Source organism: Methanosarcina vacuolata Z-761 (assembly GCF_000969905.1).
Taxonomy (GTDB): Archaea; Halobacteriota; Methanosarcinia; order Methanosarcinales; family Methanosarcinaceae; genus Methanosarcina; species Methanosarcina vacuolata.
The window spans coordinates 3748649-4505752 of the sequence record NZ_CP009520.1; the positions used below are offsets into that span (position 1 = coordinate 3748649).

A 757104-nucleotide genomic window follows, 5' to 3' on the forward strand; every position below is an offset into this window, starting at 1 on the left:
GCTACTATTCCAAATTGTTTCTTAATCATTCATTTAACTCCTAGTTACTTTTTCCTAGGAAGCAGAATCAGGCAAACTTGATATATACACAAAGCGAACATGACCATTGCCTCTTAGGACATGTTTTATGGAGTCAGGGTTATCTGGAAAGTACTGATAAACTCTATAAAATTCTATTTATTATTCCTTTATATATTTTAGGATCAAGTTATCAAACAATCTGATACGATATAATATTTAGGATTATTTTTTTCAGAATTATTACTTAATAGGTCGAATTATTTGAGGATTGGGCTAGAAAATTTATATACTTATACTGAACCCAAGCGCAGTTTTAAACTTAAAAAGTGAGAAATGGTGTTTTTAAGAAAAGTATAAACTGTCCTGGCATATTCAAAAAAATCGTCACAACTAATTATAGGACAGCATGTTTCGTTTTTCATCTCTTTATAGTCCCTTTGAGGACCACCTTCTATTACCCTGGTAGTTTACTTTATTCTGACTTTTGCCTTTCGTGTTTGTTCATTGTGTTGTAATCTTTTTCCATTTTATTTATTGTATTATAATTTTTTTCCATCTTTTTCATTGTATTGTAATTTTTTCCATCTTTTTTATTGTGTGGTAATATTTTTCCATATTTTGCATTGTGTTATAATCGTTTTCCATCCACTTCTATTTCAGAAAAATTTTGACATAAGGGAAGACTCTGACACGCAGTGTTCTGAAAAGTTACATTCTTTGCAGAATTTCTCTTCCTTTCTCTCAGGCATAACTCCGGCTTTAATTTTTTCCACTTCCCTGCAGATTTTAAGAACTTCCCGCCTATCCGTGCTTCGAACAGCTACCCTTCGGAGAAGGCCGAAACTTACATATTCCACAAAGGCAAAGGGAACCTCTTTTCCATTTTCAGCTTCAAGAAGCATGACAAAAGCTGCGGCATGTATCCGATCAGAAGCCCATACTCCCTGTTGAGGGCAGCTTCCTGGCTTTAAGATTGACGGAACCTGCGCACCTTCAAAGCAAACGAGTTTTGACGGAACACCTTTAAGGTTAAGTCTTTCTGAGGACAGAAATGGCTCGGTTTTAACAGGCGTAAGTGCCGCAAGCATAGGCTCTTTCCCAAATTCTTCAAGTGCTCCCCGCAGGTTGGCTGCAATTTCGGGAAGTTTAGCTCTTGCCCGCGCTTCTCCGTCCTCAAAAATCTCTTTTGTAACACATGCGAGTTCTCGCGGAAACAGGAGTGGGAGATCTGTACATACCTTTGCCAGAGAAATTTCAAGCTCCTCATAAAGGTTATCGGCGTTTAACGAACACTCTTTCACAATTTCGGGATAATTTAGGGAGAGTTCTTTCAGGATTATTCTTTCGAGCCTGGAGGCAGTAACTTCCGAAAACAATTCAAAGCCTCGATTGACAAAGTATACCCTCCTCGGGCAGTTGATATATAGAAGAAGGTCTGAGACGTTTATCTCCTGATTGGACGAATTGACTGGCATCATATACTAATTCGTTTACAAACATTATAAATTTTCTTAAGAACGTGTGCTGCACATTGATTTAGAAGTTCTGCGACAATTGCCGAATTCATATTCGTTAGATATATAAGGTAATGTTTCCTCTTAGAGTACGTAAGTCATGACATCCAATGAATCCTCAGAAAATCTGCGCAACCGTCTGGCGGAAAAAATGGCTGGAGATATCACTCTTTCGGAAAAGCCGGGAGAGTCACTCAAAAAATGGAGATCAAATTTTGAGATATCCCAGACCGATCTTGCAAATTACCTTAAGGTTTCCCCCTCCGTTATCAGTGATTATGAAAGTGGGAGACGAAAGTCTCCAGGAACGCTAATTATAAAAAAAATTGTTGAGTGCCTCCTTGAAATTGATATGGATCGGGGAAGCAAAAAAATTCACGCTTACGAATCTATACTTAATGCCGAAAGCGGTACGAAATCCATTTACTCAACATATGAGTATACGATCCCGATACAGCTTGCTAAACTGGTCAACCTTATTGAAGGAGATATTATCTACAAAGGAGTTGAAAGGCCTCTTTACGGTTTCTCTGTCATTGACAGCCAGAGAGCAATCCTGGAACTTTCTTCCCATGAGTTTCAGAAGCTCTATGGCTGGAGTACCGACAGGGCCATGATCTTTACGAAGGTCAGCACCGGAAAATCCCCAATGGTAGCCATCCGGGTTACCAACCTTAAGCCCGGTGCCGTGGTACTTCACGGTCTTCGAAAAGAAGAGGTCGAACCTGTTGTAATCAAAATGGCAGAAGTCGACCGCATCCCCCTGGTCGCAACTACGATGGATCTTGACCAGATTGTCCAGTTACTGAGAAAATACAGTCAATACTATGCCAGGGAATAAACCCTGAATTCTGATGCCCTGAAACACTCAAAAACAGGTGGAAATAATGACTATTGGAATCGTATCTTACGGTGCTTATGTTCCCCGATACCGTATCAAAGTAGAAGAAATCGCCCGGGTATGGGGTGATAATGCAGATGCTCTTAAAAGTGGCCTTATGGTATATGAAAAATCCGTGCCTGATATCGATGAAGACGCAGCAACTATAGCTGTGGAAGCGGCAAGATACGCGATGGCAAGAAGCGGGGCTGATCCAGAGAGGATTGGGGCAGTATATACGGGCTCGGAGAGTCATCCCTATGCTGTAAAGCCAACAAGCACAATTGTCGCCCAGGCTATAGGAGCAACCCCAAATATGACTGCAGCAGACTTCGAGTTTGCATGTAAGGCAGGGACAGCCGCAGTTCAGGCCTGTATGGGACTGGTAAGTTCAGGAATGATCGACCTGGGCATGGCTATAGGAGCCGATGTTTCCCAGGGTGCTCCCGGTGATGCTCTTGAGTATACTGCAGCTGCAGGGGGAGTTGCCTGCCTCATTGGAAGAAACGAATCAGAGATTGCCGCAATCATTGAAGACACTTATTCCTTTACAACTGACACCCCTGACTTCTGGAGAAGAGAAGGGATGCCCTACCCTGAGCACGGAGGCCGTTTTACAGGAGAGCCAGGCTACTTCAAGCATGTGACTAACGGCGCAAAAGGTCTTATGGAAAAACTCGGGACAAAGCCTACAGATTATGATTATGCGGTTTTCCACCAGCCAAATGGAAAATTCCCTACCAAAGCTGCAAAAACCCTGGGTTTCACCATGGCCCAGATTGCTCCAGGGCTTGTAGTTCCAAAAATTGGGAACACGTATTCAGGTTCCTGTCTTATGGGAATTGCTGCGACTCTTGACCAGGCAAAACCAGGGGACAGAATTTTTGCGACTGCCTTTGGGTCAGGTGCAGGGTCTGATGCTTTTAGTATAACGGTTACAGACAGGATTGAGGAAATCCGAAACAGGGCTCCGACGGTTTCCGAACTGATTAAAAATCCTGTATATATTGACTATGCAAGATACGCCAAACATAAGGGTAAAATCCGCCGGTCATGAAAACGGAGTGAAGAATATGAGAGACGTAGCAATTATCGGAGTAAAGAATACCAAGTTCGGAGAACTCTGGGAACGGTCCCTGAGGGATATAGTAGTAGAAGCCGGGGCCGGAGCACTCGCAGATGCAGGCGTTGGCGGAAAAGAAATCGACGCTCTCTACGTAGGAAACATGAGCGGAGGGCGATTTATTGATCAGGAACATATAGGTGCTCTTATAGCGGACTATTCGGGACTTTCCAAAAACCTGCATGTCCCAGCTACGCGAGTTGAAGCTGCCTGTGCATCAGGCGGGCTTGCCCTGCGGCAGGCCATCATGGCTGTAGCTTCCGGTTATAATGATATTGTGATTGCAGCAGGAGCCGAAAAAATGACTGATGTGGGGTCTGAGGAAGCGTCTTCAGCTCTTGCAGCAGCGGCTGATCGGGAGTGGGAAGGGATGGCAGGAGCAACTTTTCCCGGAATCTATGCAATGATTGCAAGATTGCATATGCACAGGTATGGGACTACCAGCGAACAGCTTGCCGAGGTTGCCGTAAAGAACCATAAAAACGGCTCTTTAAATCCCATTGCTCAGTATAAAAACAAAATCACTGTGGACGACGTGTTGAAATCTATAATGGTAGCTGATCCTTTGCATATTTTTGACTGTTCCCCTATAACGGATGGCGCTTCAGCTCTTGTGCTTGCCCCAGCGGATATTGCGCACAAGTACACGGATACTCCCATTTATATCAAGGCAACCGCTCAGGCAAGTGATACAATTGCGCTTCACGACCGGCGGGATATAACAACCCTCGACGCAACCGTGGTGGCTGCAAAGCGGGCCTATTCCATGGCAAAGCTGAGGCCTGAAGACATCGACCTTGTAGAAGTGCATGACTGCTTCACCATTGCTGAGATTTGTGCAATTGAAGACCTCGGGTTTGCAGAAAAAGGAAAAGGCGGAATTGTCACAGCAAACGGAGAAACTGCAATCGGAGGTAGGATTCCTGTCAATACCTCAGGCGGCCTCAAAGCCTGTGGACATCCTGTGGGAGCAACTGGCATAAAGCAGGCTGTAGAAATCGTAACCCAGCTGCGCGGAGAAGCAGGCAAGCGTCAGGTCGAAGGCGCAGAGTATGGCATGACCCATAACGTAGGAGGGTCAGGAGCAACAGCAGTAGTGCATATTTTCTCGAGGGAGAGGTGAGATCCGATGTCTTCCGTTCCAAGATTCTGGAGAAGTCTCGGCAGCAGGTATAACCTTGAAGGTACCCGCTGTAAAGAATGTGGGGAACATTTCTATCCCCCGCGTAATTTTTGCGTAAACTGCAGGCGTGTAGGCCATATTGAGCCTTACAGGTTCAAAGGCACTGGCGAAATAATATCATATACAGTAATCCATACAGCTGCAGAAGGTTTTGAAGACCTGGCTCCTTATACCCTTGCGATAATTCAGCTTGATGAAGGTCCCCGCCTGACATCGCAGGTAATTGGCGATCCTGAAAAAATTCACATTGGAATGAGGGTAAGATCCGTATTCCGCAAGCTTGGAGAGGACGGTGAAGGTGGCATGATCTACTACGGCACCAAGTTCGTCCCCGAAGATGCATGAAAGATCCGGATTTTCCGGATTTTATTTTTAGCGTTTGTTTCCGGATTTTATTTTTAGCGTTTGTTTCCGGATTTTATTTTTAGCGTTTGTTTCCGGATTCTATTTTTAACATTTATTTCCGGATTCCATTTTTAGCGTTTGTTTCCTGATTCTATTTTTAGCGTTTATGTTGAAAAACGTAAGCACTATATTTTCTCATATCATATTTACTTCTGCAGGGCGATTTGATGAAGATAAAGATTGCGATGGCATTGATGTCTGTTGTCTTTATGTTTGTAGTTGGAATTCTATCCAATGGATTTTACTTGCTGCCTGGTACCGATGAAGATGTCCTTTTAGAATTAATGAGCACTATCTCTCTTTTTGGTTCTGTACTTTTCGTATTAGAAGCAAGAAAAGTACTACCCAGATGGCATATGGCAGTCCCGTTTTGTGTTTCACTGTTTTTACTGGTTATCGTAAGTTTTTGGAAAGTTAGTGGTACAGAATTTCTTAGTGACTACAGGTACCTCGTAACACCCATCGTAATAACGCTTCTGGCGTTACTGTCCCCATTCTCATTACTGGTCTTCTTATCTTTGCATAGACATCCATACTCGATGAAAGCATATCTTGCAGTTTCATCCATAGCAAGTGTTATTTCTATATTTTCTCTTTTCTTTGCAGTCTGGGAACTTTCATCAAGGCATTCACACGAGGCATCTTTTAGTGATGGTCTCATAGCAATTTATTTACTTTATTGGTTAATTGTGATGCCGATTATAGGATTGAGTTTTTTGCATCGTGCAATAAAGTAAAGGAATACCAGGGTTATGCCAAGTTGATCGGGATGGACAATTTCATGAGTTCTATATTAGCTGGTTAAATTTTTATCACCACTAGACTTCTCACCACTAGACTTCTCACCACTAGACTTCTCACCACTAGACTTGATAGAACCGCCTCAAACAAATACTATATATCGTTTTAGTGCAAGTGTTTTAGCCAGCAAATATTTACCAATTTTAACCGGATTCAACTGGAGATTCCTGAAAACTATGATTGAAATCGAGGTCAAGGTCAGAGCAGACCATTCAAAAGTTCGCTCCATCCTTAAGAACATAGGAGCAACAAAAATTGGGATTGAAAACCAGTCTGACGTTTATTTTGCAGCTCCTCACAGGGATTTTGCAAAAACCGATGAGGCACTAAGGATTCGTTCCCTGGATGGTCAGGCTGTGCTGACCTACAAAGGCCCCAAACTCGATGGCATTTCCAAAACCCGAGAAGAATTCGAAACTCCTGTAGATGAAGCCACCACAATACAAATACTGCATGCCCTTGGCTTCTCGGAAGCCGGAGTAGTCCGAAAAAAAAGGGAAGTTTTCAGCGCAGGAGAAATTACTGTCTGCCTCGATGCCGTCGAAGGGCTCGGGGAATTTCTTGAAGTCGAAATTGTGGCTGAAAGCGAAAAAGAACTCGAAACTTCAAGGGCAAAATTATTTGAATTGCTTAAACAGTTTGGCGCAGGGGAAAAGGATTCTATTCGGACTTCTTATCTTGAGATGGTACTGGAGAAAAATAACGGTTAATACACCTGGTAGATGTATGTACCAATCTTTCAAAGTTTTTCATACTACTCTTTTTACAGGTCGTTTCTTGTAAAAGAGTTAATCTTAAGCTGAAGAAATTGATATAACGCTTGATATTATAATATTATCTTAATTTGGAAACCCCGGAAATATAGCCGGATAAAAATTTCAGGTGGGCATGGAGGCATGAAGGATATAGAAGATTTAATACAGAAAGCTGTGGAACTGCAAAGTAACGGACTTGTAACCGGTCAGATCGCCGAGGAACTCAATGTTTCAAGGGAAACGGTTACCTGGCTTTTAACCCGTTCAAAAAAAGAAGAAATAACTCCCGCTCCAAAAGATATTTCTGTAGACTGGAACAGTATAGGGAAAAGTGCTAAACGTCTTCATAACATCTCGCTTGCACTCTGCGACATTGTGCTTGAGACTCTGGAAAAAATAAATGCCGAAGTAGATGTAGTTGTTGGCGTTGCAGCCAATGGTATTCCTCTGGCAAGCATGATGGCATATGAACTGGGTGCAGATTTGGCTATTTATCACCGCAAAGGGCAGGAGACCGTTAGCACAGGACACAAAGGGACCATAAGCAGGAATTTTGGATCAGTTGCCGGTAAAAACTGCGTTATCGTGGATGATGTTATTACCACCGGTTCAACCAGTATGGAAGTGATTGAGCAGCTCAGGGAAATGGATGCAAAACCAAAACTTGTAGTTGTACTGGTCGACAAAAAAGGTGTAGATACAATCTATAATGTCCCGATTAAGTCTCTTGTAAGAGTTGTACGTTTGGACTGAATTGGTAAAAACTCATACAAGCTAAATAAGAGCGTGTTTTAAAATTAAGTCAGTGATTTTGGGACACGCTCTTTTTATGAAGGTTGCATAAACTCGCCTTCCGCAGTTTTTATCGATTCCTTCTTATATATACGACTGCCCCCAACATTACTGCAATCACACTGACAGAGCTCATGAAAGGAGTAGTGTTTGATTTCTGAGTCTGATTGGAATTTTTTTCCGGCTCGCCTTCTGTTCCCGTATTCTCTGTCATTCCGATATCATTTGTCTTATTTTCGGTTTGATTTTCTTCTTGCTCTACATATTCGGCATTTTCGATTTGTTTTATCTCATCTGTTTTGTTCTCGATTTGGTTTTCTTCCGACCACTTGCCCTGAGCTTTCAACTCCTCAATTACTATATTTCTGTCTGTAGCCGGATGTTTTCCCAAAAAGCCGAGAGACATATAAAAAATTCCTTTATCGGGCCTTTGGTCCTTTAACATAAGTAGTACAGATTCGTTTTTATTAAACTCTGCCTCGTCTTCAGTAGAGGCATTGGTCCCTATATTAGTCCTTACTATTATGGTCTTTGTTGGTAGAGGATTATAGAGCCATTCTTTAACTGTAATTGTGTTATTCGTGTAATAGTCAGCTACATCAATCTTACTTACTGTGCCAATAACAATACGGTCAGAGTTGTTTATCTGGTACGGAATTTCGGCAGCTTCTGGAGTAAATAAGGCTGCTGCGAGGTTTGGAGCTAAAAGAAGCAGTATAAATGTAAAGAGTGTCAGAAAAAAACTTAGGCGTTTCATCAAAATCCTCCTGTTCTTTATTTTCAGCTCCTACAAAACAACGAAGAGGCATTGTTAGTTCTTCTTTTTTAAGTATATGACTGCCGCAAGCATTACTGCCATCGCACTGATAAGACTCATAAAAGGAGTAGTATTTGGTTTCTGGGTCTGATTGAAACTTTCTTCCTGCTTGCCTATTGTTCCTGTATTCTCTGTAATTCCTGTTTCATTTGTCTTATTTTCATTTGTCTTATTTTCATTTGTCTTATTTTCATTTGTCTTATTTTCATTTGTCTTATTTTCATTTGTCTTATTTTCTGTTTGATTTTCTTCTTGCTTCTCTACTGTTCCAATATTCTCTATCACTTCGGTCTCGTTTGTTTTATTTCCTATTTGGTTTTCTTCCGGCCACTTTCCTTGAGCTTTCAGTTCCTCGATTACCGCATCTCTGTCTGTAGTCGGGCGTTTCCCTGGAAAACCAAAAGTCACTTTGAAAAGTTGTTTATCTATATCTACATCTTTTAGCATTATAAGTACGGATTCGTTCTTTGTAAACTCAGCTTCATCTTCAGTCCAATGACTGCTTCCTGTTTCAATTCTTACTTTTATAGTCTTTGCAGGCAGGGGATTATAGAGCCATTCATTAACTGCAATTGTGATAATAGTGTATCTGCCGTAATCAATTATCTTACTCACCGTGCCAATCACTATGCGGTCAGAGTTATTTATCTGGTACGGAATTTCGGCAGTTTCTGGAGCAAGTAAGGCTGCTGCGATATTTGGAGCTAAAAGAAGCAGCATAAGCGTAAAGAGTATTGAAAACAAATTTAGTCGTTTCATCAAAGTTCTCCTGTTCTTTATATTCAGCCTACGCAAAATAACAAGAAGCTGTTGTTAGTTTTTCCTTTTAACGTATATGATTGCACCAAGCATTACTGCAAACACGCAGACAGGACTCATGAAAAGAATAGCGTTTGGTTTCTGGGTCTGATTGGAACTTTCTTTCTGCTCGCTGGGTGTTCCTGCGTCCTCTGATGTTTTGGTATCATTTACGTTGTCAACATTTTGATCTTCCTGTTTATCCTCTGTTTTTGTATTTTCTACCGCTTCGGTTTCGCTTGTCTTATTTTCTGTTTTATTTTCCTCTTGCCATTTACCCTGAACTTTCAACTCCTCGATTACTGCGTCCCTGTCTGAAACAGGATATTTTAGTCCCAAAGGTACTCTAAAAAGTAGCTCATCGAGATTTCCGTCATTTAACATCAAAAGGGCAGATTCGTTCTGGGTAAACTCGACTTCATCTTCCACAGCTAGATTAGTCCCGATTTTACTTTGTATTTTTATGGTATCTGTGGGAATAGGATTATAGAGCCATTCTTTAACTTTAACGGTATAAATTGTGTAGCTGCTATATGTGTCAATCTTGCTGACTGTACCAATAATTATTCGGTCAGAGTTGTTTACTTGATAAGGGATTTTTGCAGCTTCTGCATCAATCAATGCTACTGCGATATTTGGAACCAGAAGAAGCAGTATAAGCGTAAAAACCATAGGGAACAAATTTAGGTGTTTCATTAAAATTCTCCTGTTCTTTATTTCAATTTTCTAAAGAGTAGTTCATCGAAATTTCGGGCTGGATTTTTCATGATTTATTGTAATAACTGTCTCTTTTCCAATTATTAAGGCAGATCCGTCTAACTCTCCCAAGAGTTAAAAATAAATAATGAAAGTAAGAGGATTTATTTAGCTAACTTGCTTTATATCTATTAAATTGGGCTAACTATATAAAAATGTTTTTTATATCGGTAAAAAATTTTGTTAAGGATTACATGCTTGATGCTTGAGCAAAAAAATAATGGATTATCCGTAACTCTTATGAAATGAAAATAAGAGTAAAAACAGAAAATAAGAGTAAAAAACAGAAAATAAAAGTAAAAAGCAGAAAATAAGAGTAAAAAGCAGAAAATAAAAATGAAAACCCTATAATCATAAAATAACAGGGTTGAATTCTACCTGCATATTGCTCTTTTCAAATTGTATTTTATCTTTTTTGCCTAATTCTACCTTTTCTGGGGTGCACTGCCAGATAAACTGGTAGGCGTCCTCTAATGTATAATTAGAAGACGGTTCTAAGCCAGTAGAAGTATTTTTGAATTCAAGAGGTTGTCTCAGCGTATCCTTGAACCCGGCTTTATCTCTTTGTCCGGCATCAGGGCTGCTACAATCTCTCCGCCATCGTCGGCTGCAAGCATCATGCCGTTTGATTCGACTCCGCAGAGTTTGGCAGGTTTCAGGTTGGCGAGTACAATTACAGTTTTTCCTACAAGCTCTTCTGGAACATAATAAGAAGCAAGGCCTGCAACAAGCTGCCTTGGCTTTTCTTCGCCAATGTCCACTTCAATCCTGATGAGCTTTTTTGATTTCTTCACAGGTTCAGCAAGCAAAACTTTTCCTACGCGGATATCGAGTTTTGCAAAGTCTTCGTACTCGATCGTGGGAAGTTTTTCTTTTTCCTCTGTCTCGGGTTTTGCAGTGTCAGCTTTCTCGGCTGTTTTTGCTTCTTCGGCAGTGCCCATCCCTTCGGATTTGGTGGGCTCTTTTCCATTGCCTTTTCCTGCGGCTTTCTTTGCATCTGCGGCTCTTACTCTCTGGTTTGCAATCTCTTCCATTTCCTCAATCCTGTCATCTTCAAGCTTTGTGAAAAGGATTTTGGGCTTTGCAAGTTTTGTGCCTGCTTTCAGAGGCACGAGAGCATCAGCATACAGTGCGGTGTGCAGGTCTCCTTCCTGCCCGAGTTCTTTCCAGGCTGTTTCCGTGCTTCCGGGAGTTACTGGCTCAAAAATAAGGCACAGAGCTTTTGCCAGGTGAAGGCAGTTGTAAAGCACCTGCCCACAGGCGACCTTATCCTGTTTTATCAGGCTCCAGGGCTCGTGGGACTGGAAGTAGGCATTTCCGAAAGACGCAAGGGACATTGCAGAATCAACGGCTTTTTTGAACTCATATTCAGCCATTGCGGCTTTTACTTCCTTCAGGGCCTTTTCTATCTCTTCCTTTACCTCAGACTCAAGCTCTCCTGCTGGAACTTCTCCATAGTTCTTAAAAGCAAATAGCATTGTCCTGTACAGGAAATTCCCGAGCACGGCAACAAGTTCGGCATTGATCTTTTCCTGAAGCACGCGCCAGGAAAAGTTCAGCTCCTTTGTGTGTGAGGTATAGCTTGCCAGATAATATCTCAGCAGGTCAGGATGGAAACCGTGGTCAAGGTAATCTTCTCCTACCCAGACCACATTACCCCGGCTCTTGGAAAACTTTTTATCTTCAATTTTGACCATGCCTGAAGCTACAACAGCTGTAGGGACCGAATAATCCGCGCCTTTAAGCATAGCCGGCCAGAAGATACAATGATGATAGGTAATGTCCCCTCCGATAAAATGGACAATTTCCCCGTCGTTTTTCCAGAATTTTTCCCAGGAATCCCCGGCTTTTGCAGCCCATTCTTCGGTAAAGGCGATATATCCTATAGGAGCATCTACCCAAACATAGACCACGAGGTCATCATGCCCAGGGAATTTTACTCCCCATTCCAGGTTCCTGGTTATGCACCAATCCGTAAGCCCCTGCTTTACCCAGCCAAGTGCATAATTTCTGGCATTGATGGTTCCGCCAAGGTCATTTGAGAGATAGTCCTTAAGGTAATCACTGAATTCGGAAAGCTTGAAAAAGAAGTGTTCCTGTTGCCTGTACTCGGCAGGCCCTCCGCAAATAGTGCAGACAGGGTTCAGAAGTTCTCCGGGCTCAAGGTGTTTTCCACATCCCTGATCGCACTCGTCTCCTCTTGCAATTTCGCCGCAGTGAGGGCAGGAACCTTCTACATAGCGGTCAGGAAGAAAACGATTGCACTTAGGGCAATAGGCAATTTCGATGGTTTTCGGATACACATAGCCTTTTTCAATCAGCTTGTTTACAATATCCAGGGTCCGATTGTGATTTTCAGGATCGTCAGTAGTCCCAAAAGCATCAAAGTAAACTCCAAGCTGCTTGAAAGTCTCGTCAAAATGTTTGTGATATACTTTTACAAGTTCTGTGGGAGTAATCCCTAATTCTTCGGCATTTACGACAATAGGGGTGCCGTGAGTATCCGAACCGCAGACAAAAGTAACGTCCCTCCCTTCTTTTCGCAGGGAACGGGCATAAATATCAGCGGGCACATAGGTCCGGAGATGCCCGATATGAGCCTTGCCATTAGCATAAGGCAGGCCACAGGTGACAAGTACGGGTTTACTGGATGATTCTGGCATTCTTATCTCCATATATTTTTTATGAATATATTCCTCTTCGACAATTGCAACTCTGAAATATATTTCGCTCACTCTTTTTGATCAAACTTTTTTTGAAAAAGTTTGTTGCAACTCTGAAATATATTTCGCTCACGCTTTTTGATCAAACTTTTTTGGAAAAAGTTTGTTGAAACTCTGAAATATATTTCGCTCACGCTTTTTGATCAAACTTTTTTGGAAAAAGTTTGTTGAAACTCTGAAATATATTTCGCTCACGCTTTTTGATCAAACTTTTTTGGAAAAAGTTTGTTGAAACTCTGAAATATATTTTGCTCACGCTTTTTGATCAAACTTTTTTCAAAAAGTTTGTTGAAACTCTGGAATCTGTTTCACTACTGTGTTTTACAAGGTAATCTATTTGAGGAATAGTTAATAATAATATATAAAGAAGGGTGGAATGTAGAGACAGATTAATAATAGCTCCGACAAATGAACTGCTGAGTAAATTATATTGCCTGCGAACTTTTGTAAGTTATCCTTCTTGCACCGCTGCTACAATAAATATTCTCTTGATTAATAATTCAAACAATGCTCAAGACCGCAAACTAAAGTGGTAAATCTAAAATATACGATCCTAGATATACGGTTCCATCATATATGAGCGATAAAAACATAAACCCTGAGAACACGAACTCAAAAGATCTGTCTGGAGACGACAACTTACAAAGCAGTCCTCACAATGGAAGAGATGACTCCGTCCCTGATAATGGAACATACGGTACGAGTAATAACTCCTTCGATAGCTCTGCCCCTTATGGTCCGGAAAAAATAGATGATCATGGGCCCCACGTTGAGATCTCTGAAAATAAAGAAATTAAAAACAAGAGTTTAAGCATGAATCCCAATCCGTATCCACAGAACAAAAAGCATAGATGGATGCCCTACCTGCTGGTCGTACTGGCTCTCATTACTATCATACTGGTGAGTCTTGCGGTGATCTCCTCCAATTTTGGTGTTGGTGGAAGCCTGGGAAATTCGGAGAAGGTAGCTGTTATCTATGTCCAGGGTACTATATTTTCTGGAAACATTGCTGAAGGGCTTGGTTATGCTACTTCAGAAGAGATTGCAGGAGATATTCGCAGGGCTGCCGCAGATAGTGGAGTCAAGGCAATTGTGCTTAGAATTGACAGTCCTGGAGGATCTCCAGCAGCAGCCCAAGAAATTGTCGAAGAAATTAAGAAAGCCCAGGCAAAAGGGATTCCTGTTGTTGTATCCATGGGGGACCTTGCAGCCAGTGCTGCATATTATATCTCTGCGCCAACTGATTATATTATTGCAAACCCCTCTACGAATACCGGATCTATTGGAGTGATCTGGGTCTTCCAGAATAATTCGCTCTCTAATAAAGAAACAGGTGTAGATTACTACGTTGCAAAATCTGGAGAGATGAAAGATATGGGAAGTACCTGGAGAGGACTCACTGATCAGGAAAAAGAGTATGCTGATTCTGTAGTTATGGATAGCTACGAAAATTTCGTAACTGAGGTTTCAGAAGGGCGCAACATGTCCAGAAGTGATGTAAAGGCTCTTGCTGATGGCCGCATATACACCGGAGCCAGGGCAAAGGAACTTGGGCTTGTGGATGGTTTCGGAAATCTTTATGATGCAATTGACAAGGCTGCGGAACTTGGAGGAATTTCCGGGGAACCCAAAGTTGAATATATGAATAAAGCAAGTCTTTCAAGGCTCCTTTTGGGTTCGGATTCCAGAGGATCTAATGAGACAGCAAAACAGTCTGTCAGTTACTTTGAAGAAAGTCCATATGGAAAACTTCTTGCCTGAAACCCTAACAGAAAGAGCATTTAATAAGTGATATAGTTAAGTGATATAGTTAAGTAATATAGTTTTAATTGGGAACAGTTAGGGTTTTCAGATTTTTTAATTTTATTTTTATCTTAATATTTCCCTGTTTTTCTCTTTTTTCGACTTTGCTGATTTTCATAACAGCTTTACACCCGAAAAATCACAAAATATATATTCTCTCACATGCAGGATATCTCGGGCTTAATATGCTGGATCTCAAACTTGTACGTAATAGTCCCGATATAGTTAGACACGCTCTCATTAATAGGAATATGAGCACCGAGCTTATAGATAACCTTCTTGAGTATGATGTAGCGTGGAGAAAATGTCTCGCCGAAGGTGATGAGCTAAAACATAAGCGCAATGTGGTCACCCGTGAGATAGCGAAGCTAAAGAAAGAAAATAAAGATACTTTATCCAAGATAGAGGAAATGCAAGGCATTAATAGCCGTATAAAAGAAATCGATGATACAATACGTGATTACAAGTTAAACATACATGAAATAATGCTCAGAATTCCCAATATCCCATCCACGACAACTCCAGTAGGTAAGGACGAGAATGATAATCCAGTTGTAAGGGTTGTTGGCGAGCCAAGAGAGTTCACGTTCACTCCAAAACCCCATTGGGATATAGGAGAAGCACTGGACATACTTGACTTTGAGAAAGGGGCCAAGATCGCAGGCCAGGGTTTTACAGTCTATAAAGGTATGGGCGCAAAACTCGAAAGAGCTCTCATAAACTTTATGCTGGACGTACATGAAAGGCAGGGTTATCTTGAAGTTTTTCCACCAGTACTTATCAATGAAAAAGCCATGACTGGTACAGGGCAACTCCCAAAATTCAAAGATGACATGTACTTATGTACTGATGGTTACTATCTTGCACCTACCGCAGAAGTCCCTGTAACAAATCTCTTTATGGACGACTACATTGAAAACCTGCCGGTCTTCCTTACAGCGTATACTGCCTGTTTCAGGCGTGAGGCAGGAAAACATGGTCAGGACACCAGAGGCATCATCCGCCAACACCAGTTCAATAAGGTTGAACTTGTTAAGTTCGTAAAACCGGAAACCTCATATGAAGAACTGGAAAAGCTCACCAGTGATGCGGAAGAAATCCTTAAACTTTTAAAACTGCCATATCGCGTTGTAAACCTGTGTACTGGAGACATCGGATTCTCAGCAGCGAAGACTTACGACATCGAGGTGTGGGTACCCACACAGGAAAAATACAGGGAAATATCTTCGTGCTCCAATTTCGAGAACTTCCAGGCCAGAAGGGCGAATATCCGCTTCAGGACTCCTGAAGGTCCGCAGTTTGTCCATACCCTTAATGGCTCAGGCCTTGCTGTAGGGAGGACTGTCGTTGCGATACTCGAGAACTATCAGCGTGAGGATGGAAGCGTGGAGATCCCTGAGGTTCTCAGGCCATACCTTGGCGGGGCAAAAGAGATTAGTAACGAAACCAATACTTAAACTAAACAAGTCTAAATTTAAACTTATAAGCCTATATTTAGACAGATGTATGGGATTACCAAAGTAGATCCCAAAACTACTGTCAACGCGAAAAAGCGTGGAAGAAAAATTTAAAGGCGCAATTTTTCAGTGCTTTGCGTACTGTTAGCGTCTGTTTTCTTTTCTAATTTTTATATGTAATATTGAATGAGTTTTCTCAAAATAATTTTGTTCCCAAGTTCATAAAGCTTCAGAACTATTTTTGTGATGAGAAATCGATTGATTATTCAGATTATGTGATTAAGAGGAGTATTTTGAGTTTTGGGATTAGATACTTGTTTTACAATATTAAGAGTCTTCCTCATATTCGCGATTTTCAATAACTAAATCTTACGATCCTTATCTCTTAACTCTTTTTAAACCATTTTTTGGATTTTAATGCCTCTGTTTTGTGTTTTTGCACTAAAATACTGTTATTTCACCTTAATCAGCTTCAATTCGATTCTTATATAGGCATATTCTCTCTAATTCGAGAATTTTTATGAAACTCTGGTTTTAATAAAAAGGCTTAAAAATTAACATGAAGTTTAAAGTATTAATATCCTTTATATAAAAAATAAACTAAAGAACCAGGGTAAGATAATGAAATTTAACGAAAAATTGAATTCAGTAGCCTTAGTGTCAGTAGCTCTGATCTTGTTTTTAATTTTCGTTTCGTCTACAACGTCGGCAGCTACTGAGCAGAGTGCTTCATATGCAGGGACGTATGCATATATTACGGACCGTTACAGCGACACTGTCTCTGTAATTGATACATCTACAAACGCTGTTACAGCCAAGGTACCTGTAGGAAATCATCCTAGTGGAGTTGCGGTCAGCCCAACGGGAACAAAGGTATATGTGGTGAACTCTGATAGCGGGAGTGTTTCTGTAATTGACACAACCACAAACACCGTTACAGCCACTGTTTCTGTAGAACGTGGTCCTTATGGGGTTGCAGTAAGTCCTAATGGAAAAAAGGCATATGTAGCGAGCATGGGCTTAGATACTGTCTATGTAATTGACACAGCAACAAACACTGTTACAGCCACTGTGAATGTAGGAACTTATCCTAATGGAGTTGCAGTCAATCCAGCAGGAACAAAAGTATATGTGACGAACAATATGGATGGTACTGTCTCTGTAATTGATACAGCTACAAACAAGGTTACAGCCACAGTAAATGTAGGAACCAGTCCTGAAGGAGTTGCAGTCAGCCCGAACGGAAAAAAAGTATATGTGACAAACAATGGAGAAAATACCGTCTCTGTAATTGATACAGCTACAAACAAGATTACAGCCACTGTGAATGTAGGTGATTATCCTAAAGGAGTTACAGTCACACAGGACGGAAAAAAGGTGTATGTGGCGAATTTCGGCAAAATTGGCGATCTAGGAGGTACTGTCTCTGTAATTGACACAACCACAAACAAGGTTGCAGCCACTGTGAATGTAGGTTTCTATCCCTGGGGAATTGCAGTCAATCCAGCAGGAACAAAAGTATATGTGGCAGACTATGGAGATGGTTCTGTCTATGTAATTGACACAGCAACAAATACTGTTATAGCCACCATTATGTCTGCAGGACACAAGATTATTGCCTTCGGACAGTTTATAGCTTCTGTCCCGATACCAGTAATTCCTGTCGCAAACTTTTCCGCAAAACCTACCTTTGGAATGGCACCAATGATAGTTAAGTTTACTGACAAAAGCACGGGCTTACCGGATAAATGGAAATGGAATTTTGGAGACGGGGATACTTCAACCGAGCAGGATCCAATCCATAAGTATTTCAAAGCAGGAACATATACGATAACATTGACAGTGACCAATGCAGCCGGCAGCAATAAAACAACAAAAACAAAGTATATAACTGTTCTACCTCGTCTTAATAACCCTAAAGTTCCTGTTGCTTCTTTTTCTGCATCTCCTACTACTGGAAAAGCACCTTTAAAGGTTGTCTTTACTGACAAGAGTAAAAACACACCTACTTCCTGGAAATGGAGTTTTGGAGACGGAGCAGTTTCAACCGAGCAGAATCCAGTCCATAAGTATTCAAAAGTAGGGAATTATACGATTGCCCTCATAGCGATAAATGCAGCAGGTAATAATACAACAACAAAAGAAAATTATATAACAGTAATAGAAAAACCTGTTGCAAACTTCACCAGTAATGTCACATCAGGAAAAGCCCCATTAACTGTGGCCTTTACTGACAAAAGTACAGGCTTACCTGAGAAATGGAAATGGAACTTTGGAGATGGGACAACTTCAAGAGAAAAGAATCCGACTCATAAGTATTTACAGGAAGGAAAATATAAGATTACACTTACAGTAAGCAATACCGCAGGCAGCAGTACTGTAACCAAGACAAATTTCATAAAAGTAACAACAAATACAAGACCGGGTATATACTCTGAAAATTAATAAACCTCGAATTTAGAACGAAAAAAATTCAAGTCTAAAGGGAGTGGGGGAGTTTTTATAAAGTACCCCCGATTACCACGTTTTGAGTATGGACGAATTTTATAACTAAACAAAAAGGCTGGTTAGAATAGATCTACGACAAATATTGAAAAATATTTGTAACTATTCAGCCTATATAAAACAACATCAATAGCCATCTTGTTTAATATTTAATGAGCACTTTTTTGGAAGGTTCGTTTTTTTAAATTGTTGGTTATTGATTGCGTTTTTCAGTCTTGCATGGGTTAGCAATTTCACGTATGTGACAACTCTGAATCAACATCAGTAGACTGATTTGGGGTACCTGAATAGTTACAAATATTTAAATATTTTACTGCATTTATCTCAGGAGCTTCCTACTCTTTTTACATCCTTCAATCCTTCTCTTCTGCTTATAAGATCCTCTCCCTTTTGTTACTCCTTAATTTTCTTGCATATTCCCGGCTTTTTTCCTGCAAATTTTGTCCAGAAGCAGAATGTTATTAAGTATCAGAGATCCACTCCATCCGAGAGGGATTGCCCAGGCAGGGGTGCCTGTAGACTTATCCACCTGCTCCGGGAGAAGTCCTGTACTGGTTGCTCCGGCAAGAGACCATTTGAGGTATTCAATCCCTTCCATGGTCAGCCTTTTTACTGTTTCTTCCGGCTTTTCTTCTTGTTCATAGAACTTCTCATGCGTGGAGGTAGAGCCTTCTTTTTCATCGGAAAGTTCAAGGGCAAAGGTAAACATTGCTTCCGAAAGCCAGAGCGTAGTTACTACCCACGGGTTTCCGTTTATGTAACTGTCATTTTCATACCTCTTGATGCCGTAACCGATATTTATGGGTACTGAGAGTTTTTTCTGGATGTTCTCTATCATGAACTGAATCATATCCTTTTCCAGGGGGTCTTTTGCAGAGAGCATTCCAAAAGGAACATAAGTGCCGAGAATACTTGCATCAATCGTTTTGTCCAGCTTCTCATTAATTACACCTTTTGCAAAGTAACCTTCCTGAAGCCAGAAACGGTCAATCGTAGCCCGTTTGACGAACTCCGCCCTCTTTTTCCAGCGCCTTGCCATGCCAGCTTCTCCATTTTCTTCAGCCAGGTGTGAAGCGCCCATGAGTCCGGCATAAATTGAAGCATTTGTATATGTAAAAATTCCGTAGTAAGTCTCCCAGAGATCCATACATCTCTCGTGAATTCCTGATTTGGTCCGCTTCATCAGATATTCGGCAGCCCTGAGCACCGAGACCCAGACCTCTTCTAGAAATTCAGCTTTCTTCAGGCCCTCGAGAATCCCGTAATAAACATCCATAGCATAGAGCGTAGACCCGGTTTCATCAATCTGAGTTGAGTAGTCAAAATTACCCCAGGAGGGAGCTATATTTCCATTTAGCCAGTAGCGTTGAAACCAGGAACCATCAGGGAGTTGAGTCTGGATGCACCACTTGAAAAACATGTCACAGTAGTCTGGATAGCCTGAATGCTTTAATGCAAGCACGATTTCTGCAGCATCTCTATTCCAGCAGAACCCATATCCTCCACATTTCTCGAAGTTTGAGTCAAATTCCGGAGCAGCTACAAAAGACCCATATTCGCGGTCGTTAAGGAGGTAAAGCATTAGAAGAGCCCGGTTATAGGCATTGAACAGATCCTGACGAAGGTTGTCGTGTTCTTCAAGCCCCGGAATTTTGATTACCTGCTTTCTGGAAAGCCACATAACCCAGTGTTCCCGCGTCTTTTCAAAAATATATTCAAGAGGCATTTTTGAGAGCTCTTGCATTCTCTTATATAAGAGGCGTCGGGAAGAAGCAGCACCTATAAGGATTACAAACTCATTTGCTCCGTCAGCATCCAGTTCAAGATCCCAGCCAGCCGCATTATTAATGTTTCCTATGTCTTCTTTGTTCCCCTGGAGTTTTCCGTCTTCCATATCATATTTGGCATTCGTCCACCATATAGTATCCATTGCCTTTCCAATTTGCCACTCATTAAACTCTGGCTGAGAATAGATCCCTATATGATAGTTTTGCCAGTATTGTACAAGCAAATGAATATCGGTATCGCAAAACCCGGAGTTTTTCTTGGAGGTTTCACCTACGTTAAAATTCGAGTAATAAAAGAATTTTCCTGAAAGCTTTTTCTGGGACTGGACCTTGAACCTGCGGATAAGGACAGGCACGTCAGGGTGCACAAGGTCAAGAATGGAAATTCGGATTCCCGAATCATGATAAAGTTTTGTTGACACAATATTTGTGTCCTCTATATAGTTCTGGATGCCGTGCCATTCGTTATCATTAGTCCAGAGAAGCTTTTCTCCTGTATGAATACAGGCAACAGATTCCTCGACATGTTGAGCATGGTCTCGGCGGGGATAAAAAAAACCTATTATTTCCCCCTTTTTTCCCATTGTTACAAGCAGCTCGTCATTTCCAAGAATAACGTTGGGTTGCTTTATCACCGTGTCTCCCCTCTCAGTTGGTATTCCTGACTTGTACCGCCAGACGGTGCCGGCGAGATTATGTGTTCACAGACTTCTTTTCCTGTAGCTTTACAGCTTACCTCCCTCACACTTATGTTTTTCCCGAAATACTCGGTCAGGTAACCTGCAAAATAACCACTCATAAAGGCACAAACTGGCTGTTCCGACCCTCCGTAAACATCAGCTATAAACGAGTCTTTCACAACGATTTTTCCTTCATAAGTTTTGGGATCACATTCGATTTCCAGGATTCCCCAGCCCACGCCTTTAAAGAGTTCTGCAAGCACGCTTGCAAAATTACTGTCATTAAGGTCCAGAATACTCTTGAAATACTTTGCTGCGTGAGTCCCCCCCTTAAGTCCTGAAAGAGTGAGAAGGCCTTCTGCATGCGGAGCACTCTGGTTAAGAGTTTTAATGATATCAACAATGGTAAGTGCCCTTGCCATAACTCCCCTGACTCCTATAACATTTAGAGGGAAGTCCACGGAATAAACCATTCCGTATTCTGAAAGCCCATATTCGACCTCACTTACAACTTCAAGTTCCTTTATTTTTCGGGCGAAATCCTCTGGATCAACATCTTTGTTAAGCTCGGTAAATACTGAATATTCTCCGGTTTTCTGTGTAATATTATCCAGATGACCAAACATAATGAACGCATTCTCTTTTTCGAGAAAGTCAGTTATTAAAGATAGAGATCCCGGCTCTTTCGAGTAGATTATCTTAAACCATACAATCTGCGAGTTTTCATTGAAACCTGCAAACATGAATAAGTCTCTTACCATGTGACCTGACTCCCATGAGTTAGTATGTGTTCTTTAGTTAAGCTATTGTGCGAAGTTTTCTGAATACCTGTGCTTTGAAATCCATAAGTACAGCCATGAAATTAACCGCTGCATCGAAAGGCGTGGAATGGACACTGAAATATGAATGTACATCCCCATCTCCGAGCCATTTGGTACACATATAGTAGTAATGGTCCGAAGTCAGCAGATGCTTCCATATACGCAGGATTTCAGGGTCCTCCGTCTTCCTCACAAAGGGTTCAAGCAGCTTTATTTCTTCAAAGCAGCGCCTTTGCATGTCGTTTCCAAGCCATGCGCTTGTATCGCGTTCCATATCAGCCCAAGAAATTGTGGAAAAGTCCCCAACATCGATCTCGGCTACAGGGGAATATTTTTCGACAAGCTCAAGAGGGGTGCTGAAATCCAGGTGAGTCTTGAGCACTTCCCCGGGAAGTTCTTTCAGGAAGGAAAATATCCCGGTTTCTTCCCACTGATGCTCTCCGAAGGTCTCATAGTCCATAAAGATATTAACGCAGTCTTCATTATTCCCTGAAGCCCATGAGGCCCATTTCTCTGCAGTCAGGGGATACCCTTCCCACCACCTTGCAGAAAACCTGTATCCTATATCGTCACTCAACTTGTAATTTCTAAAGATAATAGGAAGCCCTGAACCTTTTGCCCTGTAAAGTACGTTGGGTGACCTTCCCTCAAGCATATGGTCCGCTCCTTCGGTAAGGATCGCCCTGTACCCAAGACCCGAAACAAGCTTTGCTATAGTGTTATTGTAAAGCAGTTCGGTATTCCGGAATACCTTAGGTTTAACTCCCAGAAGGTCAAACATAAGTTCTCTATGTTCTTTTATCTCCTCAATAAACTCGGTTTTGTCTTCAAAAAGACTTGAAAGAGAATGATAAAAGGTTTCGTCCAGAAATTCCATTGATCCGGTTTCCGCCATCTGCCGGAAGCCTTCGAGGGCATCTTTTCCCCAGAGTTCACATTGTTCGAGCAGGGTCCCGGTAACCGAAAGAGAAAACCTGAATTCTCCTTTATGTTCGTCAAGAGCATCCAGGAGGAGTGTATTTGTAGGAATGTAACATTTCCGGGCTACTCTTTCAAAGATCTCCCTGTTGCTTCTCTCGTCAAAATAGCGGAAAAACCCTGATCGGTCATCAGGCCAGAACCTGCGCAGTCTGAAAGGCTGATGTACCTGGAAATACATGCAAACCGATGTCATGCTCCCTCCTCCAGCACAGCTCTCCTGAAATCGGACAGGATGGAAAAGTAATTGACAGCCCTTTCATATCCTTCCCTGATATTCCCAGAATTCATAGAAAAAAAGATTTCACTCTGCTGAAGGTAACCGAATATATGTTTAAGTTCTCGATAGTTCTTATTTTCTTTAAGCCCTGAGAGTTCCTCTTCGATTCTTACCAGTTCTCGCAGGTAAAGCTGTTGAGCATGGTTACCTAATGCGTTATTTATCCCATAACGGATTGTCTGTTCGGTTCCCAGGGTAGGAAGCTTTAAGGGTTCAAATCTACTGGCAGCTTCAGAAGGTGTGAGCATGTCAATTCCCCTGGACTTTAGGGCCTCTGGAAACGTCCTGATAAAATCGTCTATCATGCTTTTGTTTCTGTAGTGAAAACAGAGGCTTGTATAATTAAAATAAAGAGTCAGGATGTCACCTTCCATGCTGGCAATCCAGTCCGCAAACTTTTCCGGAATAAGAGGATAGCCTTGCCAGTTTTTTTCCGAAAAGCGCAGTTCAAGGTCTTCGCTCAGGTTTATGTGCCTCAACAAAGTCGGGAGATGGTTTTCAAATACATGTACAGGGTCATATCCATTCATGAGATTCCTGGACCCCTCGGCGATAAGGCAGTTATAACCCAGGTCAGTAAGAATCGTCTCTACTCTTTCGGTGTACAGAATCTCTGTGTTTACGAAGGTTTTAGGGGTGATATCCAGTAATTCCCGGATCATTTCTCTATAAATGAGCACTTCTTCCTTAAACCAGGAAAGATCAGGATATAGTGAACTCAGAGAGTGATAACTACAGCTCCCTGTGAATTCCACGCTCTCATTTTCCCCAAATTCGCGGAATGATTCGAGAAGTTCGGGATCCCATCGACACTGTCCAAGGAATGGCCCGGATAGATCAAAGGAATATTTTCCCCCTCTTTCTATGGACTCCATAATCAGATCATTAAGGCGTAAAAACTGTCGGCTTGTTTTTAAAAATTTTGAAAAAATACTATTCCGGTCAAAATACCGGTCCATTTCAGGCACCCCAAAAAATCCCTCTACAGGCCAGTACCACTTAGGACTGTAAGGCAGATGCACTCCCATACAGATGCATACAGCTTTCATAACACAGTACTCTAGTGCGGAAACCTACTAAAAACTATTGTTTTGGTAACTATGCATTTACAGTGGAGTCAAAAATACTGAAAGTGGAATGAACTAATAGCTTATCTAAACATCCAAATAATTATAATAACATCAACACAATTTAAAACTGTGACAAAGAAAGACACACTAACTATCGTATCGCTAGCAGTCATAGGCTCCATCGTAGCAGTATTATTAAGTTCAGATAAGCCCACCGCGGGTCTAACGGCACTCGCTGTACTCATAGCAAGTGCATCATTATACGAGTCAGCGAAAACATCCGAAAAAAACAATGAACAAATGGAGAAATCACTCAAACTAACAGAAATAACACTCGAAAAAGCAGAAATCGAACAGAAAACGCGAACTATAAAAGAACAACTGAATGTATTTTACTATCCATTATATGATTATATAACACGAGATCCAAGCATTAACGAATGCTGGCAACCCAGTACATTGAATAAAATCGGAATGTATAGGTACTTTGCAAACAAGGAAATAATCGAACAGTTCGAAGTGTTCAGAAATAGTGGGTATGGTTACGGTAGCGAACCATGTAACAAACTGACCGAAAGTATAAAAATTGAAATCAAATTACTTGAATCTAGATGCAGAGAGCTGAACAATGGATTAAACATACTGGATAATGAATACAACCAAATAAAAAACGACTCGTATAAAGGTAGGTAAATTTACTGTGAACAACATGATTAAGAGCTATCCAAAATTTATAGTACGTCTAAAAAGTTATAGTACGTCTAAAAAGTTATAGTACGTCTATCTACTCGAATACTCATTTTGTTTATGAACGTTTGCGATCTTGAAAGCCACACAAGGTCATAATACTTTTTGGATAAACCCCTAAATGGGAAGCAAAAATCTTTTGCTTCCAAAAACAAGGAATGGGCGAAAAAGCCGTAACCTTGTAAGTTATTTTACTTGAATGAAACTTATCTACAATATTTCTCAGCCCTCTTGAGCGAAGCGAAAAGGACACCGTCCTCCCGAGACGGAACTCGGGTGACGACTCAGGGATTTTATCTCATCATAAACCTTGTCAAGCTGTCGTATGCATAGGAGATTTCTTTTAGGGATAGGGAAATCTCGAAGTCTTTTCCTTTAACCTCAAGGGAATTGCCTTCTACTTTGCCGATAATCATATGAGGCACATCTTTGAGGATTTCGAGTACAGTTTCGGGTTCACCTGTAGCAAGTAGAGCTCTTGCCGGGGCTTCTGAGAATAAGAGTTCCTCAGCTTTTAATTCTGAAACTTCACTCAAGTCTACCTTTGCACCAGAATTCTTGCACATCCTCGCAAGTCCTGCTGCAATTCCTCCAAGGTAAAGGTCATGTGCCGAGCTGAGTTTTCCGCTTCTTGCCGCTTCGATTACTGCTTTTATAATCTCAGGAGCATTTTTCGGGACAGAAGGAACTTTTCCGGCATTCTGGGCCTCGAAACAGGCATAGTATTCGGAACCTCCCAGATCTGCAGTTGTCTCTCCTACCAGGATGATGGTGTCTCCTGATTTTGCAAAGAAGCTTGAAGGGAGAAGAGTCTCAAGGTTGACTTTCCCTATTATTCCTATTGAAGGAGTTGGGAGAATTGCGGTCTTAAATTCATCGCTTTCGTTATACAGGGATACATTTCCTCCCACGACCGGGATTGAGAGTTCCCTTGCCCCATCTCCAAGTCCAAGTACGGAGTTTTTGAGTTGCCAGTAGATTTCCGGGCGATCCGGGTTCCCAAAGTTCAGGCAGTTTACAATTGCAAGCCCTTCAGCCCCTTTTACTGCAAGGTTCATGACGTTTTCAATTACTATATTCTTTCCTCCGTTATAGGGGTCAAGAAGGGTAGCTCTTGGCTGGCAGCCGCAGGAAAGTACGAGTCCTTTTTCATCAGTTATCTTGAGCACGCCAGAATCTTCTCCGGGTTTGACAACTGTTCTTAACTGGACTTCATGGTCGTACTGCCTGTAGATCCATTCTTTTGAGGCAATATTGTAGGAAGAGATAACTTTCAGGAAGGCTGCCTTAAGGTCTTCCGGAGTTTCGGGGGCTTTACTTTCTTCAACCTGAGGAATAGGAGCTACTGAAGATTTCTCGCAGGTCGGAGCTCCGCCTGTCAGGAAATCAATTGGAATATCTACAACGACTTCCCCTTTGAATTCAACCGTATAGTTTGGTTTCTCTGTTAAGTATCCTACTACGGCCCCATTAAGGTCGTACTTTGCTACCAGAGCAAGTACGGCATCAACGTCTTCAGGAGCTACTTCAAAGACCATGCGTTCCTGAGATTCTGCAAGCAGGATTTCATAAGCATTCATATTGGGTTCGCGCTGGGTCACGGCATCTGCAATAATGTAGGCTCCAAGTCCTCCCTTTGCAGCCAGTTCTGCGCTTGCTCCTCCAAGACCAGCAGCTCCCAGGTCTTTGCAGGATTTTATATAACCTTTCTCCATGGCTTCCAGCGTCATTTCAATTACGAGCTTTTCAGTATATGGGTCTCCCACCTGGACGCTCGGACGGTCTTCCGCTTCGGCTGATTCGGAAAGGTCTCTGGAGGCAAAAGAAGCTCCTCCAAGTCCGTCTTTTCCTGTGCTGGAGCCTGCGAGCACAAGCTTGTTTCCGGCTTTCTGGGAGCGGGCAGTTATGACCTCATCTTCCCGGCAGAGCCCTACTGCAACAACATTTACAAGAGGGTTCCCACTGTATTTTCGGTCAAAGAAAGTCTCACCATTGACCACTGGCACTCCTATGCAGTTTCCATACCCTGCAATTCCCTTAATTATCTGTTCAAAGAGAAACATATTTTTTGGAGTGTCAAGAGGTCCGAAATAGAGGGGGTCCATAAGGGCTATTGGACGGGCTCCCATGGAGATTATATCTCTTACGATACCTCCTATACCGGTAGCAGCTCCGTTGTAGGGGTCGACATATGAAGGGTGGTTATGGCTTTCCATACCTATAGCAAGTACATAGCCATCATCAAATTTTATAATTGCAGCATCGTCCCCCGGGCCAATAATCACATTTTCGCCCGTACTGGTAAAAGTTTTCAGGAGAGGGGCACTTGAGCGGTAGGAACAGTGTTCGCTCCATAAATTTAAAAAGCAGCCCTGTTCTACCAGGGTGGGCTCTCGCCCCAGTTCTTTTTTAATGATCTTAAGGTCTTCTTCAGGTAACATTGCCTTGCCTCTGATACTTAGTCCTTTTTTGGATGCCGAAGCTCTGGTTTTTTCTTAATATAATTGTCTCTTCGCTATTCCGTATGGATAAGGTGATTTTCAACTCAAGACTGTATTGGTTTTCATGAGAATATTATGAGGATATCCACACAAAACAACGAAGAGCCATATAAATTGATTATTCCCTTAAATTCAAGAGTTTCAGTATTAGCGTTAACAGTTTATGCCGACATAAAGGGATAAGAATTAAATAAATATTTCTAACCCATACCTTTTCAAAAAACTGCTTTACCGCAAGCCTTTTCAAAAAAGGCTTGAGCGAAAACCCTGAGTGACGGCGTGATCAAACGATGCAACGGTTGTGGCGCAAGCCTTTTCAAAAAAGGCTTGAGCGAAAACTCTAGCAACAACGGGGTCGGCGTGATCAAACGGTGCAACGATTACGGAGCAACGGTTGCGCTCAATTGTGATGACAATCTGAGCTGGAATCAAGAAAATTGAATTATTGAATCGAATTTTTTCTAGCTTTTTGGATTCCCGTAATTATCAAATCTATAGTAAGCTTTCTATTTTCGCGTTTTTCGCAAAATATTACACTGGACGAAAAAGTGATAAGCAACTCTTAATCCGAGATTCAGGGTTAATTCTCCAAGTTGCGTATTATCAGCAGTCATCGGGCCTTTGATTCTCAAAATAGGCTTAAAAATTTTGTCAACTTGGAATGAAATTGGTTTTGGAATGAGCTACGGATAAAAAAGGATTTAAAATGAAGTGAATAAAAGAAATATGTTTAAAGTTATATTTGCTGGATCATTTTTTCCACTTTTACTCCAGATTCGGTAAGGGAGTACATTTCTTCTTTTTTAGTAATTAATTCCTTCTGTTCAAGTTCATCGAGAGTTTTTGCAATGGTGGGATGTGCAACTCTCAGGGTTTTTGATACTCTTGTCCCTTCCATTTCTCCTTTTGAGGAAAGTAAGGAGAGCACTTTTTGCCTTATACTGTTTCCGTTTACAAAACCTATTAAATCGTTCAATTCGTTCATCAGGTGCCCCCGATTTATTAATGTACCATATATTTTTATGCTGCTATATTTATATAATAGAAGTGCATATATATGCAATAGCAGGTTATAGGAAGAGATGGAATTCAAGATATATCTAACTTGTTGCTGGGTATGAAAGGCTCTTTCCGGTAAAATCAGGGATTTTAAGCTTGTTTAGTTTTCTCGGCTTTTTATCTTTTGTGGCTTTTCAGCTTTTCGGCTTAGATCCTTTCCTGAAGCGTTAATCTTTTGAATTTCTTTTAAATATCCAGCTTTTTCGCTTGCAGTCTATACAAATCTGTACTTACAAATCTGTACTTACAAATCTGTACTTACAAATCTGTACTTACAAATCTGTACTTACAAATCTGTACTCTTCACTAACAATAATGTTATTAAATTTACTAGAAGTAAACAGTATAAAACAAACATTACAAAAGAATATATTGATATATTAAAAAATTGAAAAATAATAAAGCTCTGGCTGGCTTTTTATATTGTCAAGAGTTTCGGGTTATTAGCTGAAATTCAATATAAAGTGCCTGTAAAATACCATTAGGCTTTAATACCATCATTGATAAGTACTTTATATCTATCTAGTTATTTTTAGATGTAAGTTACATATACAATGATTACAAATTCGGAGGATATACCAACAAATGAGCAGCGGAATGTGCCCAGTATGTGGGCTTCCAAAAGAACTTTGCATTTGCGAAGAAGTTGCAAAAGAGCAACAGAGAATTACTGTGAAAGTTAATAGAAGAAGATATGGCAAAGAAGTTACCGTTGTTGAAGGTTTCGATGCAAGTGAAATTGATCTTCATGAACTGTCCACTTATCTTAAATCAAAGTTTGCATGCGGCGGTACGGTAAAAGGAAATACTGTGGAACTTCAGGGTAATCACCTGGCCCGCATGAAAGAAGTCCTCATGGAAAAGGGTTTCTCTGCTGAACAAATCAAAAACTAAATCCTGACGATAAATCCTGACAAGTTTCAGGGATAAACCGGGTCTGAGAAATAGCAATAATATTTAGCAATAGCTTTTCAGGTCTGGGATTACTATGTTTTTGTCGGTATTTCAATAGCATGCGTTTTGAGTAAATTAAGAGATATATTTTCTACTCGAAAAGTAAAAGTATGCCGACATATAACTGGTTATGAAATTGATGGATGTAATTTTGGTTAAGAGAATCTTTCAAAATTCACCTGATTTATGCGGTGTTGGTCTCCCATGAAAACAACATGTGAAATTATGGTACAGAAAGTCTTGCCCGCAATAAGGGCAGAACTTTCCAGAACAATGATTTTTGAGCATGGGTGCACGCAGCAGGATGTAGCGGACGTCCTAGAGCTTTCAAGGGCTGCGGTATCCCAGTACGTGAGTGAAAAGCGTGGGGCTGAGGTTGATTTTTCCGAGGAGACTCAGAACGAAATTCGGAAATTTGCATCAGTGCTTCTAAATAAAGACTTATCCTCTCAGGAAAAGGTAGATGGCATGTGCAATGTTTGCAAGTTTGTTCAGAAATCCGGTTGGCTATACAGGAACGCTCCTGAAGCTAAAGCCTGTATCATCTGCGAGGATACGGATTTAAAGTGAATGGAACACTGTGTGTCAAATGTAAAGGAAAAGGACTTTGTGGGCGTCCCCGTTGTCCAATTCTTGAAAAATTCAAATCTTTTCAGTCTATCGCTCCTGTAGTCTCGGGAGATTCGGTTTTTGGAGCATCCCCTCCTGCTGTTTTTGTCGGAAGTTTTGGTTACCCAAGGGTTTCGGCAGGCCCGCTCATTCCCCCTCTGGCAAATGAGAGCGAAGCTTCAGTTTTTGAAGATACTTCAGCCTGGGCAAACATGCAGATTGAAGACATTATCTCCATACGTTCCCGTATGGTCAGGGCAAACACAAATTTCCATGTAAAAGACGCCCGCAGCAAAGAAAACCCCCTCCTTGTAAAGGCGCAGGAACTTGCCCTCTCCAGAAAGCCGGTGGATACCGAAGCCTGGTTTTTTAAAGCCCCTAAACAGGAACTCAAATTCGATGCCGTACTGACGCCTATGGGTCCTTCAGGGCTTGTCAAAAACTTTGAGCTTGCAGAAAATCCAAATGTTCCGAAAAAAGTGGATTACCTTGTCTACGACACTGACGCCCTGGCAAAAGATGCAGTGCTTGAGCTCTATAAAGGAGATATCCCGGCTGAACATATTACTCGCCTGTTCTCAATTGGCCTGCTCGGAAAAGAAAGAAAAATCGTGCCAACGCGCTGGTCAATTACAGCCGTGGATGATATGGCAGGAAAGGAACTTGCAGACCGCGTTAAGGATTTTCCCTGGACCTCAGAGATCCAGCTTTTTAGCGGGACCCATTTTGGGAACCATTTTGAAGTCCTTATCCTTCCACGGGCTTATTCCTTCGAACTTATAGAAATCTGGCTCCCAAAAGCCGTCTGGTCTGGAGAATCAAGCTGGATTGGAGAAGACAGTGAGAGTTACGATGGAAAAAAAGGTTATTCTCCTCTGGCTGGAGGCTATTATGCCTCACGGCTGCCTGTACTTGAATATCTGACAGAAATCAAAAGGCAGGCCTCGGTCTTCGTACTCCGGGAGATAACTCCGGATTACTGGGCCCCCCTTGGAGTTTGGGTCGTCAGGGAGGGTATGAGAAAAGCTCTCAGGAACCCTCCTAAAAAATTCGATTCTCTCGAAGCCGCAGTTTCAGATCTTGCAGGCAGGATAAGCACACCAAAAGCCGAATGGATGCAGCAGGCAAAGATACTTTCAGACTTCCGTTTTCAAACGACTCTGGACTTCTTTTTAAAAACATAACTTAAAAGCAGAGTCAGTGTAAACACAAAAAGAGTATAAAAGCAGAGTCAGTGTAAAAGCAGAGGCAGTATATAAAAATCAAATTGCGGGCGGCCACCCCACCCTAAAGGATGGGGTATGCTTCGGGCCGCCCGCCCGGTTACTTGGAGACAGATGATTAAGTATCCTTTAACAAGGTTTCCTTAACATAAGTGATTGAAATTTTGACCCTCGGTTTCCTATCAGATTTGATGTATCTATAAAAGGAAGCTATGGTTTAGATATTCAAAGAGAAATACGAAGAGGCGAGGGTTCACTTCATCCCCAATCTAAAGAATGGGGTATTCGTGACCCTCTGCGCTCCCGTTGTAATAAAATCAGTGTATACATAAAAATAGTGTAAAAACAAAAAGAGTATAAAAACAGAGTCAGTGTAAAAACAAAAAGAGTATAAAAGCAGAAACAGCGTTAAAACATAAATCGCGTAACAGCAGAACTAACAGAAATACGGATAGACCGCCGATTACAATATAAAAATAAAAATAAGCAGGTAGGAAAACATTGAAGCCTTTATATGGCTAACTCAAGTTTCCTGGCCTTTTTTCACATTTATTCAAAGATTTCGGGCACTATGCGCCGTGCAACTTCTTCGTAAGCTTTGGAAATGTCGCCTTTATCAAATCTGAAGACATCTTTATCCATTGACTGCCCGGTCTTCTTGTCCCAGAAACGGCAGGTATCACAGGAAATCTCATCTGCAAGGATGATTTCTCCATTCCTCCTTCCGAATTCTAGTTTGAAATCCGGAAGTAAGATACCTTTTTTGTCAAGATAAGGCACAAGCAATCCGTTAATTTTCAGAGCGAGTTCCCGGAGTGTGGCGAGTTCTTCCTTTGTTGCTAACCCAAGTGCAAGAGCAATATCGTCATTTAGCATGGGATCCCCATACTCATCGTTTTTGAAGTCAAAAACAAGTACAGGAGACTTAAAAACCGTGCCTTCTTTAATGGGATATCTTTTTGTAACCGAACCTGCGGCAATATTCCTGACAATGACCTCGATTTTTATAATCTCGACTTTCTTCACAAGCATATCGATGTCAGAAAGCATTTCGACAAAATGAGTTTTTATTCCCTCGGTTTCGAGCATCTCAAAGAGTTTTTTTGAGATTTGGGCGTTATAATACCCTTTCTTTTCCATTTCCCCTTTTTTTTCTCCGTTAAATGCAGTCAGACTGTTCCGGAATTCGGTAATAAGGGTGTCGGGATCATCTGTCTTATAGATAGTTTTTGCTTTCCCTGAATAGAGCTGTTCTCTTGTCATGCAATGGTCCTCTCTAGGGATAATTCTGGATTTCCTTAGATAGAGAGATCTTAGGAATGATAGTTTTAATATACTAGTTCTGATAATGCAGAAGTTTTGATAATTCCGTGATATTCCAGAAACAAGCTATTTAGATTAAATCATCTCTAAGACGCGAGTAAATCCACACGGAGACATGATTCGCTATTTCCAGAATTCACAATCACACTCTCTGAAAATGAAACATTTTCCGGAGGCGACAAAGGCTTTTTCCGAAAATACGCTTGAATTCCCAAAAGAGATAGAGTAGATGATAACGTCTTCTGCTAGATAAAGCTATCATCTCCAGCCGATCTTTTCTTTTACTGTCGGCAGCTTCGTAAATTTTATCATTGAAGAAAATCAATTACTAGGTTCAGAAACTTGAAGAATAATTTAAGAACTTACCGCATTTGAGTGCCCAACACTTGATAGTGGATTAGTCCAAGCACGCAACAGGTAAAAACATGTCAGGCCCTATATTAGATATCTTAGAACTACTGCTAACCGCAGAGATCTATAATCGCTATCCAGAACTGGATGTAAATGATCTCCCAAAAAACATTAGAAAAAATTACTGGAACAGCACAGAAAAAACAGTTCCCAAACCCATCACAGCCACGTTTATTCGTATTGAAAAACTGTACGGGCTTAAGGATATCGAGAAAATCGTCAGGAACGTTCCCTTCATAAATACTGACAAGTCTCACTTTGAACTTCGTCTGAGCGCTTTCGAACTTGCCGCAGAATGGTTTGAAAAGCAGGAAGGTTCTCAGGAACGGATCGAAAACAACCCTGTCCTGGCTTATTACTTTGAAAAAATAAGGAAGGACGAGGCCGCAAACTATGCACTTGCAAAGTCGAAAATGAGGCCCAAGGAAGTCGACAGAGAATGGATAGAGTCCCTGGTAGCGGAGATCCGGAAAGAGGACAAAGGCGAAGATATGCTGAAGCTCGTTGTCATTATCGCTCCTGAGGACGTAAGACAAAAAGTCAAAGACCTTGTGCTCACCGAAGAACAGAAGAACGAAGTTGAAAAGATCACTAAAGCCATCGAGCACAGAGAATACCTGCGGGAGATCGGCCTGCATGATATCGGAAAACTCCTGTTTGTCGGACCTCCCGGAACCGGAAAGACCTCAGTTGCCCGTGCACTTTCAGAACGGCTTTCAATCCCGTTTGTTGAGGTCAAACTCTCCATGATAACAGACCAGTATCTTGGTGAGACTGCAAAGAATATTGACAGAGTCTTTTTGCTTGCAAAGAAACTGAATCCCTGCATCCTTTTCATAGATGAGCTCGATTTCGTAGCAAAAGCAAGGACGTCTGACGAGAACGCTGCCATCAAGCGAGCAGTAAATACCCTCCTAAAGGCCATAGATGAAATCAGCCTTGTGGACCACGGAGTTCTTCTGATTGCCGCGACCAACCACCCTCGCATGCTTGATAGTGCAGCCTGGAGACGTTTTGATGAGATTGTTCATTTCCCCCTCCCTGACCTTGAGATGCGTAAAGATATACTAAATATAGTAACCCGACACATCGAAGGGGATTATGACACAGGAGAAATTGCAGAATTAACAGACGGCTATTCAGGTTCGGACCTGCGTGTAGTTATAAGGGAAGCCGTCCTGGGTGCTCTTCTCGAAGAGCGTAAAAAACTTACACAGCAGGACCTGCTGGACGCTGTAGACTCTTTCAATGAGAGAGCTGGCCTCAAGTCTGAAGAGTACGAAAGGAAGAAGTAAGATGAGGCTAACACTGCTTGGGACCGGCGATGCTGTCGGAACTCCTAAAATTGGATGTAAGTGCCCTGCCTGCGAAGACGCCCGAAAAGGTGGAAAGAGCCAGCGCCTTCGTTTTTCTATCCTTGTAGAGTCCGAGAAGGGCAAGATCCTCATTGACACCAGCCCTGATCTAAGGCAACAATTTATCAAACAAAACCTGTCCTGTATAGATGGAGTGATCTGGACACACGGACATTATGACCATTACTCCGGATTTGGAGAGTTCTACAGGGTTCAAAATAAGGTTGATGTTTATGGGGTTCAGGAAAATATTGAATACATAAATCAGTTCGTTTACTTCCTGAAACCCAGGTATCATTATGTGAAGCTCTATGAGCCCTTCGAACTAATCGGGCTGCGGTTCACTCTTTTTAAGGTCACCCACCCTCCTGTAGAGGTTCCTACAGGGGTTATAATCCGTGAAGGTGATAAAAAAGTAGTGATTACAGGAGATACAAACTCAGAAATTCCCGAAGCCAGCCTGGAGCTTATGAAAAATCCGGATCTTCTGATTGCCGATGCTATAGTGCCGCCAAATATTCATATTAAAAAACACATGAACTCCGAAGAGGCCATGGCACTTGCAGAGCAGCTCAATGCAAAAAAAATAGCTTTGATCCATCTCAGTCATTTATTTCGTCCTCATCATATCGAATCCTTATTTTTACCCCTTGGATACGACGGGCAGGTTTTTGAGTTTTAAAAATTTTTAAAACATTGTAATTATCACTTTATATTTTGTCTAAAATTCCTGTTTAAATTGATCCGGGATATTTCTTTAACACGATCTTTGTTTAACACGATCTTTCTTTTTATTATCCTTATGTTAGATCTATATATTCTGGATCCCAAAAACCATTAATGAACACTAAACGTATTCGGCCTATCCTATCCGGGAAACCAGGTAAAGGACCGGTTGCTTACTGGATGAGCCGTGACCAGAGGGTGGAGGACAACTGGGCTCTTCTTTTTGCCCGAAAAATAGCATTTGAAGCCGATGTGCCTGTTTTTGTGGTCTTTTGTCTGGTAGATAGATTTCTGGGAGCTACAAGAAGAAAATATGAGTTTATGCTCAGAGGGCTGCAGGAAGTTGAAGCTACCCTTGCAAGAAAAAAAATTCCATTCTTTTTCCTTCGAGGAGACCCTGAAGAAGAAATTCCAAATTTTATTGAAAAATATGAGATTGGAACTCTTGTTACGGATTTTAGTCCACTTAGAATTAAGAGGACATGGACAGAAAAAGTCGCATCAGGCATTAAGGTACCCTTCTTTGAGGCGGATGCTCATAACGTCGTTCCCTGCTGGGAAGCTTCTAAAAAGCAGGAATACGCTGCCCATACTTTCCGTCCTAAGCTCTTAAGGCTCCTTCCTGAATTCCTTACGGAGTATCCTGAGCTTGAAGCAAATACCGAATTTCCTGAAATTGCCGCAAGCTCCGGAAAATCGGAAACCTTTTCAGAAGTTCAAAAAAACGGAATTGGAACTCTTATTCCAGGGGAGTTTCTTGAAGAAAAAACCGGTTTTTTACCTGACATCGCGCTTTTCGAAGCTGGAGAAACAGCTGCAAGAAAAATTATGGATGAATTTCTCACTAATAAGCTTGACTCTTACTCCACCCTGCGAAATGACCCAACTAAAGATGCCTTATCCAATCTCTCCCCTTATCTGCACTTTGGACAGGTCTCGGCTCAAAGGGTAGCTCTCGAAGTAGAAAAAACAAAAGCTGACCTGGAGTCAAAAAGAGTATTTCTCGATGAGCTCCTTGTGCGTAAAGAGCTCGCCGATAATTTCTGCTATTATAATCCTTTTTATGATAGTTTTGATGGCTTTCCTGAATGGGCAAAGAAAACCCTTAACTCTCACCGGCATGATCAAAGAAGTCATATCTTTACACTGGAAGAACTGGAAACAGGGAGGACATACGATCCCCTCTGGAACGCCAGCCAGATAGAACTCCTCAGAAGAGGGAAAATGCACAGCTATATGCGGATGTACTGGGCAAAGAAGATTCTCGAATGGAGCGAATCGCCCGAAAAAGCCCTTGAGACTGCAATCTATCTGAATGATAAATACGAACTGGATGGACGAGACCCGAATGGATATGCTGGAATCGCCTGGAGTATTGGAGGGGCTCATGACCGCGCCTGGCAGGAAAGAGAAATTTTTGGAAAAATCAGATACATGAGTTACGAGGGTAGTAAAAGAAAATTCGATGTTAAATTATATATTGCAAAATATTCGGCTCTGTAGAAATTCTCAATTATATCTAAACAATTTATACAACTTTTTTGTTTACTTTGCAGTTAAGATTTTAACTTTTCTCGATAGGCCTACAAGCTTATTGAAGCTTAAATTTACTTTTTCCTCTATGATTGAAGTGCTTCGTCTGATTCCAGAAGTAGAGCTTAAAATGAATCTATTTCTTTAGATAAACTGGCCTTCAAACCTACCAATCGGCGGGTAAACATAATTCGCATTAAAGCATTAAGTTAATATTTATCCTGATGTTTTTATTTTAGTGAAAGAATTTATAAGGTGTACAAGCATGAATCAGAATTACTTTTCTCTGGATAATTATTATAAGTATTTCATAGGTCTTGACGGCATTATACTTACTTTCTTAATAATAAAAAGTTATCCAGCTGTTGTTAATTTAGCAACAAAAGATAGCTTTTTTATTCTGTTAGTAGGAGCATTTTGCATATTAATTGATAATTGGAATCGAAAATCGATAAAGTACAGATTATACGTTGAGCTTTACGAAAACGAGTATCAAGCTATTTCTGACTATAAAGCTGGTAAAGTATTCATAAACTTAATTTTTTATGTAATTTCTATATATTTAGTATCTGGCTTATTTGGCGCGCTCTGACACTTGCCAGTGGGACTTTCATGAAGGAATTGATTCATTAGCCCGGGCTTGAGGACAAGGCTTTGATGAGATTAAATTCCTTCTCTTCTATCTTTTTTCTTTAAGAAACTCTAATTTTTATATTAGTCACGTATAAATACAAGTACATCTGATTTTAATATAGGGGTTTTTATATTTCTCCCGGCTATAGAATATAGGAAAATAAAGCAAAAAGGGAGTGATATCTATGGCAGTAAGAAATCCAGTAGATTTGCTCGCACTTATACTTGTTATAGTGGGCGGATTAAACTGGGGGCTTGTAGGGCTCTTCGACTTTAACCTTGTAGATTATATCTTCGGGGTGGGAAGTACACTTTCGAGAATTGTGTACATAATTGTTGGGCTTGCAGCACTTTATACGATTTATTTCGCTACAAGAGCTGACACGTATCACGCTCGTGAGGCCCCGGTACATCATTAAGCAAAAAGATTGGGAAAGCTCCTTTCCAGCGTAATACTGTGAAAGAGATCTTAACCAGCTATGTTTTTTTCAAAAGGCTGGATATGAAATTAAGATAAGGGGTTATTTTTGCTCCTTTAAAATACTTTATTTTATAAATTTATCCTCATTTCTTTTGTCTTCATAACAGGAGAGTCCAGAGGGCCACGAATACCCCGACCTTTACAGGCTGTCCGACAATGTAGATGAGATGGATTCTAGTAAATGAGATGATCTCAAAACTCAAAATTACTTTTCTTAATCCTGTATTCTTAATCCTGTATTCTTAACCCTGTAAAAGATGTTAAATGCAATTTTTTTAGCTAAAAAAGTAATTATAGGCCGTTTATCTGTGTTTAAAGCATTTTCGTTGATTTTGGCAAAACCTCAAATTAAATAATTTTTTTACGATAAAAATATAAACCTATTTACGAAATAGATCTTATCGGTACTTCTTGTCAAGTAAATAAAAGTTGGGGGAACAGGAAGAACGACTGCGAAAGTATTTGGAAGATTTCAATAACTTCTCGGAACCGATATGACCTTTTATGGCTTTTCGGAGCTAAGAAAAAGCTCAGGCTTTGAGTTATTTTTACGCATAAAAAGTACACTTTAGAGAGTGTGTATTTAGAAAGTGTACGTCAAACAACCGATTTTAAAGGGAAGAGTGCAGTGTTAGGTTATCTTCACGTAATTTTCTGGTTTCTATTTATAGAAATACTGGGCCTGGTTTCCATGCCTCTTGCTGGAATAGCGGGAAATCGGCTTGCTGACAAAGGTTATTCTGCAGCAAAGACTCTGGGAATAGTGCTCATTACGTACCTGACCTGGCTTTTTTCCTATGTATGGGGTTTTAACAGACATACGATCCTTATTTCAGTATTTCTGCTTTGCCTTATATCGGGAATTATCTATCGAAAACAAAGGAATTTACCGGAAAAGAAGATCCTGTTGTCAAATGAGTTCGTATTCGCTGCAAGCTTCTTTTTGTTTCTGCTTATACGTATTTATCTCTCTGAGATCTACAGGCATGAAAAGTTTATGGATTTTGCTTTTTTGAACGCAGTGATGAGAACCTCTTCATTTCCCCCGGCAGACCCCTGGTTTGCAAGCGGTTCCCTTGATTTTTATTACTATTTCGGATACCTTTCGGTGGGAGTGCCGGGAAAACTACTTTCTGTCGAACCGTCCATGCTTTTCAACCTGGCTATTGCGCTCACCTTTGCTCTGTCCTTCAATCTCCTTTTCGGGTTTGGATATAATCTTACTCATGGAAAAATAAGGTATGGACTTCTTACTGCTTTATCCGTGATCCTGCTGGGAAACTTGCAGGGACTTAAAGAATTCATATCCATGTATCTTACCAGAGAAACTGCACCAATAGAATACTACTGGAACAGTTCGAGAGTTATCCCATATACAATAAATGAATTTCCTTATTTCAGTTTCATACACGGAGACCTTCATTCTCACATGCTTGCAATTCCGTTCCAGCTTCTGGCACTTGCTTTTCTCCTGAACATATATCTCAGGAAAGACAGCAACCGGGTCTTTGAAAGTATACTGGAACTTCTGATTTTTTCAGTATCACTTGGTTTTTTATTTCCTTCCAATTCCTGGGATTTCCCGATATATCTCAGCCTAACATTTGCAGTTGTTTTTGCTTTTTACTACGGGAATTATATCCACAGTAGAAGCTTATATATCCACAATAAAAGCCTATCTAGATCCGTTACCGGTTTTCTGGGAACAGTTGTTTCAGTTTTCACTCTCAGCCTTCTTTCATATTTGCCCTTTTATCTATCATTTAAACCGCAAGCAGCCGGTGGATTTGACTTTGTTCCGCCAGAACTTCGCACAACAATTGGAGAATTCCTGGTCCTTTTCAGTCTCTTCCTTTTTTTGACCTTTTCTTTCCTCATGACCCGCCTGGAATCCAGAAAAAAAATACAATATTTCATCTTGTGGACTGGAATATCGGCATTTCTTGCCAGAGAACTGGCTATTTCCCTGCTTGTAATCCTCCTCCCACTACTTGCCCTTTCGCTCTATTCTTTCCTGAAAGACCTTCCTGAGAGAAGCAATGCAGGATTCAGCTCGCTTCTGATAGCAATGGCGGCATTCATAGCGATTATCTGTGAAGTTCTCTTTCTCGATGACCCCATTTCCGGGAATTTTGCCCGCATGAATACGGTTTTCAAATTTTACATGCATTTATGGGTTTTTCTGGCTATTGCAGCTTCTTATTCCTTCTATCAACTTTATTCCCGCTACAGGTCCTTTCCCGAGAATGGTCTTCCTACGAACAGGGTTTATGGAAAAAAAGTCTGGATGTTCTCACTCGTGCTTCTGGTTCTCTCATGCAGTTTCTTTCCTGTAGTAGCTACCTTTACGAGAATAGAAGATATGAATGCGAAACCTGCCCTTGACGGCATGGAATACATGAAAGAGCTGGATAGCGGAGATTATGCTGCCATAAAATGGATTCAGGAAAACCTCAGAGGAATTCCGGTAATACTTGAAGCTTCCTCAGACAACAGCAGTTATCATTATATCTCGCGTGTATCGGCAAATACCGGACTTCCTACGGTTATTGGATGGACAAGCCATGAGAGGTTCTGGGGAAGAGACAACGAAGAAATCATGACAAGAATTGAAGACGTAAATGCCATTTACAGTACCGGCAGTATAAAAAAAGCTCTTGAGCTCATGAATAAATATAACGTAAACTATGTTTATATCGGTCAACTTGAACGGCAGACGTATGATATAAAGACGGATAAGTTCGAGGACAAAACTTATTTTGAACCGGTTTACCAGGGTTCAGTCCGGATTTATAAAGTAAAAAAGGGGTTTTGAGTTTTCGGTTTTTAGGGGGAACCTTAAACTCAGAGTTATATAAAAATCTATTTATACAAATCGTAGATTCGCTCCCAATAATGGAATGAAAATAGAGGGGTCTTATCCATTACCAGCGTATCGGTGGTTTTACCAGCTTATAACGAGGCAGCGAATATCGAGAAAGCGGTCTTAGTTACAGCAGAGACACTTTTTAAAACAACTGATCAGTTTGAGATTATCATAGCAGAAGATGGCAGCACGGACGGTACAGACCGGATGGCTTCCGGGCTTGCGGAGCAGTATGCTTATGTTGTCCACCTGCATTCGGATAAACGGCAGGGCCGGGGAAAAGCTCTTAACCGGGCTTTTAAGGCCGCTTCAGGAGAAGTCCTCTGCTATATTGATGTGGACCTTGCGACAGATATGAGGCATCTGGAAAAACTTATCAGGGCTGTGAGCACGGAAGGCTATGATTTTGCTACAGGCTCAAGAATGATGCCTGAAAGCGATGCAAAAAGACCTTTTAAGCGGGAGTTTGCAAGCAAGGGATATAATTTTCTTGTGAGGCTTTTTCTGCGTTCAAAACTCTATGACCACCAGTGTGGTTTTAAGGCTTTCAGGAGGGAAGCTCTCTTTGAACTTCTCGATGAGGTCGAGAATGACCACTGGTTCTGGGATACTGAAGTACTTGTCAGAGCCCAGCATAAAGGATATAGGGTAATAGAATTTCCGGTTTGCTGGAGACATGGAGGGTCAAGCAAGGTTAATCTGGCAAAAGATGTCAAAGGAATGGGGTCCGAGATATTCCGGCTCTGGAGGGAACTCTCATTCCCGCTCGAAGTTTCAGGAAAAGGAAAAGTCTTTTTAACAACTGCCCTTGCAATTCTGATCCTTGCATTTGTTGCAACCTTCCTGGGTGCATCCGATATTCTGGAAAATGTAAAGCAAGCGTCCTTCAGGACTCTGGTTCTAGCCTCTCTGGTGTACTGTGTTTCCTGGCCTTTAAGAGGAGTTCGCTTCCAGCAGATCCTTAAGAGACTTGGAAATCAATACGGGCTTGGATTTCTTACAGGCAGCATTTTTATCAGCCAATCTGCAAATGTAATTCTTCCGGCACGGATAGGAGACCTGAGCAGGATGTATATCCTGAAAAAAAGCAAGGACCTTGCCTTTACAACTAGCTTCTCCTCGATAACAGTAGAAAGAGTCTTTGATATAGTTGCAATAACTTCCATTGCAATACTTGCGTCTTCAGGTGCTGCATCCCATTTTGAACTTGCCCCCTGGATGGAATCCCTGATAAAGCTGTCCGGACTTGCAGTAGTGCTTTTTTTCTTAATTCTCTTTATTGTGTCTTTCCGAGAAGGCAACACAAGAAAAAGATTGGAAATGAAAAAATCCCAGAATGGGACCTCTGGAAAGATAAAGAGTTTTGCCTCTACTTTATTACATCAGATGAGCGTCGTTGCCGTACGTCCGAGCTCGTTTCTGGCAGTAACCGTCTCTTCTCTTCTTATATGGGGAATAGATATATTCACCTGTTTCCTTGTCCTTAAATCTTTTCCGACAGTCGCCGAAAGCGTCTCGTCCACATATATGATATCCCTGATTTTTCTGGCTGTAGCCCTGGGAAATATTGCAAAAATCTTTCCGATAACACCTGGAGCCATAGGAACATATGAAGTTGCCCTTACTGCAGTTTTCGGGCTTGGAGGAATCGAACCGGAAATAGGATTTACGGTTGCCGTACTTGATCATATTATAAAAAATTCAATTACTTTGATAGGAGGCGGTCTCGCTCTCTCTGAGCTCGGACTCAGGTGGAGAGAAGTGCTTTGTACTGATAAAGATGTTTTGAAAGGGTAACTACCACCTGGGTAAAGACCAGCTGGCTTCTTGATTCACATATGGCCATATGGCCATCTACACCTCCAAAGAGCTTTAGTTCGGACCTCACTGGCCCTATTGAGCTATTTTTCCATTTGTCCGTTAAGGCTTTACACGAAAACAATCTGGTACAGCATATTTATAAAAAAATAACAAGAGTAAACAGGATAATGTAAATCTGATCTGAATATTTAAACCAGAGAAACTAAGAAAAATCTGACACTTAAACTGGAGAATCTAAGAAATAAATGAAGCATTAAACACAAGAAATTAAAATAATAACCACATGCTTTATTTGAACTAATGGTTAAGTGGAAGAAATGTCTGAGAAAAAAATAATTGAAGTAAAGGATGCATATTGTCTTCCGGAGGACGTGCTTGATGCCGTGCATGCGGCAATGAATGAGGATGTGGGAGAAATCGGTAGCCTGTTTAAGATACTTTCAGATCCCACCCGCCTCAGGATTCTTAAAGCCCTTGAAGTCCAGAGTCTCTGTGTCTGTGTCCTTGTGGAATGTACGGACCAGCAGCATTCAGCTCTTTCCTATCATCTTAAACTGTTAAAAGAAGCGGGCCTGGTGAACTCGCGAAGAGAACGGAGTTTTCAGATTTATGAACTCACAGAGTTCGGAAACCTGCTCCTGAAGCATATTGAAAATCACTTTGAAAAAGCTTAAAAATAGAAATCAAGAGGAATTTAGTATCCTCTTTGAAATCTTTTCTATCTAGAAATCTTTTCTATCTAGAAATCTTTTCTATCTAGAAATCTTTTCTATCTAGAAATCTTTTCTATCTAGAAATCTTTTCTATCTAGAAATCTTTTCTATCTAGAAATCTTTTCTATCTAGAAATCTTTTCTATCTAGAAATCTTTTCTATCTAGAAATCTTTTCTATCTAGAAATCTTTTCTATCTAGAAATCTTTTCTTTACTCCAGTCTTACTTTCTCATGGCTGTTCGAGAGAAACTTCTGCCTGGGGAAAAATCAGATTTTATCGTTTGATGCTACGGTGGTGAGCTTTGAAAACTTTACCCCTTTGAGGGCCATTATAGCTTCGGCAAGCTCCTTTATCTCTTCACCTTCCCCGTCTAGAACAATCACTTCAAAGCAGTTGTCATGATCAAGGTGTATATGCACCGAAGATTTTATCAGGTGAGAATATTGGTGCTGAATATCTGCGAGAGCATTTGAGAGCCCCCTTTTTGTATGGTCGTAAATAACCGAAACGGTTCCAACACGGTAACCCTTAATATCACCCATCCATTCGTAATAAGAAATATAACTCCTTATGGCATCTCTTATGCCTTCAGAGCGAGAAGAATAACCTCTTTTTTCGATAATCTCATCAAATTTATCTAGAAGGGTATCAGGAAGGGAAACTCCTATCCTCATAAGTTCTGTTTCCATAATATCACCAAATAATCTTGGACTTGTTTACGAGTTAATACTTTAGTATATTATATGTAGCACTATATATGTTTTTTTCACATAGCCACTAATATAAAAGAGTTGATAACAAATATTCATTCTTTAATATTAATCTTTGGGAAAGCTCACATCTGCCACCAAAAAATATATAGGCTTTTTTATGTTAGAAAAGGAACAATCCAGCCTGGAATTAATTAGAGATTAACGGATTAATATAGGAAGAAATAATATCAAAATATGATAAAAGGTAGAAGAAAGTCTTAAAACAACTTATGTTTCAACAGGACTTTAATAAAATTGTATTGAAGATTGCTTTCAGGAATGAGTACATTTTCCAGGTAAACCATTTTTCCGCCATCAACAGTTTCACATTCTCTGTATCTTTTCATCATTTTCTGTGTCCTTGCTCTCTTCTCCTTGCTCTCTTCTCCTTGCTCTCTTCTCCTTGCTCTCTTCTTGTTCTCTTTATCGCCTGTCCACCAGCCTTTTAGGCCTGCCTTTTATCCTGTTAAGTTCGAGCCCCAGAGGGCCTGTGAAATTGAATACTATTTTGAAAGTGCCTTCGGCATAAGCCCTGGAAAGTGGAGGTTTATATCTGAGAAAAGTACGAAGAAAGTTCTCTTTTATAAGGTCCCGGTCGCACATCTCAGGATTTTCACATTCCATACTAACTCTGAGTACGGTTTCTCCCTCGTCTTCTGTGCCATAAAGAAAAGCCTCATATTCTCCGGTTAGATAGTCCATGTTTTCGCGCTGAAAAACGCCCCTTTCCACATCTACGCGGTTAAAAGGAGTGCCTTCCACCCACGCGGTTTCAGCCTCCCGCTGAGGAGTCAGAATTTTCATGTGCGTCCTTCCACAGGGACACTGTTTGCGCGTAAGCACCACAGTCGTGTCTTCTGTATCATAATTTAAAAGAAGGGTTCCTGCTTTTGCCCCAACCGGCAGCAGCGTGCTCAGGATAACTCTTCCGCACTCTCCGTCAGGTACATAATTCTCGAGATGGGGATCATAAATATCAACATGGACAAGATCTTCAGGCACATGCAGCCCTGACACCTCATCACACTCGCCGCACATCGTGCCTTCCGTGCTTCCATAGATATTATACACAGGACAACCCCAGATTTCGGAAAGGTAATTCCTCGACTCGTCAGCAAAGGCTTCTCCTCCCACAACCAGTTTATCTATGCCTGACTCCCGAGGGTCGATGCCCTCTGCCCGTAACCTTCTGGCAAGGCTCAGGAGCTTGAATACGCTGCCTACTATGCCTGTAGGCCTGTAAGCTTCAATAACACGCAGGGGAAATGTGCACTTGCCCTCAGGAATAATGCTCATACCAAGCTGCCTGGCCGCAAGGGTCATGGTGTTTGCTCCTACGTTCATCCCATAAGAAGCACAGACAACAACCCTGTCTCCAGGGCCGAAGCCCTGTGACCTGAAAATACGAGCGTATTTTTCCGAATACCGTTCCCAGTCTTCCCATGTAAGGAAAAAACTCTTTGGGTTTCCGCTGGTTCCGCTGGTCTCATGAACTGTGAAAACATCCTCCCAGCCCACACTCCTGAACATGAATTCGCTCGTTTCCGGAGGCTGGTTTTCGCGGATTGTATTTCCCGAGATTATTGGAAGGTCCAGAAGGTCTTCATGGGTTTTGATCTCAGCCGGGTCCACGCCATGCTTTTCAAACCATTTTCTGTAAAAAAGAGAATTTTCTGCCGCATATTTTACCGTGTACCGTACCCGCTCCTCTATGAGAGCATCCAGTTCTCCCCTGTCCAGAGTCTCGATTTCAGGGTTGAAATAAGGTTTTGAGTTGTCTATAGAAAGCACCCCCAACTGGAATTATAAGATATAGAAAGATAAGATATAGAAAGATAAGATATAGAAAGTCTATTATTTATTGGCTTCAAAGATGAAACGTTTTCTGATGGCTTTTAAATTAATAGCCTCTTTAAACTTTAAAAATAGTAAGGTTGGACAGATAAAATCCGGACCTCTCCCCTTCCACTTTTTTTATTTTTAAGCTACGTTTTATGGTTCCATATTATGGCTCTGGTTTATGTTTCCATTTTATAGCTATGTTTTATGGCTCTGCTTTATGGTTCCATTTTATAGCTATGCTTTATGGCTACGCTTTTTTCCACCGTATTTTTCTTAGACTTTTTAGATTTTTGTCAGATTCTGTTCATCTTCTTAAAGGTAAACACACTTTCCTTTTCATATCCTCAATTTCCCTGACAGCTACATTTACACCATAGACTGAAGACATCATCTTACTTGTTACAACGGTTTCAACCTTTCCTACGGCAACCAGTCTACCTCCAGACAGTGCTGCAGCCCTGTCACCTAACAGAAAAGCATGGTCTGGCATGTGTGTATTCATTACAATGGACATTCCAAGTGAAGCCAGTTTCTGGACAGTTTCCAGCACAAGGACCTGGTTTCCAAAATCAAGGTGAGAAGTTGGTTCGTCCAGCAAAAGCAAAGCAGGCTTCTGGACAAGAGCCCTGGCAATAAGCACCATTTGACTCTGTCCTCCACTGAGGTTAGCAACCGGCCTTTCTGCAAGATCAGAAATTCCCACCATTGCTAGCGATTCTTTTGCAAGTTTAATATCATCTGCACCAGGGGATGAGAACATGGAAAGATGAGGGGCACGGCCCATGACTACAAAATCCAGCACAGTAAATGGAAAAACCACTTCATTTTGCTGAGGTACATAACCTATATGCCTTGCAATTCCCCTTACCCCAAGAGAAGCTGTATTCTCTCCCTGAATAAAGACAGACCCGGCAGCGGGTTTGAGAATTCCTGCAATACATTTGATAAGTGTAGATTTTCCTGCTCCGTTTGGGCCCAGGATACACATGATCTCGCCTTTTTTTAACGAAAAAGATACATTTTCAAATACTGGCCTTTTTCCATAAGAGAAAGCAAGGGACTTTACTTCCAGCATCAGTTCCATCCCATACGCCCCTTCTTGATAAGATATGCAAACAGCGGAGCTCCTACAAGAGAAGTGAGGATTCCAAGGGGAATTTCTGTAGCTACAATAGTCCTTGAAAGGTCATCCACAACCAGCATAAACGATGCTCCAATAACCATGCTCATAGGCAGGAGGCGGCTATAATTGGGACCGACGATCATTCTTGATATATGGGGCACAACCAGCCCGACCCAGCCAATGACACCGCTGATACTGACTGCTGCTGAAGTTACAAGGGTCGCACAAACAATGATGACCAGGCGCATTTTTTCCACGTCCATCCCAAGAGCTTTAGCTTCCTCATCCCCCAGGGACAAAATATTGATGCGCCACCTGAAAAGAAGCAAGACGAGAGTCCCAATAAATATAGGCAATAATATGTAGAGCAGATCACCGTACCTGACAGTGGCAAGGCTTCCCATAAGCCAGAATACTATTGCAGGAAGTTGATCATAAGGATCTGCTACATACTTTGCCAGCGACGTAAGCGCCGTGAAAATAGAGCTCACAATAATTCCCGAAAGCACGAATACCAGAGTTCCAGTACCTTTGCTGACTTTACCCATACTTATGGCAATAAACATCGCAAGGAGTCCGAAAGCAAAAGCCATCAACTGTATAATCAGATAATTGTTCCAGAGCAATATTGCAAGGCATGCTCCAAAACCAGCTCCTGACCCCACTCCCAGGATATAAGGAGACACAAGTGGATTACGAAATATTCCCTGGAAAGAGGCTCCAGCTATGGAAAGAGCTGCACCTACCAGTAAAGCTGCAAGTATCCTCGGTAACCTTACATTGAACAGTACTGTGTGTTGAGTGGAAACCGAAGCAGGAGTGCCGAAAAAAAGAGATGAAAAAGCACTAATGCTTTCATCCGCAACTGCCGACAGTGGAGTCTGATATCTTCCGACAAAAAGGGAGATTACGAGTAATGCGATAGGTAACAGGTACACCAGAGTAGTGCGATTAAACTTGTAATCAGGCATGAGTATACCTCATAACATGCCTGAGCCAGATACCGGAGGAAGGTCTGTGAAATGACCTGTTAGGTTTTGCTTCCTCAAAAGGTATACCGTAAAACCGTAGATAAAACTCATCTGCTTCCTTTTTCAGGTCGATTGCTGAGCTTCCTGGGTTCAGTTTGTCTGCTATGTACATGAGTCCCAGTATCCAGCGAGGGTTTCCGAAATCCCAGGACGGTGGGATTTCATAGACCCGGTGCTCTTTTACCGCATCTGCATATATGCCGTATTGCTGGCACAGTCCATAAAACTCATCTATAGGTCGAGAAAGGAAACCTGAAATAAAAATTGTCTCAGGGTTCTGTTCATTTATAAAAGAAGGAGAAACATTTACCCCGGGTTTGCCTTCTTTTTGAATCTGTTTATTGATACTGACTCCCCCGGAAAATGTCACAAGGTTGTTTTCCATTCTCCCGGCGTTCAGAGCAAAAAGAGGAGAACCCATACAATAATACACCTTATGACCGCTATTTTCCGCTGCAAGAGATTTGACAAGTTCCAGGCGTTCACGGATAAAAGAAATAAGTTCTTCTCCTTTTTCCGACTCATTTGCCTTCTCAGCAACAAGCCTGACAAATTCAAGGTAGGAATATGGTTGTTGTATCATATGATGTATTTGACTCAGGTTTTCGGGATTGGAGACCTTTACCCAGATTTCGATTACCCTGTGGTCGTCCAGTATTCCCAGGCATGTAAGTACTGCATGGACCATACTGAAAGCCCGGCTTATCCTGTAACCACCCATGAAGCCCTCTTCGTTGAAGCTTTCAGTTGCAGTTGTCCCTTTAACCGGAGTATTTTTACCACAAGTGCAGGTGTAATTTATCCAGGGTTTTAGAGGTTTGGAACCCATGGGCCCGTAAAACTCCCTTTCTGCAAGAAGACTACCGCATTCAGGACAGTACGTGTTTAATGATTCCGTACCTGGAGAATTGAAAAGATAGGCATAGTCTACATGCTCCCGCAGAGAGGCACACAGGCTCTCGGCTTCTCCAATAGAGGGTTCAAGCTCAATCGGGGCATCCCCAAAAGGAATGAATCTCATTACCTGAACCGGAATGGTGGGGGAGATATTAGACAATGTTTTTGCAACATTTATTACGTCGTCCTCATTTCCCCTTGAGTATACGACCGAAGTTTCAACATGCACACCCAGGTCGAAAAGCCGGGAAATATTGCGGAAAACAGGTGCAGAGGATGGAACTCCACAGTTTATGTAACTCTGATCAGAATAGCCTTTAATTCCGATATTCATGAAATCTACAAGCTTTCCAAGCTCCTCAAGTGTCTCATCTGTGAAATAACAGTTAGTAGAACAGCCTGCAAGTAAACCTTTTTCTTTTGCCTGTAATGCAAGTTCCCTGAAAAGATAATAGTTTGCAGCAGGCTCATTGAGTGTAGAAACTACACCAAGGCATTCCTGCTGCAATGCCTTTTCCACCACCTGAGACGGGGTAAGCGCAGGAAGGTCAAGCGATTTCCCTGAAGCTAACAGGCGAGCTACGCAGCCTGAACACTGGAAGTTGCATCCGGTACTGAAAACCTGAAGGAATTTACCTGAGGGATAATAGTGAAGTAAGGGAATGGTTTCTATAGAAACAGGATATGCTCCAAGATATCCTATATCAGGGTCTTGGATGATAGTATCACCATCACATACGTAGTTCCCGCACCTTCCCCTGCTCCATTCATCGATTTCACACCTGAATTCACACACATTGCACTTCATTTTTAACCTTCCTTGCTTAATACCATCCAGAACCCAGAGTCATCCTGAACTACATGACAGGGAACCTCTGTCTGCCTTCCAGCTTCCTTTATAGCCTGAAGGTTTTCAGGACTGAGACGTTCTTTTGAACTTGTATGCCAGTCCGGATCTATTTCGACCATTTTTTCAGAGATCTGTGCTCTCAACTCTTTTGTGCCGAAGCCACCTCCTACCCATGCCTGACCACCCGGAGCAAGAACGCGAGAGATCTCATTAAAGGCAACAGGCAGGTCATTCCAGAAAAATACGGAACCACGGCTTACTATGAGGTCGGCACAATTATTCCTGAAAGGGAGCAGGTGTACATCAGACTGCACAGGAGAAACTTTACCTGAAATGCAATGGCGTAAAGCTTTGTTTCTTGAAAGCCTGCACATCTCAGTTGAAATATCGACTCCATATACCTGCATATCCGTTATTTCCGCAACAGCAATTCCGAGGGATGCTATACCGCATCCCAGGTCAAGGCATATACCTTTCTCTATCCCGCTTTGCTTGACAATATTAGCGGCTATTACAGGGTAGATGGGGGCAAAGATATTCTCTGCGATATAGGGAAAGCCCGGAGATTTGTCCTTCTCGCTCACGTCTTGGCCTCTGCTGAAGGGTTAAGTAGTGTATCAAGTTCTTTATCTGTTAGATCATAGTGGAAGAATTCCGAGTAGAACTCACGGGTCAGTTCGGAGAGGTCCATATCTGTGAAAAGATCAGGATACAGCATTTTTGAAGTCCAGGCAGTTCCGAGAATAAGGTGAGGACCCTGTGGCCTGTCAATCCAGCAGAAAGGATTCTGAGGAGCAAGGTACACTCTTTTATTTTTCACAGCATCTACACTTGACCAGAGAGAATCAGAGTAAACTGTCGAATAGAACTGTGGATTTGAAGTGATGATTACCTCAGGGTTCCAGTTCATAACCTGTTCGATTGAAACCTGCGTCATGCCATTCCCTGGCGTAAGCTGACAGTCTGCAACGTTAATGCCACCGCAGATATCAATGACCTGGGAGTGCTGAGAACCTGAAGGATCGGTCATTAGCCCTTTTGGACCTTCCGCATAATAGACACGTACTTTCTGGCCTTCAGGAAGGTCTTTTACAGTGTTATTTATCTCACTAAGGACTGAACTGCGGAAATCAATCAGTTTTTGCGCCTGGTCTTCACAGTTAAGAAGTTTACCCACATATTGTATGGTAGGATCGGATTTGTTGACGAAGATAATAGAATCATTAACAGCCACTACAGGAATGCTTCCAAAATTTTCCTGTCTGCGCTCTATAGCCTCATGGATTTCCCCATCAGTGGTGTATCCTTCAATTACAATGTCAGGATGCATGTTGATTATAGTTTCATAGTTCCCGGTCTGTGTTCCGAACCAGCCCCCTATTACAGGCAGGTTTGAATAGTTTTCAGCCATGAAAGGTTGAGTAAAATTATTTTTGAAGTTCCACCCTGCAAGTTTGTCCGGAGCAAGCATATACACGAGGATGGTAGACGGCGGAGAAGTGGCTACAACTGAAGAGATTTCCGTTGGCACGGTTAACTGCCTGCCCAACATGTCGGTGATCTGTATCGTGCTTGAGTTTTGAACATCCTGCTGATTCGCATTTTCTGCACATCCACAGAATGCAACAGCCAGAACCAGAATAGAGAGTAGTAGTATTGTACTTATTTTTCCACGCATAGAAATACCTGACCGACTTTTATAGTTTAATCGTTATGTTTGCATGAACATAATGTTATAAATATATATTCTTACATGTGGAAACTGGAAAAACGCTCTTGAACACGCTTTTTACAAAGTTTCTTCGATTTCACGGCCGACTGATAGTTTTCAGCATGTTTGCTATATCAGTTGATTGTTTTCATGGCAGATTAATAGGAAAACGGTAACCTATTTCCTATTACTATCTATATATAAGTTTGCGTTTAACGATTTATAGATTACTCAGCCCACTTTCCGCAGAAAAAGTGTAGCATATTTATAATCGTTTCTGTTATCGATTTTTAATTTAACACGACTTTATTGGATTTCTGTGCAGGAGTTAAAAATAGCGAGATGGCCATGTTTAAGACGGTTAACAGTTCGATGCTGTTGATTTTTCAGTTCAACTGCGTAAGTCCTATAGACATCACCAAAATCACAGTTATGTCTTTTTCACACAATGAATATCGTCATAAGACGCTGAATTAAAACAAAAAACAACTATAGATTGGCTTATTACTGGACTCATTATAAGACGGGAAAAGAAAATTGAGAATTACTTTGCTATTCTTCATTTCGCGTGTTCATGGATTGCATTTAGAGCAGCAAGACTTTTTGGATAGGTTCTAAGCGAATCAGCAGGATTCGCAAGTTATTTATAATAAATCGCATATGAGTAATTTGATGGTGAATAGAGTTAAACGCAGGGTATCGTGCCTTCCAAAAGCCACATATTATAAACCCAGGAAGGCTTCTCTCTGCGATCTCGAAATTATTAACTTATCCATAGGAGAGCTTGAAGCTATCCGCCTTTGCGATCTCATTCACGTTGATCAGAACGAGGCCGCAGATATGATGGGTATCTCCAGAAAAACCTTCTGGAATGATCTGCAAAAGGCCCGACAGAAAGTGACTGATGCCCTTGTAAATGGAAAAGCAATAGAGATCTCCGGAGGAGAGTATATAAATAAAGGGGAGTGTAAAGTCGAATTCCTCTGCAGCGGGTGTGAGTATAGATGGGAATTACAGTGCAATACTGAGCGCCCAGCTAGCTGTCCAAAATGCGGCTCCGAAATCGTTTATCAAGTAGGCGGCAACGGAAGAGGAAATAATTTCATTGAGAACGATTACTGCTGCTCCAAAAGCAAGGGGAAAACAGCAGCGTTAAACGTTAAAGCAGGAAGTGTGAAAAGTGACAAAAATTGCTATACCATCGATGAATGACAGTGGATTGGAATCTGACGTTTGTTATCATTATGGTTCATGTGAATATTTTACTATCGTGGATGTAAAAGAGAAAGATATTGAAAGTGTTAAAACAATAAGTAACCTGTCTCCTGAGATCGAGCATAATTGCGCTGCTCCGTCAAAAATTTTGGAATCAAATAATGTTAATGCTGTGCTCGTCGCGGGTATTGGCGGAAGGCCGTTAATGTCACTGGCGGAAAAGAACATCAAAGTATTTGCAGGAATAACGGGTAAGGTTTCCAATGCAGTTGAAGACTATAATAATGGATTGTTGCAAGAAATATCTATGAACGGCACCTGTAATTGTTCTCATCACTAAACTACTTAATTAACAATGCTTGAATTGGGGCTTGAATCAGAGCTATCTAAAGAGGTGAAACCGTAAGCCGACAAGAAACCAATTACTTAATTGACCTTATTCTGACAACTTTATTTTTTATTGTTGCAGGTACAGGTTTAGTTATGTATTTTTTAATACCTTCAGGAATTCCAAGAGGACAATATATAGTATATATGGGATTAACGAAAGCTACCTGGATTTGGATACACAGCAAAGCAGGGATCTTGATAGTTATTCTTATAGTTGTCCATCTTATCCTGCATGGTCAATGGATTCTATGTACCACAAAGAGATTTTTCAGAATAGGAAAGAAAAACGCTGTTTGTGAGACTAATACAGTGACTGATAAAGTCCGATAAGAAAATTTTTCAAAGAGAATTTAAAAGTCGGAGTTGAGAGAATGGATATTAAAGAAATAAACAGATACGGGCAAGAACTTGTAGACTGTCTGAAACTGAAAACGTCTCCTGTTGCAGTAAAGCTGATCCCAAAAGGAGGAGAAGTTCCCGAAGGAATGAAAGAAGTAGATGAGACTATGAGGCACTGCCAGCTGGTTGATAGGGTTAGAAGAACAGGTGAAGAGTTCTACACCCTTGGGGAAGACCAGATGTGCAAAGGCGGAGCCGGTGCAATGGGCCTTGGCGAAATGCCCCCAAAAGTCGCAAGTGGAGAATTTTATTTTAATAAACTCAAACAGTTCAGCACCCAGGGCGCTGCAAGGCGTACCCTTGAAAGAGTTCCAAAGCTTCCCCCAAACTCAACAGAAGCTATCCTGTATTCTCCTCTGGAAAAAGCAACGTTTATCCCTGATGTTGTTGTGGTTATCGGTTATCCTAAACAAATAATGTTACTTACACAGGCTGCAATGTATAAAGCAGGCGGCAGGGTCGAAGCAAGTTTTGCAGGAAAGCAGAGCCTGTGCTCAGACGGGGTTGTGAATGTATACAAAGAAGGCAAAATTGGAGTCACAGTCGGTTGCAGCGGCAGCAGGACATACACCAAAATCGCAGACGAAGAAATGATTATGGGAATTCCCATCGAACTTCTGGCTGATGTAGCCGCTGGCCTCAAAGAAATTTGTCCGAAGTAAGTTTCGAAAAGAGTATCTTCAGGTTTATAGAGTTCGCTGAAATCACAAACTCCACAACCTGAGTGAATAATCGGATACATTTTGTTTGTTTCATCATCTTGGAGCGGATCTAGATAGGTTTTCCACAAACCTATCTAACCTTCAAGTAAATAACTGTCACAAAATAATTTTTGTTCTGATTAGTAAAATAAATAAGATTCTGTATTTGAGAGATTCAGCAAATAAAATAAGATTCTGTTTTTAAGAGATTCAGCAAATAAAATAAGATTCTGTTTTTGAGAAAGTCAGTAAATAAAATAAGATTCTGTTTTTGAGAGATACAGTAAATAAAATAAGATTTTGTATTTGAGAGATTCAGTAAATAAAATAAGATTCTGTTTTTGAGAAAGTCAGTAAATAAAAATGTTATATGGCCATGAGGTATATTATAAAAGGAAAAGAGGTTAATTAATCACTATTAAGTAACTTTTCTGGTTACACATATCAATTTTTGCCTATTTTGGGAGAAAATTTGCTTCTATTTTGTGACTTGAACTAAAATGAAGTCTTTTTGGAGTTATTAACTCTCAAAAGGTACAAGATACACGCCATCTGCTCTTTTTTGCCCTTTTAACAGCTCACAATGCCTCAGAATAGCAAACTGGTTCTCGGTTTCCAGAAGGGATATTTGAAACTTTTTTGCAATTTCTTCCTTTTTTACCCCACCACTGGAGACGATAAATTCATAGATGGCTTTTTGTAATTCAGTCAGGCCCTCTGTACCTTCAAGCCCGGCCTCCTTTCTGAAGGCTTTCTTGGAATAAGCTGCCCAGGGATCACAGACCTGAATCTTATGGTGAGCTTCTATGAAACAATCTTCACAGAAAACCTTGCCTTCCTCTTCTATACAATCTTCTTTTTCCATTTCACGCCCACAAATGTGGCATTTGACAGGATTGGTTATCTCTTCAGTCAATTTTTCACCTCATTTTTTCAAACGTTCAATTCATCCAGAATTGTAAGAACCACCACAGATCCATATGCTACTGCAGGCCCGCCAGCCATTACTATGGCAGTACTGACAGCCTCCATAATCTCTTCACGGGTAGCTCCCAGGTTTACAGCCTCCGGAACATGCTTCCACAGGCAGGGTTCACAGCGAAGGGCAACTGCAATCCCTACCATCATCAGCTCTTTTGTCCTGGCGCTTAAAGCCCCGTCTTTGACGACTTCGGAATGAAGTCCCATTACAGCGTTCATCACTCCCGGGAGTTCCCCGGCCATTTCTTTCATCCTTTCATTCATCTCGGTTTTATCCATCAACCACTCACCTCAGTATGCTTCAGAGTACACACATACACTGCATAAGAAATTCAAGAGTCAAAAGGCACCATATACATTTCTTCTCCCATTTTTCTCCACTTCAAAAGCTCGCAGTGCCGCAATATTGCAAGCTGGTTCATTGTTTCCTGAAGGGTGAGTCCAAAAAGCTTCGAGATCTTTTCGGGGGTTGCTCCTCCTTCTTCCAGGATAAATTCATAGATCTCTTTTTGCAGTTCGGTCAGTCCGTCTGTCCCTTCAAATCCGTGCTGTTTTCGGAAGAGTTTTTTAGAACGCACTGCCACAGGGTCTGCAAACTTTATTTTCTGGTGCCCTTCCAGATAACAGTCCTCACACGTCGGCCTTCCGTTTTCTTTGACATATTCACTTCCCGGGATATTCTTTCCGCACCCCTGACACGTTACAAAGTAAGCTACAGATTCGTCAATTTCTCTGTTTCCGGCTTTATTCGTATTTATAAGGCCGTGAAACTCCAGATAACCTACTATTTCGTAAACTGTCGACCTTGATAACCCATATCCGGCTTTTGCTTTTTTTATAACGTCTCGAATATGGAATCCACGCTCGATTTGGACTTCTTTAATGCATTCAAGGACTCCAATTTCTTCTTCATCCAGCACAAGCATCATTACAATCTCCGGAGCCAGAACCCATTCAGATTCAGTCTTATAAAGTAACGTTATAAAGGGGGACTAAGATCCCGACCAGCTCCAAAAACTGGACCTTAAAACGAGCTTTTACACTGAACTTTTTTCTATATCCATCAAATCAGATTTTAGAACAGTGTTATTCCCATAAGTCAGTTTCTCTATCTATTTAATGTTAATAGTATATAATGATTACGATATATTTATATATAAAAATTAGATTTCCGAAAAGAAAGAATGGTCAAAGAAGGAAGTCCTGTTCACACCGGAAACTATATATGTGAAATTCATGATAATGTTATTTGTATATTGGTGTGTTTTACACTAAGATGTAAATATCATCTATATAAGTAAAACACATATTGAAAGATTCCCGCCGCATAACATTGACATTTCAATTATATCCACACTCCAGTTACACCGGCGAATATCATAAAACAGTGATCATAATGTCCAGAAACAAATACGGGCGACATATCCCTGCATTTATATTACTGTTCCTTGCAAAGGAACCCGCCTACGGATCTCTCTTGCTCAACAAAATGGAAGAAGAGCTGCCTTTCAATCTAATCGATGGGCCTTCCCTTTATAGGTCTCTTCAGGATCTGGAAAAAGAAGGGGCTGTTGAGTCCTACTGGGACACATCAGAACCCGGGCCTGCTAAAAAGTGGTATAGGATAAGCCCGAAAGGGATGGAAAAACTGGAGGAGTTCCGGCAGGACATAGAAATGAGAAAGAAAAACCTGGAATATTTCCTCAACGCATTCAGGAAACTGTGAACCCTGGTTACTCAAAAATAATAAGTTCATCCTGAAATTAAAAAACTCTCCTGGAATTCAAAAAATGGACATGAGATTCAAAAAAAGGATATGAAATTCAAAAAAAGGATATGAAATTCAAAAAAAGGATATGAAATTCAAAAAAATGGACATGAAATTCTTTGAATAACAGGCGCAAAGAAATGAAAGCACCTGAAAGTACTTTCATGCCAAATAAAATATCCCTTGAATTAAAAAATGGAAAAAATGTGGTGGTCCCCTGAGTGGTATAATTCTTTACGCCCTGGCTTTTATTTTTTTGGTCTTTTCCTTTTTCAAAGACCGGAAAAAAACGAAAATAGCTATCCTCAAAGCCTGTAAATCCTTCTCATCCCTTCTGCCGGAGGTTCTCTCAATTATGATGTTTGTGGGAATTTCTCTGGCAATCCTGAGCCCGGAAACGATCTCAAGACTGATTGGAGCGGAGTCCGGCCCATTCGGGATTGCAGTTGCCCTGATTGCAGGATCGGTTACCCTTATCCCCAGTTTTGTTACTTTCCCTCTGGGAGCTGCCCTTCTTAAAGATGGGGCAGGGTATGCCCAGATTGCTGCTTTTGTCTCCACTCTTATGGCTGTTGGAGTTATGACCCTTCCTGTGGAAATAAAATATTTCAACAGATACACGGCAGTCCTCAGGAACATCTCGGCACTTCTGGTGTCCATAATTTTTACGGTCGTAATCTGGAGGCTTATGTGATGATAAGCAATGAAAACAATGCCATGAACCCCGGAATCTCCACCATGTTGAAGAAGTACAGGTTTGCGATAGGTCTTGCTCTTGTAATTGCAGCCATATATTTTACAAACAGGTCAGTTGGAACAGAAGCCTTTGGCATATCCGTTTCGAATACAAAAGAAATGCTCAGCCTTCTCCCTCCGGTTTTCATCCTTGTGGGGCTGCTGGACGTCTGGGTCCCGAAGGAGACAATCATTCGAGACATGGGAGAAGATTCCGGCTGGAAAGGAATACTTATGGCTCTTTTCCTGGGATCCGCAGCTGCAGGCCCTCTCTATGTCGCTTTCCCTATTACGGCTCTCCTCCTGAGAAAGAGAGCAAGGCTGGCATACATATTGTTTTTCTTGGGAGTCTGGTCCACCACAAAGCTCCCCATCTTACTTTATGAAATCTCATATATGGGACTAAAGTTCACAGCAATCCATGCAGCCGTTGGGCTCCCTTTTTTCCTGTTGTTCTCAATAATAATCGAAAAGGTGATGCCGGAAGATTCCAGAGAATCCCTGTACAGGAAAGCCGAAATGGAGTTGCCCTGAAGAAAGTCATACCCTGCACTCGCACCCTCTTTCTTTCAGGATCTGAACCTGTTTGTCATAGGAATCTACAAACTCATCCTGCACAGCTTTTCCTGTAGCAAGAGCAGGATCAAGAGGGGTATGATGTTTATAACCCCTTTCAGTCATTTCCCTGACAAGCGCTTCGTGCCGCAGATAAAGAGCTTTTAGCTTTCCTTTCCATCGAAGGGTCTCGGGGTGGTGGGCATAAGCTTTCTTGTTATTGGTGATTATAGACCATAGAGCATGTAACTCACGGTGTTCCCCTAGAAGGTGCTGCCTGCACATTTTCTCAGGAGGTATGTCCCAGATTCTCATAAGATGAATTCCTGGCACATATAAGAAAGGGTTTTCGGAGATGGAGAAAAGTTTACTTAATCTAAAAATTAAAACCCATGTTCTGCGTCTGATTCTTTATTCTTATACATATTTACATACTATTTGAGAAAATATAGTCCATGAGACAGGGCATCCTCTGGTATTCTGGAATTTTTCTGCTGGTTATTATATTGGTTATTATATCCTTTTTATCCGCTCCTGCGTTTGCCCACGTGCCGGTCTTCGGGGGGGACGGGAAAAGTCCCGAAGCAGCAATCCATATTGAAGACCCTTCGAAATCAAGGGTGCTTTACGGAGAGCTTGCTTCAGGAGATCTTCGGTATTACAGTTTTAATGTGGAGAAAGGAGAGAGAATAGTACTCGGCCTCACTATTCCCGTTGAAGATGGACATAAGGGTTTTACCCCGAGCCTGATTCTTATCGGACCAGGACTTACGGACGAAGAAAAAATATCCGAGAAATTAGAAGTCCCCGAAAGATACGGTGCAAAAGTGCTTTCCTACAGCCTGCCTGAAAGCCCTGTATATGAGGGATTTACTCCAAGTGCCTTTTACTCACTTGTTAAGCTCGATATCAAAGCTCCGGAAAGTGGAACATATTACGTTGCAGTAGGTGCAATACAGAAAGCAGGTTCGAGAAAAGGAGAAGATGAAATACAGGAAAAAGGTTTGCAGGAAAGAGAAATCCCAGGAGAAGGAAATTATGGGCTAATTCTGGGATACAGAGAAACCTTTACCTTGAGAGAATGGGTATCTGTACCCCTGAGCCAGATAAAGATTTATCGTTGGGAGGGGCAGGGACTGTTTTTGATCTCTACTCCACTTGTGCTAACTCTTGCAGCCGGGCTTCTAGCAATTTTCTTAAAAAGAGAGTCTGTAGTCGGGTTTAATCCTGCACGCATTTCAGGAATACTTGCAGGCTTCTTCTTTCTTGGCACAGGAATGTCATATATATTTCAGATGTTGATCTCACTGAGTAAAAGTTCATTTTCCTCAGAAGTTTTTATTACTTTCATTCTGATTTTTGCCAGTATAGGACTTGGAGTTATTGCAATAGCCTTAAGCCTCAAAGATGAAAGCTACGGCACTGGGTTCGCAAGAAAACGGCTTTACTTCTCTGGTCTGGGAATAGCTGGGCTTCTGTTCTGGGCAGGGTTGTTCATTGGGCCTCTTCTGGCATTTGAAGCTGCAATATTACCCTGGAAGCGCAAATGATAAAGTTTAAACTCGAAAAATAATTTATTTAATGAGATCATCCCAAAACCGATTTTATCATATCCTCTTCAAAGTGTACGAATAAAAGCAGTAATATATTTTCAACCGAATAATGTTTTATCCCAAAATTATTTCGCTTTTTAAACATCTTTTATTACAGTTGTATATCGTATACAGATGACACATTATTTTACTTAAACTTTGAATTTGTTTCATTTTACGCAATCATTTCACAATACCAAAATGAAATTGGAATTTATTCAACATTTAACCTTTTGCGTCTCCTGCGATTGTATTATGAATTAGACTTCCAAATGGTTGTAAGTCTGCGAAATCATTTCAGGATACAACAAATTCGCATCCAATTTGATTTCATTAGTAACTAATATATACATTAAAAATGTATAAAGATCAAATTATTTTCATAATGTAACTAATTCAAACATAGTACTTCTAGAATAATTCTCTGAGAACAGTTATAGTCACTCCTGTAATTGTTGCAACAAAAATTTCATCGTATCTCATTTGAGCAGTTGCATTATTTAGCCTCGTGACTATATCTGAGAATAGTTGTTCGAGAATAGTTATCCGAGAATAGTTATCCGAGAATAGTTATCCGAGAATAGTTCAACATATGAAAAAAGGCTAGACCGAAACAGCCTCTGGTCTAGTCTGCCACCAAACAGATACGGTAAACCTGTATGCTAGCTTTCCGAATTCGATTATGGCTTTTTTAAATACACAAAAAGTAGCACGTTTTACTAATCTTAAGAGATCTCCAAAAGAAAAAGAGACATAACGAGACATAATATATGAATTCAAAAAAATCAAGATTATGGACTAACGATTTTGTAGTCATTTTCGTTGAAAATTTTATAGCTGCTTTAAGTTTTTACTTATTGATGATAGTCATATCTGGATATGCGATGGGTAAATTTAATTCATCACCAGGTGAAGCGGGCTTTTCTGCCAGCATATTCATAATTGGCGGACTTATCGCACGTCTGTTTGTCGGAAAATGGATCGGACAACTCGGTCATAAGAAGACCCTTTACGCGGGAGTTATTTTAAGCTTAATTATGACGCTATTATATTTTAGGATTAATAATATTTTTCTTCTGTTTACTGTCCGCTTTCTTCATGGCATGGGATTTGGCATTACTACTACAGCAACGGCTACAATAGTTGCAAATATTATTCCTATGGAGAGGAAGGGTGAAGGGATTGCCTATTTCGGATTAAGTCAGATACTCGCAACCGCTATCGGCCCCTTTTTAGGTATGTTCATTAGCCAGCACGGCAGTTTCGTCATGATTTTTGCTACATGTGCAGTTGCCTCAGCAATCAGTCTTGTGATTCTGCCATTTTTATCACCCTTACATAAAATGGAATTAACAAAAGAACAGCTTGAGAAAATGAAGGGATTCAAATTTAACAACTTCTTTGAACCCAGTGTAATTCCAATTTCAGTTGTTTGTATGTTTATTTTCAGCTGTTATTCGAGTGTTGTGTCCTTCCTTGAAGTGTATTCCAAGGAAATTCATCTCGTGTATGCAGCCAGCTTCTTTTTCATAGTATATGCCGCAGTAATTTTAGTTTCGAGGCCGATTATTGGTCGACTGTTTGACTCCAAAGGTGAAAATGCAATCATGTACCCGGCAATTCTGATATTTACGGCTGGAATGATATTGTTTAGCCAAACTCATCACAGTTATACAATTTTGTTAGCTGCAGCTTTGATAGGGCTTGGATTTGGAGCTATACAGTCCAGTACTCAGGCCATTTCTGTTAAAATAACTCCACAACACCGTATGGGATTGGCGAATTCAACCTATTTTGCGTTTTCAGACATCGGAATGGGAATTGGGCCTTTGATGGTTGGATTTATCATTCCTTTTACTGGTTACAGAGGAATATACATGCTCATGGCAGTTTTTGCGGTGGTGTGCCTGCTATTGTATTATTTATTACATGGGAAAAAAGCTATGCGCAGCAAAGGTGTTGGACATTTCTAAATAGTGCCTGAAAGAAAATATAAACCTAAAAATCTACGAAACCTAAAAATCTACGATTGTAATCTCAAATTAGTTTCATCCGTTATTAATTCTTAACTAACTTATTCCAAAGCAAACTTTCCGGTGTTATAAAATGGAGGATAAAATCATGGCAGATCCAAGAGAAATTCTCGGTTCGATCGCCATCATCTACCGGAGCCATCTAGCTTGTATGGCAAAAGAATTCGAAGCTTACAGGATCGGAAGCGGACAATTTGATTTTTTTAATGGTTTTATACATCAAGGATGGCATATCGCAGGAAATTCTTGCAAAAACGCTTAAAGTTAGCAAAGCAACAAGTACAAGATCGATCAAGAGCCTGGAAAAAGAAGGTTACGTGTACAGACAAAGAGATAAAAATGACCTTCGGGCTTACAGGGTTTATCTAACTGAAGAAGGAAAGGAAGTAAGAAAGGTGATTCTGGAAAAATTGGTTTTTTTTGCCGATATGCTCCTTTCGGATTTCACACTTGAAGAAAGAGAACTTCTCAGGCGGTTGATTCGTAAGGCTTCATTTAAATTTCATGAATCGGAATTCAAGCTCCTTATTTTTGACAGGCTGATCGATGAATAAGCGCGATAAGAAGTTAGTGGATTTGTTCTATTATCATCGACTATCTGTTATAGCAAGGATGATCTGATTTTCAAATAATCTCCGTACCTCTTGTTATCTTAAAATAGGTCTTTATGAATACTGATAGATATGAAAATGCAGATTGGCGGAAAAGCTGTGGACGCCTGCAGCGGCGAATTTTTTGATATCATAAACCCGGCAACAGGTGAACTTATTGACCGGGTCCCAAAAGGCACTGAAGATGATGCGGCAATAGCCGTTGAGTCGGCATCGTCAGCTTTTAATGGCTGGGCTTCCACGTCTCCACAGCAAAGAGCCAGGATTCTTTACACAGCTTCGGGAATTGTAAGACAGAGACAGGATGAACTTGCCTTCCTGCTTACTCGGGAACAGGGTAAACCTCTTGCCGAATCTAAAAACGAGATAGAAGGTTTTGCACATGTCCTTGAGTATTATTGCGGGCTTGCAAGCAGTTTTCACGGAGATTTTGTTCCAGTTCATCAAAATGGATACGCTTTTACTGTAAAGAAGCCTCTAGGAGTCTGTACAGCCATAATTCCCTGGAATATGCCTGCACTTATTATGGCATGGAAAATAGGCCCTGCTCTGATCTCAGGAAATACACTTGTCCTGAAACCTGCAAGCAATACCCCTCTTACTAACCTTACCCTGGCTTCTATCCTCAGCGAGGCAGGGCTTCCTCCAGGTGTGCTCAATATCGTTACAGGCCCTGGTGAGGTTGTGGGAGAAAGCCTGGTTAAGAGCCCGAAGGTTAAAAAAATCTCCTTTACCGGAGAAGCGAGAACAGGGAAACGTATAGCCGAACTTGCAGCCGGCGGGATGAAAAGAGTAACCCTTGAGCTAGGGGGAAGTGATCCCATGCTGGTCTGTGATGATGCTGACCTTGAAGCTGCAGTCGCAGGAGCCTTAAGGGGAAGATTTTACAATTGTGGGCAGGCCTGTACTGCTGTAAAGAGGCTTTTTGTTTTTGAATCCGTAGCAGAAAGATTCATAAAAAAGCTTGAAGCAGGCGTCCGAAATTTAAGGGTTGGAAACGGGCTGCATGAAAACGTTGATATGGGACCCCTTAACAACCGCAGGCAATGGGAATATATAAAAGAGCTTGTCGCAGACGTCGAAGAAAAGGATGAGGGCAGGATAATTACAGGAGGCAGAGTTCCAGAAGTTAGCACCTGCAGTAAGGGATATTTTTTCGAGCCTACGCTTATTGTAGATGTTCCCAGGGAATCCAGGCTTCTGAAAGAAGAAGTATTCGGCCCTGTCCTGCCTGTAGGCCAGGTAAAAGACCTTGATGAAGCAATTGAAGAATCCAATAACACCTGCTATGGGCTTGGCGCCTCTATATGGACAAAAAACCTAGATAAAGCTCGTGCAGGATGCGAACAGTTGAATGCAGGAATTGTCTGGCTTAATCAGCACCTTAAGGTTGCTCCTGAAGTTCCTTTTGGGGGTACCAAGGAGAGTGGGATTGGAAGAGAAAACGGGCCTGATGCTCTTTCTGAATATCTTGATCTGAAAACAATAATGCTAAAAATCTAAAACAGTAATGCTGAAATCTAAAGTAGTACTGCTAAAAACTTGATATACTCAGTAAAAAAGGCTTCAAGAAAGCCATGACATTCAAGACTGATAAAATAAAGATTTTTCGATGAGCCAGTTAACATGTAGCTCATCGGACCTTTTTCTGAAAAACCGTATCAATAAATTATAAAATTTATTGAATCATAAAATTTATTTTTTCTGATATTTGGGCAGAAGTTGCATAAATTCGGAAGCTTCCATAACCGGCACGCTGTCAATTACGCAAACATCCGACCATGGCAAGTTGAAAGCTCCATAAGCTTCGGCACTTTCGGCTTCGTAAAGGATGTAATAGCGATTTCCGGAAAGGTCAACCCACTGGTTAATGATATCGATTCCTTCTGGAATCTCCAGTTTCTTAAAATGCTCAAGGATCTTATCGCGGTTCGAAGGGTCCCAGGTACTAACGTCCATGAATAACATCTTTTACCACTCCTCTTATTTTATGCTGCCAATACCCCTTCCCGGAAGCCAGGGCAGCTTTTTACAGCATCCGGGATCTCTTTTGAGAGCAAAGCTCAAGGGAAAACAAGTATATTCTCCTATGCCATCTCCACAAATGCGGATTTGACCAGCAAGCCCCCAAATGCCGACTAACGGCAGAAGTCCAGATTTTTTAGAGTTTTACTGTCTTTTCCTAATTCATCATTGCTTAAATCCCCATAAATGATAAATCCGAAAGGACAGGTAATCATGCAGAACTTCTTTCTGCACGCAGATACAGACAATATATTATCATCCCTTAGCCTATATAATAGTTAGTCCTAAAAGACTATATTAAGTCAGGGGACTTCATCAGGTGCACAAAACTTTTAATGAAAATACAGGAAATGAAAAACATAGGAAATGAAAAACATAGGAAATGAAAAACATAGGAAATAAAAACATAGGAAATAAAAACACAGGGGGCAGGTTTCTCAGTCAAGCCAGCAAACCTCGCACTTTTCTTCTTTTTTCGTGAAGAATTTTGCAGCTTCAAACCCGGCTTTTACAGAGCCGTTCATGCTTCTTTCCGGATAATTGGTTGATGAGAACATTCCTGCCAGGTAAAGTCCGGATGGGCCTGGCGCAAACGGCAGAACCTTTTCAAGGTACCCCTGTTCATATACAGGTGCAGTATCCATTCTTCGGAAGAGTTTCGTCCAGTGGATATCGTTTCTTGAGAAATCAGGAAACATATTTTCCAGGCCATTCAGGTAAGAATCCAGAACTTCGTCTTCCGTCTTCAGCCAGAGAGCATCGTTTTCATCCTGGAAATAGGAGGTTACATAAACGAGGTGTTCTCCATAGTCCTCAAAAGGCATAAAATTGGTGTGCTCAATTACGGCTCCAAAAGGCACGTCAGCCTTTATGTTCAACCAGTAATTCCCATCTTTCATAAGCCCTTTCTCAAGTCCTATGAGGGCACACGCAGTTCCTTGATACCAAATATCCTGCAGGGTCGCGTGAAGTGTCCCAAGTTTGCCTTTCGTAAGGATATCCAGTACTCGGGGTTCAACAGTTGAAATCACCGCATCGCAGGGTATGAAATCCCCGTTTGCCATCACTCCCTGCACTGTATTGTCTTTGATTATGATTTCCTTTACTGCTTCATTCTGTAAGATCCGGCCTCCCTTTGCAGTGATTTCCTTTGCCAGAGCTTCTATAAGAGAATTAAAACCTCCTCTCAGGTACCCCAGTTTTTCTCCTTCTTTTCCCCTATCTGACCTTATTTTCACACGCCCTATAAGCCAGGCTGCAGAAACGTTTTCAGCATTTTCACCGAATTTGCTTTTCATGAGAGGAGCAAAAAAGTTTTCGTATACGGATTGTCCCGCAGTGTCAAGAATCCAGGTTTTTGCCTTTATTCTGTCGTAGGAAGTCGTATCATTTATTAGCTTTATTCTGAGCACCAGCAGCCCAAGTTTTACCAGATCAGTAAAAGAAAGAGGTTTAAACCTTGAAATTTCAGCAGGGGTATTCATGGGATAGTTTTTACCGTCTACAAAATAGGCGTTTTTTCCCTTAAGCCACAACATTTGACCTTCAAGCCCCAATTCTCTTATCATGTCAAGAAGTTCCGAATCACTCCTGAATATGTGGTGATAATATTTCTCTATAAAGTACTTCTTTCCAGCAAAATCCTGACAATAACTTGCAGCCATCCCCCCGATTTCCGCATCTTTTTCAAAAATAACAATCTCATTCGATTTGCAAAGCTTATACCCGGCTGACAGTCCTGCGAGCCCACTTCCTACTATTACGATTTTCATACCCAACTTTTCCCTTATCTGTTACTTTTAAACAGAATCTTAATGCCCCTTAAGAAATCAAACAGATTTCAAACAGATTTCAAACAGATTTCAAACAGATCCCAAACAGATTTCAAACAGATCCCAAACAGATTTCAAACAGATCCCAAACAGATTTCAAACAGATTTCAAACCCCGATCTTAATATAAAAAATGCTAAAGTTTTATATCTCTTTTTCCACAAAAGTTCTTATACAATAGTTCTTTGAAAACCCCTTAACCCATCGATGGATTTTACCACATACATACTTTGAAAACCCCTTACCCTGTCGATGGGCTTTACCACTATATATCCTTTGAAACTTATATTAGATAAACAGATATATTATAGTCGAGGACCAAAATTTCGTCACCAATCTGAAGTAAAAGGTTAACCACGAAAATCACGGAAACCACAGAAAAGGAAATATGGGTCCAATTCTTCCGTGTTTTCCACGTTTCCCATAGCTAGAAAGTAAGTGCAAATACTTACGTTAAGGACTATAGTTGAGAATCTCTCCAGATAATCTGGAGGCTTGAGGGGTAAAGGGGTGTATTACGACCAGGAAATAAACTCCGTTTTTGAAGAGTTTGGAGTCTCAGAAGCAGGTTTGAGTTCTGAGGAAGCCGAAAAAAGGCTTGAGGAGTATGGTGAAAATGAGCTTAAAGAAAAAGAAAAAGTTTCGGTCCTGAACCTCTTTGTCTCACAGTTCAAAAGTATCTTGATCATTATTTTGATAACGGCCTCTATTGTTTCGGCTCTTCTCGGGGAGTTCGTTGATGCAATAGTCATTATTTTTACGGTATTTCTTGCAGGTATTCTCAGCTTTGTGCAGGAATATCGAGCCGAAAAAGCAATTGAGCTTCTAAGGTCCCTTACCTCGCCGGAAGCGACTGTTATAAGGGACGGGGTTGAAAATAAAATTCCCTCAAAGAATCTCGTTCCTGGAGATCTTATCCTTATTCAGACCGGAGACCGCATTCCAGCCGATGCCAGGATAATCAAAGGGTTCAATCTTAAAACTGACGAGTCCTCCCTTACAGGAGAATCCGTGCCGGTTCAGAAAAGCATCGAAGCCCTTCCTTCCGAAACTCCTGAAGCTGACCGGACAAACATGGTCTACACAGGAACTGCAGTTGCTTACGGAAGAGGCAGTGCGATTGTTACTGCAACCGGAATGAATACGGCTTTTGGGGAACTTGCCGGGCTTCTGGGGACAATAGAGAGGTCCAGGACGCCTTTACAGGAAAGCCTTGACAAGTTCGGCAGATGGATTGGTACTGCGACTCTTGTAATTGTAGCTTTTGTTGCAATGCTTGGGGTTTTTTACGGATTTCCTCTCCTTGATATGTTTTTATGGGGTGTTGCTCTTGCAGTTGCTGCTATCCCTGAAGCTCTCCCTGCAGTTGTTACAGTAGGGCTTGGGCTCGGGGTGAGGCGTATGGTCAAAAGGCACGCCCTTGTAAGAAAACTGCCATCCATAGAAACGCTTGGAGCCACAAATGTTATCTGTTCGGATAAGACAGGCACGCTTACACAGAACAAAATGACAGTTGAAAAAATTTGTGTCAATAAGCAGGTTTTGAAAGTTACTGGAGCAGGATATTCTCCTGAAGGAGAGTTCTTTAAGGGAGATGAAAAAGTTTCTACAGATGATCCCCATCTTCAGATTCTCTTGCTGGGAGCTGTTCTCTGTAACGATGCTGGTCTTTTTAAGAAAAGTGATAAATGGGAGATCAAAGGAGACCCTACGGAGGCAGCTCTTGTGGTTGTTGCTGCAAAGTCAGGGTTTCATAAAGTTGAGCTTGATCAAAAATATCCTCGCCTTGGAGAAATACCCTTTTCCTCTGAAAGAAAAAGAATGACTACCTTCAATAAACTGGAAGCCGATTCTGGCAGCTTACCTGTAAAAGGACTTACTGCTTTCTCAAAGGGAGCTCCTGAAGTGATTCTTGGCTCATGTACGAAGATTTTTCTTGACGGTGAAATCAAATCCTTATCTTCCGAAATGAAGCAGTTGATTGAAGGAAAAATTAAGGAAATGGCTGATCAGGCCCTCAGGGTCATGGCTCTTTCATTTCGTCTTCTGGATGAGGAACTCGATATCGAAAAATCTTCTTCAAAAGATCCCCCTTCAGAGAGAATAGAAGAAGATATGGTCTTTTCAGGTTTAATGGGCATGAGAGATCCCCCAAGAGAGGAAGTAAAGGTTGCAATCCAGAAATGTGAAGATGCAGGCATTAAAACCGTAATGATAACAGGAGACCATAAGATTACGGCGTCTGCAATTGCAAAGGAACTGGGGATTTTAAAGGAAAACGATCTTACTCTTACAGGCTCGGAGCTTGATAATCTTGGGGATGCCGAGTTCGAAGACAAGGTCGAGAGGGTTTCGGTTTATGCCAGGGTATATCCTATCCATAAGTTGAGAGTAATAGACGCCCTCAAGAAAAAGGGCTATGTCGTAGCAATGACCGGGGACGGGGTAAACGATGCTCCTGCCCTTAAAGCTGCAGATATGGGAATAGCTATGGGGATTACTGGCACGGATGTCAGCAAAGAAGCCTCAAGCATGATCCTTACGGATGATAATTTTGCGTCGATTGTTGCAGCGGTTGAGGAAGGACGAAATATATTCAAAAATATTAGAAACTTCATCACTTACGGGCTCTCAGCCCATATCGGTGAGGTTCTCATAGTTCTCATTTCTATCCTGGGATGGCAAATCCTGCCTCTTATTGCTGTTCAGATCCTCTGGATTAACCTGATTACGGACGGGCTTCCTCCTATGGCTCTATCAGTTGAGCCTCCTGACAATGGTATTATGAAACAGAAGCCAAGAAACGTTGAGGAAGGGCTCATCACCCGTCGGGAAATCTCAGCCAGTCTGGGAATTGGAGGGTTGATTGCGCTTCAGGCTCTTCTCGTTTTAAACTGGGCTCTTGACAGAAATTTCTCTATTGAGAAACTCCAGACCCTGATCTTTACGCTGGTAGTTTTCTCAGAGATGTTTAACGCCTTTAACTGGCGGTCTGACCGATACTCGATCTTTTCCCTGGGGCTTTTTACAAACAAACCTCTGGTTTATGCAGTCCTGACAACAATAGTTCTGCAACTCGTGGTAATTTATGTTCCTTTTTTCCAGACTGCTTTTCGGACCGTTCCACTTTCTCTCTTTGAATGGGGAGTGGTGCTGTCTCTTGCCTCTACCACGCTGATCTCAATGGAACTCGTAAAATATTTCTCAGGGAAAAGTTCTCAGAAAAAAAATTAAGAGACTTTTTATTATTTTCTTGTTTTTTTAGCGATGTTTGCCAACTGTCATTGAAATAAATACCATATTTTGATGATCCCGGAAGATATCAAAAGTCTCTATTTTAAAACTGGGTTTCTAAAACCAGTACTTTGCACAGTTAGGGCTGCGTCTTTCTTTTTAAGGTGTTTACGTATACGTGTTAATGTAAGAGTCCTGCAACTGCCGGATATATTTTTCAATATGGGGTTTATATATAGGATTTATTTTGTAGATTATGCTTCTTCCTTCTTTTATCTCTATTATAAGGTCATTTTCTTTGAGATTCTTCATATACCAGCTAATTGTTGGCCTGGAAACTCCAAATTCTTGTGCAAGAGCTACATTAGTGTTACAATTTCCATTTATTATCTCTATAATTATTTTTTGGTTAGTTAAGTTTTGAAGAACAGAAATAACTTTTTTTTCATCCTCATTGTAAACAAGAAGGTTTTCAAAATACCTTGTCTTCACACCGTCTTTATAGGATTCAATCTTTTTATTAGCTTTAAGGGTTTTAATGTGATATTTTACTATTTCTCTATCTAAACCAACCTGTTCTACAATTTCACCAATATATGCTCCAGGTTTGGTTTTTATATATCTATAAACTCTAAAACGGCTGGAATTTTCAAGTACATTCCCAGGATTTACAATTCGATATCCAACTATTGAGAAAAAAAGTTTCTTAGGGTAGAAAAGGTCAACTGTGGCTAAAATATACATCATACCAAGCCATAACAGAAACTGCCAGTAGGATATTTCAGTGACCTCAAGCTCTGTTACTTCTTCTCCGTTAATTGGGACTCCTACCTGGTCGCTTGAAATGGGTTGTACTATATACTCATGAGCCTCAGATGTTGATATTAAAAGAACAAATGAAAAAAATAATAAACAGAAGATGAGCTTTTTTTGAAGCTCAATGATGCGCATAGACTTTAAATGTGTAATCCTCATTTCCATGGACAGATACACCTTTTACCTTGAACCTCCAGACTCCCGATTCCATACCATATCGAGAGGATATCTTGAGGCTTATTTTACCGTCTACTCCTTTTGGATCATCCTTATCATAGTAGGTCCTAAGAATGTGTCCTTCAGGGTCATAGGGACTAAGGGACAGTTTACTTTGTGTATTTCCCCAATTCAACATCAAGGTAAAAGCAGTTGTTCCTGAAGGTACAGTTGCTTTGTGAACTTTACTCTGTCCCTGCTTTATGTATGTCATTATGGCACCTCTTCTTCATCTTCTTCTTCCTCTACCAAAATAGGAGAAAGTGAGATTTCAGAACCAGGAGACATTTCGTTCAAGCGTTCGACAATGTATTCTTTTCCGGTAGAAGTCAAAATAACTTCCCCATGTGAGTCTACTAAGTTCGAAGTTGTCAAAGTATCACCAAAAAAAAGGTGAAAAGAACGGTATATAAATCTTTTGATTAAGTATTAAATAAATTAAATCACAAGATTTTTAAAAATTGTATTTTATATTTAGTCTACTATTTAATGTACAATTTTTAACCATAAAGTTGATTATACCTGATTGATACTATTCAGGCACCTTGAATCTGCATCGAAAGCCGTAATTAAAAATGTTTGGCATTTACAATACACTTCCGTCTTTTTTTTAAACTGATGCCAAATGATGCCATTTTTTAATTTTGCGATGAGTCCCTTATTAGAGAAAGATCCGTATAGCCAAAATCGATATCATTTGACGTATTTATGGTATCTATATAGTAACACATGGTTTTATTTATAATGTATACGAGTCATATTTTTTCATAAATGAAATTTTTCGATATATTTATTAAGTATACTAACATAACGCATCCTCTTTTTCTATATATTGGAAGGGATCACTATATATATTCAAATTATTTAACAGTTTTATTGTTAACCTCTGTAAAATCCCTGGTAATCCATGAAACATATCCCTGTCGCACTACAGATTTTTTGGTACATTGCCAAATTTTCTGGCAATATCCAGAATTTGCGAGTACCAAACATCCCCCACATAGGCATTTCCACATATTGGTTTCTTTTCTGAATTCTCGATATCCTCATTACACTGAACCCAACCAAAATCTCTCATGAGCCTAAAGCTCTCCTCCAGTTGTTTTGCACCGCACTCTATTGCATGGTCAACTGCGTAGACAAACTCTGCCCGGTGCGGATAGGAAACAGCAAATAAAAAGAAATGGATAAAGAAGAATGAATATTTTCGATGAAAGTGCCTCCAAAAATTGAAGAGTTTTTTGAAAGTGAAAAATTTTGCGCTGAAATTTTTTGATGGCTAAACATTAGCTACTTTTATGACTATCTCAAAATAAGTATAAAGATAAATTCAACTTTATTTGTGATTAGTTCAGGTTTTAAGTTCAGGTTTAAATAATTCATGAGAAAACAAGCATATTGTGGGGCAATCTACTACAATTGCAGCATGCATTTTGTGATCATAAAAAGAGTTCATCCCAAAACAAGTCTCATTTTCACATTAACAAGAGTCAGGATTAATTTCATATTCTAACTGGTTGATCATTTAGAGTTTGAAAATTTGGAGACCCATTCTAAATTTTGTTGGGATACACTCATACATTATAAAAGCCGTAATCAGGAGAGAGGTATAGGATCGAAAAAATGAGAACCAGAGATATTAATAATGCTTCAAATATCGAAAAAAAACTTTGCGGATACCTTTACGGCACCGCCTGCGCGGATGCCCTCGGACGTCCGGTAGAACATCTAACCCTTGAGCAAATCCAAAAGAAGTATGGGGAGGAAGGAATCCTTGAGCTCCCATCCAATTCTCCCTGGACCGATGATACCCAGTTAATGCTTGTACTTGCTAGGGCTCTGCTTCGAGGAGCAGAACTTGAACTTCCCGAGCTTATGGACAAGATTGCAGAGGAACTTGTACTCTGGCTGGATGAGCCTGATCTTGGTGCAGGAGCAACTACTAGAGGCGCAGCCCTGAACCTTAGGGACGGAATTCACTGGAGCAATTCCGGACTAAATTCAAAAACCTGCGGAAGCCTGATGCGAGCCGGAATCCTCGGTTTCATTTACAGAAATGATCCAAAGAAACTGGTTAAAGTTGCCCTGGCTTCAGGCCGGATTACTCACTCTCATCCAGTTGCAGAAGCTGCTTCTCTTGCAGGAGCATATGCAGTGAAACTGGCCCTTGATAGGATAGAACCCATGGAAATGTTTGAACCGCTTCTTGAGGTAACTCAGGGAATTTCTCCGGAATTCACTCAGGCACTGAAAAGTTCCTATATCACGGCTTATAGTGACATCGAAGACGAAGAAGGTTTGAAGAAACTCGGGCAGGGATGGTATGCAGACGAAACTTTTGCCCTGGCATACTTTTGCATATTACGTTATCCGAATGATTATAAAAAAGCAATTAAGACCGCAGTGAATATTACCGGAGACTCGGATTCGGTTGCTAGCGTAGCAGGAGGTATTTTTGGAGCCAGACTGGGAGTTGACGCAGTGCCTATTTCCTGGATTGAAGCGCTTAAGGAGAAAGAAATACTGGAGGAAATGGTCGGGCCTTTGCTTGAAAAATATTTTCAGCTTTCAGGAAGTAAATTGAGGTCTTGAAGTTAAATTGAGGTTTTGAAGTTAAATTGAGGTCTTGAAGTTAAATTGAGGTCTTGAAGTTAAATTGAGGTCTTGAAGTTAAATTGAGGTCTTGAAATGGATTTTTCCGAAAAAAATGGTTCTCCAAGAAGAAATGTTTACTCTGAAAAAAATGACTGTTTTGAAAAAGATTCTCCTGAAAAAGATCTTTTTTCCGGAAAAGGTGTCTACTGTTTGATATTCGAAAACCGAGCCTGCAAGATTGAGGTAGGTAAAAAGGGCGAGTTCTCTTTCAGCCCAGGGTTTCATATCTATGTGGGGTCTGCTCTGGGGCCAGGTGGCCTTAAAAGATTACAGAGGCACATCAAACTTTCCAGAAATCATGACCGAAATCCCAAATGGCATGTGGATTATCTTCATCTGAATCCTGCTTTCAGGCTAGTTTCAGCGGTTTATGCTTTTACTTCTGAGCGGCTTGAATGTGAAATTGCCAGCAGGATCGGAGGTGATTCGGTGTCTGGCTTTGGGTGTACAGACTGTAAGTGTAGTTCTCATCTTTTTTACCGAAGCAAAAATCCTCTATCAGAGATTACTGAAGCTTTTGAAGCCTCTGGACTTTCTGCTTTTGTGCTGGAACTTTAACCCTGGATCTTCTTTTTTCTGTACTGGTAGGAAAGTTTAAGGTAAAGCAGGATTTATTTATATTATCAAAAAAATAGAGTTGTTTTAATCAGGGGATGTCCAATGGAACAATTCTCTTTTATTGCCTGCATGCCTGATATACCAGGAGCACTGCACAGGGCAGCCGAAATTATCACGCGGTACGAGGGAAATATTAACAGGATTCAGTACGACCGCAGGATAGATACACATACTGTTTTCTTTGAAGTGACTGCTCTTCCTCAGGCTTATGAAAAAATTCGTGAAGAACTGGAAAAAATAGGCTATCTCCAGACTTCCCTTCACCTTGTAGCTTTTGTGAAGTTCCATGTCTATCTCCCGAACTGCCCTGGCGCTTTATTTGACCTCCTGAACTATATCACTTCATCGAAATCAAACATTACTTTTCTTGATTTTGATGATCGGGGACAGCATCCTGAAAGGCTTGTCGTAGGTCTTCACATTGAGGACCCTAATATGATAGATGCCCTCCTGAATCAGCTTAAGTCCAGATACAGGCTAGATATTTTAGAATATGATACAACCGGGGAAAAACTTGATGACACGGTATTTTATCTCAGGCTGGCACAGAAGCTCAGGTCGTTTATCGGGAGTGCTGAAGATGCTTTTTTGATGAGGTTCTTGCAGGACATTAATCATATTACTCAGGAACTCTCAAACCTTCAGAAAGATCCAATTGAGATTTTTGAGAACATCCTGAAAGTTGGGGAGTACCTTAACCGGACTTCAGGAGACAATTTTTATGCCGATGTACAGAGGGTCAGAATAAAGGACGATATCAAACTTTTCTGTTTTCAACCTCCCTGTGGGGGAAACATCTATCTTTTTGATACCCCTTCCGAAAGGGTTATGATTGACACAGGGTATGGAATTTATTACCCGGATCTCGTGAATATGCTCCAGCACTACGAGCTTGGAGATCTGAGCCGGCTTAAAAGGATTTACATTACTCATGCCGATGCCGACCATTGTGGGGCAGCCGGTTGTTTTCCCGTACCTTCCTACCTCAATCACGAAACTTTTCTGATCACAAGAGAAACCAGCAGAGCCTATGGGTCAAGTAACCAGGACTGTATTCTGGAAGAGGTTTATACAAAGATAATTAACCTTTTTTCCAGATATACTCCCCCTTCAAATACGGTTCTCTTTCCCGAAGTCTCCTTCTCAGACAAAACAACCGAAAAGCGAGGTGCATTTCCTGTTATCGCTCGGTTCCGGATCGGCGACATGGATTTCGAAGCTCTTGAAGGGATGGGCGGGCATATGCATGGAGAAGTCTTCTACCTCTGCCCCGAAGAAGGGCTGCTCTTTCCTGAAGATGCGGTGATTAATTTCAGAAGCCTGAGCCCTGATAGAACTGCATATAATGTTCTGGCTGATTATCTTATGACATCGGTGAATGTTGACAGCAAGCTTGCACGGGAAGAACGACATGCCCTTCTTTCCCTCATTTCCGAGATTGATGAACAGCTCGCCGGGAAAAACAAAAAATGCCTTATCTGCTGCGGCCACGGTTCAGTATCCGTACTGGACAATGGAAAACTTGTCGAATACACAGGTTCTGAGAGATATATGGCAGGGCAGAAATGCATCTCTAAAGAAAATTTGTGAAAATTTAAACAAAAAGGGGCAAAAAATCTCAAAATCAAATCTCAAAATCAAAAGAAACAAGATTCATAGGCTGCAGACCACAGATCACAGATCCACAGACCACAGATCACAGATCCACAGACCATAGATCACAGATCCACAGACCACAGATCCACATTTCCGTTGTTTTCTTTTCAGGGTCCATTCGGATTTTTCTAACTTTAGAAACTCAGTCGTTATAATCTATAAAGGGTAAATTCGATCTCTTCTACGCCCAAAATCAATGTATTTCCCGCGGCTGAAAATATTTCTCAAGAGTGATATTGCTTTGTCTAAAAGGCACTACAAAAATCCGGCCTGAAGAGTTTCGAAAAATATTGGGTAAAAGAGATGCGAGGGGTGCGATTCGAACGCACGAATTCCTACGAAAATGGGTCCTAAGCCCATCGCCTTTGACCTAGCTGGGCAACCCTCGCACTGATGTCTGATTTTAGTATTTCATTTAATATGTTTAAATTTATACAAAATAGGAAAAAGAGCAGTTCAGATTTTCTAATTCGAGAATTATTTAATGCGCCGACCGGGATTCGAACCCGGGTTTTGGGCTTGGAAGGCCCAAGTCATAGCCGCTAGACCATCAACGCAAACTGCAACACATCTAGAGGTATTTGTCATATATATTCTTTTCGCTACCAGAGTCCCGTCTTGAGAGATTAGGGGTGTCTGCGTCGAGAAACTCTAAAAAACATTTTTCTACGCGTGTATTTTTGTGATATAGTAACTGGATGAGTTAAGTACATATATTCGTTTGAGACTGTCCAGGGGGGTTAAAACTGGATATTATGTACAATCTATCATTAATGAGTAAGCTCATTTCAACACCAATTTTATCCCCAAATCCATAAAGTTTTCATAACTATTTTCATGATTCAAAGATCTATTGATTGTTTGGAATTCGGGGTTCTAAGAAATGATTTTGATTTTTGGGATCCGCTCGATGTGAAAATTTTCCACGTATGCTGGCGTTCCGCTATATCTCTTAATATTATATAGATAGTTTTATCTTATTGTCAACCTTGGATATTGAGACGAAAATATTTTTCGAACACATATATTTAAGAGTATATTGTAGAAAATATACTCTCAATAAGTATATTTTATTACACTGTTAAAACCAGATTTTTTCATTGATTTCTCTATATTTTTATTAATTTTTTAATAAAAATACCTTTTTTTCTGTACCAATCTCTCAAAATATTATTATTTAACATCCAAAGCGATATAACACTTTAAATGTAACAATAATTTCTCCCTGATGAGGGGGTAACAAATGTTATTTATTTGTGCTGTAATAAGCAAATATCTAATCTTCCTGGCCTATTGTCATCTTAATTTCTTATTTTCTTGCTCCCTTACTCTTACTCCCTTACTCTTACTCTTGCCCCCTTACTCTTACTCTTTCTCCCTCACTCTTGTTCTCTTACTCTTGTTCTCAACTCTTGCTCTCTTACTCTTGCTCTCTCATCCTCTGAGTCTCTTGTTTTTGTTTTCTATCGGTGTATCTCTATGATGTAGGATATATATCTCGTTTACTAACCTTAATATAAATTTCAAAAGAGACTTTCACTTTCTAACGATCTGGTTCCAGACTTGACATAAAAATTGTTCTATTCTGGGGTTTGTTTCCCTGGGGTTTTTTATTCCTGAATTCTTTACTCCTGAGTTATTCGCTTCTAAGTTTTTTATTCATGAGTTCCTTACATATGAGTTCTTTAATTCCAATTCCCCCACTTATAAGTCCCCTAATCCTGAGATACTCACGTTTAAGTCCTTTAATTTTAAGTTTCTCACTTTTGAGTTCTTCGTTCCTAAGTTATTTATCCCGAATTTTCGGTCAAGCAATTTCCTATAACTTGCATATTCTTTTGTATAACTGACAAAATATCCAGAGCTTAACAAAAAGTTAATGTAATGATCGTGTTATACGGAGTTTAAACGAACACAAAAGAGAATACTGCTCGCACTTTTTCTTACTGCTGGTCTGTTCTAGCGTGTGCGCTTTGGAGTGTTCTTTATAAGGCTGCACGATATTGAGTCTGCAGATAGGCGTTTTGTAATAGCTTAGGTTCTATCTAATCTCCCAGCTCATATCGAGCAAAAGGTAAAATTTCAAAAATAATTATAAAATTTCAGGAAATAATTATAAAATTTCAGGAAATAATGGGAAATTCCAGAAAATAATGGGAAATTCCAGAAAATTATTCAATATGGAAATCTTAAGATGGCCCCCAAAATGACAGTTTTTGAACTAAGGGACGAAAATAATGAGAACTTGAAGGTTCATCTAGAATATACAGGCAGCTCTCCTTCTAACCTTGCCGAAGGAAACAATAAGTATTTACGAGACTGTGTTTCTGAACTTAAGCTTGAGGCGAATAAGATCGTTACCAGATGCCCGTTCAAGTACACGGAGTAATATTGATGAATATTGAAGAGTGGGAAGAATACAGATATGTTGAATCAGGAATAAATAACTTCATTGATCAAATGAACGAGTCCAGCTTAAAAAAAATGGTAGAACATGTCTGTAATACCGGAGGAAAACGAATTAGACCAATAATCCTCCTTCTCTCCAGTGAGATCTGTTCAGGTTCATACCAGCAGAGCCTCAATGCAGCTCTTGCTATCGAAATAATGCACTCGGCTTCCCTCATCCATGATGACTTGCTGGATCAGGGGCTTGTTAGAAGAAACCTGCCTTCAGCCCCTGAAAAATTTGGCCCTTCCAGGGCTCTTCTTTGTGGCGATTATCTGATTGCAAAATGCTTTGAGTTTATTTCTCCATATGGGGAACAAGTGGTCCGAGACTTCGGGAAAGCCGGGATGGATATGGCTGAAGGAGAAGTCCTTGATCTGAAGCTCGATAAGGACAATTTTGGAGAAAACAACTATTTCGAATGCATTTACAAGAAAACGGCTTCTTTATTTGCCATCAGTGCTTCCATAGGGGCATACACTGGAGGGGCTGACGAAACTCTGGCCAGGCGTTTTAATGTCTTTGGAAATTGCCTGGGAACTGCATACCAGATTGTTGACGATATTCTTGAGTTTCTTGAAGTGGTCGAAGGCAAGGAATCGAAATTCACATCTGAAACTCTGCCGCATGTTTACATGAAGAATATGTCAAAAGAAGAAGCAATAGAAAAATCTATAGAAGCTGTAAAACTGCGTGTTAATGCCGCAAAAGAGACACTGTTGACATTTAATGAATGTCCGGCAAGGGACAAACTCTTTCAGATTACCGATTATATAACTGTTGATATGCTTGAGATTGTTTAATGCTCAGCTTTTCCTGAAAAATGAACTGTGACACTGCCAAATTTTCAGTATCTAAAATGGAAAATAATATTATTTAATTATCTAGTTTAATAAGTTCTCTAACTTCTAATAAGTCTTCCAACTTTTGCCAACAACTTTACCAGGTGTATCCATGCGAGTATATGATAGTCCGGTGCTTAAGGTAAATGCCAGTACAGAAAACGAAAAAATTGTGCTTGATACAGAAGGTCCTCTTTCCCAGCTTGCAAAGCCTTTCCTCAAACGCATAAACAACATTTTTGCAGAAGAAAAACCCATTTCAGTGGATGAAAATGAGATTATTTTTTCTACATGGATCCCACCTATTCCGGGGCCTGTTTTCAGCCGGGTGATAGGTGCTGAGATCGCAGCTATCCGGAAAAAAAGGGTTCCTGACCAGTTCTCAATAGGAATTACGGCTCGTTGTCCTAACCGCTGTATCCACTGTGGGGCAGCCGGTATCAAGCCAGAAAAGGAGCTTACCCTGGATGAAATTTCCAGAGCTGTAAACCAGAGCCTGGAGCTTGGGTCTTATCTTATTTCTTTCGACGGCGGGGAGACCATGCTTCGAGATGATCTTGTAGAGATGGTAGCCAGAGTAGATAAATCCAGGGCAATTACTACCTGTCTCACCTCAGGTTTCAAGCTTTCCGAAGAAAGGGCAAAGGATCTGAAAGCCGCAGGGTTATATGCATCAAGAATTAGTCTGGACAGCCCATATGAAGCCGAACACGACCGTATTCGGGGCCGAGAAGGTGCATACAAAGATTCAATCACCGGAATCAAAAATTCAATCAACGCCGGGATCCTGACTGATATGTTTGTGGTTGTTTCTCCTCACAATATCGATGACCTTGAAGAATTTTACAACCTTGCATTTAACCTTGGAATGCATGAACTTTCAATATATGAAATTATTGCAGTCGGGCGCTGGCTTGAGCACGAAGATGAGGTAATAGGGGAAAACGATGTCTCAAGGCTTGAGAAATTCCAGAAAAAAATGAACTCTAAACCTGAAGGCCCCAGGGTAACCGCGTTTCCTTATTTCCTGGGCCCGAGTCTTTTTGGGTGCTTTGCAGGAAGACGGTGGGTGCACATTGCTTCGGACGGGGAAGTAATGCCGTGTGCCTACACTCCTCTCTCCTTTGGAAATATCTGTGAAGAGCCCCTGGAAACTATCTGGAAGCGTATGGGTAAGCACAAAGCCTACAAAAAAGATGATGCCGCATATTGCATGATGCGCAACCCTGATTTCAGGAAAGAATATATTCATACAATACCCCAGGGCGCAAAGATCCCTTACCGAGTTAAATAACATTTTTTATGTTATTTTTTAACTTTATTTTTTCGATTGTTGACTTTAGTAATAAGTATTTTTAGAGCTTTTTTTATGAAATAACCCTTTTTCCTTTGAAAAATGGTTAATTTTCTAATTTAAATTTTGAATACTGATGCTTGCATACTGGATCTATCTGTCTTCTGAGCCCGGACAAAAGTCCATTTTTCAAAAGTTAACTTTTGATGGTTTGATTTTCTCGAAAATGGACTTGACTAGATAAAAATTTTCACAGTTTTGGTGGAATAAAGCAACTTATTATAAGTACTTAAAAACACCATTAAAAGCGTTTATTTTAAAAAAAAGAGGCTAAAATTCCTTGAATAAATTGATTCATTTATAATTTTTTAACTGACTTTAATAGAGTTTTGAATATATTCTCCATATTTTATTTGACTTATTCAGGTTACGCTTCACACTTTTTTTTCAGCACTTTATTTGATAATTTTTCGATACTTAATTATATTTCACTGTCAGTATTCAATTATTTTTTACTGTTATATTTAATCTTTTTCATTTTAACCTTATATTTTGCTATTTATATTATTAATTTTCTTAAAAATATCTTATAACTTGTATATGTAATGATTTTTCATTATAGTTCTTCGGCTCTTCTTTGATAAAACCGAAGCTGTTATATAGTTCTTTCGCGAAGGATTTGTTAACTACCTCCATTGGAGTAGGGATTTTTAATTATTAATTTATATATTAAATTTTGAGAGACGGAGATTCACATGGCTAAAAATGAAATCTTATCTGAAATCAAAAAAGCAGAGGAAAGCGCTAAAACAATGGTTGACGAGGCCATTGAAGCTAAAAACAGGCGTATCTCCGAAGCTCGGGCTGAAGCCAGGGAAATCCTGAAACAGTCCGAAATCGATGCACATAAAGCTGCACAAGACTCTTTTAAAGAGGGTGAAAAAAAGATCCTGGAGGAAAAAGATAAGATCATAAACGATGGTGAGAAAAACGCATTAGCCATGTCCCAAAAAGCTCAAGCTAACATCGACAAATCCGTCAATTACCTTGTACAGGAGTTTGAGAGGGCGGTCCTTAATGAGTAGACCTAAAGAGATGACAAGGGCCGTTATTGTCGGGCATAAAAGCATTCTAAAAGAAACCATCGATGCATTACATGATACAAATCTTTTTCACGTCGAAGACTTTGTCGAAGACGAGTCTGGTTTTAAGATCAGCAAGCCATTTAAAAACGCAGAAGAAGTCTCTAAAAAGCTTGTGAAGATCCGCTCTATCGCCAATTATTTGGGGATTGAAAGCAAAAAACCGGTAGTTCAGAAATCTGATGCTGTTCTGCGTGAACTTGACTCGAAGTTAAATGAACTGGACAGGACAATTTCAGCTAAAACGGAATCAATTTCCCAGCTTGAAAATGAATTAAAAGATATGGACTCCCAGAAAAGGGAAATCATGCCTTATCTGCCCATTGATCTTGACTTTGAATATTATCGTGGTTATGAAAACCTCAAGGTTTTCGCAGGCACTTTAAAAAATAATGTAGAAACAAGTCAGATTTCAAGTATCACCCAGGCTTACGAACTGTACTTTGATTCCCAATCAAAAACAGCGGTACTGTTTGTAGCTAAAAATGATGCCGATAAAGTTTACGAATTACTTCAGGGTCTTGGATTCAAAGAGCTTAGAGTTCCAGAAAGAGGTGGTGTCCCAAGCGAACTTTTGAGATCCATTGAACAGAGAGAAGCCGACGTCACTAGAAGGATTGAATCCTTAAAGGGCGAGATCGAGTCCTTGAAAACAAGGTATGCCGATTTTATCCTTGCAAGCGACGAAGTCCTGAGTATCGAGAGTCAGAAAGCAGAGCTGCCTCTTAGAATAGCTACATCTGAAAACGCATTCATAATCGATGGATGGACTCCCACCGAGAGTTATGACAAGGTTGTCAGTGTAGTTAACAGTGCCACTAAAGGCAAGGCATACATCACCAGCCTCGAAGTCCATCATGAGGAAGAAGATGATGCTCCTGTCGAGTACAATAATTCAAAAGTTGTGGCACCGTTGCAGCAGGTTATGGATCTGTATTCTAGACCTAGATATTTCGAAATTGATCCATCTTCAGCGATATTCATTACTTTCCCGCTGATCTATGGAATGATTCTTGGAGACATCGGATATGCACTGATACTGGGCACGATTGCACTGGCTATTAAAAAAGCAATGAAGTCAGATGCAGTTAGTGATCTCATGAATATTCTTATCTATTGTCAGATTTGGTCTATAGTCTTTGGACTTATTTATGGTGAGTTCCTTGGGTTCCCTCTGGCGAGTACGCATGAAGAACAAGGTTTAATTCCGTTCTGGCATACAATAACCCTGTTCAATTCAATCGGAGGAGAGGCATTTACTTTCCCAATTCACAGGGCTCACATGGTAATGAGTATGATTGCACTAAGCGTCTTCGTCGGACTGATTCACTTAAATCTCGGGTTCTTGTTCGGATTTTCAAACATTGCAAGACACCACGGGATGAAACACGCTATTCTTGAAAAAGGCAGTTGGATGATTATTGAGCTTGGTGTACTTCTTGCAGCTGTTGGTTATTTTGGCGGTTCAGCATTGATGTATGTCGGTGCTATTGTTCTTGTTCTTGGAATTGCGATGCTCGCTATGGGTGAGGGTATCGCCGGTGTGGTCGAATTGCCGTCTCTGATGGGTAACGCTCTTTCGTATGCCCGTATTATTGCAGTCGGTCTTTCTTCGATTTATATCGCAGGTACAGTAAATGATATCGCCTTTGAAATGATCTGGGCTGATCATTCTCAGATTGGTTTCGCGGCAATAGCTGCAATTATCGTATTTATACTCGGACACGCTCTTAACACCGTTCTGAGTATCATCGCTCCCGGACTGCATGCACTCAGGTTGCAGTATGTAGAATTCTTTGGAAAATTCTATCAAGGCGGGGGCAGAAAATTCAACCCATTCGGATATATAAGAAAATACACGGAGGAATAAAAACATGGTAGATGGAGCAACAGCAGGTCTTTTTCTGGACGCAGCAGGAATGAAAGCACTCGGTGCAGCAATCGCAATCGCAATTACTGGGTATGCATCTGCAATCGCTGAAAAAGATATCGGTACAGCAGCAATCGGCGCAATGGCAGAAAACGAAGGATTATTCGGTAAGGGCCTGATCCTTACTGTCATTCCAGAAACCATTGTTATCTTCGGTCTCGTCGTCGCACTGCTTATCAATTCTGCTTAAATTTAAGAGCTCTGCTCTTAAATTTCTTAGAGCATTGCTTTAGCTTACCTGGGCCTTTTTCCTTGCCAGGTAGGCCTGAAGCTGTTATAATGCTCTAAGTTTTCTTTAGGTATCGTTGCACTCTAAGCAGCTTAGAGTTTTTGCTCTAGGCTTTAGAGCACTTTTTTGCTCTAAATTTATTTGGAGGTGTAAGCATGGGACTAGAGATTGTTGTAAAAGACATCCAAGAGGGTGCAAGAGCTGAGGTTTCCCGTATAAAAGCCGAAGGCGATGCAAAGGCCTCCGAGATTCTAAATGAAGCTAAGGAAGTACAGAAAAAGACACTCGGAGACAGTCTTGCCAAGGCAGAAGAGGACCTCCAAAATCTGCACCAGCAGGTCATATCAAGTGCAAATCTGGAAGTGAAAAGAATTACGCTTAATAAGCGTAAGGATCTTCTAGATAAAGTTTATGTCCAGACAGTTGAAAAAATCAAGTCAATGCCGGCATCCAAAAAAGAAGAGCTGTTGAAAACTATTCTCAGCAAGTACGAAGCTAGCGGTGCTAGAGTTTACTCTTCTAAAGATTCAGAAGATATCGTCAAAAAGTTGACTTCTTTATCTTATGCTGGCAATATTGGTTCTATCGGCGGAGTTATTCTGGAAAACGAGGACGGGACGGTCAGGTTAGATTTCACATATGATTCAATCCTGAAAAACGTGTATGAGCGTTCACTGAAGCAGATATCTGATATATTATACGGGTGATGTTCGATGCGGCTTTTGGAGAGACTCTGGGGACAAAAACCCTCACGAAAATCCGATAAGAAGAAAAATGGCACTTCAAATTATCCCTACGCCGTAACCCGTGTCCGCGCTATGAAGAGCAAGCTGCTCCCAAAAGAATCGTATCCCCGGCTTCTCAATATGGGGATTGATGAAATTACCCGCTTTATCCAAGAGTCTGAATACAAAAACGACATTGATGAACTGGCAATGAAATATAGTGGTGGCGATCTGGCAGAACACGCATTGAACAGAAATCTTGCGCTCACCTATGATAAATTGGTACGAATCACCTCAGGAGAATTGAATTACCTGGTTGTCGCATATCTCAAAAAATATGACATCTGGAACATAAAAACACTTCTCCGTGGTAAAATTTACAACGCGCCTGTTGAAGAAATTGTCGAGTCTTTGATTGCTGCCGGTGAGTTTACTTACACTTCAATGTCAGAGCTTGCAGCCAAGGCCACATATAAAGAAATAATTGAATCCCTGAAATATTCCGAGTATTACCCCTTGCTGCAAAAGTTTGACGGAACTAACCTGGCATACATCGAAAACGAACTCGACAAGGTATACTATACAGGCTTGTTTGAAGCAATCGGAAAACCAAGATCCAAGGACCGCAAGCTCTTTGTTAAAATTGTCAGATTGGAAGTAGACGTTAAGAATCTAATTAACCTCTTCAGGCTGAAAAAAGCAGGAGTTGTGCAGCTTGATGAAATCATGCCTCTCATGATTGAAGGCGGTCTCGAGCTAAAACTTGAGAAACTGGCGACTCTCCCATATGACGAGTTTGTCAATGAGCTTCAAAGGACTCAATACTGGGATATAATTTCAAGTGTTACGGGTTCAGATATGAATTCTTTGACTACTCTTGAAAGCAGGCTCACAAGATATTATCTTGAATCTTCAACCATTCTTTCGCATGTATCCCCGATCTCAGTTGCACCTATTCTGGATTATATCATTCATAAACATAATGAGGTAGTTAATCTCCGGATTATCTTCAGGGGTAAGGAGACTGGCCTCAGTGATGAGTTAATCAAAGACCAGTTGGTGGTTATCTAATGGAATTAGCAGTGATCGGAAAGAGCGAGTTTGTTACAGGATTCAGACTGGCGGGTGTCAGGAAGGTTTATGAAGCCGCGGACACCACAGCTACCGAATCCATTGTAAAATCGGTGCTTGAAGATAAAAGTGTCGGGATTCTTATAATGCATAATGATGACATTAGTGATCTGCCGGAAATTCTAAGGAAAAACTTGAATGAGTCAGTCCAGCCTACAGTGGTAGCCCTGGGAGGCAGCGGATCAGGCTCGAGTTTAAGAGATAAGATAAAACAAGCGGTAGGTGTTGATCTGTGGAAGTAAAAGGTGTAATTTATCGTGTGTCTGGGCCTGTCGTCACCGTTACCGGCTTGCAGGCAAAAATGTATGACCTGGTCAAAGTCGGTAATGAAGGTCTAATGGGTGAAGTCATCCAGATATTAGGGCCCAAGACCATCATCCAGGTATACGAAGAGACCGCAGGCATCAAGCCAGGGGAACCCTGTTATACTACAGGATCGTCTCTGTCCGTGGAACTTGGTCCGGGTCTTCTTTCCAGTATTTATGATGGGGTTCAGAGACCACTGCATGTCCTGCTCGAAAGGACGGGCGGTTTCATTGGCAGAGGTGTCACTGCAGATGGACTTGACCACCAGAAACTCTGGGATTTCAAACCCATTGTCAAGAAAGGCGATGTCGTAAAAGGTGGAGAAATAATCGGTGTTGTACAGGAAACCGTGAATATCGAACATAAAATCATGGTGCCACCTGATATCTCAGGCACAATTGCCGATATAAAGAGCGGAAACTTTACGGTAATGGACACAATCTGTACCCTGACTGATGGGACCGAATTGCAGATGATGCAAAAGTGGCCTGTCAGAAGGCCCAGACCTGTTAGAGAGAAACGCACTCCAACCAGGCCTCTGGTTACAGGAATGAGAATCCTTGATGGGCTTTTCCCTGTTGCAAAAGGCGGAACGGCTGCAATTCCAGGACCTTTCGGGTCGGGAAAGACCGTTACTCAGCAGTCGCTTGCAAAGTGGAGTGACACCGAAATTGTGGTCTACATCGGTTGTGGTGAACGCGGAAACGAAATGGCAGATGTTCTGAGTGAATTCCCTGAACTCGAAGACCCGCAGACCGGGCGCCCACTGATGGAACGTACTGTTCTTATTGCTAACACTTCAAACATGCCTGTGGCCGCAAGAGAAGCATCTGTGTACACCGGGATCACCATTGCAGAATACTACCGTGACATGGGATTAGACGTATCCCTTATGGCAGACTCCACTTCCAGGTGGGCAGAAGCTATGAGAGAAATCTCCTCCCGTCTGGAAGAAATGCCTGGTGAAGAAGGTTATCCTGCATACCTGTCTGCAAGGCTTGCTGAATTCTACGAGCGTTCCGGGGTTGCGGAGAGTCTCTGCGGTGAGAACGGTTCCATTACTGTTATTGGAGCAGTATCTCCACCTGGTGGTGACTTCTCAGAACCTGTTACACAGAACACCCTGCGTATCGTAAAAGTGTTCTGGGCTCTCGATGCCAAACTGTCTCAGAGGCGTCACTTCCCGGCTATCAACTGGCTGAACAGTTACAGTCTGTACAAGGACAGTCTTAATGACTGGTTTGGAGAAAACGTGGCTCCTGATTTTGTGGCTTTGAGAGAAAGAGCAATGGAAATGCTCCAGACAGAATCCGAACTGCAGGAAATCGTGCAGCTTGTAGGTTCCGACGCTCTGCCAGAAGATCAGCAGCTTCTGCTTGAAATCACCCGTATGATCAGGGAAATTTTCCTGCAGCAGAATGCATTCCACCCAATAGATGCCTACAGCCCGTTCTCTGAACAGTACGAGATCCTGAAGGCTATCATGAAATGGGGAGACGCTGCGATGGATGCCTTGAAATCAGGTGTTTCAGTACCTGAAATTCTCAAGCTTGAATCCAAAAATGTGCTTGCTAAGGTCAAGTATGAGGAGAAGTTTACTGAGTCTATGAACGTTGTCCTGGCACAGATGGATAAAGAGTTTGCATCCCTGAGAGGTAGGTAAGCATGGTAAAAGAATACAAGACAATCACTCAGATTGCGGGGCCACTTATCTTTGTTGAAAAAACAGAGCCTGTAGGCTATAAAGAAATAGTTACTGTCAATCTGCCTGATGGAACCAGCCGCAGAGGTGAGGTGCTGGACTCGTCTTCAGACATAGTCGTTATCCAGATTTTTGAAGGTACTACTGGTCTGGACAAGGAGTGCGGTGTAGTTTTCACAGGGGAAACCCTGAAGCTCCCTGCATCCATTGACCTTCTCGGAAGGATCCTTTCAGGTTCAGGAGAACCACTTGACGGTGGGCCCAGGATTGTGCCTGACCAGCTTCTGGACATCAACGGAGCTGCAATGAACCCATATGCCAGGCTGCCTCCAAAGGATTTCATCCAGACAGGTATCTCCACAATAGACGGGACAAACACCCTTGTCCGTGGACAGAAACTGCCTATTTTCTCAGCTTCAGGTCTCCCACACAACGAAATTGCTCTGCAGATCGCAAGGCAGGCTGCTGTGCCAGGATCTGAGTCTGCTTTCGCAGTAGTTTTTGCAGCAATGGGTATTACCAATGAAGAAGCCCAGTACTTCATGAGCGACTTTGAAAAGACCGGAGCTCTTGAAAGGGCTGTTGTGTTTCTGAACCTGGCAGATGACCCTGCTGTCGAACGTATAGTCACTCCGCGTATGGCTCTGACTGCAGCTGAATATCTGGCATACGAACACGGCATGCACGTACTTGTCATTCTGACTGACATTACCAACTATGCAGAAGCTCTTCGTCAGATGGGTGCCGCCCGTAACGAAATTCCTGGTCGTCGTGGGTATCCTGGTTACATGTATACTGACCTTGCAACCCTCTATGAGCGCGCAGGTATTGTAAAGGGCGCAAAGGGATCAGTTACCCAGATTCCGATTCTTTCGATGCCTGGTGACGATATTACCCACCCGATTCCTGACCTGTCCGGGTATATTACCGAAGGGCAGATTGTGGTTTCAAGGGAACTGCACAGGAAAGGTATCTACCCGCCAATTAATGTGCTTCCATCTCTGTCAAGGCTGATGAACTCCGGTATTGGAGCAGGCAAGACAAGGGAAGACCACAAAGCAGTTTCTGACCAGATGTATGCAGGTTATGCAGAAGGTCGTGACCTGAGAGGTCTAGTGGCTATCGTCGGTAAAGAAGCTCTATCTGAGAGAGATGTCAAGTTCCTTGAGTTTGCTGACCTTTTCGAACAGAATTTCGTTACACAGGGCAGAAACGAAAACAGGACAATTGCAGACACCCTGGACATTGGATGGAAAATCCTTGCACACCTGCCTGAAAACCAGCTGGGTAGGATTGACAACAAATACATCCAGAAATACCATCCTGCACACAGAAAGGGTCAGTGATTACCATGGCTCAAGACGTAAAACCAACTCGGTCGGAGCTGATTGAGCTCAAGAAAAAAATCAAGCTCTCTGAAAGTGGGCACAAGCTCCTTAAGATGAAGAGAGATGGTCTTATTCTTGAGTTCTTTAAGATTCTTAACGAGGCAAGGAACGTCAGAACCGAACTAGACGCTGCCTATCTAAACGCTGCAGAAAAAATCAATCTTGCCTCTGCTGTAAATGGAATGGTTGCAGTCAAGTCAACAGCCTTTACAGCAAAGGAATCTCCCGAAATTCAGCTTTCAGGTCACAACATCATGGGTGTTGTGGTGCCACAAATCAGCTCTACTGGTGTCCGCAAATCTCTTGTTGAGAGAGGTTATGGTATCGTTGGGACAAATTCATATATTGATGAGTCTGCAGATGCCTATGAGATCCTGGTAGAAAAGATTATTACGGCAGCAGAGCTGGAAACAACGATGAAAAGACTTCTTGATGAAATTGAGAAGACTAAGAGACGTGTAAACGCTCTCGAATTCAAAGTTATTCCGGACCTCATTGCAACCATGAAGTACATTCGTTTTACCCTCGAAGAGATGGAAAGGGAAGGTACTTCCAGGTTGAAGAGAGTCAAGGCGAGAATGAAATAATCAAGCTTGATTTAAAATGGCTGCATGTGACGATCGACCTAATTTGGTTGAAAGAGCAGTATTCAAGTTGGGTGAACCCAAAAACCAGGCCCGCCTGTTGCAGGTGGCCTGGAGAATTTCCCTTTTGATGATGGTTTTGGGGTTCATCATTATGATAAGAACAATTTCTCCGCTTATATGACCTGAATTTCAGGATGATTCTGATCCTGAATTCAGTCATAGATTTTTGAATCTGTCCAAATTTATTTTGGATTAATATATCATTTTTATGCCTGTTTTAAAAATGTTATTGTTTACCTGGATTGAAACATGACTTTTCTGTTTTTACAATCTGTGTAGTTGAGGTTTGAATTTATTTCCCATGCTGTCGGACACTTTTATTATTTAGAAAGCTATTTTAACGACAAACAGTAATTTCTATTTTATATGCAAAACGAAGCAAGGCTTCTTCATATTACCGGTACTGTTCAGGGGGTAGGTTTTCGCCCTTTTATATATCAGCTTGCAAAAGCCCATAGGCTTTTTGGGTACGTGAAAAATCTCGGAAACTATGTGGAAATCCTCATAGAGGGAAATAAGGAAAGCCTTGATAATTTCATAAAAGAACTCCCGGAAAAAAAACCTCCTCTGGCTAAAGTTAAGGAATTAAAAACAAAAAATGTCCCTTTTTCCGGGTATTCAAAATTTATTATCGTGCCCAGTGAATCCGGGGTTTTTGAAAATTCCATAATTCCTCCTGATACGGCTATTTGCGAACAGTGCAGGTCTGAGATGTTTGATCCTTCTTCCAGGTATTTCCATTACCCATTTACAGTCTGCACAAACTGCGGGCCCAGATATACAACCGTCCGAACCCTTCCTTATGACCGGGAAAATACCACGATGGTAGATTTTCCTCTTTGCCCGGAATGTGAAACCGAATATACCGACCCTCTCAACCGAAGATATCATGCCCAGCCTGTCTGCTGCCCAAAATGCGGGCCCGAAATCTGGCTTTCGGACCCCGAAGGAAATGTCCTGGTAAAAGGTTATGAAGCAATTGCACATGCTTCGGATCTCCTTCAACAGGGCTCAATTCTTGCTGTAAAAGGATTTGGGGGTTTTCATATAGCCTGCAATGCGAGAAAGGAGGAGCCTGTAAACGAGCTTAGAAGACGGTTAAGGCGCCCGGAACAACCTTTTGCGGTCATGGCAAAAACTGCTGCAGTTACGGAAACCTTTGCAGAACTTGAAGGTGCAGGCAGGGAATATTTAACTTCTTACCGCCGGCCTATTACCGTGCTCCCCAAGTCAAAGGAATCAAACCTGGCAGAATCAGTTACTTCTGGCCTGCACAATATAGGGGTTATGCTTCCCTATACAGGCACTCAGAATCTGCTTTTTGATCTCGTGCCTGATGCAGTATACGTTATGACCTCGGCAAACCTTCCAGGAAGGCCCATGGTCGTTGAGAATAAAGAGGCGCTTGAGAAACTTAAAGGGATTGTCGATTATTATCTGCTGCACAACAGGGTTATCGCAAACCGGAATGATGATACGGTTATCAGGGTTGTAAATGAAAGGGCGGCCTTTATTCGCCGTTCCCGTGGTTTTGTGCCTGAGCCCGTAGAATTGCCTTTCGAAATCCAGGCTTCTGTAGGCGTGGGGGCTGAAATGAATTCTACGGTTACTGTAGCAAAAGGAAAACTTGCCTATGTTTCTCAGTATATAGGAAATACCAGTCATGTAGAAACCTTCAGGTACCACTCCGAAGTTGTCAGGCATCTGATCCAACTTACCGGAATCGAGCCCCTTTACTGGGGCTGTGACCTTCATCCTGCATTTAACACAACACGTTTCGCGCTAAAGATGGGAGGGGAGGACACTCTTCAGGTTCAGCATCATCACGCTCACATGTTAGCGCTTATGGCTGATAACTCTCTTCCCCTGGATTCCCGAATTCTCGGAATCGCGCTTGACGGCGTAGGATATGGCACTGACGGTACAGTATGGGGAGGGGAACTCTTTGAATCCTCTTACTTTGGATACGAACGTATTGGGCACTTACTCCCTCAACCAATGCCAGGTGGAGACCTTGCCTCGAGGATACCTTCAAGAATGGTTCTGGGGATTCTTTTTGAGAAGCTTGGGAGAGCAGAATTGGAAAAACTTCCCCTTTCTTTTCCGAAAGGAGCTATGGAGTTTTCAACTGTGATGAAACAGCTTGAAACCGGGATAAATATTGCTCAAAGCAGCAGCACAGGACGAGTACTGGATGCAGCAGCTGCCCTGCTCGGGATCTGCAAGATGAGAACCTATGACGGGGAGCCATCAATGAAACTCGAATCTGCCGCAACAAAGAGTACCCATTTCGTAGATCTTCCCATAATATTCAGGAAAGATCAATTCTCCGGAGTTCCTCTGCTTGACACCACCGAGCTTCTTCTGGGAGTATATGAACTTTCCGGAAAGTATTCCCCTGCTGATCTTGCTTTTGCGGTTGAGGAAAACCTTGCAAAGGGAATTTCGGAACTTGCCATATCTCTTGCCGCAAAAAGAGGGCTTGAGAAGATAGGCTTTAGTGGAGGAGTTGCCTATAACAATCATATCACTTCGTGCATTGCAAGAACTGTTACAGAAGCAGGTTTTGAATTCCTGGCTCACCGCCAGGTTCCCTGTGGAGACGGATGCATCTCATTCGGGCAAGCTCTTGCGGCAGGGTTGAGCATAAATCCTGAGAATAAATTTTAAAAACTTTTCTGTCCGTCGGGCAGGCTATTTCTTATAAAATATGATTATATCTCCTCTTAAACGATGGGATTTAGTAAGATTTCGGCATTCTCTTACGCATTTACTTTTTTTTCGAAAAATTTGAGTATTCATAATACAATTGTACGGAAATTTGATTAGAAAGACTAAAATACAAAATTAAATAAATGATACATACTTAGTAGAAAAGGGAGCATAAATGGGGCTAGGTAGTGTACGCATCAGAGTTGTAACAAACAGGGATGAGATTTCCAGCCTGGAAGCCGAGGAGAAGGCAGTACATCTTGCTTTTAGACCTTCGGACCGAGACCTTTTCAGTCTGGTTAAGGCATGTCCTGAGATTGAGTTACTTCAGCTTCCCGCGTCTTCCTACGAAGGACTCTCTAAATTTATCAAGATGTATCTTTCTTCTTCAGGTATTCATCTGGTAAAAGGGGATGTCAGCGGGCACTGGCATGATCTTAACAATTACTTTGTAATACCCGCTTATGTGCTTGAAAAAATAAATGAACTTAAAGTCCAGGGAAGATCTGAAGAAGAAATAATATGTGAGATTACACATATAAGAAAAATTAGCCCTGATATGATTCTTCACTTACTTCACAGCTCTTTTCTGACATCAGGCCCTGAGCGGCCGCGAATGAACAAAGTTTAAATAGAAGAATTCTGGCTTTTCTTCAGTGGGTTTACAGGCGTTTCCACCACTTTTTTGAGGCTTTTTGTTCTTCTATCTGCCTTAACCCCTCGGATGCTAGTTTTTGCTGCATTTTATATTTCCGGTTTTCCTCACTAACCCTCGAAAAAGCTTCTTCTTTACTTGCAAGGGTTCCTTTTAACTGTTTTATAAACTCTTCTTTTTCTCTGAGCTGAATTGCCAGTTTTTCTTCTCCTTCAAAGGCCGAGAGCTGTTTCTCAAGTTTTTTTACTTTTTCTTCTGCTGTTGTAAGCATAGTTTCCATAGTGCTTATTTTTCTTTCTTTCAAGGTAAGTTTCTCTTCAATTTTTTTCATCTCTTCAACCCTTGTAATAACCTCTTCAGCCAGGGTCTTAAGATCTTTATCTTTTATGGAAATGCTTTCCTCGAGTTTTTCAATCTCTCTTTCTTTCGCTGAAAGTTTCTCTGTAAGGATCTTTACGTTTTCTACTTTTTCCCGGAGTTCCTTAGTAAGACCTTCAATCTCATCTTCTTTTTCTGTAATTCTGGACTCAAGGTGTTTTTCGTCTTCACTTTTTTCCGTAAACTTTTCCTGAAGGGCTTGCAGTTCCGAATCCTTCTCAAGGAGAAGTTTTTCACGTGCTTCAATTTCTGTTCTCAGACTGCCGATTTCTTCTTCCCTGTCTATAACCTGTTCGTCAAGCTCTTTTATTTTCTGGCTTTTTTCCTTAAGTTCGGCTTCCAGGTCTCTCGTTTCTATCGGCTTGCTGTCAGGCTGAGTATAAACAGTATTTATTTCTGAGCTCTCTTTGTCCTCTTCTACAATAAAAGCTGGAGACATTTCATTTTCACTCTCAGAAGTATGCAGCTCTTTTTCCTCGGAAAGGAGCACGATCTGTCCCCGGGTGTTTTCACAAATTTCAGCCCAGGCAAGGATGGAAGCTACAGGGACAGTTCTCTTAAGTACGAGATCGCCTATCCTGCAGCCGTAAACTTTACTGGCAATGTAACCTTCCAGGGTATCAAGACCAAGATTTTGATCCCCCAACCTTGAGTTTGTTGCGTTTCCTTTCTTTACTTTCCCGCCATTTTCCTTTATACAATTGACAGCTTCGGTAAAGATTTCCCAGGGGAGAAATGGTTCTTTTTTCAGGTTGTCAACATAGACTCCATCCATTTCGGATCGGGCTTCAAAGAATTTTTTCCCGCTCATCAGCGGAATCTTTGCCGGATTTCCTTTCTTATCGAATTGACTCTTTATTTTTGAGATAACAGGATCTTCCATGCATGAGCCTCTTCAAATGATATCTGAAGTATATTGAACATGGCATTTTATAAAAGTTGTGTGATTTTGCCGGGAACCTGGATTAATTTAATTTCATAAACGTTTAAAATATATTAAAATTGCCCTGACCTGACGAAAATGAAATTATCTCCAACAAAATTCGGGATTTTTTATGGATTTTGTTCTTGAGGCAGCCACAAAATTTCTCAAATATTTCTTTAAGTTTTTCTAAAAACACTGTTACACATATTGATTTTTATTATTTAGATGGAGTTTTTGCAAAAACGCCTGATAAAACACAAATAAAAATATCTTTTAAATGAGTTCAGTAATTATAGAAAAATATTTAATGAAGAATTTTTTACTATCAAGTGAAAAAATAGATACATCTGGAGGTTAAACTTTGAAAATAAGGGTTGTGAGTTCAAGAGAAGAAATCTTTACACTGAATCCAAATGAGAGAATAGTACATCTGGCTTTTAGGCCTTCAAACAAGGATATATTTTCATTGGTTGAGAACTGTCCAAAGATTGAAGTTATACAGCTTCCTAAATCTTACAGGCGTACAGTCTCAAAATCCATAGAAATGTTCCTTGAAATGCAGCGTATCCAGCTTATCGAAGGCGATGTCTGGGGCCACAGGAAGGACATAAACGAGTATTATCGTATTCCTTCATCAATAATTGAGGAAATCAGAGAGCTGAAAACTGAAGGTAAATCTACTGAAGCCATCGAGGAAAAGGTCTCAAGAGAAAGCAAACTTAATCCTGAGATGGTTGCTTACATCCTTAGAAAAGATGTTACAGCCTGAGAGGCTGAAGCAGTAGCTTTAACTTCTCCTCATTTTTCTTTCTTTTTTATATTTTGTTTACTATTGTTTTACGATTTGTATTCTTTTTATAAGCTCATTATTTCTTCAAAATATGCTTTTTTTATAATTTGAGGCTCTTATAATTATGATCTTTTTTACTTTTTTACTTCCCAAACATATTTAATTTTATTATTCCATAACTTTTAATACTTATAAAATTTTATTTTCTTTTTATTTGTTATACTCTTCTATTTTATCTAACAGTGCTTTCGAATCTTTTGTAGACCTTAATGGTATAACTTATTTAATAGAAAAAGCGTAATTTTCTGCTGAATTAGCAAGTTCTCATTGGTGTTTTTGATTAATGCAAATAGTTCCAGTGCCGAGACAAACTAAATTTCTTTTGAATAAGCGAAAGGAAAAATTCTCATGAACATTTTCTCAATTATAGAGACTTTTTAATATCTTCTGAGATCCTCAATTTGATAGTGATTCTACTGGCAGTTGACAGCCATCATTCAAAAACCAGAAAATAATGAAAAGTCTCTAAAATATACAGAACTTTATGCCATAGCATATGAAAATGGATTGACATTACAAGATGCGGTCTTGATTGAAACTCATCTTATCCATAGGGAATGGAGAAGATACGAATAAATTTATGAGTCTGATTATTGGATCTTTCCGAATTTCAGATTCTTCTAAAATTGTTGGTTGCCTACTAAACAGCTAATATTTGGGATATTTTTTTTCTACAATCCGAGTTGAAATTTCATTTTTTGCTTGAAACCGATGGATTCCAGTTATACGGGGGTGGGATCAGGGACAAAGGATGCTATCAAGCTTTCCCTGAAAAACAAACATGATATTCTTTGAATAACATGCACAACCAATGAAAATGCTTGCGGATGGCAGCATTTTCATGCTAAATATAAATTGATCAATTTTCATCATCAATTTTCTGCAATATTGAAATATACTCATTTTCTATATTTTCCCATGAGTAATTTTGCAAAACGAACTCCATCCCATTTTTACCCATAGCATTCCTCATATCATCACTTGCCAGGAGAATGTCCAGGCACGCCTTAAATTCCTCATAGTTTTCATAGTACAGGCCGGCATTGCCTCTGATACATTGACCTTTTAACACGTCACACTTCCCATTTACAAGTACAGGAGTTTTACAGAGCCAGGATTCCAGCAGGACCATGGACAAACTTTCGTACTTTGAGGGCATTACTAACAGTTTTGCCGCTTTGATTCCTTCAAACTTGTCCTGCTCAGAGACAAAACCTAAGGAAAGGATATCAGGGTTTTGAGGGATCTCCATAGTTTGTTTTCCCAGCAATACGAGTTTAACAGAAGATTTCTTTTCCTTATTATATCGAAGAAAATACTCAAATAGTTCATGGCAACCTTTAGACTCGTCTACTCTGCCGACAAAGATAATGAAATTATCCAGGTTATATTTTCGGGCAAACAAAGCTGCAGTAGTTCTATCCGGAATATCTATACCTACACCCACAACATCAGAAGGTATATTAGAAACTCTGAATTTTGAAGTGACAAAATTCTTCTCTTCTTCGGTATTAAAAATAAACCGGCTGGGGGATTTGAAGAGCGAATCAAATATCGACAAATAGATCGGAGGTTCGTCATGTGCCGTAGGAACAAGCAGAGCTTTTTCTTTCACCTGTGGGAGGCCGAAAAAGGTAGTACAGTAAAGATAGGTAAAAAAGATAAAGCAAGTATAATCATCTTTAGCATTTTTTATATAATTTAAAAGATGGGTTGAGTACGGGCCCTGCATTTTCATCCATTTAATTTCATCTTCGTAGGTGTGAGTATCCCCAAAAATTTTCTCCGAGAATTTATTAAATGCCAGTAAATCTCTTTCATAATCAACACGAAATCTCCTGACCCGCACTCCATTTAAGGTTTCGATCCCTGCAGGGTATTCATTCTTCCAGGTTGTGTAATCTACTGCACAGGTAGTTAACACTTCTACCTTAAAGTATTTTGATAAATGTTCAGCAACGAGCCTGCAGTGGAATTCGGCACCTCCGTTAACTTCCAGGCCATATCGCTGGACGACTAAGGCGATTTTCATTCGATCACCTTTTGAATATACTCTTTTAGTAAATTTTCCATAGTCGGTCTTTCAAAATATTTTAGTCTTTCTCTTTGTTTCCGGATGATTTTATTTCTGAAAACTTCATCCTGTACTACAAGATTAATCATTTCTGCAATCTCATCACTTTTAAGTTTGTTAATCAGAATTCCCGAGTTTCCGAGAGTATCCGGGATTGCAGTACAATTATAAGCAAGAATAGGCGTGTCAAAGTACATGCTCTCAACAAGAGGAACACAAAAGGTTTCCCATTCGCTCACGCACAGGAACACATCAGCCAGTTTATAGTAAGAAATTAGATCATCCATTGAGACTTTGCCAGGAATATAAACGTCTTTTAACTTTAGCTTCCGAATGATCTCCTGCAATTGATCAAGATAACTTTCGCAACCTTCATAATTCCCTATCAAAAACAAACGCGATTTTGGATTTATAAGCTTATAATATGAGAAAATTTTGAGAATAAGATGCTGATTCTTTTGAGGAATAATTCTTCCAACAAAAAGAAGATTCACGTAATCATCATCAAATCTCGACAAGATACTTTTATTCGGACTCTTATTGTAAATATTGAGGTCCAGTAAAAGTGGAAAAATCTCAGTATTTTTAAATCCCAGGTTATTCAACTCTAGCTGGGTATATCGAGAATTTGCCAGTGCCAGGTTTGTTATCTCTGGGTATGAATTGAGCTCTTCTCTTCCCCATGCCAGTAAATACTGGATGTAATTATTTATTCCATAAAGATATTTTTCGGGCACAATCCCATGAAACCTTATTATTTTCTTGTCTGGCAACGTTCTTACATAATGAGATACATTGGAGCCTATTGAGAAATGAAATATTAACACGTTGTCTTTTGAAGAGACTTTGTTATATTCAAGATGTCTTTTAGCATCCATTTCGGGGTGGATATTTTCAGCGTATATATTTGAGTTATAACCCCATTTTTTAAGAGTTTTGTTAATCTCAATAACCTCATTGCCTATTGCATCACCAGGACTAAAGGTTGGCAATATTTGATGAATTTCCATATTCAAGCCTCTTCAAGAAACCGTACATATTTTTCAACAATCCGGTCCCAGTTAAAATCCTCATCTACATATTTCTTCCCATTTATAGACGTTTTTCTTCTTAAATGAGGGTTCTGTAAGTAATAATTAATGCATCCTTCAAATTCCTCATAATTCTCAAAATACAATCCATATCTACTTTAATACTTTTGAACTTTCGCTACACTGCCGTTACAGTACATCCTAATGAACCAGAAATGGGATAAGATATAACCACAATTCGAGGATCACTATTGAAAAACTTTCATTTACTGAAGGTTGACAAAGAAGACTTGTAGCAGCAAATGCATCATATTTATCCTGTTTCTGAACAAAACCCATCAAGTATTTCTTTTTTAAACTTTTACGGGATAATGATCTCTCTGCTTCTATCAAGACGAGCTTAAGCTCATTCTGATTCTCGTTCACGTTCATGGAGATGCCAATTGTCGTCTATGAGTGAGAAGCCGCTAAATCTTTAGTTTAGCAGTGTTCACTTTTTCCCGATTATTGCATAATCCTGGGCCCCATATAAGGCTTCGTTTATCATGTCTATGTTCTGGTTAGAGATCTCAATCATTGATTTATTCTGGTCCGTGTCCTCGAGACTCGGAAGCTTTTTCAATTTCATATCAGGAGGTATAGGGGATGAAAATTTCGTTTCGATATCACGGAAACCTGCGGTACTAACCAAAAATTTTAGAGTTTCCGGATGCACAGGTTTTACGTGGGAGAGGTCTACATAAAAGTTCGCGAAAGAGAACAAGGAGAGAGGGTTAACGGTCTCGAGAATTATGTAAAAACCGTATTTCATTTTTTTATTGCAAAGGTTCAACATATTAACAAGATACCTGGGATTGAGGTGTTCAACCACCTGACTTATGAAAATTCCATCGAGGCTTTTATCCTTGATTTCTTCAAGAGCTTTTATGGCATCTTTTAGTTCGACATTTAGACCCTTAGATTTACAGAAGTTTATCATATCCTCATCGACATCAATTCCTCTAGCATTGATGTTTTGCTGTTTTGCCAGTTCCAGAAACTCTCCCCGTCCACACCCAATATCAAGCACATTGGTGCAATTCTCAAAATAGCCTATAAAGTTTTTATGATGCTGCAAAATATTTTCTCTCGAACCGCGGAACCTTTCTTCAAACACATAATAGTTAAGCTGAGGGTCAGTGTTTACAGAGGCAGTAACCGGAGTATTAGTGTTTCCAGAGGCAGTAATCTGGGTGTTAGCCTTTCCGGATGAATTATTCTGAGCGTTAGCCTTTCCGAAGGAATTATTCTGGGCATTAGTTCTTCCAGAAGAATTAATCTGGGCATTAGTCTTTCCAGGGGCATTTGTCTGGGTGTTAGCCTTTCCAGAGGTATCTGTTTCCTGGTTTCCGAGTCCTTTCTGTATTTTGGACTCAAGTACTCTGTTAAGCCAGGCTTTGTTTTCAAGGTCCAGATTAACAGTAGAAACTATAGATTCGACTTCTTTCTTTATACTGCCGACAACTTCAGATTTTAACTTTTCAGTTTCACTACTTAATTGCTCAACCTTGGATTTTAGTAGTTTGTTTTCGTCCTCAAGTTGTTCAATTTCTAATTTTAACTTTTCTACTTTATTAGAGCAGGAGTCTGCTGTTTCCTTTGCATCACTGAGAACTCCGGCAAGGTTATAATTAAGTTGGCTTTGCTTCTGGAATACGGGATCGACATAACGTCTGATTTCTCCGTGCACTAATTTTCGACCTTTTGTCAAAAATGTGCCAAAAAATGGACGATGAGAACTGATAGAATAGTTGTCGTTACGAATATCATAATCCGAATTAATTACTTCGGATTCCTGGGGACATCTTACATTTGAGGAGGCCTCTGAAAATACATGTTCTACTTCTTCGATATTTTTTGGATCGTCTTTTTCTTTTCTTTCCCTTATGTTCTCACGAATTTTTTCCATAATCTCTTCAACATTTATTTCATCGTCTTTAATCTCGAACGTATTCACTTTTGATTCCTCTGACCTGCATTCATCCGGGTTTTGCTCAACTTTTGCACTAATGTTAAGTAAAGGCTTATTAGTAATTTCCTGAAGCCAGAAACAGCCTTCTTGCACGAGGTCAATTTGCAACTTATATTCCCCATGCTCTTGAGGAGCGACGATATCTACTTGAAGATCCCGCTGTTCATTAGGATTTAAAGCAGGCAGTATTTCAGTCCTGAGTCCGTCAAAAACTTCATATGTACCGTCAGTTTTCAGCCAGTGATACGAGATATTCACAGGACAAGGAGGTAGAGATACAAGCCGCTCTTTTCCGTTATTCTTAAGAGTTATATGCAACTTGAATTTTTTATTTGAAAAAGTATTAATTGAATCTTTTTCCGACAGAGCTTCTATATTTACTCCATTGCGGTCAAGTTTTCTGGGAGATAATAATTGAACAATCCTGTCCCTGTCTAGATCTTCAAAAGAGCTTACAGCAAGGATAGTTCTGGCATTATTGTACTCTTCCGAACTAAAAGAGTGAGTGAGCGAGCCTGCTAAATCTTGAGAATCGTTTACCCATGTAAGTATATGTGAAAAATATTTATTTAAATTAAGGAACAGGCTTTGAGGAGTTTGCTCATTGATATGTCTCAGATCTTCATAAAACGTCCTGGGATTTTCAGGAATATAAAGTCCGATTGACTTTGCGATTTTTCGCTTTTCCTCGTAAGTATATTGGTAGTACAACTTATTGGGATAAATGTACGTAATAAATAAACCGTCTTCTTTAAGGAGTTCTGCGATTTTTAGAATAACTAATTCAAGTTTATCTTTTGGAACGCGCTCAATCAGATCTGTTGCAATAATTCTATCATATTTTTTATTAAACTTATGATTTAAAAAATTGTCTTGAATAAATTCCAGATTCTTCATCGAGGTATTGGCTAAATATTTGGCTTTAGCTGTCTTAATCGCTGAAGAAGAATCGTCAATTCCGGTCACATGAGCTCCGGATTTTGATAAGGTATAGGAGATCTCCCCTCGACCACAACCCACCTCCAGTATATTCATGTCTTTATTCGGATTAGCAAGACAGGATATGGAAATTAAACGAGAATCTTCAAATTCTCTACCCTTATACCTTTTATAAGAGTCAATAATATCTTCTAAATTTGAATTTTCCTTGCTCAGGCCGTCTACAAACATATGCTTAGCCGAGCTTTTGGTTTTAATCAGCAGTTCACCTGCATAGGAAGGTATTGTTACAGCAAATTCGATAAAGTCTTTATATTTATTTAGAAAATACGTTGCACTCAATAAATGTTCATCAGATTTGAAATAACCGTCAACAAGAATCCATTTACTTTTTTCCAGTGCAAGTTTTAAATCATGGAATATACCGTCTCCGTCCTGATGATCATCAATATGAATAAGGTCATAGAAATCTCCAGGTAATGTAGTCATTGACTGACTATTGGCCAGCAAAAATTCTGCCTTGTAATTTTGTGTGATTCTTTTGGCCCAGTTACCTTCCCCTTTGTTTTCTCCAAAAGTTTCCGAATCGTTGTCTATCCCCAAATAAGTTGCATTTTCTGAAGCCTTAAGAAAAGTTATCGCACTATAACCGTACCGGACCCCGATTTCCAGTATAGACGTTGGACGGATCATTTTTGCAATTGCATATTTCATGCGATAATAATCAATCCACTCATTGAATAGATCTGATAATTTATCCCCAGGAAATGCATAATTCCTGAAATCGTAGTTAGTACGGTTATAAGTAGAGATTAACTCATCCAGCATACTCCGTTCTCCACAAAGCAATTTATTAACACAAGCGATTAACAGTTTATATGATTATTTTTCATAATAAGTACTGGTGTCATGGCAAGTTAATTATTGGGCATAATCCTTGGTACCTTCTCATCAGTTTACAACGATTCAAAGTTTACTAGATGATCAATAACTAAGTTTTCTTGACACTAGTGGACTAACAATTAGTGGACTAACAATTAGTTAGACTAAATAATTAGTGGACTAAATTAGTGGACTAACAATTAGTGGACTAACAATTAGTGGACTAACAATTAGTGGACTAAATTAGTGGACTAAATTAGTGGGTTAAATTAGTGGGTTAAATTAGTGGACTAAATTAGTGGACTAAATTAGTGGACTAACAATTAGTGGACTAAATTAGTGGACTAACAATTAGTGGACTAACAATTAGTGGGCTAAATTAGTGGGTTAAATTAGTGGACTAAGTTAGTGGACTAACAATTTGATTTAGTTTGGATATATTATAAGTGAATAATAGTAGACTAACAATTTGATTTAGTTTGGATATTTTATAAGTGAATAATAGTAGAATAATAACTTGATTTAGATTGAATATTTCATATAAGTAATAGTTGAATAATAATTTGATTCTTTTAATACATCACACTTTCCATTTTAGTTCAAGAAAGCATTCTTAAAAATTTCAATATAAAGAGACCTATAGGAATGCCTGTTAATAAGCCTTCCAAAGTAACAGATGATGCAATGTATGATACAGCTAAAATTAATAAATATAACAGGGGAAGAAAGATAAAGTCCAATATGGCAGTAAATAAAAAAATTGGAAGATACAGTACAGATTTAATCTCCTTTTAGACACAGTTATCTTTGAAAAACTGCATATATCAAATGCCATTTGGATGAAATAAATGAAAGAGTTGAAAAATCCAGAAAACAAACATGATATTCTTTGAATAATATATACAACCAATGAAAATGCTTGCGGATGGCTGCATTTTCATGTCAAATTCGTTTTAGAGTTTAGGTAAAATTTCGTATAAGTAGGGTTAAAACATAAGAATCCTGTTTATTAGTAGTAAACATTATTTATATATTTATTTATTGTCGTTTAAAGCTACTCCTCGTATCTCTAATAATTCAGATAATCTATTCAAAGCGTATTTTTTTTCGTTTATCGTAATCTGTAATTTGTTAATCTCGGCTTCTAATTGCGCGATCTCGATTTTTAACTGTAGTATCTGCTCTTTAATAAGATCATTACTTTGCATTATATCGCCCAATAACTATGCATTAACCCCTTAATTCAATAATATTGGTTATGTAAACGCTATTATAAATCGATCCTATGTATAAAATCAATACTATATATAGATCAATGTTATGTATAAATCAATGTGTTTTAACTTTTTGATATTCACTTTATCATACTGCACCGATGTTAACAAACTCTCATTATCCGTTTCTCTGCCTGGGGTTGCTGCAATTCAAAAGTCTTTTTAGTTAATATACTCACAGATAGAACTCTCTGAACAGAAACTGAAACACTTACCTATTAATTTCCAGATTTTCCTATACTGTTCTCTTTATTCCCTTATTCCTTTTAATACCACTTTTAGCAAATGCTAACCGCAGGCTAAGAAATATACCTCCCGACGGATAGATATATGTACTATTCGAAAACAAAATTCACTAAAATATGAATTGAAATGCCTTAATCAAGAGCAGGATACATTATTTTTTAAAATAATCAAAAAGAAAGCTTAATTAAGAAGACACATTGAAGCCGTTTAGCTAAAAATACATTGAAGCCGTTTAGCTAAAAAATACATTGAAGCCTTTTAGCTAAAAAGACATTGGAGCCGTTCAACTAAAAAGACATTGGAGCCGTACTGCAGAAGAAATCACTTGCTTTGAAGTTATTCCATTCAAAAGGCAGATCCAGTGCAACAGGATTGAAAAACCTGCTACATGCCTGACGTATGATGTGAAATGTACGTTCAGTATTGTCAAAGTAAAGGCAATACAAAGATTTAAATAAGATGGATTTACCGTTTTGAAATCCCTGTGACATACGGAGTAAAAAAATGGCATCAGTTGAAACGACTGAAAGGTTGGGATGTAGCCTTGGCTTTTTCTCAACTTTTGCAATCGGCACCGGCACTATGATTGGAGCCGGCATATTCGTACTTCCGGGAATTGCGTTAGCAGATGCAGGTTCTGGAGCAATAATCTCTTTTTTGCTTGGTGGGCTTATTTCAATAGCCACAGCCATCAGCATGTCAGAACTGGCAACCGGAATGCCTCTGGCAGGCGGCAGCTACTACTATATCAGCCGGACGATGGGAGCTGCGCTTGGTGCAGTAATCGGCCTTGGTTCCTGGCTGGCCTTAATCTTCAAAGGCACATTTGCACTCATCGGGCTTGCAGAATACGCTCAGATCTTCTATCCCTTGCCCATATATGTCGTAGCAGCTGCAACCGGCATGATCTTGTTAGTGATTAACTACCGTGGGGCAAAAAGTAGCGGTTCACTGCAGAACTTTATTGTGGTCTTTTTGCTGGTAATTCTGGCTATCTTCATAGCCCGAGTATCTTTTATGGTTAATCCAGCTAACTTTTCACCTGCAACATCTCATGGTATAACCTCGATAATCACGACAGCAGGAGTTATTTTTATATCCTATCTCGGGCTCGCAGAAGCTGCTGCAGTATCCGAGGAAGTAAAAAACCCATCAAAGAACCTGCCCCTGGCATTTATTGCTTCAGCCGTTGTAGTAACCATCTTCTACGTTGGCATAATGGCTGTAGTTGTAGGGTTCCCTAACCTTCAAGGAGCCGAGAAATCGATTACTCCCCTGGCCGATATTGCAGGTCTGATAGCAGGAGAATCCGGGAGAATAGCAATAGCCCTGGGTGCGCTGCTTGCTACACTTTCCACAGCCAACGGCGCTATATTATCGTCTTCCAGGTTTCCTTTTGCAATGAGCAGGGATGCACTTATGCCTGAATGGTTTGTCCTTATCCATCAAAAATTTGAAACTCCCCATAACGCTATACTTGTAACAGGAATATTAATGGTCTTGCTTTTATTCCTGTTCGACATAGAGGAGCTCGCAAGACTGGGGGGAGCTTTTAATATTTTGATATTTATCCTGTTAAATATGGCAGTGATAATCCTCAGAAAAAGAAACCTGCCAGGATACGAACCCACTTTTCGCGACCCGTTTTTCCCCTATACACAAATCTTCGGGATAGTTGGGAGCATAGTACTGCTTCCCCTGCTTGGTGGGTTACCTCTTCTTTTCACCGTAATGATGATTTTTGCTGGAATTGGCTGGTACTCATTCTATGGAAGGGGTAAAGCTATTCCAGAGTACAACTTATTCGACCTGCTGGAGAATACTGTCGAAAAGAAGGAAATAAAACCTGTTCCTCTGGTTAAAGTTCTCGTGCCGATCTCCAACCCGAAACATGAAAGTGCTCTTTTGAAACTGGCAGATTTTATGGGAAGCGAGATAATTTGTCTCCATGTTATCGAGGTTCCGGATCAAACAAACTTAAAATTAGCTCAGGAAGCCTACCATGAGAAAAAAATAGCAATGGACTGCCATTTCAAAGAAGAATTCGAGAGTTATCCTACAATTCTCGGGCATAAAAGAGAATACATTGCTGCGTTTGACCACAGCATATCAAACTCAATTCTGGAGCAGGCTGAAATTGAGCACGCAGATATGATTATTATGGGATGGCACGAGCCAAAGAGATTCGAGTACTCACATGGGGTTACAAACCAGGTTCTTCTGTCCTCAAAAAGACCAATCGCGTTATTAAAGGGGCATCTGCCTGACAGCATCAACAAAATCCTAGTAGGGTATAATGGTAAAGAAAACTCGGTCTATGGCCTCTATCTCGCAGAAAAACTGGCTGTAAACACAGGCGCTGGAATAGAAGTTATCAGTATCATTAGCCCGGATGAAGTTCAGGAAAACAGGCAGAAAATTACTGATGAACTCGAGAGCCTCGTTGAGAAAATAACTTCCATACCTGTTAATTATAAAATACTGGAGAAATATTCCATAGAAGATGCTCTACTGGAGGCCTCAAACAACAACGACCTGATAATCATTGGCGACTCAAGTGAAAGATTTAAGATTTCTTTACTTGGGAATCTATCACAGAGGATTGCCAGACATTCTAAGAAACCTATAGTGATAGTCAAGAAATCAAAACCGATCTCAAAAGAAAGTTTTAATTATCTGGTTAAAAAGCACGCCCATAGAATATATGCAAGTCTCAGGGAAAAAAGGTCGTAATAAACTCAGATAAATCAAACAAGCAGTTTTGAGTTAAATGAATTCCGTTCATATCGTCGCATAAGGTGAAATAAACCGACGAAATTGTTTTGATAACAAAATAGAAGTTTCAGTTGAAATAAGAGTCTTTTGAGACTTTTTATTATTTTCTGGTTTTTTGAAAGATGGCAGTCAACTGTCATCGGAATCAATGTTAAATTTTGAAGGTTCCAGAAGATATTAAAAAGTCTCTTGTTTTTCAATTCAGGTTTTTATTCATTCTTGAGAGTATATTCCTGGTCTTGTATTTGTTGTCACTTTTATGAAATTTGTCTTCGTTATAGTACTGCTGCCTGCAGCATTGCTTACAGTAAGTGTAATCTTATAGTTTCCTTCCTGTAAATACTGATGCTTTGGATTCCTTTCTCTTGAAGTTGCTCCATCTCCAAAACTCCATTTCCATTTAGTGGGGTTTCCTGAACTCTTGTCAGTAAAGGCAACTGTTAATGGTGCTTTTCCTGAGGTGGGAGATGCAGAGAGTGAAGCCGCAGGTTTTGAGAATACTATTATGTAATTTTTCTTTGTTACCGTGCTACTGCCGGCGGCATTTGCTGCTGTTAAAGCCACCGTATAATTACCTGCTTTGGAATACTTATGGATTGGATTCTGTTTGGTTGAAGTTGCTCCGTCTCCAAAAGTCCATTTCCATTTAGTAGGTTTTCCTTTGCTGGTGTCAGTAAAGGCGACATTTATTGGTGCTTTTCCTGAGGTAGGTTTCGCAGAAAAGCTTGCTACAGGAAGGGTACTTATCCAAGTATTTGTTACCTCGTTAGAAGTTATTTTACTTTCTTGGCTGTTTATAAAGCTTGCTACAATAGTATCAGTACCTGCAGTCTTTCCAGTGTATGAAAATGTTGCTGTACCGTTTGCATCTGTTGTTGCTGTACTGCTTTTCCCTTTATTTGGGCCGTCAGTTATCTCAAATGTCACGGTCGTCCCTATAACAGGATTTCCAGAGTTGTCCTGGACTGTTGCGGTAAGTTTGTGCGTAGCTCCCACGTAGGTAGTAGCACTCAATGGTGAGAGAACAATTCCTTCTCCAACTACTGCTCCGGTAGACTTAAAATCAAAATATCCAAAGAAAATATTATCATCCGTAGAGGGGTTTTGTGTATAAACAGAGATTTGTGTATCACCTTGAGAGACAAATGGGAGGAGGTTGTACAGTTCATCATCTGAGCGTGGGTCTGTAGGTGTTGCATTAGGATCGGAGGGGTTATTATTACTGTCACCTATACCCCCTACCGTCAGAAGTGCACCATTTCCATGGTCTCCGTCATCTTCCCCACCAGCAGAGGTTGTCAGACGCTTATTATTAACATCAATTAAGCTGTACTGATCCCCTCCATATTCCTGGTAACCATATGAAATTCCAAGACCCATGTCAATAGCCAGTTTTGGATCGGTTAAATCGATAGGTTGAGACGTTTTAATGTTGAATGTGTCACCTTCAGTAGCTTGAGCTCCAAAGAGTAATACTATCGTGTTGTCGGTTTTCTGGTTAGGGTCATCAAAAATCACTGCTAGAATTTCTCCATCATCGTCATATGTTTTCGTCTCTGTTATGTCTAGATTAACTAGCCCTGCCGGAGCCGAGTCAACAATTGGTTTTACGATAGATGTTACGTCTGCCCAATAGCTATACGAACTAATAGCACTGGGAGTCTTATCTGTCCAGCTAACATCCTGATTGTTGATTTTGACATCTCCATCGACAAGAGTATCACCACCAAAACCAGTAGAAGCAGCTATTAAATATGCTTCTTTTACTGTTGCACCTTGCGGTTTTTGTACTTGAATGGTCCCGGTATCAGAGAATGTACCGAGTCCATCTACAGATAAGCTAATTTTACCTGTTTCTGTTACAGTTGGAGTAATTGCCCCTGTTATTGTTACTTGTTTGTTGAGACCTTGGGCAGTCCCAGGATCTGCGCTTACTGTATCACTTATCAATAGTATTAGAAAGAGTACTCCGATAAATGTTAATATTTTTGTATTTATCTTTTTCATAAATTATCCCCTATTGAAATTTATGATTTTACAGAAAAATTGACACACTACCGTTAAATCCACATTCTGCAGTATTTTTTGAGAATCAATACTATTATGATAACATTTTTGGAACAGATCCAAGTAATTTGGACATTTTATAAAATTTGGTGAAAATTGAATGATATTGTTTTTGGTCTCGAATACGCCGCATATTTACTTTATCTCCCGCTAAAAGTCTAAAAAAATGCACGTTAAATTAAAAACAGATAGCACGGAGATCTATGAAATACGAGATTTTACTGCGGAAGGTGGATGTATGGGATTATTTAGTATTTACTACTAATCCGACAATCTTGTTTCCACAGTACCAGACCTTAACCTGGAAGATGTCAGGGTTAGCAAATGCCTGTTGTACAGAGGTTTCAATATTTACGGATGGACTGGGTAAATATCTCCAATCATTACCTGCATAGAGCCACAAAGCTCTGGTGTTGGAGGAAGGATAAGCCTTCAGTTCAAGCCAGTACTTGGTTGCTATGTTGCTGGTCACAGCTGCGGTATCGACTGGGGAGTCTGATACTGAGACTGGGACTGAGGTTGGGGCTGTTTTCATACTGCTGGTTATCGGAACTATTCCCTGATTATCAGCAGCACTCAAAACCGATGGAATCGCTGCCAGGATTAAACACGCCATTAAACCTGCTATTATAAGCCGATTTTTTAACATATATTCACCTCATTTCGTTCCCTACTATTGTATTTTTCATACTCACCATGTTTTGTAATTTTAAGCTCTTTCTTGAGAATCTTCAGATACTAAGAAAGAAATTTATAAAGATGACCCTCGAAAAAGAGGTCAACTATTTTGCAACATGTGGTAAACACCTATATCGCGTCCTTCTATATGATACTTTTGGCGAACTCTATATTTATGCAATTAAGTGTCAAAATCAAGTATTGTAGCTTCAGTTTATAACTCCATATTTAACAGTCATTTTAGACTTGTGACCATAGGATTATCCTTGCTGATGTGCCTTTATTAAGCCTGCATGAGTGCGTTCTACAATCAATTTTCTTACTATTTGTGCCAAACTTGAAAGTCGATAATGATTAAGATACGGCTTTGCTAAAACATATTTCCTATATTATATGTCAATTTATCAATTTTCAAGATCACTCTAATTTTAAATAACGGCAAGTTTTCATTAATGAAAAATAACAACGCCTAATTATTAGATGAAATTATATATTAAAATTCAAATAACTTATAAAATTGGATAATTTGTAACATTAAATTGAAATCTGGGTAGTAATTTTTCCGAAATTCAGGTACATGTTGACCTTAAAAATAGTACTTTACCTATAAGATCTAAGTGCTTAAAACATAAAATTAAGTACAGTAAAAACTACGGTTTAAATATACGTCTTAACCATTTAACAGATATACTTGCCCCAAAACCAATTCTACCCTCACTCTATAAGATTTTCAAGACAATATTTCAGAATCATAAACTACATTGCTTATTTATGGTAGGCTTGACTAATGCTGTCGTTTTTCGGTTAAATTCATAAGTTAGGTCTCACTTGCGAGATCAAGTTTAATTTTAAAACACGTTTTAGGCTCACTAAAACTGAGTTTTGAATCTGCAAAATTGGAAGTTTTTAAAAGGGAAAATGCTTTCTGCCTTTCGATTCCACCTCAATAGTTTGGATTTTTAGTTAGAAAGTCGAGCTATATATAGAAGGTCAATATAAGAGTAATATAACATTATAAGCAAAAGCTTATAAAAATAATTAAATTTGATAATTAATAGCTTTTGTTTTTTTAAGTGCACAGTCCAAATGGGCAATGCACATTTGATAGGGGGAGCACTATGTCAGTTAAAATCGAATGGCAAATTTTTAAAGCCGAAACCCAGAGCGATGGTACGTGGAGCTCGAACAGTCCTGCCCTTGCAGAGCTGCTCAACGCCATAGCAAGCCCGGACAAAATAAAGGAACCTGCTCTGGATATTGAAGATGCTATGGCTCATCTGGCTATCAAAGGATTGCCATATTTTAAAATAACTGAAATAAATTCAGGGAATAACAGAGAGAATAACAGCATCAATAAGTCCTCAATGGCCATATGCTAGCATGAACTTGCAGGTAAAAACCAGTAAAAACAAGTAAATTGTATCCGGTCAAAACACAATCTGAAAGAAATGTATTATTTTCATTGCATTTTATAAATCTTTAGTATGGGAAAAAATAGAACATTATAATCTTTATATTAAATATAATATTTTTATTTTATTTTATTTTATTTTATTTTATTTTAGTTAATTGTACAATATCTGTTGTACATATTCTGGTTTTTTCGTAATTCTATGTCTATGCTGTTTGAGTGAAAGACACATGAGAGACAAGTGAGCTACAGTCAGGTTTTATACAAAATCCTTTTAAAATAATTTCCTATATTTAAATGGGGGATAAACACCGTATAAAACTAATTCTGAACTACCGAAAACGAGTGGGGAAAAACTGCCGGAGCACGGACAGGATATTTCTAGGAAACGTTCAACAGCGCCTGGAAAGGATAAAAGACCTTCCGAAAGATGGGTAGGTAATAAAATAGAAGAGACTGACCACAAGGTTGCCTTGAACGCGGTGAGGAAATATATGAAAAGAATTCTAAAAGAAACTGGATAAAAAACATATTTTTGATTTTTGAGACTCTGCCGGTTTATTTTTTAAATTTCTTAAAGTTTTTGGGATTTATCAGCAAGACGACTAGTGCATCGATTCCAAAGTATGTCAGAAATGAATTTTTTGAAAACCACTGAAAGCACGGAAGACACGGAAATCAGTAGTAAAGGCGTGTTTCTTCCGTGCTTTCCGTGTTTTCCGTGGTTGTAATATCCAGATCGAATAACTATGCGACAGGCTATGTTTTCCGTGTTACAGAATTCCATGTGACTTGAAAATAATATTTGCGTTATAAACTGTATTTATTTTCTTATTATATATATTTGAGAATCGATATACTAGCTTGAAGATAGCTGTGATGCTCTCCGTGAAAAGGGTAGCAGGAGCTTTCCTACCCGCAAGATAACCAGTTTGGAGATAACTGTAGTGATACTTAATTGTTAAAGGCCTGAAAAGTGAGGCAACATTTTTGGGATAGAGAAAAATCAGAGCAACTTTACACTTTAAATATTTAGACAATGTAGTTATTATAGGGGGAGGGTGTAAAAATGAATATACTATCCTTTGTAATAAACACTAAATGCAAATACTGTACTTCATGTCCACATTTCCAGAAAGGAGGCAAATATTGCGAAGGATTGGACTACTGTAAATGCGGGATATTTTTGAAAAGGAAAAGAGAAAGATAAACTTTTTCGGTTTTCGCTGTTGAAGTACTTGTTATTAGTCCTTATGCTAGAGTCTCAAACATTTTAAGTTTAAAGAGCTTGAGCGCATAAGTTCGGACTTATAAGCTATTTACAAATTATAATTTAGAAGTTTATACTTCAAGGCTTTTTCAAAAAATTAAATAGCTTACAACCTGACTTCCGCTTTTTTAAGCGCATAAATTCAATTTTTCCATAATTTCTTTTTGCTTTCTTGTGAGTTCTGTAACTATTACCTCTCCATTTTGCAGTTCTACTTTTCTGATCTTCTCAAGCTCTAAAAGTAAACTCTCTACTGTATAATCCTCAATAATTTTTGTTTCCTTCATCATACTCAGTAGCTTCATTCTAATAATTAGTCCGATAAAGCAGACAAAAATGAATCCCTTTGTTGTTGAATCTTTGTTTGTGTTTAGTGGAAGCGACTGAATATCATTTTTCATTACTTTGAATCCTTTCTCAACAATATCTCTTTCTCTGTAGTAAGTGAGACATTCTACCCAATCACGTTCTCCATAATAAAAAAGGAAAAACTTCCCCATTCTGTTCATTCTCTGCGATACTGCATTTTTCTTGATATTGATTTTGGGTCGTGTCCCTAAATCATTGACTTAGTTTTATATAATCTTGAATCTATTATTATTTGGGGGCATCTTAATTACTTCTGAAATAGATTTTTCACAATTTTTTTGCTGGAACAAAGACTGCACTGATTATGGAATTAAAAATCAAGGGAATATAGTTCTTAAAGAAAGATATGGTAAAAATAACCATTTGCTTCTTAAATGTAAAACTTGTAAAAAATGTTTTAGTGAAACTAGAGGTACAATATTTTTCGAACTCAACACTTCTGATGAAGAAGTTCTAAGGACAATAGCTATGATTCCTGAAAAAGGAAGTATCCGTGGAGTTGCAAGAGCTACTGGACATAGTAAAGATACAATTTGCAGATGGCTTGAGATTGCAGGAAGGCATGCAGAAGAAGTTACAACTTATTTCCTCAAAAATCTTAATCTTACGAGAGTAGAGGTTGATGAGATCTGGTCATATATAAAAAAAGCAAAAAAATGTTACTGAAGAAGATTCTGAAGAGTATGGTGACGTATATTCACTTACAGCAATCAAAAGTGACACAAGATTGCTTCTTTCTCATCATGAAGGAAAACGTAGTACAGAGGATGCTATAGAGTTATTTAAAGAAGTTGAGAATATGCGTTCCCCATCTTCTCCTATCCCTGTATTTACCTCAGATGATTGGGATGCCTTTGAAGAAGCACTTATAAACGTTTATGGTAAAATCGAGTTGCCACAGTACAAAGGCATCGGAAGAAAACCGCTACCTAAAATAGTTCCACTTGACGATTTAAAATATGTCAAAGTATTGAAAAAAAAGGTAAAAAATTATATAGTTGAAACAGTTCAACGTATCATCTTTGGAGATCCTGAAGAGATATTCGAAATGCTTGGAGCTGATTCGGATGGTTATATTGGAACTTCTTATGTAGAAAGGATAAACCTTACGATAAGGACATCTCTTGCAAGATTTATAAGAAAAGGAATGAATTTCAGTAAAACCAAAAGGATGCATCAGAAAGCATTTGACTTATTCCAAGCATGGTATAACTTTGTAAAACCTCATAAGTCTCTAAGGTTAAAAATAGATTCTGGAAATAGAAAATGGTTTCAAAGGACTCCAGCTATGGCAGAAGGAATAACTGATCACATATGGAGTTTAAAGGAACTATTAACATTTAGAGTTCCTGTTCAATAATTTGAGGACACGACCTGATTTTGAAATGGTCATCTATCTTTTTCCACGAATAGAAACTTGCCATTTCCCTTGCTCTCTCTTTGAACACCTCTGCCGCATTTCTCCATCCTGGTATTGCTGTTTCTTCCAGTTTTTCCTTCACATCATAAAGACGGGAGTAAAATGTACTTTTTTCGTCCATTTCTCTCTTTGGATCATAGAAACAGTATCCATTGATCTTGAACTCCTTTTGCTCAAGAGTCACTGGCTTTACAAATATTGGTTTTTTGTGAAACTTATGAAGATATTCCGGACTTTCGATGTCTTTTTGTACTGAACTCATAAGCTCTTTGACACTTTTAAGTGCCATTGTAGCTGGCATAATAAAAGGAATCTTTTCCCTTACTAATTCCTCGATGTTTCCCTTGCTGAAAAATCCTCTATCCATTACCAGTGTATAGTTTTCCATTCCATGAGCTTCTATCTTTTTTATAGTATTTTTAAGAGTTGTAACGTCTACAATACTTCCAGGATAGATGTCATACATCACCGGAATTCCTTTTTCCTTATCCACAATCATGGAGAGATTTATTTGAGGGAGATCGCAATTGTCTCTATTGTATCCGTATTCAAGAAGATTAATTAGTTGTGAGTAGCTCGATAAACTGGTAAGATCGTACATTAATGTGCGTTTTGTCCCAAGATTTCTAAACATTTTACCCATAAACATGGATGGAATGTCGCTATTACCTACTTTTGCAAGTAGATTACTGATGTTTTGACTTTTCAAGGGCAACTCAGGACACTGGAGAGAAAGAACAGAATTCTCATACCAGGTTTTAAGGTTATACATAGCTGTAGGACGAATTACACGATTAAGTGCCATTGAAAGTATCATGTTTCTGTCTTTCTCATTGAACAGATCACCAAGATACTCTTCAATTTTGAGTTCTTCTACGATTTTTTGCAATGGAAGGAACTCACCATAGTTATAAGCATTTATAGGTTTGCTGGAAACGAAAGAAGTCTCATCTTGCACGATTTCATCGGAAGAGTTTAATGCGTCACGAACTCTAACAGGTTTACCGTTTATGTTTCTGCCAACATATTTGGATTTATGGCGAATTTGTTTCTTTTCCTTATCGTAATAAGGAATATCTTCGTACCAGTACTCAATTCCATTTATTTTCTTGATGCGGAGGATAGACTTCATGCGCTTATATAATAAGCGCATAATAGTATAGATAGTTTTTGAATTGTTGTTTGGAAATGAGTAAGTTAGTATGCATCTGCACACGAATTAAATGAGCAAAATAGGGATACAAAAAGTATGCGCTTAAAATTTGGGAATTAAGGTTATAAACCAGAAAACAATATCAATCGATTTTCATAATTTTCTACGTAACTATTCAGGTAGCCTTGTCAAGGCTACACAATTTTTCCTGTTTCCTAGGAAAAATTGGATATAAAATGAGTTCTTTTTCTCCTTGATGAAACGCGAAGAGATTCTTGCTCTATGTGCTTCAAGCCCTGAAGTTATTGCTTACATTATAAGTCTTGAGTCTCAAATAAAAGAACTCACTGAAAGATTGACAGCCTTAGAATCTCGCTTAAATCAAAACAGTAGAAACAGCAGTAAACCTCCTTCTACTGACTATTTTTCCAAAGGAAAACCTAATCCCAAGAGTCTGCGTAAAAAGAGTGGCAAGAAGCCTGGAGGTCAAGAAGGTCATTCAGGAACAACTCTTGAAATGGTTGATAATCCTGAGTAGATAATTGAACATTCTTTGAGTTGCTGCAAAGAGTGTGGACATATTCTTGAGGATATTGAAGCTGAAGCTTATGAGAAAAGACAGATTTTTGATATTCCACCTGTAAATCTTACTGTTACGGAACACCGAAGTCAGATAAAGACCTGTCCTTACTGTGGAAGATTAAATAAAGCTGATTTTCCAGAATCCGTAAAATATCCATTTCAATATGGCCCTAATATTTTGTCCTCTGCAATTTACTTTAAAAATCACCATTTTATTCCTTACGAAAGGATTTCTGAATTGTTTAATGATGTAATGGGGATAAAAATCTGTTCTGCTACTATTATTAAAGCAGAAAGAGATTGTTTCCAGAATCTTGAAGAATTTGAAAACATAATTCGAGAAAAAGTAATAGCTTCTCCTGTTATCCATTGTGATGAAACTGGAATGAAAGTTCAAGGAAAAAGACATTGGCTTCATGTAGCTTCTACTGACAAATACACATGTTATTTTTCTCATCCAAAAAGAGGCTCAGAAGCTATTGATGCTATGGGAATTCTTCCCGAGTTTAAAGGGGTAGCAGTTCATGATGGATGGAAACCTTACAACGGTTATAATTGTGATCATGCTCTTTGCAATGCTCATCTCCAAAGAGAACTTATTGGAATTGAGGAGAATTATAAACAGCAGTGGGTTAAAGATATGAATGAGCTGTTATCTGAAATGAAAAAGTATACTGATGAGTGTAAAGAGCAGGTTAAAGATCTTGATTTTGAACAAGTTAAGGCATTAGAAAAAAGGTTCAATGCTGTAATCGCAAAAGGAATTGAAGAAAATCCACCTTCTCTAAATCCTGAAAAACAAGGAAAACGTGGTAAGAATCCAAAAACCAAAGCAAGAAATCTGCTTGATAGGTTTATAGGACATAAAGAAAAGATTCTGAGATTCCTGACAGACTTGAAAGTTCCGTTTGAGAATAATCAAGCAGAAAGAGATGTCAGGATGATGAAGCTACAGCAGAAAATATCAGGAACTTTCAGAACTGAACGAGGAGCGGAAGCTTTCTGCAGAATTAGGGCATATATTTCGACAATAAGAAAGAATGGTTTACCTGTTTTAGAGGGTATTCTCGCGGCGCTCAAAGGAGCGCCGCTAAATATACCCTGAATAGTTACTTTTCTACAATAGTTTAAATGAATAAATCTATCCAAAAATGCTATCAAGTAAATTGTTTATTTTCGAAAAAATACTTTGGAAAATGGAATTTTACAAAATTCTTCATCTTCAAATAATTCCTCTCCAAAATCAGAATATCCCTGTAAAAAACCTCTTCGTTCACCCTCACCTTTTCAATCACCCTTGACGCCGTTTAAAAGCCCAATTCCCCGGCTGGCAAGCGCAATAACCGCCGATTTTCCCTACAAGCAAACCATGTTTGCGTGTCTGTAGACTCTCCGTATCCTCTTTTTTTCTTAGGAGGAGACTTTGACCTTTTTTACCCTGTTTTTTAACAAGCTTGATTTCCTCTTCTTCCCAGGGTTTGAAGACTGCAACCATTTAGAGTTTTAGAGTAGCCAATGAATCCAAATCACACTGTACTTTTGTTTTATTTTTGATACTAACATCTTTAAATTCTGTTCTTTTGTAATTTATTATTACTAAAATTATATAGGGAGCGCATTATTATGCCTTTGAGCAAATTGTCTAAGAATGAAGGGTTGGCAGTCACTGCTTATGATGGAGACGGTACTGTTCTTCTGGCATTTGATATTGACGAGGAGAAGACGAAAAACCTTGCTGGCTTTGCGGTGAAGGTTATTACTCCGAACAAAGGTCCTTACAGGTCGAACAAGTACTGGTTGAAGAACAGGCTTAGTTTTAAGAGAGAGCTTTCAAGTGAAACTGAACTTACTCCTGAAATGTGGGAAGATTCGAACAAAGCTCCTTTTCAGATATTCCACTGGGTTCATTTTCCAAGCGCAGGCCCTGGGAAGTACGTTTACACTGTTTATGCGTGTTATTTCAATAGCAATGGATCTGTTGATTTAGGTCCCAGCGTTCAAACTGAAGCAGACCTGAGTTATCGTGCTTTTCCCAATCTTGAGCTGGGTTTTACTAGGGGGTATATCTCATCCCAGGCTTATGCTGACAGGTTTGATAATAAGGCTATCAGGCCGAAGACCAAGTCCATTGATTTCGATACTGCTCCATACCAGGCACAATATACATGGCTGGGTGCTCACGCAAGGAAAATGGTTTTCGATTTTCTTGAAGAGTGCTTGAATGATGATTCGATTAGTGTAGACGTATTCGCTTACGACTTCGATGAACCTGACATTATTCGAAAACTTGCTGCTATGGGGCCTCGTGTTCGTGTATTTCAGGACGATGCCACGCTGCACACTAAATCCACGGCGGTTGAACCTGAGGTAGTTGACAAGTTGAAGCAGGCAGGAGCGGCTGTAAAAACCGGTCATTTCTCCCGTTTTGCGCATAACAAAGTAATGATTCAAAAGAAAAATGGCAAAGCTGTAAAAGTGCTAACAGGCTCAGCCAACTTCTCATTAAGAGGATTCTACGTCCAGGCTAACAGTGTTCTGATCTTTAATGACCCCACAACCGCTGAACTCTATGAGCAGGCATTCGAACAGGCTTTCAATGATCAAAAAAAGTTTAAATCCTCAGCCATCGCATCACAATGGTTTGAAGCAACAACGAATCACAACCCTTCGGTCTCAATCAGCTATGCTCCGCATAAAACAGCATTTTCCCTGGAAACAGTGTCTCAAACCATAGATTCGGCAAAAAGTTCGGTCTTCTTTGCGGTTATGGAGACTTCTGGAGGAGGACCTGTGATGCCAGCCCTTGAGAACCTGTCAAACAGAGAGACTATTCTCTCTCTTGGAACTATTGAAAAAAATAGCCAGCTAAGTTTGTTCAAGCAAGGAAAGAATAGTGGAGTGACAAGTTTTGAGTTCCTGGAAAAGGACATTCCAGAGCCGTTCAAGGAAGAATATAGCGGGGGGACGGGACAGGTTATCCACCACAAATTCGTTGTCTGCGACTTTAATGGCGATAATCCGGTAGTGTACTGCGGCTCTTCCAATCTCTCCCAGGGTGGCGAAAAAAGCAATGGTGATAATTTGATCGAAATCCGGGATGTAGATATAGCTTACTATTACGCCATTGAAGCTATCCGGCTATTCGACCACTACAGGTTCAGAAGCCTGCATGAAAACAGTACGTCAAACAAACCATTGCAACTCGATACAACAGATAACTGGGTAAAACCTTTCTACAACTCAAGTGATCTAAGGTGCCAAACAAGAAAATTATTCATCGGCACACAACAATCTCAAGGGCCGAAGTAACAGCAACTCATAAAAAGGGCTCTTCTTTTTTTGTGTGGATATCCTCATAATGTCCTCATAAAAACCAATGCGGCCTTGAATTGAAAATCATCTTATCCATCGGAAATGACGAAGAGCCTTATGAAAAAACAGCGCTCGGTTCTGTGGGTTTTGTAAAGCCAAGAGTTTTGAGGGCTTCCTGGGTCTTTGGGTGAAAAGTGTTAAAGATGTTATGAAATGACATGTTTTTTACAATCAATTTTTGGTTAAATTGTTCAATTGTTGTGTTAGTTGGCATCAGTGTAAATGTTTCTATGAAAGTGCAGAAATAAAGTGAATAAGACAAATAGAAAAGCAAGAAGAAGAGTGTAAGAAAACGCTTAATTTTATTCCGCTTAATTTTATTCCTTTTATATTTTTGTATCTATCGTAACCGATCTTTTTTCACAGTTATTCGGTTTTAACATCCGATATCCTTTACACATTTAATATTCGTCAGTTTCTTCGGGGTACGCAGTGAAAGGGAGCGCTTCAGCCCATCCAAACTCTCCAGGAATAAGGACATGGAACGTTTCCCTTCTTTCCCCTTTCTCTACTTCCAGCTTTTCAATATGGCTCAGATTTGTTTCAAAACCCTCTTTAGGTTCCTTGAAATCCTTGATATCTTCAAGGTCAAGTACTCCACTGGAGCAGTACAACATTTGAACGTTATCTAAAATCCATCTCTTACTCACTAATACCATAATCCCACCACTCTACTATTTAACTTTTGAACCGTTAAAACACCCCCTGGTTTTCTCAAATACCGAGAATGGCTCACTTCGGTAATGATAAATTGTTTATCTGGATCTCTATTTAACGTTTAAGGATCTAAAAATATAATAGAATTCAACTCTTGCATATACACACAGTTACCAGATTCTTCAATAAAACTCAGGCGTTTAATCCGGATTTGTTGCAAAAATTTTAGAAAATAAGGGCAATACAAAAATTTTTATATATGTCGTAATCAATGTCCGAATGAATGTCAGAGAAGTACTTTATGGATGACCTCGAATTAATAAAACCGACTACAACGCTTGAAGAGGCTGCCTTAGAATATAAAAAAGAACACTTTGATATCGGAGAATATGAATTACATGGTAGCGCTCTGCTTGACAAAATAGATCTTTACTCGGATTGGCTCAAAATTATCGAAGAAAACTCCAATGAAAAAACCGTACATAGTGATTGGGTAGTCGCAAGTACATTTTTTGTTGTTCGTAAGTCTGATCAAAAAATTATAGGTATGATTGATATTCGGCACAGCCTAAACGACTTTTTACGTAATTACGGACACATTGGTTACGGTGTACGTCCCTCCGAACGCAAAAAAGGTTATGCCACACAAATGCTGAAAATGGCACTTGATTACGCGAGACAAATTAGATTGTCAAAAGTGATGCTGGCATGTTATAAAGGCAATCAAGCTTCAAGTAAAATAATTCAAAAATGCAATGGTATCTTTGAAAAAGAGATTTTACATCCCAATGGAAAAATTGTACAGGTATACTGGGTAACTTTATGAGATTTGTGTAGTTGATGGAGATGGATACGTACCAGCCTAATTACGCAGTTTTTTGAGAAGCGACCAGATGAAAAACGAGGTTTGTTGTTTCATAGTAACTTTCTGTCCTGTATCATTTTCTCTCATTATTTTCTCTCATTATTTTCTCTTGAGTTTCCATCCTCCATAAAGGCAGGTTAAGCTTGCCAATAATCCAAAACCTGGAGTAGAGTTATTTTTGCTTTGTTTACCCCCAACATCAGATTCAGAATCACTATTATTGCTTGAATTGTCAGGTTCTGTCATGGATTCTTCTTCCGGTGTTATAAAAACAACCGGGACGTCGGTAATATTTTGTTTTCTTGCTTCTTCATCAATTATCTGGTAAACCTCTTTAACTACAGTGTTCTGTTCTTCGGAAGACAAATTTTCGTTAATTTCTATTTCCAGTCTTATCCTTGCCCCATAGGTTATTATCTGGCCCTTTTCCATATATGGCGTCATTTTTTTCTGTATTTGACAAGTAATCGTATACAGTTTTTCTTGCCATAAGTTTATCTCATTCGGGTCTTTTAACAAAGGAATGATTCCATAAGCTGCAATTGTTTTATTCAGAGGCATGGTCGGTTTGTGCTCCATAACCTCTTCAAGAGTATTAATATCTGATTTGGATAGATTCTCTGTACTTTTTCCAAACCAGTACCAGCCGTTAATACCTTCCAGGTAAATTTCCTCCCAATAGGTTCCGTAACCAAATTCTACCGGAACGTCCTGTATACCCATCTCTTTTGCAGAGTCGTCTATTAGAGTGTACATCTCATTCATCAAAGGCTCGTCAACATTGCCATACTTGAATAAAATTACAAAGTATCCCCTGTCATTAATTCCGCATGACATTACCTCTCCATGGGGATACATATATTTTGAAGCAACCGGATCTTCTATCCTGTTACTGAGTTCTTCAAGAGTAGAGTTCCAGTTTTCTTTTTGTTCTTCATTTTCCAGTACAGGAAGTTTGCCGTATCTGCTAATTACAGTATTTCCCAGTGAATAAAGTCCAAAAAAGTAATTATAGTACTCATAATTCACATTAGTTGCTTCGGAATTCAGGTAATCATTCAATGTTACTGGCACACTGATACAAATTCCTTTACTAGCCGCTTCTTGTTCTATAGATTTAGTAAGCTGATCGCTTGCCTGCCAGCTCTTTAAATTCTCCTCCACCCCATTCTGTAATCTCCTATCAAAAATTGACCAAATTCCGGGCTCCGTTTCAGTTGCATGTCTATCCGGTATCACTTCAAGAGTATATGCATCTACAAATATCCGATGCTCATCTCCTGAGGCTTTGTCTTTTATTACGGTCATTGCCCCAATACTGGGATAGCAATATACAACCACCTCGGTTGATTTTATTTCACCGTCTGGATATTCATTTCTGGCAGTTTCAATTGATTTATTCACTGCTTCAGTTATATTATACAGAACCGGAGTTTGTTCGATAACCTGAATTGACTGCCCAAGGGTCTTATTGGCCCCTACGTCGACTCTACCTATCAGGCTATTATTTTTATATACAGAAAATTGATGATACAGTTTCTGCCCGTTTGGATCATAGAGTTCTAATGGCTTGGGATCGATAGCTGCTCCTTTCCACTCTTCAAATTCAGCATCGTTTGCAATAAAATCTATTATTTGCGCATTTGCATGTTCAAAAGCTACCTCTTCAGTTACAGAATAATCATTCTCATTTTGAGCATTAACAGCCGGCACCAATGCGACAGCAGCCAGAAACACTGCCAAAAGCAGTACTCTTGTTCCAATTTTGTTCCTGATCATTTACTTCATTCCGAAGAGTCTATTTTCCTTAGGAGGCAGAATAACGCAAGTTTAAAACACTCAAAGTTAACTCAATAATGCCTCTTAGAGCGTATCTTATGAAGTCTTTGGTGGTCTAGAAGACTACATTTGAACTTCATAACTCCCTCTTTGCTGACTCTTTATAAGTTTTCCGTATAAAGTGTTACATTATGCAATTTTCGTGAGAATTTGGACGTGAAGCCGTTTTCTTATCTTTGATTGTTCAAAGATTCGCACAGAAAAAATATATATGACCCGATTGCCGCAAGTAAATTCATATGCTGTCAACAAAAAGGGAATAGCTCTTATTTTAAAGTCTGACTTTGTTAGCTGGTTGCAACCTAGTTGTAAATTTTGGCACTGAGTTAAATATTTATTTAAAAAATGCTTGCAGATCGCGGCATTTTCATGTTAAACGAACATGATATTCTTTGAATAACATGCACAACCTATGAAAATGCTTGCACATGGACAGCATTTTCATGTTGAATTAGCTCTTCGTTGTTTTGTGGATATCCTCACAATGTCCTCATAATGTCCTCATAATGTCCTCATAATGTCCTCATAATGTCTTCATAATGTCTTCATAATGTCTTCATAAAAACCAATGCGGCTTTGAATTGGAAATCGTCTTATCCATAGAAAATGACTAAAAACTAAAAAATTTAATATACTACTAAAATTTAATTTGAAAATGTCAAATTTCCAGATTTTAAATTTGAACCTGTACTTCTCTCCACGCCCGATATCTGCTCACAAACTGATAGGGCCCTTCCTCCAGAATCGTTCTGATAGGGTTCGCCCTCCAGAATCGTTCCCAGTTACTCGTAATTAGAAAAGAGTTTTATTCATCCGTTATTCTGCCCAACCGCTAATAGGAACATTTAACCCAGTAACATTTGACCCAGTAACATTTAACCCCTCAATGTTCAAGCCCTTGTATTCAACATGGAATTCCCTGGAGAAGAAAAGTGGCCATTGGAAAATATCGGATATCAGGAGAAAATAATTAAATGAAGTAATATGGAGATAAAAATGAAAACAGAGTGGAAATTATTTATAATCTTACTAATTGCATGTATCTTTGGAGTTATATTTGTACTTCCTTATACTCTCACTCTTCAAGGAGAATTACTTCAAAATTTACCCGTGCCTTTATACGTCTTCCTGGCTGCTCAGATTATCCAAAGTATGATCCTGTTTGCGGTTGCCATCATTATTGGCCTTCATCTTGCCAAAAAAGTCGGACTTGGCCTTCCAATCCTTGAAGGATGGATTGAAGGCAGAGAGGTTAAAAGTTATTTAAAATCCATACTTGGAATATCCATTGGGCTTGGAATATTAGCTGGTATCCTGATAATTGGACTTGATTACCTGTTTTCCTTTGCGGGTGTAACAATTAATGTAGCTCAGACAGGTCAGCTAAATCCTCCGGCATGGCAGGGCTTCCTTTCATCGTTTTATGGTGGAATAAACGAAGAGATCCTTTTAAGATTATTTTTGATGACTCTACTTGTTTGGATATTTTTTAAAATTAAAAAAACAGAGGATGGAAAGCCAACAAACGCAGATATGTGGTTAGCTATTATTCTGGCAGCCGTTATTTTTGGTATTGGCCATCTACCAACTTTGTTAGCAATAACAACACCCAGCCCGTTGTTAATTGTCCGTACCATTGTTATAAATTGTGTTGCTGGAATTATATTTGGATGGCTTTACTGGAAAAAAGGTTTAGAATCAGCTATGATATCGCATTTCTCTGCTGATATAGTATTGCATGTGATTTTACCATTGATCGTAGTGATTTGAAGAATTAGTTTACATAAACAGGACTTACGCGCGTATGATGCAAAATCAAGTGCATTCGGCGTCATAAAGCAAATTCGGCGTCATAAAGCAAATTCCACATCATTACACGGTAGACTTTGATAAAAATATTATCAAACTTCCAAATATTGGAAAAGTTGAAGCGGTTTTTCATAGAAAGTTTGAGCCTTCTTCAAAAACCTGGGCTCTTCGTTGTTTTGTGTGGATATTCTAATTCAAATTTGACCTTGAGAGACAGAGGATGGATATGTCCTGATTGCAAAACCAAACACGAGCAAAACCAAACGCGATAGAGATGTAAATGCTGCAATCAATATAAAAAAAATTCTTTCTTCAAGATCAAAACCTAATAGTTATCTGACACCTGCGGAACGTAGGGGATGGGCTTGTGGATTTGCGAGCAGTGGTTCGAGGAATGAAGCAAGAAGCCCCTTCCTCGCCATCAGGCAGGGAGGAATAGTTCACTACTCAATATTAAATAGATATCCGTGGTTATATAGTTTTTAATATTGAATTTGAATAATTTCTTTAGGGATAAAACTAATATTAATGATTAAAGGGGGAAATATAGCCAGAATCGGAGTCGTAAGACCTAAAGTAATGAACTTCCAGGATTGGAAAGGCAAATTCGACAAGAGGATGACGGTTTGAAAGAATAGCAATGGACTTTACATGAGCTGTATTATGATGAAGCCCATTAAGAGGCTCATGTCGTTCATACCGAGCTAGTTTCAAAATCCCGATTATTCATGTTTTATATAAAGCAGATTTTCCATTCGACTTGATGATCTTGATTTCTTTACTCCAAAAAATTGACATGGAAGGATTAAGAGGTAGTTTTGAAACAAGCTCACATTAAAAGATGATAAATTGGAAATGGCAAAACATCATGTAAGAATTTCAAGCTTTTGAAAAGCGGACCGAAATTAATCTCTCTGGCAAACGGCATTCAATTCTTCCAAGAATTGACAAGATTTAAGAGATTGCATACTAGAGAGTTGGTCTTGAATTTTTATTAATAGTTGGGGTAGGTAACGTTATGACTGACGAAAGAAAGATTCCTGAAACGGGCAGAGCAGACAAACAAGAAACCGGTAAAGGCATGTCGAACCGCGACTGGTGGCCAAACCAGTTGAAGATCGAGATCCTGCGCCAGCATTCTTCCAAGTCCAACCCTATGGGTGAGGACTTCAACTACGCGAAAGAGTTCAAGAGCCTCGATCTGGCGGCTGTGAAGAAAGATCTCGCGGCGCTGATGACTGATTCGCAGGACTGGTGGCCAGCGGACTTTGGTCACTATGGCCCTTTATTTATTCGCATGGCGTGGCACAGCGCCGGAACCTACCGCGCCTTTGACGGCCGTGGCGGTGGCGGTAGAGGCCAGCAGCGCTTTGCTCCGCTCAACAGTTGGCCGGACAACGTCAACCTGGACAAGGCGCGTCGCCTGCTCTGGCCAATTAAGCAGAAGTATGGCCGGAAGATTTCATGGGCCGACCTCATGATTCTTGCTGGTAACGTCGCCCTGGAAACAATGGGTTTCAAAACGTTCGGTTTCGGAGGCGGCCGCGAGGATGTATGGGAGCCGGATCAGGATGTCTATTGGGGCCCTGAGGATACGTGGCTTGGTGGTGATAAACGCTACTCCGGTGCCCGGGACCTCGAAAATCCGCTCGCTGCCGTGCAGATGGGGCTGATCTACGTCAATCCGGAAGGCCCGAACGGCAACCCGGATCCGATAGCGGCGGCCAAGGATATCCGCGATATTTTCGCTCGCATGTCCATGAACGACGAAGAGACCGTTGCGCTCATCGCTGGCGGTCATGCCTTCGGTAAAACCCACGGTGCCGGTCCTGCGTCCCATGTCGGGCCTGAGCCAGAAGCGGCCAGTATTGAGGAGCAGGGCCTCGGTTGGAAGAGCAGCTTCGGCACCGGCAAAGGCGGTGACACGATCACCGGCGGCCTGGAGGTCACCTGGACCAACACGCCAACGAAGTGGAGTAACAACTTCTTCAGGATTCTGTTTGGCTACGAGTGGGAATTGACGAAGAGCCCGGCCGGTGCATATCAGTGGCAACCTAAAGGTGGCGCAGGTGCAGGCACGATTCCGGACGCCCACGACCCGTCCAAGCGTCACCCGCCAAGCATGATGACCACTGACCTTTCCTTGAGGTTCGACCCCGTCTACGAAAAGATTTCAAGGCACTTCTACGAGAACCCGGATCAATTAACGGATGCATTCGCCCGCGCATGGTTCAAGCTAACGCACCGCGACATGGGTCCGCACGCCCGCTATCTCGGTCCGGAGGTTCCTGCCGAAGAGCTCATCTGGCAAGACCCCATCCCCGCAGTCAATCACAAGTTGATCGATGAGAAGGACATTTCCTCCCTCAAGGACAGGATCCTCACTTCTGGGCTGTCGATCGCGCAACTGGTTTCGACTGCCTGGGCATCGGCGTCCACCTTCCGTGGCTCCGACAAGCGTGGCGGTGTGAACGGTGCACGAATTCGCCTCTCTCCACAGAAGAATTGGGAAGTCAACCAGCCAGTAGAGCTGGCGAAAGTGCTGAACACTCTCGAAGGTATTCAGAAAGAGTTTAACAGTGCGGCCTCCGACGGCAAGAAGGTCTCGCTTGCTGACCTGATAGTTCTGGCTGGTTGTGCAGGCGTTGAGCAGGCTGCGAGAAATGCTGGCCACGATGTGACGGTCCCCTTCTCGCCAGAGCGCATGGATGCCTTGCAGGAGCAGACCGATGTTGTCTCCTTCGCCTTAATGGAACCGATTGCGGATGGTTTCCGCAACTACCTCAAAAGCCAATACACTGTATCAGCCGAGGCATTGCTGGTTGACAAGGCGCAATTGCTGACGTTGACCGCACCAGAGATGACGGTTCTCGTTGGCGGTATGCGCGTGCTAAACACCAACTTCGGACAGACTCAGCACGGCGTTTTTACCCTGAAGCCGGAGGCGCTAACAAACGACTTCTTCGTGAACTTGCTTGACATGGGCACGGAGTGGAAGGCGGTATCGGAAGCAAGGGATATGTTTGAAGGGCGCGATCGCAAGACTGGAAAAGTCAAGTGGACCGGCACGCGTGTCGATCTCATCTTCGGTTCGAACTCCCAGCTCCGGGCTCTGGCCGAGGTTTACGGAAGCGCGGACGCGCAGGAGAAGTTTATCCAGGACTTCGTGGCAGCCTGGGCCAAGGTAATGAACCTTGATTGCTTCGACCTAGCCTGATCACGTATAAATGTCTTCAAGGGCTTGAAGATCTTCAAAACAAATTACTTTGCTCAGGCTGGAAAACGATATCGGTAACCTGACAGGGCAGGTCAGGAACATGTGATGGTAAACTTGTGGACGACCTGAGCCACGTCACCATTCCAGCTGTTCAAAAACGTGAAAACGAAAAATTACGGCAGGTTGATAATTACGGCAGGCTGATGAGACTTTGCAGATCAGTAGAGCCAGAAGGAATTAGAGGATATCTCAAGATAAAGAAGACTATCTAAAGAAGACTATCCTCGAATTTTCTATTTTTTATCGCGGAATCGCTCATTTATTGCTTTCACTCTGGCTTTTGGATTGCCTGATTGTATGCGAGATTACTATTTCCGCAAGTTAAGAATCTCTATAAATCAACGAACTCACTCATTCCAGGCCCCATTTCTTCCTGAACTCGAGCTTCTGCTGGCTATTCATCCAGTGGCTGCCGTCACAGTAGGGCTTGTTTTCTGACTTCCCGCAGCGGCAGAGGGTTACTCTGTTCCGGGATTCGTACATGCTGCCATCAGCAGATTCGATGGGGACACCGCCTCTAACCCAAAGGGGGCCTTCACAACCTTTTTGTTTGTCGTGAACCAGTACAATAGATGGTTCAAATTCTTTTTCAAAGGGTTTGCCTGTCTTCTTGTCCCACAGGACCAGCCGTCCCGACGGGCAGATCATGGCTTCCTCTATGGCGGTTTGTCTGGCTTCCGGGTCGTCTGATTTTTGTATGAGATTCCTTATTCCGCCAGACCGCTGGCAGAAACGGGAATGATCGCAGAGCTCGTAGGCATCGGTGAGTTTTAGATCAGGACCTTCAAAAGCTTCCGCTTTTTCCAGGTAAGGCTTTCTGCTGGCTGTTTCGCTACCGTTAAAACCGATCTTGCGGTGGGTCCCATCACAGAAGGGCTTGTTTTCGGATGAGCCACAGCGGCATAAAATATAGGCTTCCCGCTGAGGGTATTCCTTTATATCAATTAATTCTCTTGTGTGGCCGGCGTCATCGGTGACAATTACCTGTTCTAAAAGCGGCACTCCACCTGTAACCCGATATGGCCCGTCTTTGATTATCTTAATCCTCATTTCTTTCTCATTGGCTGCCATAATTATAATTCCCCATTACCTCTTATAATGCAGTACTGGATGTTTAGTTTGACTATTCGTCTCTTTGATTATTTCTATTGTTTTCCGATTCATACTGTCTCCAATAAGAGGGCCTGTAATAGGATTGATCAAATCCTCAACCAGGCAATAAGATGGTTACTGCTGCGGACATATTCGATAGCTATCAGCTCAACTGAGGGTTTCAAGACTAAGAGAGAGGGATCAGAGACAAACGATGATTACGGATTTCTAAATCTCATTTCTCCACTGGAGATAAAATAAAGTTTATCAAGTCCAAGGGTGCTGGGTGAAATAAAAAATCTTTTAACTTTTTAAAACATATATAGAAATGTGAACAATGAAAGTGCAATCATTGGCTCTGGCACAGGAGAAGTAGTAGTAGGAAAAGCAGTAGTAGTTTCGAGTCATGTTGTAACATTATATGGGATACCGGTTGTTTACATTGTCATTGTAGCATTATTTGTATTATTTGGTTTATATTTATACTGTAGGATGACAAGAAAAGAAAGACACTGTATGAGTAAATCGAGTTACTTAAAATTGTTTTTTGCTTTGTTTATCCCGCTATTCTTATATAATTTGTACAATATTTATAATAGTTCATGGTTTTTCAATCCCTATACCAAATCATGGTGTAATAATTTCTGGTTTACTAATCCTATTTTTTTTATTATAAGTGCAAGTGTTGCATCTATATGGGAATCTATCTTTCCGTATTTATTCATAACTCTGAGTATATTAGTAATAAACTGCTATCGTAAACCAGATTAGAGAGAGTCTTGAAATTAAACTTTTATTGCAAAAACATTTGTTTAGTCTGTCATACACGGATATAACGCTAATAATTTCAACGGTGAAAAATAGGAGAGTTTTAGGTGTAAAGACCCCGCAGTGCCTTATTTACTCTGAAGAAGTTATCAAATCTCTGTTTAATTAACTATCTTAAACTTCCCTCCACGTCCGCATGCTCACGAAGGGAGTAGATATCGGACGGTCACTGGCAAAAAAGAAGAAAAAGCAGTAGAGAAGGGAAAAATGCAAAAATCCTTTAAAAAACAGCATCAAAAGACACAATCCTCGAATTGGTTTATTCCCTACACGAGGGAGAGTTAAGGTAATTAAAAAAGCGTTATTCGCGGTGTAGCCAGAGTGTTCGTGCTGATTCAAAAGAGCACTCTGAGAAAAAATACATGTTGGAGTTTTGATAAAAAGTTTAAAAGAGGATGACTTCACCATTTTTTACATCTAAATATTACTGTTAAAACAAGCATTGCAGCAACAGGTACAATAATTGAAGGGAAATCTGAGAAATTAGTGGTAGATTTACTGATATTTGGAGCAAACTTCTGAATGCATAATATACTATAATCGGCAACATAAACATTACCCGAAGAATCTAAAGCAACACCAAATGGTTCATTAAATTGTCCGTTGCCGGTGCCATACGAACCCCATTGGGTAATATAGTTACCACTGCTATCAAACTTCTGAATACGATTATTGCTTGAATCGGCAACATATACATTGTCCGAAGAATCTACAGCAACACCAGATGGATTTTTAAATTGTCCGTTGCCGCTTCCCGAAGAACCCCATTGAGTAAGGTATCCACCGTTGCTGTCAAACTTCTGAATTCGATTATTATATTGATCGGCAACATAAACATTGCCCGAAGAATCTACAGCAACACCTATTGAACCATTAAATTGTCCGTTGCCGGTGCCTAAAGAGCCCCATTGTGTAAGGTATCCGCCGTTGCTGTTAAATTTCTGAATGAGAGAATTGTGAGGATTGTCAGCATAAACATTGCCCAGAGAATCTACAGCGATACCGGATGTACAAGAATAGTGTCCATATATATGTTCATAGCCGCTGCCATTACAAACCCATTGTGTAAGATATCCGCCAGTGCTGTTAAATTTCTCAATGCGATTGTTGCTTGGATCGACTACATAAACATTGCCCGAAGAATCTACAGCAACACCAGATGGTTCTTCAAATTGTCCGTTGCCGGTGCCATACGAACCCCATTTTGTAAGGAAAGTTCCGTTGCTATCGAACTTCTCAATTCGATCTTTATGCAAAAAGGCAACATAAACATAGCCAGAAGAATCTACAGCAATACTTCTTGGATAACTAAAAACGTTGCCGGTGCCATACGAACCCCATTTAGTAACAAAATTATAAGTCTCAGCATGCGCAACCGAAGCGCTCATCAATCCAAGAAATAATAAAACCAAACAAAACAATATTTTCCCAGAAACATTAACTCGTTGATATTTCATTTTTGAAATCCTTCCTTGTTTTTTTTCATCTACGACCTTTAAAAGTCCAAGCTATGATTAGATATTAAAACTTTCCTTGCTTAATGTGCAATTATATTAAATATTCAAACGGTTGAATATATATAAAAATAATCTAATAGAAAAACAATTGTATAGAGACAGTAAGCTATTTCAATCCACATTTCGACCCCCTGCCAATAGGGGCAAATAATTCCTGTATATTGGCCATTTAATTAATAGGACCTCAACAAAATGGCATATTTGTACCATGAATTTGTACAAAAATGCCAGAATTCGAAATGTGAGTTGAAGGCTATACATATTGAATCTTAATTCTAATTAGAGACTGAATCTTTTTTACGAATTCAGATTTTCAATCAAGAAACCTAGATTCGGCAGGTCGACATAAGGAATTTGAACATTTTTATTGATATCGTTTTTTGAACATTTGATAAATATACATTAGATTTAAAGTTGGTTAACGTGTGGTTCAACTCCCACGACACATATAAATACTGAATCATTTTTCCATTAAAGTTTAGTATGAGAGATTATGTTTGGATCATATGTAAACCGCACAACTGCACATAATAAGGGACCCTCATTTCAAAACCGCAATCAGTAAAAATGATCAGAAATGAAATGTCGACCTGCCTAATCTAGGAAGAAATGCAAAAATCACTATATTTTGGAACAGAGTCGATTAAAAACCCATCAAATTTGAAGAGGATACAATTAATCTGAAACTTCCCTCCACGCCCGCATGCTCATGAAGGGAGCAGGTATCGGGCGGTCACTGGCAAGAAATAAGTAAAAATAGAATAGACGGTTGCCATAAAAAGAATGTTATAACTGACACACTGTTAGCATCATCTATGAGAGCCAGTCTTGACCAGAATAACCGAAAATATTACGACAGGCGGCCTGATAGTCACATGATAGCTACATGATAGCCACATGTAGCCACTGCTGTAGTAATAAATTTGCTGCAGACCGGGCGTATAGCTGTTCAATCATACAGTATTCCATAAAATTATTATGTTAAATCGAGGTCAGGAAATATTAAGAGCCTGTCTTAAAATTAAATTTAATTTTACAGGGACAGGACTTTCGCATTTAACTGAATGATAAATTCCAATGGAAATCTGTTATAGATTATATAAGCAAAACGAGGAGCAAAACGTTATGGAATGGCCTATAACTTCCGGTAACTACGTAATAGGAGACACAAATTCGAGTGTAGCTGTGGTAACTCTTGCCTCTGACTACAAGGAATGGGGACTTAAGAACTATGCAATCTGCGGGACATGTTTTACTGCAAACTTTGGGATTGAAAAGATAATAACCAATGTTCTTGCAAACCCAAACATAAACTACCTGGTCGTCTGCGGAGCAGAAAGCGCCCACTGGGCAGGTCAGTCCTTGGTCTCACTTTCCGAAAACGGAGTTTCCACAATGGCAGGTTCAAGAAAAATAATCGGCTCAAAATCCCCTCTGTCCTACTTAAATGAAATTCCCATGACTGCAATTTCCCGTTTTATCAAGGAACTAAAAATCATAGACCTGATCGGAAATAAAGACCCTGCCACCATCCAGAAGGCAATCGATTCCTGCACCGGCCAGAAAAGAAGCGAAGCTCTCATCGTCTCAATGCCCGAAATAGATGGAAATAGCTGGAAAAAATACGAGCATATAGTAAAAAATAATATGATGTCAAAAATAAAGAAAGGGCAAACAGAGGGTTGCTTTTAATTCTTCAATCTCTTTTTTAAATTTATCTTAAAACTTCTCTCAACGCCCGCATGCTGCAAAGCAGCAGATATCGGGCGGTCGCTGACAAAAAAAGAAATAAGTAGAGAAGCAAAAATCAGAGAAATGTTTTCATTTGCCAGCAAGGAACATTTTGATACACAAATTAACCAATTATGAATTTCCAAATGATGAGATAAAGTTAATTGATATTGATTTTTGTTATTTTTCTATCAAGTTATTGTTTTTCTCTACATCAATCTGATATTGTTTTTCTATCAATTTAATATGATCTTCGTTGTTTTTGTGGATACCCTCATAATATTCTCATAAAAACCAATGTGTTCTTGAATTGAAAATCATCTTATCCATAGGGAATGACGGAAAACCATTAATATTGTTCTGCAACACTATTTTTGCTTTTTTGGGTACTTTGTAGTCTATGGGGTAAGAGTTCTTTCCAGCTACGGTTGAGTTTAGGAAGTGTCCATCTAAGTTACTCATTATCTCAATCTGCCTTCTCTATACAATACCGGTATTAAAAATCTTTAAAAGGATTTTCAAATGGAAAATGACCATAACCCCTACTAAGATTTTGCTCAAAATGATCTTTTGCATTAACGAGTTGAGCAATTAGTCCATTATAATCAGTTTCAAATAATTCTTCAGCAATCTTGTTTCCAAATTCCTCATCATATTTTATTTGTTTAAATGTATCTGAACATCCATACCTTAGATAAACGATAGATTGAGGATACCAAAAATCAAAATATTTTCCTAAAGGGTTAGCCAAAGAATATACATAGTACAATAAATCAACGTCAAGTACTTTGGGTATTATATTAAATTCAAACGGAGTTTCGAAGGTGTCTATTAATTTAAGAAAATATCCCATTCTTGGAACTACAAGCCCTCTTTTTTGATTTATATTTGCTTCTCTTTCGTTTTTCTCTTCAATAAATTTAGCTTGGATATTCCAATCTAAAAGATTTTCAGTTCCATCTCTTTTGAGGTTTAATTTCTTAATTTTCAGCAAAGTGTTTAGACACTTGAATGATTTTCTTGCCAGTAAAAGTGCTCCAACTATTTCCAGCAAAGAAAAATGCAAATAATTTATCATTCCCTCTTTTTTATATCTGTTTTGCGTAACATTCAATGAATGTACTTCTTCAAAAATCGGAATAATATATTTCCAGTATGTATCTTTGTACATAACAATCTGATCAATTAAAAATAAGAAATTCATAAAATAATTTAAGATTTTTACATATCCCTCCCACAAATAATTAAAGTCATTTTCATCCACTTCTTCTAGAGTTGTTTTGATAAACTTGATGAGTTTATTCTTTTCTTCGTCAATAGTTTGTTTGATTCTGACATCTGAATCACTGGCAATCACATTTTTAAATCTTATTTGAGAAACTCTCCCAGAAGTTAGTTCTTTTTCATTTCTTACTAGTTCTACTCTGTCTAACACTTCTTATAAAAAGTCTGATGCACTTGTTATTTCAATAAAACGACCTTCTTGCTTCTCGTTAACTAACTCTTTTATTCCATCACTACATGTGTTATGAATACACCAGTACAGAGTATAACCTTTGAATTTTCTTTTATTGAAAGTGTCTATTACTGCTTTATCCTCTTTATTTCCTGCATACCCTACTACTATTACACCGTGTCTCTCAATAATATCTGAAAAATCTCTTTGGAGATCTTCGTCTAACTGCGACAAGTCTTTTTCAGTATTTCTGATTCTGCCTTGATCTATAGTTCCATGTATTTTATACACGCGACAATATTCTACATTATTCCAAGGTTTACTTGTTAAAACTTCATCCCCATTAGAGATTATAGTGTATTGCCCCTTTAAGCCCACTTCATCCAAAGCTTGTTCTAAGAGAGTATCAAAATTTGTAGTGATTATGAATCTGACAAGTCCTTCTTTTACCCATCTGGCAATCAATTTATGAGATTCACCGAAGGTTTTTCCATTAAACTGTTCTTTCAAAAAAGCTCTTTGTTCTTCAGGTGATGGAAATAAAGATCCAATTATTTCTGAATAAGTTTTATTCTTGTAATTATCCTCATAGTACTTTTCCATTTCCTTATTTGAGTATTCATTAATACCAACTGAGTGTTCTCCATTTTCAAATTCATTTTGAGCTCGTATTTTTCTTAAAGTCTCAATCAGTATATCCCAGCCAGTAGGTATTCCGGCATCTTTAGAGATTCCAGCTCCGCAAAAGAGAACATATCTCTTTTTTTCATCGGCTATATTGTAAGAAAGAGGAATAATATTGTTAATATTCAATAAGTACACCCGTTGAAAGTTCGCTACTATATAACAGTCGTTAAGTTTTAAAGCTAAGTATATTTATTTTTTCGTAACTATTCAGGGTATAGCTAGCGGCGCTCCTTTGAGCGCCGCGAGAATACCCTCTAAAACAGGTAAACCATTCTTTCTTATTGTGGAAATATATGCTCTAATTCTGCAGAAAGCTTCCGCTCCCCGTGTAGTTCTGAAAGTTCCTGATATTTTCTGCTGTAGTTTCATCATCCTGACATCTCTTTCTGCTTGATTATTCTCAAACGGAACTTTCAAGTCTTTCAGGAATCTCAGAATCTTTTCTTTATGTTCTATAAACCTATCAAGCAGATTCCTTGCTTTGGTTTTTGGATACATACCACGTTTTCCTTGTCTTTCAGGATTTAGAGAAGGTGGATTTTCTTCAATTCCTTTCGCGACTACAGTATCGAACCTTTTTTCTAATGCCTTAACTTGTTCAAAATCCAGATATTTGCCCTGCTCTTTGCACTCATCAGTATACTTTTTCATTTCAGATAACAGCTCATTCATATCTTTAGCCCATTGCTGTTTATAACTCTCCTCAATTCCAATAAGTTCTCTTTGGAGATGGGCATTGCAAAGAGCATGATCACAATTATAACCGTTGTAAGGTTTCCATCCATCATGAACTGCTACCCATTTAAACTCTGGAAGAATTCCCATAGCATCAATAGCTTCTGATCCTCTTTTCGGATGAGCAAAATAACAAGTGTATTTGTCAGTAGAAGCTACATGAAGCCAATGTCTTTTTCCGTGAACTTTCATTCCAGTTTCATCACAATGGATAACAGGAGAAGAGAGTAACTTTTCTCGAATTACGTTTTCAAATTCTTCAAGGTTCTGGAAACATTCTCTTTCTGCTTCAATAATGGTAGCAGAACTGATTTTTATCCCCATTACATCATGAAACAATTCAGAAATCCTTTTATAAGGAATGAAATGGTGATTTTTAAAGTAAATTGCTGAAGCTACGATATTAGGACCATATTGAACTGGGGAATTTACTGATTCTGGAAATTCAGCTTTATTTAACCTTCCACAGCAAGGACAGATCTTAATCTGACTTTGATGTTCTGTAACAATAAGATTTACAGGCGGAATATCAAAAACCTGTCTTACCTCATAAGCTTCAACTTCAACATCCTCAAGATTCTGGCCGCATTCTTCGCAACAGTTCAAAGAATGCTCTATTACCTAATCAGGATTATCTACCATTTCGAGAGTTGTTCCTGGATGACCTTCTTGACCTCCAGGTTTCTTGCCACTCTGTTTACGGAGACTTTTTGGATTAGGTTTTCCTTTGGAAATATAGTCACTAGAAGGAGGTTTACTGCTGTTTCGGCTGTTTTGATTTAAGCGAAATTCTAAAACTTGCAATCTTTCAGTGAGGTCTTTAATTTGAGATTCAAGACTTATAATATAAGCAATAACTTCAGGGTTTGAAGCACACAAAGCAAGAATCTCTTCACGTTTCATCAAGGAAGAAAATGGTTCATTTTATATCCAATTTTTCCTCGGAACGAGGAAAAATTGTGTAGCCTTAACAAGGCTACCTGAATAGTTACATTTTTTCTTATAATATATTCTATAAAGTCTACATTAAATAGATAGTACTTTTTTCGGAATCGAGTATCTACTCCGACTATGCATATTAAAATCTTAAAGTCATTGTGGATCGCGATATTTTTCAGAAGGTTCTAGTGTCGAGTCAACAGCAAAATGTCGTATAAAATCGATTGCAATTATTCGGAATTATTAAATCCTTGATGATTCACTCGGCACTAGTATCATGAAAATTTAATTGTGAAACATTAAAAGGTATAGGTACTCATAGCAAACCTATATTAGCAAGTTCCTTGAGTGAAGAAGTTCTGCGTTTATTTAGGTGATTCATAACTTAATTTTCACGACACTAGTCCAGACTGGCTCTCATAGATCCCACTATCAATGTGCAATCTATAACATGCTTTTTATGGCAACTGCCGATCCTACTTTTCTGCCAGCGACCGCCCGATATCTGCTGCTTTGCAGCATGCGGTCGTGGAGGAAGTTTTTAGATATTATTAAAAAGGATTACAAATATTTATTAAGAATTGGGAACTCTTTATTAGAGTAATACTTTTATAAATTTAAATGTGACCTACGATAATTATAAATTCTAAAAAAATCATAAAAAATAAAATTATTACTATACAATGAAAATAAATCATCATTTTATGATAAATTTAGCCATCTTTGAATACAGAAATTTTGTAATTTTTTCTGACATTTCGGGTTTTAAGAAAGACATCTCCTGCAAAATAATGAGAAATCAGAGGTTTTTAAAATGAGTAAATCCCTCGAAGTTTTGAAATATTTGCTATTGGCAATTGCAGGTCTGGCTGTGCTTTTCTTTGTGGGCTTCCTTGGATTTCTTACGTTAATGACTATTAATGACCAGGCTTCTTATTCTGGAGATACTGTTGATGTCGGACCAATTGATTACAATTCCATTGTCACAAAAGCAGAAAAAGCCGGATATGATCTCAGTGGACCTTATACCAGGCTGGATGAAGCAAATTTAATAGACCCGGGAAATGTTGAATCTCTTGAAGACAGGTTTAAAACAGACTACAGGGTATCAAGAATCGCTCTCTACTACAACTTAAATACATACCTCGAATTTACAAAAGATGAGAAAAATCAAACGCTTGTAACACTCTACAATTATTCTCATCATGATGACGCCGGTGATATTACACCACAGATGCCTTCCATGTTTCCGGACGACCCCTGGATGCTTAAGATGCTTGGAGTGAGTTTAGAGCTTAACGAAACTGAGTCTGGAGAATTTCTTAAAAAGCTAAAGAATGAGGCATCAACCCAGAAAGGGGTTCAGAAAGGAGTTGTGAGTCTGACTACAAAAGAAAATGTGGATTTTCCGGCAGTCTATGCTTATCTTAACCAGAGCAAAACAACAACTTTCATAGGGTCTGAAGACAAATTTTACAGAAACGATACAAAACTTGGGTGCGTAGAATTTGTTATCCCTGAAACTACCATCACTCGGAAACATCATTTCAATAAATACGAGATCTATGTGAGCAGTTCGGGACTTATACGTGTAGATATCGATATGCCCACAGGCAGCGCCGGAAAAGAAATCCCTGAAGAGGAGTACAGAACAGTGTTCAGGGAAATGTTCGAAAACGTCGGCCTACCTGTCGAGAAACTGGATGAAATCGAATTCAATTACACTCCAAGTATCTGGTGAGACTTTTCCCCTTTATTTATCCCCATTTATTGAGGTTACAGGCACGAAAGCTGCAAAGAGGAATTTTCTATCTCAGAAAAGATCTTGACAATTTTTGTGAAGAAGGGAAATAAATTTCAGTCAACAGGAAACAGTGATGAGCCTTCTACGTCATTCGGGTCTCCATGATATTCCCGATAAACTACATACTTGCCGTTTGTCTTTTTTATGCACCTGGCTCCAAGCCCATTCATCTTCCACATAGCTTTGCGCTTTTCTGCATCTGATTTACAAATGCCTGAATAGCTGAATTCGTCGAGCATGAAGGTTTTGCCACTAAATTTTCTGAAGGTCTTTTGCATTGTAATCAGTCCTGGAAATCCACCCCAAACCCGCAGACTACATAGAGCCGTTCAATAGATACAATGATACAATTATACATCGTCATAACTGGCTTCCAAAGCAAGAAGATACTGCATTGCAGCTTCTTCCTTACGGCCCAATTCTTCGAGGAGAACTCCATAATTCCAGTGTGTATCTGTATCTTCGGGATCAGCTTCTAGAGCAAGTTTATACTGTACCTCCGCTTCCTCCATGCGGTTCATATCGTGCAGGAGAAGCCCGTAATTACAATGTGCCTCTGTACTTTTAGGATCGTTTTCAAGAGATAGCTTATACTGTACCTCCGCTTCCTCCATGCGATTCATATTGTGCAGGAGAAGCCCGTAATTATAATGTGCATCTGCGCTATTAGGATCTTTTTCAAGAGATAGCTGATACTGCTTTTCAGCTTCATCAAATCGTCCCATTTCGTTTAAGATATTTCCGTAGTTATAGTAAGCCGCCGCATAATTTGGGTTTGCTTCAACTGCAAGCTTATACTGTTTTTCAGCTTTGGCCTGATTTCCCATCATCTCAAGCAAAACACCGTAATTATTGTGTGCAGCTGCAAAATTGGGATCGATTTTCAAAGCAAGCTTATACTGTTTTTCAGCTTCTTTCTCGCGCCCCATCCGCTGCAGGAAATTCCCATAGTCACAATATATGGTTGCAATTTTTATATCGGTTTTCAAAGCAAGTTTATACTGTACCTCCGCTTCCTCCATACGATTCATTTTGCTCAGAAGACGTCCGTAATTATAATGTATTAATGGCTCATCTTTATCGATTTCCAGTCCGAGTTTGTACTGTATTTCAGCTTCCTTCACGCGACCTAATTTGCTCAGAAGAAGTCCATAGTTTGCATGTGTAGCTACATCTTTTGGATCGATTTTCAGAGCAAGTTTATAATGCTTTTCAGCGTCTCCCATACGTCCCAAACTTTCGAGAAGAAGTCCGTAATTTATGTGTATGGATACGTTTTTAGGATCGATTTTCAGAACAAGTTTATAATGTTTTTCAGCTTCTTCCATGCGACTCATTTCGTACAGGAGAAGTCCGTAGTTTGAATGTACTGATACATCTTTTGGATCTATTTTCAGTCCAAGTTTATACTGTACCTCCGCTTCCTTCATGCGACCCATTTCATATAGGAAAACCCCGTAATTAAAGTGAGAATCAATATCATTGGGATCAGCTTCCAGAGCAAGCTTATACTGCTTTTCTGTCTCTTCGTTTCGATCTCTTTCTTTCATAAGCAGAGTCCGTCCATCAAAATATAATTCTTATACATCCTGTATGCAATGAATATCTTCCTGTTTGAATGGTTAAAATTAGTGATCATCTCTTGATTTTTAGAATTTGTCAGTTTATGGCAGCCCGATGCTTTTGGTTGCTATTTGACAAAATAATAGGAGAGAAGGTGCTGTATACTGCATAGTCTCAGACCGATGGACACTTATAAGCTCAACCGCAGGCTGGAAAGAATACTTGTCCTTCCAATAGACTACACAGTGACTGCGATTTGGTAGTTTAAATACCCGACAATCATCAGGCAAGCTACGAATATTTAAATAAAAAATCCATAATAATTATCGTAGAAGTAATTACCCGGAGCTCTTATTTAATGATTCAAGGTTAAATTGTAAGCGTCGCACAATGGGGGATGGTGCTAAGCGCTGAGACAATAACCAGAACCAGTTCAATGATTGCGGGAGCATTGAAAAGATTAAGAGATTCTAAAAATCCAGCTAAAAAGATAGCTGATACTAAAAAGATAGCTGATACTAAAAAGATGGTTACTGATTTTGCAAACTTAAAGGAGATGATTATCATGGCAGGAGACACAGATTTATTTTCACATTATCAGATGGGCGATCTCACGCTGCCAAACCGCATAGTGATGGCACCAATGACCCGAAACCGTGCAGGGGATGCCGACGTCCCGGTCTCACTGACGGCCACTTATTATGTACAGCGAGCCTCAGCCGGAATGATTATCACCGAGGGCTCACAGGTTAGCCCGCAGGGAGTAGGTTACGTGCATACGCCGGGCATATACTCTGCAGCACAGGTCGCCGGCTGGAAGAAGGTGACAGACGCTGTCCACCAGGCTGGCGGCAGGATTTTCATCCAGCTCTGGCACGTAGGACGGATTTCCCACCCCGACTTGCTGGGAGGCGCTATGCCGGTTGCACCATCCGTACTACCCGTCGAAGGCTTTACCCACACACCCGATGGAAAAAAGTCAATTCCCGTGCCCAGAGCCCTGAATACCGAAGAGGTGCCGGATATTGTCAAGCAGTTCCGGCAGGCGGCAGAGAACGCCAGAAACGCCGGGTTCGATGGCGTTGAAATCCATGGAGCCAATGGCTACCTGCTGGACCAATTCCTGCGGAGCGGGTCCAACAAGCGAAGCGATAAGTACGGCGGCAGTCTTGAAAACCGAGTCCGTCTACCGCTTGAAGTCACAAAAGCCGTCATTGAAGTGTGGGGAGGCAACCGTGTTGGCTACCGAATCTCCCCGCACAATACCGAGCATTCTATGTCAGATGCCAATCCCCAGGAGACCTTTTCCTATTTCACCAGAGAGCTGAACAAAACGGGCCTGGGATACCTTCATTTAATCGAGCCCATAGGAGGCCGAATGGGGTTCGTGCCACTCGAAGCACGGATTGGGCCTATCCTGCGCAGCATTTTCAAAAGGACGTTAATACTGAACGGCGGCTATGGTCTCCACAGCGGGAATGAGATCATTGCCAGCGGCGAGGCCGACCTTATCGCCTTTGGAGTGCCATTCCTGGCCAATCCTGACCTGCCAGAGCGTTTCAGGCAGAATGCACCGCTGAACGAGCCGGATGTGGCCACCTTCTATATGGGCGGCGCGAAAGGCTACACGGACTATCCGGCCCTGGTCCATAGATAATAATGGCTCAAAGAATTGGTCCATAGATGATATGGCTCAAAGAATAGTACTGTCAAATCTTCTGGGGATGAGTAAATTTATAGGTTCTACTAGGCATCGATTCCACACCAGTGCTTCGATTCCAAAATCGATTTCTTATTTCCTGGAAAAATCCGTGATCGTCGGATCTATTCAAAAAGCAAGTTTCATGACCTATTTCGGAATCGCAATATTAGTGTGTAAATGGGGAGTAGTGTGTAAATGGGGGGGATTGCTTGACTAATGGAGATGAAAAGACAATCAAACTGAAAGTTGCAGAAGCTAACCATCGTGACGTCGGAAAAGGTATAGTTCGTATCGATGAAGCCTTCAGGGAAAAGCTTGGTTTAAACCCCTTTGACGTAGTGGAGATCAGAGGGGGAAAGGTGACCTCAGCTCTTATAGGGAGACCTTATCCTGACGATGAGGGTCTTGACATTATCCGTATGGACGGGCTCATCCGCACGAATGCGAAGACCAGCATAGGAGAATACGTGGAAATCTGCAAAGCAGAATGGAAAGAAGCAAAACATGTGACCCTCTCTCCCGTAAAAAGGGGAATAAAGATTTATGCTCCCAGTGAGACTCTTAGTGCTGTTTTCATGAACCGTACGGTTTCAAAAGGGGATTTTATCTCCACCACCAGTTTAAGTAGCTCCCGAGATATGGATACTTATGGCAAAGGACTCATGCTGGATGAATTTTTCCAGGACTTTTTCAGGCAGGGCTTCGGCTCCTCTTTCGGGCTCGGGGAAATCAAGCTTCAGGTTGTTTCTACCTCTCCGTCGGGGATAGTAAAGATCACTGACATGACCGAAATTGAACTCCTGCCAGAAGCCAGGGAAATTACTCCTGAGCAGGCCATTCCAACTGTTATGTATGAAGATCTGGGTGGACTCCAGGATGCAATTTTAAAGGTCAGGGAAATGGTAGAAATCCCTCTGAAATACCCTGAACTTTTTGATCGGTTAGGGATTGAAGCCCCAAAAGGAGTGTTGCTCCATGGCCCTCCCGGTACTGGCAAGACTATGCTTGCAAGGGCTGTTGCAAGTGAGTCTGATGCTTATTTTATCTCTATCAACGGCCCGGAAATAATGTCCAAATATTACGGAGAGTCCGAAAAAGCTATCCGCGATATATTCGATGAGGCTGAAAAGAATGCACCAGCAATCATCTTTCTGGACGAGATCGATTCCATTGCCCCGAAAAGAGCTGAGGTAACAGGAGAAGTTGAGAGGAGAGTGGTCGCACAGCTCCTTTCCCTGATGGATGGGCTGAAAAGCCGCAAGAATGTAATCGTGATAGGTGCAACGAACCGCCCTGAAGCTCTGGATCTGGCACTGCGCCGTCCGGGCAGGTTTGACAGGGAAATTGAGCTCAGGGTCCCGAGTACCGAAGGCAGGCTCGAAATTTTCCATATTCATACGAGAGGAATGCCCCTTACAGAGGACGTAAACCTCATGGATCTTGCTCAAATTACCTATGGGTTTGTGGGGTCTGATATTGCAGCACTCTGCCGGGAAGCTGCCATGAGAGCTCTTAGGCGTGTCTTCCCGAGGATTGATCTAAAAGAACCTCATATCCCAAAAGAAATCCTGGATTCATTACAGGTCACAAGAGCAGACTTCGAAGAGGCCATGAAAGACGTGCAGCCCTCAGCCATCCGGGAAATACTTATTGAGATTCCCAATATCAGTTGGAATGATGTTGGCGGCCTGGAAGACGTAAAATGTCTCCTGAAAGAAGCTGTAGAATGGCCACTTAAAAACCCTGAGTCTTATCGGCATATAGGTGTGGAAGCTCCAAAAGGCGTACTCCTATATGGTCCTCCGGGCACTGGAAAGACCCTTCTGGCAAAAGCCATTGCCCATGAGTCAGATGCCAATTTTATCACTGCCAAAGGAAGCGACCTCCTTTCCAAGTGGTATGGAGAATCCGAAAAGAGGATTGCTGAGGTCTTCACCAGGGCGAGACAGGTTGCCCCTTCAATTGTTTTTCTGGACGAACTTGATTCACTTGCTCCCATCCGTGGGATCTCAGCAGGTGAGCCTCAGGTTACAGCCAGAATCCTTAATCAGCTTCTTTCTGAAATGGATGGTCTTGAAGAACTCATGGGAGTTGTAGTGATCGGTGCAACTAACCGCCCTGATATCATAGACCCAGCTTTGATTCGTCCAGGGCGTTTTGATGAGCTTATTCTCGTCCCGGTCCCTGATAAAGGAGCTAGAAGGGAAATTCTCAAGGTTCACACAAAGAAGATGGCCCTTGCAGAAGATGTGGATATCGAGGAACTCGTTGCACGTACCGATAATTACACAGGCGCAGATCTTGCAGCAATATGTAAAAAGGCAGGAAGATACGCCCTGCGTGAAGAACTTCATGCAGACAATGTTAAACAGAAACATTTCCTTAAAGCAGTTTCAGAGACACGACCTTCAGTTACCCCTGATACTATGAAATACTATGAAGCAATAAAAGGAGAAATCATAACCAGGAAATCAAAGGAAATAGAAAATCCCTTATATATATGATTAAGAGTGCAATTTGCATTCAACTATTTTTCCTGTTTGCGTTCTACTATTTTTCCTGTTATTTTTCTTCTACATTTTACTTTTTATGTCATTTTTTCTTCAATTCAGAACCTATCTGGAAAGTCGACATCTGTGTTTTGTAAAAGTTTCAATAAACGACATTCCATATCAAAAAAAAGAAATTTCCGTGTCCTTTTGACACGGAATATTAATATTCAAATTTATTTTCTGATTATTTTGGAGGCCAGTTCTTTTCCATAAATCCAGGGAGCCTTCCTGAGTCCATTGGTCCCACAAGAACCTTTGCACCGAGTTTGTCCTCAATGTCACCCTGTAGACGGGCAGCAAGACCCGGAGTAATTACCGTGTTGTGGGTAACATCTTTCTTGAGGTCAAAGCCTGACTTCTCAAAAGCTTCCTTCACTTTATCAGCAGTCAGCTGCCCACCGGCAACAGATGCTTCCACACCGATACCGTCTGTGTTAACTGCAAGCAGCCAGCAGTTGATGCCGTTTGAGGCAAGATCGCTCTCTACTGTGTAGTAGGTAAGAGCAAAGTTTGTTGTGAAGAGAACTGGGGAGTTCTCGTCTGGGGTTCCTACCTTGTACATCTTCGAGTCCACAGCGACAGGAGACCTCGGGTCGGTGTAAATTGTCTCGGCCAGGTGCACTTCGGGCATGGTGGCATATGGTTCCATGCTGTGGAGAAGCATAATGTCTCCGTACCTGATGGTAAAGACCGAGGAAAGAACTGTTTCCCAGTAGGAGGCACTGACAGGGTCCGAAATTCCAGACATCCAGGCAGTAAGCGGCATAGCCATGATTGGATATGCTATCTCGGTATCGCCCATAATGCCTGCTCTCCTAATCTTCAGGAAGTTGGTAAAGGTGTCTTTCAGGCCTTTGCCACTTGGGTAGGTTCCTGGGTCGAGAACAATGTCCTTGATACCTGCTTCTGCAAAGGTTTTTGCGAGGCTCTTAAGGGTATCAAGGTCATTGAAAGCTGAGACTACGACAGGCACCTTATATTCAAGGGCCAGTTCTCCTACTTCCTTCCAATTGTCTTTGTTTGCAGCATAAAGCAGAGGGTTCTTGTCCTTTGCAACCTCAAGTCCTGCCTTCAGGACTGCAGGGTTAAAGGAACAGAGAATCACTGGCAATTCTGTGTTTTCTATAACTTTCTTGACAGCTGCTGCAAACTTTGCAGGGTCATTGGATGCAGCTCTTATTGCTACACCGTCAAGGAGCAGGTTGCGTCCGACGTAGAACTTTTTGTAGTCAGTAATTTTCTTAACTCTTTCAACAAGGGCAGCTTCCTCCATTGTATCAGTAACATCGAAGAACATCTTTGTCTTGTTGAAGAAGGTCAGCTTGTGACGGTAAAGCACATCGTCGCCACCAATCTTGGCTACTCTGTCGCCTACACCTATTGCAACTTCACGAATTTCCGGGGCAAGGAGCTTGTCAAGCTCTGCGAGTTTCTTTGCAAACTTCTTCTCCTTTACAAGGGGTGGGCAGTCTGTTGTCTTCCCGGATCTGTCGATCAGCTTGGAGGCAAATGCCATACAGGTAGGCTCACCACATTCTCCACAGTTGGTCTGAGGAAGGTATTTGTAAGCTTCTAATGGGCTGTTTATTTTCATGTTTTACACCCCCGATCCGATCCAGTTAGCAAGGTCAATAGGCTCTGCCTCAATTGAACCAAATAAAGTCTGGGTAATGTGCTTCAGGACAGCAACCGAGGTTGGGTGCATCATCATGAAGAGGTCGTTTCCTGCAATAGCAAGAGAGAGACCTGTAACGATTTCCCAGATTGGTCCTCTGTATTCTCTGGGGCCCCAATCCGAGTCTTCCTTCAGTGGTGAGCTAACCATCCAGGACTCACGGGCACCCCATGCATTGGTGGTACCGGATGACATTGGGAAGGTCAGTTCTTCGTCACCCATAAGGGCTGCGAGGCGGATACGCTCCATGTTGGTGTAAGCGTAGTCGAGACCATAGCCGAGTGCTGCAGTGGTTGGGTCCATGATGATCCTGTCTCTTGGGACGTTGCACTGCTTCATGAGCTTCCTGTTAAGCTCCTTCTGGGAGTTCATATCCAGCTGAGTCCATGAAAGGACATCATGGTCGTACTTTAATGCAGCCTCTGCAATCTTTGCGTAGTCAAGGTTCAGGCTTGCAGATGCAATCAGGCAGCGCTCGCCTTCTGCAACTTCTGCAGCTCTTGCAAGTACTTCAGGGTCTTTCTGTGGGTTCCCGGAACCGCCAATTGCGATTGGGACATCAACAGCCTGAAGTACTTCTTCCACAGTCTTTGCTGCTTCCTTGGCAGGTGTGTCTTTAACCAGTGGGTCGGTTGAAATCAGGTGGATTGTGATCATGTCTGCGTTGAACTTTTCAACGTTCTTCTTTGCCCATTCTCCTGGGCTGTCCATGACCTCATCATAGTTCTCCTTGACAGCTTTTGCAAGACCGATTCTCATATCGAATACGTCAATGGTAACCTGGTTCCTGTTGGGCATTACGGCGTCAGGGAAGAATGGGAGGGCTTTTTCGCCACCAACCAACACTCTCTTTCCACGGCTTCCACCATCTGCAGAGGTGTTACCTATTGGGACTTCCTGAATAGGGGTTGCCCATTCTGCAAAGTTTTCAAAACTGAATTTGGCAGGAATGAGATCCTTAAACTTAGGAGCTGCCAGAGCAGGGGAAATAGCAGGGGCAGCAGGGGCACCAGCCGCAGGGGCACCAATGCCTACAGGGACGCCGAATATGCCAGCAAGTCTTGCGAAGTGCTGTGCAAGTACTGCATTCTCCTGTCCGAGGATAGCAGCAAGCATCGGGTCAAAGCCGCCTCCAAGTCCATCGAGTTCAATCTCAATGTCCCCTTCTATAGTTACACCTTCAAGGGAGAGTATATCTACATCCTTGAACATGTCTGTCATTTCTGATAACTTAGCTTTCTTTGCCATGTAAACCTCACCTTTTCCGTAAGTTTTCCGTTTTGATGAGTGACTGTATAAATAAAGAAATAATACAGATTTTACTTCCAGATTCTTCCCTGATATGGAAAGAAAAATTGAAGTTGAAGTAAACTCTGCCCCATATTTCACATGATTTTGAATATTGTTTTAAGCTATTAAAACGGGCAAAAGGATTTGTATCTTATTTCCGGCACGTTTTTCTGCAATATTACAAATTCAAAAGAAAACCGGGATTAGAATCCCAGTTTTTTCACAATACTTTCGATTTCTATTGCAGCAATTGAGTCGTCCGAAATTTCGAAGAGAGGTATGCCTTTTATATCCATTTCCTCGATTTTAGGGTCGAGTGGAATCATACCTATCATGTTAAGTTTCAGGTCCTCTGCCAGTTTGACAAGCTTGTCGCGGTTAGCATCTGTAACCTTGTTTGCAATAACGTGAATTCTACCAATGTTTGAGTCCAGTTCACCCACAAGTTCATGAATTCTCTCAGCAGTCCGAAAACCCCTTCGAGAAGCGTCTGTTACGACAATAAGGTCATCTATGTCCCGTATAATCTTCCTGCTGAAATGTTCAAGCCCGGCCTCTGCATCAATGATAACTACATCATAATTCATGATCAGTTTATCCATGATGCCACGGAGAAGGTTGTTTACATAACAGTAGCATCCTGAACCTTCGGGCCGGCCCATGACCAGGAGGTCATAGCCAGGCATTTCTTCGATGATCTCATAAACCTTGCTTTTAAGTACTGACTCTTTATTCATATCGGGGTTGTCAGGCCTTGGTTTTGTGATCTCAGCCTGTAAATACTCCTTTGCATCCCCGATGGTTTTTACGTTCTCACAGCCAAGAGTCTCAGGCAGGTTAGTGTCTGCATCTGCATCAACTGCCAGGAGAAACTGACCTTTTTTGGAAAGGGAGCGGATCAGAAGAGCCGCTACCGCTGTTTTACCAGTCCCACCTTTTCCCGTTATTGCAATTACTTTTGTCACAGAATACCCCATTGGATTGTTTTTCGTCTTAGGCGATTACTTAGTCACCCAACTACGTTTAGTCCTTCTTCTCGCTGATGACCATTCTTTCAATGGAGATCTTTGCCTTCTTGAAGGTGATCTTAATTCCACCAGCCTTACCAGCAGGCATCATTGGCATTGAAGCCATTGCAGGCATCTGGAATCCGGCTGCAGGCATCATCATTGGAGCGGCTGCAACAGCTACTTCCTCTTCTTCTTCCTCTTCCTCTTCTTCCTCTTCTGCAGCTGCCCAGCTAGCAACGACCGGGTGGTTCTTCTCCTGCAGGAAAGCCTTCAAGGAATCAATGTCAGTTGCATCGTTCTCAGTTGCGATCTTATCTTTGATGTCTTCTGGAATAGTTTCGGCAATCTTTTCCTTGAGCATGGATGGGAGCCAGACAACTCTGTTCCAGCCACCATCAGCCTGGATAAACTTGGGGGAATAGAAGTAGGCGACACCGATACCGAGGAAACCTACGATCTGCTTTCCACCGCCTGTCTGACCTGCCATAGAGGAGAAACCAAGGCCGTTAGGGGCCATTCCCTGGTATTCTCTGCTAACCCAGCCAATACCGTCAACCTCAGGGATGTAGAATCCGACTACTTCAAAGCAGCCACAGGAGGTGTGTGGGGAGTCGAAGAAGGAGTGGAGTTTAATCTTGCTAAATTCGCCACTTGAAAGCTTTACAGCAATGTCATTGACACCGGAGTATTCACCGGTGTTGGAATCGAGGAGTTCACCCTTCTCGATTGCAAACTGAGGTCCTTCTGGGTCTACTTTTGCTGCTGCACGGCCGTCGAACCAGTTGATTGCACCACAAAGAGAGACTCTGTCAGGGGAAACTACACAGACGTTGGTTGGAGCAAAAGCCTGACAGAGGGTACATCCATAGAAGACGTCAACATCTTCGTCATGGAGGTTCTTTGTCCTGGCATCTCTTGTCTTGAAGATCTCCTTTGCTTCTACCAGCTTGTTCTCAACTTCAGCCTTGTCGGTGTAGAAGGTCACCTGCATCTTCTCAATAAAGGGAAGCTCGGTCTTGAAGAGCATCATGACAGCTTTTCCGAAAGAATCAAGGGAGTCCATCTTTGCAGCTGTATCCTTGGAGATTCTCATCCATACATCATATCTCTGGTTCAGGTGCATAATGCCCTGGCAGTAGTTGATGAAATCGTGGATACGCCTCTCGATGACAGATTCAAGGTCAGCCTCTATGAGTTCTCCACCGATGTTGAAGACCATTGCCCAGGGGTAGGTTTTACCCTCTTCCATTTCCTTGAGATCAGGGCCGATAATCGTAACTTTGTCATCTTCGATCTCGTCCATGGGTTTTGCACGGACAAGTTCCAGACCCAGGGACTTTGGGCCGCCTAGTTCAACAAACATTCCTTCCTTTCTTACTCTTTCTCCTTCAAACATTGGAGAAATCTCAAATGGGAATTCTGCCATTATATTTCGCCTCCTAAATTAAACTTATAATGCGTTAATAAGTTCATCCAGTGCTGCGATGTGATCTGCTTTGCTAAGGTTTCCAAAGGACATCGTTGAGTTCTGGATATAGCCTCTTTCAATCGCAATTGTTTTCAAGTTACTGAAGTTCTTTGCTGCGGACAGTACCTGGTTGATGTAGTATTTCTTGAATCCTATGACTATGACCATGTCGTAGTTTCCGTTTCCATCAAGGCCAGGCCAGCTGGGATCAGTCAGGTAGAAGCCAAGCATATGTGCATTGATATACTTTGCATCTACATCTTTATCAGCAAGGACTGCCATGGAACTCCCGGTTGCAGCAATAGGGAGATTTGCAGCCTTTGAAATTTTTACTACACGATCAAGCATCTCTGGCTCAAGAGTCAGGGTTCCTACCATAAGGAGCGGTCTCTTTGCTTTTGAGATAAGCTTTGCAGCCATTTCAGGAGTTAAGGTTTTTGAGGTATTCACCCCGTAGCTGGTAAAGACCTTTGTGTTCTTGGTAGTGTCAACCATTTAATTCAGGCCTCCTTGCAAAGTCTTTTGAGGTTAGTGGGCTGTGCCGATACGTCGAACTTGATCTTTGGACCGGAGATGACTTTCCTCCTCTTCCAGTCAATTTCCCAACCATGTTCTGTTTCAAGCTTCTTGAGGAGTGCCTCACGGGTAGCCAGCGGGAGGTCAGCTTCGTTTCTGACGAACTTCCACCAGTCTTCTGGTTCTGCTCCAAGGTACTTCCTGTGGAGTTCCATCCAGTGAGTCAATTTTATGGATCTACCCATGCTATTATCGGATACACGGATGCATGCCTTTGCCATCATCGGGATTGCTTCCTGCCAGGTCTCTGCTGTGGTCAAGAGGAATTCTGGTGCTGGTGGGATCGCCATTTCCTGTCCATTCCTTGCATCGTAGACTTTCCACTTGTCCTCTTCATAGGTCTTGGCAATCAGTGCTCTCCTGTACTTAGAGGAGTGGGGACCGAGTACTGCAGGGATACCAAGTATGTTACAGCCGGTACCGATTGATGAAGCCTTCTGTGAGAATGCACCCCAGGCAAGCCCGCAGGCACCTACACGGTTAAGGATATAGTCTGCGATCTCGGCGAGGTTTCCTTCAAGTGTCCTCTGGGCAAAGATAGCTGCGACTTTTTCAGCTGCTCCTGTAATGTGAGCGTTAGAAACACAGGACCCAATGTTGGCAAGTCCTCCACACTCAAATCCTCCTGGGAACCTCTCATAGAGAGTCTTGCCATCCTCATCCTTGAACATACCAATATCCATTGCTCCACAGCCTGTCGTCACTACAATGAAGTTTCTCTTCAGGAACTCTTCTGCGATGTAGTAAACGTCCTTTGTGCCTTCTGGATAGTTCGGGCATCCGATAATTGCGATAATACCTGGTGTGGTACCCATAACCAGGTTAAGGCCTTCTGCACGGATTTCGGCGTCAGATACCTGACCTCTGCCAGCTCTCATCAAGCCTTTCTCTTCAGAAATCTGTTTCTGGGATGCCTTTTCGATTATGTTGAGAATTGGTATTTCCTTCTTACAGACCTGTTCGCAGCGGCGGCAGCCAATACACTGGTCGTGTAATTTTTCTAAATATGAGTAGTCTCCTTCTTTTGCAAATCCCATGGCTTCGGGGATATCCAGTTCTTCTGGGCAAGCAATCATGCAGGCTCCACAGTCTGCACATTTTGTAACCCAGTTTTTGAATTCTTCGTCTGTAGGAATTGCAGTGATACCGGAGGCATCGCGGATCGGACCCATTTCCATTGTGAGCCTGATGCAGAGTTCTCCGAGCTTGTCATAGTCAAGCATTACACAGCCTGGAATCTTTCCGGACTTGAGTTCCTCAATGGTCTCATCAACGTCGGCATCTGTCCTGTTCGGAAGCCCATACATGATCTTGGGATTTGATGCTATTACCGGAATCATGAGTTTCTGAGCTTCAGGTACAATATCGCCGCGGACGCACTGTTCATCTACAACAATGACATCTGGCATTCCGGAACGGATTACTTTTAGCTCTTTAGCCATTGAACCGATGACCTTTGCATATGGAGGTCTTCTATCGGCTTCCTTATACCTTGTAAGGTCTATTGCAGTGCAGCAGAGCCCAGCTATCTCCATCTTGTCAGTCAGGTTGTTGTCTTCCATGTAGTCCATCATGTAGGTGACGCCGGCGACATTATGTCCAATAACACAGAGGAAAGGTTTGGACTTGTCAATTGTTCCCATTCCGATTTCAACTAATGGAGCTTCTGGGTCAGCTCTCGGGAAATCATAGGCTGTAACCTGTACAATATCGGAAATTTCCATGCCTACGTGGTCAAGACTGCCGCTGAAGAGGGCTTTGGAGTCGTAATCAATCTCTGCGGATTCCTGGCCGGCGTGAACTGTTGCAAGCAACTGGGTCAGCTGGTCTTCAACGTATTCCATTGCCGGTTTAACTTCTCCAAGGGTTTTGGGGCTAAGTCCGGTACTGATTGTAATGTTTGGGGTAAGCACGTTGGACTGCCCCAGGTTGAGAGGCAGGTCTTCTCCAAAGGTTTCGATCAAATGGTCGAGTAGGTGGCGACCGTGAGCTGCATGACAGGCAGTACCTGTGATCACGCGGAGGAAGAATTCTCTTCCATTGTGGCCCATCATGTCAATACCACATGCACCTCTCTTGTTCCCTGAGAGATCACAGGGTCCATAGGTACAGTAGCAGCACTGGTCACACATTGGGGTGATAACAGGCTCGTAACGGTCAAGCAGTTTGAAGTTCCAGTCATCCCTATAAGACTCAAGTCCTGGGAGAAGTGTGGGACCTGCTTTAACGAGCTCCTTTCCTTTTTCTTCAGCAGCCTCCTTTGCTGCCCCTACAATATTATTGATAGTGATCTGAACGGATTCTAGATCTTCTATAGAAAAACTCCCGGTAGTTAATTTACTCATTTTAGCTTTACCTCCTAAATACGCTTAATGTCGCTTCATCAGACGATTGTATTTTATGATATGTGGCATACCGATAATGATTGTCCAATCTATATTGACGTCTGCTTGAAAGTTTCAGCTATTTAAATGACATTTTCAGTAGGTCGTTTTTAATTTTTTATAGAATTTACACACTTACAATACAAAATCAAGTACAGTAAATTAAGCAGTTAAAACTTGAATTTTTAAAAAGTTTGAAGTTCACTGCTTTTGTTTTAGACATCAAGTGGGTAAGTTCTATAATGGTAAACCTTGAGATCTCAAAATACAAGAGATCCTGGAGACTATCCGAAAAGTTCTATGAATGTTGTAAAATTTACAATTAGACAACTAGTGTTTATTATCCGGAATCCGTTCATTTATGATCTGCCGATTGTAGAAGTTACAGTAGGTCACAGCACTTTTCAGATAAACTCTTAAATTACACATAAGCGACGTGTTATAAATAACTTCCATTTTTGTTTGGTATAAATATAAAAATAAAAATTAAGCAGTTAAAACGTGAATTTATAGAGAGTTCAAAGTTCACAGTTTTTGTTTTAGATACCAAATGGAAGTCATGTCACTGAGCAATTGGTGTTTCCTATCCGGAATCCGGTCATTTATGACCTGCTGATTGTAGAAATTACAGCAGGTCACAGCATTTTTTAGATAAACACTTAAATTACTCATACGCGCGTAATATAAATAGCTTCCATTTTAGTTCGGCTAAAATATAAAATAGAAAAGTAAGCAGTTAAATCTTAGATTGTTACATAATTTGGATTTCACTGCCTTATTTAGACTTCAAGTGGGTGTACTATAAGTAAATGTTGTGATCCCAGAATAAAAGAGATCTAGAGACTATCCGAAAAGTTCTACGCATGTTGTATAATTACATCTGGACAATTAGTGTTTATTATCCGGAATCCGTTCATTTGTGATCGCTGATTATAAAAGTTCCAGTAGGTCACAACACTTTTCGGATAGTCCTTAAATTACACATAAGCGATGTGATATAAATAGTTTTCAGTTCTGTTTGGATTAAATATAAAAATAGAAGAATTTAGATATATAAATGTAATATGAACTCTTATGAATCATGGATCCGTGAGGAGTCATGAAAAACGGCAGTAGATGCTTATTTTATTTATAGAAGAAGAAAATAAAAAATTATCCGAATAAGAGGTAAAACGAAAGTATATTGATTAACAGAACTTTTACGTTAAATCAGGTGTAAAAGGCAGAAAATAGCTGCAGGACTAAAAGATGTATGATACAAAAATATTGAGTAAATGTTATAGTTATAATCTCATTTGGCTCAAACATGAGTTTATTGTTATTGATTTTGTATCTAATATGCAGAACTCTAAAATAAATTTATAAATTATTAATGTATCAATAGTTAAGTGATGCAGCGTTAGCTATATATATTATTACACATTTGCGTAATTTGAATTTCAATTGAATTAAGCAGCCTATCAAGAATCCCAAAAGATACTTATTACAAACTCAGCGAAAATTCCACAAGTGTTCTCGTAATTATTAACGTATCCCTGGAAGAGCTTGAAGCATTCGACAGAATGAGGTATCCCTGAAAACTTTCTAAAATGTTGTATCCTGAAATGATTTCGTAGACTCAAAACCATTTTGAAGTCTGATTCATAATACAATAGCAGGAGACGCAAAAGGTTAACTGTTGAATAAATTCCAATTTCATTTTGGTATTGTGAAATGATTACGTAAAATGAAACAAATTCAAAGTTGAAGTAAAATAACGTGTCATCTGTATACGATATGCAACTGTAATAAAATATGTTTAAAAAGCGAAATAATTTTGGGATAAAACAAATATGTGCATAATTTATTCTGTGACTATTTTTTAAGAAACAATTTTGAAAGTATGTTGCCATCGATGATAGTAGTTTATGTTTGATAGTAGCTTGTGTCTACTCTAATCCTTAATGACGATGTTAGGATCAAACTTTATAAACGCTTTAAGTAAAATATATTGATCGATAGATATTTATTACGTGTCACATTAAGTGTAATTTGATGGTCAATAAAGTTAAGCGCAGGGTATCTTGCTTTCCAAAGGCCACTTATTATAAGCCTAGAGAAATCCCTCTTTGCTGTTTAGAAATCATTAACCTATCCATAGAAGAGATTGAAGCTGTTCGTCTTTGTGACCTTCTCAAGATAGAGCAGAATGAGGCTGCTGACAGGATGGGAGTATCCCGAAAAACTTTTTGGAGTGACCTCCAAAGGGCACGGGAGAAGATTGCTGATGCTCTTGTTAACGGAAAAGCAATCGAGATCTCTGGAGGAGAGTATGTTAACACCGGTGAATGCAAGGTCCATTTTCTCTGCAAAGAATGTGATCATATGTGGGAAGCAAAGGACAACCAGTCTCGCCCCACAAGCTGTCCGAACTGTGGCTCCACTCTAATTTTCCGAATTGGCGGAGATGGACGAGGAAGGAGATTTATTGAGAATAATTACTGTTGCCCTAAAAAAAGGGAAAGCAGTAGGGATACTGATGAAGTAAGCAAAAAAAAGTGACAATAAAACTGGACTTCAAAATCAACATTGATCAATTAGTTATCCGTGAACTACCACTCAGCTAAAGACTGAGTGGCTTCTCATTGGTCATCGGTTAAGGAATTTTCTTGCCCGAAAGCTATCGATTTTGCATTAGGAGACGTCCTTAAATTTTGGCCTGTTTACTTGAAATCGATGCCCTGTTACAACTTATAACTTATTTAACTATTTTATAATCTTTGAGCTCGACAGCTTGTGGGATCGGTGAAATTTGTCACGATTCCTCCCTTAACCGAAGATGCAGTCATATGTTTATATTATGGGAAAAGAGGAAGACCAAAGAAACCAGAAATTGTTCTCCCTGATTATTTGAATTATGCACAGGTAGTCAAAATAAGAACAAATGGGGTACTTAAGAAAGTCGAGAAGATGAACCATCAACATTTTCCGTCTCCACTGTATTTTTGATGGGGAAATTAATGTTAACCATTTTTCCAAGAATAAAGCGTTTAAACAACTGTTATCTCCAACAATTTTTAAGATCTTTTTTTTAAGATCCCTTTTTTAAGATCCCTTTTTTAAGATCCCTTTTTTAAGATCCCTTTTTTAAGTCCCTTTTTTAAGATCTAAAACTACAAGCCTTCTCTGAATAACGAAACAAACAGGGAACTATATAAATGTGAAAATTTTATTATAAAGCATGAGTTCTGTTCTTAAAAAGCAATATGAAACAAGAAATGAACCATCAAATGAACCATCAAATGAACCATCAAATGAACCATCAAATAAACCATCAAATGAGTACTTAATTCCCTGGTACATAATTGGAGTAACTGCAATCATTTGTGCAGCGACTCTGGTTTTAATTGCTTTTCTTGGACCCATTGGTCAGGAAATAATACAGTATAGAACATCTCAATCTGGCATATGGCAGATCGCAGGTCAGGACCTTGCAAATCTGGTATTGATCGCGCCGATATCGCTAATTGGTGGTATTCTATGTCTGGCCAGAAGGGCCGGCTCAAAATACTTGTTAATACTTACACCGATAACGTTAATGTACACAGGGCTCTCTATGGGGATTGGTCAGGAATGGAGCAATTCGGCTTACAGCGGCAATGTTGAGGACTACTGGTGGCTTTTCGGAATCCTTGTAATAGGCGGGCTTATCCTGCTTTTAGGCAGCCTGTCTATGTTTACCGAAGCAGATGCTCCTGACTTCAAACCCAGAGGTCTGCAAATCTACGTGGGCCTGATGATCGTATTCTTCCTGCTCTTTGCAGTAATGTGGATATCCCAAATCCAGCAAGTTACAAGTACTGGCGACCTTCCAGACGGCTCATACAAAGCAGCTCCAACTGCATTCTGGGCTATAAGGTATCTTGACCTTGGAGTAAGTATTCCATTAGGCTTTCTAGCATTATCCCTGATGCTTTCAAAGCCAAAAAAAGCATATTCAATACTGCTCCTGTTCTTTGGGTTCTTCATTACTATTGGAACCTCTGTAGACATGATGGCCATAGTTCAGGTCCTGAATGGGGATACGGAGACTGCTAAAAATGGACTCGTTATATTCTCGATACTCACATTCTTCTCCTATGGAGGCCTCTTCTATCTTGTTAAAGATAAACTTCATCGAGGTGTAGTTAAAAGCTCAGATAACCAGAACTAACTATTGTAGAGATAACTTATCGAGTTTATATTTCGACCCACAACGTAAAACTCAAAGTTGAGCTGGCGCACCCTGCTGCAAGCAACGGGATATGTTCGCGCCACCACTCAAAATTCCTTTAAAAGAAATAATCACCCTAAACAGTTTAGTTTGAGCAGAAGTTAACAACCGAAAAATGGGATTGAGATATAATATAATCATCAACGGTTACCTGGGAAGTTTCAAGCCCCACAGCAAGGCTAGCGGGGTATTCGACTGAAATAACGCAATTCATAGTATAGCTTCTTGTCGCACTGCTGAAAGCGGGATAACTTATTTGCAGCATTATTTCATTCTGGACAAAATACTTTCTAAGTGATAAATTATTTTTTCTCTTTTGAAAGCCTCCAATCTATCTTTCTGTTTCTTGACAATAATTGATCGCAATCTTTCATCCTCTACCAATATATTTACCATCTCAGCAATTTCACAGTAATTCTTTTCATTAACCAGAATTCCTGTATTCTCAAGAGTGAAGGGGATAGCTGTAGATTTGTACGCTATAATTGGAACTTCAAAGTACATGCTTTCCAGTATAGGAACACAAAAACCTTCATGTTCACTCATACAGATAAAAACATCAGCTAATTTATAGTAAGAGATCAGGTCGTTAAATTCGATCGTACCTAATAAATGAACATCTTTCAGATTTAAGTCCTGGATCATCTTTTTCAAATAGTCTGAATAAATTTCACAGCCTTCATAGCTGCCGGCCAGGAAAAGCCTTGATTTTTGGTTAATACGTTTATAATAATAAAATATTTTTATTATATCTTCCTGTCTTTTATGCGGGGTTACTCTTCCCACAAATAAGAGATTCACAAAATCATCATTATATTTCGACAGCAATTTTTCGTTTGGATTTTTGTAATCATTAAAGTCCACTATTATAGGCAAAACATCGGTATTTTTAAATCCCATTTCTTGAAGTTCCAGTCTGTTGAACTCGGAAACTCCAACAGCAAGGTCTATGTGGTCAACAAGTAACCTGAGTTCCTTTTTTCCATTTTCCAGTAAGTTTACAAGAGTCTCGTTGACACCAATAAAATATTCAGGGGGGGTGATATTATGGTAAATCATTATTTTTTTGTCTGGAAGTTTTGCAACAAACTCCGAAACTTCGGAACCGATGGAAAAGTGAAAGATTAATATGTTTTCTTTTGAAGAAACCTTCTTATATTCGGTATATTTTTTTGCGTTAATTTCGGGATGTATATTTTGAGCGTAGATTTCGGATTTGTATCCCCATTCATTCAAAACGCTTTTAATTTCCCGGACTTCATTGCCTATGGCATCTCCTGGAGAAATTGTTGGTAAGATCTGGTGAATCTCCATCTTCAAAGGCTCCCTAAAAATTCAATATATTTTTCTACAATTTTATCCCAGCTAAAATTTTCAATAACATAAGACATTCCGTTCTCAGCCATAATTTTTCTGGCGGCAGGGTGTTCTATATAGAAATCGAGGCATCCTTCAAATTCATAGTAGTCATTAAAATAAAGTCCACCATTACATTTGATACAGTGGTCTTTAGTTACTGGGCAATCTCCATGTACCAGTACCGGAGATTTACATAACCATGACTCCATTATTACAATAGAAAAACTTTCATTCAATGAAGGTTGACACAAAAAAGTAGCTGCTGAATATGCATCATACTTATCCTGAAGTGGTACAAAGCCCAGATCGATAATATCATTTCTATTTTCAGAGGGTATTTCTATTGTTCCACTACCAATAAGAACGAGCTTTAATTCATTATTTCTATGCTTTTTATATCTGGCAAAAAAATCAATTAGAAGAGGGACATTTTTCCCGGCTTCCTTCCTGCCTGCATAAAGAATGAAGTCGTTTTTTATACCATATTTTTCCCTGAATCGATCTGGATTATACACAAAATCCATATCAATTCCCTCTCCTAAAACAGTCTGCCTGTTATTTAGATTATAAAGCTGATTTGCTAATATTTTTTCAGGAAACGCATGAAAAATAACGCCTTTGACATTTTCAAACATAGTCTTATAAATATTCAGGTAAGCATAGCTTTCGTCATGAAGGCATGGAATTAGAACTGATTTTTCAGGGTATATACAAGATCCATAGTAAGTCGTACCGAACATATATGGAATAAATAAAAAGTAATCATAATCTACACCATGTTCAGCAATATAAGAATAGAGACCGGGACTGTTAACCATTTCCCGCATAAACGTCTTCTCTTCTTCGGGAGAGATCTTAAGACCATGCATAAGTTTGTAGTTTATTTTATCAAAACGGACAGTATCTCTTTTCCTGACTGAAAACCTGCGTATATTGACCCCATTTAAATTATAAATACCCTCTTCATAAAAATCAGTGTTCCAATCACTCAAGAATTCTTTGATGCAAGTAGTAAGTATTTCAACCTCAATACCATGTTTTTGCAGGTTTTCAACTGTTCTTCTGCATTCACTTTCTGCTCCACCAGGAATGTTCCCGTACCAAGGAGTTACAAATGCTAGTTTCATATTAATTTATCCCCGGGTCTCTCAAAATATCAAATTATGATAATAATCCAACATTATTTAGTCCCTCATTTTTTTCCGATGACCGCATAGTCCTGCTCTCCGTATAAAGTATTGTTTAACATATTGATGTTTTGATTAAAAGTTTCAAACAGGACTTTCTCTCTGTCTTTCAGGTCACCAAATTCTGGCAACTTCTTCAATTTCATGCTGTCCGGAACGGGAGAAATAAATTTTGTTTCAATTTCACGGAAATTAACTGCACTTAATAAAAACTTGAGTGTCTCGGGATGTACTGGTTTTATATGAGTAAAATCAATGTAAAAGTTGGTAAAAGAAAAGAATGACAGGGGATTTACAGTCTCTACTATTAAATAAAAACCATATTTAAGTTTTTTGTTACAAAGGTGTAGCATTTTGATAAGGTAATTAGGAGCCAGATGTTCAACTACCTGACTGATGAAAATCCCATCCAGGCTTTTGTCTTCCATACTTTGAAGGGCTTCTATTGCATCTTTTAACTCTACATTAAAACCTTTTGATTTGCAGAAATTAACCATATCTTCATCGACGTCTATTCCCTTTGCACCGATATCTTTCTGCCTGGCCAGTTCCAGAAATTCCCCTCTTCCACAACCGATATCCAACACATTTTTACAATCCTTGAAGTAGTCTAAAAACACTTTTTGATGTTGTTGAATATGATCCCTTGAGCCTCTGAACTGTTCTTCAAATGCATAATAATTTATTTCAGACTCATTGTTTTCAGGTTTCTGTACCTTATGATTCTGCAAGTTTTTTTTAAAACGATTCTCAAGCACACTGTTAAGCCAGCTTTTGTTATTCAGGTCCAGATCAATTGCAGAAATGAAGCTATTAACTTCAGATTTGATATTTTGGGGGGAATCTACTTTTAAATGTTCAAGCTCGGTTTTTAAATATCCGGCGTCTGTTTTCAAAGATTTAACATCAATTTTTAAACTTTTTGAGTTATCATTTAGACGTTCAAGACCAGTGTTCAAATTTTCTACATTAGTTTTTAAGTATTGGGACTCAGTTTTTAAATCTTTTACAACATCTGCAACGCCAAAATTAAACTCTTTTTGTTTTTGGAAAACTGGATCAACATATCTCCGGACCTCTCCGTGAACCATTTTTCTTCCTTCAATCAGAAATTTTCCAGTTACTGGACGATGAGAACTTATTGTATAACTTTCATTGGAGATGTCACAATAATTTATAAATTCGAGACCTTCAGGAATATCTCTTTTTATAGGGGAAACTGCAGAAAACGTTTCACTCATTATTTCCGGTTCATTTTCTGTATAAATACTCTCTTTTTTTCTCTTGTCTATGTTCTCACGGATTTTTTCCATGATCTTCTCGACATCTACCTCTTCGTCTTTAATTTCCAGTGTATCCAATTTAGATTCCTCAATGAACTTGATTATTATATGGATCCATTTCCAGAGTATGTGTTTATTGGATATGGCATGAAGTCTGTTAACCCGAGGTTACGTTTATTTCTCTCAGTTTTTTATCCTTTAAGACAACATGTTCATTTTCGGTATCTGTTTCAACAGAAAAATTATTGATTTAATCAAAAGCATTACAGTTTTTCACCGAGCAATGCTTATGACTTATTACCGTACATTTCTTGAATTTTGATTTTTGGTTTCATGTTGAAAACGCCGGAATAGATAATTGCACTATCATTAGGAATTACTTTTAAAACCTCTATATCGTGAGCCATAAGCAAATATTCTTCAAAAGCATCTTTTCCATATCCTTTATTTGCCACACCAACAGAGAATGAATAGTCTCCTGCCGAAAGCGGAAAAAAGAATTCCCAGACTAGTTCTGCAATCTGTCCCTTTTTTAGAGTAAAAGTCTTAATGCCGCTACAATATGTATTTGTTTCAAATACTGATACACCCAGATTGTTTCTAACGTGAAGGCCAAAGTGAGGATCAGATAATTCTTTTAGGGCCTTGACTTGATATATAACTTTAATTACCTGTTCACTCTCAATGTATAATGTTTCCTCGTTTTTTGAGTTCAGAATTTTAAAGGAAATAAGTTCAACTTCCCCGGTTGAAGCATTCGGATTTTTTCGACCTGTGCAATCTTTCGTATCATTCATGTCATATACTATTACTTCTGCGTCCCCCATGTGTGCTTTTTGTAAAATCATTCCATGATAATAATCAATTATATCTTTTGGGTCGCCGGAACTAATTATATGACCGTGGTCTAATAAGATTGCTGAATCACATACAATTTTCACAGCATTCATGTCATGAGATACAAAAATAATAGATCCACCATTATTTTTAAATTCCAGAATCTTTCTCATGCATTTTTGCTGAAAATACGCGTCCCCTACAGAGAGCGCTTCATCTACCAAAAAGCACTTTGGTTCTGCATGCATTGCTATTGAGAATGCAAGCCTCATAAGCATACCCGACGAGTATGTTTTAATCGGGTCATAAATAAAATCCTCAAGCTCTGTGAAATCAATAATCTCGTCTTTTTTCCTTTCAATTTCGGTTTTATCCATTCCTAGAAATGTCCCATTCATGAATATATTTTCAAGACCTGTAAGTTCTTGATCAAAACCTGTTCCCAATTCAAGTAAACCGGTGATTTTTCCGTCTACTTCGATTAATCCTTCGTCAGGAAGCATGACACCGGAAAGTACCTTTAATATCGTAGATTTGCCAGCTCCGTTTTGCCCTACTATCCCGAGGGTTTGTCCGTCCTTCACTTCAAAAGAAATATTTTCTAATGCGGTGATCTCTCGATGGTACTTTTTCCTTAAGATTTTCTCTTTTAATCTGTCAGTGGGTGTATGATACAACTTGAACTTTTTTGAAACACCTGATACTTTGATCATATTGAGTCACAACTTGTGATTTTAATTATATGAAATCTCGAATATCTTTTTCTAGTTTTTTGAAGATAATTTCTGCAAAGAATAGAATTACAAAACTTAACAAAAGCAAATATAAAATAGGTTTTAAACTCGGGATTTCTTTATATATAAATATAGTTTGATACAGGTGGATGAATGAAAACGCCGGATTATAATTCATGAGTTTTTTTACAACATCTGGGAGTACATCATAAAGATATACTATTGGGGTAAACCAAAACCAGATTTTAAGTACAATTCCTACAACTTCTTTTAAGTCCCTTACGAAAACAACAAATACTCCAATAAAAAATCCAAGGGAATAAGCGAAGATCTGCTGGATAATATATATAAATGGGACTACTAGAATTACACGGCTTATTCCATACCCACTGATTAGAAGTAAAAACAGGAATATTCCCATTGTCACAACATAAGTAATACTCTCCGAAACTGCAATATAGAGAGGAAATGAGGACAGATCAACCTTAACTTTGGATATGATATATTTCTTGTCTAAAAAAACACTAGATGTCCTTGTGACAGTATTCGAAAAAGCATTCCATGCAATTACACCAGAAGTAAGATAAAACCCATAAGCGTAGACCGAAGACGAACCAGGCAACCGCGATCCCATAAGATTCGCAAATATGACGGTAAATATAAAAATATCCACAAGTGGATAAATAAAGTTCCACAAAGCTCCTAAAGTAGATCCGGAGTACTTTTCAGTAATATCCCTTTTTGCTAATTCAAGAATTAAACCTATATTCAAATTAATATCTCCTGATTATTACTTCGCCGGGGGGAAGAATATTATATTTTTTGAGAAACAATCTGATTATCGGAAGTTATCTATCACAAAAACAATTTTCGCAGGCAATATTTTTTTTTATGCTATTTTCAAAAATAGAGATATCAAACATAGCTGCTCTTTTAAAACATTCATTTCCATAGCTTGATGGGTTTTTCGAGATATTCTTTACTGCCCTGATTATATTTTGAACATCCGCTTCCACAAACACGCCGGTTTTCCCGTCGACTACCGTTTCCTTAAACCCACCTTCATTTACAGCTACTACAGGTTTTCCACTTGCCATAGCTTCCACAGGAGTCATCCCGAAATCCTCATCCATGGCAGTACAGATAAAACCTCTACAGCGGGAATAAAGGTCAAGCAATTCCGTCTCGGAAACTTCCCCAAGAACCTTCACGTTTTCAGGTAAGTTGTCAAGAATATTTTTTGCATAACTTTTTGCGTGATCTCCTTTGGAGTACCCCCCAACAATGACAAGCTTTTCTTCGGGCATTTTCTTGAATGCTTCAATTTGAATTTCCACCCGTTTTTCAGGATAGAGCCGGTTTACTGAAAGCCAGAAGTCTCCATATTCTTTACAGGTAAATTTTGAAGTTTCGACAGGGGGGTAGATAACTTCAGCGTCCCTGTGGAAATACTTTTTGATTCTTGTGGAGGTATTTTTAGAGTTAGTTACGATTTTACACACATGGGAAAGGTAATATTCCGAAACTGGCCTGTGAAGCCTGACCCAGATCCGGAAGAAGATCGAGATCCAGATCGGTTGCCTACTGATAAATGTCTCGTAAAGGTCATAGAAAGCTCGTGTAGGAGTATGGCAGTAATACAGGTTGGGCTTATGTTTCTTTGCCGCGAAATATGCCCAGTTGCCTGAAAAAATGAAAAAATCGTATTCCTTTGAAAAATCACAGGCTGCAAAATGATATGATGCGGAAATCTGCTTCAGAGGAGGTATTTTTGGAGTTTTTCCCAGGCTGATTATGTGTATGTTGGAATACCCCATCTTTTTTACGGACTCCATATTCAAGTCAGTAGTGATAACATCGGCATTGAGGTATTTTGCGAGCATAAGGACAAGTTTCTCTCCACCGCCAATGGCTCCGAAATAATCATGAAATATAGCTATTTTCATTGATTTCTCACTTTTTTCAGGGGTTTAAACAAATACAGATAAAAAGCTAATTTAATTATAAATGTAAACATCGAGTCCCCCAGTAGTAGGAAGAGTATCGTGTCATGTTTTTATAATTTAAAGTTTCCTATCTATCCTTGAAATATCAATATAAAAGTTATCTGTGGTTTCTGATTTCCGATTAATAGTACCCAATTTCCTGCAAGATTTCAACAATTCCAGGACTTACTACGCAGTTGAACTGAAAAATCAACAGCATCAGAAGGTTAACTGTTTAAAACGTGACCTTAACCCATAGTCTTTGACATAATTGATTTTGTTCCTCAAGTGCATAAGTCCTAAATTCATTGAACTCAACGATTATAAATATATTGAAAATTGTATATCAACAGTAAAGACATACGATACTTTCCAGATGAGATGGTTCATTAGATATATATAATACTTCCCAGATGGATTCTGTTCCAAAATCTAGTGATTTTTGCATTTTTGGATTGAAAATCTGAATTCGCAAGAAGAATCCAGTTATCATCAAAACCAATATTCGATATCTAAAGACTTCAATTCTTAAGTCGTATCACAAGGATTGTGACTAATTACAAGGTCCAATGATTTTGAACTTTACATTTATCACTAGATTTTGGTACTGAGTCAAAACAACCTTAAAGTTATTATATAAATTCAACTACTATCAAAGATTAAGATATTCAAGAGTTAAATGAATTCAAGAGTTAAATGAATTTAAGAGTTAAATGAATTTAAGAGTTAAATGAATTCAAGAGCGAAATGAATTCAGGGGCGAGATGAATTCAAGAGCGAAATGAATTCAAAAGTGCGATGAATTTAAGAGTTAAAAAACTAAAAGAGATGATTACTACGAACAAAGGCATGGGATGTCCGGTGGCAAAACGGCCCGCTCATAGGTTAAAATTCAGTATTATTTCTTTGATTGCAGTTGCATTGGTTGCTTTTCTCATGCGCATGATCTCATATTCCGCCGCTACTGCAAACGGAAGCATAAATCTTATGGGATATGATAGTTTCTACCATATGCGGCGCATTTTATATACAACTTTCAATTTTCCACATCCCCTTAATTTCGATACTTATATTAATTATCCTGCGGGATTTGAAGTCGGATGGCCGCCTTTTTTTGACTTTTTAGGTGCGCTGCTTGCAAAAGTCCTTGGAGTAGGCAACCCTAGTTTGTATACCACAGAATTTGCAGGAGCCTTGCTGCCAGTGCTTCTGGGAGTCCTGACAATAATTCCACTGTATATAGCAGCTGCTGCGATATTTGACCGAAAAACCGCACTTCTTGGAGCCTTAGTTTTTGCAGTGATTCCCGCCCATGTTTACGTATCACGGTTTGGAGCAGTTGACCATCACGTAGCAGAAACCCTCCTCTCAACCTCAGCTTATGCATGCTTCATACTTGCTTTAAAATGGGCAAGAGAGGGATCTCTTTCCCTGGCCTCTCTTAAAACTATCTCTTCCGAAAAGAAACTAATTAAATCGCTAGCTTTCGCAGGAGCATCCGGATTATTCTTTGCGCTTCTGATTTACACATGGATAGGTGCCCTTGTCTTTGTAAGCTTTATTTTACTTTACGCATTCATACAGACCATAATCGACCTTAAGGCTGAGAAAAACTCCGACTATCTTCTTATATCCTCTACAGTAGCCCTTCTTGCAACGCTTATCTTTACAATTCCACTATCAGCAGGGTCCTTGCGTCCAGGCCTGGAAATGAGTGCAATGTATCTTTCCTGGTTCCAGGTATTCTATGTGTTCAGCATGCTAGCCGGAACCTTGATCCTCTGGGGCTTTTCCCTATATATCTCGAAAAAAGGTCTTGACTGGAAATACTATCCAGCTGCCTTAATACTGATCTCTGTAGCAGGTCTTCTGTCCCTCAAAATTTTATCTGCCGAATCTTATTCTTTTGTGATTGAAGGAATGAGTTTCTTCCTCGGAAAAGGTGAATACATAAGCACGATTGCCGAAGCCCTGCCAATATTTTTAACTACAGATGGAACACTTACTTTTTCGCCAATATTGGGAAGTCTTGGGCTTTGTTTCATTACCGCTCTGGGAGGATTATTCCTGCTCGGCCTTGAGTGGATAGGAGAAAAATCAAAGTCTGAAGGAGTATTTTTCCTATTATGGTCGGTCTTTTTCGCATATTTAACACTCTCTCAGAGGCGTTTCTCATATCTGTTTGCAGTAAACGTTGCAATCCTTACATCATATTTCCTCTGGGTTTTACTGGACTCCTTTGACTTTGAGACTGAAGTAAAAAAACTGGCAAAATCTGTTCCGATTCACGGAAATAATGCAATGATTACATCTAAGGCAGAAATGGAAACAAAGTCAAAAAGGGCAGAAAAAGAAACAAAGTCAAAAAAAGCAGAAAAAGAAACAAAGTCAAAAATAAAATCAAAATCGAAAATTAATAATCTATCAGGTTCAAAACAGAATTCTCAGCCGGACTATTTCAAAATTTTCTCATCCCTGGTACTTATAGGGCTTGTGTTTATACCCTGCATATTGGCAGGATTTGCCTTTGCAAAAGATCAAGGCTTGATTGATCCTGTATGGAAGGACTCTCTCACCTGGCTTGGAGCTTCGAGCCCTGAAACTTCTTACTACCTTGATCCTGCCGGGACTCCCGAATATGGGGTTTTGAGCTGGTGGGACTACGGAAACTGGATTGTTTACCAGGCTCAAAGGCCTGCAGTTTCAAATAACTTCCAGACCGGCGTAGACGATTCTGCACATTTCTTCACAACGGACTCCGAGGAAGAAGCAAAGGCAATTATAGAAAAGCTTAAAGTAAAGTATGTAATGACCGACAATCTGATGGCAGGCGGCAAATTTGGGTCTATTGTTAAGCTTGCAGGCGAGAACATAAGCAAGTATGTAAATGTTCAAACCGTCAACGTAAATGGCGGGCTTCAAACGATTGCAACTGCTAAAAAGGAATTCACAGAGACCGAAGTATACAGACTTCATCAACTTGACGGATCAAATCTCGGAAACCTGAGGCTTGCCCATGAAAGTACTGCATCTGTGGATGATAATGACACAGTTAGTGATGTAAAGATATTCGAATTTGTCCCCGGAGCCAGGCTTTCAGGTACTGCAGACCCAGGGCAAAACATTACTGCGACCCTTGAGCTAAGCTCAAATACAGGCCGAAAATTCACATATCAGAATGAAGTAATGTCGGATAAAAATGGTTCATTTGAAATAACCGTACCTTACTCGACCGATAACAATGCAGGTGGAGTTAGTGCTCTATCGACCTATTCCCTGAATGCAGGAAGAAATACAACCGTTTCAGAAATCCAGGTAACGGAAGACGATGTCCTGAAAGGAAACAAGATAGAGGTGAAAATCCCGGACTCAAAATGAGGACCTTTTGAGCCGGATTTTTAAAATGAAAACAGAAATTAAAATCTTTTAGAATATGAAAAGAGAAAAAGAAATTTTTTCATTTTCTTTTTCCTCTTCTTTTTATTGTTTTTCAAATCGGCTTTACTCAATATTTTGGGAAGACAACTTTAGTAATGGGGCTGCACCGAAAATCTTGAAGTTTTCATTCTCCAGCACTTTCAACTCCTACGGCGCTCAGGAACCTTTTCACTACGGCTTCATTAACCAGCCTGAGTAACGTCTGCCGGTCTTTTGTAGCGCTGAAAACTCCAAGGGGAATCTGGGCTCCTGCTGCGTTTGCATGTCCACCTGCATCTTCGCCGAAAGCCTGTCGCATAACTTCGCCGAGGTTAATTCTGATATCATTGCTTCGTCCGGAGATGTAGATGCGGTCTTCAGTTACTCCAAAGACTACGGTTGTAGAGATCCCTTCAAGGCTCAAGAGGTAATCTGCAGCTTGTGGAAGCGTATCCCTGTCCCTTATGTTCCCTACATTCGAGAGAAGGTAACTTCCCAGCACCTGCCGGTTTCTTATGGCTTCCCCAAGCACCTCAAGGGTTTCAGTGGCCATCGATGGCTGCTCAAGCTGGTCCAGGATTCCGTGGTTTGAAAGGGGGTAAAGGTATGAAGCGGCTGATAGATCAGCAGGGTCGGTCTTCCTCTTGAAGTCCTGGGTATCAGTCCGGATTCCATAGAGCAGGGCTGTTGCCAGAGTCTTGGAAATATTGATATTAAGCTGCTGCAGGTACTTTGTCATTATAGTAGCCGTTGCTCCGAAGTTAGGCCGGATATCTATGTACTCAGCCTTTATCTCGGTTTCTCCTGGAGGGTGATGGTCAATTACAATACCCACAAACGAGTTTGGGGGAACCATATTGTTAACTCCTGGAATGGAGCAGTCTATAAGGGCGATTTCATCGTAGCCTTTGAGGCCGTTCTCTTCCATCTTACCGAGATCGATCCCTAGCAGGTTTACAAAGGCTTTATTTTCCTGATGCCCGATTCGGCCATGGTAGAGGATGTTTGCTTCAACCCCGATACTTTTTGCAATCTCTTTCAGGGCCAGCCCGCTTGAAATGGCATCAGGGTCGGGGTTATCGTGGATTACTATAGCAAGTTTTTTGTCCCTTATTCCCTTCAGCCACCGCGCAAGCCTGTTACCTCTGTGGACCGATTCGGCTCTCTCAAGAGAACGGGAAAGGGAACTTGCAACAAGCTTGGAAGACATAAAGACATAATCTGCCCCAAGGTCTTCCATTTTTTCCTTATTGATAATATCTGAAGCTCGGGAAAATAGCTGAACATCAGGGTTAACTGCTTTTTTGAAATTCTCAATCCCCTTTCTGTTAGCCTCATTATTGGAAGTCAGGAAAAGTATAACAACAACATTTTTAAGGTCAATCTTATCGACAAGCTCAGGGTCGGAAATATCGCCTACAATCGCTTCAAAACCCTCTTCCCTGAGAGTCTCGACCTTAGCTTCGTCTTTATCTACAATAATCACGAGCTTATTGCTTTCCCTGAGCTCTTTTGCAAGCGCAAAACCGACACTTCCACTGCCCAGAACAAGGTATCTGGGTTTGACTGTACTTTTAAGATTGCTATCCGCATCTTTTGATAAGTTAAGCAAAAATAGTCCTCCCTGTTTTATATAAGTCCAGACACATGTAAAGGAAAGCAAACATTTGATCAGAATCCTGCCTATTCACATTTTACTACAGTTAGTTATAGTCACGAGGCTAAATAATGCAACTGCCCAATAGGTACAATGAAGTTTTTTGTTGCAACAATTACAGGCGTGACTATAACTGTAAGGCTAACTGTAGTTTTTTGGACTGTTTTTCTTGCTGATTAGACACTCTTATGAAACTGCATTTTAGATATCGTACTCTTTAAGAAATAATATGCTTTTTATGGGAAATTCAAAAATTCCGGTATAAATTCCGGTATATTATGTTATATTGGAATGTAACATATATACTTAATAACATCAAATAGGTTTTCCTCGGTGTAGAAATATAAGAAATAAATTCCCTCAATTGCTCTGGAGATATATAAAAATTTCTACTCCAATCTATGAGCTAGAGTATCTACTACAATTTATGAGCCAGAGAATCTACTCCAATCTATGAGCCAGAGAATTTACTCCAATCTATGAGCCAGCGAGTCCATATGAGTCAGATAGTTCAGGCTTGCAGAAAGATTTGAAGGATTAAATGGGTAACAGAAGATCACATGAGATAATCCGGCAGGTAATAGTTATGAAGTGCATTAATTCTTTGAGGATGAAAGCGATAGACCGAAATTGCGAATGTCTTGGGCTTTTACCCGTCCAGTTAATGGAAAATGCGGGGGCTGTTATTGCACAGCACATACGGGAAAAGCTTGAGAGTGGCATGGTACTTCTTCTCGCAGGCCGGGGAAACAACGGGGGAGATGCATTTGTCGCAGCCAGACATCTTGCAGGCTCTTCAGGATACACTGTAAAGGTAATCCTGCTGGGAAAAGCCAGGGACATAGGAACGGAAGAAGCTTTCCATAACTTTTCCCTCTTGAAGTTCAGCCGTGTTGATGTTCTAGAAATAACGGATTCAAGCCAGCTTGAAGCTTCGGCTTCTAAATGGTTTCAGGAAGCCGATCTACTCGTAGACGCGGTATTCGGAACCGGAATAAGAGGAAAGCTCAGAGAACCTGAATCAAAGGCTATCGACTTTATAAACCGGGAAGGAAAAGCCGGAAAAACCGTAATTTCGGTTGACATACCCTCAGGACTTGACCCTGATGGTGGAGATTTTGAAAAAGCCGTGCATGCAGAGTTTACAGTCACTTTTCACCACATGAAGACCGGGCTTTTGAGCGAGAAGGCAAAAGAATACACTGGCATGATAAAGGTTGCAGACATCGGAATCTGTGCTGACGCCGAACAGTATGTTGGTCCCGGAGACCTTATGATGCTGCACAGGCGAGAGTCCGGGGAACACAAAGGTGATTCCGGAAAAATCCTTGTTATAGGAGGAGGCCCGTATTCAGGAGCTCCGGCCCTTGCGTCCCTTGCAGCCCTTAAATCTGGAGCAGACCTTGTAACTGTAGCAGTTCCAGAACCTGTAGCCGAAATAGTAGCATCATATTCTCCAAACCTGATCGTCCGAAAACTCTCTTCAAATGTCCTCTGCCCTGAAGATCTTTCAATCCTTATGGACCTTATAAATTCCCATGATGTAGTTGTGATGGGGATGGGGCTCGGAAGAGCGACAGAAACCCTGGAAGCCGTCCGAAAAATCCTGCCCTTTTGCAGGAAAGCAGTTCTTGATGCCGATGCCCTCTCAGCTCTCTCAGGCGCTATTTTTGAAAGCCTTGCAGGCAACTGCGAACTGATAGTAACTCCGCATGCAGGAGAATTTGCCCGCCTGAGAAATGTGGAAACTCCTGAGGACATGGAATCCCGTATTAAAGCCGTCAGGGAGTTTTCGGAGGAAAAAGGGGTTGTAACACTTCTCAAAGGAAAAATCGATATTATCTCGGACGGAAAGCAGACCCTGCTGAACAGGACAGGAAATCCGGGCATGACCGTGGGAGGCACAGGAGATGTCCTTGCAGGGCTTACAGGATCGTTTTTTTCCAGAAATCCCGCATTCCTCGCGGCAGCCTGTTCTGCACATATCAACGGGGCAGCCGGTGATCTGGCTTTTGAAAAAGCAGGAAACGGGCTGCTTGCAACGGATGTTCTGGAGAAAATTCCTGAAATAATTAAAGCGGCTGAGATAGGGTAAAAAAGAAGATTGAGTATCAGAGATTGAGTATCAGAGATAGAGTAAAGTAAGTATAAAATACTGTAAATTTGCTAAGGGGAGGCAATTAGTATGGTACATGAAGCTGAAAGAAAAATCGAGCTGAAAATAGAAAGAAACCGGATAAGAGTTACGATTTTTCATGGGGAAGACGAACAGGTTATAAAACTCAACCTTGAAGAAGCCAGAGAACTTAGAGAAGAGCTGGATAAAGTAATTGAAGACTATTCCCAAAGAAAGCAAATAAGAATCGACTGATCCGAGAAAATATGTGTTGAAGTGCCAAAAAAGCATAAAATGTCAGGAAAACATTAGAATGTCAGGAAAACATTAGAATGTTAAAAAGGCATTGAAATGCCAGAAATGCCAAAAAGAGATTTAATTTCAAAAATAAGTACTAAAATTTCATAAAAAGGGAATTGAAATCCAGGTTGGCTCAAAACAGAGAAATCAAGGTTATATATGTACGAAAAACGTGGTGATTTTGTGGAAAAGCAGTTTACTCATATTAAGTCCGGCAGAGCGCATATGGTAGATATCAGCGAAAAACGTGAGGTTCCTAGATTGGCGCGGGCTGCAGGAGAAATTATACTTTCCGAGGAGACTATAGAGAAGATCCAAACCGGAAACGTGGAAAAAGGCAACGTGCTTGCAACTGCACGGGTTGCTGCCTTGCTTGCGATTAAAAAGACCCCTGAAATAATCCCAATGTGCCATCAGATCCCTATAACTGCCATAGACGTGGATTTTGAGATCGGCAAAGGGATGATTTCAGCAGAGGTAAAAGTCCGGACTGTCGGGAAAACAGGAGTTGAGATGGAAGCCTTAACAGGGGTTTCGGCAGCACTGCTGACGATCTGGGATATGGTTAAATCAGTAGAAAAAGACGACAGTGGAAATTATCCAAATACTTCAATACAAAATATCAGGGTGCTCGAAAAGCTCAAAGGATAAGGCTCAGGGTAAGCCCATAAAAAATAAGCTTTTTAAAGGATGGGATATATCAAGACCGCAGACTGAGGTATATATCTTGAAGATCATAGGTGGACCAGCATCACAATTACTTGCCAGCCGCACTGCCCGGGCTTTAGGGATAGAGCCTGTACTTTCCGAGTTTAATCGATTTCCTGATGGGGAACTTTATCTCCGAATCGCAGAAGATATCGAAAACGAGCGTGTAACCCTTATTCAGAGTACGCCCACTGATTCTGATCTTGTTTCCTTGCTCCAGCTTATCGATGCCTGTGAAGGAGCAAAAGAACTCAATGTCGTGATCCCTTACATGGGATATGCCAGACAGGACAAGAAATTCAAGCCCGGAGAGCCGATAAGTGCCCGTGCAATTGCCCGCTGTATAAGGGCTGACCGTGTCTTTACGATAAACATCCACGAAAAAAGTGTGCTTGAACATTTCCCTGGCTCTGCGGAAAACCTTGACGCAGCTAAACTTGTCGGGGACTATATTGCAGGGCTTAACCTGGAAAATCCACTTCTGCTTGCTCCGGATTCGGGAGCCGAAGGGCTTGTAAAGCGTGTCTCGTTAGGTCTGGGCTTTGATTACGATCACCTGGAGAAAACAAGGCTCAGCGGGGACACAGTTGTAATCAAGACAAAGAATCTCGATGTAACAGGCAGGAACGTTGTCCTTGTAGACGATATGATTGCAACAGGCGGGACAATGGCGGGATCTATCAAAATGCTCAGATCTCAGGGGGCTGCAGATGTTTACATTGCCTGTGTACATCCAGTACTTGCAAGGAACGCAGCTTTAAGGCTCTTCAATGCGGGCGTAAAGGATATTCTCGGAACCGACACCCTTGAAAGAGCAGAGAGCAGGCTGAGCGTTGCTCCCCTTATTGCAGATGCCCTTAAAGGACTCTGATTAAAATAGTTTAATTTTATTACCGTTAACTATTTTTTATGTTCTGTTGTTTCTAGTACTATGACTCTTCCAGAAGTCTGTCCACTTGATGAAAGTCAGACATGTAAAGGGCGGGAGTGTCACCTCTTCTGCCTTGAATGGAGAACAAGAGAACCCACCTGCCTTATAGGCTACAGTGTAACAAGTAAAATTAAATCCGGAAAAGCTGACCGTAACAGGGATACCTATGCTGAAGATACTTTCCGAAAACTAGGGCGGCAGCCGCTTTCTAAGAGAAATAATGTCTCTAATAAAGGAGACTGGACCCCTTCAAGGCTCACAAAAAGACCTCAGGAAAAACCTGTTGAAAGAAATGAAAGGAATACTTCTAAGAGCCGGTACTTCCAGGACACAACTGTAAAGAATCCTGACCTGAAGCCTGAGGAAAAACCTGAGGAAAAACCTGAGGAAAAACCTGAAGAAAGGCAAAGATATGCTCCAAGTGATACTGAGAAAGTCTCTATAAGGCTGGAACCCGGATTGAAAACTGAGCTGGCTGAACAGAATTCGGTTATATATGCAAACAATCAGCCAAAAGTACATGAAAAGTCAAAGGCCCCGGAAAAAGTCATTTCAAGAGATAAGCATACTACAATCTTTGCACCTTCTGATGCCGATAAAAAAGATACCTCTTGCCCGCCAGGGAGAGAAGAAAAAGCAGAAAAGTCCCCTGAAAACAGGGAAAAACGCAAAAAGCTTGATAAAGCGATGGAGATAGACCTTCCTGATACTTACGAAGATGATTTCTGGAGTTAACCGTTTTCAGCCCGAAAATGGCTGTTTTTCGCTCAACCGTTGACCCACAACCGTTGACCCACAATCGTTGCGCCAGTTAATCACGCTGTTATAGCGTTTTAGATTTAGCAGTAATTTTTGCTCAAGCCTTTTTTGAAAAGGCTTGGCAGTTAACCACCCCCCAGCTCAAAGAAATAGCTCAGACATACAGGCAGAAGTCCGGAAAGGGGTTCTTACCCTTGAAGAAAAAAATTATTATCTTTACGCCGGCGTTCCTTAAGTGAATTTGCTTGATTCCTTTATGAAACCGATTGTTCATGATTTTAAGACATTGAGTTTAAAGATGTTGAATGATTATAATCCATGAATATAGAAGGAATTATGAGGAAATCAACTATACGTCTGAGAGAGAATTTTGATATCTTAAGATTCTCATTTTTTGTGCCGTTTAACTATGCTGCTTAACTTATGCTGCTTAACTTATGTTGCTTAACTTATGCTGCTTAACTTATGCTGCTTAACTTATGCTGCTTAACTTATGCTGCTTAACTTATGCTGCTAACTTTTATTTTGCATGCTCGGGAAGGAAACAAAAAAGGATATGATGATTCAGGATGGACCGCCAGACATACCAGACAATCTACAGCTCACTGCATGACTTTAAAGATGTTTTTCGACTTTCGGAGGAATATTCCAAACCCGTAGGTGTGCTTGCAACAATTCTCAATCAGAAAGTCGTGAAAAAGACTCGGTTCAAACACAGGAAAGTTTATTCAAGAGAAACTGAACTTTTTTTAAAATGGAAACAGGGACGCACTATTCTTGACCTTGCGGAATACACAGGCTTTCCTCCAACCCTTATGGCATCCCTTATTATGAAAAATTGTCAAATTTCCAAGAAAAGCATAAACTGGCTCTTCAAAAATGTGGATTTAATCGAAAACCGCCGTCTTCAAAAGGAAGTCAAAAAAGCTCTTGATGTCGATCACTTCTTTTCGCCTCATGCCCATGAGATGCAGTGTAAGAAAGGAGAGATGGGAGAAGCACTTATCCAGAAATGGCTCGATGATAGAGAAATTTCGTATTGCACCGAAGCAGACATTCGGGCCAGGGGAGAAGGCAAGACTCCTGATTTTGTCCTGGAAAATCCCGTATGTATAGACAATCTTATGGTCAACTGGATTGAAAGCAAAGCGCTTTTTGGAGACGAGTTCGAGCATGAACATTATTCAAAGAAACAATTTCGGGAATATGCAGAGATTTTCGGGGAAGGTATGGTTGTCTACTGGTACGGGTATCTCGAAGATCTCCCTGCTGAAGGCTATCTTGTAAAGAACTACAGCTTTTTTGAAGAATATCAAGAGGATATTGACGAGCTATTTAATTATCTGGTATATTGGTGAATCGCAAGCCTTTTCAAAAAACTGCTTGCCCGCAAGCCTTTTAAAAAAAGGCTTGAGCGAAAACCCAAGCAACATTTGTTGAGTTTAAGAAACTTGGCCCCAAACCCTATCGGCGTGATAAACCGGCGCAACGGTTTTGGTCCAGCCGGCGCAACGGTTGTATTAAAGCTTTGCAATAGACGACATATTGGTAATAGGGTCTTTTTCTACCTGGAAGACGTGGTCTGCCGAATCTATTAGGGATTCATCATGGGATACCACAATAATCTGGCCTACACCTATGCCGCGCATCATGTCTATGAGTTTCAAAAGCTGGTTTATATGCCCGCGGTCCAGGAAAACCGTAGGCTCATCAAGGATCATAGGGGGGAGCCCGTCTGCTCTATCTCCGCCAAAACCCATGGCAAGAAGCCTGTAGATCGCACAGCGCAGGACGAGGTTAAAGATTGCACGTTCTCCCCCGCTAAGGAGTTTTGGTTCAAGGGGGGTGCCGTCTTTTCTGTAAACCGTCAGGTTATATTCCGGGTCAAGTTCGATATGGGAATAGGCATTATTTGTATACATAAAGCTGAACATTTCATTCAAAAGGGTAGAAAGAGCTCCTATGTTTTTTGTCCGCATATCAGCCCGAACGCGCATATACATGCTCTCAAGCTCCTCGGCGTTGCTATATACGGCTTCGAGGTACTGCTGCCTGTTCTCAAGAGCTTTGAGTTCTTCTTTCAGCTCATTGCGACGTTTTAGACTATTCTCGACCATACCGACTTCTTTTAAGAGCGCATCTTTGGCAGCCGTTATTTGCCGGATTTTTTCAGTAAGGTTTGCCTGATACTCTTCAAGCTGGGCACGCTGTGACTGAAGATCTTCGAACCTGCTCCCCTGCAGCTTTCCTTCAAGCTGTTTTACCCGTTCGTTTCTTTCAAGGATTTCCCTGTCAAAGAAGCCGACTTTTTCGGCAAGGTTCCTGATTGAAGCCTCAAGCTCGGAGATTTTGTGCTTAACGTTATCCATCTGGATCAGGTTTGCCCCGAGTTTTTTTGTCTTCAAGAGACGCTTTGCACTCTCTTCATAGGTTTCTTTTACCGCGGCTTCTTTTTTCCGCAGGGTTTCAAGCTCAACTCCCAGGGTTTTGAGTTTTTCCTTTTCCTGAGTCTCCCGCTCGGCAAGCACTTTTAGTTTCTCATTGAGCTCTTCAAGCCTCTGCCCGTAATTTTCGATCAGTGCCAGGGAAGTCCTGATTTTCCCGTTCAGGCTTTCTCTTTCAGAGGTGTTTTCGGCAAGCTTTTTCTCAAAGGCTTTTGCCTCTCGAAGTACTCTTTCACTCTCACCATGGGCTTTTTGAGCTGCTGCCTCCCATCCCTGCAGGGCTTTAATGTCAGGAAGAAGCTTACCCATCTTGGTCTCAAGTTCTTCCTTTTGTTTATTAAGGCCTTCAAGTTTAAGGGAATCTTCCTCGGTTCGGGTTTTGTGGATCTCTATCCTTTCTTGCAGGTCTTTTGCCTTATTTTTGAGTCTTTCGGTTTCCATGTCGTAATCCGAAATCCGCTTCTCCAGCTTTTTTGCATCCTTAAGCCGATTGAGTTTTTTCTCGACTTCGGCCTGCTGGAGCTTTATATCGAGAAGTTCTGCTGCAAGCTTTTCTCTCTTCTGTTCGGATTCCCCGGTTGTGCATGCGATTTCAGAGCCTTTAAGATCCTGCCCGCATGTAGGGCATTTTCCTTCGGCAAGCAGCTGCCGGTTTTTACGGATAACTTTATCAAGCTCCCTGACGGTAGCTTCAAGCTCTTTTTCTCGCCCATGCAGTCTGTTTTTGTTTTCCAGCAGAAGTTCACTGAGGTACTCCAGGTCCTCTAGCTGTTCTCCGGTAAAGCCAAGACCCTTTAACCCTGCAGAAGCTTCGGATTTTTGCTCCTGGACTTCCAGAACTGCCTTTTCATTTTCCCTGAGCTCCTCTTCAAGAATTTCAATCTCTGTTTTACTTTTCCGAACTGCGACCCTGGCATTTTGAAGTTCCTTATCGAGTGTGAGAAGATTTATGTCTCCGGTTTCTTTTTCTTTGAAAGCAAGCGCAAGTTTTGTCGAGGCTTCGTTTTTTCGTTCGCGCAGAAGGCTTTCTTTTTCTTCGAGCTCATTTATAAATAAAGGAATCTCATAAGTGTCCGTGAAGCCTGTAGTCTCTTTTGCAGTTTCTTTTAGCTTTTTATTTTCATCCTCGATTCTCAGTATATTTTTCCTATTTCCTTCAATTTCCCGGTTTGTAGACCCGATATCCTCCCTGCAATGGATCAAAGTCTGTTCGGTCTCAGCCTTTTCGTTTTCAAGGTCGTGCAGAGCCTGAGTGTGAACCTCTTCTTCCCTGAGGAGAAGAGCAAGTTCTTTTGAGACTGCGTTTACCTTTTCTCTGGCAAGAAATTCCTCTTTTTCCTGCTGCAGGCTCAGAGCCTCAATCTCAAGATCTCCAAAACCACATTTTTCTCGAATAAGATTATTTTCTTCTTCCAGTCTGAGCAGAGCTTGCCTTTGTTCACGGGATTCTACGGCGAAGGTTTCTTTTTCCCGGATACAGCCAGCCTTGTCTTCCTGAGATTTAACCAGGGCCTGCTTCAGAGCCTGGATTTCCTGGAGACGTTCCCTGTGCTCTGTGATCATAAGGTCGAGTTTTTCTTTCTGGGCGGCTGCCGTCTCTTTATTTTCATTATATTTTTTTAAGATAGCATCGTTTTCCTTTATCTTCTGCCTGAGCCCATTCAAAACGGCATGCGGTTCTGTACTTTCAATTCCCTCAATTTCAGATTTTACGCTCGAAAGGCTGTTACCTGTGTCCCTTTGAAGCCTTTTTACAGCCGTTTTTGCGCTTCCTGCCCTTTCCCTGTATTCTTCGAGCTTTCCGAGCTGCAGAAGGCCGTCGATCATTCGCTGCCTATCTTTTGGTTTTGCATTAATGAGTACATCAATTTCGCCCTGCCTGATATAAGCACAGTTCCTGTACGCATCTTCGTCCATATTCAGAAGAGAACAGACCTCTTCGTAAGTCCGTGTAGCCTGATCAACAATACTCTCCCCGTCGGCATAGAGCACGCATTTCGAATTCGAAGCGTTCTCACTTTTAGAAGAATACCTGAAAGCCTGTTCTATAAGGTAGTCCTGCCCTAAATGCTCAAAACCCAGGTTTATTTTCGCATTTTCAGCCCCTTTGAAGATTACATCTGCAAGCACAAAGTCCTTTGAAAGAGTTTTGCTCCCAAAAAGCCCCATAAAACATGCTTCAAGCAGGCTGGACTTCCCGCTCCCGTTCACCCCGGAAATGACTGTAACTCCATCTTCAAATGTAAAATCCAGTTTTTTATAACTCCGGATGTTTTCAATATGCAGGTTTTTGAGTTTCACAGATAATCACCAAGGTTATACTGTCGAGGTACAGCAGTCTTTCTCCTTCCCTTTTTTGGTCCGATTGTTCCCGTTTTGTCATTTAACTCTGTAACCCTGGCAGGTTCCTCTTCAGGCAGCTTTTTAGCTTTGTCTGTATTTTCCTTTACAGGTTTGCCTTTAACCCCGGGCTCAGAACGCTTTCTACTCTTCTTCTCAGGTTTACTTTCAGGAAATTCACTTTCCGGGTTATTTTGAGGTTCATTTTCAAGATTACTTTCGGCTCGACGTTTAGATTTACCTTCAGATTTACCTTCAGATTTAATTTCAGGTTTAATTTCAGATTCACTTTCAAGTTCGGTTTCAGTTTTACTTTCAGATTTAACTTTAGGTTTACTTTCTGCTCGGCTTTTAGGTTTAATTTCAGGTTTACTTTCAGCTTGAATTTCAGGCTCGCTATCTTTGTCTATCCTTAACTCGGTTTCAGCCTCTTGAGTTTTTCCTGAAGTCCTGGAAGTTTCCTGTGGAATATCCGATTTAGGCGGCACTACAGGTTTACTGTCCGGCTCTGTTGATCTTGAATCAGGCGGCTTCAAAAGCTCCAAATCAGATGAACACTGAGAGTTTGATGCTGGTAATTCGGAACTATCGGGACTCACGGCTGAAATCTCAGTACTTTTTGATGTCTCAATGCCCTTTGATGTCTCAGTGCTCTTTGATGTCTCAATGCTCTTTGATGTCTCAGTACTCTTTTTAGTACCATTTTTTTCAGCATTCTTAATTCGGTCTGAAGTCCTCAGAATTCCTGAAAGTTCAGTAATTTCAAGCCTGTCGGAAACTATTCCCTCTGACCCGTTTTTACCAACAAACCCAGCCTCTCCTACAGTATCAGGGTTTATTTCTTCAAATTCCAGAAGTTTGGGAGTGATGGCAGAACTTGCAGCGCTGGGAATGTCAGCAGAACCATCGGGACTGGAAGAATTGGCGGGAATCTCTATCCTGAAATCAGGGTTTTTGAAGTCCGTAGCTTTAGCTTCAATAAGTTTCGATAGGCGGTCCTCGGTTTCTTCGTCTACCCTTGACTTTGAGATATCAGTGCTCCGGACAATTTCATCAATAATCAGCCCGCCGTCATTTAAGTTCATTTTCCGGATCTCGCTTGCAACGGCATGGTCAGGATCAGAAAATGTTACTGTTAAGACTTCCTCCGGGAAGGACTCTTTTGCCCTCCGGTCTATAAAGTTTGACACAAGAGCTCCTTTTTTAAGCAGGTATTCCTCAAGTTCGCTCTGTGACAGGACTGCCCCCGAATCCCCGAAAATTTCCAGAAATGTCACGGATTCAGGGATATCTTCCAGATATTCATCTACTTTAGAAAATATCTGTTCATAGGGCTTATCTTCCCCTTTCAAATCTACTCGAATGGAAAGGAATCTCCGGGTTGGAATCGTGCGTTTGCTAATTTCAAGTCCTTTTTCGGAAAGAGTGATAATATTATAGGAACGAGCTTCTTTTTCGGACAGACTGTTCCGTTCCGTACTGCCGGGGTAAGTAATCCAGGTCTCGCCGGTCTTATTTTTGAGTATTGAATGTTCATGGTAGTCGCCAAGAAGAACTGCATCAACCTTGAAAGGAAGGTTTTCAAGCACTTCATCACAGTCCCATTCAGCATATGGAAATGGATTCATAATCTGGTGCATCACAAGCAGTTTCCAGCCGTTTTCCGCAGGGGAGGAAGGGATAGAAGAGATGGAAGGAGTAGAAGGGCTGGATAAAGTAGAAGAGGCAGAAGAGGCAGAAGGAGTAGATGGGTTGGGAGGAGTTGAAGACGTGGACGAAATGGGAGAATTGGAAAGGTTTGAAGAAGTAGAAACAGTTGAAGAAGTAGAATCAGTGGAATCAGTGGAATCAGTGGAATCAGTGGAATCAGTGGAATCAGTGGAAGGGTTTGAATCAGTGGAAGAAGCAGAAGAGTTGGAACTGTCAGGAGAGCCCGGCGCCTCAAATCCTGAATAGTCAAATATAGGAATTTTTGATTTTGGGACACTGTCAATCCCGTAGATGGCTGCATTACCTACCATTAGAGGTTTTTTTCCGAGCCTTGCCGCAAGTCCCATTTCCTCAAAAAGGTCGAGCCACTGGGTATTCTGTTTGCTCTCATGGTTCCCTACAATTCCTAAAAAAGGTATGTCAGCCGCCTTCAGCCTGGACAGGAGATTTATTGTATCAAGGAGGTCTTCAAGGGTCGGGTTCCTTGAATCAAAAAGGTCTCCCGCATGCACTACGGCATCGACCTGCATCTCAACCGCATCATTTACAACAAGTTTGAAAGCTGCAAAAAAATCGTTTCTCCGGACCTCGCTATGATATTGCCTGTATCCCAGATGCGTGTCTGCAGTGTGGAGTATCCTAATTTCCCTGGCCATGGTTCTATCAGTCTCTAATTTTTATCCTATGAGGGTTTCTATATTAGTAATTAACTAATTTTTACAGAAGATAGACTTCCTCCAGATGGGAAATTAACATCTTTCATGCCGGAATGCTGACTAATTGACATAAATCTGACATAAGATTCAAAAATAAACTTTGGGAGGGCTTCTGGTGGTTCGCAGTGTGTATAATTGTCAATTCAAGGAACTACAATGATGCTTTTATTTCAGTCGAATACCCCGCTAGCTTGCTGCGGAGTGCGCCAGTGCAACTTTGATTTTACTGAAAAATTATGCACAATCCTACCACTTGTTTTTATGATCTGTCTTTTTGCAAACTTTTTTGAATTTAGAGACCTTATCGTCTGTTAAACTTTGAGCATGTTTATATATTCATAAGTATACCTATCGTGACAATATAAAAAGATCAGAGGACTTCAGCAGTGGGCTGAAAATACTTAGCGATAAGCTTTGGATAATTAGTTGAAACTGGTGGATAAAATGGCTCGTATATATGTGTCTTCTACTTTTAAAGATCTTGAGGAATGCCGTGAAAAAGTAAGATTAAGTTTGAGGCAAATGGGCCATGAAGATATAGCAATGGAATATTATGTTGCTGGGGACGAAAGACCAGTTGACAAATGCCTGGAAGATGTTGCCTCTTGCGATCTATACATAGGTATTTTTGCGTGGCGATACGGTTTTGTGCCTAAAGGATATGATAAATCCATTACAGAACTTGAGTATAGAAAAGCAGTCGAAACAGGAAAACATTGCTTAATATTTTTACTACATGAAAATGCTCCCTGGCCACGTAATCTTATTGATAAAGGTGAAGATCAAGAGAAAATTGAGGCTTTAAGGAACGAATTGTCTGCTGAAAAGACAGTTAGCTTTTTTAATACACCCGACGAACTTGCCAGCGTTGTAGGCTCAGCTGTTCACAATTGGGAAATTAATAATAGAAACCCAGTTAGAAATCCAGTTCGTGAGCCTTTCCATATAGCACCCATTCAAGTCCCATCATTAACAGAATCTTTTGTAGAACTCCCTGTAATGCAAGAGATTAAAAGCCATCTCCTCAATGGTAGCAATTCGCAAGGGATACTTGCTATTACCGCAATTCAGGGACTGGGAGGCATTGGAAAAACAACCCTTGCTAAGATTGTAGCTCATGATAAAGAGGTCCAAAGTTATTTTTCAAATGGAATACTCTGGGTTACTCTTGGTCAGGAACCTGATAAACTCTCTTTGCTAAATGGCTGGATAAAGGAACTTGGAGATTCTCAATCTAATCATACAACGGTAGAAACAGCATCGAATCATTTGATAACACTGCTTTACGAAAAACACATTCTTTTAGTCGTAGATGATGCCTGGAACTCCAGGGATGTAAAACCTTTTTTAGTAGGCGGGTCCAGCTGCCAGACTATAATAACAACAAGAAAAGCTTACATAGCTGATGATTTAGGTGCAAAATGTTATTCTTTGAATTTAATGACAGAAGAGCAATCTTTAGAGTTATTTGCCAAAGTTCTGCAAGATTCCTGGAAAGAAAATGAAAAAGAGCACGCCCTTAAAGTCGCCAAAGATGTGGGTTACCTTCCATTGGCTTTAAATCTGGCAGCTAAAAGAAGAAAAAGGGACTATCCCTGGGTCAAGATACACGAAGCACTTGAAGAAGAAATTGCTCTTCTTAGTGTTTTAAGTCCACGAGTATTAGGAAAAAGAGAAGAAGGGCTGGAAGCATCTTTAAATTTAAGTTTAAAAGCTCTCAGATCCTATGATGAAGAAGCCTTTTTAAATTTTATATGGCTTGGAGTTCTGCCTGACGACATTAAAGTGAATGAAAAAATGGCTTCCACTCTTTGGGGCATAGATAAAGAAGAAGCTGGATATGTGCTGGAATTTCTATGGGAAGAAGGTCTGCTTACACAAGATTCAATAATTCAGTTGGGAAATGAAAAACTAAAAACATATCGTATACATGACCTTTTTCATGATATTGCCTGTCATTATTTGACACGTTCCCCTAATACGGAAAATAGCACAGAACTTCCTGGTTTAGGATTAACACTTAATGAAGCCCATACTTCTTTATTAAACCGTTATCAATCAAAAATGCAGAAAGTGGGTTTATGGCATACATTAGAAGATGATGCTTACATCCACAGTCACCTGACCTGGCATATGGAGAAAGCAGGAAAGATTGAAGATATCCATAATTTATTAATTGAAGAAACCGAAAACGGAAAAAATGGGTGGTATGAAGCCCTTGAATCCCTCGAATTAAATGCAGTTTTTATTGAAGATCTTATGAAAGCTTGGAATTTATCCGAAAAAAATTCAGAGCACCAAATAGAACAAGGTAATAAAACTTCTTTCATTGGACTGGAACTTCGTTATGCTCTTATATACACTTCAATAAACAGTTTGTCATCTAATATTTCTACAGAACTACTGGTTGCACTTCTTGAAACTAAAAAATGGAATGAAACTAAAGTGTTTATATACGCACAAAAAGAACCTGATTCTTATGAAAGAGTAACTAAATTAATCTCAATTTATCGAATAATAAATGATGAATCTATGAAAGAAGAAGTGATGGACAAAGCCCTTGAAATCACCTCAAGGATTCAATATGATTATGCTAGATCAAATGCCCTTTCTGCTCTTGTCCCTCATTTGGATGGCCAAAGAAAAGAAGAAGTGATAGAAAAAGCCCTTGAAATCGCTTCAAAGATTCAAAATGACTATTACAGATTAAATGCCCTTTCTGTTCTTGTCCCTCATTTGGATGGTCAAAGAAAAGAAGAAGTGATGGACAAAGCCCTTGAAATCACCTCAAGGATTCAAGATGACTATCACAGATCAAATGCCCTTTCTGCTCTTATTCCTCATTTGGATGGTCAAAGAAAAGAAGAAGTGATGGACAAAGCCCTTGAAATCGCCTCAAGGATTCAATTTGATTATGCTAGATCAAATGCCCTTTCTGCTCTTATTCCTCATTTAGATAGCCAAAGAAAAGAAGAAGTGATAGAAAAAGCCCTTGAAATCGCTTCAAAGAGTCAAAATGACTATTACAGATCAAATGCCCTTTTGGCTCTTGTACCTCATTTGGATGGCCAAAGAGAAGAAGTGATAGAAAAAGCCCTTGAAATCGCCTCAAAGATTCAAGATGACTATCACAGATCAAATACCCTTTTTGCTCTTGTCCCTTATTTGGATGGCCAAAGAAAAGAAGAAGTGATAGAAAAAGCCCTTGAAATCACCTCAAGGATTCAAGATAATTATTACAGAGCACGTGCCCTTTCTACTCTTGTTCCTCATTTGGATGGCCAAAGAAAAGAAGAAGTGATAGAAAAAGCCCTTGAAATCGCTTCAAAGATTCAAAATGACTATTACAGATCAAATGTCCTTTCTGCTCTTGTCCCTCATTTGGATGGCCAAAGAAAAGAAGAAGTGATGGACAAAGCCCTTGAAATCACCTCAAGGATTCAAGATGACTATCACAGATCAAATGTCCTTTCTGCTCTTGTCCCTCATTTGGATGGCCAAAGAAAAGAAGAAGTGATGGAAAAAGCCCTTGAAATCACCTCAAGGATTCAAGATGACTATCACAGATCAAATGCCCTTTCTGCTCTTGTCCCTCATTTGGATGGTCAAAGAAAAGAAGAAGTGATGGACAAAGCCCTTGAAATCACTTCAAGGATTCAAGATGACTATCACAGATCAAATGCCCTTTCTGCTCTTGTCCCTCATTTGGATGGCCAAAGAAAAGAAGAAGTGATAGAAAAAGCCCTTGAAATCACCTCAAGGATTCAAGATGACTATTACAGATTAAATGCCCTTTCTGTTCTTGTCCCTCATTTGGATGGTCAAAGAAAAGAAGAAGTGATGGACAAAGCCCTTGAAATCACCTCAAGGATTCAAGATGACTATCACAGATCAAATGCCCTTTCTGCTCTTATTCCTCATTTGGATGTCCAAAGAAAAGAAGAAGTGATAGAAAAAGCCCTTGAAATCGCTTCAAAGATTCAAGATGATACTCTCAGAGCAGATGCCCTTTCTGTTCTTGTCCCTCATTTGGATGTCCAAAGAAAAGAAGAAGTGATAGAAAAAGCCCTTGAAATCGCTTCAAAGATTCAAGATGATATTCTCAGAGCAGATGCCCTTTCTGTTCTTGTCCCTCATTTGGATAGCCAAAGAAAAGAAGAAGCGATGGAAAAAGCCCTTGAAATAGCCTCAAAGATTCAACTTGATTATGTAGGAGTAGATGTACTTTGTTTTGCATTATCCTCCATGAGAAATTCGCCATCGAATAAACTTTATTTTTTGTGGCGAAAAGGAATTAGAATCCTCAGAGAATATCCTCGAAGTAACTTACTTTCTAATATCATCACATTAATTCCAGTTATGAATGATTTAGGTGAAGATGAAACCTTATTTGAAATTTCTCGGGCTATTATAGACGTGTCTAATTGGTTTCCGTAAAGTAAGTATTCTGATGGATACTCTGTAGTCTACGGGGTATGTGTTAAATTTTCAGTATTCAATGACGTCTGTATGGAGGTAAAAACCCATCAATTACACAGTACCTCACAGAGCCTTTTCTATGAATAGAGATATTTTATGTGAAGATAAGACATACTGGATAAAATAAAATCAAAATATGAAATAAGATATCTTTTACATTTAAAGACAGTGGGATCACGTATGAAAAGCACAGTATATCTTTACGTATTTGACACAATGGCTGACTGGGAAATCGGTTATTTAAGCGCTGAATTAAACTCGGGAAGATTCTATAGAAAAGAGTCGCAGCCTTTAAGAATAGTCACAGTTGGCATAGATAATACTCCTGTAATTACAATGGGTGGCATAAAAATAATACCTGATATCGGACATGAAGAATTTATCATTGAAGATGCTGCAGCCCTGATCCTCCCTGGCGGAAATACATGGACAGAACCGATTCACGACCCAATTCTAAAAAAGGCTGAAGAGTGTTTGCAGAAAGGTGTAGTTGTTGGGGCGATTTGCGGCGCTACAATGGGACTTGCTGAAAAAGGGATGCTGAATAATAGATGGCACACCAGCAATGATCTCGGATTTCTTAAAATGATGTGTCCAAACTATGCAGGAGAAATGTATTATAAACAAGAACCGGCTGTAACTGACGGAAATCTGATTACTGCTTCCGGAACAGCTTCACTGGAATTTACTGTTCATGTGTTGAAGAAACTGGACGTATTCTCGCTGGAAACGTTAGATTCATGGTACAATCTTTATCGTACTCAAGAACCGAAATATTTCTATGAACTAATTAGCTCTATTCAATGAACTGCAAGAAGTTCATTTAATTTTATAAAGATTGAACTTACACGGTTGAACCAAAAAATCAATATGTTTTAACCCTTCAATTGTTGAAAACATTCATTATGCTGGAATTAAGCTTTACGAAACAATTTTTTCCGAATTTTTCGCCTGGCGCTGCCTGACATCTGTTTAAGAATGATGGGTGTAGGCGTGTTTTTTCCCGCAGGGGCGACTTTTCCTTCCCTGATTGCTTCCAGTACGGCATCAAGGGTATTTTCCGAGGCATTGATCGTGGTGTATGCCTGGCCTACCATTTCGGGAATATGAGAATCGCTTCCTGCAACGCCCGGAATTCCAAGCCTCTTTGCCTCGGTTGCAGCTTTTCGGTTGGCTCTATTAAAAAGGCAGCGGGAATTGAAGACCTCAATGGCATCAACGTCAAGCCCTTCAAAACTTCCTATCCCGTGAGAACTGCGCTTGAAGGGATGAGGGATAATAACCGTGCCTCCGAGTTTCCTGGCTCTATCTATCGTTTCTTCCGGACTCAGATGAGGCTCGATATTCTGGCTGATTCCGAGAACAAGGATATGGCCCTTCGAAGAACTAACCTCAACCCCGGGAATGACCGTAAGCCCAAGGCCAAGTTCCAGGGCTCTTTTTTCACAGGCAAGCCCGCCTTCCACATTGTCGTGGTCACAGATAGCAATCCCGTCAAGCCCTTTTTTACGTGCAGTTTTAAGGATGTCATCATGGCTTGATTTGCTATCTTTTGAATACTCGGAATGTACATGCAGATCGAATTTCATGCTAACAGGAAAATGAGGAATGGATTTATATAAATTTTGAAACGGGAGTCCATCGACATCCGAGTTTATTACAGACCGCAGAAAATTTCGTTTACTTACGGCAGAAAATTTCGTTTACTTACAACAAGAAATTTCGTTTACTTACGACAAGAAATTTCGTTTACTTACGATCAAATCATGTTTTAAAAACGAGATAAAAATTATGGAGGAATTGCGAACGGGCCGAAACATAGCAAAAATCTGGTTTTAAGGGTGTAGTTTAGGATATTAGGAGGGTCTGACATTTTCAGTAAACACCCGTTCGCATGTAAACAAACAACTTCTGGATATAAATATCTTTCGTGAATATACGAACAATATTCAGGTCATACAAAAAACTCCCTGAGAAAAAGATATTGGAAAACGTTATATTAATATTCCAGTAGTTTTTATAAAATTCAAAAAGCTTTATACTCTTCGGAAAAACCCTGGAGTGATACATATTCTCGGGCACAAATCTTAGAGAGGTTTGATCCAAACTTTTTCAAAAAAAGTATGATCAAAAACCAGGTCTTTTAGAAATTTCAGACTCAAACTTTTTTTGAAAACGTTTGATCAAAGACGCAGGCTTTTTAGAACATCGAAGCAGAATCACTCACTTCTTTGAGCTTCCTGAGGTTCAAGGAGTGCATGTGCCCGGCTAATTATTTCTGTTCTTGCTTCATAATCCAGAAAGATTTGCTCTCCGAATTCAACATTGTGCACAATTCCTTCTTCATACAGCCATGAGAGGATTGACATCCCTTTTTCCGAATTAGGAAGGGAAAGAGAGCAAAAACACCAGGGAGGCAGATGTTTTATTATCTCGTCTTTTAGCGCAGCCATACCTGTGCCTTTTTTCGCAGAAACAAAGACCGGATTCGGGGCCATATAGCCTATATGATCCATAATGGCTTCAAGCTCGGATTCATTTACCAGATCGGCTTTATTAAGCACGGTAATAATAGGAACTCCCCGTATCCGGTCCCAGAGAGTATCGTGAGATGTCGAAAGTTTCTGAAGGATCGTTTCGGGTTTTTCGCTTGCATCCACTACCAGGAGTATAAGGTCCGAGAGAAAAATCTCGTCAAGGGTGGACTTGAAGGCATCGACCAGCCAGTGAGGAAGGTCTTCTATAAAACCCACGGTATCAGTCAAAAGAGCTTTTCGCCCCCCAAGGTCCAGAGCTCTGGTCATGGGCACAAGCGTTGTAAAAAGCATGTTCTTTGCCTCAACACTTTCATTTACAATTGCGTTGAAAAGCGTGCTTTTTCCGGCGTTTGTATATCCTGCAAGAGAAATCAAGGAAAAACCTTTCCTGTGCCTTAAGGTCCGCAGGGATTCGTCATCCTTTTCTGCAGATTCAAGCTCATTCTGAATTCTTGTTATCCTCTTCTTCAGGTCCTGTTCATAAGAGTCCTCGTAGTCTCCAAGCCCCATGAAGCCTGCCCTTTCCTCCTTTTTAAGGAGAGACACAACAGCTCTTGCCCTTGGCACCTCATATCTCAGTCTTGCCAGTTCGACCTGGAGTTTTGAACGGTGGGTAGTTGCTCTTTTTGCAAATATCTCAAGGATGAGCTGGAATTTATCGATAACCTGGCATCTGCAGATTTCCGAGATATTGAAGAGCTGGGTTGTAGAGAGCCTGTTATAGAAAATGACTTTCTCTGCACCCGCACTCCTAACAAGTTCGGCAAGTTCCTCTATTTTTCCCCGGCCAAGCTGGTATTTTGAATCAGGATTCCTGGTTTGCTTAAGCTCACCGACCGGCAGGTAACCTGCAGCCTTTGCAAGTTCTCGGAGTTCCTGTAAGAGGTATTCTTCACGTTCAGAGTCCGAATTGGGAATTGTTCTTTTAACGAGAATTACCCTGTTACCGTTGTCGGATCCGTTATTGGATTTCTGTTCAGTTGAAATTCTTACGCCTCGATTTCAAGTTCTTTTATCAGTAAATTGCGGGCGCTCAGGGATATATGGTGCACGAGTTCAATCGATTGTCTCTCGGCAATTGATTCCTGATATTTAAAAGCCCTGGAAAACATACTTTCGGTTACCCATTTGGGTTTATTATACATATCCCCCTTTTCTGCCACAATCGTACCCTCAAAGGAAAGCTGGTCAGCCGTGTCCTCGATTAGCTGTACGACGTCCAGCAGGCTGGGGGCTCTTTTTTGCCAGAGAGGAAGTATTTTGATCTGCTTGATTTTTTCAATATGGCTAGCCGAAACCGTAAGCGCTGCAGCCGCACATACCATATAATACCCTCCTTTAATCCTGTGCCTGCCAGAGATGTCTACTGCGATAATATCCCACATATGCTTCACCATCGGCTGAAAATCTGTTTTTTCATAAAATTCAGAACCGTTAAGATCAGGGAAACTCCTTCCGGTCAAGTCTGAACTAACACTCGAATAAACACTCGAATAAACACTCGAATATTTACATCTTTGTCCGGCTGATGTCAAGGTATTCGATTTCTTCTCCTTTCTCAACCGCAAAAAGCATTGTTTTCCTGACGCTGTTTGCGAGCCTGACAGCTCCGGACATAACCGGAAGCCTGAATTCAAAATCCGCAGGAATGGAATTTACAAGATATTCCGAGTGCGGAATTTTTTCTATTGACTCAACCTTTCGGTATACCCTGAAATTCGTCCCGAATTTAAAACCGGTTTTAACCACATGTCCCGAATCCCTGAGATTTTTATATGCGCTGTACTTTCTCAGGAAAGAGCTCTCAATCTCCGAGGCTTTCTCGACAAACTCGTCAAACGAAAACACTTTACCTTTCCTGTCCCGAACCGTTATTACGCCTCTTGAAAAGAGGTAAAGGGATTCTACAAGGGAAAGCTGAAGCCTTTCGGAGTCCAGCATTTTCCCGTAAAAACCCCTTTTATAGAGAGTTTCCGAAGCCTGAGCATCCCAGGCTATTACCCTGTCTTCCAGGAAAGTGGCATCGGCTTTGACAGCAGGATATAGCTCAGACATTTCTCCTTCAGGAGCTGCGGTTTTAACCTCATAGAAAGTAAGGTCACTTTCTTCATCCACCACAGCAAGGATAAACTGCTTATGCACGTTCTCTGCCGAGGTAACTGAGTCCTGAAGAAGTTTTACGGGAAGGAGCTGCCTTTCAGACTGGACATGAACAAAAATGTTTGCCGCACTTTTTCCTGGGTGGCTGCCTCTGGGATACACCCGGAAATCCGCAGCTGATGGCTGGACATAATATCCCCTTTCTTTAAGGTCCTTATAAACTATGTATTTCAGCTCAAAATTCGGCTGCCTCAAAGAAGCCTGTTCGAAAAAGGCTCTGAAATCTAGCAGTATGCCTTCGAGTTCGATTTCGAGCTTTCCTCTGGACAGGAGAAAAGCAGCTTCTACAAGAGAGAGTTCAAGCCCCTCGCCTTTAGGACGCCCGAAGTAACCATTTTTATAAAGTTCGGCTACCGCTTCCTTTCCGGCAAGGACCCGGTCTCCTTTAAGTTGTGTTTTCAATAGATTCACCTGAGAAGAAAATGAAATGAAAATAGTTGCCAATCTGACTTACTATGATCTGACTTTTTATAAGTTAGTTTGGTATAATCTAACCTATTATATTTTATTGCAATAAACTGATCTGCTATATTTTAGTTTATTGCGATTTGACATGTATAGTTTAATTTGTTATAATTCAGTTTTTATAATCTAATCTGTTATAAAGACTTGGTACCAAAATATAGTGATGAATGTAAAATTCAAAATCACTAGATTTTGGGACAGAGTCGTTTTAAGCCTGACTTCCGCTTTTTTTAAGCGCATAAATTCAATTTTTCCATAATTTCTTTTTGCTTTCTTGTGAGTTCTGTAACTATTACCTCTCCATTTTGCAGTTCTACTTTTCTGATCTTCTCAAGCTCTAAAAGTAAACTCTCTACTGTATAATCCTCAATAATTTTTGTTTCCTTCATCATACTCAGTAGCTTCATTCTAATAATTAGTCCGATAAAGCAGACAAAAATGAATCCCTTTGTTGTTGAATCTTTGTTTGTGTTTAGTGGAAGCGACTGAATATCATTTTTCATTACTTTGAATCCTTTCTCAACAATATCTCTTTCTCTGTAGTAAGTGAGACATTCTACCCAATCACGTTCTCCATAATAAAAAAGGAAAAACTTCCCCATTCTGTTTATTCTCTGCGATACTGCATTTTTCTTGATATTGATTTTGAAATGGTCATCTATCTTTTTCCACGAATAGAAACTTGCCATTTCCCTTGCTCTCTCTTTGAACACCTCTGCCGCATTTCTCCATCCTGGTATTGCTGTTTCTTCCAGTTTTTCCTTCATATCATAAAGACGGGAGTAAAATGTGCTTTTTTCTTCCATTTCTCTCTTTGGATCATAGAAACAGTATCCATTGATCTTGAATTCCTTTTCCTCAAGAGTCACTGGCTTTACAAATATTGGTTTTTTGTGAAACTTATGAAGATATTCCGGACTTTCGATGTCTTTTTGTACTGAACTCATAAGCTCTTTGACACTTTTAAGTGCCATTGTAGCTGGCATAATAAAAGGAATCTTTTCCCTTACTAATTCCTCAATGTTTCCCTTGCTGAAAAAGCCTCTATCCATTACCAGTGTATAGTTTTCCATTCCATGAGCTTCTATCTTTTTTAGAGTATTTTTAAGAGTTGTAACGTCTACAATACTTCCAGGATAGATGTCATACATCACCGGAATTCCTTTTTCCTTATCCACAATCATGGAGAGATTTATTTGAGGAAGATCGCAATTGTCTCTATTGTATCCGTATTCAAGAAGATTAATTAGTTGTGAGTAGCTCGATAAACTGGTAAGATCGTACATTAATGTGCGTTTTGTCCCAAGATTTCTAAACATTTTACCCATAAACATGGATGGAATGTCGCTATTACCTACTTTTGCAAGTAGATTACTGATGTTTTGACTTTTCAAGGGTAACTCAGGCCACTGGAGAGAAAGAACAGAATTCTCATACCAGGTTTTAAGGTTATACATAGCTGTAGGACGAATTACACGATTAAGTGCCATTGAAAGTATCATGTTTCTGTCTTTCTCATTGAACAGATCACCAAGATACTCTTCAATTTTGAGTTCTTCTACGATTTTTTGCAATGGAAGGAACTCACCATAGTTATAAGCATTTATAGGTTTGCTGGAAACGAAAGAAGTCTCATCTTGCACGATTTCATCGGAAGAGTTTAATGCGTCACGAACTCTAACAGGTTTACCGTTTATGTTTCTGCCAACATATTTGGATTTATGGCGAATTTGTTTCTTTTCCTTATCGTAATAAGGAATATCTTCGTACCAGTACTCAATTCCATTTATTTTCTTGATGCGGAGTGTGGACTTCATGTGCTTATTATATAAGCACATAAGAGTATATAAAAGTTTTGAATTGTTGTTTGGAAATGAATAAGTTCGCATGCATCTGCACACGAATTAATTGAGCAAAATAGGGATACAAGAATTATGCGCTTAAAATTTGGGAATTAAGGTTTAAGACTTGCTTTTAAAAATATCCAATCTCCTTTATCCTAGATTCGACAGATCGACATTTCATTTTCGATGAGTTTTACTGATGGCGATTTTGGAATGATGTTTCCTTATTGTGTGTAGTTATTAGGTTTACATATGATCTAAACATAATCTCTCATACTAAACTTTAATGGAAAAATGATTCAGTGTTTATATGTGTCGTGGGAGTTAAGCTACACGTTACCCAGTTTTAAATTTAATGTAAATTTATTAAATGTTCAAAAACGATATCATGAAAAATATTTAAATTCCTTATGTCGACCTGCCGAATCTAGGCTTTATGGTTACATATTAACTATTTAATATCATTTGGAAGTAACGGCTCCTCCATTTTTTAATTCTTTTAACTGTTCATTACTTAGATTATACACATTATCTATTTTCATTCCGTTACAAGTAATACCCATCTTAAATCTGCGTATTTCCCGATATTCATCAAACTCTGTGTCAACGTACCATATATGTATACTATCAACATTCCACATATCGTATTCATCATATTCTGCAAAAACTAGGTAGTTTTTTTCGCTAAAAATAACATATTTAATATGACTATCGAAATACGGATTATATCCTGCATCATTATTACAATAAGAAATACTATTAACTAAAAAAGATTTTACTTCTTTGGCATCATTCATAAAGATTAAATAATATCTCTGGTAATGCGATGAAGTGTTATGCCACGACTCAATATTATATTTATAATGGTATAATAATATTACATATTTATCCCAACTTCCCAAATAACATACATCTAATATGGAATAAATTTCGTCCTTTCCATCAGTACCCCCAATTACGTCTTCTCCATCTTCACCGTATCCTTCCAATATCCATGGAGATTCATGGACATAAGACGACCAATAGCGTAGATCATTCAACTCCATATTGCCAAGGGATAATCTTTTCAGCCAAACTTCATAATCTATCCATTTATGATCACTGTCTTTGTTCAAAAAATAATCTCGCAAATTAAAGTTGCATTGTCCATTACAGCAATTGTTAGCTAGTAATACATTGTTTTCATTATTATTTATTGATAAAATCGGCGAACCGATGGATACTTCATCTACTAACTTGAAGTTCTTATCTAGTATCGCAATATGATCATTAAATGATAGCAATATGTTATCTTTTTTAGAGAAACAACGTATCATGTTAATAGGATTATGCATATTAGTATCATGAACTATATTCCAGTTATTTTTAGAATCAAATGCTTTAATATTACCAGAGTGGTCAGTATACAATAACCACTCAGTATTTTTCATCCATACAATTATTTTGGGATTTTTCTCTACTTTGATAACATTACTTATTGTCCAACTATAAGTATCCCAAATTATTATTTTTTTATCTGCTCCACAGCTAATTAGCAGCCTATTATTAGGCCAACACAACGCTATGATACGGTCGGCATGTTCATATAATGATTGTAACCTGCTTCCTGTGCTCATATCACATATTATTATTTGACCGCCTAAACCACCGAGTGCAAAATATTTGCTATCTGGACTTAATACAAAACAATTGATTCCTAAATTATCGGTAAATATTGCCCCTTCCAGGTCTGTATAAGTAAAATCGGCATTTGTTAAATTACAATTAATTATTTCAGCATCTTTTAAGATGGAATTTTTAAATGATGTATGGATAAGATCACAATTTAATAGATAAGCCCCCGACAGCACTAGTGAAGAAAAATCTTTTTCAGAAAAATTTTCATTCATTAACCCTAAAATCGTGAGTGAATTTCCACCTAAAAAACCTATCTCGTCGAAGTTTTTATACTTTGTATTATGAATGATTGCATACAAAGCGTCTTTATCAGTAAGGAGATCTTTCATAAAATTTCCAATAGTTGGAGAAATTCTTCTTTTCCCAAAACTGCTACTATTTACTTTATTGCCTTTAATTTCATTTACAAATTTTTTTGCTATGAAAAATTCCATCAATGATTTATGAAAAAAGGTGTATTCGTCACTGGACGTCCTGTTTAAAAAGGAGCAAGTTCTAATTTTGCCATCCAAGTTATTTAAGTCGATATCATTATATGCATTTTTTGCATTTAGTTCTTTTATCAAATTAAATATTTGTTCAGAAGTCACTTTGCTGTTACCATCAATAAACATTCTTAACGCTAATTCTTCCATTATTTCATATACATCCGTGGAGCAGATGTCCCTCCATCCTTCCCTTATAATACACATTTTAACATATTCAACATAAAGTTTATCTATAGTAATCGTACTTTTTAATTCCTCTAACTTAGGTAAAGTTTGTGCTATTATACTTAAAAAAATAGGACGATGAGCTAAATCCCAAAGATTATATATGTGACTCATTCTTTCAAGCTGATTTTCGCTCTGGTTTCCAAAAAACTTTTTAAAATATTCATTAATGTCGGCGTCATTAAAAAGTTGTATATATACCATCTGTAAGTTAATGTTCTCTTTTAATCTTAACCCCGTATAGTTTTTACTTATGGGGTTAAGCACGTCTCTTTCTCTATTTTTCTCTTTAAAATAATGGGTTCTTGAAGTAATAATAAGTTTATTTTTTCCCAACGCTAACTTATCGATTTTATAAAAGTTTTTATATGCAGTTGATTCTCGCATATCTACCGACATTTCGTCAAAGCCATCAAGAATAAATAGTAGTCGCCCATCTTGATATAACATATTAAAGTAACTGTAATCTATAGTGGTTCCAAAAGGTGCATGAGATTTTAGCTGCTTGTTGAAGAAATCATTAATGCAACTTTCATCATCCATGTCCCTTAGATATAGTAAAATCGGTACATAGCTGTTTATAACACCTTGAAGATATTTTTCAGCAAGGTCTAGAGTTAATTTTTGACAATATAACGTTTTACCTGTACCATAATCACCTAATATGGCAAGAACTTGTGAACTTTTATCCTTTATCCATCTGCCAACATATTTATCAACATATTTTACTTCTTTATAACTTTCATCAAAGCATCTAATTTTTATATAATAATTTAACTCTCTAATAGAGTTAAGATCACTGATTATCTCATTTAAGTAGATTTTTAGTTCGTTATTTATTTTATAATTCTTTGATTTCAATTGCTCAAACTCGTCTGATTGGTCTACAAAATGACCCTCGAGACTAGGATCAATCTTTAAGAAATGACAAGATTGGGAAGATTTTTGTATTTGCTTATTATATTTTTGATTTAATAATTTAAATTCCTTATCGAATTCTTCTAATTTATCCTGTGAATCCTGCATTTTTTTAATAATTTTTAACAACATCTCAACAATAGTTTTAGAACGATATTTAGATTGAGCTTCATGTGCAGCTAAGTCACCTTCCTCGTTAATCATTATGTCCAAGGATCGCTCACAGCATTTAGTAAGTACATGAAAAAGTTGTGGGGCAGCAGCTGAGATTCCAACTTTATCATAAAAATATTGGCTACATAATAAACAGAAATCTTTTCTGACAATTTCTAAACTCTCTCTATTTTTGTCATCTATATCATAGAATGAGTAAATTCTTACAATTATTTTTTCAACGTTACCACTCTCAAATTTTAAAAAAGTATAAAAGTCTTCAGGGTTTAGAAAATTATATAAATCTTTGAATTCTTCTTCTACAACAACTTTAATTTTTTTATTAACTAGTAATCGTTCTTGAATCTCTTCTTTGCTAAATGCATAATCTTGAACTTTATCTCCAGTAAAAGCAATTAATGAGCATAATCCATTAGTCAGCAATCCTACAATTATAGAAATAATGTTAGGGTCCATCTGAGATCACTTGAGATAACTGTTCTGGATCAAATAATAAGATAGTAAATTCTCTGAAATTCAGGTACATGTTGACCTTAATGACGGTACTTTATCTCATAGGAATTACATACTCGAAGTATAAAAAGTACAGTGACCATTAAATGCGATTGTTTTTTGGTTCAAATGTACGAGTCATCACAATTGTAGGATCAAGTTTAATTTTAAGACCCTCTCTTAAACCTGCAATCTGGAGTGTTTCATGCGGGATAATCGTCTATAAGCGCATCTTCGTTTGAAGATCTGCATACTTTATAAAAGCATATACACATATTACGGAATAAGCCTTCACATATCACGGAAGAACCCTCGACTCTCTGAAATTTCTTGCAGCTTCTACAAGTGAGCTTGCAAGCTCCCTGTAAGCAACTCCGTGCAGGTGGGCATACGAGCCCAGGGTATTTCCAGAAATAAGCCCGTCCATGTCGTTCTTTATGCCTGTGCCTCTTGACAGAGTTATTGCAAATTCAGCATCTTCAGGAATTTCCCATATTTCAGAATGGTGGAATTCGTGTCCCTTGAAGCTGTTGCCTTTTTTCCCTAGAAGGCAGTCCTGATTAAGGGTTCCTATATTGTAGCTGACCACTCTTGTCTGTCCCATTATAGTATGCCCTGGCAGGGCCCCAACCATTGAGTATGTAGATTCCGGCATTGATGCATCGTGATAGGTGCCTTTTCCGGGGACGCCTGTGCTTATTTTTTCCGTGAGGTACATAAGCCCTCCGCACTCAGCATAAATAGGCATACCTGCAGCAGACGCCTTTTTAATATCCTGGCGCATGGACTCGTTAGCTTCAAGTTCGGCTGCAAAGAGTTCGGGATAACCTCCCCCTATATAGAGCCCGTCAACCTCGGGAAGTGAGTGGTCTTTAACAGGGCTAAAGTAAACGATTTCTGCGCCTGCAAGATTCAGGAGATCTATGTTATCGCGATAGTAGAAGTTAAAAGCCTCATCAAGGGCGACCCCTATCTTTGGCCTGGTTGCTCCGGGATCGGAGACAGAAGTAAAAACACTATTATCAGGGGTTTTCAGGGGTTTTGCGCTTTTTGCGATTTCCATAAAGCGGTCTACGTCAATTCCTTTATTGATAATTTCTTCAATGCCGTGAAGGCGGGCTTCAAAGCCTCCGTCCCCAAGCCGTCTTCGGCCTTCGAGAGCTGGCATAAGCCCTAAATGGCGCATGGAAATCTGCATTGCGGGGTCTCTTGGAACAATTCCTATAACCGGAACGCCTGTATAGTGTTCGATTGCCTCTTTTGCTTTTTCGGCATGGCGGCGGCTTCCTATGTTATTAAGGATAACTCCTGCAATTTCCACATCAGGGTCGAAGTTCCTGTATCCGTTGATAAGAGCAGCACTCGAACGGGTAATGCTCCGGGCATTGATTACGAAGATCACAGGACAGTTAAGGATCTTTGCGATCTGAGCAGTGCTTCCAAGGTCGCTTAAGCTGTCAAAACCTTCGTAAAGACCGCGAACCCCTTCAATAATTGCAATATCAGCTTTCTCACCGGCATCACAGGCATGGGTATAGACATCCAGAATCCCATTCTCATCCATAAGGTAGCCGTCAAGGTTTCGGCAGAACCTGCCAGTTATTTCAGTATGATAACTCGGGTCGATATAGTCCAGAGCGACCTTAAAAGGCTGGACTTTGTATCCCCTTGAAACGAGAGCAGCCATCAGGCCCATGGAGATTGTAGTCTTGCCTGAAGAAGAACGGTCTGCGGAAATGAGAATCCTGGGAATATTCCCTGCTGTGGATTGCTTGCCATTAAGCATTTTTGATACCCCTGATGTGTTTATTCACCCTGATGTGTTTACTCAACTTATTTCCACTCTAATTCATTTTGTCAATTCCCTCAACCGCTCGTCACTCAGGGAATCGACTGTAACTCTGTTTTCGTTTTCAAGGATTGCTTTCCCAAGCTCGCGATAGATCTGAGCAATATCGGATTCAGGTGCCTTTTCCATTACAGAGTAACCTTCCCTTTCACAGTCCTGGACTACCTGCCTCTTAGGGATAAAAGCCATAAGCTGGCTGCCGATCTCCTCAGAAAACTTTGAAACGATTTCCTTTTCCCTGCTCACGTTTCTTGAATTACAGATTACCCCGCTAAGCGGCATTCCTATCTTCGATAAGCCTTTGCAGATATTATTTGCTGCATAAAGGGGCATGTACTCTCCTGAGGTCAGTACATAAATCTCATTTACGAACCCTTTCCTGACAGGGGCAACAAACCCTCCGCAGACAATGTCTCCTGGTACATCGTAAATGATCAAATCCTGCTCTTTTAAGAGATTTCCTGAGACGCTTTTCAATTTCTGGATGGCAACAATGATTCCTCTACCTGCACACCCTATGCCTGGTTCCGGGCCGCCTGCTTCTACGCATTTGACGCCTGCATACCCTTCAAAGACCACATCTTCTTTCTTTATGTCCACACCCTCGCGCAGGAGGTCGAGAATCGTTGGAATTCTCCTGCCTCTTAGAAGGGTGATTGATGAGTCACTTTTAGGATCGCAGCCTATAATCATAACCTTCTTTCCTGCCTCGGCGCAGGCAGCGGCAATGTTTGAGGCCGTACTTGATTTTCCTATGCCGCCTTTTCCGTAGATCGCTATGATCTTCTGGTTTTTCAAAGGATCTTCCTCCTGATTTTATCCTGGATCTTCCTATTCAGGCTTCCTTTGCAACTTCCCTTAAGGTAGCCCCAAACTCTGACTCCACAATTTCACTGACTCCCAGCGTTTTCGGGTGGAGGTCAATTTCAACCAGCACATACTCATGCCCCATCTCTTTTAAGGGCAGGACCTGTCTAGGGCCGTTAGTAATTGAAATAAGCTCCATGTCCTTTATGTGTTCCATAGGGATTGCGTGCGGGACACCTGTAATGATCGCAAAATCAAAGTCACTATATTTTTCCTTTATTAATTCGCTGACCTTTTCGCCTGCAACCGGGTACTCGTCCATGCCGCCAATGATCTCATGCACCTCAATTCCATGTGCTGTGAAGTCTCTCATTATGTACTCGGCATGCTGCCTTACTCTGGGAAGCCCGAGCTCTGGATCGATATTTGCCATATTGATAAGGTTTTCTTTTTTCCCGAGAGTTGCTGCAACCTCATTGACTGCAAGGGTAATGTCTGCAAACATGTAGCCGGTTTCTTTTTTGGCATTCATGATGACAAGGCCCTTCTTTCCTTCCTTGAGGAGTTGAATTACACGCTGCGCGGCTTTGTATTTAACATCCCCGCGGGAGGGAGCAAGGTATTCCCTGCTCGCAGCCCCAAACCGTTTTTCCACTTCGGTCGCTTTTTCAAGGAGATATTTCTGACGCTCGAACTCTTTGTGATCAATAATCCCTACATCGAGTGCGGATTCCAGGGCAAAGAGTACTCCTTTTGTGTTATTGTGATAACCTGCATGCACCTCAACTTCGATTACAGGGACATCAGGATTTGCCTCTAGCACGGCGTCATGCATTTCTTCTCCTATAATCATGCTGGGGCAGGTTCCTACAATACCTATAAGTTTCGGATTGAAAAGTTCCACTGACTTGTTGATAAGCTGGACAAGTTTGTCATGCCCTCCGAAAACGAAATTGTTCTCGTCAAGGCCTGTGGTAACCACATGTATACCGTCTTCTTCGAGCAGCCTTGCGTGTTTAAAGGAACATCCGGGAGGCCCATGCAGGATAGCAACATCAACATTTAAGTCTCTCAGAGTGTAAAGAGCCGCAACTATGGAACTTGGGCGGGGATGAATGATTGAAATCTCTTTTTCAGCCATGGCGAATCCTCTTGCTTAGATAATAGGGATATTGATGAAAATGATAGAACGCATTTCCCTGAAAATTTCTGTATCCTCAGGATATGAACTACCACCTGTACCAAAATGGGATTGGGAAACACGATCAGTTGAAATTAATGCGAGTAATGGAAACGAATACAGATTGGAAGAGCCTGTATAAAACTCTATCATAAAAATTTCGGCAAACATCTGAAGTCTTATTCTGGCCTGTATCCAGAATCGGCTTTTAACGGAAGCTTTAACGAGCTTTAACGGAAGCATTTCACTGAAGAGAGTATTATATCATCGCCTCCTGCAAATTCCGAGGCTTTTGAAAGACCTTCCGGAAGACTCCTTGCATAAGAAATATTTTTCCCATTTACTGTCTTCATCCGTTCTCCTACCAGGATAATCTGCTTACACTTTGTACCGAACTTTTCTACAAAGCCCTGCACGAGTTCAGGAGGCAGCCCTTCACAGACCTGAGAGGCTTCTTCTCCCAACACAAGGATGATGCCTTTCTTTTTTTCGTCCTTTCTCTTAAGGAGGGCATAATCAAGGGCTTTTTCGGCTGAGAGAATATCCATGCCTGAATTGGAATTGTCTATTAGGGAAATACCATTCATTTCTTTTTCCTGCATCCTGCCTGAAAGCCCTCTGAATCCTTCAATTACCGAAATAATAGCTTCAGGTTCAATTCCAAGTTCGAGGGCTGCTGCCGACGCTGCGACAAAGGCAGTTCTGTAAGCTGAAATATTATATCCTGGACGCAGGGAAGCTGACAAAATTTCCTTTCCCCTGTGCATGAATCGAATGCCATAGCTTGAAAATGTAGGCGAAGCCTGTAGCTCGGTTGAGCCTGCTGGCATTGATGAACTTGATAGACCAGTTGACCTTGATGAATCTAATAGGCCGATTGATGAACTTGATAGCCCGGTTGGCCTTGATGAGCTTGATAGATCGTCTGGTCCTGGTAAGTCTGAAGGCATTACTAACTCTGGGGGTACTGATAGGGCTGAAGTCCCGGACCCGGTTTCTAGCACAAAATCGGCTGTTTGGTCTGAAATTCCGGAAAGCTGGCCACTGAAAGGGTCTTTGAAGGTTAATACTTTTACTTTGTCTGTTTTTGCAGCTTTAAGGGCTTTTTTGGCCCCGACATTGATTAGAAGGATACTCCCGGCTTTTGCGAGCTTTACAAGCTGGAGTTTTGCCTCGCTTGCAAGGGCTGTATTGTTTGCAATTCCGTAGTCCGGAGAAAGGGTTGTAAGAATCCCCAGGTCAGCAGTGCCTGTGCCTCCTATTGAGATTTCAAAGATAAAAAAATCCGGCCTGAGTCCGGCTTCAAAAACTTTCTCAACTGCAACCAGAATGCTTCCTGGAGTTATGCTCAGACCCCTGTAAATAAGAGAAGAAATACCTGCTTTCCAGTATTCGAGCCCCCGTGAAGTGTGCAGCACTACTTCAAAATGCCTGGAGAGCATATCGGCCAGGAGGGAGGAGGCACTTGTTTTTGCTTTTACGCCGGTAACCTCAACCGTTTTTATGCCTGAAAGCCTTGAATCGTTTTTAAGTATTTCTCCGACAATTTCGTGGTGCGAAAGGATGTCTTTTTTCTGCGCCCTGGCTTCTACAAGCATCGGATAGGCAGGATCAAGATGCACAGGCGCTACAATGATGTCGAATCCTGAGGCAGGAAGAGGATTTTTTGAGCAGTGTATCCCGTACTTCTCCTCAAGTTCAAGCAGCGTTTCAGGCTTGACTGTCCCGTATACGTCTATTCCGCTTACTTCATTTCCAGCGGCTGCAAGGCTTTTTACGATAGGAATGCCGCCGTGGGTCAGGTCGAGCACGGCGAACTTCTTTCGGTACAGGTCCATGATAAAACCGGACCCCAGGTGTGAATTTAAAGGGCTTCCTGAACCCTTTTGAACACAAGGTCTGCGATAAGCTCATCGGCCCCTAGAGGGTTTGCATAGCATAAAGGAATGGTTTTTCCGTCAATTTCCAGGATACCGCAGCCATTTTTGTCCAGGCTCAGTATCTCCGGGATGTCCTTTGTGATATGAACTCCAGATGCCAGGAAAACCGGTACTGCTGCAATTTTTGTCACGCCGGTACCTGAAAAGCCTTCAATTGCCTCTTCAAGGGTTGGCTCACTGTTTTCCATAAAGCCGGCTCTTACAACAACATCAGAGTGTTTACGTGCAATATAGTCTGCGATCTTAGTGACTACTTCTTTATTGTAAGGCAGCTTGCTCCCGTGGCCTATGGCCAGAATTCCGAGTTTTTCTGTCATATTAAAAACCTCAATATCTATCTGTTCAGGCTTAACACAATTGTTTGAATTTGTAATAATGAAGAGTTTAACATAGTTAGGATTTATATGATATAATCCTTTTGAAAAAGAAACAGCGGGAGAAAGTTTTGAGAGATCTGGACGTAACCTACTATTATTATACAATTATAATGTGGATGTATGTATTTATCGTATTGATTTAAGTTTTTTCAATTTTGATATGCATCATTTGCCTGGGGCTAAGGTTGTTATTTCAGTCGAATTCCTGTAGCTGCTTTGGATATATTCTCGCCAGCGCAACTTTGGTTTCTTACAATTAAATCTAATTTTATTATTTAGTATTAAATCGTAATAGCTTTATGTTATTGATATTTATATGTTTTAACATTTAAAATTTTGATTTTATTTGGGTAGATAATATGACGGACAACACTTACAGTCATACTGGAAGCTTTTGGAGCAGCATCCGTAACCTGGCAACTCGTTATCAGGAGTTTTTACTTGACCCCGGAACATTATTTACTGTGGCAAGCGGGGTTTTGCTTATAATAGCAATAGCTGTTTATCCGCAAAATATGCTTGGTAAGACAGGCGAAGGCAACTGGTTATATTTATTATCTGCATTGGTCGGATCATCATTCATATGGTGGTCTGCCTACCAGGGGATTAAAGAAAGGGATTTTACTGCTGATATCCCGGTTACTATCGCAACAATTGCTGCTATTGCTTTCGGGCAGTATTCAGCCGCTGCAGTCGTAGCCGTACTTTTGCTTCTGGGGGGTATGCTGGAGGAGCTTGTCTCTGCAAGAGCAGGAAAGGCACTAGAATCTCTGGCAAAACTATTGCCTGATAGAGTCACAGTCAGGCGTGATGGACACGATATTGTAGTGTCTCTTGAGGAAATTAAGGTAGGTGACACGATCCTGGTCAAGTCTGGAGAACGTATTGCTGTTGACGGAACTGTTCTTTCAGGCACTGCTTCAGTAAATCAGGCTGCTATTACCGGAGAGAGTCTGCCAGTTGATAAACAGGAAGGAGATAACGTTTTCGCAGGCACTCTTAATGAAGCAGGTGCAATGGAAATATTAGCCGCAAAAGTTGGAAATGAGACGACCCTCGGACAAATACATCGTTTGATCGATGAAGCGCAGACTCAGAAGCCAAAAGTAGAGCGACTTTTGAACCAGTACGCGAAGGTTTACACGCCTACTGCAATTATCTTAGGCGTTTTGCTCTGGTGGTGGAGTGGGGATATAACACGAGCAATAACTATGCTAATTGTATTTTGTCCATGCGTGATGGTACTCGCTACGCCTACAGCACTGGTGGCTTCAGTTGGTAATGCGGCGTTAAAAGGCAATCTCATTAAAAAAGGAGCTACGATAGAATCTATGGCCAGGATAGATACCGTTATTTTTGATAAGACAGGGACACTTACTCACGGTAAACCAAAACTTGCCAGCATCATAGCATTGAACAAAAATAAAGCTGAAGACTTATTGTTATTGGCTGCAATCGCAGAGAAGTTCAGTGAGCATCCGCTTGGAAAAGCTGTTGTCAAAGCTGCGGAAGAGAAGGGGTTATTAATCCCGGACCCAGAATCATTTGAATCCTTATCAGGAACAGGCATAAAGGTTAAAGCCAAAGGGAAAAACATCTTTGTAGGCCGTCTGAAACAAGCATCCGAATTTTATATATTAATCTCTCATGAAGCTGAAGAAAGCATTGAAAAACAATCTCAATTGGGACGTAATGTAGTCATGATAGGCATTGATAACGAGATCGCAGGATTGCTAACATTTGAGGATAGAATCAGGCCGGAGTCAAAAAAGTCTATAGAGAACCTTCATAGACTCGAAATAAAGACAATAATGATCACAGGTGACAGCAAAGTAGTTGCAGAACAGGCAGCTAAAACCCTTGGTATAAATGAAATATATGCCGAAGTAATGCCCCAGGAAAAAGTCGAAATTGTGAAACGTCTACAGCTTGAAGGTCATAAAATCATCTTCGTAGGCGACGGTGTTAATGATGGTCCGGCACTTGTCACGGCTGATGTAGGAATAGCTATGGGACTTACAGGAACAGATGTGGCAATAGAGACAGCAGAAGTTGGACTATTATCCGATGACCTTTTAAAAATTCCGTACCTTATAAGCGTATCCAAGAAGGCAATAAGCACTATTTGGCAAAATGTTGTATTCTCGCTTAGCGTTCTCTCAATGGCAGTTATATTGACTATACCGGGCATACTTACACCCGTAACAGGAGCATTACTACACGAACTCTCGTCAATTCCGGTAATAATGAACTCAGCAAGATTAATTACGTACAGTCCCAAAGACTGAGAATAAACAAAAATTCTCTCAGGGCTATTTCTTCCTTGCATTAGTAGATCATTGCATTAGTAGATGTTGATATTTATCTTTGAATACTTTTGCTTGGTTACTCTATTTCCTGAGTTTACCTGTATATTTGCTTGGTTACTCTATTTCCTGAGTTTACCTGTATATTTGCTTGGTTACTCTATTTCCTGAATTTACCTGTGTACAGGAAGTTTATAAGTGCGTCCGTTTACCCGGAAATTTATATAGGAAAGGCCTTTAAATGGCCTTTCCATCTCTTTCACCTGTTCTTATCCTGATTACCTTTTCTACGGGTAAGACAAAGATTTTACCATCTCCAATGTTGCCGGTTCTGGTTGAACTAACAATAACATCGGTAGCTTTATCCTCGTCTTCATCGTTTACTACCAGCTCGATCTTTATCTTCGGTAGGGCATCAACCCGATATTCCTGGCCTCTCCATTGCTGGATAATACCTTTTTGTTGGCCGCGGCCTTTTACGTCAACAATTGTGAGGCTATTGAAACCGGCATTTTCAAGCGAGGCTTTTACTTCTTCAAGTTTTGTGGGCCTGATGATCGCTTCTATTTTCTTCATATAGCCTTCCCCTTTTTAGTCTCGGTAGCTAACGCTATTTGGCCACGAATTTGACTCGGTTCAGGGCTTTTATTCATTCCAGTCTCAGGGATGTCCCCAACATAGCCAGGGCAGCCTACCTCGGGCACGTCAAGCCCTCCTATCTCAACTTCGGTACTCACACGCATCGGCGTGATCAGATTGATCAACTTGTAGATGACAAAAGCCAGTCCACCAACTACGATGAAGTTGGTAGCCACGCCTATAAGTTCTGCCACAAATTGCAGAGGCTGGCCATATAACAAACCGGTAACTGCGGTAGGCACTCCATTCAATCCAGCGCCATAGCTGCCGTCTGCGAACAGACCTAGAGCTAGACAGCCCCATGCGCCGTTGACCATGTGTACAGAGACAGCACCAACCGGATCATCTATTTTTAACTTTCTTTCAACGAAGAAGACTGATTCGACTACAAGAATGCCTGAAACAAGGCCAATGACCGCAGCACTTATCTGATTGACGAATGCACAGGGGGCAGTGATAGCGACAAGTCCTGCCAGCATACCGTTACATGCCATTCCAGGATCTGGCTTTTTCGTGCGCACGGCCCACATCCATGCCGTAGCTGCGACAGCACCGGTAGCTGAAGCCAGCATAGTGTTTGTGGCTACAACAGCTAGTCTCAGGTCTTCACCTGCCATGGTTGAGCCCGCATTGAATCCGAACCAGCCGAAAGCCAGGATGAAAGTGCCGATTATGGCCATAGGGATACTGTGACCGGGTATTGCATTAACCGAGCCATCTTTGTTATACTTACCTATGCGCGGTCCGATTAACCATGCGCCTACGAGGCCGATTACTCCTCCGGTCATGTGCACTACAGATGAGCCTGCAAAGTCCACGTGGCCATGACCCAGGCCAAAGTTAACTCCAAGCTGGGACAGCCAACCTCCGCCCCACACCCAGTTTCCGAAGAGTGGGTATATGAAGGCACCAATAGCAAATCCCATTATACAGAATGACAGGAACTTCCAGCGTTCTGCAAGCGCTCCGGTAGGAATAGTTGCGGTCGTATCCATGAAGACCATTTGGAATAAGAATAATACGAATACACCCACATCGTAAGTGCCTATCAGTCCAAATCCAGTCATTCCAAAGAGCCCGAATTGATGCCCTAAAAGAGTGATAGAGAACTCATGGCTAAGTCCTGTATAGCCTCCCAGAGTGGCAAGTGGGCCGATACCTCCGAACATGATGGCAAAGCCCGTGACAAAGAACCCTAGCATACCCAGTGGATACACAAGGAAGTTCATGGCCATTGTATGCGCTACATTCTTCACGCGGACAAATCCAGTCTCGACCATAGCGAACCCTGCTTGCATGAACATAACCAGGAAACCCGCGAGCAATGTCCACATCATATTTATGGCTACGCTGTTATGTCCTACAGCACTGGTAACGTCTGCTAAAGAAGGTGCACCTCCGGTGCTCGACGCTACATAGCTGGAATAATCCGTATCAGCTCCTGTAGGGTCTGCCTGCTGGTCCGCCAGCACTATAGCCGGAAAAGCAACGACCAAAATAAATAGTACTAAAAAACTAACAAATAACCCGTTTATTTTGTTTCGCATTCAATAAACTCCTTAATTTTTCTATTCGGGCTTTAATAATAGGCGGTCAGCGACATGCGAGGTCGTATTATCTTATTATATGATATACGAGATTGTATTCTCTTGTTCTCTGTATATCATCCGTCTAATAGCCCTATATCATATCACCAGCAATTTATTGCCTTGTGTTTCTATATTAATCTTTCGTATGTCTAGGAAATGTGATTCCTCTTTTATAATATATTAATATATCGAAACTATATAAATAAATATTAATAATTATATTAAAAATAAATGAATACTCATGACTGATTCCTATATGAAGATGCAGCAATAGCGGTGCATAAAAAGCCATATACTTTAAATTTTGAGAAAACAAAAGTAGAGTAATTTTTATAAGGATCTAAAAAAGCATCTTTACAAGAAAAAGATGGAAGAAGAAAAACCCGAAATAGATAAAAAGGTAAAAGGATTCCGGAGAATAATTTCAGTTTAAATTCACGCGTATTCATCCTTTCGGCGCGATTTCTTCCGGAAACCACTCCTGAATCTCTTTTGGCATATTGAATTTTACATCCCGGAGTTCGCCTTCTCCCATGTGCCTGTACATGACCCACATGACAGCCCGAATAACTTCAGACGGATTTACATTCTCATCGAACTCAAACTGTGCGTGCACTCTTCTTGCAAACTCCTCTTTTTTGAATTTCTCGGGCTTATCCCTGAGAGTCCAGCCGTCATAATATATTCCTTTAATTATAAGGGGCAACTGTGAAGCAAGATCAACTGCTTCTTCTACCGGAAGCCTGTCCCGGATAGCGTGCAATGTACCCCTCAATGCCTGATATGCACTATCCTTGCTCTGCCATTTCAACTGGGTCAGAATATCTCTGAGCCATACATTGGTTAAGTCTATACTGTTTTCAAGATTCCTTACTCCCGTAGTCATTTCAACTCCCCCTAAAGCTTAAAAACAAATATCGTTAGGCAATAATATCGTTAGCAAGAATATTATTAGGCAAGAATATCGTTAGCAAGAATATCGTTAGCAAGAATAAATTATGGGTTGTATTTATATAATAATATCTAAGAACAAAACTAGAAGAGGAAGTCCGGGTCATGGACGGATTTCGGGATCAGAAAACCGAAAAAAGCTCTATTTTTACAGACCAGCAAGGTATTTCAATGCTTTACCAAATCAAGAACTTCTATGTCATCAGCCAATTTTGGAATCACGTTGTGTTCAGCTCCGATGAACAAAATTCCAGTTTCTTCGTTCTCCAGAGTTTTGTTTATCCTTGAAGCTATGTATGCATCCCTTTGTTCAAGCAAAAAATCTTTTTTAGCAATATATCTCTTTTTTGCCTCTTCCTTTTCGGAAGTGGAAGAGACTTTTAACATATTAAGCAACAAATTACGTTCTTCAATTAGAAGCTCAGGATTTTCAGTGGCAATGATCCTGGCTCCCTTTGCCACCATTTTTTCAATAATCTGATAATTTTTACTTCCTAGCTCTGCTGTATTGTGAATAATTTTAATTCCCATTTCACCTTCACATGGCAAGCCGTCCTGATAAATTCTAGTATTCTCAAGATTTAGATTGAGCCCAAAAATTTCCTTTTCAAGTTCATCCCAGAATTTTTCGATAAGCCTCTGATTATTTTCCCATTTTTCCCTGCCGAGTTTAGAAATAGCTACCTGTGTTAGTTCTTTACTTAAAGAACCCATATCTGCAGAGGTATGGACAATTCTTACATATACAAGCTTTCTCATGTTCCCACGCTATATCAGTAACTGTTAGAAAAACATATTAGTCAAATTTTTAATAGAATTGGTTTTGAATTGATGATAATGAATTTGAACTTTAATACAGCCTATTCATCTATCCAAATTATAAAATACTCAAGAGCTTCTTTAAATTCTCTTAACCTTATATCGATTATCTGTTTCCCTATTTCTGTGGGAACATAATATTTTGTTCTCAGGTCACCTTTTACAGTATCGATTTCAAGCAAGTTCTGATCTTTCAATGCATACAATATAGAATATATTGCACTAGGGGATATGTAAACACGATGTTTAAAAAAAAGTTCCTTTGCAATATCTTGCCCAGACATCGAATTATTCCTGATCGTAGAAAGTACTGCAACGTTCAGATGCTTCTTTAATATGTCTTCAATGTAAACATTTTGGGAATCCGATTCTCGGGCTTGAGTTATATGTTTCTCATTTTCAGGATCCATTGCTTCACCTTAGTCGATGCCAAAATTGTCATATACGATACTGTAATTTAATTGTCAAATTATTCTCGGGTCTGATAATTTCATATTTTCCATTACACCGACTTTTCATCCCGAATTTGACAGAAACATATGTTTTTTGGTGTATAGATGGGGTTCAAGTTTCTGTTTTCCTGATATAATTCAAAGTTCGGCATTACTTTTTTTATTTTTTCTTTTTCCATTTTTTTGAACGATTCTGTGTCGATGCAATATTTTTAGTAAGTATATGCCCTACTCACCTGGTTTTTGGATGTTTAGAGCGACTTCAATATTTCATTTTTATATACAGTTCTGGGTAGCGCAGTGAAATTGCTGTAAATTTAAAGTACCGTTTTTTATACTGTATAATCTATAGATTCTTTAAAAGTGATGTTTTTTCCAGGGAATCCTTGAGATTTGTGATTTTACAGAAAAATTAATAAACTGCCTGATCACATGATCCCACACATTTTAAATATATTTTCCTAAACTTTTTTTCTTAGTCATCATTTTTTAATATCTTTTATTCATGCACTTAATATATTTACATGCTTATTCAGACTAATTGCTTGATTCGGTCTAAAGTTTTCTTATTCTATTATAATTCCAAATATTGGTCAATATTGCAATCTAGATTATCGGGAAGTCACAAGAAGGTTCCTGAAGTTGCATACTACTTCTTTAAATATATTTGACCTATCCTATATATAATCTTTTATCCCATGAATTTTTTAAATTTGTTAATATTTTTACAAACTTTGAAAATTTATCATTTAATTATGGCTATATAATTCTATTTTTATTAATTTTTAAATCGAAATGGTTTTCTAATCCATAGCATTTCGATTATTCATCCAATCTATTCGCTATAAATTTTGCTTATAAGTGCGTCGTGAACATCTTCTATATCTGGAGCGTGTATCCAGAGGACATTGTTATTGTTAATCTTGATACACAATTCTTTCCTTTCTTTTTCCTCGTGAACATTTGTGACTAGAACGACTTCCAGTATATCTTTCAGTGCGATTTCGTACAATATTTTATTAAAGGCCTTGTGCCAGCCAAAAATTCTGCGATTTGTCAAATACATGTAACCATAATTCCAGGCTTTCCCCTGATCCTTAGAATAGGAACCAAAAAAATTCATTTTCGTTTCTTCTTCCGCCATAAGAGTTGGCGAAGTCACTCTATGTTCAAGTGCCCAGGCTCTTGTACTCTGGTCAAACTGTTCAAATATGCCGTATTCAAGCATTGTTTCAATTCCAGCAGCTAATAGTCTGAGACTCAAGCCTATCAGGGGTACACCTGCAACTGTGATCAGAACATCGGCGTTTAAAACGAGTCCTTTGTTAAGTAACCTATCAAGAAGTTCCACTAAGGAGTCTTCTCCACGTTCCGGCATCATGTATGTTCAAAATCCTTTTTAAGATCAATAAAGCTATAAGGTGACCAGGGTCCTGTAAACCTGACTGCAAAACCTTCATGTTCGTTTATTTGTTCAAGAACTTGCCCCAGATTTTCAACATTTTCATTAGAAACGAGACAGGAAAGTGTAATCACAGATTTTTTACCTTTGAATTTCTCTGGAACATTGGATTTTTTTTCTTCAGGAACCGTCTCTTTTACATTCTCATGGATAGCTCTTCCAAATTCGGCTCCAAGTTTTGAAAGTTCCTTTGTTATTGCCTGATCTCGCCGAACATCAAACTGCTTCTGAAGGATGTAGCCTTTTCCTTTTGACATTCCTTGAATCTTTGTATTCAATTCTTGAAGTTCAGGGCTGTCTTTGAGGACCTTTTCAGCAAGAATTTTTGGATCATAAAAAATTTGGACTAAATACTCTGCAGTACCACTTAATTTCTCAAGTTCACTTTTAAAGGGTTCATAATTTTTCTGCAGCCAGGATTTTATGGTTTCGTCATTCCCGAGTGCGACACATCCAAACGAAAATGGAAGCAAAGTACCAAATTTTTCAGTCATCTTATCGATTGCATAGTTATGAGTGAATACCCATTCTTTTGCTTGCTGTTCATCCTTTGCTGGTTCGGGTTTCTTTTCTAAAAAATGCACAGCTGCAGCAATGTCTTTATAGACAATTGTATACACAGGATTGTCATCAATCCCAATCGTCCCCAGGTTCTGTTCAGTAGCTGTATTGAGAATCGAGTAAACATAAAGGCAGTTTTCCTGTTCTGTTTCGTTCATTTTAATCGGCTTCCTCAATCCACCCTATTGGATTTAATAATTTTACAATTACCTCGTCTACTACCTTATCAAGTCCGTCCCGCACAGAATAAACACAAATTCAAATGCATTATTAGCTTTTACCATCCTCAAGTCGTCATGCAGATCCAAATTGAGTTAATTCCAATAGGCTTCAGGTCCTTTTAGGAATGATTCAAATATAATATCAAAGATTTTTGTTGCCAAAAATAATTATTTAGGGAAATGGAACTATAGATTAATTTCCAAGCTGAAAATTTGAAGTTATATTTTTATCATTCCTTAGTGGCTGTATTGAGAATCAAGTATCGGTAAAGTATGTTCGTCGTCGCGTAGTTCACCATTTTTTACTTCTTCAGCCCACCACCTTGGGTTTAAGAATTTGTCGACTACATCATCTACAACTTGATCAAGTCCTTCCCGCACAGAAGCAACACAATTCTCAAGTGCGTTATCCTCTTTTATTCTCTCAAGTGCTTCATGCAAGTCTGAAAGAGCCGCTCCTAGCCTTTCAATCTCTTCGTCGCTCAAAGATTCATTTTCGATTCTCAATAATGCCTGTTTTTCGAGTAAGTCCTGAATAATCTCAACAAGAGCCACAACAAGGCCTAATAATCCCTTCTTTAAATTATCCTCATCAATTGTGATTGTCATTGTTTTCCCTTTTTATCTTAAGCTGAAGTACCCCGTTTTTGTAGCTTTTCTCTTCGATGGACCCCGATTTACATGGCAACGATATTTTCTTACTATAGACACCGGCAGAAATATCCAGCGTATCGCCTTGAATTTCTATGTTTATGTCCTTCTCTTCTACATCAGGAATTTGAGCTATTACATAAACAGAATCCTGTTTTTCAAATACATCAAAAATCGGTCCGGATGGTTCTGGAGCTTCGACGGTTACATTTTTTATATTTCTTGAAGCTCTACCTGGACTTTTAGAAGATTCATTTCTAGAGGGCATAGGTCTTATGGACAGTCCATAGCTCACTACTGGTTTGCTGCTCCAGCCGGTTTCAAGCCTGTGCTTTATTTCCATATCTGTTTCAGCAATTCTCTGCCTGAATTCCGGGGAACTATTCTCAAGGATCTTTACAATTTTCCCGAAGCCCGGAATTGATCCCACGATATCTTCTACAAAGCTGGGATGTTCATAATCTGTAGCTCTGTTTTCTTTTTCTTCAAGTTTCTGTTCAAGTTCTTTAATTCTATTCCCCAGGTCCTGGATTTTAGTTTCTAGATCTTCAGCTTTTGTATCACTTTTTGTTTCTTCCTCTTTGTTATCCTTTTCATCATCATTACCCATGGATAGATCTCTCCCAGTTACTCGAATTATAATTTTTTTAGGGAAGTGTGCTGTATAAAATACGGAACTGGCAGCAACGTTTAATACTGTTAATTTTGCTCCTCAAGTGTGGAGTTTCCTTCTTGCTCAATCTCAATGTAACTTGCAGGGATTATTGCACGTTTTTTCTTAGAAAGTGGGCTTGTCCATCCACAGATTGGGCACCCTTTTTCAATTAAAAGCTTTTCTTCCCTTCGATTTCCACATTCCGGGCAATAAGCATGGGCTTCGTGTACTTTCTCCCAGGCCGGGGTATCAATCTTTGTTCCTGAAGGGAACTCGAGCCCATATTTTGCTGCGGTTTCAAAGGATGCCAGAGTAGCTGTAATTTTAACTCCAAGAAGCTCAGTTCCTGCGATAGATACTGAAATATCAGCATTCAGTACAAGTCCTTTATCCAGAATCCTATCTATTACATCCGCAAGTCCGCCGGTTTCCCTGACAACACTTCCGTTGCTCATATTATTCCTCCGTTCATAGTATTTCCTCAATTGATTATCTCAGGGACTTTTTTATATCTCGGGAACTTACGCAATTGAACTGAGAAATCAATAGCATCAAACCTTTGACTGTTTTAATTTTAAATTAAAACTATAACCTTTATCATAATTGATTTTATACTTCAGAGCGTAAGTTCTATACCTGGCATTAGTTCTAACTACAGCTGGCCGTCATCAATCAAAAGTCTCGAAGATATTGAAAAATCTTCATTCCTTATAGATCGTAGTCGTTTCACCGAAGACAAATGAAATGCTTATTTTCTTCTTTTTAAGTGGCTTGTTACAGGGCTCTTGGTCAAAAGTTTTGGGTAAATTTTTAGAGTATGGAAGTCATTGGGTTTTGTATCAATCGTGATACTGTAACCATACTCAGCTTTCGAGCTAAAAGGCCCTTTAGTTGTGCCAGATCCGGATTTTTGACTGATATTTTGAGTCTCCATTTCCTCAAGTAATTTTAGAAAATTGAATAACTTGGAAGGTTTTTCTTCGGTTGTTAGCGATTTTGAATTCTCTTTTTCCTTTCCATGCAATGGTTTATCAGGACAAGATGTCGGTTCTGACATTGAGATTCGTCTCCAATACTCTTTCTGCAAATTTTAGTTGTCTCATAAGCTCGGCTTTACTTTCCTCATATTCTTCTCTTGAGAGCTCATCAAACTCATAGAGCATTTGGTTTTCCTTGATCTTGTTTTTAATTTTATCAACATTATAAAGTTCCTTATAAGCAAAGTCCTTTATTATTTCAATGTTTGAAATAAGGTCGAGTCCAGGGATTTCAATTCCTAGCATCCTCAGAAAAAGATCATCAAAGAAAAACATTACCTGAAGCCACCTTTTTTATTAGATAAAATATGTATATCTACAAAGTTATAGGGAGGCCAGGGCCCACTATATTGAAATTTATACTCAGGATATTTTAGTTTAAGCTTTTCAACCTCACCTGAGAAATCCTGAACTTTTTCCTTATCTATAAGATAAGAAGTATTCATCAAAAGACGAGAACTGAAAAGGTTAAGAGTTTTCGAATGGGAAGCTATTTCCTCAAGCCTTTCAGTTGATTCGGACTTACATTGTTCCATTTTTTGATTGTCAATCTTAGCGTCTTTTGGCAAAAAAATTTTTATCCCGAGTTCAACTTTATTATCCACAATTGTAATGGCTTTTTTAATAGCTTTTTTTCCAGCCCTCATGGATACTTCGATCAATTTCTTGTTTTTAAATATCATTCCATAAGCTACCGGAATAATACTGTAATGTTTCATTACTTCATTGACAACATTTTGATGAATACTTATTTCCTCTTCATCATCAATCTCGTATTTTTTGAAGGGTTCATTGCTTACAACAGGACAAAAATCATTGCAATCCAGCGTGTATACCTCATGTCCTTGAAAACCTATATTACCAAAGTTAATAGCTTCCTCGGGGGATTTGATTATGCAGTAGACATATTTACTATTTTCAGGAGCACTCTTCATCGAATCTTCCTTCCAGGCTTTCTAAAGCAATTTTCCAATATTTATTCGGAGCTTCGTTTAATATACTTACCGGAATTTATTTTACATAATTACAATAACACAATCATCGTGTGCTTATATCTTCTTCAGTTACCTTTGTAGTATATTCATTATTCAGGTTTAATGGGATTATTGAGACTCATTTGTACCTTGAGACTTATTTATATCTTCAGACTCATTTGTACTCGGACAAGATACAAAATGTACAAACTACGCTATTTATATTAAAGTATACGAAATATACAGGAAATTTTCTATAATTTACATTATATCCTGTGTATATGAATTATTAATTGATGATAAATGTATTGAATTTTGCTTATAGTTATTCTTCTTGCGTGAACATATCACTTCTTCGCCGCATTCCGATTTTACTATAGTCTATTATATCCATATTTGAGTTAAGTTTCATTTCATAAATGCTCAATATGTCCTGCGAGTCGGGAATTGATTTTCGTTCAAGGACCTCTACCAGGAGTTTAAGTATACCTTCTTCTCTGGACATACTTACAACCCCCTCAGCTTTTTTTCTAGTAATGCTTTCGATCAATGATGTTGCGTTATTAAGTTCTTCCATCAGTGAATTTATCTTAATCCCATCTTCTTTAACATTAGCGCTCATTTTTTCTCCTTTCTCTCCAGTTTTTTCCTGTTTGTTTCCATCTCAACTCTCCCAAACTTATTCTGAGCCTTTTATCCCTGAATTTTGAATATGCCTGTGCGTTTTTAAGTCTCTTGTCCCTTATTTTAAATACGCCTTTTTTATTTCATCAAATTCCCGTTTGCTTACTGCGGATGCGCCAGCGCATTCTTGTTTGTTCCCACAGGAATTTCAAAAACATTTATGCAAGTTCTGAAACTGCTTTATCTACGAGTTTCTCGTTCTTGATTACCTTTGCAGGATCTTGTTTTTTATTAATTTCAGGGGTTGTTTTACTTGCGGTTTTTTCTGTCTTGATCATCGGCGCTGGATCTTGCTTTTTATCAACCGCAGGAGCTGGTTTGCTTACGGTTTTTTCTGTCTTGATCACCGGTGCTGGATCTTGCTTCTTATTAACCGCAGGAGCTGTTTTACTTACAGTTTTTTCTGCCTTGATCACCGGTACCGGATCTTGCTTCTTATTAATCTCTGGGGCTGTTTTATCTACGGACTTATCGGTCTCATGCATTTCAGCGTTGGAACTCTCTTTTTCTGAATTAAGCTCTAAAATAACTTCATTTACAATCTTCTCTTTCTTAAGAAGCTCTGCATTGGAACTTGTTTTAGTTGCAATCACATCGACAAACAATTGATCAAAATAATCTTTTGTATTGCCGTTCAGTTTTTTCATAGCTTTTCCAACCATAATGCCGGACCTGATTCCAGGTTTCTGGACATCATCAGTTTGGTCCCTGATCTTCCGGATGATTGATACAATTTTTTCAGTGTCTTTCTCCGGAAGGCCTGTATGTTCTTTTACTATCTGGACCTCGGTTTCAAAGCTATAGTAGTCCATGTATATGCCCACCATTCGATCCAGTAAAGCATCCTGAGGAACGTGAACTCCTGCATATTCAATTGAATTACTTGTCAGAATTGCCCTGAAATCCGGATGCACTTTGATGTATTTTTCCCCACCAAACCTGGATGGTAATTCAAGGATTCCTTCTTCAAAAACCGAAAGTAAAACGTTGTTTGCAATTGGCTTTGCCCTGGAAAACTCATTATATATGAGGGTATATCCGTATCTACATGCAATAGCCAGAGGATTGTCAATCCACTCGGGCTTTATAATGTCTGAACTTTTAAAAACATTATGAATATAATTATCTCTGACAGATTCCTGCTTGATTTGAGCATATCCACCTATGAGATCCTTTGTTGTAAGTGACTCATCCCCATTAATCCATATAACAGGGCGTCCAATTTCTTTTGCAATATGTACAGCAAGACTTGTTTTTCCACAGCCTGTAGGGCCAATTAAATGAACGGGATATCCGACTTTTATCCACAATTTAATTCTTTCACTTAATTTCTGGATTTCAGTATTATTTATAAAATATTCCATTTCAGGAACAAGGTACTTCTTTTCTTCAGAGCAGTTTTTCAAATTTACACTATATGGAAGTGGTTCCTTTATGGGATTCAGGTCCTCAGTGTCTGATTCCTGTTTTGTTTCCTCTAAAGTTTTGTGAATAGGTTTACCTCTTACTATTCTCTGATGCGTTGCTTTATATTTCATTTTTCTTTCCTCTTTTTTGTAATTACAGTCTTCAATATTTGTTTTATATCGGGCTATTACCTTGTGCTTTGAGGCAAAAAACACAGTTTTAAAATTACTAAATTTAATATTGTGAAAGTGTGATCGAACAATCAGTAGTATAATGAATATAAAATTTCAAAAGACTGTTTCTCCATTGTTTCTTGCAGGCAATCTTCTCTCAAACGATGACCTATGAATTATACAGTTTTTTATTACCCATGCAAAGTCGCAAAGAGCCACAGATCTTTTGAAATTGTCTTCGGTTAAGACGTGAAATACCAGGGGATGATTTGTATCCTCTTTAAATTGGGTGTAAAACAGTAAATTATATCTGTGGAAACGCAAATAAGAAAATGTAAGTTCTGGAGTAATAACACAAGTAAAAGAGTGATAAAACTCTTTTAGAGTGTAATGAAAATATTCTTATATTTAGAATGCTTATCACCAAATCTAAAGAGTATACTTTTATTATGAGTATTCACTTTGGAGTCGATAAACTCTCCTTAAAGGGACTATTACAAAATAACTTCCTCAATGCTCTAATTTGTTGTCTGGTAATTAACTCCAAAAGCTTTGAAATAATACGCTTGAGGTAGAGTTATTGAATTTGTTATTTTGGTGTGGATCCCAACCGAATACAAGTGGATTTTCTATTCTTTTTAAACTCTCTGCATCCACAGATTATCCATAGAATTCTTTGGTATAGAGATCAATTTCGTTCTGTAATCCACTTATATCGGATTCCAGATTACAGACTTGATCTTTCATCCAGCTTGATTTTTGTTCAAAGAGTTTAATTTCTTCATCTACTCCTTTCTTGATCTCTGCGACTGCGGATTGGATCTGACTGGCTCCAGCATTGATCTGGGCAGCTTTTTCCTTACTTTCCGACTGAAGCTTTATTATTGCAGAATTAATCATCGATACTGCTTCTTTCTGTTCTAGCGCCTTAGCACTTATGTCTCTGTTTAGATCAGCAACGCTTTTGTGCATGTTTTAACTTCCTTTTCTTTTTCTATATTTTTTTGTGGTTTGTTTTTCTACATCTTGCAGAAAAGTTTTTATCATTCTAATTCAAATATAGCTAGCTTAGTTCCAGAATCTATTGATTCTTGTTTTTTATCACTGAATCTTGCAATAGAGTTATAATTCGTGGTATCCGGTCTTTAATAATGACTCTATTACTAAATTCAGTGACATTTTCTTTTTTTCAAGATGGCTTAGTCCTTAATTAACCTGATATTCAACACTTCCTGATATCAATTAACAGAAAGTGTTACACAGTTCGGAATCTGTTTTAAAAACATAACTATCTTTTATTTACATGCGTCACTAGATTCTGGAACTAAGTTCTAATAATCCACTAGTCAACTGTCTCAAAACTATGTTTGATTTTACAATTGGATTAAAGCATCTTACTACAAGGTTAATTTATAACTGAAATTGGAGTACATTTTTGTCTGAGTTTAAGGTCAACAATGCTCATTATCCAATTATCAAAGTGAGTCAAGTTTTGATACAATCTTTTTATTTCTTTAGAAATTATGCTGCAATTACTGGTTTTTCCTCTCTTGCAGCAATTTCGATTTTTGTAATCTCTTCTGCATAGTGCAGGAAAGTGTCAACAGATGCGACAACAACTCTTGCTTCAATAGCCAGTATTTCAATGCCAACAAGTGAGACTCTTGCCCATGTGTCAACAACTATACCTTTATCGAGAATTCTGTCAAGCACTTCTGCTAGACTGGAACAGTCTGGACTCTGTGAAACCATTTATATCACTTCCAATTTTTCTATTTTTTAGAAATTATGCTGCAATGACTGGTTTTTCTTCTCTTGCAGCAATTTCTATTTTTGTAATCTCTTCTGCATAGTGCAGGAAAGTGTCAACAGATGCGACAACAACTCTTGCTTCAATAGCCAGTATTTCAATGCCGACAAGTGAGACTCTTGCCCATGTGTCAACAACTATACCTTTATCGAGAATTCTGTCAAGCACTTCTGCTAGACTGGAACTGTCTGGACTCTGTGATACCATTTTTACCACTTTCGATTTTTTTTATTTTTTTAGAAATTATGCTGCAATTACTGGTTTTTCCTCTCTTGCAGCAATTTCGATTTTTGTAATCTCTTCTGCATAGTGCAGGAAAGTGTCAACAGATGCGACAACAACTCTTGCTTCAATAGCCAGTATTTCAATGCCAACAAGTGAGACTCTTGCCCATGTGTCAACAACTATACCTTTATCGAGAATTCTGTCAAGCACTTCTGCTAGACTGGAACTGTCTGGACTCTGTGATACCATTATTTACTCACCATCCATACTCTAATTTTTAGCATTTGTTAGTTAGAGAGAAGATTTCATCTCTGATGGAAGCGACATACTTTGGCATAAATTGTACTCAAAATTACCTTTTTATATACCAAAAAATCCAGTAAGATAAAATCTCATGTCTCTAAATCTATACAAATTTTGTTCGTTTTTAATTGAGTAAATCCATAACGGTATACCTTACTATAGTTGCTCTTCTTTATATACTTTAGTATGTAATATATTTTGTTTTAAAAAACAGATTAAATAAATGTGTAAATATTATATGAAAAAATACTCTAAATTTCATACTAGCTTTATTCAAAAAAATATTCTAAATTATTATACAAATTTTATTTCAAAAATAACATTTTTTTCAAATTGTATAAAATCGTTTTCTATGTTTTATGAAAGATTAAAACTTAGATGGTAATTCCCAACATGTAACTTATAACTCTACACTTATAAATAATTATTTATGTGACGTTCACAGCGTTTAACTTTCGCAAGTGGTCAGCTTGGATAAGACAACATCGATAATTGTCTTTGAGCTCATCCCAAAACCAATTTTATTTCCACATCAGAAAGAGTTTCCAAATTATTATTCAGGGTCTGGAGCTCAATTGATAATCCAGAATATGATATTCAGAGAAGCAATTTTGAGTTTTGGGACCAGCTCTTTATTAAGATTCAATTCTCAAACTTGCGCTGTTTAATTGCTCTCCTGAGGTGCAATTTTTTCAGAATCTCTGCGTAAAGCTTTAAGTGCATATTTTTCCAGATCTATTTCCGGTCTCGTACGAAAGCCAAATCTTCTTAGTATAGATACAGGAGGGCACCAGCCCTGCACAGCGTACATGAGCAGGAAGGTTGAAGCCATTGTAGGCAAAATAAGCCATATTTTGCTTCTTTTTAAGCCAAGTATTATTCCAATTAAAGAAACTGTAGATGCGCGAATTTCCATAATGCGTCCTATATCCCACTCCTTATCAAGTTCTTCAATCCTTTTGCCTATTTCATAGTCGGTTTTGCTTGCATAAAACCTGACCATTGCAGCTATCTCTGTATCTATTGCCTGGTTAATCTCAGGAGGTGTATTCGCCCGTACCCTATCTCCTCTTATGAGTTCGCTGTAATTGCTCACTTCCATAAAATTCCCCCTCTTAACAATCTTTTTTCAAATAATCAGACCTGAGTTGCTTTATCAGACCTGAGTATTCTTTCCTAAAAGGGGTAGAGGTACACGAATATAAAGTTAATCAGAAAAACTTAGTTTTAAGACTTGATTTTGTAAACGAAAAAGAAGTGAACACACTTTTTCCCCGTTTTTGTTTGTTTTCTAAGCTGTTGCAAGAAAAAATGAATTTTTACATATTAAGAAAGGGTTCTTTTTGGGAATCCTTACTTATCTCCTATTTCATAACTCGATTAGTCCATTGGGGTAATAAATTACCTCTGTTCCTTTAAAATATATGCCTCCAGGATGTCTGTATCCATTTGACCCACTCCAGTCAAAATTCAGCCAGTACTGAAGTTTCCCATCTTTAAGTTCTCTTCCTGAGTACCAGATATTTTCAGCATAGTAATATCTGCCCTGTAAATACCTGAGGATTTCAGACGCAGTTTCCTTGTCGTCTCCGATGTAAAGTTCAGGATAGGCGTGTCCGTAGCTCTCGTTTGTTGCAGTAACGACTCTTGTATTGAACCCCATATTTTTTAAAAGGGCAGACATGACTATGGAATAGTCGTCACAGTCTCCTTTATAACCTTCTTTTATAGTCTGAGAGGCATCAAAGAAAAACTCGCCGTTTTTTTCATAACGATACTCCCAATGCTTGTTCACGTAATCAAAAACATCACAGGCGTCTTTAATATTGTATCCTGAGGTCTTTCCAGTTATATTGAAAACTTCGGATGCGATTTTCTCATTTTCTGACCCAATACCTCTCTGGAGATTCACGGACAATAGTCTGTATTCCCTGGGATATACGACGTTTGTTTTTTCTTCATGATAAGTAGGAACCTCTGGTATTTCAGAAGACGTCGAATCGACCAGGTATACAGTGCTCTCATTCTTTTCGGTCTTATTCTGGTCTTCCAATCCTGTCTCATCATACAAAGGGTTATTCGTTCCGTTAGGTGTTAAATTCTGTAAATCCTTTGCCAGATCTTCGGAGTTTAGACCTGCAACAGGAATATTATCGGTAGCGTCAGGATATATACATCCGGAAGCAAATGCAAAAAGAAGAAGTAGACTTAAAAATTTAAAATAGTTCATCCTGATCACTCTGTCGACTTCCTGGATACATATAATTGAAATAAAATACAGTGCAAAGAAGGTATTAATTTATAATGCAGATTTTGTAGCTATAAACCTGCAAAGTATAAATTTGTAACCTTAATTCCCAAATTTTAAGCGCATACTTTTTGTATCCCTATTTTGCTCATTTAATTCGTGTGCAGATGCATACTAACTTACTCATTTCCAAACAACAATTCAAAAACTATCTATACTATTATGCGCTTATTATATAAGCGCATGAAGTCTATCCTCCGCATCAAGAAAATAAATGGAATTGAGTACTGGTACGAAGATATTCCTTATTACGATAAGGAAAAGAAACAAATTCGCCATAAATCCAAATATGTTGGCAGAAACATAAACGGTAAACCTGTTAGAGTTCGTGACGCATTAAACTCTTCCGATGAAATCGTGCAAGATGAGACTTCTTTCGTTTCCAGCAAACCTGTAAATGCTTATAACTATGGTGAGTTCCTTCCATTACAGAAAATAGTAGAAGAACTCAAAATTGAAGAGTATCTTGGTGATCTGTTCAATGAAAAAGACAGGAACATGATACTTTCAATGGCACTTAATCGTGTAATTCGTCCTACAGCTATGTATAACCTTAAAACCTGGTATGAGAATTCTGTTCTTTCTCTCCAGTGGCCTGAGTTACCCTTGAAAAGTCAAAACATCAGTAATCTACTTGCAAAAGTAGGTAATAGCGACATTCCATCCATGTTTATGGGTAAAATGTTTAGAAATCTTGGGACAAAACGCACATTAATGTACGATCTTACCAGTTTATCGAGCTACTCACAACTAATTAATCTTCTTGAATACGGATACAATAGAGACAATTGCGATCTTCCTCAAATAAATCTCTCCATGATTGTGGATAAGGAAAAAGGAATTCCGGTGATGTATGACATCTATCCTGGAAGTATTGTAGACGTTACAACTCTTAAAAATACTCTAAAAAAGATAGAAGCTCATGGAATGGAAAACTATACACTGGTAATGGATAGAGGCTTTTTCAGCAAGGGAAACATTGAGGAATTAGTAAAGGAAAAGATTCCTTTTATTATGCCAGCTACAATGGCACTTAAAAGTGTCAAAGAGCTTATGAGTTCAGTACAAAAAGACATCGAAAGTCCGGATATCTTCATAAGTTTCACAAAAAACCAATATTTGTAAAGCCAGTGACTCTTGAGGAAAAGGAATTCAAGATCAATGGATACTGTTTCTATGATCCAAAGAGAGAAATGGAAGAAAAAAGCACATTTTACTCCCGTCTTTATGATATGAAGGAAAAACTGGAAGAAACAGCAATACCAGGATGGAGAAATGCGGCAGAGGTGTTCAAAGAGAGAGCAAGGGAAATGGCAAGTTTCTATTCGTGGAAAAAGATAGATGACCATTTCAAAATCAATATCAAGAAAAATGCAGTATCGCAGAGAATAAACAGAATGGGGAAGTTTTTCCTTTTTTATTATGGAGAACGTGATTGGGTAGAATGTCTCACTTACTACAGAGAAAGAGATATTGTTGAGAAAGGATTCAAAGTAATGAAAAATGATATTCAGTCGCTTCCACTAAACACAAACAAAGATTCAACAACAAAGGGATTCATTTTTGTCTGCTTTATCGGACTAATTATTAGAATGAAGCTACTGAGTATGATGAAGGAAACAAAAATTATTGAGGATTATACAGTAGAGAGTTTACTTTTAGCCTACATTCGGCAGCAAGCACATCCCAACATTGAAATATCTTTAATTGTTATTTTTTGTAGGTTCAGTTAATAACCAGTATCATACGGACTATGTATATAGCAGGGTTTGTCTTTTATCTCAATTACTATAAATATATATTAATTATATCATGGTTAACATTTAGTAATTTTTGATTTAAATGGAAATTCAAAAGTTCTGAAAAAAACGATATCAATAGAAAAATTGAATGGATTTTTATGTCGACCTGCCGAAAGCAGGTTTTAGAGCTTGAGAAGATCAGAAAAGTAGAACTGCAAAATGGAGAGGTAATAGTTACAGAACTCACAAGAAAGCAAAAAGAAATTATGGAAAAATTGAATTTATGCGCTTAAAAAAGCGGAAGTCAGGTTATAAATACACTACATAGGTGCTTTTGCCTGCTGCATAAGAGTCCAATAAACCCGCGTTTAATTAAAAACTGAGATAGGAAAAATCATGAGATCTGAAAATTTACTGCAGAAAGTGGGATGATGAATTAAGGTTAGGAAAAAATTAATATTTTAATCATCGAGTTGAACTGCTCTATATGTTTGTTCAGCACCTCCATATTTTACTATCAAATGTTTGAATAAAGGTCTAGCCTTTTCATTTTTTTCGATATATTTTTTAATATTTAGGATATTTACTTTTTGTTCAGAAGATAGGTCATCGCGCAGTTTGCCAATATTATTGTAAGCAAAACGTAATAAATGATTACCAAGAATTGGATTGTTTTCAAATATTGCTTCAAATTCAGGCTGAGTTATCTGAAGGAAATTATCTATTAGTTCTATTTCAATTTCTCTCTTATCTCTATATTTACTTAACAGTTCAACTAATTGTAATTTTTCCACCAATGAATATATTTTAAATTCACTATTAGTTCTCAAGTTATGAATTATACTAATATTATTTGAATACAATTCCAAAAATTTCATTTGAATTTCTTCTTCTTCATCAACTAGAAGCAACATTGATTTGTCTATGATTTTTGGAGGCAACAAACTAAAGCATTTATCAAGTGAATTTACAAATATTGCTCTGTGTTTTGGATCTTCTGATGAAATTACAGCCTCCACACAAGAATAAAATAACGGAGATTCTCCAAACACTTCGACTCTTCTTATCATGTGTTCAAGGGCTATGGCCTTTTCGTCAATGTCTTCACTTTCTGCTGAGATAAGTAGTAACTTATCCAAATCTCTATTTACTGTTCCATAATTCTCAATTATACGTAACTGAACAAGATCCAGTTTATTATCTAAGTCATCCAATACATTTGTTAAATTTTCTTTTAATGTTGCCCACCAATGAAGCAATCTTGACTCCTTTTTTATGGCGTACCAAAAAGCTTCATGGTAAGAAGGGTGAACAAAGTCAAATTTATCTATTTCTGAATTTTTTTCTCTACTTTCCAAAAGTATCATATCAAACTTATCTTTGTCAACTGAAAATGAACTAGGAGGAATACTAAATATGTACTTTTTTTTATATAGAAACGCTAAAGTCTCTCTATAGGCGTCTTCAATATTTACTTTAGATACAGAATCATTTATAAAGAGTATGTTTGAGGTTGATTGGACCTCTACCCACAATAGGAAAATTTGTTCATGGTCAGATAAGCTAGCCATCCATTCTCCCAATGCCCTTATCATTTCTTTGGATTTCTCTACATGCTGAAGCACTTCTTCTAAAGAAGTAAGTCTTTCTGAAGTTCTTACAAAGAATTCTATGTTGTGGGGAGCTGGAAGCATTTCAGGTAACTTTTCATCTAGTACCCAAACTACTTTTTCGTCAGTTGACCAAAGAGGTTTGTAAAACTGAGTATACCTATGTAGTATATCTACAAGAACTTCTGATTTATACGAAGTATGGACTCTCAGATCTTTTTCAAGTTCTTCAATGTCTTGGCAATCTTGTTCAGCCAGAGCTTCTCTAAAAATATTCAATCTAGTGGTTACAATAATTCTCAAATGCTCATACTGCTTAGATAAAATCAAAAACTCACTTAGTCCTTTGGCAAAATCATTTGTTCTACGCTCCATCGTTTCGCCAAAGGGATCATCAAAATGAATGATCACAGGATTTCCCTGTTTAGAAGATATTAAGAATAAAAGAAGCTTTTTAAGGCTTCCTTCGTTTTCATGAAGCAGTGTTATTAGATTATCGTGTCTTATATGCAGTGTTTCATAATCTTTTTGATAATATTCCCAAAGCAGATGGATTGCAGTAAATGTCTTACCTAAATGAGGCTCTCCAATTATGAATATTACATGATCTTTTTCTAACTTTGAACATATATCATTATACTCTGTAGGTTTTACATAGAGAGATGTTAAATTTTTATAACGACTTTGAGGGTTTTCTAATTCCTTTGCAAAACCAATCTTTCTTAAAAATCCTTCTATCGATGGTTCCGAATCTGAAGCGTTGCTTCTTTTTTCTTCAAGTTCTACATATTTCAATAATTTATCAAAAAAAGTATCAAATTTTCCATCGTTTCCATCTATTGTTTTGCCTTTACCGCGAACTATTAGTATCTGGCAAATTCTGCTTTCGGCTTCTGGTTTTGAAGGTTTTACAAAATATATTTCTTTTCCTTCATCTTCAAAAAGCAAATCGATGTCTCGGTCTTGTCCACTATACCCTACAATAATTAGGTTTTGGTTAATTAATTGAGATAGATTTGGCTTTATTTCCTTTTCAAAATCAAAGATTTCCTCTTGTCTAAAAGCATAACTTTTTGGTGATTCTAGAGTACCATGTAACTTAACTATCTTCAGAGGATTACGGGATGAACTAAGTTGATCCACTATTTCTTCATGTCTGTCTCTCCCGTTTACAACTATGATAAAATCACCTGGTTGATATCCTGAATTGTTTAGGGCTTTTTCCATTAAATTATCCAAATTTGTTGAAAGGACTGTCTTAATAAAGCCTTTTTTTATCAGTTTAACTAGGCTATCATATCCTTCTGAAGGAATTTTGTCTTCCCATAGATGTTTTCTAAGTATTGAATATTGGTTATCGTGATCTAATAAGCTCCATATTTCAAAAAAACGGGTACGTTTCTCTTTGTTTATCTCATTTCTTAAGAGCTCTCCGAATCTTTCCTCTTTTTGGGTGGCGTCTTTAATCTCTTTTTCCCATATATCAAACTCTGACTTAGCATGTTGTTCCAAAACGTCATCAACAATTTGCACCATTCTTGAGCATCCAGAACTTATTGATGCTCCAGCACCGAGAAATAATATATACGGATCAGTACCGGAAATTTTTCTTGAAACCATGCTGCTAGCTAAAGCTCTTATAGAGTCTGACATATAGAGCACCATTATTTTGTTTACAAATTAATATCAAATGAGAAATACTACTTCTAAAACGTTACGATTTTTCACTGTTTCTTAATATAAACTTCAAAATAGCCACCTAATCGAAGAATTTGGTAAGTTATATTCGAAATATAATAAAAAAGTGATTTAAAAACAGGTTGCTTTTAAATTTAGAAGTCTCGATACACTCTCTTTCTCGAATCGACGCTGACTATAATTATGATAATCTCTTATAGTCAATCCGATAGAGAATCCTGAAATCCCCAACTCTTATTCTAAAAAGCTTTTCGCTGATGCCGTAGATTCTTTTAGCATCATGAGGAATAGGGTCTTCAGCAAGTTTTTCAATGGCTTTGATGATTCTCTGGCTGTTTTTGGAATCGAGTTTTTTGATGAAATTCTTTGCAGGCGTGTCCAGAAAAATTTCAAACATATTAGATTCCCAGTTCTTTCTTGAACTCCGAAAGGGAAATCAGTTTTTCTTTTTTCTGGTGCTCATAGCTTTTATCTACGAGCTTTCTTTCCTTATCAGTGAGTATACAGTCTACGTCCACCATATGTTCTCTTATGTCTGTCAGTTGTTTTTTGATAGAATCGAGTTCCTTTATTACTTTCTCCTCAAAATCAGCCTCAGCCATAATAAATGGTTAATATGAATCTCATTTATAAGTATGCTTTCTTGGTATACCTGTTTTTCTTTCAAGGTTTATCTTAATGGTAGAAAATCATACTTCCTAAACTAAACGAACATGAAATTCTTTGAATAACAGGCACAAAGAAATGAAAGTACTTTTATGAAAGTACTTTTTACCTCAACCTTTTTTGACTGTAGATCCCATCATTATCTTAGGCAGTAAGGTTGTACTTATTTTGGTTCTTCGAAGCCGTAGCTAAACTAACCAGTGAATTGCCATCGAAGGCTCAAATGTGACTTTGATCACGTATGCTAAATATGATTACATACACCAAACTTTGGATATTTCTTGAAATATAAATTTTATTTCTTTGGGTTTAATCGGAAGAGATATACACTATTCAAAAGTTACTCTCCAACATTATAAAACAGTGAGTAGATATTGGAGGCATTAATACGATAAAAAACAAAACATTTGTTATCTTTTTGGCTATTTGTTTAATTTTGGGTACCGTTCCTTTTGCTTTGGGTGCCACTGAAAAGGTAAGTGGTTCTACAACCTCGGTTTATATAAGTGCTTTATATGTTGGAGCTCGTGGTGAACAGCCGAATCAAGAGTATGTTAAAATTACAAATAAAGGAACAACATCAGTAAATCTGAAAGGTTGGAAAATTAAGGACAAGGGTGCAAAGCATACCTACACTTTTTCTTCATACAAATTAAAATCTAAAGCTTCGGTAACTCTCAGAAGCGGAAAGGGTAGAAACTCTGGAAGCACGTTGTATTGGAATAAGTACTCCTATATTTGGAATAATGACGGAGATACGGCGTATTTGTATAATGCTCAAGGAAAATTGGTTTCTTCGAAAACTGTAAAGAAATGAGGATTGCCTCATTTCTTCTTTTTTATTATATGAGCTAATCCCAGAACTTAAAAATACTTCACTGAAATTCCGGTAAAGATTGGAAGGCAAGAGCCTGAATTATACGTTTCTGATCGAGCAGGACGAAGACGGGATATATTGCAAAAAGTTCCTGACATACCGGGTTGCTATACTCAGGGAAAAACAGTTGAAAGGGCTATGGAGCATATAAGAGAAACGATACAGGTCTGTCCTTCGCTGAAAAACAGTTCAGACATAATATTGTAACAAGACCTGTTTTTTATCAGAACCTAATTTCCTATTCAGTGATTTTAGTTAAAATTTTCTGTAAACTGTGCTGAGATATCCAGCTCCGATTACAAAAATAATAAGCTGTGACCGTGTAATATTCAACAGTACTCGATATTCTCCTACTCTCAAAGAATAGATAGGTGAATCAGGAGATGTTTTTAATTTCTTGACATGTGAGTAAGGTTTTTCCTTAATCTCAGTAATCGCATCAAAAATTCTTTTTCTAGCTTCAGGTGGCAGTTTATTGATATCCTTAATAGCGCGTGAAGTATACTGAACAGTGTACATTAGTCTATACCTAACATTTTCTTTGCTTCATCTTCGCTATAGTATCTTCCTGCTTTTATGTCCTTCAGGCTTTCTTCAATTCCTTTAATTTCACTGTCTGTCAAGGGCTCACTATCATAAGCCATAGTTGCGATCCTTTCGATAACAGAATTATAAGATTCTTCTCGGTGGGTTTTCAAGCCATTAAGCATCTCTTTTACTCTAGGTTCAAGGCAAACTGTAGTTGTAGCAGCCATATACTATCCTATAGGATACTATAGATTATAAACGTTTTTAGCTCAATAGGTTGTGTATCAAAGTTATCTAAAATTAAATAGATTCTCTGTCCTTTTAGTGTTACAACAGTTATGATGGAATTATTATAGGCCTTAAAACAGTCACCAAAATTTCCACCACTTTTTTCTCCCCAGGCACTTCAATCTGCTTGACTTCGACGTTTTTGAAGCTGAAGAACTTGAACATAATATGAACGGCGCAATAAGAAGATTTAATGAAGTTGGGTAAAATCATAATAAAAAATATTTAATAGAAGATTATTCCTGATTTATAACTCTCGATATACCCCGCTTTCTCAAAAAGATTTTTCCAGAACTTATATCAGAAAAACATAACCATAACATAACTTATAATACCTCTCCTCTAAATCTTTATTGTTACAGATGAACTTTTAAGGGAGTGTATATGAAAAAATACATCTACATCGCATTGTTTATTTTGCTAGTTGCACTGTTTGTCGGGGTTTTAGCCGGGTCACAAAACGAAGAAAATGTTTCTCAGGCTCAATCAAACTCACTGAAAAATCCTCTTAAGTCCGTATCCCAGGATATTGCATGGGCAGCTAATGTCCAGAAGCATTTGAAGATACTTAATGCAGATCTGAACGGTGTATCCAGCGCTGCAAACACTTCTGATTATACCACACTCGCAGATTACGCCGAAAAAATAGTAAATGATACTCAGAACGCCATGGATGAAAATGATCAATATACCGTATCTTCCAAACTCCAGGATGCGCAGAAAGAATGGAGAGCGGCTCTTCAGGACTATAACTCTGCAGGCCAGTCATTGTTGCAGGGAGCAAATGAAGCGAAAAACGGTACTATAGGAGCTGAAAATTTCCAAAAGGCCAGAACATTTCGCGATTCCGGTACAGATCATCTTAAGAAAGCATCTGAGTTAGCAGGAATAACATAAACATATTTCTTTTTTGAAGAAAGAACCTGTGAAGAAATATATGAAACAATACAATTTTAAGTTAATTTAATAACACTTTTATAATCTATCACATGTATGGCTGTATGAAATCGGAATTTCTTAAAATCAACTTTTTGTTGCAAGTGAAGAAAAAAGGTTTTGTACATAGTGGTGTGATTAATGAAAATTAAAGAGATATTAAAACCGGTAATTTTTGTACTTTTTTCACTTCTGGCAGTTTCAGGGGTTGCTCTTGGTGCATGCCAGAATAATAGCCAGAATAATAGTTTGATAGGAGAACTTTCAACGGTTGATGTTTTTCATCCTCCGACAGACAGTAGTATGATGCCCCTATACAATGAGTGGCATTACTTCAATGTAATAGATGAAGAACAGAACCTTTCAATCATCTGTACATTTAAATTAAATGGGGTCTTTAATTCCTCTTCTGTTCTTCTTGGTTATGATACTGGCGACGAGAATTCCAATGCCTCTTTTGGATCATATCCAATAGGTATTGCAGAATACTCTTCTCAAACGCCAAATGTTACGATAGCTAATAGTACGGTCAGGCTGACTCCAGAGGGATATTCTGTGCACGTAGAATCCGATGACGGATCTACGGTCTTCGATGCATTATTTAAACCGGAGGTAGAGCCGTCCCCAGAGTTTAATGCTTCTGGTTTCTCTACAGTACCGGGAGAAGTTATCAACTGGATAGTAGCTTCATCAAAAATGAAGGTCAACGGAGAACTTTCTGTTAATGGGAAAAAATATATCCTGAAAAACGAAAGAGGTTACCATGATCACAACTGGGGATACTGGTCTTGGGGAGATGATCTTGGATGGGACTGGGGTCAGGTTACTCAGACCAAGAATGGTTTGAATGGAAATGATGTCGGAAAATATTCAATTAACTTTGGGAACATCACCGATGCTGGATATACTCAATCATTAAGATCGGTCTTGAACATATGGAAGAACAGGGAAATCGCTGCTACTTTTAATGATAAGGAGATCCAAATCATGCATTCGAACTTTATATATGTCAATGAGCCCGTTCCGATGCCATACTTAGGTGCTTATATGCCGGCAGGTTCGTTCCCTCTGCCTCTTAACACAGATATACTTGTCTCATCCGATTCTGGTGATCGTCTAAATATAGAGTTTACAACCACCTCGGAACATTCTACTCCACTTCCAGTATCTGTACCAACAATTGATGAAAATGGAAACGTGACACTTAAATATCGTGTAATCTGGGAGATGATTGGAACTTACCACGTCAATGGAGAAATTGACGGGAAACCGGTTTCATATGTTGCAGATGGATTTATGGAATACGTAACTGGAGATTCCGTTTCACCCGTATCTCAGTAATGAATGGAGAAATTCGGATAGGCAATATAATTTGGTTGATTTACAGCTATAGTTTTCCAACTATAGTTAAAAACGGATTTTTAAACTTTTTTATTTTTTATAGCCAGGTGATTCACATTCGCTCCTTTTTATTCTTCCAAATATTTCTCTGGGCAGCAGTCAATTTCCTCATAGCTAACGATCTTGTTCTTTACAAATTATTGTAAAAGCAGTGCAGTCAAAGTATCTGAGGTATTGTGGAGCCGAAATCTAACAAAAAGGCATTAATACAAACTTATTTTTAATTTCTAAGTCGCAATATATACGCTTTCTCAATTATTTCTCAAAACGATTTTTTCCATACCTTATTAAAAATGTTATTGGATGACAGGAATAACGAAATCTTGTGCAATTTTTATCCCGACAAAATTAAGTTACACCAGAAAATCACTGAAGTCGATCTCTTTACCCATTCTCAACTGATTTCGGAGAAGAGTAAGTTTGCGATCTATTTTTTCGAGGCTCTTCAGGTACTTTTTCTCATTCAGCGTGGTTTTTATAAGTTTTGAAATCCCGCCATTTTGAATGACCAGCCGCTGATCTGCCGATAGAGCCAGAAGAGGGTCATGAGTACTGATTAAAACAATCTTATTATTACTTACCAGAAGCTTCAGAGATCTGACCTTGTCAACGCCTGCATTCTCAATCTCATCGATCAAAACAACAGATGCCGGACTGAGAAGTGCGGTATCTGCAATCATCAGAGCGCGTGATTGACCTCCTGAAAGCTCTGTAACAGGAGTTTCCCTGCTGAAAGGTTCTCCTGCCAGGATGTTTGCAGTATCATATATTTTCTGAACAATACGAGAAACCTCATCAACCATACGGCTCTCCGCATGCATGGTCAGAAACTCCTCGACACTTAGGTCCATAACAAAGTTCATGTTCTGTGAAAGCTGCGCAATAAAACGCCCCTCGGTTGAAAAACGCTCCTCGTCACCTGGAGCCCGGCCATTAACCAGTATTTTCCGGCCGGTTGGAGTGTCCTCCTGAGCCAGAGATTCAATATCAGCCAGAAGACGTGACTTGCCTGATCCTGTCGGGCCGACTATTGCTGTAACCTCACCCTTTTTCAGATTTACCGAAAAGGCTTCATTTTCACCATTTTTATTACGTCCAGGGAGCACTGTCAGGGATTCAACTGTGGACCCGCTTCCCTGTTGAAGAGCCCTTGCCTGCTCAATAAATAGAAAGAAACCATCAGTAAAAGCAAGAGAGCTGCTTCCCATCTCGATAAAATAATCTTCGCCAAGTATCGAACCCAGCTCTTCCAGTTTCCTGCTCCCGAACTGTGCAGGATCAATTGCAAATGCAGAGAAATAGTCCTCTATCCAGGGCATCATCTTCCTGAGTTCATTTATCGTCATTTGGAGCAAATCTGTCCGCAAGCTCTTCCTTCTCCTCTGAAATTTATTCATTCCATCTGAAATTTATATTTCTTATCTGAAATTTATTCTTCCCATCTGAAAGTTATTCATCCCATCTGAAAGTTATTCATCTCCTCTAAAATTTACCAGCTTTGAAACGCCAATCTGCCTGTCATCCCCGATTTTTCTCTCTCCAAGACAGTATGAACATAGAGCTGCAGGCATAGTAAATCGAAGTGTAGCTCCCTGAAGGGTTTCAATTGTAGAGGTTTTTTCCACAAGTTTTGCAAGATAGAAACTACCCTGTCCTGTAACGCCATTAATCTGGACTATCATTCCCCTGGGATTAACCTGTCTAACCCTGTATGCAAAGACCTCACGCTCTGCCTGGGAGACGATATCCCCTTTAGTAATAACAACGATGTCTGCAAGTTTTAACATGGGACCGATTTTTTTAGGTGTGTTGACACCGCTCAGGTTATCAATAACACAGATTGCCAGAACATCCTTAATATGGGGAGAACAACGGTTGCAAAGACCGGCACTCTCAGTAATCAGAAAATCAAACTTCTTCTCTTTGGCCCACCTGAGGGCTTCTTCAATATTGCTCACAAAAAAGTGGTCAGGACAGAGCCCTCTGGAGAGGCCGGTCTTGACCGGAATATTGTGAGCGGAATAAAGTTCCTCATCCTGAGCCGAGAGACAGTCGAATTTTACCACACCGATTGTAAAACCCTTTTGTCTAAGCTCTTCGATGGTCTTGATAATGATACTGGTTTTTCCTGATGAGGGAGGACCTGCCACCGTAACAAGCCTCACACCATGCCTCCGGTCTCATAAAAATGTTCATTGAAAACCACTTCAACCTCTTTTTTAAGTGTTCCTATGTCAGTATTCATCAGGAAGTCCCAACCCAGCCAATAGAGTTTGATTCCTTTAAGATTATTCTCAACTTCGGGGTTTGTTGTCGGGAAAAAGGCTCGGGCAGAGATTTTACCAAACTCTTTTCCACAGAGGAAATCCGTGATCTCCTTAACCCGTTCTACTGCACTTTTTTTAACCAGCATCTGCACAGGGCTTACAATAGCTCCTTCTGAAGGTATATTGATCGTTATCCGGGATTTGTCCTGAATTTTCCTGGCAAAGAAGAGAGGCATGATATACATTGGGGGTACATCATCTTTTTTGCTGTCTATCATTTTGACCATCTCGGATGGATGGATTCCCGTATATACTGATGAAGCAAGTTTTTTAATTCCCTCCATGCCGTACAGCCGATAGAACGGGAGCAGTACTCCATTACAGAAAAAGCCGTCCTGTCCCCGCATAACAACCCTGTTCCGGTACTCATCTTTCAAGATATCTTCCCAGGATTCCGGTTTGGGGTTATCCTTCATGAGTTCATCTATTGTAACCAGAACAAGAAGGTTTGCAGAGATCATGGTAAACTGGCCGCGAGGATCCGCAAAACCGATGGATTCAAAATCACGGTTCATCGGGGATGAATTGAGAGTTACAAAATATTCCTTATTGAGAAAATTCTCCTGGAAGGGTTTATGGTAAAAGCTGTTAATATCAGAACTGACTATTATGTCCGGCAGTTCGTCAATCGATGTAACCAGATCGATATAGGCATAATATGAGAGCTCATGATTGACATTACCTTCTACAAGAGAATGGAGCACATTATTTATTTGCCTGCTGTATTCGGATGAAAAGTCATCAAATGCACGGTTAAAGGGCATCTTCATGCCGCATGGCAAAAGGGCAAGAAGGGTCAGCTCTTTTTGTCGTTCCGGAGAATCTGCAAGGGTAAAATCTCCTTTTGCTTCATTGGACACAACAGCCTGATTCAGGAGCTCAATAAAAGAGTCTTTGTTCACCGATACCATTGATAAAGCTGTTTTCAATTTTAGTAAAGGGCCAAGTTTTTCGAGAACTTCCTTATTTTCAAATTTCTCCATTCCATGCTGTTTAAATATTTTTAGCAAAAAAGGATATTCACTTAAGATCTGGTATATACTCATTGTTTCATCAATTGCTTTCATATCATTCCACCTGATATGTTTTTGAGTAATATCTTATCTCCCTTCATGACATTAAAATTAAAATTTTTAATGATGATGTTTCTCTTAAGGAAAAACTTATGTTATCAAATATTATCAATTCCACATTTATACCAGTCTTTATTTTTTGTTCTGTTTTGTGGAATATCAATTATTTCAATAAAGATACAAACATATAAATATTACTATCTCGGAAGTAATATTCCGATAAGATTTACAAATTGGCTCATCGCCTGTTCCATTTTACATTCCGATTTTTGACTCTGTTCCAAAATCCAGTGATTTTTGAATTTCTTGATTGAAAATCTGACTTAACAAGAAGAATCCGGCATTCAATAAAATCAATATTCGATATCTTAAGACTTCAACAATCCAATACTCCAATACATTTGTGTATATTTCGCCATCTTTTCAGGAGAAGCGGTTTAAGGAGAAGCGGTTTAGTTTCTTACACGAGAATAGATTCTTCTGCTAATGATCAGTGTCAGCATTGCTGTCTATAATAGTATTCTAAAAACGTATGCAAGAGATGGGATTTTATGTTAACCAATGACCAATGAAAATTAATCTAAATTTTGGTTGTTCCATAATAAATTAAAAAGTATCGCAACTAGACTCAGTACCAAAATCCAGTGATAAACGTGAAATTGAAAATCACTAGATTTTGTAATTGGTTATAATCCATTAAATACGTCCTCTCGATGGAAGTCTTTCGATATCAAATATTGAGTTTGATTGAAGAACGAATTCTTCCTGCAAGTTCATGATTTCAATCGAAAAATACAAAAATCACTAGATTTTGGACCAGAGTCCGCAACTACCCTAACATATGCATCGCTGAATTGTTCCTCTTGCATATTAATATCCGCTGTCAACCCTTAAGAAATAAACACTTTCGTTCGCATAACGCAAAGGATTCCATGAATAAATTCATTATTTGATTTCAAAACATATGAAAAACACTGATATTTAGACGCCAATCAACGGGGTCAAATTTGATCAGTATACCATCACCCGAATTATAAATCCCCAAGCTCCCAGCCAAGATGTTCTTTTATAACGGTATATGCCATTTCAGGCGGGATAATTCCAATATCAGTTACGATCATATCAATGTATTCGGCAGGCGTGAAGTCAAAAGCTGGATTTCTTACCTGCACATGAGAAAGCTCTTTCAGGACTATAGGATCGACTACCTCGTCTACAGACCTTTCTTCGATTTCTATGGGGTTTCCTACAATCGTGCTCGGGCTAAACTTGAAGGTCTCGGCAGCGACCATAAAACTTTTTCTGGCCTCATGGGCTGCAAGCGCAAGCTGTGATGTCCCAATCTTGTTTACCAGTGCGCCATTAGCTGCAATAGCATCAGCCCCGACAACAACCTTATCCACGTCTTTCATGTAGTAACGCACCGCAGAATCTACAATCAGGGTTGTGGGAATTCCAAAATTGTTAAGGTGGCGAATTGTCAATAAGCCCTGGCGCCTGGGACGGCTTTCAGTAGCAATTACCGAAATATCCTTTCCATCTTCAAAGGCTGTTGTGATGATCGAAAGAGCAGCATGGGAATTGCAGTGGGTCATTATAACATCCCCGTCCCGAATTCTTCTCGACCCAATTTTTCCGATTTTTTCAAGGGCTTTGTCAGCTATCTCAATAAAGAGGTTTGAATTTTTAATAATTTCCTGCCTTGCTTCCTCCACGTTTGCTGAAGAATACTTTGATGAGAGTTTCACGGCATTCGGGAGGGAAACAGCTGTCGGGCGGGTACTGATGAGAAGATTAGAGACTTCCTTTATTCTGGCACTGAATTCTTCCATTGAAGCTGCGTCCAGCTCTGTGGCATAATCTCTGATAGCTTCAGCAGCGGCTTTTGCAATCCTGCCTGCACCCCGGATCTCCATTGTCCGGATTTTTTCTGCGGTTTCCTGAACTTTTTGCATGGTATAAGGGATGGCAAGGGTCCAATTTATAACTATCTTCCGGCTGTTCCGGGAACTGACCTGAAAGTAATTCAGATTTCAGTGAATTTCAGTAAGTTTATCCGAGATCTTCCTGTAATAAGCAAAAAGGTCTTCTCCCCACCGTATAGCCTGAGGTTCAAAACACAGGACATCTTCTATATGGTCGTAAGTGCCGTCTGAAAAAGGTAGGGTGAGAGAAAGGAACCTATCGGTAACTGCATAGGCAAGTTCGATTTTTTTGCTGCAAACGTAGAAACTTGCATTTTCGAATTTAAGAAATTCACTTAATTCAGGACCATATTCTTCTTTTATTCTCTCATAAATCGGGCAAGTTACGAGAATAGAAATGTTCACTCCATTTTTTGCGAAAGTAAGAAATAGAGATGGATAAAGAGGGTGAAAAACCGAGGCAATACCGCTTATTTTTTTTGATTTCATAAGGTTTTCCACAAATTCTTTGTGAGGCTCAAAGAGGCGCGTCCTATCGGGGGGTTCGGAAAACGTGCAGTTAGCCAGCTCTCCTATTCTTTCCCGCAGAGGGTCGGGTATGGACTCAACTGCATGGTTTGCCCAATATTCATATTTGCTTCCGAAGACAGTTAAGACATCCATCATTGGCTTCATTTTGCCAACTACTGCTATCCCGAGAGGAGCTAAGCTGTAGATATCACCTGTCTTTGAAATCAAGGAGTTTTCCCTCAGTTTTTTTAATTGAGGGAGAATTGCCACCAGACCTACATTCAGGTTTTCTTTGATCTCGGAAATCGTTTTGGGCCCATCCTTCAAAAATAAAAGAAGATCTTTCCTTTTTTCGGAAAGGAAAATCAATTCTAGAAGCGGGCTGTTCATGATTTTATTATATATACAGATATTTAATAAATATCTTCCTCATTTTTTAACTGTCCTCTATTTTTCAACTGTACTTCTACTGAAAGCCTCAATTGTTAACAGGAACCTGATACTAAAATAAATGTTTATCCATCCTGATATTCCAAGTTTTTTGAGCAAATTGAAATTACAAAAGAGAGTTTCTGCTATCTTTATTAAAACTTTTATTTTCCAATATTATTCAATAGTAACGCATGTTTTGTAAAATCACTTTTTTAAGTAAATATAAAAAATCATTTAATGTAATATTAATTCACTAAATTCGGTTAAACCCGCTTTTGCTCATGTAATTTAGTAGAAAGCCACTATATAGTTTTCAACACATAATTTTTATTTATAATAGTGTTTAATATGTAGAAAAAAATTATATTGAATGTTAATTTCTAATATATATATATTATGAATTAGTTTCTATAACCAGACTTTGTATCTATTTTCACCTGAAAATTGAATTTTATAGACAGTATATATAATTTTTTAGTTAATTAATTCCATCTTGCCTTTTTTTTGGTTTTAAAGCAATTTCGTCACTTTTTGTAAAACTTTAACATATATAAAATATATTTAATGATTGAAAATTCCATTAAGTCTAACGATTGTGATTTCAAGGAGACTAAATAATTTAATGCAACGCAAATTTTAAAGTCGTATAGGTTATATACCTCTATAACATAAAGAGAAAGTCAACGATTAAGAGTTAAGGGGTTTTTCTCTTAATCGTAGGGGTTGAATCACATAATTGGGAGCCTATCAGAGGTGGCAAACAAGGCTCCCAATTTTAATAATTATTCATGGGGTTTTTATATAAAAAAGAATGTTATCAGACATTTTTCATAATATTCTCGAGATAAGGTTGATTACTCTAAATTTATACTATATAAAGTGAGCGGAGTCCTGTGTATAAATATAAATTAGTGATCTCAGACCAGATCTTTATTTTCCTTCAAGATTTTAATAAATAAAACTCTTAAACCAGAGTTCGGCTTTTCTGTTATTCCATGAGTAAAACTTCAGAAACAGTGCAGAGTGAATATTCTTATTTTTGAAATCTCGAAAGCAGGCCTTCTCTTATTACGAGAAATTTTTTTTGTAATATTAATTAAACAAAAAACATATAAATAATACCTAAATAATATGGAACTAGTTCATTAAAGTTAATCATTTCCAACATGACAATCTAACGTGGAAATCAGTAAAACTAAGAGCTAAAAACATCAGGAGTCAAAAACTTGGATTTCAATACTGCAGTACAGTTTCATGGACATGTCTGCCCCGGACTTTCCATTGGCTACAGAGTAGCAACACTTGCCGCCAACCACTTCAAAGATCGCAGCAAAGATGAAGAACTGGTCGCAATTGTAGAAAACCGGTCCTGCGCCGTGGATGCCATTCAGGCAATAAACGGGTGCACCTGTGGGAAAGGGAATCTAATTTTCAAGGATCATGGGAAACATGTTTACACATACTTCAAAAGAGGCGATAATAAAGCTCTGAGGATTTCCCTGAAACCCGATGCTCTCCCCACGGACGAAAAGCACACCGAACTCTTCGCAAAATTAAGGGCAGGCACTGCAAGCCCAGAAGAGGCAAAAGAGTTTCGGGCCTCTCATGACGCAAAAAGCCAGAGAATACTGGAAATGCCCGAAGAAGAGCTTTTCTGGATTAGGGAAGTTGAAGCCGAGCCACCGGAAAAAGCCATAATTTACCCCACCCTGGTCTGCAGTAAATGTGGAGAAGGTTTCATGGAGCCTATGGGCAGGGTTAAAAATGGAAAAATAGTTTGCATTCCATGTTTTGAGGCAAAAGATGAATGAAATTCCTGAGGCTTCCGAAAGAATTGAAATGGTCCCTGTAGGCTACGTTGAAAACGACTACCTTGAACCGGTATACAATGAAGAGGTATACAATAAAGTCTCAAAGATAGCCCTCAAGAAAGAGTTTACAGAGGGGCTTTACAGAATCGAAGACTTTGAAAAACTGTACATTCTGTTTTATTTCAGCAAATCGAAAGGATATAAGCTCATCCACCGCCGCCATTATGATGGGGAAATCTCCGGAGTCTTTGCCAGCCGGAGCCCTTATCGCCCTAACGGGATAGGGCTTACCATTGTAGAGCTTTTGAAAGTGGAGGGTAATGTGCTCCATGTAAAAGGGCTTGATGCAATTAATGGAACACATGTGCTTGATATTAAACCTTACATAAAAGAGACTGAACAAGTTGACAATGAAACAACGGACTGAAAAAGAACAGAATTAGTGCTGAAATCAAAATCAAAAATCAAAAAGTAAAAACCCCTCTTTAAGAAAAAGAAAAAGGGTTTAACCCTTATTGATAATATGTCTAATTTAATGGCTCATTGAAATAGTATTATCTATAAAGAATGACGAAGAACCAGTTTTATCTATTACTTCTTTGTCCTTCTTTTTTGGAATTTTTTTGTGGCTTGTCGTGTGAGATGGATGTGATGCACTTGCTAGCTTGATTCAGTAAAAGATTCTCTAACTATTTTTTGTATTCCTTTATGCCCATCAGAAACAATTAACTTGACACCTCTTAACCCTTTTACTTTAAGGTCTTCGAATAGATCTTGCCAAAATAGAGAGTCTTCACTGTCTGCTAATCTTGCTCCAAGAATCTCACGTAAACCGTCATCCCTGATTTCAAAGATGTTGGTTGAATGACGTTCTTGCTTATGAAAGTGTGTAGTATCTATAATATGATATTGGAAAATTGGTCCTATTGATTGTGATATGAGATATTCTACATGTTTGGGTGTGTTTTAGTCAACAGTTTTAGCCTATTCTTTTATCGGTTTTGGAACTTAAATTAATAAGAGTCATGTAAAATCGCAGTTAATAGGACCAGTTTATACATTATGAGTAGTTGCACGGTTGGTTGATATCGTTTTCGTTCTATCTTTGAAAAGTAAACTTAATATAAATGAGAAAAAACTAAAATAGTAAACTTTTTAAATATTATCAAATATACTTTATAATATGTCTTCTAAACTATTTATACCACCAAATAAAATCAAATTCTGTGATGAAAAATACCACGGATCTTTTTCTTACACTGATTATAATTACTTAAAACCCGGTTTGGCAACAAAAATAAAAAAAAGACATTTTGAAATCGCATTAAAATTAACTTCAGATTACTTCCATAAAGTTAATGTTATAGATCTAGGATGCGCAGATGGTCCATTTCTTCCATCATTGGCAAAGCATTTTAATACCGTTGTTGGGATAGAATACAATCAAAAAGCTATAAATTTTGCAAAAATAGCAGTAGATAAACAATGTTTACATAACGTTTCATTATTTTGTAATAAAAACCAAAAAATAAGCGATATAAAAAAGGAGCTAAGCACACAAATATTTTCAATTATTTTCTTAATGGAAGTTATGGAACATGTTGGAAGCAATTGGAAGACCATGTATCAAGATAAATTAGTATTCCTAAAAGAAGCGAGTACACTAATCGAATCTGACGGTTTTATTGTGATTTCTGTCCCAAAAATGATCGGGCTGAGTTTTCTAATACAAACCGTCGGACAGATGGTTTTTAACCTGGATAATAAGAAACATATCCTTAATATGCCTCTTAAAGATTTCCTTAAATGTGTTTTTTTAAACGATACTGATGACCTCGAATATCTTTGGGTACCTTTTTACACCCATATGGGTTTTAATCATAAAAAATTTGAGTACTATATCAAAAAAGATTTTGATATAATAAAATCTAAATCTGACCTATTTCAGCAAATATACATAATAAAAATCAAGTCATAAGTTAATTTATATAAGTATCGTTTAAGCTCTTTAATTAGTGTTATGTTTCTTTCTCAGTGTACCTCTCTTATACGGCAATGTAATTAAGTTCTGCAAATTATAAATCTCGATACAGGCAACTTTTCGTAGATGTTCTCTTAATTTTTATAATTTCCTTGCTATCGTCTTTTTGAAAACCTCCTTGGTTGCTCAAACGTAAGTTTTTAAAATTTTTACTAAATTTTTGGCTTTTCGCCTTTATTGAGAAACTTCCAGCAGCCATTTTCCTAATTTTCGATTAAGAAATAACTTCAAGTTTTCGAATATGTCTCCAAAAACGACAACAAAAAAGATATTCTCTTTTTGAAGACATATACGGAAGTTAGATAAATTCTCAAGCCACTAACGTTTTAAGATTTAGTATTTTTCAGAATGATTTGCATACTCCTCCTTAGGGATTTCATTCAATTTTTCCGTTTATTTCTTCCGGATGCCCAGGTAAATTCCACCGGCGGCTACCACTACAAAGAGAATTCCGATAATATCAGAGCCCGAAAACGAGAGACCACTATTATCAGGTTCTTCGGTAGAATCTTTCTGCATCTCGTACCCTTCAACATAATCAGTATCTGAGGATTTCTGAACTCCAGGGTCAGGTTCGGAAGTATCTGTACCATATCCTCCGTTCGAATCCTGAGACGTCTGGTTGCTGGATGAACTGGCTTTTACGGTAGCATTTCCAGTATTATGACTGTGATGACTACCGCCGCTACTGTTCTGGGTCTTTTCTGTTGTCTCCAGAGTTTCAGCTTTGGTTGCAGCTTCTATTTGCTCGGAGTAGCCCGGAACAGATACTTTTCCACTTACAAACTCATGAAGAAGAGGATTTCCACAGGTGTGGTGACAACACGAAGCACCGTTCTCGGCCACAGATTCCTCATAATCCTTTGCAAGGCTTTCGATAATATCCTCTGAAGGTGTCCAGTAATCATGCCTGACTGCTTCAAGCATTCTAGCTGTCATAGACTGATAAGCACTGGGGTTGTTCTGCTTAAACCATTCTTTCATAGAAGGATCATTTACATAGGTTTCATACACATCTTGCCAGACAGTATCATCCACAAGGTCAGGGTCACTTACCTCCCATCCAAATAGGTTGTCCACAAATTCGGACATCATGCTGCCGCCTGAGTATCCGGAGGTCTTCATTCCTTCGATCCATTTGTCGTTGAAATATCTGGCCCGCAAGTCCTTGCTGAGGTACTCCTGCATTCCTACCATCTGAGCTCCGTCCGAGTTACTTGTGTCCGAAATATACATCTTCGGAGTATTGCCGCTAAGATACCTCGTTGCCAGGTTCATGCCGCCGAAGTACTGGAAAAGGTCATCGTTATCAAGGGAGTCGTACAGGTTTGAAGAGGACGAATGTACTGACGCTTCAACGCTTTTCAGGTTGCCTTCAAGGAGCTCTCTGCACTGTATTCCCCAGTAATCTTCTCCATAAGCGTATCCCATTTTGTTCAGGTATACGTTTGCAATATCTTCTTCATTATCCCATGACCCGCTTGCACTGATAGCATCTGAGACCCCTATATCATAAGTACCGTCCATTACTGCAAAGCAGCGCATTGTAGAGAGCTTTGTTGCAGTCTCATTGTCATACCCTTCAGATATCAGGGAATCATAGAGCGTAAGGGAGCTCTGATTTACGTAGTTTGGATAGTTTACGCCAGGAAGAGAGCTTGCAAGCTTCACAGCACTGTCTATCAGTTTTATCTTATCCGGGAAAGCATCCCTCATACCTGCGGTAGTATAAACAATATCAATACGCGGCCTTCCAGGCTTTGAAGTATCATAATTTGGCAATAGCTCTTCTTCAGGGATAGCTTCAACTCCGGTTACATACCCGTACTCATCCCAGACAGGTTTTACCCCAAGCAGGTAAAGCACTTCGGCTTCCAGAGTTCCGTGGTCTGCAATAAACTCCACTCCGAACCTTGAGAATGAAACTTTTTTGGGATATTCTCCATGTTCGTTATAGTAGTCCTCAAGCAACTGAATTGCAAGAGTTTTTCCAACTTCCCAGGTTGCTTCTGAAGGATAGAGCTTTGAATTTATGCTGTAATAATTGCGTCCTGTAGGCACTGCATCCGGATTCATTATAGGGTCCAGCCCTGAGCCTGGTGGGATGAAGCCTCCGTTCAGGGCTGAAAGAATTCTGTCAATCTCCACATCGCAGTTAAGAAGCCTGTCTTTATAATCCAGCCCCTGTTCAAGATCAAGTGTAACTGTGCTGTTAGTTTTCCCATAAACTGCAGTCTGCGCCTTAGAAACACTCGTATTATTGGTTACGACTTCCCAGACAAGTCTGGTAACTTTTGTATCATTCAATGGAATTCCGAGAGGATATGAAGATTCAGGGTAGAAGGCAGCAGTGATATTATCCTCAAAACTTCCTCCAAGCATAGCCCTTACCATTCCTGTAAGTTCATCGCTTTCAGGATCTGTCATATTAGTCGCAGGAACATGGCTGAGAATATGCATACCGTATGGGATATTTTCATTTCCTACATCTTCCAGGTATTCATGAAGGACATTTTTAACGAAATCTTCAAACTCCGTTTCGTTGTAATCTTGAAGAACAGTTACGTTATCTATTCCCAGATCAACACTGAGGTTGAGTGCTATTATCTCATTTACTATGGCCTTCTGGTATCCTGCCCTTGTTTGAGAAGAAATCCCGGGGTCGTAATACCCCTCCACATCAGTTGAAAGGTTTAGCAAATCTCCATAAAGCCCGCTGCGTTCAAGGGTTGGAGTCAAATGGTCAATAATTAAGGCATTACCTCTGTATTCCGCAGTTATTCCTTCTCCCACGTTGGCAACGATATAGGGATAGATATTCGGAATATCCTGCAGCAGAAGAGAAGACCAGTCTGAAGTCCGGTTCATGCCGTAAGTAGAACCCGGGAGCCATTCGTGCGTACCGTGAGTGCCCATATGAATAAGAGCATCAGGCTGGAATTCATGGTTTAGCCAGAGATAGAAAGCTATGTACTGATGTGTGGGAGGTACAACATTGCTGTGGTAAAGAGTGTCATTATTTTGTCCTGTTCCTCTGGCAGGCTGAGGCATGAGCCAGACATTTCCGAAACGCACCGTTGGAATTACAATGTATTTTCCGGTTTCATTCTCATAGATCATAACACTCTTATTTTGAGGCAGATCTTCAGACCAGGGTTCACCCCATTCGGCTGTTACATTGGCTCTCAGATTTTCCGGAATTTCAGACTCAAACCACTCTTTATAGGTATCCATAGGTATGAGTTGAAGTCCCCACTCAGTCCTGTTTTCCACCATCCCATCCAGAACTCCGGGAGCCCAGGAACCAACATTGATGCCCTGGGCCTGAAGCATTTCCATGAGCTTACTACTGTTTTCCGGGATTCCGGAGACCCCATAACCGCTTTTATTCATTGCATTCAGGAGTTCAAACATGCTCTGGGTGGAATTGAGATAATTTGCTACGATGTTATCCTTTCCTGAAGGATAGTTGTAATAGATGACAGCTACTTTCTTGTCTTCGTTTTCCTCTAACTTCAGGTTTGCCCAGTTAATCGACCTGTTTGCCATCCAGTCAATCTGAGAAGGCAGTGGTTCATAGCTGTTTTCACCTGTTGCGGAATCATAATTATCAATTCCTATTACAATGTACTCGAAAATCCCGTCAATGCTCGGGAGCAGAGTCTTGTATACAACCTCTTCACTGGGGATACCTCTATTACTATCAGCTATGTCGGTAGAATTAGCAGGGTTTGTAACAACCAATCCCGTGAGGACAGGCACATCAAGGTCTTCAAGCTCCTGCACACCTTTATCAGGGTCATCATAATTCAAACGGAAGCTCTTAAGAGAAATTACGCACTGGACAAGAGGTTCTCCATTTTCGTCAAAGTAAAAATTATGAATATCATTGAAAGTATCAAAACCCGCAATCACGTTGCAGCCTTTTCCTTCCAGATCACGGATAAGAGCATCTATGACTTTAAGGTTGTCACCTGTATAGTCGGAAGCATGGAACCATATCCCTATAGTGGGTTTACTCTTGTCGTAAATATGTCGTGATTCATTTGAGTTAGTTGAATTTGAGTTAGTTGAATTTGAGTTAGTTGAATTTGAGTTAGTTGAATTTGAGTTAGTTGAATTTGAGTTAGTTGAATTTGAGTTAGTTGAGTCAGAGTACCATTCAAGGTAATCAGTAGTATTTTCAAACCAGTCTGGCTGAGATTCGTTAGTTGAAGAACGAGCATCCGGGTGGTAAATTGCTGCTTCAGGGAATTCTATGGGATCTTCATAAACCCAGTCTTTCGTAAGCTCGGGTTTATCTCCATAAGTTTTTGCGAGGTATATAAGGAAGTTCTCAGTATTTTCCTTCAGGACTCCTCTGGAACCCATATTGTAGAAGAATTTTTCTTCGGTAGAATTATACGGGGTAGTCCCGGAAAAAATCTGATCATAACTTGAGGTGTTGATGTATGCTGTATCTATTACGGAAGTAATATCTATGAGTGCAGTCCCGTTTTCGTGAGCGCTTTCAAGATCGTCCCCGATATCTTTGAACTGCGACCAGAGCATATAAGTAAATATTACATCCTGGTTTTCAAAAGTGACATTGCTAAAATCGGAATATCCTGAAATATATGTTACGTTCATACTTGCATTATACGGATTGGACTGTGCTGCTGCAGAAAGGGCGCTCCCATCGTAACAGATAAAAGTAATATTTACGTGATTTTCATCAGCCGATACGTTCTGTGCTAGTAATAAAAGAACTACCGCACATAAAACCAATAATCTACTTTGTGCCGTACGCATCTTATCCCCAGAACAATATATCATGAACCCTGAAGCACCCGGTTAGAAAAAGAATCAGGATGCTTGGCCCACAGAATAATTTTATTATGAATTATTATGAATCTTAGAAATAATACAGAAACAGCTATTAAACATCAAAAATGAACTCGGAAGCTCTTGATTCTAATATGCAGTCCAATCAAAAACTTCCTAAATCCAATGAGTGGCCACTCTGTATGATAGATTCAACATTCGGAGCATTAGGGAATAAGATACATAAAACACAGTTTTTGGCTCATAATTGTTAGCTATTTGGGTAAAAACGGGTTAGATGGAGGTTTTACGTAATATATTATGATTCCTCTCTATTTTGTAGGAGTTGAAGATGCTTCTTCAGTTAAGAAGTAACTACACAAAACAGATAATCCTCTACATTAAATGTGATTCCCATGAGAATCGTTTCGTATATTATATGTGCAGGTCAAATTTAGAATGTAACTGTAAATTACCCACTCAAAATCGCGAAGAGCCAATACTCTTTCGTCCATAAACCAACGAAATTCTTTTAAAATCATTATGATGTGATATATTGATAATTTTGCAATAAATGAAATTGCTTATTTATTTTCAAATCATTGTTTTTATTATAATATGCCATTATAATATAGTGTCATATATTATATTATTTTTATACAATGTGCATTTTCATTTTAAATTGTGTTGTTCTCCCTATTTTTTACAAACTGCGCCTTACGCATACGAAATATTTATATACATAGATGTAATTTTAGTTATAGACAAATCAGATTTACTTGATTTGTCTTATGAGGCGCCATTTTAAACCTCCGTAAATCTGTAGTTTTCCAGGAGCAATTTGCCATTTTACCTCCTTAAAGCTGCAGTCTTCCGGGAATAATTTGCTATTTTTAGTCTCTCTAAACTGCAGTCTTCCAGGAGTAATTTGCCATTTTATCTCCTTAAAACTGCAGTCTTCCGGGAGTAATTTGTCTCTAAATATCTATTCATTGGTTATCGGTTAAGGAACTTTCTTTCCTGAAAGCTATCGATTTTGCTTTTCATTTACGCCCGGTGGGTTCAAATTCCTCAACAAGTTCCTGTGCACTATAATGCATTGGGTGAAATAGATAGCTGGGGAAGTAAATTCAAACCCTTATTCTGCCAACCATAAGTATTTTGCTTTATATTTTATTACTGTAGTATTATTTTTACAGAAGGGGAATGTTTCTGTTCAAATAACAGATGAAAACAATCTGGCAGAAGACCATATCCTGTTTTTTATTCTAAAAAAGAAAGTTATTCTGAGGGTGTAAAAAGAATAAAATGAAGTGCTTATTATTCGGCGTCACTTTCCAAATACAAATTTAATTTTTTCCGAGATTTTAGGTAAATTACATTGACTCAGTTCATAACAAATAAAATTCACCTATTTTATTGAAATTATTACTGTGAAGTGGATACTTTAATTGTACGGGATGATGTAGATGTGCCTGATGATGTAGATGTACCTGACGAAGTGGATGTACCTGACGAAGAAGATGTACCATTCCCATTGTCAGGTACGTAAATTACCCTGCCGTCGGCGAGCCTGTAAGCTGTTCCAAGAGCCTCTCCCGTCCCCCCTCCTATGTTATCGGTCATGTTCATGACTTCAATGGGTTTGCCTTCTTCTTTGATGACAATCTTCATATCCTGAGACCCTGGATTTTTGACAATAGTGAAATCCTCATTGGAACTTAGAAGTTCAGGGAGGTGATATGACATAACAAGTGCAACCAACAGAGCTACGGAAAAGACCATTGCAACATCAAAAACATTTGCAACGCTGGTCATAGGACTTTGCTCATCTTCATCTTTTAAAAGTCCTGTCCGCCTGTATCTTCTGGATTTTCGCATGAGTTCTTCCTCATTATTAAGAGACAATTAGCTTCAGTTCTTTTCCTCAATCGTATCCAGGATATAATCGATATCCGACATATCTTCCCAGTACCATCGCCTTCTGACCTGTGTAAGTACGTAGCCTATCCCGGCCGCAAAAAGCCCCACAACCGTTGTCGCAAAGGCAATCATCAGGTTTTGCGCAAGGGTCTCAAGGTCTCCTTTCGAAAGCCCTATCAGAGCAGGGCCTAATGGAATAAGCGTTCCCATAAGGCCAAGCATGGGACCGATAGTTGAAGTTATCTTTGTATGTTCAAGGCGTTTTGCCATCTTGATTTCATATTCCTGCGAAAGTCTCTCAATTGCAGGAAAATGTCGCTCTTTCAGGTATTTTGCAGCATCTCGTGCAAAAGAAGTGACCATGTAATTTTGTTTGATGTTTTCAAGAGCTCTGGATGCTTCCGAAAAATCCGAATTCTGAAGCTCGCACTCAATTTTTTTGCAGTTAGTCTCTAGATTAGTCCAGTCCCTATGCCTTTTCGTATATTCGGAAAGAAATTCTCCTAATTGAATCAAGGAAACAAATACCAGAATAGTGAGAAGAAACATTACAGGAATTAGCAAAGCCGTTGAGAAGACGTTCATCATATTGGATAATAAATTCATAAGGCTCAAAGATCATGCCTCCTTATACGTTCCAGGAAAAAACCTGCAAGGACAATGACTCCAAAAGCCATAAGAGGAATAATTCCTGTTTCTCCTCCACCGGTTGAAACAAGGTTCATCTTTTTTGTTTGTATATACGCAGGGATAAGCAGAGCCCCTAACAGATAGTAAATCCCTATCAGCATCATTGCGCTGCCCATAGTTTCAGGGGTTTTTCCAAACCGGACCTTTCCAAGCCTGAAAAGAAAAGAAGAAGCCACCACTGCTATAAAAAAAGCAACCCCAACAAGAAGTCCTACTTTTATCCCGGAAAGGTTAAGACTTTCTGAAAGCAGTATGCAGGAGACTGCAAGAGCTGCCAGGCAGACCGGGCAGGGTATGGATATAGCGAGGAAAGTGTGTCTTGAAACATCTTTTCCTGAATTCCACTTTTTCTGGGTGTAAATCCCTATCACTATAAGGAGAAAGGAAACAAGTACATGGATTCCCATGCCCATTGAAGAAAACTTCTCAAAAGATTCCAGGCTTATATGGTCGGCAACGCCTCCGAATAAAAGGGCCAGAAGTAAATAACTGCCTCCAATTGCAAAAATTTCTTTTGTACTTATGTTTGAAAATCCGCATCCTATTCCAGATTTAATTCCAAAGACAAGGATACCTATCAAAATCCCAATCACAGTTAATGCCGTAGAGTCCATAATACCTTCTGAGCATCTATAGTAAAATTAAATAAAAACTGGTTTTTGGGTAATATTCGTTATCTTTTTGGATAACAAGGGCTCATTGAGTGTATATTTTATACTAAAAGTTTGTCTACACCCTTTTTTCTGCCGGAGAGATAGAAATAATTAAACAAGTTAAAATCAGAACATGTGTAGAAGTTAAGATAATAAGATAGTAAGAGAGTACAAGAATAAAATAGTTAAATAGTAAAGTTACTATGAATCCCTTATTAGACAGGTCCCTGTAACCAAAATCGAGATTATTTGACTTAGTTATGACACCTGAATCGTAACATAATTACATAATACTATAATAAAATAGTAAAATAGTTTCTTTTTTTAAAACGGTATCAATTAACGTTAGTCATACATTAGAATTAAAACTTAACAAATATTATGTGAAAATTTACTTTGCTTGCCAGGCAGTAATATAGAAAAAAGAAAAGAAAAATCCGTAATTAAAGTAAATTTGCTAAAATTAAATATAAAAAAGACAATGAAAAGATCTAATAGTTTACTTTACTTGTTCTAATAAAAGCAATAATTATAAGTATTTGAGATAAAATAGAGTTCATCATGGTAGTAAATGTTATGAGGAGTTCTGGAATGAACGGCGGTAGAGAAAACCTTTTCAAAGCTATTTCTAGCGATACACGCCTCTCAATTCTCGAACACCTGAGTGAAGGAGATATGCATATATCCGGTCTGGCAAGAGAAATAGGGATTTCTGTGCCTGTGGCTGCCAAACATGTAAAAATATTAGAAAAAGCTGATCTTATAGAACGAAAAAAGTTCGGAAATACTCATATGATAGGCATCAAACTGAACAACATTTATTCTTTCCTGGACCACTTTGCAGAAAACAGGAGACTGGAGGTTGAACAGGGAACGACTCTGCTTGATGCCCTAAAAAGCGTGGCTGCCGTGGAAGTTAAGAAAATGGGGAACAGAGTCAAGGTCATCTCTACGGATGGGGAAGAGGGATTTTATATATATGAGGTGGATGGCAAATTTTCGGATAAGACTGTAGACGAATATGAGTTTTACGACGATGCTGTAGTCGAGTGGAAAAAGTTAGTGCCCGTAACGAAAAAAAGATTACTGGTAAGTATCAGAAGGTAAACAGCCCACACCGCTTACCTCCTTAGACGCTCATATCTGTTCACTGAGCTTGCAAAATCTCTACTCATGAAATCTTTAAAGGGTTTGAAAAGTCCACTGAAATATGATACTTTTCTTATCTTTCTCCTGAAAAAACCCAAAAACTCTTGAAAAACGGGCGTTTCACCTCAACTTCGCCAGAACTCCAAGATGGTCTTCGTGATAGGGCATCAGGTCCTTTGCATTAAGAACCTCAAACCTGGGCTCAAAAGCTTGTTCAAGTTTCTTTACCTCTGCCTTAAATATCTCTTTTGGTTTTGCTGCGGTGTCTATACTCCGCGCTTTAATGGAAAGCAGGAGATATCCATCCTTTTTTAAAAAACATACTGCATTCCTTGCAGCAATTTCGGCCTGGTTGGGCTGTGCAACATCCTGAAAAATAAGGTCCACAGGCTCAACGAGATGGGAGTAACTGTCAGGCTTTCCCGCATCAGCCATAATCGGGTGGATATTTTTCCTCCTTGATGCAAGCCCTATAAGATCTCGCATGCTCCGTGGGGCAAATTCAACGGCGTAAACTGCACCTTCTGAAACAATATCCGAAACATGGCTGACCGTTGTACCTGAAGCCGCACCTAAGTAGAGAACCTTCGAATCTTCCTTTAGTGGAATATCGAATTTTTTCAGGACCATGGCTCCAAGCTTGCTCCTCCGAGGGTCCCAGGTCCGGTATTCAACTCCTTCAACCGTAATCAGTTTTTCTCCATAAACGGTTTTTCCAGGGTCAAGGTTCTTTGTAGCAAGCTGTCTTTTGTCTTTTATAACTTCAAAGATCCCATCCGATATCTTTTTGACTTCAGGCATTTACTTCCTCCTCCTTCTCTTTGGCTTTTCTCCGCTTTCCTGCTTTTTTTGAGGAGGCCTGGGGTTCAAAGTCCTGATCTGTAGGACTTTCGCTTCAAGTTTTTCCATAAGAGAGGGATCTTTTTCTCCTGAATAAAAATCAATGCGCACAGCAAGGGAAAGCTTTGATGCAACAGCTCTTGCTACCTTTCCCCTTACCCACCAGGGCGCAGTATTTATCAGAGGGTGACTGTAGATGATCCCGTGCTTTGGAGATGGAGCCCGAGCCCGAAGATGTTTGAAAAGCGCCTTGCTGGCTCCTATAACCTGAATGGTGCTGGAGGGAAACGCAGCAAGTTTTTCGAGGTTTCCTGCAAGACTTATTAACCTTGCTCCAAGCATTGGGCCTGCAATAAGCTTCAGGTTGGGTGCAACCAGTTCCATGCTGTTCTCAATGTAAGCCTCGATCTGTCTCCGCTGTTCATAGAGAATGCACACGTTTTCTGCAAAACCTCTAAGGAGTGCTTCATCCGCAGGTTCAAGTTTTGCACCCATTGAGTTTATGGCTTTCGAATAAAGCGGGTCTTCAGAGCCGACATTTTTACGGGAACCATATTTTACAATAAAAAGTGCAAGGTCTTCTCCACCTAACCCGCTTTCCGGAAAATAACCTCCGTACCATTCAGAAAGCCTTTCAGACAGGGCATTTGTGGTTTCATTTATATCGTTCAGGGCCTCTACAGCCTGAATAATTCGCTGGTCAGGAGTAAGAGCACCTGAGACCTGAAGTTTTGCCGCCTCCAGAGTAACTTCATGTAAAAGGGAATAATATTCGGCAGTGGATTCTGCAAACCCGGACCTGATAGCTGCAGCTTTGAGGTCAAAGCCTTCAGGAGGAAGATCTGCCCTGCTGTTCCTTAGATCTAGAGAATGAAGGGCAAGCTCCCGGATGTCTTTTGAAAGAAGTCTGGACCCAAGAATTTCTCCGTCTCTGTCGGTTTCAATAGTTCCAAACCAGGTATTGATTTTCAATCCGGACCCCCGGAAATGTCCGCACCCCTGTTCCTTCCCTTTGTGAGTAAAACTCTTCCACCAAGGGACTCGTCAAGCATGCGCTGGGTTTCTTGCTGGAGTCTTTTGCCTTCCTCCAAGCTTCCGACAATGCCGTAAACTACCGGCCCGAAAGAACTGATACCTGATCCACTTGCGCCGTTGTCACGCATGTAATTCATGATATCCAGAACAGGCTGTGACTGAAGTCCGACTTCCCTTTTCTTAAAACCTACAGTCTGGATGTGGTTAATTGCCTTGCCAAAACTTTCCAGGTCTTCCTCGACAAGTGCAGGAAGCATCTGCATGAGGATTACGTGGGAAATTTCCTGAACTTCGGCAAGGGGAACTGGACAATACTTCTTGAAAATATCCACTTCTTCCGCATCGTGAGCCCCTTTACCTTCAGGAATTGCAAGGACAATAGACCAGTCAGGAAAGTCTCTTCTGAAAAGGACAGGACCAGGCGGTACGTGGCTGGCTGAAGAAGGAGAAAATGCGCCTTTATCCTTGAACTTATGTCCCCCATCCAGAATAAAGCCACCATTTTCAAAAGCAGCAACCCCTATCCCGGATGTGCCTCCCCTGCCGACCGCAACTGCAAGTTCCCTAACGCTTTTTCCCAATCTATAAATTCTGTTTACGGCTACTGCTGCTGACAGTGCGGCCTGGGTCCCGGAACCGAGCCCCACATGATCAGGAAGACTATCTTTAATATGCAGCTTTATTCCTTCTCCTGTTGGAAGAAGGGCCTGTACAGCTTTTTGCATTTTACTTGCTAGAAGAGGATTGCCGATGATCTCTATATTCTCAGCTTCACTTGCAGAAATTTCCAGGCCGGGATATTCCAGGGTGATTCCCGCTCCCCCATCGACCCTGCCTATCTCTGCATTGAGGTCTATCAGGGTAAGATGAAGTCGGGATGGAGTCACTACTTTAATCATGTCTATATGTACCTCGTTACCTATTCATAAAGCTTAGGAATTAAACTTCCGTTAGCTCAGGAGCTAAACTTTCGTTTCCCCCAAAGTTTTTCCTTAATAATCGAATAAGTAAAAGATAAAGTTTTCCTGTTAAACATGAATTTAAGCATTGGAAAAATCAGGGAATATACCCTTACACGGATTTCAACATCCCCCCTGAAATCCATCATCGGATTCATGAACACAGGGTTAATGGAGAAATTGCAGTGCCTGCATCGGCTGTAGGCCAGTCCCGCAATAGAATGTAAAAGCCCACAGAGCATGCCCGTGTCTGCTGGATCGGAAAGGCCAAATGTCACATTAGATTCCAGACGTTTAATTTTTATCCCATTAAGCAAATCGGAAAATAGGCGAAATAGCGGTTTTCTGAGAGATCTGAATGCTTCCAGGCCCCAGTGAAGCATTTCTCTGGGGGTCATTTCTTCTGGAGCTTCTTCAATCTCGGGCTTCTTCTTCCCTCTTATCTTTGAAATTATACCCCATTTTTCTTTCTTCTCGTTCCTTTCTGTTAGTTTTTCTTTTCTTTCCCCTACTTCTGTTTGTTTTTCATTTTCCTCCCCTACTTCTGTTCGTTTTTCTTTTTTCTCACTATCTTCTATTCTTTTTTCTTCACCCTCACCCATTTCTATTCTCTTCTCTTCGACCTCTTTTTCTTCAACCTCCCTTTTTTTCTTCACTTCAGCCTTATCCTGTGGTTCTATAGTGACTCGTACTTTTTCCGTGTTATTCAGATCGATCTCACTTTGTTTCCCTTTTACTGTTTTGTCTTCATCCGATTTCTTCGGTTCTTCAGGAAAACTTTCGCTTTCTCCAGGTTCCTCTATGGAGAAGGTATGGGAAAAGAGCAGCCATTTTACAGTGAATACGCCTCTAAGTTCTTTCTTTTCTTCGAGACTCAGGACCTTAAGCTTGAAAGTGAGACCTATTGCTGTAAAAAGTACAAATAAAATCAACAGAAAAACCAGCAGAAGAACAGTGATTACCAGCATATTGATAGGTTATGGAGAAGAGGATAGTCCTGACTATCCTGAAAAACCATACTTATTCCATTCCCTGGAAGTCCCTGATATAGGTTTTAGTTCCAGAAATTCGATGGAAACTTTAGTGGGAACATCCCTCTTCTTCAATCTTGACTTCGGTTCTTTCTACAGTTTCCTTTTCCGGAGTTTCTGTTCCTTTAACTTCCTGTTCCTGCAATTTTTCGTCTTTTTTGTTCTTGCCTCTCATGCCTTTGAGCTTGTCCATAATCTCAGGCACAAGATCAGGAATTGAGCTAAGGATTGAACCTGCATCGCTTCGCTCAGAGAGCCGGAAGATTCTGGCTTCTTCTTCAGAAAGCATAATAAATGCCACAGGTTCTATCTTCGCACCTGCCCCTCCACCTCCGCCATATCCCGACTCAGTGTCTTTCTTGCCTTCTCCTCCACCGGCTCCAAAACCCATTACAATCCTTGATATTGGAATAATTGTTTTACCAGCAGCAGTAATCGGGTCTCCCACTACGGTTTTTGTAGTCGCAATTCTCTCAAGTTCACCTGCAATTTCTTTAATAGTGGCTTCTACACCCAATTTTTCATCCCCTTTTGTATATCGTTTCATATATTGCGATGATAAAGTTTTTCATTTTTTATTTTTAATCTAATTTTAGATACATTAAATTTGGGCTTAATCATATTTGAGTAATTCTGCACCTGAGAATTTAAATCCCGTTTTAATTTCAGGGACCAACTTATTTTTATCGTTTTCAAAGGCTATTGTTCTTTTACGTGGGCAACTTAAGTTTAATCCTCCCTTTTTTGAATGTAATGAATACTTGATCTTTATTTTTTGATTAATGAAAATAAGTCAATATAAAATAAGATATTCTATTAAGTTAAGTGACATGGATTATCCCAATAAATATAAATTACATAGGCAATATTTTTAAATTTTTGATTTATTCAATTTAACATAAATACAGTATATTTATATTCTATTATTTGAATTCCAGCTCAATTAATGGAATTTACATAAGGAGTCTTATAAAAGATGAACAAATTCTTTGAATAAGAAAATACTTTTTCATTCGCGCATTTATGTAGGTATTCAGTGTAAACTCCACTTATTTACAATGAAAGTTTCACCCTAAGCTTCTTTTAATGGACGGAGGAATTAAAATAAAAAAATTAAACACTTTGTTAGTAGCTATTTTCATATTAGCATTAATATCAAGTCTTGGAGCTGCGACTGAGATTATAGTGCAGCCAGGAGATTCTATTCAAACTGCTGTAAATAGTTCGTCTTCGGGCGATATAATTACTATAAATCCCGGAACCTATATTGAAAATATCATAGTAACTAAAAATGATCTTACAATCCGGTCAAAATCAGGAAATCCTGATAACACAATAATTAAAGCCAAAAGTTCAGGGGCTAATGTGTTCCTCCTGCAAGGAGACAACATAAAGATATCTGGACTTAAGGCTGTAGGAGCAACCCGATCCGGCTATTCAGGAATCTGTCTATCTTCATGCAGTAACTGCGTAATCGAGAATAACAAACTTTTGAGCAATTGTTATGGAATCTATCTCCTGCGTTCCAAAGGGGACAAGCTGTCAAAGAACACGGCTACAAATAATCTACAATATGGAATTGTACTTGGGACTGCTACAGACAATACCATTTCAGGAAATATAGCCCTTAATAATGGTCGTGGGATCCATATTGGCAACTCTGACGGTAACACACTCTCAGGCAACACCGTTCAAAACAACAATATTTATGGGTTTTATATCTGTGGCAAAAGTGACACAAACAAGATCTACAACAATTATTTCAATGACACCAATATGACTATTAAAAACGGAATCGGAAATTCCTATAACACTAAAAAAACCGCAGGTACTAATATTGTGGGCGGCCCTTACATAGGAGGTAACTTCTGGGGAAAACCCAATGGTACAGGATTTTCCAATACTGCAGTAGATAACGATAGAGACGGAATTTCCGATTCTGCATATAAAAACATAGCAGGCAGCATCTATTCTGACAATCTTCCTCTAGTTGTCTATAAGCCCAAGTCGACAAAGCCGGTTGCTGCATTTTCTGCATCTCCTACATCCGGAAAAGCACCATTAAACGTTAAATTTACTGACAAAAGCACAGGAACACCTGCTTCATGGTACTGGAACTTTGGAGATGGATCAAAATCATACCTCCAGAATCCGGTTCATAAGTATTCGAAGGCAGGGGCCTATAATGTTAGCTTAATAGTAAAGAATGCTGCAGGACGTAGCACGGTAACAAAAACAGGATATATAAAAGTGATATCAAAACCAGTTGCTGCATTCTCTGGATCTCCTACATCCGGAAAAGCACCATTAAACGTTAAATTTACTGACAAAAGCACAGGAATACCTGCTTCATGGTACTGGAACTTTGGAGATGGATCAAAGTCATACCTACAGAATCCGGTTCATAAGTATTCGAAGGCAGGGACCTATACTGTTAGCTTAATAGCAAAGAATGCTGCAGGACGTAGCACGGTAACAAAAACAGGATATATAAAAGTGACAGGAACTTCGCAAACTTCGACGGCTGCACTTTTTGCGTCTTCAACTCCTACTGCTGCACTTTCTGCATCTCCAACTTCAGGAAAAACTCCACTAACCGTTGACTTTACTGATAATAGTACGGGCTCACCAACTTCCTGGAAATGGGATTTTGGAGATGGGACAGATTCAACAGAACAGAGTCCGACACATACATATTCAGCTGCAGGAACTTACACGGTTAAACTTACAGCAACAAATGCAGCAGGAAGTAACACTGTAACAAAACCAGATTATATTATAGTAACAGCAACGTCACAAACGCTGACAGAAACTTCGCAAACACCTGTTGCAGACTTCTGGGCTTCTTCACTCTCAGGAAAAGCACCACTAAATGTAACATTTACGGATACAAGCACAGGATCTCCAACTTCATGGGAATGGGATTTTGGAGATGGGACAGATTCAACAGAACAGAGTCCAGCACATACATATTCAGCTGCAGGAACTTATACGGTTAAACTTACAGCAACAAATGCAGCAGGAAATAGTACAAAAACCAAATCAAATTACATTACAGTAACAGGAAATTCACAAACGTTAACAGCAACATCACAGACGTTGACCGAAACTTCACAAATGCCCGTTGCAGATTTCTGGGCATCTCAACTTTCAGGAAATGCACCACTAGATGCAACGTTTACGGATACAAGCACAGGATCTCCAACTTCGTGGGAATGGGATTTTGGAGATGGGACATATTCAACAGAACAGAGTCCAACACACACATATTCAGCTGCGGGAACTTACACGGTTAAACTTACAGCAACAAATGAAGCAGGAAATAGTACAAAAACCAAATCAAATTACATTACAGTAACAGGAGCTTCACAAACGCTGACCGAAACATCGCAAACACTAACCGAAACTTCGCAAACGCTGACCGAAACTTCACAAATGCCTGTTGCAGATTTCTGGGCATCTCCACTCTCAGGAACAGCACCACTAGATGCAACATTTACGGATACAAGCACAGGATCTCCAACTTCATGGGAATGGGATTTTGGAGATGGGACAGATTCAACAGAACAGAATCCAACACACACATATTCAGCTGCAGGAACTTACACGGTTAAACTTACAGCAACAAATGCAGCAGGAAGTGGTACAAAAACTAAATCAAATTATATAAAAGTAGCAAAGTGACCACAACTTTGAAAACGATTGTAAATCTCCTGGGGCTCTTCAGTCTCAGGTAAAGATGCAAAAGGCAGTAGCACAAAAGTCATGTATGGATGTCAAGTATCTAAAAATGAGCTTGAAATCTAAAAGTAGATAAAAATGCCTGAAGGTAAAGAGGAGTGGGGGCTTATTTATCGAATCTTGAGAGAGGATATACTCGTATGGAATATCCTAAGGCTTCGATTTCAAAATCGAAGCCTTTAGGACTTACGCAGTTGAACTGAAAAATCAACCGCAACAGACCGTTAACTGTTTAAAACGGGACTTTAATCCACAGTCTTTGACGTAATTGATTCTGTTTCTCAAATGCGGAAGTCCTATCCTTATTTCCTGGAAAATCCATGATCTTCATCTCTAATCTTCATCTCTATGCAAAAGTCAAATTTTATGAACCTATCTCGGCATCGCAGCACTAGTGCATCGATTCTCAAATACATATTTTTCACGATTTTCCAAAAAATTCATTTCTGACATACTTTGGAATAGATACACTATTTCTTAACTCATTTTAGCTAATATGATATTTCCACTGCCTTAGCTTGACGTTTTTGTGCTGAAATACCTGTGTTTCTACGCTGATTTGCTTCATTCAGACTCTTTCTTAGATCAAGCCGTTCTAATTAAAAAATTATTACGAAGTGATACTCGAAAGAGAAAATTTTAAAAATTGACAAAGAGTTCAGATTATTAACATAATTTATATGAAAAATAAATGAAAGATGGAGATACAGGATAAATGAAAGCTAACAAAAAACTGAACTCAGTAGCCTTAGCCTCAGCAATTCTAATTTTAGCATTAATTCTCTTTTCTTCTACGGTATCGGCAGCTGCCGAGAAATTAGAAGAAGAACAATTTACTTTTACAGAGGAACAAAGCAACGACACTCAGTCTGAATCTTCAACTCAATTTTTGGGATCAGCACAGAATATCAATAAGGTATATGGAATAAATTTTAGCCCCTATATGGATGGACAAAGTCCAGATTATGGGTCTCAGATAGATAAAAATCAAATCACGAATCGTATGAAAATAATAGCACCATATACTAAGTGGATACGAACTTATGGGACGGAAAACGGTCTGGAGTATTCTGGCCCAGTGGCTCATGAGATGGGGCTCAAGACTGCAATTGGTGCATGGCTTAGTGGAGATACTGAGGCCAATGAGAGACAGATAAGTAAACTTATCGATGAAGCTAAGGCCGGTAATGTTGATCTAGCCATAGTGGGCAGTGAAACGCTGCTAAGAAATGATCTTTCAGAAGATCAGCTTATTAAATATATCCAGCGTGTTAAACAGTCAGTGCCCGCCGGTATCAATGTTACAACAGCTGATACATATAGCGAACTTCTGAATCACCCTAAAGTAATGGATGAGTGCGATGTTATCATGTATAATAGTTACCCCTACTGGGAAGGTATCAGCATTGATAAAGCAATGGAAGTTCAGGATAGTCGCTATAAGAATTTAGTTAAGAATGCAAAGAATAAACCAGTAATAGTCTCAGAAACCGGATGGCCCAGCGCAGGAAACACGATTGGAGATGCTGTGCCATCACCTGAAAATTCTGCCAGGTACTTAAATGATTCTGTCTCATGGGCACATAAGAATAACATTCAGTATTTTTACTTTGAAGCATTTGACGAAACATGGAAAAGCGTTCATGAAGGCCCCCAGGGTGCTCATTGGGGAGTATGGGACAAAGATGGCAATATGAAGCCTGGAATGGAAAAGGTCTTTCCACCGGAGACAGCCCCTAAGGCAAACTTTTCTGCATCTCCTACATCCGGAAAAGCACCATTAAACGTTAAATTTACTGACAAAAGCACAGGAACACCTACTTACTGGTACTGGAACTTTGGAGATGGATCAAAGTCATACCTACAGAATCCGACTCATAAGTATTCGAAGGCAGGAGCCTATAATGTTAGCTTAATAGTAAAGAATGCTGCAGGACGTAGCACGGTAACAAAAACAGGATATATAAAAGCGATATCAAAACCAGTTGCTGCATTCTCTGGATCTCCTACCTCCGGAAAAGCGCCATTAAACGTTAAATTTACTGACAAAAGCACAGGAATACCTGCTGGATGGATATGGAACTTTGGAGATGGATCAAAGTCATACATACAGAATCCTACTCATAAGTATTCAAAGGCAGGGGTCTATACTGTTAGCTTAACAGTAAAGAATGCTGCAGGACGTAGCACGGTAACAAAAACAGGATACATAAAAATTACATAAGAATTACATAAAAATTACATAAAAAGTATATAAAAATTATATAAGAATTATATAAAAAGTGTATAAAAAGTATGTAATAGTTGTAACAAAACCAGTTGCTGAATTCTCTGCAACTCTAACCTCTGGAAAATCGCTATTAACGGTATAATTTAATGACAAAAATACAGAAATTCCTATTCATGGAAAATGAGAAATCATTCACCGGCCTTGACATGTGAAGGATTCGGAGAAGAGTAGTTCATGGAGAAACTTGAGTAGAAGGAATAGGGATTTTTTGAACTCGCGCCCAATTAGCCAGCGCTGCGGTTTACTACAGATAAGGGCATTACACTCATCATAGCCCGCTAACAAAAAAGGAGAAAATCGAGGTTGAAATCCCCTAGCAAATGATTATCTGCAGAAACTGCAACCCTTCCAGAGAGAAAAAAATAATGGCTCTTCGTTGTTTTGTGTGGATATTCTCGTAATGTACTCATTAAAAACAATACGGTCTTGAATTGAAAATCATCTTATCCATAGAAAATGACTAAGAGCCGAAATAATCCGGAAAAATGAGAATATTCAAGATGGGGAGCCATTATCATTGGAATTGAAATCATTTTTTCCCGAACTGCCTAAAACGGCGGCGTAGGTACTAAAATAGGTCCAAAATTCTTAAAGATCGAAACGTACCGAAAATGTTAAAAAGGATGTTACATAAACGTGTTTTTAATATCATATGAAGGCAAATAGGAGCAACTAAGACGTCACCAATTGAAATACAAACCTCAGTATGTGCATTGTTGTTTATGTCTATCTGTGTAGCAACTTTGTTCTTCAGCTGTAAGCTTTTTGCCTGGAGATACTCAAACTATAATAAAGTTAACAAATTTATGAAACTAATAAAGTATAATAAAGTATAAGGAAGAAATAAACACCGCTTTTAGTTTTTATAGTTAGTTATGTCCATCTTTAATTCTTTCAATTTTTTCATTTTCTTTATTACATTTATGCTTTTAATTTGACATTGTTTTCTCCCAAAATTATTTCGCTGTTTAAATCCCTTTGTTTTATCCCAAAATGACTTCGCAGATTCAAAACCATTCGAAAGTCCAGTGAATGATACAACAAAAGGCGACGAAATATGCTAAACTTCAGTGGTTTTCCGGGAAAACGACTGTATTTTTCTTGAACCGGTGCTACTCTCCATTTTCAGCATTATTTATAATCCTCAAGCTTTCTTGAGGATTGGAAATTGGGGAATTTTAATCCGGCTAAAATGGAGAATTATTCACCGGCTTTGACATTAGTATAATCTCTGTATTTAAAGCACGGAAGACACGGAAATCAGTAGTAAAGGCGTGTTTCTTCCGTGCTTTCCGTGTTTTCCGTGGTTGTAATACCCAGATCGAACCACTATGTGACCGACTGCGTTTTCCGTGTTACAAAATTCCATGTGACTTTAAAATAATATTTGCGCCATAAACTGTGTTTATTTTCTTGTTATGTATATATTTGAGAATCGATATACTAGGATAATTCTTTCGTTTTTCCCAATCACAAAAGAAGGCAGGCGAGCATCTAGTCTGTGTGGCACAGGTCCTGGTAGAGGGAAAATTCACTAAGGCAGGCCAGATAAGCTTGATAAACTACTACTTCTGTACGCAGAACAATCTTGTAGAAAACTAAATCAAGAACTAACAGAGATCAGGCAAGAAAATGAAGTGATTTTCCTAAAAACTACCATGTTCTTTCCCTGATCTTGATCGATAGTTCTTAGTAACATTTTTATTACAATATTAATAAAATTCTTTTAAAGAAGGTAGGTATACTATCGATTAGAGAAAATGACAAATATATACTATGCATATCCTCTTTAATTGCAAATTCACTGCTTTGCCATTATTTGTGTGTAAAATATTTGGAGGACTCAATAGACAATGCTTTCTCAAGAGCTAAGAGATTCAGAGTACTTTATCAAGGTATTAAGGCAACATCTGCCTGAATTAAAAGAAAAGTATAGTGTGAGTTATCTTGGGATCTTTGGATCTTATATTCGTGGAGAGCAGACCAAAGATAGCGACCTTGATGTACTAGTACAATTTGATAAGAAACCAGGACTTTTAAAATACATTGAACTAGAAAACTATCTCAGTGATCTCTTAGGGATAAAAGTTGATTTAGTAATGAAAAGTGCACTTAAACCTAACATAGGAAAGCGAATCCTAAATGAGGTAAAAACTCTATGAAAGCAGAGAAAAGAGATCCTATAGATTTTTTAGTGGACATACTTGAGTCAATTGAAAATATAGAAAATTTTATTGAAGGATTTGATTTTGAAGAGTTTTCTAAGGATAAAAAAACAATATATGCAGTGGTACGAGCTCTTGAGATCATTGGGGAAGCAACAAAAAATTTGCCAGATTCACTAAAAATTAAGTATCCTCAAGTTCCTTGGAGATATATGGCCGGATTTCGAGACAAAGTAGTACATGGTTATTTTGGTGTTGATCTTGAGGTTGTTTGGGATACGGCAATTGAAGACGCTCCTTCTTTGAAGCCTTTAATAACAAAAATTCTAGACGAAACGGAAAAGGATTAAGTTAATTTCTTAATGGGATACAATAGGACTCTTTTTTAGAATTTACGTTTGTAAAAGCTGTTTATATTTTATTCATCTTACTTCAGAAATAAAAATCGAGGATGTAGCTAAGGTAAATCGAGTCATTTTTCCTCATGCAGAGATCACTTTTGCTTCTTTTTTAATTCCTTCAATAAGGTATGGGCTTATCGACCCTTCGGTTAGTAAATCGACTTTTACTCCAAGAAACTCCGATAGCTCTCTCTCAATTCTTACCATAGTGAGCAGACCTTTAGTTTCGGAAAACTCTACAAGAACGTCGATATCACTTTCTGGTCTTTCTTCTCCTCTTGCATAAGAGCCAAAAATAGCTACCTTTGTTGCTCCTTCTTTCTTGAGGAACGAAGATATTTTTTCGAATAACTCTTTATTTTGGGAAGCACTCTCCATATCAGCATAATTTCGTTTGTTACAATTTAAACATTCCTGATGAAAGAGAGCCACTTGTTTTGTCTTAGAATATTTTGGCTCTTCGTTGTTTTGTGTGGATATTCTCATAATATTCTCATAAAAACCAATGCTGCCTTGAATTGAAAACCGTCTTATCCATAAGGAATGACGAAGATCCTATGTTTGTGTGTAAAACCTGTGCATTTTACCCATTTTTGACCCAGTTTTGACCTAAAAATGAGAGGCAAAAAATGGGTATTTTTGCAACGAAACCTAAAATTATAATTCTCGCACAAGACGAAAACCAATATCTTCATGCGCAAAATTTTTTGAGCAAGCGGTTCGAGTTGACGACGAGCAACTTTCAGCTGCGACATAGTATCCACCGCCCCGGAGAACATGTAAAGAGCTTTTATCATCTAACCAGGCACTGCCGTCAGAAGGAGCGCCTTTATAGTTACCGTGCCAAATATCCTGAACGAATTCTTCTACATTACCATACATATCATACAAGCCCCATGGATTCGGTTTTTTCTGACCGACTAGATGATTGTCGTCATGCGAATTTTCGCTATACCATGCATAGTCTCCAAGTTTGGATTCATCATCACCAAAGAAAAATTTTGTAGTTGTTCCTGCACGACAAGCATATTCCCATTCAGCCTCAGAAGGCAAACGATACTTGTGAGTTTTATCCATTTCATTGAGTTCTTTGATAAATATCTGAACAATATTCCATGAAACATGATTAACTGGAAGATTTTCGAATTTGAATAAATAAGAATGAAAAAGACTCCTGCCCATAACATCAGACCATTGCTTATTAGTAACAGGATATTTACCTAAGAAAAAAGGATTTTTGATCGTTACTTTATGAAGAGGAGTTCCTGTTTTATCTGTGCCCCTTATATCCTCAGAGGATCCCATCATGAATTCACCTTCAGGAATTAAAATGAATTCCATTTCACTTATTATGTTAGAAGGTGAAGGATTAGATATACTATTATCAATGTTCGTAAAGACAGGTGAAATCTGCAAAAGTTCACTAAAATCAAGGTCTTCAAGAGTGTATTCAACTATATTTTTTGAAATATTCTCTCCTTCTAAGCAACCATACCTCAATAAGTTAATTAGTCTATCATCCATTTCCCACTTTTCAAGATCTTTATCTATACTTGTCTGCATTAAAGCAAATTCCTGCAGCTGAGTCAAAATTTTTCTGTTTGAATTTAAAGCGTAAATAATTGAGTTCCATTTTATGCTTATTGCAATGAATTTTGCAAGTTTTTTGCAATTCCAGATATTTTTAGGAACGTTTTCTTCCATCTGGGAAAAAAGACCAGTTCTTTTTCCTATAGTTAGCTGGAAACGAAATTGATTAATAAACTGCTTTATCCTGCGAGGGTTATAATCCAAAGCCGGAGCAACCATTTCTAAAATAAGTTTTGAGGTCTTAAAATTTTCCACACAATCTCTACTGTACTGAATTTCCTGCTCATCTGGATCATCCTCTATTTTATTTGATTTAGTAACTTCAGTTTCTTGCTCTTCGGATTGATTTTGCACAGATAAACTATTTTCTTTGAGAGATTCATCAGGATGAAAGTCTTTTGATGCACTTGATTTGTTCATAGGTTTAAATGGACTTAAAGAAGTTTCAGTTTCATCTGTTGACATTAAAAATTTTAAAAAATCATCGCTTTTTGGTTTGGGCACTTTAAAAGGAAGTTGAATGAATTTTTCAATAAAATCATAGCCATACTCAAGCCCTTCGATCTTCAGGTAGTCAATTACTTTCTCATTTTTAGCAGCAATTCCTGCTGAGATAACTTTCCGATCGATACCTAACACAAAATAAATTTTGGAATCGTCTGAAATCATAAGGTTAATGGATTGCATGAGTTCTGCTGCTTTTGGAACTTCACAACGATCAAGGTCATCAATAAAAACATAGACTTTTGAATCTCCGACATAGGACTTAACTATTTCATTGAAATCGGAATAAAATTTCTCTCTAAAAGAAATGCGATCCTTATAATTCGTGTTTGATTCTATTTTTTTAAAACCAAAAGGATCTCTAAGCACACCTATGAACCATTGCTCAGTAGAAAAATATTTTATAAGACCGATGAGTGGAGCTGAAATCAGAATAAAACTTGAAAATTTCTTGAAAATTGTATCATCTATAAGAAACGGTAACGTTATTCCCATGTAATTTAAAATATAGGTCACAACTAAAAATAAGAATAAAAATATAAGTATAAACGAAAAAATAGTCCACAAAACATGAACCAGAACGAGGAAATTGTTTTTGAATTTAAGTTTATATCTAAGAAATAATAATTTAACTCTTGATTTTTGTCGGCGCATCCAAGAAAGTTGTGTCGACAATTCATCCATAAAATTAAGTGCAAAAGATGCCCATAGTTCCTCTTCTTTGTCGTACTTCCAGGCATTGAACCATACTGTAAAATATTCCATTTCTTCTTTTGCGTCATTTTTTTTGTTAGCTTCATTTTTTTTATTTACTAGTTCTTTTAATTGTTTCATGAAAGAAGATTTACCGCATCCCCACTGTCCTTCTATGGAAAGAGTAATAGGAGGTAATGTGTCTTTGTCGGTAAGAAATTCTACAATAGCCTCAACGTAAGGTTTGAATCCAAGTGAATCTTTTGCTGTTGCATTATCATTTTTCAGATTTGGCAAAGAATTTTTCCCTTCACTTATTTGATATAGGAATTTAACATTCAAAAACTATATTAATTTTTATTTTTAAGCAGTTTGTGTTCTTCTCAACCATAATATATCTTGAAAATATTTCGCATTTAAGGAATTAGGTATATTTCTGCTTAATTGGAAAAATGCATAGATTTAGGGTAGAAAGAAATCAGATTATCCTTTCTAAAGAGACACAGAGGAAAGTAAAACAAAAACTTGTAAAGAGAACAATTGATAAGTTACCGGTTACATTTCCATATATCTTCAAGGCATTCCTAAAGTGTAAGAAACCACCAGCACGTAATAATTGGTTTGAAAACCTTGAAAAATGGAGCTACAAAGCCAGTGTTACTCCAAATTTTGATAGTAAAAAAGACCACAAAATCAATTAAATTTTGAAAAAAATTTCGTCACACTTTCATTGAAATCATAATTTGGGGATGAGAACCAATCCCATCCCCATATTCAGCGTAGCTAACGCAATAGCTTCGCTGACAAAAAAAAGGAGTTTTAGGCGTAAGGGTTACGTAGCCCCTTGTTGACGCCGAAAGTCTTGCGCTCCTCAACTGTCTTCTGGTTCTTGTCGATCTTCTCCTTCGCGAGCTTCCTGAGTAGATCGAGACCGGGTTTGACTTCCTCAATGGGTTTCGTCTCGAACAGACCCGCAGCAACCGCTTTGGACCAGATCTCGTTTCCTACCTTGGTGCGGATGAAAACCGTAGACCAGCCGTCTGGGCTTCCGACCGAGCCGGTTGAAATATCGGCGAGGTTAGAAACATAGTCAAGACAAACGTGGCAGCCTGGCTGCTCGTACTTGTGGGTTGCCTTGAGTGGAACAGTGGCAACGTTCCCACGCTCGGTATAGACCCAGAACTTGCCCTTCGTGATCTCCATCTTCTTCACGGAGCCGAGGCTCTGAGCTGCGTGGTCCTCGACAATGCTCTGCAATGACTTGTACGGGAAGTTCTCCATGCAGAAAAGCCCCACTGTAAAGGCAACCTTGCCTGGGACATCCCGCATATTGATAGGATAAAGCTGAGCCTTCCTCACTGCCTGCATCTGGCAGCAAACGCCGGTGACCCCGACCTTATCGAGGCCAAAAGACCTGGTTGCTTCCTTGAGCCAGGAGATCTGGGGGCTGATGCTGTATCTAGTTCCTCGTGCCTTGAGGATGTCCTCGCGGGTCATCGCAACTTCCGGCTTTGGCTGCCAGGGTTTGTCACCCTCGCCTGCAACAATAGTTCCGTCGATGAACCCTTCTTCGAGGGCATAGACCATGAGAGAGGTGGCGATTCCGCCGTCCTGAGCTTTCTTGAGGATCTCTTTGTCCGTGCTCCGTGCCGAAACGCATGTCACGTATTTGCCGAGATATGGATCTTCAATCATCACTCTCACCATCCTTAAGCGCTTTAGCAATTATCTCGCTGATGTTCTCAAATTCAGGAATCACGTCCAAGTTGAAGAACGACCTCGGGCAGGCGCCATAGCAGGAACCGCACTTGATACAGAGGTCACGTTCGCCCTGAGGTTTCCCGAACTCAAGAGTAATCGCATGCACTGGACAGGATGCAGCGCAAGTGCCACAGCCCATGCAGAGGCCCTGGTTGATCACGTCGTACATAAGGTCGCAGAAACATCCGGAAGTGCCGCGCTTCGCAAGGTCCATAAGGGGCTTCAAGTACTTGCCTGCAAGAGCCTTCTGTTCCTCGTTTCCTTCAAGGAGCAGGTACGCCATGACAGCGACGTTCCTTATAAGCTCCGGGCTCGGGGGACATCCAGGGATGTAGACATCCACATCAATAAGGTCTCCTATTGGGAGGAAAGACTCGTGCTGTGGCTGGTTGTGCTGCCCGCCGCGGCTGAACCGGGTGATATTCCCGTAGCATGCGCAGGAACCGAGGGCTACCACGATCTTGGACTTCTCCCGAGTCTCCTTTATGTCCTCCACGGATTCATGGTCCTGGAGGCAGACCGATCCCTCAACGAGCGCCACGTCCATCTCTGGTATATGCCGAACGTCAGCAAGAGTGAGGCAGTATACGAGGTCGGCATAGTCGTCCAGGATCTTGATGAGTCCCAAGTTGTTGTCGGCCAGGGACACCAGGCAGCCGGTACAGCCGCTCATGTGTACATGACCGATCTTGATCTTATTTGTCACTGGTTTTTTCTCCTTTGTAGCTTCCGCCTTCTTCTCCATCGCAACCTGAGCAGGCTTTGCTTCGCCGCCCATGGCTTTCGTGACGGAGTTAAGCAGTCCCATAGTTCATTCCGATTTCCTTCAGTATCTCGGATACAGCGTCTGGAATGGATCTTTTTACCTCGTCTGTAATCCCGATGACCATTTCAGGGGCAGAAACGTATTTCTTCTGGCATGCAAGGACACGGACCCGAATATCATCCTTAATGTACTGGAGCGGCTCGGTCAGGTCCCATGAGTGGGCGTCCCGGTAGCTCCCCACAGGAAGCTCGTCAACAGAGAGCCACCTGAGCTCACCGGGTTCCCCTCCAAAGTCCGCAATGTCCACAATGATAAGAGTCTTTGTGGACTCAGGGTTGAGAAGAGTAAAAACAAAATGTGGACCCCCTAGCCCTGCGTCAACAACCGTGATATTCTCTGGAAGTTTGAGGTCCTTGAGTTTCTCCACAACTGCAGGTCCGAACCCATCGTCCGCAAAGAGCGGGTTCCCACAGCCTGCCACCACGATCTCGGAGTACAGCGTTTCCATTCACTTCACCACTGCATGAGCTTCTGGGCGACTATCTTTTCCTCCTCGTTCACCACAATCATGTGGGTTGCGCACGAAACGCACGGGTCATAGGCCCGGACGACCATCTCGGCAATCTGCCAGGGAGCTCCAGTCAGAGCACGGCTACAGGTAGGGAAGTTCCAGGTTGTGGGCACAAGCATATCGTACCATAACACTTTCCCGTCCTTCACCCGTGCGAGATGGATATTGGTTCCACGCGGAGCCTCGTTCGCGGCCCAGCCCATGGACCCGTCTCCCTGAGGAATATGATCGGCAAGGACCTTACCCGAGGTGTTCAGGTTGTCAAGACATTTGAGGATGGTGTAGCAGCAGTCTGGGTATTCCATCTGCCTGGCAATATGCTGGGCGAAGGTGCCTTTCTCATCGAAGTTCTTGAATGTGGAAAGCCTTGCCCTCGGACCGACTTCAACAGGCTGCCCGTCGTAGGTTGGGACACCTGTGCAGGCCTCCATCTGGGGGTTGGCTTTGGTGCCGACTTTCGTGGTGCCTCCGACCGGGTAGCTCGGGTCCTCAAGATCGATTGTTACCTCACCCATGTACCAGTCCCATGGCCGGGTTTCTTTCCAGCGAGTGAAATCCCATGTGGGATTCTCGTCCAGACTGGATGACCCGTACATGGAGGATGTGGCCATAACCCCCTGGTTGTGGTACCCGAGTGTCTTGGGAAGTGGGATCTGCTTGCCTGCGACTTCGACAAACTCCCGGTTCTGCATGTTCCTGATGACATCAAGCATGAATTCCATCTGCTCGTGAGCAAGGACAAGGCCTTCTTTTGCCAGGTCAGCCATTTTCTGCTTTGCCCTGGGACTCACATTATGGTACATCCCACCGATCCTCGGGTTGGATGGGTGGATCGCCTCGCCGCCTGCGATGGCTCCAATAGTCTGTCCGATCTCACGGATGCGGACGATCCTTGCCATAACACTCCTGTCAGGCTGTTCGTTGGCGAACAGGTTAAACTTCTTTTCCGTCCCCGGTATGTAAAAGTCCGGGAGGATCAGGATGTTGTGCAGGGCGATGCTATGGATACGGTTCGCGGCATGAAGAATGGTCCGCAGGAGTTTTGCGTCCGTGGGGATCTCGCAGCCAATCGAAGCCTCCATGGCCTCGGTACTTGCCAGGGTATGAGCAATGGGACAGATACCGCAGACCCGAGAAGCAATCTTCGGGACCTGTTCCATTGTCTTACCTATGGCTAGCTTCTCAATACCCCTTACCGGGGTGATAGAAAGCCAGTCTCCTCGCTCAACAATACCCTGATCATCTACCTTCAGGGTAAGCTTGGAGTGGCCTTCAAGTCTTGTGGTTGGAGAGATTTCTACAACTTTCGTCAATGGTATGCCTCTTTTTCGATTCGGTGTTATTTAGGCTGTACCGTGGTTAGGCACTCTCTGTGCGATTATTCTAAGATAGTTACTCGTACATGAAGTACGTTAACCTCTTAATTTCTCCAGCGCGTAGTACCTCAGTGTATTAAATATTTGATTTATAACGATAAATGGTTGAAAACGCGATATTACATAAATCCTTCTATCAATATAAAGAAGGATAATAAAATAATATGTATATTTTTTTCAGATTATAACTCGGATTTTATATTGAAGATAGTACTTTTTATGACAACGAAAATATTGAAATTAGGAGAATATTAAATTCATAAATGGTACAAAGATTGCTTATTAAAGAGTATACTTTGACCAATTATAAGGTCATTAAAGCGCTAGAAATAAAAAGCGGTATAAATTTTAGGATTTGTGTCTTTATATACGTGAGAAATCTCCACCACCTTTTAGCCTTGATCTTTGTACCATTTTTTCAATTTAAATGTTTATTTTCTTTCAGAGTATATATCTGTTCTTGTATCAATCGTCAGCTTTATGTAGTTTGTTTTAGTGCAGCCCCACTGCCGACATTATTTAAGATATTTGACCTGGTAGTATAAATTCCGGATTTGGAATGTTTGCGTTGGATTCCTGGTTGTAGAAGTATTTCCGTCTCCAAAAGTTCATTTCCATATTAGAGGTGCCTGGAGAAAAAAAGACTCAGTTCCAAAATCCAGTACTTAGATTCAGACGCGAACATGTTAATAATTATCAGACTGTTGCAGACATAGCCTTATATTTTGTATAAGCCGTCACCCCAAATTATCAATCACTCAAAAAGATTCAGGCTATCTTATCAAGCTCATCCGAGCTATAAATTAAGCAGCAAGCATTGTCGAAAGATCTAAAATCATACTTTTAAGCTATCAGGGGAAAAATGATACTGAAATGTCCAGAGAGTTGAAAGTAGATAATAAGAGAGACCTCAAGACATTAGCACCAAATCACGGGCTTTTATAATTACTTGCATGCATGAAGCCAAAAAATCCTGGTTATCTTCATGAAATCTGAACTTAGAGACTTCTTGCGAAATATATTAAGAGAATTGTATCAAAGAAGGAAAACCTGATTTATCTTCGAGAAATCAGGAAACAATTTCAAAGATTCTCAATGCGAGCAATATAAAAACACATAAGATCAGAATTCATTGGTCATTGGTTAAGGAATTTTCTTGCCTGCAGGCTATCGATTTTGCATTAAAAACCGGCCTTAAATTTTTGGCTCTTCGTTGTTTTGTGTGGATATACTCGTAACATAAAAACCAATGCGACCTCGAATTGAAAATCGCCTTATCCACAGGATGACGAAGAGCCAAATTTTGGACTATTTAAATGAAATATTTAAATGAAATTTATACCCTGTTTCTTCTCACAGTTTAGTAAAATATTTGACTGGTGTTGTGGAAATGGAGGCAATTTGTCACGATTCCTCGCTTAACCGAAGACGCATGAGTATCTCTCGATCTCATCAATAAACAAGGTTTAGCTCTCCTGTTTAGCTTCCAGAATAAGTTCATCAAGCATTTATCTATGAATTCACAAAATGCTTTTATAGCTTGAAAGTAATTACGCTGGATGTTCGTACTTGCGTCAATTGACAAAAGTTAACTCAATACAATTAGATCGTTTTTTAGTTTGAAATTATTCATACTACACATCACCAGATCGATTGTATATGAATACCTGAACACAGTAATTGATAAATATATCAACCTCCTTCCAGTTAAAACTAAAAATCACAATTACCGGCTTATCGGGCATGAAAGCCCAAACCATAAGAGTCCATAAATCCAGCTATAAAGATCGGATAGGACCTCTCGAAAGAGAATGAGTTACCTCGTTTCGGGAAAAAATAGATTTCTGGCAGCCAGGGGAGAAGAATCGGCACTATCTCTCAGGATCTGCAAAGACAACCTAATTTAGAAAAGGTGGCATGCATGACAACAGTGTTTGATGTCCCTGCAATGGAACTCATCGAGAAGGTTGCAGGCATACTTAAAGAAAATGAAAAAGTCGTTCCCCCTGAGTGGGCAAAGAACGTAAAGACCGGGGTTCACAAAGACCTCCCTCCGAACAACGATGACTGGTGGTATATCAGAACCGCAGCAATCCTGAGGAAAATCTATACTGACGGGCCTGTAGGAATTGAAAGGCTCAGATCAATATACGGTGGAAAGAAGGACAACGGATCACAGCCGTACCACAAAGCAAAAGGCAGTGGTTCGATTGCCAGAAAGGCAGTACAGCAGCTTGAAGCTGCAGGTTACCTGCAAAAAGTAAAGGACGGAAGAACGGTATCTGCAAAGGGACGTTCTATGCTTGATAATGCAGCCAATGAGCTCAGGCAGGAACTTATTGAGAAGATCCCTGGACTTGCAAAATACTGAGAAAAATTCCATCCGAAGGGGACCTGAAAAATTCATAGGATTCCCTTTCAAATATTATTAATCTTAACCCAGATATTATTAATCTTAATCCAGATTGCTCCGGAAAACCGGTTTTTTAGATGATTGCCATGTCTACAATGGATGACGAACTTGACGAAATCCGAAAGAGACGGCTTGCAGAAATTCAGAGACAGCAGGCGCAGAACCAGCAGCCGGACATCCAGGCGGCTTACCAGCAGGAACAGGCAAAAGCTGAGATGGAAGCTCAGAAGCAGGCCATTCTGAGGCAGATCCTGACCCCTGAAGCTAGAGAGCGCCTTACAACCTTAAAGATGTCAAGACCGGCTCTTGGGGAACAGCTCGAAATGCAGCTGATCTCGCTTGCTCAGAGTGGAAGGCTCCCGTCTCAAATCAGTGATGAACAGCTTAAAAAACTCCTTATGAAGATGCAGCCAAAAAAGCGTAAGACATCTATAACCAGAGTTTAAAAACAATGAGAATTTCGGTCCTGTTTAGCGGAGGCAAGGATAGTTCGCTCTCTGCCCTTTTGATGGAACCGTTTTTTGAAATAGAACTCGTAACCTGCAGCTTCGGCTTGCTCCCAAATGGTGAGCTGGCAGCAAAAACCGCAAAAAGGTTAGGGTTCCCACACAGGGTTCTTTCCCTGGAATGGGAAATCCTTGAAAAGGCTTACGAAGAAATAATAAAGAACGGTTTCCCGAAAAGTGCTATAAATTATATCCACGAAAAAGCCGTAGAAACTCTTGCTTCGGACCCGGAAGTTAAACTCATTGCTGATGGAACCAGAAGGGATGATAGAGTTCCTGTACTCTCAATATCACAGGTACGAAGTATCGAAGATCGATTGGGGGTTCAGTATATCTGCCCTTTAAAGGGGTATGGCAAAAAAACCGTGAGTATTCTTGTAGAGCGTTATCTGAGAATTGAAGAAGGGCCGAGTGAGAATACTCAGAAAGCTGATTACGAAACCGAGCTCAGGGAGTTAATCAGGCAAAGAGACGGTGAGGAGAAAATAAAGGAACTATTTCCTTCCCATATTCAGTCCCATGTGCTTTCCAGGAAAAACTGCCCTGAAGAGAGCATGCCTTAAAATCAGGAAGTCTTCCGGAAGGGGAAAAATTCTGGAATAAAGATTTATACAATAATCGAGTTATATTCAACCCTTATACTGCTGCAGATTAACCAGGACCCTCATAGAATTTACCGGATATGATTTTCATAGAATTTGCCGGATATGGTTTTAAAAACTGCCTCCTAACTGGCAGAAAAAAAACCTCGATTATGCAAGGGTTAAAATCACAATCAGATAATCATTGGATATAACCGGAAATTAACGAAATTAAGTTATTTATAGGTCAACAGGTGTGATCCACTTGAGTCATAACATGAAAGGACAGAAGATACGTCTTGCAAAGGCGCACAAACAGAACACACGCGTTCCAGTGTGGGTTATTGTGAAAACTAACAGGAAGGTCGTGAGCCATCCCAGACGCAGGCACTGGAGAAGAAGAAGCCTGGATGTAAAGTAAGCGAGGAAGGTGGAAAAAATGGCTGACGACATGGTAAAAGAACAAATATATACTATCCCTCTCAGGGCAGTAAGGAAAGTCCCTGCATGGAAAAGAGCAAACAGATCAGTTACTGAAGTAAGAGGTTTTCTTGTAAGGCACATGAAAGTTGATTCTGTTAAGGTCAAACTGGACAAATCAATTAATGAGCGCCTCTGGGAAAAAGGCTGTGAAAAGCCTCCTCTCTCCATCCGGGTCAGAGCTGTAAAATTCGCAGATGGCGAGGTACAGGCAGAACTCGCCCAGTAAAATATATCAGAAGACGCGAAGCTTCAAAGAATATGATTCGAACAGTGGATATTTACGACACCCCAATGATCGGTGTCTTTGCAACCTGCACAGAAGATGTCGTTCTTGTTCCTACAGGAACAAAGCCCGAAACCTGTGCCATACTTGAGGATTCCCTGGATGCAAGGGTCGTTGAGACTCTTGTAAACGGAAGTGTTGTTATCGGAGCCCTTTCCAGAGGAAACTCAAACGGTTTCCTTTTTTCATATGGAACCGATGCCAGGGAGATGAAAGAACTGACCGGAGTTGAGGCTGAGATCCTCCCGGGCAAGCTGAATGCAGTTGGAAACATCGTGCTTGCAAACGATTCCGCAGCCCTTGTCCACCCAGAACTGCCAGACAGGGCTATTGAGACAATTGCCAGTACCCTCAAAGTAGAAGTTTACAGGGGAACAATTGCCGGAATAAAGAATGTAGGGATGGCTGGGGTTGTCACCAACAAAGGGCTTCTGGTGCACCCGAAAGTGACATCTTCGGAAATAGAAACTCTGGAAAAGCTCTTCGAGCTTCCGGTAAATATAGGGACTACGAACTTTGGGACTCAGATGCTCGGTTCAGGCCTGCTTGCGAACTCAAAGAATTATCTGGCAGGTTCAGACACTACAGGCCCCGAACTTGGGAGAATCGAGGAAGCCCTCGGGTTCTTAGAGTGATATTAATCCACCTGTTTCGTAAAAAGTTACAGCGAGAGTGGTGACCAAGATGAAGAGTTTTATTGTTAAAGGCAAATTTAAAGCAGGAAATTCCTGGGAAAAATTCACAAAGCAAGTCGAAAGTCAGAATGAAAAGAACGCGGTTGATAAGGTCTATTCTGTCTTCGGAAGCAAGCATGGTATTAAAAGAAGCCAGATCCAGATCGAAAGCATTGCTGAGGAGTGAAGGATATGGTAGATGTCAGTGAAGAAGATTTCAGGAATCTGGCAGCCAGGCATCAGGAGTTCCAGAGGCAGGCCGAAGGTTTAAGGCAGCAGATGAACATGGTCCAGACTTCTATCACAAGCTGCGACCAGGCAGTCATAACCATCAACGAGCTTAAAACCGCTTCAGCTGAGGGCAGGACTGCCGAAACGATGGTACCGATTGGATTTGGCTCGTTTGTTCACGCCGAAATAAAAAATGCAGAGAAGGTTATTGTGGACCTTGGAGCCGGCTTTAGTGCGGAAGAAAACGCTGATGAGGCCATTGAGACCCTGAACCGCCGCAAAGAGCAGCTTACGAAAATTCTCGAACAGATGAGTGCTTCACTGACTAAATATATACAGGGTATGCAGGCCCTGGAGTCTGAAGCTGCAAAGCTTCAAGAATCCGGCCAGGCCTAAAAACCTGGCTTAGAAACAAAAGGATTTAACTCAAATCCTGCATTTGATAAAGAACTTTTTATTTTGACTTAACTACTATTTTTTATTAGTTTTCCTGGGATGGGATCCTGTGTTCAACAAATTCAAAGAGAAACTAGGAAATTTTAAAAAGGCACTCAGCAGAACTATTGACGATAAAGCAGTAGATATCGAACCTGTGGTTGAGCCTGTACCTGAGGCCGAAGAAGGCTTTGAAGAGGACATTGAGCCCATTCCAGAGGAAGAAGCTCTTGAAACGCTGATCGAAGAAGAAAGTTACGAAGCCGAACCTGTAACAGTTGCCACTACACCTGTCAGGATAGAAGACAGAAAAAAGGCTGAGTACAGGAAAAAACTGGAAAACCGAAAAAAGGCGATCGAGAGCAAAACTGAAGAAGAAAACTTACCTGAAAACGTACCTGAAGAAAAAAAGGGCTTTTTCAAAAAATTCTCAAATATAGGCTTTACAAAGAAAGCAAAAGCCCTGGTCCTTAATAGAGAAGTCTATCTGGATAGTAAAGACCTGGAAGAGCCCCTGTGGGAACTTGAAATGGGGCTTCTTGAAAGTGACCTTGCCCTCTCGGTTTCCGAGGCAATTGTGGAATCAGTGAAAAAGCAACTCACAGGCACAACAAAACGCATTGGCAGCAATACCGGAGAAATTGTAGAGGAAGCCCTGAAAAAAGCCATCATTGAGGTAGTGTCTGCGAATACTTTTGATTTTGATGAGTACGTAAGAGACAAGGAAAGGCCTGTCCATATTGTCTTTGTAGGAATTAACGGGACAGGAAAAACGACATCCATTGCAAAGATGACGCACAGGCTGCTCAAATCGGATTATTCGGTAGTCCTTGCTGCAGGAGATACTTTCAGGGCAGGTGCTATCGACCAGCTTGGAATCCATGCAGACCGGCTTGGAGTAAAGATGATAAAGCATCAACCTGGTGCCGATCCTGCTGCAGTTATTTACGATGCCGTGCAGTACGCAAGAGGCCATAAAATTGATTTTGTGCTTTCCGATACCGCAGGCCGAATGCATACCAACCTTAACCTGATGTCACAGATGGAAAAGATCTGCAGGGTAAGCACTCCTGACCTTATAATTTTTGTAGATGAAGCCGTCGCAGGAAACGATGCCGTTGAAAGGGCTGCACAATTTAACGATGCCGTGCCAATCGATGGGTCCATCCTGACAAAAATCGACGCGGATGCAAAAGGAGGAGCTGCAATATCCATTGCCTATATTACAGGCAAGCCCATTCTATTTTTCGGGATAGGGCAGGGCTATGAAGATTTACAAAAGTTCGACCCCGAATGGTTTATAGACCAGCTTTTTAACCAGTAAACCGAGCTTAAGCTTTAAGCTAACAGAAAAATCGTGTTCCCGAAGTATTTCGGGAGCATTCTTTTCACAAACTCTTCTGGAATTATGTGGAAGAACATTTTAATTTTGTTCAATGATTTTGAGCTTCCATAGTAAGTTTTGGATTTTGCCTGGAAGTTCAGGGCTCTTCAGGAATTATAATCCATGCTATTATATAAGCAACTATACCGCTTCCCGCGCCCACTATAGAAATGAGCAACCATAAAAGCCGTATAAGCGTAGGATCAACTTTAAAGTATTCACCTAGCCCACCACATACCCCTGCAAGAATCCTGTATTTCTTTGACCGATACAATTTATTCATTTAATCGCCCCCTAACTTCAAAATGCTTAACATGCTACTACACTATTCGAGTTATAAGTGCAATTATATTCGATTTGTAAGTACAGTTATATTCGATTTGTAAGTGCAGTTATATTTGATTTGTGAGCACAGTTTTAGACCAATCTTTTTAAAAAAAAGATTGTAATTAATAGATTACTTATATTCGATTTATAAGTAACTCCTTGGACTAAGAAAGTATATATGAAATTTCCATATGTTTACAAGTAAAAGTTAATTTTTCAGGTTTCGCTTTTTTACACACAATTCCTTTTCATATGGGCCTGCCAGAAATTCAGATCCTCAGATTCTCATATCATAGCCCAGGCACTGGTTATGTTTTCAGGTACCAGATCCTCTCCAGATACCTGCACATATACCCTGAATTTATTTCCTGCAGGAACCGTAAGACCTTTTGCAGTGTAATTGAAAACTTCTTCCGGCTCAATTGTAATTGAAGAACTTTCAATTTCATCCCAAAAAGAAAGCTTATCTTCAGCCTGGAGAGCAACGTAAACGGTTGCATTTTCAGCTCTCTCCGAACCCACGTTTCTTACTGTGACATTAATATCTACAACCCCTTCTTTTTTTGAGTATGCACATTGTGCTTTGAAATCAAGCTTAATCATGGGTCTTCTATAGACAGGGACAACATATACAGGCTGGTCTGCATATTCTTCCGGGACTTCACCTATCTGCCAATCACTCCCTGTTGTTTCCAGATAGTAGTAATTGCTTCCTTCGTACTCGAAGCTCCTGCCCCTGTACCCATTGTTACATTTCACCCCGAGAGCCATATGTTCAGGGAGCTCCAGAAGGACAGCATCATAACCCATCTCCTGAAGAATTGCCACGGAGAGAATTGAAGTGTCTTCACAATCCCCGCCGTTCTCATAAAGAGTTTCGTAAGGAAAACGGGGGTACTGCTCATAACCTGAGCTTTCAAGGTCAGAGGTATAGTTAAGGGATTGGACAAAAGAAATACAAAGCCCTGGAATTTGACTTTTTTCAAGCCCGTGAGCTTTCGAGAGAGAAAGTAAAGCCTCTGCAATGTCCTTAATTAACCAGTCATCATATGGATCTGAAGCAAACAGGTCATAGTCTCGGTTTCTAGTCCTGGATTTATATTTTTCATACAACTCATTGTCAAGAGGCAGAGTAAGCTGCCAGTTGCAGCCTTCATAGTCCCAGGAGTAAGTTCGGGAAAACGTTCCAGGAGTAGTTGACTCCTCTGTTATCGAGGCGCTGTAAGGCTCAGAATTTACAGTATCTTCTCCTATCAGACTCTCCCCAGAATCGCCTATATAACAATCTATGGAAGTTTCAGAGTTGAACCAGGTTAAGAGAAATCCGACCAGATAAAGGAATAAAAAGAAATAAAACAAAGCGTTTGAGCTTTTCATAAAATTATCCCCGCCCATAATTTCATAGTTTACGAGTTCATTTCCAGAGATCGTTCCTGAGGTGGGAGTTTACCGGATCCACTTCCATCAGGCCTTCTGGATAGGGTTCAAAAAAGGTCTGATTCGTAAGATACTGGTCTTCAAAGCGCACGGCCCACGACCTGATGATGCTAATTGCGGGGCAAAGAGAGACTTTTCCGTTCCTGTACTTCTGGATCCAGCTAAAAAATAGCGCCTTTTCCTGGTTTGAGAGCCGCTCTGAAAAATGTCCGAAGGCATGCATGAGTACATTAATACTTGAAGTATACCTGGGAGGCCTGGAGAGGGAGCTGTAAAGATGCTTCTCGTACTCAGAAACCAGTTCTTGAAAGGTTTCCTGTTCTTTATTTGCAACAATAGATCCCAGTTTCTTAAGTTCTTCCTGGCTATATACCATGAGCAGATACTTATTTTCGGTATGGAACGCGACAAGATCTTTCATACGGCCTTCGGATTTTACTTTTCGGAAAGCGGCAAGCATAAAAATCCTGGTCATGAAATGTTCTTTTATGCGAGCGTTCCTTAGCCTTCCTTCATCCTCAACAGGAAGATAGGAAAACTCTTTCAGGACTGCCCTCCCGAAATATCCTGAAGTTTTCCCAATTACTGCTGATTTAAGCGATGTAGTCGGGTAAACTTTTACGTCCTTAATGCCGCAAGAAGGAGACCTGTATTTAAGAATAAAACCATCAATCTCTCCTGCAGAACCGAGAAAATCAGTGCAAAATGCCTCCATAGCTTCAGTTACATCCCTGCCACTTGCGGACTGGACAAGCCGCTGTTCCCCATTATCAAGAATAATTCTTAACGAGTCTCTTGGGACACCGAGCCCTATCTCCACTTCAGGGCAGACAGGCAGGAAATCAACATACTCCATGAGGTTTGCCACTATCGAACTGTTTATAATATTCCCGTTGTATCGACAGTGGTCAAACCCAAGGCATCTACTAACTACAACCTTTGGCCGAAAAAACTCCCTCATTTAACTCCCCATATAACAAAGGATTTCCAGCATAAATTATTTTCCAAAAGAAAGTCTTAAAAGACTTATTTCCTAAAAATAAAACGTTAGAAAGTAAGGATCTTCCAAAAAAGACTTTAAAATACTTAATACATAAAAACTAAAAGTGTTGACTGAAAAATGAATTAAAAATAGGTTCACAGGACTTATTTTGGGAAAAAAATAAAAGCCAAAAGAAAATAAGGTTTTAAAAAAAGTATTTTTAACAAAGTAAATTTTTTGTCCGTATTTCGGAACAAATATATAAGAACAAAAATAACTATAGATAGTTAGGGGACGATTGAGGGAAAAAAGGGCTTTTAAGGGGTAAGACTCCAAACTCTTTTAAGGGGTAGCAAGACTTCTAACTCTTTTGAGGGAAAGCCTCTGTACTTGAACTCAGTTTCCGGTCCCGAAAGAAAAAGCATGAGCTTAAAATAGGTGAAAAATATGGTAGAAGCTGAGTATGAACAGATACACATGCCTCTGATCGGAGATGATGCACCGTCATTTAAAGCAGTGACAACTCAGGGACAAATAAATTTCCCTGATGATTACAAGGGTAAGTGGGTTATTCTTTTCAGTCATCCTGCAGATTTCACACCCGTATGTACTACCGAATTCATGACTTTTGCCAGTATGCAGGAGGAATTTAGAGAGATGAACACTGAGCTGATAGGGCTCTCTATAGATAGCGTGTTCTCTCATATTGCATGGCTTAAGAGGATCGAGGAAAAAATCGAGTATAAAGGAATGAAAAATGTAGAGGTAAAGTTTCCGGTAATAGCTGACCTGACAATGGAAGTCGCAAAGAAATATGGAATGATTCAGCCAAAAACTTCAACCACGCAGGCTGTGAGAGCCGTATTTATCATAGATCCTGAGGCAAAGATAAGAGCAATTCTTTACTACCCGCAATCAGCGGGAAGAAATATGCAGGAAATAAAAAGGCTTGTAACCTCCTTGCAGAAAAATGAAACTGAGAAAGTAGCAACGCCTGCAAACTGGCAGCCTGGAGAGGATGTTATTGTTCCAGCCCCCAGTTCGATGGAAGCCGTAAAAGAAAGAACTGGTAAGCTCGAAGAAAACATGTACTGTCTTGACTGGTTTTTGTGCTTTAAAAAAGATAGTAAGAAATAATTAAGAAAATAAAAATTTTCGTGCCTACTAAACCTGGGAAAATACTCAGATTGAGCAAATACTCAGATTGGGAAAATACCCAGATTGGGAAAATACTCAACTTAGGCAAAGCATGATCAATGACCATCTTTTGTATAATTCATGAGCAAATTCTTCTAAGTTTATTTTTTAAATTACTGGTTGTTGATCATGTTTTTTCGGATTTTACTGATTTTTATTTGCACTGCTCAATCACATTGGAATTAATATCAATAGACCTATTTTGTAGGGGTTGAACAGCTACCAAATAAAAAAATGAAATAATATGGAAAAGAGAAATTTACTTCTTTCCAAGTTCTCTTGAGCGTTCGGTTGCCCTTATAACTGCATTCATAAACGCAGCCCTGACTCCAGCCTCTTCAAGGGCATGGACACCCTGAATGGTAGTTCCGGCAGGAGAAGTAACCATATCCTTGAGTTCTCCGGGGTGCAGGCCTGTTTCAAGCATCATTTTTGCAGCCCCAAGTACGGTCTGGGCTGAGAGAGTGAGGGCACTTTTCCTGTCCATTCCTTCAAGGACAGCCCCATCGGCCATTGCCTCAATTATAGGAAAGATAAATGCAGGTCCACTGCCTGAAAGACCTGTAACTGCATCCATTATGGACTCAGACACCTGGACTGCAGTGCCAACTGCAGAAAAGATCTCAAGGGCAGTTTTCACGTCTTCGGGAGTGGCATTTTTACCTGGAGCAATGCCTGAAGCAGCTTCGGAAACTGTGGCCGCAATGTTTGGCATTACACGTATGACTCTTGTGCCAGCAGGAAGCGCATTTTCGTAAGTGGAAAGAGGCACACCGGCTGCAATTGAGATTATAAGTTTATCAGAAGTTATGTCAGCTTTAAGATTTTCGAGTACCGAACCCAGGGTCTGAGGCTTTACTGCCAGGATAAGAATATCAGATGCACTGGCGATAACAGAGTTGTCAGTAGATATATTAATGCCAAGCTTTGCCTTCAGATCGTTCAAGAAAGGCTCGTACACGTCGGCTGCGCCAAGATTTTCAGGCTTTACAATTTCCGCCTTTATAATTCCCTGCATAAGTGCAGAGCCCATTTTTCCTGCTCCGATAAATCCTATCTTTCGGTTCTGATCTACCATATAATTTCTCCTATTTTCAAAATAAGTGTAAATATTTAGGTAATTGCTTCAAAACGTATTTTAAATAAGTATTGAGTAATTTAAAGGGACTTTATAGCCCAAATAAATTTATAAGAAATCAGTAGATTGATAAAACTTCCAAACTACAAGAAATTAATTGGATTCTTCAGAAATCCCAAATTCAGAAATTCCAAAAAACCCAGTTTAATTCTTCGAGTATGCTGGAAATTCCATTCAGTTCTCTATTATGCCGATGTTTTCTTTTTTTATTACATTGCTGTAATTGCTATAGCCCAGAATACCTTCAATTTCGTCGGTGTGGGCTCCTTTGATTTTCATAAGTTCTTCAGAAGTGTAGTCTGTAATTCCTTTTGCAAAGACCCTGCCTTCACACTCTAATCTAACCACATCTCCCCTATCAAAATTTCCCTCAACTTTCACAACTCCTGCAGGAAGAAGGCTGTTTTTTCCGAGGACTGCGGCTTTTGCTCCTGCATCTACACGAATAGTGCCTGAAGCCCTTGCAAGAATGATCCAGCGGGCGCGGTTCTTCTGAATATGCCTTTCAGCCAGGAAGAGAGTGCCTATCTCTTCTCCAGACAAAACCCTTAGAAGAACATCCTTGATTTTGCTGTTTGCAATCAAGACATAGCAACCTGCCATGCTACAGATCTTTGCAGCTTTTATCTTGGTCCTCATTCCCCCTACACCTTTGAAGCTTGTAGGGTCACCCCCATAACTTTCGATTTCAGGTGTGATTTTTTCCACGAGAGAGAGAAGTCTGGCATCATCGTGTATCTTTGGGTTTTTGTCAAAAAGGCCATTGATATCCGAAAGAATAATCAGGAGATCAGCATCGATTTTGCTTGCAACCATTGCAGAAAGTTTGTCATTATCTCCAAAGATTGCTTCAATCTCGTTTGTACAGGTGCAATCGTTTTCATTTATTATGGGAACTACCCCATATTCCAGAAGGGTAGATATGCTATTTCTGAGGTTAAGATAAGATACCCGGTCAGAATAGAATTCATAAGTAAGAAGGATCTGAGCAACTTTTATCCCGTGTTTCGAAAAAGCTTCGCTCCAGTACTGCATAAGGATGCTCTGTCCTACCGCTGCCGCTGCCTGCCTGATAGGAATTTCACGAGGTTTTGGGGCAATGCCCAGCTCATAGAGTCCTACACCTATTGCCCCCGAACTTACCACAATTACCTCTTTTCCGAGCTTTCGAAGTTCGGAGACCTGAGCTGCAATACTTTCCATAAAGGTAGGATCAATACTGCAATTTTCTTTTGTACTGTCACAGTTCTGTTTTGTAAGTGAGGAAGTACCTATCTTGATAACGATTTTATTAACATCATCGAGAAATTGATTTCTATCTGTCAATCACAAGGCCTCGTAAAATGTTTTGGGAATACAACTGAAATAAGTAACAGCTGCAATCCGAATTTCCATCGCTTGCACTCAATTTGAGCTGGTATTCCAATTCAGATATATAAACATATCATAATTCTTCGGAATTCTTCCGCAGGGTTTCAATTTACATCTTCAAACTTAAGGTCAAGTTTTCTGTGCGTATAGGGTTTTGCATTTTCTCCTGCGTAGTCTGCAACAACCTGCCCTTTCCCTAGCAAGATGTATTTGTAGATCAGAAGACCTTCCATGCCTACAGGCCCACGGGAATGGATTTTGTTTGTGCTTATTCCAACCTCGGCTCCTTTTCCATAACGATAGCCGTCCGCAAAACGGGTTGAGGCATTTACCATAACACTTGAAGAATCAACAAGCCCTGTGAACTCTTTTCTTTTTGAAGCATTCTCAGTGATTATTCCATCGGTGTGATGGGAACCGAAAGTGTTTATATGGTCGATAGCTTCCTTTATGGTATCAACGAGTTTTATCGAAAGAATGAGATCATTGTACTCAAGACCCCAGTCCTCTTCCGTAGCTCGTGAGAGAGTAGAAAGCCCTCTTTTTTCAAGCAGAGTATAACTATCCTCGTCACAGCGTAATTCAACCCCTGCACCAAGGTACATATCTGCCATCTTCGGCAGAAAAGCATCTGCAATTTTACGGTTTATCAGAAGGGTTTCAATGGCGTTGCATACTGCAGGATACTGTACTTTGGCATCGAAGCAGACCTTCCAGGCTGTATCGAGATCCGCATACTCGTCCACATAGATATGGCAGATCCCGCTGGTATGTCCCAGTACAGGGATCTTCGTATTTTCCTGGATAAACTTGACAAATTCATTTGAACCTCTGGGGATGAGAAGGTCTACATAAGCATCAAGACTCAACAGGTCCATTATCTCTTCTCTGGTTTCCATAAGTTGGAAAGCCCCTGCTGGCATGCCGTCTGTGGATTCTATGGCTTTTACAAGAATCTGAAAAATAGTGCGATTAGACTCCCGGGCTTCACTCCCACCTTTGAAGATGGTCGCGTTCCCGCTCTTAAGGCAAAGGGACATAACCTGAGGCACCACGTCAGGTCGAGATTCAAAGATAACACCTATAAGGCCAATCGGACAGCTCACCTGGTAGAGAATGAGGTCTTTGTCCAGCTCAAGAGTAGAGAGAGTATCTCCTACAGGATCTTTGAGCTTAATTACATCTCTGATTCCTGCAATCATTCCATCGATTTTTGAGTCACTTACTTTAAGCCTGTCTACAAGAGCTTGAGTGAGCTTCCCTTTCTTTTTCAGTTCTGCTGCAGCTTCAAGATCTTTTGCATTTGCACCCAGAATAGCTGTCCTTTCCTTGTCCAGAGCCTGAGCCATGGCCTCAAGCGCCAGGTTTTTTACTTCCGTACTTACACTGGAAAGTTCAATCGATGCCTTTTTTGCCTGTATTACTTTGGATTTAATATCTTCAGCCATATAATCACCTTCTAATATAATGATTCATGTATGCCTTAATGAGGGAACTGGGCAGCCAAACCTGTTATTGTATCAGTTAATTTACAGAAGATTCGGCATTATTCAACAACGGATAGAAGTAAGATCTTACTATTGATTACAGGTAACGGTCTTATTAGTAAATTACAGGTAACGGTTTTATTACTAAATTACAGGTAACGGTCTTATTACTAAATTACAAATGATGGGACTTACTATTGAAAGTGCTGAACTTAGATTGAATATCAGAAATAAACTAAAGATCATTTTTTCTTTAAATATCGGGGGTATATCCATAATTCTAAAGATGTATAAATTCTTCCGCTGCATTCATAAAGTAAACACGACGAAAAGAAAGAGAATACAGTTATGTAATACCTTTTGATACCTTATTGTACGCGATTTCGGTATATGATATAGCGAAGTCCTAGATAAAAGATGTCATTTTAGCAAGTAACATTTTATTTTTAAGATATTATATATAACATTGTATTTTTAATAGATTATTTAGAATTTTTTTACTTTTAATATTTTATAATTAATATTTTGTTTTTAATATTTTATTTAGAATTTTTTACTTTTAATATATGATCATGAAGCTCTTACATTTAATATTCAATTTTAATATATTATACTGAATATATTATTTTTAATATTTAACTTATGATATATACTTTAGGCTTTTAAGTCTGGGAATTTATCTGATGGCTTATATCAGCAGCTCAAGTTTGTGAAAATATTCATATTTTAAATTCACCTGAAATAAGTCTCTATCTTATTAAAGTTTATTTTAAACCCCATAAAAATTGGCAATTAGCCTTGAGTAGCTTAATAGAATGAATAAAGTTACCATGGTTTTAATTATGTTAAAGTTGAAAATTAATAATAAGCTTATAGGAAATTAATTTTTTAATGTATGTTTATAAAAAAAATAGGAATTATATAAAAATACTAGAAAGGTAAAAAGTCAAAAAAGCTTTTTTACTTGGAAAATAAAACTTTTTCATTAATAGATATTATTTCAAAACGAATATATATACGATGAATATAACTATAGAATACACGACTCCATTACCTGGAAGCGTATACTACATCTGAAAAAAGAAATTGCAAGGTACCCTTATAATTTTTGAAGATCTCTTGGATAAGAGAAATGAAATTTTACAGCCTTGGGGACCAGACCATATATAAGTGCCGTAAAAGCGATAAAAAGACCAGAGGAGGTCTGAAATGTCCGAAAAAACCTGGCTGTTCAGCATTTCTCATACACAAAGATTATTATAGGGGTAAATCCATATCGAAATGGGGATAACTTCAGTATATTGGTGGTGTGTAAAAAATGAAATCATTCGCGTTAGTCCGGGCAGACGACTCGGATAAAGTAAAAATAGCCTTACATGATTTAGAACGATACGGACATATTCAATTTTCAGCTACTCCAAAATGCATAGAACCAAACTATGCTGATGAGCTTCTTGTTAGTGTAATGGGCGTATCCCTCAAGTCAAAATGTAACTCTGCAGCACTGGTGGAGTTGAATAATCATGCAGGAGCGGCAATTAGCAGACTAAAAAAAATTCATCCTCCCGCTCACATAATCATCATTAGTCCAAGGCACAAAATGTTTGAAGAACTGGCTGGCAAGTTTCCAAAATATCCGGAATTTGATCGAACATTCAACCATCAGAAGAATCCACAGAGTATGGAGATAATTCAGGAAAAAGCAGAACCTAATCCTATGCATAAAGAATGAACTAACTCTGTCAATTGTTAATGTTAACTTTAATATTTGTTTTCAATATTAATTATGATATTAATTTTAATATTAATTTTAATATTAATTTTTGAACTTGACCTTTAAATTTCATTTTTCAGATTTAGACTTATTGGAAATCTTGCTTTGAACAAAAGCCCGTTTTTACTCTCAGCCTGGAAACATAAGTGTACAGGCTTTCTACATCTTTAATCTCCTTTTGAGATATGAGTCGGAGTTTGTTTCGGATCTCAAGTTCGGGTTTCAAACCGAAACTCTGGAAGTATCCTGAAAGTTTTATAGCCAGAATGTCACCTCGTCTGTCCCAATCAGTTAGTATAACTACTTCACTACCAAGCCGAGCAATTTTCTCAGAAAAATTAAAAAGAGATTGACGAGTTGCGAGTTCAAAATTACCTTCTATTCCAAGCCTTTTCAGTGAGAGGACATCTCTTTTTCCTTCAACAATGATAATTGCTCCCCGTCCAGAATATTCGGAGAGTTCTGAGAGCAGTTCTTCAATTCTTTCAAGCCTTTTTCTGTAAATTTCAAGATCAACCACGTTTTCTGCAACCTTTTTATTAATTAAAACTTTAAGAGAACTGCAGTTTACTTATAAACAGTTTACTTATAGACAGTTTACTTATAGGCACTTTACTTATCAGGAAACAAGGAAATAACTCATAAAGTTCGGTTATTTTCAAATGTAGTTTTTAAATTTCTGGATTATTTTTTTAAATGCGCTCCAAAAACTGAAACTGCCTGTTGATATGAAACTCCTTTTAACAATAAAGACTTCTTACTGCTTGTTGCCCCACTGTTTATGAGAATATCCGAACTGTTAATTGCAAAGAGCTCAGCAAAGCATTCTACCAGCTGTTCGTTTGCCTTTCCTTTCTGGGCATTTTTTGTTAGTTTTACTTCAATTCGCTTGCGCCACTCGTTATAACCGCTTGGAACCGAAATCGACCTGGAGCCTGGAGTAACCTCTATATCAACAATTACACCTGAACCCAGATCTGTTATTGCCTCTTCGAAGGACATATCTTTTACCTTTCTGGAGGGATTCTATAAATCAATAACGGACTGACCCTTTAAAGTAAAGAAATAATAGGAAACAATGGGAGTATAAGATTAAAGAAAGAGCTTTTACAAGAAGGAGAAAATAGTGTTGTAGCCCTGGCGCACTAACTCCGAAAGCTCATCCTCTGGTTTTCCGCAGTCACTTTCAGTTACCCTCGTGCAGGGCAGTGTCACACTATTGATGTACCGCATTGGGGTTGTCTATGCATTCACAGTCAGGATTTTCCATTACCTCGTGCAAGGACCTATACAATGCGACAAAGTCATATTATATACATGGTGATATATAAAAATGTCGGCAAACCCTAGATTTACTACATTGTATATATATTAAAAAACTATTTGTATTAAAAACCGATTTCTCTTACAAGAAACGATTTCGATTATAGGGGCAGTATAAGAACCTGATAATTTGGAAAGATAACTTTAAAGAATGCAGAATTAACTGCGATATGAAAACAACAAACATAACAAAAAACTATAAAAGCATGAAATCAGGCGACGGGCGGCGTTCTTAGCAAAATTTCGTTCTCAAAAAAATGCATTCTCAGAAAGTTATATTTTAAAGATTTATATATCCTGAAAAAATTATAATGTAAAAAATCTGAAGAAAAACTTATATATTATGTATATGTTTGCTCTTCCAGAAATTAAGCACATATGCTTAATGAGTAGCTGAGGTGCTATATATGTACGGCACTGAACAGATAATTCCCGGGACAATTATTGCAGGCCCCGAACTGGAACCTATTGAGGGGTATATCTGCGTAAAGAGAGGAATAATTACGGAAGTTGGGGAAGAGCGTACACTCTCTAAGAACATAATTGCTCCCTGTTTTGTCAATGCACATACTCACCTTGGAGACTCGGTATTCAAAGACCCTCCTCTGGGAAAAGTTTCCGGCTTTCGGACTCAAAGAGACCTTGATGCTCTTGTAAAGCCTCCTGATGGGTTAAAGCATAGGATATTAAGAGACACACCATACAAAACCCTGATTGAGGGCATGAGAAAGTCCTTGCTGGACATGATAGAAACCGGGACCTGTGCTTTTGCGGATTTCAGAGAAGGGGGTGTTGTAGGGGTAGCAGCTCTGAACAAAGCTCTTGAAGGACTTAACCTTCATTCCATGATATTGGGCAGACCTACAGAGCCTGAACTGCCTCTTCAGGTTGTACTGGCAGAAGTAAGAAGAATTCTTCTACGCTCTACCGGACTTGGAATGAGTGGGGCAAATGACCTTGATCTCGAACTATTGGAGAATATTGCTACCTGCACACGGAAACATAGAAAATTCTTTGCGATCCATGCAGGAGAAAAAGATACGAGCGACATAGAAAAAGCATTGTCACTTGAGCCAGATCTCCTGATTCATTTGACAAATGCCACAAAAAAAGATCTTGAAGACGTGGCTGATGCAAAGATTCCTGTTGTTGTCTGTCCCAGATCTAATCTAATTACAGGAGCCGGAATTGCACCTGTTGCCGAGATGCTGGAAGCTGGGATAAAAGTAGCTGCAGGAACGGATAATGTAATGTTAAATTCTGTAAATATGTTTGCTGAAATGGAATTTATGTCTAAAATTTATTCCATTGATGACAGGCAAGTATTTAAAATTTGCACACTTAATAGTTCCTTTGTAATGGGATCTGATTCTACGGGTTCGATACAAAAGGGGAATAAAGCTAATCTCATGATCCTGAATGGAAATTCCAATAATCTTGCAGGGATAAAGAACCCCATAAGTGGAATCACAAGGCGGGCAAGACCCGATGACATACTATCAGTACTTCATTCGTAAAGCAAATGGAGAACAGACATGATGAGCGAATTTTACCGGAATATAGTGATTGCAACAGACGGATCCGAGAACAGCCTTAAGGCTATTTCTTACGGTATTGAGATTGCAAAACTCAGCGGGGCCACGGTTCACGCTCTCTACGTAATAGATATAACTTCTTTTTCTTCGATACCTATGGATGCGGGATGGGAAGCAATGTATGATACCCTGAGAGAAGAAGGGGAAAAAGCAATATCCATGGTACAGGAACGCGGAAAAGGCTCAGGAGTTGAGGTAAGAGAAGTGCTGTTGGAAGGTCACCCGAGTAATGAGATTATAAATTTTGCAGAAAACAATAATGCTGACCTGATAGTTGTGGGCACCCTCGGAAAAACCGGGCTCGACAGGTTTCTGATGGGAAGCGTTGCAGAGAAGGTAGTAAGAGGCTCAAAAGTCCCGGTCCTGGTCGTCCGGAGTGAAAAACAAGGTTAAGACTTTCTGCCAACTGGAAGCCTTGTGAGAAAATAGAGATAGGGGAAAGAAAACCAGGATTCAGAGTATACAAAGGTGTAGATTACATGCCAAAAAACATCTTCATTGAAGATATCATGGTAAGGGATGTAGCAAGCGCAACCCTTCCAGGTTCAAGGGATGAGGTTCTTAAAATTCTTAAGAACAAGCACATATCAGGAGTTCCGGTACTTAAAGACTCCAAAGTTGTGGGAGTTGTAACAAGGACAAACCTTTTACAAAACCCTGAAGAAGAACAACTGGCTCTTCTTATGACACGTGATCCGATAACCATATCCTCCGGATCGGATTTGCAGACTGCAGCACGCTTACTTTTGGAGCACCACATAAGAAGGCTTCCAGTGGTCGATGACGGGAAACTTGTAGGGCTTGTTACCGTGGCAGATATTATAGGCACAATTGCGGACATGAACATCGATATTCCGATAAAGGACTATGTGGAAAAGGAAGTCGTTGCGATTTACAGTGAAACACCTCTGCCTGTTGCTGCCAGAATTATGGAACTCGCAGGTGTTAAGGCTGTCCCGGTACTTGATTCAAACCTGGAGCTCATAGGAATAATCTCGGATCGTGATGTTATTGCTGCCAGCATAATTGAAGACAGTGTAGAGATGTCAGATATGTCTGCAGGCCAGGACGACGATGCGTGGACCTGGGAATCGATGCGAGACACCATGAGCATCTACTATAGCGTCTCAAGGATTAAGGTTCCCAACCTGAGCGGCAGTGATATAATGATAAGGGAGCCGATCACAGCTACGTATATTACATCCGTCAGCGACTGTGCACGGAAAATGAAACGGAACAGGATTGACCAGGTTCCGATTATCAATTCAAACCGGAAACTTCAGGGACTTTTGAGAGACCATGATCTCCTGAAGCCTTTGATAGAAATCGAATAAGTTAAGATTAAATCTCGCTTCTAAGAACCGTTAAACGTTTTTAACGTGAAGCGAAGAATAATAAAGCTATTTAAGAAAAATAAGGCTATTAATGCCTATTCAAAATTTATTCCAGTAAAGAGGCTTTCTCTCCAGAAACGCCTCCGAAAATTACTTTTTTCAGGAGCCAGAAAAATGGACAGACCTTTTGTTTTTATTAATTCTGCTATATCAGCCGACGGCAAACTTTCAACAAAGGAAAGGAAACAGGTCAGAATCTCCGGAAAACTTGATTTTGAAAGGGTTGACGAACTCCGAGCCCAGGCAGATGCAGTTATGGTAGGTATAGGAACTGTCCTTTCGGACGATCCAAGCTTAACCGTAAAGTCTCCAGAGAGAAGGGCAGCCAGGAAAGCCGCGGGAAAAAACGAGAATCCAGTAAGGATCATTGTGGACAGTTCAGCAAGGACTCCGCTTGATGCCGATATTTTCAAAAAAGGAGACGGACTCCGGATAATTGCCGTTTCAACTTCTGCACCTGACGAAAAGATAGAAAAACTGGAAGAAAAAGCTCTCGTCATTAAAACAGGGACCTTTAAAGTTGATCTTACCGAGCTTGCAGCAAAATTAAAGGAAATAGGAATAAACACCCTCATGGTTGAGGGAGGTGCAACCCTGAACTGGGGTATGCTCTCTGCGGGTCTTGTTGATGAAGTCTATACTTTCGTTGGAAACCTTATAATCGGAGGAAAAACAGCCCCGACTTTTACGGACGGGGAAGGATTTTCAGAGGCCGAACTCCTGATGCTTGAATTGTCTTCTGCTGAAACAATCGAAGAAGGGATACTTCTCAGGTGGAAAGTAAAAGGCAAGGCAAAATAAAATCAAATTGCCAATATATACCGCATTGGTGACTGGTACCAAGCTTAAGTACCGGGCTTAAGGTTACATTTTTCAAACTCGCCGTTATAATATACAAAGACTTCAAGTTCGCACTTGCCTTTAAGAAACTCCCGTATTCTGCGGTCATATACGCTTTGAACGTGCTTCAGTCCGTTTTTTTGGAAGTGAGCTTTCACAGCTTCAAAAAATCCGATCATCTGTCTCAGGTAAGCCTCTTCATAAGCCCTTGTCTCCCTCGCAATTGCTTCACATTCGGAATTCTCCAGTTCGGAATAATAGCTCCCATGCTCGTTTAAGCCGCTTATCTGGCGCCAGTCCACATTGCCAGAGCCGTCAGCTTCCCGATGAAGCATGTATGGATAGACCCTGCAGATTGAAGGACGCCTGTCATAAATTTTGCATCGCTTATTCTCAAGGAAGATGCAAGAGCCGTCAGGTTTTGTTTTCAAGGCATAGCCTGAGACATAAAACCTGCCCTTCTGGTCACAAAACTCAGGATATGGAGCAGGAGTAACTGAATCCGGATTTATCTGCCTTATAACGGCCAGGTCTGCATCGAGCAGGAAAACATGATCATTAAACTCTTTTGTGCAGCACCGTGCACAAAGTTCACATCTGAACCCCAGCCCTTTAATAATGCCTACAAATTCAGGGTCAGGAAATTTCTTTACGCCTGCAAGTTCTTCCCTTGCATCTGAAAGCCCTGTTTCAATGTTATTTTTTTTTACGTTAATCACCTTTTTAAGAAAAGAATAGTGCAATTCTACCTTGTTTTAATTCCATGTCCGTAACATTTAATTACTAGCATTTCTTTTTAACATAAACTCAAGGCTTGATGACATTTATAATTTCGCACTTTCAGGCTTCAAAAAATATTAGATATTTTTCAATAATCATTGAGAATTATCGATTTAACACTTAACGCTATAGAACCAGGGAACACCTGTTTAAATACCTGTTTATTGAGACTCTGCCGAGGAGAAGAAAGAATCCGCGGCAACCGGCAGTGTCCAGCAATAAGCGAATACCTGGATATTACGTGATAAATTACAAATAAATTCAGAGAAAATTAAGATTAAACTTAACGAGGAATGATAATGGGCAAAACCGGCAGCATTGATTGGGTAAAAGTAAAAGGCAGAAAAGGCAGAGTAATTAAGGTCCAGAAGTCACAGGCTCAAAAAGCACATCCAGGACCTGCACAGCGCTTCAGTTCTTCAGGTCATAAGAGGCGCTTCATCAGAAGATCTGCAAAGGCTCTTGTAAAGTAATCTTAAGGGCTTTTAAATTTACTTTTTTGAATTTACTTTTTAACTTAACTTTTTTAACTTAACTTTTTGGCTTTTGTTTTTAAGCCGTAAAATAGATTTTCTTCATGGAATAATAGTTTCTAGAATTCTAGAATAATACATTCCATAGAAAATTTTTCTACTCATCTTTCGGTATTAAACTCACAAACCTTGAGCCAGGTATGCAATGCTTACCCCTGCGAGGCAGAGTGCAACGTTAAGAAAGATATTCAGGAAAAAGGAGAAATTTTGCCCTTCTTCAAGCAATTTGAAAGTTTCATATGCGAAGGTAGAAAATGTGGTAAAGGAACCTAAAATTCCTATATTTACGAGATAGACCATAGATTGGGGTTCAGAAGAAAAAGTGAGAAAAGCGAGTACAATGGTCCCTAAGAGGTTCACTGTAAGCGTGCCTGCAGGGATATTCTTAATCCTGGGAACCTGGCTTGAAACCATATATCTAAGGCATGCCCCAATGAAACCACCTGCACCTATCAAAAAGAGTTTTTCCATGCCTGGAAGGGAGAACATCTCTTCATACCTCCCTACCTGAAAGGGCTTTTATTGTACTCCTACCCATGAACACGCCGACCAGGGCAAGAAACAGGTTAACACTGATATTTTCCAGAGCAGGGAAAAAGGGCATGGTAAAAGACTGGACTGCAAACGTCGAAAATGTTGTGAATGCTCCCATAAATCCAGTCCCGAAAGCAAGCTTTCCTTTTGGACCTATAAACCCAATATACTCAGTGTCGTACATTATCAGGCCGAGCATAAAGCTTCCGAGTACGTTTACCGAAAGGATACCTAAATGCGATTCCATGAGCTCACAGAGTGAAAAACGGCATATTGCTCCAAGGAACCCGCCAGCACCTATGAGAAAAATCTTATCCAGGTCTTTATGCATGGAAGACATTGTTTTTCACTCAGGAATCACTTAAAAGTTTAGATTTTAGATTTGAACGTTTTAGCTCCGAACGTTTTAGCTCTGGTTTTCTTCGTTTGATTAGCCCTTGAAGTATAAAACTTTATCTCAGAAGGAGGGAAAATTCCTTCCGGGCTTCAATGGAGAAAAACAGAGTAAAGAAGAGAAAAAAGGTGTTTTTGAGAGAACACAGAAATATCATTCGATTAAGAAGACATCAACCTCTTCTCCTTCATCATACCCTTCAATATTTTCTGGCACCAGCACATACCCATCAGCCTTTGCAACGGAACTCAGTACCCCGGCTCCAGCTCCGGTAAGAGGGCGCACTTTATCTCCTTCAAATACAACGCGGATAAAATTAACATATCCTATTTTCGAACTGACTTTTGCAGCCAGGCGTCTTTTAAGAATAAGCTCGGAAATCTCCGGAATTGCTGCCAGTTTCCGGATCCCAGGACGGACAAAGAGATAGAGGGCAACGAGTCCGGCAACCGGATAACCTGGCAGGCAAACGACAGGAACGTTATTTATAACCCCAATGGCTGCAGGTTTACCGGGGCTGACTCCTATGCCGTGAACGAGCAGTTCTCCAAGAGCTGCCACAACCTCAGGGCCATGATCTCTTTTTCCTACTGACGTTCCGCCAGAAAGAAGAATCATATCGGTATCCATGTTTGCTTCTATAGCCATTTTTATACTTTCCGGGCTATCAGGCACTATATCGAGATATCGGGGAATTCCACCCCATTTATTCACATAAAGAGACGACATCAGCCCATTAGTCTCAAGCACCATACCAGGAAGAAGGACATCCCTGCCTTTCTGACGGCTTACAAGCTCATCTCCTGTGGGAATAACTGCAACAACCGGCTTTTTGAAAACCTTTGCCCTGTCAAGTCCTAGCAACGCAAGCACAGCAGCATCACAAGGACGAAGAAGATGCCCTTCCTCAAAAACAACATCTCCTTTTTTTATGTCCTCTCCAACCTGTCCCACGTTCCGAGTCGGGTAGACCTGAGCTCTGATCTCAACAAGGTTTCCTACGGCGATGGTATCTTCAACCATTACGACAGCATCAGCTCCTTCAGGCACTGCAGCCCCAGTATGGACCCAGGTTAAACTTCCTTCCTCTACTCGGTCAGAAAGCTGCAGCATTACCGGATTTGTAGGGGAAGCTCCCATAGTGTCGGAAGCCCTTACCGCGTATCCATCCATAGCTGCACGCCGGTAGTGAGGGACATTCCTTTCCGAGATCACGTCCTCTGCCAGTACCCTGCCTGTGCAGGTTTCGAGTGAGATTTCTTCTGTTTTCTTTAGAGGAGAAATATGCTCAAGAAAAAGTCTCAAAGCTTCATCAACCGAGGTTCGTTCTTTGAATATCCTGCCCATGATCGTCCTTCCTGAAAAAATCAACCCCCCGAAACCGGAGGCAGGACGGCAAGCTCATCGGCATCCGAAAGAAGAGTATCAAGCCCATCGAGATGCCGGGCATTGTTTCCATTTATAAGGACATTAATTGAACCGCACATAACTGGAGCTTCGCTTTTTCCTTCGGGCTCCTCAAAAATAATGTTCTTCAGCTCGGGATATTTTTCAGTAAGGGATAGAAGGACATCAATAACCTTTTCTCCCGATAGCTGCAGTTCCGATGTACCTGCTTTTTCACGCAAATTTGCAAATAACTTGACTTTAACCTCAGCCATGAGAGAGACTATTTCATCCTATCCCTTAAATATATCTATGCTCATAAAGAAGCAGCTATGCTGGAGGATTGGGGGAATTATGCAGCGAGGCCGGGATTACAATACTAAAAACTCGCCAGAACTTTCTGAAAAAAAATATAAAATACTCGGATTTCTGATCATCTTTTTTGCTCTGTCAATAAGACTGTTTGATCTGGGAGAGCGAGTTTTCCATCACGATGAAAGCGTACATGCCAGTTTTACCCTTAGACTTCTTGAAACCGGACAATATAGATATAATCCGGCTTATCACGGCCCTTTTCTTTTTCATTCTACTGCTGTTGTCTTTCACTTTCTGGGAATAAACGACACAACAGCACGCTTGATCCCTGTCTTCTTCGGAGTAGCGGCAATTCTTCTGCTCTTTTTACTTAAGAAGGAACTTGGAGAAAGAGGTGTACTCTGGTCGGCTTTCCTGCTCTCTTTTTCTCCAAGCATGGTGTACTTTTCAAGGTTCTTCAGGAATGACCCAATCATTGTTTTCTGCACACTGGCAACTGTTATAGGGGGAATTCGATACCTTGAGAACCTTCACAGCCCAAAGAGATACCCTTATCTTATCCTTACAGCATCTTCTCTTGCAATTGCCGTATCTTCAAAAGAGAATGCCTATCTTATTATTCTCATGTTCGGAGCCTATGCAGGGATTTATTCTTTGTACAGGTTCTATTCCGACTGGAAAAAAGAAAAGTTGAGCCTTAAAAAAACTCTTATTCTCAAGATTTCAGCTATTTTTCCATTTATACCGGAAGTTCTGCTTTCAGGTACTCTGTTTATTTTTATAGTAATGTTATTCTACACAAGCCTTTTCAGAACCCCGGAAACCCTCTTTTCAATTGTGGAAAGGGCTTTTTCTCACTGGATGGAGATGCACAGAATTGAACGCATAGGAGGCCCTTTTTACTTTTATATTCCTATCCTTCTTGTATACGAAAGCCCGATTCTGATTTTTGGGACTGCGGGTATTGTTCATTTCCTTAAAAAGAAAGGAGAAAATGCCTCCTTTTTCATGTTTCTTTCCTACTGGGCAGTTGCGAGTTTGCTGCTCTATTCCTATCTTCAGGAAAAAGTCCCCTGGCTTGTTGTGCACATTGTCCTACCCTTCGGGATTCTGGCGGGAGCTTATCTGGGGGATTTTTTTTCCAGGGCGCCTGGCCAAAGACAGAAGAATTTACTCGGAACAGAAAACATGAATTTATCCGGAACAGAAAACATTACTTCCGGAACAGAAAACATGAATTTACTCGGAACAGAAAACATTACTTCCGGAACAGACAAAAACCCCACTTTCGAGACAAAACGTTCCAGAGCCCATATCTTTGTTGTGGGGATTCTGGTGCTTACACTAATAATATCCCTGGCCCAGTGCATTTCTGTAAATTTTTATAGAAGTATGGAACCTGATGAGCTAATGACGTATTCACAGGCATCTCCGGATATCCGGCAACTTATGGAGAAAATTGAAGAATTTAATATTGGGCCTGAAACTCTAAGTATATCAGTTGTAGATCCCGAAAACCTTTACTGGCCCCTTCCTTGGTACCTCAGGGACTATGAGAAAGCAACATATTATACAGAACCTCAGGCTAAGGCAAAATACGATGCAATAATCGTGCCTGCAAAATATCGGATGTATGAGGTAATTCCGGAAGAAAAATATGCCTCATATAATTTCTCCTTACGCCCTGGAAAGGAGTTCACTCTTTATTATAATAAAGAACTGGAAAATACAGAAGAAAAAAGAATATGAAATTATGAATCTTCTTCACAGAAAAGTCATTTCCTGCCAGCTTTTTAAGCGACTTTTCTGCTTTTTCAAGCTCTTTTTCAAACTTCCTTCTGAGAGTTATCTCTTTTTTTCTTTCATTTTATGAGAGAGTAACAAAACCCACTTTTGTTTAACTCCACCATATTCCACAAAGGTTTGATAAAATGAGTATCTTTCGTTGCTTTTCAACGTTTTCAGGTTTAGATTTGCAGTTAGCAGTTCCTTTGCCTCATTAATTGTTGCAGGAACACATCGCCATAAACGCTGACACTTATAGTGTCAGAGTGTAAGGAATGATAAAAATATAATTTCAAATTTTCAGTCTGGGAATTGATCTATAGTTCCATTTCCCTAAATAATCATTTTTGGCAACGGAAAACTTTGATATTATATTTGAATCATTCCTTATTTAATTCATGGAAGAACAGTGGTCAGGTCCAATGGACTACTGGCTATCATATCTATGTCAATGTATAGTACTAGGTCTGTCAAATCCTCTGAAACCGGCTGGGTCCTGGTGATATTGTTATCTAATGTAACTACAACTTGTCCCCCTGTTACCGGTGTAACTGGAAATTGATCTTCTATGGTTTCTCCAGGAACCGAGGTATATGATTCGCTAAATACAGAATTGTTTTTTGAGTTAAGAAGTTCTACAGTAACTTCATGGTTTGCGTTACCCCAATTATTTATGAAGAAAGAATTCGGACTAGCGCTTTCACTATTGTTTTCTTCTTCACTGTTGTTTTTGTTCTCACTGTTGTTTTCTTCTTTGTTAGTTGGAGAATTCTGCTGCATAAAAGGGTTTAGAATAATAATTCCTACTAACAAAAGGCATATGCCTGCAACTATTATTAAAGATTTTTTTCCTGACATTTGATTCCTTAATTAAGTTTATAAATATATATTTGTATTCAAACCTTTATATAGATTACGTACCTTGAAAATAAATTGTGTGATTTCGACCTTCAGTTCTTCATAGCTTTAATTCCATATATTTAATTTTTCAATTTTAATACAGGTTAATTATAATTAGATACTGGTTAATTTATATTATATTAGGACAAATTAATTATAATTAGGTACTGGTTAATTGATGTTATTTTAATACAGGTTAATTTATATATTTGGTTCTTCGTCATTCCCTGTGGATAAGACAATTTTCAATTCGAGACCGCATTTTTCTATTTTTTTACTCACTTTATTTATGCACTTGCAGAGAAACATTTATACTGGTGCCAACTAACACAATAATTGAACAATTTAACCAAAAATTGATTACAAAAACATGACATTTTATAACATCTTTAACACTTTTCATCCAAAGATTCAGGAAGCCATCAAAACTCTTGGCTTTACAAAACCCACAGAACCTCAGGAAAGGTCATTTCCTCACATAATGGATGGAAAGCATACTCTTTTGATAGCTCCTACGGGTTCAGGCAAGACCGAATCAGCTGTGCTGCCTGTTTTTGACAGTATCCTGAAAAAGAAACCTGAAGCCAGAAAGGGAATTTCAGCCCTTTACATAACTCCATTGAGAGCACTTAACAGGGATATGCTTTCTCGTATTGAAATCCTCGGGCAGTTGCTCGACATCAAAGTCCAGGTTCGGCATGGTGATACTCCGCAAAGTGAAAGGCAGCGCCAGTCGAAAAATCCCCCTGATGTACTGATCACTACTCCTGAGACCTTGCAGGCAATGTTTACCGGCTCCCGCCTGCGCCAGAACCTTGAAACCGTAACTCATGTCGTGATAGACGAAATCCATGAGCTTGCAGGTTCAAAACGTGGAACTCAACTGGCTGTTGGGCTTGAGAGACTTGTGGAAATTTCAGGAGAGTTCCAGAGAATCGGGCTTTCTGCAACAGTCGGGAACCCCTGGGAAATTGCAAAGTTCCTAGCAGGTAATGGAAGGGATTTTACTGTAATTGAGGTAGCCCTGTTGAAACTGCTTGAATTTGATGTGGTCAACCCTCAGGTTTCAGAAAAAGGAAAGATAAGGGAAAAAGAAGTCCTGGAAATTGCAAAAACAGTTGGCTGCGAGCCCGAATTTGCATCTCACCTGCTCTGCATCCGGAAAATTGTTGAAGATAGTCAGTCCACTCTTATTTTTGTAAATACGAGGCAGAGTGCCGAAGCTTTAGCTGCCGGTTTTCGGAAACTCGGGACATCCATAGGTGTACACCACGGCTCGCTTTCTTTTGAAGCCCGTGTGGAAGCTGAGGAGGCGTTCAAATCAGGAGCCCTTAAAGGCCTTATCTGCACCTCGTCAATGGAGCTTGGAATCGATATAGGAAACGTCGACCGGGTAGTTCAGTACGGGTCTCCGCGCCAGGTTTCAAGGCTTCTCCAGAGAGTCGGAAGAGCCGGGCATAAGCTGCATTCGATTTCCTGGGGTACTATAATTTCTATGGAAGTCGACGATACTGCAGAAAGTATGGTAATTACAAAAGCTGCACTGGAAGGCAGGGTGGAAGAAGTTTCTCCGCATATAAAATCCCTGGACGTCGTGGCAAATCAGATCGCTGGCATGGTTATGGATTTTGGGGAGATTGAAATTGAGAAAATTCTCAAGATTCTTCAACGGACTTACCCATTCCGGGATCTGCGGCTTGAGGAACTGCAAAGAGTTGTGGACCAGATAGGGGATTACAAACTGGTCTGGCGCGAAAAAGGTTCAAATATCGTCAAAAGACGCAGGAAAAGCCGGGAATACTATTACGAGAACCTTTCCATGATCCCGGACGAGAAAAAGTACGAGATCTATGATATTGTAAGCGGAAAATCAGTCGGCGTGCTGGACGAAGCCTTTGTCGTAAATTTTGCAGAACAAGGTACCGTTTTCATAACAAAAGGCTATATGTGGCGTGTCGTTGAGATGCCTGACCGCGAGCAGGGAAAGGATAGGATCAAAGTCGAACCTGTGGAAGGCACAGGTGAGGTTCCGAGCTGGACCGGTGAAGAAATCCCTGTGCCTTTTGACGTAGCCCAGGATGTAGGAAAGCTAAGGGCGGAAATTGCGGCTTTTATTCGGGCAGAACTTGATGATGAATCAATTGCCGAAAAACTCCAGGCAAAATATCCCGTAGCAAGGAATGCTGTGCTTGAACTGGTCCGCCTTGTGCGTGAACACGTAGAAGGAGGCTTTCCCCTCCCTGATGCGGATACGATTGTGATCGAAGACGAAGGAGATGCTGTAACCCTGAACGCCTGTTTTGGCCATAATACAAATGGTACCCTTGCCAGGGTTCTAACCTCGCTTCTTTCAGCCCGCTTCGGAAGCAGTGTAGCCCAGGAGGTGGACCCTTACAGGATAAAGCTAAACCTCCCAAGGCGGGTAGGCTCTTTCCAGATCCGGGACATGCTGCTTTCCCTCCGCCCTGAACACGTTGAGCCGATCATAGAAATGACCCTGAAAAACACAATGCTGATGAAATGGAAAATGGTCCACGTTGCCCGAAAATTCGGAGCCCTATCCAGAGACGTTGACTACGACCGGATAAGCATGAAAAAGCTGCTGGAAATATACCAGGGTTCCTCAATGTATGACGAAGTCATCCGGGAAATCTTCCACGACCTGCTTGACGTCCCGAGGACAAAAGAAGTCCTTAAAAGACTTGCAGCCGGCGAAATTTCAGTTGAAGTGTCCTTGCCAACTCCGATTGGTTCAGCCGGTTTTGCCATGAAAAAAGACCTGGTCGCACCGGAGAAAGCCGACCGATCAATAGTGCTTGCCCTTAAGGAACGCATTATGAACGACCGAATTATTTTATTTTGTACTAACTGCAAGAAATGGACTTCCCGCCGGCAGGTCAAGAACGTCCCTGAAGAAATCATCTGCCCGGTCTGCGAGTCCAGGATGATTGCAGCCCTCAAACCCTGGGAAGAAGAGGAAATTAACCTTGTCAAAAAACAGGCAAAAAAGGTCAAAGTCTCTCCCGAAGAAAAGAAACGGATACAGAGAGTTTACAGAAACGCAAGCATAGTACGCTCGCAGGGGAAAAAGGCGGTTATTGCGCTTGCGAGCAGGGGAGTTGGGCCTGATACGGCGTCAAAGGTTATTGAAAAGATGAGGGTGGACGAAGAAGCGTTTTACAGGGATATTCTGGTTGCAGAGAGAAATTATGTGAAGACCAAGAAGTTTTGGGAATGAAAAACAGGATATAATGTATACTGGTGCACTATTGAAAGTAAGAATATGAGTACTGAAATAAATGCATGATAAATAGCAGTAGATAATAGCACTTATATAACGATCCCTAAATATTATACAGCAAAGACATCTGGCCCAATCAATTTATAATGTATACCATTACTCGCCCTCCGTCTACAATACTCAGATGTCTTTATCCCCAATTCAATTTTTTTTGTTTATTTATGATTTGAATCAGTTGGCTACTATAAAAACAAGATGATTGCAGCCTCAAACCCTGGGAAGAAGGGGAAATCAACCTTGCCAAGAAACAGGCAAAAAAGGTCAAGGTTTCCCCTAAAGAAAAGAAACGGATACAGAAAGTTTACAGAAAGTTTACAGAAACGCAAGAATATTACGCTCGCAGGGGAAAAGGCGATTATTTCTCTTGCCAGCCGGGGAATTGTACCTTATACGGCGTCACAGATGATTGAAAATATGAGGGTGGATGAAGAGCATTTTACAGGGATATTTTGGAAACGATTTACATAGAATGAAAAAGGTATTTTTATATATTGAAGGAGAAGGATAAATTACTTATCCGGACATGGAAACCATTTTAAATGATCTATATAATATAAATAAAGCTATTGAGACTTTGGAGACATCTAAGAGGCATCTGTCTGAGCAGTTGGCTATCAGAAACAGTAATGGAAAATAATATGGAGATATTCAGGTCTTAGCCTGCTTGTCTATTATCTTACTTTTCTATTAGATATAACGGTTACAACACTTCTCTGATAGGTTCTAAGTTAAAACTGCGATTTATTTAAAGGGATCTGAAAAAAGAAATCTCTTTTTCAGCCTGGATTGCATAATTTCATCTTGGATTTAACGTAAAAGATAGAAAAAATATGGCTCTTCGCTATTCTCTATGGGTAAGATGATTTTCAATTCAAGAACGCATTGGTTTTTATGAGGACGTTATGCGGATACCCACACAAAACAACGAAGAGCCAAAAATATATGTCTTTTCTGGAGTTTCCATTATTGTTTGTATGTGTAGAATGACTGTTTTTAATTGTTTTCATTTATACTCTTAAATATCAGTCAATTTATATTAAAGAAAAGAAATAAATATATGGTCGTATCTAATATTAGAAAATAGGAATTATTTAATTAGAGAAAAGCCATCTCTGAGATGAAAAACAATGGATAAATTAGAAAAAATATTCGGGAAAACCGCACAGATGACAGTCCTTAAGAATCTTATTGAACGACAAAACGAACCAACTTATCTTTCAGGAATAGCTGAAGAAACTGGATTGTCACACGCAAGTGTATCAAGGGTTATCACACCTCTGGTTGGATCAGGAGTTGTTACAGAAAAACCCTTCGGAAAGCAAACTCGAATTTTCCAGTTAAACATGGAAAGCGAAGCTGCAAAGTTGATAGTTGATTTTTACAATAAACTTAACCAGATCGAAGTTGAAGCCTGAGCAACAATAAGTATGGGATTCATCAACTTCCCCATTATTTTATAAGCGTTTGCTTATCAGGTTACTATCGTTTTAATGAAAAACACATTAACTCCACTTTTTGCAGGTGCGACAAGAAGCTATCCTATGAATTGCTTCATAGCTACTTTCCATTTGAGGTAATCCTGGTGTGACATGCACAAATGGTAACTTTTGTGTGTGAAGCTCACATGACAGCAATGTTAATGGGCTGTTATCCAGAATCACAATATCTGATGTATTCATCATCGGGTTATATGGTGTAACCTATGACTGAGGGAAATAAATAAAGTACTTGATCGTTTTAAATCGCACTACATGTCGGAAGACGGAACCTACTATTCTAAAAAGGACACATTCCATACAAGAAGTGCCTCTGAGCCAGGTAAAGGGCTTGTTTTTGCGATGGCCTGTGCATGCGGAATCGCAGTGGCGAACATCTACTATAACCAGCCAATGCTTGGTGTTATCACTCGCTCTTTCCCAGGCGAATTGGCTCCCAGCCTGATTCCAACTGCTACCCAACTCGGTTACGCACTTGGGTTGCTGCTTCTGGTACCTCTGGGCGATCTGATAGAACGTCGCCGACTCATCGTGTTGCAGTTTCTCGTTTTGGCCTTATCACTGCTTTTTGCCGCTACATCATCTACTGGTTGGGCCCTGCTGGGCGCCTCACTTTGCATTGGCTTTACCGCCTCTGTCACGCAGCAGATAATACCGGCTGCCGCATCGCTTGCCTCTGATAACCGCCGAGGTGCAATTATCGGCAGCGTTATGAGCGGATTGCTGAGCGGCATGCTTTTGAGCCGGATTCTCGCCGGTTTTATTGCCACTCACTACGGCTGGAGAGCGATGTTCTGGCTTGGTATTCCTCTGGTTCTGGTTGGTGCGGCATCAATGGCACTGTTATTGCCGCTCAGTCGGCCCACAACTTCTATGCAATATGGTCCGCTGCTTCATTCACTCCTACAACTTTGGCGCGAAGAATCCAGTCTACGTCGAGCCACCTTGACACAGGGATTAATCTTCGCCGTGTTCAGCGCCTTCTGGACGATCCTTGCGCTGCATCTCGAACAGCCTCCTTTCCACCTCGGCGCTGATGTTGCAGGACTTTTTGGAATCATTGGGGTGGTTGGAGTGCTTGCTGCTCCCATAGCTGGACGTCTAGCTGACCGCCGGGGACCAGGCCAGGTTGTTTCTACAGGTGCGTTTGCAGCTCTGCTATCCTGGCTGATTCTCGCAGGCTGGAACTCTCTTGCAGGCTTAATCTTCGGGGTTATTCTTCTGGATTTCGGGATGCAAAGCGCCATGGTTGCCAATCAGCAGATAATTTACGGGCTTAAGCCGCAAGCACGCAACCGGGTGAATAGTTTGTTCATGGTAGGGATGTTTATTGGCGGCAGCATGGGGTCTGGAGGTGCAATGCTGGCCTGGAAGATAGCAGATTGGCAGGGAGTTGCCGGCTCTGCTATTGCTGTAGCACTTACAGCTTTCCTTATAGCTTTCCTGGCGCCGCTTTTGCTTCAACATAAACATTCATAAAAGAGTTTCAGAATTTCAAAATTGTATGGATTATTGATAGTTGCTTGATATTCAACAATGGAGTTAATTGAAAATATTTTCCCGCAGGAGCAGAAACAGGAAACAATAAAAACGCACATGAAATTTTCAGTACAAAAATAGTAATAATGTGATTTATAAGTTTAAAAGTATTATATTTATGTAATTTAATTAATATATAGTGTAAAAAAGATAGTCATGATAAAAATACAGATCAGTAAATAGCACTATTGAGTTATTTTAAAGCTAAAGATTACTTTCGTAAATCACTGAAATTTTATTATATATAAAAAGAGATAATTAGTAGTACGATAATTACAAATAATTTGTAAATAATTATTGAAAGTCAGATATTTTGTCACTTAAGAAAGGGAGATTTGAGGGGAAAATGAAATTGAAAAATGAGCAGTCTCAAGCAATAGACTCGAATCCTGTGCTCAGTGTGGCAAAGGACGGAGTTATTCTTTACTCCAATAAGGCGGGGGAGCCCTTATTGCGTGATTGGGGCGTGGTAGTCGGGGAAAAATTACCTCTAAACCTCGAAATTTTCGTTCAAAGGGCAATTTCTCGGAGAAGTATTGAAAAAATAGAAGTTGCTATGGGTAAAAAAGTCTATTTTATCGTTTTTCATCCCTCTCCTGAACAAGAATGTGTAAACATTTACGGATTTGATATAAGTGACCGTAAAAAGGTTGAGGGAAAACTTCAGGGAAGTAAAACTCAAGAAAAGGCGAACCTGGATCTTGCCAGGATTATTGATACTAAAGCGGTCCAGTCCCTTATGAGTGACTTTTATGCGCTTGCTCATGTTCCCATGTGCCTAACCGATTTGGAAGGAAACGTTCTGGTAAGTGCTGGATGGCAGGATATCTGCATGAAATTCCATAGAGTTAGTCCTGAAGCCTGCAAGCATTGTACAGAAAGGGACATACATCTAACTGCGGACGTTGCTCCGAAAGGATATAAGTTGTACAAATGTAAAAACAACATGTGGGACGTTGTAACTCCAGTTATGGTAGAAGGTCAGCACGTTGGCAATATCTTTTCAGGACAGTTCTTTTTTGATGACGAGCCCCTTAACTATAAGCTTTTTCGATCTCAAGCTCGGCAGTGCGGCTTTAATGAAGATGAATATATAAAGGCGCTTGAAACAGTTCCTCGGCTTAGTAAGAAAGCTGTGGATGCGAGCATGGCTTTCTTTATGACATTTGCTAATATGATATCGCAACTAAGTTACAGCAATATCAAGCTATCTCAGTCACTGGCTGAACGGGATACAGTTGTAAATGCACTGCAGGAGAGCGAGAAACGTGAGCGTGCTCGTTCAGAGGAACTGGCAGTATTATTGGATGCTGTGCCTGTTGCCGTGTACATAGCACATGACCCTCAGGCGCTTCAGATAACTGGTAATGGGCTTTCCTATGAATGGTTACGAATTCCTGCAGGCACAAACTTTTCTAAATCTGCTCCTGAGGGAGAGAAGCCAGAGATATTTAAATTATTCAAGGATGGGGTAGAGATCCCACCTTCAAAAATGCCATCACAGTTAGCAGCTACGGGCATAGAGATAAACAACTGCGAGTTAGACATCGTATCTGCTGACGGCCAGATGCGACATGTACTGGGCAATGCCAGACCCCTACGTGACGAGCAGGGAAAACTACGTGGGTCCATTTCTGCGTTTATAGACATCACAGCACGAAAAAGAGCAGAAGAAGCTATCAGGTTGTCAAACGTTTATAACAGGAGTCTGATTGAAGCAAGTCTGGACCCTCTGGTAACTATTGGGCGTGACGGTAAGATTACCGATGTAAACAATGCTACAGAACAGGTTACTGGATATTCCAGAAATGAGTTGATTGGAACTGATTTTTCAGATTATTTTACCGAACCTGAAAAAGCACGTGCAGGCTATCAGCAGGTATTCATGCAAGGTGAGGCTAGGGATTATACCCTGGAAATCCAACATAAGGACGGACATATAACTCCTGTTTTGTATAATGCTTCAGTTTATAAAGATGAGAATGGCAAGGTTATGGGTGTCTTTGCTGCTGCACGTGATATCACAGAGCGCAGGCGAGCAGAGGAAGCACTTCTGGAAAGCGAATCACGTTTGAGGCTGGCCCAGATCTCTGCAGGCGCAGGCATATGGGATTGGAATATGTCTGCCGGCAAGATTGAGTGGTCCGAAGACCTATTCCGCCTCTTTGGTTTAGATCCCAGGAAATCTGATGCTAGCTTTGACTTATGGAGAAGTGTGACCTATCCTGACGACAGGCTGGTTGCGGAAAGACGGATTGAAACAGCAATTAACAACCACACCTCCCTCGCAAACGAATACCGGATCGTGCTCCCATCGGGAGAAGTGCGGTGGATCAACGCCCTTGGCAATACGACCTATGACAGCAATGGAAAGCCTCAGCGCATGTCCGGTATTTGCATTGACATTACCGAGCGCAAACGGGTCGAAGAGGCGCTGCGGGAGAGTGAAGAACGCTTCCGTGCTCTGGTGACTGCCAGTTCAGAAATGGTATATAGCGTGAACCCTGATTGGAGCGAGATGCGATATTTCCATGGTCGAGGTTTTCTTGCCAATACGGAAAGCCCAAGCAACACATGGATTCATGAATATGTTCCTCCGGAAGATCAGCCGCATGTGATGGCAGTCATCAATGAAGCCATACGGACGAAGAGTACTTACGAAATGGAACACAGGGTCCGTCTAGCAGACGGAAACCTGGGATGGATTTTCTCGCGTGCGGTTCCGATACTGGATGCAAATGGCGAAATCGTTGAATGGTTTGGAGCAGCAAATGACATCACGGAGCGCAAAGAAGCAGAAGTTAAGTTAAAAAAAGCACATGAAAATTTAGAAAAAATGGTTGAAGAGCGTACCGCAGAACTTGAAAAAGCTTATAACTCGCTGAAAGAAAGTGAGAAAGGTCTTGCTGAAGCTCAAAAAATGTCTCATATTGGGAATTGGGAGTGGGATATGGCAACGGACGAAGCATACTGGTCTGAGGAAATGTATTGTATTTTTGGACGTGCTTCTCAAGAATCCGCACCACCTTATAACGCGTTTTTAAATTACATACATCCAGATGACAGTGACTATGTTGATGGTGCCCTTGCCATTAAGAAAGCTGTAAAAGGGCAAACTAACAGTATTGAATACAGGATTATCCTGGCTAATGGGGAAGAGCGTATAGTCCACATGCAATCTGAAGTTATTTTTGATGAAAAAAACAACCCTATTAGAGCTAAAGGAATTATTCAGGATATTACCGAACGTAAAGAAGCAGAAAAAGCCTTAGCAAATGTTGAAATTACCCGTAAAAAGGAGATTCACCATAGGATTAAGAATAATTTGCAGGTAATCTCTTCCCTTCTTGACCTTCAGGCTGATAAGTTTGATAACCCGAGAGTTATCGAGGCTTTCAAAGAAAGCCAGAACCGGGTTATATCTATGGCGCTCATCCACGAAGAACTTTATAAAGGAGAAGGAACCGATACATTAGATTTTTCGACGTACATAAGAGAGTTAGCTGAAAATCTTTTCCAGACTTACAGCCTTAAAAGCAAAAATATCCACCTTTCAATGGATCTGGAAGAAAATGTCTTCCTTAATATGGATACTGGTATTCCTTTAGGAATAGTTGTCAATGAACTCGTTTCCAACTCTCTCAAACATGCATTTCCCGGCAAAGACAGGGGAGAAATCCAAATTAAATTACATAGAGAAAAAAACAGTAAATATAAAAATGAAAAGGAAGCCGATAGGGCTACCAGTTTTATTCTAGTTGTTTCAGACAATGGTGTAGGCATTCCTGAAAATCTTGATATTAAAAATGTTGATAGCCTTGGCATACAACTGATAACTACTCTCGCAGATCAGTTAGATGGAGAGTTTGAATTAAAAAGGAACAATGGCACAGAGTTCACGATGAGATTTACAGTAATAGATAAAAGATAATCGGCTTAAATAGAAGATAAAAGATAATCGACTTAAGTAGGGCTTAAAATCACAAGAATGTAGATATAAATTTGGTAATATATATTATAATTTGGAAATATATGTTATAATTTGGCAACATATATTATAATTTGGTAATGATGAGAAAGATAAATACAATTGGATATGTGTATTGTTACATATCCATCACAGTTACTATACACATTTTTTGAGTAATTACCCTTGCAAGCCTGATAAATTGCATTACTCTTTTTTAAAGGTCTGTTCCCTGCCCGGACCTACTGAAATGTAATTAATCGGTACTTTCATCAGTTCTTCCAGTCTATTGACGTAATTTCTGGCATTTTCCGGAAGTTCCTCGAAGGCTTTTACTTCGGTGAGGTCAGTTTCCCAGCCAGGAAGGTCTTCGTAAATAGGCATACACTCAGCAAGATCTTCTGTAAGTTCAGGAGGATAGTCAAGGTTTTCTCCCTTGAAGGTGTAGCCGGTGCAGATCCTGATTGGGTTAAGGCCTGAGAGTACATCCAGTTTGGTCAGGGAAATCTCGGTATATCCATTAAGAGCAATGGCTTTCTTCAGCAGAGGCAAATCGAACCATCCACATCTTCTGCCTCTACCGGTAGTTGTCCCGAATTCTCCTCCGGCTTTCTGTAGTCTTTCTCCGAGTTCTCCTGTCAGTTCCGTTGGAAGCGGGCCTTCACCGACTCTTGTGATATAAGCTTTTACTATAGCAATTACGTTATTTACTCTTGTAGGGCCAACTCCGAGGTTGGCACAGGCAGAACCTGCAATTGTAGAAGAAGAAGTTACGAATTTCTGGGTCCCATGTATAACATCGAGATGTGTACCCTGAGCAGCCTCAGCCATTACATGTTTTCCTTCATCAAGAGCCTTGTTGATTTCTCTGGAAACATCTGTTACATAAGTGGCAAACTGCGTTCCCAGCTCGAGATATCTTTCAATTAGCACAGGGTCTCTAACGATTTTAGGATCTCCTCCAAGTGCTGCTATTTCCTTTTCTTTCTGGGGAGCAAGTTCCTCAAGTCTTGCAAAAAAACGCTTACGGTCCACAAGCTCAGCCATACGGAATTCGTCTCTTGCCACTTTATCGATATAAGCATAGCCTATTCCACGTTTTGTGGTTCCAATTTTCGTTTTCCTTGACGCTTCCCTTAGCCCATCCATTTCGATATGGTAAGGCATGATTATGCTTGTCTTTGCATCGACCCCAAGTTTTTCGGCATCTACTTTTATGCCGTGTTTCTCAAACATCTCGATTTCTTCGGCAAGAACCTCAGGATTCAGGACAACCCCAGGCCCAATCAGAACTCTGGAATCAAGCAGAATACCTGAAGGAATCAGGTGCAATTTGTAAACCTCATCTCCTACCTTGACTGTATGGCCTGCGTTGTTCCCTCCCTGGAAGCGGGCAACAATATCAAAATTCTTTGAAATAAGATCGACAATTTTGCCTTTTCCCTCGTCACCGAACTGCGAGCCTGTGATTATCGTAAACATAAAGCTCTGATTCGGGCTTAACTATTAATAACTTTTTGTTACCCGAGTTCCGTCACCCGAGTTCCGTCACCCGAGTTCCGTCTCGGGAGGACGGGGCCCTTTTCGCTACGCTACGCTTCGCTCAAGAGGGATGAACGATAATGAAGATACTGAGCTGAACCAATAGGATCGACTTATGGCAAGAGAGGCTGCATTATCAACGCGCTTCAGGAAGGTGATTTACCTGAGTTTCGTTTTGGATCAGGTGGTGCAAGCTTTTTAAATGAAGGGCTGACCGCAAACTTTTTTTGAAATGTTTTGATCGCAACTGTTATGGCGGAAAGCTTGACCAAAAGCTTCATCCGGTGTGATCAAATGGCGCAATGCAAACTTTTTCAAAAATAGTTGATTTCAACCTGGCAGGAACGACGATTATGGGATTTAAATAAAGGAGGATCTGAGGATCAGAAGGCTGAGAAGCATGAGTATTATTGCAAGGATTGCGGCGGTTTTTGCACTTTCTTTGTCGCTTCCGAAGATGATTGGGATCGGGCCGATCATGATTACTCCTCCGGTTTTGATTTCGGATTCGACTTTTCTTTCGGAGGGCTTTTCATGGAGAGGGCTATCAGAGTTTGAAGTGCTCTCAAAGCGTGAATCTATTCCGGATGTGTCTGTTCTGTTTGAGTAGCTTTGCGTCGATCTGGATTCCTGGTACATGCTTAAAGCTACGCCGATCATAATTAGCAGAAATCCGATGAGTATTGTGATAATTCCAATAGAAAAAAGCATGCTTCCATCAGTCAACGTTTCGTTTTCCATAGGAATAGATAGATTACTGAGATTATTAATCCAATTCCCAGCATATTTGTTGTTATTTCAGGAGAAGAGCCAAAAACTATCGGGATTGGGCCGATCATTATAAGTCCACCCATCTGGCTGTTTGCAGGATGCTGTATAATAGTAAGAACTGTACCTAGCAATAATATAATAATACCAACAAATATGACTGCTGTGCCTACTCTTAGAAAATCCTGAGATGTACGCATGTCGAATGATATAATGCTTTTATTATTAAATCTATCTTTCTAACTTTTTGCATCCGTAGTTTGTTATGCCTTAAAGGCTTACAAAAAGGGATACCATTTTCCTGAAAGTTTTTTCGCTCAAGTCGGGAAATGGTTATATTCTTTGTCCTTTTCAGTAAGGATTAAAACTAATTAAAAATTTAACGCCGGAGCTAAAAGAAATATATAAGTAAAATAGTTAAAGAGTTAAGTTTAAGAGCTTAATTGAAAAGGTAAGTTAAAAGCTCAGTTTTTTCTAAATTTTCTGTCTGGTTTTTTTTCCGGAATAATTTGCTGGAATCTGGAGAATGCAACGGCATGTATAATATAGAAAAAAGAAATATGATGACTGAACGGAATACAAATGTTGACAAATTTCAAGCGAGTGTCCGAAAGCAATTTAATCAAATAACTGAATAGATCCTTAATTGGGATATTATAAAGGTAGTCGGGATATAAAAATAGTCACAGGAGTTGCAGTAACTTATATATATCCATTTTATATTTATACATATATTTAATTTCAAACATTTTAACATTCACTGTGAAAAGTAAGAGTACCTTTTAAATGTCATTTTACCCTTTGATCTTTGTGAGTCATACTATAACGGGAGATATTAGGAAGAAAATTCATGATTTCCCCGTTTCTCAGGCTTTATTTCCTGCTTTATTCCTTGTAAAACCAGGACAAAATGTGATCATCCTGAGAGACAAACTATATAGGAGAATAATACCTCCGGAAAATAACGCTTAAAGCTTAAATGGGTAACTTGACCGGGTAACTGATCATGACTGGTTTACTGGTTACGGACCTGTATTATAGGTCCCGCAGGCCAGTTTGCCTCCAAATCAATTTATTATAAATCAATAATTTCTGAGTGAACTAATCTTTAGATCATAAACTAATCTTTAGATAAAAACTAATCTTTAGATAAAAACTAATCTTTAGATCATAGACAGTATAAACTCAATTTCATGCGATAAAAAAGGTGGTTTCAAGTGCCAGAAGACAGTGCAATAAGATCTTCTCTGGAAGATATCAAAACAAGGGTAGAGTTCCAGCTTGAGAGCGGGAAGATCAATGCTGAAGATGTGAAATCTCTCTTAACCGAAATCGAAATAATGAGAGTCCAGAACGAGAACATGAAGGCACGGCTCCTGGAAGCAAGTGTGGCAACAGGCAGGCACCTTCAGGAAATCAACAAATTGAAAGCTCATCTGGAACAGCTTACCGAGCCTCCTCTCTTTATTGCAACTATTCTTGAGGTAAATGGAGAAATCGCACTTATAAGGCAGCATGGGAATAATCAGGAGGTTCTTACGCAGATCCCTGAAGAATGTATTGGAAAGATTGAACCCGGCATGAGAGTTGCAGTAAATGGAGCATACTCAATTATTTCCGTAGTCAGCAGAGCTGCCGATGTGCGGGCTCAGGTAATGGAACTCATTAACTCTCCTGGGGTGGACTACAGCATGATTGGTGGGCTGGATGAAGTGCTTCAGGAAGTCCGGGAAAGCGTTGAACTGCCACTTACCGAGCCCCAACTTTTCGAGGACATCGGAATCGAACCCCCTTCAGGTGTCCTGCTCCACGGAGCCCCGGGCACAGGCAAGACCCTTATTGCAAAGGCTATAGCTTCTCATGCAAAAGCAACCTTCATCCGAATGTCGGGATCTGACCTGGTTCAGAAATTCGTAGGTGAAGGTTCAAGGCTTGTCAAAGACATTTTCCAGCTTGCGCGGGATAAGTCTCCAAGCATTCTCTTTATAGATGAAATAGATGCTGTAGGCAGCATGAGGACCTATGACGGAACCAGCGGTTCGGCTGAAGTCAACAGGACAATGCTTCAGCTCCTTGCAGAGATGGACGGTTTTGATCCGAAAGGCAATGTAAAGGTCGTTGCTGCAACCAACAGGATTGACCTGCTTGATCCTGCTCTCCTCAGGCCTGGCAGGTTTGATCGGTCTATAGAAGTCCCACTCCCTGACGAGAAAGGAAGGACTGAAATCCTTAAAATTCACACCCGCAAGATGAACCTTGCAGATGATGTGGACTTTGAGAAACTCGCAAAAGTCATGACAGGCATGAGCGGGGCAGAAATCAGCGTTATCGTCAAAGAAGCCGGAATTTTTGTGCTCCGCAGGCGCGGTAAACAGATCACCATGGCTGATTTCCTGAAAGCACACGAAAAGGTCGTAAATACCGAAGAACCCTCAATTCCCCAGGCTATGTTCGTATAAAGCTGTCCTGACAGCCAAAACTTGAGAAACTGGAACCGGATTACAACCGTATTACTATTAAGTTTAGGAAAGCTTTCAGGAATATTTTCTTAAGCTTGCCGGATGGAGAATATCCTTCCGGCAGTTTCTCTATTTTTTTAAAACTCAGACGAAAGATTTATATTTTATAAATTACTTGAAGATATGCTGCCTGAGAGGTAAAGCATAGCAAGATAACAAGTTGCTCCGATAGTGTAGCTCGGCCAATCATTCAGGACTCTCACTCCTGCGACTGGGGTTCAAATCCCCATCGGAGCACTTTTCTTTGTTACAATTTTTTTGATGTTGTATTTTAGGGTTTCTGCAGTTGAACTTTAAAATCAATAGCTATATCCTTAAAAGTCTAAGAACCTAAATTTATAAACACTCTATCTATTCTATTTGATCTTATACTTCAATATGTAAATTCCAAATATGTAATAGGAAGAAAGCGTTTAATTTTAGCAGAAAACAATGTTATGAGAGTAAATCATTAAGGATTACTTGAGATAGATGAAGTGAGGTTACTAATCATTAATTTTTATATATCTTCATGAAAATCGTTTTTTCAGAAATTGTGCTCTCGACTCTGACTCCATAAGTTTCAAACATGCTTTCAATTCCCATTTTGTTTATCTTTGAACTATTAAGTCCCAAACTATGAGTAATTAGCATCGTATAATGGTTGTCATCATCCGTATAATCTATCGTATCAAACCAGTTTGACATAACCCCCGTAATAACTACTCCATCAAGGAGTTCTTTTAGACTAATTTCCTTAAGAGGCTTCTGAAAGTAGTACTCCATTGTGTATTCTAGGGGTTTATACTTGTTCAAGTACTCATTAAACATCTCAATATTAACAGTTTCCAATAGTACTTTTATACTATCTTTCAGGCTAGAACATATCGTTTTCATCGATCTTTGAGTCAACCAAGTTCTTTCTTCCTCAGTTAACGCTGGACTATGTTTTGAGCCATTTTCTAGGCTTTCCAGCGCGAGTTCTAAGACTTTTTGCTGTGTTCCGAATTCTTCTGTGTGCTTTTTCAGCAATTCCCAGTGTTTCTGCGAGATAGTTGTAGAAATGCGATGCATTTTCAAAGTACTACACCCATTTTTAGACCTCTTCTTTAATTCAAAAGTTTTCCTATACGTATACAAACCGAATTATGCGCATACTAAACGTATGCCATCTGGATAACCTATTTTTAAATGAGTATCCTATTTTAGCCTAGCTAACCGCAAAAAATTCCTATGGAATTTATACAGTTGAACTGAAAAATCAATATCATTAACTTGCTACTACCTAAAATGTAAACTGAACTATAGTGTTTATTGTACTTGATTTTTATTCCTTTCTTGCAGTCTCTGCAATGATACTGAATCCCAAATTCAAGAAGCAGAGAGTGTTATTATAGTATGACTGCTACTAAAAAGAAGATAGTGTCTGAAAATTTTAAGATAATGGAGAAAAAATATGCCAGATAGTCAATATCCCCCAACAGTAAAAACTGGGAAAATAGGTGTAGACTTTAATACTCTTGGAAAAGTTGAGCATAGTGCAGAACTTCCAGAAGAGATTCAAGAACATACCAACGAACTTTTAGAACGTTATCGCCTTATGTCCGAAAATGTGATTTTGAATGAAAAAAATTTAACCAAGAAAATTGGTGTCATCAGAGGTGAGAATCTAGTCAAAGGTGATAATGTACCTACTGATAGATGGGACATCTTTGCAGCAATGTATACTATTGGATCAAATGACGGCAGTTGCGGCATCACATTTGAGACCCGAAAGAGTCCAGGCTCTATTGTCGAAAGAATGAGGATAGATACTGCTGGCAATGTAGGTATCGGAACGACAACTCCTGAAGCTGGGCTTCATATTGATAAAGCAAGTACGAATGATGTAGCTTTGAAGCTATCTTCTAATGGTCCTGGATGGGGTTCGGGGATTCAATTAAAAAATAAAGATATCAAATATGGAATCTATGCAGGTTTTGGACAATTTAAAATTTGCGATGCGAACAAGAATGTAGACCGATTAATCATAGATGCTGCTGGCAATGTAGGTATCGGAACGACAAGCCCATCAGCTAAACTAGAAGTAAGTGGGGATGTTAAAGTAACGGGAGACATCTTTCTTACGGGCGGTGCGGACTGTGCTGAGGATTTCGATATTGTAGGTGCAGAGTCAATAGAACCGGGTACCGTAATGGTCATCGATAATAATGGATCTTTACGAGCAAGTGAGCAAGCTTACGATAGGAGGGTGGCTGGGGTGATTTCAGGGGCTGGTGATTATCGTCCAGGCATTACGCTCGACAGGCAAAAAGCGAGATCTAATCGTTTACCCATTGCCCTAACTGGTAAGGTGTATTGCAAAGTAGACGCAGAGCACAGTCCAGTCGAGGTTGGTGATTTGCTGACTACATCATCTACTATAGGTCACGCTATGAAAGCCGATAGTCGTACTAAGGCATTTGGTGCTGTTATTGGGAAAGCTCTACATGAATTGGAGGATGGAAAGGGACTTATTCCGATTTTAGTTGCTCTGCAATAAAGGACTGGTCAAAATGACTGACTTGAGTTTGAGACAATATATACAAATGGAAACTGACCCAACTCAAGGGGTTCGGTCTTGTTGCGCTCCTAGTATGAATACGAGAACAATTAGTTTGAGAAATCTCATATCGGGATTAAAAATTATCCATATCTCTGATCTTCACTTTACTAGCTCTGCACACACATTAAATTCCAGGAACGATAAGCCTATTTATGTTGATTCTCAGAATAGTAAGGTAAGGAGTGATACCATTGCTTCATTTATCATTGAGAACAGGTCTCGCTTTGGAACGAACAAGGTTGTTATCACCGGAGATCTTACTGATAGCGGTGATGATGCCGATTATAAAATAGCTCAGACTTTTGTTCAGAGACTGAAAGATGCCGGATTTGAAGTCTATGCAGTTCCTGGCAACCACGATTATTGCAAGGAAGGAAATATTGTCGCGAATACAGCAGTAAATGAAGGATTAAAGGCTATCTTCTGCCCTTTGTGTCCCTCCCTCCCTTCACCCCTCCTACCCTTTGGTTGCTGTGTACATACTATTTTTGGTAGTCTGGCCCCTCGAGGGGCTAAGTGCCCAATAGATGTTTTCCTTGCAGATAACGCATCAAAAGAAGAACGCCGACAGAGATTCATCAATTATATCACTCATTATAACCAGTACCCACATGTTGTGGATTTCGACAGTGGGCGATTAATATTGTTAGACTCCATGCAGGGAGAACTCGATGAGATCACTACTGATATATTCGCTCAAGGGAAATTAGGAGATGCACAATTATCCGAGTTGAATCACTTTATTGATGAATATCAAGAGCAGCGAAAAGTAGGGAAAAAAATTATTGTATGCCTTCATCATTCTCCTTTTGCTACAGATTCAAAGATATGTTTGAAAGACTCCAGTAAATTTTTGAAAATTATTTGTGATAAAATTGATTGTCGTGATAAAATTGATTGTCTACTATTTGGCCACACAACTCCAGACAATGTATTTCAGCGACCATGGCTACAAGACAGCGAGTTCGAAGGTTACGAGAAAAATAATAAAACGCCATTAATTAATTGCGAGAATCTAGAATGTGTGTCTGAAGGATCACCCTACCCAATAACAGTTCTTGATCTCGGATCTTTGAGAAGGTTAGTTTATAGGACAGATGGATCTGAACCCAAACGCTCGTGGGGTAATCCGTCCTAAATAAATGGAAGGGGTCGCATAATTATGAGAAATGAGCGTACTTAACGCAAATGTAAACGAAGTTAACAGTTCGACTACGGAGCGTATGATGATACGCGGAGCGGAAATGGATTGGACTGTCCATCCATTTGACGAAACAAAGATGAGCCTAAAGAATCCCCTGGGTAGCAAAAAGATGCATAACAAGCTGTCTCAAAAATAGATCAATTTCTATAATTGGATAATTGCCATTGTTGACTTTAAAATTAGACCGGAAATTATTCTGAAATTCAGGCATATATTTGCCTTAAAGTAGGACAAATTATCCCGATTGTAGAATTAACTGTAGTTTTGAGACAGCTTGATAATTAAAATATCTCATAAAGATGCTTCTTCGAGGAAGGTGCTGATATGTCTTTTACTAGCTTAAGAGAGTATTTAGAATGGAATAGATTTGACCCCTCAGAAGGTATTCGTCAAGTTCCTATTTTTCAAACTCATTCGTCAGTGAGATCTCTATTTACGTGTAAATATAGAATTCGTAATGTGCTGTTGTCCAAACAACAGCTTAAACAAAGAGACCAATTAGTCTCAAAAAACCATTTTTTAAAATTAAATATGCAGGCTGATGGAAACGCTGTCTTGTATCGGACTGACAACAATAAAGCATTATGGGCATCAAATACATCAATGAAACCAGTTAATCGAATTGTCATGAAAGAGGACGGGAATCTGAAGGCTTGCGATCCTGCTGACAATGTTTACTGGGAATCTGGGACGCAAGGATGCCCTGACTCAAAATTAGTGCTTCAAGATGACGGTAATTTAGTTATCCTGGATAATTCGGGCCAGATAAGATGGATAACACATACTGAACAGGGATGGGATTTTAATGTTGTGGATTTGTTTAACTTCGATATTAAAGAGTTGTTTTACAATCTCAATGTATGGGAAAAGATACTTAATTTAATTTCTTTAGCAGGCTTTCTGTGGGACGATAAGCAGAATATATTCTACTCCAAAGTAGATCCATGGCAGGCAAACTTTGGGTACCTTAACCTTTACGATGAAGCATCACCATTGGCAGGAATGTTTATCCACTGCGAACCTATCCGCTTCAAAGCAGGAGGAAAGAGTTGGAAAATAGAGTTCTGGAAAGGGCGCTATGGAATTTTTATTGGAGCCGAGATTGGAGTGTATACAGGGGAATTCGAAATCGACACAGGCATAGAAGTAATCGACAGATCAATAAATAACCTGGATTCAGACAAAGACACGCGATGCGCGTGCGGTGAAGATGAAATGCTTCAGATGTCATTTGAATTATACGACAATAACGATTTACTTTTCAGTAGAAACAGCGACGATCCGGATACAGATATGATTGAGAAGCACTGGTGGTTAACAGGTTTTAAATTTCCGACGCCAGATACGGTTTCTGTCAGTTATAATGATCTCATCATGAACATAGAGATTGCATTTATGGATCAAGAGATGACGGATGGATTTATAAATGGCTTAGAAAGGTTAGGATACTCAAGGAACACAGATTTCTTTGTTTATGGCAATACAGTAAGAGTCACCTTTAAGAGACCTCGTTCAACGGCTCATCAGCCATTTTTACAACCCTAAACTTATGGTCGTCCATCATTATGCGGTTGATGTTTGCTTGATTACTTTTTCCAGTGCTGGAAATGCCTTATGTTTTGTGCATCAAGCATGCTATTAATCTTACTGAATTACAAAAATGGCTCTTCGTTGTTTTGTGTGGATATCCTCATAATATCACCATAAAAACCAATGCTGTCTTGAATTGAAAATCATCTTATCCCATAAAGAATGACAAAGAGGCCAAAAAATGTATGATGCGCAACTAAAAGTGTTTTGGAAATAACATCAACTACCAACTAATAATGCACGACCAAGAGATGCACGGGATTAAAAACCATGAGTACAGAAAATATGCGGGATATTCAAAATCTCAAAAAAAACTTCGCGGCTACCTTTTCGGCACCGTCTGTGCTGATGCTCTCGGTCGTCCTGTAGAACACCTGGCCCTTGAGCAAATAAAGGAGAAATACGGAGAAAACGGAATCCTTGAACTCCCACCCAATTCTCCCTGGACTGATGATACCCAGTTGATGCTTGTACTTGCCAGGGCTCTGCTTCGAGGAGCATAACTTGAACTTCCCAAACTTATGGATAAGATTGCAAAAGAGCTTGTCCTATGGCTGGACGAACCTGACCTGGGTGCAGGAGCAAACACAAAAGGCGCAGCCCTGAACCTGAGGGATGGTATTCACTGGAGCAAATCCAGACTAAATTCAAAAACATGCGGAAGCCTCATGCGGATTGGAATCCTTGGCTTTATCTTCCGGAACGATCCTGAAAAACTGATTAAAGCAGCTTCAATTTCCGGCAGAATTACTCACACCCATCCAACTGCAAATGCTGCCTCGGTTGCAGGAGCATACGCTGTAAAATTGGCTCTTGACGGGGTGGAACCCACGGAAATGTTTGAACCGCTTCTTGAGGGAACTCAGGGAATTTCTCAAGAATTTACTCAGGCACTGGAAAGTTCCTATAGAACGGCTTATAGCGATATTGGAAACGAAGACGGTTTGAAGAAACTCGGGCAAGGCTGGTATGCAGACGAAACTTTTGCCCTGGCATACTTTCTGCATATTGCGTTATCCGAACGATTACAAAAAAGTAATACAGACCGCAGTGAATATAACCGGAGATTCGGATTCGGTTGCAAGTGTGGCAGGAGGCATTCTTGGAGCCAGACTGGGGATTGAAGCAGTGCCTATTTCCTGGATTGAAGCGCTTAAGGAAAAAGAAATACTGGAGGAAATGGTGGGGCCTCTGCTTGAAAAATATTTTCAGCTTTCAGGAAGTAAATAATAGTCAGTTTTTATCCGATTGATGTTTTAAAATACCTGAATGTTAGCAGTTCCTTTAAAGTCCATCTTGAGTCCACAATTCCTGCCTCTCTTGCAGGTGTATTTTTACATTCAACCCCTCTTTCATCTTTGTACTTTAATCCTCCATGACCTCTACAGAAGTTAAAGTGGGTACAATATAACCTCATTTGATGCTCTAACCATTCTTTCGCTTTTGAAGACCCCATTGTTTTTCTTGAAAATTTGTTGTTATCCTGCCTAAAAGTCAGGTTTTGTGTTTCAAGTAAAGTTGTTGATATTTCGCTTTGTTCAATGTTTTTTCCAGAGAGAATCTTCTTCTCGACTTTCTTAAGTATCCCATTTATTCTTATTTTGACTATCTGTGCATCTGTGACAAAAAGAGGGGTTTTATCAGAAAGATGTTTTTTAACTGACTCAACTAACTTATCTGCAACGTACTGTTTTCTGGGTCCTATTGCAAACTCAAGTATTAGCCTACATTCCGATAACAGATGTCATCAATGTTAATATTTTTTATATGTAAACGTTCATTATATATTAACAAAGAGGAGGAACATGAACGTGAGTTTTTTGGAAAAAATGGACGTTTTCTGGTATCAATTAGGCAAAGGAATTAAATTATCAGTATATATATTTTTGATATTAGTTATAGTGTGGGAGTTGACTAAAATAATGCAAACCGTGCCATAGTTATAAACACTTGAGCTACAATCACACAGTTTCAAAAGAAATCCCCTATTGTTTAGCAAAGTTTCTATAGAGGGACAGTCAATAATTATTTAATAAATATTAAAAATTACCAGATTCGTTTGTTCGACTAGATTTAAGAGCTACTTTAATTGCGGTTATGAGAAATGTTAGAGAGTCAGTCAATTATAAATATAGCTAAGCAAAAATCAGTAAATTTGTGAGAAGGGGGAGTAATTTTACTTTAAAAAAAATCAGTTACGTATATTTATGGGGGAGTCAGGGCATAGTTATTCTTTATAAATATTTACAAATGTAAGTATGTTTTGTACAATTATAAAATATCAGCATGTAATTTAAGAGAGTTAACTGTGAATATATAAAAAATTATAGGAAAATATATATATAAGAAAAATATAAGAGAATTTGAGGGTGTATATTTTATAGCTTAATATATAGTGCTACATAAACAGCACACATTAGCAAAAGGGGGATGAATAATTCATACTCAGGTAAAGAAACTGGCCGCTCTGAAATGGTTACCAAAATAAGGGTACATACAGAGTTTTCAATCTCTAGCTTAGAGAAAATGCTGTATTAAGTTAACACTTTCAATATTTTGTCATAACTGAAGACAGATGAATAATCTTGTTATTCAGCGGACTTTAACCTGACAAACAACCTGGAAACACAGCAGGTTCTCTTGGTTATTTTTATGAACCTAAGATAAGGTAGGTAATCTTTCGCTGGCAGGACAGAATTCTCCGGCTGGGATTTATGAAAGTAAGAAGATCTGTACTTGTGAAAGTGAGGGAATGTCGTGAAAATTAATCCAAGAGTCATATATCTGTCAATAGTTTTTATATTTCTTATGATTATGATATCAAACGTAGCAGTAGCTGATGACCTAGAATCCGATAAGTTAACAAAAGTAGCGTCCAGTGTTACGTCCGACTCAAATCCGGTTTGGTCACCGGATGGGAAGGAAATTTTGTTCTCACGGGAATACGGACTTTATAAAGTGTTTTCAGATGGCACAGGAGAAAAGAAACTCACCTCTACAATGGGAAAGAATTTTACATCCGATTACGCTTGGTCTCCAGATGGATATAAAATTTCATATATTGAAAACAGATATGATGACGCTGCGGGACCCAGGAGTGATTTATGGATAATGAATTCAGACGGGACAAAAAAAATCCAATTGCTTGATACCATTTGGTACAGATATTATTACATATACACCTGGTTCCCTACAGGTTCAAAAATACTCTACTCTGAGATTTATGAAGAGATTGGGGGCTCCTATTGGGAAATGGATTCTGATGGATCTGATAAACATAACCTTGGGAACATGGGTATTGCTGACAGTATCGCCCTGTCTCCCGATGCGTCAAAAATAGCAATTTGTGCACATGGACCAGCTGACATAGACTACTATATTGACATTGGAAAAGTAGGTAAAGATTTGACCAGCTTCCGGCCGGGATTAATTAGTCATCAAACTCAGTCCAAACAGTCACAGATATGGTCCCCAGATGGTTCAAAAATAGTATACTATGCCGGGAAAAATGAGTCATATTATGAAGACGAAAACTCGGAAATATATACTATGAAAGCTGACGGCACCGGAAAAACTCAACTCACATCAGATTTGGCAAATGATAATTCCCCTATGTTTTCACCTGATGGAAGTAAAATTGTGTATGTGTCAGATAAAGCCGGAAGTAAAGATATATGGGTTATGAATGCTGATGGAAAAAACAAAGTGCAGTTAACGTCAAATTCAGCGTCGGATTCATTTCCGGTATGGAGCCCAGACGGCAAAAAAATTGCTTTTTGGTCTGATAGGGAAGGAAACAACGGTATATATATTCTGACTCTAAAAACCGAAAACCCACCTGTTGCTGCTTTCTTTGCATCCCAAACTTCAGGAAACCCTCCTCTGAAAGTCAGTTTTACGGATCAGAGTACAGGCACACCAATTTCATGGAAATGGAGTTTTGGAGATGGAAATGTTTCAACACTCCAAAACACTGTACACGTATATAATAAAGAAGGAAAATATACGGTCAGCTTAACAGTAAAGAATGAAGCTGGAACAAACACGAAAACAATAAAGAACTATATAACTGTAAAAACAGTTTATTTAAAACCGATTACTGCGTTTTCAGCCTCTCCAAATTCAGGAAAAGTCCCGTTGACTGTAAGATTTACTGACAAAAGTATAGGATCGCCTACTTCATGGAAATGGAGTTTTGGAGACGGAAAAACTTCAACAGCCCAGAATCCAGAACATCAGTATTTACAGGAAGGAAAATATAAAGTTACACTTACAGTAACCAACGCTGCAGGCAGCAGTACTATAACGAAGACAAATTACATAACAGTGACAACAAATACAAGACCTGGAATATTCTGAAAGCAAATAAACGCTTAAATTGAAAAAGTCAAGTAAAGGGTAGTGGAGAAATTATTAATGGCTCTTCGTCATTTCCTATGGATAAGATGACTTTCAATTCAAGATCGCATTGGTTTTTATAAACACATTGTGAAAATATCCACACATAAAAACAAGAGCCATTTTGAGTTTTTGTATTGAAAAGCATTTTTTCCAGGCTTTGATACGACTAAATATTCACATTCTTGTATCCTCTTCAAATTCAATGGAGAATTTTCCAACTCGAAAAGTGTGCAACAATTTTTATACATTTATAAAGTTGAATGCATCGCATGACGTTGTTTTTCAGACTTGGATAAATTCTTAAATTTTCAGTAAATACATAAAATTTACTTTTACTTATACAATTTGGGAGGATACTAATTCTTCTATTTTTAAGAATATTCCGATATTAAAATAAATACCAGACCTTTTAAACTCAGAAGTATTTTATAATTGGACACCGATCTCTATAAGGGTCTTATGTTCTGTAATAAAGTTTAACACCTGCATATCAACCACAAAAATATAGTTACTCAACAGGTATTTACTTTAATTCTCTGGGATGAAAAGTCTGAAAACCCAGGTAATTTTGTTACAGAAAGTTATACCCATTAATAATGAAAGAATAACTTTGAAAAGGAGTGTGAATAGGTGGAAAAAAAAAGCCAGAAGCCCTTAAGAAACACGGTTTCTGAACTGTTATGTGTAATCTGCACATTATTTTTATTAGTATCTCTGTTTTCATTTAACGCTTTAGCTGAAGACTCAAATGATAAGATCTCAGCGAGTTTATCTTCTAAACTTGCTGAAACTTCAGCGACGGAAAAAGTCCCAGTAATTATAATGCTACCAGATCAGCAGATCTCATTTACTGCTGCTGGAAAAGAGAAAATCGAGAGTAAACAGAAAGATCTCATAACGTTTCTCGAGACTGAGAAATCCAAAAACAATGTAAAAGATATAAAACCCATGTCAATTATTAATGCTGTAGCAGCCAGTGTAACCCCTGACGTTTTAGCGTCTCTTACCGAAAGATCCGATGTTTCAACTGTCGAGCTTGATGCAATTTACTCCATAGGACAATCCGAAACTTCCTCTGTAGAAACAGAGGCATCGACTGCCCAGGAGAGTACGGCATGGGGAGTTGACAAAATTGGAGCGCCTGCTGTCTGGCAGCAGGGTATAACTGGGAAAGGAATAACTGTTGCTGTCGTGGATACGGGAGTCGATGCGACACACCCCGATCTTGATGACCTTGACGACAACCCCAGTACAACCGATCCGAAAGTTATCGGTTGGGTCGACTATGTAAACTCAGAGTCGTCTCCTTATGACGATCACGGGCATGGCACTCACGTATCAGGAACTATTTCAGGAACCGGAGCTAATGGCATACAAACCGGAGTTGCACCAGGCACAAATTTGATTGTAGCAAAAGTATTCGATGCAAGCGGTTCTGGATATTTATCTGACTGTATTCTTGGCTTTGAGTGGGCGGTTACTAATAATGCCCGTATTATAAGTTTCAGTGGTGGATCATCAGTACATAGCACGGCATTTGCAGATACAATAAACAATGTTGTAGCAGCAGGTGTAATTCCTGTTGTAGCGGCTGGCAACAGCGGACCTGCATCTAGCACAATTAATTGCCCTGGTGATGAACTCAATTCATGCACTGTCGGTGCAACAGATTCCTCCGATGTAATAGCGTATTTCAGCAGTAGGGGTCCCGTTACTCTTGATGACCAGACATACATTAAACCTGATGTATCTGCACCCGGTGTAGATGTCACTTCAACACTTCCAGGCGGCGGATATGCGGACTGGTCTGGAACTTCCATGGCAACACCACACGTTTCCGGTACTGCAGCATTAATTCTGGAAGAGAACCCAACTATGAAGCCGGCTGCTGTAAAGGAGAAGTTAGAAGATACATCAGTAGACCTTGGATCATCAGGAAAGGATAACAATTATGGTTCAGGCCGGATCAATGCATATGATGCGGTATTTGGCGGAATGCCTGTAGCAAGCTTTACTGCGAAGCCTACCTCAGGAAAAGTCCCATTGACAGTTGCCTTTACTGACACCAGCACAGGAACACCTACCAAATGGAAATGGACCTTTGGAGACGGAAAAACTTCAACAGCCCAGAATCCAAAGTATAAATATTCCAAAATAGGTAACTATACTGTGACTCTAACAGCAACAAATACTGCAGGCAGTAACACGGTAACAAAAACAGATTACATAGTAGTAGTCTCAAAACCCACTGCTTCGTTCTCTGCATCCCCTACCTCAGGAAAAGCAACATTAACAGTTAAATTTACAGATAAGAGTTCCGGAAACCCCACTTCATACAAATGGAGTTTTGGAGATGGAGCAATTTCAAGAGAAAAGAATCCAACCCATCAGTATTCACAGGCAGGAAACTATAAGATTACACTTACAGTAAGCAATGCAGCAGGCAGCAGTACTATATCGAAGACAAATTTCATAAAAGTGACAACAAACACAAGACCGGGAATATACGCCGAAAGTCAGTAAACCATTATAAACTCTTTAATTGAAAAAGAGAAAAAATAATGGATAAAGGGAGTGGGGAAATTATTTTATCAAATCTGACAACAAGATTATCTTATCTTGTATAACCAATTTGAAAACTGACTTTCTCTTTTGCGATTTTGAGAAACCTATCTTATTATCTGGTTTTTAGTTGTCCGTGAGCTATTGATTTAATTGGAAAAACAGGGCATATTCTTCATATTATGAAAAACATAGATTGATGCTTACACATTTTAGACTTTTACAATTATATTAGTACACTTACGGTTTCAATAACTCACTCTCGCAAACTAATTCACATATTAAGTTTAGTGTAGCATCAATTTTCAAGGATTCAATGCTTACAAATAATTGCAATTGATTTGAAACGACATTTTACTGTTTACGCAACACCAGGATGTTTCGGATTTTCGTACTATAGACTTTCATTATGCCTAAACCCTGCCCTGTACAACCTAAGCCTGTACAGCCAAAGAATCTTCTAAGAAAATTTGTTGATCACCGAACCTGATAAGATCACCTATGTCGGACTACACAATTTGAAAGCCCGATTATCTCCACGATATCGCTGTTGTCTGGAGAATGAATTATCATCTGTCCTTTCTTAAGATAGGGAATTCTCCGCTCGTATTCTTTCGGAACTTTTAGAGATGTAATAGCTGCGTCATTGTTGAGGTTAAGGATCAGTTTCGTATTAATCTGCTTGAAAACCGTATCATCGATGTCCTGAGGGTCCTGGGTTATCAAGAAAAGGCCTAGTCCTTCTTTTCGGCCCTGGCGGGCTGCATCTGCAAAGCGTGAAATAATAAGGCGAGAATGTTCCCCATTTGCATTTGAGAGATATCGATGAGCCTCATCCAGTGCAAGAATGATTGGAGTTTCTTTAATAGCTTCCTTTCCCGTTGTACTTAATTTGTTGTCCACGATCAGGCTCATGATTGTGAGTACTATAAGGTCACGGATTCTCGGAGCACTTATATATTCAGTCGGGAAAACCGAAATCTGCCCTGGTTTGAAGATCTTATCCACAAGGTCAGTAATTGAAGTCGCATCCCGGTCAAAAACCTTCGAGAAGAAGTGACTTCTTACTCTTCTTACAATCCCATCGTATGAGGACTCGTGAAGCTTCCCGCTGTCAACATAGTAGGAACGGGTACCTTCATTATCAACATGGTTGATGAAATTCAGGTAAGTATGGGGTACACTTGACTTGAAGAAATCTCCAAGAAGCACTTCAAGCCCGATATACTGGAGTTCTGACATTCCGGCTGCTGCAATAAGCCAGGAATTGTGTTCTACAAGCGAAAAAGGAATTGTAAACTCAATCTGCTCGGCTCTGGATTTATCTCCGGGATATCTTTGCCCATCGACTTTTGCCACGAAAGCCTTTGTAGAGAGTACCCGGCCATAGGTTACATTTTCGGATTCAAACCGGAATTTATCGTCCTCAGTGAGGTTTTCGTTATCCTCAAAAAGCTGGGAATACTCGTCCTGAGGGTCCATAATTACCAGGCAAGGATTTTTCCGCGCCTTGTCAGGAGAACCCCGCAGCCTGTACCTGTTGCTTTCATTCATAAACTGGCGGAGGATATTCTTAGAGAGGAAAGTTTTTCCTGTCCCTGTGCTCCCGCAAATAAGCATATGCCTGAAAATAAGGGGATCACCCATGGAATAGTCGTTTCTCAGGTAATATGCAACCGTTTCGGGCTCGGAATTGGTTTTTAAAAGCTCGCCCCCTACACTCAGGTGGCCGATAAAGATCCCGTTTTCGGGAATGTTAAGCCCTGTCTGGACTTCAAGCCTGTCAGTAACCGGCAGGATAGGAGTGTTAGGGTGAGGAATCCGGTCTGCCATCCGCCGAGTGAGTTTTCCTTCGGCTTTTCGGTAGAGAATACAGAGCGGATCAAGACAGGCAAGGAACTTGTAATCGTCTTCATTTACAGGGTTTCCACGGGCACTGAGCATGCGCCTTGAATGAATTTCAGTTGCATCGTCTACAACAAACTCCTGCCTGTACTGGAGTTTTCCCACCCTGGCAAAGAGTTTTTCTCCGTTTTCATAAGGCACAACAACGTATGTTCCCAGCCTTATCTCATCCCGTCGAGCTGATGTAATGTAGCCGGTAATTACAGCTCCTGAAGGGGTTAATTCAAGGGGCTCTATGCCTGTAGTGACAATCCCGAAAGCTTCTGAAACCGGAGAAACTTTCAGTACATTATCATCACATCCGGCAAAACCTTCAAAAGGATAATTTTCCTTTACGGATCTCCCGAGAACTTCGGATTCAAGAGAGAGATCTGAAATAGACAGAGAAGCAGTCTTAGATACAGGAGCAGTTCTGGGTAGAGAGGAAGATTCAAAAATTGCTTCGGCAGGGTCTGAAAAAATGTTGGATTTACTATCAGATTCAGTGCTGGGTTCAGTACCTTGTTCAATGCCAGATTTAATACCGGATTTAATGTCGGATTCAGTACCATGTTCAATGCCGAATTCAGTATCGTATTCAGTACCGGATTCAATACCGGATTTGGTTGGGATAAAATCGGGTACATCCTCCAGACAATCTTTCCTTAGATCCTCGGATAAGGGGATTTGAAGTATTTCCTCAGTATCAGGTGTGAGTATAGAGGTGACCTGATTAGAGGCGACCAGATCGGGAGCGTCTTCAATGGAATTTGCTGTTTTGCTTATATTCCTGTTTTCAGGATTTATTTCATCAAGATTTTCATTTCTTGGCTCAGCAAGACTTTCATTTCTTGGCTCAGCAGGAATTTCATTTCTTAGCTCAGCAAGATTTTCATTTCTTGACTCAGCAAGATTTTCATTTCTTGACTCAGCAAGACTTTCATTTCTTAGCTCAGCAGGGCTTTCCCTTGAACCTGCATTTTCTTCCGTTCCTGAATTGACAGGAGTTGACTCCTTTTTTGGTTTGTAAGAGTTAAAAGTAAAAATGTCGACATTTTCATATTTCATTCAATCTTACCCCACCGAGTGTCATTGTAAGTAGTATCGGGATTCATATTTTCAAAGAATTTATCAATCTCTTCCCTCTCTACTTTCCTGATTTTTGCCAGATGGTCTGCTTTTGTGAGGGTAAGAGGAAAACCATACAAAGAAAGGTCAAAGAGCACTTTTTTGGTCATTTGCATACGGAGAAAATCGTCTTTAACAAGCCCATATGGGGCTTCGACCTTGAAGACCACATCTTTGTAGGGTACATAAAGCATGAAAAAACAAAGAGCATAATCTTCAGGCGGGAAATCGTGCCTGAGTTTCTGCTGGAGAGGGTCTGCGGCTGCAAGGGGTGAAGTCCCGTTAAGCAATTTTTCGTAAAACCTGTTGGGCTGCAAAAACCAGTTCGTGTAAGTAATGTAATCATTTTTGGAGCCGTTGTGCTTGCCGTTCTTCCCGTTATTGTTCGAATTTCGTCCCCCGTGTCCTGAAGCTTTGTCAACTTTTTCCAGGGAGAGTAGATTCTTGAAAAACTGTGAATCCAGCATCCAGGGCAGATCGAGAGCGTTTCCTTTTTTCCGGACGCTGTCCATAATCTGCATGTCAATTGGATTTTTTACAAACCCAATTACAGGCTGCCTATTTTTCAGGAAATGATCCATAATATCGATGTAATTCTGGAGGATTTTTCGGGCGTCGGTGTTCTGCCGGACCCTTACGTCCTCGTCGTCCAGCACCATCCAGTACATTAGCTGTTTTGGATAAATCGGCCCGTCCATTATGAAAAAGCTCTCGGGCTTTATCCTGTCTTTCATGAAAAGAATATGTTCGGATTCTGCCAGGTACATGGCAAAACTGTGCACCATGTCAGAAGCTTTTCTTTTTAACTCATCAGGCGCGATTGTAACCAGTTTTGCCCTTCCAAACCCTTCATCGAAGGTTTCCCAGATTGCGCTACCCTGCATGGATACCCTCTGGGAAGAAGAATAAGCGGCGCATACGATTGTTCGGAATCTCTGAATATCAAGATTAGTAGGCGTTGAAGCCAGACCACAGTGGCAGAAATCTACAAAAAGCCCGCTGTCATAAGTCCTTGGGTTGGTACTTCCGCTGTCGCAGGCATAAGTAAGAGGATACGGGTCTTCACCCTGTGCCATCAGTTGAGTCCTTACAATTCCCCGAAAGAGCCTGTCTATAGCTTTAAGAATGACCTTCCCATCGAGACTCAGCTCCTCAAGCAGAGAATATATATCCGAAGCTGTTTTTACCTCCTCAGACTCAAACGAGCAGTCAATCTTTTTTGCAAGCTCCGAGATTTTATGCATATGCACGGGCTCAAGGGTCATGGATAAAAGATACTTTGAGGAGTCATATATATTTATTGAATGGAAAGGGGAAAAGAAGATTCTTTATTGGAAAATGAGTGATGGAATATACAACTTTTTTCCATGAGAATCTTCTCAAGTGATAGAGAAAGTTTAAGAAAGTCTAATCAATGTTTCCATTTAATTAATAAAAAATGTGTATATGGGACACAATGCCAAAGTCCAGTGATAACCATAAAATCAAAAATCACTAGATTTGAAAATGGTCACAATCCTTGAACGTTATCTATTGATTGATTCTGGAAGATCTTGAATATTTAGTTTGATTGAAGTCTGAATTCTTCCTGGAAATTAAGGATTTTAATCAAAAAATGCAAAAAGCACTAGATTTGGGAACTGAGTGGGATATAGTATTACTTTATTACAAAAAGTATGAGGTGGTCTTGTGACCGGTCTGGAAAATCCGTACTTAAGTGTCACTGTTGCTATTTCAGGCATCATCATTAGTATCATTGCTCTACATTACAATCGTAAACAAACTTTTGCTGCAGAAAAAAGCATAAATATCGCTCAGGAAGGCCTGAAAAATGGGCTTATTGAGCAGCTTCGTGGAGCTGTTGATCAGTTGGGAAATGAAAAATTAGAGATTCGCTTAGGTGGAATATATGCACTTGAGAGAATCTCAAATGAATCTGAAAAAGACTACTGGCCAATCATGGAAATATTAACTGCTTACGTCAGAGAAAATTCAAGTGCTGAAATAAGCGAAGTTCCAGAGGTAAGAAAGATTTCACCAGATATTCAAGCAATTCTCACAATCATTGGAAGACGTAAGTACTCCTTTCATAAAGGAGAGGACAAACGTTTAGAACTACAAGGAACTTGTCTTCAAAACGCCGACCTTATAGAGGCTCATCTTGAAGGGATTAACTTTGAAGGAGCTCACCTTGAAGGGACCAACTTTGAAGAAGCTCATCTTGAAGGAGCAAAACTTAAAAAGGCTTATATAGGAGAAGCAAAGTTTAAAAAGGCCCATCTTGAAAAAGCTAATCTAATAGAGGTTTATATGAAAAAAACTAGTCTTGTGGAGGTTCATCTTGAAGGAGCTCACCTTAATGAAGCTCATCTTGTTGAAGAGACTAACCTTATGAATGCTCATCTTGAAGGAGCTTACCTTATGAACGCTCATCTTGAAGGAACTACTCTTGGAAAAGCTCATCTTGAAGGAGCAAGACTTAGTGGAGCTCATCTTGAAGGAGCTTATCTTAATGAAGCTTATCTTGAAGGGGCTAACCTTATTAATGCTCATCTTGAAGGGGCTAATCTTATTAATGCTCATCTTGAAGAAGCTGATCTTTCAGGAACTCATTTAGAAGAAACTTACCTTAATGGAGCTAATCTTGAAAAAGCTTGCCTTATAGAGACTCATCTTGAAGGAGCAAAACTTTACGGAGTTAATCTTGAAGGAGCTTACCTTAATGAAGCAAATCTTAAAGGAGCTGAACTTAATGATGCTCATATTGATGGAGCTGACCTTAGAGGAACTCTGAACTTTACACTAGACCAACTTTCCAAAGTGAAAACACTCTATGGTGCAACATTAAGCGAAGATCTTTGCAGATTACTAGAAGAGAAATACCCAGAGAAATACCAGTCCCTTATTAAAAAATCGTATTAAAGCACATATCTTTCAACATACTAATTTTCATCATTTTTCAAAAATTTAATATATTTCACTTCCTATATTACTAGAAAATAGAATAGGAAATGAAATAACATGGCTACAAAACAGAAACCTGAGGAGAAGAAGCCTGCGGTCATGAGCTTAACATATGTCTTTAGGCCAGACCCTGTAACATCGGAACTTAGGGAACTAACGGCTGATGAATTCCAACAGCTCATTGATAAAGGAATTGATCCGAAGCATACCACTGCTGAAGAAGTTTATACTCTTTGTGGTTGGTGGCCTGCCATAGAAACGATTTATTATGTAAAAGGGCAAGAAAATTTTATCACTGAGTTGTATTTAAACTGGACATCTGCCTACGAGACTGATAAATAAGTTGAACATGCCTGTTATTCGAAGAATTTCATATGCATTTAGTTCTTGAACAGTATTTTTTCCTTCTGGCTTTAAAAAGTTAAATCTAAAAAAATTCCCATTTTCAATGGAATTTCTTAAAATTAGTTTTTCAGATTTGGCGTTTTACCTGGAATTCCCCTTATTCCCCTCCAACGTGCTTCAAATTATGGACCGAGGATTCTGCTGAGCTAGATCCTCCCCGGAAATCATATTTTGTATGACCTTTAACGAAACCGCAGACGAGAACGGCACCAAAATATTTACTAATGTTTCGACTTCAGAGTTCGGAAATTGGGTTGTTCAGAACTACTGTGTATCACTAGTGATTTTCGTCATGAGAAGATCCCGCTCCTTATTGGCTATTCCAACAGTCTGGTAAGCGATTCCGGTGCTATATCGTTTTGCGAAATCTATTGCTGCAGCAGGGTCGCTGGCATATATCTTCATTAATGTCTCTCTAATGGGCTCATATTCCCGGAAAGATTGCTCTTCATAGTCTCGCCACAACTTCTCTACAAGGAATCTATATTCATCATGGTTTACTTCGCAGAGTGAATAGAGCCCCCTGAAAGACCAATATGCTGATAACGGACTGTACTGATTTCCTTCAAGGCTAAAACCGTGAGGGATATCATCCATAACGCTATAGAGAGGGATGTAGGGTGCGCCCATAGGGGTGCTGACAACCTGCCATATCAAACCTTTTAGCTCCTGAGGCATCTTTGGATCAAGAACCATAATATGGCTTTCAGCAGTCCTATCCACCCCAATCGGCCGCTCCGCTATGCCTTCAAGCTCCGTTCCCTTGTAGGTAGCACGTAGCACGTTCATAACGTCACGGACATGGATTTTTTTGTCCGGCTTGAGAAAAAGCGGATACTGGCATTCCCGGGATTTTTGTTTCAATGAAGGAGTAAGGATTTTCTGTGCGAGCCATATGCGGTCGACATTATAAGGATCACCTGGAATGCCAAAAGCTTCGGCAAAGTTAAAGTTATGCCGATCAGGTGCCTCAAGCAGTTTGTGTTCGCAAACAAATTTAAAGAGTTTTTTGGAATGCAGAACATCTTCGTTGTCAAGATCAACAGAATGCACCCTCATGCCATTTGCCACTACGAGGTATGAATCTTCGGGGATTTTAACAGCAATCCAGTGATGACATGATCCTATCTCAAAGTACCATGACTCATCGGGGTCGCCTATTAAAATACCATTAACCTCGCTTGCGCCATACTTTTCGACATATCTGCCAAGAAGCTTTACAGCCTCTTTTGCCGATTCAACCTGCGGTAGAAGAAGGGTTGGTATTACCGATTCAGCAATGCCGCCGGAAGCTAGCAGAGGGTCGGCACCACTTGCGTTATCATTAATGGTAAGGGAGTTTGTCGCGGAAATAGCAACATTGCGTTCGTTAATACCACGCTCTTCAAAGAAAAAACGTCTTCCGATAGCGTACGTTGCCTCTTCATAACCCGCGGCGTCCGGCATTGCGTTATACCGGTACATTTTTTGCGGGACCGGGACTTTCAGTCCGTTCCCCAAAGTCCATACATTATCAGAAACAGCGGCGTTGTCGTCTTGCTTGTTGTAATACTCCGGAAATGGACGAAAGATCATATATTTATTCCAGTTGTTCCGGGTATAGTCTTCGTTTCTGGACAACAAAATTGTCCCGTCGCAGGTCGCTTTTTTGCCTGCCATTAAGCTTGTGCACACACTCTCACCTTCATTAATAAGGCGAGAAGAAGAATCGTGGATTTCTCACGACACCCCTCTCATCCCCAGGGTTTTGTTATTTAACGATAGCCAGTTTTGAATTAACGAAAAGATTGTATGAATTCAGGCCTGGCGGATTGTCCTTCGGCAAATCAAATTCAATATTCACCCCCTTTCGGAAGAAGAGACAATAAGTTGAACCGCCGAAGTGGAATGTTCCGATAGGTTGGCCTTTTGTGACCTTTTGACCTTCATAAACCTGTATGTCACAAGAAGATACCTCTGCCATGCCAATGGGCATAAAGCACATCAGCCCTATTTTTGGATTGTCGGCCTCGATGAAAATAAGCGCCCGCGTTGCGACTTCGCTTATATACCCCTGTGAGTCATTTGGTGCAACCGGGTCATAACCTTCCGTCGGGGTCTCTGAGTAATATGTCCCGTCAATGACCTTTGTTTTAACAATCCTCCCCGATACAGGGCTGTTCCATCGATGGTAGCTTCTGGCACTCAAAAATGCCTGATAGACAGAGCCTCCCACAAACTGTTCGGTTCTCTCGTCACCATCAAACATATGCGCAAGTGAGTATGGTTGCCCTTTGATCCAAAACTTTGTGCGCAGTTGTACTTCCTTATCACCCTGTGCAATTTTATAGGGAGCGGATTCACATGCGTTAACAATGATGGAATCATCACCCTCCCCGGCAGTTGGACGTTTCCCGTCCCGGAATTCCCTGGTGAAAAAATCGTCCCAGCAGGCAAAGCCGTAATGCGGTTTTTCCGGGTCACATTCAAATGTCTCGATAAACTCTAACCTCGCCTTTTCATGCTCATCGGGTCTGAGGAGCGGATTTCCCTGCCTCATCATATTCATCATCGCCACCATGGCCTTGTCGCTAAGCCAATAATACTGCTTTGTTCTGCGTTTTTTCGTCCCTTTGATCGGGTTATTGTCCTCCACTAGAACATAATTTGAGTCCACGGACTTAAGGAACGTCCCCCAATGGTTCAGCACCTTCTTGAACTGGGCGTTGAGTTTATCATTAAGGAACGCCGCAAAACCGCCTTCGGTGCCCATTGCCCAGTCGAGAATCGCGTTAATAGGAAAACCGACGCAGCCGGTGTCGTTATAAGTAGGGGATTTTGTCATTATGGCATTCAGCAGATCTAAAAAATGCTTATAGTCTCTTACCTGTTTTCCATACACGCTATGTTCATACTTCTTCGGCACCTGGGCGAACATCATGGTTACAAGCGCGTAAATTTCAGCGTCTGATTCAATAAGCTCCTGAAGCTCTTGTATGACCGGATGAAACGGCTTTTTTTCAGCGTCTACTTCGTCAATAAGATCGGCCAACCAATCATTCAAAATTTTTTGGTCAGAAGGGAGCCATTCTCCAATCCGGTATTGTGCGGTGTTAGTCTTTTCCATACATTTCTCTCCTCTATTGAATGTTTTAAATTAAAGGTTGGGTCTGGCTTTTCAACCAGTTGTCTACTACCTCTCTTGGAACGCCCATTGTCCTGCAATGCAAAGCATCGGTACCCAGCCATGGGAATTCAGGTTTTCCAGGTATGCCGACAACTTCGTAACCCGGCAGAGCTTTGCGATAGACATTAAGGGCTTCATCATCGAATTTTGTGTATTCGCCACCCGCTATAGGCACATACACATGTTCGTTCAGGATTAGGCTGTTAGTGTAAGCGGCGGTGGTTGACGGGGTGTCGGCTATTGGGACATAAATGTCCTGGCACATTACCCGGAAAACCTCAAATCCCTCTTGTTTAAAGAAATCCGAGATGCCGTCAAAAGCCTCATTGGTTTTCTTGTCCTGAGACTGCGCGATCAGCACTTTATTTGGCGCGAGGAATTTTCCCCAACAATCAATATGACCGATATAGGTGCCAGTCGGATCAGTCAGAACAAGATATTTTTTGGCGCCGAGAAAGCGGTTGCATTGGTCCATGATATATTCCATACGCTTTTCGACGGTAGTCGCATCGGGATTCGTAACCTGCTCTTCCGAGTCTACGGGGAGTTCGTTTTGTGTGGCGACGAGATAAGACGAAGCGATAATACCATCCCCCGTGACCATATAATTTCCACCAACGTTAAGGAGTCCGGTGAAATACCAGTCATGTGTCTGGATGGGGGGAAGTTTTTTGCCGTTCCAGCCCGCATTATTCCATTTTCGGATGGGAGCGTTCAGCCAATCGGAAAACTTTGTCGCTCCGGCATCATCGTTCGGCCTGAATATCCCGGAACCTTCCCGCGGGTCAACCTCTTCCGCTCCTTCTATCATACCTACAGAGCCACCGCCAAGGGAGGTGTAGATATGTTTTGCAATGGCGAAACATCCGGTTTTTTTGTTTTTAATCCACCAGGGGCCATAGTCCCTTGTCCAGTAGGTGTCGGTGTCCCATGGAACGAGATGTACCAGATTGGGATCAAATGCGATCTTTAACGACTTTGCAGTTTCCTCAAGACTTTTAATAATTAAAGGCAACTGGGTCTCATCGTCGCACATGACAAAAATTCTAACAGGAGCTCCTTTTGAATCCAACTGCTGCATACGGATAATAAGCTCGTTGGGAACACCAAAAGAGCGCGGTCCCGACGGCGGCAATTGTTTTTTATCTTCCGGAGGGGCGAGAGTTCCCGGATAAGCAACCAAAACCCCTCCCATTGGGGCGAATTCAGCGACAGCGTTTACCGGCGAGGGCACGTCGCAGTAATATGTTTTGTGTGCGGGCGGTGAGGGACATTTGCACATTTTGTTAAACAAAGTCGCCAACTGTCTCGCTGTTGGTTTGGCAAAATGGTATTTTTTAAGCATACATATCTCCTTTGTTTAATTTAGTTCACTCCTAAGTAAACATCTAGATGTCCTTGACTGTATCACTATGTAACTTCTATAATTAAATTTTACCATTATATAAAAATATTTGAAATTATGGAGACCGATTTATGAATATATAATTAAGATTTGTATATTAAACTCAAAAATCAAATAGTGTCAATGCAAAATTAGACGAAGGACACGCTTCATTAAAAGAGAAGTGCTCTGCCTTTTTCGAGAAAACTCATAACAATAAATTATCAGAATTACCAGAACTTCCACTATTGTTTATCAGGCCTAATCCCAGCATAGATGCTACCAAGTGCCAACTCATTGATAAAGTATAAAATACTGCAAAAAGGGACTATGTGTTTCTTACTTTTTTTCATTTGATGAGCAGTAATCAACAAAATGTCCTGTATTCCTATATGCAGTAGAACGATTTAGTTTAGAAAAGCATAACCAAAAGCATAACCGAAAGCATAACCAAAAGCATAACCGAAAGCATAACCAAAAGCATAACCAAAAGCATGATCAAAAAAGAGAGACAGTTAAAACATGTAAGGTCGAACACTTTCCATTTTATTGTACCTGTTACTCAAATAATTCAGGCACATTCAGTATAAAAACTAACATTTGGCGTTTTGCTATTTAGTTCAACACAAGATAAAAATAACTTGTCGTTATAAAATTACTTGTTGTTATAAAATGGCTTATCGTTACATTTCTTCACATGTTGTTCAGCTCATCGGCCTTTGCCTGTGCTGCTTCCTCTGTTTCGAAGATCTCGGTTTCTAAGGAATAACAATATAGATACATTCCATTCACAACCCGTACAGTTCTGTATATAAGAGTGTACACGGGTTTATCCATGGCTTCTGCTTTCAGGTAGCTGATTTCATGCTCACCCCAATTTACCAATATATATTCTAAGCCACCTATTACTATTGTTTCAGGAAATTCTACACCATCAACTACCTGTTTTCCGACTGAAAAATTCAAGTCTTTATATAGTAATATAGAGCGAACAAACACTTTCGGGAGCTTCGATTCTTTGTCCTTATCTGAAAAATATGACATATTCACTTTCTCATCTGCATAGTCAGAAAAACTTGCATTTCGAGATGCATATTCATATACTGATTATATAATTGTACAACGTTTCCATCAATTTCGATATGAGTTGTCATAGATTTCAGCCTCGTGAGTATATAGACCGGCCTATACATCAGTTGGTAAAAATATATAAAAACTTAAGTTACTTAGTATTCAATAAAATTGGAATTTTTTCAGCAGCGGATACCAGCATGGTAGTATCATTACGAATCAAAGATATCGTTATCGCGCCTTCTATCATTAATTGAAGAATTAAGCTTAGTTCTCTCGCTTTTTCTGATGAAAATCCACTATCAACCAATTTCTGATAATATGTATCCGTCCACAGATCATAGACTTCAATACAGGTTTTTCGTAAAGACTCACTTATCGAGACCGTCTCTAAGGCTAGCAAATTGATAGAGAAACAATTTTCGTGATCTTTTTCATTGAATTTCTGTGCTATATCCAGAATAAATTCCTCGATGGATTGAATAGGATTGCTGTTCTTTGATAATTCTTCTTCTATATAGTGTTGAATTGTATCTCCTATCAATTTTATAGTAGCTGTCACTAATTCCTCTTTTCCATCTGGGAAATGATAATACAATGATCCTTTCGGCGTTTCACTTTCTGTAATGATTTTATTTAACCCAGTTACATGATAACCATTTTTCTGGAAAAAAAAGCAGCCGTAGTAAGGATTTTTTCACGTGTATTCATTTTAGATCCCATAGAATTATTGGTAACAGGCGTGAGTTACTGAAAAACGTGAGAAAATAATGGCTTTTCACTATTTACCAAACATGGAGGATTTACTCTTTTTTGAAATTGATCAGTAACTCACGCCAATAACCGAATAATTTTCCGATTGATTATAATGACTGGTCTACATATTATTTATATTTTACTGACTGCTCTAAAGCATAGGTTTATACGAAAAGTATCGAACTCATCTAATTTTTTCAATCAACCGAAGACTTGGCAGAACAAGTCTCAAAGAGTCATGAGCTCCAGGTCAGAGCAAATAACCTTAACTAGATCAATACTTGAACCTGCAGGAAATAATCATTATATGTTGTTTCAAGGTCTCTGTTTATCCAGACATACTTTTTCGAGTTATTTATTTTTGAGGCAAAAAACGTGTTTAACCTGGGAAATAAGGCACTGGGATCTTTAAAAATAGATCATTTTTGTGAGTGTCTAGTTAATAAAGAAGTCCTAATTCTTCAAACTGTGTCTTAATGATCCGCAGGCCCTCCTCGCAATCCTCTGGACATTTTCCACCTGTAATTACCAGCTTGCCAGTTCTGAATACAAGCACTACCACTTTGGGAGCCTCAAGCTTATAAACAAGCCCAGGAAATACCTCTGGCTCGTACTCGACGTTTTCCATTCCAAAGGCTGTCAAAATGGCGTTCAAGTTTAAATTCGTGTTCAAATCTGCGGAGGCTACTACATTTTGAACGTGAATCTCAGGCTCTGGATCTATTTCCTTGCAACCTATAGAACTGAGTTCATTAGCCAGATTGATCAGAGCCATATGAGCTTTATCGGTACTCCTGGCTCCAGCGCATACCACTTTTCCAGAGGTGAAAATTAGAAAGACAACCTTTGGATTCTCAATTCTGTATACAAGGCCGGGAAACTTCGTTTTGTTATATTCTGCGCCTTCAAGCCCAGCGTCCATTAATTTTTGCAGGTCGAAATCTTCTGCCAGCCTGGTAGATGCCACTATGTTCTCTATAGTTATTGTGGGTTCCATACAACATCCCATAGAATTATTGGTGATGGGCGTGAGTTATTGAAAAACATGATCACAAGAATACCTTCCTTTTTTTCAAACATGAGGATGAATTCTCTTTTTCGGAATTGGTCAGCAACTCACGGACATGACCTGATAATTATCGAATAATTATAATGACTGGTCTACATATTATTTATATTTTACTAATTACTTTAAACAACAGTTACATTTCCTCCAACAAGACTCGCTTAGGGCAAAGTTTTGTTACCACATTCTGTAACCGCAATGCAAGGAAACCTTACATTAAAAAGAAAAAATAGTACAGAGGTTTAAGCGAATCCGAAATGAAAACAGGGTTCACTTCATCCCCTATCAAAAACAGAGTAGTCGTTGCTCTGTGATCCCGATGAAATAAACGCGTTCAGTAGGTATTTTATTTATGCAGAAAAATATCTAATTAATCTGATCTTGTTATATCAACCGAAGACATGACAGAACAATATTCCATTTTTAACTTTTCAAATAGGTTCTTACTACATATATTTCCTGGCAATGACAATTGCCTATATGTAAATTTTGATATCTTACAACCCAACTCTCTTAGTAAGTTCATTCACATCAGTGTCGTCAAAAGATACAATTACCAGATTTATATGTTCGTCATCGTAAAAAACTATACATCCAGAATGCATTTCATATCTATCTATCTCTATTCCTTGCAACTGCTTATAATCCGGGGTGTTGATCATTTTGAGAAAATGTTGATATAAGTCTATTGACTGAGTGTCCCAGTCAGTAAATCTATTTTTTTCAAGATGAACCCGTAGTTTTTCAAGCCATTTCGTATTGTGAAATTCTATTCTACTCATAATATCACTGTTCAAAGATTTAAAATACAAGTTTAAAGTTTTGGGAAGTTTGACAATCTGCAATCTTCCTTAAACAAATCACCCACAGCAGAAAATAGACCGGTCTATATATCAGTGGGCAAAAATATATAAAAATTTAAATTAGTTATTATCTAGTAAAATTGGAATTTTTTCCGCTGCAGCTACCAGCATGGTAGTATCATTACGAATCAAAGATACCGTTATCGCGCCTTCGATCATTAATTGAAGAATTGAGCTTAATTCTGTAGCCTTTTCTGATGAAAACCCACTATCAACCAATTTATGATAATATATATCCGTCCATAGATCATAGACTTCAATACAGGTTTTTCGTAAAGACTCACTCATCGAGACTGTCTCTAAGGCCAGCAAACTGATAGAAAAACAATTTTCGTGATCTTTTTCATTGAAGTCCCGTGCCAAATCCAGAATGAACTCCTTAAAGGCTTGAACGGGATCGCTATTCTTTGCTAATTCTTCTTCGATTTGATGTTGAATTTTATCTCCCATCAATTTTATAGTAGCTGCTACTAATTCCTCTTTTCCATTTGGAAAATAATAATACAATGATCCTTTCGGAGTTCCACTTTCTTTAATGATCTCATTTAATCCAGTAGCATGATACCCATTTTTCTGGAATAAAAAAGCAGCCGTCGTAAGGATTTTTTCACGTGTATTCATTTTAGATCCCATGGAATTATTGGTAAAGGGAATGAGTTATTGAAAAACGTAAGAACAAATTATCTCTTTCCGCTTTTTTCAAACATGGAGAATGTGCTCTATTTTTTAGAATTGATCAGTAACTCACAGGCATGACCGAATAATTTTCCTATTAATTATAGCGACTGGTCTACATATTATATATATTTTACTGACTACTCTAATGCAGAGGTTTTTTTCAGGTAAACCCAGCATTTAACTGGATTACTACAGCTATAAGACTTAAAGCTATTTAAGAACAGATGAGAAAAATACTTCTTATACCAAAACTTAACTACTTTTATATTTTTACTACTTTTATATTTTTAGCAGTTTGCTAATTTTAGATACCCAACTTTGTGTTTTATCTTGAAATGATTTTACAGATTCAAAATTATTCAAAATTTCATTGCATGATACAACAGTTACAAGGTGTATCAGTGGAGATTCTAAATCTAAATATTAAGGTTTTGTGAACAATTAGTTGTGTCAACAACTATTTATGATATTAGTGCAGGTATACACAACGATTATGGTTGTAATTGCAACTATTTCAATTAGACAATATGGTGGATAATAAAAATGAATACAATTGAATTCAATGGAAGCTCACATGCTAGATTGTGTGATCAGGAGTTCATTGGAAAGGCCATCTCATATCTCTACAGATATGGACAAATCTATATTGGGAAAAAAATTGAGCCATATGGTATTGGAAGCGGACAGTTTCCTTTTCTTATGAGACTATATCGCGAGGATGGGATCAATCAGGAGAGTCTTTCTGACTATCTAAAAATTGATAAGGGCACTACTGCAAGGGCTATACAGAAACTTGTTGATGAGGGTTATGTTTTCAGACAGAGGGATGAGAAAGACAAACGATCATACCGGGTTTTTCTTACCGAGAAAGGGAAAAAGCTGGAACCTGATATGAAAAAAATAGCTTCAGAGTGGGGGGACATTCTCTTCTCCAGTTTTGATGACAGTCAAAGAAGAGAGATTACGAATTCACTTGAAATTATGTTTGAAAATGGACTCAAAATAATGTGAATAACGGGACAAGATCATGCAATTTAAAAGTGCTCATCTTCTTATTATTTGTATTGTTGCATTTTTTTCAATGGCAGGAGGCGCTCTTTTATCACCAGCATTGCCAGCGATGATGAAACCTCTGCACGCAACATCCCAAGACGTAGGACTGTTGATATCGGCGTACACTATCTCAACGGCTATTTTCGCCCTGGTTATTGGGCATTTCATTGACCGTGTAAACCGGAAGAATCTACTTGTCCCTGCCTTGTGATTTACGGTCTAACAGGACTTGTAAGTTATTTTATCTCTGACCTGCAATCACTTTTTCTCTTGAGGTTCATACAGGGTATCGGGGTAGCAGGGATGACGTCTTTGCCCATGATGATCATAGCGGATGTGTACAAAGGCCATAGAAGTTTGTACGCCATGAATAAGGTTAGTATGGCTCTTGCCATTGGCTCAGTATCTGCCCCTCTTATAGGCGGAGGACTGGCAAGTTTGAGATGGAACTATCCATTTCTTTTCTATGTACTTTCACTTCCGCTTGCTTTTGTTGCGATGGCCTTCCTTCCAGAGACAAGGGTTCAGAGGGACAATGAGGCTCACAAAGGTATATTAAACGGGTTTACAGCACTCAAGGAATTAAGAATATTATACACGGTATTCCTAAGCTTTGCGGTTTTCTTTATACTATTTTCAGTGCTCATCTACGTTCCCTTTATGCTTCAGAATGTATTAGGCTATACTGCAAAGGGAGCAGGAATTGTATTGGCTTTTCAGGGAATAGCTGTCATTTTGATTATACCCCGCGTGAAGATTCTGGCTAGTAAACATTCAACCATGCTAATTATTGCTACTGGTTTTACACTTACTGGACTGGCAATCTTTTCTGTTTCATTTGCGTATTCGATTTTCACAGTTCTTCTCTTAATGTTGCTATTCGGAGCAGGTTTTGGGCTTGCTCAAACCGCAATTGATGCACAGATAGTTCAGATCGCTCCTTCAGAATCAAAAGGTAGTGTGTTATCTATTCACAACACCATGAAGTACGTTGGTCAGAGTCTTTCTCCCATAGTGCTTGGTATTGTCCTGTCACATTTTGATCTTGACACGGTTTTTAGGATAGCAGGTTCCTTTGGGTTGCTTGTTGCTCTGATAACGTATTTAATGAAGAATTCTTTTGAAAAACCAGGTGACAAACACATAAAAGAGACGAAAATATCGTTGTCAAATCAATAATTTGTTGAACTTTTAGATGATATAGTGTAAGGGGTCGTCTCAAAACTTCATCTAACTAATTATTGATGCCAACATTAAAGCTCCAGGGTATGATCTTTCTTTGATCCTATTACATGAAATTTCCTTTTACCCATGCAATTTGAAGAGAATACAAAGAATCCATTTATCGATAAGACTATTTCGAACAATGGAAAATAATGGAATACTACCGGAAGAAATGCATCACTAAATCCAATTCCGTTCCAAACTGACACCCGGAAGGGTAGTAGTGGCTCGAGCCGGATGAATTGAAAAATTCTAGGCCGGTTCCTGGAAGACGGGGTAGGGAGCAATTCCACCCTGTTATTCAAATCTCACCTTGCAATTGCTCTTGGGATTGAAGCAGTAAAGCAGGTATTTCGGTTTATTTTAACAATACAGGAAACCTTATTTAAAGATTGAAAACAGCAAATCGAGAAGGAATGCTTGAAAAGAAACTCAGGGATTTGGTGAAGTATAAATTGCGGATTCCTGGTGCTCTGAAACTTTACTTATAGTAAAAACCTACAAAAATGATTGATTAAGTCCGTTCGATTACCGATTAACCTGATTAAAGAAAATTTTATTCCTTTTCTGGAAGTGAGAATTATGAGTGAGCTTGAGATTATCGAAGCTGCGCTTTTTGCTGCTGGCAGGGCAGTAAGCCTCGAAAAACTTATGAAAATTACAGGAAAACCCAAAAAAGCCGTCCTTTCGGCAGTACAGAAATTGACAGAGGCTTATTCTTCCCGAGGGTCCGGAATTGAGATTCTTGATCTTGGGGAGCGGTATGTTATGCAGGTCAAGCCCGAATACTCCGAGCTTATGCGGGAAGTCGCCCCAAAAGAGCTTTCAGCCCCAAAACTTCGTACCCTTTCCATGATTGCCTATCATCAGCCCCTGCTCCAGTCAGACCTCATTGATATGAGAGGAAGCGGAGCCTATGATCATATAAAGGACCTTATAGAGCGAGGTTTTGTAGAGTCCGTGCCCTGCGGGAGAAGCAGGCAGCTTTCAACAACCCCTCTTTTTGCAGATTACTTCGGGCTTAAAAGAAATGACCCTAAAGCCATAAAAGAGAAAATCCTTGACCTTTTGAGGTCTCAGGCAGGGCAGAGTGAGATCAACCTCTGGATAGGAAAGAAGACCATTGCCGTAACCCCCATGTATGAATCTCTTATGAGCATGTGCGGGATCAGGGAATACTTCGTAGCCAATGCCTACTCGCCTTCAAAAGAGGAAATCTCTCGCCTGCTTGAAGCCGATGTTGTCGTGGTCTCGGCCGGTTACGCTGATACTGTACGGCAGTACTGCGACGGAGAGGTCCTTGAAATGCATTCAACAACTTTTGAAGACCTTATAGAATCAATTGCCTTACTTGCTGAAGAACTCCCCGATGATGTAGACTCCAAAACCATGGAAAAAAGCATTAAGAAAATTCGAGAAACCAGAGAAAGATATGTTTCTGCTGCCGTTCTTATCGAGAAGAAGGTCAAGCCGGCAACTGAAATGGTCTCAAGAATCGTAAACGACCTTTCCCTTGGAATTTCTGCAGATGGAGTTCTTATCGCACCTGACTATGGAACTTCGAAAAGCGGAGTTAAAATTGAAAAAGGGGCTCAGATCCTCATACCCACACACCGCAGTGTTAAAGGCGACCTTCTCCAGAGGGTCTGTGCAAAGTATGATTCTATTCTTGAAGGCCTTGAGAAGTTAAAAGACTGATGTACCTTATTGGTGCACAACCTTCCTCATCTCTGATTATTTTTTTTGAATTACGGGCGCCCTTAATTTAAGTTTTTCTGTGGCATTTATATTCTATATATAAAGTATTTATATAGTAACCTGGCTATTTAGCTATAGCTTTATATACTGGGTAGAGGATATTACCTTTGCTTTATATACTGAGGGTTGACTAATGAGCGAATCTAGCATCAAGATCGAAAATGTGGTTGCATCCACTAAACTCGCTGAAGAATTCGACTTAACCGTTATCGAATCAAGGTTCGAAGGAGCCGAATACAACAAGCAGAAGTTTCCCGGACTCGTTTACAGAGTTTCAGATCCTAAAGCTGCATTCCTGGTCTTTACTTCCGGTAAGGTTGTCTGTACAGGGGCAAAAAACGTTGCTGATGTGCATACAGTTATAGGCAATATGGCGAAAAAGCTGAACAGTATAGGGATTCCGACTATAGAGAACCCTCAGATTACTGTCCAGAACATTGTTGCTTCTGCAGACCTGCATACTATTTTGAACCTGAACGCAATTGCAATAGGGCTTGGACTTGAAAATATTGAATACGAGCCTGAGCAGTTCCCTGGCCTTGTGTACAGGATCGATGACCCCAAAGTAGTTGTGCTCATCTTCAGCTCCGGAAAACTGGTAGTTACCGGTGGCAAGACCCCTGAGGATTGTGAGAGGGGTGTTGAAGTCGTCCGCCAGCAGCTCGACAACATGGGGCTTTTATAAGAACCCTCAATATATTAATATACCACTATTCTGGAAGTAAAAGTAACTGATAAATTATACAATAAAACGGATTCTGCGATGCACGTAGAGGTTCCGGTAAAGGATATGTGTGAGACGTGAACAGCGCAGATGTTTGCATTCTTATTCCCACTCTGAACGAAGCTGCAACAATAGGGCAGCTTATTAAGGACTTCAAGCAGGAAGGCTTTTCCAATATTCTGGTAATTGATGGGAACAGCAAGGACGGCACAGGGCAAATTGCAGAAGCTGAAGGCGCAAAAGTAGTCATGCAGACCGGGAAAGGTAAAGGGCAGGCAATGATTCAGGCCTTCGGGCTTATAGGGAGCCCTTACGTGATAATGGTTGATGGCGACGGAACATATCTTGCCCGAGAGGCTCATTCCCTTCTCGAGCCTGTGCTGGAAGGTCGTGCCGACCACGTTATAGGTAACCGGCTGGAGAATTACGCCCAGGGAGCTTTTACGAGGCTCAACCTTGTGGGCAACCATTTGATAAATATGTTTTTTGACGTTGCATATAGCGTGAAATTAAAAGATATCCTCTCAGGCTACCGTGCGTTTACGCTTGAAAGTGTAAAAGAACTTGAACTTAATAAGACAGGTTTCGAAATAGAGACCGAAATTTCTGTGGAATGTATTCTTAAAAAACAGAGGGTTGAAGAAGTCTCTATCACTTACTTGCCGAGAAGTGAAAAAGGCGCAACCAAGCTAAATCCGGTAAAAGACGGATTCAGGATTGGATCTACAATCTACAGGCTTGCAAAAGTGCACAATCCCATGTTTTACTTTGGAATTATAGGTTTCGTCTTAATCATGGCAGGCCTGTTCACAGGAACCTTTATTGTAATCGAATGGTTCCGGGGAGTCGATCATATCCCGCTTACTATTCTTACAACCCTACTGATCATATTCGGCCTTCAGATGTTTATCTTCGGAACCTTGAGTGATTTCATATTAACCCTCCATAGGCAAACAGTCCAGTTAATCATGGAGCAGAACAAACAGAGAAAGTAAAAAACTCTCTTAATGGCGATTTTTTATTTTTATTACTCATTTTTACAGTGCCTGATTGTTTGGTTTTCATCCTGTTACAGTAATTTAGGCATATGGCATCTTGTATCTGTGATCTTGTATCTAGCTTCTCGTATCTAGCTTCTCGTATCTGGTATCTCGTATTTGGCATCTCGTATCTGACATCTTGTATCTGGTTTCACGTATCTGAGCTCTCGTATATGGTATCTTGAATCTCTTGTTATTTTGATATTTTCTTCAGATTTTTCAACCCCCCCTGAAAACAAGTTTACTTGTTTTTTATTCAACGAAAGTTTAATATAAATTTATAAAATATTTATTTTAATTCCACACTTCATATTTTTCAATAACTATAGACACATAAGTAAAGTAAACTTGATTACGGTTAAAGTTAATTTTTTAAAAAGTGTTATATATAATTACGCGCATTTTATGATCTAATTCACCCTTGCTTTAATTACAGATTTATCTTACAGACAAATTTTACAGATGATCAAAATCTTGAGGTTAATAATATGACGATCGTGGAAGATGCACAAAAAGGGATTATTACTGAAGAAATGAAGATTGTTGCAAAAGACGAAGGTCTTGAACCTGAATTCATCCGCCGTGGGGTTGCAGCCGGCAGAATTGTTATTCCAACATCTCCATACAGGAAGGTAAAGATTTGCGGTATAGGAGAAGGGCTCAGGACCAAAGTCAATGCATCTATCGGTGTGTCCTCGGATATTGTTGATGCAGATATGGAAGTTAAAAAAGCACAGGCTGCCGAAGCTGCAGGTGCAGACACCCTTATGGAGCTCGGAACTGGTGGAGACTTCCTTGCAATCAGGAAAAAGGTCATTGACAGTATTTCCCTTTCAGTCGGTTCAGTGCCTCTTTACCAGGCTTTCATTGAAGCTGCAAGGAAATACGGCTCAATCGTGGATATGACCGAAGACGAACTTTTCAAGGCAACCGAAGACCAGGCAAAGCTCGGAACCAACTTCATGGCAATCCACACAGGAATCAACAATATCACAATGGACCGGCTTAAAGCCCACGGCAGGTACGGTGGTCTCTGTTCCCGTGGTGGTGCCTTCATGACTTCCTGGATGCTCCACAACGAAAAAGAAAATCCTCTTTACGCAAACTTTGATTATCTCATTGAAATCCTCAAGGAGCACGAAGTAGTCCTCTCTACCGGAAATGGAATGCGTGCAGGTGCAGTCCACGACGCAACCGACCGTGCCCAGATCCAGGAACTCATCATCAATGCCGAACTGGCCGATAAAGCCCACAAACAGGGTCTGCAGGTTATTGTTGAAGGTCCGGGTCATGTCCCTCTCGACCAGATTGGAACCAACGTAAAACTCATGAAGGAAATGAGCGGCCACAAGCCCTTCTACATGCTCGGTCCACTTGTAACTGACATCGCTCCCGGTTATGACCACATCGTAACTGCAATCGGAGCATCTGTATCTGCATCATACGGATGTGATTTCCTCTGCTACGTTACTCCTGCAGAACACCTAGCCCTTCCAAACCTCGAAGATGTCATCACAGGAGTCAAAACCTCCAGGATTGCAGCTCACGTAGGCGATATGGTAAAATATCCAGACAGGGCAAGAGAACAGGACCTTGCGATGGGCAGGGCCAGAAGAGAACTCGATTGGCAAAAGATGTACTCTCTTGCAATCGACCCCGAACACGCAAAAGAAGTTAGGAACAGCAGGGCCCCCGAAGATTCTGACGCCTGCACAATGTGCGGTAACTTCTGCGCCCTTAAGATCGTCAACCAGAACTACAACCTTGCAAAATAAGCAGGTACAGTAAATTATCAAAGTGAAGCCTTCGGGCTTTACTTACTCATCTTTTTAAACGGTTTTTCATGTTTTTTTCACTCATTTGGCATGAAAGTTCTTTTTCAGTAAACTTCTTTTTCAGCAAACTTTTTGTTCAGTAAAATTCTTTTTCAGTAAAATTTTTTTTCAGTAAAATTCTTTTTCAGCAAACTTCTTTTTCAGTAAACTTACATGCTTCACTCAATTCATACACTTATATATTATTTTGAAACCCATGTTTTTGCCATTCTGGCAGTTCAAAATCGACAACTTTTTACATAATTATTATAGAAATATCAATAGTTATTCTTATTATTTTATTGAGATACTGGAAAGATTTCTTCTAAACCTGAGTTGAAATTTTTTATTTTATTAAGGACGGTGCTTTTATGAGATATAAATCGGTTAAAGGGCTTGTTGTTCTCGGAATAGTTAAAGGACTCATCACTCTAGGGTTATTACTGTTTTTTTCAACGTTTTCTGAATGTGGCGCTTCTGCAGAGGTTACGAATTATTCTGAAACACTAAACCAGGAACAACCGTTTGAAAAACTTAATCCCAATGAGGTTACGACTCAATGGAACGATACATATCTTTTCAGCAGCAGGGAAGATGCATTAAAAGAACTTGAAACCTTAAAAAAGAAGCCAGAAGAAATAAACGCAACTTTCCGTCCTGAATTCGAAAACTTATCTGGACCTGTTTTACTCGATTACCTGAACGCTGAAAAGGAATTCTCAAAATCTACTGAAGTTTTGTACGTTTATGCGTATACTCAGCTCAGTAAAAATGTGAGTGACCCGTTCTTTGCTTCTCTTCTTACGGACTCTCAGAACTTGCTTACCGAATATGGGAAAGCAACCTCATTTACAACCGTTAAGTTGACCTCGCTCAATAAGGAAGAGTGGGACAGACTCTTTTCCGAAGAGCCAAAACTTGAGGAGTACAGGCTTTATCTTGAAACTAAGTATATGAGGTTTTCAGACCACAAGGCAATGAATGAATCTCAGGCTATATACATTACAGAACTCGAAAACCAGCGCATGAAACTGGAAACTGAGGCGTTTTCGGAAATTACGAATAACGTCACAATGGCAGGAAATATAACGCTTGAGAATGGAGAGGAATATTCAGTCAATTCTCAGTCTTACAATACTTTACTTTCGACCGATCAAAACCGGGAAAACAGAAAGAAATGTTATGAGAAGAGATTTTACCACCTGAAAAACGAATCAGATTCCATGGCATCCCTCTATTCAGAAAAAGCCCGGATTGACGATATTGAGGCAAGAGAACTGAACTATACAGATTACTATGACTACACTCTCTATAGTGCCTATCTTAACCATACTCAAATTGATGAGATGAATACGGTTTTCAAAGAAAGAAAAAGTGTGTTTGAAGACTATAATGAATTCAGGAAAAAGAAACTTGGAGTTGAAACGCTCAGGCCATACGACCTTATGCTGCAGTTGACGGACCAGCCTGGCAAAAATTATACGTATGTAGAAGCTTTGCAGGAAATTCAGAATTCGTATTCCAGAATGGACCCCCGTTTCAATGAAATCTTTTTAAAAATGGTAACTGGGAATTTCGTAGATGTATATCCTGATCCTGAACACGGGAAACAGCCAGGAGGTTACACTTACAGTTTATGTTCTTTAAAGTCTCCAGCCCTTGTATTTCTCAACTACAATGGCCTTATCAGCGACCAGAAAGCCATTACTCATGAACTTGGACATGGGATTAATTTCTACCTTATTGGTAACTCCGTCGATTATCTCTACTGCTCAGGTCCGATTTATGAAATGGAGGTTCCTTCCACTTTCAACGAAGAACTTTTTGTTGATTACGTGGTTCAAAATTCCGATAAAGAAACTGCAGTTAATGTTCTCTCCCAGCATATAGGGGAATACCAGAACTACTTTACTCGCCAGCCTATGATTACGGAATTTGAATATAAAGCACACCAGCTATGTGCTGAAAACGGGACAGCCAGCGGAGCCGACCTAAATGCTATCTGGACAAATCTCTCTAAAGAGTATGGGAGCGACTCGGTGGAATATTATGATGAGGATTCTGCAGAATGGGCCTATATTAACCATATTTACTTAACAACCAATTACTATACCTTCAACTACGCAGTTTCAAAGGCAATAACTCTCTCCCTTTTCAAACAGTATAAGGAAGACCCGGAAACTTTCAACAAAAACTACATTGCGTACCTTTCGGCAGGCTCGACAATGCCTCCTGAAGAAAAACTTAAAAAGTATTTCGGGATTGAAATAAATAGACAACTTTTTGAAGATGCAATGGATGTTGTTGAATTGAGGATTCAGGAGCTCAACGAACTGGAGAAAGAAAAGAGTGCAAATAAGTCTGATTCTGGCGCAAAAAACCTGAATACATCTGGATTTTTCTGGGCAAATAATATAAAAACAAATGAACTGGAACACCTCAGGTAAAACGCGTTTAAACACTTAAGGTAAAACTGTAGTGCTTTAGATAAAATGCTTGATGGTGTTTGCGGGCACTTAAGTGCCCTTAACCTTTAATTTCTTTTTTGTGGAGGGCACTTTTTCCAGTTATTTTCTATTTATAAAAATCTACCCTGTTCAGCAAACTCTTCTATTTCGGCCGTTGAATAAAGATTTTTACCAGAACCAACACAATTATCTGCAGCCGATTTGCAACCACATTTCTGGAGGCGAACAAAATGTATTACGATATAATCGAATCTCCAATCGGTCCTATTCTTCTGGCAGGAGATGAAAAAGGGCTGAAACATCTTAATTTCTTGAAAGGTAAGAAGAGAATAGAAATTCCTTCAGACTGGATAGAAGATAAAGAGTTTTTCAGTGAAGCTGCCAGGCAGCTTGAAGCTTATTTTTCAGGGGGACTCGAATCCTTTGACCTCAAACTGTCTCCAGAGGGAACAGATTTTCAAAAGTCCGTCTGGAAAGCTTTATGCGAAATCCCTTATGGGGAGACCCGGACTTATAAAGAAATAGCCGTATCAATCGGGAAACAAAAAGCTTATAGAGCTGTGGGGCTTGCAAATAATCGGAATCCGATTGCGATAATTATCCCCTGCCACAGGGTCATAGGCTCAAACGGAAAACTTACAGGTTATGCGAGTGGACTGGATATAAAGGAATTTTTATTGAAACTTGAAGAAAACAATTTGAAATAAGAATAACACAAAAATTCAATCCAAATTCTCTGTAATTAGCAGGAGAAATCATCATGGAGCTTAAAAAAAAGATTGAAAGCATTATCAAAGGAGCCGTAGCAAGTCCAGGCACTGAGACTAGATATCGTGAACCTCTCGTAGGCTATGCTTCAGCAAGTGACCCAATTTTTGATGACATGAAGAAAATCATTGGTCCTCACCACCTGCTCCCTAAAGAGATTTTCCCCGAAGCAAAAACTGTTGTTTCCTTCTTCCTGCCGTTTGAAAAAGAACTTGTGAAACTTAACTGGCAGTCCCCTGATCCTGTAAAAGAATGGATTCAATCCAAAAGTGAAACCGACTGTCTTATAGAGAAAATCAACGAAAAACTAAAAGCTGAGCTGGCAGAAGAGAATATACAGTCAGTTGTGCCCGGAACTGTTTTCGATTATAAGAGTAAAGGCTTCGACGTTGCCTGGTCTCATAAAAGTGCTGCTTATGCTGCGGGCCTGGGCACTTTTGGAGTCAACCAGATGCTGATTACGAAAGCTGGGTGTGCAGGTCGTTTTGGAACTTTGCTGATTTCTGTCGAAATTCCTCCAACTCTGCGCCCGAACGAGGAGTTCTGCCGCTACAAAAAAGGAGAGAAATGTCTTGTCTGTGTGGACAGGTGCCCGGCTGGAGCCCTCAGTGTAAGAGGGCTTGATAAAGAAAAATGTTACAGGCAGCTTCAGGAAAACGCCAGGGCTTTTCCCGAACTTAATCAGTTTGCGTGTGGAAAATGTGCAACCGGACCCTGTGCTCTCAGATCTCGTTGAACCGTATAAAATTTTTTATACGTTTTACAGGATTGCACGATTTTATTATTTAAGTTTCTGAGATGTACAGGGTTCAGTGCCGAATAGCGGCTCAGTTGCTTATACCGCCGTTATCGGAGTTGAAGTATTCTTCGAAAGATTCTGCGTCGTTACATTTATCCATAGATGAAGATCTCTATAAGGCACACTGATATTCTCTAACATTTCCTTTTTATCGTTATTATAGAGCAAAAACTGAAGGTTCATGTTTGTTCCCTCGAAGGGGGGAGTTATGGTTACTGCTTTTTCCCAGGTCTCATTGTTCCGAATGTAGATATTTTTCTGGTCATCCGGCAAAGGTAGAGACGTGTTCTCAAGCCTGACTTCCATTGTATAGTTTACGGGCTTCTGCTCATGGTTTATAACCGCAACTATTATTGTCCCATTATCCCCAAGTACATAGTCGGTAGGATAATTCTCAGCTGTTCCATCAGGCCCCAGAATGTAAAATTCGGTAAAAGGCTCCATTAAAGATTCCTCATCCAGAACATCAACTTCGGCAGAAGGCTCTTTAAAAGACTCCGCGATTTTCAGCATCTCTGCTTTTTCAAGAGACCCGATCAAATTTATTTCAACTCCTCCAAGTTCCCACTGCAACATCTTCGTGTTTCCAAATTCATTGAGGTATTTTCCTTCCGTTCCATTGATGCTGATTTTTTCAGCGCCCTCCATGAAAGTGTTTTCTTCAGATTTATTTTCATAGACAGCTTCTATTACATTAAAATTTTCAGATCCTTTCTGATAGCTAAGAATCACAGTTTCGGAACTTTGACCCTCAGCACCTGTTTCATCTTTCTCAGATATCATTGTCGAGTTAAGCATGTATCCATCCGGTATATATTCCGGGACAAGAATCTTAAAGCTCGCCTGTTCTCTGGCTTCTTCAAGGCTCAGGTTGTCTGGGGTTTTGAGTTCTTCATCCAGATCCAGGGTTTCTACTTTTGCCCCTTCGGGAATCTCAAATTTGAATTCTGAATCCGGAATTCCGGTGTTTATTTTCAAGTCACGCATTTCCACTTCTATTATCAGGTTTCCTTCATTGTTGTAAATGCTGGACTTAAGTACCATCCATGTCTCTTTGTCAACCCAAATTTTCGTTCGAGAAATTAGTTCGGACTCGTTTTCTTCGGTTTTTGGCCTGGCTTCAAGGACATAAGCGCTTCTTCCGTCCACCGCTTCAACTCCAAGCATGGAAACCTCACTTTCGTTCACTAAATTACCTATGATATTGACAAAATCTTTTTCCGTTAAAAGAGGTTCTTCGGGCAATTTTATCTTCGTAACCGTATTTGTTTTGGCATCATAACTCCATGCGAACTCTCCATCCGAGACAGATTCGACTTCTTGTCCGTCCTCCACACCAAGCGTCTTCATCAGGTTAGGTTTCTTATATATTATCCGGGTTTCCTCTTCCAGATTTTTTTCCCCATTAAGGTATACTGTTGTGTGCATTGTGCCAGAGTAATCTTCAAGGTTTGCTTCTTTTTCTTGCACTTGTTCTACAATCTCTTCTGCACTCAGTTTGTCCTCGCACCCAGATAAAAGAATAGCCAGGCTTATGAAAATTATTATAAATTTTATTTTTATATGTTTCATTTTTCTCCCTACATTCCAAATATTAAAAATAATTTTAATATTAGTCTTTACTTTCTCACACATTTATATATTTTATCAGACTTGCATATTATAAAATAGAAAAAAAGCCGAGTGATATTTATGCCTTTAATTTCCCTGACTACCGATTTCGGAGACCTCTATCCCGCAGCCATGAAAGCCGTGATTTTGAGAATAAACCCGGCAGTACAGATTATCGATATAACCCATTCCATACAGCAGGCTGGAATCCGGGAAGGAGCTTTTGCGCTCTATTCCCTTGTTCGATATTTCCCGCAGGGAACGGTACATATCGGTGTTGTCGATCCCGGAGTTGGGACTTCCCGCCGTGCGCTTGCCATAAAAGCCGGTCCTGAAGGAGAAGAACAGTTTTTTGTCGGCCCTGATAACGGGCTACTGATACCTGCAGCTCGCTGCCTTGGTGAAATTAAAGTATACGAGATCACAAATCCTGAAATTATGCTTAAATCAGGAATTTCTGCAACTTTCCACGGCAGGGATATTTTTGCGCCTGCAGGAGCCTACCTTTCAAAAGGCACACCTATCGAGGCTGTCGGCTCTGAAATTTTGGATTTTGTTAGCCTTGATTTCGAAAATTTCGGAATTGACGGGTCCTTCCTTGTAGGCGAGGTTATTTTTGCAGACAACTTTGGAAATGTTATCACCAATATTCCTGAAGAAGTAGTTTTAAAATTCTCTAACTTTGGCTCACAGATAGAAATAAACAGCAGAAAGGTCTCCTTTGTTCAGACCTATGGTTTTGTAGGGCCGAAAAAGCCCCTTGCCCTTATAGGCAGTCATGGATTCCTGGAAATTGCCGTAAACAAAGGAAATGCTGCGCTTCAGTTCGGACTTAAAAGTGGAGATCAGGTCGCAATAAAGATCGTATAAAGAGTGGCTACATAGAGAATGACTGTATAAAGAGTGGCTACATAGAGAATGACTGTATAAAGAGTGGCTACATAGAGAATGGTTGCATAGAGAACGACTGGATAAAGAGTAGCTGCATAAAGAATGGATGCATAAAGCAGGCTGTAGTTCCAGATCATTTTAGATAAAAGTTCATCCCAAAACCAATTTTATTCACATATCATTAAGAGTTTCAGAATTAGTTTTCAGGACCAGAAACTCTATTGATAATCCAGAATATGATATCCAGATAAGCAATTTTGAATTTTGGGGTCAGCTCTAATAAAGCTTAACTGCTTTTCTTTCTCAAAAGTCAACCAGACACTCGATTCAGCGGAATTTTTATATAACTATCCGGCACAGGCAGTCTGTTTAGAATGAAACTGACTACTTTGAAAACTTACAAGCTTGAAGTTTTCTTTTTATTTGCTCTGGTTATTTTGAGCTTTTTTACCCTCTCAGGAAATGGAAATGCGGATAATTCCGCGGCAAGCTCTGGGGGAACTTTCTGGCTCCCCTCAACAGTAATGCAATCAGTAGCAGCATTGTATGCCGTGTTTATTGCTATTTTCATACTCTCCCTGCAAAGCAACCAAGATAGTACTAACTCGATTGCCAACCGGATAAAACCACCTATGAAGATGGTATCCTATACGACAGCAGGGACAATTTATTTTAACGGACTGATACTGATTGTTTTTAGCTTTGGCTCTTTTTCCGAAGCCAAAATGAAAGTTTTGTTGGTCTCCTCCCTTATTTCAATGGTTCTATCCCTTATAGCCGTCGTTTACACTTCCATAAACTTGCTAAGCAACGTTTCTGGCTTAAAAACCTCATCTGAAAAACTAGCATATATCTCGGATCTTCTTAGAGGACAGGAAGGAAACCCCGTTAACCCACTAAAACAAAACGAAAAAGATACACAGTTCTGCATCAAAGCCCTGGACGACGAAAATCCAGAGGTCCGGGCAATCGCAGCCGAAGCCCTGGGACAGGCAAGAGGCCCTGAAGTAGAGGAGGCACTTCTTGAGCTCCTTGAAGACAAGAATTCCCGAGTAAGAATAACTGCAGCCAGAAACCTCGGCCGGATAGGAACCGAAAATGCAGCAGAACCGCTAATTAAACGGCTGGCTGTAGACAAAGCCCCTGTATTCCGAGTATGTGCTATAGAATCCCTTGGAAACCTTAAAGACAAACGGGCAATTGAACCTTTAATTAAAAACCTGGACGACAAAGTTCCCGAAGTCAGGCTAGTTGCAGCCCGTTCCCTGGGGATTCTCGGTGGTGACAAGGCTGAAGAAGCCCTTATCGCAAAACTGAATAAGAGCTCTCCGGAATTACAGAAACAGATAATACTGTCTCTGGGAAACTCTGGCAGCAAAAAAACTGCGGGACTTGACAGTAAAAAAGCCGCAGGAGCTCTTATCCACAAACTAAGAGATAAGGACCCCGAACTTCGAAAGTATGCAGCCGAATCCCTTGGTAAACTGGAAGATCCAGAGTCAGTAGACCCACTTCTTGAATGCCTTGGTGATACGAATCCTGAAGTAAGAAATGCTGCTGCATATTCTCTGGGAACTCTCAGAGCTGAAAAAGCAACAGATACTCTTCTTGGAATGCTGACCGAAGAAGATTCCGAACTCAGAATAACTGCAGTCTATGCCCTTGGAAACATAGGCAGCCGAAGAGCAGTTGATGCGCTTCTAAAAACTCTAGACGACAGCAACCCCTGGGTCAGGCGGTACGCCGCAGATGCCCTCGCAAAAATCGGAGATCAAAAAGCAACAACCCCTCTTGTCAAAAACTTAAACGACCCTGACCCTGAAGTCAGGTGGGCTACGGCTGAAGCTTTAAGGTTGCTGGATAAGCAGAATTCAAGGTAAAAAGAAAATCCATTAAAGAAAATCCATTATACCTTAGCTTCCCTGCCATGGATGCTGATGTACTTTTCCGGGTTATCCTGGAATCTCTTCATGCATTCAAACGAACAAAAATAATAAGTTCTTCCCTTGTAGTCACTTTTGTATGTAACATCCCTCTCCGTAACATTCATATCGCACACAGGATCAAACCGTGTTCCACTCCCTTTCATTTTCATAATTTTTCCTCCACTGGTCCGGTTATATCATTTTATTATTTCAAAGCCGAGTACCGGCAGCTTTTCATCTTTCCCCACTGCGTTTCACAAGCTGCTGAAAATAAACCCAAGTTACTGATTATTACTATAATATTTAGCAATTTTTATATAATTGTTTTTGGTAGCGTTCCTTAAAACTCTTCCCACTTTCAGAGACGTCTCATACTTTTCCTTTAGATTTTTTGGAAATTTCAACAAATATTTATATTTCTTTCCAATAAACAATTAAAAAACTCTGTTATTTTTCATAATGTGGTATTTGAAAGCTCATCTTCCACGAGATTTGTTTCATATTATGAAATTAAACTAAGTATGGAGCTAAATCCTTTTGTCAGGCGATAAACCAGAATCTTCGTTCGAATGCTTAAATGATGTTTCGACGAAGGAAGATGTACTTGGATTCCGTCCTTACGTCGAAGCTATCGCAGAATTTCTTACTGCCGAAGGCACAAAGCCCCCTATTACTCTTTCTATTGAGGGGCAGTGGGGATGTGGCAAATCTTCTTTCATGCTGCAATTGAAAGAGGAAATTGAAAAAGGAAATATATGCGATATATCTATAAGAGAATTTTGGAAGTATCTATTTTTAAATAAGAAAAAAGCAGGTCTTTCTGAATTAAAACCGCTTATTTCTAAATTAGAAACCCTTTTTTCTTCCATTGAGGAAAAATTCTCACAAAATAATGGAAATGAGCTAAATAACCAAGATGAAAATTTTGATCCATATTCCTTCGGAAATAAAATAAAAGCAATTCTGACATACACTTCTTCAAAAATTAAAAAAAGAAATTATTTTACAGTCTGGTTTAACTGCTGGAGATATGAGAAGGAAGATGAGTTATGGGCTGCTTTTGCCCTTAATTTTATAGAAGAGTTATCAAAAAAACTTCCTTGGCACTACAAAATAGTTTCACAACTTAGGTTAATTTGGCGAAGATATTGTATTAAATTTAATTACACGCCCATTATTCTTATTTATCTTTTATTGAGGACAATTTCTTTCATAATTATTTTCTTATTCTTATTCTTAGTAATTAGCTATATATTGAAATTGTTGGGAATAAGTCCATCAAATGGTTTAAGCATACCTCTAGTGAGTCCAAAAAATATCGAAGGTTTTTCGGGCATTATTACATTTTTAACTTCTTTTATAATTGTAATAAACCACTTTTTCAGTAAAGAGCCATTCACAGATATTCTTACAGATCCTTTTGGCCTGAAAAAACTTAACTCAAATACAAATTATAAGGAACGCCTTTCTTTCAGAGAGTATTTCTATTCTGACTTTAATGAAATAATTAGATCATATGTTGGAACTTCGAAAGTTTATGTATTTATTGATGATCTTGACCGTTCAGAAGTCCCAAAAGCAGCTGAACTCATGCAGGCAATTAACCTGATGATCTCTGATAACTCAAAAGTTTATTTTTCCTTAGCCATGGACAGAAAAGTTATCTCTGCAGGACTAGCGGCTAAAAATAAACAACTTCTCAAGTACTTGGACAAAGATGGTCCTGAGCATGGATACGGGATTGAATATGGTTATGATTTTATTGAAAAGTTCATTCAACTTCCGTTTAAAGTACCAAGTCCAAAAAGTGCTGATTTTTTAAAATTTTTAATCTCAACTGATGAACCTGAAACTGAAGCTCCTTTAAATTCATTTGAACCTGTGAATAAACCAAGTACATCTGAAGGCTTTATCCCTTATAAACCTCCTGAAAGAGACCTTATATCCTTGCAGAATAAGCCAAAAGAGCAAGAAGCAGAATCTGACAAATCTAATAATGCTAATACCGAGTTAAATATGCAGGAAATCCAGAACAATAAGGATTGTGTGGAAGATCTTGAAATCTCAAAACTGATTCTGGAAATGGTTTCTCCTGCTCTGGGTAATAATCCCCGTCGAATAAAGCAGTTCATTAATCAGTTTCGTTTCCAGAGAACTATAGGAAAAAGAACTAGTCTTTTTTCCTACAAAGAGGGAACAGTTCCTGAAAATATGTGGAACTGCAAAAAACTTGCAAAATTCGTAGCAATAAGCATAGAGTGGAATTCGCTAATTTATGCTCTGAATTCAAATAGAACACTTCTTGCCCGCTTGCAGGAATATGCATTAAAGCCGGAAAATGAAGATAAAAATCTGGAGAAATGGAGCCGGGACGAAAGGCTGATCGAATTGTTGAGATACGGCTGCGTAGAAGAAAGTAATCTCTCGCAAAATGCAGCCGAATATACTCTTTCAGGTCTTGATTTTAGCAAATTGTTGCAGATATCACCTGTTGTTCCATCCTCTGAAGAAGGTACTGAGTTTTCCTCTATTATTTTTGATGGAATAGAATTTGTTCGGATCCCTGCAGGAGATTTCATAATGGGATCAAGTGAGTATGACGATGAAAAACCAGTTCATGAGATAAAAATCAAAAAACCTTTTTACCTTGGTAAATTCCCGGTTACTCAGAAACAGTGGGAAGAAGTTATGGGTAGCAATCCTTCCCGCTTCAAAGGCAATGATCTGCCTGTAGAGAATGTTTCCTGGACTGATGTTCAGGAGTTTATCAAAAAGATCAATAAAGGCGCTGATAATTACCGTTTACCCTCTGAAGCTGAATGGGAATATGCCTGCCGTGCCAGAACAAATACAAAATATTCTTTCGGTGATGACGAGTCGCAACTCAGGGACTATGCTTGGTACAATGGTTATGCTGCTCTTGAAGACTGGAGGAAGAATATGGAGAAAATTCGAAATGAGGGCAGCACTCATCCGGTTGGTCAGAAGAAGCCAAATCCTTGGGGGCTTTATGATATGCATGGTAATGTCTGGGAATGGGTACAGGATAATTGGCACGATAATTATAACGGTGCCCCTTCGGATGGGAGCGCGTGGGAAGATGAAACAGACGGCTTTGACCCTTCTTTTCGAGGTGGCAGCTGGTACTTTGGCGCTAAGGATTGCCGTTCAGCGGCTCGAGGCTGGAGCGTCTTTATTGGCTTCTACGACGATGTTGGCTTCCGTCTTCTGAGGAAACTGTAATTACTTTCTACTTTACCACTTAATTTACATTTCGATCCCCCTCTCAAAAATAAGGTGATTTTTGTAACAACTGGCCAAACTTATTGAACCAGATGTGAGCACATGCTCAACAAAATCAATGATTTTAACTTGAATTCCACAATGTTCAAAAAAACAGTTTAAATTTGGAAAACAAATTAAAAATTTAGTCATATATAAAGAGAAATAGAGAAGTATATGTAATTAATATGGAAGCAAGAGCAAAATTAGTAGTAAACTGTGTGAATAAAAAAATTAAGTTGTGTTTTTTTTGAGGGGGTCGAAATGTAAAACTTAAGTTACTATTTGAAGCACATTGAATTCCATTGGGTGAAGCCCGAAGGCTCGAAGCGTGCGAAGCCGCCGAGCCTGAGGTGCTGAGCCTCAATATTTAAAAAAATAGTTTCTCTTACCCCTAGTTCAGCCCTCTTGAGCGAACGAAGTGAGCGAAAAGGGCACCGTCCTCCCGAGACGGCGACTCGGGAGTTACATCCACTCGTAATGCATCAGAACTTCAGGATTAAAACTCTGCATCAAACTGTTTTCCGTATATCCAAAAAAGAGGCAGCCACTGCAGTTTTCAACAATTTCCTTTCTGTGTTCTTCCGAGTTTTTCCAGACACTTTCAAAACCGTCCCAGATCACGTTTCCAAGAGGTTCGTTGTGCACGCGGCAGGTTTCCAGAGTGCCGTCATGTGTCACATTTATAATAACCCCGCTGGCCCTGCATTTGTAGTCCATTCTCCCATCCCTGACCATTTTAAGGTAGGTTTTGGAATTGATTATCGGGTAGCCCTGCTTCTTAAGCTCTATTATGTGGTCAACTGTACAGTGGAATTTTTCCCTATCACGAATTCCGATATCGTTCCAGATTTCTTCACTGATTCCGGGAAATTCGTGGACAGGCTCGAAGGAAACTTTCACTCCCAGCTTTTTTGCAAGCAAAATGAGAGTCTCGATATCATCCAGGTTTTTTCCTGTAAGCACGCAGTTCATCAGGATGGGATTCTTCTTTTTCTGAAGTTTTCTAACCTCAATAGCTTTTTTTAAGCCCTTCAGCAGAGTTTCGAAATCCATCCTGCGGATTTCTTTATAACTATCTACCCCATCCACTGAAACCGAAAGGTAATCTACATCTACCAGCTCTTCCGCCCTTTCATAGAGCAATTTTCCATTTGTAACCGTGGAAGTGATCATCCCGATTTCTTTGGCGTATGCCATAATCTGGGGCAGATCTTTTCTGAGGAGAGGTTCTACGGTCCAGGCGTTGTAGACACCGATCCCGAATTCTTTAGCATCGTCCAACAATTTAAAAATCTCTTCTCTAGGCGGCTCTTCTCCAGTTTTCTTCCAGTACTCACAGAACTTGCAGCGCATATTGCAGCAGGCATTTACACCGTGGGAGAGGACAAAAGGACGTTTTCTTACTCGGATCTGCCAGAGCGCTCTCGAAGCCAGAATAGGGTCAAATCGGGACATAGGTATCATTTGCCTAATAAAACAGAAGGATCATTATCTGTATTAGTAAAGAACATTTGCAATATAAATAGATTTATCCGGCTGCCTGTATTTTGTTTTTAATTACAATGTCCCTTTCCTTAAAAGTTGAGCGATGTAATTTAATTTACTTTAAAGGTTTAGAAACTTATTCTAAAGATTTAGAAACTAATTTTTACTCTAAAAAGGTTTAGAAACTAATTTACTGAAAAGAATTTTAAAAGAGTATTTAAAGAAGTCGTGCAGTAAAAACAAATGCACAATGTAACCGCTTTTAAACTAACAAGTAAACTAAAAGTAAAAAAAGTGCTCGCCGAAGGGCGAGCTGTAGGTATTGAAGTTTTAGTTGCGTTTATCCGAAGAGGGCACCGAGGCCGGCCATTCCGTCTTCTTCAGAGTGGTCTTCTTCCTCTTCTTCCTCTTCCTCAGCAGGAGCTGCTTCTGCGGCAGGGGCTGCTGCGCCAGCAGGGGCTGCTGCGCCAGCTGCTGGAGCTGCGAATGCTGCCTTTGCAATTGCTTCTTCGATGTCCACGCCTTCAAGGGCTGCAACAAGGGCCTTTACCCTGGATTCATTAACTTCGATACCTGCTGCCTGGAGAACGGCAGTGATTGCGTCTTCGGTAATTGCTTTACCAGCGTTGTGCAATAAGAGAGCTGCATATATATATTCCATCGTTAATCACCTAAGTTTTAATTATCGTAAATAAATTTATCCGAAAAGGGAACCGAGACCAGCCATTCCATCTTCTTCGGAGTGGTCTTCTTCTTCCTCTTCTTCCTCTTCTTCCTTTACTTCTTCGATCTTCTCGGGTTCCCTGACTGCTGCGGCTGCTACGCTTGCGGCCGCTCCGAGAACTTCCCTCAGTTGGTCATCCACAGCATTTGCATCTTTGTCTGCGGCTTCAGATGCAACAGATGTCATCTGGACATGAGCTTTTGCCAGTAAGGCGTCCATGACTCCGGAATCAAACACGACAGCATTGACACCAAGGTTCTTTGACTCTGCAAAGGCTTTTGCCAGCAGGGTGCCGATTGTTGCGCTTGTCGGGTATGCAGTGTTGACAGCGAGGTTGAAAGCGCTCTGAGCTGCTCTGGTAATATCAGAGAAGTACTGGCTTTCATCAATTGCAAGGAGTTCCGGCTCGTAAATTGTCCCATCATCATAGGCGGCTCTTAAGTCCAGCCCTACAATGAGAGGGTATATCTCCAGCTTTGCAAGCATGGTTGCGAGCTTCTGTGGGACTGCCTCACCTGCTTTACAGACAACCTTAGTTTCCTTTACTGCAACTTTTCCTGCATCTATTGAAGCTGGAATTCCTGCACTCTGGAGTTCTCCCAGAATCGGGCCAGGTGGGAAACTGGTAGGCCCCTTCTGAACAATAATATCCGCAGGAGCTATTGCGCCTCCTTTAATCGGAGAAGGAGTTTTTGTCTGTTCTAGAACTTTGTAAAGCTTGAAGGGACTTTCGTTAGTAAATACCAGAGCAGTCTGCTTGTCAAGGTATTTATTCATCTCGGGAATGCTTTCCCCGAGCTGGTTTAAAGCCCGCTCAGTAAGGGTGTTCCTTGAGACCTTGAGCACTGCAACGTCTTTAAGGTCCCGGCGAATTTTCTGGATCTTGGTTGCAAGAATGCCTTCGATCCCAACCATCCCGAAGACCTTATGGGACTGAATGAGCTCTACTATATTCTCGATCTCATTCTTTTTCCACTCTGGGACGTGCTCCGTGTGATGCTTCTCCTCTGCCATTTACACCACCCTTTCGGATTTTCCCATAGTTGTCGTGACATAGACCGTTCTCAGGTTGTGCCTGCCTTTATCCAGGACACGCTCCAGCCTGGATACTATAGTCTCAATGTTTTCGGCAAGATCATCGGGACTCATGTTCCTTCGGCCGACAGGCACATGGAATGTGAGCTTGTCTTTTGACCTTAATCTGATTGCATTTTGCTTGCTCTGGATCAGTTCGCCTATATCTTTGTTAGGTAAAAGCGGAATAGGCATTTTCCCTCTGGGTCCAAGAACAATACCCAGGTTCTTACCAATTGTTGGCATAAACTGGGTTTCTGCGATAAAAAGGTCACATTCGTTCGCAAGAGTCCTGGCTTGGTTTTTATCAGCCGCCAGTTCATCGAGCTCAACATCAGAAATAACATACGCAGCACCGGCAGCCTTTGCTCTGAGGCCCACATCACCTTTTGCAAAAACGCCGATCTTCAGTTCTTTTCCGAGCCCGTGAGGAAGAATTACTTCTTCATCGACTCTGTTCTTCGGTTGGTTCATGTCAAGATTCTTTAAGTTAATCGCCAGGTCTACGCTTTCAGAGAAATTGCGTTTTGGCGATTCTTCAAGTACTTTCTTGACAGCTTCCAGTATATTTTTTTCTGCCATCTTGTTCCTCCCCGTAGTGTTTGAACTTACATGTCCAAGCAGCCTTTTCGGCTTACTACGGTTGGTCTTAGGGCTTTTCCATTAATCCGGATATTCGGTTATTCTTAACAATAAACCACTAATAACTATCTTTTTTATATATTGCAATGATATGCAGGATTCTTGAGCTATTAGTGCTATCCAATTTAAAACTATTGGTGATGACGAAATTCCGGATTAAATAAGAAGGAATAGGAAGGTTTTACCACTCTTCACCGGCAAGCAAATCATCGAACTTGCCCTGATCGAGTGCCTTCTGGCTGTCTTTAGCCTTAACTCCCTCTACATTCACGCCCATAGGGACACAGGTACCCATTACCTCTTTCATTGTTGACTTGAGATCATAGGAAAGTACGTCTTCCTTCTTCATCCGGGCAATCTTTGCAACCTGCGAAATGCTGATGTCTCCAACAACTTCGCTTCCTGCATTTCCTGACCCTTTTTGAATCCCTAACTCTTTCATAATCAGGGATGCAGTGGGTGGAGTGCCTACTTCGATCTCGACATTTTTCTTGTCGTCAACAATTACTTTTACAGGAACCTGCATACCATTGTAGTCCCTGGTTTTTTCGTTGATCTTTTCGACCACTTCTTTTATGTTGACCCCGAGCGGACCAAGCGCCGGACCTAAAGGTGGTCCAGGATTTGCTTTTCCTCCGGGGACAAGTGCTTCAACAATACTTGTCATCTGAGTCTCACCGGTTTTAATACGTATAATGTTTGTAGATCCATTTAGATCCACTTTGAGTACTGGTGATTTAAATTAATAAGCTGGAATTTTAGGTATTTTTCCATCTTGCTGTGACTTCACTCATTCTCTTTTTTAAGTATTCTTACAGTATCGCCACGAATAGTGATGGGAATCGGAACCACAGCATCAAACAGCTCCACAGTAATTTCCTCATGCCCTTCGTCAACTCTTTTAACCCGGGCTTTCTCGCCTTTAAAGGGTCCTGAAGTAACCTCAATTATAGCCCCTTCCTTGATCCCTATTATGGTTGGTTTGGGTTTAAGGAAATGCTCAATTTCAGCAATTGAAGAGCTCCCTTTCACAAGAGCCCTTGCATGGGGAATAGTCTGGATTGCCAGTTCTACAATTCCGGGTTTAGGAGCCTCGACCAGGACATATCCTTTTAGCTCATCAGGAGCCAGAATTGCCCTTATATCCAGCTTCTCCTTTTTCGAAATCCTGGCAAGGGCTGTTGCAACCGATCTTTCTTGGTTTGCCGTAGTTTTGATTACAAATATCTGGGACTCCTCACTCATTTGGCCACCCACTGGGGCAACATTGTCAACAGTACGTATACTATAAATCCTATTGCTCCCACAGCCAGAATGCCAACACCTGCGACTTTGGCAATGGTCAAGAACTCTTCCCTGGACGGTTTTCTAGTAAGTTTCAGGACTCTCAGGTGTGCCCGGATTGCCTGACCAACGCTTTCTGCAGTTATCTTCGGTTCAAACGTGGATTCTACCATCAATTCACATCCAGGTTTTCTTTATTCTAGTTCTCTTTCTTTAATTTTTTGCCTAGAGTTCTTCCTATGGGTTTTCCATTCCCGAAATTCGCATTTCCTAGATCTGGAATTTCCGGATTTATATTAAGGAAGGAACGGGCGGTTTATATTATTAATTCCTATTATATGAAGATATCACTGGCACGACTTTTAAAACGTCAAAAGATTTCGATGCTGGATTTGTATTTATTTCAAAGTTTTAATCGCGTCAGTAGAAATATTTATTTTTTGATGCCGAATTGTATCGGCACCATACGGCATTTACCATAAAAATAGTTTTCGATTGGTTTTTATTCCTATTCCTTATTTATATTTTAAAGAGAGGAAAACAGTATTTTTCTCCAACCGAAGATTTTAATCCCTTTTATCTCTGATCTGATCACTCTACAAAATCAATTCCATATTTAAAGGTAATATCCTTGTCGTTTCCATGACCATAAATCTGGGCGGATGTTACTCCTGTAACAACGATCATGGTACGTACGGTTTGTTCGAGGTCAGGGTCAACCTGTGCACCCCAGATCAGGCGGGCGTTTGCGTCTATCCGGCTATAAACTTCCTGAACCACAGATTCAGCTTCTGAAATTGTCATGTCAGGACCTCCAACCACATTAACGAGAGCAGAGGTTGCACCTGAGATGTCCACGTCAAGAAGCGGACTCCGCAAAGCTTTCTGTACGGATTCGACAGCTTTGTTTTCTCCGTCGGACTCTCCAAGCCCTATCATTGCAACACCCCCGTTCTGCATAACAGTTCGGATATCTGCAAAATCGAGGTTTACAAGCCCGGGTTTTGTGATCAGTTCGGTGATACCCTTTACGGCTCTCATAAGAACTTCGTCTGATACTTTGAAGGCAGCCTGAAGCGGAAGCCTCGGAACTACTTCGATCAGCTTATCATTGGGAACCACTATTACCGTGTCTGCGACATCTCTAAGGCGTTCAAGACCGGCTTCAGCATTGGTCCTGCGGACATGACCTTCCACACTGAAGGGCAGGGTGACGACTGCGATCGTAAGGGCTCCTGCATCTCTGGCAGCCTCAGCTACTATAGGTGCTGACCCTGTACCGGTTCCTCCTCCAAGCCCTGCGGTAATAAAGACCATGTCAGATCCTTCGACAACGCTGTTGATTTCGTCGATACTTTCGATTGCAGCATCTTCTCCGATCTGGGGGAGGCTCCCAGCCCCAAGTCCACGGGTTTTCTTTTTCCCGATCAGAATCTTTTTGCCGGAGCGTATATGAAGAAGGTGCTGAGCATCGGTGTTCAAGGCAACAAGGTCAGCTCCCTGTATCCCTTCACCCATCATGCGCTGGATGCTGTTCGAGCCGCCGCCTCCGCATCCTACCACTTTGATAGTTGTTTTAAGGCTTCGAAGGATCTCTTCGAGTTCAGCATCAACATCTGAGTCTACTACGTTAGAGTAATCTAAATTTGAGTAATCTCTCTGCCCGGCACGTCCTTCCTGGGCAGATCGAGCAAGGGCTTCTTCCACAATGGATCTCATACTACTGTTTTCCTCCATCCTATGGGGTAGTTTTAATGAATGATGTTAAAGAATAAATGCATTTTTAGAGGGAACATGTGTATTTTAACCATCACATATACAGTTTCCAATTTAATAGTTTTCCTGTTCAAGTCTTTGAACTTATAATGTATTTGTTTAATTATTTAATTAAACTCTTCTACTCTCTTATTTAGCCTCAGGCTGTTCCCCACAGCTATTATGGTCCAGTTTTATTTGCTATAATTCTGAACCTTCTTTAATAATTCTGAACTTTTTTTAATAATACTGAATCTTCGTTAATTTCTTTGACCAAAATGTTTATTTTTTATTATTTTATTTTTCTGCACACTTCCCTGTATTTTTACCTTTCTCTTTTATGAAAAATAATTACGCTTTTCCTCTGGATTCTCCCAGGATAATACCTGTCGCAATCAGGTGGGCAACCCTCAAAGGTTCAGGAATATTGCTTCTTATTGAGGTAAGCCGGATAATCTTTTTAACAGTCTCCATGCCTATGCCTGCCCTCTGAATATAAATAGAACTCTTTTCACCGGGAATTCTTTCTATTTTTCCGGCCCGCTTTATTATAGTCCACCGTTCCTCTCCATCCTGGAAATATTTGAGAGCGGATTTTATTTTCTCGAAATCCGGATAGGACCGCATAACCACAACTACAGGAATTCCGGTTTCCCTGTAAAGCGTCTGTATATCGACAACATTAAAGCCTCCATAAGTGATTCCATCGAGAATAACCGTTCTTATCTGGCCGTAATGTTTACTCTTCTTTATCATATTACAGATAACTTCAGTAGCATCAAGCCCATCCTTTGTGATTTCGGAGCGAAGAACCCCGTCAATCCAATCTCCTCCTCGAAAAACAGCCCCGACTATCATCACTTTTTCAGTGAGGAGTGCAGAATCGTCTATACCTAAAATTCGAATTTCGGGCTTGATATGAAAATCTGAATTCACAGGTACTTCTTATGTATGGATTACAAAAATAGTTTGTCGGTTTTCCTTCAGGTTTTCTAATCAAAGTCCTTTCCAGGAAAATTTTCAATTTTCCGGTAAAACCCCTATATCTCAAGCTAAAGTAAAAATAGCTAGTCATAGAAATGAGCCCGTGGGGGGATTTCTATTCGGTTTACCGGAAACTTTTTTACACGAACATGGTTTCGGGGAGACTGGCAGGCATCATTTTCTGCGTATCTGCAGCCATAGAGACTTTATCCACTGCTTCGAGGAAATCTGCCATCTCAATCAGTTCTTTGTCTTTCCTGACCGCAAACATACCTGCTTCAGTGGCGATTGCCTTCAGATCCGCTCCACTCATTCCTTCGGTAGCTTTTGCAAGCCTCTTAAAGTCAATATCTCCTGCAAGAGTCATTTTCTCACAGTGGATTTCAAGAATCTTTCCTCTGGCCTCTACTCCGGGCATTGGGACATGGACAAGCCTGTCAAATCGACCTGGCCTGAGAATTGCCGGGTCAAGGACATCAGGACGGTTTGTTGCTGCAACAATCCTGATATTTTTTCTTTTGTCAAAGCCATCCATCTCTGCCAGCAGTTGCATAAGCGTCCTCTGAACCTCACGGTCTGCTCCCGTCGTTTCATTCAAACGCCTTGCAGCAATTGAGTCAAGCTCATCAATGAAAATAATACTTGGAGCCTTTTTCCGGGCCATTTCAAAGATTTCTCTTACGAGTTTGGAACCGTCCCCAATGTATTTTTGCACGAGTTCAGAGCCTACAACTCTGATAAAGGTTGCATTGGTTCTGTGAGCCACAGCTTTCGCAAGCAGGGTTTTGCCTGTTCCCGGAAGTCCATAAAGAAGAACTCCCTTAGGAGGATCGATACCTATCCGAGCAAAGCGTTCCGGCTCAATGAGAGGAAGTTCGACAGCTTCCTGAAGTTCCTGTATTTGCTCATCAAGACCGCCTATCTGGTCATAGTCCACTTCTACGCTTTCGAGGACTTCCATTGCAGCAACAAAAGGTTCTTCTGTAGATGGAATAACCTCGGCAATGGCAAGCGTATGCTGGTTCAGGGCAACCTTTGCCCCAGGCAGCAGTTTTTTCTCATCGATATACTGTGAGACATTAACCAGAAACTGAGGTCCGTTGCTGCTTCGGACAATTATCCTATCGTTCTTAATTACATCAATAACCGTACCAATAATGAGCGGAGAGGTCTTCATCCGATCGAGTTCAGACTGCAGCTTTCGTATTTCTCGTTCGTATTTTATCTTTTGGTTTTCCAGATAACGTTTTTCAGATTCAATCTGGCTGCACTGCTCTTCTAGATAACTATTTCGGCTTTCAAGTTGCCTCATTCGGTCCTGGACGCTTTCAGTTACTTCCCCCAGCTCCCCAGGCTCGATTCCGTCATACACAGGTCCGGGCTTACCAAGGTGACTGCGCATGCTTTCATCCTTACTTTTAGTACTTTCCGTCATGGAGCTCCGAATAATATTTAAGTTCATACCGTATATAGCGTTTTCGAAGTGATCAATATGCAGTGCGAAATATGTGGTGCAGAGATCCGCGGAAAGCCTATATGCATTACAATTGATAACAGCGAGCTCCAGGTCTGCCAAAAATGTGCTCCTTACGGTAAACCCGTTGATAAGCGAACTCCCGTGTCAAGAAAAGTCTCTCCGGTGGTTCGAACAGTAACACGAACTGTAAATAGGCCAAAAAAGGATTTTTTCGATATCTTGAAAGACGAACTCCTGGACAACTATGATCAGATTATCCGGGACGCCAGAGAAGCAAAAGGCTGGTCACAGGAAGACCTGGCTGAAAATATCAAAGAAAAAGTATCTTTAATCAAAAAGATAGAACGCAGCGAAATAGTGCCAGAGGACTCCGTCCGGAAGAAACTCGAACACGCTCTTGACATCAAACTTACGGAACGTGTAGAGGGTTCAGGACAGGAAGTTTCTCACCTAAAGAAAGATATGACCCTCGGAGATATAGTGAAAATAAAAAGAAAGTAAATCTCAAAGCAGAGAAAAAGAAGTAAATCTCAAAGCAGAGTAAGATAAAGTATTTTAATTGCCGGTTCTATTCCGGCAACAACACCTGGTTTCTGGTAGTTTTCTCCTTCCGGGAACGACAGAGGGTTAAAGTTGAAGGCATCTCTTAATCCCTTTCCCCTCTGTTTTTACGTGCTTTATTACGGTTTCAGGTCTTTTTTGTTTTAAGCTTATTCTTTACTTTAAATCTAGTTTTTTAGTTGTTATTCTCTGAACCCCATGCTTCTTTCTTTACCTGTCTCTTCTTATTTGATTTCTATTTTCCGAAAAACCTTTAAATCTCAATTTCGATCTCATATACCTTTTCAGGATTTTCTTTATGAATAACCCAGAAAGGTTCTTCCCCATACGTTTCCATCAGTTTAATGGTTCTTCTTGGAACTGTTTTCGGGCCTAGTACTGCGCCTGGTCTGTCAGGGTCGTCAATATAATCGGTTTCCATCATGAACCGTGTACCTTCTTCAATCGCGTGTTCGATTGCCCCTTTTACCGAAATCACTCCTGGAAAAAGCCCAAGTTCCTCACAGGTTTTTACCAGAGGTGGAGAATAGTGTTTGACAACTTTGTACATTTTAATTCCTGTTTTTCTCGCCCTCTCTGCTATATCCTGAAGTTCAGGTTCTCCCACGCTTTCGGTATGAAGCTGGACCGCACAATCCTGTTCTTTCCCCAGGGAAAAAGCATACTCCATAACCTCATTCGAAGCTGTCCATACTTCTGCAGGCACAGGGTAATGAGGGCGCCCTGACTTTATCCCTACGGCAAGCCCCTTTTCAACATATCCTGAGGCAAGTTCAAGTCCTTTCTTCATGATCTCTGTAGCTTCCTGCAGTTCCAGATACTCGGTAAGCCTTGAGATTTCTGCAGGATGGACACCCAGTACAGGAAAAACTCCAACTCCCAGCTCCCTGATTTTTGACGCTATTTTTATAGTTTCGTCAAAAACCTGAATGTAGTCTTCAGGTTTGTTGACTGTTATTCCAAGCGACCAGCTAGGTTTGGTGACCAGAATTATATGAGTTCCTCCAGAGTTCTTGAAATCCTTTACTGCTTCGAGCCCCCTGGATCTGAAGTCGATATGCATGTGATTATCGGTAATAGGTATTTTTGCAGACATTTTCATCCCTCAAAGGTATGAAGTTACGGATAAGTCCGGAATAGTATTTTCTGAAAATCTGGATTCGATTTTTAGAAATGTGCGCAAGTATCTATGTATAGTGTCCAACTTTGCGTTAGAGATTGCTCGACATGTTAGAGATTGCTCAGCATACTATTAATTACCCAAAACTTGAAATATATAGCCTTACGTTGAGTACGCTGAAAGATTCAATTATTCTTACCGAACTTTGAAAAGTTCCCCTTTTTTAGCTTTTCAGTCGCTACGGTTCTTTAAATACGAACCCTAAGATCTGGTGATAATTATGAGTAAAACCGCAGCAGTAATCAAAGGTGACGGGGTAGGCCCCGAGCTTGTAGATGCAATGCTTAAAGTAACAGAAGCCGCTGGCACAGACGTTGAATTTGTTATGTGCGAAGCAGGAGCCGGCTGGTGGGAAAAGCATGGAGGAAACTCCCTTATTCCGGATGAGACATGGGACATCCTTGACAGTTCAGACGCCTGTTTTAAAGGGCCGACAACCACACCCGGAGGGATAGGCTCTCCAAGAAGTGTGGCTGTATCTATAAGAAGTAAGTATAATCTATATGCAAATGTCAGACCAATAAAGACTTTCCCCAATTCAAGTGCTCCTCTTGGAGATGTGGAAATGATTTGTGTGCGCGAGGGCACAGAAGGCCTTTATATAGGAGAGGAAATCCAGCTTACAGATGATGTTGCAATTGCAATTCGTAAAATCACACGCACAGCATCCAACAAGATTGCCAGCTATGCTTTCGAGGAAGCAAAGAGAAGAGGCTATGACGCTGTTGTGCCCATCCATAAGAGCAATATTCTGAAACTGACATGCGGCTCTTTCTTAGAAGAGGTAGAAAAAGTTGGGCAGAATTATCCAGGTATCGAGATCTGGCCTTATCACATAGACAACATTGCCCAGCAACTGATAAAGAACCCGCAGATATTCAATAAAAAGGTTCTTCTTTCTACAAACCTCTTTATGGACGTAATAAGTGAGGAATGCTCAGCCCTGGTAGGCAGTATTGGGCTGATCTACTCTGCCAATATCGGGGACTCTTTCGCAATGTTTGAACCTGCTCACGGGTCAGCTCCAAAGTATGCAGGCCAGGACAAGGTTAATCCTGTCGCAACCGTACTTGCAGGCGCATGGATGCTTGATTACCTTGGCGAAAAGGAAAAATCCGAAGCGATATTTACAGCTACAAAACGCGTAATTTCCGAAGGTAAGTATGTAACTTACGATCTCGGAGGCAATGCAAAACTCAGTCAGATGGCTAATGAGATTGCAAAGTATACGGCAGAAATTCTCAAATAAGAAAATAATGAAGGAAATACCTTTTCATTCCTTCACTTTTTTTTATCAGAATCGGTTATCTTTGCTTTATTTTTCAATTTTCCTCGACCTGTGCGTCCCGGATTGCAGATGGGCTGGTAAAGAAAATATTTTTCGACATAACCCAGAAGCTCTTCATCTGATATGCAGGAAACCCTCTCTTCATTATCATAGAGATTCTGGATTTCGTTCTGGATATTCAGAAGTCTGGGGTCGTCTTTTTCCACAATGGTTTCAATATCAAGAAGGTCATTTAAGGTCTCCTGAATTTTATAACGGATAACTTCCAGACCCGAAGAGTCACCTATAAGCAGGAGCCGCTTTCCTCCTACCAGTTCTGGAGGGTAAGGCTCATAGTTAAAGGGATTTTTAAGGACGCCTGCAGCATGTATTCCGGATTCGTGAGCGAAAATATTATTCCCGACCACGGCTTTGTTCCTGGGAACCCGCAGTCCCAATTCTTTTTCCATGAATCTTGCAAAGCGTGTAACTGGTTCAAGGTTATATTTTTCAAAACCTTCTACCCTATCTCTCAGGAAAAGCAGGATTTTTTCCATCTCGCTATTTCCTGCACGTTCTCCTATACCCAGGAAAGTTACGCTTGTCCAGTTAGCTCCGTGCCAGTAACCTGCAATGGAACTTGCTGACCCGAACCCGTAATCGTCATGAATATGGGTTTCTATATTTTTTACCCCGATTTCTTCTTTGAGGTGCTGCACAATTTTCGGGATTCCATAAGGCTCATCGACACTAACGAAGGGCATCCCGTATCCGACAGTATCACAGACCCGGATAATACAGTCAGGGTCGATTTCGATAATATTTTCAACTAGCGGGAAAACAAAGCCATAATTGTCTGCTCTTGTCATATCTTCGAGGTGAGCCCGTGTACGAAGTCCGTGGTCGACTGCATACTGAAGGGCATCCAGATATTTCTCTTCGGCTTCTTCCCTGCCTGAGAGTTTCATCTTGGAAAAAATATGCGTATCCGACACAGACATCAGGATTCCTGTTTCTTTTAGCCCATCAACTTCGAGAATTTTGTCTATATCGGCTCTTGAAGCTCTTGCCCAGCCTGTGATTTCGGGAAACTCATACCCTATATCAAGCATTAGATCTACAGCATCTCTATCCCTCTTATTGAATACGAAGGCCTCAAGTTTTTCGATTCCTATCTCGTGCAGATACTCATAGATTTGGAGCTTGTGTTCTCTGCTAAGGACGATTCCCGGCATCTGGGAACCATCACGGATAGTGCTGTCACTTATGTACACGTCATTTCCATAGGGCAGCTTTAGTTTGGGCAGATCTTCATATGATTCGTAAACTTTCATCACTTTTCCTCCTTTATTCAGGTGGCAGGGCCCTGTATTGATAGAGCGGGATTTCACTGCAAAGATCTTCCTGTGAAAAAGATATATTTCAGGTATACAGGTCAGAAAATAAGTTGCATTTAACCTAAGAACCCTAATTCTTGTTTAAAAAACACTCTTTTGGGGGAGCACTTACTACTGTTCTTCAAAACAGCATCTTACATTCTATGTCAAGATTTATATTATGCCGAGTTTAGATTATGTGAGATTCAATACTTAAGTATATGTCGTTATAATTAAAATTTTTTTCTTTTAAAATATTCAATATGTTTTCATATTCATGTATTTATTTAATCTATAGTGCCTATACTATTTTAACTTACCAGGGGTGATAGGAGACACTGCTTCTTATTCCTTTTGAAAAATTCCCGGAGATTTCCCGAAAAAAAAGCTGATTAGCATTGATGTATAAGGTTCGTCTAAAGCTTTTCTTGCAGAAGTTTTATCTGTTTTTTTAGAGCCTCATGAAAGTTTACTTTCCTATCCTGCCCTTCTTACCGGTAATAAGGTATATCTACAACAAGTTATATTTATATTCGAGCTGATCTGAAAAATCTGACTTAATTATAAATCTGATTTAGCTATAAACTTGATTTAATTATGTTTGTGTATATATGTAATTGGCTTTGAACAATGCATATTTTCCAGTTTTCCAGCTCTGATTAATAAGTCGGTTAGTAAATAAAATTAAGAATTATATAAGTATATATTTAATTACGTTTTGTATATTTGCTTTACTTTATCCCGAGGTAAACATGTCCGAAATAATAAGCGTTAGCGGCGGTCCGACAAAACCTGAAATCATTGCTGTGTCCCTTTCCAAACTCGGGCTGCGGGACGGAGATCGGTTTGCAGATGTAGGCTGCGGTACGGGATCGATATCGATTGAAGCCACAAAACTTGCCCGGAACCTCACTATCTATGCGATAGATGCCCGAAAAGAGGCTCTGAGAGCCACTGAAATGAATTTCAAAAATTTCAATATAAAAAATGCCCGGATTTTAGCTGGCGAGGCCTCGGATCTACTGAGTTCGGAAAGTTTTACTGATACTATTGACTGTGCTTTTGTCGGCGGGACAAAAAATATTGGTTCTGTGCTTGAGACCCTTGTTAAGAAAAAAGCTAGAAGTATTGTGGTAAACGCAGTCCGAATAGAAACAGTTGTCAGGACAATTGAGGCAATGAAAAAACTTGGAATTTTTGATGAAGTAGTCCATATTTCGGTTTCGAGAAGTGCACCAATTGCCGGCGAAACAATGTTTAAACCTGAAAACCCGGTATACATCATTGTTGGAAAAAAGCAAAACTGAAAATTGTCTTATAATTTAAGTCTTCTTTACATTTATTTTTATAATTTATGGAGCGAGAGCATGTTAATCGGAGTAGGACTTGGTCCCGGAGACCCTGAACTTTTAACCCTCAAAGCAGTGAATGTTTTGAAAAACAGCGATAAGGTATATGTGCCAGGCCGCCTGGCAAAAGATCTTGTGGCTCCTTACGCAGATGCCGAAATCCTTGAGTTTCCCATGATAAGGGATATTGAGGTCCTTAATTCTCTCTGGAAAGAAAATGCTGACAGGATAGCAGAAGAGGCAAGAGAAGGCAATGTAGCTTTCGGGCTTATAGGCGACCCAAACTTTTTCTCTACGTTTTCCCATCTCAAAAAAGTAATGCGCAAGCACTATCCAGATGTAGAACTTGCAACCATACCTGGCATAAGTTCGATCACGTCCTTTGCCGCCAGGACCGATGTTGCGGTTGAGAGCTCTTTTGAGGTCAGCGACGGTTCTGAAATAGGATATATGATTCACCTGAAGGCTACGAAACCGAAATCCATAGTTAAACAGCTTGAAACTGAAGGATATACGGAGTTTATCTTTGCAGAAAAACTCTTTTCGGACAACGAGCTCATAATCCGGAAGAAAGAAGAAATTCCGGAGAAGGGAAACTACTTCAGCATCATTTACGGAAAGAAATGAAAGTGAATGACGTAATATTCAAACTTACATGAATTCGTGCAACTTACATAAATTCGCGTAACTTACATAATTTTGAAATGAAACACGAAAGCAAAGGGAATGGTCAGATGGAAAGGAAAGTATATTTTGTGGGAGCAGGCCCGGGAAACCCGAAACTCATTACCGTACTTGGGCGTGAAATGCTTGAAAAAGCCGACCTTGTGATGTATGCTGGCTCTCTGGTAAACCCTGAGGTTCTTAATTACACGCAGGGAGAAACAGTGGATAGTTATGGATTAACCCTCGAAGAAACCACTAAAATAATTGCGGACGCTGTAGATGCAGGGAAATTCGTTGTTCGCCTTCACAGCGGAGATCCATCTCTTTATGGTTCTGTCATAGAGCAGATGGAAGAGCTCAGGAAACACGATATAGAAGTCGAAAGAGTTGCAGGGGTTTCCTCGATTTTTGCAAGCTCTGCGGCTCTTGGCACACAGTTGACTCTTAACGGCGTTTCAGATACTCTAATTATTACCCGTCCTGCCGGAAAAACCCTGGAAAAAGACCTTATCCCCGAGCTTTCTGCCTACAATACTACTATGGCAATCTTCCTTGGCACGCAAAAAATAAGGGAAATTATGGAAAAAGTCCGCTGCCCGAAGGATACGCCTGTTGCAGTAGTGTTTCACGCGTCCTGGGAGGACGAAGAAATCATCACCGGAACTGTGGAAGATATCGCAGACAAGGTGAAGGATGCAGGGATTAAACGTTCAGCAATGATAATTATCGGTGGGGTTGTTGACCCTAAAAATTACAGGAGGTCCTACCTATACGGAGTAGCCCAGGAACCGTTGTAATCACTTTTGAACGAAATAGAGAGATTGCAGCAAGGATAGCAGAACACCTGAACGCAGACCTGCTTCTTTACGAGAAGGGAATATTCGAAAAGGCTTTTAAAAGCTATGGGGCAATAATTGCGGTTTTTGCCACAGGCATTGTGGTAAGAGACATTGCACCACTTCTCGATAATAAATGGTATGATCCTGCAGTGGTCGTAGTTGATTCAAACCTGAATTTCGCAATCCCACTGCTGGGGGGGCACCACGGCGCAAATGAAATTGCCCGCAAGATTTCTGAACTTGGAGCAGTTCCTGTGCTTACAACAGCGACCGAGGTTCACGGCAAACCTTCAGTAGAGGGTATTGCTGATAGGTTAGGCTGCGAAATCTTCAACAAAGAATCTACTGTAGCTGTAAACTGTGCTCTTCTTGAGACTGAAATAGAGGTCCTTAATGTTAAAGGGCCCCGAATTGTCGTCGTAGATGAAGATGTATCCGTACTGATAAGAAAACAGCATAAGAATGTAGAAATCAAAGACAACAATAAAGGTAAACAGTAATTGAGCTGTAAATTAATCTGCACTTAAGTAAATTAACCTGCCCAGGAACTCTTTAAGAATCAGAGACGATAATAAATGATTGTAGGAATAGGAACTCGCAGGGGCATTACGAAAGAAGAGGTCATTGAAGCCGTAAAACAGGCTCTCGATGAGTGCGGCCTGAGCCTGGGAGAAATTACATCTTTTGCTTCTGCGAAACTTAAGGAAAACGAACAAGGGCTTCTGGAAGCGGGAGAGACGCTTGGCATTCCGGTGGACTTTTTGCCGGATGAAGTGCTGAACAGCTATAGTCCTCCTTCAGCTTCCCAGGCTTCCCGATTTGGATTAAAAGGAGTTGCAGAACCTGCAGCTCTGGCACTTTCTGAAGAAAAACAATTGATTTGCAGGAAGAAAATCTATGGCAGAGTCACAATCGCAATCGCAAGATAAGGCAACGAAAGGAAAACTTTACATCGTAGGGATTGGCCCAGGATCTGTAGAACAGATGACGATCAGAGCCAGAGATGTAATCCTTAATGCCGATTATGTACTCGGAAACGGTACTTACCTGGATCAGATAGCAAGCCTCCTCGGAACCCAGGAAGTAATCCGCAGCTATATGGGTAAAGAGGTGGACAGGGCAAGAAAAGCGGTGGAGCTTGCAAAAGTTGCAACTGTTGCCATGATCAGCGGCGGCGATACCAACGTATACGGTATGGCAGGCATTGTGCTTGAAGTTGCTGAACATCAAGGGCTTGAAGTTGATATAGAGATTCTTCCTGGAGTCACGGCAATTTTAGCTGGGGCAAGTATGCTAGGCGCACCTGTTGTGACAGACTTTGCAGTTATCAGCCTCAGTGACCTTCTGACTCCATGGGATGTAATTGAAAAACGACTTAATCTTGCTGCAGAAGCCGATTTTGTAATGGCTCTCTACAACCCGAAAAGCCGTAAGAGACAATCCAACTTTTCAAGAGCTATAGAAATTATCCGTCAGTACAAGGCCGATTCCGTGCCTGTGGGACTTGTGAAGAACGCTCTGAGGGGAGATGGTGAAGACAGGATAGTAACCACTCTTGGAAAAGTTATGGAATACGAAGATTGGGTAGATATGAGCACCACGATCCTTATTGGAAACGGAGATTCCAGAATATGGAATTCTCAAAAGAAAGATTTCATAATTACTCCCAGGGGGTATCAGAAAAAGTATGACTACTGAAGAGAATGCTAATGAAAAGGTAGGGAACCTCGACAATCTTGAAGAACTTACCGAGCTTACGGTTGATGTGAACCCCGAACTTGTAAGCATTTGTAAGGACTCCGGGGCAAGAACCGAAGAAGCAAAAGCCATCTATATGAAAAGCCGGACAATGATCCAGGAACTCATCGGCAACAAAACTCCTGAAGACCGCTTCCGCCAGCGCTGCGTTATTGCTACCGGAGACCTTTCTGTGGCAGATATCATGCGTTTCATGCATGACCCCATACCTGCAGGAGTAGAAGCTATCAAAAAGGGTGCCCCGATTTTCGTGGATATCAATATGGTAAAAGCCGGAATTACAAAGACAGGACACAAATCTGAAATTATTTGCGTGCTTGATGAAGACCCTAATGCTGAAATTGCTAAAAGGTACGGAATTACGCGCACATCAGCCGGCTTCCTTGCTGCCAGGGAGCGGCTAGATGGGAGTATTATTGCAATCGGAAATGCACCTTCTGCCCTTATTATGGTCTGCAAACTTATCGAAAAGGGTGTGAGACCAGCCCTTATTATCGGGCTTCCGGTAGGTTTTGTAAATGCAGCTGAATCTAAGGAAATAGTCAGAAACCTGAAAGTTCCTGTACCCTCTATTAGTTGTGTCGGGACAAGAGGCGGAACCCCAATGGCAGTTGCATGCGTAAATGAGCTTGTTGCAATCGCAAGAGAAAGTGAAGACGCGAGAGAAAGTTAAAAACAACACTTTCTTTAGTTTTTTAATTTTTAATCCAATTTTTTGTTTTCAGTGTTTTTTCAGTTAATCGCCTGCTTTCCAATACCTTTTTTATATAAGTTAGGAATTACGCACTTGAAGCACAAAACAATAACATTAAACGCGTAACTTTCTAAAAGAGCGATTTTAGCTATTTGGCCTACTATGCTTGATTTTACAGCATACGTGCGTAATTCTTATAAGTTTCTCATTTTACCAATTCATATTTCAAATTCTAAAAATAATTTCGTATGTGTTTATGAACTTTTGCATTATTGTTATTATGACTGTGAAAAGTCAAGTTTTATGTTATATAAACTGGTATGAAATTTAAATTGGATTTATGTGTAAATTAAAACAAATAAACACATGGTCGGATAAAAATGAGGAAATTATGCACAGCATTACTTACTCTTGTAGTATTGATCTCAACGACTACGAGTGTAGAAGCTCTGGAATCTAAGACGATAGAAAGGCATAATGGCGCATCTGCATACGCAGAATGGTATGAGATAAACAACAATGCAACTACCTATACGTACTTATCTGTAACTGAAACCAATGATGGTACTGATATCTATGTATCAACCTATAAATATGGGCCAGATTATTGGTTCGAAAAGTCGGGATACATGTTTACAGAGAATGATGTCTTCAGTATAGATAAAAAACTCAACTCTGCAAGCCTGTCTGAGATTAATATTGATGTCAATAACTGGTATACGGGTGAAACCGAAACTATGGCTGTAAAAGCTACCTGGACTGGTATGGGAGATATATCAAAAGGATCTTCTTCATATAGTTCACAGAATGGAGATTATGTGTGGAAGAGTAGTGACAGTTCAACCTATAGAGGGGCTTCAGTCACAGGCAGTATAAATGGCATGGATCTTGGAGCAAGTTCCTATGCAAGTTTGTCTAACTTCAAGTCTACATATATGAGCATGGAAAAGTAAACGCATAACGAATATTCTTAAATGGTTAAATTATTTGGCTTTATAGAAGTTCTCAAATTCCTCATAAACACCTGCTGGAACTACTACTGGGTTTTATAATTCCATGTTAACTTTGATAATTCATTTAAAGAGAATTTCTATAAAACTATTTTTCAGTCTTATTTTTGCTGTCAACTATTTCATTATTTTATTTTTTCATACAAGAGGCTTTGCACAAAATGTCCGTATTTTCCCCGACTTTCTGTGCAGATGGGGGACTTTTTGTGCAAGATGCGAATCAAGGAAAAAATCAAGTTTAAAACATTTTAGAAATACTAAAATCAAGAGATATAAATAATACTGAAGATGTTTTTAAAAATATTTACATTATGTAAGTCCTCAGTTAGAAAATAGAAAGATTGGACGCAAAAACATATTATGAAATAAGAAGAGAAGAGTCTAAATCTTAGAAAAGGTAGTAATTAATATAATTTAAATGTGTTCTAATTTTCTCTTATATGGGGAGGATAGGGGGTACCCCTATCTCCTGTAGTCTTGCATTTTTTATTTCGGCCATTGCATTAGCTAGGTGTTTAGCTGCTTTACTGAGTTTTTTGCTAGATTCCTCAATGCACCAGAGTATTATTATGAGGAATCCTACTACTGTAAATACATCCATTTATTTAACCTATTCAATACTTTTCGATTTTAATGGCAGTGGGCACTGCCAAAAAAGTAAGATGTAAACTTATATAAAAAATATGCTAAATGTTTAGCCTCGTTTAATTATAATAAATGAAAAAATAATTATTAAAACAATTATTTTGAGTGAATATTTTAGAAAGGATTGATTTTTTAGTTATGTTTATATGGAAGTTTAATATTCTATTATATGCACCAAAAAGTGAAAAAAACTACTGGTTTCAGAGATATATTTTTCACCAAACCTTCAAATTATTAACATCGGCTATGAGCTGAGGCAGTACTTTTCGATTATGGGCAAATTTTCGGAGGTATAAGTGATGGAGATTTGTTGTAGTCTGAAACCAGTAGACAATTTTCTTTCATTTCTAAAAACAACAAGTAAAGTCTATTTTATATTTTACATACAAATATATTAAAAAATAATAATTGTGTATACAAAAAATTAACTTTAATCTTCCTTATAAAATTTTTCCACTCCTCCGTTCCCATTTTCTACAGGAACCTTTAACAGTAATGTACCTTTATCGTTCTGTTTTTGTCTAAATACTAGACTAGATCCATCATCAAGAAATAGAGTAATCTCATTTTCTCCATACTGGCCTTCAACTTCTTTCCACGTTCCCTTATAGTTTTCCAATCCTCCAGTGTGGTAAAAAGCGGTTCCATCAGATGCTAATGTTACGTATTCTTGATCTTCCCCACTACGAACGTATTTTGTTTCTTTTGATGCACAACCAGAGGTAAATATTATAAGAAATAGCAAAATAATTAACAGTTTTCTCATTGGGACACCAAGAAAGAGTACGAGGGGTTGAGATTTATTTATTGTGTTTGTAGATACTGTCATATATACGAGTGGCAGTTTAAAAAACTTAATAACTGACATAAAAACACATGCAACTAATTAAAAATAATACACAAGAGTATCTATATTGAAATAAACCGAAACACTATTAAATTGTAAACAATAATAACTGAAAATATAGGAGTTTTTACATTGAGTTCATCAAATAATTGCCTTGAAAACGTAATTTTAAGGTTTGATTTTAATGATAATATAATAATTCCAGAAGATGTCGTGTCTACTGTTGGAAAAGAGTTATCCAATGATTTTAGTAAATATGAACAATCGGAAAGGAATGATTGGAAAGTGGACATCCAATCAGGGCAATTGGTTACTGAACACAGAAAAATCAAAATATACACTTTTAAAAATGGTTTAGGGGACTCAATATTATTAGATACTAATGCTCTGACTTTTAATATTCTGAATTATAGCAGCTATAGTGAATTTATTTCACATGTAAAACGAACTATTTCTTTGTTACAAGTAGGCAATGAAGAACTAAAGAGATTAGGACTCAGATACATAAATCATATCAAATTAAAAGAGGGTAGCCCTTTTGAATGGGAGGGGTATATTGCACCACCCTTAATTCAGAATATTGATTTCTTAGATGATACAGATCGTAATAGTTTATCTCGAAATATGGGACAAATGCTCTTTAATAAATATGATCCAGATCGTTACTTGAATTTTATATATGGGATGCCTAATAGCGAATTCCCAAACAAAATTGCAAAACGCGAGTTCGTTTTAGATTATGATTGTTATACTGAAAGTAATATCAATATAAATGAAGCATATGCATATATTACAAGTTTCCACGATGAAATAAAAAGAATGTTTGTCAAAAGTATAGGTGACAAACTAAGAACGAAAATAGGTGAAGATAAATTATGTATGATATAAACGATCCTTTTTCAATACGTGGAGTTTCCAAGACAGAGAGTAAACTATCGAATTCTTCTGTAATTGATTTAGAGAAAGAGTCCACCAAAAGTAAAAATGATTATAGGGCATTTTTCGAGAAAGAAACATTCGAAAAGTATATAGAAACTTATCCTAAGGCAGAAGTAAGAAAGAGGGTATTATGCCGTGTACAAATCCCAGATTAATACAATGTATAGAAGGCACAATCCCTTAGATAGAGTGTATCAAGGAGATATATTACAAAATCTATCTATGAAATCACTTGAGTATATCGATGGAGAATACGATATAATAAGTATAGATCTTCCTTATGCTGTTGTAATGACGCAGGATTGTGATTTAGAGTGGGATTATAATACTAGAACAAGTGTGAAAACCCATGACAAATATTTGCCTACAATTTTAATATGTCCAGCATATTTAGCCCAGTTGTTAAAAGACGGCACACATTTAAAAAATATAGGGCAAATAATGAATAAATGGAATTCTGATCAATTCAAAGGCATCAAAAAACAAAATAATGACAGGTTCCATTATTTAGAAGAACATACTAATTTGCAAGTTGCAGAGCTTGTAATTGATTTTAAACATTATTATACAATTCCCCGAAATGCGTTATATCAAGTATATACTGAAAAATATCTAGCTAGTTTAAATCAATTATATAGAGAGTATTTATCCCAGAGATTCTTTAATTATCTTAGTAGAATCGGGCTCCCAGATATATCAAATTGCGAATCAGATGAAGTAGCTGAATTAACGGGATCAAAATAAAACTAAGTAGTTTTTACCTTCAAACTTGCATTTTAAATCAATGTGATTCATTTATTTTTCCTCTTTTAGCTCAATCTAACAAGCTTCAGCATGGTTCTATTGTTGATATCAAAGTTTATACAGAAATTACTGTTTTCTCTGATTTTCCATGAAGAAACTCAGGCTCAATCCCATTCTCATACATCTCATGAATAACAACAGTCAAATTCATTGGTCATCGGTTAAGGAATTTTCTTGCCTGAAAGCTATCGATTTTGCATTAGAAGCCGGACTTAAATTTTGGCCTATTTACATGAAATCGATACACTGCTCCAGTTCATAATTTATTAAAATATTCTACTGGTGTTGAGGAAATTGACGCAATTTATCACGATTCTTCACTTAACCGAAGGCGCATGAATTTCTTTTGTTTATGAGCTTGTCCTGAAACCTGGCTGCCAAATATTGGCACGCCATTTAATTTCAGCCACTGATTTTTAGAAAATTGATTAAAGCGCCAATTGTTAGATACCTTGGTCATAAAATTCATATGGATTTTCAAAGTTGTGATGTTTGGAGTTCAATTGGGTGTGAAATTATTGGTTAGAATCCAAAACCTCGAAGCTCAATTAGTCACTTACAGAATGAAATATCAAGAACTAATTTTGAGTTTTGGGATCAGCCCGAATTATTGCTTCAAGGAGGTATGTAATGAGAAAACTGTACATAATGTGTTTTACACTCATAGTCTTGCTTTCAACATCTATGAGCGTACAGGCAATGGAATCTAAAACAATAGAAAGGCAAAGCGGCTCATCCGCATATGCAAACTGGTATGAGACAAACGGCGACGTAACTACCTGTACATATCTGTCCTTAACTGAAACCAAAGATGGTACTGATATATACTTATCAACTTACACATATGGGCCAGATTATTGGTTCGAAAAGTCGGGATACATGTTTACAGAGGATGATGTCTTCAGTATAGATAAAAAACTCAACTCTGCAAGCCTATCTGATATTGAGCTTGAAGTCACTGACTGGAATACAGGTGAAACAGATACTGTAACCGTCGGAGCCGACTGGACTGGTACAGGAGAAATTTCAACCGGGACCTCGACCTCAAAATCAACAACTGGCGACTACGTGTGGAGAAGCAGCGAAAATTCAAAATACAGGGGAGCTTCGGCCACAGGCAGTATAAACGGCCTGGATCTTGGGATAAGTACTGACGCAAGTATGTCTAACTTCAAGTCTGCCTATATGAGTATGGAGAAATAAGCGTATTATAACAATTTTTGAAGGATTTCAAAAGCCCCAGAGGTAAAGAAGTAGCCTGATGCACAGGTATTTCGATTCAATAGATTAAACCTCAGGGCCTGACAAATCCTTCATATTTCCCCTTTTAAGGAAATATTAATTTGGCTTATTAATTTAAGTTAAGTTTACGACTCTCCTAATCCAGTTTAAATTCTGCGTCTTCAGGACATATGCCATCATATTCTTGCGCCTATGACCTAATTCTCCGAATCTGGATTCAAACAAACCATTGAAAATGGTTCTGATAGATCATATAAAGCCCGAAGAGTACCAGTACTGTTCCAGCTCCCTTTTTGAAGACCGCATCCCACTTAGAAATAAGCCGGATTTTTGAAGAGGAAAAGTGGGCTGAGTACGCGAGCAAGAGCATTGGTATAGCAAATCCAAGAGAATAAACTGAAAGGGTAAGGGCTCCTGTAATAGTATTTCCGTTTAAAGCTACCATGGTCAGGATCGAGCCTAGAATTGGTCCGACGCAAGGGATCCAGAGAACACCGAGGGAAAGGCCAAGCAAGAAGCCAGAAACAGGTCCTTCATCACCCATTTTCCCCAGAAGGGGAAACTTTGAAAATGCATTGAATAGGCTTATGTCAAAGAGTAGTGCAAAGCCCAATAAGAGAATAAGGACCTCTGCGAGAATTTTCAGTTGATCGGTATACGCGCTGAATACTGCCCCAAAGGCAGATGTTGCCACTCCCATTATGGTGAAGGATATTGAGACTCCAAGCACTATTGCAAGAGGCCTCAATTTGTTTTTTCCTGCGGATGTTGCCAGGACAGCAGGCAGAAGGGGAAGGATGCAAGGAGACAGGACACTGATAATTCCTGCTCCAAATGCAGCCACGGGGGAAATAACTTCATAATACATGGTTACAATTTCTTTTTTTAGTTTATTTACGATAGTGTTTATCCGGAACTATGGATTTTACCATAAGTTTGAACTTCTAACTTAATGAGTTTAGAAATTAGTTCTATATATTAAGTTTATTTTTATTATTATTTGCTTTTCCCCTCTTTGAGAAGAGCAAGGTTTATACGATTTTCATACACCTCTTTTTCCATTTGCCCTTGAATTCTAGCCTGGAATCTATCCTTAGTGACTGTCCCATTCTCTTGCATATAAACATAGTCCCCGTCTTCAATACCCACGACCAAAGATGTGTCAGGGACGTATCCGATTTCAAAATAAGAGTTAAGATCAGGGCTCTCGGTTATATCTATAGATGCAATAGTGGCTTTCCCACTGTATTCTGTTGCCAGTTCCTTCAGCATGGGTTTCATGGCCTGGCATGGTCCGCAGTGTTTAGATCCTATTTTTACAAGAACAGGCCCCTGCTCAAGGGATGCATTTATCTGTTCAAGGGAGGTCACTTCAAGAACACTAGTTCCTTCCTGGGCTTCCTGAGAAGTTGTGTTCTGTCCAGACTCGTTTGTTTTGACAACGCCATTTTCTCCCTGGATTTCCTGAGAAGTTGCATTCTGTTCAGATTCGTTTGCTCCGACAATGCTATTATTCTCCTCAATTGCCTGGGTATCTGTGGAATTTTCCTTGCTGTCATCAGTACAACCCGCAGTAAAGATTACAGCTGCAAGCATGATCAATAAGACAAATAATTTCTTCATGTTCTCAACGTTAATTTTTTATTTTATATTATTTTACATATTATTTAGCAATTATGTTGTATGGTAATAATTTCCTCTTTTCAAAAATAACCTTCATTTTAATATAGCCTACATTTTCTACTGGTTGTGAAATTCGAATTATGAAGTAGAATTATCAATAAACCTCAAATAATTAACTCTAAGGGAAGAAGATATATACCTAGTTTAAGAGACTTTTGGTCTGTTGAAAATATATAAATCCCCTTATTAGACGACTTTAAAAATAAATATAGCGAGTGGGGTGTAGAGTGAGTAGGATATAGAGTGAGTAAGATAAGAAGTACAGGAAAAAGAAGAGATCTTAAAAAACTAATTAGAATTGCCGGGCCAGCCGATTGAAGAAAAGTTAGCCGATTGAAAAGAAGAGGGGTCCTCAAAAGAACGCCAGGTTGCTGTTTAGCTTATTAAAGAGAGGTTAGCCGATTGAGAAGCTAACCAATCGAGAAAAGTTGTATAATCACGTAAACGTGTAACCTTTCCTCTTTTATTTCGCTTTACTCCTCTCCCAGAGTTTTTTCTACTGCGGTTATAACAGCCTCGAAGTTCTTCTGCCATTCCGTACTGTGGTCAAGCAGGCCCTGGATAACAGTGCCTTTATCTTCCATTTCTGCGACCTTTGGCTCAATAGGGAGTCTGGCAAGAATCGGAATATTGAAGTCTTTTGAGGCTTTTTCCACACCACCAGTTCCGAATACTTCTATTGGCTTGCCACAGTGGGGGCAAATAAGCCCATGCATATTGTCAACAAGCCCTATGATAGGCACGTCAAGTTTTTCAGAGAATTTTATTGACTTTCGAACGCTGATAAGGGCTACATCCTGGGGAGTTGTAACAAGCACCGAGCCGTCGCAATTGGGAATGAGCTGAGCCACACTCAGGGGTTCGTCTCCTGTGCCGGGTGGCAAGTCTATAATCAGGAAATCGAGTATTCCCCAGCTAACGTCTTCCAGAAACTGTTTGATTGCCCCCATTTTGGCAGGCCCTCTCCAGATTACAGGAGAATCTTTGTCTCCGAGCAGAAAACCGACAGACATCATAGAAAGATTTGGAAGTACCGAGACTGGAAGAATGCCTTCTTCATTAACCTCGAGCCTTTGAGACTCTAACCCGAAAATAGTAGGAATGGTCGGTCCGTGAATATCGCAGTCCAGAAGCCCAACTTTATATCCTCGCAGGGCCAGCCCAGCGGCCAGATTTGCTGCAACTGTACTTTTCCCTACTCCTCCTTTTCCGCTCATTACCATGATCTTGCGTTTGATACGCCTGAGATTGACTACTATTTTTGGCTCTTCTGGCTTTTTCGATAAGCTCTCAAGTGGTTGAACCTTATCTGTCATTTTTATCGCCTGTGTAAAATTTCCGTATTTTTCCCGGTTTTCAGATTTCTCTTTTACGAGTTAGCATCTTCACTAATGTCAGCGTTCTCAGCGCTGATATAGTTACCGCCCTTTATCTCTATTGCTTTTCCTGTGCTAAGGGCGAGAGCGATTTTCATTCTAGCAGCTTTTAGATCTTCCCAGAAAGCTCTCCTTGAGATTCCTACTCTGATAGCCGCATCTTCCTGCTTCAGACCTTCGACGTCTACAAGTCTCAATGCCTCAAGCTCTTCTACTGTGATGGATACAACCTCAAGATCCGCAAGCGGGACTCCTCTAGGCTTGAAATATGTGATGTCGGGCGTTTGCTCAACACGCCTCGGACACTTTGGTCTTCCTCTGCATTTTTTCATAGGTTACTTATGCACATTGCGGAATAAATATATAATAATTTCTCTTGCCTAACAGAAAGATATATATATTTATGAACAAATGAGTGAAAGTGAGGTTGCCTGCCACAAAGTTAGAGGAAGTTTTTATAAAAGTATGAGTACCTGAAAAGGAAACGGTAAAGCGCTTCACGCATTTAAGTCCTGGGGAGTCAGGGTTTTGTAGACGCAAAGGCACAGTAAGGTAAACTTATCGCCCTTTGGCGATGACTTCCTCAAAGAGGCAACAACAGAAAATGTCTGTGAAGATTAAATGAGAGTCAGAACTTCATCATTAAACAGAGTGTCTTATTTTATAATTTTACTATAATTTTTCCTTAATTTCCTCTTTTCACCTGGAACTCTATCTTGTATTTCGATATCCCTCGTAGAAATATTTATACCTTCACAGCTTATCTGTGACTATAATTCCCTATCCATGTTAAAAATTCCCGGGAGAAAAAAATGTGCAGTGCGCGTTATGCCGGATTAAGGAATGCGTAAAAGGCAAAAATTGTTCAGTCATTAAATCTGGGCTTGAGTATACAGGCAACGATCTTAAAGCAATTCAGATTTCTGCCTGGCTCGAATCCGATGGCATGAAAAGGACAAAACTTGAAGAGATCGCTATTTATGCAAAAAGTCTTGGGTACACAAAAATAGGAATTGCTTTCTGTGTTGAATATGAGCGAGAAGCCAGACTGGTGTATGACATTCTTTCAAGATATTTTGAAGTGTTTTCAGTTTGCTGTAAAGTATGTAGCTTCGAAAAAGCCAGCCTGGAAATTAAAAAATTCAAGGATATTGAGTATGAAGCAGTCTGTAATCCTATAGGTCAGGCAATGCTCCTGAACGATGACCTTACGAATCTCAATATCATGCTGGGGCTTAAAACAGGCTATGATATCCTCTTTGCAAAATACTCTGAGGCTCCTGCGATAACGCTTCCTGTTGAGGAATTACCTCAGTTGGCGGATTCAGAAATTGATATTATAGAATGAATTTTCAAAGTTAATTTTTAGAAGTAGTTCTTGGTTTTGTGAGTTAATGCCCTGGAGAAAAATATGCTCAAAAAATCGAAAACATCTGGACAGGGTTTTAAAACCGGGTCTAAATGCCTGAAGATCAGAGCTCATCACCTTTGCTGCATCCAGGGTTTTCAGGGCTATGGGTACAGCCCAATTTTTGTGGCAAATTTAAAGGCCGTAATTTCAGATATTAAGGCTTTTCCTTCAAGACCTCTGGAACTGGTATCTGAATGTGATGTAATCTGTGCGTCCTGTCCAGGCAAAAAGGAATGCACTGCGCAAGAATCAACTATCTCTGGCAGGATAAAGAGTATGGATCTTGCTGTTATGGAGAAATTAAAGATAAAAGAAGGAACAATTATGGAGGCAGATAAAGCCTTCAGTTTAATCAATTCACAGTTGACTAATGCATCAGAAATTAATGAAGTCTGTGGCCCCTGCAAATGGAGACAGAAATGTCTCTGGTACATGCAGGAAGAAAGGTGAACTGCCACCAGGCTAAAGACTTAGCGGCTTCCTTAATTCAGAGATGATCACCGGCATCTCCAAAGGCTTTAATCCGGCTGGTCCGTCCGTACTGAGTCTCGCTCCTTCGCTCGTTTCAGCTTTACGTAGTTACAAGCTAGAATAGAAGGTTTTTCTATGAACCGCGGCCTAAAAAATGAAAATGTTCTGTTTTATAATTATATTTTATATTTCTGTTTTATATTCCTATTTTATATTTTATTCTTTTAATGTTTAATTGAAACTTGTTTCTTGAATATTTTTCCGGACTGTTATTTTAAACCTGCACTGATCTCATAGATTTTTGCAAGAAACTCGACATTCTGAACCGCATTCTGTTCTATTCCCAAATCAGATGGAGAAAAACCAAGAGCAATACCCAGTAGCTGAGAGTAGTGAAGGACAGGGATCGAGTAATCCGTTCCGAATTTTTCATTGACTGCGAGCTGTCCCCTATCAAATTGCAGGTGGCAAAAAGGACATGCATTAACGATACAGTCAACTCCTGCTTGCCGAATACAGGCGAGCTTGTGCTCAAGCATCTCAAGGGATTCGGTATTATGTCCTGAGCGGACTCCCCCTCCGGCTCCGCAGCACATCATCTTGTCGGTATAGTCTACACTTTTTGCACCCGTGGCTTCAACGAGTTCGTCAAAGAAAACCGGAGCCTCCGTTTCTCCGAGATTTCTATCCCTTGAAGGCTTGATAAGGTGGCATCCGTAGTGTAGTGCCACTTTAATGTCAAGCTGGGTTGTGACATACTCCTTGAGTTTCTCAGGCCCAAATTCCTTATATAGATATTCGATTATATGCCTGACCTCGGCAGTGCCTCTGAATTCCATACCGATTTCTTTAAGGCAATTATTCGTGCACGCCTTTAATTCCGGATCTTTTTTCAGTTCTAGATTAGCATCTGCCAGGGAGCCGTAGCAACCATTGCAGACCGTAAGTACATCTCGACCCATCTTTTCAGAAAGAACTATATTCCGGCTGGCAAGGGCAAGCCAGGTTGCTTTATCAAAGGACTTGAAGACTCCTGGAGCAGGACAGCAGGAGGCTCCTGGCAGATCGGATACGTCTATATCAAGCTTTTGCAGGCAGAGCTTAGTTGCTTTTTCAATCCCGGGATAACGGTTGGGTACGATGCATCCAAGAAATAGCGATAGTTTTTCCATATTCTGCCTCCTTATTTTTCAGCCGTTAGCTCGTCAAATTTGCATGCTTTGAGAAGATTCCTTACCTCTTGAAGGGCTTCAGGATACTTCTGGACGGTCTCAGGTATTGGATCAAGACCCAGTTCTTCCCTCTTTTGCTTTGTTTCTTCATCCAGAGGGACTGAATGCCCGAATTCCATGACCATTTCCGAGACCTTCCTGTGCTCTGGAAGCATGAAACCTTCCTTTACTGCAAGTCTCCGGAGCTCAAGGAGAGCATCAGTAATTGGTATCTCGCGCGGGCAGCGCTCCTGGCAGGTATAACAGGTAGTACAGAGCCAGAGGGCGTCATCGGAGAGGACTGATATTCTATTCTTGCGTGCGTCCCGAAGAATTCTTCGTGTATTAAGCCCGGTATGCCGTCCAGAAGGACAACTCCCTGTGCATATGCCACACTGCATGCAGGAAAGTAAGTCAAGACCTGCATCCTTTAACACTTTTGGCAATTCTTCACTCATACAGGTTCACTGTCTGATTTAGTCGGTTCGTCTTTTTAAGAAAAGAAAAGTAAGCAAAATAATTAGATAAAGAGAAAATTCCGCAACTGAAATTGAGTTATAGAGCTTTACGATAAACAGGTTTTTCCTGACAAGCTCTTTGTAATAAGTCCTTTTCCAGATTTTTCACTGATAAGTCCTTTTCCAGATTTTTCACTGATAAGTCCTTTTCCAGATTCTTCACTGATAAGTCCATTTCTTACAGATTTTTCTCATGTTAATTATTAATCTCATAATATTTAACATAAACTAAATTTGTTCGGGTTCAATAACAGGAGTGAAGAATTTGGCTCAAGGCTGACAATTACGAATTTTCGAATCTCTTTTTATTGATTATCCATTAATGAGTTAGTTTTTGCTGACCATTCATTAATGAGTTGTTTACCAATTGTCTGTTACTGATCTTGTTTTAATACCTTCAGGCAGAGGTTCTTGTTTTAGATATTCCTTAAAACCTGTGCCTTTAGATATATTATATTTAGTATTATATAAAAATAAGTTTCCGAAAAAATATTCGTTTTTCCAGACTCAAAATATCTCCGTTTCCAGTCTTTTCCTGCAGATCTTTAGTGCTTTTAGGTTTCATCATGAAAAGTTTATCCCAAGATCTCTAAGTCCGTTGAGTTTTGCAAGATTGATCAGCAGTGGTGTAAGCGATTCCATGATACTTGCCTGTTTGAGAGGACCTCCATCCAGGGGTTTCATGCATCCCATATGCTCTGTAAGATTAATGACCATCTTCTTTGCTTCGACATCATCGCTACACACCAGTGCATGGTGTACAGCTTTGCACTTAACAATATCTCTCAATTTTCCTGCCGGAATGTTGTGGAAAGCTGCAACAACTTTTGTAGAAGCCGGGACATTTTTCTGAATTGCAAGAGCGGCTGAACCTTCCTCTGGAGGCTTATATACAAAAAGATCTCCTTCCTTTACCATCGGGACTACAGGAGTAATAAGAATCTTGTCTTCAAGCGCCTCACGAATCTCATGCAGCAAAGGCAAAACGTGGCCAAACCGAATAGTAAGAATTATTACTTCGGCTGCCTGCGCAGCTTCATGGTTACTGTTTCCTGTAATAGTTATCTTAGACGTATCAAACCCGCAGTTTTCAAGTTCGGAAATGGCTTCTTTTGCGGCTTCATTGGCAGTTTCCTTGGATCTGGACCCTATAATTACTTCATTCTTTACGCCTTCAGCCATAAGGTTTTGAAGGGCCAGTCTGAGCACCATACCTTCTCCTATATTGCCAGTTCCTCCTAATACAGCTATTTTTAACTTTTCAGAACTCAATTTGAAAAAACCTCCAGTTTGCTATATTTTCCATAAAATATATCGGAAAGTAATGTACCTTTTGTCTTTGTTTATGAAATTAAGATCGCTAATTAAATATATTATGGATAGCGACTCCAAATTTCTATAATTACTTTCATTAATCTGAATATTTATCTAAGACTATAAAACTAAACTCTTTTATTAATTTCGCTTTTCTCATTTAGTATTTCTTTTAATAATTCAACACCCTAAACACACTCTGGAAAGACATTGCAAAGATTTAGAGATATACATCGCTTATATTTTGCTTGAATTTTTATTCAAGCAGTAAAACTCCAACACATATAGTTTTCTCAGGTTTGCAGAACTCAAGTACAAGTCCTGCTTTTTCCATTGCCTTCTGGAGGTTTATTCCTACAGCTTCAGGTGCAAACCGCCTCAACTCTGGCTTTATACATTCCTTAAGATTACAGATATCACATTCGTTGCAGGAACCGGGCCTCAGAAGATGCGCAAAAGTAAAGCCTTCCCTGAAAGCTTCATGTTCAAGCTCTAACATTTTATGGAAGGAGTCCTTACGAATTTCTCCCCAGGCCTCAAGGATATCCGACACCTGTGAAGTATCGCGTTCATCGATAAGTAGAAGCGCACTATTGTATTCTCCTATGATTTTTCTAAACTCTTCAACCGATATAACATTAGGTGGACAGCTCAGTCTCTTTCCATAACCTCTGCAACCGTAAGCGCATTTTAGAGCAATCCTGTTTTCAACCGGAATGTCTTCTGAATCCACAAGGTAAGCCTTGAGCCCCAACCCTGAAGCCTTTTCAACAAGATCGTCGAATTTTCCTAACATGACAACCTCCTTTCAAAAAAAACCTATTGTTTTTAATTCTTGTTTCTTCTTAATTTGTTTTCTTTCCAATTATTTTTTTATTTTTGGGAAAAACGAATTAAGCTCTTACTAGCCCTAAACTAGCCCTAAACTAGCTCTAAAGTTAACTAACCCTAAAGTTAACTAGCTTTGAAGTTAACTAGCCCTAAAGTTACTTTTTATCTTTTAAGAAATCACTGCAAGAGAGATATTTTTTAAAAAACTACTGAAAGAAATATAGTTTTGTTATGAAAAACAAAAATTATTACATATATTTACTATCTATATCTGCTCATAAATTCTTACCATATTCACTACTAAGTGACATCTCTTAATTGATAACAGATAATTAGTAAAGGAATCTACATGATTAAAAAAGTACCTTTAACCGAATTGAAAAACCGGATGAGAAATTTTAGAAAACGGATGGATATCTCAAATCCTCAATGGGAGATAGCTGTTATCTTCAGCAAGATAAATCTATATTATTTTACAGGTACGATGCAAGATGGAATGCTGATTATCCCTAAGCACGGAGAAGCAACTTTCTGGGTACGCCGCAGCTATGAAAGAGCCCTAGATGAATCTTTATTTCCAAATATAGAACCTATGAACAGTTTTCGTGATGCTACAAAAAGTATAAGTGGACTTCCGAACACGGTATACCTTGAAACCGAAGTTGTTCCTCTAGCTTTGTACCAGAGATTTCAAAAATACTTCCCTTTTAAGAATGTCAAATCTGCTGACTCTCAAATTTGCGCTGTCAGAGCAGTAAAAAGCGAATATGAACTCTCGCTAACAAGAGAAGCTGGCAAGATTCATCAGCATGTGCTGGAAGATCTTGTGCCCGAAATGCTGCATGAAGGAATGAGTGAAGTAGACCTGTCAACCGAACTATTTTCAGTTATGGTCGAAGAAGGCCATCATGGATTATGCCGCTTTGGGATGTTTGATACCGAGATGTTCCTGGGAAATGTGTGTTTTGGTGAGAGCTCGATTTATCCTTCTTACTTTAACGGGCCTGGCGGAAATTACGGGATGAGCCCTGCGGTTCCCCTGATAGGAAGCCGTGATAGAAAACTGAAAAAAGGAGATCTGGTATTCATTGATATCGGATGTGGAATTGAAGGTTATAACACGGATAAAACAACAACATACATGTTTGGTTCTTCGCTTCCACAATATGCAATCGATGCCCATAATAAATGCGTGGCAATACAGAACGAGGCTGCTTCAATGTTAAAACCAGGAGCCATACCTTCAGAAATATACAATACCATAATGAGCAATCTAGATTCGGAATTTCTACAGAATTTTATGGGCTTTGGTAACCGTAAAGTAAGATTTCTCGGGCACGGCGTCGGACTGCTAATCGATGAACTGCCTGTAATTGCAGAAGGCTTTGACGAGCCCCTTCAGGAAGGAATGGTATTTGCCCTCGAACCTAAAAAAGGAATCGAAAACATTGGAATGGTCGGAATTGAAAACACCTTTATAGTGACTGCCAAAGGTGGAGAATGCATTACCGGTGACAACCCGGGATTGATTCCTGTATATTGATCACTAAAATACTGTATAAACCCAAAGTCTAATCGATTCATAGAAAACTGACATTAAGATGAAGCTGTTCGAAGATTATATTTTGAGCCATTTCAACAACTCCGACTCCACATCCGGGTTTACAATATATTTTGTAAACTTGCCTTCTACTTCGGAGGAAATGATCTCATCTTCCCTTAATTTTTTTATATGCCAGTGAGTAGTGCTTTTGTCTAAATTCAGCTTTTCTGAAATTTCCTGATTTGTAATCTCAGGATTTTCCAGAATATTAAGGAGTATTTGTTTTCTTGTACTGCCTTTAAGATGTGAGATTATTGTTTTATCGTTGCTTGTGAAAACATTGGAATTTTGAAAGACTCTTGTGAACTTTCCTTCCTTCTTAAAAGTCAGCTCCTCTTCGGATTTGAGTGTTCTGATCTGATACCTTATAGATCCCAGACTAATTTTCAGGTTTCTTGAAATTTCAGACGGCGTACACCCTGGCTTCATCAGCACATAATTAATAATTCTCTTTTGAATAACATTTTTACTCAGGCTCCTTACCTGACCAATAATTATAGGAACCAGTTTAAAAAGAGAAACAAAAGCAGCCAAATATCCGATTATGTAAGCGATTTTAAATGACAAAGGAAATTCCCAGAATGAGTACGTCACATCAGCACCGCTCATATCAACAGCAGTACCCAATTTGTCGAGCTCTTCTTCGGGTGGGCAGGGACCAACTGTATATCCTCCGGTATCTGCACTGGTTATACCCAGGATACTCAGGAAAAAGATACTCAGGAAAAGAATAAAAAATAAGCTCTTCTTCCACATAATTGGTCCATAATTTGATTAATTTGTTTGTAATCCATTGGTCATCGGTTAAGGAATTTTCTTGCCAAAAAGCTATCGATTTTGCACTAAATGGCCTTAAATTTTGGCCTGTTTACATGAAATCGACACCTGTTCCATCTCATAAGTTATTAAAAAATTTGAGAAATGTTGAAGACATTGGCGCAATTTGTTACGATTCATCACCTAACCGAAGACGCATGGTTTGTAATCAAATTGTGTAAGTTTGTAATCAGATTGTGTAACCTTCTGTTCCGGTTACCCTGTATCCATATACTTCATACTTCCAGGTCCCTGATTCAATTCCGTTTGAGTTTTGAATATTCAGGCGAATTCTCCCGTTAACTGCGCCATCAGCGCTGTCATAGTAGGGACCTAGCACTGAGCCGCTAGGAGTGTATATCTTAAGCCGAAGAGAATCCGTCGAATCGCCCCAATTAAGATCAACAACAAGAAGAGTAAGACCAGTACCTACATATTTCCCATGTAGATTTGTCTCTCCCTGGCGGATGGTATCATAAACTGTCAAAATACCTGCATCTGTGTCAATGAGTCCAACTTCAGTATTACTTGAAGGTACTACGATATAGCTGCTTGAAGTTTCCGCGTTTTCCACATTTTCAGATGCCGTCGCTGTAGTAACAGATAAAAAAAGTAGGGTTATCAATGTAATAAATAATATCTTTCTTGACATGTTCAACCTCCTGATAACACGTATCAAAAGAGTTTACTTAAATTTTATGGATAGATAATCCAACGATCTAGCCAATAACTTTATAAATCTATAAAAAACTTAAATTTAGATATGAATATTCGTTCAGTTGGATGATTTGGTCACAAATTAGTTATAAAAGTAAGTTTCTAGAAAAGAATGAACATTAAAAAGATGTTTAGTAGAGTTCAAATTCTCTCTGGAAAGTCTATTTGAACCCCACCTTTGCCCGGAGGCAAGGATAGGATAGTTTTACGAATATTTAAGGCTTTTTTGATCCTGCCTCCTGGAAAATGAACAGGAGTGAAATAAATGATGAGCCTATCCCAAAACCTACTTAATTCTAAATAACCATGAGTTTTCAGGATCATTTTAGTGATTAGGTCTTCAACTGACTGTACCAGATACGAAATTCAAAAATCAAAAATTCAAAAATCAAATTTTGAATTTCAGGATAGGCTCCGTTTTAACCTGATCTCGCCTTTATTTTTATTCATCTTTAGAATCTTTTAGATTCAATAATTTTCTTTTTATCCGCTTCCCATAAAACGCAATAACAGTCAAACTTACAAATATACCTGAGATGAAGATAAGAGGATTTTTACGATCAGCAACCGAGTTCTCTATGTCAATGTTTTCTATAGAATACTTGGTAAATTCAAAAGTTTCATTCTTCATATCTAGGACTTTACTTTCATTTTCTGACCATATTTTTAGGTTATGACTTCCTGGAGTAAGAATCAAAAGATTCCCTGGATACAGAGGCCCAAAATCATCCAGATAAAAATAAAGAGTCCTGTTTGAGTCCACAAAATTTTTTGAGTACCCAATTATATAATTACCACAGTATTTTTCTTCCTGACCTGGAGTCTCAAAACTTCTGTTTTGCTTTTCCTCATTTACAGTGTTTATGCTATCAGAGCCTCTGTTTCCATAAAAGTCGGTTGCAAGAACTTTGATAGTATGTTTTCCTTCAGGAAGTGAAAAATTCCTGCCTGATTGGAGATTTCCCATGCTCTGGTTGTCAAAGAATATGTCAATAGTAGCCTCTGGGTCAGATACATTATAGAAGAGTTCAAATGAGGCTCCAGAGGCCTCAGAATTGGAAATATTAACAAATGGAGCCTGATTCTCGTCAGGACTAGCCAGATAGATGAGACTTTTGGCAATCAGAAAACTTGCATTCCTGACAACCGAAAAATCGATATTGTCAACTGTATCACTTAACTTGTGGAAGTTTCGGTCGTTGTGATGGCAAATGGCTACTGCAGGGATATCGCTTTCCCAGAAGATTTCATGATCTCCTCCGATTAAAGGATGAATAAAGTTTGAATAATCCGGAACTAAGGACTGAATTCTGATTCCTGAGTTTTTTGCTTCGTTTTCAAAAATAGTTTTAAGCCAGGTATGCTGGGGAAGGTAGTCTACGTAGAGAGGCTCATTTCCTATAGAATCCACATTAATAACTGCAACGATATCATTTTTCAACTCAGGATGGGCTTCAACCCATGCCTGGCTGCCAAGAAGATTGTATTCTTCCCCGGAAAAGGCAATGAAATATATTGTTCTGTCAAATGACTCATTCTGTAAGACCCTTGCAAGTTCAAGCATGCAGGCCACCCCTCCTGCATTATCATCCGCTCCGGTTCCGTTGGCCGATTCACAAACATAGGTGTCGGACCAGACTGGCCAGAGATAGGGCTTTCTGATCTCAGAATAAAAAATATCCTTCAAACCTGATTCTGGAGGTACAATTATTCTTGAATCATAATGCGCGGTTATGAGAATAATCTCGTCTTTAAGAGCTTTTCCCTCTTTAATCCCCACTACGTTTGTGCCGCTTACATTCCAGTAATTAAAGTCCCGTGTACGTACTCTCGCGGAAAAATTGTCCAGAGAAACCTGCAGGCCTGCTTTTTCCATTTCATCTTTTATAAATAGGGAAGCTTCAGCAGCGTTTTTACTTCCAATTTTTCGTTCTCCAAAAGAAGATATAATTCGAGTTGACTTTTCAAGTTTGGTTTGAGAAACATCAAAAGGTATAGATGTGTTGTTATATTGTATATTGGAATCAAAACTGTAGGCTGCCAGAGCGTCTACATTCTTTTTAGATAGTCCACTTTCAATATCAAACGATGGTGTTGCGATATAGTTACTTGATATTTCTCTTTTGTCTATATTCTCAGTTGTTGCTGCTGTGGTGGAAGATAGAAAAAGCAAAGTTGTCAATATAATAATAAGCATCCTGCTTGACATTTCAACTCTCCTGTTAACACGTATCAAAAGAGTTTACTTAACTTTTATGGCTAAACCGTCCAACTATCGAATTAATAGCTTTGTAAATCGTAAAACAATCTAAGTTTAGATTTAATTATATCTTCAATTGGACGATTTGGTCACAAATTAATTATAAAAGTAAATTCTTAGAAAAATATGAACATTAAAATTAATGTTTGGTGGAGCTCAAATTATCTCTGGAAGGTTTATTCGAACTCCACATTGCCCGGAGGCAGGAATAATATTAGTTTTAAGGGTATTTAATACTTGTTTGATTCTGCCTTCTAGGAAAACAACTAGAGGTTAGACAAATGATTATGAAAAAAATTTTAGTAGGTGTAATATTTTTAGCAACGTTGATCGCTGGTTTAGCTTTTTTGCCTGCTGTGAATGCACAGGAAGAATCATCAAATGGAACTGACACATCAAATGTAGTCAGTGCGGAACAAGCTGAGAAAGTTGCGTCTTATTCTATAAAAGAGATTTCCGAATCTATCGTAAATTTCTCGGAATGGAAAAATGCAACTGTGAAACTATCCACGGTTTATTACGATCTTGAGGGCAAAAAGTCTGCTTATTCGTTTAACGTCATCGAAAATGAGAAACAAATAGGATCTATTTTCATTTCAGCGACGAAAGATAACTGTCCAGTTCTGGAATTTTCAAAAGGCAAGATCCCTAATGAAATACCAGAATTTACAACTCGCTCAAAACTACTGGTAGAAGAACGTGCTAACAAGATAAAGTCAGAAAGTAATAATAAAGAAGAATTGACTATTGGAAAAATGAAACCTCTTTATTTAGGCCCAACATTTTACTACGCTGAGTATACCTTAACCGATAAAAAAGGTAAAGCCAAAGAAAAAGTAATAGTGGACTTGCCATTTTCAACTATAGTAGACTTTAATGAGCCAAATGTAAATGTTCCAGATGAGAAAAAACACTATTTTAACAGTACATATTTACAACATCAACATGAAATAAGAAAGCAAGACTCAAACACACAATGGATTACCCTCGAAAAAGAAATGATTGATCCCTCAAGTTATTCTACGTCTTCCAGTTCAAAATCGATCAGAGGTGTGCCTAAGTATAAGTGGTACTACGGTTGTTCTCCAACTGCGTCTGGGATGGTATTAGGGTATTGGGCCAGCCATGGATATTCTTACTTGGTAACGGGATATGACCTAGTAAGGGAATTAGCATCTGCGATGGGTACAGATTGGCCAGGAAGTGGAGCAACTTGGCCGTATAAAATTGATGACGGCATAGAGAAGGTTTGCAATAACCATGGATATAATAACTTTGATGCGTCCAATGATATCTATGTTTCATGGAATGAGGTAAAAGCCGAAGTAAATGCGAATAAACCTTTCGTGCTCAGCATGCTAAATGGTGGGACAGGTAATGGTTACACTCAGCCATATGGCGAGCATAGTGTAACCTGCATAGGATATTATGATGGAAATCAAGATTACGTATACTTACATGATACATGGGATACAAGTAATGTACACTACTTAGCGTTTGGGAGCTGGACAGGAGCTATGGCAACATGGGTGAGACCTTAATCACCCATTATATTTTCTTTAATTGGGGCAGGCGAATGTTTTACAAGAAACTGAATATAAAGATAGCCCTTTTAGTGTTTTTGATAATTGCTCTCCTTGGAGTATGGCTTATTTTCGACGTTATTCCAATTGGCCCAGGACTGCCTCCCTCAGAGGGTATGCCAGGATGGTATATTCCAGGAGCCTGGCAAGGGAATGAACAGGGCTGCACATCACTTTTTCCAAAGATTTCCCCTTACTGTAATGCAGGAAACTACTCTCAAGAAGAATTAATAAATGTTTGGTACTTTAACGATGAATCTGAATTCTTAAAAGGAGAAGATACACTTTATCGTTATCTGGAAGAAAACGGTAATGTGTTCTATCAGGAACTGAATGTTAGTGAAGAACTTCAAGAAGTAATTGAAAGGCGTGAAACTGAAAACGTCTGGGGCCCCATTTATAGTCCTCACTCTTTTAATGCAACAGGGTATAAGAGTCCAGAAACTTCAGGATACTTTCTAGTGTACGAGAAACCTTTCCTTAAAGGGAGAGATGATTATTTCATAGTTTATTATGGAGTCAGGAACACAACGAATCTAACTAAAGAAGCACCAAAACTAAAGAAATTAATTGCTGAGTCTTATTATATGGCTAATGGAGAAGGGAAAGTTGATAGCTTAAAGCCAGGGAATAAAAAAGAAAAGGACAATATTTTATTTTCATGGTTTTAACAAAGGATGAATTTCGAAAAATAGACTCGATGAACCGTTGCCTTATGGTGACGCTAGCGGTATATTCTTGGAATGTGATATCGTGAAGACCGGAAATTAATAGATTAATTGCCAAAAGTGGAGGCCAGGGTTTTAAACTTATAAAAATTTTCTTTTATTAAAAGACGCATTTTTTAATTATTGGAATAAGCTTTTAACTTTTGGGCAGGAAGTCCTCATTTTTCATCTCCAAAGGAATTTAGGTTCCAACCTGGGTTCTAGTTCATGGATATGATTAAAAGACATGACCGTAAAAGTTAGATAAATAAAGTTTTTGTTTTTTAAACGATATACAGACCTCATTTTTCTCGGATTTAAAGCCCTTCGAATTTAGAGACCTCTTTTTATCCTCTTTCCACAAAATGCAAAAAAACCAAACTTACAAATACACCTGAGATGAAGATAAGAGAATTTTTATGATCAGCAATCGGGTTATCTACCTGAATTTGTTCCATGGAATATTTTATAAAATCAGAAATTTCATTCTCCATAAACACAGTTCCGTTTTCATTTTCTGACCATATTTTTAGGTTATGACTTCCTGGAGTAAGAATCAAAAGATTCCCTGGATACAGAGGCCCAAAATTATCCAGATAAAAATAAAGAGTTCTATTTGAGTCCACAAAATTTTTTGGGTACCCAATTATATAATTACCGCAGTATTTTTCTTCCTGACTTGGAGGCTCAAAACTTCTATTTTGATTTTTCTCATTTACAATATTTATACTATCAGAGTCTCTGTTTCCATTATTGTTCGGTTGAGTTTTCAAGCCTGGTTTGAGAAACATCAAAAGGTATAGATGTGTTGTTATGTTGTATGTTGGAATCAAAACTGTAGGCCGTCAGGGTGTCTACATTTTTTTATCTAGTTCAATTTCAGTATCAAATGACGGTGTTATGGTATAGTTGCTTGATGCTTGTCTTTTACTTATATTTTTAACTGTTGCTGTTGTAAAGGAAGATAGAAAAAGTAAAGTTGCCAATAGAATGAAAAGTATCCTACTTGACATTTCAACTCTCCTGTTAACACGTATCAAAAGAGTTTACTTAAATATTATGGCTAAACCGTCTAACTATCAAATTAATAGCTTTATAAATATCCAAAGGCTCAAATTTAGATTTTGGTATGCTTTCAGTTGTGCGAATTAGTCATAAACTAGTTATAAGAGTAGATTTATGAAAAAGTGAACATTAAAAATAGTATTTGGTGAAGCTCAATTTTTCTCTAACTCCACATTGCCCGGAGGCAGAAAACTTTGTTTTAGTATGCTTAAAACGTTCTTGGTTCTGCCTTTGGAAAAATAGAAAGTACTCACCGCGAAATAACCTAAGCCAATTTTTACACTGTACTTTTCCATTTTCATAAGCAGTACCATCGGTTTTGCTTCCAAGTAATAATGTGTTACTTAGGTTAATTCGTTACGAGTCCAAAGAGAAAAGAGATGGAGTCAAACTCCATCCAAATCTGTTTTGAAGTAATTATTTCGATTTTATTCCGGTTTTCTTGCAAGCTTCTTCTTTGCAAGCTTTTCAATGATCCCTAAGTTTACTTCCCCGCCAACACTCAATTTCTTGTTAGCAACTGCGCTTTCAAGAATGTGCTGTCCTACAAGAGTACGGACAATAAGAGTGGTGTAGCCGTCAGGGCTTCCAACTGAGCCGGCTGAAATATCAGCCTTGAGAGCAGTAAAGTCCGTACAGATACTGCAGCCTGGGCGAGTAGTATCCTCAAGTTCGGTAAGTGGGATTACATACTGTGTACCGTCATCGAGAGTGATTTCGAGCTTGCCCTTAACATCAATGCGGCAAACCTTCATGGGTTCGAGGGCGTACTCGCTTTTCAACTTGCCTGCAATAAGTTTTTCGTAGTCGAAACTTTCCGTGCAGAAAAGGCCTAATACGAAACGAATGGACTTTTTGTATGGGCCCACAAGCTGGTGGTCGGTTTCAAGCATTTTACGAACTGCTTGAACTACGCAGGGAACTCCAACGACTGCAATGTTCCTGTACTTCCTGTTTACAACCGCTTCCTTAAGGGAATAAACAAGAGGAACCCACCAGTTGTAACGGCTTCCTGCCTGACCGACAAGAGCTTCACTCTTAGTTATTACCATTGAGTGAGGCTTGAGGGTCCAGGGATCTTCCGTAACCGTAACTACAGCATCTACAAGGCCTGTATCCAGGGCGTTTGCAAGAATTGCTGTTACTGCTCCTCCACTCTGCTTTTTTGGAACATCAAACTCGGCTTTTCCAGCAGTAATTTCAAGATAGTCTCCGAGCAGGCTTGAGGGCTGTTCTTCGAGTCTTGGACAAACCTCGTAACAGGCTCCGCAGGGAACATCGTCAACAGCAGCTTTACAGTAGTTATTGCTCTTCGGATGTGTGGAATCCCCACCTATTTCGAAGTATAGAGCATCAGCAGGGCAGACTGCAATGCAGGCCCCGCAGCCTGAGCAAAGGCCTTCGTCCCAGACTTTTGACTTGAGGTCAAGGTAACTTTTGCTGATTGGTTTCTGTTCTGCCATTTCTGATCACTCCCATACATATTTGCTTGCGAAAGGACGGCTGCTTACAGGTCCGATCTTTGTGTAGTTGGTGTCCAGGAACTCTGCGGCGTCATACCCAAACTGCTCGCAGAAGCTCTTTATAATTGGGGTAATGCGTTCAAGATCACTTTCGGTAAACTTGAATTTCTTGGCTCCTGTTCCAAGAAGGTAATCATCTACGTCCCCACGGATAATAATTTCTCCACCGTGGATTCCGCTTCCAATACCCCTATCTGTCATGGCTTTATCCTTGCCAATACCAAGCACGAGTACCATTCCACCTGCCATATATTCACCGAGGAAGGAATGGGCTGTGCCGCCTACAACAAGTATAGGTCTGGCGTCCACTTCATATTGTTTCATGTGGATGCCGCCCCTATAACCAATATTATTCTTTATGAAGACTTTTCCTCCCCGCATACTGTGGGCAACCGCATCTCCTGCACTTCCGTGAATCACAAGCATTCCTTTATCCATTGTGTTTCCAGGAGCATGTTCGGCATTTCCATGTACAATACAGGTCGGCCCGCTCATGAATATCCCCAGATCTCCTCCGGGAACTCCATTGACTATGATGCGGACATTGCCTCTAAGCCCGTCACCTATAAAGCGCTGCCCGAGCACGTTGTCGAGTATGATTTCCTCTGCTCCATCAGCAATCGCAGCCCTGATTTTCTGGTTTAAGGGGGTGTAATGCATACCTTTGGCATCAATTTTTACCGTCTTCATTTCAATCAGGCCCCCGCTGGCAGTACATCAAGGATTTCAAGCATTTTTTCGTCCAGCATATACCCACGCAGGCGGTCTCTATTGCCACGCAAGCTTTCTATACTGTTGATTCCCGCCGCACCCATAAGTTCACTGAGTTCGTCAGTCCAACCCTTAATAAGATTTGATACCTGAACTGCTCCGACCTCAGGATCAAGCCTGCTCACAAGATCTGGACGCTGGGTAGCAATACCCCAGGGGCAAAGGTTTCTATAACAATTGCCGCAGACCCTACAGCCCAGAGCAACAAGAGCAGCAGTCCCGATATTAACAGCATCTGCTCCGAGAGCAATTGATTTGGCAAGGTCTGCACTGGTCCTTATCCCACCACTTGCAATAATTGAGATCTCGTTTCTGACGCCCTGTTCTCTGAGTTTCTGATCAACGCTTGCAATTGCAACTTCAATCGGAATCCCCACATTGTCCCTGAAGACCTTGGGAGCTGCACCAGTCCCACCACGGAATCCGTCAATCACTACCGCATCTGCAGAAGAGCGAGCAATACCAGCAGCAATTGGAGCCACGTTATGCACAGCTGCAATCTTAACGAAGACAGGTTTCTTCCATTCAGTCGCTTCTTTCAGACTTCTAATGAGCTGAACAAGGTCTTCAATACTGTAAATATCATGATGAGGTGCTGGACTAATCGCATCGCTGCCAACAGGGATCATGCGAGCCTTTGAGACTTCTTCGCTTACTTTTTCTCCAGGCAGATGTCCACCTATACCCGGTTTTGCTCCCTGACCGATCTTGATCTCAATGGCAGCGCCTCTTTCAAGGTAATCAATGTTTACACCAAAACGGCCTGATGCAACCTGGACAACCATGTGGTCCTGGTAAGGATATAGAGCTTCATGGAGTCCACCCTCTCCTGTTCCCATATAAGTTCCAAGTTCTGTCACTGCCTTTGCCATACTAAGTTGAGAGTTGAGACTGATAGCTCCGAAACTCATGTGGCCGATCATAATAGGGGTGTTAAGCTTAAGATTTGGAGCAAGCTTTGTTTCGAGCTCTACGTCACCACTTTCAGTCTTTCTAAACTTGAGTTTGGATGGTTTCTTTCCAATGTAAGTCCTGAGTTCCATTGGTTCTCTCAAGGGGTCAATGCTCGGGTTTGTAACCTGGCAGGCATCAAGGAGAAGACGGTCATAGACAACTGGCAAATCCCTGGCGTTTCCCATTCCTGAAAGGATAATCTTTCCACTGCGAGCCTGCTTAATAATATCCTCTCTGACCTCTCTGGTCCAGAGGGGATGGCTGCGGTAATCGATAGGTTTCTCTGTGAGCGTGATTGCATCCCTTGGGCACATGGCAACACAGCGAAGGCAGCCTGTACATTTCCTGGATTCTATCAGGATTTTGTCGCCTTCTCTCCTGTACACGCCATAGGAACAGTTTTCGATACAGCGCCCACAGTCCATGCATTGGTCACGGTCAATACTGACCTTGAATTTTGGGGGCACACTTCCGAGAGTCATTCAATAAACCTCCCTATTATTGGTTCTCCTGCCCTGGGGGTGTATACATTTTTAACTTCGGGGTCAAGTGCTCTTATTGCTGATTCTTCGCTGGAGATGTAAAGCCGGTTTCCATTCTCACCAACTACGAGAGGTCGCAGTTTAATCCTGTCAGTAAACCCAACAATACCATTCTCTGTTCCAACTACAATTGCAAAGGGTCCATTCATGAGGGCAGACCCGTATGTAAGGCGAACTGCTTTGTTCAACTCTGCTTCTTTCTCAGGCATCCGGTCAATATCGTCCCAGAAAGGAGGGGCAAGAGCCTTGACAACCATCTCATACGACAGCCCATGCTGCCTTCCAAGCAGGTCAAACAGATAGGCTACAACCTCGGTATCAGTAAATAGGGAACACTTGTATCCGTATCCTTCAACATAGCGCTGGTTTGTGCCATATGAGGTAATTTCTCCATTATGTACTACTGACCAGTTAAGCAGGTTGAAAGGATGAGCGCCTCCCCACCAGCCTGGAGAGTTTGTGGGATAACGGTTGTGGCCAAGCCAAATATATCCCTTGTAATCTTCAATTCTGTAAAAGTTTGCCACATCTTCGGGCCAGCCGGAAGCTTTGAAGACTCCCATATTTTTCCCGGAGGAAAATATTGTAGCTCCTTTTACATTGGCATTTACTTCCATGACTATGTAAGTGACAACATCATTTTCAGAAGCCATTTTCCCTGCCATTAAGTCTTCTGAGGGCTTAAAGAAATATCTCCATGGGGTGTGTACTTTCTTTATGCCCGGCTGCGGGGTGGTAGGGATTTCTTCCTGGTGAACAATTATTCCCCATTGTTCGAGGAGCTCATCTACCTTCTTTTTTGATTCACCTAGATTGTCAAAGAAAACATGAAGAGCATAGTAGTCTGCATACTCCGGATAAATTCCATATGCAGCATAGCCTGCCCCATCTCCACTACCTCTTTCGTTCATGAGGCTGAGGGCGACTTTTATGCTCGACCCGTCCATTCTGGACTTTGTTCGGTCTATAAAGCCTATTATTCCACACATTTTGATCACTCTAAAAATGGATAGGAATGAATGTAATGCATATACGTTAATAATTTTCTGGATTATTTCCGTGGCTCATTTTTGAGAATTAGTTCAAAAAACTTGCCAGCTGAAAAACTGGATTTTTAGGGTAACTTTTATCAATTTATATAATTTATGGATCTTTAACTAAGTCGAGTCAATCATCAAGGATTCAGTGATTCCAAATAATTGCAATCGATTTTATACGACATTTTGAGGTTGATTCGACACTAAGTTTGTTTCATATAAATTATTTAATTAATGTGAGTATATAGCAACGCTTCCACATATGGTTCTACTTCTTTTCATACATCGAGAGGGTCACCACTAAGGGAAGTAAGTAATTTAGTACCTATTTGACAATATATATATGTTTCTTTTTTCCAATTAAAAGTTCTTGAGGTAATGCTGCAAAGCACAACGGTATAACCTTTTATTTATTTTGTTTGCACTTTTATTTTAGAAACTTCTGCATTTTAGCATAGAATATCCCTTTTTAATAGCCTCCACACTGTCGTCTTTAGGAGCTTCTATGACGTTTGCTTGTAGTGCATACTTGAATTAATTTTTTTAAAAAGTACTACTTTTGAATATTAGGGTTTTTCAGAAGGGAAGCATTTTTATATCAATATTTATTATAGGCATTAGTTTTAAAAAATATTAAAAAACTTATTATCCCCTGACCAGAAAATTCAAGAAAAAAATATTATATTAGTTTGGGGGAGTTGTATTGTAAAATAGGAACACACTTTCAGGAAGAAGTGTGTCTTTTCAAACAAACATTTAATTCTGCCACTATTTTTTCACAGTAAATTTTTTCGGTATCCACATGGGTTTTAGGATTTTTGATATGCTTACAGCATATGTAAATATTTATCAAGTTCCCAGGGGTGAACAATTGCTTTGTATTCATCCCATTCCATCTCTTTAGCACAGAGATAGTGACTGAAAACGTGTTCTCCCAGTACATCTTTTACGAATTTGCTGCCTTTCATTTCATCAATTGCACCTTTAAGGTCTGCAGGTAGGGAGCGAATACCCTTTTCCTTCCGTTCTTTTTCAGTAAGGTGGAAAATGTTCGCGTTAGTCGGCTCTCCGGGATCGATCTTGTTCTTTATACCGTCAAGCCCAGCTCTGAGCATCAGTGCAAAGGCAAGATAAGGATTACACGCTGGATCTGGGCATCTTAGTTCAACTCTAGTCCCATTGCCACGGGTTGCAGGAATGCGGATAAGGGAACTTCTGTTCTTTGCAGACCAGGTGAGGTAAACCGGCGCCTCATATCCGGGTACAATTCTCTTATAGGAGTTAACAACCGGATTTGTAACGGCTGCAAATTCCGTAATATGTTTCAACAGGCCACCAATATAGTACATTGCTTCTTGAGAAAGCTGGTCTGCACTCTCTGGATCATAGAATGCATTCTTGTCTCCCTTGAAAAGAGACTGATTGGTATGCATACCTGAGCCATTTACTCCAAAGAGAGGTTTCGGCATAAAGGTAGCGTAATATCCTTTGTGATATGCAATTGATTTTACCACATATTTGAAAGTTATAACATTGTCTGCGGTACTCAGCACGTCACCGAACCTAAAGTCAATCTCATGCTGAGAAGGTGCGACTTCGTGATGAGAAGCTTCAATCTGGAAGCCCATACGTTCAAGAGTATAATCAATATCTCTACGTACATCCTGTGCACGGTCAAGGGGAGAGAAATCGAAGTATCCTCCATGATCCGTAAGTTCTGTGGTCGGATTTCCGTTTGCGTCAAGTTTGAAGAGGAAGAATTCCATTTCAGGACCGACATTCATTGAGTACCCCATTTTCTTGGCTTCTTCAATTGCGCTCTTAAGAACATATCTGGGGTCTCCCTCAAACGGTTGACCATTAGGAAGATACACGTCTCCAAGGATCCTGGCTACTGCGCCAGTCGTAGGTCTCCAGGGAAGAATCCTGAAAGTAGACGGGTCGAGCACAAGTTTCATGTCAGATTCTTCAATCTTTGTAAAACCCTGGATCGAAGACCCGTCAAACATTACCCCGCTTTCGAAGGCTTCTTCTAACTGTTCAACAGGGATTGCCCAGCTTTTGATGATGCCAAGTGTATCCGTAAACTGGGTACGGATAAACTTTACGTCTCTTTCTTTTACAGCCTCTAATACATCTTCTTTGGTCATACACTTCTTTATCTGCACCATTTTGATTTCCCATCCTAACTAGGCATTAGGTATCCTTTTACCTAGATGATATTATATATATGTTTCCCAATCTTATAAAAAACATGAAACTGTTTAAATACATAGTAAATTGAATTATTTTTGGAAATATTTGTGTGTTCATCCCCAGTTCGTTGAATATATTTCTAATCTCATGTATATAAAGCTCATTAAACCTAATTATAAAAGGAGTGAATTTCTTAGTGCGATTTGAGCTTTCTTCCGACGGCATGTGTTTGCAAAAATGCTGTAAAAAGCAGCAACAAAAACTTAAAGCTTTTTTAATCCTGAATTGTAACTATTCAGGGTATAGCTAGCGGCGCTCCTTTGAGCGCCGCGAGAATACCCTCTAAAACAGGTAAACCATTCTTTCTTATTGTGGAAATATATGCTCTAATTCTGCAGAAAGCTTCCGCTCCCCGTGTAGTTCTGAAAGTTCCTGATATTTTCTGCTGTAGTTTCATCATCCTGACATCTCTTTCTGCTTGATTATTCTCAAACGGAACTTTCAAGTCTTTCAGGAATCTCAGAATCTTTTCTTTATGTTCTATAAACCTATCAAGCAGATTCCTTGCTTTGGTTTTTGGATACATACCACGTTTTCCTTGTCTTTCAGGATTTAGAGAAGGTGGATTTTCTTCAATTCCTTTCGCGACTACAGTATCGAACCTTTTTTCTAATGCCTTAACTTGTTCAAAATCCAGATATTTGCCCTGCTCTTTGCACTCATCAGTATACTTTTTCATTTCAGATAACAGCTCATTCATATCTTTAGCCCATTGCTGTTTATAACTCTCCTCAATTCCAATAAGTTCTCTTTGGAGATGGGCATTGCAAAGAGCATGATCACAATTATAACCGTTGTAAGGTTTCCATCCATCATGAACTGCTACCCATTTAAACTCTGGAAGAATTCCCATAGCATCAATAGCTTCTGATCCTCTTTTCGGATGAGCAAAATAACAAGTGTATTTGTCAGTAGAAGCTACATGAAGCCCAATGTCTTTTTCCGTGAACTTTCATTCCAGTTTCATCACAATGGATAACAGGAGAAGAGAGTAACTTTTCTCGAATTACGTTTTCAAATTCTTCAAGATTCAGGAAACATTCTCTTTCTGCTTCAATAATGGTAGCAGAACTGATTTTTATCCCCATTACATCATGAAACAATTCAGAAATCCTTTTATAAGGAATGAAATGGTGATTTTTAAAGTAAATTGCTGAAGCTACGATATTAGGACCATATTGAACTGGGGAATTTACTGATTCTGGAAATTCAGCTTTATTTAACCTTCCACAGCAAGGACAGATCTTAATCTGACTTTGATGTTCTGTAACAATAAGATTTACAGGCGGAATATCAAAAACCTGTCTTACCTCATAAGCTTTAACTTCAACATCCTCAAGATTCTGGCCGCATTCTTCGCAACAGTTCAAAGAATGCTCTATTACCTAATCAGGATTATCTACCATTTCGAGAGTTGTTCCTGGATGACCTTCTTGACCTCCAGGTTTCTTGCCACTCTGTTTACGGAGACTTTTTGGATTAGGTTTTCCTTTGGAAATATAGTCACTAGAAGGAGGTTTACTGCTGTTTCGGCTGTTTTGATTTAAGCGAAATTCTAAAACTTGCAATCTTTCAGTGAGGTCTTTAATTTGAGATTCAAGACTTATAATATAAGCAATAACTTCAGGGTTTGAAGCACACAAAGCAAGAATCTCTTCACGTTTCATCAAGGAAGAAAATGGTTCATTTTATATCCAATTTTTCCTCGGAACGAGGAAAAATTGTGTAGCCTTAACAAGGCTACCTGAATAGTTACCCTGAATTAATAACACTTGAGGTATGGAACAATTTTCGGGATTTGGATCGTTCAAAAAGTTAATCTATTCAAGCCTCTTGTCTCTGTATTTTTCTGCCAGTTTGCAGGGGCAATAGGTTCGGGATTTACAGCATCACCTCTTGAAAAGTGGTATCTTTTGCTGGAAAAGCCGACTTTTACCCCTTCTTCCCAAGTATTTTTCCGGCCTGGGTCATACATTATACACTTATGGGAATCTCATTTTATGCACTGATGAGGATCTCATTTTATGCACTGATGGAAATTTCATTTTATCTTGTATGGGAATCTCATTTTATGCATGATGGGAATCTCATTTTATCTTGTATGGGAAAAAGGATTGCAAGAACAGAAAGTTAAAAAAGGATGCTTATTTTCGGAGTTCGGTTAGGCCTTAATGTCCTCTGGTCTTTTTTATATTTTTAAAAAAATATTAGTTAAAACTGATTTATTTACAACTATTTATTAAAAATTGGTTATTTAAAACTAACCTATTCAAAAAGGGTTGTTTAAATTAGCCTATTCAAAAATGTTTTTTTGTCAAGGTCGATTTTATTCTCCCTGAACCCACGATTTTATAGTGGAGTCCTTGAATAAAATCCTTAATCACCAAAAAAAGCTGTAAAGAAAGTATACCTAGAAATCCAGAGTAAACTTTCATTTTTCAAATATTATTAATATAGTATTACAGAGCTCCACAGCCACAGCTTCTTCCCAAAAGGGTCGATATTCGGTGCTTCAAATGATGAATATCGTCTTCGGACATATTCTGAAGCTCTTTTTCATGCTCTTTTTCTATATGATCAAGTATAGCGTTTTCAACTTCTTCCAGTTCGTTGCCGGCAGCCATAAAGTTACATTTGAACCCCAGATCGCCGCATTTTATTATTTTCATAAAATCTCCTCTACGCAAACAAATCTTAATAGAAACGGTCTTTGTTGATTTAAATAAAAATATAATAAAGATTAATAGGATATAAAATTAAGTTTTTTAGAATTATTTACAATAATCTATTATTTCATTGCCTTACTCAATCGGAACATACCTTGCACACGTAAAACCCTCTTTGTAAGGAACTGTGATAGTAAGCATTCCTTTATCGTTGACTGCAATTGCTTTTTCGGGATCTACGGGCCCATCCAGAAAAAAAGACCCCAAATACTCTACGGTTTTACTGAACGCTTTTATGTAAAAACTGTTTTCATGCATTAAAATTGTGATATCCTCACTTTCTACATCGGGAAGTTCAACTTCCAAAACAAGATTTTGACGTTTATCATCGTGATACATTGCTAGTATTGGAGTTTTCAATATTCTGGGTATTACACCTTCCATAGTATTCTCTCCCCCTGAAGAAGTTCCCCCTCAAATCTCTTCCTTTACTCGATTTTAACGTCCACTGCTTTCTCAAAAGGCTGCTGATAAGGTATCTTTACTTTAAGTACACCGTTTGAATAATTAGCGACCGCTTTTTCCGGTCTTACAGGACAGCAGACTGCGTAACTGTCTGCATATTCAACTCCTTCTTTGGTAGCTTTTACATAAAAACCACCTTCGGTAATTTTAAAAGTAATATTTTTCTTTTCTACTCCGGGAAGGATTACTTCTATTTCCAGGTTTTCAGATTCATCATCAGGATATGCGCTGATAACCGGGGATAGTCGCAAAATATCTACCATTATTACCCCCAAAATAATATCGTCGATTAACATATTTATATGTATCATCCCCCATAAATCTAAAAATATGTAAGCTAGAACCATAATTGTTCAGTATTACTGAACATAGATCTATTGTTATTTTAAAATAGAAGTCTAACTGTTAGCTTAATTAACTCTTGTTTCAAAGCAGATTCCATAATATAAAGATATCTTTTTTTAAAGTACTTTTATTATTTACATATAATGTGATAAAGAAAGAATTTTTTAGTAGAAAACAAAAACGGGAAATTATAAGGGTCACACTTCAATAAATAAGATTTAACCGGGTAATTTATCAGACATCTTAGAAACTTCTAGACAAAAAACAAGCAGCGTTTCAGAGATTAGTTTAGAAACTCTATTTCCTATTTATATAAACCATCTGAAACATAACTACTTGTGTAAAACTATTAAGATATTTATTCAAACTCAATAGTTTCAGGAAACTACTTACTAAATTTATACCCATTTAATAGGGGTCTTACGTTGGGATCTAATATAAATGACAAGAGTGATCCAATACGGTAGAGGGAAGGGGTTGATTCACGTATGGACGATAATGTCATAGAAGTAAATAATCTTGAGCATTCATACGGTTCTGTAAAAGCTGTTAACAATATCAGTTTTACTGTAAAACAGGGGGAGATTTTCTCATTCCTTGGTCCAAATGGAGCAGGCAAAAGTACCGTGATTAATATTCTTACGACACTCAGGAAACTCCAGAAAGGCGAAGCCAGAGTCAACGGATATGATGTCGCAAAGGAACCAAACTCCGTAAGAAGGTCAATAGGTATTGTTTTTCAGATGCTTTGCCTCGATCATGAAATGACAGTGTCCGAGAATCTGGAATATCATGGTAGAATCTATTCGATGAAAAAAAAAGAAAGAAATAAACGAATCGAAGAACTTTTAAAGCTGACAGATCTGGAAAGTAAAAAGGACACTCTGGGGAAAGATTTGAGCGGTGGAATGAAGCGAAGGCTTGAGCTTGCAAGAGGTTTGATGACAAAACCTGCGGTCCTTTTCCTTGATGAGCCGACGATAGGTTTCGATATCCAGACGAGGATGAGAATGTGGGAATACCTTAGAGAGATTAAGAGAGAGGGCACTACTATATTCCTGACAACACACTATATGGAAGAAGCCGATCAGTTAAGCGACAGGATAAGCATAATTGACCATGGGGAAATAATCGTAACCGGAACCTCTGATGAGTTAAAGAATAAACTTGGTAAAGACCTTATTTACCTGGAAACAAGTGATAATAAGGCTGCTGCAGAGGTCTTAAAGTCGCTCGAGTCCGTTAAAAGTATAACAGAAGATACAAAATCCCTGAGAATTATGATAAAGGAGGATGTTACTCATGTGCTTCCTCAAATTATGGATGAAATTCGGAGAGAGGGGATAGACATTATAATCGTAAATATTAAAAAACCGTCAATGGATGATGTTTTTGTTCATTACACCGGACACGGGTTAAGAGAAGGCGACGAAGACGAAAAACAGCAAGGAATAGAAATGGTGGGGATTTCTAAATGAGCTTCGAATTTCGTGCTATATACTGGAGAGAGATGCTGAAATACTTTAGATATAAATCAGTACTCGTCACTTCAATGATCCAGCCTGTGATGTGGCTGGCATTTTTTGGGCTTGCCATGTCAGATAGTTTTGACAAACTAACTTCACTTGTTCCAAATGAACCCGGTGTTCCCGTAGTCAAATATATTACCTACATGGGTGCAGGAATAATTGCAATGGATGTGCTGTTCAGCAGTTTGTTTGGAGGCACTACCCTTATGTTTGACAAAAAATTTAGCCTTTTGAGAGAAACTCTTGCAAGTCCAGTTCCCAGGTCTCATATTATTCTCGGTGTTGGCCTTTCCGGTGTGACTAAAGCCCTCTTTCAAACTTTTATAATAATAGGGTTCGGAAAACTTGTAGGAATGGAGTTCTTTAAGGGATATACACTTATTGAAACTTTTATCGCAATAGTAGGTATTATGCTACTGGTAGCGATTTTTACTCTTGGCTTCCTTTTCCTATCAGGTTCAATTGCAATTACCGTTGAAAATCCGGAGGGAATGCAGTCTATTCTCACCCTGGTTAGTATGCCCATTTTCTTCGTCAGTAACGCCCTTTATCCTATTGACGGCTTTCCTACTATCCTCAAGGTTCTATCAATGTTTAACCCGCTGACCCTTCTAGCAGGCGGAATTCGTTATTTTGCTTTGGGGACCAATTTCTCTGTGATGGGAAATCACTATATATATACACCAGTTGATATAGTCGTGTCTTTCCTGGGCCTCATTTTCTTTGCCCTTATAATGTTATCTGCTGCTATGTGGAGGTTTAATAAAGTAGATATATAATATTCCCAGTTTGCTTATTTTATTTTTTTAGATTTTCCAGAGAGTTAGTAAAAAGAGCTAGTAAGATTTTTTTAACAGGCAAGTTTTATACTTATTCAAAGTGAACGATCCCTTCTAAACTCTTCTCAAAGCTCAGAGTTTTAAGACGGGGGCTTCCTTGGTTCATTCTCCGGCATACCGACAAGTCACACAAGTCCTTCCCCGCGGTTCGCAGGTGACAATGTGATAAACATGACATACTTAAGTTATTGATGTCGGTTTCCACCTTTTTTGTGGTTCTACCTCTGATCACTTCATCTACATTGGTATCGTTCAAGCTGCAAAGTCGATTTCCACCTTTTTCGTAGCTCTACCTCTGACCCTAAGAGTGGTGTGTATCCTGTATGCTCACCACCTAGCTTGGTTCTCGCATCAGCTTTGGGTGATAATACAACAATATATGAGCCTATCCCAAAGATATTTTATTCTTAATCGTCGAGGGGTTTCAAAGATATTTTCATTATCTTGTGTTTGATTGAATATTAGAAATATAAGGCCCAAGAAGCAAATTTCAAGTTATGGGATGAGCTCTATAATAGTGTTCAAAAGACGAATAAAGTTACAGAGTCAATAATGAGAGATGGTTGGGGAGCCGACGGCTTTCATCTTCCACCTGTCATTTCCTGACGACAGTCAGAAAATGTCGAGGAAGGGGACTTCACGCCTTATTATTAAAATGGGATTCCTAATCCGAGTTCCGTAATGACCACCGGTATCTCCAAAGGCTTTAATTCCGGCTAAACTGTCGTACTGAGTCTTGATATTTCACTCGTTTCGGCTTTACGTAGTTACAAAACAAGATCTGCAAGAAGAACTTTTACCGGAGTAATCTTGCCAAAAATAGTAAAGTCCGATTTTTAATAAAAAGCTCAAAATCTTTTTAATTATAACCTTAACTCTGCCACAAATAGGGAATAACTTTTTCAATAACAGTGCTCTTGAGCATGTTTCACTCTGAATCATTAAAACACAGTCTAGGATTTTTCAGTTATTTTTTGCGGAGAGAAAGATAACAAATTGATGTTTAAGCCTATAGATCTCGAATTTAAAAATAAGCAAAAATGCAAAAATTACTCATACTTATATCCTATAGGGAATAAATTTTCTCCATATTTTTCAGTTTATTTCAGACAAAATTTTCGATATCTAAAGAATTAATAGACATTAAATACCTAAAAAATTTCTGGTAAAATTAAAAGCAATAGAGAAAGGGGTAGTGGGTTTGAATCATTGAAAACCGAAAGCGCAAGAATCTCTCAATATATTCATTAAATACGTGAGATGTACTCGCTTTTTCGGAATTGATCAATAACTCAGGGACACGACCGAGAAAGGAAAAATGTAAAAACCCTTTAAAAAACAACATCAAAAGACACAATACTTGAATAGGTTTATTCCCTACGCGATGCAGAGTTAAGGTTATAAATATTTAAACCTCTTTCATATTAAAAAACTAAAAGAAATTCTTTTTAAAAATTTTAATTTTTTGCTTTTTTGTTCTATATACTCCAAAATTACCTCCTTATCGGGTTCTCAAGTACAAGAATAGAGCTGAGATGTAAAGATTTATTCGGCTGAACTCTTATGGCTGTTTGATCAACCATTGGGTAGTTTCTCTATAAAAAACCTGAACCCAGTCACTTTTGCTAAGAAAAAAATGATACAGGTAACAAGCATGCATGAGCACGTAGTCTAAACCTGTATTGAGATCATTTAGAATGGTAACTGATTAATAAACACTGAGATCTACTTCACCTGGAGAACCTTCCAAAGCTACCAAAGCCCTGACCGCTAAAATACATCATCTTAAACCTTATAATCTCTAGAAAAATGGTAATTTTAGTATAACTCAAATAAAACATTGACATTATAAGTCCCTCCACTTCTCTACTTTCAAAACTATCTCTTTTCAATTCATCTTCCTTCAATTAATTGAGTATCTTCTGCCAATTTAACTTGGTTCACGGACCACTCCAGATAGATGTGTTTTCGCCAAACCCCCTTAGACATCCATATTATATCATATTCCCAAGCTATACTCCCAGGAATTTACTTTTGGAACTACAGCTAAGTATAAACAATCTTGAAGATTTCCAGCTAAAACATTTAGGGATTTAAAGGATATTATGTTTGATAGCTGGGCCATATATCAATATATATTAATTAATAGTATCAAAATTGAGTATACTAAAAACCAATATTTCCAATAATAAATTACAAGGGAATATCAATACCAAAGTATACTTCAAATTTATATATAATGTGAAGAACGAAAACTCCTTACAAATAATAGTCTTTTAGTATTTAGAGATAGAATCTTTTGCTACAATAATTGCATAGGAGTCCCAAGCATCTCGTTTCTTTAATTTCCATTTCAACTTCCCGGAGGTGAATACCCTTTTAGGGAAAGTCACAATGTTCAAAAAAGATTATACTTTTTGGATTTTCGGCTTTTTAAAAACAATTTTAAATTATAGACTGTTTCTTATCTCATATTTTAAAAAGTATATTTGAAACGGTAGAAACCTTCGAAAGAATGAATATTAGGAAAATAAAAAAGAAGTAAAAAAATGTTAATATTGCGTTTCTTTTGTAAAGAAGAAGTTACCTGAAAAACAGGCAACTTCATATGTTAGTATTATCTCTTAATCAGCATTATTGCTTAATCACAGTAGAAGAATTTAAAGCATTCAGCTATATATGTATAGGAGACCTTTGAATAGAAAATGCTGAAGGTCATAATCGAACTTCCCCCAATATATCAGTTAGTTTGTTTATTTCCCGTTATACCCTGGCTTTCTGCGATCGGGAAATATAAGACTTTATGGCCATTCCCTGCAGAAACCGCCTAATTTACAGCTTAATTAGCATTCCTACTTAGTCGCAGTAGAAGAATTTGAAGCATTCGGCCACATAGGAATAGCAGATATTTGAATAGAAAATGCTAAAGGTCATAATATCAGTTCCTCCAATTTTTCTTGATTGTTCATCTCCCGTTATACCCTGGTTTTCTGCGATAGGGAATATAAGCCCTTATGGCCATTCCCTGCAGAAACCGCCTAATTTACAGCTTAATCAGCATTCCTGCGTAGTCGCCCTGCTTAGTCGCAATAGAAGAATTTGAAGCATTCGGCCACATAGGAATAGCAGATATTTGAATAGAAAATGCTGAAAGTCATAATATCATTTCCTCCAATATTTTTCTGATTGTTCATCCCCCGTTATACCCAGGCTTCTGCAGTCTGGACATAGAATATCGTTGTCGTTCTCTGCAGAGACCTCTTCTATTTCTGCTTTAGAAACTCATTTAACAGAACTGGAAAAAGAAGCCAATGTTGTTTGTAAATGTAAAGAACTGGCCAAGGCTGAATCCAAAGACAATTGCTGGTAATGTCATGGTTATTTCCTCCATAGTTTGTATTTTCGAAATCGATACTTGCATACTGTAGATAGCAATTTTATTTGCAACCGCTGTTCAATTTTGATATAATTTTCGTCTATCAAACCTCCAAATCACACGGCTACTGTCAGCCACTTAATAAGATTCATGGGGCGGATTTCCTCTTAGTTCAGGATCTACCGTTAAAAATTTTAGCTAACAGTGACTGTATATAGCTATATATACTAAATTATATAAACTCAATAGAAAATTATCTCCTTATAAATAATACTTCTAAAATGATTAGAGTAAATATTTCACATACATATATATGTTTTTTTAACTTATATAATGTTTAGAAGTTTAAAATTTACTACCACTTAGATCTAAATATTAAATTGTCTTCACCGGTCCAAAGAAGAAATTCTCTAAAATGTCTGGTGCAACCATCTGAATTCTGCCATCGTCTTTTTAGAAAAGATGTAATATAAAAGCAGTATAAATTAATTAGAACAAATACTGGAAAAAGATTATAAATTTTCTAAGAAATGCCTCTAATCTCATTAAATAGTTACAGCTATCTGTTTTCACTGCTTCTATTTTAGTGGACTCCGGTTACAGAAATTTTTAGTAAAGAACAGTGCTTTATACTGAAAAATTTCGTCAAAATGTCCAAAATAATATATCGAACTTTTAGTTTGAAAATATAGTTTTAATCTCTTGTTTTCAAAGACAGAAATCAGCAGCTACATACCTTCAAATTGGCTCTTTAGGCGAAAATTAAGAAAGCATAAGTTAAAATGGACTGTTTTACATAATGAGTAAAAACGTTGAAATTATTCAATGTAATCCATTCATCACATTTCAGTAACTTTGGGGAAGGGGGATATGAATATTATCAAAAATAGTTTACCTGAGGATGGATTCCCGATTGTCGACGTTTCCAATGTCAGGGAAAGTTATGTACTTGGGAGTCTGGAAATTCCCGTGCTCTCAGACGTCAATCTCAAAACGGAGAGAAGAGAATTTCTGGCTATAATGGGCCCATCAGGTCCAGGAAAAAGTACTCTTGTGAACCTTATAGATTACCTTGGCAGGCCTACTGCAGGTCAAGCTCTTGTAAAGGGTCATGACCTCAATAGAATGCCAGATCAAGAGCTTGTCCACCTGAAGGAGCTTGAAGTTGATTTTGTATTTCAGACTTTTAATCTTGTTCCGTACCTGACTGCCCTGGAGAATGTTTTGCTCCCAACCTTTGCTAATTCGAGAATTAATATTGATCCAACAAGAAGTGCAAGGGAACTTTATGAAGTTATAGGAATTCATAACCACATGCATCACAGACCAGGAGAACTTTCAGGAGAGCAGTCCCAGTGGGTTTCAATTGCACCACATATTAATGATCCTGCAATCCGTCTTGCGGATGATCCTACTGGAAACCTTTACCTCAGAAAAGGGGCCGAAGTCCTTCGTATATTTAAGGGTTTGAATAACGAAGGCAGAACAGTAGTAATCGTCACACACGACCCCGAAATTGCAAAATATGCTAACAGAGTCATCCTGGTAAAAGATGAAATAATTCAATACAATTGAAGGTGAAAGTATATGGAAATGATTAAGAAGCTTACTGTAACAATTCTTTTTCCTTTGCTTTTGATTTCCTTGCTTTTTGCAGTTCCTGCCTCTGCAGCTGTTGGAGGAGCCAATCTGAAAGTTACAATAGTCGAAACAAACCCCTATCCTGCAAAAATAGGAGAATACCTGACTTTAACCGTTCAGGTAGAAAACATAGGAGGGGACAAAGCTGACAACGTTGATATCGAAGTGGTACCTCAATATCCTTTCTCTCTTGATTCAGAGGCAAATGCCCTGCAGAATGTTGGAGTCCTCAATCCAGGCAGAACTGCTACAAAGGAATTTTACCTTTTTGTAGACAAAAATGCGCAGAAAGGGATCCGCTCCATTGACATCAGAACAAAAACAGGTAAAAACAGTCCCTGGAGTGAGAAAAGCTTTGACATACGAATAGGCACTGAGACATTTAACAGTAAAGGTACAGTTGAACTTAAGGAATTTGTCTCGGATCCTGAGGTTTTCATGCCCGGAGACAGGGGTACTGTCACGGTAACTCTTAAGAACACTGCAAGTAATCCTACTGTTACTATTGGTGGGAGTGACTTTGATACCAATGCCAGGATTCAGGCTGCAGTTTTAAGACCTTTATCCGATGGGATAATCGTCCTTGATGCTCCTTACGGAGATATGGGTCTTCTGGGGCCCGGAGATAGCATCAAATTGACTTTCAATGTTAAAGTTGCAGAAGACGCTCCGGAAGGAACTCACAACTTTGAACTTGCAATAGAGGGGAACTCCTTCGATTACAACAGCAGAAAGAATATTCCTCTCAAGGTCGATTCTGCAAACATAAGAGTGATCCCTTCAAAAGAACTTCAACTGACAAATGGTGAATCTACAATTGAATTCGACGTAGCGAACACTCATCTGAACGAGTTTAGCTCGGTAAGTATAAAACCTGAAGCAGAGGGCATCACCTTTTACCCTGTAGAATATTTCATAGGGCCAATGAATCCGGACGAACTTTTTACGATTGAATTTAATGCCGTTGCAGATGATTCGTGGGGTGCCAGTAAGGAAGAAGAGATAAACATGAACCTTACCGCAAACTACAACAACGGAATCAACAGACATGCAAATACGGTAGGGGACCTGAAATTTATAGATACTTCAGAGTCACCTGAGTCTAATTCAACAGCCGTACTGGCAGGTGGACTTATTATAATCTCTGTTCCTGCAGCTTTCTTGTTTTACAGAAGAAGGAAACAATAATTAAAGAAAGGTTAGCTGACATCATATTTGTGGGGGAAAATATGATAAAACTTACACAGGCAGCTCGTATAGCCGTTGGAAGTATAGGTAGTGCTAAGCTAAGGTCTGCACTTACAACACTGGGGATAGTAATTGGCATAGCTGCAGTAGTTGTTAATGCATCTCTTGGTGCCAGTTTTAACCAGTTTTTTACTGATGAGATCTCTTCTGTAGGCTCTAATTTTATAATTGCAGCTAGCGAACAGCCAAATCTCTTCTTTGATAACGAGTATAATCTAATAAAGAATACGCCGGGAATTTCCGGGGTATCTCCAAGAAAATCAATGAGTGGGGATCTCACATATCTTTCTGAAACTAAAAATGTGAATATTGCAGGAGTTAACAAAGATTTTCAGGAAATTCAGGGACTTCAAATGGAAGAGGGCACTTTCCTGACGGACAAAGATAGTGCTGCGGCTGTCCTTGGATATGACATTGCAAATGATGAGTTCAGTAAGAATATTTCCCACAGGAGCACTGTAGAGATCGCTTTTCGACAGGAAAACGGTACGGTTGTGACGAAGAGTTTTAAGGTAAAAGGAATATTGAAAAATTCCAAGCCAACTGTTGTGAGTGAGGACAGCGACTATGATTTGACAGTTTTCATTCCCGTTTCTACAATGAATGAAATGATCGGGGAAAAAGACTATGGGGCTTTCCTTGCGATGGCAGACAGTCCTGAGAAAATTCGTGATATTTCAGATGACGTGGATAGCAGATTAGCCAGGAACTTCGGAGTCCCGGAAAGAGATATTGATGAGGAGGATTTAAAACCCTATTACGTCTTTAACCAGGAGGAAGTTCTTGAACAGACTGGAAAAATTGGAGACGCTTTGAGTTCTTTCCTGCTCGTTCTTGCCCTAATATCTCTATTTGTGGGCTCGATAGGAATTATGAATATTATGCTTGTAACCGTAACTGAAAGAACCAGAGAAATTGGGATAATGAAATCCGTAGGCTATAGCAATTCTAATATTCTATCACTTTTCTTGCTGGAATCTGTAATGGTCAGTTCCTTTGGGGGGCTCGTAGGTACTGTAATCGGTGGTCTGGGAGCTTACGCTCTTGAAATCACCCTTAAGCTTCCTCCTGTTTTCCCCTTAGCATTGATTGAAATAGGGATTGCAGTTTCGGTTCTTGTGGGGATAACTGCTGGTCTTTATCCTGCAAGAAAAGCTGCACGCATGAATCCTGTTGATGCTTTAAGATATGAATAAGAATCTGTCCCTTTAATAGGGCTACTCTACCTGGAGAATGGCCCTTTTTCTTTTTCAATCCTTTCTTCGTGATCAGCTCGATTAGATATTGATTGGCTAAAAATAGTTTCAAAATACCTTCATAAAGAGTAGCTCCACGGATCCACTTAACAAATTTAGCGCAGTGGAAAATCACTCTACTGTTAATATTTAAAACATAAAAATCAGAATAGACTATATTTTAGGAAATAAAGAATATATAAGAATTAATTTGGATATTTGAAAAACAAGGGAGTAAATATGAAAACAAAGATTTCGATTAAAGACGTTTCTGTTCCCGGGGATTTAATCTTGGAGACAGAAACCGCAAATTCCACACTTGAGGTAGAACTGCCCTCTCGAGAAGGCCTCGTTAATTCAAATGAAGAATCGTTTAAATGTAAATTGGGCCGTTCGAGATATCTACAAAGTGACGAAACACATAAGATAGCGTCTCCCATCATTCAAGTTATTGATATCAAAAAGAGCTATATTCTTGGAGATCTGGAAGTTCCAGTTCTTCGCGATATCAACCTTAAAGTTCGGGAGGGAGAATTTCTTGCCATAATGGGGCCCTCTGGATCAGGTAAGAGCACACTTATGAATCTTATAGGTTTTCTTGATAGGCCTACTGAAGGGACAATCATAATTAAGGGCCTGGATATCAATAAACTATCTGACAAAGAAGTTGCCAGGCTCAGAGGGTTAGAAATAGGTTTTGTTTTTCAGACATTCAACCTGATCCCCAGGCTTACAGCTCTTGAAAATGTTGAGCTTCCCACCTATGCTAACACAAGAAGTGGAATCGATACTCATGAAAGAGCAAAGGAATTACTTAAACTCGTGGGTCTTGAGGATCGAATGCACCACAAGCCAGGTGAACTTTCAGGTGGTCAATCTCAGAGAGTTGCTATCGCCAGAGCTCTTATCAATGACCCTGCGATCCTCCTTGCAGATGAGCCCACTGGAAATCTGGACTCGAAAACAGGCTGTGAAATTCTAAATATATTTAGAAAACTCAACGAAGATGGAAGAACAATTGTAATGATTACTCATGATCCGGAAATTGCAGGATATGCAAACAGGATAGTGCTCGTAAAGGATGGAATAATTCAAAATATGGAATAATATCGGGTGTTAGATCTCCAAACTCAAGCTAATCGGGGTGTGGAATTAGAATGATAAAAATCAAAAGTTTACTTGTCCCTCTCGTATTGTCTTTGCTTTTAGTTTCCTCTTTTTTTGTAGCCCCCGCCTCTGCATCTGTCAGGGGGGCCAATCTGAAAGTTACAATAGTCGAAACAAATCCCTATCCTGCAAAAATAGGAGAGTATCTGAATCTGACTGTTCAGGTGGAAAACATAGGAGGAGATAAAGCTGACAATGTCGACATCGAAGTTGTACCTCAATATCCTTTTTCTCTTGATTCAGAAGCAAATGCCCTGCGGAATGTGGGGGTTCTCAATCCTGGCAGGACCGCTACGAAGGAGTTTTACCTTTTTGTAGACAAAAATGCGCAGAAAGGAATCCGTTCCATTGATATCAGAACAAAAACAGGCAAAGACAGCCCCTGGAGTGAAAAAAGCTTTGATATACGAATAGGCACTGAAACATTTAACAGCAAAGGTACAGTTGAACTTAAGGAAGTTACTTCGGACCCAGAAGTTTTCATGCCGGGAGACAGGGGTACTGTCACGGTAACTCTTACAAACACTGCAAGTAATCCTACTATTACTATTGACGGAAGTGACTTTGATACCAATGCCCGAATTCAGGCTGCGGTTTTGAGACCATTATCTGATGGGATAATCGTTCTTGACGCTCCTTATGAAGATATGGGTATCCTGGGGCCTGGAGATAGTATCAAATTGACTTTCAATGTTAAAGTTGCAGAAGATACCCCGGAAGGAACTCATAACCTTGAACTTGCAATAGAAGGGAACTCCTTCGATTACAACAGCAGAAAGAATATTCCTCTCAAGGTTGATTCTTCAAATGTCAAGGTAATTCCCTCAAAAGAGCTCCAGATAGTAAATGGTGAATCTACTCTTGAATTCGATGTAGCCAATACACACCCGAACGAGTTTAGCTCGGTAAGCATAAAACCTGAAGCTGAAGGCATTAAATTTTATCCTGCTGAGTATTTCATAGGGCCAATGAATCAGGACGAGCTTTTTACGATCGAATTTAATGCAGTAACAGACAATTTATCTAATGCCAGAAGGGACTCCTACGAGCCTATAAATCTAACACTTTCCGCAAATTACGGCAACGGAATAAATAAGCATGAAAATATAGTAAGCAATATGTATATTCAGCCCACTGATGAAATTCAGGGCGGGAGTTCGGGCATACTGATTCCAGGCTTACTACTTGTTGTCATTGCCATTGCAGGTATGCTAGTTTACAGAAAGAAGAAACAGAACAGAAAATGAACATTTAGAGAAACAAAAACTTCTGGAAAATTAATGTTTCAAAGTTTTAAAAAAAGTTTGAAGGTGGTGCAGCTCAGATAGATCTCCTGAAACATATGGGGCAGTTTCAGGCTGCACTCGACCTTTTTGGTTCTATCCGGGTAAAGTGTGCAAACGATTACCAGTCCTGGTTTTAGCCAATCTCTTTTCAAAGTATGCCTTTACTATTTTATTGGAAGAGTAAAGATAAACGTGCTGCCTTTTTCTCCCTTTGATTCCACCCAGATTTTTCCTCCATGAAGATCTACGAAGTTTTTAGCAATATAAAGTCCAAGTCCAGTTCCACCGTATCCCCTAGTTGTGGAAGAATCTGTCTGAATAAAAGGCATAAGCATCCTTTCATGATCCTCCTTTGATAACCCTATTCCGCTATCAGAAACTTTAATCTCGAGCATCTCTCCTTTTTTGAGGGCGCTGACGGTAACCTTTTTCTTTTCAGGAGTGAGTTTTATAGCGTTATTCATTAGACTGTACAGGATCTGTCTCAGCTTTGTCCTGTCTGCCCGGATGTTCTCAAGAGAGGCATCAACCTTTACCTCTACACTGACTTTCTTACTTGAGGCAAATGAGAGGAGACTCATTCTTACCTCTCCTAAAAGGCTGGCAATATTCACATCTTCATAATTAAGGTTGTTTTCCCCGGCTTCGAGCCTTGATATATCAAGTAGATTACTGATGATTTCTAGAAGGTTCTTCCCGCTTATGAGAATATTACTTACATATTTTGATTGCCTCGTGTTCAGGGACCCAAAAGCCCCTTCCAGCAGCAAATCGGAGAAACCTATTACCGAATTAAGAGGAGTCCGAAGCTCATGGTTCATATTAACTATCAGCCCACTCTTGGCCCAGTTTGAAACTTCTGTATCTTTTTTTTCTTTGAGAAAATTATTATTCAGCTCTATTTTTTCGTTCAGACTTTTCAAACTCTCCAATTTCCCTTTTCTTTTGGCAAAAAAGTTGCTTTCCTCCATTAATTCAAGCAGGACTTTACCTGAAAGTTCTTCAAGAGGAATGGTATAGAGAAGTGTGATGCTTTTATTCTTTTCCAAAGCCATTGTTTCAACGGCCTTTCCACACGTCTCAAGACAGGGCTTAATAGAATTTCCAGCGTTTTTAATCTCAAAATTTGTTCTAAACCCTGAAAATCCTCCAGAAAGAGTTTTTAGATATCCTTTTTCTGCGAGTTCTTTTACTGCTGAAGCAAGAAGAGTAAGATCTTCCGGGAGCGGATTAGCCGGCAGAAATTCTAACTGAGAAGAAGCGAGATAATGCTCAACATCCACTCCTGCCTTCATAAGTTCATTTTTTGCCCCTTCAGCGGCCATTTTATCCGGGGAAAACCATAAGCAATATTCTCCCCCTTCAAGTCCTTCCTTAAAATAGGTAACAAGTAATTCTATCAATCCTTCGGTATCTTCATACACGGCAGAGATCTGGTGACTCTGCGGAACTTTTAAAGAAGGTCCGGAGTCTTCAGCAATATTCATCCTCAAAATCTTTCCCCTCCATATTCTAATTGCGTTTCAGCATTATGCAACTGGGCTTGAATAGGGTATGAGATAGAGTCTAAAGAGGCAAATTTTAATGTTCAGCAATTTCAGGCAACTTAAGCGCTTTAAATCAGTTAAAGAATTCAGGGCAACACAATCCTCTTTCTAAACTTATGATACTTATACATACTCTTCATTTTTTATAAGTATATTGCTAGCATATATAAGAATCCGCGTTTATACTGTTCTATTAAAAGCAATTTATCGTATATTCGGGAATTAGTATTTACTGAGATTGCGGAAATCTTACAAAATGGGACCAGAAAAAATGGAGCCAGAAAAACGAAATCTGAAAATATGAAAACCGAAGAAATACGTTTTAATTTTAACTATTCGCAACTATTCGCAACTACTCGCAACTATTCGCAAACGTATTCTGTATTTCCCTACTGCAGCTGAAGATTGAAGCTCGACTTGTGAAGTTTTAAACAGAGCTACGGCATCAAGGGTGGAAACTCCCCTTTCATAATTATTTCATCCAAACTTATACTGGGAATGTATTTCTCGGGAGAATTATGCCTTAATTAATATATTAATAAAAACCGGAATACTAATTATGTATCTTGGAAATAAATAAAGATAGGATTTTCAATTTAATTTTTCCGGCAGAATTCATACTATTAATTTAAGCCGGTGCTAAAAGATTTATTTGCGCAGCTTTGAGGAGGACTAAAATACGGAGATTGGAGAGAAAAGGGCTATTGGAGCCAGAAATTTTCTTTACCCTATGCCCACTACCCTTGTAGGGGCTCATGTAAACGGAAAGCCGAATTACCTGACAGTCGCTTTTTGCGGAGTCGTACAGGCAAGCCCTCCCATGATCGCGGTGACCCTTGGGAAAATTCACCATACAAATGAAGGAATAAGAGAAAACCAGTGCTTCAGTGTAAATATTCCTTCTCAGGACATGGTGGAAGTTACGGACTACTGCGGCATAGTCTCTGGAAAAAAAACGGATAAATCCGAAATTTTCGAAACCTTCTACGGAAAACTTGAAAAAGCCCCAATGATCCGGGAATGCCCTGTAAATCTCGAGTGCAGGCTTATAGATATTCTGGATCTCAGAGGCGCAAGTGAGGTTTTCATAGGGGAGATTGTTGAAGGTTATGCAGAGGAAAAATATCTCTGTAATGAAATTCCTGATATCGAGAAGATCAAGCCTATAGTTTTTTCCATGTATGATAATAATTACTGGGGAATAGGTGAGCACCTGGGCAAGGCCTGGTCCATCGGGAAAAATTTTGCTGAAGGCGGTAAAGAAAAAAAAGCTGAAAACGATAGATGATATGCTGTAGTAAAACTCCAATACGAGCGAAAGGAAAATAAATCTTATTGCAAGCGTGACCGGAAGAAATAAGTAAAAACGCATAACTGCACAATTAGCCTAATAAAGGTATAGTTAGCCAAATAAATGTATAATTAGCTTAATAACTGTATAATTAGTTTAATAACTGTATAATTAGCTTAATAGCTGTATAATTAGCCTTTCATTAGAAAAGCTATTGGAAATATTCTGTTCAGCTCAAAGGTTTTTCAGCTCAGAGGTTATTTATTCAATGGGAAAGGGGGATTACACATAAAAATAACAGTATTCAGCGGGAGCCATAAGGGCAGGGAAGGAAACACTCTAATTCTGGTAGAGGAATTCCTGAAAGGAGCAGAAGAAGTCGGAGCAGAAACCGAAAACATTTTCCTGATCGAAAAAAGAATTGGATATTGCAGAGGAAAATTCGAGTGCTGGCTCAAAACCCCTGGAAGTTGCACAATCAGGGACGATATGGATGATCTGCTTCCCAAATTTGTAGCTTCAGATATTGCAATATTCGCATGTCCCGTGTATTTCGATAATATTCCGGCTGTTATGAAAAACTTTATAGATAGACTTACTCCTGTGCTTGTGCCTCATTTTGAAGAAGACGAAATGGGAGAGTACAGGCACGCAAAACGCTATGAAAAGCTTCCAAAACTCGCCGTGATATCAAACGCTGGGTTGCCGGGCCAGACTAACTTTGAGGTTGAAAGCCTTTTTTTCAAGCGGCTTGCAAGAACGTTTCACACTGAACTCGTTGCTGAAATTTACAGAGGAGAAGGAGAAATCTTCAGGGGCAAAAACAATATCATGCTAAAACCTCTCTTGGGGAAGTATAAAAAAGCTCTCAGACGCGCAGGAAGAGAACTTGTAGAGAACCAGACACTCTCAGAAAAAACCACAACAGAACTCGAAAAACCAATTGTACCTGAAAGCCTGTACATAAAATTCGGGAACGAAGAATGGGACCGGCTGTGCGAAGAAAATAAGGTTGACTGAACAGTGCTGCAAAGATATGAAGAAATTGCAGACCTATGGATACTAAACTGGATTAAAAACAAGCCTTTTCAAAAAAAGCTTGACCGCAACCCTTTTCAAAAAAGGCTTAACCGCAACCCTTTTCAAAAAAGGCTTGACCGAAAACCATGAGCCAATATTTGGGTTTGATGAACTTATCCCCAAACCCTATCGGCGTGATCACAACCCTTTTCAAAAAAGGCTTGACCGAAAACCATGAGCCAATATTTGGGTTTGATGAACTTATCCCCAAACCCTATCGGCGTGATCAACCGGCGCAACGGTTGCGGGTCAACGGTTGCTAAAAAAGCCTTCTGGCTGTTCTTTCTGGTTATTTATTACTTAGTCTCCAAACTGCCTTCCACAAGGTCTTCCAGACTGTGTTCCATGTAAGGGGCATTGCTCCTGTTGATCAGTTCCTGACAGACTTCTGCCGGATCTCCATCCATTGCAAGGGCTCCGTTATCAATCAATATAGTCCTGTGAGCAACTTCCCGAACAAAGTCCATGTGATGGCTTACAAGCACAATGGTCGTGCCAAAGCGTTCGTTGATTCTTTTTAAAGAGTTTGTGACATCCCTGAGAGTTACAGGGTCAAGGTCTCCGAAGGGTTCATCAAGCATAAGATATTCGGGAGAGGTTGCAAGGCTTAAGGCGATGAAAGCCCTGACATGCTCGCCCCCGCTGATCTGGTAAGGAGTTTTGTCAAGAATTTCCATTGGCAGGTCAAGGGCTTCGAATACCGGCCTTGCATAGGTATCAACATCAGTTATCGGGATCGTCGGGAAGAGGTCAAAATAGATTGTGTCATTCAGATTGAGTTCCCGCAGAGCGGTTTCTTTCTCTTCTTCTGGCATGTCAGGCAGGCGGTATATAGTATCAAGGGTCTCATCCGACAGCCCTATTTCCCTGGCTTTCCTCCTTGCGTGTTCAATTGCACCTTGCTTTTTCATGCTTAACCTGAACCGAATCTGTTCCCTTACCGTGGAATTCACAGACATAGAGAATTCCTGGTTCATAATACTCATGATCCTGCGGAGTTCCATGCGTTTTTCGCTATACCTGGTGACATCTACCCAGTCTCCACTGCAGAGATATTCGACGGTTCCACTCTTTTGCTTTACAAGCCCTTCCATGAGTTTCATAAGGGTTGTTTTTCCAGCTCCCGAGGACCCGATAAAAGCCAGAATTTCTCCTCTGTAAACATCGAGAGAAAAATCTTTGATATTCAGGACTTCTCCCATCCTGATGATGGAATAACGTTTTGAAATGTCCTTAACTTTAATGCAGACCTCTTTCTTCTCGGGTTCCACAAGCTTTTCCTTTGGCTTCATATCCCTGAGGAAATTTTTAAGTACCAGAGAAGGTTCTCCTTCGGCTGCAATTTTCCCGTTTTCAAGGAAAATCAACCTGTCGGCAAGATAAGCGTGAATTTCCGGAAGGTGAGAAACTACTATAATTGGGATGTTCAACTTCTTTTTCAGGCTTTTTATTACATCAAGAACTTCCTGCTTTGTATCCGGCCCGGTCATTGTAACAGGTTCATCGAGAAGAAGGAGTCTCGGCTTTGCGGCAAGCTGCCTTGCCATTACAACTCTCTGTTTTTCTCCCCCGCTCAGAAGATTGGTGGAATGAAGCGCCTTATCCTCCAGGCCCACCAGTTTTAGATACTCCATTGCTTCTTTAAACAGCTCGTCGTAATCAGTATCTACACTATGCGGGAGATATTCATTCCGTGGAAGGGATTCATACCCCACTCGGAGGTAGTTCAGCTTTCTTATAACATTTTCAATCGCAGGCCCGTTCCAGAGCCCGAAGTTTCGCTGTAGGTGTATTGCGGTTACGCTCTTCAGAAATTTTTCCCCTTCAATCCCTGAAGCAGGCGTTATAATTTCTCCATCTACTTCCACAGTTCCCTCCTGAAAGGGCTCAACTCCTCGGACGATGCGCAACAATGTCGACTTTCCGCTTCCGCTTCGACCTGTTATCCCAAGGATTTCTCCATCCTCCACCGTGAAGTCGATATGGTCCAGCACTCTTATCTTTTCGGAACGTACCTCATAATCTTTAACCAGGTTGGAAACTCTGAGCATAATCATACCTTTTAGTGTTAATCGTGTAAGTTAATGCCTGACCCGAAATATATTCTGCAATTCTGCCAATTGCGCGTGATAACTTATCTTTATCACTGCAATTTTCGGATGCTTTTGCGCCAGTATAATTTATACTAAAATAGGAGTCAAATATTACCTTATAACTATTTATTACAATCGGCTGCTGTAATTCAACACGAACAGTCTTAAAAACTAAGTAGGAAAACTCAAAACTTTCTGAGACATACCACACATCAATTTAAAGCTAAAACCTTAGAGCTAAAACCTGCGCTCCTAAGAAAAGTACCCTGAAAAAAGAAGTAATTTAGAAGAGTAGTAGAACTAAATAAGTCTTAAATAATCTTAGACAAGATTTAATAATCATATATATAATTTAATAATCTTAAATAAGTTCTATAAGTCTTAAATAAGTTCTATTATACTTAAAAGCAGGCAGCATATCCTGAATCATTTTTTCAGGGTTCATCTTTTTATTGCTGATACAAGCTCAGCCACTTTTACAGTAACATCCCTTACTTCTTCAAGAACGGTGCCGGTAACTATCATATCCGCACCTGCCAATGCACAGAGTTTTGCAGCCTCTGCGTCTCTAATCCCACCGCCAACAATGAGTTTGTTTTCCCCTAGAACTTGCTTGACAGCTCCTATCATCTCAGGGTTGATGGGCTTGTCAGCTCCGGACCCGGCTTCAAGGTAGGTATAATGCATGCCAAGGTATTTGCCTGCAAGGGCATATACTGCGGCAAGTTCAGGTTTCTTTCTGGGGATCAGTTTTGCGTCCCCTACCCAACCAACAGTCCCTCCGGGTTCAACTATGAGGTATGCCATGGAGATAGGTTCTATCTGACTCTGGTATACAAGCGGAGCTCCCAGAACCTGGTTTGTGATCACATACCCTAGATCTCTCGAGTTCAGAAGACTCATGAAAAATACGGCATCTGCATACCTGCTAAGCCCGGCTGAACTTCCCGGGAAAAGAATGGTTGGGACATCTACCTTTTCTTTTATCTTTATGACGGTTTCATCAAGCAGGGTTCCCGACGCTCCGGTTGAGCCCCCTATCATAATGGCATCAGTGCCCCCCTTGACTGCTGCAAGGGCGATTTCAGCGGCTCGTTCAGGTGTTTGGGAAGCGGGATCGATAAGGGTAAGATGAACTTTTCCTTCCTGATCAATGATTTTCTGAAGGTGTGCTTCCACCTGCAAAAAAGATCATGCTCCCTTGGATTCCTTGGATTTTACCCGAAGAGCACTGTAGCCGCATTTTCTGCAGCGGGTTGCCCTTATTGCATTCCTTGCATTGCATCGCATGCAAATTTTTTTATTTAATAATCTTTCTTCTGCTTCTGGAAAACGACCCATTTTTGTCACCTGCTATTATTTTTCAATATTGATAAGGTATATAGCCCGCTTAATGGATGTTAAGGAATATAACGTTTTTCATCAAAAAAGCCCGTCTTTTATTGAGTTTGCAAGCTTCCTTTCTTTTATTTTTAGAATAACCATCGTTTTTCTTATTCTGCGAACTCAAAGCTTATTTATTGCTTACGTTGTTTATTCTCTGCCCTGTGGCTTAACCAGGCTGAAGCTGTAATTAAGTTGACATTGGACTGTGTCAAAGTTAACATTGAAATTATATAACGATGATAATTAGTTACAGATAAAATCGGCATTTAATGCTAAAATCAGTATTTAAAGCTAAAATCGGTATTTAATGTTAAAATCGATATTTAAAGCTGAAATCGATATTTAAAGCTAAAATCGGCATTTAAAGCTAAAATCGGTATTTAAAGCTAAAATCGGTATTTAAAGCTAAAACCCTCAGGTTTTAAGTATAACTCCATGTTTAATTTAACCTTTTAGGGTCTATTTAATTTCTTTGTCTTATAAATGGTGATTTATGTGTTGATTCATCCTATAGACTATCGGTATGGTACAGCAGAAATGAAACATGTGTGGAGCCAAAAAAATAGACTTAATAAGCTCCTTCAAGTCGAAGCGGCCCTTGCCCGCGCCGAAGCGGATATGGGTTTGATCCCTGCAGATTCGGCTGAGATTATATCTGAAAGTATCTCTTCCGTAAAAGCTGAAAGGGTTGACGAAATTGAAGCCGAAATTCATCATGACATGATGGCTGTGGTCACTGCGATTTCTGAACAGTGTAGAGATGATGCTGGAAAATGGGTACATTTCGGAGCAACTTCAAACGATATTCTAGATACGGCAACAGCTCTCCAGATTAAGGATGCAATCGACCTTATGGAAGATAAACTCAAAACTTTTCTCGGAGTTCTGCTTGACAAGGCCGAAGCCCACAAGAATACGGTCTGCTGCGGAAGAACCCACGGACAGATAGGGGTTCCGACAACATACGGCCTGCGTTTTGCCATATGGGCTTCGGAGATTTCAAGGCATCTGGACCGTCTCCATCAACTCACTCCAAGAGCAACTGTAGGGCAGATGACAGGAGCAGTAGGGACCCAGGCTGCGTTTGGAAAAGCCGGAATTCTTATCCAGAAACTTACAATGCAGCACCTTGGAATTGGCGCTGTTGATGTTTCCAACCAGATAATTCAGAGGGATAGGCACGCTGAATTTGTAATGTGGATGGCAAACACGGTCACGACTCTGGATAAGATAGGTATAGAAATAAGGACCCTCCAGCGCAGTGAAATTGCCGAGATTGAGGAAAGTTTTGGAAAAAAACAGGTCGGCTCATCTACTATGCCCCATAAACGCAATCCCATAAAGTCCGAGCAGATATGCGGACTTGCAAGAATTGTAAGGGCCATGGTTGAACCCGAACTCCTTAATAATACCCTGTGGGATGAAAGGGATCTGACCAATTCTTCTTCCGAGCGGGTAGTTTTCCCTGAAGCCTGTGTGCTTACAGACCATATCCTCAAACTAGGGATAAACGTAATTGAACACCTGAGATTCTATCCTGAAAATATCCGGAGGAATCTGGAACTGCTAAGAGGCCTTAATATGGGAGAGGCCGTAATGATTGAGCTTGCAAAAAGAGGAGTAGGCAGGCAGGAAGCCCATGAGCTTGTGCGGACTGCAGCGATGAAAGCCCACGATACGGGACAGCACTTCAAAACTGTGCTTCTGGAAACTCCTGATATTGCAAGATATTTGACTGCTACAGACATAGAGAATCTGGTAAATCCTGATAAATATATAGGAACTGCAGTGGAACAGGTTGAAGTACTTGTCGCGAAACTTCGTGAGGCTTATTCCCTCTAACGTACTTTTTCTAACCTTTTTTAATTTTTTCTCTAACCTTTTTAAGGTTTCCTCTAACCTTTTTTAAGGTTTTCTCTAATCTTTTTTAAGGTTTCCTCTAACCTTTTTAACTTTGTAATTATTTAAACAAGTGAACGATATTGTTTTCTCTAGCCAGCGTGATCTCTTTTTATTTCGTAACTATTCAGGTAGCCTTGTTAAGGCTACACAATTTTTCCTCGTTCCGAGGAAAAATTGGATATAAAATGAACCATTTTCTTCCTTGATGAAACGTGAAGAGATTCTTGCTTTGTGTGCTTCAAACCCTGAAGTTATTGCTTATATTATAAGTCTTGAATCTCAAATTAAAGACCTCACTGAAAGATTGCAAGTTTTAGAATTTCGCTTAAATCAAAACAGCCGAAACAGCAGTAAACCTCCTTCTAGTGACTATATTTCCAAAGGAAAACCTAATCCAAAGAGTCTCCGTAAACAGAGTGGCAAGAAACCTGGAGGTCAAGAAGGTCATCCCGGGACAACTCTCGAAATGGTTGATAATCCTGATTAGGTAATAGAGCATTCTTTGAACTGTTGCGAAGAATGTGGACATAATCTTAATAATGTTGAAGTTAAAGCTTATGAGAAAAGACAGGTTTTTGATATTCCCCCTGTAAATCTTATTGTTACAGAACATCAAAGTCAGATTAAGATCTGTCCTTGCTGTGGAAGGTTAAATAAAGCTGAATTTCCAGAATCAGTAAATTCCCCAGTTCAATATGGTCCTAATATCGTAGCTTCAGCAATTTACTTTAAAAATCACCATTTCATTCCTTATAAAAGGATTTCTGAATTGTTTCATGATGTAATGGGATAAAATCAGTTCTGCTACCATTATTGAAGCAGAAAGAGAATGTTTCCAGAACCTTGAAGAATTTGAAAACGTAATTCGAGAAAAGTTACTCTCTTCTCCTGTTATCCATTGTGATGAAACTGGAATGAAAGTTCACGGAAAAAGACATTGGCTTCATGTAGCTTCTACTGACAAATACACTTGTTATTTTGCTCATCCGAAAAGAGGATCAGAAGCTATTGATGCTATGGGAATTCTTCCAGAGTTTAAAGGGGTAGCAGTTCATGATGGATGGAAACCTTACAACGGTTATAATTGTGATCATGCTCTTTGCAATGCTCATCTCCAAAGAGAACTTATTGGAATTGAGGAGAGTTATAAACAGCAATGGGCTAAAGATATGAATGAGCTGTTATCTGAAATGAAAAAGTATACTGATGAGTGCAAAGAGCAGGTCAAAGATCTGGATTTTGAACAAGTTAAGGCATTAGAAAAAAGGTTCGATACTGTAGTCGCGAAAGGAATTGAAGAAAATCCACCTTCTCTAAATCCTGAAAGACAAGGAAAACGTGGTATGTATCCAAAAACCAAAGCAAGGAATCTGCTTGATAGGTTTATAGAACATAAAGAAAAGATTCTGAGATTCCTGAAAGACTTGAAAGTTCCGTTTGAGAATAATCAAGCAGAAAGAGATGTCAGGATGATGAAACTACAGCAGAAAATATCAGGAACTTTCAGAACTACACGGGGAGCGGAAGCTTTCTGCAGAATTAGAGCATATATTTCCACAATAAGAAAGAATGGTTTACCTGTTTTAGAGGGTATTCTCGCGGCGCTCAAAGGAGCGCCGCTAGCTATACCCTGAATAGTTACTTTATTTCTTATAATTTCCTTGAAAATCTGCATAAGCTACTTATTGCCCTATATTTTTAGATATCATTGAGGATTTAGAAGCCGCCTGACCAGAGATCCTGAGCCATTTTATTCCTGCAGATTCTGTTTGAAAACCTCAAGATTTTCCCAGTTAAATTTTTCCGGAGGGCAGGCTCGGATACATTTCTGGCAATGGGCACCTTCACAGAGGTCAGTGCTTATCATAACCCTGTTTTCGTCGTCAATTGATATGGCGCCAGTTGGGCAGACTTTAATACACTTTTTGCACTCGGGGCAATCGACAACCATCGTCATGTAGGTTCCGACTCTTTCAAGTACATGAAGTCCTTCTTCTCCAAGAACTGGAATATCTCTCTCCACACGTTTATCAATAATGGGATTCTGTATCGGGTCTCCCAGACCTGGAAGCTCTTTCTTTTTGAGATATTTCTTGAACATTTTAAAGGGCATGCCTTCCTCCCAGTATGCAAGTTCAAGAACATATACGTCCCGGAATTCCGGAGAAGTCGCAAACATTATATGTGTACCTATTATCTGACTTGCAATATCCTGCAGCTCCCATAACCTCTTTTCCGACAGCAAAATTTCACGGGCTACTGCAAGTGAAGTGTTTCCAAGCTGGGAGATCTTTCCTGTTGCGTACGGGATCAAACCGATTTTCTGGGCTTTTGCCGCATCCATATATGTACCGGCAGCACCTGCCATATAAGCCGCATCGATGTCTGCCATTTCGATACCTGCGGTGGAACAGAGAGTAATATGCCCTGCACGAATTGCGCCTATAGCTTTTCCGGCTTCCTTCAGGTCTTTTTCAGAGAAAGTCATCCGGTTTTGCAGATGAATAAGCCCGTCTGGAGTGTTAATCTTTGGGAGCTCTATAAGGCCACGTTCGATTCCTTTTTCTATCAGAGCTATGACCCCAGTACCTGTGATTCCTTTGGCTTTGATCTGACCTTCCTCAAGGATTTCCCCGGTTGCCGGATTTATTACATCTCCGGGAACTGGTTTCATTTCTTCACTCAGAACGTAGTTCCTTAATCCCCCATTCTCGAATTCAAAATCTGATATAACGTACGGAGACGCAAGGTTTCCATGCCTTATCTGCTGTCCTTCAAGGGCAGGGCCAGCAGCTGCCGATCCCGTATAAATAATATCCTTCACTTTGAGGGCCATCTCTGCATTTGTTCCGTAGTCCGTGGCAATTGAAATTTCGTCGCTGTCGAGCATTCCGGATTTTATAATCAGAGCAAGGGCATCGGCCCCAACTTCATGTTTTATTGCAGGAGGAACTACGATCTCACAGTCATACTCATCAAACTCGGGAATTTCGCTGCTATGTACGATTCTCGCGCTTCTGTCCTGCTCCTGTATATTGTACTTCTTTTTCTTCCGCTCTCCTGCATAAGCCAGATCTTCAATGCTTATCCCCTGAAAGATAGATAGCTGAATTGGGTTCCCACATATTGAAAGTCTTTCAAGTTCTTCGTTTTTCACATCAAGAGCCTGGAATATGTTCTTTACTGCATTTATAGAAAGTCCATGTGCGAGATCCTGGCCATAGTGAATTGCGAAATCCATATGATCCATCACATTAGCTCCAGGAAGAGGATTCCTCAAAGTTATCACTGTTCTTCGGATCTCTTCTGTATCAAGATCGATTTTTTGAGCTCGATACCCACTTGTTCCAAGGTCAATTGCAACTCCACATCTCATAGAGATTCCCCAAATTCTCCCCATTTCACCGGTACTTTGGTGTATTATATAGCTGTTTCAGATTTATTTATACATTATTTTGAAAAATAACGTATAAATAAATAGGGTGATTTATTTCTTAATACATATCTTAAGCCCCTCTGAATCTATTATGACTTACGCAGTTGAACTGAAGAATCAACAGCATCAGACAGTCAACTGCCTAAAACATAACTTTAATTTACAATCTTTGTTGTAATTGATTTTGTTCCTCACGTGCGTAATTCCTATCTATCTTAATACTTTTCTAAGCCGTTTAAAAAATAGTCTAACTTAATAGTCCCGTTCTCATTGCTCTTTTCTTTTAAGGCCAATTGAACATTCACGTCCCATAATGAAAAACAGACATCGGGAGGGATATGAATGGCATATCTTTATATATTACAAGTGACTTTGTATAGCTGATGAGCTAGTCCGGGTAGCCCGGCGTTACCTGTAACCCGAAATCGCCGATACGCGGGGGACGAAGCCAATGGAAGATGCGTCGAAGAGACTCCAGCCTGGAATCTCAACGGAGAAGCCCCGTCCTGCTGGGATGGTGCAGGTATGCGGGTTTGCTGGAGAGCAGGTCTTCATACCCTAACTGCAGAAACCGGTCGAGGCCCGGAAGGGAGCAGACTTACTGTGGGCAACTATCGCTTGCGGGGCTGCGGGGTGGAGAAGAGGTTCCAGTCTCCTGGTATCTCCAAGATTCAACGACCTGAGGTGTGCTCATCGCTTTACACAAAATGATTCAGAATAGATCAGGTGATTCAGTTTTATAGCATAACTATTATTGAATAGTTTCTGTGAAACCCTTTCCCTGGAAAAGATTAAATACATAAAATGCGTTTAAGGGGACGCGCTTCTTGAAGTCCTTTGTGACGAGATAGCCAAGCCCGGTATGGCGCGGGATTGCTAATCCCGTGATGTTCTGCATCCCGGGGGTTCGAGTCCCCCTCTCGTCGTTCTTTTTAATTTTTTATGAGTTTAGTTTTTTATGAATTTAGTTTTTTATGAATTTAGTTTTTTATGAATTTAGTTTTTTATGAATTTAGTTTTTTATGAATTTAGTTTTTTATGAATTTAGTTTTTTACGAATTTAGTTTTTTATGAGTTTAATTTTTTATGAGTCTCGTTTTTGGATGTTCACAAAAAGCCTATATAGATTACGTAACAGCCCAAGCTTCAAAGGAAATTACCACCAGGATTGAGCAGAACACTCAAGAACTTCTTTAATCACAGTACTCAACACTATGGAATTTCGAAAACAAAACCAAATAAGATTTTTTGGCTGAATGGACTTTTTCTCCTGCCAATTTCCTGTGTCTTTCAGTTTTTTGCTTTAGTTTATTCTTTGTTTTGACCTATTATTTTTAAGAATTTTGCACCAGATGTTCATGTCTTCAAATCCATTTCCAATCTTGCAGTTGTTAACTAGCCTACCTGTGTAAGCATAGCCAAGAGAAGCAAAAGCTGCGTTTATTCCTGGAGATAAAGCCCTACAGAGAGTATAAGAGCTCCTGAAACCTCTTTTTGAAAGTTCTATTTCCAGGGCTTTGATGAGCTCTTTTATCAATCCTTTTCCCCTCTCGGAAGGAATTGTCAGACAGTCGGTTATTTCGGCACACTTATTTGTTGGATCCATTTCTGCCGAAGCAAGGCTCAAGATTGTTCCTTGCTTTTCCGCAAGGAAATAGAGAACATTAGAGTCCATAGTTTTTAGAAGATAACTTTTCATGTGCAAAGGAGTGGGATAAAACTTAAACTCCTGCCTGTAAAGAGTTGCCATTGCTGAGGCATCAGCCTGGACCGCAGACTTGAGCCTGTACTCTTCTGGAAGCCCGATATTCTCTGTTTGTTTTCTTATGCTCTCATTTTTTTGGGGATCATCCGGTTTTTTCAGTTTTCTCCCGGCAATTATTACTTTTCTGAGACAGTTTTCAATTATCCGGTCTTCTTTCCCTTTATTAGGAGAAACTCCTCTGGAAGTTTCGGGGTAACTTGAGAAAACATGGCAGTCTTTTCCTGCATAGTACCCATTAATGGTTCCTTCCTCTACATACCCACAGGTTTCAAGCTCTTTTATGTTTTCCAGAGGCGCATATACAATTATCTTCCCAATTTTTTCTACTTTGGCAACGATTTTGAGAATTCCTGAAATGTTCTCAAAAATCCCGATAAGATTCATAACTTTTATTCTGCTGTTGTAGTAATCAATTACAAGCTCAGCTTTTGATTCATCGACCTCCAGATTTATCTTTTTCCAGTATCCCGCCAGTTCTTCTTTAATTTCAAGAATAAAGGGAAGGTTTTTTTCCATATTTGTTCCTCCTTACGTTTTTAAAGTTTTTTTACTTGAGGAGATTTTCCTGGTTTATTTCCTTCACTCTTTTCTTTAGAAACGATTTTTTCTTTCGAGGCTTTCGGGCTCGAGAGCGATGATGTCATTTTCTTCGTCATATAGTTTTGCAATGCCTGTGTCACTTTTAAGCCCTGGATACTTATCGCAGATCAAACAGGATTGCTGGCACTCCCAGGAATAAGCTTCAGGTTCTGGGTACATACAGATCACCCCTTCGTAATTTCTAAGGACAACTCCTGTGTCCGAGCTTGAGATCAGGTAATTAGGACCTACAGGAATTTTTCCTCCTCCTCCAGGGGCGTCAACAACAAAAGTAGGAACTGCAAGGCCCGATGTATGTCCTCTAAGCATCTCAATAATTTCTATTCCCCTCGCAACTGAGGTCCTGAAATGCTCCAGCCCAAAGGAAAGGTCGCACTGATAAAGGTAATAAGGTCTCGTTTTTATCTTCAGGAGTTCGTGGCAAAGTTTTTTAATTATCATCGGACAGTCATTAACTCCCCTGAGGAGTACGGACTGATTACCAAGAGGAACTCCGGCTTTTGCTAGCATTCTCATTGCCTTTTTAGCTTCCGGGGTAATCTCTTTTGGATGATTAAAATGGGTATTGAGCCAGACTGAAGGATATTTTTCAAGAATTTCACATAATTCAGGGGTTATGCGCTGAGGGAGAGTTACAGGAACCCTTGAACCTAACCTTACTATTTCCACATGAGGAATGTCAAAGAGCTCCCCCAGGAGCCAGTCTAGCCTTTCATCGGAAACGAGCAGGGCATCTCCTCCCGAAAGCAGGACATCCCTTATTTCAGAATGTTCCCTGATATACTCGATCCCTTCTCGAATTACCGTTTCAGGGTAGTCGTACTCTCGGTTTCCAACCCTTCGCTTGCGGGTACAGTGTCTGCAATACATCCCACAGCGGTTTGAAATGAGGAAAAGCACCCTGTCAGGATATCTGTGGGTTATACAGCTCTCTTCAGAAGGAGAATCCTTATCCTCACATAGGGGATCTTCGAGTTCCCAGGAGGATTTTTTAAGTTCGGCTGAACTGGGTACAGCCTGCATTCGGATGGGACAGTTGGGATCTTCCGGATCGATAAGAGAAGCATAATAAGGAGATATCGCCATGGGAAAAACTTCAAGCGCTTTTTTAATATATTCTTTCTCAGTATCTGATAACTGAATCAATTTTTCAAGTTCTTCTACGGTCTCAATTCTATGCCTGTACTGCCAGTTCCAGTCTGAAAATTCTTCATCAGATGCATTAAAACAGTTCATAATCTTAGATTTCACATTTAAACCTCAGTGAAAGCTGAAAGAAAAATTGTAGGACAAACTTTCAGAGTACAATAAAATGAACTCTGTTCTAACAAATTAAATTCCTCTTTTTTCAGCTTATTTAGAGAAATATGTCATGAATTTGTTAATATTCCTATTAAACAAATATATTAAATACTTTTTTGTGTAATCGAGTTTTAATAATCCTTTTTTCTCGAAAAAAAACTTAAAGATATCTTTTTATTTAAGGTTTTTTTTGATTTTACACTTTCTAATTGTTTCATTTTCGTTTAAAAATTCATATTTTATAGGATTTCCTTTTTTCCTTCTTTTAAAGAGGGTATATATGTATAAAGAAACAGAAAAGTAATTGATTCTTTTTTTAGTAGTTTCAGGAAAGTAACAGGACCTTCAGAGAGGAATAAAGGCTAGATTAAGTTTTTAACTTTTTAATAGACTTTGTTTTAAGCTATGAAGACTAAAAATAGTTTTTAAATCCCCGTATGCTTATTTTTGTCTTGTTTATGCAAATATATCCCGCATAATTCTTTAATTTCCTAAAACATCTCATGTTTTCAAAATACCTACCATACCTTTTTATTTGTTAAGATAGCTAATCCATACTCCCATATTATATTTAGTATGTTCTTGCTTTTTCTCAAAGGCTCAAGTCAATGAAATTTATATTATTTAAAAAATCATTATATATTGATGACAGATAATCTTCTAACTGACCTTTTAATCATTTTCGGGCTTTCTATTCCTGTAGTTTTTACTTTCTCAAAATTAAAAATAGCTCCACTAATTGGTTTTCTACTTGCAGGCATTCTTGCCGGACCTTTTGGTTTTGGACTTATTCGAGAGATCGAAAACATCGAATTTTTGGCTGAAATCGGAGTCGTACTCCTGCTTTTTACCATAGGTATAGAGTTTTCACTGCGCGACCTTTTACAGCTTCGCAGAATTGTAATTTTTGGAGGTGGTTTGCAGCTTTCCATAACTTCAGTTATCGTTGCACTTATATTCCTCTGGTTTGGAAATTCAAGAGAATCTTCAATTTTCCTCGGGCTTTTAGTAGCGTTAAGCAGCACTGCAATTGTCCTTAAACTCTTACAGGAAAAAGGAGAAATCTATAGTCTTCACGGGCGGACTTCCTTAGGAATACTGATTTTTCAGGATATCGCAGCAGTGATAATTATTCTCTTAATCCCGGTCCTCGCAGGCACTCCAGGAACTGAAAAGTCCTTTTTAGAGCTTATCCTGCAGGGCCTCGGGCTCATTGTGTTCACCTTTCTAAGCGCCAGGTACGTCGTTCCTTTTATCATGTACCATGTGGCAAAGACACGAAATAACGAGCTTTTTCTCCTATGCGTTATAGTAATAGGGCTTTCCGTCGCATGGTTGACTTCCATTGTCGGGCTATCTCTGGCACTGGGAGCTTTTCTTGCTGGCCTGATTATCTCTGAGTCTGAATATTCGGTTCAGGCTCTTGGGAATATAATTCCATTCAGGGACATGTTCATGAGTATTTTTTTCATTTCGATAGGAATGTTGCTTGATCTGGATATATTAAGAGAACACTTACTCTTGATCCTGGTTGCTACCCTGGCTGTGCTGCTCCTGAAAGTTTTAGTAAACAGTTTGAGCACCTTTTTCATAGGTTTTCCTTTGCATACAATGATTCTGGTTGGATTTTCTCTTTCACAGGTTGGGGAATTTTCCTTTATTCTTGCAAAAGTAGGTCTTGCAAATGGATTGGTTTCTTCTCTAATGTACCAGGAATTTCTGGATGTGGCAGTGCTTTCTATGGTACTTACCCCTCTACTTATGAGTATAGGGTATAGAACTACGACTTTTGTTGATTCGCTGCATTTCCCTCCCGTATTAAAACAGGGCTGGTACAGTAAATTTAAAGAAAAAGAATATGAAGAGAAACCTGAAAACCATGTAATTATAGTAGGATTTGGGATAAACGGTAAAAATGTCGTGACTGCTGCAAAGGAAGCTTCAATTCCCTACATAGTAATTGACATGAATCCTGAAGTAGTTAGGATAGAGAAACAGAGAGAAGAGCATATTTTTTACGGTGATGCTGCTCAGAGTGCTGTGCTGGAACATGCCGGCATTTATACTGCGAAATCCGTTGTTGTGACCGCAGGCGATCCTCCGAGCACCAAGAGGATAATTGAAGCTGCTCGCAGGCTGAACCCTCAAATTCACATTATTGCCAGAACACATTTCCTGCGTGAGCTGGATAAATTTTATGATTTTGGAGCAGATGAGGTCATTTCTGATGAATTTGAAAGTTCAATAGAGCTTTTCACAAGGGTACTTCACAGATATCTGGTGCCCAGCAGTGAAATCAATTCCCTGACTTCAACATTACGTGCAGACCATTATAAGATGCTTCGAAATCCTAGCATTCGCAGGAAAAAATTCTGCGACTTAGCTCTCGATTTTGCAGATGTAGAAATCCGGAGTATCAGGGTTGGAAAGCTCTCCAAAGGTGCAGGAGTTACTCTTGGAGAACTAAATCTTCGGAAGAATTATGGAGTGTCTGCACTTGCAATCTCACGTAGTCATAAAATCATTCCCGGGCCGGAAGCTGAAACTAAAATTCTTGCTGATGATATTCTGCTTGTGATCAGCCCACCGGAAAATTTCGATGAGGTTAGAAAGCTTTTTGAGAATAGTAAAGAATAACTATTCTCTTTTACTCCTTTTTTATATATCGGTTATAAAAATTCTCAAGTCTTTAGTTGGGAAATAAGCGTTAACTTATGCTTATAATTCCTTTGTAGTCGATATAGCAGTTGCTGTTAGAATGAAGGATCGTCTATAGAATTCCTTTCTGTAATTACAGGACAAATCATGAGCCATAATTTTAACAGTAAGCTTGATGAATAAGTAAAACAGTGGTTTCTATTAAGGGAGAAAGAATTATGAAAGACTTAATGGAAAAAAACTGATGAAAAACTCTTTGAGGAATTTAACCAAAAAACATACATGATATTCTTCGAATAACATGCCCCAAAAATAACAGATTTGAAGATGGGAGGCTCTAAAGTGTTTGAAATACTTCTTGACATTCCCGCTCAAGCCTTTTTGAAAATGACAGACGAAATGACTTATTTCAGAGTTAAAGAAATTCTTGACGAGCTTATCCTCGATCCAGTCCCACAACGAGCAAAAAGAATAATTGAGAGTAAGGAAAAGCTTTTCAGACTGCGGTCCAGGCATTTAAGGCTGCTTTATAGAATTAATTATGAGAACCAGACCCTTGTAGTCATAATGATTGAGCCTGTAAATCGTATGTATCATTGAAGAGAATAAGAATTTAAATTCTATAGCCATTAAGTGCTACAGCAGGAAATTAGAAAAAGTATGACCAGGCAAACACAAAATATAATTTCAAGATCTCTTATGAAATTATCTTTCATAGTTAATAATATGCAAGACTAGTATAAATTATTTTTCAGGTTTGCTTTATAATACATAGAGTTTTCTATAAACTATAAAAACTTTTTAATATTTCGATTGGGTTTTTAAATTATAGATTAAAGTTTTAATTTTTAGATTAGATTCATAAATTTTAGATTAAATTCTTCAATTTTAGGTTAGATTCTTCAATTTTAGATTAGATTTTGGATTTTGAGAGTGTTCTTCTGATATAGCACGACGGCTTAGACTATAGATTATAAAAAAGTGGGACTAAACATTGTGACCTATTAAAAACTTAGTTTGACTATTTTCCCACTTTCCACAAAGGCCCTTTCAATTTTCATAATTTTTCATGCTATCGTTTTTTCTGAAAATAGCCCTGGTTACTCAAACATGTATTTTTGAAATTTTCCAGAATTTTCGACCTTTTCGTCTTCATTGAAAACTTCTAACAAACATTTCCCGACGCTTCAGTTTAGATGACAACCGCAGGTTTTTGAATAATTCCCCAAAAAAATAAAGAGAAAGATATTATATAGTTATGAAGAGCTTTACGAAAAATTAGTGTAGCCGCCTTTTATTACTTCCTTTTATGCAGAATACAGCTAGCAGGCTAACAACCCCACAAATTATTTCAAATCCGGGAGTTTTTTTGCTTTCTTTTTCAGGAGTGCTTGTCTCATTTTTCTGCCCAGGCATCTGCTTAACATTTGCTACCGTCTTTCCATTTTCTTGTTTAAGGATCTGAGTGTTATTTTCGAGTTGTGTTACACTTAAATTCACAACAGAAGTTACTGGCTGTTCTAAGTCGAGTTTTAATATCTCAATACCATTATTGGAATTGGCTACATAGATACTATCGCCGGAAATTGAAACGTCCAAAATTCCCCAGGGAGACTCGAATCCTCCTTCTACAATTGGGGAAGAAGAATTGCTAATATTAACAATCACAAGACCAGAATTAGCAATATAGGCGTAATTACCTGAAACTGAAATGTCCTTACAAATGCCAATATGGCGGCTTTCGCTTCCTTTGCGAATTGGAGAAGAAGGATTATTGATATCAAAAATCACAAGACCATCGGAATCTTCGACTAAATAAACGTAATTGCCGGAAACTGCAACGCAGTCAGCATATCCAGTTTCGTACTTTCCTTTAAGGATCGGAGAAGAAGGATTGCTAATATCAAAAACCAAAAAACCATTATCACCATCAGCTACATAGGCATAATTGCCTGAAACTGCAACACTACGAGCACGTCCGGCGGTATTATACTTTCCTTTGATATTTGGAGAAAAGGGATGACTTATATCAACAATCTCAAGACCTTCTTCACCAACAGCTAAATAGACATAATTGCCTGAAACTGCAACATCTTCAGCAGATCCTTCAATAGTGCAACTTCCTTTTCGAATTGGAGAAGAAGGATTGCTGATATCAACAATCTCAAGATCACTAAATCCGGTTACATAGGCATAATTGCCTGAAACTGCAACATCCGTAGAAAAATCCTCAGGACCACAACTTCCCTTAAAAATAGGGGACGAAGGGTTGCTGATATCAATAATCGCAAGACCCATAATACCGGCAGCTACATAAGCGTAATTACCTGAAACTTCTATATTGTCAGCATATCCAACCGTATCGTAGCTTCCTTTAAGGATTGGAGAAGAGGGACGCTTTATATCAATAATTTCAAGACCACGATATACGGTTATGTAGGCGTAATTACCTGAAACTACTATACCATCAAGGTCTACATCATTGTAACTTCCTTTGAGAGCTGGAGAAGAGGGATTGCTAATATCAAAAACCAAAAGACCCTTAGTAAAATCGGCCGCATAGGCATACTTGCCTGAAACTGCAACACCATAAACACTTCCAGAGGTATAGTACTTTCCTTTAAATGTTGGAGAAGAAGGATTGCTAGTATCAACAATCACAAGACCATTATCCCCATCAGCGACGTAGGTGTAATTGCCTGAAACTGCAACACTACAAGCAATTCCACGAGTATCGCAGTTTCCTTTAAGGATTGGAGAAGAAGGATTGCTAATATCAACAACCAAGAGACCGTTATCACCAGCAGTTAAATAGGCGTAATTACCGGAAATTGCTACATTGCTAGCATATCCAGAAGTATTGTAATTTCCTTTAAGTATTGGAGAAGAAGAATTGCTAATATCGATAATGTCAAGACCATTATAGTCATCAGCTACATAGGCGTAATTGCCGGAAATTGCTAGATTGCTAGCGTATCCAGGCGTATCGTAGCTTCCTTTAAGGATTGGAGAAGAAGGATTGCTAACATCAACAATCACAAGACCATCATTACCAACAGCTACATAGGCATAATTGCCAGAAATTTTTACTCCAGATACTAAGTTTTTTGTCGTAACCCGGCCCACTGAAACAGGTGAAGAAGAATTAGCAATATCCAGTATCACAAGATCCTGGCCTTGCCCGATGTAAGCGTAATTGCCAACAACATCAACGGTTTCTATATATCCTCCGAAATGTCCCACAGGTTTCACTTTAACTTCAGGAACGGATGCTGCCCCAGCAATTGTGACTGTAATTGATATCAACAAAACAACAAATATAAATGGATAAATTATTTGTCTATTTATTCCCATTAATAATACTCCCTGCTCTCCAATCGATATTCCAGATATATACAAAAATACCACCCATTTTCTCAATAGGGCAGTAACTTAAACATGCATTCTGCTTTTAACGGATAATATTAGACAAACTGGTAAATAAATTCTACATCTGTGCACAATATCTACAAAAAGTGAATTTTTGTACGTTTTTAACTTGCTCTCTAATGACTCTCTACTTTCTACCCATCCAATCTTGAAATTTTATTTCTTTTACTTTTCTTACTTATCTAATTCTCTCCTCTATCAGCTCGTATTTTTTTGTTCTGAACTACTCTTCAATAACTTTATATAATGTAAGTATCTATTTACCATATGTAAAGATACTTTTACATATTGTATACAAATGAACTCAATTTGTTTCTAAAACTGTACATCAGAACGTTACGAATAAAATTTGGACTTAAACTGAAAAAATGTACTCAAGGGAGTTACGCAGATGAAGCAGAAACAATTTCGGATAATTATGTTCCTGATTGTAATGTTAATGGGATCAGGTTCAAGTATTTCTATTTTAGTAGGAAGTCCAGCACTTGCCATAAGCGTTTTCTTAGCAGGAATAACTGTGATATATCTTTTAAAAAACAGAGTGGAAGAGGTTGTGGAAGATGAACGTGTTCACCAAATTAGCCAGAAAGCCTCCTGGATTACCTTTCAAATAGTAATACTTAGTTTCGCTCTTGGAGGAACAACTCTTATAGCAATGAGAAACACTTATCCAGGCTATACTAATCTTGGTTTTTTCATGGCACACATAAGTTGTGCAATTATGGTGCTTTATGGTTTGCTTTATATGTATTACAACAGGGAATATGGTGGCTGAGCAGAAAGTCAAATTGCGTCTTGTAGGGACAATAAAACCAGGTTTTATACAGAGGGCTGGTGAGTAGAGCCTGGTAAAATGGGACTTCATTAATTTCAGAACCACCCATACTATCCCAAAACATACATACTGTCCCAAAAAGAAATATTTCAGTTACAGTTTCTCAACTGACTTATCTAAGTTGAGAAATCTTCGTGACGGACACCCTTTAAATTTTACTTAATAAAATATGGAGCCTGAGATGAAGAACAACATTAAAGTTTACAGGGCAATGAACGACCTTACTCAGGAAAGCCTGGCTGAAAAAGTAGGGGTGACAAGGCAAACCATACATGCAATTGAAAAAGGAAAATATGATCCCTCTCTTGAACTTGCATTCAAGCTTGCCGGGCTTTTTGGCGTCCGCATTGAGGATATTTTCCTCTATGAAAACCGTGAAGCCAGAAATTCAGAAAGAAAAGGTTGATTCGCTTAATTATGAGATAAAGGATTTACTGATTTAATATTGAGAAATTTTAAGGGAAAATTTCCCAGATAGTTTCGAATTTGATTCGTATAGCATGAAAATGCTGACATCTGCAAGCAGTTTCATTGGTTGTGCATGTTATTCAAAGAATATCATGTTTGTTTTCATTGAAAGCCAGGCTTATGAGATATTTCCAGATAAACTTAGCTTTCCCGGATTCCCTGAACAAGTAAACCCAGAGAAAAGAAGCCATATAACCATGTTTTTATTTCCGGAAAAACGAGAACTGAGAACTATACAGGCTCTGGGATAAGTAAGCTGATTTTCCTTGTATAAATTAACGGCACCGGACTCCAAAAAGCAATTTTAGTTTCTAAATATATTTATATGAAATGAAAAGATAGTTACAATTAACGGACATCTGTGGATGGACAGACCGCCAGTTTCTGTCATCAAAAAACTAACAAGTAAATAAACAAGTTACAAAGAAAATAAGAAGGAGCAAAAATCTATGATGCAATCGTTTATAGTGGAACACTATCTCAACAAGGATGTAGATGTTTACTGCGGCGGGCCTGACGTATTCAGAGGAAATGTAAAAGCCTGTGCCGATAACGTTTTGACACTCAACAGCCAGGGAAAACTTACCCATATAGCCATTGACAAAATAATAGCTCTCTGGGTCCAATAAGCTCAAAGTTTCATATTCCAATTACTCCTTATAGAGGACAAATCAACTAAGGAAAGATCTTGAGGATCTTCTCCTAAATCTGATTAAAACTGGAAAGCACTCTGGAAGGCTGGATTAGTATTCTGGTTTTCCGGGAAATAAAGGCCATTCAAATTAGCGACCCAGAGTTTGATACGTGAAAAAATACCGAGGTGCAAAGAAATGCAGCCGTTTATAGTAGAACACCTTTTAGGCGAAGTCGTAGATGTTTACTGCGGGGGCCCTGATGTATTTAACGGAAGAGTAGAAGCCTGCGCAGACAATGTGCTCACTCTCGAGCAGAATGAAAAGTACACGCACATAGCAATCGACAAGATAATAGCCATTTGGCCCGCTTAACTGATACAAACAGTTCGTCAAATAAAAAGGGTACTGAATCCTGGGCATATCAGTATTGGACGTAATGAACCCTGGACGTAATGAGTCCTGAGGTATTGAATCCTGAGGTATTGAATCCTGAGGTATTGAATCCTGAGGTATTGAATCTTGAGGTATTGAATCTTGAGGTATTGAATCTTGAGGTATTGAATCCTGAGGTATTGAATCCTGAGGTATTGAACCCTGGGAAAGTTCCGAAGCTTTAATACTTCGCCTTTTCCAGCAGTTTTTTTGTTAAAAATTTATGTTTTCTCAGCTTATGCTTTCCTGCAACTCTTTGCATGAGAAGCAATAAATTCCCTCATCAATTTTGCCCCAAGCATGGCGGTTTGCCCGGAATCGTATTCAGGGGCGATTTCTACGACATCAAAAGCCATTGAAAAAGGAGCAAGCGTCCTTATTGCAGTCCTTACATCTCGCGCACTCAGGCCAAAAGGCTCAGGCGTCCCGAGACCAGGGGCATAAGACGGGTCTATTGCATCCATATCAAGGGAAAGATAGATCTGGCTGCAGTCAAGCCACTCGAGGGCCTCTTTGAGGATCTCTACCATGCCAGTGGATTCCACATCATCAGCTGTATAATACTTCAGGTTATTTTCCCTGGCAAAAACCCATTCTTCTTCCGGGCCGCTTCTTATGCCTATGGAAACAAGATTCTTGGTAACCTCACTGAGGATATTTCGGGACACACAGGCATGGTTATGCTTAAAACCCCTGTACTCTTCCCTGAGGTCAAAATGGGCATCCAGGACAAGGACCCCGAAATCTTCTCCTGCGAATTCGGCGCAGGCTTTCACCATAGCGAAGGTCAGCGAATGCTCTCCGCCAAGCATAATGGGAAGCTTTCCATCATTCAGGAGGTCTTTTGTAGCTTCGTAGAGGTTCTGCAGAGTCTCGTCAACAAAAGCTGAAGTTTCCAGGTTTCCGGCATCATAGATCGGAAGATCGACAAGGTCTATGTCGAAAGTCGGGTTGTAACTCTCAAAATTCGCAGAAGCCCGCCGCATAGCGTCAGGAGCCCAGCGGCTGCCTGCCCTGTAAGAAGAGGTATTATCAAAAGGCACGCCGAAGATAACATAACGTGCAGATTCATAGTCTGCAAGAGCGTCTATAAAGGAATTGGGTAAAAACATAATTTAGCCTGATATAAAATTATTTGCTTAAAAAAAGAACGACTCAGGTTCTTGACCTGAGTTTCACTTTAGTTTAGGAAGTTTATGTCCGTATATCGAGCTTGACCTTGCTAAGAGCTGTAATGTAAGAAATCTCTTCGCCCTCTTTGACCTTATCCTTGTATTCCTCAGGAACTACGATCTCAAAGGTTGAGAAGTCTCCCATGTCCATAAGCTGGGCAATGTCGCCGGTAATCGAGATTACCTGTGCAGTCTTTCTTTCCACAATCGGGACGTATACTTTGGTTGCAACTGAGCCTATGAAGGAGCGCTTCTGGCCGTCAAAGAGTCCGATAGCCTCTACTCTTGCCTTTGCAGCCCCGTGTTTTCCCGGTTTGGACTTGGTAATGCTTTTTATGACACATGCTTCGTCATCAATGATTACATATTTCCCTTCTTTGAGTTCCTTAACTTCTACCTGCTGTTTCATAATGATTCTCCCATACGTTTTTAGATGTTTATAAATAAGCTGTAAACGCCATTCCGGATTTGCCAGAAACTTTCCACGGCTCCGGTAAAGTAGTATAAGAAGGCTTTTCTAATTTTTAAGCCTGACTCTTATTTTACCAATACATTACTTAAGATCTGCATAGAAAAACTGGAAAATATTCCGAGCTTGGAGTGCCTGCAGAGCTAATCTACAGATCGAGAACTAATACGATTAATTTATCCTTGACTATATAACGCTTGTGCGAGATTTTACGTCTTTTTACTGGATTCCGGGGAAAACTGCCTGAAATCTCGGAAAAAATCCGGAAAAATCCAGATTAAAGGAATACTGGATTAAAGGAAATAGTGGATTAAAAGAAATACTGGATTAAAAGAAATACTGGATTAAAGGTAATACTGGATTAAAAGAAATACTGGATTAAAGGTAATATTAGGTTTCAAAGAGAAGATTCTTTACTCAATAAGAGTTATTATTCTCTTGAAGCGTGCAGTATAGTAAATTTGCCTGGAAATTTTTCCTTTTTTTATTACAGGCGTGTCAGGACTCCGTTCTGCAATTCTTACGCTATCCACACTGCCTTTCCGACTTTCGTCTTAAAAGTTGATCCCAAGCTCCTTTAACTTTTCCAATCCGGGAACTCCTTCTTCATTCCATCCGCGGTAGTGGTAATATTCCTGAAGTGCAGATTCGAATTCCTGCCTGGGAAGCCCGTAACCTTCGTTTTTGCCCTCGTTTTCAAACAACCTTTCAGGAAGGGTATCGTCTTTTCGTGTAAATCCTGCTTTAAGGTTATACATTCTCTCCAGATTATAGATTCTTTCTCCGATTTTCAGAAGCTCAGCCGGTGATATCTCCATACCTGCACCCGAAAGCAAGAGAGACGAACCGAGCTCTTCGTTAAGGGCAAAACCCGAGTAGGGGCAGAATACAAAAGAATCCAGAACTGCAGTCAGGTTTTCAAATACCTGAAGGATGCCTGCTTTTCCTTTAAGGCTCAGACGGTTGAGACTTACAGGCTTTCCAAGCACCTCTGGCCCGACCATGAAAGCAGTCAGATAGTCCCCCCCGTGGCTGGAAGTAGCATAAGCCAGAGCCTGTCCCCTGATTCCTCGCGGATCAAAACCTCCGAGTTCTAGCCCCTTTACATCCATGCTCAGGTCTTTTCTCCCAAAGCCTGATAAGTATCGTCTGGCTCCATTTCCTAGTTTGCCGCCTTCCCCGATTTCAAAGAGCCTGGATTCCATTTCATTAGCCTCGGTTATTCGTTCTTTGAGTTCTGCATATGCCCCGAGTACGGAACCTGCCGAGATCGGATCAAGCCCGTAGTCCTTGCATATCCTGTCAGCCTTAAGCACGGAAGTGAGATCAGGGTTTTCAAGGTTAAACCCAAAGGCCCAGAAGGAATCATAATCAGGCAAAATCTGTCCTTCAGGTAAAATCGCCCCTTCAGGTAAAATCTGCCCTTTCTCTTTAAACATCTGCCCTACTCCTTTAATTCTCTTCTTACAACCCAGAGGACAACCAGGGCAACTCTTATTTTCAAGCTCGAAAGTGGATTTGATACGCTCTCCTGAAAGCGCATCTGCAAATGGAGTTTTCTTTCCGGTAAAGTTCCTGCTGGGGATGAGATTCATATAATCCAGCAGTTTTACAAGCGCAGACGTGCCGTAATTTGCAAGGCCTTTTGAAAGCACAGGGCTTGCATCAAAGAGCTTTAGTAGTTTTACCTCAAGTTCCCGGAATCTCTCAGGATCGGAAGGAGAAAGTTCTTTTTCCCCTTTCACAACCACGGCTTTGAGCATTTTTGAGCCGGCAACCGCGCCCAGGCCGCCTCTTCCGCTATATATGGAATCAACAACAAAAGAGGAGATGAGGACCTGTTTTTCTCCTGCCCTGCCAATACAGGCCACACTACCTTTCACACTACCTTTGTTTTCGAGGGCTTCGGTACATTCTCTGACATTCTTTCCCCAGAGATGTTCTGCGGGCACAACTTCAATGTTTCCGTCCGTGATTTCCACATAGGAAGGCCTGTTTGCCTTTCCGGTAACTACCAGAGCATCAATTTCAGCTTTCTTCAGTTCACTCCCGAAGCCCCCAGTCATATTCCAGCTAAATATTGTGCCTGTTAGAGGCGATTTCGATGTGAGGACTGCACCTGAAGCCATCGGGGCAAGGCCTGAAAGCGGACCTGAGGTAAAAATGAGAGGATTGAGAGGGCTAAGAGGATCGATATCGGGACCTGTCAGCTCAGAAAGAAGTTTCACTCCAAGTCCTCTGCCTCCAAGATATCTGAGAATTAACTTTTCATCAGTTTCGACGATATTAACTGATTCAGTGCCAAGGTCTACATATACTGTTTTTCCTGTCCAGCAAGTCATATTGAGTCCTTCGTTTCTGTTCCGATCCAAGCTTTCAATCCTGTTTTTATAATCATTTCACTTATACCTTATTTAAGTTGATATTCCTTTTTTTCTTTGAAATATACACCATCAGGAAGAAAACTTCTTAGCCGGTAACCAATGAATATATTACGGACAGGTCAGAATTATTTACTTTCAGCATGCCTGTCCAATAAACCGGATACAGAATCTATAGCCTCAATGACAATTATCCCTATAAACGCCGTAAGCATACCATAAAAAGTAGCCATTATATAAGGAACAAAAGGTGACGCAGCTACTATATCTATGCACGCAAGGTGCCATATAATAGACTCTCCATCCCTCAAAGGGATAACATATGCAAGCACGAAAGCAAGTGGCAGTCCGATAATCGACCCCACAATACTCAGTTTTTTATTTTTGAGGATTACGTATAAAAGAGCAAATGAGATGCTAACAGGTATTAACAAGTAAAATACCGGAAACATTAGAACAAATCCTAATCCTTCATCCAATTAATTCATCTCCTCAGTGATTGTTTCATACTGAACCTGAATTCTGGCTGTGCTGCTGGCTTCTCATATTTATTTTCAAATTGACTTTTTACACAAATAGAACACTATCATTGAAAAATTAAAAAATTGAATCCACAAGGGCATTATGGGAAAAACTTAGTATGTTTGTCTCGCTTATTTTCGTATCAGTTCCATTTGCATTGCTTGCTGTAAGCGTCACTGTATAATTTCCTGCTGCTGAACAGGTATGTGTCGGATTTTGCTCGGTTGACTTAGTTTCGTCTCCAAAATTCCTGTCACTATAGATAGAAAGGTTTACTTTAATTGATTCATTAGTGGTTATCCGGGTTTTCGTGAGAGTGAGTTGACCATCTACACACTGTGAAGAAGCTGCCAACGCTGCAGATGAAACGAAATTAAAAATACAAAGATGAAGGCTATTTCAAAAAGCATTTTTTTCTTTTTCATTTGTTTCATCCTTCTCCCTTTCATGCAATAATCTATCAAAAAAAATTAATGAATAAAAGTGGAGAATGTTATTGATTTTCTTTATCGCCTCCTGACGGCTGTAAACTTAATCCTCACTCTTAATTTGGTTCTATCTGCTCGATAATTTCCTTTGCTTTCCTGACCATGTAATCTGCTTCATCAGCCGAAACCTGTTCACATAGCTTCATTTTCTCAACGAGATGAATGAAGGAATTAAGCATGAAAACAGATTCTTTATTCTCACCCTTTTCATAGTAACATTTAGAAGTATCAAGCAGATCTATCAGGCCTGTTTTTGTTTTTACGTTGCACCTGTATGTAATTTCCACATACTCCTTAAGAGCCTGTATCCCGTCCAGAGGCATTAGCTCCGAAGAACAATTGTCAGAAGGCTGGGTTCCGTTTTCATATCCCTCATCCCCATCCGTATAGTTGTCATCCAGAGGAGGTACTTCAGCCGAAGAAAGAGTAAACATATAGATATCGGGGTTTCCATTGCGGGAATCATGCCAGACTATTCTGTCCCCATAAATATCAAGTACCCCAGAATTTCCTCCCCATTCATCATCATTATCGCCTGCAAATATCCAGACTGATCCACTGGTAGTAATTCGGGTTTCCTTAGAAGTGGAAAGGTTGTACATGTAAATATCGGGCCTGCCACTGCGATCATCTACCCATACAATTCTGTCTCCATAGATCGAAGGTGACCCTTGATTATATTCATTAGTAGTTATCTGAGTTTCCGTGGAAGTGGAAAGGTTATACATATAGATATCCCAGTTTCCATTTCGATAGTCTTCCCATACTATCCTGTCCTCATAGATATCAGGAACTCTTTGAATTGAGTTATTTGTGGTTATCTGGGTTTCCGTAGAAGTTGAAAGGTTATACATGTAAATATCCAGATTTCCGTCACGACTATCCGTCCACACAATATTGTCTCCGTAGATTGCAGGATAGTCCTGATATGACGTGTTGTTGCTTATCTGGACTTCCGTAGAAGTGGAAAGATTGTACATGTAGATGTCATTGATTGACCACACTATCCTATCCTTGTAGATACAAGGATTATTTATTACATCATCATGTATCTTGGTTTTATTAGAAGTAGAGATGTTATAAGTGTAGACCTCTGGGTTTCCATTCGGCCATTCATACCACACTATCCTGTCCCCGTAGATATCAGAAGATACTTGATCTGAACTATCATTGGTGATCTGAATTTCTTTGTGGGCGGAAAGATCGTACATATAGATGTCATAGCTGCCAGTAGGATATCCAGATTGATCAATGTTTTCTCTGTTGCGAGCATCCTGCCATATTATTTTATCATCGTAGATCGTCGGTTCGGTCTGAAATGATCCATTAGTGGTAATCTGTGTCTCAGTTCCATTTTCCCCGTTATCCACAGGCAATCCCGCAGAATCAAGAGTGAACATGTAAATACCACCATGCGAAGGTACCCATACAACCCTGTCCCCATAGATAGCAGGGTAACTTCCAGAACCCGCGTCGTATACTCCCTCGGCAGTCAACTCGGTTTCAGTAGAAGTGGAAATATTATACATTAAAACATGACTTCTGAAATCCCAGAAGTCTTGAGTCCACACTATTTTATCCTCATAAATATCGGGACTGCCAGTTCTTTCATAGGCTATAAGCTCTCCTGTGGAAGTGGAAAGATTATGCATTACAATCATTTCATTATTTCCTACATAATCTTCCTGCTCCCATACGACAACGTCCTTATAAATTGAAGGGTTCCAGCTCCTTAATCCCGCAGAAAGCGGGGTTTCCGTAGAAGTGGCAAGATCGTATACACATATATTATTATTTATAGAAAAATACGGATCTATGGCATCATCTATTTGCACTTCATCTACCCACACTATTTTGTCCCCATAAATCGCAGGATCACTCTGATTTGATTCATTAGTGGTTATTTGAGTTTCCGTGGAAGTCGATAGGTCGTACATGTAAACGTCCAGATTTCCATTTCGATCATCCTGCCATACTATTTTATCATCGTAAATAGCAGGTAAAGTCTGGTTAGAATTACTGGAAGTTATCCGGGTTTCCGCGGAAGTGGAGAGGTCGTACATGTAGATGTCCCAGTTTCCATTACGCAGATCCTGCCATACCATTTTATCATCGTAAATAGCAGGATTGGACTGTGTTGAGTTGTTACTGGTTATCTGTGTTTCCATGGAAGTGGAGAGGTCGTACATGTAGATATCCCAGTTTTCATCATGGTTGGAATAGAAGCTTAAGTTATCTACCTGATCTTCTTCATTCCGAGCATCGGCCCATACAATTCTGTCCCCATAGAAATCCAGAGACCTTACTTGTGCGTCACTGATGTTGATCCTGGTTCTCGTACCCTCTGCAGGAACTGCAGTTGCGTTCCCGATGGTCATTAAAAATATAACAAAAAATATTCCAAAAAAAATTGCTGCTCTTTTATCAACTTTCATCTAACTTACACCTCAACCTAAAATGAAATTTTTAATCCAGACTTTCTTTTTCCTAAACTTAGTCATTCGATATTCGATTATTAAACTAAACTCTAAATTTGAGGAAAGATCCATTTGTAATCGAATCAATATTCGAGACTATAGCTTTCAATTCAGAGGTAAATTTAGGGACTGCACTCTTCAAACTTTGTGGTTTTTAACCTGTATTAAGCACTGAGTTCTGGAGCCTACTCATGAGATTTAATTAAAAACAAGTCTCAAATTTCGACTTTCCCCAAAACCCAAACTTGAAGAATAAATGTTCAATTCCTACTTTATAAAATATATCCAAGAAAGAATATAGATATTTCTATAAGAACTAAAATAGAATAGTTTATTATATACTATTTCAGAAAAAGGATAAGATTAACATGTGTTAACTTTTTTGTTCAGATTTAATGATAATTATGTATCTTATATCATTATTTTGTTAATAGCGTTTTTTAAAGCCTTATTTTCAATAATTTCAGTATAGTTGATTCTTAACTCAAATCCGCGGTTCTTTAAAATATGTCATTGAAAATATGGTTTTTAAAAAGTGTTATTGAAAGATAGTTTTAAAAAGTTATATCCAGAAGATCTTAAAAGAGCCAGCCTTTAAGACAGAGAAATCTCACATATATATTGTATGAACCTGGAGAAACCTTACATCGTTTCTGTTTATGCCGTTCTACGGAACGAGAAAGGCGAATTCCTGCTTCTCAGACGGTCGGAAAATTCTCACAGCAATCCGGGAAAATGGGATCTTCCGGGTGGAAAGCTTGGCCTTGGAGAACTTCTAAAAGACGCGGTTGTTAGGGAGGTCTGGGAGGAAACCGGGATTTCAATTGCGCTCGGAGAGATTGCAGGGTATGCTACCTTTGAGCTTCCGGACAAAAAAGTAATTGCCATAATATATGACGGAGGATATATCATTGCTAATGTAAAGTTGAGCTATGAACATGTGGAATATGCATGGAGCTCTCTTGAGCATATTCTGGAAATGGATGCTCTTCCGGATCACTTTAAGGAATTCTTTAAAAGATTCGCTGCCGAAAATAAAGAACCTCCAGAGCTGCCGATTTAAAATATATCAGAAAATGGATTACCTGCTGAGCCTGTCACAAAACCAATTTTTATTTTCATAATTTATAAGAGTTATAGAATTACTTTCCTGGTCAGAATCTCAATTGATGATTTTAAAAATGAGTTTCAAAAAAGTAGATTTTGAGTTTTTGAATCAGCTCTTTAAGTAAAAATCCGAAAGAAAAATTAGTGACTTACACTAAGGCCATTTGTAAGCTGATAATAAAGAACTTTTTTGCCTTTTTTAAGAATGTTTTTAATGCATCTATAATTATGATCTCAAGAAGTATTCCCTTAGTTATCACCCTATTGTGGTTGTTTTCACGAAATTGCGGATTAACTGAACTTTTTTTACAAATTAACTTTACTAATAATTTCATTCAAAAAAGTAAGCTTATATCTAAGAACAAATTTTTTGGTCATTATCCAGTTAACAGAGTGAAAATAACTAGGACTTACGCGACTAAATTGAAGGATTGTAGAATTTACATCTTAATTGAATTTGTCCTAAGGAGGACTTACATGAAAAAATCTTTTTCATCTATGGTTTTATTAGTTATACTATTCTTGCAAGTAACTTTAGCTATTATACCATCAATTGGAGTGGTTTCAGCTTCAGGCAATGTAACAATTAATGATTTTACTTGTAACATTACTAAAGGGACTGTTCCTTTTGATTCAAGGCTAACTGGTAACGTGACTGGTCAAGTTACCAGCTGGAAATGGGAATTTTATAATCCGCAAATTAACCATTGGTCTTACAGCAGTAGAAAAGGAAACTCGGTAACTACATCTCATAGGTTTGGAAGAGCTAAAGCTTATGGAGTTTTTAATGTTACTTTGATTGTAGTTGGGCCTAATGGAAGTGATTCACTTAAAAAGATAGATTATGTTGTAGGAAATAAAAACACTACAGGTCTGCCAACTGCTAATTTCTCTGCATCGACCACTTCTGGATATGCACCATTGAATGTAACATTTACTGACAAGAGTAAAGATGCAACTACAGCTTTATGGTATTTTGGACTGACAAATACTTCAAAAGAAAAGAACTCAACATATACTTTCAATTCTCCCGGAACTTATAGAGTTGTTTTAGAAGTGAGCAATGGAAGAGGTTGGGATGCGACAGCTCAAGAAATAACTGTTCTGGGGCAACAGAAAATTCTTCCAGAAGCAGGTTTTGACGCCGATACTTCCAATGGCCTCGATGTGCAGTTTGCAGACACCTCACAAAACGCAAATGAATGGAACTGGGACTTTGGAGATGGAACTAATTCAACCGATCAGAATCCGTCACATACCTATTCAACAGCAGGAAACTATACTGTCAATCTTGCAGCAAACAATGAAAACGGAACAAGCTTAGCAAACAAAACAATATATGTGGAAGAAATGAGCAGCTCAAGTGGTGGAAGCGATAGTGAAGACAGTAGCAGCGGTGGAGATAGCGTGGGAACCGTTACTGTATCAGATAGCAGCGATAGTAGTAGCGATAGTAGTAGCGATAGTAGTAGCGATAGTAGTAGCGGTAGCAGTGGCAGCAGTAGCAGTGATAGCAGCGGAGGCGCCGGTGGTTCGCCCGAACTTCAAAGCAATGTCGCAGCTAAAGAAATCTCACAGACTTCTATTACATACGGGAACTCTGTAAATTTCAATTTCCCACAAAATGCCACTCCTGTAACTAATATAAGTTTTGATTCAAAAAAGACTGTTGGCAAAACTACAGCTATAGTTGAGATGCTAATAAATCAGTCCACTCTGGTTTCTGAACCACCTTCTGATGAAGTATATAAATTCGTAAACATCTGGGTAGGAAATAGTGGATTTGCAACGCCCGATAATATTGAAAATGCAACAGTATATTTCAAGGTTGAAAAATCCTGGTTACAAGATCAAAATATAGACAAGTCTTCTGTTACATTTAATAGGTACAATGATTCACAATGGAATCCTTTACAAACCACTCTTGCAGGAGAAGACAATGAGTACCTGTATTTCATAGCTGAAACCCCAGGATTATCTTCTCCTTTTGCGATAACTGGCAAGACAGCATCAAACGCAACTCTGAACGAAACAAAATCTGAAACTCAATCTGGATCTAATAGTAGTCTTGAAAACAACGCAAGTAATACAACAAATGTTAAACAGACACAAAGTCCAACTACTTCTGGAAATGGAGACAAAAAATCTCCAGGTTTTGAATCAGTTTTTGGAATCGTTAGTTTGCTTGCTGTGTTTTTGTATAAAAGAAAGTAAGAATACGTAATTAAGAAAGAATATATGATGAGGATTCAATATCCTCATCTAAGTCTTTTACATACGTTTTCGGTTAAGTGAAGACTCATGATAAATTGCGTCAATTTTTAAACATGTATTAAATAATTTAATAGTTTGTGAGCTGGAACAGAGTATCGATTTCATGTAAATAGGCCAAAATTTAAGGCCGGCTTTAATATAAAATCGATAATTTTCAGGCAAGAAAATTTCTTAACCGATGACCAATGAAACCAATCTTGATTTTTAGGATAGAGTTTCAACTTGGATTTACTCTGAGGCACTTTAAATAAATTTTTACTTGAAATACTTATCCTCAAGTTTTTTTCTTTTTTTCCTGCTGCGCTGCCAGCTTACCCCGAGGTACAGGAGAACTGCAAAAGCTGCAAGAGCTGCCATACGCAGTATGGGCCCATACTTGCTAAGGAGGAGAGGGTTTAGATCTTCTCTTTGCTCGTATTCAGGATACATGATATCCCTTCTGTTGCTGCTGTGACCCAGGCCCAGAGCGTGCCCGAATTCATGTTTTGCAACAGAAAGCATTGTCCCGTCCCCATACTGGCGCCAGGCTTTTCCCTGATAATTTCCTACCTCAAGCACTATGTCGACCTTTACATATCGCCCATCAGATACCATGGGACTTGCATAGCCAGCAACGCCTGGGGGAGCCCCTTCAACGATCTCCAGATTTTCAACCCATTTTATCCTGATATCAGCTTCTTTCGAATCCACAAGTTTGAAAACAGGCGTAAACTCAAGGTTTCCGTTTCCTCCCTCCTCCCAGTATTTCATAGCCTTTTCTATTTGTGCATAATAGGTAGGGCTGTAGTGCTCGGGAACATTGCTGTCATCAATATATACAGTAATAGGAGAGTGGTCCCATGGATAATCCAGAATTCTTTCCGGATTCGTTTCAGATGCAGCTGAGACAGTAGGTAAAATAAGTACCATCAGTAACAGCATAAAAGAAAATCTAACTCTGTACATATGGTCTCGACTTATATAAATCGGACTACCAAATAAATATTATTAACCCTGAAACCCAACGTAAAAGTATCTATCTCCTGCATACATCCAATATGCATCCCGCAGACACTCTCCACACTTATCACACATGTTCGCATAAAACCAGTGCGAAAGGCGGGTTTGTATCGGTGGATGGTTATTGATGGAAGAACTCTCAGAGATTAGCTTTTGGTCAGGTTTGGTCAGGGAATTAATTTTTCAAAATTAAATAAGGTCCTGATGAACTGAATTTATAATATCACAAAAACGAATTTTGATAGTGAATTTCCATGTGAATTTCTATGTGAATTTCTATGTGAATTTCTATGCGAATTTTTATAACGAATTTAGATCTACTGAATTATTTGTTTACTTAAAAGTGGCTTTGGAGATATTACATACCTCACAATTCGAGTCACAGCAGTATTCTTCTTCATTTCCTTCATCCGGAAATTCGGATGTAAGTGCTCTTGTGCTTTCAGCGAGTACCGCGGCATTGGAGATGGATGCTCCTATCATAATTGCATAAAATATTTTTTCTTTGCTAATTCCTTTCCGTTTTGCGACTCTAATATGCATTTTCAGGCAATGCTCGCAGCGAAGGGCAGAAGCTACACCTATCGCGATAAGTTCAACTGTCTCTGGGTCGAGGTTCTTGAATCCCCTCATTATAGAGTTTTCGTAAAGCGTTTTTGGGATGAAAATCTCCGGGAGATCTTTCATGAAGTTCATTATATATGGGACTTCACCATACTGATTCCGGACATCTTCAAGGAGTTCAGGAACAGCTTTCTCAGGGTCCTTTTTCAAAATTTCCACAATATCTTCAAGTTCCATACGAAACCACCAGCGTAGATTAACGTGGAAAAAGGATTCAGACTCCGTTTTCTGTATCAGGCTTTACAATATAAAGGATAAGTGAAAAACACGCACCCAGTAAAATGTAAAGCAAATAACTCTTCATGCAACAGAACCCGGGTCAAATTGCAAAACCAACGTCAGACTTAGATTTGATTTTTATCAATATATAATTTTTCATTTTTGATTTTGAAATATTTGCAAGTTCGGAAAGAGTAACCCCTTCATCAAATTCCAGTTTTTCAAGTCTTTCATGGAATTCATCATAGGGTAACTTGACTCTGAGCCCATTAAGCTGGAGGGTCAGTGGAGCAGGCGAAAGTACAGTTCGGATTTCCGGGACCTGATTTTCAATCTCCTTCATAACTCTAGCAGGAAGCACTGCGAGGGGGTCTTTTGCTTGCTGTTTACGAATGTTATCAGCAATCTTTCCAACCTCTTCATTGAGTTTATCAAGGGCGCTAATCTCCTCGGTTTTCCTTAACCTGTGAGAAGTCCTTCCAATATTCCCAACATAAAGGTCTGCTCCGGGAACTTCCTCGGTCTTAAGGTCAGGTCCGCCTGTAACTACAATTGGAATTTCTACGCCTTCAAAAAGCTTTGGCTTCTTGTTTATTATGCAGTCACTGAAAGACCCAAATGTGAAAACTGCAATATCATGTTCGTTAATAAGTCTTCTTTCATAGTCCATGGACAGAGATACCCTTCGCCCCATTCCTCTTGCAAGTCCTATCATGTTTGTATTGGCTCCGGGGTGGCGGAGATACTCTGCAATGTCACATGCTGAATGCGGGAGGTGGTGAGAAGCAAGAGTCGGTGAAACAACTGCAATCTCAACTCCAGTCAGGGGAGCTTCTACCATAACTCCAAGCAGTTCATCAGATTGCTTTTTCACTATTGGGACATCTTTTTCCGGAATAAGCATAATAAGGTTGACTTCAGTCCCTGTAACTACTTTTTGGACTATGTAGCCTCCAAGGTCTTCCAGCAGCTCAATTAAAAGTCCATGCTTGTGGACGCCACCGGTATAAAGATAGGGTCGGAGTACAGCCATCTTAGTTTTTCCCTCCTTTCATCAGTTCTTCGAGCATCGCTCCTGCTTCTTCGATCCACTCATGTTTTAGTGCTTCCTCGGACGCCACAAAAATAAACTGGTTACCTTTATACAGGTGATACCGGACCCTGAAACCCTCAGGGGTGACACGGATTGCAAAATCAACAAGATTTTCGTGAAGCCTGTGTTTTGGATCTGCAACCATCATATCTTTAAGAAAAGCTGCTTCTTCCTTTGGGTTATCCATACTTATGGCTACAGTCCATCGGTCCGGCTGGCTGATATTTGCTTTCCCGTAGCGCTCCCAGAGTATTCCCAGTAATTCTGGAATATACTGCTCTTTTTTTATAGAAATTATTATCTCACGGGCAATCGGTTTTGCGTCCACATCGGCAATATCAGTTGTTGTAACCCTGGTGCCCACGTCCCTCAGGAGAATTGCCATCTGAAAAAGAGAATCTTCAGGTCTCAACACTACCTTTATTCTCCCTATTGCCGGGGCAAGCTTGAGACTTGAAAGATTGTCCTCGATAATCTTTCTATAAAATCCCTGCTCCGGAGCGATTGCGGACTCGACATCAAAGACTTCAAGCGAATCCATCTTTTCCTCACTCCTCCACAAAGCCCGAAGCAAGCAAAGCTGCTCCTACTGCTCCTATCAAGTGTGAGTTCTCGGGCACAAGGACATCGATCTTTAGAAGTTCTCCAAGGGCTTTTGGTACTCCTGCAATTAGGGAAGATCCGCCCACAAGAATCAGAGGCTCTTTAACATCTACTTCCTGCAACTGCTGCTCATAGATCTGTTCTACCACACTATAACAGGCTGCAGCAGCCACATCTTCAGGAGTAGCACCTCTTGCAAGGGAATTTACAAGGGATTGAGTTCCGAAGACTATGCAGTAGCTGTTCATAGATACATGTTCATGCATCCCTTTAACTGCCAGGGCTCCGAGTTCGGTGATATCTACACCAAGCCGCTTTGAGATCATTTCAAAGAAACGTCCTGAAGCGCCTGCGCAAATCCCGCCCATTGTAAACATTCCGGGAATCCCGTCCTGAACCGAGATTGCCTTATTGTCCATACCGCCTATATCAATAACTGTTGCATTACCTTTCTGCTTGTCAGCAAGATAGACGGCTCCTTTTGAGTTAACAGTGATTTCTTCCTGGATAAGCTGAGCTTTAAAATGAGCACCTATAAGAAATCGTCCGTATCCGGTTGTACCCAGAGCCTGAACTTCTTCCCTGGAAACGCCGGCCTCTTTCAGGGCAATAGAGTAAGCTTCTTCAGCACTTTCAAGGACTTTTGTTGTGGGCACCCAGCCCTTGCCTATAATTTTGTTGTCCCTCATTACCACGGCTTTAGTGGTTGTTGACCCTGAATCTATTCCCGCGGTCAGTCCGGTCTGAACTTCCCTTGTAAGAAGGTGCCTGCGCCTGACAATTGTAGTAAGAGCTTCCAGGCGAGTAAGAAGTGTACCTGCACTGGTGCTTTCGGTAAAAGAATAACTGATTACCGGGATTTTGGAGTGCTCATGGATATATCTTCTAACCTCATTTCGTACAATAGCTCCTTCGGCACACCGGAAACAGGTGGTAATGAAAACTCCATCCGCATTGGCAATACCTTCAACAACAGCTTTTGCCCGGGCCATCATAAGCCTCAGGTCTCCACTCGCAACCTCAAGCCCAAAATCTCTGCCTATAGTATCTATGGATGCAACATCAATTTCAGGGAAAATAAATTTTGCATTTACTTTGGCTGCGGCTTCTTCAAATTCGGGTTGAACTCCGGCATACTCAGAGCCGCAGGATACCAGTGCAATCTTGACAAGTGCAGATTCCTCTGTGCTCATTCCTTGTCCTCCTTGTCTGCCGATTCTGTCTCTTTCGCCTTTTCATCTTCCTCAGGCTTTTCCTTAGGCAACGACTCCAGAAATGCTACTATCTTGTTTACGAAGTCGCGGGCTTCGTCGTCGGATTTCGGGTATTCTACTTCAAGTACAGGGACACCTTTTGAGCGGACCAAATACTTCGTCAGCTCATTTGTACGGTTACAACCCACACAACCAAAGTCCGTGGGTGGGTTTTCAACTATAATTGCAGCTTCTGTCTGTTCGATAAGAGGGCCTATCAACGCCATCCTTCCCCTTACTCCAGCCGGCACTTCAATTGCAGCATACTTAAGACCCAATTTAGGGTCTTCAGGAGTAATATTTAGAGGAGGAGAATCAAGGCTGAGGCTTGTAACTTTTTCTCGGATCTGGTTCATCATGGTAAGGGGTTTGTGCCCGAAACGTTCAACCAGGTCGGCCAGAATAAGACTATTTATAGGGTAAATGAAAACCTTTGCCAAAAAACTCACCTCGCAAGCTCCTCTTCAATAACTTTTTCCAGATCCGAAGTTGTAAGCCTGCATTTCTTTTTGCGTTTTTCTGTTACACATTCCTTTGCTTCCAGTTCGTCAAGTGCAGCCCCTATGGCAGGAAGCATCTCCACTTCTTCCCTCAAAAAATGGAATCCCGGCCGTGGGCCTCCACCCCTGCTTGCGCGGCAGCGCCTTTCATCTCCTGGAGGGAATCCCCTATCCTTTACAAAAATATGATTTTTATCAAGCTGCCGGATTTGTTCAACGAGGATCTGGACATCGTCTTTGGCTCCTGATACGATAAGTCCAAAACAGGTCTCCTTTACCGTAACTGGAAACTCTGACTCATAGATCTTCATAGCTGCATCTGAAGGCAGCACTTTATCCGAACTGATTACAATGTACTTTGTAATCTCTTCTTTTTTCGTTTCCGTCATATTTCGTCTCTCCTTAGCCTCGGGAGACTTTAAATTTCGATAAATTAATGTGAATCCGCTTAAACATCTGGATTCATTAAAGCGGACACGTTATAATGAGCTGACTAATTCGTTAGCAAGATTTAATCTGACCCAGCAAGCTGAAAATCATCTTGAGCTACTAACCGGGTACTTATACGTCTATTTACTTATTATTGTGCTTATGTGTATTACTTTTTTTATATATTAAGAATAGTATGTACGCCCATTATCCAATTGTATTATAGTTTATACTTTTAAGTTTACTTGCGTACAATTTCAGTTACGTATATCACATCTCCTTCTTTGACAGCAAGGAGCTTTTCAGGATTTATTATCCGGCCAACAATATTGGTTGAGGAAAATCGTTCTCCTGTGGGGCCGAAAAGTTCGTCGTCTCCAAGTCTTATACCTATAGTCCCCATCCTCTTTGCAGACTGGTTTGTGATCCCTATTTCCCCTCCAAGTACTTTGTCCGTGGGGGTATTTTCTGGAAGGATTTCCTTGTACTTCACAACTTCCTTTTCTGTCTTAAAAAGGTAGGTGTCGTCATATATCATATAAACAGGCAGTTTCCCAACAGTTTTTGTTTTAAGTTCAAGACCATGGCGGAAGAAATCCACAGATTTCGGGGCTTTTTCAGAGTAAAGCTCAATCTCAATCAGTTTATCTATGGGTACTGCATACGCAGTCACCTTTGCTTCCCCAAGGATCTCAAGGGTTGTTGGAGGGTTCTGACTGACAATTACGGCATCCTTTCCGGTGTATCCGTCTTTTACCAGTTCAACCCCTATGGAAGAAAGTACAGGCTCGGCCTCCTCAAAGCTATGTCCCAGAAGCACTATCTGGGGAGGCAGACTCTCAACCGAAAGATTCTGTCCTTCTTCTGCGAGTTTAATGAGTTCGATGCCTTTCGTTACCTGCCCTACAACAGAATGAACAAGGCTTGAAGGACGCTCGTCTCTTGAGATATATATTCTGCCCAACCCATATCCGACTGTACGGACAGAAACTGCACCTTCTCGTCTTGGATCGAAATTTTCATAAGGAGCAGGTATTCCCTTCAGGTCATCATCTGAGATAAACGAACTGGTAGTAACATCTACATTGAGAGTTCCTTCACGAGTAAGGGCATAGAAATGTTCTGCTCCCCCTGGAGCATTCCTGGAAAGTTCAACTTCAAAATAAGTAAATATGCTGTCCCCATCTTCAAGCGGAACAGAAAGATCAGTTGTGCAGGTCTTTTCTGAGATTTGTTCCCATTCTATAATTGGCTCAATACCAAGAATTGTATCTTCTCTGGAAAGCCTGGACAAAATTTTTCTTCCGGTCACAACTTCTGCAAAGACCCCATCTTCAGGAGTCCCATATTCCGCAGTATGTCTTTTAAGTGAAAAAATAAGATGAGTGTTACGGGGATCAAAACCTCCTGCTCCAAACATCACCTCAAAAGCTTCAAAATTTCCTGTTTCGCGCGAAGGTTTAATTTCGGCTTCAAAAGGCCCGAAAGCTAGAGCTTCAGGACTTGCCCAGTGGATAGATTTTCCTTCGTACTCTTTAAAATGCTCAGCCCATAATTTTCCTGAAGGCGACTCAGGATTTCTTATTTCTATCCTGAATTCTCCTCTGGGAGTATTGATAGCGTATTCGGTGACTGTTTCGATCTTTTCCTCAGCGACCTCTTTCAGAATTCCGACCGCTGTACCGGCTATATAAGGGGCTCTGGAAACTTTAAGCGCATCTTCAAGGATAGAGCCTGCAGGTAAGGTATATTGTTGCCCATTCACCTCTACGCTGACCTCATTACTCGTAATCGGCACCTCATTTAGTATTTTTCTATACTACAGAGGTGGCAGCATATTTATATCTCTTCTGCAGCTTGGATCCTTTCATCTTCGGTGAGTTGAGATAGTATACTCTTCGGCTCACCTATGTCTACAATCTTACCATTGCGCATAAGTGCAACACGGTCACATATCTCGTTTACGAAGTCGATATCGTGAGAAACTACAACAAATGTTTCCCCTATCTCTTCTCTAGCTTTCAGGATGGAATTCGTCACCGAGACCTTGGTAATCGGGTCCATAGTCCCTGTTGGTTCATCCATAATGACGATTCTCGGTTCCTTGATCAGAACCTGTGCAAGTGCAATCCGGTGCCGCTCCCCTTCACTCAGCTCATCAGTCATTTTGGGCAAAATAGCTTTTGCCTTGTTTTCCTCAAAACCTGCAGCTTTGAGAGTAATTACAGCTTTTCTGACCCCGAGTTCAAAAGGCAAATCAAGACTAATAGACTCGGTAAGATTATCTATTACTGAGCTATGAGTGTAAAGGCCGTATTCCTGGTGCAAGAACCCCATATATTTGGTTGCTCTTCCTTTATTATCCACCCCCAGCTTTGTCATGTCAACCCATTCGTCTCCCACACGAACCTCAACTTCTCCGGATGTGGGTGGTAATATTCCCATTAAAATTTTGGAGGTTGTAGTCTTGCCTGCTCCGCTCACTCCGACTAGCCCGAAGATTTCTCCTTCATTTACATCAAAAGAAATCCCGTCTACAGCTCTAACCACGCCTCGGTCGACTGAAATATAACGCTTTGATAGGTCTCTTACCCTGATTATAGGTTCCCCTACCATGACATTCTTTTCCTGCCTCACAATGGATACACTTTGCATAAAGATTGCAGAAACCTCAAGTGGATCCCCTTCCTTGACTACCTCTCCGTTTTCAAGCAGGATAGCTTTGTTCGCCATCTGTTCAATAACTTCAGGCCAGTGCGAAGTCAGGACCATGCTCATATTATAATTCTTGACTGCCCTTATCATAGCATCGTGTACCAGCTTTGCAGTCATGGGATCAAGGGTACCTGTGGGCTCGTCAGCTAACAGGAGCAAAGGATTTCTCACAAGCTGCCTTGCAAGCACAACTCTCTGTTTTTCTCCGCCTGAAAGTTCTCTTGCAACATGCATCATGCGGTGACTCAGGTTTACTTCTTCCAGCAGTTCGATTGCTTTTCTCATGGAGTCTTGCCCGGCATATCCTATTTCATTCAGGGAGTTTATGACGTTTACAAGAACCCTTTCGTCTCCGTAAAGTGCAAAGGTGCGCTGAAGCATGATAGCTATACGCTTTGTAATATCTTTCCTTATAGGTTCATAAAGTGAAAGTTTTACAAAATCAGCTTCGAAAGCTTCCAGTACTTCTCCACAGACCGGACACTTCTGGCCTGTCTTGCTGGGGCGTTCTATGTATCCACATTTCGAGCAACGTGATAGATGATAAATTACTTCACCTGAAATGTTCTCAAAAGACTCTGTGCCGCGCAGTACATGCATCAGGATTGTTTTTCCGGACCCGCTTTTTCCCAGAATTCCAACTATTTCCCCTTCATTGATACTTAAGTTTACGTTTTTCAGGGCCTTATGACCGTCGAAATCTACTGTTAGATTTTTGACTTCAATAAATACTGGCATGGATTTTCCTCCGCAATTATGAGCTGCAATACTTTCTGGTGGCTTTTGCCTGCCTGAGCATATCGCTCAAGAGTGAAAAGCAATTACTATAAATGAATAACACAATAGTACAAACAACGAATTTCACACGCTTAATGAATTTCACACATTTGGGCAACAACTACATAAGAGTAAAGATTACATAAACATAACGCATTATTTTTTCACTGTTAACATTTAAAGCACATTTACAGTTAAGTCAAGTTCATCTGACGAACCTTGCTTAATCAGTACTTTTATCTTGTCCTGTATGTGACTCGATGTATTATATTGATTTGTCTTATTATCGCCGTCGTGTTATATAGATTCGTTTATATAATAATTCTCTTTACATCCTTTACAGCGCTTTTACCACATCTACAACTTTGATAATATCGTCAATAACCACGTCTGCTGCTTCTCTTAGTTCTTTGGGCCTTTTGTCGCCCTGCTGCGTTGTCATTACTCCTAGATCTGCTGCTCTGAATGCCAGTATGTCGTTAATCCCATCCCCTACCATAATTACTTTGTCATATTTTTGTTTTAGCTCAAGCACTACTTTTTCCTTCATCAGAGTGTTTGAAAAAGCAAAGACTCTTTCCTGAGGAATGTTTATGAACTCAGCCAGTTGCATGAGAGCAAATAAACTATCTCCGGATGCTATGTACGTATCTACTTTCATGGAATGGAGAGCCTGAACTGTTTGTAACGTGGTACTGAATACATGCCCTCCTGTACTCAGTACATATGGCACGCTTCTAGCTTGAGAGTCAACTATCAGGCCTGCTGCCAGATAAAAAACATTTGGACAGTGGGAGGTAACTGCTTCCAGCACATCATGTATATCACCCATTCTTGGGGACGTTCCCCTTATGATATCACATGCAATCTCCTGAGTAAAAAGTCCTTTTGAACAGCTTATACCTATTGAAACTCTGTACTCTTTTATAAACTCAAACAGAGGCATCTCTTTTCTTGAGCTCAGGAGTATATCACTTTCAGCGTTCAGAACGACAAGCCCGCATCCATTCTTTTGCGCGACAATAGCAGTGCTCTCTATGTTTTCAAGGATATCCCCGGTACTGACTTCCTTTGCAACCCTGTACATATGTAGAAGGGTTCCGGCACTGTCAAAGACCACTGCAATTCTTTTGGACATATCAAGTGATTAAGCTATTAAATAAAAAAATCTTTGCGAAAATCTGGAAACAAAAATAAGAATTTGTAAATAATAGAAGTTTGTGAAGAAAAGTTAACTTCACAGGATTGAGGCCCCTGAAATAAGGACACCAGCAAGGAACCCCAGGATTACTCCAGAATTCAAAAAGGGAAGGCCTGCCTGCGGGTTCCCTTTCATTACCTGGATGGAAAGTACGGCGTGACCTATAAGCGTGCCCAGTATGGCCCCAAGGACCGGATAGAAATTATTTGTCATGAAGACGTTTGCCGAGACTACCAGCAGGGTAGGCATAACCGCATCTCCGAGCCCCATGAAAAACGCCTCATGCTTTTCTCCCTTTTTGAAGTCTTCTTTTAAGAAAGAATATTTCAGGTGTTTTGGAATTACAAACATGATTGGAAGTTTCAGATCCATTATCCCCTCGGCCATATCTACCATATGCTTTGTTTTGTACACTGAGATAGCGTCATATATTGCAAGAAGAACCAGAAGCACTATTACTGGGACAACTGAGAGGGAAATTCCTATCAGGGCACTGACCCCGGCTGCAATACAAACTCCCACAATGTCAACAACATACCATTCTGGATATTTATAGAGCAGCACTGTTATTACGATGGATAGCACAACTGAGGCAATGGACGCAAATCCTGAAAGAGAAGGAATGAGGACAAACAGAGCCAGGACTACGTAATATATAGTGCTTATTATGGCCAGATAAATAGTGAAGCTGATTACCCACTTCATATTTTTCTTTATTGCCAGAAGGACAAACAGGGTAAAAGCCAGGATCATTATAATATAATATATAGAATTGGACACCTGGGTTGGGTCCTCAAAAGCCTGCATTCCACTAACTTCCATTGGCGTGGACAAAAAAAGTGCAAGAACCTGCACTATAAGAATTAGTCCTCCCATGGAAATAATAGGTAAATAATCTTTAATTGATTGTTCGATGGAACTCAAGTGCTAAACTCCTTAATTCTTAACAGTATGCCTTTTCTATTCCTTTATTATACTTACTGTACTTTCATCTCCGACTTCTCCTGACTGTTTATATATAACTTTACCTGGGAAATATTATTTTTCTGATATTGTCTTTAAAATATAGTGTTTTTTCACGAAATGTCTCCAGGATACATCTCTCCTATACTGGCTCTTTTTTCATAGGAGCGATAATTAAAAGTAAAGGAATAAATCGATAAACATGTGTTTGTGAAAAATTAGAGATTACATCTCTTAAAAATTAAATTGCGGGCGTCCAACCTACCATAAAGACAAGGTATGTTTTGGGCCGCCCGCCCGGTTACTTAGAAACAGATGATTATGTATCCTTTAACAAGATTTCTTAACATAAGTGATTGAAATTTTGACCTCGGTTTCCTATCAGATTTGATGTATCTATAAAAGGAAGCTATGGTTTAGCATGAAAGTACGGAACAAAACTGACTCACGATGCTCCAAAACGAAGAGGTAAGGGTTCACTTCACCCCATCAAAAGAATGGGATATTCGTGACCTCTGCGCTTCCGTTGTAATAAACAAAATAGAAAAAAGTAAAAAATAGAAAATCGTAAAGATAGAAAAGCAGTAAATACTTTAAGGAATAGTCCGCTTGATAATTTGAAACAAGCTAGATTACATAACGCGCGTGTATGTGCTTGTGTATGCGGAACAATTTTTACAGGTGTTAGAGGTATACGATGGAGACTAGAGATACAGTATTTCTTGTTGTGATGGTTCTGTCATCCTTTCTTCTATCCTTTGAGTGGCTTAGAAGATTTGCATATAAATCCACAAATCCCCTGATTATTCTTTCAGTTATGGTTCTGGTCGGAACATTAGCTGTTATGCTCATCTCTGTTAACAATAGGCTTCAGGAACTCGAAAACAAAATGGAGGCAAAAGATCGTACCCTCAAGGTCAACATGGAGAGTACAGAAACAAATATTGAAGAACGGATGAATGAGCTATCAAGCAAAATTGATAATGCAGTTTACGAATTCAACCGCAGAAAATACCACTAATCTCATCTATAACTTTTTATTTTAGGGCAAACATTTAATTTCTTATTTTTAAAAAGCATAGCTTGAATCCACGGTATTTGCTAACAATCATATTTAATTTTTTTACCTATGGGTACGTAATATTTTATAAGTATGTCCTTTATAGGGCAGGAATCTTCGATATATGCGGTGTTAATTGAAAGAAAAATGGCCCAAGTACTTTTTGAACGGATTCTCAGGCTTCACTCAGTTTTGAATTTAAGTTATTAACATTTATCCAAATTTTAATCCGAATGTATGTTAATTTTTCTAATCTAATTAATACCCGATCAGGACATTTCGGGCACAGAGTCCATGATTCAGTAAGTTATATATACTTGTTCTTCTGTAGAACAGAGAATATCTGAAGTTTAACAATTACAAAATAATGCATCAGATATTTTGTATCGCAAGTTATTATTACTCAGAGTTAGTATTATTTGATTACTTGTGTAAGCAGGTAAAGAAGGAAAGCTATATGCACCTTAGTCTGGAACCGATTGGAATTATTACAAAGGTTGCAAATAAGTCGGAAATTTTGATTTATTCTGATTTTGAACAGGTCATACGAAATATCGTGTCCAAAATAGGAGAAGGGGCTGAGAAAGGACAGAAGCTCCTGGTCGTCCATAAAAATAACAATCAGAAACAGGCGGATGGTCACCAGGTTCAGGTCACGAAAGCGACTTTACTGGAAAGAAAAGGTAATTTGCTGACAATATCCAAAATAGAAGCAAATGAAGATTCAGTAATCGATGTTCGACTTGACCTTACTGCTTGATTTTCTTAGGTGTATGTACAGGCTATAAAACCCATTAAGTTCTCGTCTCTTTTCTATTCTCTTACTGGATAGCTTTGATTAGGCCTCAGGAAGGGCTAATGAGGTTAAATTCAATATAATAGATTAAAAGTCCTGACTGGAAGGAGATTCTATAGCTTTTCTGGACCCTATGATCCGAGGAATTACATGGATTGTCTGGACTCTATGATCCAATGAATTCAGTGACTAAATGAACTCAGTGACCGATGATTTCCATGAATTTGAGTGAAAATCACATTATTTTTCTTTACTTTTTTCCTCCTGAGTGGTACTGTCTTTCAACAGTGTATATTCATCGATAAGTATCTCAGGATAATTCTGAACACGCGGTAAATATAAGACTTCAGTATCTATAAAGCGTATTGAGCAATGAAACACATGATTGCTGTAAAGCATCTTTAACATTGACTTGCTGTATAGCATCTTTAACATCGACTTGCTGTAAAGCATTTTTGATATAAACCTGCAGTAAAATCTCCTGATATGTCTTTTGATATTTACTTTCTATATAATAGTTTGAGGTTAAAAGAATAAGAAAAGACTAAGGAATGATTCAAATAGAATATCAAAGGTTTTTGTTGCCAAAAATGATTATTTAGGAAAATGGAACTATAGATAAATTCCCCAACTGAAAATTTGAAGTTATATTTTTATCATTCCTCAAAGGAAAGTAATAAAAAGGAAGAAAGGTAGTGAAAGCGCTGAAGCTTTCTGGTAAGTTTCAAACATTCGAGGGAAAATATGGGCACAGATATAGGCGACCTGCTCCAGAAAAGAAAAGTTGAGCTTTCGGATCTTACAAATCAGGTAGTTGCAATTGATGCGTTTAATACTCTACACCAGTTTTTGAGCATTATTCGCCAGCGGGATGGAAGTCCTCTGGTTGATTCTGCAGGGAGAGTGACCTCACATCTCTCAGGCCTGCTCTACCGGACAGCAAGCCTTGTAGAAGCCGGTGTCAAGCCTCTTTTTGTTTTTGACGGCAAACCTCCGGATCTCAAGTCCGAAACCCTGGACCGAAGAAAAGAAGTCAGGGAATCCTCCCGGGAAAAGTGGGAAAATGCAAAGGCTGTCGGGGATCTTGAATCGGCATATAAGTATGCTCAGGCTTCTTCGAAAGTAAACCAGGAAATTGTTGAAGACTCCAAATATCTCCTTGACATTATGGGAGTTCCCTTTGTTCAGGCACCCAGTGAGGGCGAAGCCCAGGCTGCACATATGGTCCTCAAAAAAGATGCAAACTGCGTTGCTTCTCAAGATTACGATTCATTTCTTTTCGGGGCTCCTATTGTTGTCCGGAATCTGGCCGTAACAGGAAAACGAAAGCTTCCGGGAAAAAACGTTTACGTTGACGTCGAACCCGAAAAAATCGAGCTGGATGAGACTCTCGAAGCCCTGGAAATTACAAGGGAACAGCTCATAGATATCGCTATCTGTGTGGGCACGGATTATAACAAAGGGCTGGAGAAAGTAGGCCCCAAAACAGCCCTTAAACTAATTAAAAAGCATGGGGACATTTATGCCGTACTCCGCGAAAAAAAGGCAGAAATTGATGCTGTAGACCAGATAAGAGATATCTTTCTCCACCCTGAAGTAACGGATGATTACAAGATAAGATGGGGAAAACCTGATTCTGAAAAACTTCTTGAATTTCTCTGCGAGAGCCATGATTTCTCAATTGATAGGGTGGGAAAAGCTGCAGAACGGCTTAAAGCTGCCTCAGGAGCCAGACAAAAAACTCTTGACCAGTGGTTTTAAGAAATTTTTGTTCAAAATCCTTATTTTCCTAATTTTTTTATTTATGTTATATTTTATCCTTAACTATTCAGTCAAGGAAATCTGATACTGACAAGAACAGGCCTGAACTCTTCCCAGAAAGAACATTCACACGCCCTACGTATGGAGTTGTGGGTCCTGAACTTCTCTCCACATCTGGGGGGTTTGTGCAATCAAATGGTATTTTGCCGGATTTGTGGCCCACCGCTTTTTCAGACCCTCATTGCCTGGGCTTCGGGAAGTGTAGTCCTTTCGCTGATACAGCCCGTAATTTTGGAGATGCCGCAACCGCTGTTCCTCTGGATATAGCTTTTTTTATTTTATGGAAAAAAACCAGATAAGCATTTCACTTATGTCTCGGGGCACCTGGGACATGATTGGATTATCCGCTTGCAGATCTTCTAATATCTCCTAATGGAACTTTTTATGACTATTGTAATTTTCAGGATAATCCACGATACGAGAAAATCAGTACTCTTCCGTATTTGGTGGTGTAGCCCCAGGTATTGTTGACAAAATCCAACAGGTAGTCAAAAAATAAAAAAAGTAAAAAATGTGATCAAAGTAAGGATTCGCTGGTTAGGGAACAGGCTGTACGCAGAATTCCGTCTCGCTCACTGAATATAAGGCTTTCAAACCCGGGATATTTCTGCTCCGTGGTTTCTTGCCCTGGTAAGCATGACAGTCCCGCCAACTGAGTCGTCAAGCATTTTCTGGACTTCCGCTTGAAGCTGCCTGCCATCTGATTTGTTGTCTACAAAAGAATATACTACAGGCCCAAAGGAACTTACCCCGGCTCCATAGCTCCGGCTGCGCATAAAAGAAGCAATATTTTTCACAAAGTCAGGCCAGATAAAGCTCTCCCTTTTGTTAAAGCCGACAGTCTGGACATGATTTACTGCGGCCCCGAAACTCACTATATCATTTTCTATCACGGCAGGCATCATCTGCATGAGCACGACATGGGAAATTTCTCTAACTTCTTCTACAGGGAGGGGGCAGAATTTCTTGAAGGTCTCGACTTCCTCCTGGTCATACATTCCCTTGTCATTGGGAATTGCTACCACCATGTCCCATTGAGGAAAATCCTCTCTGAAGAGCACTGGACCAGGCGGTACTTTGCTGGCAGCTGACGGCATAAAACCACCTTTATCTTTGAATCGGTGTCCTCCGTCAACTATAAACCCGCCTTTCTCAAAAGCAGTTACTCCGATACCCGAAGTTCCTCCTCTTTTTACTGCAAGTGCAAGTTCTCTAACGCTCTTCCCAAGCCCATACAGTTCATTAACAGCTGCTGCCGCGGCCAGAGAAGACTGGGTCCCTGATCCGAAACCTACATGGGCTGGGTACACTTCCTGTACGTTGATCCTGATCCCTTTACCCTCAGGAAGCAGTGATTCTGCAGCTCTTTTCATTCGATCGGCAAAACCCTGCAGACCTTCTATATTGACTCCATCGGCTTCTTCAGCCGTAATTCTGATATTGGGAGAGGAAAGGGTTAGTCCTGCTCCTCCATCGACTCTTCCGATCTCCGCATTCATATCAATAAGCGTCATATGAATGCGGCAAGGAGTGGTTATTTTGATCATTCCTGTTAAACTCCAAAAATATACACTTAAAGCTTTATGACTTCCGAAGTCCGGTGCTCCTTTTATTGTAGCTGCTGGTATTTAATCTTTTAAAAATTATCTTTTATAATCTCAATTCTATGGATGTAATAAAAATAACAACAGAAGTGAAGCATAAGGAGAGCAGGAACAGAATGGAAAAATTAGAAAGGAAAAATTGAAAGGAAAAATTAGAATGGAAAAATTAGAAAAGAAAAATTAGAAAAGAAAAATTAGAATGGAAAAATTAGGGTTTCTGGAATTTCCGGCTGCTTTTCCCGTTCGTTAGTAATTTTCAGATTATTTCTCCTTCTGTATAATTCCAGATTTTTTCCTTCTTAAATTATTATTTTATAATAAGAGATTCTCCTGTCATCTCCTCAGGTTTTTGGATCTTGAGAAGTTCCAGAAGGGTTGGTGCAAGATCACACAGTTTTCCGTTCTTAAGTGCTTTAACTTCATCATTTCCGAAGTAAATACACTTTACCGGATTTGAAGTATGTGCGGTATGCGGTTCTCCCGTTGTCGAATTTTCCATCTGTTCGGCGTTCCCGTGGTCTGCAGTTATAATTGCTACCCCTCCTGCTTCTTTCAGAGCCACTGCAATTCTGCCCACGCAGCTATCTACGGTTTCCACTGCCTTTACTGCAGCCTCAAAAATTCCGGTGTGCCCGACCATATCCATATTTGCGAAGTTAAGGACAATCACATCATACTTTCCTGACCGAATCCTCCCTATTACTTCCTCCGTAACCTCATATGCACTCATTTCGGGCTGAAGGTCGTAGGTAGCAATCTTTGGTGATGGGATGAGGCAGCGGTCCTCTCCTTCATAACATTTTTCCTGCCCTCCATTCAGGAAAAAAGTCACATGGGCATACTTTTCGGTTTCGGCAATCCGAAGCTGAGTCAGTCCCTGCTTGCTCAGTACTTCTCCAAGCACATTTTCAAGTTCTTCCGGCGGGAAAGCTATAGGCAAATCCAGAGTTTCATCGTACTGAGCCATACAAACATAGTAAACTTTCGGATGTTTTTCTCGAGGGAAGTTCTCAAAGTCTTGATTTACAAAAGCCCAGGTAAGCTGCCGTGCTCTGTCAGGTCTGAAATTGAAAAAGATTATAGAATCATTATCCTTTATGACTGCCTCGGGCTTTCCTTCTGAATCTGTGATCACAGTCGGTTTTATAAACTCGTCCGTTTCTCCTCTTTCATAAGCTTCAGAAACTGCAGTTTCTGCATCAGGAGTTTTGTAAGGCGCAACTCCTATGGTAAGAGCATCATAGGCGAGTTTTGTTCTATCCCAACGCTTATCTCTGTCCATTGCATAATAGCGCCCTGATATAGTTGCGATTTTAGCATTTCCATTCTCCTTACAAAAAGCATCAAGCTCCATTATGTCTTTGAGGCCGGCTTTAGGAGGCACGTCTCTGCCGTCCAGAAAAGCATGTATATATACTTTTTTCAACCCTTCCTGCTGCGCGAGTTTGATAAGGGAATGAATATGGGTCATATAGCTGTGAACACCTCCATAGGAGACAAGTCCCATGAGATGCAGGCTGGAATCGTTGGCTTTGGCATTTGAAATCGCACTCAAAAAAGCCGGATTCTTGAAGAAATCACCTTTCCTTATGGAGAGATTTATTCGGGTTAGATCCTGGTACACAATTCGCCCTGCTCCTATATTCAAGTGCCCGACTTCGGAGTTTCCCATCTGGCCTTCTGGAAGGCCTACAGCTTCTCCTGAGGCTTCTAAGAAACACCAGGGGTATTCTTCGATCAAGTGATCAAGTTTTGGAGTTCTGGCTGCCAGGATAGCGTTTCCTTCTTTTGCTTCCCTGTAGCCCCAGCCATCAAGAATAATGAGCATAAGAGGTTTTTTTGCCTGAGTCATATGAAGCAAATTCCACACCCGTTAATAAATAGCTTATTATGAAAATTCCTAACAGTTCTTATGAATTTTTATATTATATATTTATATTATATTGAAAATATATTTACTGTCCTTAATTATAAGTATTAACAATTACATATCTCCGAAATGTGAAAAATGGACCGTAAAAACAATTGATAATCTTAATGTGGTTTTTATTGGAAGTTCAGGTTATATTTCCGGTAACGGGAAGGAGGATTTAATTTTATGAGTCAAAATATTAAAGACATCACGAATATTCGTGACATAAAAATAACGGATTTATCCGCAAACCCTGCGCCTCTGGGTTTGATGGGCTTCGGAATGACAACTGTGCTTTTGAATATACACAATGCGGGTTTCTATCCGATGAATGCGATGATCCTTTCGATGGGTATCTTTTACGGCGGATTAGCTCAGGTCATTGCCGGACTCGAGGAATGGAAGAAAGGAAATACCTTTGGGGCCACGGCTTTTACCTCATTCGGGTTTTTCTGGCTCTCTCTGGTGGGGATTGTCCTTATTCCTAAGTCTCCAGACTATGCAGGGCTGGCCACAGAGTCACTCCCGTTTGCTGCCTACCTGTTCATGTGGGGAGTTTTTACCCTTTTCATGTTCATAGGTACGCTCAAAGGTTCAAGGGCTCTCTCCGTTGTTTTCCTGACCCTTACAATTCTGTTCTTCTTGCTCGCAGCAGGAAATTATCTGGGAAGCGCCGGAATCCTGAAAATAGCTGGTTATGAAGGAATCCTTACCGGACTCTCCGCAATATACACAGCTCTTGGTCAGGTATTAAATGAAGCATATGGAAAGAAAGTGGTTCCTTTATAATATTTGTAATCTTTTTTTCTTGGGCTTTATTGCCCTCTATTTTTAATGGCTCTTCGTCATTTCCTGTGGATAAGATGATTTTCAATTCAAAGCTGTATTGTTTTTAATGAGTACATTATGAAAATATCCACACAAAACAACGAAGACCTCTGGCTCTTTGCTGTTTCGAGTGAGTATTTTATATCTATTTCTTACTACGAAAACCACATGGGCAACTCTAAAAGACGGTTATTGTTGAAAACACAGTCAAGCTCAATAGTTTTCATTTTGGCCAGCCAACTTTAGAAATAAAATTATAGATATCCATGTTAAAAACAAAGAAAATCCTCAATATTATTTTTAAGAACTGTAATTATTTAGATGCTTTCCAGGATACACGCGAATCTTTTAAAGGATAGCGATAACATGATTCTCTTCTAAAATAATCGTTAGTTTACTCAACTAGTGTTCGTTTATTTCTCTAAAACATAGACGATTCCTTATATATTACAAACATTGTAAAATCTTATACAGAATAAATAATATTTAAAAGTGCTCCAATATTATTTTTATGAATTCCAATGTATTTTTCGGAAGTTTTGAACGTATTCTCAGGTACAGACGAAAGAATGCTCAAGAGTTTGGGAAAAAGAATGCCACACTAGAACTCTTAAAAAGTTCCATATTAGTTGCATTTTCAGGTGCACTAAGGATTCATATTGCTTTCCTCCTGCTTCAAATTCATTCAAGTATATTCACCTGTATTGCGGGAGGACTCGTAATTTACAGCGTATACACACTCGACAGGGCCCTTGGATCAGAAGAAGATGTTATAAACCGAAAAGAGTTAAGTGGATCAAGAAAGGAAATAGGACTTGCAGCCTCTATGATTACCTTCGTGATAGGAAGCTATATACTGGCAAAAGAAGGAATGCTAGCACTTGCATTCTTACCTCTCGTAACCGGCTTCCTTTATAGTAAAGGTATTAAAATCGGAAAATTTGCTCTAAAACTCAAAGGTGGGCTTGGAGTCAAAAATTTTGTTGTAGGACTCACCTGGGGGGCTTTCATTTCAGGGCTTGCAGGCAGCACCTGTAGAAGCATGCTCCCCATACTTTTAGTTTTTACTTTCTTTGGGGTTAAGCTCTTCATCAATTCTACTATATATGACTTCAAAGACATCAAAGGAGATACTCTAGCAGGTATCAAAACCCTTCCTGTAAGCCTTGGGGCACAAAATACCCGTAATTTCCTTCTCGGGTTGCACCTGCTCTCCCACTTAATTCTCGGAATTTCTCTAATTAATGGAATTATTGCTTTTGAACCTATTATTATCCTCTACAGCTTTATATGTGGGCTGCTCTGCATCCATAATTATACCAAAACTTGTGACATAGAGTCTCGTTCCCGCAAGTTCGAAAGAACAATTCTTGTGGATGGTGAATCAACCTCAATTGTCGGACTGAAAACTATTGCAAGTGCCTTTCTGGCATAAAATAGATTTAACATTAAATTTACGTGAAAGTGTGAAAACAATGACAAAACAAGAGAAATATTAGGGAATAGTTGCCCGTCTATTCGGAGATTTATCGGGAAAAACAAATTCTGTAATCCCGATTTCTCTCTCCAGTTTTAAGGTTTCTTTCAAGGAACCTTCAATAAATTTTAGAGATTCTTTATTTCAATAGAGTTATCTTTATAATACTTAAAAAGATCCTCACCCCATTTTATTGAAAACGAATCAAAACCTATCAGGTCATTTCGGGGATCAAAGGTTCCATTTTTAAAAAAGAGCGACAGGGATATGAAACGGTCTGTCACCACAAAGGCTATTTTTGCATTGTCATATACATAGAGACCCGTGTGCTTGAATTTAAGAAATTCTTCAATCTCAGCACTATGCTCACTTTTTATTTTAAAAAATACATTCGGTGTGAGAATTATTGAAATAGGAATATTCCTGCGGGCTAAATCTAAAAACATCGTGGGATGGCTTGGAAGAAAAATAGATGAAAAGCCCACAAAATGGGTAGAAGCCCGTACATTCTCCATAAATGCCTTATGAGTATCATAAATATGTTCCTGTTCATCTCTTACGACTCTGCAATCTTTAAGTTCCTGAATCCTGTTCAACAATATCTCAGGAATCGAAGCGAGGTCATGATCTTTCCAGAAAATTTCGTTTGCTTCTATAGCTGTAAGAGTATCCAGTAAGGGCTTGTAATGCATGGCTGAAACTTTTCCTATAGGTGTCAGCCGATACATTCCCTCTTGCCTGATAATCAAATTTGAGCCTTCCATTTCTTTAAGGCGAGGCAGGATTTCAGGTGACCTTACATCAAAATAATCTTTAATTTCGGAAAGAGTTCTTGGATTCTCCTGAAGTAAAAATAGAATATCCTTCCTTTTTTCTGAAAAGGTGAGAATACTTAAGAGTCCGCTAGCTTTCACTTTATCAACCCACTATTTTATTGCGTTTCGGGAGCTAATCGGGGATTAATATCCAAAGTAGGATTTTGCTTCTGGTTTACAATATATAAAATTTAAGTATATACCCCTCTCATTTTTTAACCAGATTAAAGATTAGCAGTTCTATTCAGATGTTATAGCATTGCTAAAATGTTATACGAATTCAATATATATTATCTTTTTCAAAAGTGTACAAGTAATTAATAATTTTTTTCATCTATTCCGGATTTTACGCAGCAGTATTTCGAAAACATAATATAACTTCCAAAATAACGTTTTTTAATATTGAAATAAATTTTATATGTTAATGATCTCAGATTATTTTATTAATATAAGCTCAGTATTGATTTCCCTGAAAATAGGACGAAAATCATAATTAAAAAATTAATAATTATTGGTAATAAAAGCCATAATTAATTTAAAAAAGTAAAAGCCATAATTAATTTAAAAAAGTACATAAGGACCTAAATAAGAAGTGCGTTCAATAGACTCAGTACCAAAATCTAGTGATGAATGTAAAATTCAAAATCACTAGATTTTGTAATTGGTCACAATCCTTGTAATACAACTTAGGGATTGACGTCTTTAGATACCGAATATTGATTTTAGTGAAAACCGAATTTTTCTTGCTAATTCAGATTTTCAATCAAAAAATGCAAAAATCACTGGATTTTGGACCAGAGTCGTTCAATACGAGGATAAATAAATATATTTGGGTTCTTCGTTGTTTTGTGCGGATATCCTCATAATATTCTCATAAAAATCAATGTGGTCTTGAATTGAAAATCGTCTTATCCATAGGGAATGGCGAAGAGCCTTGCATTATTTGGCCTCGTGACTATAAGTAAGAAGAAGCCCGAGAGCAATTCAATCCGTTTGCTGTATCCCCCAATACAGTCGCTTCAGGAGTATGTTCCCATCTAACATATTCTAAAGCAAGAACCCCCAGCTCCCGGGCAATTCTGTCACAATCCACTACTTCGCTATTCAACCATACCTTTTCTCTTCCAGCTCCACAATATAGTAATGAAATAAATTATTTTAAATTAATTATATGAAAAATTACCCATTAACGAAAAATAGTTTCATGGAAAATATTTCAAAGCCAAAAAAGGACTGTATCGAAAAATATAAAGATATATAAAGTCCTGACAAAAAATTATTGAAAATAGGATAGAGAAGAAAGGGATATTTCTGGAAAATTAACAAAAAATAATCTCTATCTGGCACAAAAATTAAGTACAAGAATTAATCTATTAGTAAAAGCTTTAACATGCAGTCCTGTAGGGTAGTGGTCAATCCTTCGGGCCTTTGGAGCCCGGGACAGCGGTTCGAATCCGCTCAGGACTATAAAAATATTGTTAATAGTTTAGGGAAATATTATTTTTAAACTCTGTTTTTTATGCCTTTCCAGATGGGGTTTATCTTAACTCATATTAGGCTTTTTTAACCTCTGGGCGCGCCCCTTGGTCATTTATTGAGTTAGGACTTACGTAAAGCACTATGGGAGGAAGTAAAAAGTTATGTCAAGCTTGAAGAAGGCTTTCTAATTGTTGACGATTCAATATTAGATTAGGATTTTAGATTAGGATTTACGCGGTTGAACTGAGAAATCAATAGCGTTAAACCTTCAATTGTCTAAAGCACTAAACAAGGTACAATGTCCAGAGTGCTTGATTTTAAACTTCAAGTTCGTAAGTCCTATAAAAAACGCACATGAAATTTTCCAAATAGCAGGCACAAAAAATGAAAGTACTTGAAAGTACTTTCATGCCAAAATAAATTACAGAATTTTTCCGGAAAGTTCAGTATCTGAACTTGTTACCTGCCGAGCCTACTCCTTTTATATGATAAAGTGATCTTTATGTCATACTTCTTAGAGACGCCTATCCGTGTTGTTTATTAAGAAGAGAGAGCATAAGGTAATGTTAACCTGTTCCAGACCCTGTATAGGCTTTACCTCGAAAGCGAAGGAAATTGCCGCAGGTTGAAAAGAGACCGCTTCGAGCTAAGGGAGAATTTGTCTGTGAAAATGAGAACGAAAATCGTGTTTATGCTCCTTGCCCTGATGGTGGTCTTGGTATCGGGCTGTATGGAGCAAAAAAAGGAAATTGTCATAGATAAACCTGGCAATATATCTAGTTATGAATTTGAAATTTTTCAGAATGAATCGAGCAATCAAACGCTTGCAAATACCACTACCTACTACCTGCTGGAAAACGATACAAAAGTACAGGTTGTCTATATTTTAGTAAATACTAGCAAGCTTGAGATCTATCCTCCTGACATCCTGAGCGGCAGTTCCGAGGAGAATCCGATTCAAAATTTCGTACAGCTTGTGGGCCCGGCAAACGAGACTGCAGCAAACACGAAAACATTTGAAGAACTTTCCAGCAGAAATGAAACTTCGGCTATTAATTATACTCTGACTCAGGAAGTTACTCAGGGTATGAAAGTTATAAACCTGGAGTTTAAGGAACCTGTTACAGGTTTTATCGCATATACGCTTGATAATTCGGGAGAGCAGAGTTTTACATTTGTTAAACCTGATTCCGAATTCATCCGTGTAGTACTTCCAGAAGGATATGTTACTGGCAACAGGGTATTCGGGATAGCAAGGCCTGAGCCTTTGAGTGTAACCTATGATGAAAAAGAAAGGCAAACGCTCCTGTGGATTTCCTCGAAGATGGGAGACCGAGAAGAGACCATTCAGGTGAAATACTATACCCAATCAGCACCCCTGCTATTCTCAGCCGCAATTATAGCCCTGCTCTGCGGAGTTGGCTTTGTACTTTTACATTATGTTAAAAGTAAAAGGGAACTTGAGGCTGTTAGAGGAATCCTCGATCTCGAAAAAGAATATGAGAAGAAACAACAAAAAAAGAAATAATCATAGGAGGGTATTTTTCCTCCAGATTTTATTCCTGAATAATAACTCTTTTTGAAGTTAATAAATTATTTATGACAGTTTGCCGTATTTCCTTATTGATGAAAACCTGGAGAAAAATACGAGCTAAAGAGTTCGTTTCATCAGAATCAGTATCTGATGCCGTAACTCCTATTATAGGTTCTCTTCTTATGTTGATTGTTCTGGTCGCACTTGCAGGTGTGGCTGTTATCAGTTTTTCCAATATTGCCAATGAAGGAGAAAGCACTCAACCACTGATGGCAAGGATTTCACTTGAATCATGCGAAGGAGGACTTTTTAATGATGGACCTGAAAATGAGAGGGCCACGCTTGAGAATAACACAATTGTGCTTTTGCATGAAGGAGGCAGTTCTCTTCCTGTTGACACCATTTCCATAAAGATCTCAGGATATGGGAACTCTTACCAAGGTGTTGCTGATGGAAATGGAACAAAGATTGTAGGAAACGCAGAGGTATTTTACCAGAACCTTAGCCCGACAGGAAAAAATCACAAGTATGAACCTCAGAATAAAGAAATCCTGAAAGATAATTTGTGGAGTGTTGGGGAGAAACTGGTACTCAATGGAAAGGACAGCATTGGGGGATCTACTGTTTCCACTGTAAAAGTAAGTGTCAATGAGAACAGTGACACCTCCAATAATTACGGATTCAAAGTAGGTTCTGAAATTACCCTTAAGATTATTGACACAAAAAGCAAAAACGTCATTGCTGAACAGAGAGCTATTGTAAAACATTATGAAGGCTAAAATTGAAAGAGAGAGTTCTCCTCTTTTAGAAAATCCCTTTTTAATTTTAAGTCGTTTTCATTACCGAATATTGGATTTTTAGTCGATTGATTTGACTTTTATGAGAACCATTTCTGAAATTCATTATTCCATAGGTTATAGAAATCTCCGGGTTACTGCCGATAACCTTGATATTTAGCATCAAGGAAACACTTGTTTTTAACTTAAAAAGGAGAATAAAGGATTAAAAAGACAAATTTAAAGGTAAAAATATAGATAACAGCTTATAATTTGATTTAATAGGTAAATGTAAGAGATTTTCATTAAATAATTTATTATAAACATTTATTTTCAAGATAAACAATAAAATTATAATTAAAGAGAAAGAACAATAGTTAATAATAGAAATATTCAGGGAATATATGGGCTAAATTTTATAAATTGAAAAATGAAAGCTAAACATAATTGTTTTTAATATATAACTCCCTTATGGCTTCTAATAAGTATTAAACACATAATTAGTATATTTTTTTGAGATTAAATATCAAATAAAGTGTGTTTAAAAATACGATTTCTATAAAGCTTTACATACACAAGTATGGTTATATTTTATTTAGCCTATTTAGAAGCTGTTGACACAGAGTCAACGGCACTATGTTGGTCAAAATAGAACTTATGCAATTGAACTAAAAAGAATTATTGGTGGCTGTATTTACTCTATCGCTTCAACTGCATAGTTCCAAACTGATCAACAAAAAATTTCGATAAAACTACAGCCGTTTATATAGAATATATAAACAACCAGCTGAAAAATGGAAATTTATCGAAATTTATAGAGGCTAAAAAATGTTACAAAAAATGAAAAAGGCATTAGCAATTCTACTTGCAGTCTGTTTTCTGGCTACAGTAACAGCTGGAGCAGTAAGTGCAAGTGAAAATAACAATGGAAATTGTGTAGTGCATGAAGATCATAACAAACAAGTTATCAAGAAAGTAATCAAACCAGTCCAGAAACCAGTAACTAAGAAAGTAGTTACACCAGTCCAGAAACCAGTAACCAAGAAGGTAGTTACACCAGTCCAGAAACCAGTAACCAAGCCTGTAACAAAGACCAGGCTATAACTGTCTTGAGTTACAAAATCGATAAAAACTTGATACATTCTTTACCTAAAAATATATGGTAAATTTCGGATATGGCTTATAGGACTTAAGAACCATTTTTTAGGTTCTATAAGGGTTCTATAAGCCATGTCTAATTCTTGAATAAACGGCAATATAACTAATAAACCAAAAAGCATTGAAACATCAAAGCATTGAAACATCAGTTCTCTAATTAAGTGTTATTAAACTAAAGATCGCATTTGATTTTACCCTCAAATCAAAAGCACAAAACCTTTGCCAGACAGCAATATTTTAACTTAAAATATTGCTATTTTTCTACTTTTCGATCTTGCTTCCTTCATTCTTTGATACCTGCAAAACTAATTATGAGCTCAACCCAAAACCAATTTTACTCTCAAAAATCAGTAAAGTTTCATACTATTTTCCTGATCTGAAACATAACTGCCCTAGTGCATTGATTCCAAAGTATGTCAGGAATGAATTTTTTGAAAACCACTGAAAGCACAGAAAACACAGAAATCAGTAGTAAAGGCGTGTTTCTTCCGTGCTTTCCGTGTTTTCCGTGGTTGTAATATCCAGATAGAATCGCTCTGCGACCGGCTGTGTTTTCCGTGTTAAAGAATTCCATGTGACTTGAAAATAATATTTGAGTCGTGAGCTGTAATTATTTCCTTATTATGTACTTATTTGAGAATCGATATACTAGTTACTCAAACGCTTATTGTTGAAATTCTTCAAAGTTTTGGCCTTTTGCCTTTATTGAAAACTTCCAGCAGGCCATTTTCCTAATCTTCGGTTGAGATAATAACTGCAAATATACGAACCATTTCCCAAAAACGATAACAGGAAAAAATGTTGTTTTTTGAAGGCATATACGAAAATCAGTTGATGGCAACGGCTCATGGAATGTAGGGGCAAGGCTTGTTCTCTAAGGGCAGGACAGCCCTGAAGGATCTATTGTTTCCAGTGTTAAAGTAAAGAGGCAACGGGAAAAGTGATACCTCAGGTAATTATGGCTTAAGGTCGGTTCCAACATTATTCTTAAGGTCATTGACACTAAAAGCAGCAAGGTTATTGCTGAACAAAGAGCTACTGTAGAACATTATGAAAGCTAAAACTGGAGATGGCTCTTCGTCATTCCCTGTGGATAAGACGATTTTCAATTCGAGATCGCATTGGTTTTTATGAAGACATTACAAGGATATCCACACAAAACAACGAAGAGCCAAAGAGATTTCTTTTCATACGTCTTCGGTTAAGGAATTTTCTTTCCAGAAAGCTATCGATTTTGCATTAGAAACCAGCTTTCAATTTTGGCCTGTTTACATGAAATCAATACCCTGTCCCATATCACAATTTATTTAAATATTTGCCAAATGTTGAGGAAATAGACTCAATTTATCACGATTTCTTACTTAACCGAAGACGCATGGATTTCTTTTTAATTTTGAGTAATTTCCATTACCGAAGACTCTTTCCGCAGATCAAATAATACTGGTAGTTGAAAGCTACCGGTTCCCGGAAAAATTCTCTGTTTTTTAAATTACACGAGTTTTAAGGATTCTAATATGAATCAATCCTGAAATTAAAGGTTATATTTCAAATTAAATGCCTTATAAAGCTTCTTTTATAAATATAAGTATTATAATATCTTGGAATATGTAAGTATTTTTATATTTTTCCCAGCTAATTCAAGACATGTCAACCGTTGATGGTTGGCAGGAAATAAGAAGACAATAAAACGATAGGACTTATGCTATTGAACTGAGAAAACAATAGCAGGAATCTTCTGTCATTCATAATAAAGTACATCTGACAGATTTATTCGCGCTTTATTTTGAACCTCATATGCATGAGTTCCGTAGGAAAAAACAAAATTGTATCAAAGTATATTGAAAATTATATTAAAAATCATATTAAAACGTATTAAAAATAAATCAAAATATATAAATTATTGAATTAAAACAAAAAGAGGATTCGTATTATGGGAATAAAAACATTTGACGGAATAAAAAAGCTCATGTGTATGTTTACACTTGTCTTTTTTGTAATGTCATTGACAGTTGCATCAGTAAGTGCAGGGTCAAATGATACATATAAAGTAGAGAAGGCAAAGTTAGATGCAGAGAAGACTAAATTGGAAAAAGAAAAAATAGTAATATTAAAAGAGAAGGCTACATTAGAAAAAGAAAAAAAGACATTGGAAGCACAGAAGAAGAAACTGAGCACGAAAAATAAAACTGACAAAGAATACCAGAACTGGCTCAAAAATTACAACAACTTTTTAACCAAATATAACAAATGTCTGAGCAAATATAAAACATGGGAAACCAAATACAACACCTGTGTAAAGAACTATAAAGTTCTGGAACAAAAATACAAGAAATAAAGGCAGTGAGAACCGGCTATAAAATAAAAATATAAAAGGTGGCTATAAAAGACAGTGCGCCAATTTTCTGTAAAATCATAAGTTTTTGGATGTTGTTGGATAGAAGATTCGATATGTGCAGATAAATTTCATCCATAGCGTACAAAAACTTAAGTTGAATTTACAGCAAACTTGCGACACTGCCAGGTAATTTCCTACCAGGATTTACGCACTTGAGGGACAAATAAAAGCATGTATTGATCTGTCAGGAATATTTATATTCAGGCATTTCAATGCTTCATGCTATTGATTTTTCAGTTCAGGTGCGTATTCCTGCCTAAATATAAGCTCTTTTATTATAAATATATTCACAATTTCTCATCATATTCCTGCTACGCACATCCACCATATTCCCGTTACACACATATTATTGGAGTTGTATTTTGGGTCTATCGTTCGTTTTGGATTTGGAAGACAGGAGCTTATTTCTATAGAGTTTATTCTCATTATCGATTTTTGCCTATTTGGACCTAAAGAAGTCAGGTCAAAGCCCGGCTCTTTCGATCAGCAGATCTGCCACATGTTTTGCATCTTTGAACGGAAAATCCTTTTCAGTAATCAGGCCTTCCGCCTCTCTTGCAGTAACCTCAACATCACCGATTCTGCCTGTGGTGTCAAGCCCTTCAGGCAAGGCAGCAATCAACTCGTCCATTGTGTTTATGGGAAATTTTGCATCTTTAAGAATTTCAATGATCTGTTCGTAAACCTCTTCCTTTACGCCCATCTTTTCCCTCCGATACGGTTCTCTTTAGTTCTCACTTTAAAGAGCCTATAAGTATTGACTCCTGCCCATAAATCCTGTTTTCATTTTATTTCCACATTTCCTTCAGGTTCACTTTTCCCCATAGATTAAGTGGTACTTGTAATTATAAGCTATCCGTTTCCTGAACGGCATGTCCTCTTTCTGAAGGTCCATAATATCTTTCAGGTCGATGTCTTTTATATTATTGAATCCCACAGCTCTGAAGTATTCAAGCATTTTTTCAGGAGAAACTCCATGCCTGTTTGGAAGTTCACTGTCTATCTCTCTGGAGTAATGCCCTTTTCTGGGATTCCTTCTTTCAACAAGCAAAGTGCAGAAATCACTTACAAGCCTCCTTGCGTTTGTTTCTATTGAACCATCATTCCAGACTCCATCAATAACAATAAGCTTTCCTCCTTCCACAAGCACCTTTTTCCAGTTCTGGACCGCAGTATCAGGGTGAGGAAGGGTCCAGAGGAGATGGCGGTTGACAACTACATCAAATGAACCTGCCTCAAAAGGAGGAGCTTCAGCATCCCCTTTTTTGAAGACACTATTAAACCCTCTTCGGGAAGCTTTTTCCCTGGCTTTTGCAAGCATTTTTTCTGAAAGGTCAAGGCCTGTAACGTGATGCCCCATTTCAGCAAACAGCAATCCAATTTCGCAGGTCCCGCAACCTACGTCAAGCACCTTTAACCTGCCTGGAGGAAGAAGGTTTTTAAACACGTTTTTCCAGGCTTCTCTTTCGGCTTCACTCGTGATCCCATGCCCTTCATGGCTGTCATAGGTCTCGGACGAAACGTCCCATATGCGGGCAATATTCTGTTTGATCTGGTTTTCCTGAATGGTCATATATTAACAACTCTCTTTATATTTTCAATTGAGGTGATGGTTCCGTTATCGAGATAGGCAATCCTGTGGCAAACCTTCCTTAACACTTCAAGGTCATGGGAGATCAGCAAGTAGGAAACGCCTGTCTCCCTCTGAAGCTTCTGCATAAGGCGCAGGATCTGTGCCTGCACTGAAACATCAAGCATAGAAGTCGGCTCGTCAGCAACGATAAAATCAGGAGATAAAGCCATGATCCTTGCGAGCACTATCCTCTGGATCTCACCCCCGCTGAGCTGAACCGGATAACGAGCAAGATGTTCAGGGCGCAGCCCTGTAAGCTCTGCCAGTTCCTCTCCCCGCTTCAGGAGAGCATCTTGTTTTAGCCCGGAATGAAGTTTGAGGGGCTCTATAAGGTTCTCAAAAGCTTTCATACGAGGGTCAAGAGAAGTCTCAGGATGCTGGAAAATCATCTGGATTTTAGGGCGCAGTTTCCTGAACTCTTTTTTACCCATATTCAGTATATTCGCTCCCTGAACCCGGATTTCTCCGCCTGTGGGTCTTTCAAGCCCTACAATACATTTGCCGATAGTGGTCTTTCCTGAACCGCTTTTTCCGAAAAGTCCAAGGGTTTCTCCGCGAGATACTGAAAAACTGACGTTTGTGAACACATCCAGAGTCCCAAAGTTCATTGCCAGTTCGTTTACTGAAAGGACTGGAAGTGACACCTGATCCAGCCTCCTTTATGGTTTTTCATCTCAGGATGTTTTCTGAAGCACTCAATACTCGAGTACCTGCACCTCTCATGGAAAAGACAGCCATCAGGAAGGCATATCCTGCTTGGGCTCTGCCCGCTCAGGGGAACAAGCCCGTTTCTGGGTTGAGCCCGGATAAGCCCTTTTGTATAAGGATGCAGGGGTGTGTTCAAAACTTTTGAAGCCTCATCCAGTTCCACAATCTCTCCTGCATACATCACGGCTATTCTGTCGCAAACCTCAAGAGCCAGATCAAGGTCATGAGTGATCAGGAGCATTGTCTTCCCATATTCTTTTTTTATTTTAGTAAAAAGCTCCACTGCCCCTTCCTTTGCTTCGGGGTCCAGCCCTTTTGTAGGTTCATCCGCAATCACAAGCTCGGGCTCAAAAGAAAGAGACATGCAAGCGATCAACCTCTGCCTCATGCCTCCAGACAACTGGTGCGGATAGAGGTCACAGAGTTTTTCGGGGTATTTCAAAAGGAGTTTTTTCATAAGCCTCAGCGATTTTTTCATCCCCTCCTTTTTGTCAACCCCTCTTTCTTCGAAAACTTCCTCTATCTGAAGCCGGTTTTTAAGAACAGGGTTCAGGGCTCCGGCAGGGTTCTGGGGCATGAGAGAAATGCGTTTTCCCCGGATTTTCCGGAGCTCTGAAAGTTTAAGGGAAAAAAGGTCCTGCCCACGAAAAAACACCGTTCCTGAAACATTCGCATTTGTCGGAAGAAGCCTCAGCAGGGAAAGGCCGATAACAGATTTTCCTGACCCGCTTTCCCCGATTATCCCGAAAGTTTCTCCTTCCCTGATCTCAAAGAAGACGTGAGAAACTGCTTTTACAGTATTCTCACCTGCAGGAAACTCAACCGAAAGGTCTCTTATTTCAAGCAGACTCAATCGATTTCGCCTCCTTCGTGATTTGGGTCAAGGATATCCCTCATACCGTCTCCAAGGATACTGAAGATAATCACAATGGAAGTTATGGCAAGCCCTGGAAAGATCGTCTGGTAAGGAGCTGTCCTCATGAATTCCTTTCCTGCGGAAAGCATTGCCCCCCATTCAGGCACATCGGCAGGCAGCCCTATTCCGAGAAAACTCAATGTGGCAATAGAGAGAATTACGTGTCCGAAATCTATTGTAGCCAGCACGAGGAGAGTGGCTATGGCATTGGGCACAATATGCTTGCGTATTATGTAAAAATCTCCGGCCCCACCCGTTATGGCAGAAAGGACAAATTCCTGTTTTTTGATTGAAAGGACCTGCCCCCGCATCATCCTGGCGTACTTTGCCCAGTGGACTATCGAGAGGGCAAGCATCAGGTTGAAAACCCCGGCCCCGAGTGCCCCCATAATAGTGAGGGCAAAGATAACCGAAGGAAAAGAAAGGAAGATATCTATAACCCTGGAGATGCTTTCATCCACAAGGCCCCCATAATAACCTGCTGCACAGCCCGCCGCAGTTCCCAGAAACAGGGAAATCAGAACTACTCCTGCTGCAATTGAAAGGGAAGTCCGGGCCCCTATAAGGATTCGGCTCAGGAGGTCCCTTCCGAGGTAATCCGTACCCAGGATATGCTCCTCTGACGGACTCAGATTCTTATTTTTCAGGTCAATTGCATTGGGGTCGTAAGGGGAAAGCAGTGGAGCAAAAATGGCAAGCACGGCAAAAAGCAAAAGGACTGCCAGTGCAAAAAGCATATCTTTCCTTTGAAAAATTCTTTTTACAAATTGACTTCCGTAAGCTTCCGGAAGTGAGAAACTCTTTTTTCTTAACTTATTAGCAAATACATTGTCCATAATATCAGCCGTACCTTATCCGTGGGTCCAGATGCGTATAGAGCATATCCACAAGGAAATGCACAAAGAGGAACATCGTAACGATCGCAAGCACACAGCCCTGGACTACAGGCAAATCCCTGGCAGAAATTGAGTCCACGAGCAGGCTTCCTATCCCTGGCCAGGCAAAGATCTTTTCAATCACAACAGCCCCTCCAAGCAAGCTTCCCATCTGAAAACCAATAACTGTGATAACAGGTAGCATTGCATTTTTAAGGGCATGCCTGCTTACGATTTTCCATAAAGGAAGTCCTTTGGCTTTTGCAAACCTGATGTATTCCTGTCCCAGGGTCTCAAGCATGCTTGTCCTCGTAACTCTCATAACCGCAGCAATGGAATGAAGAGAAAGGGCTGCGGCGGGCAAAAACAGATTTTCCAGGCTCCCGTAACCCGTCACAGGCACGAGTTTCAGCTTCAGGGAAAATATCAGGATAAGAAGCAGGGCTACCCAGAAACCGGGCATTGAAACTCCAAAGAGAGTCACGATCCTGAGAATGTGATCCGAAATCTTGTTTTCCCGTAGGGCTGAGTAAATTCCCAGGCTTACTCCCGCAAGTATTGCAATTAACATACTCACCAATGCGAGCTGGATAGTTGCTGGGAGGCGTAAAGCCAGAAGATAAAGGACTGGCTTTTTGAAAACATAGGAAGTTCCGATGTCCCCTTTAAATACTGCTTCTTTAATCCACCTGAAAAATTGCAGGTAAAGAGGGTCATCCAGGTCATATCTATCTGAAATCTGGTTAAGCTGTTCTTCGGTAACGCTTTCTTCCAGGCCCACAAATGTGTGCTTGAGGACTAAATTAGCCGTGCCTCCCGGAATTACGTTCATAAGGAAAAAAGTCAAAGCACAAACTGCAAAAAGCGTAAGTGCCATGAAACCTGCCCTTTTTATGAAATATTTCATGTTTTCGCCTCAACCCGGACAGAAAGAAAGCCTATCTATCCGTACTACTTTGAGTGAATATGGACCCAGGTTAGAGTCTGAAAAATTCAGACCCTTCCCTGAAAATCCCTTCAGCTTTTATTTTCCAGATACATGTCCGCATTTATCCGGTAGTCATGGGCTGTCGGGTCGAAAACATATCCTTTTACATAATCTTTTTTCACGATTGCACAGCCGTAGTAAGCCACTATGATCATGGGCTGTTCATCATAAACGATAGATTCTACCTCATTGAACTTTTTATAGCGTTCATTCAGATCCGTGATTTTTCTGGCTTCCGTTATCAAAGCATCTACTTTCGAATTGGAATATCCAGGTCCATTATCAGTGCCATTTGTCATATACCAGTTCGTAAGAATATATTCCGGATCAGGAACCATTGCGATATTGTAAGCTGCAAGGTAGATGTCCCAGTCTCCTTTTTCTCTTCTGTCATCTATTGACCCCATTTCCATAACTTCTGTCTCTATGCCTATTCCTGCCTCCTTTAACTGGGCAGCCATAGCTTCAGCCATTGGAGGGAGACCAGGCCTTGCAGCATAAGTCATAAGGTTGAGCTTGAGGGGTTTTCCGTCCTTATCCCTTATTCCGTCCCCATCAGTGTCAACCCAGCCCGCAGCTGTCAGGAGTTCATCAGCTTTCTCAAGGTCCTGGCTGTAGGGCTTCAGGCTCTTGTTTGCCCAGACCATTGTGGGCAGGAAAGGACCTGCAGCAGCTTCTCCTACATTGTATAGCACATTTTCTGCGATATCAGACCTGTTTATGGCATAGGACATAGCCTGCCTTACTCTGACATCTTCAAGGGGCTCATGCTTTAGATTAAGGTCAAGTTTGTAGACTCTGGGAGTTTTGTACTTCTCTACGTTAATGCCGTCTATGGCGTTAATCCTGTCAGTTTCACTATAGGGTACATCAACGGTGAAGTCAACTTCTCCATTTTCGATTGCCATTGCCCTTGTGTTTGGATCAGGTATCCCCTTAAGGATCATTTTATCAAGCCCTACTTCTCCTCCCCACCAGTTTTCATTCTTTACGACTGTCAGAACTCTGGTCTGTTCGTCAAAGGATTCGAATTTATACGGGCCCGTCCCAACAGGTTTTACAAATTCTCCTTTTTCATCCTAGATTCGGCAGGTTAACGCAACTATAGATATATATTTTCATATTTCTCTCCCATGAGACTCAATATTTTCCAGTGAATTTCTTCCATATTCAGTATTTCTGACTTTGTTTTCCCTTTTTTCTGCGTTATAAGTTCTGTAATTCCCTGAAACTTGAAAAATATCCATCTCATTGTTGGTCTTTTTGTTGGTTTCCCTTTTTGATCTGGAACCGTTTCATTTTCTTCTTCTAACTTTGTCCTTAATTTCCATTCTGCAATAGAATAAATCATTAAGCAGAGAACCATTATCATTGTCAACGCTTCAATTCTTGATTTATTCTTGAGATAAACCTTCGATATGCTAAAGGCATCACTTTTCAAAAATCTGAATCCTTTTTCTACTTTATCCTGTCCTTTGTAATACTTCAGCATCTCTTCAGGAGAAAGACTGATATCATTACTTGCAAGAATGAAAAGTCCCATTTTTTCCATTTCTTTTAAAACAAAAGCATCATTAACCTTTATAACCCCATCAATCTTATAATATGTCTTTAATTTTTCATTTTTTAAAGGTCTGCCTTTTTTACCTGCTTCGCGTTTTTTAATGGTTTTCAAATCTACTTTTTCAAAAAGAACGGAAGGGAAATCTGCAATCCATTTTTCTGCTGCTTTTAATGCATCTTCTTCACAGAAAAAGTCATCTCCTGCCAGTTTTTTAAGCGACTTTTCTGCTTTTTCAAGCTCTTTTTCAAGCTTCCTTCTGAGAGTTACCTCTTTTTTTTCTTTCATTTTATGAGAGAGTAACAAAACCCACTTTTGTTTAACTCCACCATAATCCACAAAGGTTTGATAAAATGAGTATCTTTCGTCGCTTTTCAACGTTTTCAGGTTTAGATTTGCATTTAGCAGTTCCTTTGCCTCAGTAATTGTTGCAGGAACACGACTGATCCAGAATGACTTTCCTATGTTCTTGATATTATTATCAGTGTAAAAAGAACTATCAGCTACATAGTACACTTTGCTTTCAGGTCTTAAAGCTGATTTGAGAGACTTGATTGCTTCCAGAATTGTGCTTTTGTCTGAAGCATTCCCTGAATGGGTGTTCATGAAAAGTGGTATTCCATGCTGATTAACAATCAAGCTCAAAACAAATTGTTTGAGGTCCCATCTTCCGTTTTTGGGTATTCCAAAAGTAATATCAATATACTCAGTTTCTTCGTCTTCATAATCCCCATAAACGCTGACACTTGTAGTGTCAGCGTGTAAACAATGGACAGGAATAGGTAGACGATTCATAATGTGAAGAGTGATTTCAGTAAACAGTTTTGTAGGACCATACTTTACGATTCTGTCAAGAGTTTCTCCAATAGCATATTGATTCAGGTCTTCTCGTGTGACGCTGTCTCCAAAAAGTCTTCCTATAGAAATAGTCCTGAAATAATCAGGAAAAAGGTACAGACGTTGCCCTATGAAACCAAGACCATTGAGTACCATGGCAAGGATACAGACGGAGTGAGGAACCTTGTGATCTCGTTCTTTAGGAAGTTTCTCATCGATCAATTTGTCAACTTCAAGCTCTTGGAAAACTCCAGCAATAAGACCAAGGTGACCTAAGAAGCTTGTACGTTTTATTGAGGATTCAACTCTTCTACTGTTGTTTTTATCTGCCATGGAAGATCAAGAAAAGAAATATGAAAATTAATTATATTAACTTATATGTTTACCTGCCGAATCTAGGTTTCATTATAAGAAGAGGGACTTATTATAGCAGTATCAGGATAATGGAGAACTCCAGGAAGGATAGGGTTGATTTCTTTGGTTTTGATTTTAAGAGTATAGTTGTCAACTATTTCTATAGAATCTATTTTTAGCATGGAAGCAACTTTCGCATTTTCTGAAATGACTTTTTCCAGAGTGAAATTTACGTCTTTTGCAGTCATTTTACTTCCGTCATGGAAGGTAACATTATCTCTTAGCTTAAATTCCCAGGTATTTTCATCAAGTTGTTCCCAGGAAGTTGCAAGCCCGGGCTTGAGCGAGAAATTTTCATTGGCACCAACAAGAGTTTCGGTTATTGCAGCTTTCTCGCAGATAAGGGTACCATCCCCATTAATTGGATCAATCGATTCGATATTCCACATCTCACCAAGTACAAGTGTATTATTTTCAGAATCTCCTGCTGATTGGAAAGCATTATCTGATCCTGAGTTAACCTCCGTCCCGGAGACTGCGTCTTTTGCTCCACTTTCTTCTGTACTGCTGCACCCGGAAGTCGTCAGGATGGCGCAGGTTAGTAGGAAAATTAATAATATAATCAAGGGGGAGTTTTTATTTTTCATTTTGGAACACCATCTTTTTTAATGAATTTTATTTTCGGCCGCAGATGAGATAGTACTGATAACTGCGTACAACCCGTTCACCTAACGGCATCTTCTCTTTCTGGGCCGCTTTTACTTCTTTCAGGTCAAAGACCTGGATATTTTCAAAGCCCGAATTAGACAGATACTCCTTTACTTTTTCAAGCGGAGCTCCTCCGGAATGCGGGAGCCGGGCTTTGAGTTCATCTGAATAGTCAGAGTGTCCTTTTCGGGGGTCTTTTCTTTCAAGGAGCAGTGTCAAAAGAACACCTGCGTTTCTTCGAATCCTGGACTCCAGAGTCCCGCTGTCCCATACTCCATCGATAATCACAACTTTTCCATTTTTTCGCAGGAGCTTATTCCAGTTCTCCACGGCTGTTTTTGGATTAGGGAGTGTCCAGAGAAGATGACGGCTGAACACAATATCAAAAGAAGATGTATCAAAAGGAGGGTTTTCTGCATCTCCCTCCCTAAAAATTATTTCAGTTCCGCAGGACTCAGCCTTTGCTTTTGCGATTTTCAGCATTTGTCCGGAAATGTCAATTCCTGTAACCTCATGCCCCATTTCAGCAAACAGTAAGCTTAATTCTCCTGTCCCGCAGCCAACGTCAAGAATTTTCAAACTTTTTTCCGGAAAAACCTTCAAGAAAGCACGCTTCCAGGCGTCTCTTTCTTTTTGACTCTGTATCCCATGTCCTGCATGAGTATCAAAAGTCCCGGATGCAAGGTCCCATTTATAGGCTACCATCTCTTTTATCTGGATTTCTGAAGAAGACATTAACAGGTACTTAATTATCTTATGATTAATAATTTTCTATTTTGTAACACTATTTGTAATAAAGAGATTTTTTAATAACATTAAGTATAGTTGGAGTTTAAAAGAATACAAAAAAGAATATATTTTTGTTTATTTTTTACTTAACAGCAATCTTCTTAACTGAAGCCCAGGGGAAGAGATGGAGTAAATAGAAAATTATATATAGATATACTAGGAAATAGGTAACCCCTTTCCGTAGATATTTTTTAGTTCAAAATTAGAATAAGACCACAAGCGTTCTGCAATTATTAATTATACTTATCCTGCAACTGTGTATTTTTACGGGATAAAACCTCTATATGCATTATGTTTGTAAGAACATAACAACCAAATATTAAAAAGTGTGCCAGGCGTTTCTATGAATCAAAAAATATATAATATATTGCTTCTCCCCCTTCTGCTTCCAATTGTTATGCTCTCTGGATGTGTAGAAAATACGAATCAACAGGCGGTCCCAACCTCAAGCACTGAGCTTCAGAATTCAAGTACAGTGCAAATCACCGATATGATGGGAAGACAGTTAACTGTGCCTGCGGAAATATCCTCGGTTATAGGTACTTCTTCGCCTTCCGCCATCCTTGTGTATATGCTTGCGCCGGACAAACTTGCAGGCTGGAACTCCAAACAAAATTTCACCCAACCCTTCATGGATGAAAATTACTCAAATCTACCTGTAATAGGAAACTGGTTAGGAAGCAAGACCGGAAATTATGAAACTATAATTGATATGCATCCAGACATTGTTATTGAAAGCACAGCCACAAATGGAGAAACTAATGAAGCTATAGAACGCAGGCAGGAAAATCTCGGCAGCATTCCGGTGGTGGCTATTAATGATTCTATTCTTTTTGTGACACAATCCGATCCTACTATCGAATATGTGGGCAAGCTGCTTAATTGCGAAGCCCAGGCAAAAAAACTGATTGAACTCCGCAGTTCAATTCTTAATGAAATCAACAGTACTGTAAAAGACATACCCGAAAATGAAAAAGTACGGGTTTACTATGCCGAAGGCCCTGAAGGCCTGATGACCGACCCTTCGGGATCGCAACATTCCCAGGTAATTGATATCTGCGGAGGTATCAACGTTGCCGACTGTCCTCTCACGCCTGTAAGCGGCATGACCCAGGTCTCAATAGAACAGGTCATGAACTGGAACCCCCAGATAATTATCACTTCCAATCCACAGTTCTATGCAAGCGTATATTCAGACACTCTCTGGAAAAGCGTGGATGCTGTCCAGAACAAAAGGATATATCTCGCTCCTCAGAATCCTTTCTGCTGGATTGACAGACCTCAGGGCCCTCACCTTATCCTGGGAACTGCCTGGACTGCAAAAATGCTGTATCCTGATCTTTTCGCAGATATGGACCTCTCCGAACTGACCCGCAAGTTCTACTCGGAATTCTTCCACTATGACCTTAAGGATGAAGAACTTAACACGCTCCTTAACCCTGCAACTAAAACCTGAACATGGGTGAAAATTCCTCTCCAGTAATTGCATGAAATTTACATTTTTTAGTGGGGCAACGCGGACAAATTTCGATTTTTGCCCTCGTTTTCCTCTTATTAATTATTTGCCTCTGTCCCATATCTGCTTTAAATATGTACTCTTTAAAACATAATGTATATCGAGCACGTATTTTCTAAACTTTAAAAAAAGAATTTATCTATATTGTCTTTTTTTTAACAGGAGATTCCTATTTTCATCGATAATTTTATAAAATATATGTTTATATATATTGAGCGCGAAAGTCCTGTCTTCCGTATTTATAGATATGTTGAGCTTTACATATCTGGAAGCTGCATAGCTTTGGCTGGTGTTTTTTTCTGTGGCCGGCCAATATTAGGGTTCTCTCCCTTATATTGGAATTTCGCCCCGGTATAACATAAAAAATAAGTAAGTTCCTGTAAAAAAGTTACTTATAAAAAGTTACCTATAAATACGCTGTATCCTTCTGCGTTATATTGGAATTTAAAGAATTAGGACTTGTGCACCTGCAAGCAGAAGTCACACACAACAAAACTCATAATTATATGAAAGTTAGACAGTTTAAAGTTAACGCTATCCACATTTAAACCGCGTAAGTCCTGATAAAATAATTCCGCCAGATAACCTGACTGTCTTAAATTCATCCTTTTAATACTTGACATCTTTAGCGTTATGTTTATTTAAACATAACGGTGAAACCCACGGTGGTGTACAAATTGCACAAAAATTCAGATGAAGAAAAACACCAGATGGAGACGATTCTGAAGCAAGTAAAGGATCCAGAACTACTTTCACAGATCGAAAAAGTAGTCCCCTTTCACGGCTTCCTGACCTCTGGGGCATTAATCGGCATCCAGATGCTCAATATCGCAAGACGGGAGCTCGATGTCCGGGACGGGGAACGCATATACGTGACCTGCGAAACAAAAAGCTGTATGCCTGACCCATTCCAGATCCTTGCCGGAGCTACCATCGGAAACAATGGGTTGAAGATCATGAACTTTGGGAAGATGGCGGTCACGGTAAACAAACAGGCGCCTGAAGGAGCTAACAGCATAAAAGGGATACGAATCCTCCTCGACCCTGAGAAAACAAAGGATTATCCCAAACTTCACGCCTGGTTCCTGAACACCGAAAAACTTCCTCATACGGAGGTTTTACCAATCCTCCTGGCTGCAGGAGAAAAAGTGTATTCCTGGAAATTTGTGGACCTTGAAGTTCCGGTTCGAATGAAAAAGAGGATACAGTGCTGTAAAAATTGCGGTGAAATGTTCATTCAACATGATAACGAGCTGCTGTGCGGCGGTTGCACAGAATAACGTTGAGAGGTAAGCAAAATGCAAGAAGATATGCGATTGTCTGTCTTTGCCGAAAAAAAAGACAAGCAGCTGATCTATTCCCCCGAAAAATGCATTGGCTGCGGGACCTGCGTACAGGCATGCCCCAAAGGTAACCTGGCCATAGGGGCTGTTGGAGCTATAACAAGAGGGTTGGTAGATGCGGATTTCCTGGAAATGAAAGAAAGTGAAGCCTGCCTGGTCTGTGGAATTTGTGCGAAAGTTTGCCCCACAGGTGCTCTTGAAATGAAGCAGGAAGGAAAAACCCTCACTGACATTTCTTATCTTTTCAGGGCTATGAAACCGACGTCAGTAAACGAAAGCTGCGTCCACTGTGGGCTTTGTGAGGATATCTGCCCTCAAGGCTGTATTGAGGTAACACGGGATATTTCAGCGGATGGAAAACTGAAGCTTGTCGGAAAAACCAATATTGATACCGAATGCTGTGTCCACTGCGGCTGGTGTGCAGCAGTCTGTCCGGTTAATGCTATTTCTGTAGAAAAGCCCTTTGAAGGGCGCTGGACCAGGGATGAGGATGTCTGCCAGACCTGCCACACCTGTGTGGAAGTCTGTCCTGCAAATGCTATTTTCAATAAAAAAGCTAAACCTGGAGAAAGAGTCGAAAAGATCAGTCACCGCCCCGATGCCTGTATTTACTGTGGAGCCTGTGCAGTTGCCTGCCCTGTTAACGCCATAGATGTCAGAAAAACTGCAATTCTCCCGGAAATGGAGAAAAAGGGCGTTCTTGAGAAGAAGCTGCTTGAAACCCCTGCTCCAGAGGCTATGCTCCGTACTCGCCTGGAAACCGATGAAGCTGCATGTCTGGGCTGCGGAAACTGTGTAATTGTCTGTCCGGTAAATGCCTATTCTGACCGTGAACTTGCAGCCGGGCACCTGAACAACATGGACGAAAAAGCTCTTCTTGGGGTTAAGAACGGGAGAATTTCAGTCATAGACCAGGACCGCTGTGGAGCAGATGGAGCCTGCGCCATGATTTGTCCTGTTGACGCTATCAGGCTTGTAAAAAAAGAGGTGGAATAAATGGCAGGAACAATTGCAATTAAGAACGGATACGTCTTTGATCCCCTCAATGAAATAAATGGGGAAATTATGGATGTCTTCATCAAGGACGGAAAAGTTGTAAGAGAGCTTTCTGCAGCCGACCTAAAAGACGCAAAGGTTATTGATGCCTCTGGTATGACGGTTATGCCCGGAGGGGTTGACTCCCACTCTCACGTTGCAGGGGCAAAGGTTAACGCCGGCAGGTCGATGCGTCCTGAAGACCATTATAAATCAAATCTTCAGAAGACTTCACTTACCCATTCAGGCTCAGGTTACACTGTTCCCTCTGTTTACAAACAGGGATACGATTACGCAGCAATGGGTTATACAACTGTTTTTGAGGCCGCGATTCCCCCTCTTGAAGCGCGCCATACCCATGAAGAGATGCGTGCGACTCCGCTCCTTGACATGGGAGGATACCTGATACTTGGAAACAACTTCTTTTTGATGCGCTACCTCAGAGATGGAGATATCGAAAAGGCTGCGGCTTATGTGGCCTGGATGATGAAAACTCACAAGTCCTATGGAATTAAGTGTGTCAACCCTGCAGGAGTCGAAAACTGGGGCTGGGGTAAAAACGTACACTCTCTTGATGAAGCCAACATCCATTTCGAAATTACCCCAAGAGAAACTATAAAAGGGCTTAGCGAGGTCAATGAACTCCTCGGCATGCCTGTACCTCTTCACCTGCACGCAAATAACCTGGGACATCCCGGCTGTTATACAATTACTAAAGATTCCCTCAAAATCCTCGACGGCATAAAACCCAGGCAGGATATGGATGTGGAATGGGCTGAAACCAAAATTGATCCTTCAAGGGACCGTTCCGTATACCTCGCCCACATGATGTTCAACAGTTTTGCAGGCACTACCTGGGGAGACTGTGAATCCGGGGTAAAAGATATTGCAGAATATATCAACAACAAAGACCATGTAGTAATCGATAGTGGATGCACGCCCTTCGGAGAAGCCACGGTTATGACAGGAGATGGGCCTGCCATCCAGGATATGTACAAGCTTACAGGAAACAAGTGGTCGAATACTGACGTTGAGATGGAGGGCGGGTCAGGTGTTATCCCCTTCACTTACTTAAAAGCTAATCCGGTACACAGCCTGCAGTGGGCAATGGGACTTGAATGTCTCCTGCTTATCAATGACCCCTGGAAGACAATTATGACCACTGACAGCCCCAACGGTGGGCCGTTTACGAAATATCCGGAAGTTATGACCTGGATCATGTCCGAAGCTTTCAGGAAACAGACCTTTAGCGAATGCCATAAATGGGCAAACGATAGGAGTGAACTCGGAAGCATAAACCGGGAACTTTCCCTCTATGACCTTGCAATCCTGACCAGGGCAAACCCTGCTAAAACAATTGGCATGGCCCACAGGAAAGGTTCTCTTGGATTGGGCGCTGATGGAGATGTCACAGTCTATAACATAAATCCACAGCAGCTTGACACAAACAACTATGAGGCTCTACTTCAGGCTTTCAGGAAGGCCGAATACACTGTAAAGGGCGGCGAAATTGTATCTGTTAAAGGAGATATTGTTTCCGTACCTGAAAAACGGACCTATTATTCCGAAGTACATGTGGAAGACGAGCGGGAAAAGGAGATGCTGGTCGACGTGAAGGAATGGTTCAGGTACTACACCCTGGGCTTTGCTAACTATCCAACTCCAGAAAAGTATCTGAAAAATCCGACTCCCATACAGGTTAACGTGGTGAGGTGAGGTAATGACAGAGGGAGTTCTTATTAATAAAAATGAAATTGAAAGTAAACTTGAGGCAGTTATAAAGCCGGGCTCATTTGCTGGCGAAAGCGCGGAAAAAATAGCAGAAGTAATGCTTATTCCTAAAAAAGAGATTGACATTAAACTGGAAGCCGACGTTATAACTCCTGACGCCTTTGCAGGCAAAAGTGCCGAAGAAATTGGAAACCTGGCAATCTGGCAGGGGCCAAAGACCTATCCTCTCTCCGAGTTTTTTGAAGTAATAGGCAACGGAGGAAGTTCTGCAGCCGAGACCCTCATCCGCATAAAAGGTGACGCAATAAGAGTAAAAAGAATTGGTGAAGGCATGAGCGCAGGAAAAATCGAAATTGAAGGTTCTGCTGGCATGCACGTAGGCACCGGGATGAAAGGAGGAGAGATTGTCGTTTACGGAGACGCAGATTCCTGGGCAGGTATGGAAATGACAGGCGGACTCCTGAACATAAAAGGCAACGCTGGAGACCACGTGGGCTGCGCTTACAGAGGAAAATGGCACGGCATGAAAGGTGGACGGATCGTTATCGAAGGCTCTGCTCGCCATCAGCTTGGAGGCGGCATGGATGGCGGAGAAATTCTTGTAGAAGGCAATGTTGAAAGCTTCTGCGGAATCCGTCAGAACGGCGGGCTAATCTTCGTAAAAGGAAACGCTCTTCGTGGAGTCGGTGCTGAAATGGCAGGAGGCACCATAGTAGTTGGAGGCAAAATCGAGCGCTTCTCCCCAGGTTTCGAATTTGTATCCATGGAAAACAGCGTCACATCCGGAGAGGTTGAACTAATAGGCGAATTCAAGAAATTTACAGGAGACTTTGCGATCAGCAAGCGGGCAAAAGGAGCGCTTTACGTGGTTGCAGATACAAACCCTGAACTCTGAGGTGAGAACTATGGAAGTAATACTCATTAGCGGAAGTACGATTAATGAAGGCAGGCTTGCCAAAGGCGGGGACAAGTTTACAGACGAGTACACTATAGAGTGTGCATCGTGCTGGATTTCACCTGTAGATTTTGCATCACTTTGCTCTCCTTCTAAAGTAAAAGTAACAAGTCGGAACGGAAAACATTCGATTGTTGTTTACACAAAATGTACGGATGCAGTCCAGCCAGGACAGGTATTTATGCCAAGAGCCATCTGGTCGAATGTTATCATTGATCCTGATACTCTTTCCACGGGTTCTCCCCTCTATAAGGGTGCCCCGGTAACAATTGAGCCCACTGAAGAAGAGGTCCTTAGTGCCGAAGATGTAGTATTGAAAATTTATATCGGAGGGCAGTGAGTATGATTTACAAAAACATAGTCTGTCCGGTCTGCGGGGCATCCTGTGACGATATCCAGGTTGAATTCGGAGACGGAAAGATTGAAGCTAAAAACGCATGTAAGATGGGAAATGCCAAATTTCAGGAAGTTGTAAGTTCCCACAGGCTCAGGCAGCCCCTTATAAAGAGCGAAGGAAAATTAACCCCTGCCGCCTGGGATGAAGCTCTTGAAAGAGCAGCCGACATCCTTGTTTCGGCAAAGCGCCCCCTACTGTTCATGGGCAGTGAAACCTCCTGTGAAGCACATGAAATAGGGCTCAAGATAGGGGAATACCTTGGTGCAATTGTTGATTCCAATGCCACTATCTGCCACGGGCCAACAGCTATGGGAATTCAGGAATCCGGGAAAGTCGGTGCAACTGAAGGTCAAAAGAAAAACAGGGCAGACCTCCTGGTTTACTGGGGAACCAATCCTCTTGAATCCATGCCGAGACAGATGTCAAGGTACGCAGTTTTCCCGAGAGGTTACTGGACAAAACGCGGACGTTTCGACAGGACAGTTATCACTATAGACCCGAGAAAAACTCCAACTGCTGAAGCATCCGACCTTCACGTACAGCTCAAACCCGGCTCGGATTACGAACTGATTAGCGCACTTATGACCCTTCTTCACGGAAAAACTCCCCATCCGTCGGTAGAAGAGATCACAGGAGTTCCTATTCCCGTCATGGAAGAAATGCTCGATATGATGAAGAACTGCACCTTCGGAGCAATCTCAGTGGGGCTCGGGCTTTCCTCATCCATCGGAAAACACAGGAATGCCGAAATTGCCATGAATTTTGTAAAGGAGCTGAATAATTTCTCCAAGTTTACCCTCGGAGCTCTCCGTGGCCACTGTAACGTTGCAGGTTTTAACCAGGTTGCTTCCTACATGTACGGGTACCCCTTCGGGCTTGACTTCATGCGTGGACATCCACGTTACAACCCTGGAGAATTCACAACCGTAGATTTGCTTAGAGAAAAGGACGTGGATGCAGCTCTTGTAATGTGTGCTGACCTTGTCTGCCACATCCCTGCAGATTGCGCTTCTTTACTTGCTGAGATGCCCATGATTTGTCTGGATATCGCTCCCTGCCCGACCGTGGCTGCTTCGGATATTGTACTTCCAGGAGTCATTGACGCTATGGAATGCGATGGGACTTTCTACAGGCTGGACGACGTTGCCGTGCACTTCGAACCTTTCACAAGCTCGCCTTTCGAGTTTACGAAGAGCAATGAAGATACCCTGAAGCAGCTCTTTGAGAAAATCAAGGCACGAAAATAAGTTAAACCTGTTTTCACGGATTCTTTTAAAGGATAGTGCAAAACAAATAGATGGTGTGAGAGTGATTAAAGCTCTCACTTTTTTTCTTTTCATTTTCCTGTGGGCAGAATGCCAAAATTTGGCGATAAAGGTCAAATTAAAAATCATTTTATTTTGAATATTTTGAAGAGTGTCAAAATTTTTTAATATTGCCTGCTGTTTGATGCCGTAAGGTCTCAACTTCTTATTTTTCAACCCTTTCCCTTTCTTCTTTCCATTACTTTAGTATATTTTTTTCTTCAATATCGGGAAGCTTTCATAACTGCGACCGTAGTTGAAGTTTAAGTAATTATTTAATATGTGCGGGTACATCTATGACTTGCTAGAATTGTCTGAATAGCCAGTGAACAAAGTATTGAAAAAGGAGTAGGTGAAAATGTCACAGGAAAATAAAAACGATAAGCTTTATTACGTTATCGTTGCGCTATCCGTTGTTCTGGTGTTGATGTCAGCAACGATATACGCCATTTCACAGAGTGGGTCCGAAGATAATACGGAAAATACTATTTCCATTAGTGGATATGCTGAACAGAAAGTTATCCCTGATACGGCAACAATGAACATCGGTGTTGTAATTCAATCTGAAACTGCAAAGGAAGCGACAGATAAAAACGCAGCCCTTATGAACGCTGTAATAGCAGAACTCAAAGCAATGGGATTGCAGGACAAGGAAATACAGACATCGTATGTTTCCGTATACCCAGTATACAACTATGATGCAAATGATACGCAAACAATCAAAGGTTACTCTGCATCCAATAGTGTGCAGGTCACAACCAAAAATCTCGACAACCTGAGTGAGATCATTGATAGGTCCACAGCCGCAGGCGCTAATAATATTGGAAGCGTTTCATTCTCAGTATCAGATGACAAGCAAAAACAGCTTCGTGAAGACCTGATGAATAAGGCAGTAGCAGATGCATCCTCTAAAGCCACTACGCTTGCTAAGAGCCTGGGTGTTGAGATAAACGGCGTGCAGACGTCATCTGTAAGTGAAACCGGCGTCTCCGGAGTAGATTCCAAATACGACATGCAAACCGAAACAGCAGCAGGAGCAGTGTCCACTCCAATTCAGCCAGGCGAGTCTACCGTCTCAATGTCAGTACAGGTCACTTACTACATTGAATAAGGATTTAGACAAGTGGTTTGAGCACTGAAGTATATAAATGATCAGGAGTTGCAGATAAAGAAGGTTATTTGCAACTTCTCAGATCAATGCGTCTTCTTGTATAATCTATCGATTGACGCCTATGGGCTTCTTTTTTTACTTTTTATATGTGATTTTATGGGAGCTGGAATGTATTTTATCCTGAAATTTATCCTGAAATAATTTCGCCTTAAAACTCTCTTTGATATACACGGATTTGTAGTAAAACCTGTATATTTTTCCTATTCAATATACGAACTTTTAGTTCAAAAGATTCGTATTTTGAAGATACGAGAATACAAGTCTTGTAAGAAAATCTAAATATTATTAGATAGTGGCGTATATCTTTAAAAAGTAAAATTATTTTGGATAAAACATTCTCTTGCTATCAGCAAAAAAGATATTAACGATCTCTCACGAACCCTTCTTTGCTGATAACAAAAAGGATTTTATTATTTAACCAGATTGTAAGCCCATTCGATCCATTCACAGAGGCATTGTAAATCCTCTTTCTCGACGGTAGCACCGCACCAGATGCGCAAACCCGAAGGGGCATCACGGTAAGAACCGATGTCATAAGCAACTTTTTCTTTCTCAAGCGTTTTAATCAGTTCTTTAAGCTTTTCATCGGATAAATCAACTTTAAAGCAGACACTGGTACTGGACCTTATCTCTTTTGTTTCCGCTAAGAAATGAATCCAGTTGTTTTTAGCAACAAATGCCTCAAAGACCGCCAGATTATCATTTGTCCGCTGAATAAGTGGCTTAAGCCCTCCGACAGACTCTGCCCATTTTAGTGTTGCCAGCCAATCTTCATTAGCCAGCATAGATGGGGTGTTAATAGTAGAGCCTTCAAAAATCTCCTTATTCAGTTTATCGCCTTTGGTCAGTCGGAAAATCTTGGGTAATGGCCAGGCAGGAGTATAGCTTTCTAACCGCTGAACAGCCCGCGGGGATAAAATCAGCATTCCGTGTGCACCTTCCCCACCTAAAACCTTCTGCCATGAGAAGGTAATGACATCCAGTTTATGGTAGGGTATATCCATAGCAAATATAGCAGATGTGGCATCGCAAAGCGTGAGCCCTTCCCGGTCATCAGGAATCCAATCGCCATTGGGTACTTTGACTCCGCTAGTAGTTCCATTCCAGACAAAGACGACATCATTCTTGAAATCGACCTTCTTTAAATCTGGTAATTTCCCGTATTCTGCCTCAAAAACTCTGACATCTTTTAATTTTAACTGTTTAGTGATGTCGGTTGCCCATCCTTTACTGAAAGATTCCCAAACAAGGACATCAACCCCGCGGCACCCTAGCATGGACCACAAGCACATTTCAAAAGCGCCTGTATCGGAAGCCGGTACAATACCTACCAGATAATCATCAGGAAGTCCAAGCATATCTCTTGTTCTTTTAATCGCTTCAGCTAATTTTTCCTTGCCAGGTTTGCTCCGGTGTGACCGGCCAAAAGGTGTATCCTTCAGCTCTTCAACAGAATAACCTGGATGTTTGGCACAAGGCCCAGACGAAAAACAAGGATTATTAGGAACTCGTGTTGGTTTCATTTTATCATTTCCTTTTTTGGTACTGTTAAGTCTTAGGGGGATAAGACATTTTCTAGCTATATGTGAACATGCAATTATAACCATCCCCCTAAGACTTAACAGTACCGCTTTTCGGATAAGAACTAAGAACACATCGAGTTAGAAAACCAACCAGTCCTGTTTACATTATCCATGTTCTTAGAATTGGATTCCTTAACACCCCAGGCCCTCTACTATTTAAAGACGTTTTTATTTATCTTTTCGTGCTACTTTTGCACGGTCAAAACCGATGTTCTTAACCACCAAGCCTGTTGAAAACAAAGGATTCTTCGAGGGACGGAAGGATTTACCTGCTAGAGTTCACCGATAAAGGAAAAAAGGTGGTTGAGATCGGAAACTGGGTAGATATGAAGTTTTTTGAGAAGATTTAGTAAATTCTGAACGAAGAAGAACTTGAAGTTATGGAGAGAATCTGTAAAAAAAATCGCTGCTGGGCTTGAAGAGAAAAAAGATGATTGATGAACGACGAATTAGACACATATATGATACCTGCCGCAAATATGACCGTAATGTCCTGACAATAATTAAATTTCACCGCCGGAGTTACAGATTATGGAAAGTGAAAATACAAAGAAATTACATATCGCAATATTTGCTTCCCACAGAGGAACTAATATGCAAGCGATTATTGATGCTTGCAAAATAGGAGATTTGAACGGGGAAATATGTGCTGTTATAAGCAATAACTCAAATTCGCAAGCCCTGGAAAAAGCAAGAATAGCAGGGATTCCTGAATATCACCTAAGTAATAAAACACATCCAGAAGAAGAAGAATTAGATGAAGCAATATGTAAAGTCCTAACTGAAAGTGGCGCAGATATAGTCGCCCTTGCAGGATATATGAAAAAACTAGGACCTAAGGTTTTAAAACAGTACAAAGGCCGTATACTTAACATTCATCCTTCACTCTTGCCCAAATATGGTGGCAAAGGAATGTATGGAATCCACGTACACAGAGCGGTTATTGATGCAGGAGAGAATACAACGGGGGTTACAATTCATTTGGTAGAGGAGGAATATGATGCAGGGAAGATAATTCGGCAATGTGAAATTGAAGTTCTGGAGGGCGATACAATAGATACATTGTCAAAAAAGGTACTTGAAAAAGAAAACTCCTTCTATGTGGAGACCTTGAGATTAATAAGCGAAGGTGTAATTAAATTGTAATGGCAGAGACGGCAACGACAATATAGAATAGAGTATATAACGGAATTTAAAGCGGTGACATGGACATATCCTGTTGCTTGAAGCAGACTGCGCCAGAGCGAGCTGATCATTAAAATTCCTGAGCCTCTGAAGTTCGAAATATTATTGCATGATATTTGTATTCGTAATACATTGATTTTACAAAAGTAATTTCAAAATTATATTTATCGGCTATTTTTTTAATTGCACTTGGATTATGAGAAAACCCGAGAATATCTCTGGGGTGACTATTCAAGCTTGCCGATAATATAACTTTAAATTCAAAAGCGATTTTGCGCAAAATACTTAAGAAGTTTGCGTCTTGTGAAAACAGTCCTATTTTCCATAATGGATATAATCGAGGGTCCAGTATGTCGAATAACACTATTTTACCCCCTTTATTAAGATAATTTGATGCATTAAAGATAAAGTTATCAATTTCTTGCAATGTCAAATACTGAACCACTCCAGCTGCAGTTATTCGATCAAAGGAGTATTCCAGTTTGTCCCAGACAGTTTTATCATCAGCCTGAATTAACAATATATTCCCACATTTTTTTTCCCTGATTTTTTTGCTTGCTTCATCAAGCATGGATGCGGAAAAATCAACTCCTACAAGCTGTTCATATTCCGGCGCATAGTAAACCAGGAGCTCGCCTGCACCGCATCCAAAGTCAAGCAGGGTTTTGCCCCCACCAAGGTGGAATAGTTTTTCCCTGGCTTCCATGGAAATAAATTCCTCATCTGAAAATCTGTGGCCACCGTCTCTCCGATCTGCAAAAAATTCTACCCAAAAATCCTTTAGTTTGGATACGTTTTTTTCACTTTCCCCAAACATTCTTCCTCTACCCCAAATCCCACTTTTTTCTATATCTTCCCATAATATCAAAAATGAGTTATTATTTAAGAGCTTATATCGCATGGCGGCTTAAATATATCCTTATTTATTTTCTACTAAAAAGACAATATTTCAATCAGTGATATCTTATTTAAATTATTAATGACATTTAATTTTTATGTTTAGCAGTTTATATTCCTTATTTTTTCTGTGTTCGATCTAAAATCGTAAAAATATAACCCTATTTATTTTTTCATTCGGGAAAGGCTTGTGATTCCCTCTTTAATACCGTAGTAATTTACGCTTATCTCTACAATTATTGGCCTAAATCGAAATTTAGGCCTAAATTAAGACATAATTATTTTAGAGAATTATTATTCACCTTAATTGATGGAAAAAAGAGAAATAATGTCTAATTTGATAGTAAGTCTAATAGAACCCTGGTTACACTCAGATTCCAGGATTAGGTTATTTTTTCAAAGTCCCGACTACAGGATAACCCTTTAATATTTTACCCCCGTGTGGCGTCTTGTCCATTTTTCCAGTGAGGTCTGTCCCAGCATTGCATCCGTTGTGAGTGCCATTTTTCCAAATATCACTATCAGATACATTATAGACCTGGCCTTGATAGGCAACGTATACCGTCCCATTTTTACCGTTGTACTCTGCAAGTTCTTTAAGTGTATATTCTTTTAGTTCCGATACCCCTGTCACATTCTGCATTTCAGTTGCGTTCTGTCTTTCAGTTGGAGAAACTGCTTCAGCAAGAGTTATTTCTGTAATAGGAGTTTCATTTACAGCTTCAGTTATAGCTCCAGCTGGAGCTACAGCCTGTTCAGAGTTTCCTGTTTCATTTGGAGTTACCGGTTTATTTCCTGCACATCCTATTGCGAGGAATATGCCGAACAACACTGCCAATACAATCAGCGCTTTTCTCACTATTTCACCCATACAACGTAAGTGTTGTATCCTGAAATGATTTCGCAGATTCAAAACCAGTTGAAAGTTTACATAAAATACAATAGCAGGTAAAGAAAAAGTTAAACGTTGAATAAATTCCAGTTACCTCTTGATAATGTAGATTATGGCTCTTCGTTGTTTTGTGTGGATATTCTCGTAATGTACTCATTAAAAACAATACGGTCTTGAATTGAAAATCATCTTATCCATAGAAAATGACTAAGAGCCTAGATTATTTTGTAAATTCCATGTAGAGACTACATATCACCGTTATGATTACAAATCACCGTTATGATTACAAATCACCGTTATGATTACAAATCACCGTTATGATTACAAATCACCGTTATGATTACAAATCACAGTCATGTGGTGTATGTCCAGAACTGCTGATCCCCGCGTCTTTATTCCTTCGATATCGAAAGCCAGATAGGAGGCTTACTTAGTTGTTGCTAAGCCTCCAAAGAAATTTCTGTGACTTTTTGTTCCTTATCCTTAGATTTAGCCCCAAAGCTCACGTTCCGTTTCATGTTCATAAACTATCTCTATCCACTTTTCACGCAGCATACTGATCCAGTTGGGATGTTCAACGCCTTCATATTCGAATCCTAAAAACTTATCTTTGCCAAAATGGCTAAACGAAAGTGAAGCGACCTGTTCGAGTGATAGGTCATCAAGAGGCATTAATCCAAAAATTCCATATGTTGGACATGTAGCTGGCACAACACCAATTACAGTTTCCTCATCTTTGATGTGGGTATCCACACCGTAGATATCACTACCTGAGCCATCCTGATAAACTGGATTTGATTTAACAAACTTCTTCGTGATTTCCCTGTTGTCTAACCCCTTTTCTGTGACTGTATACTGGACAATTGCATATCCAACTAAAACGCTCTTCGTAACGTACTCAGAAATTCCATCTATGTCCTCAAAGCCAATCTTCATCGGAATAGCATTAACAGCTTCCCTGATTTCATTATACAATTGCTCATTCTCTACCATGCTAATCACTCCCCTGAATAAGCGTTAATATTGCCTTTAGTTATTATATGGTCTTTTTTATTCATAACCGTGAGTACATATTCTCCATTGGATTAGTCATGTGGAGATCAACAGGACAGAAAATACTAAAGAACAGGCAGAAAATAACAAAAAGCAGGACAGAAAATGCAGTCGTTTTTCCCGTAAAAAGGTTGGCAAGAACTAAAATATTTTTCCGACTGCTGAATCTACGAAATTTCTAGCCCTCGTCAACTCGATAAAAGTAAATATAAGTGATGAGCTCATCCCAAAACCAATTCTAATTTCAAAAATTAACAAATTGTTGGAATTATTTTCCAAATTATTATCCATAATCGGAAGCTCGATTAACTGTTTAGAATATGGAATTCAGAGAAATAAATTTGAGTTTTGGTCAGCTCCATTAATATTTTATTTTATGAATCCAATCAAACAATTTCTACTTTTTGAATCGTCATAAGCTCGTTTCCAACAATCTCTCGCAGTTGAGGAATTAAGGATCTTAGTTTTTCTTCATCGTCAATTACTTCCATAACTACTGGAAGGTCATGGCTTAGCTGTAAGACCTTGATGGTATGGATCTTTTTATCCGCTCCATAACCTTCAATTCCTCTGAGAAGAGTTGCGCCATTAATACCTGAATCAAGTAAAAATTCGATAACCTTCTCATAAATGGATTTGTCATGAAAGGTTGCGTTTTGCTTTAGATATATGCGAAGAAGTGCGGAAGGCATGAAATCACCCGGTATTCTTTAATTAAGTGTAATTTTATAGGTTATACAGCCAGCATGGAAAATCAAAGTTGCGCTAGCGTACCCCACTGCAAGAACAGGGTATTTTCGTACCAACGCTCCAAATTTTCATTCCCGCAGCAAGCTAGCAGAGTATTTGACTTAGCAGGGTATTCGACTGAAAAAAATATTTTTAAAATTCTCGTTTTACGCTGCGTCATATAAAATTTGAAAATTTGAAAAGTATTTTATGCTCCATCACTATCTTACTTAAAGAAATAGTGCAGTTGAACTATGAGACCAGTCGCATAAAAGCTCGGTCTACTGATTTAGATTTCACTTTGCACAAACTCGAAGCTGCTTGATTTTAAGACTAATTTAAGACAATAATAGAAGTTACAATTATTAAGTAACTGATAAGGTCTGATTAAAATGCCCAAAATAAGGAATATTTGCAAATGGCTAATGCTTATCACTTTTGTTTCTCTTTTTGTATATAGTTCTGCAAGTGCAGATGATAGCGGATTTAACGATTCCAAATCTAATGAGATCTCTGAGCCTTCTATAAAGGAATTTGAAAATGATCCCTCGTTTATAGCATACAGAGGAACCTTACCAGAAACAACTGATCAGAAGTGGGAAAATTCAATTGTAAATTGCTGGTTAAATCTTACACGAATGGGGCCATCATATTCCGAATTTGACAGCTCTATAAAAAGCGTTGCTTCCAATAACGAAATGCTAATAATTGAATTGGGGTCCGTCTATAAAGAAGAAGTAAATGACTCCAGAATTAACGAGATCTATCAGAAAATTGAGGATTACTGCGAACAGCAGGGAGGCGTAAGTGAGGTTCCTGTGGTCTTTATGTGGGCACAGGATGAGGAGGATCTCCCATTACCGGATTATGGCCCTCAGATTTTCGACGAAGTTAAAAATGAACCCGGATTCATAGCTAGTCGGGGAACAATGCCTGTTATTACAGACGCTAATAAAAAAGTGGGATGGGAAGAAACAGCAGGGAATTGTATTCATAGCTTCAGAGCTGAACTTGGTCATTATATGCTAGAAAATGGTGGACCAGTTGTTAGTTATGGTTATGACTATAGGGGATACATATTTGTGGAGTTTGATAAAAAATCTCCTGAAAACGTTAATGAGTCAATAATTGATGAAATTTACCTAATAATTGACGACCACTGTAAACAAGAAGGCGTAAGTGAAGCGCCAGTAGTTTTTGAATGGGGAGAAGTGCCAACAGTATGTGAAGAACTTTTACCAGCAGATGAGATACCAGATGTGAATGAAAGTAATGACATCAACTCCTCAGGTAATGAAGAAGAGACTGCTGGTAATAAAACAACCAATCAAATACCTGGCTTTACTTCAATAATGGTTATTTTAGGGCTTTTATCATTACTGGTTTTCAAGCGTTCATATAAATAAGCAAGGTCATCATTCCCACCATACAAAGGTTTCCTCAAAATATAAGAACAGTAACCAAAGAACTGTGGAAATTGGATTAGTTCAGAAAAAAGTGTAGCCTTTTAAGGCTACAAGAATAATTTTTTTATTCAGGTATTACTGCGAAACTGTCACAGGAGTTAGCTGGCCTCCGTCAGTCAGAGTGTAAGTTTTACCTTCAAGCCAGCTGTTTGTGCTGGAATTTGAGTCATAATATATGGTATTTCCATTGTCCTTGATATTAGACAATGTGGAATCTTCATCTGTGAAACTTGTCAGGTATGAAGTTCCTGTCACATTCCAGGTACTGGTTGAATCCAGGGTCATGTTCATCGAGCTTGCCGTATTGTTTGCATTAATTGCTCCGGTCAGGGTAGTGTTATTCTGCAACATGGCTGTGACTGAACTGATATTATCGCAGGTAATATTACCATTGAGAGTCTCATTTTCTGCCTTAAAGGTTACAACACCGCCGTTTGATCCTGTATTGCCCCACCTGTCAGCGCTGGCTGTCAAAAGTGTACCAGATGCTGCACTCAAGTTAGCATCTTTTAGCTCTATTATGGATTCTGTATTTGTAATATAGAATAGAGGACCTACTGTCGCATTGAGTGAGCCTCCGTTCATCGTAAAGCTGCTGGTACCTACTTCGGCATCACCTGAGAAACTCTGGTAGAGCATAGCTCCACATTTTTTCTCACCTGAAATGGTGACATTCGTCAAAGATATGGAGTTCTTTCCTTCTATTACGACAGCTTCCGATCCTGTAGCTGTAATAACGGAATCAGAAACTGTAATATTGCCTGTAGAATAGATTCCTGGAGAACCGTCTCCGGCTGTGTTCATAGTCCCGCCTGTAACATTAATATTTCCGTTTCCACGGTCTGTTGCAATGGCTGCACAGTGTTGCCCGACTGTGGTGATATTTACATCCGTACAGGTTATGTTACCGGTCTGGGTTGCATCCACACCACGGGAGCCGTCGGCAGAAGTATTGATCGTAACATTGGACAGAGTTACTGAAGAACCCGATCCCGTAGCAAAGACACCATTGGCGCCATTGGCGTTTGTAGTTACTGTACAATTGGTGAGCTCTATTGCACTTCCGGACTCTGCCAGTACACCAGCATTGAGGCCGTAAAAGTCGCTATTATCATTCGAAGAGGTGTCTCCTGTTTTTGTCACCGTCGAATTTGAAAGAGTGAAAGTACCACCATTAGTAACTTTGATTCCGTTTTCATCGGTATTAGAGGCAATAAAAGCCTGATTTGAGCTGGTTTCAGTTCCTCCGCTCTGCGTGTACGCTTCACTTGCCGTAGAAGTAGTATTGGTATTATTAGTCGTATCGGTGGTTGTACTCGTCGTAGCTTCGCTCGAAGTTTCCGATCCGGACACGCACCCACAAACTGCCAGGGTAACCAGACTGGCTAACAGTACCAGTGTGGCTATGCCTCGAAATTTAAAGTGCATATTCATTTTATCTCCTTTATTCAAGCCTATAGCTGTGTGCCCGCTAAATTGCCAGAAAAAGAGATAAAAATACTTGCAGGATAAGAGGGAAAAAATGAATTTATTTTAAATTTAAAGATCAATTATACAATTTTCATAGAAATAAAGCTTAATTTTTATATATAAGCCTTAATAGCTTTGTTTTAAAGCTTTATTTTGCAGGATATATTCGAGAACGTACCGAAAGTTCTGGAAACAATCTTACTCCCATTATATCCAGTTTTAATGGTAATGGAGATTGCTTATATTATGAACAAGTTGCAAATGAAGGTATGGAATGATACGTAACCAGCAGAATGAGGGCAAACGATTAAAGAAAGCGATTCTATGAGACACACTTACTGATAATGTTGCATGCTTTACTGTTGTGGATAAGCTAGATAATTTGCTTGAGCTAAGAATTCAGACGACATGTAGCGTTATAAGTATTGATATCTGGTATTGATATCTGGTATTGATATCTGGTATTGTTTAAATTGAATGGTTAAGCCGGTATTTTTATGATCACTGCAGAACAAAGCAATACTGATAATATATATATCCGAGAAGTCTCTTCTGAAAGTGATTTAGAAGAAAGCTTGCGGACTGTAAAGACTTCTTTCATAACGGTCGCAAAGGATTTTAACCTTACAGAAAAGGATAATCCTTCAAACCCTGCCTTTACTAATATTACTAAGCTTAAAGAAATGAAAGTAAATGGCGTAAAGATGTACGGTTTATACGTTGGAATTAAACAGGAAGGTTTTGTGGCAATTGAGAAAGCAAACGATGAGATTTTTTATATGGAGAGATTAGCAGTTCATCCGACTTCGCGACACAAAGGCTACGGAAGAAAACTGATAGACTTTGTAGTTGAATATGCTAAACAAAATGGGGGGAAGAAAGTCTCAATTGGAATCATAAATGAGAATGAAAGGCTAAAGAACTGGTATAAGAAATATGGGTTTGAGGAAACAGGATTAAAAAAGTTTGAACATATGTCTTTTACTGTTTGTTTTATGGAGAAAGTTCTTCTATAAATATACGGGATCACTGGCTATTCAATACATTGGTGTTTCCCTTCCCGCTTCGCTCAAAAGGACTCATTCTTGTTCGTTTCTTCTGAACGCTACCTTTTCCCCACAATACTTGTGAAGTTTTTTCGTTCCTCCTGCTTCGCTGCCAGAGTTTCGCTTCGGGAGCACGGTGTCTGTTTCGCTACGCTTTGCTTCGCTCAAGCAGACTTATTTTTGATTTATTTGTTTTTTTTAAATGCCACTTTCTCTCCACAGTACTTGTGAAGTTTTTTCGTACCTCCTGCTTCGCTGACAATGGTAAGCATAGTCATAGGATCAAAGATTCGGGTTCCCATTACTGCAGTAATTCCTCTCTCAAAAAACGGGGCAGGGTAAAGAGGAGAGCTTGGGCCTAGCAGGACAACTTCCCTTGCTGCGCCCCCCAGGGACAGTAGTTCATCAAAAGTCCTGTTGGCGAGAGTACTTGCACTGAGAATGATTACATCCGATACAGGGAGAACTTCTCTGGCTTTTTCCGAGGGCAGAGTCAGGGTTTTCGGAGATTCGATTTCACGCTTTTCGAGGATCGTAAGTTTCTCGGTTATTTTCAGGATTTTAGGGACAAGGGGACCAAAATATCCTACCATTGCAACCCTGTCTTCGGGTTTTATGAGGTCAAGGATATCCACGTTTGATGTCAGGAATTTTTCAGGTTTTGTATCCAGCAGCATGTGAGAAAGAGCATTTGCAGTTGCAATTCCGACCGCAGCTTCAAGAGGATTTTTGGACAGGGCAAGTTCAAGCACTTTATCTGCAGTTTTACCTTTCAGAGAGCCCGCAAACCCGAGAGCAGGACAGCCTGAAAACTCGTAAAGAGGGGTACAGGCAACGCCCCCATAGTTTTCAGAAAGCAGGACTCCGATATAAGCGAGCCCTATCCTTACATCCTTTACTTCTACGTCCTTAAGAGCAGGGTCCAGGTCATTTTTGAGAGCATTCACCAGGGTGGGCAGAATTTCAGTTTCTTCTTTTTTTCTTTCCCCTTTATTTACTTCCCCTGTTTTTCCTTTTCCTATTCCTTTCAGTCCATTTTTTTCCTTTTTTTCTTCATTTTCCGGGAATTTTCTTTTTTCGGGATATTCTGTTTCTGGCATGCTGCCACCTTTTTACCTTTTTATCTCTATTAATCTCTGTTCAAATTCTTTCGATTTTTGTTGAGAAGTCAAGCGGATTTGCGTAATAGGGAGCGCTTATAACGATAATATCTACAAAAGGAGCATATTCAGGAATCATGAGCCCTTTAATTCCTCCTACTGCAAGTTCAAGCTTTGGATTTAGTTTCTTAAGTTCGGGCCCGAGTTCCCGCAGTTCTTCCGGAGAAATATGGTCAAGGAGCATAATATCCGACATTCCGGCATATTTGAACGCTTCTTCTCTCGTTCTGGGCTCTATTTCTATCTTTTTAATAGCCTTGGGCTTTCCCAGTTCGCCTGCAACTTCCAGATGATTCTGGCTGAACTGAATGGAATCGCTGAGGGAGTTTCTATGAATGTCTCCTCCGCCTGCCCGCACGGCTTTAATCTCAAATATCCTCGATCCGGGGTGGGTCTTACGGCTTGTTGCAATAATAAGGTCAGGGTTTGCCTTTCGGCCTGCACTAACGAGAGATGCCGTCTTCGTGGCAATTGCACACATGATGGTGAGGAAAGTCTGGGAAACCCTCCAGTACCTGAACAGGAGTTTAAGGTCTCCTTCGGCTTCGAAAATTGCATCCCCGGGCTTGAAAGTCTCTCCGTCTCGAAGGTAATTCAGGGTCTTCAGGTTTTTTCTTTCATAATACTCTGCCAGGTCGCCAGCACAGGCACATATCCCGTTTTCTCTTGAAACAATCCTCATTTTTCCCCTGCCTTCAAGCCTGAGCAGTTCTGCGCTTTCATCCTGATAAGGACAGTCTTCATAAAAATACAGATCAAAAAGGTCTATCATGTTTTACCTCAGAGATTTTCGTTATAAATTCCTTGCTTTTATGTTTCAATGTTCTTAGCTGCCGGTTTTTATATTAATCTCGTATCAACCTCGTATCAATTTCTTTGCTACCGGCGTATTTTCATTTTACTTATGATTCTGTTAATCTTGCTCCCAATATGCGTTAGTTCATTCCAACTTCAAATTTTCCTTGTCCTGTGAATGTTCCTGTGAATTTTCCTGTAAATTCACCTTATTATCCTGGCATTTGAAGCTTTGAACACAGCATATATTTCCCTGCCTGGTTCGAGCCCGAGCATTTCACATGAAGTCGGCGTAACCACGACTTTAATTTCTGCATGTCCCATATCCATCTCGACCACGACAAGATGTTCCTTTTTGAAAACTCCTGAAACTTTTCCTTTCAAAGTGTTTCGGGCCGAACTTTCCATGACCCCTCTGGCAAGAATAACCTCTTCCGGGCGAATAGAGACAGCGACCTCTTCTCCGGGCTCGGCAGGGTCTGATGAATAGATTTTCAGTCCTTCGGCTTCAATCACTGTAAGTTTTCCTTCGAGAGCCTTTACCTTTCCCTCAAGCACGTTGGTGCCCAGAAACTCGGCCACGAAATCAGGAGAAGGTCGCCTGAAAACCGATTCAGGGTCACCTGACTGCATAACTTTCCCTTTCCTTAATACGACCACGCGGTTCGCCAGAGCCCAGACGTCTTCAAAATCGTGGGTCACATGCAAAACAGTAGTACTGTACTCACTGATCGCTTTTTTCAGCATCTTCCTGAGCTTTTCTTTTGTTCTTGCATCAAGGGCGCTGAAAGGTTCGTCCAGAAGGAGCAGTTTTGGTCTGACTATAAGGCTCCTTGCAATGGCTGCCCTTTGTTTTTCCCCTCCGCTCAGGGTACCTGGTTTTCTGTATAGCAACTCACCTATCTCGAGGACTCCGGCAATCTGCCTTACTTCAGCCTCGATCTGCTTTTTGTCTCTGAGCTTTTTTCGAATTGCATATGCTATATTTTCGAAAACATTCATGTGGGGAAAAAGCATGTGATCCTGATACACTATGCTTATCTGCCTCATATTCGGAGGAAGATCGGTAATATCTTTTCCTTCGAGAATAATCCTGCCCTTTTCAGGACCGTAAAACCCTATTATGGTCTCAAGGAGAAGGGACTTCCCGCTTCCTGTAGGGCCTATCAAAGTCAGATAATCTCCTTTTTCGGCTTTGAGCTCTATCCTGTCGAGTTCAAAACCCCCTACATCAAGGCAGAGGTCCCTGACTTCAAGAAAACTCACAGCCTCCCCCCTTCAAACCTTTCAAAGCTGAGGATTGCAAGAAAAGCAATTCCCATGAGCAAAATTCCACTTGTGATTGCCATTTCCAGATTTCCATAGGAAATGTTCAGGTAGAGGGTCACAGGCAGAACTTCGGTATACATATATGATCCCCCTGCCAGCACCAGCACTGCTCCAAAAGCCCCTATACAACGAGCAAAGGTGATCACTCCTGAAGCAAAAAGCCCACTCTTTGCCATTGGAAGAGTCACGTGCCTGAAGGTTTCGAATTCCCCGTACCCAAAGCTCCTTGAGACCAGTTCGTATCTTGGGTTGATGTCTTCAAAGGTAGAGTAAATAATCCTTATAGCATAGGGAAAAGCTACAAAAAACTGGGCAATTATTATCCCGAGATTGCTGAAGGTTACCTTTATCCCCACAGCTTCAAGCGCAGGCCCGAGAAAGCTCTGCCCGAAAAGAAGCAGGAGGGCAAGGCCCATTACCAGTTCAGGAAATGCCATAGGAAGCCCGAGTACGGTTTTTATAATGCTTTTTCCTGGAAAGGAGAAACGTGAAAGGGCATAAGCTGTCGGAATTGAACAGCACATTACAGAAAATGTTGAGATTGAAGAGGTCAGCACGGAAAGTTTCATTGAATAAAGCATTTCTTCCGAAAGCAGGGCTGAAAAGATTTCTGATGGACTAAGGACGAAGAACAAGGTTCCTATGGATAAGAAAAGCAAAAAAGTGAAGAACAGGGCAATGCCCACTGTGAGTTTCCTGAACCAGGAGTATTTCATACCCGGGTATTTTAAGAACTGCATGGCTCAAAGCCCCATTTTTCCCAGGTGGCCTTCGCTTCATCTCCTGCAATGTAAGTGTTAAATGCTTCTGCCAGTTCAGGGTCTTCTGTATATGTGGAAACTGCTGTGGGTATGGTCTGTATTTTATTCTGTTTTTCAGGGATAGAGATTACTTTGAGTTTTCCACTGGCTTCACTCCAGTTTGCCATATCTTCCCATATAATTGCTGCATCCGCATCTCCGGACGTGAGGTAAATAAGGAGCTGATTTACTGTTGCAGTCTTGACAATTGTGTTATTCTGTACTTCAGGAAGGATTCCTGCCTGTGTACAGATCTTTTCCGAGACCCTGCCTATTGCAGGCCCATTCGGGTCTCCAAGAGCCAGCTTTACTCCGGGTTTTGCCAGGTCCTCGAGTTTGCTTATGTTTGCAGGATTTCCCGCAGGTACTGCGATAACCGGGATATGTCGGGTCAGGTTTTCCACACTGTCATTGAAAACATAATTCCTTTCCATAGCCTGTTCAGTGTAGTGATAGTCTCCGGGAATGAAGACATCGCACTCCTTAGAGGTCAGAAATCCGAAGATTTCAGCACTTCCTCCATAACGAACCTCGATATCTGCTCCAGTTTCGTTTTCAAAATTCCCAATCAATTCATTCATGGGCTTTATAAGTCCTGCTCCGGCACAAACAGTGAGCTTCTGTCCCTCAAATTCATTTTCCGAATAATTAGAAGCAGGACCATGAGACATTTTTTCAGTACATCCGGAGCCAGCCATAACCATAGCCATAACCATAGCCAACACCATGATAATTATGAATGCGCAGACCTTTTTCATGCAAAACCCTCACATGGAATTTAGACGATATGTCTGAATATGCATAACGATTAATAGGACTTATTATAAAAACATTTTATATAAATATAATTGGAGAGTGGTAAAAAATCTTATTGTTCTCCGGACCAAGATATAAAAAAGTAAAGAAGTGTATTTTTTCATTTAAAGGTCAAGTATTCGATGCCTGTAATCTTCTAATTCTTCAGCTCCCCTTTCCCTGGACATAAGGCTCACTTCGTAAATTATATGAGATGGAAGCACGTTCATCCCCATATATTCAAAAATGCAATGAGTTATTGATTCCATATGCTTATTCAGGTCTCCGTGGGCCCCTCCCTCAGAATACATTGCTTTCGGAGCTCCGGTAGTTGCAACAATCATTGCGGATTTTCCTTTAAAGAGCCCGGTATCGTAGTCATTATTCGTAACCGGGTTGAACCCAAACCCAGGAGCCAGAACGCGGTCGATCCATCCTTTCATTATAGCTGGCATGAAAGTGAAATAAATAGGGAACTGGAAAATCAGAAGGTCTGCCCACTTTACCTTTTCCATTTCCTCTTTAATATCAGGCGCAAAAGCCCCTGTTTTAGAGGCCTGGATCGCTTCAAAGAAAGGCTTGAAAACGTCCTGCTTTTTTCGTTCAGGAAAATCCGAAGCTTTCAAGACAGGATGAAACTTCATTGCATAAAGGTCCGAAAGCTTTACTTCATGCCCTTTCTCCTGCAGGGCAGCAAGTGCTGTTTCCTTTAAAGCGCCGTTAAACGATTTAGGTTCCGGGTGTGCGTAAACATAAAGAACTTTCATTTCATTCCCCCAAATTATATATTAAATTCATTTTCCAGAATAAAAAAGTAAGGTCGTTTAACTTTTGAAGCGACAGGAAACGAAAAACTACGCATCTGAACCTGCGGAATCAGATAAGATTCAAACGAATCTCATCATCCTGGGTTGAGTGCAACTGTTGACCCTCAATAGTTACGCCGGTTGATCATGCTGACCACCTTGTTGCTTGAACGCCTGGGTTTTCGGTCAAACCTTTTTTGAAAAGGGTTTTCGGTCAAGCCTTTTTTGAAAAGGGTTGCGGACAAGCAGTTTTTTGAAAAGGGTTGAGGGAAAGCAATTATTTCAAAAGGCTTGCCTCACAGAGTACCTTTAGTGCTTTTTACCTCATTGCCCTCGATTTTTACAGCACGTTTCATTGCATAGGCAAAAGCCTTGAAAAGAGCTTCGATTTTGTGATGGTCATTATCGCCATAGACACTCGCATGGATGGTAATTTTTGCATTTGAGGCCAGCGTTTCAAAGAAGTGCTTGACAAGCTGGGTACTGAATTGTCCTACCTGAGGAGATGAAAACTCAGCTTTCAGGACAAGATAACTGCGTCCGCCTACATCCAGGGCGACCTCGGCAAGGGCTTCGTCCATTGGAATTCTGGCCTCCCCAAAACGGGCAATTCCTGCCATATCTCCAAGCGCCTCTGCAAGCACTTTTCCGAGAACTATTCCTGTGTCTTCCACAAGGTGATGCTCGTCCACGTACAGGTCGCCGTCCGCACGTACTTTAAGGTCAAACTCTGCATGCCTTGCAAAAGAAGTAAGCATATGGTCAAAAAACCCGATCCCTGTGTTAATATCGGCAATCCCAGTGCCGTCAAGGTTCAGCTCAAGCTGGATATCGGTCTCTTTTGTTTTGCGGGACAATCTGCCTGTTCTCATACAGCATCACATTCTCTTTAAATTTATAAATACTTTCTATCTGGCTACCGTGAATTCCTTTCTATGTTTTTCCGGAAGATTGAAAAAGTGGAATTATGCCTAAGGTCTCTGCCAGGAAGTAAAAATAAGGTTCAGATCACTCATGCCGGATTATTTCAATCGCTGCTTCAAGTGTGAACCTGCCTGTGTATAGAGCGCTGCCTACCACCACTCCTGCTGCCCCAGTTTTCTTCAGGACCTGAAGGTCTTGAAGGGAACTTACTCCTCCAGATGCGATTACCGGAATGCTGACAGATTCCACAAGTTCTTTTGTAGGGACAGGATTTACGCCCTGCATAAGGCCTTCGGTATCGATATTTGTAAAAAGCAGGCTGCCTGCACCCAGTTCTTCAAACTTCCTGCCCATTTCTACAGGAGTTTGTGAGCATTCCTCAGTCCAACCTTTGATAGATATTTTTCCGTTTTTTGCATCCAGGGCAACGGTCACACGTTCGCTTCCAAAGGCATTTGAGAGCTGTTTTACAAGGTCCGGGTTCTGAAGCGCAGCCGTTCCGAGAATCGCCCTCGAGACTCCCAGTTCAAGCAGAGAAGCTGCGTCCTCAAAACTCCGAATGCCTCCTCCAACCTGAATCTGCACCCCTTTTTCCTGGCATGCACTCACTATTTTTTCGATTATAGGGGCGTTTTTACGCTCTCCTTCAATTGCTCCGTCCAGATCTACCAGATGCAGGGTCTTTGCCCCTTTTCGAACCCAATCAAGAGCAGCTTCAACAGGATCGTCAAGGGACACAATCTCACTGCCAGGCACTCCCTGCACAAGCTGAACGCACTTTCCGCCCCTCATATCCACTGCAGGAATTACTTCAAAAACCAAAGTCACATCTCCGACACGTCTTTGAGAAATCTCATTCTATCTTTGAGAAATCTCATTCTATCTTTGAGAAATCTCATTCTATCTTTGAGAAATCTCATTCTATCTTTGAGAAATCTCATTCTATCTTTGAGAAATCTCATTCTATCTTTGAGAAATCTCATTCTATCTTTGAGAAATCTCATTCTATCTTTGAGAAATCTCATTCTATCTTTGAGAAATCTCATTCTATCTTTGAGAAATCTCATTCTATCTTTGAGAAATCTCATTCTATCTTTGAGAAATCTCATTCTATCTTTGAGAAATCTCATTCTGTTAAATCCCATTCTGTTTGTCTTGCCTGAAAACCCATTTTCCGGATTTTTTCCTTTCAGGGCATTATTCTTTCGATAGGTACGACAAGAACGTCACGCGCACCAACCTTCTTCAGCTTATTTACAATGGTAAAAATCAGATCTGCGTCCACAACAGCATGAACTGCAAGGATGGATTCTCCGGGCAATTTGCTGGACTCGACCTTCATAACCGTCGGACCTGACATTCCTGGAAGGACTTCTTTTACTGCTTTGAGGGAAGACTCGGGAACATTCATCATAAGATAACGCCGATGCTTTGCATTTAGCACGCTCTCCAGTGCAGTTTTTATGTCCAGAATTTTTTCCTTTTTCTTGAGGCTTTCCTTATTTGCAATCAGATAGACTGTGGAAGAAAAAACGGTGTCAATAGGCTTTAAATGATTAATCAACAGAGTGGTTCCGGAACTTGAGATGTCCACGATTGCATCCGCTATTCCCACATGTGGAGTCATTTCACAGGCTCCGCTAACCTTTATAACCTCAACATTGATTCCAAGATTGTTGAAGTACTGGCGTGTGATTTCCGGGAACTCGGTTGCAATCTTTCGGCCTTCAAGATCCTCTGCTTTCTGGAAATCAGAGTCCTCAGGGACAGCCAGAACAAGGCTAGCCTTTCCGAATTTAAGGTCCAGAAGAGTTTCAACCTTTGCTCCTCTTTCCGTAATCAGATCTATGCCTGTAATACCTACGTCTGCAGCCCCATCCTGTACGTACTCAGGAATGTCAGCAGCCCTGGCAAAGAGGATATGGATATCCGGATCGGTAGTTTTTGCAAAAAGTTTTCGACTTTCGGCCCCTCCACTTATTGGGAGCCCTGCATCTTTGAAAATAGAGATTGTGGGTTCGTAAAGGCGCCCTTTATTGGGTATTGCAATGCGAATCATCTGTTATGTCCTCTATAAATAATCTGCCGGGAGGTGTTTTCCCGGGTAAGCTCATCAAAGTAAAAACATTTATCCAGAATACTCTAGTATAATATAGACTTCACGGTAAGATCTCATAGAAGTTTTCCTTTAAGAAAGGCAAGTCCATAGATAAAAAGCCTACTCATTACGAATTAATTTTGATGACAAATCAGTAAACTTCCAGAATTGAAGGTAAAAAATCGTTTTTAGAGTAATTATTACCTTTAGTAATTAAGGAGGGGGAAAAATTATATAGTCATAGTAATTTAATAGGGAAATGAGTTTTGAAGTATATATTAGAAATTATTAATGTCAGAGTAACAAAAGAATTAATCACAACAGAGTGCTAAGTATAGCAGACTGATGGTACAACTGACCGAAAAATAGTAAATCAATAACATTCCCATTTAATAATAAAAACTATTATCGATTTTGAAAAAAGAGGATCTAAATGGCCCGAAATATCAAAGTGGAGGAGCTCTTCCAAACTCCTATTGAGAAACAGAGGATAGAGCTTGTAGAACGCAAAGGGATAGGGCATCCTGATAGTATATCAGACGGACTGGCCGAAGCCGTAAGTCGCGCACTATGCAGGGAATACATAAGCAAATGTGGAGCCGTACTCCACCATAATACTGACGAAACCCAGATTGTAGCCGGGAGGTCCAGCCCAAAGTTCGGGGGCGGAGAAATACTGCAGCCTATATATATTCTACTGGTAGGCAGGGCAACAAAGGAGTTTGAGGGGGTAGATCTTGCTACCGAGTCTGTAGCTCTACAAGCTGCCAGACGCTATCTTAAGAATACCCTTGTAAACATGGATCTCGAAAGAGATGTCATAATGGACTGCAAACTCGGGACAGGGTCTTCAGACCTGAGAGATGTCTTCAAAAGAGACAGGATTCCGGTTGCAAATGATACCTCATTCGGGGTTGGGCATGCTCCATTTTCCGAGCTTGAAAACCTCGTATATAACACCGAAAGGCAACTGCTCACAGACCTTAAGTCGCGCATGCCTGGAATCGGAGAAGATATGAAGGTCATGGGACTCAGGGATGGAGAGGACATAACTCTTACAATATGCAGCGGCATGATCGGGAGATATATTGACGACCTTGACAGCTACATAAATATGACCCAGGAAATGCAGACTTATGTTGAGGAGATGGCAACCATGTATACTGAGCGCAATGTAAAGGTCTGCATCAACACAGGAGATGACCTGAAAACCAGCTCTGTTTTCCTCACAGTTACAGGCACTTCAGCTGAAATGGGGGATGACGGCTCGGTAGGGCGCGGAAACCGCTGCAATGGGCTGATCACGCCAAACAGGCCTATGAGTATGGAGGCAACCAGCGGAAAGAACCCGATTAACCACATCGGTAAAATCTACAACCTCCTCTCGACCCAGATGGCCCGTGATATTGTAAAGCAGGTTCCGGAAGTCCAGGACGTTTACATAAGGCTGCTTTCCCAGATCGGAAAACCAATTGACCAGCCACTCGTAGCAAGTGCGCAGATTATCCCCAGAGAAGGCACTTCTTTTGCAAAGGTCAAAGCCGAAGCCGAAGTTGTCATGGATGACTGGCTTTCCAATGTGACAAAGATTACCGAAATGGTAATTAAAGGAGAATTGAACACTTTCTAAACAAGGAAAACATTATCGAGAAGAACCTTTGGGTTCTTTTCATAATACTTTTATTTGGACTAGTTTTAATTTTAGTGTATAAATTAATAAGAAGTTACTCATTTTTGATGTGAAATCCGGGGATTTAAGATTAAAGCTGGTTATTTTTAGGCATAATAAGTTTATTTTCAGGTCAAATGTGGGCATTTACTGGAAAACAAATTTATTTTTAAGAACTGGAGAGTAACATCGAGTTATGAAAACACTCCAGAGAACTCGTAAGAGAACTCATGAGAGAACATTTGAGAGTCTAGAGTAAAGTAGGCTATAGAATGAGTTTACATGCTCAAAATATTCATAAAAATGCCCCTATAGCCCATATCTAGCGTAAAACATATATATCATCACCATATATGAGATGGTGCACTCAAGCAGTGCAACAGTGGAACAATAAACATTGTCCCGCCTTAACTCAGTGGTAGAGTGCGCGGCTGTAGTTCGGCTCGTGCGGGTAAAATTACCCGTACATTTCCGCGCAGGCACCGCGATGTCCCCGGTTCGAGTCTGGGAGGCGGGACCTAAACAATTTCCAGAATCGAAAAGCTTCAACGGGAACATTTATATATTAAAAAAGCGTTTATGTTTTGCTCGCAACGCGGGTGAAAAACAATAGCAAAAGACACCGAAGTGTCCGGATAGTGTAGAGGCCTATCATGGAGCCCTGTCGAGGCTCCGACTCGGGTTCGAATCCCGGTCCGGGCGTTATTGACTAAATTAAAGCTCGATTGTCACTAATCGAGCGAAAACTTTTTTTTATAGTATTTTATGAGAATTTATTATTAGGCAGTGCTTCCAACACAAATAGAGAAGTTTTTTAAAAAGATTTCATATCCACATTAGGAATCTATTAATTCCTGAAAATTTTATTAAACTGTTTATTCTTACTACAATTCTAACAAATTTCTTCTTGCGGCAGTGTAGCGAAAGTTCTGTAAATTATGATTGACTCTGTATCCTTTTTCTTCATCACAAAAAATAGGAAGCAGAGTCAATGGTTAATCTATTCTCATTCATAAAAGATTATCTTGTCGATCAGGAAGATGGAATTCGCCAGCTAATTACCTGGTTTTAAAACCTTGTCATGGAGGAGGAAGCCCTTCTCCAAGCCGGTGCACAACGTTATGAACGAACTACTTCACGAAAAACTAGTAGAAACGGCTACAAACCCCGAACTCTCCTTACCAAATATGGAGAACTCGAATTGTTAAAGCCCCAATTCCGTGAATTTCCCTTTGAAACTCAAGTATTTGAAAAGTACTCCAGGGTTGAAAAGTCCATTTTAGCCGCTGTAGCGGAATCTTACCTTCAAGGTGTTTCCACCCGACGGGTGGAAAAGGTCATGACTGCTTTAGGAGTAGAGGGAATCTCAGCTTCTTCTGTTTCCAGAATTACTAAAGAACTGGATGAGAAGGTTGAAGAATTTCTTTCAAAGCCAATAGAACATGAAATTCCTTACCTTTTTGTTGATGCTACATATCTCAAAGTAAGAGACGGGCTTCATTATGAAAACAAAGCTCTTTTTGTAGTTGCTGGAATAAGAGATGACGGTTTGCGTGAGATTCTTGGAGTAAGATTGGCAGATAGTGAAGCCTCTATATTCTGGCAAGATCTATTCGAAGACCTTAAAGAAAGAGGATTAAGAGGTGTGAAGTTAGTTGTTTCTGATGGTCATAAAGGAATACAAAAAGCAGTTACAGAATCCTTTATAGGATCAAGCTGGCAGATGTGTCACGTTCACCTGATAAGACAAGCTCTAAAAAAGGTTCCAAAAAAGAAACAGAAGGAAGTATCAGAGAAAATAAAAGAAGCACTGGTAGACCGTCAGAAGTTACAGGATTTGATCAGAGAACTGGATAATATGGGATATAAAAGTGCAGCTGACACTCTTGAACATTTTCAGTATGATGTAATGAACTACATGCAGTTTCCACAGAGTCATTGGAGAAGAATAAGGACAACAAATATGATGGAGAGAACTAACAAGGAAATAAAAAGAAGAAGCAGAGTTGTGGGAGCATTTCCGAATCAGGAATCAGTATTGAGACTAGTAGTCTCAATACTGATTGATATAAATGAAGACTGGATTACAGGAAACAGGTATATAGTAATGGAGCAGTAATCAAAAAAGAAGAATCAGGGGTATAGAGTCAAATTTACAGAAGATTAAGCACACTGCCTTCGGCAGGTCGACATTTCATTTTTTATAATTTTATTGATGTCGATTTGGAAATAATTATCCCTTGTCGTATGTAGTTATTAGGTTTACATATGATCCAAACATAATCTTTCATGCTAAACTTTGATAGAAAAAGGATTCAGTGTTTATATATATCGTTGGAGTTGAGCCACACGTTAACCAGCTTTAACTCTGCTAGATAATTATCAAATGTTGAAAAACAATATCAAGAAAAATATTCAAATTCTTTATGTCGACCTGCCGAAAGTAGGTTGAAGGCAGGGATTCCAGAGATTGAGATTTACTCTCGTCAGGGACATGCTCACATTACAAGTCTTAGGCATTATCAGAGCTTGTCTTTTACTGATTACGAAATGAGATATATAGAAAAGAGACTCATTGAATGGGGAATTCTTAAAAGGAGAATTTGAGTGAATGTTGCCCCATAACATTAGCCCTAAGTCGGGTACTGTAAAGTCTTGGGGAGCTATGAATATCTCTCAATTAGCATTGAACCTATGAAATATCATCTTCCTAAGACTTTACAGTGCCTGTTTTGTGAGGAACTTTAAAATACGAACATTCTATAGTAAAACCAGTGCTTAGTAATAAAACGAATTCACAGAAGATTATACACTACTTTAATATATAACAGAACAAAACAAACACCAGGGACAACTAAAGCTTAATGGAAAGAAATCAATTCCTAAACCACTGTGTCCAAAGCATAGTGAATATCTGAAAAGAATCTATAAAAGAGAGAGAATAAACAGTAAGTGGCGATATTCCCCGTATGGATGGGCTTGCCCTTCGTCATCCTGCGATTACATAATAAAAGATTTTGTGGTGCTAAAAGAAGAAACCGAATCCACGAACGAGCTAGAAAACTATTGAATTACGGAAAAGGAGGAATAAAAGCATGACTGAAATGACAATAATTGAAGCACTTGAAAAACTCGCAGAGCTCAACAACTACGAAGAAATTTTAGTAAAAATCAAAGATGATGAACCTACTTTAATTGATTTAGAAATTGATGATATCCGAAAGTTCGCGGATGATCCGGACCAAACTTTTAATTTGATAGTCACAGAGTACACGATACGAGAGCTAGATGAAAACGGAAATGAAAAGTTAGGAGAACCTCTGTATAGAGTGGTTAAATAATCTATTCTTTTTTCAAAACTTAAGTATTTGTTCAAAACTGATAACATAAAAGAGGTTATAGATTATGGCCAAATAATTGAGGATTATCCAGAAGACGAACCATGTCCGTCAGCTTTGTTTTTTGCATATTCTGAGGGTAGACCCTGTCATGTTGTGGTAGCAGAATGTGAGGATCATGCAAGAATTATTACAGTATATATCCCGGAAAATAATAAATGGATAGACTACATATTTAGGAGAGATCAAAGATGAAACCTGACAGGTGCAGTTTTTGTAAAGGTAGACTTGTTGAAGGTAAGACAGAATTTGTGGCAAAAATCGGAGAGCAGATCATTGCCATTAAAGATGTTTCTGCCTACATATGTGAAAACTGCGGAGAAGCATATTATACCCCAGAAGTTTCAAGGAAAATAGATATTATTATGAAGAAATTTTATGAGTCCAAATTGCTCTTGCATCCAGTGGCTGCCGGAGAACTAAGTTTCGATGAAATTTTAGCGTGATTTGTATATTTACACGCTATCAGCTCATGAAATTTAATTATTTATCTTTGTATGTTGAAGGTAAACCTTCTTTTCGTTTATATTCAATACATAGGTTATAATAAAAGCTATGTATTTTTACGATTTTTAAGCTCAAATTTATTCAAAAATTGAAGCTAAACCGTGCAAAATGCAACATGTTTTACAATAAAACCTGTGCATAATGGGTAAAATCAAAGTTTACAGAAATTATTGTACACTAGCCTTTTAAACTCATTACTTTTGAGTAAAAGTAAAAACTTTTCTAAATACGTTTGAACTCATCACTTCCGAATCCATTCCATACTTTCTTCATATAATCTGTAGTATTCATCGTCTGTGAGGGTTTCGACTTCCTTGCCTCATCCATTCCATACTTTCTTCATATAATCTGTGGTATTCGTTGCTTTTGGGACTTCCGCCTTTATTCAAGCATATTCGGATAACGCTAAACACAACCCGAAATGTTACCTCACATAAAAAAAGAAAGAAAATTAAGTTTCCAAAGTAAAGTATATCTTCTATCATTTTCTTAATACTTCCTCTTTTTTCACATACTCTGTACCCTTACCAGCAAACTGGATAAATAAAAAAGATATAGGCATTCCACATCTAATATTAGAGTTTATTAGGGTCACCTTGATTCTTACGAGCTCTCTTTTGCCTTAACAGGTATATTAAACTTATCTGAGTTTATATAAATTCTCATATTATACGAGCAGTATTTAAAGTAAACGTAGCATATAAAAAAATAGAACTAGTGATTACTGCGAAAAAATGTAGAGTTGGAAAGGTAGAGCTGGAAGAATGAAAGATGGAAATTGAAGCTGTCAAGTCTGACGATCCTCAGGAAGAGCTGGATATCATACAGGAAAAGTTAGAAGGCACCAGAGAAAAAATGGAGCTTGAAACCCTCGATTTTATTGAAGCTACCAAAAAATTCACCTCCGAATGGATTCAAAGAGAAATTGAAATAGCTGCCCACTCTCCAGAAAATGCAGCTTTTCCTGAGAACTTAAGACTTCATAACAAAAAACCCGGGGAATCAAACTTAGACCTGAAGGGGCTGTCCCTCAAAATTTCAGATATTGTAGAAACTCATCTTAACCACGGCGATTACTGGATCCATAGAAACGCACTGTTTCAGCCTGATATTTCCAGAGACTACATGGAATTTAAAAAGGAAAAAATTAGAAAGGAACTGAACTCAAGCGTTCGAAGAATTCTTGGCTGCGCTACCGAGCTTTTCTGGAAAATCGAAAAAGGAGAAACTGAGAATAAAGCCTGGGTAAACGAGCTGGGGAGAAGAAAATATGTGTGTTTTCTCAGGTTTTCGGATGAAATGACAGCCTCTCTTAATCGTTATTTTGGGATGCTTGAGGAGCTTTTTGTTCTGAAATATGAAATTAAAGAAGAAATCTTACGGATGGAAGGAAAAAAGCCCTGACAATAAGACCTTTATGCACAAAGCTAGAATTACCCTTCATGACCGAACCAGAGTTCAGTATAAAGAAGGCCCTTGAAGAGGCAGGCACCGATGCCTATCTTATGACAGGGAATCTTCACAATTCAGATATTTATTACGTAACCCGCTTCCTGGCTTCCGACGATTTTGCATATCTGCAAACCGACGAAGAAAAAGAGATACTTTTTATTTCGGATATGGAAAAAGGGAGAGCTGAGATCGAGTCAAGGGTTTCAACAATAAAAACATTGCAGGATCTTGGTTATAGAGAGAAGATGAAGGAGAAAAAAGATCCATCTATTGCCTATGCAGCCTGCATATCCGAGCTGCTTGCGAGAGAAGGAATTAAGAAAGTCGCAGTGCCATACGATTTCCCGGTATTTGAATCAAATTACCTTAAAGAAGCGGGATTTTCCGTAGTCCCAATAAAAAGCCCGTTTCGAAAAATCAGGAGTTTGAAGAGGCCGGAAGAACTTGAAGCCATAAAGTATGCCCAGATGGCCGGAGAAAAGGCTATGGAAGCCGCGATAGCCTTGATATCAGAAGCAGAAGAAAGGGACGGCCTTCTCTATTACTCAGGGGAAGTACTGACAGGAGCTAAAGTGCTTTCGGTTATAGATCATACCCTTCTGGACTATGGATGCGAGGCAGAAGAAACTATTGTTTCATGTGGCAAGGATACAGCAAATCCCCATGGAACGACTGACGGCCCTCTGAGGGCAAACGCCCCAATTATCCTGGACATTTTCCCGAGAAGCAAGAAAAAACGATATTTTGCGGACATGACGCGCACAGTCCTGCATGGAAAAGCTTCGGAAGAGCTCAAAAAGATGTATGAAACTGTACTTGCAGCCCAGAAAAAAGGCTTTGAAATGGTTAAGCCAGGAGTAAAGGCATCTGATGTGCATAATGCTGTCTGCGATTTCTTCGAAGCGCAAGGTTATGACACATACCGAAGTGGTGCAAAGGTAGGTTTTATCCACTCAACAGGACATGGGGTAGGGCTCGACATACATGAACTCCCAGGAGTCGGAGAAAATGGGGTTTTACTTGAGGTAGGCAATGTGATCACTCTCGAGCCTGGTCTGTACTACCCTGAAATCGGGGGAATACGAATTGAGGATATGGTCCTGGTCACCGAAAATGGATGTCAGAACTTTACAGGGCTGGAAAAGAGATTTGTAGTATAAAAGAATTACAATTGAAAGGATTTGTTATATTTATATTTAAATGACAATATTTAATTTGCTCAAATCGAAGATAGTCTGTTAAAAGAAAAGATTATCCACAATACACTCAGGAAAACTGTTAAAGTTTCAGTACTTTCAGATAAAATTGCAATAAGACTTTAATAATTCAAGTATGTTTCAGTAAAATTACAATTTATCAATAATTCTAATAAGATTTCAACAAGATTTCAATAAAACTCCAATAAATTACAATAACAATATTCACAAGGGGTAATATGACCGATAATGTGCACAATAAGCAAGATATCCTTGAGAAATATAGGGAAGCAGGCAGGATTCTGAAAATTGTCAGGGCCGAAGCCGTGGAAATGGTCAAGGTAGGAAACACTCTGCTGCAAGTTGCAGATTTTGTGGAAAACCGGACTATAGAGCTAGGAGGTAAGCCTGCATTCCCATGCAATATTTCAAGAAACCAGGAGGCTGCACATGCAACCCCTAAGATAGGCGATACTGACGTTTTTGGGAAGGATATGGTTAAACTGGACCTCGGGGTCCACGTAGACGGATATATTGCAGACTCGGCTGTAACTGTTGACTTATCAGGAAATTCCGACATTACGAAAGCCGCAGAGGAGGCTCTTGCCGCAGCCATTGACCTTGCAAAGCCAGGAATTTCTACCGGGGAATTAGGAGCTGCAATCGAGAACAGCATTCGCGGTTACGGACTGAACCCGATAATGAACCTGACAGGTCACGGGCTTTCCCAGTACGAAGCCCACGATGATCCTGCAGTCCCCAACCGACATGTGGAAGGGGGAGTGATTCTAAAAGAAGGAGACGTGCTCGCTATCGAGCCTTTTGCAACGGACGGAGGCGGTGCTGTCCATGACGGAAACTGGGCCGAGATATACAGCCTTATAAGGAAAAAGCCTGTCCGTTTGCCTGCAGTCCGGAATGTCCTGAAACAGGTTGAAGAATACAGGGAATTGCCTTTTGCAAAGCGCTGGCTTGAATCCGATAAACTGGATTTCGTATTACTCCAGCTCGAAAAGACAGGAATTATTCACTCTTATCCTGTACTTCTCGAAAGTTCAGGAGGGCTTGTAGCCCAGGCAGAACACACTATAATAATAACCCAGGACGGCTGCGAGGTTACAACAAAGTAAAACCTAAAAAATGAAGAGAAAATGAAATTGAAAATAGAGAGAAAACTAGATAGAGAATAAATTAAAATAAGTTGTAAATAAATTGAAAATGAACCGGGACTAAAAAGATGGAGAGAGTAAAGGTTAGCAAAAAGCCAGAAAACTAAAAAACTAAAAAACTAAAAAAACATGAGTTGAGCGCCTTGAAAGGATACAATCTTTTTTTAACCGGTTTTCTGATAATAACCCTTTTTATGCCTGCCTTTCTGGCAGAGCCCTGTACCGCTGCCTTTGTACCCAGCAATAATATTACGCTGGAAAGGGGAGGAATGACCTGGGAATATCAAGAACAAATTACGGGCAATGAATCTATTGTCTTCAGGAGTTTCATAGACCTGGAAGCAGGAAACAGTGATAGATTTGTTAATGCATGGGAAATCCTGAAAGCAGGATCTATTCTCAGAGATAAAATGGAAGAATCTATAAAAACAAAACCTGATGTGAAACTCAATGGCACTTCAGAGCCAGTTAAAGTAACAGATGTTGACTTCGTACTCTCAACAGAAGCTCTGGGCAAGATTCAAAAAACCTCATCAATTACTAATTCTGCAACTGTAAGTTATATTTTTGAGAAACCTATTGATCGGGAAGCGAATATCTGGCTGATGGGCACCCCGACCTCGAGTGTCACAATCAATCTGCCTGCAGGCTTTGATGTCGAAAGGACAGAAGGGCTGAATAGCAAAAGTCAGGAATATGAGAACAACACCACAGTTCTTAAAGGCACTTTCAGCTCGGAAAAAAATATAACTCTCTGGATTTCTGAAAATGAAACCTACAAAGCCGAGATGCAGGAAAGAGAAAGAATCATTGAGCAGAACGCAGAAAACAAAACCAATGCAACCGTAAATAAAACCGGAGCTGCCGGAAAAGCCGTAGAAGTCAGTAAATCCTCTGGATTTTTCAAAGACATCTTTATATGGTTTTATCAGGTAGTCCAAAAAGTTAATCTGGTTTAAAACTATTCTGAAAAATATGCTTATTGAACAGATTCAGCTTGAAAAAGGGTGTGCTCTTGGCCTCCGCTTTGAGATGCAAAAATACTCTCTTCTGGTTATAAGAGCGGAGAAAGGCTTTCTGATGTGCGGATACCTGAATGTAAATGCTGCAGAGGCACTTGGGGACACGGCAGCGAAGGTAAAAGGCGTACAGAGTTTTGAAGACATGCTCAAAGCCCAGGTCGTTGAAGTAACCCAGTTTGCCAGGGAACTCGGGGTCGAACCCGGAATGACTGGCAGGGAAGCTCTGGAAAGGATGTTTTGAAGGAAAGTTGTTTTTAACTGAAAAAATTATTTTTATCCAGTAAATTATATTTAACTGGAAGAATCCCTTTTTAAAAGAGTTATTTTTAGCTGAGAGGACGTTAGATTCTGTTCCAAAATCTAGTGATTTTTGCATTTTTGGATTGAAAATCTGAATTCGCAAGAAGAATCCAGTTATCATCAAACTTTGCTTTCAAAGATGACTGATTTTACGTTATCCTGCGGCTTTATCTGTGTATGCCTAATAAAAGAATAATCCTACCAATAACGATTCTATTACGATGGCAGATATTTCTCCAGATTCAGAAAAGAAAATAACGATGCTTGTTTAGTGTCCATTTCTTCCACAATAATTTTGCTTTTTTTGGATTCTTTTTCCTGAACTACTGCAATCTTAATTTCAGACAGTTTTTCAATCAGTTGTTTCATAGAAAACCCATATATCTTTGCTTCCCAGGCCAAATATCTGTAGAAAAGCAGGCCAATCATAGCCAAAAATACATGAACCCTTATATTTTCATCCTTGTGGTGATAAACTGGTCCTACAGGGACAAGTAAATGGTCGTTCAACAGCTTAAAATCGTCTTCAACAAGATTTTTACTGTTATATGTTTTCACTATCTTTTTAGTATGCCACTCCTGCTTATCCGTAAACAGAATATTCTTACCAAACGTTTTTTCACACCTTTTTTCGTTTTCCTCATCAACCCAGAACTTCAACTGAGGTTTTTTCTTACCTTCAGGAGCTGCAATTATTTCGTATTTTATGACAGTCCTGAATTTTTTCAGAATAATTTCTGAAACTTCATTTTCTACACTGCTTCTGTTTCTCTCTTTTCCTTTACTGCTTTCTAATCTTCTCTGCAGGTCTTGGAGTTGATCAATTATTTTTGATTTGTTTGTTTCATAAGTGCTTTTTTGAAGTTTGTAAGTCCCTTCATTATAGGTAATTACGGTTGTGAATTCTGTTCCGTAGAACTGATGTTTTGTCCGGCACCCAAAAATCTCGCTACCTTTTGTGTTTTTATACAAGTAATTATACCTTGAAAGTGGAACATCAAGGAGTTCCTCAGCCTGATTTGCTTTTGCGGCTCCTACAAAACTCATTTTTGAGATTACCTTTTCAATGTTATCCTTAGAGTTGTTACCTTTATCGAAAACAAGAACAAGATCTTCCTTCAGAACAGATATTTATCAGTCAGTCGATTATGATTTGTTCTACATGCCCGAAATCTCCGATCAGGAACATTTCCAGGATAAGTTCGTGAATAAGGGTATATTGTTTTCATTTACAGCCAGTGATACACAAATTTGATTTTTGTCTTTACGATGCTTTTTGTTATATCCTTTATGAAGCAGTTCACTTTTTTCATCATAATTAGTGGCAAAGGTAAACCAGTTTGATTCATCAACAAACATTATTGATGGAGTTAACCCCTTCTCAACAAGAACCCGACAAAGGTCGTCTTCAATCTTTTTCATCGTATCTGAATCAATGTAACTCATTTGGTTCAGGAAATTCTGGCAATTTAGTTTGTGAGGAAACTTCCACATGAAAGATATTGGGGATTTTTTGAACCAGTCTTCGATCCCGTTTTCACTTAAAATGCCGTGACTTTTCCCAATTATATCGAGTAAAAGGTATTCTCCAACACTCAATCCATCTATTAATTTTTTGTCAGTATGCTTGTTTACTATGTCAATGAATCCAAGTTCTTCATTTACATGAAGGAGTGCGGCAAGCTTGCCGTACTCAAAAGACTTAAGTTTATCATAAGGCATCGATTCACATTGTTTTTTCATTTCAAGTATTTTTTCTGCACTACCCAGATAAATCTGAAAAACAGTCTTTACCTTTCCGTTAACCCTGGCAGCTTCTACAATGTACCAGTAAGGTTTGCCTTTGATAAGTTTCTTTCTCAAAAATACCATACTCTTTAATTAGGATCAACATTTATAAATACTTTTCCAATTAAATCGTTAGTATTAGACCTTTTAAAGTGAATTTAGTAGTTAGGATCAACAAATTAAAGAGAAATGAAAAGGCATCTGATAGTGGTTTTGAGGAGAAATCCAAGCAAAAATCGCACTTCTTTGAAAGTAAAGTCAAAACCAATATTCGATATCTAAAGACTTCAATTCTTAAGTCGTATCACAAGGATTGTGACTAATTACAAGGTCCAATGATTTTGAACTTTACATTCATCACTAGATTTTGGTACTGAGTCGGACGTTAGCTAAAAGAATAATTTTAACTTATGAGCCTGTCTCAAAACTTAGAATTATGCTGTTAAATTTCCAATTTAGAGTAATTAATCGGTCTTCTGACCAGGAAAATAGTTCTTATTAATGTGGAATCATTGGTCATCGGTTAAGAAATTCTCATACCTGAAAGCTATCGATTTTGCATTAGAGGTCGGCTTTAAATTTTGGCCTGTTTATATGAAATCGGTTCTCTATTCCACCTCATAATTTAGAGAAATATTTGACAAATGTTGTGGAAATGGAGACAATTTATCACAATTCCTCAATTAGCCAAAAACACATGAGAAACAATCAGGTATTATGGCCTTCAATGCATCACTTTGTGCTTAAGAGCCTTTATCTTTCTTCTGTTGTTTTATTACGTATCCTATAAGAAAAACGCCCAAAATCCAGGATGATGCTAATAATCGACCATCACGTAGAGATATAAAATCTAATGTTCCGAAGATAAGACATAAAACTCCAAAAAGAAAAATTAAACCATATATTGACTTCAATAAAAATCACCCATATCATTTACTTAGATTACATGTTTTAACCTTTGTACAGTAATCTCAAAACATAGTAATCAGAATGCAGATCATCACCATATAAGCATGTGGCACTTAAAAAAATACTTAACTTTTAGTAACGTATAAAGCAGCATGAATAATGAAACTGCAATCTATGGCTCTAGTGCTGCAGAAAAAACGGTTTCTAGTCATGTTGTAACAGTATATGGGATACCTGTTATATACATTGTAATTGGCGCCTTAGTAATATTAGCTATTTTATATCTATTCGGTAGGGTGAAAAGAAAGGATTGCCACCATTTGATGAAAAAATCGAACTACCTGAAATTGTTTATTGCTTTCTTTGTCCCGTTGTTCTTATATAACATATATAATATGTATAACAGTTTTTGGCATTACGATATTTACAACAAATCATGGCATAATAGTTTCTGGTTTACTGATCCTATTTTTATTGTTATAACTACAAGCACTATATCGTTACTGGAAGCTATCATCCCATATTTATTCATAACTCTGAGTATACTTACAATGAAATGTTATCGTAAATCGTCTTAAAGACGATCTTAAAGATTCATTGCAAAAATATCAGAATAAGCATGTAAGAGCCTATTCGAAAAGTCAGTAAAAAAATGTTGAAAACATCGGTTAAGGAATTTTCTTGCCTGAAAGCTATCGATTTTGCACTGGAAACCTGCCTTAAATTTTGGACGATTTACATGAAATCGATATCCTTTTCCAGCTTTTAATTTATAAAGATATATGAGATGTGAGAAGATTAACTCAATTTGTCATGATTTCTCACTTAACCGAAGACGCATGAATGAAAATTCAAAACATAGAGAAAAAGCAAACATTGTATAGAATTCTGAGAAAAACCGACCTGAACTTAGAAATTTAATTTTGATATTGGTATTTGTTGAAAAATAAAATGGAGAATTAATATCTCCTGAAGTACTGTTTATTGACAAGCTTCCTGTATAGAAGCTTCCTTTTTCTTTGCGGTACTGATCCCAAGAATAGAATAGAGAGTGCAGTGCCTCAGAATTGAACTGCAAAGCCCCGTAAAAGCCATCACCACAACAATCCACTTCCAGGGAAATCTTTTTACAAGACCTGTTGACAGTGCAAGAGTTGAAAGTACCCCATACATAGTTCGAAACAGGAGATCAAAGCCTCCTACATTCTCTTCCAGAAACAATTTTTTGATACTCATCGGACAAAACCCCCTTATAAGCCCTCTTACATACTTATAGATCCTTCAATATATAGCATTATTCTGTTTGTACTCTATTTGTATTATGTTCATAGACGCTTGCAGATGTTCGCAGATATCCGCAGCATTGTATTAAATTTGCAGTATGTTTGCGCCGTGTTTGCATTACGTTTATCTTTCCAAAGTCTTTAAGAGAAATTACATAAAATCCCCTGAAAAGACTCTATACCCGAAAAATCAAAAAATATATAACAAGAGACGGAAGGTTTCTAATTATGCCTGAAATAAAACTTGACAGATCGATCTCATATCTCGAAGGTACACAGCGAGTATATGACGAAGCCACAACCCTGGAAAACACTAAAGATGAGGTAAAAAAGATAGGAGTTACCCGAATTGCAGATATTACAAACCTTGATCGGCTCGGAATCCCTATTTTTTCGGCAATCCGCCCCAGTGCCGCAAAGGGAGCGATCAGTATATACTCAGGCAAGGGCTCAACCGAGCAGCGGGCCCGAATTTCAGCGATAATGGAGAGCTTTGAGCGCTGCCTTGCAGAAAGGCCTGGCCTGAACGCAAATATTAAAGGGGAAATTTCTGCCCCGGCTTTTGTGGAGTCCTATATCAGAGCCACAGAAAACTGCACAGTGCTCGACCCGGAAACACTACTGCTACCCCAGCCTTATCTTCCCCAGTCTTTGCTTGAATGGGTTGGAGCATACGATTTGATGAACAATGAAGAAGTGCTCGTAAGCTCTAACTCGGTTTACCATCCGTACGACTCGCCCGGACAATGCCAGAAACTCTTCCTGAGCAATACCAATGGGCTGGCGTCCGGAAACGTGATTGAAGAAGCTATTCTCCACGGGATGCTCGAGGTTATAGAAAGGGATGCAATCAGCATAGCACAATTTTCCCGCAATCTTGGAAAAGAAATCGTGCTGACTGAAGAAAACGGATATTTGTACGAACTTGCCAGCAAATTTAAAGATGCAGGAATAGAGCTCAAAATCTGGCTGGTTCCGAGCGATACCGGCATTCCGACAGTAATTGCGGTAACTGACGACATAAAACTCAAAGATCCCGCGCTTCTTGTCATGGGGGCAGGCTCCCACCTGAAACCCGAAATTGCAGTTTCACGGGCCATAACCGAAGCTGCCCAGTCGCGAGTAGTTCAAATCCAGGGAGCAAGGGAAGATACGGATAGAGAAGGCTTTATCCGAAGTGTAGGATACGACCGCATGAAACGTTTGAACCGGTTCTGGTTCGAAGAAGGAGAAAAAATTTATCTTTCTGAAGTGCAGGACCTGTCCAGAAAAAGCCCTGCAGAAAACATCGATGTGATCCTCGAAAAACTTAAGGATCTTGCCGAAAGAGTGCTGGTGGTAGACCTCTCAAGAGAAGAGATTAAAGTGCCGGTTGTCCGAGTAATAATTCCCGGATTCGAACTTTTCACTATTGACAGAGATCGGAAAGGAAAAAGGATCGGTTCTCAAAGGAAGAAAGAATTCTCCAGAAACAAAAATGAAAAGCCATGGAAGAGACGATGAAAACAAAAGCGGTAATCTTTACAGGCAACAGCATCAGCCATGAGGACGCAAGAAAAATCCTCAAGGCAAATTACCAGCCTCCTGTACGCAGATTCCAGCTTGAAAAATTCGTCCAAGAAGGGTATAAGGTTATAGGAATAATAGATGGCATCTTTTTTGACAGGGCGGCTGTAGGACACAGGGAGATTCTATCTGCGCTTGCTTCAGGAGTAAAAGTAGTAGGAGGCGCAAGCATGGGAGCCCTCAGAGCTTCAGAACTGGACACCCATGGGATGATAGGTGTAGGAAAGGTTTACGAATGGTATAGAGACGGTATAATCGAATCCGATGATGAAGTTGCAGTAAGCACAAATCCTGACACATTCGAGCCCATTTCCGTGCCTCTTGTCAATATAAGAGAAACGCTGAAAGCCGCACTCGCATCAGGACTTGTGAGTGAGGAAGAACATGACAGTCTTCTGAAACTTGCAATTGACACTTATTACCCCGACCGTAGCTATTTCGGGCTTGTAAAAGAAGGGGCGAAAAGGGGACTGATCCCGGAAGAAAAGAAAAAATCCGTTCTGGATTTTTGTACAGGCAATGAGGTTGACGTAAAAAGAGGAGATGCCGTTTTAGTGCTTGAAACCGTAAAAGAGCTGATTGAAGAGGCCTGAGATTTCAAACCTTCAAACCTCTCCTTTCAGACCTCTCTCAATTAGCAGTTTTTAATTTTCAAACTTATTCAGTATTTTATTTGTCCAGTCGTTTCTTTTTCCATTATTTTAGATATTCAATATTTTATTTATCCAGTATTTTATTTATCCAGTATTTTATTTATCCAGTATTTTCTTTTTCCAGTATTTTCTTTTTCCAGTATTTTCTTTTTCCAGTATTTTCTTTTTCCAGTATTTTCTTTTTCCAGTATTTTCTTTTTCAGCGCTTTACAATGTACAGCCTGATGATGTACAGACTTGCAATCAAGACAAGGAAGTTGTAAACCGCCCTGAAAATTGGAATATATTGATACTCAAACCAGATTTCAATTATCCGCTCTATGGAGAAATAGAGCTGGAAAGTGGCTACAAGAAGAAGCAGCATTGAAATAAGGAAGGCCCCTTTTTTGAAATTCTCCCTCATATCTGACACTTTTTCCGCTTTTGGCTCTGGTTTCATGTCTAAGTTTTCACTCATGCAAACCGCCTCCTCAGAATTACTGCCGAACAGAACAGGACCGCGGATAAAAATAAGCTGAATCCTGGTGCAGCTTCTTTTTCACTTGTATATCCCTCTTCAGGAATTTCTTCGGCTTCCACCAAATTTTCAAATTCACTTGTCTGAATTTCTCGAGCTTTAGTGGTACTTTTATCTTTAACCTCGACTATGGGGTTGAGCTGAATATAGTCTTCTCCACGCTCGACAATAGTATCATTGTTCCAGATCAGGACTTCTACAACGTAATTGTATTTGTCAGGCATTGTCAGATTGACAGTCTGGATAACTGTGGCTTCAGGTTTGATTTCTCCTGTGTGCGCCCAGACTTTATCCGCAAGCAGTCCGGCATCCATTTCACGGACCTTAACAAGCATACGAAAATCTTTGCTGGTTTCCCTACCTTCATTTGTCAGATAGATATCACTTTCAACAAGGACTTTTCCGTCTTCCACTTTTTTCACCCGGAAATCCATTTCGGGAATCCCAAGACCTGTTTCCTGTACATCGGCAGGCAGAGCATCCAGGTTGTAAACTTTGATTTTGCCATTGCCTTTCTGCACATCGTCCTCAAAAAGGACACTCTGAAGATCGTATCCTCCAGCTTTCGGAAGTGTCAGGACCTGACTCACTGATTTCGTAGTTCCTTTCTTTAACGCTCCGAGTTCTATCTTCTTCTGAGTTTCAAGCAGCCCGCTTCCCCGGCTATAGGCTTTAAGGAGAAGCGAGGTGTTCTTCGCATTGTCCCCCTGAACTTTTTCAACATACGTTGTGACGTTCAGGTCTATGAAAGCCGCCCCTATACGGTCTGCTGAGATGTCCATATCCCGAACATTGTAGTAGCTTTCTTCTTCAAAACTTTTAATACAGCCGCTCCCAAAGGTGAAAATAGTAACAAAGAATATTAAAAAGAAACTTCTCAAAAATAATGTTTGAGTAGACCTGGTTCCCAATTTTCTCAAGATCTGCCCTCCTCTTTAGTAATTATATTCCAATGTATATACTTTTTGCCTTCATAGACAACTCTTTCTTTTCTTTGGGAAACAATTGAATGAAAATTATTAATATGAACACATCAATATTCAGATAGAGGGTAAAATGTGGTGGTCAGAACATCGAATGCAAGTTTGAAGGATTCTGATTGCGGCCTGTGTATTTGAACATACTGAAAAGTCTCAAACCTGTAAAAAGGATGGGAATCCGGAATGTGAGAATACAAATTCAGAAACACAAATAGAGAACATGAGGGGTAATTATGGAAGGAGATATTGAAATTAAATCTAAACCGAGAAGGCAGATAATAATCGCTACCGATGGCTCAGAAACTGCAAACGAAGCCGCAGATTTTGGAATCGAAATGGTTGGGTGCAGTGGAGCAAAAATATATGCTGTTTATGTCATCGACACGACACCTTATCGCTCAGTTCCACTGGATAAAATCTGGTCAGACAAAGTACTTGAAGAATTCGAAAAAGAAGGCCGTGAAGCAACCTCTTATATAGAAAAGATTGGAAAAGCTGCAGGAGTGGAAGTGGAAGTCAGGGTGCTTAGAGGTAATCCGGCTGAGAAAATTGTCACTTTTGCAGAGGATAATAATATCGATATGATCATAATGGGTTCGCTTGGGAAAAGTGGATATGAGCGCGTACTACTTGGAAGCGTATCTGAAAAAGTTATAAGGCATGCAAAAATTCCGGTTCTGGTTGTTCGAGAACGGCATAAAAGTGAGAAAAAATTGATACAGGAATAACCAGTTCTGAGTAGGTGACAGCTCCCACGAATAAAGATTCGTGTCTCGCCGTCCACCGTTTCAAGTTTTACCTTTGAAACTTCTTCAAAGAACCTTATACTCGGAGTTTCAGAGCAAAGTCAAACGGTTTCTGTAGCATTTACAGCTTCCGAACAAAACTTGACAATCTAGTATATACTCGAAAATGCAAAAACATTATCAGTGAAGGCATTATAAGAGAGTTGACGGCTGTATCCCAAAAATAAAGTCGCGGGAATGAGCCTTAGACACTCCTAAATTAAACGATCTAGCCAACTTGGCAATCTAGCCAACTTAGATAATCTAATCTTTTTAGTGAGTCGATCTCAAATTCAAATTTTTTTATTTTGAAGCTTATCCTGGAACTGATCTTTTGAATAATCAAGTTTCCGATCATGAAAGCAATTTAAAAATATAAATTAGTAAACAATAAGATGAATTCCGGTATTGTCTCAATAATAATAGATCTAATAGATCTAATTAATAGATCCGTACTCTAAGAGGAGTAAGTATAGAGGAAAGTAAGTACGGATGAGGGGAGTAAGTAGAGGGGAGAGTAAGTAGAGAGGAAAGTAAGTACGGATGAGGGGAGTAAGTAGAGGGGAGAGTAAGTAGAGAGGAAAGTAAGTACGGATGAGGGGAGTAAGTACAGAGGAAAGTAAGTACGGGGGGAGTAGGTATAGAGGAAAGCAGTGAACTTGAATCCAAACCGCAAAAACGAATTCTGATCGCTACTGACGGCTCAAAAGCTTCTGAAAACGTAGCGGATTTCGGGATAGAAATTGCGAAGAACAGTGGGGCAAAGGTCTATGCTGTATATGTCATCGATGTAACTTTTCTTGACTCAATTCTGATGGATGAAACGTCGGTAAAAAATGTCTACGCAGAGTTTGAGATAATTGGTAGTGAAGCAATAAGTCTCATAGAAGAAAATGCAAAAGCTGCAGGAATAGAAGCTGCGCCCATACTACTTAAAGGAAATCCGGCTGAAAAAATCCTGGATTTTGCTGAGAATCATAAAGTTGACATGATTGTCATAGGGTCTACTGGAAAAAGCGGGACTGAACGTTTTATGCTTGGAAGCGTATCAGAAAAAGTTGTAAGGCATGCAAAGGTCCCGGTACTTGTCGTACGTGCGAGATTTAAACCTGAAAGAGTCTTCAGTTACGGTAAAAGGGATAAAAAAGTCTCAGAAAATATCGTATACGAAGAGACGCAATGAAAAGCCGGAGGAAAATTTTTCAAAAAAGGAATGGGGGGAAATCAATGCTGAGTGAAAAAGACGCAATGAAAAGCCGGAGGAAAATTTTTCAAAAAAGGAATGGGGGGAAATCAATGCTGAGTGAAAAGATGGAAGAAGCACTGAATGAACAGATCAATAAAGAACTGTACTCGTCTTATCTGTACCTTGCGATGTCAGCTTATAGTTCATCAGTTGGGCTTCCGGGCTTTGCCCACTGGTTTAGAGTCCAGGTTGAAGAAGAAAACATTCATGCAATGAAGCTCTTTGATTACGTAAACAACCAGGGTGGGAGGGTTAGACTTAAGGAGATCAAAGAGCCACCTATGGAATTCGGAACAGCTATGAATATGTTCCAGCAGACATTGAAGCATGAACAGTTCATCACCCGTTCAATTCATGAACTGGTAGAGCTTGCCAACGCTGAAAAGGATGAAGCTACAGCTTCTTTCCTGCAATGGTACGTTGAAGAGCAGGTAGAAGAAGAGGAAAATGACAACGAAATTATTGCCAAACTGAGAGGTGTCGATAAAAACGAATATGTCATTCCCTCAGTTGACCAAGAGCTGGCAAAAAGACTTCCACCCAGATAATTATTTTAAATCTTGATTCGATTCAAAAAATATTATCCGGGAAGCTATTTCTTTCAATTCTCTTATTTTTGTCCACTTCAAAAGTCACTTCCTGACCATTGGAGTGCCACACTTTTCACACTTGACCTCAATGCAGGGAACACCCGGTTTATGAGGCAACTCATATCCGCATTCAGGGCATATGCACATTCCTTCGGGACCTCCAGAACTTCTTCCACGGTTACTGCACCTTCCATTGCCTCCTCCACCTATGCCCATTCCAGGTCCCCTACCTTCGGGACCACTACCGTCTCCTCCTGGCATCCTATAGTCTCCTCCTTCGATTCGTACTGATTTTCCATAAACAAGTGCTTCGGTTATCTTTACAAGTGCTCTTTTAAGTGTCCTCTGGAAAGTAGATTGGTGAATATCCATGCAGGTTGCACCCTCTGTTTGGGATAAATTTTCCAGGAAACTTAATCTCATGGTTTCAAGTTCATCAACTGTCAGGACTACTTCTTTCAGATAATCCTTTTCTAAATTATCCTCTTCTAAATCCCCAGGTTTGAAGTGCCTCATTTGATGCTCGAAATTCACCAATTTTCGTTTCCTTGGGCGCACCATTATGCATAATAATGCGTAATTTTAGATATAATTTATCATTCTGTGCAATACCTAAGAAAGAAAGTTTAGAAATTGAGTAAAGGATTATGCAGTCAGGTATTAATATATGAAGCCTGAAAAGCACAATAAAATGTCAAGCAACCTGGAACTCGATATTGTGAAAAACAGTTTTGAATGGCTCTCTGCCCAGCAAATTCAGTCCGTAAAGGAACTTTCAAGTACCTTATCCGCACACGCCCTCTGGGCACTCCCAAACCCTTACATAACCCGCCTGATTCTTGAACAGGATAATAACGGTTCCTGGAACTCTTCAATCAGGGACACCGCAAGGGCCTGCTCAGCCCTTTCAACAGAAGGAATCGTATTCATGGCTTCAGCAAGATGGCTGCTTGCCAGAAAAAAAGAAAATTCCTGGAATGGGGACGTTTACGATACAGCCTACGCCATTGCAGCTCTTGCAGACATGGGAACTCGGGATAAAGACGGATGCAACTGGCTATCCGAAAACTATTGCCCTGCCTGGGAACAGGTCGGCACCACATCCCTCATAATTACAGCTCTCAAAAAGCAGGATAATCTGGCAAAAACCAGAACGTTTGAGACTTTTATCCAGGAAAAAGCCAGATGGATCCTTTCAAAAAAAGAGCCGGACGGTGGCTGGAAACATATTTCCACAAGCAATCTTGCAATCCAGGCCCTGCTTCTTGCAGGTTTTAAAGATGAAGTTGAAGATTCAGTCCACTGGCTCCTTGAAAATGTCCACGAAAACGGAGCCTGGGGAAATAAAGACGATGATATCAATGCCACTGCACTGACTCTAAGTACCCTGGGACTTTATAGAAAAAATTGAGAGTCTAACGGGATTTGTCTTTAGGATTTGTCTTCAGGATTTGTCTTTAGGATTTTGTTTTTCCTTCTTTTATTTTCAGCATACCACTTCAATTGTTTTTAATCTGACACTGCTTTTTTGCAGACATCATTTTTGGCACTTAGATAGGACTTACTTGCGATTTCCATACTGCCTTCCATTTCAGTAATACTCATATCAAAAGTCCGGGCATAATTTAAGACATTTTTATTGAATTCACTTCCCATAGAAATCTCATTACTGATTTTGACGACCCTTTTATAATGCTTTTTCAAAAAACTGTCATTAAAGTCAGAAGTGTTGTTTGACTCCATTCTCATTTCTTTCCAGCTGGAAGCCCACATAGGAGTCAAGTATATCATACCTATTCCTTTCCCGCTCTGCATAACTTCAGCATAATTATCATTGCCCCCAAGAGCTACGCTGATACAGTCATCCACAATCTCTCCTTTTTCATCTTTGAGAAAATAAAGAGAGCAGGGAAGATCTTTAAAATCCGCTACCGTGTTCCTTAAAGAGTGCCCACAATTTCCATAGAAAATAAGAATACCATCTGAAAAAGCTGCCATTTTCCTGATATTCTGGTAGATTTCAGACCTTAAGAGTTCGCAATCTGCGTGCAGGCCAAGCTTCAGAGTATTTACAACGACAATAGGCTTTTCCCTGTTCTTTTGTTTACTCTTTCCTCCGGTATTATGAGGTATTTTATTAAAAAACGGAAATTTCAATAAAAGTTTCAAAATATTCACAGATACAGAGTTATATACAGAGTTATATACAGAGTTATTTGCCTCTTTTAAAAAAATAGGTACTTTTTCCAGAGGAAAAAGTTTTGGCTGGCAATTTATGGATTTAAGCTTTCGAACAAACCTGATACTTTGCCTGTTTTCAACTACAATCAATTGATTTAAGTCATGGTCTTCTGAGAGGACATATGCCAGTTCGTCTTCAAGCATTTCACAGGCAATTATGCTAAGTACAGGCATCTGCTCACCATTCAGTTACAAATATAAAATTTTAAAATTTTTCAACATTTTGATTTTTCCTAAATCTCCATTTTGAGTTCGTTATAGCAATCTTTAAAAATTTCCTGATTACCATCATCGAATTCCAAAATTTCAAAATCAAACAAATCTGCAAATTCCCGAATAGAAGCGTCAAAATTTTCAGTATATTTAAGGCCGGTATTAATCTTGGCGACTCTTTTGTAACCAATCATTTCGTGGGTTTTTTTCATTAATTTCAATGCTTTGGCTGGATCTTTGTTTAGCTTATTCAGGTCGAGTATTTCCCTCCAGCCTTTGCTGTACATGGGAGTAAAAAGGTATGTTCCAGCATCACTAACACTTTTAAGTATCCTTAGATAGTTCTGGACTCCCCCCACAGTAGCCCCTATGCAGTCATCTACAATCCTGTGATCTTTGTCTTTAAGAATACGGACCGGACACGAGATTGAGCTACGTTGGAAATCTTTTTCAACGTCCCCCAGTACATTCCCACATAAACCGTAAAAGAGCAAAATCCCAGATGAAAAAGGAGCAAGAGTCTGTATAGTCTCATATACCTTAATTTTCAACTCTTTAGGACTTCTATGAAGACCCAGTTCCATCAGATGAATCAGAACCGTATATTTCTTGCATTCGCTTTTGATTTCGGGAAGTGAGGAAATGTCTTCCAGAGAGAGCACTTTATATTGAAGGTTTACTTTATCCAGCTTTTCTACAAATTCCCGAATATTTTCATTATCAACTACAAGGACTTCATCAATGGAAGAGTCATTTTCAAGAATCCAGATAATTTCGTCCTGCATTATCTTGCATGAAATAATACTCATAATGGGCATTGAAGCATCTCCACAGAAGTTATGCCAGAAAACCTAATTTTTTAGCAAACATAATTTTTAGCAACAGATTGATTAAGCAATAGATCGATTGTAGTAATAGAATATACTTACTTACATATAAGTAAGTACCGGTTAGGAAAAAATCAGTCCTTCCATCCAATGTCGGCTTTAATTAGAGAAATAGATCTAACAAGCGTTTTTCTTCCTCTTATACTGGAGAATTGTCTGGCACCCATCAAGGCTTCAGCTACTAATTCTGCACGTGCTTCTACAGAACCAGAGAAATTAAACTCCCCCTGTTCCAGACCCATTTTAAGAACCCTGGAAATCCAGGTCAGGATGTCATCCATCAACAAAAGGTTTTGCTTTTTAACTTTCTCCGGAAGTTCCTCAAAATCGAGAATTACCGAGCCTGGAGGGCAGATTCTTTTGCCTTCATCAAACTCTTTTAATGCGTAATCAAAGTAGTATTGAAGCTGATCACGGGCTGAGCCTCCGGAGTCCACTATTTGAGCAATATTTGCAGCTAAATTCTTTCTGCTGTCTTCGAGCAAAGCTGCAACTAGATCCTCTTTTTTGGGGTAATAATTATGAATTGCTGCATTTTTTATTCCCAATTTCTGAGAAATATCTTTGTAACTAAATCCATTATAGCCCCGACATTGCAAAAAATTCCTTGCGTAATATAGTATTTGCTGATTAGTCTCGTTCATATCTATTCATAAAAAACATTTATACTCGTTAATAAGTTAATTGAATAGTGTTTTTATTCATATAAACTTAGTCCTCCGATTTATTAGATGAGAAACATCTTGCATTTCACATTATATACACAAGTATTACACTATCCGGTTGTATCACACCCATCCGGTTGTATCACACCCACCCGGTTGTATCTTCTGTTTTGGTTGTCATAATCATCGCTCTTATAAGGCATCCCTCTAAAAAAGCCAGACATTCAAATTCCAGAAAGCATGAAGCATTTTTATCAAACAGAACCTGAACTTCACAAGGAAATTCATCGTCTCCATCATAATAAACGATTTGGAGAAGGATTTTAGGCAATGCTTTCAGAAGCCACGAATAACCGCCAGATTTCAGCTTGCCATTAAAAACCCCGCCTAATTTGCACATGGTTTCACTGAATGTTGCATAATCTCCACTGAATATTTTACCAAGCGGATCAGTCATCCATTTTGTATTTGTGCTGAATGTTATTCCTGTACCGGCAAGATTAGAAATCGGCATATATGAAAATGCAGGTTCACCCATACCTTTGGACAATGAATAGTAAGCCAGAACACTGAGGTTGTTGACATCAAACGGCTTACCGTCAGTCGGATTAATACCGCGAGAACTTATCTCATACTCTCGGCCAAGAAAATTGACAGATAGAGCACCGTCCGGGTGAAGAGACAGGCCAAGCCGTTCGGCAACTTCAAAAAAATCGCATTTGCTCAATTTGGGTATGAGGTTTTCATAAATTTGTTCATAACCACTATTCATAAAATACTCCCTTCAGTGCGCACCGAAGGTGCTGATTAGCTCTTATTTGGGTTATTAGAAATCCATTTTGAATATATCCTCAATACAGAAGATAGTTACTTACATATAAGTAAGTACTGGTTAAACAAACGATAAAATAAAAAATTTTGTTGTGGAAGGAATATCCAAAACTCTTAGAATTAAAAACAATAATACATAGGGTTTAAACTAATTAATAGCGAAAAGGGCAGCAGACTGCCGAAATGCTGCAACCGGCTGCCAAGCGAAATTAAGGTATTAAAGCACAGAATACAGCATTGATGCCGTTCCTATTCCAAGGGGCTCAGCTACAAGTTGAACGTCGTATTTCTTTCGAAGCTCTTCAGAAATTGCGCAGGGAATTCCTGGAGTTGAAAGCACGCAATTCTCCGAAAGTACGGCCTCAGGAATCGTGTTTGCGCATGGGGTCGCCTCGAAAATAGTGGAAAACTTTTTTGGATTTGCAGGATCGAGTGGGATAACCCCGAGGTCTGAAACAGCTCTCTTAAGGAGTCTTGCATCAGGATCATACCCGTAAACCCTGAAGCCTTTCTGCACAAGTTGGGCTGCTCCGGGAAAACCTACCTTTCCAAGCCCCATAACAAGTACGTCCTTTGAGTCGGCTTTCAGGTATCTGGAAGCGATCTCAGCATAAATTACACCTGTGCAGGGTTGATTATTGGCCATTTTTCCATTTTTGATGTTATGGGCAAGGAAAGTGTGGTCGTCTGCCATAAGGATGATCTCGGCTCCGTTCTGCACAGCTTCATAATAGCCGCTAACATCCGGCATATCCGTAACAAAACTGTCAAATCCGAAATACTGCGTAATTGCATGCAGGGAAGCAGAAAAGTTTCCTATTATCCCATTTCCTGAAGTTACAGGCACGATACCTACTTTTTCGGAGAGCGGGGAAGTACCGTAGAGAGCTTGACAGACGTCTTTTATATCAAGCCCTGTTACTTTTTGCACGACAGAGTCGGCTTCCTGAAGTTGTCTATTAATATTTATCAAATCATTTGGGGTTAAAAGTGCCATTTTTATCGCCATTTCCTATTTAGGAGAATTTAAATTTTATATTCATTAAACCTGGGGATTATAAATTATAATTTTCATGAATATAAGTTTTTAATACCCATTTATTGAAATTTGAGTTTTTTAGACATCAAATTCGTTAAATCTAAGTTTTAGAGCTTTAATTTCTTAAAATCTAAGTTTTTAATCCTTTTTATTATTTTTTTGTCCTCAAATTTATTCATTCATAAAATCGCTCCGAAACGCTCCTTTAGAACCGAAAGTCCTTTGCATTTTTTTGCTCCGGTTTCTTCCCTGTCCTTACCCCAGAAGATCAGGGTAAATACCGGATTTTCTCCTTTGCAAAGAAAAATCTCAATGCCGGGTTCTTCGTAGAATTTTCCATAGTCGCTACCCATGGAAAGTACCTGTTCTCCAACAGGAACAAGAACACCGTTTTCTCCGAGCAGTAGGTGCTCGTAAATGCAGTATTTTTTTTCTGGAAGAGATTTGATTTCCTCAACACCGTCAGTAAAGGCGTGGAAAAGAAGTTCTATCAGGTTGATTCCTGAAGAATAGTAAACTGCTGTCGGGGTCTGGCTTGGGAAACGGGCATCGATTTCGATTACCCTGAGACCTTTTGGGCTGAAGATTGCTTCCACGTCCATAATACCTTTCAAGGGAAGATTTGCTGCAAGAGCATGGGAGATCTGCCTGAATAAAGGATTCGCAGGAAGTGGAGTTACCATGTGGCAGTCATAAGTTTCGTCTATATGGACCAGGGTCTCTTTTACCACGGCGAAATGACTTCCATCCCCGACAACTTCGAGAGAAACAACTTCGCCTTCCACATATTCCTCAACCAGCATGTCAGGTTCAAGGGCCTCAAGCTCTTTGTCCTCATAAATTATCCTGGCGCCCACACTGCTGCTTTCACAGGGAGGCTTTACAAAATAAGGAGGGCTGGAGGGCCGGTCCTGCGGAGTTGGGACTCCTATGGACTTAAAATAATCTTTTGAGCGTTTTTTATCCCTGCTTATCCGATAAGCTTCAAAATCGAAAAGTACCGGGCAGGAGAATTTTTCTTTTATTGAATTCAGAAATTCGATGCAGGCCAGATTTTCGTTCACAGGAAGTATAGCATCAACCTTTTGTGAGAGCTCAAGGAGTTTTTCAGGTTCCTTTATTACATCAAAACAGTAAAATTCATCCGCGTAATTACGGATGAGGGCCTGTGGATTTTTATCCACCAGAACTACTTTCATTCCGGCTTTTTTAGATAGATACGCAGCTTCGAAGCCCTGGAGTTTCCCGCCTACAAGACAGATTGTTTTCAAGCTAGCACCCCAGGACTGCCTCAAAGTCAGCCTGCCGAGCAGGTTTCATTCCCATGGTTTCAAGCCTTTGGATCACGCTTTTTATGTCCCGATCCCGTTCTTTAAGTCCACGGTCATAGTTTGCAACGCCTTCCAGTTGGGAATCGGGAGGGAGGATAGAAGTAACAATATTTGCCCCTGCATTTAAGCGGCGAACCATGCCGTCAATGCCTTCAAGGTCAAGGGAGGCAGGGATGAGGCGTTTGGGAAACATTAACCTGAGAACAGAGATAATTTTCAGTTCCGAGAGATTTGATTTATCCCTGAAATCTTCAAGTGGAGTTCCTTCCTGAGGCAGGAAAGTCATAACTCTGACCATATCAGGATCGTTTGTGCTCATTCCCCTTAAGGACAGAATGGTGGATTCGATATCGTTTCCAACGCCGGTGAGTATTCCGTCTTCTACACAATACCCCTGATTTTTAGCAAAACGGCGTGCATTGACACGCCCATCGAATGACTGCCCAACTCTAAGTTTCCGGTAGAGTTCGGTGTCATATGTTTCCTGATAAAGGGCCAGGAAGTTTGCTCCTTTTTCCCTGGCTTTGAGAAGAGTAGCGTTATCCATCAAGCCTGGAGAAATCATAATGGGAAGCCCAAGTTCCTCTTTTACTACCTGGACAAGCTCAACGAAACGGTTCGGGTCTTCATAGTAATAGGGGTCTTCCCCCATGGTCAGGTCAACCATATGAAAACCTGCTCCTTTCAGGGTTTTGCAGGTTTCTTTTATCTCTTCCATGGTCAGTCGATAGCGGTTGATCTCGTTTCGACAGTTATAGTAGCAAAAGGAGCATTGATTTTTACAGTAAGTGGAGAAATAAATGAAACAATTAAGAAATACCCTGTTGCCAAAATAATGATCTCTTACTTTTCGGGCTGCAGAATAGAGCCTTTCCAGATCTTCTATGGATTCAAGGGAAAGAAGAGCCCTCAGGTCGTTATCAGTTAATTGATACCCTTCAATGACTTTTTCTCCCAAACTGTCAAATTCATCAAGTGCCATTTTTTGGATCAAAATTTCACCCTCTCATAGATTCTTCAGATATTTGACGGCCCTATCAGAGCCGATTGTCAATTTAATCTCACCATTTAGCTTATTTTGCCATATTGAGTTTTTACCATCCCGTTTTTGAATCAATATTGCCATTCAATGTTGCCATTCAATGTTGCCATTCGATATTGCCATTGATATTGCCATTCAATGTTGCCATTGATATTGTCAGTCAATGTTGCCATTGATATTGTCAGTCAATGTTGCCATTGATATTGTCAGTCAATGTTGCCATTCAATATTGTCAGTCAATGTTGCCATTCAATATTGTCAGTCAATGTTGCCATTGATATTGCCATTTTACTTTTTGCCATTAATACTGCTATTTTGCCTTTTGCCATTTGATATTGCCATTAGGTATCGCAATTCTTTTTGCCTTTCAGAGCTGCAATTAATTTTGCCATTTAGTACTGCAACTCTTTTTGACATCCAGTATCGCAATTCCTTTTTGCCATTTAATACAGTGTTTTAATATCTTCGACCGGTGTTTAGCGATTTTTAGTTACTTTGGGCGGACTTTCCAGCTTACAGGCTGGTTGAAATCCCATTATAGTAAGATTCGGACCTTGATGCTCTCTTAATGTTTTTAAAGCCGTGCATAACCTTGAGCAAACGCTCAAGTCCAAAACCTGCACCTATCCATGGTTTGTCAATACCCCATTCTCTATCAAGAGGGACTGGCCCGACGACTGCCGAAGAAAGCTCCAGGTCCCCGTGCATTATATCAAGGGTATCCCCATAGACCATACAGGAATCTCCTACGATTTCGAAGTCGATTTCCAGATAGTCAAGAAACTCTTTGATGAGGGCTTCAAGATTTTCCCGAGTACATCCCGAACCCATCTGACAGAAGTTCACCATGGTAAATTCTTCCAGGTGCTCTTTGCCATCAGACTCTTTCCGGTAACAGGGCCCGATTTCGAAAATCTTTATTGGATCTGGTAAAATCCTATCGAGTTTTCGCAGATAGTTGTAAAGAGTTGGGGCAAGCATTGGCCTCAAGCAGAGGTTTTTATCCACCCTGAAGACCTGTTTTGAAAGTTCAGTATCACTGTTAATACCCATTCTCTCCACATATTCTGCCGGAATAAGGATAGGAGACTTGATCTCCAGAAAACCCCGGTCTACGAAAAATTTCGTAATATCACGTTCGAGTTTGCCGAGGTAGTCTTCTCTATCATTGACATAGAGACGCTGAAAATCGTTTTTTCTTCTTGCCACAAGTTCGGACTCAAGTTCCCTGAAAGGCTTTGCAATATTCAGAGAAATTTTATCCTCTGGACTTAAGAGAGCCTCAACCCTATCAAGCTGGCTTCTTGTAAGTGAAGGAGCGGGAGCCGACTCGGGAACAGACGAATTTGGAGCTGATTTTGCAGGCGAAGGCACAGGTCTGGATGTGCTCGTTGATGCCTGTGCAGACACAGGATTTTCCAGAGGCTTCGAAGCCCTTGAAACTGATTTTGGCATGGCTTTTTTGACCTTTGGAGCAGAAACTACCTTAACCTTCACACTGGTTTTGCTTTCGGTTGATCTTGTGAGGAAATTATTGATATCCTCGTCCGAAACCCTACATCGTTTGCAGGTTTTCCTGTATTTGTGATGTCTGAATGCTCTGGCTGTTCTACAACTCCTGGAATTATTCACAACAAGATGCTCTCCACACGCCATTTCAATAGATATCTTACTTCTTGAGACCTCATAGTGCTTGATTTTGTGGAGCATTCCAGTCCTGGACATCCAGAGCCCGGTTGCAGATATTAAAACATCTAATGGTTTTTTGTCCATAGTGTCACCCCTGGTGAATTAAAAGCCCGGATGATTTCCAAGAAATAGTATTTCAAAATCCCGGCTTACGGAATATAAGCACGGAGCCAGCAATTTGCTGACAGCTACCCGGAAAATAGAAGCGATCCACACAACAGAAACAATTTATATAGTCTGGAAAAAAATCTCCAGCTTTTATAAAAGATTTCGGCGGAATGTTCTGAATGTATCTAGAATGTTATTGTATTACCATTCCGGGATTCAGAAATATGGCGGAAACCCCGGGAATCTAACCCGGCTGAACGGATTTAGAGTCCATTCGATCTACATGATCAGGTTTCCTCCTCGGCAAAATAGATTGAACAAAGCGTTTTGCTTCCTGTATGGTGGTCTTAATAATAATATAAAATAATATTATTTAGTATATATGATTATTGGTGGAAATCTAAGAAAAACAGGTTCTTATTTATAAATTTTTTGCAAGCCTTTTAAAAAAAGGTTGACCGAAAACCCCAGCAACGTTTGAATTTTAGGAAATTATCCCCGAACCCTATCGACGCGATCACAACCCTTTTCAAAAAAGGCTTGACCGAAAACCTCAGCAACATTTGAATTTGATGAACTTGTCCCAAAACACTATCGGCGTGATCACAACCCTTTTCAAGCCTGGTGAAGAAAAGGTAAAATAAAAGAAAGTGGGTGAAAATTTAGCCCACCATAAGTTATTTCGTTACTTCGCTGTGATGTTATTTCGTTACTTCGCTGTGATTTTCAGTTTCGTGATATCAATAGCATCTTCGGGACAGATGCCGACACAACGGCGGCAGCTTGTACCAAGGCATTTCTGGCTGTCGTATTTTGCGATTCTCTGGCCGTCTCTTTCTACTATTTCAAGGGCTGCTTCTGGGCATTCTTTTACGCATTTTTTGCAGTATACGCACTTTTCCACCAGAACTTCGAGTATTATGCCAATTTCTTTGAGTATAGAAAGCCCGCCTGACCCGACCTCTTCGATGTCTTTGCTGACTCGCTTTTCGATGCTTACATGTTCGAGAGTTTTCGGGAGGGGGGGCAGGCCGTAGAGTTCAAGCATCTGGTCATACGTCTCAAGTGGCATGCCCTGGGTCCAGTAGGAAAGTTCGCATAGGTAGAAATTATTGAAAGTCTCACTGGTCGCCATCATAAGGTGATCGGCAGTAATTTTCTTTGCAATATCAATTACGTCATTCAGCCTTGATTTTTCCAGCACAAGTTCCCGAGCAAGCGCAAGCGAGGTATTTCCAAACTGAACAATTTTTTTTGCATAACCCGGTGCGGCTCCGAGTCTGCGGGCGTCTTCAGCATCCACATAGGCTCCAGAGGCTCCTGACATATATGCGTACTCCAGGTCTTCATACTTGATTCCGGATTCAACGATCAGGGTCATATGGGCAGCCCGGATTGCTCCGATAGCTTTTCCGGCTTCTTCTACATCCTTTTCATTGATCTCAATCCCTGGACCCAGGATCAGCTTTCCATTCGGAAGTTTAGGAAGTTTTTCAATCAACCCGATTCTCAGTGCTAAAGCAAAAGCCGAGATAACTCCTGTGCCTGTGATTCCGACGGCTTCGAATCCATAGGACTCCTTTATCTCCCCTGTAATTGGATCTATAAGGTAAGCGTCCTGTTTTTCCATTTCCCTGTCAAGAACCATAATTCTCCAGTACTGTCCTTCAGGTTTTACATCACAGATCGCGCCAGGACTTGCGAGCATGCCTGAACTTATACCCTGCCCTTCAATCGCAGGTCCTGCTGCTGCGCTTGCAGTGATAATTCGACCCCCGATTTTCAGAGCCATTTCGGCATTTGTTCCGTAATCCGTGACAAGAGAAGGTTCGGGCTGGATAAGAAAATCGGTTTCAAGCATCATAGCCAGGGCGTCAGCTCCAATCTCGTGCTTGATTGCAGGGGGGACGATAACTTCACAGTTAGGCAGGTCTTTTTTCCCGAAAATTTCCGACGCAGGAAACACACGGGCATCTCTTTTTACATTCCTGACTCCAAGCATCTTCTGTTTATTTTCTCCTGCATAGGCAAGGTCCCTTATTTCAGTATTCTGGAAAAGGGAAAGCTGGATAGGGTTTCCACAGACTGCCAGCCTTTCCACCCTGGAAAGATCAACATCGAACCGCAGGAACATTCTCCTGACGGTCTCGATAATTACCTCATGAGCCACATCTTCACCTGTTGTGATTGCAAAATCCAGGTGATCCATGACATTTCCCCCGGGGAGGGGATGACCCATGGTTATAACTGTCTTTAAGGTTTTCTTCGTTTCAAGATCAATAAGCTGGGCTCTAAAACCGCTGGTACCCAGATCAAGTGCTATTCCATACATTTTTCAGGTCCTCCGGGAGCATATAATATGTTGAGGCGTCCGGCAGTATGAACTACCTCACACAAGGGGTGGGATATGAGGACTGTAATTTTAGTGAAGTTTCTAATTCGGCATCAATAAGGGAAAGGATATAATAATTTTAGAATTTTAATTATATAGATATAGTTAGGAATTATATAAACTATGTATCCTCTGCAAATTCAAGGACGAATTTTCCAACTATAAGAACATGGAAATCATTTTATTACACATTTATAAAGTTGAATGCCCCTTTTGAGCATGGTTTTCATATTTGGCTAAATTTTTGAATATTCAGCATAATTGTGAAATTACTTTTACCTGTATGATTATGGAGAGGATGTAAACTATTACTAATTGTTTCTAGAGGGATTAGCGACTGGCTATTAAGAGCCTGTCTGAAAAATGTTAGAATTTACAGAAGAGTTAATAATGGTGTTGAATATGTAGGAGCAAGTAGCATTTGCATACCTAGTGTCCTGGCAACTTAGTTATGATACATCAATACATAGACAATACTTCATCTGTAGTCCCGGTTCTTAATTATAATGATCCATAACTAAATTGCGTAGACACTAGTAGGTGTATTAAGAGATTATGGAAGCTAAACAACGTACTCACATTTGACATAGTGAATTGCGAGGAAAGAATGCCGAAATAATCATAAAAAACGAAAGTGAAAACCGCAAGAGCAGCCCAGTAAAGTGGAAAAATCCGTAAAATACGTTTTTTATAAAAAAGCAATACATCTTTGATGGATGAAATTTTGCTGTTATTATAATGTATAAGAGATCCGCTTATGAATTAAAAAGTGACAATCCGATTTTGGCAAAAAAAGGAGTAAATATTAAAATCGTATACCTGATGTATTTATATCCCAGGTAGGCAGTACTGTGTGTTAAGAGTATAGCTAATATGGCAATTGCTCTCAATAAATCAAAGGCTAGTATTTTTTCTTTCACGGTAGCTCATAAGATTTCGAAAGTTATATATCATTTGATATAATATTAGGCAGTTCTTTAATTTAAAATGTCAGTCAAAGCCTCAAATTTCCCAGCTATTTTAAGTATTTCGTCCACCGAATGTAAATAAAACAAATTTACTTGTTTTGAAGGATTTTTCGGCTTGTTCCGGCTGTTCAATTGATAAGTTTTTATAACATAATCCGTAATTAAAGGATATAAATACATATTTATTAAATAGTATGTATTTTTCATAATCTTATGCACCTATAAACATAAGAGGGATTATAAATGGCAGAATATACCCCAAAAGAAAGATTGTACCGTGCATTAAGGAAACAGCAGGTGGACAGGATGCCAGCTGTCTGTTTCACTCAGACTGCAACTGTCGAACAGATGGAAGCTTGCGGAGCCTACTGGCCAGAAGCCCATGCCGACGCAGAGAAAATGGCGACTCTTGCGGAAGCAGCGCATACCGTAGTAGGTTTTGAAGCTGTGAGAGTTCCCTTTGACATTACAGCTGAAGCTGAATTTTTTGGTTGCGGTATAAAGGCTGGCGACCTGAAGCAGCAGCCTTCAGTGATTAAACCCAGTGTTAAGAACCTGGAAGATCTGGAGAAATTAAAGAATTACAACCTGAAAGAAGGCAGAATTGCAGTAATCCTTGAAGCTGTCAAGATTCTCTCCGAAAAATACGGGAAAGAGCTCCCGATTATAGGGTCCATGATAGGTCCTTTCTCTCTTGCCCAGCATATTAACGGAGATGCCTGGTTCGGAAACCTTTTCACAGGAGAAGAGATTGTCCCCGCGCTTCTGGACTTCTGCTCGGACTTCAATGTAGCATATGCAAAAGCAATGGTTGAAAACGGTGCAGACACCATAGCCATCATTGACCCGACAGCAAGCTATGAGCTCATTGGTGGAGAGTTCTACGAGAAGTATGCCCTGCCCTATCAGAAGAAGATAGTTGATGCAATGAAGGAACTCGATGTGGCTACAGTGCTTCACATTTGCGGAAACACAACCAACGGCCTTGGAATTATGGATAAGACCGGCGTAAACGGGATCAGCGTAGACCAGAAGGTAGACATCAAGACCGCAACCGGTAATGTGAAAAATGCAATCGTTGTCGGAAACCTTGACCCTGTAGCCGTGCTCTGGAACGGAAATCCGGAGGAGATTGAAGAAGCCTCAAAGAAGGCACTTGACGCAGGCGTTGGGTTACTCACCGTTGGCTGCGGGACTGTCAGTATGACACCAACAGTCAATCTTCAAAAGATGATTGAGTGCGCAAAAAGCCACACATACTAAAAACATTGCTGAATAGATTCAGATACTGAATATATCGGACACTGATGGTGTGCCGTATTAATGAAATTTAAAAACGGATAAGCCGGCCTTAAGCCGGCCTTATTTTTAATAATTTTCCAAAAAAATTACTTTATCAGGCTTGTTTTCTTTCATCTAATCTAGTATTCTTCAATCTAGCATTTTTTAATCTAGCATTTTTCAAGCTAGCATTCTTCAATTTAGCATATTTCAATTTAGCATTCATCAAGCTAGCATTTTTCAATCTAGCATATTTCAATTTATCATTCTTCAATCCAGCATTCTTCAAGCTAGAATACTTCAATCTAGCATTTTTCAGAAGAAACCATTATTCAGCCCGCAAGTATGAAATTATTAGTTAAAGACCTCTTTTTAAAAAATATACCGCATAGGATCTTGCGGCAGAAGATTGAAGATCTCGAAAAAGAATACCGCGACCTCAAATTATAGTATTTATACTTTTTGCTTTTGGGGTTAATAATATTGAAGATCAGATATAAAAACAGATTTGAAGCACAGGACTTTGAAGCTGGAGATTGCATATATAAAAGAGATTGCAATGGCTTGAAATTCCAGTATTTATATTTTGTCTTTAATGCTCATATTTTAAAATTTAAGAGAAAAAAATAATGGGAATATAGTATTCGTTTATATAGTATAATTTTAATCTTTATTTAGGGATTGAGCCTTGAATGTTCAGGACAATTCCAGGCAGTTCCAACAGGCATACTGTTGGAAAATTCGGGATATAAAGCTAATTCGACTGGGAAACAAATTTGCAGTTTCCGGCAAGTAAATTCCCCGGTAACAATGTCATAAGAGAAGAAATTATTCACAACGGACCCGAACCTATTCGGGCAAAATGGCAAATGACAGTGAATAATTTTGAAGATAAATAATTAGAAATTCGTAAAGTAACATCCTCGCGCCTAATGGCTGAAAAATATAAGGCAGCAGAGGGATCTGAACCTAAAATAAGAACCCCATGCAAATGCTCTTTTTTAGCTAGCGGAGCTTGGGTCTGTGTTCAAGCATAAAGCCTTTGCGAGAAAATGACTCTGGAGATATTTTACTGCCCAACGATGCTGCAAAGAACTACGAATCTCAGTGGAGGTTTATAAAAATGGCAAATCAAGAGATTTTTGATAAGTTACGCGACGCAATCGTAAATCAAAACGTTGCAGGCACCGCACAGCTATGCAAGGAGGCTCTGGCTTCAGGAATTCCGGCACTTGACATTATTACAAAGGGCCTTTCCATTGGAATGAAAATTGTCGGTGATAAGTTTGAAGCCGCTGAGATTTTCCTGCCTCAGATCATGATGTCTGGAAAAGCGATGAGCAATGCAATGGAAGTTCTTACCCCTGAACTTGAAAAGAACAAGAAAGAAGGAGAAGAAGCTGGACTTGCCATCACCTTTGTTGCAGAAGGAGATATTCACGACATTGGTCACAGGCTTGTTACCACTATGCTCGGAGCAAATGGATTCCAGATCGTTGACCTTGGAGTTGATGTGCTTAATGAAAACGTTGTAGAAGAGGCTGCAAAACACAAAGGGCAAAAGGTTCTTCTTGTTGGTTCTGCCCTTATGACCACCTCCATGCTCGGCCAGAAAGACCTTATGGACAGGCTCAGAGAAGAAAACCTCAGAGACAGTGTAAAGTGCATGTTCGGAGGAGCTCCTGTATCTGATAAATGGATTGCCGAAATCGGAGCAGATGCAACTGCAGAAAACGCTGCAGAAGCCGCAAAAGTAGCACTTGAGGTAATGAAATAATCCTGGAGGCAAAAGACGATGACATTTAAAAAATCATTTGACTGCTATGATTTCTACGACAGAGCTAAAGTAGGAGAAAAGTGTACCCAGGATGACTGGGACCTTATGAAGATCCCTATGAAAGCAATGGAGCTCAAGCAGAAGTACGGGCTTGACTTCAAAGGAGAGTTTATCCCAACAGACAAGGATATGATGGAAAAACTCTTCAAGGCCGGCTTTGAGATGCTCCTTGAGTGCGGAATTTACTGTACCGACACACACAGGATTGTAAAATACACTGAAGACGAAATCTGGGATGCAATTAACAACGTGCAGAAAGAATTCGTGCTCGGAACTGGCAGGGATGCCGTTAATGTCAGAAAGAGAAGTGTTGGTGACAAGGCAAAGCCAATCGTACAGGGTGGGCCTACTGGTTCTCCAATTTCAGAAGACGTATTTATGCCTGTTCACATGAGCTATGCCCTGGAAAAAGAAGTAGACACCATCGTTAACGGTGTCATGACCTCGGTACGCGGAAAAGCTCCTATTCCAAAAAGCCCTTACGAAGTCCTTGCTGCAAAGACCGAAACAAGGCTCATTAAGAACGCGTGCGCCATGGCCGGTAGGCCTGGCATGGCTGTCTAGGGCCCAGAGACCTCCCTGTCCGCTCAGGGAAACATTTCCGCTGACTGTGCCGGTGGAATGACCTGTACGGACAGCCACGAGGTCTCGCAACTCAACGAACTCAAGATCGACCTTGATGCAATTTCAGTTATTGCTCACTACAAAGGGAACAGCGACATCATTATGGACGAACAGATGCCCATCTTTGGAGGGTATGCAGGTGGAATTGAAGAAACCACAATTGTAGATGTTGCAACCCACATTAACGCTGTTCTCATGAGCAGTGCAAGCTGGCATCTTGACGGCCCAGTCCACATCCGCTGGGGTTCAACCAACACCAGGGAAACCCTTATGATTGCAGGATGGGCATGTGCAACAATTTCCGAATTTACGGACATACTGTCAGGTAACCAGTACTACCCATGTGCAGGCCCATGTACTGAGATGTGTCTGCTCGAAGCTTCAGCCCAATCCATTACCGACACAGCATCAGGCAGAGAAATCCTCTCAGGAGTAGCCGCAGCAAAGGGTGTCGTTACCGACAAGACCACAGGTATGGAAGCCAGAATGATGGGAGAAGTAGCAAGGGCAACCGCAGGTGTGGAAATATCAGAAGTAAATGTGATACTCGACAAGCTTGTAGCACTCTATGAGAAGAACTATGCAAGCGCACCAGCAGGAAAGACCTTCCAGGAATGCTACGACGTAAAGACCGTAACCCCAACTGACGAGTACATGCAGGTATACGACGGAGCAAGGAAGAAGCTCGAAGACCTAGGACTTGTATTCTAAGTTGAAAGTCCAGAGCCTGAAATATATACTGACGGAAACGAAAAGCCAGCGGGTTAGCTCGCTGGCTAATTTTTTTAACAACATTCAGGCGAAACAATTATATAGACATGTTGCAAATGCTAAGGATTTTTTGAAAAATAACTAAAAAAATATAATAACTTAGTATTAAAAAGGGGATATTAAAATGGATATCTGGACTTTAATAAACGGACTTATATATCTCCTGGCTTTCGGATTGATGGGCTGGGTCTTACTGGATGCCAGTAAGGTTTCAAAAAGAAGAGGCTGATAGACATGTCTGAACATGAGTCTGCCAGCTTAGTGAAAACTCTGAGGCCTTTCCATGTATGGGCTCTAGGAGTTGGTATCGTGCTGGTCGGAGAATACATGGGCTGGAACTTTACCGTTGCAAAAGGAGGCGTTCTCGGGTCTTTGCTTGCCATGCTGGTTGCAGGAACAATGTATGTCATAATCTCCCTCTGTGCCAGTGAACTTGGATCAGCAACCAAACTTGCAGGAGGACCCTATGACTGGGCAAGATTATTTATCGGGCCCGGGGCGGCTGCCAGTGTGGGACTTGCGGTGTATATGGAGTATATAGCCCTTGAAGCGGCAGATGCTATTGTTGTTGCATCCATTTCACAGAGTATCTTCCCGGAGCTGCAGGTTTATCCAGTAACTCTGCTTGTTATTGCACTTCTAACCTTCATTAATTACCGTGGCGTTGTTGCGGCATTAACTCTGAACTTTGTCCTGACCATGATCGCTTTCATTGCAATATTGGCCTTCTTCTTTTCAACTGCCTTTGGAATAGGGGATATTCACCCTGAGTACCTTTTGCAGGGTGCTCTACCAAACGGCATGATAGGCCTCTTTGCAGCTTTACAATTCGGGCCATGGTTTTACTTAGGGATAGAAGGAGCGGCAATGTGCGCAGAAGAGTGCAAACACCCATCAAGGGCAGTGCCTCTTGGACAGCAGGCTGGAATGATTACTCTGCTCATAGGAGCAGCAATGACCCTCTACTTATGTGCAGTGCTGATCCCTGCCGATCTACTTGGAGTTTCAGTTTATCCGCTTTTTGAGGCTGCACAGAACAGTGGGATCTTAATCTTTGTTGCCCTGCTGGGGCTTGGAACATTTCTGACATGTGTTGCCAGTGCAAACGGCTGCGTTTGTGACTCCTCACGCTCCTGGTTTGCGCTCTCAAGAGACAATTACGTGTCTTCCTGGTTCTCAGCAGTGCATCCGAAGTATAATACTCCATACAGAGCAGTAATCTTCACGATGCCTGTTGCAATCGGCTTTGCATTCAGCGGTTATCTTGACCAGGTAATTACCTTCTCAATTGTTTCGGGGCTGCTTTGCTACGTTTTGATTCCTTTCTCCCTGATACGCTTTAGAAAACTCTTCCCGGAGACTACGAGTAAAGTCAGGCCTTTTGTGGGCCCTCTTCAGCCGTATATTGCCTATTTTGCAATTGCAATCGCAATTACGATTCTTTCAACGCTGTTCTGGGGCTACAAGTATAACCTGATCTTCGCTTTTGTATTCTACGGTATTGCGTACTTCTATTTCAGCCACAAACACAAGAAATCAAACATTGAAAATAACTGGGCTGAAATGGGCTGGCCCTCACCCAAAGGATCGGAAAATAGAAGAATTAAGAAGGAGGCGACGGGCATTGGAGACGAATGATCAGGCACTGGAAAGCAAATATCACAGCAAACTTACCGGAGATACGTCTCTCGTAGTAGGCATGCTTGTTTTGCTCATATGTGTGGAAGGATTTCTAGCATACAGGATTCTCTCCGAGACATGGGAGATTGCTTCAGGTTTCTTCTACCTCTACGTAATCTTCATAGGACTGATCATTTTGATCGAGACCATAGGGTGCCTGAAGGTGAGAGAATCAATCAAAACCCACATGTTCGAGTTCAAATATTATGATTGAGGAGACAGAAGTATGGCAGAAAAGAGCATTATGGCAGAAGTCTTTGACATCTTATTTATCTTCGTGCTTGCCTTTGCCTGTGTGGTAATTCCTACAGAAATCCAGGGAGCAGTACTCGTTTCCTGGGAAGAAGGAGGATCTGGGATAGGCTTTGTCTGGGACCCTGTTGGTTTCTTCAGCCTCTTGCTGGTGATAGTTGCTTTCTTTGTTGTGATTTTATATCATTCAGTAAAGCACTATAAATACTGAAAAAAAAGTTTAATAGAATGACTGCCTGAAGGAATAGTTCAGGCAGACAACCTTTTTTAAAATTAAGGCCGAATATCATCTTTTTCAATCGTACTTCATGATTCTATTCTGCCATGTGAGCATGACCTCCCTGAAAAGAGGGAGTTCTTCAGGGAGTAATGGAGGGATTTATTTGTGGATTTTAGAAAAGGCCTGATCTGGCATATACTCAAGGAAGTCCAGGCTCTGAACCACCTTCAGGAAGTACAGCACATCACACTGGATGTTCTGAACCCTAAGGTCCACACCTCGTTTAAAAAGTGTAACGGAGCCCCTTAACTCCTTAGAAGCTTGAGATTCTGGCCTATCTACAATAAAAAATAAAAGCTAATTGTATATATAATTTACCATGTTAATTTTGATTAAATGGTTAAAATATAAGTAGTTTTTTATTTTATGATAACTCCAAAGAGAAGCATATATATAGTATATTAAAAAGGAAGGAAAGTAGAGATAAAAACAGGATTCTTGACCACAAAATCAGTAGAGAGTCGAGCTTTCACAGATATATAAGACACAAAAAGGCAGAAAAAGCAGTAAAAGGCGGCAAAAAACGGTAAAAAACAGTAAAAAGTAGTAAAAGCAGTAAAAAACGATAGAAATCAATAAAAAATATTAATAAAGCAGAAAAAGCAGCAAAAAGCAGTAAAAAGACAGCGAAAGAAAACAGAAGGAAAAACGACCCTAAAAATTAGGAAAGAGAAGAGATCAGTTTCTCAAGCTGGATTCTCTCATTGGCAGCATCCTTAAGATGGGCATCGGCTTCGGAAATTTTCACAATAATCCGGGCAATGTCTGTATCCGCTTCTCCCGAATCTGCGAGAGCTTCTGAAAGCTTTTCAAGAATCTCGACTCCTAAAAGCCCTTTTTCAACTATCATCTCATCAAGGAGCTTCCGTCCTCTGGAAAAATCTCCAGCAAGAGCCGCAGAAAGCAAATTGTCAATATTTTCGTCCCTGCCCAGAGTAACCTCATACACCATCTCTTCAGTAATAACCGGATCTTGTGCAACCAAAGAAGCAAGCTGTAGAGTCTGCACTGCCTTTGCAACATTTCCCTTCGCAGAATAAAGGATTGCATCAAATGCGCCTTCCGAAAGCTGTAACTTTTCAGCACAGCAGATTTTCTCAAGATGAGTTTTCAGAACCGTGTCCGGAACATATGTGAAAAAAATTTGAAGACCTCTTGAGCGGAGCGGAGCAATAAGTTTGGAAGGTTTGGTAGTGGAAAGAATAAACCGGCATGTTGCACTGTACTTTTCCATAATTCGCCTTAGAGCATGCTGTGAATCAGAATTCAGGGACTCAGCATTGTCGATGTAGATTAACTTGTAATCGGCATCCAGCGATGCCATTCCAGCATATTCATTGATAATTTCCTTGAAAATATCAATGACACTTTTATAGATTTTCTTTGGGTCATCAGTACCCAGAAAACGCACGAAACGCTTGTCTCGGACGAGATAGCGCTTTCCCTGGTCAAAAAAATCTGAAGCATTGAAGTATGCAAAATTGTTTTTCCAGGTACGCCCATAGAGCTGTCTGGCAAGAGCAAGAGCTGCTGTCGTTTTTCCGGAATTTTCAGGGCCGTAGAAAATAAGGTGGGGAAGAGTCCCGGACTGGGCAAGTTCGGAAAGCGTGGCTACAGCATGTTCGTTTCCAAGCATTTCCTTCAGGGTACCCGCCCTGTATTTCAAAGTCCAGAGATCCTGCATACATTCCACCTTGATTTTTGACTCCTGGATACCAATCAACCTCAAAGAACTTTACTTTTCGCTCAATACTTATTCAGTTATGCTTGCAGTTCCGTTTTCATCTACGTTCAGAAGTTCCTTGATTACTATACCATAAACCGGCCTTGCGATAACCACACCAATTAAGACACCAATGATGGTAGTAATTGCAAAGCCCTTCAAAGTACCAAAGCCCATTACAACCAGAGGGGACAGGGCAATTATGTTTGTGGCGGCTGCTCCTAAAATGATTGTAAAAGCCTTTGTTATCCTGGATTTAAAAACCCTTGTTGGAGGGAGTTTGCCTTCGGAAAGCACTTCATCTGTAATGATCACGAGGTGGTCAATCCCAGTACCTATGGAAGCTATAACACCTGCAATTGACGCCAGGTCAAGCTGCCACCCTATCAGTGCTGCAACTCCGAGGATCATGATAACTTCACTGGTAGAAGTTCCAACCATGGGTATCAGAATTTCAGGCCTCCTGTACTTGAAGTAAACCACGGCTGCCACCCCAATCAGGGAAATCAAACCTATAATCAGGGCTGCAGTCTTGAACTGCGCTCCGAGACCTGCATCCACATGTCCTGAACCTACAAGCTCTACATTGACAGGAAGAGCCCCTGCCCGAAGGTGAACCTGAAGTGCTGTAGCTTCGGTTTTTGCAGCATCATCAGTACCCGTGGAAGCTTCCCAGGAATAAATTGGACCTTCTCGCAGTTTTTCGGCTGCAGAGTAACTTAAAGGAGCTCCATAAATTTCAACTCCATCAAGATACATCATCAGGTAATGAGAATCAGGATCATCAATTGCTCCGGTTTCGAGTGCAACTTTCTGGAGTGTCCGAGCTCCGTCATCATCCAGGGTGAAAGGAGTATGCCACTGTTCATCATGGAAGCTTGGAACTCCCACACTTACAATCGAATCGCCGTAAAGGACATGTTCGGTTTCATTTCCAGTTGTCTGAATCCGGATCTCAAACTTCCCAGGTTTTTCAGCTATTTCCTTAGCAGTTGCCAAGTCAATGCCTGCAAAATCAATAAGGATGTATTTGTCCCCTACGGTTCTTACAGGAATATCTTTGATACCCAGAGAGTTCAGCTTATCACTTAGGATCTCCTTTGTCAGGTCTCTGGTATCGGTGCTTACTCCTTCTTCGTAGGTTGAAGTCCCATCTTCGTTCTTGTGGATCGAACCTCCAACCTTTTCCAGTAGAGACTCAAGCTTTTGTTCCGTGACTGCAGTCCTGATTTCATAGACAGTTCCGTCCTCATCACTCTGGGCCATTACTTCTGCATCAAGGGCTTTTGATAGGTACGACTGGATGAGACCTTCCTTGCTGGTATCAGAGATAGTTACCTGAGTTGTGCTCCCACTCAGCTTGTCCACACTTATCGTGCCAAGATACTCAAGCTGGGATGCGCTGACAGTCCCAGATGTTGTAAAGGTGACAGATTTATTGGCAGAGCCGCCGGCATCAAGGGTATTTTTTGTGATCTCAATAGGGGCTCCAATTATAGGCTCTACAATTCCGCTGACTAATTTTCCGGAATCTACATCTACCTGGGCAAGTGCTCCTTCCAGTTGTATCTGGAGCCAGGACCCACCTTCCAGATCAAGTCCAAAATTAAGATTAGAAGTTGTCCCTTTTCCGGGGGTATAGCCTGGGTGAATAGCCACTATAGAGCCAAGAAGGATTAAAATAAAGATAATGACTCTTGGATTTTTAAGAAGGCTTTTTTTGTCGCTCATCTGTTATACCTCCCTCTGAATTCGGGTTTCATCGCATACCATCGTAAAATTCCCGTATTCAGGAGCCAGGTATTCATCATGTCTGCAATAAGTCCCGCAATCAGCACAATTGAGATCTGCGAAAGCAGAGTAATCTGTGTGAATGAGGAAATGACAAGATAGGAGAAAGTTGAGACTATGTACATGGACACAAGCGCTGCAAGGGTTGTAGTAGTCATGGTGATACCTGTATGCATCGCCTTGGAAACTTTCTCTTCTACCGTACCCCGGCGTTTAATTACCCTGTTTGTGAGCAGGATATCACTGTCTACAGAATAACCGATAAGCATAAGCAACGCCGCAAGTGTTCCCAGGGAAAGTTCAATCCCTGCAACTCTCATGAAAGCAGCTGCAATAGCAATATCTGAAAATGCAGAAAGTATCACTGCACAGGAAGGAACAAAAGTCCTGAAGAGCAGGAATACCACAATTCCCATTCCTATAAAGGAAATAATTAGGGCTTCTAGGGCCTGTACCTGCAGAGTCTTGCCGTAAATAGGCCCAACTTGCTGAATCTGCACATTGGAATATTTGTGACTCGTAATATCCTTTTCAAGCTGACGCTGCTGCTCATCATCCATGATCCCAAACTGCATGATAACCCTGCTTCCGGTCTGCCGGACATCGGTGATGGGGTAAGAAGAATACGTTTTTTCAAGTACAGCAGGAGAATCAGTCGTTTCTATCGAAATCTGAGTACCGCCCTGGAAATCCATTCCCAGTTTTACCGGCGATCCGCTACTCACAAAGGAAACTAGCAGTATTGCTAAAGAAACTGCGAGTATCGCAAGGGGGAGGGCCAGCAACTGGCGGTCATCATGACTTTTCACGAAATTATCTAAAATTTCGGCCAAACCTGTTGCCATAATTTAATACTCCGGATGCGTGTATCTATTATTTTATTGAACCTATCCGAACAGCTCATTACATCCAGATATATAATCCTGATGTATAATTCAGAACACGAAGTTTATAATCAAGTTTATTGAAAATCTTGAATTTACTTTGCTATTCGGGTTCAGGTAACGGGGGATAACGTTCTGGATGTTTTAATATTATAAATAAGTATATATAAACAAGCATGTTAGAAACAAATTAGTGTTATAAATAAGTTAATTTGTTTTACCTCTGTATTCTCACAGATTATATTAACTCTTCCTCTAGCAATTCTTCTCTATATACCGTTTAATTTATTCCACTTAAAAGTAACTCTTAAAAATGGTACAGACTTTAACGTCACAGCTATATATACCAGTTACTGTTCATTAAAAATAATGACCCAAAGACCTTCAATTGATGAGTACTTTCTTGAAATCGCCTTTGTAGTAGGCAAACGGGCCACATGCCTCCGAAAGAATGTGGGAGCTGTTATCGTACGAGATAAAAGAATCCTCGCAACCGGATATAATGGGGCACCTAGCGGCATGGACCACTGTCTTGAAATTGGGTGTATCAGGGATCTGGAAAAGATTCCTTCAGGCACAAGACAGGAAAAGTGCAGGGCAGTACATGCAGAACAGAATGCAATTATCCAGGCTGCAATCCATGGGGTAAGCATAGCAGGCGCAACCATTTACTGTACACACCAGCCCTGTATCCTTTGCGCAAAAATGCTTATCAACTCGAACATCAAAAGAGTAGTATACGCAACTTACTATCCCGACAACGATTCACTTGAGTTTTTTAGGGACGCGGGTGTGAAAGTGGAATATATACCTTTTGAACTAAAAAGCGAGACTTCAAGCGTGAACTGAACTTACTGAGTTTAAGAATCTCCTGCTCTCACGCTTGCAGAAGAATATTTATATAATGAGTTTAAAAATAGTTTAACTGTTTATGGTTCAGTTATTTAAGATATTGATATAAAAGAACGTAAAAACACTTTAGGGAGATACCTTACCTAGAAATCATAAAAGATCGAAAGTCTGGCGTGACTAGATTTTATCCGCTCAAAAATTTGTCAGATGGCTAGATAGGCTATATGGACTTATAGAAGAGTAAGAGGTGGAACAATGTCTGAAGAATTAAAAGCCAGAGTATTAAGGATAGAAACTTTGATTGATTATCAGGAAGGAGCCGTTGTAAGCAGAGAAATTATCCGTAAGAATACCGGAACCGTAACTATATTTGCCTTCGATAAAGGTGAGGGACTGAGCGAGCATACTGCTCCTTTTGACGCCATGGTTCAAATAACAGCTGGAAAGGCAGAAATCACAATCTCGGGAAATAAAAATGTTCTGGAGAAAGGGGACATGATTATAATGCCTGCCAACGAACCCCATTCACTCCATGCCCTGGAAAGGTTCAAAATGATTCTAACTATGATCCGCTCTTAATACTATTGAGTCCCATTTCACATTGCAGCAAGTTGTTTTTCATCCAGGTAAGTCGAGACACGGAATCAAACTCCCGAGACTCTAACATTATATAAAATTGAAGTTATGATATTTCTAACTCAATATCTAAGCTCTGAAGTTTACTTTTTTAATTAGGTTCTTTTCATTCAGCTATTTTCATTCAGCTATTTTCATTCAGCTATTTTCATTCAGCTATTTCATTCAGCTATTTTCATTCAGCTATTTTCATTCAACTTTTTTTTGAAGGCAGCGAAGTCCTTTTTTAATTACGTCCAGTTCTTCAGGACGATACATTTCCTTTATAAAGGTCTCTTCTTCACAATAATAATCAAAACCACGAATTAAAACTACGGGAGTTCCGCCTGCCCCTTCGCCCATCAGAAGATTTGCGGCACCTGCAAGTTCATCGGCAACTGCTTCCTCTGTAACCTCAAGGACTTTTCCGAAGAGATCTTTTTCTCCAATCCAGTGCTTTACAGGCTTCATCTTGTAAATTCCTATGGCAGCGCCGGTCTGCCCTATTTTAAAAGCTCTCCCGTTTGTGTCTGTGACAATCACACTTAACTTTTTCCCGCTCAACTTTTCAAGCTCCTGCCCGAGCCTTGAAGCACTGGCATCTGGATTTACCGGAGGATAGAGCAAAAATCCGTCTTCAATATTTGATTCGTCAACCCCTGCATTTACGCAGGTATGCCCTGCTAGAGTTGTCACAAGCATAAATGGCTTTTCCACAAGCACCTCCCTGCTCCGGGAAAGTACGGCCTGGATAAACCTCGCATCTTTTCCGTTTCGGGATGCCATCTCAAGTGCTATTTTCCCTGGAGTAATATCTTCTAGCCTGAAGACCTCCCCTTCAGCTTTAGCAACGATGGTCGAGGCAACGATAACAATGTCACTGTCCTGAAGTTCCAGATTATCACAAATGATCGAGGGCAGATTGTCCCCAGTATGTATAAGGGGGATATTCTCAACGGTTACGGCTTCGAATTTCAAGTCTTTTCCTCAGAAAGCTTTGAGTTAATAAGAGTACCTGAATTTTGTGCAATTAGATACAGAAGATAAAGGGCATAATTCATTGAATGAATAATTTGCAGCAGTAAAGGCAGTAACCATAAATAAGACCACCGATATACTTTATCTTGCGGCGATGATGAGAGTTACCCCAACTGAGCAAAAGATGATGAGAACAATTTCCTGATGCCGCGCTTTTCACCTATTAGCATGAAAATACTGCTATCTGCAAGCACTTTCATTGATTGTGCATGTTATTCAAAGAATATCATGTTTGTTTTCGGCAGACCTTAGTTTTTCAGTTTACTTTATTTTTCCAACTTACTTTATTTCCCAACTTACTTTATTTCCCAACTTACTTTATTTCCCAACTTACTTTATTTCCCAACTTACTTTATTTTCGATCTTGTTTAGTTATCAATAATATGTTTCTCTAGGGAGCAAAGTTAAGAGCTTTTAAAAGCTTTTATCTGCTTGCAAATTGTTTTTTATAAGGGTGTTAAAATGGGACAGTATGACCTGAACGAAATTATAGAAAAAATAAAGGAAAAAATCCCTTTCGAGTTAAAGGACAACGAACGAAGCAGAATCTGGAGTTTAAGAGTAATTATAAGTAAGCTGTACTACGCCCTGGAATATGAGAAAGACCCTCAAGCCACCAGGCAAAAGGTAACTCAGCTTCTTCTTTATCACGGGCAGTTTAGTAAAGAAGAAATCGACAAGACATTTCAAGCATCAGCAAAAGAAACTACTAAATATTCAATAGAATTTCTAAAACAGCACCCCGAGGTTGCACAGGCTGAAGCCAGAAAAAGTAAAGAATTTCCTGAAGAAGGAGAGAAAGAAGAGAAAATAAAGGAAATAAAATATATTTTTCCGCATTACTGCTGAGAGCCTATGGTGTTTTTCAATTCATTATTTTATAAGAGTGATATTTATATAAGTGTTTGAAATATTAAAGTTGAGTGAACCTGCAAAAACCGATTCTAAGCCATATAAGCTCCTTAACCAAGTGATAGATACCCTTATATCTCTTGATTGCTAATTTATATGCTCTGGTTTAATAGTATAACAATATATATTGAAATATAAGATCTCAAAGAATAATATCTCAAATATATTCAAATAGTAAAGACAATATGAGAAATTATGGAAAGTGCTGGAGATACAAATAAAGAGACTCTTTTTAGTTATGAGGATAATGACGATACACGGTACTCCCGAGCGTCTCATGTAACAAAAGTCTCGATGCTTTTAAACTTTTTATTGACAACTTTTAAGTTTGCAGCTGGGATCCTTGGTAATAGTTCAGCAATGATAGCGGATGCAGCTCATTCACTATCAGACTTTATAACTGATATCGCAGTGATTGTAGGTTTAAAAATCGCTAAAAAACCAAGGGACAGCACACATAATTATGGACATGGGAAAATTGAGACTTTAGCTGCCGCATTTATTGGCCTTGTACTTATTGCGGCTGCTTTTGGAATATTCTGGGGCGGTCTTCAGAAAGTTATTACTTTTTATCAGGGAGAGAGTCTGCCAGAGCCAAGTAAAATCGCTCTTGCTGCAGCAGCCATTTCAATTGTGTTAAAAGAATGGCTATACCGCTACACTATAGAATGCGGTCGAGAACTTAAGAGTGATGCGGTAATTGCAAATGCCTGGGATCACCGTTCGGATGCTCTCTCCTCTGTAGGAACCATGCTAGGAATAGGAGGCGCGATCTTTCTTGGAGGCAAGTGGGTAGTGCTTGATCCACTAGCTGCAATTGTATTAAGTTTCTTTATCTTTAAAGTGGCATTTGATGTTTCTTACAAAAACCTCAATGAACTGCTGGAAGCTTCGCTTGATTCGGAGACTTACAGAAATATTGAACGAGTCCTTGATTCGACTGAAGGTGTCTTAGGCTTCCATGAGCTAAAAACCCGAAAAATAGGGAATGCCATGGCTGCAGATGTCCATATTGAGGTAGACCGGGATTTAAATATCGTAGATGCACATGAAATCTCAACGCAGATAGAAAACAGGCTAAAAGAGGTCTGCGGCAGTAACGGTCACTTTTCGATTCATGTGGAGCCATGTCCTGACTCCAAATACTATGATAAGAACACATCCAGAACAAATAATAGAACCAGATTATGAAAATTAAGAGTCGGATTGATTGAAAATCAGAGTGAGTAAAAATCAGAGTGAGTAAAAATCAGAGTGAGTGAAAATCAGAATGAGTGAAAATCAGAATGAGTGAAGTTGGAAAATCAACAAGAAAAATTCAAAATAGACAGGCTGCGGTTTTCTTTCGCAGTCTGAAATTAAATTTAATATTATACTTTTCGCTTCGAAAAGCTTACTCAATAGCTATTTTCTTTGTCGGCTCTTCCAATTGCATTTTCGGCAGCGTTATTTTCAGGACACCATTTTCCATTTTTGCAGTGCTTCCCTCTTCCTTAACGCTTGCAGGCAAGCGAATAGCCCTATAAAATTGAGTATATGCTCTCTCCCGGCGCAGGTACCCTTCTTCCTCAGTCTCTTTTTCCTTCCCGGTCTTTGCACTGATCTCAAGCATGTCTTCTTTAAGGTTAATCTGAACATCCTCTTTATTAATACCAGGCAGGTCGGTAGTGACTACAAGTTTGTCGTCTTCTTCCTTAATGTCGATAGCAGGAGTGTATACTTTTCCGCCTCCCCATTCTTCCATCGGCATAAAGTCTTCAAACAACTGATTGAGGCGCTCTTGCGTCCTTCTTATTTCTTCAAAAGGATCCCAGCGTCCAGGTCCTGGAAATGATCTTCTCATAGGCCATCTCATACAAAAATCCCCCTTAGTTAAAATGATAACACAGCTTTTATGTGCTATTTTGAATATATTGAGAAAGGATATATATGTTTTCCTGAATGATTTTACACAAACTTAGTACAAAAAAGAGCCAGTATGATAACAGAAAAAAATCAGAAAATCCAGAGCAGAGGATTTTCTGGAAATTAGGATGCTGAACAAATAGAAGCATCGAATGGAAAACGAGAAAAAGCAGTTATTTAGCCTTCACAAGTATTCCTATAAGATCCGAAGCTTTTACAAGGCCAAGAGAACCTTTTTTAGCCGATTCCTCATCGAAGGTCTCTGAACTATCAGATTCCGTTTTATCAGTTCTGTAGACTGCAAAAGGAACTGGATCTCGAGCATGAGTTTTTATGGAAATAGGAGTTGGATGATCAGGCAGTACGAGAATTGTAAAAGGCTCGTCTGAAGCCATCGCATGCTTAAGAATAGGAACTACAATTCGGCTATCGAAATCTTCAACAGCTTTTAACTTTTTATCAATGCTCCCTTCATGCCCGGCTTCATCCGGAGCTTCCACATGGACAAAAACAAGGTCCCTGGTTTTCAGAACCTCGATTGCAGCACTGGCTTTTCCTTCATAATTGGTATCCAGATAACCGGTTGCTCCCTGAACTTCAATTACATCCATTCCTGCATAAACTCCAATGCCTTTCAGAAGATCGACTGCCGAAATAACTGCCCCAGTTTTTCCATATAGTTCTTGAAATGGCGTAAACTTCGGAGCATATCCCTGGCCCCAGACCCAGATTGAATTTGCGGGATTCTTACCCTCTTCAATCCTTTTCAGATTAACCGGATGCAGTTCAAGAACGATCATAGATTTTTTCATCAGATCGGAAAAGAAATCTCCGTCTTTTCCTCCTGGCAGATATTCCTCAATTTTCTTTCCAGTAATATCATGCGGGGGAGTGCACTCTGTTTCAGCTCCCAGATTATTTTTGGCGACCAGAAGATGCCTGTAGCTGATTCCCGGATTAAAGCTCAGTTCTTCATTACCGAGTTCCGCATCAAGGGTTTCAATGAGAATTCTAGCTTCTTCACTACTGATATGCCCTGCGCTGTAGTCTTTTATTCTCCTATGCTCAATAGTCACAAGATTGCATCTGAAAGCCACATCATCAGATGCAAGAGCAACACCCATACTGGCAGCCTCCAGAGGGGCCCTACCAGAGTAATATACTGCTGGATCGTACCCGAGAATAGACATGTTTGCGACATCACTCCCGGGGTGAAGTTCATCAGGTATCGTTTTTGCAAGCCCTATTTTTCCATGGGCTGCGATATAATCCATAGCAGGGGTTCGGGCTGCCTGGAGAATGGTCTTTCCACCCAGTTTCTCTATTGGGTAATCAGCCATTCCGTCTCCTATAAGTACAGCGTATTTCATTGCTTCATCTCTTTCCAAATATCTTAGTCTTTCATCTCGGGAATTAAATATAATATTTTCTACCAGATCCAGATTACTTAGATTTATCGGGTATTTGCCAGCAGGTTTTTCTGCTGATCTGGAGATTAATTTCTAATCCATTTTACAAAAACGTTATAATATAGTATCCATATCCTATACAGAACAGGTTCTCAGCATAAAATGTATTAAGTGACGAAAGAGCCAATATATATCTTTCTCTACAAAAAAATCATGCTATTGAAAGCAATCTGCAAACCCGCAGAAATTTTGGAGAACTATTAATTCCAATCTGAATAATTAGTGAAGATAACCAAAACTATTATCAACAGTTTAAGTAAATGGTGTGAGAATAATCAGTTAACGACAAAACGTGATCCGATCATGAAAATTGTAATGAAATTTGGAGGAACTTCCGTTGGGGACGGAAAAAAAATCCGTCATGTTGCCCAGCTTCTAAAGGGGTACCGTGAAGAAGGCAACCAGATCGTGGTAGTAACCTCAGCGCTCGGTGGAGTAACCGATGAGCTTCTGGAAAATGCACTCTTTGCCTCAACAAAAGGCAAAGTCGCCCTTGTGAAAGAATTTAAAACAGAAATCACAAACAAACACCACGAGGCCGTGAAGGATGCCATTGATGATCCAACAGTCGCTAAAGAAGTTATCCAGACACTTGACCTCCGCATTGACGAGCTCGAAAAAGCCCTGATCGGAATCTGCTATCTTGGTGAGCTTACTTCAAGGTCAATTGACTACATTTGCTCTTATGGAGAGCGCCTGGCTGCTCCGATTGTGTCAGGGGCTATCCGTTCCCTTGGAATTTCATCAACTGAATTCACAGGTGGAGAAGCAGGGATTATAACATCATCGGATTACGGGAATGCAAGGCCTCTTGAGAAAACTTACGAACTTGTGAATAAGAGGCTTGAATGCAGACTCGAGACACAGATTCTTGTAGTTACGGGATTTATCGGAGAAAACGAAGAAGGAATTATTACCACTCTGGGAAGAAGCGGCTCTGACTTTACAGCTTCTATTCTGGGCGCAGCTTTGAAAGCCGACGAGATTTGGCTCTGGAAAGAAGTAAACGGTATCATGACTACTGATCCGCGAATAGTGCCAGAGGCAAAAACTATCCCGCAAATCTCTTATGCCGAAGCCATGGAACTCTCTTACTTCGGGGCAAACGTACTGCATCCGCGCACGATTGAGCCTGCTATGCGCGAACACATTCCTGTGCGTGTCAAGAATACGTTTGAGCCTGAGCTACCTGGCACGCTCGTAGTTGCGGAAAAGTTCCAGTGCAAGAATGTAGTAAAAGCCGTAAGCCTGATCAAAAACGTGGCGCTCATCAATATTTCAGGCGCAGAGATGGTAGGATCTGTCGGAACTGTAGCAAGACTCTTCACAGTACTTGCAAAGTCAGGCGTTAATGTTATTATGATAAGCCAGGGCTCGTCCGAATCAAATATCTCTTTCGTGATCAGTGAAGCACATGTGGAAACTGCATTAAAAGCCCTGCATGAAGAGTTCAACCGCGGAATCGTAAAAGAAATCACGTCAGACAAAGATGTCTGTGTAGTTGCAGTCGTGGGTGCAGGTATGGCAGGGACTCCAGGCGTAGCAAAACGGGTATTCGGAGCGCTTGGGAACTCACTGATTAATATCATCATGATCAGCCAGGGCTCTTCCCAGTACAATATCTCTTTCGTAGTGCGGGAAGATGATGCATTTGCTGCAGTCAAGACCCTGCACGATGAATTTGAACTATATAACGGAAACGGAATTGAAAAAAAGCTATAAAGCAGGCAGGGAGGGGCAAAAGATGAGTGAAAAACACTTAACGTACGCGGATTCAGGCGTAGATATTACAAAGGAAGAAAAAACCGTCAAGACCCTTATCGAAAAACTGAGCTATGTTCGAAAAGGTATAGGAGCCCCCCTTACAGGAATAGGGCATTATGCAGGGCTTCTGGACTTCGGAGAATATGCCCTTGCCCTGACAACTGATGGGGTAGGCTCAAAAGTTCTTATTGCAAACGAAATGCAGCGGTGGAATACAGTAGGCATAGACTGTATCGCAATGAATGTGAATGACCTTCTAGCCATAGGGGCCGAACCTGTAGCCTTTGTAGATTATCTTGCCCTGGAAAAGCATGAAGAAGGCTTTGCCGCCCAGATCGGGGAAGGACTGGTTAATGGCGCGGAAATATCCAGGATGTCCATCGTTGGTGGAGAAACTGCAACCCTGCCCGAGATAATTAAAGGTTTTGACCTTGCAGGTACATGCCTTGGAATTGTCCGGAAAGAACAGATTGTTGAGGGAGAGAAAGTAAGGGTAGGTGACGTGATTGTAGGTGTCCCAAGCACAGGCGTTCACAGCAACGGCTATACCCTTGTAAGGAAAATCATTGAGGAATCCAGGTACTCTTATCACGACCCCTGTCCCTATGACAATTCAAAAACGATCGGAAACGAGCTCCTAACCCCAACAAGAATTTATATTGAGATTCTTGATGTCCTGAAGGCATGTGAAGTCCATGGGCTTGCCCACATAACAGGCAGCGGACTTTTGAAACTGAGAAGAGTGACAAAACTCGGTTTTGATTTTTACGATCCTCTTGAACCACAGGAAATTTTCAAATTCTTGCAGAAGGAAGGCGGAGTCGAGGATCTTGAAATGTACAGAACCTTCAATATGGGTATGGGTTTCCTTGTTATCTTGCCGGAAAAAGATGCTGCAAAAGCTGCAGAAATTACCGGTGGAAAAATCGTAGGAAAAATTGTGGAAAGCGGTATCAGGGTAAAAGACCTGGTAATAGAGTGAAAAATGTACAAGATTCTAGAAAGGATTCTATAAAAAATTCGATTTTGAAAGCCAATTTAGAGGAAGAGTAAGATTTTCTTCCTCTATGATCAACTTTTCAGATTTTAGTTTTTCCACATATCCCCATAGCTGGATAAAGATGTCCTGGAACTTTCAGCAGGTTTACTTTTCTTCGCTGAAGGCGTTACTTTTTCTTTTTCCGCATCCCTGAGCCGATTGATCTCTTTTATGCTGTCTTCGTCGTCTATGCTCAGGACAAAGCTCCCATGGCACGGCTTTGTATAGGGGAAGACCAGAGCATTGCCTTTTACACCCATCGCAATGGGCGGTATTCCGATTATATAATAATCTTTGAAGATTTTATATCCAGGAGATACATAGTAAACCTCGTCCGAGTTTTTCTCAATATACTCTCTGGCCTCCTTGAAGCTTGTTTTTTGCAGGTGGATTGTGTACTTCATTTGCTCAATACAGCTCATTTAACGATCTCCTCCATAACCTTATCCAGCTTGTTCTTGAGACGAACGGGGTTGTGAACGTCCTGTGCGACAATCTTTTCACAGTCGAACTCTATGGTTTCGGCCAGAACCTCAGCATTTCTGCCAAAGACTATTGAATACATTCTGGCCTGAGAAATGGAGCTCATGGTCGTTGCATAAGTCATTCCTGCATCGTTATGCATAAAGGCAAAGCACATATCGAAATCCGTTCTTTTTTCAATGACGTCTACTATAGTTTTGTCGAGATCTACCAGCTTTTTTACATAATAGCCGTCGGAATCGGAGACTTTCAAAAGCTTGCTTGCGGCAGTTGTCCCGGCAACGGTTACATCAAATCCCAGTTTAGTCAGTTTATGGGAAAGATATAATGCAATGCTGGTTTGAATCGGAACCTCTGGACATCCCATCATGAGGAGCACTTTTGCGCCGGTCATAATATTTCATCTCTTAGGTATTTTATCTGTAAGATTAGGGTTTATCCTGAATTTTAATCTTTGCAATCAATATTTGAATTGAAATTCTTGAAATCGAGACAGTATTGATAGTTTAAGAACTCTTCCCAAAATCAACCATATTCGTAAAAAAATGAGAATATTTTAGAAACAATTTTTATAATCTGAAGCTCAATTATTATTCAGAATATAGGATTCTGAGAAATTGTCTTGAGTTTTTAGATCAGCTTCAATACATCTTCCAACTTTCTATTCCCAATATATCTAAAGCATTATTTAACAAGCCTATTTAGACCTAAAGCATTGTTTAACAAGCCTATTTAGACCTAAAGCATTGTTTAACAAGCCTATTAGATCTAAAGCATTATTTAACAAGCCTATATTGTCAAATTTATATTAAATTGTCAATAGAGGTTAAAACTGTTTAGTCAAGACGAATATGCATTCGCCTGCAAGCATTCCAAAAATTATAAAAGAACAATTATATAAATAATATGAATCAAGTTTATAGTGTTTGTACAGAACTCTCTTTGGTATGAAAGTCCTTTGGCACGAAAGCCCTGTCAAGTACTTTTGACCGCAGATTGAAACGATAATAGTTTGTTTGTGCCTGTCATTCATAGAATTTAAAATTCGCTTTTCAAAATGAGTTGCCTCTTATACCATCGACTCATATTTTAACATGAGTTAAACTAACGGCCATTTGAAGCATGGACAGCTATCAGAATATTCCTGGATATATCTAGAAAAAAACAATAAAGGGTACAAAAATGGTATGTTTAAGCGGATATAACTATGAGGTTCTCCTGAAGAATACAACCCTCGAAGAGTGTGAAAAACTCATTATGGAGAATTCAGAGGATGTATACCTCGTACCTGGCGGGTACAAAGTAAGAGATCTCATGCTCATGGGTACAGTTTCCCCTGTTGGCTTTTCAGGAAGCGATATTATATTTCAGTTCACAAAGCCCTGCTTCGGCTTATTTGTGCTCAAACTGAAAAACGAAACCGAAGAAATAGAGAGGCTTAGGAACCAGTACAAAATAGATAAAAATGTAAAAAAGATTAAATGAGGAGACCTTTTATTATTTTCGGGGTTTTTAATTGATTGCAGTCAATTGCTAGCGGAATTAATGGTAAATTTTGGCGATTCCAGAAGATATTAAAAAGTGCCAATCTTTATGTTTAATTCTGATTTTTTGATTTAAATTTTCTTTTAAGGTTTTACCTTTTTTGTACATGCGACCCTGCACTCAAAGAATTCGGATGAAGGAAGCTCGTGTATTGTGGTTGCAACGACCATGCCTTCTCCAACTTCTTTTACGACCATTATCGGCCTGCTTCTATCATCCGTTAATACCACATCACCGTCGGTTTCCGTGAAGTAACCGTCACATCCTACAGGAGGATCGATATTTTCCACAAGCTTTTGGGCTTCGTGCTGCCCCACAGGCTGAGGTGTGCATGGATTTTCTTCCATTACGTATTTTAGAGAAAAAGGAAGCCACTCGTATTCGTATTTTGGGACAAGAGGGCTGAAAACAAGAAGAGTCCCTCCTTTTGTCACAAACTTTTCAAGGGAACGTTTACCGCGTTCAAGTCCTGCGCCTGTTTTCGTATACTGTTTATTTGCAAAACCTGTCGGCAAAACCAGAACCTTGCAGGCAGGAAGATAAGGAGTACAAAGGGACGTTGAGAGTGCACGAGTGCATTCAAGCCCATATTCCACAAACAGTTTTTCAAAGAGAAGAGGGCCGTCCCAGAGTAAAATTACGTCACTCATGAAAAAGGATAGGAGAATCCCACATATGAATTTATCTATCTTGCTGAATATCAGAGAATTATGGAAGTTAAGGTGAATATTCAGCAGCAGAGATCCAGGGTTCGAGATCCATTATTCCACAGAAAAGTCGGCTGAACTAAGGTTTTTTCCGAACTCGAACAAAATCATATGTGGGCTGGTGGTGACTTTAAAAGAGTAGTTAATTGACGTGAAAACAGTAGAGTAATATTTTGTAAGAGAGTCACATACTTTTCTATCAGAATAGTCGTGAATAAGTTTCACATATTCTTTGCCCTTTTCCGTGCAAATTTCTATATCACTTCCGATACCATCCGTGAGATAAATTTCTTTGAAAATAACAATATGCTCGGCAAGGGTGAAGGCTGTCGGGGGATTTCCTGTAATCAACTCAAAATTTCTTTTCAATTCAGCTACGGATGGAAGATCTCCTGAAACAAAAGCCTCGAAAGTTTTTCTTTGCATGCTAAGCCGCTGATAATTCTGCTGCCTGTAGGTTTTGATAAGATTCTTCCAGAACTCCGGCTTTTTTTGAATTTCCCGGAAAGTACTTTCCATACATCCAAAGTTTTCCTCAAGCCCTTTAGGAACTTTTTGAAAATCAAGAAACTCGAACCTTTTAAAGTAGACCTTTGTTACGTTTGATTTGCAGAATAGACCCTGAACATCCAGTTTCATCTGTTTTGCCAGATAAAGAGCCAGGCTATGGGCCATAATTTCCCTGAAGCAGGGGTTTCCGTTTGAGAGAGTCAGACTTGCAGTTTCAGGCTCAGGGCCCTGACTGTACTCTGCATCGACCTTAATTTTCCAGCCCATTTTCTCGTTGAGCAAATTTATATAACTGACAACATCAGGGATTCGTTTAATTTTATAAGGGTTAATTATTTCATATACAGTTGATTCGTCGATTAATAACCCTGAAGTGTTTTTAACAAGCCATTCAAAAAGAGTATGATGAACAAGCAGGAATTCTTCTTCCTCAATCAGTCCATTACGAAATTCTGCATTCTGTGAGGCCTTACATGAAGATTTTTCCCCATTTTCATCGGTTCTCCCAGCCAGGGTGAGAGAGGCAGTTTCGATAGTATCCCTTATTGCCGCACTTAAGTTTCCATTATTTTTTTCCAGAAAGGGCTTTAATTTATCCACATAACACTGGTCAATAGAGATATTCTTTCGGACTATCAAGCGGATTCCCTCTCTTGCCTTCTTGAGACTGTAAGCAGCTCAAAGTTCTTGATATACACATGTTTTCATTTTCGTAAACCCGATCAAAGTTCTTGATATACACACGTTTTCATTTTCGTAAACCCGATAATAGATTGTTGCTTATACTTCTTAATATTTTTGCTAGATTGAAGAGCAAAAAAAACATATAGTAAAATAAAAAAATGCATGATGTAAAAAGAAAAAAACAATTACATTAGAGCAAAAAATAAATTATTTAGAGAAAGACAGAAAGCTCAAATGTCAGGATAATAGAAGAAAAATATAGAATATGTGATAAAATAGAGAACGTAGAATTACGGTCACAAAAAATCAGCATAACCGGAACGGCTTTAAGGTCTGCATATATTACGTACTCTCATGAATAGTGACACCGAAAGACTAGCTAGAGTCCGCATGATAGCAGACTACCAGTTTGGGAAAGGCATCGGAAAAGAACTTTTTCTTGATGGCTCAACGTTCCAGTTATCCAGGACAAAAAGAGTGCGCCAGGTCTTACACTCTGGAAAACGTATGGCTACAGCAAGAGCAAAGGATGGGTTTTTTACCCTCAGTATTGAAGGAGCTTCCATCGTTCACAGGCTTTTGCCAGGAAAGAAGCTCAGGGTCGTCATCTCAGAGGAAGCTGCTCCTTTTGTGGAGAAAGGTAAAACCGCTTTTATAAAACACGTGGTTGACATTGATCCTGAACTGAGGGCCGGAGAAGAAGTACTTGTGACAGATGAGACTAACAGGCTGCTTGCAACAGGGCAACTGCTTCTGTCTCCTGCAGAGATTCTGGCTCTCAACAGTGGTGCAGCTGTGGATGTAAGAGTAGGAGTGGCTTCGAAAAAAGAAAGGTGAATCAAGAACTTAGAAAAACTTATGAGATATAAAAGAGACATTGGAAAAGAGAAAAGAGAAAAAGTGTTAAGTTTTATGCTAAATATCGACGCTTTTTAAATTTTACACAAATTTACATATAGTTAAATATGATATAAAATGCTACTTATATTGCTCAAATATTCTTATAATGAGCGGATAAAATGAATAAGAATATATCATAGATAGTAATTTTTGAATGAATGCCATTTAAAAAAACGGATTTTAAAAGGCAGCTTCAATCCTGAAGTAGAAGTATATAAAGAAATAAGATTTTCAAGAAATAAAGCCAAAGATAACAGTTTCCCGGAGAGTGAGCACTATTTCAGAGTCAGAAGAGATTCTAAAATACTTCCTGGTTCCAGATAACACCAGAATCGAAGCAAACAAAATTACAGTCGAGGGAGACGTTATTGTCGGCAATCACTCTAATATTGAATACAATATAATCGGCGATACTGTCATTATGGGAGAAGGAGTGGTCGTCTCAGGGGATATTGCGGCCAGTAACGATATCAGGATTGACATGTGGTCAAAACTGGGTAACCGGGTAGAGGTTGGAGGAAACGCCTACCTGGGAGAATTTGTAACCATTGACGGGAAACTGCTCGTACAGGGAGACCTGGACGTAGGAAAAGAAGTTAAAATCCGGGGAGGGTTTGAAGCCAAGGGATGGATATTGGTAAGAAATCCGATCCCTGTAATTATCTTTCTATTTCTTTACATAAAGGAAATGATGCGTCTCGGCAAAGGCGAAGAGATTGAAAAAGCCGTAGAAGAACTTTTTGAGGATTCTGAGGACATACAGAGCTTTGAAAGGAAAGAGCCCGCTGAAAAAGTACTGATTGTACCAGCTGACTCAAAGCTTTCCCATGAAACTATTGAGATTGATGGGGAAGCCATTATAGGAAAAAACTGCCTGATAACAGGAAATATTCGAGCACAGGCTGTCTCTACAGGGGAAAACCTGACCTTTAAGGGAAGTATTTACTCAGAAGGCAAGATCTTCATCGGTGAAAATTGCACTGTCTATGGCAATCTTTCTTCAAAAGGAGATGTGCAGATTGGCAGGAACAGTCGAGTTTTCGGTGGAGTGAAAGCCAACTCGGTCTTACTGCTTGAAAACGCGAGGGTAGACGGTACTATAAAAGCCCCTTCGGGAGTATCTTTCTTAAGGGATGCTGCAGAAATGCCTGTTCTTGCAGAGGTCAATGCTTTAGGGAAATTAATTATGGGCAAGACTCATGAATTGCCCGAAAATGAGACTCAGGACAAACCTGAAAAGGAACCTCAGGACGAACCTGAAAAAGAACCTCAGGACAAAATCAAAAAAGGGTCCCGGGATGAACCCGTAAAGCCCCTGAATGTGATGGAAATTGGTTCACCTGCCAAATTGAGTGCGAATGTTTTTGTACCTGGCAGAAAAAGAAAAACGGCCAGAACAAGGGCCCTGGAAAGAACCAGACACTTCACAGGAGCCAGGACTCACAGAAAGGAACAAAAGTCCGAAGAGTAATCTGAGAGTGATTAATCCGACCCGAGTCCTTTCGTATGTCCTTGACACCCAGGAAAATTCCGAATTTCCTCTGACCAAAGTCTTCAGCTTAATTTTCGTTAAAGATATGGCAAATCTTACCCTGCGAGGGTGTGAGCTAATGCTTTTGGGAAAAAGAATTGCGGAAAAAATGTCTTCGGAAAAAATTTCTTTTTTGAGAAAGAGCAGTAACATTCATAGGGAATCAGGGAATTATCTGGGCTTTGGAGATGAAAGAGCAGAACTCAACTCTGAAATTTAACTGTAAACTTTTTGAACCCTCAAAAGAAAATGCTCTCAAAAATCTTAATATCTTAATATCTTAATAATACATTCATTTTGAGCTAGTTGGGCTCCAGATTTAGATATAACTCTAAAATAACCATAATTAGTTTGAAACAACCAGAATTAGTTCGAAATAACTAGAATTTGATCAAAATAACCAGAATTCGGTTAAAATAACCAGAATTAAGTTGAAATAACCAGAATTAATTCGAAATAACCAGAATTAGATCAAAATAACCAGAATTAGGTTAAAATAACCAGAATTAGGTTAAAATATTCCAGACTTTACTCGTTAAACTTTCCAATCAGTTTAAAGGAACAAATTTCATGAAGGGATCCAATTGACAGAGATTGCAGAGCCTGAAAATCTACAGGTTACAGAGCCTGAGAATTTACAGGCAAAATACGATTCAATTATAGAAAAAGATTCAAAATATGTAATGCAGACTTATGGTCGTCAGCCCCTTGTACTTTCAGAAGGAAAGGGAGCGGTTGTCCGGGATATTTACGGAAAAGAGTATATTGACTGTGTAGCAGGAATTGCAGTAAACAATGTTGGACACTGCCACCCGGCTGTTGTCAGGGCAATCCAGGCCCAGGCTGAGAAGCTGCTGCACGTTTCTAATCTTTATTACACTGAGATTCAGGCTGAACTTGCAGAAGCCCTTGTTTCGGTTACAGGAATGGAACGCGTTTTTTTCTGTAATTCAGGAGCTGAAGCCGTAGAGGCTGCGATGAAACTGGCCCGTATGGCTTCCGGAAAAAGTGCCTTTGTAGCTGCTGAACACTCCTTCCACGGAAGGACTATAGGGGCACTCAGCGTAACCCACAAGAGCATTTACAGGGACCCTTTCATGCCGCCTGTAAGTTCCGAAACTACTTTTGTCCCGTACTCCGATGCTGACGCTATCAGGAAGGCTATTTCGGAAAACACGGCAGCCGTGATCCTTGAACCCATTCAGGGAGAAGGCGGAGTTAATATTCCGGATCCCGGATACCTTAAAGAGGTCAGGGAAATCTGTGACGAAACCGGAACTTTCCTTATCTTTGATGAAGTGCAGACAGGCTTTGGAAGGACGGGTACATGGTTCTGTAAAGATCAGTTCGGAGTAGAACCCGATATCATGAGCATGGCAAAAGCAATAGGTGGAGGCTTTCCTATGGGCGCGATCACGGCAAGGGAGGAGCTAAGCTTTGGGCGCGGACAGCACGCTTCTACTTTCGGAGGCGGGCCACTTGCCTGTGCAGCTGCACTCGCTTCAATTGAGGCAATAAAGGAAGAAGGACTCCTTAAGCGCTCAAAAGAGAACGGGGCTTATTTCATGGGAAAGCTCAGGAATATGGAAAGGGAAGATGTTGTAGAAGTCCGTGGAAAAGGGCTCATGATAGGAGTAGAGGTAAACCATCCCTGCAGCGATTTCGTGGACTTTGCAAGGGAACATGGAGTGCTTGTAAATTGCACATCGGAATCGGTGCTCCGTCTGGTTCCCCCACTTGTGATTACAAAAGAACAGATCGATAAGGTAGTTGATGTTCTTGAGCAGGCCTGAATTGATAAAAAAAGAAATATTTGATATTGCAGAGTACGTTCCAGGGAAATCCATTGAAGAAATCGCTTCTGCCTATGGGCTTGACCCGGCCTCAATTATTAAACTCGGCTCAAATGAAAACCCGCTTGGGCCCTCTCCAAAAGCTGTTCAGGCCCTGGTAGACACAGCTCCCTCAGCAAACATTTACCCCTCAGCAGACGCGATTGAACTAAGGGAGGCCCTCTCGAAATACACAGGTTTCCCGGTTTCAAACCTCGTAGCCTCAGGGCCGGGAATGGACGGGTTACTTGACGGGCTTTGCAGGCTGGTTATTGAAAAAGGAGACGAAGTCATTGTTCCTACTCCTACTTTTGCCTATTACGAACTTCCGGCACGGGCATGCGGAGGAAAGCCAGTCTTTGTCAGGAGAAGCCAGGACTTCTCGATAGATCCTGAAAAGATTCTGGAAGCTGCGTCTAGCAGGACAAAGATAATCTTCCTCTGCTCTCCCAATAATCCCTCAGGCAACCTCCTTCCCGAAAATGATCTGAGGAAAATACTTGAAAATACCAGAGCTCTTGTGTTCGTTGACGAGGCATATGTCGAATTTGCGGACAGGAACCTTGCAGGGCTTGTAAGAGAATACGATAACCTTGTTGTGGGCAGAACCTTTTCCAAGGTATTTGGGCTCGCAGGCTTGCGCCTGGGCTATGGAATCATGCCCGAATGGCTGGCAAAAGAGTATATAAGAGCAGCAACACCGTTTTCAGTAAGTCTTCCGGCTTTAAAAGCAGGAATAGCTGCCCTTTCAGATCCCGAACACCACAAAAGAAGCGTAGAAATCGCAAGAGAAGGCAGAAAATACCTGAGAGAAAAAATTCCCTTTAAGGTTTATCCTTCCCAGGCAAACTTCGTACTTGTGGATGTTTCTCCTATGAAAGCAAAAACCGTTACACAGAATCTCATGAAAAAGGGAATTATTGTACGTTCCTGTGATTCTTTCAGGGAGGCTGGAGATACGCTTATAAGGGTAACAGCTGGAACTCCGGAACAGAATGAAAAAGTTATCAGGGCTTTTGAAACTGTAAAGAAAGAGGGTTAAAAGCCTTAATTTCTTTACTTTAAGTTCTATTTTTACGTTGAGTTATGTTTTATGTTAAGATCTGTTTTTTACTTTAATCCGTTTTCTACTTTAATCCGTTTTCTACTTTAATCCGTTTTCTACTTTAATCCGTTTTCTACTTTAATCCGTTTTCTACTTTAATCCGTTTTCTACTTTAATCCGTTTTCTACTTTAATCCGTTTTCTACTTTAATCCGTTTTCTACTTTAATCCGTTTTCTACTTTAATCCGTTTTCTATTTTAATCCGTTTTCTATTTTAGAGGCTATCTATTTCAAACGTTTATCTCTTCGATTTCTAGAATTTTCATCAGCGGATAATTCAACTCGGAGTTATATTCCATTCCGACTTTTATCTTTGAAGAGCCGTATCTTACAGTTATTTTTACATTAAGCATAGGCCCCTGAAGCTCAGAATAACCGAATTCATCATTCAACTTGCCTTTCAACATATCTCTATCAATTTTTACGGAAATTTCTTCCACGTAGGGCTGGACTGAAATGCTTTCCTGGATAGCCTGTTCAAGGCTTGAAACAGTATTTAAATTTACAGGAGAACCCGTAAATTGATGGTAAAGGGCTCCTAGTTTTATTCCTGCCTCAAAAAGTGCATTATCTCTATCAGTTGCTTTTTCTTGGACCAAACAAATCACTTCCTTCTTGGAATTCATTAATTGACGTTTCGGACAAATTGGTTTTATTGTTTTTCTTTCCCGATTCTCAGTCCTTTATTTCGATATTCCTTATTACCCAGATTGCTTAAGACAGGGACTTTGAAAAAAGGACAAAAGATGTAGATCAACATCAGGATAAAAGGCAGGATCGAGAAAATTCGCATATATTCGATATTATACAGGTAGAGAAGCATAGTTATTCCAAAAATGGAAGCTATGAAAACGAGAACCTTGACATTCTTGATCTTCGGATAATTTACCGAACTCACCATAAGAATAGAGAGACAAAGGGTAAGTGCTAGAAGAAAGTCTATCTTGACAAGGTTTTCACTTAACAACATATATGTGACAAGCATAACGCAGCCTGCAGTAATGGGAAGGCCTTCAAATCCAGTTTTACTGGCAGTCATGGAATTGAAGCGTGCGAGTCTGAGCACACCGCAGATAGCATAGAAAACCGGAAATACCGCAACAAGAGGGTCTGGATCTCCCACAAGAGGGTTTATTTGTCCAAACTGCAAGTATATGAGAAGAGCAGGAGCTACCCCAAAAGAAACTGCATCTGCCAGGGAATCAAGTTGTTCCCCGAGTTCTCCTCCTTTAAACCTCCTGGCAATGTACCCATCCGCTCCATCTGCAATTGCTGCAACAAGAAGTAAGATCAAAGCCAGGACAAAACCATTATGGTTTGCCCCAGTTTGAAGTGTGGCAGCCTGGACTGTAGCCTGAGCAGCTACTGCAATTGAGCCGATTCCACAGATAAGGTTCAAAAGAGAGACCAGGTCCGGGAGTCTTAACATTTGAAATACGTTCATGTTCAAAAGTCCCTATCATTTTTTATTGTTGCTATAATAGTCTTGCCTGCAAGTACCCGTTCCCCTTTCCGTACTGTAATTTCAAAATCATGAGGAATCGTTACATCAACCCTTGATCCGAAGCGAATCATTCCAATTCGCTGTCCCTGCTCGATCATATCATTTACTTGAGAATAAGAGACAATTCGCCTGGCAATAGTGCCTGCAATCTGCGTGACACTAACATCCCCATACTTGCTGTGAATAATAAACTCGTTTCTTTCGTTTCTTTCAGAGTCTTTCCAGTAAGCAGGAAGATATCCGCCTTTCTTGTAAGTGATTTCCCTGATAGTCCCCGAAATCGGAGCTCTATTTACATGTACATTCTGGAGAAACATGAAAATACAGATTTTCCGGCCTCGAATATCTATGACAGTTCCATCAGCCGGGGAAATCATATAAGTATCCGAAACTTCAACCTTTCTTTCTGGATCTCTAAAAAAAAGAACCATAAAGAAAGTCAGTGACATTGCTAAGTAAGCAGCGTGGTTTAAGTGGGAGCTGTTCATTGCCTTAGAGAGAATTGCAAATAATGCAGTAATAGACGCAGCTGTAAAAAGCCAGGGTTCCGAACCTTTTGCAAGCATTTCTCTTAATCCCCCTCGGACCTTAGCAGAAGAGATTTCAATTCATTAGAAAGAATGACCCAGAGGCCATCAATCATTCCGAACAGCTCGGGCAGAATCCGGAGTACTGCATATGAAATTACAAAGAGAGCAATGCCTGAACCCGCTTTTGCGATATAGTTATGCGCAATTATAAAACTATCAGCCCCAAACCATTGCTCTCCATAAGCAACTACCACGAAAATGTCCCTGATAAGATTAAGGATATAGATCACGGGTACTGACACAATAAACGCCATAGCCAGTCGACTAAGGGGAGCTCTTACTGCACATATAAGCCCCATAAAGAGAGCAATACTTTCAATAGCCGTACAGGCGAGAATGATTTCCACTGTATACCCATTAAGTGATATCATATTCCAGGCTTTCATATACGCAGGAATGTCTAGATACTGAAGAACCCAGGTAACCTGAGAAGTAACCCCTCCTATAATCAAGGTATTCAGAGAGGCGAAATTCGCAAACGGGAAATAAACAAGAGCTCCGAGTGCACTGGCACTTGTAAGCATCGAGGTTATGTCAAGGGAATCAGCCTCACTCTGATCTGAAAATTTGGAGTGCAACACTTCTCTATTATTAATTATCTTTAGAGGACCTTTTCTGTACTCCAGAAACATGATATACGCTACAAGTAGACAAAATAGGGCTACTACTATTGTTAGGAGCACATTAGCATAGTCCATAATTTTGAGATAATGAAGAGGCTGATAACTCCAGTGGATGGAAAATACACCCCATCCAATCCCTCCAATAAGTTTACGAACCCTTGAAGTTCTGGGGATGACGGATGACGCAACCATTAACCCGACTGCGAGCCAGAGTATACTTTCTATCATTTTTCACGCACCTTTTTTGCCAGAGGTAAGGTTTAGTTTTGAATATTATTTATCTTGTTTCTGAAAGCTCAGAAAACCTCAGGCAAGTTATGAAATTTCCGGGAAGCGGCAAATAAACTTATCTAAATAATTGATAAATATTCATATAAGTTTCCAATAAGTCCAATTAGTTCATAATCGTTAGTATTTAGGAATTCAAAGCTTATGGATTTTACTTTTCGTATTGATCAGGAAATGCAGAATTATTACCTCTATCAAGATAACGATACCGAGTAATTGAGCCTGCAAATAAGATAATAGATTCCTATTATAGAAGAATAACGTTACAAATAGAACATTACCAACATGTTCTCGTTTGTATAAAAAATATAGAGATTGAAGAATTTCAGGAACAGGAAAACTTTTGTTTCGATAAAAGGGAAACATTTAAGAGAAACAACTACATAAGAGATTTTTCTGCTTGACAGGAACTTGACTTATAATGTCAAAATTGAAATAACATGAAGAATTTCTACGTTATGCATAATAATAATATTTCATTCTGGCGTTCCTGCCGGAAAAGCTGATTCAGAAAGGGATTGGTGGCGGAAAAAGAGATCTCCAGGAAAGGAAATATGAAGGCGTTTTATGAAACCCAAAACTCCTAGTTTAACCGTTGATACCGTAATCCTCTTTAAAAACAGGCTTGTGCTTGTGAAGAGAAAAAATCCCCCATATCAGGGAAAATTTGCCCTTCCTGGAGGTTTCGTAGAAATCGGGGAAACTACAGAAAAAGCAGCAGCTAGGGAAGCTTTTGAAGAAACAGGCCTTTCTGTAGAGCTTATCAAACTTGTAGGAGTCTACTCTGATCCTGACCGCGACCCCAGAGGACATACGGTTTCAGTGTGTTACCTTGCAAAGGGATTTGGAGAGCTGAAATCCGGGTCTGATGCCGCTTCTGCCGATCTTTTTGAGCTTGAGTCCGTTCCTGAACTGGCTTTTGACCACAATAAAATTATAAATGATGCAAAAAGTGATATTAATGCAATTCTGCCCCAAATGTAAAAGTATGATGTTTCCTAAAAATGGGAATTTTGAGTGTAGAAAATGTGGAAACATAATACCTATAAAAAGTGATGAAAAAAGTTTTGTCTCCAGAGCCAAGATAGATGATCACGAAATAGTGGTTCTGGAAGGTGAGCAGACTTCAGGCCTGCCGACAACAAGTGCAAAATGCCCAGAATGTGGGAACAATACTGCAGCCTGGTGGCTCAGACAACTGAGGTCTGCCGATGAATCCGAAACCCGCTTTTTCAAGTGTACGAAATGCGGATTTACCTGGAGAGAATACGACTGAAATTTAATTGCCCTTCTATTCCCCCTTGAAAAGTACATTTCCCGGAAAACTAGACCCATCAGGCTACAGCTTCCTTTCTGCTTTAAGCAGAGCCTGAAGCCGCCCTGTTTTCTGACCAAGATTTATATAGTTGCCGGGAGTTTGAATCTAATGGTTTTTCCGATTCCAGAACCCTGTTTGATCACATTTGGAGAATTAATTCTTCAGATGAGCTGGAATTTAGGAATCTGTAAAGAAATTTATATATCTCAAGGGTAATAAATAGTTTAGACTTAAATTTATTATTGGAGAAGAAATATGTTTAAGGCAGCAATTAATGCAGAGCTTCTGAAAGACGCGGTTGCCGCACTAGCTGTAATTGTAGATGAGGTCAGATTCAAGATAAACCCGGAAGGTATTTCGGTAAAAGCCGTTGATCCTGCCAACGTTGCAATGGGAATTTTCGAGCTTGGGTCATCTGCTTTCGACGAGTATAACGCTGATGAATGTGAAATCGGAGTTGATCTGAACAAGATTATGGACCTGCTGGGAATCGCAGATAAGAACGACACAGTCCGGATGGAACTTGAAGAAGGGAATCACAAACTTCTGATTGATGTCGGAGGACTGTCTTATACACTCTCTCTTCTCGATCCTTCTACAATTCGGGCAGAGCCAAGAGTTCCACAACTTGAATTGCCTGCTAAAGTCGTCCTTAACGGTACAGACCTCAGACGTGCTGTTAAAGCTGCCGAAAAAATAAGCGACCATATGCTCATGGGAGTTTCGGACGACACATTCTATATGGAAGCAAAAGGCGATACCGACAAGGTTCGTCTCGAGATGGGCAGGGATCAGCTAATCGACCTGAAGGCAGGAGAAGCATGTTCTCTTTTCTCTCTGGATTATCTGACCGATATAGTCAAACCCACGAATAAAATCAATGAAGTTACTCTTTCCCTTGGAAAAGACTTCCCAATACTCATAGATTTCGAAATTGCGAACGGTGCAGGAAGGATTTCGTACCTCCTGGCTCCAAGAATTGAGTCGGACTGAAATGGACGAGGAACATATCGCTCTTTACCCATTTGCTTCAGAAGTATCTGCTTATGTAGAAAGCCTTAGAGTCTCGCTAGAGAGTTTGCTTAATTCTCCAGCTTTTCGGAGATCTCGAGTTCGCGGGATGGAAAGAGTAATGCAATCCATCGAAGGAGAGATTGAAAAATCGCTCATAAAAGATGAAAGCTGGCTTCTTTCCGAAACTCTCTCTTATCCTTTTGCTCAAATTCTGGTCGCTTGCGTAGATGACCAGTTATTCACCAAACGATACGCACTAAAAGAAGCAGAAGCAGCCTCAAAATGGCTCGAAAAAGAAAGTACTGATTTTTTGCTTGAATTCGGGGAGGATTTTGGGATTCAAGCAGAAGCTGAAGAGTTACAGTTCAGTATGCATTTTGCAGATTATATACGCTTTTCTTCTTCGATAAGGGAACCAATATGGAAATTAACAAATCGACAGCTTCGATCCGGAATGGTCGTAGTTATGAAAAAAGACTTTGTAAGACTCCTTCAAGAAGCGATCAAAGAAAGAATAGAAAAATCATTCCCCATTCCCAAAATCCCTTCTGAAGTATCAAGTTTCTGCGCCCCTTATGTTGCTGAAATAAAAGATAAGTTTGAGGTCCACAAGAAAAAATTCGGGACAACGGACTTTGGTGTAGTGGAACCCGAGCTCTTTCCCCCCTGTATATCCCATGCCCTTGCAAACGTACAGGGCGGAGTGAATCTTGCCCATTCTATGCGTTTTGCCATGACCTCCTTCCTGCTCAGCGTGGGAATGTCAGTGGATGAAATTCTTAACCTTTTCAATGTCTCTCCTGATTTTAACGCGGAATTAACCCTTTATCAGATAGAACATATTGCAGGCGCAACAGGAAACGTATACAAGCCTCCTGCATGTGACACTATGAGAACATATGGGAACTGCATAGGTAAAGACCGATTGTGTGAAAAAATCAGTCATCCTCTGGCATACTACGAGAAGAAAATATATCTGAGAAATAAAGAAAAAGAAATGGAAAAAGAGAAGGAAATGGAAAAAGGGAAGGAAAAACAGGAAAAAAAAGAGAAGGGGAAGGAAATGGAAAAAGAGAAGGAAAAACAAGAAGAAAAAGGGAAGGGAAAGGAAATAGAAAAAGAGAAGAAAAAATAAGAAGAAAAGAGGAAGGAAATAGAAAAAGAGAAGGAAAAACAAGAAGAAAAGAGGAAGGAAAGGAAAAAGGCATAAAATTAGAAATATTATTAGAAATATTATTAGAAAGATTATAAGAAATATTATAATTATAAAAAGATTTATATCAATTATAGACTATTTTTATTAATTATTGATTTGATTGGATAAGATCAATATTCTTTAAGGCCAGCATCAAATTCGTGTGGGAGTTACGCATTTGATTGCACTTATGGTATTTCCTGAAGTTTTCGTGTAACCTGCATCGGAGGCTTTCAATGCCGCTGGATCCTATTTGTAAAAAAATAATATCTGACAATACTGAGTATTTCTCAGATTATGGGGGAAAGAGCTATTATTTCTGCAGTCCCGAATGCAAACAGAAATTCGATGCTCTAGAAAAAAGTGTAATCCGGCTCAAACGGAATCTTAGTGAGAAAGAGAGGATTTCCTTTGGAAAATTAAAAAAGGACATTATAAAACCAGGAATATGTACTCTATGTGGAGCCTGCGCAGCAAGTTGCGAGTATATTACGATAGAGGACGGCGCACCAAAATTGGTAGGCCCCTGTAAAGCCTGTGGGGTCTGCTACTACCAGTGTCCGAGAACCATCACCACAGAAGAGGGACTTATAGGGAGCTTCCGCTTCGCATATGCAGCAAGATCTGCTATTCCCGAAATAAGGGGACAGGATGGAGGAGTTGTAACATCTCTGCTTTTGTATGCCCTTGATGAGGGTTTAATTGACTCTGCCGTGGTTACTACTCGCTCAAAGGAAGAGCCCTGGAAACCTGTACCAGTAGTTGCAAAAACAAGGGAAGAGGTCCTTGAGAGTAGCGGCAGCATCTATTCTCACTCAATGACGCTTGAAGCTCTTATGAGTGCAATTAAACAGGGGATGAACAGCATTGCGTTCGTAGGGACGAGCTGTAATATTGATGCAGTCACTAAAATGCAGAAAAGTTCCTATGGATTTCTACATCTCTTCATGAGAGCAAAGGTTCTCAAACTCGGGCTCTTTTGTATGGACACTTTTTCCTATGAAGGAATTAAAGCAGTACTGAAAAGTTATGGAATTACGCTGGAAAATGTAGATGCCATGAAAATTCGGAAAGGGAAGTTTGAGATTACTCTGAAGGACGGAAAACAACAAATCCTTGACCTCAGCGAATTTGACGAATACAGAAGCTCTTCCTGTCGTTTCTGTACGGACCTTACTGCCGAAAACTCAGATATCTCTTTTGGCGGAGTTGGCAGCCCCAGAGGCTGGACTACAGTCCTTACCCGTTCAGCTCTGGGATACGAAATATTCAATGAAGCCGTAGACAACGGTTACATCGAAGCCCGACACCTTACCGACGACGAACTTGAAAGAGTACTCAACCTCGCCAAGATGAAGAAAGTCCAAATGTATGACCTCAACAGAAGGCAAAAAAAGTAAAGACCTTAAAAATAGATTCTGCAGCCAGTAAAAACCTACCCCGTTACACCCACGAACTCAAAGTTAAAAATCAGCTTATCTTGACCATAATTCAGCCCTCTTGAGCGAACGAAGTGAGCGAAAAGGGCACCGTCCTCCCGAGACGGGACTCGGGTGACGGAACGCGGGTGACGGAATGCGGACTGCAGTTCAGAGCCTTCAAAAGGAAAAAACTTTACTCAGCTGTTCTAATTAGCTTCAACTAACTCCTCAGGATGAAGAGACTCGGCTAAAGGTTCCTGATCTTCCTTCTTGAACACAATTTCAGGAATGATTGCTGTGGTCAAACAGTAATAACATGGACAACGCCGCTTTGTAATCTCATTAAATTTTTCAATTTCTTCCTTGTCCATTTCCGAATCAATTGTTATCTCGAATTTAATATGCTCATAGATAGGAATTACAGGTTCCTGGAAAAATCCAAAACTTGCACTCATGTCCATATCAGCTTTGACCTTTACTTTGAACTGATTGAGTTCTATACCCTCCATTGCAGTCCATTTGGCAAAAGTAGCTGCAAAACAGGATGCTATCCCATACAGACCATACTGTACGGGATTGGGGGCAGTCCCTCCACCTCCTAAAGCTATTGTTTCATCCGATTGAATTAAAAATTCTCCTCCTTTTTCGGTATTTATTTTTACGGAGAATTGAGGCCCTGTTTTGCCTATCTCCCAATTTCCTTCAAACTCAACTATTTTTTTGGTTTTTGAAAGATCATTTTCTGCTTTTTGAAGAGTCTCACCAAATTTATCAACATCTACTCTATTAACTATCAATTGTTCACCTCTTTTGACAGTATCTCAAATTTGCTGTAAATTTGAAGTCAAGTTTTTGCGTACTATGGAGAAAATTAATCTTCCGAGACGTAATTTTTTACACAGTAACTTTTTGATATTTGTGACTTTACAGAAAAATTGGCACACTGCCCCTCTTTTCTAAGATAACTTTTATAGATACCAGAATTTTAAGATAATTTCAAGAGACTTTTAAAATAATTTAGAATAACGCCAACAAAATTTAGAATTATAATTTAGAATTATAAACATGTAGATCATTAATGCAAAAGTATACTTTCAGTTAATGTGGGAATAATCTGCATTGAACACGATAGAAAAAGTCAGAATCAAAGGCATTTAACATTAAAAGCACCTTAATTGTTATTATACTTCAATCCAATCTGGAAAAAGAAAAACACTGATAATTTTACGATCGTTCGATCTCAATTACTCCAGATACATGAGTTTCAGTTAAAAAAATGCCTCTTAGTTCTCACTGTTACTACCACTTTCAAATTTAATCTAAAGTATAAAGATTTATCGATATAATCACAAAAATTTAATATTGATTAAATATGAGAGACCATGAATGATGTTTAATAAATAAGATTTCTCAATTTTTACGAGAAGCTATGTTGAAAGCTTCCTCCTCCCCTGGTCTTTGAAAATACGAAGAATATATATTTATCACATAAACCTATTTGTATTATGCAGCAACCAACGGCATTTATTCGGAATTATTCTATTTTTGAGGGACTTTCATGATCACAAAAGAAGATGTAGAACATATCGGCTGGCTTGCTCGCATTGATATTAGCGAACAGGAAACAGTTGAATACATGGAAAAACTTAATTCAGTGCTGGGGTATTTCGGACAGCTTGACGAGTTGCCGACTGAAGATGTAGCTCCCACATACCACGTGGCTAAGATTTATAACGTGTTCAGGGATGATGTGGTGGAAGAATGTCTCCCGCAGGAAGTTGTTCTGGAAAACACCGAACACAAACAGGACGGAGCCTTCAGGGTTCCGAAGATAGGCTGAGGAGTGGTTTTAATGGCAAAATGGATGAGTGTTGCACAGGTAAAAGAGAAAATTGAGGAAAGCTCAGCCGAAGAAGTAACAGCTCAGTACCTCGAAGCTATAGGAAAGAGCAAAATTAATGGTTATATAACGGTCTCTGAAAAAGCTCTTGAGCAGGCGAAGAAAATTGATGTCGAGGGGCACGATGGTCCGCTTGCAGGCGTTCCAATTGCAATAAAAGATAATATTTCCGTAGTTGGACTGCCAAACAGTTGCGGTTCGAAAATTCTTGAGGACTATATCCCGCCATTCAATGCTCATGTTATTGAAAAGCTTCTCGCTGCAGGCGCAGTGATTCTAGGAAAGACCAACATGGATGAGTTTGCAATGGGTTCTTCTACTGAAACCAGCTACTTTGGGCCGACTGCAAACCCATGGGACCTTGAAAGAGTACCTGGTGGGTCTTCAGGTGGCAGTGCAGCAGCTGTTGCAGCAGGAGAAGCTCCTTTTGCCCTCGGATCTGATACAGGAGGATCTGTACGCTGCCCTGCAGCTTTCTGTGGAGTTGTTGGACTTAAACCGACATACGGAGCCGTGTCCAGATATGGAGTAGTGGCTTATGCAAACTCTCTTGAACAGGTCGGACCTCTTGCAAACAATGTGACAGACATTGCAGTGCTTATGGATGTTATAGCCGGCTATGACCGTAAGGATTCGACTTCAATTGACAGTAAAACCGAATATCAGAAAGCTCTTGTCGATGATGTAAAAGAACTTAAAATAGGGGTCCCGAAAGAGTTTTTCGGGGAAGGCATCCATCCAGATGTTGAAAAGGCTGTCTGGAATGCCATACACAAATGCGAAGATCTCGGAGCGTCCTGGGAAGAGGTTTCTATGCCTCATATAAAATATGCCCTTGCTTCTTATTATATCATTGCAATGAGTGAAGCATCCTCAAACCTTGCAAGATTTGACGGAACACGCCAGGGATATAGAGCAAGCGGTGAAAACTGGCATGCTATGGTTTCAAAAACAAGAGCTGAGGGTTTTGGGACAGAAGTGAAAAGAAGAATTCTCCTTGGAACCTATGCCCTTTCAGCAGGCTATCACGACAAGTATTATTTAAAAGCCCTGAAAGTCAGAACTCTTGTGAAGCAGGACTTTGACAAGGCTCTCTCAAAAGTTGATGTGCTTATGGCTCCAACTATGCCAAACCCTGCTTTTAAGATAGGAGAAAAAATTGAAGACCCGCTTACTCTCTACCTTTCTGACGTGAATACCTGCCCGATCAATCTTGCAGGAGTGCCTTCACTCTCAGTGCCTTGCGGTTTCACTGACGGCCTCCCAATAGGGCTTCAGATAATGGGCAAGCCATTTGACGAGCCTGCTGTGCTGCGTGCAGCATATACTTTCGAGCAAAATACTGATTATCACACAAAGAGACCTCCGGAGGTGGCATAAATGGTCTATCAAAATCCTGACGGAGTAAGAATCGGGCTTGAAATCCATATCCAGCTTAATAAACTTAAGACCAAGATGTTTTGCGGTTGCTCTACAGACTATCACAATGCAGCCCCAAACACTCACACCTGTCCAATCTGTCTGGGCCTTCCGGGAACACTTCCGGTTCTGAACAAAAAAGCAGTTGAAGCTGCAATTAAAGTAGGGCTTGCCCTTGAAGGAGAGATTGCGGAAGAGACACAGTTCCACAGGAAGAACTATTTCTACCCTGATCTTCCCAAAGGTTACCAGATCACGCAGTATGATTTTCCAATCGTAAGCAATGGAAAAGTCGTAATTGAAGGAGAAGATGGAGAATATACAGTAGGGATCACAAGAGCCCATATGGAAGAAGATCCCGGCAAACTTGTGCACATCGGAAGTATAGAGAAGTCAAAAGGTGTCCTTATCGATTATAACAGATCAGGCGTGCCTCTGATTGAAACTGTTACAGAACCTGATATGCGCAGCCCCAAAGAAGCTAGAAGGTTCCTTGATAAGTTCAGGAATATCCTTGAGTATCTGGATGTTTTTGACGGCAATCTTGAAGGAGCAATGCGTGTGGATGCAAACGTTTCAGTCCACTGGGGTACCCGTGTTGAGGTTAAGAACATCTCCTCGCATAAAGGAGTTGAAAAAGCTCTTCTCTATGAGATTATGCGACAGAAGAATGTAATCCGTCGTGGAGGAAAAATCTCACAGGAGACTCGCCACTTCGATGAAGGTAGAGGTGTAACGCTCTCAATGAGGACAAAAGAGGAAGCTGAGGATTATCGTTACTTCCGAGAACCTGACCTTATGCCTATGCGCATTACCGATTGGATCCCTAAAATTAAGGAAACTCTCCCTGAACTTCCGGATGCAAAACGTGCTCGTTTCATAGATCAGTACGGAATTACAGATATGCATGCAAAGTCTCTTACATCAAAGATTATGCTTGCTGACTTCTATGAAGGCGTCTGTGCAAAAGGAGTGGACTCGAAGATTGCAGCTACCTGGACGGCTGATGTCTTCCTTGGGGAATTAAATTACCGTGACCTTGTAATCTCTTCTTATGACGGGGAGAGAATAGGGTTTATCCATGCAAAAGACCCGGAGATAAAGAATTCTATCAAGGTTTCGGCTATGGTAGAACTGGTTAATATTTTTGCCGAAGGTAAAATCAGTGATCGGGCTGCCGTTGAAGTCATTCGAACTATGCTGGACACTGTGGAGGAAAAGACCCCGTCCCAGATTATCGAAGAAAAAGGCCTTTTCAAAGCTGAAGACAACCTGGTGACTAAAGCAATTGCCGAAGCAATCGCCGAAAACGAAGCTGCAGTACAGGACTATCTTGGAGGCACGGAGAAATCCCTGAACTTCCTTGTGGGACAAGTCATGAAAAAGACAAAAGGTACGGCAGACGCAAAAACTGCACGCGAACTGATAATTAAAGAACTGAAAGGGTAACCCTACAGGGTTCACCTTTTTATTACATTTTAACTTATCTTACGTTTCTTAATAAAGTATTCAGTTGATTTCATAACCTGAGCTCTTCTAATCCTCAGTCTAATCCTCGTTCTAATCCTCATTCTAACCCTAATTCAGGATTTATTTTTCAAAATGGGTCTTCTAAATGTGTATTAACTCAATCCTGAATTAATAAATCTCAGGCCTCCGATCCTCTATGATGGAACCAGTTTTTCTGATCTCTTTTAACTCTTCGAGATCGATTTCCCCTATTAGAGCACACTCTTCCTTTCCGGCTTCTGCCAGAATCCGGCCCCATCCATCGGCAATAAAAGATCTGCCTGGATAAGTTGAAAACCTATCATTTCCCGCTCTGTTACAGGCGATATGTAGCAGTTGGTTTTCAATTGCTCGAGAAAGGGACATAATGCGCCAGGGATAGATATAAAAATCAGGCATGTCAGAAGCTGAAACCAGAAAATCCGCTCCTTCAAGGGCAAGTTTTCGGGAAACTTCCGGATACCGGATTTCATTGCAGACCATAAGCCCCATGGAGAGACCATACTTTTTCAGCCGAATAGGATGTATATCTTCTCCAAGTGCAAAATATTCTTTTTCAAGACCATAAAGCTGGGTTTTTCGGTGGATGCCAGCTAGCTTTCCGGACTCAATACAGAACCCCAGGTTGAACTGAGGAGGAATATTCATTTCATTACTGAATTCTGAGCCTACTCTCTGTTCTATCATCGACCCTGCAAGGATACAATCATATTCCTTTGAAAAATCACATAAGGCTCCAATGGTAGGACCGGAAGCAGTTTCAGCTAGCTCAGATATGTGGTCATAACAAAAACCGGTGGAGAAAACTTCCGGAAATGCAAGCAGTTCAGCTTCTTTCGAAACCGCTTCTTCTGCCAGGGAGAGGGCACGCTCAAGGTTTTCCTTTTTTGAACAAAGGGAGATATTCATCTGGATGCAGGCAACTTTCATGGTTTTCACTCTTTCCTTGCACGAATTATAAGTTATTTTACTTCATAAAGTTACTCCATTTCATAGTGTTAGATTGGAGGCGCAATAAAAGCTGAAAAAAATTTGAAAGACCACAAACAAGGTTTTACAGGCGAAGTACACACAGGGAACATGTAAACTTCAAACTTACAGGATTCTCCTAACAAGGAAACATTGCAAAAGAGAGATTGAAAAAGAGAGATTGCTAAAGAGAGATTGAAAAAGAGAGATTGCTAAAGAGAAATCGATAAAAAGAGACAGTGAAAAACTTCAACCGGAAAGGACAGAAGAGAACAGGCAAATAGGATCTATCAGTAAATTATTCAATCCGTTTTTCTGGTCTCGTTGACTAAGAGTCCACGTTTTTTGAGTGAATTAGCTTATGGAGGAAATCAATATTATTTACAACTTCTCCAGCTTTTTATAGACTTGTGCAGGAATTGGAGGTTTCGCTGATTTATGGGAGTCACTTTTGTTTGGTTTTTAAAGGGTGTTCTTCTGAGGTTTTTTGAATTTTTACATTACTTAACAGATCGAGACTTTTGTAGAGTTACTGAGGGAATCGAAACTTTTTAAGGCATTATTACAGATTGTTTCCGAAAAGTTATTTGGCCTGTCCAAACATATGTCTTTTTCCGGTTTATTTCTGGGTTTATTTCTGGGTTTATTTCTGGGTTTATTTCTGGAATTCAGATTTTTGTTGACCGGACAACCCCAAGGCTTTCCATAATTTTCATTTCCGCTGGTGTGATAAACATTCCGTTACTTAACAAAAACCCATGCAAAACGGGTTTGGAAGAAGTCTTATGGGTTGCGTCTTTCATTTCTGAAACTCCATTTGTTTTGTGGTAGTCCATGATTTGACACTTGAACTACGGAAAGAAATTACCGTGTTATAGTATAAATAAATTTCCCTCATACTGAATAAGTTAATTTAAAAAAGGTTTCACACTTTATGCAACTAACATATTTCCCAAATCTTTGACTTTGCTTTCAAAGATGAGTGATTTTACGTTATCCGGCGGCTTTATCTGTGTATGCCTAACAAAAGAATAATCCTACCAACAACGATTCCATTACGATGGCAGATATTTCTCCATATTCAGAAAAGAAAATAACGATGCTTGTTTAGTGTCCATTTCTTCCACAATAATTTTGCTTTTTTTGGATTCTTTTTCCTGAACTACTGCAATCTTAATTTCAGACAGTTTTTCAATCAGTTGTTTCATAGAAAACCCATATATCTTTGCTTCCCAGGCCAAATATCTGTAGAAAAGCAGGCCAATCATAGCCAAAAATACATGAACCCTTATATTTTCATCCTTGTGGTGATAAACTGGTCCTACAGGGACAAGTAAATGGTCGTTCAACAGCTTAAAATCGTCTTCAACAAGGTTTTTACTGTTATATGTTTTCACTATCTTTTTAGTATGCCACTCCTGCTTATCCGTAAACAGAATATTCTTACCAAACGTTTTTTCACACCTTTTTTCGTTTTCCCCATCAACCCAGAACTTCAACTGAGGTTTTTTCCTACCTTCAGGAGCTTCAATTATTTCGTATTTAATGACAGTCCTGAATTTTTTAAGAATAATTTCTGCAACTTCATTTTCGACACTGCTTCTGTTTCTCTCTTTTCCTTTACTGCTTTCTAATCTTCTCTGCAGGTCTTTCAGTTGATCAATTATTTTTGATTTGTTTGTTTCATAAGTGCTTTTTTGGAGTTTGTAAGTCCCTTCATTATAGGTAATTACGGTTGTGAATTCTGTTCCGTAGAACTGATGTTTTGTCCGGCACCCAAAAATCTCGTTACCTTTTGTATTCTTATACAGGTATTCATACCTTGAAAGTGGAACATCAAGGAGATCCTCAGCTTGATTTGCTTTTGCGGCTCCTACAAAACTCATTTTTGAGATTACCTTTTCAATGTTATCCTTAGAGTTGTTACCCTTATCGAAAACAAGAACAAGATCTTCAGAACAGATATTTAATTCAGTTAGTCGATTTATGATTTTGTCTACAATACCCGAAAATTCTTCCGAATCAGGAACATTTCCAGGATAAGTTTCGTGAATAAAGGGTATATTGTTTTCATTTACAGCCAGTGATACACAAATTTGATTTTTGTCTTTACGATGCTTTTTGTTATATCCTTTATGAAGCAGTTCACTTTTTTCATCATAATTAGTGGCAAAGGTAAACCAGTTTGATTCATCAACAAACATTATTGATGGAGTTAACCCCTTCTCAACAAGAACCCGACAAAGGTCGTCTTCAATCTTTTTCATCGTATCTGAATCAATGTAACTCATTTGGTTCAGGAAATTCTGGCAATTTAGTTTGTGAGGAAACTTCCACATGAAAGATATTGGGGATTTTTTGAACCAGTCTTCGATCCCGTTTTCACTTAAAATGCCGTGACTTTTCCCAATTATATCGAGTAAAAGGTATTCTCCAACACTCAATCCATCTATTAATTTTTTGTCAGTATGCTTGTTTACTATGTCAATGAATCCAAGTTCTTCATTTACATGAAGGAGTGCGGCAAGCTTGCCGTACTCAAAAGACTTAAGTTTATCATAAGGCATCGATTCACATTGTTTTTTCATTTCAAGTATTTTTTCTGCACTACCCAGATAAATCTGAAAAACAGTCTTTACCTTTCCGTTAACCCTGGCAGCTTCTACAATGTACCAGTAAGGTTTGCCTTTGATAAGTTTCTTTCTCAAAAATACCATACTCTTTAATTAGGATCAACCTTTATATATACTTTTCCAAGTAAATCATTATCAATAGACTTATTAAAGTGAATTTAGTAGTTAGGATCAACAAATCAAAGAGAAATGAAAAGGCATCTGATAGTGGTTTTGAGGAAAAATCCAGGCAAAAATCGCACTTCTTTGAAAGTAAAGTTTGAAGTAGACATCCAAACCGACGGGAAAAAACTTTCATTTCCAGTCAACTTCATTTAACCAAAGATTTTTATAACCGTTGTTCAGAAAAAAATATATGGCCATCCCTACAGCCAGGTACTCTGAAACCGCAACTGTCAAGATAGATTATGAAAAGTGTAAGGCCTGCGGCCTCTGTGTTAAAGTCTGCAAAGGAGCCCCTCTCTACCTTGAAAATAACAAAGTAAAGATCGACCAAACCCGCTATTTCGGCTGCATCGGCTGTGGGCACTGTGTTGCAGTTTGCCCAACAGGAGCCATTGCGGTTGAAGGAAGAGACATAACCCAGACTTCCTTTATAGATATTCCAGTGGAAGAGACCCGCGCCGGGTACGGAGAACTTATGGCTCTCATGCTTTCCAGGCGCAGCGTCCGGGAATTCGAGGACAGAGGAGTTGAACAGGAAAAAATAGACAAGATCCTGGCAGCAGCAAGCACGGCGCCCATGGGAATTCCACCTTCAGATGTTGAGGTCCTGGTTATAAAAGGAAAAGAAAAAGTAAGGGAATTTTCCGATGACATGTTAAAGCTTATAAAAAGCCAGAAATGGATATTTTCGAAACCCGTACTTCTCCTGATGCGGCCTTTCATGAAGAGAGAAGAGTATGAAGTTGTTGACAAATTCATGTATCCGGCTATTGAAGCCTTTGAAGAAATGAGAAAAGAAAACACTGATTACCTGCTCTATGAAGCACCCCTTGCGATGTACTTCCATGTTTCTCCTTATGCTGATCCCGCAGATCCACTTATCACAGCCACCTATGCAATGCTTGCTGCCGAAACCCTGGGCCTTGGAAGCTGCATGATAGGAACCATTGGTCCAATGCTGAAAAGTGGGGGCAAGGAAGTAAAAGAAAAGTACGGAATCAATATCCGAAACCAACCGGGAATAGTGGTCATTTTCGGTTACCCTGCAGTAAAGTACAGACGCGCTATCCGGAGAAACCTGGCTCAAGTCCATTATTATTAACAAAGAATTTTTTTAAATTGCTATCTGACCTTCTTCCTCAACCTTACAATTTAATATTCTTCAAACTCGCACTCAACTCTCTTATCCTCTCGAATTCATTCTTCACTTCAGCCGAAACCCTGTTAAAAGGACATCCAAAATAGATACAGCGGCAGCACTCATACCTCCATATCGTTAGCAAGAAAATCGAAATAGAAACCAGGTAAGCACCCAATAAAAACGGTTCTTTCAAAAGCCAGGGAAGCGGAAAGATAATCACGGCCATGAACCCAAGACTCGTAATGGCGAGATCGAATTTTCCTGGAGGATACGGCCTTGGCCTGAAATGTTTCGGCCAACCCCAATTCATCATGCATCTCACTTTTTTCTCACTCATTGCATAGTAAGGGCAATGGGTGCAGAAAAAACGCTGTTCCAGGACATAAAAGTGAAAGAAGACTAAGAAAAGATAGGCAAGTACCCACCCTGTTGAGTAAATGCCAATTGCAAGTCCCGCCGAAAATAGAAGAACCAGCGTTACGAAGTACCAGTAGAGAAAGTCCTTAAATTCGTGTTTTATTTTAAGGGAAACGCATCTATTTGAGCCTGACACCCTGAATTCATTTTCAGAAAGATCAAAGTTATCTGAGAGGTCCCCTCTCTTTTTAAAATCTTTTTTGATTTTATCCGGCACCCGATTCACAGGACACTCAAAGTTAATGCATCTTACACATTCATACCGATGGGCTGTCAGAAAAAACAGTATCCAGGCAACAATATAAGCTCCCAGAAGTAGAGGGTCACTGATCAGCCAGTAAACCGGAAAAAGAAACACGGACAAAGCCCCAAGAACAATAATAATCTTTTCAAAACGGCTGTGAGGTCCGGGACGATCTTTAAAAAGTTTTGGTACTCCAGGAAGCATCATGCACTTTACGCAGCCTTTGCTCCGGATATAGTAAAAACAATGAGTACATGCGAACCGGAGTTCTATAACCAGGAAGAAAAAAAGGGCTATTCCTATGTAAACCGCTACCCACTTGAGCGAATCTCTGGCAATCCCTATTGAACCGATCAGGAAAGGTATCACGTTTAAGAAATTCCAGTAGAGGCGGTCTTTAATAGAATGTTCTGTTTTGAGAGGATGCATGATGCCTGAAGAGGACATGATGAGTTTTTGGGAAAGGAAAAGGTATAAAGGTTTGGATTTTACGGTGTTTTACTGGAAAGCGGTCTTTTGAGGAGGAGTAATTTCTGAAATCGAATCAGGGTCACGTAAATAGATACAAAATAATAAACTATAAAAAGATACATACTCAAAGTTCTAAGTAGGACTAACATATTTTTTGAGTGATCTAATGGCAGTTCCAGATTATCAATCCTTAATGCTTCCTCTGCTTAAATATGCAGGAGATGGAGAAGAGCATAAAATTCGCAATGCTATTGAGCATCTTGCAGAAGAGTTAAGATTAAGCGAAGAAGAAAGAAGAGAACTTTTGCCAAGTGGCCAGCAAGCTGTATTTAATAACCGTATTGGATGGGCACGTACTTACCTGAAAAAAGCTGGTTTGCTTGCTTCGGGAAGAAAAGGATATTTTTCTATTACCCAGAGAGGACTGAATGTCCTTAAAGATAATCCTGCATATATTGATGTTAATTTTTTAACTCGATACAAAGAATTTAACGAGTTTCGTCGAGGAAAACAAGTCGAGAATATTGAGTTAGGCAAAGCCCAAAATAAAACTGAGCAATTAGACCCATGGGAATCTCTTGAACTCTCATACCAACAACTTCACAATGAGCTTGTCTTAGAAATACTCTCGGCAGTAAAGAAGTGTTCTCCCACTTTCTTTGAATCTACAGTAATCGATGTCCTGACAAAAATGGGATATGGAGGTTCAAGAGCAGATGCAGGAAAAGCAGTCGGTAGAAGCCACGACGGTGGGATCGATGGAATCATAAAGGAAGATAGGCTTGGACTTGATGTAATTTATATTCAGGCAAAACGCTGGGAAGGCACTGTCCCAAGACCTGAAATCCAGAAATTTGCAGGCGCTCTGATAGGAAAGAAAGCAAAGAAAGGAGTCTTTATAACAACCTCTACTTTTTCAAGAGAAGCTCTTGAATATGCCAATTTCACAGGGAACATTGTATTGATTGATGGAGAAACGCTTGCAAGACTAATGATTGAGTATGATGTGGGAGTTTCAAAAGTAAAATCTTATGATGTTAAAAAGATTGACACGGATTATTTTGATGACGGATTAACGTAACTATATTTTTATTTTTTTCTTTGTTTACTGAATGAGTCCGTCCCAAAACTAATTTTACCCTCAAATAAGTAAAGTTTCAAAACTATTTTTGTGATGAAAAAACAATTGATTATTTTGAATATGGGATTCAAATAAACAATTTTGAGTTTTGAAAACAGTTCTTCAATAGATACATATACTTGAAGTCACAATAATAGTTTGATTTCAAACTAAATATTTGAAACATGCAAATGTAAATATATCAAAAAAGAGATATTGGTTATTGATGTAAGCTTTGAGAGGGGGAGATTCCAGAGGAAAATATAATTTCTTGAATGAGATTTCCCAATTTGAAGATAAAGTTGCCTTTTAAGAGAATTTTAAGTTGATTCAGGATAAATAAGGAAATCGAAATAACACAAATGTGATAACCTGCGCTTGCAGGAGAATAAATATATATCTATATTCAGGTGATATAAAACTGATTCTAATCTGCTTAATTTATAAAAATAAGTTCAGAAACAAGAATCAAAGACCGAAAACCCAGACATTAGCCTGGGAGGACGTCGTGTGAGAAGTCATGAAGAACATGCTTAGAACTACAATTTTGCTTGCCGCCCTTACAGGTCTCCTGGTTCTGATAGGAAGCCACTGGGGTACAGGCGGAATGATTATTGCGTTCCTGTTTGCAATAATTATGAATCTTGGAAGTTACTGGTACAGCGACAAAATAGTACTCAAAATGTACAGGGCAAAGGAAGTTTCACCTGCGGAAGCTCCAAACCTGCACAAGATCGTCGATGGACTGGCCATGAAAGCAGGAATCCCAAAGCCTAAAGTGTATATCGTAGAGTCCGGAATGCCAAACGCCTTTGCAACCGGGAGAAACCCAGAGCATGCGGCTGTGGCTGCTACAACCGGAATTCTTCAGCTACTCTCTTATGAAGAAATGGAAGGCGTGCTGGCACACGAGCTCGCACATGTGAAGAACAGGGATACCCTGATAAGTGCTATAGCTGCAACCCTTGCAGGTGTTGTCACAATGCTTGCCCACTGGGCACAGATAGCTGCAATTTTCGGTGGCTTGGGCGGCAGGGATGATGACAACGGAGGAATCATAGGCCTCATTGTAATGATCTTTGTAGCGCCTATTGCTGCAACTTTGATTCAGCTTGCAATCTCAAGGTCAAGAGAATATGCAGCCGATGCGGAAGGAGCCAGCATATCCAGAAAACCCTGGGCTCTTGCCAGTGCCCTTGAAAAACTCGAATATGGGAACTCTCACTACAGTCCGAGAGTTTCAGACGTGCAGGCACAAGAAAGCAGCGCCCATATGTTTATTGTCAATCCATTAAAAGGAGGAGCAATTCAGTCTCTCTTTAGCACTCACCCAGCAACCGATGAAAGGGTAAGGCGTCTTAAGGCAATGAGGTTCTGAGAATATTTCTCAGACCTTTATTTTTTAATTCTTTTATTCATACTTTTTTTGTTTAGTTTTCCAGGTTTTCCATCTTGATCCTGTTATTCAGATTTTGTTTTATCCGGATTTTAATTCAGTTTATATCCAACTGCTTTTTTTCTTTAGATTTTATTTACTCTCCCTTCCATATTTTTTGTCCGGAATTTCCATGTCCTTTATTTGCTCGGAATTTCCATATCCTTTTTTTGTCCGGAATTCCATGTCCTTTATTTGCCTGGAATTTCCATGTCCTTTATTTACCCGGAATTTCCATATCCTTTATTTACCCGGAATTTCCATATCCTTTTTTGCCCGGAATTTTTTTAAATCTGGTATGATATATGCTATCAATATACACAGTGAGATTTTGAATTAGATCTTAGAGAAAGCACTTATAAAAGAAAGTGGTGAATAAAGAAAAAAGAATAAATAACTACCTATGTAGAATATTGTGCCATATTTAGCTATGGGAAAATGTTGTCCGAAAAATCCCAAAAATTAGAGACATTGATCAAAGTGCTGGATTTGAGATATTTCGGATCAGGATATCAATTGTGCACACCCTATTCTGATTTTATCGGGGAATTTTCAATGGAAGATAGATTCGAAATTGGCAGGATTATCAGAGCAAAAACTATCTCTGACGCATGGTACCGCGGGCTTAACATCATCCAGAATCACGGACAGGTTATTACGGATGAAAGAGGAAGCCAGATCAGGGAATTTATGGATTTGATGATCATAATTGAAGATCCCTACACTGACAGAATCCCGCATGAGACTGCCTGGAATGAAGAAAGGCTTGAAGAGTATGCAAAGCAACTGATCTCAGGAGAAAATACACAGGACTTTGAATACACATACGGACAGCGCCTTAGGAACTGGCATGGAAAAGTAGATCAAATAGATTATGTGATCGAAAAGCTACAGCAAAATCCTACTTCCAGACGAGCAATCGCAGTTACCTGGATTCCTCCTGTAGATACAAAAGTTAATGAAGTTCCCTGCATGATGCTCGACGACTTTAAAATAAGAGATGGAAAGATACACCTCACAACTCTCTTCAGAAGCCACGATTTTGGAGGAGCCTATCCGGCAAACCTTTACGGGCTCTCGAAACTCCTGGAGTACGTGGCTGATAGGGTAGGAACAAAACCCGGAACGATCACAACTATCAGCATCTCAGCACATATCTATGATCATGACTGGGATATGGCAGAAAATATCGTAAAAGGGGTTAACTGAGTTCTAAATTGAGCTTTAAACTAAGTTTTAAATTGAACTCTAAACTGAGTTCTAAATTGAACTTTAAACTAAGTTTTAAATTGAGTTCTAAACTGAGTTTTAAATTGAGTTTTAAACCGCCTTTAAATCATATTCAAAATATTCAATTCTGTTCAAGTTATTAGCAGCGTTGTAAAAAGGTTATTCAGAAGCTAGAAGTAAGCACCTGAATCTCATGAAAAAACCAAATAAGAAATAGAAGAGATCTGGTACATATGCGTGTTTCTATTGACAAATCCTCGATCAAAGGGGAAGTCTTTGCCCCACCTTCAAAGAGCTACACTCACAGGGCTGTAACCCTGGCAGCTCTTTCAAAAGAATCAACCGTCGGGCGTCCCCTGATTTCGGCCGATACACTTGCCACAGTCCGGGCTTCCGAGATGTTTGGGGCCTCAGTTGAGAGGGAAGAAGACAGGCTTATTATCCACGGAATTAATGGGAAACCCAATGTCCCGGATGATGTAATTGATGCTGCAAATTCAGGGACAACTCTTCGCTTTATGACCGCAGTAGCAGCACTTACTGATGGAATTACAGTGCTAACCGGAGACGCCTCCCTTCGTACCCGGCCAAACGGCCCTCTTCTTGAAGTTCTTAATCAATTGGGAGTAAAAGCCTGTTCCACTCGAGGAAACGAGAGAGCTCCACTTGTCGTAAAAGGCGGACTTAAAGGACAGGATGCGAGCATTGACGGCTCTATCAGTTCCCAGTTTATCTCAGCCCTTCTAATAACCTGCCCGCTTGCCGAAAACAGTACCACCCTTTATATTACAGGAAAACTTAAGTCCAGACCTTATGTGGATGTAACCCTTGAAATGCTTGAACTGGCAGGCATTAAAGTTCATGTCGATGACAGTAATGGCACCAGATTCATAATCCCGGGAAAACAGAAGTATGACTTCAAAGATTATACTGTTCCCGGCGACTTTTCCTCTGCATCTTACCTCCTTGCAGCCGCAGCTATGACGAGTGAGTCTGAGGTTACAGTCAAGAACCTCTTTCCCTCAAAACAGGGGGATAAGGTAATCATTGAAATCCTGAGACAGATGGGAGCAGATATTACCTGGGATAAAGAAGCAGGCAATGTGACCGTCAGAGGAGGAAGACAATTAAAAGCTATAACTTTTGATGCCGGAGCAACTCCTGACCTTGTCCCTACAGTTGCTGTTCTGGCTGCAGTTGCCGAAGGAACTAGCAGGATTGTAAATGCCGAACATGTCCGATATAAGGAAACGGACCGCCTGCGAGCCCTCGCAACCGAACTTCCGAAGCTTGGGGTAGACCTAAAAGAGGAAAGAGACAGCCTGACAATTACCGGCGGAAAACTGCGTGGAGCATCAGTGCATGGCTGGGATGACCACAGAATAGTTATGGCTCTTTCAATAGCAGGAATAGTTGCAGGAAATACAACAGTTGACACAACAGAGTCTGTATCGATTTCTTACCCGGACTTCTTTAAAGATATGCGCAGCCTTGGAGCAAAAATGGAGAAAGTCTCGGAAGAATTAAGTTGAAAGTACAGATTTCTAAGTGCGAATTAGCAGATTAGAAGAATATTAAATAAAGCCAGATGCCGATTTAATATGAGTTTGATAACCTATCGTAAAAGGTATCCTCATATTTTCAATGTTTTTCTTGTTAATGTTTTCTTGTTAATGTTTTCTTGTTAATGTTTTCTTGTTAATGTTTTTTTGATGTTTTCTTGTTAATGTTTTCTTGTTAATGTTTTTTTTACTGTTTTTACTGTTTTTACTGTTTTTTTGTAATGTTTTCTTGCAATGTTTTCTTTTTTGATAACCTCCGAGAGGTCAAAAAATTAGTTATTTTCTAAGTGAATCTGAAATGAAATACAGAATTGATAAAAAATAACATAGTACTTATACAAAATATTCTATATTTTAGTATATGGAAATGAGGTGTAGGTGTGGAGATAGATGCATAAAGCCTATTTCGGAAGCGCTAAAAGACATTGAATTATTCTACAAACAATGCAAAGATTGCAAAACCGAAAAAATAAAGAAATTCTCGCCTCTAGCAGAACAGATTAATTTAGATGAAATAGATAACTATTTTGGAAGTTGTAAATGCGGGAAGAGGCAACTTGATATTGTAATGGCTCACGTGCTAAAAATAATGATCGATGAAGGAATAAAAGATAAAAAAGCCAATTTAAGGAACTCATGTGTTCCTCTTGTGACTCCTGGCTATCCAAATGATACTGTTCCCTATTTGCCTAAGGGTTGTTTAGTAATATTATCTAATGAAGTGGATAAAAAATGTGCTGAAAGAATTATAAAGGAAGTTGAGGAAGTTAGAGGGGTTTTAAAGGGAGATATAAGAAAAACTGTGGGCGTAAAAGATTCTGATTCTAACCCTCATGTATATGAACTTCTTGCCGGATGCGATCTGAGATGTGATATTGTACAGACTCCTTACGGTGCTTTAGGAACATACAAATATCAGCGTGAAATTCACATAGAGTTCCCACAGATAAAATCACCCAAAATAGAGATACTTGAAAAAGCTTTGAAAGATTATGATAAGCCTACTGTTCTTGATTGTACATGTGGCCCTGGTACTTTAGGAATCGCATGCCTTAAAGCAGGTGCACGAAAGGTTGTTTTTAATGATATATGGAACCCTGCAATAGAAACTACTTTGGTTAATTTAGAAGCTAATGGATTTCCAGTCAAACTTTCAGGCAGTGAAGGTGAATTAATAGCATCTGGAGACAAGTTTGAAGTTTATAGTATGGACGTAAGAGAACTAGTGAATTGGTTGGATGAAAAATTTGATGTTTGTATTATAGACACATTTCCTGGTGTGGATACAACAGAATTTGTTGAAGCCGCAGGCAAATTAGGCAAAAAAGTTGTCGTTATCTAAAGTAGAATAATATGAATTGAGAATGTATCAAATTTAGTCTTTTTGTTTAATATTTTGGAATACATTATTGAAGACTCTAAGCAGCCAAAGATCTTTCCTAGTGAACCGATTCCAAAATAAATCCATTTTAGACTATTATTTTACCAGAACTACATCTCTTTCTTATTTTATGTTCTCACATAAATAAGACTGATTTTCGTTAACTTGATTTATATATTGACTAGTCCTTTGTATTATTCGTTTATCGAGTCGACTCTTAGTCCTCTCAACAAGCTTTTTCAACGACTCACCTTCAGCTTCATAGGTATATATGTTATGCCGTGCTCCGTAGTCTTTTCCCCCGTAATAACGAAGCCAAGTCTCTCATAAGCTATTACTGCATAAGGAGATGAATGTACTGAGATAAATGAAACATTCGGTTGCTCTTCTTGTACTTTAATAATTGCTCTAGCTAGAAGCTCCCTAGCGATACCATGACCACGATAATCTACAAACAAAAGAGCTATCCTGTCAGGTGGCATAAATTCTATCATACCAACTATTTTCTCGTATCGAAAGGCTAAGAATACAAAACTGCCTGATGCAGAACGTTCTGCCATAGACACAGGGTTTGCAAAGCGATAAAACTCTTTTATTCCTTCATCATTAAAATCCGGTGCTACAAGCTTATCAAAGACTTTCCTGATCAAAGCACAGATATATTTTTCTTCACCTGATTGCATGGTTCTATAATATATTCTTTTCATAATATTCTTTGAATGTTCCTTATTCATTTATATTTCTTTTCTATATAGTAAATTTAAGTATAGACAATCTAGCATTCGATTCCAAAATTAACTATCAACGGAAGAAGAATTCATTGATCAATGGACGAATTAAAAAGTTCAGGTTTGTGAACGTATTTTGGAATCAAAGCACTAGTGTACTTTTTTGACCCATCTCTCAATTTACCATTACTGCTTTTACGCTCTTATTTTTCTTTTGCTTTTAAAATACTAGTGTCAAGAAAATTTAGTTATTGGTCATTTTATTGGTCATTTAAAGCTCAGAATCATTGTGTGCTGACAAGAAACTACTAAAAATTATGTTCAATAATTAAGTTGCCATGACACTAGTACATTGAGCTTTATTCAGTTTCTTGTGAGTTTTAGAAAAGAAAATAAAGAGTTGTAGTTTCCATGAAATCATCAACTTCGTGAAAGAAAGTTCAAATTTATAATTGATACATAATATTTTTAAGACATCTTCTTAATTGAAATAAAGCTTCCTGAAAAACAGAAAGAGAAAACAAGTATAAAAAAGAGACAAAAAGTAGGCCAGAAGGCCTACTCTGTTTTAAATTGTTGAATTTATTGAGTTTATTTTGCTGCTGGAATGACGAGGGATCTCTCACCGGCAGGCACGAACTCTCTGATTGCACCGCGGCCGAACTCTCTCCTGGGCTCTGCAAAGTTGAAGGGCATGAGGTCGTCAGCGAAGCAGACCTTGATGAGGGGGTTGACGGTGAATGCGTCTCCACGGCCTGCGTGAGCTGCCTGAGCGATACCTGCATATTCACCCTGGTGACCGACGTTCATTGCGTAGTTGGGGTAGTTTGGACCACGGAGTTCGTCTGGGAGACCTTCGTCGCCCTGGTAGGACAGAACGTTTGTGGCACCACACTGATCCTGCAGGTCGTATCCGAAGAATCCGAGCCTTCCCCATGCTTCCTTGTGCAGGTACATAGAGAGGTACCAACCTGAGAGACCGGCATTGGCGTTTGCGGTTGCGAGGGCACTTGCAATACCAGCTGCTGCTGCGAGCACGCTTGCTCTCTGGGAACCACCGAAGTGATCTTCAAGGGCTGTTGGGAACTTCTCGTAGGTCTCGATACCGTAGAGTGTAGACTCGGTTGCGATGTCCTTTACGACTTCAAGGGTTGCCTTTACCTTGTTGTCTTTGCCAATGGTTGCAGCGCCGTTGTACTTGTCATTGATGTAGTCAATGTTGTAGTACACGTTGTTGTCGAGGATATCGTCAGTGTATGCAGCTGTTGCATACTGTGTGAATCCGACACCACCGGACATATAGGATCCGAGCCAGATCTGGTCGTAGAGCATAGTGCCTGCACCGACGACTTCAAGGGAAATCTTTCCTGGGTCATCGGAGACACGGCTTGTCTGGACAATGTCTGACATGTGACCAAAGGACAGTCCACCGGGCTCATTAGGACCACGTGCACGCCTTGCGGGCAGCATTTCACCCATGGAAACCAGAGCTGCGTGCTTTGCAGCAAAGGACAGGTCAGCGACGGCTGCTTCACCAGCGCACATTGCGTATGCGGAGATGAAGGACATACCGATCTGCATGGCTGCCCACCTGGAGGTCTGAGCACCGTCAGTTGTTCTGGAGACAATTGTTGGGATGTGGATTGCCTGCCAGGTAGTCTTGCCGATGGAGGCCTTAATCTGGGCTGCCTGTTCTTCAGGGAATTCCTTGTTGATATCAATAAGGAACTGTTTGTCGATTTCGTCTGCAAGGGCGTCGTCGCCTGTGAAGACTTTCACGTAACAGTCGTCAACAAGGGCAGGGTGGGTTTCAACCATCATTTCCTGAACCACTGCTGCACCGGGCATGGCGTGGTTAAGGACTTCGAGGTAGTGGTTGATGGTTTCAGGAGTGACTTCCTTACCCAGCCTCTTCTCGAGGGTCTCGTGAGCCATGTCAAGACCGACAATACAGGTCCTTCTGATGTCATCCCACATCTGCTGCATTGCAGCGTTGTTTACGTAGTGGAGGTCATCAGGTTCACAAACAATATCAGTGCCAGAAATGACGTAAGGAGTAATTGCACGCTGACCAAGGGGGGCACCGGAGTGCATCATTGGGTTGTAGAATGCAATACCTCTCTTCTCAGCAATTTCTTTACCGGCTTTAATCATTTCGACTTTTCTGGGGTCCTGCTCAGGGCCTAACCTCAGGAACTTTTCAGTCTTGCCGGTGATGTCGACACCTGTCTGCTTGTTTGAACCAAATTCCTGTGCGAACTTGACTTCCATTGAATTTTTAAATTTTGAGAAAATGTCTGCTGCCATTGTGGTCACCTCATTTCGGCTGGAAACCGAATTTTGTCCTCTGATCGAATATCCTGTGTACCCATTCAACGACTTCTGCATCGTCCCTGAAGGCTACATTGTCCACACGGTAAATGGTGGTTCTCTTTGCGGCTTCTTCGCTGGACATGGGCTTGCCGAGGTCTACTTTCCTGTCGAGTGGAATTGCAACCTGGTCCTTGTCCATGATGATGGTGCCGTTTTCAAGTCTTCTCCTGTCGAGCATGTCGAACATTACACCGTCTTCCTGAAGACGGACAGAGTGACCGTGCACAGTTGCACCACGCACACCTGCGAGTGCATGGTCAGTGATTTCGGTTTCCATCTGAACCTTTGCGCACTGTTCCATATCTCTTTCACGGGCTTCAACGATCTGACGACCGGAAAGGGTACCTGGGTCTACACCTCTGAAGTTGATTGCTGCAAAATAGGATCTGAAATATGGGGTTGCAGGCGCGTTGTACATTGAGTCAGCAAACTGAATGTACCTTACTCTGTCTCCTGCTGCTGCACCGGGTGTAGCTGCAACATTTTCACGGGTCGAGCATGCAGGCTCTCCCATCTCTGCAAGTGGTGGGTGGGTGCTTGGATAGTCGCTTCCTGGGGCGCGGTGCCCGAGAACTGCAGTTAAGTCTTCGTCTGAAATTTCCCTGAGTTTCTCAAGTTTTCCAGACATGTGTTTTCTTCTGTTAGCGGCAACTGATGTTGCGCCTGGATAAAATTGTCTTTCGTAAGCCATCTCATGCAACTCCTTTATGATCTTCTAACTGGTCTAATGTAGTCTTGACGTATTTAATGATAAGATTTAGCTTGTCCCTGGGACAGGAATCACCGCGTGTAACTCCACTCACCATATCCATCACAATTCCTTTTGTAAGAATATTTTCATCCCTTGGCATTACTAATCTCGTCTTTATCCCTGCCTCTGCAAAATCCTCAAAATCTACCGGGATCTGGCTGACTACAATCGCCGGAATATTAGCCTGACTCAGGATTTCCCTGGTCTTTCTAACCACATGATCCTTGATATTTCCGAGGTGAATCACGGCCAGCTTGTGCATTTCAATCTGTGCTACTTCTACTGGACTCAGTACAAAAGATCCGGTTCTCATACCTGATTCAGGGATTCCGGAGCCTGAGTAGAGTACCAGCACACTGACCTGAATGTTTTCTTTCCTCATTCCATATGTGATCTCACATACCGGTTTTGTGATATGCCTCTGGCCGGGACTCATGGCAATAGCTACAACCTCAGCACGGCCGGCTTCTGAGAGAGTGCCTCTTTGGGCAAGTCCTCCTCCTCTGCCAAGTCCCGCACCGCATCGGCAGTCAACTACCTGTGTTTCCCGATCGATCATCATATTTTTCACTCATCTTTGTCCTTTATTTCTTCTTGCTCCTTTTGTTTCTCGATAAAGATGAGCTGATCTATCTTAGTTCTAGGATCTACCATACCAAGCAACCTAGGGTCTGCTTCAGGACCAAGTTTGGCATAGTCAGTTACAGTAGGCTTTTTCCTGAGGAAATGTCCTTCCCTGAATTCAAAGGGGAACGGAAGCAATTTTTCGCACACTTCCCTTATCTGTTCTTTAGCTTCGGCGCTTGAAAGTTCAACCCTGATCCTGCCTACACAGATCTTCAATTCAATAACCTGATCTCCAATCTGAATAGGCTTTCTCAGTGGATGTTCTACTTTTTCCCCAGTACCGGGACCGGCAGACACCTTATCGGGTAGTCTGTTTCCCTGCACCATGACGCGAATTACTCCGTCCACCTTGTAGATTTCAGCAATGAGATTCTGAGCTGTTTCAGGGGACAGGATTCTACTGGGAAAAATTTCGATTTGAATAGAATCTTCCGTATTTGAAGCAGAGTCTGACATCTTTAGACCTTTTGAATTATATGTTTAGAGCACTCCTGCAACTGCCTTAATTGGCTCGCGGAATTCTGGTATTGCACCAAACACGTCACCTATCAGGCCGGATGTTGATTCGATTGTGAACATCTGGGTACCTGCATCAAGAGCTACTGCTGCGCATACACAGGGGATTGCGAACCCTCTGGAGTGTCTGGTAACGACGTGGTTACCGTTGAAGACACCAGGCCCACCGCCACCATAGATGGAGTGACTGAAGAATGAGAACCCTACCGCGGTACCTTCTACTTTACCGTAGTCGCATCCTGGAAGACCAGTTTCCTTCTCAAGGATATCGTTGAAGTAGAGAAGTGTTGAGGAAACGTTCTGAGCTGCACGGCCTGCACCACAGTTCACGAGGGTGGCTGCAAGGGTACCAACTGCTGCACAGGCATTCCACTTTGGAACGTCGTTTGCTTTATAGAAGTTGTATCCAGAAGGAGCGGTCTTGTCAACTGAGATAATACCAGCTTCAATTGCCCTGCGGACAACAGATTCGATAACGGTTCCAATGGTTCCGTCCTTACCGTTTTCCTTTACAATTTCATATAAGAGGTTGTTGGCGTTGAGACCCTGGTATGCAAGACCGAGGAGCTGATGCCTCTCGAACATACCGACTGCTCCACCCATCTCGAAGATGCCAGACTGCTCGTAGATGGAAGAGAGAGCGGATGCGTTCATTGCATTCCTGTTGGAGATTGCTGCAACGTGGTTGGCCATAATGTTCCTGAGGGAGAAGCCAAGACCTTCATTGTTCTGGGGGATGCTGAGAATACCCTGAACCTGACCGCCCATGAGATCCATTGTCTGTGGGTAGCTTCCCCAGACAGCTGATTTTACGATAGGAGCATCATAAGGATCAGTTCCAAACATGTCCATAATAGTCTGAGTGACTGCTGCTGCACCAACTGTTGTTGCGGACATGAAGTCGGCACCTGCAATAATCCTGGATTTTGGGGACTGGATCAGGAGGCTCTTTCCGCCTTTGACTTTAATGACATTGGTATCGTCGCCTTCATCGACCTGGACGAGTTTTTTAACATTTTCTGCAATTGCATCAGCATTGCCTACAATGTCATAGTTAAGTCCGCGGCCTAAGATCTGACGGCCCTTTCCGCCCATCTTGCCGCTGGCAAGTGCACCCTGAATACCTGCGAGGTTGACTGCAACTGACCTCTTAGTGTCCATGATGATCGATTGAATTGCTGCGTTTCTTGTTGGAGCAAGGGACATAATGTCGACATTGCTCTCGAGCAGTTTTCCTCTGTCGTCGTAGATGTCTACTGTGTCAGACACTTTAATTTCCTCCTTAATTTATTAAAATCATTTTGGGATTGGTCACCTATTCGAGTGCTTTTGCACTCAATAAATCAAGTACCGCTTTGTTTTTAAGTGTCCACTATTCCCAATGAAATCTCATTCGTTTAGAAGGTACTTAAATCTTTTGTGTTCTCCGATAAATTAATTTGTGTATTTTTTTAAAATATAATATATTAATTTGTAATCTATTTTTATAAAAATATATAAAAAAGCGGCATCGATAGAAAAATAAAATTTTAATATACTTAAAGCTCGTCAAAAATATACCATATGACTTATAAAAAATAGTTAGTTAGAAAACGGAGAATAGATGTCAAATTTATTAAGATGTTGTTTTATACCTGAGAGTCATACCAAAAAGATTTATTAATACCTTGATAATACGAAAGTTTAATATGGAAGTCGTTGTCGATGTAGGCGGAAATCCAGGGGTAGACTGTAGAGGCTTTTGCAAATACTGTTATTTCAAAAAGGTTAAAGACATTCAGCCTCTGGGCTGCAAGTATTGTCTCCCTTTCAAGAAAGGATGTGACTACTGCACACGCAGTGTAAAGGAATCATATTCGGGTTTCAAGCCTCTTCAGGTAGTACTGGAGGAAACTTCAAGAAAACTCTATTTCGCAAGTGGAGAGATTAAAAAATTCACTATTAGCGGAGGAGGAGATTTAAGCTGTTATCCTGAACTGAAGAATCTTGTCGCTTTCTTATCTCAGTTCAAGACCCAAATACATCTGGGGTATACAAGCGGAAAAGGTTTCAGCAAGCCTGATGACGCTCTTTTCTACATAGACCATGGTGTCACAGAGGTAAGTTTTACAGTCTTTGCGACTGATCCGGTTCTAAGAGCAGAATACATGAAAGACCCGGAACCCGAAGCTTCTATACAGGTTCTCCGGGACTTCTGTGCCCATTGTGATGTATATGGGGCAATTGTGCTCATTCCGGGAGTAAATGATGGAGAGGTCCTTGATAAGACTCTCAGTGGCCTTGAAACGATGGGTGCAAAAGGAGCTATTCTGATGAGATTTGCAAACTTTTCGGAAAACGGGCTTATCCTGAATAATGCTCCTATCATTCCGGGCATAATCCCACATAACATTGAGGAATTCACGGAGCTGGTACGTAATTCCGCAGCAAAGCACCCTTCTATGAGGATAACAGGAACTCCGCTTGAAGATCCCTTAATTGGCTCTCCTTTTGCGATCAGGAATGTACCCGAAGCCCTTGAAAAACTTCCGAGGACAACAAAAAGAGCCACCATTATTACAGGCCAGATAGCAGCTCCAAGACTAAGGGAAATCTTTGAAGCTCTTGGAGGTTCCGTGAATGTTGTATCTCCAAAAAAAGATATTGGATGCCTCATTACTATTGAAGATCTCAAAAATATGGACCTATCTGAAGTAAGTGAGACTGTTTTCATCCCTGGGAGGGCTTTTGTTCATGATATGGAAGTTAAGGAGATCTTTAAAAGAGATGGAGTGGACAGGCTTGTTCGCAGAGGTCCGGAACTTCTTTCCGTAGACGGCGAAATGTCAATAGGGATGAAAAAAGAAGAAGTTCTGGAACTGGAAATTAAAAACTTTACCGAGCTTATAGGGCAGATTAATTCCCTTGGGCTACCTATGAAGTAAACTATCCCTAAGCTAAACAAGCTGTCCGACAATTACTTCGGTAATAAAAGAATTCCTTCTTTTTTTATTTAAAGGCCTTATTTGCTTTTTTTTAGCACTTTTTTATTACTACCAATAATTGCCGGACAGCCTGTAAAGACTCAGGGGTTTTACGCTTCGTCATATAAACCATATTATCAAAACCAGCCTAAATCGGAGTAAAAAAGCAGTGAGAGTATTAAAAAAATTACCCTGTTAAAGATACAGATAATCAAACAGATAGTATATAAATAGCATATCAATTATATAAATACGTGAAAAATATATAGAAAAAAATATCAACTTTAAGAGAGTGGACTTATCCCTGTAAGAAACAGTCAAAACCTAAAAAGAGTCTCTTTTCGAAAGGAGGACAAGACTGTTTACAGTAAAATTAGAAAACTAGTTAATAAACACTTCTGTATTTTAGGACTCTCAAAATGCCCTGCCTCCTTTCAAACAAATAGAATAATTTATTTTAAGTGTTAAGATTTCTTGCTATTCGTTTTCAGCGCGCAGATCCAGACATGAAATCTGAAAGTCCCAGTTGTTTAACCCTGTGATTCTCGAATAGAGAACATATATCTTTATCCAAAAGTTCAATTCTCTGCTGGGTATAGCTAGAAACTCCGTACCGTTCCCCAATTTCTTTTGAAATCTCAAGATATTTACGGACAGCTCCTTCGTGCACGGTCAGTATTACATTACCTCCACACTTAGGGCAGGCTCCAGTTAGCGGAGGGCGCCTGAACTTCTCCCCGCATTTTATACAGCGCATCCGCTGCCTGGAAAAAGCACGGAGATTTCCTAGAAGATCAGGAAGGAAATGAGATTTGAGCACCCTTTCAGCTACATCAGGAGCATCTACCGCCCTTATTTTATTAGCAAGGGAAAGTTGTGCCTCCATTTTTTCGATCATGCTTCCGAGAGTCTTATACGAAGAATTGAGAGGGCCTGCAGCAATATCAGAAGTATCATGTGTGAACATAAAATGCTCATATTGTTCCGGAGTTCCAAGTCGACTACTCACCAGATCCATAATACCTTCAAGCTCTGTAGGATTTTTGATCTCCTGAGTAGCCCTGTAAAATTCCAGAGGATATCTTGCAGGCACATCTATATTATGTGCCTCCTTGTCCACTTCTTTGGGATCGATTCTCGTAGTAAGTACAAGAGGAGCATCCATTTTTCCACCCCTTTTCTCCGGGAGATAAGCCCTTGAGAAATTAAGGATCCCATCCATGAGAAGCATTATGCAATCTTCGTCTCCATCGCAGTTCCTGCGTTTTGAAGCATGAAAGAAAGGATGAGCATAGCCGACTGAAGCTCTCGTAAACCCTATTAAACGCCCCAGTACGCCTGCGGAGGTGTGTGGAGCAAGTCCTATGAGCAGTACGCCTACAAGATCCTGAATTGTTTTGGCATTGTAATAGGGTTCAACCCCGTAATATTTCACAAGCAGGTCATCCACATATTGTGCGGTACGCAGCATATACTCGCCCCCGTCATAAGAAATCACGAGGTCCTGGACCTTCAGGCAGACGACCTGATCATCTCTTTCAAGAGGATTTCCGTAAACGTCTTCCACATAACCAAGTTCCTGGAGTTTAGCTGCTGTTATCCCGATTTCATCAGCCCTGATATGCGTAAGAGGAATATCTGACATGTCATAGCGGACAGTCCCGTCCTTAAAAATATAGACATCATGTTTTGCCCTCAAGATTCCCTTTTCCAGGGGTTCAGGAGTCATCTGCCCGTTCATTAGCCGTTTTACACCTTTAATGAGGTCCGTTTTTTCTCTTTCCCCTACATTCTCAAAAGCCTGCTTGTAAATAGAATGAAAATCCAATTTGACATTTGCAACAGAAGTTAGCTTTCTACCGCATTTAGGACAGGTTTCAGAGTTTCGAACCTCAATTTTACAGCGAAGACAGAAGAGTTTGGGACGAGTATACTCTCCGCAATCACAGCGCCAGAAATAAGTCTCTTTTCCACAGGCAGGACACTCCCTGATTCCCATCTCCACTTCAATTTCGCCTATTTTCCCATTCATGGAGGCCGAATAATTTGAAGCGACTGCAAGATTCCGCGTAAGTCCTCCAGCATTACCTATAGGAAAAAGAACCTGAGCTGCAGGAGACATCTTTCTCAGGTTGGCTTTTTCCGGTCTTCCCATTCTTGCCCCTATTCTTGAAGGAGCCCTCGGAAGAACTTTAAATCCACTTAAAAGAGCCGCAGCATTTACCATGTCATCGGTATCAGGTATCTGGGCTTTCTCTTTCAGATGGCAGTCAAGCCCGAGACAAAGAATAAAAGGAAGAGCTTCTTTAATCAGGATTGTGTCAGCTTTTACCCTGTGAAGTACAAGGAGTTTTTCAAGTACGAGTTTGACACCATTTTCCATACAGGCTTTCAGAGGTAACCTGAGGATTCCATCTTCAACCGAGAAATTTCCTCTCTCGGCCACGAATTTCCTTAAAGCCTCAAACTCAGTCCGATTTATGTCATGCCATAAATACGTAAACTTCGGATGTAGAGGTACATCGTATTCTTCCGCAAGCCTGAGAGCCAGAGCCGACGATGGATCTTTCAACTCGTCTTCAGGTATTTTCTCAGAGCAAGCTGCTTCATAGTCATAATGCCACCATTCGAAAACATAAGGTGAAGGCATGAGAGGATGGTTGTTTTCCAGGAAATCCCCGTAATTAATCAGGATCTCTCCAATATCTACTATTACCTCGACCTGCGAGCGGAGCTCATAAGCTTCCTTTATGTCATCTACACGGACAAGGTCTCCTGAATGAAGGCGCACAGTTGGCCCTTCTATCGAGTCTACAGCAGACATAGCTGCAGCCTTTCCAGGCCTTTCAACCTTAAGCTGAGTCCCGTTAGTAACAAAATCGTCAAGCAGAACCATAGTAGCCGGATTGATCCCGGCGGCCGCAAAAGAAGTATTTCTGGAACGCCCGTAGCGGAGCCTGAACCCTCCTGGCCTTGAAGGATGGGAGAAAACCGGCCTGCCTGCAATCAGGTCTCTTATGTACTTATCCTTCGGCTTGATCTTGTTTTTCTGTTCATCTTCTTCATCGCCTCCGGTTTTTGTACCCCCTATGAGGATATCCAGCCAGTCCCATCCGTCCATATGCAATTTATTAACGTGTTTCTTGACTTTGGGGGCTTTAAGGGCGAGCCCTTCGGCAAGCACAAGGCACATTCCCCCTCTGATGCGGTTTGTCCCTATTCTTTCGAGATCTCTGTGCCCTTCAACCTCAGCTTCCTCGGTTGGGTCTCCATCAATACAGACAGGGCAATTTTTGACTATCAAGCGAATCTCGTCTTCCGAGGGCATATACTGCAAGCTTGCGACTCTTTTATAAAGAACGACCTCTTCCACATAACGCTCTACTTCCTCAGGTCTTGGCTTATAGCGGTCAATCCCTATCCCACGCCTTACGTAATCGCCAACGAGCACGGAAAGAGCCTGGGCTGTTCCACCTGCACTCCGGATAGGCCCGGAATAAAAAATCCGGATATACTCGGAACCATCGTCATTCTTTCCCAGTTCGACCTTATTAATCCCTTCAATCGGGGCTGCAACCACTCCTTCTGTAATGACGGCCATGGAAACCCGGATCGCAGCTTCAACTGCATCCTTTTTTGTTGTGAAGTTTCCCACTTCTCCTTCTGCGACCTGCCGCCCGATTTCAAGAGCACATTCTTCTCTTGACATTTTTTCTTCAAGCACTCTAATCTTTGCAGCGACTCCCTCCACACCTATAAGGTTCTCAACCCTATCCGCAAGATCTTTGGCAAGAGGAATTTCTACAACGGGCTTTGGGTCACCTCCACGAGCTCGAGCTGCATTTGCAATCTTGATAGCCTCTTTGAGTCTTGCTTCGAGTTCGTCAAAATATTCGTGCATTTCCGTACTTGCAATCGTTTCACCCATTTGAAAGCCCCTTTAAAAAAAATTGATATTTACCTCTTACGAAGAGATCCAGATGCAAAAATACTTGAAATTGAGGTTATAAAAAGGACAAAAATACCTACCCAGATAAGATAGCTCCCTTCCTTCTCCATGCCCAGAACTGTTAAAAGTAGGCCTACAGCCAGCACTACAAGGTTAATCTTGTTTATTTTTTTATTCTGATCTACGACTTTTTTGTAAGCCCGCTTTTTTTCCAGATTTTCCTTTTTCTCGGCGTTCAAAGTTCTTCCCTCTCAAACACTAACTAAATCTTCAATTTTGTATCACAACTGAGCTCAAACACTGTATTACACTTGGCTTAAACACGGTATTACAATTGGCTTAAACGAGGTATTACAATTGAGCTTAAACACGGTACTATAATTGAGCTTAAGCAACAATCTTCATAGAGGACGCTTCCCTCAGCCGGTTGATGAGAGCTTCCCCAAGCCCAGAACGGCTGAAGGACCCATCAGCCACGATTACATCCAGCCCTTTCTTATCCAGCTTTCTGAGCCCTTCAAAGAGTTTCCTGGCAGCTACGCCCGGATCTGCCCTGGGCCCCAGCAAAAGGCACTCATCTGGACTCAGGTTTTTTAAAGCAAAGAAAGGTGCAGTCTCCTTGCTGGTTTCCTCACTGAGAAGAAGCCCAACTTTCTGCCCTTCGCTCCTGTAACTTTCAAGTAATTTGACAAGCTTTTCCGAAACAGATTTTCCTTCTCCTTCGACAAGCACAACCTTTGTATCAGGAATATAATGCCCATATTTCTGGCCTGCCTTCTTTTCCGACAGATCCGGTTTATCCCCTGATTCGCCGCTTTTGTATCCGGACTTAACTTTTCCTATAATGCTTTCAAGCTCTTCGAGACTTACGGCTCCGGGCCTTAGCACAACAGGTGGCTCAACAGTCATATCAATTACAGTTGACTCAAGCCCTATGGCAGCCTCCCCTCCGTCAAGAATTGCATCAATCCTGCCTGTAAGATCCGAGATGACATGAGCTGCAAGACTGGGACTGGGCTTTCCTGACAGGTTGGCACTGGGAGCAGCAAGAGGAGTGCCTGCTCTCTTTATTAATTCAAGAGGGACTCTATGGTCAGGCATGCGAACTCCTATTGATTTTAGTCTTCCTGAAGTAATATCGGGGACAATCTCGTTTTTCTCCAGGATAATCGTAAGAGGGCCAGGCCAGAAAGCATCCATTAGCTTGAAAGCGCTTTCGGGAATATTTTTAGACACTTTCTCAACATCTTCTCTTGAATGAACAAGCAGGCTAAGGGGATTTCCCGGAGGGCGCTTTTTTGCCTCGAAAATCTTCAGGACTGCCTCTGAGTTCAGGCCGTCAGCTCCAAGGCCGTAGACCGTTTCCGTGGGGAAGGCTACAGTCCCACCACGCTTGATAATCGCTGACGCTCTTTCAAGGACGGAATCAAAATTTTCTTCGGAAACCCGAAAAACCAGAGTATTTACTTTACTTCCGTTTTCTGCCTGCACAGGGGTAAACTCCTTTTCAATTATAATTTTCTGTAGTGTCGAGTCAATCATCAAGGATTCAATAATTCCGAATAATTGCAATCGATTTTATACGACATTTTGTTGTTGACTCAACAGTAGTTCTTTCTCCGGCTTATTTCTTCAGCCACTTATCGATGGCAAGTTCAAGTTCTCTGTGGTTTTTCGCATATTCCTGCAGGCTAACTCCCTCAAGAGCTGCTTCGAGTGCCTGCCTGCAAGCAGTGGCTCCGGCTGCCGTGCCCATTGGATGGGCGTGAATTCCGCCACCGAATTGCATAATAACATCCCTTCCGAAGATAGTGTACAGGTCAGGAATCATAGTAGGGGCAAGCCCTCCGGAAGCAACCGGGAACATAGGCTTCAACCCTCCCCAGTCCTGGGCAAGGACGTGCTGGCTTTCATCCGCAGGCACATTGTCTAACACACACTCATCACGGAGAGATAGAACCTCGTGTTTTTCTCCGTGCATTTTCCCTACTACAGTACCAATGTGAAGCTGATCAAGCCCGACCAATCTGCAGAGCTTGGCAACGACAAGCATGCTTATCCCATGGCGTGGGTTCCTGGTATAGGCTGAATGCATGCATCGGTGGGCATGGAGAGCAAGTCCTGCATCTTCTGCTTCTTCCCTCAGGGTCTGAAGTGCAGTCCAGCCCACAGGTACGATGTCGATCATCGCATAGCTGGCACCCAGGTCTTTAAGAATGTTCATGCGACGGATCATTTCCTTACAGGTAGGAGCAGTAATGTTGCAGAGATACATTTTACGCTCTCCGGTCTCAGATTCTGCCTTTTCTGCAAGCTTCAGGGTAAGTTCAGCTCTTTTTTCAAATCTGTTAAATTTCTGATCCGTAAGGTTCTCGTCATCTTTAACAAGGTCGCAGCCTCCTGCAAATGAATTGTAAGCGACCTCAGCATGTTTTTCAGAGGTTAATCCAACTTTCGGCTTGACAATAGTTCCTATGAGAGGCCTGTCCTGCACACCTGTAAGTTCCTTGATTCCTGGCAACCCGAATCCAGGACCTTTGAATTCGGAGAGCATTGACTTCGGGAAAGCTATATCCTGCAGTCTGAGATTGTCAACGATTTTCATACTAAAGATATTTCCTGCAACCGCACTGAGTACCTGCGGGACAGAACCAAGTTCAAAGAGTTCTTCCGAGTAAGCTACCCTTACAGTCTGTGCATCCTCATCTACGTAAAAAACATGGGGTTTTAGCCTGGCTGCAAGTTCGGGACTGAGTGTGGCGATTTCAGTCCAGGAATCTATAGAGCTTTCCCCTGCCATATGGGTTGCAGCTTCCTCAAAATTCACTCCTGCTGACGGTTCGATATGGAACTCACATACCAGATCAGTATCCTTCGGGCTATAGTCCATGTCTATATAATCTCTTCGCATTGTTTTCCTCCTGACTGAACAAGTTAATCTCCAGAATGAAATACGTTAGAATATACTAAATAGAATTATAGTTCTGATTGAAGGAAGTAACGGAACATAGATAAAAACTTGTTTACTTAAATTGAGTGAGCCTTGATCGAAAAGAAAAAAGGTGAAGGAAGAAAGTAAAATGAGGGAGTTCCTGAGAAACAAAAGAAAAAAGGTAAAGGAAGAGAATAAAATAAGGGAGTTCCTGAGAAACAAAAGAAAAAAGGAAAAAGAAATAAATAAAATGCTTCAGGGAATAAGAGCCAAAAAGATCCTCTCCGAATCGTGTGGAAATTCTCCATTTGATTCGAAGAGAATACGAGAAAATTGCAATCTTTTTTTCAATTAATGGACTTATTAGATTCTGTTCCAGAATCCGGGAATTTTCAATCTTGTATTCACTGGATTCTGGAACTGAATACGTATGAGCATGGGGATTTTAAGTTTAGAACCCAAGCACAAATATAACGGCGAAGTAGATAGCCATTGAGATAAGCCCAAGAGGCAATCCAAGCTTTGCCCATTCTTTACTATTAATACCAAGTTTTCCTGCAGAGATAATGTTCGGGATATTTCCCGGGATCAGCATCCCACCTGCAATTAAGAGACCCATAAGTATACTCTTTATCTGGACTTCGCTAAGAGCAGGTCCTATCTCAGCAGCTGCAAGGGTAGCGTTATCAAGGATGGCTGAAACCATGTTCACCCAGTAAAGAATACCTGACGGGATTTTAATGAAGTATTCAAGTATAAGAGGTTTGAAACCATCTCCGAGAAATGTAAGAGCCATGATAAACACATAAACTTTTACAGCTCTCATTACAACATCTTTTACAGTCTCGTTATACTCGGATGCTTTCATTCCCTGGTCTTTTGGATCAACTTTTCCAAGGAAGAACATTCCAATAATGCCATATGCAAGAATACCAGGAATAATGTATTTGCCCAGCATATTGAATAAGAACATGAAGTCTGCATGGTAAGGTGCACCGGATAATTTTGAGATAGCAATTGTTGAAAGCGGTTCTCCAAGGGGGGTCAGTGCAGCACCAAGGCCGATGGAGAAACACGCAATAATTGTAAGGTCTATCTTTGACTTTCGAGATAGAGGCATTGCATTAACTACCTCAACGAGAATAATTGAGGCAAGAATAGCCGACATCACACTGGAAAACAGACCAAGAATAACAATGAGAAGAAAACCTAAAACTTTTACAGAAAGCATATCAGTTAATTTTCTAATTATTTTGTGAATCGGAGCATGCCATTTATAAATAATCAAGCCGACGACAAGCACTATCTGGAATATGCCGATTGGAATGCCAAATATGTCTCCAACATGTAGCGGTGCAGTAAATGCTTCTTCGATAATTTCCATTCGCCAGCCAGTCTCATTACCCGGGATTTCGACAAAACCTGAAAGAGTCATTGCTGCTATTCCACACACAAGCAGAAATGGTTCCAGATTTTCCTCAATAACGTGTATTTTAAAAGGGCCGAGTAACACGGCTAAGAATATTACAAGAAACCCAGCTAAAATTCCTGGTTCAAGAGCCATTACTTTTTTCCTCCTTTAATATATTTAGACCACAACGTCTGAATAACCTACTGTGAAACAGTGTTAGAGCCTAGAATGTTTTAGTCTTATAAAGACTTGCTCTATTTATTCTTTGGTAATATATTAGTCTTTAATATTCAATTTAATTTTTATATTTTTTACAAATAAAGGTTGTTTACTTATTGAAAATGGGCTTTACCCATAATGCATTTTTTTATATACAGAAATTACTTTCGGTCCAAAATTCGGATTAATCATATAGCTTCGCACCATTTCATTTAATAAGTAAACCTGTTAAATTGTTTTATATATAAAAGTAGACATTAAGTACAAAAATTTTAGTTCAAATAGATCCAGAACTCATAATTTGTAAAATGAGCACAAATGTAGAATTTATTTGCCTAATTGTCCTATATTATTTTTTTAAAGACAAAATGAATATTTAAACTGCTGTCGAGTTGAGATAATATGTGTCATTTTTGTGCATATATATGGAAACATAGGAGAAAATAAAAAACAATGTATATTTTTTAACATGCACATAGTAATTATCACAAAACTGAGTATCCAAAATTATCATACAGTTAACTTTTAACTGGTGATAATGCTCTTGAAAATAAAGACATCAAATCGGAACCTGTGTATAGTTTGTTCTGTGACGACTTCTTAGAATTAAAGCTTAAGATCATTTTTCACGCTTTGAAACAGACCTTAATCTCACACTTAGAAAAGTTATTTCAGGTTTCTGGTGAAGGGCAAAAGCTGTTTCTTTGTTTTTATTTGCATTTGGGAAGCTTTTAGCAGGATTATGAACTGCGGGCTTCTTAAAACGAAGAAAAAGTTCTGCTAATTTAAAAGAAAAAAGAAATTAAAGCCTGGATGATATTCCAGGAAAAATATAAAGAACTCAAATTGAAGATTCAGTTTCAAAATCCAGTGATCTAACCTATAATTTTTCCACCATTTTGAAACTGAATCTTATAACTATGGGCAATTTAGTTTAGAGTTTCAGCACAAAGATGACGACGAAATAGATAGCCATTGAGACAAGCCCAACAGGCACTCCAAGCTTCGCCCATTCTTTGCTTGTTATACCCAGTTTGCCTGCAGAAATAATATTTGGAATATTTCCTGGGATCAACATTCCGCCAGCAATTAAAAGTCCCATAAGGATACCTTTTATCTGGGCTTCAGTAAGTGTGGGTCCTATTTGAGCTGCTGCTAAAGTAGCATTATCAAGAATAGCAGAAACCATGTTAACCCAGTACAGTATTGCTGGAGGTATTTGTGCAAAATATTCAAAGATAATAGGCTTGAAACCATCTCCCAGTAATGTGAGAGCCATGATAAACAAGTAGACTTTAACAGCCCTCATTACGACATCTTTTACAGTTTCGCTGTATTCTTCGGCTTTCATTCCAGGGTCGTTCATACCAGCTTTTCCAAGGACGAACATCCCAAAAAGCCCGTAAATAAAGATACCTGGAACGATATACATGCCAAGCATTTTCATTAAGAAATTGAACTGAGCATGGTAAGGTGCACCGGATAATTTAGAGATAGCGATTGTGGAGAGAGGTTCTCCAAGAGGAGTAAGCGCTGCACCAAGTCCAATTGAAAAACATGCGATAATTGTAAGATCTATTTTGGATTTTCGTGACAGAGGCATTGCATTAACCACCTCAACGAGAATGATTGATGCAAGGATAGCCGACATCACACTGGAAAACAGACCAAGAATAACAATGAGAATGAAAGCCAGAACCTTAACAGACAGCGCTGAGGCAATTTTTCCTATTGCTTTTTGAATCGGCTCATGCCATTTATAGATAATTAAACCAACTATAAGAACTACCTGGAATATGCCGATTGGAATTCCAGCAATATGTAAAGAGTTCAGCGGTGAAGTCAACGCTTCTTTGATTATCTCCGGCCTCCAGCCTGTTTCTGTACCCGGGAGTTCGACAAAACCTGAAATTGTCATTGTCGCAACTCCGCATAGGAACAAAAATACTTCCAGATTCTCCTCAATAATCTTGACTTTAAAAGGGCCGAGCAGTACGGCAAGGAATATTACAAGAAATCCAGCTAAAATTCCTGGTTCTAGACCCATAAATTTTTCCTCCTTTACTATTTAGTCTATAGTAGTCTATAGTGTTCACAGTAAAGTAAGCCTGTAGACTATGCTGTATACATTTGAGCCCTCTAAACAGCCTAAAAAGCTCTTTTTAGGGGGATAAAATAGTTGATCAATAAGTGAATGTAACAAGTATACTGTTTATTGATAAGGAAAATCATTAATTGTGAGCACTGTAGATTACAAAATGATTGGAAATTAACTAATAAATTGACTAATAAACTAACTAATGTTAAACACTGAAAAGCCCCGAATTCTTTAGCTTTATAAAGACCTTCTATATTTTTCCATAGATTAATTCAATATCTGTCTTATAAGAAAGATCTTCAATCTGCTTCCCAATGGGGAAGCCTTATCTAACATGTTTTTTGGCTCTTGAATAGGATATTTTTGATCTTAACTTTATGAGATAATATTTTATCACCTCATAAAAGGCAACAAATATTTTGTCACTTTTATCTTTCTTACTCGAATAATATTGAGTTTTTCTATTGAGAAGCCCTCTACATTTTCGAACTATACACGGTTATCCAGTACCTTACGCACAAGACTGATTCCGGCCTTAAGATTAGAGGAGTCAAGTTCCTCTAGCCAGATAATGACTTGAGCTTTTGTCCTCGACTATACATGCTTCGGATTATTTCGGGACTACAGATTCCCTGTTAAGCAATCATGCGTATATATTTTTTGCTTTTGTTCATGCCAAAAGTACAACTAATTATACAAAAGTCTATAATTATAAAATTTGTGACATAAAGCCACAAATTTTTTAGTTTTATTATTTGAAATCAATCGAATCATTTTTATACTATTTTAGGAGATGTTTTATTTTATTAGATATATATTTGTTAAATTATAATATGCCATAATAATAATAGATCGATTACTGTTGAAAGCCTCAATATCCATGTTAAAAAAAGGGTATTGATATGGAGTATGAAAAGATATTACAAAAGCGCACTATAATAATATTGCAAATTCAAAATAAGGGCGACTCATAAAATAAGACACAAAATAGTAAAGTGAAGGTAAAAAATAGGAAGATAAAAAATAGGAAGATAAAAAATAGGAAGGGAAGAAATAAAGAGGTAAGAAAGAGGGAGGGAAAAACAGGAAGGGAAGAAATAAAGAGGTAAGAAAGAGGGAGGGAAAAAATAGAGAGGTAAGAAAGAGGGAAGGAAAAATAGAGAGGGAAAACAGGTAGGGAGAAATAGAGATAAAGTAGGGCGGTAAAAAATATTAAAGTTATTAAAAGAGCGTGCACATAAATAGGATATACAAATAGCATGCGTTTAAGAGTTCAACTTCGCCTTGACAACAGAGTTATTTTTTTGTCTATAGAGAGTTCTGCACACTATCTGTTTTCAACTACTATTCGACGTGTGATTATCAGGACTTAGGACTAAGTATTTCCAACTACAATTTTCAAACCGTTTTTCAGTATATTTTTGCACTTAATTCTCCAATTCGATCTTCAACTCGCTCAACTCTTCAAGGCCGTTTGCGTCAGTTAATTTCGATTTCAACGGGCCTTTCTTCAGTACAACGCTTGAAAGTAACCTCAAGTACTCCGTTTTTATAGCTGGCTTGTGCACTCTTAGGATCCACACGGGCAGGAAGCTCTATGTCCTGAGAGTATTCGGAAGCTCCAAGAATCCTGATTTCAAGATTTTGAGCAGTCGCATGCAGAAGGAGATCTTCCTTTTCGATTTCCGGAATTTCTGCAAGTACGTGTACTAGTTCTTCACTTTCAAAGATATCAACTAAAGGGTCTCTTATTTCGGAGGGGAATAGATTTTCTTCATCCTCAGAACTTTCCGAAACATTTCCAAACTCTCGGAGTTCGGGGTCTTCCCCCGGGCGACGAATGATAGAAAATCCGTATACGAAGGGGACGGACTCTCCCATATCTTCCAGGAGGGCTTCGATCATTTCTTCCAGGTTGTCAAAAAGTTCAGATCCAAACTCTTCAAAGAAATCCTTTCTTTTTCTTATGCCCACCATTTTATTACCTCTGCTTTTCCTCGTGCTGTTACACCTGCAGTGCAATTCCCGGGAAGTCACTCAATATTTATTGAGGTTCGGGAAATGGATTCCAGCCTCTTAAAGGTAACTTCCAGCACACCGTTTTTGTATGTAGCTTTGGCACTCTGGGGGTCAACCTTTACCGGCAGTTCCACACGTTCGGAATATTTTGGATTCCCATCTATTGTTTCGATGTCAAGTATTAAATCAGTTGCGTTTAATCTAATATTTTCTTTCTCAATGCCCGGAATCTCGGCAATCACATGAACCGTCTCTTCGGTTTCCAGTACATCAATCAGGGGTTTTCTTGTGTCAAGATAACAATGTTCTTCGGTCTCAGTATGCTCAAACATAGGAATATTCCCGAATTCACGGATTTCAGGTTCTTCCCCTGGTCTCTGAGTTAACGAAAATCCATAGATGAAAGGGTCCTGCCCGAAATTTTCCGTACTCATACCCATTGCCCTGCTAAGACGTTCAAACATTTCATCCACGTCCTTAACCGGGTCAATTCCGAAGATTTCATCGAAAAAATTTCTCCTTTTTTTACTATCTCTTTCCATATAATTACCCCGTTATTAATTTACCCATTGATAACTCGTTATTAATTTACCCATTGATAACTCGTTATTAATTTACCCATTGATAACTCGTTATTAACTTACCATTGATAACTCGTTATTAATTTACCCATTGATAACTCGTTATTAATTTACCCATTGATAACTCGTTATTAACTTACCATTGATAACTCGTTATTAATTCATCCATTGATAACTCGTTATTAAGCGAATTTATCAAATCAGCCAGTATAAATCAGTCATTGTTTCTTTTCAGTAGTTCCTGAGTTTTTGATAATAAAAAGCCGGGAGTTGCCGGCTTATAAGGACGTGGGCTTACTGAGCCTGAAAGAAACCCGGGACATTTTCGTGTTCTATTTCTTTTTCCTGTTCTTCAGACTCGGGAGCTTCTTCTTCAAATTCAGTTGCGTATTTAGCAAAGAGTTCAGCACTCCGTTCATAAGCCACGAGGTTTTCCCTGGATGTTGTAGGCTTCACACGGCGGATTGCGCGTTCAAAGTGCTTCTTTGAAATCCTGACTTCTCCTGCCCGTTTCGCGAGGTCCTTTCTGCCAGCTCCTGGAGTGACGATTTCTCTCAGGGCCAGCATCGCAGCCTCCCTGCAAATACCCTGGATGTCTGCACCTACGTACCCTTCGGTCATATCAGCAAGCTCGGCGAGATTTACATCTTCTGCAAGAGGTTTTCCCTGCGTATGGATCTCAAAGATCTTTTCCCTGCTTGTGTTATCAGGTGGCTTGATATAGATGAGCCTATCAAAGCGGCCAGGCCTGAGGAGCGCAGGATCTACCATATCAGGCCGGTTTGTGGCCGCAACAATAATTACATCCTTGAGTTCCTCTACTCCATCCAGTTCGGTGAGGATCTGGCTAACAACTCTTTCGGACACGTGCGTATCTGAAACAGAACTTCTTTGGGGTGCAATTGAATCGATTTCGTCAAAGAAGACAACCGTCGGTGCAGCCTGTTTGGCTTTCCTGAAGGTTTCCCTAACCGCACGCTCGGATTCTCCCACATACTTGCTGAGAAGTTCTGGACCTTTAATGCTGATAAAATTGGCTTCGCTTTCACTTGCAACGGCCTTTGCAAGCAAGGTTTTACCTGTACCAGGAGGCCCAAACAGTAACACTCCTCTGGGAGGTTTTATATTGATAGTGCTGAAGAGTTCAGGATACTTCAGGGGCCACTCAACAGCCTCAATAAGTTCCTGCTTTGCATTTTCAAGTCCTCCGATATCCTCCCATCCTACATGCGGAACCTCAACATAAACTTCCCTCATTGCAGACGGCTCGATATTCTTCAGGGCTTCCTTGAAATCATCTCTGGTGACTACGAGTTTATCAAGAATTTCCTGTGGAATTTCTTCCTCTTCGATATCGATTTCAGGTGTTATCCTTCTGAGAGCATGCATTGCTGCTTCTTTACAGAGGGAAGACAGATCAGCGCCTACAAATCCATGAGTTACATCTGCAATTTCACTAAGGCTTACATCCTGAATAGGCATACCTCTGGTGTGAATGAGAAGAATCTGCTTCCTGCCGTTCCGATCGGGAATTCCGATTTCTATTTCCCGATCAAATCTTCCACCACGGCGGAGAGCTTCATCTATTGAGTTCGGGCGGTTTGTGGCAGCAATTACAACTACCTCGCCCCTGGACTTTAGCCCGTCCATAAGGGAGAGCAACTGGGCAACTACCCTGCGTTCCAATTCTCCTGTTACTTCGCCGCGCTTGGGGGCGATGGAATCAATCTCATCTATGAAGATAATAGAAGGCGCTTCCTTTTCGGCTTCCTCGAAAATCTCGCGAAGCTTCTGCTCGCTTTCTCCATAATACTTGGAAACGATTTCAGGGCCGCTAATAGTAATGAAATTTGCATCGGTTTCACTTGCGACTGCCTTTGCGATCAGTGTTTTACCCGTGCCTGGAGGCCCGTGAAGCAGCACTCCTTTTGGGGGCTCAATTCCAAGTTTCTGGAAGAGTTCAGGATGTCTCAACGGCAACTCAATCATTTCTCTGACAAGTTGAATTTCCCGTTTAAGCCCACCGATATCCTCATAAGAAATACCTTCTGGAACCCGGGCCTCCTCAACTGATTTCTCCTTAATCACTATATCAGTGTCTTTAGTAACAACAACAGGTCCTGCAGGTCTTGTAGATGCAACTACGAAAGTCAAAGGGTTATTTACAGTTTCCACCCTGATCTGCTGACCTTTGTTCAAAGGTCTTCCCTCGATAATTCTAAGGATGTAGTGAGCCCCTCCAACAAGTCTTACAGGCTGAGAAGGAGCAAGGGTAACTCTCTGGGCGTGTTTTGCCTGGACTTTCTGGATTGTAACCCTATCATCAATCCCAACTTTGGCATTACTGCGGAGGTTACCGTCAATCCGGATCCGATTTTCCTGTTCACGTTCTACATTTGGCCAGACAATTGCGTAGGTCTTAGCTTTCCCTGAGATCTCAATTATATCCCCGCTTACAAGTTCCATCTGCTGCATCAAGCGGGTGTCAATTCTTGCAATTCCCCTGCCCACATCCTTATGATAAGCTTCAGCAACTCTCAAATTAATTTCTTCAATCATTCGTTCTCAACTCCGGTCTCACGGATTTTCCAGTAATACTGGTTATTTTTGATACCATACTCAATAAACCCCCTCTTTGTAAGGCCTATCAGGTTAGCGTTAACAATACTCGGGTGCAAGCGCAGGTTGTAACATAGGGTAGCGAGAGTGGTTTCATTTTTCAGAAGTTCAAACAGGAGCTCACACTCTACAGGATTCCTGGCTATTTCTTCAATTGAGTCAAGACAATGGTCCATAGCTTCTGTGTACTCAACCTGAAGCTGCTGCTGCATCTGCGCAAGCTCTTCTTGCCTTTTTTTGAGTTCCTTAAGCCTGCTGCTCAATTTAAGAAATAAAGTCGAAGATTCTTCCCCTGGTGGGATCTCCTTTTCCACAGGATCCTCTTCATTTTTCCCCCTATCAAAAGTAACATCATGGAGTGTTACCGTATAGGAATATGGGGATACTGACACTTCAAGCCGCATGTTGTTTGCGATATTGAAGTATTTACGCCTCTGTTCATCCACACTGCATTCTATAAGTCCTGCCTGCTCAAGCAGACCTAGATGACTTATTATGGCTTTTGGTCCTACTCCCAACCTGCTAGAGATCTCACTGACATAGCAGGGACGGTTTGCAAGAAGTTGAATAATCTTCCTGCGGTTTTCATTCCCCAGAATGTCAAGTAATTTTGCCGGGTCCATTATTTTCCTCTGATAATAATCTAAATTTGTGAGATATTAGGCAATAGTGCCAGACTTTTGTGATTGTATATTTTGTGATTATAAGTATCTAGCCTTGAGTAAATTAGAACAGGAAACCCTGCATGAAACTTTACCCGGAAGACTAGCTGGAAAGGAGAATGTTCATGATAGTAACCCATAGTTAGCATCAATAATATATAAATGTTTCTGTAGTTATTTGTTTTATTTCGTAACCAAAAATAAGAACGCTCGGATATGAAGCTTTAAATAACAGCAAAATTGGATTGAAGTGTAAGAAGCACAAAGCTGGACTTGAGTGTAAGCTAACAAAACAATAATAGTTGCCATTCATGAATCTAGAGGATGAGCTGCTTATTGCTTTCAACAACTCCTGGCCAATTCTTTGTTGAACCTGAACCACGAAGGAAACTTAGAGGATTCAATAAACCTTCCATTTTCTTTTTTTCATTTTCCCAGTTTATCAAAAATACCGCGTGAACTGTTTTTCCATTATATTCTTCTGAAGTTACCGCAATGGTGTACGTCAAATTGCAAAACTCAATTGAACCACAAAAAACCTCGCCATAAACATAAAATTCAGCTCTACTGTAAGGTACCCCTTTAACGTGCCCGGAGTAATGACACGAGTCTCCCTTGTTGAGAACTGAAACCTCATCGAATTCTATGTCAAAATTTCTGTCCAGTAATCTAAGATTAATATTTCCACTTTCAGCCGATTCCTTGAACTTTTTAATATCTACAACAAAAGTTTCAGAGTCGTCCCAGTAATCCTGAGAATTAACAGGGTTATCCTGAAGATTTACTTTCTGAACAATATCATTCTCGTGAAAGTCTGTAGCTTCCGTTATTGAGCTTTCGTTAGAAACGGTTTCAACAAGCTGTTTTCTGGAATATTCAGAAATAGTTTCTTCGTTGTTAACTAGAAGAAAACTTCCTGAGAAAACAACAAGTCCAAGAAAGACTGCAAGTATGAGTATTTTACAGAAAATGTTGATTTTCATTAAGACCCCAGCTCAAAGACAAAAGTTACAAGTTTTAATATCTAGTATAAATTTAGACTCTTTATAGAATAATCTTTCGAAAGAAAAGCTAACAAATTTAGAAACAAACGAATCAGAATGTAAAATGTAAGCTGCGGTACAATGAGGAATAATTAAAAAAAGAGTTTACAATTGAAAATAACAAAAATAGGATAAGCTAACCATATACTTCAAGCTAAAAGCACAGGCTTTTAAGCTTTGTTCTATAAGATTATTCGGAAATTATTCCTCAAAAACACCCAGGCAAGAAATTTCTGGGAAATTTTGAAAAATCTAAGTTATTTCTGCTTTTTAGTTTTTCTTTTTGTTTTCCTTTTGCTGGCTGAAAACCGAGGGCAGGTGTAGAGCATAAGACCCTTCTTCCCGGATTGCCATAACGAGTTCTTTTCTTTCAAGAAGGGAGTCCAGGTTAAGTTCATAGGAGCCAGGCCCAAGGATTCTTACGGACTCTACTCTATCTTCATCTGTTTCCCTCTCGGCTTCTGGTTCCTGCTTTACGCTTTCCCGCTCAGAAGCAAGAGCCTCGTCAATATTCCTGACAACTTCATCCAGAGAGGATTCCAGATCCAGCTTTTGTCCTTCCAGAGCAAGCTTTTCCTGATTTTCCGAATCTTCACATTCTGTTTTTACATAAAGGAATTTATTCCAACCGCAATTTGGGCAGCCGCTCAGGATGACAGAATCTCCGTCTTCAAAAATGGTTCCGCATCTGGTACATCTGTGGGGCATGAATTCACCGGTAATAGATAGTGGGTTAATTTGATGTTAATGAATTAATTTATTGTAAATGAATTAATTTATTGTAAATGAATTAATTTATTGTAAATGATGTAATTATAGTCACGCCTGTAATTGTTGCAACAAAAAACTTCATTGTACCTCATGGGCAATTGCATTATTTAGCCTAGTGACTACAATTTAGCCTAGTGACTATATGTACTCAGTTTTTTAAATCAATCTGGTATTCTGAATTTTAGACCAGTCATGTATCCTGAATCCGATCAGTTTGGCATACTGGATTTCAGACCAATCTGGTGTTCTAGATCAAGATTTTAAATGATATACAGAGTGCTATAATGATATCCTTATGGGTACTTAAAATATAGATACACTGAATAGATATGTATATTTGTATTTTACAGCTTAACGCTTACAACTTAACGCTTACAACTTAACGCTTACAACTATAACGCTTACAACTTAACGCCTTCATTTAAACGAAAGATAGATCGACCCAGCAAAAGTAAAAATATTCTCTTCGATTGTAGGCCCCTCCACTTTCCAGTTAGAAGCGTAAATTATTAGCCCACTTAGGAAGAAATTTATAATAATGTTTTTTATAACAATCTCCAGTACTTCTTTCCATTGATTAGTTCAGAATTGACCTTGCGCACTCTCTCCATCTCCTCCAGAACTTCTGGAAGCCTTCCTGGCTGGGTGATTTCAAAGACAATAGAGTCAAGATCATGGTTTATGTAAAGGCTGTGTTTAAGATCTTCAAGATTCCAGAGTTTTGCAGGGTCTTTTCTCATGCATTTAGTCAAGATACTTGTCATATCTTCTATGAAGTTCCAGGGATAAACAATCCAGGCCCAACCCTCAAGCCGTTCGCCAATATAATCGGGGTCGATTTTAGAACTCCCCAGGTATTGTAATGAAGCGGTTCTGACTTCCATAGGCTTGTGATTTTCCACATAAGCCCTGGCACTAAGCATACTTTCTCCAGTATCAACAATATCATCTACAATAAGTACCTTTTTTCCTTCCATCACGTTGTTTGAAAGAGGATATCGAATATAAGGCTCACCGGTATCGATAGCTGTGTCTCCGATGTAGTGCTCGATTTTCAGACTGGATAGGTCATCAAGCCCCAGGAAATCGCAGAGCACTCTCCCGGCAAACCAGCCTCCCCTTGCAAGCGCAATAATTACGTCCGGTTCATATCCAGAACGTTTGATTTCCGCAGATATGTTTCGGCACAAACTATAAATGTAATCCCAATTCGTAAGCACACACTTGAATGATTTTATGCAAAGTCCTCCATGATATGGAAATCGCGATACGCAGTCAGGATACTATCAGATAAGAAGTATCACTTTCCAAGCTCTATATTCGACTTATATAATCCGGATTATAGACTTTAAGTTTTCTTATCTTGTCAAAAGATAACTCGAAAAAGAGAAAAAAGAAGAGGATAAGAGGAAAAATAGGAAAATAAGAGGAAAAAGAAGAAGGCAAGAGAAAAAAGAAGAAGAGGAGAGTAAAAAGAGTATTATAGGATTAAAAAACGAACATTTGAAGGTAGGTTATAAACTCTTGCCATACTAAAAGGACGCAATAGAAAGGAAGCGACAGAAAGGACGTGATTGAAGTTAATTTCAAATATCTTTGGGTATTTCTCGTAGAAATGAAAAGTTCTTTCAATAAATCTTTCTGAAAACCAAAGACAAAAAGAATCTTTCGCAAAAGTGCACGATCCGGAAAGTGAAATCAATGGAAAAAACCTTGATAGACCTGATTTTTATGTCCCAAAAGAGAAAAGACCTTTTGCTCCTTCTCAAAAACGGAGGTAAGCCGATAGAGGAAATAGTAAAAGGTCTGAACGTTAACCCGACGGGCATGCTTCCCCAAATCAAAAAACTGAAGGATGAAAATCTTGTTTTTCAGGAAGATCGGGAGTACAGGCTAACGCCTCTTGCAAAAATTTTGGTTGAGAAGATGGAGCCTTTGCTTGATACTCTGCAGGTCATTGAGGAGAATGCGGAATATTGGCAGGATCGTGATCTCTCCGAATTACCCAGGACATTTCTGGAAAGGCTTAATGAACTGAAGTTCTGCTTCCTTGTTAGACCTGATCCTGATAATATTTTTGAGCCTTCTTCCGTATTCCTGGATAACATAAGAAAATCAAAAAAGATACTCTGCTTTTCATCAATATTTCACCCGGTCTTTTCTGAAATATTTCTGGCAAATAAAGACAACGATACCAGAATAACCCTTGTAGTAACAGAAAAAATCTGTGAAAGACTGAAAACTGATTTCAAAGAAGAACTGAAACTTTATTTGGCCAGAGAGAAAAGAAGGCTTTTTATCTGTAAGAACGAGATAAAGATTGCTATGCTGGTTAAGACCGAATACTTCATGGCTGCTGATTTTCTTACTTCAAATGGGATTTTTGACCAGGAAACTATTATGGGTTTCGAGCCTGCAGCTCTGAGATGGACTGAAGACCTTGTTTTGCATTACAAAGAGCAGGCTCAGCATATATAAGGGTAAATTCGGGCAAGAAAACTCGCAGGTGAAAATGTAACATCAACATATATTTTTCCGTTTTTGCAAACTAAAAAGTTTTTTGAATTTTCCTTATAAAGTTCTCCTACTTTATATCCGGAAGTATTACATTTTTCTTTATTCAGAATTTTAATCGTGAACCCTAGTTTATGCAAATTGGGTTTTTTCATCAGAGTGTAATGATACTTCGGAGTACCACTTAAAAAATGAAATACTCTTTCAACACCCCAATCATCCCATTTTATGAGCTTACTATATTCACCAGGTTTAATCTTTCTGGCTCTCACAGTTGGAGTAGTTGAAGACTGCTTTATTCTGGGAACATCTCCACTCTCAATCATATCCATTGTTTTTAGAAGAAATTTTATTCCTGTTAAGGATAACTTCTTAACAACTTCCTCGAGCTTGTCACCTGAACTTATAAGAATCCTTTCCTGGAAAATTATATCGCCGGTATCCTCGCCTTTGTTTATATAATGAAGAGTGACTCCTGGATTAAGTATATAATCGTAATATTCCCAGAAAAGGGGAGATGGCCCTCTGTATTCTGGAAGATGTGAATAATGAAGATTAATAGTCCCAAGTTTCGGGATAGTAAATATATTCTCCTTCAAGAGATGAGACATAGAATACACAACTATAATATCGGGCTGTAAATGCTTCATCCATTTTTGAAAGGTTTCGTTGTCTCCTTTCCTTAAGTAGTAATAAGGAATTTTCAGTTTTGTAGAGAAGTTTTTTAAATTTAAAGGCCTGGAGGTGAATGAATAATATACGTCTGTAAAAGCCCCTCCTATAGCTTTAAGGAATGAGTTAGGTTCTCTTGTCCGGGAGCACTCAACAATTCCCACTACCTCATGTCCTGATTCAATAATGGATTCAAAAACGTTAGAAACTCCCTGTGTAATAACTGCAATTCTCAATTGAAATCCCACCTATCTTTATTTGAGACGAGACAAGAAAAAATCTGCTATAATCACTTCTTTTAACATACATACTGAATTTATTTTAGGTATTTTCCAGGAATTCAAGATGGGACCTCCTTAAATAGTAATTCAAAGTATTATTTTCCGCTGAGAAAAACTGTCTCTCTAAGTAAAAAGTACAAACTCTATGCTTGCTAGCAAAAAGCACAGAGTTAACACTGTTATTAGTGGTTACATGAGGTTGGCATAGTAGATAGAACTTACGCATTTGAGCAACAGAATCAATTACGGCAAAGACTGTGAATTAGAGTCATATTTTAGACAGTTTACGGTCTGATGCTGTTGGTTTTTCAGATAAACTGTGTAAGTTTTAGTATATTTTTATGAAACTGTGATAAAAATCAAAAGTTGACTTTAGAATGGGGTTTTTAAGAATCGGACTTTAATATTGAGTTTTATCTATTTATATCCAAATATATTAAGTTTTATAAAGACATAATATTATAAAAGCTTGTTTAAAAGTGTATATCAAGCTTTTGGAAAGCTAAAATTAAAGTTTTCAAACGGCTAAAATTAAATATTTTAGACATCTAAAATTCAAAAATTTTGATTAGATTTAATCTAAAGCTTTTGAGTTATTGAAGTTTGAAGTTTTTGAACTAGTTTGATTGATAAATTCACTATTAAACTAATTTCCAATACAATTTAAATCAACAAAAAAGAGAACTGACCTGTAAAGCTGCAAACAGAGCTGAAGTTTAAGCAAAGGATAAATCCAAACAGACTTATCTTTCCATAAACGAATCAGAGAGAATAAGAGTAGATAGAAAAAGAGGGGAAAAATGAAAACAGGAACAAATAATAAGTTTTGGAAGTATACAAAAGTTACAACGTTTCTGCTTATGGCCTTTGTGATTATTCTTTCCGGCTGTGTTGGCAACGGACAGAACGAAACCGAATCAGAAAATGTAACAAATGATAGTCAGGGGATTATTGGAACAAACAGTAGTCACGGAACCACTGGAGGAGATTACATATACGGTACTGCAAAGGTAGAGAGCATACAGATTGTGACCCTTGAGTCATTTCCCGTACAGATACAGGTAATAGCGAAAGGCTACCTCCCAGATGGATGTACTGAAATCAACGAAATAAAGAATGAAAGCGAAGGAAATGCCTTTAATATCACTATAAGTACAAAACGCCCTAAAGATGCATTCTGTACACAGGCTATAAAGAGTTTTACAGAAACAATTCCACTTGAAGTTCAGGGTCTCAAAGCAGGAAATTACACTGTAAATGTGAATGGAGTAACGGGGTCCTTTGAGCTACCTGTAGATAACGTACCTGAAGAAACTTCCGGCTCTATGTCGCCAAAACAACAGGTAATAACCGAAGCGGACAACGGAACAAGTATAAGTCTTGAAAATGGAAGCACATTTTTCCTAAGGCTTAAGGAAAACCCAACCACAGGTTACTCATGGGAACTCAATCTGAGCCAGGGGCTCAATAATATATCAGGGGAATACTATCCACCGGAGCAGCCTGAAGGAATAAAGCAACCTCTTGTGGGCGCGGGAGGAGTCCATTTATGGGAGATTAAAGCCGTATCTAAAGGCAGTCAGCAAGTAACTGGAATATATAAAAGACCCTGGGAGAACGTAACCGGAGAGGAAGAGAACTTTATACTCAATGTTGAGGTTGTCTGAGTTGCCAGCAATACCTACCCTTTTCCAAATTTTTCCCATTCGGTAAAGAAGAAGGCATTTTTAACTTTTAATCCGGTACTGTATATTCTCTCCGGCTGGTCTTTTTAAAGAGATCCAAGAGCCTGTTTCAAGTCTTTAAGGCAGTTTTCGCAGATGTAGGATGTACCGATTTGTGTACATCCAAGAATTTCCGCACCTTCTTCCTTTTCTCTCTCTTCCTGGCCTCCAGGATAGCCTTCGCAGTAAACTCCACACCTAACTTCGCAATAAGCTCCGCAGAATAAGCACCTTGTCATAATATGATTTAGGGTTTGAAATATCAAATATATTTCCGGAAAAGCCTGAGAAAATAAAGGGCAGAATATGAAATATGACAAATTGCAGTTAACTGAGGAATTTCTTTAGAGAAACGCCTAAATTCTACGATAAAACTCTGAAGATTAAAAGGCCAAGCGAAAAGTATATAAACGATCGTTAGTATGTTCTGATAGTTGTCCCAGGCAAGGTGGCCTGATAAATAAAACCCTGTAGCGGGGTGGGGTAGCCAGGAGATCCCGACGGGCTCATAACCCGTAGACCGATGGTTCGAATCCATCCCCCGCTATAGTAAAGCTCTTTTCTGAGTTTATTTGTGGTTTGACACAGTTTCAGATTTTAATTCCCCGGTAGCGGGGTGGGGTAGCCAGGAGATCCCGACGGGCTCATAACCCGTAGACCGATGGTTCGAATCCATCCCCCGCTATAGTAAGTTTATTTATAGATTTTTTATGGTGTTTTTTGGTTTTATGGTGTTTTTTGGTTTTATGGTGTTTTTTGATTTTATGGTGTTTTTTGGCTTTATGGTGTTTTATGCTTTTAAGAATCTTTCAGATAACACATTTTCAAATCTTCATACCCGGCAATGTTTTTATAGCCGGTTACCGATTCATATATAGAATCCATTTACTTATCCCTTTTTTAAGCTACTAAACTCAAGGCTTATTAAGGAAGGTTACTTTCTTACACAAGGTCAAAAAAGTGTGAGTATCTTTTCATTTATCCTCAAAAAAACCAGCAGGATGACTTTCATATGGTAATGGAAAAACTTGGAGACTCCTTACAGGGGGCACTCAAGAAGCTGATCGGCGCGGGGCGAATTGATGAGCGTACGGTCAATGAAGTAGTAAAAGATATCCAGCGGGCTCTGCTCCAGGCCGACGTGAATGTAAAACTTGTTATGGGAATGTCCCAGAGAATCAAAGAGCGTGCGATGAAAGAAGACCCTCCTGCAGGTATGAACCCGAGGGAGCACGTAATCCGTATCGTATACCAGGAATTAATGGAAATTATCGGCAAAGGAGCTGTGATTCAGCTCAAGCCGCAGATTATAATGATGGTTGGGCTTCAGGGAAGCGGAAAAACTACCAGTACAGCAAAGCTTGCTCGATACTTCCAGAGAAAAGGACTTAAAGCAGGGGTTATCGCCGCAGATACCTTCCGACCTGGCGCATATCACCAGCTTAAAACTCTCTGTGAGAAGCTCAACGTAGCTTTCTATGGAGAAGAAAACAATCCCGATGCCGTTGAAATTACCAGAAACGGGCTCAAAGCCCTGGAAAAATACGACGTAAAAATTGTGGATACCGCAGGCCGGCATGCTCTTGAAGCCGATCTAATAGAAGAGATGGAACAGATCAACGCCGTTGCCAAGCCAAATCACAAGTTCATGGTACTGGATGCAGGTATCGGACAGCAGGCAAGCCAGCAGGCACATGCATTTAATGATTCTGTCGGGATTACAGGCGTTATCATAACGAAACTTGACGGCACTGCAAAAGGAGGCGGAGCCCTGTCTGCCGTTTCCGAAACAAAAGCCCCTATTGCCTTTATCGGCGTTGGGGAAACACCGGAAGATTTTGAAAAATTCGAAGCCGACAGGTTCATTTCAAGGCTTCTTGGCATGGGAGACCTTAAAAGCCTGATGGAAAAAGCCGAAGAGACCCTTAGCGAAGAAGACGTAAATGTCGAAGCCCTGATGCAGGGGAGATTCACCCTCAAGGATATGTACAAGCAGCTTGAAGCCATGAACAAAATGGGCCCTCTCAAACAGATTATGTCCATGCTGCCACTGGGAATGGGCGGAATGGGAGGCGCTAAGCTCTCAGATGAGATGTTCCAGGCTACAAGTGACAAGATGAAGAATTACAAGATAATCATGGATTCCATGACTGAAGAAGAAATGAATGACCCCAAGCTTATAGGCGGTTCCCGGATCAAAAGGATTTCAAGAGGCTCGGGATGCAGCCCTGAAGAAGTAAGGGAGCTTCTGAAATATCACAAAACCATGCAGACAGCTCTAAAAGGGTTTAGGGGTGGAAAATTCAATATTCAGAAAATGATGAAGAAAAGACTCGGGATGTAATTTATCCCGAAGATCTTTTTTATCTTTATATAGTGTTTATTTGCGTTTATTTCTCTTTTATAATTCTAAATTTAAGGGACATTTCATTCTTGAGATTAATATCGATTGTTAATACCGATTGCTAATATCGATTGCTAATATCGATTGCTAATATCGGTTGTTAATATCGATTATTAGCATCGATCTTAATATTTTTCACAAATTTCAAGGAAGTTAGTAAGCAGTTCTTCTCCCTTCTCTGTGTGGGAAACCTCAGGATGCCACTGGACACCGTAAATAGGTTTCGTCGGGTGGCGCATGGCTTCAATTTCACATACATCAGAACGGGCAAGATGGATAAAGCCCTCAGGGAGGATGGCAACCTCATCTGCATGGGAAGCCCACACTGTAGTCCTGGGTCCGAGTCCACGCAGAATATCATCTTCTTCGAGAACTTCTACCTCAACCTCTGCATACCCGCCTTTTTTCCCTGCATGAACGTGCCCTCCATATGCCAGGGCAATTGCCTGATGCCCGAGGCAAATCCCAAGAATAGGGAGATCGATTTCCCGGACGTAATCAAAACATAAACCTGCCCTATCCATTTCCGGCCCACCACTCAGGATCAGTCCGTCCGGTTCTTCTGCCAGGATATCCTCAATTGGCGTTGTATTGGGAATTATTTTCGTATCCATGTCAAGGTCTCGAACAGCCCGGTGAATGAGATGGCAAAATTGTCCGTAGTTATTAACAACAAGAATTTTCAGCTCTTTCATAGTTCCTTCAGTTCCTGTTTTAGTCTGATTGTATTTTCTGACGCTCTGAGTTTACTCTATTAGCCGGTCTTATCCTATTTTAATTCTTGTATGTTTCCAAAGTTTAGAAATGCTAATTGTTTTCGTCGTCAGAAGGCTTGGAGCTCGGTACGTTTCTCCAATCTATGTTTCTAAGGCCTGGAATGTATTTTCAATGATACTATTTACTCATAACAAAGAATTAACTCTCAGATGTGACCATTATAGTACATTATTATACAGAAAAGTTCAAGAATATCCGTTACTATTAAAGTGCATACTTTGTCTCATAGCTAGTTGGAATAGCTTTAAATAGGTCTAGTGTGCTAACGTGTCACATGCTAGCATGGAGTTTCTTAATAAATATAGCAATAATTTGAGAACATTTTGCGCTCGAAGGAGATTATAATGTCAGAAATCGGTAAAAAGATACGGATAGAAAGGCTGATGAACCGGGAAAGCAGAAACATGGTCATTATTCCCATGGACCATGGGATCTCAGACGGGCCTATTGACGGGCTTATCAATATCACTGATACAGTGAACAGAGTTGCCGAAGGAGGAGCAAATGCCGTCCTTATGCAGAAAGGAATGGTAAAATACGGGCACAGAGGATACGGCCACGATATAGGCCTTATTGTGCATATAAGTGGTTCTTCTTCCCTGAGTCCGGACCCCAATGCTAAAGTGCAGGTCTGTACAGTAGAGGAAGTCATTAAGATGGGAGCCGATGCCGTTTCTATGCATATCAACGTCGGCTCTGAAACCGAAGCTGACCAGCTCGAGCAGCTAGGTAAAATTTCCAGAGACTGTACGGAATGGGGAATGCCTCTCCTTACTATGATGTACCCCAGAGGTAAAAAGATCACAAATCCTCACGACCCTGTAAATGTAGCGCACGCTGCAAGGATCGGGGCCGAGCTCGGTGCTGATGTTGTAAAAACGGTATACACCGGAGACCCCGATAGCTTCAGAGACGTTGTAAGAGGCTGCCCTGTACCTGTAGTTATCGCAGGAGGACCTAAAACCTCAACGGATCTGGAACTCCTGGAGATGATTGACGGGGCGATGGAAGCAGGAGCCAGAGGTGCTGCAATTGGAAGAAATGTTTTCCAGCATAAAGACCCTGTTAGACTCACCCGGGCTATTTGCGAAATAGTACATCATAGAAGGCCTGTAGAAGAAGCCCTCGAACAGCTAAAGTGAGAGCTAGATATTGAAAAGCAAGACCAGAACCCGAAACAGAAGTTAAAAAAGGGAAAAGGCCTGAGTAAAAACAGAAAATATACAGGGGTTGAAGCCTTTGAAGAAGAAAAGCGTGTGGATAAAAGCCGATGAAGGCGGATGGGAACAACAGAAAGAAAGAATCACGACAGGCCTTGAATCAGGAGCTGACTGCGTACTTGTAAACCCAGGAGATGTCGGAAAAACCAGGGAACTGGGAAGTATTCCAGTAGCAACCTTTGGCCGTGACAATAAATCCGGGGCTGAGATTATTGTCGTTGGGAAGAGAGGAGAAGGCGACGGGACGAAACCTTTACCCCTTGAAACTCAAGGTTCTCTTGACATAAACGCAGCAACCCTTCTCAGGGATAAAGGGGTGGCTGTTGGCGGATATGTCATAATCAAAGACAAACGCTACGAGCAATTTGCAGCCGAACTCGGAAAGGTATGCGACTTCCTGATTGTGACAGGCACGGACTGGAAGGTTATTCCTCTGGAAAACCTGATAGCTGAGCTTCAGCGTTATGACGTAAAAATAATTTTTGGGGTAAAGAGTGCTGAAGAAGCAAAGCTGGCCTTCCAGACCCTTGAGACCGGAGCAGACGGCGTCCTTCTTGACAGTGGGAACATCCAGGAAATAAAAGATACCATCCAGGCTGCAAGGGAGCTGGAAAACGAAAGTGCTGAGCTTGAGTCTGCAGTTGTAACCCGGGTCGAGCCTCTTGGAATGGGAGATAGAGTCTGTGTGGACACATGCAATCTCATGCAAAAGGGGGAAGGCATGCTCATAGGTTCTCAGGCAAGCGGGATGTTCCTTGTAAATTCCGAATCTGATGACAGCCCATATGTGGCAGCCCGCCCATTCAGGGTAAATGCAGGTGCGGTTCACTCTTATATAAAAATTGGAGATAAAACCCGCTACCTCTCGGAGCTCCAAACCGGAGATACGGTAACCATAATCGATTCAAAAGGGAGACAGAGAGAAGGTTTTGTGGGCAGAGTTAAGATAGAAAGCCGTCCTCTCATGCTTATTGAAGCAAAAGCAGGTAATCGTATTCTGAGCGCAATCCTGCAAAATGCCGAAACTATCAAGCTGGTCGGAAAAGACGGAAATCCGATTTCAGTCGCCAAACTCAAGAAAGGCGATGAGGTTCTGGTCCGCCTGGAAGAGGGAGCCAGGCATTTCGGTAAAAAAATTGAAGAGACAATTATAGAGAAATGACCTCCTAAAAAGGAAAAATCCTGAAAAGAAACGATTGCCAGCGGGAAACAAAAACCAGAAAAAGAAACGGTTATCAGCGGAAAAACGGAAAAAGAAACGGCCATCAGCGGAAAAACGAAAAACGGAAAAAGAAACGGTCATCAGCGGAAAACAAAAACCGGAGAAAACAATGATTCATATTGGTCAGCTTGACCTTGAGAAAAAAGCTGCCGTTGTCGCAGTAATCCTTGAAAAACCTCTTGAAACTTCAAGAAAGGCCGCCAAAATGGGGGCCGACCTTCTCGAAATCCGGCTGGATTTACTTGGAATCAGGGACCTTGAAACAGCTGTAGAAACAATCCGAAAAGTAAAATCCGAAACCGGACTTCCGGTAATCCTCACAAATCGCTCAATTAAGGAAGGAGGGAAATGGGAAGGAAGAGAAGACGACAGAATTGAACTTCTTACAAATCTCTTTTCTACGAATCTCATTTCCCTGAAAGACGGCATTTCCCTGAAAGATGGGCCAGATGCAGTAGACATCGAGCTCTCTGCCGGAAGAGAAGCAAGAGACCAGGTAATAAAAGCGGCAAAAGCCTGCGGAAAAACCGTAATCGTTTCTTCCCATGACTTTTCAAAAACTCCGGCTTTCCAAGAAATGAAAACTATTCTGGAAGAAGCATTCCTGGCAGGGGCAGATATCGCGAAACTTGCTGTTATGCCGCAATCGAGAAGAGACGTACTTGACCTGTTAAGAGTTGCACTGGATGCCATGGAGACAGGAAACGCTGTATGTACGATCGCTATGGGCAAGCTTGGAAAACATACAAGGGTAATTGCTCCTTTCTACGGTTCGGTCCTGACATATGCGGCTGTTGATAGTGAAGTTTCTGCCGCTCCCGGGCAATTTCAGGTGGATGAAATAAAGAAGATATTGGAGCTGCTCGAATGAAGCGAGTTTTTGGCGTATTTGGAGACCCTATAGCCCATTCCCTTTCTCCTGCAATGCATAACGCAGCTTTTTCAGCCCTTGGGATGGACTGTATTTATCACGCTTTCAGGGTAAAACCCGAAAAACTGGAAAAAGCAATTCTTGGGGCTGAAGCTATGGGGTTTGGAGGGCTCAATCTGACAGTACCCTTAAAAGAGGTAGCTTTGAAACTTGACTGCATAAAACCGGACCCACTTGCCGAAAAAATAGGAGCTGTAAACACTGTCGTTTTCGGGGAAACCGGAGAAATAAAAGGGTACAACACGGATGGATTAGGAGCAAAACAGGCACTTCAGAATTCTGCAGTGGAAATAGAGGGGTCTAAAATCGTAGTTGCAGGAGCAGGGGGGGCAGCAAGATCCATTGCTTTTCAGCTTGCAGCCGATGGCGCTGAAATCATAATAGTAAACCGGACCGAAGAAAGAGCAATTGAGCTTGCAAAAGATATCTCAACTGCCGCCATTTCTGGAAACGTAACTGGAAGAGGGCTCTCCGGATTAAAAGAACTGTTGCAGGATGCCAATATTCTGATCAACACCACGACTCTTGGAATGCACCCGAACACAGAAACTACAATTGCCACAGCAGAAGATCTTCACCCTGACCTTACTGTTTTTGATATTGTCTATAATCCTCTGGAAACCAGGCTCTTAAGAGAAGCAAAAGCCTCAGGCGCAAAGACTGTGAGTGGAGTCTTAATGCTTGTCTATCAGGGAGCTGAAGCTTTCAAACTCTGGACAGGAATCGAACCTCCAGTTGAACTTATGAAAAAAACGGTTCTGGAGGCTTTGCAGGCTTGAGTGTTAATATGAAACCAGGGAATCAGGCCAATACAGATCAAAACCCTGAAAAAACAAAGGTGCTGATCCTTGGCGGAACTGGGGAGATGGGACAATGGTTTACCCGTTTTTTCAAAGAAAAAGGCTACGAAGTTACAGTCTGGGGAAAAGGTGGGAAAACCGAGATTGCAAAGAAATTAGAAGTTCCTTTTGCCTTAAATCTTGAAGAAGCTATTCCGGGAAGTGACATAGTAATAGTCTCGGTGCCTATCAATGTAACTGAAGAGACTATTGCGGAATTTGCCCCAAAAATGAAGGCTGGAAGTCTCCTTATGGACTTTACTTCCATTAAAGTAAAGCCTGTGGAAGCTATGAAAAAATTCGCCCCTTCAGATGTGGAGATTCTCGGCACACATCCAATGTTTGGCCCAACAATTCCCACTATCAGAGGGCAAACTGTCATTCTCGTCCCTGTAAAGGGGCGTTCAGAGAAGTGGTTTCCGGTAATAAGAGAGCTTTTTGAGGAAGGAGGGGCGCATGTTGAAATTACTACTGCGGACGAGCATGATAGGCTTGTTTCGGTTGTGCAGGGGCTTACCCATTTTGCCTATATTACTATAGGAACGACAATTGACCGGTTAGATTTCGATATAAAAAAATCTAGAAAATTCGTAAGCCCGGTCTACGCCATAATGCTGGACTTTGTAGGCAGGATTCTTGGCCAGAACCCCTATCTGTATGCCCTCATCCAGATGGAAAATCCCGGAGTGCTGGAGGTTCATGACGCATTTATCAGGGAATGTGAAGAGCTCTCCAGGCTGGTGCGAGCCCATGACGAAGAAAGTTTTGTGAAAAAAATGAAATCTGCTGCTCGTAAGTACGGAGATACGGCTCATGCCCTGCGTAAATCGGACAAACTGATTAATTCCAGAATAACTGAATACGAGACAATCCTGAACTCTGTTGGAAAGGTCTGTGGTTTTTCCCATTTTTATTCCGGAAAAATCCACGTAGGCACCCTGGAAAAGGCAGGACCGGATGAGATCGTTCTTACAAAGCTGGTATCAAAAGGCACCTCCCCCCATATAAAAAACAAATTTGTAAAACTCAAGCTTGAAAATCTTCGCATGCTTTCGGAATCAGAATTGTGGGAATGGAGAAAAGAAAACCTTGAACATTCCACAAGGGATATTTCAGTCCTTATCCCTGACGGGGCTGACCCTGCAGTTATACTTAACGCTATAAATACTAACAAACAACTTGCAGCCTGCGAAATAAGTGATATCTATAAAGGGGAAGATTATAAGGAATTTAACCGGATAGAAACTGAAAAAGAAAAAGAAGAATTAAAAAGGCTCGGAGTTACTTACAGGATAACGGTTTTTGGGGATTGTGATGCTAATTCTGTCGAATATGATGTTACATCGCTCCTTTGCGGCCTTGGGTGCAGAATAAGAGAGAAAAATCTGAAGCAGAAAAGATGAAAACCCCTTTCTCTTTATACATCCTCCTTATAAGTCCGCGTTGTCTGTATAAATAAAGAGAGAAAGTAATATAAACAATAAAAAAAAAGATAGTGTAATGTCCGGAGTTAGATGGAGAGTCTCTCTTTTATTTGCGCTTATCACTCTTTCTATATTTTTTTCACTTCTTGCAAATAGTGATAGGTTTATGGAATTCAGTGGAAATGTAACATACACACAAACCGGAACTGGGAGTTTAAACAATTCAATCATAAATCTCACAAATAGGCTGGAAGCCGACAATCATGAAGCGAGACTGAATGCTGCAGCTGAACTTGGGGAGATTGGCAGACCTGCGGCAAATAATCTTGTTGACAAAATAGCGTCAAATAATTCGAGTTCGGAAGAAATAAACAGTTACATGCTTCTCGCACTTCTTGAAACCGGAGATGACAGGGCAGAAAATATCCTTTCCGAAAACTTTGAGAAAATTGGGGCTTCGAATAATGCCACAAACGAGAGCAAAGCTGAAGAATGGAAACAAGGGATCTCAGAAGAAACTCTGCAAGCCATAGAAGCAAAAGATACAGCCACAAGAAAGTACATTGCAGATTCCATTGCTATGGACTCAGCCAGGGCGGGGGACAGGGGAGAAACAAACGCTTTTGAGAGGGCTCTTAAATCAGAAACACAGAATTCAAGTATCTATGTTCCTTTTGCGCTTTCAGACTTTGGACCTGAAGAACCAGGAAGTGAAACCGAAAAACTTCTTAAAGCTCTTAAAAGCAATAAAGGAAGCACAAGAGTTGCAGCTATGATGGCTCTTGGAGAAATGAGAGAAGAAGCGGCAGTAGATCCCATAATTGGAATTCTAACGAAAGATTATCCGCCAGTACAAGCCAGTGCAGCAATTGCACTTGGAAAGATCGGGGATGAAAGGGCAGTAGAAGTTCTAAGAAAAGAAATGAAAGATGGCGATAACGAATATGTTAAAGGCAGCTCCGCAATTGCGCTTGCGAGGATAGGGGACGAAAATTCAGTACCCTATATTATAGATAGGCTGAGAGACCAGAGAATCAAAGTAAGAAGTAGTGCGGCTCTTGCACTCGGAGAAATAGGAAACGAGACCGCAGTAGAACCCCTAATAGAAATCCTGAAAACCGGAAAGAGTACAGAAGGGCAAAAGAGTACTTCCTTGAATGCAAACCCTGATGTCCGAAAAAGCGCCATCCTTGCCCTTGGAGAAATAGGGAGCACTAACTCTAGTGAAATTTTAATCGGCATAATTACCGATAAAGAAGAAGAGCTTGAAGTCAGAACAGCGGCAGCTTCAGCCCTGGGGAATATAAAAGATCCAAAAGCTGTAGAAACGCTCAAACAGACGTTTGCTGACAAAACTATGGATGCAAATATTAGAAATGCGGCTTTTCTAGCGCTCAGCAAAACAAGAGACCAGGAAACTGTAGGAATGCTTGTAGGAAAACTGGGAGATGAAGAATTTGGGGCTATCGCAAGAGAAGCTCTCATAGATCAGGGGGAACTGGCTGTTGGTCCCCTTATAGAAAATTTGAAAACGGAAGACAAGAAAATTAGAGCTGAAACAGCCTTAATTCTTATTGAAATTGGGGATCAGAGGGCAGTTACGCCTCTTATTGAGGCTTATAAGTAACTTTAAGGAATGATTCAAGTATAATATCAAGGTATTTGTTGCCAAGAATCATTATTAAGATGCTGAAATTACTTATGATAAACTGCCTTTTATAAGCATCGTGGCTGTAATTATATAAAAAGCATTAATTATAGATTCTCCTATGAAAACCCCAAGGAGACACTTGAATACATTTATTCTTAGGCTGGACACAATGTAGACGATCAAATTTGTGGGAACCATAGGAAAAAAACTCCATCCAACAATCAAAGGGAGTTCTTTATCCACGAGTTTGGATTTCATTTTATGGGTATATTTACTGTACTTTGTTTCAAGATAAACGTCGCATTCAAGGTATCTGGAGAAATAATATACTATTGTAGCAGAGGTCATTACACCAGCCATGTTTACTACAAATAGTTTAATTGGATTGAATATGAGTGTCCCTACAAGTATAAGTGGTGAGGGCATAAATACCACTCTTTGAAATGAAAGGAGAAGGTAATAAATTATAGGAGTTTCAACAGGATAATTTGCAGCGGTTTCTTCCAGGAATGAAAAGCTTAATTTTTCTGGAAATAATAGGTATGTAGTCATACCTCCGAGAATAATAATTATCCACAGGTAAAAAGTGATCTTTTTAAAATTCATTTGAAGCCCCATTCTCCTGTATGTCGTTCACCTTTAGATCTGTGGAGTTTAATCCGCTTGTGTTTTGGATCTGATAAGTCCAGTTGCCGAGTGTTTTTATAGACCAGATTCATGTACTTATTGATTCCATAAATCGTATACCTAGATTTATCGTTAGGATCCTGGATATCATAAGTGATCATGAATATTCTTTCTTTTTTGTTTTCTGTCCCATAGTGGCTTTCAAAAAGCTTTATAAAATCGTCTTCTGGGGTTAGTGAAATATTAAAAAATTCAGATGCAAATTCTTCTTTCGAATAGGCTTGAAAATTTACTGTGCCAGAATCTATGTCATTAAATTTAATCAATGAATTCGCAAATAAATTCATGAATAACGGGTTTGAAAATATCAAGAAACCGAATATAAAAGTGAGTAGAGAAAAGGTCAAAAAAGTATAAAAAGCAATTTTTAAGTATTTTTTTATTTTTTCGGCCATTAGATTCAGTTAATTGTACCATTTATATAAACTCAGTGTCTCAAAACATTAATTAGATTACAATGGATGCCCAAACAATTGTCTTGAGATTATTATTTATTTCAGTAATCTAATGAATTCTCAAATGAAGCAAGCTTATATAGTTATCTCAGATGTACATTTAGGCAACGGGGAATGCAATCATAAAGATTTTTGTGATTTCCTTGAGTGGGTGCATGGCTTGGAAAAACAGTCTGAGGTTATAAAATGCAAGGATAAAAAAATAACAATTAAAACTCCTGATAAAATAATTCTCTTAGGGGATATCTTGGATTTGTGGAATCCAAAGAATAGTGACAGAAATAACATTATAAAAGATGTTATGAAGCCTTTTTATTTACTTACTAATATTAATTGCGACAAAATATATGTAGTTGGCAACCATGACGATTCTTTGGGCGAACTTGAAGGAAAGGGTGATTTTGATGTTTTAAATAATGGAAAAAAAATTGTTATTTACAATAGGCATTATCCTAAAAAAGATAAGAAATCTGGTAAAGCACACGGTATTAAAATTGGAAACAAATCATATTTTTTTCTCCATGGTCATCAATTTGATAAAAATCAAGCTATTTTAAAGCATGTCAATAGAATCTGGAATCCCATTAATTGGTTCCAAGATCTTTTCAATGTCAAATTTACTAAAAAATACTGGAAAGCAAATTTTGCTATATTTTTAGGCTTGTTAATTTGTGATAAATACTTTTTAATGAGAGAATTTCCACAACCTGATTTTTTTGATAATCTGAGTTGGGCTATGATTATTGGCTTTTTTGCATTGAGTTCGATTCCTGGTATTGTTGCCAATACTCAAGGAATAATTTACAACTCCACGAAACCTAGGGATAAGACTGTAGAACAAGTCATTAAAGATAAGTATTACCAGAAAAACAGGGAAACTATAGATGCAGATGTTGTTGTTTTCGGTCATACTCATTTTGCAAGCTCTTATGAGCTAAAGACAGAAACAGGGAAGAAATTATTTCTTAATAGCGGGTGCTGGGTTGGGTCAGACATCGAATATAATGGAATAACGTGTTATGCAAATACGTTTCTATACCTAGATGAGAGCGGGGCATATATCATGACATGGCGTGGCTCTGGTAATATCGAATGTATTGAAGCTTTTACATAAAATGAAGTATGTAGAGTGATATGTCAGAGATTGAACAGAGTTATCTTTTTTATTGACGCATATTTTTACTACAAAAACTATGCATTTTCTCGTCCTAGCTTCTATTTTTACAGAATTTTGGTGCACTGCCTTGAGGTTTATTCGATTTTAACTTGATCGCTGAAGCCCTCTCCAAAATTATTTTCCGATCCTTATATATACCACAAAGATTTAATATGCGGAAAATGCCGCTGGAAGAAAAAAAAGAAAATACCTGGGAAGATTTCCTCGAAGTTCCGGAAAAAAACAGGGGGGAAGATACTGCTTTGCTTCCTTTTGACATCCCTGATTTAAAAACTCTCCTGAAAAAACAGGGCTATGCTCTGGCAGGCCGCCACTCAGCTGTTAAGACCTGTCTCTGGCTAAGGCACGCTATGAATGGCCAGGGCTTTTGCTATAAATCGAAATTCTATGGAGTTCAGTCTCATCGCTGCCTTCAGATGACTCCAACACTTATGTGCAACCAGCGCTGTCTTTTTTGCTGGCGTCCGACTGAGGTCCCTGTTCCTGCACCCGAGGAATGGGATTCACCTGAGAAGATAGTGGAAGAAAGTATTGCCTGTCAGCGTAAGCTAATTACCGGCTTTGGTGGTTCTCCTAATGCACTGAAGGAACGCTGGCTTGAGGGCAATGAGCCGAATAATGTTGCAATTTCCCTGTCTGGAGAACCAACCTTTTACCCTTATCTCCCTGAACTTATCGAGGAGTACGAAAAAAGAGGTTTTACGACTTTTCTTGTCACAAACGGCACAGTCCCCGAAATGCTTGCAAAGGTTTCCCCTTCCCAGCTCTATATGAGTCTTGACGCCCCAGATATTGAGACTTACCTGAAAGTCTGCCAACCCAGGTCGCCTGCTTTATGGGAAAAGATCAATGAATCTCTGTCCCTGATGAAGCAGAAAAAATCAAGGACAGTCATCCGAACAACCCTTGTGAAAGGTGAAAACCTGTTCAAGCCTGAGGCTTATGCCAGGCTAATAGAAAAAGCCTCCCCTGACTTTGTGGAGATAAAAGCATATATGCATCTGGGCTTCTCAAGACTCAGGCTTGACCGCTCTGCAATGCCTACTCATGAAGAGGTCCTCGAGTTCTCACAGGAACTTGCAAAACATCTTGGATATGAAATCGCAGATGAATCTGAAATCAGCAGAGTAGTCTTGTTATCAAAGGATGGGAGAAAATCTCCTGTCAAAAAAGTTTCCGGCCTTGACTAAATTCAAGTTTTTGATCTTAGTACCAGTAGCATCCAATGTGGAGACACAGAATGGTTTTTATATATTAATCGACATATAAAATACGTTTGGGGATAGAAACAAATATAAACTCATGTTTCATTTAGGGGTATAACTCCAAGATGGACTTATCCAGTTTTATAGTTATATATACAGTTTGAGTAAAATTATGTCTCACATCTAGTGATATCAACAGAGCACGAAATAGGAAAAGTTTACGTAGCAAAGGAGCCGTCTTTTTCCGGAATTTCTGAGTGTCTTTCCCGGATTCGAAGTGTCGGTTCTTCTGGCAGCGTACTCTTACTCTTAGTTTCTTGTGTTCAGAGCGGTTTAATTTATCAATCCAGATCAAAAAGACAATCTCAAATTCAATAAAGGATTCAACCTCAAACCTGCCAGAAATACCAAAATTTTGCTATTATCTTTACGGGGAACATTTAAAATGGCTGAACAATCTGCACACGAAAAGTACGAATTTAAAAAGAAGCTTGAAAGCCTGAGGGACAAAAAAGGAAGAAGCACTGAATTAATTTCTCTTTATATCCCTGCTGACAAGCAGATTTTTGATGTTACGAACCAGTTGAAAGACGAACACGGACAGGCTGCAAATATCAAGTCCAAACTTACCAGGACTAACGTACAGGGAGCCATCGAATCTCTTCTTTCGAGGCTCAGATATCTTAACAAGGTCCCTGAAAACGGGATCGTTTATTTCACAGGAGCCGTGGATATCGGGGCTAATAAGACGAACATGGAGAGCGAAGTAATTATCCCTCCGGAACCCATTACTGTTTATAAATATCATTGCGACTCCTCTTTCTTTCTTGAACCCTTAGAGGAAATGCTCAAGGATAAAGGCACCTTTGGGCTTCTGGTGCTTGACCGAAGAGAAGCTACAGTAGGGCTTCTTGTCGGAAAAAGGATTCAGGCTTTCCGCAATCTTACCTCAACAGTTCCGGGAAAACAGAGGAAAGGTGGTCAGAGTTCTCATCGTTTCCAGCAGCTCAGGTTAATTGCTATCCATGATTTCTATAAGAGGATAGGAGACGCCGCAGATGATATTTTCCTCGCCGTTGAGCCTAAAGATCTCAAAGGTATCCTGATAGGAGGTCCTTCTCCTACAAAGGAAGAGTTCTACGCCGGGGAATTTCTGCACCACGAGCTTATGAGAAAGATCCTTGGACTCTTTGATACGGCTTACACTGACGAATCAGGGCTCTCGGAACTTGTGAATGCTGCCGCAGATAAGCTCCAGGACCTTGAGCTCATGGGACAGAAGAACGCTGTCAGGGCCTTCTTCAAAGAACTTATTTCCGACTCAGGCAAAGTAGCCTATGGGGAAACTCAGGTACGGGCAAACCTTGAAATCAATTCTGTGGAAGTGCTCCTGCTTTCCGAAGATCTGCGAGCTGAAAGGGTAACCACGAAGTGCAGTGTTTGCGGATATGAAAATAAGTGGACACGGCGCTGGAAACCCGGAGAATCTGCACCTACAGCCGGGAACTGCCCGAACTGTGGAGCTTCCCTTGAAGTTACGGATGTTACCGACATCGTTGACGAGCTCTCAGCCCTTGCTGACAAAAGCAATGCAAAAGTTATTTTCGTGTCTACAGACTTTGACGAAGGCTCGCAACTTATGAATGCTTTCGGAGGCATTGCTGCAATTCTCAGGTACAGTACTGGAGTCTGATTTCACTCTGACTCCCATCAAATACTTCCCATCAATATTTTTCGTCCAATAATTATTACCCAATACTTTTTTAATTAAACCGTCCTTAGATCACTGGATCAAAATTAGTAAATTAAAGCTATTGAATTAAAATCCGTAAATCAAATTTAGTGAATTAAAACTGTTAGATTAAGTTTAGTGAATAAAATTTAGTAAAGTGAGATTAGTGAACCAAAATTAAACTTAGTAAATTAAACTCAGTAAATTAAACTCAGTAAATTAAACTCAGTAAATTAAACTCAGTAAATTAAACTTAGTAAACTCAAGGCTATCACATTGTTTTCGTAGTTTTTACAGGTGATTTATCTTGTTCCTGGAACTAAAAGCTCAGGCTACATCAATCTTAAAAGACGCTATCCAAAAGGCCGGACTTGAAATTGAAGATTCCGAACTTTATTTCGAAACCTCATCTTACGCTGACCTCGCAAGCAGGGCCGCTTTCAGACTGGCAAGTCTGTACAGGCAAAACCCGAAAGAATTAGCAGCCCGTATTGTTTCTGCAGTTGAAATTCCGGATGGTTCGTACATAGGAGAAGTAAGTGCTGCTGGCCCTTACATTAACTTCCATGCTAGCAGGCGCTATCTGGACATAACGGTTACTACAGTCCTTAAAGAGAAGGAGAAATTTGGCTGTGGAGCTCCAAAGGATAAAATTTTACTTGAGCACACCTCAGCAAACCCGAATGGTCCCCTGCATGTAGGCCACATCCGAAACTCCATTATCGGAGACACTCTTGCCCGCATTCTCAGAAGAGCAGGATATGACGTGGAAGTACAGTATTATGTCAACGATATGGGCCGCCAGATTGCAGTAGTTTCCTGGGCGTGCGAACGCTTTGAGCTTGACCTTTCCAGAAAATCCGACTCTGCCATTGCTGATGTGTATATCAAAGCCAATGTCGAGCTGGATAAAAACCCGGAGTATGTAAAGGAAATCGACGCTCTGATGGAAAAGGTAGAAATAGGGGATGTCAAGACAATCGACAGTTTTTACAAGGCAGTTTCTCTGGCGGTTTCCGGGATCAAGGAGACCTTACTTCGTTTAAATGTTGTCCATGATAAATTTGTCAGTGAATCAACTTTCCTTAAATCCGGCGCAGTACATGATATTGTCGAGCGGATCAAAGCAACCGGAAGGACAAAAACAGACAAAGGTGCCCTCGTAGTAGACCTTTCGGACTACGGGTTTAAAAAAACCCTTGTTATCCAGCGTTCAAACGGCACTTCTCTTTACACAACCAGAGATCTTGCTTACCATGAATGGAAAGCCGGACAGGCAGACCGCATAATCGATGTCTTCGGAGCTGACCACAAGCTGATTTCAGGCCAGCTAAGGGCTACGCTGAACTCAATCGGGATCAAGGAACCTGAGGTTGTTATCTTCGAGTTTGTCTCCCTCCCTGAAGGTTCAATGAGCACCCGCCGTGGGCAGTTCATAAGTGCAGATGATCTATTTGACAGGGTTACGGAAGCTGCCCTTGAGCAGGTCGAAACCCGCCGTCCTGAAACCTCTGAAGAGTTCAAGAAGCAGGTTGCGGAAATGGTCGGAATTGGCGCGGTAAGATACGATATAGTAAGAGTCTCCCCGGAAAAGTCCACAGTTTTCAACTGGAAAGAGGCACTGGACTTTGAGAAACAGGGTGCTCCTTATATCCAATACTCCCATGCCCGCGCCTGCAGTATTCTCGAAAAAGCAAAAGAAGAAGCAGCCTGGGACCCCTCGGCAGAAATAGATTCTTCTCTGCTTGTTGAAGATACTGAAATCGATCTTATCAAGAAGATGGCGTCATTTGACAGCATAATCGACCTTGCAGCCCGCGAACTCAAGCCTCATGTGCTTGCAATCTACGCCCGCGAACTGGCAGATGCTTTTAACCAGTTCTACCGCTTTGTCCCTGTAATTGCTGCCGAGGACGAAAAAGTCAGGGCTTCAAGACTGGCTCTTGTGAACTGCGCAAGGATTGTGCTTGCAAACTCGCTTGACACGCTTGGAATTGCAGCGCCTGAATCTATGTAAAGATTTTTCCCCTTTTTTTCCTTTTTCTTCTCGATCTTTCCTTTTTCCCCTCTTTTTTCCTTTTTTCCCCTCGATCTTTCCTTTCTTTTTTTTCTTCAGTCTTACTTTTTGTTTTGCTATTTATGTGGATGTACGAGTTTAATACTTCCTGGGCACCTTCTAGAGACACTGGCTATTGAAAATCAGTTCTCCAATCCTGTACAGAAGGCCTTAAGAAAAATATAAAATCTTTTGCAGCAAAAAGGATAATTTACAAGTACTGCTGCAGGATATTATGACAACGATAAACGAAGCTTTTCGGATGTTCTTGAATGAACAGGAAGGCAACTTGAAACCTGATACCTTCCTGGACCTTGAAGATGTGATCCTTCTTTACGAGGAATTCCTTGAATTCAGTGCAGAAGATTCTTTTTCTGAAGAAGACAGAGAACTTTATAATACCCGGCACGAAAACGAAAACAGGAGTTACTGCGACATTTTCGGCCCTGAGCATCTCACCCCATCAGGAATTAAAGAATTCCTCGATGATTATGTAGTTGAGGTAGGAGGAGGCAAGAAGTTTATAGGTACAGCCGCGAAAGTCATTGAAAAATTCTTTGAATGGGCTCAGGAAAAAGGTTACATTGACGAGAAGGCTTTAGAAGTAAACAGCGAAGTTCTCAGGAAATATAAGAAAAGGTACTGATGTTGCGTAACTAGCAAAATGTCGTAAAAATCAATCGCAATTATTCAGAATCGTTAAATCCTTGAGGGTTGACGAGACAGTAAACAATGTGTTGAAGAAATTTTTTCTGAAATAGAGGCTTGAAAAGCCTGCTTTCAGGTAGTCCTTTTCCTTTTTTGCTCATTCTGTTAATCCCGTTAATTCTGTGGATTCCATTTATTTCGGTTATTTATTAAACATTTTGAATTTATTTATCCTTGGAAAGGGAGTAGGTCGGAAACTCTCAAAAGCAGGGCAAAATCTTGAAAAATTGGAAAAACAATTCTCTTATAGAACTGCCATGAAAACGATAGATGAAGCTTTTCGGGAATTTTTAAAAGAGCAAAAAAGAGAGTTGAGTCCCAGGACACATCGGGACTATGAAAATTTAATCTCTCTTTTTGAGGAATATCTCGATGTTTGTGCTTCTGATGACCTTTATGAAGAGGATCAGGAACTCTATAAAGAGAAGCATAAGAACGAGCATAAAGAATACTGCCAGATTTTTGACCTTGCGTATATTGTGCCTTCAGATATTGAATATTTCCTTGAGGATTATCTAATTAATGATTTTGGAGGGAGCGCGGCTTTCGTTGAAACTTCGCGGCGTTTTTTCCGTAAATTCCTGCCCTGGGCTTATGAAAAAGACTACCTTGATCCAGAGCATTATAGTGAACTTGCTAAGGTTGTAGGGAATATAAGAAAAAAAGGGAAAAAGACTGCTTCTCAAGTTCAGAAATTTGGCAGTTTGCTCTGCGATTATGTGGACGCACATCCGGCTGAGGAGAGTCCAGAGTGGAAAGAGGGAGATTTTGAGATCAGGAGAGTCGAACCCGGAAAGTTATGGGTAGAGGATTATCTGGACCCTTACATCGAAATCGGGCCTGTTAAGGTTTCGGAAGAAGTGAGTTCGCTGGCAAAGACAGGCTGGTACCTTAATTTCGGAATAGTAAAAGTCGGGGACTTCTGGCAGATAGTATATGTAGAGGGAGTTTCGTCCCGCTGTCCTTATTGAAAAGCTCGGCACTTTCTGGAATTATTGAATATCTCCGGGATTTTTAAAAGAAAAAGAATATCAAAGAACGGGAGGTAAGGTCGATAAAATGAAAACGACAGTCAGTAGGTCAATTCATGAAATTCTGAGGGAATTCCTGGCTGAACAGGAAGCCCGCCTGAGCTCTAAAACCTATTCTGGATATGAAGAGGCAATTTCTTTTTTCAGGACATATCTCAATAACTTCGGGCATCAGCACTTGAATAGGGCTGAGACTGAAAGATATGAAAAACTTGAAGCTTCCGAAGACAAGCAGTTCTGGGACATTTTTGGCCCTGAACACCTTCGCTCTTCGGAAATCTCTGATTTTCTGGCCGATTTCATGGTCAGAAAGGTTGCAGGCAGCAGGACCCTTATGGAAACAACAGGCAGGGTCATGTATAAACTGGTCAAATGGCTGCATGAAAAAGGTTACATGCCTGATAAAGAATATGAAGAAGCGGCTGAAAACGTAAAAGAACTCAAAACCGCCCTCCCGTTAGTTGGAGAAGTTACTGACCTGATCTGTGATTATGTAGAGCGACATCCGGTTGAAACCCGGTATACCAGTGACCTTGATGCATATTTCGATATCGTAAAAATCGAGCCTGGAAAGCTCTGGCTTGAAGACTACCTGGAATCAGGAAAACGCGTCGGGCCGGTTGTCGTTTCTGAGGAAATCAGTTCAAAGTGCAAAGTTGGCTGGACGGTGTCCCTCTGGGTTGCAAAAACGGGAAAGGTCTGGAGGATTCTCGAAAGTGGGAATGTGCTGCCCCGATGAGAAGAAAGTCCAGTTTTGTATTCTAACGGCCTATAAAGAGCCAATATGAGTTCTTCATGCCAATTTTTAAGATCGATGATTTACTTTAGTTTAATTAAAAGATTGTAAATAGGAAATGCCATGAAAAGTACGAAAGAAAAGACTCTACAGAAAGTTTTTCAGGAATTTCTGGCTGAGCAGCAGAGCGTCCTGAAGCCTCAGACCTATTCAGGAAGTAAACTTGCGATCAACTATTTCGAGCGTTATCTCAATGGCTATGGATCTGAAAATCTGACAGAGACGGAACTGGAGAGATACGAAGAGCTGTCTGAAGGCAAAGGAAAGGAATATTGTGAGATCTTTGGCCCCAGTCATCTCGGGCTCAAGGAAATGGAGTCTTTTCTCGGCCTTTTTATGGTTTTGAGGGTTGAAGCCAGTAAAAACTTCCTGGCTATTGTGGGAAGGGTTATGCACAAACTGGTGAAGTGGCTGCACGAGAAAGGGTATCTGGCTGACGGTGATTATAAAATAATGGACAGGAGAGTAAAAGAACTCAAGGCCGACCTCCCTATAGCGGTAGAAGTAAATGGCCTGATGTCTGAATATGCTGCAAAGTCTCCACGTGGGAAATACACGGAAGAGCTGAAAAGCCGCTTCACCATCAAAAAAATCGAGCCCGGAAAATTGTGGCTTGAGGATTTAATGGGCCCAGGAAAACTTACAGGGCCTGCTCTCGTTTCCGAAGGAATCAGTTCCATGTGCAAGACCGGCTGGACTGTAGTGCTCTGGATAGGGTAGACAGGAAGTGTGTGGAAGGTAATTGATAGTACGGTTGTGTATCCTATTACTGAATACTGACTTTCTGATCCTTTTTTGCTTTTTCTTCTCTTTTTCACTCTTTTTTGCCTTTTCTTACTTTTTTCACTTTATATTGTCTTTTTTGCCTTTTTTCACTCTTTCGTGCTCTTTTCAGTCTTATTTTTTCTGTTCTCCAGTCAAATGCCTGTAAACACTATCAAATAGAGCTCTCTTAAATATATCACCAAAATCTCTATCATCATTGATTTTTCTGGATACTTTGACTGCTATCAATTAGCATTATAGCTTTACTTTCATTTCAAACTTCCAACAATTTAGTCAACTGCTTATAATGTAGTTGAGACCATCAATAACTTGAAAATCCTGTTAAAAATTATTCTGAAACTCTGGATGATTTCTTCATTATTACCGAGATTAAAACCGGAAAACTCTGGTTTGAGAGTTATTCGGAAGGGAAAAATATTGGGCCTGTGCTTGTTTCAGAAAAAATCAGTTCCATGTGCAAGGTGGGTTGGACTATTTGCCTCCTGATTGCAAAAACAGGGAACAACTGGAGGGTTCTGGAAAGCGGGAACATGTATCCTTAATTGATATTTGATTGAAAAATCTTTTTTTAAAAAATTTCATCATGCTACGTAATACTCTTTTTTACCATTGGTACCAAGCGACTGATTAAGCGACTGATTAAGCGACTGATTATTTGTAAACTGAATAGTCACAAGCTATAAATTATAATTTATATTATTTGATATTCAGAGGATAAACTATGACCAACCGCGAACTTGTGCAACAAAAGAAAGAAACTCTTATCCAGATGACAGATGGATTTGCAGACAGCTACCTTGATGAAAACTATAAAATGCTGTGTCAAAAACTAATCAATAAAATGAGCCGGAAAAGGCAGGTCCCTTTTCTTTCAGGAAAGCTGGAGATATGGGCTGCTGCAGTAGTTTATGCGCTTGGGCAGATCAATTTTCTTTTTGATAAAAATTTTGAGCCCTATGTAAGTGCTACCGATCTCTGTGATTATTTTGGGACAAACCAGAGCACAACCTCTCAGAAAGCAAAGAAAATCCGCGATATGTTCAAAATGAGATATTTTAATGAGGAGTTCTCTACTGAAAGGATGAAAAATGATAATCCTTTGAATGAATTCGTAATGATCAATGGGTTTGTTGTTCCTATTTCTACTGTTATGAAAATATTGGAGGAAACAGAAGAAGAGTTGCTGAAAGAACTTGAACTGGAAGACGAAGATCTTGAAACTGAAGAAAAATGAGTTCAGGTCCCATTTCCCATTTCGTCAACTACACTGAGAATCTTCATTATTTTTGTATATTCTAATCGATTTAGATATTTTTCTCAGTTTCTTTCTATAGATCGCCAGCTGGCAAAGCGTATTTTTCGTAAGGTCTCTGAGCTGAAGGAGGACCCATTTCGCTATGTAACAAAACTGGTCGGGTCTCCAAATTACCAGTTGAGGGTCGGGGACTATAAGAGTGATTCTAGAGATTCAGGGTAGCTGCTTGAAAATACTCGTGCTTAAAATTGGGCACCGACGGGATATCTACAAATAAAATCTTTTTTGCTTTTACTTTGAATCCTTTACTTTGAATTCTTTACTTTGAATTCTTTACTTTGAATTCTCTATTTTGACTTATTTATTTTGAATTTTTAGCTCAAATCAATTCCAATACTTATAATACTTGATACTGTCTTACATAAGAGGTATGCAGGACATTATTTTTACTGATGGAGGCAGCCTTCCTACGCCCGAGGGTATTACAAGGGAATGGATAAAGACTGCGGCTGAAAACCGGGACGAAGATGAAAAACTTTTTTCTATTGTAAGAGAGGCTTTCCGGAGGAAAATCGATGTGGGACTGCATGTTCCCACTTATCCTCAGTTCAGGGATATGATAGGACAGTTTCTGGACATTATCAAAGACGAAAAAAACTGTTATGAACCTTATTTACTGAAAGAGGAAAATGCAAAAATCCTCGAGCTGGAGATCATTGACGAGGTTGCAAAACAGTACAGGGAAGAAACAGGAGAAACGCTTGAAGTCAGGGTTTGTATTGCAGGACCAACAGACCTATACCTCCAGGCCTTCGGGGCAACGGGTTATGCTGACGCTTATCATATCCTTGCACTGGATATTGAAGATTTCATAAAACAGGCGTTTTTAGCTGCGAAAAATTTCAAAATAAAGATCATAGCCCTGGATGAGCCAAGCCTCGGGATAAATGACAGAATCCAATTTTCTGATGCCGACATCGTCTCTGCTCTCACCGTCGCTTCCACTTACGCCCGGAAACAGGGAGCTGATGTGGGAATTCACCTTCATTCGCCGTTAAAATACAAACTTGTCTGCGAGACCCCTATTAATGTTATCGGTTTTGAATACGCGGCAACTCCTTCTTATCTGAACCTCCTGGATAAAAAAGTGCTTGAGGATTCAGACACCTATATCAGGCTCGGAGTCTCGAGAACCGATATTTCCAGTCTTATTGGCATTGTCAATGAAACGTATGGGGTTAATGTCTGGAAGGAAAAGGAGTATATGCAAAAAATCGTTACTGACCTGGAAACTCCGGCAGTTGTAAAAAAGAGGCTTGAAACGGCTTATTCTGCCCTTGGAGACCGGATAAAATATGCAAGTCCGGACTGCGGGCTGGCTTTCTGGCCGGACCAGGAGCTTGCCTTTAAACTTCTTGAGAATACCGCAAAAGGCATTAACGAGTTTAATGAAGAGAAGAGAAAACAGGAAGAGTAAATCTTTCTAATATTTCTTTTTAATATTTCTGTTTAATGTTCGATCTTTCTAATATTCGATCGTTTTAATGTTCGATCTTTCTAATATTCGAACAATTGAATAACAGAACAAAATTTTATTTTTTCTTAATTTTTTCTGTTTTTTTATATTTTATCTGTCTTTCCAATAACGCTAAATCCTTACAGGTCTACTAAGAGGATATGGAAGAAATCATCTTTGACGATATTGGGAGTTATCCCCTTCCTGACGGAGTCAGTAAGGAATGGGTCCAAAGTGCCTTTAAAACGAGAACCGAAGATGAGAAACTCTTTACGGTAATCAATGACGCCTTTCAGCAGAAAATAGATGCAGGTGTTAATGTTCCTACCTATCCTCAGTATCAGGATATGAATGAACAGTTCCTGAAGGTTATTAGAGACTCTAATTGCTGTGACGGCCCCTTTGAGGTAAAACTTGAATGTGCCAGGATTGAGGAGCTTGAGGCTATAGAGACGGTTGCAAAAGCCTATAAGGAACGATTCGGAGAAACACTCAAGGTTCGGGTCTGTGTAACCGGTCCAACTGAACTTTACCTGAAGGAATTTGGAGGCACACGGTATACGGATATCTATTCTATTTTTGCAAAAAGCGTGAATAATTTTGTAAGAAACTCCATGAGATCTGCAAAAAATTTCAAGATTGCAGCGGTTTCTATTGATGAACCAAGTATAGGGCTGAATCCTGAGCTTGCTTTTGATGAGAACGATATTATTTCTGCCCTTACCAGCGCCTCAAAAGCAGCCAGCAAATGGGGAGCCGACGTACAGATTCACCTTCATTCTCCTCTCTACTATAATATTGCCTGTCAGGTCCCCACAATAAACGTCATAGGAGTAGAATCCGCAGGCACGCCATCTTACCTGGAATTGATAGACAAGAAAACTCTGGAGGACACAGATTGCTTCCTGAGGCTTGGGATCGCAAGAACTGATGTCTATACCCTGGCAGGAATCATTAGTGAAAAGTACTGTACTAACGTCTGGAAAGAGCAGCAATACCTTCCAGAAATTGTTAGCGGACTTGAGACCCCGGCTACTATAACTAAAAGGCTGAAGGTTTATTACAGGCGTTTTGGCAACCTGATAAAGTATGTGGGTCCTGACTGCGGGCTGGGCTCCTGGCCTAACCAGAAAATAGCATTTATATTGCTTTCCAATATATCTCAGGGTATAAGGGATTTCAGGGAATCTCTCTAACCCCTGAATTTTTAATTGACTTTTATATTAAGTTCATCCCGAAAATCCACACCTGAAAAGTCCATGACTTGAGAAATCAGGCTATTTTTCTTATTCCAGTGGAAACTTTACTATAAGTTTTAAATTCTAAAAATTAGGCGATAGATATTAAAACACAGTGGAAATAAAGGGGTATTTTTATAATGTGTAAGATTTACATTGTTGAACTGATAAATCAATAGCATTAAGGTTTAATGCTATAACCTCAACTGTTTTACTTCAATTATCAGGATTTTTAATCACTTCTCAAGTCTCCCATGCCTTCTATCGATCTCGTCCATCATGTCCAGCATTTTTCGAATAGCGGTTCTGATAGCATCAGATTGACTGACAAATTTTTTGTTATCTCCCACATGCCTGTTAAGGTCATCCAGAAGTTCTTGAGGGATTTCAACACTTACTTTTGGCATTAGAGCTGCACCCATTGAGATGTTCTATATATTTAAAGTTTATTTGGAAATTGATTTTTAACAACTGATTTTTAACAACTGATTTTTAACAACTGATTTTTAACAACTGATTTTTAACAATTGATTTTTAACAATTGTTATAAGCTATTTTTAGCAATTACTATTTTTAGCAATTAATCATTTCCAAACATGCAACTGATATTTTAATAAGGAGCCCATCCTAAAACTAATTTCACCGTCAAATTAGTAAAATGTCAAAATTATTTTCGTGATTCGAAAATTTACTGATTATTGCGGATATGGGATTCAGAGTAATTTTGAGTTTTAGGGTCAGCTTATTATCAAATTATTGAGAGTATAACCTAAAATTAGTAAAATGATGCCTAAAATCAGTGAAAGAATATCTAAAATAAGTGAAATATACCCATAATCAGTTAAAGAATTCTCAAAAATAGATAACGATAGCGGGCCCGAAGGGATTTGAACCCCCGGCCTATGGATTAAGAGTCCATCGCTCTGCCTGACTAAGCTACGGGCCCACGCATTGTTATTATCATTAAATGAGCGATTCTCACAATGGAGTTTTAAATATTTATAAGTTTCGGCACAATCCCTTATCCTTCTAATCTTTTTGAAATAAAACCCTAATTTTATGGAGTCTATTCAGGCTTTCTCAAGAAAACACTTCATCAAAAATAGTTAGATTTAATAGAGAAATATCTTTTTATTCAGAATAATTTTATTTTTTTGATGAATTGTCCTTATTTATATATCTTTGAAATTAGAAACCAGAAGTCTGACAACCAGGGATTGAACATTTTCCAAACTTCATTATTTTCCTTTTTTAATAGATAATAAAGCAAAACGTTATATACAAGCGGATATGAGTATGACCAATTAATTGACTTATCCGAAGCTCTGTTGGGGATCAATTAATCAAATAGATTAAGTAGAGAATAGATTAAGTAGAATGTGTACTTCCTGAATTTGGGTTATCAAGTTTGGTTTGTCAAGTACTGCTTTTACTCTTTTCTGTCGATAGAGCTTTCTTAAGCTGATTAATAGAAGTTAAAGGAATGAATGTAATGTTTAGAGATGAACGTGCTCCTGTGCCCATTGAAGAGGGCGAAACCTACAATGTAACTATTCAGGATATTGCTCGCCAGGGAGACGGCATTGCCCGTATCGAAGGTTTTGTAGTTTTTGTCCCGAATACGAGTGTTGGCGATGAAGTCCAGATTAAGATCGAAAGAGTGCTTCCCAAATTTGCATTTGCAAGCATTGTAGAGTAAATGTGGGATAAAATAACTGCGTTAAATTAAAGTTAAATTCAGTAAATTAAAGGAATGATTTTTCATGTTCAGAGAAGAAAGTCGCTCAGTCCCTGTCGAAGAGGGCGAAGTTTACGATGTAACAATTCAGGACATTGCTCGTCAGGGAGACGGCATCGCTCGCATTGAGGGTTTTGTAGTCTTTGTCCCAGGCACCAAAGTTGGAGATGAAGTCCGGATTAAAGTCGAAAGGGTTCTTCCCAAGTTTGCATTTGCAAGCGTTGTCGAGTAAATGCAGAAAATAAAGTAACCACGTTAAATTCAGTAAATTAAAGGAATGATTTTTCATGTTCAGAGAAGAAAGTCGCTCAGTCCCTGTCGAAGAGGGCGAAGTTTACGATGTAACAATTCAGGACATTGCTCGTCAGGGAGACGGCATCGCACGTATTGAAGGTTTTGTTATCTTTGTCCCGGGCACCAAAGTTGGAGATGAAGTCCGGATTAAAGTTGAAAGGGTTCTTCCCAAATTTGCATTTGCAAGCGTTGTCGAGTAAATGCAGGAAATAAACCATATCAACTTCAATGAAGTCATTAGGAATGGTTTTCATGTTCAGAGATGAAAGTAGCTCTGTTCCTGTTGAAGAGGGCGAAGTTTACGATGTAACTATCCAGGATATCGCTCGCCAGGGAGACGGCATTGCACGTATTGAAGGTTTTGTTATCTTTGTCCCGGGCACCAAAGTTGACGATAAAGTCCGGATTAAAATCGAAAGGGTTCTTCCCAAATACGGTTTCGCCAGTCTCGTTGAATAAGCAGGTCATTTAAAAAGAGAAAAACCGAGACTGAAAAATGATATCTATATCTAATCTTCAGTCTCTTTTCCATTCACAGATATTATAATCTCCGGATATTCTATTACCGCGTACATTCCGAATACCTGCCAATTTAAGAAAATAATCACTTGATACTGGCCGTTTGGTTAATGGCTGACCATTATAATTATACTTTTGTGATTTTAAATTGTACAAATCAGACTACGTTTTTCGCTGTTTCTATCGATTATATTTTTCAGCTTACTTTGACAGGACAATATTTTTGCGATTTTTAGCATGTCGTTTATGCTTTAATTGTTTGTTCATGGCGTCTGATAGTGAACATTCGATGCTGTTAAATAATAGATATTCAATCATATTTTGGAAATTTAATTGACAAAGTTTTTGTAAATGCCTTGCAGAATAAGTATTTGCTTTATATCTATAACCGGGGAAAGTATCCCGGAGTGATCTCTAATGATTCGTTTTATCAAGTACCACCCCAGATCCAATACTTATGTCATTGAAAAACGAGCTTTTCTTGATGAGGATCTTACTCTGGATGGCAATGTAATCGTCGGGCAGGAAGTGAAGTTCTGGAAGAACCTCACAGTAACTGGTAAGCTTGAACTCGGAAAAGGTTCGGTTATTAGAGGCAATGTAAAAGCTAGAAGTGCTCTTGTCTGTTCTAAGGCAAAAATTCTGGGCAATATCGAAACAGCTTCTGAGCTTGTCCTTCTCGATAAAGCTAAAATAAATACCGCAGCCTGCCAGGGAGATATCCACGTCAGGCCTGGGTGCGTTCTTGACTTCGTAAAAGCAGACGGCACGCTTGAACTTATTGGAAAAGTTCTTGTCAGGAAAGTCGCGCCATTAACGAAAGTGATTATCCGGGCTGAAGAATAATCGAGAGTTTCCAGTGAACATTTAACTTTTTCTTTACCCCTTCGCACGGTGGCTTTATCTCCTTTTTGCCAAAGTCATAGACTTTACCTGTGAAATCTTTCTTCTTCCAGAAGTCTCAGGATGCGGTCTCTTAAACGGTTAACCTCTTGACTTGTCCTGGAGCGCGGGCGGGGCAGGTCAACTTTTACAATCTCTTTTATTCTTCCCGGTCTTGCGGTCATGACCACTATCCTGTCCGCGAGAACAACCGCTTCATCCACACTATGAGTTACGAAGAGGAAGGTCACGTGTTTTTGTTCCCATATCTTCAGAAGTTCATCCTGAAGGATATTTCTAGTCTGAGCATCCAGGGCCCCAAAAGGCTCATCCATAAGAAGGACTTCGGGCTCGTTGGCAAGGGCTCTTGCAATGGCTGCACGCTGCTGCATACCTCCGGAGAGTTCGTATGGATAGCTATTTTTGAACTGCTCCAGGCCCACAAGGTCTATATATTTCTCCACCTGCTTCCTGGCTTCAGTCTTACTAATTCCCTGCATTTCAAGTCCAAAAGTAATGTTATCGATGACTGTTCTCCAGGGAAATAGAGAATATTGCTGAAAGACCATACCTCTTTTGGGGTCCGGGCCAGTTATAGGGACTCCGTTCAGTGTAATTTCTCCTGAAGTCTGGGTTTCAAGTCCAGCAGTAATGCGTAGCAGAGTGGTCTTCCCACAGCCGGACGGTCCCAGAAGGCAGATAAACTCTCCATCTTCTACATCAAAGCTCACATCGTGTAAAGCTTCAGTGCCTACATTCTCTTCTTTTTTAGTAAAGATACGTGAAACATTTTTTACACTTACTCTGCCCATCTTATACCACAGTTCCTGATGTCCATCTCAGTAATTTTGCGTCTACATAATATCTGAAGAAACGGTCAATTAAAAGACCAACAAATCCGAGCAGCAACATATAAACAAGTACGAAATCCATCCTGTGCATGTAGTAATTGTGCCATATCTCATATCCGAGTCCGCTGTCGCTTCCCATCATTTCTGCAGCTACAAGGCACATCCAACCTACACCCATGGCAATCCTGATTCCTGCAACAATTGAGGGCATGGCTGAGGGAATTGCAATATAACGTATAAGGTCCATGTTTCGGGTACAGCCAAGAACTCTTGCGGCTTCAACATAAACCTTCGGTACGTTCTTAAAGCCTGTATATGTATTAATGATAATTGGAAAAACCATTCCTACAAACACAACAAAACCTGCGGCCTGGTGGGTAAGCCCAAACCATATGATGGCAAAGGGAATCCAGGCAATAGGAGGGATAGGACGCAGTATCTCTATTATAGGGTCAGCTGCTCTGTTTATTTTCTTGAACCATCCCATAGCTATTCCCAGGGGAATTCCAATTACAAAAGCGCCAGCAATACCAATTGAAAAGTTAATTAGGCTAGTAGATACATCTGTAAAAATTAGCCCACTCTTTACAATTGCAGAAAAAGAAATTATCACATCATAAAAACTAGGCAGCTTAAATTTATTCTGTACAATCACGTCTGCTGCAAGCTGCCATATTGCAATTGCAACTATGAGAGATAACGCTTCAACGCCTTTTTCTTTAACTGTTTTTATGAAGTTAACGTTCATGTCTAATTAAAAGAATTCTTACCTTTTTATCTTTCCGGCAGACTTCATTTTTCAGAAAAAATAAGGGTTCAATTGCCTTCTATAAAGCCGAAGCAGTTGAACCCTTTATTTAGAGTTCTCTTTTTCTTCAGTTACTCTTATTTTTAGTTCTCACTCATGACTTTATCATAGAAACTTGTGTCAAAGATTTCTTCCTTGGTCAGAGATTTCGGAATATACCCAAGGTCATGCTGAACCTTTGAGTAATTGACAGCTGAGTCTTCAATCAAGGTTGGATCTGTGATCCATGCACCATCCCATTCCTTAAGAGATTCCTTTACAGTGTCAAGATCCTCTGTAGTCTTATTTGAAAAAATCTGAGCAGCTTCGTCCACATGTTCCTGATTATACTTGGTTGCCTTAATATGGGTCTTTACAATCTGCTCCACAATATCGGGGTGCTCCCTGATAAGTTTTCCACTTACGACAAGTACACAGCAAGAATGATTTGCTTCCATCTCTCCAGACTGCACTATAGTACGCCCAATATTTTCCTTTTCTACAACTGCCGGAGAGGGATGAGGCAGAAACACAGCATCAACCTGTTTAGCTGAAATAGCGGTGACAGCATCTCCTGGAGTCATTCCAAGGATTTTCACATCTTTATCAGGATCAAGTCCGTTTTCCTTGAGCCAGTTTCTGAGCAGGGTATCCTGAATAGTTCCTGGTGGGTAAGTAGCGATCTTAAGGCCCTTTAAGTCTTGAGGGCTTTTGTAGTTGTATTCGTTACGAAGAACAAGACTTGAACCGTTTATCTGGACAGGCGCAACAATCTTTGCGTCAAGGCCCTGGCTGAGAGCTGTAATTACAGGAGCTGACCCTACATAGGCGGCATCCAGGTCTCCAGCCAGCATAGCCTGCATTTCAGGGGCTCCTGTAGGAAACTGGTATTCATTAATTTTCGTAATTCCATATGGTGCAAGGTCTTCTTTCCACCATCCTTTTTCAGCCGCAGTCATATATGCGATCTGATGGGTGCTTGGCTGATAACCAATATTCAGCTCAGTAATTGTAGTGGTCTCTTCAGGTCCGGTTTCGTTCTCAGATACATTTCCTTTATTGGATGCACAGCCGGATACGAAAATAGATGCGACCAACAAGAAAGTAAGTATAAGTATGCCTAGTTTTTTCAAAGTTCCACCTCAATTAATCCTTACAACTGGTAATAGTCCTGCTGATAATTATCCATGTGCTGATAATTATCCATGTGCTGATAATTATCCATGTGCTGATAATTATCCATGTGCTGATAATTACCATGTGCTGATAATTATCCATGTGTTGATAATTAATCATGCACTGATAATCTGTATTGATAATTATCCATGTACTGACAGTAGTCCATATACTGATAATCAATCATGTACTGATAATCTGTATTGATAATTACCATGTACTGACAATAGTCCATATACTGATAATGAACCATATAAAATGATAACTTTCATTACTACTTTCATTACTAAATACTGTTTGAAATCGAGATTTCCTATCGAAAAATCACAGACTTTTATCTTTTTTGTCAGCTTTCCATAAACTCTTTTGCAAGAGAGTTTGTACTTCTCCAGAAGAATCCCGGTAAAAATAAAAAGTAAATATCTAACGGTATATTAATATTTTTACAATTTCCTATATATATTATCTCAAAGTAGCCTTGATTATATCCCAAATGTATTAATATATCGGGATATATTTCTCATTAAGGACTAAATTTCCTGTGAAATGTAGATTAAAATGTACATTATTTTTTGTTGTTTAAAACTCTTTACAGGACTTAAAAGGTTGAATTTTATGAATGTTGCAGACAAAGTTATCAAATCCGCATTTGAATCCGATGAAGTTTTTCAAAAAACGCTTTCCACTGTAATAAAAGAGGATCTTAACCTCACTGCTGTGGATTTCGCGAAAAAAGCGAATATCCCGCCGAGTACTCTTTACAAGATCCTGTCAGGGAACCGGGACCCCAACATTAAAACTCTCCGCCAGATAGTGAAAACTATCCGCGATATTAAAGAAACAGATAGTGGAGATTTTATAGCTGTGATTGCAGCTCGCTCGGTGCTTGACAACATAGTAGAAACAAAGAAAAAGATAGCTGGTAGGCTGGTCACAATAAGGGAATATTCGGCAACCTCAATGGAAGAAGCCATAATAGCAGCCGTTAACGCTGAAAGAGATGGAGCAAAAGCCCTTGTTTGCGCCCCTATAGTGAGCCCGACAGTGGAAAAGATCCTCAACATTCCAGTAACAACCATTATTCCAAAGAACAGCCTTATAGACGCCATTGAACTTGCGCTCAAAAAGATGGAGTAAAACTGCATAGAGTGCTAGAAATAAATGCTGCGTCGCGTGGAACAAAAAGTTTCCTGAAATAAAAGATACTGAATATCTGTCAGCAAAACCCTGAAAGACTGCTGAACGTAAATCAAATTTGAACTGTTCTAAAAATAGGAAGAACCCGCGTTTTGGGTTAACGCGGGAATTTTAAGTTATATTCTCTTTTGTTTTTGAATTTTTTGTTTTCCTGTAGCTTTATTTCTTTGGTTTCACCGAGTTAATAAGTTCTTTTACCTGTTCAGATAGCTTTGACATGTCTCCGCCACCCTTGGTGAAGTAATAAGCAGCTCCACCGATTATTAACAGGACAATGAATCCAAGAATATAGAGCATTAAGGAAGATTTTTCCTTTACAGTGTAGGTTGAGTTTTCTCCTCCAATTTCAACCTTGTAGGTTCCCGGAACCTCTTCTGCATGCTCAAAGGTTACAGTGGTATTGTTCCCAATGCCCAGGGAAACGTCTTTTGAGTCACTTATGTTTCCGTTAATAAGCAACTCCACACTTTCATTTCCTGCAGCATTGCCTGTATTTTCGACACTAACTGAGATTGTCGTATCCTTACCTGCACTTACCTCTAAAGGATCGATTACCAGGTTTGAGTATGTGTAGTTAGCTTCCAAATCTTTTACTTTTACATTTATTTCCTGGTCTTCGAATCCTTCTTTTGTTAAGCCCAGTTCAAGAGTGCCTCTTTTATCTGTCTTATAGGTAGCTTTTCCGCTGGAATCTGTTTGACCAATGATTTTTCCGTCAATCGATACGTTTGCACCATCAATTGGATCGCCGCCGATTGACTTGACAGCTTCAATGTTCAGGGTATCGCCTACATAAACTGTCTCAGGTGAAACATTAACTGTCATTTCCTCTTTTGGAGCACTGACATTAATATTTTTATTTGCAGTTTTGTAGTCATCCTTTTCTGCAGTTATCTTCAAAGTTCCGACGTCTTTGGCTGTATACTCAACAACTCCATCACCATCGGTTTCGCCTACACTACTTTCGTTAACCGAAACATTAGCGCCTTTTATAGATTCATTACCAGCAGTTACTTCGATATCAAACGAATTTCCGGCATAAATCTTATCAGGAACACTTATTTTCAGGGAATTGTTGTCGCTTCCATTACCGCCGGTTTCAACTTCCACGAAGGGGTAGAACCTGAGAGTATCGTCATTAGCAGTCTTGAAACTGACATTGCCCATTATCTCGGAGGTTTCATCTTTTCCAAGACCGATGCTATCATCGTTTTTCATTATAATGCCACTTTCAGAGACGCTTGTGACCTCCATATCGCCAAAAGTATCTCCATTATTGATTTCGGTGTACTGGTCCGAGAGCTGGAAGATTCCCTGTACAAAGACAGCAGAGGTCTCACTTCCTTGGAAAACCGTGCCGAAATGGACTATAATCAGCGGTACGTTTTCCGCGTCTCCAAGATCAGTTTCATAGACATAGTCATCGCCCGAGCTGAGGAATGCCTCGTCTACTACATCACCATCTTTTTCAAGCTGAACCCAGACAGATTCTCCATTGACATCGACTTCTTTGATATTCAAAGAATAACCCTCTTCAAGGGTAAGGGCAGAACCTGAATCCATAGACCTTTTGTCGTCGCTGTCTGTAAGGACTTTACAGAGAATATTATCCGAAAGAAGGCTCACATCATCAACAGCTCCTTCAACGGAACCATCAGTATACCCGGCAAAGTACTTGTCTGCCATGAAACCAATAACTGTGAAATTGCCCCATTCGTCGTGATCAAAATCAACCGCCTGTGGTGTTGATTTGTAGACAAGGTTATCTGCAGGTATATTCCTGCCGTCAAGCTCTTCTACTGTAAGATTTTCAGTCCCAATTCCCTCATCTATGTTGTAATAGAAACCTTCAAAGTTAAAGGGCGTCCAGCTAGGGAGTGAATCACCATCGATATCCTCATCATAGACAGTCCCGCGAAGCTCGTATGTACCGGCTTCCGAGGTGTCAAGTATCGGGGCAAAGCGCAGTGTATCATCATCAGCTACCTGAATCTGTATTTTACCCATAAGGTCTACTGTGTCTCCCTTATCAAATCCGACGCTATCATCATTCTCCATCTTTATTTCACTGCTGCTAACGGAAGTTACTTCCATTTCCCCAAAAGTATCTCCGTTTTCAACTTCTACATAATCATCCGAAATCTGGAAGAGACCCTGTATGAAGACAGCAGAGGTTTCAGCTCCTTCAAAAACCGTGCCTATATGGGCAATGATTATGGGCACATCTTCTGAGTCTCCAAGATCAGTTTCATAGACATAGTCGTCGCCCGATTTGAGGAATGCTTCGTCTACTACATCACCATCTTTTTCAAGCTGGACCCAGACAGATTCTCCATTGACATCAACTTCCACGATATTCAGTGAATATCCTTCTTCGAGAACAAGAGAATCTCCGGCGTTTGCTGATTTTTTATCGTCAGTGTCTATGAGAATCTTGGAAAGAACCCCATCAGAAATAGGGCTGATGTCATCTCCTATAACTGTGGAATTATTTTCAGTATAGCCTGCAAAGTATTTCTCTGCCATGAACCCGATTATCTGATATGAACCCCATTTACTGTATTCAAAATCAGTCTCAGTAGGTTTTGTGGAGTACTCAATATTTCCTGATTTTATGCTGCTACCTATATCTGTAATGGTCATTTCTTCTGAGGATACTCCGGAATCAAGATCATAGTAGAAGCCTGAGTAACTCTGGGCAGTCCATGTGTAAGTTGTGGGCATTCCTTTTTCCCAGATCCTATTCCCAGTTGAATTATCTGTAGAAGACCCGACGCTTACAGTCCATGTTTTTGTCGAATCATCGTAAGTACCATTAGGATCACTTACCACTGCCTTGAGGGTATAATTTCCTGCACTGTCTTCTTCAAAGTCGTATGAAGAAGAGGTTACACTTTCATCTTTTTTCTTTGATTCGCTATCAACAAGCCACTCAACATTAATATCCTGGTCGTCCGTGCTGGAGTTGACCTGGAAAGTTTTAGATGCTCCTTTATCGACTGAAACAGTTCCTTCGGAGGGGTCAACATTAACAGATAATCCTCCGACCGTTGATATTTTCCATTTCCAGGATTTTTCTACACTGCCATTTTCGTTTTCTGCACTCATTTTAATTGTATGCATGCCCTGTGTTGCAGAAGTATTGATATATGATGAATCAGTGACAGAATTGTTTTCCTGAACCTGGACATCATCAACATACCATGTCATATTTGAAGTCTGGCTAATAGTTGCATTAAATTTTCTTGATTGTCCTACGTTATTGTTAACGGTTGTGTATGAAGGGAAAAATGATGTGATTTGCGGTACATCCGACCCTCCGGTTACACTCCAGGTTCTACTCCCTCCAGTTGACTGAACAATCGCTTTGACGTCGTATGTACCTTGCGTAACGGTGTGATTGAGGGTAGAGGTATTCGTTGCACTATCATACGATGTTTCGGAAACATTGCTTCCATCAATCTGCCAGTCAATAGTTGCTGACTCGTTTGTTTGAATGCTAAAATCTTGAATCTCGCCGACTGTCTTATTGACCGTCGCATTGTCTCCAGGCGATGCTGCTATTATACTCGGAGCTGCAGCTGCAGTTCCGCAAAATAGCCCTAGCACCAGAATTGCTGTAAATATTTGTAAACTAGCTTTTTTCATGTTCTATCCTTCTGAACCTTGTGCATAAATTATTATGAATTTAGTCAGTTTCTCCTGAGACTTGCTCGATTTTTGTAAGTTTTTTGGGCTTATCAATCAAGAGTTTCTAAATTTTCGTCTCTCTAATCCAGGCTTTTGTTTCACAGGGGTAATTATTGTTAATCAGGAGGATCTATCAACAGCTTCGGCTTTTAACTGCTGGTATCCTCTCTGCTCTATAGTTATAAGGTTGCATTCTGGAGATTCGAGCACAATGCCTGCTTCATACTTTGTACATTCTCCTATAACGACTAAGTTACATATATTTTGTACTTTTTTGATCTTTTGTGGATCAATTGTAATAAGAAGTTCGAAATCTCCACCCGTGTAAAGGGCAAATTCCCTTAGCTTGTCCGGATTTGAAGCAAATTTCCGGACTTCCACGAGGATAGGAAGGGCATTTTCCCGGACCCTGAAGCCCACACGGCTCTGCCTGGAAAAGTCGTAAAGGGACATTGCAAGGCCGTCACTCGTATCCATCATAGACGTGACTGCTCCGGACTCAGCCAGCATCCTTGCTTCTTTCGTGCGCGGGACAGGCTCAAAAAGTGCATTCAGGACAGTTTCGCTCACAGGCTTGCGAGACTGAAGGGCCTCCAGAGCTGCTCCTGCTGACCCTGTATAACCTGTGACACAGACAAGGTCACCTGGTCTTGCTCCACGCCGAAGAAGGAGCTGGTCTTTTTTCACTCTGCCAAGTGCCGTCCCTGTAATTGTCAGTTCTGCGTGAGTATCAAGATCGCCTCCTATAATCGTAGTTCCGCAGAATTCGGCACATGCCTGCATACCTTTTGCAAGGGCTTCAACAAAAGCAATTTCGGTATCTGCAGGCATCCCAATTGCCATAACAAGCCCTATGGGCTCTGCACCCATGGCTGCAATGTCACTGAGGTTTACGGCTGCTGACATCCAGCCCATCTGCCAGGGCGTCATCTCTTCCGGAAAATCAGTAGTCCTATGCAGCATATCGGTGGTAACAACCAGGCAGTCTTCGCCTTTCAGGTCAAGGACGGCGCAGTCATCCGAACCTGCGCCTATAAGGATTCCTTCCTGTCCTTTCTCCCTGCCGTCAGGTGCTTTGAAAATCTCAGATAAAATGGAGATTAGAGCGCGCTCTCCAACTGAAGATACTTTTGTGTTTTTCATGGTTTTTTTGAAAAAGATGATTTTTGTTTTCCTTTCTAGATAAATGCACTCTGTGAACCAAAAATACTGAGTTTCTCTCCTTTATTTAATTTGTGTAACACATAAAGTAATACAAAAATTTTAATAGTTCTCACCGAACCATTTTCGGTACTGAGAAAGACGTTTTCTCAAAAAGTCTATTTTTTTCCACGAGCATTGAATAAATAAATTTTCTCAAATAAATTTCTTAAGGGCTTCACATTTGCCTTTTATCTCTAGGGATGTATAAGACTTTTGTAAACTTCAAATTCATTTGAACTTAAAACATGTTTTTCTGTAGGACTCTAAAAGAGAATAGTTTACACTTTATTCACAATGCAGACAAAAAAGAAAAGTACAAAAAGAAAAAAACGAATTAATATCCATAAACTGTCAGAGCGGGTCAGAAAACATTATGCTGGATTCTGCAAGATTATGGCACATCAGATCAGGCCAGATCAGAAAACATTAGATGCTGGATTCTGCAAGATTATGTCACATAAGATCAGAAAACATTAGGTGCTGGATTCTGCAAGATTATGTCACATAAGATCAGAAAACATTAGGTGCTGGATTCTGCAAGATTATGTCATACAGAATCAGAGATCACTTCGTCTCCGCTTTCTCTTGTTCTTATTGATTCCATCAGATTATGTCATACAGAATCAGAGATCACTTCGTCGCCACTTTCTCTTGTTCTTATTGATTCCATCAGATTATGTCATACAGAATCAGAGATCATTTCATCTCCGCTTTCTCTTGTTCTTATTCTCACATTTTCCAGAAAACTTTTTGCGATTTTTCCCAGTTCATATAGTTCATCCCTTTCCAGAACCCGCAGCTCTCTTAAATTTTCCTGCAAGCTATGTTCCGGAATACCCTGCTGCAATACATAGGTAAGTTCTCTATTTTTCATATGTTTCGAGATCCAGGCAGCTATACGGGCTATTTCTTCCCTGCTTCCGATAAAATCTCTAATTAATGTTGTCCGAAGTTCCAGTTCTAAGCCGCAGGAATCTGCAATCTCAAGCGTTTTTATTACAGATGCAGTTATCGGTTCTGGAGTCTCTTTCACAGCTTCTGATTTTTTGAAGCCCGTAACTTTCCCATAAAGTTCGGGATCGTCCGGGGGAGCTTTTATATCTATAAAAAATTTATCAACTAGCTTTCTTTTAACCAGTTCATTTGCCATTTCAGGGTAGCAGCCGTTTGTATGAATTCCAATTGCAAGCTCCATTTCTCTCGCAAATTCAGCAAGAGGAATAACTGCTTCCTGCATCAGAGGTTCTCCTCCTGAAAATACAACTGCACTTACAAAGGGTTTCGATTCTTTAATCTGCTTTTCCACGAATTCCAATTCTACAGGGTTAAACCCCTGGAGGTAGGGATGGTTCTGGCAGTAGGGGCAGCGAAGCGGGCATCCCCGAAAAAAGATAGTAACTGCCGCCCTCCCTTTCCAGTCCACGGTAGAGAGCGGGACAGTACCTGCGTAGTTTACTTTCATGACCTACGTTCTCACGCTTTTATGTATAAAAAAGGATTAAAGGAACCCTTATCTGAGTTCCCTTGTGCTGTATCGTTTTCTGTCCAGAAGTTCCTGGCGCTTGCCTTTGTTCCAGCCTTCAACCGATTGAAGGTATCCTGTGATCCTTGAGAGATGCTGCACATTTTCAGATTTACACTTCGGGCATCTGTCCAGCAGCCCATCGGCTACGTATCCTTCGTCAGTGCATACGGTCATGTCCTTGGTAAAAGCAAAGTAACCTGTCTGGGTGTTCTTTGCTATATGCATAGCAAGCTCCTGAAGGCCGTCAGGGTCCGGCTGTCCTTCTCCAAGCCAGACATGCATGATATTTCCGCCGTCCACAATCGGGAAGAAAGTATGTTCGTACTTTATTCTTTCAGGTAGAGATATATCTGCACCAACGGTAACATGAGTTCCATTAGTATAGTAGATTGGCAGGTCATGCGTCTGATTCAACTCACTCTTTGCGGCTTCCAAATTCCCTTTAATTGTGAACTCGGCCTTGTCGGCATATTCCTTATGCAAGAGGTCCGAGACTGCGAAACGCTGAGCTGTCGTTTCCGCAGGCGTTCTTGCAAGAGCAATCTCCATGCCGGTTTCTTTTGAAAGCTTTTGAGCGTGCATTTTCATTTCAAACATGGCCCTGATAGCAAGCTTATAAGCAGCAGGAGACTCATGGATCTGGAAACCTGTATGGTACTGAACCATTTCATTGATCCCTACCACTCCGATAGTATAAACCAGGCTTTCGAAGTCCACAGCTATGGCCCCTTTTTCCTCTGTATTAGGATCTTTGGGATGCTGGGCTGCAAAGGGAATCCTGTTTTTCTTAATCAGACCATTCATCCATCTGCGCTTGATCTTGAAAACTTCCACTCCCTTATTCATCAGGGTCTTGAGCTCATTGAACAGTTTTTCATCATTATGTTCAGCCCTGTATGCGGCCCTTGGGCAGTTTAAAGACAGGACCATCCATGAGCCCATTGAAAAGTGTTTTCCATTCCTGAAATGAAGTTTGTCATCGAACTCTTTATCATCAGTAGGGTTTGCAGAAAACTGATACGCACAACATTGATAACATGAAATTCCTTCTCCTGCGCCCCTGTACTCCGGAAGCTGATTATCAAAGTAAGGAGTCCCGAATTTAGCAGCCAGCTCGAAGGTCATCCTGTATAACTCTTTGTAAGTCGGAAGCTCAGGGTGAGCTATGTTGAATTCTTTGTTTTCTTCCATAAAGTCAGGTTCAATGGAAATTTCGGGCTTTGGGAAGCTGAAAGGTTTGCCCCAGGCATCCCCTTCGAGCATAACATCCATAAGAGCCTTGAACCCGAGGCGGACTTCCTTTTCGAATTCCCCATAGGTTCTGAGAGGGGCCTGCTTGCCGTCCCAGACCTTACCCTTAGCAACAATCGGAATGTTTCTCCAGAGCTTTGGGACACCAGGGGAAAGCTGCACGGATGAAAAGACAGTCTGTCCGCCTCTTGCACACATCATCTGCATCATTTCATAGACGAACATTTGCATAAGCTGTCTTATCTCGGTTTCGGACTTGCCTTCCAGATATGGAGCCATGAAAGTTAGGAAATTGTAAAAACCCTGCCCACCTGCAAAATTGGTCTGAGCCGAACCCATAGCTTTTACCGCATGAAGGAAAGCTACCTCGGCATTCTTTGCAGGTTTTGCCACGCTTGATTGAGTTCCCACTCCGTCAGGCATGAGTCCATAATAAAAAAAGTAACGGAGATCCCAGTCCTGGCAAAATGGTCTTGTGCCCATATATTCAAGGTCATGGATATGGAAATCCCCATTGAGGTGAAGGTCGGAAAGCTCTTTTGGCATTAGAAGGAGATTTTGCTCCTTGGACATTTTGTCAGCTTTTCTTTTATGTGAGGTTTCGGCGTTGTTCAGCTGGTTTGCATTATCATTTGCCTCAAAACCGTAACCAGTATCGATTTCGTAGGCATCATAGACCGAAGCTCCGACCCTGGTCATAATGTTTCTCCACTCAACATGCCCCCTGTCAAGTAGAATATTGTTTACTATTTCCCGGATAAGAGGACCTGAGAGAAACTTGAGATTCATCTTTTTAATGATCTTTTCTGCGTCCTTTGCAATCTCAATGGCTTCTTCTTTTGTGATTGAGGGTTTGTTATAGAAAATTTCGCTTAATTTTGTTTCTTTCAGAAGCTGATTTACAATAATGTTCCTGTCCCAGTTAAGAATGAAACCATCTGTTGTCCTTACCCTGGGGAGAGGAGAGACGGACAGCCCATCAAGGGTTTTTTGCACTGGCTGGTTGTCAGATAACTGGTCATTTTTGGGGAGAGGAGAGACGGATAATTCTTCAAGCATCGTTTGGGCTGATTGGTTGTCAGATACCTGGTAATCTGGTAAGAGAATCTCGCTTGTCATTTTCTCATCTTCAGTGATTGTCTTAATAATAGAATTTTATAAAATTTGAAGAAATATTCAATTTATTTTTAATTTCAGATCTCTGTTATCACAGGATTTTCTTCATCACAGGATTTCCTGGATTTTTTCAGGGTTTACTTCTCCTCCACTGAAGAGTTCCTCGTGCGTAAGGAAAGTATCATTGATCTGTAAAACAGGCGCTGTCACTGTGAAGACCCCATTGAAACGCAGTTCCGTTAGAGCTTCGGGAGTAGACATATCTGCTACCTCAAAAGCAACTGAATGTGCCTCCAGGAAATTTTTTAATTTATTGCATTTCGGACAGCGTTCCGTTGTATATATGATTATTTTTGCCATGCTTTACGTCCCTCTGATTTTACTCTAATTCTTAATCTGATTTTTAGTTAACGTTTCTTGTGTGGGACCCGTTTCTTTATCACATTTTATGTTTATTTTCATTGTCTGCGGGGTGAGCGCGCAGACACAGAACATGTTGCAGCATAAAACAAAGCCCCACGTGGGTTACCATTCCTCAGCTAACCCTTATAATCCCTACAAATGTATATTTTCAAATATCAGTCATCAATATCGGAAAAGGGCGCAGCTTCTATAAAGTGACCCCCATGATATCATTTTTTCATTCTACTGAGTGAAAATGACCTTTATTTTCAAGTAAATATTCTAAACGCCCTATCCTTAATAATGGTTTTTAACCTCAGGTCTGGATACAGTGAAACCTTCATCTGGATACAATAACACCTTTGTTTTGTATACAAAGACGTTCGATTTGTTACCAGATTTGATAACAAATTTAAGGACCCCTGTTTTTGAAAAACAGCCTTCTTCAAGGAGATGATTTCAAGCACAGAAGACGTCAAGGGAATATCCGCAGCCGATTTGCCTGGTACAGTACGGCTAACATGTATAAGGAATTATTCCTCCAAACATTGAAATTTATAATAAAGAGTCGTGCCCGATATAATTCTGTTAAGTACAGAAAAGGACGCGTCTTGTAGCAAAAACTATTATTATAAATAATGAAAACAAGTTAGCTATCTCTCATTCTTACTAACTTTTTAAAAAATAAAAATGTTAGGTTGAGGTTAAATTTTTATTTTTTTCTTTTGAGATGTGCTGTTACTTTTTCATAGACTTCCACTAAAATCTTTATTCCACTTGCTAATTCAACTAAAAGTTTTGCAAATTCCATAGCACTAGCTAAACTGATCATGCTTCTCCTTACGTTAATGACTTTGAAAGTTTTTGACGATACAATTTTTAAAAAAAATGTGAATAGCATCAGCTAAGTCTATGTTATTAATGCGGTATCGACAGCTTTTTATGCCTCAAAGCGATCATATTAGCTTGAAGTAAATAATGATGTTATCCACATCGTTCTATTGGAGCTTTATAGATTTTACCGGAATCCATAAAGCTCAATTTTGCTTATTTATCTCTCATCCTCCTTTTTCTATGTCTCTAAATGATTTTTAATTCTTAATCTTATTTTTAGTTACCTTTTCTTGCGCGATTTTTTCAGATAAGCATTCTAACTGCCCTATCCTTAATAATGGTTTTTGACCTCAGGTCTGGATACAATAACATTCTTGTTTGGTACACAAAGACCAATAAATCCACATGCGTCTTCGGTTAAGTGAGGAATCATGATAAATTGTACCGATTTCCTCAACAGTTCGCAAATAGTTTAATAAGTTACAAGCTGGAACAGGCATCAATTTCACGTAAATAGGCCAAAATTTAAGGACGGCTCCTAATGCAAAATCAATAGCTTTCAGGCAAGAAAATTCCTTAACCGATGACTAATGAAGTGGGTTTCTCTAATGCTGAGAGATATTTTTCAAACAGACCTTCCGCAGATGTCTTGAAAAAAAGAACATTTTTCTGGCTATCGTTTTTGTGCATTTGTTCAATAATTTGCAATTATTATCTCAACTGAAACTTCCAGAAACAGAGGTTAGAATCTTTCAATGAAGTTTGAATAAGCAGGGTAATTTTCAGAAAAAACGATAGTAAGAAAAATTGTGAAAATTGAATGGACATCTGCAGAAAGTCAGTTCAAAATACATGTATGGCTAATTATACAAGATATTGTTCCTAAATGTTCCTAAAAACTCAAAAAATATACCAAATCATCACTCTCATTTTCACGGTACTCTTATGAAATATTTTTTAATGATTAGTAGAGCTGAGAATCTATATCCGAGCATTTCTTTTATATCCACTTTGTCTTTTTATTCCTCTTAGAAAATCTTTAATTTTCCTGAAAAGGTTGGAAATTACAAAAAAACGTTATATCATGGGCCAGTTATATTTACCAAGTACAAAAGAGGTGCCACTTCATAGAGAAATTACTATCTTCCGGCTGCAAGCCTCTTGACGAACTTCTGGAAGGAGGTTTCGAAAAAGGGATTGTGACTCAAATCTTCGGAGCTGCAGGAACCGGGAAAACAAATATCTGCATCCAGCTTTCAGTGGAATGCGTAAAACAAGGGCAGAGAGTCATCTTCATAGATACCGAAGGGCTTTCTCCTGTTCGATTCAAGCAGATTGCAGGGGAAAATGCAAAAGAAATAGCTAGAAGTATCATTATCTATGAACCCCTGAATTTTGAAGAACAATATGCAGCCGTAAGGGAAGTGGAGAGAATAGCAAGTGAGAATATAGGTCTCGTGATACTCGATTCTGCAACCTCGTACTACAGGTTCGAGCTTGAAGACGATGAGACAGGCATGAAAAGCCGCAGAGAACTTGCTAGCCAAATAGGATTTTTACATGCTCTTGCCCGCAAACACGGTTTTGTTGCAGTCATAACCAACCAGGTATATTCCGATATTATCTCAGGAGGGGTGCGCCCGCTTGGCGGTAGTTCCCTAGAACATATTTCAAAGGCGATTATTCAGCTTGAAAAAACCGGCAAAGGGACCAGGCGCGCTATTCTGTACAAACATCGGTCCTGCCCTGAAGGTTCGAGTGCAGAATTTAGAATTACAGCCGAAGGGATTCGCTAAGTCGAAGAAATTAGATAAACTGAAGAAATTAAAGAAGTTGAAGAAATTAAATAAGCTGAAGAGATTAGATAAGCTGAAAAAATCCGCTAAACTGAAGAAATTCAATAAACCGAAGAGATTCAACAAACTGAAGAGATTCAACAAACCGAAGAGATTCAACAAACCGAAGAGATTCAACAAACTAAAGAGATTCGATAAACCGAATTAAGAAATCGGAAAAAAGCTCTTAGAATAACCATTTAATACTCATTCTGGACAGAAAAACTTAAAACTCCCGGTACTTCCGGGGGTTTGTAGAATTCCTTTTTACAGGAATCTCTTACCAGAATTTTAACGTTCTCTGGTTCCAGATATAAATTCTTCAGTCCGCCTGTAAGCTTCATCGTCAGTGTACTGAATCGCCGGATGTTTCATAAAGTAGGAAGCCGGGGAATACAACACGCCTCCTATCCCGCGGTCAAGAGCCAGTTTGCAGCATCGGATGGCATCGATGACCACACCTCCGGAATTAGGAGAGTCTTCGACGGAAAGCCGGAGTTCAAGGTTCATAGGCACATCGCCAAAAAGCTTGCCTTCCATTCTCAGGAAGCAAATCTTATTGTCCTTTTGCCAGGCTACGTAATCGCTAGGTCCGATGTGGATATTGTCGTCATCAAGCTTCCTGGAAAGGACGGATTGAACAGCTTCGGTCTTTGATTCCCTTTTGGAAGCAAGCCTGTTCCTGTTGAGCATATTAAGAAAGTCCGTGTTTCCCCCAGTATTGAGCTGATATGTTCTCTCGAGTTTTACGCCTCGTTTTTCAAAAAGGTCTGCAAGAATCCTGTGCGTGATAGTAGCCCCAAGCTGAGCTTTGACATCATCGCCAATGATTGGAATATTCTTTTCCTCAAATCTTTTTGCCCATTCTGGATTGCTTGCGATGAAAACAGGCATATTATTTATGAAAGCCACACCTGCTTCAAGGGCACACTCGGCATAAAAACGGACTGCTTCTTCAGAACCTACGGGAAGGTAATTGAGAAGCATATCGGCACCCGAGTTTTTAATTTCATTCACGATATCGGCTTTTGTGGATTCCTGTTCCTTGCTGACAACAAAAGTTTGACTTTCCTTATAGTTCTTCATATGGTCAGAGACCCCGTCGAGAACCCTGCCCATTTTAACCTTCACACCTGTGGATGGAACATCAGGACAAAAAACCGCTGTGCAGTTCGGGGGAGCAAAGATGGCCTCAGATACGTCTTTTCCCACTTTTCTGGCATCAATGTCAAAGGCAGCAACAACTTTAATATCGCCAGGTTTATAGCCTCCAATTTCCCTGTGCATCAGTCCAATTGGCTCTTTATCGTCGAGTTTATAGTACTCAATGCCCTGTATCAAAGAGCTTGCACAGTTCCCGATTCCTGCAATTGCTATTTTTATTTTTGTCATAAGCGCTTACTCTCCGATGAATACCCAGATTCTCATAAACCGCATTAATGAAATGAATATCTCGTATGATTTTTGAATCTATAGATTCAAGGATTTACGGATTCAAGGTCCATGAAGTTTAATAATTAATATTTCTGAAAATTAAGACTTCTTGTATTTTAGCTATGGATTTTAAGTCTTGTCTTATTTGCTCTGTTACTCTATAAATCTATTATTTGTAAGTTTGCTTCTATGAAAAAAGAGATTGCTTTATTTATATCTCACGTGTTGCTTATTCCCCAAACAAAGTTTTTATTATGAATGCTGGTTGCCAGAAGCATGATCTGCCGCATTTTTTCCGGTTATTCTAAGGTTTAAGAATTATCTTTAATATAATTAATTTTAACTTTCTTCAATTACTCAGATAATGAAAGGAAAGAGTAACGATATGAGAGTCACGAGACATGTCAGTTGAATAGGTTTTTATCTTATGGGGAGCTTGAAAGAAAAGCGGAAATTTTTCCGGCAGAATCTGACGTTTACATCGGAAAGTGATCAAATGAGGACAATTGACTGGAAGGAAGAGTCCAACTCTGTGGTGCTGGTAGACCAGACCCTTCTCCCTAAAGAGTACAGGATAATAGAATGTAAAACACTGAGTTCTCTCTGTGAAGCTATCAAATCTCTCAGGGTAAGAGGTGCGCCTGCTCTCGGTGCAGCAGGAGGTTTTGGGATTGCCCTTGCAGCTTTCCTGAGTGGGGCTAGAGATTTTGAAACAATAATAAGAGACCTTAATGTCGCGGGAAAAACTCTTAAGTCAACACGCCCTACGGCAGTAAACCTTAGCTGGGGTGTCGATAGAGTTCTGAAAGCGGTTTCAGATGCCTTTGATGTTCAGGGAGTCCGGGAAATTGCCCTCCAGGAAGCCATGGATATTGCGGAAGAAGATGTAACCACTAACAAGTTAATAGGTGAATCCGGGGCAAAACTCCTGAAGGACGGAGACACCGTACTTACACACTGCAATGCAGGCAGGCTAGCCTGCGTTGACTGGGGCACAGCTCTTGGGGTTGTGCGCTCGGCTATTGCTGAAGGCAAAGAGATAAAGGTTATTGCCTGTGAGACCAGGCCGCTGAACCAGGGAAGCAGAATCACTGCATGGGAGCTGATGCAGGATAAAATTCCAGTAACACTTATTTCGGATTCTATGGCTGGATGGGTAATGCAGCAGGGGCTTGTAGACAGCGTGCTTGTAGGAGCTGACAGGATCACTCAGGATGTCGTTTTCAATAAAATAGGTACTTATTCCCTCTCCATTCTTGCAAAAGAGCATGAAATTCCTTTCTACGTAGCAGCCCCAGCCTCTACTTTCGATTTCAATGGCTGGGAAGGCAGTGTAAAGATAGAAATGCGAGATCCTGATGAGTTGCGCTTTTTCGGATCGGAACAACTTGCCCCAAAAGATGTAGAAGTTTACAACCCTGCTTTTGACGCAACTCCTATGGAAAACATAACTGCGGTAATTACTGAGAAAGGAGTGTTTTACCCGCCCTTCCTCCTGGACGAAGTACTTGTTTGAGAAACACTTGTTTGAGAAACACTTGTTTGAGAAACACTTGTTTGAGAAACACTTGTTTGAGAAACACTTGTTTGAGAAACACTTGTTTGAGAAACACTTGTTTGAGAAGGACCTGCTTCAAGAGCGTGAATTATCTCCACCTTTTCAGAATCCAATTATTAGACATTTCTCTGCTGGATTTATATATCAGAACTGTAAATTATGTGATAATTACCAAATTTAAGAGGAAATTTAACAGTTATTTAATAGTTGATTAACAGTTATTTAATAGCTGATTAAAATATTTAATAACTGATTAACAGTTATTTAATAGTTGATTAACAGTTATTTAATAGTTAATTAATGGTTATTTAATAGTCAATTAACAGTTATGTTAAATTTCTGATTTTCGACTGTTAATTTCAAGATAATCTTAATTATTATCCAGAAAACCTATTGTAGGCAAATATAGGTAACGAAATTATATCCCAATCAATGCGTTCATACAGGTGTTAACACATGGCTAAAAAATCAGGTTCCGGGCTCCAGTCTTCTGCAGGGCTCATGCGCTATTATGAAGCAGATAAAAATGCAGTTCAAGTCCAGCCCAAGGTAGTGCTTATTATCGGTGCCATTACTGGCATTGCAGTATTATTCTTAAGTGCTGTAAATGGTTTCTGGCCGTAACCGCAATTTTTTTTGGCAGGGTTTCCTTGAGCAGGCAGAATTCAGGAAAAAAAGAAAGTAAACGCAAGGCTTCTTCAGGGACAAGAATCTCCAAGCCCACAATTTTTCTTCTGGGTTTTCTTCTTATACTTATGGGTTTTTTTGGAGTCCTGTATAATCCTTCTAACTCTACAGGTGATGAGGCGCCCTGGAAGGTTTCGGAAGCAGGGATTCTATCTTTCCCAGATAGAGAAAAGCCAGTATTCACAGCTCAGGAAATCGAAGATGTATACGCTCCTGAAAGCTCGGATACTTTAAAACTGCTGTCTTTTGAAAGCAAAGGGGAAAAAATCCAGGCTCTCTTAAGAATTCCTGCAAATTCATCTTCTTCTCTTGGCCTTGTTCTGTTGCCCGGAGCAGGGATTAGCAAAGAAGCCGAACAGGGTCTAGCTGTGGAACTCTCTAAAATGGGATATGCAACTCTCACGCTTGACCAGCGCAATCTGGGCGGCATAAATATAGAAAAAGATCTTGAACTTTTCAAAGCCGGCCTTGAGCCCGTAGAATATAACATGATTTATGACGCTCTTAAAGCCTCAGATGTACTTGCAGCTCAACCTGAAATTAACCCGGAAAAGCTTGCAATCCTTGGAGAAAGTAACGGTGGAAGATTTGCAGTCCTTGCCTGCGCTCTTAATCCTTCCCTTAAAGGAGTTATCGGTATCAGCACTGCGGGGTACGGCACTGAAGAAATTGATTCTTCCCTTGCAAGTGATTCTGAAGCTTATCAGTTCTATCGTTCAATTGATCCGGATACCTATCTCTCTACCCTGCCGCCTGCAAAATTAGTGCTGATTCATTCTTCTAATGACCCGGTAATCTCCCACGATCTGGCGCTCCGGACCTTTGATCTTGCAAAAGAGCCAAAAGCGATGTATAATGTTACTGAGGCAACGCACGGATATACGGCCTCAATGCGCCCTTATCTTGAAAAAGAACTTGCCCTTCTTTTGAACTAAATAACAAGGGCTTAATACCCAGTTGAATTTATTGAAACAAGAGTATCTTGCATATGAAAAGTATTTTGGGTATGAAAACTTCTCAGCCGCTCTCAAGCCTGCGGGAAATTCATGGAATCGGTGAACGGGTAGCCGATAGGCTGATTGAGCATTTCGGAACTGAAGAGGCGGCTCTTCAGGCTATTTGCGAGGGTGATATAGCTTCGCTTTCTGAAGTCAACGGGATCAGCCGCAATTTTGCCCTTTCCCTTGCCCGGTATGCCAAGTCCAGGGCTGAAGGCTGCTCAATTTCCGATTTTCTCAGGACAAAAGAAGCCCTGAGTCTTTATTCTCACCTGCTTGAGCTGATAAAAAGTTTTGCCCATACAACGCATGCCAGGGATAAGCTAAACCTTTTTTACCCATTACCTGCTTCGCGCATGGATCTTATCCAGGAGAGACAGGCTTTCGTAAGAGAGTATCTTGAACTGGGAAATGCATTCCCCGAGAATTCCGAATTTCTTAAATTGCTTACTAGAGTCAGTGAACTTAGGCCTGTTCCCGGGAACCTGAGAGTCAGGGACCGGATAATTCTTTGCGGAGATTCAAAGACCCTTGAAGCAGCCAGAGAAAAGTTCCAGGGCTTCTTGCCTGTACAGGCTGTAGAAAACCTATCGGAATTCGTGGATCTTGCAAGAGGTTATTCCAGCGTAATTGTTTTTGATGATACTTATCTTGGTTTTGATCTACCTGAAGACATTGAACCCGAATATTTCCATGACCTTTCCAGAGCTGAACTCTGGCAGGTCTTGCCTGAAAAAGAACTGGCGTTTTTTGCACGGAATCTTGACTGTATCCACGCCTGCCTGAGTATCGTATCAGCTCTCCGCTCAGAAAACTTTGAGCTCTTTGAGGAGTTTTCAAAAGAGAAGCTTGATACACTCGATACCGCACTCTCAAAGCTCGGTGAGGATGGTAAACCTGTTGAAGGTTTTGACCCTGAACTTGACAGGCTCGGAGCAGCCCTGCAAAACCTGGACCCCACATTGACTTTGGCCCTGAATGAGGCTAACCAGCGCATGAACCATGCCCTTGAGGCAAGCTCGCTTACTCTAAGCGGGCAGGAACTTGTCAGGCTTGTGAGCGGGGGAATGGAGGTTAAAGACCTTCTTACAAAGGAACTTAATAGAATCTATAAAACTGAAACTGAAACCGTCAAAGAAGAGCTTGCTGAAAAGTTAGGGCTTCAAAAGCAAGAAAAACTAATGCTTGATTCACTTTTTCCTGATGAAATTTCCTACCCTCTATATGCAGAACAGTCCCAGTTGCAGCTTCTCAGGCAAAAGTTGAACAATAGCCTTGAGAAAACAAGGCTTGCCAGGAAAAGGGAACTTGCAAAAACGCTTTCAGGTTTTCACCAGCCTGTAGAAAAACTTGTCAGGAAAGTTCTGGATTTTGACCTTGGCTTTTCAATTTCCTGTTTTTCAACAAAATTCCATCTTAATCTGCCCGAGCTGATTCCCGAAATCGGAATAGGTTTTACAGACGGAGAAAACCTCTTTTTAAAAGCTCGTTATGGAAAGATCGATCCTATCAGTTATTCCATCGGAAAAACCGGATTTTCCCCGGCAGGCCTGGAAAACAGGGTTGTGCTCTTGAGTGGAGTAAACTCAGGCGGTAAGACTTCCCTGCTCGAGCTCCTTGCCCAATGCGTAATTCTTGGGTACATGGGCTTTCCGGTTCCTGCAAAAAAACTTGAACTCGGGCCTGTAGAGGAATTCTACTATTTTGGAAAATCAAAAGGAACTCTCGATGCAGGAGCTTTCGAGACTACCCTCAAGCAATTCTCGGTGCTCTCCGAAGCCTCAGAAAAACTGGTGCTTGCGGACGAACTGGAATCGATCACTGAGCCTGGAGCTTCTGCACGAATTATAGCAGGAATTCTTGAATATCTGTCCAGAAATGAACAGAGTCTTGGAGTTTTTGTCTCTCATCTTTCGGAACTTATCCTTGAAAATACCGGAACGGAAGTAAGAGTAGATGGGATTGAGGCAGATGGACTGGACTCCAACCTTGAGCTAATCGTAAACCGGAATCCTGTATACAACCGTATTGCTCGAAGCACTCCCGAGCTGATTGTGGAACGGCTGTTCAGAAAGACCACTGGAAAAGAGCAGGAGTTTTACTCACATTTAAAGGATAAATTTAAAACTGGCTCAAAAGTAAACCTTTAGAGAAATTTCAGTGAATTTCCTAAATATATTAATAGAAAATTTACCTGGAAACTTCCAATCTTTTCTTGTAATCTTCCAGTACTTTTTCCTTCTGACGTAGGATCTCTTTTTTGTTTTTGTCAATAATTGGCTTCAAGAGATAATATTATAAATCTTTAGTTCTATATACTAATAAATAGTAGTGAGTTGGAGGAGATTCCTTAGATCCCTGAAATCCAGCCGATACAAAAGTTTATATATGTTTTGGTGTCAATGCATGTCCGACAACTTAATAAGGAGATTGCGCTTCCCTTATGTAAGGAATTCAAAACTCTAATCGGCTAACAAGGTTGATGTTGTCAAGGAAAAAGTTCTCTAAGGCTAACTATATGCTAAGTTGTTTGAGTGAACCCGGGGGATATCTTCTTTTCAACCCAGTAAAACCGGGTGACAATCAAGTAATGAAATTGAACATGAGATCTACAGAGATCCTATCTTCAGATCTTTTATTATTTTTAAAGACGAGTCTGAATAAATGCAAAACCCAGGTCACGCGTGATAGCAATGGAGCGGAACTTCCCCATTCAGTGTGCAGATTTTGATAGGCTGATGATGGATAACGTTGAAGGAACTCGGGTAGAAGTTTCCGGTATGCCTGACCTAAGCGATCCATGTTTATATACGGACCGCGAGTACAGCTGGCTTCAGTTCAATGACAGAGTACTCGAAGAGGCTTTTGATGATCGCAATCCTCTGCTTGAAAGAGTCAAGTTTCTTTCGATCTTTGGAAGTAATCTTGATGAATTTTTCATGGTCAGGGTTTCAGGCGTCGAGAAAAGAATAGTGGAAGCTATGAAAGAGGATCAGACAGATGAAACAGCGCAGGAACAGCTCCGCGTCATCCGGGAAGAGCTTCTCAGGCAGCTTCCTCTCAATGACAGTTGCTGGAATGAAATGCTTGAGCCTGCTCTCAGGAAAGAAGGAATTGAAGTCCTTAATTACTTTGAACTTTCTAAGAAGGAAAGAGAAAAGTTGAGAGATTATTTCGAGAGAAATATTTTCCCTTTACTTACTCCTCTCGGTTTTGATTCAGGACATCCTTTCCCTCATATTTCCAACCTCAGCCTTAACCTTGCAGTATTAATTGATGATCCGGATTACGGGGAACGTTTTGCCAGGGTCAAGATCCCTCCGATGTTTATGCGACTAATCGTTGTTCCTGAAGGAGAACAGGAGAAAATAACTTTCAGTCTGGAAGATCTGAAAAAAGGGCGTTTTGTCTGGCTTGAACAGCTTATCGCTGCAAACCTTGACCTCCTGTTTCCCGGACAGCGCATCCTTGGAGCTTATCCGTTCAGAATCACACGCGATGCAGACCTTGGGTTTGATGAGGATGGAGACAAAGATCTTTTGACCGCTGTAAAACAGAGAGTCGGAAGGAACTACTTTGGGTCGGTTGTCAGACTTGAGACCGACTATACAATGCCAATAAAAGTCTCGGATATTCTTCTTAAGAACCTGGAACTTTCTCCTTCCCTTATGTTCAGGTCTGCAGCTCCGCTAGGACTTTCAAATCTTATTAAACTTGCACAGATCAACCGTCCTGACCTTAAGTATGAACCTTTCGAGCCAAAAAAACATTCCCAGCTAGCAAACAGGGAGAAAATTTTTACAACTCTGAAAAAACGAGATGTTCTTCTCTATCATCCATATGACAGTTTCGAATCTGTAATTGATTTCGTGGAAGAGGCTGCCGACGATCCTGATGTTCTGGCAATCAAAATGACCCTTTACAGGGTGGATGATAATTCCAGAATAATTCAGGCCCTTATGAAAGCTGCAGACCGGAGAAAGCAGGTAGCAGTTCTTGTGGAGCTTAAAGCTCGTTTCGATGAGGAGAACAATATAGGCTGGGCAAAAGAACTTGAGCGCAAAGGGGTTCATGTAGCTTACGGCTTCCCGGGACGTAAGACTCATGCCAAGATGTGCCTGGTAGTCAGAGCCGAAAAAGAAGGTATCAGGTATTATGTGCACATGAGTACAGGTAATTATAACGCAGCCACAGGAAAGCTGTATACCGATATGGGCTACTTCACAAGTGATCCATGCATAGGTAAAGATGTCTCTGACCTTTTTAATGCCCTTACCGGATATTCACGAAAGGATCATTATATCAAACTCCTTGTAGCTCCCCAGACTCTAAGACATCAGATTTTGGAGCGCATCAGGCGTGAAATTGATCTTCACGAAAAATGTGGGAACGGGCACCTTATCTTCAAGATGAATTCCCTTGTGGACTACCAGTGCATCCGGGAACTTTACAGGGCTTCTCAGGCCGGAGTGAAGGTAGACCTTATTATCCGGGGAATTTGCTGCCTCAGGCCAGGTATTATTGGACTCAGTGAAAATATCAGGGTTACCTCAATAGTTGGCCGTTTTCTCGAACATTCCAGGATATATTATTTCAGGAACGGAGGAAAAGAAGAGATCCTTATGGGAAGTGCAGATCTTATGCCTCGCAACCTGGACAACAGGGTAGAAACTCTCTTTCCGGTATCTGCCGAATATATTCCTGTCTTGAGAGATGTGATCCTTGGCATTCACCTCAAAGATAATGTAAAAGCTCGCCTTCTGCTTCCTAATGGCAAGACTGAGAGAATCTACCCGCAGCCTGAAGAAGAAGAACTGGACTCTCAGTTGTGGATGCTTGAGAATAGCAGAAGCTGGGATTTAAGCTTTAAGAAAGACTGAGAAAAGAATTTCTTCTTTTCTTTTTTCCTTACTTTTTTCACCTGTTTTATCCTGAAATAATTTCGCTTTGAAACTGTTTTACTTATATTCATCTTAAGGATGTGCCAGTTGTGTTTACTGACATATAGGCAAAAAGTGATAACATGAAACAAAAAATTTGACGAATGGGCATAAAAAGCTGTTATAAAGGCATCATACTTATATATTATTCCTTCAGAGTCCCGACAACAGGATATTTCTTTAATATTTCAGCCCCGTGTGGTGTCCTGTCCAATTCTTCAGTTATATCTTTTCCTGCAGGGCATCCTTCATGATTGTCATCTTTCCAAAGATAACTATCAGAAGAGACATCATAGACCTGACCTTGATAAGCGACATATATCGTTTCATTTGTACCGTCGTACTTTGCGAGTTCTTCAACGGTATATTCTTTTATTCCTGGCTCTGTCACATTTTGTGTTTCAGTTGTGTCCTCTCCATTTGGATTATCTGCATCAGCTTGAGTTACAGCCTTTTCTGGAGTTACCAGTTCATTTCCCACGCATCCTGTTGCGAGGAACATGCAACACAAAACTAGCAATATAATTAGTTTTTTTCTCATTATTTTACCCATCCAATATCTGGTACTGTATTTGTTCCTGATCTCAATTTGTTCCTGATCTCAATTTGTTCCGGATCTCAATTTGTTCCTGATTTCAATTTGTTCCGGATCTCAATTTGTTCCGGATCTCAATTTGTTCCGGATCTCAATTCATGTAGTTGATATCTAAATAGTTGTTAAGTTGTCAATCTATTGTTTTAGTTAGCTTATTGACTTGTAAGTCTAGAGTGTTAATCGTCTGAAAAAGAGATAAACATACTTACCGAATAGAGGTAATAAAAGCAGTTTGATTAAGCTTTATAATTCAGTTAATCTTGAAATAAAGCTTAATTATGGATTTTTAAATTCAAGAAAAATTTTTATGTAGAGTTATACTATGTGTTTCGTTTTTACATTGATGAATCATGGTTATCGAAGGAAAAATAATATATGCGCTTAAAAAGACGGAGATTAGGCTGTAAAACAATAGTTACCAAAGAGTAATTGATTTTGTTAGTTTACTTTATAAGTTTATCGGACATCCTGGTTTTAGAAAAAATAAGACTATTTGCTTGAAAAATAAAAACCGTATGCTAGGCATCTTTGATAAAATTTAGATATTAACCGTTAAATATTATATATTTTATATATAATATAATAATATTGGTCGCTTTAATATGAGAACTATTAATCAAAATATTTATATTTCTATCTTCCTACATCTTTTTTGATGATTTTATGACGACCTCATATAATGAAAACACAGACCAGGAAGTTAATTTGACTCCTCCAGAACAAGAATATATTGTTGAACTTTTGAAAGATGATTTTGTTTGTACCCAAAGTGCTTCATCTTCAATATCAACTGAGGAAGATGTAGAACTGCTAGAATTCACCGAAGCATCTGAAAACATCTTTGAAATATCCTTAACAGGAATCTCCATAGTGAAAGGACAAACAAGATATAATAAAGCATACGTAGGCTCAAAAGCACTTTATCTTGACATATCTTTGAGTTGGGGAAGTGCGAGAAATATCCTGAGCCTTACTATATATTCTCCTACAGGCGTCTCTTATGGGGCTTATAAACCACAATCAGGCTCAAATTCAATAGTCTTACGTGTAAGACCAAAAACAGGGACATATCTACAAGGAGGATACTGGAAACTCAACGTGTTCGGAGCATCAATCAGTGGAACTGAGTACTATACGCTTAAAGCTGCCTATCATACCTAAGCTTCAAAATGTAGTAATTCTTTTTTTATTATTTATCTTTTTAATAGCAACAGCTGAGGCTACGGAATATACTGTAGAACCCATTTCAAGTGATCAATTTGGGGTTCCAATTAATGGAGAAAAGGTTGTAGAAGTTCAAGTTATCGAAATACCCTACTGGCAGTTTCTTTTGTGGCTGGTCACAGTGAACATCTTAGCGGCAGTTGACTTACTATATTCTAAAAGAATAATTTTCTCAATAGCGGGATATAAAATTGTAAACTCTAAAAACGTACTTGACAATCCCAGCCGTCTTAACATCTACACCTATATTAAAACCAATCCTGGAGCATATATTAGTGAGATTGTAGGAAATGTCGGTTTAGACAGGGAAAGTATAAAATATCACATAAAAGCCCTTGAAGCTCAGAACAAAATCGAAGCCTATAGAGAGGGTGGGAAGACAAGATTCTTCGAAAATAATTTTACTTATAATGAGAAAGAGATAAGAGTTATTTCTGTCCTTCAGAACGTAATGAATCAAAGAATTATTGCAGAAATATTAACTTGTAATTGTAATACAAATATTGCTCTTGCACGTGAACTTGGAGTTTCTAGGGCTACAATCAGCTGGTATATAAAAAATCTCAGAGAAATTGGCCTTATAACAGAAACAAAAGAAGGAAGAAATACGATTTACAGAATAAATCATGTATATGAACTCGTTGTTGAAAAACATATTAAGCAGTTACAGAGCTCTTACAATAACTAGTGTCGAGTCAACCGCAAAACGTCGTATAAAACCGATTATTTACTTTTTTTCTAGAACATTTTCCAATATATGTTACTGACCGCCCTTTCTTTTTTGGTTCTATTTCGGATATTTACGGGCATATTGTACTTAATTCCTCTTTTTCGGTTATTTTTCTGGCTCTTCGTTGTTTTGTGTGGATATCCTCATAATATTCTCATAAAAACCAATACGGTCTTGAGTTGAAAATCATCTTATCCATACGGAATAGCGGAGGGCCATTTTCTGGCATTACCGATTCTGATCTCTCAGGAGGGTTCAAGATTTGACTCAATTACAAAATTAGTCTTCTGTTTACGGGTTTCAACAATTCACCTTCACTAAACAAAATAAAATCCGGTAAAAAATTATTAGATTTTTTTCTTTATCACAAAGTATTCCACAAGAATCAAGAACAGGGGCAGAGAAATTGCCAGAACTATTTTGGCTTTCCCCATAGGATTTTCGGTTTTGCCATCCGTTTCTGCGCTTCCGTTGAAGGCGCTCGTGTTTGTTTCACCATTCCAGCTTCTTAACACTTCCTCTTCTGCTAGTCCATTGACTTCCGATATCTTTTCCGTATCTGTGGAATAACTGGTTATTGCAAAGCAGGAGAAACCAGGTGTTTTCGATTTAAAATAAACGTAATCCGTATCTTCTTTTACTTTTTCGGTATCTAGACGCTCCCAGCCTTCGTTATACCATTGAAGAATTATCTGGGACTGACTAATGTTATTCTCTTCAAGCCATGACTTTTCAACTTTGAACTCTATAAACCCATTTTCAAAATAATTGGCGACTCCTGCTCCATAATTTCCTACCCAGATATTCACATATTTATATATCTTACCAGAAGGGGCTCCTGAGACAAAAGTAGATTTATCTTTGAGCATTTCTACAGTTGTAATTGTCTTCTTTAATGTCTTTAGTGGGTCAAATTCGATATATGTAATGCATGTGGCACCTTCCAGAAAATCGAACTTGATATGATAGCCACTTTGAACGTTCCCGGTGGCAAGCTCCTTTGCCTCTACATTGCTTACTGGTTCTTTAGAAAGACTGACGCCTCCTGAACCGCCGCTGGAAGATCCTGAACTCTTACTTCCGGAGCCGCTGCTGGAGGAACCTGAACTTTCACTTCCTCCGTCATCGCTTGAAACTGTTTCTTTATATACGGTTGCGGTTTTTGTGAACTCATTATTGGTTTCATTGCTTTCAGATACAACGCTTCCTGAATCTGCGGTTGCTTTCACTTCGATTTGCCCTTCGTTTCCGGGAGTCCAGAAAAAAGTGCCTGTTCCGGCCTCACCTGCTGCAAGAGCTAGTATCGTTGTAACTCCGGTATAACTTTCATTGTTTCCCTTGATGTCATACTTAATTTCACTGCTTTCAGCAGCTGCAGAACCATTATTCTTCACTGTTACCGTAAAGGTTATATTCTCCCCAGGATGCGGTTCTTCAGGACTCAGAGAAATCGATTCTATTTTCAGGTCTGGAAGCTCACGTTTTACGCTTATGGTTTTTGACATTTCATTGTTGTCTTCATTACTTTCACTAATGATATTCCCAGAATCTGCGACCGCTGTTACACTCATGTTCTCTTCATTGCCAGGAGTCAGCGAAAATCCTGTAATTGTACTTTCTCCCGCTGAAAGTTCAGGGATAGAGAGTTCTCCTGAAGTTCCGTTACTACTGTATTTTGCAGTACTATTACTGGCAGTTGCCTCTCCCACATTCTTTATTTTCAAAGTAAAGTTCAGAAGTTTTCCGGTTTCAGGTTGTGTTGATGATTCTGGATACAGGTCTTCAATTATCAGATCCGGAAGTGAGTCCTGTACTATATCCACAGAAATTTCTTTCTCACTATTCTCTACGTTTTCTAAAGAAACCTTTATTGTTACAGTTCCTTCATTGTCAGGAGTTGTCCAGGTGTGGGAAATTAATATTTCTGATCCAGCCTCTATTGCCGGGACTTCTTCTTTTTCTTCGGTTTCATCAATGATATATATTATATTCGTTGGCTCTGAGGTTTTATTTCCTGTGTTTTTAACTAATGAATTAATAACAACCGTACTGTCGGGTTTTGGATAATCAGGATCAGTGGAGAGTTTTTCCAATATAAGATTGGAGGTTAATGTACTATTTGTTGAATTTCCGTTGTCTGCAAATTGTCCATCTGCAGCAGATACTATACAGGGCATTAATCCAGGAATTATTACTAGTGCTAATAATACAGAAATTAAAGAATTTAAAAAATGAGATTTCATTTTAACTGGCCTCCTCCCTTATCAGTGTCACGAATTAGTTGCAAATTTGAAGTCAAATTTTTGCGTAGGATGGGAAAATTGACCTTCAGATATGGAATTGCTACATTATAACTTCTTGATATCTATGATTTATAGCATGAAAGTTCTTTCAAGTACTTTCATTTCTTTGTGCCTATTATTCGAAGAATTTTATGTGTGTTAGCATGAAAATACTGCCATCTGCGAGTACTTTCATTGGTTGTGCATGTTATTCAAAGAGTATCATGCTCGTTTAGTTAAACTGACACACTGCCCAAAAAACAAAATGATAAAACTAAAAACTAAATTTTTGCAGCCTTAATGTGTCTATAAACTTAAATGGCATCTAGTTTATATTAATACAGGGGTTCCTGCCCGCTAGTTCGACACGAAATATAAAAATCATTATAAATTTGTACATATACGCGTTTTTTCAATAATAACTGGCTTAATTTTTCCTTAATCAAAATACAAAAAAGCCTGAAAAAGAGCTCTCTTAATATTTTTTATATATTATGTATATAAATAATCAATTGTTACATTATATAGAAAGGACGTGTACAGAAATAATAACGATTACAAATTTTCGGCACACTGCCAAATACTCTAAAATAGAATAAAAATATGAACTAATAATGCGAAGCTTATTTTGAGTTTCTCGATTCCTTCGAGAAAAACGAAAAACAGGGCTTTCAGGTGGTAATAATGGAACCCGAGAAAATCTCCGAAGGCAGAGTTGTTGCGTTTATCGATATAGGCACTAACTCTATCCGGCTTCTCCTGGTCCGGATCAATCCCAATGGGTCTTACCTGCCCCTGACTAAGCAGAAGGAAACAGTCAGGCTCGGGGACGGAGAATTCATAGACAGGATTCTGCAGCCAAAGGCAATGGAACGCGCAGTTGTTGTCTGTAAAAAATTCATGGAACTTGCCAGGGCCTACAGGGCAGAAGAGGTCATAGCTGTGGCTACCTCGGCAACGCGAGATGCGAGTAATAAGGTTCAGCTTCTCGAAATGTTAAAACAGGAGGCAAACCTGGAAGTCTGTACGATTTCCGGAACTGAGGAAGCTCGCCTCATTTACCTCGGGGTTTCAAGCGGGCTTCGGCTCGGGAACTCAAAAGCCCTGTTCATAGATATCGGAGGCGGGAGCACTGAAGTATCAGTAGGGGACCAGACCCAGTGTTATTATCTTTATTCCTTTAACCTTGGAGCGGTCAGGCTGACAAATATATTTCTACCGGACGAAACAGGGCCTGTTTCCGAGGAACAGTATGAGCAGATTAAATCCTACATTCGGCACAAAATTGCAGATATAATAAAAGATCTTTCCGAGTACGATATCAGCTGTTCAATTGGAAGCTCGGGAACAATTGAAAACCTTGCCAGGATCTCTTTTGTCTACCTGCGCAAAACAACCAGTGAAAGCTTTGAGAAACTGGAGTATGAAGACCTGAAGAAAATAGTCAGGGCAATGTGCGCCATACCCCTGGAAGAGCGGCGCAAATTCCCGGGAATCAATGCACAAAGAGCAGATATTATTATCGCAGGGGCTGCAATTATTGAGACTTTTATGGAAGAGATGGGGCTTTCAGAAATCAGGATAAGTAAACGCGGGCTTCGAGAGGGGCTGCTTGTAGACTATATCTCAAAGAGTGAATTCTCCTACATGATTACGCAGATGTCTGTAAGAAAACGCAGTATCATGCAGCTTGGGCTTACCTGCAATTTCGATGAAGAACATGCTCATATCGTTACCAGACTTGCCCTTGAACTCTTTGACAGTATTCAGGCACTTGGGATTTATAAGTTCAGAGAAGGGGAAAGGGAACTTCTTGAATATGGTTCCATCCTGCATGACATAGGGACATTTCTATCATATGATACTCATCAGGCCCATGCCTATCATCTGATAAGAGAGAGCAGTCTTCCAGGTTTCCAGCCTGAAGAAATCGAAATAATAGCTAATCTTGCCTATTTCCACAGGAAAAATACGCCTAAAAAGAAACATCCCAATCTTGTCGGGCTTAATAAAGACATAGTAAAAAGTATAAAAGTTCTCAGTGCTCTGCTCCGCATCGCTGAAGGGCTGGACCGTTCTCACAATGGAGTTGTTTCTCACGTCCGGTTTTACATAGCTTCTACCGACAGCCTGGTCCTGGAAATTCATGCCCAGCGGGAGTGCCAGCTCGAAATCTGGGAGGTAGAGAAGCAGAAAAAATATTTTGAGAAAATATTCGGATACAATCTTCAGTCTAAAGTCCTTATAAAGCAGGATGCTGGAGTTCCCTTTGTCCTTGAAGGAGACGCTGAGCTTGAGGAACTTCCAGAGGTCGAAATGTCCTCAAAAAGTTAAGTTAACAATTCTGTATTAGTACAGGTTACTGCATTACGGTTACTGCATTAGTACAGATTTTTCACTTACGTTAATACAGATTTTTCACAACGTTAGTACAGATTTTTCACAACGTTAGTACAGATTTTTCACTATGTTTTCAATTCTTTCCCTGAAATTTCCATTACATATCTTTTCCCAGGCATCGGGAAAGGCATTGAGCAGATTCTGGAGTTCTTCTTCTCTGTATACAAGATAGGCTTCGATTCCTTCTGCACTTCCTTCTGCACCTTCGAAAAATTTATTTTTCCCGGAAGCTTTTTCGCTCTCGACCGAACCCCATTCCCCAGTTCTCAGGTAAGAACCCAGCAGGTCAAGTGCAATTACTGTATCGTGAAGGTTTCCTAGCTGGTCCTGGAAGGCTTTAAGCTCTTTGATCAGGGTTTTTGAGTCTTCTCCAAGTACGCTCTCAAAAAATTCAAGGATATAACGCATTCCCTTGACTGCAATCCTGAGCCTGTGCAGGCGTTCAACAGGAAGATAAAGCCCTTCCACCCATTCGGAGTAAGCCCTGATATCTGCTAAACGTGCGTAGAGAATTGAAGGAAGAACTTCTCTTACCCTATGGGGTAATGAATCATGTTTTTTGTTAGTCGCAGGAAGTATCAGGGTTTCTGGAGAGGCAAGTGCATCTGAAAAGTCTCTTTTGAAAGCCAGGTATTTTTCACTGTCCAGATAATCAAGCATGTTTTTCCTGGCTTTTTTTCGCTCTTCCGTAAGCACTGCAAAAAGAGAATCAAGATCATGTTCATGTTCTGGAGGCAAGGTTTTCAGGTACTTTTCGGCTTTCTCGCGGAAAACGTCCAGGTCCCTGACTTCCCCAAGTGAACCAAGCGTTCTCCTGAACCCTTTGAGATGAGGCTCAAGCTGCTCGGAATCAAGATAAGCCTCAAAAACCCTTGCTGCAGCTCTCATTCTGCGGACTGCAACCCTCATATCATGCAATTCTTCGATATCCTCCCCTTTTATAGTTCCTTCTTCATGAGAGAGCATACAGGAAAATTGATGGGAAAATATTCTGCAGGCAAGCTGCGCCATAGAGTCAGTCGGTTTGATAATTACCTCTCCACCCAGCATACACTTCTTCTTTGCAGCCTGTTTTTCCTTTGCAGCCTGTTTTTCCTTTGCAGCTTGTTTCTCCTTTGCAGCCTGTTTTTTTTCTAGTCTTTTTTCCTCCTTTACTTGCTTTTTTTCTGGCTTTTTTCCCTCTCCGGCCTGTTTCTTTGTTTCTATTTCTTTTGTTTCGGATTCTTTTTCAATTATAACTTTTTCGTACTCAGTAGCCTGAGAAAACAGGAGTTTGTTTCCGTAGAGATATTTCCAGAGTTTACTTTGTGTCTCAAACTTTTTTGCAGTTTTTTCAGTTACATCCCCTATTATTTCTATATCCAGAACGTTTTCAAGCGACCTTATCTTTCCTGGCTGGATTTTGAGGGATTCGAAAAGGTCTGCAATTGACACAATAGCTGCAAGCATCAGAGATTTGTTCTGTAGACCTGGAGGCAGCCCCGTGTGGAATCCTTTCAAGCTTGAGATTAAACTTTTTTCGCTTACGTAATGGCTTACAAAAAGATCCTGAAGTTCAATGATCAGGGTGAGCATTAAAATTTCGTGAAGCCTGAATCCTTTTACAGGATGTGTTAGAAGAATTTCCCTGCTCATACGTGCGCTCTCGCCAGGAAAAATGGAGTTTCCGATATCCTTCAGGAAGGCTGCAAGTCCTAGGAGTTTTCTCTCTTCCTGTCCCAGTTCATGGTATACAGACAGACCATCAAAAAGCGTAAGAGCATATTCCCTGCATTTTTCGGTCCGGTTTTTATTTGCTCCGTAATACTCGAGCAGGCTTTCCGGGTTCCATTGTTTAAATTCTAACGCTTTCTTTTCCTTTTTCGAAATACAACTTTTCCCTGCCTGGAAATGGAATTCAGGATCTTTTTCTTTGTAGGTTGTAAAAGGAAAAATAAGAAGCCTCTTTTCTTTAAATTCTGAACGCAGAGCTTTTATTTTGTTTTGGGAAACTCTTAAAAGCGAGCTGAGCTCTTCACAGCTCTGTCCCCTATCAAGTCCCATCAAAATCTGAGCCTGCTTACCATACATGTTTTTCTGGTCTGCAAGCTGCGCGCAAAAAGCTCTTTCTCTCAGGTTAAGGAAGGTTTTTTCAGGAAGGTTCTCAATGAAAAGAAAAGCTCTTTCGAACTTGGAAAAAGGGCTTTCTTCCAGGTTGTAATGCTTGAGCAGGAAAAGTCGGATAGTTTCTAGGTCTTCCAAGCTTCCTTCGCTTTTAAGCTCAACTTCAAACTCATTATAGTGCTTTTCCCTTCCTTTACTTTTCAGGTTTACCCGGTCTAGGTAAGTCTCAGCTATAAGCTTTTTTCCCATTTTTACCTGGCGAATTACCCTTTTCTGTTTGAGGGACAGCAGTGGAAAAAGGTCAAATCCTGCCGTAAATTCAAAAATCAGATCTCTAATACGGGAATCAGGACATGCGAGTACTGAGATTCCATCAGGCAGGAAACTTACATACTCTTCTCGCCTGTGAGTTCCACCTTCAAAACCTCCCAGGCTTTTAATAGTAACCCAGCTTCCGTCTTCCCCAGATGACTTCCTGACACGCAGGTAGTAACCCGAAGCCATAATAGCCCGATCCTCAGTATCAAAGAAAATATCCTCATTTAACTGGATTTTCGCTTCCGAAAGAGAGTATGAAGCAAGCTTTGAAAGGCTTTCAAGGGCCTGAAAATCCGTTTCTTCCATTACCAAAAATTTTGATTCTATCTCCATACTCTTTTTCTCCCACCCAAATCCCCAACTTTTTGTGAAATAGTTTGTCCGAAAGCCTTTTGTAAAATGGTTTGCCTGCAAGCCTTTTTAAAAAAGGCTTGAGTGAAAACCCCCAGAAGGGGGCATGGTTAAGCAAACGATTTAGCAAACGATTTAGCAGACGATTTCATAAATAAAGACTATAAATTTCGCTCTTTCCAGCACGTCGTTATTTCCTGTAATTAAAGGATTATAATTAAGTTAAATGTATAGATGTATGTTTGAAGCTACAATTAAATTAGTTTAGATGCTATAAACCACAGGATTTCGATAGAGTTATTTTTTCTAAATTATTCCTCTCCATTGTTTTTATATAATTACTGCTCAAATCCTTATAAATAAATCTAATGTTATTCTTTTTACCTGTTATAGTTTATCAGTGATTGTTACTTTTCAAACTAATATTAGTTGAATCGTCCTATAAAATTGTTTTAATATTTATTTCCTGAAAATAACTACTTCATCAAATAAAATATCTCGGAAATTAGCCTTTTCGAGATTCCTGCCCCATATATTTGGTTCATACCACTGATTCTTATTATTGGCTCGAACTAATAGCTTGTATTACTGGCTCATTAATCCGGCTGAAATATTTCAATTGAGTAACATTGAGTAAACAATTCAAAAAAGCTAAATGCAGTAAAACATATCTACTAAAAATTTAAAAAATATTAGGGAATATTCTCAAAATCCGGCTTATCAGGAACTTAGTTTATTAATACTAAATCTGAACCGATCTTACTAAATAAAGTTTATTCATGTGAAATCTTGTTTGGTTGTTTAGAAATCCTTGCTTGGTTGTTTAGAAATCCTTGCTTGGTTGTTTAGAAATACTTGCTTAGTTGTTTAGAAATACTTGCTTAGTTGTTTAGAAATCACTTAATTCAGAATGCAGAACCACCTTATTACTGACTTTGTAACTCGGCAATCCAGGTTCCAGACAAAAATACTTTTACAGTCTCGAACTTTCATATTACTGAGCTTTCAATATTATCGAAGTTTCAATATTCGAGCTTTCACTTATTAATGATAAATAGATTAATGACTTATGGAGTAACTTCCTTTGACAGGTAATGATATACTACTCTGGGATGAGACCCTATTTAAGGACCCGTCTGTGCTTGAGCCTGACTATCTCCCTGAATATTTTCCTCATAGGGAGTCACAATTAAATGGGCTCAGATTTGCGCTCAAGCCAGCCCTTCGCGGTATGCGGCCTTTGAATTGTTTGCTTGTAGGTCCTCCCGGAACAGGAAAAACCAGTGCAGTTATGAAGGTATTCGGGGAAGTTGAAGCCCATGCAACTGGTGTCGTTACTGTTAAAGTTAACTGTCAGATTGACTCCACACGTTTTGCAGTAATGTCCAGGATTTACAGGAAGCTTTTTGGAATCTCTCCTCCCAACTCGGGAATTGCTTTCAGGAAAATCTTTGAGGCCGTTGTTAATTTTCTAGTCTCTTCGGAGAAAGTTCTGCTTGTTGCTCTGGACGACCTTAATTATCTCTGCTATGAAGGGCATGCTAATGAAGTAATGTACTCGCTTTTAAGGGCACATGAACAGTACCCCGGAACAAAGATAGGGGTAATTGGAATTGTAAACGATGCTTCGGACCTCTATTGCCTGGATTCCAGAGTGAATTCGGTATTCTTACCTGAAGATATTCCATTCCCGAGGTATGAAAGTGCCGAAATTCTTGATATTCTCAAAGACCGGGTAAAATACGGCTTTTATCCTAAAGTGATTTCTGACGAGTTACTTGAACTCGTGGTCTCGTATGTAGAACGGACAGGAGACCTCAGGGTTGGAATTGACCTCCTAAAACGTTCTGGTTTTAATGCCGAACGCAGGGGAAGCCGAACAATCTCGTCTGAAGATGTGGAAAAAGCGTATGAAGCGTCCAAACTGCTTCATCTATGCAGGGGTATCAGCCTCCTTTCAGGGCCAGAGAAACACTTGCTTGAGCTAATAGCAAAAAAAGGAGAAATCCAGGCAGGTGAACTTTACAAGTCCTTCCATGAATTAACTCAGCTTGGATACACTCGTTTTTATGGAATTGTCAATAAGCTCCAGGTGCTTAACTACATAGATGCGGATTTTACCGGCAAGGGCCAGAGAGGCAGAACGAGAATTATAAAAATAAAATTCAGGACTGAGGATGTTCTTAATTGTCTTAAGAAAGATTAAGCCCCAAACACGCCAACCCGTAATGAATTGCGGAGAATCCCGGCTTATATGTTTAAAATTATCTTTTATCCGATGTTTTTAGTTCCATTTTTTAGTTCCATTTTTTAGTTCCATTTTTTAGTTCCATTTTTTAGTTCCATTTTTTAGTTCCATTTTTTAGTTCCATTTTTTAGTTCCATTTTTTAGTTCCATTTATACTTCGTATTCTATTTCCTGATTAATCGATATCAAAGGGCATCTTAAAGTGGAAGGGTATATAGATAATTAAGAGTGTAAACTACCTCCCCCCTCCGTCGGAGTCGAGGAAGGGGACTTACTGCCTGGAAGTAAAACAGTTTTTTGCTTATTATAATACCTTAAAAGCTTTCAAAAGAACTGAATATAGGCTGAAATGAGACTGAAAATAAGCTAAAAAGGGGCTGAAAAGGGCAAAAGAAGCTGAAAAAGGAGCGAAATAAACGGAAAAGAAGCTGAAAAGAGATATAAAAAGAGGATTAAACGAAATCTAAAAACAAGCCTGAAAAATGAGAACGGAGATTCACATGGATTTCCGGGAAAACCGAAAATACATGTTTTTCAGGCTTGAAATCTTTCCCGACTAAATATTTTAAAAAAGGAGCAGTGAGAAAAATGCACCTTTTTTGGGTTTAGCCAGTACTTGATTTATCGTCTTATTTTTCAGGAATTTACATCATTCCTGGGGGCATTCCGCCCATTCCGCCCATTCCTGGAGGCATTCCACCTGGCATTCCGCCCATTTCTTCAGGGCTTGCTGCACGGGTAGAAGCTATGATATCGTCAATCCTGAGAATCATAACTGCAGACTCGGTAGCTGCATTGATAACCTGGGTCTTGACTCTGAGGGGTTCTACTACGAAGTTTTCCCACATGTCAACGACTTTGCCTTCGAAAACATCGAGTCCTGCGGTCTTTACACCTTTCTCGTGCTGAGAACGAAGCTCCATAAGCATGTCAATGGGGTCAAGCCCTGCATTTTCTGCAAGAGTCCTCGGAATAACTTCGAGAGCTTCGGCATAGGCTTTGACTGCAAGCTGTTCTCTGCCTTCAAGGGTTGCTGCGTATTCCTGGAGCCTCAGTGCAACCTCAACTTCAGGGGAACCGCCGCCTGCAACAAGCTTTCCGTCCTCGATTGCAACTCCAACCACACGAAGTGCATCCTCAAGAGCGCTGGTGATACTGTCAACTACATGCTCTGTGCCGCCGCGCAGCAGGATTGTTACAGCCTTCGGGTTGTCGCAGCCTGTGACAAAGGTCATGCTGTCGCCGCCAACCTTCTTCTCTTCGACGAGGCCTGCATATCCGAGGTCTTCGGGAGTAATTTCATCCATGTTAGTGATGAGTTTGCCGCCTGTTGCTCTTGCGAGCTTTTCCATGTCGCTCTTTTTAACTCTGCGGACAGCAAAGATACCTGCTTTTGCAAGGTAGTGCTGGGCAAGCTCTTCAATTCCTTTCTGGCAGAAGACAACGTTTGCTCCGCTGCCGATAACTTTCTGGACGATCTTCTTGAGCATCTGTTCTTCCTGGTCAAGGAAGGACTGGAGCTGGTCAGGAGAAGTTATGGAGATTTCCGCATCTACTTCGGTGTCCTTCAGTTCGATTGCGCTATTGAGAAGAATGATTTTTGCGTCCTTAATTTTTTCAGGCATGTTGGGGTGGATTCTTTCCTTATCAATGATCATGCCCCGGATAAGCTCGGAATCCTCTACCTTGCCGCCGACTTTCTTAACAACATTGATGTTGTCTCTGTCAACAGTATTCTTTCCATTTGTGTCCACAACGCTTGTTACAGCATCTACGGCAATCCCTGAGAGGAGCTTTTTGGAGGACTCTGCACCCTTTCCAGTCATTGCGGTTTCAGCAATGCTGACAAGCAGGTCACGGTTGGACATTTCTACTGTCATTGCAAGGGAGTTCAGGACTTCTACGGCTTTATCGGCTGCAAGCCTGTACCCTGATGCGATAATTGTCGGGTGGATTTCCTGCTCGATTAAGTCTTCTGCTTTCTTTAAGAGTTCACCTGCGACCACGGCTGCACTGGTAGTGCCGTCTCCGACTTCTTCATCCTGGGTCTTGGCTACTTCTACTACCATCTTTGCTGCAGGGTGTTCGATGTCCATTTCTTTGAGAATGGTTGCCCCGTCGTTTGTAATTACCACATCGCCCATGGAGTCAACGAGCATTTTATCCATGCCCTTGGGACCAAGGGTTGTTCTGACTGCTTCTGCTACTGCCTTTGCAGCCATGATATTGTTACTCTGGGCATCCCTGCCTCTGGTTCGCTTACTTCCTTCTTTTAAAATGAATATTGGCTGTCCTGCCATGATTTAATCCTCCATTAGTGTGAGTTTGAAATAGCTCTACAATTAAAATCGCATTTTACATGTTTGTACTTCTATATAAACTCATCCCGCTGGTAGTTCTGGATCCAACATTTCGCAGTATTTTTTTGAAAATAAATATTTTATCTTGATAGCGTTTTTGGACCATAGTAAAGTAATTTGGGCCTATAACGACATTTGGTGATAAGTGAATTATGCCATTTTTATTTTCCAATATGATGGCAGAGCTCAAAAACCTCTTCTTATGGGTAATTTTCCGGAATATTGTGAAGAACTTCTATGCTATGTCAATTGATTGTGTTAATGATTATGTCCCCTTCAAGAGAGTCAAAGATAGTTGGGAAGATCTCTATAATCTTGAGGGGAGTGTCTAAAACCAAATTTCAATCCTTCCGGCCTTTCTCGATTTATGAGTATTCTAAAAACCGAAAAAGCTATAAAAAACTGTAATTTTTCTCACCTCACTAAACAAAATAAAAAACGTTTCAGGGACTTAACTTATGATTTGAAATTAAAAATAAATTAATACTTTATTCTACAAAATATAGTGTATTACCTCTTTTTTTCAAAAAATACGTATAATTCCGATTTAAAACTCTGTTTACTTCAATTTAAAATCATAAAATTTATCTAGAAGTATTGTACTCCTTTTTTTGGTGAACACTTGTGAAATCTCTGTGTATCACATTGAACAAAAAGTCTAAATAGAAATTATTTTTGGAGGTATTAGGCATTTTTGATTTCATATTACCAGTCAAATGTACAGGTATAGATCCTGATCTTAATTGGTTTAATAAGAAAATTATCCAAAAAAAATGCGATATGGGGAATTTACACCTCTTTAAGAAGTTTCATTTAAGAAATTACTGTTATTTGGCTATATTTTTGTCATAAGGAGTTATTAATCTCTTTGTTAATGAAAAAAATGTATTAAAATGCTTAAATGAAAGTTAAGAACAAAAGCACTATAGTATGTATTTTGGAAAGTGTCGATAATGCAAAGAAACTACTGGCCAACTATAAAATGGAAAGCTGTAGACCCGGTAACCTTGAGAATGGATTCAGAAAAGCTTTCAGAGCTTGAACCCATGATAAAAGCCGAGTACAGCAATATAAATGGTATTGTTGTTGTGAAAAACGGACATATTGCTTATGAAAGATACTTTAATGGTTATGGCCCGGATGATACACACCATGTGGCATCTGTAACAAAAAGCATAATATCTGCTCTTATTGGTATTGCCATAGATGAAAGGTATATTGAAAATGTAGACCAGAAGGTGCTGGATTTTTTCCCCGAGTATGTTCCCGATTCTGCTGATTTACAAAAACGAGAAATCACCATACGCCATCTTCTCACTATGACGGCTCCCTATCCATTTGAGGATTGGCACGAACAGCTGGACAGAATGTGTATGCAACCTGACTGGGTAAAGTATATTCTGGATATGCTGGGCCAAAAAGGAAGTATTGGAACTTTTAAGTATTCCACTGCAGGGGCGCACCTGCTTTCAACTATCATTACTCGTAGCACAGGAAAAAGTGCCCGTGAGTTTGCCAATGAACGCTTATTTAGACCCATTGGCATGAAAGAAATCCCGGATCATGAAATGAAAGCGTTTGGGTTTGAGGATTTATTCGGGAAAAATATGAAAGGATGGGTTAAAGACCCAAACGGTAACTCTACGGGAGGATGGGGACTTACGCTGACTCCCCGTGACATGGCACGTTTCGGTTTTCTATATCTTAACCATGGAATCTGGGACAATAATCAGATTATTTCCGGGACATGGATTGACGAATCAACAGCTATGAACCTCAATAAATACGGTTATCTGTGGTGGTTACGTGAAGATGACGGAGTTTTTGCATATTTAGCACTGGGAGACGGTGGTAATGTTATTTGTTGTATTCCAGAAAAAGACCTGATCATAGCAATTGCATCAGAATTCATTATTAATCCTCTTGACAGGTGGAAATTGATTAAAGAATGTATTATCCCGGCTGCAGTGAACTAAACTTATCACCACCCGGTCTGGAAAAGATATTTTACTGTAATTGATGTGTCGACCTGCCGAATATACAATTTATACGCTTAAAAAAGTGGAAGTCAAATTATTAATTTCAGAATGAGATTCTTACGAGCTCCAGAATGAGATTCTTACGAATTCCAGAATGGGTTTTTCTTCCTGATTTCTGGAAGACTATCAGGTATAGAGGCACATATAGTTTCAATCAAAGTTGCGCTGGCGCACCCCGCTGCAAGCAACGGGGTATGTTCGCGCCACCGCTCGAAATTCCGTCAAAGGAAATAGTAACCCTAAACGGTTTAGTTTGAGCAGAAGTTAACAACCGAAAAATGGAATTGATAATTATATAGTCATCAACGGTTACCGGGGAAGTTTCCATCCCCGCAGCAAGCTAGCGGGGTATTCGACTGAAATAATTCGTTATTTGCTCTTGGAAACCAGAGAATTCTTGAATTAACTTTTTACTCCCTCGTTTCCGGAAGTTTTGAGAGAATTCCTTCTATTTCAGATGCTTTTTCAAAAGAAAGCCCAAGGGGAACGTCAAAATCTGCATATCCACTGTGTTTTCTTGATCCCTTGCACCCGAAAGATAGGCCCATACCTTCCCTGTATGCAAACACTGTACAGTCTCCGCAGATTGAAGCTGCACCCATTGTAGCCATTACTGCCCTTTTTCCTTCCGAGTAGGCACTTGCCTGAACAATGCGCATAGCTTTTTCAGGTTTCAGGAAAAGAATCAGCACATCAAAACGACCTTTATTCAGAGATAAGGGCTCGATTCTCATAAAACAAAACTTTTTTTCCAATCTAGGGAGGGATAAAGCTGCATTTTCCGCAGCCTGCGAGTTTTTATATCTTCCGGAACTCAGGTAGTACGCTGCAGGGCTCTTTTCAGAAAATCCCAGCACATAATCTCCCGGAGAGCAACTCTGTCCTGAAATCAGGAACGCTTCTCCCATACGGGCTTTCTGCACAAGTTCGCAAAAAAGAAAATTGGATTTTTCAGGAAACTTTTCGTCTCCCGTACCAGCTACTATCTCTTCGCTTTTTCCCTCAATACTTTTTTCAGCTTCGCGCCTTTTTTCAGTTTCGTGCCCTACTTTACTCCCGACTTTGTACCCAATTTCGTGCTCTGTTTCGAAGGTTACACATACAGGCTCGCCGATTTCCATCAGCCGGCTGAGCTCCGGATATTTTGAAAAAGGGCTTTGGTCGGTGTGCATATAATTTGCTCCTGTTTTTTCTGGCCTTCTCGCTTTTCTGGCTTTCACACAAATTCAGCTTTTACAGATGTGAAAACCGGGCCTCTCATATCTATTTTTTTCTTTTTGCCTGTGATATAAAGCTGGGCAACAGAGCCTATTCTCAGGTTGACTTCCGATGGAACTTTTGCAATCCTTACTCTGACTATATGCTCGTTTGCTCCTGACAGGGCAGCCTCTTCAATTTCCCTGGCAGCCTGGGCTGCAAATGCTTCTATAAAACGAATTCCCGCCCTTGCAGAATGGTTTTCAAAAGCTTTCTGCCATTTCTTGGTATTTGGAATTCCCATAATATCTCCCTGATAGGCTACAACCTCATTAAAAGCTGCAGGTCCGCAAAGCTTTGTATTTTCTTCGGGCTCAATTACGGAAACTTTTACTTTCCTCCCGCAAATTTCTCCTTCCCAGGCAGGGAATTCACAGGGACTTGGTTCTTCCCCATGCAGTTCGCACTGGGAAACAATAGAATCTGCAATCGCAAGTCCTTCAGGAGTTTCGGGTACTTTATCTACGAAAACCTGTTTTGCAAGTTCACCATCTGACATTTCCCATTCAGTATACTGTGGAATCTGTGGGTAGGTAAGAGAGCGGATATCTGGTGCATCATGAAGAATCATTGCCAGCCTTTCCACTCCAAGACCGAGATTCATTACAGGATACGGGATATCATATTGGGCAAGCGCTGTTGGGGAATAAATTCCGAAAGTTGCAATCTCGATCCAGCCATCAGAATACTTTGAGTTAGAGCCCACAAGTTTTGGATGGAAAGCAAACACCTCGGTCTGCGTGTCAGGAATGTAGTATTTGCTGCGTTTCTCATCAGGCCTGAAAAGGAATTTTTCAAATCCAAACTGAGAAAGGAGTCCTTCTGAAACGGCTTTCCCATGGTCTACAGTCACATCTTCATCCATAATTACGCAGGAAGCCGAGTAGTAGGTCATGAGTCTTGAAGCATCCTCCTGTTGTTCTCGTCGGAAACAGCGGTCTACAGAGAAGAAGTGGAAGGGAGGCTCTTGTCTTTCAAGAAGGGCACCGAGAGAAATAAACCAGCCGCTGGTCATGTGGCTGCGGAGTGTCTTTGTGCTTGCCTGGGGTACAAGTTCTTTAAATTCCGGGAAAACCCTGTCGATCATATCTGCAACAAGGGCGTCCGAAACTCCAAGCACCCCTGAAATCTCGGGCACAAGGTCGTCTCCTTCTATCTTTCCTTTCTTATACGAATGGAGAACCTGCCTTATCTTTTCTACTCCATCGTCGCCGATATCCCCAAGAATCTCTTTTACCTCTGCGGTGCGCTCATCGGAAATTCCAACGTTCGGCCTTGGCAGGCCTGCAAGATAAAAACAGCGATCCAGGACTGCAAGAGCTTCGCTTCCGAACTGTTTGTGTACCTCTTTATCGTCCACTATAAGAGGGTTCATCATCTCTTCAAAGCCCATTCTTAAATAGGCTTCTCTGAGTTTCTGGATTGTATCGTAAACAGGATGAGCTTTTCCATATTTCAAAGTGGTCCTGGGATAACGGTCGTTCAGGGTAGGTGTCCTGACAAGCTTTTTGCCCTCGTTCCAGGTAAGGTCAAAGTTTTCTTTAGCGTCCCTTTTTATTTTTTCCGGATCAAATTTCATGCATATCCTCTTGAATAGATTATTGGAATTCTATATTATTGGAATTCTATATTATTGGAATTCTATATTATTGGAATTCTAAGTCTGTTAAGTAATAATTAGAACCTGTCAAGTTCAATTGTAAATATTAAGTGTAATTATAAACTGTCAACTTTAATACTGAGACTGTTATGTATAATTCTAAATTGTCAATTTTACTTCTAAGTCTATCAATTTAAATTCTAACTCTATCAACTTTAATTTTAAATTGAGTAACTTGGGAATTCCAGATTCCAAAGTTTAAACAGTTAAACTGCCAGACGGCTAGTAATTGATAAAATAATCAGCGGTTTAATAGTTATCGGATGAGCTGTATAAGTGGAAGCTGTGTATTAGTGGAAGCTGTGTATTAGTGGAAGCTGTGTATTAGTGGAAGCTGTATATTAGTGGAAGCTGTATATTAGTGGAAGCTGTATATTAGTAAATTGCATTTTATGACCAACTTTGACTTTTGCAGTTCAAAAAATGCTGATTTGCTCATGTTAAGCATCTTTTATCTAAGCTATCTAAAGTTTGGATTCCAGATGTCGCATCGCAGTCTCAAGCTTTTTCTGACCAATCGCGTTAACAACATCACCACGTGTTTTTTCTATTAAGGAGCGGGATACATCGGTTTTTCGCCTGAGTCCTCCGGTTATGGCATCAGGATAGTCAAAGTCCATAAGCACTGCATGGATATTTTCCATGATACCTAAAAACACTTCGGCTTTCTCAAAGGACTCTTTCCTTATAAGGTCCAGAACATGCCTCCTAAGCTCTCCTACAACATCCCCAAGCCCATTGAGGTAAGCTGCATATTCGACTCTTAAATCTTCAGGGGAGGGAAGTTTTTCTCCTTCTTCTTTCAGCAGGCTCCTGAGGACTGAAACCTCCGAATACTCCTGATGGGCATGTTCTACAAAGCCTGCATGATAAATATCAGCGTGCCCTTCGAAAAGAGCTTCAAGTTTCTCAAGCGCATGTCCTGCAGTTTTGATACTTTTATCTGCCTTTTCAAAGTTCTGGTCGTGTAGAGCAAATGATGCTGTCCTGCATTCCCTGACAACTTTCCGGGAAATCTTCAATCCCTCTTCCCTTATACTGTCCTTGGCATCAAAATTTTCTCTTATCCGGGCCGAGATTTCTTCAAGCAAGATTTTCATACCCCCTTTATGTTTCTTAGCCTTTTACACGATTAGTTTTTCCGCCTAAAAACTAATTTTCGACTTAAAACTAAAATAGTTATTATATGTTTTCTATAGGTTTGACTCAGTACCAAAATCCAGTGATAAACGTGAAATTGAAAATCACTAGATTTTATAATTGGTTATAATCCATTAAATACGTCCTCTCGATGGAAGTCTTTCGATATCAAATATTGAGTTTGATTGAAGAACGAATTCTTCCTGCAAGTTCATGATTTCAATCGAAAAATACAAAAATCACTAGATTTTGGACCAGAGTCATAGGTTTTCCAGAATTCTAAAATCTCATATAAGAAATTCTCTTCAAATATCTTACGTCTGTATATAAATTATTTCCCTGTGTATGCTGAGTTCAGAATTCCTTAAATCTTCCCTTTATATAGCCTGAGTTAGATCTGAGTTTAGAATTCCTTAAATTTCTATTTTTATTCTATTATTTTCCCATTCTATATTTCTCAATTTTTTCTATTCGGCCCTCTTACATTCTTTTGTATTCAGCCCTCTTACTTTCTTTTGTATTCAGTCCTCTTACATTATTGAGTCAACTTATAATCCGATTTTAAGATCCAGAATTCTAATCCAGTTTCCGGTAAAATATATAAAAAAGAAGGAAAAGGGCTTTTTCCTTGTCGATATCCTCTAACTTCCAGAAGGCAATTCCAAAATCAGCTTGAGGTAGCTAATAGAATAGTAAGGTTGTTACCTTTTAGTTCTTTTTTTAGAATTAGTTAGAGTTCGGGATTTTTTAGCAGGATCATCTCGAGAGATGTTTTTCTTGGAGCTTATCTGTTCCCAGCATGTGCCCCCATACAAATTCCATTTTTATATTTTAAGAATCTATGTCTATATTATTCATCGATAGGTATTACTCATCTACAGAATTACTCATCTACAGGAATGGTCTCAAGCTGACTTGAGAGGTTCCATATCAAAGTTCTTGTGTGCAGAGGAAGGTTAGGATCGTTGCTTATATCTTCTAGAATGGAAATGCTTGATGCCGCTCTAAGAAAGAGAGGTTCGGATTCGTTGTTCAGTATGTCCATAATTTCATTCACGGAACGCCTGATATTTCTAGGAACTGAAGAGTCACTGGTTATACTTTCTAGGACCTGAAGACATTGTTTTATAACTTCTGCTGAATCATTTGATGACACTCGAATCACCTTCGCAGTCAATTATGATATAAAAACTAGAGCTAATATAGCTAATATAGTATAGATTAGTCTAAGATAGGCTTGTTATATAAAATATTATCGGTGATTTTAAAGGTTGATTCCCTTATAGTCTACCCATTGTGATTCTGTACTTGTTTCCGATTTCTACTTTACACAGGATGAATTAGCTTCATTCAATACAGTGAGTTACAGGAAAAATTTTATAAAATAAGTGAGAAGCAAATGCATAAGAAGCCGTGAACAGAGGAAGGTCAGATCTATGGATTCTGAAAAAGATAAAAAAGTAAAGCGAATAGCCCGTTTTCTTGAACTAGGGGGCACAATGCTTGCTGAACATTGTAAAGTCTGCGGGGCCCCAAAATTCCGTTATCAGGGTAGAGTAATCTGTCCTATATGTGATGTCCAGGAAGAGAAGGAAGCTCCGGAACCAGCCGCAGAAGTCCAGGCTCCTGAACCCACGCCGTCTACAGAAAAAGACAAATCTTCTTTTGATAGTAAGAAGAGAGTCCAGGCACACAGGCAAAAATCAAGGTTCGGAATGAGAGCCTCTGAAACTGCCGAAGAAGAAGAAAAAGCCCTTGAGCCGATAGAAGAGGAAACTCCTGTATTACCTCCTGAAAAAGAAGCAGCAGGAAGGAAAGCACCTGCAGCTCCTAGAGCTTCTACAATCTCTAGAGCTTCCACAATTCCTAGAAGTCCTGCAGTTTCTTCCCCGAGAAGTCCTGAAGCTCCTGTAACCCATGCCGCGCCCTCAGAAAAAGCAGAAAAACCCGCGACAGTATCAAAGATAGCTGGAGTCCATAGAGACCAAAAAGTACTGGAAGACCTTCTCTTTAGAAAGATGGTCAATGTTGCAGAATCCCTTCAGGATGAAACAGACCCGCGCAGGATTGCCGAGGATTTAGAATTAATTGGAAAAGGGCTTGGGCTTATAGAGCGCTTGAGGCAGTTATAAAGGTAAGAGGAAAAAGAAGAGAAGAGCATAGAAAAAAGAAGTCAAAAGGTAACGAAAAGAGAGGAAAAAAGAAAAAGATGATGAAATAAGGGAAACAAAGTCAAAAGATAAAGAACCGAAGAGAACAAGGAAAGGTAGAAGAGGAGAAGTCTAGAGAAATTTGATTTTTTCGTACTTTTTTCGTTGCTTTTTTCGTTTCTTTTTTCGTACTTTTTTCGTTTCTTTTTCCGTCACTTATCCTTTATAGGGAGCCTCAATGAGTTCTCTAATTTTTGTTGCTCTTTTTGGCCCTATTAATTTTACATTCTTTAGTTCTTTAGCATCAGCTTTCATAATAGCCTCTACTGAGCCGAAGTGCAAAAGAAGGTTTCTTGCAGCTTTCGGCCCGATGTCTGCGATAGCGGATACCAGGTATTCCTGCTGCTCAATAAGGGTACTTGCTGACTTTTTTCCGTGAGGGTTGACCTCTCTCTTATTTTCCATCTGCTCACGCTTTGCAAGCATTTTTAAAATTGCAGCAGTTTCTTCTTCATCTCTTGAATATAGCAGCGACACTCCAAAATCAATAGCAATGGATATCAAGGAGCCATAAATAGCATTAGGGTTGATTTGCCTTGAAGTGAAAAGTTCTGTTCCTTCAATAATAAGAACAGGCTTTTGATATACTCTTGTAAGGTTTGATAACTGCACAAAAAGATTACGTTTTCCATCAACAAGAGAGTTTACAAAGTCATCCGTGCGCTTTCTCTCCACGGCAAGGCGGTCGCTTACAACGTAATCACCAATTTCAAGCGTGGTAAAAATAACTTCTACTCCAAGCTTATCAAGAACATTTGCAACCCCACTTTTTGCTTCCCTGAAGTCCACTACCATTTTCAGGGATTCGGGATTGATTTCTATTTTGGATGCTTCTGCAGTAGTTTCGGGTGCGGATTCAGGTTTCTTTCCAGAAAGAGTTTCAAAATAGACAAAGGTTTTTTGTCTTTCTTTTACGTTTTCTTCTCTGCTTTTTTCGTCTCTGCTCTTTCCTTCTCTACTATTTTCTTCTCTGCTATTTTCTTCTCCGCTCTTTTCTTCTTTCCCGACCCCACGGTTATCTTCGTTAATTTCTTCATTCGCCCTGTTGCAGTCTGGGCCTGCAGCCATATCTCTGCTGTCTACAGTTAACTCCCCGCTGTCTACAGTTAAATCTCTAATATCTGAAGACCTGCCTCCGATGCCTGCAAAACTACTGCTATCTACAGCCGCATCCTTGTTATCTGGAAAAACGTTGCCATCTACAGCTTTGCCCCTGCTATTTACAAAACCACTGAGATTTACAGCCAGATCACTGCTTTCCTGCATTGGGCCTTTATTTCCCCGCATTGGACCTTTATTTCCTCGCATTGGGTCTTTATTTCCCTGTATTGGGCCTTTATTTCCCTGCATTACATCTGCATTTTCCAATCTATTCCCTGTTTTAGTCTCACTTTCAGCGTCATTTTGTGCATAGTCCGGAATAAAAGCTTCGGACTCAAAGTCTGATAGTTTCGAACCTTGCTTTGAGTTTTTGGGGACCAGAAGAGCTTCAAGCCCGTGCATGCTGTTTAGCATCTTTTTTTCCTTGCTCTTACTGCTCCAGTAATAGGCTTCGTCGCGTGTACCCTTTGTCACAAGTATAATGACCCTACCTTTATGCTGCCTGCCTGTCCTGCCTTTACGCTGGATGCTCCGAATTTCCGAGGGAATGGGCTCGTAGAATAATACCAGGTCTGTGGAAGGGATATCAAGACCTTCTTCAGCAACTGAGGTAGCTACAAGTACGTTGTATTCTCCTGCTCTAAACTTATCGAGAACTTCCACCTGTTGTTTTTGCGTAAGCCCTTTGTCCTTAAGGCGCGAGGCCTGCCCTACAAAACGGATAGGAGCAATTCCTGGAACTTCTGATAGGGCATTTACCACTATCTCTGCTGTGTCCCTGTAATTCGTAAAAACAATTACCCTGGAATCAGGGCTTTCTTTTAGCTGTTCGGATACGAGTTTCCGGGCAAGCTCTAGTTTAGGATGTTCGACCTCGCATTCCTTTGCTCTATAAAGAGCTTTTCTCATATAGAGATCATCCATCAGTCTTTTTGAAGCCTTGCTTGCACTGCTTGAAGAGGCTTCAGCATCAAGTTTCTCCAGGTATTTCCTGAAAGGCTCAAGTCCCTGAGTCTCAATCATTTCCACAGCATGGTTCACCTTCACCATTTCAGCAAGCACCGACATCGCAGTAAAAACAGCAGGATCTCCTCCTACCCGAATTTCACCCTGTAATTTCTTCTGGAAAAGCAACAGATCTTTTTTGGAGACGTATTTCCCACTACCTGGTGAAAACCCCAGGCCTCTTATTGTTATGAGCCTATCATCAAAGATTTTTTCCAGATAACTCCGGATTTCGGCCATTTCGGGGGGAAGCTGGACCTGAAGCCATTCTATTTCTTTTTCCTGAACATAAGGGCGGACATCTTTATCTTTCTCAGTCTTCACCGAGACATTCTCAATGTGTAAAGCCTGACATACTTCAGAGATTTTCTCGTCCGAACTGCCAGGACTTGCAGTAATTCCGAGCACATGAGGGTTTCTTGCGCTCTCGAAGTATTTTTCCGCAATAAAAGTGTAAGCATAATTTCCTACTGCCCTATGGGCTTCATCAAAGGTGATGTGGGTTACATCTTCAAGGCTGATTCTTTTTGTTAGGAGATCGTTTTCAATCACCTGAGGGGTGGATACTATCAATTTCCCCTGAGCCCAGAGTTTTTCACGCTCTGCAGGTGCAATACTGCCAGTAAAAGTGAGAACTTCGTCTTCGGGAAGCGCCATTACTTTTTTGAAAAAAGCTGCATGTTGCTCAACAAGCGGTTTTGTTGGAGAAAGAATCAGGACTTTTCCCCCGAACCGCTGAAGTCTGGAAACAATTACAAAAAGAGCTATAACGGTTTTTCCAAGCCCTGTAGGAAGAACAACAAGACTTGATCCTTCAAGGGCTTTTCCTGCAAGATTTAACTGATAAAGCCTCTGCTCAACGGTATCGGATTTTATAAGCGGGTGCTTCATAAACCCCGGTTTCTCAGAAAAAAGACTCTCGTTCATTTTACTTCAGGATCATTTATTTCAGATATATCAATTTCAAATTTTTCAGCTTAATTTACTCATATTTCAGGCAATTGTAATAAACATAAACAACTAAAAAATTTGCTGCAGGCTTTTTAGCCCACAGCTCAGGAACTTACAGTTTTTAATATTTAGAAATTAAAAGGCTTGCCTGCGGATTCGAAAGTCTTGCCTCTGTAAATAAGTTCGTAGAGCGCATTTTCGATCCCCTGGATTGGAGCCCGGATCTGGCGCATGGAATCTCTGTCCCTTATAGTTACAGTCCCGTCTTTAAGGGTATCGTAGTCTACAGTAACGCAGTAAGGCGTCCCAATTTCGTCATTTCTCCTGTAGCGGCGCCCGATGGTTCCGGAATCATCGTAATTGACAAGCAGGGTCTTTTCCCTGAGTTTTACAATGATATCCTTTGCAGGGTCTGCAAGCTCTTTACGGGTCAGGAGTGGGAGGACTGCAACCTGTACCGGGGCAACTGCACTTGAAAAGTGCATGACAAGCCTTGCTTCCTCTTCTCCTTCAGCTTCACCTTCTCCCTTTCCAGCTTCGGATTCATTTTCAGCTTCTTCCGAGCCTTTAAGCCCTGATTCGGCAACCTTCTGAGCCACGTTTTCTTCGTCATAAGCGTGCTCCATGATACCATAGAAGATTCTGTCGATTCCATAGGAAGGTTCGATTACGTGAGGGATGACGTTTTCTCCGCTGACTTTAACGGTTTCTTCTGCAAAGTCCACTGCATCCGAACTGACTGTCAACTCTTCCCCGTCCACGGTAACTTTGATCTCATCCTTTGAGAGCTCTTCTTCGGAAAGCTGTTTTAAGGCATCTGCAACTGCTTTTGCCTTGCCCTTAAAGAGAGGCCCAAGCTTGCCCATGTTCGGCTTTACTACAAAACGAGTTACCATCTTCGGCTCGTCGTATTCGATATACACGTAAAGTTCGGTCTTGCTAACCCTTGCATGGGCCTTGAGGTCATAGTCTGTCCTGTCAGCAATTCCCACAATCTCGACCCAGCCGAACCTGTCGGTCTCGATCTCAGCATCCCAGCAGTCGATTGCGTAATGCGCCATTTCGTCTTTCAGGTGCTGCCTGAACCTGAGTTTTGCAGGGTTAATTCCAACCTTTGTCAGGAATTCGTTGGTAAGTGCAATGTTGTAGCCCAGGACTTCGTGTGCAATGACTCCGGCCTCTACAGCTTCCCGGACAGTCATCCTGAAGGGTTCGCCTTTTTCCTGTGCTTTCTGGGAATAGAGTACAAGTTCTCTGTCTGCAAAACGCTCGAAATTGGGGTGCTTCTTGTTGCGCGGGTCAACGAAAATCTCGCACTCGGCCTGTGTGAATTCCCTGAGCCGGATTACACCTTGCCTGGGTGCGATTTCATTTCTGTAGGATTTCCCGATCTGTACTGCTCCAAAAGGCAGCTTGTCTCTGTAGAAGCGGGACAGCCTCTGGAAATCGACAAACATACCCTGGGCTGTCTCCGGCCTGAGGTACCCCTGCCTTCCAGTGCCGGGTCCAATTGTAGTTTTGAACATCAGGTTAAATTCGTAAGCGTCGCCGAATTCTCCACCGCACTCCGGGCATCGGATATCGTTTTCCTTTATAACCCTTGTGAGTTCTTCTGCACTCAGGGTCCCTGCGGCTTCCATTACGTTTTGTACAAGGTGATCGGCCCGGAATGCTTCTTTACAGTTCATGCACTCGCACAGAGGGTCCGAAAAACCTCCAACGTGCCCGGATGCAATGAAGACGTCCTCAATCCCGATTGTCGGGCATTCGATTTCCATAAACCCTTCCTGGATAACGTAAATCTCTCTCCAGGTCTGCTCGATTCGCCTCTTCAGTGTGCTCCCAAGAGGCCCATAATCATAAAATCCGCGGCTTCCGCCATACAGCTCAAAAGAGTTCCACAAGAACCCCCGGCGTTTAGCCAGCTCGAATACTTTCTCGTATGTGTCCATTTTAAAAATCCTCGTGAAATTGATTAGGGGATATCAGATAATTGTAATTTTGATTTGTAGGAAATACTAGATGGATAAAGGTATCATTATATTAAATTTACACTGCTCTGGGATGGTTGAGGAGATTTTGAGTTTATAAATGTAACTGTGTGCAGCTGTTGGCCTAAAATGAAGTCAGTATAAATGACTTATGAGTTAAAAGAAGATGGAACTTTATTTCTTTCAGACTTACACTAGTTCTTTGCATACTGGCTCTTCAGTAGAACTCCAATCAAGATAAAAACCCCTGTATCCATATGATTTTAAAAGCAATTTATTTATAAAATTGACTAAGAAGCGGTATTCGGATAATTCATCTTTTAATTGTGGATATCTTTCTTTATCTTCAGTAGCATATCTACAATAGAAATTTCCTGTGTGTACAAGCTGATTTCTACATTTAACAAAAAGTTGAACCTGATCTTCATCAACCTCAAAGTTTATTTCTTTACAAAAATCTGATATTAAAGTATTGAAGGGTCTTCTATTAATAGACTTTAAGTTTTTATATATAAGAGCTCTTTTCTCTTTTTCTTTAACTTCAAATTTAATACATTTCTTAATTGACTTTTCCAATTCTTTAAATTTTTCTTCAGTGAGTATATTTTCTTTATTTATCCCATCTTTTTCAACGGTTCTTATAAAAATTTCTTTTAACATTTCCATTGTTATTCCGAGGTTGGCTCCTTTCGTTTCCAAATAAACTCCTGGAATAAGTGAGTCGAGGTGAGAGTCTATTAGTTCTCTCATTGGTTCCACAAGTTTGCTTTTTTCACCAAAAATTGGTTTTGCATTTTCTAGGAAAATTTTTGTTGAGTTTGTATCTTTTGGATCAATGAGGTTATACGAACTATAAACTTTTGTCACTCTGGAGGATGAGTGCACTCTTGAAATACAAATTCCTTTATCGTCAAAAATTTCATAATATATCCATTGGATTTTTGTTCCTCTTGCAATCGACATAGCATAAAGTAAATTGTCAAGAATTTCTATTGTGTTTTCAAATTTTTCTTCGGACAAGTTAAATATAGCTTTGCAATTTACATCTATGGATCTAAATGTTTTAATCCATCTCATTATTTTATTATAAGCCTTCAACTTTTGGATTGATATTCCTGCTGACCCTTTTAGGTTAAGAGTTAAAGTTCTTCCATTGCATTCGTTTCCTGTGAATTCGAAGTTTGTAATGCCAAAGTGAACTTCTCTTTTGTTCTCGTTTTCTGATATCTGCACATTCAGCATTTCAAAAGAGCATGTAATAGACCTTTCATCATTTACTGATTCAATATGTATTATAAAGCCATTTTTTCCAGAAATCTTATATTTTTTATCAGTAACTCCCACAAAACTTACGCGACAATATCCTTTTTTAGGAGAGGAATATTGTTGGATTTTTGATCGACAACGTTTTGCATGAAACAGAATCTTACCATTTTTCATTTGGAAAGCTACAAACTTACAATCGAATTTCTGTCCATCTTCAAATAATAACTCACCAGTTCCTGAATATTCGTAGATTTTGTTGTTACAATATTCTAATATGTCTTCTTCTATCATTCCAACCAACCTATAAAGAAAAAAGAAATCTACTGTCTTTTTTCGGTTTATGTTAATATTTTTTTGGATATTTACTATGTTGCTATGATTATTGTACGATGTTAGTTGCTCAGGTTCCATCACAGAGTCGAAATCTTCTCGAAACTAATGAGAACTGCCTTTTTGTCCATGAAGGATTTGTCTGTGAGTCACCAAAGTTTTGTATGAAAATCGCTTTCAGGGTAGGGCTCATGGATGAAAAAGAAACGGTTCAGGCACTTAAGATGATCGACGAGAAAGAAGAGATCAGGCACGTTGCTGAGCACGTTAACTTTGAGGAAGTTGCGGAAGAAATCTATCGCCGAACAAAGGATTACTGGAAACTTATGGACGAGATTTGCAGGCGGATCGTTACTAAAGTTGAATCGGATTTTCGGGGTCAATCGGCAGAAAAATAAAAACAAAGTTGTAATAACCGGCTGAAATTCGATTTTTGATTCTGAAAGCGGCGCTCCAATCTTCTTCTTTCGCCTAATTGGGTTTTTTCGCTCTATCCCGTTTTGCAGGGCACAGGAAATTAACTTAGGAACATTTTTTATTGCCTTATCTTCTCAACCTTTAGCTTATATAATCTACTTTGAATTTATGTTTCGATTCTTTTCATCATCAATGCTCGGATTTTATCACATGCCCATCGACTAAAATGTTAATCAGGGCATCTGACTATTATTTGCGTGCTCATATAAAATTCTCTCATACAGGGTCAACAACTTTTAATATCACAAACTTCTAAAGCTAGAGTCGGTGGGGTAAATAATGCATTTTCGATATGAAGATGCCTCTTTGAGATCACGTCGGATAGTGTATACTATGCAGGGTACTTTCGAACATAAAGTGCCTATTTGAGATCTCGTTGGATTTTTAGAGTACATACTCAGAGCACTTTCTAACAGGAAATGCTTTGAGACAATATCAGATAGAATACATTATGAGTGGGGTTTAACAAAATGCTATCAAAGAGTTTAAAAGAAATCGTAAGATCCGTAAAGGAAAAAAGAATTTTACATTCGGAAAAGCTTATAGAGACGACTCACTGGCTCCATAATCTGGAGTTTCTGGTCGTACGAGTGATGATGTTTGCCATAGGTGTTCACCACCTCTATGTGTACACCATAAAAACTGTGTTCGGAGTTTGATATCTTAACTCAGCTGCACAGTAGGCTAATTCCTTTCGGATAAGAAAAACTGCTTGCCACCAGAAAAACAGTTTCCGGGTCAAAATTGGGGAGGCTCCGGTGTGGAGGTGGCAGTGATTAGCTAAAATTAGGAGGAAGATTGCCAGTGCCTAATACAGATCGGGATTCATGCAACTCAACAAAGAAATCGCAAACCTGAAGCCCCAGATCGCAAAAGTGTAGCACTTTTCAGGTTTGGGCTATTAGGCTTTGATTGTTAGTTGCATAAGACTTCCTGAAAGAAGGAGGATTGGTACTAATCATCTAAATCTTCTAGCTACATTAAACACCTGATGACTTACTTAGTGTCATTATTTGATACCTCACCGGTTTCAAATGTCATCGGGTTAAAGAATTGCTCTCAGATCACAGAACTGTTGTCAGATCACAGAATTGCTGTCAGGTCATAAAGAACCCTTTAAAATATCGCCTCTGGAATAATAACACTGCCTCTGAACCAATAAATAATTTGGTTTGAAGAGTAACGAAGACTAACAATTCCCTCTCCAGAACAGACTTTAAAGGGAAACTCTTCTCATTCAAAAAACGGGGTTTGGCAAATACCAGAGTGCAGCCCCTAAATTAACTTTTTTTGTGGTATTTTCTTTATTTTGCCACAATATTTTTTCCTAAAATTATCCTTGAGATATCCTTGAGATATTATCCTTTCAAGTCATGCACTTTCAAGTCATGCGTTTTTTCCATTAATTTTAAATTATCCGGCAACTTATGAGAAAACTCATGGCTCCAAAAATTCTTGTTACCAATGATGATGGCGTATACTCCACAGGTTTGAAAGCTGCTTTTGACAGCGTTTCGGACCTCGGTGAAGTTACAATTTCGGCTCCTGCTGTCCAGCAGAGCGGAGTCGGGCGTTCGATTTCTATCTTTGAGCCTCTAAGGATCACGAAAACAAATTCAGGAGGAATGCCTGCCTACTCTGTGGGAGGAACCCCTACGGACGCTGTAATTCTGGGTATCTTCACGATCCTTAAGGAGATGCCTGACCTGGTGCTTTCTGGCTTTAACATCGGGGAGAATATAAGCACGGATACAATCACCACCTCAGGGACAATAGGAGGAGCCCTTGAGGCTGCAAGCTACGGCGTGCCTGCAATTGCTGCTTCCATGCAGGTGCTTGATGAAGGACAGAAATTCGATGATCCCAGGAACTACCATAGAGAGCGTTTCGAGGCTGGAATTAAGGTGGTAAACAGAGTGGCTCGAAACGTCCTGAAGTATGGCATGCCGGAAAATGTGGATCTTCTGAACATAAATATCCCCTATCACGCTGAAGAAGATACTCCTATAGAGATAACCCGCCTTGCAAGAAAAATCTTTAAAACGGGTGTCGAAGAAAGGCGTGACCCAAGAGGCAGACCCTATTACTGGATTGCAGGCGACCTTATCCGGGAGGAAGAAGAAGGGACTGATGTGCACGCTATTATGCAGAAGGGATACGTTTCAATAACTCCGATTTCCCTGGATTCAACTGCCAGGATAGAGTTCTCAGAAATCGAAAAATATCTCTAAATATCTCCAGATAATTCTGGATTTCAAATTATTCCGATTTGGAAAACTATCTGGAACCTCAAACGGCTGAGAGTTCCAAAAGTTAATCTGAATTACAAAACGGCAGAAGAAAAGAAATGTAATGATTCAAAATTTACCTGAAACGAAAAACGAAAAGAGGAAATTTACCCAAAACGAAAAACGAAAAGAGGAAATTTACCCAAAACGAAAAACGAAAAGAGGAAATTTACCCAAAACGAAAAACGAAAAGAGGAAATTTTGGTTTTTGAGAGATTTTAACTCTCTTTTGTCCAAAAAAGCCCTTTTTATTCGTTCAGTTCATCTCTTTCGATATGAATGGAAATTTCCTTCCATTCGCTATCTATATTATGCAACGTTTCTACCATTGCTTTAATAACGTTTAATACGATTTTCTGGACAAAGTCATTCATCGGGATTTTTGCCCCATCTACTAAAAGTTCAATCTTCACTTTCTTTCCTCCTTATTGTTATATTCATCTCTGATTCATCTCTGGATCTACTTTTTTCTCTTTAAGCCTTTTCTCCCTGTTCAGGAATACTGACAGGCATACAATATGGTTTCCTTCGGCTTACTGCAAGCTTAAGCAGCTTTTCGATCTCATCAGGGCTTTTTGCTTCCCTGACATCCACAAGGTTGTCATTTACCAGCAAACAGGGCTTGAACTTTCCATCTGCTGTGACTCTCAGCCTGCTGCAGTAGGCGCAAAACTCCGAGTTGTCCATGGGACGAACGAATTCAACCTCTACCCCATCGATAATGTACTTTCTTCGGTGGTGCAGGTGTCGTATCCTGATTTCACTTGCTTTCTCAGCCAGCTTCTTTTCAAGAGCTTTCGAGTCAATCATGTACTTTGAAAGCCTGGGGTCAACATCCATAAGCTCGATTAGTTGCAGGATAACCATTCCATTATAAGGCCGGACAAACTCCATCATAGAATTAATCTCATCATCGTTTATGCCTTTAAGGAGTACCATATTCAGCTTCACAGGAGTCAGCCCAGCTTCAACTGCACTGTTAATACCTCTGATAACTTTCGTAAGTGAGCCAGGGGGCGCTCCGGTAATTCTTTCGTATTTTTCAGGAACAAGAGAATCCAGGCTTACATTTACCCTGTCCAGGCCCGCAGCTTTAAGGGCTCTTGCTCGTTTTTCAAGCAGAATGCCGTTAGTGGTCGCAGAAACTTCTTTTAACGGAGGAAGGCAGGTAAGGATTTCTTCGAAATCCTTTCGAAAAAGCGGTTCTCCTCCTGAGAATTTTATTTTATTGACCCCGAATTTTGCAGCTTCTTTAACAATCCCACAGATTAATTCAGGTTTCATTTCGTGCCCTACCGGGCCGCAGGTACAGCAATCTGCACCTTCATTATGGCAGTACATACACGAAAGGTTACACCTATCAGTTATTGATATCCTGAGTCCTGTAACCTTCCGTCCGTAAGGGTCTTCAAGAGTTCTTTTTGAATTTTCTTCTGCAACTTCAGGAGCTTTTTCTGGATTTTTCTGCTTCATGGCTGGTTAAAATCCCCTATTAAATATTTAGCATGAAAATGCTGCCATCTGCAAGCACGTTCATTAGTTGTGAATGTTATTCAAAGAATATCATGTTAGTTTGGCATGCAATTCTTTATTAACTGACAATCTGAGCCTGAATATTTTCCCTTGTTTGCGGGACAAAAATTTCATTTTGGGAACGATCCTGGGAACAATCTATGAAATGATCTATAAACGGGTTAGTCCATAGTAATCCTGCTTTCAAATAAATTGGCATTTCTGAGAAAAGGCCCGGAATGTCTTACTGGTTTAATTGAATAAAGATACTAATATTGACTGAATAAGTATACTGATATGAACAGGATGCTTAAGGTAATATGAATTGAACATATAATGATATAAGTATATGATTACTAGAGTCCTAAACTAATTATTTAATTTTACCTATATAAATGAATACTATAATTATCTAATGAGCTTAAAACCTTAAAATAGGAGCCTCTTTTATCAATATTTTTTTGAATTGAACTGAACTTTCGCTACACTGCCGTTCTTTCCTCAGAGTAGATATAACCTTTACTTAAAATTTATGTGCACGGATGCAAATATCAGGACTTTCGGATTTTCCAAAAAAGAATCAGTCAGAGTGGAATCAGTCAGAGTGAAATCAGTCAGAGTGGAATCAGTCAGCGTGAATTGACATTCCTTGCATAGATTTTTTGAGTCTTTCTTTTTTACTCATTGGCATGAAAGTGTTTTCAAGTACTTTCATTTCTTTGTGCATGTATTCAAAGAATATCATGTTCGTTTTTCCTGAAAACAACCACAAAGCGCTTAAAACAGCTGCATAATAAATGCAGGTCGTCCAGTGTTATATGGTTGATATTGACATGGTTAAGTATTCATTATGACAAATACTTGCGTTTTTGGGCAGCGTGCCAATTTTTCTGTAAAATCATATATCTCAAAAAGTTATTGGGTAGAAAATTCCAGATCGGTAGATTAATTTTCTCCATAGCACGCAAAAACTTGACTTCAAATTAACAGCAAATTTGAGACACTGCCCGTTTTTGTGCAAGAAACGCACGTCAGCTCCAGTTGCACTGAGGATCGGAACAAAAGGGCCTGAAAAATACGTTACGAGCACTTTGGAAATAATATCAACCAAATAATCTCCATTGAATTTGAAGAGGATACCGCCGTTTACCCAGTTTAAACATTTTCTCTATATTCCAGCTCCGTCCCTATTCACTTTCAACTTTAGTAGAGCCAGTTTACTCAGTTGAAATATCCTCATCAGGAGAAGATAACTCACTGAGTTCTTCGATTTCTTCTTCTCCAAGCACTCTTGCAAGATTTAGTAGAATAAGAAGCCTGTTCCCTACTTTTCCAACGCCTACCAGGTATTCCGCATTGATTTTTGATTTGATCATCTCAGGGGGCGGTTGAATTGAAGAAGGTGGCAGGTTAATGACCCCCTTTACGGAATTTACAAGCATTCCAAGGACTGTATCTTTAACCTCCACTATGATAATTCTAGACAGGCTGTCAGTCTCTTTTGATCTGAAGTCAAGCCGCTTGTTAAGGTCTATCACCACGAGAATCTTTCCCCGCAGGTTAATAAGCCCTTTTACGCATTCTGGAGCCTGAGGGATGCGGGTGATCCTCGGAACTGGAATAACTTCGGAGACCTGCATAATATCTACTCCGAACTCTTCACCTGAAAGTTCAAAGGTCACTAAACGAAGATTTTCTTCCAAAAATCCTGAACCTTCATCTGATGTTTCTTCAAACATTTGAATTCCTCAAATTAACTCCAAAATTTTAACTTGACATGTTTTCTGATCCTTCTTTTAAGTCACCAAATTTGAACTTCTCCGTAGCTGTTTTCATTCTTTCCCCAAGCAAAGAAAGATCGCTAGCCATGTTAGCAAGTTCTGACATTGAAGCGCTCTGCTCTTCAAGAGCTGCAGCAGTTTCCTGGGTCCCTGTGGCGGACTGTTCCGAAATTGAGGAAATATCCTCTAGAGCGGAAGTGATTTCTTCAATAGATGCAGACTGTTCTTCTGTAGCAGCTGCAACATCTTCTACCATATTTGTAATTTCATTGATTGTAGTTACAATCCCTGCAACCATTTCAACTGCGTTGTTAACAGACAGGGAACCGGCCTGTACATCTTTTTTACTGGCCTCTATACTTTCCACGGTTTCACTGATACTGTTTCTTATTTCATCGATTAAGCTGGAAATGTCATTAGCAGCACGACCGGATTCGTCGGCAAGTTTTCGGACCTCATCGGCTACAACAGAGAAACCCCGGCCGTGCTCGCCAGCCCGGGCAGCCTCAATTGCAGCGTTCAACGCAAGCATATTTGTTTGGTCGGCAATCCTGGTAATAAGAGTTACAATTTCATTGATTTGTTGAGACTTGGAGTCAAGCTCCGTTATCACTTCCTTAGTTTCATCAACAGAGAAGCGAATACGGTCCATTTTTACCAGGATTTCTCTTGAGGCGTTTCCGATGTTATTGACAGAGTTATTGACAAGATTCGTATTTTTAGAAACTTTCTGGGTATTCTCCGCAATTTCCTGGATATTGTGTGTCATGTCCTGCATTGCATGAGTTATATCCACTATTTTTGTACTCTGCACTTCAGCCCCGTTTGAGATTTCAGTTGCAGTGTCAGAAATTTTCCTTGAAGCTGAAGCCACTTCCTCAGAAGAAGCAGACATTTCTTCTGAAAGTGTAGAAAGGTGAACCGAACTTTCCTGAATTCCTTTTATTAGGCTCCGAAGATTTTCAACCATTGATTTAAAAGCTTGTGATAGTTGAGAGATTTCGCTTCTCGAATTTCCTTTAATCTCAACACTAAGGTCTCCCTTAGAAATTTTCTCGGCCGCTTCGAGCAGTTCGTATATGGGTTTTCTGTAGAGGTCCAAAATCACAAAAACAAGTAAAGCACCGATAAGTATTGAAAGAAGAGTAACGAAAAATATTTTATTTATAGAATTTACGATCAGAGTGTTGAGCTTCTCTTTCTGGTCGGCACTGGCGGCTTCAGCATCCCCTTTAATCTGTGAAGCTATGGTTGCCATATTTTTCACATCAATCGCCTGTTTCTGTTTAAGAATCGTCAGGCGATCAAAGTCATTACGGCTTTCTTTGACGTTGGCAATTATTGTGTTTCCAAGCTCAAGGTTTTCAGGTTTTACCATCTGCTGATTTAAACTCTTAGTAACTTCAGTTATATTCTCCATAAGCCGATAGAAGTTTTTCGCATACTGATCTTCGGAAGTAATTATATAATTCTGGTACTGGTTTCGAGCATCCATTGCAAGTATGCTGATTTTCTGAGCTTCCTGAGCATTGGATAATTTTTGCTGGAGAACTTCGCCTGAAGAACCGTTTTCTACATATTGTTGATATTGAAACATCTGGTCTTGATAAAGTTCATCTGCTTTCTGTAAAATAAGCTCTCCATTTGAGTCAATATCGGTTCTCAGGGCTATCTCTTCATCGTTTGCTTTAACATAGCTATCAAAATTTTCCCTGAATTCGCTAGAATTTTTAAGGATAGAATCCATTCGGTCCTGGTTTACAGGATCAAGGTAGCCGAGATATATTTCTTTGGATATAGATGCTTGCGTGGGTATAAGATCAAGGTGTTTGTAAGTGTCTTCCTTATAAACAGGATCACCATAAATAACATAATTTTCCTGAGCTTCCAGGGCTCCCTGCATATTATTTGTGATAAAGGTCATGTTTTGAATGGCCCGGCTTTTCTTTTCAACATCGTTCATACCATGATAACCTGTGTACCCAACAAAGAAAATCAAAATCAGAAGAAGAGCAAAGCCTATAACTAGATGCCCTATTTTTGTGTTTTTATACATTTTTCTCACCCTTGCCTTCAGCTTCTCCACTTCTATACATCTTCTATACCTCTTCTATACCTCTTCTATACCTCTTCTATCTTCATGGACTGTTAAAATATCAGTAGTATCCGCAAGGAAAGTTAAAGGGGGGAATGTTTCTATGGAGACTACCTGATCTTCCCAAAAAATTATTCAATACAGACTATTTAAGAGTTGATAAATTTTTTGATATATTAAAAAAGAGAACATGATAGAAAATTATTTTCTGTGATTTTAACCCAGTTTCACTCAATATCTCTTTAGATGTCTACCAAGTCTGACCTTTAGGCAACCGTCTTTTTATTTTTGCATATATATTGAAACTGTCTTTTTATTTTTGCATATATGTTATGGACTTACGCACCTGAGCAACATAATGAATTACGGCAAAGACTGTGGATAAATTATATCTTCAAGAGTCCGCTATTGTAAGAAAATACTCGACCTGTGAGCCAAAGTCGCCAAAGTTTATGGGTTTGGCAAGAACAGCATAACATCCAGCCTTAAGGAACTTTTCTTTACATTCAGGATCAGAGTAACCTGTGACTGCAACTACCTTTATACCCCGAGTTTCAGGGTTGAGTTTTATTTTTTGAAGCAATTCAAGACCGTGCATTTTCGGAAGTTCCATATCAAGTAATATCAGGTCAATTTTTGCTTTATTGAGAATTTCAAGAGCTTCAAAACCATTTTTCGCCTTTTTCGGCTCATGTCCAAAGGACTTAAGTAAGTCTGCTTCAACGGTCAGATTAAGTAAGTTATCTTCAACAATCAGGATTTCAGGCACTCAAATCTCCTCCTAAGGGGGGTTGCTTGAAGATTTTGTAAGCTGAACTTTTTATAAATAAGATTCATAAACGAGATTTTTTTGTAAACAAGATACTATAAATGAAATTTTGTCAAATAAATGCTAAGTAACGGATTTTCTAACGCATTGAGTTTTCTAATGCATTGAGTTTTCTAACGCATTGAGTTTTCTAACGCATTGAGTTTTCTAATGCATTGAGTTTTCTAACGCATTGAGTTTTCTAATGCATTGAGTTTTCTAGTGTCGCGTCAATTTTCAAGGATTCACTGATTCCGAATAATTGTAATTGATTTTATGCGACATTTTGCAGTTGATTCGACACTAGTAAATAATGAATTTTTTAAGTAAGGTCTGAAACAAGAAAATGTAAAATGAAAATCTTTCCTTGTATCTTTACATGTATACCTTAGTCTTCCCTAAAACCAGGGCCATAAAGTTATGGAGATATTATTCTATCTTCAACAAGTATACCTTAGGCCTATAAATATTCCCGAGGTTAGTTTCAATTTACAATAATATATGAAGTTTAAGAAAATATAAATTTATTTGTTAGATTTAGATTCATATTATCAATATATAAATAGTGATAAAAATAATTTATTTAAATTCAAGGTTCGTTTTGGATATTACTGTGGTAGAAAAGAGCTGAAATTACTCCCAGATTAAATCTAAAACAAACAGAGAAACGCTTTATTTACAAAACATAATATAATTAATGCATTATTTAAATTTGAAGATCAAAACCGGAACTCGGCTGAAGATTGGGACAGAGTGGACAACTTTTGCAAATAATTTATTAGCATGTCAATTAACTAGAGAATCTAAATAAATTTCAGCTTTCTGACATTATAAAGACAATTAAAAAATTTAATATAGCAGGTCTCGCATATATTTTTCTACACAATTTGGATAAATATGTCTTAACAAATAAACTGTACTGGTTACATATGTTAACCCTGAATAATTTTTGAATTAGGTCCTTTGATTCATGGCATAGGTTTGTGTAGAATATGCAAGCAAAAGGCAAACTTCTGCAAAGATAAAAATAAGGTGTCGAACATTCCAAAAAATAAAAGTGTAAATATCATCCGATATTGTCGCTTGTTCAAGAACGGAAGAAGGGAAATGAATGGCCAGAATTATGATCGTGGACGATGCCGAATTTATGCGGATGATTATTAGAGATATTCTTCTGATTCACGGACATGAAGTTGTTGCTGAGGTCGATGATGGGGAAGAGGCAATTCAGATTTATTTCGAAGTAAAGCCCGATATTGTGTTAATGGATATAATTATGCCAGATATGGATGGAAAAGAGGCACTGCAAAAAATTCTTACTATGGACCCTAAGGCAAAAATAGTAATGTGTTCTTCCATTGGTCAACAGGCCCTCATAACTGAATCAATGAAAATAGGAGCTATGGGTTTTATAGTAAAGCCTTTTGAGCCTGATGGAATGCTCGATGTAATAAGAAAAATTGCTGAACCGAATTAGATCCGATTTGAGTCTGATTGTAAATCAGTACTATTAAATCAAATTGCATTAACTGAAACTGCATTGAATAAAACAATTGAAGCTGTATTGAATAAAACAATTGAAGCTGTATTGAATAAAACAATTGAAGCTGTATTGAATAAAACAATTGAAGCTGCACTAATTATGTCAAATTAGACTTTTGTTAAATAAAAATTACAAGACGAAACTATCAAAAGACGAACTATTAAAAGACAAAACTATTAAAATAAATATTATATTTGAAGAAAAGTGCTTGAGATGACTATCCGCGCACTTATAGTGACTGATTCTGCTTTAATTCGCAAATTCCTTTCCGATATTCTCAGTCAGGACCCGAATCTCAGAGTTATAGGAACGGCATTCAATGGAAAGGACGGCCTTGAAAAAATTAAAAAATTAAAGCCTGATGTCGTTCTTCTAGACAATGTTATGCCTATTTTTGACGGCCTTAAGACTCTTGCGCGGGTTATGAAAGAGTGCCCAACTCCTGTTGTAATGATTTCAGCCCCTGGGGAAAGAGCTAAGGAGATTACGCTTACAGCCTTTGAATACGGAGCAGTGGATGTAATCAAGAAGCCTGAAGGGATTCTCAGTCAGAGAATACCAGATATTGCAGAAGAAATTTGCAGAAAAACCCGTGCAGCTGCAAAAGCTAATCTTGAAAATCTGGAGTTCATGCGAAATAGGAGGAAAAACCGGACATCAATAAAAGAAAAAAATTAGAGTATAAAGCTGAACAGAAATAGAAACTAAACAAATGTTAGGATTAAACTAGAAATAGGGACTAAAAACCATAATTGAATACGAGACCTAATCTAGAATTCAATCCCATTGAATTCTGTGTTGAAAAATCATCTAAAAAGGAAAAAAGGAAAATCTGAACTTCCAAAAAAGCAGGGAAAATTATGGATATGTCAAAATATATGGGCATTTTCAGGGCAGAGTCTGAGAAATATATCAAAGAGTTGAGTGATTCCCTGCTGGTGCTTGAGACTGATCCTGAAAATGCGGAACAGATGAATACGTTATTTCGTGCAGCTCATACATTCAAAGGTATGGCCGCAACTATGGGGTTCAAACAAATTGTAGAGTTAACGCATGAAATGGAAAGTTTGATAGACAGACTGCGTACACGGCAAATTGTACTTAATTCTTCTTTGATTGATGTTCTCTTGGTATGTGTGGATGCCCTTGAGGAGCTTTTAGAAAATGTCTGTGAGAGTGAGGGAAATAAGCCCGGAAAAAGAGAAAAAGATGGGGAGACTAAAAACGAGTCCCATACTGATGTCTACGAAGTGTTAAAAGCCTTAAGGGAAGTAAACGATTCTCCTGAAAACGCTTCCATTCAAAATGCCGGAGATAAATCCCTGCCTGCAGAGAAAGAAAGTGAAGAAGGCGGAGAAGAAGGTGGAGAAGAAAGTGGAGAAGAAGGTGGAGAAGAAGGCGGAGAAGAAGGCTGGAAAATAAAAGATAACGGAAAAAAATGCATTAGAGATAAAGAAATATCAAAAACTGAAGAAACTAATAAAGTAAAAAATGCCGCGAAAGAAATATATCGGCCAGAAAAAGAAGAAAAAACTCCAGCTTATCCAAAATCAAATCCTAAAGTGAAAATTGTTCAGAACCCCAGAATCAGTACCGAGCAGCTTGATAAATTGATGAATCTCGTGGGCGAGCTCGTAATTAACCAGAGCAGAATAAACGAGCTTACGCGCAACCTGCAATCCAAGGAGCTTGAGGCTGCACTTTCAGATTTTCATAAACTAACAAGAGAACTGCAAGATGAAGTGATCGAGGCAAGAATGGTACCTCTGGACCATATTACCTATATCTATCCCAGAATGATCAGAGATCTTGCACGCGTACAAAATAAAAAAATTGATTTTGTAATCAAGGGTAAAGAAATCAAGCTCGACAGAACTATTCTCGAAGAAATCGGGGATTCCCTGGTTCACCTGTTAAGAAATGCAGTAGATCACGGAATAGAAATTCCGGAGAAGCGTGTGAAACTTGGGAAAAAAGAGAATGGTACTATACTGGTTACAGCTTCAAGACAGGAAAATTTTGTCCTTATTAGAATAGAAGATGATGGATGTGGAATAGATACTAACGAAATCAGGAAAGTTGCATTAAAGAAAGGAATTATCTCAAGAGAAAGTGCGGAGCAGCTTCAGGAAGAGGAAGCAATGCAGCTTATCTTTACTCCAGGTCTCAGTACCTCTGATAGTGTTACAGATATCTCCGGAAGGGGAATCGGGATGGATGTTGTAAAAAACAGAGTTGAACGCCTTGGAGGATCCGTAAAAGTTGAGTCAAAGCCTGGACTTGGTTCCAGGTTCGAATTGAAACTCCCTTTAACCGTTGCGGTTTATCAGGCCATGCTGGTAAGAGTTGAAAAGGAAAAGTACGCAATTCCCTTCACAAACATAGTGAAAAACATTGAAGTTAGCTCGCAGGAAATCAAGCATATCAAAGGACAGGAAGTCATTTTAATAGACAATAAAATTCTTCCACTTTTAAGATTGAGAAAGCAGTTTCAGCTACCTGATGATGACAACGAGAACAATATTTTCGTAGTTATGGTTGAAAAACACGGGCAATATATTGGAGTAGTCGTAGATGAGCTGCTTGGAAAACAGGAAGTAATAGTAAAAAGCTTCAAAAGTAAGCTTCTTGATAATACCGGAAGATTTGCAGGAGCAACAATTCTGGGCGACGGAAACGTTATTTTAATTATCGATGTTAACTCCCTTATTTGAGATACGTAGGAAGCATTAATGGGGATAGAAAAACCTGGATAAAAAACCTGGATAAAAAAACCTGGATAAGAAAACCTGGATAAGAAAACCTGGATAAGAAAACCTGGATAAAAAACCTGGATAAAAAACCTGGATAAAAAACCTGGATGAAAAAACCTGGATAAGAAAACCTGGATAAGAAAACCTGGATAAGAAAACCTGGATAAGAAAACCTAGATAAGAAAACCTGGATAAGAAAACCTGGATAAAAGTACTGCCGGTGAAAAAATGGATAACGGTCCAGTTAGAAAGGCAAATGATAGTGAAATAAATAAAGAGAAAAATAAAGGGAAAAGTAAAGAGATAAATAGAGGGATAAAAACATATCAAAATCTAGAAAAAGACCCGGGCTTTGAATTATTAAAGAGAACTATTAGTGGAAACACCGGCTTTAACTGTGAACATTATAAGGAAGCTCATTTCAAGCGTAGAATTAACGTGCGCGTTCGCGCCACCAATTCTGAGAGTTATGGAGCATATCTGAAACTTTTAAAGAAAGATCCGGAAGAATACGAATTTCTTCTTGATGCTCTCACTGTAAATGTTAGTGAGTTTTTCCGAAATCCCGAAACCTTCAGAATAATCGAAAAAGATGTCGTTCCCTCTCTTGTTACAAACAGATCAGGACTATTTATCCGATCAATTCGCATCTGGAGTGCTGGTTGTGCGGCAGGAGAAGAGGCCTATTCCCTTGCTATCCTGCTGCACAGGACCCTGAAAAACGACTTTAATAAGTATAGAATAAGAATTATAGGGACGGATATTGATATTCAAAGTCTGGAAAAAGCCAAAAAGGGCATTTATAATGAGAATTCACTTAAAAATCTTGATCCAGGCACAAAAGAACGTTATTTCTTCAAACAGGGAGATAATTATCAGGTAATAGACGAGGTTAAGAATATAACGCAATTTAAACGCCACGATTTAATTTCAGATCCCAGAATCGATCATTTTGATCTTATTGTCTGCCGAAACGTAATGATATATTTTAAAAAGGAGATTCAAGAGCAATTACAGCTTAGTTTCTACAGGGCTCTCGAAAAAGGAGGATTTTTTATAATAGGAAAGTCCGAAACACTGCTTGAGACTGCATCAAGTTTCTTTAGATCTTATAATACAAGAGAGCGCCTGTACATAAAGGAAATCTAAAAGGAAATTTATGGAAGATCAAGAACCTGAGGAATTTGTATTATCCCAAAATTAGTTCACTTTTTTAATTTAGTTTAATAATTATATCATGTATACAGATAACCCAACTATTTCATTTCAACTTCAAGCTTGCTTCATTTTATATGATCGTTCTCCTTTACTCAAATGAGTTGGAATTACTCAACATTTGACTTATGCCTACCTGCTGCTTTATCGCCTATTTAACTTTCGTACAGTTTAGAATCTGTGAAATAATTTTAGGAGACAACACGAGGATACCGGCAAAAATTACGGACGTACAGCAACCCTTGATACTTCTACTGGTGATCTCCTAATAAGGATTATTTTTAAGGACTGTTTTGAGAGAAGAAGCAACATTGATAAATAATTTTAGATTTTTAAAATTCAGATTTTTAAAACAAGTCATTTTTTCAAACTGTTCATTTTTGAATTCACTTTCGTTTCTTCATCTTTTCTCTGAAAACGCACATGAAATTCTTCTAATCAAAGGCACAAAGAAATGAAAGTACTTGGAAGAACTTTCATGCCAAAATTATATATCTGATATAAATATTATAATTCACATTATTAGTTCCATTAATAAAGCAAAAGAAATAAAAGTAGCATAAAACTTTAAATGTGTATCTGAGGCTAGATCCAAGGTAAAGTGACACATTGAGTATACCTACTCTGAGTCTACCTAAGTACACTCTTAGTATATTTTAAGTATACTTTAAGCAACAAATTAAGTTATACTTTAGATAATACCATGAGTGCACTTGAAGTACGTATTATAGTCATGCCTGTAATTGTTGCAACAAAAAAACATCATTATATCTCATTGGGAAGTTGCATTATTTAGCCTCGTGACCATAGTATACATTAAGTATACATTAAGATACATTAAGTACGCTTTAGATGACACTCTGAGCACTGCTCTAAAATTCTTTGAGTAACCCTTTGAGTAAACACTATATTCTCAGTTATTCTGTAAGAGATCTGAAAAGTTCTGAAAGCTTATAGAAGACTAGAAAACAGGGAACCAAACCTGATCATTCGTAAACTAATGTCATGGCAATTTAATTATTGAGCATACTCTTTGGCATAATCTTTGATAGCTTTTCATCAAAAGATGTCGATTCAGAGTTAACATGTGACCAATAAATAAATTTTCAAGATACTAGTTTCAAGATAACAATAATTAAGCAAATGGGAGATTTTTATGGAAATCAACGGAGTAGAAATCGAAGATACATATGCAGAAGCGTTTCCGATCAAGATTGCACGGGTACTCATAACAGCTGCTACCAAGCGCTGGGCCCTTGTAGCAGCTACTGAAGCTATAGGCTTTGCAACATCCGTTATAATGTGTCCTGCCGAAGCTGGAATTGAGAGATTAGCAAGTCCCGGTGAGACTCCCGATGGCAGGCCTGGAGTTTACATTCAGATATGTAATTTTAAATATGAAGCTCTGGAAGGACAATTGCTTCAAAGAATTGGACAATGTGTCCTCACAGCCCCTACAACTGCAGTTTTCAACGGGCTACCTGAGGCTGAAAAGCAGTTTGCCATTGGTGCTAAACTCAGATTTTTCGGAGATGGTATGGAGTCAGAAGTCCAGATTGAAGGCCGCAAGATGCACAAAATTCCTATCATGGAAGGAGACTTCTTGAACGAGGAAAATATTGGAGCTGTAGCTGGAATTGCAGGCGGAAACTTTTTCATCTTCGGAGACTCCCAGATGACCGCCCTGACCGCAGCCGAAGTTGCTGTTGATGCAATTGGAGAGCTTGAAGGTACAATTACCCCCTTCCCTGGCGGCATTGTATCCAGCGGATCCAAATCCGGAGCAAACAAATACAAGTTCCTGAAAGCTACTGCTAATGAAAAATTCTGCCCTTCCATAAAGGATAAGGTTGAAAACACTGAAATCCCGGCAGATGTCAATGCTGTTTATGAAATAGTCATCAACGGGCTTGATGAAGAAAGCATAAAAGCTGCCATGAAAGCAGGAATTAAAGCCGCTGTAACTGTTCCGGGCGTTAAGAAAATCTCAGCAGGAAACTACGGCGGAAAGCTGGGTAAATATCAGTTTAAACTGCATGAGCTCTTCTAAGCTCTAAAACTTTTTCTTTTTTTACTTTTTTCTCTATTCTTGGCTCGTCGCTACTTCGAGTGGGTAACTTGCATTTAACTTCAAACGCACATGAAATTCTTCTAAATCACAGGCACAAAGAAATGAAAGTAGTTGAAAGAATTTTCATGCCAAGAATTTTCATGCCAAATGCTAAGGTAGCAATATTAAAGTAGCAATATTAAAGTAGCAATATTAAAGTAGCAATATTAAAATAGCCGTTATTAAAATAGCAGTTATTAAAATAGCAGTTATTAAAATAGCAGTTATTAAAATAGCAGTTATTAAAATAGCAGTTATTAAAATAGCAGTTATTAAAATAGCAGTTATTAAAATAGCAGTTATTAAAATAGCATATATGATATATGAAAACAGTTATTGTTGAAAATCACATTCAAGCTCAATTTTTTCATATTTGATCTTAATGCTTTCTAACTAAACAATTATTTTCAATCCATACAAAAAAGCGAAGAGCCTATTCTTTTTTTATTTTCTATTTTAGCCCTTATGTAATGATAATCACAGAATATAGGATCGAATATAAAAAAATCAAAGACTTTAGATATCAAAGACTTTTAGATATCAAAGACTTTAGATATCAAAGACTTTAGATATCAAAGATTATATCAAAGACTTTAGATATCAAAGATTATATCAAAGACTTTAGAGTCCAATTGCATTAAACCCAGAAAGTAAAACATCTCTCGGGTCAATGCCAGTTACATGCATCATGACATAAGCTGCAACGAAGGTCCCTGTCATACTTCCTATGTTTGCAAAGCTTGCGACAAGGAGGACTCGCATGAACTTATTTTTGAACATTTCCTTGAAGGTTTCTACTCCTGCCAGAGCTTTTATGTCTGCAGTAGTAGGGTTTCGCTGTTTCGCTTCGACAAGACCAGCAAACCAGCCTGCAGCAATAAGAGGGTGCAGAGTGGTTAGCCAGGCAACCGAAAAAGCAGTCAGAACTGAGTAAGGATGACCACCTGCAAGTAAAGTACCGATTGCACTGAGAGTTCCTGTAATAATAAACCACCATCCGAAGGCTATTAACAGGAGTTTAAGTGGAACACCAGAAAGCAACAGTAGTAAAAAGAATCCAACTATAACGGCGACAAAAGCAAAGCCAACAATCTTTCCAAGACCTATACGTTTCTTTGGAACCTGCATAAGACTATTCAGGGGAGGAACGCTTTTCGGGTTCTTCAGGTACTCAGTTACTCCTGGCTTATGCCCGGCTCCAATTACCACGACAACAGTTTTGTTTCCACCTGCGGCAACCTTAAGGATGCTTCCTGCAAGATATGCATCCCTTTCATCAATGAGAACCTCAGCTGCAGTTGGGGCAAATTCTCTAAGTTCATTTACGAGGCCAGTTACAACGTCGGTTTCTGTAATTTTATCAATGTCTATGTCAGTTCCTTTTCCTATTCCTATTAAGCCACCTAAAAGGGAAAAGATCATCTTGACTTTTTCCAGGAATTTCATTTTTCCCCAGAAACGCTGGAGGGTCACCTGAATATCCCTATCAATTAAGGCAACTTTAGCTCCTGTAGACTCGGCTTCCTCGATTGCAGCAAGCATTTCGGCTCCGGGCCTTACACCCATGTCGTCGCCGATCTTTTTCTGTACATAGGCAAGCAGCCAGTGAATCATGTAATAGTAAACCTTGCCTTCAGTAAGAATGTCCTTGATAGGCACCTGCTTTTCCTGCACATTACCCTTCAGGGAATCATAACGTCCCCTACAAAGCTCGACAGCTACAATATCAGGTTTCAGATCCCTTATAGCGGCCTTGACCTCGGCAACACTCTTTTCAGAGACGTGGGCGGTTCCTATAAGCACAACTTTTGATGGCTGATATTCAGCCTGATGCGCATCCGAAAATTGAGAAGGTGAAGGAATTGAAACTTCGGAAGCCGAATCAGGAATAGGTTCTGCAATAATTTCGGAACTTATGTCAAGCTTGGTTTCAAGCTTATCGGGTTCTATCTTGGATGCTGACACAGAAGTTTTTTCTTCCTGCGGCATGTTAATTGAAGAACCAGAAATTTTAGACTTTCCGACAGAAGTGGAGTTTTCTGCGGATTCGGTCACAAGTTTGTCCATAGAATATATTGACTCCTGAGATGAACTTATTGACTCCTGAGATGTACTATAAAAATTGTAGTCAGGGTCCTTGTCCTGAGAATCTGTAATTTCAGGTTTGCTCATTGTTAATCTCTCTGCTGCGACACGTTAAGATGATGCGTGAAAGCATGTCCCTTGAAGGACTACAGTTAATTGCATGAGTAATTAAATTCTTCACATAAAATAACCAAGCTATAAAAAAACTTAGCTATAAGCAGATAGTTAACTGGTGGTAATTATCTGCCAGAGATTTATATTTTGCTGCTTTCAGGTTTTACTCTTAGATTCATATTTCGCTGCTATCAGGTTTTATTCTTAGATTTATGTTTTTTGCCTTCAGAGTTTTATTCTTAGATTCATATTTTGTTGTCTTCAGAGTTTTATTCTTAGATTCATTTTTTGTTGTCTTCAGGTTTTATTCTTAGATTCATATTTTGTTGTCTTCAGGTTTTATTCTCAGATTCATATTTTGTTATCTTCAGGTTTTATTCTCAGATTCATATTTTGTTATCTTCAGGTTTTATACATAATATTTATAATTTTTAATTTATATAATTGTTTATAAACTTATCTAATATATTCCAATACAATTTGGTAAAACATGAGTTATGAAAAATTTAATAGAGTATGATCTTTTGATAAAAATATCTTTTGATGAAACCTTAATGAAACCTTATTTTAACAAGTCTTTTTTGATTAACTCCCTGTAAAACCTCTTTGATGATTTCCTCTTTGATAATTTCCTCTTGATAAATTCTACTTAAGAATTTTCTTACTCGGAAATCTCCCTAATCTAGAGTGTTTAAGAATTACTCTGACCTCAGTTTCAGAGTCCTTACAAGATCCGTTCTTGAGAGTATTCCTACAATCGACCCGTTATCAATAACAAGAACTCTTCCAATATTTTTAGAGGACATAAGTCTCAGGACATCAACGGCTTGCGCATCCGGAGATACCGAGATAACATCTCTGGTCATAATATCCGAGACCTGGGCCGCCGGGCGGTCAACAGGAGGAATATGCTGGATGTCCGTAAACGTCACAATTCCTTTCAGGCTGTCCCCTTCCATAACAGGGTAACCCATATGTTTCTTCTCAAACATGAATTTGACCAGGTCGTCCACACTCATGGAAGGACTGACTGAAACCACATTCCTGGTCATAATATCCCTGACCCTAATATTTTCAAGTGTCACCTCAGCCCGAGTAGAGCGTTCCTCTTCAGACGCGCCGACATAAATAAAGAGCGCGATCAAAGGAAACCAGGGATTGCCTACGAGAATTCCAAAAATTGCCATAAGAACAGCAAAAAATTTCCCTACAGATGCTGCACTCTGGGTAGCTTTCACATAGGACATTCTTCTCGCGTAGAAAGAGCGAAGTACTCTACCCCCATCCATTGGAAAAGCAGGCAGCAGGTTGAAGATCCCGAGTATAAGGTTCATAACCCCAAGAATCCAAATAACAAGGTATACCGGGTTTTGAGAAAGCATAGGGTTAGGGGAAATGAAACTTCCGTATACTAAAAGACAGACTAAGCCTATTACAAGGCTTGTAAGGGGTCCCGCAGAAGCCATTTTTGCTTCCTGTTCAGGTTTTCGGGGTATCTTTTCCATAGACGACACTCCTCCAAAAAGGAAGAGAGTGATGTTCTCAATTTTGACCCCGTAACGCATTGCTAGATATGAATGTGCAAGTTCATGTACAAGGATCGAAGCAAAAAGCAGGATGGCAGTCAGGACTGAAAGCGAATATCTTGTGATAGACGGCTCAACTCCTTCAAAACCAAAAGGTTGCGGGTTGATCGCAAACGCATAAGCAAATATGGGTAATATGAGAAGAAAAGTTATGTGCAGCCTGATAGGTATACCCATAACACTCCCGATTTTCACTGACGATTTCATAAAGTAAATACCCCCATTTTCATTTTTATAGTATTAAGAAGACGGCTAAACGTTGAATATGAACTAACGCTAAATCAGGTTAACGCTAAATCAGGTTAACGCTAAATCAGGTTAACGCTAAATCAGGTAAAGTTAGATCTGAACTTAAAATATCAGGTTCAGACTGTCGCGAATAACACAGCTCATCAGGAGTCAAAATTTATAGGTAGTTCTGTTCATAAATTCCACTGGAGCTGTCCGTAATTTCACTAAACTCTGCTCTTAAACTCTTCATAAGTCCACTAAACTCTGCTCTTAAACTCTTCGTAAGTTCACTAAACTCTGCTCTTAAACTCTTCATAAGTCCACTAAACTCTGCTCTTAAACTCTTCGTAAGTTCACTAAATTCTGCTTCTAAACTCTTCGTAAGTTCACTAAATTCTGCTCTTAAACTCTTAGTAAGTTCACTAAATTCTGCTTCTAAACTCTTCGTAAGTTCACTAAATTCTGCTCTTAAACTCTTAGTAAGTTCACTAAATTCTGCTCTTAAACTCTTAGTAAGTTCACTAAACTCTGCTCTTAAACTCTTTGTAAGTTCACTAAATTCTGCTTCTAAACCCTTCTAATTAACTTTCCCTCATAAAGTCGTCTTGAAAAATTCACCTGATCAAATTACCTGATATAAAGATAACTGACCTCAGTTATTATTTGGCGATAATTATACATATCTGTTTGTACGTGATGAGACACGACTAATACGCAATAGCAAATTAAAACAGTTGAGCAAAAACCGAAGAAATTATGTAAGTAAGAAAGAAGTAAGATTTTAAATTCTGCTGTTAATTAAAATTCTGCTGTCAATTAAAATTCTGCTGTCAATTAAAGTTCTGCTGTTAATTAAAGTTCTGCTGTTACTTTTCTCAGATCTTGCAGGAATTCGTCTATATCGCGGGATGTGTTGTGAGGCATCAGGACCAGGCGAAGAGACCTTGGGTTGCGAGTAATTGAGACGTTCCAATCAAATTTCTTAAGGAGCTGTTCCCGCACAAGATCAGGGTTCGGAACTCTCAGGGCTACCACGTTCATTACAGGCTCGATCAGAGGTTCGAAACCTAATTTTCGAGATTCTTTGACCAATTTAGCAGTAAGCTGCATGCAGTACTGTACATTTTTTCTATATCCTTCACGTCCAAGATACTTCATAATGGCATAAGTGGCCGCGGCCGAAGCTCCACTACGTGTTCCTGTGAGAGTAAACTGAGCCTTTGTTGTAAGATATGGAGTATTTACCTTAAGTGAGTCCATAAAAGAAGGAGATCTGAATAACAGGGCACCCGAGGGAATTGTGGAAAGACCCATCTTATGGGGATCTATTGCAATGGAGGTAACACCTGGAACTTTGAAATCGAAAGAATATGGCTTTTCAAGGAATGGAATCACAAACCCTCCGAAAGCTGCATCAATATGAAGGAAAATCTCATTTTCAAGAGCAAGTTTTGAAAGTTCCTCAATCGGATCTATCTGTCCGAATTCTGTATTTCCTGCTATCCCTACGAGTCCGATAGTGTTTGCATCTATAAGACTTTCCACAGATGCGATATCCACCCTGAATTCAGAATCCAGAAGAGCTCTTTTAACCTTAATCCCCATCATATTGGCGACCTTATCAAATGAGAAGTGAGCTGACTCGGGAACAACTATATTGAGGATCTCACCTGACTTTTTCCCGTCTTCAGTCACGAGGTTTTTCATGCCTCTTATAGCCTGAATATTAGATTCCGTGCCTCCTGTTGTAAGATAACCGCAAACCGAACTCTCACATGAATCTCCGGAAGGAATTTCAACAGATTGAGCATGAAGAAGTTCTCCCAGCATCTGGATAACTTCTTGTTCCAGTCTGTGGGCACCTGCAAAAAGTCCCAGGTCGCCCAGGTTAGCCTCAATAAATAGCCTGTGAGCCTCAATCGCGATTCTGTGCGGGTGAGTGCACATTGAACTTAAAACCCTGTAGTAATCCGTATCTTCTGACTTTACATCTTCCAAGTAGGAAAATATCTCTTTCTCAGAAAGACCCTGCTCATTCATGTGGATAAAGTAAAACCAGTTTTATTTAAAATACTTATGGAATACAACTGCTAAATTACCAAGTACCTCTCCTAACAACAGGACAAGGAAGTATCCAAAATCTAAAAAAAAGAATTAGGACTTACGCAGTTGAACTGAAAAATCAACAGCATCGAACCGTTAACTGTTTAAAACGTAACTTTAATCCACAGTTTTTGTCGTAATTGATTTTGTTCCTCAAGTGCGTAAGTCCTAAGAATGTATGTTAAGATATCATAATAATGTCTGCTTAAGAGGGAGACCCCTATATTTCGAGTGGAGAGATTTTTGTAGGTATAGAAATGTGAATTTATCAGAACATATAGCTTAGATTTATTAGTTTTTTGAAAACGCACATAAAATTCTTCTAATCACAAGCACAAAGAAATGAAAGTACTTAAAAGAACTTTCATGCTAAACAATATTTTTTCTGATAGATCAGGTCATCAGTACAATGAATATATTTGATAAACATTTGATAAACATTTGATAAACATTTGATAAACATTTGATAAACATTTGATAAACATTTGATAAACATTTGATGAATACATATAATCAGTTTTTTCTCTATTGTATAAAACTTCTCCAAAAACAAACTAGCCTTTTTAATAATAAATTATATATAGTATTAACTCTATAACTAAACAACATTATTTTACTGATAAGCAAATAAAATCTTATTTTATTTTGCTGCCTAGAACTTCCAATCTCTTTAATGGAAACCATGGGGTCTGGGGGTTATATAAACGTTCCAGTGGAAATTAGGGGGTCTACCCTATTTTTTACTCTTTTCTTTGTTTATCTTTCTTTGATTTCCTTAACTTTCTTAACTTTCTTTAATTTCCTAGCTTTTTTATTTTCTTTATCTTTTTCTTACTTTTTCAATGCAAATAATTCTGAGTTTTAAAATTTATCTAAAGTTTTCTATTTTCTAAACTCTGTAAACCCTTTTATTCACAGGTGATTTGATTTACATGATTCTAATTTTATCTCAAAATTTTTATTCTTTAATTTTATATAAAAATATTCTAATTTTCATAACTTCTTCCATTCGAAAGGAAGGGTTTAAATTCAACCTCCATTGATTCTGGAATTCATAATTTTTTGTTTCAGCTATAATAAGTTATATAACGTTGGTTTTTATGGTAGA

619 protein-coding genes, 10 tRNA genes, 1 other RNA gene and 21 pseudogenes (1 of these 651 running past the window's edge) are annotated in these 757104 nt (G+C 39.9%); 312 read left to right on the top strand and 339 right to left on the bottom strand.

The window, feature by feature from the left end:
- Together MSVAZ_RS15405 and MSVAZ_RS15410 are read right to left on the bottom strand one after the other, a co-directional pair.
- Positions 1-29, bottom strand: the beginning of a protein-coding gene (locus MSVAZ_RS15405; RefSeq protein ID WP_048122396.1) for a C39 family peptidase. Its footprint begins 1180 nt before the window's first position; the window shows 29 of its 1209 coding nt (coding positions 1-29); the start codon lies at positions 27-29; the stop codon falls past the left edge of the window.
- Between the two features lie 648 nt (positions 30-677).
- Positions 678-1499 (bottom strand): CRISPR-associated protein Cas4, encoded by an 822-nt coding sequence (locus MSVAZ_RS15410; protein ID WP_048122397.1) that lies wholly within the window; start codon positions 1497-1499, stop codon positions 678-680.
- A gap of 136 nt (positions 1500-1635) precedes the next feature.
- Between MSVAZ_RS15410 and MSVAZ_RS15415 the strand changes: the two genes are divergently transcribed.
- Genes MSVAZ_RS15415 through MSVAZ_RS15430 form a run of 4 tightly spaced genes read left to right on the top strand, consistent with a single transcriptional unit; the run spans position 1636 to position 5066 of the window.
- A complete protein-coding gene (locus tag MSVAZ_RS15415; RefSeq protein ID WP_048122399.1) occupies positions 1636-2376 on the top strand; it encodes a helix-turn-helix domain-containing protein in 741 nt (246 codons plus the stop codon).
- Positions 2377-2422: 46 nt separating this feature from the next.
- Entirely contained in the window at positions 2423-3472 is a 1050-nt protein-coding gene (locus tag MSVAZ_RS15420) for a hydroxymethylglutaryl-CoA synthase (RefSeq protein ID WP_048122401.1), read from the top strand.
- A gap of 16 nt (positions 3473-3488) precedes the next feature.
- The gene (locus MSVAZ_RS15425; RefSeq protein ID WP_048122403.1) at positions 3489-4661 is read left to right on the top strand and encodes a thiolase domain-containing protein; all 1173 of its coding nucleotides are present in this window, start codon (positions 3489-3491) and stop codon (positions 4659-4661) included.
- A gap of 6 nt (positions 4662-4667) precedes the next feature.
- On the top strand, positions 4668-5066 hold the full coding sequence (locus MSVAZ_RS15430) for a Zn-ribbon domain-containing OB-fold protein (protein WP_048122408.1): 399 nt from the start codon (positions 4668-4670) through the stop codon (positions 5064-5066).
- 499 nt (positions 5067-5565) lie between these two features.
- On the opposite strand, the gene MSVAZ_RS20570 is transcribed toward MSVAZ_RS15430, so the two are convergent.
- Positions 5566-5787 carry a hypothetical protein gene (locus MSVAZ_RS20570; protein WP_156151113.1) on the bottom strand — a complete coding sequence of 74 codons (222 nt, stop codon included), beginning with the start codon at positions 5785-5787 and terminating at the stop codon, positions 5566-5568.
- Positions 5788-6103: 316 nt separating this feature from the next.
- Between MSVAZ_RS20570 and cyaB the strand changes: the two genes are divergently transcribed.
- A complete protein-coding gene (gene cyaB / locus MSVAZ_RS15440) occupies positions 6104-6637 on the top strand; it encodes a class IV adenylate cyclase (protein WP_048122412.1) in 534 nt (177 codons plus the stop codon).
- A gap of 186 nt (positions 6638-6823) precedes the next feature.
- Positions 6824-7435 carry an orotate phosphoribosyltransferase-like protein gene (locus tag MSVAZ_RS15445; RefSeq protein WP_048122414.1) on the top strand — a complete coding sequence of 204 codons (612 nt, stop codon included), beginning with the start codon at positions 6824-6826 and terminating at the stop codon, positions 7433-7435.
- Between the two features lie 109 nt (positions 7436-7544).
- On the opposite strand, the gene MSVAZ_RS15450 is transcribed toward MSVAZ_RS15445, so the two are convergent.
- The 4 genes from MSVAZ_RS15450 to metG form a co-directional block, all read right to left on the bottom strand.
- Positions 7545-8231 carry a hypothetical protein gene (locus MSVAZ_RS15450; RefSeq protein WP_048122416.1) on the bottom strand — a complete coding sequence of 229 codons (687 nt, stop codon included), beginning with the start codon at positions 8229-8231 and terminating at the stop codon, positions 7545-7547.
- Positions 8232-8285: 54 nt separating this feature from the next.
- Complete coding sequence (locus tag MSVAZ_RS15455; RefSeq protein WP_048122418.1) at positions 8286-9050, bottom strand: hypothetical protein; 765 nt, start codon at positions 9048-9050, stop codon at positions 8286-8288.
- A 54-nt stretch (positions 9051-9104) separates the two neighbouring features.
- Complete coding sequence (locus tag MSVAZ_RS15460; RefSeq protein WP_197078777.1) at positions 9105-9785, bottom strand: hypothetical protein; 681 nt, start codon at positions 9783-9785, stop codon at positions 9105-9107.
- A gap of 593 nt (positions 9786-10378) precedes the next feature.
- The gene (gene metG / locus MSVAZ_RS15465; protein WP_048122423.1) at positions 10379-12508 is read right to left on the bottom strand and encodes a methionine--tRNA ligase; all 2130 of its coding nucleotides are present in this window, start codon (positions 12506-12508) and stop codon (positions 10379-10381) included.
- Between the two features lie 636 nt (positions 12509-13144).
- Here metG and sppA point away from each other — a divergent pair.
- From sppA to MSVAZ_RS21385, 3 genes are all read left to right on the top strand, one after another.
- Complete coding sequence (sppA, locus tag MSVAZ_RS15470) at positions 13145-14329, top strand: signal peptide peptidase SppA (RefSeq protein WP_048122425.1); 1185 nt, start codon at positions 13145-13147, stop codon at positions 14327-14329.
- A gap of 227 nt (positions 14330-14556) precedes the next feature.
- Positions 14557-15828 (top strand): serine--tRNA ligase, encoded by a 1272-nt coding sequence (gene serS / locus MSVAZ_RS15475; RefSeq protein ID WP_048122427.1) that lies wholly within the window; start codon positions 14557-14559, stop codon positions 15826-15828.
- 621 nt (positions 15829-16449) lie between these two features.
- On the top strand, positions 16450-18273 hold the full coding sequence (locus tag MSVAZ_RS21385; protein WP_052728004.1) for a PKD domain-containing protein: 1824 nt from the start codon (positions 16450-16452) through the stop codon (positions 18271-18273).
- A gap of 460 nt (positions 18274-18733) precedes the next feature.
- Here the strand turns inward: MSVAZ_RS21385 and MSVAZ_RS15485 are convergent, their stop codons facing one another.
- The 4 genes from MSVAZ_RS15485 to MSVAZ_RS15500 are packed head-to-tail and all read right to left on the bottom strand — an operon-like array spanning position 18734 to position 23928.
- On the bottom strand, positions 18734-20755 hold the full coding sequence (locus tag MSVAZ_RS15485) for a glycoside hydrolase family 15 protein (protein ID WP_048122429.1): 2022 nt from the start codon (positions 20753-20755) through the stop codon (positions 18734-18736).
- A complete protein-coding gene (locus MSVAZ_RS15490; protein ID WP_048122431.1) occupies positions 20752-21561 on the bottom strand; it encodes a V4R domain-containing protein in 810 nt (269 codons plus the stop codon). Before MSVAZ_RS15490 ends, MSVAZ_RS15485 begins: the two co-directional genes overlap by 4 nt.
- Before the next feature lie 37 nt (positions 21562-21598).
- Positions 21599-22795 (bottom strand): glycoside hydrolase family 57 protein, encoded by a 1197-nt coding sequence (locus MSVAZ_RS15495; protein ID WP_048122433.1) that lies wholly within the window; start codon positions 22793-22795, stop codon positions 21599-21601.
- A complete protein-coding gene (locus MSVAZ_RS15500; protein ID WP_048122435.1) occupies positions 22792-23928 on the bottom strand; it encodes a glycoside hydrolase family 57 protein in 1137 nt (378 codons plus the stop codon). Before MSVAZ_RS15500 ends, MSVAZ_RS15495 begins: the two co-directional genes overlap by 4 nt.
- Positions 23929-24078: 150 nt before the next feature.
- Between MSVAZ_RS15500 and MSVAZ_RS15505 the strand changes: the two genes are divergently transcribed.
- Positions 24079-24642, top strand: coding sequence for a hypothetical protein (locus tag MSVAZ_RS15505; protein ID WP_048122437.1), 564 nt, complete (start codon positions 24079-24081; stop codon positions 24640-24642).
- A 347-nt stretch (positions 24643-24989) separates the two neighbouring features.
- On the opposite strand, the gene purL is transcribed toward MSVAZ_RS15505, so the two are convergent.
- The gene (gene purL, locus MSVAZ_RS15510) at positions 24990-27137 is read right to left on the bottom strand and encodes a phosphoribosylformylglycinamidine synthase subunit PurL (protein WP_048122439.1); all 2148 of its coding nucleotides are present in this window, start codon (positions 27135-27137) and stop codon (positions 24990-24992) included.
- Positions 27138-27476: 339 nt separating this feature from the next.
- On the opposite strand from purL, the gene MSVAZ_RS20575 reads away from it, so the two are divergent.
- On the top strand, positions 27477-27638 hold the full coding sequence (locus MSVAZ_RS20575; RefSeq protein WP_157206110.1) for a hypothetical protein: 162 nt from the start codon (positions 27477-27479) through the stop codon (positions 27636-27638).
- 295 nt (positions 27639-27933) lie between these two features.
- On the opposite strand, the gene MSVAZ_RS15515 is transcribed toward MSVAZ_RS20575, so the two are convergent.
- Complete coding sequence (locus MSVAZ_RS15515; protein ID WP_229394529.1) at positions 27934-28182, bottom strand: winged helix-turn-helix domain-containing protein; 249 nt, start codon at positions 28180-28182, stop codon at positions 27934-27936.
- A gap of 659 nt (positions 28183-28841) precedes the next feature.
- On the opposite strand from MSVAZ_RS15515, the gene yciH reads away from it, so the two are divergent.
- The 3 genes from yciH (at position 28842) to MSVAZ_RS15530 (ending at position 31003) form a co-directional block, all read left to right on the top strand.
- Positions 28842-29150: a stress response translation initiation inhibitor YciH gene (gene yciH, locus MSVAZ_RS15520; protein ID WP_011023951.1), complete on the top strand. Its 309-nt coding sequence runs from the start codon at positions 28842-28844 to the stop codon at positions 29148-29150.
- Between the two features lie 264 nt (positions 29151-29414).
- Positions 29415-29780, top strand: a complete 366-nt coding sequence (locus MSVAZ_RS15525) for a transcriptional regulator (RefSeq protein WP_048122441.1) — start codon at positions 29415-29417, stop codon at positions 29778-29780.
- Complete coding sequence (locus tag MSVAZ_RS15530) at positions 29777-31003, top strand: Nre family DNA repair protein (protein ID WP_048122442.1); 1227 nt, start codon at positions 29777-29779, stop codon at positions 31001-31003. The genes MSVAZ_RS15525 and MSVAZ_RS15530 overlap by 4 nt, the downstream gene beginning before the upstream one ends.
- Positions 31004-31591: 588 nt before the next feature.
- Here the strand turns inward: MSVAZ_RS15530 and purC are convergent.
- A complete protein-coding gene (gene purC, locus MSVAZ_RS15535; RefSeq protein WP_048122446.1) occupies positions 31592-32305 on the bottom strand; it encodes a phosphoribosylaminoimidazolesuccinocarboxamide synthase in 714 nt (237 codons plus the stop codon).
- A 485-nt stretch (positions 32306-32790) separates the two neighbouring features.
- Here purC and MSVAZ_RS15540 point away from each other — a divergent pair, with 485 nt between their 5' ends.
- The 8 genes from MSVAZ_RS15540 to MSVAZ_RS15575 all read left to right on the top strand — a co-directional run bounded on the left by MSVAZ_RS15540 (position 32791) and on the right by MSVAZ_RS15575 (position 42865).
- Positions 32791-34071: an ATP-binding protein gene (locus MSVAZ_RS15540; protein ID WP_048122447.1), complete on the top strand. Its 1281-nt coding sequence runs from the start codon at positions 32791-32793 to the stop codon at positions 34069-34071.
- Between the two features lies 1 nt (position 34072).
- A complete protein-coding gene (locus MSVAZ_RS15545) occupies positions 34073-34813 on the top strand; it encodes an MBL fold metallo-hydrolase (protein WP_048122448.1) in 741 nt (246 codons plus the stop codon).
- 158 nt (positions 34814-34971) lie between these two features.
- Entirely contained in the window at positions 34972-36360 is a 1389-nt protein-coding gene (locus MSVAZ_RS15550) for a deoxyribodipyrimidine photo-lyase (RefSeq protein ID WP_048122450.1), read from the top strand.
- A gap of 295 nt (positions 36361-36655) precedes the next feature.
- Positions 36656-36982 carry a hypothetical protein gene (locus MSVAZ_RS15555; RefSeq protein ID WP_048122452.1) on the top strand — a complete coding sequence of 109 codons (327 nt, stop codon included), beginning with the start codon at positions 36656-36658 and terminating at the stop codon, positions 36980-36982.
- A gap of 226 nt (positions 36983-37208) precedes the next feature.
- Positions 37209-37442 (top strand): DUF378 domain-containing protein, encoded by a 234-nt coding sequence (locus MSVAZ_RS15560; protein ID WP_048122454.1) that lies wholly within the window; start codon positions 37209-37211, stop codon positions 37440-37442.
- Positions 37443-38132: 690 nt separating this feature from the next.
- Complete coding sequence (locus MSVAZ_RS15565; RefSeq protein WP_084626167.1) at positions 38133-40319, top strand: DUF2298 domain-containing protein; 2187 nt, start codon at positions 38133-38135, stop codon at positions 40317-40319.
- 123 nt (positions 40320-40442) lie between these two features.
- Complete coding sequence (locus MSVAZ_RS15570; RefSeq protein WP_048122455.1) at positions 40443-42167, top strand: flippase-like domain-containing protein; 1725 nt, start codon at positions 40443-40445, stop codon at positions 42165-42167.
- Positions 42168-42508: 341 nt separating this feature from the next.
- On the top strand, positions 42509-42865 hold the full coding sequence (locus MSVAZ_RS15575; RefSeq protein ID WP_048122456.1) for an ArsR/SmtB family transcription factor: 357 nt from the start codon (positions 42509-42511) through the stop codon (positions 42863-42865).
- A gap of 307 nt (positions 42866-43172) precedes the next feature.
- Here MSVAZ_RS15575 and nikR read toward each other — a convergent pair whose 3' ends face one another.
- The 7 genes from nikR to MSVAZ_RS15610 form a co-directional block, all read right to left on the bottom strand.
- Entirely contained in the window at positions 43173-43595 is a 423-nt protein-coding gene (gene nikR, locus MSVAZ_RS15580; protein ID WP_048122457.1) for a nickel-responsive transcriptional regulator NikR, read from the bottom strand.
- Positions 43596-44081: 486 nt separating this feature from the next.
- Positions 44082-45449: a coenzyme F390 synthetase gene (gene ftsA / locus MSVAZ_RS15585; RefSeq protein ID WP_048122458.1), complete on the bottom strand. Its 1368-nt coding sequence runs from the start codon at positions 45447-45449 to the stop codon at positions 44082-44084.
- 355 nt (positions 45450-45804) lie between these two features.
- A complete protein-coding gene (locus tag MSVAZ_RS15590) occupies positions 45805-46584 on the bottom strand; it encodes an ABC transporter ATP-binding protein (protein ID WP_048122460.1) in 780 nt (259 codons plus the stop codon).
- Complete coding sequence (locus MSVAZ_RS15595; RefSeq protein ID WP_048122462.1) at positions 46575-47594, bottom strand: FecCD family ABC transporter permease; 1020 nt, start codon at positions 47592-47594, stop codon at positions 46575-46577. The genes MSVAZ_RS15590 and MSVAZ_RS15595 overlap by 10 nt, the downstream gene beginning before the upstream one ends.
- Entirely contained in the window at positions 47587-49359 is a 1773-nt protein-coding gene (locus MSVAZ_RS15600) for a radical SAM protein (protein WP_048122464.1), read from the bottom strand. The genes MSVAZ_RS15595 and MSVAZ_RS15600 overlap by 8 nt, the downstream gene beginning before the upstream one ends.
- A 2-nt stretch (positions 49360-49361) precedes the next feature.
- Positions 49362-49985 (bottom strand): class I SAM-dependent methyltransferase, encoded by a 624-nt coding sequence (locus tag MSVAZ_RS15605; protein ID WP_048122470.1) that lies wholly within the window; start codon positions 49983-49985, stop codon positions 49362-49364.
- A complete protein-coding gene (locus tag MSVAZ_RS15610; RefSeq protein ID WP_048122472.1) occupies positions 49982-51079 on the bottom strand; it encodes an iron ABC transporter substrate-binding protein in 1098 nt (365 codons plus the stop codon). The genes MSVAZ_RS15605 and MSVAZ_RS15610 overlap by 4 nt, the downstream gene beginning before the upstream one ends.
- Before the next feature lie 545 nt (positions 51080-51624).
- Between MSVAZ_RS15610 and MSVAZ_RS20580 the strand changes: the two are divergent.
- The 5 genes and pseudogenes from MSVAZ_RS20580 to MSVAZ_RS15630 all read left to right on the top strand — a co-directional run.
- Positions 51625-51723, top strand: a pseudogene (locus MSVAZ_RS20580) (IS5/IS1182 family transposase); the annotation flags it as partial.
- A 61-nt stretch (positions 51724-51784) separates the two neighbouring features.
- Complete coding sequence (locus tag MSVAZ_RS21880) at positions 51785-52324, top strand: DUF134 domain-containing protein (protein ID WP_048122475.1); 540 nt, start codon at positions 51785-51787, stop codon at positions 52322-52324.
- On the top strand, positions 52317-52667 hold the full coding sequence (locus tag MSVAZ_RS15620; RefSeq protein WP_048122477.1) for a NifB/NifX family molybdenum-iron cluster-binding protein: 351 nt from the start codon (positions 52317-52319) through the stop codon (positions 52665-52667). Before MSVAZ_RS21880 ends, MSVAZ_RS15620 begins: the two co-directional genes overlap by 8 nt.
- Positions 52668-52765: 98 nt before the next feature.
- Complete coding sequence (locus MSVAZ_RS15625) at positions 52766-53047, top strand: DUF4405 domain-containing protein (RefSeq protein WP_269746830.1); 282 nt, start codon at positions 52766-52768, stop codon at positions 53045-53047.
- 41 nt (positions 53048-53088) lie between these two features.
- Positions 53089-53778, top strand: a complete 690-nt coding sequence (locus MSVAZ_RS15630) for a DUF169 domain-containing protein (RefSeq protein WP_048122481.1) — start codon at positions 53089-53091, stop codon at positions 53776-53778.
- 559 nt (positions 53779-54337) lie between these two features.
- Here the strand turns inward: MSVAZ_RS15630 and MSVAZ_RS15635 are convergent.
- From MSVAZ_RS15635 to MSVAZ_RS15645, 3 genes are read right to left on the bottom strand one after another with little or no spacing between them, the layout of a single operon-like run.
- Positions 54338-54733: an LIM domain-containing protein gene (locus MSVAZ_RS15635; RefSeq protein WP_052728005.1), complete on the bottom strand. Its 396-nt coding sequence runs from the start codon at positions 54731-54733 to the stop codon at positions 54338-54340.
- 17 nt (positions 54734-54750) lie between these two features.
- Positions 54751-55077: a carboxymuconolactone decarboxylase family protein gene (locus MSVAZ_RS15640; protein WP_229394511.1), complete on the bottom strand. Its 327-nt coding sequence runs from the start codon at positions 55075-55077 to the stop codon at positions 54751-54753.
- A gap of 53 nt (positions 55078-55130) precedes the next feature.
- Positions 55131-55727: a B-box zinc finger protein gene (locus MSVAZ_RS15645; protein WP_048122483.1), complete on the bottom strand. Its 597-nt coding sequence runs from the start codon at positions 55725-55727 to the stop codon at positions 55131-55133.
- 467 nt (positions 55728-56194) lie between these two features.
- Between MSVAZ_RS15645 and MSVAZ_RS15650 the strand changes: the two genes are divergently transcribed.
- The 3 genes from MSVAZ_RS15650 (at position 56195) to MSVAZ_RS15660 (ending at position 57835) form a co-directional block, all read left to right on the top strand.
- Complete coding sequence (locus tag MSVAZ_RS15650; RefSeq protein ID WP_048122484.1) at positions 56195-56524, top strand: PadR family transcriptional regulator; 330 nt, start codon at positions 56195-56197, stop codon at positions 56522-56524.
- Between the two features lie 298 nt (positions 56525-56822).
- Positions 56823-57260 carry a permease gene (locus tag MSVAZ_RS15655; RefSeq protein WP_232316129.1) on the top strand — a complete coding sequence of 146 codons (438 nt, stop codon included), beginning with the start codon at positions 56823-56825 and terminating at the stop codon, positions 57258-57260.
- Positions 57260-57835: a permease gene (locus MSVAZ_RS15660; protein ID WP_198146757.1), complete on the top strand. Its 576-nt coding sequence runs from the start codon at positions 57260-57262 to the stop codon at positions 57833-57835. Before MSVAZ_RS15655 ends, MSVAZ_RS15660 begins: the two co-directional genes overlap by 1 nt.
- A gap of 6 nt (positions 57836-57841) precedes the next feature.
- On the opposite strand, the gene MSVAZ_RS15665 is transcribed toward MSVAZ_RS15660, so the two are convergent.
- The gene (locus MSVAZ_RS15665; protein ID WP_048122486.1) at positions 57842-58171 is read right to left on the bottom strand and encodes a pyrimidine dimer DNA glycosylase/endonuclease V; all 330 of its coding nucleotides are present in this window, start codon (positions 58169-58171) and stop codon (positions 57842-57844) included.
- A gap of 140 nt (positions 58172-58311) precedes the next feature.
- On the opposite strand from MSVAZ_RS15665, the gene MSVAZ_RS15670 reads away from it, so the two are divergent.
- The 5 genes from MSVAZ_RS15670 (at position 58312) to MSVAZ_RS15685 (ending at position 63595) form a co-directional block, all read left to right on the top strand.
- The gene (locus tag MSVAZ_RS15670) at positions 58312-59406 is read left to right on the top strand and encodes a hypothetical protein (protein ID WP_048122487.1); all 1095 of its coding nucleotides are present in this window, start codon (positions 58312-58314) and stop codon (positions 59404-59406) included.
- A gap of 812 nt (positions 59407-60218) precedes the next feature.
- Positions 60219-61421 carry an MFS transporter gene (locus tag MSVAZ_RS15675; RefSeq protein ID WP_048122489.1) on the top strand — a complete coding sequence of 401 codons (1203 nt, stop codon included), beginning with the start codon at positions 60219-60221 and terminating at the stop codon, positions 61419-61421.
- Between the two features lie 148 nt (positions 61422-61569).
- Complete coding sequence (locus MSVAZ_RS21395) at positions 61570-61743, top strand: hypothetical protein (RefSeq protein ID WP_232316130.1); 174 nt, start codon at positions 61570-61572, stop codon at positions 61741-61743.
- On the top strand, positions 61688-62035 hold the full coding sequence (locus MSVAZ_RS15680; RefSeq protein ID WP_232316131.1) for a MarR family winged helix-turn-helix transcriptional regulator: 348 nt from the start codon (positions 61688-61690) through the stop codon (positions 62033-62035). Before MSVAZ_RS21395 ends, MSVAZ_RS15680 begins: the two co-directional genes overlap by 56 nt.
- A 129-nt stretch (positions 62036-62164) precedes the next feature.
- The gene (locus MSVAZ_RS15685) at positions 62165-63595 is read left to right on the top strand and encodes an aldehyde dehydrogenase family protein (RefSeq protein ID WP_232316132.1); all 1431 of its coding nucleotides are present in this window, start codon (positions 62165-62167) and stop codon (positions 63593-63595) included.
- 192 nt (positions 63596-63787) lie between these two features.
- On the opposite strand, the gene MSVAZ_RS15690 is transcribed toward MSVAZ_RS15685, so the two are convergent.
- Both MSVAZ_RS15690 and MSVAZ_RS15695 read right to left on the bottom strand, forming a co-directional pair.
- Positions 63788-64060: a DUF3303 domain-containing protein gene (locus tag MSVAZ_RS15690; RefSeq protein WP_011305536.1), complete on the bottom strand. Its 273-nt coding sequence runs from the start codon at positions 64058-64060 to the stop codon at positions 63788-63790.
- A 494-nt stretch (positions 64061-64554) separates the two neighbouring features.
- Positions 64555-65889 (bottom strand): NAD(P)/FAD-dependent oxidoreductase, encoded by a 1335-nt coding sequence (locus MSVAZ_RS15695; RefSeq protein ID WP_048122493.1) that lies wholly within the window; start codon positions 65887-65889, stop codon positions 64555-64557.
- Between the two features lie 569 nt (positions 65890-66458).
- Here MSVAZ_RS15695 and MSVAZ_RS15700 point away from each other — a divergent pair.
- Positions 66459-69182, top strand: coding sequence for a calcium-translocating P-type ATPase, SERCA-type (locus tag MSVAZ_RS15700; RefSeq protein ID WP_048122495.1), 2724 nt, complete (start codon positions 66459-66461; stop codon positions 69180-69182).
- Between the two features lie 168 nt (positions 69183-69350).
- On the opposite strand, the gene MSVAZ_RS15705 is transcribed toward MSVAZ_RS15700, so the two are convergent.
- The 3 genes from MSVAZ_RS15705 to MSVAZ_RS20585 all read right to left on the bottom strand — a co-directional run bounded on the left by MSVAZ_RS15705 (position 69351) and on the right by MSVAZ_RS20585 (position 71292).
- The gene (locus MSVAZ_RS15705; protein ID WP_048122497.1) at positions 69351-70163 is read right to left on the bottom strand and encodes a winged helix-turn-helix transcriptional regulator; all 813 of its coding nucleotides are present in this window, start codon (positions 70161-70163) and stop codon (positions 69351-69353) included.
- Positions 70120-70428: a hypothetical protein gene (locus MSVAZ_RS15710; protein WP_048122499.1), complete on the bottom strand. Its 309-nt coding sequence runs from the start codon at positions 70426-70428 to the stop codon at positions 70120-70122. Before MSVAZ_RS15710 ends, MSVAZ_RS15705 begins: the two co-directional genes overlap by 44 nt.
- Positions 70429-71142: 714 nt before the next feature.
- Positions 71143-71292 (bottom strand): hypothetical protein, encoded by a 150-nt coding sequence (locus tag MSVAZ_RS20585; protein ID WP_157206111.1) that lies wholly within the window; start codon positions 71290-71292, stop codon positions 71143-71145.
- A 545-nt stretch (positions 71293-71837) separates the two neighbouring features.
- On the opposite strand from MSVAZ_RS20585, the gene MSVAZ_RS15715 reads away from it, so the two are divergent.
- The 3 genes from MSVAZ_RS15715 (at position 71838) to MSVAZ_RS15725 (ending at position 75077) form a co-directional block, all read left to right on the top strand.
- The gene (locus MSVAZ_RS15715) at positions 71838-72806 is read left to right on the top strand and encodes an ADP-ribosylglycohydrolase family protein (protein WP_048122501.1); all 969 of its coding nucleotides are present in this window, start codon (positions 71838-71840) and stop codon (positions 72804-72806) included.
- 96 nt (positions 72807-72902) lie between these two features.
- Positions 72903-73427, top strand: coding sequence for a GIY-YIG nuclease family protein (locus MSVAZ_RS15720; RefSeq protein ID WP_197078779.1), 525 nt, complete (start codon positions 72903-72905; stop codon positions 73425-73427).
- A gap of 102 nt (positions 73428-73529) precedes the next feature.
- Positions 73530-75077 carry an MBL fold metallo-hydrolase gene (locus MSVAZ_RS15725; protein ID WP_048122503.1) on the top strand — a complete coding sequence of 516 codons (1548 nt, stop codon included), beginning with the start codon at positions 73530-73532 and terminating at the stop codon, positions 75075-75077.
- A gap of 370 nt (positions 75078-75447) precedes the next feature.
- Here MSVAZ_RS15725 and MSVAZ_RS15730 read toward each other — a convergent pair.
- Positions 75448-75532: transfer RNA gene (locus MSVAZ_RS15730), tRNA-Leu, on the bottom strand.
- Positions 75533-75628: 96 nt separating this feature from the next.
- Positions 75629-75700: transfer RNA gene (locus MSVAZ_RS15735), tRNA-Gly, on the bottom strand.
- A gap of 1649 nt (positions 75701-77349) precedes the next feature.
- Here MSVAZ_RS15735 and MSVAZ_RS15740 point away from each other — a divergent pair.
- The 14 genes from MSVAZ_RS15740 (at position 77350) to MSVAZ_RS15805 (ending at position 92271) form a co-directional block, all read left to right on the top strand.
- Complete coding sequence (locus tag MSVAZ_RS15740) at positions 77350-77532, top strand: hypothetical protein (RefSeq protein ID WP_157206112.1); 183 nt, start codon at positions 77350-77352, stop codon at positions 77530-77532.
- Positions 77508-78395 (top strand): geranylfarnesyl diphosphate synthase, encoded by an 888-nt coding sequence (locus MSVAZ_RS15745; protein ID WP_048122505.1) that lies wholly within the window; start codon positions 77508-77510, stop codon positions 78393-78395. Before MSVAZ_RS15740 ends, MSVAZ_RS15745 begins: the two co-directional genes overlap by 25 nt.
- Before the next feature lie 151 nt (positions 78396-78546).
- Positions 78547-79728 carry a radical SAM protein gene (locus tag MSVAZ_RS15750; RefSeq protein WP_048122507.1) on the top strand — a complete coding sequence of 394 codons (1182 nt, stop codon included), beginning with the start codon at positions 78547-78549 and terminating at the stop codon, positions 79726-79728.
- 755 nt (positions 79729-80483) lie between these two features.
- Positions 80484-80813, top strand: a complete 330-nt coding sequence (ahaH, locus tag MSVAZ_RS15755; protein WP_048122509.1) for an ATP synthase archaeal subunit H — start codon at positions 80484-80486, stop codon at positions 80811-80813.
- Positions 80806-82740, top strand: a complete 1935-nt coding sequence (locus MSVAZ_RS15760; protein WP_197078780.1) for a V-type ATP synthase subunit I — start codon at positions 80806-80808, stop codon at positions 82738-82740. The genes ahaH and MSVAZ_RS15760 overlap by 8 nt, the downstream gene beginning before the upstream one ends.
- 4 nt (positions 82741-82744) lie before the next feature.
- Entirely contained in the window at positions 82745-82990 is a 246-nt protein-coding gene (locus MSVAZ_RS15765) for an ATP synthase (protein ID WP_048109111.1), read from the top strand.
- Positions 82991-83184: 194 nt separating this feature from the next.
- A complete protein-coding gene (locus tag MSVAZ_RS15770) occupies positions 83185-83736 on the top strand; it encodes a V-type ATP synthase subunit E (RefSeq protein WP_048122513.1) in 552 nt (183 codons plus the stop codon).
- A 6-nt stretch (positions 83737-83742) separates the two neighbouring features.
- Positions 83743-84825, top strand: coding sequence for a V-type ATP synthase subunit C (locus tag MSVAZ_RS15775; RefSeq protein WP_048122515.1), 1083 nt, complete (start codon positions 83743-83745; stop codon positions 84823-84825).
- Positions 84825-85127 carry a V-type ATP synthase subunit F gene (locus MSVAZ_RS15780; RefSeq protein ID WP_048122517.1) on the top strand — a complete coding sequence of 101 codons (303 nt, stop codon included), beginning with the start codon at positions 84825-84827 and terminating at the stop codon, positions 85125-85127. Before MSVAZ_RS15775 ends, MSVAZ_RS15780 begins: the two co-directional genes overlap by 1 nt.
- Complete coding sequence (locus MSVAZ_RS15785) at positions 85118-86854, top strand: ATP synthase subunit A (RefSeq protein ID WP_048122519.1); 1737 nt, start codon at positions 85118-85120, stop codon at positions 86852-86854. The genes MSVAZ_RS15780 and MSVAZ_RS15785 overlap by 10 nt, the downstream gene beginning before the upstream one ends.
- Positions 86855-86856: 2 nt before the next feature.
- Positions 86857-88239, top strand: coding sequence for an ATP synthase subunit B (locus MSVAZ_RS15790; RefSeq protein ID WP_048122521.1), 1383 nt, complete (start codon positions 86857-86859; stop codon positions 88237-88239).
- 5 nt (positions 88240-88244) lie between these two features.
- Entirely contained in the window at positions 88245-88868 is a 624-nt protein-coding gene (locus tag MSVAZ_RS15795) for a V-type ATP synthase subunit D (protein ID WP_197078781.1), read from the top strand.
- A 426-nt stretch (positions 88869-89294) separates the two neighbouring features.
- Positions 89295-91598, top strand: coding sequence for a carbamoyltransferase HypF (gene hypF, locus MSVAZ_RS15800; RefSeq protein ID WP_048122525.1), 2304 nt, complete (start codon positions 89295-89297; stop codon positions 91596-91598).
- Between the two features lie 217 nt (positions 91599-91815).
- On the top strand, positions 91816-92271 hold the full coding sequence (locus MSVAZ_RS15805; protein ID WP_048122527.1) for a DUF1699 family protein: 456 nt from the start codon (positions 91816-91818) through the stop codon (positions 92269-92271).
- Between the two features lie 31 nt (positions 92272-92302).
- On the opposite strand, the gene MSVAZ_RS15810 is transcribed toward MSVAZ_RS15805, so the two are convergent.
- On the bottom strand, positions 92303-93556 hold the full coding sequence (locus MSVAZ_RS15810) for a coiled-coil domain-containing protein (RefSeq protein ID WP_048122528.1): 1254 nt from the start codon (positions 93554-93556) through the stop codon (positions 92303-92305).
- A gap of 403 nt (positions 93557-93959) precedes the next feature.
- On the opposite strand from MSVAZ_RS15810, the gene MSVAZ_RS15815 reads away from it, so the two are divergent.
- The gene (locus MSVAZ_RS15815) at positions 93960-94367 is read left to right on the top strand and encodes a DUF1699 family protein (RefSeq protein WP_048122531.1); all 408 of its coding nucleotides are present in this window, start codon (positions 93960-93962) and stop codon (positions 94365-94367) included.
- A gap of 940 nt (positions 94368-95307) precedes the next feature.
- Here the strand turns inward: MSVAZ_RS15815 and MSVAZ_RS15820 are convergent.
- The 3 genes from MSVAZ_RS15820 to MSVAZ_RS19000 form a co-directional block, all read right to left on the bottom strand.
- The gene (locus tag MSVAZ_RS15820) at positions 95308-96480 is read right to left on the bottom strand and encodes a glycosyltransferase family 4 protein (protein WP_048122533.1); all 1173 of its coding nucleotides are present in this window, start codon (positions 96478-96480) and stop codon (positions 95308-95310) included.
- The gene (locus MSVAZ_RS15825; protein WP_048122535.1) at positions 96477-97532 is read right to left on the bottom strand and encodes a glycosyltransferase; all 1056 of its coding nucleotides are present in this window, start codon (positions 97530-97532) and stop codon (positions 96477-96479) included. The genes MSVAZ_RS15820 and MSVAZ_RS15825 overlap by 4 nt, the downstream gene beginning before the upstream one ends.
- 511 nt (positions 97533-98043) lie before the next feature.
- On the bottom strand, positions 98044-101331 hold the full coding sequence (locus MSVAZ_RS19000) for a methyltransferase domain-containing protein (RefSeq protein ID WP_052728007.1): 3288 nt from the start codon (positions 101329-101331) through the stop codon (positions 98044-98046).
- Between the two features lie 699 nt (positions 101332-102030).
- Between MSVAZ_RS19000 and MSVAZ_RS20590 the strand changes: the two genes are divergently transcribed.
- Together MSVAZ_RS20590 and MSVAZ_RS15845 are read left to right on the top strand one after the other, a co-directional pair.
- A complete protein-coding gene (locus MSVAZ_RS20590) occupies positions 102031-102180 on the top strand; it encodes a hypothetical protein (protein WP_156151119.1) in 150 nt (49 codons plus the stop codon).
- Positions 102181-103409: 1229 nt separating this feature from the next.
- On the top strand, positions 103410-105638 hold the full coding sequence (locus MSVAZ_RS15845; protein WP_048122539.1) for an amino acid permease: 2229 nt from the start codon (positions 103410-103412) through the stop codon (positions 105636-105638).
- A gap of 255 nt (positions 105639-105893) precedes the next feature.
- On the opposite strand, the gene MSVAZ_RS15850 is transcribed toward MSVAZ_RS15845, so the two are convergent.
- Both MSVAZ_RS15850 and MSVAZ_RS15855 read right to left on the bottom strand, forming a co-directional pair.
- Positions 105894-107687, bottom strand: a complete 1794-nt coding sequence (locus MSVAZ_RS15850; protein ID WP_048122541.1) for a PKD domain-containing protein — start codon at positions 107685-107687, stop codon at positions 105894-105896.
- 304 nt (positions 107688-107991) lie between these two features.
- The gene (locus MSVAZ_RS15855) at positions 107992-108396 is read right to left on the bottom strand and encodes a hypothetical protein (protein ID WP_048122542.1); all 405 of its coding nucleotides are present in this window, start codon (positions 108394-108396) and stop codon (positions 107992-107994) included.
- Positions 108397-109543: 1147 nt separating this feature from the next.
- Between MSVAZ_RS15855 and MSVAZ_RS15860 the strand changes: the two genes are divergently transcribed.
- Both MSVAZ_RS15860 and MSVAZ_RS20595 read left to right on the top strand, forming a co-directional pair.
- Positions 109544-109804 (top strand): hypothetical protein, encoded by a 261-nt coding sequence (locus tag MSVAZ_RS15860; protein WP_048122543.1) that lies wholly within the window; start codon positions 109544-109546, stop codon positions 109802-109804.
- A 329-nt stretch (positions 109805-110133) separates the two neighbouring features.
- Entirely contained in the window at positions 110134-110274 is a 141-nt protein-coding gene (locus MSVAZ_RS20595) for a hypothetical protein (protein ID WP_157206113.1), read from the top strand.
- 960 nt (positions 110275-111234) lie between these two features.
- Here the strand turns inward: MSVAZ_RS20595 and MSVAZ_RS15865 are convergent.
- Positions 111235-111651: pseudogene (locus tag MSVAZ_RS15865) on the bottom strand (IS1634 family transposase); the annotation flags it as partial.
- Positions 111652-111691: 40 nt separating this feature from the next.
- Here MSVAZ_RS15865 and MSVAZ_RS21400 point away from each other — a divergent pair.
- Positions 111692-112141 (top strand): hypothetical protein, encoded by a 450-nt coding sequence (locus tag MSVAZ_RS21400; RefSeq protein ID WP_084626155.1) that lies wholly within the window; start codon positions 111692-111694, stop codon positions 112139-112141.
- 61 nt (positions 112142-112202) lie between these two features.
- Entirely contained in the window at positions 112203-112835 is a 633-nt protein-coding gene (locus MSVAZ_RS20605) for a hypothetical protein (protein WP_157206099.1), read from the top strand.
- Here the strand turns inward: MSVAZ_RS20605 and MSVAZ_RS15880 are convergent.
- Positions 112819-114027, bottom strand: a pseudogene (locus MSVAZ_RS15880) (IS1634 family transposase); the annotation flags it as partial. The gene MSVAZ_RS20605 and the pseudogene MSVAZ_RS15880 overlap by 17 nt on opposite strands.
- Positions 114028-114301: 274 nt before the next feature.
- On the opposite strand from MSVAZ_RS15880, the pseudogene tnpC (MSVAZ_RS15890) reads away from it, so the two are divergent.
- A pseudogene (gene tnpC / locus MSVAZ_RS15890) lies at positions 114302-115735 on the top strand (IS66 family transposase).
- Positions 115736-116253: 518 nt separating this feature from the next.
- On the top strand, positions 116254-117939 hold the full coding sequence (locus MSVAZ_RS15900; RefSeq protein ID WP_048122550.1) for a phospholipase D-like domain-containing protein: 1686 nt from the start codon (positions 116254-116256) through the stop codon (positions 117937-117939).
- A 464-nt stretch (positions 117940-118403) separates the two neighbouring features.
- Here MSVAZ_RS15900 and MSVAZ_RS15905 read toward each other — a convergent pair whose 3' ends face one another.
- On the bottom strand, positions 118404-118661 hold the full coding sequence (locus MSVAZ_RS15905; RefSeq protein ID WP_156151126.1) for a hypothetical protein: 258 nt from the start codon (positions 118659-118661) through the stop codon (positions 118404-118406).
- A gap of 299 nt (positions 118662-118960) precedes the next feature.
- Here MSVAZ_RS15905 and MSVAZ_RS15910 point away from each other — a divergent pair, with 299 nt between their 5' ends.
- Positions 118961-119485, top strand: coding sequence for a GNAT family N-acetyltransferase (locus MSVAZ_RS15910; RefSeq protein ID WP_048122554.1), 525 nt, complete (start codon positions 118961-118963; stop codon positions 119483-119485).
- A 138-nt stretch (positions 119486-119623) separates the two neighbouring features.
- On the opposite strand, the gene MSVAZ_RS21410 is transcribed toward MSVAZ_RS15910, so the two are convergent.
- Positions 119624-121303 (bottom strand): hypothetical protein, encoded by a 1680-nt coding sequence (locus MSVAZ_RS21410; protein WP_232316133.1) that lies wholly within the window; start codon positions 121301-121303, stop codon positions 119624-119626.
- Positions 121304-122359: 1056 nt separating this feature from the next.
- Between MSVAZ_RS21410 and MSVAZ_RS15925 the strand changes: the two genes are divergently transcribed.
- From MSVAZ_RS15925 to MSVAZ_RS20610, 4 genes and pseudogenes are all read left to right on the top strand, one after another.
- Positions 122360-123133, top strand: a complete 774-nt coding sequence (locus MSVAZ_RS15925; RefSeq protein ID WP_052728046.1) for a CPBP family glutamic-type intramembrane protease — start codon at positions 122360-122362, stop codon at positions 123131-123133.
- A 175-nt stretch (positions 123134-123308) separates the two neighbouring features.
- Positions 123309-123512 (top strand): annotated as a pseudogene (locus tag MSVAZ_RS21415) (zinc ribbon domain-containing protein); the annotation flags it as partial.
- Between the two features lie 678 nt (positions 123513-124190).
- Positions 124191-126389 carry a catalase/peroxidase HPI gene (gene katG / locus MSVAZ_RS15930; RefSeq protein ID WP_048122558.1) on the top strand — a complete coding sequence of 733 codons (2199 nt, stop codon included), beginning with the start codon at positions 124191-124193 and terminating at the stop codon, positions 126387-126389.
- 116 nt (positions 126390-126505) lie between these two features.
- Complete coding sequence (locus MSVAZ_RS20610) at positions 126506-126661, top strand: hypothetical protein (protein ID WP_157206115.1); 156 nt, start codon at positions 126506-126508, stop codon at positions 126659-126661.
- A 139-nt stretch (positions 126662-126800) separates the two neighbouring features.
- Here the strand turns inward: MSVAZ_RS20610 and MSVAZ_RS15935 are convergent, their stop codons facing one another.
- Complete coding sequence (locus tag MSVAZ_RS15935; RefSeq protein WP_232316134.1) at positions 126801-127520, bottom strand: CDGSH iron-sulfur domain-containing protein; 720 nt, start codon at positions 127518-127520, stop codon at positions 126801-126803.
- Positions 127521-128770: 1250 nt separating this feature from the next.
- A complete protein-coding gene (locus MSVAZ_RS15940) occupies positions 128771-129826 on the bottom strand; it encodes a 6-bladed beta-propeller (protein WP_048122562.1) in 1056 nt (351 codons plus the stop codon).
- A gap of 1137 nt (positions 129827-130963) precedes the next feature.
- On the opposite strand from MSVAZ_RS15940, the gene MSVAZ_RS15945 reads away from it, so the two are divergent.
- Positions 130964-131578, top strand: a complete 615-nt coding sequence (locus tag MSVAZ_RS15945; protein WP_084626172.1) for a tetrahydromethanopterin S-methyltransferase subunit A — start codon at positions 130964-130966, stop codon at positions 131576-131578.
- A gap of 535 nt (positions 131579-132113) precedes the next feature.
- Here MSVAZ_RS15945 and MSVAZ_RS15950 read toward each other — a convergent pair.
- The 3 genes and pseudogenes from MSVAZ_RS15950 to tnpC (MSVAZ_RS15960) form a co-directional block, all read right to left on the bottom strand.
- The gene (locus MSVAZ_RS15950; RefSeq protein ID WP_048122567.1) at positions 132114-133052 is read right to left on the bottom strand and encodes a hypothetical protein; all 939 of its coding nucleotides are present in this window, start codon (positions 133050-133052) and stop codon (positions 132114-132116) included.
- A gap of 3 nt (positions 133053-133055) precedes the next feature.
- On the bottom strand, positions 133056-133886 hold the full coding sequence (locus MSVAZ_RS15955; RefSeq protein WP_048122569.1) for an SIR2 family protein: 831 nt from the start codon (positions 133884-133886) through the stop codon (positions 133056-133058).
- A gap of 81 nt (positions 133887-133967) precedes the next feature.
- Positions 133968-135401, bottom strand: a pseudogene (tnpC, locus tag MSVAZ_RS15960) (IS66 family transposase).
- Between the two features lie 847 nt (positions 135402-136248).
- Here tnpC (MSVAZ_RS15960) and MSVAZ_RS15970 point away from each other — a divergent pair.
- Complete coding sequence (locus MSVAZ_RS15970; protein WP_048122571.1) at positions 136249-137175, top strand: hypothetical protein; 927 nt, start codon at positions 136249-136251, stop codon at positions 137173-137175.
- Positions 137176-137291: 116 nt separating this feature from the next.
- Here the strand turns inward: MSVAZ_RS15970 and MSVAZ_RS15975 are convergent, their stop codons facing one another.
- Positions 137292-137477 (bottom strand): hypothetical protein, encoded by a 186-nt coding sequence (locus MSVAZ_RS15975; RefSeq protein WP_232316135.1) that lies wholly within the window; start codon positions 137475-137477, stop codon positions 137292-137294.
- A gap of 111 nt (positions 137478-137588) precedes the next feature.
- Positions 137589-138788, bottom strand: a complete 1200-nt coding sequence (locus MSVAZ_RS15980; protein WP_052728010.1) for a tetratricopeptide repeat protein — start codon at positions 138786-138788, stop codon at positions 137589-137591.
- Positions 138789-139252: 464 nt separating this feature from the next.
- Between MSVAZ_RS15980 and MSVAZ_RS15985 the strand changes: the two genes are divergently transcribed.
- Genes MSVAZ_RS15985 through MSVAZ_RS15990 form a run of 3 tightly spaced genes read left to right on the top strand, consistent with a single transcriptional unit; the run spans position 139253 to position 143007 of the window.
- Positions 139253-140458, top strand: coding sequence for an alkene reductase (locus tag MSVAZ_RS15985; protein ID WP_232316136.1), 1206 nt, complete (start codon positions 139253-139255; stop codon positions 140456-140458).
- 31 nt (positions 140459-140489) lie between these two features.
- Positions 140490-140720, top strand: coding sequence for a hypothetical protein (locus tag MSVAZ_RS20615; RefSeq protein WP_157206116.1), 231 nt, complete (start codon positions 140490-140492; stop codon positions 140718-140720).
- Positions 140713-143007 carry a CDC48 family AAA ATPase gene (locus MSVAZ_RS15990; protein ID WP_048122575.1) on the top strand — a complete coding sequence of 765 codons (2295 nt, stop codon included), beginning with the start codon at positions 140713-140715 and terminating at the stop codon, positions 143005-143007. The genes MSVAZ_RS20615 and MSVAZ_RS15990 overlap by 8 nt, the downstream gene beginning before the upstream one ends.
- Positions 143008-143239: 232 nt before the next feature.
- Here MSVAZ_RS15990 and acsC read toward each other — a convergent pair whose 3' ends face one another.
- The 6 genes from acsC to cdhA form a co-directional block, all read right to left on the bottom strand.
- Positions 143240-144649: an acetyl-CoA decarbonylase/synthase complex subunit gamma gene (gene acsC, locus MSVAZ_RS15995; RefSeq protein WP_048118925.1), complete on the bottom strand. Its 1410-nt coding sequence runs from the start codon at positions 144647-144649 to the stop codon at positions 143240-143242.
- A 3-nt stretch (positions 144650-144652) separates the two neighbouring features.
- Entirely contained in the window at positions 144653-145978 is a 1326-nt protein-coding gene (gene cdhD, locus MSVAZ_RS16000) for a CO dehydrogenase/acetyl-CoA synthase subunit delta (protein ID WP_048122577.1), read from the bottom strand.
- A gap of 245 nt (positions 145979-146223) precedes the next feature.
- Positions 146224-146985 (bottom strand): ATP-binding protein, encoded by a 762-nt coding sequence (locus MSVAZ_RS16005; RefSeq protein WP_048122579.1) that lies wholly within the window; start codon positions 146983-146985, stop codon positions 146224-146226.
- A gap of 58 nt (positions 146986-147043) precedes the next feature.
- Positions 147044-148456, bottom strand: a complete 1413-nt coding sequence (cdhC, locus tag MSVAZ_RS16010; protein ID WP_048122581.1) for a CO dehydrogenase/CO-methylating acetyl-CoA synthase complex subunit beta — start codon at positions 148454-148456, stop codon at positions 147044-147046.
- Between the two features lie 24 nt (positions 148457-148480).
- Complete coding sequence (cdhB, locus tag MSVAZ_RS16015; RefSeq protein ID WP_048122583.1) at positions 148481-148993, bottom strand: CO dehydrogenase/acetyl-CoA synthase complex subunit epsilon; 513 nt, start codon at positions 148991-148993, stop codon at positions 148481-148483.
- Between the two features lie 5 nt (positions 148994-148998).
- Positions 148999-151419, bottom strand: coding sequence for a CO dehydrogenase/acetyl-CoA synthase complex subunit alpha (cdhA, locus tag MSVAZ_RS16020; RefSeq protein WP_048122585.1), 2421 nt, complete (start codon positions 151417-151419; stop codon positions 148999-149001).
- Positions 151420-153492: 2073 nt separating this feature from the next.
- Here cdhA and MSVAZ_RS21420 point away from each other — a divergent pair.
- Positions 153493-153774: pseudogene (locus MSVAZ_RS21420) on the top strand (DUF134 domain-containing protein); the annotation flags it as partial.
- A gap of 904 nt (positions 153775-154678) precedes the next feature.
- Positions 154679-155650 (top strand): PT domain-containing protein, encoded by a 972-nt coding sequence (locus MSVAZ_RS16030; protein ID WP_084626173.1) that lies wholly within the window; start codon positions 154679-154681, stop codon positions 155648-155650.
- A gap of 145 nt (positions 155651-155795) precedes the next feature.
- Here MSVAZ_RS16030 and MSVAZ_RS21600 read toward each other — a convergent pair whose 3' ends face one another.
- The 7 genes from MSVAZ_RS21600 to MSVAZ_RS16065 all read right to left on the bottom strand — a co-directional run bounded on the left by MSVAZ_RS21600 (position 155796) and on the right by MSVAZ_RS16065 (position 163056).
- Positions 155796-155924 (bottom strand): hypothetical protein, encoded by a 129-nt coding sequence (locus MSVAZ_RS21600; protein ID WP_269746782.1) that lies wholly within the window; start codon positions 155922-155924, stop codon positions 155796-155798.
- Between the two features lie 50 nt (positions 155925-155974).
- Positions 155975-157024, bottom strand: a complete 1050-nt coding sequence (locus tag MSVAZ_RS16040) for a glycosyltransferase family 4 protein (protein ID WP_048122590.1) — start codon at positions 157022-157024, stop codon at positions 155975-155977.
- 2 nt (positions 157025-157026) lie between these two features.
- The gene (locus MSVAZ_RS16045) at positions 157027-158196 is read right to left on the bottom strand and encodes a glycosyltransferase family 4 protein (protein WP_048122593.1); all 1170 of its coding nucleotides are present in this window, start codon (positions 158194-158196) and stop codon (positions 157027-157029) included.
- A 65-nt stretch (positions 158197-158261) separates the two neighbouring features.
- A complete protein-coding gene (locus tag MSVAZ_RS19005) occupies positions 158262-159617 on the bottom strand; it encodes a class I SAM-dependent methyltransferase (RefSeq protein ID WP_052728011.1) in 1356 nt (451 codons plus the stop codon).
- 209 nt (positions 159618-159826) lie between these two features.
- Entirely contained in the window at positions 159827-161089 is a 1263-nt protein-coding gene (locus MSVAZ_RS16055; protein WP_048122595.1) for an ABC transporter ATP-binding protein, read from the bottom strand.
- 25 nt (positions 161090-161114) lie between these two features.
- Entirely contained in the window at positions 161115-161882 is a 768-nt protein-coding gene (locus MSVAZ_RS16060; protein ID WP_048122597.1) for an ABC transporter permease, read from the bottom strand.
- A 76-nt stretch (positions 161883-161958) separates the two neighbouring features.
- Positions 161959-163056, bottom strand: a complete 1098-nt coding sequence (locus MSVAZ_RS16065) for a glycosyltransferase (protein WP_048122599.1) — start codon at positions 163054-163056, stop codon at positions 161959-161961.
- An 867-nt stretch (positions 163057-163923) separates the two neighbouring features.
- Here MSVAZ_RS16065 and MSVAZ_RS16070 point away from each other — a divergent pair.
- The gene (locus tag MSVAZ_RS16070; RefSeq protein ID WP_048124226.1) at positions 163924-166473 is read left to right on the top strand and encodes an oligosaccharyl transferase, archaeosortase A system-associated; all 2550 of its coding nucleotides are present in this window, start codon (positions 163924-163926) and stop codon (positions 166471-166473) included.
- A gap of 184 nt (positions 166474-166657) precedes the next feature.
- Here MSVAZ_RS16070 and MSVAZ_RS16075 read toward each other — a convergent pair whose 3' ends face one another.
- Positions 166658-168124 carry a DHH family phosphoesterase gene (locus MSVAZ_RS16075; protein ID WP_048122601.1) on the bottom strand — a complete coding sequence of 489 codons (1467 nt, stop codon included), beginning with the start codon at positions 168122-168124 and terminating at the stop codon, positions 166658-166660.
- Positions 168125-168755: 631 nt separating this feature from the next.
- On the opposite strand from MSVAZ_RS16075, the gene MSVAZ_RS16080 reads away from it, so the two are divergent.
- From MSVAZ_RS16080 to MSVAZ_RS16105, 6 genes are all read left to right on the top strand, one after another.
- Positions 168756-170264 (top strand): bifunctional ADP-dependent NAD(P)H-hydrate dehydratase/NAD(P)H-hydrate epimerase, encoded by a 1509-nt coding sequence (locus MSVAZ_RS16080; RefSeq protein ID WP_048122603.1) that lies wholly within the window; start codon positions 168756-168758, stop codon positions 170262-170264.
- Between the two features lie 90 nt (positions 170265-170354).
- The gene (locus tag MSVAZ_RS16085; protein ID WP_048122605.1) at positions 170355-170540 is read left to right on the top strand and encodes a hypothetical protein; all 186 of its coding nucleotides are present in this window, start codon (positions 170355-170357) and stop codon (positions 170538-170540) included.
- A 228-nt stretch (positions 170541-170768) separates the two neighbouring features.
- Entirely contained in the window at positions 170769-171236 is a 468-nt protein-coding gene (gene moaC / locus MSVAZ_RS16090; protein ID WP_048124228.1) for a cyclic pyranopterin monophosphate synthase MoaC, read from the top strand.
- A gap of 76 nt (positions 171237-171312) precedes the next feature.
- Entirely contained in the window at positions 171313-172164 is an 852-nt protein-coding gene (locus MSVAZ_RS16095; RefSeq protein WP_048122607.1) for a ribose-phosphate diphosphokinase, read from the top strand.
- Positions 172165-172224: 60 nt separating this feature from the next.
- On the top strand, positions 172225-172959 hold the full coding sequence (locus MSVAZ_RS16100) for a hypothetical protein (RefSeq protein ID WP_048122609.1): 735 nt from the start codon (positions 172225-172227) through the stop codon (positions 172957-172959).
- A gap of 593 nt (positions 172960-173552) precedes the next feature.
- The gene (locus MSVAZ_RS16105; RefSeq protein WP_048122611.1) at positions 173553-174341 is read left to right on the top strand and encodes a C15orf41 family protein; all 789 of its coding nucleotides are present in this window, start codon (positions 173553-173555) and stop codon (positions 174339-174341) included.
- Between the two features lie 162 nt (positions 174342-174503).
- Here MSVAZ_RS16105 and MSVAZ_RS16110 read toward each other — a convergent pair whose 3' ends face one another.
- Together MSVAZ_RS16110 and MSVAZ_RS21950 are read right to left on the bottom strand one after the other, a co-directional pair.
- Positions 174504-177728 carry a DNA double-strand break repair ATPase Rad50 gene (locus tag MSVAZ_RS16110; protein WP_048122614.1) on the bottom strand — a complete coding sequence of 1075 codons (3225 nt, stop codon included), beginning with the start codon at positions 177726-177728 and terminating at the stop codon, positions 174504-174506.
- On the bottom strand, positions 177725-180133 hold the full coding sequence (locus tag MSVAZ_RS21950; protein WP_048122616.1) for a metallophosphoesterase family protein: 2409 nt from the start codon (positions 180131-180133) through the stop codon (positions 177725-177727). Before MSVAZ_RS21950 ends, MSVAZ_RS16110 begins: the two co-directional genes overlap by 4 nt.
- 504 nt (positions 180134-180637) lie before the next feature.
- Between MSVAZ_RS21950 and MSVAZ_RS19010 the strand changes: the two genes are divergently transcribed.
- The gene (locus MSVAZ_RS19010; RefSeq protein ID WP_052728012.1) at positions 180638-184630 is read left to right on the top strand and encodes an NB-ARC domain-containing protein; all 3993 of its coding nucleotides are present in this window, start codon (positions 180638-180640) and stop codon (positions 184628-184630) included.
- 222 nt (positions 184631-184852) lie between these two features.
- Positions 184853-185479: a type 1 glutamine amidotransferase family protein gene (locus MSVAZ_RS16125; protein WP_048122618.1), complete on the top strand. Its 627-nt coding sequence runs from the start codon at positions 184853-184855 to the stop codon at positions 185477-185479.
- A 107-nt stretch (positions 185480-185586) separates the two neighbouring features.
- Here the strand turns inward: MSVAZ_RS16125 and MSVAZ_RS16130 are convergent, their stop codons facing one another.
- The 9 genes from MSVAZ_RS16130 to cfbD form a co-directional block, all read right to left on the bottom strand.
- Complete coding sequence (locus tag MSVAZ_RS16130; protein ID WP_048122620.1) at positions 185587-186261, bottom strand: PHP domain-containing protein; 675 nt, start codon at positions 186259-186261, stop codon at positions 185587-185589.
- A gap of 630 nt (positions 186262-186891) precedes the next feature.
- Complete coding sequence (gene hflX / locus MSVAZ_RS16135; protein ID WP_048122622.1) at positions 186892-188196, bottom strand: GTPase HflX; 1305 nt, start codon at positions 188194-188196, stop codon at positions 186892-186894.
- 2 nt (positions 188197-188198) lie between these two features.
- Positions 188199-188594 carry a DUF2209 domain-containing protein gene (locus tag MSVAZ_RS16140; RefSeq protein ID WP_048124232.1) on the bottom strand — a complete coding sequence of 132 codons (396 nt, stop codon included), beginning with the start codon at positions 188592-188594 and terminating at the stop codon, positions 188199-188201.
- A gap of 124 nt (positions 188595-188718) precedes the next feature.
- Positions 188719-189771 carry a tRNA-intron lyase gene (endA, locus tag MSVAZ_RS16145; RefSeq protein ID WP_048122624.1) on the bottom strand — a complete coding sequence of 351 codons (1053 nt, stop codon included), beginning with the start codon at positions 189769-189771 and terminating at the stop codon, positions 188719-188721.
- Between the two features lie 293 nt (positions 189772-190064).
- Positions 190065-191651 (bottom strand): IS1634 family transposase, encoded by a 1587-nt coding sequence (locus tag MSVAZ_RS16150; RefSeq protein WP_048124234.1) that lies wholly within the window; start codon positions 191649-191651, stop codon positions 190065-190067.
- A gap of 488 nt (positions 191652-192139) precedes the next feature.
- On the bottom strand, positions 192140-195616 hold the full coding sequence (locus tag MSVAZ_RS16155; RefSeq protein ID WP_048122626.1) for an NACHT domain-containing protein: 3477 nt from the start codon (positions 195614-195616) through the stop codon (positions 192140-192142).
- 334 nt (positions 195617-195950) lie between these two features.
- Complete coding sequence (cfbB, locus tag MSVAZ_RS16160; RefSeq protein ID WP_048122627.1) at positions 195951-197438, bottom strand: Ni-sirohydrochlorin a,c-diamide synthase; 1488 nt, start codon at positions 197436-197438, stop codon at positions 195951-195953.
- Between the two features lie 63 nt (positions 197439-197501).
- On the bottom strand, positions 197502-198299 hold the full coding sequence (cfbC, locus tag MSVAZ_RS16165; protein ID WP_048122629.1) for a Ni-sirohydrochlorin a,c-diamide reductive cyclase ATP-dependent reductase subunit: 798 nt from the start codon (positions 198297-198299) through the stop codon (positions 197502-197504).
- A gap of 37 nt (positions 198300-198336) precedes the next feature.
- On the bottom strand, positions 198337-199449 hold the full coding sequence (cfbD, locus tag MSVAZ_RS16170) for a Ni-sirohydrochlorin a,c-diamide reductive cyclase catalytic subunit (RefSeq protein ID WP_048122631.1): 1113 nt from the start codon (positions 199447-199449) through the stop codon (positions 198337-198339).
- 34 nt (positions 199450-199483) lie between these two features.
- On the opposite strand from cfbD, the gene MSVAZ_RS20620 reads away from it, so the two are divergent.
- The gene (locus MSVAZ_RS20620; protein WP_156151122.1) at positions 199484-199630 is read left to right on the top strand and encodes a hypothetical protein; all 147 of its coding nucleotides are present in this window, start codon (positions 199484-199486) and stop codon (positions 199628-199630) included.
- A gap of 88 nt (positions 199631-199718) precedes the next feature.
- Here MSVAZ_RS20620 and cfbE read toward each other — a convergent pair whose 3' ends face one another.
- Together cfbE and cfbA are read right to left on the bottom strand one after the other, a co-directional pair.
- Complete coding sequence (cfbE, locus tag MSVAZ_RS16180) at positions 199719-201326, bottom strand: coenzyme F430 synthase (protein WP_048122635.1); 1608 nt, start codon at positions 201324-201326, stop codon at positions 199719-199721.
- A 26-nt stretch (positions 201327-201352) separates the two neighbouring features.
- Complete coding sequence (cfbA, locus tag MSVAZ_RS16185; protein WP_048122637.1) at positions 201353-201745, bottom strand: sirohydrochlorin nickelochelatase; 393 nt, start codon at positions 201743-201745, stop codon at positions 201353-201355.
- 419 nt (positions 201746-202164) lie between these two features.
- Between cfbA and MSVAZ_RS16190 the strand changes: the two genes are divergently transcribed.
- A complete protein-coding gene (locus MSVAZ_RS16190; protein ID WP_048122639.1) occupies positions 202165-204093 on the top strand; it encodes a heavy metal translocating P-type ATPase in 1929 nt (642 codons plus the stop codon).
- 255 nt (positions 204094-204348) lie between these two features.
- Here MSVAZ_RS16190 and MSVAZ_RS16195 read toward each other — a convergent pair whose 3' ends face one another.
- The 21 genes from MSVAZ_RS16195 to MSVAZ_RS16295 form a co-directional block, all read right to left on the bottom strand.
- Positions 204349-204687: a P-II family nitrogen regulator gene (locus MSVAZ_RS16195; protein ID WP_048122641.1), complete on the bottom strand. Its 339-nt coding sequence runs from the start codon at positions 204685-204687 to the stop codon at positions 204349-204351.
- The gene (locus MSVAZ_RS16200; protein WP_084626174.1) at positions 204684-206297 is read right to left on the bottom strand and encodes an ammonium transporter; all 1614 of its coding nucleotides are present in this window, start codon (positions 206295-206297) and stop codon (positions 204684-204686) included. The genes MSVAZ_RS16195 and MSVAZ_RS16200 overlap by 4 nt, the downstream gene beginning before the upstream one ends.
- 487 nt (positions 206298-206784) lie before the next feature.
- Positions 206785-207225, bottom strand: coding sequence for a DUF2267 domain-containing protein (locus MSVAZ_RS16205; RefSeq protein ID WP_048122643.1), 441 nt, complete (start codon positions 207223-207225; stop codon positions 206785-206787).
- 233 nt (positions 207226-207458) lie between these two features.
- On the bottom strand, positions 207459-208049 hold the full coding sequence (locus MSVAZ_RS16210) for a hypothetical protein (RefSeq protein WP_048122646.1): 591 nt from the start codon (positions 208047-208049) through the stop codon (positions 207459-207461).
- 101 nt (positions 208050-208150) lie between these two features.
- On the bottom strand, positions 208151-208519 hold the full coding sequence (locus MSVAZ_RS16215; RefSeq protein WP_048122654.1) for a PadR family transcriptional regulator: 369 nt from the start codon (positions 208517-208519) through the stop codon (positions 208151-208153).
- An 877-nt stretch (positions 208520-209396) separates the two neighbouring features.
- Positions 209397-209942 carry a gas vesicle protein gene (locus MSVAZ_RS19795; protein ID WP_084626175.1) on the bottom strand — a complete coding sequence of 182 codons (546 nt, stop codon included), beginning with the start codon at positions 209940-209942 and terminating at the stop codon, positions 209397-209399.
- The gene (locus MSVAZ_RS16225) at positions 209939-210742 is read right to left on the bottom strand and encodes a GvpL/GvpF family gas vesicle protein (RefSeq protein WP_048122657.1); all 804 of its coding nucleotides are present in this window, start codon (positions 210740-210742) and stop codon (positions 209939-209941) included. Before MSVAZ_RS16225 ends, MSVAZ_RS19795 begins: the two co-directional genes overlap by 4 nt.
- A 300-nt stretch (positions 210743-211042) precedes the next feature.
- Entirely contained in the window at positions 211043-211414 is a 372-nt protein-coding gene (locus MSVAZ_RS16230) for a gas vesicle protein K (protein ID WP_048122659.1), read from the bottom strand.
- Positions 211398-212066 (bottom strand): Hsp20/alpha crystallin family protein, encoded by a 669-nt coding sequence (locus MSVAZ_RS19015; RefSeq protein WP_052728013.1) that lies wholly within the window; start codon positions 212064-212066, stop codon positions 211398-211400. The genes MSVAZ_RS16230 and MSVAZ_RS19015 overlap by 17 nt, the downstream gene beginning before the upstream one ends.
- A gap of 89 nt (positions 212067-212155) precedes the next feature.
- The gene (gene gvpJ, locus MSVAZ_RS21955) at positions 212156-212566 is read right to left on the bottom strand and encodes a gas vesicle protein (RefSeq protein ID WP_048122661.1); all 411 of its coding nucleotides are present in this window, start codon (positions 212564-212566) and stop codon (positions 212156-212158) included.
- Between the two features lie 293 nt (positions 212567-212859).
- The gene (locus tag MSVAZ_RS16245) at positions 212860-213168 is read right to left on the bottom strand and encodes a hypothetical protein (RefSeq protein WP_157206117.1); all 309 of its coding nucleotides are present in this window, start codon (positions 213166-213168) and stop codon (positions 212860-212862) included.
- Positions 213143-213424, bottom strand: a complete 282-nt coding sequence (locus MSVAZ_RS16250; protein ID WP_232316137.1) for a gas vesicle protein GvpG — start codon at positions 213422-213424, stop codon at positions 213143-213145. The genes MSVAZ_RS16245 and MSVAZ_RS16250 overlap by 26 nt, the downstream gene beginning before the upstream one ends.
- Positions 213424-214083 (bottom strand): GvpL/GvpF family gas vesicle protein, encoded by a 660-nt coding sequence (locus MSVAZ_RS16255; protein ID WP_048122665.1) that lies wholly within the window; start codon positions 214081-214083, stop codon positions 213424-213426. Before MSVAZ_RS16255 ends, MSVAZ_RS16250 begins: the two co-directional genes overlap by 1 nt.
- 364 nt (positions 214084-214447) lie before the next feature.
- Entirely contained in the window at positions 214448-214744 is a 297-nt protein-coding gene (gene gvpO / locus MSVAZ_RS16260; protein ID WP_048122667.1) for a gas vesicle protein GvpO, read from the bottom strand.
- 220 nt (positions 214745-214964) lie between these two features.
- A complete protein-coding gene (gene gvpN, locus MSVAZ_RS16265) occupies positions 214965-216344 on the bottom strand; it encodes a gas vesicle protein GvpN (protein ID WP_048122669.1) in 1380 nt (459 codons plus the stop codon).
- 702 nt (positions 216345-217046) lie between these two features.
- Entirely contained in the window at positions 217047-217358 is a 312-nt protein-coding gene (locus MSVAZ_RS16270; protein WP_048122671.1) for a hypothetical protein, read from the bottom strand.
- A gap of 549 nt (positions 217359-217907) precedes the next feature.
- Positions 217908-218138: a gas vesicle protein GvpA gene (gene gvpA / locus MSVAZ_RS16275; protein ID WP_048122673.1), complete on the bottom strand. Its 231-nt coding sequence runs from the start codon at positions 218136-218138 to the stop codon at positions 217908-217910.
- A gap of 34 nt (positions 218139-218172) precedes the next feature.
- Complete coding sequence (gvpA, locus tag MSVAZ_RS16280) at positions 218173-218403, bottom strand: gas vesicle protein GvpA (protein WP_048122675.1); 231 nt, start codon at positions 218401-218403, stop codon at positions 218173-218175.
- A gap of 36 nt (positions 218404-218439) precedes the next feature.
- On the bottom strand, positions 218440-218670 hold the full coding sequence (gvpA, locus tag MSVAZ_RS16285; protein ID WP_048122675.1) for a gas vesicle protein GvpA: 231 nt from the start codon (positions 218668-218670) through the stop codon (positions 218440-218442).
- Between the two features lie 718 nt (positions 218671-219388).
- Positions 219389-219826: a hypothetical protein gene (locus MSVAZ_RS16290; protein ID WP_048122677.1), complete on the bottom strand. Its 438-nt coding sequence runs from the start codon at positions 219824-219826 to the stop codon at positions 219389-219391.
- 267 nt (positions 219827-220093) lie between these two features.
- Positions 220094-220954 carry a transglutaminase-like domain-containing protein gene (locus tag MSVAZ_RS16295; protein WP_084626252.1) on the bottom strand — a complete coding sequence of 287 codons (861 nt, stop codon included), beginning with the start codon at positions 220952-220954 and terminating at the stop codon, positions 220094-220096.
- A gap of 261 nt (positions 220955-221215) precedes the next feature.
- Between MSVAZ_RS16295 and MSVAZ_RS21960 the strand changes: the two are divergent.
- Both MSVAZ_RS21960 and MSVAZ_RS21610 read left to right on the top strand, forming a co-directional pair.
- Positions 221216-222693, top strand: a pseudogene (locus MSVAZ_RS21960) (IS1634 family transposase); the annotation flags it as partial.
- 239 nt (positions 222694-222932) lie between these two features.
- On the top strand, positions 222933-223067 hold the full coding sequence (locus MSVAZ_RS21610; RefSeq protein WP_269746783.1) for a hypothetical protein: 135 nt from the start codon (positions 222933-222935) through the stop codon (positions 223065-223067).
- Positions 223068-223235: 168 nt separating this feature from the next.
- On the opposite strand, the gene MSVAZ_RS16305 is transcribed toward MSVAZ_RS21610, so the two are convergent.
- The 3 genes from MSVAZ_RS16305 to MSVAZ_RS16315 all read right to left on the bottom strand — a co-directional run bounded on the left by MSVAZ_RS16305 (position 223236) and on the right by MSVAZ_RS16315 (position 226684).
- On the bottom strand, positions 223236-226037 hold the full coding sequence (locus MSVAZ_RS16305) for an nSTAND3 domain-containing NTPase (RefSeq protein WP_198146759.1): 2802 nt from the start codon (positions 226035-226037) through the stop codon (positions 223236-223238).
- 226 nt (positions 226038-226263) lie between these two features.
- On the bottom strand, positions 226264-226479 hold the full coding sequence (locus MSVAZ_RS16310; protein WP_048122683.1) for a type II toxin-antitoxin system RelE family toxin: 216 nt from the start codon (positions 226477-226479) through the stop codon (positions 226264-226266).
- Between the two features lies 1 nt (position 226480).
- Positions 226481-226684 (bottom strand): hypothetical protein, encoded by a 204-nt coding sequence (locus MSVAZ_RS16315; protein ID WP_048122686.1) that lies wholly within the window; start codon positions 226682-226684, stop codon positions 226481-226483.
- 500 nt (positions 226685-227184) lie between these two features.
- Here MSVAZ_RS16315 and MSVAZ_RS16320 point away from each other — a divergent pair, with 500 nt between their 5' ends.
- Together MSVAZ_RS16320 and MSVAZ_RS21615 are read left to right on the top strand one after the other, a co-directional pair.
- Positions 227185-227565 (top strand): lamin tail domain-containing protein, encoded by a 381-nt coding sequence (locus tag MSVAZ_RS16320; RefSeq protein WP_048122687.1) that lies wholly within the window; start codon positions 227185-227187, stop codon positions 227563-227565.
- A gap of 79 nt (positions 227566-227644) precedes the next feature.
- The gene (locus MSVAZ_RS21615; protein WP_269746784.1) at positions 227645-227776 is read left to right on the top strand and encodes a hypothetical protein; all 132 of its coding nucleotides are present in this window, start codon (positions 227645-227647) and stop codon (positions 227774-227776) included.
- Between the two features lie 104 nt (positions 227777-227880).
- Here the strand turns inward: MSVAZ_RS21615 and MSVAZ_RS16325 are convergent, their stop codons facing one another.
- Both MSVAZ_RS16325 and MSVAZ_RS16330 read right to left on the bottom strand, forming a co-directional pair.
- Positions 227881-228144 carry a type II toxin-antitoxin system RelE family toxin gene (locus tag MSVAZ_RS16325; protein ID WP_048122688.1) on the bottom strand — a complete coding sequence of 88 codons (264 nt, stop codon included), beginning with the start codon at positions 228142-228144 and terminating at the stop codon, positions 227881-227883.
- Positions 228144-228380 carry a DUF7557 family protein gene (locus tag MSVAZ_RS16330; RefSeq protein WP_048122689.1) on the bottom strand — a complete coding sequence of 79 codons (237 nt, stop codon included), beginning with the start codon at positions 228378-228380 and terminating at the stop codon, positions 228144-228146. The genes MSVAZ_RS16325 and MSVAZ_RS16330 overlap by 1 nt, the downstream gene beginning before the upstream one ends.
- Positions 228381-228825: 445 nt before the next feature.
- Here MSVAZ_RS16330 and MSVAZ_RS16335 point away from each other — a divergent pair, with 445 nt between their 5' ends.
- Positions 228826-229338, top strand: a complete 513-nt coding sequence (locus tag MSVAZ_RS16335; protein ID WP_048122690.1) for a hypothetical protein — start codon at positions 228826-228828, stop codon at positions 229336-229338.
- Positions 229339-229518: 180 nt separating this feature from the next.
- Positions 229519-230718 carry a hypothetical protein gene (locus tag MSVAZ_RS16340; RefSeq protein ID WP_048122692.1) on the top strand — a complete coding sequence of 400 codons (1200 nt, stop codon included), beginning with the start codon at positions 229519-229521 and terminating at the stop codon, positions 230716-230718.
- Positions 230719-231131: 413 nt separating this feature from the next.
- On the opposite strand, the gene MSVAZ_RS16350 is transcribed toward MSVAZ_RS16340, so the two are convergent.
- From MSVAZ_RS16350 to MSVAZ_RS16370, 5 genes are all read right to left on the bottom strand, one after another.
- Positions 231132-232124, bottom strand: coding sequence for an ATP-binding cassette domain-containing protein (locus MSVAZ_RS16350; RefSeq protein WP_232316138.1), 993 nt, complete (start codon positions 232122-232124; stop codon positions 231132-231134).
- Positions 232125-232247: 123 nt separating this feature from the next.
- On the bottom strand, positions 232248-232943 hold the full coding sequence (locus MSVAZ_RS16355) for a GTP-binding protein (protein ID WP_048122698.1): 696 nt from the start codon (positions 232941-232943) through the stop codon (positions 232248-232250).
- Positions 232940-234172: an ABC transporter substrate-binding protein gene (locus MSVAZ_RS16360; RefSeq protein ID WP_048122699.1), complete on the bottom strand. Its 1233-nt coding sequence runs from the start codon at positions 234170-234172 to the stop codon at positions 232940-232942. The genes MSVAZ_RS16355 and MSVAZ_RS16360 overlap by 4 nt, the downstream gene beginning before the upstream one ends.
- A gap of 1037 nt (positions 234173-235209) precedes the next feature.
- Positions 235210-236133, bottom strand: a complete 924-nt coding sequence (locus tag MSVAZ_RS16365) for a ribose 1,5-bisphosphate isomerase (RefSeq protein WP_048122701.1) — start codon at positions 236131-236133, stop codon at positions 235210-235212.
- A gap of 78 nt (positions 236134-236211) precedes the next feature.
- The gene (locus MSVAZ_RS16370) at positions 236212-237003 is read right to left on the bottom strand and encodes a helix-turn-helix transcriptional regulator (RefSeq protein ID WP_048122704.1); all 792 of its coding nucleotides are present in this window, start codon (positions 237001-237003) and stop codon (positions 236212-236214) included.
- Positions 237004-238271: 1268 nt separating this feature from the next.
- On the opposite strand from MSVAZ_RS16370, the gene MSVAZ_RS16375 reads away from it, so the two are divergent.
- Both MSVAZ_RS16375 and tsaA read left to right on the top strand, forming a co-directional pair.
- Positions 238272-238856, top strand: a complete 585-nt coding sequence (locus tag MSVAZ_RS16375) for an FmdE family protein (protein WP_048122706.1) — start codon at positions 238272-238274, stop codon at positions 238854-238856.
- Complete coding sequence (gene tsaA, locus MSVAZ_RS16380; protein ID WP_048122709.1) at positions 238849-239283, top strand: tRNA (N6-threonylcarbamoyladenosine(37)-N6)-methyltransferase TrmO; 435 nt, start codon at positions 238849-238851, stop codon at positions 239281-239283. Before MSVAZ_RS16375 ends, tsaA begins: the two co-directional genes overlap by 8 nt.
- Positions 239284-239439: 156 nt before the next feature.
- On the opposite strand, the pseudogene MSVAZ_RS19805 reads toward tsaA, so the two are convergent.
- Positions 239440-239702: pseudogene (locus tag MSVAZ_RS19805) on the bottom strand (transposase); the annotation flags it as partial.
- A 337-nt stretch (positions 239703-240039) separates the two neighbouring features.
- Here MSVAZ_RS19805 and MSVAZ_RS16385 point away from each other — a divergent pair.
- Positions 240040-240834, top strand: a complete 795-nt coding sequence (locus MSVAZ_RS16385) for a class I SAM-dependent methyltransferase (RefSeq protein ID WP_048122711.1) — start codon at positions 240040-240042, stop codon at positions 240832-240834.
- A gap of 456 nt (positions 240835-241290) precedes the next feature.
- Here MSVAZ_RS16385 and MSVAZ_RS16390 read toward each other — a convergent pair whose 3' ends face one another.
- Complete coding sequence (locus MSVAZ_RS16390) at positions 241291-245688, bottom strand: cobaltochelatase subunit CobN (protein WP_048122713.1); 4398 nt, start codon at positions 245686-245688, stop codon at positions 241291-241293.
- A 1048-nt stretch (positions 245689-246736) separates the two neighbouring features.
- Here MSVAZ_RS16390 and MSVAZ_RS21895 point away from each other — a divergent pair.
- Positions 246737-246856: a DUF1648 domain-containing protein gene (locus MSVAZ_RS21895; protein WP_197078783.1), complete on the top strand. Its 120-nt coding sequence runs from the start codon at positions 246737-246739 to the stop codon at positions 246854-246856.
- 272 nt (positions 246857-247128) lie between these two features.
- On the opposite strand, the gene MSVAZ_RS16395 is transcribed toward MSVAZ_RS21895, so the two are convergent.
- From MSVAZ_RS16395 to MSVAZ_RS16405, 3 genes are read right to left on the bottom strand one after another with little or no spacing between them, the layout of a single operon-like run.
- Entirely contained in the window at positions 247129-247581 is a 453-nt protein-coding gene (locus MSVAZ_RS16395) for a DUF2149 domain-containing protein (RefSeq protein ID WP_048124244.1), read from the bottom strand.
- 33 nt (positions 247582-247614) lie between these two features.
- On the bottom strand, positions 247615-248238 hold the full coding sequence (locus MSVAZ_RS16400; protein ID WP_048122714.1) for a MotA/TolQ/ExbB proton channel family protein: 624 nt from the start codon (positions 248236-248238) through the stop codon (positions 247615-247617).
- Positions 248235-248927 carry a DUF2162 domain-containing protein gene (locus MSVAZ_RS16405; RefSeq protein WP_048122716.1) on the bottom strand — a complete coding sequence of 231 codons (693 nt, stop codon included), beginning with the start codon at positions 248925-248927 and terminating at the stop codon, positions 248235-248237. Before MSVAZ_RS16405 ends, MSVAZ_RS16400 begins: the two co-directional genes overlap by 4 nt.
- 600 nt (positions 248928-249527) lie before the next feature.
- Here MSVAZ_RS16405 and MSVAZ_RS16410 point away from each other — a divergent pair.
- On the top strand, positions 249528-250073 hold the full coding sequence (locus tag MSVAZ_RS16410) for a helix-turn-helix domain-containing protein (RefSeq protein WP_048122718.1): 546 nt from the start codon (positions 249528-249530) through the stop codon (positions 250071-250073).
- A gap of 162 nt (positions 250074-250235) precedes the next feature.
- Here MSVAZ_RS16410 and MSVAZ_RS16415 read toward each other — a convergent pair whose 3' ends face one another.
- The 5 genes from MSVAZ_RS16415 to MSVAZ_RS16435 all read right to left on the bottom strand — a co-directional run bounded on the left by MSVAZ_RS16415 (position 250236) and on the right by MSVAZ_RS16435 (position 254527).
- Positions 250236-250916 (bottom strand): fibrillarin-like rRNA/tRNA 2'-O-methyltransferase, encoded by a 681-nt coding sequence (locus MSVAZ_RS16415; protein ID WP_048122720.1) that lies wholly within the window; start codon positions 250914-250916, stop codon positions 250236-250238.
- Complete coding sequence (locus tag MSVAZ_RS16420; protein WP_048122722.1) at positions 250917-251927, bottom strand: NOP5/NOP56 family protein; 1011 nt, start codon at positions 251925-251927, stop codon at positions 250917-250919.
- A complete protein-coding gene (locus tag MSVAZ_RS16425; protein ID WP_048122724.1) occupies positions 251924-252889 on the bottom strand; it encodes a beta-ribofuranosylaminobenzene 5'-phosphate synthase in 966 nt (321 codons plus the stop codon). The genes MSVAZ_RS16420 and MSVAZ_RS16425 overlap by 4 nt, the downstream gene beginning before the upstream one ends.
- A gap of 56 nt (positions 252890-252945) precedes the next feature.
- Positions 252946-253881 carry a DUF2953 domain-containing protein gene (locus MSVAZ_RS16430; RefSeq protein WP_232316139.1) on the bottom strand — a complete coding sequence of 312 codons (936 nt, stop codon included), beginning with the start codon at positions 253879-253881 and terminating at the stop codon, positions 252946-252948.
- Between the two features lie 148 nt (positions 253882-254029).
- Positions 254030-254527: a GerW family sporulation protein gene (locus MSVAZ_RS16435; RefSeq protein WP_369799527.1), complete on the bottom strand. Its 498-nt coding sequence runs from the start codon at positions 254525-254527 to the stop codon at positions 254030-254032.
- Positions 254528-255066: 539 nt separating this feature from the next.
- Between MSVAZ_RS16435 and MSVAZ_RS16440 the strand changes: the two genes are divergently transcribed.
- Both MSVAZ_RS16440 and MSVAZ_RS21900 read left to right on the top strand, forming a co-directional pair.
- Positions 255067-257664, top strand: a complete 2598-nt coding sequence (locus MSVAZ_RS16440) for a PKD domain-containing protein (protein ID WP_084626179.1) — start codon at positions 255067-255069, stop codon at positions 257662-257664.
- Between the two features lie 772 nt (positions 257665-258436).
- Positions 258437-259945: a PKD domain-containing protein gene (locus tag MSVAZ_RS21900; protein WP_052728017.1), complete on the top strand. Its 1509-nt coding sequence runs from the start codon at positions 258437-258439 to the stop codon at positions 259943-259945.
- Between the two features lie 1303 nt (positions 259946-261248).
- Here the strand turns inward: MSVAZ_RS21900 and MSVAZ_RS21620 are convergent.
- Positions 261249-261380, bottom strand: a complete 132-nt coding sequence (locus MSVAZ_RS21620; protein ID WP_269746785.1) for a hypothetical protein — start codon at positions 261378-261380, stop codon at positions 261249-261251.
- 484 nt (positions 261381-261864) lie between these two features.
- Between MSVAZ_RS21620 and MSVAZ_RS16450 the strand changes: the two genes are divergently transcribed.
- Together MSVAZ_RS16450 and MSVAZ_RS16455 are read left to right on the top strand one after the other, a co-directional pair.
- Positions 261865-262173 (top strand): nucleotidyltransferase family protein, encoded by a 309-nt coding sequence (locus MSVAZ_RS16450; RefSeq protein WP_048122730.1) that lies wholly within the window; start codon positions 261865-261867, stop codon positions 262171-262173.
- Positions 262170-262526 (top strand): HepT-like ribonuclease domain-containing protein, encoded by a 357-nt coding sequence (locus tag MSVAZ_RS16455; RefSeq protein ID WP_048122732.1) that lies wholly within the window; start codon positions 262170-262172, stop codon positions 262524-262526. Before MSVAZ_RS16450 ends, MSVAZ_RS16455 begins: the two co-directional genes overlap by 4 nt.
- 132 nt (positions 262527-262658) lie before the next feature.
- On the opposite strand, the gene MSVAZ_RS16460 is transcribed toward MSVAZ_RS16455, so the two are convergent.
- The 6 genes from MSVAZ_RS16460 to frhA all read right to left on the bottom strand — a co-directional run bounded on the left by MSVAZ_RS16460 (position 262659) and on the right by frhA (position 269775).
- Positions 262659-262955 (bottom strand): nucleotidyltransferase family protein, encoded by a 297-nt coding sequence (locus MSVAZ_RS16460; protein ID WP_048122734.1) that lies wholly within the window; start codon positions 262953-262955, stop codon positions 262659-262661.
- 279 nt (positions 262956-263234) lie between these two features.
- Positions 263235-265661, bottom strand: a complete 2427-nt coding sequence (locus tag MSVAZ_RS16465) for an SUMF1/EgtB/PvdO family nonheme iron enzyme (RefSeq protein ID WP_048122736.1) — start codon at positions 265659-265661, stop codon at positions 263235-263237.
- A 522-nt stretch (positions 265662-266183) separates the two neighbouring features.
- Positions 266184-267059: a coenzyme F420 hydrogenase subunit beta gene (gene frhB, locus MSVAZ_RS16475; RefSeq protein WP_048122737.1), complete on the bottom strand. Its 876-nt coding sequence runs from the start codon at positions 267057-267059 to the stop codon at positions 266184-266186.
- Complete coding sequence (gene frhG / locus MSVAZ_RS16480; protein ID WP_048122739.1) at positions 267052-267933, bottom strand: coenzyme F420 hydrogenase subunit gamma; 882 nt, start codon at positions 267931-267933, stop codon at positions 267052-267054. Before frhG ends, frhB begins: the two co-directional genes overlap by 8 nt.
- Entirely contained in the window at positions 267920-268399 is a 480-nt protein-coding gene (gene frhD, locus MSVAZ_RS16485) for a coenzyme F420-reducing hydrogenase, FrhD protein (RefSeq protein ID WP_048122741.1), read from the bottom strand. The genes frhG and frhD overlap by 14 nt, the downstream gene beginning before the upstream one ends.
- Before the next feature lie 5 nt (positions 268400-268404).
- Positions 268405-269775, bottom strand: coding sequence for a coenzyme F420 hydrogenase subunit alpha (frhA, locus tag MSVAZ_RS16490; protein WP_048122743.1), 1371 nt, complete (start codon positions 269773-269775; stop codon positions 268405-268407).
- A gap of 1984 nt (positions 269776-271759) precedes the next feature.
- Here frhA and MSVAZ_RS16495 point away from each other — a divergent pair.
- The 9 genes from MSVAZ_RS16495 to ftsY all read left to right on the top strand — a co-directional run bounded on the left by MSVAZ_RS16495 (position 271760) and on the right by ftsY (position 276768).
- A complete protein-coding gene (locus MSVAZ_RS16495; protein ID WP_048122745.1) occupies positions 271760-272209 on the top strand; it encodes a 30S ribosomal protein S19e in 450 nt (149 codons plus the stop codon).
- A gap of 119 nt (positions 272210-272328) precedes the next feature.
- Positions 272329-272697, top strand: coding sequence for a DNA-binding protein (locus MSVAZ_RS16500; RefSeq protein WP_048122747.1), 369 nt, complete (start codon positions 272329-272331; stop codon positions 272695-272697).
- A 5-nt stretch (positions 272698-272702) separates the two neighbouring features.
- Positions 272703-273320 (top strand): DUF7411 family protein, encoded by a 618-nt coding sequence (locus tag MSVAZ_RS16505; RefSeq protein WP_048122749.1) that lies wholly within the window; start codon positions 272703-272705, stop codon positions 273318-273320.
- A 283-nt stretch (positions 273321-273603) separates the two neighbouring features.
- Positions 273604-273759: a 50S ribosomal protein L39e gene (locus tag MSVAZ_RS19815; RefSeq protein ID WP_011305491.1), complete on the top strand. Its 156-nt coding sequence runs from the start codon at positions 273604-273606 to the stop codon at positions 273757-273759.
- An 18-nt stretch (positions 273760-273777) separates the two neighbouring features.
- Positions 273778-274047, top strand: coding sequence for a 50S ribosomal protein L31e (locus tag MSVAZ_RS16510; RefSeq protein ID WP_048122751.1), 270 nt, complete (start codon positions 273778-273780; stop codon positions 274045-274047).
- A gap of 32 nt (positions 274048-274079) precedes the next feature.
- Positions 274080-274739 (top strand): translation initiation factor IF-6, encoded by a 660-nt coding sequence (locus MSVAZ_RS16515; RefSeq protein WP_048122752.1) that lies wholly within the window; start codon positions 274080-274082, stop codon positions 274737-274739.
- A gap of 49 nt (positions 274740-274788) precedes the next feature.
- Positions 274789-274965 (top strand): 50S ribosomal protein L18Ae, encoded by a 177-nt coding sequence (rpl18a, locus tag MSVAZ_RS16520; RefSeq protein WP_048122754.1) that lies wholly within the window; start codon positions 274789-274791, stop codon positions 274963-274965.
- A gap of 5 nt (positions 274966-274970) precedes the next feature.
- Positions 274971-275405 (top strand): prefoldin subunit alpha, encoded by a 435-nt coding sequence (gene pfdA / locus MSVAZ_RS16525; RefSeq protein ID WP_048122756.1) that lies wholly within the window; start codon positions 274971-274973, stop codon positions 275403-275405.
- 109 nt (positions 275406-275514) lie between these two features.
- Complete coding sequence (ftsY, locus tag MSVAZ_RS16530; protein WP_048122758.1) at positions 275515-276768, top strand: signal recognition particle-docking protein FtsY; 1254 nt, start codon at positions 275515-275517, stop codon at positions 276766-276768.
- 157 nt (positions 276769-276925) lie between these two features.
- Here the strand turns inward: ftsY and MSVAZ_RS16535 are convergent, their stop codons facing one another.
- The 3 genes from MSVAZ_RS16535 to MSVAZ_RS16545 all read right to left on the bottom strand — a co-directional run bounded on the left by MSVAZ_RS16535 (position 276926) and on the right by MSVAZ_RS16545 (position 279553).
- Positions 276926-277111 (bottom strand): PspC domain-containing protein, encoded by a 186-nt coding sequence (locus tag MSVAZ_RS16535; RefSeq protein ID WP_048122761.1) that lies wholly within the window; start codon positions 277109-277111, stop codon positions 276926-276928.
- A gap of 329 nt (positions 277112-277440) precedes the next feature.
- Positions 277441-278532, bottom strand: a complete 1092-nt coding sequence (locus tag MSVAZ_RS16540; RefSeq protein ID WP_048124252.1) for a hypothetical protein — start codon at positions 278530-278532, stop codon at positions 277441-277443.
- 37 nt (positions 278533-278569) lie between these two features.
- Positions 278570-279553: a YbgA family protein gene (locus tag MSVAZ_RS16545; protein WP_048122763.1), complete on the bottom strand. Its 984-nt coding sequence runs from the start codon at positions 279551-279553 to the stop codon at positions 278570-278572.
- A 468-nt stretch (positions 279554-280021) separates the two neighbouring features.
- On the opposite strand from MSVAZ_RS16545, the gene MSVAZ_RS16550 reads away from it, so the two are divergent.
- On the top strand, positions 280022-280711 hold the full coding sequence (locus MSVAZ_RS16550; protein ID WP_084626181.1) for a peroxiredoxin: 690 nt from the start codon (positions 280022-280024) through the stop codon (positions 280709-280711).
- 319 nt (positions 280712-281030) lie between these two features.
- Here the strand turns inward: MSVAZ_RS16550 and proC are convergent, their stop codons facing one another.
- From proC to MSVAZ_RS16565, 3 genes are all read right to left on the bottom strand, one after another.
- Complete coding sequence (proC, locus tag MSVAZ_RS16555; RefSeq protein WP_048122765.1) at positions 281031-281849, bottom strand: pyrroline-5-carboxylate reductase; 819 nt, start codon at positions 281847-281849, stop codon at positions 281031-281033.
- 234 nt (positions 281850-282083) lie between these two features.
- Positions 282084-283235 carry a glutamate 5-kinase gene (gene proB / locus MSVAZ_RS16560; protein WP_048122767.1) on the bottom strand — a complete coding sequence of 384 codons (1152 nt, stop codon included), beginning with the start codon at positions 283233-283235 and terminating at the stop codon, positions 282084-282086.
- Positions 283236-283384: 149 nt separating this feature from the next.
- On the bottom strand, positions 283385-284728 hold the full coding sequence (locus tag MSVAZ_RS16565; protein ID WP_048122770.1) for a glutamate-5-semialdehyde dehydrogenase: 1344 nt from the start codon (positions 284726-284728) through the stop codon (positions 283385-283387).
- Positions 284729-286085: 1357 nt separating this feature from the next.
- Here MSVAZ_RS16565 and MSVAZ_RS16570 point away from each other — a divergent pair.
- Positions 286086-286499 carry a DUF356 domain-containing protein gene (locus tag MSVAZ_RS16570; protein WP_048122772.1) on the top strand — a complete coding sequence of 138 codons (414 nt, stop codon included), beginning with the start codon at positions 286086-286088 and terminating at the stop codon, positions 286497-286499.
- A gap of 130 nt (positions 286500-286629) precedes the next feature.
- Here MSVAZ_RS16570 and MSVAZ_RS16575 read toward each other — a convergent pair whose 3' ends face one another.
- Both MSVAZ_RS16575 and MSVAZ_RS16580 read right to left on the bottom strand, forming a co-directional pair.
- A complete protein-coding gene (locus tag MSVAZ_RS16575; protein ID WP_048122774.1) occupies positions 286630-287061 on the bottom strand; it encodes a toprim domain-containing protein in 432 nt (143 codons plus the stop codon).
- Positions 287062-287225: 164 nt separating this feature from the next.
- A complete protein-coding gene (locus MSVAZ_RS16580; protein WP_048122776.1) occupies positions 287226-287543 on the bottom strand; it encodes a DUF167 domain-containing protein in 318 nt (105 codons plus the stop codon).
- Positions 287544-288271: 728 nt separating this feature from the next.
- Between MSVAZ_RS16580 and MSVAZ_RS16585 the strand changes: the two genes are divergently transcribed.
- The 4 genes from MSVAZ_RS16585 (at position 288272) to MSVAZ_RS16600 (ending at position 291654) form a co-directional block, all read left to right on the top strand.
- Positions 288272-289381, top strand: a complete 1110-nt coding sequence (locus tag MSVAZ_RS16585) for an amidohydrolase family protein (RefSeq protein WP_048122778.1) — start codon at positions 288272-288274, stop codon at positions 289379-289381.
- Between the two features lie 18 nt (positions 289382-289399).
- Positions 289400-289852, top strand: a complete 453-nt coding sequence (locus MSVAZ_RS16590; protein WP_048122780.1) for a universal stress protein — start codon at positions 289400-289402, stop codon at positions 289850-289852.
- 86 nt (positions 289853-289938) lie between these two features.
- Positions 289939-290793, top strand: coding sequence for a CBS domain-containing protein (locus tag MSVAZ_RS16595; RefSeq protein WP_048122782.1), 855 nt, complete (start codon positions 289939-289941; stop codon positions 290791-290793).
- A 174-nt stretch (positions 290794-290967) separates the two neighbouring features.
- Positions 290968-291654, top strand: a complete 687-nt coding sequence (locus MSVAZ_RS16600; RefSeq protein ID WP_048122784.1) for a 2,5-diamino-6-(ribosylamino)-4(3H)-pyrimidinone 5'-phosphate reductase — start codon at positions 290968-290970, stop codon at positions 291652-291654.
- A 44-nt stretch (positions 291655-291698) separates the two neighbouring features.
- Here MSVAZ_RS16600 and MSVAZ_RS16605 read toward each other — a convergent pair whose 3' ends face one another.
- The gene (locus tag MSVAZ_RS16605) at positions 291699-292412 is read right to left on the bottom strand and encodes a YkgJ family cysteine cluster protein (RefSeq protein WP_048124256.1); all 714 of its coding nucleotides are present in this window, start codon (positions 292410-292412) and stop codon (positions 291699-291701) included.
- A 360-nt stretch (positions 292413-292772) separates the two neighbouring features.
- Here MSVAZ_RS16605 and MSVAZ_RS20945 point away from each other — a divergent pair, with 360 nt between their 5' ends.
- Positions 292773-292946 carry a DUF5350 domain-containing protein gene (locus tag MSVAZ_RS20945; protein WP_158498980.1) on the top strand — a complete coding sequence of 58 codons (174 nt, stop codon included), beginning with the start codon at positions 292773-292775 and terminating at the stop codon, positions 292944-292946.
- Between the two features lie 180 nt (positions 292947-293126).
- Here MSVAZ_RS20945 and crcB (MSVAZ_RS16610) read toward each other — a convergent pair whose 3' ends face one another.
- The 4 genes from crcB (MSVAZ_RS16610) to MSVAZ_RS16625 form a co-directional block, all read right to left on the bottom strand.
- On the bottom strand, positions 293127-293495 hold the full coding sequence (gene crcB / locus MSVAZ_RS16610; RefSeq protein WP_048122786.1) for a fluoride efflux transporter CrcB: 369 nt from the start codon (positions 293493-293495) through the stop codon (positions 293127-293129).
- A 4-nt stretch (positions 293496-293499) separates the two neighbouring features.
- Positions 293500-293880: a fluoride efflux transporter CrcB gene (gene crcB, locus MSVAZ_RS16615; protein WP_048122788.1), complete on the bottom strand. Its 381-nt coding sequence runs from the start codon at positions 293878-293880 to the stop codon at positions 293500-293502.
- Positions 293881-294087: 207 nt separating this feature from the next.
- Positions 294088-295281, bottom strand: coding sequence for a molybdopterin molybdotransferase MoeA (locus MSVAZ_RS16620; RefSeq protein WP_048122790.1), 1194 nt, complete (start codon positions 295279-295281; stop codon positions 294088-294090).
- A gap of 20 nt (positions 295282-295301) precedes the next feature.
- Complete coding sequence (locus tag MSVAZ_RS16625; protein WP_048122792.1) at positions 295302-295595, bottom strand: ubiquitin-like small modifier protein 1; 294 nt, start codon at positions 295593-295595, stop codon at positions 295302-295304.
- 79 nt (positions 295596-295674) lie between these two features.
- On the opposite strand from MSVAZ_RS16625, the gene MSVAZ_RS16630 reads away from it, so the two are divergent.
- A complete protein-coding gene (locus MSVAZ_RS16630) occupies positions 295675-297384 on the top strand; it encodes a flippase activity-associated protein Agl23 (RefSeq protein ID WP_048122794.1) in 1710 nt (569 codons plus the stop codon).
- A gap of 5 nt (positions 297385-297389) precedes the next feature.
- On the opposite strand, the pseudogene MSVAZ_RS20630 reads toward MSVAZ_RS16630, so the two are convergent.
- Together MSVAZ_RS20630 and MSVAZ_RS16635 are read right to left on the bottom strand one after the other, a co-directional pair.
- Positions 297390-297651 (bottom strand): annotated as a pseudogene (locus MSVAZ_RS20630) (IS1634 family transposase); the annotation flags it as partial.
- 165 nt (positions 297652-297816) lie between these two features.
- Positions 297817-298278, bottom strand: coding sequence for a hypothetical protein (locus MSVAZ_RS16635; RefSeq protein ID WP_048122796.1), 462 nt, complete (start codon positions 298276-298278; stop codon positions 297817-297819).
- Between the two features lie 412 nt (positions 298279-298690).
- On the opposite strand from MSVAZ_RS16635, the gene MSVAZ_RS16640 reads away from it, so the two are divergent.
- The 5 genes from MSVAZ_RS16640 to MSVAZ_RS19820 all read left to right on the top strand — a co-directional run bounded on the left by MSVAZ_RS16640 (position 298691) and on the right by MSVAZ_RS19820 (position 308587).
- On the top strand, positions 298691-301558 hold the full coding sequence (locus tag MSVAZ_RS16640) for a DEAD/DEAH box helicase (RefSeq protein ID WP_048122798.1): 2868 nt from the start codon (positions 298691-298693) through the stop codon (positions 301556-301558).
- Positions 301559-301858: 300 nt separating this feature from the next.
- Positions 301859-302089, top strand: a complete 231-nt coding sequence (locus tag MSVAZ_RS16645) for a hypothetical protein (RefSeq protein ID WP_048122799.1) — start codon at positions 301859-301861, stop codon at positions 302087-302089.
- A 659-nt stretch (positions 302090-302748) separates the two neighbouring features.
- Positions 302749-303036: a helix-turn-helix domain-containing protein gene (locus MSVAZ_RS16650; RefSeq protein ID WP_048122801.1), complete on the top strand. Its 288-nt coding sequence runs from the start codon at positions 302749-302751 to the stop codon at positions 303034-303036.
- A gap of 423 nt (positions 303037-303459) precedes the next feature.
- A complete protein-coding gene (locus tag MSVAZ_RS21625; RefSeq protein WP_269746831.1) occupies positions 303460-304596 on the top strand; it encodes an MFS transporter in 1137 nt (378 codons plus the stop codon).
- Positions 304597-305002: 406 nt separating this feature from the next.
- Complete coding sequence (locus MSVAZ_RS19820; protein WP_232316140.1) at positions 305003-308587, top strand: PAS domain S-box protein; 3585 nt, start codon at positions 305003-305005, stop codon at positions 308585-308587.
- 243 nt (positions 308588-308830) lie between these two features.
- On the opposite strand, the gene MSVAZ_RS16665 is transcribed toward MSVAZ_RS19820, so the two are convergent.
- From MSVAZ_RS16665 to MSVAZ_RS16675, 3 genes are all read right to left on the bottom strand, one after another.
- Positions 308831-310105 carry an adenylosuccinate synthase gene (locus MSVAZ_RS16665; RefSeq protein WP_048122805.1) on the bottom strand — a complete coding sequence of 425 codons (1275 nt, stop codon included), beginning with the start codon at positions 310103-310105 and terminating at the stop codon, positions 308831-308833.
- A gap of 420 nt (positions 310106-310525) precedes the next feature.
- Entirely contained in the window at positions 310526-310906 is a 381-nt protein-coding gene (locus MSVAZ_RS19040) for a TIGR00304 family membrane protein (protein WP_052728019.1), read from the bottom strand.
- Positions 310888-311133, bottom strand: coding sequence for a TIGR00304 family membrane protein (locus MSVAZ_RS16675; protein WP_048122807.1), 246 nt, complete (start codon positions 311131-311133; stop codon positions 310888-310890). The genes MSVAZ_RS19040 and MSVAZ_RS16675 overlap by 19 nt, the downstream gene beginning before the upstream one ends.
- Before the next feature lie 1017 nt (positions 311134-312150).
- Here MSVAZ_RS16675 and MSVAZ_RS16680 point away from each other — a divergent pair.
- Both MSVAZ_RS16680 and MSVAZ_RS16685 read left to right on the top strand, forming a co-directional pair.
- Positions 312151-313392: a proteasome-activating nucleotidase gene (locus MSVAZ_RS16680; RefSeq protein WP_048122809.1), complete on the top strand. Its 1242-nt coding sequence runs from the start codon at positions 312151-312153 to the stop codon at positions 313390-313392.
- Between the two features lie 222 nt (positions 313393-313614).
- Positions 313615-313689 (top strand) — tRNA-Glu (locus MSVAZ_RS16685).
- A 255-nt stretch (positions 313690-313944) separates the two neighbouring features.
- Here MSVAZ_RS16685 and MSVAZ_RS16690 read toward each other — a convergent pair.
- Positions 313945-314505 (bottom strand): hypothetical protein, encoded by a 561-nt coding sequence (locus tag MSVAZ_RS16690; RefSeq protein WP_084626254.1) that lies wholly within the window; start codon positions 314503-314505, stop codon positions 313945-313947.
- A 382-nt stretch (positions 314506-314887) separates the two neighbouring features.
- Here MSVAZ_RS16690 and MSVAZ_RS19045 point away from each other — a divergent pair, with 382 nt between their 5' ends.
- The 7 genes and pseudogenes from MSVAZ_RS19045 to MSVAZ_RS21440 all read left to right on the top strand — a co-directional run bounded on the left by MSVAZ_RS19045 (position 314888) and on the right by MSVAZ_RS21440 (position 320060).
- The gene (locus tag MSVAZ_RS19045) at positions 314888-315973 is read left to right on the top strand and encodes a hypothetical protein (protein ID WP_052728020.1); all 1086 of its coding nucleotides are present in this window, start codon (positions 314888-314890) and stop codon (positions 315971-315973) included.
- A gap of 115 nt (positions 315974-316088) precedes the next feature.
- Positions 316089-317174 carry a metallophosphoesterase family protein gene (locus MSVAZ_RS16700; RefSeq protein ID WP_198146760.1) on the top strand — a complete coding sequence of 362 codons (1086 nt, stop codon included), beginning with the start codon at positions 316089-316091 and terminating at the stop codon, positions 317172-317174.
- Positions 317175-317205: 31 nt separating this feature from the next.
- A complete protein-coding gene (locus MSVAZ_RS20635; protein WP_157206119.1) occupies positions 317206-317376 on the top strand; it encodes a hypothetical protein in 171 nt (56 codons plus the stop codon).
- Positions 317377-317843: 467 nt separating this feature from the next.
- The gene (locus tag MSVAZ_RS19050) at positions 317844-318785 is read left to right on the top strand and encodes a DUF4474 domain-containing protein (protein WP_232316141.1); all 942 of its coding nucleotides are present in this window, start codon (positions 317844-317846) and stop codon (positions 318783-318785) included.
- 296 nt (positions 318786-319081) lie between these two features.
- Positions 319082-319753: pseudogene (locus MSVAZ_RS16710) on the top strand (ADP-ribosylglycohydrolase family protein); the annotation flags it as partial.
- A 46-nt stretch (positions 319754-319799) separates the two neighbouring features.
- Positions 319800-319904: pseudogene (locus tag MSVAZ_RS21630) on the top strand (ADP-ribosylglycohydrolase family protein); the annotation flags it as partial.
- A 12-nt stretch (positions 319905-319916) separates the two neighbouring features.
- On the top strand, positions 319917-320060 hold the full coding sequence (locus MSVAZ_RS21440) for a hypothetical protein (RefSeq protein WP_232316315.1): 144 nt from the start codon (positions 319917-319919) through the stop codon (positions 320058-320060).
- A 10-nt stretch (positions 320061-320070) separates the two neighbouring features.
- Here the strand turns inward: MSVAZ_RS21440 and MSVAZ_RS16715 are convergent.
- Positions 320071-320559: pseudogene (locus MSVAZ_RS16715) on the bottom strand (IS1 family transposase); the annotation flags it as partial.
- 1079 nt (positions 320560-321638) lie between these two features.
- On the opposite strand from MSVAZ_RS16715, the gene MSVAZ_RS16720 reads away from it, so the two are divergent.
- Complete coding sequence (locus MSVAZ_RS16720) at positions 321639-323189, top strand: PKD domain-containing protein (RefSeq protein WP_157206120.1); 1551 nt, start codon at positions 321639-321641, stop codon at positions 323187-323189.
- Positions 323190-323861: 672 nt separating this feature from the next.
- On the top strand, positions 323862-325754 hold the full coding sequence (locus MSVAZ_RS21445; protein WP_052728022.1) for a S8 family serine peptidase: 1893 nt from the start codon (positions 323862-323864) through the stop codon (positions 325752-325754).
- Between the two features lie 534 nt (positions 325755-326288).
- Here MSVAZ_RS21445 and MSVAZ_RS16730 read toward each other — a convergent pair.
- Together MSVAZ_RS16730 and MSVAZ_RS16735 are read right to left on the bottom strand one after the other, a co-directional pair.
- Positions 326289-328076, bottom strand: a complete 1788-nt coding sequence (locus tag MSVAZ_RS16730; RefSeq protein WP_394297492.1) for an ATP-binding protein — start codon at positions 328074-328076, stop codon at positions 326289-326291.
- Positions 328077-328741: 665 nt separating this feature from the next.
- Complete coding sequence (locus tag MSVAZ_RS16735) at positions 328742-330070, bottom strand: DNA double-strand break repair nuclease NurA (protein WP_048122818.1); 1329 nt, start codon at positions 330068-330070, stop codon at positions 328742-328744.
- 424 nt (positions 330071-330494) lie between these two features.
- Here MSVAZ_RS16735 and MSVAZ_RS16740 point away from each other — a divergent pair, with 424 nt between their 5' ends.
- Together MSVAZ_RS16740 and MSVAZ_RS16745 are read left to right on the top strand one after the other, a co-directional pair.
- The gene (locus MSVAZ_RS16740; RefSeq protein WP_052728023.1) at positions 330495-331727 is read left to right on the top strand and encodes a pentapeptide repeat-containing protein; all 1233 of its coding nucleotides are present in this window, start codon (positions 330495-330497) and stop codon (positions 331725-331727) included.
- A gap of 99 nt (positions 331728-331826) precedes the next feature.
- The gene (locus MSVAZ_RS16745; RefSeq protein ID WP_048122820.1) at positions 331827-332111 is read left to right on the top strand and encodes a hypothetical protein; all 285 of its coding nucleotides are present in this window, start codon (positions 331827-331829) and stop codon (positions 332109-332111) included.
- A 327-nt stretch (positions 332112-332438) separates the two neighbouring features.
- On the opposite strand, the gene MSVAZ_RS16750 is transcribed toward MSVAZ_RS16745, so the two are convergent.
- From MSVAZ_RS16750 to MSVAZ_RS16785, 9 genes and pseudogenes are all read right to left on the bottom strand, one after another.
- Complete coding sequence (locus MSVAZ_RS16750; protein WP_198146762.1) at positions 332439-333848, bottom strand: C69 family dipeptidase; 1410 nt, start codon at positions 333846-333848, stop codon at positions 332439-332441.
- A gap of 76 nt (positions 333849-333924) precedes the next feature.
- Complete coding sequence (locus MSVAZ_RS16755; RefSeq protein ID WP_048122824.1) at positions 333925-335280, bottom strand: phosphatidylserine decarboxylase family protein; 1356 nt, start codon at positions 335278-335280, stop codon at positions 333925-333927.
- 25 nt (positions 335281-335305) lie between these two features.
- On the bottom strand, positions 335306-336685 hold the full coding sequence (locus tag MSVAZ_RS16760; RefSeq protein ID WP_048122826.1) for an agmatine deiminase family protein: 1380 nt from the start codon (positions 336683-336685) through the stop codon (positions 335306-335308).
- 732 nt (positions 336686-337417) lie between these two features.
- Positions 337418-337768, bottom strand: coding sequence for a hypothetical protein (locus MSVAZ_RS16765; RefSeq protein WP_048122827.1), 351 nt, complete (start codon positions 337766-337768; stop codon positions 337418-337420).
- A gap of 178 nt (positions 337769-337946) precedes the next feature.
- Entirely contained in the window at positions 337947-338357 is a 411-nt protein-coding gene (locus MSVAZ_RS16770) for an LmrA/YxaF family transcription factor (protein ID WP_157206121.1), read from the bottom strand.
- Between the two features lie 3 nt (positions 338358-338360).
- Positions 338361-338453: pseudogene (locus MSVAZ_RS21905) on the bottom strand (TetR family transcriptional regulator); the annotation flags it as partial.
- A 537-nt stretch (positions 338454-338990) separates the two neighbouring features.
- Positions 338991-339548: a TATA-box-binding protein gene (locus MSVAZ_RS16775; protein ID WP_048122829.1), complete on the bottom strand. Its 558-nt coding sequence runs from the start codon at positions 339546-339548 to the stop codon at positions 338991-338993.
- A gap of 566 nt (positions 339549-340114) precedes the next feature.
- Positions 340115-340399: a hypothetical protein gene (locus MSVAZ_RS16780; protein WP_157206122.1), complete on the bottom strand. Its 285-nt coding sequence runs from the start codon at positions 340397-340399 to the stop codon at positions 340115-340117.
- A gap of 141 nt (positions 340400-340540) precedes the next feature.
- Entirely contained in the window at positions 340541-341101 is a 561-nt protein-coding gene (locus MSVAZ_RS16785; RefSeq protein WP_052728025.1) for a TetR/AcrR family transcriptional regulator, read from the bottom strand.
- 600 nt (positions 341102-341701) lie between these two features.
- On the opposite strand from MSVAZ_RS16785, the gene MSVAZ_RS16790 reads away from it, so the two are divergent.
- The 9 genes and pseudogenes from MSVAZ_RS16790 (at position 341702) to MSVAZ_RS16830 (ending at position 352743) form a co-directional block, all read left to right on the top strand.
- On the top strand, positions 341702-342169 hold the full coding sequence (locus MSVAZ_RS16790) for a MarR family winged helix-turn-helix transcriptional regulator (RefSeq protein ID WP_048122835.1): 468 nt from the start codon (positions 341702-341704) through the stop codon (positions 342167-342169).
- Between the two features lie 70 nt (positions 342170-342239).
- Positions 342240-343390: pseudogene (locus MSVAZ_RS16795) on the top strand (MFS transporter).
- Between the two features lie 627 nt (positions 343391-344017).
- Positions 344018-345133, top strand: coding sequence for an SMC-Scp complex subunit ScpB (gene scpB / locus MSVAZ_RS16800; RefSeq protein WP_048122837.1), 1116 nt, complete (start codon positions 344018-344020; stop codon positions 345131-345133).
- A 193-nt stretch (positions 345134-345326) separates the two neighbouring features.
- Positions 345327-345878, top strand: a complete 552-nt coding sequence (locus MSVAZ_RS16805; protein ID WP_048122839.1) for a TATA-box-binding protein — start codon at positions 345327-345329, stop codon at positions 345876-345878.
- Positions 345879-345994: 116 nt separating this feature from the next.
- Entirely contained in the window at positions 345995-346912 is a 918-nt protein-coding gene (aglJ, locus tag MSVAZ_RS16810; protein WP_048122841.1) for an S-layer glycoprotein N-glycosyltransferase AglJ, read from the top strand.
- 533 nt (positions 346913-347445) lie between these two features.
- Positions 347446-348732, top strand: coding sequence for a phosphomethylpyrimidine synthase ThiC (gene thiC, locus MSVAZ_RS16815; protein ID WP_048122842.1), 1287 nt, complete (start codon positions 347446-347448; stop codon positions 348730-348732).
- 410 nt (positions 348733-349142) lie between these two features.
- Positions 349143-351218, top strand: a complete 2076-nt coding sequence (locus MSVAZ_RS16820) for a M3 family oligoendopeptidase (protein ID WP_232316142.1) — start codon at positions 349143-349145, stop codon at positions 351216-351218.
- Between the two features lie 251 nt (positions 351219-351469).
- Entirely contained in the window at positions 351470-351946 is a 477-nt protein-coding gene (locus tag MSVAZ_RS16825) for a methylated-DNA--[protein]-cysteine S-methyltransferase (protein ID WP_048122845.1), read from the top strand.
- Between the two features lie 53 nt (positions 351947-351999).
- Entirely contained in the window at positions 352000-352743 is a 744-nt protein-coding gene (locus tag MSVAZ_RS16830; RefSeq protein WP_048122847.1) for an epoxyqueuosine reductase, read from the top strand.
- A 99-nt stretch (positions 352744-352842) separates the two neighbouring features.
- Here MSVAZ_RS16830 and MSVAZ_RS16840 read toward each other — a convergent pair whose 3' ends face one another.
- Entirely contained in the window at positions 352843-354378 is a 1536-nt protein-coding gene (locus tag MSVAZ_RS16840; RefSeq protein WP_232316143.1) for a DUF1616 domain-containing protein, read from the bottom strand.
- Positions 354379-354498: 120 nt separating this feature from the next.
- Between MSVAZ_RS16840 and MSVAZ_RS16845 the strand changes: the two genes are divergently transcribed.
- A complete protein-coding gene (locus MSVAZ_RS16845) occupies positions 354499-355287 on the top strand; it encodes an SAM hydrolase/SAM-dependent halogenase family protein (protein WP_048122848.1) in 789 nt (262 codons plus the stop codon).
- Here the strand turns inward: MSVAZ_RS16845 and MSVAZ_RS16850 are convergent.
- Together MSVAZ_RS16850 and MSVAZ_RS20955 are read right to left on the bottom strand one after the other, a co-directional pair.
- On the bottom strand, positions 355263-355445 hold the full coding sequence (locus MSVAZ_RS16850) for a hypothetical protein (protein WP_048122851.1): 183 nt from the start codon (positions 355443-355445) through the stop codon (positions 355263-355265). The two genes, MSVAZ_RS16845 and MSVAZ_RS16850, sit on opposite strands and share 25 nt — an antisense overlap.
- 260 nt (positions 355446-355705) lie before the next feature.
- On the bottom strand, positions 355706-355879 hold the full coding sequence (locus tag MSVAZ_RS20955; protein WP_198146763.1) for a hypothetical protein: 174 nt from the start codon (positions 355877-355879) through the stop codon (positions 355706-355708).
- A 61-nt stretch (positions 355880-355940) separates the two neighbouring features.
- On the opposite strand from MSVAZ_RS20955, the gene MSVAZ_RS16855 reads away from it, so the two are divergent.
- Positions 355941-357188: a HEAT repeat domain-containing protein gene (locus MSVAZ_RS16855; protein ID WP_198146764.1), complete on the top strand. Its 1248-nt coding sequence runs from the start codon at positions 355941-355943 to the stop codon at positions 357186-357188.
- Positions 357189-357214: 26 nt separating this feature from the next.
- Here MSVAZ_RS16855 and MSVAZ_RS16860 read toward each other — a convergent pair whose 3' ends face one another.
- A complete protein-coding gene (locus tag MSVAZ_RS16860) occupies positions 357215-357403 on the bottom strand; it encodes a YHS domain-containing protein (protein ID WP_082091179.1) in 189 nt (62 codons plus the stop codon).
- A 367-nt stretch (positions 357404-357770) separates the two neighbouring features.
- On the opposite strand from MSVAZ_RS16860, the gene MSVAZ_RS21710 reads away from it, so the two are divergent.
- The gene (locus tag MSVAZ_RS21710) at positions 357771-360476 is read left to right on the top strand and encodes an SUMF1/EgtB/PvdO family nonheme iron enzyme (RefSeq protein WP_048122856.1); all 2706 of its coding nucleotides are present in this window, start codon (positions 357771-357773) and stop codon (positions 360474-360476) included.
- Positions 360477-360980: 504 nt separating this feature from the next.
- Here the strand turns inward: MSVAZ_RS21710 and MSVAZ_RS16870 are convergent.
- From MSVAZ_RS16870 to MSVAZ_RS16915, 10 genes are all read right to left on the bottom strand, one after another.
- On the bottom strand, positions 360981-361973 hold the full coding sequence (locus MSVAZ_RS16870) for a radical SAM protein (RefSeq protein ID WP_048122858.1): 993 nt from the start codon (positions 361971-361973) through the stop codon (positions 360981-360983).
- A gap of 370 nt (positions 361974-362343) precedes the next feature.
- Positions 362344-362664 carry a 50S ribosomal protein P1 gene (gene rpl12p, locus MSVAZ_RS16875; RefSeq protein WP_048122860.1) on the bottom strand — a complete coding sequence of 107 codons (321 nt, stop codon included), beginning with the start codon at positions 362662-362664 and terminating at the stop codon, positions 362344-362346.
- Between the two features lie 36 nt (positions 362665-362700).
- On the bottom strand, positions 362701-363741 hold the full coding sequence (locus tag MSVAZ_RS16880) for a 50S ribosomal protein L10 (protein ID WP_048122862.1): 1041 nt from the start codon (positions 363739-363741) through the stop codon (positions 362701-362703).
- Positions 363742-364383, bottom strand: a complete 642-nt coding sequence (locus tag MSVAZ_RS16885) for a 50S ribosomal protein L1 (RefSeq protein WP_048122863.1) — start codon at positions 364381-364383, stop codon at positions 363742-363744.
- 241 nt (positions 364384-364624) lie between these two features.
- Positions 364625-365110, bottom strand: a complete 486-nt coding sequence (locus MSVAZ_RS16890; protein ID WP_048122866.1) for a 50S ribosomal protein L11 — start codon at positions 365108-365110, stop codon at positions 364625-364627.
- A gap of 119 nt (positions 365111-365229) precedes the next feature.
- Positions 365230-365688: a transcription elongation factor Spt5 gene (locus MSVAZ_RS16895; protein ID WP_048122868.1), complete on the bottom strand. Its 459-nt coding sequence runs from the start codon at positions 365686-365688 to the stop codon at positions 365230-365232.
- Positions 365685-365900, bottom strand: coding sequence for a protein translocase SEC61 complex subunit gamma (locus MSVAZ_RS16900; protein WP_048122871.1), 216 nt, complete (start codon positions 365898-365900; stop codon positions 365685-365687). Before MSVAZ_RS16900 ends, MSVAZ_RS16895 begins: the two co-directional genes overlap by 4 nt.
- A gap of 418 nt (positions 365901-366318) precedes the next feature.
- Positions 366319-367446 carry a cell division protein FtsZ gene (gene ftsZ, locus MSVAZ_RS16905; protein ID WP_048122873.1) on the bottom strand — a complete coding sequence of 376 codons (1128 nt, stop codon included), beginning with the start codon at positions 367444-367446 and terminating at the stop codon, positions 366319-366321.
- Positions 367447-367833: 387 nt separating this feature from the next.
- Complete coding sequence (locus MSVAZ_RS16910) at positions 367834-368418, bottom strand: endonuclease dU (RefSeq protein ID WP_048122876.1); 585 nt, start codon at positions 368416-368418, stop codon at positions 367834-367836.
- Positions 368419-368605: 187 nt separating this feature from the next.
- Complete coding sequence (locus tag MSVAZ_RS16915; RefSeq protein WP_269746789.1) at positions 368606-369928, bottom strand: proteasome-activating nucleotidase; 1323 nt, start codon at positions 369926-369928, stop codon at positions 368606-368608.
- 30 nt (positions 369929-369958) lie between these two features.
- Between MSVAZ_RS16915 and MSVAZ_RS16920 the strand changes: the two genes are divergently transcribed.
- Entirely contained in the window at positions 369959-370444 is a 486-nt protein-coding gene (locus MSVAZ_RS16920) for a multiprotein bridging factor aMBF1 (RefSeq protein ID WP_048122880.1), read from the top strand.
- A gap of 313 nt (positions 370445-370757) precedes the next feature.
- Here the strand turns inward: MSVAZ_RS16920 and MSVAZ_RS16925 are convergent, their stop codons facing one another.
- Complete coding sequence (locus MSVAZ_RS16925) at positions 370758-371600, bottom strand: TatD family hydrolase (protein WP_048122882.1); 843 nt, start codon at positions 371598-371600, stop codon at positions 370758-370760.
- A gap of 304 nt (positions 371601-371904) precedes the next feature.
- Between MSVAZ_RS16925 and MSVAZ_RS16930 the strand changes: the two genes are divergently transcribed.
- Positions 371905-372933 carry an isocitrate/isopropylmalate dehydrogenase family protein gene (locus tag MSVAZ_RS16930; protein ID WP_048122884.1) on the top strand — a complete coding sequence of 343 codons (1029 nt, stop codon included), beginning with the start codon at positions 371905-371907 and terminating at the stop codon, positions 372931-372933.
- Between the two features lie 32 nt (positions 372934-372965).
- On the opposite strand, the gene MSVAZ_RS16935 is transcribed toward MSVAZ_RS16930, so the two are convergent.
- Entirely contained in the window at positions 372966-374285 is a 1320-nt protein-coding gene (locus MSVAZ_RS16935; RefSeq protein ID WP_048124280.1) for a homocitrate synthase/isopropylmalate synthase family protein, read from the bottom strand.
- A 794-nt stretch (positions 374286-375079) separates the two neighbouring features.
- Here MSVAZ_RS16935 and cbiT point away from each other — a divergent pair.
- The 8 genes from cbiT (at position 375080) to MSVAZ_RS16975 (ending at position 380586) form a co-directional block, all read left to right on the top strand.
- A complete protein-coding gene (gene cbiT, locus MSVAZ_RS16940; protein WP_048122886.1) occupies positions 375080-375634 on the top strand; it encodes a precorrin-6Y C5,15-methyltransferase (decarboxylating) subunit CbiT in 555 nt (184 codons plus the stop codon).
- A 60-nt stretch (positions 375635-375694) separates the two neighbouring features.
- The gene (locus tag MSVAZ_RS16945) at positions 375695-376303 is read left to right on the top strand and encodes a cobalt-factor II C(20)-methyltransferase (protein ID WP_048122887.1); all 609 of its coding nucleotides are present in this window, start codon (positions 375695-375697) and stop codon (positions 376301-376303) included.
- A 107-nt stretch (positions 376304-376410) separates the two neighbouring features.
- Positions 376411-377139: a cobalt-precorrin-4/precorrin-4 C(11)-methyltransferase gene (locus MSVAZ_RS16950; protein ID WP_048122889.1), complete on the top strand. Its 729-nt coding sequence runs from the start codon at positions 376411-376413 to the stop codon at positions 377137-377139.
- An 80-nt stretch (positions 377140-377219) separates the two neighbouring features.
- Positions 377220-377681, top strand: a complete 462-nt coding sequence (locus tag MSVAZ_RS16955; RefSeq protein ID WP_269746833.1) for a cobalamin biosynthesis protein CbiG — start codon at positions 377220-377222, stop codon at positions 377679-377681.
- A gap of 75 nt (positions 377682-377756) precedes the next feature.
- Positions 377757-378110, top strand: coding sequence for a cobalamin biosynthesis protein (locus MSVAZ_RS16960; protein ID WP_048122893.1), 354 nt, complete (start codon positions 377757-377759; stop codon positions 378108-378110).
- Positions 378079-378879 (top strand): precorrin-3B C(17)-methyltransferase, encoded by an 801-nt coding sequence (gene cobJ / locus MSVAZ_RS16965; RefSeq protein WP_048122896.1) that lies wholly within the window; start codon positions 378079-378081, stop codon positions 378877-378879. The genes MSVAZ_RS16960 and cobJ overlap by 32 nt, the downstream gene beginning before the upstream one ends.
- Positions 378869-379612 carry a precorrin-8X methylmutase gene (locus MSVAZ_RS16970; protein WP_048122898.1) on the top strand — a complete coding sequence of 248 codons (744 nt, stop codon included), beginning with the start codon at positions 378869-378871 and terminating at the stop codon, positions 379610-379612. The genes cobJ and MSVAZ_RS16970 overlap by 11 nt, the downstream gene beginning before the upstream one ends.
- Before the next feature lie 401 nt (positions 379613-380013).
- Positions 380014-380586: a hypothetical protein gene (locus MSVAZ_RS16975; protein ID WP_048122901.1), complete on the top strand. Its 573-nt coding sequence runs from the start codon at positions 380014-380016 to the stop codon at positions 380584-380586.
- 493 nt (positions 380587-381079) lie between these two features.
- Here the strand turns inward: MSVAZ_RS16975 and MSVAZ_RS20645 are convergent, their stop codons facing one another.
- Together MSVAZ_RS20645 and MSVAZ_RS16980 are read right to left on the bottom strand one after the other, a co-directional pair.
- On the bottom strand, positions 381080-381244 hold the full coding sequence (locus MSVAZ_RS20645; RefSeq protein ID WP_157206125.1) for a hypothetical protein: 165 nt from the start codon (positions 381242-381244) through the stop codon (positions 381080-381082).
- A 474-nt stretch (positions 381245-381718) separates the two neighbouring features.
- Positions 381719-382117 carry a hypothetical protein gene (locus MSVAZ_RS16980; protein ID WP_157206126.1) on the bottom strand — a complete coding sequence of 133 codons (399 nt, stop codon included), beginning with the start codon at positions 382115-382117 and terminating at the stop codon, positions 381719-381721.
- A gap of 150 nt (positions 382118-382267) precedes the next feature.
- Here MSVAZ_RS16980 and MSVAZ_RS16985 point away from each other — a divergent pair, with 150 nt between their 5' ends.
- The 4 genes from MSVAZ_RS16985 to MSVAZ_RS17000 all read left to right on the top strand — a co-directional run bounded on the left by MSVAZ_RS16985 (position 382268) and on the right by MSVAZ_RS17000 (position 385081).
- On the top strand, positions 382268-383023 hold the full coding sequence (locus tag MSVAZ_RS16985; RefSeq protein WP_048122904.1) for a TIGR04255 family protein: 756 nt from the start codon (positions 382268-382270) through the stop codon (positions 383021-383023).
- Positions 383011-383229, top strand: a complete 219-nt coding sequence (locus MSVAZ_RS16990) for a hypothetical protein (protein WP_048122906.1) — start codon at positions 383011-383013, stop codon at positions 383227-383229. Before MSVAZ_RS16985 ends, MSVAZ_RS16990 begins: the two co-directional genes overlap by 13 nt.
- A 67-nt stretch (positions 383230-383296) precedes the next feature.
- Positions 383297-383818: a hypothetical protein gene (locus tag MSVAZ_RS16995; RefSeq protein ID WP_048122908.1), complete on the top strand. Its 522-nt coding sequence runs from the start codon at positions 383297-383299 to the stop codon at positions 383816-383818.
- A 690-nt stretch (positions 383819-384508) separates the two neighbouring features.
- Positions 384509-385081 (top strand): hypothetical protein, encoded by a 573-nt coding sequence (locus MSVAZ_RS17000; protein WP_048122911.1) that lies wholly within the window; start codon positions 384509-384511, stop codon positions 385079-385081.
- 256 nt (positions 385082-385337) lie between these two features.
- On the opposite strand, the gene MSVAZ_RS17005 is transcribed toward MSVAZ_RS17000, so the two are convergent.
- The 4 genes from MSVAZ_RS17005 to MSVAZ_RS17020 all read right to left on the bottom strand — a co-directional run bounded on the left by MSVAZ_RS17005 (position 385338) and on the right by MSVAZ_RS17020 (position 388511).
- Entirely contained in the window at positions 385338-385988 is a 651-nt protein-coding gene (locus tag MSVAZ_RS17005) for a cytochrome c biogenesis CcdA family protein (RefSeq protein WP_048122913.1), read from the bottom strand.
- A 128-nt stretch (positions 385989-386116) separates the two neighbouring features.
- A complete protein-coding gene (locus MSVAZ_RS17010) occupies positions 386117-386743 on the bottom strand; it encodes a thioredoxin family protein (RefSeq protein ID WP_052728026.1) in 627 nt (208 codons plus the stop codon).
- 533 nt (positions 386744-387276) lie between these two features.
- The gene (locus tag MSVAZ_RS17015; RefSeq protein WP_048122915.1) at positions 387277-388119 is read right to left on the bottom strand and encodes an Mrp/NBP35 family ATP-binding protein; all 843 of its coding nucleotides are present in this window, start codon (positions 388117-388119) and stop codon (positions 387277-387279) included.
- 53 nt (positions 388120-388172) lie between these two features.
- On the bottom strand, positions 388173-388511 hold the full coding sequence (locus MSVAZ_RS17020) for a DUF134 domain-containing protein (protein WP_048122918.1): 339 nt from the start codon (positions 388509-388511) through the stop codon (positions 388173-388175).
- Between the two features lie 482 nt (positions 388512-388993).
- Here MSVAZ_RS17020 and MSVAZ_RS17025 point away from each other — a divergent pair, with 482 nt between their 5' ends.
- The gene (locus MSVAZ_RS17025) at positions 388994-389527 is read left to right on the top strand and encodes a DUF1847 domain-containing protein (protein WP_048122920.1); all 534 of its coding nucleotides are present in this window, start codon (positions 388994-388996) and stop codon (positions 389525-389527) included.
- Positions 389528-389590: 63 nt separating this feature from the next.
- A complete protein-coding gene (locus tag MSVAZ_RS17030) occupies positions 389591-390040 on the top strand; it encodes a DUF1284 domain-containing protein (protein WP_048122922.1) in 450 nt (149 codons plus the stop codon).
- Positions 390041-390330: 290 nt separating this feature from the next.
- On the opposite strand, the gene hdrB is transcribed toward MSVAZ_RS17030, so the two are convergent.
- The 4 genes from hdrB to MSVAZ_RS17050 all read right to left on the bottom strand — a co-directional run bounded on the left by hdrB (position 390331) and on the right by MSVAZ_RS17050 (position 393900).
- Positions 390331-391233, bottom strand: coding sequence for a CoB--CoM heterodisulfide reductase subunit B (gene hdrB, locus MSVAZ_RS17035; RefSeq protein ID WP_048122924.1), 903 nt, complete (start codon positions 391231-391233; stop codon positions 390331-390333).
- 11 nt (positions 391234-391244) lie between these two features.
- Positions 391245-391730 carry a CoB--CoM heterodisulfide reductase subunit C gene (hdrC, locus tag MSVAZ_RS17040; RefSeq protein ID WP_048122926.1) on the bottom strand — a complete coding sequence of 162 codons (486 nt, stop codon included), beginning with the start codon at positions 391728-391730 and terminating at the stop codon, positions 391245-391247.
- A 624-nt stretch (positions 391731-392354) separates the two neighbouring features.
- Entirely contained in the window at positions 392355-393062 is a 708-nt protein-coding gene (gene npdG, locus MSVAZ_RS17045) for an NADPH-dependent F420 reductase (protein WP_048122928.1), read from the bottom strand.
- A 298-nt stretch (positions 393063-393360) separates the two neighbouring features.
- The gene (locus MSVAZ_RS17050; RefSeq protein ID WP_048122929.1) at positions 393361-393900 is read right to left on the bottom strand and encodes a DUF2284 domain-containing protein; all 540 of its coding nucleotides are present in this window, start codon (positions 393898-393900) and stop codon (positions 393361-393363) included.
- Between the two features lie 384 nt (positions 393901-394284).
- Between MSVAZ_RS17050 and MSVAZ_RS17055 the strand changes: the two genes are divergently transcribed.
- Positions 394285-395478 (top strand): M24 family metallopeptidase, encoded by a 1194-nt coding sequence (locus MSVAZ_RS17055; protein WP_048122930.1) that lies wholly within the window; start codon positions 394285-394287, stop codon positions 395476-395478.
- 75 nt (positions 395479-395553) lie between these two features.
- Here MSVAZ_RS17055 and MSVAZ_RS17060 read toward each other — a convergent pair whose 3' ends face one another.
- The 3 genes from MSVAZ_RS17060 to MSVAZ_RS17070 all read right to left on the bottom strand — a co-directional run bounded on the left by MSVAZ_RS17060 (position 395554) and on the right by MSVAZ_RS17070 (position 399280).
- Positions 395554-396294 (bottom strand): winged helix-turn-helix transcriptional regulator, encoded by a 741-nt coding sequence (locus MSVAZ_RS17060; RefSeq protein WP_048122932.1) that lies wholly within the window; start codon positions 396292-396294, stop codon positions 395554-395556.
- 250 nt (positions 396295-396544) lie between these two features.
- On the bottom strand, positions 396545-397006 hold the full coding sequence (locus MSVAZ_RS21460) for a hypothetical protein (RefSeq protein WP_048122935.1): 462 nt from the start codon (positions 397004-397006) through the stop codon (positions 396545-396547).
- Positions 397007-397513: 507 nt separating this feature from the next.
- Positions 397514-399280: a M28 family metallopeptidase gene (locus MSVAZ_RS17070; RefSeq protein WP_048122937.1), complete on the bottom strand. Its 1767-nt coding sequence runs from the start codon at positions 399278-399280 to the stop codon at positions 397514-397516.
- A gap of 332 nt (positions 399281-399612) precedes the next feature.
- Here MSVAZ_RS17070 and MSVAZ_RS17075 point away from each other — a divergent pair, with 332 nt between their 5' ends.
- Together MSVAZ_RS17075 and MSVAZ_RS17080 are read left to right on the top strand one after the other, a co-directional pair.
- The gene (locus tag MSVAZ_RS17075; protein ID WP_048122939.1) at positions 399613-400872 is read left to right on the top strand and encodes a C39 family peptidase; all 1260 of its coding nucleotides are present in this window, start codon (positions 399613-399615) and stop codon (positions 400870-400872) included.
- Positions 400873-400907: 35 nt separating this feature from the next.
- Positions 400908-401585 carry a hypothetical protein gene (locus tag MSVAZ_RS17080; protein ID WP_048124284.1) on the top strand — a complete coding sequence of 226 codons (678 nt, stop codon included), beginning with the start codon at positions 400908-400910 and terminating at the stop codon, positions 401583-401585.
- Between the two features lie 383 nt (positions 401586-401968).
- Here the strand turns inward: MSVAZ_RS17080 and MSVAZ_RS17085 are convergent, their stop codons facing one another.
- The 10 genes and pseudogenes from MSVAZ_RS17085 to MSVAZ_RS17135 form a co-directional block, all read right to left on the bottom strand.
- A complete protein-coding gene (locus MSVAZ_RS17085; RefSeq protein ID WP_198146765.1) occupies positions 401969-402454 on the bottom strand; it encodes a hypothetical protein in 486 nt (161 codons plus the stop codon).
- A gap of 660 nt (positions 402455-403114) precedes the next feature.
- Entirely contained in the window at positions 403115-404149 is a 1035-nt protein-coding gene (locus MSVAZ_RS17090) for a Coenzyme F420 hydrogenase/dehydrogenase, beta subunit C-terminal domain (RefSeq protein ID WP_048122944.1), read from the bottom strand.
- 6 nt (positions 404150-404155) lie between these two features.
- Positions 404156-404899, bottom strand: a complete 744-nt coding sequence (locus MSVAZ_RS17095) for a GltB/FmdC/FwdC-like GXGXG domain-containing protein (protein ID WP_048122946.1) — start codon at positions 404897-404899, stop codon at positions 404156-404158.
- A 5-nt stretch (positions 404900-404904) separates the two neighbouring features.
- Positions 404905-406416, bottom strand: coding sequence for a glutamate synthase-related protein (locus MSVAZ_RS17100; protein ID WP_048122948.1), 1512 nt, complete (start codon positions 406414-406416; stop codon positions 404905-404907).
- Positions 406413-407465, bottom strand: a complete 1053-nt coding sequence (locus MSVAZ_RS17105; protein WP_048122950.1) for a class II glutamine amidotransferase — start codon at positions 407463-407465, stop codon at positions 406413-406415. The genes MSVAZ_RS17100 and MSVAZ_RS17105 overlap by 4 nt, the downstream gene beginning before the upstream one ends.
- A gap of 875 nt (positions 407466-408340) precedes the next feature.
- Positions 408341-409684, bottom strand: a complete 1344-nt coding sequence (gene glnA / locus MSVAZ_RS17110; RefSeq protein ID WP_048122952.1) for a type I glutamate--ammonia ligase — start codon at positions 409682-409684, stop codon at positions 408341-408343.
- A gap of 320 nt (positions 409685-410004) precedes the next feature.
- Positions 410005-411439: pseudogene (gene tnpC, locus MSVAZ_RS17115) on the bottom strand (IS66 family transposase).
- Positions 411440-412228: 789 nt separating this feature from the next.
- Positions 412229-412438 carry a DUF1059 domain-containing protein gene (locus tag MSVAZ_RS17125; protein ID WP_048122954.1) on the bottom strand — a complete coding sequence of 70 codons (210 nt, stop codon included), beginning with the start codon at positions 412436-412438 and terminating at the stop codon, positions 412229-412231.
- A 132-nt stretch (positions 412439-412570) separates the two neighbouring features.
- Positions 412571-412879 (bottom strand): Hsp20/alpha crystallin family protein, encoded by a 309-nt coding sequence (locus tag MSVAZ_RS17130; protein ID WP_048122956.1) that lies wholly within the window; start codon positions 412877-412879, stop codon positions 412571-412573.
- A gap of 44 nt (positions 412880-412923) precedes the next feature.
- A complete protein-coding gene (locus MSVAZ_RS17135) occupies positions 412924-413223 on the bottom strand; it encodes an Hsp20/alpha crystallin family protein (RefSeq protein WP_048122958.1) in 300 nt (99 codons plus the stop codon).
- Between the two features lie 570 nt (positions 413224-413793).
- Here MSVAZ_RS17135 and MSVAZ_RS17140 point away from each other — a divergent pair.
- Positions 413794-414783, top strand: coding sequence for an ATP-binding cassette domain-containing protein (locus tag MSVAZ_RS17140; protein WP_048122960.1), 990 nt, complete (start codon positions 413794-413796; stop codon positions 414781-414783).
- The gene (locus MSVAZ_RS17145; protein WP_048122962.1) at positions 414780-415613 is read left to right on the top strand and encodes an ABC transporter permease; all 834 of its coding nucleotides are present in this window, start codon (positions 414780-414782) and stop codon (positions 415611-415613) included. The genes MSVAZ_RS17140 and MSVAZ_RS17145 overlap by 4 nt, the downstream gene beginning before the upstream one ends.
- A 1790-nt stretch (positions 415614-417403) precedes the next feature.
- Here MSVAZ_RS17145 and MSVAZ_RS20650 read toward each other — a convergent pair.
- Positions 417404-417580, bottom strand: coding sequence for a hypothetical protein (locus MSVAZ_RS20650; protein WP_156151133.1), 177 nt, complete (start codon positions 417578-417580; stop codon positions 417404-417406).
- 2339 nt (positions 417581-419919) lie between these two features.
- Between MSVAZ_RS20650 and MSVAZ_RS17150 the strand changes: the two genes are divergently transcribed.
- The 5 genes from MSVAZ_RS17150 (at position 419920) to MSVAZ_RS17170 (ending at position 425587) form a co-directional block, all read left to right on the top strand.
- The gene (locus MSVAZ_RS17150; RefSeq protein ID WP_048122964.1) at positions 419920-420624 is read left to right on the top strand and encodes an ABC transporter ATP-binding protein; all 705 of its coding nucleotides are present in this window, start codon (positions 419920-419922) and stop codon (positions 420622-420624) included.
- Between the two features lie 12 nt (positions 420625-420636).
- A complete protein-coding gene (locus MSVAZ_RS17155; RefSeq protein WP_048122966.1) occupies positions 420637-421878 on the top strand; it encodes a COG1361 S-layer family protein in 1242 nt (413 codons plus the stop codon).
- A 41-nt stretch (positions 421879-421919) separates the two neighbouring features.
- Positions 421920-423134, top strand: a complete 1215-nt coding sequence (locus MSVAZ_RS17160; RefSeq protein ID WP_048122968.1) for an ABC transporter permease — start codon at positions 421920-421922, stop codon at positions 423132-423134.
- Positions 423135-423413: 279 nt separating this feature from the next.
- Positions 423414-424280, top strand: a complete 867-nt coding sequence (locus tag MSVAZ_RS17165) for an ABC transporter ATP-binding protein (RefSeq protein ID WP_048122969.1) — start codon at positions 423414-423416, stop codon at positions 424278-424280.
- Positions 424281-424330: 50 nt separating this feature from the next.
- Positions 424331-425587, top strand: coding sequence for a COG1361 S-layer family protein (locus MSVAZ_RS17170; RefSeq protein WP_048122972.1), 1257 nt, complete (start codon positions 424331-424333; stop codon positions 425585-425587).
- 203 nt (positions 425588-425790) lie between these two features.
- Here MSVAZ_RS17170 and MSVAZ_RS17175 read toward each other — a convergent pair whose 3' ends face one another.
- Positions 425791-427113, bottom strand: a complete 1323-nt coding sequence (locus MSVAZ_RS17175) for an ATP-binding protein (protein ID WP_232316310.1) — start codon at positions 427111-427113, stop codon at positions 425791-425793.
- A 790-nt stretch (positions 427114-427903) separates the two neighbouring features.
- On the opposite strand from MSVAZ_RS17175, the gene MSVAZ_RS17180 reads away from it, so the two are divergent.
- The 3 genes from MSVAZ_RS17180 to MSVAZ_RS20655 all read left to right on the top strand — a co-directional run bounded on the left by MSVAZ_RS17180 (position 427904) and on the right by MSVAZ_RS20655 (position 429722).
- Positions 427904-428461, top strand: a complete 558-nt coding sequence (locus MSVAZ_RS17180) for a flavin reductase family protein (protein ID WP_048122974.1) — start codon at positions 427904-427906, stop codon at positions 428459-428461.
- Between the two features lie 297 nt (positions 428462-428758).
- Positions 428759-429484, top strand: coding sequence for a flavodoxin family protein (locus MSVAZ_RS17185; protein ID WP_269746834.1), 726 nt, complete (start codon positions 428759-428761; stop codon positions 429482-429484).
- Between the two features lie 79 nt (positions 429485-429563).
- Complete coding sequence (locus MSVAZ_RS20655; protein WP_156151134.1) at positions 429564-429722, top strand: hypothetical protein; 159 nt, start codon at positions 429564-429566, stop codon at positions 429720-429722.
- Positions 429723-429840: 118 nt separating this feature from the next.
- Here the strand turns inward: MSVAZ_RS20655 and MSVAZ_RS17190 are convergent, their stop codons facing one another.
- The 3 genes from MSVAZ_RS17190 to MSVAZ_RS17200 form a co-directional block, all read right to left on the bottom strand.
- Complete coding sequence (locus MSVAZ_RS17190; protein ID WP_048122978.1) at positions 429841-431595, bottom strand: ABC transporter ATP-binding protein; 1755 nt, start codon at positions 431593-431595, stop codon at positions 429841-429843.
- Between the two features lie 483 nt (positions 431596-432078).
- Positions 432079-432822 carry a geranylgeranylglyceryl/heptaprenylglyceryl phosphate synthase gene (locus MSVAZ_RS17195; RefSeq protein ID WP_048122980.1) on the bottom strand — a complete coding sequence of 248 codons (744 nt, stop codon included), beginning with the start codon at positions 432820-432822 and terminating at the stop codon, positions 432079-432081.
- Positions 432823-432828: 6 nt separating this feature from the next.
- Positions 432829-432978, bottom strand: coding sequence for a 50S ribosomal protein L40e (locus MSVAZ_RS17200; RefSeq protein ID WP_011305703.1), 150 nt, complete (start codon positions 432976-432978; stop codon positions 432829-432831).
- Between the two features lie 540 nt (positions 432979-433518).
- Here MSVAZ_RS17200 and purB point away from each other — a divergent pair.
- Entirely contained in the window at positions 433519-434865 is a 1347-nt protein-coding gene (gene purB / locus MSVAZ_RS17205) for an adenylosuccinate lyase (protein ID WP_048122983.1), read from the top strand.
- A gap of 262 nt (positions 434866-435127) precedes the next feature.
- Positions 435128-436559: pseudogene (gene tnpC, locus MSVAZ_RS17215) on the top strand (IS66 family transposase).
- Positions 436560-436675: 116 nt separating this feature from the next.
- On the opposite strand, the gene MSVAZ_RS17220 reads toward tnpC (MSVAZ_RS17215), so the two are convergent.
- The gene (locus MSVAZ_RS17220) at positions 436676-438301 is read right to left on the bottom strand and encodes a methylamine methyltransferase corrinoid protein reductive activase (RefSeq protein ID WP_048122986.1); all 1626 of its coding nucleotides are present in this window, start codon (positions 438299-438301) and stop codon (positions 436676-436678) included.
- 441 nt (positions 438302-438742) lie between these two features.
- Here MSVAZ_RS17220 and ffs point away from each other — a divergent pair.
- Together ffs and MSVAZ_RS17225 are read left to right on the top strand one after the other, a co-directional pair.
- Positions 438743-439057: signal recognition particle sRNA (ffs, locus tag MSVAZ_RS19835), an RNA gene on the top strand.
- Positions 439058-439202: 145 nt separating this feature from the next.
- Positions 439203-439287 (top strand) — tRNA-Ser (locus tag MSVAZ_RS17225).
- A gap of 377 nt (positions 439288-439664) precedes the next feature.
- On the opposite strand, the gene ablB is transcribed toward MSVAZ_RS17225, so the two are convergent.
- Together ablB and kamA are read right to left on the bottom strand one after the other, a co-directional pair.
- On the bottom strand, positions 439665-440642 hold the full coding sequence (ablB, locus tag MSVAZ_RS17230) for a putative beta-lysine N-acetyltransferase (protein ID WP_084626188.1): 978 nt from the start codon (positions 440640-440642) through the stop codon (positions 439665-439667).
- Positions 440643-440717: 75 nt separating this feature from the next.
- Complete coding sequence (gene kamA, locus MSVAZ_RS17235) at positions 440718-441977, bottom strand: lysine 2,3-aminomutase (RefSeq protein ID WP_048122988.1); 1260 nt, start codon at positions 441975-441977, stop codon at positions 440718-440720.
- A 696-nt stretch (positions 441978-442673) separates the two neighbouring features.
- Between kamA and MSVAZ_RS17240 the strand changes: the two genes are divergently transcribed.
- Together MSVAZ_RS17240 and MSVAZ_RS17245 are read left to right on the top strand one after the other, a co-directional pair.
- The gene (locus MSVAZ_RS17240) at positions 442674-444665 is read left to right on the top strand and encodes a cation:proton antiporter domain-containing protein (RefSeq protein WP_048122990.1); all 1992 of its coding nucleotides are present in this window, start codon (positions 442674-442676) and stop codon (positions 444663-444665) included.
- 363 nt (positions 444666-445028) lie between these two features.
- Entirely contained in the window at positions 445029-445286 is a 258-nt protein-coding gene (locus MSVAZ_RS17245; protein ID WP_157206127.1) for a hypothetical protein, read from the top strand.
- Positions 445287-445964: 678 nt separating this feature from the next.
- Here MSVAZ_RS17245 and MSVAZ_RS17250 read toward each other — a convergent pair.
- Positions 445965-448040: an LVIVD repeat-containing protein gene (locus MSVAZ_RS17250; protein ID WP_048122993.1), complete on the bottom strand. Its 2076-nt coding sequence runs from the start codon at positions 448038-448040 to the stop codon at positions 445965-445967.
- A 466-nt stretch (positions 448041-448506) separates the two neighbouring features.
- Between MSVAZ_RS17250 and MSVAZ_RS17255 the strand changes: the two genes are divergently transcribed.
- The 6 genes from MSVAZ_RS17255 to MSVAZ_RS20665 all read left to right on the top strand — a co-directional run bounded on the left by MSVAZ_RS17255 (position 448507) and on the right by MSVAZ_RS20665 (position 450670).
- On the top strand, positions 448507-448890 hold the full coding sequence (locus MSVAZ_RS17255) for a DUF2178 domain-containing protein (protein WP_048122995.1): 384 nt from the start codon (positions 448507-448509) through the stop codon (positions 448888-448890).
- A gap of 241 nt (positions 448891-449131) precedes the next feature.
- Positions 449132-449356, top strand: coding sequence for a helix-turn-helix transcriptional regulator (locus MSVAZ_RS17260; protein ID WP_048122997.1), 225 nt, complete (start codon positions 449132-449134; stop codon positions 449354-449356).
- 94 nt (positions 449357-449450) lie between these two features.
- Complete coding sequence (locus MSVAZ_RS17265; RefSeq protein ID WP_048122999.1) at positions 449451-449669, top strand: hypothetical protein; 219 nt, start codon at positions 449451-449453, stop codon at positions 449667-449669.
- Positions 449670-449867: 198 nt separating this feature from the next.
- A complete protein-coding gene (locus MSVAZ_RS17270; protein ID WP_048123001.1) occupies positions 449868-450047 on the top strand; it encodes an MM0924 family protein in 180 nt (59 codons plus the stop codon).
- Between the two features lie 201 nt (positions 450048-450248).
- Positions 450249-450425, top strand: a complete 177-nt coding sequence (locus MSVAZ_RS20660; protein WP_197078787.1) for an MM0924 family protein — start codon at positions 450249-450251, stop codon at positions 450423-450425.
- Positions 450426-450505: 80 nt separating this feature from the next.
- A complete protein-coding gene (locus tag MSVAZ_RS20665; RefSeq protein WP_157206129.1) occupies positions 450506-450670 on the top strand; it encodes a hypothetical protein in 165 nt (54 codons plus the stop codon).
- 51 nt (positions 450671-450721) lie between these two features.
- Here the strand turns inward: MSVAZ_RS20665 and speB are convergent, their stop codons facing one another.
- The 6 genes from speB to MSVAZ_RS19060 form a co-directional block, all read right to left on the bottom strand.
- Positions 450722-451597: an agmatinase gene (gene speB, locus MSVAZ_RS17275; RefSeq protein WP_048123003.1), complete on the bottom strand. Its 876-nt coding sequence runs from the start codon at positions 451595-451597 to the stop codon at positions 450722-450724.
- A gap of 82 nt (positions 451598-451679) precedes the next feature.
- The gene (locus MSVAZ_RS17280) at positions 451680-452066 is read right to left on the bottom strand and encodes a translation initiation factor IF-5A (protein ID WP_048123005.1); all 387 of its coding nucleotides are present in this window, start codon (positions 452064-452066) and stop codon (positions 451680-451682) included.
- A gap of 614 nt (positions 452067-452680) precedes the next feature.
- Positions 452681-454468, bottom strand: coding sequence for an aldehyde ferredoxin oxidoreductase family protein (locus tag MSVAZ_RS17285; RefSeq protein WP_048124290.1), 1788 nt, complete (start codon positions 454466-454468; stop codon positions 452681-452683).
- A 167-nt stretch (positions 454469-454635) separates the two neighbouring features.
- A complete protein-coding gene (locus tag MSVAZ_RS17290; RefSeq protein ID WP_048123007.1) occupies positions 454636-454986 on the bottom strand; it encodes a hypothetical protein in 351 nt (116 codons plus the stop codon).
- Positions 454987-455104: 118 nt separating this feature from the next.
- The gene (locus tag MSVAZ_RS17295) at positions 455105-455383 is read right to left on the bottom strand and encodes a PKD domain-containing protein (RefSeq protein ID WP_048123009.1); all 279 of its coding nucleotides are present in this window, start codon (positions 455381-455383) and stop codon (positions 455105-455107) included.
- 190 nt (positions 455384-455573) lie between these two features.
- Positions 455574-457952 (bottom strand): hypothetical protein, encoded by a 2379-nt coding sequence (locus MSVAZ_RS19060; protein WP_052725589.1) that lies wholly within the window; start codon positions 457950-457952, stop codon positions 455574-455576.
- 667 nt (positions 457953-458619) lie between these two features.
- Here MSVAZ_RS19060 and MSVAZ_RS17305 point away from each other — a divergent pair.
- Positions 458620-459057, top strand: coding sequence for an NUDIX domain-containing protein (locus tag MSVAZ_RS17305; RefSeq protein ID WP_048123011.1), 438 nt, complete (start codon positions 458620-458622; stop codon positions 459055-459057).
- A 521-nt stretch (positions 459058-459578) separates the two neighbouring features.
- Positions 459579-461315, top strand: a complete 1737-nt coding sequence (locus MSVAZ_RS17310) for a PGF-pre-PGF domain-containing protein (RefSeq protein WP_052728027.1) — start codon at positions 459579-459581, stop codon at positions 461313-461315.
- Positions 461316-461630: 315 nt separating this feature from the next.
- Here MSVAZ_RS17310 and MSVAZ_RS17315 read toward each other — a convergent pair whose 3' ends face one another.
- The 11 genes from MSVAZ_RS17315 to MSVAZ_RS17365 form a co-directional block, all read right to left on the bottom strand.
- Positions 461631-462284: a matrixin family metalloprotease gene (locus MSVAZ_RS17315; RefSeq protein WP_232316145.1), complete on the bottom strand. Its 654-nt coding sequence runs from the start codon at positions 462282-462284 to the stop codon at positions 461631-461633.
- A 423-nt stretch (positions 462285-462707) separates the two neighbouring features.
- A complete protein-coding gene (locus MSVAZ_RS17320) occupies positions 462708-463175 on the bottom strand; it encodes a carboxymuconolactone decarboxylase family protein (protein ID WP_048123015.1) in 468 nt (155 codons plus the stop codon).
- A gap of 142 nt (positions 463176-463317) precedes the next feature.
- Positions 463318-464250, bottom strand: a complete 933-nt coding sequence (locus MSVAZ_RS17325; protein ID WP_048123018.1) for a methanogenesis marker 7 protein — start codon at positions 464248-464250, stop codon at positions 463318-463320.
- 1 nt (position 464251) lies between these two features.
- Positions 464252-464851, bottom strand: a complete 600-nt coding sequence (locus MSVAZ_RS17330) for a methanogenesis marker 17 protein (RefSeq protein ID WP_048123020.1) — start codon at positions 464849-464851, stop codon at positions 464252-464254.
- A 7-nt stretch (positions 464852-464858) separates the two neighbouring features.
- Complete coding sequence (locus MSVAZ_RS17335; RefSeq protein ID WP_048123022.1) at positions 464859-466106, bottom strand: methanogenesis marker 15 protein; 1248 nt, start codon at positions 466104-466106, stop codon at positions 464859-464861.
- A complete protein-coding gene (locus tag MSVAZ_RS17340) occupies positions 466103-466606 on the bottom strand; it encodes a methanogenesis marker 5 protein (RefSeq protein ID WP_048124296.1) in 504 nt (167 codons plus the stop codon). Before MSVAZ_RS17340 ends, MSVAZ_RS17335 begins: the two co-directional genes overlap by 4 nt.
- Before the next feature lie 5 nt (positions 466607-466611).
- On the bottom strand, positions 466612-467055 hold the full coding sequence (locus tag MSVAZ_RS17345; protein ID WP_048123024.1) for a methanogenesis marker 6 protein: 444 nt from the start codon (positions 467053-467055) through the stop codon (positions 466612-466614).
- 281 nt (positions 467056-467336) lie between these two features.
- The gene (gene mmp3, locus MSVAZ_RS17350; RefSeq protein ID WP_048123026.1) at positions 467337-468893 is read right to left on the bottom strand and encodes a methyl-coenzyme M reductase-associated protein Mmp3; all 1557 of its coding nucleotides are present in this window, start codon (positions 468891-468893) and stop codon (positions 467337-467339) included.
- A gap of 41 nt (positions 468894-468934) precedes the next feature.
- Positions 468935-470548, bottom strand: a complete 1614-nt coding sequence (gene atwA, locus MSVAZ_RS17355) for a methyl coenzyme M reductase system, component A2 (RefSeq protein ID WP_048123029.1) — start codon at positions 470546-470548, stop codon at positions 468935-468937.
- A 376-nt stretch (positions 470549-470924) separates the two neighbouring features.
- Complete coding sequence (locus MSVAZ_RS17360) at positions 470925-471725, bottom strand: HAD family hydrolase (protein WP_048123031.1); 801 nt, start codon at positions 471723-471725, stop codon at positions 470925-470927.
- Positions 471726-471824: 99 nt separating this feature from the next.
- Entirely contained in the window at positions 471825-472712 is an 888-nt protein-coding gene (locus MSVAZ_RS17365; RefSeq protein WP_048123033.1) for a presenilin family intramembrane aspartyl protease PSH, read from the bottom strand.
- Positions 472713-473448: 736 nt separating this feature from the next.
- On the opposite strand from MSVAZ_RS17365, the gene MSVAZ_RS17370 reads away from it, so the two are divergent.
- The 4 genes from MSVAZ_RS17370 (at position 473449) to MSVAZ_RS17390 (ending at position 476727) form a co-directional block, all read left to right on the top strand.
- On the top strand, positions 473449-473772 hold the full coding sequence (locus tag MSVAZ_RS17370) for a hypothetical protein (protein ID WP_048123035.1): 324 nt from the start codon (positions 473449-473451) through the stop codon (positions 473770-473772).
- A 496-nt stretch (positions 473773-474268) separates the two neighbouring features.
- Positions 474269-474571 (top strand): hypothetical protein, encoded by a 303-nt coding sequence (locus MSVAZ_RS17375; RefSeq protein ID WP_048123036.1) that lies wholly within the window; start codon positions 474269-474271, stop codon positions 474569-474571.
- Positions 474572-475351: 780 nt separating this feature from the next.
- Positions 475352-476368: a flap endonuclease-1 gene (gene fen / locus MSVAZ_RS17385; RefSeq protein WP_048123040.1), complete on the top strand. Its 1017-nt coding sequence runs from the start codon at positions 475352-475354 to the stop codon at positions 476366-476368.
- 185 nt (positions 476369-476553) lie between these two features.
- Complete coding sequence (locus MSVAZ_RS17390) at positions 476554-476727, top strand: hypothetical protein (RefSeq protein ID WP_157206130.1); 174 nt, start codon at positions 476554-476556, stop codon at positions 476725-476727.
- Positions 476728-477018: 291 nt separating this feature from the next.
- On the opposite strand, the gene MSVAZ_RS17395 is transcribed toward MSVAZ_RS17390, so the two are convergent.
- Positions 477019-477975, bottom strand: a complete 957-nt coding sequence (locus MSVAZ_RS17395; RefSeq protein ID WP_048123044.1) for a beta-ribofuranosylaminobenzene 5'-phosphate synthase — start codon at positions 477973-477975, stop codon at positions 477019-477021.
- Positions 477976-478339: 364 nt separating this feature from the next.
- A complete protein-coding gene (gene gpmI, locus MSVAZ_RS17400; RefSeq protein WP_048123046.1) occupies positions 478340-479884 on the bottom strand; it encodes a 2,3-bisphosphoglycerate-independent phosphoglycerate mutase in 1545 nt (514 codons plus the stop codon).
- Positions 479885-480130: 246 nt separating this feature from the next.
- Between gpmI and MSVAZ_RS17405 the strand changes: the two genes are divergently transcribed.
- Together MSVAZ_RS17405 and MSVAZ_RS17410 are read left to right on the top strand one after the other, a co-directional pair.
- A complete protein-coding gene (locus MSVAZ_RS17405; RefSeq protein ID WP_048123048.1) occupies positions 480131-480733 on the top strand; it encodes an acetate uptake transporter in 603 nt (200 codons plus the stop codon).
- Positions 480734-481283: 550 nt separating this feature from the next.
- Positions 481284-482207: a UbiA family prenyltransferase gene (locus tag MSVAZ_RS17410; protein WP_048123050.1), complete on the top strand. Its 924-nt coding sequence runs from the start codon at positions 481284-481286 to the stop codon at positions 482205-482207.
- Positions 482208-482377: 170 nt separating this feature from the next.
- Here MSVAZ_RS17410 and MSVAZ_RS17415 read toward each other — a convergent pair whose 3' ends face one another.
- Positions 482378-483163, bottom strand: a complete 786-nt coding sequence (locus tag MSVAZ_RS17415; RefSeq protein ID WP_048123052.1) for a helix-turn-helix transcriptional regulator — start codon at positions 483161-483163, stop codon at positions 482378-482380.
- A gap of 1295 nt (positions 483164-484458) precedes the next feature.
- On the opposite strand from MSVAZ_RS17415, the gene MSVAZ_RS17420 reads away from it, so the two are divergent.
- The 4 genes from MSVAZ_RS17420 to MSVAZ_RS17435 all read left to right on the top strand — a co-directional run bounded on the left by MSVAZ_RS17420 (position 484459) and on the right by MSVAZ_RS17435 (position 487957).
- A tRNA-Gln gene (locus MSVAZ_RS17420) sits at positions 484459-484531 on the top strand.
- 682 nt (positions 484532-485213) lie between these two features.
- Complete coding sequence (locus tag MSVAZ_RS17425) at positions 485214-486071, top strand: DUF5803 family protein (protein WP_231592674.1); 858 nt, start codon at positions 485214-485216, stop codon at positions 486069-486071.
- Positions 486072-486142: 71 nt separating this feature from the next.
- Positions 486143-486856, top strand: coding sequence for a type IV pilin (locus tag MSVAZ_RS17430; RefSeq protein ID WP_052725594.1), 714 nt, complete (start codon positions 486143-486145; stop codon positions 486854-486856).
- A gap of 825 nt (positions 486857-487681) precedes the next feature.
- The gene (locus MSVAZ_RS17435; protein ID WP_048123054.1) at positions 487682-487957 is read left to right on the top strand and encodes a hypothetical protein; all 276 of its coding nucleotides are present in this window, start codon (positions 487682-487684) and stop codon (positions 487955-487957) included.
- 1010 nt (positions 487958-488967) lie between these two features.
- Here the strand turns inward: MSVAZ_RS17435 and MSVAZ_RS20670 are convergent.
- The gene (locus MSVAZ_RS20670) at positions 488968-489120 is read right to left on the bottom strand and encodes a hypothetical protein (RefSeq protein ID WP_157206131.1); all 153 of its coding nucleotides are present in this window, start codon (positions 489118-489120) and stop codon (positions 488968-488970) included.
- An 821-nt stretch (positions 489121-489941) separates the two neighbouring features.
- On the opposite strand from MSVAZ_RS20670, the gene MSVAZ_RS17440 reads away from it, so the two are divergent.
- Positions 489942-490346, top strand: coding sequence for a hypothetical protein (locus MSVAZ_RS17440; RefSeq protein WP_048123056.1), 405 nt, complete (start codon positions 489942-489944; stop codon positions 490344-490346).
- A gap of 523 nt (positions 490347-490869) precedes the next feature.
- Here the strand turns inward: MSVAZ_RS17440 and MSVAZ_RS17445 are convergent.
- From MSVAZ_RS17445 to MSVAZ_RS17490, 10 genes and pseudogenes are all read right to left on the bottom strand, one after another.
- Complete coding sequence (locus MSVAZ_RS17445; RefSeq protein ID WP_048123058.1) at positions 490870-491109, bottom strand: MTH865 family protein; 240 nt, start codon at positions 491107-491109, stop codon at positions 490870-490872.
- Between the two features lie 108 nt (positions 491110-491217).
- On the bottom strand, positions 491218-491979 hold the full coding sequence (locus MSVAZ_RS17450; protein WP_048123061.1) for a class I SAM-dependent methyltransferase: 762 nt from the start codon (positions 491977-491979) through the stop codon (positions 491218-491220).
- Positions 491976-492683: an ABC transporter ATP-binding protein gene (locus MSVAZ_RS17455; protein ID WP_052725596.1), complete on the bottom strand. Its 708-nt coding sequence runs from the start codon at positions 492681-492683 to the stop codon at positions 491976-491978. Before MSVAZ_RS17455 ends, MSVAZ_RS17450 begins: the two co-directional genes overlap by 4 nt.
- Positions 492659-493600, bottom strand: coding sequence for an ABC transporter ATP-binding protein (locus MSVAZ_RS17460; protein WP_048123062.1), 942 nt, complete (start codon positions 493598-493600; stop codon positions 492659-492661). The genes MSVAZ_RS17455 and MSVAZ_RS17460 overlap by 25 nt, the downstream gene beginning before the upstream one ends.
- Positions 493597-494499, bottom strand: a complete 903-nt coding sequence (locus tag MSVAZ_RS17465; RefSeq protein ID WP_048123064.1) for an ABC transporter permease — start codon at positions 494497-494499, stop codon at positions 493597-493599. The genes MSVAZ_RS17460 and MSVAZ_RS17465 overlap by 4 nt, the downstream gene beginning before the upstream one ends.
- Positions 494500-494503: 4 nt before the next feature.
- Positions 494504-495445, bottom strand: a complete 942-nt coding sequence (locus MSVAZ_RS17470; RefSeq protein WP_048123066.1) for an ABC transporter permease — start codon at positions 495443-495445, stop codon at positions 494504-494506.
- Between the two features lie 110 nt (positions 495446-495555).
- Positions 495556-496587: pseudogene (locus tag MSVAZ_RS17475) on the bottom strand (ABC transporter substrate-binding protein); the annotation flags it as partial.
- A 41-nt stretch (positions 496588-496628) separates the two neighbouring features.
- Positions 496629-498257: an IS1634 family transposase gene (locus MSVAZ_RS17480; RefSeq protein WP_048122172.1), complete on the bottom strand. Its 1629-nt coding sequence runs from the start codon at positions 498255-498257 to the stop codon at positions 496629-496631.
- A gap of 62 nt (positions 498258-498319) precedes the next feature.
- Positions 498320-498925, bottom strand: a complete 606-nt coding sequence (locus MSVAZ_RS17485; protein WP_232316147.1) for an ABC transporter substrate-binding protein — start codon at positions 498923-498925, stop codon at positions 498320-498322.
- Between the two features lie 28 nt (positions 498926-498953).
- Positions 498954-499721: a class I SAM-dependent methyltransferase gene (locus MSVAZ_RS17490; RefSeq protein WP_048123068.1), complete on the bottom strand. Its 768-nt coding sequence runs from the start codon at positions 499719-499721 to the stop codon at positions 498954-498956.
- 397 nt (positions 499722-500118) lie between these two features.
- Between MSVAZ_RS17490 and MSVAZ_RS17495 the strand changes: the two genes are divergently transcribed.
- The 8 genes from MSVAZ_RS17495 (at position 500119) to MSVAZ_RS17535 (ending at position 509167) form a co-directional block, all read left to right on the top strand.
- The gene (locus MSVAZ_RS17495; protein ID WP_048123070.1) at positions 500119-501231 is read left to right on the top strand and encodes an iron ABC transporter substrate-binding protein; all 1113 of its coding nucleotides are present in this window, start codon (positions 500119-500121) and stop codon (positions 501229-501231) included.
- Between the two features lie 728 nt (positions 501232-501959).
- Positions 501960-502571 (top strand): FmdE family protein, encoded by a 612-nt coding sequence (locus tag MSVAZ_RS17500; protein ID WP_231592675.1) that lies wholly within the window; start codon positions 501960-501962, stop codon positions 502569-502571.
- Between the two features lie 18 nt (positions 502572-502589).
- The gene (locus MSVAZ_RS17505) at positions 502590-503630 is read left to right on the top strand and encodes a 4Fe-4S dicluster domain-containing protein (RefSeq protein ID WP_048123074.1); all 1041 of its coding nucleotides are present in this window, start codon (positions 502590-502592) and stop codon (positions 503628-503630) included.
- On the top strand, positions 503631-505385 hold the full coding sequence (locus MSVAZ_RS17510; protein WP_048123076.1) for a formylmethanofuran dehydrogenase subunit A: 1755 nt from the start codon (positions 503631-503633) through the stop codon (positions 505383-505385). It begins immediately after the preceding gene.
- A gap of 4 nt (positions 505386-505389) precedes the next feature.
- Positions 505390-506295 (top strand): formylmethanofuran dehydrogenase subunit C, encoded by a 906-nt coding sequence (locus tag MSVAZ_RS17515; RefSeq protein ID WP_048123078.1) that lies wholly within the window; start codon positions 505390-505392, stop codon positions 506293-506295.
- 10 nt (positions 506296-506305) lie between these two features.
- Entirely contained in the window at positions 506306-506695 is a 390-nt protein-coding gene (locus tag MSVAZ_RS17520; RefSeq protein ID WP_048123080.1) for a molybdopterin dinucleotide binding domain-containing protein, read from the top strand.
- A 2-nt stretch (positions 506696-506697) separates the two neighbouring features.
- Complete coding sequence (locus MSVAZ_RS17525) at positions 506698-507999, top strand: formylmethanofuran dehydrogenase subunit B (RefSeq protein ID WP_048123082.1); 1302 nt, start codon at positions 506698-506700, stop codon at positions 507997-507999.
- 415 nt (positions 508000-508414) lie between these two features.
- Positions 508415-509167: an SIMPL domain-containing protein gene (locus tag MSVAZ_RS17535; protein WP_048123086.1), complete on the top strand. Its 753-nt coding sequence runs from the start codon at positions 508415-508417 to the stop codon at positions 509165-509167.
- Between the two features lie 470 nt (positions 509168-509637).
- Here MSVAZ_RS17535 and MSVAZ_RS17540 read toward each other — a convergent pair whose 3' ends face one another.
- Entirely contained in the window at positions 509638-510750 is a 1113-nt protein-coding gene (locus tag MSVAZ_RS17540; RefSeq protein WP_048124309.1) for a phosphoserine transaminase, read from the bottom strand.
- Between the two features lie 591 nt (positions 510751-511341).
- Here MSVAZ_RS17540 and purN point away from each other — a divergent pair.
- On the top strand, positions 511342-511956 hold the full coding sequence (gene purN, locus MSVAZ_RS17550; protein ID WP_048123088.1) for a phosphoribosylglycinamide formyltransferase: 615 nt from the start codon (positions 511342-511344) through the stop codon (positions 511954-511956).
- Positions 511957-512065: 109 nt separating this feature from the next.
- On the opposite strand, the gene MSVAZ_RS17555 is transcribed toward purN, so the two are convergent.
- The 4 genes from MSVAZ_RS17555 to MSVAZ_RS17570 all read right to left on the bottom strand — a co-directional run bounded on the left by MSVAZ_RS17555 (position 512066) and on the right by MSVAZ_RS17570 (position 515529).
- Positions 512066-512812 carry a class I SAM-dependent methyltransferase gene (locus MSVAZ_RS17555; RefSeq protein ID WP_048123089.1) on the bottom strand — a complete coding sequence of 249 codons (747 nt, stop codon included), beginning with the start codon at positions 512810-512812 and terminating at the stop codon, positions 512066-512068.
- Between the two features lie 468 nt (positions 512813-513280).
- Entirely contained in the window at positions 513281-513763 is a 483-nt protein-coding gene (locus MSVAZ_RS17560; RefSeq protein WP_232316148.1) for a cytochrome b5 domain-containing protein, read from the bottom strand.
- Between the two features lie 510 nt (positions 513764-514273).
- Positions 514274-514777: a hypothetical protein gene (locus MSVAZ_RS17565; protein WP_048123090.1), complete on the bottom strand. Its 504-nt coding sequence runs from the start codon at positions 514775-514777 to the stop codon at positions 514274-514276.
- Positions 514778-515223: 446 nt separating this feature from the next.
- Positions 515224-515529 carry a DUF190 domain-containing protein gene (locus tag MSVAZ_RS17570; protein WP_048123092.1) on the bottom strand — a complete coding sequence of 102 codons (306 nt, stop codon included), beginning with the start codon at positions 515527-515529 and terminating at the stop codon, positions 515224-515226.
- A gap of 429 nt (positions 515530-515958) precedes the next feature.
- Here MSVAZ_RS17570 and MSVAZ_RS17575 point away from each other — a divergent pair, with 429 nt between their 5' ends.
- Entirely contained in the window at positions 515959-516972 is a 1014-nt protein-coding gene (locus tag MSVAZ_RS17575; protein ID WP_048123094.1) for a hypothetical protein, read from the top strand.
- A gap of 135 nt (positions 516973-517107) precedes the next feature.
- Here MSVAZ_RS17575 and MSVAZ_RS17580 read toward each other — a convergent pair whose 3' ends face one another.
- Entirely contained in the window at positions 517108-518460 is a 1353-nt protein-coding gene (locus MSVAZ_RS17580; RefSeq protein ID WP_048124314.1) for a right-handed parallel beta-helix repeat-containing protein, read from the bottom strand.
- Positions 518461-518999: 539 nt separating this feature from the next.
- Here MSVAZ_RS17580 and MSVAZ_RS21465 point away from each other — a divergent pair.
- Positions 519000-519518 (top strand): GNAT family N-acetyltransferase, encoded by a 519-nt coding sequence (locus MSVAZ_RS21465; RefSeq protein ID WP_048123096.1) that lies wholly within the window; start codon positions 519000-519002, stop codon positions 519516-519518.
- 63 nt (positions 519519-519581) lie between these two features.
- Here MSVAZ_RS21465 and MSVAZ_RS21640 read toward each other — a convergent pair whose 3' ends face one another.
- The 10 genes from MSVAZ_RS21640 to hisG form a co-directional block, all read right to left on the bottom strand.
- Positions 519582-519716 carry a hypothetical protein gene (locus MSVAZ_RS21640; protein ID WP_255351948.1) on the bottom strand — a complete coding sequence of 45 codons (135 nt, stop codon included), beginning with the start codon at positions 519714-519716 and terminating at the stop codon, positions 519582-519584.
- Between the two features lie 17 nt (positions 519717-519733).
- A complete protein-coding gene (locus MSVAZ_RS17590; RefSeq protein WP_084626190.1) occupies positions 519734-520648 on the bottom strand; it encodes a Rossmann-like domain-containing protein in 915 nt (304 codons plus the stop codon).
- A gap of 40 nt (positions 520649-520688) precedes the next feature.
- The gene (locus MSVAZ_RS17595) at positions 520689-521480 is read right to left on the bottom strand and encodes a beta/alpha barrel domain-containing protein (protein WP_048123098.1); all 792 of its coding nucleotides are present in this window, start codon (positions 521478-521480) and stop codon (positions 520689-520691) included.
- 227 nt (positions 521481-521707) lie between these two features.
- Positions 521708-522769: an ATP-binding cassette domain-containing protein gene (locus tag MSVAZ_RS17600; RefSeq protein WP_048123100.1), complete on the bottom strand. Its 1062-nt coding sequence runs from the start codon at positions 522767-522769 to the stop codon at positions 521708-521710.
- The gene (locus tag MSVAZ_RS17605; RefSeq protein WP_198146767.1) at positions 522766-523572 is read right to left on the bottom strand and encodes an ABC transporter permease; all 807 of its coding nucleotides are present in this window, start codon (positions 523570-523572) and stop codon (positions 522766-522768) included. The genes MSVAZ_RS17600 and MSVAZ_RS17605 overlap by 4 nt, the downstream gene beginning before the upstream one ends.
- Entirely contained in the window at positions 523560-524390 is an 831-nt protein-coding gene (modA, locus tag MSVAZ_RS17610) for a molybdate ABC transporter substrate-binding protein (protein ID WP_048123102.1), read from the bottom strand. Before modA ends, MSVAZ_RS17605 begins: the two co-directional genes overlap by 13 nt.
- A 162-nt stretch (positions 524391-524552) precedes the next feature.
- On the bottom strand, positions 524553-525194 hold the full coding sequence (locus tag MSVAZ_RS17615) for an NAD(P)H-dependent oxidoreductase (RefSeq protein ID WP_048123104.1): 642 nt from the start codon (positions 525192-525194) through the stop codon (positions 524553-524555).
- Between the two features lie 335 nt (positions 525195-525529).
- The gene (gene hisB / locus MSVAZ_RS17620; protein ID WP_048123106.1) at positions 525530-526105 is read right to left on the bottom strand and encodes an imidazoleglycerol-phosphate dehydratase HisB; all 576 of its coding nucleotides are present in this window, start codon (positions 526103-526105) and stop codon (positions 525530-525532) included.
- A gap of 136 nt (positions 526106-526241) precedes the next feature.
- A complete protein-coding gene (gene hisA / locus MSVAZ_RS17625) occupies positions 526242-526979 on the bottom strand; it encodes a 1-(5-phosphoribosyl)-5-[(5-phosphoribosylamino)methylideneamino]imidazole-4-carboxamide isomerase (RefSeq protein WP_048123108.1) in 738 nt (245 codons plus the stop codon).
- Positions 526980-527346: 367 nt separating this feature from the next.
- Entirely contained in the window at positions 527347-528216 is an 870-nt protein-coding gene (hisG, locus tag MSVAZ_RS17635; RefSeq protein ID WP_048123115.1) for an ATP phosphoribosyltransferase, read from the bottom strand.
- A gap of 472 nt (positions 528217-528688) precedes the next feature.
- On the opposite strand from hisG, the gene MSVAZ_RS17640 reads away from it, so the two are divergent.
- From MSVAZ_RS17640 to MSVAZ_RS17695, 12 genes and pseudogenes are all read left to right on the top strand, one after another.
- Positions 528689-529885, top strand: a complete 1197-nt coding sequence (locus tag MSVAZ_RS17640; protein WP_048123117.1) for a methionine adenosyltransferase — start codon at positions 528689-528691, stop codon at positions 529883-529885.
- Positions 529886-530325: 440 nt separating this feature from the next.
- Positions 530326-530441, top strand: a tRNA-Tyr gene (locus MSVAZ_RS17645).
- A gap of 112 nt (positions 530442-530553) precedes the next feature.
- A tRNA-Asp gene (locus tag MSVAZ_RS17650) sits at positions 530554-530626 on the top strand.
- Positions 530627-530866: 240 nt separating this feature from the next.
- Positions 530867-532043, top strand: a pseudogene (locus MSVAZ_RS17655) (IS256 family transposase).
- A gap of 976 nt (positions 532044-533019) precedes the next feature.
- Positions 533020-533265 carry a hypothetical protein gene (locus MSVAZ_RS17660; RefSeq protein ID WP_229394561.1) on the top strand — a complete coding sequence of 82 codons (246 nt, stop codon included), beginning with the start codon at positions 533020-533022 and terminating at the stop codon, positions 533263-533265.
- A 27-nt stretch (positions 533266-533292) separates the two neighbouring features.
- On the top strand, positions 533293-533517 hold the full coding sequence (locus MSVAZ_RS17665; protein ID WP_232316149.1) for a DUF4258 domain-containing protein: 225 nt from the start codon (positions 533293-533295) through the stop codon (positions 533515-533517).
- Positions 533514-533768 (top strand): type II toxin-antitoxin system MqsA family antitoxin, encoded by a 255-nt coding sequence (locus MSVAZ_RS17670; protein WP_048123121.1) that lies wholly within the window; start codon positions 533514-533516, stop codon positions 533766-533768. The genes MSVAZ_RS17665 and MSVAZ_RS17670 overlap by 4 nt, the downstream gene beginning before the upstream one ends.
- Positions 533769-534600: 832 nt before the next feature.
- Complete coding sequence (locus MSVAZ_RS17675; RefSeq protein WP_048123122.1) at positions 534601-535233, top strand: hypothetical protein; 633 nt, start codon at positions 534601-534603, stop codon at positions 535231-535233.
- Positions 535234-535271: 38 nt separating this feature from the next.
- The gene (locus tag MSVAZ_RS17680) at positions 535272-536441 is read left to right on the top strand and encodes a M24 family metallopeptidase (protein ID WP_048123123.1); all 1170 of its coding nucleotides are present in this window, start codon (positions 535272-535274) and stop codon (positions 536439-536441) included.
- Between the two features lie 275 nt (positions 536442-536716).
- Positions 536717-537607, top strand: a complete 891-nt coding sequence (map, locus tag MSVAZ_RS17685) for a type II methionyl aminopeptidase (protein WP_048123126.1) — start codon at positions 536717-536719, stop codon at positions 537605-537607.
- Between the two features lie 182 nt (positions 537608-537789).
- On the top strand, positions 537790-538605 hold the full coding sequence (locus tag MSVAZ_RS17690) for a hypothetical protein (protein ID WP_231592308.1): 816 nt from the start codon (positions 537790-537792) through the stop codon (positions 538603-538605).
- Positions 538606-538621: 16 nt separating this feature from the next.
- A complete protein-coding gene (locus MSVAZ_RS17695) occupies positions 538622-538909 on the top strand; it encodes a YunC family protein (protein ID WP_048123130.1) in 288 nt (95 codons plus the stop codon).
- A 275-nt stretch (positions 538910-539184) separates the two neighbouring features.
- Here MSVAZ_RS17695 and MSVAZ_RS19845 read toward each other — a convergent pair.
- Both MSVAZ_RS19845 and MSVAZ_RS17710 read right to left on the bottom strand, forming a co-directional pair.
- Positions 539185-540840 (bottom strand): annotated as a pseudogene (locus tag MSVAZ_RS19845) (IS1634 family transposase).
- A gap of 1806 nt (positions 540841-542646) precedes the next feature.
- On the bottom strand, positions 542647-542901 hold the full coding sequence (locus tag MSVAZ_RS17710; RefSeq protein WP_048123137.1) for a YgaP family membrane protein: 255 nt from the start codon (positions 542899-542901) through the stop codon (positions 542647-542649).
- A gap of 275 nt (positions 542902-543176) precedes the next feature.
- On the opposite strand from MSVAZ_RS17710, the gene MSVAZ_RS17715 reads away from it, so the two are divergent.
- Both MSVAZ_RS17715 and MSVAZ_RS17720 read left to right on the top strand, forming a co-directional pair.
- The gene (locus MSVAZ_RS17715; protein WP_048123139.1) at positions 543177-544451 is read left to right on the top strand and encodes a YcaO-related McrA-glycine thioamidation protein; all 1275 of its coding nucleotides are present in this window, start codon (positions 543177-543179) and stop codon (positions 544449-544451) included.
- Entirely contained in the window at positions 544436-545107 is a 672-nt protein-coding gene (locus MSVAZ_RS17720) for a TfuA-related McrA-glycine thioamidation protein (protein ID WP_048123141.1), read from the top strand. Before MSVAZ_RS17715 ends, MSVAZ_RS17720 begins: the two co-directional genes overlap by 16 nt.
- Before the next feature lie 259 nt (positions 545108-545366).
- On the opposite strand, the gene MSVAZ_RS17725 is transcribed toward MSVAZ_RS17720, so the two are convergent.
- Both MSVAZ_RS17725 and MSVAZ_RS17730 read right to left on the bottom strand, forming a co-directional pair.
- Positions 545367-545624: a hypothetical protein gene (locus MSVAZ_RS17725; RefSeq protein WP_048123143.1), complete on the bottom strand. Its 258-nt coding sequence runs from the start codon at positions 545622-545624 to the stop codon at positions 545367-545369.
- Positions 545621-546604, bottom strand: a complete 984-nt coding sequence (locus MSVAZ_RS17730; RefSeq protein ID WP_048123145.1) for a DUF7490 domain-containing protein — start codon at positions 546602-546604, stop codon at positions 545621-545623. The genes MSVAZ_RS17725 and MSVAZ_RS17730 overlap by 4 nt, the downstream gene beginning before the upstream one ends.
- 293 nt (positions 546605-546897) lie before the next feature.
- Here MSVAZ_RS17730 and MSVAZ_RS17735 point away from each other — a divergent pair, with 293 nt between their 5' ends.
- From MSVAZ_RS17735 to MSVAZ_RS17745, 3 genes are all read left to right on the top strand, one after another.
- On the top strand, positions 546898-547392 hold the full coding sequence (locus MSVAZ_RS17735; protein WP_048123147.1) for a universal stress protein: 495 nt from the start codon (positions 546898-546900) through the stop codon (positions 547390-547392).
- A 745-nt stretch (positions 547393-548137) separates the two neighbouring features.
- Positions 548138-548632, top strand: coding sequence for a universal stress protein (locus MSVAZ_RS17740; RefSeq protein WP_255352013.1), 495 nt, complete (start codon positions 548138-548140; stop codon positions 548630-548632).
- Positions 548633-548745: 113 nt separating this feature from the next.
- On the top strand, positions 548746-549243 hold the full coding sequence (locus MSVAZ_RS17745; RefSeq protein ID WP_048124320.1) for a ferritin: 498 nt from the start codon (positions 548746-548748) through the stop codon (positions 549241-549243).
- A gap of 84 nt (positions 549244-549327) precedes the next feature.
- Here the strand turns inward: MSVAZ_RS17745 and MSVAZ_RS17750 are convergent, their stop codons facing one another.
- Positions 549328-549846 carry a DUF134 domain-containing protein gene (locus MSVAZ_RS17750; protein WP_048123151.1) on the bottom strand — a complete coding sequence of 173 codons (519 nt, stop codon included), beginning with the start codon at positions 549844-549846 and terminating at the stop codon, positions 549328-549330.
- 106 nt (positions 549847-549952) lie between these two features.
- Between MSVAZ_RS17750 and MSVAZ_RS17755 the strand changes: the two genes are divergently transcribed.
- Positions 549953-550696, top strand: coding sequence for a prenyltransferase/squalene oxidase repeat-containing protein (locus tag MSVAZ_RS17755; RefSeq protein ID WP_048123153.1), 744 nt, complete (start codon positions 549953-549955; stop codon positions 550694-550696).
- 98 nt (positions 550697-550794) lie between these two features.
- Here the strand turns inward: MSVAZ_RS17755 and MSVAZ_RS17760 are convergent, their stop codons facing one another.
- The 9 genes from MSVAZ_RS17760 to MSVAZ_RS17800 form a co-directional block, all read right to left on the bottom strand.
- Positions 550795-551700, bottom strand: a complete 906-nt coding sequence (locus tag MSVAZ_RS17760) for a DUF1638 domain-containing protein (RefSeq protein ID WP_048123155.1) — start codon at positions 551698-551700, stop codon at positions 550795-550797.
- A 59-nt stretch (positions 551701-551759) separates the two neighbouring features.
- The gene (locus tag MSVAZ_RS17765; RefSeq protein ID WP_048123158.1) at positions 551760-552557 is read right to left on the bottom strand and encodes a DUF1638 domain-containing protein; all 798 of its coding nucleotides are present in this window, start codon (positions 552555-552557) and stop codon (positions 551760-551762) included.
- A 143-nt stretch (positions 552558-552700) separates the two neighbouring features.
- Positions 552701-553270: a TetR/AcrR family transcriptional regulator gene (locus MSVAZ_RS17770; RefSeq protein WP_048123161.1), complete on the bottom strand. Its 570-nt coding sequence runs from the start codon at positions 553268-553270 to the stop codon at positions 552701-552703.
- A 163-nt stretch (positions 553271-553433) separates the two neighbouring features.
- A complete protein-coding gene (locus tag MSVAZ_RS17775) occupies positions 553434-554063 on the bottom strand; it encodes a DUF3786 domain-containing protein (protein WP_048123163.1) in 630 nt (209 codons plus the stop codon).
- A 276-nt stretch (positions 554064-554339) separates the two neighbouring features.
- On the bottom strand, positions 554340-555131 hold the full coding sequence (gene pylD, locus MSVAZ_RS17780) for a 3-methylornithyl-N6-L-lysine dehydrogenase PylD (protein ID WP_157206132.1): 792 nt from the start codon (positions 555129-555131) through the stop codon (positions 554340-554342).
- A 209-nt stretch (positions 555132-555340) separates the two neighbouring features.
- Entirely contained in the window at positions 555341-556432 is a 1092-nt protein-coding gene (gene pylC, locus MSVAZ_RS17785) for a 3-methylornithine--L-lysine ligase PylC (RefSeq protein ID WP_198146768.1), read from the bottom strand.
- 1 nt (position 556433) lies between these two features.
- The gene (pylB, locus tag MSVAZ_RS17790; protein WP_048123169.1) at positions 556434-557486 is read right to left on the bottom strand and encodes a methylornithine synthase PylB; all 1053 of its coding nucleotides are present in this window, start codon (positions 557484-557486) and stop codon (positions 556434-556436) included.
- A 561-nt stretch (positions 557487-558047) separates the two neighbouring features.
- Positions 558048-559307 carry a pyrrolysine--tRNA(Pyl) ligase gene (pylS, locus tag MSVAZ_RS17795; protein ID WP_048123171.1) on the bottom strand — a complete coding sequence of 420 codons (1260 nt, stop codon included), beginning with the start codon at positions 559305-559307 and terminating at the stop codon, positions 558048-558050.
- Between the two features lie 733 nt (positions 559308-560040).
- Positions 560041-561663 carry a methylamine methyltransferase corrinoid protein reductive activase gene (locus MSVAZ_RS17800; RefSeq protein ID WP_048123173.1) on the bottom strand — a complete coding sequence of 541 codons (1623 nt, stop codon included), beginning with the start codon at positions 561661-561663 and terminating at the stop codon, positions 560041-560043.
- A 1271-nt stretch (positions 561664-562934) separates the two neighbouring features.
- Here MSVAZ_RS17800 and mtbA point away from each other — a divergent pair.
- Positions 562935-563954: a methylcobamide:CoM methyltransferase MtbA gene (gene mtbA / locus MSVAZ_RS17810; RefSeq protein WP_048123177.1), complete on the top strand. Its 1020-nt coding sequence runs from the start codon at positions 562935-562937 to the stop codon at positions 563952-563954.
- A gap of 133 nt (positions 563955-564087) precedes the next feature.
- On the opposite strand, the gene MSVAZ_RS19855 is transcribed toward mtbA, so the two are convergent.
- On the bottom strand, positions 564088-564291 hold the full coding sequence (locus MSVAZ_RS19855) for a pentapeptide repeat-containing protein (protein ID WP_082091188.1): 204 nt from the start codon (positions 564289-564291) through the stop codon (positions 564088-564090).
- A gap of 804 nt (positions 564292-565095) precedes the next feature.
- On the opposite strand from MSVAZ_RS19855, the gene MSVAZ_RS17815 reads away from it, so the two are divergent.
- From MSVAZ_RS17815 to MSVAZ_RS20680, 6 genes and pseudogenes are all read left to right on the top strand, one after another.
- Complete coding sequence (locus tag MSVAZ_RS17815) at positions 565096-565749, top strand: methyltransferase cognate corrinoid protein (protein WP_048124322.1); 654 nt, start codon at positions 565096-565098, stop codon at positions 565747-565749.
- A gap of 18 nt (positions 565750-565767) precedes the next feature.
- A pseudogene (locus MSVAZ_RS20675) lies at positions 565768-567144 on the top strand (monomethylamine:corrinoid methyltransferase).
- Between the two features lie 294 nt (positions 567145-567438).
- Positions 567439-568842, top strand: a complete 1404-nt coding sequence (locus MSVAZ_RS17830) for an APC family permease (RefSeq protein WP_048123184.1) — start codon at positions 567439-567441, stop codon at positions 568840-568842.
- Positions 568829-569098, top strand: a complete 270-nt coding sequence (locus MSVAZ_RS17835; RefSeq protein ID WP_048123186.1) for a hypothetical protein — start codon at positions 568829-568831, stop codon at positions 569096-569098. Before MSVAZ_RS17830 ends, MSVAZ_RS17835 begins: the two co-directional genes overlap by 14 nt.
- Before the next feature lie 12 nt (positions 569099-569110).
- Positions 569111-569347, top strand: a complete 237-nt coding sequence (locus MSVAZ_RS17840; RefSeq protein ID WP_048123188.1) for an efflux RND transporter permease subunit — start codon at positions 569111-569113, stop codon at positions 569345-569347.
- A gap of 174 nt (positions 569348-569521) precedes the next feature.
- Positions 569522-569665: a hypothetical protein gene (locus tag MSVAZ_RS20680; protein WP_157206133.1), complete on the top strand. Its 144-nt coding sequence runs from the start codon at positions 569522-569524 to the stop codon at positions 569663-569665.
- A gap of 412 nt (positions 569666-570077) precedes the next feature.
- On the opposite strand, the gene MSVAZ_RS17845 is transcribed toward MSVAZ_RS20680, so the two are convergent.
- The 3 genes from MSVAZ_RS17845 to MSVAZ_RS17855 all read right to left on the bottom strand — a co-directional run bounded on the left by MSVAZ_RS17845 (position 570078) and on the right by MSVAZ_RS17855 (position 573775).
- Positions 570078-571100, bottom strand: a complete 1023-nt coding sequence (locus MSVAZ_RS17845) for an AAA family ATPase (RefSeq protein WP_048123190.1) — start codon at positions 571098-571100, stop codon at positions 570078-570080.
- Between the two features lie 69 nt (positions 571101-571169).
- Positions 571170-572870, bottom strand: coding sequence for a preprotein translocase subunit SecD (locus tag MSVAZ_RS17850; RefSeq protein ID WP_048123191.1), 1701 nt, complete (start codon positions 572868-572870; stop codon positions 571170-571172).
- Positions 572867-573775 (bottom strand): protein translocase subunit SecF, encoded by a 909-nt coding sequence (locus MSVAZ_RS17855; protein ID WP_048123193.1) that lies wholly within the window; start codon positions 573773-573775, stop codon positions 572867-572869. Before MSVAZ_RS17855 ends, MSVAZ_RS17850 begins: the two co-directional genes overlap by 4 nt.
- 408 nt (positions 573776-574183) lie before the next feature.
- Here MSVAZ_RS17855 and MSVAZ_RS17860 point away from each other — a divergent pair, with 408 nt between their 5' ends.
- Together MSVAZ_RS17860 and MSVAZ_RS17865 are read left to right on the top strand one after the other, a co-directional pair.
- Positions 574184-574663: a deoxycytidylate deaminase gene (locus MSVAZ_RS17860; protein ID WP_048123195.1), complete on the top strand. Its 480-nt coding sequence runs from the start codon at positions 574184-574186 to the stop codon at positions 574661-574663.
- A 258-nt stretch (positions 574664-574921) separates the two neighbouring features.
- Positions 574922-575245 carry a cupin domain-containing protein gene (locus tag MSVAZ_RS17865; protein ID WP_048123197.1) on the top strand — a complete coding sequence of 108 codons (324 nt, stop codon included), beginning with the start codon at positions 574922-574924 and terminating at the stop codon, positions 575243-575245.
- A 246-nt stretch (positions 575246-575491) separates the two neighbouring features.
- Here MSVAZ_RS17865 and MSVAZ_RS17870 read toward each other — a convergent pair whose 3' ends face one another.
- On the bottom strand, positions 575492-576259 hold the full coding sequence (locus MSVAZ_RS17870) for a coenzyme F420-0:L-glutamate ligase (protein ID WP_048123199.1): 768 nt from the start codon (positions 576257-576259) through the stop codon (positions 575492-575494).
- A 522-nt stretch (positions 576260-576781) separates the two neighbouring features.
- Between MSVAZ_RS17870 and MSVAZ_RS17875 the strand changes: the two genes are divergently transcribed.
- Both MSVAZ_RS17875 and MSVAZ_RS17880 read left to right on the top strand, forming a co-directional pair.
- Positions 576782-577168 carry a hypothetical protein gene (locus MSVAZ_RS17875; RefSeq protein WP_048123201.1) on the top strand — a complete coding sequence of 129 codons (387 nt, stop codon included), beginning with the start codon at positions 576782-576784 and terminating at the stop codon, positions 577166-577168.
- A 258-nt stretch (positions 577169-577426) separates the two neighbouring features.
- On the top strand, positions 577427-578422 hold the full coding sequence (locus tag MSVAZ_RS17880; RefSeq protein ID WP_048123202.1) for a cation diffusion facilitator family transporter: 996 nt from the start codon (positions 577427-577429) through the stop codon (positions 578420-578422).
- Positions 578423-578624: 202 nt separating this feature from the next.
- On the opposite strand, the gene MSVAZ_RS17885 is transcribed toward MSVAZ_RS17880, so the two are convergent.
- A complete protein-coding gene (locus MSVAZ_RS17885) occupies positions 578625-579086 on the bottom strand; it encodes an Hsp20/alpha crystallin family protein (protein ID WP_048123204.1) in 462 nt (153 codons plus the stop codon).
- Positions 579087-579309: 223 nt separating this feature from the next.
- Positions 579310-580506 (bottom strand): cofactor-independent phosphoglycerate mutase, encoded by a 1197-nt coding sequence (locus MSVAZ_RS17890; RefSeq protein WP_048124324.1) that lies wholly within the window; start codon positions 580504-580506, stop codon positions 579310-579312.
- Between the two features lie 402 nt (positions 580507-580908).
- Between MSVAZ_RS17890 and MSVAZ_RS17895 the strand changes: the two genes are divergently transcribed.
- Complete coding sequence (locus tag MSVAZ_RS17895; protein WP_048123207.1) at positions 580909-582327, top strand: aspartate kinase; 1419 nt, start codon at positions 580909-580911, stop codon at positions 582325-582327.
- 22 nt (positions 582328-582349) lie between these two features.
- Positions 582350-583351, top strand: coding sequence for a phosphoribosylformylglycinamidine cyclo-ligase (purM, locus tag MSVAZ_RS17900; RefSeq protein ID WP_048124326.1), 1002 nt, complete (start codon positions 582350-582352; stop codon positions 583349-583351).
- Between the two features lie 104 nt (positions 583352-583455).
- Here the strand turns inward: purM and MSVAZ_RS17905 are convergent, their stop codons facing one another.
- Together MSVAZ_RS17905 and MSVAZ_RS17910 are read right to left on the bottom strand one after the other, a co-directional pair.
- On the bottom strand, positions 583456-583830 hold the full coding sequence (locus MSVAZ_RS17905; RefSeq protein ID WP_048123209.1) for a DUF1894 domain-containing protein: 375 nt from the start codon (positions 583828-583830) through the stop codon (positions 583456-583458).
- Positions 583827-584285, bottom strand: coding sequence for a DUF1890 domain-containing protein (locus MSVAZ_RS17910; RefSeq protein WP_048123211.1), 459 nt, complete (start codon positions 584283-584285; stop codon positions 583827-583829). Before MSVAZ_RS17910 ends, MSVAZ_RS17905 begins: the two co-directional genes overlap by 4 nt.
- A gap of 788 nt (positions 584286-585073) precedes the next feature.
- Between MSVAZ_RS17910 and MSVAZ_RS17915 the strand changes: the two genes are divergently transcribed.
- On the top strand, positions 585074-585376 hold the full coding sequence (locus tag MSVAZ_RS17915) for a DUF1894 domain-containing protein (RefSeq protein ID WP_048123213.1): 303 nt from the start codon (positions 585074-585076) through the stop codon (positions 585374-585376).
- Positions 585377-585519: 143 nt separating this feature from the next.
- Here MSVAZ_RS17915 and MSVAZ_RS17920 read toward each other — a convergent pair whose 3' ends face one another.
- Both MSVAZ_RS17920 and MSVAZ_RS17925 read right to left on the bottom strand, forming a co-directional pair.
- Positions 585520-586086, bottom strand: a complete 567-nt coding sequence (locus MSVAZ_RS17920; protein ID WP_048123215.1) for a hypothetical protein — start codon at positions 586084-586086, stop codon at positions 585520-585522.
- Between the two features lie 111 nt (positions 586087-586197).
- Positions 586198-587292, bottom strand: a complete 1095-nt coding sequence (locus MSVAZ_RS17925; RefSeq protein WP_048123217.1) for a hypothetical protein — start codon at positions 587290-587292, stop codon at positions 586198-586200.
- 399 nt (positions 587293-587691) lie between these two features.
- On the opposite strand from MSVAZ_RS17925, the gene MSVAZ_RS17930 reads away from it, so the two are divergent.
- From MSVAZ_RS17930 to hisC, 5 genes are all read left to right on the top strand, one after another.
- Positions 587692-588174: a PUA domain-containing protein gene (locus MSVAZ_RS17930; RefSeq protein ID WP_048123219.1), complete on the top strand. Its 483-nt coding sequence runs from the start codon at positions 587692-587694 to the stop codon at positions 588172-588174.
- A 331-nt stretch (positions 588175-588505) separates the two neighbouring features.
- The gene (locus MSVAZ_RS17935) at positions 588506-589708 is read left to right on the top strand and encodes a polymer-forming cytoskeletal protein (RefSeq protein ID WP_084626192.1); all 1203 of its coding nucleotides are present in this window, start codon (positions 588506-588508) and stop codon (positions 589706-589708) included.
- Between the two features lie 7 nt (positions 589709-589715).
- Positions 589716-589988, top strand: coding sequence for a hypothetical protein (locus MSVAZ_RS17940; RefSeq protein ID WP_048123221.1), 273 nt, complete (start codon positions 589716-589718; stop codon positions 589986-589988).
- A gap of 463 nt (positions 589989-590451) precedes the next feature.
- Complete coding sequence (locus MSVAZ_RS17945; RefSeq protein ID WP_232316312.1) at positions 590452-591561, top strand: acetylornithine transaminase; 1110 nt, start codon at positions 590452-590454, stop codon at positions 591559-591561.
- Positions 591542-592642 carry a histidinol-phosphate transaminase gene (gene hisC / locus MSVAZ_RS17950; RefSeq protein WP_048123225.1) on the top strand — a complete coding sequence of 367 codons (1101 nt, stop codon included), beginning with the start codon at positions 591542-591544 and terminating at the stop codon, positions 592640-592642. Before MSVAZ_RS17945 ends, hisC begins: the two co-directional genes overlap by 20 nt.
- A gap of 293 nt (positions 592643-592935) precedes the next feature.
- Here hisC and MSVAZ_RS17955 read toward each other — a convergent pair whose 3' ends face one another.
- The 4 genes from MSVAZ_RS17955 to artA are packed head-to-tail and all read right to left on the bottom strand — an operon-like array spanning position 592936 to position 595650.
- Positions 592936-593331, bottom strand: a complete 396-nt coding sequence (locus MSVAZ_RS17955) for a dihydroneopterin aldolase family protein (RefSeq protein WP_197078792.1) — start codon at positions 593329-593331, stop codon at positions 592936-592938.
- Between the two features lie 26 nt (positions 593332-593357).
- The gene (locus MSVAZ_RS17960) at positions 593358-594149 is read right to left on the bottom strand and encodes an archaetidylserine synthase (protein WP_048123229.1); all 792 of its coding nucleotides are present in this window, start codon (positions 594147-594149) and stop codon (positions 593358-593360) included.
- A 2-nt stretch (positions 594150-594151) separates the two neighbouring features.
- Positions 594152-594775 carry a phosphatidylserine decarboxylase gene (locus tag MSVAZ_RS17965; RefSeq protein WP_048123232.1) on the bottom strand — a complete coding sequence of 208 codons (624 nt, stop codon included), beginning with the start codon at positions 594773-594775 and terminating at the stop codon, positions 594152-594154.
- 5 nt (positions 594776-594780) lie between these two features.
- Positions 594781-595650 (bottom strand): archaeosortase A, encoded by an 870-nt coding sequence (gene artA / locus MSVAZ_RS17970; protein WP_048123234.1) that lies wholly within the window; start codon positions 595648-595650, stop codon positions 594781-594783.
- Between the two features lie 627 nt (positions 595651-596277).
- On the opposite strand from artA, the gene MSVAZ_RS17975 reads away from it, so the two are divergent.
- From MSVAZ_RS17975 to MSVAZ_RS17995, 5 genes are all read left to right on the top strand, one after another.
- Positions 596278-596694 carry an NUDIX domain-containing protein gene (locus MSVAZ_RS17975; protein WP_048123236.1) on the top strand — a complete coding sequence of 139 codons (417 nt, stop codon included), beginning with the start codon at positions 596278-596280 and terminating at the stop codon, positions 596692-596694.
- Positions 596672-596986 carry a transcription factor S gene (locus MSVAZ_RS17980; protein ID WP_048108514.1) on the top strand — a complete coding sequence of 105 codons (315 nt, stop codon included), beginning with the start codon at positions 596672-596674 and terminating at the stop codon, positions 596984-596986. The genes MSVAZ_RS17975 and MSVAZ_RS17980 overlap by 23 nt, the downstream gene beginning before the upstream one ends.
- A gap of 297 nt (positions 596987-597283) precedes the next feature.
- Complete coding sequence (locus MSVAZ_RS17985; protein ID WP_048123238.1) at positions 597284-598021, top strand: DNA polymerase sliding clamp; 738 nt, start codon at positions 597284-597286, stop codon at positions 598019-598021.
- Position 598022: 1 nt separating this feature from the next.
- Positions 598023-599177, top strand: coding sequence for a DNA primase regulatory subunit PriL (gene priL, locus MSVAZ_RS17990; RefSeq protein WP_048123240.1), 1155 nt, complete (start codon positions 598023-598025; stop codon positions 599175-599177).
- A 296-nt stretch (positions 599178-599473) separates the two neighbouring features.
- Positions 599474-600637 (top strand): Coenzyme F420 hydrogenase/dehydrogenase, beta subunit C-terminal domain, encoded by a 1164-nt coding sequence (locus MSVAZ_RS17995; protein WP_048123243.1) that lies wholly within the window; start codon positions 599474-599476, stop codon positions 600635-600637.
- 227 nt (positions 600638-600864) lie between these two features.
- On the opposite strand, the gene MSVAZ_RS18000 is transcribed toward MSVAZ_RS17995, so the two are convergent.
- Complete coding sequence (locus MSVAZ_RS18000; protein ID WP_048123245.1) at positions 600865-601455, bottom strand: OsmC family protein; 591 nt, start codon at positions 601453-601455, stop codon at positions 600865-600867.
- Positions 601456-602216: 761 nt separating this feature from the next.
- Here MSVAZ_RS18000 and gatC point away from each other — a divergent pair.
- The 3 genes from gatC to gatB are packed head-to-tail and all read left to right on the top strand — an operon-like array spanning position 602217 to position 605426.
- Positions 602217-602498, top strand: a complete 282-nt coding sequence (gatC, locus tag MSVAZ_RS18005; RefSeq protein WP_048123248.1) for an Asp-tRNA(Asn)/Glu-tRNA(Gln) amidotransferase subunit GatC — start codon at positions 602217-602219, stop codon at positions 602496-602498.
- A 12-nt stretch (positions 602499-602510) separates the two neighbouring features.
- Positions 602511-603938 carry an Asp-tRNA(Asn)/Glu-tRNA(Gln) amidotransferase subunit GatA gene (gene gatA / locus MSVAZ_RS18010; protein ID WP_048123250.1) on the top strand — a complete coding sequence of 476 codons (1428 nt, stop codon included), beginning with the start codon at positions 602511-602513 and terminating at the stop codon, positions 603936-603938.
- The gene (gatB, locus tag MSVAZ_RS18015; RefSeq protein ID WP_048123251.1) at positions 603939-605426 is read left to right on the top strand and encodes an Asp-tRNA(Asn)/Glu-tRNA(Gln) amidotransferase subunit GatB; all 1488 of its coding nucleotides are present in this window, start codon (positions 603939-603941) and stop codon (positions 605424-605426) included.
- Positions 605427-605615: 189 nt separating this feature from the next.
- Here gatB and MSVAZ_RS18020 read toward each other — a convergent pair whose 3' ends face one another.
- From MSVAZ_RS18020 to MSVAZ_RS18025, 3 genes are all read right to left on the bottom strand, one after another.
- Positions 605616-606416 (bottom strand): carbon-nitrogen hydrolase family protein, encoded by an 801-nt coding sequence (locus tag MSVAZ_RS18020; RefSeq protein WP_048123253.1) that lies wholly within the window; start codon positions 606414-606416, stop codon positions 605616-605618.
- 707 nt (positions 606417-607123) lie between these two features.
- Positions 607124-607258, bottom strand: a complete 135-nt coding sequence (locus tag MSVAZ_RS21645) for a hypothetical protein (protein ID WP_255351950.1) — start codon at positions 607256-607258, stop codon at positions 607124-607126.
- 252 nt (positions 607259-607510) lie between these two features.
- A complete protein-coding gene (locus tag MSVAZ_RS18025; protein ID WP_048116854.1) occupies positions 607511-609172 on the bottom strand; it encodes an IS1634 family transposase in 1662 nt (553 codons plus the stop codon).
- Between the two features lie 271 nt (positions 609173-609443).
- Here MSVAZ_RS18025 and MSVAZ_RS18030 point away from each other — a divergent pair, with 271 nt between their 5' ends.
- A complete protein-coding gene (locus MSVAZ_RS18030; protein WP_048123254.1) occupies positions 609444-610355 on the top strand; it encodes a nitroreductase family protein in 912 nt (303 codons plus the stop codon).
- Positions 610356-610398: 43 nt separating this feature from the next.
- Here the strand turns inward: MSVAZ_RS18030 and MSVAZ_RS18035 are convergent, their stop codons facing one another.
- A complete protein-coding gene (locus MSVAZ_RS18035; protein WP_048123258.1) occupies positions 610399-611502 on the bottom strand; it encodes a hypothetical protein in 1104 nt (367 codons plus the stop codon).
- A 190-nt stretch (positions 611503-611692) separates the two neighbouring features.
- On the opposite strand from MSVAZ_RS18035, the gene MSVAZ_RS18040 reads away from it, so the two are divergent.
- From MSVAZ_RS18040 to MSVAZ_RS18060, 5 genes are all read left to right on the top strand, one after another.
- Positions 611693-612607, top strand: coding sequence for a restriction endonuclease (locus MSVAZ_RS18040; protein WP_048123260.1), 915 nt, complete (start codon positions 611693-611695; stop codon positions 612605-612607).
- A gap of 559 nt (positions 612608-613166) precedes the next feature.
- Positions 613167-614024 (top strand): zinc metalloprotease HtpX, encoded by an 858-nt coding sequence (gene htpX, locus MSVAZ_RS18045; RefSeq protein WP_048123262.1) that lies wholly within the window; start codon positions 613167-613169, stop codon positions 614022-614024.
- Between the two features lie 612 nt (positions 614025-614636).
- Positions 614637-615290 carry a thymidylate synthase gene (locus MSVAZ_RS18050; protein WP_048123264.1) on the top strand — a complete coding sequence of 218 codons (654 nt, stop codon included), beginning with the start codon at positions 614637-614639 and terminating at the stop codon, positions 615288-615290.
- A gap of 254 nt (positions 615291-615544) precedes the next feature.
- Positions 615545-616843, top strand: a complete 1299-nt coding sequence (gene aroA, locus MSVAZ_RS18055; RefSeq protein WP_048123266.1) for a 3-phosphoshikimate 1-carboxyvinyltransferase — start codon at positions 615545-615547, stop codon at positions 616841-616843.
- 391 nt (positions 616844-617234) lie between these two features.
- A complete protein-coding gene (locus MSVAZ_RS18060) occupies positions 617235-618215 on the top strand; it encodes a 50S ribosomal protein L11 methyltransferase (RefSeq protein WP_048123268.1) in 981 nt (326 codons plus the stop codon).
- 278 nt (positions 618216-618493) lie between these two features.
- Here MSVAZ_RS18060 and MSVAZ_RS18065 read toward each other — a convergent pair whose 3' ends face one another.
- From MSVAZ_RS18065 to mcrB, 6 genes are all read right to left on the bottom strand, one after another.
- Positions 618494-618988 carry a GNAT family N-acetyltransferase gene (locus tag MSVAZ_RS18065; RefSeq protein ID WP_052728028.1) on the bottom strand — a complete coding sequence of 165 codons (495 nt, stop codon included), beginning with the start codon at positions 618986-618988 and terminating at the stop codon, positions 618494-618496.
- A 585-nt stretch (positions 618989-619573) separates the two neighbouring features.
- Positions 619574-621289 (bottom strand): coenzyme-B sulfoethylthiotransferase subunit alpha, encoded by a 1716-nt coding sequence (gene mcrA, locus MSVAZ_RS18070; RefSeq protein WP_048123270.1) that lies wholly within the window; start codon positions 621287-621289, stop codon positions 619574-619576.
- Positions 621290-621299: 10 nt separating this feature from the next.
- A complete protein-coding gene (mcrG, locus tag MSVAZ_RS18075) occupies positions 621300-622046 on the bottom strand; it encodes a coenzyme-B sulfoethylthiotransferase subunit gamma (RefSeq protein ID WP_048123272.1) in 747 nt (248 codons plus the stop codon).
- 1 nt (position 622047) lies between these two features.
- On the bottom strand, positions 622048-622668 hold the full coding sequence (gene mcrC, locus MSVAZ_RS18080; RefSeq protein ID WP_048124332.1) for a methyl-coenzyme M reductase I operon protein C: 621 nt from the start codon (positions 622666-622668) through the stop codon (positions 622048-622050).
- A gap of 5 nt (positions 622669-622673) precedes the next feature.
- Positions 622674-623189: a methyl-coenzyme M reductase operon protein D gene (gene mcrD, locus MSVAZ_RS18085; RefSeq protein ID WP_048123274.1), complete on the bottom strand. Its 516-nt coding sequence runs from the start codon at positions 623187-623189 to the stop codon at positions 622674-622676.
- A 24-nt stretch (positions 623190-623213) separates the two neighbouring features.
- Complete coding sequence (mcrB, locus tag MSVAZ_RS18090) at positions 623214-624518, bottom strand: coenzyme-B sulfoethylthiotransferase subunit beta (RefSeq protein WP_048123276.1); 1305 nt, start codon at positions 624516-624518, stop codon at positions 623214-623216.
- 419 nt (positions 624519-624937) lie between these two features.
- On the opposite strand from mcrB, the gene mmp10 reads away from it, so the two are divergent.
- Positions 624938-626173, top strand: coding sequence for a methyl coenzyme M reductase-arginine methyltransferase Mmp10 (mmp10, locus tag MSVAZ_RS18095; protein ID WP_048123277.1), 1236 nt, complete (start codon positions 624938-624940; stop codon positions 626171-626173).
- 526 nt (positions 626174-626699) lie between these two features.
- Here the strand turns inward: mmp10 and MSVAZ_RS18100 are convergent.
- The 13 genes from MSVAZ_RS18100 to MSVAZ_RS18165 all read right to left on the bottom strand — a co-directional run bounded on the left by MSVAZ_RS18100 (position 626700) and on the right by MSVAZ_RS18165 (position 645736).
- The gene (locus MSVAZ_RS18100; RefSeq protein WP_048123278.1) at positions 626700-630140 is read right to left on the bottom strand and encodes a DNA polymerase II large subunit; all 3441 of its coding nucleotides are present in this window, start codon (positions 630138-630140) and stop codon (positions 626700-626702) included.
- Between the two features lie 29 nt (positions 630141-630169).
- On the bottom strand, positions 630170-630400 hold the full coding sequence (locus MSVAZ_RS18105; RefSeq protein ID WP_048123279.1) for a hypothetical protein: 231 nt from the start codon (positions 630398-630400) through the stop codon (positions 630170-630172).
- A 148-nt stretch (positions 630401-630548) separates the two neighbouring features.
- Positions 630549-631703 (bottom strand): L-threonylcarbamoyladenylate synthase, encoded by a 1155-nt coding sequence (locus tag MSVAZ_RS18110; protein ID WP_332310031.1) that lies wholly within the window; start codon positions 631701-631703, stop codon positions 630549-630551.
- Positions 631704-631785: 82 nt separating this feature from the next.
- The gene (rbcL, locus tag MSVAZ_RS18115) at positions 631786-633072 is read right to left on the bottom strand and encodes a type III ribulose-bisphosphate carboxylase (RefSeq protein WP_048123280.1); all 1287 of its coding nucleotides are present in this window, start codon (positions 633070-633072) and stop codon (positions 631786-631788) included.
- A gap of 472 nt (positions 633073-633544) precedes the next feature.
- Positions 633545-634657: a DUF1646 family protein gene (locus tag MSVAZ_RS18125; protein WP_048123284.1), complete on the bottom strand. Its 1113-nt coding sequence runs from the start codon at positions 634655-634657 to the stop codon at positions 633545-633547.
- A gap of 1000 nt (positions 634658-635657) precedes the next feature.
- Positions 635658-636770 (bottom strand): DUF1646 family protein, encoded by a 1113-nt coding sequence (locus MSVAZ_RS18130; RefSeq protein ID WP_048123286.1) that lies wholly within the window; start codon positions 636768-636770, stop codon positions 635658-635660.
- Between the two features lie 1530 nt (positions 636771-638300).
- Complete coding sequence (locus MSVAZ_RS18135; protein ID WP_048123288.1) at positions 638301-638798, bottom strand: Hsp20/alpha crystallin family protein; 498 nt, start codon at positions 638796-638798, stop codon at positions 638301-638303.
- A 56-nt stretch (positions 638799-638854) separates the two neighbouring features.
- Entirely contained in the window at positions 638855-639382 is a 528-nt protein-coding gene (gene hsp20 / locus MSVAZ_RS18140) for an archaeal heat shock protein Hsp20 (RefSeq protein WP_048123291.1), read from the bottom strand.
- Positions 639383-639715: 333 nt separating this feature from the next.
- Positions 639716-641980 carry a CDC48 family AAA ATPase gene (locus MSVAZ_RS18145; protein WP_048123292.1) on the bottom strand — a complete coding sequence of 755 codons (2265 nt, stop codon included), beginning with the start codon at positions 641978-641980 and terminating at the stop codon, positions 639716-639718.
- On the bottom strand, positions 641977-642663 hold the full coding sequence (locus MSVAZ_RS18150; RefSeq protein WP_048123297.1) for an ArsR/SmtB family transcription factor: 687 nt from the start codon (positions 642661-642663) through the stop codon (positions 641977-641979). Before MSVAZ_RS18150 ends, MSVAZ_RS18145 begins: the two co-directional genes overlap by 4 nt.
- Before the next feature lie 356 nt (positions 642664-643019).
- A complete protein-coding gene (locus tag MSVAZ_RS18155; RefSeq protein WP_048123299.1) occupies positions 643020-643685 on the bottom strand; it encodes a hypothetical protein in 666 nt (221 codons plus the stop codon).
- Positions 643686-644015: 330 nt separating this feature from the next.
- Complete coding sequence (locus MSVAZ_RS18160; RefSeq protein WP_048123302.1) at positions 644016-644453, bottom strand: Zn-ribbon domain-containing protein; 438 nt, start codon at positions 644451-644453, stop codon at positions 644016-644018.
- Between the two features lie 608 nt (positions 644454-645061).
- Complete coding sequence (locus MSVAZ_RS18165) at positions 645062-645736, bottom strand: phosphoribosyltransferase (protein ID WP_084626193.1); 675 nt, start codon at positions 645734-645736, stop codon at positions 645062-645064.
- Between the two features lie 511 nt (positions 645737-646247).
- Between MSVAZ_RS18165 and MSVAZ_RS18170 the strand changes: the two genes are divergently transcribed.
- Positions 646248-646994, top strand: coding sequence for a helix-turn-helix transcriptional regulator (locus tag MSVAZ_RS18170; protein ID WP_231592311.1), 747 nt, complete (start codon positions 646248-646250; stop codon positions 646992-646994).
- On the opposite strand, the gene MSVAZ_RS18175 is transcribed toward MSVAZ_RS18170, so the two are convergent.
- Positions 646982-647938, bottom strand: a complete 957-nt coding sequence (locus MSVAZ_RS18175) for a methionyl-tRNA formyltransferase (RefSeq protein WP_052728029.1) — start codon at positions 647936-647938, stop codon at positions 646982-646984. The two genes, MSVAZ_RS18170 and MSVAZ_RS18175, sit on opposite strands and share 13 nt — an antisense overlap.
- Positions 647939-648783: 845 nt before the next feature.
- Here MSVAZ_RS18175 and MSVAZ_RS18180 point away from each other — a divergent pair.
- Positions 648784-649650: a protease inhibitor I42 family protein gene (locus MSVAZ_RS18180; RefSeq protein WP_048123307.1), complete on the top strand. Its 867-nt coding sequence runs from the start codon at positions 648784-648786 to the stop codon at positions 649648-649650.
- 104 nt (positions 649651-649754) lie between these two features.
- Here the strand turns inward: MSVAZ_RS18180 and MSVAZ_RS18185 are convergent, their stop codons facing one another.
- Positions 649755-649946 carry a hypothetical protein gene (locus MSVAZ_RS18185; RefSeq protein WP_048123308.1) on the bottom strand — a complete coding sequence of 64 codons (192 nt, stop codon included), beginning with the start codon at positions 649944-649946 and terminating at the stop codon, positions 649755-649757.
- A gap of 233 nt (positions 649947-650179) precedes the next feature.
- On the opposite strand from MSVAZ_RS18185, the gene MSVAZ_RS18195 reads away from it, so the two are divergent.
- From MSVAZ_RS18195 to MSVAZ_RS18205, 3 genes are all read left to right on the top strand, one after another.
- Positions 650180-650254 (top strand) — tRNA-Met (locus tag MSVAZ_RS18195).
- 63 nt (positions 650255-650317) lie between these two features.
- Positions 650318-650392 (top strand) — tRNA-Met (locus tag MSVAZ_RS18200).
- A gap of 327 nt (positions 650393-650719) precedes the next feature.
- On the top strand, positions 650720-652051 hold the full coding sequence (locus tag MSVAZ_RS18205) for a signal recognition particle protein Srp54 (RefSeq protein WP_048123311.1): 1332 nt from the start codon (positions 650720-650722) through the stop codon (positions 652049-652051).
- A gap of 185 nt (positions 652052-652236) precedes the next feature.
- Here the strand turns inward: MSVAZ_RS18205 and MSVAZ_RS18210 are convergent, their stop codons facing one another.
- Positions 652237-652806: a GMP synthase subunit A gene (locus MSVAZ_RS18210; protein WP_048123313.1), complete on the bottom strand. Its 570-nt coding sequence runs from the start codon at positions 652804-652806 to the stop codon at positions 652237-652239.
- Positions 652807-653232: 426 nt separating this feature from the next.
- Here MSVAZ_RS18210 and MSVAZ_RS18215 point away from each other — a divergent pair, with 426 nt between their 5' ends.
- The 6 genes from MSVAZ_RS18215 to MSVAZ_RS18240 all read left to right on the top strand — a co-directional run bounded on the left by MSVAZ_RS18215 (position 653233) and on the right by MSVAZ_RS18240 (position 660151).
- Entirely contained in the window at positions 653233-654030 is a 798-nt protein-coding gene (locus MSVAZ_RS18215; protein ID WP_048123315.1) for a 2-amino-3,7-dideoxy-D-threo-hept-6-ulosonate synthase, read from the top strand.
- Positions 654031-654127: 97 nt separating this feature from the next.
- Positions 654128-655270 (top strand): 3-dehydroquinate synthase II, encoded by a 1143-nt coding sequence (locus MSVAZ_RS18220; protein WP_048123317.1) that lies wholly within the window; start codon positions 654128-654130, stop codon positions 655268-655270.
- A gap of 169 nt (positions 655271-655439) precedes the next feature.
- A complete protein-coding gene (gene aroD / locus MSVAZ_RS18225) occupies positions 655440-656201 on the top strand; it encodes a type I 3-dehydroquinate dehydratase (RefSeq protein ID WP_048124338.1) in 762 nt (253 codons plus the stop codon).
- On the top strand, positions 656198-657040 hold the full coding sequence (locus MSVAZ_RS18230) for a shikimate dehydrogenase (RefSeq protein ID WP_048123319.1): 843 nt from the start codon (positions 656198-656200) through the stop codon (positions 657038-657040). The genes aroD and MSVAZ_RS18230 overlap by 4 nt, the downstream gene beginning before the upstream one ends.
- 8 nt (positions 657041-657048) lie before the next feature.
- A complete protein-coding gene (locus tag MSVAZ_RS18235) occupies positions 657049-658503 on the top strand; it encodes a prephenate dehydrogenase (RefSeq protein WP_048124340.1) in 1455 nt (484 codons plus the stop codon).
- Between the two features lie 97 nt (positions 658504-658600).
- Entirely contained in the window at positions 658601-660151 is a 1551-nt protein-coding gene (locus MSVAZ_RS18240; RefSeq protein WP_048123322.1) for a HEAT repeat domain-containing protein, read from the top strand.
- A gap of 72 nt (positions 660152-660223) precedes the next feature.
- On the opposite strand, the gene MSVAZ_RS18245 is transcribed toward MSVAZ_RS18240, so the two are convergent.
- Both MSVAZ_RS18245 and MSVAZ_RS18250 read right to left on the bottom strand, forming a co-directional pair.
- The gene (locus MSVAZ_RS18245; protein ID WP_232316152.1) at positions 660224-660793 is read right to left on the bottom strand and encodes a VTT domain-containing protein; all 570 of its coding nucleotides are present in this window, start codon (positions 660791-660793) and stop codon (positions 660224-660226) included.
- Positions 660778-661257, bottom strand: a complete 480-nt coding sequence (locus MSVAZ_RS18250; RefSeq protein ID WP_048123327.1) for a hypothetical protein — start codon at positions 661255-661257, stop codon at positions 660778-660780. The genes MSVAZ_RS18245 and MSVAZ_RS18250 overlap by 16 nt, the downstream gene beginning before the upstream one ends.
- Positions 661258-661381: 124 nt before the next feature.
- On the opposite strand from MSVAZ_RS18250, the gene MSVAZ_RS18255 reads away from it, so the two are divergent.
- The 11 genes from MSVAZ_RS18255 to MSVAZ_RS18305 all read left to right on the top strand — a co-directional run bounded on the left by MSVAZ_RS18255 (position 661382) and on the right by MSVAZ_RS18305 (position 674775).
- Entirely contained in the window at positions 661382-662431 is a 1050-nt protein-coding gene (locus tag MSVAZ_RS18255) for a metallophosphoesterase (protein WP_048123330.1), read from the top strand.
- Between the two features lie 224 nt (positions 662432-662655).
- Positions 662656-663684, top strand: a complete 1029-nt coding sequence (gene twy1 / locus MSVAZ_RS18260; protein ID WP_048123332.1) for a 4-demethylwyosine synthase TYW1 — start codon at positions 662656-662658, stop codon at positions 663682-663684.
- Between the two features lie 460 nt (positions 663685-664144).
- The gene (prf1, locus tag MSVAZ_RS18265) at positions 664145-665392 is read left to right on the top strand and encodes a peptide chain release factor aRF-1 (protein WP_048123334.1); all 1248 of its coding nucleotides are present in this window, start codon (positions 664145-664147) and stop codon (positions 665390-665392) included.
- 346 nt (positions 665393-665738) lie between these two features.
- A complete protein-coding gene (gene argS / locus MSVAZ_RS18270; protein WP_048123336.1) occupies positions 665739-667448 on the top strand; it encodes an arginine--tRNA ligase in 1710 nt (569 codons plus the stop codon).
- A 274-nt stretch (positions 667449-667722) separates the two neighbouring features.
- Entirely contained in the window at positions 667723-668133 is a 411-nt protein-coding gene (locus MSVAZ_RS18275) for a hypothetical protein (protein WP_048123338.1), read from the top strand.
- A gap of 319 nt (positions 668134-668452) precedes the next feature.
- Positions 668453-669166 (top strand): hypothetical protein, encoded by a 714-nt coding sequence (locus MSVAZ_RS18280; protein WP_157206134.1) that lies wholly within the window; start codon positions 668453-668455, stop codon positions 669164-669166.
- Positions 669167-669254: 88 nt separating this feature from the next.
- Positions 669255-669965: a hypothetical protein gene (locus MSVAZ_RS18285; protein ID WP_048123343.1), complete on the top strand. Its 711-nt coding sequence runs from the start codon at positions 669255-669257 to the stop codon at positions 669963-669965.
- A 120-nt stretch (positions 669966-670085) separates the two neighbouring features.
- The gene (locus tag MSVAZ_RS18290) at positions 670086-670742 is read left to right on the top strand and encodes a hypothetical protein (RefSeq protein ID WP_048123345.1); all 657 of its coding nucleotides are present in this window, start codon (positions 670086-670088) and stop codon (positions 670740-670742) included.
- Between the two features lie 787 nt (positions 670743-671529).
- The gene (locus MSVAZ_RS18295) at positions 671530-672042 is read left to right on the top strand and encodes a DUF6398 domain-containing protein (RefSeq protein ID WP_048123348.1); all 513 of its coding nucleotides are present in this window, start codon (positions 671530-671532) and stop codon (positions 672040-672042) included.
- Positions 672043-672493: 451 nt separating this feature from the next.
- On the top strand, positions 672494-673540 hold the full coding sequence (locus tag MSVAZ_RS18300; protein WP_048123350.1) for a methionine synthase: 1047 nt from the start codon (positions 672494-672496) through the stop codon (positions 673538-673540).
- Between the two features lie 200 nt (positions 673541-673740).
- Positions 673741-674775, top strand: coding sequence for a methionine synthase (locus MSVAZ_RS18305; RefSeq protein ID WP_048123352.1), 1035 nt, complete (start codon positions 673741-673743; stop codon positions 674773-674775).
- Positions 674776-675053: 278 nt separating this feature from the next.
- Here MSVAZ_RS18305 and MSVAZ_RS18310 read toward each other — a convergent pair whose 3' ends face one another.
- Positions 675054-675224 carry a ribbon-helix-helix domain-containing protein gene (locus tag MSVAZ_RS18310; RefSeq protein ID WP_011306041.1) on the bottom strand — a complete coding sequence of 57 codons (171 nt, stop codon included), beginning with the start codon at positions 675222-675224 and terminating at the stop codon, positions 675054-675056.
- A 465-nt stretch (positions 675225-675689) separates the two neighbouring features.
- Positions 675690-675763, bottom strand: a tRNA-Lys gene (locus MSVAZ_RS18315).
- A 546-nt stretch (positions 675764-676309) separates the two neighbouring features.
- Between MSVAZ_RS18315 and MSVAZ_RS18320 the strand changes: the two genes are divergently transcribed.
- From MSVAZ_RS18320 to MSVAZ_RS18340, 5 genes are all read left to right on the top strand, one after another.
- Entirely contained in the window at positions 676310-676516 is a 207-nt protein-coding gene (locus MSVAZ_RS18320; protein ID WP_048123355.1) for a TRAM domain-containing protein, read from the top strand.
- A gap of 64 nt (positions 676517-676580) precedes the next feature.
- Positions 676581-676787: a TRAM domain-containing protein gene (locus MSVAZ_RS18325; RefSeq protein WP_011306043.1), complete on the top strand. Its 207-nt coding sequence runs from the start codon at positions 676581-676583 to the stop codon at positions 676785-676787.
- A gap of 55 nt (positions 676788-676842) precedes the next feature.
- Complete coding sequence (locus MSVAZ_RS18330; protein ID WP_011033303.1) at positions 676843-677049, top strand: TRAM domain-containing protein; 207 nt, start codon at positions 676843-676845, stop codon at positions 677047-677049.
- Positions 677050-677101: 52 nt separating this feature from the next.
- Entirely contained in the window at positions 677102-677308 is a 207-nt protein-coding gene (locus tag MSVAZ_RS18335) for a TRAM domain-containing protein (protein ID WP_048123358.1), read from the top strand.
- Positions 677309-677785: 477 nt separating this feature from the next.
- The gene (locus MSVAZ_RS18340; protein ID WP_048123360.1) at positions 677786-678214 is read left to right on the top strand and encodes a bactofilin family protein; all 429 of its coding nucleotides are present in this window, start codon (positions 677786-677788) and stop codon (positions 678212-678214) included.
- An 83-nt stretch (positions 678215-678297) separates the two neighbouring features.
- On the opposite strand, the gene MSVAZ_RS18345 is transcribed toward MSVAZ_RS18340, so the two are convergent.
- From MSVAZ_RS18345 to MSVAZ_RS18355, 3 genes are all read right to left on the bottom strand, one after another.
- Positions 678298-679062: an ABC transporter ATP-binding protein gene (locus tag MSVAZ_RS18345; RefSeq protein ID WP_048123362.1), complete on the bottom strand. Its 765-nt coding sequence runs from the start codon at positions 679060-679062 to the stop codon at positions 678298-678300.
- 1 nt (position 679063) lies between these two features.
- Entirely contained in the window at positions 679064-679849 is a 786-nt protein-coding gene (locus tag MSVAZ_RS18350; protein WP_048123364.1) for an ABC transporter permease, read from the bottom strand.
- A 143-nt stretch (positions 679850-679992) separates the two neighbouring features.
- Positions 679993-681021, bottom strand: a complete 1029-nt coding sequence (locus MSVAZ_RS18355) for an ABC transporter substrate-binding protein (RefSeq protein ID WP_048123366.1) — start codon at positions 681019-681021, stop codon at positions 679993-679995.
- Between the two features lie 658 nt (positions 681022-681679).
- On the opposite strand from MSVAZ_RS18355, the gene MSVAZ_RS18360 reads away from it, so the two are divergent.
- The gene (locus MSVAZ_RS18360; protein ID WP_048123368.1) at positions 681680-682201 is read left to right on the top strand and encodes a helix-turn-helix domain-containing protein; all 522 of its coding nucleotides are present in this window, start codon (positions 681680-681682) and stop codon (positions 682199-682201) included.
- A 219-nt stretch (positions 682202-682420) separates the two neighbouring features.
- Here MSVAZ_RS18360 and MSVAZ_RS18365 read toward each other — a convergent pair whose 3' ends face one another.
- The 5 genes from MSVAZ_RS18365 to MSVAZ_RS18390 all read right to left on the bottom strand — a co-directional run bounded on the left by MSVAZ_RS18365 (position 682421) and on the right by MSVAZ_RS18390 (position 691406).
- Positions 682421-685909, bottom strand: a complete 3489-nt coding sequence (locus tag MSVAZ_RS18365; RefSeq protein ID WP_048123369.1) for an S-layer protein domain-containing protein — start codon at positions 685907-685909, stop codon at positions 682421-682423.
- A gap of 162 nt (positions 685910-686071) precedes the next feature.
- Positions 686072-687094: a thiamine-phosphate kinase gene (thiL, locus tag MSVAZ_RS18370; RefSeq protein ID WP_048123371.1), complete on the bottom strand. Its 1023-nt coding sequence runs from the start codon at positions 687092-687094 to the stop codon at positions 686072-686074.
- A 739-nt stretch (positions 687095-687833) separates the two neighbouring features.
- Positions 687834-688616 (bottom strand): anaerobic ribonucleoside-triphosphate reductase activating protein, encoded by a 783-nt coding sequence (locus MSVAZ_RS18380; protein WP_048123376.1) that lies wholly within the window; start codon positions 688614-688616, stop codon positions 687834-687836.
- 48 nt (positions 688617-688664) lie between these two features.
- The gene (nrdD, locus tag MSVAZ_RS18385) at positions 688665-691049 is read right to left on the bottom strand and encodes an anaerobic ribonucleoside-triphosphate reductase (protein WP_048123378.1); all 2385 of its coding nucleotides are present in this window, start codon (positions 691047-691049) and stop codon (positions 688665-688667) included.
- 105 nt (positions 691050-691154) lie between these two features.
- Complete coding sequence (locus MSVAZ_RS18390) at positions 691155-691406, bottom strand: glutaredoxin family protein (protein ID WP_048123380.1); 252 nt, start codon at positions 691404-691406, stop codon at positions 691155-691157.
- Positions 691407-693379: 1973 nt separating this feature from the next.
- Here MSVAZ_RS18390 and radB point away from each other — a divergent pair.
- Positions 693380-694078 carry a DNA repair and recombination protein RadB gene (gene radB / locus MSVAZ_RS18395; RefSeq protein ID WP_048123382.1) on the top strand — a complete coding sequence of 233 codons (699 nt, stop codon included), beginning with the start codon at positions 693380-693382 and terminating at the stop codon, positions 694076-694078.
- Between the two features lie 330 nt (positions 694079-694408).
- Here radB and MSVAZ_RS18405 read toward each other — a convergent pair whose 3' ends face one another.
- Entirely contained in the window at positions 694409-695509 is a 1101-nt protein-coding gene (locus MSVAZ_RS18405) for an inositol-3-phosphate synthase (protein ID WP_048123386.1), read from the bottom strand.
- A 538-nt stretch (positions 695510-696047) separates the two neighbouring features.
- Here MSVAZ_RS18405 and MSVAZ_RS18410 point away from each other — a divergent pair.
- From MSVAZ_RS18410 to ppk1, 5 genes are all read left to right on the top strand, one after another.
- A complete protein-coding gene (locus tag MSVAZ_RS18410) occupies positions 696048-697067 on the top strand; it encodes an S-methyl-5-thioribose-1-phosphate isomerase (protein ID WP_048124342.1) in 1020 nt (339 codons plus the stop codon).
- Between the two features lie 498 nt (positions 697068-697565).
- Entirely contained in the window at positions 697566-697733 is a 168-nt protein-coding gene (locus MSVAZ_RS18420; protein ID WP_048123390.1) for a preprotein translocase subunit Sec61beta, read from the top strand.
- Positions 697734-697759: 26 nt separating this feature from the next.
- Positions 697760-698731 carry an alpha/beta hydrolase gene (locus tag MSVAZ_RS18425; RefSeq protein ID WP_232316153.1) on the top strand — a complete coding sequence of 324 codons (972 nt, stop codon included), beginning with the start codon at positions 697760-697762 and terminating at the stop codon, positions 698729-698731.
- 71 nt (positions 698732-698802) lie between these two features.
- Positions 698803-700944: an endonuclease MutS2 gene (locus MSVAZ_RS18430; RefSeq protein WP_048124346.1), complete on the top strand. Its 2142-nt coding sequence runs from the start codon at positions 698803-698805 to the stop codon at positions 700942-700944.
- Between the two features lie 543 nt (positions 700945-701487).
- Positions 701488-703674, top strand: coding sequence for a polyphosphate kinase 1 (ppk1, locus tag MSVAZ_RS18435; RefSeq protein ID WP_084626197.1), 2187 nt, complete (start codon positions 701488-701490; stop codon positions 703672-703674).
- A gap of 205 nt (positions 703675-703879) precedes the next feature.
- On the opposite strand, the gene MSVAZ_RS18440 is transcribed toward ppk1, so the two are convergent.
- On the bottom strand, positions 703880-704236 hold the full coding sequence (locus tag MSVAZ_RS18440) for a cytochrome b5 domain-containing protein (protein ID WP_232316154.1): 357 nt from the start codon (positions 704234-704236) through the stop codon (positions 703880-703882).
- A gap of 756 nt (positions 704237-704992) precedes the next feature.
- Between MSVAZ_RS18440 and MSVAZ_RS18445 the strand changes: the two genes are divergently transcribed.
- Both MSVAZ_RS18445 and MSVAZ_RS18450 read left to right on the top strand, forming a co-directional pair.
- The gene (locus MSVAZ_RS18445) at positions 704993-705490 is read left to right on the top strand and encodes a hypothetical protein (RefSeq protein ID WP_048123392.1); all 498 of its coding nucleotides are present in this window, start codon (positions 704993-704995) and stop codon (positions 705488-705490) included.
- Positions 705447-706241: a winged helix-turn-helix transcriptional regulator gene (locus MSVAZ_RS18450; RefSeq protein WP_231592316.1), complete on the top strand. Its 795-nt coding sequence runs from the start codon at positions 705447-705449 to the stop codon at positions 706239-706241. The genes MSVAZ_RS18445 and MSVAZ_RS18450 overlap by 44 nt, the downstream gene beginning before the upstream one ends.
- A 389-nt stretch (positions 706242-706630) precedes the next feature.
- Here MSVAZ_RS18450 and MSVAZ_RS18455 read toward each other — a convergent pair whose 3' ends face one another.
- A complete protein-coding gene (locus tag MSVAZ_RS18455) occupies positions 706631-708460 on the bottom strand; it encodes a PGF-pre-PGF domain-containing protein (protein ID WP_052725609.1) in 1830 nt (609 codons plus the stop codon).
- 789 nt (positions 708461-709249) lie between these two features.
- Between MSVAZ_RS18455 and MSVAZ_RS18460 the strand changes: the two genes are divergently transcribed.
- Positions 709250-710899 carry a Ppx/GppA phosphatase family protein gene (locus tag MSVAZ_RS18460; RefSeq protein ID WP_048123394.1) on the top strand — a complete coding sequence of 550 codons (1650 nt, stop codon included), beginning with the start codon at positions 709250-709252 and terminating at the stop codon, positions 710897-710899.
- 114 nt (positions 710900-711013) lie between these two features.
- Here the strand turns inward: MSVAZ_RS18460 and MSVAZ_RS18465 are convergent, their stop codons facing one another.
- Positions 711014-713719, bottom strand: a complete 2706-nt coding sequence (locus tag MSVAZ_RS18465) for a CHAD domain-containing protein (RefSeq protein WP_048124357.1) — start codon at positions 713717-713719, stop codon at positions 711014-711016.
- Between the two features lie 1102 nt (positions 713720-714821).
- Here MSVAZ_RS18465 and MSVAZ_RS18470 point away from each other — a divergent pair.
- Positions 714822-715943, top strand: a complete 1122-nt coding sequence (locus MSVAZ_RS18470) for an ORC1-type DNA replication protein (protein WP_048123396.1) — start codon at positions 714822-714824, stop codon at positions 715941-715943.
- Positions 715944-716629: 686 nt separating this feature from the next.
- Here the strand turns inward: MSVAZ_RS18470 and thsB are convergent.
- Positions 716630-718285, bottom strand: a complete 1656-nt coding sequence (thsB, locus tag MSVAZ_RS18475) for a thermosome subunit beta (RefSeq protein ID WP_048123398.1) — start codon at positions 718283-718285, stop codon at positions 716630-716632.
- A gap of 1013 nt (positions 718286-719298) precedes the next feature.
- Here thsB and MSVAZ_RS18485 point away from each other — a divergent pair.
- Positions 719299-720321 carry a serine hydrolase domain-containing protein gene (locus tag MSVAZ_RS18485; protein WP_048123402.1) on the top strand — a complete coding sequence of 341 codons (1023 nt, stop codon included), beginning with the start codon at positions 719299-719301 and terminating at the stop codon, positions 720319-720321.
- 473 nt (positions 720322-720794) lie between these two features.
- Here the strand turns inward: MSVAZ_RS18485 and MSVAZ_RS18490 are convergent, their stop codons facing one another.
- The 4 genes from MSVAZ_RS18490 to MSVAZ_RS18505 form a co-directional block, all read right to left on the bottom strand.
- Entirely contained in the window at positions 720795-721556 is a 762-nt protein-coding gene (locus MSVAZ_RS18490; protein ID WP_048124359.1) for a DUF169 domain-containing protein, read from the bottom strand.
- Between the two features lie 44 nt (positions 721557-721600).
- Positions 721601-723220 carry an O-phosphoserine--tRNA ligase gene (sepS, locus tag MSVAZ_RS18495; protein ID WP_048123404.1) on the bottom strand — a complete coding sequence of 540 codons (1620 nt, stop codon included), beginning with the start codon at positions 723218-723220 and terminating at the stop codon, positions 721601-721603.
- 545 nt (positions 723221-723765) lie between these two features.
- A complete protein-coding gene (locus MSVAZ_RS18500) occupies positions 723766-724401 on the bottom strand; it encodes a translin family protein (RefSeq protein ID WP_232316155.1) in 636 nt (211 codons plus the stop codon).
- Positions 724402-725324: 923 nt separating this feature from the next.
- Positions 725325-725606: a UPF0147 family protein gene (locus MSVAZ_RS18505; RefSeq protein ID WP_229396491.1), complete on the bottom strand. Its 282-nt coding sequence runs from the start codon at positions 725604-725606 to the stop codon at positions 725325-725327.
- 271 nt (positions 725607-725877) lie between these two features.
- Here MSVAZ_RS18505 and MSVAZ_RS18510 point away from each other — a divergent pair, with 271 nt between their 5' ends.
- Entirely contained in the window at positions 725878-726573 is a 696-nt protein-coding gene (locus MSVAZ_RS18510) for an Sjogren's syndrome/scleroderma autoantigen 1 family protein (RefSeq protein ID WP_048123406.1), read from the top strand.
- A 234-nt stretch (positions 726574-726807) separates the two neighbouring features.
- Here the strand turns inward: MSVAZ_RS18510 and MSVAZ_RS18515 are convergent, their stop codons facing one another.
- The 3 genes from MSVAZ_RS18515 to MSVAZ_RS18525 all read right to left on the bottom strand — a co-directional run bounded on the left by MSVAZ_RS18515 (position 726808) and on the right by MSVAZ_RS18525 (position 733256).
- Positions 726808-729684, bottom strand: a complete 2877-nt coding sequence (locus MSVAZ_RS18515; RefSeq protein ID WP_048123408.1) for a DEAD/DEAH box helicase — start codon at positions 729682-729684, stop codon at positions 726808-726810.
- A gap of 152 nt (positions 729685-729836) precedes the next feature.
- Positions 729837-731660, bottom strand: coding sequence for a glycine--tRNA ligase (gene glyS, locus MSVAZ_RS18520; RefSeq protein ID WP_048123410.1), 1824 nt, complete (start codon positions 731658-731660; stop codon positions 729837-729839).
- Between the two features lie 228 nt (positions 731661-731888).
- Positions 731889-733256, bottom strand: a complete 1368-nt coding sequence (locus MSVAZ_RS18525) for a hypothetical protein (protein ID WP_048123412.1) — start codon at positions 733254-733256, stop codon at positions 731889-731891.
- A 203-nt stretch (positions 733257-733459) separates the two neighbouring features.
- Between MSVAZ_RS18525 and MSVAZ_RS18530 the strand changes: the two genes are divergently transcribed.
- From MSVAZ_RS18530 to surE, 3 genes are all read left to right on the top strand, one after another.
- A complete protein-coding gene (locus MSVAZ_RS18530) occupies positions 733460-733693 on the top strand; it encodes a hypothetical protein (protein WP_232316156.1) in 234 nt (77 codons plus the stop codon).
- A 549-nt stretch (positions 733694-734242) separates the two neighbouring features.
- Positions 734243-734431, top strand: a complete 189-nt coding sequence (locus MSVAZ_RS18535) for a hypothetical protein (RefSeq protein ID WP_048123415.1) — start codon at positions 734243-734245, stop codon at positions 734429-734431.
- A gap of 768 nt (positions 734432-735199) precedes the next feature.
- Positions 735200-736003, top strand: coding sequence for a 5'/3'-nucleotidase SurE (surE, locus tag MSVAZ_RS18540; RefSeq protein WP_048123416.1), 804 nt, complete (start codon positions 735200-735202; stop codon positions 736001-736003).
- Between the two features lie 305 nt (positions 736004-736308).
- Here surE and MSVAZ_RS20965 read toward each other — a convergent pair whose 3' ends face one another.
- The 5 genes from MSVAZ_RS20965 to MSVAZ_RS18560 all read right to left on the bottom strand — a co-directional run bounded on the left by MSVAZ_RS20965 (position 736309) and on the right by MSVAZ_RS18560 (position 742217).
- Positions 736309-736473, bottom strand: a complete 165-nt coding sequence (locus MSVAZ_RS20965; RefSeq protein WP_197078794.1) for a hypothetical protein — start codon at positions 736471-736473, stop codon at positions 736309-736311.
- A 61-nt stretch (positions 736474-736534) separates the two neighbouring features.
- Positions 736535-737533, bottom strand: coding sequence for a GTP 3',8-cyclase MoaA (gene moaA, locus MSVAZ_RS18545; RefSeq protein WP_048123417.1), 999 nt, complete (start codon positions 737531-737533; stop codon positions 736535-736537).
- A 1256-nt stretch (positions 737534-738789) separates the two neighbouring features.
- Positions 738790-739311 (bottom strand): chemotaxis protein CheW, encoded by a 522-nt coding sequence (locus MSVAZ_RS18550; RefSeq protein ID WP_048123418.1) that lies wholly within the window; start codon positions 739309-739311, stop codon positions 738790-738792.
- 28 nt (positions 739312-739339) lie between these two features.
- On the bottom strand, positions 739340-741409 hold the full coding sequence (locus tag MSVAZ_RS18555) for a methyl-accepting chemotaxis protein (protein ID WP_048124365.1): 2070 nt from the start codon (positions 741407-741409) through the stop codon (positions 739340-739342).
- Positions 741410-741842: 433 nt separating this feature from the next.
- A complete protein-coding gene (locus MSVAZ_RS18560) occupies positions 741843-742217 on the bottom strand; it encodes a response regulator (protein ID WP_048123420.1) in 375 nt (124 codons plus the stop codon).
- A 1150-nt stretch (positions 742218-743367) separates the two neighbouring features.
- On the opposite strand from MSVAZ_RS18560, the gene MSVAZ_RS18565 reads away from it, so the two are divergent.
- The 5 genes from MSVAZ_RS18565 (at position 743368) to fhcD (ending at position 749817) form a co-directional block, all read left to right on the top strand.
- Complete coding sequence (locus MSVAZ_RS18565; protein WP_048123422.1) at positions 743368-743733, top strand: response regulator; 366 nt, start codon at positions 743368-743370, stop codon at positions 743731-743733.
- Between the two features lie 279 nt (positions 743734-744012).
- Positions 744013-744477 (top strand): response regulator, encoded by a 465-nt coding sequence (locus MSVAZ_RS18570; RefSeq protein ID WP_084626199.1) that lies wholly within the window; start codon positions 744013-744015, stop codon positions 744475-744477.
- Positions 744478-744659: 182 nt separating this feature from the next.
- Positions 744660-746513, top strand: a complete 1854-nt coding sequence (locus MSVAZ_RS18575; protein ID WP_048123424.1) for a chemotaxis protein CheA — start codon at positions 744660-744662, stop codon at positions 746511-746513.
- A gap of 267 nt (positions 746514-746780) precedes the next feature.
- Complete coding sequence (locus tag MSVAZ_RS18580; RefSeq protein WP_048123426.1) at positions 746781-747701, top strand: CheR family methyltransferase; 921 nt, start codon at positions 746781-746783, stop codon at positions 747699-747701.
- 1222 nt (positions 747702-748923) lie between these two features.
- Positions 748924-749817: a formylmethanofuran--tetrahydromethanopterin N-formyltransferase gene (gene fhcD / locus MSVAZ_RS18585; protein ID WP_048123428.1), complete on the top strand. Its 894-nt coding sequence runs from the start codon at positions 748924-748926 to the stop codon at positions 749815-749817.
- Between the two features lie 199 nt (positions 749818-750016).
- On the opposite strand, the gene MSVAZ_RS21910 is transcribed toward fhcD, so the two are convergent.
- The 4 genes from MSVAZ_RS21910 to mfnA form a co-directional block, all read right to left on the bottom strand.
- Positions 750017-750214: a pentapeptide repeat-containing protein gene (locus MSVAZ_RS21910; protein ID WP_084626256.1), complete on the bottom strand. Its 198-nt coding sequence runs from the start codon at positions 750212-750214 to the stop codon at positions 750017-750019.
- A 284-nt stretch (positions 750215-750498) separates the two neighbouring features.
- Complete coding sequence (locus tag MSVAZ_RS18590; protein WP_048123431.1) at positions 750499-752049, bottom strand: TraB/GumN family protein; 1551 nt, start codon at positions 752047-752049, stop codon at positions 750499-750501.
- Positions 752050-752774: 725 nt separating this feature from the next.
- Positions 752775-753869: a CBS domain-containing protein gene (locus tag MSVAZ_RS18595; RefSeq protein WP_048123433.1), complete on the bottom strand. Its 1095-nt coding sequence runs from the start codon at positions 753867-753869 to the stop codon at positions 752775-752777.
- An 876-nt stretch (positions 753870-754745) separates the two neighbouring features.
- Entirely contained in the window at positions 754746-755933 is a 1188-nt protein-coding gene (gene mfnA, locus MSVAZ_RS18600) for a tyrosine decarboxylase MfnA (RefSeq protein WP_048123435.1), read from the bottom strand.
- Between the last annotated feature and the right edge of the window lie 1171 nt (positions 755934-757104).

Excerpts from the sequence above, each read along its gene's own strand:
- MSVAZ_RS15410 (WP_048122397.1), bottom strand. The coding sequence starts at position 1,499 with ATGATGCCAGTCAATTCGTCCAATCAGGAGATAAACGTCTCAGACCTT.
- MSVAZ_RS15415 (WP_048122399.1), top strand. The coding sequence starts at position 1,636 with ATGACATCCAATGAATCCTCAGAAAATCTGCGCAACCGTCTGGCGGAA.
- MSVAZ_RS15420 (WP_048122401.1), top strand. The coding sequence starts at position 2,423 with ATGACTATTGGAATCGTATCTTACGGTGCTTATGTTCCCCGATACCGT.
- MSVAZ_RS15425 (WP_048122403.1), top strand. The coding sequence starts at position 3,489 with ATGAGAGACGTAGCAATTATCGGAGTAAAGAATACCAAGTTCGGAGAA.
- MSVAZ_RS15430 (WP_048122408.1), top strand. The coding sequence starts at position 4,668 with ATGTCTTCCGTTCCAAGATTCTGGAGAAGTCTCGGCAGCAGGTATAAC.
- MSVAZ_RS20570 (WP_156151113.1), bottom strand. The coding sequence starts at position 5,787 with ATGAGACCATCACTAAAAGATGCCTCGTGTGAATGCCTTGATGAAAGT.
- cyaB (WP_048122412.1), top strand. The coding sequence starts at position 6,104 with ATGATTGAAATCGAGGTCAAGGTCAGAGCAGACCATTCAAAAGTTCGC.
- MSVAZ_RS15445 (WP_048122414.1), top strand. The coding sequence starts at position 6,824 with ATGAAGGATATAGAAGATTTAATACAGAAAGCTGTGGAACTGCAAAGT.
- MSVAZ_RS15450 (WP_048122416.1), bottom strand. The coding sequence starts at position 8,231 with ATGAAACGCCTAAGTTTTTTTCTGACACTCTTTACATTTATACTGCTT.
- MSVAZ_RS15455 (WP_048122418.1), bottom strand. The coding sequence starts at position 9,050 with ATGAAACGACTAAATTTGTTTTCAATACTCTTTACGCTTATGCTGCTT.
- MSVAZ_RS15460 (WP_197078777.1), bottom strand. The coding sequence starts at position 9,785 with ATGAAACACCTAAATTTGTTCCCTATGGTTTTTACGCTTATACTGCTT.
- metG (WP_048122423.1), bottom strand. The coding sequence starts at position 12,508 with ATGCCAGAATCATCCAGTAAACCCGTACTTGTCACCTGTGGCCTGCCT.
- sppA (WP_048122425.1), top strand. The coding sequence starts at position 13,145 with ATGAGCGATAAAAACATAAACCCTGAGAACACGAACTCAAAAGATCTG.
- serS (WP_048122427.1), top strand. The coding sequence starts at position 14,557 with ATGCTGGATCTCAAACTTGTACGTAATAGTCCCGATATAGTTAGACAC.
- MSVAZ_RS21385 (WP_052728004.1), top strand. The coding sequence starts at position 16,450 with ATGAAATTTAACGAAAAATTGAATTCAGTAGCCTTAGTGTCAGTAGCT.
- MSVAZ_RS15490 (WP_048122431.1), bottom strand. The coding sequence starts at position 21,561 with ATGGTAAGAGACTTATTCATGTTTGCAGGTTTCAATGAAAACTCGCAG.
- MSVAZ_RS15495 (WP_048122433.1), bottom strand. The coding sequence starts at position 22,795 with ATGACATCGGTTTGCATGTATTTCCAGGTACATCAGCCTTTCAGACTG.
- MSVAZ_RS15500 (WP_048122435.1), bottom strand. The coding sequence starts at position 23,928 with ATGAAAGCTGTATGCATCTGTATGGGAGTGCATCTGCCTTACAGTCCT.
- purL (WP_048122439.1), bottom strand. The coding sequence starts at position 27,137 with ATGTTACCTGAAGAAGACCTTAAGATCATTAAAAAAGAACTGGGGCGA.
- MSVAZ_RS15515 (WP_229394529.1), bottom strand. The coding sequence starts at position 28,182 with ATGAACGAATTGAACGATTTAATAGGTTTTGTAAACGGAAACAGTATA.
- yciH (WP_011023951.1), top strand. The coding sequence starts at position 28,842 with ATGAGCAGCGGAATGTGCCCAGTATGTGGGCTTCCAAAAGAACTTTGC.
- MSVAZ_RS15525 (WP_048122441.1), top strand. The coding sequence starts at position 29,415 with ATGAAAACAACATGTGAAATTATGGTACAGAAAGTCTTGCCCGCAATA.
- purC (WP_048122446.1), bottom strand. The coding sequence starts at position 32,305 with ATGACAAGAGAACAGCTCTATTCAGGGAAAGCAAAAACTATCTATAAG.
- MSVAZ_RS15540 (WP_048122447.1), top strand. The coding sequence starts at position 32,791 with ATGTCAGGCCCTATATTAGATATCTTAGAACTACTGCTAACCGCAGAG.
- MSVAZ_RS15545 (WP_048122448.1), top strand. The coding sequence starts at position 34,073 with ATGAGGCTAACACTGCTTGGGACCGGCGATGCTGTCGGAACTCCTAAA.
- MSVAZ_RS15550 (WP_048122450.1), top strand. The coding sequence starts at position 34,972 with ATGAACACTAAACGTATTCGGCCTATCCTATCCGGGAAACCAGGTAAA.
- MSVAZ_RS15555 (WP_048122452.1), top strand. The coding sequence starts at position 36,656 with ATGAATCAGAATTACTTTTCTCTGGATAATTATTATAAGTATTTCATA.
- MSVAZ_RS15560 (WP_048122454.1), top strand. The coding sequence starts at position 37,209 with ATGGCAGTAAGAAATCCAGTAGATTTGCTCGCACTTATACTTGTTATA.
- MSVAZ_RS15575 (WP_048122456.1), top strand. The coding sequence starts at position 42,509 with ATGTCTGAGAAAAAAATAATTGAAGTAAAGGATGCATATTGTCTTCCG.
- nikR (WP_048122457.1), bottom strand. The coding sequence starts at position 43,595 with ATGGAAACAGAACTTATGAGGATAGGAGTTTCCCTTCCTGATACCCTT.
- MSVAZ_RS15590 (WP_048122460.1), bottom strand. The coding sequence starts at position 46,584 with ATGGAACTGATGCTGGAAGTAAAGTCCCTTGCTTTCTCTTATGGAAAA.
- MSVAZ_RS15595 (WP_048122462.1), bottom strand. The coding sequence starts at position 47,594 with ATGCCTGATTACAAGTTTAATCGCACTACTCTGGTGTACCTGTTACCT.
- MSVAZ_RS15600 (WP_048122464.1), bottom strand. The coding sequence starts at position 49,359 with ATGAAGTGCAATGTGTGTGAATTCAGGTGTGAAATCGATGAATGGAGC.
- MSVAZ_RS15610 (WP_048122472.1), bottom strand. The coding sequence starts at position 51,079 with ATGCGTGGAAAAATAAGTACAATACTACTACTCTCTATTCTGGTTCTG.
- MSVAZ_RS21880 (WP_048122475.1), top strand. The coding sequence starts at position 51,785 with ATGGTGAATAGAGTTAAACGCAGGGTATCGTGCCTTCCAAAAGCCACA.
- MSVAZ_RS15620 (WP_048122477.1), top strand. The coding sequence starts at position 52,317 with ATGAATGACAGTGGATTGGAATCTGACGTTTGTTATCATTATGGTTCA.
- MSVAZ_RS15630 (WP_048122481.1), top strand. The coding sequence starts at position 53,089 with ATGGATATTAAAGAAATAAACAGATACGGGCAAGAACTTGTAGACTGT.
- MSVAZ_RS15640 (WP_229394511.1), bottom strand. The coding sequence starts at position 55,077 with ATGGATAAAACCGAGATGAATGAAAGGATGAAAGAAATGGCCGGGGAA.
- MSVAZ_RS15645 (WP_048122483.1), bottom strand. The coding sequence starts at position 55,727 with ATGATGCTTGTGCTGGATGAAGAAGAAATTGGAGTCCTTGAATGCATT.
- MSVAZ_RS15650 (WP_048122484.1), top strand. The coding sequence starts at position 56,195 with ATGTCCAGAAACAAATACGGGCGACATATCCCTGCATTTATATTACTG.
- MSVAZ_RS15660 (WP_198146757.1), top strand. The coding sequence starts at position 57,260 with ATGATAAGCAATGAAAACAATGCCATGAACCCCGGAATCTCCACCATG.
- MSVAZ_RS15665 (WP_048122486.1), bottom strand. The coding sequence starts at position 58,171 with ATGAGAATCTGGGACATACCTCCTGAGAAAATGTGCAGGCAGCACCTT.
- MSVAZ_RS15670 (WP_048122487.1), top strand. The coding sequence starts at position 58,312 with ATGAGACAGGGCATCCTCTGGTATTCTGGAATTTTTCTGCTGGTTATT.
- MSVAZ_RS15675 (WP_048122489.1), top strand. The coding sequence starts at position 60,219 with ATGAATTCAAAAAAATCAAGATTATGGACTAACGATTTTGTAGTCATT.
- MSVAZ_RS21395 (WP_232316130.1), top strand. The coding sequence starts at position 61,570 with ATGGCAGATCCAAGAGAAATTCTCGGTTCGATCGCCATCATCTACCGG.
- MSVAZ_RS15680 (WP_232316131.1), top strand. The coding sequence starts at position 61,688 with ATGGTTTTATACATCAAGGATGGCATATCGCAGGAAATTCTTGCAAAA.
- MSVAZ_RS15685 (WP_232316132.1), top strand. The coding sequence starts at position 62,165 with ATGAAAATGCAGATTGGCGGAAAAGCTGTGGACGCCTGCAGCGGCGAA.
- MSVAZ_RS15690 (WP_011305536.1), bottom strand. The coding sequence starts at position 64,060 with ATGTTATTCATGGACGTTAGTACCTGGGACCCTTCGAACCGCGATAAG.
- MSVAZ_RS15695 (WP_048122493.1), bottom strand. The coding sequence starts at position 65,889 with ATGAAAATCGTAATAGTAGGAAGTGGGCTCGCAGGACTGTCAGCCGGG.
- MSVAZ_RS15705 (WP_048122497.1), bottom strand. The coding sequence starts at position 70,163 with ATGGAAATGAGGATTACACATTTAAAGTCTATGCGCATCATTGAGCTT.
- MSVAZ_RS15710 (WP_048122499.1), bottom strand. The coding sequence starts at position 70,428 with ATGACATACATAAAGCAGGGACAGAGTAAAGTTCACAAAGCAACTGTA.
- MSVAZ_RS20585 (WP_157206111.1), bottom strand. The coding sequence starts at position 71,292 with ATGAGAGATTTTGGTTGGGTTCAGTGTAATGAGGATATCGAGAATTCA.
- MSVAZ_RS15715 (WP_048122501.1), top strand. The coding sequence starts at position 71,838 with ATGAGAACCAGAGATATTAATAATGCTTCAAATATCGAAAAAAAACTT.
- MSVAZ_RS15720 (WP_197078779.1), top strand. The coding sequence starts at position 72,903 with ATGGATTTTTCCGAAAAAAATGGTTCTCCAAGAAGAAATGTTTACTCT.
- MSVAZ_RS15725 (WP_048122503.1), top strand. The coding sequence starts at position 73,530 with ATGGAACAATTCTCTTTTATTGCCTGCATGCCTGATATACCAGGAGCA.
- MSVAZ_RS15740 (WP_157206112.1), top strand. The coding sequence starts at position 77,350 with ATGACAGTTTTTGAACTAAGGGACGAAAATAATGAGAACTTGAAGGTT.
- MSVAZ_RS15745 (WP_048122505.1), top strand. The coding sequence starts at position 77,508 with ATGCCCGTTCAAGTACACGGAGTAATATTGATGAATATTGAAGAGTGG.
- MSVAZ_RS15750 (WP_048122507.1), top strand. The coding sequence starts at position 78,547 with ATGCGAGTATATGATAGTCCGGTGCTTAAGGTAAATGCCAGTACAGAA.
- ahaH (WP_048122509.1), top strand. The coding sequence starts at position 80,484 with ATGGCTAAAAATGAAATCTTATCTGAAATCAAAAAAGCAGAGGAAAGC.
- MSVAZ_RS15760 (WP_197078780.1), top strand. The coding sequence starts at position 80,806 with ATGAGTAGACCTAAAGAGATGACAAGGGCCGTTATTGTCGGGCATAAA.
- MSVAZ_RS15765 (WP_048109111.1), top strand. The coding sequence starts at position 82,745 with ATGGTAGATGGAGCAACAGCAGGTCTTTTTCTGGACGCAGCAGGAATG.
- MSVAZ_RS15770 (WP_048122513.1), top strand. The coding sequence starts at position 83,185 with ATGGGACTAGAGATTGTTGTAAAAGACATCCAAGAGGGTGCAAGAGCT.
- MSVAZ_RS15775 (WP_048122515.1), top strand. The coding sequence starts at position 83,743 with ATGCGGCTTTTGGAGAGACTCTGGGGACAAAAACCCTCACGAAAATCC.
- MSVAZ_RS15780 (WP_048122517.1), top strand. The coding sequence starts at position 84,825 with ATGGAATTAGCAGTGATCGGAAAGAGCGAGTTTGTTACAGGATTCAGA.
- MSVAZ_RS15790 (WP_048122521.1), top strand. The coding sequence starts at position 86,857 with ATGGTAAAAGAATACAAGACAATCACTCAGATTGCGGGGCCACTTATC.
- MSVAZ_RS15795 (WP_197078781.1), top strand. The coding sequence starts at position 88,245 with ATGGCTCAAGACGTAAAACCAACTCGGTCGGAGCTGATTGAGCTCAAG.
- hypF (WP_048122525.1), top strand. The coding sequence starts at position 89,295 with ATGCAAAACGAAGCAAGGCTTCTTCATATTACCGGTACTGTTCAGGGG.
- MSVAZ_RS15805 (WP_048122527.1), top strand. The coding sequence starts at position 91,816 with ATGGGGCTAGGTAGTGTACGCATCAGAGTTGTAACAAACAGGGATGAG.
- MSVAZ_RS15810 (WP_048122528.1), bottom strand. The coding sequence starts at position 93,556 with ATGGAAGATCCTGTTATCTCAAAAATAAAGAGTCAATTCGATAAGAAA.
- MSVAZ_RS15820 (WP_048122533.1), bottom strand. The coding sequence starts at position 96,480 with ATGAAAATCGCCTTAGTCGTCCAGCGATATGGCCTGGAAGTTAACGGA.
- MSVAZ_RS15825 (WP_048122535.1), bottom strand. The coding sequence starts at position 97,532 with ATGGAAATTCATCAAATATTGCCAACCTTTAGTCCTGGTGATGCAATA.
- MSVAZ_RS19000 (WP_052728007.1), bottom strand. The coding sequence starts at position 101,331 with ATGCTGGATGAGTTAATCTCTACTTATAACCGTACTAACTACGATTTC.
- MSVAZ_RS20590 (WP_156151119.1), top strand. The coding sequence starts at position 102,031 with ATGCCTGTTAATAAGCCTTCCAAAGTAACAGATGATGCAATGTATGAT.
- MSVAZ_RS15845 (WP_048122539.1), top strand. The coding sequence starts at position 103,410 with ATGGCATCAGTTGAAACGACTGAAAGGTTGGGATGTAGCCTTGGCTTT.
- MSVAZ_RS15850 (WP_048122541.1), bottom strand. The coding sequence starts at position 107,687 with ATGAAAAAGATAAATACAAAAATATTAACATTTATCGGAGTACTCTTT.
- MSVAZ_RS15855 (WP_048122542.1), bottom strand. The coding sequence starts at position 108,396 with ATGTTAAAAAATCGGCTTATAATAGCAGGTTTAATGGCGTGTTTAATC.
- MSVAZ_RS15860 (WP_048122543.1), top strand. The coding sequence starts at position 109,544 with ATGTCAGTTAAAATCGAATGGCAAATTTTTAAAGCCGAAACCCAGAGC.
- MSVAZ_RS20595 (WP_157206113.1), top strand. The coding sequence starts at position 110,134 with ATGGGGGATAAACACCGTATAAAACTAATTCTGAACTACCGAAAACGA.
- MSVAZ_RS15900 (WP_048122550.1), top strand. The coding sequence starts at position 116,254 with ATGCCTTTGAGCAAATTGTCTAAGAATGAAGGGTTGGCAGTCACTGCT.
- MSVAZ_RS15905 (WP_156151126.1), bottom strand. The coding sequence starts at position 118,661 with ATGGTATTAGTGAGTAAGAGATGGATTTTAGATAACGTTCAAATGTTG.
- MSVAZ_RS15910 (WP_048122554.1), top strand. The coding sequence starts at position 118,961 with ATGGATGACCTCGAATTAATAAAACCGACTACAACGCTTGAAGAGGCT.
- MSVAZ_RS21410 (WP_232316133.1), bottom strand. The coding sequence starts at position 121,303 with ATGATCAGGAACAAAATTGGAACAAGAGTACTGCTTTTGGCAGTGTTT.
- MSVAZ_RS15925 (WP_052728046.1), top strand. The coding sequence starts at position 122,360 with ATGAAAACAGAGTGGAAATTATTTATAATCTTACTAATTGCATGTATC.
- katG (WP_048122558.1), top strand. The coding sequence starts at position 124,191 with ATGACTGACGAAAGAAAGATTCCTGAAACGGGCAGAGCAGACAAACAA.
- MSVAZ_RS15935 (WP_232316134.1), bottom strand. The coding sequence starts at position 127,520 with ATGGCAGCCAATGAGAAAGAAATGAGGATTAAGATAATCAAAGACGGG.
- MSVAZ_RS15940 (WP_048122562.1), bottom strand. The coding sequence starts at position 129,826 with ATGAAATATCAACGAGTTAATGTTTCTGGGAAAATATTGTTTTGTTTG.
- MSVAZ_RS15945 (WP_084626172.1), top strand. The coding sequence starts at position 130,964 with ATGGAAATCTGTTATAGATTATATAAGCAAAACGAGGAGCAAAACGTT.
- MSVAZ_RS15970 (WP_048122571.1), top strand. The coding sequence starts at position 136,249 with ATGAGTAAATCCCTCGAAGTTTTGAAATATTTGCTATTGGCAATTGCA.
- MSVAZ_RS15975 (WP_232316135.1), bottom strand. The coding sequence starts at position 137,477 with ATGCTCGACGAATTCAGCTATTCAGGCATTTGTAAATCAGATGCAGAA.
- MSVAZ_RS15980 (WP_052728010.1), bottom strand. The coding sequence starts at position 138,788 with ATGAAAGAAAGAGATCGAAACGAAGAGACAGAAAAGCAGTATAAGCTT.
- MSVAZ_RS20615 (WP_157206116.1), top strand. The coding sequence starts at position 140,490 with ATGGCTCAAAGAATAGTACTGTCAAATCTTCTGGGGATGAGTAAATTT.
- acsC (WP_048118925.1), bottom strand. The coding sequence starts at position 144,649 with ATGAAAATAAACAGCCCATTAGAAGCTTACAAATACCTTCCTCAGACC.
- cdhD (WP_048122577.1), bottom strand. The coding sequence starts at position 145,978 with ATGGCAAAGAAAGCTAAGTTATCAGAAATGACAGACATGTTCAAGGAT.
- cdhC (WP_048122581.1), bottom strand. The coding sequence starts at position 148,456 with ATGGCAGAATTCCCATTTGAGATTTCTCCAATGTTTGAAGGAGAAAGA.
- cdhB (WP_048122583.1), bottom strand. The coding sequence starts at position 148,993 with ATGGTTGACACTACCAAGAACACAAAGGTCTTTACCAGCTACGGGGTG.
- cdhA (WP_048122585.1), bottom strand. The coding sequence starts at position 151,419 with ATGAGTAAATTAACTACCGGGAGTTTTTCTATAGAAGATCTAGAATCC.
- MSVAZ_RS16030 (WP_084626173.1), top strand. The coding sequence starts at position 154,679 with ATGAGTTCTGTTCTTAAAAAGCAATATGAAACAAGAAATGAACCATCA.
- MSVAZ_RS21600 (WP_269746782.1), bottom strand. The coding sequence starts at position 155,924 with ATGAATTGCGTTATTTCAGTCGAATACCCCGCTAGCCTTGCTGTGGGG.
- MSVAZ_RS16040 (WP_048122590.1), bottom strand. The coding sequence starts at position 157,024 with ATGGAGATTCACCAGATCTTACCAACAATTTCTCCAGGAGATGCCATA.
- MSVAZ_RS16045 (WP_048122593.1), bottom strand. The coding sequence starts at position 158,196 with ATGAAACTAGCATTTGTAACTCCTTGGTACGGGAACATTCCTGGTGGA.
- MSVAZ_RS16055 (WP_048122595.1), bottom strand. The coding sequence starts at position 161,089 with ATGATCAAAGTATCAGGTGTTTCAAAAAAGTTCAAGTTGTATCATACA.
- MSVAZ_RS16065 (WP_048122599.1), bottom strand. The coding sequence starts at position 163,056 with ATGAAAATAGCTATATTTCATGATTATTTCGGAGCCATTGGCGGTGGA.
- MSVAZ_RS16070 (WP_048124226.1), top strand. The coding sequence starts at position 163,924 with ATGATTACTACGAACAAAGGCATGGGATGTCCGGTGGCAAAACGGCCC.
- MSVAZ_RS16080 (WP_048122603.1), top strand. The coding sequence starts at position 168,756 with ATGAAGTGCATTAATTCTTTGAGGATGAAAGCGATAGACCGAAATTGC.
- MSVAZ_RS16085 (WP_048122605.1), top strand. The coding sequence starts at position 170,355 with ATGGTACATGAAGCTGAAAGAAAAATCGAGCTGAAAATAGAAAGAAAC.
- MSVAZ_RS16100 (WP_048122609.1), top strand. The coding sequence starts at position 172,225 with ATGACTCTTCCAGAAGTCTGTCCACTTGATGAAAGTCAGACATGTAAA.
- MSVAZ_RS16105 (WP_048122611.1), top strand. The coding sequence starts at position 173,553 with ATGGACCGCCAGACATACCAGACAATCTACAGCTCACTGCATGACTTT.
- MSVAZ_RS21950 (WP_048122616.1), bottom strand. The coding sequence starts at position 180,133 with ATGGCCAGGGAAATTAGGATACTCCACACTGCAGACACGCATCTGGGA.
- MSVAZ_RS19010 (WP_052728012.1), top strand. The coding sequence starts at position 180,638 with ATGGCTCGTATATATGTGTCTTCTACTTTTAAAGATCTTGAGGAATGC.
- MSVAZ_RS16125 (WP_048122618.1), top strand. The coding sequence starts at position 184,853 with ATGAAAAGCACAGTATATCTTTACGTATTTGACACAATGGCTGACTGG.
- MSVAZ_RS16130 (WP_048122620.1), bottom strand. The coding sequence starts at position 186,261 with ATGAAATTCGATCTGCATGTACATTCCGAGTATTCAAAAGATAGCAAA.
- MSVAZ_RS16140 (WP_048124232.1), bottom strand. The coding sequence starts at position 188,594 with ATGTGGGATATTATCGCAGTAGACATCTCTGGCAGGCACAGGATTAAA.
- MSVAZ_RS16150 (WP_048124234.1), bottom strand. The coding sequence starts at position 191,651 with ATGAAGTCCACACTCCGCATCAAGAAAATAAATGGAATTGAGTACTGG.
- MSVAZ_RS16155 (WP_048122626.1), bottom strand. The coding sequence starts at position 195,616 with ATGGACCCTAACATTATTTCTATAATTGTAGGATTGCTGACTAATGGA.
- cfbB (WP_048122627.1), bottom strand. The coding sequence starts at position 197,438 with ATGCTTAATGGCAAGCAATCCACAGCAGGGAATATTCCCAGGATTCTC.
- cfbD (WP_048122631.1), bottom strand. The coding sequence starts at position 199,449 with ATGGCTGAAAAAGAGATTTCAATCATTCATCCCCGCCCAAGTTCCATA.
- MSVAZ_RS20620 (WP_156151122.1), top strand. The coding sequence starts at position 199,484 with ATGAAAATGATAGAACGCATTTCCCTGAAAATTTCTGTATCCTCAGGA.
- cfbE (WP_048122635.1), bottom strand. The coding sequence starts at position 201,326 with ATGGACCTGTACCGAAAGAAGTTCGCCGTGCTCGACCTGACCCACGGC.
- cfbA (WP_048122637.1), bottom strand. The coding sequence starts at position 201,745 with ATGACAGAAAAACTCGGAATTCTGGCCATAGGCCACGGGAGCAAGCTG.
- MSVAZ_RS16190 (WP_048122639.1), top strand. The coding sequence starts at position 202,165 with ATGACGGACAACACTTACAGTCATACTGGAAGCTTTTGGAGCAGCATC.
- MSVAZ_RS16195 (WP_048122641.1), bottom strand. The coding sequence starts at position 204,687 with ATGAAGAAAATAGAAGCGATCATCAGGCCCACAAAACTTGAAGAAGTA.
- MSVAZ_RS16200 (WP_084626174.1), bottom strand. The coding sequence starts at position 206,297 with ATGCGAAACAAAATAAACGGGTTATTTGTTAGTTTTTTAGTACTATTT.
- MSVAZ_RS16205 (WP_048122643.1), bottom strand. The coding sequence starts at position 207,225 with ATGACTACGGGAGTAAGGAATCTTGAAAACAGTATAGACTTAACCAAT.
- MSVAZ_RS16210 (WP_048122646.1), bottom strand. The coding sequence starts at position 208,049 with ATGAGAAAGCTTGTATATGTAAGAATTGTCCATACCTCTGCAGATATG.
- MSVAZ_RS16215 (WP_048122654.1), bottom strand. The coding sequence starts at position 208,519 with ATGGATCCTGAAAATGAGAAACATATAACTCAAGCCCGAGAATCGGAT.
- MSVAZ_RS19795 (WP_084626175.1), bottom strand. The coding sequence starts at position 209,942 with ATGATGCCGGAACGTGGAGAAGACTCCTTAGTGGAACTTCTTGATAGG.
- MSVAZ_RS16225 (WP_048122657.1), bottom strand. The coding sequence starts at position 210,742 with ATGAACGAAACAGAACAGGAAAACTGCCTTTATGTTTACTCGATTCTC.
- MSVAZ_RS16230 (WP_048122659.1), bottom strand. The coding sequence starts at position 211,414 with ATGACAATCACAATTGATGAGGATAATTTAAAGAAGGGATTATTAGGC.
- MSVAZ_RS19015 (WP_052728013.1), bottom strand. The coding sequence starts at position 212,066 with ATGGGTAATGATGATGAAAAGGATAACAAAGAGGAAGAAACAAAAAGT.
- gvpJ (WP_048122661.1), bottom strand. The coding sequence starts at position 212,566 with ATGAGCAACGGAAGTGTTGTCAGGGAAACCGGCGGACTTGCGGATGTA.
- MSVAZ_RS16245 (WP_157206117.1), bottom strand. The coding sequence starts at position 213,168 with ATGTCAGAACCGACATCTTGTCCTGATAAACCATTGCATGGAAAGGAA.
- MSVAZ_RS16250 (WP_232316137.1), bottom strand. The coding sequence starts at position 213,424 with ATGTTTTTCTTTGATGATCTTTTTCTGAGGATGCTAGGAATTGAAATC.
- MSVAZ_RS16255 (WP_048122665.1), bottom strand. The coding sequence starts at position 214,083 with ATGAAGAGTGCTCCTGAAAATAGTAAATATGTCTACTGCATAATCAAA.
- gvpO (WP_048122667.1), bottom strand. The coding sequence starts at position 214,744 with ATGAGCGCTAATGTTAAAGAAGATGGGATTAAGATAAATTCACTGATG.
- gvpN (WP_048122669.1), bottom strand. The coding sequence starts at position 216,344 with ATGAAATATAAAGCAACGCATCAGAGAATAGTAAGAGGTAAACCTATT.
- MSVAZ_RS16270 (WP_048122671.1), bottom strand. The coding sequence starts at position 217,358 with ATGCACAAAAGCGTTGCTGATCTAAACAGAGACATAAGTGCTAAGGCG.
- gvpA (WP_048122673.1), bottom strand. The coding sequence starts at position 218,138 with ATGGTTTCACAGAGTCCAGACTGTTCCAGTCTAGCAGAAGTGCTTGAC.
- gvpA (WP_048122675.1), bottom strand. The coding sequence starts at position 218,403 with ATGGTATCACAGAGTCCAGACAGTTCCAGTCTAGCAGAAGTGCTTGAC.
- gvpA (WP_048122675.1), bottom strand. The coding sequence starts at position 218,670 with ATGGTATCACAGAGTCCAGACAGTTCCAGTCTAGCAGAAGTGCTTGAC.
- MSVAZ_RS16290 (WP_048122677.1), bottom strand. The coding sequence starts at position 219,826 with ATGGAAGTGAGCAATTACAGCGAACTCATAAGAGGAGATAGGGTACGG.
- MSVAZ_RS16295 (WP_084626252.1), bottom strand. The coding sequence starts at position 220,954 with ATGAACTATTTTAAATTTTTAAGTCTACTTCTTCTTTTTGCATTTGCT.
- MSVAZ_RS21610 (WP_269746783.1), top strand. The coding sequence starts at position 222,933 with ATGTCGACCTGCCGAAAGCAGGTTTTAGAGCTTGAGAAGATCAGAAAA.
- MSVAZ_RS16305 (WP_198146759.1), bottom strand. The coding sequence starts at position 226,037 with ATGTCAGACTCTATAAGAGCTTTAGCTAGCAGCATGGTTTCAAGAAAA.
- MSVAZ_RS16310 (WP_048122683.1), bottom strand. The coding sequence starts at position 226,479 with ATGTTTGAAATTTTTCTGGACACGCCTGCAAAGAATTTCATCAAAAAA.
- MSVAZ_RS16315 (WP_048122686.1), bottom strand. The coding sequence starts at position 226,684 with ATGGCTGAGGCTGATTTTGAGGAGAAAGTAATAAAGGAACTCGATTCT.
- MSVAZ_RS16325 (WP_048122688.1), bottom strand. The coding sequence starts at position 228,144 with ATGTACACTGTTCAGTATACTTCACGCGCTATTAAGGATATCAATAAA.
- MSVAZ_RS16330 (WP_048122689.1), bottom strand. The coding sequence starts at position 228,380 with ATGGCTGCTACAACTACAGTTTGCCTTGAACCTAGAGTAAAAGAGATG.
- MSVAZ_RS16335 (WP_048122690.1), top strand. The coding sequence starts at position 228,826 with ATGAAAAAATACATCTACATCGCATTGTTTATTTTGCTAGTTGCACTG.
- MSVAZ_RS16340 (WP_048122692.1), top strand. The coding sequence starts at position 229,519 with ATGAAAATTAAAGAGATATTAAAACCGGTAATTTTTGTACTTTTTTCA.
- MSVAZ_RS16350 (WP_232316138.1), bottom strand. The coding sequence starts at position 232,124 with ATGACGATAAATGAACTCAGGAAGATGATGCCCTGGATAGAGGACTAT.
- MSVAZ_RS16360 (WP_048122699.1), bottom strand. The coding sequence starts at position 234,172 with ATGAAAGCAATTGATGAAACAATGAGTATATACCAGATCTTAAGTGAA.
- MSVAZ_RS16365 (WP_048122701.1), bottom strand. The coding sequence starts at position 236,133 with ATGCAAAAAGTTCAGGAAACCGCAGAAAAAATCCGGACAATGGAGATC.
- MSVAZ_RS16370 (WP_048122704.1), bottom strand. The coding sequence starts at position 237,003 with ATGAACAGCCCGCTTCTAGAATTGATTTTCCTTTCCGAAAAAAGGAAA.
- tsaA (WP_048122709.1), top strand. The coding sequence starts at position 238,849 with ATGAATGAAATTCCTGAGGCTTCCGAAAGAATTGAAATGGTCCCTGTA.
- MSVAZ_RS16385 (WP_048122711.1), top strand. The coding sequence starts at position 240,040 with ATGTCTTCTAAACTATTTATACCACCAAATAAAATCAAATTCTGTGAT.
- MSVAZ_RS16390 (WP_048122713.1), bottom strand. The coding sequence starts at position 245,688 with ATGCGTACGGCACAAAGTAGATTATTGGTTTTATGTGCGGTAGTTCTT.
- MSVAZ_RS16395 (WP_048124244.1), bottom strand. The coding sequence starts at position 247,581 with ATGCGAAAATCCAGAAGATACAGGCGGACAGGACTTTTAAAAGATGAA.
- MSVAZ_RS16405 (WP_048122716.1), bottom strand. The coding sequence starts at position 248,927 with ATGGACTCTACGGCATTAACTGTGATTGGGATTTTGATAGGTATCCTT.
- MSVAZ_RS16410 (WP_048122718.1), top strand. The coding sequence starts at position 249,528 with ATGGTAGTAAATGTTATGAGGAGTTCTGGAATGAACGGCGGTAGAGAA.
- MSVAZ_RS16415 (WP_048122720.1), bottom strand. The coding sequence starts at position 250,916 with ATGCCTGAAGTCAAAAAGATATCGGATGGGATCTTTGAAGTTATAAAA.
- MSVAZ_RS16425 (WP_048122724.1), bottom strand. The coding sequence starts at position 252,889 with ATGATTAAAGTAGTGACTCCATCCCGACTTCATCTTACCCTGATAGAC.
- MSVAZ_RS16435 (WP_369799527.1), bottom strand. The coding sequence starts at position 254,527 with ATGAAACGATATACAAAAGGGGATGAAAAATTGGGTGTAGAAGCCACT.
- MSVAZ_RS16440 (WP_084626179.1), top strand. The coding sequence starts at position 255,067 with ATGGACGGAGGAATTAAAATAAAAAAATTAAACACTTTGTTAGTAGCT.
- MSVAZ_RS21900 (WP_052728017.1), top strand. The coding sequence starts at position 258,437 with ATGAAAGCTAACAAAAAACTGAACTCAGTAGCCTTAGCCTCAGCAATT.
- MSVAZ_RS21620 (WP_269746785.1), bottom strand. The coding sequence starts at position 261,380 with ATGGAATTTTGTAACACGGAAAACGCAGTCGGTCACATAGTGGTTCGA.
- MSVAZ_RS16450 (WP_048122730.1), top strand. The coding sequence starts at position 261,865 with ATGCTTTCTCAAGAGCTAAGAGATTCAGAGTACTTTATCAAGGTATTA.
- MSVAZ_RS16455 (WP_048122732.1), top strand. The coding sequence starts at position 262,170 with ATGAAAGCAGAGAAAAGAGATCCTATAGATTTTTTAGTGGACATACTT.
- MSVAZ_RS16460 (WP_048122734.1), bottom strand. The coding sequence starts at position 262,955 with ATGGAGAGTGCTTCCCAAAATAAAGAGTTATTCGAAAAAATATCTTCG.
- frhB (WP_048122737.1), bottom strand. The coding sequence starts at position 267,059 with ATGATTGAAGATCCATATCTCGGCAAATACGTGACATGCGTTTCGGCA.
- frhG (WP_048122739.1), bottom strand. The coding sequence starts at position 267,933 with ATGGGACTGCTTAACTCCGTCACGAAAGCCATGGGCGGCGAAGCAAAG.
- frhD (WP_048122741.1), bottom strand. The coding sequence starts at position 268,399 with ATGGAAACGCTGTACTCCGAGATCGTGGTGGCAGGCTGTGGGAACCCG.
- MSVAZ_RS16495 (WP_048122745.1), top strand. The coding sequence starts at position 271,760 with ATGACAACAGTGTTTGATGTCCCTGCAATGGAACTCATCGAGAAGGTT.
- MSVAZ_RS16500 (WP_048122747.1), top strand. The coding sequence starts at position 272,329 with ATGATTGCCATGTCTACAATGGATGACGAACTTGACGAAATCCGAAAG.
- MSVAZ_RS16505 (WP_048122749.1), top strand. The coding sequence starts at position 272,703 with ATGAGAATTTCGGTCCTGTTTAGCGGAGGCAAGGATAGTTCGCTCTCT.
- MSVAZ_RS16510 (WP_048122751.1), top strand. The coding sequence starts at position 273,778 with ATGGCTGACGACATGGTAAAAGAACAAATATATACTATCCCTCTCAGG.
- MSVAZ_RS16515 (WP_048122752.1), top strand. The coding sequence starts at position 274,080 with ATGATTCGAACAGTGGATATTTACGACACCCCAATGATCGGTGTCTTT.
- rpl18a (WP_048122754.1), top strand. The coding sequence starts at position 274,789 with ATGAAGAGTTTTATTGTTAAAGGCAAATTTAAAGCAGGAAATTCCTGG.
- pfdA (WP_048122756.1), top strand. The coding sequence starts at position 274,971 with ATGGTAGATGTCAGTGAAGAAGATTTCAGGAATCTGGCAGCCAGGCAT.
- MSVAZ_RS16535 (WP_048122761.1), bottom strand. The coding sequence starts at position 277,111 with ATGAATAAATTGTATCGGTCAAAGAAATACAGGATTCTTGCAGGGGTA.
- MSVAZ_RS16540 (WP_048124252.1), bottom strand. The coding sequence starts at position 278,532 with ATGAAAAGCTCAAACGCTTTGTTTTATTTCTTTTTATTCCTTTATCTG.
- MSVAZ_RS16545 (WP_048122763.1), bottom strand. The coding sequence starts at position 279,553 with ATGAGGGAGTTTTTTCGGCCAAAGGTTGTAGTTAGTAGATGCCTTGGG.
- MSVAZ_RS16550 (WP_084626181.1), top strand. The coding sequence starts at position 280,022 with ATGGTAGAAGCTGAGTATGAACAGATACACATGCCTCTGATCGGAGAT.
- proC (WP_048122765.1), bottom strand. The coding sequence starts at position 281,849 with ATGGTAGATCAGAACCGAAAGATAGGATTTATCGGAGCAGGAAAAATG.
- MSVAZ_RS16565 (WP_048122770.1), bottom strand. The coding sequence starts at position 284,728 with ATGGCTGAAGATATTAAATCCAAAGTAATACAGGCAAAAAAGGCATCG.
- MSVAZ_RS16570 (WP_048122772.1), top strand. The coding sequence starts at position 286,086 with ATGAAATCATTCGCGTTAGTCCGGGCAGACGACTCGGATAAAGTAAAA.
- MSVAZ_RS16580 (WP_048122776.1), bottom strand. The coding sequence starts at position 287,543 with ATGTCCTTCGAAGAGGCAATAACAGATCTGGGTTCAGGTGTAATTGTT.
- MSVAZ_RS16585 (WP_048122778.1), top strand. The coding sequence starts at position 288,272 with ATGTACGGCACTGAACAGATAATTCCCGGGACAATTATTGCAGGCCCC.
- MSVAZ_RS16590 (WP_048122780.1), top strand. The coding sequence starts at position 289,400 with ATGATGAGCGAATTTTACCGGAATATAGTGATTGCAACAGACGGATCC.
- MSVAZ_RS16595 (WP_048122782.1), top strand. The coding sequence starts at position 289,939 with ATGCCAAAAAACATCTTCATTGAAGATATCATGGTAAGGGATGTAGCA.
- MSVAZ_RS16600 (WP_048122784.1), top strand. The coding sequence starts at position 290,968 with ATGGACAGACCTTTTGTTTTTATTAATTCTGCTATATCAGCCGACGGC.
- MSVAZ_RS20945 (WP_158498980.1), top strand. The coding sequence starts at position 292,773 with ATGGGCAAAACCGGCAGCATTGATTGGGTAAAAGTAAAAGGCAGAAAA.
- crcB (WP_048122786.1), bottom strand. The coding sequence starts at position 293,495 with ATGTTCTCCCTTCCAGGCATGGAAAAACTCTTTTTGATAGGTGCAGGT.
- crcB (WP_048122788.1), bottom strand. The coding sequence starts at position 293,880 with ATGTCTTCCATGCATAAAGACCTGGATAAGATTTTTCTCATAGGTGCT.
- MSVAZ_RS16620 (WP_048122790.1), bottom strand. The coding sequence starts at position 295,281 with ATGGGCAGGATATTCAAAGAACGAACCTCGGTTGATGAAGCTTTGAGA.
- MSVAZ_RS16625 (WP_048122792.1), bottom strand. The coding sequence starts at position 295,595 with ATGGCTGAGGTTAAAGTCAAGTTATTTGCAAATTTGCGTGAAAAAGCA.
- MSVAZ_RS16630 (WP_048122794.1), top strand. The coding sequence starts at position 295,675 with ATGCAGCGAGGCCGGGATTACAATACTAAAAACTCGCCAGAACTTTCT.
- MSVAZ_RS16635 (WP_048122796.1), bottom strand. The coding sequence starts at position 298,278 with ATGTCAGGAAAAAAATCTTTAATAATAGTTGCAGGCATATGCCTTTTG.
- MSVAZ_RS16640 (WP_048122798.1), top strand. The coding sequence starts at position 298,691 with ATGACATTTTATAACATCTTTAACACTTTTCATCCAAAGATTCAGGAA.
- MSVAZ_RS16650 (WP_048122801.1), top strand. The coding sequence starts at position 302,749 with ATGGATAAATTAGAAAAAATATTCGGGAAAACCGCACAGATGACAGTC.
- MSVAZ_RS21625 (WP_269746831.1), top strand. The coding sequence starts at position 303,460 with ATGGCCTGTGCATGCGGAATCGCAGTGGCGAACATCTACTATAACCAG.
- MSVAZ_RS19820 (WP_232316140.1), top strand. The coding sequence starts at position 305,003 with ATGAAATTGAAAAATGAGCAGTCTCAAGCAATAGACTCGAATCCTGTG.
- MSVAZ_RS16665 (WP_048122805.1), bottom strand. The coding sequence starts at position 310,105 with ATGTTTACGATAATCACAGGCTCGCAGTTCGGTGACGAGGGAAAAGGC.
- MSVAZ_RS19040 (WP_052728019.1), bottom strand. The coding sequence starts at position 310,906 with ATGGAAAACGAAACGTTGACTGATGGAAGCATGCTTTTTTCTATTGGA.
- MSVAZ_RS16675 (WP_048122807.1), bottom strand. The coding sequence starts at position 311,133 with ATGCGTACATCTCAGGATTTTCTAAGAGTAGGCACAGCAGTCATATTT.
- MSVAZ_RS16690 (WP_084626254.1), bottom strand. The coding sequence starts at position 314,505 with ATGCATCGCATTTCTACAACTATCTCGCAGAAACACTGGGAATTGCTG.
- MSVAZ_RS19045 (WP_052728020.1), top strand. The coding sequence starts at position 314,888 with ATGCCAGATAGTCAATATCCCCCAACAGTAAAAACTGGGAAAATAGGT.
- MSVAZ_RS20635 (WP_157206119.1), top strand. The coding sequence starts at position 317,206 with ATGAGCGTACTTAACGCAAATGTAAACGAAGTTAACAGTTCGACTACG.
- MSVAZ_RS19050 (WP_232316141.1), top strand. The coding sequence starts at position 317,844 with ATGAAACCAGTTAATCGAATTGTCATGAAAGAGGACGGGAATCTGAAG.
- MSVAZ_RS16720 (WP_157206120.1), top strand. The coding sequence starts at position 321,639 with ATGATTATGATATCAAACGTAGCAGTAGCTGATGACCTAGAATCCGAT.
- MSVAZ_RS16735 (WP_048122818.1), bottom strand. The coding sequence starts at position 330,070 with ATGACCCTTGAGCCCGTGCATATGCATAAAATCTCGGAGCTTGCAAAA.
- MSVAZ_RS16745 (WP_048122820.1), top strand. The coding sequence starts at position 331,827 with ATGGCTACAAAACAGAAACCTGAGGAGAAGAAGCCTGCGGTCATGAGC.
- MSVAZ_RS16755 (WP_048122824.1), bottom strand. The coding sequence starts at position 335,280 with ATGGAAAAGACTAACACCGCACAATACCGGATTGGAGAATGGCTCCCT.
- MSVAZ_RS16760 (WP_048122826.1), bottom strand. The coding sequence starts at position 336,685 with ATGCTTAAAAAATACCATTTTGCCAAACCAACAGCGAGACAGTTGGCG.
- MSVAZ_RS16765 (WP_048122827.1), bottom strand. The coding sequence starts at position 337,768 with ATGTCATATTTTTCAGATAAGGACAAAGAATCGAAGCTCCCGAAAGTG.
- MSVAZ_RS16775 (WP_048122829.1), bottom strand. The coding sequence starts at position 339,548 with ATGGAACCCACAATAACTATAGAGAACATAGTGGCATCTACCAGGCTG.
- MSVAZ_RS16780 (WP_157206122.1), bottom strand. The coding sequence starts at position 340,399 with ATGAGTAGAATAGAATTTCACAATACGAAATGGCTTGAAAAACTACGG.
- MSVAZ_RS16785 (WP_052728025.1), bottom strand. The coding sequence starts at position 341,101 with ATGAATACACGTGAAAAAATCCTTACGACGGCTGCTTTTTTATTCCAG.
- MSVAZ_RS16790 (WP_048122835.1), top strand. The coding sequence starts at position 341,702 with ATGAATACAATTGAATTCAATGGAAGCTCACATGCTAGATTGTGTGAT.
- scpB (WP_048122837.1), top strand. The coding sequence starts at position 344,018 with ATGAGTGAGCTTGAGATTATCGAAGCTGCGCTTTTTGCTGCTGGCAGG.
- MSVAZ_RS16805 (WP_048122839.1), top strand. The coding sequence starts at position 345,327 with ATGAGCGAATCTAGCATCAAGATCGAAAATGTGGTTGCATCCACTAAA.
- thiC (WP_048122842.1), top strand. The coding sequence starts at position 347,446 with ATGACGATCGTGGAAGATGCACAAAAAGGGATTATTACTGAAGAAATG.
- MSVAZ_RS16820 (WP_232316142.1), top strand. The coding sequence starts at position 349,143 with ATGAGATATAAATCGGTTAAAGGGCTTGTTGTTCTCGGAATAGTTAAA.
- MSVAZ_RS16825 (WP_048122845.1), top strand. The coding sequence starts at position 351,470 with ATGTATTACGATATAATCGAATCTCCAATCGGTCCTATTCTTCTGGCA.
- MSVAZ_RS16830 (WP_048122847.1), top strand. The coding sequence starts at position 352,000 with ATGGAGCTTAAAAAAAAGATTGAAAGCATTATCAAAGGAGCCGTAGCA.
- MSVAZ_RS16840 (WP_232316143.1), bottom strand. The coding sequence starts at position 354,378 with ATGAAACATATAAAAATAAAATTTATAATAATTTTCATAAGCCTGGCT.
- MSVAZ_RS16845 (WP_048122848.1), top strand. The coding sequence starts at position 354,499 with ATGCCTTTAATTTCCCTGACTACCGATTTCGGAGACCTCTATCCCGCA.
- MSVAZ_RS16850 (WP_048122851.1), bottom strand. The coding sequence starts at position 355,445 with ATGATCTGGAACTACAGCCTGCTTTATGCATCCATTCTTTATGCAGCT.
- MSVAZ_RS20955 (WP_198146763.1), bottom strand. The coding sequence starts at position 355,879 with ATGAAAATAGCAATAAACACGGCATACAATGCTGCTACTGATTGCATT.
- MSVAZ_RS16855 (WP_198146764.1), top strand. The coding sequence starts at position 355,941 with ATGAAGATGGTATCCTATACGACAGCAGGGACAATTTATTTTAACGGA.
- MSVAZ_RS16860 (WP_082091179.1), bottom strand. The coding sequence starts at position 357,403 with ATGAAAATGAAAGGGAGTGGAACACGGTTTGATCCTGTGTGCGATATG.
- MSVAZ_RS16870 (WP_048122858.1), bottom strand. The coding sequence starts at position 361,973 with ATGTCCCGATTTGACCCTATTCTGGCTTCGAGAGCGCTCTGGCAGATC.
- rpl12p (WP_048122860.1), bottom strand. The coding sequence starts at position 362,664 with ATGGAATATATATATGCAGCTCTCTTATTGCACAACGCTGGTAAAGCA.
- MSVAZ_RS16880 (WP_048122862.1), bottom strand. The coding sequence starts at position 363,741 with ATGGCAGAGGAGAAGCATCACACGGAGCACGTCCCAGAGTGGAAAAAG.
- MSVAZ_RS16885 (WP_048122863.1), bottom strand. The coding sequence starts at position 364,383 with ATGGCAGAAAAAAATATACTGGAAGCTGTCAAGAAAGTACTTGAAGAA.
- MSVAZ_RS16890 (WP_048122866.1), bottom strand. The coding sequence starts at position 365,110 with ATGACAAGTATTGTTGAAGCACTTGTCCCCGGAGGAAAAGCAAATCCT.
- MSVAZ_RS16895 (WP_048122868.1), bottom strand. The coding sequence starts at position 365,688 with ATGAGTGAGGAGTCCCAGATATTTGTAATCAAAACTACGGCAAACCAA.
- MSVAZ_RS16900 (WP_048122871.1), bottom strand. The coding sequence starts at position 365,900 with ATGGTAGAATCCACGTTTGAACCGAAGATAACTGCAGAAAGCGTTGGT.
- ftsZ (WP_048122873.1), bottom strand. The coding sequence starts at position 367,446 with ATGAGATCCATTGTGGAAGAAGCCCTTGCTCGATCTGCCCAGGAAGGA.
- MSVAZ_RS16915 (WP_269746789.1), bottom strand. The coding sequence starts at position 369,928 with ATGAACTTAAATATTATTCGGAGCTCCATGACGGAAAGTACTAAAAGT.
- MSVAZ_RS16920 (WP_048122880.1), top strand. The coding sequence starts at position 369,959 with ATGCAGTGCGAAATATGTGGTGCAGAGATCCGCGGAAAGCCTATATGC.
- MSVAZ_RS16925 (WP_048122882.1), bottom strand. The coding sequence starts at position 371,600 with ATGTCTGCAAAAATACCTATTACCGATAATCACATGCATATCGACTTC.
- MSVAZ_RS16930 (WP_048122884.1), top strand. The coding sequence starts at position 371,905 with ATGAGTAAAACCGCAGCAGTAATCAAAGGTGACGGGGTAGGCCCCGAG.
- MSVAZ_RS16935 (WP_048124280.1), bottom strand. The coding sequence starts at position 374,285 with ATGAAAGTTTACGAATCATATGAAGATCTGCCCAAACTAAAGCTGCCC.
- cbiT (WP_048122886.1), top strand. The coding sequence starts at position 375,080 with ATGTCCGAAATAATAAGCGTTAGCGGCGGTCCGACAAAACCTGAAATC.
- MSVAZ_RS16945 (WP_048122887.1), top strand. The coding sequence starts at position 375,695 with ATGTTAATCGGAGTAGGACTTGGTCCCGGAGACCCTGAACTTTTAACC.
- MSVAZ_RS16950 (WP_048122889.1), top strand. The coding sequence starts at position 376,411 with ATGGAAAGGAAAGTATATTTTGTGGGAGCAGGCCCGGGAAACCCGAAA.
- MSVAZ_RS16960 (WP_048122893.1), top strand. The coding sequence starts at position 377,757 with ATGATTGTAGGAATAGGAACTCGCAGGGGCATTACGAAAGAAGAGGTC.
- cobJ (WP_048122896.1), top strand. The coding sequence starts at position 378,079 with ATGGCAGAGTCACAATCGCAATCGCAAGATAAGGCAACGAAAGGAAAA.
- MSVAZ_RS16970 (WP_048122898.1), top strand. The coding sequence starts at position 378,869 with ATGACTACTGAAGAGAATGCTAATGAAAAGGTAGGGAACCTCGACAAT.
- MSVAZ_RS16975 (WP_048122901.1), top strand. The coding sequence starts at position 380,014 with ATGAGGAAATTATGCACAGCATTACTTACTCTTGTAGTATTGATCTCA.
- MSVAZ_RS20645 (WP_157206125.1), bottom strand. The coding sequence starts at position 381,244 with ATGGATGTATTTACAGTAGTAGGATTCCTCATAATAATACTCTGGTGC.
- MSVAZ_RS16980 (WP_157206126.1), bottom strand. The coding sequence starts at position 382,117 with ATGACAGTATCTACAAACACAATAAATAAATCTCAACCCCTCGTACTC.
- MSVAZ_RS16990 (WP_048122906.1), top strand. The coding sequence starts at position 383,011 with ATGTATGATATAAACGATCCTTTTTCAATACGTGGAGTTTCCAAGACA.
- MSVAZ_RS16995 (WP_048122908.1), top strand. The coding sequence starts at position 383,297 with ATGAAATCACTTGAGTATATCGATGGAGAATACGATATAATAAGTATA.
- MSVAZ_RS17000 (WP_048122911.1), top strand. The coding sequence starts at position 384,509 with ATGAGAAAACTGTACATAATGTGTTTTACACTCATAGTCTTGCTTTCA.
- MSVAZ_RS17005 (WP_048122913.1), bottom strand. The coding sequence starts at position 385,988 with ATGTATTATGAAGTTATTTCCCCCGTGGCTGCATTTGGAGCAGGAATT.
- MSVAZ_RS17010 (WP_052728026.1), bottom strand. The coding sequence starts at position 386,743 with ATGAAGAAATTATTTGTCTTATTGATCATGCTTGCAGCTGTAATCTTT.
- MSVAZ_RS17015 (WP_048122915.1), bottom strand. The coding sequence starts at position 388,119 with ATGACAGATAAGGTTCAACCACTTGAGAGCTTATCGAAAAAGCCAGAA.
- MSVAZ_RS17020 (WP_048122918.1), bottom strand. The coding sequence starts at position 388,511 with ATGAAAAAATGCAGAGGAAGACCAAAGTGTCCGAGGCGTGTTGAGCAA.
- MSVAZ_RS17030 (WP_048122922.1), top strand. The coding sequence starts at position 389,591 with ATGCTCAAAAAATCGAAAACATCTGGACAGGGTTTTAAAACCGGGTCT.
- hdrB (WP_048122924.1), bottom strand. The coding sequence starts at position 391,233 with ATGGAAAAACTATCGCTATTTCTTGGATGCATCGTACCCAACCGTTAT.
- hdrC (WP_048122926.1), bottom strand. The coding sequence starts at position 391,730 with ATGAGTGAAGAATTGCCAAAAGTGTTAAAGGATGCAGGTCTTGACTTA.
- MSVAZ_RS17050 (WP_048122929.1), bottom strand. The coding sequence starts at position 393,900 with ATGTTAGGAAAATTCGACGATCTTGTTGAAAAGGCTTCAGGGTTGGGG.
- MSVAZ_RS17055 (WP_048122930.1), top strand. The coding sequence starts at position 394,285 with ATGATTAAAAAAGTACCTTTAACCGAATTGAAAAACCGGATGAGAAAT.
- MSVAZ_RS17060 (WP_048122932.1), bottom strand. The coding sequence starts at position 396,294 with ATGTGGAAGAAGAGCTTATTTTTTATTCTTTTCCTGAGTATCTTTTTC.
- MSVAZ_RS21460 (WP_048122935.1), bottom strand. The coding sequence starts at position 397,006 with ATGTCAAGAAAGATATTATTTATTACATTGATAACCCTACTTTTTTTA.
- MSVAZ_RS17070 (WP_048122937.1), bottom strand. The coding sequence starts at position 399,280 with ATGTCAAGCAGGATGCTTATTATTATATTGACAACTTTGCTTTTTCTA.
- MSVAZ_RS17075 (WP_048122939.1), top strand. The coding sequence starts at position 399,613 with ATGATTATGAAAAAAATTTTAGTAGGTGTAATATTTTTAGCAACGTTG.
- MSVAZ_RS17080 (WP_048124284.1), top strand. The coding sequence starts at position 400,908 with ATGTTTTACAAGAAACTGAATATAAAGATAGCCCTTTTAGTGTTTTTG.
- MSVAZ_RS17090 (WP_048122944.1), bottom strand. The coding sequence starts at position 404,149 with ATGGCAGAACAGAAACCAATCAGCAAAAGTTACCTTGACCTCAAGTCA.
- MSVAZ_RS17095 (WP_048122946.1), bottom strand. The coding sequence starts at position 404,899 with ATGAAGACGGTAAAAATTGATGCCAAAGGTATGCATTACACCCCCTTA.
- MSVAZ_RS17100 (WP_048122948.1), bottom strand. The coding sequence starts at position 406,416 with ATGACTCTCGGAAGTGTGCCCCCAAAATTCAAGGTCAGTATTGACCGT.
- MSVAZ_RS17105 (WP_048122950.1), bottom strand. The coding sequence starts at position 407,465 with ATGTGTGGAATAATAGGCTTTATAGACCGAACAAAGTCCAGAATGGAC.
- glnA (WP_048122952.1), bottom strand. The coding sequence starts at position 409,684 with ATGGTGCAGATAAAGAAGTGTATGACCAAAGAAGATGTATTAGAGGCT.
- MSVAZ_RS17125 (WP_048122954.1), bottom strand. The coding sequence starts at position 412,438 with ATGAAAATAATAAAATGCGGCGATCTGGGGTTCAAATGTAACTTTATG.
- MSVAZ_RS17130 (WP_048122956.1), bottom strand. The coding sequence starts at position 412,879 with ATGGAAGGTGTAATACCCAGAATATTGAAAACTCCAATACTAGCAATG.
- MSVAZ_RS17135 (WP_048122958.1), bottom strand. The coding sequence starts at position 413,223 with ATGGTAGATATTTTGCGACTATCCCCGGTTATCAGCGCATATCCTGAT.
- MSVAZ_RS17140 (WP_048122960.1), top strand. The coding sequence starts at position 413,794 with ATGGACGATAATGTCATAGAAGTAAATAATCTTGAGCATTCATACGGT.
- MSVAZ_RS17145 (WP_048122962.1), top strand. The coding sequence starts at position 414,780 with ATGAGCTTCGAATTTCGTGCTATATACTGGAGAGAGATGCTGAAATAC.
- MSVAZ_RS17150 (WP_048122964.1), top strand. The coding sequence starts at position 419,920 with ATGAATATTATCAAAAATAGTTTACCTGAGGATGGATTCCCGATTGTC.
- MSVAZ_RS17155 (WP_048122966.1), top strand. The coding sequence starts at position 420,637 with ATGGAAATGATTAAGAAGCTTACTGTAACAATTCTTTTTCCTTTGCTT.
- MSVAZ_RS17160 (WP_048122968.1), top strand. The coding sequence starts at position 421,920 with ATGATAAAACTTACACAGGCAGCTCGTATAGCCGTTGGAAGTATAGGT.
- MSVAZ_RS17165 (WP_048122969.1), top strand. The coding sequence starts at position 423,414 with ATGAAAACAAAGATTTCGATTAAAGACGTTTCTGTTCCCGGGGATTTA.
- MSVAZ_RS17170 (WP_048122972.1), top strand. The coding sequence starts at position 424,331 with ATGATAAAAATCAAAAGTTTACTTGTCCCTCTCGTATTGTCTTTGCTT.
- MSVAZ_RS17175 (WP_232316310.1), bottom strand. The coding sequence starts at position 427,113 with ATGAATATTGCTGAAGACTCCGGACCTTCTTTAAAAGTTCCGCAGAGT.
- MSVAZ_RS17180 (WP_048122974.1), top strand. The coding sequence starts at position 427,904 with ATGCCCACTACCCTTGTAGGGGCTCATGTAAACGGAAAGCCGAATTAC.
- MSVAZ_RS17190 (WP_048122978.1), bottom strand. The coding sequence starts at position 431,595 with ATGCTCAGAGTTTCCAACCTGGTTAAAGATTATGAGGTACGTTCCGAA.
- MSVAZ_RS17200 (WP_011305703.1), bottom strand. The coding sequence starts at position 432,978 with ATGGGTCGTTTTCCAGAAGCAGAAGAAAGATTATTAAATAAAAAAATT.
- MSVAZ_RS17220 (WP_048122986.1), bottom strand. The coding sequence starts at position 438,301 with ATGAGATGTGGAGTTGCAATTGACCTTGGAACAAGTGGGTATCGAGCT.
- ablB (WP_084626188.1), bottom strand. The coding sequence starts at position 440,642 with ATGGAAAAAAACCTTCCCTTTATTCTTGAAATTAAAGAAGAACTGGCG.
- MSVAZ_RS17240 (WP_048122990.1), top strand. The coding sequence starts at position 442,674 with ATGACAGATAATCTTCTAACTGACCTTTTAATCATTTTCGGGCTTTCT.
- MSVAZ_RS17250 (WP_048122993.1), bottom strand. The coding sequence starts at position 448,040 with ATGGGAATAAATAGACAAATAATTTATCCATTTATATTTGTTGTTTTG.
- MSVAZ_RS17255 (WP_048122995.1), top strand. The coding sequence starts at position 448,507 with ATGAAGCAGAAACAATTTCGGATAATTATGTTCCTGATTGTAATGTTA.
- MSVAZ_RS17260 (WP_048122997.1), top strand. The coding sequence starts at position 449,132 with ATGAAGAACAACATTAAAGTTTACAGGGCAATGAACGACCTTACTCAG.
- MSVAZ_RS17265 (WP_048122999.1), top strand. The coding sequence starts at position 449,451 with ATGAAAATGCTGACATCTGCAAGCAGTTTCATTGGTTGTGCATGTTAT.
- MSVAZ_RS17270 (WP_048123001.1), top strand. The coding sequence starts at position 449,868 with ATGATGCAATCGTTTATAGTGGAACACTATCTCAACAAGGATGTAGAT.
- MSVAZ_RS20660 (WP_197078787.1), top strand. The coding sequence starts at position 450,249 with ATGCAGCCGTTTATAGTAGAACACCTTTTAGGCGAAGTCGTAGATGTT.
- MSVAZ_RS20665 (WP_157206129.1), top strand. The coding sequence starts at position 450,506 with ATGAGTCCTGAGGTATTGAATCCTGAGGTATTGAATCCTGAGGTATTG.
- speB (WP_048123003.1), bottom strand. The coding sequence starts at position 451,597 with ATGTTTTTACCCAATTCCTTTATAGACGCTCTTGCAGACTATGAATCT.
- MSVAZ_RS17280 (WP_048123005.1), bottom strand. The coding sequence starts at position 452,066 with ATGAAACAGCAGGTAGAAGTTAAGGAACTCAAAGAAGGGAAATATGTA.
- MSVAZ_RS17285 (WP_048124290.1), bottom strand. The coding sequence starts at position 454,468 with ATGACTTGCTGGACAGGAAAAACAGTATATGTAGACCTTGGCACTGAA.
- MSVAZ_RS19060 (WP_052725589.1), bottom strand. The coding sequence starts at position 457,952 with ATGAAAGTTGATAAAAGAGCAGCAATTTTTTTTGGAATATTTTTTGTT.
- MSVAZ_RS17305 (WP_048123011.1), top strand. The coding sequence starts at position 458,620 with ATGAACCTGGAGAAACCTTACATCGTTTCTGTTTATGCCGTTCTACGG.
- MSVAZ_RS17310 (WP_052728027.1), top strand. The coding sequence starts at position 459,579 with ATGAAAAAATCTTTTTCATCTATGGTTTTATTAGTTATACTATTCTTG.
- MSVAZ_RS17315 (WP_232316145.1), bottom strand. The coding sequence starts at position 462,284 with ATGGTACTTATTTTACCTACTGTCTCAGCTGCATCTGAAACGAATCCG.
- MSVAZ_RS17320 (WP_048123015.1), bottom strand. The coding sequence starts at position 463,175 with ATGGAACTTGAAGATATTGTGGAAATTTTGAAAAAGGACCCTGAGAAA.
- MSVAZ_RS17325 (WP_048123018.1), bottom strand. The coding sequence starts at position 464,250 with ATGGCTGTACTCCGACCCTATCTTTATACCGGTGGCGTCCACAAGCAT.
- MSVAZ_RS17330 (WP_048123020.1), bottom strand. The coding sequence starts at position 464,851 with ATGGATTCGCTTGAAGTCTTTGATGTCGAGTCCGCAATCGCTCCGGAG.
- MSVAZ_RS17335 (WP_048123022.1), bottom strand. The coding sequence starts at position 466,106 with ATGAGCACAGAGGAATCTGCACTTGTCAAGATTGCACTGGTATCCTGC.
- MSVAZ_RS17345 (WP_048123024.1), bottom strand. The coding sequence starts at position 467,055 with ATGACGGAAACGAAAAAAGAAGAGATTACAAAGTACATTGTAATCAGT.
- atwA (WP_048123029.1), bottom strand. The coding sequence starts at position 470,548 with ATGCCAGTATTTATTGAAGTCAAAAATCTAACAGTAGATTTCGACGGT.
- MSVAZ_RS17360 (WP_048123031.1), bottom strand. The coding sequence starts at position 471,725 with ATGTCCAAAAGAATTGCAGTGGTCTTTGACAGTGCCGGAACCCTTCTA.
- MSVAZ_RS17370 (WP_048123035.1), top strand. The coding sequence starts at position 473,449 with ATGGAGACTAGAGATACAGTATTTCTTGTTGTGATGGTTCTGTCATCC.
- MSVAZ_RS17375 (WP_048123036.1), top strand. The coding sequence starts at position 474,269 with ATGCACCTTAGTCTGGAACCGATTGGAATTATTACAAAGGTTGCAAAT.
- fen (WP_048123040.1), top strand. The coding sequence starts at position 475,352 with ATGGGCACAGATATAGGCGACCTGCTCCAGAAAAGAAAAGTTGAGCTT.
- MSVAZ_RS17395 (WP_048123044.1), bottom strand. The coding sequence starts at position 477,975 with ATGATCAAAATAACCACTCCTTGCCGCATTCATATGACGCTTATTGAT.
- gpmI (WP_048123046.1), bottom strand. The coding sequence starts at position 479,884 with ATGACTCAGGCAAAAAAACCTCTTATGCTCATTATTCTTGATGGCTGG.
- MSVAZ_RS17405 (WP_048123048.1), top strand. The coding sequence starts at position 480,131 with ATGAGTCAAAATATTAAAGACATCACGAATATTCGTGACATAAAAATA.
- MSVAZ_RS17410 (WP_048123050.1), top strand. The coding sequence starts at position 481,284 with ATGAATTCCAATGTATTTTTCGGAAGTTTTGAACGTATTCTCAGGTAC.
- MSVAZ_RS17425 (WP_231592674.1), top strand. The coding sequence starts at position 485,214 with ATGAGAACGAAAATCGTGTTTATGCTCCTTGCCCTGATGGTGGTCTTG.
- MSVAZ_RS17430 (WP_052725594.1), top strand. The coding sequence starts at position 486,143 with ATGACAGTTTGCCGTATTTCCTTATTGATGAAAACCTGGAGAAAAATA.
- MSVAZ_RS17435 (WP_048123054.1), top strand. The coding sequence starts at position 487,682 with ATGTTACAAAAAATGAAAAAGGCATTAGCAATTCTACTTGCAGTCTGT.
- MSVAZ_RS17440 (WP_048123056.1), top strand. The coding sequence starts at position 489,942 with ATGGGAATAAAAACATTTGACGGAATAAAAAAGCTCATGTGTATGTTT.
- MSVAZ_RS17445 (WP_048123058.1), bottom strand. The coding sequence starts at position 491,109 with ATGGGCGTAAAGGAAGAGGTTTACGAACAGATCATTGAAATTCTTAAA.
- MSVAZ_RS17450 (WP_048123061.1), bottom strand. The coding sequence starts at position 491,979 with ATGACCATTCAGGAAAACCAGATCAAACAGAATATTGCCCGCATATGG.
- MSVAZ_RS17465 (WP_048123064.1), bottom strand. The coding sequence starts at position 494,499 with ATGGACAATGTATTTGCTAATAAGTTAAGAAAAAAGAGTTTCTCACTT.
- MSVAZ_RS17470 (WP_048123066.1), bottom strand. The coding sequence starts at position 495,445 with ATGAAATATTTCATAAAAAGGGCAGGTTTCATGGCACTTACGCTTTTT.
- MSVAZ_RS17480 (WP_048122172.1), bottom strand. The coding sequence starts at position 498,257 with ATGGCAGATAAAAACAACAGTAGAAGAGTTGAATCCTCAATAAAACGT.
- MSVAZ_RS17485 (WP_232316147.1), bottom strand. The coding sequence starts at position 498,925 with ATGAAAAATAAAAACTCCCCCTTGATTATATTATTAATTTTCCTACTA.
- MSVAZ_RS17490 (WP_048123068.1), bottom strand. The coding sequence starts at position 499,721 with ATGTCTTCTTCAGAAATCCAGATAAAAGAGATGGTAGCCTATAAATGG.
- MSVAZ_RS17495 (WP_048123070.1), top strand. The coding sequence starts at position 500,119 with ATGAATCAAAAAATATATAATATATTGCTTCTCCCCCTTCTGCTTCCA.
- MSVAZ_RS17505 (WP_048123074.1), top strand. The coding sequence starts at position 502,590 with ATGCAAGAAGATATGCGATTGTCTGTCTTTGCCGAAAAAAAAGACAAG.
- MSVAZ_RS17510 (WP_048123076.1), top strand. The coding sequence starts at position 503,631 with ATGGCAGGAACAATTGCAATTAAGAACGGATACGTCTTTGATCCCCTC.
- MSVAZ_RS17515 (WP_048123078.1), top strand. The coding sequence starts at position 505,390 with ATGACAGAGGGAGTTCTTATTAATAAAAATGAAATTGAAAGTAAACTT.
- MSVAZ_RS17520 (WP_048123080.1), top strand. The coding sequence starts at position 506,306 with ATGGAAGTAATACTCATTAGCGGAAGTACGATTAATGAAGGCAGGCTT.
- MSVAZ_RS17525 (WP_048123082.1), top strand. The coding sequence starts at position 506,698 with ATGATTTACAAAAACATAGTCTGTCCGGTCTGCGGGGCATCCTGTGAC.
- MSVAZ_RS17535 (WP_048123086.1), top strand. The coding sequence starts at position 508,415 with ATGTCACAGGAAAATAAAAACGATAAGCTTTATTACGTTATCGTTGCG.
- MSVAZ_RS17540 (WP_048124309.1), bottom strand. The coding sequence starts at position 510,750 with ATGAAACCAACACGAGTTCCTAATAATCCTTGTTTTTCGTCTGGGCCT.
- purN (WP_048123088.1), top strand. The coding sequence starts at position 511,342 with ATGGAAAGTGAAAATACAAAGAAATTACATATCGCAATATTTGCTTCC.
- MSVAZ_RS17555 (WP_048123089.1), bottom strand. The coding sequence starts at position 512,812 with ATGTTTGGGGAAAGTGAAAAAAACGTATCCAAACTAAAGGATTTTTGG.
- MSVAZ_RS17560 (WP_232316148.1), bottom strand. The coding sequence starts at position 513,763 with ATGGGTGAAATAGTGAGAAAAGCGCTGATTGTATTGGCAGTGTTGTTC.
- MSVAZ_RS17565 (WP_048123090.1), bottom strand. The coding sequence starts at position 514,777 with ATGGTAGAGAATGAGCAATTGTATAATGAAATCAGGGAAGCTGTTAAT.
- MSVAZ_RS17570 (WP_048123092.1), bottom strand. The coding sequence starts at position 515,529 with ATGCCTTCCGCACTTCTTCGCATATATCTAAAGCAAAACGCAACCTTT.
- MSVAZ_RS17575 (WP_048123094.1), top strand. The coding sequence starts at position 515,959 with ATGCCCAAAATAAGGAATATTTGCAAATGGCTAATGCTTATCACTTTT.
- MSVAZ_RS17580 (WP_048124314.1), bottom strand. The coding sequence starts at position 518,460 with ATGCACTTTAAATTTCGAGGCATAGCCACACTGGTACTGTTAGCCAGT.
- MSVAZ_RS21465 (WP_048123096.1), top strand. The coding sequence starts at position 519,000 with ATGATCACTGCAGAACAAAGCAATACTGATAATATATATATCCGAGAA.
- MSVAZ_RS17590 (WP_084626190.1), bottom strand. The coding sequence starts at position 520,648 with ATGCCAGAAACAGAATATCCCGAAAAAAGAAAATTCCCGGAAAATGAA.
- MSVAZ_RS17595 (WP_048123098.1), bottom strand. The coding sequence starts at position 521,480 with ATGATAGACCTTTTTGATCTGTATTTTTATGAAGACTGTCCTTATCAG.
- MSVAZ_RS17605 (WP_198146767.1), bottom strand. The coding sequence starts at position 523,572 with ATGCAGTTCTTAAAATACCCGGGTATGAAATACTCCTGGTTCAGGAAA.
- modA (WP_048123102.1), bottom strand. The coding sequence starts at position 524,390 with ATGAAAAAGGTCTGCGCATTCATAATTATCATGGTGTTGGCTATGGTT.
- MSVAZ_RS17615 (WP_048123104.1), bottom strand. The coding sequence starts at position 525,194 with ATGAAAGTTCTTTATGTTTACGCACACCCGGAACCTAAATCGTTTAAC.
- hisB (WP_048123106.1), bottom strand. The coding sequence starts at position 526,105 with ATGAGAACAGGCAGATTGTCCCGCAAAACAAAAGAGACCGATATCCAG.
- hisG (WP_048123115.1), bottom strand. The coding sequence starts at position 528,216 with ATGATTCGCATTGCAATACCCAATAAAGGGCGCCTTTACGAACCCACA.
- MSVAZ_RS17640 (WP_048123117.1), top strand. The coding sequence starts at position 528,689 with ATGGCCCGAAATATCAAAGTGGAGGAGCTCTTCCAAACTCCTATTGAG.
- MSVAZ_RS17660 (WP_229394561.1), top strand. The coding sequence starts at position 533,020 with ATGACTGAAATGACAATAATTGAAGCACTTGAAAAACTCGCAGAGCTC.
- MSVAZ_RS17670 (WP_048123121.1), top strand. The coding sequence starts at position 533,514 with ATGAAACCTGACAGGTGCAGTTTTTGTAAAGGTAGACTTGTTGAAGGT.
- MSVAZ_RS17675 (WP_048123122.1), top strand. The coding sequence starts at position 534,601 with ATGGAAATTGAAGCTGTCAAGTCTGACGATCCTCAGGAAGAGCTGGAT.
- MSVAZ_RS17680 (WP_048123123.1), top strand. The coding sequence starts at position 535,272 with ATGACCGAACCAGAGTTCAGTATAAAGAAGGCCCTTGAAGAGGCAGGC.
- map (WP_048123126.1), top strand. The coding sequence starts at position 536,717 with ATGACCGATAATGTGCACAATAAGCAAGATATCCTTGAGAAATATAGG.
- MSVAZ_RS17695 (WP_048123130.1), top strand. The coding sequence starts at position 538,622 with ATGCTTATTGAACAGATTCAGCTTGAAAAAGGGTGTGCTCTTGGCCTC.
- MSVAZ_RS17710 (WP_048123137.1), bottom strand. The coding sequence starts at position 542,901 with ATGAGTATCAAAAAATTGTTTCTGGAAGAGAATGTAGGAGGCTTTGAT.
- MSVAZ_RS17715 (WP_048123139.1), top strand. The coding sequence starts at position 543,177 with ATGCCTGAAATAAAACTTGACAGATCGATCTCATATCTCGAAGGTACA.
- MSVAZ_RS17720 (WP_048123141.1), top strand. The coding sequence starts at position 544,436 with ATGGAAGAGACGATGAAAACAAAAGCGGTAATCTTTACAGGCAACAGC.
- MSVAZ_RS17725 (WP_048123143.1), bottom strand. The coding sequence starts at position 545,624 with ATGAGTGAAAACTTAGACATGAAACCAGAGCCAAAAGCGGAAAAAGTG.
- MSVAZ_RS17735 (WP_048123147.1), top strand. The coding sequence starts at position 546,898 with ATGGAAGGAGATATTGAAATTAAATCTAAACCGAGAAGGCAGATAATA.
- MSVAZ_RS17745 (WP_048124320.1), top strand. The coding sequence starts at position 548,746 with ATGCTGAGTGAAAAGATGGAAGAAGCACTGAATGAACAGATCAATAAA.
- MSVAZ_RS17750 (WP_048123151.1), bottom strand. The coding sequence starts at position 549,846 with ATGGTGCGCCCAAGGAAACGAAAATTGGTGAATTTCGAGCATCAAATG.
- MSVAZ_RS17755 (WP_048123153.1), top strand. The coding sequence starts at position 549,953 with ATGAAGCCTGAAAAGCACAATAAAATGTCAAGCAACCTGGAACTCGAT.
- MSVAZ_RS17760 (WP_048123155.1), bottom strand. The coding sequence starts at position 551,700 with ATGCCTGTACTTAGCATAATTGCCTGTGAAATGCTTGAAGACGAACTG.
- MSVAZ_RS17765 (WP_048123158.1), bottom strand. The coding sequence starts at position 552,557 with ATGCCCATTATGAGTATTATTTCATGCAAGATAATGCAGGACGAAATT.
- MSVAZ_RS17770 (WP_048123161.1), bottom strand. The coding sequence starts at position 553,270 with ATGAACGAGACTAATCAGCAAATACTATATTACGCAAGGAATTTTTTG.
- MSVAZ_RS17775 (WP_048123163.1), bottom strand. The coding sequence starts at position 554,063 with ATGAATAGTGGTTATGAACAAATTTATGAAAACCTCATACCCAAATTG.
- pylD (WP_157206132.1), bottom strand. The coding sequence starts at position 555,131 with ATGGCGATAAAAATGGCACTTTTAACCCCAAATGATTTGATAAATATT.
- pylS (WP_048123171.1), bottom strand. The coding sequence starts at position 559,307 with ATGGACAAAAAACCATTAGATGTTTTAATATCTGCAACCGGGCTCTGG.
- MSVAZ_RS17800 (WP_048123173.1), bottom strand. The coding sequence starts at position 561,663 with ATGTATGGAATAGCACTTGATCTGGGTACCAGCGGTTTTAGAGCCCAG.
- mtbA (WP_048123177.1), top strand. The coding sequence starts at position 562,935 with ATGGCAGAATATACCCCAAAAGAAAGATTGTACCGTGCATTAAGGAAA.
- MSVAZ_RS17815 (WP_048124322.1), top strand. The coding sequence starts at position 565,096 with ATGGCAAATCAAGAGATTTTTGATAAGTTACGCGACGCAATCGTAAAT.
- MSVAZ_RS17830 (WP_048123184.1), top strand. The coding sequence starts at position 567,439 with ATGTCTGAACATGAGTCTGCCAGCTTAGTGAAAACTCTGAGGCCTTTC.
- MSVAZ_RS17840 (WP_048123188.1), top strand. The coding sequence starts at position 569,111 with ATGGCAGAAAAGAGCATTATGGCAGAAGTCTTTGACATCTTATTTATC.
- MSVAZ_RS17845 (WP_048123190.1), bottom strand. The coding sequence starts at position 571,100 with ATGCAGGATCTCTGGACTTTGAAATACAGGGCGGGTACCCTGAAGGAA.
- MSVAZ_RS17850 (WP_048123191.1), bottom strand. The coding sequence starts at position 572,870 with ATGAGCGACAAAAAAAGCCTTCTTAAAAATCCAAGAGTCATTATCTTT.
- MSVAZ_RS17855 (WP_048123193.1), bottom strand. The coding sequence starts at position 573,775 with ATGGCAACAGGTTTGGCCGAAATTTTAGATAATTTCGTGAAAAGTCAT.
- MSVAZ_RS17860 (WP_048123195.1), top strand. The coding sequence starts at position 574,184 with ATGACCCAAAGACCTTCAATTGATGAGTACTTTCTTGAAATCGCCTTT.
- MSVAZ_RS17865 (WP_048123197.1), top strand. The coding sequence starts at position 574,922 with ATGTCTGAAGAATTAAAAGCCAGAGTATTAAGGATAGAAACTTTGATT.
- MSVAZ_RS17875 (WP_048123201.1), top strand. The coding sequence starts at position 576,782 with ATGGGACAGTATGACCTGAACGAAATTATAGAAAAAATAAAGGAAAAA.
- MSVAZ_RS17880 (WP_048123202.1), top strand. The coding sequence starts at position 577,427 with ATGGAAAGTGCTGGAGATACAAATAAAGAGACTCTTTTTAGTTATGAG.
- MSVAZ_RS17885 (WP_048123204.1), bottom strand. The coding sequence starts at position 579,086 with ATGAGATGGCCTATGAGAAGATCATTTCCAGGACCTGGACGCTGGGAT.
- MSVAZ_RS17890 (WP_048124324.1), bottom strand. The coding sequence starts at position 580,506 with ATGAAATACGCTGTACTTATAGGAGACGGAATGGCTGATTACCCAATA.
- MSVAZ_RS17895 (WP_048123207.1), top strand. The coding sequence starts at position 580,909 with ATGAAAATTGTAATGAAATTTGGAGGAACTTCCGTTGGGGACGGAAAA.
- purM (WP_048124326.1), top strand. The coding sequence starts at position 582,350 with ATGAGTGAAAAACACTTAACGTACGCGGATTCAGGCGTAGATATTACA.
- MSVAZ_RS17905 (WP_048123209.1), bottom strand. The coding sequence starts at position 583,830 with ATGAGCTGTATTGAGCAAATGAAGTACACAATCCACCTGCAAAAAACA.
- MSVAZ_RS17910 (WP_048123211.1), bottom strand. The coding sequence starts at position 584,285 with ATGACCGGCGCAAAAGTGCTCCTCATGATGGGATGTCCAGAGGTTCCG.
- MSVAZ_RS17915 (WP_048123213.1), top strand. The coding sequence starts at position 585,074 with ATGGTATGTTTAAGCGGATATAACTATGAGGTTCTCCTGAAGAATACA.
- MSVAZ_RS17920 (WP_048123215.1), bottom strand. The coding sequence starts at position 586,086 with ATGAGTGACGTAATTTTACTCTGGGACGGCCCTCTTCTCTTTGAAAAA.
- MSVAZ_RS17930 (WP_048123219.1), top strand. The coding sequence starts at position 587,692 with ATGAATAGTGACACCGAAAGACTAGCTAGAGTCCGCATGATAGCAGAC.
- MSVAZ_RS17945 (WP_232316312.1), top strand. The coding sequence starts at position 590,452 with ATGCAGACTTATGGTCGTCAGCCCCTTGTACTTTCAGAAGGAAAGGGA.
- hisC (WP_048123225.1), top strand. The coding sequence starts at position 591,542 with ATGTTCTTGAGCAGGCCTGAATTGATAAAAAAAGAAATATTTGATATT.
- MSVAZ_RS17955 (WP_197078792.1), bottom strand. The coding sequence starts at position 593,331 with ATGAATTCCAAGAAGGAAGTGATTTGTTTGGTCCAAGAAAAAGCAACT.
- MSVAZ_RS17960 (WP_048123229.1), bottom strand. The coding sequence starts at position 594,149 with ATGAACGTATTTCAAATGTTAAGACTCCCGGACCTGGTCTCTCTTTTG.
- MSVAZ_RS17965 (WP_048123232.1), bottom strand. The coding sequence starts at position 594,775 with ATGCTTGCAAAAGGTTCGGAACCCTGGCTTTTTACAGCTGCGTCTATT.
- artA (WP_048123234.1), bottom strand. The coding sequence starts at position 595,650 with ATGATAGAAAGTATACTCTGGCTCGCAGTCGGGTTAATGGTTGCGTCA.
- MSVAZ_RS17975 (WP_048123236.1), top strand. The coding sequence starts at position 596,278 with ATGAAACCCAAAACTCCTAGTTTAACCGTTGATACCGTAATCCTCTTT.
- MSVAZ_RS17980 (WP_048108514.1), top strand. The coding sequence starts at position 596,672 with ATGCAATTCTGCCCCAAATGTAAAAGTATGATGTTTCCTAAAAATGGG.
- MSVAZ_RS17985 (WP_048123238.1), top strand. The coding sequence starts at position 597,284 with ATGTTTAAGGCAGCAATTAATGCAGAGCTTCTGAAAGACGCGGTTGCC.
- priL (WP_048123240.1), top strand. The coding sequence starts at position 598,023 with ATGGACGAGGAACATATCGCTCTTTACCCATTTGCTTCAGAAGTATCT.
- MSVAZ_RS17995 (WP_048123243.1), top strand. The coding sequence starts at position 599,474 with ATGCCGCTGGATCCTATTTGTAAAAAAATAATATCTGACAATACTGAG.
- gatC (WP_048123248.1), top strand. The coding sequence starts at position 602,217 with ATGATCACAAAAGAAGATGTAGAACATATCGGCTGGCTTGCTCGCATT.
- gatA (WP_048123250.1), top strand. The coding sequence starts at position 602,511 with ATGGCAAAATGGATGAGTGTTGCACAGGTAAAAGAGAAAATTGAGGAA.
- gatB (WP_048123251.1), top strand. The coding sequence starts at position 603,939 with ATGGTCTATCAAAATCCTGACGGAGTAAGAATCGGGCTTGAAATCCAT.
- MSVAZ_RS18020 (WP_048123253.1), bottom strand. The coding sequence starts at position 606,416 with ATGAAAGTTGCCTGCATCCAGATGAATATCTCCCTTTGTTCAAAAAAG.
- MSVAZ_RS21645 (WP_255351950.1), bottom strand. The coding sequence starts at position 607,258 with ATGAAAGACGCAACCCATAAGACTTCTTCCAAACCCGTTTTGCATGGG.
- MSVAZ_RS18025 (WP_048116854.1), bottom strand. The coding sequence starts at position 609,172 with ATGGTATTTTTGAGAAAGAAACTTATCAAAGGCAAACCTTACTGGTAC.
- MSVAZ_RS18030 (WP_048123254.1), top strand. The coding sequence starts at position 609,444 with ATGGCCATCCCTACAGCCAGGTACTCTGAAACCGCAACTGTCAAGATA.
- MSVAZ_RS18035 (WP_048123258.1), bottom strand. The coding sequence starts at position 611,502 with ATGTCCTCTTCAGGCATCATGCATCCTCTCAAAACAGAACATTCTATT.
- MSVAZ_RS18040 (WP_048123260.1), top strand. The coding sequence starts at position 611,693 with ATGGCAGTTCCAGATTATCAATCCTTAATGCTTCCTCTGCTTAAATAT.
- htpX (WP_048123262.1), top strand. The coding sequence starts at position 613,167 with ATGAAGAACATGCTTAGAACTACAATTTTGCTTGCCGCCCTTACAGGT.
- MSVAZ_RS18050 (WP_048123264.1), top strand. The coding sequence starts at position 614,637 with ATGGAAGATAGATTCGAAATTGGCAGGATTATCAGAGCAAAAACTATC.
- aroA (WP_048123266.1), top strand. The coding sequence starts at position 615,545 with ATGCGTGTTTCTATTGACAAATCCTCGATCAAAGGGGAAGTCTTTGCC.
- MSVAZ_RS18060 (WP_048123268.1), top strand. The coding sequence starts at position 617,235 with ATGGAAATGAGGTGTAGGTGTGGAGATAGATGCATAAAGCCTATTTCG.
- MSVAZ_RS18065 (WP_052728028.1), bottom strand. The coding sequence starts at position 618,988 with ATGAATAAGGAACATTCAAAGAATATTATGAAAAGAATATATTATAGA.
- mcrA (WP_048123270.1), bottom strand. The coding sequence starts at position 621,289 with ATGGCAGCAGACATTTTCTCAAAATTTAAAAATTCAATGGAAGTCAAG.
- mcrG (WP_048123272.1), bottom strand. The coding sequence starts at position 622,046 with ATGGCTTACGAAAGACAATTTTATCCAGGCGCAACATCAGTTGCCGCT.
- mcrC (WP_048124332.1), bottom strand. The coding sequence starts at position 622,668 with ATGATGATCGATCGGGAAACACAGGTAGTTGACTGCCGATGCGGTGCG.
- mcrD (WP_048123274.1), bottom strand. The coding sequence starts at position 623,189 with ATGTCAGACTCTGCTTCAAATACGGAAGATTCTATTCAAATCGAAATT.
- mmp10 (WP_048123277.1), top strand. The coding sequence starts at position 624,938 with ATGGAAGTCGTTGTCGATGTAGGCGGAAATCCAGGGGTAGACTGTAGA.
- MSVAZ_RS18100 (WP_048123278.1), bottom strand. The coding sequence starts at position 630,140 with ATGGGTGAAACGATTGCAAGTACGGAAATGCACGAATATTTTGACGAA.
- MSVAZ_RS18110 (WP_332310031.1), bottom strand. The coding sequence starts at position 631,703 with ATGATTGACTCGACACTACAGAAAATTATAATTGAAAAGGAGTTTACC.
- rbcL (WP_048123280.1), bottom strand. The coding sequence starts at position 633,072 with ATGCGAAGAGATTATATAGACATGGACTATAGCCCGAAGGATACTGAT.
- MSVAZ_RS18125 (WP_048123284.1), bottom strand. The coding sequence starts at position 634,657 with ATGGCTCTTGAACCAGGAATTTTAGCTGGGTTTCTTGTAATATTCTTA.
- MSVAZ_RS18130 (WP_048123286.1), bottom strand. The coding sequence starts at position 636,770 with ATGGGTCTAGAACCAGGAATTTTAGCTGGATTTCTTGTAATATTCCTT.
- MSVAZ_RS18135 (WP_048123288.1), bottom strand. The coding sequence starts at position 638,798 with ATGGTGGGCATAAGAAAAAGAAAGGATTTCTTTGAAGAGTTTGGATCT.
- hsp20 (WP_048123291.1), bottom strand. The coding sequence starts at position 639,382 with ATGGAAAGAGATAGTAAAAAAAGGAGAAATTTTTTCGATGAAATCTTC.
- MSVAZ_RS18145 (WP_048123292.1), bottom strand. The coding sequence starts at position 641,980 with ATGATTGAAGAAATTAATTTGAGAGTTGCTGAAGCTTATCATAAGGAT.
- MSVAZ_RS18150 (WP_048123297.1), bottom strand. The coding sequence starts at position 642,663 with ATGGACCCGGCAAAATTACTTGACATTCTGGGGAATGAAAACCGCAGG.
- MSVAZ_RS18155 (WP_048123299.1), bottom strand. The coding sequence starts at position 643,685 with ATGAAAATCAACATTTTCTGTAAAATACTCATACTTGCAGTCTTTCTT.
- MSVAZ_RS18160 (WP_048123302.1), bottom strand. The coding sequence starts at position 644,453 with ATGCCCCACAGATGTACCAGATGCGGAACCATTTTTGAAGACGGAGAT.
- MSVAZ_RS18170 (WP_231592311.1), top strand. The coding sequence starts at position 646,248 with ATGTCCCAAAAGAGAAAAGACCTTTTGCTCCTTCTCAAAAACGGAGGT.
- MSVAZ_RS18180 (WP_048123307.1), top strand. The coding sequence starts at position 648,784 with ATGAAAACAGGAACAAATAATAAGTTTTGGAAGTATACAAAAGTTACA.
- MSVAZ_RS18185 (WP_048123308.1), bottom strand. The coding sequence starts at position 649,946 with ATGACAAGGTGCTTATTCTGCGGAGCTTATTGCGAAGTTAGGTGTGGA.
- MSVAZ_RS18205 (WP_048123311.1), top strand. The coding sequence starts at position 650,720 with ATGGTAATGGAAAAACTTGGAGACTCCTTACAGGGGGCACTCAAGAAG.
- MSVAZ_RS18210 (WP_048123313.1), bottom strand. The coding sequence starts at position 652,806 with ATGAAAGAGCTGAAAATTCTTGTTGTTAATAACTACGGACAATTTTGC.
- MSVAZ_RS18215 (WP_048123315.1), top strand. The coding sequence starts at position 653,233 with ATGTCAGAAATCGGTAAAAAGATACGGATAGAAAGGCTGATGAACCGG.
- aroD (WP_048124338.1), top strand. The coding sequence starts at position 655,440 with ATGATTCATATTGGTCAGCTTGACCTTGAGAAAAAAGCTGCCGTTGTC.
- MSVAZ_RS18230 (WP_048123319.1), top strand. The coding sequence starts at position 656,198 with ATGAAGCGAGTTTTTGGCGTATTTGGAGACCCTATAGCCCATTCCCTT.
- MSVAZ_RS18235 (WP_048124340.1), top strand. The coding sequence starts at position 657,049 with ATGAAACCAGGGAATCAGGCCAATACAGATCAAAACCCTGAAAAAACA.
- MSVAZ_RS18240 (WP_048123322.1), top strand. The coding sequence starts at position 658,601 with ATGTCCGGAGTTAGATGGAGAGTCTCTCTTTTATTTGCGCTTATCACT.
- MSVAZ_RS18245 (WP_232316152.1), bottom strand. The coding sequence starts at position 660,793 with ATGGGGCTTCAAATGAATTTTAAAAAGATCACTTTTTACCTGTGGATA.
- MSVAZ_RS18250 (WP_048123327.1), bottom strand. The coding sequence starts at position 661,257 with ATGGCCGAAAAAATAAAAAAATACTTAAAAATTGCTTTTTATACTTTT.
- MSVAZ_RS18255 (WP_048123330.1), top strand. The coding sequence starts at position 661,382 with ATGAAGCAAGCTTATATAGTTATCTCAGATGTACATTTAGGCAACGGG.
- twy1 (WP_048123332.1), top strand. The coding sequence starts at position 662,656 with ATGCCGCTGGAAGAAAAAAAAGAAAATACCTGGGAAGATTTCCTCGAA.
- prf1 (WP_048123334.1), top strand. The coding sequence starts at position 664,145 with ATGGCTGAACAATCTGCACACGAAAAGTACGAATTTAAAAAGAAGCTT.
- MSVAZ_RS18275 (WP_048123338.1), top strand. The coding sequence starts at position 667,723 with ATGACAACGATAAACGAAGCTTTTCGGATGTTCTTGAATGAACAGGAA.
- MSVAZ_RS18280 (WP_157206134.1), top strand. The coding sequence starts at position 668,453 with ATGAAAACGATAGATGAAGCTTTTCGGGAATTTTTAAAAGAGCAAAAA.
- MSVAZ_RS18285 (WP_048123343.1), top strand. The coding sequence starts at position 669,255 with ATGAAAACGACAGTCAGTAGGTCAATTCATGAAATTCTGAGGGAATTC.
- MSVAZ_RS18290 (WP_048123345.1), top strand. The coding sequence starts at position 670,086 with ATGAAAAGTACGAAAGAAAAGACTCTACAGAAAGTTTTTCAGGAATTT.
- MSVAZ_RS18295 (WP_048123348.1), top strand. The coding sequence starts at position 671,530 with ATGACCAACCGCGAACTTGTGCAACAAAAGAAAGAAACTCTTATCCAG.
- MSVAZ_RS18300 (WP_048123350.1), top strand. The coding sequence starts at position 672,494 with ATGCAGGACATTATTTTTACTGATGGAGGCAGCCTTCCTACGCCCGAG.
- MSVAZ_RS18305 (WP_048123352.1), top strand. The coding sequence starts at position 673,741 with ATGGAAGAAATCATCTTTGACGATATTGGGAGTTATCCCCTTCCTGAC.
- MSVAZ_RS18310 (WP_011306041.1), bottom strand. The coding sequence starts at position 675,224 with ATGCCAAAAGTAAGTGTTGAAATCCCTCAAGAACTTCTGGATGACCTT.
- MSVAZ_RS18320 (WP_048123355.1), top strand. The coding sequence starts at position 676,310 with ATGTTTAGAGATGAACGTGCTCCTGTGCCCATTGAAGAGGGCGAAACC.
- MSVAZ_RS18325 (WP_011306043.1), top strand. The coding sequence starts at position 676,581 with ATGTTCAGAGAAGAAAGTCGCTCAGTCCCTGTCGAAGAGGGCGAAGTT.
- MSVAZ_RS18330 (WP_011033303.1), top strand. The coding sequence starts at position 676,843 with ATGTTCAGAGAAGAAAGTCGCTCAGTCCCTGTCGAAGAGGGCGAAGTT.
- MSVAZ_RS18335 (WP_048123358.1), top strand. The coding sequence starts at position 677,102 with ATGTTCAGAGATGAAAGTAGCTCTGTTCCTGTTGAAGAGGGCGAAGTT.
- MSVAZ_RS18340 (WP_048123360.1), top strand. The coding sequence starts at position 677,786 with ATGATTCGTTTTATCAAGTACCACCCCAGATCCAATACTTATGTCATT.
- MSVAZ_RS18345 (WP_048123362.1), bottom strand. The coding sequence starts at position 679,062 with ATGGGCAGAGTAAGTGTAAAAAATGTTTCACGTATCTTTACTAAAAAA.
- MSVAZ_RS18350 (WP_048123364.1), bottom strand. The coding sequence starts at position 679,849 with ATGAACGTTAACTTCATAAAAACAGTTAAAGAAAAAGGCGTTGAAGCG.
- MSVAZ_RS18360 (WP_048123368.1), top strand. The coding sequence starts at position 681,680 with ATGAATGTTGCAGACAAAGTTATCAAATCCGCATTTGAATCCGATGAA.
- MSVAZ_RS18365 (WP_048123369.1), bottom strand. The coding sequence starts at position 685,909 with ATGAAAAAAGCTAGTTTACAAATATTTACAGCAATTCTGGTGCTAGGG.
- thiL (WP_048123371.1), bottom strand. The coding sequence starts at position 687,094 with ATGAAAAACACAAAAGTATCTTCAGTTGGAGAGCGCGCTCTAATCTCC.
- MSVAZ_RS18380 (WP_048123376.1), bottom strand. The coding sequence starts at position 688,616 with ATGAAAGTAAACTACGCAGGTACTGTCCCGCTCTCTACCGTGGACTGG.
- nrdD (WP_048123378.1), bottom strand. The coding sequence starts at position 691,049 with ATGACAAGCGAGATTCTCTTACCAGATTACCAGGTATCTGACAACCAA.
- MSVAZ_RS18390 (WP_048123380.1), bottom strand. The coding sequence starts at position 691,406 with ATGGCAAAAATAATCATATATACAACGGAACGCTGTCCGAAATGCAAT.
- MSVAZ_RS18405 (WP_048123386.1), bottom strand. The coding sequence starts at position 695,509 with ATGACAAAAATAAAAATAGCAATTGCAGGAATCGGGAACTGTGCAAGC.
- MSVAZ_RS18410 (WP_048124342.1), top strand. The coding sequence starts at position 696,048 with ATGAGGACAATTGACTGGAAGGAAGAGTCCAACTCTGTGGTGCTGGTA.
- MSVAZ_RS18420 (WP_048123390.1), top strand. The coding sequence starts at position 697,566 with ATGGCTAAAAAATCAGGTTCCGGGCTCCAGTCTTCTGCAGGGCTCATG.
- MSVAZ_RS18430 (WP_048124346.1), top strand. The coding sequence starts at position 698,803 with ATGAAAACTTCTCAGCCGCTCTCAAGCCTGCGGGAAATTCATGGAATC.
- ppk1 (WP_084626197.1), top strand. The coding sequence starts at position 701,488 with ATGGAGCGGAACTTCCCCATTCAGTGTGCAGATTTTGATAGGCTGATG.
- MSVAZ_RS18440 (WP_232316154.1), bottom strand. The coding sequence starts at position 704,236 with ATGTTCCTCGCAACAGGATGCGTGGGAAATGAACTGGTAACTCCAGAA.
- MSVAZ_RS18445 (WP_048123392.1), top strand. The coding sequence starts at position 704,993 with ATGACGACCTCATATAATGAAAACACAGACCAGGAAGTTAATTTGACT.
- MSVAZ_RS18455 (WP_052725609.1), bottom strand. The coding sequence starts at position 708,460 with ATGCCCTGTATAGTATCTGCTGCAGATGGACAATTTGCAGACAACGGA.
- MSVAZ_RS18460 (WP_048123394.1), top strand. The coding sequence starts at position 709,250 with ATGGAACCCGAGAAAATCTCCGAAGGCAGAGTTGTTGCGTTTATCGAT.
- MSVAZ_RS18465 (WP_048124357.1), bottom strand. The coding sequence starts at position 713,719 with ATGGAGATAGAATCAAAATTTTTGGTAATGGAAGAAACGGATTTTCAG.
- thsB (WP_048123398.1), bottom strand. The coding sequence starts at position 718,285 with ATGGCAGGACAGCCAATATTCATTTTAAAAGAAGGAAGTAAGCGAACC.
- MSVAZ_RS18485 (WP_048123402.1), top strand. The coding sequence starts at position 719,299 with ATGCAAAGAAACTACTGGCCAACTATAAAATGGAAAGCTGTAGACCCG.
- MSVAZ_RS18490 (WP_048124359.1), bottom strand. The coding sequence starts at position 721,556 with ATGCACACCGACCAAAGCCCTTTTTCAAAATATCCGGAGCTCAGCCGG.
- sepS (WP_048123404.1), bottom strand. The coding sequence starts at position 723,220 with ATGAAATTTGATCCGGAAAAAATAAAAAGGGACGCTAAAGAAAACTTT.
- MSVAZ_RS18500 (WP_232316155.1), bottom strand. The coding sequence starts at position 724,401 with ATGAAAATCTTGCTTGAAGAAATCTCGGCCCGGATAAGAGAAAATTTT.
- MSVAZ_RS18510 (WP_048123406.1), top strand. The coding sequence starts at position 725,878 with ATGGATTCTGAAAAAGATAAAAAAGTAAAGCGAATAGCCCGTTTTCTT.
- MSVAZ_RS18515 (WP_048123408.1), bottom strand. The coding sequence starts at position 729,684 with ATGAACGAGAGTCTTTTTTCTGAGAAACCGGGGTTTATGAAGCACCCG.
- glyS (WP_048123410.1), bottom strand. The coding sequence starts at position 731,660 with ATGGACACATACGAGAAAGTATTCGAGCTGGCTAAACGCCGGGGGTTC.
- MSVAZ_RS18525 (WP_048123412.1), bottom strand. The coding sequence starts at position 733,256 with ATGATAGAAGAAGACATATTAGAATATTGTAACAACAAAATCTACGAA.
- MSVAZ_RS18530 (WP_232316156.1), top strand. The coding sequence starts at position 733,460 with ATGAAAATCGCTTTCAGGGTAGGGCTCATGGATGAAAAAGAAACGGTT.
- MSVAZ_RS18535 (WP_048123415.1), top strand. The coding sequence starts at position 734,243 with ATGCTATCAAAGAGTTTAAAAGAAATCGTAAGATCCGTAAAGGAAAAA.
- surE (WP_048123416.1), top strand. The coding sequence starts at position 735,200 with ATGAGAAAACTCATGGCTCCAAAAATTCTTGTTACCAATGATGATGGC.
- moaA (WP_048123417.1), bottom strand. The coding sequence starts at position 737,533 with ATGAAGCAGAAAAATCCAGAAAAAGCTCCTGAAGTTGCAGAAGAAAAT.
- MSVAZ_RS18550 (WP_048123418.1), bottom strand. The coding sequence starts at position 739,311 with ATGTTTGAAGAAACATCAGATGAAGGTTCAGGATTTTTGGAAGAAAAT.
- MSVAZ_RS18555 (WP_048124365.1), bottom strand. The coding sequence starts at position 741,409 with ATGTATAAAAACACAAAAATAGGGCATCTAGTTATAGGCTTTGCTCTT.
- MSVAZ_RS18565 (WP_048123422.1), top strand. The coding sequence starts at position 743,368 with ATGGCCAGAATTATGATCGTGGACGATGCCGAATTTATGCGGATGATT.
- MSVAZ_RS18570 (WP_084626199.1), top strand. The coding sequence starts at position 744,013 with ATGACTATCCGCGCACTTATAGTGACTGATTCTGCTTTAATTCGCAAA.
- MSVAZ_RS18575 (WP_048123424.1), top strand. The coding sequence starts at position 744,660 with ATGGATATGTCAAAATATATGGGCATTTTCAGGGCAGAGTCTGAGAAA.
- MSVAZ_RS18580 (WP_048123426.1), top strand. The coding sequence starts at position 746,781 with ATGGATAACGGTCCAGTTAGAAAGGCAAATGATAGTGAAATAAATAAA.
- fhcD (WP_048123428.1), top strand. The coding sequence starts at position 748,924 with ATGGAAATCAACGGAGTAGAAATCGAAGATACATATGCAGAAGCGTTT.
- MSVAZ_RS18590 (WP_048123431.1), bottom strand. The coding sequence starts at position 752,049 with ATGAGCAAACCTGAAATTACAGATTCTCAGGACAAGGACCCTGACTAC.
- MSVAZ_RS18595 (WP_048123433.1), bottom strand. The coding sequence starts at position 753,869 with ATGAAATCGTCAGTGAAAATCGGGAGTGTTATGGGTATACCTATCAGG.
- mfnA (WP_048123435.1), bottom strand. The coding sequence starts at position 755,933 with ATGAATGAGCAGGGTCTTTCTGAGAAAGAGATATTTTCCTACTTGGAA.